The organism is Sphaerisporangium krabiense (assembly GCF_014200435.1).
Classification (GTDB): domain Bacteria; phylum Actinomycetota; class Actinomycetes; order Streptosporangiales; family Streptosporangiaceae; genus Sphaerisporangium; species Sphaerisporangium krabiense.
In genome coordinates, this window is the sequence record NZ_JACHBR010000001.1 from 3,408,280 (window position 1) to 4,331,025 (window position 922,746).

The following is a 922,746-nucleotide window of genomic DNA, read 5'->3' on the forward strand; positions in this document are numbered from 1 at the left end:
GGCCACCCGCAACTCGGTGAACACCGCCTTCGTGGACCTCGCCCAGAAGGTGGGCCTGGAGAAGGTCGCCGAGGCGGCCGAGGCCGCGGGCATCCCCGCCACCCAGCTCGCCAAGCAGAAGGACTTCCCGACCTTCCCGCTCGGCACCTCCTCGGTCAGCGCCGTCCAGCAGGCGTCCGGGTTCGCCACGTTCGCGGCGGACGGCCTGCACCGCGAGGCGCACGTGGTCCGCGCGATCGTGGACGCCAAGGGGCAGACCCGCAAGTTCACCGCCAAACCCGTGCGCGCCTACGCCGAGCAGACGGCGGCCGACGCGACGTACGCCATGCGGCAGGTGGTCGAGGGCGGCACGGGCACCGCCGCCCGGCTGTACGACCGTCCCGCCGCCGGGAAGACCGGGACGAGCGATTCGTCGAGCTCCGTCTGGTTCGTCGGCTACACGCCGCAGCTTTCCGCGGCGGTGAACATGTTCCGCGACGACAACAAGACCGTCAGCGTGCCGGGGTACGGCGCGCTGTTCGGCGGCTCGCTGCCGACGCAGGTGTGGCGGGCGTTCATGTCCGAGGCCATGTCCGGCAAGCCGGTCAAGGAGTTCCCCGCCTCGTCCTACGAGGAGGGGAACGACTGGTACGGCGGCTGGCGCGACAACGGCTGGGGCAGGCCCGACCAGCCCCAGGACGACCGCTGGGGCGACGACCGCGAGCCGCGGGACCGCGACCCGCGGACCACACCGCCCACCACCGGCCCCGACGGGCGTCCGAGGGATCAGGGCCCGACCTCCCCGCCGGAGGACCAGACCCCGCCGCCCCAGACGCCCGGCCCCGACGACCCGGACGGCCAGATCACGCCGCCGGCCGACGACCAGCAGCTGCTCCAGACCCCGCTCCCACCCGCCTGAGCGCGGCCCCGCCCGGCCGAGCGCGGCCGGGGCCTGGATCAGGCTAGGACGGCCTCGGCAGGCCCCGGAGTTCGCGCAGCTCACGGGAGAGATCGCCGGGCGAGGTGACCGGCAGGCGGCAGGTGAAGTCGCGGCAGACGTACGCCGCGGGCTCGCCGCCCACCAGGCCGCGCCCGCGCATCAGCGGCACGTCGCCGTCGCCCAGGGCGATCACCGTGCCGGGCACGCCGGCCATGAGCGCCGCCCGGTGCAGCGCGGCCGTCCGCCGGTCGCCCACCGGTCCGCTGATCGCGACCTCGGGCGGGCCGGCCAGCGCGGCCTCGGCCACGGCCAGGCCCCACCCGGCGAACCGGGCGTGCCGCTCGGCCAGCGCCGAGACCGCGCCGAGCGCGGCCAGGGCCGCCTCCCGGTGGCGGGCGGAGCCGGTGAGCGCGCCATAGGACAGCAGGGCGCCGGCGGCGGCGGACCGGCCGGACGGTGTCGCGTTGTCGGTCGGGTCCGCGGGACGCTGGAACAGCCGTTCGCCGTCGTCGGGGGTGTCGAAGAACCCGCCCTCGCCGTCGGGGAAGTGGTCCAGGACGGTGTCCAGCAGCGCGCCCGCCCGCTCGAACCACCGCGACTCGCCCGTGATCCCGTAGAGCGTGAGGAAACCCTCCGCGACGTTCGCGTAGTCCTCCAGCACGCCCGCGTTGGGTCCCGCGCGGCCGTCCCGCGAGGTGCGGGTCAGGCGGGAGCCGTCGATGTGCACGCGGTCGATCAGCTCGGCGGCCTCGCGGGCGGCGTCCACGAGGTCCGGACGGCCGAACAGCGCGCCGGCCTCGGCGAGCGCGGCGACGGCCAGCCCGTTCCAGGCCGCCACCACCTTGTCGTCCCGCCCCGGGCGCACGCGGCCGGCGCGCGCCGTCAGCAGCTCGGCGCGCACCTCGTCGAGAAGGGCCTGGTCGCCGGGGTCGGACAGCAGGCGCAGCACCGAGCTGCCGTGCTCGAAGGTGCCCTCGGGCGTCACGTCGAACACCGACGCGGCCCACGCGCCGCGCTCCTCGCCGAGGGCCTCGCGCAGCTGACCGGGCGTCCAGACGTAGAACCTGCCCTCCACGCCCTCGCTGTCGGCGTCCAGCGCGGAGGCGAAGCCGCCCTCGGGGGTGCGCATCTCGCGCAGGAGCCAGTCCGCGGTCTCCAGCGCCACGCGCCGCGCCAGGGGAGAGCCGTCCGCGCGCCACCAGTGGGCGTACACCCGCAGCAGCAGCGCGTTGTCGTACAGCATCTTCTCGAAGTGCGGGACGATCCAGGCGGCGTCGACGCTGTAGCGGGCGAAGCCGCCGCCGAGCTGGTCGTAGATGCCGCCCCTGGCCATGGCCTCCAGGGTCTGCGCCGCCATGCGCCCGGCCTCGGGGCCGCCGTGGCGCAGCAGGAACTCCAGCACCATGGACGGCGGGAACTTGGGCGCCCCGCCGAAGCCGCCCCTGGCCTGGTCGAAGGTCCGCGCGAGGTCGCGGACGGCCGCCTGGGTGACCTCGCGCCCGGGCGCGGGCCCGGACGGCACGCCGCCGCCCCCGGACAGGGCCTCGACCACCTTGGCCCCCTGGGCGAGCACGGCGTCCCGCTCGCGCGCCCACGCCTCGGACACGCCCGCGAGCAGCCGCTGGAAGTGCGGCCGGGGGAAATAGGTGCCCGCGTAGAACGGCTCTCCGCCGGGGGCGGCGAACACGGTCATCGGCCAGCCGCCCTGGCCGGTCATGGCCGTGGTGGCGCTCATGTAGACCGCGTCCACGTCGGGGCGCTCCTCGCGGTCCACCTTCACGTTGACGAAGTGCTCGTTCATCATGCGGGCCGTCTCGGCGTCCTCGAACGACTCGTGCGCCATGACATGGCACCAGTGGCAGGCCGAGTAGCCGATCGACACGAGCAGCGGCACGTCGCGGCGGCGGGCCTCGGCGAAGGCCTCCTCGCCCCAGGGAAACCAGTTGACCGGATTATCCGCGTGTTGCAGCAGGTACGGGCTCGTCGCGTCCTTCAACCGGTTCATGGGACCTCCCCCGCCCGCGCGCGTCTCGCGCCTCGTTCCCCACCTTAGCCGCAGCTCGCGGTGGTGATCCCGGGCCGTTTCCCGGGGAGTGCGGATATTCGCGGGGCCGGTGTGAATGGCCGGACGAGGCCGTCATGCTTCCCCGATCGGCGATCAGGGTTTAGTTTCCAGGGAGTAATTGCTCGGGGGACCTCATATCGCCGGTTTCTAGGAGAAGCTGTATGCGAAACACCCTCCGCAGAGGGTTAGGCGCCGCGACCGCGGCCGTCGCCCTCGTCCTCCCGTTGGCCGTGGCCGGACCGGCCGCCGCGGACCCCGACCTCGCGGGCCTCGCCCGCACGGTCACCGCGCCGGGAGTGGAGAAGCACCTGCAGAAACTGCAGCAGATAGCCACCGCCAACAATGGGACCCGCGCCGCGGGCACTCCCGGCCAGATCGCCTCCCGCGACTACGTCGCCGGGGTGCTCAGGAAGGCCGGATACAAGGTGACGCTCCAGGCGTTCCCCTTTGACTTCTTCACGGAGCTGTCCACCGCCACGCTCCAGCGGGTCTCGCCCGACCCGCGGACCTTCACGCCGTCCCCGCCCGACAACGGCTCGCTGGGCGAGTTCGCGACCATGACCTACTCCGGCTCGGGCGACGTCACCGCGCCCCTGCAGAAGGTCGACCTGGTCCTTCCGCCCGGGCCCACGCCCAGCACCTCCACCTCCGGCTGCGAGGCCGCCGACTTCGCCGGCTTCACCCCCGGCAACATCGCCCTGCTCCAGCGCGGCTCCTGCGACTTCCGGGTCAAGGCGCTGAACGCCCAGGCCGCGGGCGCGCGTGGCGCGATCATCTTCAACGAGGGGCAGCCCGGCCGCACCGAGACCAACCGCGGCACCCTGCTCGGCGTGGGCGTGACCATCCCGGTCGTCGCCGCCAGCTTCGCCGCCGGAGAGGAACTGGCCCGCCCCGCCTCCTCCGTCGTGCGGCTCAGGACCGAGACCGTCAGCGAGGCCCGCACCACGCACAACGTGATCGCCGACTCCAAGTGGGGCGACCCGAACAAGGTGGTCCAGCTCGGCGCGCACCTGGACAGCGTTCTCGCCGGGCCCGGCATCAACGACAACGGGTCGGGCAGCGCGGCGATCCTGGAGGTCGCGGAGAAGCTCGCCAAGGTGCCGTTCCGCAACAAGCTGCGGTTCTCCTTCTGGAGCGCCGAGGAGCTCGGCCTGCTCGGCTCGGAGTACTACGTGGCCAACCTCTCCGCCGCGGACAAGGCCAAGACGAAGCTGTACCTGAACTTCGACATGGTCGGCTCGCCGAACTACGCGCTCAAGATCTACGACGGTGACGACTCCGACGCCACCGGTTCGCCCGCAGGACCGGCCGGATCCGACGAGATCGAGAAGCTCTTCGAGAAGTACTTCGACACCCTGCGCCAGGGCCACGTCGGCACCGACTTCGACGGCCGCTCCGACTACGGGCCGTTCATCGAGGCCGGGATCCCGGCGGGCGGCCTGTTCACCGGCGCCGAGGGGGTCAAGACCCCCGCGGAGCAGGCGCTGTTCGGCGGCACGGCGGGCGTCGCCTACGACTCCTGCTACCACCAGGCGTGTGACGACATCAAGAACATCAACAGCAAGGCGCTCGCGCTGAACACCGGGGCCATCGCCACCGCGGCCCTGGTCTACGGCTTCGGCCGCGACCTGCCGGGACCGGACACCCGTCCCGCCACGGCGGCCCGCGCCGCGGCGCCGGCCGCCCACGCGGACCACGCGGGCGCGTCGGCCAGGTGAGACCAGGTGGCCGGGCGCACGCGGGGGGCGGGCGCCCGGCCACCTCAGCCGATCAGATGATCGGGCAGGTCTGCCCGGGAACGGTGAGCGACGCCCGCGCGTGGCTCACGATGACCTCCACGCCCGCCAGCGTGCGGACGTGGATCGCGTTGACCGTCACGCCCCGGCCGCCGGGCCCGGGCACCTGCTCGTTGACGATCACCTTGGCGACCCGCGGCACGTCGATCGTCAGGTTGACCTGCGGGTCCACGACCTGCCTCCCGTTGATCCTGAGGTTGGTCAGCCGCACCTCGCCCGTGGCGGTGACCTTCCCCGTGTCGTCGTCGGCGGCCTTCGCCGTGGCGACGATCTCATCGGCGGTGATCACGCCGCGCAGCAGGTCGAGGCGGGCCGTCGTGGCCGAGGCCGAGGCCGTGCGCAGCCCCGCGGCGTCGACCACTCCCGAGGCGCGGGTCGAGAGCACCGCCAGCGAGCCCACGCCGGGGATCGGCGCGCCGGCGAGCGTGTTCTTGTCCTCGCCGGGCTTGATGGTGCAGGAGATGTCGGACGGCGCCAGCGGCGGGATGCCCACCGGCGGTGTGGACGCCTTGACGCCGTACGCGTGGGCGTCGAAGACCAGGACCGGCGGCACGAAGCGCACGCGCGCGCACTCGGGGAGCAGCACGCCCGCGTGGGCGGTGAGATCGGCCGCACACGTCTCGTAGGTGCCCGCGCGGGCCGCGGTGACCTCCACCTTCGCCGTGCAGGACGCCGTGCCCTTGGGAAGCGTGCCCGTCACCTTGATCTGCCCCGCCGAGGGGGTGACGGTCGCGTCCGCGCAGGTGGTGACCGGCTTCGTCCCCGTGGGCACGAGCCCCGCCGGGAGCCGCTCGGTGAACGACCAGCCCTTCTTCACTGCGAGCTCGCTGGTGTTGGTGACCGTGAAGGTGAGCGTGACGGGCTTGCCGACCTCGGCGGAGGCGGGGGAGTAGTCCACGTCGAGCTGCGGGGTGACGTCCAGGACGCGGACGTTGTCGTAGGCGTGGTCGTTGCCGTACCCGCTGCCCTGGAAGTTGACCAGCCGGAGCCCGACCGTGGACCCGTCGAACAGCACCGGGCCGTTGCCGGTGTAGGTGCCGACCGCGATGCCGTCGACGACCGTGGACGCGTCCACGCACGGCTCGATCGGTGTCGTGAAGGTGGGCACCGCCCGGGCGCCGTCGAGCAGGTAGAACCCCAGCTTGGCGTGGTTGGCGTAGCAGTTCACCTCCGCCACGTCGACCGAGAAGGTCAGGAAGCGGTTCGGCGCGCCGATCGCGACGGGCTTGGCCGCCTGGAGCTGGGTCTTGCCCGCGCCCGGGTCGGCGTGCGTGTAGGCGGTCACGGCGTGGTTGGTCTCCGGGTCGCCGCCCGCCCACTTGCCGAGCGTGCCGGCGAGCTGCTTGACCGAGCCCCACCAGCCGCCGCAGCCGGTGGCGGGCGGCACGGCGTCCGGGGCGCGGCGCGAGACGATCCAGCCGTTGCAGTTCGCCAGGAAGACCGGGTCGGCGGTGTAGGCCTGCGCGACGGGCGCGGGGCCCGTGTAGCCGGTGACGAGGGTCGGCGTGCCGTCCTGCCCGTTCTCGAAGTTCTCGGCGAAGACGACCCTCGGGGCCTTGGGCGCGGCGAGCGCCCGCGCCGGGGAGTGCGCCTGGGCGGCGCCGGGCGGGAGGAGGACGATCGTTGTGGCCGACAGGACGAGCGCGGCGAACGCGGCGGGGGCGCCGCGCCGCGTGCCCGGCGCGCGACCGCGCAGACCGCGTACGCGTGAAAGTCTCACGTGCGTAATCCCTTTCTGTTGACCGATCGACTTCACCGAATGTAAATGCTCGGGAACGGTCGGTGGATCTCGGTCAGGGCATGGAATTCGCATCGATTTGGAAAACGGTGGGCCAGGTCGGCGGGCTGTAATGTGCCGTACGCTGGCGGCCGAAACAGAGGAAGCCGGGCCGGGTTTCCCGTCCGGTGACGCCTGCGGTGATCTAGCTGCTCATCGCCATGATCGTGACGTGGTGGCGCGTCCGTGGCCGCGTGTGTCGCCTGTAGGGAATCTTCGGAATATTCCTACTTCGGCGTGTTTTTTCAGTCCTGCCGATATGAGGGCATATATCAGGATGTCGCGTACTCATCGGACCCGAATACTCGGGCAATATGGTCTCTGGTCTGAAAAGCGAAAGGCCCGCCACGCAAGCGGGGCCGTGATGCGGGCGGCTCTCCGCGAAGGGGAGAAATACCAGATCTCCCGGCAAAGGTGCCGAACATGAAGAAGACGGCGCCCGCTCGTCCGGCGGCGCGCCGTCTTCCGAAGCCTGGGCCCTCGGCCCGGGCGCTGTCCCGATGCGCGCTCAGGGGTTGGTGACCATGAGGGCGATGCCGATCAGCACGATAATGGGGATCAGCCACATCACGGCCTCTACTGCGAACTCCTTGTACACGTCCTGCTCCTTACGATGATCTGTAGCGCCGCGAATGGCTCCGATGCAGCTTAACCGGCCCACCCCACCGAACGAGAGCCCCCGCCGCCGTCTCCGCGGCGCTCGGCGAGGCGGCCCCAGGCCGCCGCGGCGGCGAGGGAGACGGCGAGCAGTGCGAAGCTTCCGGCGATGTCGAGCACGTAGTGGTTCCCCGTGACGAGGACGACCGCCACCATGCCCAGCGGGAAGAGCCACGGCAGCAACGCCGCTCGCGGGTGGGAGTCCCGCAGCGCGCACCACGCGGCGTACGCGCACCACAGCGACCATCCCACGTGCATGCTGGGCATCGCGGAGAACGACGTCGCGCCGGCGGCGGCGTCCCGGGTGGCAGGGCCGCCGAAGATGTCGTGCGCGGCGATGATGTCGACGACGCCCGGGAGCGCGAACCGCGGGGGCGACATGGGCACCGCCCAGTAGACCGGCAGCACGAGGACGGTCATCGCCACGAGGGTCCGGCGGACCTTGACGTAGACGTCGGCGTGCCGGACGAAGACCCACACCAGCACACCGAGGAGCACGAGGTAGTAGAGGCGGTAGTAGTACACCGCCGGCGGGATCAGGAACGGATGTCCGGTCAGCCATCGGTTCGCCGCGAGCGCGATGTCCAGGTGGAGGGCGCGCTCCATGGACTGCAGGGTCAGGGCGTTGGCGGTCGCGACCGCGGCGTCCGTCCCTAGGGCGGCGTGGATCCGCGTGAACAGCAGGATCACCAGCAGCAGGCCGGCGGCTTCCACGAGCGGGGCGGGCCGCCCGCCCCCTCTCCCGGCGAACACGACCGAGCGGACGCCCGAGAGCAGGCGCGGTAACCCGCCGGGGTCCCCCTCACGTGAACTGATCATGGCTTGTTGGACGGAGCCGGCGCGCCGGAAGTTCGTGCCGGTCCTGGCCGATCACTTCTCGAAGAGGTGGGCGTTCACCTGGCGGGCCTCGGCGGCGAGGGAGGGGACCTCTGTCACCTGGCGGCCGGACCGGCGGAGGGTTTCGGCGCCGGTGCAGTCGGCGAAGAGGTCGGGTTCGCGCCAGGCGAAGACGACGCGGGGGATGGGCGTGGCGAGGATCAGGGCGGTGCAGCCGCGCGGGCGGGAGGCCCGGGTGGTGCAGGGTTCGAGCGAGGTGTAGAGGGTGGCGGTCGCCAGGCGGGGGTCGTCCGGGGCCAGCTTGGCGAGCGCGGCCTCCTCCGCGTGGTCGTGGGGGTCGGCCTCGCGCGAGTAGCCGGTGGCGAGCGCCGCGCCGTCGTCGCCGACGATGACGCATCCCACGGCGAACGCGGTGAAGGAGGTCGGGCAGCTGCGCGCGAGCTCGACGCACGCGCGCAGCCACCGCGCGTCCTCGCCCGTCGCCCCGGCCGCGCCGGAGCCGGAGGGGGTGGGGGAGGTGGTCATGAGGGGGGCTCCGTCGGGTGGTAGCGCAGGAGGACCACGTCGCCGATGGGGCGGGCCTCGGCCAGGCGCAGGGGGTGGGCGGGATCGTACGGGAAGACGCCCCCGGCGACGAAGCGGGGCGCCGAGGGGTCGCCGACGAAGAACGGGGCGACGACCACGTGCAGCTCGTCGACCAGGCCGGCGGTGAGGAAGAGGGTGTGGACGGCCTGGCCGCCTTCGACCATGAGCCGGCGCACGCCGCGGGACGACAGGTCGGCGAGGAGGCCGGCCGGGTCCAGCGGGTCGCCGGCGTCCACGACGGTGGCCACGCCGCCCAGCCGGGCGCGGGCCTTGTCGGCGCACGGGCTCTCGGCGTAGACGATCTTCTCGACGTCGCCGAGGGTGAAGAAGCGGCGGCCGGGGTCGAGGTCGCCGTCGCGGGTCAGGGTGACCTTGAGCGGCGTCTCGGCGAGCCCCCGGCGGACACGGTCCGCGCGCCGGGCGGCGGAGCGCACGAGCAGCCGGGGGTCGTCGGCGCGGATGGTGCCGGGTCCCACCAGGATGGCGTCGCAGCCCGCGCGCACCTCGTCGACGCGGTCGAAGTCGGCGTCGTTGGACAGGGCGAGCGGCGTGCCCGAGGTGTCGTCGATGTGGCCGTCGATCGACATCGCGACCGACAGCAGGACGTACGGACGGCTCGTCACCGGGGACCTCCACGACGGATGCCCTCCATCATGGACCCGGCCGCCCGGTGGCATCCACGCGCCCCCGTCCGGGGGACGGAAGACGACGCGGGATCGCGGGGTGGAGAGTCGTCCGGGTTCTGGACGGACGCCGGTGGCGCCAGCCCCGGGCGGATCAGGCGTGCTGCGGGGCGGTGGCCCTGTCGATCCAGGTCTGGACGAGGCGGATGACGATGGCCTCGGCGAGCAGGACCGCGGCCTTGGCCAGCACAGAAGCAAGGAAGTTGTACATGGGAACCTCACAGGACATTTGGGTTGCTTCATCCATGATGAGGGATGTCTGTAGTGCTTTGTCCGTATCGAGGTGACCGTTCGGTGAACGATTGGTGACCGGGCCGTCACCCCCCGGACGGCCGGCCGAGCACCCGCGTCGCCAGGCCCGCCGCCGTGCCGCCCGCCAGCCCGATGCCCCAGGCCACCGGGCCCACGGGACGGCAGCCGAACACGTGGCTCAGCCCCGGCACGGAGATCACCACGAACAGCGACGCCAGCGACACCGACGCCGCGAGCAGCACCGTGCGGTCCCTGCCCCCGGCCGCCACCGTCTGGGCGAGCTGGGCCACCACGAGGCCGATCAGCCCGACCGTGTCCGCGCGCGACGCCGTCCCGGTGTAGCGGGCGAACGTCCAGGCCAGCGAGGCGGCTGCGGCCGTGGTGGCGGCCCGCGCGTAGATGTCCCGGTTGAGCGCCTCGCCCAGCGACGCCTCCGGCCCCTCCGACAGCAGCGTCTCGGGGCTCGTCGCGCTCGGCGGGCGCACGGCGACGGCGAGCGCGGGCAGCATGTCGGTGAGCAGGTTCACCAGCAGGAGCTGGCGGGCGTTCAGCGTGTTGCGCCCGGCCAGCAGGTTGGACCCGACCGTGAAGACGATCTCGCCGAGGTTGCCGCCGAGCAGGATGCCGAGCGCGTCGCGGACCGAGCTCCACATCGCCCGCCCCTCGACGATGGCCTCCACGATCGTCTCGATGCGGTCGTCGGTCACCACGACGTCCGCGGCGGCCCGCGCGGCGGGCGTGGCGCGCGACCCGAGCGCCACCCCGACGTCGGCGAGCCGGATCGCCGGGGCGTCGTTGGCGCCGTCGCCGGTCACGGCGACCACCCTGCCCGCCCGCTGGAGGCCCTCGACGATGCGGGCCTTGTGGGCGGGCGTGACCCGGGCGAAGACCGACACCTCCGGCAGCACCTTCGCCAGCGCGGCGTCGTCCAGCCGGTCGAGCTGCGGCCCCGTCATGATCCGCGGCCCGTTGACGACGTTCAGCTCCGCGGCGATGGCCTCGGCCGTGCTCGGGTGGTCCCCGGTGATCATGACGATGCGGACGCCGGCCCGCGCCAGCCGCGCGACGCTGCGCGCCGCCGTGGGCCTGACCGGGTCGGCGAGGCCGAGGAACCCCAGGAAGCACAACCCGTCGATGCGCGACTCGTCCAGGTCCAGGCGGCGGGAGGCGGCGCGTTCGGCGACGGCGAGCACGCGGAGCCCCTGCTGGGCGAGCCGGTCGACCTCCTTGGCCAGCGTGGTGGCGGCCTCGTCGTCCAGGGGCGCCACCTGGCCGTCGCTGAGCATCGTGACGCAGCGGGTGAGCACGACCTCCGGCGCGCCCTTCACGTTGAGCACGTGCGGACGCCCGCCGCGCGCCCGCGTGCCGTGCCGGGACGCCGGCGCGGTGCCGAGCACGGCGTGGTAGCCCCGCGCCGACTCGAACGGCAGCTCCGCGACGCGCCGCCACCCGGGCAGCCCCTCGGTGGGGTCCACGCCGAGCCGTGCCGCGCCCTCCATCACCGCCCGGTCGGTGGGGTGGGGGACGACCCCCTCGCCGTCGAACTTCGGCCCGGCTCGCAGCGCCGCCGCCAGGATGCGCCGGTAGTCGGCGGGCAGGGCGTCGGCGGGAAGCTCCACGCGCCCGTCGGAGATGCCGCGCAGGCTGATGCTCCCCTGGGTGAGGGTGCCGGTCTTGTCGAAGCACAGGACGTCCACGCGTCCGAGCGCCTCGATCGTCGAAGGGTTGCGCACCAGGGTCTCGCGGGTGGACAGCCGTTTGGCCGCGGCCAGCTCGGCCACGGTGGCGATGAACGGCAGCCCTTCCGGGACGGCGGCCACGGCCAGGTTCACGGCGGGGGCGAGCGCGCCCGCCAGCGGGGAGCGGCGCAGCAGGTTGGTGGCCATGAGCAGCGCGCCCGACCCGACGGCGACCGGCATGATCTGCCTGCTCAGCGCGCGCAGCCGCAGCTCCACGCCGGTCGGCGGCACCTGCCCGCGCTCGAACTCGGCCGTGCGCCGCGCCTCGGTGGCCGGGCCGGTCGCGACGACCACGGCCAGGCACTCGCCGGCGGCCACGGTGGTGCCCTGGTAGACCATGGAGCTGCGCTCGGCCACCGCGAGCGCCGCCGTGGGCAGGACGGACTTGGCCGCGAGCCGCGACTCGCCGGTGAGCGGCGCCTCGTCCACCTCCACGCCCCTGGCCTTGAGCACGCGGCAGTCGGCCGGGACGGCGTCGCCGGCGCGCAGCTCGATCACGTCCCCGGGGACGAGGTCGCCGGCGGTGGCGGACACGGTCCCCGAGGGGCGGCGCACCCGTACGGAGATGGCGGTGGCGCCGGTGAGGCGGTGGAGCGCCCGGTCGGCGTTGTGGCGCTGGGCGCCGCCGATCAGCCCGTTGACGGCCAGCACGCCCGCGATGAGCACCGCGTCCAGGGCCGAGCCCACCGACGCCGACACGCCCGCCGCGGTGGCGAGCACCGGGGTCAGAGGATTGGCGAGCTCCTCGGCGGTCGCCCGGAGCAGGGGCAGGCGGACGGCGCGCGGCCGGGGACGCCGGCCGTCCCCGCGGCGCGCGGCCTCCTCCTCGGTCAGCCCCGACAGGCTGGTGGACAGGCGTTCCAGCACGTCCGAGGCGGGCAGCGCGTGCCAGGGGGTGCGGTCGGCCCGCTCGGGCAGCCGCCCGCGGCCGAGATCGCGTCCCGACCAGGCGCCGGTGGCGAGGGCGGCCAGGGACGCGCAGTCCCCGGCGAGCTGCACCCGGCGCACCGCCCCTGCGGCCGGGCCGAGCACGGTGAGCCCGGCGCCGACCGCGGACCCCGCCGCGGAGACCTTCAGCCCGCGGCGGCTCGCGACTCTCGCCGGGGCGAAGGCGGTGAGCAGCATGTGCGCGACCTCGGGCCCGCCGATCACATCGGCGTCCCACGGCGTGCGGTCCCGTCCGGCGAGCAGGCCGATGCCGAGATCGGCCTCGCGCAGGCCGCGGCGCGGGCGGGCGGCCACCACCGCGACGCCGTGGCCGTCCTTCTGCAGGGCCCGCACGGACCGGGCGAGCCGGTCGCCGCCGGGCACGGAGGTCTCCGCGCCGAGCCGCCACGACAGGCTCGGATGGCCGCCGGCCAGCACCACCGCGCACGTGCCCCGCGCCGCGCCGACCAGCGCCTCGGCCCAGGGCGGCGTATCGGGCACCACGCCGACGAACGCGGCCGTCTCGCCGTTCAGGGTCACCGCGACCGGCCGCACGCCCTTGTCGCTCCAGTGCGGCGCCGTCGCGGGAACGGCCGCCAGCGGCTCGGCGGCCCAGTCGTCGCGTTCGTGCCGCCGGGTCGCGTCCGCGCCTTCGAGCATGGTGTAGATGCGGGCGTGCAGCTCGTCGACGTCCACGCCCGAGTCCATGATGATCACTTCGTGGACGGTCCAGGTGTTCCGTGTCAGCGCGTCGGCGTCGAACACGACCGTGTCCACGCGGTCCATGCCGCGCAGCGCGTCCCGGTCGAGCACGAGCCCGCCACGGTGCGCCGCGGCGCGGCTCAGCGTGCTCACGAACGCGTCCCTGCCGAGCCTGGCCGCCCGCGGCGTGGCGGAGACCAGCATCGCGAGCGCGCGTTCCTGGTGGGCGCTGAGGAGCGACGTCACCCCGTAGGAGGCCAGCGCGCCGACGCTCAGGGAGTCGGCGTAGCGCTCGATGGGGCCGTAGGGCAGGGGGACGGGGCGTGCGGCGCAGGCGGTCCTGAGGTGGCGGTAGGAGCCTTTGGCGGCGGCGAGCCGCTCCTCGGCGTCGTGCCAGGCGCGCAGGCCCGCGCGCGCCTCGGCCAGGCGGCCCGTGGCGGCCAGGGACTCGATGAGCATGCCGAGGGGACGCAGCGCCAGCGTCTGCGCGGTGAAGCGCGCCGTGGCGAACACCACGTTCGCGGTAGGACGGCCGACCCGGCGCTCCACCTCGTGCCGGACGCGTGGCGCGGCCTCGGCGAGCTGCAGCAGCGCGGGCAACGCGGCCGGGACCCTGGCGACGCGGACGACCTGGCCCGCCAGCGTCAGGCCCATGCCCGCGAGCCCCGCGCCGAGCTCCACCAGCGCGCGGGCCTGCCGGTCCGCCGCGTGCCGCGCCGTGCGCCCGCCGTCGTCCCCGCCGGGCACGTCCAGCTCGTCCACGGCCGACACCAGCGCGGCGACGTCGGCCCGCCGCGGGTCGCAGCCGGCGAACACGAAGCCGAGCGCCCCGTTGACCTCCGCGCGCGTGACGCCGTCGATCCGGAGGAGGCGCTTCTCCAGCGCGCGGGCCGCCGCCGCCCCGCCGCCGACGTGGCGCAGCTCGACGCGCAGGCCCCCCGCGCACGCGTGGACCCGCCGCGGGCAGGGCAGCAGCCCCCGGACCTGATCGGGCAGCAGGGAGGCCAGGGCGGCGGCCGGAACCTTGAGTCCACGGCCGAGTCCACCCCCGAGGCCACCCCCGAGTCCACGCAGCAGGAACACGACGCCTCCACGAACCCCGGTGGTACAAGCGGATCAGGCCGCGCGAACCATGCGCGGCCTGATCGTTCGTTGATGAGTCTGCCCAGGTCAGGGCGTTGTACGCCCCTCTGTCTGCGGAGTGGTCCTCGGCGTGGCGGCGGTCCCGGAGGTCGTGGCGGCCGGCGTCGTGGCGCCGCCCGTCGCGCGGGTGCTCCGCGAGGCGGCGCCGGTCGTCCTGGACGTGCCGGTCGTCCGCGACCGTGTTCCGCCGGTCGTGCCCGTGGCGCGGGTCGTCCTGGACGTGCCCGTCGTCCGCGAGGCGCCGGCCCGCGGGGTCGTCCCGGTGGTCCGTGAGCGCGAGGTGGCGCCGGTGGTCCCCGTGGTGGTCCCCGTGGTCCGGGACCGCGTCCCGGCGGTCCGCGCGGCCGTTCCGGCCGTCCGGGCCGTCCGGGAGGTGGTGCCGGTCGTCCGCGAGGTCGTGGTGCGCGCGGGCGTGCGGGTCGTGGCGCCGCGCGCGGTGGTCCGGCCGGCGCGCGTGCCCGGCGTGGTCGTCCTGGTCGTCCGGGTCGTGGCGCGCGCGGCCGGGCGCGCCGGCCGCTCCTCGGACGGCTCCCCGCCGGCCCTGCGACCGGCGGCGGCGCAGGCGCGCTGGGCGATCACGGTTCCGGCCCCGATCGCGGCGGCCACGGGCCACTCCAGCAGCCCGAGCACCGCGAGCAGGCCGAGGCCGCCGTAATAGGCGACGCGTTCGGTCGGCGGCAGGAACGTGCGGGCCGTCTCGACGGCCCGGCTCATCTCCTGGCCGCGGCGCCCCGTCTCGCCCGTCGTCGCGCCGGTCAGGCGCGGCATACGAGGCATCCTGGGCATGCGAGGCATGTGGGGCCGGTGGACGTGGAAGCTGACGACAGGCGTGTCCATGCTGAACAGGTCGCCGTTGGCCCCGGATGCCGATGGCGTCGCTGTACGTCCGGTTCGTGACGTCGGAGTCACGGTCATAGCCCCTCCTCAGGTGCTCAACAATCGCTTCAATTCACCTTTTGCCCAGCTCAAGAGGGATGACCAGCGCCAAACCCGCCGTCCTTTCCGATCCTTTGACATATCCGGACGAGCCCTTAGCAGCCCCGACCGGGCGGACTGCGGTGCTGTCGCGTTCGCCCCCATGGGCGTAATCTCAGAGGGCGTGAGGCTGGATCTGGACTTCGTCAGCGCGCACGCCGGACGGTCTCCGGCCCGCCTGACCAGGCGAGACATCGCCAGAGCTCTGCTGGCGGTCCCGAGTGGGCAGGCGCTCGTGGCGCTTCCCGACATCCGCAGGGCCATGTTCGCCGCGGGCAACCCCCTGTCCGCGCCGTTCTGGGACTCGGCCAAGGCCACCCTCGCCTCCATCGAGGCGGGCGCGGCCACGGTCGGAGACGTGCAGAGGTGGCTGGAGGCGACCGGCACCGAGCCGATCCTCATCACCCGCGCGTACTTCGTCTGGCCGGAGGAGGACGAACGCGGCCCCGTGGCCTCGGAGCTGTACGGCCTCCTCGTGGCCCACCTGGAGGACCAGGTGGCCGACGGCCGGATCGACCCCGACCGCCTCGCGTCCGGCGACGCCGAGGCCCGCGAGGCGTACGAGGACATCCAGGACCGCTGGCTGGCCTCGCCCCTGCCCGACGGCCGGGTGCCGGGCTCGGCCGTCAACGACGAGCTGGAGGAAGGTCTCTTCGCCACCTGGGACGAGGAGGAGGCGTTCGCGCTCAGCGAGCTGCGGCGGGTGCTCGCCGACCTGCCCGAGCCGTCGCTGCCCTTCGCCGAGCTGGAGGCCGCCGCGCGGCGGCTGCGCGCGGTGCTCGCCGAACCCGGCTATCCGGGCTCGGTGCTGCGGGCCTGCGCCGGCATCGACGACGGGCCGCTGCCCGAGGGCGACGCCGACCTGTGGCTGACGGTCGCGGCGGGCATCGCCTCCCCGGTCTCCGACCTGCAGGACGAGGAGGCCCATCAGTTCTGGAACCTGGAGGCCGAGCTGAGCGAGGAGGACGCCGCGCTCGCCGCCCTGTGCACGATCCACCACGCCGACTGGCTCGCCGCCGTGACGGCGCTGGCCCGGCGGGGCCCCGGCGTGCTGGCCTCGCCGGAACGCATCGCCCGGTTCGTCGCCGAGTCCGAGGACATCGACGTCGACATGGACGACCCCGAGGACCTGCGGACCACCGAGGAGCTGTTCACCTCGGTCATGCCGCTGTGGATGGGGCTCGGCATCGTGGACGAGCGGGCGATCCTCACCCCGCTCGGCTGGTGGGGGCTGCCGAAGGCGCTGGAGCTGGCCTGGTCGCCCGGCTGACGCCTCGACGGCGGGCCGGGCGCGCGAGGGCCCGTCAGCGGGCGGGCTCGGACTCCGGCGGGGCCTCGGCCACCAGGTCGGCGTACTCCTGGTGCTTCTCGATGTAGGCCGCCACGAAGGGGCAGAGCGGCACGACCCGCAGCCCGGTGTCGCGGGCCGCGTCCAGCGCCACGCGGATCAGGGCGCCGCCGAGGCCCTGGCCCTCGTACTCCTCGTCGATCTCGGTGTGCGTGAAGACCATCCGGTCCCCGCGCAGGCGGTAGTCGGCGAACCCGGCCTGCTTGCCGTCGACCCGGATCTCGTACCGCCTGGCCTCGGGGTTGTCGGCGACGTCGACCGCATGCTCCATGGACGGCTCTCCTTGACGGTGGGTCGGTGGGTCGGGGTGACGGGTCGAGCTCAGCGGGTGCCCTCGCCGGCCTGCCCGGAACCGGGGCCCTCACCCGGCTCGGACTTCGGCTCGGACTTCGGCTCGGACTTCCGCTCGGACGCCTCGTGCTTGACGAGGTCCTCCTCGCGGGGCACCTCGATCTTGGAGATCTGACGGTTCATCGACTTCACGAGCAGATACAGCGCGACGCCGATGGCGGCGACCACCAGAAAGCCGAGGAGCCCGGGCCCGACCGGGGAGGTCGGCTGGGCGACGGCCGCGAGCACGGCGAATTCAGTCACCCGTCAAGTCTGCCACCCGGGGGCCTGGCCCCTCTCAGCGGCGGGCCGGTGAGGCGTCGTCGGCCTGGATGCCGGCGAACAGGTCCTTCTCGGGGATCTCGGTGTCGACCAGCGAGCGGGCCAGGTGGTAGTCCTCGGTGGGCCAGACCTCCTGCTGGAGCTCGCGCGGGCAGACGAACCAGGAGCCGTCCGGGTCCACCTGGGTGGCGTGGGCCAGCAGCGCGAGGTCGCGGGCCTCGAAGAAGTCGCCGCAGTGGACGCGCGTGGTGACCTCCCACTTCTGCGGGCGGTCCTCCCAGCGGGAGATCCAGTCGGCGTAGGGGGAGCCGATGCCGCGGTCGTTCATGGCCTCGTGCAGCGCCTCGAACCGGGCGCGGGTGAAGCCCATGTGGTAGTAGAGCTTCAGCGGCTGCCACGGCTCGCCGAGGCCCGGGTAGCGGTCCGGGTCGCCCGCGGCCTCGAAGGCCTCCACCGACACCTTGTTGGTCATGATGTGGTCGGGGTGGGGGTAGCCGCCGTCGTCGTCGTAGGTGATGATCACGTGCGGCCTGAACGCGCGGACGGCCGCGACCAGCGGGGCCGCGGCGGTCTCCAGGGGCTGCACCGCGAAGCACCCCTCGGGCAGGGGCTCGCTCTCGTCCTCAGGAAGCCCGGAGTCCACGAAGCCAAGGAAGCTCTGCCGCACCCCGAGGATCTCGCGGGCCTTGTCCATCTCCTGGCGGCGGATCTCGGTGAGGTTCTCCAGGACGTCGGGACGGTCCATCTTGGGGTTGAGGATGGAGCCGCGTTCCCCGCCGGTGCAGGTACAGACCAGCACGTCGATGCCCTCGGAGGCGTAGCGGGCCATGGTGGCGGCCCCCTTGCTCGACTCGTCGTCGGGATGCGCGTGTACGGCCAGCAACCTCAGGGGTGCAACCACGGCTCGGTCTCCTCAAGTGTCCAGGACAGCTCTCAAGAGAGGTTAGTTTCTCTTGGGGCGACGCGGGGGGCGTCGCCCTCGCGGGGGACAATTGTCTCGTGCAACGTCGCCGGACCGCTGGGAGATTCCGTCATGGCTGAAAGAGGTGTCGGCTCGGGCGCGGACGCGCCGGTCCTGGGCACCCCTGACGCGTTTCCCGACCGTACGGGACGAAACGGGCGCGCGGGGCGGTCCGTGGTCCTCGTGATCATCGCTGTCGTCGTGGCGGCGGCGATGGGCGGCTGGGGTTATGTCATGATGACCGCCAAGGGGGACCCGGACGTGCAGAGCGAGGTGATCGCGTTCGAGGTCCAGGGGTCCGACGCGGTGACGATCACCTTCCAGACGCACAAGGCGGCCGATCGCGCGGCGGTGTGCCGCCTGCGGGCCACCGACACCGAGCACGTCGAGGTGGGCGCCAGGGACGTCTCCATCCCCGCCGGGCAGGCGGATGGGCGGTTCACCGAGCGGGTCACGACGAGCGCCCGCGCGACATCGGGCCACGTGCAGTACTGCTATCTCGTACAATGAGACTTTTGGGAAAGCGTTCGATCGGGTTAATTTGTTAGTCTCCCCCGATTCGAACGCTCGCAACTCTCACGAGTACGCAAGGAGAACCCGTGGTCGACTCCCGCGAAGAGAACGTCACCTGGTTGACGCAGGAGGCGTACGACCGTCTGAAGGCGGAGTTTGAGTATCTCTCGGGGCCCGGGCGTGTCGACATCGCCAAGAAGATCGAGGCCGCCCGCGAAGAGGGCGACCTCAAGGAGAACGGCGGTTACCACGCCGCCAAGGAGGAGCAGGGCAAGATGGAGGGCCGCATCCTCCAGCTCCGCCAGCTTCTCGACAACGCCAGGGTGGGCGAGGCCCCCCGCACCGAGGGCGTGGTCGGCCCCGGCATGACGGTGACGATCCGCTTCGCGGGCGACGACGACGAGGTCACCTTCCTGCTCGCCTCCCGTGAGGAGAGCGGCGCGCCGATCGACGTCTACTCGCCGAAGTCGCCGCTCGGTTCGGCGATCAACGGCAAGAAGATCGGCGAGAAGGCCACCTACACCATGCCCAACGGCAGGACGAACACGGTCGAGATCCTGGAGGCCGTTCCCTACATCGGCGGCTGAGCGGCGCGACCGCCGGCTCCCGCCCGTTTTCCAGGAATTCCCCCCGACTTCCCGGCCAGGCCGGGGTCTTGATCCGCCGGAGCGCCGCTCCGGCGGATCAAGACTGTTTAGGGTGAACTACGGACATCGGCGGCTGAGTCGGCAAGAATCAAACACTGACCGGTTAGCGGTAGATCACGTCGAATGGGGGAATCGTGCTCGATCGGCGACCGCGGGGCTCGTCCGTCGCCCGAGAGAGCCGCGCCGGGTTCCGTGAGCGCGTCGGCGGAGTGCTCGGCGAGGTGCGCGAAGATCTTCGTTTCCATCCCAACCTCCAGCCGGTCCGCCGCCCCCCGAGGCCCCCGCGCCTGGCGCGCAGGATCGTGCCGGTCGTCGGGCTCTTACTGGCCGCCGTCCTCGCCGCCGACCTCATGGTCTACGGCGAGCTGGTCAAAGGCGAGCCCCAGGCCGTCGCGGCCCGCGCCCCCCGCGACGCCGTCCCGAGGCGCGACGGGTACGTCGCGGCGACCGGCGAGCTGCCGGTCACGCCCACGCGGGCCGAGGTCGCGCCGCTGACCCGGGCGCACGCCCCCCACCTGTTCGTGGTCTCGCGCCGCACGCTGCCCGCCGCGGCCGTCCAGGCGGTCAACGCCTACAAGGGCGTCGAGGCCGTCGAGGTCACCGACGCCGCCGACGTGATGATGGACGGCAAGCGCGTGCAGACCATGGGCGTGAACCCCTCCACGTTCCGCGCCTTCACCCCGCGCCCCACGGCCCGGTCGGACGCCCTCTGGAACAGCGTGGCGGCGGGCGACGTCGCGGTGTCGTTCGTGCTCGGCAGCGACGGCGGCGTGAAGCTCGGCTCCACGGTCAACGGCGGCGGCCTCAAGCTGCGCGTCGGGGCGTACGCGACCATGGGCATGGGCCTGATCAACGCCGTGGTGTCGACGCAGGTGGCACGCTCGCTCGGCATCCCCGAGCGCAACGCGATGGTCGTCAGCGCCCCCGGCGTGAACCTGAACCGGCTCAGGGAGGCCATCCTGAAGGCCCTGCCCAAGGGCACCCAGGTCGCGCTCATCAACCCGGTGCTCGAACGGCCCGCCGAGGCCCGTCGCACCTGGCCCTCGGGCTCGTTCATGACGGCGGAGCAGCTCCGCGTGGCGCTCACCGCCGCCGCGGGCAAGGTCGGCCGCCCGTACGTCTGGGGCGCCGAGGGACCGGACACCTTCGACTGCTCGGGCCTCGTCCAGTGGGCCTTCGCGCAGGCCGGGGTGCGCATGCCGCGCGTCACCCACCAGCAGTGGGTGACGGGCCCGCAGATCCCGCTGTCGCAGGCCCAGCCGGGCGACCTGCTGTTCTGGCGCTCCGACCCGACCAACCCCGGCTACATCTCGCACGTCGCGATCTACTGGGGAGACGGCAAGATGCTCCAGGCGCCGCGCACCGGCGACGTCGTGAAGTTCTCGCCCGTCTCCACCAGGAACCTGGCCGGGGTGGTGCGGGTGAGCCCCGTGGTGGCCGCGCGGGTGCGCTGAGGCACTACAGGGGCATGCCCTCCTCCAGGAAGGCCAGCACCTCGTCCATCAGGGCGGGCAGCGAGACGTCCCGCCCGGAGACGACCCAGCGTTCCATGGCGGCGATCCAGGCCCCGATGACCGCGCCGGCGGCGGCGCGCACGCGAAGGTCGTCGGCGGAGCGGCCGGTGCGCTCGGCCAGCATCGAGGCCAGCGCGGCCATGGTCGCGAGCTGTCCCTCGACCTGGCGGGCGCGCAGGGCCGGGATGGACCAGATCAGCTCGATCCGGCGCCGGATCGTCCGCTCGTCGGCCTCGAAGACCTCGGTGAAGACCTCGCCCATCGCGGCCCGCATCGCGGCCAGCGGGCCGAGGGACGCGGGCTGCCGCAGGTAGGCGGCGGCGATCATGGGGTCGTAGTCGTCCCGCATGACGACGTCTTCCTTGGTGGGGAAGTAGCGGAAGAACGTGCTCGGGGAGACCTCCGCGGCCTCGGCGATCTGCTCGACGGTCGTGGCGTCGTAGCCCTGCTCGGTGAACAGCCGCAGGGCGTGTTCCTGGATGGCCTGCCGGGTCTTGGCCTTCTTGCGTTCGCGAAGACCGGCGGGCCGGTCGGCGCGCGGAGGTGAACTCATCCCCTCATTGTGGCCGGATCGGGCGCCCGCCACCGGTTTCGCGCGCACGGCGCACGGTAGCGCTCCACCGGGACGACCACCCCTTGCCGTACGCCCGTAGCGGTGTAATTTGGATTACATGGATACAGATGAGTCTGTGATCACGTCCTGGTTCACCGGCCGGCTGCCCGAGCAGTGGTTCGGCGGACGCCACGAGTTCGTCATCGACCGTGAGGAGGTCGCGGTCGTCGGCACGCTGCCGGTGCCCTCGGCCGCGGAGGGCGTCCAGGACGCCGAGCGGGCCGCGCTGCTGGACGGCCACATCCAGCGCTTCCGCGAGGAGACCCGCGAGCGGCGCATCGAGATCGCCCGCGAGGCCGAGCACCGGTTCCGCCGCAAGGTCTCCTGGGGCGTCTCCTGCGGCGACGAGACAGTGATGTTCACCACCCTTTCCGTCCCCGTCATGACCCGGCTGCGCCAGCAGGAACGACGTGTGCTGGACACGCTGGTCGCGGCGGGGGTCGCGCGCAGCCGCAGCGACGCCCTGGCGTGGTGCGTGCGTCTGGTGGGGAGCAAGACCGACACGTGGCTCGCTGACCTGCGCGATGCCCTCCAGCACGTGGACCGGGTGCGTTCCTCGGGCCCCGATCTCAATGGCTGAATTGGACTGAACCACTGCGCCGACAGGCATAGACCATTGCAATTGGCCTATACCAATGTTTGCCCCGGCCCCCTCGGGACAGTACGAGGGTCGGCCGGGGCGCGCACTTTTATCTCGGTCAGCGGCGGGTAAACTGCCCCGCATCATCGAGGCCCCTGCCTGCTGCGACGTGCGTGCCGTCGCGGCAGGCCGGAGCCACGGCGACGCTCCGAATTTATCCGGCGGAAACGAAAGTGAAATGCGTGCGACGATCTCCCCGATTTGGGGTGCTCTTGCACCTGCGTTTCACCGACTGGTCTACGCCAACTTGGATTCGCGGGCGTTCGTCGTCAATGATGTTTGGCCTGAGAGTAAGGAGCCGGCCCAGTGTCAGTTTCCATTGAAATGACCGCCCCGACGACCCATTCCGAGCTCGTCGCGTGGGTGCAGGAGATCGCCGAACTGACCCGTCCGGACCGCGTCGAGTGGTGCGACGGCTCGGAGGCCGAATGGACGCGACTGACGAACCTGCTGGTCGAGCAGGGGACCTTCACTCGCCTCGCCAAGCGCCCGAACAGTTTCCACGCGGCCTCGGACCCTTCCGACGTCGCGCGTGTCGAGGACCGCACGTTCATCTGCTCGGAGGACCCGGAGGACGCCGGGCCGACGAACAACTGGATCGCGCCCGCGGAGATGCGCGGCACCTTCGACCACCTCTTCAGCGGGTCGATGCGGGGCCGCACGATGTACGTCGTGCCCTTCTGCATGGGCCCGCTGGGCGGCGAGATCTCGCAGCTCGGCGTCGAGATCACCGACTCCCCGTACGTCGCCGTCTCCATGCGGATCATGACGCGCATGGGCGAGGCGGCGCTGCGGCTGATCGAGGAGCGCGGTGACTACGTGAAGTGCGTCCACTCGGTGGGCGCGCCGCTGCTGCCCGGCCAGCAGGACGTCCCGTGGCCGTGCAACCCGACCAAGTACATCAGCCATTTCCCCGAGTCCCGGGAGATCTGGTCGTACGGCTCGGGGTACGGCGGCAACGCGCTGCTCGGCAAGAAGTGCTACGCCCTGCGCATCGCCAGCGCGATGGCGCGCGACGAGGGCTGGCTCGCCGAGCACATGCTGATCCTCAAGCTCACCCCGCCCGCCGGGGAGACGCGCTACATCGCCGCGGCGTTCCCGTCGGCGTGCGGCAAGACCAACCTCGCGATGCTGAAGCCCACGATCCCGGGCTGGAAGGTCGAGACGGTCGGCGACGACATCGCCTGGATGCGCTTCGGCGCGGACGGCCGCCTGTACGCGATCAACCCGGAGGCCGGGTTCTTCGGCGTCGCGCCCGGCACCGGCATGTCCACCAACGCCAACGCGGTCGAGGCGCTGTGGGGCAACAGCATCTTCACCAACGTCGCGCTGACCGACGACGGCGACGTGTGGTGGGAGGGACTCACCGACGAGCCGCCGGCGCACCTGACCGACTGGCGCGGGCGCGACTGGACGCCGGCCTCGTCCGAGCCCGCCGCGCACCCGAACGCCCGCTTCACCACGCCGGCCGCCCAGGCCCCGACGATCGCCCCCGAGTGGCGCGACCCGAAGGGCGTGCCGATCTCGGCGATCCTGTTCGGCGGCCGCCGCGCGAGCGCCGTCCCGCTGGTGACCGAGTCGTTCGGCTGGCAGCACGGGGTGTTCCTCGGCGCGAACGTCGCCTCGGAGAAGACCGCCGCCGCCGAGGGCACCGTGGGCGAGCTGCGCCGCGACCCGTTCGCGATGCTGCCGTTCTGCGGCTACAACATGGGTGACTACTTCGGCCACTGGATCGAGATCGGGAAGAAGGCCGACCCCGCCAAGCTGCCGCGGCTCTACTACGTCAACTGGTTCCGCAAGGACGCCTCCGGGCGCTTCGTGTGGCCGGGGTTCGGCGAGAACATCCGCGTGCTGAAGTGGATCGTCGAGCGGCTGAACGGCCGCGCCGACGCGGTCGAGACGCCGATCGGCCTGCTCCCCGCCGACGGCGCCCTCGACCTCGACGGCCTGGACCTGACCGAGGAGGACCTCGGCACGCTGCTGTCGGTGGACCGCGAGGTGTGGCGGCAGGAGGCGGCGCTGATCCCGGGCTTCTTCGAGACGTTCGGCTCGCACCTGCCCGCCGAACTGCGTGAGGAGTACGAGGCCCTGGTACGGCGGCTCGGCTGACCCCGCGACCCCGACGGGGTCAGGCGGGTCATGTCCGAGTCGGCGCGGCCAGGTAAAGGTTTCGCCTCGTCGCGTAGATCATGGTTGACCGTGCTCGCCGGCGCCCGCGCCCGCGAGCCGGTCGCACCATGCCCGGAGAGTGCCCAGAGAGTGCCCAGAGACTGCTCAGGGACAGCCCGGAGACTGCGCAGAGACCGCGCAGAGACCGCGCGGATGTTGTGCGGATGTTGTGCGGACACCGAGAAGACGCCTTCCCGGCGCTGGCCCGTGACACAAGCTGGGGGCGGGCGAGTGCCCGGGCACGTGATAATTGCGTGTTGTCAACGTCCGGAAGCGGACGGGCGGCGAAGGGGAGGTCTCCATGGGCGCGCGCGATCTCGTGTACCGGCTGTACGAGCGCCGGCTCGAATCGAAGCTGTCCGGGAGCCAGATACCGCGCCACGTGGGCGTCATCGTCGACGGCAACCGCCGCTGGGCCAGGGCCATGGGGTTGCGCGACGTCCGCCACGGCCACCAGAAGGGCGCGGACAAGATCTCCGAGCTGCTGGTGTGGTGCCGCGAGGCCGGGGTCGAGATCGTCACGGTGTGGCTGCTGTCGAGCGACAACCTCTCCCGTCCCAAGGAAGAGCTCGACCCGCTCGTGGAGATCATCGAGGGCACGGTGCAAGGGCTGGTCGCCGGCGGCTGGCACGTCAACCCGGTGGGCGCGTTAGACCTCCTGCCGGACAGCACGGCCAGAGTCCTTAAAGATGCGAAAGAAGTAACATCGCACCGTCCTGGGCTGATTGTGAACGTGGCCGTTGGGTATGGAGGAAGGCGTGAGATCGCTGATGCGGTGCGCTCCCTCCTCCAGGAGCACGCCAGCAAGGGCGCGAGCATCGAGGAACTCGTCGAGGCCCTCGATGTGGAGCACATCGCGGAGCATCTCTACACGCGCGGCCTCCCCGACCCGGACCTCCTCATCCGCACGTCGGGAGAGCAGCGGCTCTCCGGCTTCCTGCTCTGGCAGAGCGCCCACTCGGAGTTCTACTTCTGCGAGGCCTACTGGCCCGACTTCCGCAGAGTGGACTTCCTGCGGGCCCTCCGCTCGTACGCCGCGCGCCACCGACGGTACGGCAACTGAAACGCCCGGTGAAATCCATCTATCCCCGCCCTTCACGCCGTTGGGCCGGGCGGATTCACGACGTACCGTAAACAGTAGGCAGTCCATACGGCCTACTTCGGGAGAGGGTCCGCCTTGCGTCGCCGTTCGACGAGGAGGGCCGGTATCCGGCGTCGCCTCGCGGGAGCGCGCAGCCGGGCCCGGTCCGTTCACCACCTCATCTGGCAGGGCGCTGCACTCTGGCGCCCGGGGGAGAACGCGTGGCAGTGTCCTCGACCAACCCGTCCACTGAATCCGGTAGCCCGACGCCGTCCAGGCGTACCTACATTGTGGACACCTCTGTCCTCCTGTCCGACCCGGCGGCGATGAGCCGCTTCGCCGAGCACGAAGTCGTCCTACCGATCGTCGTCATCACCGAGCTTGAGGCCAAGCGCCATCACCCGGAGCTGGGGTACTTCGCCCGCAAGGCCCTCCGCTTCCTCGACGATCTGCGGGTACGGCACGGCAGGCTGGACGAGCCCATGCCGATAGGCGAGGGCGGCACCATCAGGGTCGAGCTCAACCACAGTGACCCCGCGATCCTCCCCGCCGGGTTCCGGCTCGGCGACAACGACACCCGCATCCTCACCGTCGCCCGCACCCTCGCCGCCGAGGGCTGCGACGTCGTCCTCGTCTCCAAGGACCTCCCGATGCGGGTCAAGGCCGCCTCGATCGGCCTGACCGCGGAGGAGTACCGCGCCGACCTGGTCGTGGAGTCCGGCTGGACCGGCATGCACGAGCTGCAGGTCACCACCGACGACATCGAGAACCTCTTCGAGCACGGCACGCTGGACCACGAAGAGGCTCGCGAGCTGCCCACCCACACCGGCCTGCGCATGCTGTCGGCGCGCGGCTCCGCCCTCGGGCGCGTGCTGCCCGACAAGTCCGTGCGGCTGGTGCGCGGCGACCGCGAGGTCTTCGGCCTGCACGGCCGCTCCGCCGAGCAGCGCATCGCCCTGGACCTGCTCATGGACCCCGAGGTCGGCATCGTCTCGCTCGGCGGGCGCGCGGGCACCGGCAAGTCCGCGCTCGCGCTGTGCGCCGGCCTCGAGGCCGTCCTGGAGCGCCGCCAGCACCGCAAGGTCGTCGTCTTCCGTCCCCTGTACGCCGTCGGCGGCCAGGAGCTCGGCTACCTGCCGGGCACCGAGAACGAGAAGATGGGGCCCTGGGCGCAGGCGGTGTACGACACGCTCGGCGCGGTCACCACGCCCGAGGTGATCGAGGAGGTCCTCGACCGCGGCATGCTGGAGGTCCTTCCCCTCACGCACATCCGCGGCCGGTCGCTGCACGACGCGTTCGTCATCGTGGACGAGGCGCAGTCGCTGGAGCGCGGCGTCCTGCTGACCGTGCTGTCGCGCATCGGCGCGAACTCCCGCGTCGTGCTCACCCACGACATCGCCCAGCGCGACAACCTCAGGGTGGGCCGCCACGACGGCGTCGTGGCCGTCGTCGAGAAGCTCAAGGGCCACCCCTTGTTCGCGCACGTCACGCTCACCCGCTCGGAGCGCTCGCCCATCGCCGCCCTGGTGACCGAGATGCTGGAGGACATCACGATCTGAGCGGCGGCCCTCGTCACGGCGGAAGGTTCACGCTCGGGGCCGCCAGCCGGTGGTACTCCTTGCAGGTGTGCTCACCGAGGGCCAGCGGCCCCTTGGGCGTCGTCTGAGTGATCTTCACGGCCCAGATCTCCTCGCGCAGCCGCGCGGTGCAGGTGATCTGGGCCATCGCCGTCCTCCCCAGCGTGCCGGGACCGTTGACGATCACGTGCAGGCGCAGGCCCACGGGGTTCTCCGGGTCGTTGCGCACGCCGCTGTCCACGCCGTACCGCCCGAGCACGCTCTGCTCCAGCCGGAACCCGCGCAGCGCGGTGCCGAGCCCGTCCCCCGGCTGCCTGCCCACCTCGAACAGGGCCGTGATCAGGTCCTCGACGGCCGGCGACGCGGTGGTGACGTTCTTGGGCGCGAGCCGCCCGCCCCGCAGCAGGTAGATCGTGCCGGCCGCGCCGCGCGCGCTGATCACCGGGGCGGGGCCCGCGTCCGCCACCCGGGTCGGCTCCACCCCGCACGCCGCCGCCGCGAGGGCGCACGCCAGCGCCAGGACGGGCCCGGCCAGGCGGAGGGATCTCATGGGGCTCGCGGGTCTCACGGGTGGGGTATCCAGACGGTGAACTGCGTCCCAGGGTCGCACAGCTCCACGCGGATGGTGCCGCCGTGCAGTTCGGCGTTGGCCTTGGCGATGGCGAGGCCGAGCCCGCTGCCCTCGCTGCGCGCGCGGCCCGCGCCCACCTTGTAGAACCGCTCGAAGACGTGCGGAAGGTCCTCGCGCGGGATGCCCTTGCCGCGGTCGCGCACCTTGACCTCCAGCCCGCTGCGCAGCCGCCGCGCGGCGACGGTCACGGGCGGCGCGCCGTGGCGCAGGGCGTTGCCGACCAGGTTGGCCACGATGACGTCGAACCGGCGCGGGTCCAGCGAGAACGACAGTCCCCGCGCGTCGTCCACCCGCACCCGCCCCGTCCACCCGCGGATCTCCAGGCAGTCGGCGAGCGCCACGCCGACGTCGACGTTCTCCCTGATGAGCAGGGCGGTGCCCGAGTCCAGCCTGCTCGCCTCGATGAGGTGCTCGACCAGGACGCGCAGCCGGTCGATCTCGCGGACCACGATGTCGACGGCCTTGCCGGCGTCGGGGGGAAGGTGCTGGGCCTCCTCGGTGAGCATGTCGGTGACGGCGGTCATCGCGGTGAGCGGGGTGCGCAGCTCGTGGGAGACGTCGGCCACGAACCGCCGCGACATGGCCTCCAGGGCGCGCAGCTCCGAGACGGTCTGCTCGAGCGCCGAGGCCGTGTCGTTGAAGGTCGCGGTGAGGTCGGCCAGCTCGTCGCGGCCGTGCACGGGCAGGCGCGTGTCCAGCCGTCCGGCGCCGAGCGCCCGCGCGGCCTCGCCGAGCCTGCGCACGGGCAGCAGCACGCTGCGCGCGGACACGAGCGCGACCGTCAGCGCGATGGCCAGCGTGATCCCGGACGACTGGGCGAGCGCGGTGCGGAGGCGGACGAGGACGCCCTCCTCCTCCTTGAGGGAGACGAAGACGAAGACGGTCATGCCGGTGGGGCGGACCGCGCCCGTCCTGGTCAGCCGGTGGACCTGCGTGCCGATCAGCAGCCACGGCTCGTTCTTGATCATCAGCCGCTGGCGGACCATGCGGGTGGCCGCCTTCTGGCGCAGCTCGGCCGGCACGTCGGCGAGGCCGAGGATGGTGCCGCTGCTCAGCCGCTCGCGGTCGCCGTACCGCAGGATGACCTGCCGGTCGGGGCCGTCCAGCGACTCGGCCAGCGCGTTGAGGTCGTTCTCCGACACCGCCGAGTCGGTCGGCCACAACAGGTCGCTGGTGCCGATGGGGAGGGAGATGCGCTGCAGCACGTCGCGGACGTCCACGGTGGCGCCGTTCTCGGCCCGCTCCAGCAGCGCGCGGCGGACGAGCTGGTATCCGATGCCCGCGACCAGCGCGGAGGCGGTCACCGCCACCAGGATGAAGGTGATGACCAGCCGGACGCGCAGTCCCGTCGGGCGCCGGCGGCCGAGCCTCACGGCGGGCTGAAGCGGTATCCGAAGCCGCGCACGGTGTGGATGTACACGGGCTCCGCGGGTACGGGCTCGATCTTGGCGCGGATGCGCTGGACGCAGGCGTCCACGAGCCGGGAGTCCGCCACGTGGTTGTGGTCCCAGACCGCGCGCAGCAGGTAGCGGCGGTTGAGCACCTGGCCGGGGTGGCGGACGAGTTCGAGCAGCAGGCGCAGCTCGGTGGGCGTGAGGTGGATCTCGCGGTTGGCCAGCGTGACCTTCAGCGCGCCCCGGTCCACGACCAGGTCGCCGAAGCTGATCCGGTCGGCGGAGGCGGACTCCAGGCGGCGCAGCACGGCGCGGATGCGGGCGTCCAGCACGCGCGGCTCGACCGGCTTGACCACGTAGTCGTCGGCGCCGGCCTCGAGCCCGACCACGATGTCGAGGTCGTCGCCCCGGGCGGTGAGCAGGATGATGGGCAGCGAGTCGAGCCTGCGGATCCTGCGGCACACCTCCACGCCGTCGATGCCGGGGAGCATGACGTCGAGGATCACGATCTCCGGACGGCGGGCGCGCACGTGGTCCAGGGCCTCCTCCCCGGTCGCGTAGGCGGTGACCGAGTGTCCCTGTCGCGTGAGCGCCAGCTCCAGGCCCGTCCGTACGGAGGGGTCGTCTTCTACGAGGAGGATGCCGGCCACCCGCACATTATTGCTGAAAGTCCTTTATCCCCTTCTATGTCACGGAACTGTGACGTGGCGCCCACGGGACCCCGACACTGGCCCTGCACGCTGGGGACCGTCCGCATCGGTGCGCGCCGGCGTTCGACGTGCCCGGACCGGTGTCCTGGGGCAGGGGATCGCACGCCCGCCGTCCCCTGCCGTCCCGGGCCCGGACCGCGCGGACGTCACCCCGGGGCGCACCGCGCTCCACCGCCCTCCGGTGCGGGGATCCGGAGGGCGGGCCGCCGGGGGCCTCGTGTGACGAAAATCACACCGCCGTTGAAAAGCGCACGTTACCGGCTGGTTAGGTCATCTAACGGGCAAAAAACTTCCACGTTCCGGTTGCGGAGTACCCCCCGGGTCACGGCAAGCTCATCGCCGTGAGCTCAGGTCAGCAGGTTCGCGACAGACAGGGCAGGCGGGAGGAGCAGCCGCCCCGGCCCCCGCGCGGCCGTGCCCGCCCCAAGCGGGACGGGTCGTGGCTCACCCCCAAGCGCATCGCGGTGATCGGCCTGTCGGTCGCCGTCGTCGCCGCGCTCGGCGTGTTCACGGTCAAGACCATGAAGGAGAACGAGGCGGCCCCGAGCCAGCCGCTGTCCCTGGACGATCTGACCCGCATGGCCGACGACCCCTTCGCGCCCGACGCCGAGGCCGACGCGCTCAAGGCGTCCGCCGCGCAGGCCGCCCGCGCGCGCAACCTCAAGAGCGCGCGCGAGAAGGACGGCCCCGACTGGGACTCCGTGAAGATCGTCAAGGAGGCTCCCGGCGGCGGCGGGTTCAACCCGCAGGCGTTCCCGCCCGGCTCCAAGCCCGACCCCGGCAGCAACAAGGCCATCGGCCAGAAGATGGCCGCCGCCCGCGGCTGGGGCGGCGAATGGGGCTGCCTGGAGAAGCTCTGGGACAAGGAGAGCGGCTGGAACGAGCGGGCCATGAACCGCAGCAGCGGCGCCTACGGCATCCCGCAGGCCCTCCCCGGCAGCAAGATGGCCAGCGCGGGCGGTGACTGGCAGGTCAACCCCGCCACCCAGATCTCCTGGGGCCTCGGCTACATCGCGGCCCGCTACAAGTCGCCGTGCGGCGCCTGGGGCCACTCGCAGTCGGTGGGCTGGTACTGATCGTCGCGCGCGCGTCCTGATCCGCGCGAACTCTTGGTCAGGGTTGTTCGACGTTTCGGCAAGCCTGGCCGTCATCCGGCGGCGCCCGGCGCACGCTTGCCCACATGAGTGTGAAGGTCAGCGTGGTTGTGCCGGTATCGGAGCCCGGCCCGGACGACGACGCGTTCGACGCGTGCGTGCGTTCGCTCCTGGAGCAGTCCATGCCGTCGGACGAGTACGAGGTGATCTTCGCCGACGACCGCTCGGGCGACGGCACGCGCGAGCGCCTCGACGCCGTCGCCGCCGTGCGGCCCAACGTGCGCGTCCTGCACCTGGAGCACACCGGGACCCCGGCGCGCGGGCGCAACGTGGGCCTCGCCGTGGCCCGCGGCGAGTACGTCTACCTGCTCGGCCAGCGCGACCGCCTGGAGCGCGTGGCGCTGGAGAACATGTACCGCACGGCCGTCGAGACCGACGCCGACATCCTCATCGGCCGCGTCGTCCGCGGCGACAACCCGCCCCAGCGGGCCTTCAGCCGCAACCGCGAGCGCGCCGACGTGCTGCGCGACCGGCTGCTCGGCCTGCCCACGGCGCACAAGCTGTTCCGCCGCGCCTTCCTCGACGCCCGGGAGATCCGCTTCCCCGAGATCGAGCCCGGCCTGTCGGAGCAGGCGTTCGTCCTGCGCGCGTACCTGACCGCCAAGGTGATCGCGGTGCTCGCCGACCAGATCTGCTGCCACATCGCCCCGCCGTCGCAGGAGGCCCCCGACCCGCGCGCCTACGCCGCCGGGCTGCGGGCGATCCTCGACATCGTCGACGCCCACAGCGAGCCGGGCGACGCCAGGGAACGGCTGTACGCGCACTGGTTCCGCGCCGGCGTGCTGCGCCTGCTCGGCGGCCGTCACCTGCGCACCGACCAGAGGGGCGCGCTGTTCATCGAGCTGCGCGCCCTCACCGCGGAACGCTTTCCCGACGAGCTGGACCGCCATCTGCCGGTCCATCTCCGCGCCCGGGCCGTTCTGCTCAGGTCCGGTGACCTCGGGCGTCTGGTGGCCCTCAGCGACGCGGCCAGGGGCACCTCCGTCCGCGCGGAGCTGCGCGAGGTCGGCTGGGACGAGGACACCCTCATCATGGACCTCGCGGTCGAGCTGGTCGGCCCCGACGGCGCGCCCGTCACCTTCAAGGCCGAGGGAGACCGCCTGCACTGGACCCCGCCCGTGGCGGGCTTCGACCTGCCCGCGCCGCTCGCCGACGTCACCGACGCCGTCGAGCGCGCCCGCATGGAGGTCTACATCCGCCACCAGGACCACGGGCTGATCTTCTTCATCCCGGTCCACGGCGAGGTCTGCCGGTCCCAGGAGGGCGACCGGGTCCGCGTGTGGGCCGTGGGGCGGGCACGCCTCGACGTCGCCACGGTCGCGCTCGGCCGCCCGCTGCGCCCGGGGGAGTGGGAGGTCCACGTCCGCATGTACACCGGGGCGCAGCAGGCGCGCACCCGCGTCGCCGGCCGCCGCGGCGCGCCGCTGAGCTGTGTCGGCGTCCTGGCCGGGCGGCCGCCCAGGCTCGTCATCCCCTGCTGGTCCGAACGGCGCGAGCTCAGCGTCTGCGTGGAGCCCCGCTCGTTCGCCGACTCGATCCTCCTGGTCTCGCCCGGCGCCTCGGTCACCCACCGTGAAGGGCACGTCTTCGTCGTCCTCCCCGTCCCGTACGTCCCGCCGAGCGGCGGCCCGCCCGCCGAACTGGTGCTGCGGCAGCTCGCCGGGCGCGGCCGGGTGATCACCGTGCCCGCCCTGGTCGAGCCCGGCGTCCCCGGACGCTTCCCCGGCCAGCTCGTCGCCCACGTGCCCGTGCGGCGCCTCCCCGGCGAGGGCCACCTCGGCAACGGCCTGTGGGCGCCCCACCTGCGCGTGGACGGCCGCGAGACCGCGCTGCGCTTCACGCTGGAGATGAACAGGGGCCGGGCCAGGATCCAGGCCGCGGGCGAGCCCGGCGCGCTCGCCGTACGCCGCTCGACCCTGGGCAGGCTGCTGGCCCGACTGCCCGGCGGCAGGTACGCCGTGCGCGCCGCCCACGCCATCCAGGAGCGCTACCTGCCCACCCCGCCCGCCTCCTGACCCGCATTTCCCGCCGCGGCGGGAAAGCCGTTCGCCCTGCGTACGCCCGGTGTACTCCGGGCGCGCAAGTCGCGTTCAAGGACAGTCCAAGATCGTCACAAGACCGTGGCGGCACCGTAGCGGGTGTCCGGACGGCGACGACGCCCGAACCGGACGTACCACTGACGGACGGGGGCGACGCGGGGTGGACGGAACGCGTGCGGTGGCGGAACACGGCCAGGAGGCCGACCGCCACCTTCTGGAGGACATCGCCAGGGCGGCGCTGGCCCGCGCCGCGGGCGGCGGCGCCGCGTGGGAGGTGCGCCCCGGCACGCCGTGGACGCACGTCGCCCCGGCCGGCGCGGCCCGCCGCGAGCAGGGCTGGAAGCTGCACGTCTCGGCGACGCCGCTCTCGGCCCCCGTGGTGCTGAGCAGGGCCGCCGACGTGCTGATCCGCCATGGCAGCGCCTTCAAGTTCGCCGCCACGCTGAAGACGACCGCCATGCTGGTCGGCAGGAACTACGAGCGCGGCGGCTCCGGCAAGTTCATCACGGTCTACCCGGCCGACGACGACCTGTTCCTCACGCTGGCGGCGGAGCTGCACGACGCGGTGGCCGGTCTGCCGGGCCCGCGGATCCTCTCCGACCGGCCGTGGCGGACCGGCAGCCCGGTCCACTACCGGTACGGGGTCTTCAGCGGCGTGCGCAGGCTCACCAACGACGGCTCCTACGACGTCGCGCTGCGCGCCCCGGACGGCACGCTCGTCGCCGACCAGCGCCAGGCGTGGTTCACCCCGCCGCCCTGGGCGACCTCCCCGGTCCCCGAACCCGCGGCGGACCCCGCCGGCCGGAAGGGGAGCGCCGTGGTGCTCCTCAACGACCGGTTCGTGGTGCGCGGCGCGATCCGGCACGGCAACAAGGGCGGCGTGTACCGGGCCGAGGACCGGGTCACCGGCGGCGAGGTCATCGTCAAGGAGGCGCGCGCCCACGCCGCGGCGGCGCTGGACGGCACCGACGCCCGCGACCTGCTGCGGCACGAGGCCGCCATGCTGGACGTCCTCGCGCCGCTCGGCCTCGCCCCGCGCAAGGTCGACCTGTTCGAGCAGGGCGGCAACCTGTTCCTGGCCGAGGAGGTCGTCCCCGGGGACCAGCTGCGGCACTGGGTCGCCGGGCAGGCCGCCGCGCTCACCCGCGAGAGCGACGCGCACGCCCGCGGACTCGACCCCGGCACGGCCGCCGCCATGGCACGCAAGCTGGTCGCGCTCGTCGCCGCCGTCCACGACCGCGGCTACGTGCTGCGCGACCTCAACCCCAACAACGTGATCGTGACGCCGGACGGCGACCTGCGCCTCATCGACCTGGAGATGGTCACCGAGCCGGGCACGCCGACCGGACGCGCCTACACGCCCGGGTACGGGCCGCCCGAGGTGGTGGACGGCCAGGACACCGGGCCCGCGCCCGAACGCACCGCCGACCTGTTCTCCCTCGGCGCCACCCTTTTCCACATCGGCAGCGGGGTGGACCCCGTGCTGCCCGCCGACCTGCCCGCCGCCGAGGCCCGCCCCGCCCACGAACGGTTCGCGGTCCTGGTGGACGCGGCCGGACACGCCCACCCCGCGGTCGCGGCGCTGGCCCCGCTGATCCTGGGCCTTGTCGCCCACGACCCCGCCGACCGCTGGAGCCTGGACCGCGCCCGCGCGTTCCTGGCCGCGCCGCCGCCCCGCCACGCCGCCGCGGAGCCGCCCGGCGACAGGCTGCCCGCCGCCGCGCGGGACCTCATGCTGCGGGACGGCCTGGCGCACATCATCGCCACCCAGGCCGGGCCCGAGGCCGGACGGTTATGGCCCGCGGGGGCGTTCGGCGACACCACCGACCCGCTGAACGTCCAGTACGGCGCGGCCGGCGTGCTCGCCGTGCTCGTCCGCGCGGCGCGGGGCCGCCCGGAACCGGTGGCCCGCGGCCTGGACGACGCCATCGGCAGGCTCGCCGCCTGGATCGACGCCCGCCTGCGCGACGTCCCCCAGCTCCTGCCCGGCCTGTACTTCGGCCGCTCGGGCACCGCCTGGGCGCTGCACGAGGCCGCGCGCCACCTGGGCGACGAGCCGATGGCCGCGCGTGCCCTCCAGCTCGCCCGGGACCTGCCCGCCACCTGGCCCAACCCGGACGTCTGCCACGGCGCGGCCGGGGCCGGGCTGGCCGCGCTCGCCCTGTGGCGGGCCACCGGCGACGAAGGCTTCGCCAAGCAGGCGGCCGGCTACGCCGACGCGCTCGCCATGGCGGCCCAGCGGCGGCCGGAGGGGGTGATGTGGCAGATCCCGCGGGACTTCGACTCCGGCCTGGCCGGGCTGCTCCACTACGGCTACGCCCACGGCGTCGCGGGGATCGGCACGTTCCTGCTGCTGACGGGGACCGCGCTGGACCGCCCCGCCTACGTGGACCTGGCACGGGAGGCCGGGGACACCCTGGCCCGCGTGGCGATCGAGGACGGCGACAGCGCCTGGTGGCCGAGCGGCGAGGGCTCCCCGAAGGAGCGCCTGACCCACTGGTGCAGCGGCTCGTCCGGGGTCGGCACGTTCCTGGCCCGGCTCGGCGCGCTGACCGGCGAACGCCACCGCCTGGACCTGGCCCGGCGGGCCGCGACCGCCGTACGGCTGGCCCGCTGGCACGCCTCACCGGCCGCCTGCCACGGCCTGGCCGGCGACGCCCAGTTCCTGCTGGACATGGCCGACGCCACGGGCGATCCCGCCTACCGGGCCTGGGCCGAGGAACTGGCCACGGCCATACACGCCCGGCACGCGGTCAGGGACGGCCGGGTGGTCACGCCCGACGAGCACCACGTGGAGGTCACCCCCGGGTACAACACCGGCCTGGCCGGCACGCTCGACCTGCTGCTGCGCCTGCGGCACGGCGGCGGGCGGATGTGGGTGCCCGGGGAGGCGTGGTGAGCGCCGCGGCCGCGACGGCGGCGCCCGCGCGGATGCGGATCAGCTTCCGGTTCTCCGGCTCCGGCCGCCACGCGGCGTGCCTCACCCACGGGCCGGGCGGCGACCTCGTGCCCGAGCTGTGGACCTTCGGCGCCCGCGACCGGCAGGAGACGCTGCCCTCGGCCGAGACCGTGCGCACCCAGCCCACGGCGACCGGGGACGGGCGCGTGCTGCTGCTGCGCGCCATGGACGGCCACCACGTCCTCGGGCTGGCGGCACGGGACGGCGGGCGATGGGCCGAGCGCACGCTCGACCCGATCCCCGCGGCGGGCCTGCGGCTGCTGCCGTCCGCGGGCGGGGACGTCCACCCGCTGGGCCTCGCGGTGCGCACGACCGCGTCCGGCCTGACCACGCTGCTGCGCGTCGCCGACAGGCCGCTCGGGCTGGTCCCGGTCATGGACCTGCCGGGCCGGTTCACCACCTGCTCGTGGCTGGACGAGTCCGGCACGCTGCTCGCGGGGAACCTGGCCGTGGACGGCGCCGTCACCCCCGTCGTCGCCGACCTGGCCCGGCGGACCTGGACGCCGATCGCCGGCGAGGGCGCCCAGCTCGTGCTGGCCCGCGCCGGGCACGCCCTGGTGACCTGCCTCGAGGACGGCGCCCCCTGGCTGGCCTGGGGGCGGCCGGGCGAGACGCTGCCGCTGCCGCGTCCGGGGCGGCTGGAGGCGCTGGACGGCGCCGTGCTGCCCGTGGCCGTGGACCCGGAGGGACGGCGGCTCGCCCTCCGGGTGCACCGGGGCGCCCGCAGCACCCTGGCGATCTACACCCCCGCCGCCGACCGGGTCCGCGAGGTGCCGACGCCACCGGGCGTCCTGCACCCCGCGGCGAGCTGGTCCCGCGACGGGCTGCGCGTGGCGTGCAGCACGCCCTCGCTGCCGAGCGGCGTGATCACCGTCGACGCCGACCGGCCGGACGCGATCCGGGTCTCCGGCGGCGAGGCCGGACCCGCGGCCGAGACCGCCCACCTGGAGACCTTCCCGGGACCCGAGGGCGCGATCGAGGCCGTCGTCTACGGCGACTGGCGCTCGGACGCGCCGCTGCTCCTCGCCCTGCACGGCGGCCCCGAGTCGGCGTGGGACCTGTCGTTCGACCCGGTGTGCCAGGCCATCGCCGCGACCGGGATCACGATCGTGGCCCCCAACCAGCGGGGCAGCGTCGGCTACGGCGACGCGCACCGCGACGCCCTGCGCGGCGCGTGGGGCGTGCCCGACCTCGCCGACATCAGGCACCTGGTGCGCCTGCTGGCCCGGCGCAGGCCGGCCGGCGCGCCCGCGCCGATGCTGTACGGCGTGAGCTACGGCGCGTACCTGGCGCTGCTGGCCGCCGCTGCCGATCCCGGGCTGTGGTCGCGCTGCGCGGTGATCGCGCCGTTCCTGTCCGGGCCGCGCCTGCACGCCGAGGCGGCGGAGCAGGTCCGCGCGCTGATCGAGCGGCTCGGCGGGCAGGTCGAGCACCACGACGACCTCGGCCCGCGCGACCTGCACCGGCTCGCGCCGCGCGTCACCGCGCCCGTGCTGGTCGTCCACGGCGACCGCGATCCCGTCATCCCGGTCGGCCAGTCGCGGCGGCTGTGCGAGCGCCTGGACGCGGCCCGCGTGACGTATCTGGAGATTTCCGGCGGGGGGCATTTCCCGCCGGGCGAGACCGGCCGGGAGCGGGTCATCGACCGGCTCACCGGTTTCCTGACCGCCGACCCCGAGGAGAGGGGGTGACGACACCATGACCGTCGACGTGGACGCCCTGCAGACGCTGCGCGCCGAGGACTTCCAGGGACTCGCGAGGTGTGACTACACCTGCTGGTTCACCTGCTTCTGGACCGAGGACTGAGCCGAGCGGCCGGCCTCGGACCACAACGGCCACCGAAGGGGGAGGAGGTGACCGACCATGACCATCGACGTCGACGTCCTGCAGACGCTGCGCGCGGAGGCCCACGAGGGCCTGATGCGCTGCGAGCAGACCTGCCTGTGGACCTGCATCCAGACCGACTGCGGCTCCAGCTGCTGGATCACCGGCTGACGCCCGCCGCGGCACGTGGCCGCGGCTAGAAGACCACGATCAATCCGAACACATAGGAGGAACGCCATGACCATCGACATCGCCGCCCTGCAGGAGATGCCCGAGACCGACCCCGTGGGCCTGCGCGACTGCTGGATCACCTGTGGGTTCAGCAAGACCTGCTCGTCCACCTGCACGGTCACGGGCAGCTGACCCGACCGCGCGACCACCGTCGCGTGATCACCGTCGCCCGGTCGCGATTGATCACCACGGCGTGATCACCGTCACGGCCGCCGCCGGCTGATCGCTCTCACGGACCGGGGTTCAGATGGGCGGCGCATGCCCATCTGAACCCCTCGGCGTCATCGCACCTTACTGAAACGGACACGAGCCGCCTTAAGGGGCAACACTATGCCTTCATCCCCCGGCCCGCACGGCACCGCCCGGGCCGCCGACCGGTTGCTGGTCGCCGCCGCCCTGCGCGCCCCCGGCTGGGGGATCACCCTGGTCGTGGCCGCGGTGGGCGGCGTCGTCTGCGCCCTGCTGCTGCCCGCCGCCCTGTCCGCCGCCCTCGACGGCGTGCTCGCCGGCACCACGGCGGCGGCCTGGAACCTCGCGGCGCTGCTCACCGCGGCCGCCCTGTGCGCCGTGGCGAGCACGGTCGCGGGAGCGGCGTGCGGCGCCGCCGCGGTCTCCCACCTGCGCGTCCGCCTGCTCGGCCACGTGCTGGCCCTCGGGCCCGCCCGCGCCGCCCGCTTCGCCCCCGGAGACCTCACCAGCCGGCTGACCGCCGGCGCCGCCGAGGCCGCCCAGGCGCCCCTGGCCGTCACCGAGACCGCGCTCAAGGTGGTCTCCGCCGTCTGCGCCCTCGTCGCCCTGACCCTGCTGGACTGGCGCCTCGCGCTCACGCTGCTGGTCACGGTCCCGGTGGGGCTGATCATCGTCCGCCGGTTCATGACCCGGGCGTCCGACCTCTTCACCCGCTACCAGGAGCTCCAGGGCAGGATCGCCGCCGGCTTCGCCGAGGCCATCGGCGGCGTCCGCACCATCCGGGCCTCCGCCACCCTGCCCCGCGAGGCCGAGCGCATCCTCGCGCCCCTGCCCGAGCTCGCCGCCACCGGCCGCGCCACCTGGCGCTTCCAGCGCGACACCGCCTGGCAGGCCGGGCTGCTGCTCGCCGTCGTGGAACTGGCCGTGCTCACCGTCGCCGGCCTCGGCGTGGCGTCGGGCCGCCTGACGGCCGGCGCGCTGCTCGCCGCCACCGGCTACACCGCGCTCGTGATGTCCGTCCTCGACGAGGTGGACTCCCTGCTGGGAGTGGCCAAGGCCCGGGCGGCGGCGCGCAGGGTCGCCGACGTGCTCGCCGAACCCGCTCCCGCCCCCGGCGGACTGCCCCTGGCGCCGGGCCCGCCCGCCGTCACCTTCGAGGACGTCACGGTCACGGCCGGCGAGCGCACCGTGCTCGACGGGGTGAGCGCCGTCGTGCCCGCCGGGTCCGTCTGCGCCGTGGTCGGACGTTCCGGCGAGGGCAAGAGCCTGCTCGCGGCCCTCGCGGGCGGCCTCGCGGAGCCCGCCTCCGGCCGCGTCCTCCTGGACGGGGTCCCCGTCCAGGACATCGACCCCGGCCACCTCCGCCGCCACGTCGCCTACGCCTTCGCCCGCCCCGCCCTCCTCGGCGCCACCATCACCGACCTGATCACCTACGCCGCCCCGCAGGCCCCCGCGCCCGCCACCACGACAGACGCCGAGGCCGTCGCGGCGGGCGCGGCGCGGGTCGCCGCCGCGGACGCGTTCGTCCGCCGCCTGCCCGGCGGCTACGCCACCCCGCCCATGCGGGCGATGCTGTCCGGCGGCGAGACACAACGCCTCGGCCTCGCCAGGGCCGTCGCCCAGGACGCGCCGCTGGTCATCCTGGACGACGCCACCTCCAGCCTGGACACCGCCACCGAGGCCCAGGTGAGCGCCGCGCTCGCGAGCGCCTTCACCGGCCGCACCCAGATCGTGGTGGCCCACCGCGCCGCCACCGCCGCCCGCGCCGACCTGGTCCTGTGGCTGGAGGACGGCCACGTCCGCGCCTCGGGCCCCCACCACGAGCTGATGGCGATCCCCGCCTACCGCTCTCTCTTCCAGATCGAGGAGGCGGCATGACCGGCGTGCGCCTGCTGACCCGCCATGCCCGCGCGCACCGTGGCGCGCTGCTGCGGATGGCCGCCTGGTCGGTGGCGGAGGCGCTCCCCGCGCTGCTCACCGGACTGCTGGTCGCCCGGGCCCTGGACGCCGGGTTCCTGGCGGGCGACGTCGTGGCCGGGCTCGGGTACGTGGGGTTGCTCGCGGTGTGCCTGCTGGCCCAGGCGGCGGCCACCCGGCAGGTCATCCCTCACCTGGGAGACTTCGTCGAGCCGCTGCGCGACACCACCGTCGCCGCCGTGCTGACCGGCGCGCTCGGCCGCGCCGTCCACGCCGCCCACCACCCGGACACCACCGCGATCGCCCAGCTCACCAAGCAGACCGAGCAACTGCGCGGCCTCACCTCCGGCCTGCTGCGCACCGTGCGCCCCCTGGCCGTCCAGCTCGTCATGGCCCTGGCCGGGCTCACCGTGCTCAACGGCCGCCTCGGCATGCTCGCCGCGCCGCCCATCCTGTTCGCCCTCGGTCTGTTCGCCTGGTCCCTGCCCGCGCTGGCCCGCCGCCAGCAGGCGCTGCTGAGCGCCGACGAGGAGATCGCCGGCGCCTGCGGCGCCTACTTCGCCGGCCTGCGGGACGTCACCGCGTGCGGCGCCGAGAGCCGCGCCGCCGCGCACGCCGCCACGCTCATCGACCGGCAGGCCAGGGCCACCCGGGCGCTGGCGTGGGCGGGCGCCGTCCGCACCATCGTGATCGCGGTCGGCGGCCACGTGCCCGTCGTGCTGGCCCTGCTGGCCGCGCCCGAATGGATCCGCGAGGGCCGGCTCACCGCGGGCGAGGTCGCCGGAGCGGTGACGTACCTGGTCACCGTCCTTCTCCCGGCCCTGCGCTCGGCGGTCGGCCTGATCGGCTCATGGGGCGTGCAGTTCGCCGCCCTGCTCGACCGTCTGGGCGCGACCATGGCCCCCCCGGAGCCGTCTCTCCCCGAAAACTCCTCGCCGCCCGTCCTGGAGACGCCCGGGCCGGCCGTTTCCCCGGGGTCGTGGCGGAGGTCCGAGCGGCCGGCCGGTGCGGTCGTGGAGCTCCGGGACGTGACGTTCGCCTACGGGCCCGGCGCCGAGCCGGTGATCGACGGGCTGAGCCTGCGCGTGGAGGCGGGGAGCCGCCTGGCCGTGGTCGGCCCGAGCGGTATCGGCAAGTCGACGCTGGCCGACCTGATCGCCGGACTGCGCTCCCCGCTCGCCGGGCGCGTCCGCCTGACCACGGACGTCGCCCTGATCCCGCAGGAGGCGTACGTGTTCACCGGGACGCTCGGTGACAACCTGCGCTACCTGCGCCCCGGGGCGAGCGACGACGACCTGCGCGCGGCCGTGAAGGCCGTGGGCATGGAGGCCCTGGCCGCGCGGCTGGGCGGCCCGGACGGGCACCTCGACCCCGCGGCGCTGTCGGCGGGGGAGCGGCAGCTCGTCAGCCTGGCCCGGGTTCATCTGTCGCCCGCCCGGCTGGTGATCCTGGACGAGGCCACCTGCCATCTCGACCCCGTCGCCGAAGCCCGCGCCGAATCCGCGTTCGCCACGCGCCCCGGCACCACGCTGATCGTCATCGCCCACCGGATGACCTCCGCGCTGCGTGCGGACCGGGTGCTGGTGCTGGACGGCACGAAGGCGGCACTGGGCACCCACGACGAGCTGGTGGCCTCATCCCCGCTGTACGCGGAACTCACCGGCCGCACGCCGGCGCTCGGCGCCCCCGTCCCCGCCAGGACGGCGGCCACGACCTGAGTCCACGGTCGTGGCCTGAGGGCCGCGGTCACTCCTCGGGGGCCGCGTCGGGCGGGGAGGTCATGGACAGGACGTCGAGGAGGGCGTCGAGCTGTGGCTCGGTCAGGGTGCCGGCCTCGACGTGCCCGCGTTCGATGACGACCTCCTTGATGGTCTTGCGCTCCTTCAGGGACTGCTTGGCGATCGCGGCGGCCTCCTCGTAGCCGAGGTGGCGGTTGAGCGGGGTCACGATGGACGGGGACGACTCGGCGTACTCGCGCAGCCGGTCGGCGTTGGCGGTGAGCCCGTGGACGCACCGGTCGGCCAGCAGGCGGGACACGCTCGCGAGCAGCCGCGTGGACTCCAGCACGTTCCGTGCGATGACCGGCATCATCACGTTCAGCTCGAACGCGCCGGACGCGCCCGCGAACGTCACCGCCGCGTCGTTGCCGATGACCTGGGCGGCGACCATGCACACCGCCTCGGGGATCACCGGGTTGACCTTGCCCGGCATGATCGACGAGCCCGGCTGCAGGTCCGGCAGGTTCAGCTCGCCGAGCCCGGTGCGCGGGCCCGACCCCATCCAGCGCAGGTCGTTGGCGATCTTGTTCAGGGACACCGCGACCACCCGGAGCTGGCCCGACAGCTCGACCAGCGCGTCACGGGACCCCTGGGCCTCGAAGTGGTCCCTGGCCTCGGTGAACGGCAGCTCGGTCGCCTCGCGCAGCTTCGCGATCACCTGCTGGGCGAAGCCGGGCGGGGTGTTGATGCCCGTCCCGACCGCCGTCCCGCCGAGGGGGAGCTCGGCCAGCCGCGGCAGGGCCGCGCGCAGCCGCGCGACGCCGTTCTCGACCTGGGTGGCGTACCCGCCGAACTCCTGGCCGAGCGTCACGGGCGTGGCGTCCATCAGGTGCGTGCGCCCCGCCTTGACGGTCTCGCGGAACTCCTCCGCCTTCTGGCGCAGCGCGATCGCCAGGTGCTCCAGCGACGGCATCAGCTCGTACACCACGTCCACCATCGCGGCCACGTGGATCGAGGTGGGGAACACGTCGTTGGAGGACTGGGAGGCGTTGACGTGGTCGTTCGGATGGACCGGCCGGCCGAGGCGCTTCTCGGCGAGCGAGGCGATCACCTCGTTGGCGTTCATGTTGGACGAGGTGCCGGAACCGGTCTGGAAGACGTCGATCGGGAACTCGCCGTTCCACTCGCCCTCGGCGACGTCCGTGGCGGCCTCGGAGATGGCCTCCGCCAGGTCGGCGGGCAGGACGCCCAGCTCGCCGTTGACCTCGGCGGCCACGGCCTTGATCAGGCCGAGCGCCGCGATGTGGGCGGGCTCGAGCCCGCGCCCTGATATCGGGAAGTTCTCGACGGCCCGCTGCGTCTGCGCGCGCCACTTGGCCGCCGCCGGGACGCGCACGTCGCCCATCGAATCGTGTTCGGTGCGAAAATCCTCCATGCCCCCAGTCTTGCCCTAAGAACCCGGCGGCGCGTCGGCGCGGGCGGGCCGGAACGAGGCGAGCACGGTCGTGAGCTGCGCCCGGTCACCTTTCCAGCGCGAGACCGGGGTGGTCCAGTAGATGGCGTACGTCGGGCCGCCCGGCACGGCGACCCACCGCGACAGCACACGCGTCGGCCCCGCCGTGCCGGTGTAGGTGAACTCCCAGTCGGCGACGTCGGCGCCCGGGTACGGCGTCGGGCGCGTCACCGCCAGCCGGACCAACGTGTATCCGGGGTAGGTGCCCGCCGCCAGCGCGCGCGCCTCCGCGGCGCGCGTCGTGTTGAGGATGTCGGAGCTGCTGTCCGGGGAGCGGCTGATCCGCGCCGTCCGGGGGTCGCCGTCCGCGGTGAACGTGATCGTGCGGCCCTTGGCGGTGCCGTGGAGCCGTTCGGGCAGGTCGATGACGTAGCCGGTCGCGTCCACGTAGCGGCGCAGGCCCGGCGCTGGGGCGGGGCCCGGCGCGGTGCCGGCCGTGATGACGGAGGAGACGGCGGCCTCCGCGGTGGACGGCCCCTCGACCGACGGTGTCCGGGCGGCGCCGGGGCCGCGGGTGTCGGAGAGCGCGGCGGCGGCCAGCATGACGATCGCCGCCAGGCCGAGCAGCGCGACGGCCACCAGGATGATCATCCCGATGGGGCTGTTGCCGCGAGGCGTGGCCGGCCCCTGGAAGGCGAACAGGTCGGTGCCGAGCCCGTTGTCCGCGGCCCCCTGGTCGGCGTTGGACGCGGGGCCGGACGCGGGGCCGGCCATGGACCGGGGGCCGGGCGGCGACGCGGGTCCCGGCACGGGCCGGGGGTGCGGCACGGGTCCGGCGGCGGACGGACGAGCGCCGCCGGAGAGGGGGCCGGGGGCCGGGTGAGGAGCTCCGGGGACGGGGCCAGGGGGCGCTGCGGCGAAGCCGGTCGGCGGGGTGACGTCGGACGGGCCCGGAGGCGGCAGCCGCCGGGAAGGGCCGGTGTTCGGCGCGGGTTTCGGCGGCCGGGTGGGCGCCGACGGGGGCGACGCCGCCATGTCCCGCACATCTCGCGATGCTTCCGGCCCGGCCGGCCGCGGCTCCCCCAGGACGGGCGGGACCAGCCCGACCATGGTCACCTGGTCGTCCTCGTCGTCCTCCACCCCTCTCGCGTGAGGAGCGGGGCCCTCGGACGCGGGGGCGTCCTCGCGTCGGGCCGTGCCGGGGCCGGGCGGGATGCGCAGGCCCGACTTCGGGCGGATGACCACCATCGTCTGGTTCGGGTCCGGCTCGTCCGGCGCGTCGTCCTCGGCGGTGACCGGCGGGCGCTTCCCGGCGTCGGCGGCGGCCGTGTCCCGTCCGGGGGGCCGGGTGGCGGCGGGGGACGCGGTGGAGGAGGCCGCGGGCTTCGGGGAGGCCGAAGGAGCGCCAGAGGAGGGGGAGGAGGCTTTCTGAGCGGACGGCTTCGGGGAGGTCGAGGGAGTGCCGGGGGAGGAGGGCTTCGGCGGGGCGGCGGGCTTCGGGGAGGCCGCAGGAGTGCTCCCGGAGGGGGCGGGCTTCGCGGCGGCCGAAGGGGTGTTCCGGGATGAGTTCGCCGAGGTCGAGGGGGTGGCGGGGGTGCGGGGTGAAGCGTCTGAGGTGGGGGTGCGGGCCACGGTGCGGAGCATGGCCACCGTGCGGTCGAAGGAGAGGCGCTTGGTGTAGTCCTTCTCCAGCATTCCTTCGAGGACGGGACGCAGCGGGCCGGCCTGGGTCGCCGGGTCCGCCTGTTCGGACATGAGCGCCGACAGCGTCTCGCTGACCGTGCGCCGCTCGTACGCGGGCCGTCCCTCGACCGCGAAGTACAGCGTGGCGCCGAGCGACCACAGGTCGGACTCGGGGCCGGTGTGGTCGCCGCGGGCCCGCTCGGGGGCGGTGTAGCCGGGGGAGCCGATCACCATGCCGGTCCTGGTGATGCTGCTGTCGCCCTCGACCTTGGCGATGCCGAAGTCGGTGAGCACCACGCGTCCGGTCTCGGTGAGCAGGACGTTCGCCGGTTTGACGTCGCGGTGCAGGATGCCCTGCTCGTGGGCGGCGGCGAGGGCGCCGAGCAGGTCGAGGCCGATCTCGGCGACGAGCCGGGGCGGCAGCGGGCCCTCCTCCTCGATCACCTGGTCCAGGGACCTGGCCTCGACGAGCTCCATGATGATCCAGGGGCTGCCGTCGACGAGGATGGCGTCGTGGACGGTGGCCACGGAGGGGTGCGCGATCTTCGCGGCGGCACGCCCCTCGCGGATCATGCGTTCCCGCAGCTCTTCGCGCTGTTCCTTGTTCAGACCGGGGTCGTGGCGGATCTCCTTGACGGCGACGTCGCGCCCGAGGAGGCGGTCGTGGGCCCGCCAGACGGTGCCCATCGTCCCCCGGCCGAGGGGAGCGACCAGCTCGTACCTGGCGGCGAGCAGCCGCTTCTGCTGTTCCGGCATGTGTAAGAAGATAGCGATTCCATCTTGAGAATTGCTTTCGCCGCACTAACGCATGTTTTTTGGCCAGAAGCGACGCGGCAGAAGCAACTTCACAATCTCGGACAATTGCCGCGCCATGGGGCTCATCTCGGGGTTCGCCGGAGCCCGGCGGCGGCCCGGCGCGGGTTCGGCGGGCTTGCGGTGCACTCCCTCGGACGGCCGGCGCGGCGGCACGGGATCGGGGGGCGTCGCGTGCGGATCGGCACGCTCGGGACGGTCCAGACGGTCGGCGCGATGCTGACCGCGGTGGGAGGTCTTGCGCGGGGACGGCGCCAGGCTGCCGAGCGCCGGCCGGGACACCTGCTTGGCCCGCGCGGACGGCGTCTGCGCCCCGCCGGAGGGCGAGGGCCGGCGCGCCGACGCGCGGTGGGCCGGACCGCCGAGGGGCTCCTCCGCCGAGCCGCCCGCGGCCACGCGCGCCAGCATCAGCGAGGCGCGCATGCCGTCCAGCCGGATCTCGGGGTCGATCTGCAGCAGCCCTTGCAGGATCGGCGCGAGCGGGCCCGCGTTCTGCATGGGGATGGGCTCCCCGCTGGTCAGCGCGGCCAGCGCCGCCGCGGCCGTACGGCGCCCGTGCAGGCCGCGGCCCTCGACGGCCGTGTACAGCGTGGCGCCGAGGGACCACAGGTCGGCGGCGGGGCTGGCGCGGTCGCCGAGGACGCGCTCGGGCGCGATGTAGCCCGCCGAGCCGAGCACGATGCCGGCCTGGGTGATGGACGCGTCGCCCTCCAGCGCGGCGAGACCGAAATCGGTGAGCACCACCCGGTCGTCGGCGACGAGCACGTTGCTCGGCTTCACGTCGCGGTGCAGGATGCCCTTGGCGTGGACGGCACGCAGCGCGCCGAGGACCTGACGCCCGATCTCGGCGACCTTGCGCGGCGCGAGCGCCCCTTCCTGCTTGACGAGCTCCTCCAGCGAGCGGGCGCGCAGCAGCTCCATGACGATCCAGGGCCGGTCGTCCTCGGTGATGACGTCGAAGACCGTGATGACCGACGGGTGGGCGACCATGGCGGTGGCGCGGCCCTCGCGCTCGGTCCTGGCGCAGAGCTCCGCGCGCAGATCCTCGTCCAGGACGAGCGGGAGCCGGACCTCCTTGACCGCGACGTCCCGGCCGAGCAGTTCGTCGTGCGCGCGCCAGACGGTGCCCATGCCGCCGCGCCCGACCGGTTCGAGGAGCCGGTATCGCGAGGCAAGCTCGTATCCGGACGGGGCGCGCATGGGTGGCAGCTTACCGATTTGTTTATCGCCGCCTGTAGAGGCCATGCCGATTCTCTGTTGAGATCTTCTGTCAGAGCCGGGTCAGAGACGGTCAGATTCTGCGACCGATGGTGAGGGCGGGACCAGTGGTGTCACGGAAGAAGTCCTCGCCCTTGTCGTCCACGACGATGAAGGCCGGGAAGTCCTCTACCTCGATCTTCCAGACGGCTTCCATCCCGAGTTCCGGATATTCCAGGACTTCCACCTTCTTGATGCAATCCTGCGCGAGACGCGCCGCCGGACCGCCGATCGAGCCGAGGTAGAAGCCGCCGTACTTCTGACAGGCGTCTGTCACCTGCTTGGAGCGGTTTCCCTTGGCGAGCATCACGAGCGAGCCGCCCGCGGCCTGGAAGCGCTCGACGTAGGAGTCCATGCGCCCGGCGGTCGTCGGGCCGAAGGACCCCGAGGCGTACCCCTCGGGCGTCTTGGCGGGCCCGGCGTAGTAGACGGCGTGGTCCTTGAGGTAGTCGGGCATCGGCTCGCCCGCGTCCAGCCGCTCGGCGATCTTCGCGTGCGCGATGTCGCGGGCGACGACCAGCGGACCGGTCAGCGACAGCCGTGTCTTGACCGGGTACCGGGTCAGCTCGGCGAGGATCTCGGCCATCGGCCGGTTGAGGTCGACGGCGACCACGTCGTCCGACAGGTGCTCGTCGGTGGTCTCGGGCAGGAACCGCGCCGGGTCGGTCTCCAGCTTCTCCAGGAAGACGCCCTCGGGCGTGATCTTGGCGAGGGCCTGCCGGTCGGCGCTGCACGAGACGGCGATCGCCACCGGGCAGGACGCGCCGTGCCGGGGCAGGCGGATCACCCGCACGTCGTGGCAGAAGTACTTGCCGCCGAACTGGGCGCCGATGCCGAGCCTCTGCGTCAGCTCGAAGACCTTCTTCTCCAGCTCCAGGTCGCGGAAGCCGTGCCCGGACGGCGAGCCCTCGGTCGGGATCGTGTCCAGGTAGCGGGCGGAGGCGTACTTGGCGGTCTTGAGCGCGAACTCGGCGCTGGTGCCCCCGACGACCACGGCCAGGTGGTACGGCGGGCAGGCCGCGGTGCCGAGCGAGCGGATCTTCTCCTCCAGGAAGGCCAGCATGCGCTTCTCGTTCAGGACGGCCTTGGTCTCCTGGTAGAGGAACGACTTGTTGGCGCTGCCGCCGCCCTTGGCCATGAACAGCAGCTTGTACTCGTCGGGGTGCCCGTGCGGGTCCTCGGCGTACAGCTCGACCTGGGCGGGCAGGTTGCTGCCGGTGTTCTTCTCGTCCCACATGGTCAGCGGGGCCATCTGGGAGTAGCGCAGGTTCAGCTTGGTGTAGGCGTCGTACACGCCGCGCGAGACGTGCTCGGCGTCGGCGCCGTCGGTGAGGACGTGCCGCCCGCGCTTGCCCATGACGATCGCGGTGCCGGTGTCCTGGCACATGGGCAGCACGCCGCCGGCCGAGATGCTCGCGTTCTTGAGCAGGTCGAGGGCGACGAACCGGTCGTTGCCGCTCGCCTCCGGATCGTCGATGATCTTGCGGAGCTGGGCGAGGTGGGACGACCGCAGGTAGTGCGAGATGTCGTGGATCGCGGTCTCGGTGAGCAGCCGGAGCGCCTCCGGATCGACTTCGAGGAACGTGCGGCCGGCCGCCTCGACCCGGCGCACGCCCTCGGCCGTGACGAGACGGTACTCCGTCGCGTCGGGCCCCAGCGGAAGCAGGTCGGTGTAGTCGAATCCGGGCATTCGCCTGTACTCCTTCGTCCTGGACTCGTGGACGCCCATGGTCTTTCCGGCCGCGATCGCCGCCGCCCCTGTGCAGATTACGGCCACCGCAGGGGTCTTCCTTACCCGGGGGCGGCCGGACTTGGAACGATCGTGGGCCGGGGCTTGCGTCTTCGGGAGGTACCGGGGGCGAAGTTCCAGATATGCGGGTTCGATACTGGAAGTAGGCGCGATATCCAAGATCGGGGGAATCATGGATCCGGGCTACATCGTCGTGGTGATCTTCGGGGTGCTCGTGGTGGCCGCGGTCCTCGGGGTCGCGCTCATCACCATCGTCCTTTCCGGCATCAGAGGCGAGCACGCCCAGTGGCCGGTGCGCCCCGAGCGCGGCAAGTCGCCGGACGAGACCGGCCTCGCCGCGATCGGGCGCGAGCCGGGCGGCGAGCATCCGGAATGGACGGGGCGCGACCTCGCGGGCGACGACCTCCGTCCCGTCGGCACCCACGAGGAGAAGCGGGCCGCCCCCGGGCGGGCCCGGTGGTGGTAGGCGGCGACGAGACGCGTGAGCCCGGATGTCCCGCACCGGACATCCGGGCTCTTCAGCGGTCCAGGGCCGCGAAGGCCCCTGGTCGTGGGCAGGACCACCGTTCATCCGCATGTCAGGACAAAGTATTGACTCCGGGCAGGATGGTCCATAGAACTGGTGACGGGTCCCCAGTGCCGTTCGAGCCGCGGAGGCAGCATGCGTGTGGGTCTGTTGGGTCTCGGCAGGATCGGGGCGTTCCACGCCGCGACGCTCGCCGCCCACCCCGAAGTGGGCGAGCTGGTGGTGTCCGACGCCGACGCGGCGCGGGCCGGGCGGATCGCCGCCCGCGTGGGCGCGCGCGTCGGGGACGCCTTCGACGCCGACGCCGTCGTGGTGGCCACCCCGACCGCCACGCACGCCGAGCTGATCCTCCGGGCGTGCGCCGCGGGCCTCCCCGTCTTCTGCGAGAAGCCGGTGGCCCCGACCTTGGAGGAGACCACGCGCGTGGCCGAGGCCGCGCGCGACGGCGGCACGCTCGTCCACATCGGCTTCCAGCGGCGCTTCGACGCCGGGTACGCCGCCGCCCGCGCGGCGCTGCGCGGCGGCGAGCTCGGCGACCTGCACCGCGTCCACATGCTGACCGCCGACCCCTGCCCCCCGGCCCCCGAGTACGTCCCGCGCTCCGGCGGCATCTTCCGCGACTGCCACATCCACGACTTCGACATCCTGCGCTGGGTGACCGGCCGCGAGGTCGTCTCGGTGTACGCCACGGGCGCCAACCGCGGCGCCGCGTTCTTCGCCGAGGCCGGCGACGTGGACACCAGCGCCGCGCTGCTCACCCTCGACGACGGCACCCTGGTCACCCTGCAGGGCTCCCGGTACAACGGCAACGGCTACGACGTGCGCATGGAACTGGCCGGCACCCGCCGCACGATCGTGGCCGGGCTGGACGACCGCGTGCCGCTCGCCTCCGCCGAGCCCGACGCCGCCTTCCCCAAGGGCGACCCCTGGCCGGACTTCGGCGAGCGCTTCGAGCCCGCCTACGTCGCCGAGATCGGCGCCTTCCTCGCCGCCGTCCGCGACGGCGGCCCGAGCCCCTGCACGGCCGGCGACGCCCTGGCCGCCCTGAGGATCGCCGAGGCCGCCGAGCTGTCCCGGCGCACCGGCGGGCCCGCGCGCGTGGACGAGGTGACGGCGTGAACGCCCCCGCGGCGCCGCCGAGGATCGCCGCCGCCCCGATCTCGTGGGGGGTGTGCGAGGTGCCCGGCTGGGGACACCAGCTCGGCCGCGACCGCGTGCTCGCCGAGATGCGCGCGCTCGGGCTCACGGCCACCGAGCTGGGCCCCGACGGCTTCCTGCCGCCGTCCCCCGCCGAGCGCGCCGCGCTGCTGGCCTCGTACGGGCTGCGCGCCGTCGGCGGGTTCGTCCCCGTCGTCCTGCACGAGCCCGGCCACGATCCGGTGCCCGGGGCCCGCGCCACGATGCGCGCGTTCGCCGAGGGCGGCGTCGAGACGGTCGTGCTCGCGGCGGCGACCGGCGCGGACGGCTACGACGGGCGCCCGGTGCTGGACGCCGACGGCTGGAAGACGCTGCTCGGCAACCTCGGCCGCCTGCTTGCCGTGGCCGCGGAGTCCGGCCGCGCCGTCACCCTGCACCCGCACGTCGGCACGATGGTCGAGACCCGCGAGGAGGTGGAGCGCGTGCTGGAGGGCGGTGAGATGCCGCTCTGCCTGGACACCGGCCACCTACTCATCGGGGGCACCGACCCGCTCGACCTGGTGTCCAGGGCTCCGGACAGGGTCGCACACGTGCACCTCAAAGACGTGGACGCCACGCTCGCCGCGCGGGTCCGCGCGGGCGAGCTGACCTACACCGAGGCCGTGCGCGCCGCGATCTACCGGCCGCTCGGCCGCGGCGACGTGGACGTGGCGGGCATCGTGTCCCGCCTCACCGCCGCCGGCTACCAGGGGTGGTACGTCATGGAACAGGACCTGATCCTGGACGCCGAGCCGCCGGACGGCGCGGGGCCGATCGACGAGGTCCGCGCCTGCCTGGACCACCTCGCCGCGCTCACGGCGGGCACAGAAGGCACGGAAGGCACGGAAGGCACGGTAGGCACGGTAGGCACGGAAGGCCGCGCATGACCGAGGTGCTCACGATCGGCAGGGTCGGCGTCGACGTCTACCCCCTCCAGATCGGCGTCTCGCTGCGCGAGGTGGAGACGTTCGGCAAGTACCTCGGCGGCAGCCCGGCCAACGTCGCGGTCGCCGCGGCCCGGCTGGGACGGCGGTCCGCGCTGATCAGCCGCACCGGGGCCGACCCGTTCGGGGAGTTCGTGCACGACGCGCTGCGCTCGTACGGCGTGGACGACCGGTACGTGACCCCGGTCGCGGGGCTTCCGACGCCGCTGACGTTCTGCGAGATCCGTCCGCCCGACGACTTCCCCCTGTACTTCTACCGCTATCCCAAGGCCCCCGACCTGGAGATACACCCCGGCGAGCTGGACCTGGCCGCGATCAGGGAGGCGGACCTGTTCTGGGCGACGGTCACCGGCCTGTCGCAGGAGCCGTCCCGCGCCGCCCACGCCGCCGCCTGGCGGGCCCGCGGGCGCGCGCCGCTGACCGTGCTGGACCTCGACTACCGCCCCATGTTCTGGCCGTCGCCCGAGGAGGCCGCCGCACAGGTGCGCGCGGCGCTGGCGCACGTCACCGTGGCCGTGGGCAACGTGGACGAGTGCGAGGTCGCGACCGGCGCGCGCGACCCGCACGAGGCCGCCAAGGCGCTGCTGGACATGGGCGTCGAGCTGGTGGTCGTCAAGCAGGGGCCGGCGGGGGTGCTCGGCATGACGGCCGGCGAGACCGTGACGGTGCCGCCCGTGCCGGTCGAGGTGGTCAACGGGCTCGGCGCGGGGGACGCGTTCGGCGGCGCGCTGTGCGACGGCCTGCTCGCGGGGCGCGGGCTCGAGGACACGCTGCGGCGCGCCAACGCCGCGGGCGCGATCGTCGCGGGACGCCTGGCCTGCGCTCCCGCCATGCCGACGGCCGCGGAGATCGAGGCCGTGATCTCGGAGCTCCCGGGGGAGAGCGATGCGTGACGAGGACCGCAGGAAGATCGCGGAGTACCGGGCACGGTACCCCGAGAAGATCGCGCAGGCCGCCGCCGAGCGCCGCAGAAGGCCCGTGCTCGCCGACCGCGACCAGATCCTGATCATCGCCGCCGACCACGCCGCCCGCGGCGCGCTCGGCGTGCGCGGGCGGCCCCTGGCGATGGGGAGCCGCGTGGACCTGCTCGACCGGCTGTGCGCGGCGCTGGCCAGGCCCGGCGTGGACGGCGTGCTCGCCACCCCCGACGTCGTCGAGGACCTGCTGCTGCTCGGCGCCCTGCACGACAAGGTCGTCATCGGCTCGATGAACCGCGGCGGCGTCCACGGCAGCGCGTTCGAGTTCGACGACCGCTTCACCGCCTACGACGTCGAGTCGATCGCCCGGATGCGGCTCGACGGCGGCAAGATGCTCTGCCGCGTCGGCCTCGGCTCTCCCGAGACGGCCGCGACCCTGGAGTCCTGCGCGCACGCGGTCACCGGCCTGGCCCGCGAAGGGCTGGTCGCCATGGTGGAGCCGTTCTGGTCGGGCCGCGACGAGCACGGCGTCCGCCACGACCTGTCCGCGGCGGGCATGATCCACGCCGTGCACGTCGGACAGGGGCTCGGCGCCACCTCCGCGCACACCTGGCTGAAGCTCCCGGTGATCGAGGAGATGGAGCGGGTCATGGAGGCCACCACCCTGCCCACCCTGCTGCTCGGCGGCGACCCGACGGCGGCCCCCGACCAGGTGTACTCCTCCTGGAGCAAGGCCCTGCGGCTGCCCGGCGTGCGGGGGCTCGTGGTGGGGCGCGCGCTGCTCTACCCTCCAGACGACGACGTGGCCGCGGCCGTCGACACCGCCGCCGGTCTATTGGAGGTCTCCTGATGGCGTACATCCCCGCCGGCTCCACGGCCCAGGCCCCCTGGGCGCTGTGCGTCACGCCCGCCCGCGCCGGCTGGACGTACGCCGGGCTGCGCGCGCTCAACCTGTCCGGCGAGACCGCCGAGTTCGCCACCGGCGACGAAGAGATGCTCGTCGTGCCGCTGTCGGGGTCCTGCGTCGTCGAGTGCGACGGCGAGCGGCTGGAGCTGCGGGGACGCGAGTCGGTCTTCGCCGGCGTCACCGACTTCGCCTACCTGCCCGTCCGCGCCACGGCGCGCATCACCGGCAGGGGCAGGTTCGCGCTGCCCTCGGCGGTCGCCGCGCGCCGCCTCCCCGTGCGGTACGGAGCGGCGGCGGACGTGCCGGTCGAGGTGCGCGGCGCCGGGCGGTCCACCCGGCAGGTCAACAACTTCTGCGCCCCCGAGGTCTTCGAGTGCGACCGGCTCATGGCCGTCGAGGTGCTCACCCCCGGCGGCAACTGGTCGTCCTACCCGCCGCACAAGCACGACACGCCCGGCGAGGGCGAGGCCGTGCTGGAGGAGATCTACTACTTCGAGGGCGGACCCGGCTACCAGCGGGTGTACGGCGCGCCCGGCCGTCCGATCGACGTGCTGGCCGAGGTCGGCTGCGGCGACGTCGTGCTCGTGCCGCACGGCTACCACGGCCCGTCCATGGCCGCGCCGGGCTACGACCTGTACTACCTCAACGTGCTCGCGGGCCCGGAGGAGAAGCGGTCCATGGCGTTCCGCGACGACCCCCGGCACGCCTGGATCCGGTCGAGCTGGGCCGGGCAGCCGCCGGACCCGCGCGTCCCGATGACCTCCGCGGCCGGGGAGGCGACGTCGTGAACACGATCAGGCTGACCGTGGCCCAGGCGCTCGTGCGGTTCCTCGCCGCGCAGTGGAGCGAGCGCGACGGCATCGAGCAGCGGCTCGTCGCGGGCTGCTTCGGCATCTTCGGCCACGGCAACGTCGCCGGCGTCGGCCAGGCGCTCGCCGAGAGCGGCGCGGGGCTCGGCGACCCGCTGCCGTACTACCTGGCCAGGAACGAGCAGGCCATGGTGCACACCGCCGTCGGCTACGCCAGGACGCTGAACCGGCTGTCCACCTTCGCCTGCACCACCTCCATCGGCCCCGGCGCCACCAACATGGTCACCGGCGCCGCGCTCGCGACGATCAACCGGATCCCGGTGCTGCTGCTCCCCGGCGACGTCTTCGCCACCCGGGCCGCCGGAGCCGTCCTCCAGGAGCTGGAGGATCCCCGGTCCTACGACGTGACCGTCAACGACTGCCTGCGCCCGGTCTCGCGCTTCTTCGACCGGATCAACCGGCCCGAGCAACTGCCGTCCGCGCTGATGGCCGCGATGCGCGTGCTCACCGACCCGGCCGAGACCGGCGCGGTGACGCTGGCGCTGCCGCAGGACGTGCAGGCCGAGGCGCACGACTGGCCGGTGGAGCTGTTCGGGCGGCGCGTCTGGCACGTCGCCCGCCCGATCCCCGACGCCGCGTCCGTGGAGCGGGCCGCCGAGGTGATCAGGTCGTCCCGCCGCCCGCTGATCGTCGCCGGAGGCGGCGTGGTCTACAGCGAGGCGTGGCCGGAGCTGACCGCGTTCGCCGAGGAGCACGGCGTGCCGGTCGGCGAGACGCAGGCGGGCAAGGGCGTGCTGCCCGACGGGCACCCGTGCGCGCTCGGCGCCATCGGCCACACCGGCACCGCCGCCGCCAACGCCGTCGCCCGCGAGGCCGACCTGGTCATCGGCGTCGGCACCCGCTACACCGACTTCACCACCGCCTCGCGCACGCTCTTCGGCGACGCCCGGTTCGTCAACGTCAACGTCGCCGCGTTCGACGCGGCCAAGCACGCCGGGATGACGCTCGTCGGCGACGCCCGCGAGACGCTCGCGCTGCTCGACCTGGCCGGCTGGCGGGCCGACCCGTCGTGGACCACGCGCGCCGCCGGGCTGGTCCGCGCGTGGCGCTCCGCGGTCTCCGCCCTGCAGGCGGGGGAGTCGCTCACCCAGCCCGTCCTGCTGGGGGTGCTCAACGAGGTCGCGGGCACGGACGGGGTCGTCGTGAACGCGGCGGGGTCCATGCCCGGCGACCTGCACAAACTGTGGCGGGCCTCCGGTCCTGAGGGCTACCACGTCGAGTACGGCTACTCGTGCATGGGGTACGAGATCGCGGGCGGCCTCGGGGTCAAGCTGGCCGCGCCGGAACGCGAGGTGTTCGTCCTGGTCGGCGATGGCTCGTACCTGATGATGGCCCAGGAGATCGCCACCGCCGTGCAGGAGGGCGTGAAGCTCGTCATCGTGATCGTCGACAACCACGGCTTCGCCTCGATCGGCGGCCTGTCGGAGTCGGTGGGCGCGCGGCGGCTCGGCACCTCCTACCGCATGCGCTCCTCCGGCGGCCGGCTGGACGGCCCCCACCTGCCCGTGGACCTCGCCGCCAACGCCGCGAGCCTCGGCGCCGACGTCCTGCGCGCCACCGACCCCGCGTCCTTCCGCGACGCCCTCCTCAAGGCCCGCGAGGCCCGCACCACGACGGTCGTCCACGTCGAGACCGTCCCCGGCCCCGCCCCCGAGACCACGGCCTGGTGGGACGTCCCCGTGGCCGAGGTCGCCGCGGATCCCGGCCCGCGCGCCGGCTACGAGGAGGCCAAGCGCGCCCAGCGGCCGTACCTCTGACCAAATCTGTGATCAGGTCCGCGGTCAGGCTTCGGCGGGACGGGGCCGCCGCAGGGACGGCGCGGCCTGGAAACCGGGGGCCAGGGCGATGATCGCGGCGGCGAGCACCAGCGGGGCGGCGAAGGCGATCTGGTAGTTCGCCGCGTCGGCGATGCCGCCGACCAGGGCGGCGCCGACGATGAAGCCGACGTAGTTGAACATGTTGACGCGGGCGATGGCGACGCCCGTGCCGGCGGGGTCGAGCCGGCCGGCGGCCGAGAACGACTGCGGGGCCACCACCGACAGCCCGACGCCGGCGACGCCGAACGAGATGATCGCCAGGGGCTCGCTGGGCGCGGCCACGATCCCGGCGAAGCCCAGCGCGGCCAGGGCGCCGCCGATCCGGACGATCGCCGCGGCGCCGTACCTGCGCACGGCCAGGTCTCCGCCGGCCCTGACCACGAACGTCGTGGCCTGGTAGGCCCCGAGCGCCAGCGGGATCACGGCCGCGCCGGCGTGCATGATCTTGTCCATGTAGACGGACCCGAAGTTCGAGATCGAGGCGTCCCCCACGTAGAGGAACGCCATCGCCAGGCACAGCGGCAGGATCGGCCGCCACGGGAACCGCGCGCCCTCCCGGCCGGACGCCGGGTCCGTCGTGCCGTCCACGGGGAGCGTCCCGCTCTGGTTTTCCGGCGTCACGTGGTTGCGCGCGGCGGCCACGTGTTCCTCCTCGGGCGCGCACAGGGTGGGCCCCGCGGCGACGGCCACGGCCACCCCGGCCGCCATCGCGACGGCGAACGTCGCGGCGAGCCCCAGCCCGAGCCCGCCCGCCGCGGACGCCCACGCCGCGCCGAGGACGGCGGCGGCGCTCCACAGGGCGTGGAACCCGGTGAGCACCGGACGGCCGTACCTGCGCTCCACCGCGACGGCCTGCATGTTCATGCCCGCGTCCACCGCGCCGAGGCACAGCCCGAACAGCACGTTGGCGGCCACGAGCTGCGGCACGCTCGCCGCGAGCCCCGCGAGCACCACGGCCGCCCCCGCCAGCGGCTGCGCCACCCGGAGCACCAGCCGGCTGCCCCGCCGCCTGGCCACCTCCCCGGCCAGCACGCTACCCGCTCCGGCGATCACGGGGACGACCAGCAGCAGGACGGACAGCTCGCCGTCGCTGAGCCCGTGCTTCTTCTGGAGCGCGGCCACCTGGGTGAGCAGGGTGGCGAAGGTCAGGCCCTGCACGAAGAAGACGGCGAAGATGGCGAGGCGCGCGCGCCGGTCACGGGGGGTGGGCACTGCGGCCTCCAGCAGAAACATGAGGCTGAATCAGGTTTCGCCAGGGTACGGTCACACCTCCGGCCGGTCAATGATCCACCCGCGGACCGTCCGAAATCGCGGGAATCCCGCGAGTGGACGGATCGGCGGGGCGTCAGCGGGTCAGCGTGGACAGGGCGAGCGGGGACGGGGACCTCATGTCCCAGAGCATGATCTTCTTGTCGTCGGCGCTGGCCAGAAGGCCGCCGTCCGGGCTGAAGGCGATGGACAGGACCGCGCTCGCGTGCCCGGTCAGGGGTCTGCCGCGGGGCCGCCGCAGCAGCGTGTCCCACAGGCGCACCGTCGTGTCGTCCCCGGCGGCCAGGATGCTGCCGTCCGGGCTGAACGCCAGGGAACGGGTCGTGCCGGCGGACCCGGGCAGCGGCTGGCCGACATGTCCGGGCTGCCGGGTGCTCCAGAAGCGGACGGCCATGTCCTCGCCGGCCATGGCGAAGCTCGTGCCGTCCGGGGCGACGACCAGCGAGCGGATACGCCCCGTGTGCCCGGTTCGCACGGCGGCGAGCAGGGCCCGGGTGTGCACCTTCCACAGGCTCACCGCGCCCTCGTCGTCGGCTCCGGCGAGGATCCCGCCGTCCGGGCTGAAGGCGAGCATGCGGATCGTTCCGGTGCGTCCGGACAGGGGGGCGCCCATGGGCCGGTGCGTCCTCAGGTTCCACAGCAGCACCCTGCGGTCCGGGCTCGCCGCGGCCAGGACGGCGCCGTCCGGGCTCACGACGCTCGCGGTCGCGACCCCGGCGGGGAAGAGGAAGATCGAGGACCGATGCTCCTGGCCCGCGCGCAGCACCCGGGGGGCGCGCGGGACCGCGAGGTTCCAGCGCTTGACCATGCGCCCGTTGTCGGAGATCAGGTAGCTGCCGTCCCAGCTCAGCGCGAGCGGCGCCGCGTACGGAGAGGCGGGGTCGCCGGTCGGCCTGTCGCCGGGCCAGAATCCGAACGATCGGCCGATGCCGGGGCCGCCCGCGACCACCAGGGTGGCCAGGGTGGCGATCGCCAGCGGCAGGCGCCAGGCCGTCCCGCGCCGGGTCGTCCGCGGGAGCAGGACGGCCTCAGGACCGGTACCGCCGCCGGGTTCGTTGTCGCGCTCGTCGTCGGGTTCGTTGCCGGCCGCGTGGCGGCCGAGCAGGGATCCGCCGCCGTCCGGGCGGGCCAGCGCCATGAGCAGGCGGACGCCGAACGAGGCGTACCGAGGTCCGCCCCCGGGGGCGGAGGGAGGCGCGGTCTCGGCGCAGTGCAGATCGTCCGGGCGCGCGAGGGCAAGTAAGATCCGCGAGGCGCGGGTCCGATCAGGCATCGGCCGCCCCGGTTCCGTCCCGTGGCGGGGTGGAGCCCGCGCGGGGGGAGACGCCGGCGTTCCCGTCGGCGGGCCGGGACGGCTCCGGGACGCCCGGCGCGGGCACGGCGGGGCGGGGCGCCGCCGGCGCGGTGGAGCCTCCCGAGGACCGGCGCGCGGAGGCAGGGGAGGCGGCCGGGGGCGTCGTGGGGGCGGGGGCGTTCAGGAGGGTGCCGGAGCCGGCGAGGCTGTGGACGACGAGGCGCGTGACCTTCTCGACGACGAGCGGGGCGGCGAGGCCGAGGGCGAGGGCCGCGAACGCGCCCGATATCTGCCGGCCTTCCGTGGCCGCCGCGGCCAGCACCGCCCCGACCCCCGCGCGGATCGCCACCGAGGTCAGGTACGCGGCCCGCCCCTGCGGAATGGGACGCTTCCAGGACCATTTCCGGTCGCGCCGGATGCGGGCGTACAGCTCCAGCCCTTCGACGCAGAGCCCGCCCGCCAGACCCCAGAGCGCTGCGGCCCAGATGGGTAGCATACTCCGAAGGTAACTCATCGTATTCACATTGCGACAGTCCGTCTTTGGGTGCCGCAACCTACGTATACACAAATGTCCGTGAAATCCGGATTATGGTGGATTGATCGTTGCTATCCACCACCCGTGGGCTCAGTCGATCAGCCGGGCCCTCATCTTCCACACCGCCAGGCCCCACATCAGCGCGGCGAAGAGCAGCAGCACCCCGGCATGGGCGAGATCGCCGGCGCCGAGGCGGCCGAAGACCGCGTCGCGGACGAGCTCGACGCAGTGGTACAGCGGGTTGACCCGCGCCACGGCCGCCGCCCAGGACGGAAGCTGGTCCACCGGGAAGAACGTGCCCGCGACCAGGAACATCGGCGCGAGCACGCCGCTGATGACGTAGTCGAAGGTGTTGATCGAGGGGACGATCGACGACACCCAGATGCCGAACAGGCCGAACCCCAGCCCGGTGAGGAAGGCGACGAACGGCACCAGGAGCACGCCGGGGCTCGGGCGCAGGCCGAAGCCGACGCCGACCAGCACGGGCGCGCAACCGTACACCGCGGCCTTGGCGGCCAGCCACGACGCCTCGGCGGTCACCAGCTCGTGGACGTCCACGGGCGCGGCCAGGACGGCGTCGTAGGTGTGCTGGTAGGTGCGGCGGATGAACGTGCCGAACATGGCCCCGAAGGCGCTGATGAACAGCACCGACGTCGCGACCACGCCGGTCGAGACGAAGTCGCGGTAGTCGTAGCCGTACGCCGCGCCGATCACCGAGCCGAACCCGAAGCCGAACGCCAGCAGGTAGATCGTGGGCTCCACGAGCGAGGCGAACGACGTCGAGGCCCAGTAGCGGCGGTACAGCGCCAGCTCGCGCCGCCAGACCCCGCGCACCGGGGCCCACTCGAACACCCGCGGCGCCCCCGCCACGGCGCTCCCCGCTTCGGCGGGCGAATCCGATCGGACGTCCGCGCTCATGCGGTGCCTCCCTGACGTCTCACGGCGCCGCGCGGTCGTCCCGTGCGCGCCCATGACCTGGTCATTCGACGTTCTCGCCGGTCAGGAGCACGAAGACGTCCTCCAGGGTGGCCGCGCGCCCGATCGTGGCGGGGCCGAGGTCGTGCCGGAGGGATTCCGGCAGGCGTTCGGCGGCGAGGATCGAGACCGACGGGCCGGTGCGGCGCGTGGCGAACCCGGCGGCCTTCGCGACGGCCTCGACCTCGGCCAGCCGCTCGGGCGGCCCGTAGTGCTCGTCGACCCGCTCCCCGGCGTGCTCGGCGATCAGCGCCGCGGGAGCGCCGCGCGCCACGACCCGGCCGTGCGACATCAGGGCGCACTCGTCGGCCAGGCGCTCGGCCTCCTCGATGTAGTGCGTGGACATGAGGGTGGTCACGCCGTCGGCGCGCAGGCCGGCGACCAGGGACCACAACTCCTGCCTGACCTGGGGGTCCAGCCCGACGGTCGGCTCGTCGAGCAGCACCAGGCGAGGACGGTGCACCAGGCCGCGCGCGATGAGCAGCCGGCGTCGCATGCCGCCGGAGAGGTCGCCGGTCTTGGCCCCGGCGCGGTCGGTGAGCTGGGCGATCTCCAGGGCGCGGTCCACCGCCGCCGCGCGCCCGGCCTTCGGCACGCGGTACAGGTGGGCGAAGACCTCCAGGTTCTGGCGGACGGTCAGCTCTTCGTCGAGGTTGTCCTGCTGGGGCACGACGCCCATGAGCGCCCGCGCCTTCTTGGACTCGCCCGGCAGCGCGTGGCCGAGCACGGTGATCGTGCCCTCGTCGGCGCGCGACTGCGCCGTGAGCAGGCGCATCGTGGTGCTCTTGCCGGCGCCGTTCGGGCCGAGGAGGCCCAGGCAGACGCCGTGCGGGACCTGGAGGTCGAGGCCGTCGACCGCGGTGATCGAGCCGTAGCGCTTCACCACCCCGCGCAGGGAGATGGCGGACGCGTCCGGGCCGGGAACGAGGCCGTCGTGGGACCGCGCGTGCAGGGTGGCCATGCGATCACCCTAGGAAAGGCGACCGGCGCTTCGCCATCGGGTTTCCGTCGCGAACGACCCTCTGGAACACCCCGGCGGAGGGGTTAGTGTCGTTCGTGTGGAAGCCGAGCGCGGAGCGCGTCACGAACGGTGGAGCACCCGATGGAACGAGCAGGGCGCCCCGGCGCTGCGCCAGTTCCTCACGGGCATCCTGAGCGGGCGGCAGCAGGGCGCGGACGGCCCGGCCACGCATGAGCTGCGCGCCTCCGACGACGACCGCGAGCGCGTGGCCGAGGTCCTGCGCGAGGCCGTCGCGGACGGCCGGCTGACCGCGCTCGAACACGAGGAGCGCGTCGAGCGCCTCTACACCGCCCGCACGCTCGGCGAGCTGGTGGGCCTCACCGCCGACCTGCTCCCCGAGGAGCTCCAGCCCCTGCGCGCGGACGGGCGGCCGGTGATGGCCCTGTTCCGCTCCGAGCAGCGGGACGGCCGGTGGGTGGTGCCGTCCCACTACCCGGTGACCGCGATCGGCACCGGCGTCACGCTCGACCTGCGCGAGGCGCTGCTGCAGAGCTCCCACATCACCGTGCAGGCCACCGTGGTCGGGGCGACGCTCACGCTGGTCGTGCCCGAGGGCGTCCACGTGATCATCCCGGCGCAGTCGATGCTCGGCGGCAAGAAGAACCAGGCCCCGCGCGCGGTCCCCCCGGACGCCCCCGTCATCGAGGTCACCGGAATGATCATGATGGGCAGCGTCGTCACCAAGTACCCCAAGCCCCCCAAGCGCGGCTGGGGCCGCCGCCGCAGCCCGTGACGCTCAGCCGGCCGTGTCGAAGTTGATGGCGCTGTAGGCGCGCAGCTTCCAGAGCTGGTGCTCGCTCTCGACCTTGCGGACCGTTCCCGAACGCCCGCGCATCACCAGCGAGTTGGTGACCGCGACGCCGGAGCGGTAGCGGACCCCGGCCATCAGCTCGCCGTCGGTGATGCCCGAGGCGGCGAAGAAGACGTCCTCGGAGGCCACCAGGTCGTCGGTGGTGAGCACGCGGTCGAGGTCGTGCCCGGCGTCCAGCGCCCGCCTGCGCTCCTCGTCGTCCCTCGGCCACAGCTTGCCCTGGATCACCCCGCCCAGGCACTTCAGCGCGCAGGCCGCGATGATGCCCTCGGGCGTGCCGCCGATGCCCATCATCAGGTCGATGCCGGTGTCCCGGCGCGCCGCCATGATCGCCCCGGCCACGTCGCCGTCGGTGATGAACTTGATCCGCGCGCCGGTCTCGCGGATCTCCTTCACCAGGCGCTCGTGGCGCGGGCGGTCCAGCAGCACGACCATGACGTCGGACGCGGAGCAGTCCTTGGCGCGGGCGACCGCGTGGATGTTGGCGGACACCGAGGCGTTGATGTCCACCGCGTCCGCGGCCTCCGGGCCGGTGACCAGCTTGTCCATGTAGAACACCGCGGACGGGTCGTACATGGAGCCGCGCGCGCTGACGGCGATCACCGAGATGGCGTTGGGCATGCCGAGGGCGGTCAGCCGGGTTCCGTCGATCGGGTCCACGGCGACGTCGCACTCCGCGCCGCTGCCGTCGCCGACGCGCTCGCCGTTGTAGAGCATCGGCGCGTTGTCCTTCTCACCCTCGCCGATCACCACGTAGCCGTCCATGGACACCGTGTTGATCAGCTGGCGCATGGCGTTGACGGCCGCGCCGTCGGCGCCGTTCTTGTCCCCGCGGCCCACCCAGCGCGCCGCCGCCATCGCCGCCGCCTCCGTGACGCGGACGAGCTCCATCGCCAGGTTGCGGTCGGGGGCGCGCTCGCCGGTGGCCAGCGCGGGAGGTACGGACGTCTGTTCAGACATGGTGACAAACCCCTCTGATGCATACCAAAGGCGACCAAGACGCCCTGTAGCAGACCTACCAGGTTGGCCGCTTTCTAATCCAGGCGACGGCAACGATGCTAGTTGTCTCACTTCCGTGGCCGACGGGGGGATACTGTCGCCTCCATGAGCAGTGACACGGAACGACCGGTGGCTGCGCGCACCTCGGAACGCGGCGCCGCCACGCGCGGCGCCCTCCTGGACGCCGCCAGGGAGATTTTCGTCACACGCGGCTTCGCCGACGCCGGGGTCACCGACGTCGTCTCCCGTGCGGGCGCCAGCGTGGGCTCGCTCTACCACCACTTCTCCGGCAAGGCGGACCTGTACCTCACCCTCTTCGAGGAGTTCCAGGGCCGCCAGACCCAGCGCACCCGGCAGGCCGTCCAGGCCGCCCGCGCCGAGGGCGAGTCCGACCCGATGCGGCTGTTCATCGCCGGCGCGCGCGCCTACCTCGAGGGGTGCTTCGACGAGCGCGAGCTCGCGGCCCTGTTCCTGCGCGGGGACGGCCCTCCCGGCTTCGAGGTCATCATGCGCGACCGTATGCGCCAGTGGGCCCGCCGCAACGCCGCCCTCTTCGAGGACGACGAGGGCGCGCTGGTGGTCGTGGTGACAGGCGCCCTGGCCGCGGCCGTCTCCGAGGTCGCCCTGTCGCAGGACGTCACGGCCTCGCGCACGCTGGCCGAGAACGTCCTGAAGATCATCAGCCGTATCCACGGCCCGTAGGCCCGCGGGCACGGCTCCCCGGGCGACGCGCGTCCCGGACCGCCCTCCCCGGCCGGTAACCTGGCTGGTCGTGCGGCAATTCACACAAGGCTTCTACGGGTACGTGTTCGCCATGCTGGTGTGCCTGGGGATCGTCGGCGTGTTTCTGCTGATCACGCCGCAGAGCCGCACCCAGCACATCCCGAGGGTCGATTACTCGATCACCTTGAGCAACCTGCGGCGCGACGCCCCCTACGAGGTGCGCGCCCCCGAGCCCGTCCCGGCGGGCTGGACGCCGAACAGCTCAGAGGTCGACAAGAACGCCCACGTCACCTGGCGGCTCGGCTTCGCGACGGCCGGCAAGTCGCACGCCATGCTCGCCCAGAGCGACGAGCCCGCCGCGCAGTTCGCCAACCGGATCGCCAACAGCGACAAGGTGGTCGGCAGCCGCCAGATCAACGGGCTCACCTGGCAGGAGCGCTACCGCGAGGACAAGAAGCAGCGCACGCTCGTCAGCCTCCAGCCGGGCGTCACGCTCGTCGTCACCGGGCTGGCCGGCTGGGACGAGCTGTCCCAGCTCGCCGCTTCGCTGAAGGCCCAGCCCAAGACCGCCCCCGCACAGACCACAGGGGCGGTGCCGTCCCCGATCCCGTCCTGAACCGCGGCTGTCAGAAGGGGGCCTCCTCGGGGCCGTCCGGCCCCTCCTCGCGGCGGGCCATCGCCGCCGCGAGCCGCACACGCGCCCCCTGCAGCCACTCCTCGCAGATCGCGGCCAGCCGCTCGCCGCGCTCCCACAGCTCGATCGACTGCTCCAGCGTGAGACCGCCGGCCTCCAGGCGGCGCACGACCTCGGTCAGCTCCTCGCGGGCCCGTTCGTACGACGGCGTCTCCGCTTTCTGCTCAGCCACGCTCCCACCCTACGGGCAGCGCGGGCCCGGAGACGGCGTCACGGGGGGTCACGGGGCCGGCTTGGACACCGTGACGCCCACCCTGCCGTCCGAGAACCGCACGCTGAGCTCCTCGCCGCCGCCCACGTCCTGCGCCCGCCGCACGACCTCGCCCGACGGGAACTGCACGATCGCGTAGCCGCGTTCGAGCGTCGCGGCGGGGGACAGGGCGACCAGCCGGGCCCGCAGGTGCTCCAGCGAGTCGCCCGCGCGCTCCAGCGACGAGCCGAGGCAGCGGCGCGCCCGGTCGCGCAGGGCGTCCACCTGCTCGGCCCGGCGCTCGACCTCGCGCACCGGGTCGGCCAGCGACGGCCGCGAGCGCACCGCCGCCAGCCACGACGCCTCACGGTCCAGCCCGCCCGTCACCACGCGCCGTCCCCGGTCGCGGAGCTGCCGCACGAGGGCGAGCTGCTCGCCGACGTCCGGGACGACCTTCTTGGCCGCGTCGGTCGGCGTGGAGGCCCGCAGGTCGGCCACCAGGTCCAGCAGGGGGCTGTCCTGCTCGTGGCCGATCGCGCTGACGACGGGCGTACGGCAGGCCGCGACCGCGCGGACCAGCGACTCGTCCGAGAACGGCAGGAGGTCCTCCAGCGACCCGCCGCCCCGGGCGATGATGATCACATCGACGTCGCGGTCGGCGTCCAGCCGGTGCAGGGCGTCGGTGACCTCGGCCACCGCGTACGGCCCCTGCACCGCGACCGCCTCCACCTTGAACCGCACCGCGGGCCAGCGCCGCCGGGAGTTCTCCAGCACGTCGCGCTCGGCCGCCGAGTCGCGCCCGCAGATCAGGCCGATCGTGCCGGGCAGGAACGGCAGGCGCCGCTTGCGGTCGGCGTTGGCCAGGCCCTCGGCGACGATGATCTGCCGCAGCCGCTCCAGCCTGGCCAGGAGCTCGCCGATGCCCACCGGGCGGATCTCCAGCGCGGTGAAGGCGAACGAGCCCCTGTTCACCCAGAAGTCCGGCTTGACCAGCACGACGACGCGGGCGCCGTCCACGGGCCGGGGGACGGCGGCCTCGTACACGCCGCGCGGGCAGGTCACCCGGGCCGAGACGTTCGCCACGGGATCGCGCAGCGTCAGGAACACCGTGCCGCCCCGGGAGGACAGGTCGGTGATCTGCCCCTCGGCCCAGACGGTGCCGAGCTTGCCGATCCACTGCGCCACCATCTGCAGCACCGAGCGGATCGGCAGCGGCTGCTCCGGTGAAGTCTTCGCGGCCATGCGGGCAGCCTACAAACGATCCCGCCTACTCACCGGCTTCCAGCTTCGCCAGGCGCTTGGCGTACATCTGGACGATGTCGTCCCTGGCGGAGGTCTTCCGCTCGTACTCCAGCAGCTCGCGGATCTGGTCGGCCGACTTGCCCCGCAGCCGCGCGCGCAGCGACGCCATGGTCAGCGTGGAGTAGCCGGGCAGCGGCTCGGCCAGCGTCGGCGTGGTGCCCGCCGGGGAGGTGACCTCCTCGGCCGCGGCCGCCTGCTCCGCGGCGGGCCTGGCGGCCTCGGCCAGCTTGCCCGTCTCGGCCTTCGGCGTGCCGGCGCCCGGCTTCGGCGCCTCGGCCTGCGCGGCCTTCGCCTCGGCCTCGGCGGCCTGGGTGTCCTGGGCGGCCTCGGTGTCCGGGACGGTCTCGGCGGGCTTGGCGGCCCTGCGCGTGGTGGACCTGGTCCCGGCCGGCTTGGCGGTGGGCTTCGTGGCGGGCTTGGCGGTGGCGGCCCGCGGCTTACGGGCCCGAGTGACGGGCTTGGCCTGCGCCGTCTCCGCCACCTCGGCCACCGGCGCCTCGGCCTGCTCCTGCGGCGTCACGGCTTCCTCGGCCACGTCCTCGACGGCGGGCTCGGCGGTGGGCTCGGGGGCCGGCTTCATCGGAGGCGCGGGCGGGACGGGCGGCGCGGCGGCCGGCTCGGTCCTCGGCGCGGACCCGTTGGCGCCCTCCGGCGCCGACGCCGGGCGCGGCGCGAAGATGACCGGCTCGCGCCGGGCGGGCTTCGGCGGCGCGGCCTCCTCGTCCTCCTCGTCCTCCTCGGCCTCCTCCCGCACGCCGACGGCGGCGGCGGCGGCGGCCCACTCGTCCCGCGCCGCGGTGTCGGCGGCGGTGGTCCCGGAGGTCTTCCGCTCCTCTTCCTCCGAGGTCAGCAGCCTCTTGAGGCCGGAACGGACGCGGTCGCTGAACATCAGCGCCTGCCCCACTCCGGTGATCGCGGTCTGCAGCACGTTGAGGGGAAGGTCCTTGGCCTTCTCCTTGAGCTCGCCGGGGTTGGAGACGGTTTGTCGGACGTTCTTGGCCATGGTGCGGACGATGTCGCTCAGTGACATGCCGGCTCCTTGGAGATCTGATTAATGGACGGCCAGTCTCTGTCCTGAACTGAGCCGATTGAGCGCGAGAGGTGGTCGGACGGGGTGATCGGACACTGCCGTCGCACACTCCCTCAAGCATAGGAAACCAGATAATTCACGCGTGCCTCCGTAACTCCCGCCCATGGACCCCCACCAATCGGCGAGCACATAGCATGAGCACATGACTTCGGAGACGTCTGAGACCCGTCGTGTCCTGGTGGCCAAGCCGCGCGGTTACTGCGCGGGGGTCGACCGCGCCGTCCAGACCGTCGAGAAGGCCCTGGACCTCTACGGCGCGCCCGTCTACGTCCGCAAGCAGATCGTCCACAACACCCACGTGGTCCAAACCCTGGAGAAGCGTGGCGCGATCTTCGTCGACGAGACCGAAGAGGTCCCCGAGGGCGCGATCGTCGTCTTCTCCGCCCACGGCGTCGCCCCGGCCGTCCACGAGCAGGCGTCCCGGCGGGCGCTCAAGACCATCGACGCCACGTGCCCGCTGGTCACCAAGGTCCACAACGAGGCCAAGCGCTTCGCCGCCGCCGACTACGACATCCTGCTGATCGGCCACGAGGGCCACGAGGAGGTCGAGGGCACGGCAGGGGAGGCCCCCGCGCACATCCAGCTCGTCGACGGCATCGGCGGCGTCGCCGGCGTCCAGGTGCGCGACCCCGAGCGCGTCGTCTGGCTCTCCCAGACCACGCTTTCCGTGGACGAGACCACCGAGACCGTCTCCCGGCTCCGCGAGCGCTTCCCGAACCTGATCGACCCGCCCAGCGACGACATCTGCTACGCCACGCAGAACCGCCAGACGGCCGTCAAGGAGATCGCCCGCGAGGCGCAGCTCGTCATCGTCGTCGGCTCGACCAACTCCTCGAACTCCAAGCGCCTGGTCGAGGTCGCCAAGGACGCCGGAGCCGACGCCTCCTACCTGGTGGACGACGCGTCCTTCGTCCGTGACGAGTGGCTGGACGGCGTCACCACGGTCGGCGTGACCAGCGGGGCCTCCGTCCCCGAGGAACTCGTCGAAGGCGTGCTCGCCCGCCTGGCGTCCCACGGCTTCGCCGACGTCCACGAGGTCGAGTCCGTCCCGGAGAGCGTCCGCTTCGCCCTCCCCCACGAGCTACGCCGCGACCTCCGCACCACCACCGCCTGACCCGGCGCCTCGGGCGTCGAAGCCATCGGCTCAGCCGGTGTCGAGGGTCACGTCCGCGCGCTCCGGGACGCGGTCGGCGGTGAAGTACTCCGCCTCCTGCCGGGCCCACCGCTCCCAGTGCGGGCGGTACGCCTCGCCGTCCTCCGGGCGGCCGAGGGCGCGGCGTCTGCGCACGGGCGGCGGCGCGTCCAGCCAGATCAGCGCGGACAGGTACGGCCCCGCGGCCAGCGACCCCGCTCCGGCGCCCTCGACCACCACCACCTCGGACGGCGGCAGCGCGCGCCACCCGGCGTACGAGCCGAGCGTCCAGTCGTAGCACCGCCAGCGCGGGGACTCCCCGGCCGCCAGGGGACGCAGCACCCACTCCACGAGCCGCTCCGCGCCCGCCCGCAACCCCTCCCAGCCCGGATAGAAGTCCTCCATGTGGACGAGCCCGGCATCCAGCTCCGCGGCCAGCGCGCGCCCCAGCGTGGTCTTCCCGGACCCGGACGGCCCCTCGATCGCCACCACCCGTGCCCGCTCGGCCCGCAACCGCACGGCCAGCACGCGAGCCGCGTCGGCGGAAAGATCATCGGGCATGGCCGAGGACGTCAGTCCTTCTCCTGCTCCCGCGTCGAGCCGTACACGCGCGGCTCGAAGTACCCCTCCGGCTCCGGCGCGTACACGGGCGCCTCGGCGCCGGACCGGCGGCCCCGCCCCCCGGCGGCCGCCGCCGCGGCACGGTTCGCCCGCAGCTCGGCCCGCAGTTCGCTCACGCTCTCGGTCAGCCCCCGGAACCACGCCACCCCGAGCACCAGCGCCGACCCGGCGAACAGCCACGGCGCCCCCGCGGAAAGGTCGGTGAAGAGCCCGACACCGAGCGCCTGCACCAGCGACGGCGCCCCGAACGCGCCGATCAGGGCGCTGATCAGCGTGGCGACGAAGAACACCAGCGGCGGGGTGACCACCAGGGACAGCAGCTCGCGCGGCTGCACCAGCAGGACCCCCGCCAGGCACGCCACGCAGAAGACCAGCCCCACGACCGTCGAGGACGCCGCGGCCTGGGCGAGGAGCGTGCACACGAAGACGAGCGCGATCGCGCCCCGGGCGGTCAGCCGGAGTCCCGGTCGTCGCCCGCGTTCCTGTGTCACCACTGTCGCCCCTCCCGGCCTGGTCGGCGGCATCACGGCCGGCGGGTCGGCCCTACGACGAGTCTCGCGCCAACTTACCGTTCGCACGAAGCCCCTGGAACGGGCTTGCCGTCTCTTCACCGTCGGCTTGCGGGTACGCTGCCTCCCCGCCACCGTCCCCACGCTCCCCGTAGCCGTCCGGATCGCCGTCCGTGGCCGGCTCGCCGTCCAGTTCCGGCATCGAGGGCGGTCTCGGCATCTCCTCGACCGGCTCGGGCGCGGGGAGCGGCCCGTCCACCACGCCGAGGTCGTTGAGCTTGCGCGCGCTCACCAGCACCCGCCCCTCCAGCGACCCGACGCTCTTGTTGTACGCGATCACCGCCCGGCTCAGCGCCTTGCCCACCGCGTCCACGTTGCGCCCGAGCACGCCCAGCCGCTCGTACAGCTCCTTGCCCAGGTCGAACACCGCGCGGGCGTTCTCGCTCAGCGCCTGCTGCTGCCAGGCGTACTGCGCCGTCCTGAGCATGGTGATCAGCGTGGTCGGGGTGGCGATGTGGACACGCCTGGTCATGGCGTGCTCCAGCAGGCCGGGGTCGCGCTCCAGCGCGGGCGACAGGAACGCCTCTCCCGGGACGAACAGCACCACGAACTCCGGCGCGGGGCTGAACGCCTGCCAGTACGCCTTGGACGCCAGCCGGTCGACGTGGTCGCGCAGGTGGCGGGCGTGGGCGTCCAGCCGCGCGTCCTGCATCTCGCTCTCGCCCGCCTCCGCCGCCTCCAGGTAGGCCGCCAGCGACACCTTGGAGTCCACGACGATGTTCTTGCCGCCCGCCAGCCGCACCACCATGTCGGGCCGTACGACGCCGTCCGCGGTCGAGGCGCTCGCCTGCTCGTCGAAGTCGCAGAACCGGGACATCCCGGCGATCTCCGCGACCCTGCGGAGCTGGAGCTCCCCCCACCGTCCTCGGGCCTCCGGACGCCGCAGCGCCCGCACCAGCGCCGTCGTCTGCGCCTTGAGCTGCTCGGAGCTCTGCCGTACGAACTCCATCTGCTTGCCCAGCTCGGCCCGCGCGACGCGGTGCCCGGTCTCGCTCTCGCGAAGCTGCTCCTGCACCTTGGCCAGGGTCTCGCGCAGCGGGGCCACCAGGTTCTCGACGGCCTGCCTGCGCTGCTCCAGGTCTCCGGCCGCGTCGGCGCGCGAGGCGGCGAAACGGCTCTCGGCCAGTTCCAGGAAGCGCAGATTGTTGACGTCCAGGGCGCGGTTCGACAGCGTCTGGAAGCGCTGGGCCATCTGCTCCTCGACGTAGGTCACCTTCTCCTCCGCGGCCACCGCCCGCGCCTCGGCCAGCGCGACCTTCGCCTCGGCCTCGCGCTGGGCCGCGCCCGCGCGCGCCCGGCCGAGCACGAGGCCGATGACCAGCCCGGCGGCCAGTCCGACGGCCAGTTGGAAGGCCAGTGCCATCACGTCCATCTCCCGCATGATTCCAGTCCGCGCCTCAGCCCGTGTCCGGTGTGGAGCCGGAGCACCGTAAACTCGGCGAACGTGAGCCTGAGCATCGGCATCGTCGGCCTGCCCAATGTCGGCAAGTCCACGCTTTTCAACGCGCTGACCAAGAGCGGCAACGCGCTCGCGGCGAACTACCCCTTCGCCACGATCGAACCCAACGTGGGCATCGTCGGCGTGCCCGACGCCCGGCTGCCCAAGCTGGCCGAGCTGTACGGTTCCGCGCGCGTCATCCCGGCCAAGGTCGAGTTCGTCGACATCGCCGGCCTGGTCAAGGGCGCGTCCGAGGGCCAGGGGCGCGGCAACCAGTTCCTCGCGAACATCCGCGAGACCGACGCCATCTGCCAGGTCATCCGCGTCTTCGGCGACCCCGACGTCACGCACGTCGACGGCGACATCTCGCCGCAGCGCGACATCGAGACGATCAACACCGAGCTGATCCTGGCCGACCTGCAGACCTTGGAGAAGGCCCTGCCGCGCCTCACCAAGGAGGCCAAGACCAACAAGGACCGCAAGGGCCTGCTGGAGGCCGCCGAGGCCGCGTCCAAGATCCTCGACGGCGGCACCACGCTGTACGCCTCCGGCCTCGACCTCGCCGACCTGCGCGAACTGCACCTGCTCACGGCCAAGCCGTTCCTGTACGTGTTCAACCTCGACGCCGACGAGCTCGTCGACGAGGACCTGCGCGCCCGCCTGTCGGCCCTGGTCGCCCCGGCCGAGGCCGTCTTCCTGGACGCCAAGATCGAGTCCGAGCTGGTGGAGCTGCCCGACGAGGAGGCTCTTGAGCTGCTGCAGTCGGTCGGCCAGCAGGAGTCCGGCCTGAGCCAGCTCGCCCGCGTCGGCTTCGACACCCTCGGCCTGCAGACCTACCTGACGGCCGGCCCCAAGGAGACCCGCGCCTGGACGATCCGCAAGGGCGCCACCGCCCCCGAGGCCGCCGGCGTGATCCACACCGACTTCCAGCGCGGCTTCATCAAGGCCGAGGTCATCTCCTTCGACGAACTCCTCGCCGCCGGCTCCATGACGGCGGCCCGCTCCGCCGGCAAGGCCCGCATCGAAGGCAAGGACTACGTCATGCGCGACGGCGACGTCGTGGAGTTCCGCTTCAACGTGTGACCGGCCAGAAGACGCACCCCTCCGGCGAACCTGCCCGGACACAGGTGAAACGTTCGTGATACCTTCGCGGCGCCGTGCAGTGCCGCGAACCGAGGAGGTGAGACCGATCAACGCTGTGACAGGTCGGGGCTCCCTCCCGCGCATGGCCTAGGGAGCGCCCGCGCAAGGCATCCCGAAAGGCTTGAAACGCTGTGCGCTTCACCTCCGAGACCTCGCTTGACGGCGTCTCCGAACGGCTCTTCACCCTCGGTGAGATCCCCGGCGTCCTGTGGACGCCGGTAGGCGCCGCCGGTGCTCGTCCCCTTGTCCTGATGTGTCATGGGGGCGGCCGGCACAAGAAGGCGCCTGACATCGTCGCCCATGCGTCCCGCTTCGTGACCGAGTGCGCGTTCGCGGTCGTGGCGGTCGACGTGCCCGGCCATGGGGACCGGCCGAAGGAGGAGGAGTACCACCGGATCGCGACCGAGAACCAGGCCCGTGCCGACGCCGGAGAGGACCTGGCTCCCCTGATCGCGAACTTCCAGGCGCTCGTGGCCCGCCAGACCGTCCCCGAATGGCAGGCCGTCCTGGACGCGGTCCAGGAGCTGGAGCACGTCGGGCCCGGTCCCGTGGGCTACTGGGGCGTGTCGCTGGGGTGCGGGCTCGGCGTTCCGTTCGTCGCCGCCGAGCCCCGCGTCCGCGCGGCGGTTCTCGGCCTCGGCGGAGCGTCGGCCTCGGCGGAGGCCGCCGCGAGAATCACCGTCCCGGTGGAGTTCCTGCTGCAGTGGGACGACGAACGGGTACCGCGAGCCCAGGCCCTGGCCCTGTTCGACGCCTTCGCCTCCCCGGAGAAGACCCTGCACGCCAACCCCGGCAAGCACGCCGAACTCCCGGCATTCGAACTGGACAGCACCCTACGCTTCTTCACCCGCCACCTCGGCCACGGAAGCGGCACCAGCTAGCCAGGGCACGCTCACCACCACAGGGGCCGTGAGTACGCGGTGCCCGATGCCTTGTCCCCATCGCATCGGGCACCCCGGACCTCGTGACGCGATCTCCGCGCCTGGGGCTCACGCGGAGACCTCGACAGGACCGAAGTCTCCGCTCGTAGGTCTACGGGCCTCCGCGTACTCCGACGGGTTCGCCTCGACGCGAGCCGTCGCCCGCCAGCCCGCGATCACTTCCTCGGCTCTGTCGTCCAGGTCCAGTTCCGCGGCGTCGGACAGCGCCTCCACCAGTTCGTAGGTGAAGTCTCGCAGTTCGTCAGCGGTGAGGTGGCGAACCCAGGGGAAGACCTCGGGCATCGCGATGGCCAGCGTCCTGGCCGTGGGATCGTGGTTGAGAAGGGCGAGGAACAGACGGGACGCCGTCACGAGCGTCCGATCTCGCTGATCTTCGCGATCCGCCGCCGTCAGATAGAAGTCCGGCGCGTCCCGATGGGTGACACGTACCCGCCCCAGACGTGTCGCGCTCCGCGACCGCTCGCGGGTTCCTGGACAGGGCGGGCCGCACCGAGACCGGAGGTTCGACCTTTTCCGCATGAGGCCGGTCGAGCCGATGGTCGTGATCTTCGTGAAGGGCCGGTCAAGGGAAGCGGATACCGTGACACTGTGCCAACACCCGCTCACATTCCCTCGATGGGGTTCCTCATCTGGCACCTGTCGCTGCGCTGGCGCGCCGCCATGGACAGGGCGCTGGGCCCGGTCGGCCTCACCTCGTCGCAGTACGCGGTGCTGGCCACGTTGTCGGGGATCTCGGCGGAGGGAAAGGTGCCCAGCCAGCGCGAACTGGCCGACTTCAGCGGCCTGGAGCCCATGCACGTCTCCAAGCTCGTCCGCGGCCTGGAAAAGGCGGGCCTGGTCACACGGGCGGCCAACCCGTCAGACCCGCGCGCCGTACAGCTCACCGTGACCGCCCAGGGCGCACACGCCGTCGCCGAAGGGCGAAGGGTGGTGCTGGAACTGGAGGAACGACGACTGGCACCCCTCGGAGGAGCGATGACGACCCGCAGCACCGAACTCGCGGAAACCCTGCTGACGCTGCTCCGGCACACCGACGAGCAGCAGGACTGACTACCCGGAGAGTCTGTTCTCGCCATCGCGAGTAGACTCAGCGCCTTCTCAGGCGGCTCTGAGCTCTGCCACCGACTGGACCAGTCCACATCGCTCCAAGCTGACGAGGACGTCTTCGGTCGTGCCCGGCGGGTTCTTCCACGAATCGGCGATCTGCTGAACGCATGCCCACACGACCTTCTGGTTCAGGTGGACCTGGTCGAGGACGAAGTCATCCGCGCTCTTGGCCTCCACGTCCCAGTTCACGAGAGAGTCCGAGGGAAAGTCCCTCAAGTTGTTCGTGACGATCACCTGGGCCCGCGCCCGAATCGCCGCGGCGACGACATGGCGATCATGAACGTCCGGCAGGTCGATGCTTTCGATCAGCGGCTCGTATCCCGTCACCAGACAGTCCCGTACCGCCTTGATCATCAAGGTGCGAGTGCGCTCAAGGATCTGCGGCTTGATGTCCGGCCGATTCTCGCTGATCGCGCCGAACACCTCGTCCAAGATTCGGTCCGTCCACTTCGCCTGCACCAGGCCGGCCTGTGCGACCCTGATGAGGAGATCACGCAGCGTACTTGGATACAGCACGCAAGCGTCGTAAACGACGACGAAGGCCACCTCAGTCGAAGCCCAACTCTTGTGTCATGGCCGAAAGGGCGTCCGCGGACTCACGGCGTCGCTGGTCGTCCTTGCGCTTGTAGTCGAGGAGCGATTCCGCTCTCACTCGCCTGTGAGTTCCCACCAGGCGGTATTCGATCTCACCCGCGTCGAGAAGTCCTATGAGGTAGGGGCGTGACACATTGAGCAGATCCGCCGCCTCCTGGGTCGTCAGTTCCGCATGGGCCGGCACCACCGACACCCCGCGACCCGCGGCCATGTGAGCGAGGATCGTCGCCAGCAGTTCCACCGCCGCACGCGGCAGCACCAGCTCCTCTCGCGTTTCCGCCACGACGATGTCGATCTGCGCGGGACTCTCACGATGGTGACGCAGGTAGCCGCGAACCTGAGAAAGAGCATCGCGAGCGGCGACGGCGTCTCGTGCGTTCGGTTGGATAAAAGCGAGATTCATCCTCGACACCTCCCATCTGCAGTATCCGATGTAATCGCAATAATCGCAACAGCGCTGCGTCGCTGGATGACTACTCATCGCGCAGATCTGGCTTCGTCGCCGGGGTGGGGTGTGCGGCGGATCAAGACATCGGGCCCTTACACAGGGTTGGGCCGGTGCGCCGCGTAAAAACGTCCAGGCCGGTCCGCGGGGGCCGGCCTGGACGGTTGGGGAGGGTTAGGCGAGGTCGAAGCGGTCCAGGTTCATGACCTTGGTCCAGGCGGCGACGAAGTCGGTGACGAACTTCTGCTTCGCGTCGTCGCTGGCGTAGACCTCGGCGACGGCGCGGAGTTCGGAGTTGGCGCCGAAGAGCAGGTCGACGCGGGTGCCGGTCCACCTGACCTCGCCGGTGGCGGCGTCGCGGGCCTCGAAGAGGTTCGCGTCCCCGGACGTCGCCGTCCACGTCGTGCCGAGGTCGAGCAGGTTGACGAAGAAGTCGTTGGTCAGGACGCCGGGGGTCGCGGTCAGGACGCCGTGGGACGTCTGCCGGTGGTTCGCGCCGAGGACGCGGAGGCCGCCGACGAGGACCGTCATCTGCGGGGCGCTCAGGGTCAGCAGGTTGGCCCGGTCGATCAGCAGGTACTCGGCCGGGAGCCGGTTGCCCTTCCCGAGGTAGTTGCGGAACCCGTCGGAGGTGGGCTCCATCGCGGCGAACGACTCGACGTCCGTCTCCTCCTGGGAGGCGTCCGTGCGGCCCGGCGTGAACGGCACGTCGACGTCGACGCCGGCGTCCTTGGCGGCCTTCTCGACGGCGGCGCCGCCGGCGAGCACGATGAGGTCCGCGAGGGAGATCGCCTTGCCGGTCTGGGCGGCGTTGAAGGACTCCTGGATCCCTTCCAGGGTGCGCAGCACGATCGCGAGCTGGTCGGGGTCGTTGACCTCCCACCCGTTCTGCGGCTCCAGGCGGACGCGCCCGCCGTTGGCGCCGCCGCGCTTGTCGCCGCCGCGGAAGGACGCCGCGGACGCCCACGCGGTGGACACGAGCTGGGACACCGTCAGGCCGGAGGCGAGGACCTGCTCCTTGAGACGGGCGACGTCCGCCGCGTCGACGAGCTCGTGGGTGACCGCCGGGACGGGGTCCTGCCAGAGCAGCACCTCGGACGGGACCTCGGGGCCGAGGTAGCGCGCGACCGGGCCCATGTCGCGGTGGGTCAGCTTGAACCACGCACGGGCGAAGGCGTCCGCGAACTCGCCGGGGTTGGCCAGGAAGCGCCGCGAGATCGGCTCGTAGATCGGGTCGAACCGGAGCGAGAGGTCGGTCGTGAGCATCGTCGGGGCGTGGCTCTTGGACGGGTCGTGCGGGTCGGGGACGGTGCCCGCCCCGGCGCCGCCGGCCGGCCGCCACTGGTTGGCGCCCGCGGGGCTCTTGAACAGCTCCCACTCGTAGCCGAAGAGGATCTCGAAGAAGCTGTTGTCCCAGGTGATCGGGGTGTTCGTCCAGATGCCCTCGAGGCCGCTGGTGATGGCGTCGCCGCCCTTGCCGGTGCCGAAGGCGTTCTTCCAGCCGAAGCCCTGCTGCTCGATGGGGGCGGCCTCGGGAGCGGGGCCGACGTTGTCCGCGGGGCCCGCGCCGTGGGTCTTGCCGAAGGTGTGACCGCCCGCGATCAGGGCGACCGTCTCCTCGTCGTTCATCGCCATCCGGCGGAAGGTCTCACGGATGTCCCGGGCCGCGGCGAGCGGGTCGGGATTGCCGTTCGGGCCCTCGGGGTTGACGTAGATGAGGCCCATCTGGACCGCGCCGAGGGGGCTCTCCAGCTGGCGGTCGCCGGTGTAGCGCTCGTCGCCGAGCCAGGTGGTCTCCGGGCCCCAGTAGACGTCCTCCTCGGCCTCCCAGGCGTCCACGCGGCCGCCGGCGTAGCCGAAGGTCTCGAAGCCCATCGACTCCAGGGCGACGTTTCCGGCGAGGATCAGCAGGTCGGCCCACGATAGGCTCTTGCCGTACTTCTTCTTGACCGGCCACAGCAGGCGGCGGGCCTTGTCCAGGTTCCCGTTGTCCGGCCAGCTGTTGAGGGGGGCGAAGCGCTGCTGGCCGCTGCCGGCGCCGCCACGGCCGTCGCTGATCCGGTAGGTGCCCGCGCTGTGCCACGCCATCCGGATGATGAACGGGCCATAGTGGCCGAAGTCGGCCGGCCACCAGTCCTGCGAGGTCGTGAGCACCTCGGCGATGTCCCGCTTCACGGCCGGGAGGTCAAGGGTCTTGAACGCGGCGGCGTAGTCGAAGTCCTCGCCGAGGGGGTTGGCCACGGCGGGGTTCTTGGCGAGGATCTTCAGGTTGAGCCGCTCGGGCCACCACTGGTGGTTTCCGCCGCCCTGCGTCGGGTGCGGGGCCCGCGTGTGCGCGACCGGACAGCCTCCTTCACCTTCCGTCTTCGCGTCTACGACGATCGCGTCATTGTTCTCGGACATGGGAATCCTTCCGGACAAAATTGCGTGCTCAGGAACTGGAGGTGGTGGAACAGGCGGGGCACAGCCCCCAGTAGATGACCTCGGCCTCGTCGATCGAGAAGCCGTGGTCGTCCGAGGCGGTCAGACAGGGGGCATGGCCGACCGCGCAGTCGACGTCGGCGATGACGCCGCACGACCGGCAGACGATGTGGTGGTGGTTGTCCCCGACCCGTCCCTCGAAGAGGGCGGGGCTGCCGGGCGGTTCGATGCGGCGGACGAGCCCGGCCGTGGCGAGCGCCTGGAGGGCCTCGTACACGGCTTGGAGCGAGATGTGGCCGACGCGTGCGCGCACCCCTGAGGCGAGCGCCTCGACGCCGAGGTGGTCGCCCTCCCGCACGGTTTCGAGCAGCGCGACGCGGGCGGCGGTGACTCGCAGGCCCGCTCCGCGCAGCTCGTCGGCCGTGGTCGGATTCTTGGGTGCGCTCATGGCGCCAAACCTATCGCGCTAAACACGAGCTATCCAAGAGAACGAATGATTCAAGTTCACACCGCGTCAGGTCGCGTCCCCCCTGGTGCGGCCCGCTTCGAGGGCGAGGGACGTCGGCGCGTCAGATCACCTGGATGATGTGCTTGCCGCGGGTGCCGCCGGATTCCAGGGCGCGGTGCGCCGCGGCGATCTCGGACAGGGGGCGGATCGTGTCGACGACCGGGCGGAGCGCGCCGGACTCGACGAGGCGGGTCAGGTCGGCCAGCAAGGCGTGACGCGGGTCGCCGCTGAAGAACCGGACCCGGCGCGAACCGTGCACGGCGGAGGCGACGATGTACGCGATCGAGGTGGCGATGCGGTCGGGGTCGAAGGCGATCGTGACCATGCGTCCTCCCGGCGCGAGCAGGCGCCGGAACTCGCGCAGCCGTGTGCCGGCCGTGTCGAGCACGACGTCGAACCGGCCGAGGTCGGACGGTCCGGTGGTGGCGTAGTCGTACACCTCGTCGGCGCCGAGGTCGCGCACGAGATCGAGGTTGCGGGCCCCGGCGAGCGCGACGACCCGGGCGCCGTAGGCGCGGCCGAGCTGGACGGCGAGGCTGCCGACGCCGCCGCTGCCGCCGCGGACCAGAAGCCGCTCGCCCGCGCGCAGCCGGGCCTTGTCGCGCAGCGCGGTGATCACCGTCGTGCCCACGGGGAGGGCCGCGGCGCGGACGAGGTCGAGCCCGGCCGGCGTGTGGGCCAGCCGGTCCAGGGAGACGGCCACGAACTCGGCGGCGCTGCCGAACGTCCTCGGCAGGACTCCCCACACCCGGTCGCCGGGTTTGACGTCCGGCACGGGGCCGCGCGCCGGGCGGGCGGGACCCAGGGCGGCGACCTCCCCGGTGAAGTCGAGCCCGACCCGCTTGGGGAAGCCGCGGTCCATGAGGCCGGTGATCAGCCGCAGCCTGCCCGCGCGGCCCAGGGACTCGCCGCCGTTGACGCTGACGGCGTGCACGCGTACCAGCGCTTGGCCGGGGCCGGGTTCCGGCTTCGGCGCCCTGCCTTCGTAGAGCACCTCAGGGGGGCCGTACCTGTCGAAGAGCGCCGCGCGCATGTCGGTCATGGTGAGCCTCATCCGTTTCCGCCGGCCGGCGCCGGCGTCGGTGTGCCCGTGCCGGGGAGCGGCCGGGGAGACGGGGCCGCCGTAAGTGGACGACCCCATCCACTTTCCGTCACGCTAACACGCTAACCGGATGGCCCCGTCCACTTACGCTAAAGTGAGAGGCATGACCGCCCCGCCGTCTCGGATCCCGCACGCCAAGGGGACCGCCGGGGGCCTGCGCGCGGACGCCCGCCACAACCGCGAGCGCATCCTCGCCGCGGCCCGCGACACCTTCGCCGCGCACGGCCTCGACGTGCCGATGGCCGAGATCGCCCGGCGGGCCGGCGTCGGGGTCGCCACCCTCTACCGCCGTTTCCCCACCAAGGAGGCCCTGGTCACCGAGGCGTTCGCCGAGCAGTTCGCCACGTGCGTCTCCGTCGTGGACGACGCGCTCGCCGACCCGGACCCCTGGCGCGGCTTCCGCACGGTGATCGAGCGGGTGTGCGTCATGCAGGCCGCCGACCGGGGCTTCACGGCGGCGTTCCTCACCGCGTTCCCGGACGCGGTGCCCGTCGATGGGGAACGCGCCCGCGCCGAGCAGGGGCTGGCCGAGCTGGTGCGGCGGGCCAAGGACGCCGGCCGGTTGCGCGCCGACTTCGTCATGGACGATCTCACCCTGCTGCTCATGGCCAACAACGGCGTCACCGCCGGGTCGCCGGAGGCCGCGGAGGCCGCCTGCCGCCGATTCGTGGCCTACTTCCTCCAGGCGTTCGGCGCCGGCCCCGCCGAGCGCACCGGCCCCCTGCCACCGGCCCCGTCCTTGGAACTGCGCCGGTTGTTCCGTCCCGACGCGTGAGCCGTTCCCGGGCTATACGGGAGGGCCGGCGGGGCGGTGGTCCGGCCGTGCGCGCTGCCACGGCAGGCGTCCTTCCAGTTCGACGCCGAGGGAGAAGCTGAGGAAGGTCCTGACGGCCACGATGACGGCGAGGACGCCCACGCTCTGGAAGGTGGGCGAGACGGCGACGGTGCGGATGATGTCCCCGGCGACGAGGAACTCCAGGCCGAGGAGGATCGCCTTGCCGAGGCGCAGGCGGTACTCGCGGTAGAGGTCGGGCGCGGGGGAGCGGCGCAGTATCCGCGAGACGTACGTCACCGTCGCGGCCAGCGCGCCGATGACGATCACCGCCACACCGGCGAGGTCGATGGCCTTCCCCGTGTTCTCGACCACTGCCGCGAAGTCCATGCGCGCCCCCGGTGCTCCGCCGTCCGGTCCGCGGGTGCGGCGGCGCCGATCGTTTTCGTCGGCCTGATCCGAATTCTGCCAGGGTCCGGTTCACGGCGAGGGCAAGCCGTTCGCGTGTCCGGGGGAGCCCTCCGGAGGTTCGGATCCGGGCGCGAAGCCTCGCCGGACCTGGGATCATGTGGGAACCGATATCGATCTCGTCCTTATATGAGTATTAGACATCGGTGGATATGTTCTGCTTTGCTCTCTTTTTCTGGCGGGCGAGTGGCAAGGAAGGGCGCAGTGCGGGGTGGTGAGCGGCAGGGGGCCGCATCGAAGATCGGTCGGCTTCTGGCCATGGGGGTGGCGGGCGGCGTGCTCGTCGCGGGGGTCGCGTTGCCCGCGGTGGGAGGTGCGGGGTTCGGGCTGGTCTCGGCGGTGGACGAGGTGAACCTCACGCCCGAGGAGCTCTCCGAGCCGCCGCCGGCCGAGGTCACGGTCGTGCAGGACGCCAAGGGCCACGAGATGGCCCGGTTCTACGAGCAGTACCGCGAGGTCGTGAACCTCGACGACATCGCGCCGGTCATGCGGACGGCGATCATCTCGATCGAGGACTACCGGTTCTACGAGCACGGCGCGATCGACATCGAGGGCACGGCCCGCGCGCTCGCCACGAACCTGAAGTCCGGCGGGGTGAGCCAGGGCGGGTCGAGCATCACGCAGCAGTACGTCAAGCAGGTCCTGCTGAACGCGGCCACCACCGACAAGGAGAAGAACCAGGCGCTGGAGGCCAGCTACGCCCGCAAGCTCAAGGAGCTGCGGTACGCGATGGGCGTCGAGCAGAAGTACACCAAGGACGAGATCCTTACCAAGTACCTGAACATCGCCTATTTCGGGGCGGGCGCGTACGGGGTGGAGGCCGCGGCCAAGCGGTTCTTCGGCGTCAGCGCGAAGGAACTGACGCTGGCGCAGGCGGCCACGCTCGCCGGCGCCGTGCAGGACCCGAACGCCACCGACCCCAACCTCGGCAAGAAGCAGCGCCAGCGCCTGCTGGACCGCAGGAACGTCGTGCTGGCCCGCATGGCGGAGCTGGGCAAGATCACGCAGGCCGAGGCGGCGGAGGCGAAGGCCACCAAGCTCGGCTACAAGGGGACGAAGCTCCCCGGCGGCTGCGAGAGCAGCAAATATCCGTACTTCTGCATCTACGTTCGTAACGAGATCCTGAGCAACCCCGACTTCGGCGCGACCACCAAGGATCGGGTGACCCTCCTCAACCGCGGCGGCCTCACGATCAAGACGACGATCGACCCCGCCATGCAGGCCGCGGCCGAGAAGGCGATCAAGAACTGGGTCCGTCCCTCGGACAACCCCGTCGCGGCCGAGGCCCTGGTCCGGCCGGGCACCGGGGAGATCAAGGCCATGGCCGCCAGCCGCGAGTACGGTCGCAGCAAGGCCCGTAACGAGATCTCCTACAACGTCGTCGCGGACGCGGCGCACGGCGGCGGCGTCGGCTTCCAGGCCGGTTCCACCTTCAAGACGTTCACGCTGCTCACCGCGCTGAAGCAGGGCTACAAGATCGACGACGGCATCAGCGCGGGCGCCGGGTTCCGCGCCTCCGGCTACTCGGCGTTCAAGAACTGCAAGGGCCAGAACGTCGGCGATCCCGCCCACACCGTCACCAACGACGAGGGCTCGCCGGGCTGGAAGACCCTCCAGACCGGCACCTGGCAGTCGGTCAACACGTTCTTCATGGAGCTGGAGCAGCGCGTCGGGCTCTGCGACGTGGTCAAGACCGCCGAGTCGCTGGGCATCCACCGCTCCGACGGCAACAAGCTGCAGGAGTACGAGACGTTCACGCTCGGCATCAACGAGATGGACCCGGTGACCGTGGCCAACGCCTACGCCACGATCGCCGCGCGCGGCCGGTACTGCGCGCCCACGGCCATCACCCAGATCACCGACAGGAACGGCGAGACGACCGCCTACGACCCCAAGTGCCGCCAGGTGATGGAGCCCGAGGTCGCCGACGCCGCGGCCGAGGTGCTGTCCGGCGTGTTCACCAAGGGCACGATGCGGGCCGTGGGCGGCATCGGCCGGGACGCGGCGGGCAAGACCGGCACGACGGACGACTACGCGAGCGCGTGGTTCGCCGGGTTCACCCCCGACCTCGCGGCCGCGGTCAGCATCGGGGACCCCCGGGGCTCCCAGCGGCACAAGCTGATCGGCGTCACGATCGGCGGGCGCTACTACGGGTCGGTGTTCGGCGCGAGCATCCCCGGCCCCATCTGGAAGCAGACGATGCTCGCCGCGCTCAAGAACGTCGAGCCGACGTCGTTCACGCCGATCGACTCCAGCCGGTTCGGCGGCTGCGGCCAGAGCTGCCGTCCGGAGCCCCCCGCGGACGAGGAGCGGGGCGAGGAGCACCCGAGGGGCCGTGATGACGGCCGTGGCGAGCAGAACGGCCCGGACCCCAGGAACACCAGGAACGACGGCAAACCGGATAAGCGTGACAAGCCCGGTAAGCGCGACAAGCCCGACAGGAAGAACGGGCCGGGCCGCGGCGTCCAGGAGAACCCTCGCGGCGAGGACGGCTGAGGGCCGTTCCGGCGCCCCGGGCGCCCTTCTCCCAGGGCGCCCGGGCACATTCGGCACACGTGTCACTTCGGTGACACCCGGTGAGGCGTCCCAGGTGGGACGACGGTGGTGATCCGGACATCCCGACCAAGGGAAGTGGACGGGTAGTAAGGCGTGGCCGTCAGGTAATCCAGATCCGACGGGCTGGGCGCGTACTCTCCTCTATTTGGGTCGGTTGTGCGCCCCTGCGAGGGTCGGCGGCCGTTGGTATGGCCGCCTGGGCGTCGTCGCGCGCGGGCGGCCCGCTGGAAGGGAGGTCTGTGCGTGCGGACGTGTCGCAGTCTCGCGACCGATCCTTCCCCCTTCGTTCCCCGCCCCTGTAGTACGCCGCTTTTATGGCGTTTTTGCGTCTGGTGCGAGCTTTGTCCCTAATGCGAACTTTGTCGCGGAGGTCGGAAGTTGGCTCGCGGAACGGACGGCAGCCCCTGTGTGCTGGGCGAACAGGCGGTCACCTGCCGGAAAGCGGAGGAAGACCGACTTGGTCTGCTACGGCGATGCCTGCAGCATGGGCGTGGCTTTCCTGGAACAATTGGTGAGACGGCTAAAGTGAATACTTCACCATGGATAACAGGATCGATAGTAAGACGACAGCGCGCCAGCCGGGGGGATCGGCGCGAGCGGAGGCGTGATGGCTCGCAGGTCAAACGTCCAGCACGGTCCGCGGACCGCTGGCGAACCCGAGCATTCGACGTACCCTCCCTCGCCGTACGACCCCGACCCTGAGCGCGTGCCGGCGCGCAGGGGCGCGGTTCGCCGCGGCGGTTGGTCCGGTGGGGGCGGGCGTTGGCTGGTCTGGACGGGCAGGGTCGTCTTGTGGGCCCTGATCGTCGTCATCGTGGTCAACGGCGTGCGGGCGCCGATCGAGCGGCTCACCGAGAGTGACACGCCCACGGGCACGACGGCGACCCCGACGGGTTCCGGCTTCCCCGAGGCGACGGCCTCGGCGTTCGCCGCGCAGTTCGCGGCGGCGTACCTGAACTTCGACGGCGCGAAGCCGGACGAGCGGGCCGATCGGCTGAAGCCGTTCCTTCCCGAGGGCGCGGACCGTCAATTGGGATGGAATGGTTTCGGCAGGTTCTCCGCCGGAACTTTCCAGCTATCGGACATCGAGGTGCAGGACGCGCAAAATGCCGTCGTAACGGTATTCGCGCAATCGGGAGCGCAGCGCTGGAAGCTTTCCGTCCCGGTTTATACCACGGATGGGAAATTCGTGGTTTCCGGTCAGCCGGCCCTGCTGCCGGCCGGCGGCCCGGCGGGGCTGCCCGCCATCGCCGAGCCCGAGCACGACGAGACGGCGGAGGCCGAGCTGCGCCCGCAGCTCGAGAGCTTCTTCAAGGCGTACGCGCAGGGAGACGCCACGCAACTGCAGCGGTACGTCGTCACGGGCGTCACGCTGGAGGGCTTCGGCAACAAGCTCACCCTTCAGGAGCTGAAGAGCGTCAGCGCCCCGCCCGGCGGGACCAGGCGCGAGGTCACCGCCGTCGTCGTGTGGGGCCTTCCCGCGACGGCCACGCCGTCACCGGCGCCGACCGATCCCGCCGCGCAGTCGGCGGGCCTGGAGCAGGCTTACCGTCTCACGGTCGAGAAGCAGGGCGACAACTGGTACATCAAGGACATCCGCGGCGCGACCCGGTCTGCCGGATGAGGCCGGGAGCCGCCATGACGAGCGAGGGAGCCGAGAAGGTAACGCGACGACGCGGGACCCTGGAGCGGCCCGTCGGCGCGACCACAAGCAGGAGGACGGAAGTTGATTCTTAAGGCCATCGTTGAGAACGCGGTCGAGGCCCTGGCGCCCACGGCGCCGGCCACGCCGCCGCCCGCCGGGGTGAACACCGCGGGCCTCGCGGACTTCCTGCGGAAGTTCTTCGCCCCGCTGTTCCTGGTCGTGGTGTCGGTCGTGGCGATTTTCTTCCTCTTCACGAGAGAGATCACCAGATTCGTCCAGTTCATCATTCTGGCCGTGGCCATCGGTGTGATCTTCTACGTGCCCAACGTCATCGAGGTGACGGCCAAGGCCATCGCGGGGGCGCTCGGCATCAAGTGAGCGTGATCGCGTGGCTGTGACTGGGAGAGGAGGATCGGATGGACCTGCCTACCTATACCAATATCTGGCGAATTGAGAAGCGGCTCTACAAGCTGTACGACCTTCGGCTGCCGATGCCGCTTCCGATCGTCTGGGTCGGTGTGTTCCTGGGAGTGCTGGTCCCGTGGTCGGTCCTCCTGGCGCTCGTCGGGGTCCCCTTCGAGTCGCCCTGGCACGTTCTCTTCATCGTGCCTCCGGGCATCGTCACCTGGCTGTCCACCCGTCCGGTGATCGAGAGCAAGCGGCTCAACGAGCTGCTCCAGTCGCAGATCCGCTATATCGGCGAGCCGAAGACCTGGTGCCGCCTGGCGCCGGCCGAGGAGCCCGACGAGATCGCGTTCACGGCCAAGGTGTGGCGCGCGGCCCCGGACACGGTGCGCCGCGCCGCCCCGGTCAGCGTCAAGCCGTCCGCCGCCACGGCCGCGTCGGGGGCCGCCAAGTCCCGGCGCGGCACGCGCGCCAAGCCCAAGCACACCGCTCCCCGGCGCCGGCCCCTGGAGGCGTGGAGTTCCGCCGCCCGTCAGGCCCCCGCCCTGAAGCGGGGCGCGTCCGCGGCGCCCGGTGAGGTCCGCCCGGTCGTGGCCGCGGCCGCCGCCGCGGTGACCACGCTCCCGGTCTCCGAACCCCCCGCCCTCGTCCCCGGCACCCGCACCCCCGAGCCCGTCAGGGAACACGCCTCCGAGGCCGCCCACGAGCACGCCTTCGAAGGCACTCGCGAGCGCGTGTCCGAGGGCGCCCGCGAGCGCGTGCCCGAAAAGGCTCGGGAGCGTAGGCCCGAGGCCGTTCGGGAGCGCGCGTTCGAAGGTGCCCGCGAGCGTGTGCCCGAAGGGGCGCGCAGGCGCGGGCCGGAGGGGGCCCAAGGACGTCCGTCGCAGGGAAGCCGGTCGCGTGCCGGGGAGGGGGCCCGGGTCACTCTGGGCGGGACGGCTCTGCCGCCTGGCGCCCTGATCCCGAACCTGCCTTCGTCGCCCGGCCCCGTGTCCCCGCCGGAGCGTGTGCCGGGACGGCCGGTGGAAGGGCCCGCGCCGGAGCGGCTCCCCGATCTCCTTCGCGGGGACCGTCCGGTGGCCTCCCTGCCCGCCCTCCCCGAGCCCGCCACCGAATCCCCGGCGCACACCGCCGAACCCCCCGCCCACCCCGTCACGTCGACGTCCGCCGCCGGGGCCCGGCCGCCGGCTGAGGAACCGCCGGTGACGGAATCGTCCCCGTCGCCCACGAAGCCCACCGAGACGGCCCTTCCCGCCGCACCACAGGTCACGGCGTCCGAGACGGCGCGATCGGCGGAATCCGGGCCGGTCGTCGAGCCGTCGACCTCCGAGACCACGCCGGAGGCGGGGCCGGTGCGCGAGGCGGGCGCCCCCGCGCCGATCGGGACGGAGGCGCTCCGCCGGCTGCGCAGGCTCGCGGCCTCCGCGGAGAGCCGGGAGACGCCGGGCCCGCGCGCGGTCCCCAGCGAGTCCGAGCGCCTGGCCTCCCACGAGTGGCCCGAGCCCGGCCGCGCGCTTCCGACGCCGTCCCCCGACCGCGCCCTGCCGCTCCCGCGGCTCGGCCCGGTCCCCCCTGTCCCCGCAGAGGCTCCGGAGCCGGCATCCACGCCCACCCCCGTGCCCGAGCGGACCGTCACGCACGCCCGCGCGTCGGAGCCGGCCGCCACTCCTCCTCGCGCGCCTGAGCCGGCCGTCACGCCCTCCCAGGTGCCCGAGCCGGCGCGGGAGCCGGTCGTGCGGGCGTTGGAGCCGGTGGCAGAGGTGTCGTCTCGGGCGGACGAGGCGCGTGCCGGGGACGGCGCGGGCCGGTCCGGCGCCGAGACCCTCGGCGGCGGGTCCGCCGAGACCCTGGGAGACGTTCCCGCGGAGGAGCGGGCGCCGCGCCGGAGTGGCGGGCTGGCGGTGGAGGGACGCGAGCAGCACCGTAAGGGGCAGCCGCCGCGCGCCGCGACGCCGCGCGAGCGAGGCCGCGAGGTGTTCGCCCGCTCCGTCTCTCCGGAGCGCGAGGCGCCGCCGCTGTCGATCCGCGCGGTTCCGGCGGCGGGCGCCGGGGTGGACCCGGCGGTGCCGTCCGTGCCCGTGCCCGGCCCCCGCGCGGGCGGCGAGCCTCGCGTGCGGCGCGTCGAGTCCGTCGTCGGACGTGACCAGACGGGCGGCTGGCGCCGCCTGGCCCAGGTCGTCGTGGGCGGCGGGGCCCCGAGCCGTAACGACGGCATCGAGGCGGACGAGGCCCGCGCCAGGACCGTGCTCACCGGCAGCCGCCGCGTCGTCGTGCTCGGCTGCACCGGCGGGGCGGGACAGACCACGACCACGCTGATGCTCGGCCACATCCTCGCCCGCTACCGCGAGGACCGCGTGCTCGCCGTGGACGCCAACACCGGCGAGAACACCCTCACCGGCCGTATCGCGGGCGACTCCCCCGAGACGCTGACCTCCCTGATGGCGGGGCTGGACGGCGTGAGCGGCTATCTGAGCATGCGCGCCTACACCACCCGCTGCGACTCCGGCCTGGAGGTCGTCGGCGCGGACGCGGACGCGGGCGCCGCGCGCAGGCTCGCCGACCGCCGCCTGTTCTCCGACGAGCGCATCGCCCGCGCCATGCGCGTGCTCGACCGGCACTACCGGCTGATCCTGGTGGACCCCGCCGCGGCGGTGGCCGCGCGCATGCTGGCGTACGCCGACCAGCTCATCCTGGTGGCCCCGGCCAGCGAGGACGCCCCGGACGCGGTGGCGATGACCTTCGACTGGCTCGACGGGCAGACCACGGCCGAGCTGAGGCGGCGTTCGATCATGGTGATCAACGGGGTCAGCCGCCGCAGCATGGCGGGCGTCGAGCAGGCGGAGGCGGTGGCCCGCGGCCGGTGCCGCGCGATCGTGCGCATCCCCTGGGAGGACGAGCTCGCCCCCGGGCGGCCCGGCCCCGCGCAGCCGGAACGGCTGCGGGCGGGAGCGCGCAGGGCGTACGTCGCCCTCGCGGGAGTTGTGGCAAGCGGGCTGGCGGCGGCGAGCCGCCCGAGCGAGGAGGAAGTGGCTCAGTGACCACGCAGCGAGCCGAAGAGGTGGCTCAGTGACCACGCCGGGAGCCGGGGAGCGGGCGGCCTGATGGGCAGGTCGTCGCGGTCGAGGAGCAGGCTGGCCGTGCGCTACTTCGACGATCGGATCCTTCTCACGGACTCCTCCGCATGGGCGTACTTCCGGCTTCCGACGGTGAGCTACGAGTTCGTCACCCCGGAGGAGCGCGAGGCCCTCGCCACCAACATCACCATCGCGCTGGCCGCGATCCGCATGCCGGACGCGGAGGTCCACCTGCGGGTCGCGCACCGGGCATACCCGGCGGCCGAGTGGGCGATGGCGCTGAACGCGACCTCCGACGAGGGGGACGGCTGGCGCGAGTACCTGGAGGACATGTACCGCCACGTCTGGGCGAAGGACTTCTGGACCAAGGAGGTCTATCTCGGGGTCCGCCTCGGCCCGCGCGGCGCCCAGCTCGGCACCGGCGTGCTGGCCCAGCTCTTCGGCCTCTACCAGCGCGGTGAGTCGTCGCTCGGCCTGGAGGACGACCAGGTCCCGGCCGGCGAGATCACCAAGTGGACCGACCAGGCCGAGCGCCTCGGCCGCGCGCTCGGCTCCAGCGCCCTGTACGCCCGGCACGCCACCTCCGGCGAGCTGGCCTGGCTGTTCCGGCACGCCGCCTCCGGCTCGCTCGGCGACCCGCCGTCGTCGGCCACCCCGTCCCGGCGGTGGGGCAAGGGCGAGGTCGAGTCGCTGGTCGAGGGGCAGATCCACAACGGCAGGTCGTTCCTGCGCATCGAGCAGCCGACCGGCGACTCCTACGTGGCGCACCTGTCGTTCGCCCGGTTCCCCGACCTGATGCCGTTCCCGGACGGCGAGCCGTGGCTGCACTTCGTCGACCAGTTACCGTTCCCGGTCGAGGTCAGCTCGCGGATGCGTCTCATCCCGCCGGTCAAGGCGAGCAAGGACGTCGCGCGCAAGCTGGCCCACGCGCGGGACATGGACATCCACATCCGCGAGGCGGGGGCGGAGGCGCCGATCGCGCTGGCCGAGCAGATCGACGCGGCCCGCATGCTGGAGCACGGCATCACCAAGGAGCGCCTGCCGTTCGTGTACGGCTGGCACCGGCTGGTCGTGGCCGCGCCGACCGAGGAGATGTGCGTGCAGCGGGTCGAGGCGGTGGTGGAGCACTACCGCGACATGGGCATCGACATCGTCAACTCGACCGGCGACCAGTTCTCGCTGTTCTGCGAGGCCCTGCCCGGCGAGAAGGTGCGGGTGAACGCCTACGCCCAGCGCCAGCCGCTGCGCACGATCGCGGGCGGCATGGCGACGGCCACCGTGGACCTCGGCGACCGCATCGACGAGAGCGGCGCGGGCTGGGCCGGGCCGTACATCGGGGAGACGCTGGGCCGCGCCCGGTCGATCGTCCACTTCGACCCTCTGGTCGCCGCGACGCGCAACCGGCCGACCGCGATCGCGATCACCGGCGAGCCGGGCGGCGGCAAGACGACGCTCGCGCTGCTGCTGATCTACCAGATGGCGCTGCGCGGGGTGACGGTCGCGGTGATCGACCCCAAGGGCGACGCCGAGTCGCTGGTGCAACTGTTGCAGAGGCGAGGGCGGAAGGCGCGGATCATCCCGCTGGGCTCGGCCGCCCCCGGCCTGCTGGACCCGTTCTCCTTCGGCGACGACATCGCCGCGAAGAAGACGATGGCCACCGAGACGCTGCGGCTGCTGCTGCCCCGCATGTCGGAGGAACGCGAGTCGGCGATGATCCAGGCCGTCTCGACGGTGTCCAACGGGGACGACCCGTCGCTGGGGAAGGTCGTCGACCATCTGGAGCAGTCCGAGGACCCGGCGTCGAAGAACCTGGGCGCGGTGCTGCGGTCGATGGCCGAGATGCACCTGGCCCGGCTGTGCTTCGACCCCTCCGGCGGGGACCAGATCGACAGCGAGGGCTGGACCACCGTGTTCACCCTCGGCGGTCTGACGCTGCCCGACGTCGCGACCACCCGCGACGACTACTCCTACGAGCAGCGGCTGTCGGTGGCCCTGCTGTACCTGGTGTCGCAGTTCGCGCGGCGTCTGATGAACGGGCTGGACCGCCGCGCCCCGAAGGCGATCTTCCTGGACGAGGCGTGGGCGATCACCTCGACGCCCGAGGGCGCCAAGCTCGTGCCGGAGGTGTCCCGCATGGGCCGGTCGCGCAACACCGCGCTCGTGCTGGTCTCGCAGAACGCGGGTGACCTGCTCAACGAGCAGGTGACCAACTGTCTGTCCTCGGTGTTCGCCTTCCGCTCGACCGAGCGGGTCGAGGTCGACAGCGTCATGGCGCTGCTCGGCGTCGAGCCGTCCGAGGAGCACAAGGGCGCGCTGCGGTCGCTCGGGAACGGCGAGTGCATCTTCCGCGACCTCGACGGACGTGCGGGGCGCATCGGCGTCGATCTCATCTCGGAGGAGTTGCTGCGTTGGCTGGATACCAATCCGACCCACGACAAACCCGACGAGAGCATGCATGATCCTCGTGGGCGAGCGAGTAGGTCGGCGGCTGCGCAGGAGGTGCGGTCATGAGACTTCATGAGCCGGGCGGGCGAGGCGAGGGACGGCGGTGGCCCCGTGGGGCCGGTGGAATCGCCCGGGTGTTCCGGGCGGTGTGCGAAGGGGTGGTGCGGGCCGCCACGCCGGTGCGGGCGACGTCCGGGCTGGCGGAACCGGTGAAGACGCCGAAGCGTGCCACGCGCACGCGCGGGTCCAGGCTGCGGCGCAGGGTCCTGGTGGTGTTCGCGCTGCTGCTCGGCGTGGTGGTCGTCCCGATCGCCTTCTCGCCGAACGTCGCGGGCGCGGCGGGGCCGTGCGACCTGTCCCCGGACCTGGCGCCGGAGATGGTCGGCGGCAGCGTGGACGGCCTCGTGAAGCCGCCCCCCGCGGAGACCCCCTCCGTGACGCCGACCACGGCCCCGAAGCCGCTGCCTCCGGGCGCGGTGTCCGGCACCACCTCGCAGGGCGTCGTGAACCCGACGACGAACTACGAGCGGTACGGCATGGCCGGCCAGTTCTGGCACACCTACGAGCTCGGCTGCACCGACGTGGCCGCCGTGCTCGGCAACGCGTGGGCCAACACGGTGTTCCTGTGGGCCAAGGCCATCGACCGGATGACGATCACGACGTACGAGGCGGCGGCCACCGAGGGACCGCTCCAGTCCATCAAGGACGTCGTCGACGACATCATCACCAACCTGGCCAACGCCATGTACTGGCCGTACCTGCGGGTGATCATCCTGCTGGCCGCGGTCTGGCTGGCGTGGTACGGGCTCATCAGGAAGCGGGCCAGCACCACGGCCGAGGGCGTCATCTGGATGATCCTCGCCGTCGTGGCGGCCGTGTGGTTCTTCAGCCGTCCCGGCGACTTCACCGGGCTCGGCAAGGTCGTCACCGACAAGACGGCCGAGGTGGTCAACTCGGCGTTCAGCGGGCTGCCCGGGGCGGGCGGCGCGTCGTGCCTGCCGGTCAAGGGGCAGACCGGCGCCAAGGCCACGCCCGGCGGGTACGGCCAGAGCGGCACGCCCGGCGTCGCGCAGAACGCCGACGCGTTGTGGTCCACGCTGGTCTGCAAGCCGTGGCTGATGGGCGAGTTCGGCACCGCCGACGTCAAGGCGCCGGTCGTGGCGACCATGGGGCCGAAGCTGCTCGACATCCAGGCCACCGACCTGCAGGAGCAGAACTCCGGGGAGAAGTCCACCTCCACCGCCCACCAGGCGCGCTACGAGGAGGAGATCGCCAAGCCCTTGAAGAGCACGCCCATGTTCTTCCTCTTCCAGGGCAAGGACTGGACGAGCAGGCTGGGCATCGCGATCGGCGCGCTGCTGGCCGCCCTGGTCGCCGGCGTGCTGATCTTCCTGGTGGCGGTCTCGCTCATCGCGCTCAAGATCGGCTTCCTGTTGCTGCTGATCCTCGGCCCGGTGTTCCTGCTGATCGGCGTCCATCCCGGCTCAGGGCGGATCATCGCGATGCGCTGGGTCGAGATGCTCGTCGGCACCCTGCTCCGGCAGGCCGTGCTGGCCCTCGTCCTAGGCGTGCTCGTGTACGGCTATTCGCTGATCATCGCGACCGAGCTGCCGTGGGGCATGCAGATCATGTTCATCGCGTTGCTGACGATCGCGGTGTTCTTCTACCGGCGTCCCTTCCAGCACCTCTTCGCCTCCATGGACGGGCACACGCTCACCACGCGCATGCTCGGCGAGGCCGCCTCGGCGCCCACGTTGCAGCGGGCCGCGAACGTGCTGCCCCCGGTGGCGGCGGCCCGCATGGGCCGCTGGGGCCTGCGCAAGGCCGAACCGGTCATCAACGCGGCCGCGATGGCCACGGGCGCCTCGGCGGCGGCCGCGGCGGCCGGGGCGGTGGCGCAGGGCCGCGTGCGGGGCGAGGACGTCACCCCGGGCGCCGCGCAGCAGACCGGCACCCGGGTGTCCGCGGGCGCGCAGCCGACTCCGCTCGACCCCGACGGCCAGGCGGGCGTGCGCCGCAAGGCGACCGGGCGCGGCGCCGCCGTCCCGCGGCCCGGCGCGGCCCCGCCGCTCAACCTCAACGGGCGTCCCAACGGCGCCACGGGCCCGGCCGGGCGTCCCGGGGGCGGGGCGGCTCCCCGCACGGGCGCGCGGACGGGCACGGGCGGCTCAGGGACGGGCGGCTCGGGAACGGGCGGCTGGTTCGGCGGCGGCCCCGGCCGCGGCCCCCGGCCCTCGTCGGGCTCCTCCGGTGGCTCCTCGGGCGGGTCGTCGGGCGGGTCGTCGGGTGGCGCCTCGGGCGGTTCGGCGCCGCGGGCCCCGCGCTCGACGGCCGGCGGTCCCCGCGGCCTGCTCGGCGGTGGCGGCGGTGGCGGGTCCTCCTCGCGGGGCTCGGGCGGCTCCTCCCGCGGTTCCGGCGGCTCCTCGCGGAGTTCGGGCGGCGGGTCGTCGCGCGGGTCCTCCGGAGGGTCCTCGCGGTCCGGCAGCGGCATCTTCGGCGGCTCGAACGGCAACGGCGGCGGCTCCCGCGACCGCGGGGCCGGGTGGTTCGGCGGGCGTTCGGGCTCTGACGAGGCGCCCCCGCTGTGGCTGCCCCCGCGCCAGGACGGCGGACGCTCCGAGGACGCGCCCTTCTGGCTGCTCCCCGCAGACGGCGACAAGGACTGACGGTGGCGCGTATCGGCGACCGGCGGGGGCTCGTCTTCGCCGGAGTGGTCGTCGCCATCGCGGCGGTCGGCATCTACCTGTCCGTGCGGTCGGCCTCCGATGATCCGGACGAGCCCCGCCCGACCACCGGGGCCGTGGTGTCCACGGCCCCGGCCGCCCCCTCCTCCGGCGTACGCGTCCCGTCGCCGGTCAGGTCGGGCGCGTTCGACATCTACGCCTACCTGCCGCTGTCCAAGGACCAGATCGCCCAGGCGGCGGACGCGGCGCAGCGCTTCGCCGTCGCGTACGCGACCTACCGGTGGGACGAGGACCCGGCGTCCTACGCCGAGCGGCTGAAGGCGTTCACGACCGCCGACCTCGGCACCGTGCTCGCCAGGGACGTGACCTCCCCGGCGACCGTGGAGCGCAACCGCGCCGACCAGGTCGTCTCGGAGGGCTCCGCCCGGTTGAAGGAGATCCGCGACATCGCGGGCGGGTCGATCGTGTTCGTGGTGACCGCCGTCCAGCGCATCACGGCCAAGAGCGGCCCGCAGGAACGTGGCACCGACTACGCCGTCACGCTCACCCAGGTGGGCAGCCAGTGGCAGGTGTACGACATGCAGCCCGCGGAGGCCGGCCAGGACGGAGACCCGGGCGGGGGGACGGCGGAGTGACGTCGCGCGTACGCATCGCCCTGCTCATCGGCCTCGCCGGGGTCGTGCTGGTCACGCTGGTGATGGCGCCGATGCTGATGAGCACGTTCCCCGCCTTCCTCGGCGCGGGCGGCGGGGCCGCCGACTGCGTGGACGACACGTTCAAGGTGACGAACGTCTCCGACACCGCGCAGTCGGACATCCCACGCGACTACCTGGAGCTCTACAAGAAGTGGGGCAAGAAGACCGGCGTGCAGTGGACCGTCCTGGCGGCCGTCGGCAAGCGCGAGACCGATCACGGGCGCTCGAACCTGCCCGGCGTGAAGGGCGGGACGAACTACGCGGGCGCCGCGGGCCCGATGCAGTTCCTGGTCAGCACGTGGGGCGGCAAGGCCAAGATCAAGATCCCGTCGAAGTTCAACGGCTACGCCTCCGACGGCGACGAGGACGGCTGGGCCGACGTCTACAACCCGGCGGACGCCATCCTGGGCGCGGCGAAGATGCTCAAGCGCAACGGCGCCCCCGGCGACCTGACCCGCGCCCTGTTCGTCTACAACCACGCGATGTGGTACGTCGAGCAGGTCCTGCAGATCGCCCGGCGCTACGCCGTGGACGGCACGCTGGAGGTCCCGCCGGAGGCCGACCCCGCGTGCGACCCGCCCCTGGTGGACGCGGCGCCGACGGAGGTCGTCAAGAAGATCATGGAGTACGCCCTGGCCCAGCGCGGCAAGCCGTACGTCTGGGGCGGCACGGGCCCGCACGGGTACGACTGCTCCGGGATCATCTACATGGCCTACCGCGCGGCCGGGCTGTCGATCCCGCGGACGACCTTCGGCCAGTGGCCCTTCGGCGCGAAGATCTCCAAGGGCAAGGAGCAGGCGGGCGACCTGGTGTTCTTCAACGCGGGTCCGGGCACGTCCTCCGACAACCCCGGCCACGTCGGCATGATCGTCTCGCCGGGCAAGATGATCGAGGCTCGCTGCACGCTCTGCGGCCCCATCAAGGTGACGACCTACCGCGACCGTCCCAACATCGTCGGCTACACGCGTCCCCTCGAAAACCCAACCGTCCTAGAACAGCTCAAGCGGCTCGGGCTTACGTAGATCGGTGCATTCCGGTTGCAGGCGTGATGCCGGGGGCGGGCCTGGCCGCGGACTCCCTACTCTTTACCGCCATGGAGAAGATTGTTGTGGCGGCGGTCATCGTCGAGGAGGGCAGGGTGCTCGCGGCCCAGCGGGCCCGGCCGCCGGAGGTGGCGGGGGGATGGGAGTTCCCCGGCGGCAAGGTCGACCCTGGTGAGAGCGACGAGCAGGCATTGATCCGGGAGTGCCGGGAGGAGCTGGGGGTCGGCATCTCCGTGGGGGAGAGGGTCGGCGGGGACTGGCCGTTGAGTCCCGGGTACGTGCTGCGTGCCTGGTTCGCCCGGCTGGTTTCCGGGGTCCCGCACCCCCACGAGCACTTGGCGCTGCGCTGGCTGGGCCGTGACGAGCTCTTCGGCATCCCTTGGCTTCCCGCCGACCTCCCCATCGTCGAAGCCGTACGGGATCTGATCCCCGAGGGTTGAGTCCCGGCACGATGTGAGATAACTGCTACACAGCGTGACGAGTTTGTCGCGTACCGTATCGGGGAACGGGGGGCTGTAGTGGCCGGTTGGTGGCAACGTGCCCGGGTGGTGTCCGTGGTGGGCACCGGAGCGCTGATCCTGGGCGGCGGTGGATCCGCCATGACGGCGGCCGCGGCCGAGCGGGATCCTGCGGGTCCGCCGGATTCCAGCGAGGCGAAGCTCAGCGTGCGGCTGGTGGCGGAGGCCCAGAACAGGCCGCGGACCACGATCCACGCGGGTGATGTCCTGCACTTCCGCGTCAGGCTCGACGGCCCGGCCAGGCGGACGCGCCTGACGGTGGCCACCACCCCGGCCGACGCGCCGGTCCTGGTGGGCTGCGACGACCGTGTGCCCGAATCCGCCAGGCCCCAGTCCGCCAGGCCGCAGTCCGCCAGGCCCCAGCCCGCCAAGCCGCAGTCCGCCGAGTCCCAGTCCGTCGGGTCGCAGTCCGTCGGGCCAGAGGCCACGAGGCCCGAGTCCGGTAGGGCCCAGTCCGCGCGGCCTGAGTCCACCAGGGCCGAGTCCACGAGATTCGAGTCCACCGGATCGGCCAGGCCGGGAGCGCGCCCGCGCGTCTGCGAGTTCGACCGGCTCACGGACGGCAAGACCGTCGACGTGGCCCTGCGGGTGCCCCGGGAGGCCGACGAGGTCGGCGTGGTCGCCGTCGCCGACCTGAACGACCCGACGGGCGTGCAGTGGATCCGCCGCGAGGCCGACGTCCGGCTCCGCGTCACGCCCGCCGTGGGCGACCCCGAGGCCGACGCCAAGACCGCGACCGCGACGGCCACGGTGCGGCCCCGGGCGGCTGGCGGGACGGGCAACGGGAACGGCGACGACGGCGACGACACCACCAACGGCGCGACGGCGAACGCCGGCGCGGGCGTCCAGGCGGGCCCTGGACCGGTGGCCACCACCGGGGACGACACCGGCGACGTCGGGGACACCGTGGACGACGGCGTGACGGGCCTGGGGACCGGCATCGGGACGGGCCTCGGGGGTGTCGTCGGCATCGCCGACAACGGAGATGCCGACGATGACGACGACGTGGCCGACAACGACGGCGGGTCCGCCGGCGGCTGGTTCGACACGGTCGGATCGGGCGTCGGCCGCGACGCCCGGGGCGCCGTCAAGGCTCCACGGCCGACGGGAGGGCCGGTGCCCCTCGCGGACGGCACGCCCGCCGAACCCGTCGCGGGCGGCACCCCGGCCGGGCCTTTCGCTCAGGTCATCACGAAGGGGACGGGCAAGCCCGTGGCCCCGGGCCGGGACAAGGCGTCCACGAAGTCGGACGACGTGACCGATGACCCCGCCGCCACGAGCCCGGCCACGCCGTGGTCGCCGTTCGGCGTGACCTCCACGGGGCCGTTCCAGGCGCGACCGGACCAGTTCGGCGTCACCACGGCCAAGGCGGTCAAGGACGGCGACGACGTCAGGGCCGTGCACGCGGTCGCCGTCGTGCCGCCGTCCACGCCGGTGACGGCACCGAAGCCTCCGTCCGGCCGCACTCCGGCGACCGCCGCGCCGACCGGCAGCCCGGCGACCGCCGCGGGCAACGCGGCGGCCAACGCCGCGAAGGCCACCAAAGCGGCGAAGGCAGCCAAGGCCAAGCTCGCCGGGGCCGTCCCGAACCCGGCTCCTGGCGTTCCCGCCAAGCCGGTCGGAGCTCCGGGTAAGCCGGTCGGGGTTCTGGCCCCTGGCAAACCCGTCCAGCCGGCCAAAGCCGCCAAGGCCGGTAAGCACGCGAACGCCGTGGGCGCGCTGCCCATGCCGAACCCGGTGCCCATGCCGAACCCGGTGCCCGCGCCCGCGCCGCTCCCGCCGGTGGCGCCGCCGCCCGCGATGCAGCCGCCGCCGGCGCTGCCCATGGTGCCGCCCGCGCCCGCGCTCACTCCCGCGCCCGGCCAGGCCCAGCCGCCCGCGGGCGTGCTCGCGCCCGGCGCCGGTCCGGCCCGGCCCGTCACGCCCGTCCAGGCCGCGGGGCAGGGCGCGCCGTTCGCGGACGCGCCGCCGCCCGGCCAGGCCCAGGCGGCGGCTCCGCTCGGCGCGCCGCTCCCGCAGGAGGCGCGTCCCGGCGGCCAGGATCTGATGGCCGTGTCCGAGCCCGAGGACTCGCGGATGCCGGGCACCCTGCCCGCCGCCATCGGCGTGGTGGCCCTGCTGGTGATCGCGCTCGCCGTGCGGCTGCGGCTGCGGCACCGTAAGGCGGCCAGAACATCAGCCGCTGATTAGGAAGAGTGTTGCTAAACGCCCTTTACTGTTACTTTTGCCAATCTAGGATTGCCTTGGTTCGGCAGAAGTCGGTTCAGGCGGAGGGCAACGGTGAATGGACGCGCGCGTGTGACGACCGTGTCCGCGGTCGTCGCCTCGTTAGGGCTGACGGGCGCCGTGCTTCTCGCCACGGCGCCCCTGACCTCCCCCCGGGCGAACGCGGCGCAGGCGGCCATGGCCGATCCGACCCAGGTGATCGAGCCCAGCGACCCGACCATCACCGACATCCCTGAGGATCCTCAGGACGATCCGGAGCCCACCGTGACGGTGACGATCACGGAGAGCCCCGACCCGACGGTCACCAAGACCCGCACGGTCACTCCCAAGCCGCGGACGACCACCAAGGCCCCGAAGCCTCCTAAGCCGTCGGCGACGAAGACCACGCCGATCGCGCCGGCGCCGACGCAGGAGCCGATTTCCACGGCCGCGCCGGTGCTCCCCACGAACCCGCCGCTGGCCACGAGCCCCGAGCCGACGCCCGAGGCCTCCACCCCTGACCCCCAGGTGGTGCTGGAGCTGGCCTCGCCCACGCCGACGCCGACGCCGAACGTCTCCGAGCCGGCGACCATGGCCTTCGAGGATCCGACGCCCGACTCGGTGCCCATCGTGATCCGCAAGGCCTCGCCGGAGTACGACCAGCTCACGCTGAGCAGGAAGCTGGCCATTCCCGGAGTGTTGCTGGCCGTGCTGGTGATGCTCGGCGTTCTGATCTTCGAGGGCCGGCTCCGCCGGATGGCGCACGCGGCCGCGGTCCAGAAGGCGGGGCCGCGCGGGCCCGGCCGGCACCGTGGCGACTTCCCGGGCGCCTACCCCATGCCGGGCCAGCCGATCTACCACGCGGGCACGACGTACGCGCCGATCATCAGCTTCGTCCCGGTGCACGGCTACCCCGCCGCGCCCTACCAGGACCCCTACGCCGGCTTCTACGACCCGGCGACCGGGATGCCGATGACGCCCGGTCAGACGATGCCGCCCGCGGGCCCGGCCGACCCGTGGCCCCGCGCCGCCGACGTGACCGCGACCTTCCCCGTCGCCGGGCAGACGCCGCCCGTGGCGACCCCGGGACAGGTTCACGGCGAGCAGGCCACCACCCTGCAGGGCCCGCTGCCCAAGCCCAAGCGTCGCGGCCTGTTCCGCCGCTCCTGAAGCCCGCCACCGGCCCGCGAGGCGCCGGGTCCCGAACGCCTACGGGCCGCCCACCGGCTGGTGGGCGGCCCGTCGTGGACGTGCGCTAGCTCGTCTTGGAGCCCGAGGAGCTCTGCGAGCCCGGCCGCTTGAAGATCTTGTTGCCGAGCCAGACCAGCGGGTCGTACTTGCGGTCGACGACGCGCTCCTTCATCGGGATCAGCGCGTTGTCAGTGATCTTGATGTGCTCGGGGCACACCTCGGTGCAGCACTTGGTGATGTTGCAGTACCCGAGGCCGTGCTCCTCCTGCGCGGCGTTCTTGCGGTCGGCCACGTCGTAGGGGTGCATGTCCAGCTCGGCGATCCGCATGAGGAAGCGCGGCCCGGCGAACGCCGGCTTGTTCTCCTCGTGGTCGCGGATCACGTGGCAGACGTTGTTGCACATGAAGCACTCGATGCACTTGCGGAACTCCTGGGACCGCTCGACGTCGATCTGCTGCATGCGGTACTCGCCGGGCTTGACGCTGTCCGGCGGGGTGAAGGACGGGATCTCGCGCGCCTTCTGGTAGTTGAACGACACGTCGGTCACCAGGTCCTTGATGACCGGGAACGTGCGCATCGGCGTGACGGTGATCGTCTCGTCCTCGGTGAAGGTGGACATGCGCGTCATGCATCCGAGGCGCGGCTTGCCGTTGATCTCCATGGAGCACGAGCCGCACTTGCCCGCCTTGCAGTTCCACCGGACCGCCAGGTCGGGCGCCTGGGTGGCCTGCAGGCGGTGGATGATGTCGAGGACGACCTCGCCCTCGTTGACCTCGACGGTGAAGTCCTCCAGCCGGCCCTCGCCGCCCTCGCCGCGCCAGACGCGGAACTTGGCCTTGTAACTCATCAGGACTCCTTCGCCAGGGCGTCGAACGCCGCCATCTCGTCGGCGGTCAGGTACTTGCTCAGCTCCGCCCGGTCGAACAGCGTGATCAGGTCGTCCCGCATGGACGACTGCGCCTGCTCCTCCACGGAGATCTCGCCGCCGGCGCCCAGCGAGCACCGCAGCAGCTTGCGGCGCCAGTCGGCCGACATCGCCGGGTAGTCGTCGCGGGTGTGGCCGCCGCGGCTCTCCTGGCGCAGCAGCGCGGCGCGGGCGACGCACTCCGACACCAGCAGCATGTTGCGCAGGTCGATCGCCAGGTGCCAGCCGGGGTTGTAGATGCGCCCGCCCGGCGCGCCCGTGTTGGCCGCGCGCTCCTTGAGCTTCTCGACGACCTCCAGGGCCTCCTTCATCTCCTCGGCCTTGCGGATGATGCCGACGAGTTCGTTCATGGTGCGCTGGAGCTCGTGGTGGACCTCGTAGGGGTTCTCGCCGCCGCTGCGCGACAGGGGCGCCAGGGCCTCGGCCTCGGCCTCCTGCAGCGTCTCGCCGGTGATGACCGGTCGGGCCGCGAGGCCGTCGACGTACTCGGCCGCGCCCGCGCCGGCCCGGCGGCCGAACACCAGCAGGTCGGACAGGGAGTTGCCGCCGAGGCGGTTGGAGCCGTGCATGCCGCCGGACACCTCGCCGGCCGCGAACAGGCCGGGGACTGAGGACGCGCCGGTGTCGGCGTCCACCTCGACGCCGCCCATGATGTAGTGGCAGGTCGGGCCGACCTCCATGGGCTCGGCGGTGATGTCGACGTCCGCCAGCTCCTTGAACTGGTGGTGCATGGACGGCAGCCGCCTGATGATCTCGGTGGCGGGCAGACGGCTGGACACGTCCAGGAAGACGCCGCCGTGCGGGGAGTTGCGGCCCGCCTTCACCTCGGAGTTGATCGCGCGCGCGACCTCGTCACGCGGCAGCAGCTCCGGGGGACGCCGGTTGTTGGCCTGGTCGTCGTACCAGCGGTCGGCCTCCTCCTCGGTGGTGGCGTACTTGTCCTTGAACACCTCGGGGATGTAGTCGAACATGAACCGCTTGCCCTCGGAGTTGCGCAGCACCCCGCCGTCGCCGCGGACGGACTCGGTGACGAGGATGCCGCGCACCGACGGCGGCCACACCATGCCGGTCGGGTGGAACTGGATGAACTCCATGTTGATCAGCTTGGCCCCGGCCAGCAGCGCCAGCGCGTGGCCGTCCCCGGTGTACTCCCAGGAGTTGGACGTCACCACGTAGGACTTGCCGATGCCGCCGGTGGCCAGCACGACGGCGGGCGTCTCGAAGCAGATGAGGCGGCCGGTCTCGCGCCAGTAGCCGAACGCGCCGCTGATCGCGGCGTCCTCGCCGGGGCCGTCCTTCAGCAGCTTGGTGATCGTGCACTCGGCGAAGACCTTGATGTAGGCCTCGGCGTCGCCGTGCAGCTTCTCGTCCTCCTGCTGGAGGGCCACGACGCGCTGCTGCAGGGTGCGGATCAGCTCCAGGCCGGTGCGGTCGCCGACGTGCGCCAGGCGCGGGTACTCGTGCCCGCCGAAGTTGCGCTGGCTGATCTTGCCGTCCTTGGTGCGGTCGAACAGCGCGCCCCAGGCCTCCAGCTCCCAGACGCGGTCCGGGGCCTCCTTGGCGTGCAGCTCGGCCATGCGCCAGTTGTTGAGGAACTTGCCGCCGCGCATGGTGTCACGGAAGTGCACCATCCAGTTGTCGGCGGGGTTGACGTTGCCCATGGCGGCGGCGGCGCCGCCCTCGGCCATGACGGTGTGCGCCTTGCCGAACAGCGACTTGCAGACGATGGCCGTGCGCTTGCCCTGCTGCCGTGCCTCGATCGCCGCACGGAGCCCGGCGCCGCCCGCTCCGATGACGACGACGTCGTATTCGTGACGCTCGATTTCCACTGGTGATCCTTAAGCGAGCGGGAAGTTGATGATGCCCTTGGCGACGAGCCGCACGTACAGGTCGGCCCCCATGACCGAGTACATGGACAGCCATGCGAGCAGCATGTGGCGGCGGTTGAGCTTGGAGACGAAGGTCCACGCCTTGTAACGCAGCGGGTGCTTGGAGAAGTGGTTGAGCCGGCCGGCCGTGATGTGGCGGCAGGAGTGGCAGCTCAGCGTGTAGGCCCAGATCAGCACCACGTTGATCCACAGGATGGCCGTGCCCAGCCCGAAGTGGCCCCAGGCGCCGTGCTCGTCGCGCAGCGCCAGCACCGCGTCCCACGTCAGCACGAGCGCGACCAGGATCGCGGCGTAGAAGAAGTAGCGGTGGATGTTCTGGATGATCAGCGGCAGCCGGGTCTCACCGGTGTACTTCTTGTGGGGCTCGCCCACCGCGCAGGCCGGAGGGGAGAGCCAGAACGCGCGATAGTAACCCTTGCGGTAGTAGTAACAGGTGAGACGGAATCCGGCGGGAAGGCCGAGGATGATGATGCCGGGCGGCAGCGTCCACCAGTCGCCGAAGGGGGCGAGGCCGAACAACCTCGCGCCTTCCGGACACGACGTCGCGAGACACGGCGACGAGAAGGGGGCGATATAGGGCTCGACGAAATAGCTCTTGTCGAAGATCGCCCAGAAGCCGTAGACGAGGAACGACGCCAACGCCGCGAATGTGATGGCCGGGGCGATCCACCAGCGGTCCGTGCGCAGGGTGCGGGCGGCGATCTGCGCCCGCTGCTTCCTTTGCGCCGGTTCGCCGAGCGGCCGACCGGCAGTGGTCTGGGTCATGGGAGAACTCTCCACCTTCCCCGGCCCTGGGCGCCGCGTGGGACGGAGGGCCGGGCTTTCACGTTTGGCTGGGTGCCGCGCGCAGTATGCTCCGCGCCGGTCGCAGCCGCGCGCGTGCCGGGTGGGGCTACGTTACGACGGCTGGAACCCTACGTGTGGACAGGGTCACTGACTTTTTCGACCGACCTCGTGTGATTCCCATCACGTCGCTGTCAGGCTCAGGGCCGTTGCCCACTCCTAGGCAGTTTAACGACTGTCACGAAGAAGTCATCGATTTGGCGTACCACCCTGATGAACTGGTCGAAGTCCACCGGCTTGGCCACGTAGGCGTTGGCGTGGAGGCGGTAGCTGCGCAGGATGTCCTCCTCGGCCTCGGAGGTCGTCAGCACCACCACGGGGATGCTGCGCAGCTCGGCGTCGGCCTTGATGTCCTCCAGCACCTCCCTGCCGTCCTTGCGGGGCAGGTTGAGGTCGAGCAGGATCAGGTCCGGCCGCGGCACGTCGGCGTACTGCCCCTCCCGGCGCAGGAAGGCCATGGCCTGCTCGCCGTCGCTGACGACGTGCAGCTTGTTCTGCACCTTGTTGTGCTCGAAGGCCTCGCGGGTCAGCAGCACGTCTCCGGGGTCGTCCTCCACGAGCAGGACGTCGATCCAGCGCATGTCATTCATCCGTGTCTCCAGAAGCGGGCAGTGTCCAGCGGAAGGTGGTCCCCGGGCGGCCGGGCGCCGGGTCGTCGAGCCAGATCTTGCCGCCGTGGTACTCGACGATCTTCCTGCAGAGCGCCAGGCCGATGCCGGTTCCGGGATACACGTCACGTGGGTGCAGGCGCTGAAAAATCAGGAAGATTCGGTCAGCGTACTTGCTCTCCACGCCGATGCCGTTGTCCGAGCACGCGAACTCCCACATGTCGTCCCGCCGCTCGGCGGAGATGTGGACGCGCGGCGGCTCCTCGGAGCGGAACTTCAGCGCGTTGCCGATGAGGTTCTGGAGGAGCTGGGTGATCAGCACCTGGTTGCCGTGGATCTCCGGCAGCTCGTCGTGGGTGACGGTCGCGCCGGTGTCCTCGATCTGCGCCGCCAGGTTGGCGAGGGCGACGTCCAGCGCCCGCTGCGTCTTGACCGGCGCCTTCTCGCCGCCCACGCGGCCCACCCGCGACAGGTCCAGCAGGTCGTTGATCAGAAGCTGCATCCGCTTGGCGCCGTCCACGGCGAAGGCCACGTACTGCTTGGCGCGGTCGTCGAGCTGGTCGCCGTACCGCTGTTCCAGCATCTGGGTGAAGCTCGCGACCTTCCGCAGCGGCTCCTGCAGGTCGTGGCTGGCCACGTAGGCGAACTGCTCCAGCTCGGCGTTGGACCTGCGCAGCTCGACCGCCTGGTCGGCGAGCTGCTGCCGGGCCTCGGCGGTACGGCGCCACTCCCGCAGGATGCGCCCGCGCATGGCGTCGACGCGGCCGGACAGCTCCGCCAGCTCGGCGGGCTTGGCGACGTGCAGCTCGCGGTCGAACTCGCCGAGGGTGACGGCGCGCACCTGCTGGGTCAGCTGGGAGATCGGCCGCAGCACGACGTACCTGACGATCAGCGTGAACATCACGGCGGCGGCCACGAAGACCAGCGCGAGCGCGATCAACACGAAGTAGACCGTGCGCCAGCCGTCCTCCAGGCGTGCGCTGCCCTGGTCGTGCATGCGGCCGAGCGTCTGCTGCTGGGCGGCGAGCGCCTCCCGTACGGCGGCCAGACGCTGGGTGTTGACCGAGGCGTAGGTGGTGGCGGTCTGGAGCTTGAGCTCAGGGACCTTGGCGATCACGACGTCGGCGTAGTCGCGGCGCCAGGCGGCGGCGGTCTCGGCCAGGCGCCGTAGGTCGGCGCGGGGCGCCTCCCCGCGCATCTGGGCGACCAGGGCGGACAGCTTGGCGAACGCCGCCGTCTCGGACTGCAGGGCCGTCCGGTAGTCCTGGAGGTACTGCGCCTCGTTCGTGCGCCCGTAGGTGCGGATCGAGTTCTCCTCCGCCGACAGCGCGGTGGAGACCTCCAGCGTGTGCAGGACGGCGGGATCGATCACGTCGACCAGCGACTCGCGGTCCAGGCGCGTCATGTTGATCGTCATGACGGTGAGGGCGGCGCCGAGGACGAAGGCGAGCATCGTCGCCACCCCGGCGACGAGGAACCACCGCCCGAGCGGCAGGCGTCCGAAGCCCTTCGGCGGCGCCGGGGCCGGCAAGGGGGCCAGGTGGGTCACGTCGGCCTCCTGCCGATCAGCACGGCCGCGAGATCGTCGCTGAGCTCGTCCCTGTGCATGTCCTGGACGGCCGTGATCAGGCGGTCGAGGTCGATCTCGCCCTGCTCGCGGATGAGGCTGATGAGGCCCTCGGTGCCGAGCAGGTCGGGGCCGCCGCCGATCGTGGCCTCGATCAGCCCGTCGGTGTAGAGGAGCAGCGCCCAGTCGTCGCCGAGCGGCAGCCGGATCGTGGTCCACTCGATGTCGCGGAAGATGCCGAGCGGCGGCCCGGACGGCGCGTCGGGCACGACGTCCAGGATGCCCTGGTGGATGTCGCCGCGCAGGAACAGCGGGGGAGGGTGCCCGACGACGTGCAGGTCGGCGTGGCGCAGGCCGGGCTCGATCGTCACCGTGCACAGGGTGGTGAAGATCTCGGGGGACTTGCGCTCGTTGCGCAGCACGGTCTCCAGGGTGGCCAGCAGGTCGTTGCCCGTGTGCCCGGCGAGGACGAGCGCGCGCCAGGCGATGCGCAGCGCGACGCCGAGGGCCGCCTCGTCGGGGCCGTGGCCGCACACGTCGCCGATCACGACGTGGACCGCGCCGTCGGGGGTCTGCACGGTGTCCCAGAAATCGCCCGCGAGCAGTGCCTGCCGGCGTCCGGGCAGGTAGCGCGCGTGGTGCTGGAGCCCCTGGGTGTGGTCGAGCAGGGGGACGGGCAGCAGGCCGTGCTCCAGGCGGGTGTTCTCGCGGCTGAAGTGCTGGGCCTCGGCGAGCTTGCGCTGGGTGAGGTCGGCGCGCTTGCGCTCGATGGCGTAGCTGATGGCGCGGGCGAGGAGGCGGTCGTCCACGTCCTGCTTCACCAGGTAGTCCTGGGCGCCCGCCGCGACGGCCTCGACGCCGACGTGCGCGTCGTTGAGCCCGGTCAGCACGAGCACGGCCGTGTCGGGCGCCATGGCGATGACCTGGCGCAGCGCCTCCAGGCCAGAGGCGTCGGGCAGCGAGAGGTCCACCACCACGCACTGGACCTGGTCGGTGAGCCGGTCGCGGCTCTCGGCCATGGTGCGCGCCCAGATGATCTTGGGGGGTGCGGGGGTGGTCGCCAGCAGCTCCTCGACCAGGAACGCGTCGCCCGCGTCGTCCTCGATCAGGAGGATCGTATGCATCTCGGTCGGCGCCGCCGGCGTGCCGGGCGAGAGCGCGGTCACTGGTGCCTCTTATGAAGTGTTGGTTGACCTTGCCTGTTGACCTGCACCATATAGGGAAAGTCGCCTGGACGCATGAATGTGCAAAACCGTGACTTAAGGCACGAAGCATTCGAAATCGCAGTTGCCGTCGTGCGCATGTCACAGCTCTGCGGGCGGAGTGCTCAGCTCGACACCCTGCGGCAGAGACCCCTCCTCGGCTGCCTCGGACAGATAGGAGAGCAGAGTAGCGCGGAACGCCTGGGCCGCACGGATGGGCTCGACGTCCTTGCGATGGGCGAGCGCGACCACGCGGCGCAGGCCCGGCGGGGCCAGCGGGGTGCCCGCCAGACCGGGCCGCCCGTCCAGCACCATCGACGGCACCACCGCGACCCCGAGCCCCGCCTCCACGAAGCGCAGCACCGCGTCCATCTCGCCGCCCTCGACGGCGAAGCGCGGTTCGAAACCGGCCTGGCGGCAGGCGTTCAGCGTGGCCTCGCGCACGTCGTACCCCCGGCGGAACATCACCATCGGGCGGCCGCGCAGCTCCTCGATCCGCACGTACGGCCTGCGCGGCCGTGTTCCGGCGGGCGAGACGACCACCAGGTTCTCGCGCAGGATCTCCTCGGTCACCAGCGACGGGTCGCTGCTCTGCAGGGGCAGGATGATCAGCGCCAGGTCGAGCTGGCCGCGCGCCAGGTCGCGGACCAGGTCACGCGAGCCGCCCTCCTCCACCAGCAGGTCGATGCCCGGATAGTCGTCGTGGAAGCGGGCCAGCGCCTCGGCCAGCAGCCCCGCGCACAGCGACGGCGTCGCGCCCAGCCGCACCCGGCCCCGGCCCAGCCCGGCCAGCTCCGCCACCTCGCGGCGCGCGGTCTCGGCGTCCGCCAGGATGCGCCGCGCCAGGGGGAGCAGCGCCTCGCCCGCGGGGGTGAGCGTCACGTTGCCCCGGGCGCGGCTGAACAGCGGCGCGCCGAGCTCGGCCTCCAGCGCCTTGATCTGCTTGCTCAGGGACGGCTGGGCGAGCCGCATCCGCTCGGCCGCGTGCGTGAAGTGCGCGGTCTCGGCCACAGCCACGAACGAGGCCAGTTGCTGTAGCTGCACGGTCCACAGCGTACGGCGGGCGTTCCCGCCGCTCGCGGGCGGCATGCGGTGTGAGATCGGGGTGTGAGATTGCTCGCATCGGCCTCGTGGGTCCGAACATCCGATGACCCGAAGGGCCACGGTGCATAGCCTCCGGCTATCGAGACGAGGCGGCCGATGACTTGGACGCCTTATCTCCGCCTTACTTACCGTCGATGAGTGACATCCACCATCGAACGAGGCATGGCCACCGCCGAGGTCCGCCGCCACTCCGATCCGCCGAGGACGCCGGCGCGGCGACGGCCGAGCCTGATGCGGACCTCCAACGGCAGGAAGGCCGTCATGGCGGTCAGCGGCGCCGTGCTGGTGCTCTTCCTCATCGGTCACATGCTCGGCAACCTCAAGATCTTCCTCGGCGCGGAGTCGTTCAACTCCTACGCCGAATGGCTGCGCACCGTCGGCGAGCCCGCCGTGCCCGGCCGCACGATCCTCACCCTCACCGAGATCGTCCTGGTCGCCGCGGTGGTGCTGCACATGTGGTCGGCGGTCTCGCTGGCCCGCCGCGCCGCCAAGGCCCGGCCCGTCAAGTACGCGGCCCGCCGCAGGTCGCAGGCCGGCGGCTACGTCGTCCACACCATGCGCTACGGCGGCGTGATCATCCTGCTGTTCGTCGTCTGGCACCTGCTCGACCTGACCTTCGGCACCGTCAACCCCAAGGGCTTCGACGCCTCCCCGTACGACCGCATCGTCGCCGGCTTCGACCCCTCCCGGTGGTGGGTGACGGCCTTCTACATCCTGGCCCTCGTGATGGTGGGGCTGCACCTGCGTCACGGCCTGTGGAGCGCCTTCCAGACGCTCGGGCTCACCCGCGGCCGGGCCCGCGGCGTGCTCAGCGCCGTCGCCGCCGCCGGCTCCGCCGTGCTGATCCTCGGGTTCGTGTCCGTTCCCATCGCCGTGATGATCGGAGCTGTGAAGTGAACTACACGACCGGGGAGCCGATCCGCGACACCAAGGCCCCCGCCGGGCCCATCGAGGACCGCTGGGACACCCGCCGCTTCTCCGCCAAGCTGGTCAACCCCGCCAACAAGCGCAAGCTCACCGTGATCGTCGTGGGCACCGGCCTCGCGGGCGGCTCCGCCGCGGCGACCCTCGGCGAGCTGGGCTACAAGGTCAAGTCGTTCTGCTACCAGGACTCGCCCCGGCGCGCGCACTCCATCGCCGCGCAGGGCGGCATCAACGCGGCCAAGAACTACCGCGGCGACGGCGACTCGATCCACCGCCTGTTCTACGACACCGTCAAGGGCGGCGACTTCCGCGCCCGCGAGTCCAACGTCTACCGGCTCGCCCAGGTCAGCGTGAACATCATCGACCAGGCCGTGGCCCAGGGCGTGCCGTTCGCCCGCGAGTACGGCGGCCTGCTCGACACCCGCTCCTTCGGCGGCGCGCAGGTCTCCCGGACGTTCTACGCGCGCGGGCAGACGGGCCAGCAGCTCCTGCTCGGCGCCTACCAGGCCCTGGAGCGCCAGATCGCGGCCGGGACCGTCGAGATGCACACCCGGCACGAGATGCTCGACCTGGTGATCAGCGGCGGGCGGGCGCGCGGCGTCATCGTCCGCGACCTGGTCACCGGCGAGATCGAGACCCACCTCGCGGACGCGGTCGTGCTGGCCACCGGCGGGTACGGCAACGTGTTCTTCCTGTCCACCAACGCCAAGGGGTGCAACACCACGGCGATCTGGCGGGCGCACCGGCGCGGCGCCTACTTCGGGAACCCGTGCTACACGCAGATCCACCCGACGTGCATCCCGGTCAGCGGCGAGTACCAGTCGAAGCTGACGCTGATGTCGGAGTCGCTGCGCAACGACGGGCGGGTCTGGGTGCCGGTCACGGCGGGGGACTCCCGCGCGCCGGGCGACATCCCGGAATCCGACCGTGATTACTACCTTGAGCGGATTTATCCGGCCTTCGGGAACCTTGTCCCGCGGGACATCGCGTCCCGCGCCGCCAAGAACGTCTGTGACGAGGGCCGCGGCGTCGGCCCCGGCGGGCTCGGCGTGTACCTCGACTTCGCCGACGCCATCGCCCGCCTCGGCAGGGACGCCGTCGAGAAGAAGTACGGCAACCTCTTCGAGATGTACGAGCGCATCACCGGCGAGGACCCCTACACCCGGCCCATGCGCATCTACCCCGCCGTCCACTACACCATGGGCGGGCTGTGGGTGGACTACGACCTGCAGTCCACCATCCCCGGCCTGTTCGTCATCGGCGAGGCCAACTTCTCCGACCACGGCGCCAACCGCCTCGGCGCCTCCGCCCTCATGCAGGGCCTCGCGGACGGCTACTTCGTCCTGCCCACCACGATCGGCGACTACCTCGCCGGCGGACCCTTCGGCGAGGTCGGGAAGGCCGACGTCGACGAGGCCCTCGGCCAGGTCACCGGCAAGATCGGCCGCCTGCTGTCCGTCGGCGGCACCCGCACCGCCGACTCCTTCCACCGCGAGCTCGGCAAGCTCATGTGGGACCACTGCGGCATGGAGCGCACCGAGGAGGGCCTGCGCAAGGCCTTGGAGCGCATCCCGGAGCTGCGCGAGGAGTTCTGGAACAACGTCAAGGTCCCCGGCGACGAGGAAGGGCTCAACCAGGCCCTGGAGCGGGCCGGCCGGGTCGCCGACTTCTTCGACCTCGCCGAGCTGATGTGCCTGGACGCCCTGCACCGCACCGAGTCCTGCGGCGGCCACTTCCGCGCCGAGTCCCAGACCGAGGACGGCGAGGCGCTGCGCGACGACGACGGCTTCGCCTACGTCGCCGCCTGGGAGTACGGCCAGGACGGCACCCCCGTCCTGCACAAGGAAGAGCTCGACTACGAGTACGTCAAGATGACCCAGCGGAGCTACAAGTGAACCTGACCCTGAAAGTCTGGCGGCAGAACGGCCCCGGCGACGCGGGGCGCATGGTGACCTACCAGGTCACGGACGTGTCCCCCGACATGTCCTTCCTGGAGATGCTCGACGTCCTCAACGAGCGGCTCATCCTCGAAGGCGACGACCCGGTGGCCTTCGACCACGACTGCCGCGAGGGCATCTGCGGCATGTGCGGCATGGTCATCAACGGCGTCGCGCACGGCGAGCAGCGGGCCACCACGACCTGCCAGCTCCACATGCGCCACTTCGAGGACGGCGCCACCGTCACGATCGAGCCGTGGCGCGCCGCGCCGTTCCCCGTCATCAAGGACCTGGTCGTCGACCGCGGCTCCTTCGACCGCATCATCCAGGCCGGCGGCTTCGTCTCCGTCCCCGCCGGCTCGGCCCCCGACGCCCACAGCGTCCCGGTCAAGAAGGAGAACGCCGACGCCGCCTTCGACGCCGCCACCTGCATCGGCTGCGGCGCCTGCGTCGCCGCCTGCCCCAACGGCTCGGCCTCCCTCTTCACCGGCGCGAAGATCACCCACCTCGGCCTGCTCCCGCAGGGCCAGCCGGAACGCGACTCCCGCGCCCTCGCCATGGTCGAACAGATGGACCTGGAAGGCTTCGGCGGCTGCACCAACACCGGCGAATGCACCGCCGTCTGCCCCAAGGGCATCTCCCTCGACGTCATAGCCCAAATGAACCGCGACTACCTGAAGGCCGCCAAGTAACGGCCTCCGGCCCAAGGTCTTCGCTTCGCTCAGGCTGTTTTTCCAGGGGCCTGCGGCCCACGGGAGACGTCGTGGACGACGCGTCTGGCCCTGGAAGCCCTCCATGGTCGCGGCCTCGCCATCGTCGCCGCCCTCGCCCACGACCATGGCGTCACGCACCCACCTGACGGCTCCGGTAAGACGGTCTGGGCGCGCTGGCGCCTGTCGTCCGGCGGTCACGCCGCCACGTCCTTGATGAACGACATGTACGGTCCATGCCAATGTCCACCAAGGAGATCGGGATGAGGCACTCGGAGCGTCTGTGGCACTTGGCGTACAAGTACGGCATGGGCTCGTCGTTCGACGGGATGTGGGTGGAGGGCCTGGAGGTCGCGGAAGTCGCCGAGCGGCTTGGGGGTGCGGTGGCCGGGGAGTGCGGCTGGGCGGACCTGCTCAAGGGCGTGGGGGAGGGAACGGGGGTGGTCTGGGCCGGGCGCCTCAATGGCGACTGGACGCAGGTCGTACACCTGGGGGTCGAGGCCCTCGACGTGGAGCCGTTGTCGGAGGGGAATCGTCGCGCCCTCCGCTTCGGCTGGCACGTGAACGGCGTCGGTGATCTCGTCTATGCGGTCGATGGCGCGTGTGTCACCGTGTTCGGCGTGACCCGGCCGGGCGGGCGTCGAGGCCGTGAACCGCAGGCGCTCGACCCGTACGCGGAGGGGTTGCGGTTCGATCTCCAGGACTCGTCATGGGAGAACGACCCGGACCTGCCCCCAGGCTGGAGGGAGTACTCCGCCTGGGAGGAGGCGCGGTTGGAGGGCGACCTACCGGATGACGCCTACGACGACATGCCGCCGGAGTGGTCTGATCTGCTGGAGCTCGCGGTCAATGGCTACAGCCCGCCGCTGGCCGCCTGCATCACGTCGGCCCTGACCCTCGTCGGGCGGGTGACGGGTCGAGAGTTGGATGAGGCGTGGATGCGGGAAATCCACACTCGATTCCTCTTCGAGCGCTGAACAGGCAGGAACACCGGCGCACGGTTGCCTGCAGCAGGCCGCCCCGGAAGCGGGCCGTGGGCGGCGATGACCTCCAACGCGGCCCGGTGCTCCAGCGAAAACCAGAGCCAGGGGTCGGCGAAGGCGTTGGAGGGGTTCGCGGTCATGATGAGGTCGGTGCTGTGCCGCGGGATGTCAGGGCCGCTTGCACGATGCGGATCGCCTCGGCCGCGTCGAGGCCGACGCCGGCCACCACGGCCGCGTAGTCGGCGGCGGCCCTGCGGACCCGCTCCCGGGCCTCCTCGCCGGCGGCCGAGACGAACGAGCCCGCCCGTCCGCGTGTCTCGATCAACCCCGCCTCCTCCAGTTCCCGGTAGGCGCGGCCGACCGTGTTGACGGCCAGGTTGAGGTCGGCCGCGAGGTGGCGGATGGTCGGCAGCCGGGCGCCCACGGCCAGCGTGCGGTCCTGGATCTGCCGGGCGAGCTGGGCCCGTAGCTGCTCGAATGGCGGCACCGGCGAGGCCGCGTCGATGACGATCAACGGTTGCTCATCGCCTGCCGGGCCACCGTCGCGCTCGACGGCGTTCTGGTTTGGAGCGCGATGAAGGCGACCAGGCCCAGGATCAGGTAGGCGACCGAGGCGGCGCTCCACCAGCCGGGCGCGGTGCCGAAGAGCAGCACCATCGGCAGTGACCACTGCACGTTCGGCGTGGCGAGGACGCGGGCGTCCTCGACGCGCATGATGACATCGGCGGTCAGCGACTCCTCGTCCTCCGCCACGACCGGGTGCCTGAGCAGATGGCGTAGCTGCAGGGCGAAGATGGCGGTCGCGCCGAGCAGGCCGATCAGCAGGACGACGGCCGGCCGTCGCACGGCGGGGTCGGGAACGGCCAGGGCGCTCCCGGTCAGCGCCATCGCACCGGCGAAGGTGGCGACCGTGAAGACGGCGTACGGCAGGCCGAGCACGGCCCGCCAGCCGGGCTGGATCAGATGGGCGGCCCTGCGGGACAGCGTCGCGCCCGCCCGCTGGTCGACGCGTCGCACCCACCGGTCGAGCAGCAACTGCGCCAGCAGCAGTCCGGCCACGACGACGGTCAGGGCCGGCAGTTGCAGCGGGCGCCGCGGCTGGGGTCCGAGGAAGGCGACACTGGCGAGCGCGCTCGCGATGATCAGCACCGCCAGGATGACGTGGGCGGCGAGGCGGGCCTGTCTCCGGACCGCCAGCCGGCCGGCCAGCAGCGGGGTGGGGCGAGCTCCGGCCAGGTCGTGCCGGGCCAGCCACTCGCCCGCCAGTCGCAGGTCGGCCGCACGCGTCGGCGGACCGGCGTCCGGTAAGGGTTCACGAGTCATGGCGCCTCCCTTGTCGCAGACTTTGTCGCAAGCTTTGTAGCAACATGGTGAGTCATACTTTGCGACAAAGTCAACCCGCCCGCCACCGTCACCGCATGCCGCGCGACCGCGATGGCGTGGTGCCGCAGGTCCTTCTCTCTCAGTAGTGCATCGGACACGTCATGTAGCGGTTATGGTGGCGGGCAGGAGCACGCGCAGTGTCGAAGGGAGAGCGCGTGAGCGCCAACGACTACGAGAATCCTGTGCCGCCGGGCGTGGACGCCGGCCGTCCCACGATCGCCCGCGTGTACGACGCGCTGCTCGGCGGCGCCGACAACTTCGCCTCCGACCGGGCCGTCGTGGCGGCGCTGCGCGAGGTATGCCCACAGATCAGCGACGTCGCGGTGCAGAACAGGCGGGCCCTCGGGAGGGGGATCGGCTATCTGGCCGGGACGCTCGGCGTCCGGCAGTTCCTCGACCTCGGCTCGGGGCTGCCGACGGCCGAGAACACGCACCAGGTCGCGGGCCGTTCGGTCTCCGAGGCGCGGGTGGTGTACGTGGACATCGACCCGATGGTGCGGGCCCACAGCCGGTCGCTGTTGTCCGGCGACGGCGGCACGGCGGTCGTCGTGGCCGACCTCAGGGATCCGGAACGCGTGCTCGACGACCCCGGCCTGCGCGAGGTGATCGACTTCACGCAGCCCGTCGCCATCGTGCTGGCGGGCATCCTGCACCACCTGCACGACGACGAGAACCCCAAGGCGATCGTGGACGCCTACCTGAGCGCCGCCCCTGTCGGCAGCCCCCTTCTCATCACCCACTTCTGCTCTTCGGCCCCCGACGCCGCGGCGCTGGAGCAGGCATGCCTGAGCGTGCTCGGCACCGGAAGGTTCCGCACCATGGAAGAGATCACCGGCTACTTCGACGGCACCACGTTGCTGGCCCCCGGCGTCGTCTACCTCCCCGACTTCCACCCCGACACCCCGTCCGGCCGTCCCCTGACCACGACCGACCGCCTCATCGCCGGCGGCATCGGCCTCAAACTCTGACAGGGCCGCACGCTCGGCGGGCTCACGCGAGTTCTGAGCGGATCTCGGTGCGCAGGGAGTCGAACGCGAGGCCGGAGTCGGCGAGGACGCGGGCGGCCAGGCCCTCGCCCTCGCGGAGCAGGCCGAGGAGGATGTGGCCGTCGCTGATGTGGTTGTGCTTGAGGGCGACGGCCTCGCGCAGGGAGAGTTCCAGCACCTTCTTGGCGCGGCCGCTGAAGGGGATGTGATCGCCGCCGAGGAACCAGGGCTTGCCGCGGCGGGGGCGTCGCTCGCGGTCGAGGGCGCCGCGGCCGAACACGGCCTCGACCTTCTCGCGGACCACGTCGAGGTCGATGCCGATGGCCTCCAGGGCCTGGGCGTCCAGCCGGTCCGGCGCGGAGGCGTCCAGAAGCCGCGCGATCATGTCGCGCGCCCGGTCGTGGTCGAGCCCGTGCCGCGTCAGGATCCTGCCGCCGACCGAGTCGGGCTGGCGTAGCAGGGCCAGGAGCAGGTGCTCGGTGCCGATGTAGTCGTGGTCCAACGACCGGGCCTCTTCCTGGGCCTGGACGACCACCTGGCGGGCGTTCGCCTGGAACCTCTCGAACATCGTCATTTCTCCCGTCTGAGTAGACCGCGGCCGCCCGCGTACTTCTTGTGAACCGCCTGCCTGCTCACGCCGAGCAGGACCGCGATCTCCTGCCACGACCAGCCCTGTTCGCGGGCGCTGTCGACCTGGAGCGCCTCGAGGCGTTCCACCAGGACGCGCAGCGCCCGTACGGCGCGCAGGCCGACGGCGGGGTCGCGGCTGCCGGCGTCGGAGGCCAGCTGTGCCGTATCGCTCATGGGTGTCAATATAGGTTGACAGGCAGATGGGTGTCAACATTGGTTGACGAGCGTGATCGGTCGATCTCTGGAGGAAAGTCTTCTGCCGGGGCGCGAGAACCCGAATGTTTTCGCTGCTCACCCGCGCCGGCGGGCGGAAAATCGATTGCCCGGCGCCGCCGGTCGCTGCGAGCCTGTGGAGGTTATGCGCACGCTTCCCCACGCCGATCCCGGTGTTCCCGACGCCCGCAGCCCCTTCCGATATCTGTGGTGGACGGCGCGCGGCCAGGCGGGGCCGCTGCTCGCCGGCATCGGCTTCGCCGTACTGTGGTGGCTCGCCCAGGCGCTGGTGCCCGCGGCGCTCGGCCGCGCCATCGACAGCCTGACGCAGCGGGACACCGAAGGGCTGGTCCGCTGGTCGGCGGTCATGCTCGTGCTGGGCATGACCGCGGCCTTCGGCGGCGTCATGCGCCACCGCAGAGCCGTCTACAGCTACCTGGCCGCCGCCTACCGCACCGTGCAGGTCACCGCCCGCCAGGCCACCCGCCTCGGCGCGACGCTCCCGAAGCTGCTCTCCACCGGCGAAGTGATCAGCGTGGGCAACTCCGACATCTCGCACATCGGCAGCGCCCTCGACATCCTCCTGCGCGGCACGGGCAGCCTGATCGCCATCGCCACCGTCACGGTGATCCTGCTCGTCACCAGCCCCGAGCTGGGCCTGACCGTGCTCATCGGCGTGCCGCTCATGGCGCTGGCCGTCGTGCCCCTGCTCCGCCCGCTGCACCGCTGGCAGCACACCCAGCGCGACCTCCAGGGCGAGCTGGCCACCCGCGCCTCCGACATCGTCGCGGGCCTGCGTGTGCTGCGGGGCATCGGCGGCGAGCAGGTCTTCGCCGACCGCTACCGCGCGCAGTCCCAGCGGGTGCGGACGGCGGGCGTGCGCGTGGCCTCCGTCAACGCCACCCTGGACGCCGCGCAGGTCCTGCTGCCCGGCCTGCTCATCGCCTTCGTCACCTGGCGCGGCGCCCACCTCGCCCTGGACGGCACGATCACCGTCGGCCAGCTCGTCGCGTTCTACGGGTACGCGCTGTTCCTGGTCGGCCCGCTGCGCACGCTCACCGAAATGGCCGACAAGCTCACCAAGGGCCACGTCGCCGCCCGCAGGGTCGTGCGCATCCTCTCCCTGAACCCGGAGATCACCGGCAACGCCACGGCCACCGGCACGCCCGGCGGCGACCTCGTCGACCCGTCCTCCGGCGTCACCGTGCCGCACGGCCGGTTCACGGCGCTGGTGAGCGCGGTGCCCGAGGACGCCATCGCCGTCGCCGACCGGCTCGGCCTGTACGCCGCCGCCGACGTCACCTTCGGCGGTGTCCCGCTGGCCGACCTTCCGCTGGAGGAGGTGCGGCGCCGGATCCTCGTCGCCGACAACGGCGCCAGGCTCTTCAGCGGGCCGCTGCGCGACCAGCTCGACGTCACCGGCACGGCCTCCGACGACGACCTGCGGCGCGCGCTGCACACCGCCGGCGCCGAGGACATCGTCGCGGCCCTGCCCGACGGCCTCGACGCCCACGTCGCCGAGGCCGGCCGCGAGTTCTCCGGAGGCCAGCAGCAGCGGCTGCGGCTCGCCCGCGCCCTGGTCGCCGACCCCGAGGTGCTGATCCTCGTCGAGCCCACCAGCGCCGTGGACGCCCACACCGAGGCGCGGATCGCCGACCGCCTCGGCCAGGCCAGGGCCGGGCGCACGACGCTCGTCTGCACCACCAGCCCCCTGGTCCTGGACCACGCCGACCACGTGATCTTCATGGAGGACGGCGTGGCGCGCGCCGAGGGCTCCCACCGCCACCTGCTCGCCACCCGCCGCGACTACGCCGCGACCGTGACCCGCTCGGAGTGATCATCGTGCTGACCGTAAGAACCCGTAGGAAACGGATGAACGGCGAACGGCCGTGAGCGCCGGCCGGACCATCCTGCCCGTCGCCGACCGCAGACAGGTGCGCGCCTACGCGCGGCGGCTCACCCTGAAGTACCCCGGCCGCCTCGCCCTGGCCCTCGGCCTGCACGCGCTGGCCGCCGTCTCCGGCCTGGTCGCGCCCCGCCTGCTCGGCGAACTGGTCGAGAGCGTGCGGCTCGGCACGGGCGCCGGGGTCGACACCGTCGCCCTCACGATCGCCGGGTTCGTCGTCGCGCAGGCCGTGCTGATCAGGTACGCCGTGTACGCCTCCGCGATCCTCGGCGAGAAGGTCCTGGCCGAGCTGCGGGAGGACTTCGTCGACCGCGTGCTCGCCCTGCCCCTGTCCACCGTCGAGCGCGCCGGGTCCGGCGACCTCGTCACCCGCACCTCGCGCGACGTCGACGCGCTCACCCGCACCGTCCGCCACGCCGTGCCCGAGACGTTGATCGCCCTGGTGGCGGGCGCGTTCGTGCTGGGCGCGCTGGCTCTGGCCGGCCCGTTGCTGGTGCTGCCCTCCCTCATCGCCGTCCCCCTGCTGTGGGTCGCCACCCGGTGGTACCTCAAGCGCGCCCGGGACGGCTACCTCCGCGAGAACGCCGCGTACGCCGAGATGACCGAAGGGCTCGGCGAGACCGTCGAAGGGGCGCGCACCGTCGAGGCGTTCGGCCTGCAGCACCGCCGGCACACGCGCACCGACGGCGACATCGCCCGCTCCTGGGCCGCCGAGCGGTACACGCTGGGCCTGCGTACGGCGTGGTTCCCGGCCGTGGAGATGGGCTACGTCATCCCCGTCGCGATGACCGTGCTGATCGGCGGCCTGTTCTACATCAACGGCCACGCCTCCCTGGCCGCCGTCACCGCGGCCACCCTCTACGCGCAGCAGCTCGTCGACCCGCTCGACCGTCTGCTGTCCTGGGTGGACGAGTTGCAGGTCGGCGCGGCGTCCATGGCCCGGCTGCTCGGCGTGGCCAACGTGCCCGACGACCGCAGCGCGGGCACCGGGCGCCCGAAGGGTGAAGAGATGGTCGCCGACGAGGTCCGCTACGCCTACCGGGACGGCCACGACGTGCTGCACGGCGTGTCACTGCGGGTCGCGCCGGGGGAGCGGCTGGCGATGGTCGGGCCCTCGGGCGCGGGCAAGTCGACGCTCGGGCGGCTGCTGGCCGGCATCCACGGCCCGCGGACCGGCGCCGTGACCGTCGGGGACGTCCCGCTCGTCGAACTGCCCCTGGACGAACTGCGCGGCCACGTCGCGCTCGTCACCCAGGAGCACCACGTGTTCCGGGGCACGCTGCGCGAGAACGTGCTGATCGGCCGGCCGGACGCCGGGGACAGCGAGGTCAAGGAGTCGCTCGCGGCCGTCGACGCCTGGGAGTGGGCCGAGGCGCTGCCCGACGGCCTGGAGACCGTCGTCGGCTCCGGCGGCGTCGCCCTGTCACCCGCGCAGGCCCAGCAGATCGCGCTGGCCCGGCTGGTGCTGGCCGACCCGCACACCCTCGTGCTCGACGAGGCCACCTCGCTGCTCGACCCGCGTGCCGCACGCCACCTGGAGCGCTCGCTCGCGGCCGTCCTGCACGGGCGCACGGTGATCGCCATCGCACACCGTCTCTACACCGCCCACGACGCCGACCGCGTCGCCGTCATCGAGGACGGCCGCATCAGCGAACTCGGCTCCCACGACGAACTCGTCGCCGCCGCCGGCCCCTACGCCGCCCTCTGGCAAACCTGGCACGGCACCCCCCACAACCCCTGACCCGAGGAAAGATTCCTGCCGGCTCGGGCCGCTCCCTCCCACCCGTGCCACGCCGCCAAGGCCGCCCCTTCCCGCTTCTTTCCGCGCGGAAGGGAGGCGAGGTTTGCTGGTCGGGGTTATGTGAGCCCACCCGTGCGGCCTCGTCGTGGTGGCTCACCGCGATCCCACCCCAGAAGTACGGGCCTACGGCGGCGGGAACGACACTCCCGGCCTTCGGCGGCAGGAGCGGCATTCGCGGCCTACGGCGGTAGGAACAGCGCTTCCCCGGCCCGCGGGCTCGCGGGAGCAGTGCTGCTCGGCCTGCGGCAGGAACTGTGCTCTTGGCCTGCGCCGAGGCCGACTCTTTCCGCTTGATCTGCGCGGGAGGAAGGAGGGGTTTGTCGGTTGGGGGTGTGTGAGCCCACCCGTGCGGCCTCGTCGTGGTCGCTCACCGCGATCCCACCCCAGAGGTGCCGGCCTTCGGCGGCAGGAACGACACCCCCGGCCTGCGGCAGGAACGACACTCCCGGCCTACGGCGGGAGGAACGACACTTCTGCCTGCGGCAAGGGCAACTGTGCTCGCGGCCTGTGGCGGAGGTAAGGCCGACTCTTCCAGCTTCATTCTGCGCGGAAGAGAAGATTGCCGGCTGGGGTGTGTGTTCCCACCCGTACCGCGCCGTCGTGGTGGCTCACCGCGATCCCACCCCAGAACTAGCTGGCCTACGGCGACAAGAACGGCAACCCCCGCCCTACGGCGATGAGAACCACAGGCCCCGCCCTGCAGCGATAAGAACCACCGCCCGGCCTGTGGCGACAAGAACCACAGGCCCTGCCCTACGGCGATGAGAACCACAGGCCCCGCCCTGCAGCGATAAGAACCACCGCCCCGGCCTGTGGCGATGAGAACCACAGGCCCTGCCCTACGGCGATGAGAACCACGGCCCCCGCCTTACGGCGATGAGAACCACGGCCCCCGCCTTACGGCGATAAGAACCACGGCCCCGGCCTACGGCGACTAGAACGACAGCCCCGGGCCTGCGGCGGAACCACAGTCCCGCCCTCCGGCAGAAGGAACCCTGCCCCGCCCGGCCAGGCGCGGCAGGGTGGGGCGGTGGCGGTCCGGGGTGTTCGCCGTCCCGGACCGCGACGTCGTTAAGGGATCAAGAGGGTCAGGGAGCCAGGGACTTGCGGAGGAAGTCGATTTGCAGAAGGAGGAGGTTTTCGGCGACGACCTCCTGCGGAGTCATGTGGGTGACGCCGGAGAGGGGGAGCACGGTGTGCGGGCGGCCGGCGGCGACCAGGGCGGAGGACAAGCGGAGGGTGTGGGCGGCTACCACGTTGTCGTCGGCGAGGCCGTGGATGAGGAGTAGGGGGCGTTCGAGTTTCTCGGCGTCGGCCATCAGGGATGAGCGGTCGTACACCTCGGGGAGGTCGCGGGGGTGGCCCAGGTAGCGCTCGGTGTAGCCGGTGTCGTAGAGGCGCCAGTCGGTGACGGGGGCTCCGGCGATGGCGGCGTGGAAGACGTCGGGGCGGCGCAGGACGGCCAGGGCGGCCAGGAAGCCGCCGAAGGACCAACCCTTGATGGCCACCCGGGAGGTGTCGATGTCGTCGGGATAGATCTGGGCGACGGCCTTCAGGGCGTCGACCTGGTCGTCCAGGGCGGGGGTCGCGAGGTCGTGCAGGACCTCGCGTTCGAAGGCGGGGCCGCGGCCGGGGGTGCCGCGGCCGTCGGAGATGATCACGGCGAAGCCCTGGTCGGCGAACCACTGGGGCTCCAGGAACAGGCGGCCGGCGGCCAGGACCCGCTGGGCGTGCGGGCCGCCGTAGGGGTCCATGAGGACGGGGAGGCGGCGCGAGCCGGGGACGTGGTCGCTGGGGAACAGGACGGCGGTACGGAGCGCGCGCTCGCCGGCGCTGAGCAGCGACACCCGGGGCTCCAGCTTGGGGCGTTCGGCCACGGAGGCGATGGACAGCCGCCGAGCGCCCGCGCGGACCTGGACGGTGGTGGCCGGCGAGGCGAGGGTCTGGCTCGCGATGAGGAGGGTGCCGCCGGCGAGCTGCCCGGAATGGACGCCCGCCTCCTCGGTGAGCGGGGAGAGCACCCCGGCCGACCACGACCACAGGTGGATCTCGGTGGGCTCGGCGCCGGCCCGGAACAGCACCGTGTCGCCCTCCACGCCGACGACGTCACGGACCTGCAGCCGAGGCGGGGTGACGGGCGCGTCGCCGATGACGAGCCGCCGCCCGTCCTCGGAATCGGCCACCGATACCAGGGTGCCGTCGGACAGGCGGGCGGGGACGCCGCCGACGACCTCGACCCAGGCGGGGTCGGTGGTCTCGCGCAGTAGATGGGTCTCGCCGGTGGCCGGGTCGACGGCGTAGACGCGCTGGGCCTTCTGGTCGCGGGGCATCGTGACGATCACCGGGCCTTGCGGGCCCCAGCTCGCCGTGACCAGGTACTCGTCGTCGAACGGCACCTCGACGCGCGAGCCGTCGAGCCCGAGGATCACCAGGGAGACCACGGCGTTGGCCGTCCCGGCGGCGGGATAGCCCACCGAGGCGGGCGGGCGCGCGGGGTTGGCCGGGTCGGCGATGTGCCACCGCTGGACGGGGGACTCGTCGGCACGCTCGACGAGCAGCGCCGTGCCGTCGGGCGACCACCAGAAGCCGCGGTGGCGGTCGAGCTCTTCGGCGGCGATGAACTCGGCCAGGCCGTACGTCACGCCGGGGGCCTCGGGGGAGGCGAGCGCGCGGTCGGCGCCGCCGGCGATCTGCTGCACACGCAGGGCGCCGCCGCTGACGTAGGCGACGTGGGCGCCGTCGGGGGACAGGCGGGGGTCGATCACCGGGCCGGGGGCGTCGAGGGCGCGCACCGCGCCGGTGGCCAGCTCCACCAGGTAGAGGCCGCCGGAGAGCGCGAAGACGGCGGAGGCGAGCGCGGAGTCGGCGGCGTAGGCGACCACGCCGCCGGCCTGCTCGCGGGCGCGCTCGCGGCGGGCGCGCTCCTCGGCGGGCAGGTCTTCGTCGGCGGCGCCGAGCCCGGCCGGGTCGACGACCAGGCGCTCGGCGCCGGAGGGAATGTCGAGCTCCCACAGGCACGTGACCGGATCGGTGCCTGAGCGGCTGCGCAGGAATGCGACGCGGCCGCCGTCAGGGGCGATCGTGAAGCCGCGGGGAACACCGAGGGTGAACCGGCGGGTCCTTGCGAAAAGGCGCGGGAAGCTCTCACTCATGGCCCTCATCCTGCCAGGCCGGACGGAAACCGAGATGACCCGTTCTTGGGGCTGTGGATAACCTCGAACCCATGACTGACCGGCGTTTGCTGTTCGTACATGCTCACCCCGACGATGAGAGCAGTGGCACGGGGGCCACTATGGCGAAATATGCCGCCGAAGGCGCTCAGGTCACGCTCGTGACCTGCACTTTGGGGGAAGAAGGCGAGATCGTGGTGCCCGATCTGGCACACCTCGCGGCCGACCGCGAGGACCGCCTCGGAGAGCACCGCATAGGCGAGCTGGAGGCCGCCTGCAAGGCGCTCGGCGTGGTGGACCACCGCTTCCTCGGCGGCCCCGGCCGCTGGCGCGACTCCGGCATGATGGACACCCCCTCCAACGAGAACCCGCGCTGCCTCTGGCGCGCCGACCTGGACGAGGCGGCGGGTGAGCTCGTCAAGATCATCCGCGAGGTCCGCCCGCAGGTGCTGGTCACCTACGACGAGAACGGCTTCTACGGCCATCCCGACCACATCCAGGCGTACCGCGTGTCCTGGCGGGCCTTCGAGCTCGCCGCCGACCCCTCCTTCGGCGAGGGCGAGCCCTGGAAGATCGCCAAGTTCTACTTCACCACCATGCCGAAGTCCTCGCTGCGGCACCTCGCCGACGTCATGCGGGAGGCGGGCGTCGAAGGGTTCCCCGAGAACGTCGAGGACCTGCCGTTCGGCGCCCCCGACCAGGCCGTCACGACCGAGATCGACGCCAGGCCGCACGCCCCGGCCAAGCTGGACGCCCTGCGCGCCCACCGCTCGCAGGTGAACCTCGACGACCCGTGGTTCAAGATCGCCGAGCGCAGGGGTGAGGACGCCATGGGCGTCGAGTACTACATCCTGGCCGCGGGCGAGCGCGGACCCGGCGCCGGACGGGGCGTCCCCGCCGAGGCCGGGGGCATCGGCGAGCCCTACGACCGTGAGGACGACCTGTTCGCGGGCATCGGCTAGCCTTGCGAACCATGGAGGAAGAGCAGGTCACGAAGGCGCCCCGGCGGCCGCGCGTGCCGTCCGCGGTCGTGGACGGCGTCGCGTACGGCCTGCTCTTCCTGTTCGGCGTCGCGTTCGGCGTCGTGTCGGGCCTGGAGCACGCCTGGCCCGTCGCCGGCGTGTTCGCGCCGGTCCCGATCCTCCTGTCGGTGGTGCTGTTCGTGCTGCTGTACGGCTTCGGGCGGCTCATGGGCTCCCGGGTGGGCGCGTTCGTGCCCGGCCTCGGCTGGATGTTCGTGGTGATGGTCTTCTCGCTGCCGCGCCGGGAGGGCGACCTGCTGATCGCGGGCAACGTCCCGGGTTACTCCTACCTGGCCTGCGGGGCCATCGCGGTGGTGGCCGCCGTGCTGCTCATTCCGTCGTCGGGCTCGTGGCTGCTGCGCGAGAGACCGTACGGCAAGACCAGGCGCATGAATATATCGGGTGAAATGTCCGCATAGGCTGGCCGCGTGCACCAGTCAGCCGCCGAACACCCCGAGGACGCCGAGGGAAACGCGGGCGACGCCGCCCGCACGCCGTCCCCCCTGGACGAAGTCACGTTCCGCAAGGTCGTGGGCCGCTTCCCGACCGGCGTGACCATCGTCACCACCCTGTCCGGCGGCGTGGACCACGCGATGACGGTGAGCTCCTTCGCCTCGCTCTCGCTGGATCCGCTGCTCGTGCTGATCTGCGTCGAGAAGATCGCGCGCTTCCACGACGCGGTGCTGGACGCGGGCGTCTTCGGCGTCTCGATCCTGGGCGAGGACGGCGAGGAGGCGTCCCGCGCGTTCGCCCGGCGCGGGCGCACGCTGGAGGGCCAGTTCGACCGCTGGTCGCACCGCCGGGGCACGCTGGGCCTCGCGCTGTTCGACGCCGCCGTGGCCACGCTGGAGTGCCGCACCACGGCCGTACACGACGGAGGCGACCACTCGATCGTGGTCGGAGGCGTGGTGTCGGCCCGCATGTTCAGGGCCGTCCCGCCGCTCGTCTACGAGCAGGGCCGTTACCGCCGCATGGCCCCCTGACCACCCGTTTCCTCGTCTCGGGGGACAATCGAGGCATGCGACACATTCGGCTGTGAATAGGGGCCCCAGTATGCGGGGCTCCATCTGGAGAGCGGGGACGCGCGCGATAGACGCTTACGGGCGGAAGCGTGCGGCGGCCCAGGACGGAGGAGAGCGCCGCCGGGAGGTAGGACCCGGCTACGCATCCGGGAGGACGCGAGGATACCTCCCAGGGCCGAGGCATGTTTCGCGCTCACGGGGGATCATCACATCAGAGTGGTCAAAGCTTCCATTGCCACCTCATGGGACTTGACGCACCTCCCACTCGCTCATGAACAGGAGGGTCGAATGTCGCAAACCATCCGCCCTGAGACCACCCCGGCCACCCCGCCGCGCGAGCGGACCTGGCCCTCCAGCTTCAAGGACCGCCTGACCTGCCCGTTGCCGGACTTCCGCGAGGTCATCAGCGTCGCCTGGTACGGCGGCTTCCACGCGGACGCCGGGGACGCCGACCAGATCCCCGTCCTGCGCGCCGGACTGCCGCCTGTGGGCCCGCGGGACGCCGGGGTGACCTGGGTGGGCCACGCGACCTACGTGCTGCGCATCGGCGGCCTGACCGTGCTGACCGACCCCGTCTGGTCGCGCAAGATCCCCGGTGTGCGCAACCGGCTGACCCCGCCGGGCGTGGCGTGGAGCGACCTGCCACCCGTGGACGCCGTCGTGATCAGCCACAACCACTACGACCACCTGGACGCCCCGACCCTGCGCCGCCTGCCCCGGCACACGCCCATGTTCGTGCCCGCCAACCTCGGCGGGTGGTTCACGAAGAAGGGGTTCACCAACGTTACCGAGCTGGACTGGTGGGAGAGCGCCCGCATCGGCGACGTGAGCTTCGACTTCGTGCCCGCCCACCACTGGAGCCGCCGGTCGCTGTTCGACACCTGTAAGACCCTCTGGGGCGGCTGGGTGCTGACCTCCGGCGACCACCGGATCTACTTCGCCGGCGACACCGCCTACGGGGACCGCTTCAAGCTCATCGGCGCGCGCTACCCCGGCATCGACCTGGCCCTGATGCCCGTGGGCGCCTACGAGCCGCGCTGGTTCATGCACGTCTCGCACGTCGACCCCGCCGAGGCCGTCCAGGCGTGCGAGGACGTCGGGGCGCGGCGCATGGCCACCATGCACTGGGGGACGTTCGTGCTGTCGGGGGAGCCGGTGATGGCCCCGGTCCAGGAGGCGCGGGCCGCGTGGACCGCCTCGGGCCGCGACCGCGCCGACCTGTGGGACCTCGCCGTGGGCGAGACCCGGGTGCTCACCGCCTGACCCCGCCGGTCAGGCGGTCGCTCATCGCCTGACCAGGCCCCGGGCCAGGCCGTCCAGCGTCGCGGCGAGGCCGGCCAGGGTCTCGGGCACGAGGGAGTAGCAGATCGTCGTGCCCTCGCGCCGCGTGGTGACCAGCCCCGCCTCGCGCAGCACCTTGAGGTGCGCCGAGATCGTGGGCTGGCTCACCTCGAACTCGTCGGTGAAGTCGCAGGCGCAGATGTCGGGCTCGGCGGCCAGCCTGCGCACGATGCCGAGCCGCACCGGATGGGCCAGCGCCTTGAGAATTTCGATCTCCACGCCTTCATCATATCGACCGCAGGCTATATAGACTTATCTCAATATAGTTTGGAGGCGATATGGACCACATGGACCACCTCGACGAGGCCCTCGCCCGGCTCGCGCCCACAGGTCCGGAGTTCGGCGGCGGCCTGTCCAACCACGGCCCGATGGTCGCCGAGGCCCTGGTACGCCTCGGCGCCCCCGACGCCGTGCCCGGCTGGGTCACCGGCTACCTGCCGAACCTCGCCGGACCCCCGCCCGCCGGCGGCCCCGTCACCGACCCGCGCGCCGCGCTCGGCGACATGCGCAGGCTGGGCGACTGGACCGGCCACTTCGAACGCCTGCTGGCCGAGGGGCCATGGCGCGCGGTGCTGGCCGAGTGGTGGCCACGCCTGGTCCCCGGCCTCGCCGCCGGGGCCACCCACGGCGTGATCCGCACCTCGCACGCCGTCCGCGCCCTCGCCGAGGCCGACACCCCGCCCCGGCGCGCCGAACTGGCGCACGCCCTCGCCTACTGGGCCGCCGCCTACCTGGAGCTGCCCGGACGGCCCCTCACCGCCGGCGCGCGCACGCTGGAGGAGGCCGTCGCCGCGCTGCCGGTGCTACGGCTCGCGCCGACGAGCCTCATCTCCGTCCACCTGGGCAACCTCGCCGGCCTGCCGGAGTTCGCGACCGCCGTGTCCTCGCTGCGCCCGCCCGCCGACGTCCCCGCCGACCTCGTACGGCTGTCGCGGGCGTTCACGCAGGTGTTCCTCACCCGTGGCAGGCACGCGCCCATCGCGTTCGTCCACGCCGTCACCGCGCCCGTCGCCGTCTCCTCGGTGCTGCCCGAACTGCCGCCCGAAACCTGGCGCGCCACCTACGACGCCGTGTGGCAGGCGTCCGCCGCCCTGTTCAGCGGGTACGCCTACAACGGGACCGCCGAGCCGCTCCCCGAGCGCGACCCATCGGCCCCCGCCGACCTCGCCGGACGCGCGGCGGAGACCGGCGAGGAACACGCGATCAAGCTGACCGAGGCGGCGCTGCGCCAGCACGCCGTCACCGGCGACCCGGTCTTCCTGCACGCCGCCGAGCGGTACATGGACCTGCTCGGGACGCGCTGACCCGGCCTCAGGACCAGGTCTGGCCCTCAGGGGTGTCCACGACCTTCACCCCGAGGGCCGCCAGCTCGTCGCGCAGCCGGTCCGAGGCGCCCCAGTCCTTGGCCGCACGGGCCCGGGCGCGGGCGTCCAGCAGCTCGGCCGCGCCCGGCGGCAGCACGGCGACGACCGGCGGCTTGCCGATGTCCGCCGACAGGTCCAGGCCCAGCACGTGGTCCAGGTGGAGGAACGTCTCGAAGCGCGACCCCGGCGCCACCGACTCGTCGCGCTCCAGCTCGCGCACCACCCGCAGCGCGGCCGGCGTGTCGAGGTCGTCGTCGAACGCGGCCTGGGCACGGTCGGCGTACTCGCGCGCGATCGGCCGACTCGGGGCCTCCGCCCACTCCGCGACGCGCTGCCGCCACCGGCGGACCGTGCGGTCGGCGGCCCTCAGGGAGTCCCAGGTGAGGTTCATCTGCTGGCGGTAGCGGTGTTCGAGCAGCGCCAGCCGCACGGCCAGCGGGTCCAGCCCCGCGGCCTCGACATCGGACAGCAGCACGACGTTGCCCGTCGACTTGGCCATCTTGCGGCCGTCGAACAGCACGTGCTCGCCGTGCACCCAGTGCTTGACGACGTCGTGCCCGACCGAGGCGTTGGACTGGGCGCGCTCGTCCTCGTGGTGGGGGAAGCGCAGGTCCTTGCCGCCGGTGTGGACGTCGATGTGCTCGCCGAGGAAGCGCAGCGACATGGCCGAGCACTCGATGTGCCAGCCGGGGAAGCCCCGGCCCCACGGGGTCTCCCAGGTCATCTCCTCGTCGGAGCCCTCCCGGTTGAAGCCCTCCCGCTTCGAGCCCTTCCACAGGGCCCAGTCGGCGTGGAAGCGCTTGCGGGCGTCCACGGCCTCCAGCCGGTACGCGGGCTGAAGCGCGTCCAGCCGGTTCCCGGAGATCTCGCCGTACGTCGGGAAGCTGCGCGCGTCGAAGTACACCGACCCGTCGTCCAGCACGTACGCGTGGCCTCTCGCGATGAGGCCCTCGATCATCTCGATCATCAGGTCGATCGACTCGGTCGCCCGGGGCATGTGCTCCGGCGGGCGCATGTTGAGCTTCGCGGTGTCACGGCGGAAGGCGTCCTCGTAGAACCGCGCGATCTCCAGCGCCGACCGGCCCTCCCTGCGGGCCTGTTGCAGCACCTTGTCCTCGCCGGAGGCGTCCACCTCGCCGTCGTCCACCAGGTGCCCGACATCGGTGATGTTCTGGCACAGGAGCGTGCCGACGCGGTGCCGCTCCAGCACCCGCCGGATCAGATCGGGCAGCAGGTACGACCGGAGGTTGCCCACATGCGCGTACCTGTAGACGGTCGGCCCGCAGGTGTACACGCGCAGAACCCGCGCACCGGGCGCGACGACGCCCTCGACCTGCCTGGACCGGGTGTCATACAGCCGCAACATACGACCGAGCCTAGGACATGCACCGTGGACGGGCCTAGATCCTGGGGGGTCGAGACCAAGGGGTTCCGGTGAATGCGCTTATCCGCCGGAGGATGGGGCGGCGGCGCGGAATGGGGGGAAGAACTCCCGTCGGGGATACGGGACAATTCTCCGCGCCGCCGCCCGGCTGTGGGGTGGCGTGTTCTCTCGGCGCCTCTTGGCGAGCGCCGGCTTATAAGGGATCGGCGGGGTCGCGTGGGCGTGGAAGGGGAGGGATATCGGCGGCGCCCCTCGTAAGAGGGGAGTCCGTCTCGCTTTCCCCTGACGGAGCGTCGGCCGGCGTGCTTTCAGATTCATAAGTCACGTCGAACCAGACGGTTCGCTCGGTGCTGGTTTTGTGGACGTTCCAGCGGTGCGCGAGCGTTTCCAGCAGCAGTAGTCCGCGGCCGCGCTCGGCGAACGGGTCGTCGTGGGCGCGCCGGATCGCCCCGCCGCCCGCGTCCACCACGTCCACGCGGATGAAGCCGTGGAAATCGGCGAGTGCCAGGGTGATCCTGCCGCCGTTCCTGGAGTCCGAATGGACGACCGCGTTGGTGACCACCTCGGAGACCAGCAGGGTCACGTCGTCGAGCGCCGGATGATCGGCGCCGAGTTTCTCCCTGACGTACGCTCGCGCGCGGGATGCCGATTCGGGAGTTCCGATCAGTTCGGTGACGCCTAATAGATTTCCTGTCATCATGCGCTTGCCTTTGCGCTCCCCGGAGAAAAACCGGATGTCTTTCCGACTTCGCGTCACCAGAGTGGCGGTACGCGGCTACGATCGGTAGCGGAATTGAGGCACTCTCGAACCACAGTTCTTGTCAGGAGAGCGGTCAGGTTACTCGGCACCCTCATTTGGATGGGTAGGTGTGATTTGTCCATCGGTAAAGAGATAGACCCTCACGAATCCCCTCGCGCCCTGTTCGCCTACGAGCTGCGCCGCTTCCGGCAATCGGCGGAGCTCACGCAGAAACAGCTCGGCGAGCGCATAGGGTTCTCCGACTCCATGGTCAACCTGGTCGAACTGGCCAAGCGCCCCCCGTCCCAGCGCTTCGCCGAACTCTGCGACCAGGCCCTCGGCCTAGACGGCACCATGGTCCGCCTCTACACGGCCACCCGCTGGAAGCACTCCCCAGAACACTTCCGCCCATGGCTGGAGGAAGAACAGGAGGCCACGGGCCTGTGGTGCTGGGAGCCGACGCTCGTTCCCGGCCTGCTCCAGACAGAGGAGTATGCCCGCCGAGTGTTCGGCGCCTCTCTTGGAATCACGGGGGATGAGATCGAAGGCCGGGTCGTCGCTCGGATGCAGAGACGGGCGATACTCAACCGTCCCTGTCCGCCCGCCGTCGGTATTCTCATGGACGAGGCCGTGATCCGTCGCCCTATCGGCGGTGCCGTGGTCATGACCGGGCAACTCCGATTTCTGATGGAGATCGCCGAGCACCCACAGGTGACCATCCAGATCGTGCCTTACGAAACCGATGTCCACGCCGGACTCACAGGCGGCTTCATCATCGCCGAACGGAACGGCACAGCCTATGCCGGGTTCGCGGAAGCACAACCCTACGGGCGCACCGTGGACGACCAACCGACGCTCAACCGGTTGGCTCGCGTGTATGACAGGATCAGAGCCGAAGCCCTACCGTTCAGACAGTCTCTACGCCTCATAGAGGAAGTGGTGAACCAAAGTGGCTCTTGATCTTCGGCGCGCGCAGTGGCGGAAAAGCACCTTCAGCGGTCCCGAGGACAACTGTGTCGAGGTGGCTTCTAACCTCTCCGGTATCCGTGCCGTCCGTGACAGCAAGAACCCCACCGGGCCTGCACTGGTCTTCTCCTCCAGTGCATGGACCATGTTCCTGACCGGCATCACAGACGGCACCTTGGACGTCTGACCTACCGATAGACCTCTCCCGCTCTAAGGAGCGGGAGGGGAACACTCGGGCAGATAAAGCCTTGTCCGGTTGAGGTGTGTAGACCCCACCCGTACCGCACCATCGTGGTTGTTCGCCGCGTTCCCACCCGAGAAGTGTCGGCCTGCGGCGGGAGGAAAGGTGAGCCCGCATGCCGAGGCCGACCGTACGATGCGAAGGGCTGATCCGGCTCGCGCGTCCGTTCCTGCAGTCTCTATGACTCATAGAGGAAGTGGTGAACCAAGTGGCTTTTGATCTTCGTAACGCGCAATGGCGGAGGAGTAGCTTCAGCGGGGACGAGGGAGGCAACTGCGTCGAAGTGGCCTCCAATCTCCCCGGTACCCGCGCCGTACGCGACAGCAAGAACCCTGCCGGCCCTGCACTGGTCGTCTCCTCCAGCGCATGGACCATGTTCCTGACCGGCATCACAGACGGCACCCTGAACGTCTGACCCGATCGACCTTCCCCTTCCGCCCCTAGAGCGGAGGGGGAACACTCGGGGGGGCCGGCTGAGGTGTGTGGATCCCACCCGTACCGCGCCGTCGTGGTCGCTCGCCGCGATCCCACCCATAACCTTCCCGGCCTGCGGCAGCGGTGCAACAGTCCTTCCGGCCTGCGGCTGGGACGGCAGGGGAACTGTCCTCGCGGCCTGCGGCGGCAGGAGGATCTCTCTGAGCCTGCGGTGATGGCGGTGGTCAGTCCTCCCGGCCTGCGGCGACAGGGGAACAGTCCTCCGGCCTGCGGCAGCGGTGCGAACAGTCTTCGCGGCCCGCGGTGCTGGGAGCCGTTGTTCGCGGTTTTTGTGGGGAGGGGGATTTGTCGGCTGAGGTGGTGGATCCCACCCGTACCGCGCCGTCGTGGTCGCTCGCCGCGATCCCACCCATAACCTTCCCGGCCTGCGGCAGCAGTGCAACAGTCCTCGCGGCCTGCGGCAGTGGCGGCGGGGAGCAGTTCGTCCGGCCTGCGGCGGCGACAGGGCAACAGTCCTCGCGCTGTGGCCGCGGTGCAAACAGTCCTCCCGGCCGGCGGGGGAACCCGGCCTACGGTGGCGGTGACAGGGAACTTTTTTCGCGGCCTGCGGCGGCGGCAGAAGCATCTCTCAGCCTGCGGTGATGGCGGTGATCAGTCCTCGCGGCCTGCGGCGGCGACGGAGAACAGTCCTCCCGGCCTGCGACGGAGAGCAGCTTCGGGTGGGAGTCCGGAGGAGGAGGTCAGCGGGTGAGGCCCCGGGTTGACGTCTGCAAGTGGTGGTCCAGGATACGGAGTGCCTGCTGGGGCGAATGGCGTCCGAGGAGCAGGTCCGAGGCCAGTCCCTCGACCAGGGCGAGCAAGGTCTCGGCGGTCAATTCGAGGTCCGTCTCCGTGGTCGGTTCGGGACGTGTCTCCGTGGTCGGTTCGAGGTCCGTTTTTGCGTCCCGCCTGATCGCACGAAGCTGGTCGGCCACCGCTGCGGTGAGTTGGTCGCGTCCCTGACGGTAGCGGGTGGCCAGGACCGGGTCGTTGAGCGCCCGGATGAAGAACGCGATGCCTACCAGCGTTTCCTCTCGGCTGTCATGGTCCAGCGGGAGGAGGGCCACCAGGAGGGCGCGCAGGGTCTCCAGTGGCGTGGCGGGCTCGGGCAACGCCGTGAGGCCGCGCCGGATGCGGCCTTCGAGTTTCTCTCGTAGGTGGCTGGTGGCGAACATGAGCATCTCGTCCTTGCTCGCGAAGAAGTGCTGGACGAGCCCGATGGACATCCCCGCCTCCGTGGCCACCTCCCGGATGCTCACCGCTTCGATGCCCCGCTCGGCGGCGATCCGCCACAGCGCCTCGGTGATCTGCCTGCGGCGCTGATCATGGTCGACTCGTTTCGGCACCTGTTACTCTCCCTGCGCAAGGTTTACCATACGAATATATTGCGAAAGGGGGCTCGGTGCCGACGAAGGGACGAGTAGGCCGGTTCAGGACAGCGGCCGGGCAGGCGGAGTTCGAGAAGATCTATGACCAGGGGTTGGACGCGCTGCCTCCTCCCGCCGAGGTGCAGGATGTCTCCACTCGCTTCGGTCAGGTGCGCGTCTACCGCTTCGGCGACGCCCCTGGCCCGCCGATCGTTCTGCTGCACGGCAGGGCCGCGACCAGCGTCATGTGGCTGCCGAACCTCGCCGCCCTCGCCGAACGGCACCGCGTCTTCGCGCTGGACCTGCTCGGCGAGGGCGGACGCAGCGTGCAGACCGTGCCCATCAGGAACGCCGACGACCAGGCCGCGTGGTTCGGCGACTTGCTGGAACGGCTGGACGTGGGGGCGGCCCATCTCGTGGGCGTGTCCATCGGAGGCTGGCTCGCCTGCAACCAGGCCGTACGCGCTCCCCGGCACGTGGCGTCGATCAGCCTCCTCGAACCGGCCAACACCTTGGGCCGGATTCCCCTCGGCCTGGTCCTGCGCACCATCCCGATCGCCCTGCCGTTCACCGCGTCCTGGGCCATGCCCCGCTTCCTGCGCTGGGTGGACGGCAATGGCGAAGTGCCGGAGGACGACCCGGTGGGACGCGTGATCGGCGCGAACCTGCGGCACTACCGCGCGGCCCTCGCGCCGCCCGCGTACTTCTCCGACGATCAGCTCCGCTCCATCGCCGTTCCGGCCCTGGTCCTCTTAGGTGGCCGTAGTGTCGTCCACGACGCGGAGAAGGCGTGCCGGCGCGCTCGCGCGCTCATCCCCGATGTGCAGGCCGAGCTGTGGCCGGACGCCACCCACTCGATCGCGGGCCAGTACGCCACCGAGGTCAACGAGCGGGTCCTGCGCTTCATCAACTCGGTCGGCGCCGCAACACCGACCCCCTGACCTCCCGCTCAGCCCCTCGTCACCTGCCTGTGGCCCACGCCGCCGCAGGCCAGGAGAACTGCTCCCCGCCGCCACTGCCGCAGGCCGGGAGGACTGTTTGCACTGCTGCCGTAGGTCGGGAAGGTTGTGGGTGGGATCGCGGTGAGCGACCACGACGGCGCGGTACGGGTGGGGGATCCACCACCTCAGCCGACAAATCCCTCTCCCCTCAAAAACCGCGAACAACGGCTCCCAGCACCGCGGGCCGCGAAGACTGTTCGCACCGCTGCCGCAGGCCGGAGGACTGTTCCCCTGTCGCCGCAGGCCGGGAGGACTGACCACCGCCATCACCGCAGGCTCAGAGAGATCCTCCTGCCGCCGCAGGCCGCGAGGACAGTTCCCCTGCCGTCCCAGCCGCAGGCCGGAAGGACTGTTTGCACCGCTGCCGCAGGCCGGGAAGGTTGTGGGTGGGATCGCGGCGAGCGAGCACGACGGCGGGGCACGGGTGGGAGCTACAACCTCAACCGGTAACGCCCTTTTCTCCTCGGCCGTGTCTCTTTGTTCGTGGGCTACCCTCCGGTCATGGGTAAGTTTCTCGCTGTCCTGAACGGCGCGGCCGACAACGCTGACAAGGCGAAGTTCACCGAGCAGCAGCAGAATGAGTTCATGAATGCGTGGGCGGTGTGGGCTCAGAAGAACGAGCACGCCCTGATCGATCCCGGGGCGCCGCTCTTTCGCAAGAAGTTGGTGACGGCCCAAGGCGTCGAGGACTTCACCGACTCGAAGACCGGATACGCGATCGTGGAGGCCGAGACACACGAAGACGCGGCGCGGCTCTTCAGCGACCACCCTCATATCGCTTTGATGCCAGGGAACTCGATCGAGGTCCTCGAGTGCCCGCCTATCCCGTCCTGAGCTCTGCTTCCTTAATCATCTTCGTGTCCAGATGAGGATGGCGGCGAGGTGCGGCGCTGCCTGGTAGGTCGTGGCCTGCCGGGAAGGTTGTGGGTGGGTTCCACGACCTCGGCCGACAGCGCCCTTCTGAGTGATCGTCAGCGCGGGTCGCGGCCGAGGTAGCGGAGCAGTTCGTCGACGACCGGGGTGGCGGAGGGGCCGTCGGCGGCCTCGGCCTCGACCACGGGAGCGTAGGCGCCCCACTGGCGCAGGGGTTCGACGATTCCCCGCGCGGCGGCGAGAAGGTGGCCTGCGAGTTCGTCGTCGAGCGGGGACGGCTGGCCCGTGGCGATCGCGATGTCCCATGCGTGGACGCCGGCGTCGAGCGCGCACATGACCGCGGCGACCGGAGTGGGCAGGTCGCCGTGCGGCAGCGGCGTCGGAACGGTCTCGGTGTCGTCGGACACCGCCGCCCACGCCAGGGTGGTCCGCTCGAGGGCGTCCTTCACCAGCTCCGCCGCGGTGCCGTCGATGGCTCCTGAAGGCGAGAAGGGATCGTAGGCCGGACCGTTTCCGACGCCGAGCATCTTCGCGTAGGCGAGCTGGTCGGCTGCGGCGTGCTGGATCACCTGGGTGACCGTCCATTCCGAGCACGGGGTGGCGTTGTCTTCCTGGCCGTCCCGCACACCGGCGACGCTGTTCTCCAGCGCCCGGTACGAGGCGGCCAGCACCTCACGCCAGACCGGCTGCAGGGCGGTGACGGTGGCGCTGTCGGTGGTGTTCATGATCTCGCCTTTCGATCTCTTCCTTGCCTGTGACACCAACCTAAGGGCCCATTAGGCTACTTTCATTCCTAATAGGTCTCCGGGATGAGAATTCGATGGCTCCGACGACGACCCGAGTGCTGCGCCTGCTGTCCCTGCTGCAGGATCGGTCACACACCGGCCGCGAACTCGCCGAGCGCCTCGGCGTCACCGAACGCACACTGCGGAAAGACATCCAGCGGCTCCGCGAACTCGGCTATCCGGTGCACGCCACGCGCGGCGCGGTGGGCGGGTACCGGATCGGACAGGGCGCGAACATGCCCCCGCTGCTGCTCGACGACGACGAGGCGGTGGCCGTGGCGCTGGCCGTCGGCCTGGCGGAGGACGGTTCCACCGGGATCGCGGACATCGACGCCAGCCTCACCCGAGCGCTCGCCAAGCTCCAGCAGATCCTCCCGAAACGCCTGCAACGCAAGGTGACGGCCCTGCGGTCGGCCACCGCGGTCGGGCCCGCCACCGTCGGCTCCCGCGAGCCGGACGCCCCGGTGCCCGCCGCCACCCTCACCGTCGTCGCGGGCGCGATCCGCGACGGCGCGACCCTGTCGGTGACCCGCGCCGACATCGAGACCGAGGTGGAGCCGTACCGCCTGATCAGCTGGCGCCGCCGCTGGTTCCTGGTCGCCTACGACCTCGGCGCGCACGCCTGGCGGGCGCTGCCCGTCGCCGACCTGACCCGCGTCCGGTCCGCGTCCCGCCGCTTCGCTGCCCGCTCCCTGCCCGACGACGACCTCGTCGCCTTCGTCCTCCGCGAAGTCGCCCAGACCGGCTGGAAGGTCCACGCCCGCGTCACCGTGCTCGCCCCCGCCGAGACCGTGATCGCCCGCATCAACCCCGCCGTCGGCGTCGTCGAGGCCGTCGACTCCCACACCAGCGTCCTCGTCACCGGTGCCGACGCCCTGGAGACCATCGCCATCTACCTCAGCATGCTGATGATGGACTTCCGCGTCGACGGCCCGCCCGAACTGGTCGCCCACATCCGCACCCTCGCCCGCCGCTACACCCAAGCCCTCGACGACCAGGTGAACTGACCGCGGGCCGTCGGGGTCCGCGATCGCCGCCACCTCCTGCCGCGCTACAGCCTCATTCCCCTTTTTGGATCCGAGAGGGTCAGGAGCCGGCGATGACGGCGACCGCTATGCGTCCGCCGTCCACGTCGACGACGGTCCCGTGGACGAACTCCGCCTCGTCGGAGGCCAGGTAGAGGGCGGCGGAGGCGATCGCGTCCGGGTGGCCGGCTCGACCGGCCGGGGTGCCGACCATCAGGGCCTCGCCGGGATACTCCGCCTCCGGCGCGAGGTCGGGCGTGCGGATGACCCCGGGAGACACCGCGTTCACCCGGATGCCCATGGACGCGAACTCCGAGTCCCATGCCCGCGTCAGGGTCTCCAGCGCTCCCTTGGTCGAACTGTAGAGAGCCCCGACCGGGATGCCCATCCGCGCCACCCAGCTCCCCAGGTTGACGATCGTCCCGCCGCCGCTCGCCGCCATCGCGGGCACCACGGCCTGGGTGAGGAAGAACGGCGCCTTGACGTTGACCGCGTAGACCCGGTCGAAGGTCTCGTCGTCGGTCGTCAACGTGGTGGCCGCCGGGAAGATGCCGGCGTTGTTCACGAGGATGTCGATACGGCCGCCGAGCGCGGCGAGCGCGGCGTCGGCGAGCGCCTTGCTCGCCTGCGGGGTGCCGTCGAGGTCGGCGCGCACGAAGTCGGCCCGGCCGCCGCCGGCGCGGATTCCGGCCACGACCGCTTCGCCCTTGGCCGCGTCGCGTCCGGAGACGATCACGTGCGCGCCTTCCGCCGCGAAGAGACGGGCCACTGAACGCCCGATGTTGCTGGTCGAGCCGGTGATGAGGGCGGTCTTGCCGTCCAGTCGCTTGGTCATGGCAGCGAACGTACGACGCCGATTTTGGACTCGCAAGTCCAAAAAATGCGGGCAGGTCTAGGGTGCTTCAGGACTGGGCGCGCTCCGGGTGGCGTGGCGCTGCCGCCACTGCTCCATGGCGTGCCGGTGGGCATCGCTCACGATCAGAAGGAACTCGGCGGAGGACTCGAAGCGGGCGCCCGCCGGGGTCGCGACCCCGAGGATCTCGGCGCCGCGCTGCGAGGCGACCACCAGGGCGTCGTTCATCCGCAGAGCCGCGTGCAGCGAGCGGAGCCAGATCTCGTCGTCGATGACGTAGCGCTCGCGCCGCGCGCCGGGAGTCCGCTCCCGTCTGAGCATTCCCTGCTGTTCGAGGAAGGCGACGGCGTGTGAGATCGACGCGGGGCTGACGCGAAGCCGCTGGACCAGGTCGGTGGCGGTGAGAGCGCCGGAGTCGGTGGTGTACAGGCAGGCCAGCACCCTGGCCTCCATCCGGGGCAGGCCCTGCTGCACGAGGAGGGCGGTGAAGGACTCCGTGAAGTCCTGCACCGCTCGCGGGTCGCGCCCGTGGGCGCTGTCGGAGACCGGTGCGGCCGGTGGCCGGGCCTGCTTGTGCCGGCGCGCACGATGCCGTGTGGCCTCGTGCGCCTGGTCCGCGCGGTAGTCGTCGGGTCCGCCGTTGCGGGTGACCTCCCGCATGACGGTCGAGGCGGGCCGGCCCAGCCGCCGGCCGATCTCCGCGTATCCGAGCCCGTCCGCCAGCCCCGCGGCGATGTGCTGACGGTCCTCATCGGTGAGCCTGCCTCCGGGCATCGGTGCTCGTCTCCTGTCGGTCGTACTGGGCGGAGCTCGGCGTCCGCGCACCCGCTGCACAGTATGCATTCAGTCGGAGCCCATTGCAAAGCAATCTGATCGTCCATTGCATTCAGCGTCACTTTCATTGCAAAGCAGTGCCGCGGCATCCGGCATGAACAGGAGCGGGGAGTCCTCATTGCGTGTTGACTGTTTTATGAATGCAATGTAGCGTCGCATGCGTTCAGAGATTCCCGAACGGTGATGGATGCCACGGGCGCCAAGCCGGGACGGCTCTCACGTGATCGGACGCCCTGAGCGAGGAGATTCATGATGGGACGAGGCGACGGCGGCTTCTCCGAAGCAGGGCTGCGCAGGATGCGCGACGTGCTGGCACGGCATGTCGACTCCGGGAAGATCCCAGGGCTCGTCGCCCTGGTCGGCCGGGGCGAGGAGACGCACGTCGAGGCGATCGGCACGATGTGTCATGACGGCGGCGCGCCGATGCGCCCGGACACGATCTTCCGGATGGCGTCCACGTCCAAGCCGGTCACGATGGCGGCGGCGATGGTCCTCCTCGACGAGTGCAGGCTGCGGCTGGACGACCTGGTGGAGCCGTGGCTGCCGGAACTCGCCGACCGGCGGGTGCTGAAGCGGATCGACGGGCCGCTGGACGACACCGTGCCGGCGCGGCGGCCGATCACCGTGCGGGACGTGCTGACCTCCACGTTCGGGCTCGGCATGGACATGACGTCGCTGGGCACTCCGATCATGGGGGCGATCTTCGAGCGGGGGCTCACGCCCCAGGGGCCGGAGCCGATGCCCGAGCCCGACGAGTGGATGCGCCGCCTCGGCACGCTTCCGTTGATGCACCAGCCCGGGGAGCGCTGGCAGTACCACATCGGCAACGATCTGCTCGGCGTGCTCGTCGCCCGGGTCACGGGCCGGTCGTTCGAGACGTTCCTGCGGGAACGCGTCTTCGAACCGCTGGGGATGAAGGACACCGGCTTCCACGTGCCCGCCGACAAGATCGACCGGCTGCCGCCCCTCTACGCCCCCGACCCGCGGACCGGAGAGTTCCACGTGTGGGACCCGGCCGAAGGGGGACGCCACAGCGAGCCTCCGGCGTTCCAGGGCGGCGGGGGCGGGCTGGTCTCCACCGCCGATGACTACCACGCCTACTTCCGGATGCTGCTTGATCGCGGGACGCACGGCAGCGAGCGGATCCTGTCCAGGCCCGCCGTCGAGCTTATGACCACCAACCGCCTCACGGCCGAGCAGCAGGCCGCGCGCACCGCCATGGCCACCGACAACGTCCATGTGTCGTTCGGCCAAGGACAGCACGGCGGCTGGGGCTTCGGGATGGCGGTGCGCACCTACCGCGGCGACTACGCGCCCATCGGTCAGTTCGGCTGGGACGGCGGAAGCGGCACCTCGACCTACGCCGACCCGCAGAACCAGGTCATCGGGATCCTGCTCACCCAGGTCGGGCTGTCCACGCCGGACGCGGCGCGGGTCATGCACGACTTCTGGACCACGCTCTACCAGGCGATCGACGACTGACACCGAGCCCGCGCCCCGATAGACCGCCCTCCGGCGGCCGGGCCATCGAGGTTCCGCAAGGCTCTTCCCTCCACCATCCGTCCGTTCATCTGACGTTCAGAACACCTATGAAGGAGAACACGACCATGTCCATCACCCTTACCGACCGGGACAAGCTCACCCTGCGGACCGCCGCCTACGGCGCCGTCTCGCTGCTGGCGGCCGCCGGCGCCGGCGGCTCGCCCCACAAGGTGGCCACCGCGGGCTCCATCGCCCTGGCCTCCGCGACCGGCCCGGTCGGGCACGTGCTCGCCGAGAAGTCGACGGGCGTGAACCTGAACGGCAAGACCGTGGCCGAACTCGCCGACCACGTACTGCCGGCCCTGACCGCGGCCGTGAACCTGCTAAAGAAGCAGGACCCGGCCGAGGCGGACAACTTCCGCCACACCGTCCTCGTGGCCGTCGACGCGGCCACCCAGGCCCACCGCGGCGAGCCCAGCCCCACCATGGCCGACATGACCCGCAAGATCACCGCAGCCCTCGACGCCGTGTGACGGGGAGGTGAAGGTCGCGGCCGTGCCGGCCTCGCACGGCGTGGGGCCGGAATGGGTCGTAAGCTGCGGAACATGGCGTTCACGGCCAAGGGGCTCGCGACCCGTCAACGCATCATCGAAGGCGCCGCCGCGCATCTGCGCAGCGACGACCCGGGCGACGTCACGCTCGACGACGTACGCGCGACCACCGGCACGAGCAAGAGCCAGCTCTTCCACTACTTCCCCGGAGGGAAGGAAGAGCTCCTCCTGGAGGTGGCTCGCTTCGAGTCCGGCCGGGTACTGGAGGACCAGCAACCGCACCTCAGCGCCCTCGACTCGTGGGACTCCTGGGAGCAGTGGCGCGAGGCGGTCATCGCCCGCTACCGCGCCCAGGGGACCCGGTGCCCCCTCGCATCGCTGATGAACCAGGTCGGCAGCGTCCCCGGGGCCTCGGAGGTGGTCACGACGCTGCTCCGGCAGTGGCAGGAGTACCTCCAGCGGGGCATCACCACCATGCAGGAACACGGCGAGGTGACCCCGAACCTCGACGCCCACCGCACGGCCGCGGCCTTCATCGCCGGCATCCAGGGCGGCGTGAGCGTACTCCGCTCGACCGGCGACACCTCCCACCTGGAAGCCATCCTCGACCTCCTCCTAACCCACCTCCGCACCAAAGGCATCAAAACCCCCACCCCCGCCTGACCCCACCCCCACACCGACCTTCACCCGCGCGAAAGAGAAGAAAATCTCCGGCTGAGGTCGCGTGAGCCCACCTGTACCGCGCCGCCGTGGTCGCTCACCGCGATCCCACCCAGAAAACGGGCGGCCTTCGGCGACAGCAATAACACGCCCGCCTGAGGTAGAATGTATCGGCGGCGGCGAGCCCACGTGGGGCCCAGCCGCCCACGCCGTACTACGACGCCTCCTCGCAACGGCCCATCGCTGATCGATCGCCCCGCCACACGTTTGCAATCTCGATCAGCGGTATCGGGCACCACATACCAGTCTTGCTTGTGAATCCAGTCGGCGGTGATATCGGGGCTTATCGTCCTGCAGCGGGTTCGCCTCGGGGGGGATACAGGGGTTCCAGCCGGTCGGCGTGGACGGTGTGGATGAAAGGGCCGTCCATGTGGGAGGCCGCGAAGATGGCTCCCTGGTTGATGACGAAGCGCTGGGCGTAGTCGGTGGAAGTCAGGTCGCCACGGGTGATGACGAAACAGCGAGCCTGGTGTTCGATGACGGCTTGGATCTCGGCACGCCGGTACCGAATGCGTTTGTCCTTCATCAGCACGGCCCAGCCGAGCTTGGCAGTGTCTTCGATCCAGCGGGTGTCTTCGACCTGCTCGTCGGCGGGGACGCCGTAGTGTTCCGCCAGAGTGATCAATTCCCATCCGGCGGCGCGGAGCAGTCGGGGGACGGCCACGCGGCCGAGGCTGCGGTCGATGAAGAACTTACGCGGCTGTTCGAGTGGCGACACGGAGGGCGTCCTCGACCTCTTCTCTGCTGAGCCCATATTCCTCGGCCACGGCGTCCACAGGTTCGCCCGCCTGGAACAGGTCGATGACGTCTTCGAGTTTGGCGCCGCCATGGGCGAATCGGGGGCGGCCGAAGGCGTGGGCGGCGTCGACGGTTACAGTGGCCGTCCGATACTGAGGCAGGGTGATGACCTGGGCGTAACCGTCGGGGGCGAAGTCAACCAGGCGTAGGTAACTGGCGACGACCTCGGAGAACACTCGCTGGTTGTTGCGGACGACGACCAGCTCACGGGTGGACTCGTCGCCGGCGTGCTCGGCGTAGTCGTACAGGACCTCCGCGCCGTCGGTGAACAGGCGCCTGCTGGCCAGGGCGTGTGCGAGTCCGAGTTCGCGTTGAAGGGCGTCGATCGCGGGTCTGATGCGCTGCAGGGGCACCCCTGCTTGCCGGAAGGCGGCCAACGCATACCCCTCGGCCAAACCGATGAACGGTACTGCGGCCTCGTTCGGCCTGCCGGGTCGTGCGGCGGTGATCACGGGTTTGCCATGAATTGTGCGTCCGTCGCGTTGGCGGCGCTGGTAGCCGAAGGCCCATGTGGAGAACGTGGATGAGGGCACGGCGAGGTAGCCCGCCGCTTCGGCGATGCCGTACAGCGGTGTCGTGAACCGATCGATCGCCATGGTCACCCCCTGAGTCGTCATCGTCTCAGATAACGCTGCCGGACTGGGGGCGTATGGACGCTACATGCCCAGACTCGCAGCGGCAGGCCGAGGGGCCACTGCGCGCGCTCTGAGGGGAAGTGCGTTTGTGAGCGGTGTCGCGGATGGGTTGGTCGCAGCCGGCATGTCTGACGATGACGCCACCGAGCAGGTGCTGGCGGGTTCTACCGACGAATCCCCGCACGTGCCGACGACCAGATCACCGGCTCCGGCTGCCTGACAGGTGTGCCAGCAGCATGTTCAGTGGGCGCGGGACGTGGTGGGGGTCCAGTGCCGCGACGAGGAGGGCGGAGTAGCGGATCTTGCGGCCGCTGCCCGAGCCCATGAACCGGCGTAGCTGGTCGTGGGTGGTGCCTTCGCGCCAAGCGGGTTGCTTCTGGAGTGTGCGGAATGAGCCCAGCTCGCCCTCGGCGTCCAGGACGCGCTCGACCGTGGCGGTGCCGAGGGCGCGGATCAGCTCGTCTTCGAGGTCGGCGTCGCAGACGAAGAAACCGAGCGCCTCCAGATCGCTTCGGCTGAGATCGGAGCCGAAGCCGGCGCGCTCCAGCACCCTCCGGAAGTGGCTTTCCTCTCTGACGTCGCACAGACCGGCCAGCCTGAGATCGCGACCGGCGGGGCCGTATCTGCCGATGTACGTCCCGATGTTCGTGGCGCCGCCCATCGCCACGAGGGAGACGCCTTCGTCCGCCAGGTTCCGGCCACGACGTTCGGCCAGCGCTTCGATGGCCGACTTGTCACTGACTCCCTCGACCAAGACCACGGTGTGCGCGTCCCTCACCAACCCAGCCTCGCACTGGACAGGGATAGGTTCATCCCCTTTTTCGCGGCGGAGATCATCAGCCGCAGATCGCGATCTCCGGCTGTCGTACCGGGTCGGGAGAGGTGGCGGCGGTGGCCATGCCTGACGGGTGAACCCGGCGCGAGCCACTGTAACCGACGGCGCGCATAACGCATCCGCCGTTGTCTGCGACGTAGGTATCTTCATGCGGACTGGAAACTATTTGAGGTTGGATAGATGGAACGATTGTCGTCGGAGAGAGGTTTATCGTGCGTGGAATAACCGGGATTTCGGCTTGCCTCGTGTCATTCCTGATGGGCTCCCTGGTTCTGGCCGCTTGCGACGGCGGCTCGCCGGTGGCCGGAACGACGCCCACCAGACCGGCGTCATCGGCAAGCGCCGCGCCGGCCTTGTCGGCGTCCACCTTGCTGATTGATCCTCACGTGTACCGCGATCGTGAGGTCAGGGTGGGGGTCGGGTTCGCGGGCCGCTTGAGTGTCTCGCCCTTGGGTTGCGTCGCGATAGGGGAGTCTGTGGTCGTGGCTCCTAAGAGGTCCGCCCTTTTGTCCGGTGGCACTCGTGTCAGGCTTGCCGGTGTCGGCACCTTCGCGATCGGCGAATCAATCGATACGGGCGGATGGTTTATAAAGCATCCCAAGGCCGGTGACGATCGCTTGCCTGACAATTTCGCGTCGTGCGGCAAGGGCTCCTTCATCGTCATCGAGCCTTAGGGCGAGGTGCCGTTCGTCGGCCGGAGGCCGCGAGCTTCTCGGGTGGGATCGCGGTGAGCGAGCACGAAGGCGCGGCACGGGTGGGTCGACACAACCCCGGCCGGAACACTTCTTCTCTTCCCGGCGAAACCTACCCCGGCCGGAGTCGTGACGCGCAGGGTCGGGGAGATGGGGTCATGGGGCCTCGGGGTCGAGGAAGGCGAGGATGTCTCGGTCGCCGCGGTCTCTGAGGCGGGTGAGGACGTCTTCGCGGGAGGCGCCTTCGGGGAGGCCGATGCGGGCGCCGATGAGGCGGAGGGCCTCGGCTTCCGAGGCGACGGGGGCGGTGTAGCCGATGAGGTGGAGGGCCATGTTGATGGGGGGGAGGCCGGGGGCGGCCTGGGGGAGGAAGCGGGTGAGGAGTTCGCCGCCGTCGGAGACGGTGAGGAAGATGGAGTCGCCCTCGCCGGCGTTGTAGTCGGCCAGTACGGCGCGGATCGAGCCCATCGTCGGCTGGTTGTGCCAGCTGATGACCACGTCGCCCGAGGGGGTGGAGGTGGTGAGCTGGCCGCCGGGGGCCATGCCGAGGTGCGCGGCGAAGCCGGTGGGCAGGGGGGAGCCCGAGCCGCGCAGGTGTTCGGCGTTGACGTCCACGCGGTGCCACCAGCGGCCGTCCCTGCTGCGGAACGAGCGGCGGGTCATCGACACGTCGCGGCGCGGGTGGTACGGCTCGGCCTGCTCGGGGGCGGCGACGCGGATCCATCCGCGCTGGGTGCGCTCGAAGCCGGGGCCGCCCGCGTAGGCGCGCACGGAGCTCTCGCTGACCTCGTACCGCGCGGTCAGGTTGGCGACGACGCTGTTCACCGACGCCTCGCCGCCCGCGCGCTCGATCTCGCGCACGATCATCTCGCGGATGCCGATGTACTCCTCGCCGCCCCAGCGGGTCAGCCCGTACCGGTTCCTGTCGACGCGCAGGAACCGGTCGTCGGCGGTGAGCTGGTTGCGGATGCCGACCAGGCTGTAGTCCTCGCCGATGCGGCTCTGGATCTCCTCGGGGCTGAGCGGGGCCTCGGCGACGGCCAGCACGGCCTCGGCCTTCTCGTTGACGCTGCGCGGCCACGGCACCACGTGACCTTCGAGGACGCGGAGCTGCGGCACCGAGGCGAGCCACGCCTCCGCGACGTCCTCGCGCACGCCGAGCTGGGCGACCATCGTGACGGCCTCGGGCAGCTTGACGGGGCCGTCGGTGAAGAGCTGGCGGGTCTTCTCCTTGAGCTCGTCGGCGCCGCCCGCGACCAGCCACCCGTCCACCTGTTCGTGGCCGGTGAGCAGGCTGCGGATGAACCGCCAGGCGGGCACGCCGAGCGTGGTCAGGTCCGCGCGGTGCCAGGGGGCGGCGGCGGCCAGGTCCTCGGCGGGGACGGCGGAGCCGAGCCTGCCGCGCACCCAGGCCAGGTGGGCGGTCAGCGGGGCGGCCTCCGGCGTGGCGAGCCGGGCCTGGACGTGGTCGCGCAGGTCCCGCTCGATCTGCCGGATGCGCTCGCGGGTCACGGAGAACCGCTGCGCGAGCTCGTCCAGCGTGGCGCGGCGCTCGGCGTACACGCGGTCTCTGGCGATGGCGCGCTGGCGGTCGTCGAGCGCGGCGAAGATCTCGTCGATCAGCTCGATGATGGGCCGCTCGCCGGCGCCCGCGCCGGACTCCGAGGGGGTCTCGGAGGCCAGCAGGCGCTCCAGGACGCCGGTGAACAGGGTGCGCGCGAAGTCCTTGTCGTCGGGTGTCCGCAGGCCGGCCGCGGGGTCGGTCATGCGGACGAGGGGCAGGATGTCGCCGAGCGGCAGGTGCCCCCAGCAGGCCGTGGCGAGGTCGGCGAGCCTGGCCGCCACCTGGGAGGTCCCGAGGATGAGGCAGGCCCGGTCGATCGGGAGCGCCTGCCACCACGCCTCTGGGAGGCGTGGGTCGCTCGCGATCGGCTCAACCTGTCCGGGGGCGGTCCAGCGCAGGGGAGGCACGAGGTCGCTAAGGCTCAAATTCATGGGGGTCCAACCGGCATATGGCTTGGGAGTGGGACGAGACGGAGTCCTATCCGCGGTTCAGGTTATTGGGTCATGGTGGCAGAAAGGGACTGGCCCGGCCTGAATAAGACAGGTAAAGCCTCTCGGCGGCCCGCATGCAGGCCATGTACAGCAGCCCGCGTTCGCGCTGCAGGTCGTGGGCGCGGGCCGTGGGGTCCTCGTCCGCCGGGGTGAGCGTCTCGGGGGCCGGGACGACGCCCTCGGCGACGCCGATGAGGGCGACCCTCCGGAACTCCAGCCCCTTCAGCCCGTGCAGCGTGCTCACCCGGACGCTGATCCCGGCCTGCCCGAGCGCGGTCCTGGCGCCGCGGACGTACTCGCTGGTCCGCGCCCCGACGGCGATCTCCTCGGCGGGCACGCCCTCGGCGAGCCACGCGCGGACGTGGGTGACCAGGCCGGTCAGCTCGGCCTCGCGCGAGGCGTACTCGCGGACGGCCGGGCGGGCGCCCGGGTGGATCGACCGGAAGCCCACCAGGTCGACGACGCCGTCCACGAGGCCGTCGGCCGCGTTGCCGCCGCGCAGCCGGACGCCCCAGGCCAGGATCTCGTGCGACAGGCGGTGCGAGATGGTCAGGTGGTGGGTCTCGACCTTGATGCCCAGCGCGCTGAGCGCCACGCGGGTGTCGAACACCCGCTGGTGGGGGTCGCCGACGATGAACAGGTCGTTGGCCGCGGGCGGCACGGCGGCGCGCAGCAGCCGCCACTGCGCCGGGTGCAGGTCCTGCGCCTCGTCCACCACGATGTGGCGGTACGGCTCGCGCCGGGGCCCGTCGTCGCCGAGCAGGTCGCCGGTCGTCCTGCCGAGCAGCGTGGACGCCTGCGCGGCGAGCTGGAGCAGCGTGCGCCTGCCCGTGGCGCGCAGTCGCTCGGTGACGTGCTCGATGGCCTTCCACACGGCGGTGCGCTGCTCCTCGTCCAGGCCCACGCTGCGCCCGGGACGGTCGGCGACCAGGTACTCCTGCACGGTGCACAGGTTCTGCGCGAGGATCACCTGCTCCCACTCGCGCAGCAGGAAGGCCGGGCCGTGCGGGTCGCCGGCTATCTCCGACGCCTCCTGCCACAGCGTGGCGAGGTCGGAGCGGCCGGCCAGCAGCGGGGGCCGTCCCTCGGCCTCGGCGACGACGCGGTGGGCCAGCCGGTCCACGTTGCCGACCTCGATGCGCGCGCGCACCTCCGCGTCGTCCACCAGCAGGTCGAGCTTGGCGGCGGCGTCGTCGGCGACCTTCTGCGAGAAGGTCAGGAACAGCACGCGCCCGGCGCCCGCGTGGGCGAGGTGACCGGCGCGGTGCAGGGCCACCAGGGTCTTGCCGGTGCCCGCGCCGCCGGTGACGAGCACCGGGCCCTGGTAGAGGTCCTGGTGGGCCAGGCGGTGCTGGGTGGGGTACAGGAACGTGCACCAGTGCGGGGCGCCGAGGACGCGGTCCAGCGTGCCGGGGTCGGGGATGAAGACGGCACGGTCGGGCGTGCGCTCCAGGGCGGACACCAGGTCGGTGACGTCCACGGACGGCGCGGGCACGGCCACGCGCGTGTCCAGCGCCCGCCAGGCGTCGGCGATCGAGCCGCCCTGGCCGAGGACGGCCAGGGGGGCGTACTGGCTCTCCGGGAGCAGCGGCTCCAGGGCGTCGAGGGCGACGTCCGTCGTGATCAGCCGGAGCAGCGGGATCAGGTCGGCGTCCACGCCGAGGCCGAGCAGGTCGGTGTCGCAGACGTGCGCGAACAACCGCCACTCGCTGTTCCCGGCCGCGCGGCGCAGCGCGGGCTCGACGCGGTCCAGGGCGTCGGCGTCCCAGATCTCCGCCACGCCGATCGCCGAGTTGACCGAGAACCGGTGCCGCTGGGCGAACGACCAGGCGTCGGCGTCGGGCAGCACGGCGAGCATCCAGTACACGTCGCGCTGGCGGACCACCACCCCGCGGTGCCGGTCGGCCAGCCGGAGCGTCGCCACGCGGGCGTCGCGGGTGTTGCGCACCCGTTCGGGGTGCGGGGCGGAGGTGGTGTTGAGCAGGAAGCGGCGCAGGGCGACGACGGCGTCCCGGCGCAGGAGCCGGTCCAGGGCGTCGAGATCCCGGGGGACCTCGGGAGCGATCGCCAGCCGGGGCACCACGGCTCCTGTCAGACCATCAGGGACAGCAGGTCGCGGTCCCCGCGTTCGCGCAGTCGGTTCATCACGTCGGGCAGCCCCACCGGGCCGGTCATGCCGATACGGGTGGCGAGGACGCGGATCGTCTCCTCCAGGGACTCGGCGCCGCCGGGGACGGTGTATCCGGCCAGGCGCAGCGCCTGGGTGCGGCTGTCGGTGTCGGGTGCCCCCGGCGGGACGAGGCCGGCCCGCAGGACCTGGTCCTCCTCGGCCACGGTGACGAACAGGGCGGAACCGGGCTCCGCCCCCAGGTCGGCGAGCAGGGAGCCGAGGGACTCGATGACCGGGCGCGACTGCCAGGTGATGGCGATCTCGCCGGCCGCGCTCATGACCGTGTGGCGGTCGCCGGGGGACATGCCGAGGTAGGCGGCGAAGCCGCTGGGCAGGGGGCACTCGGCGCCGGAGAGCTGCTCGGGGCCGATGTCGATCCTGAGCCACCACAGGCCGTCCGGGTGCCGGAAGCACTTGCGGGTCATCGACACGTCCTTGAGGGGGACGGCCGCCTGCCCCTCCTGCTCGGCGGGCGCCTCGGCCTGCGCGGCCTCCTGATTTCCTGACTGTTCTGGCTTTTTGGAGCTCTGGATGCGGAGCTGCGGGACGTCCTCCAGCCACTCCTTGGCCACCTCGGGGTGGATGCCGAGCGTCGAGACCAGCTCCAGCGCCCGCGCGACCGTCGGCGGCCGCTCGGCGTTCAGGATCAAGCCGCAGGTGCGCTCGCGCAGGTCGGCGATGTCCCCGGCGACCAGCCAGTCGTCCTGGACGGTGTAGCCGGGCAGGGTCGCCATCACGAACTGCCAGGCGGGGATGTCCAGGGACCGCAGCTCCCTGGTGTGCCACGGCGCGGCCTCGACCAGGCGGGCCTTCGGCGCGGCGATGCCGAGCACGCCGGGCAGCTTCTCCAGGTACTGGGTGTACGGCGCGGCCTCCGGGCTGTCCAGCCAGGCGGCGAGGCGCTCGCGCAGCTCGTTCTCGCGGGCCACGATGTCGTCGGCGGTGACGGCGAACAGCTTGGCCAGCTCCTCGGGCGCGGCGGGCGCGTCGGTGAAGATCTGGATCTGCGCCACCGTCCAGGTCTGGTCGTCCAGTCCGGCGAACGCCGCGTCGATGAGCGCGGGGATGTCGGGGTCGGCGCCGAGCTCGCCGGCGCTCGCGCCGGACGGCGTCCCGTGGGCCTCGGCGGCTTCCTCGGTCGTGTCCGGCGTCGCGGGCAGGCCGGTCGCGCCGGGCAGGGCGGATGCGTCGGGCAGGTCGGATGCGTCGGGCGTGCCGGGCTCCGCGGGACCGAGTGGGTCGGCGGGCGCGAGGAGGTCGGGGGGTTCAGCGGCCTCCATGCCTCCCATGCCCTCCATGCCCTCCACGGACTCCACCGGCTGGTCCTCGGCGGCGGGGGTCTCGGCGCCGGGGGAGAGGTTCTCGGCGGGCGGTGCCGCGTCCTCGGCGGAGGACTCCGCCGGATCGAGGGCCTCTGCCCGGGACGGCTCCGCCCGTACGCCATTGGCCATGGAGTCGGGGGACGGGGACCGGGACTCGGCCCCGGGCGGCACGTCGACAGGCGGGACCTGGGCGAGTTGGACCTGTCCGGGGGGCGGGATCTGCGCGGCGGGGGGAGGGGCCTGGGGGGAGGACAGGTGCGGTTCGGGGTCGTAGGTGGCCGCCGGGGGCGGGCCGAAGGGGCCGGGGTCGAACGGCTCGGCATCGGGCACGAACGGGCGCGGCGCCGGCGGGTACGGGGGCTCGCCGCCGTAGCCGTAGGAGGCGGGCTCGGAGGTGTACGGCGGCGGCTCGGGGGTGAACTGCTGAGGCTCGGGCGCGAACGGGGATGGCTCGGGGGAGAACGGGGGCGGCTCGAACGCCGGGCCGGGGGGCGGGGGAGGCGTGGGTTCCACGCCGAAGCCCGGGACGGGGAGCGGGGGCGGGGGCGCGGGGCGGTCCGTGCGCGGGGGCGGGGTGAACATCGAGGGCCGGGCCCCCGTGTCGCGCCCGCCCGGCGTGTGCTGCTCCAGCGCGGCCTCGGCCATGCGCGCCGCCGCGAGCCCCAGCGGGTCGTGGGACTTCCGCGAGGCGGGCTGCCGCTTGGGCAGCCGCGGCAGGGGCGCGGGAGCGGGCTCGGCGGCCTGGGCCGCCGCCTGGCGTTCTTCACGCGGCGCCTCGCCCGGCCCGGAGGCTCCCTGCGGGGAGGCCGCCGGCGCGGGGTCGGCCTGCGGGGAGGTCGCCCGCGCGGGGTCGGCCTGCGAGGAGGCCGCTGGTGCGTGGCCCACCTGTCCGGAACCGGCCTGTGCGGAACCGGGCTGCTCGGTGGAGCCTGGGCGGCCGGTGGTGAGCCGGGTGAAGACCGCGGTGAACAGGGCGGTCAGGACGGGGCGGGCCCGGACGAAGGGCTGGTCGGCCAGTTCGCGGCCGGTCAGGGCGAGCAGGCCCGACCAGGAGCCGACACGGTCCAGCGCGATCGAGACCTGGGGGTCGTCGGCCTCGTCGGGGTCCATGACGTGCAGGGCGGGCAGGACGTCCCCCACCGCGGCGGCCGGCCAGTGCGTGAGGGCCAGCTCGGTGAGCAGCTCGCCGAGCGCGTCGGGGCCGAGCACGGGGAAGACCCGGCCCACCGGGACCGAGCGCCACCACGCGTCGGGCAGGTCGGGCTGGTCGCGGAGCGGCGGGAACTCCGTCGCATCGCTCCATCGGAGAGGCGGCACGAGATCACTCAGACAGAAGTTCATCCCGTTTCCTCTCCGGTGACTCCGTTGACGAGACCATAGTCTGGCAAATCAATCGGTCCTGGACGCCGCTTAGGCCCGGACGGCGGCGAATCGCAGCCGTACGTAGTCCGCCATCCAGCCCGACTCGTGACGCAGGGCGGGGGCGGCCAGTTCGTTGACCCTCTGGAGCAAGGGCTCCACCGTCGCGGCGGGCACGCCGTCGAGCAGCGAACCCGCGAACATCCGCACCCAGTCGGCGGCCCCGCCGGGGCACTCGTCCAGCGGGGTGGGACGGTCGAAGTATTCGAGCAGCCGCACGGTGAACCCGCCCTTCTCCAGGCGCAGCGCGTACTCGGCGGGGCTCGGGAAGTACCAGGGCAGGTCGGGCTCGGGCAGGCCGTGCTCGCGCCAGGCGGTGAGCATGGCGGAGGTCAGCGCCGCGCAGTTCCCGGCGCCGCCCATCTCGGCGACGAACCGCCCGCCGGGCGTGAGGGCCATGCGCACGCAGCGGATCACGGCGTCGGGGTCGCGGCACATCCAGTGCAGGGCGGCGTTGGAGAAGACGGCGTCGTACGCCTCGCCGACGCGGAAGTTGGCGCCGTCACCGATGACGAAGTCCAGGCCGGGGTGCTGGGCGATGGCGGCCTCGATCATGGTGGCCGAGCCGTCCATGCCGAGGACGTAGGTGCCGCGGGCGGCGATGTCGGCGGTGAGGACCCCGGTGCCGCACCCGAGGTCGAGGATGCGCTCGCCGGGCCGGGGGTCGAGCAGGTCGATGAGGGGGGCGCCGTGCGCCGAGACGTAGCCGAACGAGCTGTCGTAGGCGCGAGCGTTCCACCGCATCAAGCTCGGTGTGTCGTATCGCAAGGCCATCAGCTCGCATTCACCGCGATCGCTCCCGTGTCCGTAAGTACAGACACTTTAGAGCCTTGCTGTGCTGGGGACACATGTGTCCGGAAGCTTCCTCCCGTCCCCGTGCGTTCCCGATCGGCGGTGGAGCAGGGGGAGCCCGCTCACTTCATGACTTTGGCCCAGTTGGCCTTCAGGAACGTCTTGGCCTCGTCGGTCTGCGGCACGGTGAGGAGGACCGGCGCGCCGGGCACGGGCGGCAGCTTGGCCGCGGCCTGGCGGTCGAGCTTGCCGTTCATCTCCATGGCCTCCCAGCGCGCGGGGCGGGCGAAGCCCTTCAGGAACAGGTTCTGGGCCTCGTCGCCGTAGAGGAACTCCTGCCAGAGCCGCGCGGCGGCGGGGTGCGGCGCCTTCTTGCTGATCGCCTGGACGTAGTAGGACGCGAGCACCGCGCCCGAGGGGATGACGACCTTCCAGGCAGGCTTGTCGTCCCCGGCGCTCTCCGCCGCCTTGGGGGCGTTGACGTAGTCCCAGTCGACCAGTGTGTTGGCCTGGGACGGCGCGCGGAAGGCCCCGGACCGCTTCAGCGTGCCGAAGAACTCCAGCCCCCGCTTGGCCTCCGGCCTGCCCCCTTGGAGCGAGGCGGCCATGACGCCGTTGAACGCCGCCGCCGTGCGCAGCGGGTCGCCGGGCAGCGCCACGGCGTACCCGGGCCTCAGCAGGTCGGCGAAGGATTTGGGGGCGGGCACCTTGCGCGGGTCGTAGCCGATGGACATGTACCCGCCGTAGCCCGCGTACCAGTGCCCCTTCAGGTCCTTGACGGCGTCGGGGATGTCCTGCCAGGCCGCCACCTTGTACGGGGCGAACCGCTGGGTGTTGGCGATGGCGACGTCCATGCCGAGGTCGAAGACGTCCGGGGCCTGCCCGGCCGGCGCCGACCTGGCGATGTCGATCTCGCGCTGGCTGCTCGCGCCCGGCTCCACGACGTTGACGCGCACGCCGTACTCGCCGGAGAACCGGTCCATGACCGCGCCGTAGTTGACCCAGTCGCGCGGCACCCCGACGAGGGTGAGCGAGCCCTCGCGCCGGGCCGTCTCGACCAGCCGGTCCATGGTGCCGAACCCCTCGGCGAGGCTCGCCGCCCTGGGATTGACCGGGGGGAGCTTCTTCTCGGTGGTGGGCGCGGAGGAGCACCCGGCCACGGCGGCGGCCAGGAGCGCTACGGCGGCGAAACGGCGTCGAGTCACGAGACGCATACTCCGCGTGACGGCGGCCCGCGTCGAGGAGGCACGCGGGTGTTTTGGCCCGGCATTGGGCGCGCATTGGGCGTGAGGGGGTGAAACGGCCCTAGCGGGCGGGGCGCTCGGGAACGACCTTGGCCGCCACGACGGAGGCCTCGGCGATCTCGACGAGCGTGCCGTCGCGCTTGCGCACCCGGAGCACACCCTCACGCCAGGACTCCAGAACCCCTACGGCGTCGCGGAATCCGTCAGGATCTCTGCGGCGCACGGTGACGCGGCGGCCCACGTCATCGGGGGATATCGCGACGACGAGCCGCGCGCCGAAACCGGACGTCACCTGGTTTGCCCCCCTCCCGTTTCAGCCGACTGCCCGACACGGCAATACTAGGTTTAGCAACCCGCGGTCGAGTCGTGCGAAGGCGCGGAGAAGAAGGAGCCCGAGGTGACCTACGTCATCGCGCAGCCTTGCGTGGATGTCCTGGACAAGGCGTGCATCGAAGAGTGCCCCGTCGATTGCATCTACGAGGGCAACCGCATGCTCTACATTCACCCAGACGAATGTGTGGACTGCGGCGCGTGCGAGCCCGTCTGCCCGGTCGAGGCCATTTTCTACGAGGACGACACGCCCGACCAGTGGAAGGACTTCTACAAGGCGAACGTGGAGTTCTTCGAGGACCTCGGGTCGCCGGGCGGCGCCTCCAAGGTCGGTAAGATCAACAAGGACCACCCGATCGTGGCGGCCCTCCCGCCGCAGGCCGAGGAGCACTGAGCCGGGTCCGCCCGCGATCATGAGGTGCCGCTGGGTACCGTGACGTACCGTCGCGGTACCGAGCCGGCGCCGTGCCGTTCCGTCGATCGCGCCGAACCACACCTGGGGGTGATCCGGTGACCGTGCTGCCCGATTTTCCGTGGGACCGGCTGGCGCCGTACAAGCAGCAGGCCCTAGCCCACGAGGGCGGCATCGTCGACCTGTCGGTCGGCACGCCCGTCGACTCCGTGCCCGCCGTGGCGCGGGAGGCGTTGTCGGGCGCGGCCGACAGTCCCGGCTACCCCCTCACCCACGGCACCGAGGCCGTGCGCCGGGCCGCCGCGGGCTGGCTGGCGCGCCGCCACGGCGTGACGGTCGCGCCCGATGACGTGCTGCCGACGATCGGGTCCAAGGAACTCGTGGCCTGGCTGCCCACCCTGCTCGGCGTGCGCGCCGGACAGCGCGTGGTCATCCCGGCGCTGGCCTACCCCACCTACGACGTCGGCGCGCGCATCGCGGGCGCCGTGCCGCACGCCACCGACGGCCTGGTGGAGCTCGGCCCCGAGCGGGTGCCGCTGGTCTGGGTGAACTCTCCGTCCAACCCGACCGGCCGCGTGCTGCCCGCCGAGCACCTGCGCAAGGTCGTGGCCTGGGCGCGCGAGCGCGGCGCGGTCGTGGCCTCCGACGAGTGCTACATCGAGCTCGGCTGGGAGGAGGAGCCGGTCTCGATCCTGCGTCCCGACGTGTGCGAGGGCTCCCACGAGGGGCTGCTCGCCGTCCACTCCCTGTCCAAGAGGTCCAACCTCGCCGGGTACAGGGCCGGGTTCGTGACCGGTGACCCGGCGCTGGTGAAGCGGCTGCTGGAGTTCCGCAAGCACGCCGGCATGATCGTTCCCGCGCCCGTCCAGGCCGCCATGGCCGCCGTCCTCGACGACGACCGGCACGCCGAGGAGCAGCGGCGGATCTACGCCGCGCGGCGCGCGCTGCTGCGCCCGGCGCTGGAGAAGGCGGGCTGGCGTGTCGACCATTCGACGGCGGGTCTCTACCTGTGGGCGACCGACGGCCGCGACTGCTGGGACCAGGTCCGATCGCTCGCCGAGCTGGGCATATTGGTGGCGCCGGGCGACTTCTACGGGGCCGCCGGGTCCTCTCATGTCCGTATCGCCATGACAGCCAGTGATGAACGGGTCAATGCGGCGGTGCTTCGGCTCCAGTAGTATCCCGCGCCATGACCGTTGTGGTCGTGCTCTCCGTGAGCGCAGCCATCATGATCGTCGTCGTCGTGGGGGTCTTCCTCGGGACGCGGCGGCTCGAAAGGACGGCTCGCCCGGCCGCCAGGAACCCTGAGCCGGCTCCCGAGCCCATGTCGTCGCACCCCGCGCCCGGCCGATCCTTCGTGGTGGACGCCGGGATCCTCGACCCGCGCACGATCAAGGTGGGGGACACGGTCGACCGTCAGGGGGTGCGCGCCCGCGTGCTCGGCGCCCTCCACCTGTCGTGGCAGGGCGACCAGTGGACCGAATACCTCCTGGAGGAGGGGGTGCGCCACTACCAGTGGCTCTCGGTCGAGGAGCGGGACGGCGCCACCCCGGACGACCCGCCGCATCTGGAGGTCTATCTCTGGACCCCGGTGCCCACGCAGGGCATGGTCCCGGCCAAGAGCATGCTGATCATGGAGGGCGTGGAGTTCTCGCCGATCGAGCGCGGGACCGCCGCGTTCCGCTCCGAGGGCATGACCGGCTACCCCGACCGCGGGCTCGTCGACTTCGCCGACTACCGCGCCCAGGACGGGCGCCTGCTGAGCTTCAGCCGCGTCCAGGGACAGTCCTGGACGGCCGCCTACGCCCAGCCGCTGTCCCCGGGCTCCCTCACCGTCGAGCGCACGCTCTGAGCCCTCTCAGGCCGGCTCAGGCCAGCTCCACCCGGCCGGAGGCGGCCTTGCCGTCCGCGAGCCAGCCGTCGTGTCCCGAGGCCGACCGCCAGGTGGCCCCGGCGTAACTCACCTGGCGCAGGCCGTACTCGCGGGCGTGGGCCACCGACCAGGCGGCGATCTGCCAGCCCCGGCGCGTGGACGGCGCGGTGATGCGGCCGCCGTCGCCGGCGGCGCCGCCGAGGTCGCCGAGCGCCCGGCTCAGCTCCTTGCGGGCCAGGGCGGCCCTGGGCGGCGCCGGGGTCTCGGACAGGGGGTACCAGCAGTGGACGGCCTTGGGCACCCGCCCGGTGAACGCCGCCGCGAGGATCTTGGCGTCCTCCTCGTGCTGGGCGTACGCCGAGCCGTCGGCCGACCGCTGCACCGCCTGCGCCGCCTCGTGCAGCGGAAGCTTCTGGTACCGCTTGACCTTGACCAGCGCCCCGAAGAACTTCTGCGTCGCGTACACCGGGTCCTGGAGCTGCTTGACCGTGCCCCAGCCCTGCGAGGGCCGCTGCTGGAACACCCCCACCGAGTCGCGGTCGCCGAACGGCAGGTTCAGCAGCTTGGACTCCTGGATGGCGGTCACGTAGGCGATCTCGACCGCGCGCTCGGGCAGCTTGCGGCGCGTGGCGACCGCGGCGATCGTGGCGGCGATCTGCGCCTGCTCGATCTCGAGGTCCAGGGTGCCCGAGGCGGCCTTCACCTGGCAGTGCTCGCCGAGCGCGAACGGCTTGGCCCGGTTGAGCAGGTGATAGACGCCGTAGAAGAGCGCCGCGATCAGCACGACGACGATGACGATGATGGTCAGGACCGCCCGTGAGAATCGCCGTGCCACGACAAGAACCTACCGGTCCCGCCGAGTCCCCGGGGCGGCACTAAGCTCGCGAGGCATGAGTGAGACGTTCGAGAGCCCGCTGCCCGCCGCCGTCGACGAGTTGTGGGAGGACCGCGCGAGCCTGTCGCCCGACGACGCCGAGGCGCGCGGCGTGATCGTCGGCGCGGTGGACATGCTGGACACCGGCAAGGCCCGTGTCGCCTTCGTGGACCCCGCCTCCGGTGATGTGATCGTGGACGAGCGCGCCAAGCGCGCCATCCTGCTGAGCTTCCGCGTGCTCGGCATGGTCAAGAGCCAGGTCGGCGACTTCCACCACAACGACCGCATCCCGTTGAAGACCACTCTGGACGGTGTGCGCGTGGTCCCCGGCGCCATCGCCCGCTGGGGCGCCTACCTGGCCTCCGGGGTCGTGCTGATGCCCTCCTACACCAACATCGGCGCCTACGTCGACAGCGGCACCATGGTGGACACCTGGGCCACGGTCGGGTCCTGCGCCCAGATCGGCCGCAACGTCCACCTGTCAGGCGGCGTGGGCATCGGCGGGGTCCTCGAACCCCCGAACGCCGTGCCGGTGATCATCGAGGACGACGCGCTGATCGGCAGCCGCTCGATGATCGTCGAGGGCGCGCGGGTCGGCCAGGGCTCGGTCATCGGCGCGGGCACCATCCTGTCGGCCTCGATGCCGGTCATCGACGTCGAGACCGGCGAGGAGATCAGCCGTGGCCGCGTCCCCGACTGGTGCGTGGCCGTGGGCGGCACCCGCGCCAAGGAGTTCCCCGGCGGCAGCTTCGGCCTGCCGTGCGTGCTCGTGCTCAAGCGCCTGGAGCCCGGCCAGCGCCACGACAAGGCCGAGCTGAACGACGTGCTGCGGCAGCACGGCGTCAACGCCTGATGTCCGAGACCCGGCCGCTGGACCTCACCGGCGACGTGGGCCTGCTGACCGCAGCGCTGGTGGACGTCGAGTCGGTCAGCGGCGGCGAGAAGGCCCTGGCCGACGCGATCGAGACCGCCCTGGCGCCGCTGGCCCACCTCACCGTCGTCCGCGACGGCGAGGCCGTCGTCGCGCGCACCGACCTCGGGCACGCCGAGCGGGTGGTCGTCGCCGGGCACATCGACACGGTGCCGCTCGCGGGCAACCTGCCCTCGCGCGTCGAGGGCGACCTGTTGTACGGCTGCGGCACCTCGGACATGAAGAGCGGCGTGGCGGTGGCGCTCAAGCTCGCCGCCGCGCTGCCGTCCCCGGCCAGGGACGTCACCTACGTCTTCTACGACTGCGAGGAGATCGAGGCGGCGCGCAACGGGCTCGGCAGGCTCGCCCGCACCCGCCCCGAGCTGCTCGCCGGCGACTTCGCGGTGCTCATGGAGCCCACCGGCGGCGAGATCGAGGGCGGCTGCCAGGGCACGCTGCGCGCCGAGGTGGCCGCCAGGGGCAAACGCTCGCACAGCGCGCGCTCCTGGTACGGCGTGAACGCGATCCACGCGGTGGCGCCCGTCCTGGAGCGGCTCAACTCCTACCGGGCGCGCGAGCCCGTCGTGGACGGCCTCGCCTACCACGAGGGCCTGAACGCCGTGGGGATCACGGGCGGCGTCGCGGGCAACGTGATCCCCGACGAGTGCGTGGTCACCGTCAACTACCGCTTCGCGCCGGACCGGTCGCTGGAGGAGGCGCAGCGGCACGTCCGCGAGGTCTTCGACGGGTACGAGGTGCGGTTCACCGACGGGGCTCCCGGCGCGCGCCCCGGGCTCACGCACCCGGTGGCCGCCGCGTTCGCCCGCGCGGTCGGCGGCACGCCGCGCGCCAAGCTCGGCTGGACCGACGTCTCGCTGTTCGCCCGGCTCGGCGTGCCCGCCGTCAACTACGGCCCCGGCGACCCGAACCTCGCCCACCAGGCGGACGAGCACGTCGCGCTGGGGGCGATCGCCGCGTGCGAGCGCAACATGCTGGCCTGGCTGGGCGCTCCCTGAGGAGACCGCGCCCCCGGCAGGCCGTCCGGCACAAAAGAAAGTGGCTTTCCTCGCCGGCCATTTGGCGGGGAAAGCCACTTTCAGTCCCGAGCAGCACCCTCGACTCTTAGACGGCGCCTCGCGGAGAAACGGTTCCGCTGCTCCGGACAGATTTTCCAAGATTCTTTGGGCCTGGCGCGTCCCGCCCGGATCGGACAGGTCATACGGGGACTTCCAGGCGGTTAGCGTGTCCGCATGGAACGTACTTCACGTGAGGAGCGCCGCCAGGGCCCCTCCCTCGTCCGGGGCAAGATGGTCCCCCCTACCACCTACGACGAGCGGCTCCTGGATCGGCGCGGATCCTCCGAGTGGCTGCACATGGACCCCTGGCGTGTGCTCCGCATCCAGGCCGAGTTCGTGGAGGGCTTCGGGCAGCTCGCCGACCTGCCCCGCGCCGTCACCGTCTTCGGCTCGGCCCGCACCCCTGTGGACGACCCCGACTACGAGCTCGGCGAACGGCTCGGCAAGACCCTGGCCAGGGCCGGGTACGCCGTCATCACCGGCGGAGGCCCCGGCTGCATGGAGGCCGCCAACAAGGGCGCGCGCGAGGCCGGCGGCATCTCGGTGGGGCTCGGCATCGAGCTGCCGTTCGAGCAGAAGCTGAACGACTACGTCGACCTCGGCATCGAGTTCCGCTACTTCTTCGTCCGCAAGACCATGTTCGTGAAGTACTCCGAGGCGTTCGTGGTGCTGCCGGGCGGCTTCGGCACCCTCGACGAGCTGTTCGAGGCCCTCACGCTCGTCCAGACCAGGAAGATCACCAAGTTCCCCGTCGTGCTCATGGGCACGGAGTACTGGGGCGGGCTGATGGACTGGATCAACGGGACGCTCCTGGCCACCGGCAAGATCTCGGCCGACGACCCCAAGCTCATCCACGTCACCGACGACCCCGACGAGGCCGTCCGCCACATCGTCGCCGGCCACCAGGAGGCGGCGCAGCTCGCCGCCGAGGCGAGCGCCCAGGCCGCGGCCGAGGCGGACGTCCAGGCGGCCGCCGAGCGCGGGGGCGCCTGACCCGTCGCCCCCGTGGCGGTCCGGGCCTGTGACCGTGACTAACACCATCCGCCATGACTGGTTGCCCGGCACGGCGGCGGTCACCATGGTGCGGTGTTCGTGAGCTCCACCGACGTCCGCCTCCGCTACGACGGGGCGGTCTCCCTCCAGCACGGTCCCTTCTGGACGGCGCCGTGGCGCATCCCGCACGCGGAGGCGGCCCTCTACCTCCCCGAGGGCGGAATCGGGCGCGCCGCGATGCCCGCGGGGGTCAGGGTCGCGCTGCGCACCGACAGCGCCGGCCTGACCTGCCACTACCAGGCCGACCCCTCGCCGCCGCTCGGCGGCGCCACCGGGCCGCCCCGGCTCGACCTGGTGTGCGACGGCGAGCCGGTCGGCGGCGTGCGGCTGGACGCCGACGGCCGCGACGCCGTCGCCCACCTGCCCGGGCTGCCCGGGCGGCCGGGGCGGATGGCCACGGTCGAGCTGTGGCTGCCGACCCACCACCAGTTCCGGCTGATCGGCCTCACGCTGGACGAGGGCGCCGCCGTCGCCCGCGACGACCGCGCCCGGCCGCGCTGGGTGCACTACGGCAGCTCGATATCCCAGGGGCAGGGCGCGGCGTCCCCCGCCTCGACCTGGCCGGCGCTGGTCGCGCGGGAGGCCGAATGGGACCTCACCCTGCTCGCGCTGGGCGCCGCCTGCAATTTGCAGCCCATGATGGGCCGGCTGATACGCGACCTGCCCGCCGACCTCATCACCGCCTGCGTCGGCATCAACATCCAGGCGCTCGGCACCTTCAACGCCGACGGGCTGGTCGCCGCGCTCGTGGGGTTCGTCACGACGATCCGCGAGAAGCACCCGCTGACGCCGATCACGGTGCTGTCGACCATCGTCGCGCCCGACCGCGAGACCGTGCCGGGACCCGCGGGGCTCACCCTGCGCGAGGTCCGGGAGTGCGTCCGGCGGGGCGTGGAACTGCTGCGCGAGCACGGCGACGAGCACCTGTCCTACGTCGACGGCCTGGAGCTGTTCGGTCCCGACGAGGCCCACCTGCTGGTGGAGCCGGTCGGCAGGGACCGGCTCCACCTGTCGCCCGCGGGCCACCAGGTCTTCGCCTCCCGGTTCCTGCCGGCCGTGCGCGACGCCCGCCTCGCATCCCTGCCCGTCAAGTGACCGTCGAGTGAGAGGCTTCACGTGTCCAGGTACCTCGGGGTCTACCTCCTGCTCTTCCTGATCGGCACCGAGACGTTCCTCGTGTCCCCGCTGCTGCCGACCATCGCGGCGGACATCGGGGTCTCGGAGACCGCCACGGCCGGCACCGTGACCGCCTACACGCTCGCCTACGCGGTGACGGCGCCGTTCCTCGGCGCGGCGTCCGACCGGTACGGGCGGCGGCCGATGATCGTCGCGGGCACCGTGCTGTTCCTGCTGGGCAACGTGCTCGCCGCGGTCGCGGGCGGGCTCGCGGTGCTGATCGCGGCCCGCGTGCTCGGCGCGCTCGGCGCGGCGCTGGCCGGGCCGTCGATCTGGGCCTACCTCGCCGAGACCGCGGCCGAGTCGGTGCGCGGGCGGGCCGTCGCCCTCGGCATGGCGCTGTTCTCGGCGGGCCAGGTCGTCGGCGTCCCGGCGGGCAGCGGGCTGGCCGGGCTCGGCGGCTGGCGGGCCCCGTTCTGGGCGCTGGCCGCGCTGTCGCTCGCCGCGCTCGCGCTCGCCGTCCAGCAGACCCGCGGCGCCCGCGCCACGCATCCGGGGGTGGCGCCCGGCCTCTCCGGGGTGTTCACGGTCTGGCGGGACGGCACGCTCCGGCACATCCTGATCGTCGTCTTCCTGCTCCAGGCCGCCAACCTGGGCGCGTACACGTTCCTCGGCGCCGTGCTGCACGACCGCTTCGGCCTGTCGGTGGACGCGCTCGGCCTCATCGGCATCCTGGTCGGCGTGGGCGGCGCGGCCGGCGCGCTGGCCGCCGGGCGCATCGGCGACCGGGCCAGGGGCCGGGGCCGGGACGACCTGCCGTGGGTGGCGGGATGGTGCCTGGTGCTCGCCGTGGCCGCCGGCCTCGCCGTGCTCGGCGCGCCCCTGTGGGTCAGCGGGGCCGCGGTGTTCGTGTGGTTCGTCGCCAGCGGCGGGTTCGGCACCGTGGTCCAGACGCTCCTGCTCGGCGTGCGCCCCGAGCTCGGCGCGACCTCCAGCTCGTGGAACAGCGCGATGCTCTACGCCGGGGCCGCCGTGGGCGTCGCGCTCGCCGGGCTGTTCCCGGACACCGGCACCGGGGCCGCGGTCGTCGGCGCCGGTCTGGCCGTGCTGGCCGCGCTGGCCGCGGTTCCCCTGGTCGCCAGGGTCCGCGGGCTCGCCGCTCCGGCGGTCCCGGCGGACGCCGCGCGAGCGGAGAGCTGACCCGTGCCCATCGACACCACCCGGGCGCACGCCGACGCGCTCGACGGGATGCGCGCGATCGCGGCGCTGTGCGTGATCGGCCTGCACGTCGGCATCTATTCCGGCCAGGTCGCCTCGAGCTGGCTCGGCATCGGCGAGCCGGGCCCGCTCGGCCCCGTGCTGTCCCGGCTCACCGTCGGCGTGCCGATCTTCTTCGTCCTGTCCGGGCTGCTGCTCTACCGGCCGTACGCCAACGCGGCGCTGGACGGCCGGCGGCCGCCCCGCGCGGGCCGCTACCTGTGGCACCGGGCGCTGCGCATCCTGCCCGCGTACTGGGCCGCGGCCCTGACGGCGCTGCTGCTGTTCGGACGGCCGTGGCTCGGCGAGCCGTGGCCGGTCGCGCGCACGCTGCTGCTCCTGCACATCTACGAGAAGGACGCGATCCCCGCCGGGGTCCCCCAGACCTGGAGCCTCGCCACCGAGGTCGCGTTCTACGCCGTCCTGCCGCTGCTCGCGCCGGCCCTGCACCCGCTGCTGCGGAGGCGTCCGGCGGCGGCGTGGGCCGCCTTCGGCGGGCTGGGCGCGGTGACGGTCGTCTCCATCGTGGCCACCCACCTTCCCGCGGCCGGGCCGTACCCGCTGCCCGCGCTGTGGCTGCCCGAGTACCTCTGGTACTTCGCCGCCGGGATGGCGCTGGCCGTGGTCGCGGCGCGCGCCGAGCGCACCGGTCTCCTGCCGGCGGCGGCCCGGCAGGCGGCGCGCAGGCCGTGGGCCTGCTGGGGCGTCGCGCTGGCGGCGTACGCGCTGGTCTCGACGCCGCTGACCGGGACCACCGCCGAGTACCCCACCGTCGTCCAGGCCCTGGCCGAGCACGCGCTCTACCTGGTCATCGCGGTGGCCCTGATCGCGCCGCTGGTGTTCGCCGACGGACGCGGCCCCGCACGGCCGCTGGCCGGGCCGGTCCCCTCGTGGCTCGGCAGGATCTCCTACGGGATCTTCCTCTGGCACATGATCGTGGTCGAGGCCGTGCTGCGGCTCACCGGCGGATCCGCCGGCTCCGCCGACTTCACGACGCTGTTCGCCGTCACGGTGGCCGGCTCGGTGGCCCTCGCCGCGCTCAGCCACTACGTCCTGGAGCGGCCGGCCCGGCGCCTGCGCGGCGTCGGCGCGCCGCGGCCCGAGGCGGTGCCGGTCGGTGGCTGACGGAAGGGTGCGCTGGGGGGTCACGCTGCCGCTGCCCGGGGGGACGATGCGCGACAACGCGCCGGTCATCGCGCGGCTGCCCGAACTCGGGTACGACGACGTGTGGACCGGCGAGGGTGGCGGGGACATGGACGCGCTGACCCCGCTGGCCATGGCCGCGGCGTGGCAGCCCGCGCTGCGGGTCGGCACCGGCGTGGTCCCGGTGCAGACCCGGGGGCCGGGGGTGCTCGCGCAGTCGGCGCTGTCGCTGGCGCAGGTGGCGGAGGGCGGGGTGCTGCTCGGCGTGGGCGCCTCGGTGCCGGCCCACGTGACCGGCGTCAACGGCCTGCCGTACGACGCGAGCCCGCTGACCCGGGTGCGTGAGACGGTGCGCGTGCTCAAGCGGGCGCTGCCCGGCGACCGGGCGAAGGTGATCGTGGGCGCGCTGCGGCCGAAGATGCTGCGCCTGGCCTACGAGGAGGCCGACGGGGCGATCCTCAACCTGCTGACCGCGGCCGACCTGCCGAAGGTGATCGAGGCGGGGGGCGGTCCGCGGGCGGACCGTGAGACGGTGGTCAAGGTGTTCGTGTGCCCCACCGCGGACGCCGGGTACGCGCGCCGCGCGGGCCGCCGGTTCCTGGGCTGGATACTCAACCAGCGTCCGTACGCCGCGCTCTACGACTGGCTGGGCCACGGCGACCGGCTGCGCGCCTCCCGCGAGCACTACGCGCGCGGCGACTTCGCCGGGGCCGAGCGGGCGCTGCCGGAGGAACTGGTGGACCTCCTGTGGCTGCACGGCGACCCGGAGTCGTGCCGGAAGCAGATCGCCGAGTTCGTGCGTCCGCAGGTGACCACGGTGCTGCTCTACGTGGCCCAGGGGCCCGAGCTCGCGGCACGGCCGGGCCGGTTGCCGGACTTGCTCGCGGAGCTGCTTCCCCGGGACACTTGAGCCTCATGCGATCGCGGCCCTTCCCGAATCAAGGTACTGTGGTGGATATCCCTACTGTACAGGTAGGTTTAATCGGGGAGGTTGCGGATTGTCTGCGATGACCGATCTGAGCGCCGATACTCCGGACGGTAATCCACAGCTCAAGGAGATGGGGGCCTTCCTGCGGGCCCACCGCGAGGCCCGCAGGCCGCAAGACGTCGGATTGCCGCACACCGCGCGCCGGCGAACCCCCGGCCTGCGGCGCGAGGAGGTCGCCGCGCTGTCCGGGGTGGGACTCGCCTGGTACACCTGGCTGGAGCAGGGCCGGGTCGTGTGCTCGCTGAAGGTCCTGGACTCCATCGCGCACACCCTGGGGCTGGACCACGTCGCCTACCGGCACCTGCTGACCCTGGCCGGCCTGCTGCCCTCGCCCGCCGCGCAGATGCCCCACCACGAGCTGGCCGAACGCACCCAGCGGATGCTGGACCTGTGGGAGCACAGCCCGGCCCTGCTGCTCGACGCGCGCCTGGACATCACCGCGTGGAACCGCGCGTACACCGCCGTGTTCTCCGATCCCGCGCTGATCCCCGAGAACCGGCGCAACTACATGTGGTGCCTGCTGGGCGACCCCGCGCTGCGGGACACCGTCGTCGGCTGGGAGGAGTTCGCCCGGGCCGTGCTCGCCTACTTCCGCGGGCAGACCGCCCGGCGGGCGGGGGACCCGCGCACCCGGGAGCTGTACGCGACGCTGCGCGGCGACTTCCCGAAGTTCCGCGACTGGTGGGACTGCCAGGGCATCGACGACCTCACGGCGCGGGCCGTCGAGGTCCGGCCGGCCGGGCACGTCCGGCTGGACCTCATGCTGTCCTCGTTCCGGCCGGTGGACGACCCCGAGGCGCTGGTGCTCGTGCAGGCCCCGCGGGACGAGCGGGACCGCGCGCTGATCGCCGGGCTGGTCCGGGAGCGGCCGGCGGCGGCCGACGTCCCCAAGACCGTCAGACCGGGGCGCCGCGATCACCTCGCGGCGATGCCCACTCCGCCGTGAAGAACGCGCGCAGCAGGTCCGCCGTCTCCTCCGGCGCCTCCTCCGCCAGGAAGTGGCCGCACGCCAGGGCCTGACCTCGCACGTCGTCCGCCCAGCGCCGCCAGGTCGCGAGCACGTCGTGCGCCCGTTCCACGTGCGACGCCTCGCCCCACAGGGCGAGGACGGGGGAGACGATCCGCCTGCCGGAGGCGCGGTCGGCGGCGTCGTGCTCGCGGTCGGGGCCGAACATCGCCCGGTAGTCCTCGCACATGGCGTGGACGGCCCGCGGGTCGCGCGCGCAGCGGCGGTACTCGGCCAGCGCCTCCGGGGCGAAGAGGCCCGCGTGCGGGCCGAAGAAGAACGCCTCGGGGTCGGCCGCGATCAGGGTCTCGGGGAGCGGGCTCGGCTGCGCCATGAGGAACCACCGCCACAGCCGCCTGGCCGCGTCGGCGTCGACGTGGCCGAGCGCGTCGAGGGTGGGGACGATGTCCAGCACGGCGAGACGGTCCACCCGGCCGGGGTGGTCGAGGGCCAGCCGGTAGGCGCAGCGCCCGCCCCGGTCGTGGCCGGCGAGGTGGAACCGCGGGAAACCGAGCCGCTCCATAAGCGCGACCTGATCGCGCGCCATCTCGCGCTTGGCGTAGGTGGAGTGGTCTTTCGCCGCGGCCGGCTTTCCGCTGTCGCCATATCCGCGCAGATCGGCCGCCACGACGGTGAAGTGCGCCGCCAGCGCCGGGGCGACGGCGTGCCACATCGCGTGCGTCTGGGGAAATCCGTGCAGCAGCAGCAGGGGCGGGCCGGAGCCGCCGATCCTGGCCGCGATCCGCGCCTGGCCGGTGTCCACCGTGCGGGATTCGAATTCCGCGAACAAAGAATCTCCTTTCCCGTGAAGGCATGATAACCGGCTGCATGTCGCCGCGGAATTGCCGTCGAATGCTGTTAGTCGGAGTAATATGATCGGCAATACAAGCTTGTAAGCACCATATTGTGATGCTTTCTGGGAAATTTCTAGGATCGCGGTCATGGCGCAATATGCGATCATCACCATGACTCAGGCCGAACGCGCGGCGCTCTGGCAGCGCCGCCTGTTCGAGGCCGAGGCGGGCATGACCCGCCACCTCTCCCGGGAGCATGGCGGCCAGGACGTGGCCGACTGGATCCAGATCCGCAGCCGGATCTTCGCCGACCTGCCGGAGGCCGACACCGGCGACCCCGTCGCCTGGCAGCGGGTGTTCTTCCGCGCCCAGGCCCTCATGGAACAGTTCCTCGTATCCCGCTACGGCCACGCCGAGCTGCGGCTCTGGGCGCAGGCCGCCGCCGAGGTGCACCGCCACGTCGAACCCGACGGCGAGGACGGCGCGCTCGGCCCGATTCTCCGGCTGGCCCGCCAGGCCGAGCTGTACGGCTCGGACTACACGCTGGCGGAGACCGGATCCGACCACGCCGCGCTGCGGATCGACCACTGCGCGATCTGGGACTACCGCGAGCGGGCGCGGTCCCGGGGCGTGCAACTCACGCTCGCAAGGCCCTGCGACTACTGCACGCTCGCCGGCACGGCCAACATCGCCGCCAAGGGGTACACACCGGCGTTCGAGCTCACCGGCGGAGACGGGGAGCACGGCTGCCGCTGGGAGGCGACGGCCCCGCGGCCGGCCGCCCCGGGCCCGGCCGCGGGCAGGGAGAACTGATGTGCGGCATAGCGGGATGGGTGGACTACGGCCGCGACCTGCGGGCCGAGGAGAACGTCATCCGGGCCATGACCGACACGATGATCCACCGGGGGCCGGACGGCGGTGACGTGTGGCTGTCCCGGCACGCCGCGTTCGGACATCGCCGCCTGGCCGTCATCGACATCGAAGGCGGAGCCCAGCCGATGGCGGTCGGCGACGCGGCGGACGACACCCAGGTCGTGATCACCTACGGCGGCGAGATCTACAACTTCACCGAACTGCGCGCCGAACTCGCCGCCCGCGGTCACAGCTTCGGCACCCGGTCCGACACCGAGGTGGTGCTGCGCGCCTACCTGGAGTGGGGCGATTCCGCGGTCGAACGGCTGAACGGCATGTTCGCCTTCGCCATCTGGGACACGCGAACCCAGGAACTCCTGCTCGCCCGCGACCGGCTGGGCGTCAAACCCCTCTACTACGCGGTGGCCGGAGGACGGCTGCTGTTCGGCTCGGAACCGAAGGCGCTGCTGGCGGGCCCGCTGCGCGCCGAGGTCGACGCCGAGGGGCTCGCCGAACTGTTCGCCGTGCCCACCGCGCCCACCCCCGGGCGCACCGTCTACCGCGGGATGGAGCAGCTCCGTCCGGGCCACGTCATCCGCTTCTCCCGCTCCGGCGTCCGGACCACCCGGTACTGGACGCTCTCCTCGCACTCCCACCCCGACGACCTCGACGCCACGGCCCGGCACGTGCGCGACCTGCTCGCCGACGCGGTGCGGCGGCAACTGGTCAGCGACGTCCCGATCGGCATGCTGCTGTCCGGCGGCCTGGACTCCAGCGCCCTCACCGCGCTGGCCGTCACCGAGTCGGGGGCACCTGACAAGCTCCCGACCTTCTCCGTGGAGTTCCCGCCGACCGAGGAACCGCAGCGGCTCGGCCAGTGGAACCGCGCCGCCGACCTGCCCTACGCCCGCGAGGTCGCGACCGCGCTCGGCACCGCGCACATCGGCGTGCTGGTCGACGGCGGCGGCCTGCTCCGGCACGGCGGGATCGGGCTGACCTCCCGGGACCGGCCCGGCTGGGGCGAACCCGACACCTCCCTCTACCTGCTCTCCCGCGGCGTCCGCGAGCACGTCACCGTCGCCCTGTCCGGCGACGTCTCCGACGAGATCTTCGGCGGGTACCCGTTCTTCCGCGGCATCACCACCGCTCCGAGCGCGCCGCTGGAGTCCTTCCCCTGGGCGCCCCCCGGCCTGCCGGCCACCGCCGACCTGCTCCTCCCCGAGGTCGCCAGGGCCGTGCGTCCCCAGGAGTACGCCCGGGAGCGGCTGCGCGAGGCGCTGGCGGAGGTGCCGCACGCCTCCGGCGAGGAGCCCGAGGAGCGGCGCGCCCGGGAGATCACCTACCTCGCGCTGACCCGGTGGCTGCCCGCGCTGCTCGACCGCACGGACCGGATGAGCATGGCGGCGAGCCTGGAGGTCCGGGTGCCGTTCGCCGACCACCGCCTCATCGAGTACCTGTGGAACGTCCCCTGGCGGTTCAAGACCGCGGGTGGGAGCCCCAAGGGCCTGCTCGGCCTCGCGCTGGCCGACCTGCTCCCGCAGAGCGTGCTCCGCCGCGCCAAGAGCGGCTACCCCGCCAGCTCCTCGCCGGCCTTCTACGCCGAGATGCGCGCCCAGGTGGACGACCTGCTCTCGCGTGACGCGCCGGTCTTCCAGCTCGCCGACCGCGCCAAGATCGCACGCTGGGTGCGCAACGACACGATCCTGCCCGGCCCGCGCGCCGCGCCCCACCCCACCGGCGGGCTCGACTTCCTCCTCACCCTCGACCGGTGGCTCACCTCCTACCAGGTGAGCCTGCGGTGACCGGAGCGCTCGACGCCCGCGGGTTCAAGGCCGCCGCGCGCACGTTCCCGAGCGGGGTGACGGTGGTCGCCAGCCGCCACCGCGAGCGGACCCTGGCCAAGACCGTCTCGGCCTTCACCACGTTGTCCCTCGACCCGCCCCTGATCAGCGCCGCGGTGGGCAAGGACTCGCCGCTGATCGGCCTGGCCCGCGACTCAGGGCTGCTCGGCGTGAGCGTGCTGCGCGACGACCAGCGCGGCGTCGCGGAGTACTACGCCACCTCGGCGGCCCTGCGCGCCGGCCCCGCGCCGTGCCCGCTGCTGAGCGCGACCGGGGCCGCGCCGGTCCTCGCGGACTGCCTGAGCTGGTTCGACTGCCGGCTGGTGGCGGCCGTGCCGGGCGGCGACCACACCATCCTGGTCGGCCGCGCCGTGGCGGTTCAGGTCCACGGCGGGCTGCCCCTGGTTCACCACGACAGCGGCTACCGGACGGTGACCGCCGAGCCGCGACCGACATGGGAGAGCAGAGCATCATGACCGTTACGGCATCATCACCGGCCTCCGGCCTCGCCCCGCTCGGAGCGCTGGACGGGGAGCGGTATAGGGCGAGCCTCGCCGACGGCCGCAGCGTGTGGCTGGACGGGCGGCGCGTCCCCGACGTCGCCGCGCACCCCGCGTTCGCGCCGGCCGTGGACGAGCTGGCCCGGCTGCTGGACCTCCAGCACGACCCGGCCCACCGCGACACGCTGACCGTGGCGGACCCGGCGAGCGGGCTGCGGATCGGGCGCGGCTACCACCTGCCCCGCGACGCCGGGGACCTCCTCGCCCTGCGCCGCGCCGCCGAGGTGTGGATGCGGGAGTCCTTCGGCCAGCACGGCCGGTCGCCCGTGTTCATGTCCTCCGTCGCCGTCGGCCTGCACGACTTCCACGACCGGCTGGCCGGGGCGCGGCCGGAGTTCGGCGCGAACGCCGAGGCCTACCACCGCTTCGCGGCCGAGCGCGACCTGGTGCTCACCCACGCGCTCGGCGACCCGCAGATCGACCGCAGCTCCGACCCCGTCCAGGATCCCGACCTCGCGCTGCGGGTGCTGCGGCAGGACGCGGACGGCATCGTCGTGCGCGGGGCCAAGCAGCTCACCACGCTGGCCCCCTTCGCCCACGAGGTGGTCGTCTACCTGTCGCCCTCGTTCGCCGGACGCGGCGCCGAGGACCTCGTCGTCTGGTTCGCGCTCCCACTGAACGCGGAGGGGCTGCACGTCCTGTGCCGGGAGCCGCTCGGGACCGCGCCCCACGGCCACTCCCACGCGTTCGCGGCCCGCTTCGACGAGCAGGACTCGATGCTGTTCTTCGACGACGTCCACGTGCCGTGGAACCGGGTCTTCCTGCTCGGCGACGGCGGCCTCGCCCGCGAGGGCTTCGCCCGGCTCAACGCCTGGAGCCAGTACGTCGGCCAGGTCCGCTACCGCGAGCGGCTGCGCACGCTGCTCGCCGTCGGCACGCTGCTCGCCGAGTCGATCGGCGTGGCCGGCTTCCGCAACATCCAGGAGGACCTCGGCGAGCTGACCGGGTACGTCGAGACGCTGGACCACTTCCTGGCCGCGGGCGAGGCCACCGCCCGGCGCACCGACGGCGGGCTGCTGGCCCCGGGCCCGACCCCGGCGGCGGCCGTCTGGGCGGCGCAGGTGTCCGACCGCGCCCTGCGGATCGTCAGGAACATCGGCCAGTCAGGCATCCTGATGCAGCCCTCGGAGAACGACCTGCGGTCCCCCGAGCTGCGCCCGTTCCTCGATCGTTACATGCGCGGCAAGGACATCGACGTCGCCGCCAAGTCGCGGCTGTTCCGCCTGGCCTGGGAGCTGACCGCCGACGGCTTCGGCCAGCGCCAGGACCTGTACGAGTTCGTCCACCGCGGAGACCTGGCCCGCAACCGGATCAACCTGTTCCACCGGCACGACCAGAGCGAGACCCTGGCACGGCTGCGGGCCCTCATCGCAGAACCGCTGACCCCCGGGACGGCGTCATGACCGAGACCCTGCCACGGGCCCGGGCGCTGGCCGGGTACGACGAGGTGAGCGGCATCCGGCAGGCGGCCGATCACGACTGGCTGCTCTCGCTCGCGCCCGCCGCGCCCCGGAGCATCGCCGACCTCGGCTGCGGCACCGGCGCGCTGCTCGACGAGGCGCTGCGCCGCTGGCCGCGGATCGAGCACGCCCTGGGGGTGGACGGCGCGCCGGGACGGGTCCTGGACGCGCGGGCCCGGCTGGGGACGCGCGCGACGATCCGCGAGGGGGACCTGCGCCGCCTCGACGGGGAGACCGGCGCGTTCGACCTGGTCGTCATGAGCTCGGTGCTGCACTGGCTCTACCCGGACGAGGACCAGGTCCTCGCGTGGATCGCCGGCCACCTGACGCCGGGCGGGGCCTTCCTGCTGACCACGCACCATCCCGATCTGAGCGACGACGGCCTCGGCGGCGAGGACCTGCTCGCCGCCGAGGCGCTGGAGCTGCTCGGCCTCGACCCCGGTGCGCTGCGCGAGATCGTCCCGATGGGCGTACGCGCCCGGTCCGTGACCGCCGTGCGCGAGCTGCTGAGCAGCCGGTTCACCGTCGAACGCGGCGAGGAACGCCGGGTCGCCGTCCGTACCCGCGACGCGGACGAGTGGCGGCGCTTCCACGCCTCCACGTGGGGCACCTACTTCAGCCGGCTGGCGCCCGCCGCCCGGCAGGAGGAGTTCTTCCGCGCGGTCGGCACGGCCGCCGCGCGGCGCATGGCCCGGCAGGGCGAGGTCTATCCCATCACCGTGCGCGCCTGGCGGTGCGCGCCCCCTCAGTGAGAGTTCCCCCTGTGAGATCCGAGTGAGAACGGAAAAGACCGTGCGACTCCGTGGCCCGATCCTCGCCCTGGCGGTGTGCGTGCTCCTGGCCTCCTGCTCCACCGCCGGGGCGAGCGGGTCCGGCGGCGGCGCGCCCCGGGCGGGCGGCACGCTGACCTTCACCACCGACATCGAACCCGACGTGTTCGACCCGCACGTCAGCCCGGCCGACATCACCGGCGTGATCATGCGCAACGTCCTGGACTCCCTGGTGGCGGAGGACCGCGACGGGTCCTTCAAACCCTGGCTGGCCACCTCGTGGAAGATCTCGCCCGACGGCCGCTCCTACACCTTCCGCCTGCGCGAGGACGTCACGTTCACCGACGGCACCCCGTTCGACGCCGCCGCGGTCAAGGCCAACCTCGACCGGGTCGTCGCCCCCGCCACCAAGTCCCGGTACGCGGCGGTGCTCATCGGCCCCTACCAGAGCGCCGAGGTGGCGGACCCGCACACCGTGACGGTGCGGCTCAAGCGGCCGTACGCGCCGTTCCTGCACGCCCTCAGCACCACCTACCTCGGCATCTACTCGCCCAAGGCGCTGCGCGAGCACGCCGCCGACCTGGCGGCGGGCGGGCCGCAGAACGTCGGCAGCGGGCCCTTCCTGCTGGCCTCCCGGGTGAAGGGGCAGCAGGCCGTCTTCACCCGCAACCCCGCCTACGACTGGGCGCCCGGCACCGCCCGGCACCGCGGCCCCGCCTACCTCGACAAGCTCGTGATCGGCTTCCTGCCGGAGAACGCCACCCGGGTCGGCGCCGTCGGCTCCGGCCAGAGCGACGTCGCCGACTTCCTGCCCGCCGGGCAGGTCCGGTCCCTGGCGGGACGGCCGGGGCTGCGCGTCCTGAGCCACGAGTCCCCGGGGCTGGTCTACTCCTACTACCTCAACACCGAACGGCCGCCGTTCGACCGGCGCGAGGCCCGGCTCGCCGTCCGCGCCGCCATCGACACCGCCCTGATCACCAAGGCCGTCTTCGCCGGGCAGTACCGGCCGGCCTGGTCCCCGCTCAGCCCCTCGACACCGGCCTACGACGCGACCGTGGAGAACACCTGGCCCTACCGTCCGGGCGAGGCGGACCGCCTGCTGGACGGGCTCGGCTGGACCGGGCGCGACACCGACGGCTACCGCACCAAGGACGGCAAGAGGTTCGCCATCACCCTGCTCTACGTGCCCGCCTACACCAAGGCCGAGCGGCGCACCTACGACACCGCCGTCCAGGACGCGCTGCGCAAGGTCGGCGTGCAGCTGACGCTCAAGCCCCTCGACGGGGCCGCCTACACGCCGATCCGCGACCGCGGCGACTACGACATCATCGCCTTCGCCTGGGGCGGCTCGGAACCGGACCTGCTGCGCACCGTCTTCCACTCCGCGAGCCGCCTCGCCGACGGCGGCGCCAACGGCGCCCGGGTACACGACCCGGAGATCGACGCCTGGCTCGACCGGGCCGCCGCGACCACCGACCGGGCGGCGCGCGCCGACCTGTACGCCAAGGTCCAGCGCAAGGTCATCGCCGAGGGGTACTCGGTGCCCGCGTTCGTCGCGAGCCGCCAGCTCGCCGTCCGGGACCGCGCGCGCGACGTCGGCTTCGACACCTCCGCCTGGCCGCTGTTCTACGACGCCTGGGTCACCGGGCGGTGACGGGGAACGTGCTCCGGTTCGCGGCGCGGCGCGCGCTCGCCGGGGTCGCGGTGCTGTGGGCGGCGGCCACGCTGGCCTTCGCCGCGCTGCACCTGCTGCCCGGTGACGTGGCCGACGCCGTGCTCGGCCCCAACAGCGGCGCGCCGCCGCAGGTCCGCGCGCAGATCCGGCAGGACTACGGTCTCGACGACCCGTTGCCGGCGCAGTACCTGCGGCACATGGCCGCGCTGGCGACCGGCGACCTCGGCCGGTCCTACCAGTTCGGGCTCCCGGTGTCTCGGGTGCTCGCCGACCAGGTCGGCCCCACCGCCGAGCTGGCCGTCAGCGCCGCCGTCCTGTCGGTGGGGCTGGCGTTCTGCGCGGCGCTCGCCACCGGCGGGCGGGGCGGGGCCGCGAGCGCGATCGCCGGCGGCATCGGGCTGCTCGCCCTCTCGGTGCCGTCCTACTGGCTGGGCATCCTCGGCCTCGCGGTGTTCTCCTTCCGGTTCGGGCTGCTGCCCGCGGCGGGCGCGGACGGCCCGCAGGCGCTGGTGTTGCCCGCGATCACCCTGGCGCTGCCGCTCGCCGGGGTGCTCGCCCAGGTGATACGGCAGCAGCTCCACGCGATCGGGGACGCGCCGTTCGTGCTGACCGCGCGCGCCCGCGGCGCGGGGGAGCGGAGGCTGCTGGCACGCCACACGCTGCGGCACGCCGGGCTGCCCGTGGTCACCCTGTCGGGGTGGATCACCGGTGCCCTGATGGGCGGCGCGGTGCTCACCGAGACCGTCTTCGCCCGGCCGGGGCTCGGCCGCGTCCTGGTGACGGCGGTGGGGAGCAGGGACATCCCCGTGGTCAGCGCGCTGATGCTGGTGTCGGCGGCGGCCTTCGTCGTCGTCAACCTGCTGGTGGACCTGGCCTACCTGGTGATCGACCCCCGGCTGCGCGCTTCCGGGGCCGTCACGTGATCCCCGGCGCGCTCACCCGCCCCTCCCGGGCGCGACCGGCCGGGCCCGTGCTCGCCGGGGCCGTGCTGGTGGTCCTCGCCGTGGCCGTCGCGTTCCCCGGGCTGCTGACCGGCCGGGACCCGGTCGTCACGGACCTGACGGCGGCCCTGAGCCCCCCGGGCGCCGGCCACCCGTTCGGCACCGACGAACTCGGCAGGGACGTGCTGGCGCGCGTGGTGTACGGCGCGCGCACCTCGCTGCTCATCGGGATCGGCGCCACCGTGCTCGGCGCGCTCGGCGGCACGGTGATCGGGCTCGTGGCCGCCGCCGGGGGCCGCCGGGTGGACCAGGCCCTCATGCGGATCCTGGACGTGGCGCTCGCCGTCCCCGAGCTGCTGCTCGCCCTGGTCATCGTCGCCTTCACCGGGACCGGCACCGCCAACGTGCTGGTCGCCGTGGGAGTGGCCGCCGTGCCGAACTACGCGCGGGTGGTGCGCGGGCAGGCGCTGGTGGCCGTCAGGTCCGGATACGCGGAGGCGGCGGTCGGGCTCGGCACGCCGTGGCCCGTGATCGTGCTGCGGCACGTCCTGCCCAACGTCGCCGGGCCGTCGCTGCTGCTCGCCACCACCGGCACGGGCACGTCCATCATCTCCGGGTCCGCGCTGAGCTTCCTCGGCCTCGGACCCGAGCCTCCGGCGGTCGAGTGGGGCGTGATGCTCGCCGACGGGCGCGAGAACCTGGCGGTCGCCTGGTGGCCGGGGGTCTTCCCCGGGGTGGCCGTCGTCGCCGTGGTCATGTCCGTGACCGTCGTGGGCCGGTGGCTCCAAGCGCGGGCCGAGGGAAGGACCGCATGATCAGGGTCGAGGGTCTCGTCGTCCGCTTCGGAGACGTCGCCGCCGTCCGCGGCGTGGACCTGACGGTGGGGCCGGGCGAATGCCTGGCCCTGATCGGCGAGTCCGGCTCGGGCAAGAGCACCATCGCCCGCGCCCTGCTGGGCCTGGCGGGCGCGGAGGCGAGCGTCGCGGCCCGGCGGCTGGAGATCGGCGGGCGGGACGCGCGGGACTTCGACGAGCGGGCCTGGCGCGCGGTGCGCGGAAGGCTCGTGGGGTTCGTCGCCCAGGACGCGCTCGGCTCCCTGGACCCGCTGCGCCGCGTCCGCGACGAGATCGCCGAGCCGATGCTCATCCATCGCACGGCGCCCGCCGGCGAGATCGGCGCGCGGGTGGTGGACCTGCTCGGCCGGGTCGGCGTCCCGGAGCCGCGGGTCCGCGCCGCCCAGTACCCGCACGAGCTCTCCGGCGGCCTCCGGCAGCGCGCCCTCATCGCCTCCGCGCTGGCCGCGGAACCCGGCGTGCTGATCGCCGACGAGCCCACCACCGCCCTGGACGTCACGGTCCAGGCGCGGATCCTCGACCTGCTCGCCGACGCCCGGCGGGCGGGCACCGGGCTGCTGCTGATCAGCCACGACCCGGCCGTGGTCGCCCGGCTGGCCGACCGCGTCGCCGTGCTCCGCGACGGCGAGGTGGTCGAGAGCGGCCCCGCCGAGCGGGTCCTCGGCGCGCCCGAGCATCCCTACACCCGGACGCTCCTCGACGCCGTCCCCCGCGCCAGGACGGCCGGGTCGCCGCCCGGCTCCCGTGTCGTCCTGGAGGCCACCGGGATCGGCAAGTCCTACGGCGCCCGCGCCGCCGTCCGTGACGTCTCGCTGCGCCTGCGCTCGGGGGAGACGATCGGCGTCGTCGGCGAGTCCGGGTCCGGCAAGAGCACCCTCGCCCGGATCCTCATGGGCCTGGTCAGGCCGGACGCCGGGGAGGTGCGGCTGGACGGCGCGCCGTGGTCCGCCCTGCCGGAACGGCGGCGCCGGCCGCGCCGGGGCCGCATCCAGCTCGTCCACCAGGATCCGCACGGCTCGTTCGACCCGCGGCTGACGGTCGGCCGCATCATCGCCGAGGCCCTGCCCCGTGGTCCGGGGCGGCGCGCCCGCGCCCTCGAACTCCTCGAGATGGTGGGCCTGTCCGCCGGGCACCTCGACCGGCGGCCCCGCCGGCTCTCCGGCGGGCAGCGGCAGCGCGTGGCCATCGCCAGAGCGCTCGGGGCCGGCCCCGGCGTGCTGGTCTGCGACGAGCCGGTCTCGGCCCTGGACGTCTCCATCCAGGCGCAGATCCTGGACCTGCTCGCCGGACTGCGGCACCGGCTCGGCCTCGCCATGGTCTTCATCTCGCACGACCTCTCCGTCGTCCGCGGAGTCAGCGACACGGTCATGGTGATGAAGGACGGCCGGGTCGTCGAAGAAGGCCCCGTGGCGGACGTCTTCGAACGCCCGTCTCACCCGTACACCAGGACCCTGCTGGCCGCCTCGCCCACGCGGGCGTCCCGCGCCCACGCGGCGCCGCACGAGCGCTGACCCCGCCCCCGGCCCGGGGTCGCGTGGACGTTCCCGGCGATCCGCCGCTGGCACGTGCCAATCGGACAGCCGAGCAGGACCGGTGGTAAACCTCGGCTTATTAATCGGCGGCGAACACGATGCGTGAATGTTTCATTGAGTTCGGTAACAAAGTAAACAGACGTACACTCATCTTTATCCGGAGGAGTTGCGTGGTCAAATAGTGGCACCGCGTGAACGCCGTTGGGCCAGGCGGCGGCCTTGCGTCGCCGCTGCGCTTTCTGACATAGTGACCAAAGAACGCCGCGAGACATGGAAATACGTATAAAGGCTACTAGCCGATGGGGCTAGAGGGGACCGTGACCGAGTGAGACCATACTCGCGGTAGCGCGGCCGCTACGGGGATCCGCGTATGTGGCGCCGGTCGTGTCCACCAGCCGCCCGGCGATCGGCGCGGCCTCCTCCACCCCCGTTGACGTCGCAGGAAGCCTCATAACGATGCGTGTCTCCGTGGTCGCGATACTCGGCTGCGCACGGAAGGATCGATGGTAGGTGGAAATACCGGGGGTATCGGAAAATCCTTCTCCTTTCAGTGGCGACTTCGCGTTGCTGCTCAGAACTCTCCGTAGGCGCGCCTGTCTGACCCAAGAGGAATTAGCGGAGCGCTCCGGGTTGAGTATCCGTGCCATATCGGACCTGGAGCGCGGCAGAACCAGCAAGCCCCATCGTAACTCGGTGATTCTGCTCGCCCAGGCGCTGCGGATCGAAGGCGAATCTCTGGAGGCATTCCGGCGGGTCGCCCGGCATAAGGTCGGGGGGATCGCGCGGCGCCCGGCGAATGCGCTCCGTATATCGGGCGCGCACTCCTTGGCGGCGCCCCCCTCCCCGGCGGGGGCCTCGTCCCCTCCGGCGGACGCCGGCACGTCCGCGCTGATGGAGTGGATGCGTCAGGTCCTCATCGTGCAGCCGATCAGGCAACACCAGCGCGGAGCGGCCCCCCGGGCTCCCCGGCTGGTCCAGCTCGTGGGCCGTCAGGGCCCTGACAAGATCGCCATAGCCGTGCAGGCGGCCGCCTGCTTCCGCCACCACTTTCCCGACGGCCAGTTCTACGTGAACGCGCATCCCGACGCGCGCGGATCGGCCGATCTGATCGACCGGCTCCTGTGCCTCTTCGGCCTCGGGCCGGCGGGGCGTGACACGACGAACGACCAGGCCGCGTGGCTGCGCTCCGCGCTCGGCTCCCGGCGGGCGCTGCTGGTGCTGGACAACGTGGCGGACGCGGACCACGTACGTCCCCTGCTGACGACGGGCGGCACGAGCGCGATCATGATCCTCGCGTCACGGCCGCTGAACGGGCTGGACGGGATCTGGACCATCGACGCGGACCTTCACGCCGCCGACGGCGAACCCGCGGCCGTGCCCGCGCCGTACAGCGGCCGGCTCTCCGCCTCTTAGGGAACGCCCGTCTCGCGCCGCCGCCTCGCCTAGGTCCGCACGGCGCGCGGCGCCGGGCCGCCGCGATCGGGCGGCCCGGCGTCACCGGGGACCCCGGAATCCTCGGCGGCCTTGCGGAACTGCGCCTCGTACAGCCGGTGGTACGCCCCGCGGGCCGCGATCAGGCGGGTGTGATCGCCCTGTTCGACGATCCGCCCGTCCTCCATCACCACGATCAGGTCGGCGTCGACGATCGTGGACAGCCGGTGGGCGATCACGAAGCTCGTCCTGCCCGCCCGCAGCGACGCCATGGCCTTGCGCACGAGCACCTCGGTCCGGGTGTCCACCGAACTGGTCGCCTCGTCCAGGATCAGCACCGCCGGATCGGCCAGGAAGGCACGGGCGATCGTGACCAGTTGCCGCTCGCCGGAACTGATCGTGCCGCCCTCGCCGTCGACGACGGTGTCGTATCCCTGGGGCAGGCCATGGGCGAACCGGTCGACGAAGGCGGCCTCGGCGGCGGCGAGGATCTGCTCCCCGGTCGCCTCCGGCCGCCCGTAGGCGATGTTGTCCCAGATCGTGCCGCCGAACAACCAGGTGTCCTGAAGCACCATCCCGATCCTGCCGCGCAGGGTGTCCCGCCGCAGCGTGGAGATGTCGATCCCGTCGAGGGTGACGCGTCCCGACTCCACCTCGTAGAAGCGCATGAGCAGGTTGACCAGGGTGGTCTTCCCGGCGCCGGTCGGGCCGACGATCGCCACCGTCCGCCCTGGTTCCGCCACCAGGGACAGGTCCGTCAGCAGCGGCTTGTCCGGCCGGTACCGGAAGGACACCCCGTGGAACTCGACCCGCCCCCTGACCGGGCCGAGCGGGACGGGCGCCGGTGGATCGGGGCTCTGGTCGGGCGCGTCGAGCAGGGCGAACACCCGGGCGGCCGAGGCCACGCAGGACTGCAGCAGGTTCGCCATCGACGCCACCTGGGACAGCGGCGAGGTGAACTGCCCGGTGTACTGGATGAACGCCTGCACGTCGCCCAGCGTCATCGCGCCCGACGCGACCCGCAGAGCGCCGGCCACGGCGATCGCCACGTACCCCAGGTTGCCGATGAACATCATCGACGGCACGATCACGCCGGACATGACCTGGGCGTCGGAGCTCGCCCGGAACAGCTCGTCGTTCTTCGCCGCGAACGCCGCCTGGACCTCACGGCGGCGGCCGAAGACCTTGACCAGTTCGTGCCCGGTGATCGCCTCCTCGATGAGCGCGTTGACCGCCCCGACGCTCGCCCACTGGGCGGCGAAGCGCGGCTGCGCCCGCGTCGCGATCCGCTTGGCGAGCACCACCGACAGCGGCACCGTCACCAGCGAGACGAACGCCAGCAGCGGTGACACGACGAACATCATGGTCAGCACGCCGATCACCGTGAGCACGGCGGTGAGCATCTGGCTCAGCGTCTGCTGCAGGCTCTGGGCGATGTTGTCGATGTCGTTGGAGACCCTGCTGAGCAGCTCACCGCGCGGCTGGTCGTCGAAGTACGGCAGGGGCAGCCGGTTGATCTTCGCCTCGACGTCGGCGCGCAGCCGGCCGACCGTGCGGTGGACCATGCCGTTGAGCAACAGGGCCTGCGCCATGTTCAGCGCCGCCGCGCCCGCGAACAGCGCGAGGGCCAGCAGCAGCACCGGCCCCAGCCGGCCGAAGTCGATGCCCGCGCCGGGCACCGGGTTCATGCGCGCCAGCAGGTCGGCGAGGTTGCCGTTCCCGTCCGCGCGGACCTGGGCGACGACCTGGTCCAGGGGCGTCCCCGCAGGCAGAGTCCTGCCCACCAGCCCGGAGAAGATGATGTCCGTGGCCCGCCCGAGGATCGCCGGGCCGACGACGGCCGGCGCCACGCCGGCCACCGCCAGCGCGACGACCGGCACCAGGTGGCGCCGCCGCGGCAGCAGCCTGCGGATCAGCCGTGCGGCGGGCGGCCCGGGCGCCGTCGTTCCGCTCGGCGCGGCCTCGCTCATCCGACCGGTCCCGGCATGAGCTGCGACTCCGCGATCTCGGCGTACGTCGGGCAGGTCTCGAGGAGCCGGCCGTGCGTGCCGATGCCGGCGATCGCCCCGTCCTCGAGGACGACGATCTGGTCGGCGTCGACGATGGTGGACACCCGCTGGGCCACGACGACGACCGCCGCGTCCGCCGTGACGGGGCGCAGCGCGGCGCGCAGCCGGGCGTCGGTGCCGGAGTCGAGCGCCGAGAACGCGTCATCGAACAGGTAGATCCTCGGCCTCTTCACCACCGCCCGGGCGATGGCCAGCCGCTGTCGCTGGCCGCCAGAGACGTTGGTGCCCCCTTGGGCGATGGGGGCGTCGAGCCCGCCGGGCAGCGATGCCACGAAATCGCGCGCCTGCGCGACCTCCAGGGCCGCCCACAGCTCCTCCGCCGTGGCGTCCGGCCTGCCGTGCCGCAGGTTGGTGGCCACGGTGCCGGAGAACAGATAGGGCTTCTGCGGGACCAGGCCGATCCGGCTCCACAGCAGCTCCTGGTCCAGGTCGCGAACGTCCACGCCGTCGACGAGCACCGATCCGCCGGTCACGTCGAGCAGCCGGGGGACCAGGGACACCAGCGTGGTCTTGCCCGACCCCGTGCCCCCGATGACGGCGGTGGTGCGCCCCGCCTCGGCGCGGAAGGTGATCCCGCCCAGCACCGGCCGCGCGGCGCCCGGGTACTGGAACCGCACCGCGCGCAACTCCAGATCGCCGGGCCCCCGCAGTTCGGTGACCGGGCGCGCGGCCGGGGCGACGGACGGCGGCGCGTCCAGCACCTGCATGACGCGCTCCGCGCACGCGGCCGCGCGCGGCACCATCAGCAGCATGTAGGCCGCCATCATCACCGACATGAGAATCTGCAGGAGGTAGCTGAGGAACGCGGTCAGCGTGCCGATCTGGATCTGGCCCGCGTCGGCCCGCACGGCGCCGAACCACACCACGGCGACGCCGGACACGTTGAGGACGAGCATCACGATCGGGAACAGCAGGGCCATCGACCGGCCGGCGCGGCGCGCGGTGCGGGTCAGCTCCGCGTTCGCCCGGGCGAAGCGCTCGGCCTCGTGCCCCTCCCGCACGAACGCGCGCACCACCCGGATGCCGATGATCTGCTCCCGCAGCACCCGGTTGACGCCGTCGATCAGCACCTGCATCGCCCGGAACCGGGGGAGCATCCGCCGGGCGATCTGGACGACGGCCACGGTGAGCACGCCCAGGCTGACGGCCATCACCCAGGCGAGGCCGGGATCCTCGCGGACGGCGGTGATCACGCCGCCGACGCACATGATGGGCGCCGCGACGAGCATGGTGCACGTCATCAGGACCAGGTTCTGCACCTGCTGCACGTCGTTGGTGCTCCGCGTGATCAGGGAGGAGACGCCGAAACCGGCGATCTCGCGACCGGAGAACTCGCCGACGCGCCTGAAGATCGCCGCACGGAGGTCGCGGCCGAAGCCCATCGCCGCGCGGGCCCCGAGGGACACCGCCGCGATCAGGCAGACCATCTGGAGCACGCTCACCAGCAGCATCCAGCCGCCGGTGCGCAGGATGTGGGGCACGTCGCCGGTGGCGATGCCCCTGTCGATGATGTCGGCGCTCATGCTGGGCAGGTACAACGACGCGACCGCGCCCACGAGCTGCAGCGACGCGACCGCCGTGAGCGGGCGCGCGTAGGGGGCGAGGTGGGCGCGCAGCAGCCGGGTCAGCATTCCCGGACCTCCGGCCGGTCCGCGCGCGCGAGGCGCGGAGCCGCGGAGCGCGGGGGCCCGCCCGTCCGGTACGGGGAGCCGGACGGGCGGGCCGGGACGCCGTCCCCGCGATGACCCGATGGTGATCGCCGAGGGCGGCCGGACAGGTGGCGCGCCGACACAGCGGGAGCGTAACCAGGCGCGGGTCTTCCGCTGAACGCGGTTTGGGCGGCAGAAGTCACCTCGTCACCACCGTCGCGCGGCGTCAGGAACCACCGGGGTCCATGTGGTCCTCCCACAGCTCCTTGATCCCGTCGATCAGGTCATGGCGCGGTGACCAGCCCAGATACCGCCGGGCCAGGTCGATGCGCATCTGCTGCCAGGTGGACTGCGCGGCGTCCGGCTCCTCCTCGACCAGCTCGGCCGGCACGCCGCTGACCTCGATCAGCGTCCGGACCATGTCACGGGCGCTGGTCGCCCGCCCCGTGCCGACGTTGACGACACGGCCGGGCAGCTCGGAGATCGTCGCCGCGGCGACGATGGCGCTCACCGCGTCGGAGAGGTTGAGGAAGTCGCGCAGCGCGCCGAGGGACCTCATCCGCACCACCGCGGTACGGCCGTCCCGGCTCGCCGCCGCCAGCGACTCCGCCACCACGCCGAGAAGGCTCGCCGCCGGCTGACCCGCGCCCGTGATGTTGCCGGCGCGCAGCGTCACGCCGTCGACGATCCCCTGCGCGGACGCCTTGGTGACCGCGTGGGTGCAGTCCAGCTTCACCTGGGCGTAGGTGTTGACCGGGCGTGCCTCGTCGTCCTCGGAGATGGAGACGCCGACGGGGACGAGGCCGTACTCGTGGACGCTGCCGAGGTGGACGAGGCGCGGCGGGCGCGGCAGCGTGCTCGCGGCCGCGAGGACGTTCTCGACCAGGGTGAGGTTGGCCGGGGCCATCTGGTCGTCCCTGAGGCCCCACATGCCGCCCGCGGTGTTGACGATCACGTCGCAGGCGATGTCGCGCAGCGCGTCGGCGATGGGGCCGACGTCCGGCCGGGCCAGGTCGAGGACCCGCACGGGCGGCGCGTCGTCCTGGGGGAGCGCGTGCCGAGCGACGCGGGTCACCTCGTGGCCAAGGGTTTCGAAGGCCGTGCCGACCCGCCGCCCGACGAATCCTGTCCCGCCGAGCACGGCGACCCGCAGGCGCCGCGCGGTCATCGGCCGTCCGAGCACCGTGTCCATGGTTTCCCGTTCTTCAGGTACGCAGGCGTGAATGCCGTGCGGTTCCCGGAAATGATGGGCGTACGCCGGGGCGCGGAACCAGGCAGAAACGGCGGAGAAATCACCCTGATAAATCAGCCCCTTGCCCGGAGAATGGTCTCGCATATGATGCGGGAATGATTTCGGAACTCCGGCGCGCCGTCGTGCTCCCGTGCGGCGCCGCGGCCACGAGGCGGGCCGATTAGCGATGGGGCGCACGCTCCTGGTCACCCATGATTTCCCGCCGGAGCCGGGTGGCATCCAGTCCTTCGTGTACAACCTGGCCGTCCGCCAGCCCGCCGATTCCCTGGTCGTCTACACCAGCGCCGCGCCCGGGGCGGACGCCTTCGACCGCGACCAGCCGTTCGAGGTGGTCCGGGAGCGCACCCGCATGCTGCTGCCGACCCCCGCGGTGACCCGCCGCGCGGTGGAGATCGCCCGCGGGCGCGGGTGCGACCGGGTGTGGTTCGGGACGGCGGCGCCGCTCGGACTGCTCACGGCCGAGCTGCGGGACCGGGCCGGCGTCGGCCGGGCGGTGGCGCTGACGCATGGGCGCGACATCGCCTGGGCGGCCCTGCCCGTCGCCAGGTCGATGCTGCGCCGCGTCGGCCGCCACGTGGACGTGGTGACCTACCTCGGCGAGTACACCAGAAGCCGGCTCGCCACGGTGCTGCCCCGGCTGGAACGGCTGGTCCCCGGCGTCGACACCGAGGTGTACACCCCCGGCGCGGACGGCTCTGCGGTACGCCGCCGGCACGGCCTCGCCGACCGTCCCGTGGTGGTCTGCGTGTCCCGGCTGATCCCCCGGAAGGGGCAGGACGTCCTGATCCGGGCGATGCCGCTGGTCCACCGGTCGGTGCCCGACGCCGTCCTGCTGATCGTCGGGGACGGGCCCGACCGCGACCGGCTGGCGAAGACGGCCCAGGCCGCGTCCGTGCCGCACGCGGTCGTGTTCACCGGAGCGGTCCCCCGCGAGGAACTGCCCGCCCACTACGCGGCGGGCGACGTCTACGCCATGCCCTGCCGTACGCGCAGGGCCGGGCTGGACGTCGAAGGGCTGGGCATCGTCTACCTGGAGGCGTCGGCCTGCGGGCTGCCGGTCGTGGCGGGCGACTCGGGCGGCGCGCCGGACGCGGTGCTGGACGGCGAGACCGGTTACGTCGTGGACGGCCGTGACGTGCCGATGGTCGCGGGACGGCTGGCCGCCCTGTTGCGCGACCGCGCGCTGGCCGCCGAGCTGGGCCGGGCGGGACGGGCCTGGGTCGAGTCCCGCTGGCGCTGGGACACGCAGGCGGCCCGCCTCGCCGAGCTGCTGGACGGTGATCCCGCCGCGGCGTGAACGACCTGCCGGTACGCGTGGATATCGCGGGAATTCCTGCCGGAACTCCTTCCGGCATTTCTGCCGGTCATGGGGCGGGATTTCTGCCGGTCGCGGCGCGGGCCGTCCCGCGGAATGCGCTTCATGAATGAACCCTGAAACCGCCGCTGAAACCGCCTGGAGGGATCAGGGACGGTCTCCCGATGATGGTGGCCGCCGATTGGGCCGGATCCCAGGCGGGCCGTCAGGGGGATTGAACAATGTTCGACGAGCAGAAATACCTCACGTATCTGCGGCGGGCGACGGCTGAGATTCAGGATCTGCGCCGGCGGCTGCGCGAGTCGCGGGAACGCGAGCCGGTCGCCGTCATCGGCATCGGCTGCCGGTATCCGGGCGGCGTCGGCTCGCCCGACGACCTCTGGGAGCTGGTGTCCCAGGGGACCGACGCGGTGACGGAGTTCCCCCGCGACCGGGGCTGGGACGTCGCCGCCCTGTACGACCCGGACCCGGAGGCCCCCGGCAAGAGCTACACGCGGCATGGCGGCTTCCTCACCGACGCCGCGATGTTCGACGCCGACCATTTCGGGATCAGTCCCCGCGAGGCACTGTGGATGGATCCGCAGCACCGGCTGCTGCTGGAGTGTTCCGCCGAGGCGCTCGAACGGGCCGGCCTCGACGCGGAGACGCTGCGCGGCAGCAGGACCGGCGTCTTCACCGGGGTGATGACCGACGGTTCGTCGGCGCAGATCAGCAGCCTCGCCTCGGGGCGGGTCGCGTACGCCTTCGGCCTGGAGGGGCCGGCGATCACCGTCGACACGGCGTGCTCGTCGTCGCTGGTGGCCCTGCACCTGGCGTGTCAGGCGCTCGGCGCCGGTGACTGCACGCTGGCGCTCGCGGGCGGAGCGACGGTGATGACCACGCCGGACCTGTTCGTGGACTTCAGCAGGCAGCGCGGCCTGTCCCCGGACGGCCGGTGCAAGTCGTTCGCCTCGGCCGCGGACGGCACGGGCTTCGCCGAGGGCGTCGGCGTGCTGGTGGTGGAGCGACTGTCGGACGCGCGCCGGCTCGGGCATCCCGTCCTGGCCGTGATCCGGGGCTCCGCGGTCAACCAGGACGGCAGGTCGAACGGGCTCACCGCGCCGAACGGCCCCTCCCAGCGGCGGGTCATCCGCCAGGCGATGAGCGAGGCCCGGCTGTCGGCGTCCGACGTGGACGTGGTGGAGGCGCACGGCACCGGCACGACCCTCGGCGATCCGATCGAGGCGCAGGCCATCCTGGCGACCTACGGGCGGGACCGGCCCGCGGACCGGCCGGTGCTGCTCGGGTCGGTCAAGTCCAACATCGGGCACACCCAGGCCGCGGCCGGGGTGGCCGGGGTGATCAAGATGGTGCAGGCGATGCGGCACGGCGTCGTCCCGCCGACGCTGCACGTCGACGCGCCCTCACCGCACGTGGACTGGTCGGACGGCGCGCTCCGGCTGGCGACCGGCAGGGAGCCGTGGCCGGAGACCGGCCGGCCGCGCCGCGCCGCGGTGTCGTCCTTCGGGCTGAGCGGCACCAACGCGCACGTCATCATCGAGCAGGCCCCCGAACCCGCGGAGGCGCCCGCCCCCGCCGTCACCGGAGCCCTGCCGTGGATCCTGTCCGCGCGGACCGAGGAGGCCCTGCGGGCCCAGGCCGGCCGGCTGCGGTCCTACCTCGACGCCGACCCCGGCGCCGATCCCGCCGATGTCGCCGTCGCGCTGAGCAGGCGCCCGGCGATGGCCTGCCGGGCGGCGGTGCTCACGTCCGGCCGCGCCGGCCTGCTGCGAGGTCTGGACGCCCTGGCCGCGGGCGAGCAGGCCGCCGAGGTCGTCCGGGCCCGGGCGTCCTCCGGCGGCCTGGCCGTGATGTTCTCCGGCCAGGGATCGCAGCGGGCGCAGATGGGCCGCGACCTCTACCTGACGTTCCCCGCGTTCGCCGAGGCGTTCGACGCGGCGTGCGCCGCGCTCGACGCGCACATGGAGCGCCCGGTGCGACAGGTCGTCTTCGCCCGGCCCGACACCGCGGAGGCGCGGCTGCTCGACCGCACCGACCACACCCAGGCCGCGACGTTCGCCCTGGAGGTCGCGCTGTACCGCCTGATCGAGAGCTGGGGCGTGCGGCCGGACCTTCTGATCGGCCACTCGGTGGGTGAACTGGCCGCGGCCCACGTGGCCGAGGTGCTCACCCTGGCCGACGCCGCCCGCGTGGTGGCGCACCGCGGGCGGCTGATGCGGGAACTGCCCGGCGGTGGGTCGATGGTCGCGGTCGCGGCCGGCGAGGAGTGGATGCGCGAGCGGCTGGCCCCCTACGGCGGCGACGCCGGCGTGGCGGCCGTGAACGGGCCGTCCAGCGTCGTGATCTCCGGGCACCACGCGGCGGTCACCGAGATCGCCGCCGAGTGCCGGGCCCAAGGGATCCGCACCAAGCCCCTGCGCGTCTCGCACGCCTTCCACTCCGCGCTGATGGAGCCCATGCTGGCGGCGTTCGGCGAGGTCCTCGCCACGGTGACGCTCAAACCGCCCCGGATCCCGGTGGCGTCGAACGTGACGGGCACCAGGCTGACCGACGAGCAGGCGTGCTCCGCCGAGTACTGGCTGTCCCACGTGCGGGAGACCGTGCGGTTCGCGGACGGCGTGCGGTGGCTGCGCGACCAGGGCGCCACCCGGTTCGCCGAGCTCGGGCCGGACGGCGCGCTGACCGTCGCCGCCCAGGACTCGCTCACCGGGCGGGCGGACCTCGTCACGGCGACGCTGCTCAGGACCCGGCCGGAGGTCGAATCGATCACGGCCGCCATGGCCGCCCTGCACACCCACGGCGTCGCCGTCGACTGGCCGGCGGTGTACGCCGGGCGCCCGGCGCGCCACCTGAACCTGCCGACCTACCCTTTCCAGCGGCGGCGGTACTGGAGGAACGCGGCCTCCGCCCGGCGCGACGCGCACGCGCTCGGGCTCACCGAGCTGAGCCACCCGCTGCTCCACGGAGCCTCCGGCGTCCCGGTCACCGGCGGGTCCCTCCTCGTCGGGCGGATCTCCCTGGACACCCACCCCTGGCTCGCCGACCACGCCGTGGGCTCCACCGCGCTGGTGCCGGGCACCGTGTTCGCCGAACTCGCCACGTGGACCGGCGACCACCTGGGAGCGGCCGGGATAGGCGAACTCGCCCTGCACGCGCCGCTGCCCCTCCACCGCGACACCGGAGTTCACCTGCGCGTCGCCGTCGACCCTCCCGACGACAAGGGCGCCCGCGCGATCGGCGTGTACTCCCGCGACGAGAACGGCGACGCGGACGAGCCCTGGGTATGCCACGCCTCGGGCGTCCTCGCCGGCGACCCGCACGCCGCCGGCCTCCCCATGACCGGCGCGTGGCCGCCGCCGGGCGCGACCCCCGTCGACCACGCCGACGCCTACGAGCGCCTTGCCTCCTACGGGTTCCACTACGGCCCCCGGTTCCGGGGACTGCGGGCGGTGTGGCGCCGGGGCGAGGAGGTGTTCGCCGAGGTCGCGCTCCCGGATTCGGAGGGCGAGGCGGACGCCTTCACGGTCCACCCGGCGCTGTGGGACATGGCCGTGCAGGCGCTCGCGGTGTCCCGGTTCGGCGAGACCGCCGAGGAACAGCCGGCACGCCTTCCGTCCTCCTGGCACGGGGTGTCCGTGCACGCGACCGGCGCCCGTGCCCTCCGGGTCCGTATCACGCCGGCCGGTGGCAGGGACGAGGTGTCGCTGACGGCCACCGACACCGGCGGCGTCCCGGTCCTCACCGTCGGGGCGCTCAGGCTGCGCGAGATCTCACTCGACCGGCTCGCGTCCGCCGATCCCGGCAAGGGCGCGCTGTACTCCGTCGCATGGATCCCGGCCGATCGGCCCGCCCAGGACATGGCGGACCGGCCGCACGGCGGCTGGGCGAGCGTGGGCCCGGACGACGTGCGCCTGGCCGGCGCCCTGCGCGCCGCATGGCACGACGGCCACTGGCACGCCGACCTGGAAGCCCTGCAGACGGCCATGTCCGCGGGCACGCCCGCCCCCGCGCTCGTGCTCGTCTCCGAACCGGCCGGCGGTGACGGCCCGGCCGCCGTCCTGGACGCGGCCACCAGGACCCTGTCCTTCATCCGCGCGTGGCTCGCGGACGAGCGGCTGGCCTTCACCCGGCTCGTCATCGCGACCAGAGGCGCGATGCCGGCCCGCGGCCCCGCCCCGAACGCGGCCGGCGCCGCCATCTGGGGCCTGGTGCGCTCGGCGCAGATCGAACACCCGGACCGCTTCGTCCTGGTGGACCTCGACGACGCCGACGCGTCCCTGCGGGCCCTGCCGGCGGTCGCCGCGCTGGGCGAGCCCCAGGTGGCGATCCGCCACGGAGAGCCGCTGGTGCCCAGGCTGGCCAGGGCCGCATCGCCGAGCGTCACGCGGTTCCCCGCGGACGGCACCGTCCTGATCACCGGCGGCACCGGTGCGCTCGGCATGGCGGTGGCGCGGCACCTGGTGGACGCGCACGGCGTGCGCCGGTTGCTGCTGCTCAGCCGCGGCGGCTCGGCGGCGGAAGGGTTCGAGGAGGAGCTGACCGCGAAGGGGGCGCGGGTCTCGGTCGTCGCGTGCGACGCCGCCGACCGCGGCCAACTGGACCGCGTGCTGGCCGGCATCCCCGGCGAACATCCGCTCACCGCCGTCGTGCACGCCGCCGGCGTCGTCGACGACGGCGTCATCGAGACGCTGACCCCGGCCCGGCTCGCCGAGGTGCTGCGGCCGAAGGCCGACGCCGCCTGGCACCTCCACGAACTGACCAAAGACCGCGACCTGCGGGCGTTCGTGCTGTTCTCCTCGCTCGCCGGCACCCTCGGCAGCCCGGGACAGGCCAACTACGCGGCGGCCAACGCCTACCTGGACGCCCTCGCGGCGCGCCGGCACGCCGACGGACTGCCCGCCCTGTCGGTGGCCTGGGGCGCCTGGGCCGGCGGCGGGATGGCGAGCCGGGCGGCCGGCACCGGCCCCGCGCGCCGGGCGCACGCCGGGATGGCCGCGCTCTCCCCCGCCGACGCGCTGGCCCTGTTCGACCTCGCCGGCGGCGCCGGTGAGGCGGCGGTCGTCGCGGCGCACCTGGACCTGCGAGTCATGCGGCGGACCTTCACCACGTTCGACCAGGTGCCACCGCTGCTGCGCGGCCTGGTCAGGTCGCCCAAGCCGCGCGCGGGCGCCTCCGGCGGCCGGGCCGCCGCGCTCCGGGCCCGGCTTGCCGGACTCGGGGAACCGGCCCGTGCCCGCGAGGCGCTGGACCTGGTCCGGGAACAGGTGGCCGCGGTACTGGGCCACGCCACCCCCGCCTCGGTGGCGGCCGACCGCGGGTTCCTCGACATGGGCCTGGACTCGGTGACGGCCGTCGAACTGCGCAACCGGCTGGACGCGGCCACCGGGCTGCGCCTGCCCTCCACGGCCGTCTTCGACCACCCGACGCCCCAGGCGATGGCCGAACACGTCCTGGAGAAACTGCGCCCCGAGATCACCGGCGGCGACCCGACGGGGCGGGACGCCGGCGACGCCGCGATCCGCCGCGCGCTCGCCACGATCCCGGTGGACCGGCTGCGCGCGTCCGGGCTGCTGGACCCGCTGCTCGGTCTCGCCGCCGGCCCTCCGGACGACGAGGGCGGGCAGCCGCCCGGCGGCGAGGCGCAGATCAAGGAGATGGCCGTCGAGGACCTCGTGCGCCTGGCACTCGGCAGGCGCGACCCCTCGGCCACCACCGGCCACATGTCCACGGTGAGTAAGGAGCGATGAGACGGTGAAGCGCGATTCCGGCTCACTGATGTGGGGACTGACCGCGGCCGGTGAGGGTTCGCTGCGCGGGCGGGCCCGCCTCCTGCTGGAGGCGCTCGACGCGAACCCGGGGCGGCCCGCCGACATCGGGCTCTCGCTCGCCCGGCTCACCCCGCCCGCCGTTGACGACCGGCGCGTCCTCCGGCGCGCGGCGCTCACCGCCGACGACGCGGCCGGCTTCGCCGCCGGGCTCCGGGCGCTGGCCGAAGGGCACGGCGCCCCCGGGCTGACCGAAGGCGCCCCCGTCGGGGACGGCGTGGTCTTCGTCTTCCCCGGCCAGGGCTCGCAGTGGCACGGCATGGCCGCCGAACTGATGGACGCCTCGCCGGTCTTCCGCGCCCGCATGGCCGAGTGCGCCGAGGCGTGCGCCCCGTACATCGACTGGTCGCTCCTGGACGCCGCGCGCGGCGAACCCGGCGCGGCGTCGCTGGACCGCACGGACGTGGTGCAGCCGGTGCTGTTCGCGGTCATGGTGTCCCTGGCGGCCCTGTGGCGGTCGTACGGGGTCGAGCCGTCGGCCGTGCTCGGGCACAGCCTGGGCGAGATCGCCGCCGCGGTCGTCGCCGACGCCCTGTCCCTGGAGGACGCGGCCCGCGTGGTGACGCTGTGGAGCCAGGCGCAGGCCACGCTGGCGGGGACCGGAACGATGATCGCCGTGCCCGCGCCCCGGGAAGAGGTGGGCCCGCGGCTGGCCGCCTACGACGGCCGGCTCGGCATCGCCGCGGTGAACGGCCCCGGCGCCGTGATCGTCTCCGGCGACCCGGAACCGGCCCGCCGGCTGCTCGCCGACCTCGCCGCCGACGGCGTGGCCGCCCGCGAGATCAACGTGGCGCTGGCCGCGCACGGCCCCCACATCGACGCGCTCATCCCCGCGCTGCGGGACATGCTCGCCCCCATCCGGCCGCGGCCGGCCCGCGTCCCGTTCTACTCCTCCGCCTATGGGACCGTCCTGCCCGGCGACGTGCCGCTGGACGCCGCGCACTGGTGCCGCAACCTGCGTGACACCGTGGAGTTCGAACAGGCCACCAGGGCCGCCCTCGCCGACGGCATGGGCGTCCTGCTGGAGGTCAGCCCGCATCCGGTCCTCACGGCCGCCGTCCAGGGGACGATCGACGCCGCCGGCGCGGACGCCGCCGTGCGCGGCTCCCTCCGCCGCGACCAGGCCGGCCTGGACAAGGTCATGCGCACGCTGGGCGACCTGTACGTCGACGGCGTCACGCCCGACTGGGACGCCGTCTACGCCGGTCACGATCCCCGGATCGTGCCCCTTCCCGAGGTCGCCGAGGACACGCCGGCGCGCCCGGAGTCGTCCCTGCGCGGGCGGCTGGTCGGCATGCCCGAGGCCGCCCAGCGCGTCTTGCTCGTCGACCTGGTGTGCCAGGAGGTCGCGGCCCTGCTCGGCTCCTCCGGCACGGTCTCCCCGCACACCCGGTTCCGGGACATGGGCTTCGACTCGGTCACGGCGCTGGAGATCCGCGCGCGCGTCTCCCAGGCCGCGGGTACCGCCCTGCCGGCCACCATGGTCTTCGACCACCCGACCCCCGCCGAGATGGCGGAGTTCGTGCGCGTGACCCTGGTCGGCGGCGCGCCGGACCACGACGTCCCCCCGCCGCCGGCCGCGGACGACGACCCGGTCGTGATCGTGGGCATCGGGTGCCGCTACCCGGGCGGCGTCGGCGGCCCCGAGGACCTGTGGCGGCTGGTCCACGAGGAGATCGACGCGGTGTCCCCGCGGTTCCCCGGCAACCGCGGCTGGGACCTCGCCGCCTCGCTCGACGACGGTTCGCGCGCGCCGGGCACCTTCTACCAGCGGGAAGGGGCCTTCCTGCACGACGCGGACCGGTTCGACGCGGACTTCTTCGGCATCAACCCCCGTGAGGCCGCCGCGATGGACCCGCAGCAGCGGCTGCTGCTGGAGACCTCCTGGGAGGCGTTCGAGCACGCGGGCATCCCTCCCGCGTCCCTGCGCGGCAGCCGCACCGGCGTGTTCGTCGGCGCGTTCACCATGGACTACGGGCCCCGGATGGACGAAGGCTCCGAGGTCGAGGGGTACGTCTTCATCGGCAACACCGGCAGCGTCATGTCGGGCCGCGTCGCCTACCTGTACGGCCTTGAGGGGCCCGCGGTGACGGTGGACACCGCCTGCTCGTCGTCGCTGGTGGCGCTGCACCTCGCGGTCCAGTCCGTACGGCGGGGCGAGTGCGCCCTGGCGCTGGCGGCCGGTGTCACCGTGATGCCCGGCGTCGGGATGTTCGTGGAGTTCTCCCGCCAGGGCGGTCTGTCCCCCGACGGCCGGAGCAAGGCGTTCTCGGCCACCGCCGACGGGTTCGGCCTGTCCGAAGGCGTCGGCGTCCTCGTGGTCGAGCGGTTGTCGGACGCGCGGCGCAATGGTCATCGGGTGTTGGCGGTGGTGCGGGGTTCGGCGGTGAATCAGGACGGTGCTTCCAATGGGTTGACGGCGCCGAATGGTCCTTCGCAGCAGCGGGTTATCGGTGCGGCGTTGGTGGATGCGGGGTTGTCGCCGGTTGATGTTGATGTGGTGGAGGCGCATGGGACCGGGACGCGGTTGGGTGATCCGATCGAGGCGCAGGCGTTGCTGGCGGCTTATGGGCAGGGCCGGGAGCGTGTGTTGTGGCTGGGGTCGTTGAAGTCCAACATCGGTCACACCCAGGCCGCCGCCGGGGTCGGCGGTGTCATCAAGATGGTCCAGGCCATGCGGCACGGAGTGCTCCCCAAGACCCTGCATGTGGATGAGCCGACGCCGCACGTGGACTGGTCGGCGGGCGCCGTTTCGTTGCTGACCGAGGCGGTCGAGTGGCCGGAGACGGGGCGTCCTCGGCGGGCGGGTGTGTCGTCGTTCGGGGTGAGCGGGACCAACGCGCACGTCGTGCTGGAACAGGCTCCCGAACTCGCGGAGGCGGGGGAGTCCGCGGAGTCTGGGGCGGGGCCGGTGCCGTTGGTGTTGTCGGCGCGGAGTGCGCCCGCGCTGGCGGGTCAGGCGGAGCGGATGGGGGCGTTCCTGCGGGCGCGTGCTGAGGTGCCGTTGGTGGATGTGGCCAGGTCGGCCGCGGTTCACCGGTCGGTGTTGGAGCACCGTGCCGTCGTCCTGGCCTCCGATCGTGCCGGGTTGCTGGCCGGGCTGGACAGCCTGGCGCAGGGGGTCGCCGTTCCTGGTGTGGTGCGGGGGGTGGGCGCTGCGGCTGGTTCGGGGGTGGTGTTCGTGTTCCCGGGTCAGGGGTCGCAGTGGGCGGGGATGGCGGTGGAGTTGCTGGAGTCCTCGCCGGTGTTCCGTGCGCGGATGGAGGAGTGCGCGCGGGCGCTGGGTCGGTTCGTGGAGTGGGATCTGTTCGAGGTCCTGGACGATGAGGAGGCGCTGGGGCGGGTCGAGGTGGTGCAGCCGGCGTTGTTCGCGGTGATGGTGTCGCTGGCTGGGTTGTGGCGCTCCTTTGGTGTGGAGCCTTCTGCGGTGGTGGGGCATTCGCAGGGGGAGATCGCGGCGGCGTGTGTGGCGGGTGTGCTGGGCCTGGAGGACGCGGCGCGGGTGGTGGTGTTGCGTAGCCGGGTCATCGGCCGGTCGCTGGCCGGGCGGGGTGGCATGGTGTCGGTTCCGCTGCCGGTGGGTGTGGTGGAGCCGGTGCTTGGGCGGTGGGGTGGCCGGGTGTCGGTGGCGGTGGTGAACGGCCCGTCGGCGACGGTGGTGGCCGGTGATGAGACGGCGCTGGTCGAGGTCGAGGCTTTGTGGGCGGGGACGCGACGGGTCGCGGTCGACTACGCCTCGCATTCCGCCTTGGTGGAGCCGGTGCGGGACGAACTCCTGGATGTGCTGGGCACGGTCGAGGGCCGTCCGGGAGTGGTGCGGTTCTTCTCCACGGTCGTGGGGGACTTCGTGGACGGGCGGCGGCTCGACGCGGCGTATTGGTATGAGAACCTGCGGCGGCCGGTGCGTTTCGACGCGGCGCTTGAGGTGTTCGCCGGTCAGGTGCTGATCGAGTGCAGTGCGCATCCGGTGCTGGTGCCGGTGGTCGAGGGCGTGGCGGTGGGGTCGCTGCGGCGTGGTGAGGGAGGGGCGGAGCGGTTCGCCCGGTCGCTGGCCGAGGCGTTCGTCGCCGGAGCCCCGGTCGACTGGCCGGCCGTCCTCAATGGCGCGGGCGGATCGGTGGAACTGCCCACCTACGCCTTCCAGCGCCGGCGTTACTGGCTCGACAGCCGCCCGCCGGTCGCGGCCGGCGCCGCCGACCTCGGCCTGTTCGCGGCGGAACATCCGCTGCTCGGCGCGGCGGTCGCGCTGCCGGGCACCGGCGGACACCTCTTCACCTCCAAGATCTCCCTCACCGACCGGCCGTGGCTGGCCGACCACGCGGTGAACGACGTCGTCCTGCTGCCCGGGGCCGCCTTCGCGGAACTCGCGATACGCGCGGGCGACCAGTTCGGCTGCGATCTCGTCGAGGAGCTCGTCCTCGAAGCGCCGCTGGTCCTCCCCGCCGACGGCGGCAGCGTCCGGCTGCAGGTGGCGGTCACCGGGCCCGACGACACCGGACGGCGTCGCCTCACGATGCACTCGCTGGAGGAGGGCGCAGGCGACGCCGACTGGACGCTGCACGCCACCGGAGTGCTCGCGACCGGAACGACACCCGGCGAAGCGCTGACGCAGTGGCCGCCGGCCGCCGACGAGATCGACGTCAGCGACGTCTACGACGCGCTGCGTGACCGGGGATACAACTACGGGCCGGTCTTCCAGGGGCTGCGGCGCGCCTGGCGCCGCGGTGACGAGATCTTCGCGGAAGCGGCGCTGCCCGAGACTCCGAGCGCCGACGGCTTCGCCCTGCACCCCGCCCTGCTCGACGCGGCCCTGCACCCCGTCGTCCTCGACTCCTCCGGCCTGCCCTTCTCCTGGCGGAAGATCTCGCTCCACAGCGCCGGCGCGTCGGCACTGCGGATCCGCCTGACGCGGACCGCCACAGGGGTGTCGGTGCGCATGGCGGATGACGCCGGCCTTCCCGTGCTGACCGTCGAATCCCTGGTACTGCGCCCGATACCCGACCACCTCGTCTCCGGGACCGCCGGTGTGCTGCTGGCCCTCGAGCCGGTCCCCGTCCCCCTGCCCGCCGACATGCCGCCCGGGTCGTTCGCCGTCGTCGGCTCCGCCCACGACCTCGCGGACCTCGTCCACGTGCCGGACGCCGTGCTGCTCCTGGAGGCGCCGGTCGAGCGGGTCCTGCCGGTGGTGCAGGCATGGCCGGCGGACGAGCGCTTCTCCCGGTCACGCCTGCTGGTCGTGACCCGGGACGCGAGCAGGGACATGGCCCAGGCGGCCGTCCGCGGCCTGATGCGCTCGGCGATCTCGGAGCACCCTGACCGGTTCGTCCTGGTCGACACCGGCGACCCGAGCACGATCGCCGGGCTCGTCGCGGAGATCCTCGCCACGGGCGAACCCGAACTCATCGTCGACGACGGACGGTTCGCCGCGCCGCGCCTGCGCACCGTGCGCGCCGCCCTCGGCGACGCGCCGTGGACGGAGGACGACCGTGTTCTGATCACCGGGGGAACCGGGACGGTCGGCGCGGCGGTGGCGCGGCACCTGGTCCACGCGCACGGCGTACGCCGCCTGGTGCTGGCGAGCCGCAGCGGCCCGGCCGCCCCCGGCGCGGCGCAGCTGACGGAGCTGGACGCCGAGGTGGACGTCGTCGCGTGCGACGTGACCGACCGCGACGCCCTGGCCGCGCTGCTGGAGGAGCACCCGGTCACCGCCGTCGTCCACGCCGCGGCCGTGCTCGACGACGGCCTGATCGAGTCGCTGACCCCCGAGCGCATGACGGCCGTGTACGCGCCGAAGGCCGGCACGGCCATGCATCTGCACGAGCTGACACGGGACAGGAACCTGACGGCCTTCGTCATGTTCTCCTCGATCGCCGGCGTTCTCGGAACGGCGGGCCAGGGCAACTACGCCGCGGCCAACGCCGCGGTCGACGCGCTCGCCGAGATCCGCCGCGCCGAGGGACTGCCGGCGACGTCGATCGCCTGGGGCCTGTGGTCCGAGACGAGCACGATGACCGGCGGCCTCACGGGCGCCGACCGTGCCCGGCTGGCCCGATACGGAATGGCGGAGATGTCCACCGCCGACGCGCTGGCGTTGTTCGACGCCGGCGTGAGCGGCGACGTGGCCGCGCCGGCGGCCGTGCGTCTGGACCAGGCCGGGCTGCGGTCGCAGGCCGCGTCAGGCATGCTCCCCGCGCCGCTGCGCGGCCTCGTCCGCGCCCCGGTCCAGCGCGCCTCCGTCACCCGGGCACAGGGCGCCGGCGGGAACGGCGTCGCCGCGCTGCCTCCCGGGGAGCGGCTGGACGCCGTGCTGCGGCTGGTGCGTGAGCACGTCGCCGGAGTGCTCGGCCACGGCTCGGCCGGCTCCGTCGACGCCGACCGGGCGTTCAAGGAGATGGGCTTCGACTCGCTCACCGCGGTCGAACTGCGCAACAGGCTGAACGCGCTGTTCGACGTGCGGCTGCCCGCGACACTGGTCTTCGACCACCCGACTCCCCACGCGGTGGCCGGGTTTCTGGTGGACGAACTGTACGGAACCCGGGAGGCGACGGCGGCGCCTGTCGCCGTGGCCGCCGACCTGGACGAGCCCATCGCGATCATCGGCATGAGCTGCCGATATCCCGGCGACGTGCGGTCGCCGGAGGACCTGTGGCGACTGGTCGAGGCCGGTGGCGACGCCATCACCGGCTTCCCCACCGACCGCGGCTGGGACCTGGCCGACCTGTTCGACGCCGATCCGGACCGTGCCGGGCGCAGTTACGCCCGTGAGGGCGGCTTCCTGCACGACGCGGGCGAGTTCGACGCGGCGTTCTTCGCCATCTCCCCGCGCGAGGCCACCGCGATGGACCCGCAGCAGCGACTGCTGCTGGAGACCTCCTGGGAGGCGTTCGAACGGGCGGGAATCGCCCCGGACTCGGTGCGCGGCGAGCAGATCGGCGTGTTCGCCGGGGTGATGAACGGCGGGTACGGCGCGCACCAGTTCACCGGGCGGGACGCAGGCGAGTTCGAGGGCTACCTCGCCAGCGGCACCGCCGCCAGCGTGGCGTCCGGACGCGTCGCCTACGCCCTCGGACTCGAGGGCCCGGCACTCACCGTGGACACGGCCTGCTCCTCCTCGCTGGTGGCGATGCACCTGGCCGCTCAGGCGCTGCGCCGTGGCGAGTGCACGATGGCGCTCGCCGGCGGTGTCACCGTCATGTCGACGCCGTCGCTGTTCGTGGAGTTCAGCCGTCAGCGCGGCCTGGCCGCCGACGGGCGGTGCAAGTCGTTCGCGGGATCCGCGGACGGCACCGGCTGGTCGGAGGGCGCCGGTGTGCTGCTGCTCGAACGGCTGTCGGACGCACGGCGCAACGGACATCGCGTCCTGGCGCTGGTCCGCGGAACCGCGGTGAACCAGGACGGCGCCTCCAACGGTCTCGCGTCACCGAACGGTCCTTCGCAGCAGCGGGTTATCGGTGCGGCGTTGGTGGATGCGGGGTTGTCGCCGGTTGATGTTGATGTGGTGGAGGCGCATGGGACCGGGACGCGGTTGGGTGATCCGATCGAGGCGCAGGCGTTGCTGGCGGCTTATGGGCAGGGCCGGGAGCGTGTGTTGTGGCTGGGGTCGTTGAAGTCCAACATCGGTCACACCCAGGCCGCCGCCGGGGTGGGCGGTGTGATCAAGATGGTCCAGGCCATGCGGCACGGAGTGCTGCCCAAGACGTTGCATGTGGATGAGCCGACGCCGCACGTGGACTGGTCGGCGGGCGCCGTTTCGCTGTTGACCGAGGCGGTCGAGTGGCCGGAGACGGGGCGTCCTCGGCGGGCGGGTGTGTCGTCGTTCGGGGTGAGCGGGACCAACGCGCACGTCGTGCTGGAGCAGGCCGACGAGCCCGTTCAGGCCGTCGCCGAGCCCTCCGTCGCGCCACCGGTCGTGCCCTGGGTGCTGTCCGCCCGGACCGCCTCGGCCCTGGCCGCGCAGGTGGACCAGATCAAGGGCTACGCGGAGGCGAACCCGGAACCCACCGTCGCCGACATCGGCCACGCCTTGGCCACCACGCGGGCCCGGCTGCCGTACCGGGCGGTCCTGATCGGCGCCGACCGTGCCGAACTGCTCGCCGCCGACGTGGTCCAGGGCGACGGCGGCACCACACGCCGGGTCGCGTTCGTGTTCCCGGGTCAGGGGTCGCAGTGGGCGGGGATGGCGGTGGAGCTGCTGGAGTCCTCGCCGATGTTCCGTGCGCGGATGGAGGAGTGCGCGCGGGCGCTGGACCGGTTCGTGGACTGGGATCTGTTCGAGGTCCTGGGCGATGAGGAGGCGCTGGGCCGGGTCGAGGTCGTGCAGCCGGCGTTGTTCGCGGTGATGGTGTCGCTGGCTGAGTTGTGGCGCTCCTATGGTGTGGAGCCCTCGGCGGTGGTGGGGCATTCGCAGGGGGAGATCGCGGCGGCGTGCGTGGCGGGTGCGCTCAGCCTGGAGGACGCGGCCCGGGTGGTGGCGTTGCGCAGCCAGGTCATCGGCCGGTCGCTGGCCGGGCGAGGCGGCATGGCGTCGGTACCGCTGCCGTTCGACGAGGTGCGAGAGCTGCTGACGCCGTGGGACGGCCGGATCGGCGTCGCCGCCGTCAACGGACCGGCGTCCACCGTGGTCTCCGGCGACTCCGACGCGCTGCGGGAATTCCTCGCCGGGACGGAGGCCCGCACCATCCCGGTCGACTACGCGTCCCACTCCCGGCACGTCGAAGCCGTCCACGACGAGCTCCTGGAACTCCTCGCCCCGATCAGCCCACGCCCGTCGACGGTGCCCTTCTACTCGGCGGTCACCGGATCACGCATGGACACCGCCGGGCTCGACGCCGCCTACTGGTATCGGAACCTGCGGGAGCCCGTCCGCTTCGACCTGGCCGTCGACGGCCTGCTCGACGACGGCATCAGCGCGTTCGTCGAGGCGAGCACGCACCCCGTGCTCACCTTCGGCGTCTCCGGCATCACCGAGCGGTCCGGGCACGACGCGGTCGCCGTCGGATCACTGCGACGCGGCGAGGGCGGACCGCGGCGGTTCCTCACCTCCCTCGCCGAGGCGTACACCCAAGGGGTGCCGGTCGAATGGCGACCCGCCTTCGGGACCGGTGCCCGTCCGGTGGACCTGCCGACCTACGCTTTCCAGCGCACGCACTTCTGGCTGCGGCCCCCGGCTCCCCAGATCCCCGGCCAGGCCGTGGACGGATGGCGTTACCGCGTCGAATGGCGCCGCGTCGCGGAGAACTCCGCACCCGGACTGTCCGGCACCTGGCTCGTGGTCACCGGCGGCGAACCCGCGGAACCGATCGCCGAGGCCCTCGCCGCGCACGGCGCCGTACCGGTGACCACCTCGGTCGAATCCCTTCCCGGCGCCCTCGCCCAGGTCAGCGAGATCGCCGGCGTGCTCTCCCTCGTCGCCCTCACGGCAGCGGATCCGGCCGCCGCGACCCTCGCCATGATCCAGGCGGACCTGCCGGAGGCGCCCCTGTGGACGGTGACGCGCGGCGCGGTCGCCACCGAGGCCCCGTCCACGGCGCAGGCCGCCGTCTGGGGCCTCGGCCGGGTCGCCGCACTGGAGACGCCCGCCCGATGGGGCGGACTGATCGACCTGCCCGCCGACCCGGACGAGAGCACCTACCGGCGGCTCGCCACGGTACTGGCCGGGATGGGCGAGGACCAGGTCGCGCTGCGGAAGTCCGGCATTCTCGGCAGGCGGTTGACGCGCGCCCCGCGACCGGCCCGCGCCGGCGCCTCGTGGCGGCCCCGCGGCACCGTCCTGATCACCGGCGGCACCGGCGCCATCGGGGCGCACATCGCCCGCCGGTTCGCCGCGGAGGGCGCCGAACACCTGGTGCTGACCGGACGGCGCGGTCCCGCCACGCCCGGCGCCGCCGAACTGGAGGCGGAGCTGACCGCGCTCGGCGCCCGGGTCACGGTGGCCGCCTGCGACGTCGCGGACCGTGACGCGCTGGCCGCGCTGGTCGCCTCGGTGCAGGCGGAGAGCCCCATCCGCGTCGTCGTCCACGCGGCAGGGGTGCCGCACTGGGGCGAACTGCGGGACATCACGGCCTCCGAGGTCGCCGACGCGCGCGCCGCCAAGGTCGCCGGCGCGCGGCACCTGGACGAACTTCTCGGGTCAGAGCTCGACGCGTTCGTGCTCATCTCGTCGGGCGCCGGCGTGTGGGGCGGCAGCGGTCAAGGGGCCTACGCGGCGGCCAACGCCGCGCTCGACGCGCTCGCCGCGCGGCGCCGCTCCCGAGGACTGCACGCCGTGTCGCTGGCGTGGGGTTCCTGGGCGGGCGAGGGAATGGCCGCGGGCGACGCCGGTTCCCGTTTCCAGCGGCTCGGGCTCCGGCTCATGCGCCCCGAGGACGCCCTCACGGTCCTCGGCCAGGCGCTCGCCGACGACGAGACCTTCCTCACCGTCGCCGATGTGGACTGGGACAGGTTCGCGCCGACCTTCACCATCGCCCGGCCGAGCGCGCTGCTGTCCGAACTGCCCGAGGCGCGGGCCGCGCTCGCCGCGGCGCCCGGCGAACCGGCGGCGCTCGGCGTGGTCGCCGAGGCGGACCGCCGCCGCACGGTCCGCGAGATGGTCCACGCCGCCGTGGCCGCCGTGCTCGGGCACGCCGACGCCGGCGCCCTCGACGGACGCACCTTCAAGGACCTGGGCTTCGACTCTCTCACCGCGGTGGACATCCGCAACAGGCTGTCGGAGGCCACCGGGGTCAAGCTGCCGAGCAGCCTCGTCTTCGACTACCCGACCCCCGACGCGCTCGCCGCCCATCTGCTGGAGCGGGTCTTCGGCGGTGCCACGGAGACCCCGGCGGCCGCGCCCGCCCGTGTCCTGCAGGCGGCGGACGACCCGATCGCCATCGTCGGCATGAGCTGCCGGTATCCGGGCGGGGTCCAGTCGCCAGAAGACCTGTGGCGACTGGTAGAGGCGGAACTCGACGCCGTCGCGGACTTCCCCGAGGATCGCGGCTGGGACATCGAATCGCTCTACCACCCCGATCCCGAGCACCCGGGCACGACGTACACGCGGCAGGGCGCCTTCCTCGACGGCGCCGCCGACTTCGACGCCGCGTTCTTCCGCATCTCGCCGCGGGAGGCGCTGGCGATGGACCCGCAGCAGCGCCTGGTGCTGGAGGCCGCCTGGGAGGGCTTCGAGCGGGCCGGCGTCGATCCCACCACCCTGCGCGGCACGAGCACCGGTGTGTTCATCGGGGCGAGCAGTCAGGACTACGGCCCCCGTCTGCACCAGGTGCCTCCGGGACTGGAAGGGCATGTTCTCACCGGCAGCCTGGACGCGGTGATCTCCGGCCGGGTCGCCTACGAACTGGGCCTGGAAGGGCCGGCGCTGACGGTGGACACGGCCTGCTCGTCGTCGCTGGTGGCGCTGCACCTCGCGGTTCAGGCGCTGCGCCGGGGTGAGTGCTCGATGGCACTCGCCGGCGGTGTGGCGGTCCTGTCCACCCCTGGCGTCTTCGTCGAGTTCAGCCGCCAGCGCGGCCTCGCGGCCGATGGCCGGTGCAAGTCCTTCGCCGCCGCCGCGGACGGCACCGGCTGGGGTGAAGGCGTCGGGATGGTGGTCCTGGAGCGGTTGTCGGATGCGCGGCGTAATGGTCATCGGGTGTTGGCGGTGGTGCGGGGTTCGGCGGTGAATCAGGACGGTGCTTCCAATGGGTTGACGGCGCCGAATGGTCCTTCGCAGCAGCGGGTGATTGGTGCGGCGTTGGTGGATGCGGGGTTGTCGCCGGTTGATGTTGATGTGGTGGAGGCGCATGGGACCGGGACGCGGTTGGGTGATCCGATCGAGGCGCAGGCGTTGCTGGCGGCTTATGGGCAGGGCCGGGAGCGTGTGTTGTGGCTGGGGTCGTTGAAGTCCAACATCGGTCACACCCAGGCCGCCGCCGGGGTCGGCGGTGTCATCAAGATGGTCCAGGCCATGCGGCACGGAGTGCTCCCCAAGACGTTGCATGTGGATGAGCCGACCCCGCACGTGGACTGGTCGGCGGGCGCTGTTTCGCTGCTGACCGAGACCGTTGACTGGCCGGAGACCGGACGGCCCCGGCGGGCCGGGGTGTCGGCGTTCGGGGTGAGCGGCACCAACGCGCACGTGGTGCTGGAGCATGTCCCGGCTGAGGTGCCGGCCGAGGCGCCGGCCGCTGTTGCGGCCGGTGGCGTGGTGGATGGTCTGGTGCCCGAGCCGGTGGTGGTGCCGGTGCCGTTGTCCGCGCGTGGTGAGGCGGGGTTGCGGGCTCAGGCGGCGCGGCTGGGTGAGTTCGTGGCCGCTCGTCCTGAGGTTTCGCTGTCCTCGCTGGGGCTGTCGATGGGACTGAGCCGTTCCGGCCTGCCCGATCGCGCCGTCGTCCTGGCCTCTGGCCGTGCCGGGTTGCTGGCCGGGTTGGAGAGCCTGGCGCAGGGGGTCGCTGCCCCTGGTGTGGTGCGGGGTGTCGCGGGTGGGGATGTGCGGTGGGCCGGGTTGTTCACCGGTCAGGGGGCTCAGCGGGTGGGGATGGGGGCGGAGCTGGCCCGCGAGTTCCCGGTTTTCGCGGACGCCCTGAATGGAATCATCGCCGAATTCGACGGTCTTTTGGGGGCGTCGCTCGGCGATGTGATTTCTGGTGATGCGGAGATGCTCGATCGGACGGTGTTCACTCAGCCGGCGTTGTTCGCGGTTGAGGTGGCGTTGTTCCGGTTGTTTGAGTCGTGGGGTTTGCGGCCGGATTTTGTGGTGGGGCATTCGGTTGGTGAGTTGGCGGCGGCGCATGTGGCGGGGGTGTTGTCGTTGTCGGATGCGGTGTTGTTGGTGGCGGCTCGTGGTCGGTTGATGCAGGGGTTGCCGGGTGGTGGGTTGATGGTGTCGTTGCCGGTGGGTGTGGGTGTGGTGGAGCCGTTTTTGGGTGGGGGGGTGTGTTTGGCGGCGGTGAACGGGCCGGAGTCGGTGGTGGTGTCGGGGGATGAGGATGCGGTTTTGGGGTTGGCGGCGCGTTTTGGTGGGGGGCGTCGGGTGCGGGCGAGTCATGCGTTTCATTCGCATCGGATGGATGGGATGTTGGCGGAGTTTCGTGGGGTGGTGGAGTCGGTTGGTTTTGGGGTGCCGGTGATTCCGGTGGTGTCGACGTTGGTGGGGGGTGTGGTTTCGGGGGAGGTGTTGTGTTCGGCGGATTATTGGGTGCGTCAGGTGCGGGAGCCGGTTCGTTTTGGTGATGCGGTGGGGTGGTTGGTGGGGGGTGGGGTTTCGGGTTTTGTGGAGTTTGGGCCGGATGCGGTGTTGTCGGGGTTTGTTGAGGCGCCGGTGGTGGCGTCGGTGATGCGGCGGGGTCGGGGTGAGGTGGCGTCGGTGCTGGGGGCGGTGGCGGCGTTGCATGTGGGTGGGGTGTCGGTGGATTGGGGTCGGGTGGTTTCGGGGGGTGGTCGGGTGGAGTTGCCGACGTATGCCTTTCAGCGGGAGCGGTTCTGGTTGGTGGAGCAGGACGCTGCTGGTGGTGGGGTGGGTTTGGTGGGGTCGGTTGTGGGGTTGGCGGGTTCGGGTGGGGTGGTGGTGTCGGGGCGGTTGTCGTTGGGGGTGCAGGGGTGGGTTGCCGATCATGTGGTGGGGGGGTCGGTGTTGTTGCCGGGGACGGCGTTTGTGGAGTTGGCGGTGCGTGCGGGTGATGAGGTGGGGTGTGGGCTGGTTGAGGAGCTCACGTTGCACGCGCCGTTGGTGGTGGGTTCGGGTGAGGTGGAGTTCCAGGTTGTGGTGGGGGAGGCGGATGGTTCGGGCCGCCGCTCACTGACCGTGCACGCCCGAGAGGGCGAAGAGCAATGGACCCGGCACGCCTCAGGTGTCCTGAGCGAGGAGACCGTGGCCGTCGAGTCCATCGGAGAGCCGGCAGCCGACGGTTCGATGGTGTGGCCGCCGGTGGGGGCGGTGGCGGTGGATGCCGATGAGGTGCGTGCCTCCCTGACAGCGCGGGGTTATGGCTATGGGCCGGCGTGGGGTGGGTTGCGGGCTGCGTGGCGGCGTGGTGATGAGTGGTTCGGTGAGGTGGAGCTGCCGGAGGGGGTGTCGGCGGAGGGTTTTGTGGTGCATCCGGCGTTGCTGGACACCGCGTTTCAGCCGATGGCGTTGGGGTTGGAGGGTCCGGCGCGGTTGCCGTTCGTGTGGCAGCGGGTTTCGGTGGCCTCTTCTGGGGTGAGGCGGGTGCGGGCGTGGTTGCGTCCGCTGGCTGATGGTTTCTCGGTGGTGCTGGCCGATGAGCAGGGTCGGCCGGTGCTGTCGGTGGGCTCGGTGGTGATGCGACCTTTGCCGGAGCACCTCGACACTCCGGGCACCCCCTTGCTGGCCATTGAGCACGTGGCGGTCTCCCAGTCCTCCACCACCCCCGTCCCCATGATCCGCATCCAGGCCGCCGACGACCTTCCGGCGCTGCCCGACCCCGCACCCGGCCTCGTGGTCCTGACCGCCACCGTCGACGGTCACGACACCGTCGGCCCGGTCGCCGAGGTGCTGGGCGTGGTGCAGGCGTGGCTGGCCGAGGAGCGGTTCGCCGGCTCGCGCCTGATGGTGGTGACGCGAGAGGCCCGGACGGATCCGGCCCAGGCCGCCATCGCGGGGCTGATGCGGTCGGCTCAGTCCGAGCACCCGGGCCGGTTCCTGCTGCTCGACCTCGACGGCGACCAGGCCGACGACCACGACGGCGGGCTGGCCGGGTTGGTCGCACAGGCCGCGGGGCTGGACGAGCCGGAAGCGGTGGTGCGTGGCGGGCAGGTGCTGGTTCCGCGTTTGAGGCGGGTCGCGGATTCCGGTCCTGTTTCCGGCGGTGCGGTGTGGTCGGCGGGGGATTGTGTGCTGATCACGGGTGGTCTGGGGACGTTGGGTGGTTTGGTGGCGCGGCATCTGGCCGGGGTGCATGGGGTGGGCCGGTTGGTGTTGGTGGGTCGTCGTGGTGCGGGGGCTGCGGGGGCTGGGGAGTTGGTGGCGGAGTTGGCGGGGTTGGGGTGTGAGGCGGTGGTGGTGGCGGCCGATCTGTCGGATCGGGCGGCGGTGGCGGGGGTGCTGGAGCGGTTCCCGGTGTCGGGGGTGGTTCATGCGGCGGGGGTGCTGGATGACGGTGTGGTGGAGTCGTTGTCGGTTGAGCGGTTGGAGCGGGTGTTCGGGCCGAAGGTGGTGGCGGCGGAGTTTCTTGATGAGTTGACGCGTGGCCGGGTGTTGTCGGGGTTTGTGGTGTTCTCCTCGGCGGCTGGTGTGGTGGGGACGGCGGGGCAGGGTAATTACGCGGCGGCGAACGCGGCGTTGGATGCGTTGGTGCGCAGGCGCCGGTTGGCTGGGTTGCCGGGGACGTCGGTGGCGTGGGGGTTGTGGGCCGAGTCCAGTGGGATGACGCGGGAGTTGGGGGCGGCTGATCGGGCGCGGATGGCGCGGTCGGGGCTGGCGCCCTTACCGACCGCAGACGCCCTGGCCATGCTCGACGCCGCGGTCGCAGCGGAAGTCCCCGACCTCGTAGCGGTACGACTCGACAACGCGGCATTGCGTGCCCGTGCCATCGAGGGGACCCTGCCCCCGCTGATGAGCTCCCTCGTCCGCGTTCCCACCAGACGTGCCGCGGCCGAGGAGACCCGGCGCACGGACAGTCTCACCGAACGGCTCGCGAGGATGCCGGCCGAAGAGCGCCGGACCACCGTGACCAAGCTGGTCCTCGATCAGGTCGCTGGTGTTCTGGGGTATTCGGGTGCGGGGTCGGTGGATGCGGGTCGGGCGTTCCAGGATCTGGGATTCGATTCGCTGACCGCGGTGGAGTTGCGCAACCGGTTGAATGCGGCGCTGGATGTGCGGCTTCCGGCGACGCTGGTGTTCGATCACCCGACGCCGCAGGTGCTGGCGGTGTATCTGCTGGAGCGGTTGTTCGGTGGCCAGGCCGATGCCAAGGCGGGTTCGGCGGTGGCGGTGCCGGGTGTGGTGGCGCGGGTGGTGGATGAGCCGATCGCGATCGTGGGGATGAGTTGCCGGTATCCGGGTGGGGTGGCTTCGCCGGAGGATCTGTGGGATCTGGTGGCGCGGGGCCGGGAGGGGATCAGCGGGTTCCCGGTGGATCGTGGCTGGGATCTGGCGAATCTGTTCGATGACGATCCTGATCGTCATGGGCGTAGTTATGTGCGTGCGGGCGGGTTCTTGCATGAGGCGGGGGAGTTCGACGCGCAGTTCTTCGGGATCTCGCCGCGGGAGGCCTCGGCGATGGATCCGCAGCAGCGGTTGCTGCTGGAGTCGAGTTGGGAGGCGGTGGAGCGGGCCGGGATCGATCCGGTGTCGCTGCGCGGCAGCCAGACCGGTGTGTTCGTCGGGGTGATGTACGCCGATTACGGGTCGCGGCTGCGCCAGGTCCCCAAGGACATGGAGGGGTACCTGGGGAACGGCAGCGCGCCCAGTGTCGCCTCCGGGCGGGTCTCCTACACCTTCGGCTTCGAAGGCCCGGCCATGACCGTGGACACCGCATGCTCCTCCTCGCTCGTGGCGATCCACCTGGCCGCCCAGGCGCTACGCCGCGGCGAGTGCACGATGGCACTCGCCGGCGGCGTCACCGTCATGTCCACTCCTGGCATCTTCATCGAGTTCAGCCGTCAGCGAGGAGTGGCCCCGGACGGGCGCGCCAAGTCCTTCTCCGCCTCGGCCGACGGCACGAGCTGGTCCGAGGGTGTCGGGATGTTGGTCTTGGAGCGGTTGTCGGATGCGCGGCGTAATGGTCATCGGGTGTTGGCGGTGGTGCGGGGTTCGGCGGTGAATCAGGACGGTGCTTCCAATGGGTTGACGGCGCCTAATGGTCCTTCGCAGCAGCGGGTGATTGGTGCGGCGTTGGTGGATGCGGGGTTGTCGCCGGTTGATGTTGATGTGGTGGAGGCGCATGGGACCGGGACGCGGCTGGGTGATCCGATCGAGGCGCAGGCGTTGCTGGCGGCTTATGGGCAGGGCCGGGAGCGTGTGTTGTGGCTGGGGTCGTTGAAGTCCAACATCGGTCACACCCAGGCCGCCGCCGGGGTCGGCGGTGTCATCAAGATGGTCCAGGCCATGCGGCACGGAGTGCTCCCCAAGACGCTGCACGTGGATGAGCCGACGCCCCACGTGGACTGGTCGGCCGGCGCGGTTTCGCTGCTGACCGAGACCATTGACTGGCCGGAGACCGGACGGCCCCGGCGGGCCGGGGTGTCGGCGTTCGGGGTGAGCGGCACCAACGCGCACGTGGTGCTGGAGCATGTCCCGGCCGACGGCGTGGTGGATGGTGTGGTGCCGGAGCCGGTGGCGGGGGTCGAGCCGGTGGTGGTGCCGGTGCCGTTGTCGGCGCGTGGTGAGGCGGGGTTGCGGGCTCAGGCGGCGCGGCTGGGTGAGTTCGTGGCCGCTCGTCCTGAGGTTTCGCTGTCCTCGCTGGGGCTGTCGATGGGACTGAGCCGTTCCGGCCTGCCCGATCGCGCCGTCGTGCTGGCCTCCGATCGTGCCGGGTTGCTGGCCGGGTTGGAGAGTCTGGCGGAGGGTGTTTCGGCTGCTGGTGTGGTGCGGGGGGTGGGCGCTGCGGCTGGTTCGGGGGTGGTGTTCGTGTTCCCGGGTCAGGGGTCGCAGTGGGCGGGGATGGCGGTGGAGTTGCTGGAGTCCTCGCCGGTGTTCCGTGCGCGGATGGAGGAGTGCGCGTGGGCGCTGGGTCGGTTCGTGGAGTGGGATCTGTTCGAGGTCCTGGGTGATGAGGAGGCGCTGGGGCGGGTTGAGGTGGTGCAGCCGGCGTTGTTCGCGGTGATGGTGTCGCTGGCTGGGTTGTGGCGCTCCTTTGGTGTGGAGCCTTCTGCGGTGGTGGGGCATTCGCAGGGGGAGATCGCGGCGGCGTGTGTGGCGGGTGTGCTGGGCCTGGAGGACGCGGCGCGGGTGGTGGTGTTGCGTAGCCGGGTCATCGGCCGGTCGCTGGCCGGGCGGGGTGGCATGGTGTCGGTTCCGCTGCCGGTGGGTGTGGTGGAGCCGGTGCTTGGGCGGTGGGGTGGCCGGGTGTCGGTGGCGGTGGTGAACGGCCCGTCGGCGACGGTGGTGGCCGGTGATGAGACGGCGCTGGTCGAGGTCGAGGCTTTGTGGGCGGGGACGCGACGGGTCGCGGTGGACTACGCCTCGCATTCGGTGCTGGTGGAGTCGGTGCGGGACGAGCTGCTGAACGTATTGGGCGACGTCGAGGGCCGTGCGGGCGAGGTGGCGTTCTTCTCCACGGTGGCGGGGCGGTTCGTCGACGGCGGGGAGTTGGACGCGGCGTATTGGTATGAGAATCTGCGGCGGCCGGTGCGTTTCGACGCGGCGCTTGAGGTGTTCGCCGGTCAGGTGCTGATCGAGTGCAGTGCGCATCCGGTGCTGGTGCCGGTGGTCGAGGGCGTGGCGGTGGGGTCGCTGCGGCGTGGTGAGGGAGGGGCGGAGCGGTTCGCCCGGTCGCTGGCCGAGGCGTTCGTCGCCGGAGCCCCGGTCGACTGGGCCGCGGTCTCCGGGGACGGGCACGGGTCGGTCGAGTTGCCCACGTACGCCTTCCAGCACGAGCGCTACTGGCTCGACGCCACCGAACCCGCGAACGTCTCCGCGGCGGGGCTCGACTCCGCCGAACATCCGATGCTGGGCGCGGCGGTGTCCCTCGCCGCCTCCGACGGGTACGTCTTCACCGCCAGGCTCTCCACCCGCACACATCAGTGGCTGACGGACCACGTCGTACGAGGCTCCGTGCTGGTACCGGGCACGGCCTTCGTCGAGTGGGCCGTCCGGGCCGGGGACGAGACCGGCTGCCCCGTCGTCGAGGAACTCACCATCGTCAGCCCGCTGGTCGTTCCCGAGTCCGCGACGGTTCAGGTCCAGCTCACCGTGCAGGCCCCCGACGAATCCGGCCGCAGGCCGATCGCGGTGCACGCTCGCGGCGACGTACGCGACGACTGGGTCCTGCACGCCACGGGCGCCATCGGGCCCGGCACCGCCGATCGTCCCGGCGACCTCGCCGTCTGGCCGCCGGCGGACGGCGAGCCGATCGACGTGGACGATCTGTACGAACGGCTCGCGGACACCGGCCTGGTCTACGGCGCCGCCTTCAAGGGGGTGCGGGCCGCCTGGCGTCGCGGCGAAGAGGTCTTCGCGGAGATCGAACCGCGGGCGGAGCTCGCGACCGCCGGCTTCGGACTGCACCCCGCGCTCCTGGACGCGGCCGTCCACGCGGCGGCGCTCACCAGGGAGCTCGGCGACCCCAAGCTGCCGTTCTCGTGGAACGGCGTCGCGCTGCACGCCGCGGGCGCGTCGGCGCTGCGGGTGCGCGTCACGCCGATCGGCGCGGACACGTTCGCGATCCTCGCCGCCGACGCCCTCGGCGATCCGGTCGCGACGGTCCGCTCGCTCCACGTGCGCGCCGCCGCCACGACCGCCGCCCCGTCCGGCGACCACCTGTATCGGCCCGTCTGGACCGAGACGCCGGCCCCCCACGAGCCCGCCGGGCCGGAACGGCCCGCGGTCGTGGGCGGGACGCTGTGGCGGGACGTGCCGACCTTCCCGACCCTGGCGGACCTGATCGCGGCGGCCGACGCCGGCGCCTCCGTGCCGCGGACGGTGTTCGCGCCGATCGGGACGCCGCCGGGCCCGGACCTCGCCGGCGCCGCGGCGGGCGCCGCCCGTGACATGCTCCAGGTGATCCGGACATGGCTGGCGGACGATCGCTTCGCGGCGTCACGGCTGGTGTTCGTCAGCAGGGGAGCGTCGGGCGAGCATCCCGAGGATCTCGCCGGCGCCGGCGTCTGGGGCCTCGTGCGGTCCGCCCAGGCCGAACATCCCGGACGGTTCCAGCTTGCCGACATCGACGCCGCCGAGCGCTCACTGGACCTGCTGAGGACCGTGCCCGCCCTCGAAGAGCCCCAGCTCGTCCTGCGTGACGGCGTCGTCTTCGCTCAGCGGCTGGCCCGCGTCGGCCCCGCGCCGGCGCGGGCGGAGTGGGACCCCGACGGGACCGTGCTCGTCACCGGGGGCACCGGCACGCTGGGCGGCCTGGTGGCGCGGCATCTGGCCGCCGAGCACGGGGTGCGCAGGTTCGTCCTGGCGAGCCGTCGCGGTCCGGCCGCCGAGGGCGCGGACCGGCTCGTGGCCGAGCTGGCGGAGCTCGGCGCCGAGGCCGCCGTCGTCGCCGCCGACCTGTCGGACCGCGAGGCGGTGATCCGCCTGCTCGCCGGCCATCCGGTCACCGCGGTGGTGCACAGCGCCGGTGTGCTCGACGACGGGCTGATCTCGGCCCTGACGCCGGACCGGATCGACACGGTGTTCAGGTCGAAGGTCGATGCCGCCGTCCACCTGCACGAGCTGACGCGGGACATGAACCTCACCGCCTTCGTGCTGTTCTCCTCCGCGGCCGGGGTCTTCGGCACGCCCGGCCAGGGCAACTACGCCGCCGCCAACGCCTTCCTGGACGCGCTGGCCGTCCACCGGCGCGGCCTGGGTCTTCCGGCCGTCTCGGTGGCATGGGGACTGTGGCGGGAGGCCAGCGAGCTGACCGGCCGGATGAGCGAGCAGGATCAGCGGCGCATGGCCGGATCGGGAGTCCTGCCGCTGTCCTCGGCGGAGGGTCTCGCCCTGTTCGACGCCGCCTTGGCGCTGGACGAGCCGACGCCGCTGGCCGTGCGGCTGGACCTCGGCGCGTTGCGCGAGCAGGCGCGGGCGGGGACGCTGCCCGCGCCGCTGCGCGGCCTGGTGACGTCCACGAGCCGGCACGCGGCGAGCGGCGGCGCGCACCGGCGGACCCTGGCGGAACGGCTCCGCCGTGCGCCCGCCGGGCAGCGCGGGCAGATGGTCGTCTCGGCGGTGCTCGCCGAGACCGCGGCCGTGCTCGGCCACCGGCCCGGCGACTCGATCAAGGCGGCCCGGGACTTCAAGGAGCTCGGCTTCGACTCGCTCACCGCGGTCGAGCTGCGTAACAGGCTGGCCGAGATCACCGGCCTGCGTCTGCCCGCCGCCTTGGTGTTCGACCACCCGACCCCTCAGGCGCTGGCCGAGTTCCTGCTGGGCGAACTCGCCCCCGCGGCGCGGGGCGTGGAGAACACAGAGAACACAGGCACAGAGAACACAGAGGACACGGCGCTGCGCGAGGCGCTGGCCACGATCCCTCTGGACACGCTGCGCGAGAACGGACTGCTCGACCGGCTGCTGCGCCTCGCCAGAGGCAGCGGGGACGGCGACGGGCACACCGAGGACCAGATCGACTCGATGGACGCCGAGGCTCTGATCGCCAAGGCGCTCGGCACCACGGATCTCTGACACAGACCTCTGGACCGGATGTCCGCGGCAGGACCTCTTACACAGACCGCTGAATCGCCGCTGGTGGAGGAACACGTTCATGACGAATGCGGACAGCCGCGTCCTCGAGGCGCTTCGGGCTTCCGTCAAGGAGACCGAGCGGCTCAGATCGCAGCTCGCGGCCACGCGCGAGCCGATCGCGATCATCGCGATGAGCTGCCGCTACCCCGGGGGCGTCGGTTCTCCCGAGGACCTGTGGCGGCTGGTGGCCACGGGGACGGACGCCATCGGCCCGTTCCCGGACGACCGCGGCTGGGATCTGGCGAACCTGTTCGACGACGACCCCGCGCGCGCGGGGCACAGCTACGTCCGGCAGGCGGGCCTGTTACCCGGCGTCGCCGGCTTCGACGCCGCGTTCTTCGGCATCTCGCCGCGCGAGGCGGTGACGATCGACCCCCAGCAGCGGCTGCTGCTGGAGACCACGTGGGAGCTGTTCGAACGGGCCGGCCTCGACCCGGCCGCGCTGAGGGGCAGCCGTACGGGCGTGTTCACCGGGGTCATGGCCGGCGGTTACGGCGTCCGGCACATGATCACTCCCGGGGGCGCGGGGGAGCATGAGGGCTACCTCATGGCGGGCAACGCGGTGGCGGTCGCGTCCGGCCGGGTCTCGTACACGTTCGGGCTGGAGGGCCCGGCGCTGACGGTGGACACCGCGTGCTCGTCGTCGCTGGTGGCGATCCATCTGGCGGTGCAGGCGCTGCGCCGGGGTGAGTGCTCGATGGCGCTCGCCGGGGGCGTCACGGTGATGTCCACCCCGTCGTTCTTCACCGAGTTCAGCCGCCAGCGCGGGCTCGCCCCGGACGGGCGGGTGAAGGCGTTCAGCGCCGCCGCCGACGGCACCTCGGGAGCCGAGGGCGTGGGCCTGGTGCTGCTGGAGCGGTTGTCGGACGCGCGGCGTAATGGTCATCGGGTGTTGGCGGTGGTGCGGGGTTCGGCGGTGAATCAGGACGGTGCTTCCAATGGGTTGACGGCGCCTAATGGTCCTTCGCAGCAGCGGGTGATTGGTGCGGCGTTGGTGGATGCGGGGTTGTCGCCGGTTGATGTTGATGTGGTGGAGGCGCATGGGACCGGGACGCGGTTGGGTGATCCGATCGAGGCGCAGGCGTTGCTGGCGGCTTATGGGCAGGGTCGGGAGCGTGTGTTGTGGCTGGGGTCGTTGAAGTCCAACATCGGTCACACCCAGGCCGCCGCCGGGGTGGGCGGTGTGATCAAGATGGTCCAGGCCATGCGGCATGGGGTGTTGCCCAAGACGTTGCATGTGGATGAGCCGACGCCGCATGTGGACTGGTCGGCGGGCGCTGTTTCGCTGTTGACCGAGGCGGTCGAGTGGCCGGAGACGGGGCGTCCTCGGCGGGCGGGTGTGTCGTCGTTCGGGCTCAGCGGCACCAACGCGCACCTGGTCCTGGAAGCCGCCGAAGAGGTCGCCGAGGCGGACGTCCCCGCCAGGCCCGGCCCGCCGGGACCGCTCGCCTGGCCGGTGTCGGCGCGCGACGAGGCGGCGCTGCGCGGGCAGGCCGGCCGGCTGGCGTCGTTCCTGACGGAGACGGACGCCTCCCCGATCGATGTGGGCTGGTCGCTCGCGACCGGCAGGGCCGCCCTGGAGCACCGCGCGGTGATCCTCGGCCCCGGCGGGGACGGGATGACCGCCGGTCTGGCGGCGCTGGCCACGGGCGAGCCCGCCGCGAACCTCGTACGGGGCCGCGTCGTCGAGGGCGGCGTGGCCTTCGTCTTCCCCGGCCACGGCTCCCAGTGGGCCGGCATGGCCGTCCCGCTGATGGAGTCGCCCGCCTTCGCCGCGCGGGTGCGGGACTGCGTGGCCGCGTTCGAGCCGTACCTCGACTTCTCGCTGATGGACGTGCTGCTCGACCGGCCGGGCGCCCGGACCCTCGGCGATCTGGACGTGGCCCAGCCGGCGCTGTTCACCGTGATGGTCTCGCTGGCCGAGCTGTGGCGGTCGTACGGCGTGCGCCCGGACGCCGTCGCGGGGCACTCGCAGGGCGAGCTGGCCGCCGCCTGCGTCGCCGGCGGGCTCTCCCTGGACGACGCGGCACGCGTGGTCGCCGTCCGCAGCCGCCTGATCGCGGAGAGGCTGACCGGCAAGGGGGCCATGGCGTCGGTCGTGCTGCCCGCGGAGGAGGTCCTGGCGCGGCTCGCCCGCTGGGGCGGCGCGCTCACCGTGGCCGGTCTGAACGGGCCGCGGGCCACCACCGTGGCGGGCGCGGCCGACGCGATCGGCGAGTTCGTGGCCGCGTGCGAGTCCGACGGCGTGCGGGCGCGCGTGGTGGTGGCGACGGTGGCGAGCCACAGCGCTCAGGTGGACGTGCTGCGGGAGACGCTGCTGGAACGGCTGGAGACGCTGGCGCCGCGCAGTGGCCAGGTGCCCTTCTACTCGACCGTCACCGGGGGACCGCTGGACACCTCGGAGCTGACCGGGCGGTACTGGTTCGACAACCTTCGTCGACCGGTCGACTTCGCCGGCGCCGCCGGCGCCATGCTGGCCGACGGGTACCGGATCTTCATCGAGTCCAGCCCGCATCCGGTGCTGGGGATGGCGCTGCAGGGAATCGCCGACCAGGCCGGGGCCGAGGCCGCGATCCTCGGCTCCCTGCGGCGCGACGAGGGCGACCGCTTCCCCGCCTCGCTGGCCGAGGCATACGTGCGGGGCGCCCCGGTGGACTGGCCCGCGGTGTCCGGCGGCGCCGGCACCCGCGTCGACCTGCCGACGTACGCCTTCCAGCGCCGCCGCTTCTGGCTGGACCCCGCCGGCGCGGCGCCCCAGGACGCCGCCGCGCTCGGGCTGACCGGGACGCGGCACCCACTGCTCGGCGCCGGGGTGGCGCTCCCGGAGTCGGGCGGCTTCCTGTTCACCGCCAGGCTGTCGGCGGACGACCATCCCTGGATCGCCGACCACGCCGTCCACGACACGGTCCTGCTCCCCGGGACGGCGTTCGCCGAGCTGGCCCTGCACGCCGGCGACCAGGGCGGCTGCGGCCTGCTCGACGAGCTGACCATCCAGGCGCCGCTGGTGCTCCCCGCGGACGGGGCCGTCCGGCTGCAGGTGGTCGTCGGCGGCGCCGACGAGACGGGCCGCCGCAAGGTGAGCGTGTACTCCCTCGACGAGGCGGCGCCCGGCGACGCCGGCTGGACGCCGCACGCGCTGGGCGGTCTCCTGCCCGCGGCGGGCCCGGACGCCGTGTCGCTGACCGAGTGGCCGCCGCGGGCCACGGAGGTGGACCTCGCCGGCATGTACGAGGACCTGCGCGACAAGGGATTCGACTACGGCCCCGCCTTCCAGGGACTGCGGAGGCTGTGGCGCTCCGGTGAGGTGATCTACGCCGAGGCGGCCCTGCCGGACGTCGTCGCCCCTGAGGGGTACGGCCTGCACCCGGCGCTGCTGGACGCGGCCCTGCAGGCCGCGCTGGCCGCCGACGCGATGGGCCTGCCCGGCCCGCCGAAACTGCCGTTCGCCTGGCACAGGGTCGCGCTGCACGCGGTGGGCGCCTCGGCGGTCCGGGTCCGCATCGCTCCGGCGGGCCCGGACGCGCGTTCGGTCGACATCTGCGACGCGAGCGGCGCGCCCGTGGCGTCGGTGGCGTCGGTCGTGGCCCGGCCGCTCACCGGCGAGCTGCTCGCCGCCTCGCGGGACCCGGTCGCGGAATCGCTCTTCCTGCCCGCCTGGACGCGGCTGCCCGCCGGCCCGCCCGGCGACGTCCTCTTCGTCACCGGCCTCGCCGACCTCACCGGCCTCGCCGACGTGCCGGTGGAGGCGCCGGTCGCCGTGGAACTGCCGGTCACGCAGACCGGCGGCGCGACGGCCGCCCGCGCCCACATCCGCCGCGTGCTGCCCTTGCTGCGGCGGTGGCCGGCGGAGGAGCGGTTCGCCGCCGCCCGGCTGGCCGTCGTCACCAGGAACGCGGAGCACGACCCCGCGCAGGCGGCGGTGTGGGGGCTGGTCAGATCCGCGCAGGCCGAGCACCCGGGCAGGTTCGTGCTCGTCGACACCGACGGGGACACCTCCCTGCTGGCGGCCGCGGTGGCGACCGGCGAGCCGCAGGTCGCGATCCGGGACGGCGAGCTGTACGGCCTGCGGTTGACCAGGGCGCGGCCGGACGCGGCGACGGCCCCGGCCCGCGCCATCGACCCGGAGGGGACCGTTCTGATCACCGGCGGCAGCGGCGGGCTCGGCCGCCTGGTCGCCCGCCATCTGGTCTCCGCGTACGGCGCGCGGCGCCTGCTGGTCGTCTCGCGGCGCGGTGCGACGGCCCCGGGGGCCGGGGAACTGGCCGACGAACTGTCCCAGGCCGGCGCCACCGTGACCTTCGCGGCGTGTGACGTGTCGGACCGCGAGGCACTGGCCGGCGTGCTGGCGCGGCTGGACCGCCCGCTGACGGCCGTCGTCCACGCGGCGGGAGTGCTGGACGACGGCCTGATCGAGGCGCTGACGCCCGAGCGGTTCGAGGCGGTGCTCGCCGCGAAGGCGGACGCGGCCCTTCACCTGCACGAACTGACGCGGGACGCGGACCTGGCCGCGTTCGTGATGTTCTCCTCCGCGTCCGGCACGTTCGGGGCGCCGGGCCAGGGCAACTACGCGGCGGCCAACGCGTTCCTCGACGCGCTCGCCCGCCGGCGCCGCGCGGCCGGGCTGCCCGGGACGTCGCTGGCCTGGGGGTTGTGGGCCGGGCACAGCGAGATGGCCGGCGATCTCGGCGACGCCGGACGGCAGCGGCGGATGGCCCGCGCCGGCATGCTCCCGATGTCCCCCGAGTGGGGCCTGGCGCTGTTCGACGCGGCCGTCGCCCGCGACGACGCCGTGCTGCTGCCCGCCCGGCTGGATCTCGGCGTCATGGAGTCGACGCTGCTGCGCGGGCTGACCCGCCGCCGCGCGGTCACGGCGTCCGCGGACGGGAGCGCACCGGTCGTCAGGCTGGCGGCGATGCCCGCGGCGCGACGCGAGCAGGCTCTCGCGGACCTGGTCTACAGTCAGGTCGCCGCGGTGCTGGGATACGAATCGGCGGCGTCGGTGGAACCCGCGCGGCCGTTCAGGGAACTCGGGATGGACTCCCTCACCGCGGTGGAACTGCGCAACCGGCTCGCCGCGGCGACCGGGTCGCGGCTGCCCGTGACGCTGATCTTCGACCACCCCACTCCCGTAGCGCTGCTGGGCTTCCTGCGCGAGCGGCTGATCGGCGCCGAGCCCACGCCCGCCGGACGGATGCTCGCCGAGATCGACCGGCTGGACGAGGCGTTCGGCGCCCTCGACGTGCCGGACTCCGAACGGACGGCCCTGCTCACACGACTGCGGACGATGCTGGCCCGGCACACCGGCGGCCCGCGCGAGCGGGACCGGATCGCGGACGCCGGCGACGACGAGATGTTCGCGCTCATCGACAGAGAGTTCGGCGTCGGATGACCCGGCCGGACCACCTCCCCGCCCGAGAGGGTTGATCGCCTTGCGTGTGCTTTTCACTTCGTTCGCCATGAAGACCCATTTCCTCAGCATGGTTCCGCTGGCCTGGGCCATGCGGACGGCCGGGCACGAGGTCCGGGTGGCCAGCCAGCCCGGTCTGACCGGCACCATCACCGAGGCGGGCCTGACCGCCGTGCCGGTGGGCGAGGACCACGACCTGTTGCCGGCGATGGAGGGCGCCGACGTCGGCGCCGGCGTGCCCTGGCATTCCATCGACCTCGATCCGGTACGCCCCGAGGTGCACGCCTGGGAGTTCCTCAAGACGCTGAACACCGTCCTGCCCTCGGCGTTCTTCGCGCACGCCAACAACGACCCGATGATCGATGATCTGGTGCGGTTCGCCAGGGAATGGCGACCGGACCTGGTGATCTGGGAGCCCTTCACCGTGGCGGGCGCGGTCGCGGCGCGTTCCGTCGGCGCGGCGCACGCCCGCCTGCTGTGGGGCGCGGACCTGTTGCTCGACATCCGCGCGAGGTTCCTGCGCCGCCTCGCCGAGCGGCCGGGGGCGGCGCAGGACGCTCTGGCGGGATGGCTCCGTGGAGCCCTCGACCGTCACGGCCTGCTCTTCGAGGAGTCGCTCCTGCGAGGACAGTGGACGATCGACACGCTTCCCGCCAGCATCCGCATGCCCCTGGGGGAGCCCACGGTCGCGATGCGCTACGTCCCGTACAACGGCGCGGCCGTGGTGCCCGACTGGTTACGCGAGCCGCCCACGCGCCCGCGCGTGTGCCTCACGCTCGGACTGACCGCCCGCAGCGGCGCCGACTACCTGCTGGGCTCCCTCGACGGCATGCTGGACGCGGTGGGCGATCTGGACGTCGAGATCGTCGCCACGCTGAACGCCGCCCAGCGCGCCCAGGTGTCCCGGCTGCCGGGCAATGTCAGGGCCGTGGACTTCGTCCCGCTGCACGCCCTGCTGCCGACCTGCTCGGCCGTGGCGCACCACTGCGGGGCCGGCACCTGGTCCACCGCGGCGATCTACGGCGTGCCACAGCTCATCTCGCCGATGGTGTTCGAGAACTCCTACCGGGCGCGGCGCACGGCCGAGGTGGGCGCCGCGCTCGTGATCCCGCAGAACGAGCTGACCCCGCGGGCGCTGCGCGACGGACTCCTGCGCGTGCTCGAGGAGCCGCGCTTCGCCGAGGGCGCGGACCGGCTGCGCCGGGAGTCGCTGAGCGATCCCACTCCGAACGACATCGTGCCCGTCCTGGAGAAGCTGACGTTGGAGCACCAGGAGCTCGTGCCATGAGGGTGCTGATCGTGGCGCTCGGGACGATGGGCGACGTCGCGCCGTACACCGGGCTCGCCGCCCCGCTGCGCGCCGCCGGCCACGAGGTCGCCATCGCGGCCTTCCCGCGGTTCGCCGAGCTGGTCCGGGCCTGCGGCGCGGAGTTCCGCGAGATCGCCGGGGACCCCGCCGCGGCCGGAGGATGGACCCAGGCCGAGAACTCCTCCCGGGCGTTGCGGAGCGTCACCGCACAGACGCTGGAGCTCGGCGAGTCCGTTCTCGCCGTGGCCAAGGACGGGATCGACGTCCTGCTGCTGTCGATGCCGGCGCAGGCCGGCATGTACGTCGCGGAAAGCCTGGGCATCCCCAGCATGGGGCTGTTCCTGCAGCCGCTCTTCCCCACGGCCGCGCACCCGCCGTCCTTTCTCGGGACCGGGGGATCGCTCGGCTCCTGGGGCAACCGGGCCGCGGGCCACCTCGTCCTGGGCCTGATGGGACGCCTGGCCGTCCGCGGCATCAGGGAGCTGCGCGCACGGCTCGGACTGCCTCCCGCGACCCGGCGCGAGCTGGGCGCGCAGATGGACGCCTGGACGGTCCTGCACGCCTACAGCCCGAGCGTGCTGCCCCGGCCGGTCGACTGGCGGGCGGGGCTCGAGGTCTCCGGCTACCTGTGGCCGGCGGTCCCGCCGGACTGGCGGCCGCCCGCGGACCTCGCGGGCTTCCTCGACGCGGGTCCGCCTCCGGTGTACGTCGGGTTCGGCAGCAGGAACATCGCGGACGGGGCGCGGATCGTCGAGGTGGTGGAGGAGGCGCTGCGCCTGGCCGGAGCGCGCGGCGTGCTCCACGCCGGATGGGCCGGCCTGGCGAGCCGCTCGGACCGCCTTCTCACGATCGGCCAGACGCCACACGAATGGCTGTTCCCGCGGATGGCCGCGGTGGTCCACCACTGCGGGGCCGGCACGACCGCGGCCGGGCTGCGGGCCGGCGTGCCCACGGTGGGCGTGCCCATCCTCGGCGACCAGCCGTTCTGGGCGGGCCGCGTCGCGGCGCTGGGCGCGGGGCCGCGACCGGTGCCGTACGGGAAGCTCTCCGCCGCGAGGCTCGCCGAGGCGATCTCCGGCGCGGTGTCCGACCCGTCCTACCGGACCGCGGCGACGGCGCTGAGCCGGCGCGTGGCCGTCGAGAACGGCGCGGGGGCGGTGGTCGCGGCCCTGGACAGGGTGGCCCGCTGAAAGCGGTGCGCGGCGCAATTCTCCGCCGTTTCTGCCTGGCTCGCGCCGCCGCGCGCTGCGGATGATTCTGACAGGCGCCTGAATCCCGGCCGTACACACCCACGGTGCCGGCCGCACGGGCGACCACGATATGTGGGGGACGATTCGATGGACATTTCCCTGGCCTTCGACCTGGCGTTCGCGCGGTACGCGATGGCCACGATGAGGTCGGTGCTCGACCGGGGGACATCCGCCGGTGACCCGGTCTCCTGGTGGCTGACGCCGGGCCCCGACGTGCCCACGCCGATCCTCGACGCCTTCGCGCGGGAGGCGGAGCCGCACGGCGCCGTCCACGTGCTGCGCGTGCCCGACGAGCTGCACGCCCTGCCGCTGTCCTCCTGGCGGATCATGTCCTCACGGATCACCCACGCCGCCTACTACCGGCTGCTGCTGCCCGAGCTGGCGCCGCCGTCGGTGCCGCGCATGCTGTACCTGGACTCCGACATCGTCTGCACGGGCGGGCTCGCCGAGCTGTGGCGGACCGACCTGCGGGGTGAGCTGCTCGCCGCGGCCGTGGACATCGGCTCGCCGACCGTCAGCGCGGCGGGCGGCCTTCCCGGATTCGACGGGGGCGCGGGGCGGCTGACGTTCTGGAGCGACTATTTCAATTCCGGCGTGCTGCTGATGGACCTCGCACGCTGCCGCGAGGAGAAGGTGGCGGCCACGTCGCTCGCCTATCTGCGCGAGAATTCGGCCCGGTTGCGATTCGCCGTGCAGGACGCCTTGAACATCGCCGCCGACGACCGGTGGATCCGTCTGGACTCTCGCTGGAACGACATGGACTTCTCCACCTACGAGGAGAACCGCGAAACGCGGGACACCCGGCTGCTCCACTACGCCGGCGCGCGCAAGCCATGGCAGGACGCCTTTCCCGAGGGCGAACTGAAGGCCCGGTTCACGAAGTACCTGCCGCCGGCGGGGGACCTGGCGGTCTCCCGATAGCGGCTCCAATCCCGGACCCATCACCCCGGAGCCTCTCCGTGACGACTCTTCACCGCTATGACCTCCACGCGCTGCGGGCGCGTTTTCCCGCGCTGAAGGCGGGATCCGCGCACTTCGACGGGGCGGGCGGCACCCAGATCCCCGAGCCGGTCATCGACGCCATCGCCGACGCGCTGTCCAACCCGCTGTCCAACCGCGGCGCGAGCACCGCGGGGGAGCGCAGGGCCGAGGCCATCGTGGTCGCGGCCCGCCGGGCTTTGGCGGACCTTCTCGGCGCCGACCCGGCGGGCGTCGTCTTCGGGCGCAGCGCGACGCAGCTCGTCTTCGACTTCTCCCGCACCCTGGCCGGGAACTGGGCCCCCGGCGATGAGGTGGTGGTCACCCGGCTCGACCACGAGTGCAACATCCGGCCGTGGGTCAGGGCGGCGGCCCAGGCCGGGGCCGTCGTCCGGTGGGCGGACTTCGACCCCGCCACCGGCGAGCTGACGGCCGACCACGTCCGGGAGGTCCTGTCGGAGCGCACCCGCGTGGTCGCCGTCACCGCCGCCTCCAACCTGATCGGCACCCGGCCCGACATCCCGGGGATCTCCCGGCTGGTCCACGAGGCCGGGGCCCTGTTCTTCGTGGACGCCGCCCACTACAGCGCCCACGCCGGTGTGGACATGGCCGAGCTGGGCGCGGACTTCCTCGTCTGCTCCGCCTACAAGTTCCTCGGGCCCCACCTCGGCGTCCTGGCCGGCCGCCCCGGCCTGCTGCGCACCCTGTGGCCGGACAAGCTGCTGGCCGCGATGGACGACGTCCCCGAACGCTTCGAGCTCGGCATCCTGCCGTACGAGATCCTCGCCGGAGCGCGTGCCACGGTGGACTTCCTCGCCGAACTGGGCGGCCCCGCCGAGGGGACCCGCCGGGAGCGGCTGGTGTCGGCCATGGCCGCGATCGAGGGGCACGAGGACGCGCTGCGCGTCCGGCTGGAGGAGGGGCTCGCCGGTATCGAGGCGGTCACCAGCCACTCCCGCGCGTCCCGCCGCACCCCCACCCTGCTGCTGACCGTGGACGGTCACGACACGCGGGATGTGAGCAGGTATCTGGCGGCCCGGGCGGTCGACGCCGGATCCGGGTCGTTCTACGCGGTCGAGGCCTCCCGGCGGCTCGGCCTGGGCGACCTCGGCGGCCTGCGGGTGAGCCTTGCCCCCTACAGCTCGGCGGAGGACGTAGACCGCCTTCTGGACGGGCTGTCGGACTATCTGACCGCGCACCGGTGAGCGCGGCCCGCCACCCGCGCGCCGCCATGTCACGAGCCTTTCTGACGAACGGAGCCCTTGCATGACCGCCCTGGACGACGTGTGGATCCGCCGTTACCACGCCGGGCCCGAGAACGGGCCGACCCTCGTGTGCTTCCCGCACGCCGGCGGATCGGCCAGCTACTACGTCCCGCTGTCCAACGCGCTGAGGTCCGGCGTCCAGGTGCTCGCGATCCAGTACCCGGGGCGGCAGGACCGCCACCACGAGCCTCCGCTGTCCACCGTCGACGAACTCGCCGACCAGGCGTTCGCCGCGCTCGGGCCTCTGCTGGACCGCCCGGTCGCGCTGTTCGGCAACAGCATGGGCGCGCTGGTCGCCTTCGAGGTGGCCGACCGCATGAAGCGGACGCTCGGCGCGGCCCCGGTGACGTTGTTCGCCTCCAGCCGCCGGGCGCCGTCGGCCTACCGGGAGGAGAGCGTCCACCTGCGCGACGACGAGGGCCTCATCGAGGACCTCAAGCGGCTCAGCGGCACCGACGTCCGCATCCTCAACGACCCGGAACTGCTGGGAATGATCCTTCCGCCGATGCGCAACGACTACAAGGCGGTCGAGACCTACCGGTGCCGGCCGGGCGCGAGGCTCGACTGTCCCGTGGTCGTCATGATCGGCGACGAGGACCCGACGGTGGACGCGGACGAGGCCAAGGCGTGGAGCCATCACACGACCGGCCCGTTCGACCTGCACACGTTCTCCGGCGGGCACTTCTACCTCGCCCAGCACCAGCAGGAGGTCGCCGGCCTCATCCGCCGGCGGCTGGCGCCCCAGCAGGGGTGACCGCGAAGGACGCCCGCGGGAGCGGGCGGGCGTCCTTCGCGGGGCTCAGCGCTCGCCGGCGTCCGCGGGGATCGCGGGCCGCGCCCGCCCGGCCGCGGACGGCTCCCGGCCGGGCCACCAGAAACGGCTCCCGAGGATCAAGGCCAGCGCGGGCACCAGGACCGTCCGCACCAACAGGGTGTCGAGCAGCACCCCGATGCCGACGATCACGCCGATCTGCCCGGCGATGATCACGGGGATCACGCCGAGGACGGCGAACACGGCGGCCAGCAGGATGCCGGCGCTGGTGATGACCCCGCCGGTGACCCGCAGCGCGTTCAGCATGCCCGCACGGGTGCCGAGGTGGGCCGCGTCCTCCTTGGCCCGGGTGACCAGGAAGATGTTGTAGTCCACCCCGAGGGCCACCATCAGCACGAACGCCACCAGCACGACACCAGGATCGAGCGCCGGGTAGTCCAGCACGTGCCGGAAGAGCAGGTTGCTCGCCCCCAGGCTCGCCAGGAACGAGACCCCCACCGTGACGACCAGCAGCACCGGCGCCAGGACGCCGCGCAGCAGGACGACCAGCACCAGGCCGACGAGCACCAGGATGATCGGCAGGATGAGGGCGGTGTCCCGCCCGTAGGCGTCGAGGATGTCCAGGCCGGCGACGATCTCGCCGCCCACCTCCGCCTTCGCGTCCGGCAGGGCGGCGACCGCCGTGCGCAGGTCGCGGATGGCCCGGTCGGCGGCGTCGGTCCCGGGTTCGGGCTTCAGCACGACCGAGACGCGGGCGAGCGTCGCCGTCCGCTCGGCGACCTCCGCGCCCGCGACGTTCGGCACGGCCTCGGCCGCCTGGACGACGCGTTCCGCGGCGGCCGGAGCGGTGAGCACGGCGACGGGCTGGGTGGCGCCGGCGGGGAAGGCGCGGGCCAGGGCCTCGGCGCCGAGGACGGCCTCCGGCTTGTCGCGGAACTGCTCGCTCTGCGACAGGCCCACCTGAAGCCCGAGCGTGCCCGCCGCGAGGCCGGCGAGCAGGACGACGCTCGCCGCGGCGACCAGACGCGGGCGGCGTGCCACGGCGTCGCCCATGCGGCCCCAGACCCGGCCCACGGAGGCGACGCCGCCGACCCGCGGCACGAACGGCCAGAAGACCCCGCGCCCGCACAGCACGATCGCGGCGGGCAGCACGAACAGCGCGGTGACCACGGCCAGGACGACGCCGATCGCGCAGGCGACGCCGAGGGCCCTGGTGCCTTCCGCGGTCGCGAGGAGCAGGCTCAGCAAGGCGACGAAGATGGTGCCGCCGCTCGCCAGGATGGCCGGGCCGGTCTGGCGCAGGGCGGTGCTCATCGCGGCGAACCGGTCCTGCTCGTGGAGCAGTTCCTCCCGGTAGCGGGCGATGAGGAGCAGCGCGTAGTCGGTCGCGGCGCCGAAGACCAGGACGCTGGTGATGGCGAAGGTCGCGCCGTCCGGCGTCAGCTCCAGCCGGGGCAGGACGTGCCTGACGACGTGCAGCGCGACCTGTTCGGTCACGGCGACCACGAGCAGAGGCACGGCCCACAGGATCGGGCTGCGATAGGTCACGAGCAGCAGGAGCGCGACCACGAGCAGCGTCGTCAGCAGCAGGGTGGTGTCGGCGCCGTCGAACATCTTGGACAGGTCCGTGGCGAACGCGGGCGCGCCGGTCACCTGCGCGCGGACGCCCGCGGGCAGCTTGCCCGCCAGCGCCGCCCGCAGCGCGACGACCCGCTCGGTGGTCTTGTCCTGGTCGGCGGCCGGCAGGGGCACGGCGACCAGGGCCACCGTGCCGTCCGGCGCGAACCGCGGGGCGGCCACCTGACCGCCGGCGGCGAACCGGCGCAGCGTGGGCAGGCGCCCGTCGAGGGCCGCGCGGTCCGCCGGGGTGAGGGCGGCGCCGTCGGCGCGGCTCACCACGACGATCGCCGGTCGCACCCGCGCGGAGGGCAGCTCGCGGAGCAGCCGCTCGGCGCGCACCGACGAGTACGAGTCGGGCAGGTGGGCCACGCCCACCTGGAAGGGATCGGGTTCCGGTGGTTCGACCATCAGCACCGCGGTCGCCGCCACGATGGTGAGGAGCAGGGTGAACCAGGTGCGCCGGCGCGTGAGAGCGCGAAAGGCCATGATGTCCGCGCGCCTCAACCCTTGTGCGGGGTGAGGTCCCGCTCGGGTTCGAGCCCCAGGCCGTCGCCGCCGGCGAGCATGTCCTCGCAGACCCGGTGGAAGTGGGTGAGGAGGCACTCGCGCTCGTTGAAGATGTTCTGCCGGTAGGCGGAGGAGCGGGCGACGGCGGCCACGTCGACCCATTCCATGACGTCCTGCTCGATGACGCCCTTGAAGATCGTCCAGAACAGGTCGGCGGTCTCGCGGTACCCGGTGTCCTCGGTGACGTACTGCAGCTCCCACGCCTCGAAGCGGGTCTTGTCGACGCCGAGCGGGACCGCGCGGAACAGCTGCGTGTGCAGCCGGTGGCTGTTGAACACCGCGGTGGGGAACAGGGAGTAGTTGCAGATCGCCAGCGCCGTGTGGTCCAGGCTGCTGCGCAGCTCCTCCAGCACGCCCATGAAGGGGACGACCATCATGGCGTTGCGCCCGAAGACGTCCATCGTCGACTCGCGGCCGTCCTTGACGTCCTTGGGCGGGAGGTTGTGCAGGGCCTGGGCGTGGTAGTACTCGCTGAAGGCGTCGATGGTGACCTTCCAGTTGACGTCCACCTCCCATTCGAGCTTCTCGACCAGCCGCATGTCCTCCATCCGGTAGGCGCCGAGGTCGGCGGCGATCTCGGGGCCGATCCAGTCGAGCAGGGGCCCGGCCACACCCGGGCCGGCCAGCACCGCCCACACCCAGCCGCCCCACTCGTCGACGTCCACGGCGGGGGCGCACAGACCGGCCAGGGAGCCGGGGTCGAAGTCATGACGGTCCGGGACGCCGACCACCTTTCCTTCGCGGTCGTAGGCCCAGTTGTGCCAGCGGCAGGTGAAGCGGCGCGCTCCCGTGCCGCTCCGCGAGACGATGCGCGCCCCCCGGTGCTGACACACGTTGTGGAAGCCGGACAGGCCGCCGTCGTCGCGCCGCGTGATGACGATGCTCTCCCCGTGCCCCTGCCAGACGTGGTGGTCACCGGGTTCGGGGATCTGGTCGGAGCGGCAGATGATCTGCCAGCTGCGGTTGAGCACCTGGATGCGCTCGAGCTCGTACCGCCGCGGGTCGCGGTAGACGTCGGCGTCGAGAGTCGAGGGCCCGATCGGCGGCACGTTGGGTATGCCGGGACCGAATCGGACCGGCAGATCGCCACGAGTGGGGTTGAAGACCACGGTCGACCTCCTGCGGATCGGCGCAACGCGAATGTCAGGTCATTGTCTGGCGTGCGGAAAAGCGATTAAGGGAGGGCGGCGCCACCGGCGGAGAAACTTCTGTTCCCGCGCGGGTCGGTGCCACGGCGCGGCCCTTCGCACCGTACCACCGAACGCCTACCGAATAACATGCGGAATTCCGCCGCCTTTTCTGCCTTGACCGCTTTCCCGTTGACCGCTTCCGGTGTTTTCGCCGCCGGTTCTGCCTGGACCGCGCACGGCCCGCCGCCCATCATTCCGTGCGGGGCGAGGCGTTCACCGCGCCCCGGCCGTGTGCGTCCGTGCCCGTGCGCGGCCGAGCTCACCTGCAACGACACCGTGCGCGATCGAGGGAAGAGGAGCTGGGTGAGACGCGACCAGGACCGGAAACGCCTCCCGTGAGCACCGAGGAGAAGCTCCGTGACTATCTGAAGCGGGTCACCGCGGAACTGCTGGACACCCGGGAACGGCTGGCGGTCGCGGAAAGCGGCGGCCCGTCCGTCGCGATCGTGGGAATGGCCTGCAGATTTCCCGGCGGCGTATCGTCTCCCGAGGATTACTGGCGCCTGATGCTCCAAGAGGAGATCGGCGTGACCGGCATTCCTGAGGACCGGAACTGGGACCTCGGAAATGTTCGGGATCAGCCCGTGTCCCCGCGCGGCGGATTTCTCCGCGACGCCGCGGGATTCGACGCCGGCTTCTTCGAGATCTCGCCGCGGGAAGCGGTCGCGATGGACCCCCAGCACCGGCTGCTGCTGGAGATCGCCTGGGAGACCCTCGAACGGGCCGGCATCCCTCCGGACTCCCTGCGGGGCACCCCCACGGGCGTGTACGTCGGCATGATCGGCGGTGACTACTCCACCCTGCTGAACGCCTCGCCCGAGGGCGTCGCCGGCTTCGGCGGCTACTACCTCAACGGCAACAGCGGCGCCATCGCGTCGGGGCGGATCGCCTACGCGCTCGGCCTGAACGGGCCCGCGGTCACCATCGACACGGCCTGCTCGTCGTCCCTGGTCGCCCTGCACCACGCCTGCGAGGCCCTGCGCCGGGGGGACTGCACCACCGCCCTGGTCGGCGGGGTCGCGGTCATGGCGACGCCGACCCTGCTGATGGAGTTCACCCGCCAGGGCGGGCTGGCTCCGGACGGGCTGTGCAAGCCGTTCGCGGCCGCGGCGGACGGGACGTCCTTCTCCGAAGGCGTCGCCATGCTCGTCCTGCAGTCGCTGCCGGAGGCGCGCCGCGCCGGCCGGGAGGTGCTGGCGGTCGTGCGCGGCTCCGCGCTCAACCAGGACGGCGCGTCCAACGGCCTGACGGCTCCCAGCGGCGCCGCGCAGCGGCAGGTGATCCTCAAGGCGCTGGCCGGCGCCGGCCTCACGCCCGAGGACGTCGACGCCGTCGAGGCCCACGGCACCGGCACGACCCTCGGCGACCCGATCGAAGGCGAGGCGCTGCTGGCGACCTACGGCGCCCGGCGCGCTCCGGGGCGCCCGCTGCTGCTCGGCTCGGTGAAGTCCAACATCGGCCACACGCAGGCCGCCGCCGGCCTGGCCGGCGTCATCAAGATGGTGCTGGCCATGCGCCACGGCGTGCTGCCCGCCAGCCTGGGCGTCGACGAGCCCACCCCGCATGTCGACTGGTCGGCGGGCGAGGTGCGGCTGCTCACCGAGACGACGCCATGGCCGGTGACCGGGCGGCCCCGCAGGGCCGGCGTCTCGTCCTTCAGCTTCAGCGGCACCAACGCCCACGTCCTGGTCGAGCAGGCGCCCGCCGAGGAAGCCGCGGACGCCGGAACGGCCGCGGCGATGCCGGTCGTGCCGTGGACGCTGTCGGCGAAGTCCGAGGCGGCCCTGCGGGCTCAGGCCGCGCGGCTGCTCGACCACCTGGACGCCGAGCCGCGGGTCTCCCACGTCGACATCGGCTATTCCCTGGCCGTCACCCGCGCCACGCTCCGGCACCGCGCCGTCGTCGTCGGCGCCGATCCGCGGGCGCTGCGCGCCGGGCTCGCGGGCCTGGCGGCGGGCGAGCCGCCGGACGACGTCGTCCGGGGCGTCGCCCCCGGCACGGCGCACCCCGGCGCGGTGTTCGTGTTCCCTGGCCAGGGCGCCCAGTGGACCGGCATGGCCGCGCCGCTGATCGCGTCCTCGCCGGTGTTCGCCGCCAAGGCGCGGGAGTGCGCGGAGGCGTTCGGGCCCTACCTGGACTGGTCGCCGCTGGACGTCCTGCGAGGCGTGCCGGGCGCCAGGAGCCTGGACGACGTGGACGTCGTCCAGGTCGCGCTGTTCACGACGATGGTCTCGCTCGCCGAGCTGTGGCGGTCCTGCGGTGTCCGGCCGGTCGCCGTGGTCGGGCACAGCCAGGGGGAGATCGCCGCGGCCTGCGTCGCGGGGGCGCTGTCCCTGCCCGACGCGGCGCGGGTGGTGGCCTCGCGGGGCAGGCTGATCAAGGAGGCGCTGGCGGGCCGCGGCGGCATGGCGTCGGTGGCGCTGCCGCCCGCCGAGGTGGAGAGCCTGCTCGCCCCGTGGGCGGACCGGCTGTCGGTCGCGGCCGTCAACGCCCCGTCCTCGACCGTGGTGGCCGGCGACCCCGGCGCGCTGGAGGAGATGCTGGCGCGGTGCGAGGCGAGCGGCGCCCGTGCCCGGCGGATCGCCGTCGACTACGCCTCCCACTCGGCGCACGTCGACGCCGTCAGGGAAGAGCTGCTGGACCTGCTCGCGCCGGTCACACCAGGTGAGTGCGCGGTGCCGTTCTACTCGACGGTCACCGGAGGCCCGATCGACGGCCACGCGCTGACGGCGGGCTACTGGTTCGAGAACCTGCGCCGCCCGGTCGACTTCCTCGGCGCGGCCGAGTCGCTGCTGGCCGACGGGCACAGGCTCTTCGTCGAGTGCGGCCCCCACCCGGCGCTCACCGCGGGACTGGAACAGATCGCCCACGACCGGGACGCCGAGGTGGTCGCAGCCGGAACGCTGCGGCGCGACGACGGCGGCCTCGACCGCTTCCTCACCTCGCTGGCAGAGGTGCACACCGGAGGCGGGCAGGTGGACTGGGCGGCCGTCTTCGCCGGCGGCGGGGCACGGCGCGTCCCGCTGCCCACCTACCCCTTCCAGCGCGGGCGGTTCTGGCTCGACGCCCCGGCCTCCGGGGCCGGGGACGTGCGCGCCGCGGGCCTCGCGCCCGCCGGCCATCCCCTGCTGGGCGCCGCGGTCGAGCTGGCGGGCGGCGACGAGGCCGTCTTCACCGGCCGGATCTCGCTGCCCGAGCACCCATGGATCGCCGGCCACGCCGCGATGGGCACGGTGCTCCTGCCGGGAACGGCGTCGGTGGAGCTGGCGGCGCACATGGCGGCGCGCTACGGGCTCGGCGGCGTCGAGGAACTGACCTCGCACGCCCCGCTCGCCGTTCCCGACGACGGCGAGCTGACGCTGCAGCTCACCGTGGGCGGCGCGGACGAGGCCGGACGCCGGTCCTTCACGCTGCACTCGCGCCTGGCGGGCGAACCGTGGACCCTCAACGCCGAGGCCACCCTCCAGGCCGAGGTCCCCGGCGCGGCCGCGTGGGAGGAGGCCGGCGGGAGCCGGCCGCCGGCCGGCGCCGCCGCCGTCGACATCGCCGGGGTCTACGACCGGCTGGCCGCGGCCGGCTACCACTACGGCGACGCCTTCCAAGGGCTGCGCGGAGTCTGGCGGCACGGTGACGAGCTGTTCGCCGAGGTGGCCCTGCCCGAGGGGGTCGACCCTGCGGGCTACGGCCTGCACCCGGCCCTGTTCGACGCCGCGCTGCACGCCGTCCTGGCCGACCGCGACGCCACGGGGCCGGCGGAGCGGCTGTACCTGCCGTTCGCGTGGCGCGGCGTCGCCGTGCGGCCCACCGGAAGCACGGCGCTGCGGGTCCGGATCACCCGCCGCGGCGACGACGAGGTCGCGCTGCTCGCCACCGACCTGGACGGCACGCCCGTCGTGTCCGTGGAGTCGCTGGCCCTGCGGGCCGTCACCGCCGGCCGGCTGCGGGCCGCGGGCGGCCGCCATCGCGACGCGCTGTTCCAGCTCGACTGGCCGGTGCTCCCCCCGCCGCCGGGCGAGCCGGTGCCGCCGGAGCGGTGTGCCGTCCTCGGCGATCGACCGGCCGGCCCGGCCCGGCACCGGTACGCCGGCCTGGCCGCGCTGACCGCCGCGCTGGACGACGGCGTCCGGCCGCCGGAGCTGGTGTTCGCGCCCGTGGCGGCGGACCCGGCCGACGACGTCGCCGCCACGGTCCGCGCCACCCTCGCCGGCACGCTCGCCCTGGTGCGGAGCTGGCTCGGCGAGGCCCGCCTCGGCTCCGCCAGGCTGGTGATCCTCACCCGGGGAGCGGTGTCCGTGGAGGGGGACGGCCCGCCGGATCTCGCCGGCGCGTCCGTCTGGGGTCTGGTCCGGTCGGCCCAGATGGAACACCCGGGCCGGTTCGCGCTGGTCGACACCGACGGCGCCCCGGCGTCCTCCGGTGCGCTGCCCGCCGCCTTGGCCGCCGGCGAACCCCAGCTCGTCATCCGGGAGGGCACGGTACGGGCGGCCAGGCTCGCCAGGGTCCCGGAACCGGGCGCCGCGCCGCCCATGGCCCCGGGAACCGTGTTGATCACCGGCGGGCTGGGCACCGTGGGCGGCGCGGTGGCGCGCCACCTGGTCGCGGAACGGGGGTGCGCGAGCCTGCTCCTCCTCGGCCGCCGGGGCATGGACACGCCCGGCGCCGACCGGCTCGTCGAGGAGCTGATCGCGCTCGGGGCACGCGTCAGGGTCGCCGCCTGCGACGCGGCCGACCGCGACGCGCTCGCGGCGGTACTGGCCGACGACCCGCCGGCGGCCGTGATCCACGCCGCCGGCGTGATCGACGACGGGGTCGTCACCGCGCTGTCCCCGGAGCGGCTGGACCGGGTGCTGCGGTCCAAGGTCGACGCGGCGGTGAACCTCCACGAGCTGACCCGCGACCATGATCTGTCCGAGTTCGTGCTGTTCTCCTCGTTGAGCGGGGTGCTCGGCCGGGCGGGTCAGGCGAACTACGCGGCGGCCAACGCGTTCCTGGACGCGTTCGCCGCGCATCGGCGCGGCCTGGGCCTGCCCGGCCTGTCGCTGGCCTGGGGGCACTGGGCGCGGGAGAGCGAGCTGACCGGCGGTCTCGGCGCGGCGGACCTGCGCAGGCTGGCCGCCGCCGGCGTGGCGCCCATGCCGGAGCGGGAGGCGCTCGCGCTGTTCGACGCCGCGCGCGGCGGCCAGGACGCCGCCCTGGTGACGGCCCGCCTCGACATGGCCGCGCTGCGCGCGGTGGCGGCGGACCTGCCGCCGGTGCTCCGTTCCCTGGTGCGGACCCCCCAGGGGATCGGCCGGGACCCGGAGCGTGCGACCGACGCCGCCGGCGTGGCGCCGTGGCGACGCGAGCTGGCCGGGCTCTCGTCCGCCGAGCGGGAGGCCCGGCTGGTGGAGCTGGTGCGGTCGAGGGTCGCGGCGGTGCTCGGCCACCCCGACCCGGGCGGCGACGCCGTCGATCCCGGCCTGCCGTTCAAGGAGCTCGGATTCGACTCGCTGACCGCCGTCGAGCTGCGTAACCGGCTGGGCACGGCCACCGGGCTCAGGCTGCCCGCGACCCTCGTCTTCGACCACCCGACACCGGCCGCGCTCGCCTCGTTCCTGCGCGCGGAGCTGACGGACGACGAGGCGGAGAGCGGGGAGGCGGACCCGGTGCGCGCGGCCGTCGAACGTCTGGCCGCGGTTGTGTCCGGGCGTCCCCTCGACGACGTCACCCGGGAGCGGCTGCTCGACCGGCTGACGAGCCTGACGCGGGAATGGGACGAGCCGCGCGAGGAGCCCGCCGTCGAGGTCGGGTCCGCGGGCGCGGACGAGCTCTTCGGCCTCCTGGACGAACAATTCGCGGCATCCGAGGCGGGCGGGCACCCGCACCTGTGGCCCAACGACCGAACGTGAGGTGCTAGCTGTGGACCCCTCTGCAGACTCCGTGGTGGAGGCCCTGCGCGCGTCGCTGATCGAGAACGAACGCCTCCGTCAGCGCAACGAGGCCCTAAAGGCCGCGGCCCACGAGCCCATCGCCATCGTGGGCATGGCCTGCCGGATGCCGGGTGGCGTGGCCACGCCGGAGGAGCTGTGGCGGCGCGTGGCCGATGGCGTGGACGCCGTCGGGCCCTTCCCCTCCGACCGTGGCTGGGACATGGAGGCGCTCTACCATCCGGACCCCGGCCACCCGCGCACCTCCTACGTCCGCGACGGCGGGTTCCTGCGCGACGCCGCCGACTTCGACGCCGCCTTCTTCGGCATCTCGCCCCGCGAGGCGACGACCATGGACCCGCAGCAGCGCCTGCTGCTGGAGTGTTCCTGGGAGGCGCTCGAACACGCCGGGCTGGACCCGAGATCGCTCGCCGGCAGCCGGGCCGGCGTCTTCATGGGGCTGATGTACCACGAGTACCTGGGCAACACCAGCGCCGGCAGCGTGGCCTCCGGCCGCGTCTCCTACACCCTGGGCCTCGAAGGCCCGGCGATGACGGTGGACACCGCCTGTTCGTCCTCGCTGGTGGCCCTGCACACGGCCGTGGCGGCGCTGAGGCAGGGCGAATGCGCGCTGGCGCTGGCCGGCGGCGCGACCGTGCTGGCGACCCCGCAGGTCTTCGTCGAGTTGTCCCGGCAGCGGATGCTCGCCCCTGACGGCCGGTGCAAGCCGTTCGCGGCGGCCGCGGACGGCGTCGGCTGGGCCGAGGGCGCGGGCGTCATCGTCCTGGAGCGCCTCTCCGACGCCCGGCGGCTCGGGCACCGCGTGCTCGCCGTCGTCCGCGGCTCCGCGGTGAACCAGGACGGCGCGAGCAGCGGCCTCACCGCGCCCAACGGCCCCGCGCAGCAACGGGTGATCCGGCAGGCGCTGGCCAACGCCCGGCTGTCCGCCGCGGACGTGGACGTGGTCGAGGCGCACGGCACCGGGACCAGGCTCGGCGACCCCATCGAGGGACAGGCGATTCTGGCCACCTACGGGCAGGACCGCGCCGCCGACCGTCCCGTGCTGCTCGGATCGCTGAAGTCCAATTTCGGCCACACCCAGGCGGCGGCCGGTGTCGCCGGCGTCATCAAGATGGTGCTGGCCCTGCGGCACGGCGTCGTGCCCGGCACCCTGCACCTGGACGCCCCGACCCCCTACGTCGACTGGTCCGCCGGGGCCGCGGAACCCGTGGCGGAGACGAGGCCGTGGCCGGAGACCGGTCACCCGCGCAGGGCCGCGGTCTCCTCCTTCGGCCTCAGCGGCACCAACGCCCACGTCATCCTGGAGCAGGCGCCCGAGACGCCGGCGGCGGAGGTGCAGGACGCCGGGCCCGCCGGCGGGCCGGTGCCGTGGGTGGTGTCCGGGCGGTCCGCCCCCGCCCTGCGCGCACAGGCCGCGCGGCTGCTGTCGTTCGTGGCGTCGGATCCGCGGCCGCGACCCGCGGACGTCGGCCGTGCCCTGATCGCGCGGCCGGCCTTCGAGCACCGCGCCGTCGTCCTGGGGCGGGACGACGAGGAGCTCTCGGCCGGGTTGCGCGCCGTCGCCGAGGACGCGGACGCCGCCGCCGTGGTGCGCGGCTTCGGGCGCGCGACCGGCAGGACGGTGTTCGTGTTCCCGGGGCACGGCTCGCAGTGGGCCCGCATGGGCGCCGGCCTGCTGGACACCGAGCCGGCCTTCGCCCGGGAGCTTTCGGCCTGCGACCGGGCCCTGCGCGAGCACCTGGACTGGTCGGTGCTGGACGTGCTGCGCGAGACCGAGGGCGCGCCGCTGCTGGAGTCCGTCGACGTCGTTCAGCCCGCGCTCTTCGCCGTCATGGCTGGGCTCGCCGCCGTCTGGCGGTCGTACGGCGTCGAACCCGACGTCGTCCTCGGGCACAGCCAGGGGGAGATCGCCGCCGCCTACGTCGCCGGCGCCCTCACCCTGCCCGACGCGGCCCGGGTCGCCGCGCTGCGCAGCCGCGAGATGGCCAGGGTCATGGCGGGCGGCGGCGGGATGGCCGTCGTCTCGGCCCCCGAGCGGACGGTGGCCGAGTACCTCGGAGCCTGGAACGGGAGGCTGACGGTGGCCTCGGTCAACGGCCCCGCCTCCATCCTGGTGTCCGGAGACGCCGCCGCGATCGACGAGCTGCTCGTCCGCTGTGAGGCCGACGGCCTGCGCGCCCGCCGGGTGGCCGCGGATTTCGCCCCGCACTCCCACCACGTGGACGGCATCAGGGACCGGCTGCTCGCGGACCTGGCTCCCATCCGGCCGGAGCGCTCCTCCGTGCCCATGTTCTCGTCGGTGACCGGTGACTGGCTCGACACGACCGGGATGGACGCCGACCACTGGTTCCGGGTGTTGCGCGGCCCGGTGCGGTTCGCGCAGGCGGTCACCTCGCTCCACCGCCTGGGCTTCGACTCCTTCATCGAGGTCAGCCCGCATCCCGTGCTCGTCGCCGACCTGCAGGAGACGCTGGAGACCGTGGGCCTGCCGTTCTCGGCGAGCGGGACGCTGCGGCGTGGCAAGGGCGGGCGGGACCGGCTGCTGCGCGCCTTGGCCGAGGCGTTCACCGGGGGCGTGGGGGTGGACTGGCGGGCCGTGCTGCCGGGCGGCGCGCCGCCCGGCGTCGACGTGCCGACGTACGCGTTCCAGCGCCGCCGGTTCTGGCTCGACACGCCGTCCCCCGGCGTGGCCGCCGGCGACGTTCCCCCGGCGGCGGCGCTCCCGGAGGACGACGACCGCGAGGACCTGCGCGGGCGGCTGGCCGCCACCCCGGCAGAGGAACGGCGTCCGATGGTGCTCGACCTCGTCCTGCGGGCGGTCGCCGGTGTTCTCGGGCACGCCTCGTCCGGCGAGATCGCCCTGGAGGCGCCCTTCCTCGATCTGGGCTTCGACTCCCTCACCGCGCTGGAGGTGCGCAACCGCCTGAACCGGGCGACCGGGCTCACCCTGCCGGTGAGCATGGTCTTCGACCACGCCACACCGGCCGCGCTGGCGGAGTTCGTCCTGTCCCGGCTGGACTCCGCGGCGGACGAGGGAGGCGAGACCGACGACGGCCTGGACCTGCCGCGGATCGCCGAGCGGCGCCGGCAGGGGGCCTACGACGGCCGGATCCCGCTGTCCTTCGCCCAGCAGCGGCTGTGGGCCCTGGACCGGCTGGTCCCGCACAGCCCCGCCTACAACGCGGCCTTCTCGCTCGTGCTGGACGGGCCGGTCGAGCCGGAGGCGCTGGAGAAGGCGGTCAACGAGGTCGTCCGGCGGCACGAGAGCCTGCGCACCACCTTCCCCAGCGCGGACGGCACGGCGTGGCAGGAGATCGCGCCCGACCTCCACGTCCCGGTCCCGGTCGTCGACCTGGAGAGGCACGCGGAGGCGGACCGGGAGGCCGCCTGCGAGCGGCTCGTCGCCGAGGAGGCCAGGCGCGGCTTCGACCTCGCGACGGGCCCGCTCGTGCGGGCGGTCCTCTACCGTCTCGGCCCGGCCACCCACAAGATTCTTTTCGTCATGCACCACATCGTCGTGGACGTCATGTCGGGCGGGATCTTCGCCAAGGAGGTGGCGATCGCCTACGACGCCTACGCCGGCGGCCGCCGCCCCGCTCTGCCCGACCTGCCGGTGCAGTACGCCGACTACGCGATCTGGGAGCGGCGGCGGCTCGGCGGCGAGAGACTGGCCGCGAGGCTGGACGACTGGCGGAAACTCCTCGGAACCGGCCCCGCGGGGGTGGAGCTGCTGACGGACCGGCCCCGGCCGGCCCTGCAGCGCTTCCACGGCGGCGCCCTCAACTTCGACATCGGCGCGGACACCACCGCCCGGCTGCGCTCGTTCAGCGCCGGGCACGGCGTCACGCTGTTCACCACCCTGCTGGCGGCGCTCAAGGTGGTGCTGTACCGCTACGCCGGAGACACCGAGGGGTCGGGCGCCGTGGCGATCGGCACGGCCATGGCCAACCGGCAGCACGAGGACGTGCGGAACCTCATCGGCTTCTTCGTCAACACCGTGGTGCTCAAGACCGGCCTGGGCGACGACCCCACCGTGGCCGAGCTGCTGGATCGCGTGAGCCTCGCGGTCAAGCGCGCCTACGACGAGCAGGATCTGCCGTTCGAGGCGCTCACCGCGGAGCTGGGCGCCGACCGCGGACCGGCGGGCAAGCCGCTGATCCAGGTCGTCTTCGACATGAAGCGCTACGGCGCCGACGCGGCGGCGGAGGGCTCGCTGCGGGACCTGGTCGAGGTCCACACCGACACCAGCAAGTTCGACATCGAGATCTCGGTGACGGAACGGGCCGACTCGCTGCTCGTGGACGTGGAATACAACAGCGAGATCTTCGACCACGACACCGTCGAACGGTTCCTGGCGGGGTATCGGGTGCTGGTCGAGGCGTTCGCCCGCGCGCCGGAGCGGAGGGTGTCCGAGCTGCCCGTCCTGCCGCCCGAGGTCGAGAAGCGGCTTCTCACCGAGTGGAACGACACCGCGGTGGCGTACCCGCCCGAGCGGACGCGCTGCCTGCACACCTTGATCGAGGACGGGGCCGACCGGTGGCCGGACGCCGTCGCGGTGGTGTTCGAGGGCGAGGAGGTGACCTTCGCCGAGCTCGACCGCCGGGCCAACCAGGTGGCGCACCGGCTGCGCCGGATGGGCGTGGGGCCGGGCAGCCCCGTGGGGATCTGCCTCGAACGGTCGGTGGAGATGGTGGTCGGCCTGCTCGCCGTTCTCAAGGCCGGCGGCGCCTATCTGCCCATCGACCCCACCTATCCGCCGCAGCGCGTGGCGTTCATGCTCGCCGACGCCGAACCGGGGCTGCTGCTGGTGCAGGAGCGGCTGGCGGAGCGGCTTCCCGCGCACGGGGCGCGGACGGTGCCGCTGGACCGGCCGGGGGAGTTCGACGGCGAGCCCGTCACCCGCCCCGAGAACCTCGCCGGGCTGGACGACCTGGCGTACATGATCTACACGTCCGGCTCGACGGGCCGGCCCAAGGCGGCGATGATCACACACCGTGGCGTCGTCAACCGCCTCCTGTGGATGCAGGACGCGTTCGGCCTCACCCCGGACGACCGGGTGCTGCAGAAGACCCCCTTCAGCTTCGACGTCTCGGTGTGGGAGTTCTTCTGGCCGCTGCTGACCGGCGCCCGCATGGTGGTCGCCCGCCCGGAGGGGCACAAGGACCCCGAATACCTGACGACGCTGATCCACGAGCACGGTGTCACGACGCTGCACTTCGTCCCCTCGATGCTGCGGGTGTTCCTCCAGCACCCCGGCATCGAACGCTGCCGCTCGGTCGTCCGCGTGATGGCCAGCGGCGAGGCGCTGCCCCAGGCGTCGATCCGCTCGCTCTACGACCGCTGGCCCTGGGCCACGATCCACAACCTGTGGGGCGCGACCGAGTGCTCGGTCGACAGCACGTGCTGGGAGTGTCCCCGCGACCCTGACGTCGTGTCGCTGGGCACGCCGATCGCCAACACCCAGATCTACATCCTGGACCGGCACCTCAACCCGGTGCCGATCGGCACCCCCGGCGAGGCCTACATCGGCGGCGTCGGCGTGGCGCGCGGCTACTATCGCCGGCCCGAGCTCACCGAGCAGCGTTTCCTCCCGGACCCTTTCCGCCGGGAACCCGGCGCCACCCTGTACAGGACCGGCGACCTCGCGCGCTTCCTGCCCGACCGCACGATGGTGTTCCTCGGACGGACGGACTTCCAGGTCAAGGTCCGGGGCATGCGCATCGAACTGGGAGAGATCGAGGCGGCCCTGGCCGAGCACCCGATGGTCGGCGAGGTCGTGGTCCTGGCCCGCGAACTGCCGCACGACCCCGAAGACAAGCAGCTCGTCGCGTACGTGATCCCGGAGGAGGGCGCGTCGCTTCCCGAGGCGTCCGACGGCGGCCGCGTGTCCGACTGGCAAGGGTTGTTCGACCAGAGCTACCGGCGGGACGCCGCCACCGGCGAGGCCGACTTCAACACCATCGGCTGGAACTCCAGCTACACCGACGCGCCGATACCGGCCGGCGAGATGCGCACCTGGCTGGACTCCACGGTGGACCGCGTCCTGGCGCTGCGGCCCCGCCGCGTGCTGGAGATCGGCTGCGGCACCGGCATGCTGCTCGCGCGGATCGCCCCGCACACCGAGCGGTACTGGGGGACCGACATCTCCGAGGCCGTCCTCGACTACACCCGTGCCGGCATCCTGCCCGCCCTGCCCGGCGGCGTGGACGCGCGGCTGTTCCAGCGCGAGGCCGGCGACTTCGCCGGCCTGGACGCCGAGCCGTTCGACGTCGTGATCGTCAACTCGGTCGCGCAGTACTTTCCCCACGCCGGCTACCTGCGTGAGGTGATCGGCGAGGCGCTGGCCCGTCTGCGGCCCGGCGGCGCGGTGTTCCTCGGCGACCTGCGCAATCTCTCGATGCTCGACGCGTTCCACCTGGAGGTCGAGCTGGCCAGGGCGGAACCCGGTCTCACGCTCGGCCGCCTCCGCGGCCGGGTCCAGCAGCGCGCCTGGCACGAGCGGGAGCTCGTGATCGCGCCCGAGTTCTTCACCGCCCTGCGCGCGGAGACCCCGGGGATCTCCCGGGTCGAGGTGATGCTCAAGCGCGGAGACCATCACAACGAGCTGACCCGCTACCGCTACGACGTGGTCCTGCACACCGGAGAGCCCGCCGGCGGCGCGCCGGCGGTGCCGGTCGTGTCGGCGGCGTTCGAGTCGGAGCAGGAGGTCCGCCGGATCCTCACCAGCGACCGGCCCGAGGTGCTGCGGGTCGGCGACGTCCCGAACGCCCGGGTCGCCGAGATCAACGCCTTCGTGTCCGCGATGCGGGAGGCGCCCGACGAGGCGCTCGTCGACGACCTGCGCGGCACAGGGGACGGCGTCGAACCCGAGCTGTGGTGGGCACTGGCCGAGGAACTCGGGTACCAGGCCCAGATCGCCTGGACCGGGGGAAGCTCCGACGGCAGGTACCAGGTGACGTTCCGCCGCTCGGACGTGCGGTATCTCCCGGACTGGACGGACCCCGCGGAACCGGGCCGCGCGCCGCGGCACTACGTCAACGATCCGCTGCTACCGGAGCTGAGCCGCCGGCTGAGCACTGACATCCCGCGCTTCCTGCGCGACGAGCTCCCCGACTTCATGGTGCCCTCGGCCGTCATCGCGGTGCCGGAGTTCCCGACCGACGCCAACGGAAAGCTCGACCGCCGGGCGCTGCCGGTGCCGGTGCGCGCCGTCCAGACGGCCGCGGAGGTCGTCAGGCCGCGCACCGAGGTCGAGGAGCGGCTCTGGGCGATCTGGCGGGACGTGCTCGGCCTGGAGGAGGTGAGCGTCGACAGCGGCTTCTTCGCGCTCGGCGGCGACTCCCTGCTCGGCATCCAGATGGTCAGCCGGGCCACCGCGCTCGGCATGCCCCTCAGCCCGCAGGACGTCTTCCGCAGCCCGACCATCTCGGAACTGGCCGCGCTGGTGGAGGAACGCGGCATGGTACGGCCCGCCGCCACGGTCGTGGCGCGGGATCCGCGGCTGCTGGAGTGGGCGAGGTCGCTTCGTCCCGGCGCCGAGGACGCCTACCCGGCGACGGGCCTGCAGTCCCGCATGATCGAGACCAGCCTCCGGTCCCCCGGCCTCGGGCTGAACATCACGCACCAGCGCTTCCGCTTCGACGGCCCCGGCTTCGACCCTGTCGCGCTGGAACGGGCCTGGCAGCACACCATCGACCGGTACGACTCCTTCCGCGCCGAGTACGTGCAGGACGACACCGGGCGCTGGATCCAGGTGATCCACCCGGACGTGCGCCTGACCATGGACACCCACGACCTGCGCGGACTGACCCCGGCCGAGCAGAGCCGCCGGGTCGAGGTGTACGTCGAGGCGGAGCGGCGGCGCGCCTTCGGCCCGCCGCCCCAGATGCGGCTGGCGTTGTTCCGGCTGGCGGACGACACCTACGAGCACGTCCACATGTTCCGGCTGACGGCGCAGGACGGCTGGAGCTACCAGACGATCGTCGTCAACCTGCTGGAGGTCTACGGCGCCATCGTCTCGGGCCGCGAGCCCGCCGCGCTCCCGGTGTCGAAGGCCTACGGCGATTTCTGCACCGAGCAGGCGGGACGGGACACCACCGCGGCCGAAGACTTCTGGCGACGGGAACTGGCCGGGGTGAGGTTCCCCCTGCCCGCGATCACGCTCCCGTCGCGGGAACGGCGTACCGACCTGGCGCCGACGCTCCTGCAGCAGAGCTTCACGATCGGCCCGGAGATCGCGGTCAAGCTCTCCGCCGTGGCCAAGGGGCTCGGCCTCAGCATCAACACCATCCTGCACGGGGCGTGGACGATCATGCTCAGCGCCATCACGGACAGGCCGGACGTCGTCTGCGGCGCGGTCTACTCGGGACGCAGCACCACGTCGGTCGACGTCGACCAGGCGGTGGGCCTGCTGTTCAACATCCTGCCGGTGGTGGCGCGGGTGAACCGTGCCGAGCCGCTGCCGTCGTGGTTGCGCGGGCTGCACGACAAGATCTCCGCGATCAACGACCACGAGTACATCACTCCGGCGGCCCTGCACGCCATGACGGGCGCGCCCACCGGCGACCCGCTGTTCGAGAGCTACTTCGTCAGTGAGACGCTGCCGGGATTCGGTACGAACCTCAGCAACTTCCTGTCCACGCTGAACGCGGTGCCGGTGCAGATCCTGGCACAGACCGAGCATCCGCTGCGCGTGGAGGCGGCCGTGGCGTACGACACCCTGTTCGTCTCGATCAACCACCGGTCCGGCTTCTTCCCCGACGGGGCGGTCGCCGGCTGGTGCCGGAGGCTCGAAGGGATGCTGACGGCCATCGCGGACGCCCCGGAGCGTCCGGTGGGCGACTTCGTCCCCGACCTCACCGCGGCGATCGGGTGACATGCCGATGATCCCGGGCGGGCCGGGCGCCCGCCCGGCCCGCCGACCGGCGGCCACGTAGGGTGAGCGCCGTGCAGGGGAACCCGCCTTCTCTTCCGCCCTGGCTGAGCCTCCGGCTCGGAGTGGTGGACGTGCTGACCGGGGTCGTGCTGGTGGCGATGTCGGCCCACCCGATGCCCACCATCGTCATGATCGGCGCCGTCGCCCTGCTGGTCTCCGGCTTCGGCGCCTGGTACACGGCCATCTTCACCGCCGCGCGGCCACTGCCGCACGCCGTGCTGGGGTGCGGCTGGGTCGCCGCGGCGGTCCTCGTCGTGGCCTGGCCGGGCATCACGGCGCGCGTGGCGGCCACCGTCCTCGGCCTGGTCATGGTCATCGACGGAGTGCTGAGGATTCCCGGCCGGCACGGCGCGCCCGCCGATCGCGCACGGCGGCGGCTCACCGGGGTGGTGATCGCGGCCCTCGGCGTCGCCGCGCTCGGTCCGGCCGCGCCGTCCCCGCAGGCGATCGCCGTCCTCTTCGGCGCGCGGACGATACTGGCCGGAGCCGAGCGGCTCATCGCGAGGCGGGCGGCCGGCGGCCAGGGCCGTTCCGGGCCTTGGAGGTAAGGTTTCCGCCGTGGCGATGGCGATATGCGTGTTCTGCGCGTCCAGTCAGAAGATCGACCGGAAGTACCTGGACCTCGCCGCCGAGGTCGGCGCCGAGCTGGCCCGGCGCGGGCACACGCTCGTCAGCGGCGGCGCGACGGTCTCGTGCATGGGCGCGGTCACCCGGGCCGCGCGCGAGGCCGGGGGGCGTACGGTCGGCGTGATGCCCCAGGCGCTGGTGGACCTGGAGATCGCCGACACCGACTCCGACGAGCTGATCATCACGGCGGACATGCGGGAGCGCAAGGGCCTCATGGACGCCCGCTCCGACGCCTTCCTCGTCCTGCCCGGGGGGATCGGCACGCTGGAGGAGCTGTTCGAGATCTGGACGGCCCGCGTGCTCGGCCTGCACGACAAACCCCTCGTCATCCTCGACCCGTGGGGCCTGTACGACTCCCTGCGCGGCCTGGTCGACGACATGTACGAGGGCGGCTTCACGCGCCCGAACGTCTACGACGCCATCTCCTGGACCACCACGGTCGAAGAGGCGCTCCGCCACCTCGAACGCCCCGCCCGCCCGCTGACCCCGACCCCGGAGGAGGTCGGCGAGTCGGCCACCGGCTGATCGCCCTCGTGGCCGGGGGCGGCTAGGCCAGGCCGCGGCGGGTCAGCGCGGGGGGACGCCGGCCGGCCAGGGAGTCGGTCATGTCGATCGCCTGGCGCACGCCGTCCGGGCAGGAGGTGCGGAAGATCCGGGCGCCGAGCCAGGCGTAGACCGCCGCCGCGGCGATCTGCGTGGTCTCGTCGCCCGACAACGTCACCGCGACCGTGCGGCCCTCGGCGACCAGACGCCCGGCCTCCGCCGTGGAGGCCGCCTCGGCCCAGGCCGGGTCGAGCGGTTCCCCGGGGCCGAGCACCAACGCTGCCGTCATGCGCCGATTGTCACACGGCGGGTGGTCTTGATGGGTGACGTCCCCCGGAACGAGGCGCGCTCAAAGGCACCCATGTGGCACGATTCGTATGTGCTGGTCCTTCTCGCCATCGCCGCGATCGCTGTCCTCTACTTCGTGGTGACGGTCTCGCAGGGGCGTGGCGGAGAGCTCGTCGAGTTCCCCCCCGACGTGCCGCCCGTGGAGCTTCCCGAGCCCGGGCAGCTCACGGCCGCCGACTTCGCCGACCTGCACCTGCCGATGAGCCTGGTCGGGTACCACACGCAGATCGTCGACGAGACGCTGCAGCGGGCCGCGACCGCGATCGGCCGGCGCGACACCCACATCGCGGTGCTGGAGCGGCGCGTCGAGGAACTGCTGGCCGGGCGCATCCAGGCCCGCCAGGAGTCGTACGTGCGGCCTTCCTGGGCGCCGATCGCCTCGCCGGAGCCCGAGCCGCCGGTGGCCCCGCACGAGACCGCCGAGGCCCTGTTCGGCGCCATCGGCCCGCACACGTCCACGCGCGCCCTGTCCGCTGAGCCCCCCGCGGAGGCTCCCGCCGAGCAGCCCGCGGGCCCGTCCACCGAGGAGCGCGGCCCCTTCGAGGAGCCGGACAAGCGCGAGCCCGCCACACCGGTGACCCAGGACCGCGGAGCCTTCGAGACACCGTCGAAGGAACGCGGGGCCCTGGAAGCGCCGTCCCAGGATGAGGGGGTGTCCGGCGCGTCCGAGGCGCCGGCCGAGGACCGCGGCGCGTTCGAGGAGGCACCCAAGGACCGCGGCGCGTTCGAGGCGGCGGGCGGCAGGTCCGGGAGCCGCGGCGCGGCCAAGCGGGCAGGGCGCGCGGCCGGGGAGCGCCCCGACCCCGAGGACGCCCCCTGAGGCCACGGGGCCGTGCCGCCCATCCGGCCGGGGCTTGTACGCTCGGGGTTCGTGACCCCTGAGCCTGTCCGCTGCGGCTGGGTGACCAGCGCTCCCGACTACATCCGCTACCACGACGAAGAGTGGGGCCGTCCCGTCCGGGGCGACGACCTGGTGTTCGAGCGGCTCACCCTGGAGGCGTTCCAGTCCGGCCTGTCGTGGCTCACCATCCTGCGCAAGCGGGAGAACTTCCGCGCGGCCTTCGCCGGGTTCTCGATCCCCGCCGTCGCGGCGTTCGGCGAGGCCGACGTCGCCCGCCTGCTGGCCGACCCGGGCATCGTCCGCAACCGTATGAAGGTCGAGGCGGCCATCGCCAACGCCCGGGTCGCCGCCGAGGTCCCCGGCGGCGTGTCGGAACTGGTCTGGCGGTACGCCGACCCCGGCGCCCCCGTGCCGAAGACCCACGCCGACCTGCCCGCCACCACGCCCGGTTCCACGGCGCTGGCCAAGGAGCTCAAGCGGCACGGCTTCCGCTTCGTCGGCCCCACGACGGCGTACGCGCTGATGCAGGCGATCGGCCTGGTGAACGACCACCTCGCCGACTGCTGGGTGCGCGCGTCCGGCTGACGGGCGGGGCTAACGCCCCTGGAACACCGGCTTCTGCTTGGCCAGGAACGCGCGGGTGGCCCGCTCGTGGTCCTCGGTCTTGGCGCAGAAGTCCTGCAGGTCGGCCTCGACCTCCAGTGAGTCCTCCAGGGTGTGCGCCGCCGAGTAGTCCAGCGCCTGCTTGATCGCCCCGTACGCCAGCGTCGGCCCCTGCGCCAGGCGGACCGCCAGCTCGCGGGCCCGCGCGCCCAGCTCGGCCGCGGGCACCACGGCGGTCGCGAGGCCGAGCCGCAGGGCCTCCTCGGCGCCGACCGTGTCGCCGAGCAGCAGCAACTCGCGCGCCTTGGCCGGGCCGACCAGCCGCGGCAGCGTCCACGAGGCGCCGGAGTCGGGGACGAGGCCGATCGCGCCGAAGGCCATGGCGAACTTCGCGTTCTCCGCGGCGACCCTGAAGTCGCAGGCGAAGGCCAGCGACGCCCCCGCGCCGGCCGCGACGCCGTTGACGGCGGCGACCACCGGCTTGCCCATGCCGGTCACGGTCAGCACGATCGGGTTGTAGTGCGCGCGCACGGTGCCGTCGAGGCCGACGCCCGCCTCCAGGTTGGCCGCGTGCTCCTGAAGGTCCTGTCCCGCGCAGAAGGCCCGGCCCGCGCCGGTCAGCAGCACGGCCCGCGCCCCGGCGTCGTCGCGCGCCCGTTCCAGCGCCTCCAGCAGGCTCGCCTTCATCTGGACGGTCAGCGCGTTCATGGCCTCGGGGCGGTTGAGCGTGACCGTGGCGACGGAGTCCTCCACCGAGTACAGGACGTGATCGTGGCCGTGCTCGTCGGCGGTCGGGGAGGCGGTGGCCGGCTGGTCCATCAGTGGGCTCCTTTGTCCAGGTTTCGGTCAACGAATGCCGCGGCGGCCGGCAGCAGCCGGGCGGCCTCCTGCTCGAAGAAGGCGCGGGCCTCCTCCCCGGGCCACGCCGGCGGCAGCAGCTCGGCCGGGAGCCCCGGGTCGTGGAACAGGAAGTTGCGCCACCCGTGGACAAGTCTGCTACGCGCCGCGAAGACGCGATCGTCCGGGGCGTCCGCGGGCAGGGCCCCCACCAGGTCCACGGCCTGCACGATCCACGCCTCATAGGCCCGCGCCAGCGCGGGGAGGTCCCAGGCGCGGGCCACGAGCTCGTGCGGGTCGCCGTCGAGGGTGCTGTCGAACCGGTCGGCGCGCACCTGCTGCTCCGCCAGCAGGTGCGCCAGCTCCGGCGAGGCGCGCGGGCCGATCCACGTGCTCTCCGACAGGCAGGCGTACCCGAGGAACGAAAGATCGGCGCGCAGCCGTTCGCGCCTGGCGCGGTCGCGCACCGGGGCGAAGACCACGACGTGCCAGCGGCCGGACCACGCGCTCGTGCCCGTGCGGTAGATACGGGTGGCACTTTCGTCGAGGCGCAGGACGCTCTTGGGCGTCAGCGCGTACCCCGGAGCCTGGGGCAGGCGGACGGGTCTCAGCCAGTCCTGCCGCACCATGCGGGAGATCGCGGTCCGCACCGCCGGAGCGGCGATGTCAAGGGGCGCCAGAAGGCGGACCAAGGCCGCCACGGACGCGCGACCGGCACGAATGCGCAAATGATCTCCGTACAGATCGAAAAGCGCGGCACGGGCGTTCACACAGACCAGTTTGGTCGCCGCGAGGTTCCCGGACAACGCATTCTGGGAGGAGATCGTTACCCATGTGCGCTCGCGAGGCGGGATAATGGGACGTCACAGAAGACGTGAAAGCGGCGGGCGACCGGTCGCGGGGCTCCGTGATCCGGCATCGCCGAGGCCGAGGCAGGAAGGGATACACGCATGGCGGCGATGAAGCCGCGGACCGGCGACGGTCCGCTGGAGGTCACCAAGGAAGGGCGGGGCATTGTCATGCGGGTCCCTCTGGAGGGTGGCGGCCGGCTTGTCGTCGAACTCTCACCGGACGAGGCCAAAGCCCTTGGCGACGCTCTGAAGAACGTCGTCGGCTGACATACCCCTGACACAACTCACCGACACAGGCGATTCGACGGCCCCGGCGGCCGGGCCGCGCGCCCCGCGCCGGGGCCGTCGCACATCCGACCGGCCGACCAACCGCACAGGCCGGGGAAGGATCACCATGCCCATCGAGACCTCGCTGAGATTCGCCGGCGCGCCCGCCCACGACGCGGAGCTGCTGGCCGTGCCCTTCGCGGCCGATCTCACCGCCGATGTCGACCTGCCCCTGCCCACGCCCGCCCTGCTCGCCCATCACGAGGCCAAGGGGGAGGCCGGCGAGATCGTCGAGGTCCCCGTCGGCGACGGAGACACCGTCCGCCGGGTGCTGCTCTACGGCGTCGGCGACGCCACCCCGCAGGCCCTGCGCAGGGCCGGGGCCTCCCTCGCGCGCCGTGCCCGGGGCCGCCGCGCCCTGGACGTCCGGCTGCCCGCGGAGGCGGGCCCGCGCGCGTGGGCCGCGCTCGCCGAGGGCGCGCTCCTCGCCACCTACGGCCTGCGCGTGGGCGCGAGCCGCGGCAGGCCCGTGGCGGAGATCCGCCTGTCGGGGCCCGAGGAGGCCCGGCCCGCCGTCGAGCGCGCCGAGGTCGTCGCGCGAGCCGTCGCCCTCACCCGCGACCTCGCCAACACGCCGTCCTCGGAGAAGAACCCCGCCTGGCTGGCCGCGCGCGCCGCCGAGGTCGCCGGGCGCTCCGGGCTGGGCGTCCGCGTGTGGGAGCCGGACGATCTCGCCGCGGAGGGCTTCGGGGGCATCCTGGCGGTCGGCCAGGGTTCGGTGAGCACTCCCCGCCTGATCAGCCTGTCCTACGAGCCCGACCCCGCCGAGCATGACGGCACGCACGTCGTGCTGGCCGGCAAGGGCATCACCTTCGACAGCGGCGGCCTGTCCCTCAAGCCCACCGACGGCATGAAGTTCATGAAGACCGACATGGCGGGCGGCGCGGTCGTGATCTCGGTGCTCGGGGCGCTGCGCGAGCTCGGCGTCCGGAGCAAGGTCACCGGGCTCGTCGCCGCCGCCGAGAACATGCCGTCCGGCTCGGCGCAGCGCCCCGGCGACGTGATCACCCACTACGGCGGCCGCACGGTCGAGGTGCTCAACACCGACGCCGAGGGCCGCCTGGTGCTCGCCGACGCCCTCGCCTACGCCGACGAGGTCCTGCGCCCCGACACGATCGTGGACGTCGCCACGCTGACGGGCGCCATCGGCATCGCGCTCGGCCGCGACATCGGTGCCGTCTTCTCCCCGAGCGACGACCTCGCCAAGGAGCTGATCGAGGCCGGCGCCGCCGCGGGCGACCCGCTGTGGCGCATGCCCCTGATCGAGGAGTACCGGCCCGCCCTGGACTCCATGGTGGCCGACCTGTCCAACATCGACGCGGAGAACACCTACGGCGGCGGCGCGATCACGGCGGCGCTGTTCCTGCGCGAGTTCGCCGGCGGGCGCCGCTGGGCGCACCTGGACATCGCCGGGGTGGCCCGCAGCACGGCCGACGACGGCATCCTCACCAAGGGGGCCACGGGCTTCGGCACGCGCCTCCTGCTGGAGTGGCTGGCCTCATAGGCGGCCCCGCCGTCAGGCGGCGGTCTTGACGGCGGCCAGCAGGCCGTCCCCCAGGGGCAGCATGAGCGCGCGCAGCCGCTCGTCGCCCTTGACCAGCTTGCCCAGTTCGCGGATCGCCACGGTGTCCGGGTCGCGCTGCGCGGGGTCGGCGACCCGGTTGTGCCAGAGCGCGTTGTCGAAGGCGACGATGCCGCCCACCCGCAGCAGCCGCACGGCCTCGGCCAGGTAGTCGCCGTACTCCTGCTTGGCCGCGTCACAGAAGACCAGGTCGTACCCGCCGTCGGCCAGGCGCGGCAGGACGTCCAGCGCCCGGCCGGCGATCAGGCGCACCCTGCTGCCGGAGAACCCGGCCTCGGCGAACGACTGGCGGGCGAGGCGCTGGTGCTCGGGCTCGACGTCGACGCTGGTCAGCGTGCCGTCCGGGCGCATGCCGCGCAGCAGCCACAGGCCGGAGACGCCGCAGCCCGTGCCGACCTCGACCACGGACCTGGCGTTGATCGCCGTGGCGAGGAAGCTCAGGGCCGCGCCGCCGCCGGGCAGGATCGGGGTGGCCCCGACCTCGGCCCCGCGGCGCCTGGCGCCCCGCAGCACCTCGTCTTCGTGATGGAACTCCTCCGCGTAGGCCAGGCTGGCCTCCACCGGACTCGTCGGCGTCGGGGCCATCGGCCTCTCCCTCCCCGCTTTCGCCGGACGCACGTATTGGTCCACGTATTGGTCCACGTATTGGTCGCAGCCTAGGGGAGTCGGGGCCGAACGGGAACTCACGCCACAACGGGTACGTTGCACGCTTTGAACGACCTTTGTTCGAGCGCGTGATCGCGAGTTCGGGGAAGTTCGCGAACGCTGACGAACGTTATGAAGGTCATGACGGGTCGATGCGCAAGGGGGCACGTCGATGGACACGGTCCGGCTTCGTTCGGCCGTGGGTGCGCATGAAGGGACGAAAGCAGGCACTATGGCTGTAGCGGTGGTCCCGGAGAGAGGAGTACTGGTGGACGACTACCACCAGGCTGAGACTCCCGACGACGCGTTGACGGGGGGAGGCGCCCGGTTGCCGGAGGAGGGGTGGACGCCTCCGACCTGGGAGGAGGTCGTGCGCGCGCATTCCGCGCGCGTTTATCGGCTGGCCTACCGGCTGACCGGCAACGTTCACGACGCCGAGGACCTCACGCAGGAGGTCTTCGTCCGGGTGTTCCGATCGCTGTCCAGTTACACCCCCGGCACGTTCGAGGGGTGGCTGCACCGCATCACGACCAACCTCTTCCTCGACATGGCGCGCCGCCGCCAGCGCATCAGGTTCGAGGGGCTCGGCGACGACGCCGCGGAACGCCTCCGGGGGCGCGAGCCGTCCCCGGCCCAGGTGTTCGACGACGCCCAGCTCGAACCCGACATCCAGGCGGCGCTCGACTCGCTCCAGCCGGAGTTCCGCGCGGCCGTCGTGCTGTGCGACATCGAGGGCCTGTCCTACGAGGAGATCGCGGCGACGCTCGGCGTGAAGCTGGGCACCGTCCGCAGCCGTATCCACCGCGGTCGCAGCCAGTTGCGCGAGGCGCTCGAACACCGGGCGCCGCGCCGTGACGAACTCCCCCCGACCGTTACCAGGGAGGGAGCATGAGCCATCTCGGAGAGCGCGCCTCTGCGCTCGTTGACGGCGAACTCGGCCACGCCGAGCGCGAACGGGCCCTGGCGCACCTGACCTTGTGCGCGGACTGCCGCGCCGAGCTCGACTCGATCCGGGCGCTGAAGAGCCGCCTGCGGTCGCTCGACACGCCCGTCGTCCCGGCGGACCTCACCATGTCGCTGCTGCGCATGGCCGAGCCGGGCGGGCCGATCCCGCCGCGGGTCCGCCCGTTTCCCACTACCACCTACACGCTGACCTCGCCGTCGGACAACAGGCCGCGGGGCCGCGCGGGCTTCTCGGGCCCCGGGCGCTCGCACGGCGGGCGCAGGGCCGGGTACGTCGCCGTCGGCTTCGCCTCGGCGGCCGTGGCGCTCGGCACGCTGTTCATGGTCGGCGGCGCGGGGAGCCAGCCGTCGTCCCCGCCGGTCGAGATGTTCGCCAACCAGCACCGCACCCCGCCCGCGGGGTACCTGGCGCCGGGGCGTGTCGACGGCACCTCACGCCAGCCTTGACGTCGGCGGCCGGCGCCGGGCGGCCGTCGTGCCGTCCACGGCGCCGCCGGGCATAGCATCGGGTTGACCCTTGACGGGCGTCGTTTACGGCGGTCGTATGCGGTCGGAGAGACAATCTGGCGTAGCCGACGTCGACAGCCCGGGAGTGAGCGTTCGATGACCGACGAGACACGTGCCTTCGATGCCGGGGACGTGCCCGCTTCATCCCAGCGCTCTGACGAGGGGTCCGCGCCGGAGGGCGAGACGGGCCCCATGCGCGTGCGTCCGGAGTTCCTGCCCGCCTCCGGCCGGCCGTCGGTCGGCCCGGTCTCGGGGCCGGACGCCTTCACCGGGCCGAACCCGTTCGCCCGCCCGGCCGACGACCACCCGTCCGACGCCCAGAACGGGCCGGGACCGTACGCGCCGCGCGACCCGCTCGCCGACACGCTCGTCCCCTTCGCGGCCGAGTCGCCCGCGGACGACTCCGCGCGGCGGCAGGAGTGGGCGGCGGAGAGCCCGTCCGGCTGGGGCAACCCGTCGGGGCCGGTCCCGCCGTCGCCCTCGGGCCCGTACTCCGGCCCGCCCGGCGGCTACCCCGGCGGTCCCGGTGGTTCCGGCGGCCCTGGCGGTCCCTACGGCCCGCCTCCGCCGCGCAACCCGTTCGGCATGGGCCCGGGCTGGGCGCCCCCGCCCGGCGCGCCGCGCGCCGACTCCGACCGCCCGCGCGGGCCGAGGACCGGCGTGCTCGCCACCCTGGCCGTCGTGATCGCCCTGGTCGCCTCGACCGCGGGCAGCGCCGGCACCTACCTGCTCACCCGCGGATCCGGCTCCGGCTCCGACCCGTCCTACACGCTTGGCACGCCGACCGGCGCGATCGTCAACCGCGCCCCGGACTCGGTGGCGGGCGTCGCCTCCCGGGTGCTGCCGAGCGTGGTGTCCCTGGACGTCCGCGGCTCCAGCGAGGCGGGCACGGGCTCCGGCTTCCTGATCAAGGGCGGCTACGTCGTCACCAACAACCACGTGGTGGCCGCGGCGGCGGCGATGAGCGGCACCATCAAGATCACGTTCAACGACAGGAAGAGCAGCAGCGCCAGGATCGTCGGCCGCGACCCGAGCTCCGACATCGCGGTGGTCAAGCCCGACGACACCTTCGGCGCGCCCGAGATCGCGATCGGCAACTCCGACCGCGTCGTCGTCGGCGACCCGGTCATCGCGATCGGCTCGCCGCTCGGCCTGTCCGGCACGGTCACCACCGGCATCGTCAGCTCGCTCAACCGTCCCGTGACCGCGGGCGGCGAGAGCGGCACGGAGTCGTCGTTCATCAACGCCATCCAGACCGACGCGGCGATCAATCCCGGCAACTCGGGCGGGCCGCTGGTCAACGGCGCGGGCGAGGTGATCGGCGTGAACTCGGCGATCGCCACGCTCGGCAACAGCTCGTTCGGGTCGCAGAGCGGCAGCATCGGCCTCGGGTTCTCCATCCCGATCAACCACGTGCGCCGGGTCGCCGAGGAGCTGATCACCACCGGCACGGCCAAGAAGTCCCGCATCGGCGTCCAGCTCGACCCGGACTACCAGGGTGACGGCGTGCGCATCGCCCCCGCCCCGCTCCAGGGGCAGGATCCGGTGGTGCCGGGCGGCCCCGCGGACAAGGCGGGCCTGAAGGCGGGCGACGTGATCATGGAGATCGACGGCCACCCGGTGAGCGACCAGTCCGAGCTGATCGTCACCATCCGCAGCAAGGCGCCCGGCGACACGGTGACGCTCAAGTTCCGCAGGGACGGCCGGGACATGACGGCCCGCGTAACGGTCGACGCCGTCGCGGTCCCCACCCCTCAGCCGTCGTGATATGGGCACCTCGTATGGTGCCTGTGACCGGACCGTGCCGTTAGTCTGGGGAGAAGCCGCCGCGGCGATCCCGACGGCGGCGGCCACGGCGTAGGAGAGCCTAGGAGATCACAGTGTTCGGACTCGGGTGGCCTGAGATCTTGGCGCTCGTCGTGATCGCCCTGCTGGTCTTCGGGCCCGAGAAGCTTCCACAGGCGGCCCAGCAGGCGGGACGCATGCTGCGCCAGGTGCGCCAGATGGCGAACAACGCGCGTAACGACCTGCAGGACAACCTCGGCCCGGAGTTCGCGAACTTCGACCCGACCGACCTGCACCCGAAGAACTTCGTCAGGAAGCACCTGCTGTCGGACTTCGAGGAGGAGTGGCAGCGCCCGGTGAACCCGACCGTCGTCACCGCGAGCCCGGCCGGGGCCGCCGCGGACGGCGCGTCGTCGGTCGCCGAGCCGTTCGCGACGACGGCCGTCGCCGAACTGGCGTACGGCGAGATCCCGCCGTACGACTCCGAGGCCACCTGAGCGGCCCATGACGTGAGGAAGGGACCCGCCCGAAGGCGGGTCCCTTCCTGTATGTCCGGATCGCGGCGCCGCCCTGATGGGCCTGGCCGGGCCTGAGAGGGCCGCTCAGCGGCCCGCGGGGGACAGTCCGAGCTGGAGGCCCTTGAGGCTCGCCGACTTCTTACCGAGGCCCGTGGCGATGCGCCGCAGCTCGGTGGCGGCCGGGGAGTCGGGGTCGGTCAGGACCAGCGGCTTGCCGTTGTCGCCGCCCTCGCGCAGGCGCAGGTCGATCGGCACCTGGCCGAGCAGCGGCACGCGGACGCCGAGCGAGCGGGTCAGCCCGTCGGCGACGCTCTGGCCGCCGCCCTCGCCGAAGACCGCGATGCGCTCGTCGCAGTGCGGGCACGGCAGCCACGCCATGTTCTCGATGACGCCGGCGACCTGCTGGTGGGTCTGGGTGGCGATCGACCCCGCGCGCTCGGCGACCTCGGCGGCGGCCTGCTGCGGGGTGGTGACGACGAGGATCTCGGCGCCGGGCATGCGCTGGGCCACCGAGATCGCGATGTCGCCGGTGCCCGGGGGGAGGTCCATGAGCAGGACGTCCAGGTCGCCCCAGTAGACGTCGGCGAGGAACTGGTGCAGCGCGCGGTCGAGCATCGGCCCGCGCCAGACGACGGGGGAGTTGCCGGCGTCGGCGGGCTTGAACATGCCCACCGAGATGACCTTGATGTCATGCGCCACCGGCGGCATGATCATGTCCTCGACCTTGGTGGGACGGTCGCTCACGCCGAGCATGCGCGGCACGGAGTGCCCGTAGATGTCGGCGTCCACCACGCCGACCTTCAGCCCCGAGGAGGCCATGGCGGCCGCCAGGTTGACGGTCACCGAGGACTTGCCGACCCCGCCCTTGCCGCTGGCCACCGCGAACACGCGGGTCAGCGAGCCGGGCTTGGCGAAGGGGATCTCCTTCTCCGGGCCCCGGCCGCCGCGCAGCTTGGTCTGCAGGTTCTTGCGCTGCTCGGTGCTCATGACGTCCAGGTCCACCTGGACCCGGGTGACGCCGTCGAGCTTGGCGACCGCGGCGGTGACGTCGCGGGTGATCGTGTCACGCATGGGGCAGCCGGCGACGGTCAGGTACACGCCGACCCGCACCACCCCGTCCGGTGAGATATCGACGCTCTTGACCATGTCAAGGTCGGTGATCGGCCTGCGGATCTCCGGGTCGTTGACCGTCGCGAGCGCAGCCGTCACCACTTCTGGGGTTGGTGCCATGGATCCATGCTACGAACCCAGGGGCGATCCTACGAATCACGGACCCTTGCCTGACGGTAATGAGACGCCGGGAGTCGGGTGTGTGGCGTTATGCGACCTTCTAGGATGACCGCGTGACGTCCATGACGGCGGAGATGTCTCCGCAGCAGCTCATCGTCTGGCGCATCCTTCAGCGGGCACAGGTCGAGATCACCCGCAGCCTGGAAATCGCGTTGCTGAGCAAGCACGACCTGGCGCCCGCCGCCTACGACGTGCTGTTCCAGCTCTTCGAGACCCCCGGGCGGCGCCTGCGGATGAACGACCTGGCCGATCGGGTGCTGTTGTCGCGCAGCGGGCTGACGCGCCTGATCGACCGCCTCCAGCGGGAGGGCCTGGTGGAGCGCGAGGCGTGCGCGAGCGACGCGCGCGGCCTGTACGCGGTGCTGACGACGGCGGGCGAGGAACGGTTCTCCGAGGCGACCCCGACGTACATGCGCGCCGTCCGCGGGCGCTTCCTGGGGCTGCTGAACGACGAGGAACTGCGCCAGTGCGCCGCCATGCTCGCCAAACTGTTCCCGCCGGGCTCCTAGACCTCCCCGGGCCCCGCGCCCTGGCGCCCCTGCCCGTCCGGCGAGGCGCCGACCTCCTCGATCAGACGCTCCAGCTCACTCCTGAGGTAGTCGCGGGTGGCCAGCTCGCCGAGGCCCATGCGCAGTCCGGCGATCTCCCGGGTCAGGTACTCCACCTCGGCCTGGTTGCGCTCGTTGGCCGTCCTGTCCTGCTCGCCCTGCACGCGGTCGCGGTCGGCCTGCCGGTTCTGCGCGAGCAGGATCAGCGGCGCGGCGTAGGACGCCTGCAGCGAGAGCAGCAGGGTCAGGAAGATGAACGGGTAGGGGTCGAAGACCAGGCCGTCCGGGGCCACGCTGTTCCACAGCAGCCACACCGTGATGAACACCGTCATGTAGGCCAGGAACCGCGCGGTCCCCAGGAACCGGGCGAACCTCTCGGAGAACCGGCCCAGCGCCTCGGGGTCGTAGTGCGGGCGGATGCCGCGGCGGACCCGCCTCGGCTGGTCGAGACGGTCGGTCGTCACCGCTCACCACCGTCCACCTCCGGCGTCCGTTCGTCCCGCTCGCGCCAGTCCGCGGGCAGCAGGTGGTCCAGCACGTCGTCCACGGTCACGGCGCCGAGCAGCCGCCCGAGCTCGTCCACCACCGCGACGGCGACCAGGTTGTAGAAGGCCAGGTAGGACGTCACCTCGCGCAGGGGCATGTCGGGGCGTATGGGATCGACGCTGTTGTCCACGGCGGTGCCGAGCAGCGCGGACGGCGGGTCGCGCAGCAGCCGCTGGAAGTGCGCCACGCCGAGATACCTGCCGGTGGGCGTCTCGATCGGCGGCCGGGCGACGTACACCTGGGCGGCGACGGCGGGGGTGAACTCCTGGCGGCGGACCTGGGCGAGCGCCTCGGCGATCGTGGCGTGCGGCGGCAGCACGATCGGCACGCTGGTCATCATGCCGCCCGCGGTGTTCTCGGCGTAGGTCAGCAGGCGCAGCACCGGGGCCGCCTCGCGGGGCTCCATGCGGGACAGCAGCGCCTGGGCCTGGGCGGGCGGCAGGTCCTGCAGCAGGTCGGCGGCGTCGTCGGGGTCCATGGCGGCGAGGACGTCGGAGGCCCGCTCGGCGTCGAGACGGCCGAGGATGCCGATCTGGTCGCGTTCGGGCAGTTCCTCCAGCACGTCGGCGAGCCGGTCGTCCTCCAGCGCCGAAGCCACCTCGGCCCTGCGCTTGTCGGGCAGGTGGCGCAGGGCGTTGGCGAGGTCGGCGGGGCGGGTCTCCTCGAACGCGGCCAGCAGGCCGGCGGCGCCCTGGTCGTCCTGCACGGCGCCGAACCCCTTGACGTCCGCCCAGTCCACGATCAGGGTCTCCCCGCGCCGCCGCCGCAGGCCGCGCCCGGCCACGCCGCGCAGCACCGCCACCTTGGTGATCAGCCACTCGCCGCTCCTGACCTGCTCCATGGCCAGGTCCAGGACGATGACCTTCTCGCCGCCCACCTCGACGGTCAGGTCGAGCAGTTCGCCGAGGGCGAGGGATTCGGTGGCGTGCTTCTCGAACCGCCGCATGTTGATGGCGCCCGTGAAGATCACCGCGTCGGCCTCGACGCCGCGGACCCGCGTGATGGGCAGGAACACGCGGCGGCGCGGCTGGACTTCGACGACGAGGCCGTGCACGCGCGGAGGGGCGGCGGGGCGCATGGACACCACGACGTCGCGGATGCGCCCGAGCTGGTCTCCCGCCGGGTCGAACACCGGGGTTCCGGCGAGCCGGGCGACGAAGATCCTCACTACCGCAGCGTACGAGGTCAGAGGGGGTGCGCCGTGTCCCGCCCCCGTAAAAGCCCTTTCAACCGTCCCGGTGCCCGGATGGGTCTTGATGCCGTCAGCCGCCTCGTGACAGGATCAAAAGGACCTTACGCTCATTACGGGGAGGGCTTGGCCGATGAGAGGCGCGGCGCTGGGGATTGCCGTCCTGTCCGCCTGGACTTTCGGGTTCTCCGGATCCATGGCCAAGTTCCTCGGGGAGGGCGGCCTCACTCCACTGCAGGCCGTGTGGGTGCGCATGGCGGGGGCCGCGATCCTGCTGCTGGCGATCCTCGCCGTCTTCCGCCCGAGGTCCCTGCGCGTCCCCCGGGGCAGGCTCGGGTTCTACGCCGCGTACGGCCTGGTCGCCGTCGCCGGGGTGCAGGCCCTGTTCTTCATCGCCATCACCCGCCTGCCGGTCGGCGTGGCCCTCCTGCTGGAGTACACCTCACCGGTCCTCGTGGTGTTCTGGGTGCGGTTCGTCCGCGGCGTGCGGCTGCCGCGCTCGGCGTACGCCGGGGCGGTGATCGTGCTCGTGGGGCTCGGCGTCGTGGTCGAGGTCTGGCGCGGGTTCGCGCTGGACGGCGTCGGCCTGCTGCTCGGCCTCGTCGCCGCCGCCTGCTGCGCCGGCTACTTCCTCATGAGCGACGGCACCGGCGGCGAGGTGGACCCGCTCGGCCTCATCGCCTGGGGCCTGGCCGGCGCCGCCGTGGTGCTCGCGCCGCTGTCCCGGCCGTGGGAGATCCACTGGAGCGCGTTCGGGTCCACCGCCACGCTCGGCGGGCACACGCTGCCCGTGCTCGTCGCCGCCCTGTGGCTCATCGCCGTGGCCACCGTGCTCGCCTACGTCACCGGCGTCACCGCCGTGCGCCGCCTGTCGGCCGCCGTCGGCGCCACCGTGGCGTCCCTGGAGGTCGTCGCGGGCGCGGTGATCGCGTGGGTCCTGGTGGGCGAGCACCTCGGCGCGGCGCAGATCGCCGGGGGAGCCGTCGTGCTCGCCGGGGCCCTGCTGGCTCAGACCGCGACCTCGGGGGTCAGCCGGACCACCGAGGAGCCCGCGGCCCAGCGGGAGGTCAGCCCCGCCGCGTCCGGCGCGTTCAGCCGCTCCTTCGCCAGCGCCGCGATGGCCCCGGCGTCCCCCTCCGAGGGCGACGACTGATCGACCACCCGCACCGCGGCCTCGAACGCCACCAGCCGGGCGCCGTTGTCCTTGCTGCGCAGCGTCACCGTGACCCGCGCGGCGTCCACCAGGCCGGGCAGCGCCTGCTCGCCGCCGCCGGTGACGACGTAGACCGCGCCGTCGTGCCACACGTGCCAGGCCAGCCGGTCGCCCGCCGGCAGGGAGATCCACAGCACGCCCGACTTCTTCGCGGCTTCTTCGATCAGCGAGAGGCTCACACCAGCAATGTACGGCGGTCGGCGCCCGGCGCGTGGCCGGGCGCCGGGACCTCAGCGGTCGAGCAGCTTCCAGGCGCCGGGCAGCAGCGCCGCCGCGGCGAGCACCTTGAGCCCGTCCCCGATCAGGAACGGCACCACGCCCGCGTCGAAGGCCGTCGGCAGGTCCATCGACTTGACGACCATGAGCCACGGGACGCCGATCGCGTAGATGAGCACGGTGCTGAAGGTCATCGTGGCGACCGTGCGCATCGGTGTGCGGTCCCCGCCCCTGCGGGAGAGGGCTCCGGCGACCGAGGCCGCGAGGACGAACCCGACGACGTACCCCAGCGTCGCGTTGTCGCCGCCCGGCGCGAACCACGGCACGCCGAGCTGCCCGATCACCAGGTACAGGGCCATGGCGGCGAACGCGCGCGGCAGGCCGAGCGCCGCGCCGGACAGCAGCACGGCGAAGGTCTGGAGCGTCAGCGGCACCGGGGTTCCCGGCAAGGGGATGCTGACCTGCGCGGCCACGCCGACGAGCCCGGCGGCGCCCACGACCAGCGCGATGTCCCTGACCAGCTTGCTGGGGACGGCGGGGACGAGGTCGGACAGTACGGCGGGTCGAACCGCCACGGACGCATCGCTCATTGTCTTACTCCCTCTAGATCCCTTTACCGATGCTAGGTCTCTATTGTCGGGAAGGTCGGTTCCGAAAGCCGTACGAGATCCCCGCCAAGAACCGGCGCCACCCTTTGTGACGCCCCCACAGGCACCCGCGACCTCGGCGGCGCCGCTCGGAGGGCTACGGTGGTGCGCATGCGCTCCCGACGTTCCTGCCTCGCCGTGCCCGGCAGCAACCCCCGCTTCCTGGAGAAGGCGCAGGGCCTGCCCGCCGACGAGGTGTTCCTCGACCTGGAGGACTCCGTCGCCCCCCAGGCCAAAGAAGAAGCGAGGAAGAACGTCGTCGCCGCGCTGCGCACCGGCGACTGGACCGGCAAGACCGTGGTCGTCCGGGTCAACGACCTGTCGACCATGTGGACCTACCGCGACGTCATCGAGGTCGTCGAGGCGGCCGGAGACGCCCTCGACTGCGTCATGCTGCCCAAGGTCCGCGACGCCGGCCAGGTCGCCTGGCTGGACACCCTCCTCACCCAGATCGAGAAGGCCACGGGCCTGCCCGCCGGCCGCATCGGCATCGAGGCCCAGATCGAGGACGCCCGCGGCCTGGTCGCCGTCGACGCCATCGCCGCCGCCTCACCCCGCCTGGAGACCCTGGTCTTCGGCCCCGCCGACTTCATGGCGTCCGTCAACATGAAGACGCTCGTCGTCGGCCAGCAGCCCCCCGGCTACACCGAGGGCGACGCCTACCACTACGTCCTCATGCGCATCCTCATGGCCGCCAGAAGCCACGACCTCCAGGCCATCGACGGCCCCTACCTCCAGATCAAGGACCTGGACGGCTTCGCCAAGGTCGCCCGCAGATCCGCCGCCCTCGGCTTCGACGGAAAGTGGGTCCTCCACCCGACGCAGATCGAGACCGCCAACGAGATCTACTCCCCCTCCCAGGACGACTACGACCACGCCGAAGCGATCCTGGAGGCCTACGACCACGCCACCACGGTGGAACGCCGCGGCGCCGTCATGCTAGGCAACGAAATGATCGACGAAGCCAGCCGCAAAATGGCCGAGGTAATAGCCACCAAAGGCCGCGCCGCCGGCCTCACCCGCACCACCACCTGACGCCCTCTCGGAGAGACGGTCCTCGCCTCCGGGCCCTGGGGGCCCTCCGGCTCGGGCTGTGTTTTCCCAGGGGGCTCCCGCCCCCCTCGCCCCCCGACGAGGGGCTGCCGCCCCTCGTACTCCCCGCTCATCACGTCGCTCCCAGCCCGTCCGAGAACAGCCTCCCAGGCAGCGGCCGGCCTCCCTGTGGGCGCCGGGTGATCAATGAGTGGCGCCATCTAACCTGTTCGGTGACTTATCGAAGGGTTACTTGCCCAGCTGTTGGTGGCCATCTTGCAGATACCGGCATTGACCGGTGACCAGCGCTTCAAGGGCGCTGGTCAGGCGTCGGAACATATACGGCCGCAAGCGCTGTCGGGTCTGCTCGATCGAACAGAACTCATAGGCTGCGAGTTCCTCGTCCGCCAAGTGCAGCGCATCGATATCTCTGCTGCTTAATGTCCCGCCATCAAAGACGAACGCCAGCAGGTCATCCCAAGGGCCATGGGGTGATTGCCAGTCGATGCATAGCAGGGGGCCAACCTCAATTGAGCACCCAAGTTCTTCGCATAGCTCACGGCGCGCCGTATCGGTCGGTGCTTCATTCGCTTCGGCCATGCCCCCGGGCAGATCCCAATCGGGCTTGTACTTTGGATCGACCAGCAGAATACGTCCCACGTCATCCCGAAGAAGAACATCCACACTCACGCGCTTGCGAGGTTGCGTCGCATTTCCGGCGGCAAGGTAAGAATTCCATGCGTCTGGATCGCGCTCGTAGAGTGGATCATCAAAGTTCACAACTTCTCCCGACTTGACGCTTTTCATCCTGGCTCAACCACTGGTAGAGCCAAAGGCGTTCCTCTAGAACCGCCTCTAGTTGGGCAATAAGTTCGCGGACGGTTCTGCTGTCGACTGCGCCGCTCGACGCGAGAGCCAACTTGAGATTATGCAGTTTCTTGATGATCAAAAAGGAACCGAGTGACTGTGTTGAGCCCAGCACCTCTTGCGTTACAGTACAAGCCTCATCGAACCGGCCAAGCTGGACGCACGCGGAGGCGAGGGTGATTCTTCCAAATGCGCGGCTACGTGTGCGGTGGACTGGCCTTAGCGAGACTATACGCTCCGCATGTCTTCGGGTTTCTGTCGCGTTGCCTAGCTGAGCCATAGACCAGGCGGCTTCACTCGCCAACGAACCCATGTCGAAGTTGCTGACCCAATGGGATATCTTCTCGGCTGGCCCCTTTTCTAGTGCCTCCTCTGCCCGTTTAAGTAGCTGAAGGCATTCATCTGCTTTTCCCATGCCTGCATACCCTCGTGCCTCCATGGCGAATAGGCGTGCGCTGAGAATTCCATTAGGTGACCCGCGCAAGAACTCTTGGCCTATGCGCGCAAGCTCGATAGCCTTGTCGGCATTTCGCAAATGGCTCGCCAAGTGGCTCTTACTGCTCAAAATGTGCGCGGTGAGGTGCCGGTCATCGGTGGCCTTGGCCAAGGATAAGGCTCGATCGAAATGCTGTTCGGCTAACAGGTCGCGGCCGGAGTCATGGGCCATCCATCCGGCCATCTCTGTAAGGGCGGTAGCGGCCACGAACACCGTATCGGATTCGTCGCCGTGTATACCGAAAAGGCGTGGTCCCAGCTCCGTCTCCAGATACTTGACAACGCTGGCGTATAGATGTCCGCCGCCGACCTGTAGGTCCGCCGTGCGAAAGGCTTGCATCGCTTCCATGTCGGCGCTCTGCCGTCTCGGATCTCCGGTTGAAGCTGTAGAGGCTGACATGCCGGTGGAAGCCGACGCCGGTAAGGGCGTCCATGCCGTCGTGTCGGCAGTCATATCGAACGGCGTCGCCAACGCATCATCGGAGAAGAGCTCATGGTCGTTTATGCCGAATATGCGGGAGTACAGGATCCGATAGGGGTCTTTAGGCTTATGCCGACCCGCCTCCCAGTCTTTGATCATTCTGATCAGGGACTCGCGCTCGGCTAGGTGTGCACTGGTCCCTCGCGCAGCGTTGGCGAGCTCGCGGGCCATCTCTCGTTGCGTCCATACTTTCGCACGTCGTGCGGCGCGGAGTCGCGTTGCCCATGGCGGTCGCACTGTGCCCATTGCATGCGCTCCTGAGGGGAGACTGCCTGTGTCCCCCCAGTCTCCCCTAGTAGCACTGACGATGCATCCGTATACCGCGATGTCATGAGTGAGGCCAGACATGGCGGGACCCGCAGGCGCCCTCAACGCCGTACGGGTCCCTGAGCCGCACACATCGGACACTCGGAGGTGCGATCTATGCGTGATCCTTAGACATTGGAGCATAACCGCAACTCGGACATGTCGGGAATCCTCTTAGGGGTCACCGAACTGCCGGCATCACCAGAAAGTGTCATTGCGGCACGTGCTTTCGTCCGTACCCGACTCGGCGCTGATCATCCAACGATGGAGGACGTCGTAGTGCTGACGTCGGAGGTATTCACGAATTCGGTGATTCATTCGGATTCGCGGCACGGTGGAAGTGTCATGGTCGCCCTTGCCGCTTGCTGGACCTTGATTCACGTGGATGTCGTAGACGCCGGGGGTGAATCGTTCCCGCACCTTCGCGGAGACGCTCTGTCCGAAGGTGGGCGCGGACTGCTGCTCGTTGATCTCCTAGCGGATCGCTGGGACGCGTACGAGGACGATGCGGGACGTACGGTTTGGTTTGAGGTGAAATGCGACGGGGGTGGTATTGGGTCGGGGGTGGGCGAGGAGACGAGTGAACGGAGGATACGCCGTCAGCTCCGTATAACGAGATGGGCGGCGATTTGACGGTTAATGCCCTGTTTAGGGGGTGCTGTTGTACGCTCTTCAGTTCTCCCGCGTCATAGATCCTAGGAAAGAAGTTACGCGCGAGGCCCTCCCTTGAGGGCTTGTTGATAGGTTCGGTCCTCGCGTCATCGGTACTGACGCCTTACCCCGAAAAGAGTTTCCGATGGCTGACGCCTTGGGTGCCCTGCTCGTCGAGCGGTTCTCCGGTGGCTCGCTGCGGCTGGGTACACGTACCTCTCCCATGGCCATGCACCAGGCTCAACGTGTGGCCGACCTGATCATCGGCAGGGCGCCGGCGGTTAAGGTGGAACTTATTCCGATCAAGACCAGTGCCGACCTGTGGCCGGGTGATCTGTCCGAACTGGGCGGCAAGGGAACGTTCACCAAGGAGATCGACCGTGCGCTGATGGCCGCTCAGGTGGACATCGCCGTGCATTGTATGAAGGACGTACCGGGGGATGTGCCGTTGCCCGCTGGTACGGCCTTTGGTGCCTATCTGCCCCGCGACGATGTTCGAGATGTGGTCGTCACCCGTGACGGCAGTACGCTGGCGGATCTGCCCGCTGGAGCACTGGTCGGGACGTCGAGCGTCCGTCGCCGGGCGCAGCTCGGGCTCTATCGGCCGGATCTGCGTACCGAGCGAATCAGGGGCGCGGTCGGTTCCCGTGTCGCCAAGCTGGACACCGATGGGCGCTATGACGCGCTGATTCTGGCCTGTGCCGGGCTGGCGCGCCTGGAGATGCTCGACCGGGTGGCAGAGGTGCTGCCGATCGAGTTCCTTCCCGCCGATGGCGGCCGAGTCGCCATGGTGCCCGCCGTCGGCGCGGGGATCATAGGGATACAGGCGCGTACGGCCGACGTCCCGGTGATGCAACTGCTGGACGAGTTCAACCATCAGCCGACAGCCCGTGACATGCTCGCGGAGCGGACCATGTTGCACATGCTTCGCGGGCACTGCAACAGCCCGATAGCCGGGTACGCCACTACCACCCCGGACGGTCAGTTGTCCTTGTTCGGCATGGTCTTCAACCGTGATGGGTCCGCATGGGCGCGCTCTCTGCTGTGGGGTGATCCCGGCGATCCCGCCACTCTGGGCTCTCGCGTCGCCTCGGATCTGCTCCACCAGGGTGCCCGCTACCTGATCACTGCCACCCGTAAGTGACCGGGCCCGCGGCGGTTCTGCCCGCGACGGCTTATCTTCTGGCCACCGATGACACAGGCCGGTGGTTGCTGGTTCGGCATCGTGGCCGGTGGCAGTTGCCGGGAGGTCTTGTCCAGAGTGGCGAGTCCCCGCAGGCTGCGGCCGAACGTGAGGCATGGGAAGAGACGGGGTTGTCGTTGCGATCGATCGAGTTGCTGACGGTGGCCTGGGTGGCTTCGGCCCGCGTGAACCATCCGGGCCGCTTGGTCTTCATCTTCTCGGCGCGCATGCGCGTCGCAGCCGTACGCCTGCAACGAGGTGAGCTGGAGGCGTGGAGGCTCACTCGACCCGGACGCGCGTTGGACCTTCTTCATCCGCTGCTCGTCGAACGGCTGAAGGCTGCGGGCTCCGGGCGAAGGTATATGGAACAGCTTCCGATGCTTGATCGATAGCTTGGTTCCCGCTCAACTAAGCGGTATTGGGGCGGAGCCCCCTGGGAAATACAGCCCGAGCCGGAGGGCCCTCTAGGGCCCGGAGGTGAGGACCTTGTCCGGGGTGAGGACCTTTGCCAGGGGCTCCCTGCGGAGCCGGTATGGGTCGGGCGTGGGGGCTGGGGGTGGGCAGGGAGAATGGGGGTTATGCACGATCCGTCGCAGCCGGGTCCGCCGTCGGGGGATCCGGCGGGTGGGGCCTATTTTCCGGGGCCTCCTCCCTGGCAGGCGCCGCCGGGGCCGCGGCCGTGGGCCGCCCCGGTGGCGCCGGGGACGCGGTACGACCACATGGCGCGGACGCCGGTGAACCGGTGGTGGCGTCCGCTGGTGGGCACGGTGGTCATCGCGGCGGCGTTCGTCGGGGTGGCGGTCGTGGTGTTGCTGGGCGGGACGATCGTGGCCCAGCTCTCCGGTGTCCCGGTGCTCATGGACGGCGGCATGTTCGGGGACCCGGTGCTCGAACTGGCGGTGATGCTGCTGTCGATCGCGCTGGTGCTGCCGTTCGTGTTCGGGGCGGCGTGGCTGGTGCAGCGGCGGCCGCCGGGCACGTTGTCGTCGGTGGCGGGCCGGCTGCGCTGGGGGTGGCTGCTGATCTGCCTCGTCGTGGCGCTGGGGGCGGTGATCCTGGGGCAGGTCGCCATGGCGCTGACCTACGCCGCCACGGGCGAGGGCGTGGGGGAGCTGTTCGGCTGGGTGGGCTGGGAGCGGTTCCTGCCCGCGCTGCTCGTGGTGGTCCTGCTGGTGCCGTTCCAGGCCGCCACGGAGGAGTACGTCTTCCGCGGCTGGGTGCTCCAAGGGTTCGGCGCGTACTTCAGGAGCCCGTGGCCGGGCATCCTGCTCGGCGCGGCGATGTTCACCTCGCTGCACGCCTACACGGACTGGGGCATCGTGGACGTGTTCGGCTTCGGCGTGCTGATGGGCTGGATGGCGGTGCGCACCGGCGGCCTGGAGGCGCCGATCGCGTTGCACGTCGTGAACAACGTCGTGAGCTTCCTGCCGCCCGCGGCGTCCGGCGACCTCGGGGACGCGCTGCGGCAGGGCACGGTGCCGTGGCAGGCGATCTCTGGAACCGTGGTCCAGTTGGGTTTCTTCGCCGTGGTGACCCTAATAATCGCCCATAAACGGGCAATTCAGACGGTCTCTAGATAAATCTGACTAGAGAGGTCTCGCCAGAATGCCCATTCTCGTGGTGCCCTTGAAGGGTACGCGGGCCGGCGGGCGGCCCCAGGGGGAGGTGCGCGCTGACGGCGAGGGTTGGCGGCGGCGGTTTCCATGATTTCGCGTGGTCATGTGATCACGGAGCATGGCCCGGGTATCGGTACGATCGCTCGTGATCTGTTGGCGACGCGATACATGTGCCGGGCTTCAGTGGAACGGTCCGGAATCACCGCCTTCAAACTGGGTTAGGCTGCCGACGAGGAGGTGCTGAGCGTGGCCTCGGGCCCCCACGACCCGCGCTCTTCATGGTGGTCGGCCGGCGACGACGCCGACCACCCCGACCACGCCGACATGTCAGGCCGGTCCGGGTCCCACCAGACCCACACGCCACCACCGGCCCTGCACCACTCCCCGCCGGACCCCTCGGAGGACCGGCCGCGCGGCCTGCCCCTGGACTCCCCGTGGGCGCTGCCCCCCTTCGGGGCGCCCACCGGCGACGAGGCGAGGCCCGGTGACGAGGACGCCCCCCGCCAGCACGGACGCCACCCGTACGCGCGGCCGTACGTCGGCGAGCCCCGCCACAGCGCCGGACGCCCCGAGCCCGTCGAGGACGGCGAGGGGGACGAGTCCCGCGACCCGTACGCGGGCGAGCCCACGCAGCCGTCCCGGCCGCCCCGGCGGCTGGTGGACCGCCCGGACAAGCTGGTCGCCACCGGTCCGCCGCGCACCCCGCGCCGGGCCAAGCCCTACCAGCCCGACGAGCCGCCCGAGGAACCCCCGACCGTCCCCGTGCCGCGCGTCCCCGGGCCGGAGCGTCCCGGCATCCGGGTGGAGCCGCGCATCCCGGCCGACCCCGAGATCACCGCCGAGCCCGGCGACGACTTAGCCGGCCCGGCCGAGGACCGGATCGGCGAGCCGCCGCGCGGGCGGCCCGCCACCCCGCACCCCGACGTCCTGGTGGCCACCGGCCCGCCGCGCCCCCGCGCGAGCGGCAAGGGGCGCCACCACCGCGACCAGCCCGTCCCGCGCCCCCGCCGCACCACCCCCACCCCGCCGCGCCGCTTCGGCTCCCGCCGCCCGAGGCTGATGACCCCTCTCATCGTGGCCGTCGCCGTCCTCGCCGCCGCCGGCCTCGGCCTGGTGATCGTCAACTGGGTGAACTCTCCGGTCAGCTCGGGCCTGCGCCTCGCGGCGGGGGACGGCGGGTCGGGCGACCAGGCGTTCGCGGCGCCGCCGAGCGCGAGCGGCACCGGGTCCAGCCAGGTGCTCAACGCGGTCACCTCGGTCGGCGACACCGTGGTGGCCGTCGGCAGCGACACCACCAGCCCCGTGCCCCGGCCCCTGTTCCTGGTCTCCTCCGACGGCGGCAGGTCCTGGCAGCTCGGCCGGGTGACCGGCGCCTCCGGTTCCCAGCCCGCCGGGTCCGCGGGCCGGGTGGCGGGCGGGAACGGCCGCTGGCTGGCCGCGGGCACCGAGGCCCCGGCCGCGACCGGCGCGGGCCGCGGCATCTGGACGAGCACCGACGGGCGGTCCTGGACCGCGGTGGACCCGGCGCGGCTGTCGGTGTTCCTCAGCGGCGACCGGATCATCGACCTGGCCCGCACGAGCAGCGGCTTCGTCGCGGTCGGCTCCACGGCGCTGCCGGACGGCGGCGTCGGCCCGGTGGCCTGGACCTCCGCGGACGGGCAGAGCTGGAGCCGGGTGGACACCCGCGAGATCGGCAGCACCGACAAGGTGCGCGCCATCCGCGCCGTGGTCGCCAAGGGCGACGCCGTGGTGGCGCTGGCCGACCCGGGCACCGGCGACACCACCTCGGTCATCCTGCGCTCCCCGGACGGCGGCAGGACCTGGCTGCGCACCGCCGCCGCCCTGCCCGGCGTGCGGCCGGAGCCGGGCGCGCTGGCCGTGGCGGGCAAGGGCTTCCTGCTGGTGCCGACCCTGCAGAAGTCGGGGTCGGGCGAGGTGCGGGTCTACTGCTCCGACCTCGGCGACCAGTGGCGCCAGTGCGGAATGATCAAGGGCCTGGGACGCGAGGCGACCGGCGTGCGGGGCCTGGCCTCCTCGGCCGCCGGGGTCGCGGCGGTCGCCGAGTCCGGCTGGGAGCGCTACGGCCTCTACACCAGCTCCGACGGCAGGAACTGGACCGAGAGCACCGACCTCGGCCAGATCCCCGGCACCCTGCGCGGCCTGGTGATCACCGACCAGGGCACGCTCGTCGCCGCGGGCGACCAGCGCGCCGGGGCGCTGGACAACCTGCCGGTGCTGATGACGGCCGGCAAGGGCAGGTCCGCGGCCCCGGTGCCGCTGAGCGAGATCAAGGGCCTGACCCGCTCGGCCCGCGACACCGCGGCGCTGGTCGCCGCCGGGAACTCCTTCGTCGCGGTCGGGTCGGTCAAGGGCGACGCCGGCATCTGGACCAGCCCCACGGGCGAGAGCTGGAAGGCGGTCAACTCTCCCGCGCTCGGCGGCGCGGGCCGGCAGGCGCTCAACGACGTCGCGCACGGCCCGAATGGCTGGCTGGCCGTGGGCAGCACCACGGCCGACTCGGCGTTCGTCCGCCCGCTGCTGGCCACCTCCGCCGACGGGCGCACGTGGCGGCCCGTGCCGGACGCGCCCGCGTTCGGGGCGTCCGACCGGTACGCCGTGGTGCCGCGGGTGGTCGCCGCCGGTCCCAAGGGGTACGTGGTGGCGGGCGACGACAGCGGGCCCGGCGGCGTGGTCGCCGCGCTGTGGTTCAGCGCAGACCTGCGCCGTTACTCCCGCGCGGCCCCGCAGGGCCTGCCCGCCGGGGGCGCCGACGTCCGCATCGAGGACGTGGTCGCCACCGAGGACGGCTACCTCGCGGTCGGCGGCTCGGGGACGACGGGCCGCACGTCCGGCGTGGTCTGGGTGTCGCGCGACGGGCTGAACTGGACGGCGCGCAAGCGGGTGATCCCCGAGGGCGCGCGGTCGGCCGCGCTGCGCCGGGTGGTCGTCCGGGACGGCGGCGTGGTGGCCGTGGGTGGCGCGATGACCGACGCGGGCGTGGAGCGGCCGTTCGCGGCGGTGTCGGACGACCAGGGCGTCACCTGGAAGTACGCCTGGCTGCCCGCCGAGGACGCGGCGGCCGTGCTGGACATGACGTCGTCGAAGTCGGACCTGGTCGCGGTGGGGTCCTACGGGCCGCCCGCGACGGGGGACAGCGCGGTCTGGACGTCCGAGGACGGCCTGGAGTGGCGGCGCCACGCCCTGACCGGCGACGGGATGACCGGCGACGGCGCCCAGTGGCTCGGCGCGATCGCCGTCGTGGACGACCGCGTGGTGGCCGTGGGCAGGTCGACGACCTACACCACCGACCACCTGACCCTGTGGCGGACGAGCTTCAGCCGCTGACCCCCGGCGCCCTGGCCGGGGCGCCGGGCGGCACGTCGAACACCCGCCACTCCAGGAGCGTTTCCAGCAGTCCGGAGGTGAGCGGCAGCCCCGTCAGCTCGTCGCGCCGGAACCAGCCGGCCTCGGCGGCGTCGTCCCCCGCCAGCACCGGGAGGGCGGCGTGGCGGGGCACGGCGAAGTAGTCGAAGATCTCGTACGTCACCCCGCCCGGCCCGGGCCGCTCGACGGACCCGGCCGGCCCGCCCGTCGTGACCGGCAGCCCGGTCTCCTCCATCAGCTCGCGCTCCAGCGCCTCGGCGTCGGACTCGCCCGGCTCGACCCGGCCGCCGGGCAGGGACCACAGCCCTTCGTCCGGCGGGCGCCCGCGCCGCACCAGCAGGAGGCGGCCCGCCTCGTCGAGCACGACGCCGCCCACGCACCTCACGCGCATACGCCAAGATTACGCCGGGATAACGGGAATGCCCTTGACTTTGGCGCGCGGTCGGAAGCACGGTGGATAATTGTGAGAGCCGAGCCCACCTGCCCGAGGTGTTTCGGCACGCTGCGCCCACCGAGCGCGTGGTCGAGCGCATGGCGTTGCGGCGTGCACGGCGCCGTCCTGCCCTACCAGCCGAGACGTCCGTCGAACGAGTCGCTCGACGTGGTCAGGAAGGACTCGCGGGTCCCCTTCTGGCTGCCCTGGCCGCTGCCCGCGGGCTGGCTCGTGACCGGCTTCGGCGCCGCGGGGGACGACCGCAGCGGCACCCGTGCCGGCGTGGTGGCCGTCTCCGGGCCGTCGGTCACCCACGGCCCCGCCGATCTGCTCATCGTCGCCGAGGAACCCGGGCTGGGCCTCGGCGCCGCCTTCGCCGGCCTGGACGGCCCCGACCCCGGGCCGGGCTTCGACGCGGGGCCGCCGAACGCCAAGGCCGACGCCCTCGGCCATCCGACGGCGCTGTGGTGGGTGCAGGGCCTGTCCGACCGCGCGGTGTACGTGGGCGAGGCGATGGGCGACTGGTTGTGGGTCATCGGCTGGCCCGCCGAGGCCGGGTGCCTGGTCGCGCTGGCCGACCTCGCGCTGCGCGATCTGCGGGAGCACGACCAGGAGCTGGATCTTCCGTTCGGGGCGTTCTCGCCGCGCCTCGGGCCCTTGGGCGGGGAGGAGCCGTGACCCCGGCGCCGATCTTCGCGGATGGTTCGAACCCGGCCCGGTTTACGTCTCCTGACGGGTTCATCTGTTCGGTAAGGTCGTGGCCGTGACAGCGCGTATCGAGCGAGTGGTGACCGAGGGAGTCGTATCCGTCGACGACTCCGAATACAAGGTCGAGAACAACACCTGGATCGTGGGCGACGACGACGAGGTCATCGTCATCGACCCCGCGCGCGACGCGGAGACGATCCTCGAAACCGTGGGCGAGCGCGAGGTCCTCGCCGTGATCTGCACCCACGGCCTCCCCGACCACGTCGGCGGCGCCATCGAGGTGGCGGCCCGCGACGAGGCCGTCGTCGCCCTGAACCGCAAGGACCGCCGGCTCTGGCGCGAGACGTGGCAGGAGACCTACCCCGACATCGACATGGAGGACGAGGGCATCTTCGGCGTCGCCGGCGTCGAGCTGGAGGTCATCGCCACCCCCGGGATCACCCAGGGCGGCGTCTCCCTCTACGTCGAGGAGCTCGGGGTCGTCTTCACCGGCAAGACGCTGCTGGCGGACGGTCCGGGCAAGGTCGCCGGCGAGTACCCCGCGCTGGCCGACCAGCTCACCGCGATCGGCGAGCGCCTGTTCACGCTCCCCGGCGACACCCGCGTCCTGCCCGCCCACGGCGAGGAGACCACCATCGCCGACCAGGAGCAGCACTTCGACGCGTGGCTCGCCGGGTCGCTGACCCGGGACGGCTCGGCCGAGGACGAGCAGGACGGCCCGCTCGTCGACGGCACCCGGGTGTCGGGCATCAAGCTCAACCTCGACGAGGACTGACCCGCCGTCGTGGGGCAACTCCCTCTCGAAGGCATGCCCAGGCGGCTCTACACGTGTACGCCGTCTCGCCTGAACACCTGGCTGGACTGCCCGAGGCGTTACCGCTTCACGTACCTGGACCGCCCGGCCCCGCGCAAGGGCCCGCCGTGGGCGCACAACAGCGTGGGCGCCTCGGTGCACAACGCGCTGGCCGGGTGGTGGCGCGAGCCGTACAACCGCAGGACCCCGGCGATGGCGGCGATCCTCCTCACCGAGGGGTGGATCACCGAGGGGTTCCGCGACCAGGAGCAGTCGACGGTCTGGCGCGACCGGGCGCGGGCGATGGTGATGGGCTACACCAGCACGCTGGACCCGTCGCAGGAGCCGGTCGGGGTCGAGCGCACCGTCGCCACCCGCACCTCGGTCATCGCGGTCTCCGGGCGCGTGGACCGCATCGACAGGCGCGGCGACGAGCTGGTGATCGTCGACTACAAGACCGGCAGGCGCCCCCTCGCCGAGGACGACGCCCGCTCGTCGCTCGCGCTGGCGATCTACGCGGTGGCGTCCTCGCGGGTCATGCGGCGCGCCTGCCACGCGGTGGAGCTGCACCACCTGCCGACCGGGTCGATCGTGCGGTGGGAGCACACCGACGACTCCCTGGCCCGCCATCTGGACCGCGCGGAGGACATCGCCCGGGAGGCCTCGGAGGCCGACGAGCGCTACCGCGACGGGCGGGCCGAGGCCGGCGGCGCGCCGGTCCCCGCGGAGGTGGACGAGAGCTTCCCGGCGCGGCCGGGGCCGATGTGCTCGTGGTGCGACTACCGCGGGCACTGTCCCGAGGGCCAGGCCGCGGGCGCGGCACGCCGGCCGTGGGACGGCCTGGGCGACCCTGACTGACCCTCCCCCGGCGGGCCGCCGGGGGAGGGGTTTGCCTGGCCAGAGCCGGGAAATACATCCGATGTAAAGCGGAACCTATTTCTATAGCATTCGCAAATCCCCCCAAATGCTACGTGCAGCTCCGATGTTTTTCGGATCAAGTCATTGACACCTGTCGGTTCGGACGTTCATAACGTGTGTGTAAACCTTTCCGCACGGAAGGCAGGTGCAGGCTCATGGCGGAGCCCAAGGATCAGCAGAGCAGGCGACAGCCGCCGAGGACGCATGGCAAGCGGCTGAAGGCCAGGGGCGAGGAAAGGACCTGGCACAAGCCGGACTACCAGATCGTCGAGGCGTCGATGGAGATGTCCGCCTACTTCCTGACCAGGTGACCGCCCGCCGCTTGCGAGGTACGCGATGCGCGTGCAGCTTCTCGGTACCGCCGCGGGCGGCGGCGTCCCTCAGTGGAACTGCGCGTGTCCCGGGTGTGCCGGGGCACGCGCCCACCCGGACCGCCGCCGGCGGCACGCGTCCCTGGCCGTCGAGACCGGCGGGGGCCGCGTCTACATCGTCAACGCCACCCCCGACATCGGCGACCAGATCGAGGCGTACGAGGCCCTGCTCCCGGGACCCGAGCCCCGGCACACGCCGGTCGCCGGGCTGATCCTCACCGACGCCGAGCTCGACCACACGCTCGGCGTCGCCCGCCTGCGCGAGGCGGGCAAGCTGGAGATCTGGTCCACGCCCGTGGTCCGCGAGGCCCTGACCGAGCGCCTCATGCTCGGCGAGGTGCTCGCCCCGTACACCGGGCTGAGCTGGCACGACCTCCCCGTCTCCGCGAGCGCCCCGCTCGCCGGCGGCGTCGAGGCCGGCGCCGTGCCGATCTCGCCCAAGCGCCCCCGGTACGCCGCGGGCCCGCCGGACGGGCAGCCGTGGGTGATCGCCCTGCGGCTCTCCGACCGCGACACCGGCGCCACCCTGATCTACGCGCCCGCGATGGGCGCCTGGGCTCCCGGCCTGGAGGCCGCGATGGCCGCCGCCGACTGCGTGATCGCCGACGGCACCTTCTGGGACGACGAGGAGCCCCGCCGGACCGGGATATCCCGCAAGACGGCCATCGAGATGGGCCACCTGCCGATCGAGGCGACCGCGGAACGGCTGTCGCGGCTGCCCGGCCGGGTGCTCTACACCCATCTCAACAACACCAACCCGCTCGTCGACCCGGAGGCCCCGCAGCACCGCGTGCTCGCGGACCTCGGGGTCGAGGTGGCGGCGGAAGGAACGGTGATAGAGCTGTGAACTCGCGGCCCTGGACGGCGGCGGAGTTCGAGGCGCGCCTGCGCGCGGTCCCCGAACATGCCTACCACGACCGGCACCCGTTCAACGTGCGCATGCACGAGGGCACGCTGACCCCCGAGCAGATCCGCGGCTGGATACTCAACCGGTTCCACTACCAGCGGCACATCCCGATCAAGGACGCCTACGTGCTGGCCAAGCTGGACACCCCCGAGCTGCGCCGCATGTGGGTGCGCCGCATCCACGACCACGACGGCAGGCGCCCCGGCGAGGGCGGCATCGAACGCTGGCTGCGCCTCGGCGAGGCCGCGGGGCTCGACCGCAAGGAGCTGCTGTCCGGCGAGGGGGTCCTGCCCGGCGTCCGGCTCGCGGTCGAGGGGTACGTCAACCTGTGCCGCCTCGGCTCGCCGATCGAGGCCGTCGCCGCGTCGCTGACCGAGCTGTCCGCGCCGGGCCTGATGCGCACCCGCATCGACGCCTTCGAGCGCCACTACACCTGGATCAGCCCCGACGGGCTCCGGTACTTCCAGAACCGGATCTTCCAGGGCGGCCAGGACTCGGGGGAGGCGCTGACGCTGGTCCTGCAGTGGGCGCGGGACCGCACCGACCAGGAGAAGGCCGTCGCCGCGCTCGCCTACAAGTGCGACGTGCTGTGGTCGCTGCTGGACGCGGTGGACCGGGAGTACCGGTGAGCGGCGACTGGCGTCCCGCGCTCGCCTCGTCGATCATGCTCAGGCACGACGCGGTGCGGGACGCCGACCTGCTGGTGATGCCCGAGCGGATCGTCGTGCTGAACGGCCAGGCCGCCTCGGTGGTCCGGCTGTGCGACGGCACCCGGACGGTCGCCGACATCGTCGCCGAGCTGGGCGCCGGCTTCCCCCCGGAGGCACCGGTCGGCAGGGACGTCGGCGAGTTCCTCGACCGGGTGCGCGCCGAGGGCTGGCTGCGGTGACGGTCCCGCCGCCGTGGGCGATGCTGGCCGAGCTCACCCACGCCTGCCCGTTGCACTGCCCGTACTGCTCCAACCCCGTGGAGCTGATCGGCCGCGCCCGCGAACTGGACACCGCCGGGTGGACGCGGGTCATGGCCGAGGCCGGGGCGCTCGGCATCGTGCACGCCCACCTGTCCGGCGGGGAACCGCTGCTGCGCCGCGACCTGGAGCAGATCGTCGCCGCGGCCGAGGCCGCCGGCGTCTACACCCAGCTCGTGACCAGCGGCGTCGGCCTCGACGGCACCCGGCTGGCCGAGCTGGCCGGGGCGGGACTGCGCAGCGTCCAGCTCTCGGTGCAGGACGCGACCGCCGAGACCTCCGATCATCTGGCCGGCGCGCGGTCCTTCGCCGTCAAGCGGCGGGCCGCCGCCCTGGTGCGGGAGGCCGGGCTGCCGTTCGGGCTCAACGTCGTGCTGCACCGGCACAACCTGGACTCCCTCGACGAGATCATCGCGCTCGCCGTGGAGTGGGGCGCCGACCGGGTCGAGCTGGCCAACACCCAGTTCTACGGCTGGGCACTGCGCAACCGCGACGCGCTGCTCCCCACCCGCGACCAGCTCCGGCGGGCCGAGCGGACGCTGGACGCCTGGCGGGCCCGCCTGTCCGGGCCGCCCGAGCTGGTCTGGGTGGTGCCCGACTACTTCGAGGGCGTGCCCAAGCCGTGCATGGGCGGCTGGGGCGCGGTCTCGCTCACGGTCGCCCCGGACGGCTCCGTGCTGCCGTGTCCGGGCGCCTACACCCTCCCCGGGCTGACGTTCCCGAACGTGCGCGAGCACGGCCTGCGGTGGATCTGGGAGGAGTCCGGCGCCTTCCACGCCTACCGGGGCACCGCCTGGATGGGCCACCCCTGCGCCGGCTGCCCGCGCAGGGAGGACGACTTCGGCGGCTGCCGCTGCCAGGCCTACGCGATCACCGGCGACGCCGCCCGCACCGACCCCGCCTGCGCCCTCTCCCCGGACCACCACCTGATCCGCCGTCTCACCGACGGCGACCCGCCGGACCCCCGGACCCCGCTGGTCTACCGCCGCCCGCGGCGCGCGTGACCCGGGAGCGGCTCAGCCGGTGTGCAGGAGCCGGTGCTCGGCGGTGTTCCAGAAGCGCGTGAGGGCGTGGGCGGTCGTCTCGGGGGCCTCGACGGCCGGGGAGTGCATCGCGCCCGGCACGACCACGCACTCCGCGCACAGGCGCTTGGCCATCTCGGCCTGCAGGGCGGGCGGCCAGCCGTCGTCGTGCTCGCCGTACAGGACGAGCGTGGCGACGTCCAGCTCGCACAGGTCGTCCAGGCGGTCGTGGGCGGCGAGCACCTCCTCGGCCATGGCGACCAGGCCGGTGAGCGAGTTGGCGAACAGGCGCCGCCGCAGGAACGCCACGATCTCGTCGGGGACGCCGGCCGCGAGGGCCTCGGGCTCCAGGCGGCTCGCCCAGATCTCTTCGAGGCCGACCTCGGGCAGCGTGCGGAGCATCAGCCGGGCCGTCTTCTCGCGGGTGCCGGTGATGCCCGCCGGGCCCGAGCTCATCAGCGTGTGGGAGGCGGGCTTCATGACGCCGCCGATCACGGCCTCCCGGGTGACCAGCCCGCCGAAGGAGTGGCCGAGCAGGTGGACGGGCTCCCCGGCGCCCACGACGTCGGCGACGGCGTCGATGTCCTCGCCGAGCGCCTCACAGGAGTAGGCGGCGGGGTCGTCCGGCCCCTTGGTCTCGTACTGGCCGCGCATGTCGATCGCGACGACGCGCCGCCCGGCCTGGGCGAGCGTCTCCAGGATCGCGATGAAGTCCTCCTTGCTGCCCGAGTACCCGGGGACCAGCAGGGCGGGCCAGCGTTCCGGAACGCCACGGACGGGCAGGGCCTCCAGCGCCGCGAAGGAGCCCACAGAGGTCTCGACGCGCTGCGGGCTGACCCCCGGCGGGAGGGCCAGGAAACGTGGCGTACTCACGTGGCACCACGATACTGAGGAGCCGGACCGGCGACACCGCCGAACGGTGTACGCCGGTCACGTGGATCACTTCGCACTGGTGCCGCCCCGGTCAGCCCCTCCGCGAGCGCTGGGGGGACGACCTGCGGCGCTGGACGCGCTCGGAGGCCGCGGACGGCGCGACGTCATCGTCCACCGCCAGGTCGGGCGAGCGGAAGACGATGGCGAACGGGGAACTCGGGATGATGCGCTCGGGCTCGGGACGGACGTGGCGCGCCTCGGACGGGTGCGACGCCTCGACGTCGCCGAGGTCCTCCGGCTCGCGGAGGTCGTCGTCGGCGTCGTCCTCGAAAGGCTCCAGGTGGTCGTGGGTGTACCGCGACTCCAGGGGCTCGCGCCGCGCCTCGGGCTCCTCCGCGGCGGGCACGCCGGCCGGCGCCTCCGGCCGCGTCTCGGACAGGGCCTCCGAGAGCGCCGCACGGTTGGCGCCCCTGCTGCGGGACCGCCGCGGCGCGGGGACCTCGGCCTGGGGCTCCGGGACGACCTCCGGCTCCGGGGCCAGGACGTCGCCGGCCGGCGCGACCTCGGGCTCGACGCCCGCCGCGGACCGCGTCTCCTGGCCGCCGCGCGTGCGCCGGCGCTGCCGGTCGCGCGAGGGCCGCTCGCGGCGCTCCTCGCGGGCGCCGCGCTCCTCGCGCCGCGAGCGGTGCCGCCCGGTCTCGCCGAGATCTTCGATGGCCTCGGCGGACAGGCCCGCGCGGGACCGCTGGGCGCGCGGCAGCACGCCCTTGGTGCCCTCGGGGATGCCGAGGTCGCTGTAGATGTGCGGCGAGGTGGAATAGGTCTCCACGGGCTCGGCGAAGTCCAGGCCGAGGGCGTTGTTGATGACCTTCCAGCGGGTGAGCTCCTCCCACTCCACGAAGGTCACGGCCACGCCGGTGCGGCCCGCCCGGCCCGTGCGGCCGATGCGGTGGACGTAGGTCTTCTCGTCCTGCGGGCAGTCGTAGTTGACGACGTGGGTGACGTCGTCGATGTCGATGCCGCGCGCCGCCACGTCGGTGGCCACCAGCACGTCGATCTTGCCGTTGCGGAACGCCCGCAGCGCCTGCTCGCGCTGGCCCTGCCCGAGGTCGCCGTGCACGGCCGCCGCGGCGAACCCGCGCTCCTTGAGCTGCTCGGACACCATGTCGCAGGCGCGCTTGGTCTCGCAGAACACCATCGTGAGGCCACGGCCCTCGCACTGGAGCAGGCGGCCGACGATCTCGATCTTGTCCATGCGGTGGGTGCGGTACACGAACTGGACGGTCTTCGACACGTCGTCGGCGTCGGCGTCCGGGTTCTCCGCGCGCACGTGGGTGGGGCGCGACAGGTAGCGGCGCGACAGGCCGACGATCTCGCCGGGCATCGTGGCCGAGAACAGCATGGTCTGCCGCTCGGCGGGGATCAGCTTCATGATCCGCTCGATGTCCGGCAGGAAGCCCAGGTCGAGCATGCGGTCGGCCTCGTCCAGGACCAGCATGGACACCTGGGTGAGGTCGAGATGCTTCTGCTTGACCAGGTCGAGGAGCCGGCCGGGAGTGCCGACGATCACGTCGACCCCCTGCTTGAGCGCCTCGATCTGCGGCTCGTACGCCCGCCCGCCGTACACCGTCAGGATGCGCGAGCCGAGCTTGCCTCCGGCGACCACGAGATCCTCGGTCACCTGGAGCGCCAGCTCGCGGGTCGGGACGACGACGAGGCCACGGGGCTTCTTGCGGTTCTTGCGGGGCTTGCCGACGCGCTGGAGCATCGCCACGCCGAAGGCGTAGGTCTTGCCGGTGCCCGTGCGCGCCTGGCCGATGACGTCCTGTCCGCTGATCGCGAGGGGAAGGGCCATCTCTTGAATGGGGAAGGGTGAGATGATGCCCTCGGTTTCGAGGGCATCAGCGATCTCCGCTATGACTCCAAGGTCTCGGAACGTGGTCAGCTCGGCCTGCCTAAGTCTCCTGCGAAGGCGGGCCTCCGGGACCGCCGGCCTGGTGCCGGGTCCGCGCGGAAAAGCCAACCCTCATCCGTCTCGGCGACCGCCGCGACGTCGTGCGCGTGGGGCTATCAGGCGATTTTCACCCTGAATACATACTGCGGTCGCACTCTTACAGGTCAGTGTACTCGATACCACAACTGCGGGCTGATTTCTTGACGTTCGATCCAGAACATCGCCCCGCGTCCGGGGCGGGAGGCCGGAGTCCGCGCTCGTCAGACGCCGTGCGGCCCCGCCGCCGGGACCGCCGCCCCGGCGAAGCTCGTACGCTGCATCCATGAGTGATTCCCCTGCCGGTGTCGTCGACCTGCTCGGCGTGCTCGCCTACGCCGAGCTGAGCGCGTTCCTGCGGCTGGCCGAGGACGCCGCCGCGCTCGCCCCCACGCTCACCGACCGCGCGGCGCTCGGCGGCGTCGCCGCCGTCGAGTACGCCCACTTCCGGCTGCTGCGCGACCGGCTGTCCTCGCTCGGCGCCGACCCCGAGGCGGCCATGGAGCCGTTCGCCGAGTCCATCGACGACTGGCACGAGAAGACGCACCCGGGGGACTGGCTGGAGGCCCTGGTCAAGGCGTACGTCGGCACGGGGATCGCCGGGGACTTCTACCGCGAGGCCGCCCGGCACGTGGACGCCGACACCCGCGAGCTGGTGGACAAGGTGCTGGCCGAGGAGGTCCGCTCGGAGTTCGCGGTCGACCGGGTGCGCACGGCGCTGGCCGGCAACCCGCAGGTCGCCGGGCGGCTCGCGCTGTGGGCGCGCCGCATGGTCGGCGAGGCGCTGAGTCAGGGCCACCGGCTCGCGGTCGCCCGCCCCGAGCTGGCGCTGCTGCTCGTCTCCGAGACCGGCGCGGGCGACGGGGACGCCGACCTGGTGGGCATCGGCCGCCTGTTCGCCCGGCTGACCGAGGAGCACGGCAAGCGGATGGCCGCGCTCGGGCTGGTCCCCGGGCCCTGAGCCCCGCCCGATCCGCGCGGCCCCGGCCCCCCGAGGCGTCCCCGGATGATCTCCGGCGCCCGCCGGTGATCAGGTTTCGGACTTCTGGCCGATTCGGTCGGTGATCGAGGGGCGCGAAACCCCCCACCGGTTGTACCGTTCGAGCATGAGGGCCTCGCGCCGCTACGGCAGTTCCTTGATGAGATGTGGACCGAACCGCTGGACGTCACGGCCGGTGTTGAGAAGGGGGAGCGCGGACTGCCCGGTCTTCGGGCACACGCGGGACGACGTCCGGAGGTCACGCCGCCCCTGCGGCTGCTCACTTCCCCCACGTGAGGAATGCAGGGGGCGGTTCTAGCCCCACACCAGCACGTCAGGCCACATGCCGCGCGGCCCTCGCGCCGCGCGGACCCGGGTGCTTCGGGGAGCACGCGGCCCCCCGAAGCACCGGGCTCAGAGCGTGCCGCCGAAGCCGACGGGACGCTGCTCGTCCTCGCCGATCTCGACGAACCCGAGCGCGGCGACCGGGACGACCACGCGGCGCCCCTTGACGTCGGTGACGGAGAAGACGCCCCGGTCGGCGGCGAGCGCGTTGCGCAGTTCCTGCTCGACCTCTTCGGCGGACAGCTCGGTCTCGACGATTATTTCGCGGTGCACGGAGCGTACGCCGATCTTGATTTCCATCGGGCTCCCTTTCGACGGCCTGAGGTGCTCGTCCCATCGTGACCCGTGACACCTCGGGACGCGCCCGCTGATCGCGTCAAGCGAACATCCGCGCGGCCGGGGAGACGGCGGTCGTTCACACCCTGGCTTCGGGGGAGAACCGCTGTTCCTGGGTTCTTCCTCAGGTCGTGCGGGGGAAGCCGCCGATGCCGCGCCAGGCCAGGCGGGCCATGAGCTGGGTGGCGACGTCCTTCGGGATCGAACCGTGGCTGGCGAGCCAGTAGCGGGCGCTGACCTCGGCCATGCCGACCAGGCCGACGCCGAGGAGGTGGGCCTCGTCGCTGGAGCAGCCCGTGTCCTCCTGGATGACCTGGCTGATCATCTCGGCGCTCTCGCGCAGCGAGCGCTCCACGCGCTGGCGGACCTGGGCGACGTTGCGCAGGTCGGACTCGAAGACCAGCCGGAACGCCTCGCCCTGGCTGGAGACGAAGTCGAAGAACGCCCCGATGGCCGCCTGGACGCGCTGCTTGTTGTCGGTCGTGGAGGCGAGGGCCTCGCGGCAGCGGTTGGCCATGTCGTCGACGTGGACGTCCAGCAGCGCCAGGTACAGCTCCAGCTTGCCGGGGAAGTGCTGGTAGAGGACGGGCTTGCTCACGCCCGCCCGCTCGGCGATCTCGTCCATCGCGGCCGCGTGGTAGCCGTTCTCCACGAAGACCTCTTGCGCCGCGTCGAGCAACTGTCGGCGGCGGGCCATCCGGGGCAGGCGGGTGCCCCGGGGCTTGGCGTCCGGGGTAGCGGTCACGGGAGTTCTCCTTGAGACGGTTCGCCCGGCGCGGTCGCCGACCGCGCTCCGGCTCGTATGACGACTGGCGCCCGGATCTTCATCGCTCAGGCTCGCACCTGCCGCTCACGCCCCGGGGATCCGGTCCGGGCTTCACATCCTACGCGGGGGTAATCCGGCTCAGCGATATTCGTCGTCCCCGAACTCGACCGTGCGGTTCTGGTCCGCCGCGTCGGCGGGGTCCACGTCGTAGGAGACCTCGATCGGCCACTCGCGGCGCTCGGTGCGGACGTCCAGGCGCTGCTCGATGGCGTCGGCCTCGGGGACCTCGGTCTGGAGCCCTTCCGTGGCGTCGTCGAGCAGTTCGTCCGGCGCGGCCTCGTTTCCGTGCACGTCCATCTCCGACATGTGCGGTCTCCTCCGTCGACGGCGAGCATGGACTCGCACGCTCCATACCCCGATGCGTCCAGCCTAAGGCCCGCCGGTGTCCGGACCCCGCTCCGGCGGCGCCATCAGGTCGCCGAACCGCCCGACGCGCTCCAGCACGTCCGGCGCGGTGAACACGTACTCCTGCGGGGTCCGCAGCTCCTCGACCTCTTCCCAGGTGAGGGGCGTGGAGACGGTGGGGACGGGGTTGGCGCGCAGGGAGTACGGGGCGACCGTGGTCTTGGCGGGGTTGTTCTGGCTCCAGTCGATGAACACCTTGCCGGGCCGCAGTTTCCTGGCCATCAGGCTGACGACCTCGTCGGGGCGCTCCTTCTCCAGGCGCCGCGCGAGCGCCCTGGCGTAGGCGGAGGGGTCCTCCTCGCGGTGGGACCAGGGGACGTACACCTGCATGCCCTTGTTCCCGCTGGTCTTCGGGCGGCCGTCGAGCCCGTCCTCGCCCAGGGCCTCGCGCAGGCGCAGCGCCACGCGGCGGCACTCGACGATCGTCGCCGGGGCGCCGGGGTCGAGGTCGAAGACCATGGTGTCGGGGGGCTGGGGCCGTCCCTCGTCGTCGACCCGCCACATCGGCGTGTGGAGCTCCAGCGCGGCCAGGCCCGCGAAGTAGACGAGCGTGGGCAGGTCGTCCACGACGGCGTACTCGATGGTCTCGCGGCCCTTGGTGCTGCCGGGCGCGGGCAGGCGGGCGGTGCGCACCCAGGCGGGCGTGTGCGCGGGCCGGTTCTTCTCGAAGAAGAAGGGGCCGTCCACGCCCTCGGGGTAGCGCTTGACGGTGAGGGCGCGGCCCGCGATGTGGGGCAGCAGGAACGGGGCGACGCGGGTGTAGTAGTCGATCACCTCGGCCTTGGTGAAGCCCGCCTCGGGGTAGAGCACCTTGCCGAGGTTGGTCAGCGTCAGCTGCCGGCCGTCCACCCGGACCCGGATCTTCTCCGGCATGGCGCACCCCCGTCCTCGCATCGCCGCCGCCCGCGGTCTTCCGCCCTGCGAGCCCATGAGCAGGGACGACTTGACCGGATACGGCATTCGACACTGGGTATCTGCCCATTTAGATACTGCTTTGCGCCCTTGCCGCTACCGAACACACGTTCGATAGTGGAGGCGAGGTGAGGAGAGGCCATGCGTAGCATCTGGAAGGGTGCCATCTCGTTCGGGCTCGTCACGATCCCTGTGAAGCTCTATTCCGCGACCGAGCAGAAGGATGTGACGTTCCACCAGGTGCACCGCGAGGACGCCGGCCGCATCAAGTACCGGCGGGTGTGCGCGATCGACGGCCAGGAGGTGACCTACTCCGACATCGCCAAGGGGTACGAGCTGCCCGGCGGCGAGATCGTCGTGCTGACCGACGAGGACTTCGCCGATCTGCCGCTCAGCACCTCGCGGCGCATCGACGTGCTGCAGTTCACCCCTGCCGAGCAGATCGACCCGATCCTGTTCAACAAGTCCTACTACCTGGAGCCGGAGAACACCGGCGTGAAGCCGTACGTGCTGCTGCGCGACGCGCTGGAGCGCACCGGCCAGGTGGCCATCGTGAAGATCGCCCTGCGGCAGCGGGAGTCGCTGGCCACGCTGCGCATCAGGGACGGGGTGTTCGTGCTGGAGACGATGCTGTGGCCCGACGAGGTGCGTCAGCCGGGCTTCGAGTTCCAGGACGAGGACGTCGAGGTGCGCCCCCAGGAGCTGCGCATGGCGGAGTCGCTCATCGAGACCATGGCCGGCGACTTCGACCCCTCCGAGTACCGCGACGAGTACCGCGAGGCGCTCCAGGAAGTGATCGAGGCCAAGGTCGCGGGCAAGGAGCTCGTGCGGCCCGAGGCGCCAGAGGAGGCCGGGCCCGCCGTCGATCTCATGGCGGCGCTGCGGGCGAGCGTGGACGCGGCCAAGCGGGAGCGCGAGGGCGCCCGCGAGAAGGCGCCCGCGCGCGGCAAGGCGGCGAAGGCGGCCGGCGGCGAGGGCCGTGCCGATCAGGCCGGGAAGGCCGGAAAGGCCGAGGAGAAGGCGGAGAAGGACGGCAAGAAGCAGCCCGCCAAGCGCAGGACCCGCAAGACCGCTTGACCGAATCGGCGTCCGGGACCGTCCCCGTATATCCCGCCTTATGGGGAAGGGGACATCTGGCCGGTGAATTACGACACAGAAGGCCCCGGGGTGATATCCCCCCCGGGGCCTTCCGTTCGTGGAACTGATTCGAGAACTAAGCGGTCGTGTTCTTCTCCGGGCCGTGCGACCGTCCGGGAACGCCGCCTAGATCAGCCGATCACTTGTCGTCGTGGTTGTGGTGCTTCTTGCCGTGGTGGTGATGGTGGTGGTGCGGGTGGAAGCGGTGGTCGTCGCGCCAGAAGTTGTGGTGACCGCCGTGGTGGTTGTGGTGACCGACGATGGCGCGGAAGAAGCGGGCCTCGACGACCTTGAAGAAGCAGTTGCGGTGGCCGCCTCCGTGGCTGCGGTGGTGACGGTGGTGCCTCCTGTGGCCCTTGCCGCCCCAGTCGCCGTCGAAGTCGCCGTCGTGGTCGCCGTGCCAGCCGCCGTGGTGGCCGTGGTGGCCGCCGCCGTCGTGGTGGCACTGGCCGCCCCCGAAGCCGCCTCCGAAGCCACCAAGGCCGCCGCCGAAGCCGCCGAAGCCGCCGTCGAGGCCGTCGAAGCCGAAGTTGGTGCCGATGGCGGTGGACGCGTTCGCGCTCGTGGCCGTGGCGGTGCCGAGGCCGGCGAGGCCACCGGACAGGGCCACCGTGACGGCGACCGCAGCGGCGTATTTCTTGACGTCGGGCATTGCGTTTTCCCCCTTGACGCATCGGGTTGCCCAGCGGAGGCATTTCCCCTTTATCGAGGGAAATGCCGGGGCGACTCGCTGTGAGTCTTCCCAGTTGTGTTGTTTTCCGAGGGGCACGTATGACAAACGGTGATCGCCACCTTTTGGCCGCTACTTAACCTCTCCTTATGTCTTTCAGTTTGAAATATCCCGATTTGCCCGATATTTCCTGTGATGCTCGGGCGTCTCCGGGCGTAAGGGCGCCCCCAGACCCGGCGTGGAGGGGGCCGCCGGATGGACGACGGCGGGTTATGGTCGGAACGGAGGGTGAACAGAAGGGGGGATGGACGGTGGAGGACCCGATTCCGCACTGGCCGGGCGAGCTGGTCGACCTCGGCGGCATGGCCGTCCACGTCCGGTCCGCCGAGCCCCGGCCGGGCGCCGCGCCCGCCGAGACCGCGGTGTTCGTCCACGGCCTCGCCGGATCGTCGACCAACTGGACCGACCTGATGGGCGAGCTGCGCGACGACGTCAGGGGGCACGCCATCGACCTGCCGGGGGCCGGTTACTCCCCGGCGCATCCGGACGGGGACTACTCGATCGCCGGCCACGCCGCGGCGGTCACGTCCCTCGTCGAGCACCTCGGCGGGCCCGTCCACCTGCTCGGCAACTCGCTCGGCGGCGCGGTGTCGGTCAGGGTCGCCGCCACCCGGCCCGACCTGGTCCGCACGCTGACGCTCATCTCGCCCGCCCTGCCGGACCTGATGCCCCGGTACGGCCCGGCCCGCGTCGTGCTGTCGGCGACCCCCGGTCTCGGCCAGTGGGCGATGACCTGCCTGCGTGGCCTGTCCGCCGAGCGGCGCATCCGGGCGACCATGGCCATGTGCTACGCCGACAGTGGCCGGGTACACCCCGCCCGCCTGGAGGACGCGGTCGTCGAGCAGCGCCGGCGCGACGCGCTGCCGTGGGCGGGCTCCGCGCTCATCTACTCGGCCCGCGCCCTGGTCAACGAGTACTTCCGGCGCGGCGAGGACAACCTGTGGCGGCTGGCGGCCCGCGTGACCGCGCCCACCCTCGTCGTGCACGGGCGGCACGACCGCCTGGTGGACCCGCGCATGGCCGCGCGCGCCGGGCGTACCTTCCCCGACGTCCGCCTCGTGCTGATCCCCGACGCCGGGCACGTCGCGCAGATGGAGTACCCCACGCTCGTCGCCCGCCACGTCCGCCACCTGCTGCGGACCGGAAACCCGGACGGAAGCGGCAGATCGGGCGAGACCGCCGATTCGGGAATGGTGCGTGACCGGGTTAGGTTGTGACAGACGGCGGGGCGCGTAGCCTGACGGCAAGCCGCCAATATGGGAAGATCCCCCGAAACGGGAGCGTAGAACTGTGTCGTTGCCACCGCTGGTAGAGCCGGCCGACGAGCTGACCGTTGACGAGGTGCGCCGCTACTCTCGCCACCTGATCATCCCCGACGTGGGGATGGCGGGGCAGAAGCGGCTCAAGAACGCCAAGGTCCTCTGTGTTGGGGCGGGCGGCCTCGGCTCGCCGGCCCTGATGTACCTCGCCGCGGCCGGGGTCGGCACGCTCGGCATCATCGACTTCGACGTCGTCGATGAGTCGAACCTTCAACGGCAGATCATCCACGGCCAGTCGGACGTGGGACGCCTGAAGGCGGAGAGCGCCGCCGCGAGCGTGCGCGAGATCAACCCCTACGTCAACGTCGTGATCCACAACGTGGCGCTCACGACCGACAACGTGCTGGACATCTTCGCCGGCTACGACCTGATCGTGGACGGCACCGACAACTTCGCCACGCGGTACATGGTGAACGACGCGGCGGTCCTGCTCGGCAAGCCCTACGTCTGGGGCTCGATCTACCGCTTCGACGGCCAGGCCAGCGTCTTCTGGGCCGAGCACGGCCCGTGCTACCGCTGCCTGTACCCCGAGCCCCCGCCGCCCGGCATGGTGCCGTCCTGCGCCGAGGGCGGCGTCCTCGGCGTGCTGTGCGCCTCGATCGGATCGATCCAGGTGAACGAGGCGATCAAGGTGCTCACCGGCGTCGGCGAGCCGCTCGTCGGGCGTCTCATGATCTACGACGCCCTGGAGATGAAGTACCGCGACGTCAAGGTCCGCAAGGACCCCGAGTGCCCGCTGTGCGGCAAGAACCCCACGATCACCGAGCTGATCGACTACGAGGCGTTCTGCGGCACCATCTCCGACGAGGCCCAGCAGGCCGCGTCCGGCTCCACGATCACCGCCCAGGAGCTGAAGGAGATGCAGGACCGCGGCGAGGACATCTTCCTCGTGGACGTCCGCGAGCAGAACGAGTACGAGATCGTCAACATCCCGGGCGCGGTGCTGATCCCCAAGGGCGAGTTCCTGCGCGGCACGGCCCTGGAGCAGCTCCCGCACGACAAGAAGATCGTGCTGCACTGCAAGTCCGGCGCCCGCTCGGCCGAGGCTCTGGCCGTGGTCAAGAACGCCGGCTTCGCCGACGCCGTCCACGTCGGCGGCGGCGTGCTGAGCTGGGTCAAGACCGTCGACCCTTCTCTCCCGACCTACTGACCGGCCCCGCCGGTCTCCCGCGGCCCGTTCCTCCTTCCGGGAGGGACGGGCCGCGGGCGTTTCCGAGGCCGTCCCTCCGGGGCGAAAACCGTCGCTTTCCTGGGGGGCGAGTTTGTCCATCCCCAGCTATCCGGACAGAACATCGCTTACCGGCCGGTCCGGCACGTTAAGGTCGGGCAGGTGAGGGGGAGCGAGCGCGGGAGGTCGGCCACGTGAGCGAGTCGCGCGCCTGGCCCCCGTTCGTGATCATCTCGGCGTTGACGCTGATCTGCGCCGTCGTCGCCGGCGTGACCGGCGGGGCGGCCGGCGCGGAGCTCACCCGGGGGCCGAGCGCGGCCGAGATCCGCCAGGCGTCCGCGGAGGAGATGGCCCGCCGCTGGCGCACCTGGCCCGCGGGCAAGGTCTTCCCCGCGCTGCTGCCGTACATCGCCGAGCAGGGCGGCGAGGAGAAGGCCCGCAGGGTGGGCATCTCCTCGCGCACCGACTGCGCGGCCGCCGTGGACGTCGCGCTGCGGTCCGCGCTCAGGACGGCGGGCTGCCGGGCCGTCCTCAGGGCGACCTACCTGGACGCGCTGCAGGGCGTCGTGGTCACGATCGGCGTCGCCGCCTTCCCCGACCAGGCGTCCGCGCTGGCCGCGAGGACGGCGTTCCCCAAGGCGGGCAGGCCCGCGCCCGGCCTGCGCGCGCTGGCCTTCCCGCAGACCGTGACCGACCGCTTCACCGCCGCCGCCCGCCAGACCTCCTCGCTGGCGCAGGCGGGCCCCTACCTCGTGCTCACGACCGCGGGCCAGGTGGACGGCAGGCCCGCCCGCTCGGTGGGCCGGCAGCGCTCCACGATCTTCGCCTTCGCCTCCGACCTGGAGGAACGCGTCCTGACCGCGCTCGCCACGCCCGCCAGGCCCGACTGCGCGGGCAAGGACTGGCAGTGCTGACCCCGCGCGACGCCCGCCCTCGCCGCGCGGCGCCGGCCCTGGCCGTGCTCGCCCTCGCCGCCGCGCTCGCCCTCCCGGCCGTCCCCGCGCGCGCCGACCAGGTGCGCGGCAGCCAGGCGCAGGTGCTGCGGACCCTCGACCTCGACGCCGCCTGGCGGGTCACCCGGGGCGCCGGGGCGAAGGTCGCGGTGCTCGACTCCGGCGTGGACCCCCGCCACCACGACCTGGCCGGATCGGTGGTCACCGGGCCGGACTTCACCAGGGGCGCCAACCCGCGGGGCGTCGCCCCGAGCCGCCTGCACGGCACCTACATGGCCTCGCTCATCGCCGGCCACGGGCACGGGCCGGGCGGCGCCGACGGCGTGATCGGCGTCGCGCCCGCGGCCGAGGTGCTGTCGGTGCGGGTGATCCTGGAGGACGACGAGCCGGGATTCCGCGACTTCAACTCCGAGCCCCGGTTCGAGAACGTCGTCGCGCGGGGCATCCGCTACGCCGTCGACCAGGGCGTGGACGTCATCAACCTGTCCATCAGCAAGGACCAGCCGACGCGGCAGGAGCGCGCCGCGATCCGGTACGCGGTGTCCAAGGGCGTGGTGCTGGTCGCGGCGGCGGGGAACGACGGGGCGGGCCGCGTGACCGGGCCGTACTCCTACCCGGCGTCGCTGCCCGGGGTGATCTCGGTGGCCGCCGCCGACCGGGGCCTGCGCAAGGCGTCGTTCTCCAACCGCAACTCGCTGGTCCTGGTGGCGGCGCCGGGGGTGGACATCTACGGGGCCGGGCCGGGGGACCAGTACTGGGTGGGACGCGGAACGTCGCAGGCGACGGCGCTCGTCTCCGGGGTGGCCGCGCTGATCAAGGCGAGGTATCCGCGCATGACCCCGGCGCTCGTCACCCAGGCCCTCACCACCGGCGTCGTCCGCCACCCGCCGCAGGGGTACGACCCGGGAACCGGCTTCGGCGTGGTCAACGCGGCGCGCGCGCTCGCCGAGGCCGCCCGGCTGTCCCGGCACAAGCACACCGCCGCCGGGCCCGGCGTCCAGAACCCCGACCTGCCGGTGGGCGCGGGCGGGCGGGTCGCCGAACCCGTCCGGGTCGTGCGCAGGGACTCGCACATGATCGCGGTGTACGGCGGAGTGGCGGCGGCGGCCGGCGCGCTCGCGGGCACGAGCCTCACCGCGCTGGTGGTCCTCGCCCGGCGGGGCAGGCGCCGCCGTGAGCGCGAGGCGGCGGCCCGCCCGCCCGCGCCCTCCCGGGAACGGGCGCCGACCTGACGGAGGCGGGAACACGACGGGTGGCGAAGGCCCATGCGAGACGCCGGAAGCGGGCATCGACGTAGCATCGGGGTATGTCGCCTGAAGAGCCACGGGCGCGGCCGGCGCCCTGGCCCCCGCGCGGACGAGGCGCGTCCTCCGGCGGGCGGCTCCCCTCGGGCGGCGTCCACGCCCCGCACGGGCCCGCGCGCCCGTGGGTCGGCTCCCGTACGCGGGCCGCGAGCCTCCAGGCGGCCCGGGAACGCCTCGACCTCGAACGCGGCGTCCGCTTCCGCTCCCTCTTCCTGCTGATCATGGGCACGTTGCTCGTGGTCGCGGCGACCGACGTGCTGCTCGGCGCGGTCGGAGTCCTGCACGAGACCCGGTCCCGCCCGCTCACGCCCGTCGAGCGCGCCCGCTACGCCGAGGCGGACGTCGCGCGGCGCTGGCACACCTGGCCGGCCGACCGGGTCTTCCCCGCGCAGGTCCCCTACGTCGGCCTGGCCCGGGTGCGGCAGTACGCCAGACGGGTCGGCATCGCCCCGGAGGCCCCGTGCGCCTCGGCCGTGGACGGTCCCGTCGGCGCGGTGCTGCGGCAGCGCGGCTGCCGCACGATGCTGCGGGCCACCTACGTGGACCAGACCGCCACGTTCGTGGTCACCGTGGGGGTCGCCGTGCTCGGGGACGAGGAAACGCGGGTGCGCGCGGCGGGCGAGCTGCCGGTCGACGACCGGGTGGGCGTGCGCCCGGTGGCCTTCCCGGGAACGGTGACCGAGTCGTTCGGCGCCGCGCAGCGCCAGCGCGCGGGCTGGGTGGGCGCAGGACCGTACATCGTCTTCAGCACCGCCGGGTACGCCGACGGCCGCACCCGCCAGGCGATCGCCCGCGAGGAGATCACCCACAGCGAGCTGTGGCCGACCGCCCAGTCCATCGCCGGCCACATCGGACGCGGCCTGTCCGCGCCGCCGGAGATCCCTCGCTGCACCCAGGGGAACGTGTGCTGAGCCGCGCGCATCGCCTGCGCGCGGTGGCGGCGGCGAGCGCGTCGCTGCTGCTCACGGGCATGCCGTTCGCGCCCGCCGCGGCGGCGGACGTCACGCGCGCGCCCGCCGTCCTGGACGACGTGCGCGACGCGCAGCGCTGGGTGCTCGACGCGCTGAACGCCGAGAAGGCGTGGCAGGTCACGCGGGGCGCCGGCGTCACGGTCGCGGTGGTCGACAGCGCCGTGGACGCCGGCGTGCCCGAGCTGCGGGGCAAGGTCGTGGCCGGTCCCGACCTGCGCGACGACGCCTACGACGGCAGGCCGCCGCCGCTCGGCGTGCACGGGACGGCGATGGCCTCGCTGATCGCCGGCTCCGGCCGGGACGGCGGGCTGACCGGGCTCGCGCCGGAGGCGGCCGTGCTGTCGATCCCGGTGCTGAACGACCGCCCCGAGTACCGCCTGGTCGAACCGGACAACGGCGTCGGACCGCCCGTCGAGACCCCGCTCTCGCGCGCCCTGCGCTACGCGACCGACAACGGCGCGCGGGTGATCAGCATGTCGCTCGGCGGGTACGGCCCGCTGCGCGCCGACCGCCAGGCCGTGGCGTACGCGCTGGAGCGGGGGGTGGTGCTGGTGGCGGCCGTGGGCAACGACGGCGACTCGCGGGCCGCCGAGCGGTACGGCACCTCGTTCTGGAGCTTCCCCGCGGGGTTCGCCGGGGTGATCGGCGTGGCCGCGGTGGACCGTCTCGGCAAGCACGCCGCGTTCAGCAGCGACAACCTGTCGGTGCTGGTGGGGGCGCCGGGGGTGGCGGTCCCGGCGGCGAAGGCCGGCGGCGGGTACATCCTGATCGAGGGCAGCAGCGTGTCGACGGCCCTGGTCGCCGGGGTCGCCGCCCTGATCAAGGCGAAGTATCCGCAGCTCAGGCCCGAGCTGGTGGCCCGCGCCCTGTCCACGACGACGCGCGGCGCGCCCGCGGGCCGCTACGACGAGAAGATCGGCTTCGGGGTCGTGGACGCCGCCGCCGCGCTGGCCCGGGCGGGCGAGCTGACGCGGTACCGGTCCGGCGTCCCGGTGCGGGAGGGGCTGCACTTCGGCGGGGGCGCGACCGTCGCCGAGCCCGAGCGGCCGGGGCCGGACCCGCTGCGGCTGTGGGTCTACGGGGCCGGGATCGTCCTCGGGCTGGCCGGGTTCGGGGTGGGCGTGGTGGTGCTGACCCGGCGCTCGGAACGTCGATGATCACGTGATGGCGGCGGTTCGGGCGCGTTTCGGCCGCTGTTCGGCGGCATTTAGGATGCGGTCGCCCCAAGGGCCGGTGATCACGTTCCGACGATCGGTAAAGGTTCGCTAGGGTTCCCGTCTCGTGGGATACGAGTTGCGTGTACAACGTGAATCGCCGCTCGCCTACGCCGAGCTCGCGGAGCTGACGGCGTCGGCCGACGCCGGCTTGGAACTGCGCGGCGCCCCCGAGGCCGCCGAGATCGTCGCCAGGCACGGCGACGCCGAGCACACCGTGGCGAAGTGGGAGGGGCGGCTGTTCGGCGTGCCGACCTCCGACTGGCACGTCGCCCAGCTCGCCAGGCTCGCCGCGCTGGCCGGCGGCGACCTCACCGGCGAGGACGGCGAGGCGTACCACCTGCGCGACGGCATCGTCGAGCAGGTCAACGGCGACGCCTCCTACGAGTTCGGCAAGCTCGACGAGATCCTCGCGGACGGCCCCGCGCAGTGGGCGGCCTGAGACCGGAGGCGGAAGGGAGCAGGTGAGCGATCCGACGCCCTTCGCCGAGCGGGTGCTCGACGTGGTCGAGCGCATCCCGCCGGGCAAGGTCATGTCCTACGGCGACATCGCCGAGTACCTGGAGGAGGGCGGCCCGCGCCAGGTCGGCCGGGTCATGTCCACCTGGGGAGGCGGCGTCCCGTGGTGGCGGGTCGTCCACGCGGACGGCACCGCGGCGCCCGGCCACGAGGCCGCGTGCCTGGCCCACTGGAAGGAGGAGGGCACGCCGCTGCGGGGAGAACGGGTCCACATGCGCCAGGCGCAATGGCTAGGTGATCATCAGTGAGTTCTCAAGAATGCCTATTACGATTCCAGGGACGCCCTTTGCGGTGAGACTGGAAAGGCGGTGCCTCCCTGATGGCCACCGGTGCCACGCCCGCGCAGGCCGGCGACCTGGTCGCCGATCGGCTGCGGACCGCCCAGGACCTGTATGACAAGGGAGAGCCGCTCGACGCGCTGATCGCGGCCGTCCACTCCGGTGGCCTGTCGCGGACGCAGCGCAGGCGCCTGCACGCCGGGGCGCTGAACGGCCCGCTCGGCCTGCGCCTGGAGACGGCCGCCAAGAGGGACGCCACCCGCCTGCGCCAGGCCGTCGACCTGCTGCGCGACTACCTCGCCGACGTCGACACCCCGGTCAAGCGCGCGCTGCCGGTGGCGCGCCGCCTCGCCGTCCACCTCGTCGAGAACCGCGACCCCGCCATGCTGGCGGAGAGCGGCGAGCTGGCCGTGCTCGCGGCGGCGAGCTCCGAGCCGTTCAAGCGGGTGCGCAAGGGCCTGACCTGGTACGCCGTCCTGCCCGTCGAGGCGCCGCGCTCGCTGTTCCGGCTGCGCCGCTCCGACCTCGTGCCGGTCACCGAGGTGTCGGACGTCTCCTGGCACGACGGAAGGCTGCGCGTCACCGGCCACGCCTACCTGGCCGGGCTCTCGGTGCGCAGCCGCCGGTTCAACCGCGCGACGGTCGTGCTGCGCGGCCCGCGCTGGGTGCCGCCGATCTCCGCCCGCACCCGCCGCGTCCACTGTCCCGCGGCCACCCAGGGAGCCGCCGACCCTGGCTGCAACTACGACTGGGCCGGGTTCGTCGCCGAGATCCGGCCGTGGTCGCTGCGCTGGCGGGCCGGCATCCGCGCGACGCTGCACGCCGTCAAGCGGTTCCTGCGCCGCCGCCCCGCCGTCCCGGAGACCACCACCTGGCGTGCCGACATCCTGATCTGGAGCCGGGCGGCGCGGGCGACCGGCGCGGTGCGCGGCCCCACCATGGGGCGCACCGAGCGCCCGCCCGGGCTGAGGGTGCGTCCCGGCTGGTGGGTGCGCCCGGCCTGGACGTCCGACCGCGCCCTGCAGATCGTGCTCCAGCCGACCAGGGCCGAGCTGACCGGCGTCGTCCACGACGGCGACCACATCGAGCTGCGGGGTCTCCTGCCGGGCGCGGCGGTGACCAAGGGCAGGGCCCGCCTCGGCGGGCACCGCATCGCCGCCGACTTCACCCCTGCCGAGGGCGGCACCGGCTTCTCGGTGGCGCTCCCCATCCCGGCCCTGATGAAGGAGCGCGACGCCCGCAGGCTGTGGATCGAGCCCAAGGGCGACCCCGCCGCCCCGGTCATGATGGACGACGACGCCGAGACCCGCGTCGGCCTGGACCGCAGCGAGGTCACCGTCCTGCGCGACCGCCGCGACCGGGTCGTGGTGTCGGCGCACCGCGTCTGGCCGGTGATCACCTCCGCCACGTGGGGCGAGGACGGCGCGCTCACCCTCGCCGGCACCTACCCCGATCCCGATCCCGGGCCGCGCGAGCTGGTGCTGCGCCAGCGCGCCGGCCTGACCTACCACCTGCGCCTCCAGCGGTCGGGCCCGGACTTCACGGCGCGCGTCGCGCCGGGGGCGATGCCGAGGTTCGGCGCGACCGTGGCGCTGGCGTCGGGCGCCTGGAGCCTGTCGATCGCGGGCGGCAAGGGCACCACCGCGCCCCTGCGGGTGGACCACCGCCTGCTCGACGCCCTGGACGAGGACGTCCACATCGTGGACGGCCGGGAGTACCGCCTGGTGGCGACCCGTTTCGACGTCCCGGTGCTGGTCGCGGCCGAGCACGTCCCCGACGAGGAGAAGGGCGCGGTCGGGCTGTGGTCGACGCGCCGCGTCCACTACCCGGCCGAGCGCCGCCGCGAGCTGCGTGACGCCACCGTGTACGTCTCCTTCGACGGGAGGTCGTACTCCGACAACGCGCGCGCGGTGTACGAGGAGCGGCTGCGCCGGGGCGACGACCGCGAGCACATCTGGGTGGTCAGGGACGGCGCCTTCGTGCCGCCGGACTCCGCGGGGCTCGGTCTCGCGCCGGGGATCACGCCCACGGTCGTCCGCGAGGGCAGCCGCGAGCACTACACCGCGCTGGCCCGCGCGCGGCACGTCATGACCAACACGTTGCTGCCGCAGTGGTTCCGCGCCCGTGAGGACCAGGTCGTCGTGCAGACCTGGCACGGCAGCCCGCTCAAGCGCGTGGGCCTGGACCTGCGTCACATGACCCGCGAGCCGAGGCCGCCCGCGTGGTACCGCCAGGCGGCCGAGGTCGCGAACTGGGATCTCCTGGTCACCCAGAGCCCGTGGTCCTCGGGGGTGCTGCGGCGGGCGTTCGGGTACGGCGGCGAGGTGCTGGAGTCCGGCAACCCGCGCAACGACGTGCTGATGGCGGGCGACCGCGCCGAGCTCGCCGCGGCCGTGCGGCGGAGCCTGGGCGTCCCGCCGGGCAGGCGGGTGGTCCTGTACGCCCCCACCTGGCGCGACCATGATCGCAGGAACGCCTCGGTGCGGCTGGACCTGGGCGAGGCGCGGCGGGTTCTGGGCCGTGACCACATCCTGCTGGTGCGCGGGCATCCGATGCAGGCGTCCCCGTCGGCGCCCGGGCTGGTGGTGCCGGGACCGTCGTCGGTGATCAGGCCCGGGCCGATGACCCGTGAGTCCACCTTCGCCATCGATGTCACGACTTATCCCGACATGGCGGATCTGTTGTTGATCGCCGACGTGCTGATCACCGACTACTCCTCCGTGATCTTCGACTTCGCCGTCACCCGGCGGCCGATCGTCTTCTTCGGCCACGACCTGGAGCGTTACCGCACCACGCGCGGCCTCTATCTCGACCTGCGCACCGAAGGGCCCGGCCCCCTGCTCACCGACGCGGCGGACGTCGTCGAGGCGGTGCGCCTGATCGACGCGCTCGCCGGCGACTACACCGACCGTTACGAAGAGTTCGTGCGCGCCTATGCGCCCCGCGATGACGGGAAGGCGACCGCGCGCGTGGTGGACCAGGTGTTCACGCCCGATTCCTGAGTGCTCGCCCGCCGGGTGACACGGTTGTGACCATGGCGGGGCGATGCCAGGACGCCACTCCGTGTGTGCCGTCCGGACACTCAGAGCATCATATTCAGGCTCCGTAACGCTGTATCGGCCGCGCGGAGTGCGAAATTTCGGGCCTCGCACATGTTTTCGGCACGGCTGGGAACGCCGCTCGTCCGTGAGGTGCGCACATCCCTTGACGCGCGGATATTTCACGCATGCGAGCTGTGCCTCCCGCATATGGGTGGGAAACATCTACATTCGCCGTCCGATCGCCGGTACCGTGTACGGGACCTGAACAGACCGCCACACTCCGTGTCCGAATGTCTTACATCTCACCGCCCGACTTGACGGCATCCGCAACAAGGCTGTTATGCGGGAGGGTTGACCTTGGCCGAACGTATGGGGATAACTGTCCCGGGGAGTCCCTAAATCCCTACCCTGGGAGCTGTCGATGAGCAGCGTGCCTTCGCCCGCACTGGTCGGACGTGCCTCCGAACTACGCACAGTGATCGATGTGATAACCCGCCCTCCGGCAGTCGTCCTTGTGGAGGGCGAGGCGGGCATCGGGAAGACCCGTCTCGTGCGCGCCGCGCTCGGCCACGTGCCGCCCGGCGACCGAGCGGTTCTGCTCGGATATTGCCACCAGATACGTGAGCCGTTCCCGTACGGGCCGGTTTTCGAGGCGCTGCGCGACATCGCGGGCCGGCTCCCCGCGGCCGGCGCGCTGAACCCCGTGATCGGCGCGCTGGGCGACTACTTACCCGAGCTGGCGGGAGCGCTTCCCCCGGCGCCCCCGCCGCTCAACGACCCGCGGGCCGAGCGGCACCGGGTCTTCCGGGCGATCCGGGCCCTGCTGGCCGCCGTCGCGCCCGCCGTGCTCGTCATCGAGGACCTGCACTGGGCCGACGAAGGCACGCGTGACCTGCTGCGATTCCTGATCGACCAGCCGCCCGCCGGGTTGTCCCTCGTCGTGACCTACCGCAGGGAGGAGCAGAGCGGGTCCTCGCTCGGCCGCGCCTACCGGCACCATCCGGACACCACCAGCGTGGTCGTCCCCCTGGTGCCGCTCGACGTCACCGACGTGGGCAGCCTCGCCGGGGCACTGCTGAACCGGTCGGACCTGTCCACGGGGTTCGTCACCCGGCTGCACGAACGCACGGCGGGCATCCCTTTCGTGGTCGAGGAAGTGGTACGTTCCCTCGCCGACGCCGAGGAGCCCGAGGCGCTGGACCGCGTCGGCGTGCCGCTGCTGCTCCGCGAGGCGATGGCCGAGCGCATGGCCGGGCTGACCTCGGCGGCGGTGCGGACGGTGCAGGTCGCCGCGGTGCTCCGGGTCCCCGCCGGCGAGCAGCTGATCACCGCGGCCGGCGGCGACTCCTCCGGCCTGGGGGAGGCACTTCGGGCCGGGGTCCTGCACGAGGATCCGGGCGGCCGATACGGCTTCCGCCATGCGCTGGCCCAGCAGGCGGTGTACGATGCGATCCCCGGTCCCGAACGTCGCTCGGCACATGAGCGCGTGATGGCCGCGCTGGCCGCCATGGACTCCCCGCCACTGGTCCAGCTCGCCTTCCACGCTCGGCAGGCCGGCGACATCGAGGCATGGCTGCGGCACGGGACCGCCGCGGCCCACCGCGCCGCCGCGCTCGGCGACAACGCCATGGCCATCGAGATCATCGAGGACATGCTCGACGATCCCGACCTGCCGCCCGCCGAGCGCGCGCCGCTGGCGCTCAAGCTGAGCCGGTTCGCCAGGACCGGCCTGTCGCACCAGCGGGTCGTGCGCATGCTGCGGCACGTCCTGCGCGACGACTTCCTCTCCCCGGAGGCGCGCGCGGAGGCGCGCCTGGACCTCGGGCTCGTGCTGTCCAACCAGGCGGGCGACACCGCCGGCGGCCGACCCGAGATCATGACCGCCGTCGAGGAGCTCACCGACCAGCCGTCCCTGGCGGCGCGCGGCCTCGCCTGCCTCGCCCTGCCGGGCTGGGGCACCGAGTCGCTGCCCCAGCACGAGCAGTGGATGGCCCGGGCCGAGGCGCTGGTCGCGGACGGGGACAACCCCGAGCTGTCCACGGCCGTCCTGGTCAACCGGGCGTCCTTCCAGGCGGCCATCGGCGCCAAGGACGCCTTCGCCGTCGCCGAGACCCTCCCGGTCGGCGACAACCGGCTGGCCGTCCGGCGCGAGATCACCCGCGGGTACGCCAACCTGTACGACTCGCTGATCACGCTCGGGCTGTTCACCGAGGCCGAGCGGGCCGCGCGCGAGGGACGGCGGCTGGCCGTGGAGACCGGCGCGGAGTACTGCGCCTACCTCATCGACGTCTCCTCGATCCGCATGGAATGGCTGACCGGCAGGTGGGAGGGCCTGCGCGAGCGCGCCATCGCGATGAGCGACGTGGTCGCGGGCACCCCGCAGATCGCGGTGGACGTCTGGCTGGTCCTCGGCATGCTGGCGCTGGCGACCGGCGAGTGGGACGAGGCCGCGCGGCACTTCCAGGGCGCCGGGCTCGACGCGCCGGACAACGGGTACGTGCCCATCGTCGAGACCGCCGCCGCCGGGATGCTCGAGCTGCACCTGGCCAGGGGCGCGCTGGACGACGCCGTCGCCGAGGTCGAGCGCGCGATCTTCCGGCTGCGCCGCAAGGCCGTGTGGGTCTGGGGCGCGCACCTGATCGCGCCCGCCGTCACCGCGCTGGGCTTCGCGGGCCGGCTGGAGGAGGCGGCCGACCTGGTGGAGGAGTACGCCGCCGGCATCGCCGGCCGCATGGCCCCCAACGCGCACGCCGCCCTGGACGCCGCCCGCGGCGCCCTCGCCTCGGCCGGGGGGTGCCACGACGAGGCCGCCGCCCACTACGCCCGCGCCCGCGAGGCGTACGCGGAGATGCCCCAGCCGTACGCGGCGGCGCACGCCGGCGAGGGGGAGGCCAGGTCGAGGCTCGCCCGCGGCGACACCGGCGCCGGCGCGGCCTTCGCCGACATCGCCGAGCGGTACGGGGAACTGGGCGCCACGCACGACGCCGCCCGATGTCGCCGCGTGCTGCGGGACATCGGGGTGGAGGTGCAGTTGCCGCGCGGACGCCGGGCCAAGACCAGCGCGCTCTCGCAGCGGGAGACCGAGGTGGCCCGGCTGGTCGCACTCGGGCGGACGAACAAGGAGATCGCCGACGTGCTGTTCCTGTCCACCCGCACGGTGGAGAGCCACGTCGCGACCGTGCTGCGCAAGCTCGGCGTCCGGTCGCGGACCGAGGTGGCGCCGCCGAGCTGAGAAACCCGGCGGCGAGAGAAGTACATCACAGGAGCACACCGGCGCGACACCTCCGGGAACGGCGAAACCCCCGGGGACCGGCGGGCTGTCGGTCCCCGGGGGCGTCCTCGCCGCCTGGGTGCAGGCGATCATGTCTCGGTTCAGACGGTGATGCTCCAACTGTCCAGGAAGCCAGTGTCCTGGGAGTAGTTGTCCGTCACCTGCAGAGTCCATGTTCCGGACGCCTGCTGACTGACTGGAACCGAGTAGGTGCGGGTGCCGAAGGAGGTGCAGGACCCGGTACCGACGCTCTTGACGGTGTAGTAGGTCCCGCTCGGGCCGCGCAGGCGGATCGAGAGGTCCTCGGCGCAGGTGTGCGAGATCGTCACGTTCAGCTTGACCGGCGAGACGGCGGTGCCGCTCGCGGTCGAGGTGACCGGGCTGTTGATCGTCGCGAAGTCGTTGATGGTGAAGTTGGTGTCGTTGGTGAACGTCCGGCCGCCGGTGGTCCCCACGTTCAGCGTGTAGGTCGCCGTGTGGCTCGGGGTGCCGGTGCCGTTGCCGGTGCCCGTCACGGTGATCTGGTAGCTGCCGTTGGGCGTGGACGCCGAGGTGGAGATGGTCAGCGTCGAGGAGCCGCCCGAGGTCACCGAGGTCGGGTTGAAGGTCGCGGTCGCGCCGGACGGCAGGCCGCTGGCGGTGAGGGCGACGGTCTGCGTGGCGCCGGAGGTCGTCTGCGTGGCGACGGTGGTGGTCGCCGAGCCGCCCGCGGTGACGTTCCCGGAGGTCGGGTTGACCGACAGGGAGAAGTCCTGGCCGGGGTTGCTGGTGCAGGCGGCCTCACCCGACTGGGCGGGGACCTGGACGGCGGTCCAGGCGGCCTTGGTGGCGGCGCACTCAGGGCTGTTGGCGCCGTACAGTTCCACGGCCGCGGCCAGCGAGGCGGTGCGGATGTTGACGTACCGCCAGCTGGAGGTCTTCCGCTGCAGCGCGCCCATGTAGATCTTGCCGGCCTTCTGGATGCTGATGCCGGTCAGCGAGGACGGGCCGGTGCAGACCGGGCTGGTCGGCTTGCCGCCGCCGGGGTTGGTGCCCTCGGCGAGCAGGTAGAACCAGTGGTTCAGCGGGCCGGCCGCCGAGTGGACCTCGGTGTTCGGGATCGCCGAGGTGTAGCAGTTCGGGTCGCCGTTGGTCTGCGGGTTGTACATGTACCGGATCGGGCCGGAGCCGACGAGGTTGACCTCCTCGCCGACCTGGTAGTCCGGCGGGTCGTTCGGGTTGTTGGCGTACGCCTCGGTCAGCGCGCCGAAGATGTCGCCGGTGCCCTCGTTGATGCCGCCGTTCTCGTTGCCGGAGCCGGCGCCGCCCGGGGTGGTCTGGAAGATGGCGTGGCCGAACTCGTGCGCCACCACGTCGATCGGCGTGGCCTGGCGCTGGTTGTCCTGGCTGTGGCCGAAGTTGGTGTAGCTGCCGTTCCAGTAGGCGTTGACGTCGGCGAGGCCGACGCGGGCCGGGAAGCCGCCGCCGCTGCCGTTGATGCCGCTGCGGTTCAGCCAGTCGCGGAGCATGTCCCACTCGCGCTGCACCGCGTACAGGGCGTCGACGCAGGCGGTCTCCAGGTTCGTGCCCGAGCCGTTGCCCCAGGAGTCGGTGCTCTTGGTGTAGGCCGAGCCGTTCTGGCCGCCGCAGCGGATGCCGCTGCGCGTGGTGTCGGTCATCGAGTACGAGCCGCTGGAGCCGCTCGTCTGGATGGTGACCTGGCCGTTGTAGTAGCTGTTGCCGGTGCCGGCGCGCACGTCGTCGTAGGAGTCGGCGATCGCGCCGGTCCTGGCGTCGACGAAGACGTGCTGGATGCTGGGCTTGCCGGAGGCGATGCCCGCGACCGTGGCCTCCCAGGCCAGGCGGTGCTGACCGCCCCAGGCCAGCACGACGAGGCGCGGCGCGCGGCTGTCGTCCACCCGGTCCAGCCGGGTCTTCGCGGTCTCCAGCGCCTTGTCGGCGGTCACCGTGGCCTTGGTGGCAAGGCCGATGGTCGCGCCGCTCGCGGAGACGGTGTCCTTCACGCGGCCCGCCGAGTCGGTGACCACGACCGCGTCTCCGCCGATCACGGGCAGGCCCTTGTAGGTCCGCTCGTAGGTCGCGTAGAACGAGCCGCCGACGCCGGGGGTCACGCCGGTGCGGCTGAACACCTCGTCGGCGCCTCTGCGGAGGTCGTCCAACTGGCTGGCCACGGCCCTGTCGGCCGCCGAGGTGGCGAGCTGGAGGGGGTCGGCGGCCAGGGGGGTGGCCGTGAACCCGGGGGGTGGCTTGGCTGCCGCGGGGGTGGCGGGCGCCGCGACGGCCACGATGGCCAGACCTGCGGTGACCGCGTACAGAGCTCTGCGCCTCATGCGCGAATTCCTTTCTGTGCCTCCCGGCGCCCGCGTGTTTCGCCGTGTACGCGGGCAACGGTCGTCACGACGCCGGACGTCGTCGGCCGGCGAGCGAATGGATCTTGGGGGGTGATGAGACAGAGACGATGTGCGTCCGCCGGGCTTTGTTGGGGGGTGGACGGCCGAGGCGGGCCGTGGCCGGCGGAGTGAATCCGGGGGGAGAGGCTGTCAGGGCGGGAGGTTGGGGGGTGTCTCCACAGCGCTCCTTACTCCGCTCACGCGGCCGGGTGAACTCGCTTGTGCGAGACGCTAGGGGTCGGCTACGGATCTGAACATCCGTAGAGGCATCCGTACATGTACGGAAAAATGGATTGAACATAGGTCAACAACGGGGCGCTAATTGAGTGGATGTATCGCTTGATGTGGTCAAAGATGCGGAACGGTCGGGTCCGTAGGGCCCGGACCGTGTCACCGGGGGTGCGCGTGATCGATCCGAAGGACCGGCCGAGCGTCGCGGACATGCCCGTCCGCAGGCTCGGAGTCGACGACCTGCGCGACTGCCTGCTCCTCGCCATCGACAGGAAATGGCTGCCCGAGGAGGCCAAGTGGCGGCTGCTGTTCGAGGTCGGCGAGGTCTACGGCATCGACGACCCCGAGGGCGGCCTCGCGGGCACGGTCGTGCTCTCCCGCTACGGGCCCCGCCTCGGCGCGGTCAGCATGGTCCTGGTCGCCACCCGGTACGGCCGCATGGGGCTCGGCGGCCGGCTCATGCGCCACCTCATCCGCCAGGCCGGCGACGCCACGCTGTTCCTGACCGCCACCGAGTACGGCAGAGGGCTGTACGAGAAGCTCGGCTTCACCGCGGTCGGCACGGTCGTCACCCACATCGGCCAGTTGCGGCCCGAACCGGAGGACTTCAAGCAGGACGGCGTCCGCCCCGCCCGCGAGACCGACCTGGAGGCGATCGGCCGCCTGGACCTGCGGGCCTCCGGCGCGCCGCGCGCCGAGGTCATCCGCCGCCTGCCGCGCTTCGCCGAACGGACCCGCGTCGCCGAGCGCGCGGGCGAGGTCACCGGCTTCGGCGCCGCGTGGCGCAACGTCGACAACGTCGTGGTCGGACCGGTGATCGCGGCGAGCACGGCCATGGCGCGCGCCCTCATCGCCGAACTGACCGCCGACCTCCACGGCCCCGTGCGCCTGGACGTCGACACCCGCCACCGCGCCCTGGCCGAATGGGTCTCCTCCCGCGGCGCCGTCCCCGCCTTCAGCACCACGCTGATGACCTACGGCGGGGACCTGCCCGGCGACCGCGCCCGCCTGTACACGCCCGTCATGCAGGCCCTCGGCTGACGGGGGCGCCATGGACTCCGCACCGCGCCCCCGCCGTCCCGACGCCGCCGAACTGCCGGAGGCCGAGGTGATCGACGCCTTCGGCGACTGGGCCACCGGAACGGGACCCCTCTACCGGCGCCTGGCCGACGGCGTCCGCCGGGCCATCGAGGACGGCGCCCTGCCACCCGGCCAGCGCATCCCCGCGGAACGGCAGCTCGCCGCGAGCCTGCGCCTCAGCCGCACCACGGTCGTGGCCGCCTACGACGTCCTGCGCGAGGCCGGGCTGATCGAGAGCAGGACCGGCAGCGGCACGCGCGTCGCCGCCGGCGTCCGGACCCGCCGCGACGTCACCGACGGGCGCGTGCCGGGCGGCAAGGCGTCCTCGATCTACCAGCGGCTCATCGACGGGCCCGCCCAGGTGATCTCGCTGACCCGTTCCGCCGAGGGCGCGGTCCCCGAGCTGGCGCAGGCCCTGCGCGAGCTCGCCGCGGGCGACCTGTCCGCCGCCTTCGACGAGCCCGGATACCACCCCTCCGGGCTGCCCGCGCTGCGCGAGGCCATCGCGGTCTACCTGACCGGCACCGGCCTGCCCACCACGCCCGCCCAGGTGCTCGTCACGACCGGCTCGCACCAGGCGCTCGTCCTGGTCTCCGAGCTCTACCTGCGCCAGGGGAGCACCGCGCTGGCCGAGTCCCCGGGCTGGCCCTGCTGCCTGGACGTGTACCGCGCGCGGGGCGCCCGCGTCGTGACGGTCCCCATCGACGACGACGGGCCGGACGTGACCGCCATGGCGGCGGCGTTCGCCGCGCGCAGGCCGGACCTCGTGTACCTGATGCCCACCTTCCACAACCCCACGGGCGTGCTCACCAGCGCCTCGCGCAGGCGCGCGATCGCCGAGCTCTCCTCCCGGCACGAGGTGCCGATCCTGGAGGACAACGCCTACATCGCCCACACCGGCCAGGGCGACACGCCAGGGCTGCTCGCCGCCTACGCCCCCGCCGGCGCGGAGGTGCTGTCGGCGGGCTCGCTGGCCAAGGTCGTCTGGGCCGGGCTGCGCATCGGCTGGGTGCGCGGGCCCTCGGAGATCGTCGAGCGGCTGGCCCGCAGGAAGGCGTTCGCCGACCTCGGCAGCCCCGTCATCGACCAGATGCTCGCGGCCAGGCTCCTGCCCCGGCTCACCGAGATCCAGGCCGCGAGGAACCCCGTGCGCGAGGAGCGCCTGGCGCACGCGGAGAAGCTGCTGCGCGAACGCCTGCCGTCCTGGTCCTGGCGCCGCCCGGCGGGCGGCAGCGGCCTGTGGATCGAGCTGCCGGGCACCGACGCCGCCGAGTTCGCCCACGTGGCCCTGCGCCACGGCGTGGAGATCGTGCCCGGCGCGATCACCGACCCCACCGGCCGCCACGACCACTACCTGCGCCTGCCGTTCACCTTCTCCCCGGAGGTCCTCGACGGGGTGGTGGAGCGCCTGGCCGGGGCCTGGGCGGAGTTCACACGGCGGGGTCCCGCGGCACGGGACGGCCGCGCGGGCGCAGGCCCAGCAGCAGGCCCGCGATGACCAGGGCCGCGCCGAGCAGGTCGGCGGGCGCGGGATGGCCGGTGCCGAGCACCAGCCCGCAGACGATCGCGCCGATGGGCAGGAAACCGGAGAACAGCCCCGCCCGCTCGGTGCCGAGCCGGGGCAGCGCGTCGTACCAGCAGAAGAACGCCACCGCCGTCACCACCACGGCCAGGTAGGCCAGCGCCGCGGCCTCCGGCAGGGTCGGCACGCGCAGCGCGTCCCGCCCGTCGGCGGCCAGCCCGGTGACCGCCAGCAGCGGCACCGCCGCCAGCGTCGCGTACGCCGACACCCGCACGGCGCCGAGCCGGGGCAGCAGCGGCACGGCGAGCAGCGAGAACGCGACCTCGCAGGCGAGCGCGCCGAGCGCGAGCAGCAGGCCGAGCGGCGTGCCGCCGCCGAGCCCGGTGGCCAGGGCCGCGCCGCCCGCCACCACCAGCGCGGCCACGACGATGGCCGGGGTCGGCCGCCGCCGCTCCATCAGCGGCCCGGCCACGGCGAGCACGATCGGGACCGTCGCCACGATCGTGCCGACCGTGGCCGGGTCGGCGTACCGGGTGGCCTCCAGGATGAAGACGTTGAAGGCGCCGAGCCCGGTGACGGCCAGCAGCGCCACGAGGGCCAGCTCGCGCCGGTCCAGCCGCAGGTGCGGCATCCCGCGCGCCCGCATGACCAGCAGCAGCACCAGCCCGCCCGCCGCGTACCGCAGGGCCTGGCCCCCGTAGACCGGGTAGCGGTGCAGCGCGGGCGACACCGCGGTCAGCGTCCCGACCAGGAACATCGCGGACGCCGCCGCCACCGCTCCCCGCGCGCGGTCCCGCGACGACCAGCTCAGCCCCCGTCCGTCCACGACTCCTGTCGCCTCTTCCATGGTCATGGGCGTGTGTCCTCCCCTGTGCCGTCCGGGGGCCAATGCTCGCAAGGTGATCAAGAACCGGACAGGGCCAATCCAGTCGTAATCGGACCTGAACCCGCGGCGGTCGGCGGTCGGCCGCGGCCGCTCGCGGGGTGCCGGCTGGGACAGGTCGGGGCCGTCTTCCCTGGTGATCGAGTGGATTTGGCGTCCGGGACGAAGATTCCGGGGCGGGTGTAGCAGCCGAGTCGGCACGATCTATGGGTGTGGTCTGGTGGAATAGCGTGTTGTGAGTGGTCAGACCTATCGGCTGGTGCGCAGGGGGAACCCGGGGCGCGCGGCGGCGCCCGTGCTGGACGAGCACCAGCGCGCGGTCGTCACCCACGAGCGGGGGCCGCTGCTCGTGCTGGCCGGTCCGGGGACCGGCAAGACCACCACGATCGTCGAGAGCATCGTCGAGCGCGTCGAACGGCGCGGCGTCGACCCCGAGCGCGTGCTGGTGCTGACCTTCAGCCGCAAGGCCGCCCAAGAGCTGCGCGAGCGTATCACCGCCCGCCTGCGCCGCACCACGAGAACGCCTCTCGCGCTCACCTTCCACAGCTACGCCTACGCGCTGCTGCGCCGCGAGGCCGTCCTCGCCGGCGAGCCGCCGCCGCGCCTGCTGACCGGCCCGGAGGAACTGCTGGAGGTCCGCCGCCTCCTGCACGGCGACCTGGAGGACGGCGCGCGCGACTGGCCGTCCAGCCTGCGCGAGGCCCTGAAGACCCGTGGGTACGCCGAAGAGCTGCGCGACTTCCTGGCCAGGGCCAACGAGCGCGGCCTCGACGGTCCCGACCTGGTGGTGCTCGGCCGCGAGCACGGCCGGGCCGACTGGGTGGCCGCGGGCCGCTTCGCCGCCCGGTACAACGACCGCTTCGACCTCGACCCGACCCCCACCCTCGACTACTCCGAGCTGATCCACGCGGGCGCGGGCCTGCTCGCCGACCCCGAGGTGCGCCGCCGCGAGCGCGCCGCCTACGACGTCGTGTACGTGGACGAGTACCAGGACACCGACCCCGCCCAGGACCACCTGCTCGGCCTGCTCGCCGGAGACGGCCGCGACCTGATCGCCGTCGGCGACCCCGACCAGTCGATCTACGGCTTCCGCGGCGCCGACGTCCGCAACATCCTCACCTTCCCCGAGCGCTTCCGCACCGCCGCCGGCCGTGAGGCGCCGGTCGTCGCGCTGCGCGTGTGCCGCCGCAGCGGCGCCGACCTGCTGGCCGCCTCCCGCCGCGTGGCCGCCCGCCTGCCCGTCCCGCCGAGCCCCGGCCGGGGCGCGCGCCCCCACCCGGAAAGCCACCGCGACCTGCTCGCCGTCGACACCGCCGACCCCGGTGAGGTGCGCGTCCTGCTCGCCGACAGCGAGAGCCAGGAGGCCGCGGTCGTGGCCGACACCTTGCGCCGCGCCCACCTGCTGGAGGGCGTCCCCTGGTCGCGCATGGCCGTGCTCGTCCGCTCGGCCACCCGCCAGGTCCCCATGCTGCGCCGCGCCCTGCTCAGCGCGGGCGTCCCCGTCGTCGTGGCGGGGGACGGGCTCCCGCTGATCCAGGAGCACGGCGTGCGGCCGCTGGCCACCCTGCTGCGCGTCGCGCTGCGCCCGGAGACCTTGGACGTCACCACCGCGGAGGAACTGCTCACCGGCCCGCTCGGCGCCACGGACGCGATCGGCGTGCGCCGCCTGCGCCGCGCCCTGCGCGTGGCCGAGCTGGCGGCCGCGGCCGTCGACTCCGGCGAGCCCGCGCCGCCGCCGCGGTCCTCCGACGAGCTGCTGGTCGCCGCCGTGCAGGACGTCCGCGAGCTGGTCTCGATCGAGCCGCACGTCGCCTCCTGCGCCGAGCGCGTCGCCGCGCTGGTCAAGGTCGCCCGCGCGTCGGCCGAGCGCGGCGACACCGCGGAAGAGGCCCTGTGGGCGGTCTGGCAGGCGTCCGGGCTGCCCGAGCGCTGGACGGACGCCAGCGTGTCCGGCGGGCCGCGCGGCGCGCAGGCCGACCGCGACCTCGACGCCGTGGTGGCGCTGTTCGACCACGCCGCCCGCTTCGTCGACCGCCTGCCCCACGCCGGGCTCGGCGTCTTCCTCGACGACCTGGCGTCCCAGGAGATCGCGGGCAACACCCTCGCCGCGCACGCGCCGGACGGCGACGTCGTGCAGATCCTCACCGCCCACCGCGCCAAGGGCCTCGAATGGGACGTCGTGGTCGTCGCGGGCGTCCAGGACGGGGTCTGGCCCGACCTGCGCCTGCGCGGCTCGCTGCTCGGCATCGAGCAGCTCGTCGAGCTGTCGGAGGGCTCGGCCCTGGACGGCGTGGACGCCGCCACCGCCGCGCTGGCCTCCAAGCTCCTCGCCGAGGAACGCCGCCTGTTCTACGTCGCCGTCACCCGCGCCCGCCGCCGCCTCGTGGTCACCGCCGTCGGCGGCGACGACACCGACGAGCGCCCCTCGCGCTTCCTGTCCGAGCTGCTCCCCGGCGCGGTCGAGGAGGCCACCGTGGACGAGCGCGCCCGCTGGCTGAGCATGTCCGCGCTGGTCGCCGACCTGCGCGCCGCCGTGTGCGACCCCTCGCGCCCCGAGGCCATGCGCAGGGCCGCCGCGGGCCACCTCGCCCGCCTGGCCCGCGCCGGCGTGCCCGGCGCCCACCCCGACGAGTGGTACGCCCTCACCCCCATCTCCGACGACCGCCCGCTCACCTGGCCGGACGGCATCGTCCGCGTCTCGCCGTCGGCGGTCGAGAGCTTCACCAAGTGCGGCCTGCGCTGGCTCCTCGAAACCGCCGTCGGCGCGTCCGGCACCGACGCCTCGCGCAGCCTCGGCTCGGTCATCCACGCCGTCGCCGTCCTCGCCGCCGCCGGGCAGGAAGGCGACGCGCTCGGCAAACGGCTGGACGAGGTCTGGGAGGAACTGGACTTCGACGGCCTGTGGTTCAGCCGCAAGCAGCGCACCGTCGCCGAGCGGATGGTGTCCCGGTTCCTCACCTGGCACGAGGGCAACCCGCGCGAGCTGGTCGCCGTCGAGGAGGCGTTCACGGCCATGCTGTCGGAGAACGTCCAGATCAAGGGCCGCGTCGACCGCGTCGAGCGCGACGGCGACGGCCGCGCGGTCATCATCGACCTGAAGACCGGCACCACCAAGCCCTCCGACCACGACCTCGCCCGCCACCCGCAGCTCGGCGTCTACCAGCTCGCCGCCCTGCTCGGCGCGTTCCAGCGGCACGGCCTCACCGAGCCCGGCGGCGCGGCCCTGGTCCAGCTCGGCAAGGCCGCGGGCGCCAACGCCACGCTCGCCCGCGAGCAGGCGCAGGGCGCGCTCGGCGACGATCCCCAGCCCGGCTGGGCCGGCGAGCTGGTCGACACCGTGGCCACCGGCATGTCCGCGCGGGTCTTCCGCGCCACGGTCAACGACGGCTGCCGCACCTGCGCGGCCAAGGCGAGCTGCCCGGTCAACGACGGCGGGGGCCAGGTTTGCTAGACGCTCCACATCCGGCCCCCGGCGCCGACGGGGTGCGCCCCGCCCTGATCGGCCCCGCCGAGCTCGCCGACAAGCTGGGCATCGCGCCGCCCACCCCCGAGCAGGCCGCCGTCATCGAGGCCCCGCTCGGCCCCATGGTCGTGGTGGCCGGCGCCGGGTCGGGCAAGAGCGAGACCATGGCCGGGCGGGTGGTGTGGCTGGTCGCCAACGGCCTGGTGCGCCCCGAACGCGTGCTCGGCCTCACCTTCACCCGCAAGGCCGCCGCCGAGCTGGCCGCCCGGGTGCGCAAGCGGCTCACCCGCCTCGCCGAGGTCGGCATGGCCCCGGCCGAGATGCTGGACGACGAGCCCACCGTCTCCACCTACCACGCCTACGCCGCCCGCCTGGTCACCGACCACGCGCTGCGCGAGGCGCTGGAGCCGACGATGCGGCTGGTCACGCCCGCGATCTCCTGGCAGATGGCCTCGCGCGTGGTCGGCCGGTACGACGGGCCCATGGACCGCGTGGACCTGGCCCCCTCCTCGGTCACCGCGGCGGTGCTGGAGCTCGCCGGCGAGATGGCCGAACACCTGCGCGCCCCCGGCGAGGTCCGCGAGATCGGCCGGTGGTTGCAGGAGCGCCTGGCCGCCGTCACCGGCCGCACGACCCTGCCCCAGCGCAGGCCGGCGCGCACCCAGGAGATCCGCGAGCAGCTCCTGCCGCTCGTCGAGGCGTACGACCGGCTGAAGCGCAGCCGGGAGGTCATCGACTACGGCGACCAGATGGCGCTGGCCGCGCGCATCGCCGACCGGCACCCCGAGGTCGGCATGATCGAACGCGGCCGGTTCTCGGTCGTGCTGCTCGACGAGTACCAGGACACCAGCCACGCCCAGCTCGTCCTGCTGCGCGCCCTGTTCGGCGGCGGCCACCCGGTGACCGCCGTCGGCGACCCCTGCCAGTCCATCTACGGCTGGCGCGGCGCCTCCTCCGGCAACCTCAAGCGGTTCGTCCGCGACTTCCCCACCTCGGCGGGTGAGCCCGCCCCCGTGCGCCGTCTTTCCGTCAGCTTCCGCAACGGCGAGAAGGTGCTGGACGTCGCGGCGCGCGTGCAGGCCCCCCTGCGCTCCGAGGCCCGCGAGGTCCCCGTGCTCACCCCCGGCGTCAACCGCGTCGGCCGCGGCCGGGTGCTGTGCGCCTTCCACGAGACCGCCGAGGACGAGGCCGCGTGGGTCGCCGACGGCGTGGCCCACCTGCTCGGCCACGAGGGCGCTCCGGACGGCCTGCCGTGGGGGGACGGCGAGCGCGACAAGCTGCGCGAGAAGGCCAAGGCGGGCGCCTGGGGCGGGGCGCAGGCCCTCCAGCCGCAGGACGTCGCCGTCCTCGCCCGCAAGCGGTCCCAGTTCCCCGCGCTGCGCCGCGCCCTGGAGGCCAGGGACATCCCCGTCGAGGTCGTCGGCCTCGGCGGCCTGCTCACCGTCCCCGAGGTCGCCGACGTCGTCGCGACCCTGCGCGTCCTGTACGAGCCCGCGGCGGGCGACTCGCTGGTCCGCCTGCTGGCCGGGCCGCGCTGGCGCATCGGGGTCGCCGACCTGAAGGTCCTCGGCGACCTCGCCCGCGAGCTCACCGTCTCCCAGCGCCAGGGCGCCGCCCCCGAGGACGCTCTGGAGCAGGTCGTCACCGACATGGCGGCCGAGCGCGGCTCGCTGGTCGACGCCCTGGACGAGCTGCCCGACCGTCCCGACTGGCTAGAGCCCTTCTCGCCCCTGGCCCGCGAGCGGCTGCCCCGCCTCGCGCAGGAACTGCGCGTCCTGCGCGCGCACGCCGGGCAGCCCCTGCCCGACCTCATCGGCGAGGTCGAACGCCGCCTCGGCCTGGACGTCGAGGTCGCCTCCCGCGGCGGCGGCCCGCTCGCCGCCCGCGCCGACCTCGACGCCTTCCTCGACGCCGCCGCGCGGTTCGCCGGCGACGCGGAGGATCCGACGCTCGGCGCGTTCCTCGCCTACCTTCAGGCCGCGGAGACCGAGGAGTTCGGCCTGGAGGCCGGGCGCGTCGGCGAGACCAACAGCGTCAAGCTGATGACCGTCCACGCCTCCAAGGGCCTGGAGTGGCCGGTCGTCGTCGTGCCGGGGCTGTCCCAGATCACCACGCAGGCGGGCGGGCTGGCCAAGGGCAGCGTGTTCCCCGCCACGCCCGCCACCAACTCCCGCTGGACCGAGAACCCGCGCAAGCTGCCGTACCCGCTGCGCGGCGACCGCTTCGACCTTCCCGTCCTGGAAGGTCTGGAGAAGGAGGACCTGGCCGCGTTCGACCAGGCTTGCCGCGAACGCGACCTGCGGGAGGAACGCCGCCTCGCCTACGTCGCGGTCACCCGGGCCCACTACCTGCTGATCGCCTCCGGCTACCGCTGGGGCTCGGCCGCACGGCCACTCGAACCGTCCGACTTCCTGCTGGAGGTCCGCGAGGCGGCCGGCCACGCCATGACCTGGGCGCCCGACCTCGAAGAGGACGCCGTCAACCCGCTGCTCGCCGAGCCCGCGTCGGAGGAATGGCCGGCCACCCCCGGCGGCGCGCGCTACGAGGCCATCCGCGGCGGCGCCGACATGGTCATGGACGCCATCAACGGCGACGACTGGCTCGCCCCCGCGGATCCCACGCCGATGAAGGACTGGGAACAGGACCGGGTCCGCTCCTGGGCGCGCGACACCGAGCTGCTGCTGCGCGAGCGCGACCAGGCGCGGCGGCGCGGCGGCCACCTCGTCGAGCTGCCCGCGCGGCTCACCGTCTCGTCCCTGGTCACGCTCGCCACCGACCCTGCCGCGCTGGCCCGGCAGATCCGCCGCCCGCTGCCGCACCGGCCCGCCCCGCTGGCCCGCCGGGGCACCGCCTTCCACCGCTGGCTGGAGAACCGCTGGGACCAGCAGCGCCTCATCGACGACATGGAGCTGCCCGGCGCCGCCGACGAGCTGTCCCTCACCGACCTCCAGCTCGCCGAGCTGCGGGACCGGTTCGAGGAGAGCCCCTGGGCGTCGATGGAGCCCATCGACCTGGAGGTCCCCTTCGAGACCGTCATCGCCGACCGGGTGGTGCGCGGACGCATGGACGCGGTGTTCCCCGAGGGCGACGGCTACGTGATCGTCGACTGGAAGACCGGCGAGCCCCCCCGCGGCAGGGGCGCCCGCGCCGCCACCGTCCAGCTCGCCGCCTACCGCCTCGCCTGGTCCCAGCTGGCGGATGTGCCTCTCGCCAAGGTGAGCGCCGCCTTCCACTACGTCCGCGCCAACCAGACCGTCCGCCCGGCGGACCTCCTCGACGCCGCGGGCCTGATGAAGCTCATCGAGTCCGTCCCCAAGGACGAGTGACCCGCCGGTCCCGGCAGGACGTCAGGATCCACCGCAGGTCGCGGAGCAGAACCTGACCTCGGGGTAGCGCGGTGACGGCTTGTCCAGCAGAGGCTGCGGTCGCGACTTCAGGTGCCGGTCGAGGAAGGCCGCCACGTACGTACGGGTGAGCTCGGCGGCGCGCGCCCCGGGCAGAACGCCGTAGGCGGGTTTGACGCCGAGGGCGCCCGCCAGCAGAGGGCCGTCGGTGAAGGACTGATGTTCCGCGCCCGACAGCACGAGCCAGCGCTTCCACCCGGTCATCCGCTTCCAGTCGCGGTCCCACGAACCGTCGCCGCCGCCGGGGACGTGCGGCGGCGAACCGATGAACATGAAGGGCCGGGAGAACCCGCCTTCGGGTATCCGGGCGTAGGTGGTGCCGTCCATGTCGATTCCCGCGCGTACCCGGGGGTCCTTCAGCATGGCCGCCACGGCGCCGGCCCCGCCGATCGACTGGCCGACCATCGCCGTCCGGGAGCGGTCGATCAGGCCGGCGCCGTCCCACGTCGACGGCAGCCGGTCGAGGACGAAGGAGACGTCGGCCGCCCGGCTCTGGACCACCCCGGCGCCGAAGCCGGGGTCGGTGTCGCTGTCGCACGCCAGGCATTCGGCGATCCGACCGCCCGGCAGGGTCGTGGCGTAGCTCTCGTAGGCGTGGTCGATCCCGGCCACGACGTACCCCCGGCTGGCCAGGTCCTCCGCCAGCGACGTGAGCGTGCTCATCGGCTTGGTGAAGCCGGGGGACAGGACCACCAGCGGAACCTCGCGCCCCGCGGGTTCGGCGTTCTCGATGGCGTTCGTCCGCGTCCTGCTCAGCGTGTCGTCCGGGACGCCCGCGGTCCTCGAGCCCTTCAGCAAGAGCTCCGACTCCTTGGGGGACATGTACGGCGCCCGCCGCCCGTCCCGCCGCTCGGCCGGGTACCACAGGGTGACCTTGAGTTCCCTGGCGTCGGCGTCGAGGTTCCAGGGGTCGGGGCGGGAGGTGTCCTTCAGGTACAGGGTGGTGGTGCCGACCGGATGGGCGCCGGTGGGGGCGGGCAGGGTGGCGGGACCGGCGGGCGTGGCCGACGGGACGGCGGACCGGGGCGGCGTGGGCGCGGAACAGGCCGACGCGGCCAGGACGACCAGTCCCGCGGCGACGGGCAGGAGCTGTCTCATGGAGTGGTCCATTTCACTCGCGCACCAAGGTCAGGGCCTTGGCCAGGGCGGGGTCGCGCCCGGCGGCCGCGTCCTGCGGAGTCAGGGGCACGTAGTGGTCGGGCGGCACGCCGATCCGGTCGATCACCTCACGGCCGGGGCCGAGGTGGTGCTTGGCGGGAAAGCTCAGCGTGGTGTTGTTGCCGAGCAGGTACGGCCGCGCCGGGCCGGAGATGACCCCGGCGGTTCTGGCGCCGACCAACCGGCCGACGCGCAGGTCCTTGACCGCGGAGCTGAAGTGCTCGCACGCCGAGGCGCAGCCGCGGTCGGTGAGCACCGCCAGGGGCAGGCCGAGCAGTTCGACGGTGTCGTCGGTCCGCAGGGTCTCGCACGTGCCGTTCACGGTGCACAGGTAGGCGGTGACCTTGCCATGGGCGAACGCGCTCACCAGCCGGATCGCCTCCGCGGGGCTGCCGCCGCCGTTGCCGCGCAGGTCCAGCACGACGCCCGCGAGGGTCCGGCCGGCGCGCAGCCTGGAGATCGCCTTGAACACCCGGTCCGCGGAGTCGGAGGCGAATCCGGTCATCCGCACGTAGGCGATGTCGTCGTCCAGCAACTTCGAGCGCACCACTTGCAGGGCGGCCAGATCGCGCTGGTAGACGCCGGGCTTGAGCGTCACGGTCCAGCGGCGGCCGGTGGCCTGCCGCAGGAGGCGCAGCCGGACCGGGCGCGCTCGCGGGTACTGCGGGTAGAGGGCGGCGATCGCGGGGGTGGACTTCCCGTCGATGAACGGCGCCGATCCGTCGACCGACTCGATGATGTCGCCGGGGCGCAGTCCGGCGGCCCGCGCCGCGCCGCCCTGCACGGTGGTGACGAACAGCGGGGGGAGTGCGGCGCCGGGGTTGCCGTTCACCTGGGGACCGTTGACGTTCGCCTGGAACCCGAGGCCGTAGCCGTCACCGTCGTAGTAGTCGGGCGGTGGCCTGAGGTCGTGCGTCCAGCGGGCGTGGTCGTCGCCGAGGGCGGCCACGATGGCTTCGAGGGTGACGACGGCCAGTTTGTCGCGCAGGCCGGGAACCCGATCGGTGATCTTCCGGTAGACGGCCTCGAAAGCGGCCCAGTCGGCCTTCCGGTCGCCGGTCAGCGCCGGCATGGCCGCCTCGGGCACGTCGCGCCCGTCGCGGATGAGCTCCTGCGTCAGCGCGGCGAATCCGGCGGTCAGCAGCGAGCGGGCGTCCAGGGTGGCGCCGCCGTAGTAGCCGCCGAGGACGCAGAAGTACGCCTGCTCGATGACGTCGACCGTGGTGGGCGTCTCCGCCGCGGGGCGGCCCTGGGGCTCCGCGCAGGCCGTGCCCGCCGCCGTGCCGGCCTGGCCGCGCGGCGGCGCCGGGGCCGTGCAGGCCGCGGCCAGGAGGAGGGCGAGCCCGGCGGCCACGGTCCTGACGGTCATGACACCTCCTTCGCCGGCCTCATGACCGAGACGCCGTGCTCGTCGATGACCTCGCCGAGCCGGGTCATGCCAGCCGCCTTCTGATCCACCAGAAGCAGAACCATGTGAGGCAGAGGGTGAGCACGGCGTAGATCCCTGTCTCGATCCACTGGAAGGGCCAGAAACGCTCGAGGGGCTGGTAGGTCGCCTGCTGCCGGTAGCCGAGCCGGTTGATCTCGGCCATGCAGCCGTCACCGGAGCCCATCGCCCCCGACGGCGAGCAGGGTCCCGATGTCGTGGAGACCTGGACCTCGGCTCCGGTCTCGCCGCCGGGGATCGTGCGTCCGGACGAATCGACCACGTCGCCGGACAGGACCCAGGCGCCCGCATGGCCGGGAACGGCCATGGTCAGGACGATCCGTAAAGCCCCGCCTCCCTGCTGTGCCCTGCCGATGTGGTCCACGTTCGCGCGGCTGAGTTCGAAGGTCCCCGTGACCGGGGGCATCAGGTGGGCGCGGACCACCAGCGGCATGGCGAGCTGGATCGCGGCGAAGACGGCCAGGGTGAGGGCCATGGCGGGCAGAGTGCGGCGCACCAGCATGCCCACGGCCACGCCGAGGACGAAGGCGAACGCCGCGTACCCCATCGGGGCGATGCCACGAGCGCCGAAGATCAGAGGCGCCATGAGGGCGAGGGCCTCGGCGGCCGACTTGTCCAGCGGGTCGGACCACCAGCTCACCATGAGTCCGCACAGGCCGGCGGCGGCCACGGCGACCAGGCCGGTGAGCCCGAGCTTGACCGCCAGCCAGCGGCCGCGGGTGATGCTCTGGTTCCACACCAGCAGGTGCGTGCCCGCCTCGAGCTCGCGGGTGATCAACGGCGCGCCCCAGAAGAGCCCGACGAGAGCGGGCAGGAGCAGCACGATGAGGCTGACGGCCATGAAGGGCATGTCGTAGCCGCCGAAGAACTGGTCGTAGAACTGGCCGCAGGTGTCGTCCTGGGCACAGGCGGCGAGCCCGGCGGAGTAGCGAGCGGCCATGTCCGGGCCGGTGAGGAGCAGGACGACGGCGAGAACGACCAGTACGGTGGCCAGCATCGCGGCCGAGCCGCGGAGCTGGCGCCAGGTCAGCCAGATCATCCCCGCACCTCCAACGCGACGCGCCGGTCGTCGGTGGGGCGTTTCTCCATGTAGGCCAGGACGAGGTCCTCGAGGCTGAGCGGGGTGACCGTCCAGGCGGGGTCGTGGATCGGGGCGTCGGTGCGGACCACGAACGTGCTCTGCCGGTCGGTGTGACGCGCGGACACCACCTGCTGGTCGGCGGGCAGCCGATCGGGATCGCGGCGCGGCCCGGTGAGCCGGTGATGGGTGGCCAGCAGCCTGTCGGTCTGCCCTGCCACCTGGACGCGGGAGTCGACGAGCACGATCAGGAAGTCGCAGATCCGTTCCAGGTCGGAGACCAGGTGGGAGGAGAGCACGACGCTGAAGTCGTGCTCGGCCGTGGCCTCCATCAGCCCCTGCATGAACTCCCGGCGGGCCAGCGGGTCGAGCGAGGCCACGGGCTCGTCCAGGATCAGCAGCTCGGGCCGCTTGGCCAGGCCCAGGGTGAGGGCGAGCTGGGCGCGCTGACCGCCGGACAGCCTGCCCACGCGGTGGGCGGCGGCCAGGCCGAGCCGTGCGACGCGCTCCCGCGCCATGCCGGCGTCCCAGCGGGGGTTGAGCCGTTCTCCCAGGCGTAGATGGTCGGCGACGCTCAGCCCCGCGTACACAGGGGTGTCCTGGGCGACGAACCCGACCCTGGCCAGCTGCGCGGGACCGCCGGCGGGACGGCCGCCCAGCACGGTGATGTCGCCCGCCGTCGGTTCGAGCTGGCCGCCGGCCAGCTTCAGCAGTGTGGTCTTGCCGGCGCCGTTGGGGCCCACCAACCCGACGACGTGCCCCGCCGGGATGTCGACGGTGCACTCGCGCAGCGCCCAGCGCTTGCCGTACCTCTTGCCCAGTCCCTGGGCGTGCAGGACGGTGCTCACGCTATGTCCTCCTCAATGGCGGTCCGGAAGGTGGTCATGAAGAGCCGTGGCGCAGGCCGTACCTGCCGGACCGGCCGCAGGCGGGGCGAGACACCCGACCTGTCGGCCCGATGAAACTCGATCATGACTTACTCCATTTATCTAAGACCCTAGTACATTAGCTCTTTGAAGCGACGGGCCGTCATGAGATTCGCGAAGATCGCCCGTGACCAGGCGTGCGGGCGGCGGTCAGGCGCGACGTGGCCGGAGTGGCCGGCGTGGGCGGGGGAGTGAGGGCGGGTACGCGGAAACGGCGAAGCGCCCGCGACGGACGCGGGCGCTTCGCCGTATCGGTGTCGGGGGGACAGGGAAGGGGTGGCGCGGCCCCGTGAAGCGGCTCCACGCGCCGGACCGCCCAACGGCCCTACCGGCAGGTCTTCGCCTCGGCGGAGCGGTGCCCGACCTCCGGCCGGGCCCGTAGGGCCGCGGTCACGCGATGTCCTCCTGTGCGGCGGCCCGGAAGGTGGTCGTGAACAGGGCCTCGATGCTCTCGTCGTCGAGACCGGCCCGACGGGCCTTGGCCAGCCAGCGGCGCAGCTCCTGCCGCAAGGAGGCGTGCGCGGCGAACGACGCGTCGGTCAGCGTGCGGGTGACGAACGTGCCGAGGCCGGGCCGGGCGGCGACGAGCCCGTCGTGCTCGAGCTCGCGGTAGGCCTTGAGCACGGTGTTGGGGTTGATCGCCAGATGGGCCACGACCTCCTTGACCGTCGGCAGACGGTCCCCCTCGCGCAGCAGGCCCAGCCGCAGCGCGTGCCGTACCTGCTGGACGAGCTGCAGGTACGGCGACACCCCTGACCGGCCGTCCAAGTGAAACTCGATCACAGCTTCCTCCATTCATCTATAGTCATAGCACATTGGTACAATGCGGAGACTCGGGAAGCGGAGAGCTTCGGCGCGGGGCCGTCTGTGGATTCGGAGGGCGCGTCAGATCGGGGAGCCGCACGGTGCGGTCAGAGGTCCGGCTGTGACGGGTTCCCCTGGCGCATGCAGAAGCGGCGAAGGGCCCGCGTGGTCCCTTCGCCGCCTCGGCGTTCACGCGTTGCTCAGGAGCGGGCGAGGTTGATGAAGACGCCCTTGACCTCGGTGTAGACGTCGAGGGCGTAGGCGCCCATCTCGCGGCCGAAGCCGCTGCTCTTGAAGCCGCCCCACGGCGCCGCGGGGTCGGGGGTGTGCAGCATGTTGACGAACACGGCCCCGGCCTGGACGTCGGCGGCGAGGCGGTGCGCGGTGGTCAGGTCGTCGGTCCAGATGGACGCGGCCAGGCCGTACTCGCTGTCGTTGGCGCGCCCGGCGAGCTCCTCGGGGTCGTCGTAGGTGAGCACCGACATCACCGGGCCGAAGATCTCCTCGCGGGCGATGCTCATCTCGTCGGTGACGCCGGCGAACACGGTCGGCCGGTAGAAGTACCCGTTCGCGAGCGCGCCCTCCTCGCGCGCGCCGCCGGTCACCAGGTCCGCGCCCGCGGCCACGCCCTCGCGCACGTAGCGGTCGACCCGCTCCAGGTGCTCGGCGCTGACCAGCGGCCCGGTCTCCGTGCCCGGCGCGATGCCCGGCCCCAGCACGACCTCGCGGGCCAGGGCGGCGGCCTTCTCCGTGAACTCGTCGGCGCGGCGGGCGTCGACGTAGAAGCGGGAGTAGGCGGCGCAGACCTGGCCGCTGTTGAACATCGCGCCCTGGACGCATCCGGCCACGGCGCGGTCGATGTCGGCGTCGGCGGCCACGATCACCGGGGTCTTGCCGCCGAGTTCGAGCGTGACGCGGGCCAGGTTGTCGGCGGAGGCGCGCAGGATGCTGCGCCCGACCTCGGTGGAGCCGGTGAACGAGACCTTGTCCACGCCGGGGTGGGAGACCAGCGCGGCGCCGACGTCGGGGCCGCCGGTGAGCAGGTTGACGACGCCGGGGGGGATACCGGCCTCCTCGCACAGCTCCATCAGCTTGAGCGCGGTGAGCGGCGTCTGCTCGGCGGGCTTGATCACGACGGTGTTGCCGCAGGCGAGCGCGGGCGCGAGCTTCCAGCTCAGGATCATCAGCGGGAAGTTCCACGGCGTGATCAGCGCGCACACCCCGACCGGCTCGCGCCGCGTGTAGTGCATGACGTCCGGTAGCGACACCGGGATCGTCGCGCCCTCGATCTTGGTGGTCCAGCCGGCGAAGTAGCGGAAGTGCTCGGCCGTCCCGGTGACCGAGATGTTCCGGGCGACGCCGAACGGCTGGCCCTGGTCGTGGGTCTCCAGGTGGGCGAGCTCGTCGGCGTGGGCCTCGATCAGGTCGGCCAGCCGCCACAGCAGACGTCCGCGCGCCGACGGGGACATGCCCGCCCACGCGGGGTCGCGCAGCGCCTGCCGGGCCGCGGCGATGGCGTCGTCGACGTCGGCCCGGCCCGCCGCGGCGACCGAGCCCATCTCCTCGCCGGTGGCGGGGTCCACGGTGGCGAACTCCCGGCCGTCGGACGCCGGGCGCCATGTCCCGCCGACGAAGAGCCGGCCTGGCCTGCGCAGCCGCGGAGTGCGTGCCGTGTCGTCCGGGATGTCGAGCATCATCGTCATGTGAGGGGCCTGTTCTCGGGTACGGGAGGTCGGTCCCAGCGTGGATCGGGCGTGGCGCGTGCCGCTTGTCCGGCAGCGCACTCTGCTTGCCTGAATGTGCTCAGGTCACGGCTGCGCATCAAGGGCTGTCTCAGCGCAGTCGCCTATGATTTCATATATGAATTGGGGGTGCGGCGTGACGGCCGTACCGGAGAGCACCGTTCGGTACGGAGGTGCGGGCCATGACCGTTCTGGTCCGGACGACCGATGTGGCGATGCGGGAACGCGAGGAACTCTGGCGGCACGCGGTCTCCCGGTCCTTCGTCCCGCTCGACTTCGAGTTCCGCGGCGCGGACGGCTTCACCGGCGAGATCGCCGGCGAGACGCTCGGCACCGTGATGGTCACCGAGGTGACCGCGGCGCCGCACCGCGCCGAGCGCACCGAGAAGCACATCGCGCGCTCCGACGAGGCCGGTTTCTACAAGCTGAGCCTCCCCACCAGCGGGCGCGTGCGGATCGCCCAGGACGGGCGCGAGACCCCGCTGCTGCCCGGCGAGATCGCCATCTACGACACCAGCCGGCCGTACCAGGTCACCTTCGACGGCACCTGCCGGGTGATCATGGTCATGTTCCCGCACCGGGAGCTGCGCCTGCCCGGCAACGCGATGCGCGAGGTCACCGCCCGGCGGGTCTCCGGCAGGCGCGGGCTCGGCGGCGTGGTCTCGCCCATGCTGGTGAACCTGGCCGGCCACATCGACGAGGTCGGCGACTCCCACCCGATGCGGCTCGCCGACAACGTCGTCGACCTGATCGGCACGCTGTACGCGTCCCTGCTCGGCGAGCGCGCCGACGCCACCGACTCGATGCGCATGCTGCTCAACCGCGCCAAGATGTTCATCGCGCGGCGCCTCGAGGACCCCGCCCTCGGGCCCGAGGCGATCGCCGCGGCCTGTTATGTGTCCACCGGCTACCTGCACAAGCTGTTCCGCGCCGAGGGCATGTCGGTGGGGCGCTACATCCGGGAGCGGCGCCTGGAGCAGTGCCGCCGTGACCTGCTCGACCCCGGCTCGCGCGAGGTCGCCGTCAGCGCCATCGGCGCCCGCTGGGGCTTCGTCGACGCCGCGCACTTCAGCAGGGTGTTCAAGGCCAGCTACGGCCTCGCGCCGCGCGAGTACCGGCTCAGCCGTGACCTGGTCCCCTGCGAGCGGATGACCGCCGACGCCCTCTAGCGGCCCGGATCCGGACCCCGCGCCTTGACTCTGGCTGTTCGGGACTTGTCGGCGAGTGCACCGATATATGCCGAACTGTCGCGCCGCGCGGCACACCTTCCTTACGGTTCCGTTAGGTCGCGCGACGGAGGGCAGCAAGTGATGGATCCTGGCCGGTTCTCGGGAAAGGTCGCGCTGGTCACCGGCGCGGGCACCGGCATCGGAGCGGCGGTGAGCCGGCGCCTGGTCGCGGAGGGCGCCGCGGTCGTGCTGTGCGGCAGGCGGGAGGCGCCGCTGCGCGAGCTGGCGGCCGAGCTGGGCGATCGCGCGGCCGTCGTGGCCGGTGACGCCGCCGAGTCCGCCGACGCCCGCGCCGCGGTCGCCGAGGCGGTGGACCGGTTCGGCGGGCTGGACGTGGTGGTCGCCAACGCGGGCGGGCACCGGCCGGGCACGGCGCTGGAGACCGGCGACGACGACTGGCACTACACCCTGCGGATCAACCTCGACACCGCGTTCGTCACCGTGCGCGAGGCGCTGCCGCGGCTCATGGAGCGCCGCGGCAGCGTGGTCGTGGTGTCGTCGATCGCCGGGCTGTTCGCCGGGCCGGGCGTCGCCGGCTACGTGACCACCAAGCACGCGCTCATCGGGCTGACCCGCTCGCTCGCGCGCGACTACGGCCGCCACGGCGTGCGCGTCAACGCGGTCTGCCCGGGCTGGGTGCGCACGCCGATGGCCGACGAGGAGATGGACGCGCTCGGCGAGATGCACGGCATCGACAGGGAGGCCGCCTACGCCCTCGCCACCAAGGACGTCCCGCTGCGGCGCGCGGCCGAGTCCGACGAGATCGCCGCCGTCGTCACCTTCCTCGCCAGTGGGGACGCCTCGGCGATGACCGGCTCGGTGGTGGTGGCCGACTGCGGCGCCACCTGCGTCGACCTGCCCACCCTGGCCTTCGAGCCGCCTCACCCGGAGGTCGCCCCATGACGGCGTCCCAGCCCTTCGCCGTGGAGGAGGGGCCCTCGGAGGGCGTCACCGGAGACCTCGCCGGCAACCGCCTGCCGCGCACCGACCGGCTCGCCGGCCGCGAGCTGCGGATCGCCGAGGACTCCTCCGACGACCTCGTGCTGCGGTTCGGGACCGGCGACACCGTCGCGTGGCGGCGCGGCGCGCGCGGCGGCGAGGACTGGTACGAGGCCGTCGAGGCGCGGCCCGGCGTGTGGTTCCTCACCCTCCGCCGCGCGGACGAGCCGCGGCGCGCCGACGTGCTCGTCGTGCGCGAGGACACCGGCAGGACACTGCGCGTCGCCTCCGACGCCGCGCCCGAGCAGCCGCCCGGGGAGCCGCGGGTGGGCCAGACCTTCACGCCGGGAACGCTCGCCGGCGTCCAGACCTCCGGCGCGGAGCCGCGCCCGACCCGCGACCTCATCGGCTGGCGGGCCCAGTACCGCTACGGCCCCGGTCTCCTGTACGAGCACGTGTACCTGAACAGCGAGCGGTACGCCTGGCAGTGCCTGGCCGGCGCGCAGCGCGGGCAGGGCGACGTCGACCTCGCCGCCACCTGGTCCCTCGGCGACGGGCTGTACGTCTTCACGTTCCGCGAGTTCCTCATCCCGGTCGCCACCACCTGGCTGTACGACCTCGACGCGATGCGCACCACCGGCACGTTCCTCGCCCTCGGCCCGGACGACACGGTGACCTGCGGCGGCGGCGGGGCGTTCATCACCGAGCTCGGCCGGGTCGTCTACCCCGACGAGCAGCCGGTGTGATGACCATGACAGAGACGCCGCGCGCCGCCGATGTGATCGTCGTCGGCGCGGGGACCGCGGGCTGCGTGGCCGCCCGGCGGCTGCTCGACGCCGGCGCCACGGTCCTGCTGGTCGAGGCCGGGCCGGACGGCACGGGCGACCAGGCCATCTCCGACCCCGCCCGCATGCACGAACTGTGGGACAGCGCCGTCGACTGGGGATACCGCACCGTCCCCCAGGCGCACGCGCACCACCGCCGGCTGCACCTGCCGCGCGGCCGGGTGGTGTCCGGGTCGCACGCGCTCAACGCCATGATCTGGGTCCGCGGCCACCGGGCCGACTACGACACCTGGGCCTACCTCGGCAACCCCCGCTGGTCGTGGGCCGACGTCGAGCCGGTGTTCCGGCGCGTCGAGGCCGAGCACGGCGGCCTGCTGCCGGTGCTGCGCGACTACGAGCCCGACCCGGTGCAGCGTTCGATCGTCGAGGCCGCGGTGCAGGCCGGCGTGCCGTTCGACGACGACTACAACGACGGGTCGCCGGACGGCGTGTCGTTCATGCGGTTCACCATCCGCGACGGACGGCGGCTGACGACGGCCGACGCCTATCTGGGCCCGGTGCGCGACCACCCGCGGCTGCGCGTGCTGACCGGAGCGCACGTGCGGCGGCTGCTGTTCGACGGCACGCGCTGCGCGGGCATCGAGTACGTGCGGGACGGGGCCGCCGGGCGGGTCCGGGCGGACCGGCACGTCGTGGTCGCCGCCGGCGCGATCGGCTCGCCCGTGCTGCTCCAGCGGTCCGGCGTCGGCGACCCCCTGACGCTGCGCCCTCTGGGCATCGACGTGGTCGCGGCGCTGCCCGGCGTGGGCCGCAACCTTCAGGACCACTGGCTCGTGCCGGTCATCTTCGGCACCACCCGCACGCCCGGCGTCCCCCGCGGCCTGCCCACCACGCAGAGCCACCTGTTCGCGCGCAGCAGGCCCGAGCTGCCCGTCCCCGACCTGCAACCCCTGCACTTCGGGGCGCCGCTGTACGCGGACTGGATGTCCGGCCCGGCCGACGGCGTCTCCCTGATGGCCGGCCTGGTCCGCCCCGCGAGCCGCGGCCGGGTCACCATCGCCGGCGCCGACCCCGACGCCGCGCCGCTGATCGACCCGCGGGTGCTGTCGTCGCGCGCCGACCTGGACGCGCTGGCCGCGGCGGTGGAGCTGTGCCGGGAGATCGGCACGCGGCCGGCGCTGCGCGGCGAGTGGGGCGCCGCCGAGCTGTACCCGGGCACGCTCGGGGCCACCCGCGAGCTGCTGGACGACTACATCCGCGAGTCCGTGGTCACCTACCACCACCAGTCCGGCACGTGCGCGATGGGCGGGCACGAGGAGGCCGTCGTGGACGAGGAGCTGGCCGTGCACGGCGTCGAGGCGCTGAGCGTCGCCGACGCCTCGGTCATGCCGACCGTGACGACGGGCAACACCAACGCCCCGACCGCCATGATCGCCGAGCGGGCCGCCGAGTTCCTGGTCAAGCGGTTGTGACGCGCGGCCGGCGCGTCTCGCCGGCCGTCAGTGCAGCCGTTCCCGCTCGGTGGCCTGCGGTGTTCGCGGCGCCGTGCCGCCCTCCGCCTCTTCCTCGGCCAGGGCCGTGCGGCGGCCGGGGATCGCGATGAACCGGTAGGCCCCCCAGGCCACGATCCGGGCGAGCGCGATCCCGCACGTCATGGCGATCGCGCTCGCGCCGCCGATCGAGGCGACCGGCGCGAGCAGCGCCCCGAACATGAAGCCGCTGCCGCCGAACAGCGCCGCGGCCGTCCCCGCGTTCGCCGCGTGGCGGACGAGCGCGAGCGCCGTCGCGTTGGGCGAGGCGAGCGCGCCCGACGCGACGGTCAGGAACAGGGCGGGCAGGAAGACCGCCAGGGGCGCGTGCAGCAGCGCGGCGGCCAGACAGAGCACGCTGGCGACGACGGCCACCACCGCCCCGCCGATCAGCAGCGGTTCCGGCCGCAGCCGGCGCAGCAGCAGCGCGTTGACGTACCCGCTCAGCATCAGGCCCACCGAGTTGACGCCGAAGATGAACGAGAACACCTGCGCGCTCACGCCGTAGCCGCCTTCGAGCACGAACGCGCTGACCGAGATGTAGATGAACAACGCCGCCCCGCCGACGCTCGACCCGAGCGCGCAGCCGAGGAACACCCGGTCGCGCACCACGGAGCCGAAGCCCTCGCGGACGCGCCGCAGCCCGCCGACGTGCCGCAGCTCCGGCCGCAGCGTCTCCGGCAGCGCGGTCACCGCGACCACCAGCAGCACCGAGATCCCGCCGAGCGTGACGAAGATCCCGCGCCAGTCGGTCACGTACAGCAGTTGGCCGCCCAGCACCGGCGACACGATGGGGGCGATCCCCCCGACCAGCATCAGCAGGGACAGGATGCGCGCCATCCGCTGCCCCTCGTACATGTCGCGGACCATCGCGCCGACGATCACCGTGCCGGCCGAGCCGGCCAGCCCCTGCACCAGGCGCAGGGCGTTCAGCGTCGCCATCGAGGGGGCCACGGCGCACAGCAGCGACACGATGGCGTAGATGACCACGCCGACGAACAGGGGGCGTTTGCGCCCGATCCGGTCGCTGAGCGGCCCGATGAAGAGCTGGCCGGTCGCCAGGCCGATGAGGCACATCGAGATGCTCCACTGCGCCGCGCTGTCGGAGGCGTGGAGCTGGTGGGCCATCTGCGGGAGCGCGGGCAGGTACAGGTCAATCGACAGGGGGCCGAACGTGGACAGCGCGCCCATGACGAGCAGTACGCGGCGCTTCGGCCGCACGGGGACGGAACCGGTGGTATGGATCTCGCTCACGCGGGCGTGTGCTCTCCCTTGGTCGGGGCGCCCACCCTGGAGGCAGGCGCCACCAGGGGAAAGTGACACGCCACGTGGTGTGTGCGCCCGCCGGGCGGGGCCGGTGGGCCGGCCTCGGCGCCGCCCGCCACCGGGCTGAGCGGCGGCTCCAGCGTCGCGCAGACGTCCTGCGCCACCGGGCAGCGCGTCCGGAACCGGCAGCCGCTCGGCGGGTCGGTGGGGGAGGGCGGCTCGCCGGGCGCGCCGAGCCTGCGCTTGGCCCGCTCGACGGCGGGGTCGGCGACCGGGATCGTGTCGAGCAGCGCCCGCGTGTAGTGGTGGCGCGGCGTCGTGTACACGTCCTCGGCGGGGCCGACCTCCACGACCTTGCCGAGGTACATGACCGCGATCACGTCGGACAGGTAGCGCACGACGGCCAGGTCGTGGCTGATGAACAGGTACGTCAGCTCGCGCTCGCGCTGCAGGGCGCGCATCAGGTTCAGCACCTGCGCCTGGATCGACACGTCGAGGGCCGACACCGGCTCGTCGGCGACGATCAGCGCGGGTTGCAGGGCCAGCGCGCGGGCCAGGCCGATGCGCTGCCGCTGCCCGCCGGAGAACTCGTGCGGGTACCGTTCGGCGGCCCGCCGGGGGAGTCCGACCGCGTCGAGCAGCTCGTCGACGCGGCGGTCCCGGTCGCGGCTCGTGCCGACCCGCTGGATCTCCAGGGGTTCGCGCAGGATCGCCCGCACCCGCATCCGCGGGTCGAGGGAGCCGTAGGAGTCCTGGAACATGAGCTGGATGTGGCGGCGCTCCAGCCGCCCCTCCTTGCCGCGCATCCGGTCGATCCGCCGGCCGCGGAAGAGGATCTCCCCGCTGGTGGCCCGTTCGAGGCCGACGACCAGGCGTCCCAGCGTGGTCTTGCCGCACCCGGACTCGCCGGCCAGGCCCAGGGTCATGCCGCGCTCGACGCGCAGGCTCACCCCCGCCACGGCGCTGACCTCGCCGGTCTTGCGCTTGAGTATCGCCCCGCCGGTGACGGGGAAGTCGCGCACGACCTGCTTGATCTCCAGCAGCGGGGTGCCGTCCTCGGGGATCGGCGTGGTCGGGGCCACCCAGGAGCGGTCGGAGACCCGCGCGGCGCCGCCGTTCCCGGGGTCGCCGGACTCCGCGCCCTCCTGCGTACGGGCCTCGGCCGCCGGGGCGGGCGGGAGGTCCTCCGTGGGCGGGCCGGACTCCTCCCGGGGGTGGAAGCACGCGTACTCGTGGGCGAGACCGTCCAGGCGCACCGTCGGCGGGTCCTGGTCGCGGCACGCGTCGGTCGCGAAGCGGCAGCGCGGGGCGAACCGGCACCCCGGCGACGCCTCGGTCAGGTCCGGCGGCAGTCCGGGGATCGTGTACAGCCGGTGGGTCCGCCCGGCGGCGCGCTCCGGCAGGGCTTCGAGCAGCGCCTCGGTGTAGCGGTGCCGGGGCGCGGTGAACAGCGCCTCGGTGGCGGCCAGTTCCACGACCCGGCCGGCGTACATCACCGCGACCCGGTCGGTGTGCCCGGCGATCACGCCGAGGTCGTGGGTCACGAGGATCACCGCCATGCCCAGTTCCTCGCGCAGCCGGTCGATCAGCTCCAGGATCTGCTTCTGGATCGTCACGTCCAGCGCGGTGGTCGGCTCGTCGGCGATGAGCAGCTTCGGACGGCAGATCAGCGCCATCGCGATCATCACGCGCTGCTGCTGCCCGCCGGAGAGCTGGTGCGGGTAGTCGTCGTAGCGCCGCGCCGGGTTGGGGATGCCGACCGAGGCGAACATCTCGACCACGCGGTCGCGGGCCTCCCTCTTGGAGGCGCCGGTGTGCAGCAGCAGCGCCTCGGCCACCTGCACGCCGACCGGCACCACCGGGTTCAGCGAGATCGTGGGGTTCTGCGAGATCAGGCCGATCTCCGCGCCCCGGATCCTGCGCAGCTCCGCCTCCGGCAGCCCCACCAGGTCCACGCCGCCGAAGAGGATCCGCCCGCCGGTGATCCGCCCGCCCGGCGGCAGCAGCCGCTCGATCGACATCGCCGTCATGGTCTTGCCGCTGCCGGACTCCCCGACCAGGCCGAGCGTCTCCCCGGCGGACAGCGTCAGGTCGACGTGGTCCACGGCGCGGACGACGGCGTGCTTGAGCCGGATCTCGGTGGACAGCCCGCGCAGCTCCAGCAACGGCGCCGCGCCGGTCGCGGCCCCAGCGGCGGACGTCGATGCCGTTCCCGTTGCCATGTGCGTGCCGTCCCTCTCAGAAGTCCCCGTGGGCGCGGGCGTCGCCGGCGGCACGCTCATCGGCGCCGCAGCCTTACCTCGACGGCGTCCCGCACGCCGTCCCCGATGAAGTTCACCGCCACGACGACGAAGATGATCGCCAGTCCGGGCGGGTAGATCAGCCACCAGTCGTTGGTGTAGATGAAGTTCACGCCGTTGTTGAGCATGCCGCCCCAGTCGGTGGCGGGCGGCGAGATGCCGAGGCCGAGGAAGCCGAGGTAGGCGACCACGAGGATCGCGTCGGCCACCTGGAAGGTCGCGTTGACGATCACCGTGCCGGCGACGTTGGGCATGATGTGCCGCAGCACCGCGCGCCAGGACGTGCCGCCCATGACCCGCACGGCCTGGACGTACTCGCGCACCCGCAGCGACAGCGACTCGCCGCGCACCAGGCGCGAGGTGATCAGCCACGCCGTCAGCCCGAAAACGAAGATCATCATTCCCATGCTGGGCTTGACGATCGTGACCAGCACCAGCAGCAGGAACAGCGCCGGGATGGCGAGCAGCGCGTCGACGACGCGCATCATCACCGTGTCCACCAGCCCGCCGAAGAACCCGGCGACCGCGCCCCACAGGGTGCCGATGACGGTCGAGATGGCCGCGGCCGCGAACCCGATCGTCAGCGAGACCTGACCGCCGGCCATCAGCCGTCCGAGCTGGTCGTACCCGGCCTGGTCGGTGCCGAGCGGGTGCCCCGGCGTGCCGGGGGACAGGTTCACGGCGGCCAGGTCGGTGTTGATCTGGTTGGTCCGGTAGATCAGCGGCCCCAGGAAGCAGAACAGCAGCGCCGCCACCAGGATCACCAGGCCCGCCACCGCGAGCCGGTTCTCCAGGAACGCCTCGAGGCCGAGACGCCACATGCTCTTGGGCCTGCCGCCGGGCAGCTCCTCCGCCGCGGCGACGACGCGCGGCACCCGTTCACTGTCGTGGACGCTCATCCGGCCAACCGCACCCTCGGGTCGAGTACCGCGTAACAGATGTCGGCGACGAGGTTCCCGGCGACGGTCGCGACCGCCGTCACCAGGACGACGGCGAGCTCGATCGGATAGTCCGACGCCTGCGCCGCCTGCCAGAACAGCAGCCCCATGCCGGGGAAGTTGAACAGCGACTCGGCGATCAGCGCGCCGGCGAACAGCGCCGGCAGCGAGAGCCCGAGCAGCGTCACGATCGGGATGATCGCGTTGCGCAGCACGTGGCGGGTCATCACGCGCAGGCCGGAGCAGCCCTTCGCCTGGGCCGTGCGCACGTACTCCTGGCCGATGTTGTCCAGCACCGAGGACCTCATGTACCGCGCCCCGATGGCGATGCCCGACAGCGACAGCACGATGATCGGCAGGATCATCGAGCGGAAGTCGGCGAACAGCCCGGCGACGCTGTCGGTCTGCGGGGCCTGCGGCGGGAAGACCTCCAGTTGCTGGGAGAACAGGGAGATCAGCACGATGCCGAGGAAGAACGACGGGGCGGCGTAGAAGACGAACGCCGCCCACGTCGCCGCGTAGTCGAACGTCCTGCCCCGCCGCACGGCCTGGTAGATGCCGACCGGCACCGAGATCGCCACCGTGAGGGCCAGCGCCAGGAGGTTGAGCACCAGCGTCTTCGGCAGCCGGTCGGCGATCAGGGCGCCGACCGACTGGTTGAGCTTGTAGGAGAAGCCGAAGTCGCCGCTGGCCCAGTTGCGGAGCATGCGGAAGTACTGCACCACCGCCGGGGCGTCGAGCCCGTTGGCCTTGTTGAACTCGCGGATCTGGTCCGCCGTCGCCTTCGCCCCGATGATCGCCCTGGCGGGGCCGCCGGGCAGTTGGTGGAGCAGGACGAAGACGACGACGGTGACCACCAGGACCACGAAGACCGCCTGGCCGATCCGCCGCACGAGGTAGCCGAGCATTTACTTCCTTCTACTCGTGGGGGCAGGACGCGACGCCGGTCACTCGAAGTACCAGTCCTCGGGGCTGAGGAAGCTGTACGGGTTGGACGGCAGGTACCCCTTGAGGCCCTTGGCGTAGGCGGTCACGCCCGCGCCGAACGGCGTCCAGATGCCGGGGAGCTTCTTGGAGGCGGCGGCCGCGTAGTCGAGCATGGCCTGGTCGCCGGTCTCCTCGTGGGTGGCCTTGATCAGCTTGTCGAGCTCGGGGTCGCCGAAGCTGCCGAAGTTCGCGCCGGCCCCGCTCCCGAAGATCATCTCGCCGCCGGGGTAGTACACGTAGTACCAGCCGCCCGCGGACATCGCCCACGTGCACGAGGCTCCCGAGCAGGGCACGACCGTGCCCGACAGGACGTTGCCGGGCATGGGGTGCAGCGAGATGTCGATCCCGGCCTTGCCGGCGTTGGACTTCAGCGCCTGGGCGTAGGTGTCCTGCGACACCTGGCCGGCGAAGTACAGGAACTCGAAGCTCAGCTTCTGCCCCTGCTTGACGCCCGCGCCGCACTCGCCCGCCCCGGTGCCGGGCTTCGCGCAGGTCGAGGCGCCGCCGGGGACCACGTTCCAGCCGTTGTCGGACAGGTACTTCTTCGCCGCCTCGATGTCGAACGGGTAGGCGTAGTTCTTCTGCGCGTCCGGCACCCACTTGCTGTCCGGGTACAGGGGCACCGGCCCGGTCGTCTCCACGCCGTACCCCTTGTAGATGGCCTTCAGCAGCGCCTTCTGGTCGACGGTGGAGGCGAGGGCCTGGCGGAAGTACTGCTGTTTGAAGACCGGCCCGAGCGTGGGGTTGTTGTAGTTGAGCACCAGGAAGCTGATGCCGTATCCGGGGAAGCCCGGCACCATGTCGTAGGAGTTCTTGACCGGGTTCGACCCCGGCTGCAGCGGGTCGCCGCCCTCGGGCTTGTCGCCCGGCAGCGCGTTGGCCGGGATGTAGCCGACGTCGAGGGTCTGCCCGGCGCGCAGCACGTTGTACTCGGCCGAGTCGCTGGTGAACGGCACGTAGACGAACTGCTTGATCTTCGGCTTGTCCGGGCCGGAGTACTTGTCGTTCGGCACCAACGTCGCGTTGCCCGTGGTGTCGAAGCTCTTCAGCCGCCACGGCCCGTTCACCACCTGCCACAGCGGGTTGGTGGCGTACGACGGGAGGTCCTTCGCCTGCGCGAGCAGGTGGTCGTACACCGGCGGGCAGCCGTCCTCGGAGGTCGAGCAGGTGCCCTTCTGCCCGGGGCCGGTGACGTTCCACGCCTCGGGGAACGGGAAGATCTGGCTGAGCTGGGCGAAGGTGTACCAGTCGGTGTTGTACGCCTTGTCCAGCGTGAGCACGACGGTCTTCTCGTCGGTGGCCTTGGCCGTGACGATGTTGTCGGGGATGTAGCCGGGCACGTAGATGCCGAGCTTGCTCTTCTGGGACTTGGCCATGTTGATCCAGAAGATCACGTTCTGCGCGCTGAGCGGCGTGCCGTCCGACCAGTTGTACGGCTTGAGCTTGATCGTCACGGTCTTGCGGTCCGCGCTGTACTGCGGCAGCTCGGCCACGCTCTTGTCGGGGTTGATGACGGTCTTGCCGTCCTTGCCGAACCAGTACAGCGGCCGGAACATCAGCTCCTGGAACGGCAGGTTCACCGGCGTCAGGTGCGCCGGGTCGGGGAACGGCCAGATCCAGTTCGGCGGGGAGCCGGGCGGCAGGGCGTACTTGACGACTCCGGCCTTGGCGCCGGGAGCCTTGCCCGCGCCGCCGGCGCCATTCGAATTAGAGGTGCTGCATGCGGTCGCGCCTATCATCAGCAGTGCGGCCGCCGCGATGAGCATTCGTCGATGGAGCTTTATTCGATGCACTGAGAGCCCCTTTCCCTGCTACGCCGGGGAAGAGGGTGGGACATCGCCCGACCCTTGTCAGCGGCCCCATGTGGGGGGTTCCCAGAAGGTATCGCGGATCGTATACGACATCAATAGACGGTATTTTCTGTGTCACTGGCGACGGCCGAAATGTCATGCACGGCGGAATGGCCGGATATCGGGCGGTGGGCCGATGAATTACGGTCACCGGTGCGTTCCGGCCGTTCTCAGTGACACGTTAGGTGTCGTCGATGCCTTGACGGAGCGCCGGACTGTATATCAAATGGTATACGATTTTTGAGAGCCTTCCGCGTGGCAGCGACCCGCTCGCGGGCCGCTCATCGCGATTCCGCCGAGGAGTCCCCGATGTCCCCCACCAGGACGACGCCCGTCCCTGATCCGAGCCCCATCGTCTCCGTCGCCACCGGCTTCATGGCGGCCAAACAGCTCTTCGCCGCCAGTGAGGTCGGCCTCTTCGCCGCGCTGGCCGACGGACCGCTGACCGCGGCCGAGCTCGCCCGCCGCGCCGGGATACCGGAGCGGTCCGCCCGGGTCCTCGCCGACGCCATGACCGGTCTCGGCCTGCTCGCCTTCGAGGAGGGCCGGTACCGGAACGAGGCCGCGGCCGGCGCCTACCTGGCCGGCGGGAAGGACGGCCTGGACCTGCGGGCCTTCCTGACGTTCTGGGACGCCATCAGCTACCCGCACTGGCGCTCCTACACGAGCTCCGTGCGCGCCGCGGCGCCCTCACCGTTCGACACGACCATCTCGGTCGCCCCGGCCGTCTTCCGCGACGGGGTCGGCGCCTACAACGCGCTGCACGCGCTCATGCTGGCCGAGCACTACGACTTCGGCGCGCACACGCGGATCGCCGACCTCGCCGGGCTGTCGGTGGAGTTCGTGGTCCAGGCGGCGGCCCGCAACCCGCGGCTGCGCGCGACGTTCGTGACACCGCAGGAGACGGATCCGGAGAGCGTGGACGAGCGCTACCGCGACCGCGTCGAGCTGCGCACCGCCGACCCGCTGACCGAGCCGGTCGAGGGCACCTACGACCTGGTGCTGCTGGAGCACGTCGCCCACCGCTTCGACGCCGACGACAACCGCGCCTTCCTGCGCCGCGCCCGCGAGATCGTCGAGCCCGGCGGCAGGCTCCTGCTCGTCGACTTCTTCCTCGACCCCTCCGACGGCCGCGGCATCGACCCCCTGCTGGCCGGCGAGTACCTGGTCGTGGACGGGACCGTCGTCTACCCCGAGGACGTGGCGCGCGGCTGGCTGGCCGAGACCGGCTGGCGATGGCTGGAGACGCGCCCGCTGCCGGGCAGCCCGCGCGCCCTGATCGCGGAAGCGGTCTGACCGGCGGGCACGACGCCGGGGCCGGCACGTCCGCGCAGACGGCCGGCCTCGGCCCCGACGAGGCGAGGGGCGGCGATCGACGCGCCGGCCCGAGGCGAGACCTGAGCAGAGAGAGGCTTGATATGGCATCCGGCACGCGCAAGGTGTTCACCCGTCCGCTCGGGGGCGACGGTTTCCAGGTCCCCGCGCTCACCGTGGGGTCCTGGTACACGTGGGACCGCACGCCGTTCGAGCAGACCGTAGACGTCATCAGGACCGCCGTGGACGCGGGGGCGGCCTTCTTCGACGTCGGCGTCTACCGCGCCGATCCCCGCGACGTCGGCTCGCACACCGACGTCATCTTCGGCCGGGCCGTCCAGGCCGCCGGGGTGGCGCGGGACGACTACGTCCTGCAGGTGAAGAGCTGGGTGGAGCGCAGCGGCGGCGCGGAGGACATCGTCGCGCAGTTCGACCGGGCCGTGTTCCGCATCGGCACCGACCACGCGGAGATCGTGGTCTTCGGCGACCTGGTCGGCGAGCACGTGCCGTACGAGGTGATCGCCGAGGGGGCGGCGGCGCTCGTGGAGAGCGGCCGGGTGCGCCACTGGGCCGTGAACAACTGGTCGGTCGCCGAGATCAGGGCGGTCGCGGCGGCGGCCGAGCGGACGGGCCTGGTCCCGCCGGCGTTCGCGCAGCTCAAGTACAACGTGGTGCGCCGCTCGATCGCCGAGGGGGAGCCGTTCCGTGGCGTCGTGGCCGACCTCGGGCTGAAGGTGCAGGCGTCCGACGCGCTGGAGGGCGGCTTCCTGCTCGGCCATCCCCGGCGGCGTCCGACGGGCAACGACCCGGGCGGCATCCACGGCCTGCTCGAGGAGGCCAGGCCGCGGCTGCGGGCGCTGGCCGAGGAACTGGGGGGCACGCTGGCGCAGCTGGCCCTGGCGTACGTGCTCACCAACGACGACCTGTGCTCGATCGTCGTCGGCGCGCGCACCACCGAGCAGATCACCGACGACCTCGGCGCGTTCGACCTGCTCGCGCGGGTCGGCGCGGACCGGCTGCGCGAGCTGCTCGCCCCGTACTGGCTCGACAAGGGCCGAGTGGACCCGGAGAGCTCCTGGTCGTCGGTGCCGGACGACGACCCGGTCAAGTACGCGCTCATCCTGCCGGACGCGTAGCGGTCACCGTCTTCCCGCGCCGCCGACTATCCCATACGATTTCAGATATTCACGCGAAAGGGGCGCCGATGACGACGCGAGTTCCCTACGACCCGGAGCTGGTGGACGGGCTGGACTTCTTCCGGCGGACGCTGGAGTTCGAGCCGCTGGTCCCGGAGACGATCCTGTCCTACCGGGCCCGCTTCGCGGCCGGGCAGCCTTCCATCGAGGACATGATCGGGGACCGCCCGATCACCGCCGAGGACCGCGTCGTCCCCGGCCCGCCGGGCGAACCGGACATCACCGTCACCATCGTGCGCCCCAAGAGCCCGCGACCGGACGCGCCGGGCATGTACGCCATCCACGGCGGCGGCATGATCCTCGGCAGCCGCTTCGGCGCGCTCGGGTCCGTCCTCGACTGGGTCGCCGAGCACGGCGTCGTCGGCGTCTCCGCCGAGTACCGGCTCGCCCCGGAACACCCCGACCCCGCGCCCGTCGAGGACTGCTACGCCGGGCTCGTCTGGATGGCCGAGAACGCGGCCGAGCTGGGCGTCGACCCCGAGCGCATCCTCGTCACGGGCGGGAGCGCGGGCGGCGGCCTCAGCGCCGGCGTCGCCCTGCTCGCCCGGGACCGCGGCGGCCCCGCGCTGGCCGGGCAGGCGCTGATCACCCCCATGCTCGACGACCGCAACGACACGGTCTCCAGCAGGCAGTACGACGGCGTCGGCATCTGGGACCGCAGCTTCAACTACACGGGCTGGAACGCCCTGCTCGGCGCCGACCGGCGCGGCGGCCCCGACGTGTCCCCGTACGCCTCGCCGGCGCGGGCCACGGACCTGTCCGGGCTGGCGCCCGCGTTCATCGAGGTCGGCGCGGCCGAGGTGTTCCGCGACGAGGCGGTGCAGTACGCCTCCAGGATCTGGGCCGCCGGAGGTCAGGCCGAGCTGCACGTCTGGGCCGGCGGGTTCCACGGCTTCAACGGCATCGTGCCCGAGGCCCAGGTGTCGCGGGCCGCCAACGCCACCCAGGCGGCCTGGATCCGCCGCACCCTGCGGCTGGGCTGACCGGCCTCCACCACACGGAACCGGCCGCGCCCCTCGGGGTGCGCGGCCGGTTCCGTCGTGTGCGAGGGCCGTGTGGCAGCGCCGTCGCGGGTCAGGCCGTCGGCGCCGTGCCCTGCTCGGTGCCCGGGGTGCCGTCGGCGCGGACCCAGCGGACGACGAGCTCGTCCTTGGCGCCGAAGCGGACCAGATGCCGCCCCACGACGTCCTCCAGCCCGGCCATGTCGCCGGCGTCGCCGTCCACCCGCAGCTCAAGGGCCCCCTCGGCGCAGGTCACCTCGGTGCGGCCCGCGCCGAGCACGATCCATCCCGAGTTGGACTCCTCCGACCACTCCCCGCCCTCGTGGCGGCCCAGGTGGTTCACCAATTGCTTGCCGTACCGGCTCGGACGGTCGGTCTCGACCGTGGCCGTGCTCGTCGTGCGTGTCACTCCGTTTCACCTTTCTTGTGTCCCGTGGCCGCCGGCGGCCGCCCGCCCGCGACCACGGGGAGTCAGCGGCCCCCGGCGCGTCCGCGCCGCCGCTGCTGGGCGAACAGCAGCTTCGCCCTCGGGTCCACGAACGTGCGCAGGCTCGCCCCCGCGACGTTCAGCAGGAAGACGAACAGGGCGATCGCCAACCCGGGGAAAAGCACCATCGTGGGATGTTCCTGAAGGTACACCCGTCCGTCCGAGACCATGTTCCCCCAGGTCGCCGTGGGCGGTGAGATGCCGAGGCCGAGGAAGCTCAGCGACCCGTCGATCAGCATCGCCCCCGCCGACAGCAGCACGCACTGCACCACCGCCAGCGGCAGCGTGTTCGGCAGGATGTGCACGGCCAGCGTCTTCCACGGCCCCATCCCCGAGACCCGCGCCGCCTTGACGTAGGTGCGGGTCGCGAGGCCGAGCACGCGGCTGCGGATGATCCGCGCCGTGTAGGGGGTGAAGATGATCGTCACGGCGATCAGCTCGCTGGTCATGCCCGGGCCGATGACGACGCCGAACACGATCGCCAGGATGATCGACGGGAACGCCATCCACGCGTCCACCACGCGCATGATCACCCGGCCGACACGGGTGAAGTAGCCCGCCACCAGGCCGATGAACGTGCCGATGCTCACCGCGCAGACGGTGATCAGCAGGGTCATGCCGATCGACACGCGCCCGGCGGACGCCCAGCGGCTGAACAGGTCGCGGCCGTACCGGTCGGTTCCCATCAGATGGTCCAGGGACGGCGGCAGCAACCGCTGCACCGGGTCGATGGCCTCCGGGTCCGGCAGGAAGAACGGCAGCACCACGACCAGCACGATGATCAGGCCGAGCAGCCCGCCGGAGACGACCAGCGCCGGGTTGCGGCGCGCGAACGACGGCCGCTTCGCCCGCGCGGGCGCCGCGGCCGCCTCGCCGGCGAGCGCCGTCACGAGACACGCACCTTGGGGTCGACCAGGGAGTAGGCGAGGTCCACCAGCAGGTTCACCACCACGAAGAGGAACGCGATGAACATGACCCCGCCCTGGATGAGCGGGAAGTCACGCGCGTACACGGCCCCGAGCAGCATCGTGCCGAGCCCGGGGATGACGAAGATGCTCTCGATGACGACCACCCCGCCGATCAGCGAGGCGAAGTTCAGCCCGACGGTGGTCAGCACCGGCAGCATCGAGTTCGGCAGCACGTGCCGCAGCGCGATGCGCCGCTCGGTGACCCCCTTGGCCCGCGCGGTGCGCAGGTAGAGCTGGGTCAGCTCGCCGAGCACGCTCTCCTCCATGGTGATGGTGAAGAACGCCGTCTGCCCCACCACGAGCACCGCGATCGGCAGCACGAGCTGCGGGACCGACGTCACCGGGTCGGTGAACAGCGGGGTGTAGCCGCTGGTGGGGAACCAGCCGAGCGCCAGCGCGAACACGTAGACGGCCAGGAGCGCGAGCCAGAACTCCGGCAGCGCGAGGCCGAACTGCGCGACCCGGTTGACGCCCCGTGCCACCCAGCTGTGCGGCGACACGGTGACCCAGCTGATGACCAGCACGGTCAGCAGGAAGCTGATGACCGTGCTGGCGATCGCGAGGGTGAGCGTCGGTGCGATGTGGCCGGCGATCATGTCGAGCACCGGCGCCTGATACTTGATGGACGTGCCGAAGTCGCCGGTCAGCACGTTGCCGACCCAGTGGAAGTACTGCTCATACAACGGCCCGGTCAGGCCCAGCTCCTCGTGCAGGCGGGCGAGCTGCTCCGGCGAGGCCTTCAGTCCGAGCAGGACCTGGGCCGGGTCGCCGGGGATCGACCGCAGCAGGAAGAACAGGAACGTGCCGACGACGGCCAGCACGACGACCAGGTCGCGGAGCCGGCGTAGGACGACGAGCAGCATGGGCGTCTACTTCCTCAGCCAGACATCGGTGAACTCCATCCCCCAGCCGTTGTAACCCTGCACCTTCGGGTTGTACGCGACGTAGCCCTTCGCGGCGTACAGCGTGATGGTCGGCAGGTTGTCGGAGGTGAACTTCTGGATCGCGTCGATCGCCGTCCGCTGCTCCTCCGGGGTCTTGGCCCGGTTGTAGGTGTCCAGCAACGGGTCGAGCTTGTCGCGAGGATATCCGGAATTGTCCAGGTTCTTCACGTTATCGGTGTATGCCGGCACCGGTGGGTTGGCATCGTCCATCAGGGCGAGAACGTCCCATCCGTTGGGCTCGTTGTTCTTCTTGCCGATCAGGGTGGCGAAGTCGTAGCTCTCGATGCTCGACTTGATGCCGATCTTCTTGAGGTCGTTCTGGATGACGATGAGCGCGTCCTTGAACTGCGGGAACTCATCGGTCGTGATCATGCGGATGGTCTGGTCCGGCCGCAGGCCGGCCTGGGCGAACAGTTGCTTGGCCTTCTCGGGGTCGTGCTGCTCCCACTTGGCCTTGCCCGCCTCGGAGTACATCGCCTTGTTGGTCGAGGTGGCGAACGCGCCGTTGCTGGGCGACACCAGGTCGGGAACCCCCTGCGACGCCATGATCGCCTGCTTGTCGGTGACCAGGTTGAGGGCGTCCCGCGCCTCGGCCTTGGAGAAGATCGAGCCGGAGTTGTGGTTGAGCGACACGAACTGGATCGTGCCACCGCCCTGGACCGCGGCCTTCAGGTCCGGGTCCTGCTTGATCTGGTCGTACTGCGGGTTGGACGGCTCCGCGACGTCCAGGATGCCGGTCTTCAGCCCGTTCAGCACCGCGTCCTGGTCGGCGACGACCTTGTAGGTGATCGTGTCGAGGAACTGGCGCTTGGCGCCCGAGTACCCGCTGGAGGCGCCCGTCGGCGGCTTGTACTTGTCGTTGCGTTCGAGCACGATCTGCTCGCCCTGCGTCCAGGACTTGACCTTGTACGGGCCGGTGCCGACGGCCTTGTCGTTGGGGATGCCGGTCGGCCCCTTGGCGTCGATGTCCGCGGCGCGGCGGATGAACGAGCCGTGGCTCGCGGCCATCAGCGCGACGAGGTCGAACGGCGACTTGAGCTTGACCTCGACGGTCGTGTCGTCCGGAGCGGTGATCTCCTTCAGCACCGGCTTCAGCGACGCCGCGTAGCTGCCGTCCTTCACCCAGTAGTTCAGGGACGCCGCCGCGTCGGAGGCCTTCAGCGGGGTCCCGTCGGAGAACTGCAGGCCCTTGCGCAGCACGAACGTGTAGCTGAGCCCGTCGTCGCCCTTCTTGTAGGACTCGGCGAGCACCGGCTGCGGCTGGTAGTTCGCGTCGATGGTGACCAGTTGCTCGAACACCTCGTGGGCGAGGTAGGTGGTGCCCACGTTGCCGTTCACCACCGAGTCCAGCGAACCCGGATCCTGCGCCAGGCGCACGGTGATGTTGCCCCCCTTGACAGGGGCGCCGGCGTCCGCGCCGGTGGGACTCGCGGCCGGCCCGTTCGCGCGGGAGGCACACGCCGACAACATTAAACTCAGCAGGGCGGCGGCGACGACGGCCTTCGGATGGCGGGACAGGTGGAGGTTCATCGTGGCTCCTCGCGCCTTTTTGTCGGCGAATTTGGCCGCTCAAGCTAGTCGCCGTGGCAAGGCCCGGAGTAGGCGTCGACGTCGGAACTTCTGTCACTCACGCGAACTTCACCCGAGAGATCCTTGCCACTTCGCGCGGCCGCTTGACTGAGACTAAACGGTTGGCATGGATCCGGCACAACCTCTTGTCCTGCGGAGATCCTTGGCGGAGGATCGTCCGGCGGTGTGTCACGCCGGGCGCCTGAAGGGATGACGCACGTGTCACTACTAGAGATCGATCGCCTCTCGGTCGGAGTTCTCACCGGCGACGACGGCGTGAAGCTCGTCCACGAGCTCTCGCTGAGCCTCGAGGCGGGGCAGACGCTGTGCGTGGTCGGGGAGTCCGGCAGCGGCAAGACCGTGACGGCCCTGTCGATCATCCGGTTGCTGGAGTTCGTCGCGCCGGTCCGCACCACCGGCCAGGTCCGCCTCGACGACGTCGACCTCGTCGCGCTGACGCCCGAGCAGATGCGCTCTTTCCGCGGACGCCGCATCGGCATGGTCTTCCAGGAGGCGCTGGACTCGCTCAACCCCACCCGGCGCATCGGCGCCCAGCTCGTCGAGGCCTACCACCCCGGCGGCGCCGGCCACCGCGCCGACCTGCGCGAGGAGGCCCGCGCCCGGGCTCATGAGCTGCTGGGCGAGATGGGCTTCGACGACCCCGAGCGCATCGCCGACCTCTACCCGCACCAGCTGTCCGGCGGCATGCAGCAGCGCGTGATGATCGCGATGGCGCTGATCTCCGGCCCCGACCTGCTGCTCGCCGACGAGCCGACCACGGCCCTCGACGTCACCACCCAGGCCGAGATCCTGCGCCTGTTCCGCAGCGTGCAACGCGAGCACCAGATGGCCTGCGTCTTCATCACCCACGACATGGGCGTCGCCGCCGAGATAGCCGACCGGATCGCCGTCATGTACGCCGGGCGGCTGGTCGAGGTCGGACCGGCGGCGGAGGTGCTGCGCTCCCCGCGGCACCGGTACACCCGCGCGCTGGTCGAGTGCGTGCCGCGGATCGGCGTGCGCCGCCCGGACGGCCTGCCGACGATCACCGGCTCGGTGCCCGGCCCGGCCGAGGAGCTCCCCGGCTGCCGGTTCGCCCCGCGCTGCCGCCACTCCGTCGACGACTGCGGAACCGACGAGCCGCCGCTCGCCGCCGTGGACGGGGAGGGACAGGTCGCCTGCTGGAACCCCGGAAGCGGACCGGTCGCGCTCCCGTTCCCCTCGACTCCGGCCACCGCCACCGCCGGCGTCGCCCCCGCTTCCGCCGGCGCCCCCGCCGACGCCGCGAGCCCGGCGCGGGCGCCGGAAGGCGGGTCCGAGCCGCTGCTGGTCATCGAGAACGTGCGCCGCACGTTCACCGCGCGCGGCCGCCGCCGCGGCGCCCTGCTCGGGATCCGCCGCCGCGAGGAGCACGCCGCCGTCGACGGCGTCAGCCTGTCGATCAGGCCGGGCGAGTTCTTCGGGCTGGTCGGCGAGTCCGGCAGCGGGAAGACCACGCTCGGGCAGATCGTCGCCGCGCTGGACGACCCGGGCGAGGGCGTCGTCACCGTCGCGGGCCGGCGACACACCGCGCGCGGCCTGGAGGGCGACGTGCGCGCCTTCCGCCGCGACGTCCAGCTCATCTTCCAGGACCCGCAGAGCTCGCTCGACCCCCGGCACACCGTGGGCCGGATCATCGCCGAGCCGCTGCGCGAGCTGACCGACCTGCGCGGGCCCGCGCTGCGGCGGCGCGTGGAGCAGCTGCTGGAGGAGGTCGGGCTCCCCGCCTCCATCATCGACAGGATCCCGGCGCAGATCTCCGGCGGGCAGCGGCAGCGCGTCGCCATCGCCCGCGCGATCGCCCCCGAGCCGAAGCTCATCGTCGCCGACGAGCCCACCTCGGCGCTGGACGTCTCGGTGCAGGGCCAGGTGATGAACCTCCTGCTCGACCTGCGCCGCGAACGCGACCTCGCCTACCTGTTCATCACCCACAACCTGAGCCTGGTCCTGTCGATCGCGGACCGCGTCGGCGTCATGAAGAACGGCAGGCTCATCGAGGTCGCCCCGCCCGAGACCATCACCGCGGCCCCGGGCCACGAGTACACGCGCACCCTGCTGGCCGCCAATCCCGGCCTCACCCCGGCCGCGGACGAGACCGCGGCCGCATCCGCCTCCCCGCCGGGCGCCGCCGCGGCGGGGGAGCAGGAGTCGTCCGTTTCGCGTGAGTGACAGACGCCGTACCGCTGGAGGAGCAGAACCGTGCATCCCGAGCGCGCATTCCTGCCGACGCACCGCTTCGACGACCCTCTGATCGCGTCCGGACCGCCGGGGTTCGCGATCGGGTCGTTCGCCGAGCTCGCCCCCTGGTCGTACGCGTCGTTCCCGCACCGCCACGAGTTCTACGAGATGGTCTGCGTGACCAGCGGTTCCGGCACCCAGGTCATCGACTTCGTGCCGTACGAGCTGAACCCGGTGACGCTGTACTTCGTGGCGCCGGGGCAGGTGCAGTTCTGGGAGCGCCACACGCCGATCGAGGGATTCGTCGTCGTCTTCCTCGAGGAGTTCCTGGCCGCCCAGTACGGCGACCGGGTCTCGCCCCGGCAGTCGCTGACGCTGGACCCGCTCGGCATCGGCCGGGCCCTGCACCTCGACGACGACCAGGTCGAGCCGATCATGGCGTTGTTCACCGCGTTGTACCGCGAGTACCGGCGGCCCGGCGGCGCGGACGTCTCGGTGCTCCAGTCGTACCTGCACATCCTGCTGGTGGAGATGCGGCGGCTGCACAGCGACGCGAACACCAGCATGGTCGAGGACCGCAGCACCGCGCTGGCCCGGCGCTACCTGCGGCTGGTCAGTGACGAGCTGCTCAACGAGCAGACCGTGCGCGGGTACGCCGACCGCATCGGCATCACGCCCAAACACCTGGCGGACGTGGTGCGGCGCACGACCGGCAAGACGCCGGCCGAGATCATACGCACGGCGCTGACGGTCGAGGCGAAACGGCTGCTCACGCACACCGACCTCACGATCGCGCAGGTGTCCCAGCGGTTGTCCTTCGACAACCCGTCGTACTTCGGGCGGTTCTTCAAGCGCGAGGTCGGCATGAGCCCGGGCGAGTTCCGGCGGCGCGGCATGGCCGGACCCGCGCCCACGCAGGCCCCGGCACACATGCCGGTCCGGCGGCGCGGCGAGCGTCTGCCTTCAGTGACAAAGCTGCCGACCTGAGTCGCTCCCCGCACCACGGCCAACTGCCTAATTTCACGATATGGAGTCCTCTACCGCGAAGATCCAGGCACGGTTCGACGAGCGTCGTGCCGGACTGCTCCGTTCTCTCATCACCGAAGACCTGATCAAGGACTGGACGCGCGACCCCCATGCCGGGGATCGCGAACCGCTCTCCTGGGTGCTACGGTTCCTCGGCCGAAGGCCACCGGCAGAACGCGTCACCGTCTACGAGTCCGTCCCCGGCCGGGAGTGGCGCCTGGCCCGGCAGCCCGCCCGCCGCGGCGACCGGTACCGGCTCGCCGACCGGCGCCGGTTCACCGACCTCGCCGAGGCCCGTGAGGCGTGCCTGCGCCGCGAGCTGCACGAGGTGTTCGGATGGGGGGAGCCGCCCGCGGACGCGGCCGACGGCCCGGAGCTGACCGTCGACGGCCCGGTCCTGCTCGGGTACGCCGACCGGATCAGCGCCGCGCCGGGCGACCCCATCGCGTTCATGGTCAGCGCGGAGGGCGTCGAGGAGTACACGACCGAGCTGGTGCGGCTGCGGCACGTCGACGACAACCCGGCCGGGCCCGGCGTCCGCGTCGAGACCGTCCCGGACGTGTGGCAGGGCCGCCATCGCGGCCGGACGCAGACCACCAGGCTCGGCTCGCACATCGCCGTCCCCGACCCGGGTGGCGTCACCGCGGGCGGCGACGGGTTCGCCGTCGTGGCCTGCGTCTACCCGACCTTCGTCACCGGCGGCAGGCAGACGATCGTGGCCCGCTGGAGCGACGGCGACGGCCCGCGCGGCTACGCCCTCGGCCTGGACGAGGCCGGACGGCTGACGCTGTGGCTCGGCGACGGCGTCCGCGAGACCGCGACGCGGATCGAGACCCCGCTCGGACTCCACCTCTGGCACGGCGTGGGCGCGAGCCACGACCCGGCGACCGGCGCCGTCGTGCTCGTCGCGTGCCCGCTCGTCAACAGCGTCAACAGCCGGCTCAGCCCGGCGGTCGTCGACGACCGCCCGCAGGTGGCCGAGGGGCGCGCCGAGGCCGCCTTCACGCCCGCCACCGGCGGCGAGCTGCTGTTCGCGGCGCTCACCCCGGACGCCGGGCACTACAACGGCAAGATCGAGAGCCCCGCGCTGTGGTCCCGCCCGCTCGACCGGGACGCGCTGGCCGCCGCGGTGTCCGGCGAGCCGGACGCCCCGCTGCGCTGGTGGTTCGGCCCGCAGGACGGCGACAGGGCCGCCGCCTCGCTCACCGTGCCGTGCGCCGGCCGTCCCGAGCTGGACGGGCGGCTGGTCAACATGCCGGTGCGCGGCGTGACCGGGCGGCACTACACCGGCGAGACCGACCACTACGCCCACGACCCGCGCGGCTACGGAGCGATCCACTTCCACGACGACGAGCTCGCCGACAGCGGCTGGGAGCCCGGCCACGAGCTCACCGTCCCCGACGGCCTGCCGAGCGGCGTGTACGCGCTGCGGGTGACCGCCGCCGACGGCTCCTGCGAGCGCGCGATCCCGTTCGTGGTCCGCCCCCCGCGGGGCGCCGCGACCGGCGACATCGCGCTGATGCTGCCCACCTGCACCTACCTCGCCTACGCCAACGAGCGCGGCCTCGGCTACGTGCCGGTGGTCCCGCCGGGCGTCGCCTTCCTCGAACAGCGCTACGACCTCGGCCACTCGATGTACGCCAGGCACACCGACGGCAGCGGGGTGTGCCACTCGTCCGCGCGGCGGCCGATCCTCACGCTCGCGCCGGGCTTCAGCATTCACCTGTCGCCGTTCATGCTGGCCACCGACCTGTACATCGTCGACTGGCTCACCGAGATGGGCTACTCGTTCGACGTGATCACCGACCACGACCTGCACGCGGAGGGCGCCGAGCTGCTCGGCCGCTACCGCGGGGTGATCTCCGGCTCGCACCCGGAGTACGCGTCGGGGCGGATGCTCGACGCCATCGAGACCTACGTCGACGGCGGTGGCAACTTCGCCTACATCGGCGGCAACGGCTACTACTGGGTGGTCTCCTTCCACCCCGAGCTGCCGCACGTCATGGAGCTGCGCCGCGGCCTGACCGGCACCCGCAGCTGGCAGGTCCGCCCCGGCGAGGAGCACCATGCCACCACCGGCGAGCGCGGCGGGCTGTGGGCCGGCCGCAACCGGCCGCCGCAGAAGCTGTTCGGCGTCGGGTTCAGCGCGCAGGGCGGCGACCCGTCCGGGCGCTACCGCGTCGGCCCCGACCACGACGGCGACCTGGCGGCCAAGCTGCTGGACGGCGTGCCGGAGGTCTTCGCCGACATCGGACTCATCGACGGCGGCGCCGTCGGCAACGAGATCGACCGCTACGACCTCGCGCTCGGCAGCCCGCCCGACGCGATCGTGCTCGCCACCTCAGAAGGGCTCGGCGACAGCTACCAGTTCGTGGTCGAGGAGCTCGAAGGCACCAACCCCGGGCAGGGCGCGACGGAGAACCCGCGCGTCCGCTCCGACATGGTCTACTTCCGCACCCGCGGCGGCGGGTCGGTCTTCTCCACCGGCTCGATCTCCTACAGCAGCGGGCTGTCGGCGAACGGCTACGACAACGGGCTGTCCCGGGTGACCCGCAACGTCATCGACCACTGGCTGGCCGCCGATGTCTGAGTCGATCACCGTCGACCGCATGCTCGCGGTCCCCATGCGCGACGGCGTGATCCTGCGCGCCGACGTCTACCGGCCGACCGGGCAGCGCTGCCCCGCCCTGGTCTTCCGCACCCCCTACGACCGCACCGGCCTCGGCATGTACGGCACGTTCGCGCTGCGCGCGGCCTCGGCCGGGTACGCCGTCGTCATGCAGGACGTCCGCGGGCGCGGCGCCTCCGGCGGCGAGTTCACCCCGTTCGTCAACGAACGCGAGGACGGCTACGACTCGATCGACTGGATCGCCGCCCAGCCCTGGTGCGACGGCAACGTCGGGATGTTCGGCGGCTCCTACGACGGCGTCACCCAGTGGCAGGCGGCGATGTCGGGCCACCCGGCGCTCAAGGCCATCGCGCCGAACGTCACCGCGTCGAGCTACCACCACGGCTGGGTCTACCGGGGCGGGGCCTTCCAGCTCAGCTTCAGCCTGGGCTGGACGCTCTCCCTCGCCGCCCACAACGCCGCCCGCGACCCGTCCGTCTCCGGCGAGATCCGCGCCGCGCTGGTCGACGCCGCGGACCGGCTTCCCGACACGACGGGCGTCCTCCCCCTCGGCGACCACCCGTACCTGGACACCGTCGCCCCGTACTACCGGGAATGGCTGCGCCACCCCGGCTACGACGAGTTCTGGGAACGCCTCGACGTCTCCCGCGCCTACCCCGAGATCAACGTCGCCGCGTTCAACATGGGCGGCTGGTACGACACCTTCCTCCTCGGCACGCTCGCCAACTTCGCCGGCATGCGCGCGCACGGGCCGGCCGCCGTGCGCGACCGGCAGCGGCTGCTGATCGGGCCGTGGCCGCACGCCGGCCTCTTCAGCGGCAACCCGGTCGGCGAATGGAACTTCGGCGGCCGGGCGACCGGCCCGGCCATCGACGCCGACGGCATGCAGCTCCGCTGGTTCGACACCTGGCTGCGCGACGGCGACGACGGCATCGCCGGCGAACCCCCCGTGCTGCTGTTCACCATGGGCGCCGACGAGTGGCGGGTGGCCGACTCCTGGCCGCTGCCCGGCACCGAATACGAGGACTGGTACCTGCACAGCGGCGGCCGGGCCAACACGCTGCACGGCGACGGCGAGCTCCGCCGCGACCGGCCCACCTTCGGCCAGCCCCCGGACAGCTTCGTCTACAACCCGCGCAACCCCGTCCCCACCCTCGGCGGCGCGCTGTGCTGCAACCCCGTCTACACCCGGGGCGGCGTGTACGACCAGCGTCCCATCGAGGCCCGCACCGACATCCTCGTCTACACCTCCGAGCCGCTGACCGAACCCCTCGACGTCACCGGCCCCGTCACGGTCGTGCTGCACGCCGCCAGCACGGCGACCGACACCGACTGGACCGCCAAGCTCGTCGACGTCGGCCCGGGCGGCTACGCGCGCAACCTCGCCGACGGCATCATCCGGGCACGCTACCGCGAGTCGACCAGCGAGCCGCAGTTGCTCACCCCCGGCGAGGTCGTCGAGTACCGGATCGACCTCGGCGCCACCAGCAACGTGTTCCAGCCCGGGCACCGCATCCGGCTGGAGGTGTCGAGCAGCAATTTCCCCCACTTCGACCGCAACCCCAACACCGGACAGCCCCCCGGCACGTCCGCCGAGATGACCAGCGCCCTGCAGAGCGTCCACCACGCCGGCCCGTACCTGTCCCGGCTCGTCCTGCCGGTCGTCACGCCCGAGTCGGCGCGCCCCTACCGCAAGGAGTACTGACATGCGCACCCGCGAGCTGGGCCGCACCGGCATGGCGATCACCACCGTCGGCTTCGGAAGCTGGGCCGTCGGCGGCCCCGGTCTGATGGGCTGGGGCACGCAGTCCGACGACGAGTCGATCGCCGCCGTCCACCACGCCGTCGCCCGCGGCGTCAACTGGATCGACACCGCCGCCGTCTACGGGTTCGGGCACGCCGAGGAGGTGGTCGGCCGGGCCCTCGCCGCCCTGCCCGCCGCCGACCGGCCCCTGGTGTTCACCAAGTGCGGCCTGGTCTGGGACGAGAACGGCGTCGAGAGCAACAACCTCACCCCCGAGTCGATCAGGCGCGAGTGCGACGCCTCGCTGCGCCGCCTCGGCGTCGACCACATCGACCTCTACCAGATCCACGACCCCGACCCGAACGGGCCGCCGATCGAGGAGTCCTGGGGCGCCGTCCTCGAGCTCGTCAAGGAAGGAAAGGTCCGGCACGCCGGCGTGTCCAACTTCGACGTCGAGCTGCTGGAACGCTGCGAGGCCGTCGGGCACGTCGCGTCCCTGCAGCCGCCCCTGTCGCTCATCGACAGGGACGCCGCCGCGGACGTCATCCCCTGGTGCGACGCGCACGGCACCGGCGTGATCGTCTACAGCCCGATGGCGTCCGGGCTGCTGTCCGGCTCCTTCACCGCCGAACGGGCCGCGGCGCTGCCGGACGACGACTGGCGCTCCCGCTCCGCCCAGTTCCGCGCGCCCGCGCTGGAACGCAACCTCGCCCTGCAGGACGCGCTGCGCCCGCTCGCCCGGCGGTACGGCGTCTCCGTCGCGACCATCGCCATCGCCTGGACCACCGCCTGCCCCGGAGTCACCGCGGCGATCGTCGGCGCCCGTACCCCCGGCCAGGTCGACGGGTGGCTGGACGCCTGCGACCTGCACCTCACCGCCGACGACCTGGCGGAGATCACCACCGCGCTCCACTCCACCGGCGCGGGACACGGCCCGATCGAGGCCGCGCTCTCCTAGCGCCCTCACCGGGGCGGGCGGCCACGGGGCCACACGTGGCCACCCGCCCCGGTGCCCCCACGCCGGCGCCCCACAGAGAAGCGGGGCGCACGAACACCTACGGGCCGGACGGAGCACTCCGTCCGGCCCGTGGCGTGATGAAGCTCAGCTGTGGGCGGGCCGCGGCACGTTCTCGTCGGACGCGTACTCCGGGTTCAGCGAGAGCGCGATGAAGGTGAAGGGCCGGTTGACGTAGTTGAAACCGAGCGGGCAGTGCCGCGTCCCGGCCGGGATCCACACCGCGCCCGTGGTCGTCACCGTGTGACGCTCACCGTCGATGTCCAAGTACAGCTCCGCCCCCAGATCGTGGAGGTTCGCGGGATCGCTCCCCATCCACATCAGCACCTCGTCGTAGGTGTGCTCATGGTCGTTGACCCAGTGCACCTTCTCCGACGTGGGGTTGATCCAGCTGAAGGCCATGTGCACCTTGCTGAGATCGACATCGATGCCGCGCATCAGCCCGAACGGGCTGCTGATGTTGGCGGGGCGTTCCCCTCCTGCCGCGGCGCCCTCGTTGACGAGGTCGTCGCCGCATTCGAGCATGTGCTCGATGAACAGGTGATCGTACTTGCCCATGCTTCTCCCTGTGATCCAGGACCGACCGGCGGCCCCTCACCGCCCGGATTCGTACCCCCAAGTCTTCGGATCCCCTGACAACCCCGAAAGCCACTAGCGCCAGACACGCTGTCACTGACATCCCTCCCGCTCACCCCACCTCTGCCTACAGGGCGAGGGTTTCCAGGTCTACGGCGTTGGCCAGGGCCTCGGCGCCCTTGTCGTTGAGGTGCATGCCGTCGCCGCTGTCCAGGGTGGGGTGGATGTGGTCGGGGGCTTCGGGGTTCTCGACGGCCCGGGCCACGTCGAAGACGGCGTCGAAGGTGCCGGTGGTACGGATCCAGTCGTTCACCTCGCGTCGGGCGGCGAGGCCCTCGGGGGTGCTGACCCCGGGGTAGACGGCGCCGGCGAAGGGGCCGATGGTGCCTGCGAGGATCTTCAGGTCCGCTTCGTGGGCGCGGCGGGCCAGGGCCTTGAAGCCCTCGATGAGGGCGTCGGAGGTGGCGGGAGGCTCGCCGGACATGCCGGGGAGGCCGAGGTCGTTGATGCCGAAGTGCACCAGGACATGGGTGAGGCCGGGGATCGAGAGAACGTCGCGGTCGAAGCGCGCCAGCGCGTGCTCGCCGACCTCGTCCCGCAGAAGGCGGTTCCCGGCGATGCCCTGGTTCACGACCCATCCCCGCTTGAGGCGCCGGTTGAGGAAGTCCACCGAGCGGTTGTTCGCGCCGGTCGTGGAGCCCACCCCTTCGAACCAGGAGTCCCCGAACGCGACGGCGATCACGGTGTCCTCCACGGCGGGCACGTCGACACCCGTGACGTAGAACCTCGCTTCCACCTGCTCGGCGTCGGGGAGCACGCGGAACGTGACATGGTCACCGCGGACTATGTGAGCGGTCTCCATGGGCATGTGGGAGTAGGTGGCCAAGCCTGTCTCGTCAGGAAGGTAGAGGCTGAGGCGCAGGTCGGCGCCGGGGGCGACGGGCAGATCGATCGGGTCGCCGACGGCCTCCTCTCCCGGCGGGATGACGAGGCGACGGGCGCCGTCGAAGGTGAGGGCGGCCTGCCCGTGCTCGGTGGCGGCACTCGCGGCGCCGATGGTCAAGGGGGTGCGGCCGTAACGGTTCGTCAGGCGTACGCGAAGGCGTTCCCCGCCGCCGGCCATGTGGAGCACCTGGCGCACCGTCTGGTCGGCGAAGCCGCGCGGTTCGGTGAGCTGGATCCGCTCATAGGGACTGATCACCGCGGTGCGGAAGCCGGCTGTCCACGTCATGTTCGCTCCATTCGTTGTGCCGGACGGTCACCCCGCACCACTATGGGGAAGTAGCTCTCCCATGGGAAGTACGCACTTCGAAGTGCGTAGGTCCCCCGACACGAAGGAGCGTCCGATGCCGACGAGGACGATGGCCCAGAAGCGGGCACAAGCGAAGTCCGACTACGACGCCTTCCTGGCACAGTGCCCGAGCCGCCAGTTGCTCGACCGGATCTCCGACAAGTGGGTCGCGCTGATCCTGGCCGCGCTCGGCAGCGACGGCCCGCAGCGATCCGCGGGCGACTGCGCCGGCACGCCCCGGTCGATGCGCTACTCCGAACTGTCCCGCCGGCTGGCCGGGGTCAGCCAGAAGATGCTCACCCAGACGCTCCGGTCCCTGGAGCGCGACGGCCTGGTCACCCGCACCGTGACGCCGACCGTCCCGATCACCGTCACCTACGAGCTGACCGACCTCGGCCTCTCCCTCCACCACGTGATACGCGGCATCAAGAACTGGGCCGAGGCGCACATGGACGAAGTGCTCGCCAACCGCGAGAAGTACGACACCCACACCACGTGAGGCCCACCCGTGCCCCGCCGTCGTGGCCGGGCGCCGCGATCCCCCCCTCGAAGCGCGCGTCCGCAGGCCTACGCGCCGAAGGCGCCTGTCAGATGCGGCGGCGGGAGGTGCGGGCGATGGCGAGGGACGTCAGAGCCGCGGCTCCCGCGGTCAGGATCGCGGCTTCGGTCCACTGGAAGCGCCAGAAACGGTTCGCGGGATGGTAGTACAGGGCGACCCGGTAGCCGTGGTCCAGCAGGCAGCCGTCCATCTCGAGTTGCGCCCGGCCGCTGCGCATGTCCACGCCCTCTGGGGCCGCGCAGACGCCGACCGGAGGGGCCGTGAGCTCGCGGCCCGCCGGGTCCACCCAGTTCTCCTTCACGAACAGGCCGCCCTGGTCGAGGGGCTGATCCCGGTCGGCGGTGACCAGCCGGACCGGCGCGGCGAAGTCCTTCTGCGCGAAGAACAGGAGCGGGAACGTCAGCATGAGCACGGCGATCGTCACCGCCATCGCGACCAGCGTCCGGCGGAACAGCGTGCCCGCGAGCGTCCCCACCGCGAAGGCGAACAGCCACCACGCGGCGGGCGCGACCCCGACCATGTTGAACTCTCCGGGGTTGGAGAGCGCCGAGCCGTACACGGCGCCGCGGAAGACCGAGGTCCACGCACTGATCATCGCCGCGGACGCCAGGCCGCCGGCGACGAGCAGACCGGCGAGCGTCGCGATCTTGAACCCGAGCCAGCGCCCGAGCGGGAGCGACTGCGTCCAGGCCAGCTTGTTGGTGCCCCGCTCGTACTCCCGGCCCAGCAGAGGCGCGCCCCAGAACGCGCCGACCAGCGCGGGCCCGGCCAGGGGGAGCAGCCCGAACGCCATGTACATCGGGTCGTACCAGTCGCGCAGCGCCGCGTTGACGGCCTGGCAGACCGGCGCCGGCCCCGGGCACCCCGGCGGGGCGTGCCGGGCCGCGTAGTCCGCCGCCTGCAGGCCGGTGACCAGGAGCATGACACCCAGCACGGCCAGCAGGCCGAACGTCACGGCGATCTGCGCCCGGTGCTGCCTCCACGTCAGCCACAGCATCGAGAAGGTCGTCCTTTCACTCGGCGGGTACGGCCGACAGGTCGCGGGGGGCGCCCGCGCGCGGGTCGCGCAGATAGGTGACGATCAGGTCGTTCAGCCCGATCGCGTGCGAACTCCAGCGTGGGTCGATCGGCGGCGCCGGGTCGCGCACGAGCAGGCTCGCCTGCCGCCCCGACATGGTCCGCGCGACGACCGGCAGACGCGCGGCGATCTCGTCGGCCGCCTCGGCGGGCCCGGTCAGCAGGCGGTGCGACGCCACGAGGTCGTCGAGGTCGCCGCTCACCTGGACCCGGCCCCGGTTGAGCATGACCAGCCAGTCACAGGTGCCTTCGAGGTCGGAGACGACGTGGGAGGAGAACAGGACGGTGGTGCCGTGTTCGGCGACCGCCGCCATGAGACCCCGGGTCACGTCGTGCCGCGCCAGTGGGTCGAGGTCGGCGAGCGGCTCGTCGAGCACGAGCAGGTCCGGCCGCTTGGCCAGAGCGATCGTCAGGGCGACCTGCGTCCGCTGCCCGCCGGAGAGCGCGCCGACCTTGCGTCGCAGGGGAATGTCGAGGTCGGCGAGCCGTCGCCGGGCCATGGCGTCGTCCCATCCGGGGTTGAGGGTGCGGCCGAACCGCAGGGTCTCGGCGACGCTGAAGCCGTTGTACAGCGGTTTGTCCTGCGCCACGAAGGCCACCCGGTCGCGGCCGGTCGCGGCGCCGAAGACCCGCACCTCTCCCTCGGTGGGCGCGAGAAGGCCGACGATCATGTGGATCAGCGTGGTCTTGCCCGCGCCGTTCGGACCGACCAGCGCGACCACCCGGCCCGCAGGGATCGAGAGCGAGCAGTCCCGCAGCGCCCACACCCCTCTGTACCGTTTCCCCAGCCCGGACGCCCGCAACACCGCCCCGCCGTCCGTGACGGCGCTCTGCGCCGCCACGCTGTTCGCCGTCACGCGATCTCGTCCTTCCTGGTCGCAGGCGCCTGTTCGTCGTCGCGGAACGCCTCGCCGACCGCCGAGGCGATCAGGGCCTGCACGTCCTCCTGGTCCAGGCCGGCCTCCCGTGCCGCGCGTACCCAGCGGAGCAGGTCGCGGCGAAGCCTGGCGTGTTCGGCCAGGGACGCGCCGCCCAGGGCGCGCTCGACGAACGTGCCCTGCCCAGGGCGCGCGATCACGAGCCCCTCGCGCTCCAGTTCCCGGTACGCCTTGAGCGCCGTGTTCGGGTTGATCGCGAGCTTCTCCACGACCTCCTTGGCCGTGGGCAGCCGGTCACCGGGGACGAGGATCCCGAGCCGCAGGGCGTGTTTCACCTGGTGAACAAGCTGCAGGTACGTGGCCACACCCGAGCCACGGTCCAAGTGAAACTCCATCGCGCTCCACTCTTCCACTAATGAGTTAGTGGAATGATGGTGGGCCGTCGCCGCCACGTCAAGGCGAATATCGAGGCCGCGCCCTACGAGCCGGGCGACGGCGGCCGCCACGGCTTTGCGCCTCCGGCGGAACCGCTATGGGCGAAACGCATGGCCTGGACCGACCGCTCCGATGCTCAATGAGGCTGCGGTGTGCCGCCGAGAGGACGGCGTCGGACCGCGTGGAGATGACGCTGATCCGCGAGCGAAAGGGACAGGCCATGGCGGCGACACCCGCGTATGACGAGATCGCGGACTGGTACGAAAAGGTCTTCCTCGGCGGACAGGCTGACGGACCCGGCCGAGCGGATCACCCCGGGGCCGGCGGATCGGGGCGTGCCGGAGCCAGGAAGGCAGGCGGGGACGCGCTGGGGCTGGACCGCGTGCTCCGAGATCTCCTGGGGCCGGGTGCGGGCGTCTGCCTGGAGGTCGGCTGCGGGACCGGCGTTCACGCGCGCACGGTGCGTGAGCTGGGGTGGACTCCCTTCGGGATCGATCTGTCCTCCGGCATGCTGCGGTACGCGCGAGGCCGCTTACCGGTGGCCCGAGCGGACGCCGAGCGCCTGCCGATCCGGGACGACGCGCTTCCGGCCGTCGTCGCGATGATGGTCCACACCGACATGCCGGGGTACGCGACCGTGCTGCGGGAAGTGGCCCGGGTGCTGCGCCCCGGCGGCGTGTTCGTCCACGTGGGCGTTCACCCTTGTTTCTGCGGCGGTTTCGCCGACCGCACCGACCCCGCCGCGGTCGTGATCCGCCCCGGCTACACCGACAGCCACTGGACGAAGACCTCGTGGACCGACCAAGGCGTACGGAACAGGGTCGGCGCCATGCACCGCCCACTCCCCGAGCTGCTGCACATGTTCCTCGACGCCGGCCTGCCCCTCGAACGCTTCACCGAAACGGGCGCCCCCACCCCGACCGTGCTGGCCCTCCGGGCCCGCAAGCCCTGATCACCGCCCCCGCCACACATGCCAGACGACGACATAGCAGGCCACCACGGCCCCCGCTCCGGCCACGCCCCCTATGGTCACGGCCCTGACCAGGTCGTACGCCCCGACCGTCGCGGCATCGCCGCCTCCGGACACGACCGCCCCCACGGCCATCGCGACCGTGCTCGTCGCCACGACCAGCCTCCGCACCTTGGAAGGGACACCTGGCCACCGTCCCGGTCGCGGCGGCGTGCGCCGGTACCACGCGGCGAACCACCGGCCGAGGACGGCGAGCCCGCCGAGCGAGCCGACATACATGATCACGTTGAGCCGGGACGGGCAGCGGCAGGTAGTACGGAAGATCGGGCGCCATGGCCCCGACGGTCAGCGCGGGCGGCGGCAGCCACCGTCGCAGCGGCAGGATCGCGGAGACATGACTCACGGTGAAGGGCACGCCCTCTTAGATCTTCGCCAGGGCCGGCGGGTTCACCTCGTCCTCGCCGCCGGGACCTGTGTCACAGGACTTCGCGGCGACGGCGGGCGGCCCGGGTGGTCGTCACCAGATCAGGCCGAAGGAGCGCATCGCGCGGGCGTAGTGCGGGGACAGTTCGTCGTCGATGGCGTCGGAGGCGGCCTCGGTGAGCATCGAGGAAGGACCTCCGGTGGCCGGTGTGCCGGGAGCGTCCTCGGCGACCAGCGGCGACCGGCGGATCTCCGCGACGCTCGCCCCGCGCAGCGCCGCCGCCTGAAGCGGCGCCACGAAGCGCCTCCCCTCCACCAGCCCGTCCAACCACGCGACCTCCGCCGCCGTGGCAACCGACTCCATGGCCTCCGTCCGTGTGATGACCGAATCCGTGAGGACCGGAGCCGCGACGAGTCCGCGCAGGGCGCGCTCCAGCAGGAGGACGGGCCAGCCCAGCAGCCTTCCGAGGATCTGGCCGAGCGTTCCCGCGGCCTCGTACCCGCCGCGTGGGGCGGCCGCGCCGAGCACCGTCGCCATGTACATGTGCGTCTCGCCGCGACGGGTCAGCGGCTTGCCGCTCATCAGCGACTCGCGCCACCGGGCCAGCGTCCACAGTGCCCCGCTCACCAGCAGGTCGTCCCTCTCCGTTTCCACGTACGTCCGCGCCAGCAGCGTCACGCGGTGCCGTGCCGACAGCACCAGCCACAGCGGCAGCCCGACGACCAGCGCGGGCCTGCGCCGCCACCCCACCCGCGCGTACAGGCAGCCGACGGCGAGGTCGCTGACGGCGACGACCAGGGGCGGCGCCGTTCCGACGGCTCCGGCCACCCGCCGCGCCAGCCCGTACAACGCGGGCGCGGCGGACGGCTCGACCACCTCCACGTCGCCTGGGAGCCGGCGCGGCCGGGGGAAGAGCAGCGCACCGATGGCGACGAGCAGTCCGCCCGCCGCCCAGGCCGGCGCGAAGCCGGGGCTCCTGGCGATGATCCATCCGCCCGTCACGAGCAGCGTCACCGTGAACGCGTGCACCAGAACCGCGAGAACGAGCGCGGCCCCTGCCTTCAGCACCTTCACCGGGGCGATCCTCTCCGTCACCGCAAAGGTAGAGGTCGCTCGTCCAGGTTGCATAGGTGCGCCTGCCCCGCTTCGGTCGCTTCGCCGGTACCGCGGGCGGATCCCCGCGCCACCGAGTCCCCAAGGGTCAGACGACCGCGCCGGACAGGCGCTCGCACAGGGCCCAGACCGCGTCCTGGCCGTGCGGGTCGAGCGCGCCGGCGGGCCAGGCCGTGCGGCGGCATTTCATGCTGAAGTAGGCGCCGTTCACGCCGTCCACCTCTGTGCTGGAGGCCAGGTACACGCTGGAGCGCGCGGGCTTGGTCAGATCGCCGAACAGCCGTGGCGCGGCGACCCGGAGCAGCGGCACCAGCGGCCGGTAGGCGTAGGGGAAGCCGGTCATCGTCATCGCCTGGTTCATCGGCGTGTGGCCGTGTCCGGGGTAGGCGACGTTGACCGTGACGCCGCCGCCGGCCACCTGCTCGGCGAAGCGCAGGCTCATCGCCATCAGCATGGTCTTGGTGTGGTTGTACTGGCTGAAGGTCCAGCCCAGGTACCGCCGCTCCGCCTGCAGGTTGTCCGGCTCGATCGGCCCGCCGGGGATGCCTCCGGTGATGTTCACCACCCGGCCGCCGAGCACGGGCAGCAGCAGGCGGGTGAGCGTGAACGGCGCCAGCACGTGGGCGGCGAACGTGACCTCCACGCCGTCCGCGGTGAGCGTACGTCGTGGCGGGCTCGCCCCGACGTTGTTGACCAGCACGTCCAGGCGGTCGCAGCGGCTCGCGACCCACGCGGCCACCCTGGCCGTCTCCTCCAGGCGGGTCACGTCCGCGGCGATGGCCTCCACCTGGCCGCCGCCCGCCCCGAGCTCCTCGGCGGCCTGCCGTGCCCGTGCCGGATCGCGGCCGACGAGGAGCACCCGGGCGCCGCGCGCGGCCAGCCCGCGCGCCGTCTCCTTGCCGATTCCCCCGGTGCTACCGGTGACCAGAACGGTCCTGCCCCGCATGTGAGCCTCCGTCACTCGAAGAGAGAGCGTTGCATCAAATATGACACCAAGTGCCATCCTAGGCAATCGGTGTAGCATTACGCCATGGAGGGCTTGCGGGATCGCACCAGGCGCGCCGTGCGCGCCGAAATCGCCGGACGCGCGCTGCGGCTCTTCGCCGAGCGTGGCTTCGACGCGACGACGGTCGACGACATCGCCCGCGCGGCGGGCATGTCCAAACGCAGTTTCTTCCGCTACTTCCCGACCAAGGAGGACGCGGTCTTCGGCGAACTGGAGGCGATGGGCGAGCAGGTCGCCGAGGAGATCGCCACGCGTCCTCCCGAGGAGGGGCCGTGGGAGTGCCTGCACGCGGTGCTGCGCGGCTGGGAGGCGCGGATCACCGCGCAGGTGGAGGGGATGCGGCTCATCGAGTCCACCCCCGCGCTGCGGGCCAGGCTGCTCCACAAGCGTGACGAGGCCCGTGCCCGCATCATCGGGGCGCTTGCCGAGCGCGGGATACCCCCGCTGGAGGCCGACCTCGCCGCGGCGGCGGCGGGGTCGGCCCTGGACGTGGTGGCGCGCGAGTGGATCCGCGCCGACGGCACCACCGACCGCCTGGCCCTGGTGGACCGGGTCTTCGCCATGCTCCGCCCGGCCTTCCTGAGCTGAGCCCCGGCCGGCGGGCCGGTGTCTACGGGGTTCTGCGGGCGAAGGCGGGGGCGTGCTCGGGGCGGGGGCCGAAACCGACGAAGCGCGCGGGGATCGTGCGGAGCCGGGGGAACGTCCGGCTGAGGAGCAGGAGAGCCTTGGGCGGTCCCGAGCGCCTGCCCGTGAACTGGGCCCCGAACATGAAGCGCTGGAGCAGCCGCTGGCCGTTCTGGACGATGACGGTGGGCCGCCACCTGCGCGCCTGCACGGACGCCAGGTCGGCGACGGTGACGGCGTGCCGCCGCAGGGGCCCGGCCAGGATGGTCGCGGCGGCCACCGCGTCCTGGATGGCCAGGTTGATGCCGACCCCGCCCGCGGGGGACATGGCGTGCGCGGCGTCGCCGATGAGCAGCAGCCCGTCGAGGTGCCAGCGCCTGAGCCGGTTGAGCTTGACGTCGAGCACGAAGACGTCGTCCATGCTCTTCAGCTCGTCCACCCGGTCGGCGAAGTCGGGGCGCAGGCGCGCGACGCGCTCCCGGAACCGTTCGATGCCCTCGGCGCGCAGCCGCGGGTCGGAGCCTTTGGCGGTGAAGTACGCCACCTGGAGGTAACCCTCGCGGGCCAGCGCGATCAGGGCCTCCGTGCCCCGGGCGACCGGTGTGATGGCGGCGGGCCCGTCCCCGTCCTGAGCCGAGCGGGGCAGGCGGAACCACCAGACGTCGAACGGCACGGGGAACTCCTGCGGCACCAGGCCCGCGTCCGCGCGCAGGGTGGAGTGCCTGCCGTCGCACCCGACCGTCAGCTCGGCGCGGATCTCGCCCTCGCCGCCGTCCGCCGTGCGGTACCTGACCCCGACGACCTTCCCGCCCTCTCTGACCAGCGCGGTCGCCTCGGTGTTCATGCGCAGCGAGAACCCGGGCTCCTTGCCCGCGGCCTCGGCGAGGAAGGACAGCAGGTCCCACTGGGGCACCATCGCGATGTAGTTGTACGGCGGCGGCAGCGCTCCGAAGTCGCTCAGGGGGACCTGGCTGCCGTCCGGCGCGGGCAGCGACAGCGATCCGAGATGGCTCTGCGGCAGGGCGCGGAAGCCTTCGCCCAGCCCCAGCTCGTCCAGCAGCCGGATGGTGGCCGGGTGGACGGTGTCTCCGCGGAAGTCACGCAGGAAATCGCCGTGCTTCTCCAGAACGGTGACCGTCACTCCCGCCCGCGCCAGCAGCAGCCCGAGCATCATGCCGGCCGGCCCGCCGCCGCACACCAGAACGCCGGTGCTCTCCACGGTCATGGTGGATCCTCCCTGTGCGAAACGTGCGTGATCTGTCGTCCTTAATTCATCACTAGTTGAATCTCTACGACAGACCATACCCCGCGAGACCGCCCGGAGCGCGGAAGAAAGGGGGAAAGGCCGGATCAATACGATGGATCGGATCCCGGCCGCCCTAGAGGTTGCTGCACCGCCAACATGGAAGGCCTACCCGACCTCCTCCGCTGGACCCCTGCGGAAAGGTGACCGCTGGTCGGTCGCGCCGGTGCTTAAATGCCGGTGCGTGGGTTACAGTTATTTCAGATACTGGTGTCGGAGGTGGTCATGGCTCGCATGAGTGTTCTGGGCAACGCCGCTCGTATCGAGGCAGGCAGCGCCGATCGTGAGCTGCTGGCTCGTGTGGAGGCCACTGCCGCCACTCGGCCGGTCCAGCTGGTGCTCCGTGGGCCAGAGGGTGCCGACATCGTGCTCCCCGAGGCGCTGGTGCGCCTGGTGACGGCCGCGGCTCACGATCTGGCCCAAGGTAACGACGTCTTCGCCCTCGCGGTCGAGACATGTCTGACCCCCAACGAGGCCGCCCGGCTGCTGGGGCTGTCGCGCCCCTTCGTGAGCCGGTTGCTCGACGAGGGCGAGATACCGTCGCGGCACCTGCCCGGCAGCAGCCATCGCGTGGTCCGGCTGGCGGATGTCCTGGACTTCCAGGTCCGCCGCGAGCGGCGCGCCGAGGGCCGCCGCAGGATCATGGAAGCCGCCGAGGAGGCGGACCTTCCTTACTGACATCCAAGGGGCATTGGCCGATGGCGCGAGTCTTCGTCGACACCAATGTCCTGTTCCCGTTCTCGCTGATGGATCTGATGCTCACCCTCACCGAGGACGCGGTGCACACCATGGTGTGGAGCGATCGGCTGCTGGACGAGTGGGAGCGGGTCATCGTCCGCGAGCGGCGCCGCACCGCACCGGTGGCGGCGCGCATCAGCGCGGTGATCCGGGAGTTCTTCGCCGACACCCGGGTGCCCGAGGAGGACTACAAGTACCTGATCGACTGGATGCAGGGCCCCGACCCCGATGATCGCCACCATATGGCGGCCGCCGTCGCCGGTGGCGCGGAAACCCTGATCACCTGGAACCTGGCCGACTTTCCGGCCTCCGCGCTGAGGCCCTACCGGCTCACGGTCACCGGCCCTGACGATTACCTCTGTTCACTGCTGACCCAGCACCCCGCCGAGGTCATGGCCGTCCTCGCCCGGATGTCCGCGAGAAAACGGCGCCCGCCGATGGCCGTTCCAGAGATCGTCGATGCGCTGGACGGCGCCGGCGTCTCCGTCTTCGCCGCCCGGGTACGCGCGCGCATGGCCCTGCGATGAGCCGGGCCCTGGGTGGGTCGGGTTCATGTCACGTAGTGGAAACCCGGTTTGGGGTGCATGAGGAAGTCGTGGTGGGAGATGGTCCAGGCGTAGGCGCCGGCCATGGCGAAGGCGATGATGTCGCCGGTGTTGAGGGAGGTGACGACGCGGCGGGCGAAGACGTCCTTGGGGGTGCAGAGCTGGCCGGCGAGGGTGACCGGTTCGTCGGTTACGCCGGTGCCGGGGCGGCCGGTGGGCAGGACGGCGAAGGGATGGTCGTGGCCCTTGGCGACGGGAGTGCGCAGGTGGTGGGTGCCGCCGGTGAGGACGGCGAAGACCTCGCCGTGGACGCGCTTCACGTCGAGCACCCGGGCGAGGTACCACCCGCAGTAGGCGGTCAGCGCCCGGCCGGGCTCGATGCGCAGCGTCTCGCCGGGGGCGCGCAGGGCGGTGAGGCCGAGGCCGTACCGCTGCCAGTCGAACAGCTCGCCGGGAGCCGCGTAGGACACGGCCATGCCGCCGCCGAGGTTGATCTCGGTCGCCTCCAGCCCGCGGCCGAAGGCGAGGACGGCCTCCGCCAGGCCGAGCAGCGCGGGAGCGTCCAGCCCGCTGGCCAGGTGGGCGTGAATGCCGCGCAGCCGCACGCGGTTCCGGCCGCCGGCGGGTCGCAGGGACTCCACGCCTGCGAGCCGTAGGCATTCCAGCACGCCGGCGGGGTCCATGCCGAACGGGGTGGCGCCGCCGCCCATGGTCAGGGCCGCGCCGCCGACCGGTACGTCGAGGTTGACGCGCAGCAGGGCGTCCGCCGGGACTTCCCTGTCGATGAGGCGGCGCAGTTCGCCCGGGCTCTCGACGTGCAGGCGGTGGACGTCCAGGGCGAGTTCGGCGTCGGTCTTGCCGGGGCCGCCGAGGGCGAGGCGCGCGTCCGGGAGGACGGAGCGCACGTGCGTGACCTCGCCGATGGACGACACCTCGAAGCCGTCCGCGTACGGGGCCAGGACGTGCAGCAGCGCCGGGTCGGGGTTGGCCTTGACCGCGTAGTACAGCTCGATGCCGGGCAGCGCCCGCCGTACGGTCGCGGCGTGGGAGTCCAGCGCGGCGAGGTCGTAGACGTAGGCGGGCAGCGCGTCCGCCAGCCGCAGAGCCCGCTCGCGGACGCTCTCAGGGACGATCATGCGCCCTCTCTCCGTCGGCGGTCCGCCGCCCTGGCGCGATCCATGATGATCACGCGGCAGCCGTGGGCGCGTGTCGTGTCCGGCGGTGGTGTGCCTTGGCGTGGGACGGTCACGCGGGTACCCCCGCGAAGGGGTTGGCGATGGGGACGTATCCGGCGTCGCGGTCGGCGGAGCGGGCCCAGCGGGCGGTGAGGTTGGCCTTGGCGGGCAGCGGGGCGCCGGCCAGCAGGTCCGACAGGGATGACGGGCGTCCGTGCTCCGCGGAGTGGCGGGCCAGCCGGGAGCGGGCCTGCGCCCACAGTTCCCGCAGCAGTTCGTCGGCGACCATGGGGACCTCCGTCCGTGCCGCCGTGACGGCGACCGTGGCCGCGATCTCGGGGAGATGGTTCACCATGAGGCAGTAGACCACGCGGTTCCAGCCGCGCGTGGCGTCATAGCAGGCGGCCCGCGCGGCCGGAGCGGGCAGGCCGGAGACGTCGTGGCGTCCGGTGACCAGCTTCGTCCCCTCCAGATCACGAAATATGGCCTCAACCGGCATGCCCTTGGGGGAGATCCCCACGAGGACGTTCTGAAGGTGGGGCTCCAGCACGACCCCGTGCCGGAAATAGGCGTCGAGAACGGGCACCGCCACCCGTTCGACGTAATCCCCCCACCACCCGGCCGGATCCCGGCTCATGGCCTCCGCCACCCGCCCGACCCCGTCGCCCCCCTCGGGGGAGGCGCCGTAGCCGGGGATGGCGAGCGCTCCGGCCAGGACGGGCGTCACGCCGGGCCCGGTGACCTCCCAGGGGCCACGGCGGACGATCACCCCCAGCCCTTCGAGCAGGCGCGTCCCGAGCGCCGCGGACCGGTAGCCGGGCTCGGCCAGCCACCGCGTGCCCGGGAAGCGCAGGGCGAGGTCGCCGAAGACGGGTTCCAGGCGCCGGGTCAGCTCGGCGGCGGCGACCAGCTCGTACCAGGCGTTCTTCCGCACGCAGTTGGTGATCCGCACATCGAGGCTGAACTTCAGACATATGCCGATACGAGGCTCGTACACCGTCCGCACCGACGAGGTGGGGACCGCCCGTCCCGGCGCCTCCCCGAGGTCCACGAGCCGCCCGTCCGCCAGGGCGTCCGCCGTCCGCGCGCCGAGCAGGCCGAGCTGCCACGGGTGCGCGGGCAGGAGCACGTACCCGTCCGGCGCCTCGCCCAGCGCGTCCAGGATGCCCGGCTCGCCACCGGACGCCACCACGTCCTCCCGCACCCCGAGCAGCCGCAGCGGGAACGCCGCGTGCGCCTCGGGCGCGTACCGCTCCCACCCCGCGCCCTCCCGCGCCTTGGGCGACGGGTGGAACGGGTGCCCGAAGACCAGGGCCTGCTCCGACGCCAGCCACGCGTCGCGCGGCGGCGCGGCCGCCCGCCGCGCCCGCACCAGCGCCGCGATGACGTCCCTGCTCCCGGCCACCTGCCCGGCGAACTCGTCGTTGACCACGGACTCCGCGCCGAGCTCGGCCTCGACGAGCCGGACCAGCCGGTCGAGGGACAACGGATGCCAGGCCCCCTGGTCGAGGCGCTCGGCGGGCCCGTCGAAGCGCAGCGCGGGCCCGCCGGAGGTGGGGACGCGGAGCAGGTGCCCGGCCAGGCGCAGCGTGAGGTACGGCCCCGCCGCCCACACCTGGCCGCGCGGCCCCGCGACCTCGCGCAGGCAGCACCGCAGCAGCGCGGCGACCGAGGCACGCTCGGCCACCTCGCCGGGGTCGGCGGACGCTCCGTCGTCCGCGGCGCGCCCGGCGGGGGAGTCCAGCGTGGCGCGGTTCATGAGGTCGCCTTTCCGCGGTGGTGGCGCAGGTAGTTCGGGCCGCTCGTCCCGTAGTGCTTGTTGACGTCGGCGGCGACGCGGCCCCGGTCGGCGAGCGTCCCCGCGGTGACCATCGACTTGCCGACCAGCCGCGCCGCGTCGAGCGTGCGGGCCCGCAGCAGCCGGGCCATCGGATGGCCGCCGTGCTCGGCGAGGGCCTTGTCCAGCGCCTCGGCGACGAGCCCGCCGTGCCCGGCCCCGAACGCGACCGCCGCCGCGGCCAGGTGCAGGGTGATCGTCACGAACACGTCGGCGAGGGCGTGCGGGTCGTCGGTGAGCATGCGCCGGTCGGCGAATTCGGGGACGGCGAGCCCCGCCGCGCGCAGCCGGGCCGGCGAGGCGAGCATCCCGTCGTTGTCCTTGACCAGCAGCCGCGCCGGCCCGTCCTGGCCGAACACCAGCGCGAGGTTCTGCTGGTGGGCCTCCAGGGCGACCCCGTAGGTGACGAAGAGCCGCACGTTCCATGTGAACAGCACGCGCAGGTAGTCGGCCAGCACCCCGGCCGCGTCCCCGCCGGCGTGCCGGGCGGCCAGGTCGTCCAGCACCCGGGGCGCGCGGCCGGGGGAGGGGGAGAGCAGGGCCGCGACCGGGACGATCTCACCCTCCGGGAGGCGGCGGGCCATCCACCCGAGGTACTCGTGCCCGGCGTGGGCGTAGGTCTGCTCGTCGGCGAGCAGCACGTCCAGGCCGGGCTCCCTGTCCACGATCTCGCGCAGCAGCAGCTCGGCCCGCGCGCCGTCGCCGAGCGTGGCGGGCTTGATGGACCGCCGGTTGCGCGCGCCCAGCGTGCTGACGGGCAGGGGGAGCTTCAGGTGCGTGCGCGGCCCGGCCGCGACGGTGCGCATGGAGAGGGTGGGCCGGACGGTGCGGTACGGCTCGTCGAGCACGCGCACGCCCGGGATGTCGCGCACCACGGGAACGGTCAGCGGGTGGACGGGGAACAGGGTGTGCCCGGGAGAGGGGTCCCGCGGCCACCAGCCGGGCGGGTCGCCGGCCCGCGTCGTGTCCGCGACCGGTACCCGCGCCCAGCGGAGCCGGAACTCCGGCGCGAACTCGGGCGCGTAGGCGACGGTGTCCGCCTCCGACAGCCCCGGCCGCGCCCGCGAGGTGGGGTGGACGGGGTGCTCGGCGAAGGCGGCCAGCGACTCGTACACGACGCCGTGGCCGCCCCGGCCGTCCCGCGCGCGGTGCGCGGCGGCGATGCGGGCGACGACCTCGGCGCGGCGGGACTCGAACCACCGGCGGCCCAGCACGCCCGCCCGGCACTCCTCGGCGAAGGCGGCGACCCCTTCGGCGTCCCGGGGCCCGGCGAGCGCGGCGAGCGAGTCCAGGACCTCGGCGAGCGTCAGCGACTCCTCCGGCGCGCAGACGAAGTCCTGGAACAGGGACCCCGGCACGAGACGCACCACGCGGCCCGTGGGGAGGACGAGCCTGACGCCGTCCTTGTCGTGGGTCATCCGGGCGGCCAGCCCGCCGTAGTCCTCGCGCAGCAACGCGTCGAGGACGCGGGCCGCGACGTGGCGCTCGGCGCCGCTCACCCGATCACCCACGAGTGGCGGGCGCGAAAGCCGTCGATCGCCCGGGACACCGCGGCCTCGTCCGGTCCGACGGCCCTGACGATGCCCAGGTAGTCGCGGTTGGTGTGGGTGAGCTCGACCTGGTCGCCCGCCTCGCGCAGGGCGCGGTGCCGCAGCCGGACGTCCCCGGCGTTCTCGGCCACGTCCCCGGGCCCCTCCTTGATCGTCCCGGTGGCGTCGGCGACGAGGCTCACCGCCGCGCCGTGCCCGGTGACGTCCGGCGGCGTCATGACCGGCTCGCCGAGGTGGACGCGCAGGATCCACTCGAACAGCGGCACGCCGAGCAGCTCCGCGAGCAGGAAGTCGCAGGTGTCGCCGATCACCCGGTAGTTGACCTCGACGACACGCGGCCCCGCGTCCGTCACGACGTACTCGGCGTGGCAGGCGCCGAGACCGACCCCGATCGCGGCCAGCGCCCGCAGGACGTGCGCGTCGGCGGCGGGATCCCAGTCCAGCCGCTCTTCGACGAAGTGCGGCAGCGGGCCGAGCGTCGTGCGGAACCCGCCGAGCACGCGCAGGTCGCGGCCGTCGCCCAGGGTCTCCAGCGTGCGCAGCGGGCCCTCCAGGTACTCCTCGGCGACGAGCGTGGCCTCCGGCCTGCGGGCGCCGATGTCCGCGACGGCCCTGGCCAGCTCGCCGGGGTCCCGGACGAGCACGACGTCCTCGCTGGCCACCCCCTCGCGCGGCTTGACGACGACCGGGTACGGCAGGCCGGCGGGCGGCGGGTCGCCGGGCGGGATGCGCACGGAGCGGACCGACTCGACGCCGGCGAGGGCGAGGGCGCGCCGGGTCAGGGCCTTGTTCTTGGCGGTCAGGCAGGCGCGCCAGTCCTTGGCGGGCAGGCCGAAGTACTCGGCGGCGAGCGCGGTCTCGGGCTGGATGTGGTCGGAGTTGGAGAAGATCGCGTCCGGGCGGTGGTGGCGGGCGATCGTGTCGATCACCGCGCGGGCGTCGCGGACGTCGGTGCGGAGGGTCTCCGCGCCGGGGTAGCGTTCGGGCTGGTCGGTGAGGATCGTCACCGCGCATCCGAGCGCGCGGGCGGCGGGCAGGAAGCCGCGGGTGACCGAGTCGGTCGGATTGAGCGTGGTCAGATAGAGCCGCACGCGGGCACCCCCGAGATGGAATCAGGTAAGGCTTACCTAACCCAGCCGATCTTAGTCGCCCCGGGACCGGCCGCGCTGCCTGACATGCTAATCACCGGCGATGCCCGTATTGCCCGGCATGCCAGGCGTATTACGGCCTGTTCCGGCGGGCGTCATAGGATGGGCAATCCGCTGGGAGGAGGCGACGTGAGAGAGATCTCGCAGGGGGAGGGCCTGCTCGGGCCGCTGCTTCTCGCACGGGGAGGCGTCGACAGGTCGGCCGTCCACCGGAGCGACGAGGCGTGGCTGGGCGCCGCCTGGTCCGACCCCGCCACCCGCGTCCTGCTCGTCCACGACGGCAACACGATGGTCCGCCGGCACAACGGCACCGCCGAGCTCGTCCTCGTCTCGCCGCACGAGGCACCCGACGGCGAGCGCTACCTGCTCGGCGTGGACCCCGACGGCGTCGCCTACTTCGCCGTCGCCACCACGGTGCCGCTGCCCGCCCCGGTCCCGCTGCCCAAGGGGGCGGAGGTCGCCGAGGCCGTCCAGGACACCCCGGACTGGGCCGACGTCGCCGCCGAGGGCCTGCGCAAGGCGGGCGCCGTGCTCGGCGACCGCGACGCCGGGCTGCTGGTCAACGCCGTCGCCCTGGAGGCGTGGCACGCCACTCATGAGCACTGCCCGAGGTGCGGCGCCGCCACCACCGTGGTCGCCGGCGGCCACATGCGCGTCTGCCCGAAGGACGGCAGCCAGCACTTCCCGCGCGTCGACCCCGCCGTCATCATGCTCGTGCACGACGGCGGCGACCGCTGCCTGCTCGCCCGCGGCCCGCAGTGGCCGGAGGGGCGCTTCTCGGTGCTGGCCGGCTTCGTCGAGCCGGGCGAGTCCCTGGAGCAGGCCGTCGCCCGCGAGGTGCTGGAGGAGGTCGGCGTCACGGTCAGAACGCCCCGCTACATGGGCAGCCAGCCGTGGCCGTTCCCGCGCAGCCTGATGCTCGGCTTCTTCGCCGAGGCCGCCTCCACCGAGATCACCCCGGACCGCGACGAGATCGCCGAGGCGATGTGGCTGACGCGGTCCGAACTCGGCGCGGCGGTGGAGAACGGCGAGCTGCGCCTGCCGCCGGGCGTCTCGATCGCCCGCCACCTCATCGAGGCCTGGTACGGCGCCCCGCTGTCCGGCGACTGGTGACCTCCCGGTCCCCGGAAAGGACCGTCATACGAGAACCGGCGGCCGGGGAACGCGTCCCCGGTCCGCCGTCATCGCCGGGCGTCAGGCGCCGGAGCGCGCGAGCAGGCCCTTGAGGTGCATCACCGACGGGTTGGCCAGGGCGGTGCCGTCCTCCAGCACCACGGTGGGAACGAGCTGGTTGCCGCCGTTGACGCTCTCCACGAACTTCGCGGCCGAGGGATCGGCCTCGATGTTGATCTCCTGGTAGGCGATGCCCTCGCGCGTGAGCTGGCTCTTCAGTCGCTTGCACGGTCCGCACCAGCTGGTGGTGTACACCTTAAGCGCCATAGCGTGATTTCCCTTCACGTCCCCAGAGTGGCGTTCGGCCTTACAGCGCAACACGGTGAGCATCGCTCGTGTTCCCCGCTCCGCGCCACACCGCCGCCCGGTCCTCTCCGCACGGCGTTACCTCCGGCCCGGCCTCTCTAGTGCAGGACGGGCGTGCGCACGGTGATCCGGTGCGAGGACGGCGCCTCACGGGCGTCCGTACGGGCCGTCCGGGCGTTCCGTGACGTCCGGGACGGGCGCGAGGCCCCCTGCCCCGAGGCTGAGGTGGCCAGACGGCCCGCGATCCACTCCTGGACGTACTCGGCCACGCCCGGCTCCCGGTACAACGGGCTGCTGTGGTACCAGCCCGGCTGCACGCGGATCTCCATGGGCACCCCCACCTGCGCGAGCTCCTCCTTGAGAAGCTCGCTCTGGTAGGCGGGCACGAACTCGTCGGCCGAGTGCACGCTGAGCACGGGCGCGTCGTGCGCGCTCGCGTGCCAGGGGACCTCCATGCTCGACCAGACCTGCGCGCAGCGTCCGGTCGGACGGCACCCGCCCGCCAGCGCGATCGCGGACCTGCGCAGCTTGCGCTGGTCGTAGTCGGCCCCCTCGTCCCCGTCGGAGTACGCCGTCAGCGGCGAGACCACCGGCGAGATGCCCACCACCCCGCGCAGCCCCGGCACGCCGTCCCGGTAGGTGCCGACCGCGGTCGCGAGGTGGCCGCCGGCCGAGAAGCCGAGCAGGACGTAGCGGTCGGGGTCGAAGGAGAAGAAGTCGGCGTGCTTGCGGGCCAGCGCGATGGCCGCCAGCGTGTCGGTGCGCTGCGCCGGCCAGGCGGCCTCCGTCGAGAGCCGGTAGTTGAGGTTGAAGACGGTGTAGCCGAGCGCGGCGTACGAGCGGCTGACGGCCGTCATGTACTTCTTGTCGCCGCTGCTCCACCAGCCGCCGTGCAGGATGAACACCGCGGGCCTGCGCGCGGCGCCCGGCTCCCACCACACGTCCATGCGCTGGCTCGCCTTGCGGCCGTAGGAGTAGGTGCGCTTGATCGTGGACGCCAGCGGGTCGGGCGTCGCGGGAGGGCTCGCCGTGGAGTTGACCGTCGGCGTCGGGGAAGGCGTGGCCGACGGCGTCGGCGCCGCGGACGCGGTGGTCGCGACGGCGGGGACGAGGAGGACGGCGGCCAGAGCGAGCGCGCCCACCGTCACCGTACTTCTCACAGGCTCAATCCCTTCCCCGAGATCATGGCCCCATTGTGGGGCACAGTGGCCGGGTTGCGCACGTTCTGCGCCCCCGCCCGCGCCTACCCCGTGGGTGGGGAGACGCACGCGGCGCGCTGCTGGAAGGATGATGCCAGCACCCTGTCCGCACCGCACGCCAGGAGGTCCCCTTGGAGCGCGAGGACGTCCTCGCCGGGCTCGACCCGGAACAACGCCAGGTGGCCGAGGCCGTCCGGGGCCCGGTGTGCGTGCTCGCGGGCGCGGGCACCGGCAAGACCCGCGCGATCACCCACCGCGTGGCGCACGCCGTCGCGACCGGCGTGGTGGACGCGCGCAGCGTGCTCGCCGTCACCTTCACCACCCGCGCGGCGGGCGAGCTGAAACAGCGCCTGCGCTCCCTCGGCGTCCACGGCGTGCAGGCCCGCACATTCCACGCCGCCGCGCTGCGCCAGCTCACCTACTTCTGGCCGCGCGTCATCGGCGGCGACCCGCCCCGCGTGATCGAGTCCAAGCTCCCCCTGCTCGCCGAGGCGGCCCGCGAGCTGCGGCGCGGCTCCGACCGCGGCGAGCTGCGCGACATCGCGGCCGAGGTCGAGTGGGCCAAGGTCACTCAGATCGCCCCCGAGGACTACCCCGTCTTCGCCGCCAAGGCCGGCCGCACGCCGCCCGTCCCCCCCGACGAGGTGGCCCGGCTCTACGAGGCGTACGAGTCGCTGCGCCGCGCGCGCCACCTGGTCGACTTCGAGACCATCCTGGAGCTGACCGCCGCGGTGATGACCGAGCACGCCGAGGTGGCGAACCAGATCCGCGCCCAGTACCGCTACTTCGTCGTGGACGAGTACCAGGACGTCAACCCGCTGCAGAAGCTCCTGCTCGACACCTGGCTCGGCGGGCGCGACGACGTGTGCGTGGTCGGCGACCCGAACCAGACGATCTACTCCTTCAGCGGCGCCACCGCGCGCTACCTCACCAACTTCCCCGTCGAGCACCCCTCGGCCGCGGTCATCAGGCTCGTCCGCGACTACCGCTCGACGCCGCAGGTCGTCGGCCTCGCCAACGGCGTGCTCGCCAAGGCCCGCACCCCCCACCGCATGGAGCTGGTCGCCCAGCGCCCGGACGGGCCGAAGCCCGTCTTCGCCGAGTGCGACGACGAGCAGGCCGAGGCCGCGCTGGTCGCCCGGCGGGCCAGGGACCTGATCGCCCAGGGGGTTCCCGCCCGCGAGATCGCCGTGCTGTTCCGGATCAACGCCCAGTCCGAGGCGTACGAGCGGGCGTTCGCCGACGCGGGCGTGCCGTACCTGCTGCGCGGCGCCGAGAGGTTCTTCGAGCGGCCCGAGGTGCGCCAGGCGGTCGTGCTGCTGCGCGGCGCCGCGCGCTCGGCCGGCGGGGACGAGCCGCTCGCCCGCGCCGTCCACGACATCCTCTCCGGCCTCGGCCTCACCCCCGAGCCGCCCGGCGGGGGCACCGCGCGGGAGAAGTGGGAGTCGCTCAAGGCGCTGGCCGACCTGGCGGAGGACGTCGCGGCCGAGGGCGGCGACCTGCGGCGCTTCGTCGACGAACTGGAGCGCCGGGCCACCGAGCAGCACGCCCCGCCCGTCGAGGGCGTCACGCTGGCGTCCCTGCACGCCGCCAAGGGCCTCGAGTGGGACGCGGTCTTCCTCGCCGGCCTCGTCGACGGCACCCTGCCGATCGTCTACGCCGAGACGCCCGAGCAGCTCGAGGAGGAACGCCGCCTGCTGTACGTGGGCGTCACCCGGGCGCGCGTGCACCTGCACCTGTCGTGGGCGCTCGCCCGGTCGCCGGGCGGCCGCAAGGGGCGCAAACCGTCCCGCTTCCTGGACGGCCTGACCGGGACGGCCCCCGCGCGCCCGGCGGCCTCCCCGCGCGAGCGGCGCGCGGGCGTCGCCCGGATCCCCGCGCCGATGCACTGCCGTGTCTGCGCCAAGACCCTGACCTCCGCGACCGAGCAGAAGCTGGGCCGCTGCGCGTCCTGTCCCGCCGAGTACGACCAGGAACTGCTCGAACGCCTCAAGGCCTGGCGTTCCGCAGTGGCGAAAGCAGCGAAGATGCCGTCATATGTCGTATTCACCGACGTTACGCTGCAAGCTATGGCCGAGCGGGTGCCCACCACCGAGGAGGACCTGCTCGCCATCGCCGGCATCGGCCGCGTCAAGGTGGAGCGGTACGGGGAAGCGGTGCTGGACATCTGCCGCGGAGGGGAAGTCACGTGAACGAGACGCTCAAGGAGGTGCTCGACCTGCTCGACCTGGAGCAGCTCGAGCGGGACATCTTCCGGGGCCGCAGCCCGGAGGAACGCATCCAGAGGGTCTTCGGCGGGCAGGTCGCCGCCCAGGCGCTGGTCGCGGCGGGCCGCACGGTGCCCGCCGAGCGTTCCGTGCACTCCTTGCACGCCTACTTCATCCGGCCCGGCGACCCGGCCGTGCCCATCGTGTACAACGTGGAGCGCGTGCGCGACGGACGGTCGTTCACGACGCGGCGGGTGGTCGCGATCCAGCACGGCAAGGCCATCTTCACGATGTCCGCTTCCTTCCACATCGCCGAGGACGGCGTCGCCCACCAGGCCGCCGTCATGCCGGAGGTCCCGGACCCCGAGACGCTGCCGCACTTCCAGGACCGCATGCGCGACCTGGTCGGCGACACCCATCCCTGGCGCGACTGGCTGGCGCGGCCGCGCCCGGTCGACGCCCGGTACGTCACGCCGCTCACCTGGGAGGCGGTCGGCGACCCGTCCCTGCGGGGCTCGCAGACCCAGGTGTGGTTCCGCTACGACGCCGACCTGCCGGACGACCCTCTGCTGCACGTCGTGCTGGCGGCCTACGCCTCCGACTACACCCTGGTCGACACCGTCCTGCTCGCCCACGGACTGGCGTGGGGCGCCTCGAACGTCAGCGGCGCCTCCCTGGACCACGCCATGTGGTTCCACCGCCCGCTCCGCGTGGACGACTGGGTGTTGTACGACCAGGAGTCGCCGTGGTCGGGCGGCGCCCGCGGACTCGCCCGGGGACAGATGTTCACGCCCTCGGGAGAGCTCGCGGTCTCGGTCGTCCAAGAGTGCATGATCCGTGTATCGAATCCGTGAAATCGCAGGTAGAAAATATGTTGCCCGGTTCCGTGATCCACGTTTAGAGTCATGCACAAGCCGATCGGACGATCCGTGTCGGCCGCCGTCAAAACACTCGATTGGGAGGTGACCCCAGTGAAGCTGATCTCGATGCCGACGTCCGCCTTGCCGCGGGCCGCTTCCCTGCATGTCGACGCGTGGGCTCCTGCCACGCGGGCCGGCCGTTCCGCCGCTCCCATCGCGCCTGAGGTGTTCATCCTCGAAGCGCTTCCCGTGGCGAAACTCCGGCAGGAGAAGTCTGCCCGCGTCCAGGCCGAGCAGGGCATGGGCGCCTTCGCCTACCGCCGTATCGCCGCCACGGTTGCCGATCTCCCGGCCATTTCCGGTCGTGAGGCCGGCGACCCGCAGACCACGAGCCCCGCCAATGGTGGGGAGCAGGGTCCGCCATCCTGGAGGCCACAGCCGGTCACTACCTGACCGGCTGAGAAGCCCTCCAGGCCGCGGATCCACACCCAGGATCCGCGGCCTTCTTGTTTTTCCGCCGCCGATCACCGCCGATGAGGTAACCGACAAACATCCAGCAGAAAGGTGACGCAGATGGCGGTAACGACGACCATGGACCTGGTCGACGAAGCCGATATCCCGTGTCGTACCGACCCCGACCTGTGGTTCGCCGAGTCCCCTGAGGACGTCGAGTTCGCCAAGGCCCTCTGTGGAGGGTGCCCCATCCGGAAGCCCTGCCTCGACCGCGCGCTGGAGCGCGAGGAGCCGTGGGGAGTCTGGGGCGGCGAGCTGGTTCTCCGTGGAACCGTCGTCCCGAGGAAGAGGCCCCGGGGTCGCCCGCGTAAGACTCCGGTCGCTGCCTGAGCAACCGATAGATCCGTAGACCGCTGAACTTCTCCGAAAGGAACCGGACTGATGAACTCCACCCGAGCTTGGGGCGCCGAGATGCCGTATATGTATGAAGAACTGGTGTTTGACCGAATACGGACGCTGCACCAGGAGGCGGAGTCGCAACGGCTCGTCAGCCACGTACAGCGCCTGCGCAAGGCCCGCCGCAGGGTCGAGCGCGCGTCCACGCGGCTCCACCAGGTCCTCGCCCGTTTGGCGTGACGCCCCGGCGGGGCGACACGGCGGAAAGGACGCCACCGTCTCCCCCCGGCCGCACGCCGGTCATCTTCCAGGCCTGTAACTGCAGTGATCACATTCGAAGGGGCGATCCGAATCTCCGGGTCGCCCCTTCGGCGTCGCGCGTGCCATTCACCGCGCGCCGTCAACGTGGCCGGACCTTCTTCGAAGAAGATCCCGAAGTCCCGGCCGTCGTAGCCCACCCTGCCGTCCGGAGCGACCCGGAACCTCGAGGTCGTGCTCTTGCCCGTGATGAGAAGGGTGCGTGCGCCGGGCGTCACCGTCTGGGTCGTCGCCGAGGTCCGGGACGGGAGGCCGATCCGAGGCGGGGAGGGACGCGGCCACGCGTGCTCCTGGCGTGCGCCCGAAACCTCCGCGAGCCCCTGTGACAGAGCCTCAGCCGTAACGCCGAGAACCCTTAAGTCACCCAAAGGTGCGCCGACCCACCCCGGTCTTGCCTCTCCACAATGTGGGCGGATTCCGAAGGCGGTGGCGGTGCGGTTAAGGGTGGATGGGTAGTCGGGCAGGTGGCCGGGTCAGGAGGCGGCGATCGCCGTGGGGGTGTCGCCGGGGTTCTCGTCGGCGAAGCCGGGGACCCAGCGGACCATCTCGTCGCGGAATCGGGCCGTCGTGCCGAGCTGGCACAGCACGCCGATGCCCGCCGCGTGCACCCGGTGGATCAGCACGTAGGACGGCGGGAGGTTGAGCTGGCGCACGACGTTGTTCGGCCGCAGGTCGGTCACCGCGGCCATCTGCCGCTGTAGCCACTCCCTGCTGAAGGTGAACTCGTCGACCCGCGTCGGCTCGACATAGGGGGCGAGGAACCCCCGCAGGGCCTCCTCGTCCACCTTGATGTGCGGGCGGATGAACCCCTCGTCCCTCAGGCCCTGGACCACGCTCTTCATGTCGCCGCTGATGAAGATGCGGGTGATCGTGCCGAAGACCTCGGGGTAGCCGTCGGGCAGGCGGTTCACGGCGCCGAAGTCCAGCACGCCGAGCCGGCCGTCGGGCAGGACGCGGAAGTTGCCCGGGTGAGGATCGGCGTGCAGCATGCCCGCGCGGGCGGGGGAGCTGAACAGGAAGCGCACGAACAGCAGACCCGAGCGGTCGCGCTGCTCCTTGGTGCCTCCAGAGATGATCTTCGAGAGCGGGGTGCCGTCCATCCACTCGGAGACCAGGATCTGCTCGTTGGCCGCGATGACGTCCGGCACGAAGACGTCGGGGTCGTCGTGGTAGGCGGTGGCGAACCCGTGCTGGGCCTCGGCCTCGCGCAGGTAGTCGAGCTCTTCGGCCAGGCGTTCGCGCAGCTCGCCGAGCACGGCCTTGATGTCGAGACCCGGCAGCAGCGCGCCGAACAGCTTGCCCAGCCGGGCCAGCTGGTTGAAGTCGGACAGCAGCGCCTTGCCCGCCCCCGGGTACTGGATCTTGACGGCCACCTGGCGGCCGTCCTGCCAGACGGCCCGGTGCACCTGTCCGATCGAGGCCGCGGCGGCCGGGGTGTCGTCGAACTCTTTGAAGTACGCGCGCCAGCCGTCGCCGAGCTGCTCGGTGAGCACGGCGTGGACCGCCGAGGCCGGCAGCGGCGGGGCCGCGTCCTGCAGTTTGGTGAGCGTCGCGCGGTAGGGGCCGGCGATCTCGGGCGGCAGCGCCGCCTCGAAGATCGAGAGTGCCTGCCCGAGCTTCATCGCGCCGCCCTTGAGCTCTCCGAGGACCTTGAAGATCTGCTCGGAGGTGCGCTGCTGGATCTCCTGGGCGACGATCTCGGCGCTCTTCCCGCCGATCCGTTTGCCCAGCCCGAGGGCGGTGCGGCCGGCGAACCCCAAAGGGAGCGTCGCCAGCTTGGCGGAACGCGTCACGGCATGTTGGGGGAAGTCACTCACGCGACCATTGTTAGCGCTCCCAGGTCGTTTCGACTACAACGACATTGCGGATGGGGCGTCCAGCTCCGTTTTTTCCAATGCCAATCAGGCAATACGTCGACTGTGCTATTCGTCACATCGGGCTCCGCGCCGTCGACAGAACCCATCACGTAGGCCGCCGCCTGCGCCGCGACCAGCGTTGACAGCACGCTCGCGCAGGCGATCTCACCCGCGGGAAAGCCGCCCAGCCCGGCCCCGATCATGGGCCACGCCGGGTCGCGGTCACGGCGCGCGAGGTCCAGGCAGCGCAGGCACGAGGTGCGCCCGGGCAGCACCAGCGGGCCCACCGAGCCGACCCCCTCACCGGCCGTGACCAGCAGGTGGGGAATGCCGAGCGAGACCAGCTCGCGGGGGAGCAGCTCGTCGAGCGGGCCGACCGGCGCCAGCACCACCAGGTCGGGCCGGCGCGCGCCGTCCGACAACTGCGAGGCCGTGCGGCCGGTCCAGGCGTTGACGCTCGGGGCGACCCGGCGTGCGACCGCCACCGCGGCCTCCTGCCGGGTGAGGCCGACCTCGGCGAACGACAGCCCGCCCGGCACGACGTCCTCCCGCCGCGTCCGCTCGGGGTCGACGACGCACAGATGGCCGACGCCGGACGCGGCGAGCAGGGCGACGACCTGCGCGCCGACGCGGCCCGCGCCGTAGACCCGGATGTGCGCGCGGCGGCGGCGCTCGAGCGCGGCCAGCCCGCCGTCCCCGGCGTCGGCGGGCGACAACGACAACGCGTCCAGGTCGGGGCCGAGCCGGTCGCGCTCGGCGGTGGACATGCCGCGCAAGGGCTCGGGCCGTGTGGCGGCGTCGTCGAGCAGCCCGCGCCCGGCGAGCAGCCGCACCACCGCCCGGACGGTGCCCTCGTCGAGACCGCTGCCCGCGATCAGCTCGTCCAGCGTGCGCGTGCCGTCGAGGCTCTCGACGAACCCGCGCATCCGCGGATCGAGGTCGGCGAGCACGACCGCGCGTATCGGATGGACTCCGAGCTGCAGCGTGCGGTCGTCACGGGGAAAGCGCCGCAGCGCCGGCTTGAGCCGCGGCCGCAGCGGCTCCCAGGCGGGCCGTTGCGAGGCGTCGGGCGGCCCGGACGCGCCGGGCGGGCAGGGGGCGTGCTCGCAGGCGTCCGGCGGGCGGGGAGCCGGGAGCGTACCGGAGGCGTCCGGTGGGCAGGGAGCGTCGGGCGTGTGGGAGGTCATGGCCGGGAGCCTCGCAGATCGGCGCGGAGCCTGGGCTCGATCGTCCACCGCCTGTGGATAACCATGCGGCGAACCGTCGTCCAGAGCCGGATCAACCCGGACGAAGGGCACCCCGTGCTGGGGACGGCTGATCGCCCTTAGCGAACAACGGCGTGGCCCCGCCAAAACGATCTCGTGATGGCGCTTTCCCCCGTGGCCACAGAGGCGGCCGCGCCGGCCGCCGCGCCCCCGGCGTGATGACCGTGTGACCGAGGTGATACCTGAACATTAAGCGAACGCGGATTGACCAGGGAAAACGTGATTCACCCCCTGTGGAATCGCGGCGCTCTCGGCTACCGTGCATATGTGCCCCCCGAGACAGTCGAGGTACGCCGGAGTGCACGCCGACGGCGAACCGTTTCCGCATATCGCGATGGCGACAAGACCGTCGTGCTCCTGCCCGCGGGGCTGAGCAGCACCGACGAGGAGCAATGGGTGCGCCGCATGCTCGACCGGCTCAAGGCCAAGGAGCAGCGCAGGCGCCCCAGCGACGACGACCTGCTCGAACGCGCCCGCGATCTGGCCCTGCGCTACCTGAGCGACAAGGCCTCACCCACCAGCGTGCGCTGGGCCGACAACCAACGGCACCGCTGGGGCTCGTGTACTCCTGATCATGGCACGATCCGCCTCTCGACGCGACTCCGCGGCATGCCGGCCTGGGTCGTCGACTACGTCATCATGCACGAGCTGGCCCATCTGATCGTGCCCAACCACGGCCCGCGCTTCTGGGCGCTGGTGGAGCGCTACCCGAAGGCGGAGCGGGCGCGGGGCTTCCTGGAGGGGTTCTCCATGGCCGCCAACGGCTCGGTGGAGGAGTGTTGAGGCAGGCGGCCGTCCTGGTCACGCCGCGGGCGGGCGCGGGGGCGCCTCCGGGCGTGGACGCGCGCGAGTTCCTGTTCGCCCTGGCCGAGGACACCTACGAGATCGTCGCCGGGCTCGACCTGGTCGAGCCCGTGATCGTCGCCGCCGGCGTCGACGGGCTGGAGGAGATCGCCTGGCCCGGCACCAAGGTGCTGTCCGCGCCCGACGTCGCCGGCGCCTTCGCCGCCCTGGGCGCCTACGGCGAGGAGGCGGTGGTGGTCAGCGCGGACGCGCCCGACCTTCCCCCGCTGCTCATCGGCAAGCTGTTCCGCGAACTCGGCCGCGCCCCGATCGCGGTCTGCCCCGCCGAGGGCGGCGGCGCGGTGGCGATCGCCGCCCGACTGCCGTACCCGGACTGGGCAACGGCCGGGCTCGACGACCCCGACGTCGTCGCGCGCCTGCGCGCCCAGGCACCCGGGCGGCGCATGGTCGCCACCGGCCCCGGCTGGCACCGCCTGCGCGTCCCCGGCGACCTGGCCAGGCTCGACCCCGGCCTCGAAGGCTGGGAGAACACCCGCCTGCTGCTCGGCGCGGGCCGTTACTCAGCCTGAGACGGGCAGCGTCAGCTCGGCCAGCACGGCCCGGTGGTCGGTGCCCGGCACGTCGAACACCCTGTAGGCGCGAAAGCCCACGCGATGGTCGGCGAGCACGTGGTCGATGGTGATCAGCGGCGGCAGGCGCTTGTTGGCCGGCCACGTCGGCGTCAGCCCGCCGCCGGTGGCGTCCCCCGCGTCCCGGTAGCCCCGCGCGACAAGCTTGCGCATCTCGGCGTGGTCCAGGCTCGCGTTGAAGTCGCCCGCGAGGACGCGCAGCGGCCCCGACGTGGGCCCGGACGGCAGGGCGCGCAGCCCCTCGGTCCACTGTGAGACCTGCCGCCCCAGCGGAGGCAGCGTGTGCACGTCCACGATCTCCAGCGACGGCCCGCCGGGCAGGTCCAGCCGCGCCGCGGGCATGTTGTGCCCGATGACCTGGAACAGCCCGTCGAGCCTGCTGATGGGATGGCTGGAGAAGATGCCGCTGCCGGCGGCGCTCCACTCGTCCTCCAGCACCCGGTACGGCATCAGCTCCTTCAGCCCGGCCGCGTCGAGGTCGGCGACCGCGGCGGGCGTGAGCTCCTGGGTGTTCAGCACGTCGGGGCGGTGCCGCCGCACCAGATCGACCACGGTGGCGGCGTCGCCGTGCCCGAAGAACAGGTTCGCCGTCAGCATCGTGAACGGACGTCCCGAGGAGGTGGCGGTCTCCCCGAACGCCCGCGGAAGGACGCTGAGGCCGAGCGCGGCGCTCGCCGCGACCGCGACGGCGGTCACCGCCCTGCGCCGGGACAGCAGCGCCAGCAGGAGCGGCAGCAGCGAGCCCGCCGCCGCGTACGGGGTGGCGGTCATGATCTGCGCCGGGAACGATCCACGCTCCAGGCCCGCCAGCCGCCAGACCGCCCAGGCGGCGAACGGCGTCACCGCCACCCAGGCCAGCGCGCCGGGCGGGCGCCTGCGGAGCCATGGCGTGCGGGACGAGGTGACGATGACGCCGCCCACCGATGTATCGGTCGTGGTGTCCACCAATCCCCCGGAGGTCGTTGCCTGCGCGGGACCCCGGGTGCGGGTCCTCTCCCGCGACCCTATCCAGCCGATGTATGGACCGCGTGAAGACAGCGCCGCGACAGCGACCGGTGTGATCGGGACGACACCATGGTCAGACGGCGTCGTGAGGGGCACGTCCGGGGGTGAGGGGCGGCTGGTCCGGCAGCAGGGCACGGGCGCGCCTGGCCAGCCGGCGGGTCGCCTCGTCGGTCGGCTCGGGGATGTCGTCCACCGGCACCCACCGCAGCTCCAGCGACTCCGCGCTGATCACGTACTCGGCCCCCGGCGGTGCGACCGCCCCGTACTCGACGTCCAGATGCCAGCTATAGGGGGAGTGGCACCACACCCGGTGGCGGTCCAGCGCGAGCGGCCCCGGCAGCAGCCTCACCCCGGGGATGCCGGACTCCTCCACGGCCTCCCGCAGCGCGACGGCCTCCAGCGAGGCGTCCGTCACCTCGCAGTGCCCTCCCATGGGCAGCCACATGCCGGCCTTGGGGTGCAGCGTGAGCAGCACCTTGGCGCCGTCGTGCGACAGCACCGCCGTGGTCGCCGTCAGGTGCCCCGGCGCGCACGAGCGCCACATCGCGTCCTCGTGCGCGTCCACGTGCTCCAGGAACTCCAGCCGGAGGGCCTCTTCGGCCGGGGTGGGCGCCGTCCAGCGCGCCAGCGCGGCACGGGCGTCCTCGCGCAGCGTCATGCGTCCCCGGGCGCCTTCGGGCCGGAGCCGGGCTCGTCGTCCGGCTTGCCCTCCTCAAGGTCCGACAGGTCGAACCGGGTCTCGCCCCGGACGAACGCCTGAGGATCGTCGAGGTCGGCGGCCGTGGGCATCAGGTCCGGGTGGGACCACACGGCGTCGCGCCCGTCCACGCCGCGGTCGGCGGCCAGGGCCTGCCACAGCGCGGCGGCCTCGCGCAGCCGGCGGGGGCGCAGTTCCAGGCCGACCAGAGTGGCGAAGGTGCGCTCGGCGGGGCCGCCGGTCGCGCGGCGCCTGCGCACCGTCTCCGACAGGGCCGCGACCGACGGCAGCTTGCCCTCGGCGGCGGCGTCCGTGACCGTGCCGACCCAGCCCTCCACCAGGGCGAGCAGGGTCTCCAGCCGCGCCAGCGCGGCCTTCTGCCGCTCGCTCTCCTCGGGCTTGAGCAGGGCACTCCCGCTCAGCGCCTCCTGGAGCTGCTCCATGTTGCTGACGTCCAGCCCGCGGATCTGCTCCTCCAGCGCGGAGGTGTCCACGGTTATGCCCTTGGCGTACTCTTCGACCGCGCCGAACAGCTGCGTGCGCAGCCACGGGACGTGCCGGAACAGGCGGTGGTGCGCCGCCTCCCTCAGGGCCAGGTACAGCCGGATCTCCTCGGACGGGATCTCCAGCCCGTGGCTGAAGGCGGCGATGCCGCCCGGCAGCAGCGCCGCGGTCTCCGAGAGCGGCAGCCCGATGTCGGAGGAGCCGATCACCTCGGGAGCGAGGGTGCCGAGGGCCTGGCCGATCTGGCTGCCGACCATCATGCCGCCCATCTGGCGCATCATGCCCATCAGCGGGCCGAGCTGGGCGGCCATCGCCTGGGCCTCGGCCCCGCCGCCGAGGGTGCCGAGCGTGCCGCCCATGGTCTCGACCATGCGCGCCGCGATCGGGTCGCACAGGCGCTTCCACACCGGGACGGTCTTCTCGATCCACTCCGAACGGCTCCATGCCTCGGGGCCGTCCAGGCCGCTCGGCAGCGCGGTCGCCTCGTTCAGCCAGAGGTCGGCCAGGCGCAGCGCCTCCACGATCTGGCGGCGCTCGCCCTCCATGACGCTCGGGTCGCCCTCCGCCACCACGGCGTGACGCGCGATGTTCTTGGCCATGTCCCAGTTGACCGGCCCCGACCCCTGCGGGGCCGAGAGCATGTCGGCGAACTGCCGCATGGCCGCGGCCATCTGCTCCGGATCGCCGAACATCGCGAAGGGATTCTCATTGGGGTCGTTTTCGCGACCTGGCAGGTCAGTCACTGCTCTACCTCGTGCAGGATGGAGGAGTCCACATCCGCCACGTTATCCGTCGCAGGGCGGATCAGTGCAAAGTGAGGACCTGGTGCCTACCTCGAAACGCCTCCGGCCACCGGTCGTCGCCGTCACCGGCGCGGCCTCGGGGCTGGGGAGAGAATTCCTCTCCCGGGTCGCCTCGTCTGCGGATTTCCGCCGCGTGGTGGCGATCGACGACCAGCGGGGCGACGTCCCTGACGTCACGTGGCGGGTCCTCGACGTCCGGGATCCGCTCTTGGCGAACCGCGTCTCCGACGTGGACGTCCTGGTGCATCTCGCCACCGACTACAGCCTCGACTCCGACCCCGGCGAGCGCCGCGCCTACAACCTGCGCGCCGCCCAGACCGTGCTCACCGCGTCCGCCGCCGCCCGCGTCCGGCGCGTCGTGCTCGTCACCAGCGCCATGGTCTACGGCGCGGCGCCCGACAACCCCGTGCCGCTGCCCGAGGACGCCCCCGTCGCCGCCGAGCCCGACTCCGGCGTCGTCGGCGACCATCTGGAGATCGAGGCGCTGGTCCGGCGGAGCCTTCGCAGCCACCCCGGCCTGGAGGTCACCGTGCTGCGGCCCGCCGCCGTGGTCGGCCCCGGCGTCGACACCGTGGTCACCCGCCACTTCGAGGCGCCGCGCCTGCTCACCGTCAAGGGATCCGAGCCCCGCTGGCAGTTCTGCCACGTGGACGACCTGGTCTCGGCGCTGGAGATGGCCGCGCTCGGCCTGGTCTCGGGCGTGGTCACCGTCGGCGGCGACGGCTGGCTGGAGATGGAGCAGGTCGAAGAGATCTCCGGGCTGCGCCGCTTCGAGCTGCCCGCCGGGCTGACCTTCGGCACCGCCCAGCGCCTGCACCGGCTCGGCATCACCCCCGCCCCCGCCACCGACCTCCACTACGTCGTCTACCCGTGGGTGGTCGACTGCGCCTCGCTGCGCGCCGCCGGGTGGAAGCCGGCCTGGACCAACGAGGCCGCCCTGCAGCAGCTCCTCGAACTCGGCGAGGGCCGGCACGCCGTCGTCGGACGCCGCCTGTCCGGCAAGGAGGCCACGATCACCGCCGCCGGCGCCACCGTCGCCGTCATCGGCACCGCGGCCATCGTCCGCAGGGCCCGCCGCAAGCGGCGCGGTTGACGGGGGTCCCCTGTCCGCTCGAAGCGGCGGGGGTACCCTCGTGGCGTGGACGTGATCCGTTTGCTCGACGTTCGTGAGACGCCGCTGTCCGTGGACGAGGTGCTCGCCGCCGTCGGTGACCACGCCGCCGGCGGCACCGCGCTCTTCGTCGGCACCGTGCGTGACCACGATCACGGCAGGCCCGTCACCCTGCTGTCCTACTCCGCGCACCCCTCGGCCCTCGACGCCCTGCGCCGCGTCGCCGAGAAGGTCGCCGCCGACCACCGGGTGACGGCCCTGGCCGCCGTCCACCGGGTCGGAGACCTCGCGCTCGGCGACATCGCGGTGATCGTCGCCGTGGCCGCGCCGCACCGGGGCGAGGCGTTCGAGGCGTCCCGGCGTCTCATCGACGATCTCAAGGCCGAGGTGCCGATCTGGAAGCACCAGCGCTTCACCGACGGGTCCGCCGAATGGGTCGGCGCCTGCGACTGATCCTCGCGGGCGGACGCCTGCGATGACCTGGATGTCCGCCCTATGTGCGTCCGCGTGTGTCCGCGCCAGGGTGGTCGCGGTGAGCGCATAGAGTTTCCACCATGTCCCGACGAGGTCTGACGTTGATGGTGGCGGGCGTCCTCACGCTGCTGCTGGGCGGCGCCGGCGCGCTGCTCCCCGTGCCCTACGTCGCGCTCAGTCCCGGGCCGACCGAGAACACCCTCGGCGACGTCAAGGGCAAGCCGGTGATCACGATCTCCGGCCGCGAGACCTACCCGACGTCCGGCAAGCTCAGCCTCGTCACCGTCGCCTACCAGGGCGGCCCCGGCGCGCGCATCGACCTGCTCACCGCCCTGCGCGGCTGGATGGACCCCGATGTGGCGGTCGTCCCGGAGGAGACCATCTTCCCCAAGACCGTGACCGTCAAAGAGGTCGAGCAGCAGAACACCCAGGAGATGAGCACCTCCCAGCAGGACGCCACCGCCGCGGCGCTCAACGAGCTCAAGATCCCCATCAAGGTCATCGTCGCCGTCGCCTCCACCCAGAAGGGCAAGCCCGCCGACGGCCGACTGCGCGCCGGCGACGAGATCACCAGCGTGAACGGCACGGCCGTCCGCACCATCGACGACGTCTCCGCCGGGGTGCGCAAGCACAAGGCGGGCGAGGAGGTCGAGTTCGGCATCGTCAGGGACGGCAAGAGCTCCACCCTGCGCGTCCCCACGGTCGCCGGCAAGGACGGCCCCATCGTCGGCATGATCATGGGGACCCAGTTCAAGTTCCCCTTCGCCGTGAACGTCAACGTGGGGGACGTCGGCGGCCCGAGCGCCGGCCTCATGTTCTCGCTCGGCATCTACGACAAGCTCACCCCCGGCGCGCTCACCGGGGGCAAGTCGATCGCGGGCACCGGCACGATCACGCCGGACGGCAAGGTCGGCCCGATCGGCGGCATCCAGCAGAAGATGATCGGCGCCCGCGACGCCGGTGCCACGATCTTCCTGACCCCCGCCGACAACTGCGCCGACGCCGTCCAGGCCGTGCCCAAGGGGCTGCGCCTGGTGAAGGTGAGCACCATGCACGAGGCCGTCCAGGCGATCGACACGCTGCGCACCGGCTCCGGGCCGGTGCCGGGCTGCCAGGTCCGTTGAGCGCGCCCCCGCGATCTTCCTCTGCCCGGCCGCGCGCGGGGAACCAGCCGCGCGCGCGAGCCGTTGGGCCACATGTACGCGCGCGCCGCCTCTGGCCGGCGCGCGCGTGCGCCAAGGCTTCTTCGAGTCCTGTTTCGCCACGTCCCGGGCACACATCGTGGCCAGGACGCGGTCAGGGCTCCAAGCGTGACCGCGCCGCCACCGGTGTAGGTTGCCAGACACGGACCGTTACTCGTGAAACCTAGGGGTGGGCCTTGACCTTCCGGAACCCCGGCGCGGGTCGGGCGATGCGATTGCCCCGCCGGCCGCGGCTTCTCATTCCCGTCGCGATCACACTGATCGCGATCGTGATCTTGTTCTTCGTGTTCGCCGGCTTCTTCACCGACTGGCTGTGGTACGACTCCGTCGGCTACACCTCGGTGTTCTCCACCACGGTGATCACCCAGATCCTGTTGTTCGTCCTCGGCGCCCTCATCATGGGCGTCATCGTCGGCGGCAACATGGTCATCGCCTACCGCTCGCGCCCCCTGTTCGGCATGGGCATGTTCGGCGGCGGCCCCTCCCAGGGGGCGGACCGCTACCGCGCCGCCCTCGACCCCCACCGCAAGCTGATCTTCATCGCCGGCATGGCGGTCCTCGCCCTGTTCACCGGCTCCTCGACCGCGGGCCAGTGGAAGACCTGGCTACTCTTCGTGAACGCGACGCCGTTCGGCAAGACCGACCCCGAGTTCGGCATGGACGTCTCGTTCTTCATGTTCACCTACCCCTTCATCCGGGTCCTGCTGAACTTCCTGTTCACCGCGGTCATCATCTCGATCGTCGTCTCCGCGATCGTCCACTACCTGTACGGCGGGTTCCGCCTCCAGTCGCCCGGCGTGCACGCCACCCGCGCGGCCCGCGTCCACCTGTCGGTCCTGGTCGGCCTGTTCGTCCTGCTCAAGGCCATCGCCTACTTCGTCGACCGCTTCGGCCTGGTGTTCTCCGACCGCGGCAAGGTGTTCGGCGCCTCCTACACCGACGTCAACGCCGTGCTCCCCGCCAAGAGCATCCTCGCGATCATCGCGCTCATCTGCGCCCTGCTCTTCTTCGCGGGCGTCTTCCGCCCGGGCGGCATGCTCCCGGGCGTGGGCTTCGGCCTTCTCGTGCTCTCGGCCGTCCTGGTCGGCGGCGTCTACCCGGCGCTGGTCGAGCAGTTCCAGGTCAAGCCGAACCAGCAGAGCAAAGAGCACGACTACATCGCCCGCAACATCACGGCGACCAGAGACGCCTACGGCATAGCCTCCACCGAGGTCACGCCGTACAGCGCCAAGACCCAGGGCACCCAGCAGGAGCTGCAGAGCGAGGTCGCCACCATCCCCGGCGTGCGCCTGCTCGACCCCACCGTGCTGCCGCCCACCTACGAGCAGCTCCAGCAGATCAAGGGCTACTACCAGTTCCCCGACCAGCTCGACGTCGACCGCTACACCATCGACGGCGTGTCCCGCGACACGGTGGTCGCCGTCCGCGAGATCGGCACCCCGCCGGACCGCAACTGGATCAACGATCACCTCGTCTACACCCACGGCTTCGGCTTCGTCGCCGGCCAGGGAAGCAAGACCGACGCCCAGGGCAAGCCGGACTTCCTCGTGAAGGACATCCCGCCCACCAAGGGCCTCGGCGACTTCGAGCCGCGCATCTACTTCGGCGAGCACTCTCCGCAGTACTCGATCGTCGGCGGCGGCAAGAAGATGGAGCTCGACTTCCCCGAGCAGACCGCCGGCGGGCAGGGCAGCGGCCAGGTCAACACCACCTACACCGGCAAGGGCGGCGTCCCGATCGGCAACTTCTTCACCCGCCTGCTCTACGCCGCCAAGTACAGCGAGACCAACCTGCTCCTGTCGTCCGACATCAACAGCCAGTCCCGCATCCTCTACAACCGCGCCCCGCGCCAGCGCGTCGAGCAGGTCGCCCCGTTCCTCACCCTGGACGGCGACCCGTACCCGGCGATCGTCGGCGGGCGCATCGTGTGGATCGTGGACGGCTACACCATGTCGGACAGCTACCCCTACTCCGAGCGGCGCAGCTTCGGCGAGATGACCCGCGACACCTCCACCGAGCGCCAGCTCACGCCGCAGCAGCCGCGCGACCACATCAACTACATCCGCAACTCGGTCAAGGCCACGGTCGACGCCTACGACGGCACGGTCACGCTGTACGCCTGGGACGACGGCGACCCCCTGCTGCGCACCTGGGAGAAGGCCTTCCCCGGCGTCATCCAGCCGAAGTCGAAGATCAGCACCGAGCTGATGGCCCACCTGCGCTACCCCGAGGACCTGTTCAAGGTGCAGCGCGACCTGATCGGCAACTACCACGTCACCGACGCCAACGCCTTCTACGGCGGCCAGGACTTCTGGAAGGTGCCCGACGACCCCTCGCCGCGGTCGAGGGTCAAGCAGGCCCCGTACTACGTGACGATGAAGATGCCGAACGACACCACTCCGCGCTTCTCGCTCACGACCACGATGGTGCCGAACAACCGGGACAACCTGGCGGCGTTCATGGCGGTGGACGCGACCGGCGGGCCGAACGCGAAGATCCGCGTCCTGCAACTGCCGAGCGAGACCACGATCCAGGGCCCCAAACAGGCGCAGAACGCGTTCGACACCAAGGCCGCGAGCGTCCTGAACGACCTGCGCATCGGCGGCACGACCGAGACCGTGAACGGCAACCTGCTCACGCTGCCGTTCGGCGGCGGCCTGCTGTACGTCCAGCCGGTCTACGTCCAGCCGAAGGACGAGAACTCCGCGCGCTATCCCACCCTGTTCCGGGTGCTCGTCATGTTCGGCTCGGACGTCGGCATCGGCGGCACGCTCAAGGACGCGCTGGACCAGGTCTTCGGCGCCGGGCAGCAGGCCCCGACCAACCCGAACCAGCAGCCCCCGAACCAGCAGACCGGGGTCCCGACGGACGCCATGAAGGCGTACGACAACGTCCAGAAGGCGTACGACGACGGTCAGGCGGCCCTCAAGAACGGCGACTTCGCGGCCTACGGCGAGGCGCAGAAACGGCTCGCCCAGGCCCTGAAGGACCTCCAGTCGACCCTCGGCAAGCAGCAGGCGTCCCCGGCGCCCACCCCCTCGCCGACGCCCACCCCTGCCTCGTCGGCGGCGGCGGCGCCCACCGCGACGCCCTCGCCGACCCCGACGAAGTCCGGCTCCTAGTGAGGGCCACGGGCCGGCGGAGCCCCCGCCGGCCCGTGCGCCGTGATTTGCCTCCGCACTTCCCTGCCGATAGTCTCTGTTGTGCAAGCCGACGCGGGGTGGAGCAGCTCGGTAGCTCGCTGGGCTCATAACCCAGAGGTCGCAGGTTCAAATCCTGCCCCCGCTACCAAGGAAGGCCCGGTCCATCAAGGACCGGGCCTTCGTCGTGTTCCCGGCCTTCAGACCAGGCTCCCGCCCTGCGCCACGAACATCACCATGTCGATCAGGGCGACCGCGACCGTCACCCCGAGCGCGGCCTGCCGTACCGACCGCCGCGCCGCGATCAGGCCGCCCGCCAGCGCCAGCCCCACGGCCACCAGCCCGGCCACCGTGATCGCGCCGCCGCGGTCCTCGGGTGCCAGGGCGATCACCACCGAGGCCGCCACCAGCAGCGTCGCCGCCCCCACCCGGGCAGCCGCGGGCCCGAGACGGTGCGGCAGCCCGCGCACTCCCTGGCCGAGATCGTCGTCCAGGTCGGGGATGACGTTGGTGAAGTGCGCGCCCATGCCCAGCAGCGCGCCCGCCACCGGCGCCCACCACGCCGGCCACGGCCGGTCCGGCAGGCCCAGCGTCACGAACGCGGGCAGCAGGCCGAACGCCACCGCGAACGGCAACGGCGACAGTCCGCTCCTCTTCAGCCGCAGGTTGTACGCCCACCCGCACGCCACCGCGACCAGATGCACCACCCCGGCCAGGACGCCCGCCGCCAGCGACAGCGGCACGCACAGCGCCAGGGCCGCGAAGGCCGCCAGCGCCACCGCCCGCGGCGCCACCGATCCGTCCGCGAGCGGCTTGTCGGCCCGCCGCGAGGCGTGGTCCCGGACGCGGTCGATCCAGTCGTTGCTCCACCCGATCGAGAGCTGCCCGGCGAGCACGGCGGCTCCCACGATCAGCGTCCCCACGACCCCTCTGCCGACCACGATCGCGAGCGCGCACCCCGCCGCCGTGACGACGAGCGTGGGACCCGGATGGCATGCCTTCATCAGCGCGAGCATGTGATCAGACTCCGCCACGCGCCCGTGCCCGCGCAATGATCACACGGTCACCGCCGGGACTCGAACCCATGAGCGAAAGACTGTCGGACCGCTCGGATATCGTGCGGATATGCGGATCGCGGTGACGGCGGACGCGGACGGCGGCGCGCTGCGACCGATGGGAGCCGAGCCCCGGCGCGTCGACGATCTCGCGCGCGCCATGGCCGATCTGGAGGGCTCCGCCCGGCCCCGCTGGGTCTGGGCCGACACCCGCGCCCTCTACCCCGGCCTGCTCGCCCAGGGCCTGCGCCTGGCCCGCTGCCACGACCTCACGCTCACCGAGGCCCTCCTGCTCGCCCACGAGGGCCGCTACGGCGAGCCCAGATCCGCCGAGGCCGCCTACGCACGCCTGCACGGCCTCCCCGTCCCCGACGACAACACCGGCGCCCACGCCGTCCAGGACACCCTCTTCGAACCCGAGCCCCCGATGATCGACCCCGTCGAGATCTACGAGGACCAGCTGAAGAGGATCGAGGCCACCCGCGACCCCGCCCGTTTCCGCCTCCTGGTCGCCGCCGAGTCCGCGGGCGCCCTCATCGCCGCCGAGATGCGCCACGAGGGCATGCCCTGGCGTGAGGACGTCCACGACCGGCTCCTCACCGAACTGCTCGGCCCCCGCCCCGTCCACGGCATGCGCCCCGCCAAGCTCCAGGCCCTCGTCGACCAGATCTCCGCCGCCTTCGGCGTCACCGTCAACCCCGACTCCCCGCAGCAGATACTCAAAGCGTTCAAGTCCGCCGGCGTCAGCGTCGCCTCGACCCGCTCCCACGAGCTCAAGCAGGTCGACCACCCCGCGGTCGCGCCCCTGCTGGCGTACAAGGAACTCGCCCGGCTGCACAGCTTCCACGGCTGGGCCTGGGCCCACCAATGGGTGCGCGGCGACCGTTTCCGGCCCGAGTACGTCGTCGCCGGCGTCGTGTCCGGCCGCTGGGCCACCAGCGGGGGAGGCGCCCTGCAGATCCCCAAGGTCATGCGCCGCGTGGTCGTGGCCGACGAGGGGTGGCGCCTGGTCGTGGCGGACGCCGCGCAGCTCGAACCCCGCGTGCTCGCCGCCATGGCCGGCGACCGCGGCTTCGCGCGCGCGGCCGGCGAGATCGACCTCTACACCGCCCTGGCCCAGGCGTTCGGCGGCGCCCGCGAGAACGCCAAGATCGCCATGCTCTCCGCGATGTACGGCGGCACGAGCGGCGACGCTCCCAAGCTGCTCGCCATGATGCGGCAGCGCTTCCCCCACGCCTACGCCTTCGTCGAGGACGCCGCCAAGGCGGGGGAGGACGGCCGCCTGGTCCGTTCCTGGCTCGGCCGCACCAGCCCGCCGCCGTCCGCCCGGTGGCTGGCCCTCGTCTCCGGGCCCGAGGGCGCCAGGGCCGCGCGCGACCGGGGCCGCTTCACCCGCAACTTCGTCGTCCAGGCCACCGCGGCCGAATGGGCGCTCACGCTCATGGCGCTGCTGCGCGGGCTGCTGCCCGACCCCGCCAGGCTGGTGTTCTTCCAGCACGACGAGGTCATGGTGCACTGCCCGCGAGAGCTGGCCGAGGAGGTCTCCGCGGCCGTCACGCGGGCGGCAGAGGAAGCCACCCGTCTCCTGTTCGGCGATACACCCGTGCGCATCCCCATGCAGGCCGTCGCGGTCTCCTGCTACGCGGACGCCAAGTGAGGCCCGGGAGGACACCGGACGCGCCGGGCGGCGGAGGCGCTCCGGGTGCGGAAGGCTCAGGTCGTGGCCCTGATCAGCAGCGTCGACTTCCTGATCGCCCACCCGATCAGGGAGACGCTGAAGACGGCCTGAACGATCCGCAACCATCCGGAGGTGCTCGTGGCGGCGAACACCACCACGCCCAGCCAGAGAAGGCCGAACACCGCTACCAGCGTGACGGCGGCCCAGTTCAGCCCTCGTTTCCACATGCGGGAAGTCTTCCAGGACGACCCTCATGTCCCGGCAAAGCCCGTCATCTCGACACGTGAGATGGCTCCGCCGGAATGACCGGGTCCCGTCAGCGAGGCAGGCGGCGGCCGGCTCCCGCGCACCGGCGCAGACGCGCGCTGGTCCTTGGACGGCCCTGCGGCTTGTCCTCGAAGAGGCCGAGCAGCATCTCCGCGGTACGGGCGTCGGAAAGGATGCGCGACACCTCTTCGTCGCCGGAGGGGAGCTGCCCCCTCTTGTCCAACTCGTGCCGCAGGAACGTCAGCGGATCGCCCTCTCCCACCGCGTGCGAGGCCATGGTCGCCCGGGCGGCGGTGAGAAGGTTCAAGTAGCGGGCACGAAGGGTCGCTTCGCGCAGGCGCGCCTGCTCCAGATCGTCCAGCAAGGTGCGGGCGAGCTGCAACAGATTGTCACAGTCCCCCTCCTCGGCCGCGATGTGAGCGCGGATGTCGTCGAACTCCGACCGCGTCATGATGACCACCTCCACGGGCGGGCTCCAGGCACCGGGGTTGATGCCTGCGGAGCCCCGCACCCTCTTCGTAACGGCTGGCGATTGCGGATGACTTGCCGACCGGTTGCCCATGCGCGGATCGCCTGCATTTGGGATGGCTGAGAGGGGTCAAAGGTTTACCTGCCACCAAAGTGGCGTCGGGCACTCCTGGGATGCTGCTAGAGTTTTCCCTCGTTGGGCGGCGATCAGGCCCCGAAAGATCCAAAAAATCTTCAGGGATGTCGGCCTGCCCAGACCCTCTCTGCCGTCCGGTTCCTCCGGTTAGACGTGGTTTGGTTGCGTCTGTCCGGATGTCCTGGTAAGTTCGAGGGGTTGCCCTGGAAACGGGGTGTTATACTTTAGCAAGTCCAGACGCATCGGGTCGAGTCACTTGATTTGGCCCAAGCATCTGAAACTGGTAAAGTAGAAAACGAGATGGAAGCCCCGGAGTTCGGGTCCTGGTCGCAGGGTTCGGGTGATGGTGTACGCGTCCGTTTCTTGAGAACTCAACAGTGTGTTAAAAGCCAGTGCATGAATCATGCATGATCCTCCGTCCGCCATGCCTTCTGGGTGTGGTGGTGGATGATTCCTTTGGTTGGCATCGCGTCCGGTTGGACGGATGCTCGCCGGGATTTTTTTCCAGACATTGTTTGGAGAGTTTGATCCTGGCTCAGGACGAACGCTGGCGGCGTGCTTAACACATGCAAGTCGAGCGGAAAGGCCCTTCGGGGTACTCGAGCGGCGAACGGGTGAGTAACACGTGAGTAACCTGCCCTCAACTCTGGGATAAGCCTGGGAAACCGGGTCTAATACCGGATAGGACCCTGCGTGGCATCGTGCGGGGTGGAAAGTTTTTTCGGTTGGGGATGGGCTCGCGGCCTATCAGCTTGTTGGTGGGGTAGTGGCCTACCAAGGCGACGACGGGTAGCCGGCCTGAGAGGGCGACCGGCCACACTGGGACTGAGACACGGCCCAGACTCCTACGGGAGGCAGCAGTGGGGAATATTGCGCAATGGGCGGAAGCCTGACGCAGCGACGCCGCGTGGGGGATGACGGCCTTCGGGTTGTAAACCTCTTTCAGCAGGGACGAAGTTGACGTGTACCTGCACAAGAAGCGCCGGCTAACTACGTGCCAGCAGCCGCGGTAATACGTAGGGCGCAAGCGTTGTCCGGAATTATTGGGCGTAAAGAGCTCGTAGGTGGCTTGTCGCGTCTGCCGTGAAAGCCCATGGCTTAACTGTGGGTCTGCGGTGGATACGGGCTGGCTAGAGGTAGGTAGGGGCAAGCGGAATTCCTGGTGTAGCGGTGAAATGCGCAGATATCAGGAGGAACACCGGTGGCGAAGGCGGCTTGCTGGGCCTTACCTGACGCTGAGGAGCGAAAGCGTGGGGAGCGAACAGGATTAGATACCCTGGTAGTCCACGCTGTAAACGTTGGGCGCTAGGTGTGGGGTCCTTCCACGGGTCCCGTGCCGTAGCTAACGCATTAAGCGCCCCGCCTGGGGAGTACGGCCGCAAGGCTAAAACTCAAAGGAATTGACGGGGGCCCGCACAAGCGGCGGAGCATGTTGCTTAATTCGACGCAACGCGAAGAACCTTACCAAGGCTTGACATCGCCCGGAAAGCTCTGGAGACAGGGCCCTCCTTTGGACTGGGTGACAGGTGGTGCATGGCTGTCGTCAGCTCGTGTCGTGAGATGTTGGGTTAAGTCCCGCAACGAGCGCAACCCTTGTTCCATGTTGCCAGCGCGCTCTTCGGGGTGGCGGGGACTCATGGGAGACTGCCGGGGTCAACTCGGAGGAAGGTGGGGATGACGTCAAGTCATCATGCCCCTTATGTCTTGGGCTGCAAACATGCTACAATGGTCGGTACAGAGGGTTGCGAGGCCGTGAGGCGGAGCGAATCCCTAAAAGCCGATCTCAGTTCGGATTGGGGTCTGCAACTCGACCCCATGAAGTCGGAGTCGCTAGTAATCGCAGATCAGCAATGCTGCGGTGAATACGTTCCCGGGCCTTGTACACACCGCCCGTCACGTCACGAAAGTCGGCAACACCCGAAGCCCGTGGCCCAACCCGTAAGGGGGGGAGCGGTCGAAGGTGGGGCTGGCGATTGGGACGAAGTCGTAACAAGGTAGCCGTACCGGAAGGTGCGGCTGGATCACCTCCTTTCTAAGGAGCACCGGCCCGGCCGGGTGCGCACCGCGCACACGAACGGGTCCATGTCCGATGTCGGCAAGCGAGTGTCTTGCCCATCGGCACGCTCATTAGTGGAGCACTGGCTATTCGGTCGAGCCCAGCTCGTCTGAGCCTGCTAGTACTGCCGCTCTCCGTGAGGAGGGCCGGTTCAGGAACGCGAGTTCGGAGGGTGGGGTCGGCCGGACACACTGTTGGGTCCTGAGGAAACGGGCCGTTTGCGCGGGGCCGCTGGAGTGACCAGGTTGTTCTGGTTGCGGTGGCGGTCTCGTTGCTTGTGCGGTGCGTGTTCTTCTCGGTCGGGACCGGTCTTCTGTCATACCGGCTCATCTGCCTGGTGTCGGTTCTTCTTCTCTTGTGTGAGGGGTTGGGCTGTCGGGTTGGTGGGTGTTTGGTGGCGGGTTGGGCTGGTGGTCTCGTTTGTTGTTTGTGAATTGCATAGTGGACGCGAGCATCTTTGTGGCCAAGTTTTTTAGGGCACACGGTGGATGCCTTGGCATCAGGAGCCGATGAAGGACGTGGGAGGCTGCGTTAAGCCTCGGGGAGTCGCCAACCAGACGTTGATCCGGGGATGTCCGAATGGGGAAACCTGGCACCAGTCATGTGGTGTCGCCGCCGTCTGAATGTATAGGGCGGTTGGTGGTAACGCGGGGAAGTGAAACATCTCAGTACCCGTAGGAAGAGAAAACAATAGTGATTCCGTGAGTAGTGGTGAGCGAAAGCGGATGAGGCCAAACCATGCGCGTGTGATAGCCGGCAGGCGTTGCGTGTGTGGGGTTGTGGGACTCTCGTGGGAGGGCTGCCGTTCTCCTGGGAAGTGATAAACCGGTGCGATAGCCGAAGCCTCTGGGAAGGGGCGCCGTAGACCGTGAGAGCCGGGTAGGTGAAATCGTGTCGGCTTCTTGAGGGTATCCCAAGTAGCACGGGGCTCGAGGAATCCTGTGTGAATCTGCCAGGACCACCTGGTAAGCCTGAATACTCCCTGATGACCGATAGTGCACGAGTACCGTGAGGGAAAGGTGAAAAGCGCCCCGGTGAGGGGTTGTGAAATAGTACCTGAAACCGTGTGCCTACAAGCCGTAGGAGCGTAGACGAGGGCTTGCTCTTGTCTGTGATGTGACTGCGTGCCTTTTGAAGAATGAGCCTGCGAGTCATGGTGTGTGGCGAGGTTAACCCGTGTGGGGGAGCCGTAGCGAAAGCGAGTCTGAATAGGGCGTTTGAGTCGCATGCTGTGGACCCGAAGCGGGGTGATCTACGCATGGGCAGGTTGAAGCGCGGGTAAGACCGTGTGGAGGACCGAACCCACCAGGGTTGAAAACCTGGGGGATGATCTGTGTGTAGGGGTGAAAGGCCAATCAAACTCCGTGATAGCTGGTTCTCCCCGAAATGCATTTAGGTGCAGCGTTGCGTGTTTCTTGCCGGAGGTAGAGCACTGGATGGCTGATGGGCCTTACCGGGTTACTGACGTCAGCCAAACTCCGAATGCCGGTAAGTGAGAGCGTGGCAGTGAGACTGCGGGGGATAAGCTCCGTGGTCGAGAGGGAAACAGCCCAGACCACCGACTAAGGCCCCTAAGGGTGTGCTAAGTGGGAAAGGATGTGGAGTCGCAGTGACAACCAGGAGGTTGGCTTAGAAGCAGCCACCCTTGAAAGAGTGCGTAATAGCTCACTGGTCAAGTGATTCCGCGCCGACAATGTAGCGGGGCTCAAGTACGCCGCCGAAGTCGTGGCACTCACACGTGTAGCCCGGTGCGTTTTGCGCATCCAGGTGTGTGGGTGGGTAGGGGAGCGTCGTGTGGAGGGTGAAGCGGCCGTGTGAACGAGTCGTGGACTCCACGCGAGTGAGAATGCAGGCATGAGTAGCGAATCAGAAGTGAGAAACTTCTGCGCCGGATGACCAAGGGTTCCTGGGCTAGGTTAATCCGCCCAGGGTAAGTCGGGACCTAAGGCGAGGCCGACAGGCGTAGTCGATGGACAACGGGTTGATATTCCCGTACCCGCGGGCACGCGCCCATATCGAATCCAGTGATACTAAGGGTCCTTAACCCCCTGGTTCCTTCGGGAGCCGGGTGAGGGTGAACGCCTGGCCTGATCTGGTAGTAGGTAAGCGATGGGGTGACGCAGGAGGGTAGCCCATCCCAGGCGATGGTTGTTCCTGGGGTAAGCATGTAGGGAGGAGCGTAGGCAAATCCGCGCTCTATTATCCTGAGATGTGATGCCGAGCCGATTGTGGTGAAGTGGGTGATCCCATGCTGCCGAGAAAAGCCTCTAGTGAGTGTGCCGGCGGCCCGTACCCTAAACCGACTCAGGTGGTCAGGTAGAGAATACCGAGGCGATCGGGTGAACTGTGGTTAAGGAACTCGGCAAATTGCCCCCGTAACTTCGGGAGAAGGGGGGCCTTCGCTGGTGATGGACCGTGCGTCCGGAGCTGGTGGGGGTCGCAGTGGCCAGGGGGAAGCGACTGTTTACTAAAAACACAGGTCCGTGCGAAGTCGTAAGACGATGTATACGGACTGACGCCTGCCCGGTGCCGGAACGTTAAGGGGACCGCTTAGCTACACGCGAGTGTGGCGAAGGTGAGAACTTAAGCGCCGGTAAACGGCGGTGGTAACTATAACCATCCTAAGGTAGCGAAATTCCTTGTCGGGTAAGTTCCGACCTGCACGAATGGCGTAACGACTTCCCCGCTGTCTCAACCGCAGACCCGGCGAAATTGCACTACGAGTAAAGATGCTCGTTACGCGCAGCAGGACGGAAAGACCCCGGGACCTTCACTACAGCTTGACATTGGTGTTTGGGACGGCTTGTGTAGGATAGGTGGGAGACGGTGAAGCTCGGACGCTAGTTCGGGTGGAGTCATTGGTGAAATACCACTCTGGTCGTTTTGGATGTCTAACCCGCGCCCGTGGATCCGGGTGGGGGACAGTGTCTGGTGGGTAGTTTAACTGGGGCGGTTGCCTCCTAAAGGGTAACGGAGGCGCCCAAAGGTTCCCTCAGCCTGGTTGGCAATCAGGTGGCGAGTGTAAGTGCACAAGGGAGCTTGACTGTGAGACCGACGGGTCGAGCAGGAGCGAAAGCTGGGACTAGTGATCCGGCGGTGGCTTGTGGAAGCGCCGTCGCTCAACGGCTAAAAGGTACCCCGGGGATAACAGGCTGATCTTCCCCAAGAGTCCATATCGACGGGATGGTTTGGCACCTCGATGTCGGCTCGTCGCATCCTGGGGCTGGAGTAGGTCCCAAGGGTTGGGCTGTTCGCCCATTAAAGCGGTACGCGAGCTGGGTTTAGAACGTCGCGAGACAGTTCGGTCCCTATCCGCTGCGCGCGCAGGAGACTTGAAGGGGGCTGTCCCTAGTACGAGAGGACCGGGACGGACGAACCTCTGGTGTGCCAGTTGTTCTGCCAAGGGCATGGCTGGTTGGCTACGTTCGGGAGGGATAACCGCTGAAGGCATCTAAGCGGGAAGCCTGCCTTGAGATGAGGTCTCCCACCCCTGTGAGGGGGGTAAGGCTCCCAGGTGACGACTGGGTTGATAGGCCGGGTGTGGAAGCATCGTAAGGTGTGGAGCTGACCGGTACTAATAGGCCGAGGACTTGACCACAAAGCAACAACACCCGCTGCGCGGGTGGTGCTCGCGTCCACTGTGTGATCTCAGAGACATCAAACCTGAGACCCACACCGATACCAACATCGCAGGCATGCACCTCTGGGTGCGTGTGTGGGGTGGTTGGCAGGGTGGTGTGCTCGGTTGGTTGTTTCACGGGGTTACGGCGGTTTTAGCGGAAGGGAAACACCCGGTTACATTCCGAACCCGGAAGTTAAGCTTTCCAGCGCCGATGGTACTGCACCGGGGACGGTGTGGGAGAGTAGGACACCGCCGGACAATTTTTCGAATAGCAGGAAGGGCCATCCAGGAGCCGCAGGGCTCCGGGGTGGCCCTTCCTGCATTTCCAGGACTCTTTTCCCCCGCCGGCTTCCGTAGCGGCACGGCCATGCCGAGACGGCGCCCAGTGCCGGGCCCCGCGGAGAAAACGACCGCGGAGCTGCGCCCGGGGTATGGGCCTCGCCTCCGGCTCGGGCTGTGTTCTCTGGGCGCTACCGCGCACCCCGATCGACCCGTGACGCCTGACAACAACTCCTGGGGACCTTCGCGCATCCCTGCCACGACCTCCGGAACCTCTCGCTCCGCCACGATGAGACCCCATCAAGGGCGCCGCGACGACGGGACGCAGGTCGGCGAATCCCGGCACCTACTACGGCGGCCCACCCCTCCCTGCCGGCACCGGCCCGACTCCTCGCGAAAGCACGAACGCTGAGGCACGCCACGGAATGGGCCTCGCCTTCGGCTCGGGCTGTGTTCTCTGGCGCTGACGCGCATTTCTCTCGCACCGCGTACCGCAGAAGATCGGCCGGTTGGGCGCTGTTGTGGGCGCCGGGCTCCGCCGACCTGCGTCCCGCCGACGCGGCGCCAAGAAGAGTGCATACCTGGAGCGGGGGAGTGCGTTAGAGCTGGGGGTGGTGAACGGGGACCATGAAGCGGGAGTGGTACGAAGGCTTCAGGGAGATGTGTCCGGGGCTGCGCCGGGGCAGAGGTGAAGCACGGATGGGCCTCGCCTTCGGCTCGGGCTGTGTTCTCCAGGTGCTGAAGCGCATGTGGCACGCGGTGCTGTGAGGGGGGCCGGGCGGTCGCCGTTATGGGGGCTGGGATGCCGATGACCCTAGTGGTGCTTATGTCGTGGGTCGTTGGCATCCTGCTGGTCCCGAAGGGGGGTGGTGCTTGGTCCCCTCCGGGAGTTCGGCGGTGCTGGCTGGCTCCTGAGCGGTCGTCGGTTCGCCAGTGCTCCCAGCCATCGGCGGCCGCTGGCTCGCAGGGCTCGCCGGCTCGGGCGCTCGCCAGTCCGAACGGTTCACCGGCTCGGGTGCTCGCCAGCCTGAACGGTTCATCGGCTCCAGTGCTCGCCAGTCCGAAGGGCTCGGCGGTGTTCGCCGGCTCGAAGGGCTTGGTACAGCTAGGGAGTTGGTATGGCTCGTTGGCGTTGTTGGCTGGTCAGGGGGCGGTGATGTGCCGGTGTTCGTCAGGGGTTTGGTGCTGGGGGGTTGGCGGCGGTGGCCGGGTTTCTTGGTGGTTGCCGGGGCGTCGGTGGGGGTGGGTCAGTGTGGGGTCACCAGGCGGTAGCCTACGCCGCGGACTGTTTGGATCAAGCGGTCGTCGTGGTCGCCCAGGCGGGCTCGGAGGCGTTTGACGTGGACGGCTATGGTGTTGGTCGACATGGCGTCCGCCGCGTGCCATACGTGGCGCATGATCTGTTCTCGGGTGACCGTGCGGTCGGCGTTGCGCATCAAGTAGTGCAGCAGCTCGAACTCCCGTAGGGGGAGGTGTACCGGCATGCCGGACACGCGTACCTGGTAGGCCCCGACGTCGAGTTCGACGGTGCCGACCGTCAGCACTCCTCGCGAGCCGATGTCCCCGGGGAACGCCGCGTGGACCAGGGGGAGGAGCTCGGGCACGCGGTAGGGCCTGGCCACGCAGGCCGTGGCTCCGGCGGCGAGGCCCTGGACGGCCTGTTCCGCGTGTCCGTCGCCCACTCCCAGCAATACGGGTACGGCGCGGGCGCGCCGTACCGCGCGTACGAACTCGACCGGCCCGATGACGGGCAGGGTGGCGCTGACGAGCACGACGTCAGGCCGGAGTGCGCCGGCCTGGAGAAGTGCCTGGGCGCCGTCGGGCACTCCGGCGACGAGAACCCCTTCGCGCTCCAGTGCCTCGGCCAGTTCCCTCACCATCTCGGCGTCGGGATCGGCCACCAGCAGCATGGGCGCCGACCGAGTGTCCCCGTCCACTTCTGGTGCCGCCTGCGGCTGGGTCACACCATCTCCCTGTCGCTCCTAAGGCTCCGTGACTTCACCGGCTCCCGGTACCTGGGAGCCGATCACCCAAAGCGTCCAGTGATGTAGTCCTCGGTCGCCTTCTGGGTGGGGTTAGTGAAGATCTTGGAGGTTTCGTCCATTTCGATGAGTTTTCCGGGCTGGCCCTGCCCGGCGAGGTTGAAGAACGCCGTACGGTCGCTGACGCGGGCCGCCTGCTGCATGTTGTGCGTCACGATCACGATCGTGTAGTCGTTCTTCAGCTTGGAGATCAGGTCCTCGATGGCCAGCGTCGAGATCGGGTCCAGGGCCGAGCACGGCTCGTCCATGAGCAGGACGGCCGGGCTGACGGCGATGGCCCGCGCGATGCAGAGCCGCTGCTGCTGGCCGCCGGACAGGCCCGCGCCCGGCTTGTTGAGCCGGTCCTTGACCTCGTTCCACAGGTTGGCGTCCTTCAGCGACGTCTCGACGATGCCGTCCAGCTCTGATCGGGAGACCCGGCCGTTGAGCTTGAGCCCGGCGGCGACGTTGTCGAAGATCGACATCGTCGGGAACGGGTTGGGCCGCTGGAACACCATGCCGACGGTGCGGCGCACCGACACCGGGTCGATGTCCGGGCCGTAGAGGTCCTGGTCCTCCAGGAGGATCTTGCCTTCGACGCGCGCGCCCGCGATGACCTCGTGCATGCGGTTCAGCGTGCGCAGGAACGTCGACTTGCCGCATCCTGACGGGCCGATGAAGGCGGTGACCGAGCGCGGCTCGATCGTCATCGTGATGCCTTCGATCGCCTTGTGCGATCCGTAGTAGGCGTCGAGGTCGGAGACCTCGATCTGCTTGGCCATGTCGATAACCCCTTACCGGCCCTTGGCGGGGGCGCGCCACCAGGCGATGAGGCGTGCCACCAGGTTGAGCAGCATGACGATCAGGATGAGGGTGAGGGCTCCCGTCCACGCCCGGTCCACGGCCGTGACGTTCGGGCGCTGGGCCTGGTCGAAGACGTACAGCGGGAGGCCCATCTGAGGTCCGTTGAACGGGTTCTCGTTGATGGAGTCGGTGATGAAGACGGTGAGCAGCAGCGGCGCGGTCTCGCCGGCGACGCGGGCGATGGCGAGCATGACGCCGGTGACGATGCCGGTGAGGGCGGTCGGCACGACGACCTTCATGATCGTTCGCCACTTGGGCACGCCGAGGGCGTAGGACGCCTCGCGCAGGTCGTTCGGGACCAGGCGCAGCATCTCTTCGGCCGAGCGCACGACCGTGGGCATCATCAGGATCGACAGGGCGAGCGCGCCGGCGAAGCCGGAGTACTTCATGTCGAGCACCAGGACCCAGAAGGCCAGGATGAACAGGCCGGCCACCACCGAGGGGATGCCGGTCATGACGTCGACGAAGAAGCTGATGGACTGCGCGAGCCTGCGGCCCTTGCCGTACTCGACGAGGTAGATCGCGGTGAGCAGGCCGACGGGCACTGAGATCAGCGTGGCGAGGCCGACCTGCTCCAGGGTGCCGAGGATGGCGTGGTAGGCGCCTCCGCCGGCGTCGCGGGCGCCGATGTTGCGCATGGAGTGGGTCAGGAACTCCGCGTCGAAGCGGGCGAGGCCGTTCTTGACGACCATCCACAGGACCGACACCAGCGGGACGACCGCGATCGCGAACGCCAGCCAGACCAGCCCGAGGACGACACGGTCCTTCAGCCTGCGGCTGAAGGACACGCGGGTGATGACGGCGGGCGGCACGGAAGACACGGTCATGCGGCTGCCCTCGCGTATTCCTTGCGCCGCGCGATGATCAGACGGGCGGCCATGTTGACCAGAAGGGTGATCACGAACAGCACCAGACCGGAGGCGATGAGCGCGCCCTGGCCGATCGGCGTGGCCTCGCCGAAGCCGTTGGCGATGTTGGCCGCGATGCTGTTGCCGTCGTTGGACAGCACCTGGAAGGTGATGCCGAAGGTCGCGGGGAAGATGAGCGCGACCGCGATCGTCTCGCCCATCGCGCGCCCGAGGCCGAGCATGGCCGCGCTGATGACGCCGGGACGCCCGAACGGCAGCACCGAGATCCTGATCATCTCCCACCGGGTGGCGCCGAGGGCCAGCGAGGCCTCCTCCAGCGACCGCGGGGCCTGCAGGAACACCTCGCGGGAGATCGCGGCGATGATCGGCAGGATCATGATGGCCAGGACGACGGCGCCGGTCAGCATGGACTTGCCGTAGACGGCGTCGCCCGCGAACAGCGGGATCCATCCGAAGTACTCGTTCAGGAAGGTCCAGGGCCCCTTCACGAACGGGATGAGGAAGATGACGCCCCACAGGCCGTAGACCACGCTCGGGACCGCGGCCAGCAGGTCGATGATGTATCCCAGGGCGCCGGCCAGCCGCCGGGGCGCGTAGTGCGAGATGAAGAGGGCGACGCCGACGGCCACCGGCAGCGCCATGATCAGCGCGAGCAGCGAGCTGAGCACGGTGCCGAACGCCAGGGCCGCGATGCCGAACTTCGGCTCGGTGGCGTTGGGCGTCCAGAACTTCTCGGTGAGGAAGTTCCCGGTGTTGGCCTGGAGGGCCGGGACCGCCTTCACGATGAGGAAGATCGCGATGGCGGCCATGATCGCGAGGAGGATCACTCCGGCGCCGGTGGTCGCGAACCGGAAGGGGCCGTCTCCGCGACTGCGCCGGAAGGCGGACCGGCGCATGGCCGGCCCGCCTTCCCTGGTACGAAGTGGCGTGGCCATCGAGTTAGGAGATCGCCTCGACGGCGGTCTGGACCTTGGTCAGAAGGCTCGCCGGTAGCGGCGCGTAGCCGAGGCCGGTCAGGGCGTTCTGGCCCTCGTTGCTGGCGGTGTACTTGAGGAACGCCTTGACCAGCTTGGAGTCGTCGGCCGACAGGCCCTTCTCGCAGGTGATCTCGTAGGTCACCAGGACGATCGGGTAGGCGCCCGCGGCCTTGGTGGCGTAGTCGATCGAGAGCTTGAGGTCGTTGCCGGTGCCCTTGACCTCGGCGGCCTCGACGGTCTTGGCGGCGCTCTCGGGGGTCAGTTCGACGAACTCACCGGAGCCGTTGGCGACCTTGGCCTTGCTCAGGCCCGAGTTCTCGGCGTAGGAGAGCTCGACGTAGCTGACCGAGCCCTCGGCGCTCTTGACGGTCTGGGCGATGCCGTCCGAGCCCTTGGCGCCCTGGCCCTTGGCCTCGGCGGGCCAGGCCTTGGCGGGCTCGTACGGCCAGTCCGCCGTGGCCTTGAGGAACTTGGTGAAGTTGTCGCTGGTGCCCGACTCGTCGGAGCGGTGCACGGCCTGGATCGGAGTGGAGGGGAGCTTCGCGTCGGGGTTGTCCTTCTTGATCGCCGCGTCGTCCCACTTGGTGATCTTGCTGTTGAAGATGCCGCCGATGGTCGCCGGGGACAGCTGGAGGTTGTCGACGCCGGGGAGGTTGTAGACCACCGCGACCGGGCCGATCACCATCGGCAGGTTGATCGCCTTGCCGGTCTTGCATCGGGCGTCGGCCTGGGCGGGCTCGCCCTTGTCGTCCTTGAGCGCCGAGTCGGACCCGGCGAACGCGATCGTGCCCTGGATGAACGACTGGACGCCCGCGCCCGAGCCGCTGCCCTGGTAGTTGATGCTCACACCCGGGTTCGCGCCCTGGAAGTTCTTCTTCCATTCGGCGATGGCGTTGCCCTGCGCCGAGGAGCCCGCGGCGTTGATCGTGCCGCTGAGGCCGCCGCCGGCGTCCCCGCTGCCGCTGCTCGTGCCCGGAGCCGCGGACGCGGTGGAGCCAGGGGCGTTGTCATCGGTACCGCACGCAGCGAGCGAAAGCACGCCGGCGATGGCGGCTACGGCGAGCCGGCCTGCATACTTCACGTTTGTTGTCCTTCCACGCTGTTCTCACAACGGGTAGGACGGTAAAGAGTCAAGATGACTTAATCCCCGGTTAAAGGTGAACGAGGCATGAACGGGCCCGGTCGCGTCGTTTGGAACGGGTCATCTTCCGAGGTCGCGGCGCATGTCACAACTTGGACACCATGCCGTGGCGGCATCGCGGCGTCCACATGCCGGGAAATCGGGGGCCGTACGCGACTGTGCCCCTACGGTGAGTCACACGCGGGCCGCCCTGCCGTAGCGTCGACAGGAACGACGGTGAGGAGGGTCGACATGCCGACAGCGGACGTACGTCCAGGGTGCGGTCAGTGCAGCTGCTACCTCGACGACCGGGTCATCTCGCGTCCTCCGGACGAGCGCTGAGCCCCGCCGCGCGGGTGCTCATCCGCCCAGGCGCTTGAGCACCTCGGCGTGCAGCAGGGGGTTGGCGCACACCAGGCTGCCGCCGTCGACGTCCGCCGCGCCGGACAGGTCGGTCCAGACGCCGCCGGCCTCCTCGACGATCACGGTCAGCGCGGCCATGTCCCAGGGGGACAGCTCGGGCTCGGCCGAGATGTCGACCGCGCCCTCGGCGACCATCATGTGCGACCAGAAGTCGCCGTACGCGCGGGTGCGCCACACCGCGCGGGACAGGTCAAGGAACGCGTTCAGCCGTCCGAGCTCCTCCCAGCCGCCGAAGCTGGAGTAGGAGAACGAGGCGTCGGCCAGCCGGCCCACCGACGAGACCGCGCACCTGGTGGCCTTGGTGAGGCTCCGGCCCGTCCAGGCGCCGCCGTCGCGGGCCGCCCACCAGCGGCGTCCCAGCGCGGGGGCCGACACCACGCCGACGACCACCTTGTCGTCCTCCATCAGCGCGATCAGCGTGGCCCACACCGGCACGCCGCGCACGTAGTTCTTGGTGCCGTCGATGGGGTCGACCACCCAGCAGCGCGAGCCGTACCCGCTGGTCCTGCCCTTCTCCTCGCCGATGACGGCGTCGCGCGGACGGGCGCGGCGCAGTGTGCCGCGGATGGCCTCCTCGACCGCCTGGTCGGCGTCGCTCACCGGGGTCAGGTCCGGCTTGGTGTCGACCCGCAGGTCGACGGCCTTGAACCGGCGCATGGTGAGATCGTCGGCGCTGTCGGCCAGCATGTGCGCCAGACGCAGGTCGTCGGTATAGCCCGTCACACCGGAAACGGTACCGTGCCGCGGCCGCTTTCACCGGGCGTGCCCGGTTCCCGGGGTTCAGTCGTCGTCGGGCGCGCCGTCCCGGCTGGCGAGCAGGCGGCGCAGGGACGCGAGGCTCGCCGCGTCGGCGTGCCCCTCTTCCACCCAGGCGTCCAGCGCGCACTCCTCGCCCCGGTGGTTGCAGCCCTTGGGGCAGTTGACGGCGCCCTCGGCCAGGGCGGGGAAGGCCGCCAGCACGTTGTCGATCACGACGTGGCCCAGGCCGAAGCTGCGCACGCCCGGCGTGTCGATGATCCACCCGCCCGAGGGCAGCTCCAGCGCGACGGCGGAGCTGGAGGTGTGGCGTCCGCGCCCGGTGATGGCGTTGACGTGCGACACCGCGCGTCCGGCGTCGGGCACCAGGGCGTTGACCAGGGTCGACTTGCCCACTCCCGAATGGCCGACGAGCACGTTGAGGCGCCCGGCGAGCTTGGTGTGCAGCTCCTCCAGGTCGCCGCCCTTGCGCACGACGACGTACGGCACTCCGAGGGGCTCGTACCGCGCGACGAGCTCTTCGGGCGCGGCGAGGTCGGCCTTGGTCAGGCAGAGCAGGGGCTCGATCTCGGCGTCGAAGGCGGCGACGAGAAGCCGGTCGATCATGCGCGGCCGGGGCGGCGGGTCGGCGAGCGCGGTGACGATGACGAGCTGGTCGGCGTTGGCGACGATGGGACGCTCGACCTCGTCGGTGTCGTCGGCGCTGCGGCGCAGCATCGAGGTGCGGGGCTCGACCCTGACGATGCGCGCCAGCGTGTCGGTCGTGCCGGAGGTGTCGCCGACCAGGGCGACGCGGTCGCCCACGACCACGATGCCCTTGCGGCCGAGCTCGCGCGCCCGCATCGCCGTCACCTCGCGGGGGCGCTCGCGCCGCTTGCCGCGCCCCTCACCTTCGACGAGGCACGTGTAGCGGCCGCGGTCGACCGCCACGACGAAGCCCTCCACGGCGTCCTCGTGCGCGGGACGTATGCGGGTCCTCGGCCGCGACCCCTTGCCGGGCCTGACCCGCACGTCCTCCTCGTCGTACTCGCGTCTTCTCAGTGGCCCTCCCCCAGCATCCGCGCCCACATGCGGGCGAACTCGGGAAGGGTCTTGGCGGTGGTCGCGATGTCCTCGACCTGGACGCCGGGGACGGCCAGGCCGATCACCGCGCCGGCCGTGGCCATGCGGTGGTCGGCGTAGCTGTGGAACACCCCGGCGCGCAGCGGGCGCGGGGTGATGGCCAGGCCGTCCTCGGTCTCGGTGACCTCGCCGCCGAGCCCGTTGATCTCCGTGGCCAGCGCCGCCAGCCGGTCGGTCTCGTGCCCGCGCAGGTGCGCGACGCCGCGCAGCCTGCTGGGGGAGCCCGCGAGCGCGGCCAGCGCGGCGATGGCCGGCGTCAGCTCGCCGACGTCGTGCAGGTCGGCGTCGATGCCCTCCAGCCCGCCGCCGCCCGACACCTTCAGCCCCTCGGGCACGCGCGCGACCGTCCCGCCCATGCGGGCCAGCAGCTCGCGCAGCGCGTCGCCGCCCTGCGTCGTGCGCTCGGGCCAGTCGGGGATCGTGACCTCGCCGCCGGTGACCAGGGCCGCCGCGAGGAACGGCGCCGCGTTGGACAGGTCCGGCTCCACGACCACGTCGCGCGCGGAGATCGGGCCCGGCTCGACCCTCCAGACGTCGCGCTCGGAGTCGTCCACCTCGGCGCCCGCGGCGCGCAGCATCTGGACGGTCATCTCGATGTGGGGCATGGACGGCACGGGCGGCCCGGCGTGGCGGACGGTCACGCCCTTGGGGTAGCGGGGCCCGGCCAGCAGCAGGCCGGAGATGAGCTGGGAGGACGCCGAGGCGTCCAGCGTGACCTCGCCGCCGGTGATCGGCCCGCGCAGCGTGAACGGCAGCGCGTCGCCGTCCACCCGGGCGCCGAGCGCGCGCAGCGCGGCCAGGATCGGGCCCATGGGCCGGGTGCGGGCGTGCGGGTCGCCGTCGAAGGACACCTCGCCGTCGGCCAGCGCGGCGACGGGCGGGACGAAGCGCATCACCGTGCCGGCGAGCCCCACGTCGATCGACGCGCCGCCGCGCACCGGGCCGGGCTCCACGTGCCAGTCGGCGCCGGAGGCGGTGTCGTTCGAGGAGGTCAGCCGGGCGCCGAGGGACCGCAGGGCGGCGACCATGAGATCGGCGTCGCGGCTGCGCAGCGCGCGGCGCACGGTGCCGGGACCGGCGGCCAGCGCGGCGAGCAGCAGGGCGCGGTTGGTCACCGATTTGGACCCGGGCAGCCGGACGGCCGCGCGGACCGGGCCGGACGCCGCGGGCGCGGGCCACAGGGGAGCTGACATAGCTCCGAGCCTACCGGGAGCCCCCTGCCGCACGGGCTGACGCGCGGCCCCGCGGGCACGTCCCGGGCGGGAGGGACGGCCGAGGATAGGGGGTGCGGTTTCGTGGCCGGGGGGCGCGTGACGCGCGGTGGTGGGGCAGTCTATGGGCATGTGTGGCAGATACGCGTCGGCGCGCAAGCGTCAGGATTTGCTGGAGGAGTTCAAGGTCGACCTGGACGGCACGTCGCAGGAGCTGACCGCGGACTATAACGTCGCCCCCACCAAGAAGGTGTACGCGGTGCTCACCCGGCCGCAGGTCGCCGACGGTGAGAAGCCGGACGCGGGCCAGGAGGCCGTGCGTCAGCTCCGGGTGCTCAAGTGGGGCCTGGTGCCGGGCTGGGCCAAGGACCCCTCCATCGGATCCCGCCTGATCAACGCCCGGGTCGAGACGCTCACCGAGAAGCCCTCGTACCGCAAGGCGTTCGCGCAGCGCCGCTGCCTGCTGCCCGCCGACGGCTACTACGAGTGGTACCGGGCCGACAAGAAGACCAAGCAGCCCTATTTCATCCACCCGGCCGACGGCGGGGTGATGGCGATGGCGGGCCTGTACGAGTTCTGGAAGGACCGCACGCGCGCCGACGACGACCCGCTGAAGTGGCTCGTGACCTGCACCGTGATCACCACGGCCGCGGAGGACCACCTCGGGCGCATCCACGACCGCATGCCCGTCGTGATCCACGAGGACCGGTGGGACGAGTGGCTGGACCCGGCGCGCACCGACACCGGGGAGGTGCTCGAGATGCTGGCCTCCGCGCCGCCGAGCGGCCTGGTCGCCTATCCGGTGTCGAGCGAGGTGAACAGCGTCAGGAACAACGGGGCGCACCTCATCGAACGCGACGGATCCGAGGAGGCCTCTCTGTTCTAAGAGAAATGCCGCCCGCGTGAAAAGGCTGGGTAACACCGGTGTAAGAACCCGGCCGAATGGGCATCCGCTCAGGAAGCGATGACTCGCCGACGGAGGGTCACCGCCCACAGGATCCCAGAGCCAGGCGGGAGTTCCGGGGGATCCCGCCTACGGCCGTGCCCGTTTTCCTTCCCGGAGGTGCGGATTCGTGGACATCGCGACCGCTCGGACCCAGTTGCAGAGCATGCTCACCGAACTCGACCGGTCCATCAGGGTACTGCGGGGTGACCCCGTGACCGTAGGCGACAGGTCGGCGGCGGACGCCGGCTCCGCCCTCACCGACGCCGACCGCAGGCAGGCGATGATCGACGTGGCGACGCGCCAGCGCACGGCCGTGGTGGACGCGCTGAGGCGGCTCGACGCCGGCGACTACGGCCGGTGCGTGGACTGCGGCAAGCCCGTCCCCGAGGGCCGCCTGGCCGCGCGCCCGGAGGCCGCGCGGTGCGTGCAGTGCCAGTCGCGGCGCGAGCGGCGCCGCTGAGGGCCGGGCGGGGCGGCGCTCAGCCGGGCCTGCGGGCGCTCGCCACCAGATGGATCCCCACGGTGTCGTCGTCGTCCGGGTGCGCCTCGAGCTCGGTCCGCACCAGCCAGCTCAGCGCGCGGCCGTCGGCGGCGAGAACGTGGTCGACGGTGGACGGGGACAGCACCGTGCGGGGACGCACCCACTCGACCTCCAGGCCCGCGTCGGCGAGCAGCTCGCGAAGCTGCGCGCTGGAGAAGCAGCGGGTGATGCTGCCGTCCGGCCACGGGACCAGCATCACCTCGCCGGTCCCGGTCTGGCACAGGTGCGCCCAGTAGTTCTGCTCCGCCATGATCGCCATGCCGAGCACGAGCGAGTCCACGCACGTGAGCACCCGCCCGCCGGGCTTGAGCACGCGGGCGACGTCCTCGATCGTGGACTCGGCCATCAGCTCCAGCGACAGCGCGCGCTCCTCGGCGATCACCGCGTCGACGGAGGCGTCGGGAAGGAAGCCGAGGTCGTCGGCCCTGACCCTGCGGATCCTGTTGGAGGCGTCGCGCAGCCAGGGGTCGGGGGAGCGGCGGAAGTCCACCACCTCGATGACGCGGTGCCCGGCGCCCGCCGCCTGCACGGGCCAGCGGCCCCGCCCGCCGGACAGGTCCAGGATGAGGCACGGCCGCCGCGGCAGCCATCGCCTCAGCTGTTCCGCGACCACGGCGTGGTAAAAGGTCCAGTACGGACCGAGTGCGCCTGAGCCGTTCAGCTCGCTGGCTGGGATGGGCAGCACGCGTGGCTCCTGGACCGTCGGGGCACCGGGGCTGGCAATCGGCCGGTACGTATCTTTTTCCCCGTACCGGGTCGATCGTCACCTTCTACTTACCGGGAACAGATGCTATGCCTCGCGTGTTGCAGACGGGCGTAAACACGCGAGGAGGTTCCGTCCCATGCTGGTGGCCGAGGTCGCTGAGCGGTCGGCCGTAGGCGAGCCGGTATTCTCGGCTCCGTACGGTGCGTATAAGGGGGTGGGTCCGGTCTCCAAGACAGCGGAGGAGACTCTGGAGCAACGCAGCCAGCGGTTCGAGCGTGACGCCATGCCGTACCTCGACCAGCTGTACTCGGCCGCGCTCCGGATGACCAGGAATCCCGCGGACGCGGAGGACCTGCTTCAGGACACCTTCGCCAAGGCCTTCGGCTCGTTCCACCAGTTCCAGGAGGGAACGAACCTCAAGGCCTGGCTCTACCGCATCCTCACCAACACCTTCATCAACACCTACCGCAAGAAGCAGCGGGAACCCAAGCAGTCCGGCACCGAGGAGATCGAGGACTGGCAGCTCGCGCGCGCCGAGTCCCACACCTCGGGCGGCCTGAAGTCGGCCGAGGTGGAGGCGCTCGAGCACCTCCCGGACAGCGACGTCAAGGACGCGCTGGCCGCGCTCCCCGAAGATTTCCGTATCGCGGTGTACCTCGCCGATGTCGAGGGGTTCCCGTACAAGGAGATCGCCGACATCATGGGCACTCCCATCGGGACGGTCATGTCCCGTCTGCACCGCGGGCGGCGCCAGCTGCGGACGCAACTAGAGGACTACGCACGCGGACGCGGGCTTGTGCGATCGGAGGACCCGTCGTAATGGAGCGCGGGGACAGAGGGTACGGCGAGATGGGCGGAGGGGCCGTGCGGGACGGCCATGGGCTGGGCGCTGGCGCCCTTGAGGGGTGTCGGGCATGAGCTGTGGCAATCCGCACGACACCGACTGCAAAGAGGTCCTGGACCGTGTGTACACGTTCCTGGACGGCGAGCTGGACGAGCGCAGGCGGTCGGACATCAGCCAGCACCTGGACGAGTGCGGCCCTTGCCTCGAAGAGTACGGCCTGGAGAAGGTCGTCAAGCAGTTGATCGCCAAGCACTGCGGGTGCGACCCGGTGCCCGAGGAGCTGCGCTCGAAGGTGCTCCAGCGCATCGAGGCGGTCCGGGCCGAACTGGCCGAGTAGGGGGCTCCGCCTGGCCCGCGCGCCGATCGCCTAGGATTCCGGGGTGCGCGTACTCGTGACCGGCGGTGCCGGGTTCATCGGCTCCACCCTCGTGGACCGGCTGCTGGCCGACGGGCACGAGGTGGCCGTCGTGGACGATTTCTCCTCCGGAGACCACGCCAACCTCGCCGCCGCCGGCGCCAGCCCGAGGTTCACGCTGGCCGAGCTCGACGTCAGGGACGCCGGGCTGGGCGAGATGGTGACACGATGGCGCCCCGAGGTGGTCTGCCACCTCGCCGCCCAGATCAGCGTGCGCGCCAGCGTCGCCGATCCCGCGCACGACGCCCGGATCAACGTCGAGGGCACGGTCAACGTGCTCGAGGCCGCCCGCCTGGCCGGGGCGCGGAAGGTCGTGCACACCTCCTCGGTGGCCGTCTACGGCCGCCCGGACGTGATCCCGGTGCCGGGGGACGCCCGGCCGGACCCGAGGTCGCCGTACGCGGCCTCCAAGCTGGCCGGCGAGGTCTACCTTTCCATGTACCGCGCCCTGCACGGCCTGCAGGGCACCACGCTCGTGCTGTCCAACGTCTACGGCCCCCGGCAGTCGCCGCAGGGCGAGGCGGGGGTCGTCTCGATCTTCACCGACGCCCTGCTGCGCGGCGCCCCGACCGTGGTCTACGGCGACGGCACGCAGACCCGCGACTACATCTTCGTCGAGGACGTCGTGGACGGCTTCGCGCGCGCCTGCGGTCCCGAGGGCGACGGCCATCGGTTCAACCTCGGCACGGGCGTGCGGACGACCGACCGGGAACTGCACACGCTCGTCGCCGCCGCGGCCGGAGCGCCCGACGCGCCCGGCTTCGCGCCCGCCCGGCTCGGCGACCTTCCCGCCATGGCCGTCGACCCCGCGCCCGCGCTCGCCGGCCTCGGCTGGCGTCCGCGCACCGACCTTCTCGCCGGGCTCAAGACCACCGTCGAGTGGGCTAGATCACGTTAGCTACGGGTAGTGGTTTGATTACGCTTTGGATGCGATTCTTCGACTTCCCCTACGGGTCCGCACGCGTTCTGTAGCCTGAAGCCGGACTCGATGGGGAGGCGGCACATGGTGAAGGCAATGGCCACACGCATGGTGGCGGCCATGACGATCGGCTGCTGCGCGGGCGCCCTGGCCGTGGTGGTCCTGGCCGCGCTCGTGGTCGTCTCGGGAGGCGCGGCGCAAGCCCCCACAGGCATCTCCTGGATCTGAGCGCGTGCCCGTGACGGCCCTGGGCGGCCGCGGTGCGTGAGCTTCCGTGGCCGGCGAAAATCTATCTGGCCGCCGTGGTGGCGGTCGCCGCCGGGCTGATCGTGCGGGGCCTGGTCGTCTCCGAGCCGCTGGGCGAGCACGAGTGGCCCACGTTGCTGGTGCTCGCGTTGCTCTTCCTGGTCTGCGAGTCGGTGCCCACGCTGCTGAACGTCCAGCAGGCGGCCATGTCGGTCAGCTTCTCGGCCGCGCTCGCCGCGGTGGTGCTGGTGGGCGGGGCGGGCGCGGCGCTGGTCGGCGCGACGGCGGTGCTGAGCGTCCGGCCGGGCCTGCCGATCCACAAGCGGCTGTTCAACGGCGCGCAGTTCGCCCTGTGCGGCTACGCGGCCGGGTGGGTGTTCGAGGCGCTGGGCGGCCACCGTCCGGTCGTGGGCGACAACCGTTTCACCGACCTGCTCGGCCCGTTCATGGGCGCGGCGGCGGTGTTCGTCCCGCTCAACTTCGTGCTGTTCGCCGTCATGCTCTCGCTGGCCGGGCAGCTGCGCACCGAAGAGGTGCCGCTGCGCGGCCTGCTGCAGTTCTTCATCTCCTACCTGGGCTACGCCACGTTCGGCCTGCTGATCGCCGGGCTGTGGGCCACGGTCCAGTCGATCTCCGCGGTGCTGGTGCTGCTGCCGCTGTTCATCGCCCGGTGGGCCTTCGGGCAGTACCTGGCCCAGCAGCGCTCCTATGACGCCACCATCGCCGCCCTGTGCCAGGCCGTCGAGACCAAGGACTATTACACGCGCGGCCACTGCACGCGGGTGTCGGCGGCCTCCACCATGATCGCCCAGGAGATCGGCATGCGGCCCGAGCGCATGCGGGCCATCGGCTACGCGGGCATGCTGCACGACGTCGGCAAGCTCGGCGTGCCCACCAAGGTCCTGCAGAAGGAGGGCCGTCTCACCGAGGAGGAGCTGGCCGCCATCCAGTTGCACCCGATGCGCGGCCTGGAGATCGTCCGGGGCATCGACTTCCTGGACGAGGCGTTCGCCGGCATCATGCACCACCACGAGCGCCAGGACGGCCGAGGTTACCCCATGGGGCTGGCCGGGGCCGAGATCCCCGAGTTCGCCCGCATCATCGCGGTGGCCGACGCCTTCGACTCGATGACCTCCGACCGCGCCTACCGCAAGGCCAAGTCCATCGAGGAGGCGGTGGCCGAGCTGCGCAAACAGGCGGGCACCCAGTTCGACCCCGTCATGGTCAGCGCGTTCATCCGCTCCCTGGACCGTCAGGGGTGGGATCCTCCGGGCAAGGTCGCGGCGCCCAAGGCCGACGAGGTCGTCGTGACCGTCGTCAAGGACCACGACGACCCGACCACGCCCATCGAAGTGGTGTCCGAGCGGTGACGACGGCATCACGGCCCCTCCACGGGCTCGACTCAGGCGGCCTGCTGCTGATCTGCGCCGCGGGCCTGGTCACCCTGGCCGGCATCGCCTACACCGCCGCCGTCGGCCTGGTCGACCCCCAGGTCGCCGTGGCGTTCGGCGTGCTGGTCGCGGCGGGCGAGCTGGCCCGGCTCACCATGCCGGGCAACCGCGAGGTCGCCCCCATCGGCGCCGCCGCCGCGCTCGGGTACACCTTGCTGCTGGACGTCGGCGGCCAGCCCGCCCGCCACTCGGCGCTGCAGGTCGTCGCGGTCATGTCGGCGGGCATGGTGCTCGGCGCGCTGCCCCACCTCGCCGTCGGCAGGCCGCCCCAGCCCGACGCCATCGCGCGCCGCCTGCTGTCGGGCGCCCTGCTCGCCTTCGCCTACCGCCCGCTGGCCTCGACGCTGTACGCCACCACCGGCAACGGCCAGGGCACGTGGTGGGCCGTGCTCGGCGTCATGGCCATGCTCATCGTGGGCATGCTGGCGGCCGACGTCGTCATCGCCGCGCTGCTGCGGGCCGCGCAGGTCCGCACGGCCTTCCGCGTCGCCATCCGCGACGAGCTGCGCATGGCCGCGCCGCTCGGCGCCGCGGTCGCCGCGTCCGGCACCCTGCTGGCCCTGGCCTCCCACAGCATGAACCTCGCCGCGCTCGTCGTCTTCGCCGCGCCGCTGCTGGTCACCCAGGTCGCCTTCCGCAAGTACGCCGGGATCCGCGCCACCTACCTGCAGACCGTCCGCGCGCTCGCCCGGGTCACCGAGGTCGGCGGGTACGTGGAGCCGGGCCACTCGCGCCGGGTCAGCCGCCTGGCGGTCGCCATCGGCCGTGAGCTCGGCATGGCCGAACCCGAGCTGCTGGAGCTGGAGTACGCCGCGCTGATGCACGACATCGGCCAGCTCTCGCTGCGCGACCCCATCCCCGGCGGCGCGACCGTCCTCACCGACGCCAAGACCGCGCGCAGCATCGCCGAGCTGGGGGCCGAGGTCATCAGGAAGACCGGCGTGCTGGACCGGGTGGCCGACATCGTCCGCCACCAGATGGACCCGTTCGACGGCCCGGACACCCCGCCGCTGGCCAGCCGCATCATCAAGGCGGCCAACGCCTACGACGACCTGGTGGGCGGCTCCACCGACCGCGACCGCGCGGCGGCGGCCCTGGAGCGGCTGCGGCTCGACGGCGGGGACGAGTACGATCCCGCGGTGGTGGAGTCGCTGGCCAAGATCGTGGACCGGCCGGCTCCCGCCAACCGTCTCTGACGCCCCGGGTTTCCGCTTTCTCACAGGCGGCGGGCCCGCGTGTGACCTGGCTCCCCGCCGCTCGCACCCCTTCCTTGCAGGGCTTTTACCGTGCCCGGCGGGTCCGCGGACGCGGGGTGTCGGCCCGCCGTGATTGTAGGGTTCCCACAGATGGGACACGGGGGATCGGTGGTTTCGCGCGAGGGGCCGGGAGAACGATCCGGCCATAGGGTGGTGATCCATCGAAGGGAGTGCGGCCGATGTTCGACAGCGTTCTTGTGGCCAACCGCGGGGAGATCGCACGGCGGATCATCCGCACCGTCAAGGCCATGGGCCTGCGCGCCATCGCCGTGCACTCCGACGCCGACGCCGACCTGCCCTTCGTCGCCGAGGCCGACGACGCCTATGCGCTCGGCCCCGCCGCGCCCGCCCAGAGCTACCTCGACATCGCCAGGGTGCTCGAAGCCTGCCGCGCGACCGGCGCGCGGGCCGTCCACCCGGGGTACGGCTTCCTGGCGGAGAACGCCGCCTTCGCCCGCGCGGTCGGCGAGGCGGGGCTGGTGTGGATCGGCCCTTCCCCGGACGCGATCGCGCGCATGGGCGACAAGATCAACGCGCGGAACCTCATGGAGCGCGCCGGTGTGCCGGTGGCGGCGGGCACGCGCGAGCCGGTGACCGACCGGGACGGGGCCCTGGCCGCGGCGGCCCTGATCGGCTATCCGGTCATGGTGAAGACCGCCGGGGGCGGTGGCGGCATCGGCATGGGCGTGGCCCGCGACGACGCGGGGCTGGTCCGGGCCTTCGACACCGCCGCGCGTGCCGCCGAGCGCTTCGGCGGCGGGGCGGCCATCCTGCTGGAGCGCTTCGTCGAGCGGGCCCGCCACGTCGAGGTGCAGATCCTCGGCCTCGCCGACGGCACCGTGCTGGCCCTCGGCGAGCGCGACTGCTCGGTGCAGCGCCGCCACCAGAAGGTCGCCGAGGAGGCGCCCTCGCCCGGCGTCACGCCCGAGCTGCGCGCCCGCATGCTCGCCGCCGCCGTGCGCGCCGGGGAGGCCGTCGGTTACCGGGGCGCGGGCACGGTCGAGTGCCTGGTCGACGCCGACCGGCAGGACTTCGTGTTCCTGGAGATGAACACCCGGCTCCAGGTCGAGCACCCGGTCACCGAGCTGGTCACCGGCATCGACCTGGTCGAGCAGCAGCTTCTCGTCGCCGCGGGCGAGCCCGCCACGGCCGGCGGGGTCGTCGAGCCGCGCGGGCACGCCCTCGAGCTGCGGGTCTACGCCGAGGATTCCCGGCGGTTCCTGCCCGGGCCCGGGAAGATCGACGTGTGGGAGGAGCCGGTCGGCCCCGGCATCCGCCTCGATTCCGGATATGTCGCCGGAAATACGGTCACACCCTTCTACGATCCTTTGATGGCGAAGCTGTGCGTCCACGGCGCCGACCGGGCCGAGGCCCTGGACCGGGCCCGCGCGGCCGTGGCCGCCTTCCGCGTCGAAGGTCCCAAGAGCAACCTCGCGTTCTGCGCGGAGCTCCTGGACAACGCCGAGTTCGCCGCGGGCGACTACGACACCGGCCTCGTCGCCCGCATGCGCGCGTGACGCCGAGGCCGACCGCGCCGCGGCGAGGGACGCGGCCGGGGCCATATGAAGATCATTGAAAAAGGGGAGTTTGTGGTGGCGGAAGTACGTGCGGAGATGGTGGCGAACGTCTGGAAGGTCGTCGTGGCCGAGGGGGACGCCGTGAACGAGGGGGACACGCTCGTCATCCTGGAGTCGATGAAGATGGAGATCCCGGTCCTGGCCGAGGACTCCGGCGTCGTCACCGGCCTCAAGGTCTCCGAGGGCGACGTGATCCAGGAGGGCGACCTCATCGCCGTCATCGACCCGTCGTGAGCGCCGGGCCGCCCCGGGCCGGGCGGCTCAGCCGGACAGGCCGGACAGGAAGCGCTCACGGTCGACCACCACCCGCTCGATGGTGGCCGTGGCGACCGTCCGCCTCCCGTCCCGGGCGGTGACCTCGAAGACCAGGCGCCTGCCGTCCACCTCGGCGAGCTCCGCCACCACCTCGACGTGCGCGCCCACCGGGCTGGCCGCCCGGTGCTCCAGCGTCACCTTCGTGCCGACCGACGTCTGCCCGGGGGCGAGGTGGTCCTGGACGGCCCGCACGGTCGCGGCCTCGGCGAAGGCCAGCAGCCGCGGCGTGCCGAGCACCGGCACGTCACCGCTTCCCACCCTCATGGCGGTGTCGCTCCGCTCGACCATGAACACCAGCTCGGCGCGCAGCCCGCGATCGATCGTCATGGGCGCCAGCCTAGGCGGACGGCCCCTTGCGGGGGTCTGGGAGGCCGGGTGTGCCTTCACGCCTTCTGGCACCACCTTGACCGGATGACGGCCTTGACGGAGAACGATGCAATACGCTTCTCGCGTGAGCCCCTACTGCGACCACTGCGGACGCCTCGGCGACGACGGCGACCACTCCGCGTGCCGCACCGCGCGGCTCATGGAGCCACCTCGCTACTGCGCGGCCTGTCGCCGCAGGCTCGTGGTGCAGGTGACCCCGCGAGGCTGGTCCGCCCGTTGCGTCGAACACGGCGTGACGACCGACTGACACCCTGGCGCGAGCACAGTGAAATCAGAGCTTTGTGATACTTCCGTGACCTCGGCGCGACACAAGTCCGCTTTGTTGGAGAACTCCGGGGTGGCGTCGGGTTACATGGATTGGGGTTAGCGGGGGAGACATGGTGGCCCAAGGGACCACGCTGGCGGGACGTTATCGTCTGGACGTCCGCATCGGCGCCGGCGGCATGGGCGAGGTCTGGCGCGGGGAGGACACGGTCCTCGCGCGCACCGTCGCGGTCAAGGTGCTGTTACCAGGACGCATGGACGACCCGGGCTTCGCCGCGCGCTTCCAGGGGGAGGCCCGCGCGATGGCGACGATCAACCACCCGGGCGTGGTGGACGTCTACGACTACGGCGTGAGCGACGTCCCCGGAGCCGGTCCCACCGCCTACCTGGTGATGCGGTTCGTCGACGGCGAGCCCCTCGACCGCCTGCTCACCCGGCTGGTCCGCATCGGCGCCGAGCCCGCCATGGAGCTCATCGCCCAGGCCGCCTCGGCCCTGCAGGCCGTCCACGACAAGGGGATCGTCCACCGCGACGTCAAGCCGGGCAACCTGCTGGTCCGCCCGGACGGCACCCTCGTGCTCACCGACTTCGGCATCGCCCGCGCCGACGCCGGCCACCGGCTGACCGACGCCGGCATGGTGCTCGGCACCGCCGCCTACTGCGCCCCCGAGCAGGCCGAGGGCCGGCCGGTCACGCCCGCCGTGGACCTGTACGCGCTCGGCGTGGTGGCCTACGAGTGCCTGGCCGGGCAACGTCCCTTCGACGGGGACAGCCCGGTGACGATCGCGCTCAAGCACATCCGCGAGGAGCCGCCGCCGCTGCCGTCCGACGTGCCCCCCTCCGTCCGGCACGTGGTGGAACGCGCCCTCGCCAAGGACCCCGAGCGCCGGTGGCACAGCGCGGCCGAGATGAGCATGGCGGCCCGGCAGGCGCTGTTGCAGGACACCGGCAGCTCGGCCGCGGTGTCCGGGCTGACCGGCATGATCGCCTTTCCCGGCGGCGCCGCCCCGCAGGCCGGGCCCGCCGGGGTCCACGGCGCGCCGGGCCCCTACCTGGCCACGCCGGAGACCGGCGCCCACCTGGGCGTCCCCGCCGGGGGCACGCCCCCGCCGTACATCATGCCGACCGCCGCGTCCCCCGCCGCCGCGCCGGCCACCAGCGCCGCGCCCGCGCCCCCACCGGGGCGGCGGGGCACGCGCGGGCGCCGGGCCGCCGCCGGGCGCGGCGCCAGGCCCGGGCTGATCGTCGGCGTCGTCGCCGCGGGCGCCCTGCTCGGCGGGCTGGGCGCCGTGGCGTTCAACCAGCTCGTGAGCCAGAACGCGGCCGCGGGCGTCAACCCCTTGACGTCCCCCACGGTCGCGGACGCCTCCTCGCCGCCGACCAAGGTGTCGCGCACGCCCAAGCCCTCGCCGAGCCCTACGCACTCGCAGCCGGTGACCCCGCCGAAGACCTCCGAGCCCAGCGAGTCGCCCAGCACGTCGGAGCCGTCGCCGTCCCCCACCAAGACCCGCTCCCCGTCGCCGAGCGCCTCGCCGAGCAAGCCGGCGCCCAAGAAGGACGTGCCCGGGGTGATCAACCTGACCGAGGCCCTGGCCAAGACCAAGCTGCAGGCGGCCGGCTTCAAGGTCAGCGTGGACATCTACGGCGACCCCAGCGACGAGGGATGCACGCGCGTGCTCGACCAGTTGCCGAGAGCGGGCGCCTCGTGGCCGGTGAACAAGCCCGTCACGATCGTGGTCGCGCAGGGCATCGACTGCGGGGGCGAGCCCAGCCCGTCCCCGACGCCGACGCCGTCCCCCTCGCCGACCGCTCCCTGAGCCCCTCCAGACGGCCGCGGGCCCCGTCACCGGGCTTCCTGCCTTCCGGCCTGAGATCGTACGGGCCTGAACGATCTCAGGCCCGTACGCGGGCGTTCCCCGGGGTCAGATGCCGGTGGTGTTGCGGGGGTAGGCGATGGCCGGGTCGGTGGCGATGTTCACCAGGTACGGCACGCCGGAGTCGAACGCGCGGCGCAGCGCGGGCCCGATCTCGTCCGGTGAGGTGACCAGCTCGCCGCCGCCGCCGAGCGCCGTCACGACCTGGTCGTATCGGCACTGCGGCTGCAGCTCGGCGGCGACGTCGTAGCCGTACAACATCTGCATGGGGTGCTTCTCCAGGCCCCAGATGCCGTTGTTGCCGCAGATCATCACCACCGGCAGGCGGTGGCGCACCAGCGTGTCGACGTCCATGAGCGAGAAGCCGGCGGCGCCGTCGCCGAGCAGCAGCACGACCTGCGAGGACGGGCGCGCGATGCGGGCGGCGATGGCGTAGCCGAGCCCGGTGCCGAGGCAGCCGTAGGGGCCGGGGTCCAGCCAGCAGCCGGGCCTGCGGGGCTCGACGTACTTGCCGGCGTAGGACACGAAGTCGCCGCCGTCGCCGATCACCACGGCGTCGTCGGCGAGCAGGCGGTTCAGCTCGCCGTAGATGCGCATCGGGTGGATCGGGTCGGCGCCGGACTCCAGCAGCGCGGTGTCGCCCGCGACGGCCTCGGCCGCCGCCTCACCGAGCCGGGTCAGCCAGGGCGCGTACGACTTCGGCGACACCCCGGCCTCGCCGCAGGCCGACTGCAGGCCCCAGAACACCAAGGACAGGTCCCCGGCTGTGGCGGCGGCCGTGCCGATGTGGCCGGCGAGCTGGGAGGGGGCGTCGGCGAGGTGGACGACCTTGGCGAGCGGCGCGCCGTCCCTGCCGCCGAAGAAGCCGTAGCCGAGCCGGAAGTCGAGTGGGGCGCCCGCCACGATGACCAGGTCGGCCTGCGAGAACGCCGTGCCGCGCGCCCGGGTGACCAGCAGCTCGTGCCCGGCGGGCAGGATGCCGCGCCCCTGGCCGTTGGGGATCACCGGCAGGCGGTAGGCCTCGGCGAAGTCGCGGGCGGCCTCCTCGGCCCGGTCCATCCAGACGTCGGAGCCCAGCACGAGCACCGGGCGCTCGGCCGCGGCGAGCAGCCGCGCGATCTCCGACAGCGCGCCGGCGTCGGGTTCGAGCGGGGAAGGAGTCAGCGTCTCGGCCTCGTGCGCGGGCGAGGGCGAGAACAGGTGGTCCATGTAGAAGTCGAGGAACACCGGGCCGCGGTGCGGGGCGATCGCCGTGCGGAAGGCCATCTCGACGTCCTGGCCGACCGAGTCCGCGCCGCCCGCCGTGAAGGCCAGCTTGGTGATCGTCTCGAACAGCGGCGGGTGGTCCATCTCCTGGAGCGCGCCCGACCCCCACCGCGACTGCGGGGCGCGGCCGCCCATGACCACGACCGGGGAGCCGTTGAAGTGGGCGGTCGCCACGCCGCTGACGCCGTTGGTGATGCCGGGACCCGCGGTCAGCACCGCGAGCCCCGGCCGCCGCGTCAGGCGGGCCGTCGCCTCGGCGGCGAACACGGCGCTCTGCTCGTGCCGCACGTCGACGATCCGCATGTCCTCGTGGACGGCCCCGTCGTACAACGGGAAGACGTGGCCGCCCGACAGGGTGAACATGACCTCGGCGCCATATGCTCGTGAGACGGCGACCGCGACGTCGCCGGCGTGCTTTGCAGACTCCATGTCGTGAACTTACCTTCTCCGTCCCCTGTCAATCCTTGAGCGGGCGTCCTACCTGCTCAGAGGCTGACTCTAGGGTCACAGAGCCTGCGACAGGGCCTTGATCGGCATCTTGAGCTCGTCCAGGAGCGCCAGGTCGCTGTCGGCGCTCCGGCCGAGCGTGGTGAGGTAGTTGCCGATGATGATCGCGTTGATGCCGCCGAGCATGCCCTCGCGGGTGCCCATGTCGCCGAGGGTGAGCTCGCGCCCGCCCGAGTACCGCAGGATCGTGCGCGGCAGCGCGAGCCGGAACGTGGCGATCGTCTTCAGCGCCTCGCGGCCCTCGACCAGGGGGTAGGACTCGAACGGCGTGCCCGGGCGGGGGTTGAGGAAGTTCAGCGGGACCTCGTCGGGTCCCAGCTCGCCGAGCTGGCCGGCGAACTCGGCCCGCTGCTCGCGGGTCTCGCCCATGCCGATGATGCCGCCGCAGCACAGCTCCATGCCGGCCGCGCGGACCATCTCGCACGTCTGCCAGCGCTCCTCCCAGGTGTGGGTGGTCACGACGTGCCCGAAGTGGGAGCGCGCGGTCTCCAGGTTGTGGTTGTAGCGGTGCACGCCCATCTCGGCGAGCTCGTCCACCTGGGTCTGGGTGAGCATGCCGAGCGAGCAGGCGACGTTGATCTCGACGGCCTCGCGGATGGCCTTGACGCCCTCGCGGACCTGGTCCATCAGCCGCTGGTCCGGCCCGCGCACGGCGGCGACGATGCAGAACTCGGTGGCGCCGGTCGCGGCCGTCTCGACGGCCGACTTCACCAGGGAGGGGATGTCCAGCCACACCGAGCGGACGGGGGAGGTGAACTGTCCCGACTGGGAGCAGAAGTGGCAGTCCTCCGGGCAGCCGCCGGTCTTGAGCGAGATGATCCCTTCCACCTCGACCTCCGGGCCGCACCACTTCATGCGCACCTCGTGGGCCAGCGCGAGCAGCTCGGAAAGGCGGTCGTCCGGCAGTTCCAGGCATCGCAAGGCCTGGTCGGCGGAGAGCCCGCGACCTTCTTCGAGTACCTGAACCCGGGCGATCTCCAGAATGTCCATACTCATCGGGCGTGTGGCTCCCTTGTCGGTTGATTCACAGACTAAGGGTTGCCCGGAAGCGAGAAGGGTCGAACCCGCCGCCGAGCAGGGACCCCAGTCCCCGATGGGCCACGCGGGCGAAGGCGTCGCGGTCCAGCGCGCCCGCGCCCTCGGGGAGCGCGCCGGCGAGCGGACGGGCGGCCAGCGTCTCCAGGTCGCAGACGTTGCAGCGTTCCGCAAGGTCCGGCTCGCTCGGCCACGCGCCGATGACCACGCCCGCCAGGTCCAGGCCGCGGCCGGCGAGCGCCTCCAGCGTCAGCGCCGTGTGGTTCAGGGTGCCGAGACCGGCGGCGGCCACGACCAGGACGGGGGCGCGCAGCCGGCGGGCCAGGTCGGCGATGGTGGCGCCGTCCTCGTCGAAGCGGACCAGCAGGCCGCCCGCGCCCTCGACCAGCACCAGCCGGTGCGTCCGCGCGAGCTCGTCCACGCGGTCGGCGGCCTCGGCCAGGGACACCGGCGCGAGCCCGGACACGCGGGCCGCGGCGGCCGGGGACAGCGGGTCGGGATAGCGGGCGAACTCGAACGTCGTGGTGACGCCGGACAGGCGGATGATCTCGTCCAGATCGCCGGGCTCCCCGGGTGCGACGCCGGTCTGGGCGGGTTTGACCACCGCGACGGGCACGTCGCGCGCCAAGGCCAGCGCGGCGAGGGCCGCGGTCACGACGGTCTTGCCCACGCCGGTGCCGGTGCCGGTGACCACCAGGACGCTCACCGGCACCACCCTAGGGCCTCACCGCGCCGCGGGCCCGGACTCGGGGGGCCTGCGCAGGCGCGTCACGAACTTGTACCGGTCGCCGCGGTACAGCGACTGCGCCCACTCCACCGGGTGGCCCTCGGCGTCGAAGGCGTGCCGGGTGAGCAGCAGCATCGGCAGGCCGACGTCCACGCCGAGGATCTGGGCGTCGTACGGCGTCGCCAGAACGGTCTCTATGATCTCCTCGGCGTCGGTGAGCTGCACGTTGTAGGCGTTGTGCAGGGTCTCGTAGAGAGAGGAGTGCACTTCGAGCTCCCGGCGCAGCCGCGAGAAGCGCCGTGCCGACAGGTGGGTGGTGTCGATCGACATCGGCTCGCCGTTGGCCAGCCGCAGGCGGTGGATGCGCAGCACGCGCCCGCCGGGGTTGATGCCCAGGCGGCGCGCCAGCGTCTCGTCGGCCGTGATGTAGTTGATGTCGAGGATCTTGGTGTCCGGTTCGAGGCCGACCGTCCGCAGATCTCCCGTGTACGACGTCAGTTGCAGCACCTGCGCCACCTTGGGCTGGGCGACGAAGGTGCCCTTGCCCTGGATGCGCAGCAGGCGGCCCTCGATGACCAGCTCGGTGAGGGCCTGCCGCACGGTCGTGCGCGAGGTCTCGAAGCGCACGGCGAGAGCACGCTCGGGCGGCAGGGCCGCGCCGGCGGGCAGAGATTTGGTGAGTTCCAGCAGGTTCTTCTTGACGTCGTAGTATTTCGGAACCCGGGGAGAATCTTCCGTCACACGCTCACCTTCATCTCGGCCACCGCGGTGAGCGCGCGTCCGATCACCGCGAGATCATCCGAACTCAGGTTGGCCCGTGCGGTCAACCTCAGACAAGACCGGCCGGAGGGCACGGAAGGCGGGCGGAAGCACCCCGCGCGCACTCCGTGCTCCGCGAACACCGCGGCGGCGGCGAGCGCGGCGTCCGGAGGGCCGAGCACGACCGGGACGACCGCCGCCGCCGGCTCCAGGGTGGGCAGGCCTCGCTCCCGGACGGCGCGCGCCAGCGCGACCGCGATGTCGCGCGCCCGTCCCGGCAGGTCAGGATGGCCGCTCACGATATCAAGCGCCGCCAGTGCCGACGCAACGGACGCCGGGGCGAGGCCGGTGTCGAAGATGAACGCCCGTCCGGTGTCCACCAGCGTGTCCACTATCTCCGGGGCGCCTAGCACGGCTCCCCCCTGTGCGCCAAGGGACTTGGACAATGTGACCGTTCTCACAATATCCGGCGCGCCGGCGAGCCCCGCGGCGTGTACGGCGCCGCGTCCGCCGTCCCCGATCACGCCCAGGGAATGCGCCTCGTCCACGATCAGCAGCGCGCCGTGCCGGGCGGCGGCCTCGTACAGCTCGGCGATGGGCGCGAGGTCGCCGTCCACGGAGAACACGGCGTCGGTCACCACGACGGCGTGCTCCTCCTGGCGCGCGGCCAGCGCCTTCTCGACGGCCGCCGGGTCGTTGTGCGGGGTGACCGCGACCCGGGCGCGCGACAGGCGGCAGGCGTCGATGATCGACGCGTGGTTGCCCTCGTCGCTGACCACCAGCCCGCCCGCGCCGAGCGTCGCCACCGCGGCCAGGTTGGCCAGGTAGCCGGAGGAGAACACCAGGGCGCGCGGGGCGCCGGCGAAGGCGGCGAGCCGTTCCTCCAGCTCGGCGTGCAGCCTCGTCGAGCCGGTGACCAGCCGTGACCCGGTCGAGCCCGCGCCCCACTCCTGGACGGCGGCCACGGCGGCCTCGATCAGCCGCGGGTCGCGGGACAGGCCCAGGTAGTCGTTGGAGGCCACGTCGATGAGCCCGTCGTGGGCCGGGGTGCGGGGGCGCAGGGCGCGCCGCAGCCCGGCCGCCTCGCGTGCGGCGGCGGCCGTGCGGAGTCGCTCCAGGGGGTCGGTTCTCATGGTCTCGTACGTCCCGTCACCGGCGGGCACGTCCCCCGGACGCGTCACAGGTCCGGCGGGCACCACATTGTCCTCCATCTGAGGAATCTTCCCAGGGCGTGGGTGGTCGATTCGCCTTGGGCGGGGGTGAGCACGCATGATGCTCAGGTGCCGACTCTCAGCGATTTGGTGGCGCGCCACACGACCCTCGATCCCGCCGACCTCGAATGGATGCAGTCGCTGGTCTCCGACTGGCAGCTCCTCGCCGACCTGTCCTTCGCCGACCTGGTGCTGTGGATCCCCCTGCGCGACGAGTCCGCCTGGGTCGCCGTCGCGCAGATGCGGCCCACCACCGGTCCGACCGTCTACCACGACGACGTGGTCGGCTCCATCGTCGCCGCGGGCGAGCGCCCCCTGATCGACACGGCCTGGCGCGAGCGCCGCATCTGCCGCGAGGGCGACCCGGACTGGTCCAGCGGCGTCCCGGTCCGCGAGGAGACCATCCCGGTGCGGCGCGACGACCATTTCGTGGCGGTGATCCAGCGTTCCACCAACCTGTCCTCGGCGCGCACGCCGTCCCGGCTGGAGCTCACCTACCTGCAGAGCGCCTCCGACCTGGCGCAGATGGTCGCCGAGGGGCGGTTCCCCTTCCCCGAGGACGGGCCCATCCTCGTCCGCTCGCCCCGCGTGGGCGACGGGCTGCTGCGGCTGGACCGGGCCGGGCGGGTCACCTACGCCTCGCCGAACGCGCTGTCGGCCTACCGCAGGCTCGGCCTCAACGCCGACCTGGTGGGCTCCGAGTTGGGCAAGACCACGGCGGCGCTGTGCTACTCCGACGAGCCCATCAACGAGGACCTCATGCTGGTGGCGAGCGGCCGCGCGCCCCGGGAGACCGAGGTGGAGGCCGGGGCCAACGTCGTGCAGCTCCGGGCGATCCCGCTGATCGTGGGCGGCGGTCGCATCGGCGCCCTGGTGCTGATCCGGGACGTCACCGAGCTGCGCCGCCGCGAGCGCGAGCTGCTGACCAAGGACGCCACCATCCGCGAGATCCACCATCGGGTGAAGAACAACCTGCAGACGGTGGCCGCGCTGCTGAGGCTCCAGGCGCGGCGGCTCCAGGTGCCCGAGGGGCGGGAGGCCCTGGAGGAGGCCGTGCGCCGCGTCGGCTCGATCGCGATCGTCCACGAGACCCTTTCCCATACTCCTGAAGAGATCGTCGACTTCGACGACATCGCCGACCGCGTCATCGCGATGACCGGCGAGGTCTCGGCCGCCAACGTGATGCCGCGCCGGGTGGGCGGCTTCGGCATGCTGCCCGCGACCATCGCCACCCCGATGGCGATGGTGCTGACCGAGTTGCTGCAGAACGCCGTCCAGCACGGTTTCGCCTACGGCAGCGGCAGCATCATGGTGATGGTGTCGCGCACGGAGGAACGGCTGGACCTGATCGTCGCCGACGACGGTCAGGGGCTCCCCGAGGGGTTCGACCTGGAGGCGTCCACGAGCCTCGGGCTGCAGATCGTCCGCACGCTGGTGGTGGGGGAGCTGTCGGGCCGCCTGGCGGTCAGGCCACGCCAGGGCGGGGGTACCGAGGTCTCGCTGACGATCCCGGTGCAGCCGGCCTCGTGACCGGCGCCATGCCCGGATGGGCCGGATCGATCCGATCATTCGCCGGCCCGGGTACTGCGACGCCCGGCCGTCGCGCGGGGCGACGCCGGGCGTTCTCCGTACGGCCACGACGCTGGGGCGGTGCGGACGGCGTGGTGGCGCCTGTTCTTCGGGGGATGGTCTGTTCGGTAGGGTCAGACGGCCGCGCGGGCGCGGGCGCGGGCGGTGCGGCGCTTGAGCGCGCGGCGTTCGTCCTCGCTGAGACCGCCCCACACGCCGGCGTCCTGACCGGACTCGATGGCCCACTTCAGGCAGGCGTCGACGACCGGGCAGGAGCGGCACACCTGCTTGGCCTCTTCTATCTGCATGAGTGCCGGCCCGGTGTTGCCGATCGGGAAGAACAGCTCGGGGTCCACGTCACGGCAGGCAGCGCGGTGGCGCCAGTCCATGCGTTCCACTCCTTCGTAGGTGGAGCCTGCGGCTCCGTCCGGATGACGGATGTTTGTGAACTCTTTCACTAACAAGAGCGAACTTTTGCCCGGGCCCTGGGGTTGTTAAGGTCCGGAGAGTCCTGTGTCATCGCCGCAGACCTTCGAGGACACTGGGTCGATCCTCAAACGTCCTACGTTCCGACGTCGTGTTGAGCTTTTCAGGCACGCCCAGGTCACGCAAGAGGTTTGGGAGAAGGTTTTGCCGGTTATGGCTGTCGGATGCATCACACTATGACGGCATGTGACGTATTAGACCAGAACTTGTAACGCCGATGGCACGGAGCGGAACCGCACCCGCTCACACTCGCCGAGATAGTCGCCGTCGAGCTGGAACGCCGTCGGCCGCGCGGCCGTGATCGTGAACTCCTCCTCGTCGTGTACGTGCACGAGATACCCGCCGCGGGGCAGCCCCACCCGCTCGCCGACTATCTGCCCGACCAGCCGCAGCATCGCGGCCGTGCCCATGCGCCGCATCCCCAGCAGGTCCAGCCCCGTGTCGAACCCCGCCCACGGCGTCGGATTGACCGGACGGTCGCCGAGCCACGTCCACGGCGCGGTGTTGGAGATGATCGCCATGAAGACGCCGTCGACCGGCGGGCGGTGCGGCAGCTCCAGCCGCAGCGCCGGGTGGTGGCGGTCGGTCATGAGGTAGTGCCGCAGCGCGGTGTGCACGTAGCGGCCGGGGGAGGCCTTGTACCCGGCGCCGCGCAGGCCCTCGACCGCCCGCACGACCTCCGCGTCGTACCCCATCCCCGCGCAGAAGGTGAAGTACCTGCCGGCGGGGCCGTCGGCCCGGTCCTCCCAGAACGCCTGGCCCAGGCTGACGGTGCGGCGGCGGTCCTCCCGGATGGCCTCCAGCACCGCGCCCGTCGCCTCCACCGGATCGTTCGGCAGGCCGAGGGCGCGGGCGAACACGTTGGCGCTGCCCCCGGGGATCACGATCAGCGCCGGGGGCGGGCCGTCGCCGCCGGCCATGCCGTTCACGGCCTCGTTGATGGTGCCGTCGCCGCCGAGGACGGCCACGACGTCGAACCCCTTCTCGCGCGCGGTCGCGGCCAGGACCGCGGCGTGCCCGCGGTAGCCGGTCTGCTCCACCGTCAGGTCGACCTCCGCCCCGAGCGCGCGGACGAGGACGTCGCGTGTCCTGCGGTTGGTGGAGGTCGCCTTGGGGTTGGTCAGGAGGAGTGCCCGCATGCGGCCCAGCGTATCCACCGGTCACGCGGCGGCGACGCCGGTCAAGCCGGTCACGCGACCGCGAGCGGGGTCAAGTAGGGTGACCCGATATGGTGAACCGTCCGGTGACGCTCCCGGCCGCCGCCGCCGTCCTCGCGGTCGAGGGCCTGACCGCCATCGGTCTCGGCGGGTACGCCGGGGTGGAGACGATCATCGGCGCCCCCGCCGACGTCTCCAGCTCGATCGTCGTGTCGGCCTTCGGGGTGGTCGTCGGCGCGGCGCTGCTGTGGGTCGCGTGGGGCGTGCTGCGGGCGGCCCGGTGGAGCCGGGCGCCCGGCGTGGTCACGCAGATCTTCGCGCTGCCGGTGGCCGTGTCGCTGGTGCAGTCGGAGCAGTACGTTCCCGGCGCGCTGCTGATCCTCTTCGCCGTCGCGGGCCTGGTGACGCTGCTGGCGCCGCCGACGACCCGCGCAATGATCAAGGACTGACCCGCGGCGCGGTGCCTCAGTCCTCGGCGGTGAGGCCCTCGCGGAGCTGGGCCAGCGTGCGGGCGAGCAGCCGCGAGACGTGCATCTGGGAGATGCCGAGCTCGGTGGCGATCTGCGACTGGGTCATGTTCCCGAAGAACCGCAGCAGGAGAATGCGCTTCTCGCGCGGCGGCAGCCGTTCGAGCAGCGGCTTGAGCGACTCCCGGTACTCGACGCCCTCCAGGGACTCGTCCACGATGCCCAGGGAGTCGGAGACGGCGGGCGCGTCGTCGTCCCCGGAGTCGGGGGCGTCGAGCGAGACCGTGGAGTAGGCGTTGGCGGACTCCAGGCCCTCCAGCACCTCCTCCTCGCTCATCTGCAGGTGGGCGGCCAGCTCGGCGACGGTCGGAGCGCGGCCCTGGCGCTGGGACAGCTCGCTTATCGCCTTGGTGAGCGACAGCTTCAGCTCCTGCAGGCGGCGCGGCACCCGCACCGCCCAGCCCTTGTCGCGGAAATGCCGCTTGATCTCGCCGACGATGGTGGGCGTGGCGTAGGTCGAGAACTCGACGCCGCGGGCGAGGTCGAACCGGTCGATCGACTTGATGAGGCCGATGGTGGCGACCTGCGTGAGATCGTCCAGCCACTCGCCGCGGTTGCGGAAGCGACGCGCCAGGTACTCCACCAGCGGGAGGTGGAGCTCGACCAGTTCGTCGCGGATGCGCTGGCGGCGGGGATCGTCGGCGGGAAGCTCCGCGAGCTCGCCGAACAGGCCTCGCGCCCGCACCCTGTCGGGGACGGTGCTCTCACTGCCGGCCATGGCGCGGGTCTTCTCCGTCACGTCAGCCTCGCAGAGCCTCGGCGCTTGTGCAGCACGATGCCCATGCGGTCGGGGGTGTCGGTCTCGGCGTCCACGTCGTCGGCGAGCGCGGTGAGCACCATCCAGGCGAAGTCATCGCGTTTCGGCTCGGCCTGACCGACCGTGCTCACCTCGACCCTGACGATCATCTCCTGGCCGGTGAGCTCGAACTCGGCGATCAGGTCGGTGCCGGGGACGGCATGGCCCAGCAACATGGCGCACGCCTCGTCGACCGCGATACGAAGATCCTCGATCTCGTCCAGCGTGAAGTCGAGCCGCGCCGCGAGCCCGGCCGTCGCCGTGCGCAGCACGGACAGATAGGCGCTGGCGGCGGGCAGTCGCACGCTCACCGCGTCACGGATTCCCGCAAGGCCGCCGGGGATGCCGTCCGCACGCGTCGCTGTCTCGTCGGTCACGTTCCTCCTCGCACAGAGCTGCTGATTAGCAACTTACCGCCCCGTGTCCCCTGCTGGAGGACTGGGACGCGCCGATAGTCGTGATCTTGTGGAATTGCGGCCCGTTTCCCTGACGTCCCGCTGTCCTTTTCTTACGTTTTCATCTGACCCGAAGCCTGCCGGAGAGGGTACCGCGCCGAAAGGCGCTGGCCTCGCGCGTTCAAGCGAGCACGCGAGGCCAGAATCGGGCAAAAAGGCGCTCAGGCCGCCTTGGTCTCCCAGAAGATCTTCGAGATCTCGTCGATCTTTCCGAGAAGGTCCTCGGCCTTGCTCACATCGACGGTGCCCTTGGCGCCCGCCGCGCCGGCGAGCTTGGTGGCGTCCCAGAAGAGCTGGTGCAGCTGGGGGTACTTCTCCACGTGCGGGGGCTTGAAGTAGTCGGTCCAGAGAACCCACAGGTGGTGCTTGACCAGCTCGGCGCGCTCCTCCTTGATCGTCAGAGCGCGCGCGCGGAACACGGGGTCGTCGTTGTCGGCGTACTTCTGCATGATCGCCTTCACGGACTCCGCCTCGATCCGCGCCTGGGCGGGGTCGTAGACACCGCAGGGCAGGTCGCAGTGCGCGGACGCGACATGGCCGGGCCGCAACAGTCGTGCGAGCATCGGTTTCCTTCCTTGATGCTGATATCGGGCAGCACTGTCCAGTGCCCAACTTACTCTCGTTGATTCGCCCGGGCGGCAGGGGATGGAGGCGACGCCGGTCATGGTTCGGATCATGCGGGTACGGGTCGAGGGGGAGTCGATGTCCCCCGCGCTGCGGCCCGGCGACTGGGTGGTGGTGCGCCGCGGCGCGCCCGTGCGTCCGGGGGACGTGGTCCTGGCCCGGCTTCCCGGCGACCCCGGGACCATGATCGTCAAGCGTGCGGCGTGGCGCGAGCCCGGCGGTTGGTGGCTGGAGAGCGACAACCAGCGGGCCCCTGGCCGCAAGGACAGCTGGGATTTCGGCGCCGTGCCCGCCGCGCTCGTGCTCGGCCGGGTGGTGTTCCGCTACTGGCCGGCCGGGCGTGTCGGCGGCGTGGCCGGCGGCGACGCGCTCAGGCGGGACGGCCGCTGAGCTCCCGGCGGCGCGCGCGGTAGGCGGCCACGTTGGCGCGGCTGGCGCAGCGCTCGGAGCAGTAGCGGCGCGACCGGTTGGAGGAGGTGTCGAGGTACACCCGGCGGCAGGGCGCGGCCTGGCACAGCCCGAGCCTGTCCACGCCCAGCTCGGTGACCAGGGCGGTCAGGCCCATGACCGCGCCGGTGGCGTACTCGTCGCCGAGCCGCCCGCCCTCGGTCAGGTGCAGGTGCCAGCGCTGCCCGTCGTGGCGGGAGATCTGCGGGTGGACGGGCCTGCGGACCAGCAGGGAGTTGAGCCGCTCGACGACCCCCTCCTCGTCGCGGACGGCCGCGGCGGCGAAGACGGCGGCCAGCTCGGCGCGCAGTTCGCGCAGCACGCGCAGGTCCTCGCGGGTGAGGCGCCCCGCGTGCGCGGCGCGGCCGGCCTCGACCAGGAACCGCCGGGCGCCGTCGAGGGAGTCCAAGGGCTCTTCGCTGTTGACGAGCAGGACGGCCAGCTCGGCGTATGACGTCAGGTCCACGTGGAGTGCCACCCGTTGTAAGAGACGAGTAATGATGCCGGGTATTACATCGAGTATCGCACGGCCGGGGGGCGCGGTGGCGGACAACGGGCTCGGCCAGTGCTAGAACACCGTTCGGAATGAGGTGTGGGGACGGAGTGCCGGCCGTATGCGGATGGCATTACGAGGTGACGGGTACCGCTGGGGGTAATGCGGGCTTCCGCCCGGGTATGTGCAGTTAGAGGGGAATGACCCAGCTATATAGCTGGTTGGAATCCGGTGCCGACGGGCGACCGCGCGCTGTTCTGTGGCGCAGCCGACACCGGCGGGCGGCGTTCCGTATGGCACAATCGAGCAACGGGTGACCCCCGTACCCCCTCACGAGACGACCGTCAACGGCGACGGCATCCGGGCGGCTACCGAAGCCTGGGCCTTCGCCTGCCCGCGGCGTTCACCGAAGGAATCCGTCCTTTACACACAGGGGTCGCTGTGGCCGTCACGCCGTTCTCCGCTTCTCTCGAATCCCTCGACGTCGATCCGATCTTCGCCGTGCACCGCGGCGGGAAGATCGAGGTCCGTTCCACCATTCCCGTCCGTGACGCGGACGACCTCTCGCTCGCCTACACGCCGGGCGTGGCCCAGGTGTGCACCGCCATCGCCGAGCAGCCCGACCTGGTCAACGACTACACCTGGGTCGGCGGCACCGTGGCGGTCGTCTCCGACGGCACGGCCGTGCTGGGCCTCGGCGACATCGGGCCGGCCGCCGCCATGCCGGTCATGGAGGGCAAGGCGCTGCTGTTCAAGGAGTTCGCCGGCGTCGACGCCGTGCCGATCTGCCTCGACTGCACCGACGTGGACGCCCTGGTGGAGACCGTCGCGCGGCTCGCGCCCTCCTTCGGCGGCATCAACCTGGAGGACATCAGCGCGCCCCGCTGCTTCGAGGTCGAGGACCGGTTGCGCGAGCGGCTCTCGATCCCCGTCTTCCACGACGACCAGCACGGCACGGCCATCGTCGTGACGGCCGCCCTGCGCAACGCCGCCCGCGTCACAGGCCGGTCCCTCGGCGACCTGCGCGCGGTGGTGGCCGGCGCCGGCGCCTCCGGCGTCGCGGTGACCAGGATGCTGCTCAACGCCGGTATCGGCGACATCGCCGTGTCCGACTCCAAGGGCATGATCTACCAGGGCCGCGAGGGGCTGAACCCCTCCAAGCGGGCGCTCGCCGAGGTCACCAACCGGGGCGGCTTCACCGGCTCCACCGAGGAGGCCCTGGCCGGGGCGGACGTCTTCGTCGGCCTGTCCGGCTCCACCCTCCCCGAGGGCGCCGTGGCCTCCATGGCGACCGACGCGATCGTGTTCGCCCTGTCCAACCCCACGCCCGAGGTCCTCCCCGAGGTCGCGAGGCGGCACGCGCGCGTGGTGGCGACCGGCCGCTCCGACTTCCCCAACCAGATCAACAACGTGCTCGCCTTCCCCGGCGTGTTCCGCGGCGCCCTCGACGTCCGGGCCTCGGCCATCACCGAGGCCATGAAGGTCGCCGCGGCCGACGCGCTCGCCGATGTCGTCGGCGAGGACCTCTCGGCCGACTACATCATCCCGAGCCCGTTCGACCAGCGCGTCGCCCCCGCGGTCGCCTCGGCCGTGGCCCACCAGGCCCGGCTGGACGGCGTCGCCCGCAGGTAGGCGCTTCCCGGCGCGGGCGACCACGGCTTCGCCGGCGAGATCCTCACCGGCAAAGCTCGCGCCAAAGCCATATATATAGGACAACTCTCGCCACGGGCCTCGGGCGGGCACCGGGTGACCCGCCCCCGCCGCGTGAGGTCAGGGAAACGCCGAGCGGGGCCCGGCCGTCGGCCGAGCCCCGCGTTTCGCCGGGTGAGGTCAGCGGATCGAGCCGGACCACATGTTGGCGGCCTTGCGGTACACCGCGTAGGTCTCGCTGTCGAAGTACGGCGAGCTGCTGAAGTCGTACCGGCCGTTGCCGTCGGAGTCGCCGAGCAGGCTCGTCACGCCGTTGATGTAGCCGAGCCGCTTGGTGCTGCTGTAGCCGTCGATCCACGGAGCGCCGGCCGCGCCCGCCGTCATGGAGCACTTGACGGCGATCTGCGCCTCGGCCTTGTAGGCGGCCGCGACGCCCGCGGGCTTGGTCTTGCCGTAGCACCACTTGGGCGTGACGCCCGTGTAGGGCTTGTCGCCGTCGGGGTGCGGGCCCGCCGGGTAGCCGAAGACGTAGACCGGACGGCCGATCTTCTGGTTCCAGGCGAAGCCCTGGCCGCCGACGTTGTCGCCGAGACGGCCGGCGTCCTTCCAGGTCCGCGCGTCGATGCCGTTGTAGACGGTGACGAAGGCGTAGTCGCTGTCGTAGTCCTCGTACACCGCGAGGTCGTAGTGGGTGTAAGCGGACTTGCCGACGTACACGCCCCACGGGGCCTTGCCCTGGTAGTAGCCGGGGATGAACACCCAGCGGTCCAGGGTCTCGCGGTTGAGGTCGGTGTTGTAGACGCAGTGACCGGCCGTCGCGACCAGGTTGTGGTACTTGCTCTGGACCGAGGAGGCCGAGCACCAGTACGGCTTGCCGTTGACCCGGAAGAACACCTTGCCGATCGTGCGCGGCAGGTTGACGTTCTTCACCTTGGTGGGCTTGACCTTCTCCTGCCCGATCGGCGGGATGCTGCCGGTCTTGCCGTCGGGGGCCGCGTCGCTGCCGCCGAACTTGACCTTGCCCTTGACCGCGGTGTCGTTGGAGTAGCGGGAGGCGGCCTTGAGCTGCCTGCCGCCGTTCGCGGTCCAGAACTTGGCGATGTCGCTCGCCTTGCCCTTGCTGGAGGCGAGGGAGACGTTCGTCGGCTGAGGCTTGGCCGTGGCCTCGGCGGACGAGGTGAGAGCGGCGCCGATCAGACCGGTGGCGGTGACGGCGGCGCCCAGGGGGAGGATGAGGTGCTTGGCTCGGATTGTCATATAACTCCTTATCTTCCATGGCTCATCACTTATGACCCATGGGTCCCAAAGGGATGACTTCGAGCCTATGCGGGTTCTTTACCAGGGCCATATATGAAAACCGACATAAGCGGACAAGTGGGCAGTAATGGGTGCTCGATGTCAGGGAAACCTCACCTCTGGGTGAGGTTGAGATGTGAGATCTGTAACCATGATCCGGCCGTTTCGGTCCGCGTCGGCGTGGTCTCGCCCCACGCGAAAGGGCCCGGCCGGAGCCGGGCCCTGAGAGCGTCGTCCGGAGTGCTCACCTCATGAGTGGCGCGCCCCGGTCGCGGGGGTCACTTGGTGATCGACCCGGACCACAGGTTGCTGGCCAGGCTGTAGATCGAGTAGGTCTCGCTGTCGAAGTACGGCGAGGTCGCGAAGTCGTAGCGCTGGTTGCCGTCGGAGTCGCCGACCAGGCTGGTCACGCCGTTGACGTAACCGAGACGCTTGGTGCTGCTGTACTGGGCGATCCAGGGGCCGCCCGACGCGCCCGCGGTCATCGAGCACTTGATGGCGATCTGCGCCTCGGCCTTGAACGCGCTCGCCGCGCCCGCGGCCACGGTCTTGCCGTAGCAGTACTTCGGCGTGAGGCCGGTGTAGGGCTTGTCGCCGTCGGGGTGCGGGCCCGCCGGGTAACCGAAGGCGTACACGAGCTGGCCGATCTTCTGGTTCCAGCTGAAGCCCTGGCCGCCGACGTTGTCACCGAGGCGTCCGGCGTCCACCCACTTGGGGGAGTTCCAGCTCGCCGCCGTCACACCGTTGTAGACGGTGACGAAGGCGTAGTCGCTGTCGAAGTCCTCGTAGTTGGCGAAGTCGTAGTGCGTGTAGGCCGACTTGCCGACGTAGATGCCCCAGGGAGCCTTGCCCTGGTAGTAGCCGGGGATGAACACCCACTCGTCGAGGGTGTCACGGTTGCCGTCCACGTCGTAGACGCAGTGCCCGGCGGTGGCGACCAGGTTGCGGTACTTGCCCTGGATCGAGGAGGCGGAGCACCAGTAGTCCTTGCCGTCCAGGCGGAAGAACACCTTGCCGATGGTGCGCGGCAGGTTGACGTTCTTGACCCTGGTCGGCGTGATCTTCTCGCCGCCGATCGGGGGGACGATCCCGGTCTTGCCGTCGGGGGCCGCGTCGCCGCCGCCCAGCTTGATCTTGCCCTGCACGGCCGCGTCGTCGGTGAACTTGGCGGCGGCCTTGAGGCGCTTGCCGTTGCCGGCGGTCCACGCCTTCACGGTCTTCAGGGCCTGCGCCTTGCTCGTGGCCAGGCCGTCGGAAGCGGGAGCGGCGGCCGTGGTGGCGGCCGTCGCGGAGGTGGTGAGGGTTGCCGCGATCATGCCGGTGGCGATCACCGCGCCACCAAGGGGAAGCACGAAGCGCTTGACTCGGGTGTTCACTGAGACTCCTTGTCCTGCCGCAGGAGTTAACTCCTGCCTCACTAGTCCCATAAGGGGCAGTACGAACCTATAGGTCTGACCATGAGTAATGGGTCAGAAGCCACGTCGGCGAGACGCTCATCCGGGCCGGTCGCCGCCGCGCCACAGGCGCTGAAGAATTCCGTGGCCGTCACACTCGTACTGGTGGAAACGGTCCAAAACCCCGAATATGCGAGCGGCCGGAACGGATCATCATCGACCTGATGTGAGCTAAATCACTTCAAGGGCCGTTGAAGCCTCGCCGTCAAACGCCACAGGACCCGGCAACGAATGCCGGGCCCTGTGGGTGGAGCTGGTGTCCTAGCGATCCAGGACGTCGTTCAGGTTGGCTCAGGCCTTGGTGACCAGGGAGCCGTCCTTGGCGACGATCGAGCCGGACCACAGGTTGGCGGCCGACTTGTAGATCGCGTAGGTCTCGCTGTCGAAGTACGGCGAGGTGCTGAAGTCGATGCGGCCGTTGGCGTCCGCGTCACCGATGAGGCTGGTGACACCGTTGACGTAACCGAGACGCTTGGTGCTGCTGTACTTCAGCAGCCACGGGCCACCGGAGGAGCCGGCGGTCATGGAGCACTTCAGACCGATCTGAGCCTCGGCCTTGAACGCGGCGGCCGGCTTGGCGGCGAAGGTCTTGCCGTAGCACCACTTCGGCGTGTAGCCGGTGAAGGCCTGGTCGCCGTCGGGGTGCGGAGCCGCCGGGTAACCGAAGATGTAGACCGGCTGGCCGATCTTCTGGTTCCAGGTGAAGCCCTGGCCGCCGACGTTGTCGCCCAGGCGACCGGCGTCCTTGAAGTACCGGATGACGTAGATCGTCTTGTAGTACTTCAGCGACGGGGTCTTCTGAACCTTGTACTCAACGTAGTAGTGCGTGATGGTGTACGCGTGGTCCTTGATCTGCTTGTAGCCAGGACCGCTGTACTTGTTGTAGGTCTCCTCGTCGACGATCTCCTCCTTCGGAGGCTTCGGCGACTTGTGGAAGTTCACGGGCTTGTCCGCGTCGGGAGCCGCCGCGTACTCGTCCTTGGTGACTTCCTTCTCGGCGATCTGGCCGTCCTTGCTGTCCCAAGGCACGACCTTCTCGGTCCCGGCGTCCTTGACGAAGACCGGAGCGTCGGGGCCGTACTCGTCCTTGAGCTTGTTGTACTCCTTCTCCGTGATCTCCACGTCGTGGGAGTACTTCTCGCCGTTCCAGGCGTCGTAGGTCTTCTTGGTGACTTCCTTCTCGCCACCAACGGCGATGCCGTTGTAGACGGTCACGAAGGCGTAGTCGCTGTCGAAGTCCTCGTAGACCGCGAAGTCGTAGTGGGTGTACGCGGCCTTGCCGACGTAGATGCCCCAGGGAGCCTTGCCCTGGTAGTAGCCCGGGATGAACACCCAGTTGTCCAGAGCGCCGTTCTGGATGCCCTCGTCGAACACGCAGTGCCCGGCGGTGGAGACCAGGTTGTGGTACTTGCTCTGGATGGAGGACGCGGAGCACCAGTACTCCTTGTCACCCACGGTGAAGAACACCTTGCCGATGGTCTTCGGCAGGTTGACGTTCTTGACCTTGGTCGGGGTGACCTTCTCCTGGCCGATCGGGGGGACCACGCCAGCCTTGCCGTCGGGGGCGGCGTCGCCACCACCGAGCTTGACCTTGCCCGAAACCTGGCTGTCCTCGGTGTACTGGGTGGCGGCCTTCAGGTTCGCCCCGCCGTTGGCGGTCCAGTAGTTGCTGATCTTCTTGGCCTCACTTGCGGACGCCAGGGAGACCGTCTTCTTCGCCGGCGCGGCGGCGGCGTTGGCCGAGGTGACCAGAGTGGCGCCGATCATGCTGGTGGCGGCGATGGCACCACCCAGGGGCAGGGCGAGACGCTTGACTCGGGTGTTCAAGGAAACTCCTTGGGCTGTCGTGGAACGCAATCGGCGTCCCATGCGTCAGTAAAGGGATAGCTAGGAAGATACAGAGTTGATCTTGGGCTGTGTGCGGCATTCGACGGATTTTTCACCCTCGCCCCGGCGTGATCTTCCCGTAACCATTTGGTGAGCCTGTCGTGCTCTGTCCGCCGAGTGCCAAGCGTCTGACTCGTCGCAGATCAGTGGGGTTGACTCAGCGGTGAGCCATATGTGACTCACGTGGTGGAGTACGCCCGGTGTTCACCTGCTATGTGACGCAGATCACACTGGCCCGATGGAGCCGAAACGGCGTCTGCTGCGTCTAAATCCGTCCGATCTCACGGGCGGTAACGTGTCCGGCGCGGCCCGCGCTCGCTTCGGTCCGTCCCCGAGCTCCCCGCGGCGGCCCGCGCGCAGAAGCCGGCCGCCCGATGTCCCCGTAAACGCCGACAGGACCCGGCACGAGTGCCGGGTCCTGCGGGTGGAGCTGGTGTCCTAGCGACCTAGGACGTCGTTCAGGTTGGCTCAGGCCTTGGTGACCAGGGAGCCGTCCTTGGCGACGATCGAGCCGGACCACAGGTTGGCGGCCGACTTGTAGATCGCGTAGGTCTCGCTGTCGAAGTACGGCGAGGTGCTGAAGTCGATGCGGCCGTTGGCGTCCGCGTCACCGATGAGGCTGGTGACACCGTTGATGTAGCCGAGACGCTTGGTGCTGCTGTACTTCAGGATCCAGGGGCCACCGGAGGAGCCGGCGGTCATGGAGCACTTCAGACCGATCTGGGCCTCGGCCTTGAACGCCGCGGCGGGGGCCGCCGCGAAGGTCTTGCCGTAGCACCACTTCGGCGTGTAGCCCGTGAAGGCCTTGTCGCCGTCGGGGTGCGGAGCCGCCGGGTAGCCGAAGATGTAGACCGGCTGGCCGACCTTCTGGTTCCAGGTGAAGCCCTGGCCACCGACGTTGTCGCCCAGGCGACCCGCGTCCTTGTAGGACTCGACGACGTAGGTCAGCTTGATGTACTTGGTGCCCGAGGTGACCTCGGCCTTGTACTTCAGGAAGTAGTGCTGGATCGTGTAGGCGCTGTCAACGATCTTCTTGTAGCCCGGACCGCTGTAGGCGTCGTACTGCTCCTTGGTGACGACCTCGGCCTTGACCCAGGGGAAGCTCTTCCACTTGGCCTTGGAGAAGTTCTCGCCGTGGTCCGGAGCCTTGTCGTACTCGTCCTTGGTGACTTCCTTGAAGCGCACCTCGACCTTGTCGCTCTTCTTGGTGCTCCACGGCACGATCTTCTCGGAGCCGGTGGGCACGGTCTTGACCGGAGCCTTCTCACCGAACTCGTCGACGAGCTTCTGGTAGTCCTGCGCCGAGATCTCGGTCTCGTCGATGAACTTGTAGCCGTTCCAGGCGTCGTAGGTCTCCTTGGAGACAGCCGTCCGGCCGCCGACCGCGATGCCGTTGTAGACGGTCACGAAGGCGTAGTCGCTGTCGAAGTCCTCGTACACGGCGAGGTCGTAGTGCGTGTACGCGGCCTTGCCGACGTAGATGCCCCACGGAGCCTTGCCCTGGTAGTAGCCCGGGATGAACACCCAGTTGTCCAGAGCGCCGTTCTGGATGCCCTCGTCGAACACGCAGTGCCCGGCGGTCGCGACCAGGTTGTGGTACTTGCTCTGGATGGAGGACGCGGAGCACCAGTACTCCTTGTCACCCACGGTGAAGAACACCTTGCCGATGGTCTTCGGCAGGTTGATGTTCTTGACCTTGGTCGGGGTGACCTTCTCCTGGCCGATCGGCGGGACCACGCCGGCCTTGCCGTCGGGGGCGGCGTCGCCACCACCGAGCTTGACCTTGCCGGACACCTGAGCGTTGTCGGTGTACTGCGCGGCGGCCTTCAGGTTGGCACCGCTGTTGGCGGTCCAGTAGCCGGCGATGTTGCGGGCCTCGCTGGCGGACGCCAGGGAAACCGTCTTCTTGGCCGGAGCGGCGGCGGCGTTGGCCGAGGTGACCAGGGTGGCGCCGATCATGCTGGTGGCGGCGATCGCTCCACCCAGGGGGAGGGCGAGACGCTTCACGCGGGTGTTCACGAGGGAACTCCTTGGGCTGTCGTGGAACGCTTCTTGCGTCCCATGCGTCAGTAAAGGGATAGCCGGAAAGATACAGAGAAGATCTTGGTCATGACATCCCAAATCAGGGGTCTTTTGGATCTTCGAGGGCCCGTGACTGTTCTGTGACCTTCTGCGGCCGCCGTTCTGGACCGGTCCGATATGAGTCGGACTCACCGTTCGCCCTGATCGCGGGGCGTGAAGTACTTGTGTGATGAAAAATGCGTAATCGGACAGTCGCTCACGGTATCGGGAGCGATGTGACGGACATCACACTGCTTTGAGGGAGCCGATCCGCCCTTCCGCTACGTCTAACGGCCTCACATGAGGGTCTACGTCTCGTCAAGCCTTCATTCAGGGGTGGGCAAGCAACTAGGAACGCGCCAAAGCTCATCTATCGGAGATGTCTCCCGAATCAGGGCGAAGCCGTCGTATGTCCCAAATTGCTCGACCGTCGGTCGCCGCGCGGACGCGGGGCGACACGAAAGAGGGCCTGGCATCACCTGCCGGGCCCTCTGTGGTCTTCGTCGCGCGTCGCGGAGTCGTCAGCCCGTCTTCTCCCGGGCGGCGTAGGAGTACACGAGGTACGTCGCCGTGTTGAACAGCGGGGAGGAGATGCCGTCGTTCCGGCCGTCGCCGTCCAGGTCCCACGTCAAGCTGTTCACGCCGTTGAGATAGCCGATCCGGCGTGTGGGGCTGTAGGCGATGAGCCACGGGCCTCCGCTGGCTCCCGCCGTGAACGCGCATCCCTTGAGAAGGACACCGTTGTTCAGCTCCCACTTCGGCGAGGCGATCTTGCTCGTCGCCTTCGTCGCACACGACTCCATCGTTCTGCCCGTGTAGGGACGGGTGCCGTCCGGGTGCGGCCCGGCCGGATACCCGAACGCGTACGCCGCGACCGTGTATCCCCGGTTCCACGCGAACCCCTGCCCGCCGACGCGCTCCTCCAGCCGTCCGGTGCTCACCCGCTTGTAGACCGGCTGCCCCTTGGCGTCCTTCTTGGGCTGCCGGTTCGCGTCCAGGTCAGGTTCCCACCGGTAGCCGTCGTGGACGGTCACGAACGCGTAGTCGTAGTCGAAGTCTCCGGTGACCGTGTACTTCTCGTTGAGGTGCAGGGTGTGACCGACGTAGACCCCGTACGGCGTCGCCCCGTTGCCCGTGTAGGAGGGGATGAAGATCCAGTACTGGACCGGCTTGCCGTTCTTGACGTCGTAGGCGCAGTGGCCCGCCGTGGCGACGATGTTGCCGTACTTGGCGTGCACCGACGAGGCCGAGCACCAGTACTCCGCGTCACCGTTGCGGAAGAACACCTTCCCCACGGTCGGTGGGAGGTTCACGTTCTTGGAGTTGGTGAGCCGCGCCACGGTCTTCGGGGGAGTGGAGCCCGTCAGAGCCGACGTCTTGCCGAGCGGTGTCTTGATGTTGTCGGTGGCGCCGGCGGCGGCCGGTGACATGGCGGGCGCGGAACCGCTCGTGCCGCCGCCCGTCTTCGAGGCCGCCGTCCGTAGCGCGTAGCTGTTGGCGTGCTTCAGGCGGTCGGGTGTCCACCAGTCCACGACCTTCTGCATGTCCGCGTCGCTCTGCGCGAGGGGAACGGACGTGATGCCCTCGGGTGCCGCGGCCTGGCGTGTGGCCGACGCCCCGGCAGGTCCCGCGCCGGCGGACAGGACCACACACGCGGACGCGAGCGCGCCGCAGAGCGTGAGCGCGATCCGCTTCGCTCGGGGTGGCATTTCATACCTTCCGGGGGTCAGAAGTGTGAAGACAATAGTGAAGGGCGATTTTTCCAGATCAACCACATTTCAGCACCTGACTTGGCCGACCTGGGTTCACTTCGTTATCGGACGTCTCGTCGATCGCGGTGGCGGGGGCCGGTAGGAGGCCGGGTGCGGGCCCGGGCCTCCTACCATGCCGTGGATCACGTCAGCTCGTCGTAAGCTTCCCGGTCCACAGGTTCGCCGAGTACTTGTAGACACCGTAGGTGTCGCTGTTGAAGTACGGCGTCGTGATGCGGTCGTACCGCTTGTTGCCGTCGGTGTCGAGAGTCAGGCTCACGACGCCGTTGACGTAGCCGGTCCGCTTGGCGTTCGAGTACTGGATCAGCCAAGGACCGCCGGTGGCACCGGGCGTGAAGGCGCACTTGATGGCCAGCTGCTCTTCCGCCTTGTACTTCGCGACGGCCGGGGCGGGGCCCGCCTGGCCGTAGCACCACTTCATGGTCTCGCCGGTGTAGACCTTGTCCCCGTCCAGGTGCGCGGAGGTCGGGTAGCCGAAGCTGAAGAACTTCGACTTCGTGCTCCGGTTCCAGCTGAAGCCCTGGCCGCCGACGTTGTCGCCGAGGCGGCCCGCGTCCTGGAACGTCCTGATGTGGAAGACGGTCTTGTAGTACTTGACGGTCGTCGTCTGCTTCACCCAGTACTTCACGAAGTAGTGGGTGATGGTGTACGCCGAGTCGACGATCTTCTTGTACCCGGGGCCCTTGTAGTTGTTGTACGTGACCTCGTCCACGATCTCCGTGGAGGTCTTGCGCGGGGCCTTGGCGTAGTTGACCTTGGCGTTCGCCGCGGGGGCCTTGTCGTACTCGTCCTTGGTGACTTCCTTGAGTACCTTCTTGCCACCCTTGGTGCCCCACGGAAGGACGACTTCGGAGCCGGTGCTCTTCGACCACGCGTCCGCGGTCTCACCGCCCTTCTCGTCGTACTTCTTCTGGTACTCGTCCTTGGTGATCTCGACGTCGTTCGCCCACTTCGGACCCTTGTAGGCGTCGTAGGTGGTCTTGTCGACGATCTTCTCACCGGTCTGCTTGACGCCGTTGAAGACGTTGACGAAGGCGTAGTCGTAGTCGTAGTCCTCGTACACCGAGAAGTCGGTGTGGAGGTTGACCTTCGCGCCCACGTAGACGCCCCACGGCGCCTTGCCCTGGTAGTAACCCGGGATGAAGACGAAGTTGTCGACGTACTTGTTCTTGTCGGTGTCGTAGACACAGTGACCGGCGGTCGCGACGAGGTTGTGGTACTTCGACTGGATCGAGGTGCCGGAGCACCAGTACGGCTTGCCGTCGACCTGGAAGAACACCTTGCCCACGTTCGTGGGGAGGTTCACGTTCTTCGACTTGCCCGCGGTCTTGCCGCCGGCGCCCTGCGGAGCGATCGAGCCGGCCTTGCCGTCGGCGGAGGCCTTGCGCGTGCTCGCCTTCATCTTGCCGGAGAGCGAGGAGTCCTCGAGGTAGCTCTTCGCCGCCTTCAGCTTGCTGGGCGTCCAGGACCCCGCGATGGCCTTCGCGTCGGTCCCGTTGTTCGCCAGCTTGCCCGACTTCACCGGGGCCGGTTTGGTCTGCGCGCTGGCGGAGGTGGTGAGGGTGGCGCCGATCATGCCGGTGGCGATGAGAGCACCACCGAGAGGGAGAATCAGGCGCTTTGCTCGGGTGTTCATTGAGCTCCTTCTATGTCATGGGATGCCCGGGAAGGACCCATGCGTACGTAAAGAGACCCAACGACCGTACTCCGGCGATCTTGGCGCAAGTGGCCAAACCGGACAAATGTGGCGGTCTGTTATCTGCTTGTTATGAAACCGAGGGAACCGGAGAGATATCTGGTACGTCGAATCTTGCTCAACTAGCGGGGTTCGGGCGCTTGATCAAAGAAGGCACAGGTGAGAGGGGCGGCGAGCGCTCGACGTCCTGCTAGATAGGGGATTTCCATGCATCGTCCGTCTGCGACTCCGACCCGCCGAACCCTCCTCACGGCCGCGGCGCTCTCCGCGACCGTCACCCTCCTGCCCTCACTCCCCGTCCACGCGTCCCCTTCGCCCGCCGCCGTGACATTGGCGCCCGCCACCGTGGCCTCGGCATCCACCGTCGTGACATTGGCGTCCGCCGCCGTGGCCTCGGCCCCGTCGATCCCGAGGCCGCTCCCCGGCGGCCCGGCCGCCCACGCCGTCGCCTGGCGCCCCCAGGCGAAGGGCATCAGCCGCGTGTACCTCCTCACGATCGCCCGCGGCGAGTCGGTCTCCCCCTTCGACCGCGTCGCTCTCCTCCAGTGCGGCCCCGCCGGCGGCACCCACCCCCACGCCTCCGACGCCTGCCGCCTCCTGGACAAGGTCCACGGCGATATCTCCGAACTCCACGCCTCCCGCGACACCGCCTGCACCAAGCAGTACGACCCCATCACCATCTCCGCCGTAGGCGTGTGGGACAACCATCACCACACCGTCGAACGCACCTTCGGCAACCCCTGCGAACTGAGAGCGACCACCGGGGCCGTCTTCGACTTCTAAGCCGCCGCGAACAGCGCGCAGCGTGGTGGGCCCGATACCGATATCGGGCCCGTCTTGCATTGTCCTGGTTCGGTTCGACTCGAATGCATGCTTACGCCGCGTGTTCACCATGCGGCACTACAGCTATGACTGATGCTGTCAATGTGTGAAATAAGATTATTATTGTGATCTTTATCATACTTGATCGTCTGATTAGACCGAGTTACGTTCCAGTCGATTTGTTCTGCGAGCTCAAGCGGCGTCATCTGCTCCCGTGTATAGGGCAGTCGCCGCGTGACTTGCATACGTTCAAGGTTGCGGCGGACGTCATTCGGAGGTCGACGGAATATGCGACGCTTCTTTGCGCGGGCACGTAGACGTTGGCATCCGATAGGGTTTGGCCTGCTTTTGGTCGGCGCGATTCCGGGATTGTTATCGCTGGATGTCACCCCGGTTTCGGCCGGGTCTGCCGAGGCTGCTCAGGTCGTGCTGGAGACGCCACGGCAGATGTCCGGATCGGCGGCAGGCCTGACGCACACGGTGGACACGTCCGCGACACAACCACGTGAGAGCGACCCCGAAGACTTGAGGTCCACAGGACCGATCGGTGTAAAACCGGTTCCCAAGGGTGCCTTGCCGCGGGACGATCGTAGATATCGCTCGACGACGGTGTCGAAGCCGGGTAAGTCGGCCGGCGAGTTTTCCCGAACCAGCATGGGATCGGGTGTGGCTCGTGCGGAAAGGTCGCAGCGAATGGCCCTTGCCTCATCCTGCGACGGCTACGCGAACTACAGCTCTTCAAGATCGTATACGCAGTACACGGTAGTGGTATACCAAGACAAGAAATGGCGTGCCACTCGTGCCGTCCCATCAGGTAACACCCCGTCGACATCCTCTACCTACTGGGAATTCTGGGGCAACTGCTCGGACCCGATGCGTCCGCCTACGATCGTTGACGCCGCACCCGAAGATCAGATCACGGTCGACAGTCTGACTCCACTCCTGATGGCGTACGCGCGTAGTAACAACGGGACCTATGCCATTGACTACTCGTTCACGGTGTGCCGGAACGCGGTCATGGCCGATCCTGGATGTGTCTCTTCCGGCTATCTGCCGGAGGAGGCCAATAGGTGGCGGGTGCCGAGCGGGTTCCTGGCTTGGGGAAAGCAGTACTGGTGGCGGGTGACCGCGAAGGACAGGTTCGACGATTCCACCACAGCGAAAACGCAGACCTTTGTCGTGGGAATCCGGCAGCCGGTACTCACCTCGCAGCTCTCCGCGCACGGCGTGAACGGCCAGGAGTTCCATCAGCTCGCGGGTAACTACACCACTACGTTCACCGACGCCTCCGTCCCGACAGCGGGACCTCCCTTGTCGGTCGTGCGGTCCTACAACAGCATGGATCCACGAAATGACGGCATATTTGGGGCCGGGTGGTCCACCCGGTGGGATATGAAGGCGTCCCTGGAGACCGCCGCGGACATCAGCACTCTTCTGGTCACCTACCCCGATGGGCGGCAGGTCAGGTTCGCCGCCAAGGGGGACGGCACCTTCCAGCCGCCGGCCGGAATCCACGCCACCCTTGCCGCGGTGCCCGGCGGCGGATGGCGGCTGATGGACAAGTCGTCGACCTCCTATCTCTTCGACGCGCAAGGACGGCTTACCAGGGTCACCGATAGCCGCAACCGCGTACAAACCCTTTCCTACGGCGCAGACGGCAAGTTGCTGGCGGCGACTGGAATGGGCGGGCGGTCCTTGCACTTCGCCTGGAACGGCACCCACGTCGCGTCGGTATCGACCGACCCGGTGAACGGAACAGCGCTGACCTGGACCTATACCTATGAAGGGAACAAGCTCACCGCTGTCTGCTCACCCGTCCAACAGCCCAATTGTGTCTCCTACGCGTACGGCACCGGGTCCCAATACCGCAGCACGGTCTTGGATTCAGACCCCTATGGTTACTGGCGCCTGGGGGAGAGCAGTGGCACATGGGCCGCCGACCTCGGTTGGGGTGCAGGAAACGCCCAGTACGACGGCGTGACCCTCGGTGGGGCCGGCGCTCTCGCGGGCACTGCTGACACATCGGCCTCCCTCAACGGCGGTCATCTGCAACTGCCCGCCAATGCGCTGCCCCGATTGGGAGACGATCTTTCATTCGAGGCATGGTTCAAGACCACGCAGTCTGGCGTGCTGCTGTCAGCCACGTACATCACTGAGGAGCCCATCCTTTATGTCGGCATTGATGGCAAACTGCGCGCCCAGGTGGAGCTCACCATCGACCCCGAGACAGAGGATGTCGTCAGGTCACCCATCACGACCTCGGTGCCGGTGAACAACGGGCAGTGGCGGCACGTGGTGGTGACCTCGACGATGAACTCCACCAAGCTCTACCTGGACGGGGTATTGGCGGGCACGCTGCCTTCCGGCGGGCAGACGTTCTGGCGGGAACTGGCCAGTGTCGGCAATGGAATGGTCATCACCGGAGCATGGCCCAGCACTCCCAGTAGCTCGAGTTGGGCATTCTCCTTTCCCTTCCGAGGAAGCCTGGACGAGGTGGCTCTGTATGACAAACCACTCACACCGACCGAGGTCCAGGCTCACTACCAGGCCAGGATCGAGGTTCCGCACAAGCTGACGCGGATCACCCTGCCGTCGGGCCGGGTCTGGGCCGAGAACGTCTACGAGTCCGCGACCGATCGTTTGAAGACGCACACCGATCAGCACGGCGGTACGTGGCAGCTCGGCGCGCCTGCCTACAACGCCGACACAGGTATTTCCCGCGTGACGGTGACCGACCCGCACAACGGGACGCTGACCTACGACCATGACGCCTGGCGTGGGTATCGGCTCGTCAGGTCTGCGGACCAGAGAGACGAAGACACTTACTACCTGTATGACACGGGTGGATACCTCAGCAGCGTCATCGACAGGAACAGCAATAGCACCGAGATGTTCCACGACGAACGTGGAAACCTGATCGGGCAGAAGACCTGTCGTACCTCCGGGTCTTGTCAGACGGAGCACTTCGCTTACTACGTCAACACGAGCGACGTGTTCGACCCGCGCAACGACCAGTTACTGGCCCATCGCGATGCCAGGTCCTCATCGGCCACCGACGACACCTACGCCACGAAATGGGAGTACAACACCTACGGCGACCTGACCAAGGAGACCGGCCCTGCCACCCCGGACTTTCCCAACGGCCGCTCGCTGACTTACGCCTATACCGACGGTACAGAGCCGGCGGCGGGGGGCGGTACAACCCCGGCAGGCCTGCTGAAGTGGGAGAAGGACGCCAAGAGCAACGAGACCTCCTACAAGTACACGGCGGCCGGTGACCGGGCGGAACGAACGCTTCCATCGGGATTGATCGATCGGTACTCCTACGACTCGCTCGGACGCGTCGTGACATCGACGGAGGTTTCCACGGCATTCCCGGCCGGAGTCACCACGACGTTCGCATATGACGGATTGGGTAGGTTGACGTCCCGCACCGGTGCCGCCGCACGGAACACCGTGACCGACGTCGTACACACCCCTCAGGCTCGTTACACCTACGACGCCGACGGTAACGCGCTGACCGACTCCGTGGTCGATCTGACCGGTGGCGATCCAGAGCGAAAGATCAGCTACACCTACGACGCTTATGGGCGTGTGGAGACCGCGACCGGTCCCGAAGGCAACGTGGTGCGGTATGCGTGGGACCACACCGGAGCGCGGACCAGTGTCACCGATGAATTGGGCACGGTCTTCAACTACGCCTACACCGAACGCGGGGAGATGGCGTCGCGCACGATCAAGAACTGGACGGGCAGTCCGGTGTCGCCGCAGGCGCCGCAGGATGTGGTGCTGGAGTCGTATGCCTATGACCCTGAAGGGCGACTGGCGACTTACACCGACGTGATGGGACGTAAGCTCAGCTTCACTTACTACGGCGACGACCGGCTGTCCACCCTCGTGGGAGACGATGTACGCCTCAACGGTGCGACCACGCCCAGGGATGTGGTGCTGGAGTCCGACGAGTACGACGCGGCAGGCTATCTGACCCGGCAGGTCAGAGGAGGCGGCAAGGCCAGAATCGACTGGGTGTACGACGCGGCCGGGCGTGTCACGTCGGAGACCTTCGATCCGGCAGGGCTCAACCGCAAGTCGGTGTACAGCTACGACGCCAACGCCAACGTCACCAAAGTTCTCTCGACGGGCGCGGGTACTACACGGTCGGAGAGGGTGGATTTCACCTACAACGCCTCCGACGACGTCATCCAGCGTACCGTCGAGAACGGCACCCAAGATCTGACGACCACCTGGACCGTGGACGACCGTGGCCTAGTCACGGCGGTCACCGACCCGCGCGGCAACGTGGCCGGAGCGACCCCGGCCGACTTCACCAGTGATTTCACCTACGACGTCGCCGGGCGGCTCACCGAGGAGAAGGCTCCGCCGGTCATCGTCGAGAAGGCCGGAACGGCCACGACCTCACGGCCGACGGCCAAGTACGGGTACGACAGCGCCGGACGGCAGACGCATGTGGTCGACGCCGAAGGCCGCGCGGCAACGGCGGCTTACGACAAGGTGGGACGCCTGAGCTCGGTCTCGGATACTCCCTACACGCCTCCGGGCGGCGCCTCGATCACACCGCAGGTCACCTACGGTTACGATGCCGCCGGACGGCTGACGGGGTTCACCGACCAGCGTGGCTCGGTCTGGACAAGCGAATATGACGCGCTGGGGCGACAGGTGCGCGTGACCGACCCGCCGTCCGCCGCTGGTGCACAGGTCGGCAAAACGGTCTACGAGTATGACCTGGCCGGTGAGGTGCTGGCCGTAGTGGAGCCCACCGGTGCCCGGGTCGAGATGACATATGACGACCTCGGCCGGGCGATCACGTCAACAGAGGTCGAGAGAATGCCGACCACGGCGGCCTACGTCACCAAGTATGAGTACGACGACGATGACAATCCAACCCGGGAGGTCCTGCCGGGTAATAAGAGCACCTATTTCGATGTGAACGCGGCAGGTGAGGTCACGAAGGTGACCGATCCTCTGGGGAAATTCTCGACGTTCACCTACGACCTGGCCGGGCGGACGGTGCAGGTTAAAGATCCCCTCGGAAACGTCACCACGGCTGAGTACGACCTCGCCGGGCGACAGGTCGCGGCCAAGGATCTCGACGGTACCGGGACGCTGTTGCGCACCTTCGGCTTCGATCACGACCCGGTGGGCAACCTGGTCACCGAGACCTCCCCCGAGGGATTCGTGACCAGCAGGGAGTACGACCCTACCGGCCTCCTGACCAAGCTGATCGAACCCGTGTCGGCCGGTGAGTCGATCACCACGACGTTCGGCTACGACGCTACCGGGGCGATGACCCGCTCCACTGACGGCCGCGGGAACACCGTCCATACCACCTACAACAGCCTGGGATTGATCGAGGCGGTCACCGAACCGGCCACCAGCGCCCATCCTGATGCCGCGGACCGTACCTGGACGAACGTCTACGACGCGGCGGGCAACACCGTCTCGGTTCGCCAGCCCGGTGGAGTGAGGAACGACGTTGAGTACGACGCCTTGGGGAGGGTGGTACGGGAGAGCGGATCCGGCGCGCCGGTCGCCACGCCGGACCGTACCTACGGCTACGACCTGGCCGGACGCCTGACCGCGATCGGCGACTACAGCCTGGAGTACAACGATCGCGACCTCCTGACCAAGGTCTCCAAGCCAACAGGGCAGGTCGCCGCGTTCTCGTACGACGCACTGGGAAACCCCACCCAGCGCGCCGACACCTCCGGCACCGCCAACTTCACCTGGGACGACGCGAGCCGCTTGAAAACCGCGGCGGACCCGGTGTCCGGTCGTGGCTTCACCTACGGTTACGACGACGCCGGCCGCCTCACATCCCTGGTCTCCGCCACGCCGACCACGGCGCAGGAGTTCACCTACGACGCGCTCGACCGTCTCAAGAGCCATGTGTTGAAGAACGGGACCGGCACACAGCTCGCCAAGGTCGCCTACGGATGGGACAAGGACGACCGTCTGGTCTCCAAGACAACCGAAGGCACCGCCGGCGCGGGCGTCAACACCTACGGATACGACCAGGCCGGACGGCTGACGAGCTGGACCGCACCTGGCGGTGCCACGACCACCTACACCTGGGACAAGGCCGGTAACCGCACAAACGCCGGCAACAAGACCTTCACCTACGACGAGCGCAACCGTCTCATCACCGGCGACGGCACCACCTACGCCTACAGCCCCCGAGGCACGGTGACCAGCGAGACCACTGGCGGTGTCACCCGAACCCTCGTCTTCGACGCCTTCGACCGGCTCGTCAACGATGGGGACACTAGCTACGGCTACGACGCGCTTGGCCGACTCACCTCCAGGACGAAGGGCGGAACCGAGCAGCGGTTCGTCTACTCGGGCCTTAGCAATGACATGGTCGCGGTCACCGACGCCGTTGGCGCCGTCCAGGCCAAATACGGCCGCGACCCGTTCGGCAACCTGCTCAGCCTGCAGGAAGGCGGCCAATCACTGGGCGTCATGGCCGACCTGCACGGTGATGTGGTCGCCACCTTCTCCGGCACCGCCCTGGTCGACTCGACCGCCTATAGTCCCTTCGGCGAGGTCACTCAGCGCACCGGGACCGCTCGCTCCCTGGGATACCAAGGGGAGTGGACCGACCCTGACACCGGCAAGGTCAATATGCATGCCCGCTGGTACCAGCCAGGAACCGGCGGCTTCGCCTCCCGCGACGACTGGAACCTTTCCCCGGACTCGTCTATCCGCATGAACCGCTACACATACGTGGAAGGCGACCCCCTGGGTGGCGACGATCCCAGTGGGCACAAAAAGCGCGACAAGCCATACACAAGACAGAATATTCCCCCGCCCTGCCAACGTTCTAAAGTGGAGTGCGAAGTTATTGAGGAGGTGAACAAAGTCTATCGCGAGAATGAGTGCCGCTTTGCCAAAATGTGGGGAGGAGGAGGCGGATGTGGTGCCGGAGGAAGTGGTGGAGGTAGCAGCAAAAAGGGTGGTAAGCATCGTACGAAGAAGTTTAACAAGAAGGGGCAGAATGGTAAGAGTGGCGGTGGTGGCCAGTCCAGCAGACGGCACACAAAAGACGACGCTGATGCCATTACCGATGAGAAAAAGCAGATGCGGGATGGCCGCAAGCCTTCCACGCGTGACACCACGAAACCCCCCAAGAGGGACAAGGACAAGGGGAAGGGCAGAGGCGGCAAGGGGAACAAGGGGGGCGGCAACGGGTCCAAGTCCAACCCCAACACCGTCAAGAACCCGCCGGCGAAGAAGCCCCCTGCAGGTAAGTGCCCTAGCACCAAGTGCACGAAGAACAACAAGAAGGCTGAAGAAGATACAAGGAAGCTCGGAGAGTTCTGCTCCAAGCGCGGCAACGCCTCTAAGCCGCAGTGTCGGGGCAACGCCAACCACGAGTACGGCGGCGGCCAGCCGCCGCGTAAGACCAAAGAAGAGACGTACGACCCGAAGAACCTTCCCGACCTGTGCAAGACGGCGGCCTGCCGCGAGAGCGTGACACCCGTCACCTCCCCCAACGGCTCACGGGACCGGCGGGACACGCCCGACGACATTCCCAACGACGTCGTGGAACCACGCCGTGACACCCCGTCCGACCTGGTCAACGACATCGTGCACGACGCGGCCCCCGATCTGCCGCCGTCGATCCCCCCGGGAATGAACGGAAGCAACTGCGGACCCAACAGTTTCGTCGCCGGCACGCCCGTCCTCATGGCGGACGGCACCGCGAAGCCCATCGAGACGGTTAAGGTCGGGGACCAGGTCCTGGCCACCGACCCTCAGCGCGGCGTGACCGAGGCCAAGCCGGTCGTCACACTTATCACCGGTGACGGCACCAAGCGCCTGGTGCGTGTCACCATCGACATCGACGGCGACCGCGGCACCGCCACGGACACTCTGACTGCCACCGACGGCCACCCCTTCTGGCTGCCACAACTCCGCAAGTGGCTGACCGCCGGCGAACTCAAGCCCGGCATGTGGCTCCGAACCAGCGCCGGCACCTGGGTCCAGGTCACCGCCGTCAGGATCTTCGTCATCCATCAGCGCGTCCACAACCTCACTGTGGACGGCCTGCACACCTACCATGTTTTAGCAGGCGACCAAGCGGTTCTGGTCCATAACGCTGGACCTGGAGATGAAGTTGATGTATATCGCGTGGAAGAAAGAGATGGCGGACGCATAAATATCGGGGCCGATGGTAGCGTTCAAATTGACAAGGATAGGGGTATGCTGCACGTCTTCTTCAACAACGAAGAAGACGCCCGAAATTATCTACGGAATAGCCGTTCGGGAGCGGTGATTAAGAAGTTCAGTGTATCCCGCGACTTCTATGATAACGTAGTCGGTTCGGCGGTGCGGGAGCGTGATGCGAGAAAGAAGGAGAATCGAGGCCTTCCTCAGCACGTGCATGCACGTCGAGACGAAGCCGCTTATGGAATCCCTGCCGGATGGCTGGATGATTTTGAGTCCAGCGTCACAGATGGGTCGGGAGGATATTGTTGATAGCAGGGCTTGATAGGGAGATTTTGAGAATCACGAGAGGGCCGGGTAAGGCCGATATCGTTCGGAACCCACTTCTGGCTTGCTTGAGGGTAGAATCCGCAGATATTTCAGCAGAGGTCGTAGCGGATCGCACGATAGAAGCACTGAATGCTGTATGTAGCATCGCGTTGCGCGTGGAATCCATAAATGAGTCCCATGGCGGTGAGATGCCGGCCTGGCTTCGGGCCGCTTCTGCACCGTCCGGGCCCGAGAATGAAGTGCATGACACTCGAGATGTCGAAGGTGAGGTATGGGGACTGGATGAATGGATGCCTTGGTTTGATACCGAACCCGGAGTTCGGCCATGGCGATGGTGGGGGTTTTCCATTAAGGGCTCGAGTGTAGTTGAATTTTGGATAGAAGTCGATGGATTTCCTGTGCCTGTCGGAGCACTGAGATCTTTGCTGTATGCGGCAGGGGCGGATCGTGTTGGCGATCTAGAGCCAAGGAGCGTTAGTGAATGGCTGGCGGGGGAGGTAGAGTAGATGCAATGACCTTAATGGTTCCGATAGTTGTCCGTTGGCCTCCGGCGGGTAATATATCCCTTTTTTTCAAGGAAGCCGCCGCTATGTCCAGGGCATAGTCCAGCAGGAGCGAGGCGCAGGAGTTTCTTCCTCAAGCTCGGCTGCGCGCTCATCTGTTGGAAACGCCTCAGCTCATTGCGTTAGCAACGCTAAGAGGTTGGCGTCTATGTCACAGCGGATCTGGTTGGCAAGTTTGACTGCGCCGGTGCAGGCGGCCGACCGCCCGGCAGGCGATTGGAGGGCAACTGCTTCTGTGGCACAGTCTGGTGACTGGGTACTTCAGTAATGTAGTGGAAGCCATTTTAAATTCTTGTCTATCAGATTTCGGGGGCCACGGAAGGCCACGCCTACCAGAAGCAGGTTGTGAGGATCGGAGGCTTGGACGGTGGCGCGGTTGGCGGTGTCGTGGGCTGTCTTGAACATGGCTTCTATGTAGAGGGCTGTGGGGATCTTTCGGGTTAGGGCTTGGGCGTGGGTGCGGGTCAAGGCTTCGGGGGTGGCGGAGTAGATGAGGACGGGCTGGCGGAACATAGGGAGGTAGGTGTTGTCGTCGGCGTCCTTGTAGGGCTCGCCGATGATGTCTTCGGTGGCTGCGGCTATGGCGCTGGCCAGGAAGGCCGTCACGTTCAGCTTCTGCCAGGTTGCCAGGTCCTCTCGGACGATGATGGCGATCTTGGTGTCGAAACGCATGAGGGCAGCGTGTCGCCGCGGGCGGGGGACGGTCTTGTACGGAGGTGCGCGGGGCGGTGCATCCTCGGGCGCCCTCCTTCGTGAGCTTGCTCGGGGGACTCGTCCGCGTCCTGTTTCCTGCGCGCCCGAGTCGGTCTTATCCCTGTTGTCTGCTCGTTCGGGTTGGCCGTGCGGCGTGAGCACAATGGGGTGATGGGGGACTGGGCTCGGTACTGGCGGGCGGGGGATCGGGCGGTGGAGGTGATGCATGCGCATTTTGAGCGGCATGTTTATCACCGGCACAGTCATGAGACGTACTCGTTCGGGGTCACCGAGGAGGGGGCGCAGAGTTTCACGTGCCGGGGGGCGGCGTATACGAGTGCGGCCGGCATGGTGATGGTGTTCAATCGGACGATCCGCATGACGGGCATGCGACGGATGAGGCCGGGTTCACCTATCGGATGGTGCATATCGGGCCTGAGCTGGTGGCCAACGTTTTGGGGGAGGCCGCGGGGCGGCGGGTCGGGTTGCCGTTGTTCACCGAGCCGGTGATGGCGGTGCCGGGGATGGCGCGGAGGCTGCGGCTGTTGCATCAGGCGTTGGTGGGCGGGGACGTGTCGGCGTTGCGGCGGGATGAGTTGCTGGACGGCGTGGTGGCGGGGATGGCGCGGCGCGCGCGGGTCCAGAGATGTCGCGTGGAAGATGGGTTCCGCGGGGAGGCTGATGCCGGGGCGGCGCGGGTTGTTCGAGAACTGGTGCATTACTCGCAGGAGCAGGATGTCTCCGCGGGTGACCTGGCCGCGGCGGTGGGGCGTAGTCGGTTCGCGGTGTATCGGTCGTTTCGGGCTGCTTATGGGATGGCGCCGAGTGACTATCAGCGGCAGGTTCGGTTGCGGGAGGCGCGGCGGTTGCTGGTGCAGGGGAGGCCGCTCGCGGAGGTGGCCGTTGAGACGGGGTTCACCGATCAGAGTCATCTGACCCGGTGGTTCACTCGGTATTTCGGTGTGACCCCTGGCGTCTACCGCCGTGCCGCTGCTTCTCCTTGAGTCCGCTCACGTGGTCGTTGCCGGTCTCAGTATTCTCTTCCCTCGTCCAGGCTGCCGGTCGGCCGCCGTGATAGGCGCCGGATTCGCCGTCCCGCGACCCGCCGCGTCGGCGCCGGGACGAGCCCTCTCCTCAGCGGAGGCTGTGTCCCGTGCCCGATGACCCGCTGCGTCGGCGCGACGCTGAACTCTCTTATCGGTGGGCACGTCTCCGCATCTGACAACTCGCCGCGTCGGGTTTGAGGCCAGACCCTCATCGGTGGGGTCATGTCTGCCCCGCTCTGCCCGCCTGCGCCGGTGCGGTGGTGGGCGTCGCGGGGGTGGGGCTGGTGGGGTCGGTTATTTGGTTATGACGATCATGGTGCCTATGGGGATCTTGCTGAGGGCTGTCAGGCCGGCGGGGGGGACTCGGATGCAGCCGTGGCTTATCGCCTTGCCGAAGACGGATTTGTCGGGCCAGCCGTGGATGCCTATGGTGCCGGGGCCGCCGTCGTAGGTTTGGAGTTTCTCCGAGTGCATGCCGAGGGGGAGGATCACGGGGCTGTAGTCGACGTCCGAGGGGGAGAGGGTGGCGAGGAGGAAGGTGCGGCCGACGGGGGTGGGGGTGTCCTCGGTGCCGATGCCGACGGTCCAGGAGCCGTTCTCCTGGCCGTCCTTCAGGAGGGTCAGGCGGCGGGTGGTGAGGTTGATGTGCACCTGGTAGGGGCTGCGGGTCTGCTTCGTCTTGCCGTCACCGGTGTGGATCCAGCCGGTGGAGCCGTTGGGGCGGCTGGGGAGCAGCACGCGGACCCATTCGGGGCGTGACTCGATCACCGGCAGCCAGGTGGGGTCGTCCAGCTGGGTGGGGGGCAGCAGGCCGATCGCCGCGCCGCCGGGCTCGGCGTACACGATCTTGGACGTCGTCGGGTGGACGAGGAGGCCGTCCCCGGCGGCGTCGGGGCGCGGGTCGGGCTGGGCTTTGGGGATCTTCGTCCAGGTCGTCGAGCGGGGGAGCGCGGCGCGCTGGGCGGCCGTGAGCTTGACCGGGGCGGCGGGCGGGGCGGGCGGCGCCGCGGTGACCTCGCGGTCGACCTTCCTGTTGGTGAGGAACACGAGCAGGATGAGGCCGAGCAGGGCCGCGGCGGCGACGGCGATGATCGTGAAGATGGAGCGCGCGGATCGACGGCGAACGGACATGGGGACTCCCGGGAAGGCTGGCTCCTGTTGAGGTTCGGCGGCGGTTTCCGGAGTGGCCCGTGGCGTGGCGCGGGGGCTGGGGGCCCGCCCGTGGAGTGGGCGGGCCCCGGCGCCCGGTGCAGGTGGATCAACCGGTCACGGCGAAGTGGTGGACCGGCTTGTGGTACTGCTTCTTGTGGTAGTGCTTCTGCGGCTTGTAGTGCTCGCGGTGCTCGGGCACCCAGCGGTGGTGACGGCTGTCCCAGTGCGAGTGGTGGCCGCCGCCCTGGTCGGAGTAGCCCTCGATGAAGCGGCGGATGCCCTTGTCGATCAGGATCACGTTGTCGTCCCGCCTGTGCCACTTGTCGCACAGCCTGCGGAGCTCGTGCAGCCGCCTGTGGTGCCGGGACGACCCGTCGAGGCCGTCGTTGTCGTGGTTGCGGTGATGGAACCGATGGCAGATGTGGTCGAAGTCGTCGTGGTGACGGTCGCGGAAGCCCTCGTCGTCGTCGTCCTCGTCATCCGTGGACTGGTCGTCGTCCTTGTCCTCCTCCTTCTTCTTGCCGTCCTCCTTCTTCTCGTGGTCCTTCTTCTCGTGGTCCTTCTTGCCGTCGTCCTTCTTCTCCTCTTCGACGCGCTGCACCAGCACCGGCGAGGTGCTGGGGTCGAAGGAGGCGTTGCCCTGGTAGAAGGCGGTGATGTTGTGGCTGCCGTCGTCCAGGCTGGAGGTCGACAGGGTCGCCTGACCCGTGGCCTCGAGCTGGCCGCTTCCGAGCTCGCGCGAGCCGTTGCGGAAGATGACCGTGCCGGTGGGAATGATGTGGGTGCCGGTCGCCCGGACCGTGGCGGTGAAGGTGACCGAGTGGCCCTTCTTGGACGGGTTCTGCGACGACGTCAGCGTGGCGCTGGTGGCGATCTGCCGGCGAACGGTGACGACGAAGCCCGTCTTCACGGGAGCGGACGGAAGCAGGGACGCTGCCTTGGCGCCTTGCGGCGCCTGGATCGCGTACGCGCTGCCGGGAGTGGCGGCGAGCACGCCGACCGCGAGAGCGCCCGTGAGAGCTGCGGTCAGCCATGAACGACCGACATTACGTTGGAGAGACCGTGAGTGACCGACGTCTTTCATAAAGCGGTCCTTTTCTTTTTGCAGTTCAAAGTAAAGGAGCACCTCGATGCTGGCGCACCTGCATGACCGACCCTACTCATGGTCGACCTCGATACCGTTGTCCGACATGCGGGAGATTCGCGTGAGCGGCGACTTAATTGCAAAAATTAGAAGGTCGCTACGCAATCATTTATGGCGATAAATCGGGCGGGCCTGCGGGTGGCGGCGCGGGCGGGAAGCCCTGTCGGGCCGGGAAAACCGCATGTACGAAGATCGGATCCGGCGCGGCGCGCGGATCGGCGGGCGCCCGGGAAATATTTTCTGGGGCGGCGTGTCGGGCACCGCTGTGTCATTCTTTGGCGGCCGTCGCGGCGTTGTTCCGGTAACCGCCGCCGACGTTGATGATCAAGGGGGATTGAGGGTGTATATGGGCTATGTCGGTATTCTTGAATTCACGGTGATCTGTATGGATTCGCTCGGCACGGCCCCGCCTCGGGGGTGTGGGCGGCCGCCGGAAGGCGCGGGGATAGGGTTCCGGCATGTTCGCCGTAACGTGCACAGCCACCGACCCTGACAACCCTCTCGCCGGGCTCACCCTCGGCGAGCGTCCCGAGCCCGAGGTCCCCGACGGGTGGACCACGGTCGCCGTCAGGGCCGCGGCGCTCAACCACCACGACGTCTGGACGCTCAAGGGCGTCGGCATCCGCCAGGACCGCCTGCCCATCGTGCTCGGCTGCGACGCCGCCGGGGTGGACGAGGAGGGCAACGAGGTCATCGTCCACGCGGTGATCGGCACGCCGGTCAACGGGGACGAGACGCTGGACCCTAAGCGGTCGCTGCTCTCCGAGATCCACGACGGCACCTTCGCGGACAAGGTGGCGGTGCCGCGCCGCAACCTCGTGCCCAAGCCGGCGGCGCTGTCGTTCGAGGAGGCGGCCTGCCTGCCCACGGCGTGGCTGACCGCCTACCGGATGCTGTTCGACAAGGCGGGACTGCAGCCGGGATCCACCGTGCTGGTGCAGGGCGCGGGCGGCGGCGTGGCCACCGCGCTCATCGCGCTCGGCCGGGCCGGCGGCTACCGGGTCTGGGTCACGAGCCGCTCGGAGGAGAAGCGGGCGCGGGCCGTGGAGCTCGGCGCCGACCAGGCGTTCCCGACGGGGGCGCGGCTGCCCGAGCGTGTGGACGCCGTGATGGAGACCGTCGGCCAGGCCACCTGGGACCACTCGCTGAAGTCGCTGCGCCCCGGCGGGCGGGTCGTCGTCTCGGGCGCGACGAGCGGCGCGGTGCCCCCGGCCGACCTCAACCGGGTCTTCTTCCTCCAGCTCTCGGTGGTCGGCTCCACCATGGGGACGCGGGACCAGCTCGGACGGCTCGCCACGTTCCTGGAGCAGACCGGCGTGCGCCCGATCGTGGACCGCGTGCTGCCGCTGACGCGGGCGGAGGAGGGCTTCGCGGCGATGGAGGAGGGCGAGCTCTTCGGGAAGATCGTCTTCACCGGGACGGCCGGGGCCTGACGGCGTCCGGTACGTCCATGGCCTCCCGCCATGCGAATGGCCCCGGGCGGCACGTCAGGCAGAACCTGGCGCGCCGCGCGGGGCCGCATATGAACAACCGGTCGCCGTACGGCGGGGACCGACTTGTGGGATCGGGTTCTTGTTCACGCGGGTGATGCCCGACGAACCGTCACCGGTCACCCACCGTAGCGGGGTCCCGGGGGCGAGGTCCTGCTCTTCACCGTTTCGACACCGAATGGACGGTGACATGGATACCGTCCCGCACGGTGGGCGTCGCGGCGCAGGACGGGGCGGCGGGGGACGTGGCGCGCCTGGCCCGGGTGCGCCGCGCGGGCGGCCGGGACGGCACGGGAAGTGGCTCGGGCGGACCCGGGCGCAGCAGGGGCGGGCGGAACCCGTAGAGGAGCATCATCGGAGCGCGGCGCGGATCCGGCCGGCGGCCTCGTAGAGGGCGTCCTGGGCCGTGGCCAAAGCCTCCTCGGTCACCGACGCCGCCGCGGCCGCGCCGCGGATCTCCTCGACGAAGTCGGCGAGCATGCGCCCGAGCTCGGCGTCGCGGTCGGGCGAGCCGTGCCCGCCCCAGGTGCCCCGCCACGCGCCGCGCAGCCAGTCCTGCTTCCAGCGCTGTGACTCTTCCTTCCAGGCGCGCTTCTGGCGCTCGAACTCCTGCTTGTGCTCCTGCCAGGCCTGCTTCTGCTCGCGCCAGGCGTGCCGGTACTCCTCGCGGGCCGCGCGCAGGTCGTCCTTGGACCGGCGCTCGTCCTCCCGGGTGCCCTGCTGCCGCACCTCCCTGGCCATCTGGGTCAGTTCGTCGCGCAGGGACCGCACGGTGTCGCGCACGTCCTCCTTGACCTCGCGGGCGATGTCGCGGATGGACTCGGAGATCTCCTGTTCGAGGTCGGCGAGCTCGTCCATGCGCGCCTCCAGCTCGGCGCGGCCCTTGTCGGTGATCGTGAAGACCTTCTTGCCCTCGACGACCTCGTGGGTGACGAGCCCCTCCTCTTCGAGGCGGGCGAGCCGGGGGTAGATCGTGCCGGGGGAGGGGGAGTAGACGCCGAGGAAGCGGTCCTGCAGGAGACGGATCACCTCGTACCCGTGCCTGGGGCTCTCCTCCAGCAGCTTCAGCAGGTACAGGCGCAGGCGTCCGTGGGCGAAAACCGGACTCACTTGTCTCTCCTCAGAAGGGTCACATCGGCGGACACCGTGTTGGCCGACACCGACGCCATTCCCCCGCCGAGCCGGCCGCTCATCGATTTCATCCCCAGGCGCCCCGTGGTGGTCAGCCCTGGGAACGCGCTGCTCAGGCGGCCCGAGGTGGAGCGCAGCGTCACGTCGGTCTCGACCTCCTGGGGCAGGCGGACGACGATGGCGCCGGACACGCTGTTCAGCGTGACGTGGCCGGTGGGCGGCAGTTCCAGGTCCGCGGTGATGCGGCCGGACACCGTCTTGGCCCGCAGGCGGTGCGGGGTGCCCGCGGCGACGACCAGCTCGCCGGCGACGCTGGTGAACGACAGGTCCCCGGACATGCCGCGGCTCTCGACGGCCCCGGAGACGGTCTCGGCGTCGATGTCGCCGCTCACCCCGTCGAGGACGATCTCGCCGGAGACGCTCTTCACGCTGGTGCGGTTCTCCAGCCCGGTCACCAGCGCGGAGGCGGAGATCACGCCCGCCTGCACCGGGCAGTCCTTCGGCACCGTGAGCGTGACCGTGGTGCTGGGACGGCCGGCGCGCAGCCAGCCGAGGATGCCGTCCCAGGTGAGGTCCTTGTACGTCACGGTCAGGCGGCCGGTCTCGTCCTGCTCCACCAGTAACGGCGGCGTGTCGATGTCGCCGACCTCCAGGGTGGGCGGGCCGTCGCTGGCGAGGACGGCGAGCCGCCCGGCGACGATGCGCACGCTGAGCGCGCTCACCGCGTCGAAGGTCAGTTTCTCAGGCTTGTCGATGGTCCACGTGGACATGGCCGCCCCGCTGGTCGATGGTCCCGAATGGCTCTGTACAAGACACGATATATCTCGTAGGTCGAAAGTCAAGATGTATCGCGTATCGCGTCCCCGGGGTGGGTGGCCTCAGTCCTCCTCGTCGTCGTCCAGCCGGGCGAGCCAGGTCGCCAGGCGCTCGACGGGCGTCTCGAACTCGGGGTTCAGGTCGACGAACTCGCGCAGCCGCTCGGCCAGCCAGAGCATGCCGACCTCCTCGGCGCCGCGCCGCTCGACGAGCTCCTCGATGCCCCTGTCGGTGAAGTACATCGCAACTCCAGGACATAACCGGAAATTTCCGGATAAACGGGGAAGTCCCCCACAGTGCCGTCTGCGGGGGACTTCCTCTGACAGAACACGGGAGACCGGCCCCGGTCGCCCGGGGCCCGATCGTCAGCCCAGGCTCTCGGCGACGATGTGCTCCAGCTCGGCGTCGTGCGCCGCGTGCGAGCCCACCGCGGGCGAGGAGTTCGCCGAACGGGAGACCCGCCGCAGGCCGCGGCCCCCGAGCAGGCCCGGGTCCTCGGTGATCTTGAGCGTGAGGTACGGCCACGGACCCATGTTGACCGGCTCGTCCTGCGCCCAGATGAGCTCGGCGTCCTGGCCGTAGCGCGACAGCTCGGCCTGGAGCTCCTCCGCCGGGAACGGGTAGAGCCGCTCCAGGCGGACGACGGCCACGTCCGTGCGCCCCTGCTTGTCGCGGGCCGCCGCCAGGTCGTAGTACACCCGGCCCGAGCACAGGACCACCCGGCGCACCGCCGAGGGGTCGACCGTGGAGTCGCCGATGACCGCCCGGAACGCCCCCGAGGTGAACTCGTCCGCCGCCGAGGCCGCCGCCTTGAGCCGCAGCAGGGACTTCGGCGTGAAGACGACCAGCGGGCGGTGGCGGTTGGACAGGACCTGCCAGCGGAGCAGGTGGAAGTAGTTCGCCGGGGTGCTCGGCTGCGCGACCGTCATGTTGTCCAGCGCGCAGATCTGCAGGAACCGCTCGATGCGGGCCGAGGAGTGGTCCGGGCCCTGGCCCTCGTAGCCGTGCGGCAGCAGCAGCACGACCGAGGAGCGCTGGCCCCACTTCTGCTCGCCCGACGAGATGAACTCGTCGATGATCGACTGGGCGCCGTTGGCGAAGTCGCCGAACTGCGCCTCCCAGGCCACCAGGGCGTCCGGGCGCACGACGCTGTAGCCGTACTCGAAGCCCATCGCCGCGAACTCCGAGAGCAGGGAGTCGTAGACGTAGAACTTCGTGGTGCCCTCGTTGAACGTCTTCAGCGGGGTGTGCTCCTCGCCGGTGACGCGGTCGACCAGGACGGCGTGCCGCTGGCCGAAGGTGCCGCGGCGCGAGTCCTGCCCGACCAGGCGGACGGGGTGTCCGTCGATCAGCAGGGAGCCGAACGCGAGGGTCTCGCCCATGGCCCAGTCGATGGAGTCCTCGGTGACCATCTGGCCGCGGCGCTGCAGCAGCGGCGCCAGGCGCGGGTGGACCGTGAAGCCGTCGGGCAGCGTGAGCTGGGTCTCGACGACCCGCTTGATCACTTCCTCGGAGATGCCCGTCGGGGTCTCCTCGTGCGACCAGGGCACGACCTCGCCCGGGGCGGGCTTGACGACCGCGCCCGGCTCCAGGGGCCGCTTGCCGGCCTCGCGGGTCTCGGTGAAGGCCCGCTCCAGCTGCTCCTGGTAGTCGCGCAGGGCCTGCTCGGCCTCCTCGACCGTGATGTCGCCCCGGCCGATCAGCGCCTCGGTGTAGAGCTTGCGGATCGACCGCTTGGCGTCGATCAGGTCGTACATCAGGGGCTGGGTGAAGCTGGGGTTGTCGGTCTCGTTGTGGCCGCGGCGGCGGTAGCAGACCAGGTCGATGACGACGTCCTTGCGGAACGCCTGGCGGTACTCGTAGGCCAGGCGGCCGACGCGCACCACGGCCTCGGGGTCGTCGCCGTTGACGTGGAAGATCGGCGCCTGGATCATGCGCGCGACGTCGGTGGCGTAGACGCTGGAGCGCGAGGACGCCGGCGAGGTGGTGAACCCGACCTGGTTGTTGACCACGACGTGGACGGTGCCGCCGGTGCGGTAGCCGCGCAGCTGCGACAGGTGCAGCGTCTCGGCCACGACGCCCTGGCCGGCGAAGGCCGCGTCGCCGTGGACCAGCACGGGCAGGACGGTGAAGCCTTCCTCACCGCGCTCCAGCAGGTCCTGCTTGGCGCGGACGACGCCCTCGAGGACGGGGTCGACCGCCTCCAGGTGGGAGGGGTTGGCCACGACCGAACAGGCGATCTTGTTGCCGTCGGGGGCGGTGAAGTCGCCGGACGCGCCGAGGTGGTACTTCACGTCGCCGGAGCCGTGGGCGCTGCGCGGGTCGAGGTTGCCCTCGAACTCGCCGAAGACCTGGGCGTAGGACTTGCCGACGATGTTGGCGAGGACGTTCAGGCGGCCGCGGTGGGCCATGCCGATCACGACCTCGTCCAGGCTCTCCTCGGCGGCGGAGGAGATGACCGAGTCGAGCAGCGGGATCAGCGACTCGCCGCCCTCCAGCGAGAAGCGCTTCTGCCCGACGTACTTGGTCTGCAGGAAGGTCTCGAACGCCTCGGAGGTGTTGAGCCGCCGCAGGATGTTGAGCTGCTCCTCGCGGGTGGGCTTGGCGTGCGGCTTCTCGACCCGCGCCTGGATCCAGGCGCGCTCCTCGGGGTTCTGGATGTGCATGTACTCGATGCCGACCGTGCGGCAGTACGAGTCGCGCAGGACGCCGAGGATGTCGCGCAGCTTCATCAGCGGCTTGCCGCCGAAGCCGCCGGTGGCGAACTCGCGCTCAAGGTCCCACAGGGTGAGGCCGTGGGACTTGATGTCCAGGTCGGGGTGCTTGCGCTGGTTGTACTCCAGCGGGTCGGTGTCGGCCATGAGGTGGCCGCGCACGCGGTAGGCGTGGATCAGCTCGATCACGCGCGCCGACTTGGCCACGTCGTCGTCGTGGCTGGCGGAGATGTCCGGGACCCAGCGGACCGGCTCGTAGGGGATGCGCAGCGCCTGGAAGATCTCGTCGTAGAAGCCGTCCTCGCCGAGGAGGAGCTGGTGGATCTTGCGCAGGAACTCGCCGGACTGGGCGCCCTGGATGATGCGGTGGTCGTAGGTGCTGGTCAGCGTCATGACCTTGCTGACCGCGAGCCGCGTCAGGGTCTCGGGGGAGGCGCCCTGGTACTCGGCGGGGTACTCCATCGCGCCGACGCCGATGATCGTGCCCTGGCCGGGCATGAGGCGCGGGACCGAGTGGACGGTGCCGATCGTGCCGGGGTTGGTCAGGCTGATCGTGGTGCCGGCGAAGTCGTCGACGCCGAGCTTGCCGCCCCTGGCCTTGCGGACGATCTCTTCGTACGCCATCCAGAACTGGCGGAAGTCGAGGGTCTCGGCGTTCTTGATCGAGGGCACGAGGAGCTGGCGGGAGCCGTCGCTCTTCGCCACGTCGATCGCCAGGCCCAGGCCGACGTGGGCCGGCCGGACCAGGGTCGGCTTGCCGTCGACCTCGGTGTAGGAGTGGTTCATGTCCGGCATCGCCGCGAGCGCCTTGACGATCGCGTAGCCGATGATGTGGGTGAACGACACCTTGCCGCCGCGGCCGCGCGACAGGTGGTTGTTGATGACGATGCGGTTGTCGATCAGCAGCTTGGCCGGGACCGCGCGCACGCTGGTGGCGGTCGGGACGGCGAGGCTGAGATCCATGTTGGCCGCGGTGCGGGCGGCGGCGCCGCGCAGGCGGACCTCCTCGCCCTCGACGTGCGGGGCCGCCTTGTCGGACTGCGGTGGAGCCGGAGTCGTCGCCTTGGGCGCCTTGGGGGCGGCCTTGGCCGGTGCGGGCTTGTCGGGAGCCACCGTGGCGGCGGCGGTCGGCGCCGCGGCGTCGGCCGTCTCGCCGTTGGGGCCGCCCGGTGCCGGTACGCGGCTCGTACCGGAATCGGGGTTGTAGTCAGCGAAGAAGTTCCACCAGGCCCGGTCCACGGACTCGGGATCCTGAAGGTACTTCTGGTACAGCTCGTCGACAAGCCACTCGTTCTGGCCGAAGTTGACCAGTGGGTTTGTCCGTGACGACTCAGACGACACGGCGGAAATCGCCCTCTTCCGCAGATCGGCGTTGTTGAAATGAGGAACCTGTCCAAGGCTACTCGCCCAAATAGGTGGCGTGTGCGCTCTCGGGGGGGCTCACGGCCTGATCCTCCCAGGACCGTTCAAACTGGTCACGCCCGGGTAGTCCGTCCGGGGGGTGAGGCCATGCTCACCCCGGCGGGCAGGCGCCTCTCACCTGCTCGGCACAGGACCTCGCCCGCCGGGGCGGGACGAGGGGGCGGCGGCCGGTCGCGCGTGCGCCGCCGTCTCACTTCATGATATCGCCATCTCAGCTTACGGATGCCGGGCGGGGCGTCACGCGCCGGCGAGCCGTGACTCGACGCGGACCTCCGGGGTGATCTCGCGCAGCCGTTCGACCAGCTCGTCCCCCGCCGCCCGCAGGGCTTCGAGCGGCATCGGCGCGAGGCGCTCCAGCAGGAACAGGGCGTCGGTGGTGTCCTCGGTGATGCGGGTGCGCACGCACTGGCGCCAGTTCCACCTGCGGCAGGTGACCCCGCGGTCGTCCCGCCAGACGACCTCGCCGATCTCGGGGTGGTCGACGACGACCTCGCCCTTCTCCATCGCGTCGAACGGCTCGTCGCCGCTCGCGCGGACCAGCCGCGCCGTGCCCTCGTAGTGCGCCAGGTCCTCGCCGCCGATGGGCAGGACGTGGCGGACGCTGACCGCGTTGTAGGCGTCCACGACGAGGTTGATCTCCGGGGGCGGCATCCGGCGCACCAGGGCGTCCACCGACGGGCGGGTGCGCTGGGGCTTGGCGCCGAACGCGCGGTAGGCGTCGTGCCAGGCGGCGATGTGCTCGTGGGACGGCGGGACGGCCTCGGCCGCGGCCTCGGCGAGCCAGGCGCGGGAGCGGTCGTCGGAGGGGCCGCCGCGCAGCCCGTACGCGCCGACGACGAGCACCCGGAAGTCCGGGCGCAGCTCGGTGACGGCCTCGTCCACCCAGATGCCCTCGATCATGCCGCCACATTAGCCGGGGAAGGAGAGCGCTAGGACCGCAAAGAGATGTTTGCAAAGAGAGCTTTGCAAAGCTATCTTTGGGAATATGAGCGACCCGTCCGTTTACCACGTCAGCGACCCACGGACCCTGAAGGCGGTGGCCCATCCGCTGCGCGTGCGGCTGCTCGGCGCGCTGCGCCTCGAAGGGCCCGCGACCGCCACGGAGCTCGCGGCCCGGTTCGGCGAGAGCTCCGGCTCGACCAGCTACCACCTGCGGCAGCTCGCCAAGTACGGCTTCGTCGAGGAGGACCCCGAGCAGCGGGACGCGCGCGAGCGCCGCTGGCGGTCCGTCCACCGGTACACCGCCTGGAACGAGCTCGAACTCGGCGGCACCCCCGAGGGCCGCGAGGCCGCGGGCTTCATGCGCGACCGCCAGTTCGAGGTGTTCGTCCGCGACCGCGAGGGGTTCGAGCGCGACCGCGAGTCCTGGGGACCCGCCTGGGTCGAGGCCGCGGGCATGTCGGACGACATGGTGCGGATGACCCCCGAGACGCTCGGCCGCCTTTATGAGCGGGTGGACGCGCTGATCCGCGAGCTAGAAGCGGAGGACGCCGGCAAGCCGGGCGCCGAGCGCGTGTCGATCCACCTGGCCGCCTTCCCGACGCGGGGGTACAACGGATGACCGGCCTCGCCGCCGCGGCGGCCCCCGTGCTCTCGCCCCGCGCCGCCTTACGCAGGTACGGCCTGATCAGCGCGCTGACCTGGCTCCCGCCCGGGCTCATGATGGCCTCGATGATCCTGCTGATGTCCTCGCGCGGCCTCGGCCTGGCGCAGATCGGCGTCGTGATGTCCTGCTACTCGGTGGTCGTCGTGATCCTGGAGCTGCCCACGGGCGGGCTGGCCGACGTGCTCGGACGGCGGGCCGTGCTCGCCGTCGCCGCCCTGTTCATGGTGGCGGGCATGGGCCTGCTGGCCGTCGCGGCCTCCTTCCCGGCGTTCCTGGCGGCCTCGGTGCTCAAGGGCGTGGCCCGCGCCCTGTCCAGCGGGCCGCCTCAGGCGTGGTACGTGGACACCCTGCACGCGGCCGAGGGGCGGGACGCCGACCTCAAGCCCGGCCTGGCCAGGGGGAGCGCCATGAGCAGCGCGTCGCTGTGCGTGGGCACGCTGGGCGGCGGCACGCTGCCGCTGCTCGTGCCCTGGGGCCTCGCGGCGCCGATGGTCGCGGCCTCGGCCGCGGCGGTCGCGCTGTTCGTGGTCGTGGTGGTCGCGATGCCCGAGCCCCCGCACCCGCGTCCCTCGCTGCGGTCGGTGCTGCGGGACGTGCCGCGCACCATGCGGGCGGGGGTGCGGCTCGGCGTTGCCGACCGGGGGCTGCGGCGGCTGCTGCTGGTGGCCTTCGCGCTGGGAGTCGCGCTCAGCTCCGTCGAGATGCTGACCCCCGGCAGGCTCGGCGACCTGACCGGCGACCCGGAGTTGGCGAGCTTCGTCTACGGCCTGGTGGCGGCGGCGGGCTTCGGCGCCAGCGCCGTCGGGGCCGGGATCGCCCCCCGGGTGGTGCGGCTGCTCGGGGGGCCGGTGGCCGCGGCGATCGGCGGGACGGCGCTCACGGCGGGCGCGATCGGCGCGCTGGCGGCCTCGGTGTCGCTGTCGGGGGCCGCGGGCGTCGCCGTCACGATCGGGGCGTACATGGTGATGTTCGCCGCGGGCGCGGTGCCCGAGCTGGTGCGCAACGAGATGATGCACCGGCGGGTCGGCGCCTCGCGCCGCGCCACGCTGATGTCGGTCGACTCGCTGCAGCTCCAGTTCGGCGGGATGTCGGCCACGCTCGGCCTCGGCCTGCTGGTCTCCCGCACCGGCCTCGGGGCCGGGTGGGCCGTGGTCGCCGCGCTGATGCTCGTCTCGGCCCTGCTGTACGTCCGGCTGCCTCAGGAACACCCCTCTTAGAACAACATTCGGTCCCCGGTGCACAATCGTGTGGATGGCGGCACATGGGACAAGGAGCCGGAATGCGGGATCAGGTTACGGAGCCGGAGCGTCGCGAGCAGCCGAAGAGAAGGGTGACGCCGGCCAACCCGGCGCAGAGGGAGGCGTGGCAGGGCGGCGCCATGCCCGCCGTCGAGCAGGTGCGCCCGGGCCTGTGGTCCATCCCGGTGCCGATCCCGATCAACCCGCTCAGGTACGTCCTGGTCTACGCCCTGGAGCTGCCGGACGGCGTCGCGATCATCGACGCGGGCTGGAACACCGATGAGGCGTACGCGGCGCTGTCCGACGGGCTCGGCGTCGCCGGGTACGCGATGGGCGACGTGCGCGCGGTGCTGGTGACGCACATCCACCCCGACCACTACGGGCTCGCCGGGAGGGTGCGGGAGAACTCGGGCGCCTGGATCGGCCTGCACCCGGCCGACGCCCGGCTGCTGCGCGAGCGCTACGACGAGCCGGAGATCGAGACGCTGGTCGCGCGGCAGCGCGCGATGCTGGCGCGCTCGGGCGTGCCGCCGCTGACCGCCGACGAGCTGTCCCAGGCGTCCATGGCGATCCGCGACCACGTCTCGATGGCCAGGCCCGACCGGCTGATCGAGGACGGCTCGGACCTGGGCCTGCCCGGCTGGGACCTGCGGCCGGTGTGGACGCCCGGCCACTCGCCCGGCCACCTGTGCTTCGTGTCGCCGTCGCGCCGCGTGCTCTTCTCCGGCGACCACGTGCTCGCGCGCATCACGCCCATCGTCGCCGTCCACCCCCAGTCGGCCCCGAACCCGCTGGCCGACTACCTGGACGCGCTGGCGGCCGTCGGGCGCTTCGAGGTGGACGAGGTGCTGCCCGCGCACGAGTACCGCTTCCTGGAGCTGGCCGAGCGGGTCGACGACGTGATCGCCCACCATGAGCGGCGGCTGGCCGAGATCGAGGCGGCGGTGGCCGCCGCCGACGGCGTCGCGTGCTGGGACGTCACGACCCGGCTGACCTGGTCGCGGCCGTGGGAGTCGATTCCGTCGTTCATGCGCAGGGCCGCGACCAACGAGACGCTCGCCCACCTGGTGTACCTGGAGGCGCGGGGACGGGTGCGGTGCGTGCCCGGTGAGCCGGACCTGTGGTACCGGGACGCATGATATTCCATGGAATACAAGTAGGGAATATTGACATTACGGTTCGGTCTACGTAGTTTTCGAGCATGAGCCAGAAGCCCCTGACCCGGCGCCTCCACGTGGATCTCGGCCACGTCGCCGGTGCCCAGTGTCGCCGCTGAGACGCGCTGACAAGGGCAATCTCTGCACTCTGGCGTCCGGCCCGCGTGGCGGGGCGCCGTCGCGGCGACCGGGAGACGATGAATGGTGAGCGACAGATGAGTTTCGTGACATTAGTGGGCAACCCCCGAGAAGGCTCGCGGACGCGGACGGCCGCCGAGCACGCGGCCGAGCTGGTGGCCGGACGGCTCGGCTACTCCGGCAAGCGCGAGGTGATCGACCTGGCGGGCCTGGCCCCGCGGCTGCTCGATCCCCAACCCCCGGCCGAGGTCCGCGAGGCGCTGGACCTGGTCGCCGCCGCCAAGGTGCTGGTGGTGGCGAGCCCCACCTACAAGGCCACCTACACCGGCCTGCTGAAGGTCTTCCTCGACCGGCTCAAGCCCGACGCCCTGGCCGGCGTGACCGCGCTGCCGATCCTCGTCATGGGCGACCCCAAGCACTCCCTCGCCGTCGAGACCCACCTGCGGCCGCTGCTGGTCGAGCTGGGCGCCACCGTGCCGACCCCCGGCCTGGCCCTGCTCGAAGCCGACATCGCGGCGCCCGAGGAGGTGCTGGGCCGGTGGGCGGACCGCATCGCGCCGCAGATAGCACTGAAGGAGGGCGCGAGCGCATGACCGAGACCCTGCCCGACGCGGCGCGCGGCGCGGCCGTCGACAACCAGCGGTTCCGCGAGGCGCTGGCCGTCCACGCGGCCGGGGTCGTCGTCGTGACCGCGAGGACCGGCGGTGTGCCGGTCGGCCTCACCGCGACCTCGTTCTCCTCCGTCAGCCTCAACCCGCCGCTCGTCTCCTTCTACGTCGACCAGTCCTCCACGACATGGCCCTCGCTGCGGCAGGCCGAGAGCTTCGCGGTGAACGTCCTGGCCAGCGACCAGGCCGAGCTGGCGTCCCGCTTCGCCCGCAAGGGCGTCGACAGGTTCGCCGCGCCGACGAGCTGGCGGCCGGGGCCGCGCGGGGTGCCGCTGCTGGACGGCGTCTCGGCGCACCTGGTCTGCGAGCCGCACAGCACCGCCGAGATCGGCGACCACATCCTGGTCGTCGGCCTGGTCACCCGCACCGAGATCGGCTCGCCCGGCCGTCCCCTCATCTACCACCAGGGCAGGTTCGGCCGGTTCACCCCGCACTCCTGACCCTGGCCGCCCGTCCCGGCGGTCACGCCAGCCGTGCCGTGCCCCGGCCGGTGGCGAGCGGGAGGTCCAGGACGGTGCGGATGCCGGGCGGCGACGCGCAGACCGCCGCGATCGAGTTGACGGCGTGCGCCGCCGCCCCGGCGAGCCCGTGGGAGACCTCGTCGATCGTGATCAGCATCTGCGGGCGGCCCTCGATGTGGAGGGCGAACCCCGGCTCCGGCCAGCGGCGCACCTTGGCGGCGTCGGCCTTGTAGACGCACTCGACCGTCATGAACGGCCGGCCCTTGACCAGGCCGGAGAAGATCCACCGGGAGGCGCAGACCGTGCCGGGCAGCACCACGCCCGCGGTGACCTCGAACTGCTCGGCCGCCAGCTCGTACTCGTCGGTCTCCTCGACCTCGTCGAGCCTGACGCCGAGCGCGCCCGCCACGAGCTGGACGCTCTCGGAGAACAGCGCCCGCTGCACGTTGCGGAACGGGCGCACCGCCACCGCGTAGTCTTTCGGGGCGCGGCCGAAGCCGATCAGGTCCATGACGATCTGCCGCGAAGGATGCCCGAGGAAGTCGGAGGACTCGCGGACGTAGATGTGGTCCAGGCGCGCCGAGAGGCCGCTCAGCGCCAAGGGGAGGAAGTCGCTCATGAACCCCGGGTTGATGCCGGTGCCGTACACCGAGGCGCCGCCCTTCCGGCACGCCGACTCCAGGCGGTCGACCACGGCGGGCCCGTAGACCTGCGGGTAGATGAAGCCGGTGGTGGTGATCACGTTCTTGCCCGAGGAGAGGATCGCGCAGACCGTCTCCAGGTCGGCGGCGTAGTCGCCTCCGAAGTACGCCGCCGGCAGCGGCATGTGCAGCACGCAGTCGGCGTCGAGGGCGAGGACCGCGTCGACGTCGTCGCCGCACAGCACCCCGCACTCGGGCAGGCCCACGAGCGGCCCCGCGTCCAGCCCGACCTTGTCGGGGTCGTACACCAGCACGCCGGCCAGCCGGAACTCCGGCCGGGTGAGGACGCTTCGGAGCGCGTAGCTGCCGACGGCCCCGGTGGCCCACTGGATCACGCGGAGGGGCGGCTGTGCGGGCATGCGGCCTCCAGCCGGGGAGAACGGTGGGGCCATGGGAAGTGGGGCCGACGCTGACCCAGGCCCTGCGGGGGGAGAAACTCTAGCAGAATTCGATGTGTCTGATCACTATCCGCTACGTGACGCCCTGTCGCCGTAAGTGCGGGGCGGAGCGGGGCCTCGGAAGAGGGCGGATATCGTGTGCTCACCAGAGGGATGTTCTCCTGACGCGCTGGTGAGGCGCTCCTCGAAGGGTGGGCGGCATGGCAGACCTGAGGTTCGACGGCAAGGTCGCGGTCGTGACGGGCGCCGGGCACGGCCTCGGCCGTTCGCACGCGCTCATGCTCGCGGCGCGCGGCGCGAACGTCGTCGTCAACGACCTCGGCGGGGCGCTGGACGGCACCGGCGCCTCGACGGGACCGGCCGCCGAGGTGGTCGAGCTGATCGCCAAGGACGGCGGGCGCGCGGTGGCCAACGCCGACGACGTCTCCACGCCCGAGGGCGCCGACGCCCTGATCCGGACCGCGCTGGACGTCTTCGGCCGGGTGGACGTCGTGGTCAACAACGCGGGCATCCTGCGGGACAAGTCCTTCGGCAAGATGACGGTCGAGGAGTTCGACGCCGTGCTCGCCGTGCACGCCCGCGGCTCGTTCCTGGTCAGCCGGGCCGCCTTCCCGCACATGAAGGAGCAGGGGTACGGCCGCATCGTCAACACCTCCTCGCCGTCCGGGCTGTTCGGCAACTTCGGGCAGGCCAACTACGCCACGGCCAAGATGGGCCTGGTCGGCCTGACCAAGACGCTGGGCATCGAGGGCGCCCGCGCGGGGATCAAGGCCAACGCCATCGCGCCGATGGCCTGGACGCGGATGACCGAGACGCTGTTCCCCGCCGAGTACGCGCGGAAGCTGGGCCCGGAGAAGGTGAGCCCGCTGGTCGTCTTCCTCGCGCACGAGAGCTGCCCGACCTCCGGCGAGGTCTTCAGCGTGGGCGCGGGGCGGGTGGCCCGCGTGTTCGTGGCCGAGGGGCCGGGCTGGCGGGCCGACGACCCGAGCGCCGAGGCGATCCGCGACAACTGGGACGCGATCCTGGCCGAGCAGCCGTATCTCCAGCCGACCACGCTGGGCGAGCAGTGGGGCGCGTCGCTCAAAGAGATGCTCTGAGGCGTCACGGGGGCTCCCCGGGCCGGATCACGCGCGGCCCGGGGAGGGCTTCAGTCGAAGAGCACGACCTGGCGCAGCACCTCGCCGCCCCGCAGCGCGGCCACGGCCTCGTTGAGGTCGGTGATCCCGATCCGCGAGCTGATCATGCTCTCCAGGTCGAGCCTGCCGGCCTTCCACAGGTTCACCAGGAACGGGAAGTCCCGCCGGACGTCGCTGCCGCCGTACAGCGAGCTGAGCAGGTTCTTGCCCTCGAACAGCAGGCTGAACGCCGACAGCGGCACCAGGTCGTCCATGGCCCCGGCGCCGACCACGATCACGTCGCCGCCGCGCCGGGTCGCCTGCCAGGCGGACATGATCGAGGCCGACCGGCCCACGGCCTCGAAGCCGTAGTCGAACCCCTGGCCGCCGGTGAGCGCGGCCAGGGCCTCGGGGAGCCGGTCGGGGGTGCAGACGTCGGTGGCGCCGACCTTCATGGCCAGCTCGTGCTTGGAGGTCAGCGGGTCCACCGCGAGGATCCTCGTCGCCCCGGAGATCCGCGCGCCCTGGATCACCGCCAGCCCGACGCCGCCGCAGCCGATCACCGCCACGCTCGTGCCCGGCCTGACCTTCGCGGTGTTGACCACCGCGCCGACGCCGGTCGTGACGCCGCAGCCGATCAGCGCCGCCACCTCGTACGGCACGTCGGGGTCCACCTTGATCGCGCCCTGCCAGGGCACCACGATCTCCTCCGCCCACGTGCCGCAGCCGGTCATCCCGTACGCCGGGGTGTCCCCGCCGAAGCGGAACCTGGCCAGCGAGAAGCTCTGGACGAGGTAGGTGGTGCACAGGTAGGGCTGGCCTCCGACGCAGCTCGCGCACGTCTCACAGGCGGGGGTCCAGTTCACGATGACGTGGTCGCCCGGCCGGACCGAGGTGACCTGGTCGCCGGTCTCCAGGACCTCGCCCGCGCCCTCGTGCCCCGGGATCACCGGCAGCGGCATGGGCAGCACGCCGGACATCACCGACAGGTCCGAGTGGCAGACGCCGGTCGCCTTGATCTTCACGCGGACGTCCGACGGCCCCACCGGGGTCAGGGTCACGTCATCGCGGATGTCCAGCCTGTCGTCGCCGGCGGCGTGCAGCAGGGCGGCTCGCATGCGGGAGACCTCCAATGGGGTGGCCGGGGTGGCGGGTGCTCACTCGTCGTGGAGGGAGAGCGCGGCCTTGGGGCAGGAGCGTATGGCGTGGCGCACGCGGTCGAGCGCCTCCGGCGGCGGCTCGGGCAGCAGGACGTGCAGGTTGTCGTCCTCGTCGACCTCGAAGACGTCGGGCGCCAGGCCCATGCAGACGGCGTTGGCCTCGCAGACGTCGTAGTCCACCCTGATCTTCATCGGGCCTCCTCGCGGTGTGGTCGTGACGCGAGCTTAGGCCGGAGCGGCGGGGGAGGGGGCGCACGCTCGCCCAGCGGGCCAAGTAGAACACGTTCCACCTGGGCGGGCAAGGCTCGTTCGGAATGTTGTTCTGCGCTGTTCCGGCCAAGGCCGGGGGCACGGTTCCGGGTGTTCGCACGTTGTAGGTAGGGTGCAGCAGCGTTGCCGTATTCGAGGGAAAAATCATGACTGACATGTCCTTCCCGCCGGACCTGCGCTACGCGGCCGAACGGGCCAAGGGCTTCATGCCCGCGAACGAAGGGCTGGCGCTCTTCGAGACCGCGTGCGCCTACGGCCCGATGGGGCCGATCTGCGAGATCGGCACCTACTGCGGCAAGTCGGCGATCTACCTCGGGGCGGCGGCCCGCGAGACGGGGTCCGTCGTCTTCACCGTCGACCACCACCGGGGCTCGGAGGAGATCCAGCCCGGCTGGGCCCACCACGACCCCACCCTCATGGACCCCCGCTTCGGCAAGATGGACTCCCTGCCGTTCTTCCGTACGGCCATCGCGTCGGCCGGCCTGGAGGAGCAGGTCATCGCCGTCGTCGGGCGCTCGGAGACGGTCGCGCGCCACTGGCGCACCCCGCTCGCCATGCTCTTCATCGACGGCGGCCACTCCGAGGAGCCGGTCACCCAGGACTACGAGGGCTGGGCGCCCCACGTCATCCCCGGCGGCGCCCTGGTCTTCCACGACATCTACCCCGACCCCGGCAAGGGCGGCCAGGCCCCCTACCGCGTCTTCCAGCGCGCCCTCGCCACCGGCGACTACAAGGAGACCCGCGCCGAAGGCTCCCTGCGCGTCCTGGAACGCGTCCTCACCCCCTGACGCCTCCTCTAGCGGCCGAGGAGGGCGGGGTAGTCCTTGAGGTCGATGTTCGTGGCGAACATGTCCGTGGACTTCAGCAGGGCCCGCAGGAGCAGCCTGTGCTTGAACATCCGGTTGCGCATGGCGATCCTGCGCCGGGTCGGCGGAGCCAGGAAGCCGCCCGCGTTGCCCTTCCTCGACACCGAGGCGTACTCGCGGAAGCCCTCCTCGTACGCGCGGAACGCCGCCCGGTGGTCGCCCCCGGCCAGCGCCAGCTCGCCGGCCAGCACGTACGCGCCCACGACGGCCAGCCCGCTGCCGAAGCCGCCGAGCGTGTTGCCGTACGCGGCGTCGCCGAGCAGCACCACCCGGCCCTTGGCGTAGTGGTCGATCTCGGTCCTGCTGAGCGAGTCGAGGTAGAAGTCGCCGGAGGCGGACGCGGCGGCGACGATCTCCGCGGTCCGCCAGCCCGCGCCCGCGTAGGCGTCGCGCAGCATCCGCTTCTGCAGGTCGACGTCGAACCGGTCGAACGGGACCTCTCCGGCGGCGAAGACGAAGAACGCGGGCGCCTTCGGACCGCCGATCGCCACCATCCGCCCCGGTTCGTTGTACATCGCCGCCTCGCCGGGCACGTCGACCGCGGCCAGCGCGTAGTAGTACCCGAGGTGGCGCACGTACTCCGACTCCGGCCCGAACGCCAGGCGGCGGACGGCCGAGTGGATGCCGTCGGCCCCGGCGACGATGTCGAAGGTGCGCGGCGCGCCCTTCTCGAACGTCACGCGCACGCCGTCCTCGGTGTCGGTCAGCGAGGCGATCGAGTCGCCGAACACGTACTCGCAGGTCCCCGTCGTCCGCTCGTACAGCAGCGCGGCCAGGTCCCCGCGGTGGATCTCCAGCTCGCCGCCGGAGAACTCGCCCGGCATGACGGCCAGCGCCCTGCCGTCCGCGTCCACGAAGGTCTGGTCCTTGCCGCCGGTCTGCCGCCGCCGCACCTCGTCCAGGATCCCCATGCGCTCCAGGACCGTGAGCTGGGCGGCGCCCTTGAAGTCGACGGCCTGGCCGCCGGGCCGCGGCGCGGGCGCCTTCTCGACGACGGTGACCGCGCACCCGTACCGGCTCAGCCAGTACGCCAGCGCGGGCCCGGCGATGCTCGCGCCGGAGATGAGTACCGTGGTGTTCTTCATGACGCCAACACTCGCGGCGCCCGCTGACAGCCCGCCGACGACCGGCTGACAGCGCGGAACCTGCGGATAAGGGACAATCGTCGCCATGTGGTTCGGCATCCTCGGGCCTCTGGAGGTACGGGCGGACGACGGCGCGGCCGTGCCCGTCGCGGGGCCGCGCCCCCGGGGCCTGCTCGTGATGCTGGCGCTGGAGGCGGGCGGGGTCGTCACGACGGAGCGGCTGATCGACGGCCAGTACGGCGACGCCCCGCCGCCCGGGGCCGGCAACGCGATCCAGGCCCAGGTGTCCCGGCTGCGCCGCGCCCTCCCCACCGGGCTGGTGGAGTTCCACGGCACCGGGTACCGGCTCGCGGCCGAGCCCGGCGACGTGGACGCGCACCGCTTCGCGCGTCTCGCCGGCGAGGGACGCCACCTGCTGGCCGCCGCCCGGCACGCCGACGCCGCCCGCGCGCTGCGCGAGGCGCTCGCGCTGTGGCGGGGCCCCGCCCTGGCCGACCTGCCGCACGGCCACGCGCGGGCCGCGGGCCTGGACGAGCTGAGGCTCACCGCCGCGGAGGACCTCGTCGAGGCCGAGCTGGCGCTTCCCCACGGCGGCTCGGTGGCCGAGATCAGGCGGCTGGTGGCCGAGCACCCCCTGCGGGAGCGGCCGCGCGGGCAGCTCATGCGCGCGCTGCACGCGGCCGGGCGGCGCGCCGAGGCGCTGGAGGCGTTCGACGAGGCGCGGCGCCTGCTCGCCGACGAGCTGGGCATCGACCCCTCGCCCGAGCTGGCCGCGATCCACCTGGACGTCCTGCGCGCCGAACGTCCCGTCACGCCGCGGCGGCCGGGCGTCGCGGCCCAGCTCACCAGCTTCGTGGGCCGCGATCGGGAACTGGAGCGGCTCGCCGCGCTGCGCGGCTCCCGCCTGGTGACGATCGTCGGCCCCGGCGGCACGGGCAAGACCCGGCTCGCCGTCGAGGCGGCCGGCCGCGACGCGCGGGAGACCTGCTTCGTCGACCTCGCCCCGCTGGGCGGCGGTGACGACCCCGTGCAGGCGGCGCTGGGCGCGCTGGGACTGCGCGAGTCCGGGCTCCAGCCGCGTCCCGGGGCGGAACCCGCCGAACGCCTGGCGGCGGCGCTCGGCGAGCGCGAGATGGTGCTCGTGTTCGACAACTGCGAGCACGTCGTCGGCGCAGCCGCGGCGCTGGCCCGCAGGCTGCTCGCCGAGTGCCCGCGGCTCCGCGTGGTCGCCACCAGCCGCGAGCCGCTGGGCCTGACCGGCGAGACGCTGGTCCCGCTCGCCCCGCTGGCCACCCCGCCGCCGGGGACCGCCGCGTCCGGCGCGCTCGCCTACCCGGCCGTGCGGCTCTTCGCCGACCGCGCCGCGGCCGTGCGGCCCGGTTTCGAGGTCTCGGACGGCAACGTGGCGGCGGTCACCGAGGTGTGCGCGGCGCTCGACGGGCTGCCGCTCGGCATCGAGCTGGCGGCGGCGCGCCTGCGGTCGTTCACCGTCGAGGACGTCGCGACCCGGCTGGCCGAGCACGGCCGGTTCCGGCTGCTGTCGCGCGGCGACCGCACCGCGGCGGCCCGGCACCGGACGCTGCGCGCGGTCGTGGAGTGGAGCTGGGACCTGCTCGACCTGCGGGAGCGCACGCTGGCCGCCCGGTTCGCCGTGTTCGCCGGCGGCGCGTCCCTGGAGGCGGTCGAGGCGGTGTGCGGCGGGGACGACCCGGTCGAGACGCTGGCCGGTCTGGTGGACAAGTCGCTCGTCGAGGCGGACGGCGGACGCTACCGAATGCTGGACACGATCCTGCTGTTCTGCGCGGAGAAGCTCGCCGAATCCGGCGAAGAGGACACGCTGCGCGCCCGGCACGCCGGGCACTTCCTCGGGCTCGCGCAGCGCGCCGACCCGCACCTGCGCCGCGCGGAGCAGCTGGAGTGGCTGGCCCGCCTGTCCCGCGACCACGACAACCTGATGGCCGCCCTGCGCTGGAGCGTCCGCGCGGACACCGGGACCGCGCTGCGGCTGGTCGCGGCGCTGGGGGCGTACTGGTGGCTGAGCGGGCGGCGCGGCCAGGCGGGAGCGGCCGCCGCCGACCTGCTCGGCACGCTCACCGGGCCTCCGGACGGCCTGGAGGAGGAGTACGTCGCCTGCGTGACCCACGCCGTCCCCCGGGCCTCGCCCGGCCACTGGAACCGGGCCGTGGAGGTCATGCGGACCCTGGACCGGCCGCTGCGCCACCCCTTCCTCGCCGCCCTGTGGGGCATGGTCGCCGGGCCCTCGGACACGATGGACCCCGAGGACGCCGAGCGCGTGTTCGGCCAGGACGCGTGGACGTGGGCCCTGGCCCTGCTGAGCCAGGGGCTGCTCGCCGTTCTCAACGGCGAGCCCGCCGAGGGCGAGCGGGTGCTCTCCGACGTCCTGGCCCGGTTCCGCGGGCTCGGCGAGCGCTGGGGTACGGCCCAGGCCCTCGACTGGCTCGCCCTGATCGCCGGCCGCCGGGGTGAGGGGGCACGCGCCCGCGTCCTGTGGTCCGAGGCGCTCGGCCTGTTCGACCGGCTCGGCGCCCTGGAGGAGAGCGTGGACGTGCTCGCCCGGCGGGCCGACTGCCTGCTGCGCGAGGGCGACCCGGCCGCGGCGGCGGCCGACCTCGCCCTCGCCGAGGACCTGGCGCGCACGGCGGGACAGGCGGGCGGGCCCGCCGTGGTCCTGCTGGGCCTCGGCGAGCTGGCACGTCACCGGGGCGACCTGCCCGAGGCCCGGCGCCGGCTCGGCGAGGCGCTGCGGGCGGCCGAGAGGGGCTCCTTCGCGACGGACGGCATCCGGGCCCGCGTCCTGGCCGCGCTCGCCCGCGTCGCGCGCGAGGAGGGCCGGCCGGAGGAGGCGCGGTCGTGGTACCACGAGGCGCGGGAGTGCGGGCGGACGTCCGTCCTCGCCTCCGACCTGGCCGACGCCGCCGACGCCGAGGCGGAGGCCGCGCTGCTGGACGGCGACGGGGCCCGCGCCGCCCGGCTGCTCGGCGCCGCGGTCGCCCTGCGCGGCACCACCGTGGCCGGCGACCGGGATGTGGCCCGCGCCATGGCGGCGGCCCGCGCCCTCCTGGGCCCGAGCGCGTTCACCGCCGTCTACGCCCAGGCCGCCGCCTTCCCCCACCCGCGGGCGCACGCCCTGCTCACCCCGTGACCCGAGCCCGTTCGCGCGGCGGGGTCACATGGTGGCGGGCGGCTTACGCCCCCTCTCGCGGGTCCGTGCCGTCAGGACTCCGGGGACTCCTCGGGCGAGGCGGTGTAGGCGGCCGTGGAACGGTCGGCGGCGGCGGTGGCGGCGGCCTCGTCGGTGCCGAAGGCGATGCTGGCGTCCCGCCAGCGCAGGCTGCTCTCGGTGACGAAGCTCTTGCCCTCGTCGGAGAGGAGCCAGGCGGGGGCCTCCTCGGGCTTGACGCCCCCGCCCGGGCCCAGGTGCTGGGCCAGGCCGAGCACGCCGAGGTCCCAGCCGATGCCCACGGCGCCGGGCCCGAAGGTGTCCCAGAACTCGTCGGAGTCGGTGACGGGGGCGATGTGCTGGAGTTCGAAGCGCGTCCGGTCGCCGTCAGGGGTCAGCCGGACCTCGATCCAGGACATGCCCTCGCCGTACTCCCAGGTGGCGGAGAAGAACTTCGGCGGGTCGCACCGCTCGACGGTGCCCCCGGCGTTGCCTTCGAGCTGGTAGCGGCCTCCGACGCGCAGCTCGCCGGTGATGGGCATGAACCAGCGGGGGATGCGCTCGGCGTTGGTGAGGGCGTCCCAGACGTCCTCAGGGGTGGCGTCGTAGGTCTGGGCGATGGTGAGGACGCGCCCCTCGCCCGCCTCCAGCGTGCGGGTGCCGAGCCGGCGCTGGACGGCGTTGATCTGGCCGTTGACATCCATGGGTCATTCCTTCGTCTCGTCTTTCTGGTCCCGCAGCCGCCGTTCGCGTTTGCCGCGGGCGAGTTCGGTGCCCAGCGCGTCGAGCCGCGGGGCCCAGAAGCGCCGGAACCGGTCGAGCCAGGCGTCGATGTCGCGCAGCGGCTCGCTGTTGACCGCGTACAGCCGGCGGACGCCGTCGGGGCGCACGGTCGCGAAGCCGTTGTCCCGCAGCACCTTCAGATGCTGGGAGACGGCCGGCTGGGAGATCTTGAACTCCTCCTGGATGACCGAGCAGACGGCTCCGGAGGTCTTCTCGCCGTCGGCGAGCAGCTCGAGGATCCTGCGCCGAACCGGGTCGCCGAGCACGTCGAACGCATGCACGAACACTTTCTACAGGCGCGGGCTTATATAAGTCAAGACGTATATTGGCTCGTGGGAGCCCTCACGTCCGGCTCGACGCGTGCGAGCAGCCACAGCTCGCCGCGTCCACCACGGACACGGCGTACCGCCCGGCTCGGCGGAACAGCCCGGCGCCCGGCGTCGTGTCCGACAGGGCGTCGGCCGCCAGCACCACCGCGGCGGCCGTGTACGCCGACTGCTCGTGGGGGAACCACGCCTCGTTCACGAACTGCCAGCCGGTCCAGTACGACCCGTCCCGGTGGCGCATGTGCTGCATGTCCGCGAAGACGGCGAGCGCCCGCGCCCGGTCCCCGGCCGCGTCCAGGGTCAGGGCCAGCTCGCAGGACTCCGCGCCCGTCACCCACGGCTGGTCGGAGACGCACCGCACTCCGAGGCCGGGCACGACGAACGTCTCCCACTCCCGCTCCAGCCGCTCCCGCGCCGCCGGCCCGCGCACCGCGCCGCCGAGGATCGGGTAGTACCAGTCCATCGAGAACCGGCTCTTGTCGGCGAACGCCTCCGGGTGCGCGGCCAGCACGTGCCCGAGCCGGTCGGCGGCGAGCTCCCAGTCCGGGTGCGGGTCGCCGAGCCGCTCGCCGAGCAGTACCCCGCACCGCAGCCCCTGGTAGATCGAGGAGCAGCCGGTGAGCAGCGCGTACGCCGCGGGCGCCCCGGACGCCGCGCGCTCCCACACGATCTCGCCGCGCGGGGTCTGCAGGTCGACGACGAAGTCCAGCGCCCGCTCCACGACCGGCCACACGGCGCGGGTGAAGCGCTCGTCGCCGGTCACCAGCAGGTCGTGCCACACCCCGACCGCGAGGTAGGCCGCGTGGTTGCTCTCGCCGTTCTCCTCCGCGGCCACGCCGCCCGTGATCTTCGCCGGCCACGAGCCGTCCGCACGCTGGTGGCGGGCCAGCCAGTCGTATCCCTTCCTGGCCTCGGCGCGCAGCCCGGCCACGGTCATGGCCATCAGGCACTCGACGTGGTTCCACGCGTCGACGTGCCCCTCGGGCCACGGCACCCCGCCGTCGGCGTCCTGGACCGCCGCGATGCTGCGCGCGGTCGCGACGACCTGCTCAGCCGTGACGATCCCGGGGACGGCCGGCGCGGTGGTCAAGCGGGCTTCCGGACGTAGACGACCACGCTCTTGCCGATCAGCGGGTTGAGCGCGGACTCCGCGATCCTGGTCAGGGCCGGGCGCTTCATGATGTCCCAGACGAGCAACCGGTGGTAGGCCTTGACCAGCGGGTGGTCGTCGTCGTCCACGCCGACCGCGCACTTGAGCCACCAGTACGGCGTGTGCAGGCCGTGGGCGTGGTGGTGCGGGCCGACGCGCAGGCCGGTGGCCTTCAGCTTGGCCTTCAGCTCGGCCAGCGTGTAGACGCGCACGTGGCCGCCGGGCGCGGTGTGGTACGCCTCCGACAGCGCCCAGCAGACGCGCTCGGGCAGGAAGCTCGGCACGGTGACGGCGGCGACCCCGCCCGGCTTGAGCACCCGGTGGATCTCCCGCATCGCCGCCATGTCGTCGGGGATGTGCTCCAGCACCTCCGCCGCGATCACCCGGTCGAAGGAGGCGTCGGGGAACGGCATGGCGAGCGCGTCGCCGGTCACGGTGTCGGCGGTCGCCTCCGGCGGCGCCTCGCCCGCCGTCTCCATGGCCGCGAACATGGCCGCGACGCTCTTCAGCTCGTCGGCGTCCTGGTCGAAGGCCACCACGTCGGCCCCGCGCCGCAGCACCTCGAAGGCGTGGCGTCCGCCGCCGCACCCGAGGTCGAGCACGCGAAGGCCCGGTCCCACGGGCAGCCTGCGGAAGTCGACGGTCAGCACCTGCCGGTCCCCTTTCCCTCGGGCGCCCGGGGCGCCCTCACCGTTCGGTCCGCCCGCCGGCGTGGGCGGCGATCGCCTCGCGGTAGGCCTCGACCGTGCGCTTGGCGACGACGTGCCAGGTGAAGCGCTCCATCACCCGGTCGTATCCGGCCTTGCCGACCCGTTCGCGCTCGGCGGGGGAGTCGTGCAGCCGGCGCAGCACGGCGGCCAGCTCCTCGGCGTCGCCCGGCGCCACCTGGACGGCGGCGTCCCCGACGACCTCGGGCAGCGCGCCCGTGCGGCTGGCGACCAGCGGGGTGCCGCAGGCCATGTGCTCGACGGCCGGCAGCGAGAACCCCTCGTACAGCGACGGCACGACCGAGATCTCCGAGGTGGCGATCAGCTCGCCGAGCTCGTCGTCGGAGATGCCGTGCACGAAGCGCACCCGCTCGCCGAGCGCGAGCTCCTGGACCAGCTTCTCGGTGGGGCCGCCGGGGGTCGGCCTGCTGACCACGGTCAGGTTCACGTCGCGCTCGGTGGCGAGCTTGGCGACGGCGCGCAGCAGCGTGGCGACGCCCTTCATCGGGGAGTCGGCGCTCGCCACGGCGACGATCGAGCCGGGGCGTTTGGGCAGGTGCGGGCGCGGGTGGAAGTAGCGCGTGTCCACGCCGAGCGGGATGAGCCGCATGCTGCTCTGCGGCACGTTGAAGTCGCGGTGGATGTCGGCGAGGCTGGACTCGCTGACGGTGAGGATGGGCTTGAGCCGCGGCGCGACGAGGGACTGCATGCGGACGAAGCCGTACCAGCGGCGCAGCGAGAGCTTCTTGCGCAGCGGCGCCGCCGCTTCCAGCTCGATGCGCCGGTCGACGCTGATCGGGTGGTGGATGGTCCCGACCACGGGGAACAGCTTCTGGATGCCGAGCAGGCCGTAGCCGAGCGTCTGGTTGTCCTGGACGACGTCGAAGTCGCCGGCGCGCCTCTTCATCTCGCGCAGCGCGCGCAGGCTGAAGGTCAGCGGCTCGGGGAAACCGGCCGTCCACATCGTGGCGACTTCGAGCACGTCGATCCAGTCGCGGTACTCGGCGAGCCGCGGGGTGCGGAACGGGTCCTCGTCGCGGTAGAGGTCCAGGCTGGGCACCCGGGTGAGGACGACGCCCTCGTCCAGCTCGGGGTAGGGCGGTCCGGAGAACACCTCGACGTAGTGCCCGAGGGCGACGAGCTCGCGGCTGAGGTGGCGCAGGTAGACGCCCTGGCCGCCGCACGTGGGTTTGCTCCGGTACGACAGCAGGGCCACGCGCAGCCTGCCGTCGGACGCCTCGCCGCCTGGAACCCGCACGGACACCCCTTCCGAGAGCGGTGCCCGGCAGCCGCCCACGAGAGCCGATCTTATCCGCGACCCTACCATCCAGGAACGGACCCACACTTAATATGGAATTGTGCCTCAAACCACCCCGGCACCCCGCGAGCTGGGCACTTACCCGGACCGAGCGTCGCTCGGTAGAACGCGTTCTACTCAGATTGTCTGGGCGATCACGAACGCCCCATGGCGCTTGCCGGGGGCCATCGAGGTACATTCGCGTCTTACAGCTCATAGTTCGGGCGAAGCATGCCAAGCCGCATAGCCCGGAGAAGGAGGACCCGTTGGCCAGGCGTGCGCTGATCACCGGCATCACCGGGCAGGACGGCTCCTACCTCGCCGAGCACCTGCTGGACCGGGGATACGACGTCTGGGGTCTCGTGCGCGGGCAGGCCAACCCCCGCGTCGCGCGGGTGCGCAGGCTGTTGCAGAACGTCGAGCTGGTCCGGGGCGACCTGCTCGACCAGGGCTCGCTCATCTCCGCGGTCGAGCGCGTCCGGCCGGACGAGGTCTACAACCTGGGCGCCATCTCGTTCGTCCCCATGTCCTGGGAGCAGGCCGAGCTGACCGCCGAGGTCACCGGCATGGGCGTGCTGCGCATGCTGGAGGCGATCCGGGTCTGCTCGGGCATCACCTCCTCCCGTACCCCCGGATCCGGGCAGATCCGCTTCTACCAGGCGTCGTCCTCGGAGATGTTCGGCCAGGTGCGCGAGACGCCGCAGAACGAGCGCACCCCGTTCCACCCGCGCTCGCCGTACGGCGTCGCCAAGGCGTACGGGCACTTCCTCACCCAGAACTACCGCGAGTCCTACGGCATGTTCGCCGTCTCCGGCATCCTCTTCAACCACGAGTCGCCCCGGCGCGGCGCCGAGTTCGTCACGCGCAAGGTCTCGCTGGGCGTCGCGCGGATCAAGCTGGGCCTCGCCTCGGAGCTGCGGCTCGGCAACCTGGAGGCCCGCCGCGACTGGGGATACGCGGGCGACTACGTCCAGGCCATGCGCCTGATGCTCCAGGCCCCCGCCCCCGAGGACTACGTGGTCGGCACCGGCAGGACCCACTCGGTGCGCGAGCTGGTCGCCGCGGCGTTCGCGGCGGCGGACCTGGACTGGGAGCGGTACGTCGCCGTCGACCAGGGCCTGCACCGGCCCGCCGAGGTGGACCTGCTGTGCGCGGACCCGAAGAAGGCGCGCGCGCAGCTCGGCTGGGAGCCCTCGGTGTCGTTCGAGGAGCTCGTCGCGATGATGGTCGACTCCGACCTGCGCCTGCTGTCGGACGGCGGCGACCCGGAGCAGGACTCCTCCTGGCCGTGAACGGCCCCGGCGTACGTCCCGGTCAGCCGATCCACGCGCCGGTCGTGAAGTTGCCGACGTTGATCGCCATGACCGGGACCATGATGCCCATCGCCGTGTACCAGACCCACGGCCGCCGCACCCCGACCACGCCGAGCGCGATCCACAGCGGGATCCAGGTCAGCGACGCGCGGCCCACCGACATGTAGAAGCTCGACAGCGTGAGGAACGACAGCGCCTGGGGCGTCATGTACGCCAGGTCGGGCCAGCGGCGGCGCACGGCCAGGTAGAGGGTGATGAGGAGCAGCAGGGCCGCCGCGGCGATCTCCTCGTAGTAGGAGACCGTGAGCGTGGGCACGTCGTCGGACATGCCGAGGGTGTTGAGCAGCGCGTCCCACGGCCAGACGGCGTGCCGTCCCCAGTACCGGTCCTGGACGGTGTTGTAGGCCAGCCAGTCGCCGGTGCGCAGCCATTGGTAGAGGCTGTAGGCCACCGCCGGCACCCCGGGCAGCAGCAGCCAGGGAGCCTTGCGCCAGCCGCCCGGCGCCTTGCGGCCGTTCGCCGCCACCAGGTACATGACCAGGATGCCGAAGGCGAGGAACAGCCCGGAGATCCGCACGGTGACCGCCAGGGTCGCGCAGATCGCGGCGTCCTCCCACCTGCCCTTGCGGGCCAGCGCCCAGGCGGGGATGGCGAGCGCGAGGAACAGCGACTCGGAGTACCCCGCGTAGAGGAACGCGGCGAACGGGCTGAGGAACAGCGCCGCGACGGCGAACTTTCCTGCGCCCTCGCGGTAGGACTCGGCCAGCCGCGACAGCGCGACGGCGACGACCGCGCTCGCGACCAGGGAGATCAGGACGGTGGCCAGGCGGCCGTCGTGGACGACCGGGCTCAGGATCTTGATCAGCAGGGCCATGCCGGGGAAGAACGCGGGCAGCTTCTCGACGTCCGTCATGTCCGGCGGGCCGTCGTAGCCGTACTGGGCGATGGCGATGAAGTTCTCCGCGTCCCAGCGCGTCAGCCGCTGGAGGAACGGGTCGGTCGTGCGGCCCGGGCCCGCCAGGTAGGTGTAGATGACGAAGCCGATGTGGGACACCAGCCAGATGAGCAGCGCCCGGAGGTCGGCGGCGTCGGTGAGGAAGCGCGGCGGCCACCGGCGGCCGGCCGGCCGTCCGGGGTCGCCGGCTAAGTCGCCGGACGCGGACGGCGCCTGCTCCTCGGCCTGGGTGGTGGCCAGGGATCCCCTTGAGGGGGTGTCCGTGCCGTCCGCCGCTGCGGCCTGATCGGGGGGTGGCGTGCGCTCCATCACGGGCAAATACTGATATAGACGGTAAAATCCTGGCAAGAGGGACGAGTCAGGATCGGCCGTCAGCCCGTGATCACGCGAGCTGCTCGCGGGCCTGGGCGAGGTTGTCGCGGAGCGACTCGGTCAGCGGGTCCTCCGGGCCGAGGACGCGCGCCGCGGCGGACGCCGCGTGCGCGAAGTACCCGGCCGCCTCGTCGAGACGGCCCGACATCGCCGGCGCGCAGGCCAGACGGCCGATGGTGAACAGGGTCTCGGGATGGTCCCCGCCGAGCAGGCGGGCCTGGTCGGCGCGGGCGTCGCCGAGGATCCGCAGCGCCTCGGCGAACCGGCCGCTCTCGGCCAGGCTCTCGCCCCGGTCGCCCCGTTCGCGCATGGCCAGCATGTCCTCCTCCGAGACCGTCACGCCGATGTGGTCGGCGACGTCCGCGTGCGGGTCGCCGAACAGGACGTACGGCGCCCAGTCGAGCGCGTCGGGATAGATCTCGGCCACCTGGCCGCGCGCCCATTCGAGCGCCCGGCCGACGGACGCCCGCTCGCCGAGCGCCTCGTAGAAGCGCTCGAAGAACAGCACGCTCGGCTCGTCGGAGGTCTCCCACAGGGTGGCGACGACCGCGCGGGTGCGGCCGCGCAGGGCGGCGTGGGCCAGCCCGGTCAGCTCGTCGCCGGGGCGGCGGGTGGACGCGCCGGTGAAACAGCCGCTCAGCACGAGCAGGCGCGGCGCGGGGCCGCGTTCGATCAGGTCCTCGACGGTGACGACGCCGTCGGCGAGATGAAGACCCGACAGCAGGGGGTCGTCGGGGTCGTGCGTGCCGTGGGCGGCGACGTGGACGATCAGGGGAGTGGGCGGGGCGAGCGGCTCCCGGCCGGAGGCGGCGGGCGGCGAGGGCTCCGGGCCGAGCAGCGCCGCCCGGTTCGCCTCCGCGCCGACCAGCTCCCGAACGCCGATCACCTCGGCCACCCGCCGCGCCTCCTCGGCCGCGCCGGGCAGGTCGCCGGTCGGATCGCCGAGCACGAGGGGGACGCCGTACCGCTCCGGCTCCCGCGTCCCGGCCAGGAAGGGGAGGGCACTGGCGGACGGCAGCAGCGCCGTGCGGATGCCGTCGCGCAGGTGGACGCGTCTGTCGTGCCGGCGCGAGTGGTACCACAGCGCGCTGAACGGCACCTGGTGCAACGCCTGGTGCGGGACGACGATCAGCTCGCCGTCGTCGACGAGATGCGGCGCGACCGGGCGGATCAGCGCCTCGAACAGCACCGACCCCGACGGCAGGCCGGCGTCCAGGTCGTCGATCTCCCCGCGCAGGCGGCCGACGATGCCGGCGAACGGCTCGCGCGCGGTGATCTGGCCCGCGTCCAGGACGCCGTCCCTGCCGAGCGTGAAGATCAGCAGCGTGCCGCCCATGACGAAGTACGACACGAGCCGGGCGTCCTCGGGGATCGCGGCGCAGATCTCCTCCACCGACGGCAGCTCCGCCTCGGTGATCGAGGCCGTCGCGGGCTGCTCCGCCACCGTCCGCGCGCGCATGGCGCGCAGCTCCGACAGCAGCGCCGTCCGCTCCCCGGCGGAGGTGGCGGGGTCGAACAGCCGGGCCACGTACTCCTGCCGGGCGGCGCCGCTCGCGGTCGTCGCGTCCAGCCGCCGCAGGCGTTCCGCGCCCAGCGAGTCCAGGAAGGCGCGGGCGCGGACGCGCTCGCAGAACCGGAACGCCTCCGCGCCGCGCCCGGACGCCAGGCACAGCCGGATCGCGGTCTCGTAGACCTCCTCCTTGTCGGCGAACAGCCACTGGCGTTCCTCGGGGCGGCCGATGTTGGTCCTGAGCAGCTCGATGATGTCGGCGGCGCGGCGCAGGCCCTGGAGCGCGTCATCGAAGGCGGCCATGGCCTCGGCCTCCCCCACGCCGCCCGCCTCGGCGGCGGAGTGGGCGAGGATCACGCCGAGCTGCGCGACACGGAACTCCAGGTACCACATGAGCTGGATCAGCCCCTGCTCGGTGGCCGTGGCCAGCGCCGACCTCGCGGTGGCGAGCGCCGCCGCGAGGTCCCCGCGCGTGGACTCCAGGTTGCTCAGGTTGACCTGGTCCTGCACCATGTGCAGCCAGTGGCCGGTCTCCCGGTGCAGGTCACGGGCCCGGGTCAGCAGCTCCGCCGCGCGGTCCAGGTCGCCGGTGCGCGCGGCGAGCAGGCCGCGGTCGGTGAGCACGCACGCGGCGTTGGACTCGTCCCCGGCCTCGGCCCAGAACTGGCCGACCTCGCCGAGCACCTCGGCGGCCTGCTCGTAGTCGCCCGAGCGCTCCATGACGATGGCGAGGTTGGTCGCGGCCTCGGCGGCGAAGCGGGTAAGACCATGCTCGGACGCCAGCCGGTAGGACTTCTCCAGGTACGGGCGCGCCGTCTCCAGGTCGCCGACGTCCAGGTACGTCAGGCCGAGCATGTTGAGGTCGCCTGCCTGTGACCGGACGTCGTCCATCTCCTCGTCCAGGCACAGGGCCTCCAGGAGCGCGTCCAGCGCCGGCCGGTGCCGTCCGGTCGCGGAGTACCCGGCCGCCCGGTTGGCCAGGACCGTGGGCACGAACAGCCGCGAGGCGCCGCTCCTCCTGGCCAGGTCCTCGGCCTCGGCGAGCAGGACGTCGGCGCCCGCGTAGTCGCTGCGCCCCTGGAGCCTGATGCCCTGCTCCATCAGCAGCGCCGACCACTGCGGCTCGTGGCCGCGCGCGGGGGTAGGCGCTCAGGTCCTGCTCGGCGCCGGTGAGGTACGTGGCCGCCTCCGCGGTGCGGCCGATCTCCCGCAGCCAGCCCGCAGGAACTCGTCCACCACCACGCCCGCGCCCCGGCCGATCACCCTCAGCAACGCGGACACCTTCCGCCCGCGCACGTAGCCCGCGATCTCCCCGCGGTCGCAGCGGACCAGGATCTCGTGGGCGATGTTGACGGCGGCGGCCATGCTCGCCCGGTCCGACAGCACCGCCTCGCCGTCGAAGGCGACGCAGTACACCGAGTCGGACAGCCCGTCGCCGCCGACGTCCCGCTCGCGCAGCCCGGTCGCCAGGACCAGCGCCGGAGGGTGCCGCAGCCCGAACAGCGTCAGCGCCTCGCTGAAGTTCGGGTCGGTCGGATCCCAGAAGTCCACGCTCGTCCGCACCGAGGTGTTCGCCCCGAAGACGCGCAGCGTCTCGGTCGCGCTCACGTCGACGGGCAGGTCGAAGCGCGAGGGGAAGTACAGGACGTACACGTCCGCGCCGGAGAGCGGGGCGCGCAGCAGGTCGTCCCACCGGAACCGCTCGGTGCCGAACCTGCGTAATCGCGACATGCGCCGTCCGGCGGGTCCCTGGTGCAGGCGCCACCTCGCCGCGAGATCCGTCACAATGCCCCACCCTCGTCGGTCTCGCCCAAGCGTGCGCCCCCCGGCGACCCGGCGTCAACGACCGGGGTCAGCCGCCGTGCGCGCCGTGGAAGGGGCTCGTCACGCCGTCGTAGGCCAGGTGCAGGGCCATGCCGAGATCGGCGTGGCCGAGGTTGTGACAATGGTTCATCCACAGGCCGGGGTTGCCGGCGCGGAAGGCGACCTCCCAGACCTGGCCCGGCTGGACGTCGAAGGTGTCCAGCCACAGGGGCGCGCCCGCCGGGCGGCGGCCGTCGCGGGACAGCACCAGGACCGTGTGCCCGTGCAGGTGCCACGGGTGCGTCTCACGGCTTCTGTTCACCACGGTCAGGCGGACCAGGTCGCCCTCGCGCACCGTCTCGGTGGGGATGGACGGGAAGGCGCGGCCGTTCGCGGTGTGCGCGTAGGCCGGGCGGCCGTTGGTGATGGCCAGCCCCCGGTCCAGGACGAGGTCGAAGTTCCTGTCGAACCGGCTGGACGCGGTGAACGGGGTCGCGGCGGGCCGGCCGTAGGCCAGCGGGTCGAACTCGGGCCAGCCCGAGGTGTCCGCCACGGGGACGCCGGCGCCCGGCGTCGCGCCCGGGCTGAGGCGGAGCCCCGGGCGGCCGTCCACGAGCAGGACCACCGGGGTGGACGGCATGGGGAAGACGAGGTCGTAACGCCCGCCCGCCGGCAGGCGCAGCAGCGCGCGGTCCAGGGGGCCCGGCTGGTTCAGGTTCCTGCCGTCGATGGCCGCCACCTGGTACGTCGTGCCCGTCAGCGCGAAACGGCGAGGGGTGTTGTCGGTGTTGATCAGCCGCAGCCGTACGGGAGCGCCCGAAGCGGCGGCGCGTTCGATCGGCCGGTCCTGGTCGCCGAGCACGGTCGTCCCCGCGAACGTGTGGGCGGGAAGAACCAGGTCGAGTTCCCCCGATGCGGCGACCTGCGAGGACGCGGTCGTGCCGGTCGTGTCGGTCTTGCCGGTCGGGTCCTCGGCCGGTCGGGGCGAGACGATCAGAGTGCCGTACAGGCCCATGCGGACGCCCAGGTCGGAGACCTCGTGCGTGTGGTACCAGTACGTGCCCGCCTGCAGCGCGCGGAACCGGTAGACGAACTCCTGGCCGGGCAGGACCGCCTCCTGGGTCAGGCCGGGGACGCCGTCCTCGCCCGAGGGCACGTCGTAGCCGTGCCAGTGCAGGGTCACCCCGGAGGCGATGTCGTCGTTGCGCAGCCGCACCTCGACGAGGTCGCCCTGGACGGCGGTGATCGGCGGGCCGGGCACGCGGCCGTTGAACGTCCACGCCTCGACCTGCTTGCCGGACGCGAGCCGGATCGTGGCGGTGCGCGCGGTGAGGTCGTACCGGCGGATCGTCCCTCCGGGTTCGGGCGTGGACGGCCCGCGCAGCGAGGTGACCGGGACCTCGGCGACCGCGTCCGCCGACACAGGGGACATGCCGGGCATCGCCATCTCGTGCGAGCGGGACGCGGCGCCGCCGCCGGAGAGGGACGTGGTGCCGTGGTGTGAGAGGGACGACGCCGTGCCGCCGCCCGTGTCGGTGGTCTCCGCGGGCACGAAGGCCAGGCCGGTCCCGGCGACGGCGGCGGCGAGCAAGGTGGCCGTCGCGGCGCGCGCACCCGGCAGGGATCCGGCGACCACGCGCCAGGTCACGAGGACGGCCCCCGCCACCAGGGCGAGCGTGACGAGAACGGTGCTCGCCGCCGCCGGATACCCGGCCAGCAACGTCACCGCGGGCCCGGCCACCGCGGCGTACCCGGCCCCGAACAGGGGGACGAGCACGGCCGGGTCCGGGTCCGGCGAAGGCCGGCGTCCCCGGGCGGTCGTGAGCAGGCGGGGGCCGGCGATCGACGCGGCGGCGAGGGCGCCGGCGACCGCGAGCGGCAGGGTGAGGGTGATCTTCTCCTGGGCGAACCACCAGCCGGCGCCCGCGAGCCCGAGCGTCGTCGCGCACCGGGCGAGGGTCGCCACGAGCGCGACGGCGGCGAGCGCGAGCGCCACGCCCGCGCGCCGTGCCGCCGCCGCCGCGCCCGCGCCGAGCCAGCCCGCCGTGGCCAGCGCCCCGGCGAGCAGATCGAGGACGATGAGCGTCTCGACCGTCATGACACCGGGGCGGCGGCGTCCGGGGCCGTCGCGGACGTGGCCGCGGGCACGGCCGCGAACTTCCGCGCCTGCGCGAACACCGTTCCCGACACGCCCATGACGGCCATCCCGTTGAGGGCGTGCAGGCCCAGGATGGCGAGGCTCACCGGGGTGGTGTTGTCGGCGCTGTCGTTGAACAACCCGCCCAGAACGATGATCAGGACCTGGACGATGACGAGACCGAGCGGGAGGATCGTCATCCCGATCATCCGCCCGGGCGCTTTGGCGACGGCGGCGGCGACCGTGGCGAGGATGGACAGGACAGGGATGATCATCATGCCGGTCATGCTGTGCAGCGCGAACGAGTCGTCGTCGTGCGCGCTGTCGAACGCGCCGACGGCCGCGAAGTAGAACTGCGCGATCACGGCGAGCAACATGAGCCCGGCAACGGCGACGTAGGCCTTGCGCATGGGGGTCTCCTCGGATAGTTGGCACCGAGAATCGTGTCCGAGACCCCCGCCCCCGGTCGTCCCCCGCACAGCGGCGTTCGGGCTACGCCCCCGGGAGTACGCCCGCCGGGGCCGGCTGATGCCGGGGGAGCAGCGTCACCCGGCGGTGAGCACGGCGAAGAGCGCTCCGGAGGCGGCGAGCACGCCGATGACGCCGAGCGGGATGTCGTCCCGGTTCTTCCGGGCGGCCACGCTGATGACCAGCGAACCCGCGAGGATGGCCAGATAGCACGACCATTCGATGACGGTGCGCAACTGCGCCACGGATCCCTCCGCCGAGGGTCCGTTCGCCAGGCGGAGAAGGACCGTGAACGCGGCGAGCCCCCACGTCAGCATGCCGAGCGTCGGGGAAAGCCAGGCGAGCGGAATATTGCCGCCGGCGGTGCGCGCGTCGGCGCGCGCGGCACGTGCGGCGCTCATTTTGTCGATGAGCTGCCAGATTCCCTGACCGCTCAATGCTCCGGCCAACAGGGATGCCACCGCCTGGATGACGGCCACGCCGGTGTCTGACACGAGCGCATCATGTCATGCGCGTCCCGGTTCGCGCTTCAGGTCGAGGCGCGCGGGGTCCGGAAAAGGCGGGATCGGTCGCTTTTCGTGCTGGTAATTCGCGCGCGCGAGTACCCGGTAATGCCACTATGAAGTGTGGGGATAGAGGGCGGGGCGAGACCGGCGGCGCCTTCGCCGCGGGTCGGCTCGGCGGGGGAATCGGAAAAGGCCGGGAAAGCCGATTCTGGGAGGGCCGGAATGAGCCGGGCGCGACGGCGGTGGATGTACGTCGTCGTCGTCATGGTCATGAACGTGGCGCTGATCGCGGGCGCGCTGCGCACCTCGCGTCCCGCGCCGGTCGTCCACCGCCTGGCGCCGGTCAAGATGGTGGCCGCGGGCGGAGCGAGCAACCGCGCGTTCCTCCAGGGAGACGCGCTCGCCAAGATCTTCGAGGACGGCGGGCTCGACCTCCAGATGACCGAGGGTTTCGGCTCCGGCGAGATCGCCGACAGCCAGAACCTCGTGACCTACGACATCGCTTTTCCGGCGGGGATCGCGACCGCCCAGCAGGTCAGGAGGAAGCTGCTGGACGACGTCCGCTACCAGGCCCCCCAGATCTCCGTGTACAGCACTCCGCTCGTGGTTCTCACATGGCGCCCTTTGCTGCCATTGCTGGAAGAACTGCGCGTGGCGGTCGCCGACGCCGACGGCGCGTGGCGATTCGACGTCGAGAAATACCTGGACGTCGTGCGCGCCGGCGTCAGATGGGACAAGATCGCGGGTAATCGTTTCTACGACAATCCCAACCGGGTGTTGCTCACGGTCCCCGATCCCGCGCAGGCGAACTTGGGGAAAATGTTCCTGGCGTCGGCCGGGTACGCGCTCAACCGCCGTAACGTCGTCGCCGACGAAAAGCAGGCCGGGTCGGTCGCGGGCAAGATCGCTCCGGCGTTCCGGGAACTCGGGCAGCTGCTCCCGTCGGCGGACCGGGTTTTCACGGCATATCAGACAAATCTCATTAATGGTGCGCCCATGGTGCTCGCTTACGAGTCCGACTACATCGGCGCGCGACTGGCCAAGCCGCCGCGGCTGCCCGACGACGCCGTCATGATGTACCTGACGCCCGCCGTCATGTCCGAGAACATCCTCGTGCCGGTCAACGCCAAGGGCACGACGGCGGCCGCGGCCCGCCTCTTCACCTCCGACGCCGTCCAGCGGCTGGCCGAGAACGTCTACGGCTTCCGCTGCGCGCGGTTCGACTTCGCCACGGACATGCGAGCGCACCGGTTGACGGTCCCGGCGAAACTGTTCCCCGTCCCCCTGCCCGAGGCGTCCGTCATGAAGGAACTCGTCGATGCCGTCAAAGCGAAACGCGCCGACTAGCCCCGGGGCACGGCGGGCCCTGGCGCGCGCCTGGCCCGCCGTGCTTCTGGTCGCGGTGCTCGCCGCCTGCACCTCCCCGGGCGTCCCGGCCGCGCGGCCGTCCCCGAGCCTCACGCCGTACACGCTCAAGGTGCTGAGCGGCAGCAACCTCGGGGACATGGCGCCGATCCTGCGCGAGGCCGCCGCGGCCACCGGGGTCACGGTGCGGCTCACCCAGGTGCCGAGCCTGGTCGGCACGCAGACGGTGCTCGACGGCAAGGCGGACGGCGTGTACGACGCCACATGGTTCGCCTCGGAGAACTACCTGCGGCTGTCCTCCTCCGCCGCCGCCCGTTACGACGGCTCAGCCGAGATCATGGGCTCGCCGGTGATCCTCGGTCTGCGCGCGGAGGCGGCGCGCCGCCTCGGCTGGGACCGGACGCCGGTGACGTGGGCCGACATCGCCCGCGCCGCGAGCCAGGGGAGGTTCACCTTCGGCATGGCCGACCCGGCCAAGACCCACGCCGGGCTGTCGGCGCTGGTCGCCGTGGCCACCGCCGTCGCCGGTCACGGCTCGGCCCTGCGGCGCGAGGACATCCCCCGGGTCTCGGCGGAGCTGTCCGGGCTGTTCCACGCGCAGGTGCTCAAGGCGGACTCGGCGGACTGGCTCACCGGCGCCTACCTGCGGCAGCTCCGCGGCGGGCAGCGGCCGGTCGCGGACGGGCTGATCACCTACGAATCCGAGCTGATCGCGTTCAACCGGGCCGCGCCGCCCGAGCAGCTCGTCCTGGTATATCCGTCGGACGGCGTGATCACCGCCACCTATCCGCTCTCCCTGCTGGCCTCCGCGCCGGCCGCCAAGGACGCCTACCAGCGCCTGACCCGCTACCTTCGCACCCCACGCGTCCAGGACGAGATCATGCGGGTCACACACCGCCGCCCGATCATCGGCGGCGTGGCGCTGACCCCGGACCTCGCGGGGCACCGTCCGTTCCAGCTGCCCTTTCCCGCCTCGCTCGCCACCGTGGACGAGCTGGTCGGCGCCTACCGCGGCCGGCTGCGCCGCCCCGGGCGCACGATCTACGTGCTGGACACGTCCGGGTCGATGGAGGGGCGGCGCCTCGCCGCGCTGAAACGCGCCCTGTCGGCCCTGACCGGGGCGGACGACGACCTGGCCGCGCGTCTCAGCCGCTTCGAGACCCGCGAGCAGGTCACCTTCCTCCCCTTCGCCACGGTCCCGGGGCGGCCGGTGACGTTCCGCATCCCTGCGCGGGCGGCGGGGCCGGTGCTCGCGCGGATCCGCCGCCACATCGCCGACCTCAGGGCCGGGGGCGGCACCGCGGCGTACGACGCCGTCGTCGCGGCCTACCGGATCATCCGGGCCCAGCACGCCGAGGACCCTGCCCGCATCGAGTCGGTCGTCCTGCTCACCGACGGGCGGCGCACGGACGGCCTCGACCTCGCCGGGTTCACCCGCGTGTACCGGCGCTTTCCTGAGGGCGCGCCGCCCCTGTTCGCCGTCGTCTTCGGCGACTCGCGCAGGGCCGAGATGCGGAGACTGGCCGAGCTGACCGGCGGGCTGGCCTTCGACGCCGCCCCCGCCTCCCTGGCCGAGGTGTTCCAGAGGATCCGCGGCTACCAGTGACCCGCGGGGTCAGACCTCCACGGGCAGGCTCTTGATGCCGTTGATGAAGTTGGAGCGCAGGCGCCGGGCCTCGCCGGTGCCGCGCAGGGTGGGGATGCGTTCCGCTATGGCCTCGAACAGGACGCGAAGCTCCAGCTTGGCGAGGTGGTTGCCCAGGCAGAAGTGGGCGCCTCCGCCGCCGAAGCCGATGTGCGGGTTGGGGTCGCGGGCGATGTCGAAGGTCCACGGGTCGGCGAAGACGTCCTCGTCGCGGTTGGCCGAGGTGTAGAACACGACGACCTTGTCGCCTTCCTTGATCTTCTTGCCGCGCAGGACCGTGTCGCGGGTGGCGGTGCGGCGGAACAGGTTCACCGGGGAGACCCATCGCACGATCTCGTCGGCGGCCGTGCGGGCGAGGGAACGGTCGGCGACCAGGCGCTCCCACTGCTCGGGGTGCTCGAACAGGGCGAGCATGCCGCCCGAGGCCGCGTTACGCGTGGTCTCGTTGCCCGCCACGATGAGCAGCAGGACGAACAGGTCGAACTCGCTCTCGCTCAGCGTCTCGCCGTTCTCGTCCGGCTGGAGCAGCTTGGTGACGATGTCGGGGCGCGGGCGGGCGCGGCGTTCCTCGGCGAGCCTGTTGGCGTAGGCGTAGACCTCCATGGCCGCGTTGGCGCCGACCGAGGGCTCGGTGGCGTACTCCGGGTCCTCGGAGCCCACCATGCGGTTGGACCACTCGAAGAGCTTGTCCCGGTCCTCGGGCGGAGCGCCGAGCAGCTCGCAGATGACGTACAGGGGGAGGGGCGCGGCGACGTCGCTGACGAAGTCGATCGCGCCCTTGGCGGCGACCTCGTCCAGCAGGTCGTGGCAGATGTCGCGGATGTGGGTTTCGAGGGCGTTGATCTGCCGGGGCGTGAAGCCGCGGTTCACCAGGGAACGCCTGCGGGTGTGCTCGGGCGGGTCCTGGTTGAGCATCATCATGCGCTGGAGCTCCAGCTGCGGCTCCGGCAGCTCGTTGAACAGCGCGAGCCTGCGGCTGGAGGAGAAGAGGCCGGAGTTGCGTGAGACGTGGACGACGTCCTCGTGCTTGGTGACGGCCCAGAAGCCGGGCCAGCCGCGGACGGCGTCGCCCTCGTGCCAGAACATCGGATCGTTCGCGCGCAGCCACGTGAGCTGATCGTGCGGGGCGCCGTGCCGCGCGTAATGGTCCTGGTCGACGAGGTTGATTTCCATATGACCACCCAGGGCGTCGCTCAAGCGCTTGCTCGGACTATTTCTGGAACGTGTTCTATTATGACCCCCCTGTCGCGTCAAGTCGCACGTCCGGCGACATGGCCTGGCTCCGCCGCATAGCCGTTCGTGGCCGGGTCGTCACGTTCCGGATGCTATCAGGGCAGGCGGGGGTGGTGCGCACCGATATTTCGGCATTTATCCGATTCGCCAGGTATGGGGAACAGCCGGGAAATGGATTTCCATTGTGCACTTTTAACGCCACATTGGCCCGATGGGCTGTCATATCCGGGTATATCGGCGAAAAAGCCCGGCGGCTCGGCCGGACGGCGAGGAAAGGACGCGCTCATGAAGGCGGTACGTGCGGGATGGACGGGGACGGCCGCATTGCTCCTGGCGGTACTCGGAACGGGCGCCGCGGCCCCCGGCGCGCACAGCGGCCACGACCCGGTGCGGCCCGCCGGACAGGACCCGATCCTCACCCTCGGCCGGTTCGGCCCCTACACCTCCGGACAACACGCCACCACCTACGACGCCAAGCTCGTCCCGCCCGGCGCGGCCGTCGCCGTCGCCTACCTGCCCGGCGCGGACGGGCACTCCGTCATCCAGTTGCGCCTCCACGGGCTGCAGCCGAACCGCTCCTACGGCGCCCACGTGCACATGAAGCCCTGCGGCGCCAAGGGCGAGGACGCCGGCCCGCACTACCAGCACAAACAGGACCCCAAGTCCCCCTCCACCGACCCCGCCTACGCCAACGCGGGCAACGAGGTCTGGCTCGACTTCACCACCGACGCCCACGGCGACGCCTCCGCGCGTACCGCGCCGGACTGGAGGTTCACCGACAGGCGCCCGCGCTCCGTCGTGATCCACGCCGAGCACACCCACACCGACGCCGGCCGCGCCGGCACCGCGGGACCCCGCCTGGCCTGCGTCAACGCCGAGTTCTGACCCCGGAGGTCAGGAGGCGCGGGCGGCCGTGCCCGAGTACCGGGGCGCGGTCTCGCCCGCCCGCGTGACCCGGAACGTCAGCCGCCGCGCGGCCGAGGGGCTGACCGCCACCGTGCCGGGATAGCACTCCTCGCCGCGCACCTGGTCCAAGCGGTACGTCACCGTCGTGGCGTCGTGGCCGGTCCTGGTCAGCCGGCCGGTGCAGTGCAGGTCCTCGCCCCACAGCATGCGGCCCGGCGCGGACGGCCCCGACAGGCGCATCTCCACGGGGAACACCCGTCCCGCCGACGGGTACTCGGCGTCGCCCACCCATCGGCCCGTGTACGGGAACACGCCGGCCTCTGGCACGCGCGCGTTCGACCACCACATCGCGCCGGCCGCCGCCACGGTCACGAGCACGGTCCCGCCCGCGATGACGCCCGGCCACCACGGCCCGCGCCGCCCGGCCCGCCCGCCCGTCTCACCGGCGTGGCCGGGCTCCGCCTCCCGGACGGCGGCGTGGACGTCGTGGCGGGGGAGCGGAGCGGTCGACGCGGCGGCGTGGACGTCCTGACGGGGACGCGGCGAGGTCGACGCGTCGCTGGGGAGGTCCTGGCGGGGAAGGGGCGAGGTCGGCGCCGTCTCGGCGTCGGCCCGCTCGTCCGGCGCGGGCACCGCCGCCAGGACGTCCGCGCCCCTGCCGATGAGACGGCGCAGCACCTCCTCCGCGGTCGGGCGCCGCGCCGGGCTCTCCGCCAGGCACGCGACGACGACCTCCCGCAGCGGCCCGGTCAGCGGGTCCAGGTCGGCCTCGCCGAACAGGATGCGGCCGAGGATCGCCTCGTAGGAGTCGGCGGCGTAGGCGTGCCGCCCGCTGGCCGCGAACGCGACCGTGAGGGCCCAGCCGAACAGGTCGGCCGCCGGGCCGGCGCGCTCGCCCTTGAGCTGCTCGGGCGACAGGTACGCGGGCGTGCCCACCGGCACCCGGCCCGTCGTCACCGTCATGTCCATCAGGCGCGAGATGCCGAAGTCGATGACCCGGGGGCCGTCCGCGCCGAGCAGCACGTTGCCCGGCTTGAAGTCGCGGTGGACGACCCCGGCCGCGTGGATCGCCGCCAGCGCGGTGGCCGTGCCGACCGCGATGCGGTCCAGGGCGCCGCCGGTCCTCGGCCCCTCGGCGCGGATGTGCTCCTGCAGCGAGACGCCCTCGACGTACTCGCTGACGATGTACGGACGGTCGTCGTCGAGGTCGGCGTCCAGGACCTGCGCCGTGCAGAACGGCGCCACCCGCCGTACCGCCTCGACCTCGCCGGCGAACCTGCGGCGCGCCTTCTCGTCGTCGAGGCGCGAGTGCATCAGCTTGACGGCGACCCTGGCGCCCTCGGGGGAGGTGCCGAGGTAGACGGTGCCCTGGCCGCCTCTGCCGATCCGGCCGGCGATGGCGTACCTGCCGAGCTCCCGCGGGTCGCCGCTCAGGAGGGGACTCGGCGGTGACATGTGTCCATCCCTACCACGTCGCGCCCCGCGCGTGGTCGTGATCGTCCTGCCGTCAGGCGCGGCGCGAGCGCAGCGCCTTCAGCACGGTCGTGTCCGCGTCGTCGCGCAGCTCGCCGTACTCCCGCGACTCCATCGGGCACAGCGCGACCCTGCCCTCGGCGTCGAACGCGAGCCCCCACCCGTACTTCTTGGGCAGGGGCGAGGCCCTGAGACACGCCTGCGACCGGGAGAAGAACTCGTCCCGCAGCGCCTGGCGACGATCCTCCGAAATATCCGGCATGTCCTGTCGCCTGAGCCAGGACTCGAAGAGCACGTCCTCCTGCGTGTACACATACGGACTGCCGGCCAGCATCTCGTACTGCACGACGGCGACGCTCCTGCGCCCACCCCGCCCCTCGGGAACGACCCCACTGCTCACCGGGCAGTCATCCGCCACCGCGATCAGCGTCTTGTAGTAATTGAGGTCCACAACCCCTCCCAAACGCCCCCGAAACCGGCGTTCTGGGATTCTAGACGCCCACCGCACCACGAGGGGCCGGGCGTGGAACGACGGCTTCCGCTCTAACCCGTCACATCGGCTTCGAGGCCACTCGCGGGCCGTAGCATCGGCAGCTGGAACGCGTGGATGCGCAGACGGCCCAACACCGCCTGGACGGCCTCTCGCAGGTAGGGATAGACCTCGACCCAGGCGACCTGCTCGCCGAAGACCTTGAGCGCGGAGGTGTCCTCGGTCAACGCCTCATGGTCGGGGTCGCGCGGAACATAGGTCACCACCATGGAAACGCTGAACGTGACGATGCTTTCGTCGTCGCCGTCCAGAACCCTTCCGGTCAGGTCGAACTTGTACGAGAGCGAGCCGTCGGCGGTGGCGGCCGCGGAGGCCAGGGCCATCTTCAGTTCGACTCCGTCACCGGGCTTGAGTCGCTCCGCCGAGAAGGCCACGGGGGTGATGTCCTGGAGTTCGACCCGGTCGCTTATGCGTTCGACGAGGGCGTCGACGGCTCCTGGCGGTTCCTTGCCGGTCGTCATGTCGTGACCAGCGGGGCCGTGCCCAGCGATATGTAGGTCTCGGGAGAGGGGACACGCGGGTCCACGGGATGAACCTCCGCCACCAGTCGGATGCCGTTCGTGGTGCCGATGGGCGTGGAGTTCCATTCGACGAAAATGGGCCGACCTTCGCTCTCACGGGTCAGGAACACGCCCGATGCCGTCGCCTGAGGAACCCGGACGCGCCAGTCGCGGGTGGCCGGGCGCACCGCGCGCTGCTGGACGGTGGCGCTTCGCGGTTCTCCCGCCCGTACCAGCCGGACATCGGCCTCGAAGCCCATGGCGTGCAGATAGTCCGCGAGGGTGTTGATCCTCACGTTCCCGTCTCCGCGAAAGACCTGGTTCACCGCCGATCGCCGGAGTCCGAGCTCTTCCGCGACCTCGCTCTGAGAAAGACCGCACAACTGAAGCGCCTGATGGAGCGTCGCCAGGACCTCGTGGCGGAGTCGCGCGGCGGCAAGGGCTCTCGCACCCCTGACAGTGGCCGCGAATCGGTCGTACAGGTTTCTCACGACGCGAGGTCCTCCTTCCTGACCCAGACGGCCTCGTCGATGTGCTTCCTCGGCGTCTTCCAGGACTTCTTCAGAAAGCCGCTGGTGAGCCGGATGGCCGCAGCGGAGGACCTGACGACGTCGAAGAACGGCAGGCGAACGTCCCCGGCCTTTATTTCCTTTATGCCATCACGGAGATCGTTGAGTTCCCGTGGCACCGGAAGCGAGCCGGTGTGGGCGTATCGCTCAAAACGGATCAGAATATCCGCGAGCCGCGTCGCGTCTTTCTTGCTACGCGAAGACTCGAGCATTCCGATGAAGCCATCTGCTCTGTACTCTCCATCGCGAGTTCGCGCTGCCTCGATCATCTTGGCGGGCCCCCACTCATAGTAGATGCGACCGCAGTCCGGGCACGTCCCTCGCTGTACAGTCAAAACTGTACCTCCTGTGGGCACGGTTTGTCTTCACTAACCTTCAAAGACTTAACCTTGCCACAGGAGATCGCGACGCTGTGATCGGTTGACCTGAATGGATGGCTATAGGGGTTGTTGTGCTGCGGCTTTCATCCTTGTCGCTCCTGGATGCGCTGTTTAGGTGCTTTGAGGGCCGCTTTACCTGTCCCCGAGTTGCTCGCTCCAGAGTCCCGCACGATAAGGGGACGCGCCTAATAGGGAATTAGGTGTTGTGAAATATGGGGGTACGCACCCAGCGTGCGTCCACCAGGTCGTCCAGGCGCGCGGATCGGCGCGCTCGACCGGCGCTACCTCGACATCCTGAGCGCGCGGGCTGAGGCGCGGGCGACGGGGGCGGTCTGCGTGTCAGGTGGGGCGGCGTAGCCATTCCTCGACGCCGGCGACGTGGACCGTGGCCCAGGCGCGGGCGACGTCGGGCTGCCGGGACGCGATGGCCGTGTAGATCGCGGTGTGCTGTTCCCTGAGCCTGGCCGCCGCGCCGTCCTGGGTGAGGCCGTGCCAGACGCGGGCGCGGGTGGCGGGGCCGGACAGGCTTTCCAGCAGCGCGGCCAGCACGGCGTTGCCCGACCCTTCGGCGATGCGCCGATGGAACCGCAGGTCGTTGGCCGCGAGGTCCTCGGCGCTCGGCTCCTGGGGCAGCTCGTCGAGGATGGCCCGCAGCTCCCGCACCGCGGCGTCGTCCATGTGGACGGCCGCCAGGCCCGTGGCCGACGGCTCCAGGATGCGGCGAACCTGGAAGAACTCCAGGACGGTCTCGTCGCGGTGGAAGTCGGCGACGAACGACAGCGCGTCCAGCAGGAGGCGGGGCTCCAGGCTGGTCACGTACGTGCCGTCGCCCTGGCGGACGTCGAGCACGTTGATGAGCGCGAGCGCGCGCACCGCCTCGCGCAGCGAGTTGCGCGAGAGGCCGAGGCGTTCGGCGAGGTCGGCCTCCTTCGGCAACCGGGCTCCGGGGGCGAGCTCGCCCGAGACGATCATTTCCTTGATCCTGTCGATTGCGGCGTCCGTGACCGCCACGAACTCACCACCCCTGTGTTCTCGCGCTGAGCACCAGACGTCGGATGTCTATGAGTCTATGTGGCGGGTCTTCCGGCGCAGCGGGCCGGAACGGAAGCACCCGGAGCCCCAGGTGCGCGGAGGCGGCGTCTCAGAGGCCGGCGAAAAGGCGGCCGGCGGCGATCTCGATGCGGCGCTGGAGCTGTTCGTAGGTGCGCCGCCCGCGCAGGATCTCGAGCAGCTCGTGCACCCACACGCCCGCCAGCGACCCGGCGAGCGCGTACTGCTCCTCGGTGGCCGTCTCCAGCGTGAGACCTCTGGCCGAGACGCGCAGCAGCAGACCGGCCATGCGGTCGCCGAACGGCGCCTCGACCTCGGCCATGATCAGAGAGCGGATCAGGGCGTCGGCGAGCTCGGGCTCGCGCATGAGGCCGCGCGTGGCCCGCATGAGGACGTCCACCGCGCGCCCCGCCGGGGTGGCGGCGCTCGGCGGCCGGCGCTCGATGCTCGTCTCCAGGAGGTCGAACTCCTCGCTGACGACCGCGACGACCAGGTCCATCTTGGAGGGGAAGTAGCGGTACAGCGTGCCGAGGGCGACGCCCGCGCGCTCGGCGACCGTTCTCATCTGCATGGCCTCGACCCCGCCGCGGGACGCCAGCGCGGCCGCCGCCTGGACGATGCGCTTGCGCCGCTGGTGCTGGCCGCGCGTGCGGACGCTCGAGGCGGGGGGAACGGAGGAGTGCGCCGCAGGCGTGCCCTCGCCGGGAGGGGCCGCGGTATGCGGGGTTCGCATGAGAACACGTTACCGGATATCACCCAAGCGGGCTTTGTTACCGACCGGTTAGCCGGAATACCGGTCATCCTTGTCCTCCGGGCGACAGATCCATATGCGGAAGTGCCTTCCGAAAACCATTTCGGGCTCGGATTGTAATGTGTTCTATTCCGCGGGAGGCGGAGATCTCACGGGCCTGCTGATCGGCTTCTCTTTCCTCGGCACAAGGAACGGGCCGTGGCCGCCGGTGGGGAGGATTTCCGCCGGAGAATGCCGGTCCAGGTGATGAAGTTTCGTCCCCGGGGGACGAATTCGCGCCCGGGGGGCGGCGGTCGTATCCCTGAGAACCAGAGGGCGGCCAGAAGTGCGGATTTTCTGGGACGGTGTACGCGACGGCGCACCTACGAATCCGGAAATGCCGCTCCGGCGGCGGGACCCGCGTCCACCCGGACCGCCTCGCCCCAGGTGATCGAGGGGGCGGACGTGCGCCGTGGCGAGCGAGGCCCGCGGCCTCCTCGTGAACCACGCGCCGCCCGGGTATCCGAAATCGCGCCGCTTTTCGTCGTGGCCGTAACTCGATCACCGGAAGGTGCGGCGTGTTGCCGGGAACATGAGGAATGCGACCAGGAAAAGGTGGGTATCGCTATGCCGGTGCGGGTTGTCCGCGGCCCGATCGAACCAATCGACTCCGCCCTGACGGGCGCCATGGGAGCCGTCATGCGCACATTGTCGGACGACGACCTCGCCCGCGGCGCCACGCTCCCCCCGCGGCGCGTCGCCGTCACGCCCGCCACCGTAGCCGCGCTCGCGACCATGGAGCACGGACCGGTCCCGCACGAGGCCGGCAGGGCCGTCGTCCACGGCGACACGGACGTCGTCCTGAACATCCTGACCACGATGGGCCTGGTCGAGCGTTACGTCACCGACTGGGTCGGACCCGAGGCGCTGATCCGCAGCATCAACGTCCGCCTGGGCGTGCCCGCCTACGCCGGGGACACGCTCACCTTCAACGGCACCGTCGCGGCCCGCGAGGGCGGCGAGGTCACCGTCGAGGTGCGCGGCACGGTCGGCATCGGCGACCACGCCACCGGCACCGTCCGTTTCCAGCTCTCGCGCTGAAGTTCCTGAGCGACCGGCCTCAGGGCGTCACGATCGTGGGGACGGCGAAGAACACCAGCAGGCCGATGGCGATGCAGAGCAGGATGCCGAACAGTTCCCACAGCAGGTCGTAGTGGCGCTCGCGGACCTTGACCGGCTTGGCCTTCTTGTGGCGGCACCGCCGCCTCTTGCCCTCCGCGTCCGGCGTGACGACGGACTGATCGGCGGGCAGGACGGCCTCGGCCGTCACCGACGCGGACCCGGGCTCCTCCGCCATCGACTCGGCGGCCGGGGGCTCCGGGGCGTCCAGCGTCACGTCCGCCTGTGCCGCCGCGTCGCTCGCCACGGGCTCGGCCGCAGGGGCGTTGACCGGATCACCGACCGTGTCGTCCGCCAGGACGACCGCCTGGATCTCGGCCGTTTCGGACGTTCCCTGGCCCGCGGCCGCCGGCGCCGAGGCCGCCTCCACGGCCGGTGCCGCGATCGATTCCACGGCCGATTCCTCGGCCGGCGCCGTCGCCTCCACCGGCGCGGCGGGGGACTCCTCGGCCGGCTCGGCCGCGACCAGCCTGTCGGGCGCCTTGGCGGGCCGCCGTCTGCGCGGCAGCGGCTTGAACGTGCGCCGCAACGTGGGCCACTGCCCGGTGGCCAGCGCCTTGCCGAACGCCGAGTCCGGGGGCGAGGCGTGCTCGGACTTCAGGGGAATGTCGTCGTCCAGCGCCTCGACCGGGACCGGGGCGGCGAGCGGCATCGCGGACGCCGGAGCGGGGGCCGGGACCGGTGCGGCGAGCGCGCCCGGGGGAGCGGCGTCGCGCACCTTCGGCATCGGCTCGGTCGTGGCCTCGTGCCGGGACCGCACGCCCGGCTCCGGCGGCGACAGCTCCGCGGCGGGGAAGACGCCGGTGGCGGTGACGGGGTCGGGCTCGGCCAGCGGCAGCGGCCACCGGGGCGTGGTCGGCCACAGGTTCCTGGCGTCCCGCCGGGCGCCGGGCGCGGCGCCCGCCTCGTCCGGGACGCCGTTCAGCACCTGCGCGCGCAGCGCCGTGGGCGGCGAGCGCCAGGGCAGCCGGGCCAGGGCGTCCTCGGCGGGGGCGACGGTGAGCGCCTCGTACACCTCGGTCACCGGGGCCGGCATCGGCGTCCCCGACCGGGCCGCGGCGACGGCGGAGGCCAGCGACCGGGTGAAGCGGTGCCGGGCGCTGATGTCGAGCTGTTCGGCGGTGTCGGCCGCGACGTCCAGCACCCAGGCGAGCTCGGCCGTGTCGAGTCCGCAGACCGCGGACAGCAGCAGCACCTCGCGCTGGTGGGGCCGGACCTCGCGCACGACGCGTTCGATGAGCGCGGTCGCCGGGTCGGTGGCGGCGTCGACGGTGGGGAAGGCGTAGGTGACGTCGCGCCGGTAGATCTCGCGGCGGGCGAGCGCGTACAGCGCCGCGCGCGGGGTCTCGACGGCCGGGACGCCCGTGAGTACCGCCACCAGCGCCTCGGCGGCGGAGGCGGTGTCACCGAGCTGGTCGTGGATGTAGGCGAACAGCCCGGCGGCGTGACGGTCGTAGAGCTCGGCGATCAGCTCGGCCCTCGGGCGGCGATCGATGAGCGAAGGGGTCACGGCCGGTTCCTCTGGAATTCTCTGGCGGGCTTGGGGGTTTGGCCTGGCTGAGGAGGTTAGAGAGGAGCGGGGGACTCAGGAGGCCCTGTAACCAATCATGCCAAGCGTGTCACGACCGCCGCACCGATCGATGCAAGTTTGATAGATATCGCGAAATCGCCAGTTCGGAGCCGCCTCCGGGGGAGAGTGCGGTTCTTTCGGCCGTTCCGACAAATGGCCATGAGGGGTGTCCTGGGATAGATGGTGGAGATGATCGTAGGCTGTGCCCGGGGGAGATCAAGTGGACCCGCGGTCCGGCCGTCACCTACCGTGGGGGCTGCCGAGCGGGTGGTAGCCGTGTGCAACCGACTCGACGATTCCGGGTTAGCCATGCCCGGCCGAGAAGCACGAGGTCGTGCGTGATCACATTCGAAGGCGTCACCAAGCGTTACGGGGACGGCACGGTCGCCGTCGACAATCTCAGCCTCCAGGTCCCGACCGGAGCCGTCACGGTCTTCGTCGGGCCCTCCGGCTGCGGCAAGACCACCTCCCTGCGCATGATCAACCGCATGATCGACGCGACCGAGGGGCGCATCCTCCTCGACGACCGGGACGTCAGGTCGATCGATCCGCCCACGCTGCGCCGGGGCATCGGCTACGTGATCCAGCAGGCCGGCCTCTTCCCGCACCGCAAGATCGTCGACAACGTCGCCACCGTGCCGTACCTGCTCGGCTGGGACAAGAAGAAGGCCCGCGCCCGGGCGATGGAGCTGCTGGAGCGCGTCGGCCTCGACACCAAGCTCGCCGGTCGCTACCCCTTCCAGCTCTCCGGCGGGCAGCAGCAGCGTGTCGGCGTGGCCAGGGCGCTCGCCGCCGACCCGCCCGTGCTGCTCATGGACGAGCCGTTCAGCGCCGTGGACCCGGTCGTGCGCACCAGCCTCCAGGACGAGCTGCTGCGGCTGCAGGCCGAGCTGCGCAAGACCATCGTGTTCGTCACCCACGACATCGACGAGGCCGTCAAGCTCGGCGACCACGTGGCCGTCCTGCGGGTCGGCGGACGCCTGGCGCAGCTCGCCGACCCCGCGACCCTGCTCGCCGAGCCGGCCGACGCGTTCGTGGAGGGCTTCCTCGGCAAGGACCGCGGCATCCGCCGCCTGTCGTTCGTCCCGGCGTCCGTCCTCGCCCTGCGCGCCGAGCCGGACGTGCCCGGCTGGTCGGTCGTGCTGGACGAGGACGGACGCCCGGCCGGGTGGCGCGCCGACGGCGGCGACGGTCTCCTGCCGTTCGGCTCCTTCGACGTGAAGAAGGACTCGCTGCGCACCGCGCTGGACGCCGCCCTGCTCGCGCCGTCCGGGGCGGCCATCGCGGTCGACGAGGACGGCCGCTTCGCCGGCGTCGTCACGCGGGAGGTCCTGGACGAGGCGCTGCCGCGCGCCAGGGCGGTGCCGGGCGATGGGTGACGCCGAGCCGCTGATCCGGTGGGACTGGATCGGCCGCAACCTGCCGAGCATCCAGCAGCAGGCCCTGGACCACCTGGTCATGGCGGTCACCCCGGTGCTGCTGGGGCTGGTCCTCGCGCTGCCGGTCGGCCTGGCCTGCGCCCGCTGGCGCGCGCTCTACCAGCCGACGGTGGGGCTGATGAACGTCGTCTACTCGCTGCCGTCGCTCGTGGTGTTCATCGTGCTGCTCCCGATCACCGGGCTCGCCGAGCGCGCCACCGTGATCATCCCGTTGACGTTCTACTCGCTGGCCGTGCTGATCCCGGGCGTGGTGGACGGGCTCGCGGCCGTCCCCGACAGCGTGCGGCAGTCCGCGGTGGCGATGGGCTTCAAGCCGATGCGGCGGCTGGTGCTGGTCGAGCTGCCCATCGCGGTCCCCGTGGTGCTCGCCGGGGTGCGGGTGGCCATGGTGTCCAGCATCAGCCTCGTCAGCGTCGGCGCGCTGATCGGCCGCGGCGGGCTGGGCTACCAGTTCATCGACGGCTGGCAGCGCCAGTTCTACACGCCGATCATCGTGGGCATCGTGCTCATCATCCTGATGGCCGTGCTCGCCGACGGGCTCATCGTCCTCGCGCAGCGCCTGCTGACGCCCTGGGCCCGGGCGAGGAGGGGCACGTGAACTGGCTGACCGACTTCTTCGGCGACCCGGCGAACTGGTCGGGTCCGAGCGGCATCCCCGTGCGCCTGCTGGAGCACGTCGAGTTCTCGGTGGCGGCGTTCGTGCTCGCCCTGGTCGTCGCGATCCCGCTCGGGCTGCTGGCCGGGCACACCGGCCGCGGCGGCGTGCTCGTGGTCGGCGCCGCCAACGCCGCGCGCGCCCTGCCCACCCTCGGCCTGGTCGTGCTCATCGTGCTGCTGGTCGGGGTCGGCACCACCTGGCCGGTGCTCGTGCCGCTCGTCGCCCTGGCGATCCCGCCGATCCTGGTGAACACCTACGAGGGCGTGCGGGGCGTGGACGCGGACCTGCGCGACGCCGCCTACGGCATGGGCCTGCGCGGCGGGCAGGTGCTGGTCAAGGTGGCGGTGCCGGTCGCGCTGCCGCTGATACTCCTCGGGCTGCGCCTGGCCGCGATCCAGGTGGTCGCCACCGCCACCGTCGCCGCCTACGTCGGCCTCGGCGGGCTCGGCCGCTTCATCATCGACGGGCTCGCCACCAAGGACTTCCCCAGCGCGATCGGGGGCGCGGTGCTCGTCGCCGGGCTCGCCCTGATCGTGCAGCTCGCCTTCTCGCTGCTGCAGCGAGTGGCCGTCTCCCCGGGAGTGAGCAGGCGGGTCACGGTCCGCTAGTCTCATTACCCCCCGAAATAGAAGGGAATTGCACGATGCGGCGAATCTTCGCCACCGCGGCGGTCACGGTGGCCGCGGTGCTGACTTTGGGAGCATGCGGCGATGGGGGGGATCCGCTCGGCACGAGCGCCAGCGTGGCGCCGACGACCTCCGGTTCCGCGTCCGCCGGCAAGGTGGTCGTGGGCTCCGCCAACTTCCCCGAGAACGTCCTGCTCGCCTCCATCTACTCCCAGGCCCTGCAGGCCAAGGGCGTCCAGGTGGAGGAGAAGTTCAACATCGGCAGCCGTGAGGTGATCATCGACCAGATCAAGTCCGGCGCGCTGACCGTCCTGCCCGAGTACAACGGCGGCCTGCTCGGCTTCATCGACCCCAAGAGCACCGCCGCGAGCAAGGACGACGTCAACGCCGAGCTGAAGTCCAAGCTGCCCGCCGAGCTGGAGATCCTGGACTCCTCGGCCGCCGAGGACAAGGACTCCCTGACGGTGACCAAGGAGGCCGCCGCCAAGGACGGCCTGACCACCATCGAGGACCTCGCCAAGGTGGCGAAGAACTACGTGGTCGGCGGCCCGCCGGAGTTCAAGAAGCGCCGCGAGGCCCAGTTCAAGGACGTGTACGGCATCACGTTCAAGGAGTGGAAGTCGACCGGCGAGACCACGGCCGACGCCATCAAGAGCGGCGCGGTCCAGGTGGGGAACGTCTTCACGACCGACCCGAAGATCCTGATCAACGGTCTGGTCCCGCTGCAGGACCCGAAGAACGTCTTCAGCGCCCAGAACGTCACCCCGCTCGTCAACAAGGCGGGCGCCAACGACACCGTCCGCACGACCCTGAACGCCATCTCGGCCAAGCTCGACACCAACGCGCTGGTCGACCTGATGAAGCGCGTCGCCGTCGAGAAGGACGACCCGCCGGTCGTCGCCAAGGACTGGCTGACCCAGAACGGCCTCGCCTGATCCCGGCGGTGGACGGACCCCTCGCGGAGCGCCTCCGCGAGGGGTCCTCCGTCTCACGGCGGGGGCGGCCGGTGGTAGGAGTGGGCCATGAACGAGTTCACGGAGGCGATGCGGCAACTCGCCGCGGGAGTGGCCGTGGTCACCGTGCGGGACGGCCGTGACGACATCGGCACCACCGTCACCACCTTCTGCTCCCTCTCCGCGGACCCTCCCATGGTGCTGCTCAGCCTGACCGCCTCCGGCTACCTGTGCGAGGTGCTGCTGCGCCAGGACCGCTGGGCGGCCAGCCTGCTCTCCGGCGGCCAGGCCGTGGTGGCCAGCCGGTTCGCCACGCCGGGACGCCCGAGCGCGCGCCTGCTGGTCGCCGGCACGCCGCACCACCGGGGACGGCACACCGGGGCGTTCGTGCTGGACGGCGGCGTGGCCGCGCTGGAGGCGGAGACGGCCCGCGTCATCCCGGCGGGCGACCACACCGTCTTCCTGGCCCAGGTGCTCGGCGTCGATTACGTCGAGCCGTCGCTCGCCCCTCTGGTCCGCATGCGGGGCAGGTACCGCGCCATCACTTGACCGCTGACCTGCCCGGAAGTCACTTGACGGGTGGCCTCCCAGGGAGTGGCGCGGTGTCCACGCGCCGATGAATTTCACAAGTCGGGCGGCGTTCGGGGGATTAGATCGAAGCAGGCGTGTCATAGGTCGCGGTATGGACGCGAACACCGTGCTACTCGCAGTCGTCGTCATCACGGCTCTGGCCTTCGACTTCACCAACGGTTTCCACGACACGGCCAACGCCATGGCCACGTCCATCGCGACCGGCGCGCTCCGCCCCAAGATCGCCGTCGCCCTGTCGGCGATCCTGAACTTCGCCGGCGCGTTCCTGTCCCTGAAGGTCGCGGCGACGATCGCGACGGGCATCGTCGAGACCGGCGCCATCACGCTCACCGTGGTGTTCGCCGGCCTGGTCGGCGGGCTCGCCTGGAACCTCCTCACCTGGTACTTCGGCATCCCGTCGAGTTCCTCGCACGCGCTGATCGGCGGGGTCGTCGGCGCCACGCTGATCGCCGCGGGGGCCTCGGCGGTCAAGGGCGCCGCGATCGTCGCCAAGGTGCTGATCCCCGCGCTGCTCGCGCCGCTCGCGGCCGTCCTCGTCGCCACGGTGGGCACGTACCTGGTGTACGCGCTGACGAGGAACGTCGCGGACGGCGTGCGCAGCCGGGGCTACCGGTACGGCCAGATCGGCTCGGCGTCGCTGGTGTCGCTCGCGCACGGCACGAACGACGCCCAGAAGACCATGGGCATCATCACGCTGGCGCTGATCACCGCGGGCGCGATCGGCAAGGAGGCGGGCACTCCGCTGTGGGTGATCGCCTCCAGCGCCACGGCCATCGCGGCCGGCACCTGGATCGGCGGCTGGCGCGTGATCCGCACGCTGGGCAAGGGCCTGACCGAGATCGAGACCCCGCAGGGGTTCGCGGCGGAGAGCTCGTCGGCCGCCGTCATCCTGGCCTCCTCGCACTTCGGTTTCCCGCTGTCCACCACGCACGTCTGCACCGGCTCGGTCATCGGCTCCGGGCTCGGCAAGCGGCTGGCCGAGGTGCGCTGGAGTGTGGCCACCCGCATGGTCACCGCCTGGCTCCTCACCCTGCCCGCCGCCGCGCTCGTCGGCGCGCTGGCCTGGGGCGGCGCCAACCTGATCGGCGGCGCGGCCGGGGTCACCGTGGTCTTCGCGGTCACGCTGATCCTGTCCGGCGCCCTCTACCTGGCCTCGCGCCGCGCCCCGGTGCACGCGGGGAACGTCAACGACGACTGGGCCGGAGGCGTGGCCCCGGCCGTGAAGGGAGGCGTCGCGTGAACGACTACATCGACCTCGACGCGCTGTGGAAGGTGCTCGTGGCCGCGCTGCTCGCCGGCGCGGGCCTGGTCGCCGTCTACTCGCTGGCCCTGGTGGGCCTGGCGAACGGCCGCGCCGCCGGCCGCGTCGCCGCCGGCCTGTGCTTCCTGGTCGTGGCCGCGGGCCTGGTCCTCGGCCTGTACGTCATGCTCGCCAAGTGATCGCGGGAACGCGCGCCGCCGGAGCACGGGGGCCCGGCGGCGCGGCGTCCGGCGGGGTCAGCCGCGCGGGTCGAAGCCGCGGGCGTCCACGGCCAGGCCGAGCGCGGCGGCGATCCCGTCCCACCTCACGTACTTGAAGTCGGTGTTCTCGCGGTCGGGCACGGCCGGGGTGTTGACGCCGTCGTGGGTGACGAACAGGCCGTTCGGGAAGCCGTCCAGCGGCACGTTGACGACGGCGGCGCCGTCGCTGATCTCCGCGCCGTCCACGCCGGGCCGCGGGCCGACCCGGAACCCGCCGACGTAGGCGTTGGAGCCTTCGCGCCGGTAGACGGCGAAGGTGTCGTCGCCCTGGCTGGAGGCCAGCAGGTAGCCCTGCCCGCCGCGCCGGTAGTAGATCGTGAGCCCTTCGACGTCGGTCGACAGATGCCCGCCGCCGTACCCGGGGTCGGCGCCGGGCGCGCATTCCTCGGTCTCGGGGTCGTACGTCGCGGGCACGCCGTACTCGCGCACCCGGTCCACGAGCACCGGGGCGCCGGTGAGGTCGGCGCGCACCCGCCAGATGCCGACGTCCTCCTGCCCGGCGTACAGCACGTCGGCCTGCTGGTCCACGACCATGCCCTCGACCTGCGGGGCCTCGCCCGGCTCGAGGCACGGGGCCCAGGCGCTCCCGTCCGGGAGGGTGAAGGAGGCGGGCAGGTCCAGGGTCCTGACGAGGCGGTAGCCGACCGTGCCGCCGGGGCGGGGCTCCAGCCTGACCAGGCCGAGCGAGGTCCGGTGCCGGCGGCTGACCAGCGCGTAGGTGCCCGTGGCGTCCTTCCAGGCGGCCAGGCCGTACGCGGTCGCCGCCTCGTCGACCTCTTCCTGGGTGGAGTTGAAGATGAACGGCGCCGCCGGGTCGGTGACGTCGGTCAGCCGTCCCCGCGTGATCGCGTAGATGCGGAGCCGGTCGCCGCCGCGGTCGGACACCAGCGCCAGATCGCGCCCGCCGAAGCCGTAGGCGACGTCCACGTTGTTGAACCGGCCGCGCTCGTGATCGGGACCGGGCGCCGGGGAAGCGGGCACGTGCTGGAGCTCCCGGCCGGCGAGGTCGTAGACGAACAGCCCCGCGTCCTTCGCCGTCGCGATCACCACGGCCTTGCCCTGCCCCGCCGGGGGGACCCAGACGGCGGGGTCGTCGCCGTTGGCGTTGCCGCCCGCCTCGTCGTCGAACAGCGGGGGCGTCTCCAGGTGCGGGGGCACGGACGGCAGGCCGTACGCGGACGCGGGAGCGCAGATCGCTCCCGCCAGTGCGAAGGTCAGTGCGGCGGCGGCGAGCCTCGGGCGCATGAAGCCCTCCTCGTGTGGGGGGATTTGCTTCGGCGCACGCAATTATGGGTTTACGGCTCGGGGGCCGAACATCTTCGGGCAATGACGTTCTGATGCACGCCCGGTGGCGCGGAGATGTCGGACCTGTGTCGCGGACGTCCGCCGGATGTTCTCCGGCCCCGGCTTTCTCCCGGCCAATCTGGAGGTGTAGTGTCTAGGTTATGCGGATGGGCGAAGGGGTCGAGTGGGCGGTGCACTGCTGCCTCACGCTGGGCTGGCTCGGCGACGACCAGCCGGTCTCGACCGCCAGGCTCGCCGCGGGCTACGAGCTGCCGCCCGCCTACCTGAACAAGCAGTTGCAGGCGCTGGTCCGCGCGGGGATCCTCACCTCCACGGCCGGGGCGCGCGGCGGCTTCCGCCTGGGGCGCCCGCTGGACAAGATCACGTTGCTGGACGTGGTCACGGCGATCGAGGGGCCGGACGAGGCGTTCCAGTGCACCGAGATCCGTCAGCGCGGCTCGGGCGCCGAGTCGCCGGCGCGCAGTTTCGTCGCGCCCTGCGCGGTCTCGACCGCGATGCGCAAGGCGGAGCTGGCCTATCGCCGCGCGCTGGCGGCGCAGACCCTCGCCGAGGTCAAGGTGGCGGCCGAGCGGCACGTGCCACGTCTGGAGGACTCCGTCCGGCGCTGGTACGGGCGCGGCTGAGATCACGTTGACACGGGGGAGGGGCGATACGTGGGGCCTAAAACTGGATATGAGATATCTAGAATGCGCCACCTCACGGAGTGCCGGCGAATGATCGCGGACGGCGGGCGGCGGGGGCCGTCCCCCGGTAGAGCCCTTGTGGCGCACGAAGACGTCCGTACGGCGATCCCGCCGTACGGCTCGAACCATCGATGACAGGAGAGACGGCCATGGAGCCACGGATGAACAACTTCGCCAAGATCGCCGCCGACGGCTACCGCGCCATGCAGGCCGTGGAGGCGTACCTCGGGCACAGCGACGTTCCCGACAGCCTGCTGGAACTGGTGCGGATCCGGGCCAGCCAGATCAACGGCTGCGGGTTCTGCCTGGACATGCACCACCACACCGCCAAGCGCGCCGGCGAGACCGACGAACGGCTCTTCACCGTCGCCGGATGGCGCGAGGCGCCCTACTACACCTCGGAGGAGCGCGCGGCCCTCGCCCTGACCGAGGCCGTCACGCGGCTGGCCGACGGCGAGGGCGTCCCCGACGCGGTGTGGGACGACGCGGCCGACAACTTCGACGAGAAGTCCCTGGCCGCCCTCGTGGTCGCCATCGCCCAGATCAACGCCTGGAACCGCATCAACGTCACGATCCGCTCGGTCGCCGGCTCCCACCGCCACGCGGTCGCCGCGTCCTGACCCATGACGGCCCGCGCCCGGCCGAGGGCGCGGGCCGGCTCATTGGTAGCCGAACCAGCCGGGGACGTCCAGGCGGAACACGTCGTGCGGGGTGAGCGTGCGCAGGTCGGCCTCCATGGCGCGCAGGCGGTCCTCGCCGATGGTCTCGGCCCAGCGGGCGCGCAGGGCGTCGAAGACGCGGGCCGAGCGGGTCAGGCTGTCGGCGCCGCGGGCGGTGAGGCGGACGATCTTGCGGCGGGCGTCGTCCGGGTCGGAGGCGCGCTCGACGTAGCCGAGGCGCTCCAGCGTGTCGACGGTCTTGCCGGCGGCCTGCTTGGAGACGCCGAGCCTGCGGCCGAGTTCGGCGGCGGTCGTGCCGCGCGTGCCGATGGCCTGCATGACGAACCCGTGCATCGGCCGCAGGTCGGGATGGCCCTGGCGGGCCAGCTCGGCGTGCAGCTCGTCGATCAGCGTGCGAAAGCCCAGGAAGAGCCGCAGCGGCAGCTCGAAGCCGGGAGGGTCGCTTGACACGATGGACAACCTCGTTCACTATCTAGACAACCGCGTTGTCTATTGTACGAGGAGAACACCGTGCCCGTCATCCGCCATGCGCAAAGCCGCAGGACAGAGACCCCCAACGCCATCATGACCACCTACGCCTCGCCCACCCAGGGCGGCGCCGGCCTGTCGCTGTGGCGCGTCGAGATGGAGGCCGGCCAGACGGGGCCGGCGCACGCGTTCGACGCCGAGCTGGTGTGGACCGTGCTGTCCGGGGAGGGCGCCATCGAGCTCGGCGCCGAGAGCTTCACGATCGCGCCCGGCGACACCGTGGTGCTGCCCGCGGGCGTGCGCCGCCGGCTGTCCACCGGCTCCGGCCTCGCCCTGGTCGCCGCCGCGCCCGCCGGCGCCCGCGCCTACACCACGGACGGCGCGCCCGACGTGCCCGGCGCGTGCGCCGCGCCGGAGGGCGACATGCTGCTGCCCGCCTGGATGGCGTAGGCGCCGGCCGGCCGGGGCCTTCCGCCACTCCGGCCGCGGTTCACCCCTCCGTCAGCGGATGGTCCACCACCCCGGGAGCATCAACGGCCCGTAGGCCGGCAGTCCGAGCTCGGCGGTCAGCCGCGTCAGCGGGCCCCACGCCTCCAGGCGGACCCGCGCGAGCGCGGCGGCGCGGTCCTCGCTGGACTCGGCCGGGCGCAGGCGCTCCAGCGGGTGGACGCGAGGATAGGTGCGCACGGGGGCGTTCTTGGGCAGGCCCGCCCGGCTCCTGGCCAGGTCCACGGCGTCCTCCAGGCCGCCGAGCCGGTCGACCAGGCCGCTGTCGCGGGCGTCGGCGCCCGTCCACACCCGGCCGCGCGCCAGGTCGTGGGCGCGCTCGCGGTCGATGCCCCGGCCCTCGGCGACCTTGCCCACGAAGTCGTCGTAGATGCGGTCGAGCCAGGTGTTGACCCGCGCCCACTGCGCCTCGGAGTAGGAGCGGCTCGGCGAGAACATGCCCGAGTTGGCGCCGACGTCGACCGACTCGGAGGTGATGCCGACCCGGCCGAGCAGCCCCGCCAGGGACGGCTTGCCGCCGAACACGCCGATCGAGCCGGTGAGCGTGCCGGGCTGGGACACGATCACGTCGGCCGCCATCGAGACGAAGTAGCCGCCCGACGCCGCCAGGTCGCCCATCGAGATGATCACCGGCTTGCCGGCCTTGCGGGTCAGCACGACCTCGCGCCAGATGACGTCCGAGGCGACGTACGACCCGCCGGGGCTGTCGACGCGGAAGACGACGGCCTTGACCGAGTCGTCCTTGCGGGCGGCGCGGAAGGCGGCGCTGATCGTGTCCGAGCCCATGGCGCCCCCGCCGCCGAGGGGGCTGCGCCCGCTGCGGCCGAGGCGGATAGCGCCGTTGCCGTGGATCAGCGCCACGACGCGCTCGCCGGGGTGGGGCAGCTTGCCGGAGATCGGTCCCTTGGCGTACCGCGAGACGTACAGCAGGAGGTCGCCCTCCTCGCGGATCTCGTCGTAGACCTCGTCGCGGTAGGCGAGCCGGTCGACCAGGCCGGCCTCCAGGGCCTCGGCGCCGATGAACGGCCCCTGGTCGATCAGCTCGCGCACGCGCTCGGGCGCGAGGCCGCGGCCCTCGGCGACGCCGGCGACGATCTGCTCGATGACCGACTCGGCGATCCGCTCGGCGGACTCGCGGTGCGCCTCGGTCATGTGGTCCTGGGTGAAGGTGTTGGCCGCGGTCTTGTACTCGTGCCGCTGGCCGATCTGGTAGTCGACGCCGAGCTTGCCGAGCGCGTTCTTCACGAAGCGCTGCTCCAGGCTGACGCCGGTCAGCCCGACGTCGCCCGAGGGCTGCAGGTAGACCTTCTCGAAGGCGCTGGCCAGGTAGTACGGCACGGTGCCCGCGCCGAACTCGCCGAACGTCTCGCCGAAGGCCACGGTCATCTTGCCGGCGGCCCGGAGCTGGACGACCGCCGTGCGCAGCTCCTGCACCATGGCCAGCCCGATGGGACGCCCGCCGATCTTGACGACGAGGCCCTTGACCCGGGGATCCCTGCGCGCGCGGCGCAGGCCCTCCAGCACGTCGGCGAAACGGGTCTTGCGCATGGACAGGAGGGCGCCCAGCGGGTCGGACGGGGGGCCCTCGGTGAGACCCTCGGTCAGGTCGAGCTCAAGGATCAAGGGGGCCGTGCGTCGCTGCCGGAACCGGTCGACCGATTCGATGATCGCCTTAGTCGCGTCCATAGCGCCACCCTAGGCGACGTTTCCGGTAAAGAGGCGCAGGCTTTTCCCCGGGAGGACCAGGATGCCGCCCCGGCGCGGGCCGGGGCGGCCGATGGGCGAGGTTCATGCCCTTTCGCCGGGCTCCTCGCGAAGCTCCTCGCCGACCTCGCTGACGCCCTCGTCCGGCCTGGCGGCGTCCCGCACGGCGCCGGGGCCGCTGGTGCGGACGGCCCGCCGGGCCTCCTCCGCGAGCGGCCGGGCGGCCGGGCCTTCGTGGCGCAGCCACAGCGCGCCGAGCGGCGGCACCCGCAGCCGCGCCGAGTACGGCAGCCCGTGCCAGGGCTCCGCCTCGGCCTCGACGGCGCCGAGGTTGCCGACCCCGCTGCCGTGGTAGTCGAAGGCGTCGGTGTTGACGACCTCCTCCCAGCGGCCCCCGGCGGGCAGGCCGAGGACGTAGTCCTCGTGCGGGCGGCCGGAGAAGTTGGCGACGCACGCCACCATCGAGCCGTCGTCGCCGTGGCGCACGAACGAGAAGACGTTCCCCGGGGCGTCGTCGGCGTCGATCCACTGGAAGCCGTCGGGGGTGTGGTCCTGGGAGTACATGGCCCGGGTCTCGCCGTACACGCGGTTCAGGTCGCGCACCAGGCGCTGCACGCCCTGGTGGGGCTCGAAGTCCAGCACCCACCAGTCCAGCCCGCGCTCCTCCGACCACTCCGAGCCCTGGCCGAACTCGCTGCCCATGAACAGCAGCTTCTTGCCCGGGTGCGCCCACATGAACGCCAGCAGGGCCCGCAGGTTGGCGAAGCGCTGCCACTCGTCGCCGGGCATCTTGCCGAGCAGCGACCCCTTGCCGTGCACGACCTCGTCGTGGGAGAGGGGGAGCACGAAGTTCTCGGAGTAGGCGTACATCAGCGAGAACGTCATCTGGTGGTGGTGGTACTGCCGGAAGACCGGCTCGTGCTGGAGGTAGGCCAGCGTGTCGTGCATCCAGCCCATGTTCCACTTGAAGCCGAACCCGAGCCCGCCCAGGTACACCGGGCGCGACACCCCCGGCCACGCGGTGGACTCCTCGGCGATCGTGACGATGCCGGGCGCCTCGCGGTAGGCGACCGCGTTCATCTCCTTGAGGAACTCCACCGCGTCCAGGTTCTCGCGCCCGCCGTGGACGTTCGGCGTCCACTCGCCCTCGCGGCGCGAGTAGTCCAGGTAGAGCATCGAGGCGACCGCGTCCACGCGCAGCCCGTCGACGTGGAACTCCTTCAGCCAGTAGACGGCGTTGGCGACCAGGAAGTTGCGGACCTCGCGGCGGCCGTAGTCGAAGATGTAGGTGCCCCACTCGGGGTGGGTGCCGCGGCGGGGGTCGGCGTGCTCGTACAGGGGCGTGCCGTCGAACCTGCCGAGCGACCATTCGTCCTTGGGGAAGTGGGCGGGCACCCAGTCGAGCAGGACGCCGATGCCGGCCGCGTGCAGGCGGTCGATCAGGTGCCGGAACTCGTCCGGCGTGCCGAACCGCGCGGTCGGGGCGTAGTAGGAGCTGATCTGGTAGCCCCAGGAGCCGCCGAAGGGATGCTCGGCGACGGGCAGGAACTCCACGTGCGAGAAGCCCATCTCCTGGACGTACTCGACGAGTTCGGTGGCCAGCTCGGTGTAGGACAGGCCGGGGCGCCAGGAGCCGAGGTGGACCTCGTAGGCGGCCATGGGCTCGGCGAGCCGGTCGCGGTCCGGGCGATCGCGCATCCACGCGTCGTCGTTCCAGGTGTAGGCGGACGCCTCGACGATCGAGGCGGTGGCGGGCGGGACCTCGGTGCGCCGGGCCATCGGGTCGGCCTTGGACCGCCAGACCGAGTCGGCGCCGAGCACCGAGAACTTGTAGCGCTCACCGGCGCCGATCCCGGGGACGAACAGCTCCCACACGCCGGAGGAGCCGAGCGAGCGCATCGGGTGGCCCGAGCCGTTCCAGTGGTTGAAGTCGCCCTCGACGCGCATCCCGCGCGCGTTCGGGGCCCAGACGGCGAAGGCGGTGCCGTCCTCGTCGCCGTGCCGCATGACCCGGGCGCCGAGGACCTCCCACAGGCGCTCGTGGCGGCCCTCGCCGATCAGGTGCAGGTCGATCTCGCCCAGCGTGGGCCAGTGGTGGTACGGGTCGCCCACGTCGTGGGGCTCGCCGCCCTCGTAGGTCACCCGCAGGTGGTAGGACGGGATCTTGTCCACGCCGGGCAACGTGACCGTGAACACGCCGTGCGCCTCGTGGCGCATCTCGTGGACGGTCTCCTGGCCGCCGTCGTCGAGCACCAGCTCGACCTTCTCGGCCAGGGGCTTCAACGCCCGCACCGTCATGCCGTCGGAAGAGGGGTGCGCGCCCAGGATCGAGTGCGGATCATGGTGTGCGCCGCCCGCCAGTCGGTTCAGGTCCAGGTCCGCGTTCATCGAATCGCTCACCGCTCCTCAGGCGCCTTGCTCGTCACTGCCTCTGCGTAGTTCTTAACCCTGCCCCAGAACGGCCTGCCAACCCACGATGTCGGAGCTATCACACCTTGCCTATGGCAAACGTGTGGTCCAGGCGTTTCGGGCGGTATGTCTCACCAATTCAGGACACGCAGCTCGCCGGTGGTCAGGTCGGCGATCACCCGCCCCACGTCCAGCCACCGGCCGTCGGGAAACCTCACGAAAAGCTGCAGGCAGCGGTGGAGCTCGCACCCGTGCCTGCGGAAGATCAGGCTGTGCACGCGCAGCTCGGCGGGCGACGTCAGCGGCCGGCCCGCCGCCGCGGCGTACGACCGCCTGACCAGGGCGCCGAGCCGGGGCTGGGCCAGCAGCACCTCCGTGGCCCTGGCCTCCTCCCACCGCGTGGGCGCCGGGCGCGTCGCCGCGCCCGCGGGACCGGCGTCCGCGGTGGACTCCGACCGCACGGGCTGGCGCCGGGCGTCCACGACCGGGGGCCCGGCCGCCTGCGTCAGGCATGACGTCAGGACCAGGCTCAAGGCGACGGCCCCCGCCCCCACGACGGCGACCCGCCTTCGCCGCATCCTCCCACCGCCTCACGCTAGGCATGCGCGCGACTACGGATGGTAATCTACCGTGCGGCCTGCGTGAAGGCGGCGAGCGGGATCGGCAGCCATGTCGGGCGGTTGCGCGCCTCGTACACGACCTCGTAGGCGGCCTTGCTCAGCTCGAGCGCCCGCAGCACGACCGCGTCGTCGCCGTGGATCCTGCCGCCGCCCGCCGAGTACCCCGCGATGAACGCCGCCCGGTTGCGCTCGGCCCACTCGGCCGCGCACGGTTCCAGCGCCTCAGCGTCGGGACGGCCGAACAGCAGGTGGCGCGCGGCGTAGTCGAACGAGCGCAGCATGCCGGCCACGTCCCTGAGCGGGGAGTCCAGCGCGCGACGCTCGCGCAGCGGCTGACCGGGCTCGCCCTCGAAGTCCAGGACGACCCATTCGCTCGGCGTCCGCATGACCTGGCCGAGGTGGTAGTCGCCGTGCACCCGCTGGACCGTGATCGGCCGCCCGATGTCGGCCAGCCGGTCGAACGCCCGGTGCGCGACCCCGGCGTGCGCGGCCAGCTCGGGCACCTCGGAGATCGCCGACTCCAGGCGGCGCCTGAACCCCTCGACCATGCGCTTCACTTCGGGCGTCTCGATCGTGCTCGTGGGGAAGGCGTCGGCCATCTGGCGGTGCAGGTGGGCGGTGGCCATGCCGAGCCGGTGCGACTCGGCGGCGAAGTCGCCGCCCGCGTCGCAGCACGGTGTGCCGGGCGGCGAGCCGTACAGGTCGCGGACGCTGGTCAGGGCGAGCGCCCAGCCGTCGCTGGCGGTCGGCAGGAACTCCTGGACGAAGGCGAGCGTGGTGTTCTGGCCGTCGACGTCGGTCTCGACCCAGCCGTAGGGGCGGGCGATGTTGTGCGAGCCCCGGCGCGCCAGGGCCGAGACGACCTCCACCTCGGGGTTGACGCCGGGGATCAGCTTGCGGAACAGCTTGCAGATGTAGGCGTCGCCGAACACCAGGGAGGTGTTGGACTGCTCGCCGCCGAGGACGAGGCTGCGCAGCGAGGTGTCGATCGTGGTGCCGGGCATGCGCCGGAAGCGCAGCGGGCCGACGTCGGCGTCCCCGGCCATGGCCGCGAGCAGCACCCCGGTCACGTCGGCGTCGTGGACGGCGTCGTAGGCGAAGCCCTCCTCGGTCTCGCCGATCGCGACGTGGCGCAGCCGCTGGGGCAGCTCGGGGCGCAGCCCCACGAGCAGTTGGTAGCGGTCGACGGCGTCCCCCTGGGTGACGGTGATCACCACGTGGCGCACGGAGACCTGGTCGCCCGTGGTCCTGGAGGAACCCGCCACATCGCTCTGGCGGGTTTCTTCAAGACCACGGAGGGGCAAAGGAGTGGCCGATTCCACGGCCAGCCCCGAGATCGCGCGGCTCTTGCCGGCGAACCACCGCTGCCCGGTGATCCAGCCGGCAAGGAGCTCTTCGAGAGTATGTGTCACGTCTCCTCGGCTGCTGCGCTCGTCGGCGGAAGGGTGAACCAATAGAACCCATGCCCAGGAAGCGTCAAAAGATACGGAAGTTCCCCGATTGGGGGGAAAGGAACCCCGCCCGTGCACTCCACCGGCGTGACCCCCTCGAACCTCCGCAGGTCCAGCTCCACCGGCTGCGGGAAGCGGGACAGGTTGTTGACGCACAGGACTCGATCGTCGCCGAGCTCGCGGACGAAGGCCAGCACACTGGGGTTGGAAGAGTTGAGCTCCGTGAACTCGCCGAGCCCGAACACCGGGTGCCGCTTGCGGATCTCGATCATCTTCTTCGTGAAGTGCAGCAACGACCCGGCGTTCTTCTGCTGCGCCTCGACGTTCAGCGCCTGGTACCCGTAGATCGGGTCCATGATCACCGGCAGGTAGAGCCGGCCGGGGTCGCAGTCGGAGAACCCGGCGTTGCGGTCGGGCGTCCATTGCATGGGCGTGCGGACGCCGTCGCGGTCGCCGAGCCAGATGTTGTCGCCCATGCCGATCTCGTCGCCGTAGTAGAGCACCGGGCTGCCCGGCAGGCTCATCAGCAGGGCGGTGAACAGCTCGATCTGGTTGCGGTCGTTCTCCAGCAGCGGGGCGAGGCGGCGGCGGATGCCGACGTTGGCCCGCATGCGCGGGTCCTTGGCGTACTCGGTGTACATGTAGTCGCGCTCTTCGTCGGTCACCATCTCGAGGGTGAGCTCGTCGTGGTTGCGCAGGAAGATGCCCCACTGGCAGTTCTCGGGGATCTTGGGCGTCTGGGCCATGATCTCGGAGATCGGGTAGCGGGTCTCGCGGCGCACGGCCATGAAGATGCGCGGCATGAGCGGGAAGTGGAACGCCATGTGGCACTCGTCGCCGCCGGTGACCGGGTCGCCGAAGTACTCGACGACGTCGGCGGGCCACTGGTTGGCCTCGGCGAGCAGGACCCGGTCGGGGTACAGACGGTCCACCTCACGCCTGACCCGCTTGAGGTAGGCGTGCGTCGGCGCCAGGTTCTCGCAGTTGGTGCCCTCCTGCTCGAACAGGTAGGGGACCGCGTCGAGGCGGAAGCCGTCGATGCCGAGGTCGAGCCAGAACCGCAGGACCTCCAGCATGGCGTCCTGGACGGCCGGGTTCTCGTAGTTCAGGTCCGGCTGGTGGTGGAAGAACCGGTGCCAGTAGTACTGGCCGCGTACCGGGTCGTAGGTCCAGTTGGACGCCTCGGTGTCGATGAAGATGATGCGGGCGTCGCTGTACTGCTCGTTCTCGTCGGACCAGACGTAGAAATCGCCGAACGGACCGGTGGGGTCGTGGCGGGACGCCTGGAACCAGGGGTGCTGGTCGCTGGTGTGGTTCATGACCAGGTCGGCGATGACCCGCATTCCCCGCTTGTGCGCCTCGTCGACGAGCTTGATGAAGTCTCCCAGGTCTCCGAAATCCGGGAGGATCTTCATGAAGTCGGAAATATCGTATCCACCGTCTTTGAGGGGAGATTCGTAGAGCGGCAGGAGCCACAGGCAGTCGACGCCGAGCCACTGGAGGTAATCCAGCTTGTTGATGAGGCCCCGGATGTCTCCGGTGCCGTCGCCGTTCGAGTCCGCGAAGCCCCGGATGAGGACCTCGTAGAAGACGGCGCGCTTGTACCAGCGCGGGTCGCGCGGCTTTTCGTGGGTGAAAGTGTCAGGAACCGGCTGAGGCGTCAAGCTCACCTGTGGACTCCCCGCTGTGCTTATGCGCGCGTACGCCGACGCGGCCGGGCGTCTATGACCGGCCGGCCGGCGTCGCTCGCAGTGTGAGGACGTGGGCTGGGTTGATATGTGGATCGAGGCGCACGTAGTTGGCATGCCGCCATTGGTACGACTCGCCCGAGAGCTCGTCGTCCACGATGAACTCCGCACCCCAATCGAGGCCGAGGCCCGGCATGTCCAGGGTGACCGTCGCCTCGTGCGTGTTGTGCGGATCCAGATTGACGACGACCAGGACCACATCGCCCAGACCGTGCCGTCGTGTGGACGGGTCGTAGGCGCCGGGCAGCCGCTTGGAGAAGCAGATCATGTCCGGGTGGTCGACGCTGTGGAACCGTAGGTTACGCAGTTCCTGGACCGCTGGGTGTGCTCTTCTGAACAAATTGAGGGTCGTGATGAACGGCGCGAGGCTGCGGCCGTCGCGTTCCGCGCCCGCCCAGTCACGAGGCCGCAGCTCGTACTTCTCGCTGTTCAGGTACTCCTCGCTGCCCGGACGCACCGGGGTGCCCTCGGCGAGCTCGTAGCCCGCGTACATGCCCCACGAGGGGGACGCCAGGGCGGCGAGGACGGCCCTGATCTTGAAGGCGGGCACGCCTCCGGTCTGGAGGTATTCGTGCAGGATATCCGGGGTGTTCACGAAGAAGTTCGGCCGCAGGTAGTGGCTCGTCTCGTGGGACAGCTCGGAGAAGTAGCTCTCCAGCTCCCCGGCGGTGGTCCGCCACGTGAAGTAGGTGTAGGACTGGTGGAAACCGATCTTGGCGAGGGCGCGCAGCATCGGCGGCCTGGTGAACGCCTCCGACAGGAAAACCACGTCGGGGTCGGTGGTGTAGATCTCGCCGAGCAGCCGCTCCCAGAACTCCACCGGCTTGGTGTGCGGGTTGTCGACGCGGAAGATGCGCACGCCGTGGTCCATCCAGTGGCGCACGACCCGCAGGACCTCGGCGTAGATGCCCTCGGGGTCCTTGTCGAAGTTCAGCGGGTAGATGTCCTGGTACTTCTTCGGAGGGTTCTCGGCGTAGGCGATCGACCCGTCGGCGCGGATCGTGAACCACTCCGGGTGCTCCTTGACCCACGGGTGGTCGGGGGAGCACTGCAGCGCCAGGTCGAGAGCGACCTCCAGGCCGAGGTCCCCGGCCCGCTTCACGAAGGCGTCGAAGTCCTCCATGGTGCCGAGGTCGGGGTGGATCGCGTCGTGGCCGCCCTCCGCGGCGCCGATCGCCCACGGGGAGCCCACGTCGTACGGCTCGGGGTGCAGGGTGTTGTTGCGGCCCTTGCGGTAGGCGTCGCCGATGGGGTGGACGGGCGGCAGGTAGACGACGTCGAAGCCCATGGCGGCGACGGCCGGCAGCCGTTCGGCGGCCGTCCGGAAATTTCCGGACTTGGGGGGGACGTCCTCCGCGATCACCGCGCCCTCGGAGCGAGGGAACAGCTCGTACCACGAGCCGAACAGCGCGCGGCGGCGGTCGACCCGGATCCGGTACCGCGGCCCCCGCGTGACCAGGTCGCGCAGGGGATGGGCGGCCAGGGCGCTCGCGACGTCCGGGAGCTGCGCGTACGACAGACGGGCCCGCGGGTCGAGCTCGTCGTCGCGCAGGCGGTCCGCCACCTCCTGCAGCACGGCGCGGTGGGCGCAGTCCTCGCACCCCGCCTGCCGGACGCCCTTCGCGGCCCGCTCGAAGATGCGGGCCCCCTCCTCGCACATCAAATCGACGTCGATGCCTCGGGGGATCTTGATGCCCGCGTCGTGCAGCCAGGTGGCGACCGGGTCGCTCCAGGCCTCCACGCGGAACTGCCAGGTGCCCTCCGTGGGCAGCGTCACCTCCACCGACCACCGGTCGGTGCCCGGCGCGCCTTCCCGCATCAGCAGGAGCGGCCTTCGAGCGCCGTCCGGGTCGAAGAGCACGACGCCGGCCGCCACCGCGTCGTGTCCCTCGCGGAACACGGTGGCGCTTATCTCGAAAGTCTCGCCCGCCGCGGATTTCGCGGGCCACCGCCCGCAATCGACGACTGGGTGAATGTCCTGTATTGGGATTCGTCCGATCATCGCGTCTCAAGGTAGCGGCGACGCACCGGGCGTCACCGGGAATTGTGAGGGCAAGGATTGATCTTTGCTTCAGGTAGGTTCCCGGCACGGGGCCTGGGATGTGCGGGCATGGTCGGCTCCGGCCGGGAGTGACCGTGTCATCCCGAGTCCGGAGAGGTTGCGGTGAGGCTCTTACATGGGACTGCCCCCATAGTCCATCCTCAAGCATGCCCCGGGGAAGTTACGGGCCCACGGCGCGCCTTTTCTCCATCATGTTGCCGGTGTGCGCGACAGTCGTACATGATCGAGTTGAGATCACTGTGCCGCGTCGGCTTTAGTGAGGTTTGAGCATGTTGGCTAGTGGTGAGAGCGAATCGCAGTACATCTGGCAGACGCAAAGAGCGTTTCGGTCGCGCGTCGTGGCGCTGAGTAACTAGGGTCTGGCCCCGTGAGAGCAATCCGCAGATTCACCGTCCGTACCGTCCTTCCCGCAGAGCTGGCCGCCCTGGGCGAGCTGGTCCACAACCTGCGCTGGTCCTGGCATCCCGAGACCTTGGACCTATTCGCGGAGGTGGACCCAGCCACCTGGGAACGGGTCGGGCACGACCCGGTCGCCCTTCTGGGAGCGGTGGAAGCCGACAGGCTCGCCGAGCTTGCACGTGATCGCAGATTCCTCCGCAGGCTGGCCGACGCCGCCGACGATCTGCGTGAGTACATGACCGCCCCGCGCTGGTACCAGACGCTGCCGGACGCCCCCGCCGCCATCGGCTACTTCTCGCCCGAGTACGGCATCGCGGCGGCGCTCCCGCAGTACTCCGGCGGCCTCGGCATCCTCGCCGGCGACCACCTGAAGGCCGCCAGCGACCTCGGCGTGCCCATCCTCGGCGTCGGGCTCCTCTACCGGCACGGCTACTTCACCCAGTCCCTCTCGCCCGAGGGCTGGCAGCAGGAGCACTACCCGAGCCTCGACCCCGGCGGCCTGCCCCTGACCCTCCTGAAGGAGGCCGACGGCACGCCCGCCCGCGTCGCCATCCCGCTGCCCGGGGACCGCACGCTGCACGCCCAGATCTGGGTCGCCCAGGTCGGCCGGGTCCCGCTGCTCCTCCTCGACTCCGACGTCGCCGAGAACGACAACGCCGCCCGCGACGTCACCGACCGGCTGTACGGCGGGGGCACCGACCACCGCCTCATGCAGGAGCTGCTGCTCGGCATCGGCGGCGTGCGCGCCCTGCGCGCCTACTGCCGGATCACCGGGCACCCCGAGCCCGAGGTCTTCCACACCAACGAGGGCCACGCGGGCTTCCTCGGCCTGGAGCGCATCCGCGAGCTCACCGAGCACAGGCTCTCCTTCGACGAGGCGTTGGAGGCCGTGCGCGCCGGCACGGTGTTCACCACCCACACGCCGGTCCCCGCGGGCATCGACCGCTTCCCCACCGAGATGATCGAGCGGCAGTTCGGCGGCGCCAACGCCTGGCCGACGGTCCCGGTGGAGCGCATCCTCGCGCTCGGCGCCGAGCCGGGCACGCCCGAGCCCGCCGGCGAGGGCTCCCTGTTCAACATGGCCGTCATGGGCATGCGGCTCGCGCAGCGGGTCAACGGCGTGTCCGAGCTGCACGGCGAGGTCAGCCGCGAGATGTTCCAGGGCCTGTGGCCGGGCTTCGACCTCGACGACGTCCCGATCGGCTCGATCACCAACGGCGTGCACGCCCCCACCTGGGTGGCCCGCGAGGTCATGGAACTGGCGGGCGAGGAACTGCCGTCCCTGATCGATGAGGCCCAGGGCTGGGCGGGCGTCCAGAAGCTCTCCGACGAGGACATCTGGGGCATCCGCGGCAGGCTGCGGGCCCGGCTGGTCGGGGCGGCACGTGAGCGGCTGCGGTCCTCGTGGCGGGCGCGCGGCGCCTCCAGCGCCGAGCTGGGCTGGATCGACGAGGCCCTGTCGCCGGACGTGCTGACCATCGGCTTCGCCCGCCGCGTGCCGTCCTACAAGCGGCTCACGCTCATGCTCAAGGACCCCGACCGGCTCAAGCACCTGCTGCTCGACCCGGAGCGGCCCGTCCAGATCGTCATCGCGGGCAAGGCCCACCCGGCCGACGAGGGCGGCAAGAAGCTGATCCAGCAGATCGTCAGGTTCGCCGACCGCGAGGACGTCCGGCACCGCATCGTCTTCCTGCCCGACTACGACATGAACCTCGGACGGCTCATGGTGCAGGGCTGCGACGTGTGGATGAACAACCCGCTGCGCCCGCTGGAGGCGTGCGGCACCTCCGGCATGAAGGCCGCGCTCAACGGCGGGCTGAATCTGTCCATCAAGGACGGCTGGTGGGACGAGTGGTACGACGGTGACAACGGCTGGGCGGTCCCGACCGCCGACGGCGTCGAGGACGCCGACCGCCGTGACGAGCTGGAGGCGTCCGCGCTCTACGACCTGATCGAGCGCGAGGTCGCCGCCCGCTTCTACGACCGCTCCGGCGACGGGTACCCGCGCCGCTGGCTGGAGATGGTCAAGCACACCTTCAGCTCCCTCGGCCCGAAGGTCCTCGCCGGGCGCATGCTCCGCGACTACGTGGTGGACCTGTACGCCCCGGCGGCCACGTCGGCCCGCGAGCTGTCCAAGGCCGACCACGTCCGGGCCCGCGAGTTCGCGGCGTGGAAGCTGCGCGTCAGCCGCGCCTGGCCCGGCGTCCGCGTGGAGCACGTCGAGACCTCCGGCATCGGGGCCACCCCGCAGCTCGGCGCGGCCATGGAGGTCCGCGCCACCGTCGCGCTCGGCGAGCTGCCGCCCGACGACGTGTCGGTGCAGGCCGCGTACGGCAAGGTCGGCGGGCACGACGAGCTGATCAAGCCCTCCTACGTCACCCTGTCGGTCGACTCGGTGGGCGACGACGGCAAGGCCACCTACACGGGCGTCGTCCCGCTGGACCGCACGGGCGCGTTCGGCTATACGGTCCGCGTGGTGCCCGCCCACGTCCTGATGTCCTCCCCGGCGGAACTCGGCCTGGTCACCGCCCCCGAGGAGCCCGTCGGCATGACCAACGGCACCCTCCGCTGAGCCCTGCCCGTTTCGTTCGAGCGAGAGGGCAGGGAAGCCGCACATCCACGACGCCCCCGGGGGACGGCCAAGGTCATCCCCCGGGGGCGTCGTCGATCGCCGCGCCCGTATCGTGGTGGTGCCGTGCCGCCGGGGCGCGGGGTCGTACCACCGAGGAGGGCGTCATGGGAGAGTTCGTACGCGTCGAGTCCGCCGGCGGCATCGCGACCATCCGGCTCGACCGGCCGAAGATGAACGCCATCAACATCCAGATGCAGGCCGAGCTCGGCGACGCCGCCCGTCAGGTGGACGCCGACCCCGGCATCCGCGCCGTCGTCATCTACGGCGGGGAGCGGTCGTTCGCGGCCGGTGTGGACATCAAGGAGATGGCCCACATGGGGTACGCCGAGATGTCCGCCCATTCCGGCGGCCTCCAGGCGTGCTTCACCGCCGTCGCCAAGATCGGCAAGCCCGTCATCGCGGCCGTCACGGGGTACGCCCTGGGCGGCGGCTGCGAGCTGGCCCTGTGCGCCGACTTCCGCGTCGCCGGAGAGGGCGCCAAGCTCGGCCAGCCCGAGATCGCCCTCGGCATCATCCCCGGCGCCGGCGGCACCCAGCGCCTGCCCCGCCTGATCGGCCCCGCCCGCGCCAAGGACCTCGTCTTCACCGGCCGCCACGTCGACGCCGCCGAGTCCCTCGCCATCGGCCTGGTCGACAAGGTCGTCCCCGACGCCGACGTCTACACCGCGTCCCTCGCCCTGGCCGAGCGCTTCGCCGACGCCCCGCCCCTGGCCCTCCGCGCCGCCAAGCAGGCCATCGACCACGGCCTCGAAACCGACCTCGACACCGGCCTCGAAATAGAACGCCTCCACTTCTCCGCCCTCTTCGCCACCGAAGACGCCCACACCGGCCTGAAGGCTTTCACCGAAAAAACCAAGCCCACTTTCACCGGCCGCTGACCGGAGCCCCCACCGTCTAGGAACCGGAGTATCCACCGTCCAGGAAAAGGTCCTCGCCTCCGGCTCGGGCTGCTTTCCCAGGGGGCTCCCGCCCCCTTCGACCCCCAGCGTGCGGGCCGCCACGATCGTGACGGCCCTTTCCTGGTCGCGGAGGATGCTCCCTCCTCTGGACGGCGTGTGAGGAGACCAGCGGGTGGAAGCGGCCATGTCGCGAGCTAAAGGCACCCGCTGGAGTTCGCGGTCTGAGATGAGGCGCTGGATGACTTCTTCACCCAGGGTCCACCGCACTGGAGTCGTCCCCTCTTGGAGAATGTGTGATCTCGAACATGCGGGATCCCTTGATCTGTCGGACCAGCCCGTCCTGGCCGGACTCCCACGCGGACACGCTGCGTATCACGGGATCGACGGAAAGTCCTATGCGCTGCTCGGCGCGTTCGGCGGAGTCGTACACGTCCCCCCGGGAAGGGCAGCCGATGACGAGCAGGTCGACGTCGCGAGGCTGGGGACCGGGCTCGCCATGGTATCTGGCCGCCCAGGAACCGAAGATCACCAGTTCGCGAATGCCCGCGATGCCGGCGAACTGCTCGCCGATGATGGCAGGGGCGCCGAACGAGACGGCGAGGAGCTGGGTCAGGGGTCGATAACTGGCCGCCTCGGTGTTGGCCTGGAGCAGTCGCGTCCGTCCGATCCTTCGTTCCCGCAGCAGTCCGGCCCCTACCAGCCGATCGGCTTCACGCTGCGTCGTGCTGACGGGATGGGCGAGAGCCGCGGCGAACTCGCTGATCGAGAACTCCCGGTCGGCCGCGAGATACAGGCGCGCCAAGAGGTCCGCCTGCAACCGAGACCGGAAGATCGGCAAGAGGCCCGGAGCTGAAGTTCCCACATTGCCGAGGATGACTTGCGAAAGGTGGGAACGAGCGGGGTGTGCCGGGCTTACCTGGGAGACGGTCGTATCAAGTGCAGGCGGGCCTGGCCGGGAAGTCGTGCCCGACTGAGGTTTGAGTGGTTCGGGTAGATCATGGTTTGGCGCTAGGGTTGCCGGTCATGGCGGGGTTTGGGTTGCGGGCTTTGGTGCCTTCCGGGGTGTGGCGCGCTGTGCTCCGGCGGTTCGATGGGCGGTACGTGACCAGGGCCGATCACCGGCAGGACGTCAAGGACGCCCTGTGGGAGGTGCAGGCGCTCAAGCGTGAGCTGGGCGAGTTGCGCCGGGAGGTCGGGCAGCTGCGCAAGCGCGTGGAGAGTGCGGCGGCGCCGGTCAAGGCCGCCGATCCCGTGCTCGGGGCCAAGGTCGTGGAGACCCATCGGCTCGCCACCGAGACCGCCTCGGCCGTCGATCATCTGCTGCAGGCCGACGTGCTGCTCTGGCAGGCCGTCGAGGAGATCCGCGAGGGCGACCGGCCGGCCACGGATGGACCCGCGCCGCGCGGGGACGCGTGAGGCGGCGTCATGAGGGTCGCGTGGGCCGCTGAAGGTGGGGAGTGGCGGCTGCGGTTGCGACTGGGGGGCGGGGAAGGGCTCGTCGGGAGCGTGACCGATGGGCAGGAGGTCGAGTTGGCGACCGACTCCTGCCGGGTTCGTACGCCGCGGTCGGCCGATCCCGGGTCCGTGCATCCTGATCTGCTCGCGCTCGCCGCGTGGACGGTCGTCGCGCCCTGGGCCCGGGGGAGGATCGAGTTCGATCGGCCCGTGTCCGCGGGGTTCGCCGAGGCTTTGTACGGCGGATGGGGGATCGAGGTCGGACCGGTCGGCGCGCCTGGGGCCCGGCAGGGGAGCCGGCTGGCGATCTCCTACAGCGGTGGGGCGGATTCGGTGGCGGTGGCGGCGTTGCTGCCGGAGGCGCCGCTTGTTCACTTTCGACGGGTGAGCCATCCCCGGATTCCGAATCGCTGGACGCATTATCGGTCCGATGTGCTGGCCGGGTTGGCGGTCAAGACGGGGCGGGACGTCACCGTCGTGGAGTCGGATCTGGAGTTCCTGCTCAAGAGTCCTCGTCCCGGATATCCCGAGCACCACGCGGTGACGGTCGGCGCGCTGCTGTCGGCCGACGCGATGGATCTCGGGGGGATCGCGCTCGGGTACGAGATCGGGTCCCGGTGGCTGGGCGGGGGCCGGTACGTGCACCGCTACACGCCCGACAACCCGATGTGGTCGGGGCACGGTCCGTGGGGGCGGTTGTTCGCCGCCGCGGGGCTGCCGATCGTGTTGCCCGTGGCGGGGATCAGCGAGGCGATGACGATGCGGATCGCCCTGAACTCGGAACTCAAGGATCAGGTGCGGTGGTGCCTGCGCGGCGACATGAACGGCCCGTGCGGGCGGTGCGGGAAGTGCCTGTACAAGGAGTTGATCCAGGCGGCGATCGAGCGGCGGCCGATGCGGACCGCGATCACCGCCGACCGTCCGGTGGCGCGCAAGTGGCAGCAGCCCCCGCCGTACGGCGGCCAGGAGATGATCGAGTACGGCTGCGCGCACGTCCCCGGGATCGAGGGCACGCCGTTCGCCAGGGCCGCCGAGTACCTTCAGGCGACGCGGGAGTCCACGGCGTGGCTGGAGCGGTGCTACCCTCCGGCCGTCGAGGAGGTGCCGGAACCGTGGCGGAAGACCATCGAGGCGATCATGGTCCGGGATTTCGGCTATATGGGCACTGACGACATCGAAAGGGTGGAAAACTGGGGACGGCGATGAAGGTTTATGTGTCGGTCGATATGGAGGGCGTGACCGGGCTCACCGACCCGGAGGAGATGCACGCCGGTGGCCGCGGCTACGAGCGCGGCTGCGAGCTCATGACCGCCGACGCCAACGCCGTCATCGCCGGGGCCTGCGAGGCGGGCGCGACGTCGGTGGTCGTCAACGACGCCCACGGCTCCACCAAGAACCTCCGGATCGACCTGCTCGACCCGCGCGCGTCCCTGATCCGCGGTCCAGGAAAGCCGATGCGCATGGGCCAGGGCCTGGACGGTGACTGCCAGGCCGCGATCTTCGCCGGGTACCACGCCCGCGCGGGCGTCCAGCACGGCGTGCTCAACCACACCTGGATGGGCAAGGAGATCCTGAACGTCTACCTCAACGGCGAGGTGTGCGGCGAGACCGCGCTGGTGGCCGGGTACGCCGGCTTCCTCGGCGTGCCGGTGGCGCTGGTGACCGGCGACGAGGCCGTGTGCGAGGAGGCCCGCGCGCTGCTCGGGGACGTCGAGACCGTCGCGGTCAAGAAGGGCATCGACCGGTTCTCCGCCGAGCTGCTCACGCCGAGCGCCGCGCACACCCTCATCCGCGAGGGCGCGGCCCGCGCGCTGAGCCGCCTGAGCGACTTCCGCCCGTACGTCGTCCCCGCGCCGTTCACGCTCGGCGTGGAATGGAACTCGACGGCCATCGCCGCCGGGTGTTCGCTGGTCCCCGGCACGCGGCAGGCCGGCCCCCGGCACACCGAGTTCACCACCGAGGACTTCCGCGACATCATGGCGCTGCTCGGCCTGTTCGCGACGATCGCCGGCCGGGTGGCCTGCGACAGCGGGCGGTACGGCTGACCCCATGGAGGAGAGCGAAGGGTTACCGCGCCGCGCCGCGGACGGTCTGACGCGGCGTGCCCTGCTCGTCGGCATCGGCGCGGCGGGCGGCGCGGGCGCGATGTACGCGGCGATGGGCGTGCTCGGCCTCGCGCCGTCGGAGACCACGACCCCGGTGCCCGCGACGGGCGGCGCGTCCGCGCCGACGCCGTACGTGCCGCCGCAGCGGTCGGACTTCGCGCTGCGCGGCGGGCGTCCGGCGACGGTGCTCGTGCTGGGCGCGGGGGTGGCGGGGCTGGCGTGCGCGTACGAGCTCGGCAAGGCTGGATACCACTGCACGGTCCTGGAGGCGCGGGACGGGATCGGCGGGCGCAGCCTCACCCTGCGCGGCGGGGACACCCTGAGCGAACTGGCCGCGAACCCGGCCCAGCAGGCGGTGAGCGGTCTGGATGGACGGCCCGCGGCGGGCGGGGCGAGCGCCGCGGCACCGACGGCGCCCGGCGCGCTGGGCGAGACGCAGCGGGTGGGCTTCGGCGCGGGGACGTACTTCAACGCGGGCCCGGCCCGTATCGCGCAGTGGATGGTGACGCTCGACTACTGCCGCGAGCTGGGCGTGCCCCTGGAGGTGTTCGTCAACACCAACGCCTCCGCCTATCTCCTCACCGAGGGGATGCGGCGGCCGGTGCGCGTCCGCACGGCCCGTGCCGACGCCTACGGATACATCTCCGAGCTGCTGGCCAAGGCCACCGACGCCGGAGCGCTCGACGCCCGGCTCACCCAGGCCGACAAAGAGGGCCTGCTGGACTTCCTCTCCCACTTCGGCGACATCGGCCCCGAGCACGAGTACACCGGGGGCGAGCGCCGGGGGTTCCGCGTCGATCCGGGGGTGCGGCCGGGCGCCGATCTCGGGACGCCGCCCCCGCTGACCCGGCTGCTCAGCGAGCGCCTCGGCCGGGTGCTCACCATGGACGCGGGCTACGACCAGGCGATGCCGATGTTCCAGCCGGTCGGCGGCATGGACGCGATCGTGCGCGCGCTGGCGGCCCGCGTCGGGGAGGGCCGCGTCAGGACCGGCGCCCGCGTCACGCGGATCATGAACAGGCCGGACGGCGTGGAGGTGACGATCGAGGGCGCCGGCGTCCTGCGGGCGGACTACTGCGTCGCTACCCTGCCCCCGCACGTCATGGCGAGGATCTCCGGCAACCTCGGGGCCGACGTCGTCGCCGCGCTGGCCACGCCGGTGCCGATGTCGGCGGGCAAACTGGGGCTGGAGTACCGCCGGCGCTGGTGGGAGATCGAGGACCGCATCTACGGCGGCGCCACCGAGACCGACCTGGACATCGGGCACATCTGGTACCCGTCGTACGGGTTCCACGGCGAGCGGGGCCTGGTCGTCGGCTACTACAACACCGCCGTCGACGCCCAGACCTACGACGACCTGCCCCACGCCCGGCGGCTGCGGCAGGCGCTGGCCCAGGGGGCGAAGGTCCACGGCCCGGCGTACGCCAAGGGGATTCTGGCCTCGGTGTCGATCGCCTGGCGGCGCCAGCCGCACATCGAGGGCGCGTGGGTGAGCTGGCCGTCGAGGAACGGCTTCTCGCTGCTCCAGCGCCCGGCCGGGCGGGTCTACTTCGCCGGCGACTGGCTCACCCAGCTCATCGCGTGGCAGGCGGGCGCCTTCGAGTCCGCCCGTAAGGTGGTGACCGAGCTTCATCACCGCGTACTGAAGGAGGCATGACCCGTGAGGCTGGGCACGCTCGACTGGGTGCCGGCGAAGGACCGGCGCGACCTGCTCGCCGCGCCCGTGGCCCGCGCCGTGGACGCCCTGACCGAGGACGTCGTGGTGACGCCGATCGACCCCGAGCTGGCCGACACCGCGGCCTTCTGCGAGCGGTACGAGGTGGCGCTGGAGGACTCGGCGAACTGCGTGATCGTGGCGGCCAAGCGGGGAGGCGAGACCCGGTACGCGGCCGTCATGGTGCTGGCCACCATGCGGGCCGACGTGAACGGGGTGATCCGCCGCCATCTGGACGCGCGCAAGACCTCCTTCGCCCCGCAGGAGGACGCCGTCGAGATGTCGGGCATGGAGTTCGGCGGCATCACGCCGCTCGGGCTGCCCGACGACTGGCCCGTGCTGGTGGACTCCGAGGTCGCGCGGCGGCCGCTGGTGGTCATCGGCAGCGGGATCCGCGGCTCGAAGCTGGCGCTCGCGGGGGAGGCCCTGACGCGGCTGAAGACCGCGGAGGTTCTGTCCCTCGCCAGGTAGAAGGACATCGCGGCGAGTTTTTTCCGGTTCCGGGAAACCGTTGGCACCGGTTGGGCCGTTGTATTACCGGGAATGTGGCCTCATGGTTCACTTATGTGTGGGGTTTAAGCCGGTATGGTGCTACGTGCCGTCAAGGACCACGGGCGTTCGTCCGTGGCGCACTCGCATGTCCACCGGAGGCTGGGAGGGCGAACCGGTGGCCGCCGTCAGGGGTGGGGCCGCCGATCGGCCGGTGACGTGGGGCGTCCGCGGGGGTGGCACGTGGTTCGGGCGGTGGGCCATGCCGTCGATCGCCGGCCGATGCTCTTGGGCATTGCGCTCGGTACACGAAATGTGACAATTGGAGCAAGGCGCTTTCCTCCGGACATGAATACCGGGGCACCGCCGGAGATCAGATGAAACATGACGACCGATTGGGCCCTTACCGGCTGCTCCGGCGGCTCGGCGAGGGCGGCATGGGCGTGGTGCACCTCGCACTCGACTCCCAGGGGCGGCAGGTCGCCGTCAAGGTGCTGCGCGCCGAGGTGACCCAGGACGACGTCGCGCGCCGCAGGCTCGCGCGCGAGGTCGAGACCATGCGGCGCGTGCGCAGCCGCAACATCGCCGAGGTGCTCGACGCCGACGTGACCGGCAGCCGTCCCTACATCGTGACCCGGTACGTGCCGGGAATGCCCCTGGACGACACGGTCAAACGTGACGGCGCCCTCGCGGTGGGCGCGCTGGTGCGGGTGGCGCACGGCGTGGCCGAGGCGCTGGCGGCCGTGCACGCGGCCGGGGTCATCCACCGCGACCTCAAGCCGGGCAACGTCCTGCTGCTGGACGGGGAACCCGTCCTCATCGACTTCGGCATCGCGCAGGCCGTCGACGCCACCCGGCTCACCCAGACCGGCATGTTCATCGGCACCCCCGGGTACCTCGCGCCGGAGATCATCGAGGGTCACGAGGCCGGGCCCGAGGTGGACGTGCACGCCTGGGCGGGCACCGTGCTCTACGCGGCGACGGGCCAGCCGCCCTTCGGCAAGGGCACGCTGGAGATGATCTTCTACAACATCACGGCGGGACGGGCCAACGTCGACGCCGCGCCCGCGCTGCTGCGCCCGCTGCTGCGCGCCGCCTTCCACCGCGACCCGGCCAAGCGTCCCACGGCGGCCCAGCTCGCCACCCAGCTCGTCCGGCTGGTCCCCCCGCGCGGGGGCCGCGCGAACGTCCCCGACGACATCATGACGGTCCCGGACATGGGGGAAGGCCAGCCCCACCTGGGCCCGCCCCCGGGCACCCGCCCGGTGCGCACGGGGCCGTCCCCCGCGGGCGGCCCCCTCACGAGCAACCCGGCCGCGGGCACTCCCGTCGCCGGTCCGTTGGGGACGGGGACTCCTGTCGCGGGTCCGTCGGGCGCGACTCCGCTCACGGGGCCCGCGGGCGTCCCGGTCGCGGGCTCGCCGGCCACCGGGCTCACCGGGTCGCCGGTCGCGGGCCCGCCCACGGGCCAGGGCCCCGCCGTGCCGCCGCGCACCGGACACTCCCTGCTGTCCGACACCGGACATTCCCTCCTGCCCGGCCCGGCCACCGGAGCCGCCGGCGTTCCCGCGTCCGGGCCCGGGGGGCCCAGGGAGGCCGTGGGGACGCAGGCGGGGGAGTACGTCTCGCTGCTCGGCGACGTGCCCCAGGGGGCCGGTCCCGGCGACCCGTGGCCGACGGTCCGGGTCACCGGCGAGGAACTGCGCGACGTGGGGCTGTCCCGCGAGGCGCCGACCGTACGCCCGGGCCCGGGCGTCGACGCCGCACGGGCCGCCGAGGGCGATCTGCCCACGCGCTTTGCGCCGCCCGCGCCGTCCCGCCCGTGGACCGAGGCCCGGCCCGGCTCCTACGACCAGGGCGAGGTGCCCACCCGCCGGGTGCGGCCCGGCGAGGTGGACGCGGCCGGGCACCGCTCCCCGCCGGGCGCCACGCCCGGCCAGGCGCCCCGGCACACCCCCGGCACCGCCTCCCCTCAGGCGCCCGGCTCCGCGTCCCCGCACGCCCCTGGTTCCGCGGGCTCGCACGCCTCCGGTTCCGCGTCCCCCCACGCTCCGGGCACCGGCGCGCAGCAGGGGTACGGCGTGCCGCGCGACCGGGCTACCGGGGCCGCTCCGGCGCAGGGGCGGCACGCCGCCGGTCAGCCGCCGAGGTCCTACCACCAGGCGCTGTTCGAGGCGTCGCCCGACATCTTCGAGAAGACGCCGCACGTCCGCCAGCAGCAGGTCCCGGCGTACCCCCCCACGGTGCGCCTGCCCTCGGACGCGCAGGATCTGGCCGCCGGGGCCCTGGCCTCCGGACCGGTGTACGGCGTGGCGAGCCTGTTCACGTTGCTCATCGTCATCGGCGCAGCCGTGGCGGCGCCCGTGATCGTCGCCGCGCTGGTGGTCGTGGCCGCCGTGCTGCTGCGCGCCGCCGACATCGCCCAGCCCGGCCTGAACGCCGCGCGCCCGCTCAAGGCGGCCGCGGGGGACGTGCTGCGCGTGCTCGGACGGCCGGGCGCGCTCGTCAAATCCGTCGGCCTCACCGTCGCGCTCCTGCCGTACGGTCTGATCCTCGGGGTGCCCGTCGCGCTCGTGCTGGCGTTCCTGGCCAGGTCCGTCCCGATGGGGACGGTCCTGAGCTGGGGGGTCGCGGTCAGCCTCGCGGTCGTCTGCGCCGGGCCCGGCGTGGTGGGTCCTGGCCGCCAGCTCACCAGGACGTTCGCCTCCGCTTCGCCCTCCAAGGGCGCGGCGGTCGCCGTAACCTGCGTGCTCGGGGTCCTGGCCGCCGGCGCGGCGCTGTATGCCGTCGTCTCGCTCGTCAGGCCGATCGGCGATGCAGTCTGGAGTCCAGTGGACATGAGCGAGTTGCTGGAGAGGCTCGGCGAGCTTCGAGGGAAGGCATGACGGGGGAATGACGAGCGAAACGGCGCGGGAGACGATGGAAAGACTCGGCCCTTACCGGCTGCTGCGCCGGCTCGGCGAGGGCGGCATGGGCATCGTCCACCTGAGCCTGGACGAGGAGGGCAGGCAGGTCGCGGTCAAGGTGCTGCACCCGCACGTGGCCGCCGACCTCAAGGCCCGCGACCGTCTGACCCGCGAGGTCGAGACCATGCGCCGGGTGCGCAGCCCGCGCGTGGCCGCGGTGCTCGACGCCGAGCTCGTCGGGCGCACTCCCTACATCGTGACCAGGTTCGCCCCGGGCCGCACGCTGGAGGAGACCGTGCTGACCGACGGGCCCCTGCCGGCGGCGGGGGTCGTACGGCTGGCGCGGGGGCTGTGCGAGGCGCTGATCGCGATCCACGCGGCGGACGTGATCCACCGGGACATCAAGCCCGCGAACGTCATGCTCGTGGACGGCGACCCGCTGGTGATCGACTTCGGCATCGCCCACCTGGTCAACGCGACGCGGCTGACCCAGACCGGCATGTTCGTCGGCACCCCGGGCTACCTGGCCCCCGAGATCATCAGGGACGAGGAGATCACGCAGGCGGCGGACGTGCACGCGCTGGCCGCCACGGTGTTCTTCGGCGCGACCGGCAAGCCGCCGTACGGCACGGGCTCGTTCGAGTCGGTCTGCTACAACATCATGGAGGGCCGGGCCAACATCGACCAGGCCCCGGTCTGGCTGCGCGGCTGGCTGCGCGCGGCGCTCGCGGTCGAGCCCGGCTCGCGTCCCGACGCCCGGCGCCTGCTGGCGATGAGCCGGTCGCTGGACCCGACCCTGACCGCGCTGCAGGAGACCCCGGCGCGCGGCGGCGACACCCGCAAGCTCGGCGGCTCGCCCGGCAACGGGCAGAGCGCGGGCCGGGTGCGCGGCGTCATGGCCCCGCCCGCTCCCGGCGCGGACGACCGCACGCGCGCCCTGGACGAGGGCGCTCCCGTCCTCGGCGACGGCACCCGTGTCCTGGACGACGGCACCCGTGTGCTCGGCGACGGCACCCGGGTGCTGAGCGACGGGACGCGCGTCCTGGACGAGGCCGCCGTGGAGGAGGGGCCGCGGACCACGCGGGAGAAGCTCGCCAAGGACGACAGCTTCTCCGACCTGCTTCCGCCGGTGCGCTACGCCGAGCCCGAGCGCCGGCGCGGCCGGGTGACGGCGTCCGCCTCCTCCCCGCCCGCCACCTCGCCGCCCCCCGCGCCGCCGCCCGCCTCCCCGGCCGCGTTCGCGCCGCCTCCGGCCTACCCGCCCGCCCCGTACGGCCCGCCGCCGTACCCGGACCAGCGGGTCGCCTACCCGCCGCCTCCGCCCGCGCCGGGCGCGACCCGGGGCTCGGCGCCGCCGCCGACCGCGCCCCGGCCGTACCAGCCCGAGCCCTACCGGCCCGATCCGCGTCGCGGCCCCGAGGGCGAGGCCAGGCCCGACCGTCCCCGCTACCGCGCCGGACACCCTGTGCTCGCCGCGGCGCTGCTGGTGGTCGCGGTCACCGGCGCGCGCCTGCTGCCCGTGCTGGTCGGCGTCTTCATGGTGGTCGTGGTGCTGTGCCTGCGCGTCGGCGAGAACCTGTGGGGAGACCTGGCCGAGCGCCGCTCGGTGCGGGGGAGCAGCGCGAGCGATCCTCTGCTGGCCGTGCTGGGCACCCCGTGGGCGCTGGTGAAGGCGACGCTGGCCACGATCGTGATCACGCCGCTGGCGGCGATGCTCGGCGTCTGCGTCTGGGGCGGGCTGCGCTTCCTCGGCGACATGAGCACCGATTCCGCGGCGGCCTGGGGGGCCTCGGCGTTCGTCGCCGGGCTGTTCCTGCTGCCCGGGGGGAGCAAGCCCCGCAAGGCGGTGGCCCGCACGCTGACCGCGGTGATCCGCAGCCCGGGGGCGGGCATGGTGGCGACGATCATCGTGGGCACCGTGGCGTTCTTCGCGGTGGTGACGGCCGTCTCCGCGGTGCCGTCGTGGGTGCCCTGGCGGCCGCCGTCGCAGGCCATCGCGTCGCTGAGCGCGTCGGCCCAGCACAGCGCGACGGGGCTGATCGGGGGCTTGGTCAAGAGCCTTTTGAAGGACCTGGGCCTTGGTTTTCTGGCGTTCTGGGGGAAATGACCCGGGAGGGTCATCGTTTCCTCCAGGGTGAGTGTGGAAATGAGGCTGCCGAAGGCACGATGTGAGCGGGGTGGGCCGGAAGGAGTCGCATGAGCGTGCCGGCGGCCGAGCAACTCGGCCCGTACCGTCTGCTGTCCCGGCTCGGGGCGGGCGGGTTCGGCGAGGTCCACCTGGCCCTCGACCCCGAGGGGCACACGGTGGCGGTGAAGGTCCTGCATCCGCACGTCGCCTCCGACGAGGTCGCGCTCGCCAGGCTCGGCCGCGAGGTCGAGACCATGCGGCTCGTGCGCGGCCCGCACATCGCCGAGGTGCTGGACGCCTCGATGTCCGGCCCCCGGCCCTACCTGGTCACCCGGTACGTCCAGGGCCGCGCGCTCGGCGCGGTCGTGGCGGCGGGCGGGCCGGTCAGAGGGGACGATCTGCAGCGGCTCGCCGCGGGGCTCGCCGAGGCCCTGGCGGCCGTCCACGCGGCGGGGGTGGTGCACCGCGACCTCAAGCCCGCGAACGTGATCATCGCGGACGGCGAGCCGCACGTCATCGACTTCGGCATCGCGTACGCGCTCGACTCGGCCTCGGTGACGGCGTCGGGCGCGGTGCTCGGCACCCCCGGCTATCTGGCCCCCGAGCTGCTGGAGGGCCGCGAGACGGGTCCGGCGGCCGACGTGTTCTCCTTCGGCGCCACGATGGCCTACGCCGCCTCGGGCCGCCAGCCGTACGGCACCGGGCCCGCGCCCGCGGTGGCCTACCGCGTCGTGCACGGCGAGCCGGACCTGGCCGACGTGCCGTCCTGGCTGGCCCCGCTGCTGGAGGAGTGCCTGCGCCCCGACCCCGCCGCGCGGCCCACCGCCCGCGACCTGTGCGCCCGGCTCGGCGCCCCGCTCCCGCAGGTCGTGGTGCCGCCGCCGCGCAGGAGCGTGCCCGGCGGCGAGCCTCCGACCGAGGAGTGGCGTCCCGCCGCCCGGCGCGGGGCCGCGGGCGCGGTGGACTCCGCGCACGCGCGGCAGCGCGAGAAGGTCAGGAAGCGCTGGGTGGTGGGCTCGGGCGTGGTGTCCGGCCTGGTGGCCGCGGCGGCGCACGGCTACGTCTCGGAGCTGTCGGTGCTGGTCCTCGCGGCGTACGGGGTCGGGGTGCTGGTGGACGCGGGGTTCGGCGTCGTGGCCAGGTCCAGGCCGCGCGTGGTGTTCGACCTGGTGGCCGGGGCGGGTACCGTCGGGCTGTACGCGCTGCTCACGGCCCTGTTCAGCCCGTTCACGCTGGTGCTCGCGCTCGGCACCGTGATGGTCGTGCTCGTGACGATCGCGTTCGCGAGCTGAGCACCCCTTCCGAGCAATGTTCTGGAATAAAGTTCGGTAGACTCGGGAAGGGATGTCCCGGGCTCCGTGGTGAGCCGCGCGACCGCCGGGGTCGCCGTCAGGTTACTAGCGGGTAACATGTAAAATAAAGTTGTGTGCAGGGGCGACTCGCCCTGTGGCACCCGCTGTCGTGGCGCTCCCGGGCCCATGACAGGCTGAAGGAGCCTCCGGTGCCGATCACCGGGGCGGTTCGTACGACGTGCGCGTGCCCCGCGCGCACGTGCCGAGGGAATCGACGCCATCCCAGCGATGCGGTGGCGCCAGCGAAACGGGAGGTCGGCCACCGGCCATGAACATCGTCGTCTGCGTGAAGCAGGTCCCCGACACGGCGACCGAGCGCAAGCTGAACGCCAAGGACAACACGCTCGACCGTGACGCCGCGGACGGCGTCATCAACGAGCTGTGCGAATACGCCGTCGAAGAGGCACTCAAGATCAAGGAAGCCCACGGCGGCGAGGTGACCGTGCTCACCATGGGGCCGGACAAGGCCACCGACACGATCCGCAAGGCGCTGGCCATGGGCGCGGACAAGGCCGTCCACCTCGTCGACGACGCCCTGCACGGCTCCGACGCCCTCTCCACCTCCTACGCGCTGGCCCAGACGCTGAAGAAGATCGGCTTCGACCTGGTCATCCTCGGCTCGGAGTCCACCGACGCGCGCACCGGCGTGCTCGCCGCCATGCTGGCCGAGCGCCTCGGCGCCCCGCAGCTCACGCTGGCCCGCAAGGTCGAGATCGACGGCTCCTCGATCACCATCGAGCGCCTCACCGACTACGGCTTCGACCGCGTGCAGGCCTCGCTGCCCGCCATCGTCTCCGTGGTCGAGAAGATCAACGAGCCGCGCTACCCGTCCTTCAAGGGCATCATGGCCGCCAAGAAGAAGCCGGTGCAGACGCTCGGCATCGCCGACGCCGAGATCGACGCCGCCCAGGTCGGCCTCTCCGGCGCCTGGAGCGAGGTGGCCGACTTCGCCGTCGCGCCCCCGCGCGCGGCCGGCACCATCGTCAAGGACGAGGGGGACGGCGGCGCCAAGGCCGCCGAGTACCTCGCGTCGAAGAAGTTCATCTGAGAGGGCCCCGATGGCTGAGATCCTGGTTCTCGTCGAGCACGTCGACGGAGAGGTCAAGAAGGTCACCCTCGAACTGCTGACGCTGGCCCGCACGCTCGGCAGCCCGTCGGCGGTGTGGGCCGGTCCCGGCTACTCCGAGGCCGCCAAGGCGCGGCTGGCCGAGTACGGCGCCGACAAGATCTACGTGGCGGGCTCGCAGGACATCGCCGACCACGTCGTCGCGCCGAAGGCCGAGCTGCTCGCCCGGCTCGTCTCCTCCGCGTCCCCGGCGGCGGTCCTGGTGGCCGCGACCGCCGAGGGCAAGGAGGTCGCGGGACGCCTGGCGATCAAGACCGACTCCGGCGTCCTCACCGACGCGGTGGGCCTGAGCGACGCTCTCGTGGCCGAGCAGTCCATCTTCGGCGGCGGCGTCAACGTCAGGTCCAAGGTCGTCAAGGGCACGCCGATCGTCGCCGTGCGGCCGAACTCCACCGCGCCCGAGGCGTCGGCGGGGGCCGGGGCCGAGGAGCAGGTCGAGGTCGAGCTGTCGGACGCCGCCAAGGCCGCCCGGGTGGTGGAGCGCGTCGCCCAGGACAAGGGCGCGCGTCCCGAGCTGACCGAGGCCGCGATCGTCGTCTCCGGCGGGCGCGGCGTCGGCTCCGCGGAGAACTTCGCGATCATCGAGAAGCTGGCCGACGCGCTCGGCGCGGCCGTCGGCGCCTCGCGCGCCGCGACCGACGCCGGCTGGTACCCGCACCAGTTCCAGGTCGGGCAGACGGGCAAGACCGTGTCGCCGCAGCTCTACATCGCCGCGGGCATCTCCGGCGCCATCCAGCACCGGGCCGGCATGCAGACCGCCAAGACCATCGTGGCGATCAACAAGGACCCCGAGGCCCCGATCTTCGAGCTGGCCGACTACGGCATCGTGGGCGACCTGCACCAGATCGTCCCCCAGCTCACCGAAGAGGTCCAGAAGCGCAAGTAACCGCCGCCGCCCGCCCGGAACGGGAAGGGCGGGAAGGGCGCCATCCAACGCGGTTCCGAACGGCGCCGCACCCGATCACGTCACGGGTGCGGCGCCGTTCGCATGCCCGCCGGGACGGCGGGGGCGCTGCGGTCGTGGCGCGATTGACATCGTTAGCCGACTAGGGAATTCTGTTAGTCGGCTAACGAAAGGTGGGGGTCATGGACCTGGGACTGTTGGGAAAGACGGTGCTGGTCACCGGGGGGTCGCGGAACATCGGGCGGGCGATCGCGGCGGGGTTCGGCGCGGAGGGGGCGACGGTCGCCGTCGGCTACCACTCCGACGAGGCGGGGGCCGCGCGCACCGCCGAGCTGGTGGAGAAGCGCGGCGGGCGGGCGAGCACCGTGCGGATCGACCTCGGCGACCAGGCGTCCGTCGAGGCCGCGGCGGCCGAGGTCGTCGGGGCCTACGGCGGGGTGGACGTCCTGGTGAACAACGCGGTGGCCTGGCCCGGGTTCCCCGCGCCCGGCGAGGTGTTCGAGACCGCGCCGGTCGCGATGATGCGGGCCTCGCTGGAGGCCAACCTCCTCGGCCACTACGTGCTGTCCCGGACCGTCGTCGGGCCGATGCGCCGCAACGGCTGGGGCAGGATCGTCCACATCTCCACCGGCCTGGTGGAGGACGGCCGGCCGGGCAGCTCGTCGTACGTCACGCCGAAGTCCGGCCTGCACGGGCTGGCGCGGACGATGTCGCGCGAGCTGGCCGGCGCGGGAATCCTTACGAACGTGGTCATGTCCGGGTTCGTCGTCGACGAGCATGACATGCCAGAAGAGGTCATCGCCAAGGCCGCGGCCGCCGCCGCGACGAAGAGGACGACCACGGCCGCGGAGGTCGCCGCCGTGGTCGTCTTCCTCTGCTCGGCGGCCAACGGCGCGGTGACCGGCGAGCTCGTCCGGGCCGACGGCCACCTGCTCGCGCCGCTCTGACCGCCCCGGACGCGCGGGCGGTCGGAGCGGTCGGAGCGAGCGGGGTCAGGCGGCCAGCTTGACGGGTTCCGCGCGGCGCTCCGGGATCGGGGTGATCTCGGCCACGGCGGGACCGCGGGGCAGGAACCTGGCCGCCACCGCGATCAGCACGCCGAGCACGACCGCCACGCCGAGCGCGGTCCGCAGCGTCGCGGCGTGGCTCAGGAAGCCGATCACCACGGGTCCGAGGAGCAGGCCGGCGTACCCCATGGCGCCGGTCTGCGCGATCGCCGGGCCCGGCGTGGCGGTGGCGGAGCCCGCCAGTGAGATCGCCATCGGCGAGACGGTGGCGACGGCGACGCCGATGAGCAGCATGCCCGGCACGGCGACCAGCGCGGACGACGTGGCGATGACCAGTGCGAACGCCACGGCCGTGCCGAGCCCGGAGAGGATGATCAGGCGGCGCGTGCCGATGCGGAGGCGCAGCCGGTCGCCCGCGAGGCGGGCGGCCAGCATGCCGGCCTCGAAGATCGGATACCCCAGCGCGGCCACCGCCTCCGGCGCGCCCACCGTGTCCCGCAGGAACAGCCCGTTCCAGTCGGCGACGGCACCCTCGACCATGAACGCGCAGAACGCGATGACGCCGAGCAGGTACACGACCGGGGGAACCCTGCGCCGCGCGCGCTCGCCGGACGGGGTGTGGGCGGCGGGGTCGGGCAGGTAGCCCCTGCTGAGCAGGAACGCCATCGGCGCCGAGACCACGGCGACGGCCACGAGGTTGGCGGAGAAGGACACGCCCGTCGTGATGGCCACCGTGCCGAGCGCTCCCGCCGCCATGGCCCCCACGCACCACCCGGCGTGCATGCCGTTCATCAGCGGACGCCCGAACGCGCGCTCCACCGTCGAGCCCTGCGCGTTCATGGCGATGTCCACCGCGCCGAACGCCATGCCGAACACCGCCGCCGCGGCGATCAGCCACGGCACCGAGGGGGCGAACGCGACGCCCGCCAGGGACGCCGCGGTCAGCGGGGCCCCGACGCGCAGGACCGCGCGGCTGCCGGCCCGTGCCATCACGCCGCGCATCGCCTGCATCGTCACGAGCGCCCCGACCCCCCACGCGAGGAGCACGACGCCCACCGACGCCTCGGACATGCCGAGTTTGTCGGACAGCGCCGGGATGCGGACGGTGAACGTCCCGCACATCAGGCCGGCCAGGACGAAGGTGAGGAGCGCCCGGTTGCGGGCGACCCTCAGGTCGCGCGTCATCACAAGTTCCTTTCAACAGTGGTTCGATCGGTCGCCGGGCCGTCCCGGCGGCGGCGGGATGCGTACGGGCATGGGGGAGGGGCGAGACCCGGGGAACCGGGCATGCCGATGCCGGGCCGCTGGACGGCTCGGAGTTGGAGTGGCAGTGGGGGAAGTGGGGGAAGGTGACGCGGACGCCGAGGGGGAAGGGGCGGCGTGCCGGGGGAGGTGGCACGCGGCGGCGGGCCGGAAGGGCTCCGGCCGGGTCACGGCGTCCGGGACGTCGGGAAGGTCAGGAACCGGGGAGGATCGCCAGGAGCCTGCGGTGCAGCTCCTCGTACTGCTCGTCGGCGTAGAAGGCGGGATCGTGGGTCACGACGTCCCACAGCCCCTCACAGGTGAGGCGGACGATGCCGGCGGCGACGGGGTCGGACTCGGACTCCATGCCCTCGCGATGCCATCGGGCCATCGCCTCGCGCATCGGGGCCAATAACTGGGGGTCCCCCGCCGCGCCCGTGACGACGGCCCACCGCCGGAGCCGCCCGCTGCGGACCGCCGTGAGCGTCGCCGCGAGGTAGGCACGGGTGTAGGAGCTCTCGTCCTGGGCGGCCACCAGCTCGTCGAAGTCGGCGATCAGCCGCTCGATCATGCCCTTGATCAGGGCCTCTTTCGTGCTGAAGTGGTAGAGCAGACCGCCTTTGCTGACGCCGGCGCGCTCGGCCACGGCCGACAGCGTGAGGCACGTGGCCCCCTGCTCGGCCAGCAGCTCCTCCGCCGCGTTCAAAAGCTCGTCTCTCCGCACGTCCGCTACTGTACCGTCCGGACGGTACAGTCGGCAAACGTGGGTACCCTGAAGGGGCCATGGCATACCTAGACCACGCGGCGACCACGCCGATGCTCCCCGAAGCGATCGAGGCGATGACCGCTCAACTCGCGCGGGTCGGAAACGCCTCATCCCTCCACGCCGCCGGACGCCGCGCGCGCCGGGTCGTCGAAGAGTCGCGCGAGACCGTCGCCGACGCCCTCGGCGCGCGGCCCAGCGAGGTCGTCTTCACCTCGGGCGGCACCGAGGCCGACAACCTCGCCATCAAGGGCCTCTACTGGGCCCGCCACATCGCCCGCGGCGCCCATCGCATCCTGATCAGCGCCGTCGAGCACCACGCCGCCCTCGACCCCGCGCACTGGCTCGGCGAACGGCAGGACGCCGTGATCGAGTCGCTGGAGGTCGACGAGCACGGCCGCGTCCATCCGGACACGCTGCGCGCGGCCGTCGAACGCGACCCCGGCGGCGTGGCGCTGGTCAGCGTCATGTGGGCCAACAACGAGGTCGGCACCGTCCAGCCGGTCGCCGAACTGGCCGCCATCGCCGCCGGGCACGGCATCCCGTTCCACACCGACGCCGTGCAGGCCGTCGGGCAGCTCCCGGTGTCCTTCGCCGCCTCGGGCGCCCAGGCGCTGGCCCTGTCCGGGCACAAGCTGGGCGGCCCCATGGGCGTGGGCGCGCTGCTGCTGGCCAGGGGGACCGACCCCGTCCCCGTGCTGCACGGCGGCGGCCAGGAGCGCGACGTGCGCTCCGGCACGCTCGACGCCCCCGCCATCGCCGGTTTCGCCGCCGCCGTGCGCGCGGCCGTGGACCACCGCGAGGAGCACGCCGCGCGGCTGACCGCCCTGCGCGACGAGCTGATCGCCCGGGTCAGGACGGCCGTCCCCGACGTGATCCTCAACGGCCACCCCGAGGACCGCCTGCCCGGCAACGCGCACTTCTCCTTCCCCGGCTGCGAGGGCGACGCGCTGCTGATGCTGCTCGACGCCAAGGGCGTGGAGTGCTCCACCGGCTCGGCCTGCTCCGCCGGCGTCGCCCAGCCCTCCCATGTCCTCCTCGCCATGGGCGCCGACGCCACCCGCGCCCGCGGCTCCCTCCGCTTCTCCCTCGGCCACACCTCCACCCGCGCCGACATCGACGCCTTGCTCGCCGTCCTCCCCGGCGCCGTCGAACGCGCCCGGCGGGCCGGGGTGTCCTAGCGTCCCGGGCCGCCCGTCAGGAGGGGGGAACGGTCACGCCGAGGGCCCTGGCGATCCAGTGGTGGGCGATCGTCTCGGGTGGAGGCCAGGGGGTGCCGTTGATGACGGCCACCAGGCGCCACTGGTGTTCGGCGCGGGGGTCGTGTTCCTCGTAGCCGCGTGCCAGCGTGCGGCGTAGTTCGGGGCCGTCCTCGGCTCCGTGCATCCGCGCGAGGAGGGCCACCACCCGGTCGAGGACGGGGGCCGCCTCGGGTGTGCCGGGCTCGACGCCCTCGGCGATGGCGGCCCGCACCACCGCGACGACGGCGGCGTTCGTCTCCTGCCACCCCTTCGCGTCGAAGCCGCCTTCGCGCCGGTCCCAGTAATCCTCGCTCTGCCGGCGCAGCGCGGTGCGGTAGTCGTCGTCGGAGAGCAGGTCGACCAGTTCCAGCCAGGCGTCGAGCTGTTCGATGGTCGGCTCGGGCGGCAGTTCGGGCATCATCGCCTCGCGCAGGCACGTCAGCCACTGCTCGCGCGCGCCGACGCCGCCGCCGACCTCGGCCACGAACGAGTCCAGCAGCGCGTCCCGCTCGGCGGCGCCGATGCGGCCCAGGGTGTTCAGCCTGCGCAGGTCCTCCTCGGAGGGGTCGCCGCGCTCCAGCGTCGCCCGTAGCACGGCGCGGGTGCGCTGGAGGCTCTTGAGCTGGGACTCCACGGTGCGCAGGTGCAGGTCGAGCACCTGGCGGAGATCGCGCTCGCCCAGGGAGCGGATCGTGGCGAGGCCGACGCCGATCTCGCGCAGCGTGCGGACGAGTTCGAGGCGCGCGACGTCGGCCTCGCCGTACAGGCGGTAGCCGGCGGGGGTGCGGTCGCGCTCCGGCAGGACTCCGGCGTCGGAGTAGAAGCGGATGGTCTTGACGGGCAGGCCGGACAGCCGTGAGAGCTGGCCGATCGTGTACGTGTCAGGCGGCCTGGTCATACGCCCGATTATTCCAGTTGAGCCTCCAGTAACTGGACACTTTACGGTTTCCGACATGGCGAAGAACAAGGTCACCAGAGTCGTGAAACTGCAGGTCAGGGCGGGGGAGGCCAGTCCCGCGACGGTCGGGAAGGACCTGGGGCCGCTCGGCATCAACCTGATGGACTTCTGCCGCAGGTACAACGCCGAGACCGAGGGCCGGCGGGGCTTCGTGGTCCCCGCCGAGATCACCGTGTACGAGGACCGCTCGTTCGACCTCGTCACCAAGATGCCCACCACGGCCTCGCTGCTGCGCCACGCCGCGGGCCTCCAGGCGGGCAGCCCCCGCCCCGGCCATCAGGACGCCGGGTCGATCACCCGCGAGGCGCTCCGCGAGGTGGCCCGCACGAAGATGCCCGACCTGAACACCACCGACCTCGCCCAGGCCGAGAAGATCATCGCGGGCACCGCACGCTCGATGGGCCTGGTGATCAAGGACTGACGCGGCGGGGCGGTCAGGTCAGGAAGGGGGAGACGACGAGCCAGCCGGGGTCGGGGGTGGACTCGACGGTCGGGGTGCCCTCGGTCCAGGTCTCGGCCACGTCCTCGGCGCGCTGGACGGCGTCGGTGGACGGGTCGGCGTAGACGTGCAGGACCCGGTTGCCCTCGCTGCTCATGTGGACGGCGAGCAGGGCGGTGTCGCCGAGCCGCGTGGTCAGCCGCTCCTCGAAGGCGCGCAGCGCCTCGGGCGCGTCTCCGGCGGGCAGGCCGTCCGCGTCGCGTTCGGCGTACGGCAGGGTGATCGCGATGTGCCGGTCGAAGAGGGGGTGGTCCACCGGGCGCAGGGGGTAGCGCGTGGCGGCGACCAGGGGCGCTCCGCCGGCCGTCTGCCCGGTGAGCAGGGCCCACTGCTCGCCCTGGTGCTCGGCGGCCAGGTCGGCGACCATGGTGGGCAGGTAGATGGCCGGGACGGCGTCGATGGGCGGGGCCGTGGCGGCGGTGACGTCGCCGATCCAGCGGGCGACCTCGTCCTCGCCGATCAGCCGGTCGAGCGCGAGGAAGGCCGCGGCGGCACGGTCCTCGTCCCCCAAGTCCGGAAAAATCGGGTGATAAGCGGAGATGTCCATGCGGGGCGCGCCGGGCGGCACCCGCAGGCCCAGCACCAGCTTGCCCAGGGCGAACTCGCGCCCGTCCACCTCCAGCACGAGATCGGCCGGGTGTGAGGACGCCTGCCGTGACGGGTGGAACTCCCACAGCGCGTCCGGCGGCGGCGCCGCGCGCGCCCAGCGGTGCGCGAGCGGGCGCAGCTCGGGATCGCCGTCGCAGGAAACCACCAGCGACCGCAGCGCCTCCCGGCCCGGCGTGATCTCGGCGACCAGCCCGGGATCGACGGCCGCGACCGCCGAGGCGAGCAGCTCGCCCGCCCCCGAAGCGTCGTCGGCCTCCAGCAGCGCGTCGACCTGCGGCCGCGTCCGCGCCCACCAGACCCAGAAATCGACGACGGCGGCGTCCCCCTGGCGGCCCTGGTCGCTCTCCTGCCCGAAGAATTCCATGGGCATGGATCCTCCCAGCCGTCACCGGCGAACGCCAACGTGGACACGTTCGCCTTTCCGGCCTGTGAAGGCGCGGCGACAGGACGATCAGCTGTCCGGCACGCCCGCGCGCCGCTCATGGCGTGCGCGGGCGAGGCGATAGGCCGTGCCCAGCAGCTCACGGGTCGCCGCCTCGGTGCGCGGGCCCGGGTTCACCACCGCCAGCCAGCCGAGCGTGCCGTAGACGGGATGGGCGATCACGGTGTCGGCGGCGGCGGGGTCGGCGTCCGCGGCGGCCGGTTCCCGGGGCGCGTGACCGGTCCACCGGACGAACTCCTCTTTCCCGGCGGAGACGTTCACGCGGAAGACGCCCGGCCGGTCCAGCCGCGACGCCTCGTCGTCGGGGTAGTTCTTGGTCACGATCGTCGCGAAGGGCTGGGTCGTCGTCGGGACGACGCCGTCGGGCGAGTAGTAGAAGAACGTGTCGCCCCAGGCGAGCTCCGGCGTGCCGTCACCGGGCCCCGGCCTGAGGGTCAGGACGCCGTCCAGGCCGCCGACGAGGCCGATGATCTCTTCCATGGTCATGTGTTCTAGCGTGGCATTGAAGTGCTTGTGGAGACTTCGTGGTGGATATCGAGGAGTTTTCCCGTGTCAGGTCGCCAATCGCATGGCATGCGCACCGTCGATGTCGCACGGCGTGCCGGGTGCTCCGTGCAACAGGTGCGCAATCTGGAGCGCGACGGCGTGCTGCCGCCGGCGGCGCGCACCGGCGCGGGCTACCGGGTCTACGGGGAGATACACCTGCGGTCCGCGCTGGCCTACCGCGCCCTGGCGGCGGGCGCGGGTCCGGCCGAGGCCAAGAAGATCGTCCGGACCGCTCATGGGTTCCCCGCCTCGGAGGTGCTCGCCCTCCTCGACGCGGCGCACGCCCGGCTCGACGCGGAACGCACGGAACTCCGGCAGGCCAGGCAGGCCGTCCAGGCGATCTCCGGCGAGCCGGTCGACGACGTGCGCGCCTCGGACGCGATGAGCGTCTCCGAACTCGCCGCCGCGCTCGGTGTGCGCCCGTCGACGCTGCGGCACTGGGACGCGGAGGACCTCGTCGTCCCGGACCGCGACCCCGTCCGGGGGACGCGACGCTACACACCGGCCCAGGTGCGGGACGCCCGGATCGTTCACCAGCTCCGCAGGGCCGGTTACCGCATCGCACCGCTCCGGGCCCTGATGCCGGAGCTACGCCGCGCCCGCCGGCTGGACGAGGTCGCCACCGCGCTGGCCGCCAGAGACGCCGGCATCGCGGCGCGCTCCCAAGCCCTCCTCGACGGCGCCGCCGCGCTCAGCGCCGTGCTCACCCTGACAGCCCACGACGCCGCCGCCGCGCCCCATGGGGAGTGAGCCGGTCTTCGGCCGGAGGCCGTGCGCGGATACCCGAGGGGGGTCGTGGGCAGGGTAATCTCGGGAGTGTTATGAGTCTTCGTGTGCTTGCCGCCATGTCCGGCGGCGTCGACTCCGCGGTGGCCGCGGCCCGGATCGCCGAGGCCGGGTACGACGTCACCGGGGTTCACCTGGCGCTCTCGTCGAACCCCAAGTCGTACCGCACCGGCGCGCGCGGCTGCTGCACGCTGGAGGACTCCCGCGACGCCCGCCGGGCCGCCGACGTCATCGGCATCCCCTTCTACGTCTGGGACATGGCCGAGCGGTTCCACCGCGACGTCGTCGAGGACTTCGTCAGCGAGTACGCCGCGGGCCGCACCCCGAATCCCTGTCTGCGCTGCAACGAGAAGATCAAGTTCGAGGCCGTGCTCGACCGGGCGCTGGCCCTCGGCTTCGACGCGGTCGCCACCGGCCACCACGCCCGCCTGGAGGACGGGGTGCTGCGCCGGAGCGTCGACGCGGGCAAGGACCAGTCGTACGTCCTCGGCGTGCTGACGCGCGACCAGCTCTCCCACGCGATCTTCCCGCTGGGCGGCTCCACCAAGGCGCAGGTGCGTGAGGAGGCCGCCGCCCGCGGCCTGACCGTGGCCGACAAGCCCGACAGCCACGACATCTGCTTCATCGCCGACGGCGACACCCGCGGCTTCCTGGCCGAGCGGCTCGGCGCCGAGCGCGGCCCGATCGTGGACGAGACCGGTGCGGTCCTCGGCACCCACGAGGGCGCGTACGGCTACACGATCGGCCAGCGCAAGGGCCTGCGGCTGGACCGCCCGACCTCCGACGGCCGCCCGAGGTACGTGCTGTCCATCGAGCCGGTGTCCAACACGGTCACCGTGGGCCCGCGCGAGTCGCTGGCCGTGCGGGCGATCGTGGCCGAGCGCCCGATCTTCAACGGGCCGGTGGGGGAGCCGCACGAGCCGCTGGCCTGCCAGGTCCAGCTCCGCGCGCACGGCGAGGTGTACGGCTGCCGCGTCCAGCTCTCCGGCGGCGTCCTGCACATCGCGCTGGACTCCCCGGCGACCGGCGTGGCGGCGGGTCAGGCGGCCGTCCTCTACAGCGGGGACACCGTCCTCGGCTCCGCCACCATCACCTCGTCGTCCTGAGAGTCGTGCCCCGGGCCGGGTCCCGGGTCGTGTTCCGAGCCCTGTCCCCGTCCTGAGCCGTCGCGCGGGCCGGGTCAGCCGCCGATGACGACGCTCTCGCCCGGCTTCAGGCGCCGGAAGTCGCCGCCCTGGGCCTGCGCGCTGCGGTCGAGCAGGCCGTCCACCAGCGACAGCCCCACCTCGTTGTACAGGCCGTCGTGGATCGAGAACGCCCGCGTGGGGTTCACGGCCTTGAGGTAGTCGAGCATCTCGGCGGCCTTCATCCACGGCCCGCCGGTCGGGGTGAGCAGCGTGCCCACCGGGCTGCCCGGGACGGTGAACGCGTCGCCGGGGTGGAAGACCTCGCCGTCGATGAGGAACCCGACGTTCTGCACCAGGGGCATCTCCGGCCAGACCTTGGCGTGCTCCCGCCCGGCCACGCCGATCTCGAAGCCCGCCGCGGTGAACGCGTCGCCCTCGCCGACGACGTTGACCTTCACGCTCAGCCCCTCCAACTGCGCGGCCACCGCCGCGCAGGTCCAGATCTGGACACCGGAGGCGAGCGCGGCGAGGCGCTTGACCTCCAGGTGGTCGAAGTGCTCGTGAGTGATCAGTACGGCGTCGGCGCCCTCGACGGCCGACTCCTCGGTGAGGCCGCCGGGGTCGATGACGAGGGTGGAGCCGTCCTTCTCCAGGCGCACGCACGCGTGGCCGTGCTTGGTCAGTGTCGTGAGCTTCATGTTCCCATCATGACCCCGGGCGCGGTCCGGCCGCCCACGAGCGCCGCGTACTCGCCGCCGAGGGCCAGCAGTTCCTCGTGGCCGCCGCGTTCGACGACCCGGCCCTCGCGCAGCACGAGGATCAGGTCGGCGTCCCTGACCGTGCTCAGGCGGTGCGCGATGACGATCCTCGTCTGGCGCAGGCCGGACAGGCGCGCCTCGATCGCGGCCTCGGTGGCGGTGTCCAGGTGGCTCGTCGCCTCGTCGAGGACGAGCACGCGCGGCTCCGACAGCAGAGCCCTGGCCAGCGCGATCCGCTGGCGCTGTCCTCCGGACAGGCCGTGGCCCTCCGGCAGCGGCGTGTCGTAGCCGAGCGGCATGCGGGCGATCTCGTCGTGCACGCAGGCGAGCCGGGCGGCGGCGACCACCCGCTCCAGCGGCGCGTCCGGGACGCCGAGGGCGATGTTGTCGCGGATCGTGCCGGAGAACAGCGCGGGATCCTGGGTGACGACGCCGAACCGGCGCCGTAGCGCGGGCGTCCACGCGGCGGGCGGGGCCACGCCGTCGTAGCGGACCTCGCCCTCCTCGGGCGCGTACAGGCCGAGCATGATCCGCGCCAGCGTGCTCTTGCCGGAACCCGAGCGCCCGACCAGCGCGATCTTCTGGCCGGGCCCGGCCAGCAGCGACACCTCGCGCACGGTCCACGCCCCGCGCGGGTCGTACCGGAAGCCGACCCCGCGCAGCTCGACGGCGCCCCGGAGCTCGGGCAGGCGCGGCTCGTCCCCGGCGCCAGGCTCCGGGTCGGCGTCCAGGATGTCGGCCAGCCTGCGGACCGCCGCGCCGGCGACCTGCATGCGCTGCACGGCGCTCATCAGCGAGTTCAGTGGCGTGATCGCGGCCAGCGCGACGGCGTTCAGGGCGAGCAGCGTGCCGAGCGTCATGTCGTGGGCGAGCACGCGCCAGGCTCCGGCCCACAGCAGGACCATGGGCGTCATCACGTGGATCGAGGTCTGCGCGGCCACCACGCCGCCGACGGCCCGCGTGCCGCGCGCGGCGGCGTCGAGCTGGACCGCGAACAGCTCCGCCCACCGGTCGATCACCCGCCGCTCGGCGCTCATCGCCTTCAGCGACTCCACGCCCCGGATCGACTCGATCAGACGGCCGTGGGCCTCCGCCTGCGCGGCGAGCTGCCGCTGCGCCAGCGCGCCGGTGCGCCGCCGCGTGCCGAACAGCAGCAGGGCGTGCGCGGCGACGATCCCGAGCAGGCAGAGGCCGAGCACACGGTCCCCGGCCATGACCAGGGCGATGTAGACGACGGCGAGCGGGCCGTCCAGCATCGCGGGGAGCACCTGGCCGGTGGCCAGCTCCCTGATCGCCGTGACGCCCTCGGCCCTGGCGACCAGGTCGCCGGTGCCGCGCAGGGCGAAGAACCGGTACGGCAGCGAGAACAGGTGACGCACGGTCTCGGTGGTGAGGTGGCGGTCGGCGCGCGTCTGGAGCGCCGCCAGCATGCGCACGCGCGCGAGGCCCAGCGCGAGCTGGGCGCCCGCGGCCACCGCCACGCCGGCGCCGATCAACGGCAGCGGGTCCGCGGAACCGGACGGCAGCACCCGGTCGACGATCAGTCCCGAGCCGAGCGGCAGCACCAGGCCGAGCGCCTGGAGCAGCACCGAGGCGAGCACGATCAGCGCGACCAGGCCGCGCGAGCGGCGCAGCGCGTCCAGGAGCATGCGCCGCCGCCAGGGCCGCACGGGCGGGTCGATCCGTCCTGGACGGAAGCCGGGGCCGGGCGTGGGGACGATGACGACGCCGGTGAAGCCGGCGGCGAACTCCTCGTGGGTGAGCCGCAGGCGGCCCCGTGCCGGGTCGGCGACCTCGACACCCCGGCGCCCGTGGCGCTCGACGACCACGAAGTGGCCGGACCTCCAGTGCGCGATGGCGGGCAGGGCCAGCCGGCCGAGCCCGTCCGGGGCGATCCGCATGGCGACCGGCGCGAGGCCGTACTCGCGGGCGGCGGCCACCAGCGCGCGTGCGGTCGTCCCGTCGCGGGACAGGCCGACCCTGCCGCCGACCTCGCGGAGCGTCGTGCGCAGCCCGTGGTGGCGCAGGACCATCGTCAGGCAGGCCGCCCCGCAGTCCGTCATGGTGTTCTGCCGCACCACCGGGACGCGGCGGCGCCGGGCCCGTCCGGACACCCGTCCTCCCCTTCCTGGCGTTCCCTGGCCCGGGTCGCCGTACGGCGGACCGCGACGGGCGGGCCCGGGGCGGCGACCCCGTCCCGGGCCCTTGTGTGAACGGATCGGCGGCCCGCCGGGTACGGCGGGCCGCCGGTCTCGGTGCGGAGCGTGCGCCCGCCGGGCGTGGCGGGCGCGCCGGACTCACACCGAGACGCAGATGCCCGGCGGGTCGATGTAGAGGCCCATCGAGACCTCCGGCTTCTGACCTCCGCTGAGCTGCTCCAGCTCCTCGTCGCCGAGCACCTGCCCGGTCGTCTCGTTCTGGTCCACGCTCACCCCTCCTTTCGTCGAACCTTCACGGGCCGCCGGATCGCCCCGGCGGCGTTCCCGGGGGTCGGCCCGGTGGTCCAAGGAATATGGGGCCGCTCTTGTAATCGGCTTGGACAGGACTGAACAGCACGGGACGGCTCCCGCGGCGGGCGCGTCACCCGATCGCCCGGCAGTCCCTAAGCTTGCGGCTTGTGAGCGAGTTTCCGTGGGGCGAGGCCAGCGCGACGGGGGTGGGCTCCCACCCGGGCGCCGACCATGTCGAGACGTTGCGGACGGTGTTCGGCGAGGTCCCCGATCTGCCGTACCTGCCCGAGCTTCCCGACCGCGGCGTCGGCGCCGACATGGTGGGGCGCACGGCGTCGCTGCTGGTCGACCTGCCGGTGGAGGTCCAGCCGTCCGGGTGGCGTTTCACCGACAGGCCGGGCCGCGACCTGCGCAGGGCCAGGGAACACCTCGCCCGCGACCTCGACGGCCTGGAGGAGGTCGCCCAGGGGTACGAGGGCCCGCTGAAGATCCAGGTCTGCGGGCCGTGGACGCTCGCGGGCACCGTCGAGCTGCGCTACGGCGACCGCACGCTGGCGGACCCGGGCGCGGTCCGCGACGTGGCCGAGTCGCTGGCCGAGGGGCTCGCCGCGCACATCGCCGCCGTGCGGTCGCGCGTGCCGGGCGCCACGGTGGTGGTCCAGCTGGAGGAGCCCGGCCTGCCGGGGGCGCTCGCCGGGACGGTGCCGACGGCCTCGGGGTTCGGGCGGCTGGCCGCCGTGGAGCCGCCGATCGCGGCCGAGCGGCTGCGCGCGGTGCTCCCGCCCGAGGTGTTCACGGTCGTCCACTGCTGCGCGCCCGAGGTGCCGTTCGACGTGCTGCGCTCGGCCGGGGTGCGGGGCGTCTCGCTGGACGCGGGGCTGCTGCGGCGCAGGGACGAGGACAAGATCGGCGAGGCGATCGACCGGGGGACGGCGCTGTTCCTCGGCGTCGTGCCCGGCACGGATTCCCGGCTGCCCGACATCGGCGTGGTGGCCAGGCCGGCCGTCGAGCTGTGGCGCAGGCTCGGCTTCGCGCCCGCCGGCCTGGCGCGCCAGGTGGTGCTCACCCCGTCGTGCGGGCTGGCCGGCGCCTCGCCCGGGTACGCCAGGGCCGCGCTCGCCCGGTGCCGCGAGGCCGCCCGCGTGCTGCGCGAGGACCCCGAGGACGAACGGGACTGAGCCGGCCGTCTCCCGCGAGTGCGGTTCAAGTGCCTCGCAAGCGGCGTGCCCTATTCCTGGGAGTCGTGGAACGACCCAGGAATCCGGGAGAGAAAGTCATGCGCAGCGGTCTTCGCGTCCTGCTCGGCCTCACCACCGCCGCGGCCCTCGGCCTCGGCCTGCCCGCCGCGGCCTCCGCGTCGGCCTCTGTGCCGGCCTCTGTGTCGACCTCGGGGGCCGCGGCCGGCACGGCCACGGCCGCCGAGAGGTGGGAGTGGGGGCCCACGGCGTCCACGGACTTCAAGGGCTGGGCGTCGGGCGAGATCCGGACGACGCGGTCCGGCCTGCGGATCAGCGGCGACGTGTACGACGGCGGCGGCGCCCGCACGTGCACCTGGCTGAAGATCAAGTGGCTCACCGACCGCGGCAAGTGGCGCACCGCGACGTACAAGAACTGCTCGCAGTCCAGGACGCGGTCCTTCCGGATCAACGCCGGGTACATGCTGACCTCGTCCGCCAAGGTGTGCCGGGGCACCTCGGCCCGCGTCACGGGGAAGTGCTCGCACTGGGAGGGCGTGTGGTCCCAGGGCGGCTGACCACGAAAGCCTGATAAGTCGGCAAATAGTGGTTGTCCCGGTCTTTGCCGGACACCCTGGTTCTTCAGGCGATCCCGGGTGGACGGCGCCCGGGATCGCCTGTTGCGGCACGGGTCCGTTTCGTGGGGAAATGTCGGTGCGGGATGGCATGGTGGAGGTAACGATTGCCCAGGTAGAGCGCCGATCCGCGGACGCGAGCACGCGCCGCTGCCCGTAGCGTTCTCCTTGGGCCGCACGAACGAGGGGAGACGGCATGACTGCCGAGGTGGAGGGCGTTCCGGTGTCCGCGCTGGACCGCCACGCCGAGCTGGCCGAGCTGGCCGAGGAGGCCAACTGGCGCTACTACGTGCTCGACGCGCCCACCGTGAGCGACGGCGAGTACGACTCCTGGATGCGCGAGCTGCGGGAACTGGAGGAGGCGCATCCCTCCCTCGTGACACCGGACTCGCCGACGCAGAAGGTCGGCGCGCCCATCTCCACCGACTTCACCCCGGTGCGCCACCTGCGGCGTCTGGAGAGCCTCGACAACGCGTTCAACGACGCCGACCTCGCGGCCTGGCAGGCCAGGGCCGAGCGACTCCTCGAACGCGACCCGGCCCCCTACCTGTGCGAGCTGAAGATCGACGGCCTGGCCATCGCCGTGGTCTACGAGAAGGGCAGGCTGGTCAGGGCCGCCACGCGCGGCGACGGCCGGGTGGGCGACGACGTCACGGCCAACGTGCGCACGATCGCCAACATCCCGCACCGCCTCCACGGCGACGACGTGCCGGACCTGCTGGAGGTCCGCGGCGAGATCTACCTCACCGTCGACGGCTTCGTGAAGCTGAACGAACAGCTCGTCGCCGCCGGCAAACCGCCGTTCGCCAACCCGCGCAACTCGGCGGCCGGGTCCCTGCGCCAGAAGGACCCCCGGATCACCGCCCAGCGCGACCTGAAGATGATCGCGCACGGCGTCGGCGTGTGGGAGGGCTCGGCTCCGCTCCCCGCCACCCAGTCCGGCGTGTACGAGCGGCTGCGCGACTTCGGGCTCCCGGTCAGCCCCCTCTACAAGGTCGTGGACACCCTGACCGCGATCGAGGAGTTCATCGAGAACTACCGGCAGCACCGCCACGACACCGAGTACGAGATCGACGGCGTGGTGGTGAAGCTCGACCGCATCGAGCTGCAGCGCCAGCTCGGCTCCACCTCGCGGGCCCCCCGGTGGGCGATCGCCTTCAAGTACCCGCCGGAGGAGGTCAACACCAAGCTGCTCGACATCCAGGTCGGCGTCGGCCGCACCGGGCGCGTGACGCCGTACGGCGTGATGAAGCCCGTGGTCGTGGCCGGGTCCACGGTCGAGCGCGCCACCCTGCACAACGCCTCGGAGGTCGCGCGCAAGGGCGTCCTCATCGGCGACACGGTCGTGTTGCGCAAGGCCGGGGACGTCATCCCCGAGATCGTCGGGCCGGTCACCGCGCTGCGGGACGGCGGCGAGCGCGAGTTCGTCATGCCCACCCACTGCCCCGAGTGCGGCACCGAGCTGCGGCGCATGAAGGAGGCGGACGTCGACATCCGCTGCCCGAACGCCCGGTCCTGCCCCGCCCAGCTCCGCGAGCGCATCTTCTTCGCGGCCGGGCGGAAGGCGTTCGACATCGAAGGGCTCGGCTACGTCGCCGCCACGGCGCTGACCGCTCCGTTGCCGCCGCAGGAGCCCCCGGTGCGCACCGAGGCCGACCTGTTCGACCTCACCATGGAGCAGCTCCTGCCGATCAAGTCCGTGGTCCGCGACCAGGACACCGGCCTGCCGAAGACCGACCCGGAGACCGGCGAGCCCAAGGTCGTCACGTTCTTCGCCAACATGAACGGCGAGCCCAGCAAGAACGCCGAGCACATGCTCGCGGAGCTGGAGCGGGCCAAGTCGCAGCCGCTGGCCCGGGTGCTCATCGCGCTGTCGATCCGGCACGTCGGCCCCACCGCGGCGCAGGCCCTGGCCACGACGTTCCTGTCCCTCGACCGCGTCTTCGGCGCGTCGGAGGAGGAGCTGGCCGCCGTCGAGGGGGTCGGCCCGACGATCGCCGCGTCGATCCGCGAGTGGTACGCCGAGGACTGGCACCGTGAGATCGTCGACCGGTGGCGGGCCGCGGGGGTGCGCATGGAGGACGAGCCGCCCACCGGGCAGGGCTCGCAGATCCTCGCGGGCCTCACGCTCGTCGTCACCGGCACCCTGGAGGGCTTCACCCGTGACGAGGCGGGCGAGGCCGTCCAGGCGCGCGGCGGCAAGGTGACCGGCTCGGTCTCCAAGAAGACCGACTTCCTGGTCGCCGGCGAGAACGCCGGATCCAAGTTCGACAAGGCGCTCAAGCTCGGCGTCCCCATCCTGGACGAGGAGAACTTCCGCGTCCTGCTCGACAAGGGCCCCGACGCCGTGGTCCCGGTCTCGGAGGACGCCCCGGAGGCGGCCCCGGAGGAGAGCGCCGAGGAGAGCGCCGAACAGAGCGCCGCGAGCGCCGGCTGACGGCCGGAGGTCACGCGTCCAGCATGTCCGTCGTGACCTCCCACAGCCGGATGGCGGCCTCGGGGTCGAGGGCGTACTCCGCGACGCCCCTGCGCTCGCCGCCGGGCCGGTGCGGCTCCGCCTCCTGGCAGTCCTCGAAGTAGCGCCCGCCGACGCCGTCGAGCAGGGGAGAGGCCGCGAGCAGCACGGAGGTGGCGGCGCCCTGCTCGGGGGTCCGCCAGTTGATCTGCCGCAGACCGGACGCGGCCCGCATGCGCTCCAGCTGTTCCTCGCTGACGTGGCGCTGCAGGCGGGTGCGGATGCCGCCGGGCATCAGCGCGTTGGCGGTGACGCCGTCGTCGGCCCAGCGCCTGGTGGCCTCGACCGCCAGCAGGACGTTCGCCGTCTTGGACTGGCCGTACGCGGACCAGGGCTCGTATTCGCGGTCGCGGAAGTGGATGTCGTCGAAGACGATCGGCGAGCGCAGGTGGCCGCTGGAGCTGACCGAGACGACGCGGGCGCCCCCGGCGCGGGCGAGCGCCCGGTGGAGGCCGGTGGTGAGGGCGAAGTGGCCGATGTGGTTGGTGGCGAACTGCAGCTCCCAGCCCTGCGGCGTGCGGGTCTCCGGGGTGGCCATCACGCCGGCGTTGTTGACGAGGATGTGCAGCGGGCCGTCCCACGCGGCCGTGAAGGCGGCGACGGACGCGGGGTCGGTGAGGTCGAGCCGCGCCACGAGCACCCGCTCGCCGCCGGTGGTGGCGGTGATGTCCTCGGCCGTGCGCTCGCCCGCCGCGGTGTCGCGGACGGCCAACGTGACCTCGGCTCCCGCGCCGGCGAGCGCGCGGGCGGTCTCGACGCCGATCCCCGAGGCGCCGCCGGTCACGACGGCGCGTCGGCCGGTGAGGTCGACGCCCGCCACGACCTCGGCGGCGGTGGACGAGGCGGTGAAGGGTGTGGTGACGCGTGCGGCCATGGTCTTTCCCGTCTGAGCGGTCGATGGGTGCCGGTGGAGGGCCCGATCCGGACCTCCGGCGAGGTCGAAGGGTGGCGATCGGCGCGGGTGGTCCCGGTACGATGACGCTATCCGGAGGATCCTCCGATAGAGCCGACTCTAAGCGGAGGATCCTCCGGATGGCAAGCCGGGGCATGCCGTCCGGACGCCGGCGGTCCGGGTCATGACCGGCGGCCACGAGATCGGCCGTCAGGCCAGGAGGAACCAGGAGGAACACCGTGGAGCCCAGCGGCGCCCGACCCCTGCGCGCGGACGCCCGGCGCAACCGCGACCGCCTGCTCGACGTCGCCGCGCGCGTGTTCTCCGAGGACGGGCCGGAGGTGACGCTCGACGCGGTCGCCAAGAAGGCGGGCGTCGGCATCGGCACGCTGTACCGGCACTTCCCCACGCGCGAGGCCCTGGTGGAGGCCGTGTACCGCGAGGAACTGGCCCGCCTGTGCGGGGCCGCGGCGGAGCTCCTGGAGTCCATGCCGGCCGACCGGGCGTTGCGGGCCTGGATGGACTTCTTCGTGGACTACGCCACCAAGAAGCGGGAGATGGCGGACGCGTTGCGCGCGGTGATCGCCTCCGGCGGCGACCCCTACTCCGAGAGCCGCGCCCGCATGACGGACGCCGTGACGAGTCTGCTCCGGGCCGGCGCCGCGGCGGGGACCGTCCGTGAGGACGTGCTGCCCGAGGACGTCCTGGCGAGCCTGACCGGGCTCTCCATGGCGGCGCGGGAGCGCCGTGACCAGGCGGCCCGCATGCTCGACCTGCTCATGGACGGCCTGCGCCACACCGCCGCCCCCCGCTGACCCCGGGGCCGTGCGGGGACCGGCCCGCCGTCGTCGGAGGGTTCGCGCGGCCCTACCGAACCTGGACACCTGCGCGGAAGCCGCGCGGCGCGGGCGCCGGTGAATCAGAATGGTCAAGTGCGGGTCAAACCGCGTGTGGACTCTTGTGGAGGGTTCCAGGGGGCATTTCACGGGATCCGGACCGGCTGGGGGAGCCGGCGGAAGGGTGACAGAACACGAGGTCCCGAAATATTCGGTGACGCAACGTGCCCAACCGGTTTCGCGAAGTGGCCCAAAGGCCGTACCCTCCCATAGTGACCTCTTGGGGGTTTACTTGCCTATGACGGACCCATCCGACACACGCGACACCGCACCGCGCCCGTTCTCCCCGCTCTGGACCTACATCACGGGAGTCGTGGTCACGGGGCTCGCGGCGCTGGGCGTCGCCGAGGTGCGGCTCGGTGTCTGGGAACTCGTCACGCTGGCGCGCACCTCGCTGTTCTGGGTGCTGGTGGTGCTGGTCGTGCTCGGGGAGCTCCGCCCGCTCGTCGTCTCCACCTCGCGCCTGGTCGGCGGCACCGCCACCTCGACCATGTTCACGTTCGCGATATTGCTCTACTACGGCCTCTCGGTGGCCGTGCTCATCCACGGGCTCGCCCTGGTGGTGAGCGGCCTGTCCCACCGCAGGGCCTGGCACCGCGTGGCGTTCAACGTGGCCCAGGTCACGCTGGCGTCCACCGCCGCCGGGGTGGTCCTCGGCCTGTTCGGGCACCATCCGCGCCCGGCCGTCCCCTGGGTGCCCGAGGGCGTCGACATGACGGCGGTCGCGCTCGCCGCCCTCGCCTACTTCGCCGTCCGCGGCGTGCTCGTCTGCGGGGCCGTCGCGCTGCACGAGCGCCGCTCGCTGGCCCGCGTGCTGCGCACCACGATCGGACACCAGAGCGTGGTCTACGCCGCGCTGCTCGGCCTCGCGCCGCTGGTCGTGGTCGTGATGAGCCGCTCGCCCGCGCTGGTCCCGCTGTTCGTGGCGCCGCTGGCCACCATGTACTTCACCGCCTCGATGTCGGTGCGCCGCGACCACCAGGCCATGCACGACGGCCTGACGTCCCTGCCGAACCGCAAGCTGCTGATCCTGCGCACCGAGGAGGCCCTGGCGGAGGCCCGCGACGACACGCGGGTGGGCCTGCTGCTTCTCGACCTGGATCGCTTCAAAGAGGTCAACGACACGCTCGGGCACCCCGTGGGGGACCGGCTGCTGCAGATCGTCGCCCACCGCCTCACCCACAGCGTGCGGCCGGGCGACGTGGTGGCCCGGCTCGGCGGCGACGAGTTCGCCGTCCTGCTGCCGACCGTCCGGGACGCCATGGCCGCCCGCGAGGTCGCCGCGCGGCTGCGCGCCGCGCTCACCCAGCCGGTGCGCCTGGAGGGCATGACCTTCGACATGGACGCCTCGGTCGGCATCGCGCTCTACCCCGACCACGCGCCCGACTTCGAGCTGCTCCTCCAGCGGTCCGACGTCGCGATGTACTTCGCCAAGGAGGGCCGCACCGGCGTCGAGGTCTACAACGCCGAGAAGGACCGCAACTCGCCCGAGCGGCTCAACCTGCTCGGCGACCTGCGCAGGGCCGTCGGCGGCAGCGACCTGCGCCTGCACTACCAGCCCAAGGTGAACCTCGCCTCCGGCATGGTCGAGGGGGTGGAGGCCCTGCTGCGGTGGTGGCACCCGGAGCGCGGCCCGATCTCCCCGTCCGACTTCATCCCCCTGGCCGAGCAGTCCTACCTGATGCACCAGATCACCCAGCACGTGATCGACGCCGCGCTGGAGCAGGCCGCCGACTGGTGGCACGCCGGGCTGGAGGTGCCGATCTCGATCAACGTCTCGGCCCGCGACCTGCTCGACTCCGCGCTGCCGGACACGCTGGAGGCCGGGCTGGACCGCCTCGGCCTGCCGCCGCGGGCGATCCAGCTCGAGGTGACCGAGCGCATCCTGATGACCGACCAGGCGTACACCTCCGACTCGGTCCACGCCCTGGTCGAGCTGGGCATCCCCTTGTCCCTGGACGACTTCGGCACCGGGTACTCCTCGCTGGTCCGGCTCCAGCGCCTCCAGGTGTGCGAGGTGAAGATCGACGCCTCGTTCGTGCAGCAGCTCGGCAAGTCGATGGACGACGAGCGCATCGTCCGCTCGATCGTCGACCTGGTCCGCTCGCTCGGCCTGCGGTCGGTGGCCGAGGGCGTGGAGACCGAGGAGGTCGCGCGCCGCCTGCGCGACATGGGCTGCGACGCCGCCCAGGGCTGGCGGTTCGCCGAGCCGATGCCCGCCGAGGACGCGACCGGGTGGCTGCGGGCCCGCATGGGCGGGGCCCCCGACTCCTACGACCGCCGCGGATCCGCCGAGGTGACGGCCTGCTAGCCCCTGGCCGGGCGCCCGTGGCGCGGCGGAGGGTCCAGTCCGGCCGAACGGAGGTTAATGGTTCGGCCACGTTCGGTCACGCGCCCTAGGATGATGTCACTGTCCGATTGCCATCCATGAAACGGGTTAACGACTCATGTCCGCCATAACCCGCGACGAGGTCGCTCACCTCGCCCGGCTCTCCCGGCTGGCGCTGAACGACGCCGAGCTCGACCACTACGCCACCCAGCTCGACGCCATCATCGGCGCGGTCGCGCGGGTGTCCGAGGTCGCCACCGACGACGTCCCGCCGTCCTCGCACGCGCTGCCGCTCACCAACGTCTACCGTCCCGACGAGACGCGGCCGAGCCTGACCCCGGAGCAGGCGCTGGCGGCCGCCCCGGCCGTCGAGGACGACCGCTTCCGCGTCCCGCGCATCCTCGGGGAGGAGGCATGAGTCTCACCCGCAAGACCGCCGCCGAGCTCGGCGCGCTCATGGCCTCGGGCGAGGTCTCGGCCGTCGAGGTCACCCAGGCCCACCTGGACCGCGTCGCCGAGGTCGACGGGCAGGTCCACGCCTTCCTGCACGTCGCCGCCGAGTCGGCGCTGGCCCAGGCCCGCGCGGTCGACGCCCGCCGCGCCGCCGGCGAGGAGCTCGGCCCGCTGGCCGGCGTGCCCATCGCCCACAAGGACGTCTTCACCACCACGGACATGCCGACCACGGCCGGTTCCAAGATCCTCGAAGGCTACCGCCCGCCCTACGACGCGACCGTGACCGCGCGCCTGCGCGAGGCGGGCCTCGTGATCCTCGGCAAGACCAACCTGGACGAGTTCGCGATGGGCTCCTCCACCGAGAACTCCGCCTACGGCCCGACCCGCAACCCGTGGGACCTCGGCCGCATCCCCGGCGGGTCCTCCGGCGGCTCCAGCGCCGCGGTGGCCTCCTACCAGGCCCCGCTGTCCACCGGCACCGACACCGGCGGCTCGATCCGCCAGCCCGCCGCCGTCACCGGCATCGTCGGCATGAAGCCCACCTACGGCGGCTCCTCGCGGTACGGGCTCATCGCCTTCGCGTCCTCGCTGGACACCCCCGGCCCGTTCGCCCGCACCGTCCTTGACGCCGCCCTGCTGCACGAGGCGTTCTCCGGCCACGACGTGATGGACACCACGTCCATCCACGCCGAGGTCCCGCCGGTGGTCGAGGCCGCGCGCCACGGCGACGTCGCCGGGCTGCGCGTCGGCGTGGTCAAGGAGTTCGGGGGCGAGGGCTACCAGCCGGGCGTGCTGGCCCGCTTCCACGAGGCCGTCGAGCTGCTGGAGTCGATGGGCGCCAAGGTCGCCGAGATCTCCTGCCCGAACTTCGGCTACGCGCTCCCGGCCTACTACCTGATCGCCCCCTCGGAGTGCTCCTCGAACCTCGCCAGGTTCGACGGCATGCGCTACGGCCTGCGCGCCGGCGACGACGGCTCGCGCAGCGCCGAGGAGGTCATGGCCCTCACCCGCGCCGCCGGGTTCGGCCCCGAGGTCAAGCGCCGCATCATGCTCGGCACCTACGCGCTGTCCAGCGGCTACTACGACGCCTACTACGGCTCGGCGCAGAAGGTCCGCACGCTGATCGCCCGCGACTTCGAGGCCGCGTTCCACCAGGTCGACGTGCTGATCTCGCCGACCACCCCGACCACCGCCTTCCCGATCGGCGAACGCGCCGACGACCCCATGGCGATGTACCTGGCCGACCTCTGCACGATCCCGGCCAACCTCGCCGGCAACGCCGCCATCTCCGTCCCCTGCGGCCTCGCCGACGAGGACGGCCTCCCGGTAGGCCTCCAGATCATGGCCCCGGTCCTCGGCGACGACCGCTGCTACCGCGTCGCCGCCGCCGTAGAGAAGGCCTTCGAGTCCCGCTGGGGTGGCCCGCTGCTGAAGGAGGCTCCGTCCCTGTGACCACGACCCACACCTCCATGCCGTTCGACGAGGCGCTGGAGCGGTTCGAGCCGGTGCTCGGGCTGGAGACGCATGTCGAGCTCGGTACGGCGTCCAAGATGTTCTGTGGGTGCCCGACCACGTTCGGGGCGCCGCCGAACACGCATGTCTGTCCGGTGTGCCTGGCGTTGCCGGGGGCGTTGCCGGTGGCCAACGACAAGGCCATCGAGTCGACGATTCGCATCGGGCTGGCGCTGAACTGCACGATCGCGGAATGGTGCAGGTTCGCCCGGAAGAACTACTTCTATCCGGACATGCCGAAGAACTACCAGATCAGCCAGTACGACGAGCCGCTCTGCGTCAACGGCTACCTCGACGTCGAGGTGGACGGCCGTCCGTTCCGGGTCGAGATCGAGCGGGTGCACCTCGAAGAGGACACCGGCAAGTCGACCCACGTCGGCGGCGCCACCGGCCGCATCCACGGCGCGGACCACTCCATCGTCGACTACAACCGGGCGGGCATCCCGCTGGTCGAGATCGTCACCAAGCCGATCCCGGGAACCGACCGGCTCGCGCCCGAGGTCGCCCGGGCGTACGTCACGGAGCTGCGTGAGCTGATGCGGGCGCTGGGCGTGTCCGACGTGCGCATGGAGGAGGGCTCGCTGCGCTGCGACGTCAACGTGTCGCTGATGCCGCGCGGCTCCTCCGAGTGGGGCACCCGCACCGAGACCAAGAACGTCAACTCGCTGCGCAGCGTCGAGCGGTCCGTACGCGGCGAGATCGAGCGTCAGGCCGCCGTCCTCGCCGAGGGCGGCAAGATCGTGCAGGAGACCCGCCACTTCCACGAGGACACCGGCGCCACCACTTCCGGCCGCTCCAAGGAAGAGGCGCAGGACTACCGCTACTTCCCCGAGCCCGACCTGCTGCCGATCGCCCCGACCCCCGAGTGGGTCGAGGAACTGCGCGCGGAACTGCCTGAGCTGCCGTCCGCGCGGCGCCGGCGCCTGCAGGGCGAGTGGGGCGTCTCCGACCTGGACATGGCGGCCATGCACAACGCGGGCGCCATCGACCTGGTGGAGGCCACGGTGTCGGCCGGGGTGCCCGCCGCCGACGCGCGCAAGTGGTGGATGGGCGAGCTGGCCCGCCGCGCCAACGAGTCCGGCACGGCCCTGGCCGACCTGCCGATCACGCCCGCGCAGATCGCCCGGGTCGTCGAGCTGGTCGCCTCCGGCGCGCTGAACGACAAGCTGGCCCGCCAGGTGCTGGAGGGCGTGCTCGCGGGCGAGGGCTCGCCCGACGAGGTCGTCGAGGCCAGGGGCCTGCGCATCGTCAGCGACGAGGGCGAGCTGTCCTCGATCATCGACCAGGTCCTCGCGCAGAACGCCGACGCGGCCGACAAGGTGCGGTCCGGCAAGATCGCCGCGGTCGGCGCCCTGGTCGGCGGCGTGATGAAGGCCAGCAGGGGCAAGGCCGACGCCGGACGCGCCCGGGAGCTGATCCTGGAGAAGCTGGGCGTCGAGGCGTAACCCGGCCGCCGCACACCTGTCCGAGCGGGCCCCGCGACACGGTCGCGGGGCCCGCCGCCGTTTCCGGCGGTGGTGCTCCCATCGCACGGGGGAGGAGTTTCACTCTCCGAACGTCCGTCCGTGGGGCGGAATTCATCCGTTGATGTAGAAGAATTTGCGCGTGCCCGTGGTTTAGGGTGAGGCGGGGGAACAGGTACGGAGCGGGAGGAGACGAGGGCGTGCGGAACGCCGGAGCGTCCATCGACCCGCCGCCCGATCCGTTCTCGGCGGTGCGACCGGACAAATCCGACCCTTCGTCCGGCTCTTCTTCTTCCTCGGCCTCTTCTTCGCCGTCCGGTTCCTCGTCCGGGGGCCGGCGGGGCCGGTCCGGCGACGACAAGGAGCCCGTCTCCCAGCCGACCCGCAAGAAGCTGCCCCGCGGCGTGTCGCCGCTGCCTCCCGGCGTGTCGCCCGAGGCGTTCGCGCCCACGCCGCCGTCCTCCTCGTCCGGCAAACCGCCGACGCTGCCGCCGCCCGCGCCGCCCGCCGAGCCCTGGCCGATGACCGGCAGCCCGCGCGTGCGCTGGAGCATGGACGACCCGGCCGCCCAGCCGTCGATCGTCATGGTCCCCGACCCGCCCAGGCGCCGGAGCCGGCTGCGCCGCATGTTCATCCTCGTCGGCGGCCTCGCGATCCTGTTCATGTTCGGCTACTGCATCCCCGCGACCTACATGTGGGGGAAGGTGCTGCCCGGCACCCACGTCGCCGGCATCGCCATCGGCGGCATGACGCAGACCGAGGCGCTCGACCTGGTCCACGCCCGCTTCGACGTCAACGACCAGCGTGACGTCCCGCTGCTGCTCGGCGGCAGGCCCGTCGGCAAGATCACGCCCAGCGAGATCGGGCTCGCCGTGGACGCCCAGGCCACCGTGGCCGACGCCGAGACCGGCTTCCCGAGCCCCGCCGACGTCTGGCGGGCCTTCACCGGCGAGCGGGAGCTGCCGCTGCGGGTCACGTCCAACCAGGTCAAGCTCGCGCAGGAGATCCGCAAGGTCGCGCAGGTGATCGACAGGCCCGTCCGCGAGGGGCGCATCGTCTACGACGGCGTCACCCCGCGCCTGATCCCGCCGCGCGAGGGCCTCGCGCTGGACCGGCGGGGCGCGGAGGAGGCCGTCAAGGCGGCGTTCGCCAGCGCGCCCTCCTCGGCCGCGCTCACGGTCACGACCATCCTCCCCAAGGCCCGCGAGGACGCCTTCGCTCCCTTCATGGACGACGCGCGGCGCGCGGTGGCCGCGCCGATCCTCCTCACCAACGGCGGCAGGCGGGCGACGCTGACCCCGGCGGCCGTCGCCGAGAACCTCGTCTTCGCCCCCGGCGAGCAGGGCGACGTGGGCCCCAGGTTCGACACCCACCGGGCGATCGGTGACCTGGAGGCCGGGCTCGTGGGCGTCGCCGAGGCCGCGCGGCCCGCCGGGTTCGTCATCGAGGAGGACGCCCCGAGGCTCGTCCCCGCCCGCACGGGCAAGGGGGTCGACGTGGCCAAGTTCGACACGGCGCTGGCGCGGCTGATGGACCAGGGCGGGCGCCGCGTCATCCCGGTGTCGCTGGCCCTCACGCCGCCCACCCTCACCGACGAGCAGGCGCTCGGGCTCGGCGTGAAGGAGAAGGTCTCCACGTTCACGACGACCTTCCGGTGCTGCGCCGCGCGGGTGACCAACATCCAGCGGGCGGCCAGGCTCGTGGACGGGCGGGTGGTCAAGCCGGGGGAGACGTTCTCGCTCAACGAGGTCGTGGGGCGTCCCCAGTCGTCCCGGGGGTTCGTGACGGCCCAGGCCGTGCAGGGCGACCGGCTCGTGACGATCATGGGCGGCGGCATCTCGCAGCTCGCGACCACCATGTACAACGCGACCTACCTCGCGGGCCTGGAGGACGTCGAGCATTCCCAGCACGTCATCCACATCCCGCGCTATCCGCCCGGGCGGGACGCGGCGGTCTTCTACCCCGAGCCCGACCTGCGGTGGCGCAACGACACGCAGTACGGGATCCTCGTGACGGCCGAGGCCACGGGCATGTCGGTCACCGTCACCCTCTGGAGCACCAAGGTCTACGACAAGATCGAGGCCGAGACCTCCGCGAAGACCGCGATCACCCAGCCGCAGACCTTCACCTACGACGGCGGTGACTGCGTCCCCACGGAGGGCGCGCCCGGGTTCACGGTCACGGTGACCCGCGTGTTCTCCAAGGACGGCGCGGTGGTGCGGCGCGACGAGCCGCAGACCCTGACCTATGACCCGCAGGCGCGGGTGAACTGCACGACGGCCCGCTCGCCCACCTCCGATCCGGAGCTGCGCCGCCCGCCGGCGGGGAACGACTCGACACCCACGGTGACGCCGTCACCATCCCCGACCGGACAGAAACGATTAAAGAAGAACAATAACGACAAAAATAACGAACCAGTCAAAAACCCCAAAGCCACCCCTAATAACACCAAGAACGTCGGCAATCCCACGCCCAAGCCGAAAGCCACCAAGACCCTCACGCCGAACGGCAACGGCAACGGCAACGGCAACGGCAACGGCAACGGCAACGGGAACGGGAACGGGAACGGCAATGGCAAGAAGTGAGCCCGGCTCCTGAGACGCCGCCCCCGCCCCGCGCCGGCGAGAACACCCGGCTCCCCCTCAGAGCACCCTCCCCCATCAGCGCACCCCGCCTGACCCGCCCCTTCGGGGCCTACTTCAACGGGACGACCAGGATGCGGTCGTCGCCCGGCCTCGGGTTTCCCCGTCCGTCCTTGTTGCTCGTCCCCACGTACAGGTTCCTGTCCGGGGACGTCGCCACCGCGCGCAGCCGCCCGTACTCTCCCTTGAAGCGGGCGATCGGCTCGCCCACCCGGCCCGCCGCGGTCAGGGGGATCTGCCAGAGCCGCTGTCCCCGCAGCGCCGCCGCCCACAGGGACCCGCGCGCGTAGGCCAGCCCGGACGGTGAGGACTCGCTGGTCGGCCAGGTGAGCAGCGGGTCGGTGTACTTGCGTCCGCCGCCGAAGCCCTCGACCTCGGGCCAGCCGTAGTTGTGCCCCTTCTGGATGAGGTTGACCTCGTCGTAGGTGTTCTGGCCGAACTCGGTGGCGTACATGCGGCCCGAGGGGTCCCAGGCCATGCCCTGCACGTTGCGGTGGCCGTAGGTCCAGACGACGCTGCCGAACGGGTTGCCGGGCGCGGGCCTGCCCTCGGTGGTCATGCGAAGGATCTTGCCGCCCAGCGAGCCGAGGTCCTGGGAGAGGGGACGGTCGCCCGACTCGCCGGTCGAGGCGTACAGGTAGCCGTCCGGGCCGAACGCCAGGCGCCCGCCGTTGTGGATGGCGCCCTTGGGGATGCCGCTCAGGATCGTCACCGGGTTCGACAGCGTCCGGTCGTAGCGGTAGCGCACGATGCGGTTGTCGTTCGCGGCCGTGAAGTACACGAAGACCGACCGGTCCTGGGCGAACCTGGGCGAGACGGCGACACCGAGCAGCCCGCCCTCCCCGGCGGGGGACACGTTCCGGATCACTCCCACCTCGCCGACCCGCCCGGCCGGGGTGACGCGCAGCAGCCGGGCCGAGTCGCGCTCGGTGACCAGCGCGTCGCCGGAGGGCAGGAAGGCGACGGCCCACGGCACGGCCAGGTCCGCGACCAGGGTCCTCGGTGTCCTGGGCCCGCTCTCGGGCGTGACGGTGGGCGGCGCGGGCCGGGTGGCGGGCGGGTCGCCCGCGTCGGCGCGCCCGGCGCCGTCCGGGACGCACCCGGCCGTGAGCGCGGCCGCCAGCGCCCCGGCGAGCACCGTGGCGGCCGCGCCCCGGCGGGCCCCGCGGCGGAACGTTCGATTGGACATGTGACCTCCTCCGTGAACTCCATACTCGCCCGCGGACGGCGAGGTTCCCGGCTGGCGGGGCGGTGGTTAGGGTTGACGGTCATGAAGATTTGGGCTCCGTCTCAGGACGTCGTGGACGTCCTGGCCGATCTGCCGGGCGTGGAGTGCGAGGTCTACGACGGCGGCCCCGAGCCGCCCAAGGGCGCGGACGAGGTGGAGGTCTGGATTCCTCCGCTGATGCCGCCGCGCGCCACGGCCGGGATGCTCGCGCGCATGACGAGCCTGCGCCTGCTGCAGACCGTGTCGGCCGGTGTGGACGCCTACGTTCCGCATCTGCCGGACGGCGTGATCCTGTGCAACGCCCGCGGCGTGCACGACGCCGGCACCGCCGAGTGGGCCGTGGGCGCCATGATCGCGGTACTGCGCGAGTTCCCCGCCTTCGCCCTCGCCCAGGAGCGCGGCGAGTGGACCTACCGCCACACCGGCGTGCTCGCCGACGCCACCGTGCTGATCGTGGGATACGGCTCGATCGGCCAGGCGCTGGAGCGCCGCCTCGACGGCTTCGAGGTGGACGTCGTGCGCGTGGCGCGGACGCCGCGCGAGGGCGTGCACGGCGAGGACGAGCTTCCCCGCCTGCTGCCCGAGGCCGACGTGGTGGTGCTGCTCGTGCCGTCCACCTCGGGCACGGCCCGGCTCGTGGACGCCCGCTTCCTCGCGTCGATGAAGGACGGCGCGCTGCTGGTCAACGCCGCCAGGGGGCCGGTCGTGGACACCGGGGCGCTGCTCGCCGAGCTGCGCGCCGGCCGGCTGCGCGCCGCGCTGGACGTCACCGACCCCGAGCCGCTGCCCGCCGGCCACCCGCTGTGGTCGGCGCCGGGCGTGTTCATCACCCCGCACGTCGCCGGCAGCACGGCCGCCTCGCAGCGGCGGCTGCGTAAACTCCTGAGGTCTCAGATGCTGAGATACCTGTCCGGGGAACCGCTGAAGAACGTCATCACGGGCTCTTACTGACACGCTTGACATCCATTCCTGACTCGGAACGATAAGAAAGCAAAGTCAGACCGTGGCTGCCTCGTGACCTCCGCTGCGTACGGTGAATCTCACCGCGCGACCGTTCGGAAGGCGCGGCGGTTATCAGAACGGTGACGACCGGACGGTTGTCGCCTCCCGCGCCACCGGTCGAGCGGGACACTGGCGACGTGACAGGGATGAGCCGCATGGGCGACGACGTTGAACGGCCTACGTGACCCGAGGGTCCCGCTGACCGCCGCGGCCGGTCTCGGTGCGGTGGCGCTCGCGGCCGCCCTCCTGGTCAACGGGTCCTCCGTGGTCGTCACCGCGGTGGCGGGGGTCGTCGCGGGCCTCGTGGCCGCCGCGGGGCTGCTGGTCGGCTCCGTGCGCGCCGCGCGCCGCTCGCGCCGCCGCCGTGCCTCGTCCCTGCGCCGCCTGGCCTTCGGGTCGATCATCTGGCTCACCGGCGAGGGGGTGCGCCCCATCGCCGAGGGCACGCCCTTCGTGCTCACCTTCGCCGACGTGCTGTTACTCGTCGGCGTCCTGCTCCTGGCCTTCGGCTGCGGGAGCACCGCGCGCCGGACCGCCTACGGCCGGTCGCTGCTCCACTACGCGGCGGGCGCCTACGTCGGCGCGGCGTCGCTGTTCATGATCTGCTGGGTCACGCTGCTCGCCCCCGTCTACGCCAGGACCGACGAGCCCGGCTCCCTGGCCTCGCCGGTCGTGTGCCTGCTCGCGACCTGCGCCGTCGCCCCGGCCGTGCTGGCCTCGCGCTCGCCCGAGCGGCGCATGGGCCTCGGCGCGCTCGGCGTGCTCGCCGCGATCACCGTCCAGGAGTTCGCGACCTCGGTAGGCCGGGCCGCCGCGGACGGCCAGCCGTCCCTCATCGCGGGCATGCTGGCCCCGGTCGCGTTCCTCCTGCTCGCGGTCACCCCCTGGTCGGGCCGGGCCCGCCCCCGTCGCGGCTGGCCCGCCGCCGTGGTGGACGCCACGCCGCTGGCCCTGGTCGCCGTCGCGACCGTCGTCGTCGCCGTACGGGTGGTGACCGGCGGGCCGGGGCCGTGGACTCCCGCGCTGCCGGTCGTGGCGGGGTCGGTCGTGCTGGTGCTGCTGGTCAAGGTGTTCGTCCTGGACATCTCCACCGCCAGCATGCGGGGCACGCTGGAGTCGGGGGAGCGCCAGCTCGTCCAGCTCGCCGAGCACGCCGGGGACGTCGTCCTGGTCGTGGACCACGACGGCGTGATCCGCGAGATGGGCGCCGGGGTGGAGGCCATGTACGGCTACCGCCCGCAGGACCTGCTCGGCCAGCCCATCTACGGCTACGTCCACCCCGAGGACGTCCCGCCCATCCAGACCGCGCTGCGCGGCATGGCCGCCGACGAGGACGGCGACCGTCCCGGCGCCTGCCGCCTCGCCTGCCGGGTGCGCGCCGCCGACGGCACCTGGCGGCCCGCCGAGTCCGTCGCCACCCGCCACCCGCGCGAGGGTGAGGACCTGGTCCTGATCTCCACGCGCGACGTCAGCGACCAGGTCGCGCTGCGCAACCAGGTCACCCACCTGACCTTCCACGACGGCGTGACCGGCCTGCCGAACCGCGCCTACTTCGAGGAGCGCACCCGCGAGGTGCTGGCCCGCAGGGGCGCCTCCCGCGCCGCCGTGATCTTCATGGACCTGGACGGCTTCACCGGCGTCAACGACTCGGTGGGGCACGCCAGCGGCGACTACCTGCTCAGCCAGGCCGCCCGGCGGCTGCGCGCGGCCGTCAGCACCGACGACACGCTGGCCCGGTGGGGCGGCGACGAGTTCGCGCTCCTGCTCGAGTCCGGCGGTTCCGGGTCGGCCGACGCGCAGTCGGCCATCGACCTCGCGGAGCGGTTGCTGCGCGCGGTGTCCACCGAGCCGTTCCGCGTGGCCGACCGCGACATCGCGCTGACGGCCAGCGTCGGCGTGGCCTTCGCCGAGGACGGCCTGCCCGCCGGCGACCTGATCCGCAACGCCGACGTCGCGATGACCCGCGCCAAGGAGCACGGCGGCCGCCGGGTCGAGGTCTTCGCCGCGCACATGCACGCCGACGTCGTGCGCCGCCTGGAGCTGGCCGCGGATCTTCAGCGCGCCCTGCTGGCCGAGCAGTTCGCGGTCGAGTACCAGCCGGTGGTGGACCTCGCCACCTCGCGGATCACGGCCGTGGAGGCCCTGGTGCGCTGGTGGTCGGGCGGGGCGTTCGTGCCGCCGCAGCAGTTCCTCGGCGCCGCCGAGGACACGGGGCTGATCGTCCCGCTCGGCGAGTGGATCCTGCGCGAGGCGTGCCGCGAGGTCGCGGCCTGGCGGGCCTCATCCTGGGACATCGGCCTGTCGCTCAACCTGTCCAGCCGCCAGATCACCGCGCCCCGGTTCGTGGAGACCGTCGAGGCCGCGCTCGCCGACAGCGGCCTGCCCGCGAGCGCCCTCACCCTCGAAGTGATCGAGGAGATGCTGGTCGAGGACGCCGAGGAGGTCATCGAGCGGCTCACCTCGCTGCGCGCGCTCGGCGTGCGGCTGGCCATCGACGACTTCGGCACCGGCTACGCCTCCCTGGCCCTGCTGCGCACGCTGCCCGTCGACATCATCAAGATCGACCCGTCGTTCGTGTCCGGCCTGGGCCGCGACGAGGCGCTCACGCTGCTGACCCGCACCATCGTCCGGCTCGGCCACGACCTCGGGCTGACCGTCGTGGCCGAGGGCATCGAACGGCCGGAGCAGCTCGACCTCCTGCGCGAGATGGGCTGCTCGCGCGGCCAGGGCTACCTGGTGGCGCGGCCGATGGCGCCCCGGGGCGTGGACACCCTCATGCGCACGGACTGCCCGCCGCTGCAGAACACCGCCTGACCGTTCCGGGCGGGCATCCCGGCGAACGGGCACGGGCGGGGCCCGGCGTGGCGTCCCGCGCCGGGGCCGCCCGCCGTCCGAGATCCCATATCGTGAGACTTGTTGTCCGGGGATTTGACACGTCGGTTGTGTCAGGGGCTATCGTTGCGGCATGCGTAACACTGGGGACCAGATCGCCGGGCTCGTCCGGCTCGATGGCGTAGTACTTCGCCGGCGCGCGGGTCGCTGACGGAGAGTCCCCAGCCTGCGCGCAGCCCCAGCACCGCCTCTCGGCGGGGCGGGGCATTTTTTATGGCCACACCCAGCTCAGCCACGCGAGGAAACGAGCCGATGACCGAAGAATTGACAGGTGCGCAGGCCCTGGTTCGGGCGCTGGAGCACGTCGGGGTCGACACGGTGTTCGGAATTCCCGGCGGCACCATCCTGCCCGCCTACGACCCGCTCTACGACAGCACCAAGGTCAGGCACGTCCTTGTACGGCACGAGCAGGGCGCCGGCCACGCGGCCGAGGGGTACGCCCAGGCCACCGGCCGTGTCGGGGTCTGCATGGCCACCAGCGGGCCCGGCGCGACGAACCTGGTCACCGCCATCGCCGACGCCTACATGGACTCGGTGCCGATCGTCGCCATCACCGGGCAGGTCGCCACGCCGCTGATCGGCACCGACGCGTTCCAGGAAGCCGACATCTGCGGCATCACCATGCCGATCACCAAGCACAACTTCCTGGTCACCGACGTCGCCGACATCCCGCGCATCGTCGCCGAGGCGTTCCACATCGCCTCGACGGGACGGCCGGGGCCGGTCCTGGTCGACATCCCCAAGGACGTCCTGCAGACCAAGGGCCCCTTCTCCTGGCCGCCCACCATGCGGCTGCCGGGCTACCGTCCGGTCACCCGGCCGCACTCCAAGCAGATCAGGGAGGCCGCGCGCCTCATGGCCGAGGCCAGGCGGCCCGTGCTGTACGTCGGCGGTGGCGTCCACAAGGCCGGCGCCGCGGCCGAGCTGACCCAGCTCGCCGAGCTGACCGGCATCCCGGTGGTCACCACGCTGATGGCCCGGGGCACCTTCCCCGACAGCCACCCGCTGCACCTGGGCATGCCGGGCATGCACGGCACGGTCGCGGCCGTCGGGGCGCTCCAGCGCAGTGACCTGATCATCGCCCTCGGCACCCGCTTCGACGACCGCGTGACCGGCAGGCTGGACAGCTTCGCCCCGCACGCCAAGGTGATCCACGCCGACATCGACCCGGCCGAGATCTCCAAGAACCGGCACGCCGACGTCCCCATCGTGGGCGACTGCCGCGAGGTCCTCACCGACCTGATCGGGGCCGTCAAGCACGAGCAGGCCGAGGGGCACGGCGGCGACTACGCCGCCTGGTGGAGCATCCTGAACGGCTACAAGGAGACCTACTCCCTCGGGTACGACGACTTCGCCGACGGCTCGCTCGCCCCGCAGCACGTCATCAAGCGGCTCGGCGAGATCGTCGGCCCGGACGCCCTCTACCTCGCCGGCGTGGGCCAGCACCAGATGTGGGCCTCGCAGTTCATCTCCTACGAGCGGCCGGGGGCGTTCATCAACTCCGGCGGCGCGGGCACGATGGGCTTCGCGGTGCCCGCGGCCATGGGCGCCAAGATGGGCAGGCCGGACGCCGTGGTGTGGGCCATCGACGGCGACGGCTGCTTCCAGATGACCAACCAGGAGCTCGCCACCTGCGCGCTGGAAGGCGTGCCGATCAAGGTCGCCGTGATCAACAACGGCAACCTCGGCATGGTCCGGCAGTGGCAGACGTTGTTCTACAACGAGCGCTATTCCAACACCGACCTGCAGGCGGTGCGCCGGATTCCCGACTTCGTGAAGCTCGCGGAGGCGTACGGTTGTGTCGGCCTGCGGTGCGAGCGCCCCGAGGACGTCGACGCGACGATCCGCAAGGCCATGGAGATCAACGACGTGCCGGTGGTCGTCGACTTCGTCGTCCACAAGGACGCCATGGTCTGGCCCATGGTCGCGGCGGGCACCAGCAACGACGAGATCAAGATCGCGCGGGACATGGCTCCCGTGTGGGACAACGAGGAGGACCTGTGACCGGGCATCTGCCCCGCGCGCGGTCCGGACGCCTGACAGGTTTCGCGGGAGGGAACGCATGAGCCGCCACACGCTGTCGGTTCTCGTCGAGAACAAGCCGGGCGTGCTGGCCCGGGTCGCCTCGCTGTTCAGCAGGCGCGGGTTCAACATCGACTCGCTCGCGGTCGGCCCGACCGAGCACGACGACGTGTCCCGCATGACCATCGTCGTCAACGTCGCCGAGCTCCCGCTGGAGCAGGTCACCAAGCAGCTCAACAAGCTGGTCAACGTCATCAAGATCGTTGAGTTGGACTCTTCGCAGTCCGTGCAGCGCGAGCTGACCCTGATCAAGGTCAGGGCCGACGCCGAGACGCGGTCCAACGTGCTGGAGCTCGTCCAGCTCTTCCGCGCCCGCTGTGTGGACGTCGCCACGGACGCGGTGACCATCGAGGTCACCGGCACGCCGGACAAGCTCGACGCCTTCATCCGGGTGCTCGAGCCGTTCGGCATCAAGGAGCTCGTCCAGTCGGGCATGGTGGCCATCGGCCGCGGCGCCCGTTCCATAACCGACCGCTCGCTGCGGGCCCTGGACCGCAGCGCGTGAGCCGTACGAACCCACGAAAGGCAACAAGCTAGTGACTGAGATCTTCTACGACGACGACGCCGACCTGTCGATCATCCAGGGCCGGCACGTGGCCGTCCTCGGATACGGCAGCCAGGGTCACGCCCACGCGCTGTCGCTGCGCGACTCCGGCGTGGACGTCCGCGTCGGCCTGCCGGAAGGCTCCAAGAGCCGCGAGAAGGCCGAGAACGACGGCCTGCGCGTCGTGACGCCGGGGGAGGCCGCCGAGGAGGCCGACCTCATCATGATCCTCGCGCCGGACCACATCCAGCGTCACCTGTACGCCGAGCACGTCGCGCCGAACCTGGTCGAGGGCGACGCCCTGTTCTTCGGCCACGGCCTCAACATCCGCTACGGCCTGATCGAGGCGCCCGAGGGCGTCGACGTCGCCATGGTCGCGCCGAAGGGCCCCGGCCACCTGGTGCGCCGCCAGTTCACCGCCGGGCGCGGCGTCCCGGTGCTCGTCGCCGTCGAGCGCGACGCCACGGGCAACGCCTGGCCGCTCGTGCTCTCGTACGCCAAGGCCATCGGCGGCACCCGCGCCGGCGCGCTGAAGACCACCTTCACCGAGGAGACCGAGACCGACCTGTTCGGCGAGCAGGCCGTGCTGTGCGGCGGCGTGTCCGAGCTGATCAAGACGGGCTTCGAGACCCTGGTCGAGGCGGGCTACCAGCCCGAGGTGGCCTACTTCGAGTGCCTGCACGAGATGAAGCTGATCGTCGACCTCATGTACGAGGGCGGCATCTCCAAGATGTACTGGTCGGTGTCCGACACCGCCGAGTACGGCGGCTACACCCGTGGCCCGCGCGTGGTGACCAGCGACACCAAGCAGGAGATGCAGCGCATCCTCGGCGAGATCCAGTCCGGCGCGTTCGCGCGCGAGCTGGTCGAGGAGTTCGACGGCGGCCAGGGCAACTTCCGCAAGTACCGCGAGGAGCTCTCCGAGCACTCGATCGAGAAGACCGGCGCGGAGCTCCGCCCGATGATGAGCTGGCTCAAGGAGAAGTGACCTTCTCCCGGGCGTGACTCTCAGGACGAGGCCGGTTCCCCCCTATTCGGGGTGAGGGCCGGCCTCGTCGCTCATCCTCGGCGTTCGTTCAGCACGAGACGGGCTTGCGCCAGGAGCATTCGAGGTCGCCGTCCGGCGCCGGCTTGGCGCTCCTGTGCGCGCCGGTCGTGTCCGCGGGCGTCGTCCGGGAGAACCTCGCCAGCCGCACGGCCACCGCGTCCTCGAAGTCCTTGAGGCTCCCCGACAGGTAGTTGTTGGTCAGGATGGAGAAGACGAGCGGCTCGCCGTCCACGCCGGTCACGTAGCCCGACAGGCCGCTGACCCCGGTGAGCGAGCCGGTCTTGGCGTGGACGTTGCCGGCCGCGGGGGTCCCGGCCATGCGACTGCGCAGCGTGCCGCCGGTGAGGCGGTCGGAGACGCCCGCGACGGGCAGCGCGTCGTACCAGGCCGGGAACCACGGCTTGGCGCGCAGCGCGATCAGGTAGGCCGTCAGCTCGCCCGGCGTGACGCCGTCCGCGCGTGACAGCCCGGAGCCGTCGCGCAGGCTCAGCGCCTTGATCCCGTTGGCGGCGGCGAACGCCCGGGTCACGGCCAGCCCGGCGCTCCAGCTTCCCGCGCCGGACACCTTGCGGCCCATCGCCTTGGTGAGGATCTCGGCGTGCATGTTGTTGCTCAGCTTCATGAACGGCACCAGCAGCTCGCGCAGGGGCATGGACGTCCGCGCGGCGACGCTCGTGGCCGTCCCCGGCGCCGCGCCCCGTGACGTGCGGCCGAGCACGCGGACGCCGTGCCGGGTCAGCGCCGTCCTGAACAGCGACGCGGCGTACCCGGTGGGGTCGTCCACGGCGATCCACTCGTCGTAGGCGCCGGCGACGGTGCCGGTGACGACGATCCTGTTCGTGCCGTGCTCCCGGGTCACGGTCACGTCGGTCCTCGCACCCGTCGTGGCGTGGTTCTCGATCGTGACGTGGCCGGTCTGCGGCGTGGTGCCCACCTTGGCGGGCGAGCCCTGCGCACCGCCCGGCGCCACCGAGACGATCAGCGACCCGGCGTCGTAGTCGGTGTCCGGCGCGGCGGTGAGCGCCGAGATCTGCGCCGCGTAGGAGTACGGCTCGTCGTCCTGCGCCCAGTCGGTGCCGAGGCGCGAGGCGTCGAACCACGTGTCGTCCGCCACCAGCCTGCCGGTGACCAGCTTGACCCCGGCGGAGGCGACCTTGGCCGCGAGCGCGTCGTAGTCCGAGGCGAGCATGGTCGGGTCGCCGGTCCCCTTCAGGTACAGGTCGCCCGTCAGCGTCGCCCCCGCCCGGCGGCCCGCGCTCAGCACGCTCGTGGTGAAGCGGTAGTCGAGGCCGAGGGTGTCCACGGCGGCGGCCGAGGTCAGCAGCTTGGTGTTCGACGCCGGGGCGAGCACCTTGCCCGCGTCCTTGGCGTACAACTGCTCGCCGGTCGCGGCGCTCCTGACGACGAGGCCGGAGCCGGCCACGACCAGGCGCGGATCGCCGAGCAGGCGGTCCAGGTCCTGGACGAGGTCCGTGACCCCCGGCGCCGGGTCGTCGGCCGTGGCGGTGGCCCCGCCCGTGGCCTGCGTGAGGGTCGCGGCCAGGGCCGCCGCCACCGACAGGGTGATCCATGGTCTGCGCTTGCGCACTCATGCCTCCGAGTAGGGGGTTGCACGGATCATCGGCGAGATCGCCGGCGCGGGCGATACGAGAACCTCCGTATGTCCCGCCCGCTGCCCCGGCGATCACGGCCCGGTGGCCGGCGACGGAAGGGCATCGACACGCCTTGCCCGGCGTGGTCCCGGCCGCGTCTCAGGTGGCCGTCGTCAGGACGAACGCGCACTCGCCGAACGACACCTCGTCGCCGATGCGCACCCGCGCGGGACCGACCAGCCGCCAGCCGTTCAGGCGCGTCCCGTTGAGCGACCCGAGGTCGATCAGCATCCAGTCCTCGGTGTCCCGCCGCAGCTCGGCGTGTACGCGCGAGACCGTGAGGTCGGTCAGCACCAGATCGCACTCCGACCCCCGCCCGACCACGTACCGCACGCGGCTGTCCCCGGGCAGCGCGAGCCGGGGGAGCCTGGGCCGCTTCCAGGCGCTCTCGACCCGGTTGGTGAACTCGGAGATCGCCGCGACGGACTCGGTGAACCTGCGCCGCCACTTCCCGCGCGGCGGCAGGTCGGACACGAGGTCGGTCAGCTCGACCTGACTGCGCGCCCGCAGCGCCTGGTCGACCCGTCCGAGGAACGTGTCGTGTGAGATCTTCCCCTCGGCGGCATGATCGCGCAGTTGATCGATCGCGCGATCACGATCCCCGTCGGAGGCGCGCACAGGCGGGTGCGTCGAACTCATGTCCCGAGTATCGGTCTGGCAACGGCAGGGTGTCCAGAATATACGGGATCTCGGCCATTACGGCGAGCCCATTCCCGCCCGTTGCGAGCGGCCGTCAGTCCGGCTCCGACAGAACCGGGATGTGGGTTGTGCGGAGCATACCGAGTATGCATACTCAGTATTCATGTCGGTCCGTCATGGTCTGCTGGCTCTTCTGACGCAGGGGCCGCGGTACGGGTATCAGCTTCGGGCTGAGTTCGAGGCGTCCACAGGGGCGACCTGGCCACTGAACATCGGCCAGGTCTACACGACGTTGTCGCGCATGGAGCGGGACGGGCTGGTGGCGCCCGGGGAGCAGGACGAGCAGGGGCGTGTCGTCTACGCCATCACGGAGGAGGGCCGGGCCGAGCTGCGGCGATGGTTCGGCACCCCCATCGCGCAGGCCGACCGGCCACGGGACGAGCTGGTGATCAAGCTCGCCATGGCCGTCACCGCGCGGGAGGTCGACGTGCGGCGGGTGGTCCGGGCACAGCGCACCGCGACCATGCGCGCGCTCCAGGAGCTGAACCGCGCCAAGCGGGCGCAGTCCGGGGCGGCGCAGCGGCTCGTGCTCGACTCCATGATCTTCCAGGCGGAGGCGGAGCAGCGCTGGCTGGACCACTGCGAGGCCGTGCTCGCCGAGCCGCCGCCGTCCTCAGGGCGGACATCGGGCCGCCCCACGTCCAACGGCAGGACTTCTCAGGAGACGAGTGATGATGAGTGAGCGTGTGGTGCGGCTCGCCGAGGTGACCCGCGTGCACGGGGAGGGTCCACAGGCGGTTCGCGCCCTGGACGGCGTGAGCTTAGAAGTGGCCGCGGGCGAGCTCGTGGCCGTCATGGGCCCTTCGGGGTCGGGCAAGTCGACATTGCTGAACATCGCCGGAGGGCTCGACCGGCCCACCTCGGGCACGGTCGCCGTCGAGGGCGCCGAGCTCGGGACGCTGTCGGCCAAGGCGCTGGCCAGGCTGCGCCGCCGGCACGTCGGGTACGTCTTCCAGGACCTCAACCTGATCCCGTCGCTGACGGCCGAGGAGAACGTCATGCTCCCGCGCGAGCTGGACGGCGTCGCGGCCCGCCAGGCACGGCGGGAGGCCAGGGAGGTCCTGGACGAGGTCGGGGTCCCCGGGGCCGGCGGCCGGTTCCCCGACGAGCTGTCCGGCGGGCAGCGGCAGCGGGTGGCCATCGCGCGCGCCCTGGTGGGGGAGCGCAGGCTGCTGCTCGCCGACGAGCCGACCGGCGCGCTCGACACGGCCGCGGGGGAGGAGATCCTCGCCCTGCTCAGGGCGCGGTGCGACGCGGGCGCGGCGGTGCTGCTGGTCACCCACGAGCCCCGCCACGCCGCCTGGGCCGACAAGGTGATCTTCCTGAGGGACGGCGCCGTCGCCGACCGCACGGACGAGGGCGCGGACGAGCTCCGTACGCGTTCCGGAGGGGCGAGATGAGCGGGGCGCGCGCCGCGCTGCGGATCTCGCGCCGGGGCGCCTGGCGTGCCAAGGGCAGGAGCTCGCTGGTGGTGGCCATGATCGGCCTGCCCGTCCTGGCGATCACGGCGATGCTGACCCTGCTCGTCACGTTCGACATCTCTCCCCAGGAGGGCCTGACGGCTCGGCTCGGGTCGGCCGACGCGCTGATCCAGACCAACACGTGGTCGAACGAGGAGGGTGTCGAGCAGGACTACAGCGGCACCTACATCACGAGTCTCGCCTCCGGGGAGCCGGGGAAGGAGCCGGTGCCCGCGCGGCCGTGGACGGCGGAGGAGATCGCGGGCCTGCTGCCCGCGGGCAGCGAGGTCGTCCCATGGACCAGCTCGGCCGAGTACTACCAGAGCGGCCGATGGATGGGGGACGCCTCGGTCAACGAGCTCGACCTGCGTGAGCCGATCACCCGGGGCATGTTCGTCGTCGGCGAGGGCCGGCTGCCGGGCGCCACGGACGAGGTGGTGGTCTCGCCCGACTTCGCCGCCCACGGAGTCACGGTCGGATCGGCCCTCACCCTGCTGGGGAACACGCGTACGTACCGGGTGGTCGGCACCGTCACCGCGCCTCAAGCGGTTCGCGAGGGCCTCGTGGTGGGCCTGCCCGGCGGCCGGCTGGCGCTCCGCGGGCCGGCGACCGAGTGGCTCGTCGACACACCGAGGCCCGTGACCTGGGACGACGTGAAGCGGTTCAATGCCCGGGGGTCGGTCGTCGTCTCGCGCGCGCTGGTCATGAACCCCTCCCCCGAGGCCCTGGAGTCCGGCGCGGCGCCCGAGCCCCGGGCCGGCCTCCAGGTGCTGCTGATCGGGATGAGCGTGATGATGATCGTGCTCGAGGTCGTCCTGCTGGCGGGGCCGGCCTTCGCGGTCGGGATACGGCGGCGCCGCCGGGAGCTCGCCCTGATCGCCGCCCAGGGCGCGTCGGAGGCGCAGCTCCGCCGGGTGGTCCTCGCCGACGGCCTCGTGCTCGGCGGCCTCGCCGCGGTGCTCGGCGTGCTCGGCGGGCTGGGCCTGGCCTGGGCGACGCTCGCGATGGGGCTGGGGACCGCGCTCACCCCCTCCTCAGGGCCGTTCGAGGTGCCGTGGGTCCTGGTCGCGGCCGTGGCCGCGCTCGGGCTGGTCAGCGCGCTGCTGGCCGCCGTGGTGCCGGCGCGCCAGGCCGCGCGCGCCGACGTCGTGGCCGTCCTGGCCGGACGGCGCGGCGTCGTGGCCGCCCGCAAGGGGTGGCCGCTGGCCGGCGTGGTCATGACGGTGCTCGGCCTGGCGCTCACCATCGGTGGCACCAGGCAGGGAGCCTTCTTGGTCACCGGCTCCCGCGAGTCGCCCGGCGTCTGGGCCACGACCTACCTCGGCGTCATCGGCGGATCCCTGCTCGCGATGCTCGGCCTGGTGGCCATGACGCCGATGCTGGTCGGGGCCGTCGCCCGCGTCACCGCATGCCTGCCGCTGCCGTTCAAGCTCGCCGGACGCGACGCCGCGCGCAACAGGGGCCGCACGGCGCCGGCCGTGGCGGCGGTGCTGGCCGCGACGGCGGGGCTGGTCGCGGTGTCGATCATCTCCGCGAGCGAGGCGGAGCGCGAGGCCCGCCAGTACAGTCCGAGCTGGACACGCGGATCCCTGGTGGTCCAGGGCCTGAGCGGCACGGGCGCGGAGATGCCGCTCGTGCGGGCCGCCGTCGCACAGGCGCTGCCCGGAGTGCCGACCGCGCTGGTCTACCGCCATTCCATCGAGGCGGGCCGCTCCAGGAACGTGGCCGTGGTCGAACCTCCGGGCGCCTGTGCCGGCCAAGGCGGTGATCCGGGGCTGTGCGACCGCCCGACCGGCGACGTCATGATCGGCGGCGCCGACGTCCTGCGGTATCTGGTGGGCCGGGACGACCCGGCGTCGGCCGCCGCGCTGGCGGACGGGAAGGCCGTGCTGCTCGCCGCGCTCGCCCGGGACGGTAAGGCCACGCTGAGCATCACGGATAGCGACGCCGTGGGGCGCACCTCCGCGCGGCAGGTGCGGGTTCCGGCGGTGACCGTGAACCCCGAGCGCAGGCCGCCCGCCGACGCGCTGCTGCCGCTCTCCCTGGCCGCCACGCTGAAACTCGGCGCGCGCCCGGCGGAGCTGGTCGTCGACCCCGCGGTTCACCAGGTGACCTCCGAGGAGGAGGCGCGGATCGCGCGCCAGGTGGCAGCGGTCACCTCACTCGCCTACATCACCCTGGAGCAGGGCCCGCGGCGCGACTGGATCCCGTTCCTGGTGCTGATCGGGGCCGCCGTCATCCTCGTCCTCGGCGGCACCTTCGCCGCGACCGGGCTCGCCGCCGCCGACGCGCGGCCCGACGTCGCCACGCTCGGCGCGGTGGGGGCGCCGCCCCGGCTGCGACGCCTGGTCACGGCCGGTCAGGCGTGGTTCGTCGCGGCCACGGGCGTCACCCTCGGGGCCCTGGTCGGGCTCGTGCCGGGCATCGCCACGACCTGGCAGATGAACGTGTTCCCCGGATACGACGTCTGGCTGTCGCGCAGCTCCATCTCCCGGCTGCCCGTGCCGGTCGTGGTGATCCCGTGGCCGTCCATCGTCGCGCTGGTGGTGCTGCTTCCCGCGGTCGCCGCGCTCGTCGCGGGGCTGCTCTCGCGGACGCGGATCCCGTTGGCGCGCCGCATGGAGTGACGTCAGGTCGTCCGCGGGGTCGCCGAGGCCAGGTGGGCGGCGGTCAGGCGGTACTTCAGCGTCATCAGGACGCCGGCGAAGGTGATGAGCGCGGGGACGACGGTCTGCACGAGCAGGACGGCGGTCACCGCGCCGCCGGGCTGGGTGACGGGGTTCTCGGGGTCGGAGGAGACGAACCCGCCCATCGCCAGCCCGGCGCCGACCACCAGGGCGCCGAGGGCGGTGACCACGTTCTCGGCGGCGGTCCACAGGCCGGTGAAGACGCCGCCCCTGCGCTTGCCGCTCACGGCGGAGTCGTGGGCGATCACGTCGGCCAGCATGGAGAACTGCAGGAGCTGGAGCCCGGCGTACCCCACGCCGACGATCACGATCATGGCGTGCGCGTACACCATGCCGAGCAGCGGGGTCAGCACGGTCAGCAGCGCCCCGCCCATGAACAGCACGCCCGAGAGCAGCATCGCGCCGCGCTTGTCCATCCTGCGGGCGATCCACACCCACAGCGGCATCGTGACGAGCATCGGGCCGACGAGCGCCGCGAACAACGTGCTGGTGGCCGAGGTGTCCTCGGCGATGTAGGCGGCGAAGTACGGGGCCGCCGCGAGCATGACCCCGGCGGCCAGGGTCTGCGCGCACGACAGGCCGAGCAGCCACAGGAACGGGCGGCTGTCCCTGGCCGCGGCGAGCTGGGCGCGCAGACCGGCCTCCGGTTCCGCGCTTCCGGTGAACGGCGCCCTGGCCGTCCCGAGGAACGACGCCAGCATGGCGGCCAGCAGGACCGCGCCGCAGACGATGCCCATCACCCGGTAGCCGTCCAGGGAGTGCGCGGCGATCTCGGGGGCGATGATGCCGCTCAGGGCCACCGCGAGCGCGATGAAGATCATGCGCCACTGCAGCAGGGACGTGCGCTCGTGGTAGTCCTCGGTCATCTCGGCGGGCATCGCCTTGTACGGCACCTCGTACAGCGCGTACCCGGTGGCCGCGAGCAGGAAGAACACCCCGACGAACAGGGCGGCGGGCACGCCCTTCAGCGGCGGGCCGGCGAAGGTGAGCGCGAAGCTCACCGGGAGGATCAGCGCGCCGGCCAGCATCCAGGGGCGGCGCGGCCCCCAGCGGGAGACCGTGCGGTCCGACCACTGGCCGACCAGCGGGTTGGCGAACAGGTCCCACGCCTTGGGGGCGAAGACGATCAACCCGGCCAGCCACGCGGGCACCGCGAGGATGTTCGTCAGGTAGAACAGCAGCAGGAGGCCGGGGACGGTGGTGAAGGTGGCCGTGCAGAACGATCCGACGCCGTAGCCGAGCCGGACGCCACGCGAGACGCCGTCCGCCACCGGCGCCTCAGGGGGAGGGACCATTGCGTCATTACAGCCCACCCCTCCCCGGCCCCGCCAGCCCCTGAACCCCACGCCCCGCAATAGATCCATATTTCCGGCGCGGGCAAGGCCGGCCCTTGGCTTCAGGACTTCCGGGCCGGCTGCCAGTCCTGGACGAGGAGGCCCAGCAGCACCTGGTCCAGGAACTCGCCCATCACCCAGACCGAGGAGCGCAGCACGCCCTCGCGGACGAAGCCGTTGCGCTCGGCCGAGCGCAGCATCGCGGCGTTGTCCGACAGCGTCTCGACCTGCAGCCGCCGCAGGCCCCGCACGACGAAACCGTAGTGGCACAGCACCGCGACCACGTCGCTGCCGTAGCCCTTGCCGCGGGCCGACGGCCGCAGTCCCAGCCCGACGTGCGCGGACCGGTTGTGGTCGTCGACGCCCCACAGCGACGCGACGCCGGCCAGCGTGCCGCCGTCCAGCTCCACCACGGAGAAGGCGATGTCCCGCTGCTCCTTGTCGTCCACCGCGAACTGCGAGTCCTTCGAGCCGGGCGTGATCGGCCGCCACGGCCGGCCCAGGGCCCGCGAGGTGGTGACCACGTCGTCGTGGAGCTCGGCCTCCAGGATCGGGATGTCGTCCTCGTGCCGAGCCCTGAGCCCGACTTTGCTGCCTTTTAGCACGCAAGCTTCCTAGCCGACCGGGCGGGCCGGCGGCAACCCGATAAGTCAGTGGTCGCGGACGTCGGCGCAGACGACGTGGGCGGCCAGCTCGATCATCCGGCGCTCGGTGTAGGCGTCGGCGACGCGGGCCATCAGGACGGGCGCCTCGCTCGCGGCGAGCTGCGGCAGGCGGGCGCGGACCATGCGGTGCAGGTCCCTGACCATGTCCTCGGCGGCCCTGGTGTGGACCTTGACGTGCAGCATGATCCCCGAAGAGCCGGACACCGTGCGGGCCTCGGAGATCCACACGTGGTGGACCAGCGGGAAGTCGCGGAGCAGATCGGCGATCGCGAAGCGCAGCGCCGGCAGGATCGGGTGCTCGCACCGCTTGTACCCGGGATCGACCTGCTGCATCGGCCCCGACAGGTGGGGCCGGGGGGCGGGGATCCACGGCGCGGACGGGGCCTCGGGCGCGCCGTTCGGCACGGGGGCGGTCAGCGTCTCCTCGCCCCGGTAGGAATCACGGCCGAAGCCGTTCCCGGCGTAGGAGTCCCGGCCGTAGGAATCCCGGCTGTAGGAGTCGCGGTCGTAGGAGCCCTGCGTCGTCGTCTGCTGGGTGACCGTCGCCATGGCGCCGGTGGCGTACGCCGTCGGGGTGGCGCTGGACATCGCGGGCGCGGCGGTGGTGTTCCGCCCGCCGCGGGTGGAGGCGAGGTACCGCTGCACATCCTCGATCGGGACGGCGGCGGCGGCGGGCCCCGCGGCGTCGATGACGATCTCGCGCACGCCCGTGACGCGCTGGATGTCCAGGATGGTGTCGGCGTCGCAGGCCGACAGCGAGTGGTTGCCGCGGTGCCGCGCGTAGGTGCCCGGGCCGGTGTAGCCGAGCAGGACGCGCTCTCCCGCCTGCGTCGTGCCGAGGACGACGGAGCGGTCAGGCCGTACGGCGACCAGGATGCCCCACTCGGCGAGCGCCGCCAGAAGCCGGTGCGGGCTGCCGTGCTGTGCGAGCACTTCTCCGAGAGAGGGGTTCCCGATGCTCATACGACACACGATAGGTAGTAGGGCACGGCTAATGAGCCTAATCGTCAAGAAATGTTGCGATCAATACCAAGATGGCGGCATGGGGGTGGAATGCCCAACAGGTGGGTACCCCGCCCGGCGGGTTGATAACCCCGGTCCGGCGTCTCGGATGGCGGACGCTCGTGAGAGCTTTCACAAGCACGGATAGACTCGAACCTTGTCCGTGCATCCGCACTTCCCAAAGGACCCACCCGTGAACAAGCCCGTCGTGTTGGTCGCAGAGGAGCTCTCCGAAGCAGGTCTCGCCGTGCTCGGGGCGGACTTCGAGGTCCGTCACACCGACGGCGCCGACCGCTCGCAGTTCCTTCCCGCCCTCGCCGAAGTGGACGCCCTCATCGTCCGCAGTGCCACCCAGGTGGACGCCGAGGCGCTGTCCCACGCGCCGCGGCTGAGGGTCATCGCCCGCGCCGGGGTCGGCCTGGACAACGTCGACGTCGAGGCCGCCACCAAGGCCGGCGTCATGGTCGTGAACGCGCCCACCTCCAACATCGTCAGCGCCGCCGAGCACACCGTCGCCCTGATCCTGGCCAGCGCCCGCAACGTGGCCCAGGGGCACGCCGCGCTGAAGGGAGGGGAGTGGAAGCGCTCCAAGTACACCGGCGTCGAGCTCGACGGGAAGGTCGTCGGCGTCCTCGGCCTCGGCCGGATCGGGCAGCTCGTGGCCCAGCGCCTCGCGCCGTTCGGCGTCGAGCTGATCGCCTACGACCCCTACCTGCAGCCCGCCCGGGCCGCGCAGATGGGCGTGCGGCTGGTGTCCCTCGAGGAACTGCTGAAGCAGGCGGACTTCATCACCGTCCACCTCCCCAAGTCCAAGGAGACCATCGGTCTCATCGGCGACCGCGAGCTGCACACGGTCAAGCCCTCGGTCCGCATCATCAACGTCGCCCGCGGCGGCATCGTGGACGAGGCCGCGCTGTACTCCGCGGTCAAGGAGGGCCGGGTCGCCGGCGCCGGCATCGACGTGTTCTCCAAGGAGCCCGTCACCGACAGCCCGCTGTTCGAGCTGGACGCCATCGTGGTGACCCCGCACCTCGGCGCCTCCACGCACGAGGCGCAGGAGAAGGCCGGCACCCAGGTCGCGCGCAGCGTCAAGCTGGCCCTCGGCGGCGAGTTCGTGCCGGACGCGGTGAACGTCCAGGGCGGCGCCGTCGCCGAGGACGTCAAGCCGGGCCTGCCGCTGGCCGAGAAGCTCGGCCGGGTCTTCACGGCGCTGGCCGGCGAGGTCGCGACCCGCCTGGACGTCGAGGTCCGCGGCGAGATCGCCTCCCAGGACGTCCGGGTGCTGGAGCTGGCCGCGCTCAAGGGCGTGTTCACCGACGTCGTCGAGGACGCCGTCACCTACGTCAACGCCCCGCTCCTGGCCAAGGACCGCGGCGTCACGGTCGAGCTGGTCACCAGCGACGAGAGCCCCGACTGGCGCAACGTGCTCACCGTCAGGGGCGTGCTGGCCGACGGCCGCACGGTCTCGGTGTCGGGCACGCTGTCCGGGCCGCGCCAGATCACCAAGATCGTCGAGGTCAACGGCTACCAGATGGAGATCGAGCCGACCGACCACCTGGCGTTCTTCACCTACGCCGACCGCCCCGGCATCGTGGGCATCGTCGGCAGGATTCTCGGCGAGCGCTCGGTCAACATCGCCTCGATGCAGGTCTCGCGGGACGCCAAGGGCGGCAAGGCGCTCATCGCGCTCACCGTCGACACGGCCATCTCCGCCGAGGTCACCGACCAGATCGCGCAGGAGATCGGCGCCGAGGGCGGCCGCACGGTCGACCTGGGCGACTGACCTACCCGCGCACCAGGCCCGCCGCCGCTCCGGTGGCGGGCCTCGTCATGCCCGGACATCTCACATAGTAAGATGGTCGGCCGTCCTGCGAGACAGCGCTCTCGTCACCAGGTAGCCTGGAAGGCGATGACGCGCCAGGTTCTCGTACTCATTACCTGCCGCGGCGGGGCCTGATCAAGGGCAGGCCGGCGACCCGCCGCGGTGTGCGGCGTTGGTCGGCTGTGAGTCCCCCTCCTGATCCGTGACCCGGACGGGAAGGAGCCCCGGTCCGGATTCGCGACCGGAATCCGAACGTTCCCGACCATCGCACGCGCCCGGCGCGCGTGCTCTCAGCGAATGAGAGAAAAATGTACGAGATGTATCCCTGGGACGCCCCGGAAGAGCAGCAGCACCACGAGGACGAGGCCCCGCGCGCCGTCCAGACCGCGCTGGACCGCCGCGACAACGGCGGCGCCTCCGCCGCCTACTGACGGCCCTGGGACGTCCCTGAGTCCCCGCCACACGCGGTCACGGCGAGCGCGCGCCGTGAGGGGAGAGGGCGGCCACCACGCGGAGGTTCTCGCGGAGTGCGGGATCTCGAGGGACGATGGCGTGTCCGTTCCGGGCGATCAGGCGTACTTGCGCACGCCGGATCCCTTACGCGCCCCTCCGCGGGCCTGCCGCGGACTTTGTTCGCGACCTTGCCTGGGCCGATGATGTGCGAGTCTGGGGGACGTGGTGACTATCGGCGGCACGGCCAGCACGACAGCGGTGCTACGCGTCATGAACGAGCGCGCGGTCTTCGCGGAGATCTTCAAACGCGGCAAGGTCTCCAGGCCCGAGCTGGCCCAGGCCACGGGGCTGTCCAAACCGACCATCTCCATGGCCCTGGCCGACCTCGAACGCGCGCGCCTGGTGCGCCCGGTCGGCCTGCGCACCGGTAACGCCGGGCGCGCCGCCCTGCTGTACGAGATCCGGCCCCAGGCGGGGTACGTCCTCGCCGTCGACATCGGCAGGGAGTTCGTCCGGGTGGCCATCGCCGACCTGGTGGGCGACATCGCCGCCCGCAAGGACGAACACCGCAAGGGCGGCGAGTCGCCCCGCGAGCTCGTCGCCTGGCTGGCCGGGCTGGCGCACACCCTCGCCGACGAGGCCGGCGTCGCGCTCGCCGACATCACCCTCACCGTCTTCGGCACCCCCGGCGTCCACGACAAGGGCACCTCCTCGCTGCAGCTCGCCCCGAACCTGCCCGGCTGGGACCGGCCGGGGTCGATCGGCCTGTTCGAGGGCGTCGCCGGCGACGCGCCCTACCTCGTGGAGAACGACGTCGACCTCGCCGCCGTGGGCGAGGGGGCGTACGGCCTCGGCCAGGGCATCGCCCATTTCGCCCTGGTCTGGATTGGCACGGGCATCGGCATGGGCATCATGATCGACGGCAAGCTGTACCGCGGGTGCCAGGGGGCGGCCGGCGAGATCTCCTATCTCCCGGTCGGCGAGGGCGATCCGCTGGTGAACCGGGGCAGGGGAATGCTGGAGTCGGTGGCCTCCGCCGACGGCGTCGTGGCGCTCGCCGGCCGTCTCGGCATGCGCGGGGTGAGCAGCGCCAAGGACGTGTTCGACGCCGCGCGCGCCGGGGACGAGGCAGCGCGCGAGGTCGTCGCCGCCGAGGCCGACCACATCGCGCACGCCCTGGCCGGCATCATCGCCGTGCTGGACCCGGAGCTGGTGGTGCTCGGCGGCGGCATCGGCGTCCAGGCGGGCGACATGCTGATCGGGCCGGTCACCGAGTTCCTGGGCGACCTGGTGGCCCTGCGCGTCCCCATGATCAAGGCTTCGACGCTCGGCACCGACGCCGTGCTGCTCGGCGCGATGGCCGTCGGCCTCACCAGGGCCCGCGATCTCGTCTTCGAGCGCGCCGTCGCCCAGGCGCCGCTCGGGTGACCGCCTTCCCGCCGACCGGCTGTCCGTTACGTGAGACGCCGTGTTCGACCTCCGAGACCGCCCGGTAAGGTACCTGCATGCGGGATTCTCTCAACATCCGTCTGGCTGTCATCCCCGGGGACGGCATCGGCCGTGAAGTCGTCGCCGAGGGGCTGAAGGTCCTGGACGCGGTCGGCCTCAAGCTGGAGACCACCACCTACGACCTCGGCGCCGCGCGCTACAACGCCACCGGTGAGACCCTGCCCGACGAGACCCTCGCCGAGCTGCGCGGGTTCGACGCGATCCTGCTCGGCGCGGTCGGAGACCCGAGCGTGCCGCCCGGCGTCCTCGAGCGCGAGCTGCTGCTCAAGCTCCGCTTCGAGCTCGACCACTACGTCAACCTGCGCCCGGTCAAGCTCTTCCCGGGGGTCGAGACCCCGCTCGCCGCGGCCCGCCCCGAGGACATCGACATGATCGTCGTCCGCGAGGGCACCGAGGGTCCGTACGCGGGCGCGGGCGGCATCATGCGGCGCGGCACCGCCCAGGAGATCGCCACGCAGGAGAGCCTCAACACCGCCTACGGCGTCGAGCGCGTCGTGCGCTACGCCTTCGACAAGGCGGTGGCGAGGCCGCGCAAGAAGCTCACCCTGGTCCACAAGACCAACGTCCTCACCTACGCGGGCGACCTGTGGTCGCGCGTGGTCGAGCGGGTGTCGGCCGAGTACCCCGAGGTCACGACCGACTACTGCCACATGGACGCCGCCTCCATGTTCTTCGTCACCCAGCCGCAGCGCTTCGACGTGGTCGTCACCGACAACCTGTTCGGCGACATCCTCACCGACCTCGGCGCCGCCATCGCGGGCGGCATCGGCCTGGCCGCCAGCGGGAACGTCAACCCGTCGCCGAAGGGCTCGGAGTCCTGGGCGCCCAGCATGTTCGAGCCGGTCCACGGCAGCGCGCCCGACATCGCGGGCCAGGGCAAGGCCGACCCGACCGCGACCATCCTCTCCGTCGCCATGCTCCTGGACCACCTCGGCCTGACCGAGGAGGCCGCCCGCGTCGAGCAGGCCGTCGCCGACGACCTCATCGGACGCCAGACGGCCTGGGCGCAGCGCTCGACCCGCGAGATCGGCGACGACATCACCGCACGAGTAACCGGCTAGGGGCCGCCCCCGACGCCGAACGACGCGCATGGCGGCCCCCGGACGGGCCGCCATGCGCGTTTTCGCGTCTTCGGGCCGCCCGACCCCCACCGTCCGCGTCGAAGTCCCCGGGGACACACTCCCGTGTGTCCAAATGATGCAGTAGTTTCCCGTTACCCGGTCAGTCGCACAATGGATGCAGGCGAGACCACAGAAAAGAGAAGGATCTTCGACATGACCACCGCTCCCAAGCTCAGCTTCGACGTGCAGCAGTCCCACGCCGCTCGTACCCCGGCCGAGCGCGAGCGGGTACTGGCCGCGCCGGGGTTCGGGCAGACCTTCACCGATCACATGGTCAGCATCGACTACACCGAGGGCCAGGGGTGGCACGACGGCCGGCTCACGGCGTACGGGCCGCTCACCCTCGATCCGGCGACCTCGGTGTTCCACTACGCCCAGGAGCTGTTCGAGGGCCTCAAGGCCTACCGGCAGGAGAACGGATCGATCGTCGCCTTCCGCCCGTACGCCAACGCCTCCCGCTTCAACATCTCCGCCCGGCGCATGGCCATGCCGGAAGTGCCCGAGGAGACGTTCGTCGAGGCGCTGGAGCTCCTGGTGCAGACCGACCGCGACTGGGTGCCGTCCACCGAGGGCCACAGCCTCTACCTGCGTCCGTTCATGATCGCCACCCAGGTCGGCCTCGGGGTCAACTATCCTTCGAAGAGCTACCGCTTCATGGTGATCGGCTCGCCCGCCGCCGCGTACTTCGCCGGCGGGGTCAAGCCGGTCTCGGTGTGGCTCTCGCAGGACTACACCCGCGCGGCCCCCGGCGGCACCGGCTTCGCCAAGTGCGGGGGCAACTACGCCGCCGCCTTCGTCGCCCAGCGGCAGGCCGTCGAGAACGGCTGTGACCAGGTCGTGTGGCTGGACGCCTTCGAGCACCGCTACGTCGAAGAGATGGGCGGCATGAACCTGTTCTTCGTCTTCGGCGACCGTCTGGTCACCCCCGACCTCACCGGCACGCTGCTCGCCGGCATCACCCGCGACTCCCTGCTCACCCTGGCCGCCGACCTCGGGCTCGCCGCCGAGGAGCGCAAGATCAGCATCGACGAGTGGCGGGAGGCCTGCGCCTCCGGCGAGCTGACCGAGGTCTTCGCGTGCGGCACCGCCGCCGTGATCACCCCCGTCGGCTCGGTCAAGGGCGTCGAGGGCGGCTGGACCATCGGGGACGGCGCTCCCGGCCCGGTCACCCTCCGCCTGCGCGACGAGCTGATGGGCATCCAGTACGGCACCCGCCCCGACCCGCACGGCTGGGTCCACAAGATCTGCTGACGACCTCGTCCCGAAGGACCCGGCCGGGCCGCGGCCGGGTCCTTCTCGTGTGTCCGGGCAGGTGGGGAGCCCCTTCCGGCCGCCACGGCTCCCAGATGGTGAGACCGATGTGCCACATGGTGGTGGGATGTGGCAGACTGCGAGGCACCATGTTCTACGGTCTGCTCATTATCGGCAGGCGCGCCGGCTGACATACAGGGACTTCGCCGGCGCGCAGACCTCTCACGTCCGTGAGGGGTCTTTTTGTTTGGGTCCAGACCTCCCCGCCCCAGGGTCCGCGCGCGGCGAACGATCGCATCCGCGAAGGAGACGAAATCATGGCCGACGACCGATTCCACGTCTACGACACGACGCTGCGCGACGGCGCGCAACAAGAGGGGCTGTCCCTGACCGTCACGGACAAGCTCGCCATCGCCCGTCAGCTCGACGATCTCGGCGTCGGCTTCATCGAGGGAGGCTGGCCCGGGGCCAACCCCAAGGACACCGAATTCTTCCGGCGGGCTCGAACAGAGCTCGGCCTGAAGCACGCGCAGCTCGCCGCGTTCGGCGCGACCCGCCGGGCAGGAGTGAAGGCCGCCGACGACCCATTGGTGGCCGCGCTGCGCGAATCCGGCGCGCCGGTCGTGACCCTTGTCGCCAAGAGTCACGACCGGCACGTGGAGCTGGCCCTCCGCACGACTCTCCAGGAGAACCTCGCGATGATCCGCGACACGGTCTCTCACCTTCGTGCGGAGGGACAGCGAGTCTTCCTCGACGCCGAGCACTTCTTCGACGGATACAAGTCCAACCCAGCGTACGCGCTGGAGGTCCTGCGCACCGCCGCCGAGGCGGGCGCCTCGGTGGTCGCCCTGTGCGACACCAACGGCGGCATGCTGCCCGACGAGCTGGCCGAGGTCGTCCACGAGGCGGTGAGCACGGGCGCCCGGGTCGGCATCCACTGCCACGACGACACCGGCTGCGCGGTGGCCAACTCGCTGGCCGCCGTCAAGGCGGGCGCCACCCACGTCCAGGGGTGCGCCAACGGGTACGGCGAGCGCTCCGGCAACGCCAACTTGTTCACGGTCGTGGCGAACCTCCAGCTCAAGCGCGGGTTCGACCTGGTGCCCGAGCAGTCGCTCGCCGAGATGACCCGCATCGCGCACGCGATCAGCGAGGTGACCAACGTCACCCCGAACTCCCACCAGCCCTACGTCGGCGTCTCGGCGTTCGCGCACAAGGCCGGCCTGCACGCCAGCGCGATCAAGGTGGACCCGAACCTGTACCAGCACATCGACCCGGGCCAGGTCGGCAACGACATGCGCATGCTCGTCTCGGACATGGCGGGCCGGGCGTCGGTCGAGCTGAAGGGCAAGGCGCTCGGCTACGACCTCACCGGCCAGCAGTCCCGCGAGCTGGTCGAGCGGGTCAAGGAGCTGGAGGCCCGGGGCCACACCTTCGAGGCCGCCGACGCCTCCTTCGAGCTGCTGCTGCGCGACACGGTCACCGGCGAGCGCAGGCGGCACTTCAGCGTCGAGTCCTGGCGCGTGATCGTCGAACGGCGGCCAGGCGGCGACGTGGTGAGCGAGGCCACGGTCAAGCTGCACGCCAAGGGCGAGCGCATCGTCGCGACCGGCGAGGGCAACGGCCCCGTCAACGCCCTGGACCGCGCCGTGCGGCTGGCGCTGGAGAAGCTCTACCCCGAGCTGGCCGAGGTCGAGCTGATCGACTTCAAGGTCCGCATCCTGGAGGGCACCCACGGCACCGACGCCGTCACGCGCGTGCTCATCGCCTCCAGCGACGCGGCGGGCGAGTGGGCCACGGTCGGCGTGGACGAGAACATCATCGAGGCGTCCTGGCAGGCGCTGGAGCAGGCGGTGACGTTCGGCCTGCTCAGGGCGGGCCACACCCTCTGACGCGCGGCGGCGCATGCCGGGGATCGGGCCGGCCGGCCCGGTCCGCGGCGGTCCCGGGGTAGAGGGCGCGGGCCGAGTGATCTAACGTGGAGGCAACACGAGGGGAGTACTTCCCAAGTGCCGATCCCGGTCAGTACGGACCTGCGAGAGGGTCCCCGGGCGGCCGCCCGCGTGCGCCGGGTGAAGGAGACCTCGAACGACTTGGCGTTCGAGGAGGTTCCATGCCCGGTACGACGGCTCTGTTCGCCGCCGGTCCGGAAACGGTCGGCTCGCCCCGCATGTGGGCGATCACCGTGGCGGTCCTGGCGGTGCTGCTCCTGCTCGACTTCCTGGTGACCCGGCGCCCGCACGAGGTGCGGATGCGCGAGGCGGTCGGCTGGTCGGTCTTCTACCTGGCCCTGCCGCTGACGTTCGGCATCTTCCTGTGGGCGTGGTTCGGATCCACCGCGGCCGTGGAGTTCTTCACCGGCTACGTGGTGGAGAAGTCCCTGTCGGTGGACAACCTGTTCGTGTTCATGCTCCTGCTGGCGGCCTTCGCGGTCCCGGCGGCGCTGGCCCAGCGCGTGCTGCTGTACGGCATCGTCGGCGCGCTGCTGCTGCGCGCCGTCTTCATCGCGCTCGGCGCGGCGGCGCTGCGCAGCGGCACCTGGGCCTTCCTGCTGTTCGGCGCGATCCTCGTCGTGACCGCCGTGAAGGTCTTCAGGAGCGCGCTGCGCGGCCATGAGCAGGAGACGGACGTCTCCGCCATGCGCTCCACCCGGCTGCTGCGCCGCGTCATGCCGGTCACCGACGACTACCGGGGGTCGCGGCTCGTCGTGCGGGAGGGCGGCCGGTACGCGCTGACCCCGCTGGCGCTCGCCGTCGTGGCCGTGTTCGCCACGGACATCGTCTTCGCCGTCGACTCGGTGCCGGCGGTCTACGGCGTGACCGAGGATCCCTTCATCGTCTTCACCACCAACGCCTTCGCCCTGCTCGGCCTGCGCGCGCTGTACTTCGTGCTGCGGGGGGCCCTCACCAGGCTCCGGCACCTCAACCACGGGCTGGCCCTGATCCTCGCCTTCATCGGGATCAAGCTCGTCCTGCACTGGGCGCACGGCGTCTGGCCCCAGGTCCCCGAGATCCCCACCCTCGCCTCGCTCGGGGTCATCGTCGTGGTCCTGGTCACGGTCACGCTGACCAGCCTGCGCGCCGACCAGCGTGACCGTCTCCGTGGCTCCTAGGACAGGTTGCCGGCCGCGGCGCGGAACGAGACCGCGCCGCCGGAGGTGGAGACCTTGACGTGGGTGCCCGAGCAGGTGACCTCGGGGTCGCCGGCGCCGGGGACGACGACGGTGAGCAGCGAGGTCGCGGGCGGGGACACGATCACCGTGGCGGGCACCCGCTTCATGTAGGACGGGGAGATCCAGCCCTGGTAGGGGTTCGTCCGGCCGCGCGCCAGCGTCTGGCCGGACACCGGGGCGCACGACGGCATCGCGAGCTGCACGACCGTGGCCTTCCAGCCCGTCTTGTCCTTCACCACCACGCGCCCGCCGCCCGTGGACACCGGGGTCAGCGCGGGGTCCAGGTGCCAGTAGCCGCGCGCCCGCGTGCCCGCGGGGACGGTGTCGAGCACGGCCAGCAGGTCGTCGCCGTGGTTGACCAGCACGGTCCTCTTGCGGCTCACGCCGTAGGCCTTGTCGGTCAGCGTGTAGGACTGCCGCTCCTTGCCGACGGACGAGCGGACCAGCGCGGTCGGCGTGCGCCCGCGGAACGGCCTGCCCTCGACCACCGGCACGTTGTGCGCCTCGGGGGACATCGTCCAGTAGCGGTACGCCGTGTTCTCGTAGGAGTGGAACCCGGCCTCCACCAGCACGTCGCGGCCCTGCGCGTAGTAGGTGACGCCCATGTGGTCCTCGTGGCCGTGGAACTTCAGGGCGGGGCCGAAGCGGATCGAGTAGTAGGCCGACGCCGGGTCGTCCCACGCCGTGCGGCCGAAGACGTACCCGGCCTTGAAGATCTGCACGGTCTTGGACGGGCGCGCGTAGCCCGACGGCCTGACGTCCGCGCCGCCGTCGCCGATCGGGGTCATGAACCCGCTGGGCTCGGTGGCGTGCGAGATGTAGCCCTGAAGGGAGTCCCAGCGCTTCTCGATCTCGGCGGGCACCTGGCGGCCGCAGTCCTTGATGGCCTCCATGCCCACCTTGAGGCGTTCGTGGACGTAGATGCCGTACCGGGGCGCCTGCTCCTGGAGCGCGCCCTGGGAGTCGATGTCGAGCTTCACCGACCCGGTCATGCGGCGCACCGCGAGGTCGGCCCACTCCTTGTGGCCGGTGCGGCAGCCGATGCGCAGCAGGGCGATGTCCTGGTCCAGGCCGTGGTTGTGGCCCTTCTGGTACAGGGCGGGGTCGGCCAGCACCCGGGCGTGGTCGACGAGGCTGCCGGTGAGCCAGGACGCCTTGACGTGCTTGCTCAGGCAGACCAGCACGGGGGCGCGCAGCGCGACGGGGTGCTCGTCCCAGGCGTAGGCGCTGGCGCCCCGGCCGCCGCGCGGGTTGCTCTCGACCCAGCTCTTGATCAGCTCGGTGGCGCGGTCGAGGTAGGCCTGCTCGCCGGAGGTCTCGTAGTCGGCGACCAGCCTGCCCACCCAGCGCAGCGAGGCGAAGACCATGTCCCAGGAGCGGTTCTTGTAGGGGCTCCACTTCCAGTTGATCCTCTCGCCGATCTTCACGGGCGGGAGGTCGAGGAACTGCACCTCGCCCGACATGACCTGGGTGGAGGTCGGGGTGGAGGGCAGCCAGTCGCCCTGGCATTCCGCCGTGCGCCTGGCCTGGGCCGTGCGGGTGTCCAGGGTTCCGGCGCCGGCCGGGGCGGCCTGCGAGAGGGCGGCGCCGGCCAGGAGGAGCGTCAAGAGAGTACCGGCAGCTCGAATGCGGCGGCGCACGCCGATTTCCTTCCGTGACCAGGGGTGGGGGGCGGATCATGCTTGCCGAATCACACCAGACCGGTCAAGAGGCCCGCATCACAACAGTCACATTGTTAACAAACCGGGTCATCTACGCCCGGGGGATAGCGGTCACATTCGGACCGCAATGTGCGGCAGGCTTGAGGGCATGGCCAACACGAGCTCGCGCACGCTGCGGCTGCTGTCCCTGCTCCAGACCCACCGCTACTGGCCGGGCTCCGAGCTCGCCGACCGGCTCGGCGTCTCGGTCCGCACGCTGCGCCGCGACGTGGACCGGCTGCGTGAGCTCGGCTATCCCGTCGAGGCCCACCGCGGGGTGGACGGCGGCTACCAGCTCGCCCCCGGCGCCGCGCTGCCCCCGCTGCTGGTGGACGACGAGGAGGCCGTGGCGCTGGCCGTCGGCCTGCGCCTGGCCGCGCAGGGGGCGATCGCGGGCATCGAGGAGTCCTCCGTGCGCGCGCTGACCAAGGTCGTGCAGGTCATGCCGCCCCGCCTGCGCAACCGCATCGAGGCCCTGCGCGCGGCCACGCTGCCCACCGTATGGGGCGCGGGCCCGACCGTCGACGCGGGGACGCTCACCACCGTGGCCCAGGCGTGCCGGGACGAGGAGCGCCTGCGCTTCACCTACACCGCGCGGGCGGGCGAGGCGAGCGAACGGCACGTCGAGCCGCACCGGCTGGTCCCGCTCGGCCGCCGCTGGTACCTCGTGGCCTACGACCTCACCCGGCACGACTGGCGCAGCTTCCGCCTCGACCGGCTGAGCGACCCGCGCGGCACGCGGGACCGCTTCCGCCCGCGCGAGCTGCCCGCCGAGGACGCCGCCGCGTTCGTCCGCGCGGGCATCGACACGCTGACCACCCAGCACTCCGTCGAGATCATCGTGCACGCGCCCGTTGAGACGGTCCGCAAGCGCCTCGGCTGGTGGGCGACGGTCGAACCCCTGGACCCGGAGCGCTGCCGTCTGCGGATGAGCGTGGACAGCATGGACTGGCCGGTGTTCGCGCTCGGCGCCACCGGGGCGGACTTCGAGGTCGTCCACCCGCCCGAACTGTCCGACCGGCTCCGCGAATGGGGCACCCGCTTCCTGCGGTCCACGGGCGCGGCGGGCACGTGATCCCTCCTGCGATCCGGACGGATTCTGTCCTCTATCGCCGCTAGCGTCGGACGTGTCGAAGCAACCCCCTGAGGAGGAAGCGCCGGTCATGAGCGAAAGATCCGCGGTCTCCCTGCGCACGCTGAACCGGACGCTGCTGGAGCGCCAGCACCTGCTGCGCCGCAGCACGGGCACGGCCCTGGACGTCGTCCGGCACCTGGGCCCGGTGCAGGGACAGGAGCACAACGCGCCGTACATCGGCCTGTGGACGCGGATCGCGGGCTTCCGTCACGACGACCTCGCCGCCCTGCTGCACGACCGGAGCGTGGTGCGCGGCACCTTGATCCGCATGACCCAGCACCTGGCCGCCGCGGAGGACTACCTGCGGCTGCGCCCGCTGATCCAGCCCGCGCTGACCCGCATGGCCTTCCAGGGCACCGGCGCCGAGGTGGCCGGCCTCGGCGCCGCCAAGATCGCCGAGGTGGCGGCGGAGCTGCTCGGCGACCGTACGATGCGCCGGCCCGAGCTCGGCCGCCTGCTCGCCGAACGGTTCCCCGGGTACGGGACCGCCGCGCTGACCCGGACCGCGCACTGCCTCGTCGCGCAGATCCACCCGCCGCCCAGCGGCCTGTGGGGCGGCTGGGCCGGGCGCGGGGCCGTCCCGTGCGCGCTCGCCGAGCGGTGGATCGGCCGTCCCCTGGAGGAGCCGCGCCCCGAGGCGCCCGAGGAGATGGTCCTGCGCTACCTGGCCGCGTTCGGCCCGGCCACGGTGAAGGACGTCCAGCTCTGGTCCGGCGTCACCCGCCTGCGCGAGGTGGTCGAACGGCTCCGCCTCGGCCTGCGCGTCCTGCGCGGCGAGCGGGGCGGCGAGCTGTTCGACCTCCCGGACGCCGTGCTCGCCGACCCGGAGGTCCCCGCGCCGCCGCGCTTCCTGCCCGCCTACGACAACGTCCTCATCGGCCACGCCGACCGGACGCGGATCATCGCCGACGAGCACCGCCCGGCCGTGATGGCCGGCCGGGCGCTGGTGCTGCCCACGTTCCTGCTCGACGGCTTCGTCCGGGGCACGTGGGAGGTGGACGGCCGCTCGCTGAGGATCAGCCCCTTCGCGCCGCTGCGGGACGCCGAGGCCGCGGAGCTGCTCGCCGAGGCCGAACGTCTGCTGGACTTCGTCGCGCCCGCCGCCGAGCGCGCCGCGTGGACCACCGCGCTCGGCTGAGCCTTTCGGCCCGGGACCGCGGCGGTGGCCCGGCCCCGCCGGGCGCCGCGGGCGTCGTGGTGTTCAGGCGTCCTTGCGGCCGGCGGACTGGACGACCTCGAACGTCCACAGCTCCGACCCGGTCGCCGCGGGACCGCCGTGCCCGTGCCCCTGTCCGTGCCCCTGTCCGTGGCCGTGGCCCTGGGCGGCGGCGTCGGCGGCGGCTCGGGCGTGGCCGGCCTGGAAGGCCTCGCTTCGCTGCCAGGCCTCGAAGTCCTCCTCGCTGCGCCAGCGGGTGTAGACGAGGTACCTGTCGGTGCCCTCGACCGGCCGCAGCAGCTCGAACCACTCGAACCCGTCCGACGACTCGACCATCCCGGCGCGGTCGCCGAACCTGCTCTCCAGGGCCGCGCGCATCTCGGCCGGCACGGACAGAACGTTGATCTTCACAACCGACATGGCCACTCCCTCGTCAGACGGATCTCCCGGGACGGCACGCCGAGGCGGGCCGTCCACTGAGGCCCACCCTATGATCCGGCCCTCCCGCCCCTCGGCCCGCCGGGTCACGGCACGCCAGGACGGTCCGCCGGCCGGTGGCCGATGCGGCGCGCGGCGGCGGTGTGCGTGCCGGTTTCGCGGCGGCACTAGCCTTGTGGGGTGCGTATCGCAAGGTTCTCCACAGGTGAGGGCGTCGCGTTCGGCGTGGTCGAAGGCGCCCAGGGCGAAGAGTTCGTCTCCAGGATCGACGGGCATCCGTTCGCGGCGATCCAGTTCACCGGCGAGCGGTACCCGCTCCAAGAGGTGCGTCTGGTCACGCCGATGCTGCCCAGCAAGGTCATCGCGGTCGGAAAGAACTACGCCGGGCACATCCGCGAGATGGGCGGCGAGGCGCCGGTCGAGCCGCTGATCTTCGGCAAGCCCTCCACCTCGGTGATCGGGCACGGCGAGGCCATCGCCTACCCGCACAAGCTCACCGAGCACGTCGACTACGAGGGCGAGCTGGCCGTGGTGATCGGCCGCCTCTGCCGCGAGGTCCCCGTCGAGCGCGCCCACGAGGTGATCTTCGGTTACACCTGCGCGAACGACGTGACCGCCCGCGACCTCCAGCGGAGGGACGGGCAGTGGACCCGCGCCAAGGGGTTCGACACCTTCTGCCCCCTCGGCCCATGGATCCAGACCGAGCTCGACCCCGCGGACCTGGCCATCACGACCACGGTCAACGGCGAGCTCAAGCAGAGCGGGCGCACGTCCGAGCTGCTCCACGACATCCCGACGCTCATCGCCTACATCACCGACGTCATGACGCTGATCCCCGGCGACGTCATCCTCACCGGCACCCCCGCGGGCGTCGGCCCGCTGGAGGACGGCGACGAGGTGAGCGTGGGCATCGAGGGCATCGGCACTCTCACCAACCGGGTGGTTCCGCGTGACTGATCTGCAGGGCTCGGCCGAGCCCACGCTCCGGGTGCGATTCGCGCCCTCCCCGACCGGCATGTTCCACGTCGGCGGCGCCCGCTCGGCGCTGTTCAACTGGGCCCTCGCCGAACAGTCGGGCGGCCGGTTCGTGCTGCGCGTCGAGGACACCGACGCCGCGCGCAACCGGCCCGAGTGGACCGAGGGCATCATCTCCGCCCTCGCCTGGATCGGCATCGGCGGCGAGTCCCCGTACTTCGAGGGCCCCTACTTCCAGTCCGCCTACGAGGAGCAGCACCGCGCGGCCGTCGCCAAGCTCGTCGCCGACGGCAAGGCGTACTTCTGCACCTGCACCCGCGACGACGTCAAGGCCCGCACCGGCTCCGAGCACCAGGGCTACGACGGCTTCTGCCGCACCCGCGGGCTCACCGAGGGCGCGGTGCGCTTCCGCACCCCCGACGAGGGCGTGACCGTGGTCGACGACCTGGTCAGGGGCCGGGTGGAGTTCCCCAACAAGGCCATGGAGGACTTCGTCGTCGCCCGCGGCGACGGCTCGCCGCTGTTCGTGCTCGCCAACGTCGTGGACGACATCGAGATGCGCATCACGCACGTCGTCCGGGCCGAGGAGCACCTGTCGAACACCCCCAAGCAGCAGCTCCTCTGGGACGCCCTCGGCGTCGCGCCGCCCGTCTGGGCGCACATCCCGGTGATCGTCAACGAGAAGCGGCAGAAGCTGTCCAAGCGCCGCGACAAGGTCGCGCTGGAGTCCTACCGCGACGAGGGCTACCTCGCCGAGGCCATGGTCAACTACCTGATGCTGCTCGGCTGGGGCCCCGGCGACGACCGCGAGATCATGCCGTGGTCGGAGATGGTGCCGCTGTTCAAGCTCTCGGACGTCAACCCGTCGCCGGCCTTCTTCGACGAGAAGAAGCTCCGCGCGTTCAACGGCGAGTACATCCGGGCGCTGCCGCTTGAGGTGTTCGTCCGGCGCTGCGAGCCGTTCCTGGACCCGAGCTGGGGCCGTGAGACCTTCGCCAAGGTCGCCGCGCTGGCCCAGACCCGCATCTCGGTCCTGTCGGAGATCACGGCCAACGTCGACTTCCTGTTCCTGGACGAGCCCGTCTTCGACCCGGCGAGCTGGGCCAAGGCCATGAAGGCGGGCGCCCGCGAGATCCTCTCGGGCTACCTGGCGCGGCTGGAGACGGTCTCGTTCGACCCCGAGTCGCTGAAGACCGCGCTGGAGGAGGTCGGCCTGGAGCAGGGCCTCAAGCTGGGCAAGGCCCAGGCGCCGGTCCGCGTGGCCGTCACCGGGCGCACGGTGGGCCTTCCCCTGTTCGAGTCGATCGAGGTCCTCGGCCGGGAGCGGACCCTGGACCGCCTGCGCGCCGCCCTGGCCCGCCTGGACGCCGAGGCGTAGTCACCGCGTACGAGGGGCGGCCCGGAGCCCTCCGGGCCGCCTTCGCCGTCTCAGAGCAGGCCGCGGCGCTCCAGCAGCGGCTCGATGCGCGGGTCACGGCCGCGGAAGGCGCGAAAGCCCGTCATCGGGTCCACGCTGCCGCCCCGCGACAGCAGCTCGCGGCGGAACGTGTCGCCGTTCTCGCGGGTGAGGCCGCCGTTCTCCTTGAACCACTCGACGGTGTCGGCGTCCAGGACCTCGCTCCAGATGTAGGAGTAGTAGCCGGCGCTGTAGCCGCCCGCCCAGATGTGGGCGAAGTAGGTGCTGCGGTAGCGCGGCGGCACCAGCGGCAGGTCCACGCCGGCGTTCCGCAGGGCCTGGCGCTCGAACTCCAGCGTGTCGGCCGGCTCCTCCTCGAAGGTGTGCCACGCCCAGTCCAGCAGCGTGGCCGCGAGGTACTCCACGGTCGCGTACCCCTGGTTGAACTTCTGCGCCTCCAGCATCCGGTCCACCAGGTCCTGCGGCATGGGCTCGCCGGTCTCGTGGTGGCGGGCGTAGTTCGCCAGGACCTCGGGCCACACCGCCCACATCTCGTTGACCTGCGAGGGGTACTCCACGAAGTCCCGGGGCACCGCCGTGCCGGAGAAGTACGGGAAGCCGACGTCGGAGAACAGCCCGTGCAGGGCGTGCCCGAACTCGTGGAACATCGTGTTGACCTGGTCCCAGGTCATCAGCGTGGGCTCCCCGGCCGGGGGCTTGGTGATGTTGAGGTTGTTCACCACGACCGGCCGGGTGCCCTCCAGGGCGGACTGCTTGACCAGGCTGTTCATCCACGCGCCGCCGCGCTTGGAGGCGCGGGCGTAGAAGTCGCCGAGGAACAGGCCGAGCGGCGAGCCGTCCTCGTCGAACACCTCGAAGACGCGGACGTCGGGGTGGTAGCCGACCAGGTCGGTCCGCTCGGTGAAGTCCAGCCCGTACAGCTTGTGCGCCGCGTGGAAGACGCCGTCGCGCAGCACCCGGTCCAGCTCGAAGTACGGCCGCATCGCACGGCTGTCGACCGCGTAGCGGGCCTCGCGCACCTTCTCGGCGTAGAACGACCAGTCCCACGGCTCCAGGTCGAACCCGGCCTCCTCGCGGAGCTGCTCGGCCTCCCTGTGGGCGTTGGCCACCGCGGCGGGCGTCATCTTGGCCAGCGTCTCGGTGACGGCGCGGGTGCTCGGCGCCGTCTGGTCGGCCACGACGTACTCGGCGTGGTTGCCGTAGCCGAGCAGCCGCGCCCGCTCGGCCCGCAGCCGGGCCATGCGGATCACCAGGTCGGGGTTGTCCCGCACGCCCCGCTCGACGGACGCGCGGTGGATGCGCTCGCGCAGCTCGCGGTCGGTCAGCTCGGTCAGCGGCGGCTGGGCGGTGGGCAGGCCCAGCGTGATCACGTACTTGCCGTCCAGCCCCCGCGACCTGGCGGTCTCCGCCGCCGCCTTGATCGCGTCCTCGGACAGGCCGTCCAGGCGCGCCGCGTCGTCCACGACCACCGCCGAGGCGTTGGTGTCGGCGAGCAGGTTCTGCTCGAACGTGGTCGACAACGTGGAGAGCTCCTCGTTGAGGCTCCTGAGCCGCTGCTGGTCCTCGGGGCCGAGCTCCGCGCCCGCCCGGACGAAGTCCGTGACGTAGCGCTCCAGCAGCCAGGCGCGCTCGGCGTCCAGTCCCTCGGCGGGGACGGCCTTCAGCCGGGCGAACAGGCGCGTGTTCAGGTGGATGGCGTCGCTGTGCTGGGTGAGCTTCGGCGTGATCTCCTTCTGGATGGCCTGGATGCCCGGGGTGGTGTCCGAGGACGCCTGGTTGAAGAAGACGGTGGTGACGCGGCTCAGCAGCCTCCCGGACCGTTCGAGCGCCTCCACCGTGTTCTCGAAGGTCGGAGCGTCGGCGCCGTCCGCGATCGCCTCGACCTCCGCGAGCTGCTCGGCCATGCCGCGTTCGAAGGCGGGCGCGTAGTGTTCCTCGCGGATCTCGGCGAAGGGTGGCAACCGGTACGGCAGGGCACTCTGGACGAAGAACGGGTTTTCGGTCAACGCACCTGCTCCCTCACGTGGCAAAAGTTCTCCCCTGAAGAGTTACACAGGTGGCGCACCCCCTGGAACTCCGCATCCGGTCCTCGCCCGCGCCCTCCGGCGCGCGGCGCGCCCGCCGGCCGTGGCCTGCCGGGCCCTCGGAGCCCCGATCTCGGGCCGGCGCGGCCCGCGCGGGGACGGTCCCGGGGCCCGTGAGCGGGGGCTCACCAGGAGGAATCCGCCGGGTCGGCAATCGTTTTGGTCTTGGCCCGCAAGCTGGGCTATTCTTTCGGAGTCGCCAGCGAGGCCCGCTCCACCAGGGGCCCGCGAGCAATGGGGTATGGGGTAATTGGCAGCCCGGCTGATTCTGGTTCAGCTAGTCTAGGTTCGAGTCCTGGTACCCCAGCAGGCATTTCGTCAACGCCCATGTCTTCTCCAAGACATGGGCGTTTTCGCTGTCCGGGCCCGCGTGGGCGAAATTTCGGTGACACCCGTCGATCTCCGTTTGGGGTGAGGCCGGGCTGGGGAACCGGTTTGGTCGTGCTCTCGCGGGTGCGGTAGAGTAACGCCCGTTGCCGAGGCGTCCGCAGGGGCGCCTCAGTCGGTTCGGTCCTCCGGCCGGCACGCAGTGAGGTCCCGTCGTCTAGTGGCCTAGGACGCCGCCCTCTCAAGGCGGTAACGCCGGTTCGAATCCGGTCGGGACTACCACACTGCGCCGCCGCCCGGTTCTCCGCGCCGAGCTCCCGGCTCCGTCGTCTAGTGGCCTAGGACGCCGCCCTCTCAAGGCGGTAGCGCCGGTTCGAATCCGGTCGGGGCTACAGTCGGGAAAACCCTCGGAAGGTCCGCCTTCCGAGGGTTGTTTCATGTCCGGGCGAGGAAGCCGCCGCGCGGGCGGCGCGGCCCGGAATGCGCTCCGGGCCGCGCCTGTCTCGTCCGCGGCGGTGCTACTCCTCGGCTTCCGGGCCGGGCTTGCCGGCGCGGGAGCGGGCCTTGAACAGGGCGCGCTTGGCGGCCTTGGCGACCTGGCGGTCCGGGTGGGCGTCGCCGACGGCCTCCAGCAGCTCCTCGACGTGCGGGTGCGGCACCTTCCAGATCACCTCCAGCAGGTTGCTCAGCACGGGCGCGGGCCCGATGTCGTGGAGGCTGCTGACGAACTCCGGCCGGCCGAGGCCCGCCGAGATCGTCCACATGTCGAGGATCAGCCAATGGGTGTCGCTCTGGCTCGGCTCGGGCGCGCCCACCACGCCGAGCTGGGCGAGGTGCGTGGCGGCGTAGGGCCGCAGCGAGGGCTCCTTGAGCGCCTCCTGCCAGGCGGGGACGGCGACGGGCCCGAGCGAGCCGACCAGGCTCGCGGCCTGGACCCGGATCAGCGCGTCCGCCTCGTCCTCCGCGGCGGCGGCGAGCAGCTCCTCCGCGGCGGTGGCGGGCTCGCGCAGCTCCATCCAGGCGGCGAACTCGGCGTCGGCCTCCTCCTCGGACAGGTCGGCGCTGAGGGACAGCAGGTCGAGGCCGGTCATCGCGTCGATCGCGGGACGGGCGTCCACCTCGATGTCGTCGTCGTCCAGCAGGTGGACCACGCCCTCGACGCCGAGCGGGGTGAGCCGCACGCGGTCGTCCTCGGCGGTGACCATGCCGTACCCCGCCAGCCACTCGACGACCGAGGCGAGCGGCTCGCCGGCCTCGGCCCAGGCGGTGGCGCCGAGGTCGTCGAACTCGGCCGCGGCCTCGGCCAGCTCGTCGGCCAGCTCGCCGAGCGGGCGCTCGCCGCCCGCCAGCAGCAGCCGGACGAGCAGGGCACGGGTGAGGCCGGACAGCGCCAGCGTGAGATCGTCGTCGTCCAGCTCGGGGTCGCCGTAGTCGATGGAGTGGAGGCCGAGCATCCAGACGTCCAGGACGTCCTCGTCGTTGTCGAACGGCCACGCCGCGGTGTCGTCGTCGACGCCGACCGTGTCCTCGCCGTCGGGCGTGAGGAACTCCAGGTCCACCGCGAGGTTCCACAGGTTCCACAGGGCGGGCACGGCCTGCGCGAGCGGGCGCTCGTCGGGCTCGGGCAGGCCGACGACGGCGAGGGCCTCGCGGATCTCCTCGTCGCTCAGCAGGGTCTCTTCACCGACCTTGCGCGCGGTGCCCACCCAGACGGCCAGATCGCGGGCCTTGGAGATGAGCGGCACGGCGCGGGCGGCCTCGGCCAGCTCGGCGTCGGGGCGCAGGCGGATGGTGGGCAGATCGCCGAGATCGTCGGCGAAGGGCTCGAAGTCGCCGAGACCCTCGACCTCTTCCTCTTCGAGGTCCTCGTCGTCCTCGTCCTCGTCCCATTCGCGTTCGCCGATGACCTCTTCCATGGCCTCGACGAAGGCGTCCTCGATCTCGTCCAGGCCGTCGAGCAGCTCGTCGAGGTCGTCGGAGCCCTTGGCCAGGCGGCCGGTCCCGGAAAGGAAGGTGAGGTAGGAGCGCACGGCGGGGATCATGCCGTCGGCCGCGGCGTCGGGATCCTCCACGACCTGGGGCATGCGTTCCAGCAGCACCGGGCGGAGATCGCCGCGCTTCCACAGGTGGACGTCGTCACGAGCGATCAGGCGGTGCCACAGAGCAGCCGGTCCGACCAGGTCGGCGTCACTGTCGGGTGCGTTGTCCTGCGCCCAGAGAATGAACTCTTGAAGGAGGGGACGCAGCTCCGATGCGGCTGCCTCGATGCGATCTGTCACTCCGCCAGGCTAGTGCTTGGCGGCGGCCGTCTCTAATCAGTTGGCGCGGCTGCGGGGCCCAATCGGCGGGCGCCGCGCCGACCGGCCCGTACGGGGCTCTGCCCTGCGCGAACAGCGGTCAGTTGGCCCGGCGCATGGCCTCGGTGATGCGCTCGGCGGCGGCCACGACGGGGGCGGCGTGAATGCGTCCGGGGGTGCGGGTGAGGCGCTCGATGGGGCCGGAGACCGAGACCGCGGCGATCACCTTTCCTCCCGCGCCGCGGATGGGCGCCGAGACGCTGGCGACGCCCTGCTCGCGCTCGCCGACGCTGTGCGCCCAGCTGCGCCGCCGCACGCTGGCGAGGGTGGCGGCGGTGAACTTGGCGCCGCGCAGGCCGCGGTGCAGGCGGTCCGGTTCCTCCCACGCCAGCAGGATCTGGGCGGCGGACCCCGCGGTCATCGGCAGGGCCGTGCCCACCGGGACCGTGTCGCGCAGCCCGCTGGCCCGTTCGGCGGCGGCGACGCACACGCGCTCGTCGCCCTGCCTGCGGTAGAGCTGCGCGCTCTCGCCGGTCTGGTCGCGCAGCTGGGTGAGGACGGGGGAGGCGACGGCGAGCAGACGGTCCTCGCCGGCCGCCGCGGACAGCTCGGAGAGCCGGGGGCCGAGGATGAACCGGCCCTGGGTGTCACGGGAGACGATGCGGTGGTGTTCCAGCGCGACGGCGAGGCGGTGGGCGGTGGGGCGGGCCAGGCCGGTGGCCTGGACGAGTTGTGCGAGGGACGCGGGGCCCGCTTCGAGGGCGTTGAGCACGAGCACGGCCTTGTCGAGTACGCCGACTCCGCTAGAGTTGTCCATACCCCGATACTGCCGTCTCGCTATCCGAGATGCAACCGCCGTCCCGGCGAACGACGGGTAGGCTGTCCATATCCCGAAATTTCCGTCTTATCTTATGAGACGTCTCGGGGGCCATGAAACGCAAGGAGGCGTTCAGATGGGTCGCACACTGGCCGAGAAAGTATGGGAGCGGCACGTCGTCCGGCGTGCCGACGGCGAGCCGGATCTGCTGTACATAGATCTGCACCTCATCCACGAGGTGACCAGCCCGCAGGCGTTCGACGGGCTGCGCCTGGCGGGCCGCGCGGTGCGCCGCCCCGATCTCACCATCGCCACCGAGGACCACAACGTGCCGACCGTCCTCGGCCCCATCTCCGACCCCGTCTCCAAGGCCCAGGTCGAGACCCTGCGCAAGAACGCCGCCGAGTTCGGCGTCCGGCTGCACCCCATGGGCGACGCCGGTCAGGGCGTCGTCCACATCATCGGCCCGCAGTTCGGCCTCACCCAGCCGGGCATGACCATCGTCTGCGGCGACTCCCACACCTCCACCCACGGCGCCTTCGGCGGCATCGCCTTCGGCATCGGCACCTCCGAGGTCGAGCACGTCCTCGCCACCCAGACGCTGCCCGCCTACCGGCCGAAGACCATGGCCATCGAGGTCTCGGGCGAGCTGCCGTACGGCGTCACCGCCAAGGACCTGATCCTGGCGATCATCGCCAAGATCGGCACCGGCGGCGGCCAGGGGCACATCATCGAGTACCGCGGCGAGGCCGTGCGCAAGCTGTCCATGGAAGGCCGCATGACGGTCTGCAACATGTCGATCGAGGCGGGCGCGCGCGCCGGCATGATCGCCCCGGACGAGACCACCTTCGCCTATCTCAAGGGCCGCCCGCACGCCCCCTCCGGCGAGGCGTGGGACGCCGCCGTCGAGTACTGGAAGTCCCTGCGCACCGACGACGACGCCGTGTTCGACACCGTCGTCGAGATCGACGCCACGACGCTGTCGCCGTTCGTCACCTGGGGCACCAACCCGGGCCAGGGGGCGCCGCTCAACGCCGCCGTCCCCGTCCCCGACGAGACCTCCGACCCCGCCGCCGCGCGCCGCGCCCTCGAGTACATGGCGCTGGAGCCGGGCACGCCGCTGAGCGAGATCGAGGTGGACACCGTCTTCGTCGGCTCGTGCACCAACGGCCGCCTGGAGGACCTGCGCGCCGCCGCCGAGGTCCTGCGCGGCCGCACGGTCACCACCCGCACGCTGATCGTCCCCGGGTCGATGCAGGTGCGCGCGGAGGCCGAGGCCGAGGGCCTGCACGAGGTGTTCCAGGCCGCGGGCGCCGAGTGGCGCCAGGCCGGCTGCTCGATGTGCCTCGGCATGAACCCCGACACCCTCGCCCCCGGCGAGCGCAGCGCCTCGACCTCCAACCGCAACTTCGAGGGCCGCCAGGGCAAGGGCGGGCGCACCCACCTCGTGTCGCCCGCGGTCGCCGCCGCCACCGCCGTCACCGGCCGTCTCACCGCGCCCGCCGACCTGCCCGCCGGCCTGTAAGGAGCCTGACCGATGGAAGCCTTCACCACGCACACCGGCCGGGCCGTGCCGCTGCGCCGCAGCAACGTGGACACCGACCAGATCATCCCGGCCGTCTGGCTCAAGCAGGTCAGCCGCACCGGCTTCGAGAAGGGCCTGTTCTCCGCCTGGCGCGAGGACCCCGCGTTCGTCCTGAACCAGCCCGCCTACGAGGGCGTCTCGATCCTCGTCTCCGGCCCCGACTTCGGCACCGGCTCCTCGCGCGAGCACGCCGTCTGGGCGCTCCAGCAGTACGGCTTCCGCGCCGTGATCGCGGCGCGGTTCGGCGACATCTTCCGCAACAACGCCACCAAGATGGGGCTGCTGCCGGTCGTCCTGCCCGCCGAGACCGTCGAGGCCCTCCAGGCGGCCGTCGAGGCGGACCCGTCCACCGAGGTCACCGTCGACCTGGTCGAACGCCAGGTCCGCTGGGGCGCGGAGAGCGCCGGTTTCGAGATCGACGAGTACACCCGCTGGCGCCTGCTCGAAGGACTCGACGACATCGGGCTGACCCTCCGGCACGCGGACGCCGTCGCGGAGTACGAGAATGGTCGGCAGCCATGGCTGCCGACGACCGTCTGAGCGACCCCGGGACACCCCTGCCGGCCCCGAGGGCCGAGACCCCTGAGGACAGGCTGGCGCGGCGGTTGCGCGAGGCGCACCGCCGCGTCGCCGCCGTGCGCCTGCCGTCCGGCGAGAAGGAGCGGCTCGCGCGAAGGTTCATGGCGATTTGTGAGATCGCCAAGCGCGACATCGATCTCGCCGCCGCCCGTCTGGACTCCTTCCTGGCCGATCTGGGCGGCGGATCCGACACGCCCAGTAGCCGAAACATCGCCGGATGTGATTGAGTCGCGAGGCTGTGTGGCTTAATTTCAAGCGGGTAAGGGGTTTCTGACCGTTGACTGGTGGGCGCGTGCCGGAACCCCGCGCTTGGCCACACCGGGTGAGACCGGCCGGGGACCGAACGGCCTCCGTGCTCACCCTCAGACAGCGGTAATCAGGGGGAACAACCGAGATGAACAAGCGAGAACTCGTCGACGCGATCGTTGAACGGGTCGGCGACAGGAAGACGGCCACCGAGGCCGTGAACGCGATAATCGAGGAGATCCAACGCGCTGTCGCGAACGGGGAGAAGGTCTCGATCACCGGCTTCGGCGCGTTCGAGATGGCCCACAAGCCCGCCCGCCAGGCTAGGAACCCTTCGACCGGCGAGCCCATCAAGGTCGCGGAAAGCTGGGGGCCGAAGTTCCGGGCCGGCGCGGACTTCAAGGAGCAGGTCAACGCCGCGGGCAAGAAGGCCGCCAAGAAGAAGTAACACCTGACGATCTACCAGCGGACACCCGGGGAGACATCATCTCTCCGGGTGCTCCCTTTCCGGCCGTCCCTGCGCTCAGCCGGGGAGGGGGAAGGTGGAGAGGGTGATCGCGGTGATGGCGCCGTGCTCGACGCGGATGTTCACCCGCTGGCCCGAGCGGAGCAGGCGCAGCGGACCGGCGTCGAACGCCGCCGTGCCGAAGGGCAGCTCGGTCCCGTCGTCGAGGAACACCGATCCCGAGCGGGTTTCCTGATCGAAGTTCCGCACCGTCGCCTGCACGGGCGTCAGTGTACAGCGGCATAAATCGGTTGCCCCGTTCCCGGCGCGAGGGCAGGGTGGCTGCTCGTGACGGTGACGGGCAGGCCCGCGCATCGGCCGCCGGCGCGGGCGTACGCGCTGTTCGCGGGCGCCGACGCGATCAGTCAGGTCGGAACGCAGGTCGGCGTGGTCGCGCTTCCCCTGGTGGCCGTCCTCCTGCTCCATGCCGGGCCCTTGCAGGTCGGGCTGCTGGCCACGGCGCAGATGGCCGCCTTCCTCGTGATCGGGCTGCCCGCCGGGGTGTGGGTGGACAGGCTGCCGCGCAGGCGCGTGCTGGTCGTCGCCGACCTCGTACGGGCGGTGGTCCTGCTGAGCGTCCCCGTGGCCGCCGCGGCCGGGGCGCTCGGCATGCCCCAGCTCTACGCGGTCGCGCTGGTGGGCGGGGTCTGCACGGTGTTCTTCGACGTCGCGCACATGAGCTACCTGCCGTCCATCGTCGCCAGGGACGCGCTGGGCCGCGCCAACGGCACGATCGAGACGATCAGGTCGGCCGCGGCGCTCGCCGGGCCGGGGGTCGGCGGCTGGCTCGTCCAGGTGATCACCGCCCCGATGGCGCTGCTGGCCGACGCGATCAGCTTCGCGCTGTCGGCCGCGCTGCTGGGCGGCATCCCGGTCCGCGGCGAGCCGCCTGTCAGGACGGAACGCGCCGGGCTGCGCCGGGAACTGACCGAGGGCGTCCGCTACGTCGCGGGACACCCCGTGCTGCGCGTGGTGGCGGTGTGCGGGGCGCTCGTCATGCTGAGCAACGGCATTTGGGCGGCGTCGCAGACGCTGTACCTGATCGACGTGCTCGGCCTCGGCCCCGGCGTCTACGGCCTGGTGGTCGCCGCGGGCGCGGTCGGAGGTGTCGTGGGGGGCCTGTCGGCGTCCCGTGTCATGGCGCGCTGGGGCACCGGCAGGGCGATGTGGGGCGGGGCCGCCGTGGCGCTGCTGGTGGCGCCGATCGCGCCGCTCGCCGCCCCGGGGTGGCGGATCGCGCTGTTCCCGCTCGGGCTCGCGCTCGGCGGCCTCGCCGGAGGGGTGTTCAGCGTCGCGCAGCTCACCTACCGCCAGTCCACCTGCCCCGAGCACCTGCTGGGCCGCATGAACGCCGGGATGCGCTTCCTCATGTGGAGCGCCATGCCGTTCGGCGGCCTCGCGGGCGGGTTCGTGGGGGAGAGGTACGGCGTCACGACGGCGCTCTGGGCGGCGGCGCTGACGACCGGCCTGGCGCACCTCCCGGTGCTGCTCGCCCGCCGCCGCGTCCTGGCCTTGTGAGCGGGGCGGGTCAGGAGGCGTCGCGCTCCGCGTAGGAGGCGAGGCCCCGGATGATGATGTCCAGGCCGAGGTCGAAGCGGGCGTCGTTGTCCTCGGTGAACATCTGGTTCCCGATCGCGCTCAGGTGCGGGAAGCGATCAGTGGGCAGGGCGTCGAAGTAGGTTTGGAGCGTCTCGCGCATCTCCTCCCAGGACTGCGCCTCGGTGCCGCGGCGGCGTTCCTCCCACATGGCCTCCGAGTAGGCGAAGCCGTCGATGAACGTGGACAGCATGTCCCCGGCCGCGGCCGCGACCCGGACGGGCAGCCCGGCGGTGCGGAAGAGGGCGATCAGGGCTTCGACGGCGGGGAGCATCTCGGGGCCGAACGGCAGGCTCGACATGGAGATCTTGGCCATGTCGCGATGGGCGAGCAGGCGGGTGCGGGCCTCGCGCGCGTACTCCTTGATCTGCTCCTGCCACCGCTCGGGATCCGGCTCGGGCAGGTGGAGCTCCTCGAACAGCCGCAGGTACATCTGCTGCAGCAGGTCTTCCTTGCTCTTCACGTGCGCGTAGAGCGCCGAGACGGCCACGCCCAGCTCGCCGGCCACCTGGCGCATGCTCAGCCGGTCGTATCCCTCGCGGTCGAGCACGGCGAACGCGGCGTCGATGATGCGCCGCCGCGTGAGCGGGACCCGGGGCGGGGCCGTCCGCTTCCGCGGCGCCGTATCCCAGGGGAACGCCGGCATCGCCTCGTCGTCACGCTCTGACTCGACCATGCCTGACCCCCTTAGGGCTCGTCCACGTGGGTTTCAAAAATTCTAACCGTCCCCTAGAACACCGCTCGCCCGTCTAGAACAGTGCTCAAGTACGCGATATATCTTGTCTGACGCCGAGATGCGATATAACGTGAACAATGCACTTTGCGACGAACGGCGTTCAGTGATAGAACGCTGATCGATACATCTGAACACTGTTCTCTCGTCCGCGCTGGCGGACGCGCGGCATGGGAGCCGGAATGACATCGATCGACACCTCAGTACATGCGTCGCCCGCGGAGGCGACCCCCTACCGATGGCGGTGGGCGGCGCTTTTCGTCATCCTCGCCGCCGAGGTCATGGACCTCCTCGACGCCATGGTGACCAACATCGCCTCCCCGGCGATCCGCGCCGAACTGGGCGGCAGCGCCGCCGTGATCCAGTGGCTCGGCGCCGCCTACACGCTGTCCATGGCGGTGGGGCTGCTCACCGGAGGCCGCCTCGGCGACATCTTCGGCCGCAAGAGGATGTTCGTCATCGGCGCCGTCGGCTTCACCGCCGGCTCCTTGCTGTGCGGCCTCGCGCAGGGCCCCGAGACGTTGATCGCCGCACGCGTCGTGCAGGGCCTGTTCGGCGCCGTGATGATCCCGCAGGGCCTCGGAATGATCAAAGAGATGTTCCCGCCCAAGGAGATGCAGAAGGCGTTCGGCCTGTTCGGGCCGATCATGGGCCTGTCCACGGTCGCGGGGCCCATCCTGGCCGGCTGGCTGGTCGACGCCGACTTCTTCGGCACCGGCTGGCGCATGATCTTTCTGATCAACCTGCCGCTCGGCCTGGCCGCGGTGCTGGCCGGCATGCGCTACCTGCCCGAGTCCCGCTCGCCGCACCCGCTCAAGCTCGACGTCCCCGGCGTCTTCCTGGCCTCGCTGGCCGGTGTCCTGATCATCTACCCGCTGGTCCAGGGCCGTGAGCACGACTGGCCGGCCTGGTCGTTCCTCATGATCGGCGCGGCGGTGGTGGTCTTCGCGCTGTTCGGCTGGTTCCAGGGCCGCAAGAGCAGGAACGGCGGCGACCCGCTGGTCGTGCCGAGCCTGTTCCGCAAGCGCGCCTTCACCGGCGGCCTGGTCACCGGCATCGTCTTCTTCTCCGGCATGGTCGGGTTCTCGCTGGTCTTCAACCTGTACGTGCAGATCGGGCTCGGCTACTCGACGCTGAAGGCGGGCCTGTCGATGATGCCGTGGTCGATCGGCCTGGTCATCGGCTTCATCTGCTCCCAGCCCCTGCAGAAGTTCGGCCGCAAGCTGCTCCAGGGCGGCGCGCTGCTCATGGCCCTCGGCGTCATCGGCATCATCGTCACGCTGAACATCGCCGGCGTGGGCGTCACCCCCTGGCAGCTCACCCCCGCGCTGCTTCTGACCGGCGTCGGCATGGGCCTGCTCATGGCCCCGTTCTTCGACATCGTGCTCGCCGGCGTCGAGCCGCACGAGACCGGCTCGGCGTCCGGTTCCCTGACGGCCGTCCAGCAGCTCGGCAGCGCCTTCGGCGTCGCGCTGCTCGGCACCCTGTTCTTCGGCATGCTCGGCACGAACGTGGCCGCCGCGAGCGACGACGTCACGCCCCGGCTGCGCGCCGACCTCGCCGCCGTCCAGGTGACGGGCCCCGCCCAGGACCGCCTGGTCGAAGGGCTGCGCGCCTGCGGCCATGACCGCGCGGTGGCCAAGGACCAGGCCGAGGCGCCCGCGTCCTGCGTCCGCCTGGAGGCCGACGCCCGCGCCGCCGCCGCCTCGCCGCAGGCCGGCCAGGCCGTGGGCAAGGCCCTGGAGACGGCCGGGACCACGGCGGCCAAGGAAGGCTTCAGCCAGGCCATGAAGGCGATCCTGTGGGTGGTCGACGGCATGCTGCTGCTGACGTTCCTCGTCGCGTTCCTGCTGCCCAGGCACGCTCGAGAGGGGGACGCCGCCGGTCACTGACCCCGGCGGCGCGCGTTCACGAGAGGGTCCTCCAGGTGGAGGACCCTCTCATCGTCCTCACCACCTCGGCGGTGTGCCGGCCCACGCCGAGGAGCAGGGCCTGCTCCAGGTCGGCCGGGGTGTCCACGTCCCTGCGCACCGACGGGATGCCGTCCGGCGTCAGCTCCTTGGCCCCGCCGCCGAGGTGCTTGGCACGCGACTCGCCGCCGAAGCGCGGCCGGAAGGGCACGCCGGGCCGTACGCCGTAGAACGTCGTGCCCACCTCGACGGCGTCGGGCACGAACGCCTGGTCGAACTCGGCGGCGTGCGCCAGCACCACTGCCAGCTCCGCCGGCCGCAGCGCCGGCAGGTCCGCCTGCAGCGCTCCCACCGGCCCGCCGGGCGCCAGCCGCACGGCCTCGGCGCCCCCGGCGCGCAGCGCGGCGTTCAGCCCGGCCTCGGGATCGGGCACCACGTGCGCGCCGATCGCGGCCAGCGCCTTCGCGGGCACGGGATCGCCGGTCACGACGATCACGCGGGCGACGTCCCGGCAGGCCAGCGCGGCCGAGACCGTGTCGCTGGCGATGGCCACGGCGAGCGCGGCGCGGTGCGGCCCCGCGGCGGCGGCCAGGCGGGTCTTGGCCGCGATCAGCGTCTTCACCGGCACGACAAGGGTCCAGTGGAGTTGCCGCTCCCGCGCGCTGTGCTCACCATGTGGCGTACGCATAGCCTTAGCATCCCGCCTCGACATCTCGTGGAGCCAACCGGGAGACTGATGGCGCACAGGCATGACTGGAGGAGTCAATTGAGTCGCCCCGGACGCCCGCCCATCTTCTGGGAAGCCCTCGTCACGGTGATCGTCAAGTTCGTGCTGATCCTCTTCACGAAGCGGGACTGGCGGGGCCGCGCCCACGTGCCGCGCACCGGCGGGGTGATCATCGCGACCAACCATCTGTCCTGGACCGATCCTCTCCTGCTCTCGCACTTCACCTACAACAACGGTCGCTGGCCGGTCTTCCTGGCCAAGTCCGGCGTGTTCAAGATCCCGGTCATCGGCTCCATCGTCCGCAAGTGCAGGCAGATCCCGGTGCTGCGGGGCAGCACCGACGCGGCGCGCTCGCTGAAGTACGCCGAGGAGGCGCTCAAGGACGGCTCCTGCGTGATCTTCTACGGCGAGGGCACGATCACGCGCGACCCGGACCTGTGGCCGATGGCGTTCAAGACCGGCGTGGCGCGTCTGGCGCTGGCGACGGGCGTGCCCGTCATCCCCGTCGCGCACTGGGGCGCGCAGGACATCCTGCCCTACGGCAGCAAGAGGCCCCGCCTGTTCCCCCGCAAGACCTTCCACGTCCTCGCGGGTCCGCCGGTGGACCTGTCCAAGTACGCGGGCCTGCCGATGCGCGGCCAGGTGCTGAAGGACGCGACCGCGGACATCATGGCCGAGGTCGTCGCGCTGCTGTCGGAGCTGCGCGGCGAGAAGGCCCCCGACACCCCCTTCGGCGAGGCCGAGAGCCGCGCCGGGTGATGGCCGCCACCGACCACCGTCACCGTGGGCGTACGGTGAGTAGATGACCAAGGCCGTCGTTTTCGGAACGGGTTCGTGGGGCACCACCTTCGCGATGATCCTCGCGGAGGCCGGCACCTCCACGACGCTCTGGGGACGGCGCGCCGAGGTGGTGGAGGCCATCACGCGCGGGCACGAGAACCCCGAGTACCTGCCCGGCGTCACGCTGCCCCCGTCGCTGCGCGCCACCACCGACGCCGCCGAGGCCATGGACGGCGCCGACTTCGTCGTGCTCGCCGTCCCCTCGCAGACCCTGCGCGGCAACCTCGCCGCCTGGCGCCCCCACATCCCCGGCCACGCCGTGCTCGTCAGCCTGATGAAGGGCATCGAGATGCGCACGTCCAAGCGCATGAGCGAGGTGATCCTCGAGGTCGCGGAGGTCCCGGCCGAGCGGGTCGCGGTGGTGTCCGGGCCCAACCTGGTCGGCGAGCTGGTGCGCCGCGAGCCGGCCGCGACCGTGGTCGCCGCCGCGGACGACGAGGTGGCCGAGCGCCTCCAGGAGGCCTGCCACCTGCCGTGGTTCCGCGCCTACACCAACACCGACGTCGTCGGGGTCGAGCTCGGCGGCGCGGTCAAGAACGTGATCGCCCTGGCGGTGGGCGTGGCGGCCGGCATGGGGCTCGGCGACAACGTCAGGGCCACGCTGATGACCCGCGGCCTCGCCGAGATCGCGCGGCTCGGCGCGGCGCTCGGCGCCGACCCGCACACCTTCGCCGGGCTGGCCGGCATGGGCGATCTCGTCGCCACCTGTACGTCCCCATTGTCGAGAAACCGCACCTTCGGGGAGAATCTCGGCCGTGGCATGACCCTCGCCGAGACCATCGCCGCCACCCGGCAGACGACGGAGGGGGTCAAGTCCTGTGAGTCGGTTCTCGATCTGGCACGGAAGCACGACGTCGAGATGCCCATCACGGAGGTGGTGGTCGGCGTCGTCCACGACGGAATGACCCCCAGCGAGGCCGCGATGCTGCTCATGTCGCGGACTCCCAAGCCGGAACGGTACGGCGTGTGACTTCTTCTCGACGCATGCGCAGGAGGATCGGAGAGAACTCCCGCGCGGCCCACCTCCCCCTCGCGCCCGCTCCCCGCCAGCTCCCGATCGGCCTGCCCGTGTGGCGCAGCGCCTCGTGGAGCTTCGAGAACTCGGCCCAGTGCGCCGACGTGCTCGGCGAGCGCGCGCCCGGCTTCGCCTACAGCAGGATCGACAACCCCACGGTGGCGGCGTTCGCCTCGGGCGTCGCCACGCTGGAGGGGGCGGCGGCCCCCGAGGACGTCTCCGGCCAGGCGTTCGCCTCCGGCATGGCGGCGGTGACCGCCGTCCTGCTGGCCTTCCTGCGCTCGGGCGCCCACGTCGTCGCCCCCGCCCCGGTGTACGGCGGCACGTACGCGCTGCTGACGGGCACGCTGGCCCGCTTCGGCGTCTCGGCCGACTTCGTGGACTACTCCGACCTGCGCCGGGTGCGCGACGCCGTGCGCCCCTCGACCAGGATCATCTACGCCGAGACCCTCGCCGACCCCACGATGGCCGTCGCCGACATCCGCGGGCTGTACCGCATCGCCAGGGACGCGGGCGCGCTGCTCGTCGTGGACTCCACGCTCGCCACGCCCGTGGTGTGCCGCCCGCTGGAGCACGGCGCCGACCTGGTGGTCCACTCCGCGACCAAGTACCTCGGCGGGCACGACGACTGCACCGGCGGGGCCGTGGTCGGCCGCCGCGACCTCATCGCCCAGGTGCGCGAGGTCCGCATCGACACCGGGTCCACGCTCGCCCCGGACGAGGCGTTCCTGCTGCGCCGCAGCCTGGAGACCCTGCCGCTGCGCGTGCGCCGCATGTGCGCGACCGCCATGGTCTTCGCCGCCGCCGTCGCCAAGCACCCGGCCGTCCGCCGCGTCGACTACCCCGGCCTGCCCGCCCACCCCGGCCACCAGCTCGCGCGCCAGCTCTTCGACGCCGGCCCCGAGGGCACCCGGTTCGGCGCGTCGCTGACGGTCACCCCGCACGGCGGCTACGAGGCGGGCGTGATGCTCGCCGACACGCTGCGCATCGCCCGCATCGCGCCCTCCGTCGGCGGCACGCAGACCAAGGTGGCCCACGTCGCCTCCGCCACGCGCGGCAGGCCGGACGAGGCGGGACGGACGGGCTCGGCCGTCGACGCGGGGGCCGTGCGGTTCTCCATCGGCCTGGAGGACGCGGAGGATCTCATCGCGGACGTCACGGACGCCCTGGACGCGCTGCGATCGAACACCACGACACGTACCTGACAACCGGTGACGACCAGGGCGCACGATAGATTCGGAAATCATGAACGACCAGCATGAATCCCGGCCCCGCGTGCGCGTGGCGGTCGTCTTCGGAGGCCGCAACTCCGAGCACGCGGTGTCCCTCATGGGCGCGGGCAGCGTGCTCGGCGCCATCGACCGGTCGAAATACGAGGTCGTGCCCATCGGCATCGCGCCCGACGGCCGGTGGGTGCTCGCCTCCGAGGACCAACGGTTCGAGATCGAGGGCGGCGAGCTGCCCTCGGTGGACGGCGGCGGCACCGCGCTCGCCCTGCCCTCCGGCGGCGGGCCGCTCGTCACGCTGGACTCCGGGCGCATCCCCGGCACGCTCGGCACGGTGGACGTCGTCTTCCCCATGCTGCACGGCGCCTACGGCGAGGACGGCACCATCCAGGGGCTGCTGGAGATGGCGGGCGTGCGCTACGTCGGCTCCGGAGTGCTGGCCAGCGCGGTCGGCATGGACAAGGCGTACATGAAGGCGCTGCTGGCCGGCGCCGGCCTGCCCGTGGGCCCCTACGTCGTGGTGCGCGACCGTGACTGGCGCCTGGACCGGGACCGGGTGCTGAAGGACGTCGAGGCCCTGGGCTGGCCCGTCTTCGTCAAGCCGTCCCGTGCGGGCTCCAGCCAGGGCATCACGCGCGTGGAGCACTACGGCGAGCTGGAGGCCGCGGTCGAGCACGCCCGCACGCACGACCCGAAGGTGCTGGTGGAGGCGGCCATCGAGGGCCGGGAGATCGAGTGCGCCGTGCTGGAGTCGCCGGGCGACGAGCCGCCGGCCGCCAGCCTGCCGGGCGAGGTGCTGGTCACCGAGAACCACGAGTTCTTCGACTTCTCGGCCAAGTACATCGGCTCGGACATGTCCCTCGCCGTCCCCGCCGACATCCCGGCCGAGGCCGTGGAGGATCTGCGGGGCATGGCTGTGCGGGCGTTCGAGGCGCTCGGCTGCGAGGGGCTGGCCCGGGTGGACTTCTTCTACACGCCCGACGGCGCGCTGATCGTCAACGAGATCAACACGATGCCCGGGTTCACGGCCATGTCGGTGGCCCCGCAGCTCTGGGCGGCCTCGGGCGTGTCGTACCCGGAGCTGGTCGACCGGCTGATCCAGCTCGCGCTCCAGCGGCCCGCGGGCCTGCGGTGAGGCGAGGTCAGCCGGACGTCGTCCCCGCCGGAGGGAAGGCCGCCTTGATCGCGGGGGCGAGGTCGATGAGCACCCCCGAGGGGTCGTGCGCCCGCGAGATCGTCACCTCGACGTAGCCCCGCGGGTTGACGGCCGTGAACAGCGCCGGCCTGGCCGGGTCGGCGAACCACGGCACGCCGTCGATCTCGGGGACCTGCTGCATCGGATCCATCGCGGCGGGCCTCTGGACGCCGCAGCGCAGCGCGATCTCCCCCTGCCCCCACACCGCGACGTACGGCGAGGCGGGCTCGGTGGGGACGCGCTCGGCGCCGTCGAGCGTGCCGGGCAGGCGCTTCACCATCGCCGCGCAGGCGGTGGCCGTGTCCCCCTGGGGCGCCGGAGGCTCGACCCGCACGGCCCCGCCGCACGCGGCCGACAACAGCGTCAGCGCCGACAGGACGGCGGCGGTCCTGCCCGCCGTCAGCGCGGTCGGCACGGTCACCCCCGGGAGATCAGCTCAGATATGGACGATCGGACACGTCAGAGTACGCGTGATTCCCTCGACGGCCTGAATCTTCGCGACGACGAGCTTGCCGAGTTCGTCCACGTTGTTGGCCTCGGCGCGGACGATCACATCGTACGGGCCGGTGACGTCCTCGGCCTGGGTCACCCCTGGGATGACCTTGATGGCGCCCGCGACCTCGGCGGCCTTGCCTACTTCTGTCTGGATGAGGATGTAAGCCTGCACCATCACGTCCTCCCGGCGGGGGCGAAGCTCGCTGCTGTCATCGTGTCAATGCCGCATGTAGATCAGTGCCGAATCGCCACCGTACATGGAACACACCTGGAGGTGTGCTATCACAGTCGCAGATCTTGGTGAATTCGGGATCATTGCACGTATTGTCGGACGCTTGCCTCAAACTCCGGCGGTATTGCTCGGTCCGGGCGATGACGCCGCGCTATTGCGTGCTCCCGATGGGCGGGTCGCCGTGACGACGGATCTCCTCCTCGAGGGTAGGCACTTCCGCCGCGATTGGTCCAGTCCGTACGACATCGGCAGGAAGGCGGCGGCGCAGAACCTCGCCGACATCGCCGCCATGGGCGCGGTTCCCACCGCGCTCGTCGTCGGCCTCGGCCTGCCCGGAGACCTGCCCACCGCGTGGCTGGACGGGCTCACCGACGGGTTCGGGGACGAGTGCGCGACGGTCGGCGCGGGCGTGGCCGGGGGCGACATCGTCCGCTCCGAGCGGGTCGTGCTGGGGGTGACCGCCCTCGGCGACCTCGGCGGACGACCGCCCGTCACCCGCGCGGGGGCCAGGCCCGGGCAGGTGCTCGCCGTGGCGGGCAGGATCGGGCACGCGGCGGCGGGGCTGGCGCTGTACGAGGCGGGGCGCGCCGGGGAGTGGCCGGCGCTGGCCGAGGCGCACCGCCGTCCGAGCCCGCCGTACTCCTGCGGGCCCGCCGCGGCCGCCCTCGGCGCGACCGCGATGCTGGACGTCAGCGACGGGCTGCTCCAGGACGTCGGCCACATCGCCGCGGCGAGCGGCGTCCGCGTGGAGATCGACCCGGCGCTGCTGCCCGTGGACGACGCCCTCGCCGACGCGGCGGCGGAGCTGGGGGAGGATCCGCTGCGGTGGGTGCTCACCGGTGGTGAAGATCACGCGCTCGCGGCCGTGTTCCCCTCGGAGGTCGCGCCGCCGGGGGAGTGGCGGGTCGTAGGCCGGGTCACGGAGGGCGAAGGCGTGCAGGTCAGAGGGCGTGAGGAGACGTACGGGGGCTGGGACCACTTCCGGGGGTAGCGGTCGCGGCGGGCGGTCCCGGGTGACCGGTTGTGGCCAGGGTGAGGCACGCGAACTTGGTGAAAATTGTGACAAATAAGTGTTAAAGGTGTTATGAAGTGGGGCGCTGTGCTTTCTACGAGAAGGACGCTTCATGGGACGAGGACGCCACACGCCCCGCCGCGGATCCGGCGGTGACGCTTGGGACGACCACGGCGATCCCGGCTGGGACGACGAGCGCGGCACCCAGGAATGGCTCAACGACGCCCCCTGGCACGACGACCCCCCCATCCAAGCCAAAACCGCGCCCCTCCCCCCTCCCACCCCTGCCTCGGCGACTCCAGGGACCTCCACGGCTCCCGCACCGGGAGTGCCCGCGCCCGGTACGGGAGCACCCGGTATGGCCGCGCCTGGCGCTTCTGTGCCCGGTGCCCCTGCGTCCGGGGTTTTCGCGTCCGATGCCCCCGCGCCTGGTGTGTTCGCGCCCGGTGTGCCTGGGTCCGGCACCCCTGCGTCCGGGGTTCTCGTGCCCGATGCCCCCTCGCCCGGCGCGCCCACACCCGGTGTGCCTGGGTCGGGTGCCCCTGCGTCCGGGGTTTTCGTGCCCGATGCCCCCGCGCCTGGTGTGTTCGCGCCCGGTGTGCCTGGGGCCGGCACCCCTGCGTCCGGGGTTTTCACGCCAAGGGTCCCCGCGTCGGCTTCCCCTGCGGCATTCGAGCGCGGCAGCTCGACACCTGCGCCTTTCGACGCTGATTTGCCGACCTTCGGGACGTCCACGCCCGGCGGCCCCGCCCCCACGACTTTCGGACCTGGCGGTGCCGGCCCGGGTGGCCCCGCGTCTGGCGGCCCTGTGCCCCCGGCTTTCACGCCTGGTGGGTTCACGCCAGGGGGTTCCGCGCCTGGTGTTTCCGCGTCCGAAGCACTCAGGACTGATGGTCTCGGGTCCGAGGCTTTCGGGCCCGGTGGTCTCACGTCTGGGGCTTCCGCGTCTGGTCGTCCCGCGCCTGCGGCCTTTGGGGCAGGTGTTCCCGCGTCCGAGGCTCCGGTCTTCGGTGGTCCTGGGGCTGCGGAGCCTGAGGCCGCGCGGCGTTCTCCTCGGGAGGACACGCCTGTCTGGCCTCGGCCGGGTGAGCGGCAGGCGTACGGCTTTCCCGGCGCGCCTGAGGACCCCTCGGACCCGTTCGCGCACACCGGCCCGATGGCGGCCGTGCCCCCGTACCCGTCCGAGACCGGGCCCGGCACCGATCCCTTCGCCCAGCCACGCCCACCCCTGAGCGCGTCCGCCCCGGGAGCCCCGGGCGAGAGCTTCCCTCACACCGGCCAGTTCGCGGCGGTGGGCGCGTTCCCGCCCGACGACCGCTCACCCGACGAGCCGTTCCTCCCCACCTCGCGGCGGTCCGAGGGCCCGGCCGAAGCCTTCCCCCACACGGGGCGGTTCGGAGCGGTGGGGCGGTCCGACGGGGCGGACGAAGCCTTCCCTCACACCGGGCAGATCGGAGCAGCGGGGAGGTCCGACACGGCGGACGGAGCTTTCCCGCACACCGGGCAGTTCGCGGCGGTTGGCTCTCTCTCGGGGGAGCGGTCGGGTGACGACGACGCGGTGCCGCATACCGGGCAGATACGGGCGGTGGCCGGGGTGCCCGAGGACGGGGGGACAGGCTCCGGCGACGGCACGGACTCCTTCCCCCACACGGGCACGATCCTGCGGGTGGGCGGCGGTCCCGGCCCCTCCGAGGGACGGCGCCGTGGACGAGGGGACGACGAGCGGCGTGGACGGCGTGGCGCGCGGCGGGGCGGGGCCCTGGCCGGCCGGGCGCGCTCCCTCGCGATCGTCTCGGCCGTCGGGGTCGCGATGGCGGTCGCCGCGACCGTCATCGGCGTGAAGCTGTCCTCAAGCGAGCTGACCATGAACACCCCCGCCAAATGCGCGGGCCCCACCTGCGCCGCGGTCGCCGAGCCCGAGCCCGAGCCCACCGACGATCCCGCGACGACCGGCGCCGAGGAGGAGACCCCCGAGTCCGAGCCCTCGGATTCGTCCGCCCCGTCCAGGTCGGCGGCGCCGGCGCCGAGCCGCACCGCGCAACGGCAGGTCCCGGCACCCGAACCCACCATCACCACTCCCTCGCCCGAGCGCACGACCGGCAGGCCGACCCCGAGGGCCACGAAGACGCGCGCCACGCCGAGAAACAGTCCCGTCCCGACCCAGACCGAGGACGCCACCCCGCAGAACCCGAGGGCGTCCGGCGCCCCGGTCTCCGCGCCGCCGTCGGACTCGCCCAGGACGGCGGAGCCCTCGCAGTCGCCCCAGAACACCCCGTTCGACGAGAGCAGACGCCGCGCCGCGCCCGGCCAGGTGTCGGTGGACTTCGGCCTGTCCGAGGTCAGCGCCACCGGCTACACCGGCCGTGTGTCCGTGGTCAACACCGGTGCCGCGCTGGACGGCTGGACGCTGCGGTTGCCGGTCGGCGGAACCGTCACCGGCGCGGACGGGGCCGTCTGGGACCAGGACGGCGAGACCCTCGTGCTCACCTCGACCGACCGGCTCGGCGCGGGGGAGCACGCCGTCATCGCGTTCACCGCCGACGGCGACGCCACCGTCCCCGACACCTGCCGCCTCGCCGAGGGCGCGTGCCGGATGGACGACGCGCAGACCGCCCGCGCCGCCGCGACCGCTCCCCGCAAGACCGCCTAGCGACCACCGCCTGCCGTACGCTCGGTCGCCCGTGCGTGGGCCGGTCGGGCTGGTGATCAGGGACGCCCACGTCTCCGGGGTGGCGTGGGGGACTGGTTTGATGGACGGATGACACCTCCCCGTGTGCTGACGATCGCAGGGTCCGACTCCGGAGGAGGCGCGGGCATCCAGGCCGATCTGAAGACCATGCTCGCGCTGGGCGTGCACGGCATGAGCGTGATCGCCGCCGTGACCGCGCAGAACTCACTCGGCGTCCAGGGCTACTGGGAGCTGCCGCCCGAGGCCGTGCGCGCCCAGCTCTCCTCGGTGCTCGGCGACATCGGCGTCCAGGCCGTCAAGACCGGCATGCTGGCATCCCCGGCGCTGGTCGAGGTCATCGCCGAGGTCCTGTCCGGTGTGGAGGCGCCCGTGGTGGTGGACCCGGTGGGCGTCTCCAAGCACGGCGACTCGCTCCTCGCCCCCGAGGCGGTGGACGTCGTGAAGGGCCGCCTGCTGCCCGTCGCGACCGTGGTCACCCCCAACCTCTGGGAGGTCGAGCAGCTCACCTCGGTGAAGGTGGAGGACGAGGACGGCCTGCGCCCGGCCGCCGAGGCGGTGCTGGCGCTCGGCCCCGCGTGGGCGCTGATCAAGGGCGGCCACCTGCCCGGCCCGCCGGTGGACCTGCTCACCGACGGCGTCCGCGAGTACCGCTTCCGCGCCGAGCGGCACGACAACCGGCACACCCACGGCACCGGCTGCACGCTCGCCTCCGCCATCGCCTCCCACCTCGCGCTCGGCGAGGACGTCCCTGAGGCCGTGCGCAAGGCGAAGGAGTACGTCACCGGGGCGATCGCCCACGGTTTCCCGCTGGGCGCGGGCATCGGCCCGGTGGACCACGCCTGGCGGTGGCGTTGACGCGGGCCCCGCTCACCGCGGGACGCCGGCCCCTCACCGCGGGACGCCGGCCCCTCACCGCGGGACGCGGGCCCCTCACGGCGGGACGCGGGCCCCGCGGCCCCGAACCGGGCCCCCTGCTCACAGCAGGCGGGCGATGGGATCGTCGGCGAGGCGGCGTAGCAGGGTGGCGGTGCGTGTGGCCTGCGTGGCGTCGGGCTCCGGACGGGTCCCCGAGCCGACCGCGTCGGCCAGCGCGTTCAGCTCGTGCGGCGGCAGGAGCGTGCGGGCCATGCTGTGCAGGCGCAGTCGCACCCTGCGGCCGGTGGACGGGTCCTCGGCCATCAGGTGGGGCACCCGGCGGCCCGTGGGGATGGTCCCCTCGCCGTGCGGGTTCCTGACGTACTCGGGCTCGGAGTCGATCCACACGCGGGACGTCGCGAGGTCGGCCCTGCGCGTGCCCAGCAGTCCCCGCACCTCCAGCACGGTGCCGCTGAGGAGCGCCTGCCGGCGGTACGTGCCGAGCACCATGGTCACGAGGAAGCCGACCATCAGCAGGGCCGCCACGGCGAACACCGCGCGGACCGCCAGCGCGGGGAACGCTCCCGCGTCGCTCTCGAACGCCGGCAGCACGCGGAACTCCGGGTCCGACCGGCCGAGGACGAGGGCCGCCACCCCGGCGATCCCGGCGAGGACGCCGAGGAAGAGCAGCCCGATGACCGACACGGTGACCTTCTGGCCTGTGGAGGCGTTCACGCTCAGGCGTATGGGCGGATTCAGCACGAGGGAGAAGCTACCCAGCCGATCTCGCGCCACGCCGCCCGAAGCGTCATCGAAACGACGAAGGCCCGCCGCCTAGGGAGGCGACGGGCCGACGGGGCGAGGCTCAGGTCAGCGGGTGACCTTGCCGGCCTTGATGCAGGAGGTGCACACGTTGAGCCGCTTCGGCGTGCTGCCCACCATGGCGCGGACGCGCTGGATGTTGGGGTTCCAGCGGCGGCGGGTGCGGCGGTGCGAGTGCGAGATGTTGTTGCCGAAGATCGGCCCCTTGCCGCAAACGTCGCAGACGGAAGCCACGGTCATCGCTCCTTAGATCAGTCGATAGGCCCGAACCGAGGTTGGAAGCGGTGGTCGGGCACGCCGGGACAACCGGCTAGCTACACGAGGGTATCCGATGCCGCCGCCTGCACGCGAAACCGGAGAACCGGCGAACGGGGATAATCTCGTATCACCAACCGTAGCGCATGATCGGCGGGCACGGGGTGCGCGCCGGCTCACCGGCGCACGGCCGGAGACGCGCGACCCGCCACGGCCCGGTACGGCACCGGTTCTCACGCTCACCGAACCGGCGGCGACGGGTCAACGACGACCCGCAAACCACCCGACGGCACGAACGACACGTACGGCGCGGAGGGGCGATCGCGCGAGAGAGGAGCCACAGTGCCTCCACAACGCCCCGAGAACCCCCCTCCCGCCAACGAGCCCCCGCGCACCCGGCGCCTCCCCCCGGCCCAGGAGCCCGCGCCCAGCAGCCCGTCTCCGCCCACCGGCGAGCCGGCCCCCGCTCAGGAGCGGCCTGCCGCGCGAAGATCCCCATTCGCGCCCGGGTCGCCTCCCGCGCGGGAGTCGCCGTTCGCGGAGGGGGCCTCTCGTGCAGACGAGCCCTCTTCCGCCCAGGAGGCGCCCGTCGCTCACAAGGCGCTTCCTGTTCTCGATCCGGAGGCCGTCCGGCGGTGGTCGCGGCTGAGTGCCGAGGTGTTGGGCAGGGCGCGGGGGGAGATCGACGCGTTGAACGTGTTCCCCGTGCCCGACGGTGACACCGGGACGAACCTTCATCTGACGATGCTGTCGGCCGCCGAGGCCCTGGACGGGCTGCCCGCGGAGGCCGACGGCGCGCGCACCTGGCGCGCGCTGGCCCGCGGCGCGCTGCTGGGCGCGCGGGGGAACTCGGGCGTGATCGTGAGCCAGGCGCTGCGCGGCATGGCGGAGGTGCTGGGCGGCGCGGCGGGCGGGGGGCGTGACCTGCGGCGAGCGCTCGTCAGAGCGGCTGAGACGGCCAGGGAGGCCGTGGCGAGGCCCGTCGAGGGCACGGTGCTCAGCGTGCTCGCCGCGGTCGCGCACGCCGTCGAGGGGGCCTCGGACGAGCTGGCCGAGGTGGCGCGCGGGGCCGCGTCGGCCGCCCGCGCCGCCCTGGGCCGCACCACCGGCCAGCTCGACGTGCTCGCGCGCAGCGGGGTCGTGGACGCGGGGGCCGCGGGACTCACCCTGATCGTGGAGTCGCTGGCGGCCGTGGTCACCGGCTCCGGCGCCGGCCGGTACGAGGTGCCCGCGCCCGCCGCCGAGGTGCGGCCGTCCCCGGTGGAGGGACCGGCGTACGAGGTGATGTACCTGCTGGAGGCCGACGACGCGGCGGTGGCCGCGCTGCGGGGGGAACTGGACCGCCTCGGCGACTCCCTGGTGGTGGTCGGCGGGGACGGCCTGTGGAACGTGCACGTCCACGTGGACGACGCCGGGGCCGCCGTCGAGGCGGGCACCCGCGCCGGACGGCCGTACCGGATCAAGGTGGTCTATCTCGACGCCCCCGCGCGGGCCCACCGCGCCGGGCACGGCAGGGGAGTGGTCGCGGTGGCGGCCGGGGACGGCATCGCCCGGCTGTTCCAGGAGGCCGGGGCCGTCGTGGTGCGCCGCGATCCCGGGACCAGCCCGCCGCCCGCGCCCGTGCTGGAGGCGATCCGCCGCGCGGGCACCGAGGTCGTGGTGCTGCCCAACGACACCGGCGTCAACGCGGTGGCCCTGGCCGCCGCCGAGACGGCCCGCGAGGAGGGCGTCACGGTGAGCGTCGTGCCGACCAGGGCGACCGTGCAGGGCGTGGCGGCGCTGGCCGTGCACGACCCGCTGCGCCGCTTCGACGACGACGTGGTCGCGATGGCCGACGCCGCCGGGCACACCCGGCACGGGCACGTCTGGGTGGCCGACCGGGCGGCGATGACCAGCGCCGGGGTGTGCCGCCCCGGGGACGTCCTCGGCGTGATCGACGGCGACGTCGCCCTGATCGGTGCGGCGCTGCCGGACGTCGCCGTCGAGATCACCTCGCGCATGCTCTCGGCGGGCAGCGAGCTGGTCACTCTGATCACGGGCCTGGGCGGCGGAGAGGAGCTGGCGCGCGTCGTGGCGGCACACCTCGCCGCCGCGCGCCCCGACGTCGAGGTCACCGTCCACGAGGGCGGCCAGGGCGGCTACCCGCTCCTCATCGGCGTCGAGTGACCGTCGCGGACCGCGCCGGGACCGTCCGCCGAGCACGGGCCGTCAGCGTGGACCGTTGAGCACGGGCCGTCGTACGCGGACGGCCGGGCGTGCGCGGCGGGCCCTGACATGCCGTTCGCCGCGGGCGAATGGCCGTGGGCGGCCGGTGCGGGCGGCGCCGGACGTTCCTGTCGGCGTGGAGCGGTAGAACTGGTTGACGTGACGCGTTTCGACGAGCCGCTCATCAAGGCGCTGGACCCGAAGACCGCCAAGCCGCTGGAGAGCTCGCTCAACATCTCCACGGTCGGCGACCTGCTGCGCCACTACCCCCGGCGCTACGCCGAGCGGGGCGAGCTGACCACGCTCGACGCCCTGGAGGTGGACGAGCACGTCACCGTGGTCGGCGAGGTCACCCGGCTCATGCGCAAGCCCATGCGCAACCGCTCGGGCACGTGGCTGGAGGTCGAGGTCGCCGACGGCCGTCGCAACAAGATCTACCTGTCGTTCTTCGGCCGCGTGTCCCACGTCGTCGAGGGCAGGCTCCAGCCGGGCACCCGCGCCATGTTCTCCGGCAAGGTCGGCCGCTTCGGCCGCGGCGACTCGGGCAAGTGGCAGCTCAACCACCCCGAGTTCGAGCCGTTCGAAGAGACCGAGGCGACGGCGGCCGAGTTCGCCGCCGCGCCGGTCCCGATCTACCCGGCCGCGGGCGGCGTCACCTCGTGGGTGATCCGCCGGGCGGTCGGCGTCGTGCTCGACACGCTCGGCCCCCTGCCCGACCCTCTGCCGGACGAGGTGCGCGCCCGCCACCGGCTGTCCGGCCTCGCCGACGCGCTGGAGGCCGTCCACCGTCCCCGCGACAAGGACGACGTCGCACGCGCCCGTCGCAGGCTGAAGTTCGACGAGGCGTTCGTCCTGCAGGCCGTGCTGGCGCGGCGGCGCATGGCCGCGGCCGCCTGGCCCGCCGCCCCGCGCCCCCGCCGCGACGACGGGCTGCTCGCCGACTTCGACGCGCGCCTGCCCTTCCAGCTCACCGAGGGGCAGGTCGCGGTCGGGGACGAGATCGCGGCCGAGCTCGCCCGCGACCATCCCATGCACCGCCTGCTGCAGGGCGAGGTCGGCGCGGGCAAGACCGTCGTCGCCCTGCGCGCGATGCTCCAGGTCGTGGACGCCGGCGGCCAGGCCGCGCTGCTCGCCCCCACCGAGGTCCTCGCCCAGCAGCACCACCGGTCGATCACCCGCATGCTCGGCGACCTCGGCACCGGCGGGATGTTCGGCGGCACGGCGGTGACGCTGCTCACCGGCTCCATGGGCGCGGCGGCGCGGCGCGCGGCGCTGCTCGACGCCGCCTCGGGCGCGGCCGGCATCGTCGTCGGCACCCACGCCCTGCTCCAGGAGCACGTCCAGTTCGCCGACCTCGGCCTCGTCGTCGTGGACGAGCAGCACCGCTTCGGCGTCGAGCAGCGCGACGCCCTGCGCGAGAAGGCCGGGGACGGGCGTCCCCACGTGCTGGTCATGACGGCCACGCCGATCCCGCGCACGGTCGCGATGACGGTCTTCGGCGACCTCGAGGTCTCGACGCTGAACCAGCTCCCGGCGGGCCGCGCGCCGATCAGCTCCCACGTCGTGCCCGCGGCGGACAAGCCCCACTACCTGGACCGCACGTGGGCGCGCATCCGCGAGGAGGTCGGGCTCGGCCGCCAGGCCTACATCGTGTGCCCGCGCATCGGGGACGCCGAGGGCGACGAGGGGGACCTGTTCGGCGAGATGCCCGACGAAGGGCGCGGCTCGGGCGACGACCGGCGGCCTCCGCTCGCGGTCATGGAGGTGGCCCCGATGCTGTCCTCCGGCCCGCTCGCCGGGCTGCGCGTCGAGGCGCTGCACGGGCGGCTGGCTCCCGAGGAGAAGGACGCCGTGATGCGGGCCTTCACCCGGGGCGAGATCGACGTCCTGGTCGCCACGACCGTGATCGAGGTCGGCGTCGACGTCCCGAACTCGTCGGTCATGGTGATCATGGACGCGGACAGGTTCGGCGTCTCCCAGCTCCACCAGCTCCGCGGCCGGGTGGGCCGCGGCGGCCTGCCGGGCCTGTGCCTGCTCGTCACCGACTCTCCGGCCGACACCCCCGCCCGCGCCCGGCTCGACGCGGTGGCGGCCACCCTGGACGGCTTCGAGCTGTCCCGCGTCGACCTCGAACAGCGCCGTGAGGGCGACGTCCTCGGCGCCGCGCAGTCGGGGCGCAAGTCGTCGCTCAAGCTGCTCCAGCTCCTGCGCGACGAAGAGACCATCCGCCAGGCCCGCGAGGAGGCCACGGCGCTCTTCGCCGCCGACCCGGAGCTGAAGGACCATGAGGCGCTGGACGCCGAGATCGGCCGCCTGCTCGGCGACGAGCGCGCCGAGTACCTGGAGAAGACCTGATCACGCGGCCGGGCCCGCCGCGAAGCGCGGAATGACCCAGGGCCCAGCCTTGGGACGGCCTCCCCCCGAATGCCGTCCCCGGCTGGGCCCACCCTCGGGTCAGGTGCCGAGGGCACCGGCGCGCGGAAGGGCTCACGATCACGCCGGTCGGCCTTCCCCTGGGTCACCATGAAGGCCGCAGAACTCATCATGTGGGCTCGGGCCTCGCGGGGGAACGACCCTTGCGCATTCGTCGCCGACACTTGGGCACTCTTGACCTGGCGGCAGGGCCGGGGCGGGCGGCGGCGAGAATGGGCGGGTGACCCGAGTCATCGCAGGAACCGCCGGCGGCCGGCGCATCTCCGTACCCCCCGGACGCGGCACCCGGCCGACCAGCGACCGCGCCAGGGAGGGCCTGTTCTCGACGGTCGGCTCCCTGCTCGGCCCGCTGGACGGCGCCCGGGTGCTGGACCTGTACGCGGGGTCGGGCGCGGTCGGCCTCGAAGCGCTGTCGCGCGGCGCCGCGCACGCCCTGCTGGTGGAGTCCGACGCCAAGGCGATCCGCACGATCCGGGCGAACATCGCGTCCTTGGGCCTGCCGGGCGCGGTCGTGGCGGGGGACAAGGTGGAGCGGCTGCTGTCCGGCGCGTGCCCGGAGGCGTACGACTTCGTGTTCGCCGACCCTCCCTACGCCGTCGCCGACGAGGTCGTCCTCGAGGTGCTGGAGCGGCTGCGGGACAACGGCTGGCTGGCGCGGGACGCGCTGGTCGCGGTGGAGCGCGAGTCCCGCGGGAAGGATCTGGTCTGGCCGTCCGGCTACGAAGAGCAGAGGGTCCGTCGATACGGCGAAGCGTCCGTTTGGTACGGTCGCGCCGCCGGGAACCAGTGAAACTGGGGGTAAGCCTTGCGTCGTGTCGTCTGCCCGGGGTCCTTCGACCCCGTCACCAACGGTCACCTGGACATCATCGGCCGGACGTCCCGGCTCTACGACGAGGTCGTCGTCGCGGTCCTGATCAACGTGGAGAAGAAGAGCCTGTTCACCGTCGACGAGCGCATCGAGACGCTGGAGGAGGTCACCCGCGAGTACGGCAACGTGCGGGTCGAGAAGTTCTACGGCCTGCTCGTCGACTTCTGCAAGCAGCAGGGCATCCCCACGATCGTCAAGGGTCTGCGCGCGGTCAGCGACTTCGACTACGAGCTGCAGATGGCGCAGCTCAACTACCGGATGTCGGGCGTCGAGACCTTGTTCATGTCGACCAATCCCGAATACTCTTTCCTCTCGTCGAGCAGGCTGAAAGAGATCGCGCGCTATGGTGGCGACATCTCCGGTCTCGTGCCCGAGCTCGTGCGCCGCATGCTCGTCGAGCGGCTTCGCGGCTGAGTCCTGGTATCCTTTCTAATCGGCCTTGTACGACGGCGGGTGTTCGCCATGCCTCAAGAGAGCAGGAAGACGCTGCATAGTCTCGACCCCCGAGCCCCATGGGTGATCTCCACCCACGACCTGGGGCGACGACCGGGATCTATGCGCGAGATCTCCCCTGCGCTCCCGGCACCGGCGAACCTTTCCGTCGGCATGATCGGCGTCCCCCAGGGCGCCGAGATCGAGCTGGACCTACGGCTCGAAGCGGTGATGGAGGGCGTGCTCGTCACGGGCACGGCGAGCGCTCCGCTCAGCGGAGAGTGCTCGCGTTGCCTGGATCCTCTGACCTCGCGTGTCGAGGTCGGGTTCCAGGAGCTCTTCTTCTACTCCGCGGAGGACGCCGCCGAGGACGATCCCGTCCTCGATGGCGAGCTTCTCGATCTGGAACCGACGTTCCGCGACGCGGTGGTGCTCGCACTGCCGCTGAGCCCGGTGTGCGGCGACGACTGCCCCGGGCTGTGCGTGGACTGCGGGGTCAAGCTGGCGGACGCCGGCCCTGACCACCGGCACGAGAAGGTCGACGCCCGCTGGGCGTCGCTGCGGACTTTGCAAAGTCAGAACGAGAACAACGAGGACCAGGAGGGTTGACGTGGCCGTCCCCAAGCGGAAGATGTCGCGGAGCAACACTCGCTCCCGCCGCGCGCAGTGGAAGACCGCCGCGCCCGCGCTCGTGAGCTGTAACCAGTGCCGGTCGCCGAAGCTGCAGCACGTGGCCTGCCCGACCTGCGGCACCTACAACCGCCGTCAGGTCATCGAGCCGTCGGCCTGATCACGCCAGCGGTGGCCGGTGATCCGGCCGGATGCCAGGCATCCGGCCGGCATGACCGTCCCTCCGCGAGAGGCGTGCGGTGGCGGTTCGCCCGCGGCCGTGGTGGGCGCCGGGGTTGCCGCAATCTCCCGGCGTCCACCACGTTTTCGGGCACTTCCCGCGTTATCCGCCATCGCGACCATGGTCGTGACGTGCTACGTGACGGCCGGAGCAACCCGTCCGAGGAGGAGACGTGGCCGCAGGTGGAAAGCCGGTCGCCGTTGAGGTCGCGAGGGACGAGCTGGAGTCCGTCCTCGCCGTCCGGCTCGACGATCCGCTTCTGGAGCGGGCGCTGACGCACCGCTCGTACGCCTACGAGAACGGTGGCCTGCCCACCAACGAGCGCCTGGAGTTCCTGGGTGACTCGGTGCTGGGCCTGGTCGTCACCGACACCCTGTTCCGGGGCCATCCCGACCTGCCCGAGGGGCAGCTCGCGAAGCTGCGGGCCGCGGTGGTCAACATGCGCGCGCTCGCCGACGTCGCCCGCACGCTGGACCTGGGCCGCTTCATGCGCCTCGGCCGGGGCGAGGAGGGCACGGGGGGCCGTGACAAGTCCTCGATCCTCGCCGACACCCTTGAGGCGCTGATCGGCGCCGTCTACGTCGACAAGGGCCTGGACGAGGCGTTCCGCGTGGTCCACCTGCTGTTCGACCCGCTGATCGAGCGGTCGGCGTCGCTCGGCGCGGGCCTGGACTGGAAGACCTCGCTGCAGGAGCTGACCGCCTCCGAGATGCTCGGCGTCCCCGAGTACCACGTCGAGGAGAGCGGGCCCGACCACGCCAAGTCGTTCACGGCGGTCGTCAGGGTCGGCGGGCAGGAGTACGGCTCGGGGGCCGGGCGCAGCAAGAAGGAGGCCGAGCAGCAGGCCGCGGAGGCCGCGTGGACGGCGATCCGGGCCCGCAGCGAGGCCCGCGAGAAGCTGGAGAAGGCGGCCAGCTAGCCATGCCCGAGCTGCCGGAGGTCGAGGTCGTGCGGCGGGGCCTGTCGCGCTGGGTCGCGGGCCGCACGATCACCAGGGCCGAGGTGCTGCACGCCCGCGCGATCCGCAGGCACGTCCCCGGGGCCGCCGAGTTCGCCGGCAGGCTCGCCGGGCGCACCCTGGTGTCGGCGGAGCGCCGCGGCAAGTACCTCTGGATGCCCCTCGGCGACGCGGGCGGCGGCCCCGTCGCCGACTCCCTGCTCGCCCACCTGGGGATGAGCGGCCAGCTCCTCGTCGTGGACCCGTCCTCGCCGCCGGAGAAGCACCTGCGGGTACGCCTGAGCTTCGACGACGACGGTCCCGAGCTGCGCTTCGTCGACCAGCGCACCTTCGGGCACCTGCTGGTGGCGCCGCTGGTGCCGCTGGCCCGTTCGGTGCCCGAGCCGATCGTCCACATCGCGGCCGACCCGCTGGAGGACGCCTTCGACGACGAGGCGTTCGCGCGGCGGCTGGCCGTCCGGCAGAGCGAGATCAAGCGGGCGCTGCTCGACCAGTCGCTGATCAGCGGCGTCGGCAACATCTACGCCGACGAGGCCCTGTGGCGCGCGGAGCTGCACGGGTGCACGCCGACCCGGGCGCTGAGCGCGCGCAAGGTCGCCGAGCTGCTCGCGGCGGTGCGCGCGGTGATGGGCGAGGCGCTCGGCCAGGGCGGGACGTCCTTCGACAGCCTGTACGTCAACGTGAACGGCGAGAGCGGCTACTTCGACCGTTCGCTCAACGTGTACGGCCGGGAGGGGGAGCCGTGCGGCCGCTGCGGCGCCCCGGTGCTGCGTGAGGCGTTCATGAACAGGTCCTCCTACAGTTGCCCGCGTTGTCAACCCCGGAGCCTTCCATGACGGCGCCCGACTCGGGTCAGGTACGTCTGAACGTGTGGGTGCGCGGCCACGTGCAGGGGGTCGGGTTCCGTTGGTGGACGCGCGCGCGGGCGCTCGAACTCGGACTTGTGGGCTCGGCGTCGAACCTGGCGGACGGGCGTGTCGAGGTCGTCGCGGAGGGGCTCCGTGAGGACTGTGAGAAGCTTCTCGCCCTGCTCAGGGGTGACACGACCCCGGGGCGGGTAGATGCAGTGGTGGAGCGGTGGTCTCCGGTTCGCGGTGGTTTTGGTGGTTTCGTGGAGCGGTAGCCGCTTCCCTTAAACCCCCTAAATGCGGTATATTTACATGTCGGGAGTGCCCATTGGTGCATTCATGGGGAGCGTTCAACTTGACCGCCTCCATCGCCGGTGCGACTCTTGAGAGGAAACACGCGCACCCCTCCCGCGGTTACAAGTGCGCGACCCAGTTTGGTCACTCAGCGTGGAGGACCCTTAACCATGGCGAAGGCTCTACTCGGCCACGTCGGCGGTCTCGACCCTCGGATGGTCTCGGAAATGCGCCGTCTCCAGCAGCGGATCCGGGATCTGGAGGCTGAGCTCACAAGGCTCCAGGCTCAGAACGACGCTCTCGCGGCGCAGTCGCGGGATGAGGAGTTCACCCGTCTGCAGGATCGCGAGCCGGCCCTCACCTGAGGCTCGGTACGGCAACACCGTCAGGGACGCCTCCCAAGGCGTCCCTTTGCTGTTCCTCCGGCACACTCCCCCCTCAGGCGCCACGTCTCACGTCGAGATGGCCGAAGATAGACCGAATCCTGGCTTTCCCGGATGGATCTTCGGAGCATCACGCGGGATCCGTCAAGATCTGTGGCCCGAGCAGGGAACCTCGCCATACCGATACGGCTTCGTCCGCGCGACCGGAACCGACCCCGGTGACGTGCCGATGGACGGCACGAGCGTCCGCGGGCGCGCGGCTGCGCCCGGCCGTGAAGCTCTTACGCGCCACCGGAGGATGCCCGAAGGGGTAAGGTGCCCCGCATAGATCGCTCTGACGTGGGCGATCTCGGAATGTCGGGGAGGTCGGCGGCGGGTGTATCTCAAGAACCTGACGCTGCGCGGCTTCAAGTCGTTCGCCTCCGCCACGGCGCTGCGGTTCGAGCCGGGGATCACCTGTGTCGTCGGCCCCAACGGGTCGGGCAAGTCCAACGTCGTCGACGCGCTCGCCTGGGTGATGGGCGAGCACAGCGCCAAGTCGCTGCGCGGCGGCAAGATGGAGGACGTCATCTTCGCGGGGACGTCCTCGCGCCCGCCGCTCGGCCGGGCCGAGGTCACGCTGACGATCGACAACACCGACGGCGCCCTCCCCATCGACTACACCGAGGTGACGATCAGCCGGCTGATGTTCCGGTCGGGCCAGAGCGAGTACGCCATCAACGGCGACACCTGCCGCCTGCTGGACATCCAGGAACTGCTGTCGGACTCCGGCATCGGGCGCGAGATGCACGTCATCGTGGGCCAGGGCCAGCTCGACACGGTCCTGCACGCGGGCCCCGAGGAGCGCAGGGCGTTCATCGAGGAGGCCGCGGGCGTCCTGAAGCACCGCAAGCGCAAAGAGAAGGCGCTGCGCAAGCTCGACGCCATGCAGGCCAACCTCACCCGCGTCCAGGACCTGGTCAACGAGCTGCGCCGCCAGCTCAAGCCGCTGGGCCGCCAGGCGGAGATCGCCCGCAGGGCCGCGGTGATCCAGGCCGACCTGCGCGACGCCCGCCTGCGCCTGCTCGCCGACGACGTCGTGCGGCTGCGCACCCGCCTGGAGCGGGAGGCCGCCGACGAGGCCGCCGTGCGGGTGCGGCGCGCCGAGGTCGAGGGGCAACTGGAGGCCGGGCAGGCCAGGGAGGCCGAGCTGGAGGCCGCGGAGGCCGCCGCGCAGCCTCGCCTCGCCTCCGCCCAGGAGACCTACTACCGCCTGGCCGCGCTCAAGGAGCGGTTCCACAGCGTCGGCACGCTGGCGAGCGAGCGCCAGCGGCACGCCCTGGAGGCGGCGTCGATCGAGCGGCGCGGGCGCGACCCGGAGGACTACGAGCGCGAGGCCGCCGAGGTCCGCGCGCGCGAGGAGAACCTGAAGATCGAGCTGGACCAGGCCGAGGAGGTCCTGGAGCAGGCGGTCTGGCGGCGTACCGAGGCCGAGGAGGCGCTGGCGGACGAGGAGCGCCGCCTGGCCGCGGCGGCGCGGGCGGCGGCCGACCGCCGCGAGAGCCTGGCCCGGCTGCGGGGCGAGGTCGCCGCCGTGCGGGGCCGCGCGCGGGCCGCGGAGGAGGAGATCGGGCGCCTCGGCAAGGCGCTCGCCGAGGCGGGGCAGCGCGCCGAGCGCGCCCGGGAGGACCACGACGCCGAGCGGCTCGCAGGCCCCGCGGCCGAGCCTGAGCTGGCCGAGGAGCTGGCCGTGGCCCAGGAGGGCCTGTCGGAGGCCGAGGCCGCGGTCGAGGCGGCCAGGACGGCCGTGGAGGAGGCCAGAGCCGCCGTGGAGGGCCCGCGGCGGGCGTTGGCCGAAGCCAGGACGGCGGTGGGCGCGGCGCGCGCGGCCGACCAGGAGGCGCAGCGCGCGGTGGCGGCGCTGGAGGCCCGCCGCGACGCCCTGGAGATGGGCCTGGCGGAGGGCGCGGACGGCGGCGCGGCGTTGCTGGCGGCGGGGCTGCCCGGCGTGCTCGGGCCGATGGCCACGCTGATGAGCGTGCGGCCCGGGGCCGAGGTCGCCGTGGCCGCGGTGCTGGGGGCCGCCGCCGAGGCCGTGGCCGTCGAGTCGCACGCGACGGTCGTGGAGGCCCTGGAGCTGCTGCGGGCCAAGGGCGCGGGCAAGGCCGGCCTGGTCGTCGCCTCCGACGCCGTCGTGCCCCGGCCCGCGCCGGCCGACGGCCTGGTGTGGGCGGCCGACCTGGTCACGGTGCCGGAGGCGTTCCGCGAGGCCGCCGAGGGCCTGCTGTCCGGCGTGGTCGTGGTGGACGACCCGCAGGCCGCCACGCGGGTGGTCCGGGAGCGTCCCGAGCTGCGGGCGGTCACCTGGGCGGGCGACCTGGTCGGCGCCCACTACGCGTACGGCGGGTCGGGCGGCGGCACGTCGGTGCTCCAGATGCGCACCGCGCTGGACCAGGCCGTCGCGGACCTGGCCGAGGTGACGGAGACCGCCGCGCGCACCGTCGTCGCGCTGGAGGAGGCCATCGAGGCCGAGCGCGTGGCGCAGCAGGCCGTCGAGTCCGCCCAGGCGGGGGTGAGCCAGGCGCAGACGGGCGCCGACGCCGCGCAGGCGGGCGTCAAGGCCGCCCGGCGGGCGCTGGACGCCGTGCGGGGCAGGCAGCGGGAGGCCGACCAGCGGCTCGCCGTCGCGGCCAGGCGGCTGGCCCAGCTCGACGCCGCCGCGGACGCAGCCCGCCAGGAGTGCGACCGGCTGGCCGCCAACGTCGCCGCCGCGGAGGAGGCCCGCGACCGCGACCTGGCCGGGGTCGTGGAGCTGGAGGAGCGCCTGGCCGGGGCCGAGTACGCCGACGAGCTCGCCGCCGAGCCGACCACCGAGACCCGTGACGAGCTCGCCGCGACCTGCGCGGTGGCCAGGCAGGCCGAGATGGAGGCACGCCTGGCGGTCCGCACCGCCGAGGAGCGCGTCACGGGCATCGCGGGCCGCGCCGACCACCTCGTGCGCGCCGCACGCCGTGAGCGCGAGGAGCGGGCGGGCGCCGCCGCGCTGCGCGAGCGCCGCCGCGCGCAGGCCGCGCTGGCCGAGGCCGTCGCCCGCGGCGCCGGGCGCGCGCTCGGGCTGCTGGAGGCCTCCCTCGCGGCGGCGGCGGGGGAGCGCGACGAGGCCGAACGGGCGCGGGGCGAGATCGACGCGGAGCTGAAGGCCGTACGGGTGCGGGTCCGCGAGCTGTCCGGCGAGCTGGACGGCCTGGTCAACCGCGTGCACGGCACCGAGGTCGCCCGCACCGAGCAGCGCCTGCGCCTGGAGCAGATGGAGGCCAGGGCCATGGAGGAGTTCGGCGTCGAGGTGGACGCGCTGACCTCCGAGTACGGCCCCGGCCAGCCGGTGCCGGTCGCCGACGGCGAGCCCGTGCCGTACGTCCGCGAGGAGCAGGAGAAGCGGGCGCGGGTGGCCGAGAAGCAGATGGCGCAGCTCGGCAAGGTGAACCCGCTGGCGCTGGAGGAGTTCGCCGCGCTGGAGGAGCGCCACACCTTCCTCAACTCCCAGCTCGAAGACCTGCGCAAGACCCGGCGGGACCTGCTGCTCGTGGTCAAGGAGGTCGACGAGCGGGTGGAGCAGGTCTTCACGGCCGCCTACGAGGACGTCGCCCGCGAGTTCGAGACGATCTTCACGCGGGTGTTCCCCGGCGGAGAGGGCCGCCTGCTGCTGACCGACCCCTCCGACATGCTGACCACAGGCGTGGACGTCGAGGCGCGCCCGCCGGGCAAGAAGGTCAAGCGCCTGTCGCTGCTGTCGGGCGGCGAGCGGTCGCTGACCGCCGTGGCGTTCCTGATCTCGATCTTCAAGGCCCGCCCGTCGCCGTTCTACGTCATGGACGAGGTCGAGGCCGCGCTGGACGACACCAACACCCAGCGGCTGCTCACCCTGTTCGAGGAGCTGCGGCAGAGCTCCCAGCTCATCGTGATCACCCACCAGAAGCGCACGATGGAGATCGCCGACGCGTTGTACGGGGTCAGCATGCGCGGGGACGGCGTCACGCAGGTCGTCAGCCAGCGCCTGCGCGAGCGGGAGAGCGCCTGACCTCGTGCCGATCCTTCAAGTTCAGCCTAGAAGTCAGGAAATATCGGTATAACCACCGCACGGGGGGCGAGCCCGGGCGGCAGCACGCCCGCCCGTCTGGAAAACTGACATCTTGTGGATGGGTATCTCGGCATCATTGTGATCGTCATCGTCGTCGCGGCGCTCGCGCTGGGCGGCATGTTCCTGCTGTTCCGGCCCAGCCGGCGGCACGCGCCGCCGGTCCCCCCGCCGCAGGCGCCGACTCTTCCCGAGCGCGACCAGGCCCCGCCGGCCGGTGTGATCGAGGAAGACACCATCACCACCACCGTGCCGCCTCCGGCCAGGCCGGTGGAGCCCGTGGTGGTTCCCGAGATCGAGATCCCCCCTCCCTCCGCGGGGCGCATGGTGCGGCTGCGCGCCCGGCTCGCCCGCTCGCAGACCTCCCTCGGCAAGGGCCTGCTCGAACTGCTGTCCCGCGACCGTCTCGACGACGACGCGTGGGACGAGGTCGAGGACACCCTGATCACCGCCGATGTCGGCGTCGCCCCCACCCGCGCCATGGTCGACGAGCTGCGCACCCGCGTGAAGGTCCTCGGCTCCCGCGACGTCGGCGAGGTGCGCGGCCTGCTGCGCGAGCAGCTCCTCACCCAGATCGGCGCCGACATGGACCGCACGCTGCGCACCGCCCCGCACGGCGAGCGTCCCGCCGTCGTCCTGGTGGTCGGCGTCAACGGCACCGGCAAGACCACCACCACCGGCAAGCTCGCCCGCGCGCTGATCGGCGACGGCCGCACGGTCGTCCTCGGCGCCGCCGACACCTTCCGCGCCGCCGCCGCCGACCAGCTCCAGACCTGGGGCGAGCGCGTCGGCGCGGAGGTCGTGCGCAAGGACGAGGGCGCCGACCCGGCGTCCGTGGCCTTCGACGCGGTCAGCAAGGGCATCGACGACAAGGTGGACACCGTCATCGTCGACACGGCGGGCCGCCTGCACACCAAGACCGGCCTCATGGACGAGCTCGGCAAGGTCAAGCGGGTCATCGAGAAGAAGGCCACCGTGGACGAGGTCCTGCTCGTCCTGGACGCCACCACCGGGCAGAACGGCATGCGCCAGGCCCAGGTGTTCGCCGAGGCGGTGAACGTCACCGGCATCGTGCTGACCAAGCTGGACGGCACGGCCAAGGGCGGCATCGTGATCGCCGTCCAGCGCGAGCTGGGCGTCCCGGTCAAGCTCGTCGGCCTCGGCGAGGGCCCCGACGACCTGGCCCCCTTCGACCCCGAGGTCTTCGTCGACGCCATCCTCGGCGACAACGGCCGCTGACGAGGTTCTAGGCCCCGGCCTCCGCCGCGGGGCGGCGGAGGCCGATGGGCACGATCATCGGCGTGGCGAAGACCGGGTCGGGGACGACCTTGGCCCGCAGGTCGAAGACCTCCGACAGAAGCGGCTCGGTCAGCACCTCGTGCGGGCTCCCGGTGGCGACCAGGCGGCCGTCGCGCATCGCCACCAGGCGGTCGGCGTAGCGGGCGGCCAGGTTGAGGTCGTGCAGCACCATGACGACCGTGCGGCCGAGCTCGTCCCTGAGCCGGGCGACCAGGTCGAGCACCTCGATCTGGTGGGCCAGGTCCAGGAACGTCGTCGGCTCGTCCAGCAGGAGCAGCGGGGTGCCCTGGGCCAGGGCCATCGAGATCCACGCCCGCTGCCGCTGCCCGCCGGACAGCTCGTCCAGAGGCCGCTCGGCCAGCTCCAGCAGGCCGGTCATCCGCAGCGCCTCGGCGACCGCCGCCTCGTCCCGCGCGGACCACTGCCGGTACCACGCCTGGTGGGGGTGCCGTCCCCGTGCCACCAGGTCGCCCACGGTGAGCCCCTCGGGCGCGCTGGGCGCCTGGGGCAGCACGCCGAGGGTCTTGGCGACCTCACGGCTCGGCATCCTGTCGATGCGCGCGCCGTCCAGCAGCACGTGCCCGCCGGCGGGTTTGAGCAGCCGGCCGAGCGCGCGCAGCAGCGTGGACTTCCCGCACCCGTTCGGGCCGATGATCGCGGTCACCGTGCCGGACTCGACGCCGAGGTCGAGGCCGTCCACGACGAGACGGTCGCCGTAGCCGAGTTCGAGCCGCGCGGCCTGAAGTCTCATGTGCCACCTTTGACGCGCCGGGTGCGGATGAGCAGGAAGACCAGGTACGGTGCGCCGAGCACCGCCGTGACGATGCCGACCGGCAGCTCCACCGGGGTCAGCGTCCGCGCGGCCAGGTCCGCGGCGGCGACCAGGACGGCCCCGGTGACCGCGGAGACCACGACGGGCGGCTGGGCCACCCCGGCGAGCCGCAGCGCGATCTGCGGCGAGGCCAGCGCCACGAACGTGATCGGCCCGGCCGCGGCCGTGGCGACGGAGGCCAGCAGCACGGCGGCGAGCAGCAGCGCCCCCCGGCCGCGGTCGATCCGCACGCCGAGGCCGCGCGCGGTGTCGTCGCCGAGCCGCAGCGCGCCGAGCGTGCGGGAGCCGAGCAGGGTGGCGGGGACCAGCACGGCGAGCGCGGCGGCCACGGGCACGACGTGCTCGAACCCCCTGCCGTTGAGTGATCCGCTGATCCACACCATCGCGCGGGCCGCGTCGTTGACGTCGCCCGCGGTGAGCAGCCAGTACTTGACGTTCGTGAACACCGCGACGACGCCGACGCCGACGAGGATCAGCCGGTAGCCGTCCATCCCCTTGCGCCACGCCAGCCCGTACACCAGCGCGGCGCCCGCCAGGCCGCCGGCCACGGCCGCCAGGGGTATCCCGATCGCGGCGAGCGTGCCGCCCGCGCCGCCGTGCGCGGTGCCGGTCAGCACGGTCAGCGCCACGACGGCCACGCTCGCCCCGGAGGTGACGCCGAGGATGTCCGGCCCGGCCAGCGGGTTGCGGGCGATGGCCTGGGTGACAGCCCCGGAGATCGCGAGCGCGGCGCCCACGAGGGCCCCGGTGAGCGCGCGTGGCAGGCGCAGTTCCATGACGACGAGCCGGTCCCCGGCGTCGCCGCCGCCGAGGACGGTCCGGGCGACGTCGGCCAGGGTCAGGGGGATGTCGCCGAGCCGGACGTTCAGGCCCATGAGCAGGAGCAGGGCGGCGAGTCCGGCGAGGGTGACGGCGGCGGCGCGCGGGCGCAGCAGCCAGGACGCGCCGGCGATCCGCACCGGCCGCTGCCGCCGCAGCCGCAGCTCCGGTGCGCTCACAGGCGCACCGCCCGGCCGCGGCGGATCAGCACGACGAAGAACGGGGCGCCGAGCAGGGCGAGCACCACGCCGACCTCCAGCTCGCCCGGCCGCGCGACGACGCGGCCGAGCACGTCGGCGAGCAGGAGCAGGGCCGCCCCGGTGAGCGCGGAGTACAGCAGGAGCCGCCGGTGGTCGGCGCCGGCGAGCGCGCGGGCCAGGTGGGGCACGATGAGCCCGACGAAGGCGAGCGCCCCGCAGGCGGCGACCGCGGCCCCGGTGAGCAGCGTGATCGACGCCAGGCCCACGGTGCGGGTGAGCGGCACCCGCCTGCCGAGGCCGCGGGCCACGTCGTCGCCGAGCGCGAGGGCGTCCAGGCCGCGCGCGTTGGCGAAGGCGAGGATCAGGCCCGCGGCGACGAACGGCAGCACCTGCCCGGCGATCGCGGCGTCGCGCCCGGCGATCGAGCCGATCTGCCAGAAGCGGAAGACGTCCATGGCCTGCTGGTCCAGCAGGACGACCGTGGAGGTGAGCGCGTACAGCAGCGCGCTGACGGCGGTGCCCGCCAGGGCCAGCGTGACCGGGGTCGGCCCGCCGCGCCCGCCCGCGAGGCCGATCGCGAAAACGGCGCCCCCGGCGATCAGGGCTCCGGCCAGGCCGAACCAGATGTAGCCGTAGACGCCGTCCAGGCGGAAGAGCACGATGCTCAGCACCGTGGCGAACGCCGCGCCCTGGGTGACGCCGAGCAGGCCGGGGTCGGCCAGGGGGTTGCGGGTGTGGCCCTGGGCGAGCGCGCCGGCGACGCCGAGCGCCGGCCCGGCGAGGAGCCCGAGGAGGGTGCGGGGGACGCGCAGGCCGCGGACGATGATGTCGCTCTCGCCGCCGTCCGGGCTCCACAGGGCGTGCCAGACGTCGCCGGGGGAGACCGGCTTGGCCCCGACCGTGACGCTGAGCAGGACGGCCGCGAGCACGGCGAGCAGGAGTCCGGGCACGACCAGACGCCGCCGGGCCCGGGGGAGCGGCGTACGCGCCGTCCCCGCCGCTGCGGTCATCTCCTGCGGCCCTTCCCTGTGGCTTTCGTGAGGTCTGTAGGGCTAAGGGCGATACGCACCTTTGGTGCCTCTTGCTGCGCCTCTCGTGGCGAGCGTCCTTTGCCGAACCAGGGATGAGTATGTCAGATTAGGGCTGCCTTACCTAATTTAGGTTGACCTAAACATGACCGGAGGATGACTGAGATGCGAGTTCTGCGCGCCGTCGGCGTGGCCGCCGCGGTCCTCATCGGCCTCGCCGGATGCGGGGCCGGCGACGAGCCCACGGCCGCCGGACCCGCCACGGAGAGCGGCGCCCCGGCGTCCGCCGCGGCCTTCCCCCGCACCGTCACGCACGCGATGGGCACGACCGAGATCCCGGCCGCCCCCAAGCGGGTGGTGGCGCTCGACCAGAGCTTCGTCGACGCCGTGGTGGCCCTGGACGCCGAGGTCGTCGGCTTCACGACCTATCGGTCCCTGAGCGAGAAGCTGCCCGACTACCTGGGCGAGAACGCCCAGCGGTACGGCGCGAACGCCCAGGTCGTCGGCACGCTGGAGGCGCCCGGCCTGGAGAAGATCATCGCGCTGAAGCCCGACCTGATCGTCTCCGCCAAGGTCCGGCACGAGGCGCTGTACGACAAACTGTCCAAGATCGCCCCGACCGTCTTCAGCGAGACCACCGGCGCGCTGTGGAAGGAGAACCTCCGCCTCATGGGCACGGCCCTCGGCAAGGAGGACCTCGCCGAGCAGAGGATCGGCGGCTACGAGAAGCGCGCCCAGGGCATCGGCGCGGCGATCAAGGCGAAGAACTCCGGCACGATGCCGTCCGTCACGATCGCCCGCTTCGCCGGCGAGCCGACCGTCCGGCTGTACGTCGAGAACTCCTACTCCGGCATCGTCCTGAAGGACGTCGGCCTCCCCCGGCCGCAGGGCCAGCCCACGACCACCGACACCATCGCCGTGGACATCAGCGAGGAGCGCATCGCCGACCTGGACGCCGATCACATCTTCGTCGCGACCTATCCCGACGACAAGGGCGACGTGCGGAAGATCCAGCAGAAGTTCGAGGCCAACCCCCTCTGGGCGCGACTGAAGGGCGAGCGTCACGAGGTGGACGACCTCACCTGGATGACCGCGTGCGGCATCCTCGGCGCGGAGAAGATCCTCGACGACCTCGCCGGCACGTTCGGCGTGCCCGCCACCGGCGCCTGACCGGGTCGCGCTCACTCCCGCAGGAAGGCGCGCATCTCCTCCAGCGGAGGGGCGATGTCGATGCCGTGCCCGGCGAGCCAGGAGTCGTCCCCGTAGGTGCAGCGGTAGCGCTCGCCGCCGTCGCAGATCAGCGTGACCACGCTCCCGTGCTCGCCGTTCGCGCGCATCTCCTTGATGATCTCGACGGCGGCGGCGACGTTCGTGCCCGTGGACCCGCCGACGTCCCGCCCGGTGACCTCCCGCACCCAGCGCATGGCCGCGATCGAGGCGGCGTCCGGCACCTGGACCATGCGGTCGATGACCGTGGGCAGGAAGGACGGCTCGACCCGCGGGCGGCCGATGCCCTCGATCCGCGACCCGCGGGCCGTCGTGCCCGTCTCGCCGTCGACCCAGGAGGGGTAGAACGCCGAGCCGTCGGGGTCCACGACGGCGAGGCGGGTGGCGTGGCGGCGGTAGCGGATGTACCTGCCGATCGTGGCGGAGGTGCCGCCGGTGCCGGCGCCGACCACGATCCAGGCGGGCTCGGGGTGCCGCTCCAGGGACATCTGCTGGTAGATGCTCTCGGCGATGTTGTTGTTGCCCCGCCAGTCGGTGGCGCGCTCGGCGTAGGTGAACTGGTCCATGAAGTGGCCGCCGGTGTCCTCGGCCAGGCGGTGCGACTCCTCGTAGATCGCCTTGGGGTCCTCGACGAGCCGGCACTTGCCGCCGTAGAACTCGATGAGCGCGATCTTCTCCGGCGAGGTGGACGCGGGCATGACCGCGACGAACGGCAGCCCGAGCATGCGGCAGAAGTAGGCCTCGCTGACGGCGGTGGAGCCGCTGGACGCCTCGATGACGGTCGTGGACGGGCCGATGTTGCCGTTCGCCAGGCCGTACAGGAACAGCGATCTGGCCAGGCGGTGCTTGAGCGAGCCGGTGGGGTGGACGGACTCGTCCTTCAGGTACAGGTCGACGCCCCAGCGTGGGGGGAGGGGGAAGACGTGCAGGTGGGTGTCGCAGCTACGGTTGGCGTCGGCCTCGACCGTGCGGATCGCCTCGGCCACCCAGTCGCGCGTCGTACGGTCGTGCCGGTCCACGTACTTCATGGCGTCACCGTACCCGCTACCGTATCTGTGTGAGCCTTACCACACTTTCTACCGTTTTGGGTGGAGTCTGTTACTATAATGAGACTTGTCCGGTACCGGGTGTGACGTCGCCACCTCGGGCCATACCGCTTGACGGGCCTCCCTGACCAGCAAAAACCCTTAACGTCACACTTATGGGTGAACCATGAGCATGTGATCGGCCGTCAGATGGAGTAAGCGGTTACCGAGCCTGCATGGGTTCAAGCCGGATGGGTAACGGGGGTCAGCAGGCATGAGGGGGATGACATGATCTCGATGACCGAGCAGCAGCGTCGTGCGTGGTTCGAACGCGACGTCATGCCGGTGACCAGCCAGCTCTTCGCGTCGGCGATGCGCCTCACCCGCAACACGGCGGACGCCGAGGATCTCGTGCAGGAGACGGTGGCCAAGGCCTACACCTCCTACCACCAGTTCCGGCCCGGCACGAACCTGAAGGCGTGGCTGCACCGGATCCTGACGAACAATTTCATCAACGACTACCGCAAGCAGCAGCGGTCGCCGAAGCTGTCCACGGCGGAGGACATCGAGGACTGGCAGCTCGCCGCCGCGGAGTCCCACATGTCCACGGGGCTGCGCTCGGCGGAGACCGAGGCCCTTGAGCAGCTTCCCGACAGCGTCGTGATGAACGCCTTGCGCGCCCTTCCGGAGGAGTTCCGCGTCGCGGTGTACCTCGCGGACGTGGAGGGCTTCGCGTACAAGGAGATCGCCGAGCGCATGGGCACGCCGATCGGCACGGTCATGTCGCGGCTGCACCGCGGCCGCCGCCAGCTCAGGACGATGCTGGAAGGCTACGCCCACGAAGAGGGCGCGGTGCGCACCCCGCAGTTCCAGGCCGCCTGATTCCCGGCCGCCCTTTCCCGAGGCTCCGTCAAGGCCGGCACGGCGATCGTGCCGGCCTTCGTCATGTCCGGGACGCGGCGGGCGTCACGCGGCGGTGGCGGCGATGAGGGCGATGGCGCCGAGGGCGAGGCCGATGCCCGACGCCTGGACGGCGTTGAGCCGCTCCTTCAGCACCCAGCGGGCCAGCACCAGCGTGCTGGCCGGGTACAGGGACACGAGCACCGCCACCACGACGAGCAGCCCGCGCTGCGCCGCCAGCAGGTAGAGCACGTTGGCGGCCATGTCGAGCACGCCCGCGGTGACGATCGTGGGGAGCGAACCGCGCCCGGGGCGCAGCGTGCGCCCGGTGAGCAGGGCCAGCGCCCCGACCAGGGTGACCGAGGCGAGGCGCGCGCCGAACAGCGGCCACATGCCGGTGCCCTCGGGCACCTGCTTGAGCAGGACGAAGAACGCGCCGAAGCCCGCCCCCGCGGCCAGGGCCTGGACGACGGGCCCGAAGGCCATGCGCGCCCCGGCGGTGGTGGAGTCGCGGCCGACGAGGATCACCGCGCCGAGCGCGAGCGCCACCCCGCCGAGCGCGAGCGGCTCCGGCCGTTCGCCCATGGTGAGGCCGACGAGCACGGGAAGCGCCACGGACATGGTGGCGGTCGTGGGCGCGACCACCGACATCACGCCCCCGGCCAGCGCCCGGTAGAAGAAGATCAGCGCGAGGCCGCCGCAGAGCCCGGCGCCCATGCCCCAGGCCAGCCCGCCGAGGCTCGGCGCGCCCGGCAGGAGCGGGAGCAGCGGCAGCACGAAGAGCAGCCCGGCGATCTGGCTGACCAGCACGACGGCGAGGACCCGGGAGCGTCTGGTGGCGAGCCCGCCGAAGAAGTCGGCCATGCCGTAGACGACGGCACAGATGGTCGCCAGCAGTACCGCCGCCATCCCGGCTCACCCCCCAGTCCAATGCACTCTTAGTGCAATATATTAGGACTAATCTGGTGAACACAACGGACACTACACTGCACTCATGCCGGATCCGGAAACCGTCACCGCCGCGATCGCCAGCAACGTCCGAGCCCAGCGCGCCCACCGCGGCCTGACGCTGGACGCCCTGGCGGCCCGCTCGGGGGTGAGCCGCGGCATGCTCGTGCAGATCGAGCAGTGCCGCACCAACCCCAGCGTCTCCACCCTCACGCGCATCGCCGACGCCCTCGGGGTCACGGTCGCGCGCCTCGTCGAGGTCTCCGACACCCCGGTGGTCCGGGTCGTGCACGCCAGCGACGTCGTCACCCTGTGGCGCAGCGACAAGGGCGGCTCCGCGCGCCTCCTCGTCGGCTCCGACGCGCCCGCGATCCTGGAGCTGTGGGACTGGACCCTCGCGCCGGGGGAGCACCACGACGGCGACGCGCACCCCGCGGGCACCCGTGAGATGCTCACGGTCCTGGAGGGCGAGCTGACCCTGACGGTGTACGGCGGCGCGCACGTCGTCGGGAGGGACGAGGCCGTCCTGTTCAGCGCCGACCGGCCGCACCGCTACGCCAACGAGACCGAGGGGACGCTGCGGTTCATCATGGTCGTCACCGAGCCCCGCCAGATCCCCGACCACGTGCCGGGCGAGTAGGACCTCCCGCCCGTCCCCGTGCCGCGACCTTACGGACACATCACGTCTCGCTCACAACGGTGCGAGGGCATGTCCGATACGGGTACATCATCGGTGTGCAGGAGCTGAAGACTCATCCCCTCGGCCGGCTCCGCGGCCGCGTCCCCGTCCCGCCGATGGTCGCCCGGGGGGTGGACGGGTGACCGACCCTCGCGCGGCCATGGCCAAGCTGCGTGTCGAGCTCGCGGGGCTCGGAGTCGACGACGCGTACTCCGTGTGCGAGGAAGCCATGCTTTCTGTCTGGATTGGGCTGGTCGTCACGTACCGTGATGGCTTTTACCGTTGGCAGGAGGGTGTGGTGAAACGTCGCCATCTGGGTACGGATCCGGGTGGATGCGCCATTCGGGTGGCGCGTCGTTACGCGGAGTTGCGGGCCGACGTCCCTTCCTGGTGGGAAGAGCTCGCCAAGACTTTGCGGGGGGAAACGGCAGAAAAGTACCCGTAACCCCTGCCGCTGTCCGGGGGGAGCTTACGGTGGCTGGATTTCGCGCGGGGATATTGGTCTCGCTCCTTCCGCTCTCGCTCTCCCTCGCGACGGCGCTCGTCCTGTCAGGGTGCGGCGAGGTGGCCGCCCCGATCCGGAGGAACCAGAGAGATGACGTCGCCCCCGTCCGCACCTCACCCCCCGTCCGCCCGGCGGCGGACCCGGCCCTGCTGGCCTTCCGCGTGATCGCCCAGCAGCCCGGCTGGCCGGGATCCCGGCCCGTCGTCGCGCCGCAACGCCGCTCCATCCCCTGCGAGCGGGTCAAGTGCGTGGCGCTGACCTTCGACGACGGCCCCTTCGACTACACCGGCAGGCTGCTCGACATGCTCGCCGAGCACCACGCCAAGGCCACGTTCTTCGTGGTCGGCCAGATGGTCAACCCGTTCACCCAGGTCTACCTGCGCCGCATGGTCTCCGAGGGGCACGAGCTCGGCAACCACTCCTGGGACCATCCCTCGCTGCCCTCGCTGTCCTCCGAGGCCCTGCTCACCCAGCTCGAACGCACCCAGGACGCGGTCAGGAACGCCACCGGCGTGACCATGCGCCTCATGCGCCCGCCCTACGGGGCCACCGACGGCAAGGTCGCCGACGCCACCCGGCGCGCCGACCTCGCCCAGATCCTGTGGGACGTCGACACCCTCGACTGGCGCGACAAGGACAGCGGGGTCGTCGCCCGGCGCGCCGCGGACGCCAAGGCCGGCTCGGTGGTGCTGATGCACGACATCCACAAGACCACGGTCGACGCCGTGCCCAACCTGCTGCGCGACCTCGCGGCCAAGGGGTACACGTTCGTGACGGTCTCGGAGCTGTACGGCGACAAGAAGCTCGCCGCGGGCGGGAAGTACGCGGGCGAGGCCGGCGAGCAGGAGAAGAAGCGGCCCTGACGCCGGCCACGCCGCCGGAGAGGGTCAGCCGCGCTTGGACCTGGCGAGCGTGCGGGCGCGGCTCGCGGCGTCCAGCACGACCTTGCGCAGGCGGACGGTCTGCGGGGTGATCTCCACGCACTCGTCCTCGCGGCAGAACTCCAGCGCCTGCTCCAGCGAGAGCGAGCGCGGCGGGATGACCTTCTCGGTCTCCTCGCTCGTGGAGGACCGCATGTTCGTGAGCTTCTTCTCCTTGGTGATGTTCACATCCATGTCGTCGGCGCGGCTGTTCTCTCCGACGATCATGCCCTCGTACACCTCGGTGCCCGGCGAGACGAACAGCGTGCCGCGCTCCTGGAGGTTGAGCATCGCGAAGGCCGTGACCGCGCCCGCGCGGTCGGCGACCAGGGAGCCGCTGCTGCGGGTGCGCAGCTCGCCGAACCACGGCTCGTAGGCCTCGAAGACGTGGTGCACCAGGCCGGTGCCGCGCGTCTCGGTGAGGAACTCGGTGCGGAAGCCGATCAGCCCGCGGGCGGGCACCACGAACTCCATGCGGATCCAGCCGGTGCCGTGGTTGGTCATGTGCTCCATGCGGCCCTTACGGATGGCCAGGAGCTGGGTGATCGCGCCCAGGTACTCCTCGGGGGCGTCCACCGTCAGCCGCTCGACCGGCTCGTGCACCTTGCCGTCGATCTCGCGGGTGACGACCTGCGGCTTGCCGACGGTCAGCTCGTACCCCTCGCGGCGCATCTGCTCGACCAGGACGGCCAGTGCCAGCTCGCCGCGGCCCTGGACCTCCCAGGCGTCGGGACGGTCGGTCGGCAGCACGCGCAGCGACACGTTGCCGACCAGCTCCTTGTCCAGACGGTCCTTGACGAGACGTGCGGTGACCTTGCCGCCCTTGACCTTGCCCACCAGGGGGCTGGTGTTGGTGCCGATCGTCATCGAGATCGCCGGCTCGTCCACCGTGATCAGCGGCAGGGGACGCGGGTCGTCGGGGTCGGCCAGCGTCTCGCCGATCATGATGTCGGGAATTCCGGCGATGGCGATGATGTCGCCGGGCCCGGCCTCCTCGGCGGGCTTGCGCTCCAGGGCCTCGGTCATCAGCAGCTCGCTGACCTTGACCCGCTGGATGCTGCCGTCGGTGCGGCACCAGGCGACCTGCTGGCCCTTCTTGATCGTGCCCTGGTGGACGCGGCACAGGGCGATGCGGCCGAGGTAGCTGGAGGCGTCCAGGTTGGTGACGTGGGCCTGCAGCGGCGCGGACGGGTCGAACACCGGGGCCGGGATCGTCGAGGCGATCGTCTCGAACAGTGGCTCCAGGTCCTCGGAGTCGGGCATGCCGCCGTCCTGCGGGCGGGTCAGGCTGGCCCGGCCGGCCTTGGCGGAGGCGTAGACGATCGGGAAGTCGATCTGCTCCTCGGTGGCGTCGAGGTCCATGAACAGCTCGTACACCTCGTCCACGACCTCGGCGATGCGGGCGTCGGGACGGTCCACCTTGTTGATGCAGAGGATGACCGGCATCTTGGCGGTCAGCGCCTTGCGCAGCACGAAGCGCGTCTGGGGCAGCGGACCCTCGGAGGCGTCGACCAGCAGCACGACGCCGTCCACCATCGACAGGCCGCGCTCGACCTCGCCGCCGAAGTCGGCGTGGCCCGGGGTGTCGATGATGTTGAGGGTCATGCCGCCGTGCCGGACGGCGGTGTTCTTGGCGAGAATGGTGATGCCCTTCTCGCGCTCCAGGTCGTTGGAGTCCATGACCCGCTCGTCGACGTCCTGGTTGGCGCGGAAGGCTCCGGACTGCCAGAGCATGGCGTCCACCAGCGTGGTCTTGCCGTGGTCGACGTGCGCGATGATCGCGATGTTCCGCAGGTCGTCGCGGCTGTTCAAAGGCATGATGGAGTCTCGCTCTGGTTCGTGGGGGCCGACCGCGGACATCGCGGCCCATGCCATTTTAGGCGATCGCCCTTACCGCCACGCGCGCCTCCGTGCAAAGTCGGACAATTCCCGCAGATTTCACCAAGACCGGATCTCGCCGATGACCAGGCCGAATGCCGGTATCCGGACGTCCGGGAAGGCCGTGCCCCGGGTCAAGGAACCGAGCACGCTGGACTAACCCCTCCCCCCTCGGGAAGACAGCCAGCATGGTGGACGAAGGACAGACGCGATTCGCCGCCACCGAACAGGTGATGCAGCCGCTGATCCCGTTCGTGTGCAGACGGCACCTCGGAGAACGCTGCCGTCTCGCCGTATGGGCGCTGGTGGTCGCCGCTTTCGCGGCCGGGTTCGTCATGCCGATGTCGGCCAAGGCGGACGACGAGACGGCCGCGCGGCCCCTCGCGGCCCGGTCGGCCGCCTGCGGCGGGCACGACGCGCATAAGCTCGTGACATGCCCCTCGCCGCGGCCTTCCCCGCGACCCTGATGACCAAGGACGGTGTGCGGATCGACGCGGCGCACACCCCCTCGCGCGGCGACGCCGGCCTCGGCATCGTCCTCGCGCACGGCTTCACCGGCTCATGGCGCGAGACCACGACCCGGCGCATCGCCCACGTGCTCAGCGGCTACGGCGGCGTCGTCGCCTTCGACTTCCGCGGGCACGGCAGGTCGGGCGGCCTGTCCACGGTCGGCGACGCCGAGGTCCTGGACGTCGCCGCCGCCGTCGCCCACGCCCGGTCCATCGGCTACACGCGCGTCGTGACCGTCGGGTTCTCGATGGGCGCCGCCGTGGCCGTCCGCCACGCCGCCCTGCACGGCGGGACGGACGGCGTCGTCGCGGTGAGCGGCCCCGCCCGCTGGTACTACCGGGGCACGCGGCCGATGCGGCAGGTCCACTGGGCCATCGAGAAGGCCCCCGGACGGATGGCCGCCCGGCTGGTCAAACGCACCCGCATCCGCTCCATCCCCTGGAACCCCGTGCCGCTCGCCCCGCACGAGGCCGCCGGACGCGTCTCGCCGGCGCCCTTCCTGATCGTCCACGGCGACGCCGACACCTTCTTCCCCCTGGAACACGCCCACCAGCTCTACGAGGCCGCCCGCGAGCCCAAGGAACTGTGGATCGAGCCCGGGTACGGCCACGCCGAGTCCTCGGCGACGCCCGACCTGATCCGGCGCATCGGCCGCTGGATCTCCCACCTGCCCCGCCTCGCGGATCGCCCCCCATCCCCGGACCGCCGCGACGTTCCCGGCGCCGCCGAGGTCCCCGACGCCCCCGAGCGGACGGTGCCCGAGTGATCCTCGTTCTCAACTCCGGATCCTCATCGGTCAAGTACCAGCTCATCGACCTCGACGGCCCCACGCGCGTCCTCGTCGGCGGCAAGGTCGAACGCATCGGCGAGCACGGGTCCCCCGTCCCCGACCACGAGGCCGCGCTGCGGATCGTGGCCCACGAGGTCTCCCTGGACTCGCCCGAGCTCACCGCGATCGGCCACCGCGTCGTCCACGGCGGCCCCCTGTTCACCGGCCCCGTGCTCATCACCGACGACGTGGTCAAGCACATCGCGGAGGCCGTCCCGCTCGCCCCCCTCCACAACCCGGCCAACCTCGCCGGCATCGAGATCACGCGCAGGCTCAGGCCCGACCTCCCGCAGGTCGCCGTCTTCGACACCGCCTTCCACAGCACGATCCCGCCCGCCGCCCGCACCTACGCCATCGACCGCGAGATCGCCGAGCGCAACGGCGTGCGCCGGTACGGCTTCCACGGCACCTCCACGGCGTACGTCTCCCGCGTGGCCGCCGAGCTCGTCGGCCGCCCCGACAGCGCCAACGCGATCGTGCTGCACCTCGGCAACGGGGCCAGCGCCTCGGCCGTCTCCGCCGGGACGTGCGTGGACACCTCCATGGGCATGACCCCGCTGGAGGGCCTGGTCATGGGCACCCGCTCTGGCGACATCGACCCCGCCGTCATCTTCGTGCTGATCCGTTCGGGCATGTCCCCCGACGAGGTCGAGGCCATGCTGTTCCGGCACAGCGGCCTGCAAGGGCTGTGCGGCGAGAACGACATGCGGACGGTCATCGCCCGCGTCGAGGCAGGCGACCCGGACGCCGTCCTCGCCTACGACGTCTACTGCCACCGCCTGCGCAAGTACATCGGCGCCTACTGCGCCGTCCTCGGCCGGGTCGACGTGATCGCCTTCACCGGTGGCGTGGGAGAGAACTCCCCGCTGGTCAGGCAGAACGTCCTCTCCGGCCTCCACCCCCTCGGCATCCGCCTGGACCCCGTCCGCAACGCCTCCGCCTCCGGCACCCGCCTGATCTCCACCGACGACTCCGCCGTAGCGGTCGCCGTCATCCCCACCGACGAGGAACTGGAGATCGCCCTCGAAACTTCCGCCGTAGTGGCGCGAACCAAATCCCCATAAGTGTCGTCTACCTCCACGAGGAGGTATGAGATCCACGACGAGGGCTCCGGTTCAGGGCAGCGCTCGTCTGCGGGGGCGATCTCGCCTTCTCTCCCCCGCGGGCCATCGCCCAGCGGCGCCAAGCGCCCTGGGCGAGGCTCCGCCCGCCCGCTCGTCGGCGCCTCGACCAGGAAAAGGTCCTCGCCTCCGGCGGGCTATGCGCCGTCGTCGCCGTCGCGCAGGGAATGAATCATGCTCTGCAGGATCCGGAACGCGTCCGACTGCTCGGTCTCGGTCATGCCGGCCAGCATTCTGACCTCGACGGACCGGACCGCTACGGTCGCCTTCTCCAGGCTCCGCCGGCCGCGGGGCGTGAGCCGCGCGGGGAGAGCCTTCCCGACGGGCGCCTCCGCGGGCCTGGTCACGTAGCCCTCTCGTTCCAGGGTCTGGAGCAGCACGTTCATCGACTGCCGTGTGACGAACGCGCCGCGCGCGAGCTCGGAGTTCGACAAGCCCGGCCGTTGAGCCAGCAGCTCGAGGCAGGAGTAGTGCGTCACGCTCATCCCGAGTGGCCGCAACACCTCCTCCATGGCCGCGCGCAGGGCGCTCGAAGCCTCTTTCAGCAGGTAGCCCAGTGATTTGTCCAGGTCGATGCCGCGGCCGTTTTGACTCATGTCAGGATTCTGACATACGTTGGCCTGTGTCAGGAATCTGACACGAAGAGAAGGAGCATCACCATGCCCGCCACCGGCCCCGACTTCATCTCGCTCCAGGCGCGCGACCTCGACGCTTCGCAGGCGTTCTACGAGCGGTACCTCGGCCTCGTCCGCTCGCAGGCCGGACCTCCGCACGCCGTCGTCTTCGAGACGAAGCCGATCGCGTTCGCGCTCCGCGACGTCGTTCCCGGCACCGATCTCGCATCCGTCGCCCAGCCCGGCATCGGCGCCGCGATCTGGCTCCACGCCACCGACGTCCAGGCCATCCACGATGCTCTCGTCGCCGACGGTCACACCATCGTCTCCGCACCGATCGACGGCCCCTTCGGCCGGACATTCACCTTCGCCGACCCCGACGGCTACCAGGTCACCCTCCACGACCGCGCCTGACAGGCCGAACGCCACCGACGCTCACCGTTGGCGGGAGCCACCTGGGGAAGACGGCCCGAGCCGGAGGCGAGGACCTACTCTGGTGGGCCGCCTCCCCGCAAAAGCCGGGCGGTTCAGCCGAGGCGGGCGATGGACTTGTATTCCAGGTAGGACGACAGGCCCTCGGGGCCGAGTTCGCGGCCTATGCCGCTGGCCTTGAAGCCGCCGAAGGGGGTGGAGGGGTCCATGGTGTTCATCAGGTTGACGCCGTAGGTGCCGGTGCGGACGCGGCGGGCGATGTCCATGCCGTGGTCGGTGTCGGCGGTCCAGACCGAGCCGGACAGGCCGTAGTCGCTGTCGTTGGCGATGCGGACGGCGTCCTCCTCGTCGCGGTAGGGGATGACCGCCAGCACCGGGCCGAAGATCTCCTCGCGGGCGACGCGCATGTCGTTGGTGACCCCGGCGAAGACGGTGGGGGCGACGTACCAGCCGCGGTCACGGGGACGGTCGAGGCCGCCGACGACGGGCTTGGCGCCCTCCTCGATGCCGGACCTGATGTAGCCCTCGACGCGCTCCTGCTGTCGTCTGGCGACGAGCGGGCCGATGCCGGTGGCCGGGTCGGACGGGTCGCCCACCTGCTGGCCGGCCACCATGTCCGCGACGGCCTGCACGACCTCCTCGTAGCGGGAGGCGGAGGCGAGGATGCGGGTCTGGGCCACGCACGCCTGGCCGTTGTTCATCAGGGAGGCGATGGAGAGGAAGCCCATCGCGGCGTTGAGGTCGCAGTCGTCCAGGATGATCGCCGCCGACTTGCCGCCCAGTTCGAGGCTGCAGCGTTTGAGCCGCTCGCCGCAGATCGCCCCGATGCGGCGGCCCGCGGCGGTGGAGCCGGTGAAGGCGACCTTGTCGACGCCCGGGTGCGCCACCAGGTGCTCGCCGGCCTCCCGTCCCGCGGCCACGATGTTGACCACGCCCTCCGGGATCCCGGCCTCCCGGATCATCTCGGCGAGCGGGTAGGCGTCCAGCGGCGTCTCGGGCGCGGGTTTGATCACGATGGCGCATCCGGCGACGAGCGCGGGCGCGAGCTTGGTCATGATCACGAACTGGGGGACGTTCCACGGCACGACGGCGGCGACCACGCCGACGGGTTCGCGGCGCACGACGACCGGGCCGAAGACGCCGGGGCGCTCGTCCTCGACCGCGAACGTCGCGCCGAGCGCGCTGTAGTACTGCAGCATGCCGAGCGGCTGCGGGGCCTGGGCCAGCTGCGAGAACGTGATGGGGGAGCCCATCTCGCGGGTGATCAGCTCGGCCATCTCGGCCTGGCGCGCGGCGTACAGGCCGGCGAGCCTGCCGACCACCTCGGCGCGCTCGGCCATGGTCATCCTCGGCCAGGGGCCGTGGTCGAAGGCGTGACGGGCGGCCTCGACGGCGCGGTCCATGTCGGCGGGGGTGCCGTCGGGGACGCGGCCGACGATCTCCTCGGTGTGGGGGGAGATGACGTCGATCGTCCCGGTGCCCGCGGGGGCCACCCAGTCGCCCCCGATGAAAAGACGGTCGTGCTGGAGCATTCGGGCGTGCCTCCTTCGGTCGGACGGCCGGCTGGTCGCGAGTCCGGCGGCGCGACGGAGGCCGCGACGCCCGGACCCTTGTGACCGAATCATGTTCTGGCCGCGTTGGCAAGGCGCGGGGCCGGGGCGGTGGCAAGGCGGCGTGGGCGGCGCGATACGGTCGGGCCCGATTCCGGGGAAACCGAACTCCAGGATCTTCCCGAAGTGGTAGATAGTTCGCCAATGGTGTGTAGGTTCTTCCGATCGTGTGGCGCCCTGCAAGATCGGCTCCTAGAGTCTCGGGGTGTCCGGGAAGTGGGAGGGCTGATGAGATCAGGCCGTGTGGCGGGGCTGGCGGCCGCCCTGCTCGCGCTTCTCTCGGTGCTCGCCGTGCCGCGGGCCGAGGCCAAGCCGAACCCGCAGGCGCAGCTCGACAGGCTGACCAAGCAGGCCGCCGACCTCCAGAAGCGCTACCGGGGCGAGATCCAGAGCCTGGAGGACGCCCGCCGTGCCGTGCAGAAGGCCGGTGACCGCGTCAAGAAGCTCCGCGCCGACCTCGCCGCCGCCGAGGACCGGGTCGCGCAGTTCTACGCCGGCTCGTACATGACCGGCAACATCGACGGCGCCCGGGTGATCAGCTACAGCGGTGACCCGGACATGATCCTCAGCCAGGTCGCGACCGTCACCTACATCGCCGAGGAGAAGAACCAGCGGCTGGCCTACATCGGCAGGCTGATCGAGGAGCAGAAGGCCGCCAAGAAGCTCGCCGACCGGAAGGTCGCCGACCTCAGGGACGAGATCAAGGATCTCCAGGCGAAGAGACGCCAGGTCGACGAACTGCTGAAGAAGTTCGGCTTCCAGACCCCCGACGCCGGCAGCGGCCTCACCCCTCGCATGATCAGCGTACGGAACGTGATCATGCAGAGGTTCCCCATGCCGTTCAGCGTCGGCTGCCTGCGGGTGGGCGACCCGGGCGAGCACGGCAAGGGCCGGGCCTGCGACTTCATGATGAGCACGGGCGGCCGCATGCCCGACGCCGCCTCCCAGGCCAGGGGCGACGCCCTGGCCCAGTGGTGCATCGAGAACGGCCGCCAGATCGGCATCATGTACATCATCTGGCGACAGCGCTACTACGACATCCGCACCGGCGCGGGCTGGCGCCAGATGTCCGACCGCGGCGGCATCACCGCCAACCACTACGACCACGTGCACGTGTCGGTCTTCTGACCGGCGCCCCTGCGACCGCGCCACGGAAGAGCAGGGCGAGAACGAGCGCGACCGCGACCAGGACGCCGGCGGACCAGACGGGCCCCAGTGCGGCCGCTCCGGTGTTCAGTGCCGCGGCGGCGGCCACGGGGCCGATGACGGCGCCGGCGTTGAGCGCGGCGGTGGCGTAGGAGCCCGCCATGGTCGGCGCCCCCGCCGCCTCGTACAGCACGCGTGCGATCAGGGTGCTGCCCACGGCGAAGGAGAGCGCGCCCTGGGTGAACGCGAGGATCAGCAGCGCGCTCGGGCTCGGCGCCAGCAGGCCGAGCACGGCCCAGCCGCCGAGGAGCAGCGGGCCGCCGGCCGCGACGACGACGCCGGGCCGCCGGTCGGACAGCCGCCCGGCGACGGTGACCCCGGCGAAGGAACCGAGGCCGAACAGCACCAGCGCGACGGGGACCCACAACGGCTCCAGCCCGGCCACGTCGGTGACGACCGGGGCCAGGAACGTGAAGGCGCCGAACGTCGCCGCGTTGACCAGCGCGCCCAGCAGCAGGACCTGGACCAGTCGCGGACTTCGCAGCCGGGCGAGTTCCCCGCGCAGATCCGTGCCCGCCGCGTCCTCCGCTGATCGTCCGGCGCCGGCGGGAACGCCTCGTGCCACGCCGAGCGCCGACGGCAGGCACAGGAGCGCCACCAGCCAGAAGGTGGCGCGCCAGTCGAGCAGCGTCCCCAGCAGGGCGCCGCCGGGCACTCCCGCGACGGTGGCGACCGTGGTCCCCGCCAGCAGGACGGCCAGCGCCCGGCCTTTCCGGTCGGCGGGGACCAGGGCGGCGGCCGTGGTGAGCGCGACGGCGAGGAACCCGGCACAGGCGAGGGCCGCGATGACCCGGCCGGCGAGCAGGACCGCGAAACCGCCGGTGACGGCCCCGGCGACGTGTGCGGCCAGGAACAGCCCGAGGAACACGAGAAGCGCGGACCGCCGTGGCCATCGGCGCGCGACCGCCGCCATCAGCGGGGCGCCGACGGCCATCCCGACGGCGAAGGCCGGGGTGAGCAGTCCCGCCGTGGCGATCGGGACGCCGAGATCCGCGGCGATGTCCGGCAGCAGGCCGGCCAGCATGAACTCCGACGTGCCCATGGCGAACACCGCCACGGCCAGCGAATAGAGAGGCAGAGGCATCGAGAGGCTCCGAGGTGAGGAGAGATCAGATCAGACGTCTCGTCACCGCGCTCAGCGGCCCATCTCTACTGCCTGCCGGCCGCCACCATGCGGCAGGACAGGCCTGCTCAGTGATTCAGGGGGCTGACGGGGTGACCGAAAGCCCCCACCCTGGACGCCTCTGGGCTCGACATGCCGCCAACCTACTCGACCATCTCGGCACGCGCACTCCGGTTTTCCCTCACCTGCGCCTCCCGGCCCGCGCGGGCCGAGCCGGGAGGATCGGGGGTTCCGTCATGGAGTGGGGGAGGTGGTGATCCTGGTTCTGAGCCAGTGGTAGGAGGCTTTGGGGGTGCGTTTCTGGGTGGGGAAGTCGACGTGGACGAGGCCGAAGCGTTGGGTGTAGCCCTCGGCCCATTCGAAGTTGTCGAGGAGGGACCAGACGTAGTAGCCGCGTACGTCGACGCCTTCGGACATGGCGGCGCCGACGGCCTGGATGTGGGCGTCGAGGAAGGCGATGCGGTCCTGGTCGTCGATCACGCCGTCGGGGCCGGGGATGTCCGGTTGTGAGCAGCCGTTCTCGGTGACGTACACCGGGGGCAGGGCGTCGCCGTAGCGGGCCTTGAGGCCGGTGAGGAGCTCGCGCAGGCCGTCGGGCACCACCGGCCAGCCGAAGGCGGTGGTGGGGTGGCCGGTGATGCCGGCGTCCTCGAACGGGAGGCCCATGGGCTCGCCGGGGGCGCGGATCCGGGTGGGGTTGTAGTAGTTGACGCCGAGGCCGTCCAGGGGCTGGGCGATCACGGCGAGGTCGCCGTCGCGCACGGCCGGCATGGCGTCGACGCCGAACGCGGACAGGTCGGGGTAGCGGCCGAGCAGCACGGGGTCGTTGAAGAGCCGGTTGTGCAGGGTGTCGTAGGCGTCGGCGGCCCGCAGGTCGCCGGTGGAGGAGGACGCGGGACGGACGGGCGTGAGGTTGTTGGTCACCAGCACCCGCTGCGCGCCGTGCGCGCGCAGGGCCTGTGCCGCGAGGCCGTGGCCGAGGAGCTGGTGGTGGGCGACGGGCAGGGCGTCGAGGAAGAGCGTACGGCCGGGGGCGTGGGTGCCGAGGGCGTAGCCGAACACCATGTGGACGAAGGGTTCGTTCAGCGTGATCCAGATCGGCACGCGGTCGGCGAGGCGGGCGGCCACGACGCCGGCGTAGTCGGCCAGGCGGCTCGCGGTGTCGCGGGCGAGCCAGCCGCCCTCGTCCTCCAGAGCCTGGGGGAGGTCCCAGTGGAAGAGCGTGGCCGCCGGGACGATGCCCTGGGCGCACAGGCCGTCGACCAGCCGGTCATAGAAGTCGAGGCCCGCCTGGTTCACCGCGCCACGCCCGGCGGGGAGGATTCTCGGCCACGAAATGGAGAAACGATAGGAGTTCACCCCCAGGGCGGCCATGAGCATGACATCCTCTGACCAGCGGTGGTAATGGTCGCACGCCATATCACCGGTGTGGCCGTCCTTCACCTTGCCCGGCTCGTGGGCGAAGGTGTCCCAGATCGACAGGCCGCGGCCGTCGTCCGCCACGGCCCCCTCGATCTGGTATGACGCGGTTGCGGTGCCCCAGAGGAACATGATGGCCTCCTTGTGAGGAGCGTGGGCGAGGGTTCGGGCGGCGCCCTCACCCGTGCGGCCGAAGACGCGCCCGGCAGTTATGAATACTGCTCATGTTATGTGGGTCACCTCGATACGGAGGGATGATGGGGGAATGACGAACGTCTCGGCGGGGACGCTCCGCCGGCGCCCGGCTCAGCGCCGCAGCGTGGAGCGGGTCGAGCGCATGCTCGACGAGTGCGCCCGCCTGCTCGACGAGGTGGGGTACGACGGTCTGACGACCAAGGAGGTCGCCCGCAGGGCGGAGGTGCCGATCGGCACGTTCTACCAGTTCTTCCCCGACAAACAGGGGCTCGTGCGGGCGCTGGCGCTGCGCAACCTGGACGCCTTCCTCTCCCGCCTGACCTCGCGGCTCGGCGAGGCGGAGGTCTCCGACTGGACCGGGGCGGTCGACCTGGCCGTGGACGAGTTCGTGGACATGAAGCGCACCATTCCCGGCTTCGCGATCATGGACTTCGGCGAGATCCTGCCGACCCCGGCGGGGCCGCCGCTCAAGGGCACCGACCGCCTGCTGGACTCGACGCTGGAGAACAACGTCATCGTCGCCGACCGCCTGCGGTCGCTGACCATCGAGCTGCTCGGCGCCCCGACGGGGCCGGCCCTGGACCGCGCGCTCATCGTGGCCGTGGAGGCCGCGGACGCCGTGCTGAAGCTCGCCTTCCGCGCCCACCCGGGCGGCGACCCCGACCTCATCGCCGAGTGCAAACGGCTGGTCCGCACCTACCTCGCCGACCACCTGCCGGCCCGCTGACCGGTGTCAGGCCAGCGAGGGGTCGTCCAGGCGGCCGAGCAGGTCCTGGTCCAGCTTGACCTCGCGGGCCCCGAGCATCTCGTCGAGCTGCGTGAGCGAGCTGACGCCGACGATCGGGACGATGTCCTGCGCCAGCAGCCAGGCGATCACCACCTGGTTCGGCGTGGCGCCGATCTCGCCGGCCACCTCGCGCAGCGCGGCCAGCCGCCGCGTCGTCCCCGGGTGGTCGTACTGCGCGGGGATCGGACGGTCCGCGCGGGTGTAGGCGCCGGAGAGCAGCGTGGAGTAGGTCCACAGCCGCAGCCCCTCGGCGCGCACGTAGCCGAGCGTCTCCTCGCCGACCTGCACGTGCGCGGACTCGTTCAGCCGCGCGCCGGGCCGGGGGCGCAGGTAGGAGTGCCGGAGCTGCACGTGCGTGTACGGCGCGAGGCCCGACGACAGCGCGAGGCCGCGCGCCCGCTCGATCCGCCACGCCGGGTGGTTGGACGCGCCGACGTGCCGCGCCTTGCCCTCGGCGACCAGCTCGCCGAAGACGCGGGCCTGCTCCTCCAGCGGCGTCGCGTGGTCCTCGATGTGGGCCCAGTAGACGTCCACGTGGTCGGTGCCGAGCCTGCGCAGGCTGGCCTCGGCCGCCGCGCGGACGGCCGCGGGCGACAGCCCTTCGGCCGAGTCCAGGGTGCGCGCGCCGGGCACGGTGGGGCGGGCGCCGCACTTGGTGCTCACGATCATGCGGTCGCGGGCGCCACGGGAGGCGAGCCACCTGCCGATCGTGGTCTCGCTCTCGTCGCCGGTGCCGCCGTCGACCCAGAACGTGTAGTTGTCGGCCGTGTCCAGGACGGTGCCGCCGGCCTCGGCGAACCGGTCCAGGATGGCGAACGACGCCGCCTCGTCGAGGGTCGTGCCGAAGGGGATGGTGCCAAGTGCGATCTCGGTCATGGCGGACACCCTGCACGCTGGAGTGGACTCCAGGTCAAACGGCTTGACCTGGAGTCCACTCCAGGTGCGATGCTCGACCGGTGAGCGTCTACACACCGGGACAGGTCGCGGAGGAGACCGGCTTCAGTCTGGACACTCTGCGGTACTACGAGCGCATCGGCCTGCTGGAGCCGATCGAGCGGAACTCCGCCGGGCAAAGGAGGTTCAACGACTCGCACCTGAGCTGGCTGACCATGGTCAGGTGCCTGCGCACCACCGGCATGCCGATCGCCGAGATGGTGCGCTTCGCCCAGCTCGTCCGTGGCGGGGACGAGACGATCACCGACCGGATCGCGTTGCTGGAGGCCCATGACCGCGAGGTGGAGGCTCAGATCGCCGAGCTGAAGGAGAAGCAGGCCGCGATCCAGCGGAAGATCGGCTACTACCGTGACGTGCTCGCGCTCGCCGCGAACACCCCCGTCTGCGACGGCGCCGCGCCGGCGCCGTCGCGCTGAGCCGCCGCGGGACGCGCGCCTGAGGGGCCGGCGTCCGAGGGGCGCGGGTCAGGCCTGGGGAGCGCCGGTGCGGTCGCTGTAGGCACTGGCCTGGATGGAGTACAGGTCGGCGTACTGGCCGCCGAGGGCCATCAACGCCTCATGGGTGCCCTGCTCGATCACCTTGCCGTGGTCGAGGACGTAGATGCGGTCGGCGTAGCGCACGCTGGCCAGGCGGTGGGTGATGAGCAGGACGGTGCGGCCGTCGGCGTGGCCGCGGATGCGCTCGAACAGGGCGTGCTCGGCGCGGGCGTCGAGCGCGGCCGTCGGCTCGTCACAGATGAGCAGCGGCGCGTCGCGGTAGAACCCGCGGGCCACGGCGATGCGCTGCCACTGGCCGCCCGAGGGCTCGTGCCCGTCCTTGAACCGGCGGTCGAGCAGGGTGCGGTAGCCGTGCGGCAGCTCGGCGATGACCTGGTCGGCCCCGGCGACCTCCGCCGACGCCCGCAGGGCCTCGGCGCCCTTCTCCAGGCCCATGGTGATGTTGTCCTTGGCGGTGAGCGGCCAGCGGGTGTGGTCCTGGGCGATGACCGCGATGTTGCGCCGGAGCTCCTCGGCGGGCACGCCGGCGAGGTCGGTGTCGTCCCACAGCACGCGTCCGCCGCCGGGCTCGTACAGGCCCGCGATGATCTTGGACAGCGTGGTCTTGCCCGAGCCGTTCTCGCCGACGAGGGCGACGACCTCGCCCCGCTCGATGTGGACCGAGACGTGGTCGAGGGCGGGCTCCTCCTTGCCGGGGTAGTGGAAGGTGACGTCCTCGACGGCGATGCGCCGGAAGGCCGGGGGAGCGGGGAGCGGGCGCGGCGGGCTCTGGCGGCGGCGCGCCTCGGCGCAGAAGTCCAGGAAGTCGGTGAAGTAGAGCCCCTCCTCGTACAGGCGGTTGGTGGCGTACATCAGGGTGGACAGGTAGCCCTGCCCGGAGCGGATCGCGAGGACGGCCGTGCCCGCGACGGCCAGCGGCACGGCGCCGACGGCGAGCAGCAGCCCGAGCGCGACGTAGACGATGCCGGTGCCGAGGCCGCCGAGCGCCTCGCCGATCACGCGCGCGAACGTCTGGCGCCGGGCCAGCCGCAGGACGACCTCCTGCTCGGCGTCCGCGACCTGGTCGTACAGGCGCATGAGGAACGCGCGCATGGTGAACGAGCGGACCTCCGCGGCGGTCTCGCGCTCCGCCATGAGGTCGCTGAGGATCCATTTGCGCCGCCGCACGGGCATCAGCGCGTACATGGTCGTGTACCGCATGCGGGCCGAGCGGACGGCGGCCCACGCGTCGGGGATCACCGCGAGGACCAGCAGGGGCAGCAGGACGGGATGCAGGATGCCGAGCACGCCCGCCGCGGCCGCGATGCCGATGAGGCCGGTGAGGACGTCGATCGCCGAGTCGACCACGGTGTCCACCATGGAGACGCCGCGCGAGCGGGCGCGCTGGAGCGAGTCGTGGAAGTCGGGGTCGTCGAAGGCGATGAGGTCGACCCGGCTGGTCAGGTCGTAGAGCTGGGTCTCGGCGATGCGGCCGACCTGGGGCTCCAGCCTGGACTGGGCCCAGCCGGCCCCGGCCTGCAGGGCGGTGCGCAGCGTGGCGGCGGCGCCGACGAGCAGCAGGCTGGGCAGGGCGGCCTTGACGCGGTCGGGGGTGGGCCCGGAGGAGAAGAGGGCCTGCAGCACGCCGGTGGTGGCGAGCAGCCCGAACGCGGTGAACACCCCGCCGAGCGCGCTGAGGGAGATGGTGGCCACGGTGTCGCGGGGGCTGGCCCGCCAGGCCATGCCGACGGCCTGGCCGATGAGGGCGGGGAGCCTGCGCGCCACGGTGAGGAAGCGGACGCCGGACATGGTGGCGATGTGGGTGTGCCAGTCGCCGAAGGTCACCTCGCCGAGGTCGATCGCCTCGCCGGTGTCCGGCGAGTCGGGGCGCGTGCCATTGGGCGGGGCGTCATTCGGCGCGGAGCCGTCGAGGCCGGGAGGACGCGCGGACGCCGCGGCGCGCGGCGTGCCGGAGTGGTCGGGATCGGGGGAATCCTGCGGGAGCTCGGCCATGCTCGCAGTGTGACCGGCCTCACCGACAGTTTAAAGACACGCTGGTAAACCGTGGCGTTTCGGTTGAAAGTCGCAATTACTTTGGCGGGTCCGCTATTTCGGCGGGCCCGCCGAAGCGCCCGGCCGGGGTCAGGACGGCCGAAGGGTGGGGTTCCATTCGAACGCGCCGCCCGAGGGCTCGGGAAGACGCGGGACGAGACGCTCGGCCTCCGCGTGCAGGGCGGCGATCAGGAGGAGTTCGAGGCCCAGGTCTTCGAGGTCGACGGTTTCCAACTGAGGCTCCCGATGTGAGATGGCTCACCGGCCGGGTGGCTCACCTGGGTGGCCGGTGCTCGTGGAATCTTACCTTCCGTGACGGCGATCCGCAGCCTTGACCTGCGTTGTTCACTCTTCGTGTGGATCAGGGGTGATCAATAGTACATCCTGGACATCTAATGACATAAGGGGTGAAAGCCGTGAATGGCGGAAGACGTGACCGTTCTCGGGGTGCGATCGATCTCCTCCTCACCGGGTGCTCCGCCTCACTGCCCGCCAGAACGCCCCTTATGCCGAAACCGCCGATGCCGCTCCGTGGCGGCTCTTCCGGCCGTCCGCGTCGCTTGATCAGAGCAGAGTAGCCAATGCGACGATAATCGCGGAAGGCGGGATTTCAATGAAGTTGTAGCGATTTCTTGACACTTAGTGGGGCAGCCCGTGGCGCCTTCGCCGCACTGCGCAAGTCAGGGGGCTGGTCAGGGGTGCGCTGCCCCGCCGCCGCCGCTTCGTCCTTCCTGATACATCAACAAAAACACGTCTATATCGTTCTGTCGGGCGGTATGGGATGGATTACAGGCGAATCCGGCATGAGTTGGGCGCGCTCCGTTATTTGGTGGAACACTTGCGTAATGGCGCGCCCGCCGTTCCCCGGCCGGTCGCGCTCCGCCGCCGCCCCGCGTCCCCGGATGCCTGAGAAGCGCCGCGTGGCCCGCCGCACGGGTGAGGTCGCCTCGGAGGGGTGGAGACCGACCCCAGGGTCACGCGGTCGCGAGCCCGGGCACGGTGGCCTGCGGCCCCTGCCCGGGTTCGCCCCCGCCTGGTCAGTCCTGCCGCACGTCCACGCCGAGCGCGCTCGCGATCAGCACGGCCTGGTGCAGGTCCACGATCGCGCCCCGCAGGTCCACGGTCAGGGGCTCCAGCGAGGACAGGTCGCTGCCGCGCAGGTCGCACCGCAGGAAGCTCGCCTTCTCCAGCGACGAACCGGACAGGTCCACCCCGGTGAGCCGGCCGTCCGTGAACCGCGCGCCGGAGAGATCGGCTTCGCGCATGCGCAGGTCCATGAAGGTGGTGCCGCTCAGGTTCGCCCCGGCCAGCGCGGTGAACGACCAGTCGCCGCCCTCGACTCCGAGCAGGTCGAAGGTGCAGCCCTCGAACGCGCTGCCGACGAGCTTGCAGCCGGTGAAGTTCGCGTCGAAGAACGAGCAGCGCGAGAAGTGGCAGTTGACGAAGGCGCTGTCGGCGTGCCGCGAGGCGTTGAACCGGGCTCCCCGGAACACGCATTCGGTGAACACGGCGCCCTCGCCGGTGACCTCGGTCAGGTCGACGTCGATGAAGGCGACGTTGGAGTGGTTCTGCCCGGAGATATCAAGATCGTCCCAGTCATCGGAGATGACGGAGGTGTGGGTCTCGGGAGGCTTGCGCCGGTGTGAACGGTCAGGCATCGGCGGACCTCGGGGTGATGGCGGTCATGGGCCGATACTTCCACGCGGGTCCGACAGGCCCGCCGGCCCCGTCCGTCCCGGCGGGGAGACGCCCCGGGGCCGCGCCGTACCCAGCCGTACCTGCCTATACCTGGCTATATGGAGACGTTATTCGCCTGCCCTTGACGCCTTCGCCCGACAGGTGCGTTGATTGCGTACCTGACAACGTTGTCACCGCGCCCCGACACGGCCGGGGCGTCACACGCTGACAGCGTCCCTCTGACCCCCCGAAGGGACGGGACAGAAATGCGACGACGGTGGATGTCGGCCGTCGCGGTCACCGTGGCGGGCCTCCTCTCCCTGACCGCCTGCGGCGGCGGTGGCGATGGGAAGAGCGCCGGCGACGGCCAGGCGGCGAAGAAGCAGGTCGAGGTCTTCTCCTGGTGGACGGGCCCCGGCGAGGCGGACGGCCTGAAGGCCATGCGAGAGATCTTCGAGAAGCGGAACCCGGGCCTGACGTTCTTCGACGCCGCCGTCGCGGGCGGCTCGGGCGACAAGGCCCGCGCGCTGCTCTCCAGCAAGCTCCAGGCGAACCAGCCGCCCGACACCTTCCAGGGCCACGCGGGCGCCGAGCTCCAGGGCTACATCAAGGCCGGCAAGCTGGAACCGCTGAACGCGCTCTACGACGAGCTGAAGCTGAAGGAGGTCTTCCCGCAGCAGCTCGTCGACCAGATCACCTACAAGGGCAACGTCTATTCGGTGCCGGTGAACATCCACCGCTCCAACGTCCTGTGGTTCAACCCCAAGGTGCTGAAGGACGCGGGCGTCGCCGCCCCGCCGAAGACGATCGAGGAGTTCATCACGGCCCTGGAGGCGGTGAAGAGGACCAAGAAGATCCCGCTGTCGATCGGCTCGGAGTGGACGGTGGTCCACCTGCTGGAGAGCGTGCTGCTCGGCTCGCTCGGCACCGACGCCTACAACGCCCTGTGGACCCCGGGCGCCGACTGGTCGGCCCCGGCCCTCACCAAGGCGCTGGGGGACTTCAAGACGATCCTGTCCTACGCGGGCCCGGCGCAGGACGACTGGCAGCCCGCCTCCAAGCAGGTGGCCGACGGCGCGGCGGCGTTCAACGTCATGGGCGACTGGGCCTACGGCTACTTCCACAACCCGCCGGACGGCGGGCTCGGCAAGAAGTCCAAGGAGGACTTCGACTGGGTGGCCTCGCCCGGCACCGACGGCACGTTCATGTGGCTGTCGGACAGCTTCACCCTGCCCAAGGGCGCGCCGAACCGCGACGGCGCCCTCGCCTGGCTCAAGGTCGCCGCGAGCAAGGAGGGCCAGGACGCCTTCAACCCCAAGAAGGGCTCCATCCCGGCGCGCAAGGACGCCGACAAGGCGCTCTACACCGACTACCTGGAGTGGGACCTGGCCCAGTGGGCGAACGGCAAGCTCGCCGGGTCCATCCAGCACGGCGTCGTCGCCAACGACGCGTGGAAGACGGCCATCACCGAGGCGGTCGGGCTGTTCCTGCAGAGCAAGGACGTGGCCAAGCTGCAGCAGGCGCTGGTCCAGGCCGCGCAGACCAACAACCAGTGACCACCCGGCCCGTGCCCGCGCGTGGCCGCGGGCACGGGCCGATCCTTGGGGGTATCCGTGTCACGCCTCAGAAGGTCGCGCCTCAAAAGGTGGCTGCCGGGCCTGCTCCTGGTGACGCCGTCGATCGTCCTGATCGCCGTCTTCGTGTACGGGATGCTCGGCTGGAACTTCCGGCTGGCCATGACCGACCAGCACGACGAGATCTCCGAGGGCAGCAGGTTCGTCGGGTTGGAGAACTTCGTCGCGCTCTGGGACCAGGAACGCTGGGGCCTGTCGGTCAGGCACGCGATCGTCTTCACGCTGGTGTTCGTGGGCGGCGCGCTGGCGCTCGGCTGGCTGCTCGCCTTCCTGATGGAGAAGGGGATCAAGGGCGAGGGCGGCTTCCGCACCGTCTACCTGTTCCCGATGGCCATCTCGTTCGTGGCGACGGGCGTCGTGTGGCGGTGGCTGATGAACAGCGGCCAGGGGGAGCAGGCCGTCGGGCTGAACCGGCTCTTCCAGGCGGTCGGGCTGGGGTTCCTGGAGAACGACTGGTTCCGCGGGGAGACCTGGGGGATGGCCGCGATGGCGATCCCCGCCATCTGGCAGATGTCCGGATATGTCATGGCGCTGTTCCTGGCCGGCTTCCGCGGCGTGCCCGAGGAACTGCGCGAGGCCGCCCGGGTGGACGGCTGCCGGGAGTGGCAGGTCTACCGGTACGTCGTGTTCCCGTTCCTGCGCCCGGTCACGCTGTCCGCGCTGATCATCCTCGGGCACATCTCGCTCAAGGTGTTCGACCTCATCGTGTCGGTGTCCGGCAAGCAGATCATCACGGACGTGCCCGCCGTCTTCATGTGGGTCGCGGTGTTCGACGCGCACGACCCGGCCAAGGGCGCGACGATCGCCGCGTACATCGTGCTCGCCGTCGCCGTCTTCGTCGTCCCGTACCTGATCTGGAACGCCCGCAGGGAGAAGCGCTCATGACCACCACGGCCGTCGCGCAGAAGCCTCGCACCGCGCCGGTCGCGCGCGCGTCCCGCTGGCCCGTCTACCTGCGGTTCGTGCTGCTGCTCGGCTTCGTCCTGGTCTTCCTGCTCCCGATCTACGTGCTGCTGGTCACCAGCTTCAAGCCCCTGACCGAGGCGGACCCGAGCCAGGCGTGGAGCCTGCCCCGCGTGTGGACGACCGAGGCGTGGCGGGTCGCCTGGGAGAAGCTGCGGCCCGGCATCGCCAACAGCTTCCTGCTGACGATCCCCGGGTCGCTGCTGTCGGCCGCGCTGGGGGCGATGAACGGGTTCGTGCTGTCCAAGTGGCGTTTCCCGGGCGCCGACGTGGTGTTCACGCTGTTCCTGTTCGGCATGTTCATCCCGTACCAGGGGGTGATGATCCCGCTCGTCCAGCTCATGGTGAGCCTGGACGTCTACGGCGGCATCCCCGGCCTCGTCCTCGCCCACGTGGTGTACGGCATCCCGATCTGCACACTGATCTTCCGCAACTACTACGTGACGATCCCGGACGAGCTGATGGAGGCCGCCCGCGTGGACGGCGCCGGCATGCTGCGGACCTTCTGGTCGATCGTGATCCCCGTCTCGGGCCCGGCCTTCGCCGTCGTGGTCATCTGGCAGTTCACCTCGCTGTGGAACGACTTCCTGTTCGCGGTGTTCCTGACCGGGCCCAGTTCGTGGCCCACGACCGTGATGCTCAACAACATCGCGGGCGCCCAGACCGTGCCCTACAGCCAGCAGATGGCGGCGGCGATCCTGGCCTCGGTGCCGACGATGCTCGTGTACGTGCTGCTCGGACGCTTCTTCATGCGCGGGCTCATGGCGGGGGCGCTCAAGGGGTGAGCCGCGGGCTCAGCCACCGTTCACCAGGGCGTCCCCGAGCGGCGTGCGGCGGTACAGCACGGAGCGCCCGACCCGCGCGCCGGTGATCAGCCCGGCCTCGCGCAGCGCGGCCACGTGGTCGCCGGCCCCGCCGACGCTGAGCCCGAGCAGCGCCGCGAGCTGCGTCGTGGTCGCGGGGACCCGGAGCAGGACCTCGGCGCGGGTTCGCCCGATGAGCCGCTCCAGCCCCTTGGCCGGCACGGGCTCCGCGGCGATCCCGCGCGCCGTGTAGACCAGCGCGTACGGCCAGGCGTGCTCCAGGTAGGCGCCCACCCCGTAGCCGAAGACGCTCGGGACGAACAGCAGGCCCCGGCCGCCGAGCCGGTGCCGCTGGTCCTCGCCCGAGCTCTGCATGCGCACCCGGATGTCACCGGCCGGTCCTTCGGGGTGCCAGCGGACGTTGGGGCTGAGGTCATCCAGGGCCGCGGCCCACCCGTACGTCGCGAGGCGGCCCGCGCGCTGCACGACGTCGCGCTCCAGGATGGCCTGGAGGCGCGGCCATTCGGGCCGGACGATGGCCTGCCACGCGGCCTCCAGCACGTCGGCGATCAGCGTCACCACGTCCGGCCGCTCCAGGACGGCCACCAGGTCCGCCGGCGCGGCCGGCCTGCCGAGCAGGTTCCGCGCGATCTCGTCCCTGGCCTGAGCCAGGGGCGTGGCGCGCATGACGGCCAGTTCGCTGTCGAACGCGACGTTCACCCCGGACGGCGGGGGAGCGATGAAGTCGGCGCTGTAGTCGCCGCGCCGGAACAGCACGGCCAGCGCGGCGAGCGCCGGCCTCTCCCGCAGCAGCCGCGCGTACGGCTCCCGCGCGCGCTCGGCCCACCGGCCGTGGACGCCCGGCTCCTGGTGGCCGGACAGGATGCGCAGCGCGTGCATGGTCTCGATCAGCGGCGAGACGGCGAACCGGCTGGCCATGACGTCCTGAGGGCCGACCTCGATGATCAGCACCTTACCCATGGGACAGTCCGGACCTTTCGGCCATGGACGAAAGCTTAGCCAAGCGCGGGACCGATGGCCGAGCATCGTCGTCGGCCGCCGGGGACGGCCGCGGCCATGTGACGGGCCCCGAGGGGCCGAGGGGAAGGTGCGGATGAGCGAGGCGACGCCCGCGCGGCGGACGACGTTCGGCGAGGTGTTCGCCGTCGCGGAGTTCCGCGTGCTCTTCGGGAGCTTCGCGCTGCTCGTGGCGGGCGACACCGTCAAGATGCTGGCCTTCTCGGTGCTCATCTACACGCGCACCGGGTCGGCCGGGCTGTCGGCGCTGGCCTACATGAGCGGGTTCATCCCCTACGTCATCGGCGGCGTCTTTCTGCTCTCGCTGGCCGACCGGATGCGGCCCCGGCGGCTCATGGTGGTCGGCGAACTGGTCCGGGTCGCCGTCTGTCTGGCCCTGGCATTCGCCGGGCTGCCGGTCTGGGCGATGCTGGCGCTGGTCGTGACGACCGGGGCCCTGAGCCCCGTCTTCGGCGCGGCCCGCACGGCGGCGCTGCCCGAGCTGCTCCCCGGCGACGCCTTCGTGCTCGGCAGGTCCGTCCTGACCGTCACCTCGGCGGGCGCGCAGATCGCCGGCCTGGCGGCGGGCGGCGCCGTCCTCACCGTCACCGGCCCCTCCGGAGCCCTGGTGATCACCGCCGTGCTGTCCGCGGCGAGCGCCCTGGTCCTGCGGGCCGGCCTGCCCGACCGTCCGCCCCGGACCGTCGGGACGGCGGCGCGGGGCCCCGTCCGGGCCACCCTGCGCGTCAACCGGCGTCTGCTGGCCGACCGGCGCGTGCGCGGCCTGCTGTTGTCGTCGTGGATTCCGGCCCTGTGCGTCGCGGGCGCGGAGGCCGTCGTCGTGCCCTACCTCAGCGAGCGGGGCGCGCCCTCGCAGGCCGGGCTCGTGCTCGCCGCCTTCGCGGCGGGGATGGCGGCCGGGGACTTCGCCGTGGGCCGCTTCGCCGCCCCCGCCCTGCGGGAACGGCTCTCCTTCCCGCTCGCGCTCGCGCTCGGGGCGCCGCTGATGGGGTTCGCCGCGCGTCCGGGCCTCGGCCTGTGCCTGGCGCTCGCCGTGCTGGCCGGAGGCTGCCTCGCCTACAACCTCGGCCTGCAGCGCAGGTTCGTCGACGCCGTGCCCGAGGAGACGCGCGGGCAGGCGTTCGGGCTGTTCACCTCGGGACAGATGAGCGGCCAGGGCCTCGGCGCCGCGCTCGCCGGAGCGCTGGCGGAGCTGGTGCCCGCCCACCTGGCCATCGCCCTGGCCGGCGCGGGGGCCACCCTCGCGGCGCTGGCGCTGGCGCGCCACCTGCGCCCCGAGACGCGGCCCGTCGCCGGGTCCCTGGCCACGGCGGAAAGCATAGAGTAGCGAGCCGACTACTGTAAGTGACATCGAGGTGCGGGCACGATCGGAGCCGATGACCCCGAGCGGAACGGAAGATCCTCAGATGCGCCTACGCACCCGTCTGGCCATCATCGCCGGCGCCGGCGCCGCCGGCGTCGCCATGGCGCCCCCGTTCACCGTCCACGCCCCACCCGCGGGCGCCAAGGCGGCCAAGTGCCACGCGGCGACCCGGGGCACGGTGACGAAGTACGGCAAGACCGTTTCTCCTGGCCTTCATGGCTTTCCCGGCTTCCCGGGGCGGTCCGAGAACGTGTCCTTCGTGGGCGCGGGCACCATCGCCAGCGCCTGCCTGCCGCACTGGCGCGCCTACCACGTCGGGCGCCTCTACCAGGTCGGCGGCGACTGGACGACCGGCGAGTGGGCCGCGGCCAAGTACTTCTACGACTACGGCGGCTTCTGGCTGGACGGCGAGGACCTGAGCCGGCGGTGACCCGCGCGGGACGCCTCCGGTCCTGGGGTCAGATCACGAGCAGGGTCTTGCCGAGCACGGCGCGGGACTCGATCGCCGCGTGCGCGTCCGCGGCGTCGGCGAGGGGGAAGGTGCACCCGATCACCGGTTCCAGGCGGCCCGCCGCCGCCTCCGCCAGGGCCCGCTCGGCCAGCCTCTTGCGTTCCGCCGGTTCGAGCTGAACGTCCTGGATGCCCCGCACCGTGACGCCGCGCCGCCGCGCCTCGTCCGGGTCGATCGCGCCGAACCCGCCACTCGACGCCCCGTGCGCGGAGATCCTCCCTCCGGACGCCGTGATCCCGAACGCCTCCCGCCCGATCTCGCCGCCGGCCCCGTCGAACACCGCCGACGGGCCCGCGCCGATCGCCGCGCGGACGCGGCCGGCCCACCCGGGCTCGGTGTAGTCGGCGGTGATCTCGGCGCCGAGGCCGCGGACCAGGTCGAGCTTCCGCTCCCCCCGGGCCGCCGCCGCCACGCGCGCCCCCGCGGCGCGCGCCAACTGGACGAGCAGGACGCCCATGCCTCCGGCCGCCGCCGTGACCAGCACCCACTCACCCGCCTCCACCTCGGCCGCCTCGAACACCGACAGCGCCGTGACGCCGTCGTGCAGCAGCGCCGCCGCCTCCCACGTGCCGAGCCCGTGCGGCACGGGGATCAGCGCCTCGACCGGCGCGACGACCCGCTCGGCGTACCCTCCGCCTCCTCCGGTGCCCGCCGCGACGACCCGTCCCCGCCACGATGCGTCCACGCCGTCCCCGACGGCCAGCACCCGTCCCGCCACCGCGCCCCCCGGCACGTACGGCGGCTCGACGGGGAACCAGTCGCGGCCCGATCCCTGCCGGATCTGCGTCTCGACGAACAAGGTGTCGGCCGCCTCGACGCCGATCACGACCTGGCCCGCCCCCGCCGCCGGATCGTCCACCTCGGCCACCTTGAGCACCTCGGGCCCTCCGAACCGGGTCACCTGAACCACTCGCACGCCGACCACACCCCTCACGCCGCTCCTTCTGCGGCCCCCAGTCTGGAACCTCAACAAATGTTGAGGTCAAGTCCGGCGCTCAGCCGGGCGGGAGCTCGCCGGACCCTCGGGGGATCAGGCGGGTGGGGAGAAGGAGGCGCTCGGGGGGCACGGCGTCGCCCGCCAGGCGGCGGAACAGCAGGCCGGCGGCGGCGCGGCCCAGGCCGGCCGGGTCCTGGGCGACGACGGTGACGGCCGGGGTGAGCAGGTCGGCGAGCTCGAAGTCATCGAAGCCGACGATGGCGAGGCCGCCGGTCGCGGACGGGCGGGCGCCGAGGGACTCTAGGGCGCGCAGCGCGGTGACGGTGGTGCGGCCGTTGCCGGTGAACAGGGCCGTCGGCGGGTCGGGGAGGGCGAGCAGGCGGGTCAGGTCGGCGTGGACGCGGGCCTGCTCGGGGGTGCCCATCGCGACCAGCGCCGGATCGTACGGCAGGCCGGCCGCGGCGAGCGCGTCGCGGTAGCCGCGCAGCCGCTCCTCGGCGGTGAAGATCGCCGGGTTGTCGCCGAGGAAGGCGACGCGCCGGTGACCGTGCCCGATCAGGTGGGCGGTGCCCGCGCCCGCGCCGCCCGCGTTGTCGCACAGCACGGTGTCGACGTCCAGGCCGGGGCCCGCGGGGCGGTCGGCGAAGACGGCGCGGATGCCCGCGGTCAGCTCGGGGGCCAGGTATCCGTGGTCGGCCCCGGCGGGCACGATGATCAGGCCGTCCACGCGGCGGGCGCAGAAGGCCAGCACCAGCTCGCGCTCACGGCCGGGGTCCTCGCCGGAGGAGCCGGTGAAGACCAGCGAGCCGTTGCCGAGCGCGACGTCCTCCACGGCCCGGCTGAGCCCGGAGTAGAAGGGGTCGGCGACGTCCTCGATGACGAGCCCGATGCTGGCCGTGCGGCCCCGGCGCAGGTCGCGGGCGCCCTCGTTGCGGCGGTACCCGAGCAGCGCGATGGCGTGCCGCACGCGTTCCGCCGTGGCCGCGTTCACGCCCGGCTCGTCGTTGACCACGCGGGAGACCGTCTTCAGGGCCACCCCCGCCCTCGCGGCGACGTCGTTCATGGTCGGACGCCTGCTCTCTGCCACGGGCAGCATCATTCCGCATCACGGCCGGGCGTGACAACGTTGTCAACCCCGGTCACCCTACGGTTCAGGTGGCCTGTAAGGCGGTGCGGTGGGTGCCGGAGGTCGCCTGCAGGTCGGCCTCCACGCGCGCGGCGGTGGCGAGCAGCGGCGGCAGCAGGTCCCGGCGGGCGGACTGCATGGTGGTCCTGCTGGCGTGGGAGGAGACGTTGACGGCGGCGACCACGTGCCCGCTCCGGTCGCGGATCGGCGCGGCGATCGAGCGCAGGCCCTCCTCCAGCTCCTGGTCCACCATGGCCCAGCCCTGCGCGCGCACCCGGTCCAGCTCGGCGGTGAGGGACTCGCGCGTGGTGAGCGTGCGCCCGGTGTGCCGCTCCAGCGGGGCCTTGGCGAAGTACGCCTCCAGCTCGGCGGGCCGCAGCCAGGCCAGCAGCACGCGCCCCATCGAGGTGCAGTGCGCGGGGAAGCGGGTGCCGATGCTGATCGTCACCCGCATGATGCGGGCGGTCGGCACCCGGGCCACGTACACGATGTCCGGCACGTCCAGCACCGACACCGAGGCCGACTCGTGCACCTCGGCGACCAGCCGCTCCAGGTGGGGATGCGCGACCTCGGGCAGGGACAGGCTGGACAGGTAGGCGTAGCCGAGCTCCAGGACGCGCGGGGACAGCGCGAACAGGCGGCCGTCGGTGCGGACGTACCCCAGCGAGACCAGCGTGAGCAGGAACCGGCGGGCGGCGGCGCGCGTGAGGCCGGTCGCGCGGGCCACCTCGCTCAGCGTGAGCTCGGGGGTCGTGGCGTCGAACGCCCGGATGACCGCGAGCCCCCTGGCCAGCGACTGGACGTACTCCTCCGCCATGGTGGCCCCCTTTCGCGGTGACCGTTATACCAGTGCCACGGCCGGACCCTGTTCTTCCAGGGTTGTCCCGGGTTCTGTCACGGCCATCCCCGGTCGGCGGCGGCGAGGGGAATGAGGGGGGCGAGGCCTTCCCGCGCGCCGCGCTCCCCGTCGTGCGCCGGCCGTTCGATCGCGTCCGAGAGGGGTACGACCTCGGCCACGCCCATCTCCCCATGTTCGTGAGACGAACAAACGTCCTCATAGTGGACGCTACTGACCCGATGGGGTCGGGTCAACAGAGGTCGGTGCGGCCGTGACACGGAACGTTGACGGCATGTGATCCAAAGGCGTAGCTTGCACTGAACCGTTCTTGTGGAGAACGTTGGTTCGTTGAACGAACATTTCTCGCCTGGACAACCCCCCTTGGAGTCGCTCATGCGTCGCTCCGCTCGAATCTGTCTCGCGGTCGTCCTGCTGATATCGGCCGCGGCCTGCGGTTCCTCCGGCGACGGCCCGGCGTCCGGCGGGGGCGCCGGGAAGGCCGGAGGAAAGGACAAGGTGACCGCGGGCGTGATCGCCATCGTGGACACCGCGCCGATCCACCTGGGCAAGGCCAAAGGCTTCTTCGACAAGCAGAACATCGACCTGACGATCACGCCCGTCCAGGGAGGCGCGGCCAGCGTCTCCGGCACGGTCGGCGGCCAGTTCCAGTTCGCGTTCGGCAACGTCACGTCCCTGCTGACCGCCGCCGAGCGCGGCCTGCCCCTCAAGGTGGTCGGCAACGGCGTCTCCTCCACCGGCGAGCAGGGCAAGGACTTCAGCGCCGTGCTGGTGAAGGCCGACAGCCCCATCAAGAGCGCCAAGGACCTGGTGGGCAAGCGCGTGTCGGTCAACCAGCAGCAGAACATCGGCGACACCACGATCCGCGCCTCGGTGCGCAAGGCCGGCGGCGACCCCTCGAAGGTCGAGTTCGTCGAACTGCCCTTCCCCGACGCCCCCGCGGCGTTGCAGGCCGGTCGCGTGGACGCGATCTGGGTGGTGGAGCCGTTCCTCAGCCAGGCCGTCGCGCAGGGCGCCCGCCCGATCGCCTGGAACTTCGCCGACGCCGCGCCGAACCTCACCGTGGCCATGTACTTCACCACCACCAAGACCGACCCCGGCCTGGTCACGCGGTTCAGGGCGGCGATGGACGAGTCGCTCCGGTACGCCGACACCCATCCGGACGAGGTACGCGACATCCTCAAGACCTACACCAAGATCGATCCCGGTGTGCTGGCGAAGATGAACCTCCCCCGATGGCCCACGCAGATCAACCGCGCGTCCGTCGAGGCCGTCGCCAAGGCCGCGCTCGGCGACGGGGTCCTGAAGCGCGAGCCCAACGTCGGCGCCCTGCTGCCGGCGTCATGACGACGACGGCGGCGCGTGCCGCGTACGGCCTGGGCGGGTTCGCCTGCCTCCTCGTCGTCATGGAGGCGGCGCCCCGGCTGGGCCTGGTGGACGCGCGCTTCCTGCCGCCCGCCTCGCGGATCCTCGCCGCCCTGGCGGACGAGCTGCGCACCGCCGAGCTGTGGACCGCGCTCGCCGAGACGCTGCGCGGGTGGGCGATCGGGCTGGCCATCGCGTTCTGCGCGGCCGTGCTCGCCGGGGTGGTGATCGACGCCGTGCCCGGGCTGCGCGCCGCGTCCCACTCCACGGTCGAGTTCCTGCGCCCGATCCCCTCGGTCGCGCTCATCCCGCTGGCCACGCTGCTGTTCGGCGCGTCGCTCGGGTCCACGCTGCTGCTGGTCGTGTACGCCTCGTTCTGGCAGGTGCTGATCCAGGTGCTGTACGGCGTGGCCGACGTGGACGCGGTGGCCGACGACACCGCCCGCTCCTACGGCCTGTCGCGCTGGTCGCGCGTCCGCCACGTCGTCTGGCCGACCGCGCTGCCGTACGTCATGACCGGCCTGCGCCTGGCCGCCGCCGTGGCGTTCATCCTCGCCGTCACCGCCGAACTGGTCATCGGCGGCCCCGGGCTCGGCCTGCGCATCCAGATCGCGCAGTCCAGCGGCGCGGTGGCCTCGATGTACGCGCTGGTGGTGCTGTCCGGGCTCGTCGGCATCGCCGTCAACCTGGGCGTGCGCGTGCTGGAGCGCCGGGTGCTGGCCTGGCACCCGTCCGTGCGCGGCGAGGCGGCCCCGTGAGCGCGGTCGCGCGGTGGGCGGCGCGCGTGCTCGGCCTGCCCGTGCTGCTGGTCCTCGCCTGGTGGGGCTACAGCGCGGTGTCGCAGAGCTTCTACGTCCCCGCGCCGCCGCAGGTCGCGCGGGCCTTCGCCGACACCTGGCTCTCCGAACGCCTGGTGGACGACGCGCTGCCCAGCGTGGCCCGCCTGCTGGCCGGGTACGCGCTCGCGGCCGTCCTCGGCGTGGGGCTCGGCGTGCCGATCGGGCTGTTCCCGCGGCTGCGCGCCGCGGCCGAGCCGGTGCTGGAGTTCTTCCGCGCCGTCCCGCCGCCCGTGCTCGTCCCGCTGATCATGCTGCTCGCGGGCATCGACGACACCATGAAGGTGCTCGTCATAGTCTCGGGGTGCGTGTGGCCGATCCTGCTGAACACCGTGGAGGGGGTGCGGGCGCTGGACGAGGTGCTCTCCGACACCTGCCGCATGTACGGCATGCGGACCGCCTCGCGCCTGCGCCACCTGGTGCTGCGCGGCGCCTCCCCGCAGATCATGGCCGGGCTGCGGCAGGCCCTCTCGGTCGGCATCATCCTCATGGTGATCAGCGAGATGTTCGCCAGCAGCAGCGGCCTCGGCTTCACCATCGTGCTGTTCCAGCGCGGCTTCGCCATCCCCGAGATGTGGAGCGGCATCCTCCTGCTCGGCCTGCTCGGCTTCGGGCTGTCCGTGTTGCTGCGATGGTTCGAGCGCCGCGTCCTGTTCTGGCATGGGAGCCATCGTGCTTGAGGTCACCGGCCTGAAGAAGGTCTACGAGAGCACCGGCAAGGAGGCGGTCGGCGATCTGAGCTTCCGGCTCGACGCCGGCGAGCTCGTCTGCGTGGTCGGCCCCTCCGGGTGCGGCAAGACCACGCTGCTGCGCTGCGTCGCCGGCCTGCTCGCCCCCACGGCCGGCACGGTCCGCCTCGCCGGCGTGCCGGTCACCGGGCCGCCGGACGACATGGCCGTGGTCTTCCAGGAGTACGGCCGCAGCCTCTTCCCCTGGATGAGCGTCCGGCGGAACGTCGAGCTGCCGCTCAAGGAGAAGGGGATCCCCCGGGCGCGGCGCGCGACGCTGGTGTCCACCGCGCTCGCCGCCGTCGGGCTGGCCGACGTGGCGGGCTCCTACCCCTGGCAGCTCTCCGGCGGCATGCAGCAGCGGGTGGCCATCGCCCGCGCCATGGCCTACGAGCCCTCCGTGCTGCTCATGGACGAGCCGTTCGCCGCCGTCGACGCCCAGACCCGCGCGGAGCTGGAGGACCTGATCCTGCGCGTGCTGCCGGGCCTCGGCACCACCACGCTCTTCATCACGCACGACATCGACGAGGCCATCTACCTCGGCGACCGCGTGATCGTCCTGTCGGCCTCGCCGACCGTCGTCCTGGACGACGTCAAGGTCGACCTGCCGTCCGAGCGCGACCAGCTCGCCACCCGCGCCCTGCCTCGCTTCGCCGAGCTGCGCGGCCACGTGTACGCGCGGATCCAGCGGGCCAAGGACGGCCCCGAGAACGCCCGGTGAGCTCCTGGCCACCGGTGATGCACCATGGAAAGGGGAATCATCGTGGAACTTCTCGACCCTAAGGTCTGGTCGGGGTCGGTGTTCGGCGGCGCCTGGACCGCCTCGCGCGCCGGGGACGCCCCGGTCGTCGCGCCGGCGACGGGCGCCGAGATCGGCCGGGCGGGCCTCGCCGGGGCCGCCGACATCGCCGAGGCGGCCGCCCGCGCCGCCACCGCCCAGCGCGACTGGGCCGCCGCGTCGTTCGAGGACCGGGCGGCCGTGCTCCGCCGCGCCGGGCGCCTGTTCGAGGAGCACGCCGAAGAGATCCATTGGTGGCTCGTCCGCGAGTCGGGCGCGGTCCCCGGCAAGGCGGGCTTCGAGACCCACGTCGCCGCCCAGGAATGCTACGAGGCCGCCGCGACCGCCTCCCAGCCCATGGGCGAGATCCTCCCGACGGCCAAGAAGCGGCTCAGCCTGGCCCGCCGCGTCCCCGCCGGGGTGGTCGGCGTGATCGCGCCGTTCAACGCGCCGCTGATCCTCGGCATCCGCTCGGTCGCCCCCGCCCTGGCCCTCGGCAACGCGGTCGTGTTCAAGCCCGACCCGCGCACCGCGGTCTGCGGCGGCGTCGTCATCGCCCGCGTCTTCGAGGAGGCGGGCCTGCCCCCCGGCGTCCTGCACATGCTGCCCGGCGGCCCCGAGGCCGGCGAGGCGCTGGTCGCCGACCCCAACGTCCGCGTCATCTCGTTCACCGGCTCCACCGCCGCGGGCAGGAAGGTCGGCGAGCTCGGCGCGCGGCACCTCAAGCGCGTCCACCTGGAGCTCGGCGGCAACTCCGCGCTCATCGTCCTCGACGACGCCGACCTCGACCTCGCCGTCTCCGCCGGGGCCTGGGGCTCGTTCTTCCACCAGGGCCAGATCTGCATGACCTCCGGCCGCCACCTCGTCCACTCCTCGATCAAGGACGCCTACGTCGAGCGGCTCGCCGCCAAGGCCGACGGCATGCCGGTCGGCGACCCCGCCACCGCCGAGGTCGCGCTCGGCCCGCTCATCGACGAACGCCAGCGCGACAAGGTGCACGCGCTGGTCACCGGCAGCGTCGAGGGCGGCGCACGGCTGGCCTCGGGCGGCACCTACGAGGGCCTGTTCTACCGGCCGACCGTCCTGGACGACCTCACCACCGCCGCCCCCGCCTACGCACAGGAGGTCTTCGGCCCGGTCGCCCCGGTCATGCCGTTCTCGTCCCTGGAGGAGGCCGCGGCACTGGCCTCCGACGGCGAGTACGGCCTGTCACTCGGCATCCTCACCCGCGACCCCATGAAGGGCCTGGCCCTCTCCGACCTCATCCCGACCGGCATCGTCCACATCAACGACCAGACCGTCGACGACGAGGCCGTCGCCCCCTTCGGCGGCGTCGCCGCCTCAGGCACCGGCTCCAGATTCGGCGGCACCCACGCGAACATCGAGGCCTTCACCGAGACCCGCTGGGTCACCATGCAGGGCGACATCGCCCGCTACCCCTTCTAGGACCTCATCCCGGCCGTGAGCGAAGGCCGGAACCTGCGATTCCTTCGAGTGGTCAGGCGAACACGACCGGTGTCCACGCCGTGCCGACCCGGAGCGCGAGTTCCGGCTGGAGCTCACCCCGCGACATCGGTTATCGATGGTGATCGGCGTGTCGCGCAGCGTAACATCGCCATGTGATCGCTCTTCAGTGGTTCATGGCGGGGGTCGTCGCCTTGGCGCCTGGGGCTCCGGGGCTCGACTCGGTCGCGTATCCCCTTGTCATCGGGCATCGGGGCGCGTGCGCCTATCGGCCTGAGCACACCGTGGCCGCCTACCGGGTCGCGGTTGAGGCGGGGGCCGACTATATCGAGCCGGATCTGGTTTCCACCAAGGATCATGTGCTGGTCGTCCGGCATGAGAACGAGATCTCGCAGACCACTGATGTGGCCGCGCATCCGGAGTTCGCGGGGCGTAGGACCGGCAAGAGTGTGGACGGGCGGCGGCTCGACGGGTGGTTCACCGAGGACTTCACGTTGGCCGAACTGCGTACTCTGCGCGCGGTCGAGCGTCTGCCCGCGTTGCGGCCTGGGAGCGCCGCGTTCGGCGGTACGGGCACGATCATGACGTTCGACGAGGTCGTGGCGTTGGCGCGGCGGTCGGGGGTCGGCGTGTATCCCGAGACCAAGCATCCGGGGTACTTCGCCTCCATCGGGCTTCCCCTGGAGGAGCCCATGCTCGCCACGCTCGCGCGGTACGGGTGGACCGAGCGGACCGATCCGGTGTTCGTCCAGTCGTTCGAGACCGCGAACCTGCGGGCGCTGCGCGGGAGGACCCGGCTGCGGCTGATCCAGCTCCTGGAGGCGACCGGCGCGCCGCGCGATCTGGTCGTCGCGGGGGACTCGCGCACCTACCGGGACCTGGCTACTCCCGCGGGGCTGCGCGAGATCGCGTCCTACGCCGACGGCGTCGGCGTGCACACGAACCTGGTCGCGCCCGTGGACGCCCGCGGCGCGCTCGGGGCGCCGACGACGCTGGTCGCCGACGCGCACCGGGCGGGTCTGGACGTGCACGTCTGGACGGTCCGGCCGGAGAACGTCTACCTACCCGCGCCGTTCAGGAAGGGGGACCCGGCGGCCCCGGGGTACGCCGCCGCGCACGGCGACGTGGCCGGGTGGCTCGCGCGGCTGTACGGCCTGGGGGTCGACGGCGTGTTCGCCGACGACCCGGGCGTGGCCGTGCGAACGCGCGACGCGCTCGCACGGCCGGTTCAGACCCTCTAGACCAGGGCCTCCGCGTCGAGTTGGCGTAGTTCGTCGGCGTAGCTGACCGAGACGCGGCGCATCACGCCGTCCTCGCTGATCGAGTACTGGCCGAGGCGCCACAGCGGGGGAGAGTAGGCGTGGATCGACACGCTATGTGCCGAGTGCCCGTTGATGCGGTGGATGTGCTCGGGGCCGAACGACAGGGATTCGCCCTCCGACACCAGCGTCTCGACGTGCGTGCCGCCGATGCGCGGGTTGGACTCCTGCAGGGTGCCCGCGACCACCCGGACCGCGCCCGAGGACACGTCGTGGTCGTGCCAGCCGGTGTCGTCCTCGGGGCGCCAACAGATGAGCCAGACGTCCACGAAGGAATCGCGGTGGAGGGAGGCGTAGTGGCGGGCCTCTCCGGTGTCGCCGAACGCCACGTGGTGCGACCACAGGTCCGGCCGGGCGGCGAGTTCTTCGACGAGGTCGCGCAGTTCACGCTTGTCGAGGAATCGCTCCGGCAGGGATTCCCAGCTCATCGGGGCACGGCTCCTTTCGTGTCGAGCAGGCGGGAAGGGTTGGTGACCGCGATCGTGTGCTCGGCCGCCTCGCCGAGCAGGGTTCGCGGTGGGGACGCGTACGGCGCGTCCGAGCCGAGGACGACGACCTCGACGCCGACCGCGCGGGTGATCGCGTCGATCGCCTGGTGGCCGTAGGAGGACGTCTCCAGGAAGGCGTCCGGGTCCACGGCGCCCCGCGAGGACCCGCCCCTGGCCATGTACCGCTCCACGTGCAGGGGGGCGAGCCCGGCGAGCAGGGCGAAGCAGACGCGCAGCCGCGGGTGGCGGGGCCGTCCGAACGCGCGGAAGGCGTACCAGGCGGCGTGCATCTGCTGGACGTACGGGACGACCGCGGGCCACCAGGCGGGGCTCTCGGACGTCGAGGCGGGGCCGGGGTGGACGAACAGGGGCAGGTCCCGGTCCTCCAGCAGGTCCAGCAAGGGGGCGGCGCGGGTGTATCCGGCGGCGTCCGGCAGGGCCGTCGCCGGGAGTTGCAGGCCCGCGAACCCGGCGTCCAGGGCCTTGGCCGTCAGGACGGGGTCGGGCTCGGTGACGCAGGTGGCGGCCCAGGCGCGCAGCGACGCGGGCAGCTCCCGCGCGCCCTCGTGGAAGGCGTCGATCAGGGGCCACGCCTCCTCGGGAGGCAGGTGTTCGACGCCGAGCGGGCTGGACAGGGACACGAGCGCGAGGTCGATGCCGTGCGCGCGGTTGAACTCCAGCCGCCGGCCGGGGTCGTGGCCGCGCGGATCCACCTCGTACGGCGGCTCGCCGTCGAGGTGCAGCGTCCAGCCGTCGAGGTACGGCGGCCGTGCCCGCCGGCGCAGCGCCTCGGCGAAGCCCGGTGTCCAGATGTGCTGGTGCACGTCGATGCCCATGTCACCTCCCATAGGTCACTATATCCGACAATCCCTATCGACATTGTCGGCATTGCTCAGGAGGGGTCTGTGAACCGGTTCACTGATACGTTTCAGTGAACCGCTTCAGAAGCGCCTCGTCAACAGTCCGCCACGCGCGTATCCCCTCGCAGAGCCGCGATTGCGCCTAAGCTGAAGTGATGTCGCGATCCCAGCCCCGCAAGCGCGCGACGATCCGCGAGGTGGCCCAGGCGACCGGCCTGTCACCCGCCGCGGTGTCGTACGCGCTGCGCGGCATGCAGGTCTCGGAGGAGACCATCGAGCGGGTCCGTCAGGCCGCCGCCGAGCTGGGGTACGAGGCGGACCCGATCGCCCGCGCCCTCGCCAGCGGGCGCACCGGCATGATCGGTCTGCTGTGCGGCTCGCTGGAGGACCTGTGGCAGCAGTCCCTGGCGATCGGCATCGGCAGGGCCCTGCGCGACAAGGACCGCTACGCGCTGATCCTCGACGCGGCGGGAGACCCGGCCCGCGAGCGCGTGCTGGCCGGTCAGCTACGCGACCAGCGCGTGGACGGCATGATCGTCCAGCCTGTCGACCCCGCGGCGCCCATGTGGGCCCAGCTCGCCGAGACCGTGCCGGTCGTCGCCATCGGCGACTCGCTCGCCGGCGCCAGGACCGCAGGCGAGGTGGTCTTCGACAACCGCGCCGGCGTCACGCTGGCCCTGGAATACCTGCGCGCCCGCGGCCACCGTCGCGTCGCCGTCCTCACCCCGACCCGGCCGAGCACACCCGACCGTCCCGCCGACCTGCACGTCATCGCCGAGGCCGACCGGCTGGGCCTCGACATCACGGTCGTCAACGCGCCCCACGGGCTTCCCGCGATCACCGACACCGCCCGGACGCTGCTCGCCGCGGACTCCCGGCCCACGGCGGCGTTCTGCTTCTCCGACTTCATCGCCTACGGGGTGTACGCGGCGGCGGCCGAGGCGGGGCTGCGCGTGCCGGAGGACATCTCGGTCATGGGCTACGACGACCATCCGATGTCCGGCCTGCTCACCCCGGGCCTGACCAGCGTCAACTGGGACATCGACGGCATCGTCCGGGCCGCCGTCCGGCTGGTGGCCGCGGCGGCGGACGGGCAGCCGCGCAGGCGCCGGGTCATGCAGGCCCCCGAGCTCCGCGAGCGCGGCTCGGTGCTGAGCCGCGGCTGATCCGCCGCCCCGGGGGCCGGTTCTCCTGGTCTTCCTCAGTCGTCGTTGAGGCCGAGCAGCATGTCCAGCAGCCAGCTGATGACGCCCACGAGCAGGGCCCCGAGCAAGGCGGCCCAGAAGCCCTCGACGTGGAACGGCAGGTTGAGCTGGGTGGCGATCCAGCTTGTCAGCAGCAGGAGGCAGGCGTTCACCACCAGGGCGAACAGTCCCAGCGTGAGCACATAGAAGGCGCAGCCGATCGTCTTGATGATCGGCTTGAGTACGGCGTTGACGAGGCCGAATATGAGCGCGACGGCGACGAGGGTGCCCACCGTCCGCGTGGCGGTGGTGTCCTTCACCGTGATCCCGTCGATCAGCTGCGTGGCCGCCCAGAGGGCGCCCGCGACCACAAGGATCTTGAGGATGATCTTCACACAGCCGATGGTCCCATGGGTCGCCCGTGCCGCGATAGGGCAGGGGTGCCCGGCACCCCAGGTCGGCATCGATTTCGTGCGGACGGTGGTGATCGTCTTGTCCCGCGATCTGCATATCCCGCTGATCGTGGGGAAAGGGGTGGAAAGGGGTGATACTCAATGGATCAGGATGAATTGGAGTCGCTGTCGCCCAGGGAGCTGCACGACAGGGCGGTGCACTACGCGGTCTCGCACGGCGACTTCGGCTTCCTGTGGGACCTGCTGAAGGCCATCCCCGCCGCCGAGGCGGCGAGCGGTCACACCGACGAGGCCGCGAGCGACCTCAGCCGGGTGTCCGCGCTGCTCAGCGACGCGGTCGCCTCCGGCGAAGGCGATCTCGGCGAGGCGCTCCGCCCCGTCTACGTCGCCTACCTGTCCAAACACCCGGACGCCTGACCAGGCGTCCACCGGCTCTAGGCTCCTGCCATGGCATCGGTGAATGTTGAGCGAACAGACGGCGGCTTCGTGGCCCGCAACGCCCGCGGCGCGGAGGTCGCCATCGGCGGTGGCGACGACCAGGGGGTCTTCACCCCCGTCGAGCTCCTGCTCGCCGCGGTGGGCGGCTGCAACATCGTCACGGTGGAGCCCCTCACCGCCCAGCGCGACCACCGGCTCGTGCGCCTGGCCATGACCGTCCAGGCCGACAAGGCCGAGTCCAACCTGCTCGGCACGGTCACCATCACCTACGACGTCGAGCTTCCCGAGGGCGACGACAAGGCCGGCGAGGTGTACCGCGCGGTGGCGCGGCGGGTGCACGAGAAGTACTGCACCGTGAGCCGCACCCTCCAGGAGGGCGTCGAGGTCGCGCTCGAACTGCCTGAATAGCCGCCTGCGTTTCCGGGTCCATCCGTACCCGGTCAACCCCTGGGACTCTGACCGAATCTATACCCTGCGATGACGAGCAGCTCAGGCCCCGGTATGTAGTGTTAAGGCAGGTCACAAGGGATGCGACCGGCATCCGGCGGGGCCTGCGAGATCTTTTCTGAAAGGACGCGGTGGGGGACCGCGTCCGTCAGCGGGACCGCCCGATGCGTTTGGGGGAAGGCATCGGCGCTGGACCGTTTGAGATCGGGGCCGGGCAGGCGGGGGACTGCCCGGCCCCGACACATTTCCCCCACCTTTCACTCACCCCCGTGCCCCTCGCCGGTCCCCGCGGGCCCGGCGTGGCCGCGCTCTCGCGCCTCTCGCGCGACGACATCCCTTGGGACGTGACGACACCGTCCTCTTTACTTACCGTCTTTACCCGCCATGCCCCTGGAGGGGCCTGCGGCCGGGGTGGGTTGCCGTCAGCGGGTGTCCGAAACGAGAAGTTCCTGCACATCAGGTAGATCTTCTAATACTTTCGGGGGATAACGTTGGCTTTGTCCTGACTAAGTGGGTAAGGTCTTAACCCAAGACGGGCGGTGACCTGGTCTTCAGCCCGAAGGCCGCCGTCCGCAGTCGAGTCTCCAAGGCCGTACGAGGCCGAGGGGAGCCGGGGACCCACGTCCTTTGGGGTGAATCCGCGCCAGCGGTAGGGAGCTACTCCAAGCCCGAACCCGTCAGCTAACCCGGTAGACGTGATTGGAGAGGAGACCGAGTGGAGCACCCCACTCCGCGGAGCCCATTCCCCGGGCTACCATAAGCCCCGGATCTTCGCCGTCAGAAGCGGCGGACAAGTCGGCTCGTAGCAGCCGTCCACCGGGCGACATCTTCGCACTCGCCCTCTGTGACGTCGTGGCGAGAACGCCACAGCCCTACTTGCACCTGCTTGCACCACACGGAACGCGCCGGTACGGCGATGGGCCCATGGCCCCGCCGACCCCTAGAGACAGCGCTTTCCACCCCCGTACCGGCGCCCGGCGCGCCCGGAGTGCGGCCTTTGTCTTCTGATGAAAGATCCGATCTCCCCATGACTTCTTTCGCGGTACCCCCTACCTGGCGACCGATGTCCTGTATTCTCGGCGCCTGCCTCGCAGCCACCACCGCCTTCGGCGCCACCACCGTCGCGGCCCACGCCGACGACACCGCTCCGACGCCCGTCGCGACCGTCGAGGTCGGCAAGCCCATCCTGCTCAAGGGCTCCACCAAGGCCTCCTACTTCTGGGACGACGCCTCCGGGCGCATGGGGGACACCGGCCTCCCCGCCATCGGCAAGCCGATGCAGAAGGGCCTGTTCGCCAGCCCGAGCTGGCCGCTCGGCACCGAGGGATACGTGTTCTACAAGGGCAAGAAGGCCCCGTTCTTCATCGGCGACCGCGGCCCCGGCATCCCCTCCAACAGCGGCGTGATGCTCGACATCGACGGCAAGACCTTCGCGGAGCTGACCGGCGGCGCCTTCAGCGACACCACGCTCACCGTCAAGGGCTTCGACGCCGGCCACATCAACGTCGAGTACGTGATCACCAAGTGGGGCGACGGCGTCGGCAAGAAGAACTACCCGGTCCCGTTCTCGACCGGCGCCTGGGGCGTCCGCGACGCTAAGCCGGCGTCCCCGCCCCCCACCCCCGTCACCCTCGCCGGCCAAGGCGGCTGACGCCCCCGAGATCGCGGAGCCCCCGATCGGCGGGGCTCCCCGCGAGGCCCGGCTACGCCCGCCGCCCGATGTGCGGAGCCACGCGGGGACTGCTAAAGTCGCCGTAGCCGAATGCGCCGCTAGCTCAGTTGGTTAGAGCAGCTGACTCTTAATCAGCGGGTCCGGGGTTCGAGTCCCTGGCGGCGCACCGGAAGAAGGCCCAGGTCGTACGACCTGGGCCTTCTCATTTCCGCCGGTCATGCGATCGTTGCCAAGAGATCTGTTGGAGCCCGAGGGTCAGGTGTACCCGAAAGTCGGGTGTCTCGGGCTCCCGGAACATCGTCGGTGATCTGGCCGCCATGGAAGGGCCGCGATGGCCGTGGCGGTGCCCGGTCAGGTCGAGGTGTGCGCGTGAGAGACGAGAGAGCAGCGCAGGTGGCGCAGGGCGTCTTCGGCCCGGTTGAGAATGGCCGAGTGGATGGCCTGGAGATCCGGTCCCGGCTCGACGCCGAGGTCGCCCACCAGGACCGCGCGGGCTTGGCCGAAGGTGTCCAGCGCGCCGACCAGATCTCCGGCGAAGTAGCAGGCCCGGGCCAGTTGTCCCCACGAACGTTCTCGGTAGGGGTGGTGGGCGAGAACGGCCCGGATGTGGGGGATGAGCACGCTGTGCCGTCCCAGTTGCAGGCGGACCTCGGTGAGATCCTCCTGCGCCGCGACCCGTAGCCGGTTGTGGGCCCCCAGCCATTCCATGAGGCTGCCGGCGCCGGACACGTCAGGGCCTCCGGCCGGTCCGCGCCACAGGGCCAGTGCGGCCGACAGCTTGGCCTCCGCCTCCCGCACCTCGTTGGTCGCCAGCGCGGTCTGGCCGTCGTCGAGGAGCCGGTGGAAGACGAACAGGTCGATCTCGCTGGGGGAGATGTTGAGGCGGTAGCCGCCGCTGCCCTTGCCACCGCGGACGGAGGTGACCGTCTCGCTGCACACTCCGGCGTGACGGAGGATCTTGCGTAGGTGACTGATGTAGGTGCGGATGTTGCTCGCCGCGCCGCTCGGGACCTGGTCCCAGATCAAGGTGGCGAGCTGTTCTTGCGTGACTTCCTGCCCGACGTGCAGCGTGAGGGCTGCCAGTACGCTGCGGGCTCGATGTTCCAGGGCTTGGGTTCGCTCTTCTTCGCCATGAACGACGACGGGGCCTAAGAGGCCGATGAGCATGCTCTATTCACCCCTGTCAATATCGGTTGCGGTGTCAAAATACGCATTGTTGCCAGCACGGATGTCAGTATGAGGACAGCCGTGTGAACGCCGCAAGCGCTCGACCGGCTTGTCTACGGGGCGTACGCATCTGATTCCATACGGTCTGAGCTGCTGGTATCTGAGGCCAGGCCCATGGCCGCCCCGGCACCGAACGCCCCGGCCGCTCCCGTGAACCCCTCGCCCGGCGAATGGTCATGCGTTCGCCATGCGGATCATGAGGATGATGGTGACCGCATCGCGATCAAGGATGCGCCCTGGCATCGATGCTGATCAGGAGCGTGCTGCATGAGGTTGTTCGAGGCGGCTCCACGGGGGACGAGCGTTCCCGCCTCGCTGGCGAGCATGGGAAGGCTGGTGTCGGCCTACGGCCTGGTGTCCACGCTGAGCTGGCTGCCCGTCACCGAAGGGGAGAGTAGTTTCCCCATCTTCTCTGGATCGTTGGGCAATCCGGGCGCGGTACTGGCCGCGCACCGGGATTGGGAGCACGACCCGTCGTCCGGCAATTTCGACGGCGCGGGCGGAGCACTGGACCCGGAGATCGCCGCCCATCTGGCGGTGGCCGAATCGCTGGAGCGCTACAGCTCGTGCGCCTGGCACCCGGACGCGACGATCTGGGCCACCGCGGAGGAGCTGGGCGAGGACTGCATCCCGCCGGACGGCTGGCCGAGCCTGTCCCGGCGTGAGTACGCCGACCCCAGGTGCGGGCTGGTGCCCCCGGACCCGAGGATTCCGCTGCGCTGGGTGGAGGCGTACTCCCTGACCAGGGGCCGCAAGGTGTACGTCCCCGCGTCGCAGGTGTATTTGAAGTACCCGCCGGAGTCGGCCGCCGAGCGCCACGTCCACCCGATCTCGACCGGGTGCGCCGCCCACTCCGAGCCGATCGCCGCGGTGGTCAACGGACTGCTGGAGGTGGTGGAGCGCGATTCGATCTCCCTCACCTGGCTGCAGCGGCTGCGCCTGCCCCGCCTGGAGTTCGACCTCGGCGAACTGGCCCCGGAGCACCGGGCGTTCGCCGAGCGCGCCGCGAACCACAACACCCGGGCCGTGATGTTCGACGCGACCACCGACCTCGGCATCCCGGTGATCTACGGGCTGGTGCTGGCCGACCACGATCCGGTGATCGCCCAGACGGTGGTGGCCACCTGCGATGTCGACCCGGGCCGGGCCATCGCCAAGTGGTACAGGGAGGCGGCCTCGCTGCGGATCGCGCTGCGGGCGCTGGCGGGTGACGAGAGGAATCCGAACGTGGCCCCGGAGGACACGCTGAGCGTGACCGGGGGCGCCCTGCTGGCCGGCTCGCCGGACAAGCGGCATCTGTTCGACTTCCTGCTGGAGGGGGATCGGCCGGTCCACCGCCTGGCCGACCTGCCCACTCCGCCCGCCGGGGCCGGCGACCGCCAGGTGCTGGCCTGGCTGCTCGAACGGTTGCACGCCGCGGGCTGCGAGGTGGTGGTGGCCGACATCACCACCGACGAGGCCCGCCAGGTCGGGGCGCACGTGGTGCGGGTGATGGTGCCGCAGGCGATGCCGCTGAGCTTCATGCACCGTGCCCGCTACCTGGGACACCCGCGCCTGTACGAGGCTCCCGCGGCGATGGGCCACCCGGTGCACGCCGAGGCCGACGTCAACCCCCACCCCCAGCCGTTCGCCTGATCGACCGCGTAAGGAGAGCCGTATGCCGCCTGACCTGCGTCGCCATGCCCTGATCCTCGCCTCCGGCCCGTTCGGGCACGCGGTCGCCGACCGGCTGCGCTCGAGAGAACTGCCGGAACTGGACGAGGTGACGGTGCAGCCGGCCGACCACGGCACGCATCCCAGCCTGTGGCCCCGCGCCGACCTGCTGGTCTTCGCCACCTCACACGAGCGGCCGCGCGTCAGCGAGGCGATCGACGAGAAGGCGTTCATCTGGCGCCTGCCGTGGCTGGAGATCTGCGCCGAGCCGACCGAGGTGAGGGTCGGCCCGGTGGTCACCCCCGGCCGTACCGCCTGCCACCGGTGTTTCGTCAACCGGCGTCACCAGCACCGGCGCTCGATCTTCACCCCGGCCGCCGGCGACGAGCATCCGACCGGGTTCGCCGCCCACCATGTCGGGATCACCGCGGCTCTGGCCCGTCAGGCGATCGCCGAGGCTCTGGACGGCCCGGCCGGGGGCGCGATCGGGGGCACGGTGCGCCGCCTGAACCTGGTCACCGGCGCCTTGGGCTCGTCCGCCGTCGTGGCGGGGGACCGCTGCCCCCGCTGCAGAGGAACGTCGGACAGCGAGGAACTGTGGCGCGAGCTCGCCGAGGCGACGCGGGCGGCCACCGGAAGGGCGGGTGCGTGATGGCGGACGATGTTCTGACGGCCGAGCGGATCGGCGCCGTCGCGAAGTGGGACCCCCAACTGCGCATCCCGGTCAGACCCCGGGTCCGGCGCGGCCTGGTGATCGCGGTCGGGGCCGGCGAGGTGGCCGTGGAGGGAGGCCCGAAGCGGCAGCTCTTCCGCGGGGCCTCGGCGACCGAGTTCCTGCCCAGGCTGCTGGAGGCGTGTACCGGCGAGCGGTCGCATGCCCGGCTGGCCGAGGAGCTGGAGGTCCCCGAGGAGATCGTCTTCAAGGCGCTGTCGCTGCTGTGGACGTGCGGCGTGGTGGAGGAGGCCGCTCCGGAGACGCCCCTTTCCGCGCCGGTGCCTGATCCCTTGGCGGACGTGCTGTCGCGGCTGGGCGATTCGACCGGCGCCAACCCGGCGTGGGAGCAGGCCGTGGCGCGGCTGCGGTCGGCGCGGGTGGAGGCGTTCGGCGACCCCGAGCTGATCCGCCTGCTGGACGCCGAGTTGTCGGACTCGCTGACGATCCAGCCTGCCGCCGACGTCGTGCCGAGGGCGGACACCACGTTCGTGGTCAGCCTGGGCATGGCCGGCCGCGAACTGGCCGAGCACTGTTGGGACAAGAACATCCCCCTGCTCCGGCTGCGCCTGTCCGGCCGCCGGGCGATCCTCGGCCCGCTCACCCAGCCGGGCCTCAGCCCGTGCCTCGACTGCCAGGCCGCCGAGGACGGGCTGGACGAGCGGGACGCGACGGCGGCGGACGCCGGGCTGGCGGTGGCGCTGTTCGCCCGCGAGCTGTTCGCGCTCATCTCGCGGGCCGTCCCCTCGACGCTGCCGATCCGGTGGCGCTCGGTCGACCTGGAGACCCTCGGCCACGCGGAGTTGTCGGCGGCGACCAGGCCGGGCTGCCCCCGCTGCTCGATCGCCGGTGGCCCGGCGGCGGAGCGGGCGTCGCTCGCGGCACGCTACGAGGCGGCGGTGAGCCTTCCACCGAAGGCGTTCGCCGACATCAAGGCCCACCAGATGCATTACAAGCCGTCGAACATCGCCCTGCAGAGCAGGTCGAAGACCTGGCCGGTCGCGCCGTGCGTCGCCCTGCCCGTGCCGCGACCCGAACGGCTGGCCGACCCCACCCCCTCCGGGAAGATCACCGGGGAGGAAACGGCGCTGTTGCTCGCCACGGTCGCGGGAATCCAGGGCGTCAACGATCAAAGGGTGCAGCGGTGGACCGCCTCGGGCGGCAACATCGGCTCGGTCACCGCCTACGCGGCGGTGCGGGACGTGCCGGGGATCGAGCCGGGCCTCTACGGCTACGTCCTGTCGGAGCAGCGGCTGGCGTGGCTGTCGCCCGAGGTCGGCGCGGTGGGCGGGGACGCGCCGTTGACGATGGTGCTGACCGGCGACTTCGCCAAGGTCGCCCAGAAGTACGGCCCCTTCGCGCTCCGCATCGTGCTCCTGGACTCCGGCTGCGCGCAGGCGACCGCCCGCGAGGTGGGCGGGGCTCTCGGCCTGCGCCTGGACTTCCGGCTCCACTGGGATGACGCCTCGATCGGCCATGCCCTGAACGTCAGGCCCGACAGCGAGCCGATCACGGCCGTGATCGACTTCTCGACCCCGATCGGAGGCGCCCGGTGAGCGGACCGCTGGACCTGGCGACCGAACTGATGACCTCCTTCTCCGCGCCGCCGCCCGCGCGGGCCGGCCAGGTGCGCCGCGACAGGCCGGACCGGGCCGGCCTGGGAGACACGATCACCTTCCCGGTGACCGGCCACCCCCGCTCGGACCTGCTGAGCACGCTACGGCGGCGCCACTCCACCCGGTTCTACTCCGGCGAGGCGGTCGACGCCCGCCTGCTGGCCGACGTGCTCGCCCGCGGCCTGGTCGACGACGCCGACTCCTGGGCCGCCGAGCACGAGTGCTGCCCGTTGAGCCTCGACGTCGTCGCCTTCCGGGTGGACGGGCTGGAGAGCGGCATGTACGCCCTGGATCCGCTCGCCTTGTCCTTCACCGCCCTGGCGCCGCTGCCCCCGCGGGAGGCGCTGCGCGACATGACGATCCAGAGCGAGTTCTGCGACTCGGCCGCGATCATCACCGTCACCGGTGACCTGGAGCACGCGGCCGAGACGCACGGCGGGCACGGCTACCGGATGCTGATGACCCGTGCCGGAGCCGCCGCCTACGCGGCGTGGCTGGAGGCGGTCGCCTGCGGCCTGGTCGGCACGGTGTTCGCCGGGTTCATCCCCTCCTCCGTGCGCGTTCCGCTGCACTGCGACGGGTCCTCCCGCCACCAGCTGTTCGCCCTGGCCCTCGGTACTCCGGCCGGGGCGAACCCCGAGATCGGCGCCGGCGGAACGGCCGCCGGCCACGACGCCTCTGAAAGGAGGTGACACGCATGGCAGAGAAGCTCGACCTGTACGCGCTGGGTGACTCGCTGGAGCTGGAGACCCTCGCCGAGGGCGCCGCGCTGGCGTCGGTATCCAGCGGTGGCACGGCGTCCACGGCTTCGTGTCCGGCCACCAGCGCCTCCTCGCTGTCCTGCTTCTCCAGCTACACCTGATCGGCAAGGAGGTGATTGTGATGGCCCTCGACCTGCACGCCGTCGAACTGCCCGACGGCGCCCTGTCGAGCGAGCGGATGCCGGACGGAGTGGCGCTGGGCACCTACAGCTCGATGTCCACGGTCGGCACGATGAGCTGCCCGGTCAGTTCTGCGACCTGCGCCATGACGGTCGGGTGCGCGGGCTGACCGCGCCCCACCAGGAGGTATCCATGCACTCGCTCGACCTGCACGCGGTGGAGCTGCCCGCGGACGGACTGCTCATCGAGAACATGCCGGAAGCGGCGGCACTGGCCACGTGGGGCACCTCGGGAACCGCGTCGACCGCCAGTTGTCCCTTCAGCACCGCGAGCACGGCGATGACCGCCGGAACCGCGAGCTGAAAGCGCCTTTTCCCAGAAGGGGGGTGAACACCATGAAGCTCGAACTTTACGCCATCGACGGCGACCTCGGCATCGAGGAACTGCCGCAGGCCAACGCGCTCGGCAGCTGGTTCTGCGCCAGCTCCGCCTCGACCGCGTCGTGCCCCGGCACCTCGGCGGCGACCGCCAGCACCGCTTCGACCTTCGGCTGATCCATGCCGGCACTTCACACGATCCGAAAGGGAGGTCACACGATGTCTCACCACTTCGACCTGTACGCGCTGGACGTCGAACTGCCCGTCGAGCCGTTGCCGGAGGCCGCCGCACTGGGCGTGCCCATCTCGACGCTGGGGACCTTGGGGTGTCCCGCCAGCACCGTAGGCACCTGGGCCTGCCGTTAGTCCCGCCAGGCGGGCACACCGCCTGAGAAGCGGCGGACGAGCCTGACACCAGGCCGGCCGCCAAATCCCCGTAGGGAGGTGACCACCATGTCCGACCGGTTCGAGCTGTACGCCCTGGACCAAGACCTCGGCATCGAGGAGCTGCCGCAAGGCGACGCGCTGGGCTGTTTCGCGTGCGCGGCCACCGCGTCGACGGCGTCGTGCCCGGCGACCTCGGCGTCCAGCCTCAGCACCTCGTCGACCTACGGCTGATCCCCCGGGCGAGACGCGCCGGCATCGGCCGGTCGCCGCACGGCGCCGTCCCGCCCGGAGCCGCCTGCGTGACGACGCGAAAGACGTCGCAGGTCGGGGCCACCTAACCATGGCCCCGATCTGCGGCGCAACTCCTCGACCGGGGGTCGCCGCACCCCACAGGCGGCGGTTCCCGGTGCCCGCACGTGCGCCGCACCACTCCATGCCCTCATCGCGGAGGATCCACCCGTGCCCATCGCCTCGCCGAGACTCCGCCAGGAGCTCGAGGTCATCCGCGGAATGGACGACATTCCGCTGATCTTCGACCCGGTGACCGGCAGCTACCATCGCATCACCCGCGCGGGCGAGGTGGTGCTCTCCTATCTCGACGGCTCCCGCACCCGCGAGGAGCTGGTCGAGCTGTTCGCCGGCGACGACACCGGCCACGCGGAGAAGCTCCGCGCTCAGATCGACGGCTTTCTGGCCACGCTGGAGTCGTCCGGGCTGCTGGACGGCACCGGTCCGCCGCCGGGTGCCGGGCAGGCGGGCAGGCGCGTCAAGACCTCCCGGATGATGCCGCGCGTCGTGATCACCAGGAAGCTGCCGGTGCTCCTGGAGCCCGTGGCGGGCGTGCTGCGCCGGATGTCCGCCACCGTGCTGGTGGGCGTCTTCGCCGTGGGCGCGATCGCCGGTTTCTGCCTGGGCCTCACCACGCTGTTCACCAGGATGCCGAACCTGACGCACATCATCGGGCCGCCGTTCCTCGTGGCCGCCGCCCTGCAGTTGCTGCTGGTGCTGTGCCACGAGACCTGCCACGCCCTGGTGGCGCAGGTGCTGAAGGTGCCGGTGCGCGGGCTCGGGGTGGCGCTGCTGTTCTACTTCATGCCGGTGGCGTACGTGGACCGCACCGACGCCTACCGGCACAAGGGCAAGGGCGGCCGGATCACGCTGGCCATGGCGGGCGTCATGTCCGACGGCTGGTGGTGCGGCGTCGTCGGCCTGGTCGCGCTGAACACGCACGGCTTCGTGCAGCAGTCGCTGGCCTTCCTGCTCGCCATGCAGCTCATGGGCCTGGTGATCAACCTGAATCCGTTGTTGCCTTCCGACGGTTTCGTGGCGCTGGAGACCGCGTTCGGGTCGGTGGACGCCCGGGGCCGCGCGTTCACGCTGATCAAGAGCCGTCTGCTCCGGCGTGAGCCGCCGGCCTATCTGGCGGCGCTGTCGCGCGGGAAGCGGGCCGGGCTGACGCTGTACGGCGCGATCTCGGCCGCCTACACCTGCCTGGTGGCCTACGGCGCGTTCCGGGGCGTCCCGGCCGTGGTGGGGATGGCCGTCAAGGCGGTGCAGGGATGACCGGCGCCACCGCGGGCGGCGGGCGGCGTCCGGTCCTGTCCGGGCCGGTGATGACGCGCGTGGGCGGGGTGCCGGTCGACGCGCTGGACATCGTCGGCGAGCCGACCCGGCGGCTGCTCGCGGACGTGGCCCGCACGGGGCGGCGGCTGGCGGAACTGGCCGGCCCGCTCAACGACGCCCTGTACGCCGTGGTCCCGCGGCTGGACGACGATGTGGCGCTGCGGCGCGAGGTGCTCGCGGGCAGGCGCGCCCTGCACCGGCTGCGAACCCCGCGATGGACGCCGGAGACGATCGAGAAGGTCGTCACCCTGCTGGACGAGCCCGCCGGTGACCTGCTGCGGACGTGGGTGCGTCTGTCGCAAGAGCGGACCGCCACGCTCGGCGAACTCTCCGTCCAGGTGGAGCACGACCGGGAGGCCGCCCTGCGGATCCTGCGCGCCGCCCTCGACGACCCGGGCGTCATGGCATCGATGGCGATCGCCGCACCCGACTGGGTGCGGCACGGCAAGATGGAGGCGGCCACGCCGCGCACCGTGAAGACGTTGTACTCCTACGTCTCCCGGGCCGCCGTGAAGACCAGCCCGTTCTCGGGGCTCACCACGGTGGGCGTGGCCGGGGCCAGGGCGGAGGGGCGGGCGCTGAGCCGCACCGCCGTCGCCCTGGCGATGCTCGCCGCGCAGCGTCTGGCCCGCGACCCGGCCACCGCCGCGCTGCTCCGCTACCGGGGCGCCCCCGTCCGGCCCGGCGGGCGCGACGCGCCGGGCGGGCTGTTGCTGCACGGCGAGACCGTCAATGCCGGCGGGGTGGTGTGGCGGTCGGATCGGGTGATGGAGGCCGACCACGCGGCGCCGTGGCTGGCCGGTCTTCCCGGCGGGGACCTCACGCTGGCGACGGTGCTGGACCACCTGGGCGGGGCCGATCCGTTCGCCCGGTTCCGCCGCCTGCTGGACGCCGGCGTGCTGACGATCGTGCAGCCGTGGCGGCAGGGCGAGGATCCGCTGGCCGTGCTGGCCACGCTCATGGACGGCGTTCCCGCCGGCCCGATCGGCGCGGACGAGCTGCGCGCCGCCCACACGCGCGGGGCACAGGCCAATCGGGCGAGCGCGAAGGAAAGGCTGGCGGCGCTGGCGGACCTGGACCGGTTCGCCCGCGCCTGGGCGCGGCCCTCCCACGGCAGACCCGCCCCGTCGGCGTTGCTGTACGAGGACCGCGAGGCCGATGGCGACCTGCCCGACGTCACCGCGCACGAGCCGGTCGCGGAGGACCTGCGGGCGCTGGGCGAGAGGATGCGGCCCGCCATCTTCCGATCTCACGTCTACGACCTGCTGGTGGACTCCTTCGTCGCCGAGTTCGGGGCGGGCGGGGTGTGCGATGATCCGCTGGGATTCCTCCTGCGGCTGTCGATCGAGCGTGACGCCAACCCGCCGCTGGACGCCGCGATCGCCGCCGACCTCACCCGCCGCGGTGACCCGGGGGAGCGGGCCTGGCTCCCGGTGGGGCCCACCAGCGCCCCGCCGTCCGCCGCGGTGCTGTTCCAGCTCGCCGCCGACGGCCACGACAGCGTGGCACGCGGAAACCACCGGTTGGTGGTCAACCAGTTCAGCGCGGGCGGCGGCGGCCTGTTCAGCCGGTTCACCGGCCTGCTGGGAGAAGGGTTCCGGGACCGGCTGCGCGAGCACGTCATCGCCACGCGGCCGGGTGTGGCGTGCCGGGAGTTCGTGGTCTGGAGTGACTGCAACACCGCCCAGGCCATGTGCGGCGGGTTGTTGCCGCCACTGCTGCTTCCGGGCGAACCGGCCGCCGAGCACGCGATCACGCTGGATGACACCCGCCTGGTGCACGACGCGGCGACGGACACCCTGTCGCTGGTGGACCTGGCCGGCGAGCCGATCGGCCTGGCGTACCTGGGGCTGGTCCCGCAGCACACGCTGCAGTCCTATGTGCGGCTGCTGGCGGTGCTGGCCGACCCGTGGGTGAACGGCTCCTCCGATTCCGACTACACGATGACCCGGATGCCGGAGCTGATGGCGGGATGCCACCCCGAGCAGGTGGTCGCGCTGCCGCGGGTGAGCGAGGGGCGGCTGGTGCTGCGGCGTGCCTCCTGGCTCGCGCCGGTCGCCTCGCTGCCGCTGCCCCGGGCGGGTGAGTCGGACGCGGATCTGGTGGTGCGGATGGACGCCTTCCGCCGCGCGCACGGAATGCCGGAGGAGGTGTTCGTCCACCAGGTGGGCGGCCAGGGCTTCTACAGCGCCGCGCACCGCAAGCCGCTGTGGGCCTCGTGGGTCTCTCCGACCTCCGGCGCGGTGCTCGCCGGGTGGCTGGACGCCGCCACCACGCACGTCCGGATCACCGAGGCGCTGCCGGACCGCCGGATGCAGCCGCAGCGAGACGACCAGGGGAGACGGCGGGCGAGCGAGCACGCGGCGGTCCTGGTCTGGCCCAAGGAGCACACCCCATGAGCGCACGTCAGGACTGGTGGTACGTCCGCGCCTATCCCGGCGACGCGACGCTGATGGACCGGGCGGCCGAGACGCTGCTGCCGTGGCTGCGCGATCTGGCGGCCCGCGAGGGGGCCGACCGGTGGTTCTTCGTCCGCTATTGGGATCTCACCGGCCACCACCTGCGGCTGCGGCTGCGGCTCGGCGCCGATGCCGCCGACCGGCTGCACGGCCGCCTGGACGACGTGGTGGGCCTGCTGCGAGGTCTCCCGGCCGCCGGGGAGGCCCGGCGGCTGGTGACGGGCGCGGCGCCGATGGGGACGGGCGGCGCCAGGCACGCCACGACCTGCCTGTACGCGCCGGAGCTGGCCAAGTACGGCGGCACGCGCGGGGTCGGCCTGGCCGAGGAGCTGTTCACCGCGTCCAGCGCGTGGATCGCCGGTAACTCCCTCATCGGCTTCGACCAGCCGGGCGCGCGGGCGCGGCTGGCGGTGACGTTCATGCGAGGGCTGATCGAGGCCGCGCTGCCCGCGGCCGGGCACCAGGAGTTCTGGGCGGCGCACCGCCGCCAGTGGGGCGGTCAGCTGCGCGTGCTGGTGCGCACCCAGCCGGAGCTGAACGCCTTGCTGGGCCGGGTGGCCGACGGCGTCGCGCAGGCCGAGGACGTCACCGGCCGGCTGCGGCACGGCCTGGACGAGCACGTCGGGCAGGTGGTGGCGGCGCTCGACCGGGCCGAGAGGGAGGACAACCCGGTGCCCCGGCCGGTGCTGCTCCTGCACTACCTGCACATGGAGATGAACCGCTGGGGGTTCGTCCCCGCCGAGGAGTGCGGCCTCGGCGTCCTCGCCGCCTCCACTGGCTGAATTCCGCTCCGGCAAGTAGTTGCCGCTTTGGAAAGTACTTGTCAGAATGGAACACGGTAAGCGTTCCCTGACGTGAAGAGCCGGGAGGAAACCCGTGCCTGATGAGGCCGTGTTATTCGAGCAAGTCGTCAAGCGTTACGAACGCGACGGCGCGACCTTCAACGCCGTCGACCACATCGACCTGAGCGTCCACGCCGGCGAGATCTTCGGCCTGCTCGGCCCCAACGGAGCCGGGAAGACCACCGGCATCGAGATGATCGCGGGGCTGCGGGTCCCCACCTCGGGCGTCGTCAGAGTGCTCGGGCTCGACCCGGTCGCCCACCGCGACGAGCTCCGCCAGGTCCTGGCCGTCCAACCCCAGCACGCCGCCCTGTTCGACCAGCAGACCGTCACCGAGTTGCTGCGGCTGTGGGCCTCGTTCTACCCCAAGGCCGACCGGCCCGAGCAGGTGATCGCCCGGCTGGGCCTGACCGAGTCGGCGAACGTGCGCGCCGCCGAACTCTCCGGCGGCCAGCGGCAGCGGCTCCTGGTGGCCACCGCGCTGATCTCCCGGCCCCGGCTGCTGGTCCTGGACGAACCCTCCACCGGCCTGGACCCGAGCGCCCGCCAGGAGCTGTGGGGCGCCGTCCGGTCCCACCGGGCCGGCGGCGGCACCGTGCTGCTGTCCACCCACCTGATGGAGGAGGCGGCCGGCCTGTGCGACCGGGTGGCGATCCTGCACAAGGGCCGGGTCGTGGCCTGTGGCACGCCAGGTGACCTGGTGCGGGAGCATGCCCCCGAGCGACAGTTGATCTTCGACGTGGACCCGGACGCCGACCTGACGCCGCTGCGCGCGCACGCGGGGGTGACCCATCTCGTGGAGGACCGCGTCAACGGCCGGCTGCGGGTCACGTTGTCCACCACCGACGCCGACGCGCTGCTCGGCGTGGTGTCCGGCCCCCTCGGCGGACGCCGGATCCAGGTGAAGGACGCCGGGCTGGAGGGCGTGTTCCTCCGCCTCACCGGTTCGGCGTTCGCGCCCGCCGACGAAGCCCTCCAGGAGGCGTGATGTCCGTCGTGACGCGTGAACTGATCGGATTGCACCGCCGCGAGCTGATGCGCGACAAGCGCTACTTCTGGTTCGCCCTGTTCTTTCCGTTCGGCATGATGGCCATCTTCCTGGCGATCGGCAGGCTCATGCCCAGAACGGAGGGCGCCCCGAACTTCCTCCAGCTCCTCACCCCGATGGCGCTGTTCCTGGCGGTCACCTCCACCTCGCTCATCGTCACCTCAGGGTCGCTGGCGAACATGCGCGCCAAGGGCGCGCTGCGGTTGCTGGGCACCACCCCGGTCGGCCGCGGACGCCTGCTGGCCACCCACATGGTGGTGCGGATCGGCATGCTCCTCGTCCAGGCCGCGGCCCTGCTGGCGATCGCCACCGTGGCCGCCGACCTGGACCCGGGGCGCGTCCCGGTCCTGTTCGGCGTCACCTTGCTGGGAATGGTCATGTTCGGCGGGATCGGCTACCTGATCGGCGGCCGGATGAACTCGCCGGACGCGGCGACGAACGTCGGCAACGTGGTCCAGCTGGCCGCCCTGTTCCTGTCCGGCCTGGCCTTCCCGCTCTCGTTGATGCCCGACGCCGTGGCGAGCGTGTTGCGCATGCTGCCGACGACGTTCTTCGCCGACCTTCTGCTCGGCCAGATGCCCGGCGCGTCCCCTTATCATCCATCGTGGCTGTCGATCGTCGTGGTCGTCGGGACCGGCCTGCTCGCCGCCGCGGTCGCGATCGGCACCTTCAAATGGGACCAGGGGGAGGGACGCCGCGCATGAGCGAGGACGGCAACGCCCGGGAGTCGCTGGACCAGGCCGCCTACCTGGCCGGCCGGCTGCGCGCGCAGGGCCGCTGGCACCTGTGGGGCATCGCCCTGCTCGGTGTGATCGTCTTCGTGGCGATCCTCGCCAGCGGCATGCTGCTGGAGCAGCCCGCCCAGCTGTCGGGGTTCATGGTGGCGCTGGTCGCCATGATGCTGATGGTGATCTACACCAGCACCCGCCGGGTGATCCCGCGCCACCACAAGATCCTTTATTCGGTCGCCTTCCCCCTCGGCGCGCTGTTGATGGCCCTGACCACGACGCTGGGGCCGGTGCTCTTCCCGCACGTGCTGTGGTGGTGGACGGCCGGCGCGACCGCCTCGACCCTGCCGTACTGGGCCGTCATCGTCGCCAACCGGGTCACCGGCGACCGGGCCGGATGATGATCCACCCCCGCAAGGACCTCGACCCGGTCATCCACGCGCCGGTGCGGTTCTCCATCATGGCGGCGCTGGCGGCGGTGGACGAGGTGGACTTCAAGACCCTCGCCGAGGCGATCGAGGTGTCGGACTCGGTGCTGTCCAAGCAGCTGTCGGTGCTGACCGACGCCGGGTACGTCAAGCCGCGCAAGATGTTCGTCGGCAAGTTCCCCCGCACCTACGCCGCGCTCACCGGCGCGGGCCGCACGGCCTGGACCCAGCACCTGACGGCCCTGCGGGAGATCGCGGGAGACCTCTGACCCCCTGCGCCGGCCGGGGAGCGGTCGGGTCCACGGGCCGGGCGCGCACTCGACACCCTGCCTCGCGGATGGCTGCGGATCGGCGGCCGGTTCGTGATGCTTCTCTAGTCCTTGGGCCAGTGGCCCGCGAGGCGGGCGATGCGCAGGCCCGCGTGCAGGTCCAGGCGGAGCGCGCTGTCGGTGATGTCGTAGCCGACGATCTCCCTGATGCGGTCCAGCCGGTAATAGAGCGTGCTGCGGTGGACGCTCAGCCGCCGGGCCGTGCCCTGGATCTCGCCGCCGCACTCCAGGTACGCCTCCAGCGTCCCCGCCAGCTCGACCCCGTGCGGCGACGCCAGGAGCCGCTGCACCGCGACCGGAAAGTCCTCCCGGGTCAGCCGTTCCAGCGGTAGCTGCAGCAGCAGCCGGTCGAGCCCGAGATCCGCCCAGAAGACCCGTTTCCCGTACCGCTGTGGGTCGAGCCGGGAGGCCCGGCAGGCGAGCCGTGCCTCCCGATAGGAGTCGACGGCCCCCGCCAGCGTCGGCTTCACGCTGCCCACCCCGGCGACGATGTCCTGCAGCCGAGGCCCGAAGAGCGCCCGATCGAGCCTCTCCCGATTGACCGGACGCGGAAAGAGAACGACCCCGTCGAGCCCGAGCACGGCTCCGGCGATTTTCACGGTCGTGGCCCGCGCGGTGAATTCGAGAGTCGCTTCCACGGCCAGCCGGGTGAGCGATCTCGGAAGCGTGTCCGGAGCCTGGCAGACGAGCACGGAATAGTGTTCGACGTCCTCGATGAGCCCTTCGCTCACCAGGGTTTCCGCGGCCTGCCGCCGCCCCGCCGGCGAATCCCCGAGAAGCGCGGAGAGGAGCAGCTTGGAATGCTCCGTACGGTGCCTGAGGTCGGAGATCCGCAGCGCCATCAATACTCCGATCTCGGTGGCCGCGGATTCGAGCGCACTCAGATCGTCCGCCGTCGGCTCCCGATCTTCGACGTGGTAGACATAGCCCACCAACTGCCTTTCATGCCGGAGCGGCAGAACCACGCGCGCCCCGTTCTCCCCGTCGTCCCCGAGCCGCACCGGACGCGTGGCGGCCCACAGGTTGTGCTCCTTCACCAGGGCGTCCGTCAGGGGGCTCGCCGACTCCGCGAGCAGCTGGGCGAGGCGCCCCCGGCGTGTGGCGTTGTCATGGATGCTGTACGCCACCGGCTTCAGGTCGCGGTCGAGCACCACCAGCGCGACGCCCAGGCGGTCGGCCAGATCCTGGAGCTTGTCATCGAGGCTCATCGGCGGTCCTCTCCCTCCGACATATGGTCTGATCACCGCCGGTGAATCGGCGACAGATCGTCCGAAGCGCGTCCGCGTGCCGCCCATCTACGGTTACCGATATAGCACATCGACGCAACGTGCGGAGTGAGGGCGGTAACGCCGTCGCCGCGCCCCCCGGCCACGGTCGACCCCCGCCGCCTGGGCGATACGGCGAATACTCACATCCGCTGATCACGCCTGCGCGAACACTCGGCCCACGCTGAGCGGATTCCATGCAGGATTGGGAAGGAAACTGATTCACGTGGCCGAGACCACTGAGCGGACCGTTACCACCAACGGCTATTCCACTTTCTTTCTGGACTCCGGTGACGAGGCTAAGGAAGCGGTGATATTGCTGCACGGCGGCGGCCCCGGCGCCAACGCCGCGTCGAACTGGCGCGGGTTCGTCCCGGCCCTGTCGGACGAATACCGGGTTCTCGCCCCGGACCTCGTCGGCTACGGCCGTACCGACCACCCCGAGGATATGCCAAGCAGCCTCATCGGCTGGCTGCGCATGCGCGTGGACCAGGTGCTGGCCCTCATGGACGCCCACGGCATCGAGCAGGCCCACCTGGTCGGCAACTCGATGGGCGGCGCCCTCGCGATGCACCTGGTCATGGCGGCCCCGGAGCGCGTCCGCAAGGTCTCTCTCATGGGCAGCGCGGGCGGTCACTCGCAGCCGACGCCCGAGGTCATGCGGATGGTCTCGTTCTACAAGGATCCCTCGCTCAGCGCCCTGGAGAACCTGACGAAATGGTTCGTCCACGACGAGAACGAGCTCGGGGCGTCGATCGCGGCCATCGCCGAGGAGCGGCACAAGGAGATCATGCGGCCGGAGATCCGCCGCTCGTACGAGTGCTTCTTCTCCTCCTCCCCTGCCGAGGCCGCGGTGCCGCCGTCGGCGCTGCGCCGGATGGCGCACCCGTTCCTCCTCGTGCACGGTCGCGAGGACCGGTTCGTGACGCCCGACTCCAGCGTGTACCTCCAGCGGCATCTGCCCAACGCGGAACTGCACATCTTCCCGCGCTGCGGCCACTGGGTGCAGATCGAGCGGGCCGACGCCTACGCGGTCCTCCTCCGGAACTTCCTCAAGGCAGCGAACTGACCGTTAGGAGCCAGACAGATGGACATCAAGCAGCTCGGATACCTCGGCCTGTCCGCACGCGAGCCGGACGCGTTCACCACCTACGCCACCGACATCCTCGGCATGCAGCGGGTCGCGGGTGAGGACAACGCCACCCACTTCCGCATCGACGACCGCCACCACCGCATCACCGTCGAGGCGTCCGACCGTGACGGCGGCGCGTACTACGGCTGGGAGCTCGCCGACGCCGACGCGCTCCGCGCCGCGATGGACGAGCTCAGCGACCACGGTGTCATCGCCCGGCCGGCGTCGCAGCGCGAACTGGAGATCCGCCGCGTCGCCGGAATGGTCCACTTCCTCGACCCGGCCGGCAACCGCGTCGAGCTCTTCCACGGCGCCACGACCGGTGAGGGCGAGTTCACCTCGGCCCGCGACCTCGACCGCTTCATCACCGGTGAGCTCGGCCTCGGCCACGTGGTCCTCGCCAGCCCGGACGTGGCCGCCCAGCAGCGGTTCTACACGGACGTGCTCGGCTTCAAGATCAGCGACACCATGCGCACGCCGTTCCAGGCCACGTTCCTGCACACCAACCCGCGCCACCACAGCATCGCGTTCGTGGACGGCCCGTTCTTCGGCATCGACCAGCCGTTCCTGCACCACTTCATGCTGGAGGTCCCCGACATGGACGAGGTCGGGCGCACCTACGACCTGGTCCTGGACCGCGACGTCCCCGTCACGATGACGCTCGGCCGGCACAGCAACGACCAGATGTTCTCCTTCTACGCCGAGTCTCCCGTCGGCGTGCACACGGAGTTCGGCAGCGGCGGAGTCCTCATCGACGACGCGACTTGGGAGGTCACCGAAATCCCCGGCCCGGACCTCTGGGGCCACCGTCACTAGCTCTTCGGAGAAAAGATCATGGAGACCGAAGTCCTGATCGTCGGCGCCGGTCCGGCCGGAGCCGCGGCGTCCGCGTTGCTGTCGACCTACGGCATCGCGAACGTGGTGATCAACAAGTACCCGAGCGTGTCGAACACGCCGCGCGCGCACATCACCAACCAGCGGGGCGTCGAGGTGTTCCGCGACCTCGGCCTCGAGGGGGAGGTGGTCAAGAACGCCACCCCCCAGCACCTCATGGGCGAGCACGTGTACGGCACCAGCCTCGCGGGACGCGAGCTCGGCCGGCTGCGCACCTGGTACACCCACCCGCACTTCAAGGCCGAGCACGACCTGGCCAGCCCGTCCGCGGTCTGCGACCTGCCGCAGCACATCCTCGAGCCGATCCTGCTCAACGCGGCCGCCGCCCGCGGCTCGTCCGTGCGCTTCAACACCGAGCTGCTCACGTTCACGCAGGACGACGACGGCGTGACCGCCGTGGTCAAGGACCGGCTGACCGGGGGCCGGCACGAGATCCGCGCCAAGTACCTGATCGGCGCGGACGGCGGCAACTCGACCGTCGTCGAGCAGCTCGGCCTGCCGCTGGTCGGCAAGATGGGCCTCGGCGGCTCGATCAACGTCGTCTTCGAGGCGGACCTGTCGCGTTTCGCCGAGCATCGTCCGGGCGACATGTACTGGTTCATCCAGCCGGGCGTCGGCCACGACGGCAACGGCATCGGCGTGCTCCGCATGGTCCGCCCGTGGACGCGCTGGATCGGCGTCTGGGGATACGACGTCGCCGCCGGGGAGCCCTCGCTCACCGAGGCGGACGGCGTCCGCATCGCCCACCAGCTGATCGGCGACGACACGGTGCCCGTGAAGGTCGAGTCGATCTCCACCTGGGCCGTCAACGACGTGTACGCGACCGACAACATGAAGGGCCGCGTCTTCTGCGTCGGCGACGCGGTTCACCGGCACTCACCGATGAACGGCCTCGGCTCGAACACGTCCATGCAGGACAGCTACAACCTGTGCTGGAAGCTCATGATGGTGCTGCGCGGGCAGGCGGCGCCTTCGCTGCTCGACAGCTACCGCGAGGAGCGGCTGCCGGTCGCCAAGCAGATCGTGCAGCGGGCCAAGAAGAGCGACGGGCTCATGCCGCACCTGTTCATGGCGCTCCAGTTGCCGCCCGCGTCCGACGCGCAGGCGCTGCGCGACGCGCTCGACGCGCTCGACGCGCCCACCCCCGAGGCCACCGAGCGCCGCCGGGCCTTCGACGCCGCGCTGCACGCGACGATCATGTGTTTCAACACGCACGGCGTCGAGACGAACCAGCACTACACCTCCGGCGCGATCGTCTCCGACGGCACGCCGGACCAGGCGGCGCCGCGCGACGAGGAGATCTACTACTTCGCGACCAGCCGCCCCGGCCGCCACCTGCCACATGTCTGGGTGACCCGCGACCAGCACCGCGTCTCGACGTTCGACCTGTGCGGACGCGGCCGGTTCACGCTGCTCACCGGCATCAACGGGGCGGCCTGGCGCGACGCGGCCGAGCTGGTCTCCAAGCGCTTCGGCGTCCCGCTGCGGGTGCACTCCATCGGCCGCGGCTGCGACTACGAGGACAGCTACGGCGACTACCAGACGATGTCCGAGGTCGGCGAGGACGGCGTCCTGCTGATCCGCCCTGACCACATGGTCGCCTGGCGGGCGGCCTCGGCGACCGAGGACCCCGAGGCGACCCTGGCCGAGGTCATGGCCGAGATTCTGGGCAGGTGAGCTAAGCCTTATGCGAATCGCGGTGGTGGGCGGGGGCCCCGGCGGGCTGTTCTTCGCCACTCTCATGAAACAGGCGAGCCCGGCCGCCGAGGTGACGGTCTTCGAGCGCAACCGCGCCGACGACACGTTCGGCTTCGGGGTGGTCTTCTCCGACCGCACGTTGGAGGCCATCCACGAGGCCGACCCCGTCCTCCGCCGCGCCCTGACCGACCACGGCCGGCACTGGGACGAGATCGAGGTCCGGCTGAAGGGGGAGCGCGTCCGGTGCGGCGGGAACGGCATGGCCGCCGTGGTCCGCCGCACCCTGCTCCTGCTGCTCACGGAGCGCGCCCGCGAGGTGGGGGCGACGCTGCGCTTCTCGACCGAGGCGCGGCTGTCCGACCTGGCGGAGTACGACCTGGTCGTGGCGGCGGACGGAGCCGCGTCCAAGATCCGGGAAGAGATCGGGGCCGACCTGGGCGCGGACGTCGAGACGGCCACGGCCAGATTCATCTGGTTCGGTACGGACCACCTGTTCGACGGCCTGACGTTCATTCACGAACGCGGCCCGGACGGCGTCTTCGCGGTCCACGGCTACCCCATCTCGGATGCCATGTCGACGTTCATCGTCGAAGCCGATGAGGCGACGTGGCGGCGCGCCGGACTGGACGAGTTCGACACCTCGCAGCCGCCGGGCCCGAGCGACCTTCGCTCGAAGGAGTACCTGGAGAATCTGTTCGCCGGCCAGATCGAGGGCGGGCGGCTCCTCACCAACAACTCCCGGTGGGCGGCCTTCCGGACCCGGCGGACGCGGCAGTGGCACACGATGGCCCCGCGTCCGGTGGTCTTCCTGGGGGACGCCGTCCACACCGCGCACTTCTCCGTGGGCTCCGGGACGAAAATGGCCATGGAGGACGCGATCGCGCTGGCCCGGGCGTTGACCACGCACACGGATCTGGCGATGGCGTTGAGCGCGTACGAGAAGGCGGCCCAGCCCTCGGTCCGCCGCATCCAGGACTCCGCCCGCCCGAGCCTCTCCTGGTGGGAGCACTTCGGCGCCTACCACGACGCCTTCGAACCGTGGCAGTTCGCGTACCACTTCCTGTCCCGGAGCATCTCCGACGGGCGGCTGGCCCGCCGCGCCCCCGAGTACGTGGACTCGGTCCACCGGGCGTGGCGCGCCGCGCACGGCGCCGACCCGCTGGACACTCCGCTCCTGACCGCCGCGTGGACCACCCCGGCCCGCCTGGTCCGCATCCGGTCCGGCGCCGACGGCCGCCCGGCCGCGATCGACGGCACGCCCGGTCTGCCGCTGTCGGCGGATCCGGTGCCCGGCGTCTGGGGCGCCCTGCTGACCGCGCCGGACAGCGAGGCGGACCTGCCCCCGCTTCTCGCCCGGCTGGGCGAGCTCACCAAGCCGGCCGGACCGACGGGGCCGGACGCTCCCGTGCTGGTCGCCGTCCACGGTGGCACCCCGCTGACCCGCACCCTCCTCTGTGAGCGCGCACGGCTGGGCGCCGGCCTGCCCGCCCTGGCGATCGAACCCGACGCCGACCTCGATCGCGCCGTCACCGCCGTCCTCTCCGGCCGCGCCGACCTCGTAGGAGTGCCCGCATGACACAGACCAGGACGCCCGGCCCGCTGAACGCGCTCTTCGCGCCACGCGGCATCGCGATCGTCGGGGCGTCGCGGAACCCGGCGAAGCTCGGGGCCGCGATGGCCCGTTCGCTAGAGGGCTTCGCCGCGGCGGGTGGTCACCTGGCCCTGGTGAACGGACGCGACGACACCATGTATCCGTCGATCGGCGCCGCGTCCGCCGACGGCCCGATCGACCTCGCGGTGCTCTGCGTTCCCGCCGCCGCCTGCGCCGCCATCCTCGCCGAAGCGGCCGGCGCGGGCGTACGGGCCGCGCTCGTCTGTGGCGGAGGCTTCGCGGAGGTCGCCGACGGGCAGGGCGCCGAGCATCAGCGCCGCCTCACCGAGATCGCCCGCGCCACCGGCATCCGGGTGCTCGGCCCGAACACCAGCGGATTCCTGGTGCCCGGCGCGCACCTGACGGCGAGCTTCGTCCCCGGAACGTCCCGCGTGCCGTCCGGCGGCGTCGCGGTCGTCGCGGCGAGCGGCGGCGTCAACCACGCGCTGGCGTTCGCGCTCGCCGAAGCCGGGCACGGCATCAGCCTGGCCGTCGGCCTGGGCAACGGGGCCGACGTGACGGCGCCCGACGTCCTCGACCATCTCGCCGGCGATCCGGACACGACGGCCGTGGCCCTGCACGTCGAGACGGTGGCGGACGGCCCGCGGCTGATCGCCGCCGTGCGGCGCCTGACCGCCCGGCGGCCCGTGGTGGCCCTGGTGGTCGGGCGTAGCGACGTGGGCGCCTTCGCCGCCTCGCACACGGGCGCGCTCGCCACGTCCTGGCGGTCCACCCGCGCCGCGCTCGCCCAGGCGGGCGCCGTCCTCGTCGGGGACGAACGGGAACTGGTGGACGCCGTGGGCGCCCTCGCGGTGACGCGAGCCCGCGCGGCCGGCGATCCGGGCGTGGGCGTCGTCACCGCCCAGGCGGGTCCGGGGCTGCTCCTGCTCGACAACCTCCAGGGGCGCTCGATCGCCGTCCCCGAACTGACCCGCCACACCCAGGACGGGATCGCGGCACTGCTGCCGCCACTGACCTACCAGCGCAACCCGGTGGACACCGGTCGCCCGGGCCCGGCGATGAGCGGCGTCCTCAAGGCCGTCGGCGCCGACCCCGGTGTGGACATCGTCGCCGCGTACGCCCTGCACGAGCCGGGCGCGGTCGACCTGGTCGCCGCCGCACGAGCGGGCCGGACCGACGGCGTCCCCCTGGTCCTCGGCCTGGGCGGGACGGGCGAGGCCGTCGCCCGGGACCGGGACGCGCTGCGGGCCGCCGGAATCGCCGTGGCCGGTGATCCCGCCGGAGTCGCCGCCGCGACCGCCGCGCTCGTCGCGGACGCCCGCGCCCGCTCGATCGGCGGCGGCGAGCCCGCGGCCCCTGGCGCGGTCGTCGAGGTGGCCGACGACTACGACGAGGGCCAGGCCAAGGACCTCCTCGACCACCTGGGCATCGCGACCATGCCCCGCCGCCGCTGCGCCACCCGTTCCGCCGCGCACGAGGCGTTCGACGCGCTCGGCGGCGATGACGGCGACGGCGGCGTCCGCCCCGTCGCGGCGAAACTGCTCGACGCCGCGGTGCTCCACAAGACCGAGATCGGCGGCGTCCATCTCGGCATCACCGGCCACCAGGCCCTGGACGCGGCACTCGACCGCCTCGACGCGGCAGGCGCCCGCCGCTACCTGATCGAGGCGATGGCGCCGCCCGGGATCGACCTGATCGTCGGCGCGCGCCGCGACCCGGTGTTCGGCCCCGTCGTCCTCGTCGGCCTCGGCGGCACCGTCGCGGAAGCGCTGGCCGACGTCGCGGTCCGCCTGGCGCCGCTGTCCGTGGAGGAGGCGAGCGGCATGCCGTCGGAACTCTCCGGACGTGCCCTGCTCGCCGGATGGCGCGGCGGCCCGGTCCTGGCGCCACGCGCGCTCGGCGAGGTCGTGGCCGCCCTCGGCGGCCTGCTCGCCGCCAACCCGCGCATCGACGAGATCGAGATCAACCCGTTGCGGCTGACGCGCACAGGTCTGATCGCCCTGGACGCCGTCATCCTCACGAGAAAGGCCGACGATGCCCACCCCGATCGCTGAGCACACCGTCCCGTGGCCCGACGCGGAGGTGGCACGATTCGTCGAGGCGGGGTACTGGGCGGGCATCCCGCTCGGCACGCTGCTGCGCGCCGCCGCCGACCGCGCCCCGCACGCCCCGGCCCTGATCGACCCGGTCGCCTGTCACGGGACGGGTCTGCGGCTCACCCACGCCGAACTCGCCGACCGGGCCGACATCGCCGCCGCGCGCCTGCTGGACCTCGGGTTCGCCCCCGGTGACCGGATCGTCGTGCAACTGGGCAACTCCTGGGAGTTCGTGCTCCTCACGCTGGCGCTCCTGCGCGCGGGCATCGTGCCGGTGATGGCGCTGCCCGCGCACCGCCGGGCCGAGCTCACCTACCTGGCCGTCCACGCCGAAGCGGTGGCGATCGCCGTGCCGGACCGCATCGGGGAGTTCGACCACCAGGCCCTCGCCCATGACCTGGCCGGCGACGTGCGGGCCGCGACCGGCGCGGCGTGGCACGTCCTGGTGGCAGGCGACCACGTCGCTCCCGGCGGCGTCGACCTGCGCGGCCTGTTCGCCCCGTCCGGCGACGCGGCGGCCGCCCGGTCCCGCCTCGACGCGATCGCCCCCTCGCCACGGGACACGGCCGTGTTCCTCCTGTCCGGCGGCACCACCGGCCTGCCCAAGCTGATCGCCCGCACCCACGACGACTACGCCTTCAACGCGCGCGCCAGCGCGGAGGTCGCCGGGGTGACCTCCGGCTCGGTCTACCTGGTGAGCCTCCCTGCCGGGCACAACTTCCCCCTGGCCTGCCCCGGCATCCTGGGCGCGTTCCTCGCCGGCGCCCGGGTCGTCATGCTGCCCTCGCCGGAGCCCGTACGGGCGTTCGCGACGATCGCGGCCGAGGGCGTCACGCACACGGCGGTGGTCCCCGCCGTGGCGAACCGCTGGCTGCACCATGCCGCAGAACACGGCGCGGACGCGCTGCGCAGCCTCCAGGTGATCCAGGTGGGCGGCGCCCGGCTGGCCGACGAGTTGGCGTACCGCGTGGAACCCGTCCTCGGGGCGCGGCTGCAACAGGTGTTCGGCATGGCCGAGGGACTGTTGAACTTCACCCGGCTGGACGACCCCGAGGACGTCATCTGCACCACCCAGGGCCGCCCGCTGTCCGCCGCCGACGAGGTGCGCCTCGTCGACGAGCACGGCGACGACGTGCCGGACGGCGAGCAGGGAAGCCTCCTGACGAGAGGCCCCTACACGCCCCGCGGCTACTACCGAGCCGCGGAACAGAACGCCCGCGCCTTCACCTCCGACGGCTGGTACCGCTCGGGCGACATCTGCCGCCGCACCCCCGAGGGCAACCTGGTGGTGGAGGGCCGCGACAAAGACATGATCAACCGGGGCGGCGAGAAGATCTCCGCCGAAGAAGTGGAGAACCTCGCCTACCAGTCCGCCGCGGTCCGCCAGGTGGCGGCCGTCGCCATGCCCGACCCCGTTCTGGGGGAACGCGTCTGCCTCTACGTGGTCCCCCACTCCGCCGCGACGGTCACCCTGGAGGAGATCCGGGCCCTGATGGAGTCAGCCGGGGTGGCCCGCTACAAGCTCCCCGAACACCTGGTGGTCGTCGCGGAACTCCCCACCACGAAAGTCGGCAAGATCGACAAGAAGGCCCTCCGCGCCGACATCGCCGAGCGCCTGTCCACGGCCCCCCGCTGACCCGGGCCACCCGCCCGGCGCCGCGCCGGCCCGCCGGGGGCTGTGCGCACGCTCATGCGGGTTCTCCTTCGCCGGGTTCCTCGCAGCACAACCGGCTGCCCACGACGGCCAGGTGCGCGGTCATCGCCTCGCGGGCCCGCACGGCCTCGCCCGCGGCGATGGCGTCGTAGATCTCCTGGTGGGCGGCGAGGGTGCGCCGGGTGGCGGTGGGGTTGGTGCCCGTGGCGTAGTGCGCGTGCCGGGACCTGGCCAGGGCCTGGAGGGAGGCGGCGATGGCCGGGTTGCCGCTGGCGGCGCCGAGCGCGGCGTGGAAGCGCACCGACCGCTCGGTGAAGCGCTCGGCCGAGGCCACCGCCTCGCGTGCGGCGTCGAGCGCCTCCTTCAGCGCGCCGAGCCCTTCCGGCGAGCGGCGGAAGGCGGCCAGCTCGGCGGCGGCGGGCTCCAGCGCGTGCTGGGCCTCGATGAGCTGGTGCGGCGTCAGGCCGTCGGCGTGCAGGCGGGCCGACAGGGCGTCGGCGAAGGTCTCGACCCGGGCGGGGACGCCCTCGTCGGCCGGGTCCAGCCGCCGGTAGCCGCCGGACCAGTACAGCAATGGCGTCGCCGTCCCGGAGCCGGCCGCCACCACCTCGCCGATGAGGATCTGGTGGTCGCCGCCGGGCAGGATCGCGTGCAGCCGGGTGTCGAACCAGCTCAGGCAGTCCGCGACGATCGGCGCTCCGGTCGCCTGGGCGACCGTGGGCACGCCGGGGAAGGCGCCCGCGGCCCGGCCGCGGCCGCGGGTGGAGAAGTACTGGGACACCTCGCGCTGGTCGCCGGCGAGCACGCTGACGGCGAAGCACCCGGTCGCGGCCACCTCGTCGAGGAACGGGCTGTAGCCGTTGATCGAGACGGTGACCAGCAGCGGGTTCAGCGACAGGGAGACGAACGAGGTCGCCGTGATGCCGTACAGGTGCTCGCCGTCGCTGGTGGTCACGACGGTGACGCCCGAGGCGAAGCTCCCCGCGGCGCGGCGGAAGTCGTCGGCGAGGCTCATGGCAGTTCCGGCAGGTCGCGCATGCCGTACAGGTCGAGGGTGAGCTCGCCCTCGCGCAGCCGGGCCATGAACGCCTCCTCCTTGGCCACCCGCTCGCGCCCGGCGGCCAGCACGCCGGGGACGACGGCCTCCGGCAGCACGACGATGCCGTCCTCGTCGGCCACCACGAGGTCGCCGGTCCGCACCGGGCGCCCGCGCATCACGATGGGCGCGCCGACGGTGCCCCGCCAGCGCTTGCCGGTGCCGCGGATCGCGATGTGGGTGCCGAAGGCGGGGAAGCCCAGCTCGCGCAATCGCGCGGTGTCGCGGACGCCGCCGTCGATGACCAGCCCGGCGACGCCGCGCGCCTCGGCCGCGACGGCGAGCACCTCGCCCCAGTACCCGAACCGCGCGCCGCCGGCGTCCACGACCAGCACGTCGCCCGGCTCGGCCTCCTCCAGCGCCCAGTGCAGCGGCAGGTTGTCGCCCTCGGCGGCCTGCACGGTCAGCGCCCGGCCCGCCACGCGGGCGCCGGGCCAGACGGGCCGGAAGGCCGGGTCGAGGTCGCAGGGCAGGCCGGAGGCCTCGAACAGGGTGGCCGTCCCCAGCTCCAGCGGCTCGGCGGTCATGGCGTCTCCTTGCGCTGGAGGTTGTGGTAGCCGTGCGCCGCGCGGGCCTCGGCGATGGTCGCGCCGTCCAGGGCCATGCGCAGGATGGCGTCCTCGCGGGCGGCGATGCCCTCCGCGATCTCCAGGACCCGCTCCTCGCAGTCGCGCGGCACGGCGAGCACGCCGTCCTGGTCGCCGAGGATCAGGTCGCCCGGCCGTACCTGCACGCCGCCGATCGTGACCGGCCCCTGCACCTCGGCGACCTCGACGCGGTCCTTGCCGGTGCGCATGAAGCGGCCCCGGCTGTAGACGGGGTAGCCCAGGCCGAGCGCCCGGTGCACGTCGCGGCAGACGCCGTCGATGACCGTCCCCGCCACGCCGCGCGCGTGCGCGACGGCGGTGAGGATGTCGCCCCACACCGTGCAGTCGGCGCGTCCGGCGTTGTCGAGCACGACGACCCCGCCCGGGGGCACGTCGTCGAGGTAGTCGCCGACCGTGCCCGGCGGGTCGCCCGCCGGGACGTAGCGCACGGTGTAGGCGCGCCCGGCCAGCGACCGGCCGGGCCCGAGCGGCGCGATGCCGAGCAGGCTGCCCGGCCGTCCCAGCTTGTCCAGCGCGTCGGAGACGGTGGCGGTGGACAGCGCGGCGAAGCGCTCCTCCAGGGTCATGAGGTCACCTCCGGGGTGATCGTGGGGAACTGGGAGTCGTGCATGACGTCGACGACGCCGCGGCCCGAGCGCACCGCCTCGGCCATGGCGGCCTCGCGCGCGGCGATCCGCCCGGCCAGCTCCAGCACGCGCCCGAGCTCGGCCGCGGGCACGAAGACGACGCCGTTGCGGTCGGCGATCACGTAGTCGCCGCCGCACACCCGCACTCCGCCGATCTGCACGGGGACGTCCATGTCCTCCTGCACGATCCGGCCCCTGGCGCTGACCGTCACCGCCGCGCGGGCGAACAGCGGCAGGTCCAGGGCCTCGCAGTCCTGCACGTCGCGGCAGGCGCCGTCGACGATCACCCCGGCCACGCCGCGCCGCCCGGCGGCCTCGGCCAGCAGGCCGCCCCAGCAGGAGACGTCCGTGCGGCCGTGGTTGTCGATGACGACCACGTCGCCGGGCTCGGCGATCGCGACCAGCGGGGTGGCGATGTGCGTGGCGGGACCGGCGCCGGACCTGGGCGCGGCCTTGACGGTGCGCACCCGGCCGGCCATGACGCGGCCGACCGGCCACATCGGGGCGAGGCCGGTGACCGCGCCGGGCAGGCCGAGGGTGTCCAGGGCGTCGGAGACGGCGCACGCGTCCAGGGCGCGCAGCCGGTCGAGGTCGCTCATCGGGTGCTCTCCCAGGTCACGAAGCCCATGGCGTTGCCGGTGCCGGCCTCGGTGCGGTAGCAGGGCTGGTAGTCGGCGCTCGCGACGCGCAGGCCGGTCTCGGCGGCGATCCCGGCCACGACGATCCAGTTGCGCAGTTCGGAGGTGCCCGAGCGCATCTGCGCGGCGGGCAGCCCGGCGAGGAACGCCTCGTCGCCGTCCTCCAGGGCCTTGAGGAACGCCCGGTCGAGCTCCTCGTCGACGACGAAGTGCGACAGCCCGCCGGAGGCGACGACGCCGACGCGCAGGTCGCCGGGGAAGGTGACGAGGGCGCGGCCGAGCGCCTTGCCGAACTGGAGGCAGCGGCGGGCGGAGGGCGGGTTGGGCTCGTAGAAGGTGTTGACGAACACCGGCACCATCGGCACGGCCGAGGACTCGCCCATGATGCGCTGGTAGACGAACCCGTAGCCGTGCGGGACGCCGTGGTTGCCGTAGCGGCCGGCGGGCAGCGCGCGCGAGGCGGCCACGTCGAAGCCGTCGTCCACGGCCCGCTCGATCAGGTGCCGGGCCAGCGCGGGATGGCAGGGCCGGGTGATCGGCCGGTCCGGCACGTCGCCGAGCGCCGCCTCGGCCAGGCCCGGCTGCATGGCGTCGAGCTGCTCGGCGGTGAAGGGCACGTGCGCGACGTCGTCTCCCCAGTAGACGGCGAAGCCGGGCAGCAGCGCGTCGTCGTAGATCTCCTTGTGGTCGCTGCTGACGATCACGACCACGTCGACCTCGGCGGCGGCCAGGTGCGCGCCGAGCCGGTCCATCGCCGCCTGGCTCGCGTCCCAGCGGCGTTCCTGGACCTCGGGCGCGCACTCGGCGGCGAAGTCGGGCCGCGCGGCGCGCAGCTCGTCGAAGGTGTAGCGGCGGCCGCGGAACTCCAGGGCGGAACTGCGGCGGTCGGCGACGCCGCGCTCGGCCCAGCGCGCGGGCGGCGTCTTGAGCTGGGGGCCGTGCGAGGTGCCGATCGCGGTGACAACGGTTGCCATGAGCGTGCCTCTCAGAGCCGGAACAGCGCGGCGGCGTTCTTGTGGAAGATCGCCTCCCGGTCGGCCTCGGTGAACGAGTCGATGTCGCGGACCAGCAGGTGGATGTCGTCGAACCAGCGGCCGTTCTCCGGGTTGCGCTGCGACCCGGTGCCGGGCTTCTCGGTGCCGAACAGGCAGCGCTCCACTCCGACGACCTTGACCAGCAGCTCGATGGCCTCCTGGGTGTAGAGGCAGGTGTCGAACCACAGGCGGCGCAGCTTGTCGAGGTACGGCGTGCCGCCCGCCCGCACCCCGGACGGCAGGAACCGGCCCACCTGGTAGGGGACGGCCCCGCCGCCGTGCGAGACGACGATCTTCAGGTCGGGGAAGTCCTTGAGCACGTCGGAGGACAGCAGGCTCCAGATCGCGACCGTCTCCTCCTGGATGAAGTGCAGGCTGTACGGCTCGCGGGCGGGCGGGCGGCAGCCGGCCGCGTGGATGAGGGCCGGCACGTCCAGCTCGCACAGCGCCTCGTAGACCGGATACCAGTACCGGTCGCCCAGCGCGGGCGGCACGGCCGTGCCCTCGTGCGGGTCGGGGTTGAGCAGCGCGCCCACGAACCCCAGCTCGGTGACGGTGCGGCGGAGCTCGCCCACCCACTCCTCCGGCTTGAGGTCCGGCGACTGCGGCAGGCCGGCGACGCCGCGGAAGCGGCCGTCGAACAGCTCGCCGGTGCGGTGGATGATGTTGTTGGTCTCCTCGGTGAACCAGCGCACGATCTTGGCGGGCTGCTCGCTGTGCATCATCTGGTACGGGCGCGGGGAGATGAGCTGCACGTCCACCCCGGCGCCGTCGATGTGGTCGAGGTGCGAGACGTCGCCGAAGCTCGGGTGCGGCTCGTGGTGGACCTCGCGGATGCGGTCGTCGCTGATGGCCGGCGCCTTGCCGCCGTGCGCGCCGCGGTGCGAGAGAAGATTGGCCTTCCAGGCGTACAGCTCGTTGGGCGCGGTCACGTGACCGTGCACGTCGATGATCATGATGTCCTCTCGGGTCAGGCGTGCAGCGGGGCGGAGATCAGCTCGGTCAGGCGGGCGTCCACCTCCGAGCGGTCATAGGTGCGCAGCAGGCGCGTGCGGCCCGCGCCCGGGTCGCCCCGGTGCAGGTACTCGTAGAGCTCCTGGCGGCTGCCGAAGCCGTCGCCGACCAGCTCCCACGCCACCCGGAACAGCCGGGCCTTGCGGTCCACGTCGATGTCGTGGCCGCGCATGTACTTCTCCAGGAACGGCCGCAGCTCGGGGGCGGCCAGGTCGGCCTCGGTGGGCTGCATGATGAGCCCCGACGCGCCGATGCGGCGCACCAGCTCCACCACCCGGGCCGAGACGTCGGCCGACCAGAAGCCCAGGCCGTAGCTGGGGGCCGGGGCCAGCAGCCCGCCGGGGGTGGTCACGGCCGACGCCTCGGCGCCGGCGATGCCGAGCCGCAGCGTCTCGGCGTAGGAGATCAGCTCGCCCACGTTCTCCTGGATGCCGCGGAAGGCGTTGACGCCGATGCTCTCGGCCAGCATGGCGGCCACGGAGACGAACAGCCTGAGCCGCTCGTGGAAGCGGATGTGCGTGCTCTGCATGCTCCAGGCGTTGAGCCGGCTCAGCCCCTTGACGGCCAGCAGGTTGTTCTCCAGCAGGAACAGCCGCTCCCAGGGGATCTCCACGTCGTCGAAGAACAGCATGGCGTCCTGCTCGTCGAAGCGACGGCCGAGCGGGTGGCTGTGCCCGTTGCCGCGCTCGCCCAGCGGCTCGCGGCAGAGGATCTTCAGGCCCTTGGCGTTCATCGGCAGCGCGAACCACAGCACGAACTCCTCCGCGCCGCGCATCGCGGTGACCGCGTTGAGGTAGACGAGCACCTCGTGCGAGAACGGGGCCAGCGTGGCGAGCTGCTTGGCGCCGCGGATCACCACGCCGCGCTCGTTCTTCTCCACCACCCGCAGCGCCAGGTCCGGGTCGTCGAGGGGGCTGGCGCTCCGGTCGATCTGAGGGTCGCCGAGGGCGTGGGTGAGCACCAGGTCGTGCTCCATGGCGTAGCGGTGGTAGTTGACGGCGTTGGCGCCGAACCCCTCGCGCTCCCGCTCCAGCTCCTCGTGGTAGTCGTACAGGCCGACCACGACGTTGGCCATGAAGTCGGGGGAGCGGCCGAGCTGGCCGAGGCTCTCCCGCATCCACCACTCCGAGGCGGCGAACTTGGCCCGCAGCTCCTCGCGGGTGCGCGGCAGCGCGTAGGAGCGGCTGACCGGGTTGCCGGTCTCCGGCGAGAGGAAGGTGTTCAGCTCGCGGTCGGCCTCGCTCTCGATGCGCAGGTCGAAGAGGCGGGCGAACTCGTCCACCACGCCGCGGAAGGCGGGGTGCTCGGCGACGTTGGCCACCCGCTCCCCGGCCAGCCAGACCTCGCGCCCGTCGTCCAGGCTCGCGCGGTAACGCTCTCCGGTCATCACGCCGAGCGCGTTGCTGATGTCCATATGGTCCCCCTTGTGAATGCGGTGTCGTCGGTCAGGTAAGTGCGGTGCGGGAGTATCCGGCGACGGCCTGGTAGCCCTCGCCGATGCTCCTGATCTCCTCCGGCGTGATCACGTCCTCGATCCGCTCGAACGGACGGTCGCCGGTGCGCTCGTAGACCTCGCGCAGCAGCGCGTCGGGCGGGTTGGCCCGGTTGGTGAGCACCACCCGGGAGGTGGCGGGCACCCGTTCGGCCTCGTAGGCGCGCAGCGCCCGGCACGGGTCCCCCGCGGCCAGGCGCTCGGCCAGCACCCGGGCGTCGAGGATGGCCTGGGCGGCGCCGTTGGAGCCGCGCGGCACCATCGGGTGCGCCGCGTCGCCGAGCAGCGTGACCCGGCCCTCGCCCCAGTGCGGCAGCGGGTCCTGGTCCACCATCGGGTACTCCAGCACCTCGTCGGCCGCCCGGATCATGGCGGGCACGTCGAGCCAGTCGAAGCGCCAGTCCTCGAACGGCCCGATGAAGTCCTCGACCAGGCCGGGACGGTTCCAGTCGCGGACGTCGCGGATCGGGCCCTCGACCTCGGCCACCCAGTTGACGAGCTGGTCGCCGCGCTCGTTCACCCGGTCGCGGATCGGATAGATCACCATCTTCCCGGTGGCCAGCCAGCCCGCGCGCACCATGCTGGCCCCGGTGAGGAAGCGCGGCCACACGGTGGTGCCGCGCCACATCATGTAGCCCGTGTAGCGCGGGGCGGCGCCGGCGTGGAACTGCGCGCGCACGACCGAGTGGACGCCGTCCGCGGCCACGACCACGTCGCCGCGCACCGTGGAGGCCGAGCCGTCGGGGTGCCGGACGTGCGCGGTGGCCGAGCGGTCGTCCTGGGTGACGTGGGTGGCCCGGTGGCCGAGCAGCACCGCGTCCGGGCCGAGCCGCTCGTGGACGGCGGCCAGCAGCACCTGCTGCAGGTCGCCCCGGTGGACGGAGAACTGCGGCCAGTCGTACCCGGCGTGGCGGCCGGCGGGCTCGCGGGCGATGAGCTGGCCGAAGCGGTTGAAGAAGGCCGACTCGCGCGTGGTGACGGCGACCTCGGCCAGCGCCGGCTCCAGGCCGAGCCCGGCCAGGTTGCGGGTGGCGTGCGGCAGCAGGTTGATGCCCACGCCGAGCGCGGCCAGGCGCGGCACGGCCTCCAGGACGACGCACTCGATCCCGGCCCGGTGCAGTTCGAGCGCCAGGGTCAGTCCTCCGATCCCTGCGCCGAGCACCACGGCCCTGGTCTTGGTCGCCATCTGCGGCTCTCTCCTTTCTGGTGGCCACGCGGCGGGCCGCGCCGTTTCCGGGCAGCACCGCATGGCCCGGCGGCGCGGGGCGCCCGCGGGAAGTGGTGGTGGTGTGCTCAGGCGGTCCTGAGCAGCGCCTTGAGCGCGGTGCCGCCGTCCATCGCGGCGTAGCCGTCGGCCACGTCGTCCAGGTCGAGCACCAGGTCGACGAGCGGCGAGGGATCCAGGCGGCCCGCCGCGACGTCCTCGATGAGACCGGGCAGGTAGTGCCGGGCCGGGGCGACGCCACCGGCCAGGCGGAGCTGCTTGCCGAACAGCCGCATCGGGGCGATCTCCCGCACGCCGTGCGGCACGCCGACGAAGCCGACCGAGGCGGCGGGCCCGGCGACGGCGAGCGCGGTGTCGAAGGCGGCCTGCATGCCGACGCACTCCACGACCCGCTGCGGGGATCGCCCGCCGAGCGCGTCGCGCACCCGCTCGGCCACGTCCTCCTCGTCCCGCGAGACGTGCAGCGTGGCGGCCCCGGCCGCCTCGGCCACCTTGAGCCGCCGCGGCTGCTCGCCGAGCAGCAGCACCTCGGCGGCCCCGGCGCGGCGGGCCGCCATCGCCGCGGAGATGCCCACCGCGCCGTCGCCGATCACCGCCACCAGGTCGCCGGGCTCGACCCCGGCCAGCGTGACGCCGTGCGTGCCGGTCGCGAACACGTCGCACAGCGGGATCAGCCGCCGCGCCAGCTCGTCGTCCAGCTCCCCGGCGCCGTACGGCAGGGGGACGAGCGTGGCGTCCGCGTACGGCACCCGGATCCGCTGCGCCTGCGCGCCCGCCCAGTCCTTGCCCCAGATGCCGGCCCGCGCGCACAGCGGTTGCAGCCCGCGCCGGCACTCGGCGCAGTCGCCCTCGGCGAACAGGAACGGGGCGATCACCGCGTCCCCCGGCCGTACCCCGGTGACCCCGGATCCGACCTCGCGCACCGTGCCGAGGAACTCGTGCCCGATGCCGCCCTCGCCGTGCGGGACGAGCCCGCGGAAGCTCCACAGGTCGGAGCCGCAGATGCCCGCGTAGGCGATGTCCACGATCGCGTCGCCGGGGTCGGCCGGCCGGGGCTCGGGCACCTCCCGGACGCCCATGGTCCCCGGCGCGCTCAGCCAAGCCGTCCGCATGACCGTCGCCCCCTCAGCCCGCGTGCACGGTGGTCGGCAGCGCGTCGAGGCCGCGGATGAGCTGGTTCAGGCGCCGCCGCGGCGTGCCCACCTCGAAGCGGGCCACCCGCCGGGCCAGCGCGGCGAGCACGGAGTGCCCTTCCAGGCGGGCCAGGCCCTGGCCGGCGCAGCCGTGCATGCCGTACCCGAAGGCGAGGTGGTCCACGGGGTTGCGCCGCACGTCGAAACGCTCGGGATCGTCCCACTTGCGCTCGTCGCGGTTGGCGGAGGCGTAGAGCATCATGACCCGCGAGCCCTCGGCCAGGGTCTGGCCGTCCAGCTCGACGTCGCGGGTGGCGACGCGGCAGAAGAACTGCAGCGGGGACTCGATGCGCAGCACCTCGTTCAGCGCGGCGGGGATCAGCGACGGGTCCTGGCGCACCAGGTCCCACTGCTCGGGGTGCTCGGCGAAGTAGTAGACGGCGTTGCTGATCGCGTTGATGGTGGTGTCCAGGCCCGCGGTGACGTAGGCCGACATCAGCGGCACGCACGACTCCTGCTTGATCAGGCCCTGCGCGGCGGCGTCGTAGATGGCGCGGCCCATGCTGCCGGGGGTGAGCGCGCCGGGCTCGATGCCGGACAGGTAGGCGAGCTGGTCCTGCAGCAGCGGGAAGGCGGCGTCGGTGCGGGGTCCGGGCGGGCCGCTGGCGGAGAACGCCGCGTCGGCCCAGCCGAGCACCTTGTCACGGCCGTCCTGCGGCAGGCCGATCAGGTCCAGCACGATCATGATCGGGAAGGCGCGGGCCAGGTCGGCCACCGCGTCGAAGGAACCGCGCTCGACCAGCGGGGCGACCAGCTCGTCGGCGCGGCGCTCGATGTCGGCGCGCAGGTCCCTGAGGGCCTTCGGCGACAGGCGGGCGGCCAGGACGTTGCGCAGCGTGTCGTGCTCGGGCGGGTCGGTGGCGATGATCATGCCCTGGGTGGCGGCGTTGGCCAGGTCGTTCAGGCCGATGCCGCGGGCGGAGCTGAAGGACTCCCAGTCGCCGAGCGCGCCGCGCACGTCGGCGTAGCGGCCCATCGCCCAGGCGCCGTAGCGGGGGAGGTGGACGGCGGGCGCGGTGTCCCGGATCCGCCGGTAGAGGGGGAACGGGTCGGTGAGCGCGGCGTCGCTGAACAGGTCGAGGTCGAGGGCGGGGCCCTCCGCGAGGCTGGTCATCCTGTGGTCCTTTCGGGGACGGGGGCGGCCGCGAGCTTGCGCAGCTTGACCACGGGCATGCGGTGGTTGACGGTGGCGGCGGCGACGGTCGCGCCGTCGCGGGTCCACTGGAGCAGGGCGCTGCCCTCCTCCATCGAGCCGGTGACGACGTGGGTCTCGCAGCCGGGGAGGATCCGGCCGCAGATCTTGATGTCGAGGCCCCACTGCTCGGTCCAGTAGTAGGGCGAGGGACGGTACTCGGGCGCCTCGTCCCCTTTGAGCAGGGCGAGCGCGGCGGCCCTCGCCTGGTCGATGGCGCTGCCCCAGTGCGGCGAGCGGCGCGGCAGATCGGTGTGGTCGCTGACGCGGGTGACGACGTCGCCGGCGGCGACGACGCCCGGGGCCACCCGGCAGCGCTCGTCGACCAGCAGCCCGCCTGGCCCGCCGAGGCCGGAACCGGCCAGCCACTCCACGTTCGGCAGGTCGCCGGCCGCGGTGACGATCACGTCCGCCTCCAGCGGGGCGCCGTCGCCGGTGAGGACGGCGGTGGCGGGCGTGCCCGCGAGCCGCACGCCGTCAGGGGCGTGGACCAGCCGCACGCCGGCGGCGAGCGCCGCCCGCGTCATGTGCCCGGCCAGGAAGGCGCCGAACTGGCGGACCAGGGGAGGGTCCCGGTCCACGACCGTGACGTCCAGGCCGAGGCCCCGGGCGGTGGAGGCGATCTCCATGCCGAGGAAGCCGCCGCCGACGATCACGACCGAGCGCGCGGTGGTGAGGCTCTCGCGCAGGCGCAGCGCGTCGTCCAGGTCGCGCACCACCAGCTCGCCCGCCTCGGGCGGACCGAGCCGGCGGGCCCGGGCGCCGGAGGCCACCACCAGGCCGTCGTAGGGCAGCTCCTCGCCGCCCTCCAGCAGCACCCGGCGGCGGCCGAGGTCCAGGCCGCGCGCCCGCGTCTTCGGGCGGAAGTCCAGGTCGGCGCGCAGCGGCGCCATGAACACCGAGTCGACGCTCTCGGTGCCCTTGAGCATCCCCTTGGACAGGGGCGGGCGGACGTACGGGGCGTGCCGCTCGTCGCTCACGATGGTGATCGGGCCGTCGTGACCCTGCTGCCGCAGCGCGTCGGCGGCGGTGACGGCGGCGATGGAGCCGCCGACGATGACGACGTCGCGCATCACGGCGCCAGCTTGAGCGCGGCGACCGGGCACACCCGCACGGCGGCCTCGGCGTCGGCGCGCTCGTCCTGTCCGACCTGCTCCGTCAGAACCGTCAGCTCGCCCTCGTCGTCCAGCTCCAGCAGGTGGGGGGCGGCCTCGGCGCAGAACCCGTAACCCTCGCAGCGGGCCTCGTCGACGATGATCCTCATGTCAGCACCTCTCTTCGGCGTTCGGCGGTCAGACGGGGTAGGCGTGCGGCGTGGACCGTGCGGTCACCCACTGCCAGTAGGTGAACTCGTCCAGGTTCCAGTGGCCGCCGTAGCGGCCGCCGTTGCCCGAGGCCCCCATGCCGCCCATGGGGACGTGCGCGGCGTCGTTGATGGTCTGGCCGTTGACGTGCACCATCCCGGTGCGCAGCCGGTCGGCCAGCGCGAGCCCGCGCGCCATGTCCCGGGTGTGGACGGCCGCGGACAGCCCGTAGGAGGTGCGGTTCGCCAGCTCGGCGGCCTCCTCGTCCGAGCCGAACCGGGTCACCGGGATCACGGGGCCGAAGATCTCCTCGGTGAAGGCGGGCGAGCCCGGGTCGACCCGGTCCAGCACGGTCGGGCTGTAGAACGGCCCCTCCTGTGTGCCGCCCGCGCCCACCACGGCGCCCGCCTCGACGGCGGCGGTCACGATCGCGTGCACGCGCCCGGCCTGGCGGGCGTCGATCAGCGGGCCCACCCGCACCTCGGGGCGCTTCGGGTCGCCCATGACCAGCGAGCGGGCGTGCTCGGTCAGGCGCGCGACGTACTCGTCGGCGATCCGCTCGTGCACGAGGTGGCGGCCGGTCGCCATGCAGATCTGGCCCTGGTGCAGCAGCGACCCCCAGGCCGCGTTGTTCACCGCGGCGTCCAGGTCGGCGTCGTCGAGGACGATGAGCGCGTTGTTGCCGCCGAGCTCCAGCACCACCCGCTTGAGCAGGCCGCCCGCCAGCTCGCCGACCCGCCGGCCGGTCGCCGACGAGCCGGTGAAGGAGATCACCGAGGTGTGCGGCGAGCGCACCACGGCCTCGCCGGTCGCCGGGCCGCCGGGCAGCACGTGCAGCAGGCCGTCCGGGAGCCCGGCGGCCTCGAAGACGCGGGCCAGCGCGACGCCGCCGCTCAGCGCGGTCTTCACGTCCGGCTTCAGCAGGACGCCGTTGCCCAGCACCAGCGCGGGGGCGACCGAGCGGATGGCCAGCATCAGCGGCGCGTTCCACGGCGCGATCACGCCGACCACGCCGACCGGCACCCGCCTGGCCATGCTCAGCACGGCCGGGTCGTCGTGCGGGAGCAACTGGCCGTAGGGCTGGTCGGCCAACTCGGCGGCGGCGCGCAGCTCGTCCTGGGCCTTGGTGATCTCCTGCTCGGCCTTGGCGCGGATGCAACCGGTCTCGCGGATCATCATCGCGACGATGTCCGCCCGCATCCCCTCCAGGGCCTGACCGGCCCGCGCCATGACGGCGGAGCGCTCCCGGAAGGAGGCGCCGGCCCACGCCCGCTGGGCCTCGGCCGCGACCGCGCCCGCCCGTTCGACGTCGGCCTCGTCGGCCAGCGCGATCTCGCCGATGCGCTCGCCGGTCGCGACCTCCAGCACGGGGGCGGTCCCGCCGCCACCGGGACGCCATCCACCGGAGTAGAGCAGGGCGGAGGCGGACGCGAAATCGCAGCCGCTCGCAGGGACGCCTTGGCTCACAGAAACGCTCCAATCACGCGGATCTTCCCACGTCAAAACCGGATTAACGATGCGTTTCCCGGAGGTTAAGCGCTCCCTTGTCACCACCGCATCGCTACAGGTGGACTAATCTCCAGGACAGGTTTCAGACACCGTGTCGGAAAGGGGTCACCCGTGCCCATCGACCACCTCCTTCCACCACCCGCCCCCCGGCCCGCCACGGGCGTCGACGGCACGTCCGGCCACGGGCGCCGCGCGTGAGCGCGGACACCGGCTCCCATCGGGCGGGCCGGAGGCGGACATGAGCGTCGACGACCTGGTCCAGACCCTCGCCGAGCAGCTCGGGGGCCCGGTGGTGCTCTACGACGACGATCTCGGCCTGGTCGCGTTCAGCGTGCACGGCGACGAGGTGGACGCCGCCCGGCGCTCGGTGATCCTCTCCCGCCGTGCCAGCGCCCGCGCCCGCGAGATGATCGCCGCGCACCAGGTGCGGCGGGCGCACGCCCCGGTACGGCTCCCTCCGCACGACGGCACGCCCGCCCGCGTCGTCTACCCGATCCGGCTCGGACGTCACGTGGTGGGATACGCCTCCTACATCGACCACCACCCGGACGGAGAGCTGCCCGCGCACCACGTCGGCGCGCTGCGCGACGCCGAGCCCGAGCTCGCGGCCCTGCTGGAGCTGCGCGGCCTGGAGCGCCGCCGGGACTCCGACGAGTCACGGCGGCTGCTCGCCGAGCTGCTCTCACCCGACGCGGCGGCGCGCGAACGGGCCGGTGAGGAGCTGATCGCCCACGGCCTGCTCAGCTCCGCGGCCCGCTACGCCGTGATGGTCTTCCGCTCGGTGCCGGCCGCCGCGGGCGCGGGGCAGGCCACCAGGGACGCGCGCGCCGGGACGCCGGCCGGGCGTCTGGCCGGGGTGCCGGTTCCCGCGCAGGACGCGGCGCGGCCGGCCGGGGGCACGCGGCTGGCGATCGAGCAGGCCATGTCGGTGATCGTGCGCTCGACCTCGCTCAAGGGCTGCGGCGCCGTCCTCGGCGAGGAGGGGGTGCTCGTCATTCCCCGCCCGGTCAACAGGGAGCGGCTCGCGAGCCTGCTCGCCCTTCCCGGGCTGGAGGCCGTGCGCGGCGGCGGGGGCGGCCCCCGTGACGAGCCGGCCCAGGCGCACGAGTCGTACCGCGAGGCGGTCATGGCCTGCCGCGTCGCGATGGCCGACCCCGCGCGCCACGGCCCCTCGGCCCACTGGGACGATCTGGGCCTGGACCGGCTGCTGATCCAGCTTCCCCTGTCCGGCCTGACGGCGGGCGACCTGCCGCCGACGGTGCGCCGGCTGCTGGAGGCGCCGTCCGGCGCCAAGCTGGCCGACACCCTGGAGGCGTACCTCGACAGCGGCGCCGACGCCCAGGCGACCGCCCGCGCCCTGCTCATCCACCGCAGCACGCTGTACTACCGTCTCGGGCGCATCCACGAGCTCACGCGGGCGGACCTGTCCGACGGCCGGGTGCGCACCGAACTCCACACCGCCCTGCGCGTGGCGACCCTGTCCGGCCTCCGCCCGTCCTGAGACGCCCACCACGACGGCGTACCGGTTCACCGCCGTACCGGTCGGCGGCGGCTGCGGCGTCTGGCGGCTGATTTCCTGCAAACCTAGTAGGAAATGTTGACTTTAGGGCGTGTGCGGCTTAATTTCTGACTATGAGCCAGGGCCCTTTTCTGACCCGGTGTCACTCAGTGGACTTCTGTCACGTCGCCAGCGCGCAGTGTCGTTGATCGCGGGTCTCTAGCCGTTCCTCGACCACCACGGAGGAGCCGCGGCCCTCGTCGGGCTTCTCCCCCTTCTCCCAGCGTGGCCGATCGCGCCCACGTCGTCCCCTAGGAACCTTCTTCCGGCATGCCCCCGCCCCGCGGCATGGCGTGGCGCGAGCATGCCCGCTTTCATCGTGAGGACCAATCCCGTGATCAGAATCAGACACGTCGCGCTGTCCGTCCTGCTGGCGGGCTCGCTCGTCGCGTGCGGCCGGGCCTCGGGCTCCTCGGGCGCCGACGAGGCCGTCGAGCTGCGCTACCAGGGCAGCGTCGGCGCCGTCACGCCCGCGGAGCTGGCCGCCGACCTCGGCTATCTCGGCCCCCTCAAGCTCAAATGGGTCGGCAACACCATCAGCGGCCCGCAGGACATCCAGTCGGTCGCCACCGACCAGACCGACTTCGGCGGCGCGTTCAACGGCGCGGTGGCCAAGCTCGTCGCGAGCGGCGCGCCGATCAAGGCGGTGATCAGCTACTACGGCTCCGACGAGCACACCGCGCAGAACTACTACGTGCTGGACGGCAGCCCGATCAAGGGGCCGCGCGACCTGATCGGCAAGAAGGTGGGCGTCAACACGCTCGGCGCGCACATGGAGGCCGTGCTCAAGGAGTACCTCAAGCGGGGCGGGCTCACCCCCGAGGAGATCAAGCAGGTCGAGCTGCTCGTGGTGCCGCCGGTCAACGCCGAGCAGTCGCTGCGGGCCCGGCAGATCGACGTGGCCGTGCTCGGCACCATCCTGCGCGACAAGGCGCTGGAGCGCGGCGGCATCCACCCGCTGTTCAAGGACACCGACCTGTTCGGCGAGTTCAACGCCGGCTCCTACGTGTTCCGCGAACGGTTCGTCGCCGAGCACCCCGCCGCCGTGCGGACCTTCGTGCAGGGCGTCGGCAAGGCGATCGACTGGTCGCGCGACACTCCGCGCGAGCAGGTGGTGGCGCGGCTCAAGGCGATCATCGCCAAGCGGGGCCGCAACGAGGACCACGACACGATCGGCTACTGGAAGAGCTACGGCGTCTCCTCCAAGGGAGGGCGGATCGCCGAGCGGGAGTTCGCGACCTGGATCGACTGGCTGGTGGCGGAGGGCGAGCTCAAGCCCGGCCAGGTGAAGCCGGGGGACGCCTACACCAACGAGTACAACGGGAGCGCCTCGTGACCGCCGCCGTGGAGACGGGGACCCGTGCCAAGATCGGGCTCCGGGACGTGGGCAAGGTCTTCCGGGTGCGGGGCACGGACCGGCCGTTCGCCGCGATCTCCGGCGTGGACCTGGACATCCGCGAAGGGGAGTTCCTCACCCTGGTCGGCCCGAGCGGGTGCGGCAAGTCGACGCTGCTCGACCTCATCGGCGGCCTCACCTCGCCGAGCTCGGGAGAGGTACTCCTGGACGGCGCCCCGGTCGGCGGGCCGGGCCTGGACCGGGGCATCGTCTTCCAGCAGTACGCGCTGTTCCCGTGGCGCACCGCGCTCGCCAACATCGCGTTCGGGCTGGAGGCCAAGGGAGTGCCGCGCCGGGAACGCGCGGACCGGGCGCGGCACTACCTGGACCTGGTCGGCCTGGACGGCTTCGGCGACCGGTACCCGCACGAGCTGTCGGGCGGGATGCGCCAGCGGGTCGCCATCGCGCGCAGCCTCGCGTTCGACCCCGACGTGCTGCTGATGGACGAGCCGTTCGCCGCGCTGGACGCGCAGACCCGCGAGTCCCTCCAGGAAGAGCTGCTGCACATCTGGGAGAAGACCCGCAAGACGGTCGTCTTCATCACGCACGGCATCGACGAGGCCGTCTACCTCGGCCAGCGCGTGGCGGTCATGACCGCGCGGCCCGGGCGCATCAAGCAGATCATCGACATCACGTTCGACTCGCGGGCGGGCGACCTGCGCGCCGACCCGCGGTTCGGCGAGTACCGGCACCGGATCTGGACGCTGCTGCGCGACGAGGTCGCCGCCGCCCAGCGCGAGGAGAGGAGCTCCGTTGACTGACCTCGATTCCGTGGCCGCGCCCCTGGGGACCCGGCCCCCCGCGTCTCGCGGGAACGGAAGGACAACGGACGTCCCCGCCGCCGCGCCGCCGGAGTCGCGTGAAGGGACGACGGACGCCGCGGACCTTCACGAGGTCGCCGCGTCGCGGTGGGGGAGGACGGGCGCGTGGTTCGCGTCCGCGGCCAAGCGGTCGGCGGCGCTCGTCGTGCTGGTGGCGCTGTGGGAGTTCCTGCCCCGCAGCGGGCTGGTGGACCGGGTGTTCGTGCCGCCGCTGTCGGAGGACCTGGCCGCCTGGTACGAACTGCTGCGGAACGGCCAGCTCGTCGAGCACCTGCAGGCGTCCCTGGTCCGCTCGCTGGCGGGCTTCGGCCTGGCGATCGCGCTCGCGATCCCCCTCGGCCTGGCCATCGGCTGGTACCGCCCGGTCGCCGAGCTGCTCAACCCGGTGCTGGAAGTGTTCCGCAACACCTCGCCGGTCGCGCTGCTGCCGGTGTTCGCGCTGATCCTCGGCATCGGCGAGACCAACAAGATCGTGTTCGTGCTGTACGCCTGCTCGTGGCCGATCCTGCTCAACACCATCGGCGGGGTCAGGACGGTCGAGCCGCTGCTGATCAAGTCCGCCCGGTCGATGGGCCTCGGCCCGCTGCGCCTGTTCCAGAAGGTGATCCTGCCGGCCGCCGTGCCGACCATCTTCACGGGCGTGCGGCTCGCCGGGGCGTACTCGATCCTCGTGCTGCTGTTCGCCGAGATGGTGGGGGCCAAGGCCGGCCTCGGCTACCTCATCCAGGCGTCGCAGTCCAACTTCCGCATCACCGACATGTACGCAGGCATCATCACCATCTCCGCGCTCGGCCTGGCGTTCAACCAGGTTCTCGTCGTGGTCGAGCGCCGCTTCTCCACCTGGAGGACCACCTGATGTCCCCGCTGTCTTCGCGCAGACTGCACCTGAACGCGTTCCTCATGGGCGTCGGCCATCACGAGGCCGCCTGGCGGCACCCGCGCGCCGACCCCTCCCGCCTCACCGACGTCCGGCACTACCAGAACCTCGCGCGGATCGCCGAGCGCGGCAGGCTGGACTCGGTGTTCTTCGCCGACGGCCTCGCCCTGTGGGGCAACGTCGGCTACAACGCCCTGGGCGCTCCGGAGCCGCTGACGCTGCTGGCGGCGATCGCCACCGCGACCGAGCACATCGGCCTGATCGCGACGGTGTCCACCACCTACAACGAGCCCTTCCACGTGGCGCGCAAGTTCGCCTCCCTGGACCACATCAGCAAGGGCCGCGCGGGCTGGAACATCGTCACCTCCGCCGGGGAGGCCGAGGCGCGCAACTTCGGCATCGAACGGCCCGCGCACGCCGACCGCTACGCCAGGGCCACCGAGTTCCTCGACGTGGTCACCAAGCTGTGGGACAGCTGGGAGGACGACGCGATCCTCGCCGACCGCGGCACGGGCGCCTACGCCGACACCGCCAGGATCCATCCCGTCGAGCACGCCGGAGAGCACTTCCTGGTGCGCGGCCCGCTGAACATCTCCCGCCCGCCGCAGGGCCGTCCCCTGCTGGTGCAGGCCGGGTCCTCCGAGGACGGCAAGGAGTTCGCCGCGCGCCACGCCGAGGCCGTGTTCACCGCGCAGCAGACCCTGCGCGAGGGCCAGGACTTCTACGCCGACCTCAAGGGCCGCCTCGCCCGGTACGGCAGGACCCCCGGCGAGCTGCTGATCCTGCCCGGGATCTCGCCGATCATCGGCGCCACCGAGCGGGAGGCGCTGGCCCTGGAGAAGGAACTGGAGGACCTGACCAACCCCGAGTACGGCCTCGCGCAGCTCTCCAACATCCTCGGCGTGGACCTGTCCGGCCTGCCGCTGGACGGCCCGCTGCCCGAGATCGCCGAGACCACCGAGGGCCAGCAGAGCCGTCAGCGGCTGGTGCTCGACCTGGCCCGCCGCGAAGGCCTCACGATCCGGCAGGTGCTTGGACGCCTCGCCGGCGGGCGCGGCCACCGCGTCGTCGCCGGGACGCCCGAGCAGATCGCCGGCCAGATCGAGGAGTGGTTCCGCGACGGCGCCGCGGACGGTTTCAACGTCATGCCGCCGATCCTGCCGGGCGGCCTGGAGGACTTCGTCGACCACGTGGTGCCGATCCTGCAGGGCAAGGGCCTGTTCCGTATGGAGTACGAGGGCCGTACCCTCCGCGAGAACTATGGGCTGGCCAGGCCCGCCTCGCGCTACGCCGCGAGCCGGGTCGAGACCCGCGACGCGGCCGTGGCCTCCTGAGATCCGGACGATCGTGGCCGCGCGTCGCGGCCACGATCGTCCGGCGGTCAGTCGTAGGACTCGGCCGCGGCGCGCAGGGCGGCCAGCACCTCTCTGGGGTCGTACCCGGCCGGCGCGCCCGGCGTGTAGGTCACCGAGATGAGGTCGCCGCCGTAGGGGAAGGGCCCGTGGCGCTCGTACAGCGGCCAGGAGACCGGGGAACGGCGGTCGATCCCGACGTCGATGCCCTCCACGGGCGCCAGCCCGAGGAGCATCCGCACCGCGCCGAGCCGCCCGGCCGGGGCGCCGTCCAGCTCCAGGGCCAGGTCCCAGCGGTATCCGGGCAGCGCGGCGGCGACCAGCGACACCGTGTGCGCGCCGGGCGGCAGGGCCTGGCCGGCCAGCGTGGTCAGCTCGCCGTACTCGTTGTAGGCCAGGTGCAGGTGGCCGTCCTCGACGTAGAGCGCGTAGCCGCCGCCCTGGTCGCCGTGCGCGACGAGCACGCCCTGGTCACCCGGGCCCTGGGTGAGCCGCACGTCCACCCGGAAGTCGCGGAAGGTGATGAGCTGGGAGGCGCGGTAGCGCTCCAGGGTCGGGGTGCCGGCCAGCAGCGTGACCGGCTCGTGGAAGGAGCGCTCCGCGGGCGGCCGGGCCGTCCACAGGTAGCCGGTGCCGTCGTCGAGCGGGAACACCTTGTTCTCCAGCGCGGCCCGCTCCCACGCCTGCGCCAGCTCGGCGACCAGCTCGGGCCGCTCGGAGGCGAGGTCGTGGGTCTCGGTCGGGTCGGTGCGCAGGTCGTACAGCTCCCACGGGTCCTCCTCGTGCGGGCGGCCGTGGCGGTGCAGGGTGACCAGCTTCCAGCCGTCGCGGTAGAAGGCGCGGTTCCCGGTCATCTCCGCGTACTGCTCCGGGTGCGTGCTCGGCGCGGCGGGGTCGTCCAGCGCGTCGGCGAACGAGGCGCCGTCCAGCGCGGTGGCGGGCACGCCCCGCACGGTCTCGGGGCGGACGACCCCGGCCAGGTCCAGCAGCGTCGGCAGCAGGTCGGTCACGTACTGGTAGCGGTCCCGCACCCCGGCCGTGGCCGTCCGCGACGGCCAGGACAGCAGGAACGGCACGCGCACGCCGCCGGCGTGGGTGCTGCCCTTGTAGAGCCGGAACGGGGTGTTGGAGGCCATGCCCCAGCCGCGGGGGTAGTGGACCATCGTCTGGGGCCCGCCGATCAGCTCCAGGTCGCGCGGCACGTCGGGGCCCCAGTCGCCGGGCAGGTCCACGTTGTGCACGAACTGCTTGAAGTAGGACCGGGTGCCGCGTACGCCGCCCTCTCCGCTGCCGCCGTTGTCGGAGGTGAAGACGACGATGGTGTCGTCGAGCTCGCCGTACTGCTCGATCACGGCGAGCAGGCGGCCCAGGTTCTGGTCCACGCTGTCCACCATGGCGGCGTAGACCTCCTGGTAGCGGGCGAACAGCAGCCGCTCGTCCTCCGGCAGCGCGTCCCAGGCGGTGACGTCGAGGAACTGCTCGGAGTTGCGCGGGGGTAGCGCGGTCCCCTCGGGGAACAGCCCGGCCGCGACCTGGCGGGCGAAGCGCTCCTCGCGCAGGGCGTCCCACCCCTTGGTGTACTTGCCGCGATATTTGGCGATATCGGAGGGCTTGGCCATCAGTGGCCCATGGACCGCGGAGTGGGCCAGGTAGAGGAAGTACGGCTTGCGCGCGTCGTGCGCGCGCAAGGACTTGATCATCGAGATGGCCTGGTCGGTCAGGTCGTCCGTCAGGTAGTAGCCCTCGGGATAGGCGTCCACCTCGACGACCGAGTTGTCCCGGACGAGGCGGTGCGGATGGTGCAGGCTGGTCAGGCCCTCCAGAAAGCCGTAGAACCGGTCGAAACCCTTCTGCGTGGGCCACGACGACCGGGGCGCGCCGTCGTTCATCGTCGCGTCCTTGGTCAGATGCCACTTGCCCACCGCGAAGGTGGCGTAGCCCGCGCCGCGCAGGATCTCCGGCAGCGTGGGCACGTCGTCGGCGATCTCGAAGGTGTAGCCGGGGAACCCGGGGTCGGCGTTGGCGACGAAGGCGTACCCGGCCCGGTGGTGGTTCAGGCCGGTCAGCAGGGACGCGCGGGACGGCGAGCACAGCGGCGTCGTGTGGTAGTTGGTGAACCGCAGGCCGCGCGCCGCCAGGCCGTCCAGCGCAGGCGTCTCGATCTCCGAGCCGAACGGCCCGATGTCGGCGAAGCCCATGTCGTCCAGGAGCACGACCACGATGTTCGGCGCGCCCCGCGGCGGCCGGACCGGCGTGGGCCACCACGGGGTGGAGTCGGCGACCGTACGGCCGACATGTCCGGGAACGCTCACATCTGTCTCCTCTCACGCGAACCGCCCCGGCCGCGTGACGGCCGGGGCGGTGTGGCGCGGTCGTCAGGCGGCGAGGCGCGAGTAGGACGAGGCGTCGCCGGTCAGAACGGTGCTCGGCCGGCTGTCCACCCCGACGGGGACGTCCCCCGCGATCGTCACCCGGTGCAGGCGGCGAGGCAAGTCGCCGAAGTCGTGCACCACCCGGTGCTGGGTGGCGCGGTTGTCCCAGATCGCCACGTCGCCCGGGGCCCAGTGCCAGCGCACCGTGTTCTCGACCTGGGTGACGTGGTCCTGGATGAGCCGGATGATCGCCGCCGACGTCTCGGCCGACAGGCCCACCACCCGCTTGGCGAAGTCGCCGAGCAGGATCGAGCGCTCCCCGGTCTCCGGGTGCACCCGCACCACGGGGTGCTCGGTCTCGAAGGCGACGGCGGAGAACACCTCCGCGTACTTCCGCGCCACGTCCGGGTTGTCGGACGTGGCGACGCGCGCGTAGTCGAACTGGTTGGTGTGGATCGCGCGCAGCCGGTCGACGAGGTCGCGCAGCTCGACCGGCAGGTGCTCGTAGGCGGCCACCGTGTTGGCCCACAGCGTGTCCCCGCCCGCGGGCGGCACCACGACGGCCCGCAGCACCGAGGCCAGCGGCGGCCGGTCCACGAAGGTCACGTCGGTGTGCCAGCGGTCGACCTTCTGCCCGTGGCTGTAGTCCAGGTCGAGGATGTGGGGGTTCTGGTCGAGGGAGGGAACGGTCGGGTGCGCGGTGGTCGGCTCCCCGAGCAGCCGCGCGAAGGCGACCTGCCCGCCTTCGTCCAGATGGTCCTGGCCGCGCAGAAAGACGACCTTGTACCGGAGCAGCGCCGCGCGAACCTCCGCGACGACCTCCGGCTCCAGATCGCCACCGAGACGGACACCGGAGATCTCGGCGCCTATCCGGCCGGCGACGGGCGTGATGTCGACAGATGACCTAGATGACATGGTTCGGCTCCTTCCGAAGGGATGTGGTCGAGGGTCGGAAGGGACGACAGAGCGCACTGGCCACGCGGCAGAAATCCACGTGACCCCGAATGGTCAGAACCGTGGCCGTCACGCCTCCAAGGTAGGAGAGCGGAGCCTGATTATCAATACAACCGGTAGGGAATAAGGGTTTTTCTTGCTCGGCCGCCGTGCGGGGCGCTGCGCGGTGTCCCACAAGGTGCCCGGCAGGCCTGGACGGAGGGCGCTGCGCCCCTTCGAAGTGCTGTGGGAGGCCGTGTCTGAGTCCACCGGTTCGACTGTCCGGCGGCATACGGACTCCGCGCCGTTCTCGCCGGGGCGAGGGGCGCCATCGGCAGGACCGGCGTCCAACCTGCCCGCGTGCATGGCGGTGGGGACGGTGGCGTCACCTACGGTTCGCCCGGTCGCGTGGAAATCCCGGAGCATGGTGAGAAGTCCACCCGCAGGCTTGGGCATTCCGCCGTTGCGGCTGTCGATGTCGACAAGACGCGATACCGCCTATTCATCGATGGACCCGACGCCTCGAATCCGAGTCGGCCGGGAGGGATGTTCTCAGGCGCCGCCGGATCTCGTTGGAATAACGATATTCGCCCCCTCTGGGGCTTTGCGGCTCTGTGAGTTATTGGCAGAGACTCCACGTTTACGGCAGAGGTGGCCTGGATTCTGTCGCCTGTCAAGTCGATATTCACTGGAAAAGTTCCCTCGGATGCTCTTGTAGTGGACCCCTTGAGGGTGTACATAGACCTTCCATTCCAACACATACTCGCGCTTGTACCGCTCGGGGTGGGCGGAGATGTCTGACTGCTCGTGACGGCCGCATACCTGTAGGTGATGTGACCGAGGTCACCATTGAATTGACTGAGCGTGTTGCATACGTTCCATGGGGCCTCTGAAATTTATCAACATTGAGCTTGGTGATGGCCGTTGTTGGGGCGAAGCGGCCCTGTTCTGGTACGCGAATCGAGCGGGGAGCTGTGAATGCGTCGTTCGTTGTTACGCCGACGAATGTGTGTGTTGAGTAGTTATTTAACCGTTCTGACGGTATTGGTTTCAGGGGTCGGCGTGCCGGAAGGGCTGATGCCGCGCGCCTGGTCCAGTTCCGGCCAAACTTCGAATGTTGATTCTGCCGCCGATGTGGACACGCCCGTCCAGCAGACGGGTTCGGCGGCGGGACGGCCGCACCTGGTGCCGGCCGAGGCGACGCGGGCCGAGGTAAAGGGCCCTAAGTCCGGTAAGGGCACCGGGTCGGTGAAGCCGCCGAAGGGTGCCTTGCCGTTGGAGGTGCGGCACAAGGCGTCGAAGGAGCCGGCCAAGGGGGGGAACAAACCCTCCGCGTCGCCGCGGAGCCTCAGCGCCATGGCCGCGGGTGACTGCTACTACCCCCGGTGGGCGCCAGGCATCAACTACTCGTCCGGGACGACCGTCTCGTACTTCAACACCACGCAGGGGATGACGGAGGCGCACGATTTCTGGGCGCAGTCAGCCCCGGGCGGTCTGCCGCCGCTGACCACCAGCGCCTGGGTGGATATTGGACCGTGCTACGTGCCGCCGGCGCCAGAGCCGCCGTCTTTCATGGAGTTCTGGCCTGACGACGACGCTCAGGTGGGGACGCTGAAGCCGACGCTGGGCGCGTGGGCGGCCGCGCAGACCGGTTCGGTCAACTACTGGTTCCAGCTGTGCTCCGGGGACGGTCCCTCCAGCGCCTGGGACTGGTGCGTCAACAGCTCCTGGAACACCACCGGGACCTGGGATGTGAACTCTTCCCAGGTGAAGTGGGGTAAGAAGTACTGGTGGTCGGTGATCGCCGAGGACTCGGTGAACGGGCTGCAGGAAACCTCGTCATGGATGACGCTGACCGCCGAACCCGAGCAGCCCTCCATCAACTCGCTGCTGGGCGCCGGGTCGGATGGACATGAGTTCGACCCGGCGGCGGGTAACTACACCCAGGCATCGGTGGACGCCTCGGTGGCCACGATGGGGCCGCCGCTGACCACCACGCGTACCTACAACAGCCTGGACCCCCGTACCGACGGCATGTTCGGCGCCGGGTGGAGCACCCGGTGGGACATGCGCCTGGTCGAGGAGCCGCAGACCCAGACCGTACTGGTCACCTACCCCGATGGGCGGCAGTCGCGGTTCGGGTCATCGGGCAACGGTACCTACGTACCGCCGCAGGGCAGCTTCGCCACCCTGGCCACTGTCAGCGGTGGCGGCTGGCGGTTGATGGACAAATCAGCCACCTCCTACCTGTTCGACGCCCAGGGCCGGGTGACCAAGGTCACCGACAACCGCGGGCGCGCGCAGGATCTGACGTACGGCACAGACGGCAAGCTGACCACCGTGACGGCCACCGGCGGCCGGTCGCTGCACTTCACCTGGACCGGCGCCCACGCCACCTCGGTATCCACCGATCCGATCAATGGGACAGCGCAAAGCTGGAACTACACCTACGACGGGGACAAGCTGGTCAAGGTGTGCAGTCCGGGGTCGGCCACCGCGTGCACCACTTACATCTACGGTGACGCCTCCCGGTACAGCACCGGCATTGTGAACTCGATGCCGACCGGCTACTGGCGGCTGAACGAGGCCACCGGTTCGGCCGGTTCCACGGTCGCCGACGCGGTGGGCTGGAACCTGGGTGGCGAGGACGCCGAGTTCAGCGGCGGCACCTACAACGCCACCGTCGGCGTGGCCGGAGCACTGGGCGGGACCACCGACACCGCGATCAGGTTCAGCGGCACCTCGGCGAACAGTTCCTATGTGCAGCTCCCGCAGTCGGCGATCAGTGGCCGGGGCTCGCACCTGACGGTGGAGGCGTGGTTCAAGACGACCAACTCCGGTGTGGTGATCGGGCAGAGCGACACCGACACCGGCACACCGTCCGACTTCACCCCCGTGGTGTACGTGGGCACCGACGGCAAGCTGCGCGGCCGGTACTGGGCCGCCGGCGCGGCTGGACCGATCACCACCTCCGGCACGGTGAACAACGGTCAGTGGCACCATGTGGCGTTGTCGGGCGACGGCAGCACCCAGACGCTGTACCTGGACGGGCAGGCGGTCGGCACCCGCAGCGGCGCCATCGACCACCGCGACCAGGCGTACACGCGTGTCGGCTCGGGGTACGCCTCCTCCAGCTGGCCGTCCTCCACCGGCTCCACCCAGGTGTTCCCGTTCAAGGGTGACATCGACGAGGTGGCCGTCTTCGGCCGGTCGCTGCCTGCTGCCGAGATCAAGGCGCACTACCAGGCGGGCGTGGCCGGCGCGCAGATGACCAAGGCCACCCTGGCCTCGGGCCGGGTCTGGGCGGAGAACACCTACAACGCCAACGGCGGGCGCCTGCTGACCAACACCGACTCCGACGGCGGCCTGTGGAAGATCGGTGCCGTGCAGTACAGCGGGACCGGCGAGGGCGATTCGCTGGCCACGGTCACCGTGACCGACCCGCACAACGGCCTCGTGAGGTCGGTGTACGAGCCCACGCGTGGCATGCGGATCGTCAGCCACGCCGACCAGGTGTCCACGGCCCAGCCCCCCAACCAGGCCAAGAAGACGACCTACGAGTACGACACCGGCGGTTTCCCCTCCAAGATCACCGACCCGAACGGTAACACCACCCAGGTCACCCACGATGAGCGTGGCAATGATCTGAGCGTGACCACGTGCAGGTCCGCGGGAAACTGCCAGACCTCTTACACGTCCTACCACCTCAACACCTCCGACCCGTTCGACCCGCGCAACGACCGGGTGACCGCTTCCCGGGACGCGCGGTCGACCAGCTCCACGAGCAACACCTACGCCACCAAGTTCGAGTACACGGCGTTCGGTGAGAAGTCCAAGGAGACCACTCCGGCCACCACGGACTTCCCGAACGGCCGGTCGACCACCTACGCCTACACCGACGGCACCGAGCCGGCGGTCGGCGGCGGGACCACACCGGCCGGTCTCCTGAAGAGCGAGACCGATCCCAAGGGCAACGTGCGCGAGTTCGCCTACACCCTCGCGGGTGATCTGGCGAAGGTGACCGAGCCGACCGGGCTGGTCACCGAGCACACCTACGACGCCGTCGGCCGCAGGACCTCCACCAGCCAGATCTCCGGAGGTGAGGAAGACCCGCCGGCGTCCACGCTGTCGGACGACGGGCTGGTGGCGTCCTACGGGTTCAACGCCGGCAGCGGCACGGCGATCGCCGACGACTCCGGCCACTCCCAGGCCGGCACGGCCACCGACACCACCTGGTCCAATTCCGGCAAGTTCGGCAAGGCGCTGTCGTTCAACGGCACCTCCTCCTGGGTCACCGTGCCCGACTCCCCGTCGCTGCGGCTGTCGGACGGCATGACCGTGATGGCGTGGGTCAATCCGACCGTGCTGGACAACTGGCGCCAGGTGCTGATGAAGGAGTTCAACGGCGGCCTGTCGTATGCGTTGTACGCCTCCAACGGGTCCCAGCCCAACGGGTGGGCGGTCAACACCGGTGGCACCGAGGGCAGCGTCGACTCCAGCCAGAACATCCCCACCGGGACCTGGTCGCACCTAGCGCTGACCTACGACGGCTCGAAGCTGGCGTTCTACCTCAACGGCACCAAGACTGCCGAGACCAACTTCACCGGAGCGCTGCGCGCCGACGGCGGGCCGCTGCGGATCGGCGGCAACGGGACCTGGGGCGAGTACTTCACCGGCCTGATCGACGAGGTGCGGGTCTACAACCGGGCACTGTCGGAGTCGGAGATCCAGAACGACAAGGACACCGCCGTCACCGCACCGGACCCGACCGACCCGCCGGCCCCGACCGGTGCCACCACCAACACCACGACCTTCACCTACGACGCCTACGGCCGCGTCTCCAAGCAGACCGGTACCGGGGTGAAAAACCAGGTCAGCGATGTCACGCACACCGCCGAGACCCGCTACACCTACGACGTCGACGGCAACAAGCTGACTGAGACGCTGGCCGACCTGACCGGAGCCGACCCCAGCCGTACGATCACCTACGAGTACGACACTTACGGGCGCGTCAACAAGATCATCGACGCAGAGGGTGGAACGAAGCTGGCGACGTACGACCACAAGGGTCAGATGGTCAGCACCACCGACTTCGGCGGCGCGATGTACGACTACGGCTACACGCCGCGCGGCCAGCTTGCGTCGGTCACGCTGAAGGGCTGGACCAGCAGCCCGACCAACCCCCAGCCGGCACAAGACGTGGTGATCAAATCCTACGCCTACGACCCCGGCGGACGAATGGCCTCCCAAACCGACGCCATGGGCCGTAAGGTCCGCTACGCCTATTTCAACGACAACACCATGTCCGAGGAGACGGCCGAGCAGGTCAAGCTCAACGGTTCGGCGACGCCCGTCGATGTGATGCTGGCCTCCTCCCTCTACGACGGCGCGGGCAATCTCACTCGGAAGGTCACCGGAGGCGGGAAGGTTCGTGTCGACTACGTCTACGACGCCGCGGCACGGTTGACCTCCTCGACTTTGGATCCGGTCCAACTGGGCAGGAAGACCAGCTACGTGTATGACGCGAACAACAACATCATCGAGAAGACCTTGACAGCGACCGGCTCGTCAAGGACGGAGAAGACGTTTTACCAGTACGACGTGGGCAATCAGCTCACCCAGCAGACCGTGGAGAACGGCGCCTCCGACTTCACGACGTCGCGGACCGTCGACGACCGCGGCCTTATCACCGAGATCACCGACCCGCGAGGCAATGTCCCTGGTGCCACTCGGATGGACTACACGACGCTCATCACCTATGACGTCCTCGGCAGGACAACAACAGTGCAGGAGCCGCCGGTGAAGGTGGAGCGCAACGGCGCGGCGGCGGTCACGCAACGACCCACCTCCCGGATAGGTTACAACGCCGCAGGTGAAGAGACCCACCAGACCGATCCGGAGAACCGGAGCCTGGTAACCGCCTATGACAAGGCGGGACGGATCAGGTCTGTCACCGGCAGCCCGTACACGCCGCCCGGCGGGACGGCGGTGACTCCGCAGATCGCCCTGGGATATGACGCCGGCGGCCGAGTCATCACCTCGACCGACCCTCGAGGCAACGTCACCGACATCACCTACGACGTCCTAGGACGAAAGGTGCGCGTCACCGATCCGCCAGCGACACAGGGCGCGGCGCGCAGCACCTGGGACTATACCTACACCCTCACCGGAGAGATGCTCTCGACGACGGACCCGACTGGAGCCAGGACCGAGGCCACCTATGACGGGCTGAGCCGGCAGATCACCGCGACGAGGATCGAGCGTAAGCCCACCGCCGCCGCATTCACGACGAACGCCGAGTATGATCCGGCAGACCACCTGATCGCGGTCACACAACCCTCGGGCGACCGCATCCAACTGACGGTCAATGCGGCCGGAGAGGTCACCGGGCGGACCGACGCCCTGGGCCACTCCAGCACGTTCGGCTTCGATTTCGCGGGCCGTCAAATCTCGGTCACCGACGCACTCGGCAACAGCACCGTGGCCGAATATGACCTAGCGGGACGCAAGATCGCCACCAAGTACCTGAACTCCTCGGCCGCCGTGCAGCGCACGTACGGGTTCGGCTACGACGAAACCGGCAACCTCACCAGCCAGACGAGCCCGGAAGGCCACGTCACTCAACGCTCCTATGACGCCGCCAACCGGCTCGTCCGGCAGGTGGAGCCGGTATCCGCCTCGAAGGTCATCACCACGTCGTTCGGATACGACGCGGCGGGAGGCCGCACGCGCAGAACCGACGGACGCGGCAACGTCTTCCTCACCACCTACAACACCCTGGGAGTGGTGGAATCCCAAATCGAGCCCGCGACACAGGCGCACCCCAACCCGGCGGATCGCACCTGGACGGCCTCCTACGACGCGGCAGGCAACACGACCGGCGTTCTGCAACCCGGTAGTGTTCGCGTCACCAACAGCTACGACAACCTCAACCGGCTGATCTCCGCGCAGGGAAGCGGAGCGGAGGCCGCCACCCAGACCAGTACGTTCGACTATGACGACGCTGGTCGGCTGATCAGTGCGGGAGACCTGGCTTTCACGTTCAACGATCGTGGCCTGCTGCTGTCCACCGCCAAGGCGGGCACTCCCGGGACGCTGTCGACGTTCGGCTATGACGGCAACGACCGCCTCACCCAGCGGACCGACGCCGCCGGCACAGCCGTGTTCACCTACGATGCCGCCGACCGGCTCAAGACCATGATCGACCCGATCGCCAATGCCACCCTGACCTACGGCTACGACAACGCCGACCGGCTCACCGGCATCGACTACGGTGCGAACAAGGCTAAGCGTACCTACGTGTACGACGCGATGAGCCGCCTCACCAGTGACACGCTCAAGACCGCGGCAGGCGCGAACGTCGCCTCCATTGGCTACGGCTACGACCTGGATGACAACCTCACGACCAAGACGACCACGGGTATGGCCGGGGCCGGGACCAACACCTACACCTACGACCGCAGCAACCGCCTGATCTCTTGGACGGCCCCCGGCGGAGCGGTCACCGCCTACGAGTGGGATGACTCCGGCAACCGCACCAAGGCGGGTTCTAAAACCTACGCCTACGACGAGCGCAGCCGCCTGCTGTCCGGCGACGGGACGACCTACACCTACGCAGCCCGCGGGACCACCGCCACCCAGACCACGGGCAGCGTGACCAAGGTGCTCCAGTTCGACGCATTCGACCGGATGATCGCGGATGGACAGGCCACCTATATCTACGACGCCCTGAACCGGGTGACGAGCCGCGCACAAGGCACGGCCGTCAGCAAGCACCTCTATGGCGACCTCTCCAACGACATCGCCGCCACGACGGACGCGACCGGCACCAAGCTGGCGAGTTACAGCCGCAACGCCGCCGGTCAACTCACCAGCGTCTCCGACGCGTCCGGCGCGCGTCTCGCCTTGGCCGACCAGCATGGCGACGTCGTCGGCACCTTCGATTCCGCTGCCACCGCACTGGCCGACTCGGTCGCCTACAGCCCCTTCGGTGAAGAAACCGCGAGGAACGGCACTCGCCACGACGTCGGTTTCCAAGGCGAGTACACCGATCCGGCCACTGGCAAGGTGAACATGCACGCCCGCTGGTACCAACCGGTCACGGGAACCTTCGCCAGCCGTGACGAAGCCGATCTCAATCCCACCCCGTCTGTCCAGGCCAACCGCTACACCTACGCCAACGCGGACCCGCTGTCCAACACCGACCCGACGGGCCACTCCGCACGAGCCATCTACTGCAGCAACTGCCCCCAACCCCCTGCCGTGAAGATGCCGGGTGGATATATGTGCACCAACGGCATCTGCGTCCGGCCGGACTCCGTCGAGCAGTGGTGGAACGACTACATCAACTCTCCGGGGTTCGAGTACTACAACAATCCGCGCCTGTCCGACGAGGAGATCAAGAGGCTCGGCTACAAGTACATGCCCAACGGCAGGCCTGTAGAGGACAATGTGCCCTTCTGGGACATGAGCCCTGAGGCGCAGGAACTCTACATGCAGCGCTACCAGCCGACTCTGACCCCTGATGAGCACTTCGCACTCGCCGTCGACTCTATGGTCGCGGCCGATGACGAAGAGGGATTCGAGGCCCTGTACCTGGGCCTGCCCAGCGGCGGCAAGGGCGTGTCCTCCAAGAAGGTGTTCCGTGCGCTCAAATCGGCCAGGGACTTGTTCCAAACGCTCAAAGCGTGCCACTCCCACCTCGGCAGCAAGGGATGCAAGGTCGTGATCGCCGCTCAATGGGCGGCATTCATGAGTCAGGTCTGCGATAGAAACATGATCACGGGCCAGTGCATACCGACCAAAGTCGGCAGTATGCTGGGAGTATTCGGGATTCCAATCAAGCTCATGGCCTTCCTGTACGAAACGAACGGCGGGCTCACCAAGGAACAGTTCCATGAGGCGCTGTTGAAGTGGGCGAAGAAGGAGGGGGCCACCTGCGAGAAGGACCAGCAGTCGGGACTCACCGTATGCGGCGGGCTCAAGAGCGGAACACACTTCGGCAACAGTGGAACCACCTTGGGGGACATCCTGCTGACCGGGCGGCCCCTCAAGAACATCAGCCGCACATTCCTGAACCACGAGGCGGAGCACATGCGCCAGTGGAATTTCTACTACAACCATACGAAGTTTTGGCCGACGTTCCTTACCTACTACTTCGCGGAGATGATCAATAAGTTCGGCGATATCTGCGACAACATCTATGAGCGGCAAGCCGAGAAAAAGGGCAAGACCTACAACTGTTGATAGGTTCTCATGACTGGAAACAAGGACTTCCGATGGCGTCGGCGGTCATCAAGCGGGCTTTTCTTCCTCTTGGCGTGCGCGCTGCTGCTCACTGCGTGCATGCCACCGCTCGGGGATCGGTTTCCGCGCCCGGTCGGCGTAGGACGCTCGGACGACGGGCAGCTCAGATTCGTGATTCCGCTCTGCGCGGGTGAGGCCATCTCCTCGTTCGCGGCGGCGGACCACCGGACCGAACAGCCTGTATGGAAGGTTTCACGGCCGACTCGACCGAACATGAACACGATCGTTCTCGGAAACGCTCAAGAATTCGCGGAACAGGAAACCCCTCTCGCCTCGCCGTTGCCGTCCAACCTCAACGTCAGCGCGACGCTGACGAGCGATCTCGTGGTCGAATCCGCGTTCACGCTGGATCAGATACCAGAGGACCTCGCGGGCACTGCCCAGGTGGTGAACATGATCGGAAAGGGGACTGCTGAACCGGAGAAGGAATTCCTACGGCAGGCCGACGCCGACTACTGCTGACTCAGCGCCGGTGAGGAAAACCTGGAAGAACGCGTCACTGTGCTGCAGCGCGAGCCGGCAGGGCGTGACCCACGCAGGATGGCCCGTGACCAGCACGGATGTACAGACCCCTGCCAAGCCCGGCCCACAGGCTCGGCAGTCTGGGCAGAACGTTCTGAACGGGACGACCCCAGGGGCGCTCATGCTCCGGGGTCGTCTTCCGTCCTGTCCGTCTGGCCGCATGGGTGGCCCGAGTCAGGCAGCGGAGGTCGTCGATCAGCGATCGGCGTTCACGCCGCTCGCGCGCCACGGTGTCCTCCAAGGCGCGGCGCTGGGCGCGCTCGGTATCGACGGTGTTGTACGGCGTCACCTCGCGCGACAGCGTCACCCAGAACTTCGTCACGTCGCTCAGGAGCCTGCCGGCGGAGGCCTGGGCCGCCAATGCCGACCGCACCCCGCCAGGACGGGACCGGCGGCACCGTGGACAAGGTGTTGGTCGGCGGCGCCGCCGGAACGACGCTGGGCCAGCCGACCGCCTTGAGGGACCGGCACCGGCACATCGGGAAGTCGCTCGCGGGCGGCGCTTTCATCGGCGTACAGGGTCAGCGGGGTGAGCCAGTCTGACTGTCGTACTGAACGCGGGCGTTGATCAGCCAGGCGTCGCGTACGCCCGGCTCGTCCCCCAGGGGCTCCTGGTCGAGCTGGTCGACGCGCTCGCCCCTGGTATTCACCTTGATCGGCTGCCACGCCCTGGTGCTCTCCACCACCAGCGCGGCACCACTTCTTGTAGCAATGGAGCTACTATCGGTCTCCGATCAGCAGAAGGCATCGTTTCTTCTGGAGCCTTTGGGGCAGGCCGCCATCTTCAACGAAGAGTTGAAGAATGCCGTTGAGGTCGCGCGTACGAAACTCGGCGATCCGGACTCCCTGTTGTCCGTGTCGTTGAGCGCTCTGCGCACGCAGCGCGCTTTCAGAGCTCGTCGACGGTGTCCGCCGCGTCCACGCGCGGGCGCCACCGTCCTGTGCTTTCCCCGGCTTAGTAGTAGTACGGGAAGCGTTCCCAGTCAGGGGGGCGCTTCTCGAGGAAGGCGTCGCGGCCCTCTACGGCCTCGTCGGTCATGTAGGCCAGGCGGGTGGCCTCGCCGGCGAAGACCTGTTGGCCGACCAGGCCGTCGTCGATCAGGTTGAAGGCGAACTTCAGCATGCGCTGGGCCTGGGGGGACTTGCCGATGACCTTCCAGCCCCACTCCAGGGCGGTGGCCTCCAGGTCGGCGTGCGGGACGACGCGGTTGACCGCGCCCATGGCGTGCATCTCGGCGGCCGTGTAGTCCTCGCCGAGGAAGAAGATCTCGCGGGCGAACTTCTGGCCGGTCATGCGGGCCAGGTACGCCGAGCCGTACCCGGCGTCGAAGGAGCCCACGTCGGCGTCGGTCTGCTTGAACCGGGCGTGCTCCGCCGAGGCCAGCGTCAGATCGCACACCACGTGCAGCGAGTGCCCGCCGCCCGCAGCCCACCCGGGCACGACCGCGATGACGACCTTCGGCATCATGCGGATCAGCCGCTGCACCTCCAGGATGTGCAGGCGCCCCGCCCGTGCCGGGTCGATCGTGTCGGAGGTCTCCCCGCTCGCGTACTGGTACCCCGACCGCCCGCGGATCCGCTGGTCGCCGCCGGAGCAGAACGCCCAGCCGCCGTCCTTGGGCGAGGGCCCGTTCCCGGTGAGCAGCACGCACCCGACATCGGAGCTCATGCGCGCGTGGTCCAGCGCCCGGTACAACTCGTCCACCGTGTGCGGCCGGAAGGCGTTACGCACCTCCGGCCGGTCGAACGCGACGCGCACGACCCGCTTGCCGGAGCGCGCCTCCGCCGACCGGTGGTAGGTGATGTCGGTGAAGCCGAACCCCTCGACCTCACGCCACGCGGACGGGTCGAACAGCTCGGACACGTTGATGTCAGCCACGTCCGCAGGGTAGCGGGTCCCCCGCGCCTCCACCCGAGCCCGGCCATCCGCTCCTCCCCAGGCCGCGCCCGTTCCCCTCGCGGTCGTACGTCCTCGGTCGCCTCGGCCACCAGGGAGAATCGGTGGGGCGTGTGCGACTGTCGGTGCCGTCGAATACCGTCTTGGGCGGTGGCCGGACGTGGTCCGGTCGCCTTCGGGTTCGAGGATCGGCGGGGGGAGCCGGGTGGCCGGGTATCGGGCGTTCAGCCTCGATTCGCTCGCGGTGAGCGACAGGTTGAAGCTCTTCAACTTCACCCGCCGCGACGACCATGTCGCGTACCTGTGGGTGCTGCGGGCCATGGACCGGCTGCGCGAGGTGCATCAGGTGCAGGTCGACGGTGAGCAGGTCGGGGCGGCGCTGGCCGAGCTGGCCAGGCTGCACGACGAGCTTCCGTTCCCGGCCGACGTCCGCCTGCGCGACCGGCTCGACGCCCTCCACGACGACGGCGTGGTGCACCGCTTCGACGACGCCTCCCGGGCCGGCACCCTGGTGCGCTACCGCAACCGCCAGTCGGTGTACCAGTTCAGCGAGCTCGGCTACTGGGCGTACACCGCGGTCGAGGGCCTGCTGGCCACGCGCATCCAGGACGCCAACCTGTCCCGCCTGGTGTTCTCCGACATCCTCGAAGACCTGCGGGAGCTGGCGGTCGCCAACCGGTCGGGGGAGGCCGAGCAGGTCTACCGCAGGCTGTCCCGCCTGGACTCGGTCATGGAGGACATGGGGCGCCGCTCCGCGCACTTCCACGTCACGCTGGGCGAGATCATGCGGTCCACCGACACCTCGCCGGACACCTTCCTGCGGCACAAGAACGCGCTGCTCGCGCACATGTCCGACTTCATGTCCGAGCTGGACCGCTACCTGCCGCGCCTGGACCGCGCCGTGCGCGAGGTCGAGGCCACCGGGCTCATCACGCTGCTGTCCCGCGCCGCCGACGCCGACGAGCGCCCGTTCATGACCTTCCCCGATCGTCTGGAGGACTGGCGGCGGCGCTGGACGGCGCTGCGGGCGTGGTTCACCGCGGACGGCGGCGAGACCTCGCGCGCGGGCGAGCTGCGGCACGCCACGCGCACGGCCGTCTCCGGGGTGATCGCGCTGCTGCGGCAGATCACCGAGGCGCAGCGTGGCGGTGTCAACCGGGCCACCCAGCTCCGGCATCTGGCCGAATGGGTGCACAACGTTCCCGACGAGGGCGCCGCGCACGCGCTGATGGGCGCCGCGTTCAACACGCGATCGGCGCGGCACGCCGGAGGGGCACATGACGACGACGAGCAGATCTCGCCCCGCGCCACGTGGTGGGACGCGCCAGGCGTCGAGATCTCGGTGACGTTGTTCCGCACCGGCAGGGCGCCCACTCCGGGCGTGCCGCAGCCGGTCCGCGCCAACAGGGGAGCGCGCGCCGCCCTGCGCCGCGGCCAGGCCGCCGCGCGCGCCGCCGAGCGCGAGGCCGCGGCCGGTCTGGCGGACCTCGGCGCCTACGGGCGCGTCCTGGACGAGACCGAGACCCGCGTCCTGCTCAAGCTGCTCACCCGCGCGCTCGAAAGCAGGACCGTCGTGAAAGGGCTGGTGCGGGGCGCCTCGGGCTCGGGCGACGCCATGGCGATCCGCCTGGTCCCCTCCGACACCGGGAGCACGATCGCCACCTCCCAAGGTCTGCTGCACCTCCCCGGCTTCCGCGTCGAACTCACGGGCCGCCTCCGAGGAGGCGGGCGATGACGCCGCCGCGGGCGGCACGGGACGTCCAGCCCGCCGACCTCGGGTCCTACCAGCAGGCGGTGCGGCGGGTCATGACCTGTGACCTGATAACCGCCGGCCGCCCCCGCGCCGGCGTGCTCGACAACGTGCTGCGCTGGGCCGACGAGATGGCCCGCGACTTCCGCGAGCTGTTCGGCTACACGCTGATCGCCACGACCCACCAGGTGCGGCTCGTGCGCAGGCTGGACACGCTCGACCCCACCCAGCGGTCCGTCTTCGCCAGGAAGGGCAAGCCGTTCGACCGCCGCAGGCTGGCCTACCTGTGCCTGGTGCTCGCCTCCTTCCAGCGCTCCCGCATCGAGATCAGCCTGGCCGATCTCGTCCGGGCCTTCACGCCCTCCGCCAACGCCATCGACGGCCTCGGGTTCGACCCCACGGTCGGCGCGCACAAAGCCGCCGTCGTGGACGTCCTGGACTGGCTGGTCGACCGCGGCGCGCTTCGTCTGTCCGACGGCTCCCTGGAGTCCTGGGTGCGCGACACCGAGAACGGCGACGCGCTCTACGACATCGACCACGAGGTGTGCGGGGTGCTGTTCCGTCCGGCGCGGCCGCCGCAACACCTCACCAGCGTGGCCGGTCTGCTCACCGAGCCGCCCACGCCGGACATGTCCCGTACGGCGGCCGCGCGCCGCGCCCGGCGACTGCTGCTGGAACACCCCGTCGTCTACTACGCCGACCTCACCCCCGAGATCGCCGCCGCGCTGCGCGAGCCGGGCCTCGCCGAGGACGTCGCGCGCTTCACCGGGCTGGTCGTCGAGCGGCGCGCGGAGGGCGTCATGCTGGCGGACACCGCCGGGGTCTTCACCGACCGCCCGTTCCCCGGACGGGGCGGCGCCGTGAACCGCACCGCGGGACTGTTGCTCGCGAAGATCGCCGACCTGCTCGAAGACCCCGCGCACACCCCGGTGCTCCTCCCGGTCCCGTCGCTCGCCGGCGACCACGCCGCGCTCCTGGAGCGGGTGGACGCCGGGCTGCCCCGGCACGGCGTCGTCGCCGAGCTGGCCTGGGCCCCCGACCCCGGCCCCGCACGTGACGAGGGCCCGGCCGCCGAGGCGCCGCTGGTGGAGCTCAGCGTGCTCGACGTGATGATGGACGAGCTGTTCGACGAGTTCGGGGCCGCCTCCTTCAGCGGCGTCTGGCAGCACGACCCCCACGGCCTGCTGTCGGCCGCCCTGGCCTTCCTCGCCGACCTGTCGCTGGTCCGCCCGGTCCCCGGCGGCGTCCTGGTGCTGCCGGCCGCGTACCGGTACCGCAACATCAGGGCGGCCCTGCCGGAGCGGCCGCAGGACGACCGGCTTCCGCTGGAACTGCCCGGCATGACCGACACATCCGTGAGCGACGAGGAGCCCCGGCCATGACCGACCGGTTCAAGCCCGCCCGCGCCGGCGTGATCAACGTCTGGGACTACGTGGACGAGGAGTTCGTCTTCGCCGACGGCCGCCTCGTGCTGCGCGGGCACAACGGCTCCGGCAAGACCAAGGCGCTGGAGGTGCTGTTCCCCTTCATCCTGGACGGCGTCGCCGACGCCCGGCGGCTCGACCCGTTCAGCGGCGAGAACCGCACGATGAAGTCCAACCTGCTGTACCGCGGCCAGGAAGCCGAGTACGGCTACGTCTGGATGGAGTTCGCCCGCGTCCCGGGCGGGACTCGCGAGCCCGCCGAGAGCACCGGGGGGAACGCCGGGTCCTCCGGCACCGCGGAAACCGTCACGCTGATCATCGGCCTGCGCGCGCACCGCAACCGCGACGGCGTGCGCAGCTCGTTCTTCGTCACCGGCCGCCGGCTCGGCGTCGACTTCGGCCTGCTGGCGCCGGACGGCCGGCCGCTCACCGAGAACCAGCTCAAGGCGATCCTCGAACCGGGCGCGTTCTCCGCCACCGCCACCGAATACCGCGCAGCCGTGGACGCGCGGCTGTTCGGGCTCGGCCGCGAGCGCTACGGCCAGCTCCTGGACCTGCTGCTGGCCCTGCGCCGCCCGCTGCTGGCCAAGGACCTCGACCCCGGCAAGGTCTCCGACACGCTCACCTCCGGGCTGAGCCCCGTCGACGACGTCCTCGTCGACCAGGCGGCCCGCGACTTCGAGAACCTCGCCGCCGTGCAGCGGCAGTTCGACGACTTCACCATCGCCGACACGGCCGTGCGCGCCTTCCTCGCCGACTACACCGAATACCTGCGTACCCACGCCACCTACCGGCTCGGGCGCATCACCGCGGCGAGCGGCGTCGCCGTCGAGCACGCCCGCGCCGTGGCCCTGGCCGCCGCCGAGCTGCGCCGCGCGGGCGGCGCCCACGAACGGGCCGCCCGCGCCCGCGAGCTGGCCGAGACCGAACGGCAGGGGCTGGAGGCCCGGGAGGCCGCGCTGCGCGCGCACGACGCCTACCGTGCGCAGAGCCGGCTGGAACTCCAGCGCCGGCAGATCGCCAGAGGCCGCGACGAGATCGCCGCCGAACGCCGCCGCCTCTCCGGAGTCGCCGACGACCTGGAGGAGCTGGCGCGCGAGGCCGGCGAGATCGCCGACCGGCTCGAACGCGCCACCGTCACCACGGCCCGCCTGTCCACCGAGCTGACCGAGGTGGCCGAACGCGCGGGCATCGCCTTCGACGGTGACGGCGCCGCGGACACCGGCGACGATCTCCCGATCACGGCCAAGGCGCGCGCCGCGGCCCGCCGCGACGACGTCGCGGAGGCGCGCCACCGGCTCCGCCTCGCCGCGGACGCCGACCTGCGGCGCCGCCGCGCCGACGAGGAACTGGCCGACGCCGCGACGGCGGTCACGGACGGCGAGGTCCAGTGCGCGGAGGCCGAGACCCGCCTGGGCGAGGCCCGCGCCGCCACTCGCGAGGCGCTACGGCGCTGGGCCGACCAGTGGCCCGACGGCCGGACGGCCGGACCTTCGGCGGCGACGGCGGCCGATGACGCCGGGACCATCGCGGCGCCGCTGGAGGACGGCTCCGGTACCGCCGTGGTGCGGGACGGTGTCGCGATCTGGACGGTGGCCGGTCCCGGGGATGTGGAGGCGTTGAGCGAGGCCGTCGAGCGGCTCGGCGAGCCGGGCGCGCCCACGTTGCTGGAGATCTTCGCGGCGCGGACGGATGGGCGGCGGTTGGAGTGCGCCGGTCACGTCGAACGGCTCCGGGCTCAGATCGTCGGCCTGGACGCCGAGCTGGAGCGTCTGAGCGGGGAGCGCGCCGAGATCGAGGCCGAGCGCGACGACGCTCCGCCCTCCGGCGACCTGCGCACCGCGGAGCGCGAGGGCCGGCCCGGTGCGCCCTTGTGGCGGCTGGCGAGGTTCGCGGAGCCGGTCGAGGCCCGCCGGGCGGCGGGCGTCGAGGGCGCTTTGTACGGCGCCGGCATGCTGACGGCCTGGGTGCACCCCGATCCCGATCTCACCGCCGCCGCGGTACTGGCCGCGGAGTCCGACGGCTACCTCGTGCCACTACCACCGGAGCACCGCCCGGACGGTCCCACCCTCGCCGACGTCCTCGTGCCGGACGACCAGGACCTGGTACCCGCCGAGGTGATCACGGCAGTGCTGCGTTCTGTCGCCCTGACCGACGAACTGACCGGGCTTCCCGCGGGCGTCGCGCCTGTGGTCACGGCGGGGGCGCAGTTCGGCCACGGCGTGCTCGTCGGGGCACGGCCCAAGAGGGCCCCCGAGTACATCGGCGCGACCAATCGGGCCAACCGGAGGCGTGAACGCCTCGCCGAGTACGACGCGCTCATCGCCGGTCACAGGAAGGAGCGCGAGGTCACGGCGGGCGAGCTGGCGCGGGCGGGCGCGGCGCTGGAGGACTTCCGCCGCGCCCGGGACACGCTGCCCGCCATCGAGCCGATCAGCGGGGCCGTGCGCAGTCTCGCGCACCAGTCCACCTTGCTGGCCGCCGCGCGCACGACGTGGGAGCGGCGCCGTAAGGCTCTGGACTCGGCGGTCGCCGAGGTGGACGCCCAGCGCCGCCGCCTGCGCCAGGTGGCCGCCGAGCGTGGCACCCCGACCGAGGCGGACGCCATCGACGCGGTCGCGCGGGCGGTGGACGACTTCGAGCGCGTCGCGAACGCCCTGCACGCCGAACGCGGGCAGGCGGTGACCATCGAGCGGGACCTCGCCGCGCGCCAGGCGTCGGTCGCGCGGCAGCGGGAACGGCATGCCACCGAGACCACGGCGCTTCAGGCCAAGGAGAACGAGCACAACGCGGCCGTGGCGGAGCTCGCCGCGTACGAGGAGGCGCTCGACGCCCCGCTCAAAGAGGTGATCGCCCAGCTCGACGAGGTGGAGCGGCTGCTGAAGGAGGTCAGGGCGCGGGAGTCCGAGGCCGTGGTGGAGGTGTCCCGCGAGCACGACGCGGTGATCAGGGCCGAGAACGACCTCAAGCACGGGAGCACGTCCCTCGCCGAGTCCTTCGCCCACCTGTTCGAGCACACGACGTCGTTCGCCCCGTACGCCCATGGCGACCTGCGCCCGATGCTGGGCGTCTCCGCGACCACCCCCTGGCCCGCCGACGCCGACCGCTTCGACCCGATCAGCGCCGCCGAGTCCGTCGTCACCACCCTCGCCCGCACTCCCGCCGCGGCCCCGCCGCCCTCCGGCGATTCGCCCGAGGCCGGGGCGGGCCGGGTGGACGAGGTGGTGTGGGCGGCGCTGCCGGGCGGGGTGGCCGGGTTGCTGGACGAGTTCCGGGGCGCGCTCGGTGGAGGGCGGGCCGTTTCCGAGAGCGCGCTGAAGCAGGCGTCCAGCCGGATGTCGGCCGCGTTGCGGGTGTTCCAGGAGGCCCTGGACTCGTGCGGTGAGGACTACCGGCTCGACCACGACCCGGGCGCGGCCGGTGTCGTCATGGTGTACGTCAACGACGAGGGCGGGCGCAACCCGGTCGCCGCCTTCGCCCGGCGCATCGCCGACCGCGTCGGGGAGCAGGGGGTGCTGCTGGAGGAGCGCGAGCGAACCGTCCTGGAGAACGAGCTGCTCGCCGGCCTCGCCCAGCAGATCCACGACCGCGTCCTGGCCGCCAGGGACCTCGTCGTCGGCATGAACGACGACCTGCGGTCCCGCCGGATGTCCTCGGGGACGGGCATCGGCATCCGCTGGAGCCGCTCGGACAAGATCACCGATCGGCAGCGCGCCGCGGCGCGGCTCCTCGAACGCGACGCGCAGGGGCTCGGCCCGGCGGGGCTGGCGGAGCTGCGCGCCCTGCTGCGCGAGATGATCCGCGACTACCGCGCCGCCCATCCCCGCGCCACCTACCGGCAGGCGCTCGCGGAGGTCCTGGACTACCGCGTCTGGTACACCTTCGAGCTGCGGCTCGTGGTGCCCGGCGAGGAGGAGGTGCGGCTGACCAAGGCCAAGCACGAGCAGATGTCCGGCGGCGAGAAGTCGGCGGCCATCCACCTCCCGCTGTTCGCGGCGGCGAACGCCCTGTACTCCTCGGCCAAGCCGACGTGCCCGCGGACGATCGCGCTGGACGAGGCGTTCGCCGGCATCGACGACCGCTACAAGCCCGAGCTTCTCGGCCTGACCGTCACGTTCGACCTCGATCTCTTCATGACCGGCCACGATCTGTGGGTGCACTTCGACACCGTGCCCATGGCCGCCCACTACGACATGCACCACGACAAGGGCGCCCACACGGTCTCGGCCATGCTGATGGTCTGGGACGGCACGCACACGATCGACGCCGACGCCGCCTTCTCCGGCAACGACGACCTGGCCACGACGCTCCTCGGCATCCGCCCGAGCCGCCTCACCCCCACCTCCGCGGACAACCCTCTGCTGGCCGCGCTGGAGTCATTGAGCGTCCCTGACTCTCCCGACGATGAGGACCACGTCCGCGGCGGTGACGTATGACCTTCCGCCGGTAGTCGCAGGAGGCGTGGAACGAGGGCGCCGATCGCGTGATCTCTCAGGTGTCGGGCCAAGGACCAGGAGGCCACCGCATGAGCGCGACGTACGGAATCGAGGGCTTGACCGGGGACGCCTACAAGCGGCTCTTCGCCAACGCGCGCAAGGCGCTCGAACGAAACGGCGGAGACCTCGGTAGGAGCATCAGCGTGAAGGAGCCCAGCGACGAGGAGCGGCACAGAATTCATGGTCTGCTCGGTGGTGCGTCTTCCCGGCCGGGCGTCCAGCGCATCACCGTCTCGCTCGGCCACCTCGATGCCAAGGTCCGGGCGTCCATCGGCCTTGGGCTGGTGGAGTTCCTGGAACACACCGGGGGCGTGCTGCGAAATCGTCCGGCCGAGCGGGCCGCGAGCGCGGACGCCCGCGAAGGGGCGCTGCGCGCCGTGGAGGCGAGCCCGTTGCACGAGTCATGCGCGTGGTACCGCGACTGGTCGCGGACCATGGGCCGGGACGGCACGCTGACCCGACTGCTCGCGGATTCCGGACCCGTCCTCACCCAGGCCATCCGTGTCCTGGAGCGCATCGAGGCACGCCGGAGCGCGGACACGCCGGTCATGCTGCCCGATCTGGCCGCCGAGATCACCAGGAACCCCAAGGCGCTCGACCATGACAAGACGTTGTCGATGCTCGTCCTGCGGGCGCTGGCCGTCCGTGAGGACGTCCCGAGACCGGGTAGCGCCGAGGAACGGCGTGAGCTGTGGGAAGCCGCCGGTGTCGTTCCCGACGATCTCGCGAGCCGGGTCCTGGTGCTGAACCTGCCCGCGCAGGGGGAGGGACTCGGGGAGTGGCTGAGCGGAGCGGCGCGGTCCGGTACGCCGTTCCAGGTCACCCTGCACCAGCTCACCACCCTGCCGATCATGGTGTCCGTACCGGTTGTCCATGTATGCGAGAACCCTGCCGTGCTGCGGCGCGCCGCCGCCGAGCTGGGCGACGGCGCGTCCGCGCTGATCTGCACCGAGGGTCGTCCTTCGACGGCCTTCCATCGCGTCGCCAGGGCCGTCGTCGCCGGGGGAGGAGTCCTGCGTTATCACGGCGATTTCGACTGGCCCGGCGTCGCCATCGCCGCGTCCGTGATGGAACGCCACGGGGCGCGCCCCTGGCGCATGTCCGCGGCGGATTTTCTCGCCGGTCTCCGGCACGAGGGGGACGAGGTGCCGCTGACCGGCCGTCGCCACGACACGCCATGGGATCCGGCGCTGGCCGAGGCGATGGAGCGCCATGGCCGCGCCGTCTACGAGGAATCGGTGGCCGAGAATCTGATCGCCGATCTGGCGCGGAAACCGCCGGGCGCCGCATCCACTGTCCGACGGAAGCCGCGCCGATCTCCGCCCGAATCCGGCACTACCTTTCCTGCCAGCTCACCCTGCGCGTGACCAGCCACAGGCTGAGCAGGGTGAGCGCGGTGAGTACCGCGACGTCCACCAGGAGCCGCCCGGATACGGGGCCGAAGGTGACCTGGCGGATGGCCGAGGCGGCGTAGCCGGTGGGGCCGGCGTGGCTGAGGGTGAGGAGCCAGGCGGGGAGGGTGGCGGGGGGCAGGATGACGGGGCCCATGAAGAGGAGCACGATCGTCACGAGCAGGCTGGCGGAGCCGGCCTCCTCGGGCGTGCGGGCGAGGATGCCGATGAGCGCGCCGATGCCGGCCATCGGCATCACGCACAGCGGGACGACGACGAGCGCCAGCGGGCTGACGTGCAGCGGCACGCCGAGGAACAGGGCGCCGAAGATCACCGTCACGAGCAGCGAGGGGATGGAGAGGAGGAAGAACGCCAGCACGGTCGCGACGACGACGAGGGCGCGGCGCAGGGGGAGGGTCGCGAAGAAGTCCAGCGTGCCCATGGCCTTCATGAAGGCGAAGTTGCCGGCCACGTTGTTCTGGTTCTGGAACATCAGGGACAGCACGATGCTGCCGGTCAGCACATAGGCCAGGTTCTCCGGCGCGCCCTGCCGGGCGAGCAGGCCCAGGCCGACGGTGCTCATCATCGGCGCGAAGACGCCGGTCACGATCATGCCCCGCCACGACCACCGGTAGTTCGAGAGCTGGACGAGCAGCAGGTCGAGAAGCTGGACGTGCGGGGGCTGGGGCTTTCTGAGGTCAGGAGGCATAGTGCAGGTACAGGTCCTCTAGGGTGGCCGAGTGCAGGCGGATGTCGGTGACCTTGGAGAAGTCGAGGTTCGCCAGCAGTTCCGGCGTGTCGGCGTGGTCCACCATCAGGGACAGGAAATCGGGTCCCTCGCGCCAGGGCGCCATTCCGGCGGGCAGGCCGGGCGGGTCCCCTGGCTCGAACGCCAGCTCCACGCGCACCTGGAGCGCGATGGTCTTCTTCAGCTCGCGCGGCGTGCCGAGCGCGGTGAACCGGCCCCGCTGCACGATGCCCACCCGCTGGATGACCTTCTCGGCCTCCACGGCGTCGTGGGTGATCAGCACGATCGTCGTGCCGTGCTCGGCGTTCCACCGCCGCAGCACGTCCCAGACGTACTTCCTGTTGACCGGGTCGAGGTCGTTGGTGGGCTCGTCCAGGATCAGCACCGGCGGGTGCCCGGCCATCGCGACGCCGAGTTGCAGCAGCCGCCGCTGGCCGCCGGACAGCCGCGCGCTGGACTTGTCCCGTATGGGGCCGATGCGTAGCTCTTCCAGCAGCAGGTCGCGCTCGCGCGCGGCCGCCTTCCTGGCGAGCCCGCGCAGGTGGCCGGCGAAGTACACGGCCTCGCCGACGGTGAGCCTGTTGAGCGCGGCGCCGCTCTGCGGCATGTAGCCGACGAGGGCCGGCACGTGGCGCGGGTCCTCGCGGATGTCGCGGCCGAAGAGCGTGATGCCGCCCGAGGTCGGGCGCAGCAGGTTCACCATCTGGCGGACCAGCGTGGTCTTTCCCGCGCCGTTGTCGCCGAGCAGTCCGAATATCTCGCCCTCGTCGATGTGGAAGGTGACGCCGTCGACGGCGGGGGCGGGCTGTTTCGGGTAGACCTTCACCAGGTCGCGCACCTCGTAGGCGATGCCGGCCATCGGCCCCTCTCGTCGTGGTACGCGGCCCGTTGTTCGCGGCTTGTGTCCGAGTTGTTATCTGGCCCACCGAACACTACAGGCGGCGCCGGGCCGGGATCGCGAGGTTCGCGGATCTCTCTCGCGGTGGTGGGCGGGGGTGAACCGCGGTCGCCGGTGCGGCGTCGAATCGGGTGACGGAGGCGATGCGCGAGGGGGCACGGGTGGACGTGGACGGACGGTGGGCGGTGCTCATCGAGGAGCAGGGCGGTAGCGGTGAGGGGCGTGACTGGCGGCTGACCGAGGTTCGCGACGTGGGGCACGACCGGGACGGCGCGGTGCGGCTGGCCGAGACGCTGGCCCGCGAGTACGCCCCGAAACATCCCTGGGCTCCTCGCGGCCGCGCCGTATACCGGGCGGGGGAGGGGGTCTGGCTGGTCGTGGTGGCGGGCGCGACCCGGAGCTTCCACTTCCGTGTGACGGTCGCCGAGCACGTGGCGACCCTCGACTAGGCCGTCACGTCCGGGGTCGCGGGCCCCGGCTGTTCCCCGCCGGCGGCACGCCGTGCGGGGTTAGGGCTGGATGCCGAGCGCCGCGCAGGCGGCGTTCACCGTGGCGCGTCGTAGCTCCTCAAGGGGCGCGTCGGGGAACTGGATCGTGCAGTCCTGCAGGCCGCCGAGCGCCACGACCGCGCGGGTGGCCTCGGCCAGGGTGGGCTCGGGCCCGCAGAGCAGGGCGACGATCCGCTCGCGCCATGCCAGCACCAGGTCGAACAGCCCCAGCTCGGCCAGCGTGGTGAGCTCGGCGAGCACGAGCACGATGACGTCGCGGTGCCCGTAGGTGAAGTCGAAGTACTCCTCCAGCAGCGCGCGCGGCTCGATCGCGCCGAGGGCCTCCTGTCGGCTGAGGAACGCCTCGCCGTCGTCGATGAGGGGCTGCACGATGCTGCGTACCAGTTCCTCGCGTGAGGAGAAGTGGTAGTACAGCGCGGGCTTGGTGATGCCCAGCCGGTTCGCGATCTCTTGCAGGCTCGTCTTCCGCACGCCTTGGCGGGCGAACAGCTCACGGGCGACGGCCTGGATGCGCCGCTTGGTGTCGGTGGGCTTGGGCACACGCCCAGAATATCTGACTTACCGATAGGTAAGTGCGCTACCATGCTTACCTATCGTTAAGTAAGGAGGACTCATGCACGTGTTAGTCTCCGGCGCCAGCATCGCCGGTCCCGTCCTCGCCTACTGGCTCACCCGGTACGGCTTCGACGTCACCGTGGTCGAGCGGGCTCCCACGCTGCGCAAGACGGGCGGCCACGCGGTCGACCTGTTCCGCCCCGCTCTGGAGATCACCGAGGAGATGGGCGTGCTGCCCCGCGTCCAGGAGCTCGCCACCGGCACCACCCGGATGACGATGCTGCGCGAGGGCGCGCGCCGGCCGGTCGGCGTCGACCTCGCCAAGGTCTTCAACGCCGCCTCCGACCGCCACGTCGAGATCATGCGCGACGACCTGAGCGAGGTCTACTACGACGCGACCCGCGAGGACGTCGAGTACCTCTTCGGCGACTCCATCGCCGCCATCGGCCCGGACGGCGAGGTGGAGTTCGACGGCGGGCCGCCGCGCCGCTTCGACCTGGTGGTCGGCGCGGACGGGCTCCATTCCAACGTCCGCCGCCTGGTCTTCGGCCCCGAGTCCCGCTACAGCGCGTTCATCGGCGCCTACCTCGCCGTCCTCACGATGCCGGAGGGCGCCGGCGCGGGGCCGGCTCCCGGCGAGTACGCCGCCCACCTGGGCGTCGGCCGCGTGGCCGGGGTCTACCGGGCCCGCAGCACCGGCGACGCGCGGGCGGTGTTCCTGTTCAGGAGCGAGCGCGAGCTGGAGTACCACCACAGGGACGTGCCCCGGCAGAAGGAACTGCTGTGCGAGGCGTTCCAGAGCATGCACCCCGACGTGGACGGCTGGCTCGGCGAGCTGGACCACACCCCGGCCTTCTACTTCGACTCCATCACCCAGCTCCGGATGGACACCTGGTCGTCCGGCCGCGTGACGCTCGTGGGCGACGCGGGGTACTGCCCGGGACCGGCCATCGGCGGCAGCACCAGCCTGGCCGTGCTCGGCGCGTACGTCCTGGCCGGCGAGCTGGCCGAGGCCGGCGGCGACCACACGCGGGCCTTCGCCGCCTACGAGCGCGAGATGGCGGACCTGGTGCGGGGCAGCCACGCGTTCGCCCTCGGCGCGGCACGCACCCTCATCCCGCGTTCCCGGCTCGGGGTCGCGGGGCTTCTCGCCGGAACGCGGCTCGTCTCCATGCTCCCGGCCGCCGTCGGCCGGGCCCTCGGGCGGCTCAACTCCTCGGGCATTCGCCTCCACGACTCGATGACCGTCAAGCATTACGCCCGCCCGGTGCACGGAAAACACGGCGGGTGACGCGAGGAAGGCATGGCGGCGTCGCGGGAATGCGGCGGCGCGGCGCTCATATCGGTGTCAGGGGAAAGCCCGCCGCGCGCGGCCCGGGACGCGGGGCGGGGCCGGCGGATATGCCGCGCCGCGGGTGCGCCGGTGTTTCCGCAGGACGAAGGTCTACAAGGAGGTCCACCGCTGGTCATCACGGGAGTCATGGCCGGAGGCGCGGCCAGGACTTTCGGGGCGGCGCGGCGCGGGGAGGTGGCCGGGCGGGCGACGGGCGATCAGGCGGAAAAGCGAATGCGGGGGATGTACGGGAGCTTCGGCCGCGGTAATGGACGAGGGTGCGGAAACAGAAGCGGATTCGGTCATTGATCGCCATACCGCGTGCCGGATCGTGTCCCGGGAGCGGGGAGGGATAAATCGGAACGCTCCCGGGATCGGCGGCGCTTCCTCCGGTGGCGCACAGGAAGTCGCGCCCGGTTGTGATCTTTCCGCGGTCACGCCGCCGGCACGCGCATCCGGGCGGCGTGCAGCCGTTCGTAGTACGGCAGGTGGTAGTCGAGGTATCCGGAGAGCCGGGCGTCGTTCCTGACGACGCCGGCGTCGGACCCGGAGGTGGGCACGAAGCCGTCGGTCCTGCTCGTCGACTCGTGCCAGCGCTGCGTCTTGCGCCAGTCGTCGCGCACCCCGGGTTCCCAGGTCAGCGCCTCGGGGATGAACGGGATCGACACCCGCGCGCAGTACTCCCGCACGGTGGCCTCGGGGTTCCGGATCAGGTCGTCCGAGTCGATGACGACCGGCGGCGTCGCCGAGCGGGTCGCGACCGCGTCGTAGATCTCGGCGAGCCAGGCGAACCCGATCTCGTCGCGGCCCAGCTCGGCGTTGAGCTTGAAATGGGAGGCGATGGCCTGTTCGGGGTGCCGGATGATGAAGGTGTGGGTGGCCTCGGAGAGGAAGGCGTCGTCGGCGAGCAGGCCGGGGTAGTGGAAGTCGGTGGTGTCCTTGAAAAAGACGGGACCACGCGTGGCCAGCTCACGCAGTGTAGCGATCAGTTCGGTTTCTGTGTGGGCCGTGAACGGGCCGACCTGCGCCTCGCCGAAATCGGCCACATGCGAGAACGGTTCGTGTACCACGGTGTGGTCGCCGCGGGCGGCCATCATTCTCAGGAACGCGGTCGAGCGGGAACGCGGCGCGCTCCACAACGCCAAAATCCGCGGCGCCTGTCCGGCCTCGATGCTCATTGCCGTTCCTCCATCTGTTTTGCGGTCGTGTGGAAAGGATATGCCGGTCCGGCCCCGTTTTCCGTGTTCTCGCGGCGGCTTCGCACCAGTGGCGCGGGCGTTCACGAGCACCGGGATAACGTTCGCCATGACGGCTCTGACCAGGGAAGACGTGCCGAGGACCCCGGCTGGGCGGCCGGTTCGCGGGCGGGGCGCGGCGTGCGCGTTGCGGAAATGCGCCTGAGTTTCAACGATTCTTGCAGGGGCCGGTGAATTCACCGTTGACCCGGGGCACGGGCGTTGTCACGGCGCCCGCCGTACACGTGCGCGGCTCGGTGTCCTGACCCGCGGGCACGGCATTGCGAGGGGCCGGAGGTCCGGCCGGATACGCCGTCGTCCCGCCGTGGGATTTCCGCCCGCCGCCTCTCTCACCGGGTGCGGCGTGCCGGGCGCGGCGGCGTTCTCCGGGGCGTCAGGCGCCGCGTGCCCGAACGCGTGTCGTTCCCCGCCGCGGGCGATTCCCGGCCGCCGCCGGTCGCCCGTCGGCGATTCGGCGACACGCTTTCCCGATGTCATATTGCCTTTCGCGCTACGTGTCCTCGTGTATCCGGCCGGTTATCCATGGCCATTCCCGGACGCTCCCGAGGGGGCGCTCGAATGAATCGAAGGGTCGTCCGGCCGGCATGTCGAGGAAAGCGGGGCGACGCCTGGCGTGATCCATGGAAAAGGGACCGGAGCGCTTCCGTCGTCACGGTCGGATGGCGTATCGGGAACGGCGGCCCGGCGCGGTCGCAAAATGGGCTGCGGATTCGGTCGCGGATGCGCCACGGAACGCGGGAAAGGTGAATGGAAGACGGCTTTCCCGATGCCGATTCCCGTCGGATCCACCTTTCTGTCTTTCCCGGGAGCATGATCCGCACATTGTCAGGAGGCTTTTCAAGCGGTCGGCGCGAGGCGCGCACGGTGCCATTTCGCCGTCTGTTCGACGGCGTCGTAGAACGGTATCCGCCGGTGTCAGGAATCCGAGCCTTCCCGGAGTCCCGGCGTTCGGTTCCGCATGGTGGCGATCCGAATCTCGGAGATCGCGATCGGGAGGTCAGGATCCGGACTGCGCCCCTTACACGTGGCCTTCGAAATCCCGTTCCGGGAACCGGTAATGCGCGTGCGGGCCGCGGGAGAATCGGCCGGCGCGGCGCTCGCGAGTGAGTGCATTTGTCCGTGGTGCGCTCGCGCCCCAGGTAGTGGGATCGGCGCGGGAGCTCAGGGGGGGCGGCGGCGGATCGCTGGGGTGGTGGCCTGTGCGGCACGGGGTGGGCGCCGGGGCACGGTCCGATACCGCGGGCCCGGGATGGGCGAGGGTGGCGGGGTGCCCGGGAGCCGCTGGTAGAGGCCGTCCAGGGGGTTTTCGGCGCAGCCGGACTTATTGGCACATGTCGCCAAGGTCGGGTGATCGATTCCGTACCCGCGCGCCGCCGGGATCCGGAGGGCGCCGAACCCGCGGCCCTGGGGGAGAAAAGGGCGGCCTACCTGCCCGGTCCTCCTACAGAGGATCGTGAACACGGCGGCCTCGCCGCCGCGCGGCGTGATCGTGATCGCGACCTCGCACGACGCGGCGTCCGCCGCCGGCCGGGCCGGTCGCGCGGCGGCCCCGAGGGCCTGGGTCCCGCTTTTCGGACGCCCCCTATTCGGATTAAGTTGAACGGTCCGATCCCCGCTTAGCGCCGTCCGTATCCCGTAAATTCGGTCATCCTGCCAAGATTGACATGCGGCGTCCACCGCCGGGATAATCTCCGGGTGCCATCCGTTTTGCAGAATGTGACCTTCGACTGCGCGGTTCCGGTCAAGTTGGCCCGGTTCTGGAGCGAGGTCACCGGGCAGCCCGTCGATGATTACGATTCCTTCTACGCGACGGTGACCCTGCCGAATGACACGGTCCTCTACTTCGCGCGGGTCCCCGAGTCGAAGACGGTCAAGAATCGGGTGCATCTCTGCCTGCGTCCCGATGTCCCGCGCGACGCAGAGGTAAGCCGTCTGATCGGAATCGGCGCGCGTTTGGTGGCCGACCACAGGCGACCAAACGGTCACGGGTGGGTGGTGCTGGCCGACCCGGAGGGGAACGAATTCTGTGTTCTGCGCGGCACCCCGGAGCGATGACGATTACATAGCGTTTATGCTCGCTTACATAGAGCAATTAGCCGGGCCGGACGGCACAATCTAAAGAAACAGGCTTGACAGAGTTCGGCCGCAGATGCAAGCTTCTCGTTAGGGCGGGCATGGAGATCCCTTTTGCGGGGGGTTTGTTCGAACTTGGGCGAGATCGTGCGACGTCATTGTTCTCAGCGTGACGGGTATTCCGCCGCAAGTTATGTCGGGGGGCACCGCGCACGGGATTGTCGCCGATAGGTGAACGGCTCTCGAAAAGGAACTTGCGCGAAAAGGAATTAGTGAGGTTCGCTTTGCTGCGAGTACCCGGGAAGCGAGAGAGACCGACCGAGGTCGCCGTCAGGCCGGCCGCCGTCAGGCTGACCAGTTCAGGGCAGGTGTTATAGCCGTGCAGTTTCGCGTCCTGATCTGCGATGAGACCACCCTCGTGAGGGACGGTCTGCGTACCCTGTTGGACGCCGAGTCCGACATCACCGTGGTCGACACCACGGACAACGGCCACCGCGCGGTCATGCTGGTCCGCACGTACCGGCCGCACGTCGTGGTCACCGGTCTCACCCTGCAGGGAATGCTCGGCATCGAGCTGATCCGGCGGCTGCTACGGGAGGATCTCGATCCCGTGCCCAGGATCGTGGTGTTCGCCACCAACGAGCACGATGACACGCTCACCCACGACACGCTCACCAACGTGCTGCACGCGGGGGCCAGCGGCCTGCTGACCCGCGAGACCAGCCGTGACGACCTGGTCGCCGCGATCAGGACCGTCGCGAGCGGCCAGGCCATGCTGACGCCGCGTATGACCCAGCGCCTGCTGGACTGGTTCCGCCAGCACAAGACCGAGCCCGACGACATGCTGCAGCCGTACGCGGCGGCGCTGACGGAGCGGGAGCGCGAGGTCCTGCTGCTCACCGCGCGCGGCATGTCCACCGAGGACATCGGGGTCACGCTGTCCATCTCCGTGGCCACGGTCCGCACGCACATCTACCGGTTGCGCAACAAGCTCCAGCTCAGGGACAGGGCCCAGCTGGTCTCGTTCGCCTACCGGGCCGGCATGATGCAGGCCGAGTACGACCTGGCCAACAACTGAAACGTTTCACACGTTCAGGTCCGACGGTGCCCCCCACCCCACCAAGTGAGGGGCACCGCGGCTTCTCAGACCCGGTCCAGCGCCTCTTCCACCATGTGCGCGACGCGCGGCAGGTTCCGCTCGTCGAACACGCTGTAGTGGTCGCCGGACAGGGCCACGTGGTGGAACTCGCCGGTGGACTTGCGCCGCCACGCCTCGGTGCTGACCTGGTGCGCCCCGGCGATCAGGGCGTACACCGGGCCGTCGTACGAGGCGGGCGGGTGGTAGCGGTACAGCGCCTCGGCGGCGCCGGCGAAGATGTGGTACCGGTCCCGCAGCTCGTCGGCCGACAGGTCCAGTGACACGCCGGTCTTCGCCAGCATGTCCGTGATCGGGGTGAGCGCGTCCAGCGGCTTGAGCAGCCAGGCCAGCTCGCCCGACGGCACGCCCTGCAGCCGGGACACGTCGTAGACGAACTGCCGGCGCAGCTCCTCCTCGTCGGGCACCGGGACGCTCAGGTCCACGGCGTACTCGGCGTCGAACAGCACCACCGGCTGCCGCGCGCCGCTGCGCTCGGCGTGCTGGCGCGCCACCTCGAAGGCGAGGCACGCGCCGAACGACCACCCGGCGAACACGCAGGTGGACAGGTCCATCTCGGCGCCCAGCTCGTCCAGGATCCGCGTGCCGACCTCGACGAGCCTGCGCTCCACGGGCCTGGCCCGGTCGCCGGGCCTGCTGAGGCAGCCGTACACGCCGTACCCCTCGCGCAGCGCCCGGGTGAGCGGCACGTAGCAGAACAGCGCGCCGCCGCTCGGGTTCATCAGCACCAGGTTGCGCGGCTCGGCGCCGGCGCGCATCACGACGGCCTGGGTCTCGCGCGCCGCCGTGGTCTGCGCGCGGCGCGCGAGCATCTGCTCGTACAGCTTCCTGCGCTCGGGGGAGAGCTGGGCGAGCTTGTCCTCGGGGACGCTCATCGGTTCTCCTCCTCCAGCCGTGCGCTCGCCGCGCTGACCTCTTCCTCCGACATGGACTCCAGCATGGCGAGCAGTTCGTCCTCGCTCATGGAGTCCATGCGCTGGGCGTCGACGATGCCCGCGATGTGCGCCGGGGTCGGGGACAGGAAGAAGTCGGCCAGCGAGATGCGCACCTTGAAGCGCCGGTTGATGGACGAGATGAGCTGCGCGGCCTGCAGGCTGTTCCCGCCGAGCTGGAAGAAGTCGTCGCCGACGCCGATGCGCTCGTTGCGCAGCAGCGGCCCCATGATCTCCTGGACCAGCACGCGCTCGGTCTCGGTCCTCGGCTGCGCCACGGGGCCGCCGGCCGACAGCGGCTCCGGGTCGGGCAGCGCGCGGCGGTTGACCTTCCCGCTGCTGTTCAGCGGCAGCTCGGGCAGGTGCACGAAGTAGGACGGGATCATGTACGCGGGCAGCCGCTCCGCCAGGTGCTCGCGCAGCGCGTCCACGTCGAGCGGCCCCGCGCCGGTGGAGACGTACCCCACCAGGTGCCGTTCGCCGGCCTCGTCCGCCCACGGCTCCACCGCGACCTGGGCGACGCCGGGGAACGCGGCGACGCCCGCCTCGACCTCGCCCAGCTCGATCCGCAGGCCGCGGATCTTCACCTGCTGGTCGATGCGGCCGATGAAGACGATCCGGCCGTCCGACAGCCGCTTGACCAGGTCGCCGGTGCGGTACAGCCGCCCTCCCGGCGCGGTGCCGAACGGGTCGGGGACGAACTTCTCCTCGGTCAGCTCGGGCCGGTTCAGGTACCCCCTGGCCAGGCCCGCGCCGCCGATGACCAGCTCGCCCGGCACGCCGCACGGCACCGGGTTCAGATGGCGGTCCAGGACGTGGGCGACGTGGTTGGTCATGGGCAGGCCGATCGGCGGGGTGTTCTCCCAGGTCCCCGGGCACTCCTCGACGATCATGGTGACCGTGCACTCGGTGGGGCCGTAGCCGTTGAACAGGCGGCGGCCCGGGTTCCACCGGTTGACGAGCTCGGCCGAGAACGCCTCGCCGCCGACGAACACGATGCGCAGCGCGTCGAACCGCTCGGGTTCGAGCAGGTTCATCACCGCGGGCGGCAGGTCGATCACGGTGATCCCCGACCGCTCCATCAACGCCTGCAGGCGCTCGATGGACAGCCGCTCCTCGTCCACGGCCAGGTACAGCCGCGCCCCGGTGAGCAACGCGGCGAACAGCTCGAACACCGACACGTCGAAGTTCAGCGAGGCGAAGCCGAGGACGCGGTCCTCGGGGGTCAGCTCGAACAGCTCCTGAACCGTGTCGACGAAGTTGACGACGCTGCGCTGTTCGATCAGCACGCCCTTCGGCCGTCCCGTGCTGCCGGAGGTGTAGATGATGTAGGCGACGTCGTCGGGACCGGCCGTCAGCTGCGGGTCGTCCTCCGGCGCCGAGCCCAGCGCCTCGCCGATCTCGTCCAGGACGACGAGCTGGCGCCCCGCCCCGGCCAGCCGGTCGGTGAGCGAGGAGTCGGTCAGCACGGCCAGCGCGTCGGCGTCCGCGACGATCTGCGCGATCCTGGCGGCGGGGTTGGACGGGTCCAGCGGCAGGTAGGCCGCGCCGGACTTCAGCACGGCGAGCACCGCCACCACCATGTCGGCCGAGCGCGGCAGCGCGAGCGCCACGACCTGGCCGGGCTTGGCGCCGAGGTCGAGGAGGTGGTGCGCGAGCCGGTTGGCCCTGCGGTTCAGCTCGGCGTAGGTGACCGGAACCTCCGACACCACCAGCGCGGTCTCCTCGCCCCTGGCCCTGACCTGCGCCTCGAACTCGGCGACGATCGTGGTGGCGCGCACCTCGCGCGCGGGTCCGCCGAAGGACAGGACGCGCTCGTACTCCCGCTCGTCCAGCGCATCGATGTACGACAGCGGGGTCTGCGGCGAGGCGCAGGCGTTGATGAGGAACCGCCCGTAGTTGGCGGCGAACCGCTCGACGGTCTCCTCGTCGAACAGGTCGGTGTTGTACTCGCACTCGATGGTGCTGAGGTCGCCGTTCCTGGTGATGCCCCAGGCCATGTCGAACCGCGAGGTGCCGGTGTGCGTGGACGCGAGGCTGACCTCGATGCCCTCGAGCTGGATCGGCGGCGCGAAGTCGGCGAGCGCGAACGCGATCTGGAACAAGGGCTGCCGCGACGGGTCGCGCGGCGGCCGGACGGCCTCGATGAGCTTGCCGAACGGGATGTCGCCGTGGGAGAACGTGTCCTGGACGACGGTCCGCGTGCGGTCCACGATCTCGCGGAAGGTCGGGTCGCCCGACAGGTCGAAGCGCAGGACGAGCTGGTTGATGAAGAAGCCGGTCACGGTCTCCAGCGAGCTGAAGCGGCGGTTGGCGTTCGGCGAGCCGATCACCACGTCGTCCTGGCCGCTGTAGCGCTGCATCATCGCGGCGAACCCGGCCGTGAAGATGTTGAACGGCGTGACGCCGATCTTGCGGGCCAGCCCGTCCACCGCGCGGTCCAGCTCGGGCGGCAGCGCCACCTGGACCCCGGCGCCGTTGAAGGTGACCTGCGTGGGACGCGGCCGGTCGGTGGGGAACTCCAGCGTCGGCGCGTCGGCGAGCCGTTCGCGCCACCAGGTGTTCAGGTCCTCGAGGCGCTTGCCCGCCAGCCATTCCCGCTGCCAGACCGCGTAGTCGGCGTACTGCACCGGCAGGTCGGCGAGCTCCGGCTCGACGCCGTTCCTGCCCGCCCGGTACAGCTCGGCCAGGTCGCGGGCGAGCACCGTCTGCGACCAGCCGTCGAAGACCATGTGGTGGACGTTGAACAGCAGGTAGTGGTCGTCGGGCGCCAGCCGGTACAGGCGGACGCGCCACAGCGGCGGCGTCTCGATCGCGAAGGGGATGCGCGCCTCGATCCTGAGCAGCGCCTCGACCTCCTGCTCGCTGGACGCCTCCACGAGGAGCATCTCGACGGGCAGCTCGGGCGCGATCACCTGCACCGGGGCGTTGTCCCGCTCGGTCACGCTGGTGCGCAGGGACTCGTGCCGGGCCACCAGCGCGGTCAGCGCGCCGCCCAGCGCCTCGGTGTCCAGCTCGCCGCGCAGCCGGTAGCAGAACGGCATGCTGTAGGTCGGCTCGTCGGGGGAGAGCCGGTGGTGGGTCCACAGGGGTTCCTGGTTGAACGACAGCGGCACGGGGCCGGTGGTCTGCCGCGCCACGGGGCCGAGGTCGACGGCGGGCTCCGCTCCCGCGCGCAGCTGCGCGAGCAGACGCGCGCGCTTGTCCTCGGGCAGCCTGGCCAGGCGTTTGAGCAGTTCGGTCATGGAATCCTCCGTGTCCGCACGGGAGCATTGCCGGTCGGTCCGGCCAGGGTCGATCTCCGCGCTTCGTGGTGTGGCAGGTCGGACAGGTCGCTGAGCGCGCTGGAGAGAACGGCGATGCCGCGCAGGTAGTCGGCCAGCACGATGTGCTCGTCCTCGGAGTGGTCGAGCGAGCTGTCGCCGGGGCCGTAGGTGGCCATCGGCACGTCCCAGACCTCGGCGAGGGTGTTCATGTCCGAGGTGGCGGTCTTCAGCTTGGCCGTGGCGCGGCCCTGCTGCGTGGCGATGCCGGCGAACAGCGCGCGGACGACGGGGTCGCGGCGGGTGGTGCGGCAGGCGGCGACCGAGTTGACGACGGTCAGCTCGCCGGCGCCGCCGAGCCGGGCGCGCAGGTCGCGGACCAGGGCGGGCGCGTCGAAGCCCGGCGAGGTGCGCACGCTCATCTCCATCTCCGCGGCGGAGAGCCCGCCGTTGAGCGAGACCAGCGTGGCGGTGGGCTGGTCGAAGACGGCGTGCTCCGGCTGCGGCGGCAGCAGCGACACCAGGGAGTTCCAGCAGTGGACGGCCAGCTCGGACGCCTTGGGGACCGGGTTGCTCGGGTGCGTGGGCGGCACCGTCACCTGGTAGCGCAGGTCCAGCTTGCCCTTGTAGCCGAGCACGACGCTCGACCAGCCGCTGGGCTCGCCGATGATGAGCGCGTCGGGCGGGCTGTGGGTGTTGCGGATCGCCATCGCCCCGCGCGAGCACGGCGTCTCCTCCTCGACCACGCCGATGACCACGACCCGGCCGCGGAACCCGGGCGTCCCGGCGGCGGCGCAGATCATCGCGGCGAGCGGCCCCTTGGCGTCGACGGCGCCCCGGCCGTACAGGCTGCCGTTGACGGAGCGGACGGGCAGGGTGCCGGGCACGGTGTCCATGTGGCCGAGCAGCATCACGGTGGGCCCGTCGCCCCGGACGATCTCGCCGACTGCGTTGCCGGTCTCGTCGACGTAGGCGCTGAAGCCGAGCTCGCGCATCGCGGTGACGAGGGCGCGGGCGAGCGCGGCCTCGTGGTGGGAGGGGGAGTCGATCTCCAGCATCCGGCGGAGCAGCCCGATCGCGACGGTCTCGCCGACCGGGCCGGTGTCCGCGCTGGGCCAATCATTCATCAGGGGCTCGTCTCCATGGTGTCGAGGCGGTCGCGTCCCCCCAGGACGACCGTGGTCGCGGCGCCGTCCAGCGCGGCCGTCACCGGCCGGGGGCGGCGTCCGTCCGCGATGAGCGTCTCGGGCACGCCGGCCGCGAGCGCCTCACGGGCGGCGATCAGTTTCAGTCCCATGCCGCCGGAGCGGTGGGCGGGGGGCTCGTCCGGCGAGAGCTCCACCACGGGCAGCACCGAGTCCGGGTCGTCCACGTCGGCGAGGACCCCCGGGGCGCCGGTCAGCATCACCAGGCGCCTGGCGCCGAGCGCGGCGGCCACCGCGGCGGCGGCCCGGTCGGCGTTGACGTTCACCGGACGGCCGTCCTCGGCCAGCGCCGGAGGCGAGACGACCGGCACCACGCCCGCGGCGAGCAGCGCGCGCAGCAGCCCGGCGTCCACGCTGGTGATCGTCCCCACCTGGTTGTCGCGCACCATCACGCGCACGCCGTCCACGACGGCGCGGTGCGCCGCCTTCCTGCGGGCGCGCAGCAGGCCCGCGTCCAGGCCGGTGAGCCCTACCGCGCGGACCCCGGCCGCGGCGAGCGAGGCGAGCAGGCGCGGCTTGGCCATGCCGGCCAGGGCCAGCGTGACGACCTCCAGCATGGCCGGGTCGGTGTAGCGCGCGGGCACGCCGTCCGGGGCGACGAGCCGCCTGCTCGGCACGCCGAGCCGCGCGGCCAGCCGCTCGATGTCGGCCGAGCCGCCGTGTACCAGCACGATCTCGGCGCCCCGCTCGCGCAGCGCGGCCACGTCGGCGCACACCTCGTCCACCTCGACCGCGGCGTTGCCCCCGCACTTGACCACCGTGATGTCAGTCATGCCCGCCTTTCCTGGTCGGTCGGGTCCGTCAGTTGGGATGGAGCCCGGCGAAGGTCAGGCCGGCGCGCTCCGGCCAGCCGTACCGGACGTTCATGCACTGCACGGCGTTTCCCGCGCCGCCCTTGACGAGGTTGTCCAGGGCGGCCACCAGGACCAGGGCGCGTTCCCCGTCCGCCGCGAAGCCGACGTCGCAGAAGTTCGACCCGCTGAGGATCTTGGGTTCGGGCAGCCGGTACAGCCCGCGCTTCTGCGCCACCACGCGCACGAACGGCTCGGCCGCGTAGGCGGCGCGGTAGGCAGCGCGCACGGCCCGCTCGTCGGCGCCCGGCGCGAGCCGCGCCCGGCACAGCACCTGGACGCCGCGCACCGCCTCCACGCCGGTGGCGCTCATCCGCACCGACAGGCCGGTCTCCTGGCCGATCTCGGCCTCGTGCCGGTGGCGGGTCGGCGCGAACACCCGCATCGCGCCGCTGCGCTCGGCGTGCAGGTTCTCCGGCCCGGCCGTCGCGCCGGACCCGCTGGAGCCGGTGCGCGCGTCGATCGTCACCTCCGGCTCGATCAGCCCGGCCGCGGCGGCCGGGCGCAGGGCGAGGATCCCCGCGGTGGCCATGCAGCCGGGCACCGCGACCCTGTCGGCCGCGCGCAGCCGGTCGCGGTGCAGCTCGGGCAGGCCGAGGACGAACTCCGGCAGCAGGTCCACGGCCTCGTGCGGCAGGCCGTAGTAGCGGCGGAAGACCTCGGGGTCGCGCAGCCGGAAGTCGGCCGACAGGTCGAAGATCGTCGTAGCGATCTTCGCGTAGCCGGTCATCCGGCCCATGGTCTCGGTGTGCGGGGTCGCCAGGAACAGCGCGTCGTACTCCTCCAGGGACCCGGGGTCCACGAAGGTGAGGTCGGTGAGGCCGCGCAGGTTCGGGTGCGCGCCGTCCACCCGGCGCCCGGCGAGCCGGGTCGAGGTGACCGCCGCCACCTCGGCCTCGGGGTGGCCGAGCAGCAGCCGCAGCAGCTCGCCGCCGATGTACCCCGCCCCGCCGACGATCGCTACCCGCGCCACGTGTGCACCCCGTTCAGCACATGGTCCACGATCCGGTCCGCCACGTTCACCCGGTCTCCCATCGCGTGCTGGAACCCGGAGAACTCGACGATGTCGTTGACCTCCAGGACCAGCAGCCGGCCGTCCTCGTCCTCCACCAGGTCCACGCCCGCGACGTCGGCCTCGGTGGCCCGGGCCGCCGCGTACACGAGCTTGGCCAGGTCGTCGGTCACCTCGCACGGCTCGGTGACCGCGCCGCGCGCCACGTTCGTGCGCCATTCCTCGCTGCGCCGGTAGACCGCGCCCAGCACCTCGCCGCCGACGACCAGCGCCCGGATGTCGCGGCCCGGCTTGTCCACGTACTCCTGGACGTACACGACGTGCGACTGCGGCGAGGGCAGGGCGGCGATGTACTCCAGCACCGTCTCGGCGACCCGCCGGTCCGGCACGTACGTCACCAGCCGCCCCCACGAGCCCACCAGCGGCTTCAGCACCGCCGGGTAGCCGATCTCCTCGATCGCCGCCAGCGCCGCCGTCGGGGTGAGGGCCAGCGCGGTCCGCGGGGCCGGCAGCCCCGCGGACCGCAGCGCCATCGAGGTGCGCCACTTGTCGCCGCACACCTCGGTGGCGCGGGCGCTGTTCACGACGAGCGTGCCGAGCGCCTCCAGGCTGTGCGCCGCGTACGCCGCCCGGACGTGGCCGATCTCCCGGTTCAGCGCGCGGTCCCACGGCAGCGGCGCGATGTCCGCCGAGCTCCACAGCGTCCTGCTGTCCACGTGGACGTAGGACGCGGCCCGGCGGTCGAGCGCGTCGAAGATCCGTTTCTCGTCGGCGCGGATCCGGGAGGCGACCACGGCGAGAGTGCCAGGAGAGGTCACTCGCCCCAGTCCTCTTCCACTTCGGGCGCGAGCCCGACGAGCGTCGGCTCCAGGGAGAGCACTTCAAGCTCGGCGTGGCAGTCCCCGCATTCCAGGATCTCGTTCAGGCGGGGCGCGTCGGGCAGGTCGACCGAGGCCTCGCACTCGGGGCAGGCGATCATAGGGTTCTCCTCTTGTCTCGTCGTGGACTCAGGACAGGTCTGTGGCGGTCAGCCGCGCGCGCACCCGGGCCGCGACGCCGGCGGGGGTGATGCCGTTCTCTGCGACGATGTGCTCCTGGCCGCCGACGACGTCGACGAACCGGTCGGGCATGGCGATCCGCAGCAGCGGGCGCGGCGCGCGCTCGGCGAGCTCCTCTGCCACCGCCGACCCGAGCCCGCCGGCCGGCCAGTGCTCCTCGACCGTGACCACCAGGCGGGCGCGCCCGGTGGCGGCCACGAGCGTCTCGGCGTCGAACGGCTTGAGCGTGTGCGCGTGCAGCACGCCCGCGTCCAGGCCGTCCTCGGCGGCGAGCGCCTCGGCCGCTCCGAGCGCGGCGAGCACGGGCAGCGGGCCGGCGGCGACCAGCACCACCTCCTCGCCCGCGCGCAGCCGCTGGATCGTGCCGAGCACCGGGGGCGGCGCGCCGTCCGGCAGGGACGGGGTGGGCTTGCGGCCGAGCCGCACGTACGCCGGGCCGGGCAGCTCGGCGACCTGCGCGAGCAGCGCGACGGTCGAGTCGGCGTCGGCGGGGACCACCACGGTCATGTTCGGCAGCGCCCGCATCACGGCCAGGTCCTCCAGCGCGTGGTGGGTCGGGCCGAGGTGACCCGCCGAGACCCCGGCGTGGGTGGCCATGACGCGGACGGGCAGCGCGTTGTACGCGATGTCGATCTTCACGGCCTCCAGCGCGCGTGCGCCCGCGAACGCGGCCATCGTGTTGACGTACGGACGCCACCCCGAGGCCGCCATGCCCGCCGCGACGCCCATGAGGGTGTGCTCGGCGATGCCCAGGTTGAGGTAGCGGGCCGCGGCGTCGCCGAAGTCCACGCCGGAGAACAGGCCGGTGTCGGTGTCCAGGCACACGGCCGCCGGGTCGGTGGCCATCCGCGCGACCAGCGCGTCCCGGTACGCCGTCCGGGTCGCCGTGGCGCTCACCGGTCACCCGCCTGGAGCGCGCGCACCAGGCGGGCGTGCATCCGCTCGGTCAGCGTCGCGTAGTGGCTGTTCGGCTTGCCCGCCACCATCGCCAGCCCCTGCCCCTTGACCGTGCGGGCCACCAGCGCGCTCGGGCGGCCGGGCTCCCACGGCGCCGAGGCCAGCGCCTCGCGCAGCGCCTCGTGGTCGTGCCCGTCCACCTCCCTGACCGCCCAGTTGAAGGCCCGCCAGCGGTCGGCCAGCGGCTCCAGCGGGGCGATCTGCTCGGTGTGGCCGGTGAGCTGGAGGCCGTTCCTGTCGATCACGGCCACCAGGTTGTCGGCGCCCTGCGCGGCGGCGGCGATGGCCGCCTCCCAGCACGAACCCTCCTGCAGCTCGCCGTCGCCCATCAGCACGAACGACCGGCTCGCGCGCCCGGCGAGCCGGGCCGAGAGCGCGAAGCCGAGGCCGAGGGCCAGGCCGTGCCCGAGCGAGCCGGTCGGCATCTCCACGCCGGGCACCGCGCGCACCGGGTGGCCCATCAGGCGGCTTCCCGGCCTGGCGTAGGTGGCCAGCTCCTCGACGGGGAAGTAGCCGCGCTCGGCGAGCGTGGCGTACAGGCCGATCGCGCCGTGGCCCTTGCTCAGCAGGAACACGTCCCTGCCGGGGTCGGCGGGCGCGCCGGGGTCGATGTTCATCACGGAGAAGTACAGGACGGTGAGGATGTCGGCGCTGGACAGCGAGCCGCCGAGGTGCCCGCCCTCCGGTCCCGCGCACATGTCCACGATGTGGCGGCGGATCCGGAGCGCGGCCTCCTGCAGGCTCTCCGCGCCCACGAGCGCGGTCACCGGGCCGACTTCGCGATCGCGGCCACCGTGTCCAGGTTCTCCCAGACCTTCTCGAACCCGTCGGCGTAACGCTGCAGCGCGGGCCCGGCGCCGGGGTTGAGGTGGCGCTTCTGCAAAGTCAGCGAGTCGGCGATCACCTGCGTGGCCACCGGGTGCGCGCCGTCCGGCGGCGGCTCCGCGGCCGTCCACGGGTAGCCCGAGCCGTAGCCGACCCGGTCGGTGAAGACCTTCTGCTCGGGCAGCGGCATGAGCTGGTACCGCGACACCGGCACGCCCTCGGCGCGCAGCAGCCGGTGCAGCGCCGCGCGGAACGCCTCAGGGCGCAGGCCGTCCAGGCCCGCGGCGGCGGGGTCGAGGCGGAAGCGCAGGATGTGCCAGGCGTGCGTGACGTCCCCGACGCGGGTGGGCACGACCAGGCCCGGCAGCGCGGCGAGCCGGTCCAGCAGCGCGGTCACGTTCGCGCGGCGCGCGGCGTCGTAGGCGTCGAAGCGTTCGAGCTGCGACAGCGTGAACGCCGCCTGCACGGCGCTCAGCTTGTGGTTCCAGCCGAGCAGGTAGGAGATGTAGTCGCGGTCCTTGCCCGCCTCGATGACCTCGCCGAACTGGCGGGTCATCCGCGCCGTCGCGGCCACCTTGTCGTCGGCGAGGGTGACCAGGCCGCCCTCGCCGCACGTCGGCAGGTTCTTGGTGACCTGGAGGCTGAACGCCGCGGCGTCGCCGAGCGAGCCGACGGGACGGCCGTTGTAGGAGGCGCCGTGCGCCTGCGCGGCGTCCTCCACCACGACCAGGCCGTGCCGGCGGGCGATCGCGGTGAGCGCGTCCATGTCGGCGGGGTGGCCGTGCAGGTGGACCGGCATGATGGCGGCGGTGCGCGGGGTGACCAGCGCCTCGACCGCCGCCGGGTCCATGCAGAAGGTCACCGGGTCCACGTCGGCGAAGACCGGGACCGCCATCTGGTGCACGGGGGCGAGTCCGCTGGCGATGAAGCTCAGCGCCGGCACGATCACCTCGTCGCCCGGTCCGACGCCGAGCGCGGCCAGGGCGAGCTGGAGCGCGGTGGTGCCGTTGGAGGTGCCGACGCAGTGCGCCGCGCCGGTCCGCTCGGCCCAGCGCCGCTCCAGCACCGACACCGCGGTCTCGCCGTCGGTGTCCGACACCAGCGCCGCGCCGTCCAGCACGCCGAGCACGGCGGCCCTGTCCTCCTCGGTGATCACCGGCCAGGGCGGGTTGCGCAGCTCCTTGGGCACGGCGGGACGGCCACCGAACGCGGCCAGCCGCCGGTCCCGGCCGCCGTCGCGGTCTCGCCCGGTCGCCTCCGCGCCGGACATGGTCTCTGGGCTGGTCAAGGTGTCCCCTCCTCGAAGGCGGTCACAGGGCCGCGCCGGAACCGGCCGCCTCGCGCAGTCCCGCGACGGCGGCTTCGTAGGCGGCGACGAGGCGCCCTCCGTGCCGGGCCAGGTCGCGCGCCGCCGCGACGGGGGCGCGCCTGCCGTGCGCCGCGGTGATCCGCACGCCGGTCCAGGCGTGCGCGACGTGCTCCACCAGGCGGCCCGCCTCGCGCAGCACGGGCTCCTTCCAGCGCATCCCGCAGGAGCGCAGGAACTCCGCGTGCAGCGCGGCCTGGGCCTGCATGCCCCAGCCGAACGGGTACGCCTCCTCCAGCGCGCCGGCGTCGCCGCCCGCGGCCCGCTCGACCAGGCCGCCGACGAAGGCGCGCACCCCGGCCAGGCCGCCCCACCCGGAGTCGTCGCGCGCCGCCTCGAACCCGGCGACGTTGGACGCGAGCACCCGGCCGACGAAGGCCCGGTCGGTCTCGGGGAGGTCCGGGGCCACGCTCACGGTCAGGTAGCGCCCGCCGATGGCCGAGTCGCTGAAGAAGGCGTCCTGCACGTCCTTGGGGTTGGCCGAGGTCCAGGCGTCCAGCAGGGCGGGCACCGGGATCGGGCCCGCGTGCGCCGGAGGCATGGCGTCGCTGACGTACGCCTTCCCCGCCGCCTCGTCCAGGCCGTACACGACGATCAGGTGGGCGGCGTGGACGTCCTGGTAGGCCGGGCGGAACGGCAGGTGGAAGTTGTCCACCGCGATGATCGGCCACCGGCCGTCCGTGAGCGCGCGCCGCAGGTCCTCCAGCGGGTCGGCGGGGTCGGCGGGGTGGTGCCAGCGCGTGGTGAGGCCGTGGTGCGGGGCCAGGCTGCGGCCGAGGTCGCCGGGGTGGCGGCAGGGGTAGTAGAACTCCTCGGAGGTGACGTCGCCCGGCTTGAACAGGAACTCCCAGTGCGCGCCGAGCACGTCCAGCGGCTCGTGCCCCTCGCGCAGCAGCGCGGTGGCCAGCGTCGACTGCAGGCAGCTGATGAGGTCGCGGTACCAGAGGACCGGCGTGGTGGCCGTCGCCGTGGTCATGACGGGTCCCCGGCGGGCTCGCCGGTCGCCTGCAGCGTGAGCGCGAACACGTGGACGGCGATGTTGCGCGGCAGGCGCAGCCCGGTCAGCGGCGCGCGCCGCGTCACCGGCACCCGCTGGCTCCACATCAGCGCCTCCACCCGAGGCTGCGTGTGGTGCGGGTAGTGCATGACCGGCGTCTCGAACGCCTTGGTCTCACCGAACGCCGCGTGCGCCTGGGCCCAGAAGTCCGAGACCCGCAGCGACTCGAAGTCCACCTCGCCATCGGAGAAGTGCAGGGCCACGGTGTCCTCGGTGCGGCGCTCGGCGGCGGTCAGCAGGTGGATCCAGTCGTAGCGGCCCTCGGGAAGTTCCACATATTGGCCCGCGCACCTGACGTTGTCCCCCGCGGCGGAGGGACCGCCGAAACGGAATGGCACGCCCGCCACCTCCACCCGCGCGCCCGGCGGCGGCAGGTATTCGGCGGGAAAGGAATTACGCCACACGTTGAAACCGCCCGACCCGCGGTCGTCCGCCGCCGAGATCGCGCGATTGTTCCAATGCGCGGCCAGGTCGACGGGCAGCAGTGTCGTCCTGGTCACGACGGATAACGGCGGGCTCCCGGTTTTCAACTCCGAATCGACGTCCACGTGACCTCCGTCAGCGATTCAAGCGCGCGGCGATAAAACTCTCGACTCGCCGTGAATCTACAAGTCGGGCGCCGTCTCACACATCCACGCGACCGGGATACCCGCCGACGAGGCCCGTTGATGCCGTGCGCCGCCGATGGCACGCCGCGATGAGATTCCACGGCCCGGATAAACGCCGTGATGACAACGCGGTCCCGGCATGTCGTCACGCGTCGCGCGCGGCGACCCGCGCCGCCTCGACGAGCGCGATCGCCAGCCGCTCCACCGTCGGCTCCGCGTACACCACGCGCATCGGCAGGTCGATGCCGAAGCTCCTGCGCAGCCGCGCGGTGAGCCGGGCGGCGAGCAGGGAGTGGCCGCCGAGGTCGAAGAAGCTGTCCCGGATGCCGATCGGGCCGCCGCGCCCGAGCACCTGGCCGAACAGGTCGGCGAGCAGCTTCTCCACGTCGTCCCGGGGCGCGACGAACTCCTCCGCGGCGGCGCCCTGCCCGTCGGGCTTGGGCAGCGCGCCGCGGTCCACCTTGCCGTTGGAGGACAGCGGGAGCTCCTCCAGCGCCACGTACGTGGCCGGGAGCATGTACTCGGGCAGGCGCTCGGCCAGCGCCGCGCGCAGCCGCGCCGCGGGCACGGCCTCGCCCCGGTGCACCACGTACGCCACCAGCGCGGCCTCGCCCCTGTCGTCCTCGCCGAGCACCACCACGGCCTGGGCGACGCCGGGCAGGTCCAGCAGGGCCGCCTCGACCTCGCCGAGCTCGATCCTGGACCCGTTCACCTTGACCTGGTGGTCCAGACGGCCCAGGTACTCGATCACGCCGTCGTCGCGCCAGCGCGCCAGGTCGCCGGTCGCGTACAGGCGCGCGGACGGGTCGGCGGGGTCGGGGCGGAACCGCTCGGCGGTCAGCTCGGGCCGGTTCAGGTAGCCGCGGGCGAGCTGCACCCCGCCGAGGTGCAGCTCACCGGCCATGCCGACGGGCATCCGGTTGCCGTGGGCGTCCAGCACGTGCACGGTCGTGTTGGCGATCGGGGCGCCGATCGGCACGATGGCGTCCTGCGGGCCGCAGGCCCAGCGGGTGACGTCGATCGCCGCCTCGGTCGGCCCGTACAGGTTGTCCAGCCCCGCGGTGAGCCCGGAGGCGAAGAACCTGCGGGTCAGCTCGGCGGGAAGCGCCTCGCCGCTGCACACCACCTGGCGGATCGCGCCGCACCTGGACAGGTCCGCGTACTCCAGGAACAGCGCGAGCATGGGCGGCACGAAGTGCAGGAACGTCACGCCCTCCGCCTCGGCCTGCTCGGCCAGGTACTCCATGTCCTTGTGCCCGTCCGGCTTGATCACCGCGAGCCGGGCGCCGGTCATGAGCGGCCAGAAGAACTCCCACACCGACACGTCGAACCCGAAGGGCGTCTTCTGCATCACCACGTCGGACGGGCCGAGCCGGTAGGTCTCCTGCATCCACAGCAGGCGGTTGAGCAGGCCCGCGTGGGTGTTCATCACGCCCTTGGGCGTGCCGGTCGAGCCGGAGGTGTAGATGACGTACGCCAGGTCGTCCAGGCCCGGGACCTCGGCCGGGGCCTCCTCCGGCAGCGCGTCCAGGCCCTCGCCGGGGTCGTCCAGGCGCACGGCGGGCACGCCCGGCACGGTCAGCCGCTCCGCCAGGGACAGCCGCGTGAGCAGGGCGACGGCGCCGGCGTCCTCGGCCATGTAGGCCAGCCGGGCCGGCGGGTACTGCGGGTCGAGCGGAAGGTAGGCCGCGCCCGCCTTCAGCGTGGCCAGCAGGGCGACCACCAGCTCGACCGAGCGCTCCAGATGCACCGCGACCACGCGGTCGGGGCCCGCGCCGAGCGCGCGCAGGCGGTGGGCGAGCCGGTTGGCCCGCCGCTCCAGCTCCCCGTAGGTGACCGACGCGCCGGCGAACCTCACCGCGACCGCCTCCGGCGTCTCGCGGGCACGCAGGCCGATCAGCTCGGGCACGGTGTGCGTGGCCGGGTAGTCGGTCGCGGTCGCGTTCCAGGCCGCGATGCGCTCCTCCTCGGCCGCGGTGAGCAGCGGGAGGCGGGACAGCGGCAGGTCGGGCTTGTCCGCGGCGGCCCTGAGCAGCGTCGTCAGGTGCCCGGCCAGCCGCCGCGCGGTGGTGGCGTGGTAGAGCGCGCCGTCGTAGCCGGCCAGCACGCGCGGCGCGGCGCCGTCCATCTCCAGCGTGATCGCCAGCGCGTCGGCCGTGAAGGCGGCCTTCCCGTGGACGGGGCCGACCCGCCCGAGCAGCCCGGCGAAGCCCGGGTCGCCGGACACGTCCACCCGGACGGCGCCGGACCCGGCGACCTCCACGGGGACGGCGTCCCGGCCGGTGTAGCGGTGCAGGACCGCGGCGAACCCGGCCAGCGCGACCGTCTCGGCGCTCGTCGCGCCGCGGCGGGCGAGCTCGCGCACCGCCTCGGCCTCCGCGTCGCCGAGGACCAGCTCGACCGCGTCGTCCACGACCGGCCCTCCGGCCCGCCTGGGCCGGTCCGTCCACAACTGGAAGTGATCGGTGTCTGGCATGACTGCTGAACCTTCCCCCGCGCGGCGATCGGTGAGCGGCGTCGCGAACGCGTCCGACGTCTTTCGGAACCGTCACCGTACGCCATGGGCACGGCGGCCGGAATACGTGATCCATTGGTATCGACGCAGCCTTGTTCCGCCTCTCACCGGATGCCGTTGCAAGTTTCTTGGCCCGCCCCGATGTTCGGTTAAGCGCACCGTTTCTTTCAACTTCACGCGCTCACGGATGCCGGTTCTCGTAATGGATCCCTACTGTGGAACGCGGAACCCTGGAAAAGTCGGTGCGGAAATGGATGGGGCATGAGCGAGCTACATGACGATTTTGCGCGGCAACCCGGAGACCATCGGACGGAACTGCTGAATCGGCTGAAGTCCGAGAAGCAGCGAAGCGTCGCCGTCATGCAGCCGCGGCCGGACCGGGATACCGCGCCGCTGTCCTTTTCCCAGGAATCGCTGTGGTTCCTGGACCAGTTCGCGCCGGGCCAGTCGACCTACAACGTGCCGAGCGCGTTCCGCATTCGCGGCGCCCTTGACGTCGAGGCGTTGCGCGGGGCCTTCGCCGACGTGGTGGCCCGGCACGAGTCGATGCGCACGAGCCTGCACGACCGCGGCGGCGAGGGCCTCCAGCGTATCCACCCCGAGGTGGAGGTGAACCTGAAGCTGGTCGATCCGGCCGGGGCCACTCCGGACGAGCGGCTCGCCGCGGCCAGGAAGCTCGCCACCGACGTCGCCCGCGAGCCGTTCGACCTGTCGTCCGCACCGCTGTGGCGGGTTCTGATCTACCGGATCGGCGAGGACGACCACCTGCTCCTGCTCGTCGTCCACCACGTCGTCTGGGACGGCTGGTCGATGGGCGTGTTCTACCAGGAGCTCGCCGCGTTCTACGGCGTCAGGACCGGCGTCGAGGGCGTCGAGATCCCCGAGCCGCCCACGCTCCAGTACGCCGACTACGCGACCTGGCAGCGCGAATGGCTCCAGGGCAAGGTGCTGGAGGACCTGAACCAGTACTGGCGCGAGCGGCTGACCGGCGCCCCGGTGGTCGAGCTGCCCACCGACAGGCCCCGCCCCTCCGAGCCGACCTTCGACGGCGCGACCCTGCACCACGCGACGCCCGCCGACCTCATGGAGGACCTGCACGGCCTGGCCAGGGAGACCGGGGCCAGCCCGTTCGCCGTGTACCTCACCGCGTTCCTCATCGTGCTGCACCGCCACACCGGCCAGGACGACCTCACCATCGGCTCGGCCGCGGCCAACCGCAGCCGCACCGAGGTCGAGCGGATGATCGGCTACTTCATCAACATCCTGGTGCTGCGCACCGACCTGTCCGGCGACCCGACGGTCCGCCAGCTCCTGTCCCGGGTCCACGACGTCGTCCAGGGCGCGATGGCGCACGGCGAGCTGCCCTTCGACCGGGTGGTGGACGTGGTGCGCCCGCCGCGCGACCCCTCGCGCACGCCGCTGTTCCAGATCGGCTTCGGCCTCCAGCACCTGGCCGACCCGCCGCAGCTCCCCGGCCTGGACGTCGCCACCGAGTCGCCGGACCTGGACACCGCCCGGTTCGACATGACCTGGGGCCTGGTGGAGACCGTCGAGGGCCTGACCTGGACCATCGAGTACAACACCAACCTGTTCGACGCCGAGACGATGAACGCGATCGCCGGGCACTACAAGCAGGTGCTGCGCGCGCTCATCCCGTTCCTCAACACGCCGATCTCGCGGGTGCCCGTGGTCACCCCCGCCGAGCGCGAGGAACTGCTCGGCAAGTGGAACGGCCCCGTCCGGCCGTTGCCCTCCACCACGCTGACCCAGGAGTTCGAGCTCCAGGTGGAGAAGAACCCCGATGCGGTGGCCGTGTGGTCCGGCGGCGTGCCGATGACGTACGGCGAGCTGAACGCGCGGGCCAACCGGCTGGCCCGGCTGCTGGCCGACAACGGCGTGACCCGGGGGAGCCGCGTGGCGCTGGCCATGCCCCGCGACCACGACCTGATCGCGTCGATGTTCGCCACGCTGAAGGCGGGGGCCGCGTACGTCCCGGTCGACTCCTCCCACCCGCAGGCGCGCGTGGCCGGCATGCTGAACGACGCCGCCCCCGCGGTCGTGCTGTCGCACAGCTCCGTCGCCGGCAACCTGCCCGACGGCGGGCCGAAGGTCCTGGTTCTGGACGAGCTGGCCGAGACGCTGGCCGGGTACGACGATGCGAACCTGGACTACGGGCCCGAGCTGAAGGACGCCGCCTACGTCCTGTTCACCTCCGGCACCACGGGCCGGCCCAAGGGTGTGATCATCGAGCATCACTCGGTGGTCGCGTTCATCGAGGCGCTCACCGAGATGTTCGACATCGTGCCGAGCGACCGCTTCGTCGCGTTCGCCTCGCTGACCTTCGACGTCTCGGTGTTGGAGATCTTCACCTCGCTGTGCCGCGGCGCCGGGCTCGCCCTGGTCCGCGACGAGGAGCGCCTGGACATGCGGGAGCTGCAGAGGATCATCGAGGAGCACCGCGTCACGATCATCGACCTGCCGCCGCCGGTCATGGCCCTGCTCACCCCCGAGCGCTTCACCGCGGCCCGCGTCGTGGTGGTCGGCGGGGAGATCTTCAACGGCGAGCTGGTGAACCGGTGGAACCGGCGCCGCCGCCTGTGGAACGGCTACGGCCCGACCGAGTGCACGGTCGCGATGGTGTACAAGGAGTGCGTCGGCCACTTCGAGTCCGGCCCGCCCATCGGCCTGCCGTACGCCAACCACGTCGCGCACGTGGTCGACCAGCACATGGAGCTGCTGCCCTACGGCGTGGCGGGCGAGCTGGTCATCGGCGGCATCGGCCTGACGCCGGGGTACCTCAACGACCCGTTCCTCACCCAGGCCAAGATCGTCAACGACCCGTTCGGCACCGCGCCGGGCGGCCGGCTCTACCACACGGGCGACCTGGTCAAGCGGCTGCGCAACGGCGACCTGATGTGCCTCGGCCGCGTCGACTCGCAGGTGAAGATCCGCGGCCAGCGCATCGAGCTCGGCGAGATCGAGACCGTCCTCGCCTCGCACCCGGACGTCGGCCAGGTGTCGGTGCAGGCGTGGACCGACGACGTGGGGGAGAAGCACCTGGTCGCCTACGTCAGCGCCGCGTCCGGCACCACGCCCGAGGTCTCGCTGCTGCGCTCGTACGTCGCCGAGCACCTGCCCCGGCACATGGTGCCCGCCTACGTCGTGCTGCTGGAGCAGCTCCCGCTGACCATCGCCGGCAAGGTGGACGCCCGCAGGCTGCCCGCCCCCGACGACAGCGCCAGGGCGGGCGGCGGCGTGGTCGAGCCCACCAACGAGACCGAGCGCGTGCTCGCCGAGGAGATCTTCGCGCCGCTGCTGCGCCTGACCAAGGTCGGCATCCACGACAACTTCTTCGAGGTCGGCGGCAACAGCCTGCAGGCCACGCAGCTGGTGTCCCGGATCCGCGACCGGTTCGGCGTCGACCTCGGCCTCGCGGAGTTCTTCCGCTCGCCGACCGTCGCCCACCTCGGCGGCGTGATCGACGCCCAGCGCCAGGAGACGCTGTCGGACGAGGAGCTGCTGGCGATGCTGGAGCAGATGCCCGAGGACGAGGTGAGCAAGCTGCTCGGCGACCAGGACGGCGACGGCGCGGCATGAACTTCGGAGAAAGCGACGCCGAGCGCGGGCTGCGCGCGGAGGTCCGCGAGGTCCTCCGCACGCCGCCCGTGCGGGGCGCGCTCGACGACCTGGCCCGCGCGATGGCCGCGGGCGAGCGCGAGCCCGACGTCCGCCCGCTGTACCGGGCGATCGCCGCGCACCGCCTGTTCGCGGCGAGCTGGCCCGAGGAGTACGGCGGGCGCGGCGTCAGCCACCTGGAGGCCGCCGCCGTCATCGAGGAGCTCGTCCGCGGCGGCATGCCGGACATGCTCCAGGTGCTCAGCGTGCAGATCGTCGGCCTGTTCCTGCTGGAGGCGGGCTCGCCCGCGCAGCGGGCCCGCTACCTGCCCGCCCTGGCGAGCGGCGAGCTGTTCGCCACCGTCCTCTACACCGAGCCCGAGGTCGGCTCCGACCTGGCCTCGCTGCGCGCCACCGCCGTGCGCGACGGCGACGGCTACCGGCTGTCGGGCACCAAGGTGTTCGGGCTGAAGAGCGGCATGAGCGACATCGGCCTGTGCGCCGTCCGCACGGGCACGGGCGTCACCAAGTACGAGGGCATCAGCCTCTTCCTCGTCGACCTGCACGCCGACGGGGTGACCCGCGGCACCATCGCCAGCCTGGCCGACGAGCAGTACGACCGGGTGGAGCTGGACGGGGTGCGGGTCGGCGCGGACGCCCTGCTCGGCGCGGAGGGAGAGGGCTGGTCCCTGCTCACGCGCTGCCTGGCCATCGAGCGGACCGGCCTGGACTACTCGCTCAAGGCCGCCCGCTGGTACGACGCCACGCTGAGCGGCCTGGCCGCCGATACCGCGGACGACGCGCTGCTGGAGGAGGTCGGCAGGTACGGCGCGGCCGTCGACGCCGCCCGCCTGCTCGCCTGGAACTCCATCAGCCAGCTCGGCCGGGGACCGCTCGACCCCACCTCCGCGGCGATCGCCAAGTACCACACCAGCGAGACCGCGCAGCAGGTCGCGTACTGGGCGGCGCTGGTGCACGGCCACGGGTACGGGCTGCGCGGGCTCGCCCCGGACAAGGCCGCCGTCCTGGAGGCCGGCTACCGCGAGGGCCCGGGGCTGACGCTGTCGGCGGGGACCTCGGAGATGATGCTGGAGCTGGTCGCGAGCTCAGGGTTCGACCGGCCCGACGTGATCGGGGGTGCCGGCGATGGACCTCAGATCTGACCCGGTCCTGGAACGGATCGCCGGAACCGTCCGCGACGGCCTCGGCGCGGCCGGGGCCGGGCCGGACGGCTCGGCGACGCTGGCCGCGCTGGCCGACCTGGACGGCTTCGCCTTCGCCGCCTCCATGGAGCTCGGCGGCTTCGACCTCGGCCTGTCCTGCGGCGTCACCATCGCCGTCGAGCTCGGCCGCCGCGCGCTGCCCGACGTCTACACCGGCGGCATGCTGGTCGCCGACGCGCTGGCCGAGGCCGCGGACGACGCGCCCGGAGCCGACGTGGCCGCCGCCGTCGTGGCGGGCAAGCAGGTCGTGGTCGCGGCCGGGCTGGACCGCGCCACCGTGGGGGACGCCGCCCCGGCCGAGCCGTCGCCCGGCGGGTGGCGGCTGCCGGAGGTCCTGACCGTGGACGACGTCTACCCCGACGCGGCGGTCTGCACGGCCTTCCGGACCGGGGACGGCGAGGTCCTGCTCGCGGTGCTGCCCGCCACGCTCTGGCGGCCCCTGGCACGGCCCGCCTTCCCCTGGAGCGGCCACGCGCCGAGCCCGGCCGCGGTCGCGCCGGGAGAGATCCCGAGCGGCCAGGTGATCGGCTCGCTCGGCGCAGGACGCCCGCTCACCGACCCCGCCGGGCTGCTGGCCAGGCACCGCGTCCGCCAGGCCGGCTACCTGCTCGGCCTCGGCCTCGGCGCGCACGCCCTGGCCGTCGCCCACGCGGCGGGCCGGCGCCAGTTCGACCGGTACGTGCTGGACAACCAGGCCGTGGCCTTCCCCCTCGCCAAGGCGAAGATCGACCTGGAGGCGGCGCGCCTGCTGGTCCACCGGGCCGCCTGGCTCGCCGACGCGGGCGGGCCGTTCGCCAGGGAGGCGGCCGAGGCGCTGGCCTGGACCGCCGAGGTGACGCTGCGCACGGTGCGGACGTCCGTCCAGGTGCACGGCGCGCGGGGCCTCACCGTGGCCGCGCCGGTGCACCGCTTCTTCGAGGTGGTCAGGCCCGCGGCCACCCGACTCGGGCCGCCCGGGGCGCTGTGGCGGGAGTCCGCCCTGCGCCGGCTGGCCGAGTACCACACGGCTGTAGCGGAAAGGCAGAGCTAGATGCGCTTGACCGACGCGAGCGCGGCACCCGTCCCGCTCGACGGGATCGACCTGTACGGCACCGAGATGTACCGCTCGGGCGACCCGCACGCCGTCTGGCGGACGCTGCGCGAGAAGGCCCCGGTCTGGCGCCAGGAGGCGCCGGACGGGACGCCGTTCTGGTCGGTGACCCGGTACCGCGACGTGGTGGACGTGCTGCGCGACACCCGCAGGTTCAGCTCCGAGCACAGCACCATGCTCAGCGTGCTGGAGCGGGACACCGCGGCCGGCCGGGCCATCCACCTGATGGACCCGCCCCGGCACTCCCAGGTGCGCGGCGCCACCATCAGCGCCCTGTCCATGCGCGTCATGCGCAGGCACGAGCCGGCGATCCGCGAGCGGGTCGCCAAGCTCGTGGCCGGGGCCATCGCCGAGGGGCAGGCCGACATGGCGAGGCTCGTCACGATGCTGCCGATGCTGGTCGCCGGCGAGCTGATGGGCATCCCGCAGGAGAAGTGGACCGAGGCCGCGCACTGGACGGTGGCCAGCATGGCCCCCGAGGACCCGGCGTTCTCGATCGGCGACGAGGCGGCGACGCTGCGGGCCGCGCACGTGTTCCTGTTCTCGATGTTCATCGAGCTGATCCAGGACCGCAGGGAGGACCCCGGCACCGAGGACCTGATCTCGCTGCTGCTCGGCATGGAGGTCGACGGGCGCCCGGCCACCGACGAGGAGGTCCTCGTCAACTGCTACGCCTTCATCATGGGCGCCAACCCGACGATCCCCCAGGCGTCCTCACACCTGGTGCTCACCATGGCCGAGAACCCGGACCTGTGGCGGCGGATCCGCGAAGGGGACCGGTCACGGCTGGGGCTCACGCTGGAGGAGACGCTGCGCTGGTCCAGCCCGGTCAACCACCTGCTGCGCAGGACCACCGAGGAGATCGAGCTCGGCGGGCACGTCATCCCCGAGGGAGGGCTGGTCGCGGCCTGGATCGGCTCGGGCAACAGGGACGAGGAGATCTTCCCCGACCCCTACGTCTTCGACCCGTGGCGCACCCCGAACCAGCACATCGCCTTCGGCTTCGGCTCGCACCGGTGCATCGGCAACTCGCCCGCGCAGACCGGCGTCCAGCTTCTGCTGGAGGAACTGGTCGAGCAGGTGGAGTCGTTCGAGCTCGCCGGCGAGGTCCGCCACCTGGGCTCCAACTTCCTCAACGGCATCACCCACCTGCCGGTGATCCTGCGCCCGGCCTGAACACCCGGCGGCGGGCGCGGGACGTACGGTCCCGCGCCCGCCGCTTGGCGTTGCCGGAAGGTTTGCCCGCGCGGAACCCGCGCACGGGCCGGGCACCTCCGCGGTTGTGCCACACTCGTGACCATGGAGATGCGGACGATCACCTCCCCTGAGACCCCTGACACCGGCCCCCACTACGGCGACGCCAAAGAGCTGACGGGGGTCTCGCGCCTTCTCTTCATCAGCGGACAGATTCCCGAGACCGCGGACGGTCACGTCCCTCCCGGCTTCGAAGACCAGGCCAGGCTGGTGTTCAGCCACATCAGGTCGCTGCTGAAGGCCGCGGACATGGACGTGCAGAACCTGGTCAAGCTCACCATCTACCTGAGCGACCGGCAGTACCGGGCGCCGCTGGCCCGGGTGCGCAACGAGGCGTTCGCCGGCCACCAGTTCGCGATGACCATCATCATCGCCGGCATCTACGACCCCGTCTGGCTCCTGGAGGTCGAGGCGGTCGCCGCGGCCTGACCGGCGGGAACGTCAGAGGCGGCCGGCCCCGGCGCGGGGCGGCCGCCTCTCGCGGCTCAGCCGGTCATTCCAGGTAGCCGCCCATCTTGGTGAAGTAGTCCACCGCCCGCACGGGCGGCCCGTCCTCGGTGGCGACCTGCAGCAGGATCAGCCCCCGCGCGTCGGGGTCCCCGCGCCGGCCGCACGCGACCGCGACGCCGCCCTCCGCGGCCCTGACGACGCGCCCGGGCGTGCCGCAGTAGCCGCGCTCCGGGGGCCTCGCGACCTTCACGAGCAGGCGGCCGCCGTTGTGGGTCGTCCAGGCGTTGAGGAACGGGTCGCTCTGGCCGCGCACCAGGTTGTAGACCTGCGTGGTGCCGTCGCGCCAGTCGATCCGGGTGTCCTGGACGCCGATCCTGTGATAGAACGTTCCGCCGGTCGACGGCTGCCGCTCGCCCCGGTGCCCGCTCTCGACCAGCTCCAGGGCCCGCAGCGTCACGGGCACGTACTCGTCCAGCAGCTTGCTCAGCACCACGCCCGCGGTGTCGTGCGGGCCGATGGGCACCAGGGCCCTGGTCACCACGGGGCCGGTGTCCAGCTCCGCGTCCATGAAGTGCACGGTCAGCCCGATCTCGGTGCGGCCGTCCCTGATCGACCAGTTCACCGAGCCGAACCCGGCGTACTCCGGCAGCAGGGCGTCGTGCACGTTGAGCGACCCCAGGCGCGGGATCCTCAGCAGCTCGATCGGGGCGCGGGTGCGCCAGTTCGTGGACACGATCACGTCCGGCGCGAGCTCCTCGGCCTGCCTCCACAGCTCCGGCTCGGCGGCCGTGGCGGAGAAGACCAGGGGGATGCCCAGCTTGCCGGCGAGCTGCTCCACGTCCGGCTCGCCGAGCCCGCCGAACTCGGCCACGTGGGTGAGCACCGTCACCACCTCGTGGCGCTTGACGAGGCCGCCGAGCATGTTCGCGCCCAGCTCCCCGTACCCCATGAAGAGGATCCTCACGTGGCAGCCCCGCCGGCGGCGGACCGCCCCGCGCGGAAGCGGACGGTGTTCACCTTCATGTACCCGGCCGCGTCGCGCTGCTCGAACACGTCGTCGGCCTCGAAGGTGGCGAAGGCGATGTCGTACCTGCTGTGCGGGGACGTCCGGCCCACCACCTGCACGTTGCCGCGGTACAGCATCAGGCTGGCCTCGCCGGTGACGACGTCCTGGCTCCAGTCGATGGCGTGCTGGAGCATCAGGCGCTCGGGCGCGAACCACAGGCCCCGGTAGACCAGGCTCGCGTAGCGCGGCATCAGCTCGTCCTTGAGGTGCAGCACCTCGGGGTCCAGCACCAGCGACTGCACGGCCCGGTGGGCGTGCCACAGGATCGTGCCGGACGGCGCCTCGTAGACGTTGCGGGTCTTCATGCCGAAGATGCGGTTCTCGACGATGTCGAGCCGGCCCACGCCGTGCCGGGCGCCGATCTCGCCGAGCTCGCGCAGCACCCCGGCGGGGGAGAGGGCCTGGCCGTTGACGGCGACGGGGTTGCCCTTCTCGAAGGCCACCCGCACGACCTCGGGCTCCGGCTCGGCGTCCATCAGGTCCTTGACCCGGGTGAGCAGGCCCGCAGGCACCGGCAGGGCCGGGTCCTCCAGCGCCACGCCCTCGTAGGAGGTGTGCAGCAGGTTGGTGTCGATCGAGTACGGCCGCTCGCCGCTGGACAGGTCCACCTCGATGTTGTTCTTGCTCGCGTACGCCAGCAGGTCGTTGCGCGAGGAGAACTCCCAGTCCCGCCAGGGGGCGATCACCTTGACGTCCGGGCGCAGCGCTCCGTAGGTGTACTCGAAGCGGACCTGGTCGTTGCCCTTGCCGGTGGCGCCGTGCGCGACCGCGTCCGCGCCGATCTCCTCGGCGACGCGGAGCTGCGCGGCGGCGATCAGCGGCCGGCCGATGGAGGAGCCCATCAGGTACTGGCCCTCGTACATGGCGTCCGCCCGGTACATCGGGAACGCGTAGTCCTGGGCGAACTCCTCCCGCAGGTCGACGATCTTGACGTCGACGGCGCCGAGGTCGAGGGCCTTGCGGCGGGCCGTCTCCAGCTCCTCGCCCTGCCCGAGGTCGGCGACGAACGCCGTGATCGGGCACTTGTAGCGTTCCTGGAGCCAGACCAGCACCACCGAGGTGTCCAGCCCGCCGGAGAAGGCGAGGACGATGTGCTCGGGTGCTTTGCCGGTGTTGCTGGTCACCTCGACACCTCCAGGGTTTCCGGGTCGGCCCACAGACCGTCCATGGTCTCGTGGGAGAGTTCCATCGTCAGGTTCCGCGTGGACGCGTAACCCATGTTGATGATCTTGCGCGTGCCGTTGACCACGGGGTACACGCGGTGCAGCGTCGTGTCGGTGCGCATCAGGTACAGGTCGCCGGAGAACAGCTCGACCGAGTAGATCGGGTGCCGCGTCAGCGTCCTGTTGATCTGCGGGTCCGTCTTGTTCCACACCGTCCCCGGCACGCACTGCACGAAGCCGCCGTCGGCGATCGGCGGGGTCTCGATGACCCACACGACCGCGAAGCTGTAGTCGTCCCAGTGCCAGCCGTGCGTGTCGCCGTCCTTCTCCAGGCACGTGATCACGAACTGCTCGGGCTCATAGGGGCAGGGGTGGACCGGCTCGCCCGCGATCTGCCCGAGGCTCTGGAGCATCCGTGCCGAGTTGTAGACCTGGGGGATGACCGTGCCGAACTCGGCGATCTCCTTGCGCCGCACGTTGCGCATCCGGCGCGGGCTGTGGTCGGTCTCCGCGAAGCTGACGTCGCGGCGCACGCTGCCGACGTCCAGCAGCCGGTTCACCTCGTCGGCGACGGCCTTCTTCACCGAGTCCGGGACGAGAAAGGGAATCTTGGCGTGGCCGAGGTAGGAGAAATCACGTCGCGCCCGCGCAATGGATTCCTCGCTGACATTGGTGGCGAGATGCGTTTCCAGATCGAGTAGCAGCGCGCCGACATCCGACATGGCCGCCTCCTTGGAGTATCGCTGTGGGTTGACTCGTGTTTTTTTATCGATAGGGACTGTTTCCCGATGGCGGGCGGCCGCATCCGGAGTGCAGCATAAGCCGTGCTCCGGCCAGGATGGCAATACTCATAGTTATGAAACGGGCTGTGGAAATCTCGTACGAGCGGTCGCGGGGCGACGCGCGTGGCCGGCGGGACGGTGCCGGGCGGGGGCGCCGGGGCGTGCGCGCCCCGCCGGCCGGTTCGCGCTCCGCTCAGGCCGTGCCGCGCTGGGCCGCGGCGAACTCCAGGGCCTCTTCAGGGGACTCGGGAAGCTTCTGCAACCGGGGGATGATCGACAGGAAGAGCGGCACCGTGGCGACGACCGAGGCGATGGCCCCGATCCAGATGGCCTCGCGCAGGCCGAGGCTCGCGCCGACGAACCCGCCGGCCAGCGCGCCGAGCGTGCCGAGCCCGGACAGCAGCGTGCGCATGCCGGCCGTCATGCGGGCCATCATGTTCTGCGGGGTGACGGCCTGCCGCAGGCTGAGCGCCACCACGTTGGCCACCGAGAGGCCGAAGCGCGTGAAGACGAAGCCGCCGCCGATCACCGCCGCGGCCAGCCACGTCGGCCCGGTCACCAGCGGGACCAGCAGCCAGCCGGAGTATCCGACGACGACGGCGACCACGTAGATCCGCCCGTAGGGGAAGCGCTTGATGAACCTGCTCGCGGCCAGCGAGCCCAGCAGGCCGCCGACCGAGCTCAGGCTGAACACCAGGCCGATCGTGAAGGCGTTGAAACCCAGGGTCCGCACGCAGTACAGCACGAAGATGCCGTCGATGAACATGTAGCAGAAGTTGTAGGCCGACCCGATGGTGGCGATGACCCGCAGGAACGGGTTCTTCGTCACCAGGACGATGCCCTCTCTGATCTCCCTGCCGAGATGGCGCTCGGCGCCGGGCGTCGGCTCGGGCTCGGGCCGCTTGATCGACGTCAGCGTGAACACCGAGACCAGGTAGGAGAACGCGTCGATGAGCAGCGCGTACGGGGCGGTGAATATCTGGACGATCAGGCCGGAGATGCCGGGACCCGCCAGATCGGCCACCGAGAAGCTGGAGTTGACCTTGCCGTTCGCCTCGACCAGGTGTTCCTTCTGGACGAGCGTCGGCACGTACGACATCCAGCAGACGTCGAACAGGACCGTGCACACCCCGATGCCGAGCGCCAGCGCGTACAGCCCGAACATGCTGAGCGCGTCCAGCCACGCCAGCACGGGGACGAGGGCGATGAGCACGCACCTGATGACGTTCGCGGTGATCATCAGGGGGCGCTTCCTGCGCCGGTCGGCCCAGACGCCGAACAGCAGCGACAGGAACAGGAACGGGATGAACTGCACGAACCGCAGCGCGCCGGTCTGCTCCGCGCCGGCGTGCAGCGAGATCACGGCGGTCAGCGGCAAAGCGAGCGCGGTGACTTGCACGCCCATGAGAGAAATGGTCTCGCCGACCCAGAACTTCGTGAAGTCGTGGTTGGCCCAGAGTCCCCGGTCTCGTGGTGCGGCCGGCGCGTCGGAGTCGGACTGACTCTCCGTGGACAACGGATCCTCCGTGGGTCGATAGGCGTGGCTAATCGTCCGTTATTCTGACCACAGTCCCGCGACGGGCGTCAATTGACGCTGTGTTTCACATTTTTCCCGCCCGATAATCCTTACGTTTACCTCGGGCACGCGGCCCGTGGAGGTTCGCGAGGCTCCCCGCGTCATGTGATCGGGCACGTCAAAAGGCGGTCCGGGCCCCGCGCCGGGGCGCGGGACGCACAAAAGTCGCGCGCGGGGCGGCGGCGGCGCGAAGAGGTCCGCGCGGCGCCGCCTCCGGCGAAACCATTTCCCGTCGTCCCCGGGTGCGCGCCCGCCCGCCCGGGTCTTGACAGGCGCCGCCAGGCGTGGATCATGGCGATCACCTCGGCGTGCGCGTGCGGCTCCCCGCGGGTCGCGGCGAGTTCCGGTCCCGGACATCGCGGCGTGGGCCGGGCGTTCGGGTTCCGGATGATTCGGTCCTGCCGGAGGCGGGGATGCGGACATCCGGACGGCGGTGCGCGGGCCCGCGGGCCCCAGGGCGGGTAATGGTTGATCATTTACGGGGGGCCCGGAGTTTCCGCGCCGCGAGCAGGGTGGGGGCGCCTATTCACCCCCGTCTCCGGTCCGGTGCCCGTGAACGCGGGACCGCGAAGAGCGCTCTGTCCTGCGAGTACGCGCGTCCCGCCGTCGGCGCAGGATTATGTGGTTGTTTACCGTACATTCCGCTGTTGACAGCTATCCGAGCGTATTTTACGCTGCATTAGCCCGACATTATGGGCAGCCGTCAATTTCCCGCAGGAGGTAGGGATGACGCCCGAGCTCGTTCAGAAGACGACCGAAACCCCCGTTATGCTCACGCCGGAATTAGTGCAGAAGATGCTCTCCGCCCGCCAGGCCGAGGCCGCCATCAAGTTCCGCACGACCTGCACCGACTGCGTCCCGAACTACTAGTCCGCCGCCGGTTCGGCTGAGCGGCCGCCCCTGATCGCCCGCGCGACGGTCGATCGCAGCAGGAGGAGACCGCTCCATTGCCGAGCGATATCGCACTGATCAATGAATGCATGACGGGGGCCGGTGTGATTCCGCACCCCCGCCGATCGCTGAGTGCGATACCCGGGCGGATGCTGGACGAACTCGACCGTGCCGCCCGGGGAATCGTGGTGCTCGCCGTCGACGGACTGTCGTGGCGCACCGCACGCGACGCGTGGCGCGACGCCGCGCTCGAACCCCTCACCTCCACCTTCCCCAGCACTTCCACGACGGCGTGGACGACCGCCGTCACCGGCGTCCCCCTGACCGGGCACCTGGTCGCGGGCGCGGCCTGCCGGTCGCCCGCCGACGACGCCCTGGTGGACCTCGTCCACGGCACCGTCCTCGCCGGCCCGCACGACGCGTCCGAGCCCGTCACCCCGGGCCGCCCCGCCTCGCCGGACGTCCTCGTCCGGCACCCCACCGTCTTCGAGACCGCCGCCCCCCGCGCCCGCGCCGCCGTCCTGGCCCGCGAGGTGGGCACCCTCGGCGGCCCCTGGGCGAACGCGCTGCTCCAGGGAGCCGAGCGCATTCCCGGGCCCGGCCCGCGCGCGCTCGCCGCCGACGCGGCCGACCCCGTGCGCATGGCCGAGGCCGTGGCCGGCGACGTCGAGGCGGCCCTGACCGCGCACCGCGCGGACGTCCCCCTCCTGCTCTGGACGTACGTCAACCTCGACGAGCACGTGCACCGGCACGGCTACGACGCCCGGGCCCGCCGCGCCGTCGAGGAACTGGAGCGGCACGCGCGGTCCTGGGCGCGGCGCGGCTGGACCGTGCTCGCCCACGCCGACCACGGCCAGACGCCCTGCGCGCCCGACCCGGAGCTGGAGGCCGCCTGGGCGCGCGTCGACGCCCCGGAGCTGTGCCGCATGCCCGCCGGGGGCGCGGGACGGGTCCGCTGGCTCTACCCGCGCGAGGGCCGCGCCGGCGAGGTCAGGGAGCGGCTCGCCGCCGCCCTGGACGGCCACGCGCTGGTCGTCCCCGTCGACGACCTGCCCGGCCTCGGGCTCACCGGCCTCACCCCCGCGCTGCGCGAGCGGATCGGCGGCGTCGTCGCCCTCGCCACCTCGCCCCGCTTCCCGCTCCCCGTCGCCGGCGTGGCCTGGGAGCACGGGGCGCTCAGCCCCGACGAGATGCTCGTGCCGCTGGCCGTCTGGCGCTGAGCGACGCGCTCAGGACGCCGACGACTCCGAAGGCGCCGACGACTCCGAAGGCGCGGACGGCGCGGCCTCGGCGGCCTCGGCATGCTCGGGCGTGCCGCCGCGCCGGGAGATCAGCACGTACAGCGCGAGGACCAGGAACGCCGTCGCGGAGAACGCGTAGATGAGGCGGAACGGTACGAACCTGATCACGACGGTGCCCGCCGCCAGCGCCGCGATGTAGGGGACGTCGATCAGCGCCTCCATCGCGGTCAGCGCCCGCCCCTGGAGGTCTCCCTCGGTGCGGCGCTGCACGAGCGTGGTGGTCGCCACCAGGAACACCGGGATCGAGACGCCCACCAGCACCCCGCCCGCGCACATGCCCACCTCGGTGGTCGGGATGATCAGGGCCAGGCCGGCGGCCCCCAGCAGGAAGCCGACGGCCGCCGTGCGCGCCTCGCCGTACCGCCGGATCAGCGTCCCGACCGCGACGCCGCCCGCGATCGACCCCGCGCCCTGGAACGCGGCCAGGACGCCGATGAACGCGGTCGGGCGGCCAAGGCCGTCCTCCACGGCGGCGAACATCGCCGTGTTGATCAGCGCGCCCGCCCCCAGCGAGAGGCCGACCGCGATGATCACGTTGCGCATCTCGCGGTCCCGCAGCACGTGCCGGACGCCCGCCGTGAGGTCGGACGCCAGCCGCCCCGACGGCCGGGAGCGGTCGCGTACCAGGTCAGGGGTGCTCTGGAGCAGCAGCAGGATGACGACGGACAGCACGAACGTGCCGGCGTCCAGCAGCGCCACCCCGCCGAGCCCGGCCGCGACGAAGATCGCGGTGCCGAGCAGCGGGCCGATGATGCGCAGGCCCTGGCCGAGCGAGCTGAACAGGCCGTTGGCGTCGCCGAGCAGATCCTTCGGCACCATGGAGTGGACCAGCCCGCCCCGCGCGGCGTTGAAGATCTGGTTGGAGACGCCGTAGCCGAGCGTCACCGCGTACACGATCCACAGGTCGCCCTCGTCCTTCACCAGCAGCAGGCACAGGACCAGGACGGCCGCGGCGATGTCGTTGACGATGAGCGTGGCCCGCCGGGGGAACCGGTCCACGAGCAGGCCGGTCAGCGGCGCGAGCACCGCCGGCAGCGCCAGCAGCACGAACGTCACGCCGGCCAGCGAGTCCGAGCCGGTCAGCTCCTTCACCCAGATGGCGAGCACGACCAGCAGCGCGCGGTCGCCGAACATGTTGATCGCCTGACCGGCGAAGAGCAGGACGAACTTGGGGTCACGCATGAGCCGGCGCATCGGCACCTCCATCCGGGATGGTCCGCTCGGCCGCCCATCCCGCCTCCAGCAGGATGTCCAGGAAGCGCCGTGCGAAGTCCTCGTCCACGGGAAGCTCGGTGGCGGCCTCCGCGTACCGCCGCACCGCCTCCCGGTCCCGTGCCCCGTCGATGCCGTGCGCCAGGGCCACCATCAGCGCGTACCCGCGTGCCCGATCCTCGGCGAGCCGCGCCCCGATCCACTCCTCGGCCTCCCGCCACACGTCCTCCGCGAGCCCCCGCAGGTTGAACGGCCCCTCCCACTCCCGCACCAGGCCCGGCCCGTCCGCGCTCGCCGGTCCGCTCCGGTGCGCGCGTGCCCGCCTCGGCCCGTCCGCGCGGGCCGGGGGCGCGTCGTCCGGCAGCAGCGAGGCCACGTGCCCGGCGAGCCCTTCGACCCACCGCCGGGCCCGGTCCCCTCCCCGGTCCCCGCAGAGGACGTCCAGCCACTCGACCGCCGCCACCGCGACCCGCGTACGGTGCCGCAACAGGCCCATCCCACCTCCGGCACGGTCCCGCCCCGCGTCCGTGCCGCCCCCGCCCGGCAGGCAGTCGAGGAGGCGGTCGGCGGACCAGCGGAGGGCGATGGACTCCAGGTCCGGGCGGTCGGCGGGGGTGGCGGTGGCCAGGGTCGCGGCGATGGCCGCGGCCAGGGTCGTCGTACGCCGCAGCTCGGCCGGGTCCACCTTGTCGAGGGTGTCGGCCGAACTGTGGTTGAAGCGGTCGGGCCAGTGGCCGAGCGCGACGGCCGGGCAGGCGATCGAACGGTCGGCCAGCAGGGCGTGGTCGGAGGCCCCGACGAACGGCGTGGCGCGCCAGGCCCAGGTGTCGCAGGCCACCGCGCCGGTGTAGGAGCGCGCGGCCTGCGGGAGCAGGGCGGCGGCGTGCTCGGCCAGCGCGCTGACGAAGCCGGGCAGGTGGTCGGGCGCGCGTTCCACGATGAGCGGGCCGCCGCAGAGCCGCTGGTCCTCGCCCGCCATGTCCACGTTCACCGCCGCCAAGGGGACGACGCCGGCGACGTCGTGGAGGTAGGCGGCCATGCCGGTGAACTCGGGTCCCCAGACGAACCGCACGCTCCGGCGCGGACGGGTCCCGGCCAGCATCCGGGCGACGGCCAGCAGCGCGGCGACCCCGGTCGCGTTGTCGTTGGCGCTCGGCATGGGATGGCACAGGTGCGCGTACAGCAGCACCTCGCCGGCCTCCTCGCCCGGGATGAGCCCGGTGACCAGCGGCATCGAGGCGTCCTCGCGCACGTCGACCGTGACGCGGGCGCGTCCGGCCGCGACGAGCACCGCCGCGCGCCCCCGCGGGAGGCTGAACGCGAACAGCGGCGCGCCGCCGCGCAGTTCCACGCGTCCGACGCCGCCGTTCGCGGACGCCTGGTCGGTGACGATCCCGGTCGCGCCCTCCCGCTGGGCCAGTTCGAGCGCGAGAGGCAACGGGACGGAGGGGTCGTCGTGTACGGCGAGCGCGCCGCGCAGCGACCCGGCCCCGACCCGGACGACCGGCAACTCCACTCCGTCCGGGCCGGTCGCCGCGGAGTGCGCGGCCAGGATGAACGGCTCATCGGGATAGCGCGCCAAAGGGAACCACTCGCCCGGGAGGGAGAACCCCTCCGAGGCGTGGAGAGCGGCGGGAGGAGGGCCTTGGTCCCGGACGAGGGAGGACGGGCCGGAAAGTTCGGCGCGGACCGGGGTCCAGGAGGCGGGGGCGCGGAAGGTCCACCAGCGGCGGGCGCCGTCGGCGGGGAAGTGGTGCAGGCGCACCTCGCGCAGGCCGGCCTCCTCGGCGCGCGCGGCGACGTACTCGGCCGCCGCCACGATGCCCGAGGACGCCTGGTAGCGGTCGGACGCGCACACCGCGGCGACGTCGGCCATGGCCGCGGCGGTGTCGAACAGGGAGTGCAGGCGTGCGACGGCGGCGGCGACGGTCACCGGCCCACCACGGCGCGGAACGCGTCCCTCCTGGCCCGCGACAGCGGCACGCTGATCCTGGTCAGCGGCGCGGCGAACAGGGGACGCACGGGCTTGCCGAGGATGCCGGGCGGGCACGCCTGCGAGGTCGTCACCCACGGCAGCGCCGGGTGCCCCGGCTCCACGGTCACGCCGAGGGACCGCAGCCCCTCGATCAGCTCAGGCTTGGCCTCCGCGACGGCGGCGCGCAGCGGGGCCAGCGCGTCGCCGCGGTCGAGCAGCCGCAGCGCCACCTCCATGGGCAGCGCGGAGGCCGCGAGCGGCGGCGCGACCCGGCGCAGGTCCGCGCCCACCCCGTCCGAGGTGATCGCGAACCCGGCGCGCAGGCCGCCGCAGCAGTACCCCTTGGACACGCTGCGCAGCACGACCAGGCCGTCCACCCGCGAGGTGAGCGGTACGGCGCTGGCCCGCGGGCCCGCGTAGGTGGCGCCGGCCTCGTCCACGACGAGCAGGGCCCCGACGCCCGCGGCGGCCTCGGCCAGCGCGCGGATCCGGTCGAGCGGCGGCAGGACGCCGAGGACGCCGGGCCGTTCGACGAGCACGAGCGAGGGCCGCGTGCGGGCGATCACCTCGGGCGCGTCGTCGGCGGACGGGTCGAAGGGGCGCAGGGCGACGCCGAGCGCGGACGCCCAGGCGGGCAGGTCGGGGTGGGCGTACGGCGTGCAGAGCAGGGTGCCGGGCGCGGCGAGCAGGCTCAGCGCGTGCAGCAGCCCGGTCGTGCCCGCGCCCGTGACCACGCGGTCCGGGGTGATGTCGGCTCCGAAGTGCCGCGCGAGCACGGGGGCCGCGCGCCCGCCGCCGTAAGGATCGTCCACGGCCAGCCCCCGCGCCACCTCGCCGATGCCCGCGCCGAGCCCGGCCCGTCCCTTCGCGCGGTCCTCGTCCTGTGCTCGGTTCGCGGCGCCGGCCTCGGCCCAGGCCGCTTCGATGGCGTCGCGGGCGTACTCGACCTCGTCGGGGGCCCAGCGCAGGTCCAGGGTGCCGGGGGCGGGGGTCGCGCGGGCGTAGTCCAGGACGGCGGGTTCGGGGCGGGCCGGGACGCGGGCGACGAACTGGACGTAGCGGGTGTCCACCTCGACGGGGGACCCGGCGGTGAAGTCGGCGTCGGCGCGCACGATCTCGTACCCGGAGTCGCGGAGCATGGCCGCGACCTCGGGCGGCTGGTAGAGGCGCAGGTCGTCGCGCAGCCGGGCGACCGAGCCGTCGGGCCGGGTGACGCGCAGCTCGCCGCGGCTGCGCCCGCTCACCGCGTCGTAGGAGCGGGCGAACTCGTAGACGGCGCCGTCGGCCTCGAAGCGGTCGGAGGCGCGGTAGCGGGCGAGGATGCCCGTCACGCTGGAGTGGTCGAGGATCAGCAGCCCGCCGGGGACGAGCCGGTCACGCACCCGGCGCAGCAGCCTCCGCTGCTCCTCGTCCTCGCCCCAGCCGAAACTCTGCAGGCAGACGGCGGCGTCCGCCTCGGGCAACGGCGCCCGCTCCAGCAGGTCGGCGCACACCACGGCCAGCGGGACCCCGGCCCGCCGCGCGGCCTCCTCGGCGCGGTCCAGCGCCCACCGGCTGACGTCGACGCCGACGACCTCGAAGCCGTGCTCGGCCAGCGGGACCGCGTGCCGTCCGAGACCGCAGCCGAGGTCGAGCACGCGCCGTCCCGGCGCGTGCTCCTCCAGCGTCTTGACCAGGTAGGCGACCTCGCCCGCCGTGCGCGCGGCGGTGTACTCGTGGCGGACGAGGCTCCAGAAGTCGGGGGAGAAGTAGCCGGTGTACCACCGGCTCATGAGAATCCCTGGGCGCCGAAGAACTCGCACACGTCGCACAGGTCGGGCGGGTTCTGCACCCCTTCCTGCAGGATGTAGACGCCCTCGCAGACGCGGCACTTCTGTTCGACGAACGGGAACATGTAGCGCTGCATGTTCGCGAACGACTCGAACAGGTAGTAGTCGACGCCCGGCCACAGGCCGTACAGGTGGTCGGCCATGGCGTAGGCCATCGACCGGTCCTGGGGGCCGGTGGTGAACCGGCCGGGCGCGCCCTGGCGGTTGAGCTCGGGGGCGACCAGCTCCAGGTAGAGCATGAGCTCCTTCTTGGTGATGCGGTAGAGCGGGAAGATGTAGCGCATCCCGCCGATCTCCCGGACCGGGATGCCGCCCATGCGGTAACCGCTCATGATCCAGGTCACCATGCTGGCGACGAGGTCGTCGCCGTTGAAGCCGAACGCGACGGTGTGCGCGCCGGTCTCGACGGCGTGGTTCTCCAGCATGCGGCGCAGCACCTGGTGCCCGACCACCATGTTGAGGTGGCGGTTGTCGCCGGAGACCACGGAGTTCATGGCCTCCACGAAGGGCCTGCGCATCTTGAAGATCCGCTCGATGTCGGAGGCGGTGACGATGGCCTGGTCGATGCCGAGCTCCGCCGCCGAGGCACGTGCCGCCGCGAACGTCGCCGGCTCCTCCCAGTCGGGCAGCCCGGTGATCGTGACCGAGGTCATGGGGACGTGCGGGATCCGGTCGCGGGTGCGCTCCATGAGCTTGAGCAGGGCCACGCTGTCCCTGCCGCCGGACAGGCCGATCACGACCGGCTCGCCGGCCCGCAGCACGCCGCCTCCGACGACGCTCTGGACGAACGCCTCCTCGATGTACCGGATGAATCCCTCGGCGTCGAAGTGCTCGACCCGGTGCTCCAACTGCCCGTTGACGTCGAACATCACGGTCTTGACGTAGACCGGGTCGGGGGTGGCGTAGACGGTGCGCGCCGGCTTGCGGATCACGTTCATGTCGTAGTGCCGCACCTGACGGATCTCGATGACGTCGTCGGGCCCGACGGTGGTGGTCTCTTCTGGAACGATTTTCCCGTTACGAGTGGTCAAGACGGCGTTGACGGGAATGCCGTGGGCCGTCAGGATTTCAGTCAGCGGCCGACCGGGGGTGGCGCTCAGCGTCTCCGAGCCACCGACTTTGTCATGGAAGACGACGTGTGCCACGACTTTCTCCCTCACTGCTGTGATGTGCGCCTAGTATGGGGTCATTTTGGTCATTGCCGTCAAGGGTTCAGGTCCATGGACCGGCTAGCCATGTCAGGGGGGTCATGAGCTCGTCTTTGACCGTCGAAGTACATAAGTCGGTCGATACCGTTGACGAAGCCGAATGGGATGATGTTGTATCTAGGGCGGGCGCGCCGGTGTTTTATCGCCTGGGCTATTTGCGCGCCTACGAGCGTTTTCCGCTGACGGACGTCGAGGCGTTCTTCTATTTCGTCGTACGCGACGCCGGGCGGGCCGTCACCGTTCTGCCCGTCTCGCTGCTGCGCGGCGTCGACCCCCTCGGCCACCTCCGGCCCCGCTACCCCGTCGCCGCGGACGACCGCGGCCTGCTCAGCCACGTCTGGCACTGCTACGACGCGTGGCTGCCCGGCGAGCCGCACACCGGCGTGGTCGTCGCGGCCATGCGCGACCTCGCCGCCGAGCTGGGCGCCGACTGGTACGGCTTCATCAACGTGCCGCGCGGCTCGGCGCTCGGCGCCGCCCTGGTCGCCGAGGGCTTCCCCGCCGAGCACATCGAGGACCGCTTCCGCGTCGACCTGCGCGGCATGACCGACGTCGAGGGGTACATCGCCGCCGCCCGACCGCGAGGCCGGGCGAACCTGCGCCGCAACGGCCGCAGGGCGGCCGAGGCCGGGGTGACCGTCCGCGCCATGGACACCGCCGACGGGGACCTGATGGAGGTCGCCGCCCTGTGCGCCGCCACCTCCGACCGGCACGGCACCGGCGCCTTCTACCCGCCCGAGCTGTTCGCCGGCTTCGTCACCGCGCTCGGCGCCAACGCCTGCCTGATCGAGGTGCGGGAGCGGGACCGGCTGGTCGCCGCGGGCGTCTGCCTGCGCGACGAGACCCGCTTCCACGCCTGGGCCTGCGGGGTGGACTACGAGATCGGCGGCAACTACAGCCCCTACCCGGTCCTGTTCGCGGCGACGGCCGAGCAGGCGCTGAGCCAGGGCCGCCTGGTCATGGAGGGCGGTCGCGGCAACCACGCCTTCAAGCTCAAACACGGCCTCACGCCCGTTCCCCTCGACGCCTGCCTGCGCGCCGTCTGATGCGGGCGTTCGCGGCGGTCCCCGGTCGCGTCGCGGACTGGGACCGGCTGAGCGCCGGCGGGCCCATGTTCGCGACCACGGAATGGCTGGACGCGATGCGCGGCCGCGTCCCCGGCGCCGCCTACACCTTCGCGCTGCGCGAGGCGGGGGAGACCCGCCTGGCGCTCTACGGCACCGTCCTGGACCGCGAGGCGACCGGCGAGATCTTCGACCTGCCGTACATCCTGGCGGGCGACCCGCGGGTGTTCCCGCTGAGCGAGGCGTCGCGGGCCGCGCGCGCCACCTGGCGGCCGCCGCCCGCGGAGAGCTGGTACCCCAATCTGGTCGTGATGCTGCCCGGCTACGAGTGCCACGCGCTCGGCCCGCTGGCCGCCGACCCGGGCGCGCTGTCGGAGCTGGTCGGCGCGATCGTCGCCTGGGCGAAGGAGCAGGAGCTGCGCGCCGTCGCGTTCCTCTACACGCCGCCGGGCGCGGCGGCGCTCCGGCAGGCGCTGCCCGGGCACGGCTTCACCCGCGTCCCGCTCAGCTACTCCTGCGAGCTGCCCCTGCCCGGCGCCGGGTTCGACGACTACCTGGCCGCCCTGCCGCGCAAGCAGCGCACCGAGACCCGCAGGGAGCTGCGCGTGCTGGCCGCCGCGGGCGTGCGGGTGCGCGCGGTCCCGGTGACGGACGTCCCCGAGGACGTCGTGACGCTCAAGTGCGCCCACTCGGCCAAGTACAACGGCGGGCCCGCCGACCGGGCCAAGGTGCGCGCCCGGCTGCGAGGGCTGTGCGCCCTGCGCGACCCTCTGCTGTTCCGCGCCGAGCGGGACGGCACGCTGGTCGGCTACGGGCTCTTCGCCCGGTACGGCGACGTCTGGTACTGCGTGAGCACCGGCATGGACTACGCCCGCGCCGAGTCGCGCAACGCCTACTTCGCGACGGTCTTCTACGAGCCCGTCCGCCTCGCCCCGGAGGCCGGGGTGCGGCGCGTCCACTACGGGCAGGCCACCTGGCGCGCCAAGATGTCGCGCGGGTGCGAGGCCGTCGAGATGCCCGGCTGGGTGCGCGCCGAGGACCCGGCGCTGGCCCGGGTGGTGGCCGACAGCGCCGGAACCGTACTGGCGTTCTGAGCCGCGGGCCCGCTAGGTGTCCTGGCGCAGCGGCGGGAAGGTCATGGAGGTCTTGAGCACCGCGTGCTCCCACGGGTCCAGGGTGAGGCCGTAGGGGGCCATCCGCTTCGCCGCGCGGGCGAGGTCGACCTGCGGGTGGTCGGGCAGGTACTCGCAGGAGAGCAGCTCCGCCAGCGGGTGGCCCGCGGGGAGCAGCGCGGCCAGCTCGGCCCCCGCGCCGGCGTGCGTGGCGCGGGCCAGCTCGGGCGCGGCCTTGCGGGCGTCGGCGGTCAGCTCGGTCCAGACGGCGGCGACCACGCGGGACCGCAGCCCGGTCACCACGTCGTCGTACTGCCTGGTCTCGGCGGGAGCGCCTGACTCCAGGAGCGCGACGAGCCCGCGCAGCTCGGCGGGGTCGTCCACCGCCGTCCCGAGGCCGGGGCCGAAGAACACCGAGGCCTCCCGCAGGGAGTCCTCGGGGCTGTCGGAGGTGTGGACGACGCCGAGCATGGCGTTGACGGCGCGCAGGTCCCGCCGGATCGTGCCCGGGGCGGCCTCGGAGGGGTGGCTCGCGCCTTTGATCTCACGCAGCCGCGCGTGCGCCGACCCGGGCGCGCGGTCGTCGTGTGGCCGTTCCTCTACCAGCAGAGCGAGGGTGGGACCGAGGTCGAACACCAGGTCGACCTGCCGGTAGAAGTAGGCCTTCCATACGGAAGTGATGTTGCGTTCGTGAAAGGCGTCCTGGCCGGGCGGACGATGCCAGAGCACTTCGTACCGCACGGGCGCGAACCCGTGCCGCTCCAGCGTGTCCAGGACCGGGGAGCACAGGTGACGTTTGAGCGCGTCGGGTGGAAGGAGAACGAGAACGGTCCGCTGCCAATCGATCGCTGTCACCCATCACTCCGTTTCAGGTCGACCTGTGGGGATGTCTCTTAGGGACGGCTAGCGCGGCGTGGTGACGCGCGGCCGGCGGGCGAGTTTGCGGCGACGGTCCATGGGTCAGCCTTTCTTCGGCGAGAGCCTGGGTCGGCGCAGCGTGTGCTTGTGACGGTCCACGACTACCTCTTCTTGGGCTTGGTGATCTTGGGGCGGCGTGCCTGGAGAGCCATGTTTCATCCCTTCTTGCTCAGTGGGACGTCGTGCGGAGCGGCGTTACGGACCGGTGGTCTGTAACGTCAGCCCTTCTTGACTCGGGGGCGGCGCGCCTGCTGGTGACGACGGTCCATGTCTCAGCCCTTCCGGGAGGGCTTCGGACGACGAAGAGCCAATCTGCGACGATCCATGCCGTTCTCCCTAACTTGTCCGGATACTGATGGAATGCGACTTTTACGTGCACTCCTAGCGAACAAACGCTATAAAGCAGAGTTTTCGGTCCGACCCGGATCTAGTCAATACCGGCGACCGTGATCACCAAGGGTTTCAGCGCCGTCCGCAGGCTCTCCAGCACGTCCTCGGCCGTCACGGCGCGGATGGCCTCGATGTGACCGGCCAGCGTCCAGGACGGATGGCCGGGGATCAGCCCGTAGCGGCCGTAGAGCAGAGCCTCCTCCAGCGACTGCTCGGTCTCCAGCTGGAGCAGGCCGGCCGCGCGCCGCGTGGCCAGCTCGACCTCGCCGGCGGTCCACCCGTCCTCCGCCCGCCGGTTCAGCAGGGTGGTCGCGGTCTCCACGACCTCCTCCACGTGCTCGGGCGCGGTGGCGACGAAGGCGCGCCACACGCCGGTGTCGCGGTAGGCGTTGGTGAAGGCCCACATGTCGTAGGCGAGCCCGCGCCGGTTCCTGATCTCCTCGAACAGCAGCGCCGAGCTGGCCCCGCCGATCAGGTCCATGAGCACCTGCCAGGCCGGCAGCAGCCGGTGGCCGTACGGCACGGCGGGCCCGCCCAGCACGACCCCGGCCGACTCGTTGTTCAGGGGCAGGTGGCGACGCCCGCCGCCGACGCTCGGGCCGCCGTCCTCGCGCGGGACGCCCCCGGACGGCAGCGCGGACACCGGCCCGGACTCCAGGACCTCCAGCACGGCCTCGGGGGAGAGGTCGCCGCAGACGATCACCCCCGCCGAGGCGCCGCGCACCCACCGCGCGTGGAAGCCGTGCAGGTCCTCCAGGGTCACCCGGCCCACGCTCTCCGCGGTGCCGCCCACCGGCCGGCCCAGCGGGTGCTCGCCGAACGCGACGTCGTAGAAGACGTCGTGGACGACGTCGAACGGGTCGCCCGCGGCGAGCCGCAGCTCCTCCTGCACGACCTTGCGCTCGGACTCCAGGACCTCCTCGGTCAGGCCGGGCTCGGCGAGCGCGCGGGCGAGGACCGCGAGCGCGGTCCGCGCCTCGGGCGAGGGCACCCGGCCGTAGAGGACGAGGTGGTCGCGGCTGGTGATCGCGTTGCCCTCGCCGCCGAGGCCCTCCAGCAGGTCGATCGGGCGGCCGGAGCCGTCGGCCAGGGGCGCCTGCATGAGGATGTGCTCCAGCAGGTGGGTGCCGCCCGCGACGGACTCCTGCTCGTACCGGGAGCCGGTGAGCAGCCACAGCGTCACCGTGGTCGCGGTCGCGCCCGGCCGGTGCAGCACCAGCACGGGGACGCCGTTGGCCAGGGTCGTGCGCACGGGCGCCCTCACGCGTCCCCCTCGCCGCTCTTCTCGACGCCTTCGGGGCCGCCGAGGCCGCCGACGGCCTGCGCGCCCTCCAGCGCCGCCTCGTCGATCTCCTCGCCGTGCACGAGCACGAACCCGCCGGCCGGGGTGTCGGCCCACAGCGTGCCGCCCCGTTCGCGCAGGGTCGCGCGCTCGGCGTGGTGGTCGCCGGCGACGGGCAGCGCGAACAGCACCAGCCCCGCCTCCAGCGCCGTCCTGCCGCTCACCCTGCTCTCGGTGAGCCGCCACGCGCGACGGCCGATCGGGCCCGAACGTCCGGCCATCATGCGGTTCTGCAGTTCGAGCAGCGCGAAGCTCATCGGACGCCGCAGGCCGCGCGCCGCCGTCGCGCGCCGCCGCGCCCGCCCGGCACGGGTGAGCGTGCGCAGGTCGCCGGGCAGGCGGGGGACTTCGAGGGAGGCGGCGTCCAGCAGCCCGGCCAGCTCGGCGTACTCGGGCCACAGGCCGATCTCGTGGACGGCGAGCGCGCAGGAGTTCAGCACGTGGCGCGGCGCCCCGTCGAGCTGCACGGCGGCGTCCACCAGGTCGCGGGCCCGGAACGGCTGCTCGAAGCGTTCGAGCAGCAGCGCCACCAGGTTCTTGGCGATCGGCTCCTCGCACGGCGGGGGGAGCGCGCGCCGGGCGGGGACGCCGACCCGGTCGGCGAGCATGGCCATCGTGCTCAGCTCGACGGCGTACGGCAGCCCGTACGGGTCGTCGGCCTGCCTGCGCATGCTGACCAGGAACTGGAGCCGTCCCTCGAACTTCAGGAAGGTCGCGCTGTGCAGCGCCCAGCCCTCCTCGACCAGCCAGGTGACGATCGGCCAGACCCGGTCCTCGTCGGGGACCCAGTAGTCCAGGTCGTTCATGGTCCGCACCAGGGGCTCGGGGTAGCGCGCGGCCACCTCCAGGCCCTTGAAGGTGACGGGATCGCCGAAGCGGGCGGCGATGCGCTCCTGGAGGTCGCGGTAGAAGGCCATCCGGCCCCGGAACCGGGACAGCTCGTGGGAGAGGCCGGGGCCGAGCTCGCGTCCGTCCCGCTCCCAGGCGCTCAACAGGGTGGCGAGGAAGGACGGCTGCTCGGTGCGGGTGACGTGGAGCACCTCGCCGGGCGTCTCCATGTCCTGGCCCGTCACCGTGGCCAGGATCTCTTCAAGCTCGCCCGACGTCAGCCCGATCACGTGGTTCCGTCCTTCTGGCCCGGTCGTTCCAGGGGGATCTTCCCGACGACTCTGACAGATGACACTGTCTCCGACAAGACGTCTTCGGGCCGCGTCGTGGGCAGAAAATTACGCAGGGTAGTCGATTTCCCAGCAAACCTATCCATATAGCAGGCCGGTGCCGGATTCCCCTGGATCGTTCCTTACAGGTACATGAGTGACACTCGCGTCGCGCGGGTGATCGCGGTCCCGGAAGGGCCTCGGTGGCGGTGTGTGGCCGTCACGTGAATGGGGTCTTGACGATGTGCTCGCAGGTAAGGGACCGCTATTTACTCTTAGGAAACTTTCCTTTATATTCTCGGGCATCCCCCCAGGAAAGGAGCGTGGTATGCGGAAAAAGATCATGTACGGAGCGACCGCGCTAGTCGCAGCAGGCGTCACGGTGCTCTCCGCCACCCCTGCCTCGGCCCACGGTTACATCTCCCAGCCGCCGAGCCGTCAGGCGTTCTGCGCCCAGCGCGTGGTGCCGGACTGCGGTGACATCGTCTACGAGCCGCAGAGCGTCGAGGCCCCCAAGGGCTCGCGCGCCTGCAACGGCGGCGGCACCCGCTTCGCCGTGCTGAACGACGACAGCAAGGCGTGGCCCGCCACGAACGTCGGCACCTCGGTGACGTTCAACTGGATCCTCACGGCCCGGCACGCCACCAGCACGTGGGAGTACTACATCGGCAACACCCGCGTGGCCGTCTTCAACGACGGTGGCAAGCAGCCCGGCGCGACCGTGCAGCACACGGTGAACCTCTCCGGCTTCAGCGGCAGGCAGAAGCTGCTCGCCGTCTGGAACATCGCCGACACGATCAACGCGTTCTACAACTGCGTCGACCTCCAGATCGGTGGCGGCGGCCCCGGCACGCCGACCCCGACCCCCACGCCGACCGTCACCCCGACGCGGACCCCGACCCCGACCCCGACGCCCACCGCCACCGCGAGCGGCACCTGGGCCGCGGGCAAGGCCTACAAGACCGGTGACGTGGTCACCTACAACGGTGTCACCTACCGCTGCCTGCAGCCGCACACCGCGATCCAGGGCTGGGAGCCCCCGAACGTTCCCGCCCTGTGGGCGACGGCCTGATCCGATCCCTGTGGGTCCCGCCTCCGTGACCGGCCGATCGCCGACGGAGGCGGGCCCGGACGAGTGACCCGGGAGCGAGGCCGCCCCCGCCCCGGCCAGGTACGGCCCGGCCGGGACGGGGGGCCCGCTCCCGTACGTGTCCCCGCACACCGTCGATGAGAGAAGCCGGTCACGATGAAGCGCGCCGCCCTCGCCCTCGCCGCCGCAGCGAGCCTGATGGTGCTCCCCGCCTGCGGCGCGGCCGGGGCCTCCCCCTCCTCGACCGCGTACCCCACGCCCGCGTCGCTGCCGCCGTTCCCCCCGGCGCCAGGAGCGAAGAACAACGCCGACGTGCAGTTCCTGCAGATGCTGATCCCGCACCACAAGCAGGCGATCCAGATGGCCGAGATGGCCAGGACCAAGGCCGTCCACCAGGACGTCAGGGACCTCGCCAACGCCATCGCGGTCACCCAGACCTACGAGGTGCGGACCATGACCACGTGGCTGCTGGACTGGAAGAAGTCGCTCACGCTCAGCGGTCGCGTCAAGACCGAGCACGAGGAGCACTCCGAGACCAGGCAGTCCGACATCGCCGACCTCGGCCGCATGGAGGGGGCCAAGTTCGAGAGCACGTTCCTCGCCATGCTGATCGCCCACCAGCACAACGCCATCGCGATGGCGCGCGACGAGTACGCCAAGGGCAAGAACGTCGAGGTCCGCAACCTGGCGCACCGCATCGACCTGTCGCGCACGGCGCAGGTGCAGGAGATGCTCAAGGCGATGAACCGGCCCTCCGGCACGTGAATCGCCGGTGAGGGCCGCCGTCCGTAGACTTGGCCGGTGACGACACGCCGCTACGGGATCCTCATCATGCCGGCCGCGAACCGGGTCTACGCCGAGGCGTCGGTCGAGCTCATGGAGGCCGAGATCGAGGTCTTCGCCGCGGCCGTCCTCGGCGGCGGTCTGAGCCGGATCACCGCGGAGCCGATCGGCGGCGTCCCGTACATCACCTTCGACGCCCCCGAGCTGTCGGAGCGCGAGGTCGCCTACCTGTCCAACCTGTCGTCCCTCTACGCGCTGTTCGCGATCAACCCGGACGGCACGCTCGCGCCCGTCCCGTTGCGCCGGCTCGACCGCTTCGACGACGACCTGATCACCATCCAGAAGTACGCGGGCAAGACCAACGAGCACTTCACCAAGATGCTGCTGAACGCCACGATCCTGGCGTCCGACTTCGCCCGCGAGATGATCGACAGGCCGCTCGCCGTCCTCGACCCGCTGTGCGGCCGGGGCACCACGCTCAACCAGGCCCTGATGTACGGCTACGACGCGGCCGGGGTGGACGTCGACGGCAAGGACTTCGAGGCGTACGCGGCGTTCATGCGCACCTACCTCAAGCGCAAGCGCATGAAGCACTCCGCCGAGGTGGTGCCCGTGCGGCGCGAGCGCAAGCTGGTCGCCCGCAGGCTGGAGGTCTCGATCGGGCTCTCCAAGGAGGAGTACAAGGCGGGGGACAAGCGCAGGCTCACCGTCGTCAACGCCGACACCACCACCGCCGGCGCGTTCTTCCCCCGCGCCTCCTTCGACGTGATCGTCGCCGACGCGCCGTACGGCGTCCAGCACGGCAGCCGCGACCGGCAGAGCGCGCTCAGCAGGCGCCCGCTGGACCTGCTGACCGCCGCGGTGCCCGAGTGGACGGGGCTGCTGCGGCCGGGCGGGGCGATCGGGCTGTCCTGGAACACCTACGTCGCCCCCCGCGACGACGTGGCGGAGATCTTCGCCAAGAACGGCCTGGAGGTGCGGGACGACGGCCCCTACCGCCGGTTCCGGCACCGGGTCGACCAGGCGATCATCAGAGACGTCGTCGTCGCGCGCAAACCCTGAGCACGGAAAAGCCGGGAAGGCCGGAAGACAGGAAAAGGGTGGCGGCCTGCCCGAGGGGTCGCACAGGACGCTTTTTCTTCGCCATTCATGCCGTGTTTTCGTGATACGGATGGGAAAGGCGAAGGAGGATCTCATGCTGCCCTGGCAGGCCGATCTCGAAGGACGCGTCGACGAGCACGTCATCGACAGCGAAGCACTGCGCGGCAATCCCCTGAACGACCCGCACCGCCGCCCGCTGTGGGTCTACGTGCCCCCGGGATACGACGACGACCCCGGCCGCGCCTACCCCTCCATCTACGTGATCCAGGGCTACACCGGGCACATCGGCATGTGGCGCAACCGCACCCCGTTCCGTCAGCCGTTCGTCGAGACCGCCGACCAGGTGTTCGCCCGCGGCGAGGCGCCGCCGGCGATCGTCGTGTACGTGGACGCCTGGACGGCCTACGGGGGCAGCCAGTTCGTGGACTCGCCCGGCACGGGCCGGTACCACACCTACCTCTGCGACGAGGTCGTGCCCTGGGTGGACGCCCGCTACCGCACGCTCGCCGACCGCGACCACCGGGCCATCACCGGCAAGTCCAGCGGCGGGTTCGGGGCGATGATCACGCCGATGCTGCGTCCCGACCTGTTCGGCGCGCTCGCCACCCACGCGGGCGACGCCCTGTACGAGCACTGCTACCTGCCCGGCTTCGCCGAGGCGGTGCGCCATCTGCGCGCCTACGACGGCGACATCCTGCGCTGGTGGAAGGAGTTCCGGTCCCGCCCGGCCTTCACCGACCCCGCCGACGACGTGCTGCTCGTCGCCCTCGGCTGTTCCGCCGCGTTCTCCGCCCGGCCGGACGGCACTCCGGAGCTGCCCGTCGACCCGCGCACCGGAGAGCTGCGGCCCGATCTCTGGCGGCGGTGGCTGGACTGGGATCCGGTCCGCATGGTGCCGGAGCACGCCGACGCCATGCGGACCATGCGCGCGATCTGGATCGACGCGGGGACCAGGGACGAGTACTACCTGGATCTGGGCGCCGAGGCCTTCCGCCGCTCGCTGCTGGACAACGGGGTCTCGCCCGACGTCGTCCACTTCGAGTTGTTCGACGCGGGCCACGGCGCCATCGACTATCGCTATCCGCTCTCGCTGGCCTGGCTGGCCACGCGGCTCACTGAACGTACGTGCAGATGAGGGACTGGCTCACTCCCTGCCGGTAGTCGGTGACGACGCGGCGGGTGAAGAACTCGCAGGCCTGCCAGGGGTTGCCGCTGCCGACGTAGACGAGGTTGCCGCCGGTGCCGCGCTGGTAGCAGGAAAGGTTTCCCTGGTAGAAGCCGATCATCGAGTTGGAGTAGACCTTGGCGGCGCAGTAGTCGCCGAGACTGAGCGGGCTCATCACGATCTCGGCCGTGGCGAGGGTTCTGGCGTGGGCGGGGGCGGTGGTGGCGAGCGCCCCCGCGCCCGCCAGGAACATACCGGCTAAGAGGATGGCGGTACGTCGCAGCATGTGGTCTCCTTTTGAACGCTGCCCTGCTAGACGCAGTATCCATTAGGAAACTTTCTTGTCAATAGCCAAGATCTCCGAGATGGGAAAGCCGTTTCCCCGCCTCGGGCAGCTTCGCGCCGAGCACGTCCACCCGCTCGATCGTCGGCGGCCGGACGAACAGCTCGTCCGACCGGTCGAGCAGGGCGGTGGTCAGCCTGCCCATCAGGTGGGCCCGCCGGTCCTCCTCGGCGGCGAACGCCACGAAGGCGCCGAACGTCGTGCAGTTGACGCGCAGCGCGATCCACGCCGCGGTCCCCACCTCGTCCTCGACCAGGGCGCATCCCTCGCGCAGGAAGCCCTCGACGTCGTGTTCCCGGCCGGGCCGGGCGTGCACGCGTATCAGCAGGCCGCAGCCGATCATCGCGGATCCCCCCTTAGGCCGCGCGGGCCATCAACCTCCCCTACCCGCCGGCCGGCCCACGTGAACGCGCGGGGAGGCGAACTTACGCCGTCTTGGCGCCGGGAAGAGGCAGGTCCGCGACACCGGGCGCGGGCAGGTCCGCGACGCCGGGCGCGGGGACCACGATGGCGGTGAGGATCAGGCCGTTCTCCACCAGCAGGCGCCCGGAGAATCCCTGGAGCCGCGCGCCGCCCACCGCGGGCCCCGGCACCAGCAGCCGGGCCGCGAACGTGCCGCGCGCCGGATCGATCTCGACCTCGGCCTCCTCGAAGTCCAGCCAGAGCCCCGTCAGCGGGAACCACGCCTTGTAGACGGTCTCCTTGGCGCAGAAGAGCAGCCGCTCCCAGTGGATCGAGGCGTCCCGCCGGGAGAGCTCGCGCAGGTGGACGCGCTCCTGCGGCAGGGAGATCACCTCAAGGACCCCCTCGGGCAGCGGCCCGTTCGGCTCCGCGTCGATGCCGATGGCCGCGACCTGCGACGACCTGGCCAGCGCGGCGCCGCGGTAGCCCTCGCAGTGGGTGATGCTGCCCACCACGCCGCCCGGCCAGCCCGGCTCGCCGCGCGGCCCCGGCACCACCGGCACGGGCGGCAGCCCCAGCGCGTCCAGGGCCCGCCGGACGCACGCCCGCGCCGAGGTGAACTCCCTGCGCCGCTTGTCCACCGCCTGGGCGAGGGCCTCTTCCTCCTCCGGGAAGAGCTCGACGTCCGAAGGGTCCTCGAAGAGGTCGGCGCCGGCCACGGACGCGGGGACGATGCGCTCGATCACGGGGCGTCCTCGGGGAAGACCTCCCGCAACGGCTCCCGGCCCTCGCGGTCGTACATGCGCCGCTCGCGCGGGTAGCCGAGCGAGACCTCCTCGAAGCGCACGCCGTCGTACCAGGTGGTGCGCGGGATGTGCAGGTGGCCGTAGACCACGGCGGCCGCGTTGTACTTCAGGTGCCAGTCGGCGGTCTCGACCGTGCCGCACCACTGCGCGAACTGCGGGTAGCGCAGGATCTGGGTCGGCTCCCGCGTCAGCGGGAAGTGGTTGACCAGCACCGTCGGCAGCGAGGGGTCGCGCTCGGCGAGGCGGACAACGGTCTCGCGCACCCGGGCCCGGCACCAGGCGTCCCTGCTCGGATACGGGTCAGGGTGCAGCAGGAACTCGTCGGTGCACACCACCCCGGCGTCGTGCGCCCACGCTAGGGCCTCCTCCTTGGTGGTGCCGGGCGGGCGGAACGTGTAGTCGTACAGCAGGAACAGCGGGACGATCGTCACAGGACCGCCCGGGCCCCGCCACACCGGGTAAGGGTCCTCCGGGGTGAGGACGCCGAGGCGGCGGCAGACCTCGACCAGGTAGCGGTAGCGCGCCTCGCCGCGCAGCCGCACGGGATCGTCCTTGGGAGTCCACAGCTCGTGGTTGCCCGGCGCCCACACCACGGTGGCGAAGCGCTCCTTCAGCAGGTCGAGCGCCCACTCGATGTCGGCGGCCACCTCGCCGACGTCGCCGGCCACGATCAGCCAGTCGGCGTCCGACCTCGGCCGCAGCTTCTCGACGATCTCGCGGTTCTCCGGATAGGCGACGTGGATGTCGCTGATCGCCAGGAGCCTGCCGCCGGCCTTGCCGCTCACCGTCACATGGTGATCGTAACCGGCCTCGCCGGGTGCGCGCGGTCGCGCCCGTCCGCTCCGGGGGCGGATAGCGTTCAGACATGACCGCAACGATCGTCGCCAAGGACCTCGCCGCCGGGCACGGGGAGCGCGTGCTGTTCTCCGGGCTGGACCTCGTCGTCGCGCCCGAGGACGTCATCGGCCTGGTCGGCGTGAACGGCGCGGGCAAGTCGACCCTGCTGCGCATCCTCGCCGGACTGGTCCTGGCAGAAGGGGGCGCCGTCCAGGTGAGCCCGCCCACGGCCGCCGTCGGCTACCTCCCGCAGGAGCCCGAGCGCAGGCCCGGCGAGACCGTCGCCGACTTCCTGGCCAGGCGCACGGGCGTCGCCGCCGCGCAGCTCGCCCTGGACACCGCGACCGAGGGCCTGGTCGAGGGCCGCCCCGGCGCCGACGACGCCTACTCGGCCGCCCTGGAGCGCTGGCTCGCCCTCGGCGGCGCCGACCTGGCCGAGCGCGCCGAGGAGGTCGCCGCCGACCTCGGCCTGGCCGTCGAGCTCGAACGGCACATGACCGCGCTGTCGGGCGGCCAGGCCGCCCGCGCCGGGCTCGCGTCGCTGCTGCTCAGCCGCTACGACGTGTTCCTGCTCGACGAGCCGACCAACGACCTGGACCTGGACGGCCTCGACCGCCTGGAGCGCTTCGTGGCCGGCCTGCGCGCCGGCACGGTCGTGGTCAGCCACGACCGTGAGTTCCTCGCCAGGACCGTCACCAGGGTGGTCGAGCTGGACCTCGCCCAGCAGCAGGTCAACACCTACGGCGGCGGCTACGAGGCGTACCTGGCCGAGCGCGAGGTCGCCCGCCGCCACGCCCGCGACCGGTACGAGGAGTACGCCGACACGCGGGCCTCCCTGGAAACCAGGGCCAGGACCCAGCGGGCCTGGATGGAGAAGGGCGTCAAGAACGCCCGGCGCAAGGCCCCCGACAACGACAAGATCGGCCGTAAGTTCCGCAGCGAGGCCACCGAGAAGCAGGCCGCCAAGGCCCGCCAGACCGAGCGGCTGATCGAGCGCATGGAGGTCGTGGAGGAGCCCCGCAAGGAGTGGGAGCTGCGCATGGAGATCGCGGCCGCCCCGCGGGCCGGGGCCGTGGTGGCCACCCTGCGCGGGGCGGTGGTCCGGCGCGGCGCGTTCGCCCTCGGCCCGGTGGACCTGCAGATCGGCTGGGCCGAGCGGGTGGCGATCACGGGTCCCAACGGGTCGGGCAAGACCACGCTGCTGTCGGCCATCCTCGGCCGGGTCCCCCTGGACGAGGGGCACGGGGCGCTCGGCCCCGGGGTCGTGGTGGGCGAGGTCGACCAGGCGCGCGGCCTCTTCCTCGGCGACGAGCCGCTGCTGGAGGCGTTCGGCGCCGCCGTCCCCTCCCTCGCCCCCGCCGACGCGCGCACCCTGCTGGCCAAGTTCGGGCTCAGGGCCGCTCACGTGCTGCGCCCCGCCGCCACGCTCTCGCCGGGCGAGCGGACGCGGGCGGCCCTCGCCCTGCTGCAGGGGCGTGGCGTGAACCTGCTCGTGCTGGACGAGCCGACCAACCACCTCGATCTTCCGGCGATCGAGCAGCTGGAGTCGGCGCTGGCGTCCTATCCGGGCACGCTGCTGCTCGTCACCCACGACCGGCGCATGCTCGGGGCCGTCCGCACGACCCGCCACCTCGGCGTGCTGCGCGGCGAGGTCCGCGAGATCGTCCCGAGCGCCTGACCCCCCACGGGAACATCGCGCGTCCTCCGGGGCCTGCCACGGCCATGAAGGCGCTGGTCAGGGGGGTGCTCCCGTTTGGAGGAGCACCCCCCGCGTCGCGCATACTGGACACGAGGGAGCCGATGGGCCGCCGTACGGCGAACTTCCTCGTGCCGGGAGCGTGGGCACCCGGCCATGCACGAAAGGGCGCCAATGTCCCACTCCGACGATTTCACGGACCGGTTCGTCGAGGCATGGAACGCTCATGACATCTCCGCGCTGGTCAGGCTGTTCCACCCGGACGGCGTCATGGTCGCTCCCGGTGGGGTGGGCGAGGATCACGAGCAGATCGCCTCGATGCTCGAACAGTTCATGATCGCGTTCCCCGATATCAAGCTGACCCTCTGGACGGCCCTGCCGAGCGGTGAGAGCACGGCGCTGGAGATGGTCCTGTCCGGCACCCATCTCGGCCCCTTTCTGCTGCCCGGAGGCGGCACGCTGTCGCCCACCGGACGCCCCATCGCGGTGCGGACCTGCACGTTCACCACGCTGGAGGGAGGACGCATCATCAGCCATCGCGTCTTCTTCGACCAGTTCGAGCTGGCGACCCAGCTCGGGTGCACGCTCCACCCCCCCGATGAGGGCTAGGTGAGTCTCATGGGCGAATGCTCCGGTACGGAACGCATGCTGACCGCCTTGCTCGACGCCAGCCACCTGGCGGGGTTCGAGCAGGTGCCCTCCCTGGTCGCCGAGCACGCCGCGCGCGCCGGGCTGCGCGACGTGGTGATCTTCCTCGCCGACCTGCAGCAGGAGATCCTGCGCCCCGTCGTGGTCACCGGAGCGGCCGCCTCCGGGCCCACGGCCGCCGAGCTCAGCGAACTGAAGATCGACGCGACGCTGGCCGGCCGCGCCTTCCAGGAGGTGCGGTTCCTGCGGACCGGCGGCGAGGCGGGTCCCATCTGCTGGTGGGTGCCGCTGCTGGACGGCACCGAGCGCCTCGGCGTGCTGCGCGTCACCACCGACACCGCCGACCCGGCGTGCAAGGAGGCGATGCGGGCCCTGTCCGCGCTGGTCGCCATGGAGATCGTCTGCACCCGGTGGTACAGCGACTCCTACGCGCGCCTGGTGCGGACCCGGCCGATGAACGTGGCCGCCGAGATGTGCTGGAACATCATGCCCCCGCTCACCTTCGCCAACGGCGAGCTGATGATCGCCGGAGCGCTGGAGCCCGCGTACCAGATCGGCGGCGACGCCTTCGACTACTCCATCGCGGGCGACACCGCGCACCTGGCGATCTTCGACGCGATGGGCCACGACGTCCGCGCGGGCATGACCGCGAACCTGGCCCTCGCGGTCTGCCGCAACCGCCGCCGCGAGGGCGACGGCCTCGCCGCGACCAGTGTGGCGGCCGAGCGGACGCTGATCGACGAGTTCGGCCGCGAGACCCGCTTCGTCACCGCGATCCTCGCCGACCTCGACACCGTGACCGGCAGGCTGACCTGGATCAACCGCGGGCACCACCCGCCCGTGCTGATCCGCGGCGGCCGTCACCCCGGCCTGCTGTGCTGCCCGCCCTCCCACCCCCTCGGCCTGGACCTCGGCGTGCCGGTCACCATGTGCGAGGAGCAGCTGGAGCCCGGCGACCGCGTGCTCCTCTACACCGACGGCATCACCGAGGCCCGGAGCCGGCACGGCCAGGAGTTCGGCCTGGACAGGTTCGTGGACTTCATCATCCGCCACAGCGCCGACGGGCTGCCGATCAACGAGACGCTGCGCCGGCTGGTCCGCGGCGTGCTGGAGTACCACGAGGGGCGACTGCAGGACGACGCCACCGTGCTCGTCGCGGAGTGGCGCGGCGCGGCGCGGCAGGTGCTGGGAGAGTTCGGGGACGCGGCCGGCACGAGCACGGCCACGTCAGGCGCCCTTTGACCGCGCAGGCGGTTGGTCCCGGCCCACAGGGTAGGGCCTGGGACATGAGACGACGCTACAACGTCCGCGTGATCGCGGCCGCCGCCGGGCTGATCGTCTTCCTGGCCGGCGCCCTGTCCGGGGGCATCTCCCAGAACTGGTTCCTGTTCTTCGCCGGCCTGCTGGTGGCGATCGGCTGCATGGCGTACGTGATGATCACCGGCGAGAACTGGAAGATCGAGCGTGAGGACGACACCGCCAAGGTGCCGCGCGGCTGACGGCTACGGTTCGACGGCCGTCCTGCGCACGCGCACGCGTAACGCGTGGCCGTGGGTGGCGAACGGCCCCTCGCCCTCGGGGATGCCGGTGATCACGTCCACCACCAGCGTGCCCTCGTGGTCGTGCTCGCGCACCGAGGTGGCCGGCTCGGCGATCGAGCCGAGCAGCGCCCACAGGCGGCGGCGGACGTCCCGGTGCGTGGTGTGGGCGCCGACGACGGCCTCGACGTTGAGCACGCCGTCGTCGCCGACGTTCCAGCCCTCGACGGCCAGGCCCGGCACCCCGGCCGCCATCAGATGCGGCACCAGGTGGACCTCGGGCTCCTCGGTCACCCAGGCGTCCCGGCGGGCCAGGGCCGCCAGTTCCTCCACCTCGGGGGCGAACACGGCGGCGTCCCCCGCCCCGAAGCCCCGCTCGTCGGTGTCCCAGCGTCGCTGCGACGGATTCACGCTGCTCACTCCTCGCCGAGGGTCGTGGCCGACCGGACGGGCCGGTCACCTGACCAACTGAACAACTGATCAGCACTGATCAACGTGGAAGGCCCACGTTAGTCCCCGGCGGGAAAGCTTGTGGCCGGAAGACAAAACCCGGCCCGCCGAAATAGGGGTGCGCGAAAGTACTCAGGCGCGGCCGGGCACGTGTACTCAGGCGGCGGGCGGCGCGGTCCGGGAGCATCGTGGTCATGACCAAGCCGATTCACCCCACTCTCACCACCGCCTACTACGCCCAGTGCGTCCTGTCGTTCGGGGTGGCGCTCGGCGGGCTCGCGATCGGGATCGCCTACCTTCCGGTCGACCCCTGGGTGCGCGCGTTCCTCGCCGTCGCCACGCTGTACGCGGTCACCTCGGCCTTCGTCCTCGCCAAGTGCGTGCGCGACCGCCACGAGGTCGGGGCCGTCACCACGCGCGTCGACCAGGCGCGGCTGGACAAGCTGCTCGCCGAGCACGACCCGTACAAGGTCGAGAGCCTGTGAGGCGGGTCAGCCCTCGTCCAGGCCCCGCTCGATGGCGTACCTGACCAGCTCGACGCGGTTGTGGAGTTGGAGCTTGCTGAGCGTGTTCTGGACGTGGTTCTGCACGGTGCGGTGCGAGAGGACGAGCCGCTCGGCGATCTGCTTGTACGACAGGCCCTTGGCCACCAGGCGCAGCACCTCGGTCTCGCGCTCGGTCAGGCGCGGGCCGCCGTCGTCCGCGCCCGGCCGGGCGGCCAGGCGGCGGTACTCGCCGAGCACCAGCCCCGCCAGGCCGGGCGTGAAGACCGGTTCCCCCTCGGCGGTGCGCGCGACGGCCTCCAGGAAGTCCTGCCTGCTCGCCGACTTGACCAGGTACCCCGAGGCGCCGGCCTTGACCGCCTCCAGCACGTCCTCCTGCTCGCCGCTCGCCGACAGCACCAGCACGCGCGGGGGAGGCGCGCAGGTGGCCAGCCCCCTGGCGACCTCGGCCCCGGGCAGGTCGGGCAGCCGCAGGTCCAGGACCACCACGTCGGGGCGGACGGCGGCGGCGACCCGCAGCGCCTGACGCCCCTCGCCGGTGGTCGCCACCACCTCATGCCCCGCCTCGCCGAGGTCGCGGGCGACCGCGTCGCGCCACATCGGGTGGTCGTCCACCACCATGACCCGGAGCCGCTTCACGACCGCTACTGTACGGCGACCGGCGGGGGCCGGCCGGCGTACAGGGTCGTGAGGCGTCAGGGGCGGGCGGGCGCCGGGATGGTCATCTCGACCTCGGTGCCCTGCCCGGGGACGGAGACGAACTCGACCCGGCCGCCCAGCCCCGCCACCCGGCCGCGGATCGACTGGGCGACGCCGAGCCGTCCCTCGGCCTCGGCCTCCGCCAGGCGCCCGGCCGGGATGCCGGGGCCGTCGTCGCGCACGGTGACGGTGACGCGGCCGTCGTCGGCCTCGGCGAACACCCACGCCCGCGCGCCGTCGCCGCAGTGCAGCCGGACGTTGTCCAGCGCCGCCCCCACGGCCGCCGCGACCTCGCGGGCCCGGACCGAGGGGAGCAGGAGCGGTGTGGCGGGCGCGGACACCGTGACCGACGCCGACCCGTACCGGCGCAGCAGGGCGGAGACGTCGGCGAGCCCGGCGCCGTCCGCGTGCTCCTGGGGCTCCCGGGGCCCGGCGCGGACCAGCTCGCGCAGCACCGCCTCCTGCTCGCCGGCGAGCCGTCCGAGCTCGGCGGCCTCCCCGCCGAGCTCCAGCCCGCGGCGGCGCACCAGGGCGAGCACCTGCAGCACCGAGTCGTGGATGCCCCGGGCCAGCCGGTCCCGCTCCCGGCCCGCGGCCTCCATCTCCGCCGCCCGCTGGAGACGCTCCTCGGCCTGCTTGGTCAGCCGCGCTGTGTGGCCCACCACGACCCCGGCCAGGACCAGCAGGACGGCCCCGTTGAGGGGGACGCCGGGGTTGGCTCCCGGCGCGCCGCGCAGCCACAGGTCGGCGGCGGCCAGGACGAGCGCCGCCACCGCGCCCGCCCGGCGTCCGGCGTACACCGCCCAGGCGAGCACCGGGCCGCCGATCCACGTGCCCGTGATCGGCATGACGCCCGCCGGGCCGGCGTCGGAGCCCTGGACATAGGGGGAGGACAGCAGGAAGCCGAGGGTCACGAGCACGTCGGCGACCAGGAGAGGGCGTGACCTGGCGGTGGCGTAGGCGAGCGTGGTGACCGCCGTCCACAGCGCCATCAGGCCGATGACCAGCCATCCGAGGACGGGACGCGCGTAGCCTCCCGCGCCCGCGAGCAGCAGCGCCGCGTGGCCGAGCGAGGCGGCGCGGTAGACCGCGATGGCACGCCAGAACTGCCGCTCGATCTCCACCGATCACCCCTCCGGCACGGCGCCGACACCGGAGACCATGGACCTCACAGCACCAGGCGGAGCAGCGCCGTGGTGGCGACGGCCGCCCCGACGACGATCAGGAACGGCGCCCGGAGCAGGATCGCGATCACGGCCACGCCGAGGCCCGCGGCGCGCGGGTCCAGGGTGAGACGGTGGTCGGCGGAGACGAACGTCTGGGTGGCGATCAGCGCGGCCAGCAGGCCCACCGGGAGCAGCGCGGCGATCCGCCGCGTGCGCGGATCGCTCAGGATCCGCTCGGGCACCGACAGCCCGGCCAGCTTGAACAGGTAGCAGCCCACGGCGGCGGCGATCACGGCGTACCAGATCAACGGCTCTCCTCGGCGGACGGCGCGGCGGCACGCCGCAGGAACAGGGCGAGCACGGCCACGGCGGCGCCCGCGAGCAGCACGGGGACGCCGGCGGGCAGCAGCGGCGTGGCGATCAGCGCCGTCCCCGACGCCAGCACCGCCGCCGCCCATGGCGTCCCGCCGCGCATGCGCGGGGCCAGCAGGGCCAGGAAGGCGGCGGGCGCGGCGACGTCCATGCCGAGCACCTCCGGCTCGGGCAGCACCTGGGCGCCGAGCGCGCCGAGCAGGTTCCCGAGCCCCCACATGACGAACAGGGCGAAGCCGGTCGCCCAGAAGCCGAGCCGCCCGGCCCGCTCGTCCTCGCGGACGACGGCCATCGCGGTGGTCTCGTCGATGACGAGCTGCGCGGCCAGTGCCTTGCGCGCTCCCCTGACCCTCAGCAGGGGCGCGAGGCGCAGGCCGTACAGGGCGTTGCGCCCGCCGAGCAGCACGGCGACGGCGGCGCCCGCCAACGGGGCGCCGCCGGAGCCGATCACGCCCGCGATGGCGAACTGCGACGCGCCGGTGAACATCAGCAGGGACAGCGCCATGGTCTGCGGGACGGTGAGCCCGGCGGCCGTGCAGATCGCGCCGCAGGAGACCGCGTAGGCCCCGCTGGTCAGGGCGATTCCGGCGGCGTCGCGGAGGATCGCGGCCCGGGTGGCGGGCCACTCGTCACCGGGCGCGGGCGCGGGGGCGGGGCCGGCCGCGTCGAGCGGGCCGGGGGTGTCGGTGTTCAGGGGAGTTCCTCGCCGCCTGGCGCCGGGGAAGAGAGCGCGGGACGGCCCCGATGGGCCTTCCAGTCCGGGGCGAGGACGGACATGACGATCGCGTCGTGCCACTCGCCGTCCCAGCGGAGCGCGTCCCGCAGCACGCCCTCCCGGACGAAGCCGACCTTCTCGTAGACGTGGTGGGCCCGCGCGTTGAACGCGAACACCTCAAGGCTCACCCGGTGCAGCCCCGCCTCCTCGAACGCGTGGGCGAGCGTGAGACGGATGGCCTCGGTGCCGTACCCCTTGCCGTAGGCGCGCGGGCCGATCAGGGCGATCCGCAGGTTGCACGCCAGGTTCTCGGGGTCGAGCTCGTTGAGCACGACCTCGCCGACGTAGGCGCCGTCGCCGGCGTCGCAGATCGCGAGGTCGAGCCGGTCGTCATGGGCGCGGCGGCTCGCGTACCACCGGGTCACCGCGTCGCGGTCGGCCGGGGCGTGCGAGCCGGTGAGGCGCCGGGTCTCGGGGTCGGTCACGAGCTTCCACAGGCCGTCGGCGTGCTCGGGTCCCACGGGGCACAGCACGACCCGCTCGCCGGTCAGAGTGGGTTTGTCGCTGAACATCACGGGTCCAGTGGCTACCACCCGCACCCCCACCCGGGCAAACGCAATAACGGCCCCGCGCCGCCGGCCGGCCGCCTGCGAGCCGACGGGGAGTCGCCGAGAGTGGGCGGGACGTCCGCCGGCGCGGGCTAGTGCGCCCGGTCGAGATCGGAAGGAGCCGCGTGGTCGCCGACCCTGGTGAAGGCGCCGCCGAGTTTGGTGAGGTCCAGGATGCGGCGTAACGGACCCTGCACGTTGGCGAGCGCCATGGTGCCCTGGATGGCTCCCGCGGCGCGGCTGGCGCGCAGCAGGGCCCACAGTCCGGAGGAGTCGCAGAAGGTGAGAGCGGCGGTGTCCACGGTCAGGTGGTGATGGCCGCCGTCCAGGGCCGCCGCGACGGCGTCGTCCAGGCGGGCGGCCGACAGAACGTCCAGTTCGCCGATCAGGGCCAAGGTGGTGTGGTCTTGCTCGTGCGCCGTGTGTACGGACAGGCGTGCCACGATCGGGTCCGATCCACGGTGCGAAAGAGGTCGCCTATGCGCTCGACCCGAGCGCGAGCAAGTCACCGCATTACCCACCGTACGCGGATGTCGGTGTAAACGGCAGCCCTACAGCCGCGGGGGATCGCCGAGGCCGGGCATCTCGTCGTAGAGCCGAGGCCGGGCATCTCGTCGTAGATCAGCTCGCGGACCTCGGCCATGGGGACAGGCGGCGCCCGTGTCCGGCGAGGAGCGCGAGCGCGGCGCACGGTCCCGGTCCCCGACGTTTGAGATTCGCACGGAGGAAAGTAGGGGGCTTGAGGACCGAAGGAGGCATCCATGACCATCGCCGGAAGCATCTTCCTGATCATGCTCGGCGCCATCCTCACGTGGGCCGTCGAGTTCGACCTCGCCGGGGTCGACATCAACGTCGTCGGTGTGATCCTCATGCTGGGCGGCATCGTCGGGCTGATCTTCGGCATCTGGCGCCTGAACAGCGTGCGCCGGACCGCCGTCACCCGCACGACCCCGGTGACCCCCGTCGCCACCGCCGGCCCGGTGACCCCGGTGGACACCGCGCGGACCACCCACGTCTACGAGGAGCGCCGTTACGACGACCCGATGGTCTGACCGGAGGCCGCGCGGCGGCGCGGTGCGTCATGGGTCAGGTGTCATGGCAAGTCATGACACGGTCGGCTGGACGGCCGGTTTCTCCCAAGGATTCGGCGGCCCGCTACGGCGGGCCGTCCCCGAGGGAATGAAGACGTAGGTCCTCCGCCATGCCCACGGCGGCCCCGCCCGGCACACCCGGCGCAGATTCGAGGAGGGACACCACATGCCCGGAAAGCAGGAACTCCCGTCCACGCTCGAGCGCTCGCCCAAGAAGGCGCAGGAGACGTGGATCAAGGCCCATGACTCGGCCGTGAAGACCTACGGCGAGGGACAGCGCGCGCACAGGACCGCCTACTCCGCGCTGAAGCACTCGTTCGAGAAGGTCGGCGACCACTGGGAGCCGAAGGGCAGGAAGGGCCCCTCGGACGCCCAGGCCGCGCGCAGCACGCCGGAACCCGGCCACACCGCCGAAGGCGTGGACGCCAACGCCAGCAAGCAGCACCTCTACAAGGTCGCGGCCAGGCTCGGCGTCGAAGGCCGCTCCCGGATGAGCAAGGACGAGCTCGTCGAGGCCATCAAGAAGGCCAACCGCAGGGCCACCGCCAAGGCGCGCTGACCTGCGGGCCGCGACCGTCCCTCCGGTCCGGCGCGCCCGCCGGAAAGCCAGTTAGAGCCCTCGGCTCAGGGGTAGCGGGGGTCCATGGCAAAGGAGGACACGATGGCGGATACCACCGATCGTGCGAAGGACGCGCTGACCGGCATGAAGGGCGGCGCGGCCGATCTCGCCACCAAGGCGGGCGACCACGCGGGGAGCGCGGCGTCCGCGGCCGGAGAGAAGGCCGCGGACCTGGCGTCGAAGGCCGGTGAGAAGGCCGGGGTGCTCGCCGCCAAGGCGGGCGACAAGGCCGGAGACCTCGCCGCGAAGATGGGCGACAAGGCCGGTGACCTGGCCGTCAGGGCCAACGACAAGGCGGGCGAGCTGGCAGCCCTGGCCGGTGACAAGGCCGGGGAGCTCGCCGGCAGGGCCAGGGAGGCCATGCCCCCCGAGGTCAAGGACGCGGCCGACAAGGTCGTCGCCGGGGCGAGGAACCGTCCGTGGCTCGTGGCCGCCGCGGCGGCCGGACTGCTGCTCGTCTGGCGCGCGGCGCGGAGGAAGAACAGGACGTGAAGAAGCTCGCTTACCGGTCCGTGGGTGCGCTGTCCGGCATGCTGGGCGGCTTCATCTCCGGCATGATCTTCAAGCAGGTGTGGAAGGTGGCCGCGGGCAAGGGCGACGCGCCCCAGGCCACCTCCTCGCAGTACGGCTGGGGCGAGCTCCTGGTCGCGGCGGCGATCCAGGGCGCCATCTTCGGCGTCGTGAAGGCCGCCATCGACCGCGCCACCGCGGAGGGCATCCACAACGCCACCGGCACCTGGCCCGGCGACTGACCCCAAGGTCGCCAGGCCGAGGACCATCCCGTGCCGCGCGGGGAAAGAGAACTCGTGGTGGAGGAGCCGGGTGGCGTCGTGCGAGACGAGCCGCTCGGCCTCCGCCTCCAGGACCGAAATGCGCGCCTCCCCCCTGAATCCCGGGGCGGCGTGCAGGTCGACGCGCACACACTTCGTGACCCGCCGCGAGAAAAAGCAGCGGCCCGACCTCCGAGAAGTCCAGCCTCCCTCTGGGCGGGCGTCGGCCCTGAGAAGCACATCAGGGCCTTGAGAAGCGGACTTCACCGGCGAGAAGCCGTCGCGGCGACCTCTGGATATCCGGTGCGTGGCGAGCCGGCCGCTGCGATGGACCTTCACCAGGCTCGACGCCTGGCTCACGGCACCCCGCCGGCTCCAACGCGAACCTCTCGTCTCGCGACGTCATGTCCGGCGGCGTGACCGGCCGGACGCTACGCTTCGTGCTGTTGATCTTACGTTATGTGTCCGTGATCTCGTCTCGCGGGAAGACGGACCCGGAAAGGAACAGCATGATCAGCACGAAGGTGCCCATCCGGATCGCCGCGGGAGCGCTGGCCGCCGCAGCGGTCCTGGCGCCGGCCGCCGCCCAAGCCGCCGGGCCCTCGCCCTACGCTCAGGCCGCCGCCGCGGTCAAAGGTAACGGCACTCTGGCCTACGGCAAGAACATCGTCTCCGTCTCACGGATCACGGCGGGCCGGTACTGCGTCCAGGTGGGCAAGGACATCGACCTGTCCAAGGAGGTGGTGCAGATCACCTTGTGGAACGACTTCGGTAAGACCGTCGGGGCCTTCATGCCTCCGCAGAGTGCCTGCAAGAACGAACCCAGCACCATCCTCGTCCCCACCAACAGCGTCAACCCTCCGAGCGCCAACGTCGACACCGCGTTCTTTCTGAGCATCCCTTAGACCTGGCCGTATCGCCGCGCTGCGGCTGCGCGCTCGCGCCGCGGGACTCGCACGAGGGGACACGGAAGGCCGGCCCTTCCCGCCAGGGCGGGGGAGGGCCGGGCCGTGTGGTGGTGCGGACCGCGTCAGCGTTTGCGGGCGGCGCGGAGGGCGAGGGCGGCGGTGGCCGTGGCGGCGAGGGCGGCGGTCAGGCGGGTGCGGTTCTGGGAGAGCCACACCTGGACGCTGCGGTCCTTGGAGCGCCGGTCGAAGCTGCCGTGGGCGCCGTAGTCGCGGTCCTCGTCCGCGGGCTCCCAGAGGTTGGCCACGCCGGTCGGCTGCTTCTCGTCGGTCTGCTGGGACTTGACGCCGGTCCTGCCCAGGTAGCGGTCGATCAGTCCGGGCGCGAGGCGCTCGCCGATGATCGTGGCGGCCGTGCTGCCGCCCACCCAGTACTCGCGCCGCGACGGGTGCTCGGCCGCGTACACGATGGCCCCGGCGGCGACCTCCGGCTGGAAGATCGGCGGGACGGGCTGCGGGTGGCGGCGCAGCCGGGACAGCACCCAGTCGAACTGCGGGGTGTTGACCGCGGGGAGCTGCACCATGGTGATCTTCACGTCGCTGTGGTCGTGCATCAGTTCGGTGCGGACCGACTCGGTGAAGCCCTTGATCGCGTGCTTGGCCCCGCAGTACGCCGACTGCAGGGGAATGCCGCGGTAGGCGAGGGCGGACCCGGTCTGCACGATGACGCCCCGGTTGCGGGGCCGCATCCGCCGCAGGGCGGCGCGGGTGCCCCAGACGTAACCCAGGTAGGTCACGGCGGTGGTCCGCTCGTACTCCTCCGGCTCGACCTCGCCGAACGGGGCGAACACGGAGGAGAACGCGACGTTGATCCACACGTCGATGGGGCCGAGTTCCTTCTCGACGGCGTCGGCGGCGGCCTCGACCTGCCGATGGTCGGCGACGTCCGCGGGGAAGACCTTGGCCGTGCCGCCGGCCGCGCCGACCTCGGCGGCGCCGGCGGCGAGACCGGTCTCCCCGCGGGCGATCAGCGCGACCTTGGCGCCCTTCTCGCCGAGGATCCTGACGACCGCCCGGCCGACGCCACCGCTGGCGCCGGTCACGACGACGACCTTTCCTTTCAGCATGCGGGTGCTCCTCAGCCGGTGGACCGCGGGCCGGTGCCGAGGCGGCGCTGCCGCCTGACGGCGATGGTGACGTCGACGGCGGCCACCACGATGACCACGGCGGCGATGATGGCCGGGATCGTGGCTCCGGCCACCACACTGATCACGCCCACGGCGAATGCCAGGAAGATAACGAACGACGCCAGGCGAATGTGGATGACGTCGCGCGGTGTGGCCGTGACCATGGGCTTTCCGGTCTCGGACCGCTGTTCAGGAGTCTCGTACATCTTCCGTCCCCCTTCCCGATGGACCTTCCCCATACCCGACAAATCAGACGTCATGTGCCCTCCGGGTGATCGCTCGCCGGATACCTCCCGGCGCGTCGGTCCGTCCTCCCACTACCGCGACACAGGTGCCCCAAACGCCTGACCAGGGCGCCCGCGCGCCGACGAGGGCGCGGTCACGGCACCGACGCGGCCGGCAGCTCGCGGGCCGCCGCCACCACCGTCTCCGCCGGCACCCCGGAGGGGTCCGTCAGGACCCGGTGCCAGGGCCGGTCGGCCGGCGGGCCCCAGCGGGCGGGCGAGCCCGCGCAGAAGACCACCACCGAGGGCGTGGCGTACGCCGTCGCGACGTGCGCGATACCGGTGTCCGCGCTGACCACCAGGCGTGCCCCCGCCACCAGGGCGCACAGCTCGACGAGCGTCGTGCGCCCGGCGAGCACGGCGCGCGGCGACAACCCGGCCTGTGCGGCCACCAGCAGCGCCAGGGGACGCTCGCGCAGGCTCCCCGTGACGACGACGCGCAGCCCGTCCCCGGCCAGCTCTCTGGCGACCTGGGCGAAGCGCTCGTGCGGCCAGCGCCCTGCCGGGTCCGCGCGGCCCGGATGGACGACCACGGCGCCCGGCCACGGGTTGCGCGCGCGGGGGACGGGAAGCGCGAGGTCGGACGGGTCGGCGCGCGAGCCGTACCAGGTGACGAGCCGGCACCAGCGGGCGACCTCGTGCTCGTCCTCGTCCCACTGCGGCCCCTTCGACCAGGGCACCGAGGGATGGGAGTACGCCCACAGGCGCCGGGGCCGCAGGGCCATCACGGCCCGATGGCTCTGCGGGCCCCGGCCGCGCATGTTCACGGCCAGGTCCAGCCGCCTGCCGTCCCAGGCGATCGCCTCATGGCCGCGCGTGGGGATCACGCCGCCGACCGCCCCGGACAGCAGGGCGAGATCCCGCAGCTCGCCCGGCACGGCCAGCACGACGCTCAGCCCGCCCCGGTGCAGCGCCCGCAGGGCCGGGACGGCGGTGAGCAGTTCACCGACGCCCGGCGCGCGCAGCACCAGGGCGACGCTCATCGTCCTGAAGCCCTCCTGGCGGTCATGACGCCTTCCTTCCCGAGGCGGGGACGCCCGCCGCGACGACGCTGCCGCGCACGTCCTCGTACACGGCGGCGGTCGCGGCGGCGATCCTCGGCCAGGCGTAGCGGGCGCGGGCCCGCCGCGCGCCCGCCCTGCCGTAGGCGGCGCGCAGCCGGGGGTCGGCGAGCAAGGTGTTCACGGCGGCGGCGAGCGCCCGAGGGTCGCGGGGCGGCACCAGCGTGCCGGTGCGCCCGTCGGCCACCGTCTCGCGGTGCCCGCCCACGTCCGAGGCGACCACGGGCAGCCCGCAGGCCATGGCCTCCAGCGCGACCATGCCGAACGGCTCGTACCACGGCACGCAGACGGCCACGTCGCAGGACCGCATGAGCGCGGGCACCTTCTCGTGGGAGACCTGGCCGGTGAAGCGCACCCGCCCGGCCACCCCGGCCTCGCCCGCGGCACGGCGCAGCCGCGCGACCTCCGGGTCACCGTCGAGCTCCGCCGCCGGGGGCCCGCCCGCGACGATCAGCTCGGCGTCCGGGATCAGCCGCAGGGCCTCGATGATGGTCTGGACGCCCTTGCGGGGCACCAGACGCCCGATCGACAGCAGGCGCGGGCCCCTCGGGCGTGGCGCGGCCGGGACGGCGGGGGCGAAGCCCGCGCAGTCCACGCCGCACGGCACCACCGCGACCGCGTGACCCGGCACGTCCATGGCCGCCAGCTCCGCGGCCTCGTCGGCGCAGGTGGCCACGACCCTGGCCACGCCGCGGGCCACGACGGCCTCGGCCTTGAGCCGCTCGGACGGGCTCGTGTCCCCGGCCCCCTGGTGGCGCCGCTTCACCACGCCCAGGGCGTGGAAGGTGTGGACCACGGGCACGCCCGGGTCGCGGGCGGCGGCCAGCGCGGCGAGCCCGCTCATCCAGAAGTGGCTGTGCACGACGTCCGGGGGCCGGAACATCCACCGGCGGCGCAGCCAGTGCGCGAGATCGGGGACGTAGGCGAGGATCTCGTCCTTGGAGATCCTGGCCGGGGGACCGGCGGGGACGTGCGTCACCGAGACCCCCGGGGCCAGCTCCACCGTCTCGGGAAGGCCGGGGTCGTCCCTGCGGGTGTAGACGGCGACCTCGTGCCCGAGGGCCGCCAGGGCCCGCGACAGCGCCGCGACGTGGATGTTCTGACCGCCGGAGTCCACGCTTCCCGGCACGGCCAGGGGACTCGCGTGCTCGGACACCATTGCTACCTTCACCGGGTGCCTCCAGGTGGCCACAGGGGGCCGATCACCTGGCTCGGGGGTCACGGAGCGCAGGAGGGGACGCCCGGCGATCCCGGGCGAGGCGAGCGCGCGCGCCGGATCGGAGAGGCCCGTACGCGCCGGCGCCGTGGCGCGTACGTCCTGGACGGTTCGTTAGAGGGCGGTTCTATCCTGAGAAACGAGGACCAAACCTCTCCCCGGTTTCGCCGCCTCCTCGACGGGCACGGCGAGACCAGGATTCGAACGGAGGGGGTGGAGATGTCCCACGAGGCACCACACCACGTGGATCAAGTGGATCAGAAGGATCAAGTCGCCTCCCACCACGACGCTCCCCACTACGTCGCCGCGCGCGTGCAGAGGGCTCTCGCGGAGGACGAGCGCACCTACGAGCTGGGCATCCGGGTGGACATCCGGGGCGACCAGCTCTTCCTGCGCGGCCAGGTAGAGGGCGCGGAGCGCCGTGGGGCGGTGGCGGCGGTCGCCGCGGAGAACGCGCCATGGCTCACGGTTCGCAACGAGGTGACCGTGGTCGAGGTCAGGGAGCCGGGAGAGGAGGAGACCCTGTGAGGATCAGAGTGGCCGCCGTCGGCGACGTCCACCTGGGTGAGGACATCCGCGGCAGGTACCGCCGCAGGCTGGAGGGCATCGAGGAGCGCGCCGACGTCCTTCTGGTGGCCGGCGACCTGACCCGCCACGGCACGCCGGAGGAGGGGCGCATCGTGGCCGACGAGTTCCGCGACCTCCCGGTGCCGGTCGTCGCCGTGCTCGGCAACCACGACTACCAGTCCGACGCCGAGGACGAGATCGTCGACCTGCTGCGCGAGGCGGGCATCCAGGTGCTCCAGGACGACTCCACGGTCATCACGTGCGGGGACGCCCGGCTCGGCGTCGTCGGCGGCAAGGGGTTCTGCGGCGGGTTCGCCGGCAAGTGCGCCAGCGAGTTCGGCGAGCCGGAGATGAAGGCGTTCGTCCGCCACACCCGGGAGATCGCCGACCTGTGGCACAAGGCGCTGAAGGGCCTGGACACCGATCACCGGGTGGTGCTCAGCCACTATTCCCCCGTCAAGGACACCCTGACGGGCGAGCCCCCGGAGATCTACCCCTTCCTCGGCAGCTACCTGCTGGCCGAGGCCGTCGACGCCGAGGGCGCCGACCTGTTCGTCCACGGCCACGCGCACGCCGGGGTGGAGAAGGGCGTGACGCCGGGCGGGGTCCGGGTGCGCAACGTGGCCCTTCCGGTGCTGCAGCGGGCGTACGCGGTGTACTGCCTGGGCGACGAGCCCGAGAACTGCTGACGCCGTCGCATACGCGCGAACGGCGAACCGGGCGTCCCGGTTCGCCGTTTCCGCGTCCTGGGGGCCCCGAAACCGGGGCCGGTCTCGGAGGTACCGCTATGGATGAAAAATGCTGACGCCGCCCGGGCCGACGAGGAAGCCGAGGACGATGAGGACGATCCCCCAGAGGAGATCACGACGGGCCAGGATCACATAAATCCCGGCGATGACCAGTACGACCGCGATGATCCAGAGTAGTGTTCCCATGACGGAGCAACTGCCCTGATAAATCCGACCTTAACGTGTCGGAGGATCAACTTTCCGCCAAGTAGGTTCATGTCAACGTCATGCCCAACGAGCATTCTGAGCAGGGCAAACACCGCCGGCCCCCGGAACGCGCCCAAGGGGCGCCCCCCGGATCGGGAGACGCCCCCTGCCGTGCGGGCGACCGCGGACCGTCCTAGACCTCCTGCAACGGCTCACCGCGCCGGTACCGCGACACCAGCGGCTGGATGAACCACAGCCAGCCGCTCAGCGCCACCACCCCCGCCGCCAGGATCGCGGCGGGCAGCACGCCGAGGAACGCCTCCACGACCAGGCCCGTCGAGCAGGCCATCGAGATCGCCAGGGCGATGCCGCCGACCACGCCGAGCCGGTTGGCCCGGTGCAGCATCAGCTCCTTCAGCGTCGTGCGGAACAGGATCCTGTGCTGGGTCGCCGGGGCGATGAGGCAGATGGAGGCCACGGCGGCGCTCAGCATGGCGATGTAGAACAGCCACCGCCCGGACGCGTCGACCTTGCCGAAACCTGAGGAGAAGGGGAGGGTGAGCAGGAACGCGAACAGCACCTGCACCCCCGTGGCGGCCACGCGCAGCCCTTGGAGTAACTCCCCGAGCTCGCGGTCGACCCGCTCCTTGTGGGTCTCGTCCGACTCCCGCCCCGCCATGTCACTCAACGTCATCACTGATACCTGGATCTCTCATACCTCTGCGAACGGACGATCCTCCGCGCGGCGAACAGGCAGCCCGCCAGCGCGGCATAAGCCATCAGACCCAGCAGCAGCGTCAGCCAGACCACGCCCGCCAGCCCCGCCGTCACCGCGAGCATCGTGCAGGTGACCAGCCCCAGCAGCGTGAGCTCCACCAGCTTCGCGTAGCGGTTCCTGCGTAACTTCGTCAGCGTCGTGCCCCGCGGTGCCAACTCCTTCTTCACGAGCCCTCCTCGGTCGCCTTCATCAGGCGCGCGTAGGCGAGCTGGAGCCAGTCGGAGACCGCGACGGCCGACATGGTCGCCCCGGCCAGCCGTGTCAGCCCCGGCGCGAACACCATGCCCGCGGCGTACGCGGTCGCCACCCACTGCGCCAGACAGAACGGGCAGGTCACGAGCTCGCCGACGGCGTGTTTGACGCCGTGGCCGCGGACCTCCTCCTTCAGTTCGGCAGGGCCGCTCACCCCGGCGTACCGTGTGAAGGGGGCACGGAGCGGGCTCGTGACCGGGTCCTTGCTGAGGGTGCGGGACATCCGGTGCGTGGTCAGCCCCATCAGCACGAGGTCCAGCGGGGCGATCCGCTCCGGCGGTCTCACGCCGATCAGCCGGCCCAGTCCGACGAGGCCCGCCACCGCGCCCCCGTACACCGTCAGAATGCGCAGGTAGGAGCCGAGCGGCCGATCGGTTCCGTTCTCGTAGGCCCGTTCCTCCTTACGAAGCGTGTTCGTCACAGAATTGGTCATAGAGCGCCGAGTACCCTCAGGGGACGCGGCCATGCGCTGTGTTTGGGCTGGGGGAGGGCGGGTAGCCAAGATCTTCACCAATGCTGCAGATGGGGGTGAGCCTTGGGAAGTCACACGCATGAGGTCACCGACGCGATCATCGACACGCTCAAGCGCGCGGGGTCGGCGTTGAAAGCCGAGGGCGTGCGGTTCGCGCTCGCCGGCGGCTGCGCGGCCTACGCCAGAGGCGCGGCGCCGTCGCTGCACGACGTCGACTTCGTGCTGGTCGAGGAGGACGTGCCCCGTGCCCTGGAGACCCTGAGGGCGCACGGGTTCCGCACGGCACGGCCGCCCGAGGACTGGCTGGTCAAGGCGTTCGACGAGGAGGACAGGCTCGTCGACCTCATCTTCAGGATCGAGGAGCGCCCCATCACCGCCGAGATGATCTCAAGGGCCGACATGATCAACACGGCGGCGCTGAGCCTGCCCGTGCTGGACGCCACCGACCTGGTCATCTCGTGGATCATGCCGATGTCCGAGCACAGCTGCGACTACGGGTCCATCCTGCCCCAGGTGCGGGCGCTCAGGGAGCAGGTGAACTGGGACCGCGTGGCCGAGGTCGTCTCGGTCTCCCCGTACGCCTCGACCTTCCTGACCCTGCTCGACCGCCTGGGCGTCGCCTGCCCCAAGCCACCCCCGGAACCCCCGGACACGCGCTGGCCCTGACATTTCGCGAACCCCGCCCGCCGGAGACGTCGGCACGACGTCCCGGCGGGCGGGGTTCTCGCTGAGACGCCCCGGCCGTGACGGCCGGACGCACGGCCACGACGGACGCCGCGATCCACGGACACGACGGAGGCCGCGCCCCTGGGGGGCGCGGCCTCGCTTTCGTCGGGCTACCTGCAGGGGGATCGCCGGCTAGAAGGCGCCCGTCCCGCCGTAAGGGAAGCGACCGTAGTAGTCGCCGACCTGACTGCGGTACTCGGGTTCCTTGAATCGCGCGTCGTCGAACTCGGGAGCGTCCTTGATCTCCTGCTTGGTGCGGCTCAGGAAGACCTTCTTCTCCTGCGGGTCGATCTGCGTGACGGTGCTCGCCGGGAGCATGACCTTCTTGCCGAAGATCCACGGGCCGGTGTCCACGATGAGGTAGCTCTCGCCGACCTCATAGGTGGCCTCGTCCACGGATCCGATCCGGCCGTCCGTCGCCTCGACGTGGTATCCCACCACGTCGAAGCTCTGGTGCGCGCCGGAGACGGTCGGGCTGTAGCTCCAGAGATCCTTCTGCACTTTGCCTCTCCCCTTCGATTTGATTCGTCGGGCTCCGTCCGACTACCCGCCGTCCCGCCGCCAAACGTCCCCCGCCGGACCAATGTCACGGGCACCCTCTTTGTGCCGCTAAGCTGGAGGGGCCAAGCGCCGCTAGCTCAGTTGGTTAGAGCAGCTGACTCTTAATCAGCGGGTCCGGGGTTCGAGTCCCTGGCGGCGCACCCAGCAGGCCTTGGGCCGGGCCGAAGCCCGGCCCAAGGTCATTTCCAGCCGTCCGCTAAGGACGCTTCCGGTCACACGCTCCTCTGCGAGCGCGGGTTCGTCCTGCATTCCGTTAAATCGGGCGCGCCTGCAAGGCGCTATTCGGCTCGCTGTGCCGACCTTGGATACGAGTAGCCGGACCGTCGATTATGCAGGATATTGGACATATCCATGGTTTCCTGGTGGGAAATACATGGAGTCGACGTACGACAATGTCGGAAGTCGCATTACTGACAAGACAGTTGACAATTCGCGTATCGTGATCAAAACTGACCTGGGCCAGCTATTAAGACTGCTCGCATGGCGGCGGACGGGGTGTGAACAGCAATTGGCCGGATGCGCGCGGTAATCCATCGTCCCGATTCGTATGAGGCTCGGCACGGCACTCGATGGATTGAGAGTACGACCCGTTCGCCGAGGTGCGGTCACGGTATCGCTGCCGACGTTCTGGGAGTCATGAGTTTGATCACTGTCGTGACAGGGGGGCCGGCGCAGTCCGTTCCCTCCGGTTGGCATGTGATCGATCATCGCCCGAGGCCGATCCGAAGATGTGAAATCTCACGGCACGGGCCCATGGCCGCCGTGACGCGTGGCCTGGAATTTCGGTTCAGGTCGGGCTCTGGAACGTTCTTCACCGCGACTCGGCACCAGATAATCGCTGAATGTCCTGGGCTGTTCGTTCGAGAGGAGTTGGTCAAGCGTGCGCGAGGAACATGGCCGAATAAAGATCTCACTGCTGAGCGGGGATCCGCTTTTTCGGGAGGGGTTGTCGGGACTCTTGGTCCGGGAACCCGACTTCGACGTGGTCGAACATTCCGAGAACGGGTGCCGGGAGTCCGAGCCCGAGGTGTGCCCTGACGTCGTCATATTGGTCGCCGAGAGTCGTGACCCCCTCTGCTGTGACACGGTGAGACGCCTTTGTGGGACGCCGTCCTTGAGGGTGCTCGTCCTGTCGTCCTGCGACGACTCCTGTTTCATGCGTCAGCTGCTCGAGGCCGGGGTTCAGGCATATCTGTGCACGAGCGTCCATCGTGAACTGCTCGTCTCCGCCATCCGCGCCATAATGGCAGACCGGAGCCAGGTGGTGGTTTTCTCCAGGCGTTTGACGTTTGGCGATCTGCTGCGAGGCCCGGGCGGTGAGGAGGTGCTGACGCAACGCGAAGGCGAAGTCCTTCGGCTGGCGGCCGAGGGTCTGAGTAACTCCGCCATAGCCGTGAAGCTGTTCATCTCCAAGGGAACGGTCAAACGGCACCTCACCAACATCTACACGAAGTTGGACGTGGCCTCGCGTGTCCACGCCATAAACAAGGCCACGCAGTTGAGGTTGATCGAGGAACGCCGGACCGAGCCGCGACACCAAATCACGTGATCGCTGCGTTCCACTAGGCACCGTACCGGCGGAGCTCAGGTGCGAGCCGGTGGACGGGTGGTGGAATTCAGGGCGTGTGTCACGGTGTACACCCAAGGTCGTAGGCCTATGGGCCGCCCGGATGGCCGACGGTACAACGTTGCGCGAGTATCTCTTCTTCTCCCCTTCTCTGCCTTCTGCCGGCCGCCCGGGGTGTCCTAACTTCTGTGACAGATCCTGACCAAGGTCGCCGGCGCTTGCCTGATCGGGCAGGCCTCTGAGAAAAGGAGCGTCACATGTACAAGAGGCTCGAATCGATGGGGGCCGGCATTCTGGCCCTGTTCGTCCCCAAGGCCGAGGCCGCGGCCGCGGCATGTGAATGGAAGCGCTACCCCAACTGTGGCGCCAACTGCAACTACGGCTGCTGCTGGGCCTATTGCTGTGATGGCGAGGGCTGCACGCGCGTTCAGTGCGGGTGCTGATTCGCTGCATTCTCGAGGGCGACGGCGGTCGGTGAGGGGCAGGCCCGCCTGCTTGGGCCTGGGCGCTCGCCTGTGGAGCAGCCCTCTTCCGAGCTTCCGTCGCACAGGACGGGGCCCGTCCGGCCCGGTTCTCTCAAGCAGTCGCGTTGGCGGATTCTCCAGGTTCTTTCTGGAGGTCCGCCAACGCGGCGGTCGCCGAAATTCACCGCGTTCGTGCGAGGGCCGGACACCCCGATCATTTCGCACGGACTACAGCCTTGGGGTGCTCGTGGGGTACGTGGAGATCACGATTCGCTGCCTGGTCGCGACGATGTTCCTTGTCTCCTCTGTAGGCAAGATCTCAGGGCGGGACGCGTTCAGCGCCTTCGTGGACTCCGTCACGAAGCTTGAGGTCGTCGCGTCCCGTCACGCTCGCCGTACGGCATACCTCGTGGTAACGGCCGAAGTGGCCGCCTTCTTGCTCCTGGCGCTGCCCTTCACGATCACGGGGGTGGCCGGCTTCGCGGTCTCGATCGTCCTGCTCGTCGCCTTCGCGGTGAGCATTCTCGTGGCGCTGCGCCGGGGTGTCCGCGCGCGGTGCCGGTGCTTCGGCACGGCGCAGGCGTTGCTGGGACGCGAGCATGCAGCGCGTGACCTTGGCGTCGCAGCACTCGCCGCTCTTGGCGCGGTGGCCACTCTCGCAGACGGTTCCCTTCATTGGGGCGGTGTGGCTGTGGCGGTGTTCACCGGCGTGATATCGGGCGGCTTGATCACCGTTCTTGATGACATCCTGGGACTCTTCCGGGACGGAACGAGTCGCTCATCGCGAACTTCGAGGAATTCCCCGTCGATAGGAGAAACCGATGCCGTTTCTGATCGCGGCCGTCGCGTGCATAGGACTGCTGTGCCTCCTGGATCTGATCCTCACATTGGGCGTGATCAAGCGCCTGCGTGAACACACCGAACTGCTGGCGACGAGGCCGAGCGGCGGCGCCCCCATGTATCCGGCCGTGGGCGAGGAGGTCGGAGAGTTCTCGACGGCCACCGTGGAGGGCCGGCGTTTGAGCCGGGCGGACCTGGACGACGAGACGCTGGTGGGATTCTTCTCACCCGAGTGTCAGCCTTGTAAAGAGAAGCTGCCCGGCTTCGTGGAGTTCGCGCGATCCCTGTCCGGTGGGCGCGAGCGGGTCCTGGCCGTCATCGTCAGCGCGGGGGACGACCCTGGCCCGTTTCTCGCCGCACTCTCGCCGGTCGCGCGGGTGGTGGTGGAGGAACCTGGCGGTGCGTTGAGCGGCGCGTTCATGGTCGGCGCGTATCCCGCCCTTTTGCGCGTGACCAAGGATGGCGGAGGACGACTCATCGTCACCTCCAACCGTGTGGCGCTGGATGAGCCCGTCGCGGCGAAATGAGCGGACCGGTCGCGGAACGGTCCGAGGAACGGACACGGACCGGAACGTTCGCACGTCGCGTCGGCATCGCCGGCCTGCTCGCTGTGCGGGCGGCTCCCGGCACGCTGGCGCTCTACGTGATCGTCACGCTGGCCGGTGGCGCGTCTCCTGTGTTCGCCGCGTGGCTCACCAAACTGCTCATCGACCATCTCGCGGCGGGGGCGGGCCCGGGCACTCTGCTTCCTCTCGCGACCGGTCTGGGCGTCGTGGGCATGCTCACCGTGCTCGCGTTACAGATGACGCAGTACCTGCGGACGGAACTCGATCGCAGGGTCGGGCTGTACGCGCAGGACAGGCTCTTCGTCGCGGTAGAAGGGTTCGTGGGGCTCAGGAGGTTCGAGGACCCAGGGTTCCTGGATCGTCTGCGTCTCGCGCAGCAGGTTGGCGGGATCACGCCCAACCAGCTCATCGGCGGCGTCCTTGGTGTGGGCCGGGCCGCGATGACCGTCAGCGGCTTTCTTGGGTCGCTCGCGGTGCTGAGCCCGATCATGGCCGCGGTGGCCCTGGGGTCAGGTGTGCCCGTGATGCTGGCCGAGATCGCCCTGTCACGGCGACGTGCCCGGATGTTCTGGGAGATCGGCCACGCCGAACGCCGAGAGTTCTTCTACAGCGAACTGCTGTCCACTGTTGAGGCGGCCAAAGAGGTACGGCTCTTCGGCCTTAACGCGTTCCTCCGGGACCGGATGCTGAGGGAGCGGCGCGCCGCCAACTCCGCCAAACGGGTGGTGGACAGACGAGAGGTTCTGGTCCAGGCCGGTCTCGGACTGCTGGCCGCGGTGGTGCTGGCCGGTGGCGTGATCTGGGCAGTCGCCGTAGCACGGCGGAACGGTTTCTCGATCGGTGATGTCACGATGTTCGTGGCCGCCGTCGCCGCCGTTCAGAGCGGGCTGGGCTCTCTGGCCAGTGAGGTCGCGAACTCGCATCACGCTCTGCTGATGTTCGCTCATTACCTGGCGGTGACCACCGCAGGGCCGGATCTGCCCAGGGCCTCCGTCCCGAACCCGTTGCCGCCAATGCGGCGAGGCATCGAGCTGCGGGACGTCTGGTTCCGCTACTCACCGGAGCATCCGTGGGTTCTCCGCGGCGTCGACCTGTTCATCCCATGCGGCAGGTCACTGGCGCTGGTCGGATTGAACGGTGCCGGCAAGTCCACACTCGTGAAGCTGCTCTGCAGGTTCTACGATCCCACGCGCGGATCGATCCTCTGGGACGGCGTCGACATTCGCACGGTCGATATCTCGCACCTGCGGCGCCGGATAGGCGCGGTCTTCCAGGACTACATGCGATACGACATGACGGCGATGGAGAACATAGCTTTGGGAGACCTGGACGCCCTCGAGGACAGGGAGAGGATCGAGGGGGCCGCCCGCCGTGCGGGGATCCATGGCGCGTTGACCAGGTTACCGCGAGGGTATGACACGCTGCTGTCCCGGATGTTCTTCACGAAATCCGACACAGACCACCCCGAGACCGGCGTCCTGTTGTCAGGCGGTCAGTGGCAGCGTCTCGCGCTGGCCCGCGCGTTCCTGCGCGACCGGCGTGATCTGATGATTCTCGACGAACCGTCCGCCGGGCTCGACGCCGAGGCAGAGGCCGAAATGCACAGCTCTCTCAGACAGTGCCGTGCAGGTCGGACGAGTCTGCTGATCTCACACCGGCTTGGCACCATACGGGACGCCGATCTGATCGTGGTCCTGTCCGGCGGCCGGGTACTGGAACAAGGCGATCACGAGGCGCTGACGACCGCGGGGGGAGAATACGCCCGGCTGTTCAAACTCCAGGCGTCCGGATATGTGTCCGAGACGCTCGGCGTACCCGTGCCCATGGAGCCTGCGGAATGACTCGTGAGGTCCTTGAGCCGCGGCTGGTCTTCGGTGACCGGCTTTCCCGGTCGTCCTGGCCGGTACGGACGGTTCTGCTGCTCACCGCCGTCCTCCTGTGGTTCGGTGCCGGCATGCTCTTTCGCGCGGGAACGGAATGGGGGGCCGTGGCCGCCGGTGTTCCGGCAACGGGGCTGAGCCTCTTCTTGCTCGTTTCGGGGCTGCTCGGCTGCAGGTTCGTCGTAGTGACGGTCCGCGGAGTCAGCATGGAGCCGGCCTACTCCGAGGGCGACAGAGTGCTCGTACGGCGTGGACTTCCGTCGCGGCGCGGGCAGGTGGTCGTGGTGCGTGCGCTCGTGCGCGGAGGTGATCGGAGGGCCACCCTGCCCGACGGCACGGTCGTGGACGGCCCGAGCTGGATGATCAAACGGGTGATCGCCGTCGCGGGGGATCCCGTTCCCCGGCAGGTGCCGGCACTGACCCGCGTCGCGGAGGACCATGTCCCCCAGGGCAGGCTGGTCCTGCTCGGAGACAACGCACGCTTCAGCTTCGACTCCCGGCAGGTGGGCTACTTCCCCACGGAATCCGTGCTGGGAACGGTCATCGGGTCCTCCTCGGCCAGATCACCCTCGGCCGGAGGCGGACGTTGAGTGACGCGTGCGATGCTGTCCACCTACTCGCGCCCGAGGTCGATCCCGTAGAGTTCTGCCGGCGTCCCCGCCGGCCCGCCGAGCGGCATTCTGTACGGACGGGATGAGGAGGAACCATGAGCAAGCTCGAGGACACGATCGCCGCCGTACGTCCGCTCGACGAGGTCGCGATCGCCGAGGCGCGCGCCCGCCAGGACCGCATGACCAAGCCCCGCGGCTCGCTCGGGGTCCTTGAGGACGTCTCGGTGCGGCTGGCCGGGCTCGCGGGGGTCTGTCCTCCGGAGGTGCCCGAGCCCGCCGCGGTCGCCGTCTTCGCCTCCGACCACGGCGTGCACGCCCAAGGGGTGACGCCGTGGCCGCAGGAGGTCACCGCCCAGATGGTCCTCAACTTCCTGGCCGGCGGCGCGGTCGTGAACGTGTTCGCCGCGCAGGCCGGCGCGCGGGTCACCGTCGTGGACGTCGGAGTGGCCGCGAACCTGGAAACGGTGCCGGGGCTGCTGTCCCACAAGATCGCCCCGGGCACCGCCGACATGACGGAGGGCCCGGCGATGACCCGCGACCAGGCCCGCCAGGCCCTGGAGACCGGCATCAAGGTCGCCGAGGGGCTCGCGCTGTCCGGCGTCCGCTGCCTGGCCGCCGGCGACATGGGCATCGCCAACACCACGGCCTCGGCCGCCCTGATCGCGGTCCTCACCGGACGCGACCCCCGCGAGGTCACCGGGCGGGGCACCGGCATCGACGACGCGACGCTGGCGCGCAAGGTGGACGTCATCGGCCGCGCGCTGGCCCTGCACCGGCCGGATCCCTCCGACCCGCTCGGCGTGCTGGCCGCGGTGGGCGGGTTCGAGCACGGCGCGATCGCCGGGTTCATCCTCGGCGCGGCGGCGGCGCGCCTGCCGGTGGTGCTGGACGGCGTGATCACCGGCGCCGCGGCGCTGGTCGCGGCGGCCTTCGCGCCGGACGCGCTCGCGGCGTGCTTCGCCGGTCACCGGTCCGTGGAGCCGGGCCACGACGCCGCGCTGCGCCACCTCGGCCTGCGCCCGCTGATCGACCTGGATCTGCGGCTCGGCGAGGGCACCGGCGCCGTGCTGGCCCTGCCGATCCTGCAGAGCGCGGCCCGCGCGCTGCGCGACGTGGCCACCTTCGACTCGGCCGGCGTCACCGACAAGGACGAGGTCGCCACGCTCGACGCCTAGCCCCGCGCCTGGTCCCGCCGCGCGCGGGGCCGGGCCGGGCGCCCGCCGGCGACACGTCAGCGGGACGTCAGCGGCGTGTGGTGGACTGGGCATTCAGTCCGCTACGGAGGGATTCGGGGGAATCGCATGCACACGCACCTGTATGGCCTGGTGATCTGGGCCTGACGGCGGAACTGGCCGGGCCGGGCTGTGGCAGAGCCTCGGCCCGGCTTTCGTGTGCTCACGCCGGTGAAACGGACGCTCGTCACCAAAGCGGTCGCCGAGGCGCCCATCGTCCTGCCCGATTCAGGAAGCGGACGGGGGGAACGGCGGCGCGAGGCTCCACACGCGGACCGTCTCGTCCCTGCTGCCGCTGACCACGACCGGAGCGCCGCCGACGCGGCCGGTCGTCACCGCCCACACGCAGTCGGTGTGGCCGGTGAACGCCTTGCCGACCGGCTTGCCCGAGCGCAGGTCCCACACCCGGACCGTGCTGTCGTCGCTGCCGGAGATCGCGAGCGGCACGTCGTCCACCTCGTCGAACGCCACCGCCCACACCGGGCCGTCATGTCCGCTGATCGTGTCGCCGACCTGCCGGTAGGCGGCGACGTCCCACACGCGCATGGTCTTGTCCACGCCGCCGCTGACGGCGACGGGCCTGCCGTCCAGCCGGCCGAACGCCACCGCGCGGACCGACTCCTTGTGCCCGAGCAGCGAGCCGCCGAGCTGCACGCCCTTGGTCAGGTCCCACACCCGGACGGTCCTGTCGTCGCCGGCCGTGACGACCACCGGCCTGCCGTCCACCTCGCCGTAGGCGATGGACCAGATCGTGCCGGTATGGCCGCGCATGGCCGGGCGCACCTCCTTGCCCGTCGCCGGGTCCCACACCCGCAGGCTCAGGTCCACCCCGCCGCTGACCACGACGGGCGCGCCGCCCAGGTGTCCCACGGCCAGCGCCTTGACGTCCCCGGTGTGCCCGGTGAACGGCGAGCCGACCGCCTGCCGCGTGGCGATGTCCCACACCCGGACGGTGTCGTCGTCGCTGCCGGTGACCGCGACGGGCGCGCCGTCCAGCTCGGTGACGGCGACCGCGCGCACCCACCCGGTGTGCCGGGTGTAGGGCTTGCCGAGTTGCCTGCCGCCGGTGAGGTCGAAGACGCGCACGGTCTGGTCGTCGCCGCCGGAGACCGCGACGGGTGCGCCGCGCAGCAGGCCGACGGCGATCGAGCGGATGTCGTTGCCGTGGTCGGTGATCGGGTCGTAGAGGGCGGTGCCGAACGCGCGGACCGGCGCGGAGGCGGCCGGGGTGGGCGAGGCCGCGCGGGAGCGTGCCGGGGTGGAGCGTGCCGGGGTGACGGTGGACAGCGCGCCGGGGCCGCCCTGGCCGCCGTTGTCACGTTCCCGCAGGAGGGACGGCACGGTGACGGCCGCCGCCGCGATCGCGGCCACCCCGGCCCCCGCCGCCAGCAGCGCCCGGCGCGGCACCCCACGACGAACCTGCTCGACGGTCGCGGCCGGCACCTCGGACGGCGACGGGCCGGTCGGCACCCCGGGCCGCGCGGGGAGGGTCGGGATCCGGGGCCCAGGGCCGGTCGGGACCTCGGGCCCTGCGGGGCCGGACGGGACCCCTGGCCGTGCGGGGCCCGGGGCCGTGGGCCAGGGGACGCCGAGCGGCAAGGTGGGGACCGGACGGGCCGTGCCCGGCGGCGCCGGGGGCAGGTCCTCGCCGGTGAGGACGCGCAGCAGTTCGGCCGTGCCGGGGCGCTCACCCGGGTTCTTGGCCAGGCACGCCGCCAGCACCGGCGCGAGACCCTCCGGCACGCCCGACAGATCGGGTTCGCGGTGCAGGATCGCGTTGACCACCGCCGGGACCGTCTCCCCGGGGAACGCCCGGTGCCCCGTCGCCGCGAACACCATCGTGCAGGCCCAGCTGAAGACGTCCGCGCTCTGCCCGGCCGACGCCTCGTCGGTGAACTGCTCGGGCGCCATGTAGGGCGGGGTGCCGACCGAGCCCGTGCCGGTCAGCCGGGTGGCGTCCAGGGCACGGGAGATGCCGAAGTCGATCACCACAGGGCCCTCGGGGCCGAGGATGATGTTGCTCGGCTTGAAGTCGCGGTGCACGATGCCCGCCCGGTGGATCGCGGCGAGCGCGCTCATCGTGGCGACGGCCAGGCGCTGGAGGCCGCCGCCCGTCCGCGGCCCCGCGCTCCTGACCAGCTCCTCCAGCGAGGTGCCGGGCACGTACTCGCTGACGATGTAGGGCCGGTCGTCCTCGATGCCCATGTCGAGCACCTTCGCCGTGCAGAACGGGGCGACGCGCCGGGCGACGTCGACCTCGCGCATGAAGCGCCTGCGGGCGTCGGCGTCGTCGGACATCCAGGCGTGCAGCACCTTGACCGCGACGTCCTCGCCGGAGGGGGAGCGTCCGAGGTAGACCACGCCCTGGCCGCCGCCCCCGAGCCTGCGGACGAGCCGGTAGCCGCCGACCTGGCCGGCCGCACCGGGACCGGGGGGCTGAGGAACGGACACCGCCACCCCTTCGTGGCCCGATGAGAAACGGCGTGATCTCAGGTCATGATACGGCGTGCCGGCCGAGGCGCGTCACTGCCGGCGGAACGGGCCCTTGACCTCGTAGGTGATGCCGCCGCTGCCGGTGGACGAGCCGGACGTGCCGCGCTGGGAGGAGAAGTACAGGCGCGAGCCGTCGGGCGAGAACGCGGGGCCGGTGATCTCCGAGGAGGTCTGCCCGAGGATGCGCAGGAACGGGGCGACCACGCCGCTCGGCGTGATGATGTTGATCTCCATGTTCCCGCCGTCCTCGGCGACGAACAGGTCGCGGTTGGTGGGCGCGCCGGTGATGTTGTCCACGCCGGTCAGCGGCGCGGCGCCGCCGGTGACCAGCGAGTCGTCGTAGGCCAGGTCGAGCGCCGAGTTCACCGTGTCGTACCCCCACACCCGGTTGTCGCCCTTGGTGGTGAAGTAGCAGACGCCGTGGTCGTACCAGCAGCCCTCGCCGCCGTCGAAGTGCTTGGCCGCGCCGACCTGCTTGCGCGTGGCGATCGGGAAGCCGTCGCGGTCGGGGATGTCCTGCCAGGTCACCGGGCCCGTCACCTGCCCGGACGGCGCGCAGAGCACCTGAAGCCGCCCGGTGCGCAGGTCGCCCCAGGTGTCGGGGATGAACCGGTAGAAACAGCCGTCGCTCTCGTCCTCGGTCAGGTAGACCACCTTCCTGACCGGGTCGCACGCGGCGGCCTCGTGCTTGAACCGCCCCATGCGCGTGCGCTCCTCGCCCGCGCGCCCGCCGCCGGGCCAGGTCTCGAAGACCCGGCCGAGCGCGATCTCCTCGCACGACAGCCAGGTGCCCCACGGGGTGGCGCCGCCCGCGCAGTTGAGGTTCGTCTCGGACAGGATGCGGTACGCGGAGGTGATGGCGCCGTCGGCGGCGAAGCGCACGGCCGAGGCGCCGCCCGTCAGCGGGATCTCGGAGTTGGACACGTAGATCCAGCCGGTGCCGTCGGCGAAGCAGGCGCCGCCGTCCGGGGCCCAGTGCCAGGTGTACCCGGCGACGCGCCGGCCGGAGCGGGCGATCACCCGGCTCGTGAACCCGGCGGGGAGCTGGATGCCGTTCGCGTCGGCGGCCAGTAGGTCCCCGTACGGGCTGGGCCCGGGCTGGGCGACGGCGCCGAACGCCTCTCCCCACAGCGCTCCGGAGAACGCCGCCCCTCCCGCTCCGACGACTGCCGCGCGCAACACGGTCCGACGGTCCATGGCTGCCTCCTGGTCCGGTTCAAGGTCATCCGCCGGAAACCTAGACCGCGCAAGCGTCGCCGGCCGCGCTCCAGAATGAACGTCGGGTGTCGCGCCGGCGTCCCCCTCGCGGACTTTCACCGGTCCGACGGCGCGGACGACCCGGACGGCGGCGAGACGGGTCCCTCTTCGCGCGTGTGGAGGCCGGCCGGGCCCCCGTGGATCCCGGCCGGCCTCTCGGCCCCCCGTCGCGTCCGCGCCGGGTGATCGCGGCGCCTCCGGCCCGGAGTCTCAGTCCGGGCGGTGGGCCAGGTCGGGGTCGTCGGCCAGGACGGCCTGGTGAAGGCGGGCGAGTTCGTGGCCGGGATCGATGCCGAGTTCCTCGCGCAGGAGCACGACGACGTTCCGGTACGTCTCCAGGGCCTCGGCGCGGCGGCCCGACCGGTACAGACTGAGCATGAGCTGCGCCCACAGGCGCTCGTGCAGAGGATGCTCGGTCGTGGCGGCTTTCAGGCCCGCGACGATCCGGTCGTGCCGGCCGAGCCGCAGGTGGACGTCGAAGGAGCGTTCGAGCAGGCGCAGCCGCTCCTCCACGAGCTGGGGTATCTCGAGGCGGTGCAGCGGGCCGGACGGCACGTCGGCGAGCACGGGCCCCCGCCACAGCGCCAGCGCGTCCGACAGCAGCCGGGCCTCGCCCGCCAGGTCGTGCCGCTTGGCCGCCAGGGCCGCGGCGTGCGCGAGGTCGCGAAAGCGCGTCAGATCGAGGCTCTCCGGGGGGAGCTGGACGCTGTAGCCGTCGTCGTGGGTGTGGATGAGGCTCTGGCCGTCCTCGCCCACGGTGCGCCGCAGCCGGGCGATGTGCGTCTGCATCGCGTTGCGCGCCTCGCCGGGGGCGTGGCCGTCCCAGGTCCGCTGGATGAGCTGGTCCACGGACACGTACTGGCCGGCGCGGAGAAGAAGCGTCGCCAGGGCGATGCGCTGCTTGGCGGCGCGCACCGGGACCGGCTGGCCGTCGCGGGTGACCTCCAATGAGCCGAGAACGCCGAACCGCAACGCCGTCCGTGCTTTCATGACGTCATTCTCCAGACGATCCCGTCCGGCGTCGCCATACTTCCGGGCTCGTTGAAATGTCCGCCACGACACGTCCGGCGCGCGGCGCGGCCGGCTACTCCTCGGCGAGGACGATCACGTTGTCGTCCGCGCCCAGCGAGAGGGGCTCGGTCCGCGGCGGGTTCAGGACGACGCCGTACGACGGCGCCTGGTCGCCGTCGCGCTTGTTCCGGTAGCCGATCGCCGTGTGGCCGCGCCGCCTGGCCGCCTCGATCACCGTGGCGAAGTTCGCCCCGGTTCCGGGGGTGACGTAGTCGGACGCGGGCTTCAGGTAGATCTCGGAGCCCGAAGGGTCGAAGAGGTGCGCGAAGACGCCTTGGAGGTGGCGGTTCTCGGCGAGCTGGGTGAGCAGCAGGCTGATCAGCTTGGTGCTGACGATGAAGTCGTCGGCCTTGGTGACCTGGAAGACCTCGCGGTTGTCGTCGTTGTTGATCTCGGTGACGATCGCGTACGGGTCGCCGAGCCGCACCTCGATGTCGCGCAGGTGCAGCAGGGTCACCAGCGTGCGGTCGTCGGCCTGCTCGACCTCGACGCCGTCGTCCGCGAGCACGATGATGTGCTTGTAGCCGCCGAGGTCCAGCGTCTCCAGCGACGCCCTGCGCGTCGGCTCGCAGTGCTTGTACCCGACGGTCAGGTTCGCGCGGGCCGTCGCGAGCACGTCCTGCGGCCTGCGCGCCGAGGCGATGTCCACGACCGAGCCCGGCTCGACGAGGCGGTCCAGCAGGTCGATGATCTTCGTGGCGCGGGCGTTCCAGCCGATCAGGAGCGTGCGGTCCGGTAGCGGGCGCTGGTCAGGCGCGGTGACGATCGCCGACGCGTCGACCGGGGCGGGGGAGTCGCCCAGCCGGATCAGCAGGTCGTCCTCCGCCAGCACGATCAGGTGGTCGCGCTCGCCGATCACGGTGTCCATGGGCGGGTTGACGACCACCCGGCCGTCGCTCCCGCGCAGCCCCGCCGGCACGCCCCGTTCGTACGCGTGCAGCGCCTCGCCGTACGTCGTGCCGACCAGCGCGGGCTCGGGACGGATGTAGAACTCGTTGCCCGCGAAGTCCAGCAGGTCGGTGCAGACCGTGGACAGCCCGGCCTGCCGGTGCGACTGGACGACCAGGCGGACCGCGATGTCGTCGGCGTCGAGGACGAGCGCCGCGTCGCCGCCCGCCAGCCGCGCCGCCGCGACGTTCTCGGAGTTCTGCACGGCCGTGACCACGTGCGGGCGCACGCCGCGCCAGGTGCGGTTGTTGAGCAGCAGCAGCGTCTTGATGACGTGGATGTCGGCGTCCGGCCCCGGCGGCGGCAGCACCATGATCGCCTTGGCGGTGTCCGGGCTCACCAGTTCGAGGTCGGCCCGCTTCAGCGGGCTTCCGGTGCGGCAGATGACCCGCGTGCGGCCCGTGTCGCCGAGACGGCCCCTGATCTCGTCGTCCATGTCCATCTTGTCGCGGTCGGCGAGGATCACCACGCGCGAGCGCCGCTGCCCCTGGTTGGCCTTCACCAGCTCCTCGATGACGGTGAAGACCTGCTCCGACCAGCCGAGCACGATCGTGTGCCCGTGCTCGATGAGCCGCGAGCGGCCCTTGCGGAGCTGGGCGATGCGGTTCTCCAGGCCGGTCGTCAGCACGCCGATCAGCGAGCTGACGATGAAGACGCCGCCGATCGTGATGGTCAGCATGAGCGCGAGGAACACCGGGCGGCCCGTGTCGCCGCCCATGGTGCCGGGGTCGATGGCGCGCATGAGGTTCATCCACGCGGCGCCGCCCCAGCCGCCGTGCCCGTCGATCTCCTCTCGGGTGCCGACCGCCATGAACAGCGCGGTCATCACCACGATGAGCAGGACGGACGCCAGGCCGAGCCAGCCGATCAGCGCGGGCGTCCCCCGGTCCATCGTGCCGTCGAACCAGTACCGCAGACGGTCCCGCCATCGCACCCGCACCGCCGCCGCTCCCCGCCCTCGTCCCCGCCCACCGCACCCTGGGGTGCCTGATCCCGATCATTGAACCAGTCCTGGGCGACCGGGCACGCCTTTCGTACACAGGTGTACGTTTAAACGTACGCCACTGTACGGATGCGATGTGGCCATGGACGAGAGGACGAAGATGTTCGAGCTGGACGGCAAGGTCGCGCTGGTGACGGGCGCGGGGCAGAACGTCGGAGCGGGCATCGCCCGCGTGCTCGCCGCGCAGGGGGCCACGGTGGTGGTCAACGATTTCCACGCCGACCGCGCCGAACGCACCGCGAAGGAGATCGTCGCGGCCGGCGGCGCCGCCCGCCCCTTGAGTTTCGATGTATCCGACTTCGACGCGGTCACCGCGGCGGTCGCCGACATCGCCGCGCACGAGGGTCGCGTCGACATTCTGGTGAACAACGCCGGGCCCGACGGCCCGATGACGATGGCGCCCTTCTCCGAGATGTCGGCCGACTCCTGGGGCAAACCCTTCGCGGTGAACGTGTACGGCATGCTGAACTGCTGCAAGGCGGTGATCGGCGGGATGATCGACCGTGGCCACGGCCGGATCGTCACCATCACCTCCGGAGCGGGACAGCAGGGCCTGGACATCGGCGTGTCGACCTACGCGGCCGCCAAAGCCGGTCAGATCGGATTCATGCGGCACCTGGCGGCCGAGAACGGCCCGCACGGCATCACCTGCAACACCGTTTCGCTGGGACTGGTGCTGTCCGACGCGGAGGCGAGCGCCGTGCAGCGGCTCGTCGACTCCATCCCGGTCCGGCGGATGGGCAAGCCGGAGGACCCGGGCTATCTCATCGCGTACCTGGTCTCGGACGAGGCGAGCTGGATCACGGGACAGACCGTCGCCGTGAACGGGGGCGGCCTGATGATCTGAGCGCGCCGGCGCGCGCACGGCGATCGCCGCCCCGCGCCCGCGTGGTCATCGGTACCCGCCGTCCAGCCCAAGGTCCCGGCGATGTGCCGGGCGGAATCGTACACCGCTGTACGGAACGGCTACGATTCACGCATGCCGGCCGATCCCGATGAGCACGTCCTCCTTGCCAAGCGGGGCGACGCGGCGCGCAACCGCACCCGCCTCCTCGCCGCGGCCCGGGCGGCCTTCGCCGCGCACGGACACGACGTGGCCCTGGAGGAGATCGCCCGCGCCGCGAACGTGAGCCGGACGACGCTGTACCGCAACTTCGCCACCCGTGAGGACCTCGCCGCCACCATCTACGCCGAGGGCCTGGACCTCATCGAACGGCGCGCGGCCGAACTCGCGGGCAGCCCCTACGGGGTGATCGACCTGTTCGAGTTCCTGCTCGACCTGCAGGCGTCGAGCGGGTCGATCACGCCGGTGCTGTCCCGCTCGGACGCGGCGGTCTTCGCCGGTCTCACCGAGCGCACCGCGGCCGCGTTCCAGCCGCTGGTGGAGGAGGGCGTCCGGTCCGGCGTGCTGCGTCCCGGAATCGAGCTGCACGACCTGCTGCTGGCCATCCTGATGGGCGACATGTCGGCCGGCGGGGCGGATTCGGAGCTGCGCGCCGAGCAGCACATGCGCAGTCGCATGATCCTGCGCCGCGGCCTGTTCACCGACCACGCCCTCGCCGCCTGGAAGCCACCGGCCGCGGCGCGCGCCTCCGCGTCGCCGACCCGCCCCGGACGGAACCCGCGCGCGTAGGCGCCGGACTCCTCGCCCGCTCCCCCTCGTGGGAAGGCTCTTCCTCGACGGCGTTCACGCCGGGGAGACGGGCCTACCGCGCGGTCCACACGGGCGATTGAACCGGCCCTGGCGACCGGGTACGCCTCCTCTCAGAGATCACTCGCGAGGACCTGCAGGTAGTGCGCGTTGTACATCACGCCGAGGATGTTGCCGAACGGGTCGACCACGGAGGCGGTGACGAAGCCGGGGCCGCGTTCGATCGGCCGCTGGTGTTCCGTGGCGCCCAGGGAGAGCAGCCGCGCGAAGGCCCCCTCAAGGTCGTCCACGTGCCAGTAGACCACCGCGCCGCCCGCCTCCTTGGCCGGAGGGTGGGGAAGGAAACGGCTGTCGACGATGCCGAGCTCGTCCTCGTGGTCGCCGACGCGGAACTCGGCGTAGGCGAGCCTGCCCTCGGCGTGGCGGGTGAAGTACGGCTCGATGCCGAGCAGCCCGGCGTACCAGCGGGCGGCGGCGGCGACGTCGTCGGCGAAGAAGCTGACGGTGGTGAGACCTCGCAACATCGGATGGTTTCCCTTCTCGGCAGGGCGTTTCGCGGTGGCGTCGCCCGATGGGTGTGTCCCCTGTCTGGATGACGACCCTCGTCGGGCGACATCCCGGATGCCGTCTCGCACCGGGTGACATCACTCATGCTTCACCGCAAAGTGCTCACCTTATGAGCACTTTGCGGGAGAATCTCAAGTCATGCGCGCTGACCGTCTGGTGGCCGTCCTGCTGCTGATGCAGACCCGCGGCCGGGTGACCGCCGCCGAGCTGGCCGCCGAACTGGAGGTCTCGGTGGCCACCGCCCGCCGCGACCTGGAGGCGCTCGCGGCGGCGGGCGTCCCTGTCTACCCGCAGCCCGGCCGTGGCGGCGGCTGGTCCCTCGTCGGGGGAGCGCGCACCGACCTCAGCGGCCTGACGGCGGCCGAGGCGCAGGCGCTGTTCCTGCTCGCCGGCCCCGCCGCCGTCTCGCCCGAGGCCAGAGCGGCGCTGCGCAAGCTCGTGACGGCGCTGCCCCGCACCTTCCGCGCCGACGCCCAGGCCGCCACCGACGCCACGATGATCGACCCTGCCGGGTGGGGAGAGCGCGACCGTCTCCGGCCCGAGATCGTGGACCTGCTGCAGACCGCCGTGGTCCGCCGCCGCAAGGTCCGCCTGACCTACGCGGGCCGCGCCCGGGAACCCGGAGAGCGGCTGGTCGACCCGTGGGGTCTGATCGACAAGGACGACATCTGGTATCTCCTCGCCGGAACCGGCCAGGGACGGCGCACCTTCCGCATCGACCGGATCATCACGGCGGAGACCACCGACGAGCCCGCCGAGCGCCCCGACGACTTCGCCCTCGCCACCGCCTGGCAGGAGGTCGTCGAGGAGATCGAGCGGCGACGCTCGCGCACCTGGGCGACGGTGACCGTCGAGGAGCGGTACCTGCCGGTCCTGCGCGACCAGTTCGGACGCCACTGCCACCCCGACGGCGACCCCGACCAGGGCCGCGTCCGCGTCCGCCTCGCGGCCCCGACCCCGCTGGACATCGCCCGCCACCTCGCCGGCTGGGGCGCCCTGATCGACGTCCTCGACCCCCCGTCCGTCCGGGCCGAACTCGCACGCATCGGCGCCGAACTCCTCGCCCGCCACCCCACGCGCACCTAGAACACGAGCGTCTCCTCCACGGGACGCGTCCGACACCGGTCACATCATCGCCAGGTCAAGGTTGGCCAACCGTTGTTTCCGCTGCTCACCAGTGGCAATGACGGTGCGGGACGGGCCGGTTCTCAAGGGGGCGCCATGACCAAGACCGGGAGACCCACCAGCCACGGCGACGGCCACCTGACGATGACCGACCGTCAAGGCCACCCCATATACGACAACACGAACCTGCGTACGGTGGGCGATCGCGGGCCCGCGACGCTGGAGAACTACAGCTACCTGGAACGCGTCGGCCATTTCACGCGCGAACGCATCCCCGAACGGGTCGTTCACGCACGCGGATTCACCGCGTTCGGCCACTTCGAGTCCTACGGCACCTGGGGCGAGGAGCCGATCTCCCGCTACACCCGCGCCAAACTGTTCCAGGAGCGGGGCAAGCGCACCGAGGTGGCGGTGCGTCTGTCGCTGGTCATCGGCGGACGTGAGTCCGAGGAGACGGCCCGCGACGTTCGCGGCTTCGCCGTGAAGTTCTACACCGAGGACGGCAACTGGGACCTGGTCGGCAACAATCTGGCGGTGTTCTTCATCCGTGACCCGGCCAAGTTCGTCGACGTGGTGCACGCCTTCAAGCCCGACCCCGTGACGTTCCACCAGGACCCCAACCGGGCCTTCGACCTGCTGTCGCTGACACCCGAGAGCATGCACCTGCTGGTCAACCTGTTCAGCCCGCGGGGCCTGCCGTCCGACCTTCGCCACATGCAGGGGTTCGGCGTCAACACCTACAAGTGGGTCAACGACCAGGGCGACACATTCCTGGTCAAGTACCACTGGATTCCCAAGCTGGGCGTGCGCAGCATGACCGCGCAGGACGCCGCCAGGATCCAGGCCACTGAGCTAAGCCACGCCTCCAAGGATCTGCAGGCCGCGATCGAGAACGGTGAATTCCCCGAGTGGGAGATGCGGGTGCAGGTGATGAGCGACGACGAGCACCCGGAACTCGATTTCGACCCGCTCGACGCGACCAAGGCGTGGCCGGAGGAGATCTTCCCCCCGAAACCGGTCGGACGCCTGGTGCTCGACCAGAACGCCCAGGACTACTTCACGGAATCCGAGCAGATCGCGTTCGGCGCCGGCGTGATCGTGGACGGGCTCGAACTGTCAGAGGACAAGATGCTGACGGGTCGCACGTTCGCCTACGGCGACACGCAGCGTTACCGCATCGGCCCCAACTACCAGCAGGTTCCGGTCAACAGGCCGAAGAACCAGATACACACCAACCAGCGTGACTCTCAGGCGCTGTTGCGCCAGGATCCCGGCGGTCCGAACCCGCATGTCAACTACTCGCCCTCCGTCCTCGGAGGGCTGACCCCCGCGCCGCCTCCGCCGCACGACACGCGCGGACCGGAGTACCACGGCCGCCTGACCGGGACGCCTATCACGCGTACGAACGACTACAAGCAGGCCGGGCAGCGGTTCCGCCTGATGGAGCAGTGGGAGCGCGACGACCTCGTGAACAACCTGACCGTCGCGCTGTCGGCGTGCGACCGGCCGATCCGGGAACGCATGATCTGGCACCTGCTGATGGTCGAGGACGAGCTGGGACTGCGCGTCGGTGAGGGAATCGGCGTCTCCGTGGCGGACGTCTCCACCCTGGAGCCGTTGCCGGGCCAGGTGCTCACAGAGGAGGACCGAGTCCGGCTGGCCAATCTGGGCGACAACGGGCCGCGCGACGTGGCCGGACTCCGGATGACCCACTGTGTCCCCAACGAGCGGGCCGAGGTCCCCGGCTGACCCGGCCCCATCCGCCGGCGCGCGCGACGCCGCGCCGTGGCGGACGGGTCGCGGTCCGGACGGAACCCGCGCGCATAGGCGCCGAACTCCCCTAGTGGGAAGTCTCTTTCCCGACGTCGTAGACGCCGGGGAGATGGCCTACCGCCCGCTCCACGCGGGCGACCGCGTCGGGAGCGTCGAGGAGCAGGTGGAACGTCTCGGGGATGTAGGGGAGGGGTTTCGTGGTGCCTGGCGGGTGGGTCTCCATCACCCACATGACGTTCTTCGCGGCGTGCCCACGATCTTCCAGGTAGATCGGGCCGACGCCGTCCAGGGCGCTGAGGGCCTGGTAGACGGCGGTCCGCTCGGACGCGCTCGCCGCGCCGCGCCCGACGCACCGTGACTCCTTGACCACTGGCTTCTCCGGGCAGAGCCAGACGGCCACGTTGGTCTTGCCGGCCCAGAAGTTCGTCCCGTTCACGTAGATGTTCGAGACCCCGGGCATGTTCTCGACCTTCCGCGAGAAGTCGCCCGTCGCGGTCAGATTCACCGCGAAGGATTCCGGCATATCCGTTTCGCGCACCTCCCAGGGAAGCCGGTCGCTCATACCCGAGGCCTTGAAGTCCTCGAGCGCCTCCGCGCGCGACTTGAGCCGTACGGCGGACACCTCGGGCAGGCCCCGCAAGGTGCGCTCGATCGCCAGCCGCTGCGCGGATGTGGCCTCATCCTCGCCGCAGGTGTTCAGCGCGCTGTTCTCCTTGCACAGGTACACCGTCGCCGTTCCCGACGCCGGCCACGGGGCATCAGGGGGTGGCAGCGGCCCGGCCGGTGGACGCCGTACGAACCACACCCCCGCGCCGAGCGCGACGAGCAGCAGCACCACGACGACCGGCACCACCGGGCTCCACCGCGTACCTGGGCTCTCCAGCACCTCTTCCGGACCCATACGCACGACTGTGTCGGGGTTCACGTCCCATGGTCAACTCGTTCGGCACACGGCACCTCGACGGCCTGCGGGATGCTCGTCACACGTCCTCACGAACGTGTCCACCCGGTTGACGGCCGTCGCCATGCCGCGCACCAGCACCTCCCCGGGACCGGGCACCGGAGCGGGCAACTCCCCGTACCGGATCGCGTCCACGGGCCCGAGCCGTTCGACATAAGCGGCACGCATGACACTCGCCTCCCCTCCGGGAACGGTACTCCGGCCGGTATCACGCACGGAGCCACGGCCTTTCGCGACGCGGTCAGGGTTCGCGGTGTCGTCCTCGTGCCGTGGCGGTCAAGGCGATGGCGGTCAGCAGGCAGGGGAGGCCCCAGGCCGGGGTGAAGCTGTGAGTGAGGTCTCTGAGGAGGCCGAGGGTGGGTGGGGCCAGGATCACGGCCACTTGGTTGACGGCCATGGCCAGGCCGAGGGCGAAGCCTGTCTTGTCCGCGGGGGCCGATTCGGCCACGTAGGCCACCCACGGGCCGTACCAGCCGTACCCGAAGAACCCGAGCCATATGAAGAGAGCGATGGCCGTCGCGGGCGTCCGCCCCGCGGGTGTCATCAGGGCGGCCATCCCGGCGATCACGGCGACCATGCAGGTCATGACGATGGCGTACCGTCCCGACCTGCCACGGTCGCTCCAGGCCGCCAGGCAGACGCGGCCGGCGACCCCCGCGCCCTGGGCCGCCAACAGGACAAGGGCCGCCGCGCCGGCCGAGAGGGACGTGGTGTCGTGAAGGTGCAGCACGGTGAGCACGAGTACGCCACTCTGCACCGAGATCAGACTCGTCCCGGACAGCATGATCTTCGCCATGGCCGGCTCGCGCAGCATCCGTACCCGTCCCCCGAACTGCGACCTGACCGAGTCCCCCACCCCACCGCCGCGACGTGTCAGTCCGGGCGGCGCGCCGGCCGACCCGCTCGCGACCCCATGGTCGGCGGGCCGGGTGGGTGGTGTGCGGTAGCAAGCCATGAAGACGACGGCGCCGAGCAGCGCGACGAGGCCGCCGGCCAGGAGTGTCGCTCGCCAACCGTACGTCTCGGCGAGCAACGGCAGCACAGCCGCCGCGAGTGCGCCGCCCAGCGGCAGGCCCGCTTGGCGGATGCCCATCGCGAACCCTCGCCGGGACGGGCCGAACCAGGACGCCACCGACTTGCTCCCGCCGGGCTGCGCGCTGCTGTATCCGGCGCCGACCACCAGCAGGACGACAAGCAGGGACGCGTACCCCGGCGCCATGCTCCCCATGCTCAACCCCGCGGCCACCACGCACGCCCCGACCCCGACGACCCAACGTTCGCTGTACCGGTCGAGCAACACCCCGGCCACCAGCAACCCGACCAACGGAACGAACTGCGCGGCTGACAGGAGGAGGCCCAGTTGGGCCGTGCTGAGGCGCAGGTCGCGTTGCAGATAGATGCCGATCGCGCCGATGCCTTGCATGAAGAATCCGGAGGCCGCCTGGGCGAAGGTGGCGATCCCCAGAACGATCCACCGATATCCGGAGGCGTCGGATGCCGAGCGGCCGATGCTCATGCGTCGTCCCGGTGGGAGGATCGGCGGCCCACCGGCCCCTGACAGTTCGAGATCGCCACTATCGCAACTTATTCGCGACACCGAGTTCTTCGCACCGGAGTTCTTCGCCGAAGCCGTCAGGCGGCGGCGCCACAAGTGGCACACCATGATCGCCGAGGGCAACGGCACCGTCCTGCCGGCCAGGCTCGACGGGGTGGATGGACGTCCTCGTCCCCGAGTGTGGCGGCGGCCGGCCTGGACGGCGTCGCAGTAGGCCGGTCGTCAGGCTCGGAGGACATCCTCCCCCGGCGTCCACGTGTGCTGATCACTGTTCGACCGCCGGTCGGCGGCCTCTGACCGCCTTCGGCGGACTTTCCCGTACATGTACGGATGGCACTACGGATAGGCAGAACGCGACCCGGCACCTAGCGTCACGAAAAAGGGCGGTTCACCAGGCCGCCCGGTCGCAGTGAACCCGGTCACCCCCCAACCCCTTCACGCTTCCGGCCCGCGACGTCCGGCGGCGTGGCCCCGCCGTCCGCGTGCCCGGCGATGGACTCGGTGACGGACTCCGGCGGCGGACGGCACAGAAAGGATGCGCGCATGAGGCGTAGAGCCTTGATCGCGGCAGCCGCCGGCCTGACCGTCGTGACATCGGCGGCACCGGCGACGTTCGCCGCGTCCTCGGCGGTGAAGCCCCCGCCCGGCGCGGCCGCCCGGCCCCTGTCCGCCGACCCGCTCGACCTCGCCACGCGGGCGGCGGACCAGGCCGTCGCCGGTCAGTTGGACGACCTGCGCAAGGGCGCCGACGAGGTCTGGCATCGCACCAGGATCATCCCCGGCGCGGGCGGCCTCTACTACGCCGCCTACGACCGGACCTACAAGGGGCTGCCCGTGATCGGCGGCGCCGCGGTCGTGGTCGTGGACTCGGCCGGACGCGTCCGCGAGACCATCGCGACCTCCGGCCCCACCACCGGCGTGCCCACCACGGCGACGGTGCCCGCCCGCGACGCCCTGGCCACCGCCAGGACGCGCCTGGACCGCGTGGACGACACCGCCGCCCCGCACCTGGTCGTACTGGCCCACGCCTCCAAGGCCCGGCTCGCCTGGGAGGCCACGGTGGCGGGCATCGCCGGCGGCCGGCCCAGCATCCAGCACGTGTACGTGGACGCCCGCACCCGCGAGATCGCCGGATCCTACGACGCCGTCCGCGCCGGCACCGGCAACGGCTACTACAACGGCCAGGTCACCATCCAGACGGCCGGCTCCGGCAGTTCGTACTCGATGACCGACACCACCCGTCCCGGCATCAGATGCGGCGGCCAGACCGGCGCGGCCTACACCGGCACCGACGACATCTGGGGCAACGGCCTCGGCACCAACCTCGAGACCGCCTGCGTGGACGTCCTGTACGGGGTGCAGCGCATGTGGGACATGCTGCGTGACTGGCTGGGCTTCAACGGCATCAACGGCTCCGGAGGCGGCTACCCCGCGCGCGTCGGGCTGAACGACGTGAACGCGTACTGGAACGGCAGCTACGTCAACTTCGGCCACACCCAGGACAACCAGCGTCAGGTCACGTCGATGGACTTCGTGGCGCACGAGTACAGCCACGTCATCACCGGCTACTACCCTCCGAACCCGTATCCGGAGGCGGAGGCACTCGACGAGGGGGCCGGTGACATCTTCGGAGCCCTGACCGAGCACTACGCCAACAACCCCGCGGACCCGCCGGACTACCTGGTCGGCGAGGAGACCAACCTCGTCGGACAGGGGCCGGTCCGTTACATGTACGACCCCTCGCGGGCAGGGAATCTGAACTGCTACGCGACAGGTGTCTACGACCTCTACAAGTTGGCCGGTCCGCTGACCCACTGGTTCTACCTGCTGGCCGAGGGCTCGACCCCCGGCGGCGGCAAGCCGTCCAGCCCGACCTGCCCCCGTGGCCCCTCCTGGGTCACGGGCATCGGCATCCAGAAGGCCGGCAAGATCTTCATGGGCGCGCTCCAGCGCAGGCCCGCCAACTGGACCTACGCCATCGCCCGCGTCGCGTCCCTGTCCTCGGCCATCGCGCTGTACGGGGCCAACAGCCAAGAATGCGTTTCCACCAGGGACGCGTGGAACGCCGTCGGCGTCCCGGTCCAGTCAGAGCCCCAATGCACCTTCATAGCGCCCGACTTCTCGCTGTGGGCGACCCCGAACTCCGGGTACATCCCCCCGGGTGGCTCGGTCTCCACCATGGTCGCCACGCGGACGATCGTGGGCGCCCCGCAGACGGTCGCCCTGACCGCGTCGGGCCTGCCGAGCGGCGCGACCGCGACGTTCACCCCCGCGTCCGTCACCTCGGGCGGTTCGGTGTCGCTGACCATCACCACCTCGGCGAGCACTCCCGAGGGCTCCTACACCGTAGTGATCAAGGGTACGGGCTCCACCGCCGCCCACACGGCGGTCTACACATTGCGCGTGGCGACGGCCGTCGAACAGCGGACGTTCCGCAACGACGCCGACTACCCGATCCCCGACAACGCGACGATCACCAGCCCGGTCACCTCGACCGCCACCGGAAACGCCGTCTCCCCGGTCCAGGTCGACGTCACCATCGACCATCCCTGCGCGGAGGACCTGCAGATCCGCCTGCGCGGACCGGACGGCGTCTACTACACGCTGGCGACCAGCGGTACCAGCACCTGCACGTCCTTCGGCACCCGCAGGTACACGGCCCCGGTCACCCAGCAGGCGGCCGGCACCTGGGTCTTGGAGGTGACCGACAACTACCGCAAGGACACCGGCCGCCTGGACGCGTGGAGCGTCATCGTCTGACCGAGGACCGCCGGGCGGGCCTCAATGGCCCACCGTCACCTTGAGCAGCGCGATCGCGGCGGCCACCGCGGCGAGCGCCGGCCCCGCGAGCAGAGTGCGCGCCGATGCCCGGCTCGACCGTAACCGCTCCACGATGAGCCCGACCAACGCCAGGCGCAGGAGCAGGTACACGTCGGAGGCGACGATGGCCGTCATCCCGGGCAGCCAGCCGGCCCAGGCCGCGGCCATGAGCAGGCACGGGACGAAGGCCGTCGTCGCGATCGGCCCCGCGTCGCGCAGTTCGTGCCGTATCACGGCACGGGTCGGCGTGTCGTCGCTGCGGGCGTTGTGGCCGATCAGCTCGGCGAACACGTGCGCGAGGAACGTCGAGAACGCCACGCCGGACACCAGCTGTAACGCGTGCCCGTGCGCCACGTCGTCCCGCGTCATCGGCACGATCGCGGCGAAGATGATGATGTTTCCGTACACGTAGGCGGAGATCCGCGCGGCGGCCTGCTCTCTCGGCAGCGCCTTGCTCGCGCGGTAGTGGACGACCCGCTCCCGCAAGGTACGACCATGAGGGCTCCTGAGGCTGCTCACTCGCGTAACCCTACTGTGACCCCGTAGCGCCGCTTTCGTGACCATCTCAATGGGACAGGTTACGGTCATCACATGAGCGATCCGGATCCGTCCTTCATCGCCGGGCTAGCACGCGTGCGCGCCGCCGCGGGGGCACTCATCCGTGACGAGGCGGGACGCGTGCTCATCGTGCAGATCACCGACCATCTCGCGCCGGAGTGGTCGAGCAGAGGTATCTGGTCGGTGGCTCGCTCAGCAGCAGTGGGCGGTATCCGCGGCGGAGGCGGGGGCGGCGGTCACGGTGGCGGCGCCGATGGAGATGAGGGCGGCCAGGAGGGCTGTAGCGATACGACGACGCATGGGAACTCCTTAGCGGTTGGGAATTGATCACTCAAAAGCGTAGGGAGCGGACGTAGGTCTCGCCAGGCCCAAATCATCCCGCTTTCCGATGCGAGGCATCGGCACGTATGAATGTCATGTCAGAGGACGTTAATCCGTGGCCGTCGTGGCACGCCTTATCGCATATGGTGACCGGCCATGAGGTTCCTTTTCGTCGGTGGTAGCGGTTTTCTCGGCAGCGAATTGACTCGGCGGTTGCCGGCGGCCGGGCATGAGGTGGCCGCGACGTACCTGACCAGGTCGAGAGAGGCCCCGGGGGTCGGGTGGCTGCGGCTCGATGTGCGCGGACGAGAAGACGTCGACACGTTGGTCCGCGCATTTCGCCCAGAAGTGGTCATCAACGCCGCGTACCGGCAGGCAGATTGGGCGACCACCGCGAATGGCGCCGTGAACGTGGCCCTCGCCGCCGCCGCGGCGGACGCGCGTCTGGTTCATGTGTCCAGCGACGCGGTCTTTTCCGGCGCCGCCATTCACTACGACGAGACGTGCGACCCTGACCCGATCACCCCGTATGGTGCGGCCAAAGCCGCCGCCGAGACAGCGATCAGCGCGATCGCGCCGACCGCGGTCATCGCCCGGACATCCCTGATCGTCGGTGACGGCGATTCTTCGCACGAGGCGTTCGTGCATGCACTGGCGACCGGCAGGGCGAGTGGAATGCTGTTCACGGATGAGGTGCGATGTCCGGTCCATGTCACCGATCTCGCCGCGGCGCTCCTCGAACTCGCCGCATCCGACCATCATGGCGTTCACCATGTCGCCGGAGCCGACGCGGTGACCCGCTACGAACTGGGATCCCTCATCGCCCGACGTGACGGACTCGACCCGGACCGGCTGCCTTCAGGGCGGCGGGCGGACAGCGGCACGCCCCGCCCCTTGGACGTCCGCTTGGACTGCGCCACGACCCAACGGCGACTCGGTACCAGGCTGCGGGGCGCGCACGAGTTCCTGAAACCACCGGCACCATCTATCGCGAGGTAACAGCGGTGGGTCACTCCGCGTGGAGGATGCGTTCCAGGTGGAGGAGGCCGGTTCTCAGGGCTTCGGTGGCGTCGGACATGCGGTTCTGGGTGGTGAGGAGGGTGCCGAGGGTGTCGACGGCTCGGGCGAGTTCGTGGCGGGCGTTGCGGCGTGCGGCCAGGGTCACGGCGTCTCGGAGGCGGGTTTCGGCCTCGGCCTCGTCACCCTCGTCGAGCGCTACGAGGCCCAGTTCCCGGTAAGCGCGGACGACGTACAGCGGCGGCGCGCCGGCCGGATCGGCAGGCGGGGCGGTCTGGGGGAGGGGGTGGTCGGTGAGGGACGCGAGGAGCAGGGCGCGGGCGGCGGCGTGGTGGCCCTGGCGGCGGTGGACCTCGGCCAGGTCCACGCTCACGTCGAGTGCTTCCTCGGCGTCGCCGTACAACTGGCGGGCGCGGGTGAGGTCGGCGGCGGCGGAGGTCAGGTCGCCGGTCGTCTTGAGGCGGCGGCCCCGGGCGCGGAAGCAGGCCGCCAGCGCCGGGAGCAGCGCCGCCCGACGGTACGCCGACCGTGCCTGGCCGAGCGCGACGGCGGTGTCCGTGACGCGGCGGGCTGCCAGCAGGGCCCGCGCGGTGGCGAGGTGGCCCGCGCCGACGGTCACGGGGTCGCCCGGGCCGGCCAGCGCGAGGGCCTCGTCGGCGGCTTCGGCGGCACGGTCGTCCGCCCCGGCCTGGAGGTATCTGGCGGCCAGGCCGCTGTGCACGGCGTAGCGGGCGTCGGGGTCCAGGTGGCCGGCCGCGCTCAGTTCCTCGCGGGCCTCCTCCAGCAGGTGGATGGCGTACTCGGTGGTGGCGCGGTCCGCGCGGGCCAGGATGAGCGGGATGCGATCGGGGAGCGGCTCCCCGGCGAGGAGCCGCGCCGCGGTGTCCAGATGCCCGGCCTCGCCGGAGGCGAGGAGGGCCCACGCCTGGCGGCGGGTGTCGCCGAGGGTGGCGGCGTGCTCGGCGACCGCGGCGAGGCCGGTGCCGGTCGCCATGGCTTCGACCAGGGCGAACTCCAGCTCGATGGCCGGGTCCACCGGCCGGCCGAGGGCCAGTTCGTCCTCGCTGACCCCGAGCCGTGCCGCGAAGTGCCGCAGCGCGTCGCCCGACGGTGTGCGGCGGCCGCTTTCGACGGACGAGACGTATCCGGCGGTGTAGTTCGGCTCGGCCAGGTCGCGCTGGGTGAGGCCGCGGGCGGTCCGGAGCCGGTGGACGCGCCTGCCGATGTCCTCGTGCGCGTCGTCCATCCGGTCGCCCCCCACATCTCGCCACGTGCCGCCGGCCATGCCGCGCCGTCGTGTCATGGTGGCAGATCACGCCGCCCGGAGAACCGGCAGATCTCGCCCCTCACCGGGGATCAGCGCTCATCGCCTTTCGTTCGATGGGGGCGCGCCGCCTCCGGGGACAGGATCACCCATCCCGAATCCCCGGAGGCGGTGCTTCAGGCACCGTCTGGGACGGCGATCAGGGGGTGGGGGTCGGGAGGGCCCGGATGGTGAGGGTGTAGGTGGTCGAGTGGGTGGGGTTGCCGGGGGCGTCGCCTGAGCCGGTGACGGTTACGGTGCGGGTTCCCGGCGGGGTGGTGGCCGAGGACGAGATGGTCAGCGTCGACCGGCCGCCGGAGGTGACCGCGGAGGGGCTGAAACTCGCGGTGGTTCCCGCCGGCAGGCCCCAGGCCGTCAAGGTGACGGTCTGCGGGACTCCTGTGTCGGTCCGCGTGTCCACGGTGGAGGCGACGACCTGCCCCGGCAGCAGGCTGCCGGAGCTCGGGGTGAGCGAGAGCGAGAAGTCCGGCCGGTCGATGACGATTCCGCAGAGTGGCTCGTTGGCGCCCGCGGGGACGTTGACGGCGGTCCACGCGGCCTTCACGGCCTCGCATTCGAGGCCGCGGCCGTACAGCGCGATGGCGGCGGCGACGGAGGCGGCCCGGGAGTTGGCGTACTTCCAGCCGGTCGTCTTGCGCAGCAGCGCGCCCATGAAGATCTTGCCGGCCTTCTGGAGGCCGATGCCCTGCAGCGTGCGCGGGCCCGCGCACACCGGGCTGTCCGGCTTCCCGCCGCCGGGGTTGGTGCCCTCGGCGAGCAGGTAGAACCAGTGGTTCTGCGGGCCGGCCGCCTGGTGCACCTCGCTACCCGGGATGGCGGCCGAGAAGCAGTTGGGGTCGCCGTTCAGGGAGGGGTTGTACATGTACCGCAGCGGACGGCCGTTGCCGGTGAGGTCCAGCTTCTCTCCGACCGTGTAGTCCGGCGGGTCGTTCGGGTTGGCGGCGAAGGCCTCGGTCAGCGCGCCGAAGATGTCGCCGGCGGACTCGGCGAGGCCGCCGGTCTCGTTGCCGGAGCCCGTGCCGCCCGGGGTGGTCTCGAAGATGGCGTGGCCGTACTCGTGGGCCACCATGTCGAGCGTGCCGTAATGGGGGTATCCGGGCTGCCTGGGGCCGACGGCCAGGTACGAGCCGCTCCAGCGCGGGTACCCGTCCACCACGCCGACGCGCGCCGGGTAGCCGAGGCCCTGGCCGTTGATGCCGTTGCGGCCCAGCCAGTAGCGCAGCATGTCCCATTCCTTCTGCGCCGCGTACAGGACGTCGACGCAGGCGGTCTCCAGGCTGGTGAGCGTGCCGTCGCCCCAGTCGTCGGTGCTCTTGGTGAACGGCCTGCCGTCCGGCCCGCCGCACGCGAGGCCGGGCCGCAGCGGGTCTTTCATGGTGTAGAGGTCGCCGTAGTGGCTGGTGTCGATGGTGACGTGGCCGTTGTAGTAGCCATGGCCGTTGGCCGGGGGGACGGTGGCGGCCTGCGTGGCGGGCGCGGCCGGTCGGGCGCCGGCCGCGGCGGTCGCGGCGGTCGCCGGTGCCGTCAGCGTGGCGGCGATCACGGCGGTGCTCACGGCCAGCGCGGGTAAGACCTTCGTCTTCGTGGGGGGTGTCACGCGCTTCCTTCCTGCCGTGCCCGCCCTGGCCGGGGGATCTCGGGCACGAAGCGACGCGCGCCCGAGACTGCGCTCGGAGGCGGGCACCGAATCAAAAGGTGGGGAGATGCGGGCCCATCACGCGGAACGGGAGCCCGGTCGTGCTCGACCGCGGCGTGGGGCGTCGCTCCGATGTCTCTTGGTGCTTCACTCAAGTCTCATCGCCCGTAGGACGGAAGCTAGATGCACCCCACAAATCCGTCAAGACGCGAAATTTCATGCTATTGACCTGGGCGTCGCCGCTGCCTCCGCCGACCTCAACCGGCGGACCCGTAAAAGGTAGGCCCGGCCGACCGCATCCCCACGCGGGCCAAGGCCCCGCGCCCCGCTCCGGGGGACGCGGCCTCGGCGAGATCGGCCGGGCCGGGCCTCCGGGACCGCCGGGCATGGCGGTCCCGGAGGCGGGATCAGAGGGCGATGCTCCAGGTGTCGAGGGTGCCGGTGTTGCCGTCCTGGAGGTTGTCCATGACCAGCAGGTACCAGGTGCCGCTCGCCGGGAAGTCCGCCGGGACGTCGAAGGAGCGCGGCCCGGACCACGGGGTGCAGCCACCGAACTCCATGTCCTTGACCGGGATGAACTCCGAGCCGCCCGGAGGCAGCAGCCACACGCTCAGACTCTCCGAGCACGGGTGGTTCACGGTGGCCGTCACCTTCACCGGGGAGGTGGCCTGCCCGGTCGCGGTCGACTCGACCGGGCTGAACGCGTACCCGTTGTCGGTGATCGCGAAGTCGGCGTCGTTGGTGAAGACACGGTCCCCGCCGCCGCCGGTGACGGTCAGGCCGTACGTCGCCGTCCGGGTGCCGGTCTCGCCCGCGCCGGTGACGGTCACGGTGTAGCTTCCGGCCGGTGTGGAGGGGGAGGTGGACACGGTCAGCGTCGCCGAACCGCCCGAGGTGACCTGGGCGGGGTTGACGCTGACCGACGGGCCGGACGGGCTGACGCTCGCCGACAGGTTCACCGTCTGGGCGTTGCCCGCGGTGGTCTGGGTGGAGATCGTCGCGGTGGTCTGCTGTCCCGGCTGCACGGTGCCCGAGGACGGGTTCACCGCGACCGCGAAGTCACGCGTCGGGCCGGGATCGTTGCCGACGGCCTGCTTCCAGATCGCGTACGCGGCGGCGTCCGCGGCCCGGTCGAGCACGGTGTCGTTGATGTTGGTGGTGGTGTCGCAGGCCGCGTGGTAGCAGGAGTCGTACGCCCGGTTGGCCGTGCCGCCCCACTTGGTCGCCTGCGCGGACGTCTTGATGGCGCTGGCGCCCGCCGCGACGCCCGAGGTGGCGATGCCCGCGTTGCGGAAGGAGGCGTCGTCGGAGCGGTTGGCGCCCTCGGTGTTCTCCTCCGGTTGCAGGTTGAGGGCGGTGTAGAACGCCTTCAGGTCGGTCGCGGCGGCGGTGTTGATGTTGTTGATGAAGTAGCCGCCGTTGGTGGAGCCGATCATGTCGTAGTTGAGGTAGAGCTTGATCTTGCTCCGCTCGGTGGAGCTGAGCGAGTTGACGTAGGACTTCGAGCCGTTGAGGCCCTGCTCCTCGTCGGTCCACCAGCCGAACCGCACGTGCTTGAGCATCGTCGGGTTCTTCTGCGCCAGGGTCAGCGCGACCTCCAGCAGCGCGGCCGAGCCCGAGCCGTTGTCGTTGATGCCGGGGCCGGCCTGGACGCTGTCGAGGTGGGCGCCGGACATGATGACCTGGTCGGCGTCGCCGCCGGGCCAGTCGGCGATCAGGTTCGGACCTGCGCCGCCGGTGCAGCCGGTGCAGTTGTTGCGGGTGACGGTGTAGCCGGCCTCCTGCAGCAGGTGCTCGACGTAGAGCACCGACTGGCTGTAGCCGGTGCTGGTCGCGTGGCGGTTGCCGCCGTTGACCGAGGCGATGGTCTGGAACTGCTGCAGGTGGGTCTTGACGTTGGCCACGCTGATGTCCGGCGGAGGGTTGCCCGGGCCGGGGCCGTTGCCGACCGTCAGCGTGTAGGACGCGGTGTGGGACGGGCTTCCGCTGCCGTTGCCCCTGCCGGTGACGGTCACCGTGTAGGAGCCGGTGGGGGTGCTCGACGAGGTCGAGATGGCCAGCGTCGAGGAGCCGCCCGACGTCACCGAGGCGGGGGTGAAGGTCGCGGTGGCGCCTGACGGCAACCCCGAGGCCGTCAGGGAGACCGTCTGCGCGGTGCCCACGGTGGTCTGCGTGGCGACGGTGGTGGTGGCCTGCTGTCCCGGCTGCACGGTGCCGGACGGCGGGTTCAGCGTCAGGGAGAAGTCCTGGTCGCCGGGGCCGGCCTGGCAGGACGGCTCGTTGGCGCCCGCCGGTACGCTGACCGCGCTCCAGGCGGCCTTGACCGTGACGCACTCGGTGCCGTTGCCGAACAGCTCGACCGCGGCGGCGATCGAGGCGGCCCGGACGTTGGCGTGCCGCCAGGTCGAGCCCTTGCGCATCAGCGCGCCCATGAAGATCTTGCCGGCCTTCTGGATGCCGATGCCGGTGACCGCGCCGCCCGAGCACACCGGGCTGCTGGGCTTGCCGCCGCCGGGGGCGCTTCCCTCGGCGAGCAGGTAGAACCAGTGGTTCTGCGGGCCCGCCGCCGCGTGCACCTCGGTGTTGGGGATCGAGGAGGAATAGCAGTTCGGGTCGTTGTTGACGGCCGACGGGTTGTACATGTTGCGGATCGGGCCGTTGCCGGACAGGTTCACCATCTCGCCGACGGTGTAGTCCGGAGTGTCCTTGGCGTTGCCGGCGTACGCCTCGGTCAGCGCGCCGAAGATGTCGCCGGTGGACTCGTTGAGGCCGCCGCGCTCGTTGTCGTTCTGCGAGCCCGAGCCGCCGGGAGTGTCCTGGAAGACGCCATGGCCGTACTCGTGGGCGACCACGTCGATCGAGGTGAGCTGCTTGTTGCCGGCCTGGTTGCGGCCGAAGCTGGTGTAGCTCCCGTAGAAGAAGGCGTTGACCTCCTGCAGGCCGACCTTCGCGGGATAGGTCCTGCCCGAGCCGTTGACGCCGTTGCGGTTCAGCCAGTCCTTGAGCATGTCCCACTCGCGCTGCGCGGCGTACATGACGTCCACGCACGCGGTCTCCAGGTCGGTGCCCGAGCCGTTGCCCCAGGAGTCGGTGCTCTTGGTGTACGCGCCGCCGCTCTGGCCGCCGCAGGACAGGCCGGGACGGTTGGGGTCGGTCAGCGTGTACGAGGTGCCGGAACGGCCGGTGTCGATGGTGACCTGACCGTTGTGGTTGCCGTTGCCGGTCCCGGCCCACACCGATTCGGAGGAGTCGGCGTACTTGCCGGTGCGGGCGTCGACGTACACCTGCTGGGAGGACGGCTTGCCCTTGGCGACGCCGCTGACCGCGACCTCCCAGGTCAGGCGGAACTTCCCGCCCCAGGCCAGCACGACCAGGCGCGGCGTCCCCGTCTCGTCGACGCGCGTCATCCGCGCCTTGGCGACGGCGGCGGCCTTCTCGGGGGAGATCCGCGGGACGATCGGCAGGTCGCGCGGGGTGGGGCCGTTGGCGCCCGTGGTGTCGCGGATCCGCCCGGCCGCGTCGGTGACGACGACCGCGTCGCCGCCGACCAGCGGCAGGCCCTTGAAGGTGCGCTCGTAGGCGACGTACTGCATGCCGCCGGGGCCGGAGGTGACGCCGGCGCGGACGTAGGACTCCTCGGGGCCCTTCTTCAGCTCGTCCAGTCCGCTGGCGGCGGCCTTGTCGGCGGACGCGACGGCCAGCGACTTCGGATCGGTGATCTTGGGAGAGGGTTTCACCGGCGGGGCGGCCGAGGCGGCCAGTGCCGGGGTGGTGAGCGCTCCGGCCATGAGAGCGGCGCCGACGGCGACCGCGAGCATGGCTCTGGACTTGTTGGGGGGTTTCACGCTGTTCCTTCCTGCTATGCCCGTCCTCTACCGGGGGGTTCTCCGGATGGCAGGCGACGCGGGCCGGAGACCGGTGTGCGAGGACGCGCGGTGCATGGGGGGTTGGGAAGGTGCGGGGGGCCCATCACGCGGAGCGGGAGCGGGATCCGTCCTCCGCGAGACGTAAGGGTTCGCTGCGATGTTTCGTGCTGCTTTACTGAAGTTGCATCGCCTGTAGCACGGAAGTTAAAGCTATGCCCGAGTGGGGGTCAACACTCGAAATTTCAGTCCTTCGCCCCGAAATTTCGCAGTCTCACCCTGAGCCCGTGATGCCGGCGATGCCGCGGCGGAGCACGGCCACCGCCTCCTCCAGGCGTCCCTGGCCGGCGAGCAGCTCGCCGTACACGCGGCAGGAGACGACCAGCTCCCGGTTCAGCCCGGCCCTGCCGCACCGCTCGACCGCGTCGGCCAGCAGTTCCTCCGCCGTCTCCGCGTCGCCCTCCTGGGCCGTGATCTGCGCGAGCAGCCGGTGCGCCGTCGCGACGGTCTCCTGGTACCCGACCGCCTGGGCGAGCGAGGCGGCCTCCCGGCACATCGCGGCCGCCTCATCGGTCCGGCCCTGCAGCGTCAGGACATCGGCCAGCACCACCGTCGCGCCTGAGTAGCCGTGCGCCGACCCGGCCAGGTCGAAGATCTCGCGGGACCGGACGAGCTCCTCGCGCGCCTCCTCCAGCCGACCCTGCGGCATGAGGACGTATCCGCGTCCCCAGTGGCATTGCGCGATCTCGAACCGCATGCCGAGCTCTCCGAAGATGTCCAGCGCCTCGGTCAGCGCGCGCTCGGCCTCCCGTGCCTCGCCCCGCACCTCCCATACCTGGGCCGCCTGCATGAGAAAGTTCGCGACGGCCTCCCTGTCGCTCGCGTGCGGAAGCAGCGCGGCCCCCTCGTTCACGAGCCGCCAGGCACGTTCCAGCGCACCAAGCTCCATCGACGGGTGGATCAACGCGGTGAGCAGCCACAACTCGGCGTCTGGACAGGAGGCGCCGGTGGCGCGCAGCGCGCCGAGCGCGGACTCCGCCTCAGCCACCGCGGCGCCGAGCCTGCCCGAGACGAACAGGCACGCGGCGATGCGGGCCCGCACGCGCGCACCCAGGACCCCGGCGTCGTCCAGCACGCCGCCATCGTGCGACTCGGCCGCCCGCCGCAGCACCACCAGCGCGCCGGAGACGTCGCTCGCGCGCAGCAGCGCCTCCCCCTGGCAGAACCGCGCGTAACACACCAAGCCGGGTAGTCGGTAGCGTTCGGCCCTGGTCTCGGCCTCGGCGGCCATCGCCATCGCCTGGGCATGATCGCCCTGCCAGGACCGGCGCCGGGCCTCCTCGAGCTGTGCCCGCAGCGCCTCGGCGGCCCCCGGAGGACGGCCGAACCGCAGCTCGTCCTGCCCGATCCCGAGGCGCTCGGCCAGGTAGGCCAGCAGGTCCGCCGTCGCCGACCTGGTCCCGGCCTCGACGGCCGCGAGCAGGGCCCGGCTGTAACGCTCCCCGGCCAGCTCACGCTGGGTCATGCCCCGGGCGGTCCGCAGGTCGCGGACCCGGGCGCCGATCTCGGCCCGATCCGTCCCCGCGGCGGCCTCCTGGACGGGCATCGGCGGTGGGGGAGGGAACGGCGCCGCCGGGACGGGGGACGGGGGCGGCGGGGCAGGGGACGACCTCGGCCGGGCGGGGGACGGCGCGGGCGGGGCCGGCAGGGACTCCAGCAGGGCGTGCGCGGCGGCCAGGTCGCCGATCGCGGCGCTGATCCGGTCCCGCTCGTCTTCCAACGCCGACACCAGCTCCGCGGGCAGCGCGGGCGAAGGCGCGGCCGGTGAGGAGGGCGTCGGCGCGGCGGGCGTGCCGGGGCCGGCGGGCGGCGCGGCAGGCGTCCGCTGCTCCTCGGGGCTTCGTGGTGGTTCGTGCTGATCCAGGAGCCGGACGATCCGCGCGATCATCGGGGTGCCGACGCCGGCGGCCAGCAGCGTCCTGATCCGGCGCACCCTGCTCACGTCGCGCTCGCCGTACTCGCGGTAGCCGCTCGGGCGGCGGGCCGGTTCGAGGAGGCCCTGCTCCTCGTAGTAGCGCAGCGCCCGCTCGCTGACCCCGGTCCGCCGGGACAGCTCCCCGATGCGCATGCGCCCTCCAAGTTTGACGTCGACGTAAGAGTTGAGAATAGTGCCCGGTCCGCCGGGCCGGAAGGCACCGGTGACGCGCGTCCGTGCGGCGAGACGGACGCGGCTGATCGACGACATCATCGGGACGGGCGAGACGCGGTCGCAGGGATCGGCGGCGTCGCGGCGAGAGAATTCTCCGGGGCCGTGTCGATCCGCGGGTCGCTCGTTCGACGTGTGGGTGCGAGGGCCGAGAGGCGGCCCCGCCGGACGAGGAGAACGCGATGGCGAAGTACCTGCTGATCATGCGGGGCACCGACGAGTCGAACGCGGCCATGATGGCCGACATCGACGAGATGATGGCCACGACCCGCCGTTTCATCGAGGAGATGGTCAAGGCCGGCGTTCTCCTGGCGGCGGAAGGGCTGGACGATCCGGCCCAGGGCGTCGTGGTGGACTTCGGCGGCGAGGTCCCGGTGGTCACGGACGGGCCCTACGGCGAGACCAAGGAACTGTTCGGGGGCTTCTTCCTGCTGGAGGTCGCCTCGAAGCAGGAGGCGGTCGAGTGGGCCAAGCGGGTCCCGGCGGCCCCCGGGGCCAAGGTCGAGGTCCGGCGGGTGCCCGGGAGCGACGAGGTCCCGCAGGCCGGCGAGTGATCATCAAGGGCCGGGCCGGTCGCGAGAGCGACGGCCGGATCTGATGGGCGCGGCCGATGTGGAGGCCGTCTGGCGGATCGAGTCGGCGCGGATCGTCGCCGCGCTGACCCGGTTCACCGGCGATTTCGGGCTGGCGGAGGACGCGGCCCAGGAGGCGGTGGCCGAGGCGCTGGTGTCGTGGCCGATCGCCTCTCCGGCGAATCCGGCCGGTTGGCTGATGGCCACGGCCCGGCGTCGGGCGATCGACGCGATCCGCCGCCGGACCGCGCTCCAGGACCGGTACGCCCTGCTGGCGGCCGACCTGGCGGCAGACTCGGCGGCCGGCCCGGCGCTCGACGAAGAGATCGATTTCGACAGGATCGATGACGATGTGCTGGCGCTGATGTTCGTCAGCTGTCACCCTGTGCTCTCCCCCGAGGCCCGGGTGGCGCTGACCCTGCGCGTGGTCGGCGGCCTGTCCAGCGAGGAGATCGCCCGCGCGTTCTGCGTACCCGTGCCGACCGTGCAGGCCCGCATCACCCGGGGCAAGAAGACGATCGCGGCGGCCGGGGTGCCGTTCGAGCTGCCGCCGGCCGCCGAGCGCCGGGAGCGGCTGGGCGACGTGCTCAGCGTCCTCTACGTGATCTTCACCGAGGGGTCGACGGCCACCTCCGGCGACCGGCTGCTGCGCCCCGACGTCGCCTACGAGGCGATCCGGCTGGCCCGCACGCTTGCCGCGCTGCAGCCGCGGGAGCCGGAGGTGCACGGCCTGCTGGCGTTGTTCGAGCTGACGGCCGCGCGTTTCCCGGCCAGGACCGGCCCCGACGGTTCGCCGGTCCTGCTGGACGAGCAGGACCGGCGGCTGTGGGACTTCTCGGCGATCCGCCGCGGGCTGGCCGCGCTGGCCAAGGCGTCGGCGCGCGGCCTCGGCCCCTACGGCCTTCAGGCCGCGATCGCCGCCACCCACGCGGCGGCGCCCTCGGTCGAGGCGACCGACTGGGACCGGATCGTGGTGCTCTACGAGGCGCTCGGCCGGGTCGCGCCCTCGCCGGTGGTCGAGCTCAACCGGGCCGTCGCCGTCGCCATGGCCTCCGGCCCGGCGCGAGGCCTGGCCATCGTGGACGAGCTGATCGCCTCGAACCGGCTCCCCGGTTCGCATCTGATCCCGACCGTACGCGGTGAGCTGCTGGCCCGACTCGGACGGCACCCGGAAGCGCGCGCCGAGCTGGAGCTGGCGGCCCGGCTGTGCGCCAACCAGCGCGAACGCTCAGTGCTGCTGCGCAAGGCGGCCACGCTGACCTGACGTCCCCGGCTCGGCCGGCCGGGACTCACGCCGGGTTCTCGCCGCCGATGTCCTCTCTGAAGCCGAGGTATTCGTCCATGACATCGCCGGACCACTGGTTGTGGCCCGATTCGAGCACGTGGCCGAGTTCATGCGTGACGGCGGCGTCGCGGGCGAAGGTGGTGGGTGCGTACCGTCGTTCATGTCGGCCGACCCTGCAGAGGGGCGGCCGAGAATAATCCATGGCGATCATTTTGATTCACTCCTCATTCATTATTGGATCACCTCTCATATTTTTGCCAGGAACGCTGGCTAACCTCCCTCTGCATGACATGGCAGGGCAAGTTGCACAACGCGTTCGGTAGATATACCGGATTTCAGATAAAGCGAGTAGGAAATGCGGGACGCGTCGCGGAGAAGGCCGCTCCAGCCCCCGACGATCTGGTGCGCCCGCCCGCCGACCCCGCCGCCGACCGGCTGCTGACCGCGCCCGTCTTCGTCATGTCCCCGGTGCGATCCGGCTCGACGCTGCTGCGCGCGATGCTGAACGCGCACCCGGCCCTGCACGCCCCCCACGAGCTGCACGTCCGCAGGCTGACCGTCGGGTTCGGCACGGCCCTTGCCGAGAAGGCCATGGCCGAGCTCGGGCACAACCAGGCCGACCTGGAACACCTGCTGTGGGACCGGGTGCTGCACCGCGAGCTGGTGCGCAGCGGGAAGCGCCACATCGTCGACAAGACCCCCGCCAACGCCTTCGCCTACAAGCGCATCGCCGCCTGCTGGCCGGACGCCCGGTTCGTCTTCCTGCTGCGCCACCCGGCGTCGATCGCGACCTCCTGGTTCGAGGCCGGCGCGGGCAGGCGCACGCACGAGGAGGCCGCCGCCGACGCGCTGCGCTACATGAAGGCGGTGCAGCGGGCCAGGGCGGCGCTGCCCGGCCCGACCGTCCGTTACGAGGACCTGACCGCCGACCCCGAGAAGGAGACCCGCGCCCTCTGCGCCTTCCTCGACCTGCCCTGGGAGCCCGCGATGCTCGCGTACGGCAGCCCCGACGTGGTGGTCAAGGGCCTCGGGGACTGGAAGGACAAGATCCGTTCCGGCAGCGTGCAGCCCGGCAGGGACCTGCCCCGCCCCGAGGACGTCCCCGAGATCCTGCGGCCGATGTGCGAGACCTGGGGCTACCTGCCCGGGACGGCGGCCTCCGCGTGAAGATCCGCTACATGCTCCTGCACGCCTACGGCATGGGAGGGACCATACGGACGGTGATCAGCCAGGCGAACGCGATGGCGTCCCTCGGCCACGAGGCCGAGATCGTCAGCGTCGTGCGCCGCCGCGACGAGCCCCAGTTCGCGATCGACCCGCGCGTGTCCCTGACCACGCTGGCCGACCAGCGCGACGGCGTCCCCGAGGACGGCCTGGGCCGCCGCGCGTGGCGCAGGATCCGCGGCAAGATCGTCCCGCACGGGGAGTTCGCCGCGCGCTACTTCACCGAGGCCGTCGAGCGGGCCGCCATCGGCTACGTCGCCTCCCTGCGCGACGGCGTCCTCGTCACCACCCGCCCGGCGCTCAACCTCATCGCCGCGCGGCGCGGCCACAAGAGCGTCGTCCGCGTGGCGCAGGAGCACATGAGCCTGGACGCCTACCGCGAGGGCGTGCGCCACGACATCGCCAGGTACTACGGCGCCTTCGACGCGATCGCCGTCCTGACCAGGACCAACCTGCGCGAGTTCCGCCGGCTGTTCCCCCGCGGGCCCATCATGAGGATCCCGAACGCGGTCGAGGCCGGGGACGGCAGGCACTCCAGCGGGCGCAACCCCGTCGTGGCCGCCGCGGGCAGGCTCGTCGCGCAGAAGGGGTTCGACATGCTGATCCCGGCGTTCGCCCAGGTGGCGCGGCGGCACCCGGAGTGGCGGCTGCGCGTGTTCGGCACCGGGCCGAAGAAGGCCGCGCTCGCCGCGCTGATCGAGGAGCACGGCCTCGGCGACCACGTCACGCTGATGGGCCGCAGCACCACCTTGCAGGACGAGCTGGCCGACGCGTCCGTCTACGCGCTCAGCTCGCGCTTCGAGGGCCTGCCGATGGTGATGATCGAGGCGATGACGCACGCGCTGCCGGTCGTGGCCTTCGACTGCCCGACCGGCCCCGCCGACGTCCTCACCCACGGCAGGGACGGCCTGCTCGTCCCGCCCGGCGACGTCGACGCGCTGGCCGCCGCGCTGGACCGGCTCGTCGCCGACCGCGACCTGCGGGTTCGCATGGGCGCGGCCGCCGCGGCCACGGCCGCCGACTACGCGCCCGAGGTCGTCATGCCGCTCTGGGAGCACCTGTTCGAGGAACTGCTCGCCGGCGCCCCCGTCGGCGGCTCGCGCTGGGCGTGACGCTCACCCTTTCACCGGGACGCGGGGGGCGGCGGCCGGTACGCGCCGGGTCGCGAGGCGGCGTCCGAGGTTCTGCATCGGCCTTTCGACGTACCGGTAGGACAGGGCGCTGACGGCCAGGATCAGCGTCAGGAAGGCCACGGCGGCGAGGATCTGCGCGGACGGCGGCGCCCAGCGCAGGTCCCCGGTGATCTGGACGCCCAGCTTCAGCAGCGGGTGATGGACCAGGTAGAGCGAGTAGCTGACCAGGCCCAGCCAGAGCAGCGCCCGGGGCATCCGCCGGCCGCGCAGCGCCATCGCCCCCGCGAACGTCGCCCCGGCCAGCGCCACGGTGGTGAGCCACACCTGCGGGCGCACCCACCACCAGCCGCCCTGGATCGCCCATATCGGGGCGACCGCCACCAGCGCCGCCGTCACCGCCACCGGCCACAGGCGTCCGGCGCCCTGCTCCCACCGGCGGATCGCGGTCCCGGCGAACATGACCGCGAGGATCGCCAGGCCCAGCCAGGGGACCCTGCTGCCCGCCGCGACCAGCACCAGCGCCATGGCCCCCAGCGCGCACGCCGCCGCCGTGCGGAACCGGCCGGCGAGCAGGCACGCCATCCCCGCGAGGAAGACCCCGCACGACGCCCACGCGACCCACGCGCCCGTCAGGAGCGCCGCGCCGACCAGCAGCCCCTCCACGACGGCCGCCATGCCGAACGCCACGGCCGGCACCCAGGCGCGGGTGTGCGTTCCTGTCGTGAACAACGCGGTCACCAGCAGGTAGAACACCATTTCGTACGACAGCGTCCACATCGTGTCGGTGACGCCGCCGACGCCGACCACGTCCAGCAGCATCGTCGCGTGCGCGGCCACCGCGGACGGGTCGCGCGGCACCGCGTCCCGGATCGCGACCCACGGGCTCAGCGCCAGTACGAACGCGGCGACCGCCAGGTAGAGCGGGTAGAGGCGGAACGCGCGGCCGATCCAGAACGCGCGGACGTCGCCGTGCCGTTCCAGCGACGTCGGGATGATGTACCCGCTGACCAGGAAGAAGACCAGGACGCCGTAGATGCCCAGGTTGAACCAGTACGGCCGCAGCCAGGGCACCACCCACGGCAGCAGATGCTCTCCCACCACCGCGATCGCGCCGATCCCGCGCAGCGCGTCCAGCCACGCGAGCCGCGAGCGATGGTCCATGGTCGCCCACGGTAGCAACCCGGCCCTCCCCGCATGCCGGGCACCCAGCATGATCTACCACCAGAGGGCGCAGGAGGCCATCTTCCGGTCATCCGGGCACGCCGGTGAGTGCGTGCGCCGGGCCGGTGCGGCTCCGGGGCGGCCGGGACGGGGTGTGAGAACATTCGTTGTGTTATGGAGGCAAGCCTGGCGTTGCGGCTCGCGCGGTCGGCGGTGTTCACGGTCGTCTGCGTAGGGCTTGCCGCCGGGGCACACCGCTTCGCGGGCGCCGACGGCCCCGGGGTGGGGGCGCTGGCCTCCGGCGGGCTCGCCGTCATGGCCGCCACGGCGCTCCTCGCCCGGCGCGAGCGCTCGCCCGCGACCGTGGTCGCCTGGCTGCTGGCCGGGCAGCTCCTTCTGCACAAATGGTTCGGCGCCGCCGTCGTCGCGGCCCCGGTCCACGGGCACGGCATGCCCGTGGCGCACGGGCAGGGGCTCGGCGTGGGCGTCGGCATGCTGCTGGCCCACCTCACGGCCGCGCTCCTCACCGGCTGGTGGCTGGCCCGCGGGGAGTCGGCGCTGTGGTCGCTGCTGCGCGCGGCCGGGGCCCGCGCGGTGCGGCGCCTGGGCGTGCCGCTCGCGCTGCTCCGCCGCGGGACGGCCCCGCCGCCGCGCCCCGTTCCCGTCCGGGACGTCCACGCCGTACGGATCCCGGCCGGCCGGGTCCTGCGGCACTCCCTCGCGCGGCGCGGCCCGCCGCCGGTCACGGTGTTCTGAGCTCTCGTCCCGTTCCGACACCTTCCCGTACGGGCGGCGAACGCGCGTGCCCTGACGGGCACGCGGGTGGCGTGCGTCCGCGCTTGGAGTGCCCTTCCGTGAAATCGTCTTTCTTCCGAACCCTGCTCGTGCTCTGCCTGTCCGGGGTCGTCCTCGGGCTCGCGGCCCCGTCCGCGCTGGCGCACGACAGCCTGAAAAGCAGTTCCCCGGCGAAGAACGCCGTCGTGTCCGGCCTCGACAAGATAGAGCTGGAGTTCAGCGCGCGCGTGAACTTCCCCGCGGTCGTCCTGACCGACGCGAGCGGGAAGCGGTACGAGGCCGGGTCCCCGCGTGCCGAGGGCCCGAAGGTCGTGCAGAACGTCACCGGGCCGCTTCCCTCCGGCGACTACGTCATCGCCTGGAGGGTCGTGTCCTCCGACGGGCACCCGGTGGAGGGGGAGATCCCGTTCAAGGTGAACGCGCCGGGCGGTGCTCCGGCGCCGGCGGCCCCCGTGGTCTCGGCGACCCCCGCCGCCGAGACATCGCAGGGAGCATTCCCGACGTGGATCCTGGTCGTCGCCGTGTTCGTGGTGATCGCGGTGGTCGTGACGTTCCGTACCCGCGCCGGGTCCTCCTCCGGCGCCGCCAAGCCCGGCGCCACGCCGGAGAGGGATTGAGCCGGGCGGCGATACCGGCCTACTTGCGGGACACCTTCCACGTCACGGACTCGGTGAGGGCGTCCGCCCGGTAGGCGGGGTCGCGGACGGACGGGGTGCGGTCGGTGACCACCACGGTCACCTCGCCGCCGTCGCCCTGGCCGTTCACGGTGACGGACGTGCGCCCGGCCCACGGCCTGCGTTCGTGGCCGTCCACGTACCAGCGGATGTCGAGGCCCTCGACGGGGACCGGCCTGATCGACAGCGTGGACTTGCGGGGCACCGGCGCGGCGCCGGGCGTGCGCGCGTCGATCAGGCCGGTCACGTCGTAGAACGATTTGATCATCCTTTCCCGGCCGACCAGGTTGAACTCCCTGCGCAGCGTGCGCATCAGCGAGTCGTCACTGGGCCGGTAGATGCCCTTCTCGGTGTAGAGCGCGCCCTCGAAGGCGCCGATCGCGCCGCCGTCGGGCGTCGGCTCGCCGAGCCAGCGGAACCATTTGGCCTGCTCGGCGGTCATCCGGGCCGCGTCCCTGATCGAGACGTTGGCCTCCGGGCGCTCGGGGCCGGTGTACTCGCTGCCGTCGCCCGGCCGCGAGTAGTACGGGTACTCGTCCGCCAGGTCGCCGAGCGAGTGGCCGAGCTCGTGCGGCAGGATCTCCCCGGCGAGCGGGTGCCCGCCCGAGAACGTGACGAGCTCCTCGTCGGTGTAGCCGGCCCCGCCGTACTTGGCGCTGTTGGCCAGCAGCGCGATCTGGTCGGCGTCCGGGGCCAGCGCCGCGTACGACCGGGCCGCGTCGACGTCCGCGCACAGCAGGCGCTCCAGCCCGTCGCACCAGTAGGCACTGCCCAGCGGGGTGTTCTTGACGACGTCGGCGGTCGGGTCGCCGCTCACGCCCGAGACGGGGGACACGATGTCGACCCGCCACACGTTGAACAGCTTCCGATAGCTCTTGAACGGCTCCCGGGCCGCGAGCAGCTCCCAGTTGGCCTTGACCTGGCCGGCGTAGGAGCCCTGCTCGCCCGCGGTGTAGCCGTCGCCGAGGAAGACCAGGTCGATGCGGTGGTCGCTCGGGCCGTTGACCTCGACCGGCGTCACGGCGCCCGCGGGTCCGGTGGCGCGGGCGTGGGGGCGCGGGGACGGGGGCGTCACCTCGGCACGGGTGATGGTGCCGTCCTCGGCGAACACCTCCATGCGGCGGGTGGGCGGAGTGTCACCGGCGGCGGCCGGGACGGCGAAGCTCACGCTCGCCAGCACGGCGCCCATGAGCAAGGGGAATCGGCGCACTTGTGGTCCTTCACAGCGGCGGGGGGAATGGGGGGATAAGTAGGCGAATAACCACATTTATGTAAGTAGTTAAGCTAGGCTCGCCGCGCATCCGTGACAAGACCCAAAACGCCCTTCTCTCCCCTAACCCGCTCAACCGGCACGCCCGTACGGCAAGGGCGATCCCGCTGGACTCGTCCGTCAAGCGGGGGACCTGCCGGGGCCGATGGCGCCGGCCCGTCCCGTCAGGCGGGGGGAGGCAGCGGGGGGCCGGCCGGGCCGAGGGTGGTGGAACCCGGGGTGCCGAGAGGGCCGAGGCCGGTGCGGTAGACGTCCATGGCCGCCTCGGCGCGGCCCAGGCGGCGCAGCAGGTCGCCGAGAAGCAGGCAGATGTCCGCCAGATCCCCGGCGGCGCCCGAGCGCCGCAGCAGGGCCAGCGCGGCGCCGTAGTGCTCCTCGGCGGCCGCCAGGTCGCCCCGTTCCTCGGCGATCAGCCCGAGCAGCCGCCGCGCCCCGCCCGCGTGGACGGCGCCGCGGTCGGGGTGCAGCTCGCCGAGCAGCCGCCGCAGCAGCCCCTCGGCCTCCTGCGCCCGGCCGCGGCGGCGCAGCACGTCCGCCAGCTCCACCTCGACCTGCGCCGTGTAGAGGGAGGCGCGCTTGGAGGCCAGCATGTCCCGGGCGGTGCGCAGCTCGGCCTCGGCGGACTCCAGGTCGCCGTCCTGGGCGTGGACGTAGCCGCGCATCCAGTGGCAGTGCGCCAGCTCCGTCCGGATCTGCAGCCCCTCGTACAGCTCCGCCGCCTTGGCGAGGGACGTCCGGGCCTCTTCGGTACGCCCCTCCGCGATGAGCGTGCGGGCGACCGTCCTGTGCATGGACGCGACCAGCGCGGGATCGGAGACCTGGGGCGCCAGGCTGAGCGCGAACTCCGCCGCCTGCGCGGCGCGGGCGTGCGCGCCGAGGTCCATGTACGGGGCGATGACGGCCGTGTGCAGCAGCACCAAGGCCTCCGGGTCGCGCAGGCCCGCCGCGTCGAGGCCCGCGATCGCCGTCTCCAGCAGATAGCAGGCGTAGCGCAGCTCGCCGGCGAGGTAGTGCGCGACGGCGCGCCCGCGGACGGCCCTGGCCCGCCGCGGGAGGGGCGCGTCGGACAGCAGCCGTTCGGCGGCCTCGAAGTGGGCGCGGGCGGCGTCGAGGTCGCCGGTCTCCAGCGCGCACTGCCCGAGCCCGAGCGTGGCGGCCACCCGTTCCCCGGCCAGGCCGTGGCGCTCGGCGTCGGCGAGGAGCCGCGCGTAGTCCGCCGCGGCGTCCTCGGCGGCCCCGGTGGCGAGCGTCCGCTGGGCGTCCAGCAGGCTCACGCGGAGGTCGGTGGCGAGGTGGGCGGGACGGCCCGTCAGCAGTTCGTCGCTGGTCACGCCCAGACGTCCGGCCAGGTGCCGCAGCGCGGCCTCCGACGGGCGCACCCGCCCCGCCTCCAGGGTGGACACGTACGCCGCCGTGTAGGCGGGCTCGGCGAGCTGCCGCTGCGTCATTCCCTGAGCCGTACGCAGCCGCTGGACCCGCCGCCCGATCGCCGCGGGCCCGTCGGGCCGTCCGGCGTCCTCCGCGGGCGAGGCTGCGTCGGTCACGGTGCCGTCCTTCCTGGCCGCCGACCGGCCGGGCGTTCGCCGGACGCCCGTTCGCGCCGCACGAGATCGTGAGCGGCAGGGTGTTCTCGTTCCCGTGGCGGTCATCCGGAAGCCACCCTATTCACCCCTTCCGCCCCTCGCCGCCGCCCCCTTCGCCGAGCGCGTTCAAGTCGACTCAATGGGGTGTTCAACCGGCTTAGCAGGGGGCGGAACACGGGCCGGGGAGTCCCTGGACGGGTACCAGAGGGGTGTGGACTTATCTGCCGCGGCGGACGAGCTGTATGGCGGCGCGCCCGAGGAGTTCGTCGAAAGGCGCAGGCGCCTGGCGGCCGAGGCCAAGCGGTCCGGGGACGCCGTCCTGGCCCGGCGGATCGGCGGGCTCCGGCGGCCGACCGTGTCGGCGTGGGCGGTCAACCGGCTGGCCAGGACGGCCCCCGGCGAGCTCGGCCGGCTGCTGGGCCTCGGGGACGAGCTACGGTCGGCGTGGACGTCGGGCGGGCAGGTCGGCGACCTCGACCGGCGGCGCGGCGAACTGGTCGCCCGCCTGCTGCGCACCGCCCGCCGATCGGCGGACGAGGCCGGCCGCCCCCTGCGCGAGCCCGCCCTGCGCGAGGTCGAGGACACCCTGCACGCCGCCACCATGGACCCGGCCGTCGCCGACCAGGTACGCGCCGGCCACCTGTCCCAACCCCAGACCTACGCCGGCTTCGCCCCGGCCGACCCCCTCCCCGAAGCCAAGCGACACGCGCCGGAAGAGCCCCCGAAGCCGGAACGCGAGGCCGAGAAACGCCGGAAGCCGGAACGCGAGGCCGAGAAACGGCGGAAGTCAGAGCGTGAGGCCGAGAAGGCGCGGCGGAAGCGGGAACGGGCCGACGCGGAGCGGCGAGAGCGGGAGCAGGCGGAGGAGGAGCGGCGGCGCAGGCGGGCCGACCTGGTGGCGGCCGCCGAGCGCGAGGCGCGCGACGCCGAGCGGACGGCCGCCGAATGGGAGTCCGAGACCCGCGACGCCCGGCGCGTCCACGAGACCGCCACCACCGAGGTGAACCGCCTCCACGACGAGCTCACCGCCGCCCAGGCCCGCCAGGAAGCCGCCGCCCGGCGCCTGACCACGGCGGAACGCGAACACACCCGGGCCGCCCGCCACGCCGCCGACGCCCGCCACCGCGCCGACTCCCTCCACGAAGACGCCCCCAGGTGAATCACCTGAGCTCCCGGCACGGCCGCCGGCCGAGGACCAGGTTCGGCAGGCCCGTGGCGGCAGGGAGATCGGCGGGAGCGGATGCGTTAGCCTTTCGGCAATGCCGGGTGGGGTGTGGGAGGTAGGTATGGGCCAGGGCAAGGTGACGGCCACCGTCTCGGCGCGGGGGCGCGGCCGCTGAACGAGCCGGTCGGCGCTCCTCGGCGCGAGGCGGTCTCCCTCTCATGACCGTTCCCTCGATGAGGAGCCTTCTTTCGCATGCCCTCACGTCCGCGGGTACCGCCGCGGACCTCACCCGCGCGGACTCCTCCAGGCCGTGTGGTTCGGAGAACCGATGATCACTTTGCCCGATGAGCTCAGGGACGCCCTGGACGACATGATCGGCGGCTACCGCGAGCAGGACCTGGCCCGGTCGGCGGGCCTGCTCACCGCTCGCTACCGGGAGACGGGGCCCGACCCGGCGCTCCGGTCGGAGACCGACGTGGCGGCCTACACCGCCACCCGCATGCCCGCCACGTACGCGGCCGTCACCACGGCGCTCACGCAGGCCGCCGCGGCCATGCCGGAATCACGGCCGGTGAGCCACCTGGACGTCGGAGGCGGCACGGGCGCGGCCGTCTGGGCGGCGAGCGCCGTCTGGCCGTCCCTGCGGCACGTCTCCGTGATCGAGCGCGAGCCGGCCGTCATCGCGGTCGGCCGCCGGCTCGCCGCCGCCTCGGCCCATCCCGGGGTCAAGAACGCCACGTGGCAGCGGTCCGCCATCCGGACCGACCTGACCCCGCCGTCCGCCGACCTCGTCACGATCTCCTACGTGCTTGCGGAGCTGCCGGCCGCCGCGCAGGAGCCGGTCGTGCGGTGGCTGGCCGGGCGGGGCACCACGGTCGCCATCGTGGAACCCGGCACGCCGCAGGGGTACGCCCGCGTTCTCGCGGCCCGCGACCTGCTGGTCGGACTGGGGATGCGGATCGCGGCGCCGTGCCCGCACACGTCCGCCTGCCCGCTCCCGGAGGGCGACTGGTGCCATTTCTCGGCCCGGCTGCCCCGCACGGGGCTGCACCGCCGGTTGAAGGCGGCGGAGCTGGGCCACGAGGACGAGAAGTTCTCCTACGTCGTCGCCACCTCCGCGCCGGTCGCGGCCGCGGAGGGCAGGATCCTCCGGCATCCGCGCACCCGCAAGGGCCTGGTCACGCTGACCCTGTGCGCGGACGAGGTGACCGAGCTGAACGTGTCCAAGCGGCATGGCGACGCCTACCGCGCCGCCAGGGACGCGGCCTGGGGCGACCCCTGGCCGTAGCGCCGCCGCCGGCCCGGGGCCGGCCGCCGGGGTGACGCCTCGGAGGCCGGCCCCGGCACACTCGGCTCAGCGATCGGCGGCCGGAGGCTCGGAAGACGCCGCGGGCTCGGACGGCGAAGGCTCGGACGGCGGGGGCTCGGGGGTGAGGTCCGGCGTGTGGCGCATGAGCTTGAACGGCATGAGCGCCGACTCGAGCTGGACGCCGAGGCTCATCTTGCTGCTCCCGTCGCGCCGCTCCTCGAACCGGATGGGCACCTCGACGATCTTCAGCCCGCGCCTGATCGTGCGGTAGTTCATCTCGACCTGGAAGGCGTACCCGTTGCTCGTCACCCCGGCGACGTCGATCGCGTGCAGGGTCTCGCGCCGCCACAGCTTGAACCCGGCGGTGACGTCCCGCACGCGCATGTGCAGCAGCACGCGGACGTAGAAGTTCGCCCAGGCCGACAGCGCCTTGCGGTGCAGCGACCAGTCCTCGGCGAGCGCGCCTCCGGTGGCGTACCGGCTGCCGATCACGACGTCGGCCTCGGTCGACAGCAGCGTGCCGAGCATCTGCGGGACGGCCTCGGGCGGGTGGGACAGGTCGGCGTCCATCTGGACGACGTAGTCGGCCCCCTGGTCCAGCGCGTGGCCGATGCCGTGGACGTAGGCGCGGCCGAGGCCCTGCTTGCCGGGGCGGTGCAGCACCGACAGGCGGTCGGTCCCGTATTCCTCCTTGGCGAGGCTTTCCGCCAGCTCGCCGGTGCCGTCCGGCGAGTTGTCGTCGACGACGAGCACGCGCAGCGCCGGCAGGGGCAGCGCGAACAGGGCGCCCAGGATCGCGGGGAGGTTGGTGGCCTCGTTGTAGGTGGGCAGCACCACCGTCACGGCCGACGACGCCCATGGCTCGGGCAGGCGTACGGCGTTGGCGGCGCGCGCACCCGTCGCGGTGTCGCCCTCTGATATTGCTCGTGAGTCACGTTGAGTCATGGATTCCGGATTTCTGTTCGGCGGCGTGGAGGACTCACGGGCGGTCCCATCGCGGGGTGGTAGTTCAGGACCAACCGGTACCGGACGAAGCCTATCCGGCTCTCCCTACCGAGTCCTTCCCTCTCGCCTCCCCGGCTTACTTCTCGCTAATCCCCGGCTCCGTAGACATGGTGCTTGTCCGCCAGGCGTCGGGCCTGGGGATCGACGAGGAGGACGAGATGAGGTTCCGGCGGCTTGCCCTGGTGATCGGAGCGGCGCCCGTGCTCGCGGCGGCCGCATGCGGCGCCGCGCAGGAGGGGCCCGGGGTCGCTTCGGCCGGGAAGGGGACGAGCGCGGCGAGCCCGTCGGCGTCGCCGACCGTGTCGAGCGACCCGGTCAAGTTCGCGGAGTGCATGCGCGGGCACGGGATCGACATCTCGGATCCCGAGCCCGGCGGCAAGGTCCAGATCAGGATCAAGTCCGGGGACCGGGGCAAGGTGGAGGCGGCCCAGAAGGAGTGCGGCAAGTACCTGCAAGGGGGAGGGCTGCTGGGCAAGGGGAACGACCCGAAGATGCGGGACGCCGTGCTGAAGTTCGCCGCCTGCATGCGCGAGCACGGCGTGGACATGCCCGACCCCAAGCCCGGCGAGGGCGCCGTGATCAAGATGCCGAAGGGCGCCGACCCGGACGGCAAGGAGTTCAAGGAGGCCCACAAGGCGTGCGAGAAGCTGCTCCCCGGCGCCCCGGGCGGCCCAGGGGAGTGACCTGGGCCGAGCCTCGCCGCGGAGGGCCGGGTGCGCGCTGAGGGGCGCGTATCCGGCCCCGAGCGGGGATCCGCGGACCCGGCCGCGGGCTCGGGCCGTCCTTCCCCGGACCCGCACGTGATCAGCGGTCGCGTGGTGCGGTTCGCGATCCCAGGGGTGTCTCGCGTGCGAGGATCAGCGGGCCTGGAGGAGGGTGCGGGGCGCGGCGGGCAGGCGTACGGTGATCGTCAGGCCGCCCTCGGCGCGCGGCGAGGCCTCGACCGTGCCGCCGTGGGCGTTGACGATGGCGCGGACGATCGACAGGCCGAGGCCGGAGCCCTGGGCGGAGCCGACGCGCTCGCGCAGGCGGTGGAACGGCTCGAACAGGTCGGCGACCTCGTGCCCCGGGATCAGCGGCCCGGTGTTCTCCACACGGATCACGACGTTCCCGCCGTCGGCGGTGACCTCCACCTCGACCCTGCCGTCCTTGACGTTGTACTTCAGCGCGTTCTCCACCAGGTTGAAGACGCAGCGCTCGATCAGCACGGGGTCGCCGCCCGCCGTCGCCGGGCCGAGGCGCTCGGTGACGGTGATCCGCCGGCGCCGGGCGGTCGGCTCCAGCAGCTCGACCACCCCTTGCGCGATGTCCCGGACGTCCACCGGCCTGCGGGCCACCAGCTCGTGCTCGGACCGGGTGAGCAGCAGGAGGCCCTCGATGAGCCGTTCGTGCCGCGCGTTGGTGCTGAGCAGCGCCTTGCCGAGCCGGGTGAGGTCCTCCGAGGCGTCCGGCTCCTCCAGGGCGACCTCCAGCAGGGTCCGGTTGATCGCCAGCGGCGTGCGCAGCTCGTGGGAGGCGTTGAGCGCGAAGCGGCGCTGGGCGTCGAACGCCCGTTGCAGCCGGTCCAGCATCGCGTCGAAGGTGTCGGCCAGCCGTTTGACGTCGTCGTGCGGCCCGGCGAGCGCGATGCGCTCGTGCAACGTGCTCTCCGACAGCCGTTCTGCGGCCTCGGTGACGCGGTGCAGCGGACGCAGCGCGCGGTCGGCGACCATGTAGCCGAGGATGATCGCCAGGATGCCGATCCCGGCCATGATCAGCGCCGAGTTCTGGAGGAGATCCTGGATCACCTGCTGCTTGCCCTGCTCGATCTGCGCGACGTAGTCCTTGCCGATCTGGAAGGCCAGGAACTTCCTGTCCCGCCCCGGGGAGGGCTCCCCCAGCGGGGGCAGGCGGATGACGAACTGCCGGTCCAGCGCGCGGGCCGTCATCAGGTACGTCGTCAGCAGCAGGGCCGTGCCCGCGCCGAAGAACAGGCCGCTGTAGATCAGCGTGAGCCGGGCCCGCAGGCCGGGGCCGCGCCGAAGCGCCCTCACCCCGCGCGGCACCGTGGCGAGCCGTCCCCTCATCGCCGCCCTCCGCCGCGCGGCACCGTGGCCGGCCGTCCCGTCATCGCCGCCCTCCGCTCCGCTGCTCCCGCGCCCCGCTCCCGCCGTGCGGCTCCCGTCCGCCGCCCACGTCCTCCGCGGCGGACCGCGCCGCGTCCCGCGGCTCTGACGGCCGGTCCACCCGGTAACCCACCCCCGGCACGGTCTCGATCACGGCCGCGCCGAGCTTCCTGCGCAGCGTGGTGATCGTGACCCGCAGCGCCCCCGTCCCCGTCTCGGCGTTCTCGTCCCAGGCCCGTGCCACCAGCTCGCGCGGCGCCAGCGTGGCGCCCTCGGCCCGCATCAGCTCGGCCAGCACCGCGAACTCCTTGCGGGTGAGCGCCACGGGCTCCCCGTCCCGCGTGGCCGTGCGCGCCGCCAGGTCCAGCCGGACGCCCGCGCGCTCCAGGACGGCGGGGCGCGCGGGGGCGGTCCTGCGGGCCAGCGCGCGGATCCGCGCGGCCAGCTCGGCGAACGCGAACGGCTTGGTCAGATAGTCGTCGGCCCCGAGGGACAACCCCCGCACCCGGTCGCCGACGCGGGCGGCGGCGGTGAGCATCAGCACCCGGCACGACGCCCCGGCCTCGGCCAGCCCCCGGCACACCTCGTCCCCATGCAGCTCCGGCAGGTCGCGGTCCAGGACGACGACGTCGTACTGCACGTAGCCGAGCCGGTCCACCGCCTCGGCGCCGTCGTAGGCCACGTCCACGGCCATCGCACGGCGCCGCAGCCCGTGGGCGATGGCGTCGGCGAGCTCCCCTTCGTCCTCGACGACGAGCACCCGCATCCCACACCCTTTCCGCGCGTTTCCTCCTGGGGCTGACCAGCGTGGCCCATCGGGCGTTAGGCACCGGTAAGCGCGCCGGGCTTCGCCGTCGCTTATCCGCCGCTAACCGGCGCGGGGCTAGAAAACCGCCTGTGCTGACGGGCGTGGGACCCGTGGCGCGCGGAGGTGACACGTGATGGGAGTTCGGCGCCTGGCCGTCGTGTCGGCCGGGGTGACCGCGGTCCTGGCCGGGGCGGCGACGGCGGCGGTGATGAGCGCGGGCACGGGCACGGCCGAGGCGCCGCCCAAGGCCGCGCCGTCCCGGACGGCCGAGGTCACGCGCGGCGACCTGGTGGACACCACCACGGTCGACGGCGAACTGACCTACACCGGGGAGCGCCGGGTGTACGCCGGCGCGGCGGGCACCGTGACGGCGGTCGCGGAGGACGGCGCGACGATCACCCGCGGCCGTGCCCTGCTGAAGGTGGACCGCAGGCCGCTCGTGCTGATGTACGGCGCGCTGCCGCTCTACCGGCCGCTGTCGATCGGCGTGTCCGACGGGCCGGACGTGCGGCAGCTCGAACGCAACCTGAAGGCGCTCGGGTACGGCGACGACATGACGGTGGACGACGAGTTCACCTACGCCACCAGGCGCGCGGTCCTGGAGTGGCAGGAGGACCGGGGGCTGGTCGAGACAGGGCAGGTGGACGCGGGCCAGGTGGTCTTCCTTCCCGGGCCCGTGCGCGTGTCCGGCGCCGAGGTGGCGGTCGGCGACCCGGTGAACCCGGGCCGTCGGGTCCTGTCGGTGACCTCGACCCGCCGAACCGTGCACGTCGACCTGGACACCGATGACCAGTCCATGGCCAGGAAGGGAGCCCCGGTCACGATCGAGCTGCCGGGAGGCGCCCGGGTCAAGGGCACGATCAGTGAGGTGGGCACGGTGGCCCGGGCCTCGGGCGGCGACGCGGGGCAGGGCGGCGGCGACGCGACCATCGACGTGGAGATCACGCTCCGCTCGGCCGCCAAGGTGGGCCGGCTGGACCAGGCGCCGGTCAGCGTCGGCATGGAGAGCGAGCGCGTCAAGGACGTCCTGTCGGTGCCGGTCGAGGCGCTGCTCGCCCTGTCAGAGGGCGGGTTCGGCGTCGAGGTCGTCGAGGGATCGGGCACGCGGATCATCGCGGTCGAGACCGGCGCGTACGGCGGCGGCAGGGTCGAGGTCTCCGGCGACGGGCTGGCCGCGGGCATGAAGGTCGGGGTGCCGGACCGGTGAGCGCCATCGTCCGCCTCTCCGACGTCCGCAAGACCTACGCCGGGCACGTGGAGGCGCTGCGCGGGGTGAGCCTGACCGTCGAGCCCGGCGAGCTGCTGGCCATCGTGGGGCCGTCCGGGTCGGGCAAGTCCACGCTGCTCCACATGATCGGCACGCTGGACCGTCCGACGTCGGGCGGCGTCCGCATCGCCGGGTACGAGGTCGGGGAGCTGTCGGACCGCGAGCTGTCCGCGCTGCGCGCCCGCCGTCTCGGCTTCGTCTTCCAGCAGTTCCACCTGGCCCCCGGGACGAGCGCGCTCGACAACGTGGCCGACGGCCTGCTCTACGGCGGTCCCGGGCTGCGGGAGCGGCGCGAGAGGGCCGCCGCCGCGCTGGAACGCGTGGGGCTCGGGCACCGGCTCGGGCACCGGCCGCACCAGATGTCGGGCGGCGAGCAGCAGCGGGTGGCCGTGGCCCGCGCGGTCGTCGGAGACCCTCCGCTGCTGCTGGCCGACGAGCCGACCGGCAATCTGGACTCCGCGGCGGGGGCCGAGGTGCTGGAGGTCCTCGGCGCGCTGCACGCCTCGGGCACGACCGTGGCGATCATCACGCACGACGCGGAGATCGCCGCCTGGGCGCCGCGCAGGATCCGGGTCAGGGACGGCCTGATCGCCGCCGACGACGGCCCGGGCACCGGCCGCCGCGCACCCGCGCCGGCATCACGCCCGGCGCCGGACACGACATCCGGGACGGCCTCGGGCGCGCCGGCAGGACGGGGGTCGCTGTGAGGGCGCGGGCGGGACTGGTGCCGGCGCGGCTGGGGGCGCGGGACCTGCTGCGGGTCGGGGCGGCGGGCCTGCGGACCCGGCCCGCCCGGGTCGTGCTGTCGGCCCTCGGCATCGCGATCGGCATCGCCACGATGGTCGCGGTCATCGGCATCTCGTCCTCCTCGCGGGAGGAACTGCTGCGGCAGCTCGACCGGCTCGGCACGAACCTGCTCACCGTGGCGCCCGGCCAGACCATGTTCGGCGACCAGGCCGAGCTGCCGAAGGAGTCGGTGGAGATGGTCCGCAGGATCGGCCCGGTGACGACGGCCGCCGCGACGGGAAGCACGGACGCCACGATCCGCAGGACCGACCGCATCCCCAAGGAGGTCACCGGCGGCATCGCCGTCCAGGCGGCCACCGAGGGGCTCGCCACGACGCTGGAGGGCGCCGTCCGGCACGGTACCTGGCTCAACGCGGCCAACGCCGACAAGCCCGCCGTGGTGCTCGGCTCGGTCGCCGCCGACCGGCTCGGCATCCACCGGGTGGGGCCAAGGGTGTGGATCGGGAACCGCTGGTTCACCGTGGCCGGCATCCTGGACGCGATGCCGCTGGCCCCCGAGATCGAGCGGTCCGCGCTCGTGGGGTGGCCGGCCGCCGAGCGCTACCTGGGCTTCGACGGGCACCCGACCAAGATCTACGAACGGTCGGACGACGCGGCGGTGGAGGCGGTGCGCCAGGTGCTGCCGCGCACGGTCAACCCCGAGAACCCCGGCGAGGTGGACGTCAGCCGTCCCTCGGACGCGCTCGCCGCCCGAGCCGCCGCCGCGGGGGCGTTCACGAACCTGCTGCTCGGCCTCGGCGCGGTGGCGCTGCTGGTCGGTGGCGTGGGCGTGGCCAACACGATGGTGATCTCGGTGCTGGAGCGCCGCCGCGAGATCGGCCTGCGCCGCTCGCTCGGCGCGACCCGGGGGCAGGTGCGGCTGCAGTTCCTGGCGGAGTCGCTGCTGCTGTCGGCGCTCGGCGGCGCGGTGGGCACCGTGCTCGGCGCCGCGGCCACGCTCGGGTACGCGCTGGTCAAGGACTGGCCGGCCGTCGTGCCCGCGTGGGCGGCGGGCGGGGCGCTGCTGGCGACGCTGGCCATCGGCACGATCGCGGGGATCTACCCGGCGATGCGCGCGGCCCGGCTGTCCCCGACCGTCGCGCTCGCCACGACATGATCGCGGGCGTCCTTCCCGGAGCGGAGGTCAGCCGGGGGCGTCCGCCACCAGGCCGGCCTCGTGGGCGGTGATGGCGGCCTGGACCCGGTTGCTCATGCCGAGCCGCAGCAGGATGGCGCTGACATGGGATTTGACGGTGCCCTCCGACAGGGACAGCCGCCGGCCGACCTGCTGGTTGGACATGCCCTGGCCGACCAGGGCCAGCACCTCGCGCTCGCGCGCGGTCAGCGACTCCACCCGCCTGCGCGCCGCCGCCGCCCGGGAGAACCGGTCGCCGCTCAGCCGCGTGATGACCTTGTGGGCGATCCTCGGCGACAGGTAGGCCGCCCCGTCGGCGACCGCCCGCACGCCGATGAGCAGTTCGCGGGGGTCGGCGGCCTTGAGCAGGAAGCCGGCCGCACCCACCTCCAGCGCACGGGCGACGTAGTCGTCCTCGTCGAAGGTGGTCAGCATGATGACCGCGACGTGCGGCATGACGGCGCGCAGCTCGGCCGCGGCGGCCAGCCCGTCCAGGCGGGGCATGCGAATGTCGAGCATCGCGATGTCCGGCCGGTGCGCCCGTACCAGCTCGACCGCCGCACGCCCGTCGGCGGCCTCGGCGACCACCTCGATCTCCGCGTCGGTGGCCAGGATGGACCGTACCCCCGCTCGGATCATGGCCTCGTCGTCGGCCAGCACCACCCGGATCATCGGCGTGTTCCCTCTTCTTCCCGGTCGAACGGAATCCGTGCCGCCACGGTGAATCCCCCTTCGGAGGGGCCGGCGTCGAACGTGCCGCCGAGCAGCCGTACCCGCTCGCGCAGCCCCGCGAGCCCGCTCCCGCCTCCTTCGCCCGGCGGCGCCGGCGGCGGCGCGGCGGCGGACGCGGAGTCGGTCACGGTGACGGCGACCGCGCCGGGATCCTGCTCGACGCGGACGAGCACGTCGGCGCCGGGCGCGTACCGGGCGGCGTTGGTCAGCGACTCCCGCACCACCTGGTAGGCGGCCCGGTCCACCAGCGGCGGCGGCGCCTGGTCGCCGGTGAGATGGAAGGCGACGGACAGGCCGGCCTCACGCGCGCGCTCCACCAGCTCCCGCAGGGACTCCCGCTCGGGAACGTCTGGAACGCCGCTCTCGCGCAGCAGCGCGACGGTATGGCGGAGCCGGTCGGTGGCGGTGACCGCGCCGGCCCGCAACCGCGCGACCGCCTCGCGGTTCGCCTCGGTCATGTCGGCGGCCAGTTCCAGGGCGCCGGCGCGCAGCGCGATCAGCGCCAGCTCGTGGCCCAGCGAGTCGTGCATGTCGGAGGCGATGCGGGCGCGTTCGCGGAGCCGGGCGTGTTCGGCGACGTACTCCCGCTCCCGTTCGAGCCGGGTGACCCGCTCCCGGCCCGCCTCCACCAGTTCGGCCTGCTGCCGCCGGAAGCGGCCGGCCAGCCACGGGAGCGTCACGAACAGGCCCAGGCTCATCAGCGCGCCGACGCCGGTCCAGAAGTCCGCCACGGCGGCCACGATCCCGGCGAGCGCGATGGGGAGCGGCCAGAGCGCGTCCCGCCGCCGCAGTGCCAGATGGCGTCCGTGCAGGTAGGCGGCCACGCCCAGCAGCACGAACGACAGCTGCCGCCAGACCGGGATGTCGTCGAGGTGCAGCCCGTTGACCAGGGCGAGCACCGCGATCGCCGCCAGAATCGCGCCGTTCCTCACCGGGACGACACTACCGATCGCATCCTCACCAGCCGCGCCACGGTGGTGGCGACCCCCGCCACGGCCGCGGCCGCCACGGTGATCGTCAGCGGTGCGGGGAAGTAGGTGAGCTGCTCCCAGGTGACCGTCCGGCCGTTCATCAGCACCGATGCGAGCGCGGGGTAGCCGGCGAGCAGCGCGGCGGGCAGCAGCGCCGGGACCAGGCGCATCGCGACCCGTGGGCCGGAGCTCCCCACCCGGCGGCGCGCCCAGCGGGCCGAGCGCAGCACGCCCAGCACGCCGAGGGCCGCCGCCGTCAGCGTGATCAGGCCGAGGACCAGTTCGATCGTCTGCCGGTCGCGGCCCGGCACCTCGGGCGTGTCGCCCCGGCTCAACGCGACCAGGCCGCGCAGCACGTCGTAGGTGCTCTCGTAGAGGGAGGCGCTGTTGGTCATGACCGCGAAGCCGTAGCCGGTGTCGGGGTCGATCGCCTGCACGGCGGTGTAGGTGAACAGGTTGCCGGCGTGTACGAGCAGCCGGGCGCCGCCGATGACGTCGCCTCCCCAGCCCATGCCGTAGTCCTGCACCGCGGAGGGGGCGTGCATGGCCCGCAGGCTCTCCGGCTTCACCAGCGGCACGCCGTGGCCGGTCTGGCTGCTCAGCCACCTGCCCATGTCGGCCGCGGTGGTGACGACCCCGCCGCTGCCGCCGTCGTTGGCGAAGCCGGGCAGCGCGGCCCTCGGCACCCACGCGCCGTACAGCGAGACGAACCCCTTGGACGGCGGTTCGGCGGCCTGGCGGCCGATGGCGCTGCGGGTCATGCCGAGCGGGCCGAAGACGCGCCGCCTCATGTAGTCGCCGTAGGGGCGGCCCGAGGCGACCTCGACCAGCCGGGCGGCCACGTCGTAGTTGACGTTGCAGTACTCCCAGTGCGCGCCGGGGTCGGCGGCCAGCCGGCCCGTGCTCAGCGTGGACACGTATCCGGTGAACGAGGTGGACGCCTGCGCCGCGCCGATGTCGACGGTGGTGTCGGACAGGCCGGAGGTCTGGTTCAGCAGGTGGCGCACCGTGATCTTCGCGGCGCGCGGATCGGCCATGCGGAACTCCGGCAGCCGCGCGGCGACGGGCTCGTCCAGCTTGATCTCGCCCTCGTCGACCAGGGTCATGACCGCCATGGCGGTGAAGGACTTGCTGAGTGAGGCGATCTGCATGGGGGTGTCCTTGGTGATCGGCCGTCCCTCCGCGTCGTGCCCGTATCCGGCGGCGTGCACGATCGTGTCGTCACGGGTCACCACCACCGACATTCCGGGGAGGCCGGTGGACTTCATGGCCTTGGCGAGGTAGGCGTCTATGGCGGCCGGGGCCGGTGCGGCGGCGGGCGGCGCGGCGTGGGCGGCGGGGGCCACCGCGGGGAAGAGCGCCAGGCCCGTCGCCGCCACCAGGCCGATGAGGTGGCGTTTCATAAGGACGAACCTAGGAATCGGCGGCGCTCCGATCCTCCGCCGATCGGCCACGGCCGTCTCTGACGAAAGTAAGGGTCACATCGTGCCGGGGCGGGATCGGCCGGCGCCGGCGATGCGCGGCCCGGCCGTCGCGCTCGCCGCGATGTGATCGCGGGTAAACGGTGTGACAGGGGTAGTGATCTCGGCGAGGGGCGTCGCGCCGCGTCCGCTCCGCGGGTAGTCCGGCAGGCCGCGCAGGGCCGAGGGGACCAGGGGATCACGAAGGGGATACGCCATGCAGAAGTTCTCTCTCGTAGCACTAGGCCGTGTGCAGCTCGACCGTGCGGCGGAGTCCTCCGGCGGGCACGCGGCCGAGACCGTGGTCGGCGGCCACGAGCGCGTGCTGCGCCAGACGGTGATCGCCCTGCTGAAGGGCTCGGTGATGAGCGACTTCGAGAATCCCGGCGAAGGCTCCTTCCACGTCCTGGAGGGGCGGATCCGCGTGACCTCGGCCGGGGCGACCTGGGACGTCCTGGCCGGTGACCTGCTGGAGCTGCCCGACGCCCGCCAGCGCGTGGAGGCGCTGGAGGAGTCGGTGCTGCTGTTCACGGTCGCCAAGACGCTGTGACGCGGCGGGCGGGCGGCCCGGGGAGCGCCGTCCGCCCGACGCCTCAGCCGAGCGTCGCCTCGTGGGGGTCCCAGCCCGCGGGCAGCGGCTCCGGCGCCGGCACGGTGGTGCGCAGGTGCCGGAACTCGGCGTGCCGGGCGGAGCCGATGATCGAGGCCATCGTCTCCAGCACGTGCAGCGCGAGGATGCCCGAGGCCCGGTGCGGGACCCCGGCGCGCAGCGCGCGGGCCATGTCCAGCACGCCGATGCCGCGCCCCACCGTCGTCCCCTCCACCGGCAGCTCCCGCCAGCCGCCGTCGCGGTTGCCGCGGACGCGCAGCGGCCCGCCGAAGGTGTTCGGATCGGGCAGCGACAGCGTGCCGTCGGTGCCGATGATCTCGACCGAGGCCGTGTAGGCGGGGGAGTCGAAGCTGAACGTCGCCGACGCGGCCGCGCCGCCGACGAAGTCCAGCAGCGCCATGACGTGCGTCGGCACCTCGACGGCGAAGCTCGTCCCGCCGCGCGGCCCCGAGCCGATCACCCGGTGCGGGCGGGCCTGCCGCGCGCTCGCCGCCACCTTCGACAGCGGGCCGAGGGCCGCCACCAGGGCGGTCAGGTAATACGGGCCCATGTCGTACAGCGGGCCCGCCCCGCCCTGGTACAGCCACTCCGGGTTCGGGTGCCAGGACTCCGGTCCCGGGCTCTGCATCACGGCGGTCGCCGCGACCGGCGTGCCGATCAGGCCGGACACGATGGCACGCCTGGCCGACTGCAAACCCGCGCCGAGGAAGGTGTCCGGCGCGTTGCCGAGGCGCAGCCCGCGCGTGGCGGCCTCGGCGAGCAGCTTCTCGCCCTCGCCCGGGTCGAGCGTCAGCGGCTTCTCGCCGTACACGTGCTTGCCGGCGCGCAGGGCCGCCATCGCGACGGCCGCGTGCGCCGCCGGGATCGTCAGGTTGACGACGATCTCGACCTCCGGCACGCCGAGGATGGCGTCCACGTCCCCGGACAGGGGCACGCGGTGCATCCGGGCCTTGACGTGGGCGCGCTCCTCGTCCAGGTCGGCGACGCCGAGCACCCGCACGTCGGGAAAGGTCCTCAGGTTGCGCAGGTACGCCTCGCTGATCGCCCCCGCCCCGATGACCGCGACCCCGACGGGCCCGGCCGTCACGCGCGCCCCCGACCGGGGACGCCGGAAGCGGGGGACACCTCGTCAGGTCTCGTGTGATCTCGCACTGTGGACAACTGCACGCCCAGCGGCTTCGCCATGGGGGTCTGGCCTCCCGTTTCCGGTCCCCGAAATCAGTCGCTAAAACGCTAAAACGGGTTATTAACAATGACAACGGGTTCATTGCTATCCGGGGGAAGGACGGCACGGCGCGGGGCGGGGGCGACGCCCGGGGGCGTGGTGACGGGCGGTGACCGGCGGCGCGGCGCGGGGCGGTTCCCGGGGATGGTGTGGCAATTTCCGGGAGACGGCTCATAATCAGGAAGGGTGATCGGTCTGGCGACCCAGCGCAGCCGGACGTATTCCACCATGTCCGCACTTAGCGGCAAAAAATCCTTGACCCCATCGCGGACGCGGCTTTCGCCGCCTCGGACGCGGTATCGGCGCAGGCCACCGCCGCACCGATGGGAGCGCTCCCCCTTTACGGCAGGTGGCCCGCGCGGAGAGGAAGACAGGACATGCCAAGCAGTACAAGCAGGACAACCCGGATAAGTGGCGCAAAAGGCACGAGAAAGGCCCCCGCCCTGGTCGGCGAGTTCGCCGCGGAGTTCGCGGGCACGCTGATCCTCATCCTGTTCGGCACGGCGGTCGTCGCCCAGGTCGTCGCGGGCGGGATCGGCGGCCACGACAGCATCACCTGGGCCTGGGGCCTCGGCGTCACGCTCGGCGTCTACACCGCGGGCCGGATCAGCGGCGCGCACCTCAACCCGGCCGTCACGGTCGCCCTCGCCGTCTTCAAGGGCTTCGCGTGGCGCAAGGTGCCGCCGTACGCGGCCGCGCAGCTGCTCGGCGCGTTCGCGGCGGCGCTGCTCGTCCGCTGGAACTACGCCGAGGTGCTCACCGCGGCCGACCCCGGCCTCACCATCAAGACCCAGGGGGTGTTCTCCACGCTGCCGGGCAACGGCACGCTGCCCGTGGACCAGTGGGGCGCCTTCCGCGACCAGGTGATCGGCACGGCGATCCTGCTGTTCCTCGTCCTCGCCGTCACCGACCTCGCCAACGGCGCGCCCGCCGCGAACCTGGCGCCGTTCGTCGTCGGGCTCGTCGTCGTCGGCATCGGCATGGCCTGGGGCACCAACGCCGGGTACGCCATCAACCCCGCCCGCGACCTCGGCCCGCGGCTGGCCTCGTGGCTCACGGGGTACGAGACCGCGTGGCGAGATCAGTACGGTGGCCTGTACTTCTGGGTGCCGATCGTGGCGCCCTTGATCGGCGGCGTGGCAGGCGCGGGCCTGTACCAGGCGCTCATCGCCCGCCACCTGCCGCGGCCGGGTGAGCCCGAGCCGGGGAGGATCCCCACCGAAGCCGTCTGAGGAGGCGACCATGGCTGACTTCGTCGGAGCAGTCGACCAGGGCACGACCAGCACCCGATTCATGATCTTCGATCACGGCGGCAACGAGGTCGCCCGGCACCAGCTCGAACACGAGCAGATCCTCCCGCGGGCGGGCTGGGTGGAGCACAACCCGGTGGAGATCTGGGAGCGCACCCGCGCGGTGATCGAGACCGCGCTCGGCGCGGCGAACCTCACCGCGGCCGACCTCGTCGCGCTCGGCGTCACCAACCAGCGCGAGACCACCATCGTCTGGGACCGCAGGACCGGCCGCCCGTACCACAACGCCATCGTCTGGCAGGACACCCGCACCGACCGCATCGCCGCCGCGCTGGAGCGCGAGGGCAAGGGCGACGTCATCCGCCGCAAGGCGGGCCTTCCCCCCGCGACGTACTTCTCGGGCGGCAAGATCCAGTGGATCCTGGAGAACGTCGAGGGCGTGCGGGCCGCCGCCGAGGCCGGGCACGCGGTGTTCGGCACCACCGACACCTGGCTGCTGTGGAACCTCACCGGCGGCGCCGAGGGCGGCGTGCACGTCACCGACCCCACCAACGCGAGCCGCACGATGCTGATGGACCTGGAGACCCTCGACTGGGACGACGAGCTGCTGTCGTTCTTCGGCGTCCCCCGCGCGATGCTGCCCGAGATCCGCCCGTCGTCCAACCCGGACCTGTACGGGGTGACGCGCGGCGACGGGCCGCTGCGCGGCGAGGTGCCGCTGGCCGGCGACCTCGGGGACCAGCAGGCCGCGACCGTCGGCCAGGTGTGCTTCGGCGTCGGCGAGGCCAAGAACACCTACGGCACCGGCAACTTCCTGCTGCTCAACACCGGCCACGAACCGGTGCGCTCCCGCCACGGCCTGCTCACCACGGTCTGCTACCAGTTCGGCGACGACAAGCCCGTGTACGCGCTGGAAGGCTCGATCGCCGTGACCGGTTCGGCGGTGCAGTGGCTGCGCGACCAGCTCGGCATCATCTCCGGCGCGGCGCAGAGCGAGGCGCTGGCGCGCCAGGCCCCCGACAACGGGGGCGTGTACTTCGTGCCGGCCTTCTCGGGCCTGTTCGCGCCGTACTGGCGCTCCGACGCGCGCGGCGCGATCGTCGGGCTGTCGCGGTACAACACCAACGCGCACATCGCCCGCGCCACCCTGGAGGCGATCTGCTACCAGAGCAGGGACGTCGTCGAGGCCATGGCGGGCGACTCCGGGGTGCGCCTGGACGTGCTGCGCGTCGACGGCGGGGTCACGGCGAACGACCTGTGCATGCAGATCCAGGCGGACGTCCTCGGCGTGCCGGTGTCCAAGCCGGTCGTCGCCGAGACCACGGCCCTCGGCGCGGCGTACGCGGCCGGGCTGGCGCTCGGCTTCTGGTCCTCCACCGAGGAGCTGAAGCGCAACTGGAACGAGGACAGGCGCTGGCTCCCCGCCTGGTCGGAGGAGCGGCGCGCGGAGGGTTACGCCGGCTGGAAGAAGGCCGTCCAGCGCACGCTCGACTGGGTCGACGTCGACTGAGCGCCGCGAGGGCGCCCGCCCCGCCGAAGGCCCGGCCCGGTTCACCCCGGCCGGGCCTTCGGCGTTCCGAGGTCCGGCTCTTCCGGGGGGCGCCCGTGGCCGTTCGCGGGGGGCTCCGGGCCTGGAACGACGGGGGTTCACCGTGATTTCGCCGGGACGTTCCCCGGCCTCGTGACGGCCCGGCGGATCTTCGCCCCGGGGTCGCCGCTGCTCGGCGCGCGATGCGCGGATTGCCAGCGCATCTCCTGACCAAGCCGGAGGAATCCCGTCAGCAAAGGCTGATATTTCTCGACAATCGGTGCGGTGTAATCGTCCGTTCTGTCTCGTCAACCCCGTGGACCCGTGGCCGCACGCCGCGCCGGGCCCGGAGACAGAAGGAGAGACTCGTGAGACGAGTCCCGTTCCTCGCCACCGCCCTCGCCCTCGCCCTCGCCGTCACCACCCTGGCGACCGCCCCCGCCCACGCCTTCACCCCGCCGAACATCCCCTCCCTCAGCACGGCCACCGCCGAGCTGAACGCGCTCACCGTGGACGTCGAGCGCAACGCCGGCACCTACGACCGCGCCCTGTTCCCGCACTGGATCACGATCTCGGGCACCTGCAACACCCGCGAGACCGTGCTGAAGCGCGATGGCAGCGGCGTCGTCACGAACTCCGGTTGCGCGGCCACCGCGGGCCAGTGGTACTCGCCGTACGACGGCGCGACCTGGACCGCCGCCTCCGACGTGGACATCGACCACATGGTGCCGCTGGCCGAGGCGTGGCGCTCCGGCGCGCACGCCTGGACCACCTCGCGGCGCCAGGCGTTCGCCAACGACCTCGGCAACCCGCAGCTCTGGGCCGTGACCGACAACGTCAACCAGGCCAAGGGCGACGACGACCCCGCGCTCTGGAAGCCCCCGCTCACCTCGTTCTGGTGCACCTACGCCAAGGCGTACATCGACGTGAAGTACGAGTGGAGCCTGACCGTCGACAGCGCGGAGAAGTCGGCGCTGTCGAGCATGCTCGGCCGCTGCTGACCTCCCCTTCCCGTGCATGTGCCGGCCGCCGTCCGAGGGGACGGCGGCCGGTTTCGCGCTTGACAACCGGAGTGCTCTCTCCGCATGCTGGAACTGGAGTTTTCACTCCGGTTATTCCCGATCTTTGGAGGAGTTCCGTCATGCCCGGATCCGGCCCGCCCACGCCCGCCCTCACCCCGCGCGAGGTCTTCGAGCGCCATGCCGCGCGCATCTCGGCCGGGGAGTGGGAGAGCCTCGCCGACCTGTACGCCGAGGACGTCGTCATCGAGGTCCCCCTGGCCATCCCCGCCCCGACGCGGATCGAGGGCAAGAAGGAGATCACCCGCCACCTCGCCGACCGGGTGGGCCAGGTGAGGCTCCAGATCCTGGAGCACGTGGTGCACGAGACCGCCGACCCCGAGGTCGTCATCGCCGAGTTCACCCACCGGGGAGAGATCCTCGCCACCGGCCGCACGTGGACGTCCAAGAACGTCCAGGTGCTGCGCGTCCGCGACGGCCTCATCGTGGCCTCGCGCGACTACCACGACCACTACAGGATCAACGAGGCGTTCGGCGGGCCGCCCGAGGCGCTCGACGGCTGAGCGGCGTCACGGCGCGCGCAGATGGTCCACCGCGGCGCGGGCGACGGTGCCGATCGCCGCGTCCGCGCGCGGCTGGTGCTGGGCGGTGCCGATCGAGCGGGTGAACACCGCCACCGCGTACCGCCCGCCGTCGGGGTACTCCACGACGCCCACCTCGTTGCGTATCGTCGGCAGCGACCCGGTCTTGCCGCTGACCACGACGTCGTCGTAGGGGAACCCCGACGCCAGGCGGTGCGGCCACACCTGCAGGCTGAGCAGGCGGCGGATCGCGGCGCACGACTCCGGCCCGGCGGCCTCGTCGCGCCACACCATGCGGAGCAGCCGGGTCATCTCGCGCGGGGTGCTCCGGTTGGTGCGCGCCGGGTCGAGCACGCGCAGGCGGCCGAGCGTCCGGGGGTCCAGGGGCTCGGCGGCCTCGCCCAGGTCGGCGGCGAGCGCCGCCAGCAGCCCGCGGCAGTCGTGCTCGACCCAGGTGTCCGTCAGCCCCAGCTTCGCCAGCATCCCGTTGACCGCGTCCAGCCCGACCCGGGCCGCGAGGACGTCCGCGGCGGCGTTGTCGCTCACGCTGATCATCAGGAACGCCAGGTCCCGCAACGACAGGGTGGCCGCGTCCAGCATGGCCGCGAGCCCCGTGGGGCCCTCCGTACGGCCGCCGGCCGCGACCTCGCACCGCTCCGCCGGATCGAGCAGCCCCGCCTCGGCCTGCCGGTAGAACTCCACCAGCAGCGGCAGCTTGAACACCGACGACAGCACCACCGGCTCGTCCGAGCCGACGCCGACCTCCGCGCCGGTGTCCAGATCGACCGCGTGGACCACGCCGGTGACGGCCGCCGCGCGGAAGACGGCGGCCAGGTCGGGCCGCCTCATGCCAGCAGCCCGGAGGCCGGGCGGTGGGCGATCCTGCGCGCCCGCGCGGCTCCGTCGTCGGTCATCCCGGCATTCTCCCGCAGCACCCGCACGGCCACCGCGCCGAACTCCTCCACCGCCGGGCCCGGCCGGCGCCAGGCCACCGACACCCGCCAGGCCAGCGGGTCGCCGAGCAGCGGCCGCCAGACCACGCCCGGCTGCTCCACCCGGGGGCCGAACGCGACGGCCGTGCCCGACATCACCAGGCCCAGCGTGAACTGCGGGTGGGCCGCGGGATGCACCTCGCCGGGGACGTACCCGTGCCGGCGGCACTCGGTCAGCGTCTCCTCGTGCAGGCCGGGCTCGCTCTCGCGCGGGAGCAGCACGAGCGGCCGGGTGGCGAGGTCGGCCAGGTGCACCGAGGAGAACCCGGCCAGCGGATCGTCCGCCGGCAGCAGCACCCCCGGATGCTGCACGAGCATGGGCCCGTACGTCAGCCCGGCCGCGCCGGCCGGGTGGCGGATCACCCCGCCGTCGAGCTCGCCGTCGGCCAGCGCCCTCACCTGGTCGGCCGTGCACATCTCCGTCAGCGCGGGACGCAGGGGAGGGTCGGCCTCGCGCAGCGCGGCGAGCAGGGCCGCGACGGCCGCGCCGCCGAGGTCGGGCGGCACCCCGATGCGCAGGCCCGCCGCGCCGTCGCCGCCCGCCCGCGCCATCAGCTCGCGGACGCGGTCGGCGCGCGCGACGAGGTCGCGGGCCTCGGCGAGCAGCAGCCTGCCCGCCTCGGTCAGGCGGACCTGGCGGCTCGACCGGTCGAACAGCCGCACGCCGAGCTCCTCCTCCAGCCGCTTGACGCGCTGGCTGAGCGGCGGCTGCGCCATGCCGAGCCGGGCCGCCGCGTTGCCGAAGTGCAGTTCCTCCGCGACGACGACGAAGAGGCGCAGGTGCCTGATCAGGTCCATCACCAGCGAGGATATCCAAACAAGTATCAAACGCGACGAGATATCAGTATTGGACATGAACCCGCGCCATCTGCTGTCCTCTTCACTCCTGAACCGAACGGGGGATCGGATGAGGCGAACAGCAGTGATCACGGTCGCGGTGGCCACGGTGGTGCCGCTGGCCGTGGCGGGCGGCGTCATATGGGCGCTGCGCACGCAAGGGTCGGCCGAGGAGACGGCCGCGCGGTACCTGGAAGGCTGGGCGAAGGGGGACTACGCCGCGATGCGCGCCCTGACCGCCGACCCGCCCGGCGACTTCGAGCGGTGGTACCGCGACTTCCGCGCCGACCTCAAGCTCACCTCGGCGGCGTTCACGCCCGCGCCGCCGCGCGAAGGCGAGGACGCCACGACCGTCGACTTCCGCGCCGCCCTGCGCGGCCCCGTCGACTTCTCCTACACCGGCAGGCTGACGCTGGTGAAGCGCGACCGCGCCTGGCGCGTGGACTTCTCCCCGCAGGCGATCCACCGCGACCTGAAGCCGGGCAGGCGCTTCCGCGTCGCCGAGGTTCCCGCCGAGTCCGCGCCCGTCCGCGCGGCGGACGGCACCCGCGTCGACACCGCGGACGCGCCCGGCTCGGTGCTGCAACTCGTCGACGCCCTGAAGGAGCGCTACGGCGCCCGGCTGAAGGGCAGGCCGTCCGCCCGCGTGGAGATCGTCACGGGCGGCGGCCAGAGCGTCAAGCCGGTGAAGACGATCGCGACCGGCGAGCGCGTGCCGGGCTCGCCGCTGACCACCACCGTCGACCTGCGCGTCCACCGGGCGGGGGCGGCGGCGCTCGAACGGATCGGCAAGCCCGCCTCGCTGGTGGCGCTGCGGCCCTCCACGGGCGAGGTGCTGGCCGTCGTCAACAAGCCGGGCGGGTTCAACCGCGCGCTGCTCGGCAAGTACCCCCCGGGCTCGACGTTCAAGGTCGTCACGGCCTCGGCGCTGGTGGCCGACGGCGTGGCCCCCGACGACATGGTGACGTGCCCGCCCGAGCGGACGATCGGCGGGTTCGCCTTCCACAACGCCGAGTTCCACGACTACGGCACGCTGTCGTTCCGCGACGCGTTCGCCCACTCCTGCAACACGACCTTCGGCAGCCTCGCCGTGGAGCGGCTCGGCGCCGGCCGGCTCGCCGAGGTCGCGCGCGGCTTCGGGTTCGGGGCGCCGGTCACCCCCGGCGTGCCGGCCGTGCGCGCGGAGTTCCCCGCGCCGCGCGACGACACCGACCTGGCCTCGGCCGCCATCGGCCAGGGCCGGGTGCTGGCCAGCCCGCTCAACATGGCCACCGTCGCCGCGGCCATCGCCTCGGGCACCTGGCGTGAGCCCCGGCTCGTGCCGGAGTCCCTGGTCCCGGAGGGCGGCGCCCCGCCGCGCCGCCTGGAGCCCGCCGTCGCCGCGGCGCTGCGCAAGCTCATGCCCGCCGTGGTCAGCGAGGGCACGGCGAGCGCGATCGCGTTCCCGCCGGGCACCGCGGGCAAGACGGGCACCGCCGAGTACGGGTCCGGCGAGGAGCCGCCGACGCACTCCTGGTTCATCGGCTACAAGGGCGACCTCGCGTTCGCGGTGATCGTGGAGGGCGCGGGCACCGGCGCGGCGGTCGCGGCGCCCATCGCCGCCCGCTTCCTGTCCGGCCTCGGCTGACCGCCTTCCCGTCCTCCGGCGTCCTTCCCGGCCGGCGCGGGAGGGTCAGTGGTGCCGGCCGGTCACCAGGTCGCGGATGCGGTCGGCGGTGCCCATGAGCGGGCTCGCGGCCTTGAGCAGCCCCGGCCTGGGCGGCGTGCGCGGGTGCGGGCGGGTGGGCGCGATCTTCTTGGCCCGCTCGATCTTCGACCCGAGCTCGTCCGCCCGCTCGGGGCTGATGACCAGGCGCAGCTCCGGCCAGACGTGCTCCTCCTCGTAGGCGATGTGCTCGCGCGCCTCGCTGATGAAGCCCATCAGCGTGTCCTCGTACCGGGGCTCGCCCGGCTCGTAGGAGATGAGCTCGTCCAGCGCGTACTTGCCGCGCTGCTCCTGGGCGATGGCGTGGTCGGCCATCGCGTCGCCGCCGGGCACCAGCTCCCGCACGACCGGCCAGAAGTACTCCTCCTCGACGGCCTCGTGCTTGGACTCCTCGGTGATGAGCCGGTCCACCTGCTGCTTGCGGGCCGACATGTGGGCGTCCCCGCCGCGCCCGGACATCTGGGGCCCGGACTCCAGCTCCGTCATCAGACGCTTGACCATGTCGTGATCTCGTTCCAGGACTGCGAACACGTTCGCCATGGCGTTCCTCCCCCTGCCGCCGGCGTGTTCCCTCCTTTGGGCGTTGCCCGCATCGTCCCAGGTAAACATCGGTTTCGGATCGCGCCGCCCCGTCGCGGCGTTCCGGCGGCGACCGGACGGCCGACCGGAGATCAGGGACTTGCCGGGATTTGTCGTACGACTCCCGTACGCTCCGGGGCATTCGATCAAGAAGGGACGTCGGGATGCCGCCGCGAAGCACATATCTGGAGCTCTCCGAGGACGCCGGGAGCGCGCACAAGTTCTACGAGGTGGTGGTCGCCGACACCGAGGTCACCATCACCTACGGCAGGATCGGCGAGCGCGGGCAGACCAAGGTGACCGGCTTCGCCAGCGCCGGCAAGGCCGAGGCGGCCGCGGAGAAGAAGATCGCCGAGAAGGTGCGCAAGGGATACGCGCCCGCGGTGCGCGGCGTGCGGCAGCGGCGCACGGTCACCCGGCGCACCATGCTCGTCGGCTCCGCGGGCTCCGGGTCCGGCGGCCCGGTCACGCGCGCGCACGTCCCCTCCGCGCGCAGGGCCCCGGTGCTCTGGCGGTTCTCCAGCGGCGCCGCCGCGTTCGGCATCTTCGTGGACGACCAGCGCGCCTGGGTCGGCAACCAGAACGGCGACGTCTACACCGTGGCCCACGACGGCACCGTCACCGGCCACTTCCGGCTTCCCGACGGCGTCAAGTGCATCGTCGCCGACGACTTCTGGATCTACGCGGGCGCCGACGACGGCAACGTGTACGACCTGAGCGGCAAGGTGCCGCGCCTGGCGTACGAGATCGCCGAGGACGTGGACATCTACTGGCTGGACATCCACGACGGCGTGCTCGGCGTCTCCGACCGCGCCGGGCGCATCACCATGATCGACCACGAGGACGAGTTCCAGTGGGCGAGGAAGAGCGACGGCGACTCCGCGTGGATGGTCCGCTGCGACCGCGACGCCGTCTACCACGGGCACTCGCGCGGCGTCGCCCGCTACGACACCGCCGACGGCACGCCGGTCTGGCACACCAAGGTGCGCGGCCAGGTGCTGTTCGGCTGGCAGGAGCGCGACGACGTCTACGCGGGCACCAGCCACAACCAGGTGTACCGGCTCGACAAGGCCGACGGCGCCATCGGCGCGGTCTACGACTGCGACGGCGCGGTGTTCTCCTGCGCCGCCGCCCCCGACGGCCGCTTCGTGTTCGCCGGCGACAACCACTCCTCGATCTACTGCTTCGACCGGGGCGGCGCGCGCCTGTGGAAGCTCGACACCGGCTGCGGCTCGGCGTTCTCCATGCAGTACCTGGACGAGCGGCTCTACATCGTGACGACCAACGGCACGCTGGCCTGCGTGGACGCCGGCGAGGAGGCGATCAGGGCCGCCCAGGAGGGCAGCGTCCCCGACCCGGTGGACGTCAAGGCGGCGGCGGGCCTGGCCGTGGTCGAGCCGTCGGTCGTGCTGGACAGCGTCGCCGAGAGCACGCTGATCACCGGCGAGGACGGCGTCGTGGTCGAGTGCGTCCGCGACGGCGACCGCCTGCGCGTCCGCGTCGTCACCCCCGGCTACGAGCCCCTGTGGAACGTCCAGTTCCCCAAGAACGTCCGCGAGGCCGGCGCCCGCTACGTCGTCCAGGAGGTCCGCTCCTCCGAACGCGGCGGCTTCTACCGCGCCTACGGCGACATCCGACGCCTCCTCTGACCGGCGGCCGAGGTGGGCCGAGCCCGCTCGTACGTCGCCGTCGTGGCCGGGATCACCGCGGGCGGACGAGGTCGAGCAGGAGGGTGTGGGTGGTCTCGTCGGCGGCGATGACGAGGCCGCCCGCGCCGGTGTGCGGGGGCAGGCCGTCGATGCCGGTGACGACGCATCCCGCGGCGCGGCACAGTGCGATGCCGGCGGCGAAGTGGACGCTGTCGTGCCGGCGGCCGTCGGTGACGTAGGCGGCTCGGCGGCCGGCGGCGGTCCATGCCACCGCGAGGGTGGTGGAGACGACGCGCGGGCGGAAGCGTTCGGTGAACCTCGGGTCGGCGAGGAGCGCGGTGGGACGGAAGGCGGGGGCGTTCGGGAAGGGCGGGTCGAGGTTGACGTCGACCAGCCGGGACGCGGCCGAGGGTCTCAGCGGCGTGTCCGCCCCGCCCCGGCGGACGCGGGCGTGGGCGCCGTCGGTCCAGAACACCTCACCGGTGAACGGGTCGGCGGAGGCCGCCGCCGTGACGTCCTCGCCCACGCGCAGGGCGACGTTGACCGCGACCAGCATGTTGTGGACGGCGTAGTTGAGCGTGCCGCACAACGGGTCGACCAGCCACTCCCGCTCAGCCTGCCCAGGCCCGGTACGCCCGCTCTCCTCGCCGATCACGGCGTCGCCGGGACGCGCGGCGCGGATGACGTCCAGGATCGCCTTCTCCGCCTCCAGGTCGGCGGCCGTGGCGAAGTCGCCGTCGCCTTTCTCCACGCGCGGCAGAGCCTCCCCGAACATGCCGCGCACGACGGCCGCGCCGGCCTCGGCCGCGGCCCGGGCCACCTCGACGTCGGTGATCGGCATGGACCGCAGGATAGCGGCGGCGGGCAGGAAGCTGGAGTCCAGGGCTGTCGCCGCCGGGCCAGGTGGGTAGGAGGTGGGCCGGGCATCGTCGTCGCGTGGGGAGTGCTGATGGCCGCGTCCGCTCATGCGCCCGGGGACCGCACGCCGTGGAGGGCGATCGTCGGGGGATCCATCGGGAACATGGTGGAGTGGTATGACTGGTTCGCCTACGCGAGCTTCGCCACCTACTTCGCCGCGTCGTTCTTCCCCAAGGGGAACGCGACGGCGCAGCTGCTCAACGCGGCGGGCGTGTTCGCGGTCGGGTTCTTCATGCGGCCGGTCGGCGGCTGGCTGCTCGGGCGGTACGCCGACAGGAAGGGCCGCAAGGCGGCGCTGGCGCTCACCGTCACGATGATGTCGGTGAGCGCCCTGCTCATCGCCGTCGCGCCGACCTACGCCCAGGTGGGCTACTTCGGCGCGGCGGTGCTGGTCGCGGCGCGGCTGCTGCAGGGGCTGTCGGTGGGCGGCGAGTACGCCGCGAGCGCCACCTACCTCACCGAGGCGTCCCATCCGCGCAGGCGCGGGTTCTCCTCCAGCTTCCAGTACGTCTCGATGACCGCCGGCCAGCTCGTCGGCCTCGGCCTGCAGATGCTGCTCCAGCGCACGATGAGCGACGCGGCCCTGCACGCCTGGGGCTGGCGCGTCCCGTTCGTGGTCGGCGCGGCCGGGGCCGCCGTGGTCTTCTACATCCGCCGCGGCCTGCTGGAGACCGCGGCGTACGAGGAGGAGGCGGCGGACGAGCGGCGCGGCACGGTCCGGCTGCTGCTGGAGCACAAACGCGAGGCGGCGCTGGTCATGGCCCTGACCATGGGCGGCACGCTCGCGTACTACACCTACACCACCTATCTCACCAAGTACCTGTCCAACACCGCCGGCCTGTCGAAGGCGGACGCCACGCTGGTCGGCTTCCTCGCCCTGTCGGCCTTCTGCCTGCTGCAGCCGCTGGCCGGCGCCCTGTCGGACCGCGTCGGGCGCAGGCCTCTGCTGATCATGTTCGGCGTCGGCGGCACGCTCGGCACCGTGCCCCTGCTGACCGCGCTGCGCGGCGTCACGACCGTGGGCGCGGCACTGGCGCTGTCGCTGGTGGCGCTGGTGATCGTCACCGGCTACACCTCCGTCAACGCGTGCGTGAAGGCCGAGCTGTTCCCGACGCGGGTGCGCGCCCTCGGCGTCGCCCTGCCGTTCGCGCTGGCCAACGCCGTGTTCGGCGGCACGGCCGAGTACGTCGCGCTGTGGTTCAAGAACGCCGGCGCCGAGTCCGGCTTCTATTGGTACGTCGCCGGCTGCGCCGCCGTGTCGCTGACCGTCTACGTGACCATGCGCGAGACCCGCGACGCCACGCTCAGCGGTGCCGACCGCGACGAAGGCGTGACCCAGCCCGCCTGAGCCTGACCCGAGCCCGCATGTGACCGCCTGAGCCGGCCCGCCTGGCCGCGTGGGTCACGCGGCGGTGCCGGAGGCGTCCAGCGGGGCCAGGTCCGGGTTGACGATCAGCAGGTGGCCATGGGCGTGCCGGGCCAGCTCGCGTCCCGCGCCGGCGTCCATCAGCGCCGCTACGCCGCCGTGGGACGGCGCGCCGATCACGATCAGCCGCGCGCCGAGCCGGTTGGCGTGCTGGGCGACCATGCGTCCCGCCGCCCCGTGCCCGGCGGCGGTGAGCAGCACGTGCCCGACCGCGGGGATGTCCTGGTCGGCGAGCCGCCGCAGGTGCCGCCTGACGGTGGCGCGCGCGGCGCCGACGCTCTCGACGTCCGCCACGGCCTCGCCGGTCACGACGCCCTCCCGCGCGTGCAGGACGTGGACGGCGCGCCCGCTCAGCGCGGCGAGCCGGGCCGCGGCGGCGGTCACCCGCTCGGCCGCGGGGGAGTCGTCCACGGCGGCCACGATCGGCGCCCCGGCGCCCGGGTCGGCCGGGGGCGGCGTGGGGTGCCCGTTGCCCTCCAGCGTGACCACCGCGACGTAGGAGGACGGCGCACCCGAAGGCGTCGCGTCCGGCCCGTCGACCGGCCCGTCGACCGGCCCGTCGACCGGCGCAGTGACCGGCCCAGTGAGCGGCTCAGCCGCCGTTCCGCTCACGGGCTCCGCCTCGTCCACTCCGGCCGCCTGGACGCGCTCGGCGTGCTGGAGGTGGCCGTGCGCGGTGGCCAGGATGGCGATGCCGAGGACCAGGGTGCCCGCGCCGATGTAGAACGGCACGTGGATGTTGGTGTGCTCGACGAGCTTGCCCGCCACGAACGGCGCGAGCCCGCCGCCGATGAAGCGGACGAACCCGTACGCGGCCGAGGCGATCGGGCGCTCGACCGACGAGACCGTCATCACCGCCTGCGTGGTGACGGTGTTGTTCACGCCGATGAAGACGCCCGCGACGATGACGGCGGTGACCAGCACGGGCGGGTGCGTCGTCCAGATGGCGATGACCAGCACCGTGACGGCGAACAGGGCCAGGTTCACGTACAGGGTGCGGGCGATGCCGAAGCGGTTCTGCAGCCACGGCGCCCCGAACACCGCGAAGACCGCGACCAGCAGGCCCCAGCCGGTGAACACGAAGCCGAGCTGGATCGCGTCCAGCTCCATGGGGAAGGGCGCGTAGCCGAGCACGGTGAAGAACGCCCAGTTGTAGCAGAGGGCGGTGAGCGACATCGTGAGCAGGCCGCGGTGCCGCAGCGCGCGCAGCGGTTCCATGATCCCGGTCTTGCGTCGCGGGCGCGGGGTGGGCTGGACGAGGACGAAGGTGGCGAGGAGGGCGACGGCCATCAGCGCGGCGACGCCGAAGAACGGCCCGCGCCAGCTGATGTGCCCGAGCAGTCCGCCGAGCAGCGGGCCGACCGCGATGCCGACCCCCAGCGCCGCCTCGTACAGGATGATCGCGCCCACGAACCCGCCGCTGGCCGAGGCGACGATGACGGCGAGTGAGGTGGCGATGAACAGGGCGTTGCCGACGCCCCACCCGGCGCGGAACCCGACGATCGCCCCGATGCCCGGCGAGGCGCCCGCGAGCGCGCTGAACACGACGATCAGCGTGAGGCCCGCCAGCAGCGTGTGCTTGGCGCCGATCCGGCTGGACACCCAGCCGGTGATGAGCATGGCCACCGCGGTGACGACCAGGTAGCTCGTGAAGAGCAGCGTGACCTGGCTCGGCGTGGCGTTCAGCTCGTGGGAGATCGCGGGCAGGATCGGGTCCACGAGGCCGATCCCCATGAACGAGACCACGCAGGCGAAGGCGACGGCGAAGACGGCCTTGGGCTGCTTGAAGGGGCTCACGCTCGCGCCGCCGGCAGGGTGGCTGCTCATCGGTACCTCGGCTTTCGCGCTGATCGGACGGGGGTCACAGGGGACGGCGGACGGTCCAGCGGTCCTCGGGGACGAGCCGCGTGAGCCGGTCGATGGCGGGGGCGGCCGCGAGCAGGGCGGCGCGGTCGTCCTCGCCGAGCCGGGCCATCAGCTCGGCGAGCATGCCGGCGCGGGTGCCGCGGCGCTCCGCCAGGGCGGCGCGGCCGGCGTCGGTGATGTGGACCTGGACGACCCGCCGGTCCTCGGGGTCGCCCGCGCGGGCGACCAGGCCGCTGTCCTGCAGGCGGGACACGAGCTGGGTCATGGCGGGCTGGGTGACGCCCTCGCGGGCGGCCAGCTCGGTCAGGCGGCACGGCCCCGAGCGTTCCAGGGTGCCGAGGGCGGCGACCGCGGTGAGGGACAGGTCGCCGCGCGCGCCGAGCCGGACCAGGAAGCGGGTCAGCCGTTCGAAGGCCGCCGTGACGTCGGCGGCGGGGAAGTCGCGGGCCGAACCGGGAATTTCCATAACACGCTTATATCACCGCATTATGCAACTTTCCAACCGCCGGGATCCGCACGTCAGATGTGGACATTCCTTCTATGCCTGAGCTGATGGACACGGATGCCGATCCGTCCCGGTCTCCGTACCGTAGAGATCATGGCCGGGGGCGCAGGACAGAACGGGCGGTTGTGCGGTACGACGGAAGGTGTGAGCGATCCCCCTCGCACTACCATCTCGCGTGACCGGAATGCTTTTGGTGTGGTCGGTACCGGAACGGTGGAGATGGACGACGGTGAACGCGGCATGCTGCCGGCCGCCGTGCGCCCGTTGTTCGGCGACGCCGGCGGTGGCGGACGCACCCTCTCCGTGGAGCTGCCTCCCGGAGAGCTGGTCTGGCCCGACCCCACCTACGCCCGCTTCCCCGCGCGGCGCCGTCCGGCCTTCTGGCTCAGCGAGGACCCCGCGCCGGGGGCGCTGTGGGCACAGTTGCGCGCCGAGCACCCGAGGTCGGGCCTGTGGCCCGTCCTGCTGGAGGAGTCGGTGCAGCCCTGGTCGGTCGGGCAGATCGCCCCGGACGCCGCCGCGGAGATCGACAACTACAACGTCGGCGCGTTCATGGCCGAGGTCTGGGACGACTGGGTCGTGCGGGCGCACCTCGAACAGATCGAGACCTTGGAGCCCTTCGGCCCGGTCTGCCCGGGCCCGGCCGACCCCGGCGTGCTGCGCACCGACCCCGACACCCTGGCCGACCAGTACGCGGCCGTGCTCGCCGAGCAGGGCATGCCCCTCGGCCTGGCGGCCGTCCAGCGCGGGGCGGACGCGCTGGTCGTCATGGGATGGCAGGGGGCCCTGCACCACAACGAGTGGAACGTCCCGCTGGCCGCCGTCGTGCGGAGCTGGGAGGACCGCTTCGCGGCCCGCCTGGTGAGCATGGGGTTCAACACGCTGGAGCTGAGCGTCGCCGCGCCCCCGCAGACCCCGGCGCACGCCGTGCAGGTGGCCGCCGAGCACTGGGCGTTCTGCCCCGACGCGATCGTCCAGGGCGCGGGCACGCTCGTCGACTACGCCGAGCAGATCGTCGGCAAGTACACCTGGTCCTTCTGGTGGGACTGAGCGGCGCCCGCGCTCATGAAGTCCGGCGATGTCACGACACACGTATGAACCCGAACGATGGCGCGTGAGATGATGTCCGCGGTGCTTCGCCGGATCTCGGCGTGACCGAATCGGGGGCGGGGGCCACCGTCGTCGGGCGTGCGGTCGCGTGCGTGCGAGGCCCAGTGGTTGCCCGTCCAAGAGCAGGAGGTGCCGCATGTCCGCCAACGCACCGGAGCCCGAGTCGGAGTCCAAGGCGTCCGACGACGAGTTGAAGCGCAAGTTCCGCGAGGCCCTCGAACGCAAGCGCCGCAGCCAGGCCGAGTCCAACGCCGCCGGCCGCGGCAAGAACAACTCCAAGATCGCCGGCGCCCACGGCCCCGCCGCGGGCAAGCGCTCCTTCCGCCGCAAGAGCGGCTGACCCACCCACGGGCCGCCCCGCGATCGGCTCGCGCCCGCCACGGCCCACGTCCTCACCAGGCATGGCCGTGGCGGCCGCCGTGCGGGGTCAGGGAGCGGTGGGCCAGAACTGGAGTCGGAAGAACTCGGCGTGGTAGGCGTGGCGCGGGAAATCCGGCTCCGTGTCGTTCTCGAAGACCTTGCGCTGCACGCGCACGTTCCACACCGCGTCCCGCTCGCCCAGATCGAAGACCGTGTGGAGTCGCTCATCCCCTTGGACGTCGCTCAGCGCGCTGATCTTCCCCGAGGTGATGAGAATCGTCCCGGACCACGCGTCCGCCGACCACACCTCCGTCGGCGGCCCCGACCATGACTCGTAGCGGACATGGACGGAGCCTTTGCCGGAAGGCTGCAAGGTGACGCCGTTGGGGCCGGTGTCCAGCCATTCGCCCTCGGCGGGCAGGCCGATCTCCCAGGCCGAGGGATCGGCGAGGCCGAGCTCCCCGTCCTCGTCCTCCACCGCCACGACGCCGTAGACCTCTCGGAGATTCTCGGGCTCCGTGAACGACCTGATGAGTTCCGCCATCTTCCCTTTTCCGTCTTTCGGGGAGACCGGGCGCCCCGGGGCCGGGGCGCCCGGTCAACGGGTCACGTCACTGGGTGTCGACCCAGAAGATGTCGCTGGTGAGAATCCGGTTGTTCTTGAACCAGAACTTGAGCACCAGGCCGTGCTGAGTGTTCTCAAGGCTTGGGACGTACCATATCGAGAAGTTGTGGGGAGGTTTCGCGTACGCGGAACCCTGGGCGGTGGCCGCGAACGGGAACTCGTCGCAGTCCTTCCCCGCCTTCTTCTCCTTGTCCCAGCCCTTGAACTCGATCTCGCAGGTCCGTTCCGTGAAGCCGTGGTTGGCATCTCTCATCGGCGCGTGCGGAACCCGCGTGAGCGCGTTGCTCGTGCTGCCTCCGGGTATGTCCTTCGGGCCCTTGACGGTGGGGAAGGTCGGTCCTCCCGGCAGGGGATAGGTGACCGCGCCGGGGGTGAGCGCCCTCTTGACGTGGTCGTAGATGTTGGGGAACTTGACTCCCTTCGCGTTCTGGTCCCCGCGCGTCATGACCAGGGACGGCACGTGGGTCATGACCACACAGCCCCCCGGCTCGGCGTTCTTGTACCGCACGTAGTCAGCGGAATCGCAGCGCACCGTGTCGGAGACAGGGCTGTTGACGCTCTTGGGGTGCCTGCCGTCGGGCCATTTGGTCGACATCTGAAGCGTGTACGTGCAGGACCCCAGCTTGTCGAGCCCGTCCATGCGGGTGGAGGTGTACCGGCCGGTGATGTGCCATTCCTGGGCGCTCGCGCCCTTCCACTCGCCGAGGGTGCGGTAGCCGGTCATCCCGCCGCCTCCCGGCAGGGTCTGGCAGGCGGTGTTGTTCATGGAGTCGTGCGGGTCGATCAACGTGTTGCCGAACGCGATGGGGTAGTTGATCGGGGCGCTGCTCGTGTTGTCGACCCAGATGTGCTTGGACACCTCGAACCGGCGCTCGCGCTGCTTGGCCTGGATCCTGATCAGGATCCACCCGGTGGCCTCGCCGTCCTTGCTGCCGTTCCACCACCAGGTGGCGCGCCACCTGTGCATGCGGCAGAACGCGAAGCGGTTCTTCATGTAGCCGTTGTGCATCCTGGCCCGGGTGTCGGTCGTGCACTCGTTGAAGCTGACCTCCTTCGCCTCGTCCTTGCCCGACGGGATCACGCGCTTGACGTCGGCGGGCGTCGGGTCGGCCCCCGCCGCGACGGCCGCCCTGGCCGGGGGCGCCTCGACACGGAACTCCTTCCACGCCGACCAGGCGCCGGTGACGCCGTCGTCCTTGGCCCGCGCCCTCCAGCGCACCGTCCAGCCGTCCTTGAGCGTGCCCGGCGGGACCTGGACGCTCGCCGTGAGGCCCTTGCGCGGGTCCCCGGCGGTGGTGGTCCAGATCACCTTGTCGCCGCGCGCCAGCTCGACCTCGACACCCGCGCGTCCTGCCTGCACGTTCGCGAGCAGGAAGGGCCGCAGGGTGCGGGAGACCGGCTTGCCCTTCACGGTCTCGGCGCCCCGGACGCGCAGCGCGTCGACCGTGGCGCCGTCCCTGGCGCCGTCCTTCGCCGCCGCCCGCGCGCCGAACGCGGTCTGGAAGTACCACGTGTACGGGCTGACGACGTTGCCGGCGGCGTCCTTCGCGCCGTCCACCTGGGCCTCGTAGACGCCCCAGAGCGGCTCGGCGGGGGTGAAGGTGGCCTGCGTGCCGTCGCCGCTCGCGGCGGTCACGCCGGTGACGTCCGTCTCCTCGAACAGGTTGTAGAGGGTGATCCGGGCGCCGGTGACGGGCTCGCTGAAGCGCACGGTCACCTGCGTGTCCTGGCCGACGTCCTCGGCGCCGTCCTCGGGCGTGGTGGTGACCACGGTGGGCGGGGTGGTGTCCGGGCCGCCGGTGGGCGTCGGGGTCGGCGAACCTGAGCCGTCCCGGTAGGTCACGGTGAGCAGAGGACGTACCGCCTGGTCCGTGAAGCGCGAGCCGCGGAACCCGCGGTCGTACACGGGCGCGGTGCCGGACTCGTCGGCGCCGCGCAGCACCAGGCCGTTGTTCGCCGTGCCCGCCGCCCAGTTCTGGGCGATCTCGGTCACCGGCCACGTCCAGGTGGTGTCCGCGGGCGGCTCGCCGTTCGCGCAGGGGGCGGGGTCGCGTGCCACCGACTCGCCGGACCCGGTGTCGGCGGGCCGGTTGGACCAGTTCAGCGTGCCGGTGCTCCAGGAGCCGGTCACCCGCCGGGCGGTGATGCCCGACCCGGCGCCGCCACACCCGTAGGAGTAGGCGTTCCGCAGTTCCAGCCGCGCGTCGGTCACGGTCTTCCCCGCGATGGCGCTCGTGTCGAACCTCAGGTACGAGCGCTCGTAGACGGTGTCGACGCCGTTGTCCCAGGCGCCGGCCCACACGGTGTCGCTCGATCCGTCCACCGCCCCCTCGCTGTCGATCCACGCGTCGTCCTGGACCGGCAGGGTCACCGTGTGGGACGTGCCCTGCTCGGGGCCGCGCAGTTCGAGCGCGTCGGCGTACAGCGTGACCGCGCCGGCCGGGTACGAGACCCGCAGTTGCGCCGTGGCGGCGTTGGGCGGCAGCGAGTACTCCTGCTCGACGGGGCTCCAGGTGTCCGCGGGCAGCGGGTAGGAGTCCACGCTGGAGGTGATCAGCGTCCCCGAGGAGTCGAAGAAGTCGACGCCGTACTGGACCGTCGTGTCCCCGCCCGTGGGGTAGAACGCCCCGGCGACCGCGTGCAGGTAGCCGGGGTCGACCCGGATCCCCGCCTCGGAGCGGAGGGTGACGGTGCCCGTGCCGGCCGAGGGCACGAGCTTGGCCGACGCCGTGGCCTCGTGCGCCTTCTCGGTCGAGCGCTGGAGCGTGCCCTCCGCCGCCGTCCACGGCGCCGTCTCGGTCTCGAAGTACGGGTTCGCGTTGAGGACCCTGGTCGGCGGCACCGGGGTCGGCTCAGGGTTGGGCGTGGGCGTGGGAACGCCCGGCGGGAGCGTCGGCTCCGGATCCTTGGCGGCCTCCGCCACCTCCTCGTCGGTGAGGTCGTCCGGATAGTACGCGCCGAGCAGCGGCTCCTCGACCGACCTGCCGTTCGCCGCCGCGTCCTGCTGCGCCTCCTCGGGCGTGATGGCACGGCCGGGCGCCTCGTCGCCGTCGTACATGTTGCTCGCCGCCCACTGCTTGTCCTCCTCGTAGGAGGACGCGGGGAGCGGCTCGTCGCCCGGGTACTCGCGGATGACGGCCAGCGGCTCGTCCGGCGCGTCGTACTCGACGAACAGCACGGGGCCGCGGCCGTCGACGCCGGCCCACTCGGTGCTCAGGAACTCGCGGTAGTTCGAGGTGCCGCTGGTGTCACCGTAGGCGGCGATCTGCAGTCCGTAGTTCGCGGAGCCGTTGGCCCATGCCTGCACGATGCCCTCGATGGAGTAGTACAGCTCCTTCGACGGCTGGTTGCAGTTGACGTAGTTGTTGCCGGCCTTCCTGATGCGGCCGACGCCGCCGCCCTTGATCGCCTGCCCCGTGTTGGTGGTGGACGGCTGCCGGTCCCAGCGAAGGTTGACCGAGCTGGAGGAGTTCAGCGCCCAGTCGCTGGTGACGCGCCTGACGACCATCTTCGGCGTGTCGTCGGGTCCGCCGCAGTGGGTGGTGAGGTAGTTCCAGGGACGCACGTCGGCGTTGAGGATCGGCCGGCCGTACCAGGGGGCGCCGCTCAGGTTGTACTTCAGGTAGGAGCGGTAGATGTAGTACGAGCTCTCGCCGTCGAAGTTGTTCCGGCCCGCGACGATCGCGTCCATGTACTGCTGGCCGGTGCCCACGGCGTACCGGGGGTCGCTGCCGACGAACGTGTCGGAGGGGAAGCCGGCGCCGTACCACGGGGTGGGGTTGGCCAGCAGCGTGACCGGATAGGTGGTCGCCGGGTCGGCCAGGAACGCGGCGTCCGGCTTGTACACGAGGTCGGTCCCGTCGATCGTGACGGGGACGCCGCTGACCCTCGCCGAGGCCAGCGATCGCGCGGCGCCGGCGTCGAGCATCGTGCCAGGGGAGAGGTCGGCGACCTTCTTGCCCTCGTCCAGCACCTCGGCTTGACCGGACTTCATGCGATATTTCAGGCCGGCGCCGGGGTCGATGGGGAGGCGGAAGGTCACCGGCTTGGCGGGCCGCTGCCTGATGACGATCTTCTGCCGGACGCCGGTCGCGGCCACCTGCACCACCAGGTCGACCCCGGGACCGTAGGCGTCGGCGTAGGTCGCGCTGTCGCCGGACAGCGCCGGAGCCGGCAGCTTGGCCGCGGACGCCACCTGCGCCGACCCGTCGGCGGTCCTGACGCGCAGCAGGGCGGTGTCGCCGCCGGGCGACAGGCGCACCTCGTCCTTGACCGACTTCGGCCTGACGGCCGACCCGTCGCGGACGAGGGTGGTGTCGATCGCCTGCCACTTCCCGCCGCGGTCCTTGAAGCGCACCGGGGTCTGGTAGACGTACGTGCCGACCGTCTTGCCGTTCGCGTTGGCGACGGTCGTCATGTTCTCGGTGTTGAGGCTGGGGATCTCGACCGGCTTGCCCAGCTTCTTGGCCTCGGCCTTGGCGGCGTCGACGGGCCCGGGAGCGGGAGTGGGGACCGGAGGCGGCGCGGCCGACGCGGTCCCGGGAAGCGCGGTGATGAGAGAGGTGACGAGCAGTACTGCGGTGAGCGAGGCGCGGCGTCTGCCGCTGGGTAATCTCCGCGCTCCGTGAATGAGTGTGTTCACTCTGTCCTTCGCATGATCGGCGGTCAGGTCCGCGCTGATCTTCACACCCGTCCGGAATGTTGTAAAGCATCAAAATCGTGAGCGGTCCGGCATTCTCCGTGTTCTTTGAATTTCGCCGTCTCGCGGGGCTGGATTTGTGGCGGACCTCGTGATTTATAATCGGCCTGCCGTCGTGACGTGCACCGTTCGTCGCCGTGGTGACGTGGTATACGCGCTGTTCAGAAGGGGTGACGTACGGTTCGGATTGAGACGGGGCCGCGCGGGTTCGCGGGAAAACAATGTGACGGCGTCGTCGCTTTCCGTTGACTAGGCGGGGTGCCGTGCGGGCCGGGACGGAAGCCGGAGTTCCGGTGGGCGGACCGGGGTGTCCGCGGCCCTTCTGGGAGGTCTTCCTCCGGGGGCGATTTTCGTGCGCGCCGGATGCCGTTTCTCGATGACACGCCCGCGTGCGTTCTTATGAAGCGCCTTATGTGTGCGTCCGGGCCGCGCGACCGCGGTGGGAACGGCCGCGGGAAAAGAAACGGCGCCCGCGGATGGGCGGGCGCCGCGCACGGAGGGGCGGAGGTCAGCGGAAGGCGTCCAGGCCGGTGAGGGTGCGGCCGAGGGTGAGGGCGTGGACCTCGTCGGTGCCCTCGTAGGTCGCGACCGTCTCCAGGTTCACCATGTGCCGCATCACCGGGTACTCGAGGGTGATGCCGTTCGCGCCGTGGATGCTCCGGGCCGTCGCCGCGACCCGCTGCGCGGCGCGCACGTTGGCGAGCTTGCCGAAGCTGACGTGCGCGTGCGTGGCCCGGCCCTCGTCCTTCAGGCGGCCGACGCGCAGCGCCGTCATCATCGCGTGGTTGACGTCCACCAGCATGTCGGCGAGCTTGGCCTGCGTGAGCTGGAAGCCGGCGATGGGCCGGCCGAACTGCGTCCGGTGGACGGCGTAGTCGAGCGCGGCGGCCAGGCACGCCCGCGCCGCCCCCGCGGCCCCCCACACGATGCCGTACCGCGCCTCCGAGAGGCACGACAGCGGCGCCTTGAGCCCGTCCGCGCCCGGCAGCAGCGCGTCGCCGGGCAGCCGCACGCCGTCCAGCACCAGTTCGGAGGTGATCGACGCGCGCAGCGACAGCTTCCTGTGCACGAGGTTCGCCGTGAAGCCCGGCGCGGAGGTGGGCACCACGAAGCCGCGGATGCCCTCGTCGGTCGCCGCCCAGACGATCGCGACGTCGGCCACCGAGCCGTTGGTGATCCACATCTTCGTGCCGTCCAGCACCCAGTCGCCGCCGTCGCGGCGCGCGCGGGTGCGCATCGAGCCCGGGTCGCTGCCGGAGTCCGGCTCGGTGAGGCCGAAGCAGCCGATCACGTCCCCCGACGCCATGCGCGGCAGCCACTCGTCCTTCTGGCCGGGCGAGCCGTACTTGTGGATCGCCGTCATCGCCAGCGACCCCTGCACGGACACGAAGCTGCGCAGCCCGCTGTCCACGGCCTCCAGCTCCCGGCACGCCAGGCCGTAACTGACCGCGTTCGTGCCCGCGCAGCCGTACCCGGTCAGGTGCATGCCGAAGACGCCCAGCTTGCCGAACCCCTTGGCCAGGCCGCGCGGGTCGGGGAGGGTGCCGGCGTCGAACCAGTCGGCGACGTGCGGCAGAAGCTCGGCGCTCGCGTAGGCCCGCACCGCGTCGCGGATCGCGCGCTCCTCGTCCGAGAGCTGCCGGTCGACTTCGAGAAAGTCCTGCGAATCCATACCGTCACCGTGAAAAGGGTCGCGGAGGTGCCCGTCTGGGCCGCTCCTGTTACCAGCAGCCAATCACAGCCCCTCTTGGCGCCCGCAACGTCCCCGAGCGGGACGACGGGTCTCATCCGCCGGCGGCGTCCCCGTTCTCCCAGCGCAGCAGGTCGCCCGGCTGGCACTCCAGCGCCTCGCACAGCGCGGCCAGCGTCGTGAACCGCACCGCCTTGGCACGGCCGTTCTTCAGCACCGCCAGGTTGGCGGGCGTGATCCCGACGCGGTCCGCGAGCTCGCCCACGGACATCTTCCGCTTGGCCAGCATCACGTCGATGTCGACGACGATCGGCATCAGATCACCTCGTCCAGCTCGGCCCGCATCCGTGTCGCCTCGATGTCGCGCGCGACGGCCTGGGCGAGCAGCATGCGCAGCACGAGCACGATGAGGGCGACCCCGAAGATCGCCACCATGACCCCGCCCATCATGAGGATCATGCCAGGGGGGACGGCATCGCCGGGCGCCAGGAGGAAGGCGAGCGCGGCCATCAGGAGGGCCGCCGCCACGACCGCGCCGATCACGACGTCCACGTACCGGAAGGCGGCGTGGGAGAACACCGTGCCGCGCGCCACCATCGCCACCAGCCGCCACACGCAGACCAGGACGACCTCGACCATGACCATGCCGAGCACGGCGATCGTCAGGAACGGGACGCGCAGCGGCGCGAAGCCGGGGTCGGCCCCCTCCAGGTCCGCGGCCATCAGCGGCGCCATCACGGCCTGCACGAACACCGAACCGGCGAGCAGCGCCACGAGCACGGCGCGCAGCGCGAGCACTGTCAGCTTCCCCATCGTCTCTCCCTCGATCGATTGACGATGGAAACCTATCGAAATTCGATAGCCCCGACTAGAGGGTGAGCCGGAGGACAGGCGCGGGGGCTGGGCGGACGTCCGGAGTCTGTAGCGGGCGGACCGTTCGGGGGGGGGGGCGTGGGCGGGCGGACCCGGTCCCCGTCGCGCTCGTGGACGAGTCGCGCGGCATCGAGGGGCCGGGTCCGCGTCTCTCCCGGATGTCCGGGCTGCCGCAGGCCTCTGGGCCGGGTCTACCGCGCGCCGGGCGGGGTCGCGCCGCCGGGCCCGCCAGGCGCCTGCGGGGCCTGTGCCTGCTGGGCCAGGGCCGGCGGCTGCGCGTCGCCGGCCGCCGGCTGCATCATGGGCCTGTCGTGGTGCGGATGCGGATGCGGCCTGGGCAGGGGCGTCGGCAGGGGGACCGGCCGCGGGTAGTGGACATGTGGGGTGCCGCCGTACCACCAGTAAGGCGGGTACTGCGGCGTGGGATACGGCCACCCGGGGACGACGACCGGCGGATACGTCGGCGGGATGGGAGTGCCGCCGTTGGCCGGGACGCACTCGTACTGAGGGCACGGCGTGGTGAAGCACTGCTTGGGCGAGTACACGCAGACATAACCGGGCGGGCACTGCACGGACCCGCAGCCCCCCGGCGCGCACGCGGCCTGCCGAGCCGCGGCCGGGACGGCCTGCTGGGCCGCGGCCGGGACGGACTGCGAGAGCGTGAGCCGCGCGGCCGGCGCGGGGCGCGCCGCGTTGGCCGGCACGGTGGCCGCGGAGAACGACAGCCCGATCAGGGCGGTCGCGATGACGATTGCTGTTCGGAACATCCGGAACTCCGAATCCTTTTCCGCGCCGACTCCGTGGGCCCCACATCGGAAATCGGCACGATTGTGAGCCAGGCGGGGCACAGGCCTTTCGACCTGCTTAGATGGTCGCATTATGCGACCGTCCTCCACCGGAGATGACGGAATCGCCAAGGCCAGGAATTGGCAACGATGCCGATGATCTCGCAGCTCAACCGATCCCCGCCCTGGGTGGCCCTCCCAATGCCAGGCAATTACCGTCAATATCCGATATTCGGCCTGAGGCGCCCATTGTCGGCAGATGACGCTGCGAACCACGTCCCGGCCGTGAATCGCGGCGAGGCGTCGACCGCCCATTCTCTCGCCATTGCTGGTATCAGACGGTGGCCGCCGATACGTTCGGGAACCCCGAATCGACACGTGCGGGGAAACACGTCCGGCGAGGTGTCAGTCCTCCGCGCCGGAGACGGCCGGGTCCTTGGCGAAGGCGAGGATGCGCGCGTTGGCCAGGACAGGCCGCTCCAGCGGTACGGCGTGGCCGGCGCCCGGCACTATCTCGGCGTGGGCGACGGGCAGGAACTCGCCGGCGCGGGCCAGGGCGTGGCGGGGCCGCACCAGGGTGCTGCGCTCGCCGAGGATCACCTGCACCGGCACGGTGACACGCCGCAGTTCCTCATCGCCGAAGGCGCGTGCGGGGCGGCGGTTGGGACGGAAGGCACGGGCGCCGATCATGACCGGTCTCATGATCTCCGGACGCTCGACGAGGGCGTGGTTGGCCAGCAGTCGCGCCAGTGCCGGCCGCCAGCGCCGCGGGGCCGCCATGCCCAGGGCGCCCAGCGCCATGGTGAGCATGAACCTCGGCGGCACCTTCCCCAGTCCGCCGGGGTCGAGCAGGGTGAGCGTGCTCAGCCGATCGGGCCCGTATATGCCCTGGTTGAGGGTGAGCCATCCGCCGTAGGAGAGCCCGACCAGGTGGACCTGTCGCAGCCCGAGGCCGGCGAGGACCTGGTCGAGCCAGGCGGCGGCGTCGGCGGAGCCGGTCACCGGCGCCCGCTGCTCGCTGCCGCCGGGGTCGTCGATCGTGTCGATCGCGTAGACCGGGTGCTCGCGTCCGAGGGCGGTGATCTGCGGGTACCAGGTGGAGGCGTTGGCCCCGTGCCCGTGCAGCAGGACGATCGGCTCGGCCTTCGCGGCGCCGTACCGGTACACGCGGGTCGTGCCGAACGTGGTCTCGACGTCGAACCGGTCATAGGGGCGTGGCCACAGCGCCATGGCCCGCTCGTACGCCTCCAGGAACCGTTGCTTTGCCGCCGGGCTGGTGAACTGTCCGATCTGTCCGCGTGCGCCGCCGTCCTTCATGTATGCACCTTTCGCCGACTTGGTACAGCCGTACCCTATACATATGTACCATATACACTCGTACCATCGAGTGGGCATGCCGAACAGCGAGGTCTCCATGGGACGCAGCGACGACCGTGACATCCGGCGCCGCCAGATCGCCGCAGCGCTGCTGCGGGTCGCGGGCGCCAAAGGGCTGCACGCCGCCACGATGCGGGCGGTCGCGGCCGAGGCCGGCGTCTCGCTGCACCTGGTGCAGCACTACTTCGAGACCAAGGAACAGCTGATGCTGTTCGCGCTGCGCCACCTGGCAGAGCGCATGGCGACGCGGATCAAGGAAGACCTCGGCGCGCTCGGCGCCGCCCCGGCGCCGCGCCAGGTGATCGAGACCGTTCTGACCCGGGCGTTGCCCACCGACGAGGAAAGCCGCGTCTTCCACCTCGTCTACACTTCGTACGCCATGCTCGCGGTCACCGACGCCGCACTCAGGCACCAGCCCTTCCTCGCCGCCCCCGACGCGATGGAGCGGTTCGTCGCCGAGCAGGTACGGCTGGCGCAGGAGTCGGGAGACATGCCGCGGGGTGTCGACCCCGCCCTCACGGCCGCCGCCTTGGTCGCGATGTCGGCCGGGCTGGGCACCAGCGTGCTGCTGGGGCAGCGAAGCGCCGAGGACGCGCTGACGGTGATCCGCCAGACCCTGGGCGGTCCCGCGCCGGACGCTGCCACGGGCGCGTGAGCCGGCCGGAGGCGCGCGCGACCGCGATGCTTCTCCGAGCGAGGCCGTCGTCCGGGGTGCCGTCAGGTCCCGCGGGACGGTTCGCCGGCGAGGTGCTCGATGACGCGGGCCACGGTCTTCGGGGACTTCAGGTCGGCGCCGTGGTCGTGGCCGCGCATGATGACCCGCTTGCTCTCCGGGATCACGCGGGCGAGGGCGTCGAGGCGTTCGGCGAGGTGGGACGGGCTGCTGTCGCCGCCGAGCAGCACCGTGCGGACGCGGATCCGTTCGTAGGCGTCGAGGCGCACGCCGAGCGCGTCGATCGCCTCCAGGTCGTCGAGCTGGCACGAGATCAGGGCGCGGTAGCGCGGCATCATCGCCGTCAGCGCGGCGGCCGGCCACGCCTGCCAGGACGGCAGGCCGACGGTGTGGCGGAAGACGAGTGCCATCGCCGTGCCCGGCCTGCCCGCGGCGACGGCGGCCCGCGCCCGCCCGAGGATCTCGCCGTTCTCTCCACTCAGGGGCGTGGCGGTCACGGCCGGCGGCTCGAAGGCGACCGCCCCGGTGAACGAGGACGGGGACGCGACCAGCGCCTCCAGCGCCACGACCGCGCCTGAGGAGTGCCCGTACACGACGACCGGCCCGCCGACGGCGGCGACGACCGCGAGGACGTCCCCGGCCTCCTCGGTGACGGTGCACGGCGCGGGGTTCGTGCGCTTGAGGTCGTTCCGGTACTGGCGGCGGTGCAGGCGGATCACGCGGAAGCGCGGGGTGAGGCACGCGGCGAGCCGTGCCGTCCGGCGTCCGTCGTCCAGCCCCGGTCCGATCATCACGATGACGGGACCCTGTCCCTCGTCGTAGCCGCGGACCTCGGTCCCGTCGCCCGCGGTCGCCAGGGACCGCTCAGGTGTGGCGGACATGCGTCCTCCTGTTCGTGCGCACGTCTGGACGCGCGCCGACAAGCTTCCTTAGCAGCGCTAAATTAGGCTTAGCGCTGCTAAGGTGTCAACAATGAGGAACAAGCGGCCAGGGCTCACCCGGCGGGTCCTGGTCGAGACGGCGCTGCGGCTCCTCGACGAGACGGGCCTGGAAGGGCTGACCGTGCGGCGCCTCGCCGCCGAGCTGGGCGTCCAGTCACCGGCCCTGTACTGGCACATCCGCACCAAGCAGGAACTGCTCGACGAGATGGCCGACGCGATCATCCAGGCCGCCGGCATGGGGCCGCCCCGCGAGGGCGAGACCTGGCAGGACTGGCTGTGCCGCCGCGCGACCGCCTACCGCGCCTCCCTGCTCGCCCACCGAGACGGCGCCCGCATCGTCGCCACCGCCCGCCGCCTGAGCCCCGAGACGGTCGAGCTCTTCGAGGCCGAACTCGCCGCCATGACGTCCCACGGCTTCACCCCGGCCGTGGCCCTCCGCACGATCACGACCGTGACGTACTACGTCAACGGCTTCGTCCTCCAGGAACAATCTCAACCGGAGCCCCAGGACCGGCCCCACCCCGAGCCCCCCTCACCCCCCGGCCTCCCGGACCCCGCCGCCATGCCCACCCTGCTGGCGGCCGTCCACCAGGGCGGAAACCCCCTCGGTGACCAGGCCTTCGCCCACGGCCTCCAAACGTTGATCAGAGGCACCGAGACGTCCATGACCGGCACGACACGCTGACCCGCGGCCGCTTGACCCGCCTCGCCCGCACTCTGCGGTTCTTTCCTTACCTCGGTGGTAATCGACGTCGCGCACGTGGACCGAGAGAGTCTGCGGTATGAACGGTCCTCGCCTCCGGCTCGGGCTGCTTTTCCCAGGGGGCTCCCGCCCCCTTCGACCCCCAGTGCGCGGGCTGTGAAATGGGACCGGAATTCATTGCCAGGCACACACGCGGACGTTGATGATGTGACCGGCTTCAGGCTGTACCGGCTACCGGACATCGTCGGTGGGATAGCGAATGCGGTCGCCGTCCGCACGCGTGACGTCACTGGCGTCCTCACGGCCTACACACTGGGGTCGAAGAAGGCGGGAGCCTCGTTGAGAGGTTACGAATAGTCCATCCCGCCACGCATAGCGGGATCACCTCGCATAATCGCGTGGGAGATCGCGAGAATACGGGCGGGTTGTTGCTCGGGGGCGTATCACTCCTCGCCGGAGAAACGCTCCCATGCGGACTGGCGGGTGATGCCGAGAGACTCGCCGATCCTACTCCAGGTGACACCGCGTCGGCGCAGTTCCTGCACCCAGGAGCGCAGGTCGGCTTCGGCCTGGTCGATGTGCGCGGCGACCCGCGGAATGTGCGCCAGCATCTCTTCGTCGGTCAGCGTGTCCCAGACAAGCATTTCCGATCGCGCGGGCTTTTCAGGGGTGCTCTCGATGACCGCCGCGGCGAGAGCCACGCACTCGTTACAGATGTACACACCGGCGCCGGCCACGAGCTTGCCGACTTCGCTGCTCGGCTTACCGCAGAAGGAACACTGGGCGATGTCCGCCAGCGTTTCAGGGGATGTCACAGAACACTCCTCATCTGTCAGGGCGTCCCTGACAGGATAGGCCGTCAGGATCTCCCTGACAACTGATCTGTGCGTCGTCCTGTCCTTGGCGTACCGCCGACGGTGCTCAGCGGCAGGCGATCGCCCCCAATGACGGACGCTCCTAGCTGCTGGTTCTCCGGATCCTGACCCACGCCGCCTGGCGCAAGAGCAGCAGGAGCGGCGCCAACGGCGCTTGCGTAGAGTCGGCGGAATTGAAGGGGGTGGCCGTGGTTCGCGACAGCAAGAGGTCGAAGGGTGCGGTCCTGACCTTCGATGAGAAGGAGTGGCGCGTCTTCTTGGGCATGTTGAAGAGCGGTCACCTCACCCGCGGTGGATAAGGCACGTTGATCAATGGCAGAGGCCTGGTCCCGCTCCTGCCAACGCTTCTGGACACTCGCCGTATACGGTGCCAGGACGACATCCCAGCCGACCCGGCGCCAGACCACGGACATCTTGACAGCGAAGCCGCAGTAAGCCTGTCGTCTCAAACACTCGGCTCCGCTGTCGGTTGCCGTTTCGCCGACGTAGGTTCTGCTGCCCCTCTACGGCTTGCACGCTGGGGGTCGAAGGGGCGGGAGCCCCCTGGGGAAAACAGCCCGAGCCGGAGGCGAGGACCTTTCTAAGGCCGGCTCTTGCTTCACGCGGACACTGGGCGACGCGCGCGGTCAGGGCCAGGACCAGCGGATGCCGATGAGGCCGGGGTGGAGGGTCGCAGCGGCCAGGTGGACGGCGTGGTGGGTGTTCAGGGTGAGTTCGGTGGCCGCGAGTTCGCCGAGGGCGGGGCCGCGGCGGGCGAAGCGGTGGATGCGTACCGGGAGTTCGTCCGGGTCGAAGGCCACCCGGAGCACGTACTGCCCGGCGGGGTGGCGGAAGCCGCGTTCGTAGTCGTGCGCCTCGACGCCGCTCAGGTCGCTGATCTCGTAGCGCATCACGTGCGTGTCGCCGACCCGCAGCACCCGGTCGAACAGGAGCTCGGCGACGATCAGCCCGGCCGGCGCGTCGCGCCGGATCCGTCCCACCCGGCAGTCCTGCACGGCCCGGATCGTCACGAGCGCGACGTCGCACCCCGCGTCGCCCTGGTAGATCATGATGTACCGGTCGGCGCCGTCCTCGTGTGCCTGCACCACCTGCAGCGTCTCCCGGGCGGCCGTGCTGCGGTCGGGGCCGATGCGCACCGACTCGTACATGCCGAGGATGTGCAGCCGCCGGTCGTCGGCGACGGCGCCGAGCTCGTCGAGGATGTCCGCCAGCGCCCGCGCGGGCCGCAGCAGCGTCGAGTACGCCACGCCGGGGGCTCGGCCGCGCGGCTTGGGCGGGCCGAGGAGCTGGATCAGCGAGCGGGGCGGCAGCTCCAGGATCTCCTCCAGCGCCAGGACGGCGCGTAGCGACTCCGGCCGCTCGGGCCGGCGCAGCCCTTGCTGCCAGTAGCTGAGGGTGCTCACCGCCACCTGGAGCCCGCGCTGCGCCAGCCGGTGCCGCAGGCGTTCCAGGGTCAGCCCACGCGCCTCGACCGCGGCGCGCAGGGCCGCGTGAAAGGGTCCGGCGCGAAGCGCGGTTTGGAGCTCGTCCGCCACGTTGTGAATGTTCACAGATTTCCACAGATTCGGCATCCGGGGGAGAGCGTCGTGAATACCCCCTTCCACAGCGATTCGTCTAGGCGCTTTGCCGGTGCTTGTCGGCCTGTCGCCGCAGGTCGAGGATCCGATGCACCATCCCCCCAGCAAGAGGAGCTCTCATGTTCCGCCTAGCCGTGGCCCTCGCCCTGGCGGCGACCGCCTGGATCTCGACCACCGCCCCCGCCAACGCCTACACCTGGTACAAGCTCAACTTCACCGAGCAGGCCCAGGAGTATTCGAACTGGTGCTGGGCCGCCACCGGCAACTCCGTCGCCGCCTACTACGGCTACAACTACAGCCAGAACCAGTTCTGCAACCTGGCCTTCAACCGCGGCGTCAACACGAGCTGCCCCAACAACCAGGCCACCCTCGCCAACGACCAGACCGCGTTCCGCCAGATCGGCATCAACCCCGGCAGCTACGTCTCCGGCTACCTGACGTACGCGGCGATCGTCAGGGAGATCGACGCCGAGCGCCCGATCATGGCCCGCATCCAGTGGACCAGCGGCGGCGGCCACATGGAGGTCATCTACGGCTACGACAAGAGCCAGTCGTGGGTCTACTGGTCCAACCCGTGGCCGTCGAGCACCCGCTACAACTGGACGACCTACAGCTACTACGTCTCGAACGGCTCGTTCTTCTGGACGCACTCACTCGACTACATCGGCGCGTGAGGGAGGCCACCGTCATGAAACTCATCGCCACGGCAGCGGTCCTGACCGCGCTGTTCCTGTCCGTTCCCGCCGCCGCGATGGCGGATCCCGGCGCATCCGCCGGGGCCCCCGTCTCCGGCTCCTCCGTCCAGGCCGCCGTCCCCGGCGCGCCGAGCCCGGACGACGTCGCCGCCGCCAAGGCCGCGGCGGCGGGCGCGCGCGACACGGTCGGGCGCTTCTTCGCCACCAAGGGCCGGCAGGCCAAGACCCAGGTGGCCCCGATGGCCGCCCAGGTCGACGGCCCCACGGTCGCCGTCAACGACCTCAACCCCGACTTCGTCTCCGGCCGTTCCCCGCAGATCGCCCGCTTCTCGTTCCTCGCCACCCAGGCCAACGCCTCCGACGGCCAGACGGCCTCCGTCTGGACCACCCGCGCCCCGTCGGGCGCGTGGGTCGTCAGCAACATCGCGAGCGGCGCCGACGAGCAGCGGTACGGCGCCCAGGCCGGCGTCGTCTTCCGCGAACCTCAGATCAACGCCTGGTACGCCCTGCGTGACGGCAGGGTCATGCCCCTCAACCCCGAGGCCGTCCAGTCGATCGGCGCGGCCGGCGTCGCGCCGGCCGACTACCAGCGGCTGACCCGGCAGCGCTACGCGGCCAAGCTCCCCGGCTCCGCCTACGCCAGGGACGGCTACGCGGGCGGCTACGGCATCTCACCTCAGGCGGCCGGGCACGGCCGGACGCCTGGGGTGAGCGCCCACGGCCGCGCCACGCAGGCGGACACCACCCTCCTGCCGTGGACCGCCGGCGGCGCGACCCTCGTGCTCGCCTTCGGCGTCATGGCCTTCCTCCGCCGCCGCGCCACCTGACCCACCACCACCCGCCCCCGTACCACCCGACAGGTCGAGGTACGGCCCCGGCCCGCGCCTTCGAAGCCACGAGCCACGAAGGCGCGGGCCGGTTCCATGTCGAACGCGGCCGTGATCAGTCGTCCAGGGAGCGGAGGCGCTTGGACTTCGGGGTCATCAGATTCTTCAGGGCGCGGTCGAAGGCGCTGCCGAAGGGGTTGTCCTGGACGAGGTAGGTCCAGGTGGCGGTGGGGCGTTTGAGGTCGTTGTCGAGGGCGTCGAGGCCGTCGGCGGTGATCGTGGCGGTGTCGAAGGTTTCGGTCGAGCGGCGTTCGACCTCCTCCAGCAACTGCCGGTAGGCGGCGACGCCCTCGCGGTGGAACTCGTCGAGGGGTTGCAGGCGGTGGCCGAGGCCGCGCAGGTGGATGCCCTCGCGCACGTCGGACATGAAGCCGAGGTGCTCGGTCCAGCAGCGGTCGAGGTGGTAGAGGACGATCTGCCGCGCGGCCTCGCGCAGGACCTGCTCGCCGGCCTGCTCGCGCAGCTCGTCCCAGCGTTCGGGGCGGGCGGCGGCGAGGGCGTCGGCGGCGGCCTCGCCGCGCAGGACCTTGTCGCGCTGCTCCAGGACCTGGGCGCGCTGCCGTTCGAGCAGGCGGGTGTAGCGCCAGGTGTTGCGGTGGATCTCCAGGTGGGAGCCCTCGGCGACGCGCTGGGCGTGGCCGACGATGTACCCGGCGCGCTTGCTGCGCACGACGCCGGTCTCGTCGTCGGCGGACGGCAGGGACTCGTGCGGCGCGTAGTGGGTGATCAGGTCGTCTTCGAGGCTCACGTAGAACACCGACCCGCCGGGGTCGCCCTGGCGGCCGGCACGGCCGCGGAGCTGGTCGTCCAGGCGGCTGCTGGCGTGCCGGCCGGCGCCGATGACGTACAGGCCGCCGAGTTCGGCGACGCCCTCGCCGAGCCTGATGTCGGTGCCGCGCCCGGCCATCTGGGTGGACACGGTGATCGTGCCCTTCTGCCCGGCGTAGGAGATGATCGCGGCCTCTTCGGCGTCGTTCTTGGCGTTGAGGACCACGCACTCCAGGCCCTCGTGGTGGAGGTCGGCGGCGAGGCGCTCGGACTCGGAGACGTCGAGGGTGCCGATGAGGATGGGGCGGCCGGCCTCGTGGACGCGGGCGATCTCTTCGACCAGGGCCATGCGCATGTCCACGACGTGGCCGAAGACGCGGTCGGGCTCGTCGACGCGGACGCAGGGACGGTTGGGGGGGATGACCGCGACCTTGAGGTCGTAGAACTCGCGGAGCTGGTCCTCCACCGCGACCGCCGTACCCGTCATGCCGCATATTTCGGGGTATCGGCTGAGCAGCCCTTGAATGGTGATCGAGTCCAGCACCTCACCGGTCTGGCTCGCCGGGAGCGCCTCCTTGGCCTCGACGGCCGCCTGCAGGCCGTCCGGCCACCGCTGCAGCGTGGCCACCCGCCCGCGCGACTGGTTGACGAGCTGGATGCGCCCGTCGCGCACGAGGTAGTCGACGTCCCGGGTGAGCAGGGCGTGCGCGTGCAGGGCCAGGTTGATCTGGGTGAGGACCTCGGGCGTCTCGTACAGGTTGATCTCGCCCATGGCCTTCTCGACCGCGTCGGTGCCCTTGGCGGTGAGGTAGACGTTGAGCCCCTGGTCGTCCACCTCGTAGTGGTAACCGCGGGACAGGCGCCGCACCAGCTCGGCGGCCTCGGGCGCGTCGAGGCCCGGGTCGGCGGCGCCGGCGAGGACGAGGGGGACGCGCGCCTCGTCCACCAGCACCGAGTCTGCCTCGTCGATCAGCGCGACCTGCGGCTCGGGGACGATGACGTCGTCGGGGGAGGTGGCGATGCGGTCGCGCAGGACGTCGAAGCCGATCTCGCTCACCGAGGCGTAGACGACGTCCTTGGCGTAGGCGTCGCGGCGCTCGGCGGGGGTGGAGGACTGGCTGATCCAGCCGGCGGACACCCCGAGCGCCTCGTACAGCGGTCCCATCCACTCGGCGTCGCGGCGGGCGAGGTAGTCGTTGACGGAGATGACGTGGACGCGCCGGCCGCGCAGGGCGTACCCGGCGGCGGCGATCGCGCCGGAGAGGGTCTTGCCCTCACCGGTGGCCATCTCGGCCACCTGTCCGTGCAGCAGGGCCAGGGCGCCGACGAGCTGCACGTCGAACGGGCGCATGTCGATCGTGCGGCGGGCGGCCTCGCGGGCTATCGCGCAGAACTCGGCGAGGTCGTCCATGCGTGGCGCGGGAAGTTGATCGGCCTCCCGGAGTCTGTCCTCATGCGTGGCGGCCTGGGTGGCCACACGCTGAAAAGGGCTGATGTTCGCGCTCCCGGGACGATCCAGGAGGTTTCTTATCAACTGCGATATCGAGGCCACATTCCCTCCAACGGCTTCCACTGTAGCGGCGTTCCCGCCATTGATCACTCAGGTGCTGTGCGCGGCGATGTCCTGGCGCGCCGGGCCCTGGCGGGTGGAGAGCGGGACCTCCTTGATGAAGAAGGCGAGGACGAGGCCGACCGCGACGATCGGCGCGACGTACAGGAAGATCGGGGGCAGCGCCTGGGCGTACGCGCGGGCGATCGCCGTGCGCACCGGCGGGGGGAGCTGGTGCACCATCTGGGGCGTGATCGCGTTGACGTCCCGCACCGGCAGCCGCGCCCCGCCGGCCGCGATGGCGTCCGACAGGCGGTTGATGAACGTCGCGCCCACCAGCGAGGTGCCGAGGGACGCCCCGGTCTGCCGGAAGTAGTTCACCGCCGAGGTGGCGGCGCCCACGTCGCGGTGGGCGACCGAGTTCTGCACGATCAGCACGAGCGTCTGCAGGACCATGCCGAGCCCGAACCCGGCGACGAACATGTAGACGCCGTTGAGCACCATCGAGGAGTCGGCCTTCATGCGCGACAGCAGCACCAGGCCGGCCACCAGCAGCGCGAGGCCGAGGATGGGGAACAGGCGGTAGCGGCCCGTGGCGGAGATGATCCGGCCGGAGCCGATGGAGGTGATCGTCATCCCGGCCACCATGGGGAGCATCAGCAGGCCGGACTGCGTGGCGCTCGCGCCGTTCACCATCTGCAGGAACGTCGGCAGGTAGGCGATCATGGCGAACATGCCGATGCCGACGAACACCGACACGGCGGCCGGCAGCGTGAACAGGTTCTCGCGGAACAGCCGCAGCGGGATGATCGGCTCCGCGGCCGCCCGCTCGGCCAGCACGAACATCGCCCCCAGCGCGACCGCGCCCGCCGCGAGCCCGATGATCACGGGCGAGCCCCAGGCGTACTCCGTGCCGCCCCAGCTCGTCACGAGGACGACGCAGGTGGACGTGCCCGCGAGCAGCGCCGTCCCGAGGATGTCCAGCTTCGGGCGCCCCTGCGGCTTGGGGAGCTTGAGCACGATCGCGGTGAGGGCCAGCGCGACCAGGCCCACCGGCAGGTTGACGTAGAAGCACCAGCGCCAGCTCGCGTGGTCGGTGAAGAAGCCGCCGATCAGCGGGCCGATCACCGACGACAGGCCCCAGACGGCGCCGATGATGCCCATGTACCGGCCGCGGTCGCGGGGCGGGACGAGGTCGGCCACGATCGCCTGGACGCCGATCATGAGGCCGCCCCCGCCCAGCCCTTGCAGGGCGCGGAAGATGATCAGTTCGGGCATGTTCTGGGAGAGTCCGCACAGCGCCGAGGCGACCAGGAAGATCACGATGGCGGCCTGGAAGACGATCTTCCTGCCGAACAGGTCGCCGAGCTTGCCGTAGATCGGCAGGCCGATGGTCGAGGCCAGGATGTACGCCGTGACGATCCAGCCGATGTGCTGGAGGCCGTTCAGATCGCCCACGATCGTCGGCAGCGCCGTCGAGACGATCGTCTGGTCCAGGGCCGCGAGCAGCAGGGCGACCATGAGCCCCACGAACACGAGGTTCGCCTGCCTGGGACTGAGCCCTGATCCTTCGACGTTCATCCACGCCGCCTTTCATCCAGGCTGGATGGCCTTCCCAGCGTATGCAGCTTAGAGACCCTCAGGCGTGGTTCACCCCCGGTTGGACGGACGAGCCCCATGCGCCGCTTTCCTCTCGCGCGGGCTTCCCCCGTGACCTGGGGGGGCGACCGTGCCCGCGCGCGAGAACTCACCCTGCCCGCCGCGACTCGCCGAGGGCCAGGAACGCCACCGAGCCGAGCAGCACCGCCGCGCCCGCGGCCGCGGCCGGGGTCAGGCGCTCGCCGAGGAGCAGGACGCCGATCGCCGTCGCCGCCGCCGGCTCCAGCAGCGCCACCACCGACGCCGTGGTCGCCCGGACGGCCGACAGGCCGGTGAAGAACAGGCCGTAGGCGACGGCCGTCGGCATCACCCCGAGGTACGCGAGCAGGGCCAGCGTCGTGACCTCGCCTCCGCCGGGCAGCAGGCCCTCGGCCGCGGCGATCGGGGCCAGCAGCAGGCCCCCGGCGGCGAACCCCCACATCGCCGTACCCCAGGAGTCGCCGCCCGCCGCCCGGGCGGCGCGGGGGAGCAGCGTGACGGCGGCGTAGGCGACCGCGGACAGCAGGGACAGCGCCAGCCCGGCGGGCGACACCGCCGCCAGGTCGCCCGCCATCAGCAGCAGCCCCGCCGGCGCGAGGACCATGCCGCCCGCCGCGCCCCGGCCGGGCCGTTCGCCCAGCCACAGCCGTGCCCCGAGCGCCACGAGCGCCGGGCTCGCGCCGAGCGTGATCACCGTGGCCATGGCGACCCCGATCTCGGCCACGGCCCCGAAGTAGGCGGCCTGCGAGACGGCCAGCCCGCACCCGGCGAGCCCCACC

At 71.9% G+C, this 922,746-nt stretch carries 770 protein-coding genes, 6 tRNA genes, 3 rRNA genes, 5 pseudogenes and 1 riboswitch (2 of these 785 cut by a window edge); of the genes and pseudogenes, 427 read left to right on the forward strand and 357 right to left on the reverse strand.

Features of this window, described 5'->3' with window-relative positions:
• Window positions 1–898: the final stretch of a transglycosylase domain-containing protein gene (locus BJ981_RS15255; RefSeq protein WP_239139497.1), read on the forward strand. Its footprint begins 1,181 nt before the window's first position; the window shows 898 of its 2,079 coding nt (coding positions 1,182–2,079); its start codon lies beyond the left edge, outside the window; the stop codon is at window positions 896–898.
• Window positions 899–941: 43 nt separating this feature from the next.
• On the opposite strand, the gene BJ981_RS15260 is transcribed toward BJ981_RS15255, so the two are convergent.
• Window positions 942–2,924 (reverse strand): thioredoxin domain-containing protein, encoded by a 1,983-nt coding sequence (locus BJ981_RS15260; RefSeq protein WP_184611924.1) that lies wholly within the window; start codon window positions 2,922–2,924, stop codon window positions 942–944.
• Window positions 2,925–3,145: 221 nt separating this feature from the next.
• Here BJ981_RS15260 and BJ981_RS15265 point away from each other — a divergent pair, with 221 nt between their 5' ends.
• Window positions 3,146–4,702 carry a M28 family metallopeptidase gene (locus BJ981_RS15265; RefSeq protein WP_184611926.1) on the forward strand — a complete coding sequence of 519 codons (1,557 nt, stop codon included), beginning with the start codon at window positions 3,146–3,148 and terminating at the stop codon, window positions 4,700–4,702.
• Window positions 4,703–4,754: 52 nt separating this feature from the next.
• On the opposite strand, the gene BJ981_RS15270 is transcribed toward BJ981_RS15265, so the two are convergent.
• The 5 genes from BJ981_RS15270 to BJ981_RS15290 form a co-directional block, all read right to left on the reverse strand.
• Window positions 4,755–6,500, reverse strand: coding sequence for a choice-of-anchor P domain-containing protein (locus BJ981_RS15270; protein WP_221314709.1), 1,746 nt, complete (start codon window positions 6,498–6,500; stop codon window positions 4,755–4,757).
• Between the two features lie 705 nt (window positions 6,501–7,205).
• The gene (locus BJ981_RS15275) at window positions 7,206–8,033 is read right to left on the reverse strand and encodes a phosphatase PAP2 family protein (protein WP_184611930.1); all 828 of its coding nucleotides are present in this window, start codon (window positions 8,031–8,033) and stop codon (window positions 7,206–7,208) included.
• Between the two features lie 51 nt (window positions 8,034–8,084).
• A complete protein-coding gene (locus BJ981_RS15280) occupies window positions 8,085–8,576 on the reverse strand; it encodes a cytidine/deoxycytidylate deaminase family protein (protein WP_184611932.1) in 492 nt (163 codons plus the stop codon).
• Complete coding sequence (locus BJ981_RS15285; RefSeq protein ID WP_184611934.1) at window positions 8,573–9,259, reverse strand: RibD family protein; 687 nt, start codon at window positions 9,257–9,259, stop codon at window positions 8,573–8,575. Before BJ981_RS15285 ends, BJ981_RS15280 begins: the two co-directional genes overlap by 4 nt.
• A 377-nt stretch (window positions 9,260–9,636) precedes the next feature.
• Complete coding sequence (locus BJ981_RS15290; RefSeq protein ID WP_239139496.1) at window positions 9,637–14,022, reverse strand: cation-translocating P-type ATPase; 4,386 nt, start codon at window positions 14,020–14,022, stop codon at window positions 9,637–9,639.
• 130 nt (window positions 14,023–14,152) lie between these two features.
• Between BJ981_RS15290 and BJ981_RS15295 the strand changes: the two genes are divergently transcribed.
• Together BJ981_RS15295 and BJ981_RS15300 are read left to right on the forward strand one after the other, a co-directional pair.
• Window positions 14,153–14,737, forward strand: a complete 585-nt coding sequence (locus BJ981_RS15295; RefSeq protein WP_184611936.1) for a hypothetical protein — start codon at window positions 14,153–14,155, stop codon at window positions 14,735–14,737.
• A gap of 444 nt (window positions 14,738–15,181) precedes the next feature.
• Entirely contained in the window at window positions 15,182–16,327 is a 1,146-nt protein-coding gene (locus BJ981_RS15300) for a hypothetical protein (RefSeq protein ID WP_239139495.1), read from the forward strand.
• A 34-nt stretch (window positions 16,328–16,361) separates the two neighbouring features.
• Here the strand turns inward: BJ981_RS15300 and BJ981_RS15305 are convergent, their stop codons facing one another.
• The 3 genes from BJ981_RS15305 to mca are packed head-to-tail and all read right to left on the reverse strand — an operon-like array spanning window position 16,362 to window position 17,918.
• On the reverse strand, window positions 16,362–16,676 hold the full coding sequence (locus tag BJ981_RS15305; protein WP_184611940.1) for a GNAT family N-acetyltransferase: 315 nt from the start codon (window positions 16,674–16,676) through the stop codon (window positions 16,362–16,364).
• Between the two features lie 50 nt (window positions 16,677–16,726).
• Window positions 16,727–16,999: a hypothetical protein gene (locus tag BJ981_RS15310; protein WP_184611942.1), complete on the reverse strand. Its 273-nt coding sequence runs from the start codon at window positions 16,997–16,999 to the stop codon at window positions 16,727–16,729.
• 34 nt (window positions 17,000–17,033) lie between these two features.
• Complete coding sequence (mca, locus tag BJ981_RS15315; RefSeq protein WP_184611944.1) at window positions 17,034–17,918, reverse strand: mycothiol conjugate amidase Mca; 885 nt, start codon at window positions 17,916–17,918, stop codon at window positions 17,034–17,036.
• Between the two features lie 132 nt (window positions 17,919–18,050).
• Between mca and BJ981_RS15320 the strand changes: the two genes are divergently transcribed.
• The 3 genes from BJ981_RS15320 to BJ981_RS15330 all read left to right on the forward strand — a co-directional run bounded on the left by BJ981_RS15320 (window position 18,051) and on the right by BJ981_RS15330 (window position 20,592).
• Window positions 18,051–18,488, forward strand: coding sequence for a DUF4307 domain-containing protein (locus BJ981_RS15320; protein WP_184611946.1), 438 nt, complete (start codon window positions 18,051–18,053; stop codon window positions 18,486–18,488).
• 89 nt (window positions 18,489–18,577) lie between these two features.
• Window positions 18,578–19,078: a transcription elongation factor GreA gene (gene greA, locus BJ981_RS15325; RefSeq protein ID WP_184611948.1), complete on the forward strand. Its 501-nt coding sequence runs from the start codon at window positions 18,578–18,580 to the stop codon at window positions 19,076–19,078.
• A gap of 194 nt (window positions 19,079–19,272) precedes the next feature.
• Entirely contained in the window at window positions 19,273–20,592 is a 1,320-nt protein-coding gene (locus tag BJ981_RS15330) for a C40 family peptidase (RefSeq protein WP_239139494.1), read from the forward strand.
• Between the two features lie 4 nt (window positions 20,593–20,596).
• On the opposite strand, the gene BJ981_RS15335 is transcribed toward BJ981_RS15330, so the two are convergent.
• On the reverse strand, window positions 20,597–21,205 hold the full coding sequence (locus tag BJ981_RS15335; protein WP_184611950.1) for an acyl-CoA-like ligand-binding transcription factor: 609 nt from the start codon (window positions 21,203–21,205) through the stop codon (window positions 20,597–20,599).
• Between the two features lie 136 nt (window positions 21,206–21,341).
• On the opposite strand from BJ981_RS15335, the gene abmR reads away from it, so the two are divergent.
• From abmR to phoH2, 4 genes are all read left to right on the forward strand, one after another.
• Complete coding sequence (abmR, locus tag BJ981_RS15340; protein ID WP_239139493.1) at window positions 21,342–21,845, forward strand: ATP-binding transcription factor AbmR; 504 nt, start codon at window positions 21,342–21,344, stop codon at window positions 21,843–21,845.
• 384 nt (window positions 21,846–22,229) lie between these two features.
• Complete coding sequence (locus BJ981_RS15345) at window positions 22,230–24,014, forward strand: phosphoenolpyruvate carboxykinase (GTP) (protein ID WP_184611954.1); 1,785 nt, start codon at window positions 22,230–22,232, stop codon at window positions 24,012–24,014.
• A gap of 361 nt (window positions 24,015–24,375) precedes the next feature.
• A complete protein-coding gene (locus BJ981_RS15350; protein ID WP_184611956.1) occupies window positions 24,376–25,137 on the forward strand; it encodes an isoprenyl transferase in 762 nt (253 codons plus the stop codon).
• A 305-nt stretch (window positions 25,138–25,442) separates the two neighbouring features.
• The gene (gene phoH2 / locus BJ981_RS15355; RefSeq protein WP_204070500.1) at window positions 25,443–26,714 is read left to right on the forward strand and encodes an RNA 5'-3' helicase PhoH2; all 1,272 of its coding nucleotides are present in this window, start codon (window positions 25,443–25,445) and stop codon (window positions 26,712–26,714) included.
• A 13-nt stretch (window positions 26,715–26,727) separates the two neighbouring features.
• Here the strand turns inward: phoH2 and BJ981_RS15360 are convergent, their stop codons facing one another.
• Genes BJ981_RS15360 through BJ981_RS15370 form a run of 3 tightly spaced genes read right to left on the reverse strand, consistent with a single transcriptional unit; the run spans window position 26,728 to window position 29,407 of the window.
• Window positions 26,728–27,282 (reverse strand): hypothetical protein, encoded by a 555-nt coding sequence (locus tag BJ981_RS15360; RefSeq protein WP_184611958.1) that lies wholly within the window; start codon window positions 27,280–27,282, stop codon window positions 26,728–26,730.
• Window positions 27,283–27,296: 14 nt separating this feature from the next.
• The gene (locus tag BJ981_RS15365; RefSeq protein WP_184611960.1) at window positions 27,297–28,736 is read right to left on the reverse strand and encodes a sensor histidine kinase; all 1,440 of its coding nucleotides are present in this window, start codon (window positions 28,734–28,736) and stop codon (window positions 27,297–27,299) included.
• A complete protein-coding gene (locus BJ981_RS15370) occupies window positions 28,733–29,407 on the reverse strand; it encodes a response regulator (protein WP_184611963.1) in 675 nt (224 codons plus the stop codon). The genes BJ981_RS15365 and BJ981_RS15370 overlap by 4 nt, the downstream gene beginning before the upstream one ends.
• Before the next feature lie 401 nt (window positions 29,408–29,808).
• Here BJ981_RS15370 and BJ981_RS38170 point away from each other — a divergent pair, with 401 nt between their 5' ends.
• From BJ981_RS38170 to BJ981_RS15400, 9 genes are all read left to right on the forward strand, one after another.
• Window positions 29,809–30,543, forward strand: coding sequence for an aggregation-promoting factor C-terminal-like domain-containing protein (locus BJ981_RS38170; protein WP_239139492.1), 735 nt, complete (start codon window positions 29,809–29,811; stop codon window positions 30,541–30,543).
• A 104-nt stretch (window positions 30,544–30,647) separates the two neighbouring features.
• On the forward strand, window positions 30,648–32,636 hold the full coding sequence (locus tag BJ981_RS15380) for a glycosyltransferase family 2 protein (RefSeq protein WP_184611965.1): 1,989 nt from the start codon (window positions 30,648–30,650) through the stop codon (window positions 32,634–32,636).
• A 184-nt stretch (window positions 32,637–32,820) separates the two neighbouring features.
• Window positions 32,821–35,559, forward strand: a complete 2,739-nt coding sequence (lanL, locus tag BJ981_RS15385; protein ID WP_184611967.1) for a class IV lanthionine synthetase LanL — start codon at window positions 32,821–32,823, stop codon at window positions 35,557–35,559.
• On the forward strand, window positions 35,556–37,310 hold the full coding sequence (locus BJ981_RS15390) for an alpha/beta hydrolase family protein (protein ID WP_184611969.1): 1,755 nt from the start codon (window positions 35,556–35,558) through the stop codon (window positions 37,308–37,310). The genes lanL and BJ981_RS15390 overlap by 4 nt, the downstream gene beginning before the upstream one ends.
• 7 nt (window positions 37,311–37,317) lie before the next feature.
• Window positions 37,318–37,425, forward strand: a complete 108-nt coding sequence (locus BJ981_RS37495) for an ALQxL family class IV lanthipeptide (RefSeq protein WP_203959180.1) — start codon at window positions 37,318–37,320, stop codon at window positions 37,423–37,425.
• 57 nt (window positions 37,426–37,482) lie between these two features.
• Complete coding sequence (locus BJ981_RS38175; protein WP_260324647.1) at window positions 37,483–37,614, forward strand: hypothetical protein; 132 nt, start codon at window positions 37,483–37,485, stop codon at window positions 37,612–37,614.
• A 66-nt stretch (window positions 37,615–37,680) separates the two neighbouring features.
• The gene (locus BJ981_RS38180; protein WP_260324648.1) at window positions 37,681–37,806 is read left to right on the forward strand and encodes a hypothetical protein; all 126 of its coding nucleotides are present in this window, start codon (window positions 37,681–37,683) and stop codon (window positions 37,804–37,806) included.
• Between the two features lie 198 nt (window positions 37,807–38,004).
• Entirely contained in the window at window positions 38,005–39,741 is a 1,737-nt protein-coding gene (locus BJ981_RS15395) for an ATP-binding cassette domain-containing protein (protein ID WP_184611972.1), read from the forward strand.
• Window positions 39,738–41,498 carry an ABC transporter ATP-binding protein gene (locus BJ981_RS15400; RefSeq protein WP_184611974.1) on the forward strand — a complete coding sequence of 587 codons (1,761 nt, stop codon included), beginning with the start codon at window positions 39,738–39,740 and terminating at the stop codon, window positions 41,496–41,498. Before BJ981_RS15395 ends, BJ981_RS15400 begins: the two co-directional genes overlap by 4 nt.
• A 28-nt stretch (window positions 41,499–41,526) precedes the next feature.
• Here BJ981_RS15400 and BJ981_RS15405 read toward each other — a convergent pair whose 3' ends face one another.
• The 4 genes from BJ981_RS15405 to BJ981_RS15420 all read right to left on the reverse strand — a co-directional run bounded on the left by BJ981_RS15405 (window position 41,527) and on the right by BJ981_RS15420 (window position 48,394).
• Window positions 41,527–42,933 (reverse strand): class II fumarate hydratase, encoded by a 1,407-nt coding sequence (locus tag BJ981_RS15405; RefSeq protein ID WP_184611976.1) that lies wholly within the window; start codon window positions 42,931–42,933, stop codon window positions 41,527–41,529.
• A 15-nt stretch (window positions 42,934–42,948) separates the two neighbouring features.
• A complete protein-coding gene (locus tag BJ981_RS39210; RefSeq protein WP_275422321.1) occupies window positions 42,949–45,390 on the reverse strand; it encodes a serine/threonine-protein kinase in 2,442 nt (813 codons plus the stop codon).
• Window positions 45,391–45,435: 45 nt separating this feature from the next.
• Window positions 45,436–46,647, reverse strand: coding sequence for a serine/threonine-protein kinase (locus tag BJ981_RS15415; RefSeq protein ID WP_184611978.1), 1,212 nt, complete (start codon window positions 46,645–46,647; stop codon window positions 45,436–45,438).
• Between the two features lie 91 nt (window positions 46,648–46,738).
• Entirely contained in the window at window positions 46,739–48,394 is a 1,656-nt protein-coding gene (locus BJ981_RS15420; RefSeq protein WP_184611980.1) for a fumarate hydratase, read from the reverse strand.
• 232 nt (window positions 48,395–48,626) lie between these two features.
• On the opposite strand from BJ981_RS15420, the gene BJ981_RS15425 reads away from it, so the two are divergent.
• From BJ981_RS15425 to iolD, 7 genes are all read left to right on the forward strand, one after another.
• On the forward strand, window positions 48,627–48,920 hold the full coding sequence (locus BJ981_RS15425; protein ID WP_184611982.1) for a hypothetical protein: 294 nt from the start codon (window positions 48,627–48,629) through the stop codon (window positions 48,918–48,920).
• A 195-nt stretch (window positions 48,921–49,115) separates the two neighbouring features.
• Window positions 49,116–50,099: a Gfo/Idh/MocA family protein gene (locus tag BJ981_RS15430; RefSeq protein ID WP_184611984.1), complete on the forward strand. Its 984-nt coding sequence runs from the start codon at window positions 49,116–49,118 to the stop codon at window positions 50,097–50,099.
• Window positions 50,096–51,043 carry a TIM barrel protein gene (locus BJ981_RS15435; RefSeq protein WP_239139490.1) on the forward strand — a complete coding sequence of 316 codons (948 nt, stop codon included), beginning with the start codon at window positions 50,096–50,098 and terminating at the stop codon, window positions 51,041–51,043. The genes BJ981_RS15430 and BJ981_RS15435 overlap by 4 nt, the downstream gene beginning before the upstream one ends.
• Window positions 51,040–51,993, forward strand: a complete 954-nt coding sequence (iolC, locus tag BJ981_RS15440; RefSeq protein ID WP_184611985.1) for a 5-dehydro-2-deoxygluconokinase — start codon at window positions 51,040–51,042, stop codon at window positions 51,991–51,993. Before BJ981_RS15435 ends, iolC begins: the two co-directional genes overlap by 4 nt.
• Window positions 51,986–52,867 (forward strand): class I fructose-bisphosphate aldolase, encoded by an 882-nt coding sequence (locus BJ981_RS15445; protein ID WP_184611994.1) that lies wholly within the window; start codon window positions 51,986–51,988, stop codon window positions 52,865–52,867. The genes iolC and BJ981_RS15445 overlap by 8 nt, the downstream gene beginning before the upstream one ends.
• The gene (gene iolB / locus BJ981_RS15450; RefSeq protein WP_184611996.1) at window positions 52,867–53,712 is read left to right on the forward strand and encodes a 5-deoxy-glucuronate isomerase; all 846 of its coding nucleotides are present in this window, start codon (window positions 52,867–52,869) and stop codon (window positions 53,710–53,712) included. The genes BJ981_RS15445 and iolB overlap by 1 nt, the downstream gene beginning before the upstream one ends.
• Before the next feature lie 5 nt (window positions 53,713–53,717).
• On the forward strand, window positions 53,718–55,550 hold the full coding sequence (gene iolD, locus BJ981_RS15455; protein ID WP_184616124.1) for a 3D-(3,5/4)-trihydroxycyclohexane-1,2-dione acylhydrolase (decyclizing): 1,833 nt from the start codon (window positions 53,718–53,720) through the stop codon (window positions 55,548–55,550).
• 24 nt (window positions 55,551–55,574) lie between these two features.
• Here iolD and BJ981_RS15460 read toward each other — a convergent pair whose 3' ends face one another.
• The 5 genes from BJ981_RS15460 to BJ981_RS15480 form a co-directional block, all read right to left on the reverse strand.
• Window positions 55,575–56,822, reverse strand: coding sequence for an MFS transporter (locus BJ981_RS15460; RefSeq protein WP_184611998.1), 1,248 nt, complete (start codon window positions 56,820–56,822; stop codon window positions 55,575–55,577).
• Window positions 56,823–56,955: 133 nt separating this feature from the next.
• Window positions 56,956–58,152, reverse strand: coding sequence for a WD40 repeat domain-containing protein (locus BJ981_RS15465; RefSeq protein WP_184612001.1), 1,197 nt, complete (start codon window positions 58,150–58,152; stop codon window positions 56,956–56,958).
• Window positions 58,145–58,669 (reverse strand): hypothetical protein, encoded by a 525-nt coding sequence (locus tag BJ981_RS15470; protein WP_184612003.1) that lies wholly within the window; start codon window positions 58,667–58,669, stop codon window positions 58,145–58,147. Before BJ981_RS15470 ends, BJ981_RS15465 begins: the two co-directional genes overlap by 8 nt.
• A 129-nt stretch (window positions 58,670–58,798) precedes the next feature.
• A complete protein-coding gene (locus BJ981_RS15475; protein WP_184612005.1) occupies window positions 58,799–59,626 on the reverse strand; it encodes an ABC transporter permease in 828 nt (275 codons plus the stop codon).
• 61 nt (window positions 59,627–59,687) lie between these two features.
• On the reverse strand, window positions 59,688–60,644 hold the full coding sequence (locus BJ981_RS15480; protein WP_184612007.1) for an ABC transporter ATP-binding protein: 957 nt from the start codon (window positions 60,642–60,644) through the stop codon (window positions 59,688–59,690).
• A 97-nt stretch (window positions 60,645–60,741) separates the two neighbouring features.
• Between BJ981_RS15480 and BJ981_RS15485 the strand changes: the two genes are divergently transcribed.
• Window positions 60,742–61,437, forward strand: coding sequence for a DUF1707 SHOCT-like domain-containing protein (locus tag BJ981_RS15485; protein WP_239139489.1), 696 nt, complete (start codon window positions 60,742–60,744; stop codon window positions 61,435–61,437).
• 3 nt (window positions 61,438–61,440) lie between these two features.
• Here BJ981_RS15485 and glpX read toward each other — a convergent pair whose 3' ends face one another.
• On the reverse strand, window positions 61,441–62,475 hold the full coding sequence (gene glpX / locus BJ981_RS15490; RefSeq protein WP_184612009.1) for a class II fructose-bisphosphatase: 1,035 nt from the start codon (window positions 62,473–62,475) through the stop codon (window positions 61,441–61,443).
• 144 nt (window positions 62,476–62,619) lie between these two features.
• Between glpX and BJ981_RS15495 the strand changes: the two genes are divergently transcribed.
• Both BJ981_RS15495 and BJ981_RS15500 read left to right on the forward strand, forming a co-directional pair.
• Window positions 62,620–63,216: a TetR/AcrR family transcriptional regulator gene (locus BJ981_RS15495; RefSeq protein ID WP_184612011.1), complete on the forward strand. Its 597-nt coding sequence runs from the start codon at window positions 62,620–62,622 to the stop codon at window positions 63,214–63,216.
• A 70-nt stretch (window positions 63,217–63,286) separates the two neighbouring features.
• Window positions 63,287–63,853: a DUF4245 domain-containing protein gene (locus tag BJ981_RS15500; protein WP_184612013.1), complete on the forward strand. Its 567-nt coding sequence runs from the start codon at window positions 63,287–63,289 to the stop codon at window positions 63,851–63,853.
• A gap of 10 nt (window positions 63,854–63,863) precedes the next feature.
• On the opposite strand, the gene BJ981_RS15505 is transcribed toward BJ981_RS15500, so the two are convergent.
• Genes BJ981_RS15505 through BJ981_RS15515 form a run of 3 tightly spaced genes read right to left on the reverse strand, consistent with a single transcriptional unit; the run spans window position 63,864 to window position 66,453 of the window.
• Window positions 63,864–64,103, reverse strand: a complete 240-nt coding sequence (locus BJ981_RS15505) for an exodeoxyribonuclease VII small subunit (RefSeq protein ID WP_184612015.1) — start codon at window positions 64,101–64,103, stop codon at window positions 63,864–63,866.
• A 48-nt stretch (window positions 64,104–64,151) separates the two neighbouring features.
• Window positions 64,152–65,363: an exodeoxyribonuclease VII large subunit gene (xseA, locus tag BJ981_RS15510; RefSeq protein ID WP_184612017.1), complete on the reverse strand. Its 1,212-nt coding sequence runs from the start codon at window positions 65,361–65,363 to the stop codon at window positions 64,152–64,154.
• Between the two features lie 25 nt (window positions 65,364–65,388).
• Window positions 65,389–66,453 (reverse strand): hypothetical protein, encoded by a 1,065-nt coding sequence (locus tag BJ981_RS15515; protein ID WP_184612019.1) that lies wholly within the window; start codon window positions 66,451–66,453, stop codon window positions 65,389–65,391.
• A gap of 202 nt (window positions 66,454–66,655) precedes the next feature.
• Here BJ981_RS15515 and BJ981_RS15520 point away from each other — a divergent pair, with 202 nt between their 5' ends.
• The gene (locus BJ981_RS15520; RefSeq protein WP_184612021.1) at window positions 66,656–67,627 is read left to right on the forward strand and encodes a 4-hydroxy-3-methylbut-2-enyl diphosphate reductase; all 972 of its coding nucleotides are present in this window, start codon (window positions 66,656–66,658) and stop codon (window positions 67,625–67,627) included.
• Between the two features lie 30 nt (window positions 67,628–67,657).
• Here the strand turns inward: BJ981_RS15520 and BJ981_RS15525 are convergent, their stop codons facing one another.
• Genes BJ981_RS15525 through BJ981_RS15535 form a run of 3 tightly spaced genes read right to left on the reverse strand, consistent with a single transcriptional unit; the run spans window position 67,658 to window position 70,207 of the window.
• Window positions 67,658–68,206 (reverse strand): nucleoside/nucleotide kinase family protein, encoded by a 549-nt coding sequence (locus BJ981_RS15525; protein WP_204070489.1) that lies wholly within the window; start codon window positions 68,204–68,206, stop codon window positions 67,658–67,660.
• Between the two features lie 11 nt (window positions 68,207–68,217).
• Complete coding sequence (locus tag BJ981_RS15530) at window positions 68,218–68,760, reverse strand: DUF6542 domain-containing protein (RefSeq protein WP_311745480.1); 543 nt, start codon at window positions 68,758–68,760, stop codon at window positions 68,218–68,220.
• 49 nt (window positions 68,761–68,809) lie between these two features.
• Window positions 68,810–70,207, reverse strand: coding sequence for a DNA recombination protein RmuC (locus tag BJ981_RS15535; protein ID WP_184612025.1), 1,398 nt, complete (start codon window positions 70,205–70,207; stop codon window positions 68,810–68,812).
• 72 nt (window positions 70,208–70,279) lie between these two features.
• Here BJ981_RS15535 and ychF point away from each other — a divergent pair, with 72 nt between their 5' ends.
• Both ychF and BJ981_RS15545 read left to right on the forward strand, forming a co-directional pair.
• Window positions 70,280–71,356: a redox-regulated ATPase YchF gene (gene ychF, locus BJ981_RS15540; RefSeq protein ID WP_184612027.1), complete on the forward strand. Its 1,077-nt coding sequence runs from the start codon at window positions 70,280–70,282 to the stop codon at window positions 71,354–71,356.
• Between the two features lie 191 nt (window positions 71,357–71,547).
• Window positions 71,548–72,297: a dienelactone hydrolase family protein gene (locus BJ981_RS15545; RefSeq protein ID WP_184612028.1), complete on the forward strand. Its 750-nt coding sequence runs from the start codon at window positions 71,548–71,550 to the stop codon at window positions 72,295–72,297.
• 108 nt (window positions 72,298–72,405) lie between these two features.
• On the opposite strand, the gene BJ981_RS15550 is transcribed toward BJ981_RS15545, so the two are convergent.
• A complete protein-coding gene (locus tag BJ981_RS15550) occupies window positions 72,406–72,708 on the reverse strand; it encodes a hypothetical protein (protein ID WP_239139487.1) in 303 nt (100 codons plus the stop codon).
• Between the two features lie 264 nt (window positions 72,709–72,972).
• On the opposite strand from BJ981_RS15550, the gene BJ981_RS15555 reads away from it, so the two are divergent.
• A complete protein-coding gene (locus BJ981_RS15555) occupies window positions 72,973–73,407 on the forward strand; it encodes a MarR family winged helix-turn-helix transcriptional regulator (RefSeq protein ID WP_184612030.1) in 435 nt (144 codons plus the stop codon).
• A 48-nt stretch (window positions 73,408–73,455) separates the two neighbouring features.
• On the opposite strand, the gene BJ981_RS15560 is transcribed toward BJ981_RS15555, so the two are convergent.
• The 5 genes from BJ981_RS15560 to BJ981_RS15580 all read right to left on the reverse strand — a co-directional run bounded on the left by BJ981_RS15560 (window position 73,456) and on the right by BJ981_RS15580 (window position 78,465).
• Window positions 73,456–74,010, reverse strand: a complete 555-nt coding sequence (locus tag BJ981_RS15560) for a VapC50 family PIN domain-containing toxin (RefSeq protein ID WP_184612032.1) — start codon at window positions 74,008–74,010, stop codon at window positions 73,456–73,458.
• A gap of 1 nt (window position 74,011) precedes the next feature.
• Window positions 74,012–74,461 (reverse strand): helix-turn-helix domain-containing protein, encoded by a 450-nt coding sequence (locus tag BJ981_RS15565; RefSeq protein WP_184612034.1) that lies wholly within the window; start codon window positions 74,459–74,461, stop codon window positions 74,012–74,014.
• A 216-nt stretch (window positions 74,462–74,677) separates the two neighbouring features.
• Window positions 74,678–76,906, reverse strand: coding sequence for a catalase/peroxidase HPI (gene katG, locus BJ981_RS15570; RefSeq protein ID WP_184612036.1), 2,229 nt, complete (start codon window positions 76,904–76,906; stop codon window positions 74,678–74,680).
• A 28-nt stretch (window positions 76,907–76,934) separates the two neighbouring features.
• Window positions 76,935–77,372, reverse strand: a complete 438-nt coding sequence (locus tag BJ981_RS15575; RefSeq protein ID WP_184612038.1) for a Fur family transcriptional regulator — start codon at window positions 77,370–77,372, stop codon at window positions 76,935–76,937.
• Between the two features lie 121 nt (window positions 77,373–77,493).
• Complete coding sequence (locus BJ981_RS15580) at window positions 77,494–78,465, reverse strand: NAD(P)-dependent alcohol dehydrogenase (RefSeq protein ID WP_204070499.1); 972 nt, start codon at window positions 78,463–78,465, stop codon at window positions 77,494–77,496.
• Between the two features lie 172 nt (window positions 78,466–78,637).
• Between BJ981_RS15580 and BJ981_RS15585 the strand changes: the two genes are divergently transcribed.
• Window positions 78,638–79,309 (forward strand): TetR/AcrR family transcriptional regulator, encoded by a 672-nt coding sequence (locus tag BJ981_RS15585; RefSeq protein WP_204070488.1) that lies wholly within the window; start codon window positions 78,638–78,640, stop codon window positions 79,307–79,309.
• 12 nt (window positions 79,310–79,321) lie between these two features.
• On the opposite strand, the gene BJ981_RS15590 is transcribed toward BJ981_RS15585, so the two are convergent.
• Entirely contained in the window at window positions 79,322–79,696 is a 375-nt protein-coding gene (locus tag BJ981_RS15590; RefSeq protein ID WP_184612044.1) for a DUF1622 domain-containing protein, read from the reverse strand.
• A 336-nt stretch (window positions 79,697–80,032) separates the two neighbouring features.
• On the opposite strand from BJ981_RS15590, the gene BJ981_RS15595 reads away from it, so the two are divergent.
• The 11 genes from BJ981_RS15595 to BJ981_RS15645 all read left to right on the forward strand — a co-directional run bounded on the left by BJ981_RS15595 (window position 80,033) and on the right by BJ981_RS15645 (window position 98,214).
• Complete coding sequence (locus BJ981_RS15595; protein ID WP_184612046.1) at window positions 80,033–82,270, forward strand: transglycosylase domain-containing protein; 2,238 nt, start codon at window positions 80,033–80,035, stop codon at window positions 82,268–82,270.
• Window positions 82,271–83,144: 874 nt separating this feature from the next.
• Window positions 83,145–83,954, forward strand: a complete 810-nt coding sequence (locus BJ981_RS15600) for a conjugal transfer protein (protein WP_311745481.1) — start codon at window positions 83,145–83,147, stop codon at window positions 83,952–83,954.
• Window positions 83,955–84,095: 141 nt separating this feature from the next.
• Window positions 84,096–84,353: a hypothetical protein gene (locus tag BJ981_RS15605; protein WP_239123101.1), complete on the forward strand. Its 258-nt coding sequence runs from the start codon at window positions 84,096–84,098 to the stop codon at window positions 84,351–84,353.
• 38 nt (window positions 84,354–84,391) lie between these two features.
• A complete protein-coding gene (locus BJ981_RS15610; RefSeq protein ID WP_184612052.1) occupies window positions 84,392–87,418 on the forward strand; it encodes a TcpE family conjugal transfer membrane protein in 3,027 nt (1,008 codons plus the stop codon).
• Between the two features lie 63 nt (window positions 87,419–87,481).
• Window positions 87,482–89,965, forward strand: a complete 2,484-nt coding sequence (locus BJ981_RS15615; protein ID WP_184612054.1) for an ATP-binding protein — start codon at window positions 87,482–87,484, stop codon at window positions 89,963–89,965.
• Entirely contained in the window at window positions 89,962–92,565 is a 2,604-nt protein-coding gene (locus BJ981_RS15620) for a hypothetical protein (RefSeq protein ID WP_204070487.1), read from the forward strand. The genes BJ981_RS15615 and BJ981_RS15620 overlap by 4 nt, the downstream gene beginning before the upstream one ends.
• Before the next feature lie 2 nt (window positions 92,566–92,567).
• Window positions 92,568–93,218 (forward strand): hypothetical protein, encoded by a 651-nt coding sequence (locus BJ981_RS15625; protein ID WP_184612056.1) that lies wholly within the window; start codon window positions 92,568–92,570, stop codon window positions 93,216–93,218.
• Window positions 93,215–94,300 carry a C40 family peptidase gene (locus BJ981_RS15630; RefSeq protein WP_239139485.1) on the forward strand — a complete coding sequence of 362 codons (1,086 nt, stop codon included), beginning with the start codon at window positions 93,215–93,217 and terminating at the stop codon, window positions 94,298–94,300. Before BJ981_RS15625 ends, BJ981_RS15630 begins: the two co-directional genes overlap by 4 nt.
• Window positions 94,301–94,371: 71 nt before the next feature.
• Window positions 94,372–94,761 carry a (deoxy)nucleoside triphosphate pyrophosphohydrolase gene (locus BJ981_RS15635; RefSeq protein ID WP_184612058.1) on the forward strand — a complete coding sequence of 130 codons (390 nt, stop codon included), beginning with the start codon at window positions 94,372–94,374 and terminating at the stop codon, window positions 94,759–94,761.
• A 105-nt stretch (window positions 94,762–94,866) separates the two neighbouring features.
• Window positions 94,867–97,029, forward strand: coding sequence for a hypothetical protein (locus tag BJ981_RS15640; RefSeq protein ID WP_184612060.1), 2,163 nt, complete (start codon window positions 94,867–94,869; stop codon window positions 97,027–97,029).
• 108 nt (window positions 97,030–97,137) lie between these two features.
• The gene (locus tag BJ981_RS15645) at window positions 97,138–98,214 is read left to right on the forward strand and encodes a hypothetical protein (protein WP_184612062.1); all 1,077 of its coding nucleotides are present in this window, start codon (window positions 97,138–97,140) and stop codon (window positions 98,212–98,214) included.
• A gap of 85 nt (window positions 98,215–98,299) precedes the next feature.
• On the opposite strand, the gene BJ981_RS15650 is transcribed toward BJ981_RS15645, so the two are convergent.
• The 7 genes from BJ981_RS15650 to BJ981_RS15680 form a co-directional block, all read right to left on the reverse strand.
• A complete protein-coding gene (locus BJ981_RS15650) occupies window positions 98,300–99,082 on the reverse strand; it encodes a succinate dehydrogenase/fumarate reductase iron-sulfur subunit (protein WP_184612064.1) in 783 nt (260 codons plus the stop codon).
• The gene (locus BJ981_RS15655; protein ID WP_184612067.1) at window positions 99,082–100,989 is read right to left on the reverse strand and encodes a fumarate reductase/succinate dehydrogenase flavoprotein subunit; all 1,908 of its coding nucleotides are present in this window, start codon (window positions 100,987–100,989) and stop codon (window positions 99,082–99,084) included. The genes BJ981_RS15650 and BJ981_RS15655 overlap by 1 nt, the downstream gene beginning before the upstream one ends.
• Before the next feature lie 9 nt (window positions 100,990–100,998).
• Window positions 100,999–101,814, reverse strand: coding sequence for a succinate dehydrogenase subunit SdhC (gene sdhC, locus BJ981_RS15660; protein ID WP_184612069.1), 816 nt, complete (start codon window positions 101,812–101,814; stop codon window positions 100,999–101,001).
• 218 nt (window positions 101,815–102,032) lie between these two features.
• Window positions 102,033–102,482, reverse strand: coding sequence for a response regulator (locus BJ981_RS15665; protein ID WP_184612071.1), 450 nt, complete (start codon window positions 102,480–102,482; stop codon window positions 102,033–102,035).
• Window positions 102,475–104,049, reverse strand: a complete 1,575-nt coding sequence (locus BJ981_RS15670) for a sensor histidine kinase (RefSeq protein WP_184612073.1) — start codon at window positions 104,047–104,049, stop codon at window positions 102,475–102,477. Before BJ981_RS15670 ends, BJ981_RS15665 begins: the two co-directional genes overlap by 8 nt.
• The gene (locus BJ981_RS15675) at window positions 104,046–105,233 is read right to left on the reverse strand and encodes a PP2C family protein-serine/threonine phosphatase (RefSeq protein ID WP_239139484.1); all 1,188 of its coding nucleotides are present in this window, start codon (window positions 105,231–105,233) and stop codon (window positions 104,046–104,048) included. Before BJ981_RS15675 ends, BJ981_RS15670 begins: the two co-directional genes overlap by 4 nt.
• A 138-nt stretch (window positions 105,234–105,371) precedes the next feature.
• A complete protein-coding gene (locus tag BJ981_RS15680) occupies window positions 105,372–106,313 on the reverse strand; it encodes a LysR family transcriptional regulator (protein WP_184612075.1) in 942 nt (313 codons plus the stop codon).
• 198 nt (window positions 106,314–106,511) lie between these two features.
• On the opposite strand from BJ981_RS15680, the gene BJ981_RS15685 reads away from it, so the two are divergent.
• The 4 genes from BJ981_RS15685 to BJ981_RS15700 all read left to right on the forward strand — a co-directional run bounded on the left by BJ981_RS15685 (window position 106,512) and on the right by BJ981_RS15700 (window position 110,921).
• Window positions 106,512–107,270 (forward strand): succinate dehydrogenase cytochrome b subunit, encoded by a 759-nt coding sequence (locus BJ981_RS15685; RefSeq protein ID WP_275422320.1) that lies wholly within the window; start codon window positions 106,512–106,514, stop codon window positions 107,268–107,270.
• Entirely contained in the window at window positions 107,267–109,192 is a 1,926-nt protein-coding gene (locus BJ981_RS15690) for a fumarate reductase/succinate dehydrogenase flavoprotein subunit (RefSeq protein WP_184612077.1), read from the forward strand. Before BJ981_RS15685 ends, BJ981_RS15690 begins: the two co-directional genes overlap by 4 nt.
• Entirely contained in the window at window positions 109,189–109,926 is a 738-nt protein-coding gene (locus tag BJ981_RS15695; RefSeq protein ID WP_184612079.1) for a succinate dehydrogenase/fumarate reductase iron-sulfur subunit, read from the forward strand. The genes BJ981_RS15690 and BJ981_RS15695 overlap by 4 nt, the downstream gene beginning before the upstream one ends.
• A 260-nt stretch (window positions 109,927–110,186) precedes the next feature.
• A complete protein-coding gene (locus tag BJ981_RS15700) occupies window positions 110,187–110,921 on the forward strand; it encodes a DUF6461 domain-containing protein (protein WP_184612081.1) in 735 nt (244 codons plus the stop codon).
• A gap of 142 nt (window positions 110,922–111,063) precedes the next feature.
• On the opposite strand, the gene BJ981_RS15705 is transcribed toward BJ981_RS15700, so the two are convergent.
• Window positions 111,064–111,441 carry a GntR family transcriptional regulator gene (locus tag BJ981_RS15705; RefSeq protein WP_184612083.1) on the reverse strand — a complete coding sequence of 126 codons (378 nt, stop codon included), beginning with the start codon at window positions 111,439–111,441 and terminating at the stop codon, window positions 111,064–111,066.
• The gene (locus BJ981_RS15710; RefSeq protein WP_184612085.1) at window positions 111,438–112,250 is read right to left on the reverse strand and encodes a hypothetical protein; all 813 of its coding nucleotides are present in this window, start codon (window positions 112,248–112,250) and stop codon (window positions 111,438–111,440) included. Before BJ981_RS15710 ends, BJ981_RS15705 begins: the two co-directional genes overlap by 4 nt.
• Before the next feature lie 215 nt (window positions 112,251–112,465).
• On the opposite strand from BJ981_RS15710, the gene BJ981_RS15715 reads away from it, so the two are divergent.
• Window positions 112,466–113,278: an SAM-dependent methyltransferase gene (locus BJ981_RS15715; RefSeq protein ID WP_184612087.1), complete on the forward strand. Its 813-nt coding sequence runs from the start codon at window positions 112,466–112,468 to the stop codon at window positions 113,276–113,278.
• 22 nt (window positions 113,279–113,300) lie between these two features.
• On the opposite strand, the gene BJ981_RS15720 is transcribed toward BJ981_RS15715, so the two are convergent.
• On the reverse strand, window positions 113,301–113,864 hold the full coding sequence (locus BJ981_RS15720) for a Clp protease N-terminal domain-containing protein (protein ID WP_184612089.1): 564 nt from the start codon (window positions 113,862–113,864) through the stop codon (window positions 113,301–113,303).
• Between the two features lie 2 nt (window positions 113,865–113,866).
• A complete protein-coding gene (locus BJ981_RS15725) occupies window positions 113,867–114,100 on the reverse strand; it encodes a helix-turn-helix domain-containing protein (RefSeq protein WP_184612090.1) in 234 nt (77 codons plus the stop codon).
• A gap of 184 nt (window positions 114,101–114,284) precedes the next feature.
• On the opposite strand from BJ981_RS15725, the gene BJ981_RS15730 reads away from it, so the two are divergent.
• A complete protein-coding gene (locus BJ981_RS15730) occupies window positions 114,285–115,976 on the forward strand; it encodes an ABC transporter ATP-binding protein (protein WP_184612091.1) in 1,692 nt (563 codons plus the stop codon).
• 52 nt (window positions 115,977–116,028) lie between these two features.
• Complete coding sequence (locus BJ981_RS15735; RefSeq protein WP_184612092.1) at window positions 116,029–117,786, forward strand: ABC transporter ATP-binding protein; 1,758 nt, start codon at window positions 116,029–116,031, stop codon at window positions 117,784–117,786.
• A 1,148-nt stretch (window positions 117,787–118,934) separates the two neighbouring features.
• On the opposite strand, the gene BJ981_RS15740 is transcribed toward BJ981_RS15735, so the two are convergent.
• The gene (locus BJ981_RS15740) at window positions 118,935–120,998 is read right to left on the reverse strand and encodes a S9 family peptidase (RefSeq protein WP_184612093.1); all 2,064 of its coding nucleotides are present in this window, start codon (window positions 120,996–120,998) and stop codon (window positions 118,935–118,937) included.
• Window positions 120,999–121,069: 71 nt separating this feature from the next.
• On the opposite strand from BJ981_RS15740, the gene mshB reads away from it, so the two are divergent.
• From mshB to BJ981_RS15760, 4 genes are all read left to right on the forward strand, one after another.
• On the forward strand, window positions 121,070–121,978 hold the full coding sequence (gene mshB, locus BJ981_RS15745; protein ID WP_184612094.1) for an N-acetyl-1-D-myo-inositol-2-amino-2-deoxy-alpha-D-glucopyranoside deacetylase: 909 nt from the start codon (window positions 121,070–121,072) through the stop codon (window positions 121,976–121,978).
• An 11-nt stretch (window positions 121,979–121,989) separates the two neighbouring features.
• A complete protein-coding gene (locus BJ981_RS15750; protein WP_184612095.1) occupies window positions 121,990–122,457 on the forward strand; it encodes a DUF6113 family protein in 468 nt (155 codons plus the stop codon).
• 9 nt (window positions 122,458–122,466) lie between these two features.
• Window positions 122,467–123,021 (forward strand): flavin reductase family protein, encoded by a 555-nt coding sequence (locus BJ981_RS15755; protein WP_239139483.1) that lies wholly within the window; start codon window positions 122,467–122,469, stop codon window positions 123,019–123,021.
• A gap of 327 nt (window positions 123,022–123,348) precedes the next feature.
• Window positions 123,349–124,323, forward strand: a complete 975-nt coding sequence (locus BJ981_RS15760) for an MBL fold metallo-hydrolase (RefSeq protein WP_184612097.1) — start codon at window positions 123,349–123,351, stop codon at window positions 124,321–124,323.
• A 21-nt stretch (window positions 124,324–124,344) separates the two neighbouring features.
• On the opposite strand, the gene BJ981_RS15765 is transcribed toward BJ981_RS15760, so the two are convergent.
• Window positions 124,345–124,620 (reverse strand): ArsR/SmtB family transcription factor, encoded by a 276-nt coding sequence (locus tag BJ981_RS15765; protein ID WP_239139482.1) that lies wholly within the window; start codon window positions 124,618–124,620, stop codon window positions 124,345–124,347.
• Window positions 124,621–124,679: 59 nt separating this feature from the next.
• Between BJ981_RS15765 and BJ981_RS15770 the strand changes: the two genes are divergently transcribed.
• Window positions 124,680–125,705: a questin oxidase family protein gene (locus BJ981_RS15770; protein WP_184612099.1), complete on the forward strand. Its 1,026-nt coding sequence runs from the start codon at window positions 124,680–124,682 to the stop codon at window positions 125,703–125,705.
• A 7-nt stretch (window positions 125,706–125,712) separates the two neighbouring features.
• Here BJ981_RS15770 and cysS read toward each other — a convergent pair whose 3' ends face one another.
• Together cysS and BJ981_RS15780 are read right to left on the reverse strand one after the other, a co-directional pair.
• The gene (gene cysS / locus BJ981_RS15775) at window positions 125,713–127,131 is read right to left on the reverse strand and encodes a cysteine--tRNA ligase (protein WP_184612101.1); all 1,419 of its coding nucleotides are present in this window, start codon (window positions 127,129–127,131) and stop codon (window positions 125,713–125,715) included.
• 211 nt (window positions 127,132–127,342) lie between these two features.
• Complete coding sequence (locus tag BJ981_RS15780) at window positions 127,343–127,906, reverse strand: ATP-binding protein (protein ID WP_184612103.1); 564 nt, start codon at window positions 127,904–127,906, stop codon at window positions 127,343–127,345.
• A gap of 117 nt (window positions 127,907–128,023) precedes the next feature.
• On the opposite strand from BJ981_RS15780, the gene BJ981_RS15785 reads away from it, so the two are divergent.
• The 3 genes from BJ981_RS15785 (at window position 128,024) to BJ981_RS15795 (ending at window position 129,510) form a co-directional block, all read left to right on the forward strand.
• Window positions 128,024–128,848 carry a helix-turn-helix domain-containing protein gene (locus BJ981_RS15785; RefSeq protein ID WP_184612105.1) on the forward strand — a complete coding sequence of 275 codons (825 nt, stop codon included), beginning with the start codon at window positions 128,024–128,026 and terminating at the stop codon, window positions 128,846–128,848.
• Window positions 128,838–129,041, forward strand: a complete 204-nt coding sequence (locus BJ981_RS15790; protein ID WP_184612107.1) for a DUF397 domain-containing protein — start codon at window positions 128,838–128,840, stop codon at window positions 129,039–129,041. The genes BJ981_RS15785 and BJ981_RS15790 overlap by 11 nt, the downstream gene beginning before the upstream one ends.
• A 253-nt stretch (window positions 129,042–129,294) precedes the next feature.
• Window positions 129,295–129,510: a DUF397 domain-containing protein gene (locus BJ981_RS15795; RefSeq protein ID WP_372436953.1), complete on the forward strand. Its 216-nt coding sequence runs from the start codon at window positions 129,295–129,297 to the stop codon at window positions 129,508–129,510.
• A 760-nt stretch (window positions 129,511–130,270) separates the two neighbouring features.
• On the opposite strand, the gene BJ981_RS15800 is transcribed toward BJ981_RS15795, so the two are convergent.
• Window positions 130,271–130,915, reverse strand: coding sequence for a TetR/AcrR family transcriptional regulator (locus tag BJ981_RS15800; RefSeq protein ID WP_184612109.1), 645 nt, complete (start codon window positions 130,913–130,915; stop codon window positions 130,271–130,273).
• Between the two features lie 56 nt (window positions 130,916–130,971).
• Between BJ981_RS15800 and BJ981_RS15805 the strand changes: the two genes are divergently transcribed.
• A complete protein-coding gene (locus BJ981_RS15805; protein WP_184612111.1) occupies window positions 130,972–131,877 on the forward strand; it encodes an alpha/beta fold hydrolase in 906 nt (301 codons plus the stop codon).
• A 561-nt stretch (window positions 131,878–132,438) separates the two neighbouring features.
• The gene (locus tag BJ981_RS15810; RefSeq protein ID WP_184612113.1) at window positions 132,439–132,771 is read left to right on the forward strand and encodes a YciI family protein; all 333 of its coding nucleotides are present in this window, start codon (window positions 132,439–132,441) and stop codon (window positions 132,769–132,771) included.
• Between the two features lie 137 nt (window positions 132,772–132,908).
• Here BJ981_RS15810 and BJ981_RS15815 read toward each other — a convergent pair whose 3' ends face one another.
• Window positions 132,909–133,535 carry a TIGR03086 family metal-binding protein gene (locus tag BJ981_RS15815; RefSeq protein ID WP_184612115.1) on the reverse strand — a complete coding sequence of 209 codons (627 nt, stop codon included), beginning with the start codon at window positions 133,533–133,535 and terminating at the stop codon, window positions 132,909–132,911.
• A 95-nt stretch (window positions 133,536–133,630) separates the two neighbouring features.
• Here BJ981_RS15815 and BJ981_RS15820 point away from each other — a divergent pair, with 95 nt between their 5' ends.
• The gene (locus tag BJ981_RS15820) at window positions 133,631–134,602 is read left to right on the forward strand and encodes a helix-turn-helix transcriptional regulator (protein WP_184612117.1); all 972 of its coding nucleotides are present in this window, start codon (window positions 133,631–133,633) and stop codon (window positions 134,600–134,602) included.
• 79 nt (window positions 134,603–134,681) lie between these two features.
• Here BJ981_RS15820 and BJ981_RS15825 read toward each other — a convergent pair whose 3' ends face one another.
• Both BJ981_RS15825 and BJ981_RS15830 read right to left on the reverse strand, forming a co-directional pair.
• Window positions 134,682–135,455: an SDR family NAD(P)-dependent oxidoreductase gene (locus tag BJ981_RS15825; RefSeq protein WP_184612119.1), complete on the reverse strand. Its 774-nt coding sequence runs from the start codon at window positions 135,453–135,455 to the stop codon at window positions 134,682–134,684.
• Between the two features lie 57 nt (window positions 135,456–135,512).
• Entirely contained in the window at window positions 135,513–136,247 is a 735-nt protein-coding gene (locus tag BJ981_RS15830) for a GbsR/MarR family transcriptional regulator (RefSeq protein WP_184612121.1), read from the reverse strand.
• A gap of 312 nt (window positions 136,248–136,559) precedes the next feature.
• Here BJ981_RS15830 and BJ981_RS15835 point away from each other — a divergent pair, with 312 nt between their 5' ends.
• The 3 genes from BJ981_RS15835 (at window position 136,560) to BJ981_RS15845 (ending at window position 139,003) form a co-directional block, all read left to right on the forward strand.
• Window positions 136,560–137,789 (forward strand): serine hydrolase domain-containing protein, encoded by a 1,230-nt coding sequence (locus BJ981_RS15835; protein WP_184616145.1) that lies wholly within the window; start codon window positions 136,560–136,562, stop codon window positions 137,787–137,789.
• A gap of 125 nt (window positions 137,790–137,914) precedes the next feature.
• Window positions 137,915–138,322, forward strand: a complete 408-nt coding sequence (locus BJ981_RS15840) for a hypothetical protein (protein ID WP_184612123.1) — start codon at window positions 137,915–137,917, stop codon at window positions 138,320–138,322.
• Window positions 138,323–138,394: 72 nt separating this feature from the next.
• Window positions 138,395–139,003, forward strand: a complete 609-nt coding sequence (locus tag BJ981_RS15845) for a TetR/AcrR family transcriptional regulator (protein WP_184612124.1) — start codon at window positions 138,395–138,397, stop codon at window positions 139,001–139,003.
• A 340-nt stretch (window positions 139,004–139,343) separates the two neighbouring features.
• Here BJ981_RS15845 and BJ981_RS15850 read toward each other — a convergent pair whose 3' ends face one another.
• From BJ981_RS15850 to BJ981_RS15860, 3 genes are all read right to left on the reverse strand, one after another.
• Window positions 139,344–139,778, reverse strand: coding sequence for a PIN-like domain-containing protein (locus BJ981_RS15850; RefSeq protein ID WP_184612126.1), 435 nt, complete (start codon window positions 139,776–139,778; stop codon window positions 139,344–139,346).
• On the reverse strand, window positions 139,753–140,454 hold the full coding sequence (locus tag BJ981_RS15855; protein ID WP_184612127.1) for a DUF433 domain-containing protein: 702 nt from the start codon (window positions 140,452–140,454) through the stop codon (window positions 139,753–139,755). The genes BJ981_RS15850 and BJ981_RS15855 overlap by 26 nt, the downstream gene beginning before the upstream one ends.
• 238 nt (window positions 140,455–140,692) lie before the next feature.
• On the reverse strand, window positions 140,693–141,271 hold the full coding sequence (locus BJ981_RS15860) for a TOPRIM nucleotidyl transferase/hydrolase domain-containing protein (protein WP_184612128.1): 579 nt from the start codon (window positions 141,269–141,271) through the stop codon (window positions 140,693–140,695).
• Between the two features lie 302 nt (window positions 141,272–141,573).
• Here BJ981_RS15860 and BJ981_RS15865 point away from each other — a divergent pair, with 302 nt between their 5' ends.
• Window positions 141,574–142,002, forward strand: a complete 429-nt coding sequence (locus BJ981_RS15865; RefSeq protein ID WP_184612129.1) for a hypothetical protein — start codon at window positions 141,574–141,576, stop codon at window positions 142,000–142,002.
• Between the two features lie 174 nt (window positions 142,003–142,176).
• On the opposite strand, the gene BJ981_RS15870 is transcribed toward BJ981_RS15865, so the two are convergent.
• The 6 genes from BJ981_RS15870 to BJ981_RS15895 all read right to left on the reverse strand — a co-directional run bounded on the left by BJ981_RS15870 (window position 142,177) and on the right by BJ981_RS15895 (window position 151,314).
• Complete coding sequence (locus BJ981_RS15870) at window positions 142,177–144,015, reverse strand: sigma factor-like helix-turn-helix DNA-binding protein (protein ID WP_184612130.1); 1,839 nt, start codon at window positions 144,013–144,015, stop codon at window positions 142,177–142,179.
• A 70-nt stretch (window positions 144,016–144,085) separates the two neighbouring features.
• Window positions 144,086–146,155 carry a UvrD-helicase domain-containing protein gene (locus tag BJ981_RS15875; protein ID WP_184612131.1) on the reverse strand — a complete coding sequence of 690 codons (2,070 nt, stop codon included), beginning with the start codon at window positions 146,153–146,155 and terminating at the stop codon, window positions 144,086–144,088.
• A gap of 11 nt (window positions 146,156–146,166) precedes the next feature.
• Window positions 146,167–148,908: a hypothetical protein gene (locus tag BJ981_RS15880; protein ID WP_184612132.1), complete on the reverse strand. Its 2,742-nt coding sequence runs from the start codon at window positions 148,906–148,908 to the stop codon at window positions 146,167–146,169.
• A gap of 69 nt (window positions 148,909–148,977) precedes the next feature.
• Window positions 148,978–149,730, reverse strand: coding sequence for a class I SAM-dependent methyltransferase (locus BJ981_RS15885; RefSeq protein WP_239139480.1), 753 nt, complete (start codon window positions 149,728–149,730; stop codon window positions 148,978–148,980).
• A gap of 170 nt (window positions 149,731–149,900) precedes the next feature.
• Window positions 149,901–150,992: an ABC transporter substrate-binding protein gene (locus BJ981_RS15890; RefSeq protein WP_184612134.1), complete on the reverse strand. Its 1,092-nt coding sequence runs from the start codon at window positions 150,990–150,992 to the stop codon at window positions 149,901–149,903.
• Between the two features lie 91 nt (window positions 150,993–151,083).
• On the reverse strand, window positions 151,084–151,314 hold the full coding sequence (locus BJ981_RS15895; RefSeq protein ID WP_184612135.1) for a putative acetyltransferase: 231 nt from the start codon (window positions 151,312–151,314) through the stop codon (window positions 151,084–151,086).
• Between the two features lie 105 nt (window positions 151,315–151,419).
• Between BJ981_RS15895 and fdxA the strand changes: the two genes are divergently transcribed.
• The 3 genes from fdxA (at window position 151,420) to BJ981_RS15910 (ending at window position 153,616) form a co-directional block, all read left to right on the forward strand.
• Window positions 151,420–151,746 carry a ferredoxin gene (fdxA, locus tag BJ981_RS15900; protein WP_114028798.1) on the forward strand — a complete coding sequence of 109 codons (327 nt, stop codon included), beginning with the start codon at window positions 151,420–151,422 and terminating at the stop codon, window positions 151,744–151,746.
• A gap of 116 nt (window positions 151,747–151,862) precedes the next feature.
• Window positions 151,863–152,942, forward strand: coding sequence for a succinyldiaminopimelate transaminase (gene dapC, locus BJ981_RS15905; protein WP_184612136.1), 1,080 nt, complete (start codon window positions 151,863–151,865; stop codon window positions 152,940–152,942).
• A gap of 11 nt (window positions 152,943–152,953) precedes the next feature.
• Entirely contained in the window at window positions 152,954–153,616 is a 663-nt protein-coding gene (locus BJ981_RS15910; RefSeq protein ID WP_184612137.1) for a DUF4178 domain-containing protein, read from the forward strand.
• Between the two features lie 16 nt (window positions 153,617–153,632).
• Here BJ981_RS15910 and BJ981_RS15915 read toward each other — a convergent pair whose 3' ends face one another.
• On the reverse strand, window positions 153,633–154,472 hold the full coding sequence (locus BJ981_RS15915) for a hypothetical protein (protein ID WP_204070486.1): 840 nt from the start codon (window positions 154,470–154,472) through the stop codon (window positions 153,633–153,635).
• A 55-nt stretch (window positions 154,473–154,527) separates the two neighbouring features.
• Between BJ981_RS15915 and BJ981_RS15920 the strand changes: the two genes are divergently transcribed.
• The 8 genes from BJ981_RS15920 to BJ981_RS15955 all read left to right on the forward strand — a co-directional run bounded on the left by BJ981_RS15920 (window position 154,528) and on the right by BJ981_RS15955 (window position 163,000).
• A complete protein-coding gene (locus tag BJ981_RS15920; protein WP_184612138.1) occupies window positions 154,528–155,364 on the forward strand; it encodes a 2,3,4,5-tetrahydropyridine-2,6-dicarboxylate N-succinyltransferase in 837 nt (278 codons plus the stop codon).
• The gene (gene dapE, locus BJ981_RS15925) at window positions 155,364–156,437 is read left to right on the forward strand and encodes a succinyl-diaminopimelate desuccinylase (RefSeq protein ID WP_184612139.1); all 1,074 of its coding nucleotides are present in this window, start codon (window positions 155,364–155,366) and stop codon (window positions 156,435–156,437) included. The genes BJ981_RS15920 and dapE overlap by 1 nt, the downstream gene beginning before the upstream one ends.
• A gap of 234 nt (window positions 156,438–156,671) precedes the next feature.
• Entirely contained in the window at window positions 156,672–157,490 is an 819-nt protein-coding gene (locus BJ981_RS15930; RefSeq protein ID WP_184612140.1) for an LOG family protein, read from the forward strand.
• A 99-nt stretch (window positions 157,491–157,589) separates the two neighbouring features.
• A complete protein-coding gene (locus tag BJ981_RS15935) occupies window positions 157,590–158,645 on the forward strand; it encodes a GDSL-type esterase/lipase family protein (RefSeq protein ID WP_204070485.1) in 1,056 nt (351 codons plus the stop codon).
• A gap of 21 nt (window positions 158,646–158,666) precedes the next feature.
• Window positions 158,667–159,866 (forward strand): MFS transporter, encoded by a 1,200-nt coding sequence (locus BJ981_RS15940; protein WP_184612142.1) that lies wholly within the window; start codon window positions 158,667–158,669, stop codon window positions 159,864–159,866.
• 3 nt (window positions 159,867–159,869) lie between these two features.
• Window positions 159,870–161,048 carry an acyltransferase family protein gene (locus BJ981_RS15945; protein WP_184612143.1) on the forward strand — a complete coding sequence of 393 codons (1,179 nt, stop codon included), beginning with the start codon at window positions 159,870–159,872 and terminating at the stop codon, window positions 161,046–161,048.
• Complete coding sequence (locus BJ981_RS15950; protein ID WP_204070484.1) at window positions 161,041–161,976, forward strand: LLM class flavin-dependent oxidoreductase; 936 nt, start codon at window positions 161,041–161,043, stop codon at window positions 161,974–161,976. The genes BJ981_RS15945 and BJ981_RS15950 overlap by 8 nt, the downstream gene beginning before the upstream one ends.
• A 97-nt stretch (window positions 161,977–162,073) precedes the next feature.
• A complete protein-coding gene (locus BJ981_RS15955) occupies window positions 162,074–163,000 on the forward strand; it encodes a helix-turn-helix domain-containing protein (protein WP_184612144.1) in 927 nt (308 codons plus the stop codon).
• Here BJ981_RS15955 and BJ981_RS15960 read toward each other — a convergent pair.
• Entirely contained in the window at window positions 162,951–163,850 is a 900-nt protein-coding gene (locus BJ981_RS15960; RefSeq protein WP_239139478.1) for an alpha/beta fold hydrolase, read from the reverse strand. The two genes, BJ981_RS15955 and BJ981_RS15960, sit on opposite strands and share 50 nt — an antisense overlap.
• Window positions 163,851–164,001: 151 nt before the next feature.
• Between BJ981_RS15960 and BJ981_RS15965 the strand changes: the two genes are divergently transcribed.
• The 10 genes from BJ981_RS15965 to BJ981_RS39775 all read left to right on the forward strand — a co-directional run bounded on the left by BJ981_RS15965 (window position 164,002) and on the right by BJ981_RS39775 (window position 175,752).
• Window positions 164,002–164,667 (forward strand): hypothetical protein, encoded by a 666-nt coding sequence (locus BJ981_RS15965; RefSeq protein WP_184616456.1) that lies wholly within the window; start codon window positions 164,002–164,004, stop codon window positions 164,665–164,667.
• Complete coding sequence (asnB, locus tag BJ981_RS15970) at window positions 164,667–166,508, forward strand: asparagine synthase (glutamine-hydrolyzing) (protein WP_184612145.1); 1,842 nt, start codon at window positions 164,667–164,669, stop codon at window positions 166,506–166,508. Before BJ981_RS15965 ends, asnB begins: the two co-directional genes overlap by 1 nt.
• Window positions 166,505–167,023 (forward strand): flavin reductase family protein, encoded by a 519-nt coding sequence (locus BJ981_RS15975; RefSeq protein WP_184612146.1) that lies wholly within the window; start codon window positions 166,505–166,507, stop codon window positions 167,021–167,023. Before asnB ends, BJ981_RS15975 begins: the two co-directional genes overlap by 4 nt.
• The gene (locus BJ981_RS15980; protein ID WP_184612147.1) at window positions 167,020–168,510 is read left to right on the forward strand and encodes a 4-hydroxyphenylacetate 3-hydroxylase family protein; all 1,491 of its coding nucleotides are present in this window, start codon (window positions 167,020–167,022) and stop codon (window positions 168,508–168,510) included. Before BJ981_RS15975 ends, BJ981_RS15980 begins: the two co-directional genes overlap by 4 nt.
• Window positions 168,507–169,319: a class I SAM-dependent methyltransferase gene (locus BJ981_RS15985; RefSeq protein ID WP_184612148.1), complete on the forward strand. Its 813-nt coding sequence runs from the start codon at window positions 168,507–168,509 to the stop codon at window positions 169,317–169,319. Before BJ981_RS15980 ends, BJ981_RS15985 begins: the two co-directional genes overlap by 4 nt.
• 40 nt (window positions 169,320–169,359) lie before the next feature.
• Complete coding sequence (locus tag BJ981_RS15990) at window positions 169,360–170,991, forward strand: ABC transporter substrate-binding protein (protein ID WP_204070483.1); 1,632 nt, start codon at window positions 169,360–169,362, stop codon at window positions 170,989–170,991.
• An 8-nt stretch (window positions 170,992–170,999) separates the two neighbouring features.
• Window positions 171,000–171,935 carry an ABC transporter permease gene (locus BJ981_RS15995; protein WP_204070482.1) on the forward strand — a complete coding sequence of 312 codons (936 nt, stop codon included), beginning with the start codon at window positions 171,000–171,002 and terminating at the stop codon, window positions 171,933–171,935.
• Window positions 171,932–172,768 (forward strand): ABC transporter permease, encoded by an 837-nt coding sequence (locus BJ981_RS16000; protein ID WP_184612150.1) that lies wholly within the window; start codon window positions 171,932–171,934, stop codon window positions 172,766–172,768. Before BJ981_RS15995 ends, BJ981_RS16000 begins: the two co-directional genes overlap by 4 nt.
• Window positions 172,765–174,318 (forward strand): dipeptide ABC transporter ATP-binding protein, encoded by a 1,554-nt coding sequence (locus tag BJ981_RS16005; RefSeq protein ID WP_184612151.1) that lies wholly within the window; start codon window positions 172,765–172,767, stop codon window positions 174,316–174,318. The genes BJ981_RS16000 and BJ981_RS16005 overlap by 4 nt, the downstream gene beginning before the upstream one ends.
• Before the next feature lie 531 nt (window positions 174,319–174,849).
• Entirely contained in the window at window positions 174,850–175,752 is a 903-nt protein-coding gene (locus tag BJ981_RS39775) for a helix-turn-helix domain-containing protein (RefSeq protein ID WP_184612152.1), read from the forward strand.
• Window positions 175,753–175,781: 29 nt separating this feature from the next.
• On the opposite strand, the gene BJ981_RS16015 is transcribed toward BJ981_RS39775, so the two are convergent.
• The 3 genes from BJ981_RS16015 to BJ981_RS16025 all read right to left on the reverse strand — a co-directional run bounded on the left by BJ981_RS16015 (window position 175,782) and on the right by BJ981_RS16025 (window position 180,680).
• Window positions 175,782–177,740: an ABC transporter ATP-binding protein gene (locus BJ981_RS16015; protein ID WP_184612153.1), complete on the reverse strand. Its 1,959-nt coding sequence runs from the start codon at window positions 177,738–177,740 to the stop codon at window positions 175,782–175,784.
• Window positions 177,737–179,470, reverse strand: coding sequence for an ABC transporter ATP-binding protein (locus tag BJ981_RS16020; protein ID WP_184612154.1), 1,734 nt, complete (start codon window positions 179,468–179,470; stop codon window positions 177,737–177,739). Before BJ981_RS16020 ends, BJ981_RS16015 begins: the two co-directional genes overlap by 4 nt.
• Before the next feature lie 244 nt (window positions 179,471–179,714).
• A complete protein-coding gene (locus BJ981_RS16025; RefSeq protein ID WP_184612155.1) occupies window positions 179,715–180,680 on the reverse strand; it encodes an NAD-dependent epimerase/dehydratase family protein in 966 nt (321 codons plus the stop codon).
• A gap of 226 nt (window positions 180,681–180,906) precedes the next feature.
• On the opposite strand from BJ981_RS16025, the gene BJ981_RS16030 reads away from it, so the two are divergent.
• From BJ981_RS16030 to BJ981_RS16140, 9 genes are all read left to right on the forward strand, one after another.
• Entirely contained in the window at window positions 180,907–182,037 is a 1,131-nt protein-coding gene (locus BJ981_RS16030) for a glycosyltransferase family 4 protein (RefSeq protein ID WP_184612156.1), read from the forward strand.
• A 239-nt stretch (window positions 182,038–182,276) separates the two neighbouring features.
• Window positions 182,277–187,802, forward strand: coding sequence for a type I polyketide synthase (locus tag BJ981_RS16035; protein ID WP_184612157.1), 5,526 nt, complete (start codon window positions 182,277–182,279; stop codon window positions 187,800–187,802).
• Between the two features lie 4 nt (window positions 187,803–187,806).
• Window positions 187,807–209,148, forward strand: coding sequence for an SDR family NAD(P)-dependent oxidoreductase (locus BJ981_RS38195; protein ID WP_311745499.1), 21,342 nt, complete (start codon window positions 187,807–187,809; stop codon window positions 209,146–209,148).
• Window positions 209,149–209,227: 79 nt separating this feature from the next.
• Window positions 209,228–214,597 carry a type I polyketide synthase gene (locus tag BJ981_RS16115; protein ID WP_184612158.1) on the forward strand — a complete coding sequence of 1,790 codons (5,370 nt, stop codon included), beginning with the start codon at window positions 209,228–209,230 and terminating at the stop codon, window positions 214,595–214,597.
• A 46-nt stretch (window positions 214,598–214,643) separates the two neighbouring features.
• Window positions 214,644–215,903, forward strand: coding sequence for an activator-dependent family glycosyltransferase (locus BJ981_RS16120; protein WP_275422336.1), 1,260 nt, complete (start codon window positions 214,644–214,646; stop codon window positions 215,901–215,903).
• A complete protein-coding gene (locus BJ981_RS16125; RefSeq protein WP_184612160.1) occupies window positions 215,900–217,114 on the forward strand; it encodes a glycosyltransferase in 1,215 nt (404 codons plus the stop codon). Before BJ981_RS16120 ends, BJ981_RS16125 begins: the two co-directional genes overlap by 4 nt.
• Window positions 217,115–217,261: 147 nt before the next feature.
• Window positions 217,262–218,095 carry a glycosyltransferase family 8 protein gene (locus BJ981_RS16130; RefSeq protein WP_184612161.1) on the forward strand — a complete coding sequence of 278 codons (834 nt, stop codon included), beginning with the start codon at window positions 217,262–217,264 and terminating at the stop codon, window positions 218,093–218,095.
• 38 nt (window positions 218,096–218,133) lie between these two features.
• Complete coding sequence (locus BJ981_RS16135) at window positions 218,134–219,357, forward strand: cysteine desulfurase-like protein (protein ID WP_239139711.1); 1,224 nt, start codon at window positions 218,134–218,136, stop codon at window positions 219,355–219,357.
• A gap of 61 nt (window positions 219,358–219,418) precedes the next feature.
• Window positions 219,419–220,171: a thioesterase II family protein gene (locus BJ981_RS16140; RefSeq protein WP_184612163.1), complete on the forward strand. Its 753-nt coding sequence runs from the start codon at window positions 219,419–219,421 to the stop codon at window positions 220,169–220,171.
• A 45-nt stretch (window positions 220,172–220,216) separates the two neighbouring features.
• On the opposite strand, the gene BJ981_RS16145 is transcribed toward BJ981_RS16140, so the two are convergent.
• Both BJ981_RS16145 and BJ981_RS16150 read right to left on the reverse strand, forming a co-directional pair.
• Window positions 220,217–222,295, reverse strand: coding sequence for an MMPL family transporter (locus tag BJ981_RS16145; RefSeq protein ID WP_184612164.1), 2,079 nt, complete (start codon window positions 222,293–222,295; stop codon window positions 220,217–220,219).
• 14 nt (window positions 222,296–222,309) lie between these two features.
• Entirely contained in the window at window positions 222,310–223,425 is a 1,116-nt protein-coding gene (locus BJ981_RS16150; protein WP_184612165.1) for an aromatic ring-hydroxylating oxygenase subunit alpha, read from the reverse strand.
• A gap of 476 nt (window positions 223,426–223,901) precedes the next feature.
• Between BJ981_RS16150 and BJ981_RS16155 the strand changes: the two genes are divergently transcribed.
• The 4 genes from BJ981_RS16155 (at window position 223,902) to BJ981_RS16170 (ending at window position 239,580) form a co-directional block, all read left to right on the forward strand.
• The gene (locus BJ981_RS16155) at window positions 223,902–229,454 is read left to right on the forward strand and encodes a type I polyketide synthase (RefSeq protein ID WP_184612166.1); all 5,553 of its coding nucleotides are present in this window, start codon (window positions 223,902–223,904) and stop codon (window positions 229,452–229,454) included.
• A gap of 10 nt (window positions 229,455–229,464) precedes the next feature.
• The gene (locus BJ981_RS16160) at window positions 229,465–238,368 is read left to right on the forward strand and encodes a non-ribosomal peptide synthetase/type I polyketide synthase (protein ID WP_184612167.1); all 8,904 of its coding nucleotides are present in this window, start codon (window positions 229,465–229,467) and stop codon (window positions 238,366–238,368) included.
• A 71-nt stretch (window positions 238,369–238,439) separates the two neighbouring features.
• Window positions 238,440–238,976, forward strand: coding sequence for a DUF308 domain-containing protein (locus BJ981_RS16165; RefSeq protein WP_184612168.1), 537 nt, complete (start codon window positions 238,440–238,442; stop codon window positions 238,974–238,976).
• Window positions 238,977–238,992: 16 nt separating this feature from the next.
• Complete coding sequence (locus BJ981_RS16170) at window positions 238,993–239,580, forward strand: LOG family protein (RefSeq protein WP_184616157.1); 588 nt, start codon at window positions 238,993–238,995, stop codon at window positions 239,578–239,580.
• Between the two features lie 22 nt (window positions 239,581–239,602).
• Here the strand turns inward: BJ981_RS16170 and BJ981_RS16175 are convergent, their stop codons facing one another.
• Window positions 239,603–239,887 carry a hypothetical protein gene (locus BJ981_RS16175; RefSeq protein WP_184612169.1) on the reverse strand — a complete coding sequence of 95 codons (285 nt, stop codon included), beginning with the start codon at window positions 239,885–239,887 and terminating at the stop codon, window positions 239,603–239,605.
• Window positions 239,888–239,977: 90 nt separating this feature from the next.
• On the opposite strand from BJ981_RS16175, the gene BJ981_RS16180 reads away from it, so the two are divergent.
• Both BJ981_RS16180 and BJ981_RS16185 read left to right on the forward strand, forming a co-directional pair.
• A complete protein-coding gene (locus BJ981_RS16180) occupies window positions 239,978–240,766 on the forward strand; it encodes a hypothetical protein (protein WP_184612170.1) in 789 nt (262 codons plus the stop codon).
• A gap of 51 nt (window positions 240,767–240,817) precedes the next feature.
• Window positions 240,818–241,372: a DNA-3-methyladenine glycosylase I gene (locus BJ981_RS16185; protein WP_184612171.1), complete on the forward strand. Its 555-nt coding sequence runs from the start codon at window positions 240,818–240,820 to the stop codon at window positions 241,370–241,372.
• 9 nt (window positions 241,373–241,381) lie between these two features.
• On the opposite strand, the gene BJ981_RS16190 is transcribed toward BJ981_RS16185, so the two are convergent.
• Both BJ981_RS16190 and BJ981_RS16195 read right to left on the reverse strand, forming a co-directional pair.
• A complete protein-coding gene (locus BJ981_RS16190; RefSeq protein WP_184612172.1) occupies window positions 241,382–242,209 on the reverse strand; it encodes an enoyl-CoA hydratase-related protein in 828 nt (275 codons plus the stop codon).
• The gene (locus BJ981_RS16195; protein ID WP_184612173.1) at window positions 242,209–242,997 is read right to left on the reverse strand and encodes a PaaX family transcriptional regulator; all 789 of its coding nucleotides are present in this window, start codon (window positions 242,995–242,997) and stop codon (window positions 242,209–242,211) included. Before BJ981_RS16195 ends, BJ981_RS16190 begins: the two co-directional genes overlap by 1 nt.
• Window positions 242,998–243,177: 180 nt before the next feature.
• Here BJ981_RS16195 and BJ981_RS16200 point away from each other — a divergent pair, with 180 nt between their 5' ends.
• Both BJ981_RS16200 and BJ981_RS16205 read left to right on the forward strand, forming a co-directional pair.
• A complete protein-coding gene (locus tag BJ981_RS16200) occupies window positions 243,178–243,345 on the forward strand; it encodes a DUF3117 domain-containing protein (RefSeq protein ID WP_184612174.1) in 168 nt (55 codons plus the stop codon).
• Between the two features lie 127 nt (window positions 243,346–243,472).
• A complete protein-coding gene (locus BJ981_RS16205; protein ID WP_184612175.1) occupies window positions 243,473–244,909 on the forward strand; it encodes a leucyl aminopeptidase in 1,437 nt (478 codons plus the stop codon).
• 12 nt (window positions 244,910–244,921) lie between these two features.
• On the opposite strand, the gene BJ981_RS16210 is transcribed toward BJ981_RS16205, so the two are convergent.
• Window positions 244,922–245,572, reverse strand: coding sequence for an O-methyltransferase (locus BJ981_RS16210; protein WP_184612176.1), 651 nt, complete (start codon window positions 245,570–245,572; stop codon window positions 244,922–244,924).
• 292 nt (window positions 245,573–245,864) lie between these two features.
• Between BJ981_RS16210 and sigE the strand changes: the two genes are divergently transcribed.
• The 4 genes from sigE to BJ981_RS16230 all read left to right on the forward strand — a co-directional run bounded on the left by sigE (window position 245,865) and on the right by BJ981_RS16230 (window position 249,384).
• Window positions 245,865–246,524, forward strand: a complete 660-nt coding sequence (sigE, locus tag BJ981_RS16215) for an RNA polymerase sigma factor SigE (RefSeq protein ID WP_184612177.1) — start codon at window positions 245,865–245,867, stop codon at window positions 246,522–246,524.
• Entirely contained in the window at window positions 246,521–247,042 is a 522-nt protein-coding gene (locus tag BJ981_RS16220; RefSeq protein ID WP_184612178.1) for a zf-HC2 domain-containing protein, read from the forward strand. Before sigE ends, BJ981_RS16220 begins: the two co-directional genes overlap by 4 nt.
• Window positions 247,043–247,198: 156 nt before the next feature.
• Window positions 247,199–248,869: a trypsin-like peptidase domain-containing protein gene (locus BJ981_RS16225; RefSeq protein ID WP_204070688.1), complete on the forward strand. Its 1,671-nt coding sequence runs from the start codon at window positions 247,199–247,201 to the stop codon at window positions 248,867–248,869.
• Between the two features lie 113 nt (window positions 248,870–248,982).
• Window positions 248,983–249,384 carry a sec-independent translocase gene (locus tag BJ981_RS16230; RefSeq protein ID WP_184612179.1) on the forward strand — a complete coding sequence of 134 codons (402 nt, stop codon included), beginning with the start codon at window positions 248,983–248,985 and terminating at the stop codon, window positions 249,382–249,384.
• A 105-nt stretch (window positions 249,385–249,489) separates the two neighbouring features.
• Here the strand turns inward: BJ981_RS16230 and BJ981_RS16235 are convergent, their stop codons facing one another.
• Entirely contained in the window at window positions 249,490–250,635 is a 1,146-nt protein-coding gene (locus BJ981_RS16235; RefSeq protein WP_184612180.1) for an Mrp/NBP35 family ATP-binding protein, read from the reverse strand.
• Between the two features lie 122 nt (window positions 250,636–250,757).
• Here BJ981_RS16235 and BJ981_RS16240 point away from each other — a divergent pair, with 122 nt between their 5' ends.
• Entirely contained in the window at window positions 250,758–251,204 is a 447-nt protein-coding gene (locus BJ981_RS16240) for a MarR family winged helix-turn-helix transcriptional regulator (RefSeq protein ID WP_184616162.1), read from the forward strand.
• Here the strand turns inward: BJ981_RS16240 and BJ981_RS16245 are convergent.
• Together BJ981_RS16245 and BJ981_RS16250 are read right to left on the reverse strand one after the other, a co-directional pair.
• A complete protein-coding gene (locus tag BJ981_RS16245) occupies window positions 251,201–251,707 on the reverse strand; it encodes a DUF1003 domain-containing protein (RefSeq protein WP_184612181.1) in 507 nt (168 codons plus the stop codon). The genes BJ981_RS16240 and BJ981_RS16245 overlap by 4 nt on opposite strands.
• On the reverse strand, window positions 251,704–252,957 hold the full coding sequence (locus BJ981_RS16250; RefSeq protein WP_307837856.1) for a magnesium transporter MgtE N-terminal domain-containing protein: 1,254 nt from the start codon (window positions 252,955–252,957) through the stop codon (window positions 251,704–251,706). Before BJ981_RS16250 ends, BJ981_RS16245 begins: the two co-directional genes overlap by 4 nt.
• A 154-nt stretch (window positions 252,958–253,111) precedes the next feature.
• On the opposite strand from BJ981_RS16250, the gene BJ981_RS16255 reads away from it, so the two are divergent.
• Window positions 253,112–254,131: an EamA family transporter gene (locus BJ981_RS16255; RefSeq protein ID WP_184612182.1), complete on the forward strand. Its 1,020-nt coding sequence runs from the start codon at window positions 253,112–253,114 to the stop codon at window positions 254,129–254,131.
• 290 nt (window positions 254,132–254,421) lie between these two features.
• Here the strand turns inward: BJ981_RS16255 and BJ981_RS16260 are convergent, their stop codons facing one another.
• The gene (locus BJ981_RS16260) at window positions 254,422–254,997 is read right to left on the reverse strand and encodes a biotin transporter BioY (protein ID WP_184612183.1); all 576 of its coding nucleotides are present in this window, start codon (window positions 254,995–254,997) and stop codon (window positions 254,422–254,424) included.
• 168 nt (window positions 254,998–255,165) lie between these two features.
• On the opposite strand from BJ981_RS16260, the gene BJ981_RS16265 reads away from it, so the two are divergent.
• Window positions 255,166–256,089, forward strand: coding sequence for an HpcH/HpaI aldolase/citrate lyase family protein (locus BJ981_RS16265; protein ID WP_184612184.1), 924 nt, complete (start codon window positions 255,166–255,168; stop codon window positions 256,087–256,089).
• A 246-nt stretch (window positions 256,090–256,335) separates the two neighbouring features.
• Here the strand turns inward: BJ981_RS16265 and BJ981_RS16270 are convergent, their stop codons facing one another.
• The gene (locus tag BJ981_RS16270) at window positions 256,336–256,893 is read right to left on the reverse strand and encodes an NUDIX domain-containing protein (protein ID WP_184612185.1); all 558 of its coding nucleotides are present in this window, start codon (window positions 256,891–256,893) and stop codon (window positions 256,336–256,338) included.
• Entirely contained in the window at window positions 256,856–258,379 is a 1,524-nt protein-coding gene (locus BJ981_RS16275; protein WP_504747980.1) for an NsdA family TPR-like regulatory protein, read from the reverse strand. Before BJ981_RS16275 ends, BJ981_RS16270 begins: the two co-directional genes overlap by 38 nt.
• A gap of 15 nt (window positions 258,380–258,394) precedes the next feature.
• Between BJ981_RS16275 and BJ981_RS39650 the strand changes: the two genes are divergently transcribed.
• The 5 genes from BJ981_RS39650 (at window position 258,395) to BJ981_RS16300 (ending at window position 265,030) form a co-directional block, all read left to right on the forward strand.
• On the forward strand, window positions 258,395–258,868 hold the full coding sequence (locus BJ981_RS39650) for an ATP-binding protein (protein WP_184612187.1): 474 nt from the start codon (window positions 258,395–258,397) through the stop codon (window positions 258,866–258,868).
• Window positions 258,869–259,031: 163 nt separating this feature from the next.
• A complete protein-coding gene (gene hemC, locus BJ981_RS16285) occupies window positions 259,032–260,030 on the forward strand; it encodes a hydroxymethylbilane synthase (protein ID WP_184612188.1) in 999 nt (332 codons plus the stop codon).
• Window positions 260,027–260,461, forward strand: a complete 435-nt coding sequence (locus BJ981_RS16290; RefSeq protein ID WP_184612189.1) for an NUDIX domain-containing protein — start codon at window positions 260,027–260,029, stop codon at window positions 260,459–260,461. Before hemC ends, BJ981_RS16290 begins: the two co-directional genes overlap by 4 nt.
• 327 nt (window positions 260,462–260,788) lie before the next feature.
• Window positions 260,789–261,649 carry a CPBP family intramembrane glutamic endopeptidase gene (locus BJ981_RS16295; RefSeq protein WP_184612190.1) on the forward strand — a complete coding sequence of 287 codons (861 nt, stop codon included), beginning with the start codon at window positions 260,789–260,791 and terminating at the stop codon, window positions 261,647–261,649.
• A 282-nt stretch (window positions 261,650–261,931) separates the two neighbouring features.
• Window positions 261,932–265,030, forward strand: coding sequence for a chromosomal replication initiator protein DnaA (locus tag BJ981_RS16300; protein ID WP_184612191.1), 3,099 nt, complete (start codon window positions 261,932–261,934; stop codon window positions 265,028–265,030).
• Here BJ981_RS16300 and BJ981_RS16305 read toward each other — a convergent pair.
• Complete coding sequence (locus BJ981_RS16305; RefSeq protein ID WP_184612192.1) at window positions 265,020–265,460, reverse strand: NUDIX hydrolase; 441 nt, start codon at window positions 265,458–265,460, stop codon at window positions 265,020–265,022. The genes BJ981_RS16300 and BJ981_RS16305 overlap by 11 nt on opposite strands.
• 72 nt (window positions 265,461–265,532) lie before the next feature.
• Between BJ981_RS16305 and BJ981_RS16310 the strand changes: the two genes are divergently transcribed.
• The 8 genes from BJ981_RS16310 (at window position 265,533) to pqqE (ending at window position 271,170) form a co-directional block, all read left to right on the forward strand.
• Window positions 265,533–266,180 (forward strand): DUF6758 family protein, encoded by a 648-nt coding sequence (locus BJ981_RS16310; protein ID WP_184612193.1) that lies wholly within the window; start codon window positions 265,533–265,535, stop codon window positions 266,178–266,180.
• 85 nt (window positions 266,181–266,265) lie between these two features.
• On the forward strand, window positions 266,266–266,985 hold the full coding sequence (locus tag BJ981_RS16315; RefSeq protein ID WP_184612194.1) for an MBL fold metallo-hydrolase: 720 nt from the start codon (window positions 266,266–266,268) through the stop codon (window positions 266,983–266,985).
• Window positions 266,986–267,018: 33 nt separating this feature from the next.
• Window positions 267,019–267,861: a RecB family exonuclease gene (locus BJ981_RS16320; protein WP_184612195.1), complete on the forward strand. Its 843-nt coding sequence runs from the start codon at window positions 267,019–267,021 to the stop codon at window positions 267,859–267,861.
• A 215-nt stretch (window positions 267,862–268,076) separates the two neighbouring features.
• Window positions 268,077–268,232 (forward strand): hypothetical protein, encoded by a 156-nt coding sequence (locus BJ981_RS16325; protein WP_184612196.1) that lies wholly within the window; start codon window positions 268,077–268,079, stop codon window positions 268,230–268,232.
• Window positions 268,233–268,257: 25 nt separating this feature from the next.
• Window positions 268,258–269,139, forward strand: a complete 882-nt coding sequence (pqqB, locus tag BJ981_RS16330; protein WP_184612197.1) for a pyrroloquinoline quinone biosynthesis protein PqqB — start codon at window positions 268,258–268,260, stop codon at window positions 269,137–269,139.
• A complete protein-coding gene (gene pqqC, locus BJ981_RS16335; protein WP_184612198.1) occupies window positions 269,136–269,828 on the forward strand; it encodes a pyrroloquinoline-quinone synthase PqqC in 693 nt (230 codons plus the stop codon). The genes pqqB and pqqC overlap by 4 nt, the downstream gene beginning before the upstream one ends.
• On the forward strand, window positions 269,825–270,088 hold the full coding sequence (pqqD, locus tag BJ981_RS16340) for a pyrroloquinoline quinone biosynthesis peptide chaperone PqqD (RefSeq protein ID WP_204070690.1): 264 nt from the start codon (window positions 269,825–269,827) through the stop codon (window positions 270,086–270,088). The genes pqqC and pqqD overlap by 4 nt, the downstream gene beginning before the upstream one ends.
• Window positions 270,085–271,170 (forward strand): pyrroloquinoline quinone biosynthesis protein PqqE, encoded by a 1,086-nt coding sequence (gene pqqE / locus BJ981_RS16345; RefSeq protein WP_204070691.1) that lies wholly within the window; start codon window positions 270,085–270,087, stop codon window positions 271,168–271,170. Before pqqD ends, pqqE begins: the two co-directional genes overlap by 4 nt.
• A 12-nt stretch (window positions 271,171–271,182) precedes the next feature.
• Here the strand turns inward: pqqE and BJ981_RS16350 are convergent, their stop codons facing one another.
• Window positions 271,183–272,061, reverse strand: a complete 879-nt coding sequence (locus tag BJ981_RS16350) for an alpha/beta fold hydrolase (RefSeq protein ID WP_184612199.1) — start codon at window positions 272,059–272,061, stop codon at window positions 271,183–271,185.
• A gap of 91 nt (window positions 272,062–272,152) precedes the next feature.
• A complete protein-coding gene (locus BJ981_RS16355; RefSeq protein WP_184612200.1) occupies window positions 272,153–273,916 on the reverse strand; it encodes a DEAD/DEAH box helicase in 1,764 nt (587 codons plus the stop codon).
• 421 nt (window positions 273,917–274,337) lie between these two features.
• Here BJ981_RS16355 and BJ981_RS16360 point away from each other — a divergent pair, with 421 nt between their 5' ends.
• Window positions 274,338–275,012 (forward strand): ferritin-like fold-containing protein, encoded by a 675-nt coding sequence (locus BJ981_RS16360; protein WP_184612201.1) that lies wholly within the window; start codon window positions 274,338–274,340, stop codon window positions 275,010–275,012.
• Between the two features lie 432 nt (window positions 275,013–275,444).
• On the opposite strand, the gene BJ981_RS16365 is transcribed toward BJ981_RS16360, so the two are convergent.
• The 4 genes from BJ981_RS16365 to ligD form a co-directional block, all read right to left on the reverse strand.
• Window positions 275,445–275,675: a DUF3107 domain-containing protein gene (locus BJ981_RS16365; RefSeq protein WP_184612202.1), complete on the reverse strand. Its 231-nt coding sequence runs from the start codon at window positions 275,673–275,675 to the stop codon at window positions 275,445–275,447.
• A 160-nt stretch (window positions 275,676–275,835) separates the two neighbouring features.
• The gene (locus BJ981_RS16370) at window positions 275,836–276,456 is read right to left on the reverse strand and encodes a TetR/AcrR family transcriptional regulator (RefSeq protein WP_184612203.1); all 621 of its coding nucleotides are present in this window, start codon (window positions 276,454–276,456) and stop codon (window positions 275,836–275,838) included.
• 159 nt (window positions 276,457–276,615) lie between these two features.
• Entirely contained in the window at window positions 276,616–276,843 is a 228-nt protein-coding gene (locus BJ981_RS16375; protein WP_239139712.1) for a hypothetical protein, read from the reverse strand.
• A gap of 63 nt (window positions 276,844–276,906) precedes the next feature.
• Entirely contained in the window at window positions 276,907–277,815 is a 909-nt protein-coding gene (gene ligD / locus BJ981_RS16380) for a non-homologous end-joining DNA ligase (RefSeq protein WP_184612204.1), read from the reverse strand.
• A 180-nt stretch (window positions 277,816–277,995) separates the two neighbouring features.
• Between ligD and ku the strand changes: the two genes are divergently transcribed.
• Entirely contained in the window at window positions 277,996–278,931 is a 936-nt protein-coding gene (ku, locus tag BJ981_RS16385) for a non-homologous end joining protein Ku (RefSeq protein WP_184612205.1), read from the forward strand.
• Window positions 278,932–279,130: 199 nt separating this feature from the next.
• Here ku and BJ981_RS16390 read toward each other — a convergent pair whose 3' ends face one another.
• Window positions 279,131–279,643 (reverse strand): hypothetical protein, encoded by a 513-nt coding sequence (locus tag BJ981_RS16390; RefSeq protein ID WP_184612206.1) that lies wholly within the window; start codon window positions 279,641–279,643, stop codon window positions 279,131–279,133.
• A 329-nt stretch (window positions 279,644–279,972) separates the two neighbouring features.
• On the opposite strand from BJ981_RS16390, the gene BJ981_RS16395 reads away from it, so the two are divergent.
• The 10 genes from BJ981_RS16395 to BJ981_RS16440 all read left to right on the forward strand — a co-directional run bounded on the left by BJ981_RS16395 (window position 279,973) and on the right by BJ981_RS16440 (window position 293,720).
• On the forward strand, window positions 279,973–280,938 hold the full coding sequence (locus tag BJ981_RS16395) for an alpha/beta fold hydrolase (protein WP_239139713.1): 966 nt from the start codon (window positions 279,973–279,975) through the stop codon (window positions 280,936–280,938).
• A 73-nt stretch (window positions 280,939–281,011) separates the two neighbouring features.
• A complete protein-coding gene (gene moeZ / locus BJ981_RS16400) occupies window positions 281,012–282,190 on the forward strand; it encodes an adenylyltransferase/sulfurtransferase MoeZ (protein ID WP_184612208.1) in 1,179 nt (392 codons plus the stop codon).
• A 212-nt stretch (window positions 282,191–282,402) separates the two neighbouring features.
• Window positions 282,403–283,122, forward strand: coding sequence for a hypothetical protein (locus BJ981_RS16405; protein ID WP_239139714.1), 720 nt, complete (start codon window positions 282,403–282,405; stop codon window positions 283,120–283,122).
• A complete protein-coding gene (locus BJ981_RS16410; RefSeq protein WP_239139715.1) occupies window positions 283,116–284,393 on the forward strand; it encodes a S8 family serine peptidase in 1,278 nt (425 codons plus the stop codon). Before BJ981_RS16405 ends, BJ981_RS16410 begins: the two co-directional genes overlap by 7 nt.
• A gap of 74 nt (window positions 284,394–284,467) precedes the next feature.
• Window positions 284,468–285,376, forward strand: coding sequence for a hypothetical protein (locus tag BJ981_RS16415; protein ID WP_184612209.1), 909 nt, complete (start codon window positions 284,468–284,470; stop codon window positions 285,374–285,376).
• Window positions 285,370–286,593 carry a S8 family peptidase gene (locus BJ981_RS16420; RefSeq protein WP_184612210.1) on the forward strand — a complete coding sequence of 408 codons (1,224 nt, stop codon included), beginning with the start codon at window positions 285,370–285,372 and terminating at the stop codon, window positions 286,591–286,593. The genes BJ981_RS16415 and BJ981_RS16420 overlap by 7 nt, the downstream gene beginning before the upstream one ends.
• 136 nt (window positions 286,594–286,729) lie before the next feature.
• Entirely contained in the window at window positions 286,730–287,092 is a 363-nt protein-coding gene (locus BJ981_RS16425) for a hypothetical protein (protein WP_221314715.1), read from the forward strand.
• Between the two features lie 22 nt (window positions 287,093–287,114).
• Window positions 287,115–287,417 carry an MGMT family protein gene (locus BJ981_RS16430; RefSeq protein WP_184612212.1) on the forward strand — a complete coding sequence of 101 codons (303 nt, stop codon included), beginning with the start codon at window positions 287,115–287,117 and terminating at the stop codon, window positions 287,415–287,417.
• Window positions 287,418–287,488: 71 nt separating this feature from the next.
• A complete protein-coding gene (locus BJ981_RS16435; RefSeq protein ID WP_184612213.1) occupies window positions 287,489–290,449 on the forward strand; it encodes a CDP-glycerol glycerophosphotransferase family protein in 2,961 nt (986 codons plus the stop codon).
• Window positions 290,450–290,909: 460 nt separating this feature from the next.
• Window positions 290,910–293,720, forward strand: a complete 2,811-nt coding sequence (locus BJ981_RS16440) for an ATP-binding protein (RefSeq protein WP_184612214.1) — start codon at window positions 290,910–290,912, stop codon at window positions 293,718–293,720.
• Window positions 293,721–293,860: 140 nt separating this feature from the next.
• Here BJ981_RS16440 and BJ981_RS16445 read toward each other — a convergent pair whose 3' ends face one another.
• Window positions 293,861–296,089 carry a M4 family metallopeptidase gene (locus tag BJ981_RS16445; RefSeq protein WP_184612215.1) on the reverse strand — a complete coding sequence of 743 codons (2,229 nt, stop codon included), beginning with the start codon at window positions 296,087–296,089 and terminating at the stop codon, window positions 293,861–293,863.
• A 465-nt stretch (window positions 296,090–296,554) separates the two neighbouring features.
• Between BJ981_RS16445 and BJ981_RS16450 the strand changes: the two genes are divergently transcribed.
• Both BJ981_RS16450 and BJ981_RS16455 read left to right on the forward strand, forming a co-directional pair.
• Window positions 296,555–297,421: a GNAT family N-acetyltransferase gene (locus BJ981_RS16450; RefSeq protein WP_184612216.1), complete on the forward strand. Its 867-nt coding sequence runs from the start codon at window positions 296,555–296,557 to the stop codon at window positions 297,419–297,421.
• 10 nt (window positions 297,422–297,431) lie between these two features.
• Complete coding sequence (locus tag BJ981_RS16455; protein ID WP_184612217.1) at window positions 297,432–298,958, forward strand: aminotransferase-like domain-containing protein; 1,527 nt, start codon at window positions 297,432–297,434, stop codon at window positions 298,956–298,958.
• Here BJ981_RS16455 and BJ981_RS16460 read toward each other — a convergent pair.
• Complete coding sequence (locus BJ981_RS16460; protein ID WP_239139716.1) at window positions 298,891–299,835, reverse strand: DMT family transporter; 945 nt, start codon at window positions 299,833–299,835, stop codon at window positions 298,891–298,893. The genes BJ981_RS16455 and BJ981_RS16460 overlap by 68 nt on opposite strands.
• A gap of 265 nt (window positions 299,836–300,100) precedes the next feature.
• Between BJ981_RS16460 and BJ981_RS16465 the strand changes: the two genes are divergently transcribed.
• Together BJ981_RS16465 and BJ981_RS16470 are read left to right on the forward strand one after the other, a co-directional pair.
• Entirely contained in the window at window positions 300,101–303,316 is a 3,216-nt protein-coding gene (locus BJ981_RS16465; protein WP_239139717.1) for an ATP-dependent helicase, read from the forward strand.
• Window positions 303,310–306,654 carry an ATP-dependent helicase gene (locus BJ981_RS16470; RefSeq protein ID WP_372437085.1) on the forward strand — a complete coding sequence of 1,115 codons (3,345 nt, stop codon included), beginning with the start codon at window positions 303,310–303,312 and terminating at the stop codon, window positions 306,652–306,654. The genes BJ981_RS16465 and BJ981_RS16470 overlap by 7 nt, the downstream gene beginning before the upstream one ends.
• Window positions 306,655–306,675: 21 nt before the next feature.
• On the opposite strand, the gene BJ981_RS16475 is transcribed toward BJ981_RS16470, so the two are convergent.
• The 6 genes from BJ981_RS16475 to BJ981_RS16500 all read right to left on the reverse strand — a co-directional run bounded on the left by BJ981_RS16475 (window position 306,676) and on the right by BJ981_RS16500 (window position 313,848).
• Window positions 306,676–307,830 (reverse strand): alpha/beta hydrolase family protein, encoded by a 1,155-nt coding sequence (locus BJ981_RS16475; protein WP_184612218.1) that lies wholly within the window; start codon window positions 307,828–307,830, stop codon window positions 306,676–306,678.
• Between the two features lie 13 nt (window positions 307,831–307,843).
• Window positions 307,844–309,259: a S41 family peptidase gene (locus BJ981_RS16480; protein WP_184612219.1), complete on the reverse strand. Its 1,416-nt coding sequence runs from the start codon at window positions 309,257–309,259 to the stop codon at window positions 307,844–307,846.
• A 64-nt stretch (window positions 309,260–309,323) separates the two neighbouring features.
• A complete protein-coding gene (locus BJ981_RS16485; RefSeq protein WP_184612220.1) occupies window positions 309,324–310,376 on the reverse strand; it encodes an ABC-2 membrane transporter-related protein in 1,053 nt (350 codons plus the stop codon).
• A complete protein-coding gene (locus BJ981_RS16490) occupies window positions 310,373–311,263 on the reverse strand; it encodes an ABC transporter ATP-binding protein (protein WP_184612221.1) in 891 nt (296 codons plus the stop codon). Before BJ981_RS16490 ends, BJ981_RS16485 begins: the two co-directional genes overlap by 4 nt.
• Before the next feature lie 468 nt (window positions 311,264–311,731).
• Entirely contained in the window at window positions 311,732–312,124 is a 393-nt protein-coding gene (locus BJ981_RS16495; protein WP_239139718.1) for a GntR family transcriptional regulator, read from the reverse strand.
• A gap of 221 nt (window positions 312,125–312,345) precedes the next feature.
• Complete coding sequence (locus BJ981_RS16500) at window positions 312,346–313,848, reverse strand: aldehyde dehydrogenase family protein (RefSeq protein WP_184612223.1); 1,503 nt, start codon at window positions 313,846–313,848, stop codon at window positions 312,346–312,348.
• Window positions 313,849–314,069: 221 nt separating this feature from the next.
• Here BJ981_RS16500 and BJ981_RS16505 point away from each other — a divergent pair, with 221 nt between their 5' ends.
• From BJ981_RS16505 to BJ981_RS16520, 4 genes are all read left to right on the forward strand, one after another.
• Complete coding sequence (locus BJ981_RS16505; protein WP_184612224.1) at window positions 314,070–315,056, forward strand: AraC-like ligand-binding domain-containing protein; 987 nt, start codon at window positions 314,070–314,072, stop codon at window positions 315,054–315,056.
• Window positions 315,057–315,197: 141 nt separating this feature from the next.
• Entirely contained in the window at window positions 315,198–316,019 is an 822-nt protein-coding gene (locus BJ981_RS16510; protein ID WP_184616181.1) for an SDR family NAD(P)-dependent oxidoreductase, read from the forward strand.
• Window positions 316,016–316,801 (forward strand): MoaF C-terminal domain-containing protein, encoded by a 786-nt coding sequence (locus BJ981_RS16515; protein ID WP_184612225.1) that lies wholly within the window; start codon window positions 316,016–316,018, stop codon window positions 316,799–316,801. The genes BJ981_RS16510 and BJ981_RS16515 overlap by 4 nt, the downstream gene beginning before the upstream one ends.
• Window positions 316,801–318,312 (forward strand): GMC family oxidoreductase, encoded by a 1,512-nt coding sequence (locus BJ981_RS16520; protein WP_221314716.1) that lies wholly within the window; start codon window positions 316,801–316,803, stop codon window positions 318,310–318,312. Before BJ981_RS16515 ends, BJ981_RS16520 begins: the two co-directional genes overlap by 1 nt.
• A gap of 27 nt (window positions 318,313–318,339) precedes the next feature.
• On the opposite strand, the gene BJ981_RS16525 is transcribed toward BJ981_RS16520, so the two are convergent.
• The 5 genes from BJ981_RS16525 to BJ981_RS16545 are packed head-to-tail and all read right to left on the reverse strand — an operon-like array spanning window position 318,340 to window position 325,626.
• Window positions 318,340–319,623, reverse strand: coding sequence for a multidrug effflux MFS transporter (locus BJ981_RS16525; RefSeq protein ID WP_184612226.1), 1,284 nt, complete (start codon window positions 319,621–319,623; stop codon window positions 318,340–318,342).
• Window positions 319,620–321,857 (reverse strand): ABC transporter ATP-binding protein, encoded by a 2,238-nt coding sequence (locus BJ981_RS16530; protein ID WP_184612227.1) that lies wholly within the window; start codon window positions 321,855–321,857, stop codon window positions 319,620–319,622. Before BJ981_RS16530 ends, BJ981_RS16525 begins: the two co-directional genes overlap by 4 nt.
• Window positions 321,858–321,913: 56 nt before the next feature.
• A complete protein-coding gene (locus tag BJ981_RS16535; protein ID WP_184612228.1) occupies window positions 321,914–322,834 on the reverse strand; it encodes an ABC transporter permease in 921 nt (306 codons plus the stop codon).
• Complete coding sequence (locus BJ981_RS16540; RefSeq protein ID WP_184612229.1) at window positions 322,831–323,781, reverse strand: ABC transporter permease; 951 nt, start codon at window positions 323,779–323,781, stop codon at window positions 322,831–322,833. Before BJ981_RS16540 ends, BJ981_RS16535 begins: the two co-directional genes overlap by 4 nt.
• A 39-nt stretch (window positions 323,782–323,820) precedes the next feature.
• A complete protein-coding gene (locus BJ981_RS16545; protein ID WP_184612230.1) occupies window positions 323,821–325,626 on the reverse strand; it encodes a peptide ABC transporter substrate-binding protein in 1,806 nt (601 codons plus the stop codon).
• 393 nt (window positions 325,627–326,019) lie between these two features.
• Between BJ981_RS16545 and BJ981_RS16550 the strand changes: the two genes are divergently transcribed.
• The 3 genes from BJ981_RS16550 (at window position 326,020) to BJ981_RS16560 (ending at window position 329,203) form a co-directional block, all read left to right on the forward strand.
• Complete coding sequence (locus BJ981_RS16550) at window positions 326,020–327,006, forward strand: class I SAM-dependent methyltransferase (protein WP_184612231.1); 987 nt, start codon at window positions 326,020–326,022, stop codon at window positions 327,004–327,006.
• Window positions 327,007–327,128: 122 nt separating this feature from the next.
• The gene (locus BJ981_RS16555; protein WP_184612232.1) at window positions 327,129–328,160 is read left to right on the forward strand and encodes an aldo/keto reductase; all 1,032 of its coding nucleotides are present in this window, start codon (window positions 327,129–327,131) and stop codon (window positions 328,158–328,160) included.
• Window positions 328,161–328,228: 68 nt separating this feature from the next.
• Entirely contained in the window at window positions 328,229–329,203 is a 975-nt protein-coding gene (locus BJ981_RS16560) for an alpha/beta hydrolase (RefSeq protein ID WP_184612233.1), read from the forward strand.
• A gap of 91 nt (window positions 329,204–329,294) precedes the next feature.
• On the opposite strand, the gene BJ981_RS16565 is transcribed toward BJ981_RS16560, so the two are convergent.
• From BJ981_RS16565 to BJ981_RS16580, 4 genes are all read right to left on the reverse strand, one after another.
• Window positions 329,295–329,630, reverse strand: coding sequence for a DUF2218 domain-containing protein (locus BJ981_RS16565; protein WP_184612234.1), 336 nt, complete (start codon window positions 329,628–329,630; stop codon window positions 329,295–329,297).
• Window positions 329,631–329,692: 62 nt separating this feature from the next.
• Window positions 329,693–330,598, reverse strand: a complete 906-nt coding sequence (locus BJ981_RS16570; RefSeq protein WP_184612235.1) for an ABC transporter permease — start codon at window positions 330,596–330,598, stop codon at window positions 329,693–329,695.
• Window positions 330,595–331,539, reverse strand: a complete 945-nt coding sequence (locus BJ981_RS16575; protein WP_184612236.1) for an ABC transporter permease — start codon at window positions 331,537–331,539, stop codon at window positions 330,595–330,597. The genes BJ981_RS16570 and BJ981_RS16575 overlap by 4 nt, the downstream gene beginning before the upstream one ends.
• 6 nt (window positions 331,540–331,545) lie before the next feature.
• A complete protein-coding gene (locus BJ981_RS16580; RefSeq protein WP_184612237.1) occupies window positions 331,546–333,150 on the reverse strand; it encodes an ABC transporter substrate-binding protein in 1,605 nt (534 codons plus the stop codon).
• A 258-nt stretch (window positions 333,151–333,408) separates the two neighbouring features.
• Between BJ981_RS16580 and BJ981_RS16585 the strand changes: the two genes are divergently transcribed.
• Genes BJ981_RS16585 through BJ981_RS16605 form a run of 5 tightly spaced genes read left to right on the forward strand, consistent with a single transcriptional unit; the run spans window position 333,409 to window position 341,763 of the window.
• Window positions 333,409–335,397: a dipeptide ABC transporter ATP-binding protein gene (locus tag BJ981_RS16585; RefSeq protein WP_184612238.1), complete on the forward strand. Its 1,989-nt coding sequence runs from the start codon at window positions 333,409–333,411 to the stop codon at window positions 335,395–335,397.
• Between the two features lie 30 nt (window positions 335,398–335,427).
• The gene (locus BJ981_RS16590) at window positions 335,428–336,393 is read left to right on the forward strand and encodes an AraC family transcriptional regulator (protein WP_184612239.1); all 966 of its coding nucleotides are present in this window, start codon (window positions 335,428–335,430) and stop codon (window positions 336,391–336,393) included.
• 40 nt (window positions 336,394–336,433) lie between these two features.
• A complete protein-coding gene (locus tag BJ981_RS16595; RefSeq protein ID WP_184612240.1) occupies window positions 336,434–339,022 on the forward strand; it encodes a N,N-dimethylformamidase beta subunit family domain-containing protein in 2,589 nt (862 codons plus the stop codon).
• Window positions 339,015–340,766 (forward strand): CocE/NonD family hydrolase, encoded by a 1,752-nt coding sequence (locus tag BJ981_RS16600; RefSeq protein ID WP_204070695.1) that lies wholly within the window; start codon window positions 339,015–339,017, stop codon window positions 340,764–340,766. The genes BJ981_RS16595 and BJ981_RS16600 overlap by 8 nt, the downstream gene beginning before the upstream one ends.
• 1 nt (window position 340,767) lies before the next feature.
• A complete protein-coding gene (locus BJ981_RS16605) occupies window positions 340,768–341,763 on the forward strand; it encodes an aldo/keto reductase (RefSeq protein WP_239139719.1) in 996 nt (331 codons plus the stop codon).
• 144 nt (window positions 341,764–341,907) lie between these two features.
• On the opposite strand, the gene BJ981_RS16610 is transcribed toward BJ981_RS16605, so the two are convergent.
• Both BJ981_RS16610 and BJ981_RS16615 read right to left on the reverse strand, forming a co-directional pair.
• Window positions 341,908–342,378, reverse strand: a complete 471-nt coding sequence (locus tag BJ981_RS16610) for a hypothetical protein (protein ID WP_184612241.1) — start codon at window positions 342,376–342,378, stop codon at window positions 341,908–341,910.
• A 145-nt stretch (window positions 342,379–342,523) separates the two neighbouring features.
• Window positions 342,524–343,627 carry a GDSL-type esterase/lipase family protein gene (locus BJ981_RS16615; protein WP_184612242.1) on the reverse strand — a complete coding sequence of 368 codons (1,104 nt, stop codon included), beginning with the start codon at window positions 343,625–343,627 and terminating at the stop codon, window positions 342,524–342,526.
• A 115-nt stretch (window positions 343,628–343,742) separates the two neighbouring features.
• Here BJ981_RS16615 and BJ981_RS16620 point away from each other — a divergent pair, with 115 nt between their 5' ends.
• Window positions 343,743–344,186: a winged helix-turn-helix transcriptional regulator gene (locus BJ981_RS16620; protein WP_184612243.1), complete on the forward strand. Its 444-nt coding sequence runs from the start codon at window positions 343,743–343,745 to the stop codon at window positions 344,184–344,186.
• An 88-nt stretch (window positions 344,187–344,274) separates the two neighbouring features.
• Here BJ981_RS16620 and BJ981_RS16625 read toward each other — a convergent pair whose 3' ends face one another.
• The 3 genes from BJ981_RS16625 to BJ981_RS16635 are packed head-to-tail and all read right to left on the reverse strand — an operon-like array spanning window position 344,275 to window position 346,596.
• Window positions 344,275–345,243, reverse strand: coding sequence for an ABC-2 membrane transporter-related protein (locus BJ981_RS16625; protein ID WP_184612244.1), 969 nt, complete (start codon window positions 345,241–345,243; stop codon window positions 344,275–344,277).
• A 16-nt stretch (window positions 345,244–345,259) separates the two neighbouring features.
• On the reverse strand, window positions 345,260–346,180 hold the full coding sequence (locus tag BJ981_RS16630) for an ABC transporter ATP-binding protein (RefSeq protein WP_239139720.1): 921 nt from the start codon (window positions 346,178–346,180) through the stop codon (window positions 345,260–345,262).
• Window positions 346,177–346,596 carry a GntR family transcriptional regulator gene (locus tag BJ981_RS16635; protein ID WP_184612245.1) on the reverse strand — a complete coding sequence of 140 codons (420 nt, stop codon included), beginning with the start codon at window positions 346,594–346,596 and terminating at the stop codon, window positions 346,177–346,179. The genes BJ981_RS16630 and BJ981_RS16635 overlap by 4 nt, the downstream gene beginning before the upstream one ends.
• A gap of 422 nt (window positions 346,597–347,018) precedes the next feature.
• On the opposite strand from BJ981_RS16635, the gene BJ981_RS16640 reads away from it, so the two are divergent.
• A complete protein-coding gene (locus tag BJ981_RS16640; RefSeq protein WP_204070696.1) occupies window positions 347,019–347,588 on the forward strand; it encodes a class I SAM-dependent methyltransferase in 570 nt (189 codons plus the stop codon).
• Here the strand turns inward: BJ981_RS16640 and BJ981_RS16645 are convergent, their stop codons facing one another.
• The 4 genes and pseudogenes from BJ981_RS16645 to BJ981_RS16655 all read right to left on the reverse strand — a co-directional run bounded on the left by BJ981_RS16645 (window position 347,589) and on the right by BJ981_RS16655 (window position 350,089).
• The gene (locus tag BJ981_RS16645; RefSeq protein WP_239139728.1) at window positions 347,589–347,891 is read right to left on the reverse strand and encodes a hypothetical protein; all 303 of its coding nucleotides are present in this window, start codon (window positions 347,889–347,891) and stop codon (window positions 347,589–347,591) included.
• 49 nt (window positions 347,892–347,940) lie between these two features.
• A pseudogene (locus BJ981_RS39215) lies at window positions 347,941–348,021 on the reverse strand (DUF4184 family protein); the annotation flags it as partial.
• 102 nt (window positions 348,022–348,123) lie between these two features.
• Window positions 348,124–349,125 carry a M48 family metallopeptidase gene (locus tag BJ981_RS16650; protein WP_184612248.1) on the reverse strand — a complete coding sequence of 334 codons (1,002 nt, stop codon included), beginning with the start codon at window positions 349,123–349,125 and terminating at the stop codon, window positions 348,124–348,126.
• A 106-nt stretch (window positions 349,126–349,231) separates the two neighbouring features.
• Window positions 349,232–350,089: an SDR family NAD(P)-dependent oxidoreductase gene (locus tag BJ981_RS16655; protein WP_184612249.1), complete on the reverse strand. Its 858-nt coding sequence runs from the start codon at window positions 350,087–350,089 to the stop codon at window positions 349,232–349,234.
• Between the two features lie 84 nt (window positions 350,090–350,173).
• On the opposite strand from BJ981_RS16655, the gene BJ981_RS16660 reads away from it, so the two are divergent.
• Window positions 350,174–350,737 carry a TetR family transcriptional regulator gene (locus BJ981_RS16660; protein WP_204070697.1) on the forward strand — a complete coding sequence of 188 codons (564 nt, stop codon included), beginning with the start codon at window positions 350,174–350,176 and terminating at the stop codon, window positions 350,735–350,737.
• A 22-nt stretch (window positions 350,738–350,759) separates the two neighbouring features.
• Here the strand turns inward: BJ981_RS16660 and BJ981_RS16665 are convergent, their stop codons facing one another.
• Window positions 350,760–351,998 carry an FAD-dependent oxidoreductase gene (locus BJ981_RS16665; RefSeq protein WP_184612250.1) on the reverse strand — a complete coding sequence of 413 codons (1,239 nt, stop codon included), beginning with the start codon at window positions 351,996–351,998 and terminating at the stop codon, window positions 350,760–350,762.
• A gap of 312 nt (window positions 351,999–352,310) precedes the next feature.
• Between BJ981_RS16665 and BJ981_RS16670 the strand changes: the two genes are divergently transcribed.
• The gene (locus BJ981_RS16670; RefSeq protein ID WP_239139721.1) at window positions 352,311–352,754 is read left to right on the forward strand and encodes a helix-turn-helix domain-containing protein; all 444 of its coding nucleotides are present in this window, start codon (window positions 352,311–352,313) and stop codon (window positions 352,752–352,754) included.
• A gap of 20 nt (window positions 352,755–352,774) precedes the next feature.
• On the forward strand, window positions 352,775–353,341 hold the full coding sequence (locus BJ981_RS16675; protein ID WP_184612251.1) for a PIN domain-containing protein: 567 nt from the start codon (window positions 352,775–352,777) through the stop codon (window positions 353,339–353,341).
• Between the two features lie 23 nt (window positions 353,342–353,364).
• On the opposite strand, the gene BJ981_RS16680 is transcribed toward BJ981_RS16675, so the two are convergent.
• The 4 genes from BJ981_RS16680 to BJ981_RS38210 all read right to left on the reverse strand — a co-directional run bounded on the left by BJ981_RS16680 (window position 353,365) and on the right by BJ981_RS38210 (window position 359,012).
• Window positions 353,365–354,495: an alanine racemase gene (locus tag BJ981_RS16680; RefSeq protein ID WP_184612252.1), complete on the reverse strand. Its 1,131-nt coding sequence runs from the start codon at window positions 354,493–354,495 to the stop codon at window positions 353,365–353,367.
• A 109-nt stretch (window positions 354,496–354,604) separates the two neighbouring features.
• Window positions 354,605–356,293: an IucA/IucC family protein gene (locus BJ981_RS16685; protein WP_184612253.1), complete on the reverse strand. Its 1,689-nt coding sequence runs from the start codon at window positions 356,291–356,293 to the stop codon at window positions 354,605–354,607.
• Window positions 356,290–357,870, reverse strand: a complete 1,581-nt coding sequence (locus BJ981_RS38205; protein WP_239139722.1) for an IucA/IucC family protein — start codon at window positions 357,868–357,870, stop codon at window positions 356,290–356,292. Before BJ981_RS38205 ends, BJ981_RS16685 begins: the two co-directional genes overlap by 4 nt.
• Window positions 357,867–359,012, reverse strand: coding sequence for an ATP-grasp domain-containing protein (locus BJ981_RS38210; RefSeq protein ID WP_239139723.1), 1,146 nt, complete (start codon window positions 359,010–359,012; stop codon window positions 357,867–357,869). The genes BJ981_RS38205 and BJ981_RS38210 overlap by 4 nt, the downstream gene beginning before the upstream one ends.
• 195 nt (window positions 359,013–359,207) lie before the next feature.
• On the opposite strand from BJ981_RS38210, the gene nudC reads away from it, so the two are divergent.
• Window positions 359,208–360,182 carry an NAD(+) diphosphatase gene (gene nudC / locus BJ981_RS16695; RefSeq protein WP_239139727.1) on the forward strand — a complete coding sequence of 325 codons (975 nt, stop codon included), beginning with the start codon at window positions 359,208–359,210 and terminating at the stop codon, window positions 360,180–360,182.
• An 81-nt stretch (window positions 360,183–360,263) separates the two neighbouring features.
• On the opposite strand, the gene BJ981_RS16700 is transcribed toward nudC, so the two are convergent.
• The gene (locus BJ981_RS16700; protein ID WP_184612255.1) at window positions 360,264–360,509 is read right to left on the reverse strand and encodes a mycoredoxin; all 246 of its coding nucleotides are present in this window, start codon (window positions 360,507–360,509) and stop codon (window positions 360,264–360,266) included.
• Between the two features lie 137 nt (window positions 360,510–360,646).
• Window positions 360,647–361,708: an alpha/beta hydrolase gene (locus tag BJ981_RS16705; protein ID WP_239139724.1), complete on the reverse strand. Its 1,062-nt coding sequence runs from the start codon at window positions 361,706–361,708 to the stop codon at window positions 360,647–360,649.
• 170 nt (window positions 361,709–361,878) lie between these two features.
• On the opposite strand from BJ981_RS16705, the gene BJ981_RS16710 reads away from it, so the two are divergent.
• From BJ981_RS16710 to BJ981_RS16730, 5 genes are all read left to right on the forward strand, one after another.
• Window positions 361,879–363,939, forward strand: a complete 2,061-nt coding sequence (locus BJ981_RS16710; RefSeq protein WP_184612256.1) for an ATP-dependent DNA helicase UvrD2 — start codon at window positions 361,879–361,881, stop codon at window positions 363,937–363,939.
• A complete protein-coding gene (locus BJ981_RS16715) occupies window positions 363,936–364,808 on the forward strand; it encodes an acyl-CoA thioesterase (protein WP_184612257.1) in 873 nt (290 codons plus the stop codon). The genes BJ981_RS16710 and BJ981_RS16715 overlap by 4 nt, the downstream gene beginning before the upstream one ends.
• Window positions 364,809–364,859: 51 nt before the next feature.
• Window positions 364,860–365,267, forward strand: coding sequence for a hypothetical protein (locus tag BJ981_RS16720; protein ID WP_184612258.1), 408 nt, complete (start codon window positions 364,860–364,862; stop codon window positions 365,265–365,267).
• 120 nt (window positions 365,268–365,387) lie between these two features.
• Entirely contained in the window at window positions 365,388–365,657 is a 270-nt protein-coding gene (locus BJ981_RS16725; protein ID WP_184612259.1) for a WhiB family transcriptional regulator, read from the forward strand.
• Between the two features lie 105 nt (window positions 365,658–365,762).
• The gene (locus BJ981_RS16730) at window positions 365,763–365,903 is read left to right on the forward strand and encodes a hypothetical protein (RefSeq protein WP_184616457.1); all 141 of its coding nucleotides are present in this window, start codon (window positions 365,763–365,765) and stop codon (window positions 365,901–365,903) included.
• Between the two features lie 551 nt (window positions 365,904–366,454).
• Here BJ981_RS16730 and BJ981_RS16735 read toward each other — a convergent pair.
• Both BJ981_RS16735 and BJ981_RS16740 read right to left on the reverse strand, forming a co-directional pair.
• On the reverse strand, window positions 366,455–367,798 hold the full coding sequence (locus tag BJ981_RS16735) for an ABC1 kinase family protein (RefSeq protein WP_184612260.1): 1,344 nt from the start codon (window positions 367,796–367,798) through the stop codon (window positions 366,455–366,457).
• Entirely contained in the window at window positions 367,795–369,024 is a 1,230-nt protein-coding gene (locus BJ981_RS16740; protein ID WP_239139725.1) for a ThiF family adenylyltransferase, read from the reverse strand. The genes BJ981_RS16735 and BJ981_RS16740 overlap by 4 nt, the downstream gene beginning before the upstream one ends.
• 345 nt (window positions 369,025–369,369) lie before the next feature.
• Between BJ981_RS16740 and BJ981_RS16745 the strand changes: the two genes are divergently transcribed.
• Window positions 369,370–369,885: a M48 metallopeptidase family protein gene (locus tag BJ981_RS16745; protein WP_184612261.1), complete on the forward strand. Its 516-nt coding sequence runs from the start codon at window positions 369,370–369,372 to the stop codon at window positions 369,883–369,885.
• Complete coding sequence (locus BJ981_RS16750) at window positions 369,879–370,475, forward strand: glycosyltransferase family protein (protein WP_184612262.1); 597 nt, start codon at window positions 369,879–369,881, stop codon at window positions 370,473–370,475. Before BJ981_RS16745 ends, BJ981_RS16750 begins: the two co-directional genes overlap by 7 nt.
• Here the strand turns inward: BJ981_RS16750 and BJ981_RS16755 are convergent.
• From BJ981_RS16755 to BJ981_RS16765, 3 genes are all read right to left on the reverse strand, one after another.
• Window positions 370,467–371,480 (reverse strand): endonuclease/exonuclease/phosphatase family protein, encoded by a 1,014-nt coding sequence (locus BJ981_RS16755; RefSeq protein ID WP_239139726.1) that lies wholly within the window; start codon window positions 371,478–371,480, stop codon window positions 370,467–370,469. The two genes, BJ981_RS16750 and BJ981_RS16755, sit on opposite strands and share 9 nt — an antisense overlap.
• A 133-nt stretch (window positions 371,481–371,613) precedes the next feature.
• On the reverse strand, window positions 371,614–372,198 hold the full coding sequence (locus tag BJ981_RS16760) for an NUDIX hydrolase (protein ID WP_184612263.1): 585 nt from the start codon (window positions 372,196–372,198) through the stop codon (window positions 371,614–371,616).
• Complete coding sequence (locus tag BJ981_RS16765) at window positions 372,195–373,433, reverse strand: zinc-dependent metalloprotease (RefSeq protein ID WP_184612264.1); 1,239 nt, start codon at window positions 373,431–373,433, stop codon at window positions 372,195–372,197. The genes BJ981_RS16760 and BJ981_RS16765 overlap by 4 nt, the downstream gene beginning before the upstream one ends.
• A gap of 130 nt (window positions 373,434–373,563) precedes the next feature.
• Here BJ981_RS16765 and BJ981_RS16770 point away from each other — a divergent pair, with 130 nt between their 5' ends.
• From BJ981_RS16770 to BJ981_RS16790, 5 genes are all read left to right on the forward strand, one after another.
• Window positions 373,564–374,637, forward strand: coding sequence for an NAD-dependent epimerase/dehydratase family protein (locus tag BJ981_RS16770; RefSeq protein ID WP_184616192.1), 1,074 nt, complete (start codon window positions 373,564–373,566; stop codon window positions 374,635–374,637).
• A gap of 45 nt (window positions 374,638–374,682) precedes the next feature.
• On the forward strand, window positions 374,683–375,108 hold the full coding sequence (locus BJ981_RS16775; RefSeq protein WP_184612265.1) for a molybdenum cofactor biosynthesis protein MoaE: 426 nt from the start codon (window positions 374,683–374,685) through the stop codon (window positions 375,106–375,108).
• Window positions 375,109–375,209: 101 nt separating this feature from the next.
• Complete coding sequence (locus tag BJ981_RS16780) at window positions 375,210–376,253, forward strand: YlbL family protein (RefSeq protein ID WP_184612266.1); 1,044 nt, start codon at window positions 375,210–375,212, stop codon at window positions 376,251–376,253.
• A 287-nt stretch (window positions 376,254–376,540) separates the two neighbouring features.
• A complete protein-coding gene (locus tag BJ981_RS16785; protein ID WP_184612267.1) occupies window positions 376,541–379,453 on the forward strand; it encodes a UPF0182 family membrane protein in 2,913 nt (970 codons plus the stop codon).
• A 92-nt stretch (window positions 379,454–379,545) separates the two neighbouring features.
• Window positions 379,546–379,622, forward strand: a tRNA-Met gene (locus tag BJ981_RS16790).
• 49 nt (window positions 379,623–379,671) lie between these two features.
• On the opposite strand, the gene BJ981_RS16795 is transcribed toward BJ981_RS16790, so the two are convergent.
• The gene (locus BJ981_RS16795; RefSeq protein WP_184612268.1) at window positions 379,672–380,487 is read right to left on the reverse strand and encodes a UbiA family prenyltransferase; all 816 of its coding nucleotides are present in this window, start codon (window positions 380,485–380,487) and stop codon (window positions 379,672–379,674) included.
• Window positions 380,488–380,596: 109 nt separating this feature from the next.
• On the opposite strand from BJ981_RS16795, the gene BJ981_RS16800 reads away from it, so the two are divergent.
• Window positions 380,597–382,183, forward strand: coding sequence for a bifunctional 3'-5' exonuclease/DNA polymerase (locus tag BJ981_RS16800; protein WP_184612269.1), 1,587 nt, complete (start codon window positions 380,597–380,599; stop codon window positions 382,181–382,183).
• Between the two features lie 56 nt (window positions 382,184–382,239).
• Here the strand turns inward: BJ981_RS16800 and BJ981_RS16805 are convergent, their stop codons facing one another.
• Together BJ981_RS16805 and BJ981_RS16810 are read right to left on the reverse strand one after the other, a co-directional pair.
• Window positions 382,240–382,431 (reverse strand): hypothetical protein, encoded by a 192-nt coding sequence (locus BJ981_RS16805; RefSeq protein ID WP_184612270.1) that lies wholly within the window; start codon window positions 382,429–382,431, stop codon window positions 382,240–382,242.
• A gap of 89 nt (window positions 382,432–382,520) precedes the next feature.
• The gene (locus BJ981_RS16810; protein ID WP_184612271.1) at window positions 382,521–382,922 is read right to left on the reverse strand and encodes a hypothetical protein; all 402 of its coding nucleotides are present in this window, start codon (window positions 382,920–382,922) and stop codon (window positions 382,521–382,523) included.
• 665 nt (window positions 382,923–383,587) lie between these two features.
• Between BJ981_RS16810 and BJ981_RS16815 the strand changes: the two genes are divergently transcribed.
• The 3 genes from BJ981_RS16815 to rrf all read left to right on the forward strand — a co-directional run bounded on the left by BJ981_RS16815 (window position 383,588) and on the right by rrf (window position 389,011).
• Window positions 383,588–385,107: ribosomal RNA gene (locus BJ981_RS16815) — 16S ribosomal RNA — on the forward strand.
• Between the two features lie 485 nt (window positions 385,108–385,592).
• A 23S ribosomal RNA gene (locus BJ981_RS16820) occupies window positions 385,593–388,729 on the forward strand.
• A 165-nt stretch (window positions 388,730–388,894) separates the two neighbouring features.
• Window positions 388,895–389,011: ribosomal RNA gene (gene rrf / locus BJ981_RS16825) — 5S ribosomal RNA — on the forward strand.
• The 16S, 23S and 5S rRNA genes sit together here, the layout of an rRNA operon.
• 1,268 nt (window positions 389,012–390,279) lie before the next feature.
• Here the strand turns inward: rrf and BJ981_RS16830 are convergent.
• The 8 genes from BJ981_RS16830 to aroA all read right to left on the reverse strand — a co-directional run bounded on the left by BJ981_RS16830 (window position 390,280) and on the right by aroA (window position 398,377).
• Complete coding sequence (locus BJ981_RS16830) at window positions 390,280–390,996, reverse strand: response regulator transcription factor (RefSeq protein ID WP_184612272.1); 717 nt, start codon at window positions 390,994–390,996, stop codon at window positions 390,280–390,282.
• Between the two features lie 62 nt (window positions 390,997–391,058).
• Window positions 391,059–391,835: a phosphate ABC transporter ATP-binding protein PstB gene (gene pstB, locus BJ981_RS16835; protein WP_184612273.1), complete on the reverse strand. Its 777-nt coding sequence runs from the start codon at window positions 391,833–391,835 to the stop codon at window positions 391,059–391,061.
• Between the two features lie 12 nt (window positions 391,836–391,847).
• On the reverse strand, window positions 391,848–392,744 hold the full coding sequence (gene pstA, locus BJ981_RS16840) for a phosphate ABC transporter permease PstA (protein WP_184612274.1): 897 nt from the start codon (window positions 392,742–392,744) through the stop codon (window positions 391,848–391,850).
• Window positions 392,741–393,721 carry a phosphate ABC transporter permease subunit PstC gene (gene pstC, locus BJ981_RS16845; RefSeq protein ID WP_184612275.1) on the reverse strand — a complete coding sequence of 327 codons (981 nt, stop codon included), beginning with the start codon at window positions 393,719–393,721 and terminating at the stop codon, window positions 392,741–392,743. Before pstC ends, pstA begins: the two co-directional genes overlap by 4 nt.
• A gap of 4 nt (window positions 393,722–393,725) precedes the next feature.
• Window positions 393,726–394,844 carry a phosphate ABC transporter substrate-binding protein PstS gene (gene pstS / locus BJ981_RS16850; RefSeq protein WP_184612276.1) on the reverse strand — a complete coding sequence of 373 codons (1,119 nt, stop codon included), beginning with the start codon at window positions 394,842–394,844 and terminating at the stop codon, window positions 393,726–393,728.
• A gap of 399 nt (window positions 394,845–395,243) precedes the next feature.
• The gene (gene hisN, locus BJ981_RS16855; protein WP_184612277.1) at window positions 395,244–396,029 is read right to left on the reverse strand and encodes a histidinol-phosphatase; all 786 of its coding nucleotides are present in this window, start codon (window positions 396,027–396,029) and stop codon (window positions 395,244–395,246) included.
• A gap of 57 nt (window positions 396,030–396,086) precedes the next feature.
• Complete coding sequence (gene rsgA / locus BJ981_RS16860) at window positions 396,087–397,130, reverse strand: ribosome small subunit-dependent GTPase A (RefSeq protein WP_372436896.1); 1,044 nt, start codon at window positions 397,128–397,130, stop codon at window positions 396,087–396,089.
• Window positions 397,100–398,377, reverse strand: a complete 1,278-nt coding sequence (gene aroA, locus BJ981_RS16865) for a 3-phosphoshikimate 1-carboxyvinyltransferase (RefSeq protein WP_184612278.1) — start codon at window positions 398,375–398,377, stop codon at window positions 397,100–397,102. Before aroA ends, rsgA begins: the two co-directional genes overlap by 31 nt.
• Window positions 398,378–398,525: 148 nt before the next feature.
• Between aroA and BJ981_RS16870 the strand changes: the two genes are divergently transcribed.
• Complete coding sequence (locus BJ981_RS16870) at window positions 398,526–399,281, forward strand: SOS response-associated peptidase (protein ID WP_184612279.1); 756 nt, start codon at window positions 398,526–398,528, stop codon at window positions 399,279–399,281.
• 187 nt (window positions 399,282–399,468) lie between these two features.
• Entirely contained in the window at window positions 399,469–399,801 is a 333-nt protein-coding gene (locus BJ981_RS16875; protein WP_184612280.1) for a TraR/DksA family transcriptional regulator, read from the forward strand.
• Between the two features lie 19 nt (window positions 399,802–399,820).
• Here BJ981_RS16875 and BJ981_RS16880 read toward each other — a convergent pair whose 3' ends face one another.
• Complete coding sequence (locus BJ981_RS16880) at window positions 399,821–400,567, reverse strand: class I SAM-dependent methyltransferase (protein WP_184612281.1); 747 nt, start codon at window positions 400,565–400,567, stop codon at window positions 399,821–399,823.
• A gap of 235 nt (window positions 400,568–400,802) precedes the next feature.
• On the opposite strand from BJ981_RS16880, the gene BJ981_RS16885 reads away from it, so the two are divergent.
• The 8 genes from BJ981_RS16885 to BJ981_RS16915 all read left to right on the forward strand — a co-directional run bounded on the left by BJ981_RS16885 (window position 400,803) and on the right by BJ981_RS16915 (window position 407,530).
• Window positions 400,803–401,408 carry a sigma-70 family RNA polymerase sigma factor gene (locus BJ981_RS16885; RefSeq protein ID WP_184616194.1) on the forward strand — a complete coding sequence of 202 codons (606 nt, stop codon included), beginning with the start codon at window positions 400,803–400,805 and terminating at the stop codon, window positions 401,406–401,408.
• A gap of 94 nt (window positions 401,409–401,502) precedes the next feature.
• Complete coding sequence (gene rsrA, locus BJ981_RS16890; protein WP_184612282.1) at window positions 401,503–401,769, forward strand: mycothiol system anti-sigma-R factor; 267 nt, start codon at window positions 401,503–401,505, stop codon at window positions 401,767–401,769.
• A gap of 43 nt (window positions 401,770–401,812) precedes the next feature.
• Window positions 401,813–402,745 (forward strand): NAD-dependent epimerase/dehydratase family protein, encoded by a 933-nt coding sequence (locus BJ981_RS16895; protein ID WP_184612283.1) that lies wholly within the window; start codon window positions 401,813–401,815, stop codon window positions 402,743–402,745.
• A gap of 117 nt (window positions 402,746–402,862) precedes the next feature.
• Window positions 402,863–402,994 carry a hypothetical protein gene (locus tag BJ981_RS38215; protein WP_260324653.1) on the forward strand — a complete coding sequence of 44 codons (132 nt, stop codon included), beginning with the start codon at window positions 402,863–402,865 and terminating at the stop codon, window positions 402,992–402,994.
• Between the two features lie 32 nt (window positions 402,995–403,026).
• A complete protein-coding gene (locus BJ981_RS16900; RefSeq protein WP_184612284.1) occupies window positions 403,027–404,382 on the forward strand; it encodes an HD-GYP domain-containing protein in 1,356 nt (451 codons plus the stop codon).
• A complete protein-coding gene (locus BJ981_RS16905; protein WP_184612285.1) occupies window positions 404,379–405,659 on the forward strand; it encodes an HD-GYP domain-containing protein in 1,281 nt (426 codons plus the stop codon). The genes BJ981_RS16900 and BJ981_RS16905 overlap by 4 nt, the downstream gene beginning before the upstream one ends.
• A 239-nt stretch (window positions 405,660–405,898) precedes the next feature.
• Window positions 405,899–407,236 carry an acetyl-CoA carboxylase biotin carboxylase subunit gene (locus BJ981_RS16910; protein ID WP_184612286.1) on the forward strand — a complete coding sequence of 446 codons (1,338 nt, stop codon included), beginning with the start codon at window positions 405,899–405,901 and terminating at the stop codon, window positions 407,234–407,236.
• Window positions 407,237–407,311: 75 nt separating this feature from the next.
• Window positions 407,312–407,530 carry a biotin/lipoyl-binding carrier protein gene (locus BJ981_RS16915; RefSeq protein WP_204070216.1) on the forward strand — a complete coding sequence of 73 codons (219 nt, stop codon included), beginning with the start codon at window positions 407,312–407,314 and terminating at the stop codon, window positions 407,528–407,530.
• Between the two features lie 27 nt (window positions 407,531–407,557).
• Here the strand turns inward: BJ981_RS16915 and BJ981_RS16920 are convergent, their stop codons facing one another.
• Window positions 407,558–407,938 (reverse strand): thioesterase family protein, encoded by a 381-nt coding sequence (locus BJ981_RS16920; protein WP_184612288.1) that lies wholly within the window; start codon window positions 407,936–407,938, stop codon window positions 407,558–407,560.
• A 124-nt stretch (window positions 407,939–408,062) separates the two neighbouring features.
• Between BJ981_RS16920 and bsaP the strand changes: the two genes are divergently transcribed.
• Complete coding sequence (gene bsaP / locus BJ981_RS16925) at window positions 408,063–408,245, forward strand: biotin synthase auxiliary protein BsaP (protein WP_239139195.1); 183 nt, start codon at window positions 408,063–408,065, stop codon at window positions 408,243–408,245.
• Window positions 408,246–408,375: 130 nt separating this feature from the next.
• Window positions 408,376–410,079 (forward strand): serine/threonine-protein kinase, encoded by a 1,704-nt coding sequence (locus BJ981_RS16930; RefSeq protein ID WP_184612290.1) that lies wholly within the window; start codon window positions 408,376–408,378, stop codon window positions 410,077–410,079.
• Between the two features lie 105 nt (window positions 410,080–410,184).
• On the opposite strand, the gene BJ981_RS16935 is transcribed toward BJ981_RS16930, so the two are convergent.
• The 5 genes from BJ981_RS16935 to BJ981_RS16955 form a co-directional block, all read right to left on the reverse strand.
• On the reverse strand, window positions 410,185–411,831 hold the full coding sequence (locus BJ981_RS16935; protein WP_184612291.1) for an acetolactate synthase: 1,647 nt from the start codon (window positions 411,829–411,831) through the stop codon (window positions 410,185–410,187).
• Between the two features lie 75 nt (window positions 411,832–411,906).
• A complete protein-coding gene (gene bioB / locus BJ981_RS16940) occupies window positions 411,907–412,905 on the reverse strand; it encodes a biotin synthase BioB (protein WP_184612292.1) in 999 nt (332 codons plus the stop codon).
• A gap of 28 nt (window positions 412,906–412,933) precedes the next feature.
• Complete coding sequence (bioD, locus tag BJ981_RS16945; RefSeq protein WP_184612293.1) at window positions 412,934–413,650, reverse strand: dethiobiotin synthase; 717 nt, start codon at window positions 413,648–413,650, stop codon at window positions 412,934–412,936.
• Window positions 413,651–413,668: 18 nt separating this feature from the next.
• Complete coding sequence (locus BJ981_RS16950) at window positions 413,669–414,412, reverse strand: GntR family transcriptional regulator (RefSeq protein WP_184612294.1); 744 nt, start codon at window positions 414,410–414,412, stop codon at window positions 413,669–413,671.
• On the reverse strand, window positions 414,409–415,641 hold the full coding sequence (locus tag BJ981_RS16955; RefSeq protein ID WP_239139196.1) for an 8-amino-7-oxononanoate synthase: 1,233 nt from the start codon (window positions 415,639–415,641) through the stop codon (window positions 414,409–414,411). Before BJ981_RS16955 ends, BJ981_RS16950 begins: the two co-directional genes overlap by 4 nt.
• A gap of 69 nt (window positions 415,642–415,710) precedes the next feature.
• Between BJ981_RS16955 and BJ981_RS16960 the strand changes: the two genes are divergently transcribed.
• Window positions 415,711–417,171, forward strand: a complete 1,461-nt coding sequence (locus BJ981_RS16960) for a PAS domain-containing sensor histidine kinase (protein WP_184612295.1) — start codon at window positions 415,711–415,713, stop codon at window positions 417,169–417,171.
• Window positions 417,172–417,344: 173 nt separating this feature from the next.
• On the opposite strand, the gene BJ981_RS16965 is transcribed toward BJ981_RS16960, so the two are convergent.
• Complete coding sequence (locus BJ981_RS16965) at window positions 417,345–417,599, reverse strand: WhiB family transcriptional regulator (protein WP_184612296.1); 255 nt, start codon at window positions 417,597–417,599, stop codon at window positions 417,345–417,347.
• Window positions 417,600–417,890: 291 nt separating this feature from the next.
• Window positions 417,891–418,835, reverse strand: a complete 945-nt coding sequence (locus BJ981_RS16970; protein ID WP_184612297.1) for a diacylglycerol/lipid kinase family protein — start codon at window positions 418,833–418,835, stop codon at window positions 417,891–417,893.
• A gap of 89 nt (window positions 418,836–418,924) precedes the next feature.
• Here BJ981_RS16970 and BJ981_RS16975 point away from each other — a divergent pair, with 89 nt between their 5' ends.
• On the forward strand, window positions 418,925–419,302 hold the full coding sequence (locus BJ981_RS16975) for a hypothetical protein (RefSeq protein ID WP_184612298.1): 378 nt from the start codon (window positions 418,925–418,927) through the stop codon (window positions 419,300–419,302).
• Between the two features lie 16 nt (window positions 419,303–419,318).
• Here the strand turns inward: BJ981_RS16975 and BJ981_RS16980 are convergent, their stop codons facing one another.
• From BJ981_RS16980 to sodN, 3 genes are all read right to left on the reverse strand, one after another.
• The gene (locus BJ981_RS16980; RefSeq protein WP_184616196.1) at window positions 419,319–420,098 is read right to left on the reverse strand and encodes an RNA polymerase sigma factor SigF; all 780 of its coding nucleotides are present in this window, start codon (window positions 420,096–420,098) and stop codon (window positions 419,319–419,321) included.
• A 17-nt stretch (window positions 420,099–420,115) separates the two neighbouring features.
• Complete coding sequence (locus tag BJ981_RS16985) at window positions 420,116–420,553, reverse strand: ATP-binding protein (RefSeq protein WP_184612299.1); 438 nt, start codon at window positions 420,551–420,553, stop codon at window positions 420,116–420,118.
• A 239-nt stretch (window positions 420,554–420,792) separates the two neighbouring features.
• Window positions 420,793–421,194: a superoxide dismutase, Ni gene (gene sodN / locus BJ981_RS16990; RefSeq protein WP_184612300.1), complete on the reverse strand. Its 402-nt coding sequence runs from the start codon at window positions 421,192–421,194 to the stop codon at window positions 420,793–420,795.
• 112 nt (window positions 421,195–421,306) lie between these two features.
• Between sodN and BJ981_RS16995 the strand changes: the two genes are divergently transcribed.
• Window positions 421,307–421,645 (forward strand): S24 family peptidase, encoded by a 339-nt coding sequence (locus BJ981_RS16995; protein WP_184612301.1) that lies wholly within the window; start codon window positions 421,307–421,309, stop codon window positions 421,643–421,645.
• On the opposite strand, the gene BJ981_RS17000 is transcribed toward BJ981_RS16995, so the two are convergent.
• Complete coding sequence (locus BJ981_RS17000) at window positions 421,626–422,168, reverse strand: CGNR zinc finger domain-containing protein (protein ID WP_184612302.1); 543 nt, start codon at window positions 422,166–422,168, stop codon at window positions 421,626–421,628. The two genes, BJ981_RS16995 and BJ981_RS17000, sit on opposite strands and share 20 nt — an antisense overlap.
• 468 nt (window positions 422,169–422,636) lie before the next feature.
• Between BJ981_RS17000 and BJ981_RS17005 the strand changes: the two genes are divergently transcribed.
• The gene (locus tag BJ981_RS17005; RefSeq protein ID WP_184612303.1) at window positions 422,637–423,827 is read left to right on the forward strand and encodes an NAD(P)-dependent malic enzyme; all 1,191 of its coding nucleotides are present in this window, start codon (window positions 422,637–422,639) and stop codon (window positions 423,825–423,827) included.
• A gap of 198 nt (window positions 423,828–424,025) precedes the next feature.
• On the opposite strand, the gene BJ981_RS17010 is transcribed toward BJ981_RS17005, so the two are convergent.
• From BJ981_RS17010 to BJ981_RS17035, 6 genes are all read right to left on the reverse strand, one after another.
• Window positions 424,026–425,102 (reverse strand): trypsin-like serine peptidase, encoded by a 1,077-nt coding sequence (locus BJ981_RS17010; RefSeq protein ID WP_184612304.1) that lies wholly within the window; start codon window positions 425,100–425,102, stop codon window positions 424,026–424,028.
• Window positions 425,103–425,419: 317 nt separating this feature from the next.
• A complete protein-coding gene (locus BJ981_RS17015) occupies window positions 425,420–426,517 on the reverse strand; it encodes a trypsin-like serine peptidase (RefSeq protein ID WP_239139197.1) in 1,098 nt (365 codons plus the stop codon).
• A 369-nt stretch (window positions 426,518–426,886) separates the two neighbouring features.
• Complete coding sequence (locus tag BJ981_RS17020) at window positions 426,887–428,422, reverse strand: trypsin-like serine peptidase (protein WP_260324654.1); 1,536 nt, start codon at window positions 428,420–428,422, stop codon at window positions 426,887–426,889.
• 528 nt (window positions 428,423–428,950) lie between these two features.
• Window positions 428,951–430,501: a trypsin-like serine peptidase gene (locus BJ981_RS17025; protein WP_239139199.1), complete on the reverse strand. Its 1,551-nt coding sequence runs from the start codon at window positions 430,499–430,501 to the stop codon at window positions 428,951–428,953.
• 563 nt (window positions 430,502–431,064) lie between these two features.
• Window positions 431,065–432,252, reverse strand: a complete 1,188-nt coding sequence (locus BJ981_RS17030; RefSeq protein ID WP_184612307.1) for a trypsin-like serine peptidase — start codon at window positions 432,250–432,252, stop codon at window positions 431,065–431,067.
• 190 nt (window positions 432,253–432,442) lie between these two features.
• Complete coding sequence (locus BJ981_RS17035) at window positions 432,443–433,951, reverse strand: trypsin-like serine peptidase (RefSeq protein ID WP_184612308.1); 1,509 nt, start codon at window positions 433,949–433,951, stop codon at window positions 432,443–432,445.
• Window positions 433,952–434,377: 426 nt separating this feature from the next.
• Between BJ981_RS17035 and BJ981_RS17040 the strand changes: the two genes are divergently transcribed.
• Complete coding sequence (locus BJ981_RS17040) at window positions 434,378–434,794, forward strand: SSI family serine proteinase inhibitor (RefSeq protein ID WP_204070219.1); 417 nt, start codon at window positions 434,378–434,380, stop codon at window positions 434,792–434,794.
• A 327-nt stretch (window positions 434,795–435,121) separates the two neighbouring features.
• Entirely contained in the window at window positions 435,122–443,332 is an 8,211-nt protein-coding gene (locus tag BJ981_RS17045; RefSeq protein WP_184612310.1) for a LamG-like jellyroll fold domain-containing protein, read from the forward strand.
• Window positions 443,333–444,174: 842 nt separating this feature from the next.
• Here BJ981_RS17045 and BJ981_RS17050 read toward each other — a convergent pair.
• Window positions 444,175–444,585, reverse strand: coding sequence for a DUF2000 family protein (locus BJ981_RS17050; RefSeq protein WP_184612311.1), 411 nt, complete (start codon window positions 444,583–444,585; stop codon window positions 444,175–444,177).
• A gap of 243 nt (window positions 444,586–444,828) precedes the next feature.
• On the opposite strand from BJ981_RS17050, the pseudogene BJ981_RS38220 reads away from it, so the two are divergent.
• A pseudogene (locus tag BJ981_RS38220) lies at window positions 444,829–445,148 on the forward strand (AraC family ligand binding domain-containing protein); the annotation flags it as partial.
• A gap of 78 nt (window positions 445,149–445,226) precedes the next feature.
• Window positions 445,227–445,610 (forward strand): helix-turn-helix transcriptional regulator, encoded by a 384-nt coding sequence (locus BJ981_RS38225; RefSeq protein ID WP_239139227.1) that lies wholly within the window; start codon window positions 445,227–445,229, stop codon window positions 445,608–445,610.
• Window positions 445,611–445,946: 336 nt separating this feature from the next.
• On the opposite strand, the gene BJ981_RS17060 is transcribed toward BJ981_RS38225, so the two are convergent.
• Window positions 445,947–446,783 carry a protein-sorting L,D-transpeptidase LdtCP gene (locus BJ981_RS17060; protein ID WP_184612312.1) on the reverse strand — a complete coding sequence of 279 codons (837 nt, stop codon included), beginning with the start codon at window positions 446,781–446,783 and terminating at the stop codon, window positions 445,947–445,949.
• 127 nt (window positions 446,784–446,910) lie between these two features.
• The gene (locus BJ981_RS17065) at window positions 446,911–447,798 is read right to left on the reverse strand and encodes an Ig-like domain-containing protein (protein WP_184612313.1); all 888 of its coding nucleotides are present in this window, start codon (window positions 447,796–447,798) and stop codon (window positions 446,911–446,913) included.
• Between the two features lie 608 nt (window positions 447,799–448,406).
• On the opposite strand from BJ981_RS17065, the gene BJ981_RS17070 reads away from it, so the two are divergent.
• Together BJ981_RS17070 and BJ981_RS38230 are read left to right on the forward strand one after the other, a co-directional pair.
• On the forward strand, window positions 448,407–449,381 hold the full coding sequence (locus BJ981_RS17070; RefSeq protein ID WP_184612314.1) for a zinc-binding dehydrogenase: 975 nt from the start codon (window positions 448,407–448,409) through the stop codon (window positions 449,379–449,381).
• A 266-nt stretch (window positions 449,382–449,647) separates the two neighbouring features.
• Entirely contained in the window at window positions 449,648–449,782 is a 135-nt protein-coding gene (locus BJ981_RS38230; protein ID WP_260324656.1) for a hypothetical protein, read from the forward strand.
• 7 nt (window positions 449,783–449,789) lie between these two features.
• Here the strand turns inward: BJ981_RS38230 and BJ981_RS17075 are convergent, their stop codons facing one another.
• The 5 genes from BJ981_RS17075 to BJ981_RS17095 all read right to left on the reverse strand — a co-directional run bounded on the left by BJ981_RS17075 (window position 449,790) and on the right by BJ981_RS17095 (window position 456,421).
• Entirely contained in the window at window positions 449,790–450,548 is a 759-nt protein-coding gene (locus BJ981_RS17075; protein WP_184612315.1) for a PadR family transcriptional regulator, read from the reverse strand.
• Window positions 450,545–451,339: a DUF4097 family beta strand repeat-containing protein gene (locus tag BJ981_RS17080; RefSeq protein WP_184612316.1), complete on the reverse strand. Its 795-nt coding sequence runs from the start codon at window positions 451,337–451,339 to the stop codon at window positions 450,545–450,547. The genes BJ981_RS17075 and BJ981_RS17080 overlap by 4 nt, the downstream gene beginning before the upstream one ends.
• Window positions 451,340–451,447: 108 nt before the next feature.
• Window positions 451,448–451,627 carry a DUF6104 family protein gene (locus BJ981_RS17085; protein ID WP_184612317.1) on the reverse strand — a complete coding sequence of 60 codons (180 nt, stop codon included), beginning with the start codon at window positions 451,625–451,627 and terminating at the stop codon, window positions 451,448–451,450.
• A 123-nt stretch (window positions 451,628–451,750) separates the two neighbouring features.
• A complete protein-coding gene (locus tag BJ981_RS17090; protein WP_184612318.1) occupies window positions 451,751–455,440 on the reverse strand; it encodes a multifunctional oxoglutarate decarboxylase/oxoglutarate dehydrogenase thiamine pyrophosphate-binding subunit/dihydrolipoyllysine-residue succinyltransferase subunit in 3,690 nt (1,229 codons plus the stop codon).
• Window positions 455,441–455,758: 318 nt separating this feature from the next.
• Entirely contained in the window at window positions 455,759–456,421 is a 663-nt protein-coding gene (locus BJ981_RS17095; protein ID WP_184612319.1) for a B3/B4 domain-containing protein, read from the reverse strand.
• Window positions 456,422–456,506: 85 nt separating this feature from the next.
• Between BJ981_RS17095 and BJ981_RS17100 the strand changes: the two genes are divergently transcribed.
• From BJ981_RS17100 to BJ981_RS17120, 5 genes are all read left to right on the forward strand, one after another.
• Window positions 456,507–457,082, forward strand: coding sequence for a winged helix-turn-helix domain-containing protein (locus BJ981_RS17100; protein WP_184612320.1), 576 nt, complete (start codon window positions 456,507–456,509; stop codon window positions 457,080–457,082).
• Window positions 457,079–458,344, forward strand: coding sequence for an MFS transporter (locus tag BJ981_RS17105; protein ID WP_184612321.1), 1,266 nt, complete (start codon window positions 457,079–457,081; stop codon window positions 458,342–458,344). Before BJ981_RS17100 ends, BJ981_RS17105 begins: the two co-directional genes overlap by 4 nt.
• 62 nt (window positions 458,345–458,406) lie before the next feature.
• The gene (locus tag BJ981_RS17110; RefSeq protein WP_184612322.1) at window positions 458,407–459,504 is read left to right on the forward strand and encodes an MBL fold metallo-hydrolase; all 1,098 of its coding nucleotides are present in this window, start codon (window positions 458,407–458,409) and stop codon (window positions 459,502–459,504) included.
• A 233-nt stretch (window positions 459,505–459,737) separates the two neighbouring features.
• Window positions 459,738–460,253: an NADPH-dependent FMN reductase gene (locus BJ981_RS17115; RefSeq protein ID WP_184612323.1), complete on the forward strand. Its 516-nt coding sequence runs from the start codon at window positions 459,738–459,740 to the stop codon at window positions 460,251–460,253.
• On the forward strand, window positions 460,250–460,768 hold the full coding sequence (locus BJ981_RS17120; RefSeq protein ID WP_184612324.1) for a flavin reductase family protein: 519 nt from the start codon (window positions 460,250–460,252) through the stop codon (window positions 460,766–460,768). The genes BJ981_RS17115 and BJ981_RS17120 overlap by 4 nt, the downstream gene beginning before the upstream one ends.
• Window positions 460,769–460,790: 22 nt before the next feature.
• Here BJ981_RS17120 and BJ981_RS17125 read toward each other — a convergent pair whose 3' ends face one another.
• Window positions 460,791–461,849 (reverse strand): NAD(P)H-dependent amine dehydrogenase family protein, encoded by a 1,059-nt coding sequence (locus tag BJ981_RS17125; protein ID WP_184612325.1) that lies wholly within the window; start codon window positions 461,847–461,849, stop codon window positions 460,791–460,793.
• A 239-nt stretch (window positions 461,850–462,088) separates the two neighbouring features.
• Here BJ981_RS17125 and BJ981_RS17130 point away from each other — a divergent pair, with 239 nt between their 5' ends.
• The gene (locus BJ981_RS17130) at window positions 462,089–462,985 is read left to right on the forward strand and encodes an SDR family oxidoreductase (protein ID WP_184612326.1); all 897 of its coding nucleotides are present in this window, start codon (window positions 462,089–462,091) and stop codon (window positions 462,983–462,985) included.
• A 50-nt stretch (window positions 462,986–463,035) separates the two neighbouring features.
• Here the strand turns inward: BJ981_RS17130 and BJ981_RS17135 are convergent, their stop codons facing one another.
• Together BJ981_RS17135 and BJ981_RS17140 are read right to left on the reverse strand one after the other, a co-directional pair.
• Window positions 463,036–464,121 (reverse strand): Zn-dependent alcohol dehydrogenase, encoded by a 1,086-nt coding sequence (locus BJ981_RS17135; RefSeq protein ID WP_184612327.1) that lies wholly within the window; start codon window positions 464,119–464,121, stop codon window positions 463,036–463,038.
• A gap of 39 nt (window positions 464,122–464,160) precedes the next feature.
• A complete protein-coding gene (locus tag BJ981_RS17140) occupies window positions 464,161–464,355 on the reverse strand; it encodes a ferredoxin (RefSeq protein ID WP_184612328.1) in 195 nt (64 codons plus the stop codon).
• A gap of 233 nt (window positions 464,356–464,588) precedes the next feature.
• On the opposite strand from BJ981_RS17140, the gene BJ981_RS17145 reads away from it, so the two are divergent.
• On the forward strand, window positions 464,589–465,221 hold the full coding sequence (locus BJ981_RS17145; RefSeq protein WP_372436903.1) for a class I SAM-dependent methyltransferase: 633 nt from the start codon (window positions 464,589–464,591) through the stop codon (window positions 465,219–465,221).
• Window positions 465,222–465,229: 8 nt separating this feature from the next.
• Here BJ981_RS17145 and BJ981_RS17150 read toward each other — a convergent pair whose 3' ends face one another.
• Entirely contained in the window at window positions 465,230–466,384 is a 1,155-nt protein-coding gene (locus BJ981_RS17150) for an FAD-dependent monooxygenase (protein WP_184612330.1), read from the reverse strand.
• A gap of 85 nt (window positions 466,385–466,469) precedes the next feature.
• Between BJ981_RS17150 and BJ981_RS17155 the strand changes: the two genes are divergently transcribed.
• A complete protein-coding gene (locus tag BJ981_RS17155; protein ID WP_184612331.1) occupies window positions 466,470–469,547 on the forward strand; it encodes an AfsR/SARP family transcriptional regulator in 3,078 nt (1,025 codons plus the stop codon).
• A 71-nt stretch (window positions 469,548–469,618) separates the two neighbouring features.
• On the opposite strand, the gene BJ981_RS17160 is transcribed toward BJ981_RS17155, so the two are convergent.
• The 5 genes from BJ981_RS17160 to BJ981_RS17180 all read right to left on the reverse strand — a co-directional run bounded on the left by BJ981_RS17160 (window position 469,619) and on the right by BJ981_RS17180 (window position 473,789).
• The gene (locus BJ981_RS17160; RefSeq protein ID WP_184612332.1) at window positions 469,619–470,269 is read right to left on the reverse strand and encodes an SRPBCC family protein; all 651 of its coding nucleotides are present in this window, start codon (window positions 470,267–470,269) and stop codon (window positions 469,619–469,621) included.
• Between the two features lie 3 nt (window positions 470,270–470,272).
• On the reverse strand, window positions 470,273–470,629 hold the full coding sequence (locus BJ981_RS17165) for an ArsR/SmtB family transcription factor (RefSeq protein ID WP_184612333.1): 357 nt from the start codon (window positions 470,627–470,629) through the stop codon (window positions 470,273–470,275).
• 61 nt (window positions 470,630–470,690) lie between these two features.
• Entirely contained in the window at window positions 470,691–471,764 is a 1,074-nt protein-coding gene (locus tag BJ981_RS17170) for a prenyltransferase/squalene oxidase repeat-containing protein (RefSeq protein ID WP_184612334.1), read from the reverse strand.
• On the reverse strand, window positions 471,761–472,474 hold the full coding sequence (locus BJ981_RS17175; protein WP_184612335.1) for a class I SAM-dependent methyltransferase: 714 nt from the start codon (window positions 472,472–472,474) through the stop codon (window positions 471,761–471,763). The genes BJ981_RS17170 and BJ981_RS17175 overlap by 4 nt, the downstream gene beginning before the upstream one ends.
• Window positions 472,475–472,511: 37 nt before the next feature.
• On the reverse strand, window positions 472,512–473,789 hold the full coding sequence (locus BJ981_RS17180; RefSeq protein WP_239139200.1) for a glycosyltransferase family 4 protein: 1,278 nt from the start codon (window positions 473,787–473,789) through the stop codon (window positions 472,512–472,514).
• 305 nt (window positions 473,790–474,094) lie between these two features.
• Between BJ981_RS17180 and BJ981_RS17185 the strand changes: the two genes are divergently transcribed.
• Window positions 474,095–475,120, forward strand: a complete 1,026-nt coding sequence (locus BJ981_RS17185; protein WP_184612336.1) for a GDP-mannose 4,6-dehydratase — start codon at window positions 474,095–474,097, stop codon at window positions 475,118–475,120.
• A gap of 22 nt (window positions 475,121–475,142) precedes the next feature.
• Here BJ981_RS17185 and BJ981_RS17190 read toward each other — a convergent pair whose 3' ends face one another.
• The 6 genes from BJ981_RS17190 to BJ981_RS17215 form a co-directional block, all read right to left on the reverse strand.
• Entirely contained in the window at window positions 475,143–476,405 is a 1,263-nt protein-coding gene (locus BJ981_RS17190; RefSeq protein ID WP_239139228.1) for a mannosyltransferase family protein, read from the reverse strand.
• A 73-nt stretch (window positions 476,406–476,478) separates the two neighbouring features.
• Window positions 476,479–479,079, reverse strand: coding sequence for a CHAT domain-containing protein (locus BJ981_RS17195; RefSeq protein WP_184612338.1), 2,601 nt, complete (start codon window positions 479,077–479,079; stop codon window positions 476,479–476,481).
• A gap of 48 nt (window positions 479,080–479,127) precedes the next feature.
• Window positions 479,128–479,763: a hypothetical protein gene (locus BJ981_RS17200; RefSeq protein ID WP_184612339.1), complete on the reverse strand. Its 636-nt coding sequence runs from the start codon at window positions 479,761–479,763 to the stop codon at window positions 479,128–479,130.
• A gap of 67 nt (window positions 479,764–479,830) precedes the next feature.
• Window positions 479,831–481,879 (reverse strand): multicopper oxidase family protein, encoded by a 2,049-nt coding sequence (locus BJ981_RS17205; protein WP_184612340.1) that lies wholly within the window; start codon window positions 481,877–481,879, stop codon window positions 479,831–479,833.
• Window positions 481,876–482,328 carry a DUF6220 domain-containing protein gene (locus BJ981_RS17210; protein ID WP_184612341.1) on the reverse strand — a complete coding sequence of 151 codons (453 nt, stop codon included), beginning with the start codon at window positions 482,326–482,328 and terminating at the stop codon, window positions 481,876–481,878. Before BJ981_RS17210 ends, BJ981_RS17205 begins: the two co-directional genes overlap by 4 nt.
• 135 nt (window positions 482,329–482,463) lie before the next feature.
• Window positions 482,464–482,865, reverse strand: a complete 402-nt coding sequence (locus tag BJ981_RS17215; RefSeq protein ID WP_184612342.1) for a hypothetical protein — start codon at window positions 482,863–482,865, stop codon at window positions 482,464–482,466.
• A 249-nt stretch (window positions 482,866–483,114) separates the two neighbouring features.
• On the opposite strand from BJ981_RS17215, the gene BJ981_RS17220 reads away from it, so the two are divergent.
• Both BJ981_RS17220 and BJ981_RS17225 read left to right on the forward strand, forming a co-directional pair.
• The gene (locus tag BJ981_RS17220; RefSeq protein WP_184612343.1) at window positions 483,115–484,239 is read left to right on the forward strand and encodes a hypothetical protein; all 1,125 of its coding nucleotides are present in this window, start codon (window positions 483,115–483,117) and stop codon (window positions 484,237–484,239) included.
• A complete protein-coding gene (locus tag BJ981_RS17225; protein WP_184612344.1) occupies window positions 484,211–485,863 on the forward strand; it encodes a vWA domain-containing protein in 1,653 nt (550 codons plus the stop codon). The genes BJ981_RS17220 and BJ981_RS17225 overlap by 29 nt, the downstream gene beginning before the upstream one ends.
• A 9-nt stretch (window positions 485,864–485,872) precedes the next feature.
• Here the strand turns inward: BJ981_RS17225 and BJ981_RS17230 are convergent, their stop codons facing one another.
• A complete protein-coding gene (locus tag BJ981_RS17230) occupies window positions 485,873–487,075 on the reverse strand; it encodes a cytochrome P450 (protein WP_184612345.1) in 1,203 nt (400 codons plus the stop codon).
• 345 nt (window positions 487,076–487,420) lie between these two features.
• Between BJ981_RS17230 and BJ981_RS17235 the strand changes: the two genes are divergently transcribed.
• Window positions 487,421–488,020, forward strand: a complete 600-nt coding sequence (locus BJ981_RS17235) for a superoxide dismutase family protein (RefSeq protein ID WP_184612346.1) — start codon at window positions 487,421–487,423, stop codon at window positions 488,018–488,020.
• Between the two features lie 9 nt (window positions 488,021–488,029).
• Here BJ981_RS17235 and BJ981_RS17240 read toward each other — a convergent pair whose 3' ends face one another.
• The 7 genes from BJ981_RS17240 to BJ981_RS17270 all read right to left on the reverse strand — a co-directional run bounded on the left by BJ981_RS17240 (window position 488,030) and on the right by BJ981_RS17270 (window position 493,296).
• Window positions 488,030–489,496, reverse strand: a complete 1,467-nt coding sequence (locus BJ981_RS17240) for a serine/threonine-protein kinase (protein WP_184612347.1) — start codon at window positions 489,494–489,496, stop codon at window positions 488,030–488,032.
• A gap of 52 nt (window positions 489,497–489,548) precedes the next feature.
• Window positions 489,549–489,965, reverse strand: a complete 417-nt coding sequence (locus tag BJ981_RS17245) for a DUF6157 family protein (protein ID WP_204070220.1) — start codon at window positions 489,963–489,965, stop codon at window positions 489,549–489,551.
• A gap of 92 nt (window positions 489,966–490,057) precedes the next feature.
• Window positions 490,058–490,525, reverse strand: a complete 468-nt coding sequence (locus BJ981_RS17250; RefSeq protein WP_184612349.1) for a hypothetical protein — start codon at window positions 490,523–490,525, stop codon at window positions 490,058–490,060.
• Window positions 490,522–491,055, reverse strand: coding sequence for a helix-turn-helix domain-containing protein (locus BJ981_RS17255; protein WP_184612350.1), 534 nt, complete (start codon window positions 491,053–491,055; stop codon window positions 490,522–490,524). Before BJ981_RS17255 ends, BJ981_RS17250 begins: the two co-directional genes overlap by 4 nt.
• Window positions 491,052–491,402 carry a hypothetical protein gene (locus tag BJ981_RS17260; RefSeq protein ID WP_184612351.1) on the reverse strand — a complete coding sequence of 117 codons (351 nt, stop codon included), beginning with the start codon at window positions 491,400–491,402 and terminating at the stop codon, window positions 491,052–491,054. The genes BJ981_RS17255 and BJ981_RS17260 overlap by 4 nt, the downstream gene beginning before the upstream one ends.
• A gap of 450 nt (window positions 491,403–491,852) precedes the next feature.
• Window positions 491,853–492,524, reverse strand: a complete 672-nt coding sequence (locus BJ981_RS17265) for a FadR/GntR family transcriptional regulator (protein WP_184612352.1) — start codon at window positions 492,522–492,524, stop codon at window positions 491,853–491,855.
• Window positions 492,525–492,654: 130 nt separating this feature from the next.
• Window positions 492,655–493,296, reverse strand: coding sequence for a TetR family transcriptional regulator (locus BJ981_RS17270; protein WP_184612353.1), 642 nt, complete (start codon window positions 493,294–493,296; stop codon window positions 492,655–492,657).
• A gap of 624 nt (window positions 493,297–493,920) precedes the next feature.
• Here BJ981_RS17270 and BJ981_RS17275 point away from each other — a divergent pair.
• Complete coding sequence (locus BJ981_RS17275) at window positions 493,921–494,394, forward strand: hotdog family protein (RefSeq protein WP_260324657.1); 474 nt, start codon at window positions 493,921–493,923, stop codon at window positions 494,392–494,394.
• A gap of 19 nt (window positions 494,395–494,413) precedes the next feature.
• On the opposite strand, the gene BJ981_RS17280 is transcribed toward BJ981_RS17275, so the two are convergent.
• Window positions 494,414–495,982: a hypothetical protein gene (locus BJ981_RS17280; RefSeq protein ID WP_184612354.1), complete on the reverse strand. Its 1,569-nt coding sequence runs from the start codon at window positions 495,980–495,982 to the stop codon at window positions 494,414–494,416.
• A 398-nt stretch (window positions 495,983–496,380) separates the two neighbouring features.
• On the opposite strand from BJ981_RS17280, the gene BJ981_RS17285 reads away from it, so the two are divergent.
• From BJ981_RS17285 to BJ981_RS17315, 7 genes are all read left to right on the forward strand, one after another.
• Window positions 496,381–497,421 (forward strand): ABC transporter ATP-binding protein, encoded by a 1,041-nt coding sequence (locus BJ981_RS17285; RefSeq protein WP_184612355.1) that lies wholly within the window; start codon window positions 496,381–496,383, stop codon window positions 497,419–497,421.
• Window positions 497,414–498,079, forward strand: coding sequence for an ABC transporter permease (locus BJ981_RS17290; protein ID WP_184612356.1), 666 nt, complete (start codon window positions 497,414–497,416; stop codon window positions 498,077–498,079). The genes BJ981_RS17285 and BJ981_RS17290 overlap by 8 nt, the downstream gene beginning before the upstream one ends.
• A complete protein-coding gene (locus BJ981_RS17295; RefSeq protein WP_184612357.1) occupies window positions 498,076–498,747 on the forward strand; it encodes an ABC transporter permease in 672 nt (223 codons plus the stop codon). Before BJ981_RS17290 ends, BJ981_RS17295 begins: the two co-directional genes overlap by 4 nt.
• 35 nt (window positions 498,748–498,782) lie before the next feature.
• Window positions 498,783–499,700 carry an ABC transporter substrate-binding protein gene (locus BJ981_RS17300; RefSeq protein WP_184612358.1) on the forward strand — a complete coding sequence of 306 codons (918 nt, stop codon included), beginning with the start codon at window positions 498,783–498,785 and terminating at the stop codon, window positions 499,698–499,700.
• 87 nt (window positions 499,701–499,787) lie between these two features.
• On the forward strand, window positions 499,788–500,267 hold the full coding sequence (locus BJ981_RS17305) for a flavin reductase family protein (RefSeq protein WP_184612359.1): 480 nt from the start codon (window positions 499,788–499,790) through the stop codon (window positions 500,265–500,267).
• 148 nt (window positions 500,268–500,415) lie between these two features.
• Window positions 500,416–501,549, forward strand: coding sequence for an inorganic phosphate transporter (locus BJ981_RS17310; RefSeq protein ID WP_275422296.1), 1,134 nt, complete (start codon window positions 500,416–500,418; stop codon window positions 501,547–501,549).
• Window positions 501,546–501,749, forward strand: coding sequence for a hypothetical protein (locus BJ981_RS17315; RefSeq protein WP_184612361.1), 204 nt, complete (start codon window positions 501,546–501,548; stop codon window positions 501,747–501,749). The genes BJ981_RS17310 and BJ981_RS17315 overlap by 4 nt, the downstream gene beginning before the upstream one ends.
• A 57-nt stretch (window positions 501,750–501,806) precedes the next feature.
• On the opposite strand, the gene BJ981_RS17320 is transcribed toward BJ981_RS17315, so the two are convergent.
• The gene (locus BJ981_RS17320) at window positions 501,807–503,075 is read right to left on the reverse strand and encodes a phytase (RefSeq protein ID WP_184612362.1); all 1,269 of its coding nucleotides are present in this window, start codon (window positions 503,073–503,075) and stop codon (window positions 501,807–501,809) included.
• A 200-nt stretch (window positions 503,076–503,275) separates the two neighbouring features.
• Here BJ981_RS17320 and BJ981_RS17325 point away from each other — a divergent pair, with 200 nt between their 5' ends.
• Both BJ981_RS17325 and BJ981_RS17330 read left to right on the forward strand, forming a co-directional pair.
• Complete coding sequence (locus BJ981_RS17325; RefSeq protein ID WP_204070221.1) at window positions 503,276–503,758, forward strand: RrF2 family transcriptional regulator; 483 nt, start codon at window positions 503,276–503,278, stop codon at window positions 503,756–503,758.
• Window positions 503,759–503,967: 209 nt separating this feature from the next.
• Entirely contained in the window at window positions 503,968–504,438 is a 471-nt protein-coding gene (locus BJ981_RS17330) for a carboxymuconolactone decarboxylase family protein (protein WP_184612364.1), read from the forward strand.
• A 39-nt stretch (window positions 504,439–504,477) separates the two neighbouring features.
• On the opposite strand, the gene BJ981_RS17335 is transcribed toward BJ981_RS17330, so the two are convergent.
• Window positions 504,478–504,948 carry a MarR family winged helix-turn-helix transcriptional regulator gene (locus BJ981_RS17335; protein ID WP_184612365.1) on the reverse strand — a complete coding sequence of 157 codons (471 nt, stop codon included), beginning with the start codon at window positions 504,946–504,948 and terminating at the stop codon, window positions 504,478–504,480.
• 60 nt (window positions 504,949–505,008) lie between these two features.
• Between BJ981_RS17335 and BJ981_RS17340 the strand changes: the two genes are divergently transcribed.
• A complete protein-coding gene (locus BJ981_RS17340; RefSeq protein WP_184612366.1) occupies window positions 505,009–505,416 on the forward strand; it encodes a cupin domain-containing protein in 408 nt (135 codons plus the stop codon).
• A 51-nt stretch (window positions 505,417–505,467) separates the two neighbouring features.
• On the opposite strand, the gene sppA is transcribed toward BJ981_RS17340, so the two are convergent.
• From sppA to BJ981_RS17370, 6 genes are all read right to left on the reverse strand, one after another.
• Complete coding sequence (gene sppA, locus BJ981_RS17345; RefSeq protein WP_184612367.1) at window positions 505,468–507,159, reverse strand: signal peptide peptidase SppA; 1,692 nt, start codon at window positions 507,157–507,159, stop codon at window positions 505,468–505,470.
• Window positions 507,160–507,261: 102 nt separating this feature from the next.
• Window positions 507,262–509,565: a 1,4-alpha-glucan branching protein GlgB gene (gene glgB / locus BJ981_RS17350; RefSeq protein ID WP_184616200.1), complete on the reverse strand. Its 2,304-nt coding sequence runs from the start codon at window positions 509,563–509,565 to the stop codon at window positions 507,262–507,264.
• A 152-nt stretch (window positions 509,566–509,717) separates the two neighbouring features.
• Window positions 509,718–510,164: a hypothetical protein gene (locus BJ981_RS17355; RefSeq protein ID WP_184612368.1), complete on the reverse strand. Its 447-nt coding sequence runs from the start codon at window positions 510,162–510,164 to the stop codon at window positions 509,718–509,720.
• 47 nt (window positions 510,165–510,211) lie between these two features.
• The gene (locus BJ981_RS17360) at window positions 510,212–511,618 is read right to left on the reverse strand and encodes a maltokinase N-terminal cap-like domain-containing protein (protein ID WP_184612369.1); all 1,407 of its coding nucleotides are present in this window, start codon (window positions 511,616–511,618) and stop codon (window positions 510,212–510,214) included.
• Window positions 511,615–513,327, reverse strand: coding sequence for a maltose alpha-D-glucosyltransferase (treS, locus tag BJ981_RS17365; RefSeq protein ID WP_184612370.1), 1,713 nt, complete (start codon window positions 513,325–513,327; stop codon window positions 511,615–511,617). The genes BJ981_RS17360 and treS overlap by 4 nt, the downstream gene beginning before the upstream one ends.
• A gap of 52 nt (window positions 513,328–513,379) precedes the next feature.
• Window positions 513,380–515,407, reverse strand: coding sequence for an alpha-1,4-glucan--maltose-1-phosphate maltosyltransferase (locus BJ981_RS17370; RefSeq protein WP_184612371.1), 2,028 nt, complete (start codon window positions 515,405–515,407; stop codon window positions 513,380–513,382).
• Window positions 515,408–515,834: 427 nt separating this feature from the next.
• Between BJ981_RS17370 and glgP the strand changes: the two genes are divergently transcribed.
• Window positions 515,835–518,438 (forward strand): alpha-glucan family phosphorylase, encoded by a 2,604-nt coding sequence (gene glgP / locus BJ981_RS17375; RefSeq protein ID WP_184612372.1) that lies wholly within the window; start codon window positions 515,835–515,837, stop codon window positions 518,436–518,438.
• Between the two features lie 164 nt (window positions 518,439–518,602).
• The gene (locus BJ981_RS17380; protein WP_184612373.1) at window positions 518,603–519,376 is read left to right on the forward strand and encodes an enoyl-CoA hydratase/isomerase family protein; all 774 of its coding nucleotides are present in this window, start codon (window positions 518,603–518,605) and stop codon (window positions 519,374–519,376) included.
• Window positions 519,377–519,644: 268 nt separating this feature from the next.
• On the opposite strand, the gene BJ981_RS17385 is transcribed toward BJ981_RS17380, so the two are convergent.
• Window positions 519,645–520,199, reverse strand: a complete 555-nt coding sequence (locus BJ981_RS17385) for an ArsR family transcriptional regulator (RefSeq protein WP_184612374.1) — start codon at window positions 520,197–520,199, stop codon at window positions 519,645–519,647.
• A gap of 299 nt (window positions 520,200–520,498) precedes the next feature.
• On the opposite strand from BJ981_RS17385, the gene BJ981_RS17390 reads away from it, so the two are divergent.
• The 11 genes from BJ981_RS17390 (at window position 520,499) to BJ981_RS17440 (ending at window position 534,523) form a co-directional block, all read left to right on the forward strand.
• The gene (locus BJ981_RS17390) at window positions 520,499–520,813 is read left to right on the forward strand and encodes a hypothetical protein (RefSeq protein WP_239139201.1); all 315 of its coding nucleotides are present in this window, start codon (window positions 520,499–520,501) and stop codon (window positions 520,811–520,813) included.
• A 90-nt stretch (window positions 520,814–520,903) separates the two neighbouring features.
• On the forward strand, window positions 520,904–522,058 hold the full coding sequence (locus BJ981_RS17395) for a DUF6395 domain-containing protein (RefSeq protein ID WP_239139202.1): 1,155 nt from the start codon (window positions 520,904–520,906) through the stop codon (window positions 522,056–522,058).
• An 8-nt stretch (window positions 522,059–522,066) separates the two neighbouring features.
• Window positions 522,067–522,897, forward strand: coding sequence for a M55 family metallopeptidase (locus BJ981_RS17400; RefSeq protein ID WP_239139203.1), 831 nt, complete (start codon window positions 522,067–522,069; stop codon window positions 522,895–522,897).
• A gap of 4 nt (window positions 522,898–522,901) precedes the next feature.
• Window positions 522,902–524,614, forward strand: a complete 1,713-nt coding sequence (locus BJ981_RS17405; RefSeq protein ID WP_184612378.1) for a flavin monoamine oxidase family protein — start codon at window positions 522,902–522,904, stop codon at window positions 524,612–524,614.
• Window positions 524,615–524,623: 9 nt separating this feature from the next.
• Window positions 524,624–525,142 carry a YbaK/EbsC family protein gene (locus BJ981_RS17410; RefSeq protein WP_221315158.1) on the forward strand — a complete coding sequence of 173 codons (519 nt, stop codon included), beginning with the start codon at window positions 524,624–524,626 and terminating at the stop codon, window positions 525,140–525,142.
• A gap of 395 nt (window positions 525,143–525,537) precedes the next feature.
• A complete protein-coding gene (locus tag BJ981_RS17415) occupies window positions 525,538–528,045 on the forward strand; it encodes a serine/threonine-protein kinase (RefSeq protein WP_184612380.1) in 2,508 nt (835 codons plus the stop codon).
• 7 nt (window positions 528,046–528,052) lie between these two features.
• A complete protein-coding gene (locus BJ981_RS17420) occupies window positions 528,053–530,173 on the forward strand; it encodes a serine/threonine-protein kinase (RefSeq protein ID WP_184612381.1) in 2,121 nt (706 codons plus the stop codon).
• Between the two features lie 89 nt (window positions 530,174–530,262).
• Window positions 530,263–531,486: a serine/threonine-protein kinase gene (locus tag BJ981_RS17425; protein ID WP_184612382.1), complete on the forward strand. Its 1,224-nt coding sequence runs from the start codon at window positions 530,263–530,265 to the stop codon at window positions 531,484–531,486.
• Between the two features lie 328 nt (window positions 531,487–531,814).
• A complete protein-coding gene (locus BJ981_RS17430; RefSeq protein WP_184612383.1) occupies window positions 531,815–532,594 on the forward strand; it encodes an electron transfer flavoprotein subunit beta/FixA family protein in 780 nt (259 codons plus the stop codon).
• Window positions 532,595–532,604: 10 nt separating this feature from the next.
• On the forward strand, window positions 532,605–533,558 hold the full coding sequence (locus tag BJ981_RS17435) for an electron transfer flavoprotein subunit alpha/FixB family protein (RefSeq protein ID WP_184612384.1): 954 nt from the start codon (window positions 532,605–532,607) through the stop codon (window positions 533,556–533,558).
• A 200-nt stretch (window positions 533,559–533,758) separates the two neighbouring features.
• On the forward strand, window positions 533,759–534,523 hold the full coding sequence (locus BJ981_RS17440) for an SDR family NAD(P)-dependent oxidoreductase (RefSeq protein WP_184612385.1): 765 nt from the start codon (window positions 533,759–533,761) through the stop codon (window positions 534,521–534,523).
• 45 nt (window positions 534,524–534,568) lie between these two features.
• On the opposite strand, the gene BJ981_RS17445 is transcribed toward BJ981_RS17440, so the two are convergent.
• Together BJ981_RS17445 and BJ981_RS17450 are read right to left on the reverse strand one after the other, a co-directional pair.
• The gene (locus tag BJ981_RS17445; RefSeq protein WP_184612386.1) at window positions 534,569–535,768 is read right to left on the reverse strand and encodes an MFS transporter; all 1,200 of its coding nucleotides are present in this window, start codon (window positions 535,766–535,768) and stop codon (window positions 534,569–534,571) included.
• A gap of 271 nt (window positions 535,769–536,039) precedes the next feature.
• Window positions 536,040–536,549, reverse strand: a complete 510-nt coding sequence (locus tag BJ981_RS17450) for a TetR/AcrR family transcriptional regulator (protein WP_184612387.1) — start codon at window positions 536,547–536,549, stop codon at window positions 536,040–536,042.
• A 59-nt stretch (window positions 536,550–536,608) separates the two neighbouring features.
• On the opposite strand from BJ981_RS17450, the gene BJ981_RS17455 reads away from it, so the two are divergent.
• Complete coding sequence (locus BJ981_RS17455; RefSeq protein WP_184612388.1) at window positions 536,609–537,769, forward strand: cysteine desulfurase family protein; 1,161 nt, start codon at window positions 536,609–536,611, stop codon at window positions 537,767–537,769.
• 16 nt (window positions 537,770–537,785) lie between these two features.
• Here the strand turns inward: BJ981_RS17455 and BJ981_RS17460 are convergent, their stop codons facing one another.
• Window positions 537,786–538,727, reverse strand: a complete 942-nt coding sequence (locus BJ981_RS17460) for a helix-turn-helix domain-containing protein (RefSeq protein WP_184612389.1) — start codon at window positions 538,725–538,727, stop codon at window positions 537,786–537,788.
• A gap of 55 nt (window positions 538,728–538,782) precedes the next feature.
• Between BJ981_RS17460 and rplK the strand changes: the two genes are divergently transcribed.
• Window positions 538,783–539,208 carry a 50S ribosomal protein L11 gene (gene rplK, locus BJ981_RS17465; protein ID WP_184612390.1) on the forward strand — a complete coding sequence of 142 codons (426 nt, stop codon included), beginning with the start codon at window positions 538,783–538,785 and terminating at the stop codon, window positions 539,206–539,208.
• Window positions 539,209–539,221: 13 nt separating this feature from the next.
• Here the strand turns inward: rplK and BJ981_RS17470 are convergent, their stop codons facing one another.
• Together BJ981_RS17470 and BJ981_RS17475 are read right to left on the reverse strand one after the other, a co-directional pair.
• Window positions 539,222–540,265 carry a DUF695 domain-containing protein gene (locus BJ981_RS17470; protein WP_239139204.1) on the reverse strand — a complete coding sequence of 348 codons (1,044 nt, stop codon included), beginning with the start codon at window positions 540,263–540,265 and terminating at the stop codon, window positions 539,222–539,224.
• An 81-nt stretch (window positions 540,266–540,346) separates the two neighbouring features.
• Window positions 540,347–540,823 (reverse strand): DUF6194 family protein, encoded by a 477-nt coding sequence (locus BJ981_RS17475; protein WP_184612391.1) that lies wholly within the window; start codon window positions 540,821–540,823, stop codon window positions 540,347–540,349.
• Between the two features lie 87 nt (window positions 540,824–540,910).
• Here BJ981_RS17475 and BJ981_RS17480 point away from each other — a divergent pair, with 87 nt between their 5' ends.
• Window positions 540,911–541,633: a MerR family transcriptional regulator gene (locus BJ981_RS17480; RefSeq protein ID WP_184612392.1), complete on the forward strand. Its 723-nt coding sequence runs from the start codon at window positions 540,911–540,913 to the stop codon at window positions 541,631–541,633.
• A 71-nt stretch (window positions 541,634–541,704) separates the two neighbouring features.
• Entirely contained in the window at window positions 541,705–542,775 is a 1,071-nt protein-coding gene (mnmA, locus tag BJ981_RS17485) for a tRNA 2-thiouridine(34) synthase MnmA (protein WP_184612393.1), read from the forward strand.
• Between the two features lie 74 nt (window positions 542,776–542,849).
• Here the strand turns inward: mnmA and BJ981_RS17490 are convergent, their stop codons facing one another.
• The 3 genes from BJ981_RS17490 to BJ981_RS38245 all read right to left on the reverse strand — a co-directional run bounded on the left by BJ981_RS17490 (window position 542,850) and on the right by BJ981_RS38245 (window position 545,980).
• On the reverse strand, window positions 542,850–543,494 hold the full coding sequence (locus tag BJ981_RS17490) for an MBL fold metallo-hydrolase (protein WP_184612394.1): 645 nt from the start codon (window positions 543,492–543,494) through the stop codon (window positions 542,850–542,852).
• The gene (locus tag BJ981_RS17495) at window positions 543,491–545,668 is read right to left on the reverse strand and encodes a peptidase domain-containing ABC transporter (protein ID WP_239139205.1); all 2,178 of its coding nucleotides are present in this window, start codon (window positions 545,666–545,668) and stop codon (window positions 543,491–543,493) included. The genes BJ981_RS17490 and BJ981_RS17495 overlap by 4 nt, the downstream gene beginning before the upstream one ends.
• Before the next feature lie 183 nt (window positions 545,669–545,851).
• On the reverse strand, window positions 545,852–545,980 hold the full coding sequence (locus BJ981_RS38245; RefSeq protein ID WP_260324658.1) for a hypothetical protein: 129 nt from the start codon (window positions 545,978–545,980) through the stop codon (window positions 545,852–545,854).
• 191 nt (window positions 545,981–546,171) lie between these two features.
• Between BJ981_RS38245 and BJ981_RS17500 the strand changes: the two genes are divergently transcribed.
• The 3 genes from BJ981_RS17500 (at window position 546,172) to ligA (ending at window position 550,251) form a co-directional block, all read left to right on the forward strand.
• Window positions 546,172–547,182 carry a methionine synthase gene (locus BJ981_RS17500; protein WP_184612395.1) on the forward strand — a complete coding sequence of 337 codons (1,011 nt, stop codon included), beginning with the start codon at window positions 546,172–546,174 and terminating at the stop codon, window positions 547,180–547,182.
• A gap of 98 nt (window positions 547,183–547,280) precedes the next feature.
• A complete protein-coding gene (locus BJ981_RS17505) occupies window positions 547,281–547,757 on the forward strand; it encodes a hypothetical protein (RefSeq protein WP_184612396.1) in 477 nt (158 codons plus the stop codon).
• Between the two features lie 253 nt (window positions 547,758–548,010).
• Window positions 548,011–550,251, forward strand: coding sequence for an NAD-dependent DNA ligase LigA (ligA, locus tag BJ981_RS17510; protein ID WP_184612397.1), 2,241 nt, complete (start codon window positions 548,011–548,013; stop codon window positions 550,249–550,251).
• Window positions 550,252–550,261: 10 nt separating this feature from the next.
• On the opposite strand, the gene BJ981_RS17515 is transcribed toward ligA, so the two are convergent.
• The gene (locus BJ981_RS17515; RefSeq protein ID WP_184612398.1) at window positions 550,262–551,203 is read right to left on the reverse strand and encodes an SDR family NAD(P)-dependent oxidoreductase; all 942 of its coding nucleotides are present in this window, start codon (window positions 551,201–551,203) and stop codon (window positions 550,262–550,264) included.
• Window positions 551,204–551,460: 257 nt separating this feature from the next.
• Between BJ981_RS17515 and BJ981_RS17520 the strand changes: the two genes are divergently transcribed.
• The 6 genes from BJ981_RS17520 (at window position 551,461) to BJ981_RS17545 (ending at window position 560,459) form a co-directional block, all read left to right on the forward strand.
• Window positions 551,461–552,036 (forward strand): TetR/AcrR family transcriptional regulator, encoded by a 576-nt coding sequence (locus tag BJ981_RS17520; protein ID WP_184612399.1) that lies wholly within the window; start codon window positions 551,461–551,463, stop codon window positions 552,034–552,036.
• Between the two features lie 319 nt (window positions 552,037–552,355).
• Entirely contained in the window at window positions 552,356–554,428 is a 2,073-nt protein-coding gene (locus BJ981_RS17525; protein WP_184612400.1) for a putative bifunctional diguanylate cyclase/phosphodiesterase, read from the forward strand.
• A 136-nt stretch (window positions 554,429–554,564) separates the two neighbouring features.
• Window positions 554,565–554,864 carry an Asp-tRNA(Asn)/Glu-tRNA(Gln) amidotransferase subunit GatC gene (gatC, locus tag BJ981_RS17530; RefSeq protein WP_184612401.1) on the forward strand — a complete coding sequence of 100 codons (300 nt, stop codon included), beginning with the start codon at window positions 554,565–554,567 and terminating at the stop codon, window positions 554,862–554,864.
• Window positions 554,861–556,351 (forward strand): Asp-tRNA(Asn)/Glu-tRNA(Gln) amidotransferase subunit GatA, encoded by a 1,491-nt coding sequence (gene gatA, locus BJ981_RS17535; protein ID WP_184612402.1) that lies wholly within the window; start codon window positions 554,861–554,863, stop codon window positions 556,349–556,351. The genes gatC and gatA overlap by 4 nt, the downstream gene beginning before the upstream one ends.
• A 17-nt stretch (window positions 556,352–556,368) precedes the next feature.
• Window positions 556,369–557,856, forward strand: a complete 1,488-nt coding sequence (gene gatB / locus BJ981_RS17540; RefSeq protein ID WP_184616203.1) for an Asp-tRNA(Asn)/Glu-tRNA(Gln) amidotransferase subunit GatB — start codon at window positions 556,369–556,371, stop codon at window positions 557,854–557,856.
• Between the two features lie 218 nt (window positions 557,857–558,074).
• Window positions 558,075–560,459: a VanW family protein gene (locus tag BJ981_RS17545; RefSeq protein WP_184612403.1), complete on the forward strand. Its 2,385-nt coding sequence runs from the start codon at window positions 558,075–558,077 to the stop codon at window positions 560,457–560,459.
• Between the two features lie 109 nt (window positions 560,460–560,568).
• Here BJ981_RS17545 and BJ981_RS17550 read toward each other — a convergent pair whose 3' ends face one another.
• Entirely contained in the window at window positions 560,569–561,705 is a 1,137-nt protein-coding gene (locus BJ981_RS17550; RefSeq protein WP_184612404.1) for a PQQ-dependent sugar dehydrogenase, read from the reverse strand.
• 81 nt (window positions 561,706–561,786) lie between these two features.
• Between BJ981_RS17550 and BJ981_RS17555 the strand changes: the two genes are divergently transcribed.
• From BJ981_RS17555 to ilvC, 5 genes are all read left to right on the forward strand, one after another.
• The gene (locus BJ981_RS17555; protein ID WP_184612405.1) at window positions 561,787–562,695 is read left to right on the forward strand and encodes a 2-hydroxyacid dehydrogenase; all 909 of its coding nucleotides are present in this window, start codon (window positions 561,787–561,789) and stop codon (window positions 562,693–562,695) included.
• Window positions 562,696–562,914: 219 nt separating this feature from the next.
• Window positions 562,915–565,560, forward strand: a complete 2,646-nt coding sequence (locus BJ981_RS17560) for a putative bifunctional diguanylate cyclase/phosphodiesterase (protein WP_221314725.1) — start codon at window positions 562,915–562,917, stop codon at window positions 565,558–565,560.
• Window positions 565,561–565,851: 291 nt separating this feature from the next.
• The gene (locus tag BJ981_RS17565) at window positions 565,852–567,642 is read left to right on the forward strand and encodes an acetolactate synthase large subunit (protein ID WP_184612406.1); all 1,791 of its coding nucleotides are present in this window, start codon (window positions 565,852–565,854) and stop codon (window positions 567,640–567,642) included.
• A 58-nt stretch (window positions 567,643–567,700) separates the two neighbouring features.
• Window positions 567,701–568,225: an acetolactate synthase small subunit gene (gene ilvN / locus BJ981_RS17570; protein ID WP_184612407.1), complete on the forward strand. Its 525-nt coding sequence runs from the start codon at window positions 567,701–567,703 to the stop codon at window positions 568,223–568,225.
• Window positions 568,226–568,256: 31 nt separating this feature from the next.
• On the forward strand, window positions 568,257–569,252 hold the full coding sequence (gene ilvC, locus BJ981_RS17575) for a ketol-acid reductoisomerase (protein WP_512700925.1): 996 nt from the start codon (window positions 568,257–568,259) through the stop codon (window positions 569,250–569,252).
• An 88-nt stretch (window positions 569,253–569,340) separates the two neighbouring features.
• Here the strand turns inward: ilvC and dacB are convergent, their stop codons facing one another.
• A complete protein-coding gene (dacB, locus tag BJ981_RS17580; protein WP_184612408.1) occupies window positions 569,341–570,900 on the reverse strand; it encodes a D-alanyl-D-alanine carboxypeptidase/D-alanyl-D-alanine endopeptidase in 1,560 nt (519 codons plus the stop codon).
• Window positions 570,901–571,063: 163 nt separating this feature from the next.
• Window positions 571,064–571,603 (reverse strand): FHA domain-containing protein, encoded by a 540-nt coding sequence (locus tag BJ981_RS17585; protein WP_184612409.1) that lies wholly within the window; start codon window positions 571,601–571,603, stop codon window positions 571,064–571,066.
• A gap of 163 nt (window positions 571,604–571,766) precedes the next feature.
• Between BJ981_RS17585 and BJ981_RS17590 the strand changes: the two genes are divergently transcribed.
• Genes BJ981_RS17590 through BJ981_RS17600 form a run of 3 tightly spaced genes read left to right on the forward strand, consistent with a single transcriptional unit; the run spans window position 571,767 to window position 575,750 of the window.
• Entirely contained in the window at window positions 571,767–572,345 is a 579-nt protein-coding gene (locus BJ981_RS17590) for a PadR family transcriptional regulator (RefSeq protein WP_184612410.1), read from the forward strand.
• A complete protein-coding gene (locus tag BJ981_RS17595; protein ID WP_307837816.1) occupies window positions 572,335–573,063 on the forward strand; it encodes an ABC transporter ATP-binding protein in 729 nt (242 codons plus the stop codon). The genes BJ981_RS17590 and BJ981_RS17595 overlap by 11 nt, the downstream gene beginning before the upstream one ends.
• Window positions 573,060–575,750, forward strand: a complete 2,691-nt coding sequence (locus tag BJ981_RS17600) for an FtsX-like permease family protein (protein WP_184612411.1) — start codon at window positions 573,060–573,062, stop codon at window positions 575,748–575,750. The genes BJ981_RS17595 and BJ981_RS17600 overlap by 4 nt, the downstream gene beginning before the upstream one ends.
• Window positions 575,751–575,752: 2 nt before the next feature.
• Here BJ981_RS17600 and BJ981_RS17605 read toward each other — a convergent pair whose 3' ends face one another.
• The 3 genes from BJ981_RS17605 to BJ981_RS17615 form a co-directional block, all read right to left on the reverse strand.
• Window positions 575,753–577,105, reverse strand: coding sequence for an MFS transporter (locus tag BJ981_RS17605; RefSeq protein ID WP_184612412.1), 1,353 nt, complete (start codon window positions 577,103–577,105; stop codon window positions 575,753–575,755).
• A 101-nt stretch (window positions 577,106–577,206) separates the two neighbouring features.
• Window positions 577,207–577,749 (reverse strand): GNAT family N-acetyltransferase, encoded by a 543-nt coding sequence (locus BJ981_RS17610; protein WP_184612413.1) that lies wholly within the window; start codon window positions 577,747–577,749, stop codon window positions 577,207–577,209.
• A 45-nt stretch (window positions 577,750–577,794) separates the two neighbouring features.
• On the reverse strand, window positions 577,795–578,772 hold the full coding sequence (locus tag BJ981_RS17615; RefSeq protein ID WP_184612414.1) for a hypothetical protein: 978 nt from the start codon (window positions 578,770–578,772) through the stop codon (window positions 577,795–577,797).
• Between the two features lie 232 nt (window positions 578,773–579,004).
• On the opposite strand from BJ981_RS17615, the gene serA reads away from it, so the two are divergent.
• The 7 genes from serA to BJ981_RS17645 all read left to right on the forward strand — a co-directional run bounded on the left by serA (window position 579,005) and on the right by BJ981_RS17645 (window position 588,079).
• The gene (gene serA, locus BJ981_RS17620) at window positions 579,005–580,594 is read left to right on the forward strand and encodes a phosphoglycerate dehydrogenase (RefSeq protein ID WP_184612415.1); all 1,590 of its coding nucleotides are present in this window, start codon (window positions 579,005–579,007) and stop codon (window positions 580,592–580,594) included.
• 347 nt (window positions 580,595–580,941) lie between these two features.
• Window positions 580,942–581,064, forward strand: a complete 123-nt coding sequence (locus BJ981_RS38250; protein WP_260324659.1) for a hypothetical protein — start codon at window positions 580,942–580,944, stop codon at window positions 581,062–581,064.
• Between the two features lie 517 nt (window positions 581,065–581,581).
• Window positions 581,582–582,514, forward strand: a complete 933-nt coding sequence (locus tag BJ981_RS17625) for an ROK family protein (RefSeq protein ID WP_372436904.1) — start codon at window positions 581,582–581,584, stop codon at window positions 582,512–582,514.
• Window positions 582,515–582,591: 77 nt separating this feature from the next.
• Window positions 582,592–583,656, forward strand: a complete 1,065-nt coding sequence (locus BJ981_RS17630) for a 3-isopropylmalate dehydrogenase (RefSeq protein ID WP_184612417.1) — start codon at window positions 582,592–582,594, stop codon at window positions 583,654–583,656.
• 213 nt (window positions 583,657–583,869) lie between these two features.
• Window positions 583,870–584,967, forward strand: coding sequence for a branched-chain amino acid aminotransferase (locus BJ981_RS17635; protein ID WP_184612418.1), 1,098 nt, complete (start codon window positions 583,870–583,872; stop codon window positions 584,965–584,967).
• A gap of 317 nt (window positions 584,968–585,284) precedes the next feature.
• Window positions 585,285–586,859 carry a citramalate synthase gene (cimA, locus tag BJ981_RS17640; protein WP_184612419.1) on the forward strand — a complete coding sequence of 525 codons (1,575 nt, stop codon included), beginning with the start codon at window positions 585,285–585,287 and terminating at the stop codon, window positions 586,857–586,859.
• A 221-nt stretch (window positions 586,860–587,080) separates the two neighbouring features.
• Complete coding sequence (locus tag BJ981_RS17645; protein ID WP_184612420.1) at window positions 587,081–588,079, forward strand: TerC/Alx family metal homeostasis membrane protein; 999 nt, start codon at window positions 587,081–587,083, stop codon at window positions 588,077–588,079.
• Here BJ981_RS17645 and BJ981_RS17650 read toward each other — a convergent pair.
• Window positions 588,076–589,746, reverse strand: coding sequence for a heparinase II/III domain-containing protein (locus tag BJ981_RS17650; protein ID WP_239139207.1), 1,671 nt, complete (start codon window positions 589,744–589,746; stop codon window positions 588,076–588,078). The genes BJ981_RS17645 and BJ981_RS17650 overlap by 4 nt on opposite strands.
• Window positions 589,747–589,948: 202 nt before the next feature.
• Here BJ981_RS17650 and BJ981_RS17655 point away from each other — a divergent pair, with 202 nt between their 5' ends.
• Both BJ981_RS17655 and BJ981_RS17660 read left to right on the forward strand, forming a co-directional pair.
• Window positions 589,949–590,914: a helix-turn-helix transcriptional regulator gene (locus tag BJ981_RS17655; protein ID WP_184612421.1), complete on the forward strand. Its 966-nt coding sequence runs from the start codon at window positions 589,949–589,951 to the stop codon at window positions 590,912–590,914.
• Window positions 590,915–591,002: 88 nt separating this feature from the next.
• Window positions 591,003–592,112: a winged helix DNA-binding domain-containing protein gene (locus BJ981_RS17660; protein WP_184612422.1), complete on the forward strand. Its 1,110-nt coding sequence runs from the start codon at window positions 591,003–591,005 to the stop codon at window positions 592,110–592,112.
• 63 nt (window positions 592,113–592,175) lie between these two features.
• Here the strand turns inward: BJ981_RS17660 and BJ981_RS17665 are convergent, their stop codons facing one another.
• A complete protein-coding gene (locus BJ981_RS17665) occupies window positions 592,176–592,550 on the reverse strand; it encodes an antibiotic biosynthesis monooxygenase family protein (RefSeq protein WP_184612423.1) in 375 nt (124 codons plus the stop codon).
• A 198-nt stretch (window positions 592,551–592,748) separates the two neighbouring features.
• Between BJ981_RS17665 and BJ981_RS17670 the strand changes: the two genes are divergently transcribed.
• Together BJ981_RS17670 and gltX are read left to right on the forward strand one after the other, a co-directional pair.
• The gene (locus BJ981_RS17670) at window positions 592,749–593,525 is read left to right on the forward strand and encodes a fumarylacetoacetate hydrolase family protein (protein WP_184612424.1); all 777 of its coding nucleotides are present in this window, start codon (window positions 592,749–592,751) and stop codon (window positions 593,523–593,525) included.
• Between the two features lies 1 nt (window position 593,526).
• Entirely contained in the window at window positions 593,527–594,921 is a 1,395-nt protein-coding gene (gltX, locus tag BJ981_RS17675) for a glutamate--tRNA ligase (protein ID WP_260325098.1), read from the forward strand.
• 50 nt (window positions 594,922–594,971) lie between these two features.
• On the opposite strand, the gene BJ981_RS17680 is transcribed toward gltX, so the two are convergent.
• Window positions 594,972–596,966 (reverse strand): M3 family metallopeptidase, encoded by a 1,995-nt coding sequence (locus BJ981_RS17680; RefSeq protein WP_184612425.1) that lies wholly within the window; start codon window positions 596,964–596,966, stop codon window positions 594,972–594,974.
• Window positions 596,967–597,279: 313 nt separating this feature from the next.
• On the opposite strand from BJ981_RS17680, the gene BJ981_RS17685 reads away from it, so the two are divergent.
• The 3 genes from BJ981_RS17685 to BJ981_RS17695 all read left to right on the forward strand — a co-directional run bounded on the left by BJ981_RS17685 (window position 597,280) and on the right by BJ981_RS17695 (window position 597,763).
• A tRNA-Gln gene (locus tag BJ981_RS17685) sits at window positions 597,280–597,351 on the forward strand.
• 226 nt (window positions 597,352–597,577) lie between these two features.
• A tRNA-Glu gene (locus tag BJ981_RS17690) sits at window positions 597,578–597,653 on the forward strand.
• Between the two features lie 37 nt (window positions 597,654–597,690).
• Window positions 597,691–597,763, forward strand: a tRNA-Glu gene (locus BJ981_RS17695).
• Between the two features lie 126 nt (window positions 597,764–597,889).
• Here BJ981_RS17695 and BJ981_RS17700 read toward each other — a convergent pair.
• Together BJ981_RS17700 and BJ981_RS17705 are read right to left on the reverse strand one after the other, a co-directional pair.
• Window positions 597,890–599,650 carry a hypothetical protein gene (locus BJ981_RS17700; RefSeq protein ID WP_184612426.1) on the reverse strand — a complete coding sequence of 587 codons (1,761 nt, stop codon included), beginning with the start codon at window positions 599,648–599,650 and terminating at the stop codon, window positions 597,890–597,892.
• Window positions 599,651–599,768: 118 nt separating this feature from the next.
• Entirely contained in the window at window positions 599,769–600,485 is a 717-nt protein-coding gene (locus tag BJ981_RS17705) for an IclR family transcriptional regulator (protein ID WP_184612427.1), read from the reverse strand.
• Between the two features lie 136 nt (window positions 600,486–600,621).
• Between BJ981_RS17705 and leuC the strand changes: the two genes are divergently transcribed.
• The 4 genes from leuC (at window position 600,622) to BJ981_RS17725 (ending at window position 603,343) form a co-directional block, all read left to right on the forward strand.
• Entirely contained in the window at window positions 600,622–602,010 is a 1,389-nt protein-coding gene (gene leuC / locus BJ981_RS17710; RefSeq protein WP_184612428.1) for a 3-isopropylmalate dehydratase large subunit, read from the forward strand.
• Window positions 602,011–602,022: 12 nt separating this feature from the next.
• Window positions 602,023–602,610, forward strand: a complete 588-nt coding sequence (leuD, locus tag BJ981_RS17715; RefSeq protein ID WP_184612429.1) for a 3-isopropylmalate dehydratase small subunit — start codon at window positions 602,023–602,025, stop codon at window positions 602,608–602,610.
• Window positions 602,589–602,876, forward strand: a complete 288-nt coding sequence (locus BJ981_RS17720) for an SCO5555 family protein (RefSeq protein ID WP_184612430.1) — start codon at window positions 602,589–602,591, stop codon at window positions 602,874–602,876. The genes leuD and BJ981_RS17720 overlap by 22 nt, the downstream gene beginning before the upstream one ends.
• A gap of 167 nt (window positions 602,877–603,043) precedes the next feature.
• A complete protein-coding gene (locus tag BJ981_RS17725) occupies window positions 603,044–603,343 on the forward strand; it encodes an HU family DNA-binding protein (RefSeq protein ID WP_184612431.1) in 300 nt (99 codons plus the stop codon).
• 75 nt (window positions 603,344–603,418) lie between these two features.
• Here BJ981_RS17725 and BJ981_RS17730 read toward each other — a convergent pair whose 3' ends face one another.
• Entirely contained in the window at window positions 603,419–603,622 is a 204-nt protein-coding gene (locus tag BJ981_RS17730) for a hypothetical protein (RefSeq protein WP_184612432.1), read from the reverse strand.
• 66 nt (window positions 603,623–603,688) lie between these two features.
• On the opposite strand from BJ981_RS17730, the gene BJ981_RS17735 reads away from it, so the two are divergent.
• Window positions 603,689–604,918, forward strand: a complete 1,230-nt coding sequence (locus BJ981_RS17735) for an MFS transporter (protein WP_184612433.1) — start codon at window positions 603,689–603,691, stop codon at window positions 604,916–604,918.
• 10 nt (window positions 604,919–604,928) lie between these two features.
• On the opposite strand, the gene BJ981_RS17740 is transcribed toward BJ981_RS17735, so the two are convergent.
• Window positions 604,929–605,672, reverse strand: coding sequence for a TetR/AcrR family transcriptional regulator (locus BJ981_RS17740; RefSeq protein WP_184612434.1), 744 nt, complete (start codon window positions 605,670–605,672; stop codon window positions 604,929–604,931).
• Window positions 605,673–605,911: 239 nt separating this feature from the next.
• Between BJ981_RS17740 and BJ981_RS17745 the strand changes: the two genes are divergently transcribed.
• Window positions 605,912–607,621 carry an MFS transporter gene (locus BJ981_RS17745; protein ID WP_184612435.1) on the forward strand — a complete coding sequence of 570 codons (1,710 nt, stop codon included), beginning with the start codon at window positions 605,912–605,914 and terminating at the stop codon, window positions 607,619–607,621.
• A gap of 16 nt (window positions 607,622–607,637) precedes the next feature.
• On the opposite strand, the gene cofC is transcribed toward BJ981_RS17745, so the two are convergent.
• Window positions 607,638–608,327, reverse strand: coding sequence for a 2-phospho-L-lactate guanylyltransferase (cofC, locus tag BJ981_RS17750; protein WP_184612436.1), 690 nt, complete (start codon window positions 608,325–608,327; stop codon window positions 607,638–607,640).
• A 78-nt stretch (window positions 608,328–608,405) separates the two neighbouring features.
• Between cofC and BJ981_RS17755 the strand changes: the two genes are divergently transcribed.
• From BJ981_RS17755 to BJ981_RS17770, 4 genes are read left to right on the forward strand one after another with little or no spacing between them, the layout of a single operon-like run.
• Window positions 608,406–609,125 carry a lysophospholipid acyltransferase family protein gene (locus BJ981_RS17755; RefSeq protein ID WP_239139208.1) on the forward strand — a complete coding sequence of 240 codons (720 nt, stop codon included), beginning with the start codon at window positions 608,406–608,408 and terminating at the stop codon, window positions 609,123–609,125.
• Window positions 609,126–609,168: 43 nt separating this feature from the next.
• Window positions 609,169–610,176, forward strand: coding sequence for an NAD(P)H-dependent glycerol-3-phosphate dehydrogenase (locus BJ981_RS17760; protein WP_184612438.1), 1,008 nt, complete (start codon window positions 609,169–609,171; stop codon window positions 610,174–610,176).
• A gap of 14 nt (window positions 610,177–610,190) precedes the next feature.
• On the forward strand, window positions 610,191–611,426 hold the full coding sequence (locus BJ981_RS17765; protein WP_184612439.1) for a trans-sulfuration enzyme family protein: 1,236 nt from the start codon (window positions 610,191–610,193) through the stop codon (window positions 611,424–611,426).
• A 40-nt stretch (window positions 611,427–611,466) separates the two neighbouring features.
• Window positions 611,467–612,582: a D-alanine--D-alanine ligase family protein gene (locus tag BJ981_RS17770; protein WP_184612440.1), complete on the forward strand. Its 1,116-nt coding sequence runs from the start codon at window positions 611,467–611,469 to the stop codon at window positions 612,580–612,582.
• 7 nt (window positions 612,583–612,589) lie between these two features.
• Here the strand turns inward: BJ981_RS17770 and BJ981_RS17775 are convergent, their stop codons facing one another.
• Both BJ981_RS17775 and BJ981_RS17780 read right to left on the reverse strand, forming a co-directional pair.
• Window positions 612,590–613,063, reverse strand: coding sequence for a DUF3515 family protein (locus BJ981_RS17775; RefSeq protein WP_239139209.1), 474 nt, complete (start codon window positions 613,061–613,063; stop codon window positions 612,590–612,592).
• Between the two features lie 15 nt (window positions 613,064–613,078).
• Window positions 613,079–613,312 carry an Lrp/AsnC family transcriptional regulator gene (locus tag BJ981_RS17780; RefSeq protein WP_184612441.1) on the reverse strand — a complete coding sequence of 78 codons (234 nt, stop codon included), beginning with the start codon at window positions 613,310–613,312 and terminating at the stop codon, window positions 613,079–613,081.
• Window positions 613,313–613,394: 82 nt separating this feature from the next.
• Between BJ981_RS17780 and BJ981_RS17785 the strand changes: the two genes are divergently transcribed.
• The 3 genes from BJ981_RS17785 to thiD all read left to right on the forward strand — a co-directional run bounded on the left by BJ981_RS17785 (window position 613,395) and on the right by thiD (window position 617,925).
• Complete coding sequence (locus tag BJ981_RS17785; RefSeq protein ID WP_184612442.1) at window positions 613,395–614,360, forward strand: thiamine-phosphate kinase; 966 nt, start codon at window positions 613,395–613,397, stop codon at window positions 614,358–614,360.
• A 1,177-nt stretch (window positions 614,361–615,537) separates the two neighbouring features.
• Complete coding sequence (locus BJ981_RS17790; RefSeq protein ID WP_184612443.1) at window positions 615,538–617,031, forward strand: hypothetical protein; 1,494 nt, start codon at window positions 615,538–615,540, stop codon at window positions 617,029–617,031.
• A 108-nt stretch (window positions 617,032–617,139) separates the two neighbouring features.
• A complete protein-coding gene (gene thiD / locus BJ981_RS17795) occupies window positions 617,140–617,925 on the forward strand; it encodes a bifunctional hydroxymethylpyrimidine kinase/phosphomethylpyrimidine kinase (RefSeq protein WP_184612444.1) in 786 nt (261 codons plus the stop codon).
• Between the two features lie 120 nt (window positions 617,926–618,045).
• Here thiD and BJ981_RS17800 read toward each other — a convergent pair whose 3' ends face one another.
• Together BJ981_RS17800 and rpmB are read right to left on the reverse strand one after the other, a co-directional pair.
• Window positions 618,046–618,687, reverse strand: a complete 642-nt coding sequence (locus tag BJ981_RS17800; RefSeq protein ID WP_184612445.1) for a hypothetical protein — start codon at window positions 618,685–618,687, stop codon at window positions 618,046–618,048.
• Window positions 618,688–618,795: 108 nt separating this feature from the next.
• Window positions 618,796–618,981, reverse strand: coding sequence for a 50S ribosomal protein L28 (gene rpmB / locus BJ981_RS17805; RefSeq protein ID WP_114028028.1), 186 nt, complete (start codon window positions 618,979–618,981; stop codon window positions 618,796–618,798).
• Between the two features lie 363 nt (window positions 618,982–619,344).
• Between rpmB and BJ981_RS17810 the strand changes: the two genes are divergently transcribed.
• The 12 genes from BJ981_RS17810 to ftsY all read left to right on the forward strand — a co-directional run bounded on the left by BJ981_RS17810 (window position 619,345) and on the right by ftsY (window position 633,626).
• On the forward strand, window positions 619,345–621,168 hold the full coding sequence (locus BJ981_RS17810) for a fatty acid kinase ATP-binding subunit FakA (protein ID WP_275422297.1): 1,824 nt from the start codon (window positions 619,345–619,347) through the stop codon (window positions 621,166–621,168).
• 198 nt (window positions 621,169–621,366) lie between these two features.
• A complete protein-coding gene (gene recG / locus BJ981_RS17815) occupies window positions 621,367–623,562 on the forward strand; it encodes an ATP-dependent DNA helicase RecG (RefSeq protein ID WP_204070222.1) in 2,196 nt (731 codons plus the stop codon).
• A 298-nt stretch (window positions 623,563–623,860) separates the two neighbouring features.
• On the forward strand, window positions 623,861–624,430 hold the full coding sequence (gene rsmD, locus BJ981_RS17820; protein ID WP_184612447.1) for a 16S rRNA (guanine(966)-N(2))-methyltransferase RsmD: 570 nt from the start codon (window positions 623,861–623,863) through the stop codon (window positions 624,428–624,430).
• A 15-nt stretch (window positions 624,431–624,445) separates the two neighbouring features.
• A complete protein-coding gene (coaD, locus tag BJ981_RS17825) occupies window positions 624,446–624,922 on the forward strand; it encodes a pantetheine-phosphate adenylyltransferase (protein WP_184612448.1) in 477 nt (158 codons plus the stop codon).
• Window positions 624,923–624,970: 48 nt separating this feature from the next.
• Window positions 624,971–625,549 carry a YceD family protein gene (locus BJ981_RS17830; RefSeq protein WP_184612449.1) on the forward strand — a complete coding sequence of 193 codons (579 nt, stop codon included), beginning with the start codon at window positions 624,971–624,973 and terminating at the stop codon, window positions 625,547–625,549.
• Window position 625,550: 1 nt separating this feature from the next.
• The gene (rpmF, locus tag BJ981_RS17835) at window positions 625,551–625,730 is read left to right on the forward strand and encodes a 50S ribosomal protein L32 (protein ID WP_184612450.1); all 180 of its coding nucleotides are present in this window, start codon (window positions 625,551–625,553) and stop codon (window positions 625,728–625,730) included.
• Between the two features lie 280 nt (window positions 625,731–626,010).
• The gene (rnc, locus tag BJ981_RS17840) at window positions 626,011–626,709 is read left to right on the forward strand and encodes a ribonuclease III (RefSeq protein ID WP_221315166.1); all 699 of its coding nucleotides are present in this window, start codon (window positions 626,011–626,013) and stop codon (window positions 626,707–626,709) included.
• 2 nt (window positions 626,710–626,711) lie between these two features.
• Window positions 626,712–627,584, forward strand: coding sequence for a bifunctional DNA-formamidopyrimidine glycosylase/DNA-(apurinic or apyrimidinic site) lyase (gene mutM / locus BJ981_RS17845; RefSeq protein ID WP_184612452.1), 873 nt, complete (start codon window positions 626,712–626,714; stop codon window positions 627,582–627,584).
• Window positions 627,581–627,871 carry an acylphosphatase gene (locus tag BJ981_RS17850; protein WP_184612453.1) on the forward strand — a complete coding sequence of 97 codons (291 nt, stop codon included), beginning with the start codon at window positions 627,581–627,583 and terminating at the stop codon, window positions 627,869–627,871. Before mutM ends, BJ981_RS17850 begins: the two co-directional genes overlap by 4 nt.
• 189 nt (window positions 627,872–628,060) lie before the next feature.
• Window positions 628,061–628,255, forward strand: coding sequence for a hypothetical protein (locus BJ981_RS37535; RefSeq protein ID WP_114027795.1), 195 nt, complete (start codon window positions 628,061–628,063; stop codon window positions 628,253–628,255).
• A gap of 394 nt (window positions 628,256–628,649) precedes the next feature.
• Complete coding sequence (gene smc, locus BJ981_RS17860) at window positions 628,650–632,330, forward strand: chromosome segregation protein SMC (protein WP_184612455.1); 3,681 nt, start codon at window positions 628,650–628,652, stop codon at window positions 632,328–632,330.
• 114 nt (window positions 632,331–632,444) lie between these two features.
• Window positions 632,445–633,626, forward strand: coding sequence for a signal recognition particle-docking protein FtsY (gene ftsY, locus BJ981_RS17865; RefSeq protein WP_184612456.1), 1,182 nt, complete (start codon window positions 632,445–632,447; stop codon window positions 633,624–633,626).
• A gap of 7 nt (window positions 633,627–633,633) precedes the next feature.
• Here ftsY and BJ981_RS17870 read toward each other — a convergent pair whose 3' ends face one another.
• Genes BJ981_RS17870 through BJ981_RS17880 form a run of 3 tightly spaced genes read right to left on the reverse strand, consistent with a single transcriptional unit; the run spans window position 633,634 to window position 636,547 of the window.
• Window positions 633,634–634,437 (reverse strand): ABC transporter ATP-binding protein, encoded by an 804-nt coding sequence (locus BJ981_RS17870; RefSeq protein ID WP_184612457.1) that lies wholly within the window; start codon window positions 634,435–634,437, stop codon window positions 633,634–633,636.
• Complete coding sequence (locus BJ981_RS17875; protein ID WP_184612458.1) at window positions 634,434–635,516, reverse strand: FecCD family ABC transporter permease; 1,083 nt, start codon at window positions 635,514–635,516, stop codon at window positions 634,434–634,436. The genes BJ981_RS17870 and BJ981_RS17875 overlap by 4 nt, the downstream gene beginning before the upstream one ends.
• A complete protein-coding gene (locus BJ981_RS17880; RefSeq protein ID WP_184612459.1) occupies window positions 635,513–636,547 on the reverse strand; it encodes a FecCD family ABC transporter permease in 1,035 nt (344 codons plus the stop codon). Before BJ981_RS17880 ends, BJ981_RS17875 begins: the two co-directional genes overlap by 4 nt.
• Before the next feature lie 183 nt (window positions 636,548–636,730).
• On the opposite strand from BJ981_RS17880, the gene BJ981_RS17885 reads away from it, so the two are divergent.
• Window positions 636,731–637,735, forward strand: a complete 1,005-nt coding sequence (locus BJ981_RS17885; RefSeq protein ID WP_184612460.1) for an ABC transporter substrate-binding protein — start codon at window positions 636,731–636,733, stop codon at window positions 637,733–637,735.
• Between the two features lie 11 nt (window positions 637,736–637,746).
• Here BJ981_RS17885 and BJ981_RS17890 read toward each other — a convergent pair whose 3' ends face one another.
• Window positions 637,747–638,820, reverse strand: a complete 1,074-nt coding sequence (locus BJ981_RS17890; protein WP_184612461.1) for a PLP-dependent cysteine synthase family protein — start codon at window positions 638,818–638,820, stop codon at window positions 637,747–637,749.
• A gap of 285 nt (window positions 638,821–639,105) precedes the next feature.
• On the opposite strand from BJ981_RS17890, the gene BJ981_RS17895 reads away from it, so the two are divergent.
• A complete protein-coding gene (locus tag BJ981_RS17895) occupies window positions 639,106–639,699 on the forward strand; it encodes a sigma-70 family RNA polymerase sigma factor (protein WP_184612462.1) in 594 nt (197 codons plus the stop codon).
• Between the two features lie 84 nt (window positions 639,700–639,783).
• Here BJ981_RS17895 and BJ981_RS17900 read toward each other — a convergent pair whose 3' ends face one another.
• Complete coding sequence (locus tag BJ981_RS17900; protein ID WP_184612463.1) at window positions 639,784–640,626, reverse strand: EamA family transporter; 843 nt, start codon at window positions 640,624–640,626, stop codon at window positions 639,784–639,786.
• Window positions 640,627–640,711: 85 nt separating this feature from the next.
• Between BJ981_RS17900 and BJ981_RS17905 the strand changes: the two genes are divergently transcribed.
• The 3 genes from BJ981_RS17905 (at window position 640,712) to BJ981_RS17915 (ending at window position 642,712) form a co-directional block, all read left to right on the forward strand.
• Entirely contained in the window at window positions 640,712–641,305 is a 594-nt protein-coding gene (locus BJ981_RS17905) for a helix-turn-helix domain-containing protein (protein ID WP_184612464.1), read from the forward strand.
• Between the two features lie 178 nt (window positions 641,306–641,483).
• Window positions 641,484–641,789, forward strand: a complete 306-nt coding sequence (locus tag BJ981_RS17910; protein WP_184612465.1) for a hypothetical protein — start codon at window positions 641,484–641,486, stop codon at window positions 641,787–641,789.
• A 29-nt stretch (window positions 641,790–641,818) separates the two neighbouring features.
• Window positions 641,819–642,712, forward strand: coding sequence for a polysaccharide deacetylase family protein (locus BJ981_RS17915; protein WP_239139211.1), 894 nt, complete (start codon window positions 641,819–641,821; stop codon window positions 642,710–642,712).
• Between the two features lie 24 nt (window positions 642,713–642,736).
• Here BJ981_RS17915 and typA read toward each other — a convergent pair whose 3' ends face one another.
• Window positions 642,737–644,587 carry a translational GTPase TypA gene (gene typA / locus BJ981_RS17920; protein ID WP_184612467.1) on the reverse strand — a complete coding sequence of 617 codons (1,851 nt, stop codon included), beginning with the start codon at window positions 644,585–644,587 and terminating at the stop codon, window positions 642,737–642,739.
• A 248-nt stretch (window positions 644,588–644,835) separates the two neighbouring features.
• Between typA and BJ981_RS17925 the strand changes: the two genes are divergently transcribed.
• Genes BJ981_RS17925 through BJ981_RS17935 form a run of 3 tightly spaced genes read left to right on the forward strand, consistent with a single transcriptional unit; the run spans window position 644,836 to window position 647,050 of the window.
• Window positions 644,836–645,114 (forward strand): hypothetical protein, encoded by a 279-nt coding sequence (locus BJ981_RS17925; RefSeq protein WP_184612468.1) that lies wholly within the window; start codon window positions 644,836–644,838, stop codon window positions 645,112–645,114.
• On the forward strand, window positions 645,081–645,923 hold the full coding sequence (locus tag BJ981_RS17930; RefSeq protein WP_184612469.1) for an alpha/beta hydrolase: 843 nt from the start codon (window positions 645,081–645,083) through the stop codon (window positions 645,921–645,923). The genes BJ981_RS17925 and BJ981_RS17930 overlap by 34 nt, the downstream gene beginning before the upstream one ends.
• The gene (locus BJ981_RS17935) at window positions 645,920–647,050 is read left to right on the forward strand and encodes an acetate/propionate family kinase (RefSeq protein WP_184612470.1); all 1,131 of its coding nucleotides are present in this window, start codon (window positions 645,920–645,922) and stop codon (window positions 647,048–647,050) included. The genes BJ981_RS17930 and BJ981_RS17935 overlap by 4 nt, the downstream gene beginning before the upstream one ends.
• Before the next feature lie 194 nt (window positions 647,051–647,244).
• Here BJ981_RS17935 and BJ981_RS17940 read toward each other — a convergent pair whose 3' ends face one another.
• Window positions 647,245–647,703, reverse strand: coding sequence for a MarR family winged helix-turn-helix transcriptional regulator (locus BJ981_RS17940; RefSeq protein ID WP_184612471.1), 459 nt, complete (start codon window positions 647,701–647,703; stop codon window positions 647,245–647,247).
• A 63-nt stretch (window positions 647,704–647,766) separates the two neighbouring features.
• On the opposite strand from BJ981_RS17940, the gene BJ981_RS17945 reads away from it, so the two are divergent.
• On the forward strand, window positions 647,767–648,135 hold the full coding sequence (locus tag BJ981_RS17945) for a VOC family protein (RefSeq protein ID WP_184612472.1): 369 nt from the start codon (window positions 647,767–647,769) through the stop codon (window positions 648,133–648,135).
• A gap of 113 nt (window positions 648,136–648,248) precedes the next feature.
• On the opposite strand, the gene BJ981_RS17950 is transcribed toward BJ981_RS17945, so the two are convergent.
• Window positions 648,249–649,685, reverse strand: a complete 1,437-nt coding sequence (locus BJ981_RS17950; RefSeq protein ID WP_184612473.1) for an aldehyde dehydrogenase — start codon at window positions 649,683–649,685, stop codon at window positions 648,249–648,251.
• A 306-nt stretch (window positions 649,686–649,991) separates the two neighbouring features.
• Here BJ981_RS17950 and BJ981_RS17955 point away from each other — a divergent pair, with 306 nt between their 5' ends.
• Window positions 649,992–650,891 (forward strand): coiled-coil domain-containing protein, encoded by a 900-nt coding sequence (locus BJ981_RS17955; protein ID WP_184612474.1) that lies wholly within the window; start codon window positions 649,992–649,994, stop codon window positions 650,889–650,891.
• Here BJ981_RS17955 and BJ981_RS17960 read toward each other — a convergent pair.
• Together BJ981_RS17960 and BJ981_RS17965 are read right to left on the reverse strand one after the other, a co-directional pair.
• Window positions 650,848–652,053 carry a Cmx/CmrA family chloramphenicol efflux MFS transporter gene (locus BJ981_RS17960; RefSeq protein WP_184612475.1) on the reverse strand — a complete coding sequence of 402 codons (1,206 nt, stop codon included), beginning with the start codon at window positions 652,051–652,053 and terminating at the stop codon, window positions 650,848–650,850. The genes BJ981_RS17955 and BJ981_RS17960 overlap by 44 nt on opposite strands.
• Before the next feature lie 273 nt (window positions 652,054–652,326).
• Complete coding sequence (locus tag BJ981_RS17965; RefSeq protein ID WP_184612476.1) at window positions 652,327–653,643, reverse strand: GH1 family beta-glucosidase; 1,317 nt, start codon at window positions 653,641–653,643, stop codon at window positions 652,327–652,329.
• A gap of 133 nt (window positions 653,644–653,776) precedes the next feature.
• On the opposite strand from BJ981_RS17965, the gene BJ981_RS17970 reads away from it, so the two are divergent.
• A complete protein-coding gene (locus BJ981_RS17970) occupies window positions 653,777–654,433 on the forward strand; it encodes a TetR/AcrR family transcriptional regulator (RefSeq protein ID WP_184612477.1) in 657 nt (218 codons plus the stop codon).
• 6 nt (window positions 654,434–654,439) lie between these two features.
• On the opposite strand, the gene BJ981_RS17975 is transcribed toward BJ981_RS17970, so the two are convergent.
• On the reverse strand, window positions 654,440–655,369 hold the full coding sequence (locus tag BJ981_RS17975; protein WP_184612478.1) for an aldo/keto reductase: 930 nt from the start codon (window positions 655,367–655,369) through the stop codon (window positions 654,440–654,442).
• An 80-nt stretch (window positions 655,370–655,449) separates the two neighbouring features.
• On the opposite strand from BJ981_RS17975, the gene BJ981_RS17980 reads away from it, so the two are divergent.
• A complete protein-coding gene (locus tag BJ981_RS17980) occupies window positions 655,450–655,863 on the forward strand; it encodes a MerR family transcriptional regulator (protein WP_184612479.1) in 414 nt (137 codons plus the stop codon).
• 48 nt (window positions 655,864–655,911) lie between these two features.
• On the opposite strand, the gene BJ981_RS17985 is transcribed toward BJ981_RS17980, so the two are convergent.
• The 3 genes from BJ981_RS17985 to BJ981_RS17995 all read right to left on the reverse strand — a co-directional run bounded on the left by BJ981_RS17985 (window position 655,912) and on the right by BJ981_RS17995 (window position 659,633).
• The gene (locus tag BJ981_RS17985; protein WP_184612480.1) at window positions 655,912–657,936 is read right to left on the reverse strand and encodes an ABC transporter ATP-binding protein; all 2,025 of its coding nucleotides are present in this window, start codon (window positions 657,934–657,936) and stop codon (window positions 655,912–655,914) included.
• A 129-nt stretch (window positions 657,937–658,065) separates the two neighbouring features.
• Complete coding sequence (locus BJ981_RS17990) at window positions 658,066–658,209, reverse strand: hypothetical protein (protein ID WP_184612481.1); 144 nt, start codon at window positions 658,207–658,209, stop codon at window positions 658,066–658,068.
• An 803-nt stretch (window positions 658,210–659,012) separates the two neighbouring features.
• A complete protein-coding gene (locus BJ981_RS17995) occupies window positions 659,013–659,633 on the reverse strand; it encodes a pentapeptide repeat-containing protein (RefSeq protein ID WP_184612482.1) in 621 nt (206 codons plus the stop codon).
• Window positions 659,634–659,918: 285 nt separating this feature from the next.
• On the opposite strand from BJ981_RS17995, the gene BJ981_RS18000 reads away from it, so the two are divergent.
• The 3 genes from BJ981_RS18000 to BJ981_RS18010 are packed head-to-tail and all read left to right on the forward strand — an operon-like array spanning window position 659,919 to window position 663,034.
• The gene (locus BJ981_RS18000; protein WP_184612483.1) at window positions 659,919–661,208 is read left to right on the forward strand and encodes an ABC transporter substrate-binding protein; all 1,290 of its coding nucleotides are present in this window, start codon (window positions 659,919–659,921) and stop codon (window positions 661,206–661,208) included.
• A 57-nt stretch (window positions 661,209–661,265) separates the two neighbouring features.
• Window positions 661,266–662,171 carry a carbohydrate ABC transporter permease gene (locus BJ981_RS18005; RefSeq protein WP_184612484.1) on the forward strand — a complete coding sequence of 302 codons (906 nt, stop codon included), beginning with the start codon at window positions 661,266–661,268 and terminating at the stop codon, window positions 662,169–662,171.
• Window positions 662,168–663,034, forward strand: coding sequence for a carbohydrate ABC transporter permease (locus BJ981_RS18010; RefSeq protein WP_184612485.1), 867 nt, complete (start codon window positions 662,168–662,170; stop codon window positions 663,032–663,034). Before BJ981_RS18005 ends, BJ981_RS18010 begins: the two co-directional genes overlap by 4 nt.
• A gap of 9 nt (window positions 663,035–663,043) precedes the next feature.
• Here BJ981_RS18010 and BJ981_RS18015 read toward each other — a convergent pair whose 3' ends face one another.
• The gene (locus BJ981_RS18015) at window positions 663,044–664,033 is read right to left on the reverse strand and encodes a DUF5937 family protein (RefSeq protein WP_204070224.1); all 990 of its coding nucleotides are present in this window, start codon (window positions 664,031–664,033) and stop codon (window positions 663,044–663,046) included.
• Window positions 664,034–664,166: 133 nt separating this feature from the next.
• Between BJ981_RS18015 and BJ981_RS18020 the strand changes: the two genes are divergently transcribed.
• Both BJ981_RS18020 and BJ981_RS18025 read left to right on the forward strand, forming a co-directional pair.
• Entirely contained in the window at window positions 664,167–665,417 is a 1,251-nt protein-coding gene (locus BJ981_RS18020; protein ID WP_184612486.1) for an MFS transporter, read from the forward strand.
• Window positions 665,418–665,496: 79 nt separating this feature from the next.
• Window positions 665,497–665,883, forward strand: a complete 387-nt coding sequence (locus tag BJ981_RS18025; RefSeq protein WP_184612487.1) for a hypothetical protein — start codon at window positions 665,497–665,499, stop codon at window positions 665,881–665,883.
• 28 nt (window positions 665,884–665,911) lie between these two features.
• On the opposite strand, the gene BJ981_RS18030 is transcribed toward BJ981_RS18025, so the two are convergent.
• From BJ981_RS18030 to BJ981_RS38255, 4 genes are all read right to left on the reverse strand, one after another.
• A complete protein-coding gene (locus BJ981_RS18030; protein WP_311745541.1) occupies window positions 665,912–666,898 on the reverse strand; it encodes a zinc-binding dehydrogenase in 987 nt (328 codons plus the stop codon).
• 61 nt (window positions 666,899–666,959) lie between these two features.
• The gene (locus BJ981_RS18035) at window positions 666,960–667,988 is read right to left on the reverse strand and encodes a LacI family DNA-binding transcriptional regulator (protein ID WP_372436898.1); all 1,029 of its coding nucleotides are present in this window, start codon (window positions 667,986–667,988) and stop codon (window positions 666,960–666,962) included.
• A gap of 64 nt (window positions 667,989–668,052) precedes the next feature.
• Window positions 668,053–668,844 carry an IclR family transcriptional regulator gene (locus BJ981_RS18040; RefSeq protein WP_184612489.1) on the reverse strand — a complete coding sequence of 264 codons (792 nt, stop codon included), beginning with the start codon at window positions 668,842–668,844 and terminating at the stop codon, window positions 668,053–668,055.
• A gap of 77 nt (window positions 668,845–668,921) precedes the next feature.
• Window positions 668,922–669,044: a hypothetical protein gene (locus BJ981_RS38255; RefSeq protein WP_260324660.1), complete on the reverse strand. Its 123-nt coding sequence runs from the start codon at window positions 669,042–669,044 to the stop codon at window positions 668,922–668,924.
• A 214-nt stretch (window positions 669,045–669,258) separates the two neighbouring features.
• On the opposite strand from BJ981_RS38255, the gene BJ981_RS18045 reads away from it, so the two are divergent.
• The 6 genes from BJ981_RS18045 to BJ981_RS18070 all read left to right on the forward strand — a co-directional run bounded on the left by BJ981_RS18045 (window position 669,259) and on the right by BJ981_RS18070 (window position 675,295).
• Window positions 669,259–670,230 (forward strand): ABC transporter substrate-binding protein, encoded by a 972-nt coding sequence (locus BJ981_RS18045; RefSeq protein ID WP_184612490.1) that lies wholly within the window; start codon window positions 669,259–669,261, stop codon window positions 670,228–670,230.
• The gene (locus tag BJ981_RS18050; protein WP_184612491.1) at window positions 670,227–671,006 is read left to right on the forward strand and encodes an ABC transporter permease; all 780 of its coding nucleotides are present in this window, start codon (window positions 670,227–670,229) and stop codon (window positions 671,004–671,006) included. The genes BJ981_RS18045 and BJ981_RS18050 overlap by 4 nt, the downstream gene beginning before the upstream one ends.
• Entirely contained in the window at window positions 671,003–671,764 is a 762-nt protein-coding gene (locus BJ981_RS18055) for an ABC transporter permease (RefSeq protein ID WP_204070225.1), read from the forward strand. Before BJ981_RS18050 ends, BJ981_RS18055 begins: the two co-directional genes overlap by 4 nt.
• The gene (locus BJ981_RS18060) at window positions 671,745–672,533 is read left to right on the forward strand and encodes an ABC transporter ATP-binding protein (protein ID WP_184612492.1); all 789 of its coding nucleotides are present in this window, start codon (window positions 671,745–671,747) and stop codon (window positions 672,531–672,533) included. The genes BJ981_RS18055 and BJ981_RS18060 overlap by 20 nt, the downstream gene beginning before the upstream one ends.
• A gap of 24 nt (window positions 672,534–672,557) precedes the next feature.
• Window positions 672,558–674,036, forward strand: a complete 1,479-nt coding sequence (locus BJ981_RS18065) for a benzaldehyde dehydrogenase (protein WP_204070226.1) — start codon at window positions 672,558–672,560, stop codon at window positions 674,034–674,036.
• 173 nt (window positions 674,037–674,209) lie between these two features.
• Window positions 674,210–675,295, forward strand: coding sequence for a glycerophosphodiester phosphodiesterase (locus tag BJ981_RS18070; RefSeq protein WP_239139213.1), 1,086 nt, complete (start codon window positions 674,210–674,212; stop codon window positions 675,293–675,295).
• Here BJ981_RS18070 and BJ981_RS18075 read toward each other — a convergent pair.
• Together BJ981_RS18075 and BJ981_RS18080 are read right to left on the reverse strand one after the other, a co-directional pair.
• Complete coding sequence (locus BJ981_RS18075) at window positions 675,292–675,801, reverse strand: cysteine dioxygenase (RefSeq protein ID WP_184612494.1); 510 nt, start codon at window positions 675,799–675,801, stop codon at window positions 675,292–675,294. The two genes, BJ981_RS18070 and BJ981_RS18075, sit on opposite strands and share 4 nt — an antisense overlap.
• Window positions 675,798–676,697: an amidohydrolase family protein gene (locus tag BJ981_RS18080; protein WP_184612495.1), complete on the reverse strand. Its 900-nt coding sequence runs from the start codon at window positions 676,695–676,697 to the stop codon at window positions 675,798–675,800. The genes BJ981_RS18075 and BJ981_RS18080 overlap by 4 nt, the downstream gene beginning before the upstream one ends.
• A 179-nt stretch (window positions 676,698–676,876) precedes the next feature.
• Between BJ981_RS18080 and BJ981_RS18085 the strand changes: the two genes are divergently transcribed.
• Window positions 676,877–677,887 carry a LacI family DNA-binding transcriptional regulator gene (locus BJ981_RS18085; RefSeq protein WP_184612496.1) on the forward strand — a complete coding sequence of 337 codons (1,011 nt, stop codon included), beginning with the start codon at window positions 676,877–676,879 and terminating at the stop codon, window positions 677,885–677,887.
• 35 nt (window positions 677,888–677,922) lie between these two features.
• Here BJ981_RS18085 and BJ981_RS18090 read toward each other — a convergent pair whose 3' ends face one another.
• A complete protein-coding gene (locus BJ981_RS18090) occupies window positions 677,923–678,300 on the reverse strand; it encodes a phage holin family protein (protein ID WP_184612497.1) in 378 nt (125 codons plus the stop codon).
• A 159-nt stretch (window positions 678,301–678,459) separates the two neighbouring features.
• Between BJ981_RS18090 and BJ981_RS18095 the strand changes: the two genes are divergently transcribed.
• The 4 genes from BJ981_RS18095 to BJ981_RS18110 all read left to right on the forward strand — a co-directional run bounded on the left by BJ981_RS18095 (window position 678,460) and on the right by BJ981_RS18110 (window position 681,041).
• On the forward strand, window positions 678,460–678,735 hold the full coding sequence (locus BJ981_RS18095) for a hypothetical protein (RefSeq protein ID WP_184612498.1): 276 nt from the start codon (window positions 678,460–678,462) through the stop codon (window positions 678,733–678,735).
• Window positions 678,736–678,765: 30 nt separating this feature from the next.
• Complete coding sequence (locus tag BJ981_RS18100; RefSeq protein ID WP_184612499.1) at window positions 678,766–679,164, forward strand: OsmC family protein; 399 nt, start codon at window positions 678,766–678,768, stop codon at window positions 679,162–679,164.
• Window positions 679,165–679,784: 620 nt separating this feature from the next.
• Window positions 679,785–679,915: riboswitch (cyclic di-AMP (ydaO/yuaA leader) on the forward strand.
• Between the two features lie 351 nt (window positions 679,916–680,266).
• Window positions 680,267–680,854, forward strand: a complete 588-nt coding sequence (locus BJ981_RS39220; RefSeq protein WP_307837817.1) for a hypothetical protein — start codon at window positions 680,267–680,269, stop codon at window positions 680,852–680,854.
• Between the two features lie 113 nt (window positions 680,855–680,967).
• Window positions 680,968–681,041 (forward strand) — tRNA-Lys (locus tag BJ981_RS18110).
• 185 nt (window positions 681,042–681,226) lie between these two features.
• Here the strand turns inward: BJ981_RS18110 and BJ981_RS18115 are convergent.
• Window positions 681,227–682,042 carry an AfsR/SARP family transcriptional regulator gene (locus tag BJ981_RS18115; protein ID WP_184612500.1) on the reverse strand — a complete coding sequence of 272 codons (816 nt, stop codon included), beginning with the start codon at window positions 682,040–682,042 and terminating at the stop codon, window positions 681,227–681,229.
• A gap of 327 nt (window positions 682,043–682,369) precedes the next feature.
• On the opposite strand from BJ981_RS18115, the gene BJ981_RS18120 reads away from it, so the two are divergent.
• From BJ981_RS18120 to BJ981_RS18200, 17 genes are all read left to right on the forward strand, one after another.
• On the forward strand, window positions 682,370–683,737 hold the full coding sequence (locus BJ981_RS18120; protein WP_184612501.1) for a YcaO-like family protein: 1,368 nt from the start codon (window positions 682,370–682,372) through the stop codon (window positions 683,735–683,737).
• Between the two features lie 22 nt (window positions 683,738–683,759).
• Window positions 683,760–684,407, forward strand: a complete 648-nt coding sequence (locus BJ981_RS18125) for a TOMM precursor leader peptide-binding protein (RefSeq protein ID WP_184612502.1) — start codon at window positions 683,760–683,762, stop codon at window positions 684,405–684,407.
• A complete protein-coding gene (locus tag BJ981_RS18130; RefSeq protein ID WP_184612503.1) occupies window positions 684,407–686,023 on the forward strand; it encodes a tpaE in 1,617 nt (538 codons plus the stop codon). Before BJ981_RS18125 ends, BJ981_RS18130 begins: the two co-directional genes overlap by 1 nt.
• Complete coding sequence (locus BJ981_RS18135) at window positions 686,020–686,775, forward strand: nitroreductase family protein (protein WP_184612504.1); 756 nt, start codon at window positions 686,020–686,022, stop codon at window positions 686,773–686,775. The genes BJ981_RS18130 and BJ981_RS18135 overlap by 4 nt, the downstream gene beginning before the upstream one ends.
• Window positions 686,776–686,780: 5 nt before the next feature.
• Window positions 686,781–686,945 carry a thiocillin family RiPP gene (locus BJ981_RS18140; protein WP_184612505.1) on the forward strand — a complete coding sequence of 55 codons (165 nt, stop codon included), beginning with the start codon at window positions 686,781–686,783 and terminating at the stop codon, window positions 686,943–686,945.
• Window positions 686,946–686,965: 20 nt separating this feature from the next.
• Complete coding sequence (locus BJ981_RS18145; protein ID WP_184616216.1) at window positions 686,966–687,133, forward strand: thiocillin family RiPP; 168 nt, start codon at window positions 686,966–686,968, stop codon at window positions 687,131–687,133.
• A 23-nt stretch (window positions 687,134–687,156) separates the two neighbouring features.
• Window positions 687,157–687,327: a thiocillin family RiPP gene (locus BJ981_RS18150; RefSeq protein ID WP_184612506.1), complete on the forward strand. Its 171-nt coding sequence runs from the start codon at window positions 687,157–687,159 to the stop codon at window positions 687,325–687,327.
• 32 nt (window positions 687,328–687,359) lie between these two features.
• Window positions 687,360–687,518 (forward strand): thiocillin family RiPP, encoded by a 159-nt coding sequence (locus tag BJ981_RS18155; RefSeq protein WP_184612507.1) that lies wholly within the window; start codon window positions 687,360–687,362, stop codon window positions 687,516–687,518.
• A 42-nt stretch (window positions 687,519–687,560) separates the two neighbouring features.
• Window positions 687,561–687,707, forward strand: a complete 147-nt coding sequence (locus tag BJ981_RS18160; RefSeq protein ID WP_184612508.1) for a thiocillin family RiPP — start codon at window positions 687,561–687,563, stop codon at window positions 687,705–687,707.
• An 87-nt stretch (window positions 687,708–687,794) separates the two neighbouring features.
• Complete coding sequence (locus BJ981_RS18165) at window positions 687,795–687,959, forward strand: thiocillin family RiPP (protein ID WP_184612509.1); 165 nt, start codon at window positions 687,795–687,797, stop codon at window positions 687,957–687,959.
• A 228-nt stretch (window positions 687,960–688,187) separates the two neighbouring features.
• Complete coding sequence (locus tag BJ981_RS18170) at window positions 688,188–689,291, forward strand: PqqD family protein (protein ID WP_184612510.1); 1,104 nt, start codon at window positions 688,188–688,190, stop codon at window positions 689,289–689,291.
• Window positions 689,288–691,750, forward strand: a complete 2,463-nt coding sequence (locus tag BJ981_RS18175) for a lantibiotic dehydratase family protein (RefSeq protein ID WP_184612511.1) — start codon at window positions 689,288–689,290, stop codon at window positions 691,748–691,750. Before BJ981_RS18170 ends, BJ981_RS18175 begins: the two co-directional genes overlap by 4 nt.
• A complete protein-coding gene (locus BJ981_RS18180) occupies window positions 691,747–692,592 on the forward strand; it encodes a thiopeptide-type bacteriocin biosynthesis protein (protein ID WP_184612512.1) in 846 nt (281 codons plus the stop codon). Before BJ981_RS18175 ends, BJ981_RS18180 begins: the two co-directional genes overlap by 4 nt.
• A 109-nt stretch (window positions 692,593–692,701) precedes the next feature.
• Window positions 692,702–693,640, forward strand: a complete 939-nt coding sequence (locus BJ981_RS18185; protein ID WP_204070228.1) for an ABC transporter ATP-binding protein — start codon at window positions 692,702–692,704, stop codon at window positions 693,638–693,640.
• Window positions 693,640–694,404 carry an ABC transporter permease gene (locus BJ981_RS18190; protein WP_204070229.1) on the forward strand — a complete coding sequence of 255 codons (765 nt, stop codon included), beginning with the start codon at window positions 693,640–693,642 and terminating at the stop codon, window positions 694,402–694,404. The genes BJ981_RS18185 and BJ981_RS18190 overlap by 1 nt, the downstream gene beginning before the upstream one ends.
• On the forward strand, window positions 694,401–694,829 hold the full coding sequence (locus tag BJ981_RS18195; RefSeq protein WP_184612515.1) for a hypothetical protein: 429 nt from the start codon (window positions 694,401–694,403) through the stop codon (window positions 694,827–694,829). Before BJ981_RS18190 ends, BJ981_RS18195 begins: the two co-directional genes overlap by 4 nt.
• The gene (locus tag BJ981_RS18200) at window positions 694,826–695,125 is read left to right on the forward strand and encodes a winged helix-turn-helix domain-containing protein (RefSeq protein WP_372436899.1); all 300 of its coding nucleotides are present in this window, start codon (window positions 694,826–694,828) and stop codon (window positions 695,123–695,125) included. The genes BJ981_RS18195 and BJ981_RS18200 overlap by 4 nt, the downstream gene beginning before the upstream one ends.
• A gap of 104 nt (window positions 695,126–695,229) precedes the next feature.
• Here the strand turns inward: BJ981_RS18200 and BJ981_RS18205 are convergent, their stop codons facing one another.
• Entirely contained in the window at window positions 695,230–696,393 is a 1,164-nt protein-coding gene (locus BJ981_RS18205) for a helix-turn-helix domain-containing protein (RefSeq protein ID WP_184612516.1), read from the reverse strand.
• A 283-nt stretch (window positions 696,394–696,676) separates the two neighbouring features.
• On the opposite strand from BJ981_RS18205, the gene BJ981_RS18210 reads away from it, so the two are divergent.
• Genes BJ981_RS18210 through BJ981_RS18235 form a run of 6 tightly spaced genes read left to right on the forward strand, consistent with a single transcriptional unit; the run spans window position 696,677 to window position 705,518 of the window.
• A complete protein-coding gene (locus BJ981_RS18210; protein ID WP_184612517.1) occupies window positions 696,677–697,519 on the forward strand; it encodes an alpha/beta fold hydrolase in 843 nt (280 codons plus the stop codon).
• A gap of 18 nt (window positions 697,520–697,537) precedes the next feature.
• The gene (locus BJ981_RS18215) at window positions 697,538–698,398 is read left to right on the forward strand and encodes a VOC family protein (RefSeq protein WP_184612518.1); all 861 of its coding nucleotides are present in this window, start codon (window positions 697,538–697,540) and stop codon (window positions 698,396–698,398) included.
• Window positions 698,399–698,416: 18 nt separating this feature from the next.
• Complete coding sequence (locus BJ981_RS18220; protein WP_184612519.1) at window positions 698,417–700,153, forward strand: FAD-dependent oxidoreductase; 1,737 nt, start codon at window positions 698,417–698,419, stop codon at window positions 700,151–700,153.
• Window positions 700,154–700,163: 10 nt separating this feature from the next.
• Window positions 700,164–701,750, forward strand: coding sequence for an FAD-dependent monooxygenase (locus BJ981_RS18225; RefSeq protein WP_184612520.1), 1,587 nt, complete (start codon window positions 700,164–700,166; stop codon window positions 701,748–701,750).
• On the forward strand, window positions 701,747–703,840 hold the full coding sequence (locus BJ981_RS18230; RefSeq protein WP_184612521.1) for an acetate--CoA ligase family protein: 2,094 nt from the start codon (window positions 701,747–701,749) through the stop codon (window positions 703,838–703,840). The genes BJ981_RS18225 and BJ981_RS18230 overlap by 4 nt, the downstream gene beginning before the upstream one ends.
• Window positions 703,821–705,518, forward strand: a complete 1,698-nt coding sequence (locus BJ981_RS18235) for a (2,3-dihydroxybenzoyl)adenylate synthase (protein WP_184612522.1) — start codon at window positions 703,821–703,823, stop codon at window positions 705,516–705,518. The genes BJ981_RS18230 and BJ981_RS18235 overlap by 20 nt, the downstream gene beginning before the upstream one ends.
• A gap of 52 nt (window positions 705,519–705,570) precedes the next feature.
• Here the strand turns inward: BJ981_RS18235 and BJ981_RS18240 are convergent, their stop codons facing one another.
• From BJ981_RS18240 to BJ981_RS18300, 13 genes are all read right to left on the reverse strand, one after another.
• On the reverse strand, window positions 705,571–706,551 hold the full coding sequence (locus tag BJ981_RS18240; RefSeq protein WP_184612523.1) for a flavin reductase: 981 nt from the start codon (window positions 706,549–706,551) through the stop codon (window positions 705,571–705,573).
• On the reverse strand, window positions 706,548–707,159 hold the full coding sequence (locus BJ981_RS18245) for a 4-carboxy-4-hydroxy-2-oxoadipate aldolase/oxaloacetate decarboxylase (protein WP_184612524.1): 612 nt from the start codon (window positions 707,157–707,159) through the stop codon (window positions 706,548–706,550). Before BJ981_RS18245 ends, BJ981_RS18240 begins: the two co-directional genes overlap by 4 nt.
• Window positions 707,156–707,806: an RraA family protein gene (locus BJ981_RS18250; RefSeq protein ID WP_184612525.1), complete on the reverse strand. Its 651-nt coding sequence runs from the start codon at window positions 707,804–707,806 to the stop codon at window positions 707,156–707,158. The genes BJ981_RS18245 and BJ981_RS18250 overlap by 4 nt, the downstream gene beginning before the upstream one ends.
• The gene (locus BJ981_RS18255; RefSeq protein WP_184612526.1) at window positions 707,803–708,465 is read right to left on the reverse strand and encodes an RraA family protein; all 663 of its coding nucleotides are present in this window, start codon (window positions 708,463–708,465) and stop codon (window positions 707,803–707,805) included. Before BJ981_RS18255 ends, BJ981_RS18250 begins: the two co-directional genes overlap by 4 nt.
• Window positions 708,462–709,478 carry a DODA-type extradiol aromatic ring-opening family dioxygenase gene (locus BJ981_RS18260; protein ID WP_184612527.1) on the reverse strand — a complete coding sequence of 339 codons (1,017 nt, stop codon included), beginning with the start codon at window positions 709,476–709,478 and terminating at the stop codon, window positions 708,462–708,464. The genes BJ981_RS18255 and BJ981_RS18260 overlap by 4 nt, the downstream gene beginning before the upstream one ends.
• A gap of 11 nt (window positions 709,479–709,489) precedes the next feature.
• Complete coding sequence (locus tag BJ981_RS18265) at window positions 709,490–710,494, reverse strand: amidohydrolase family protein (protein ID WP_184612528.1); 1,005 nt, start codon at window positions 710,492–710,494, stop codon at window positions 709,490–709,492.
• 14 nt (window positions 710,495–710,508) lie between these two features.
• Window positions 710,509–711,966, reverse strand: coding sequence for a 4-hydroxyphenylacetate 3-hydroxylase family protein (locus tag BJ981_RS18270; RefSeq protein WP_184612529.1), 1,458 nt, complete (start codon window positions 711,964–711,966; stop codon window positions 710,509–710,511).
• A gap of 31 nt (window positions 711,967–711,997) precedes the next feature.
• Window positions 711,998–713,230 carry a flavin-dependent oxidoreductase gene (locus tag BJ981_RS18275; protein WP_184612530.1) on the reverse strand — a complete coding sequence of 411 codons (1,233 nt, stop codon included), beginning with the start codon at window positions 713,228–713,230 and terminating at the stop codon, window positions 711,998–712,000.
• Window positions 713,231–713,337: 107 nt separating this feature from the next.
• A complete protein-coding gene (locus tag BJ981_RS18280) occupies window positions 713,338–714,381 on the reverse strand; it encodes an alcohol dehydrogenase catalytic domain-containing protein (RefSeq protein ID WP_184612531.1) in 1,044 nt (347 codons plus the stop codon).
• Window positions 714,382–714,394: 13 nt separating this feature from the next.
• On the reverse strand, window positions 714,395–715,576 hold the full coding sequence (locus BJ981_RS18285) for a cytochrome P450 (RefSeq protein ID WP_184612532.1): 1,182 nt from the start codon (window positions 715,574–715,576) through the stop codon (window positions 714,395–714,397).
• Window positions 715,573–716,727 carry an NAD(P)/FAD-dependent oxidoreductase gene (locus BJ981_RS18290; protein WP_184616218.1) on the reverse strand — a complete coding sequence of 385 codons (1,155 nt, stop codon included), beginning with the start codon at window positions 716,725–716,727 and terminating at the stop codon, window positions 715,573–715,575. Before BJ981_RS18290 ends, BJ981_RS18285 begins: the two co-directional genes overlap by 4 nt.
• Complete coding sequence (locus BJ981_RS18295; RefSeq protein WP_184612533.1) at window positions 716,727–716,918, reverse strand: ferredoxin; 192 nt, start codon at window positions 716,916–716,918, stop codon at window positions 716,727–716,729. The genes BJ981_RS18290 and BJ981_RS18295 overlap by 1 nt, the downstream gene beginning before the upstream one ends.
• 28 nt (window positions 716,919–716,946) lie before the next feature.
• The gene (locus tag BJ981_RS18300; RefSeq protein WP_239139214.1) at window positions 716,947–718,425 is read right to left on the reverse strand and encodes an aldehyde dehydrogenase family protein; all 1,479 of its coding nucleotides are present in this window, start codon (window positions 718,423–718,425) and stop codon (window positions 716,947–716,949) included.
• Window positions 718,426–718,705: 280 nt separating this feature from the next.
• On the opposite strand from BJ981_RS18300, the gene BJ981_RS18305 reads away from it, so the two are divergent.
• The 5 genes from BJ981_RS18305 (at window position 718,706) to BJ981_RS18325 (ending at window position 724,453) form a co-directional block, all read left to right on the forward strand.
• Window positions 718,706–719,968, forward strand: coding sequence for a PucR family transcriptional regulator (locus BJ981_RS18305; RefSeq protein ID WP_184612534.1), 1,263 nt, complete (start codon window positions 718,706–718,708; stop codon window positions 719,966–719,968).
• Between the two features lie 391 nt (window positions 719,969–720,359).
• Complete coding sequence (locus tag BJ981_RS18310; protein WP_204070232.1) at window positions 720,360–721,361, forward strand: ABC transporter substrate-binding protein; 1,002 nt, start codon at window positions 720,360–720,362, stop codon at window positions 721,359–721,361.
• Complete coding sequence (locus tag BJ981_RS18315) at window positions 721,358–722,182, forward strand: ABC transporter ATP-binding protein (RefSeq protein ID WP_239139215.1); 825 nt, start codon at window positions 721,358–721,360, stop codon at window positions 722,180–722,182. The genes BJ981_RS18310 and BJ981_RS18315 overlap by 4 nt, the downstream gene beginning before the upstream one ends.
• Window positions 722,175–723,098, forward strand: coding sequence for an ABC transporter permease (locus BJ981_RS18320; RefSeq protein ID WP_239139216.1), 924 nt, complete (start codon window positions 722,175–722,177; stop codon window positions 723,096–723,098). Before BJ981_RS18315 ends, BJ981_RS18320 begins: the two co-directional genes overlap by 8 nt.
• Window positions 723,098–724,453, forward strand: a complete 1,356-nt coding sequence (locus BJ981_RS18325) for an LLM class flavin-dependent oxidoreductase (protein ID WP_184612536.1) — start codon at window positions 723,098–723,100, stop codon at window positions 724,451–724,453. The genes BJ981_RS18320 and BJ981_RS18325 overlap by 1 nt, the downstream gene beginning before the upstream one ends.
• Window positions 724,454–724,500: 47 nt before the next feature.
• On the opposite strand, the gene BJ981_RS18330 is transcribed toward BJ981_RS18325, so the two are convergent.
• Together BJ981_RS18330 and BJ981_RS18335 are read right to left on the reverse strand one after the other, a co-directional pair.
• Entirely contained in the window at window positions 724,501–726,783 is a 2,283-nt protein-coding gene (locus BJ981_RS18330; RefSeq protein WP_184612537.1) for an arylsulfatase, read from the reverse strand.
• Between the two features lie 63 nt (window positions 726,784–726,846).
• Window positions 726,847–727,758 (reverse strand): TauD/TfdA dioxygenase family protein, encoded by a 912-nt coding sequence (locus BJ981_RS18335; protein ID WP_184612538.1) that lies wholly within the window; start codon window positions 727,756–727,758, stop codon window positions 726,847–726,849.
• A 1,080-nt stretch (window positions 727,759–728,838) separates the two neighbouring features.
• Between BJ981_RS18335 and BJ981_RS18340 the strand changes: the two genes are divergently transcribed.
• Window positions 728,839–737,022 carry a LamG-like jellyroll fold domain-containing protein gene (locus BJ981_RS18340; protein WP_184612539.1) on the forward strand — a complete coding sequence of 2,728 codons (8,184 nt, stop codon included), beginning with the start codon at window positions 728,839–728,841 and terminating at the stop codon, window positions 737,020–737,022.
• A 9-nt stretch (window positions 737,023–737,031) separates the two neighbouring features.
• Window positions 737,032–737,544 carry a hypothetical protein gene (locus BJ981_RS18345; RefSeq protein ID WP_184612540.1) on the forward strand — a complete coding sequence of 171 codons (513 nt, stop codon included), beginning with the start codon at window positions 737,032–737,034 and terminating at the stop codon, window positions 737,542–737,544.
• 34 nt (window positions 737,545–737,578) lie between these two features.
• Here the strand turns inward: BJ981_RS18345 and BJ981_RS18350 are convergent, their stop codons facing one another.
• The 3 genes from BJ981_RS18350 to BJ981_RS18360 form a co-directional block, all read right to left on the reverse strand.
• Window positions 737,579–737,926, reverse strand: a complete 348-nt coding sequence (locus BJ981_RS18350; RefSeq protein ID WP_184612541.1) for a hypothetical protein — start codon at window positions 737,924–737,926, stop codon at window positions 737,579–737,581.
• A gap of 199 nt (window positions 737,927–738,125) precedes the next feature.
• Window positions 738,126–738,287 carry a hypothetical protein gene (locus BJ981_RS18355; RefSeq protein WP_184612542.1) on the reverse strand — a complete coding sequence of 54 codons (162 nt, stop codon included), beginning with the start codon at window positions 738,285–738,287 and terminating at the stop codon, window positions 738,126–738,128.
• 272 nt (window positions 738,288–738,559) lie between these two features.
• Entirely contained in the window at window positions 738,560–739,474 is a 915-nt protein-coding gene (locus BJ981_RS18360) for a 1,4-dihydroxy-2-naphthoyl-CoA synthase (RefSeq protein ID WP_443729002.1), read from the reverse strand.
• A gap of 271 nt (window positions 739,475–739,745) precedes the next feature.
• On the opposite strand from BJ981_RS18360, the gene BJ981_RS18365 reads away from it, so the two are divergent.
• The 4 genes from BJ981_RS18365 (at window position 739,746) to BJ981_RS18380 (ending at window position 748,538) form a co-directional block, all read left to right on the forward strand.
• On the forward strand, window positions 739,746–741,236 hold the full coding sequence (locus BJ981_RS18365) for a TIGR02677 family protein (protein WP_239139217.1): 1,491 nt from the start codon (window positions 739,746–739,748) through the stop codon (window positions 741,234–741,236).
• Window positions 741,233–742,633: a DUF2398 family protein gene (locus tag BJ981_RS18370; RefSeq protein WP_184612545.1), complete on the forward strand. Its 1,401-nt coding sequence runs from the start codon at window positions 741,233–741,235 to the stop codon at window positions 742,631–742,633. The genes BJ981_RS18365 and BJ981_RS18370 overlap by 4 nt, the downstream gene beginning before the upstream one ends.
• Complete coding sequence (locus tag BJ981_RS18375; RefSeq protein ID WP_184612546.1) at window positions 742,630–747,111, forward strand: SbcC/MukB-like Walker B domain-containing protein; 4,482 nt, start codon at window positions 742,630–742,632, stop codon at window positions 747,109–747,111. Before BJ981_RS18370 ends, BJ981_RS18375 begins: the two co-directional genes overlap by 4 nt.
• Window positions 747,112–747,200: 89 nt before the next feature.
• Window positions 747,201–748,538, forward strand: a complete 1,338-nt coding sequence (locus tag BJ981_RS18380) for a TIGR02679 family protein (RefSeq protein ID WP_184612547.1) — start codon at window positions 747,201–747,203, stop codon at window positions 748,536–748,538.
• Here the strand turns inward: BJ981_RS18380 and BJ981_RS18385 are convergent.
• Together BJ981_RS18385 and BJ981_RS18390 are read right to left on the reverse strand one after the other, a co-directional pair.
• Window positions 748,507–749,271, reverse strand: coding sequence for an ABC transporter permease (locus tag BJ981_RS18385; RefSeq protein WP_184612548.1), 765 nt, complete (start codon window positions 749,269–749,271; stop codon window positions 748,507–748,509). The two genes, BJ981_RS18380 and BJ981_RS18385, sit on opposite strands and share 32 nt — an antisense overlap.
• Complete coding sequence (locus BJ981_RS18390) at window positions 749,261–750,169, reverse strand: ABC transporter ATP-binding protein (protein ID WP_184612549.1); 909 nt, start codon at window positions 750,167–750,169, stop codon at window positions 749,261–749,263. Before BJ981_RS18390 ends, BJ981_RS18385 begins: the two co-directional genes overlap by 11 nt.
• Before the next feature lie 182 nt (window positions 750,170–750,351).
• Here BJ981_RS18390 and BJ981_RS18395 point away from each other — a divergent pair, with 182 nt between their 5' ends.
• Entirely contained in the window at window positions 750,352–750,657 is a 306-nt protein-coding gene (locus BJ981_RS18395; RefSeq protein WP_204070233.1) for a hypothetical protein, read from the forward strand.
• Window positions 750,658–750,717: 60 nt separating this feature from the next.
• On the opposite strand, the gene BJ981_RS18400 is transcribed toward BJ981_RS18395, so the two are convergent.
• Entirely contained in the window at window positions 750,718–751,257 is a 540-nt protein-coding gene (locus BJ981_RS18400; protein WP_184612551.1) for a TetR/AcrR family transcriptional regulator, read from the reverse strand.
• A gap of 73 nt (window positions 751,258–751,330) precedes the next feature.
• Here BJ981_RS18400 and BJ981_RS18405 point away from each other — a divergent pair, with 73 nt between their 5' ends.
• On the forward strand, window positions 751,331–752,563 hold the full coding sequence (locus BJ981_RS18405) for an FAD-dependent monooxygenase (RefSeq protein ID WP_184612552.1): 1,233 nt from the start codon (window positions 751,331–751,333) through the stop codon (window positions 752,561–752,563).
• A 476-nt stretch (window positions 752,564–753,039) separates the two neighbouring features.
• Here the strand turns inward: BJ981_RS18405 and BJ981_RS18410 are convergent, their stop codons facing one another.
• Window positions 753,040–753,783 (reverse strand): sulfotransferase-like domain-containing protein, encoded by a 744-nt coding sequence (locus BJ981_RS18410; RefSeq protein ID WP_184612553.1) that lies wholly within the window; start codon window positions 753,781–753,783, stop codon window positions 753,040–753,042.
• A gap of 1,773 nt (window positions 753,784–755,556) precedes the next feature.
• Between BJ981_RS18410 and BJ981_RS18415 the strand changes: the two genes are divergently transcribed.
• Together BJ981_RS18415 and BJ981_RS18420 are read left to right on the forward strand one after the other, a co-directional pair.
• Window positions 755,557–755,916, forward strand: coding sequence for a VOC family protein (locus tag BJ981_RS18415; protein WP_184612554.1), 360 nt, complete (start codon window positions 755,557–755,559; stop codon window positions 755,914–755,916).
• Window positions 755,917–756,313: 397 nt separating this feature from the next.
• On the forward strand, window positions 756,314–757,012 hold the full coding sequence (locus BJ981_RS18420; protein ID WP_184612555.1) for a response regulator: 699 nt from the start codon (window positions 756,314–756,316) through the stop codon (window positions 757,010–757,012).
• A gap of 65 nt (window positions 757,013–757,077) precedes the next feature.
• On the opposite strand, the gene BJ981_RS18425 is transcribed toward BJ981_RS18420, so the two are convergent.
• From BJ981_RS18425 to BJ981_RS18485, 13 genes are all read right to left on the reverse strand, one after another.
• A complete protein-coding gene (locus tag BJ981_RS18425; protein ID WP_184612556.1) occupies window positions 757,078–757,965 on the reverse strand; it encodes a thioesterase domain-containing protein in 888 nt (295 codons plus the stop codon).
• Window positions 757,962–761,267, reverse strand: coding sequence for a non-ribosomal peptide synthetase (locus BJ981_RS18430; RefSeq protein WP_184612557.1), 3,306 nt, complete (start codon window positions 761,265–761,267; stop codon window positions 757,962–757,964). Before BJ981_RS18430 ends, BJ981_RS18425 begins: the two co-directional genes overlap by 4 nt.
• A complete protein-coding gene (locus BJ981_RS18435; RefSeq protein WP_184612558.1) occupies window positions 761,264–762,412 on the reverse strand; it encodes a M20/M25/M40 family metallo-hydrolase in 1,149 nt (382 codons plus the stop codon). Before BJ981_RS18435 ends, BJ981_RS18430 begins: the two co-directional genes overlap by 4 nt.
• Window positions 762,412–763,263 carry a [LysW]-aminoadipate kinase gene (locus BJ981_RS18440; RefSeq protein ID WP_184612559.1) on the reverse strand — a complete coding sequence of 284 codons (852 nt, stop codon included), beginning with the start codon at window positions 763,261–763,263 and terminating at the stop codon, window positions 762,412–762,414. Before BJ981_RS18440 ends, BJ981_RS18435 begins: the two co-directional genes overlap by 1 nt.
• A gap of 28 nt (window positions 763,264–763,291) precedes the next feature.
• Window positions 763,292–764,314, reverse strand: a complete 1,023-nt coding sequence (argC, locus tag BJ981_RS18445; RefSeq protein WP_184612560.1) for an N-acetyl-gamma-glutamyl-phosphate reductase — start codon at window positions 764,312–764,314, stop codon at window positions 763,292–763,294.
• Window positions 764,302–765,171: a lysine biosynthesis protein LysX gene (gene lysX, locus BJ981_RS18450; RefSeq protein WP_184612561.1), complete on the reverse strand. Its 870-nt coding sequence runs from the start codon at window positions 765,169–765,171 to the stop codon at window positions 764,302–764,304. Before lysX ends, argC begins: the two co-directional genes overlap by 13 nt.
• A complete protein-coding gene (gene lysW / locus BJ981_RS18455) occupies window positions 765,168–765,332 on the reverse strand; it encodes a lysine biosynthesis protein LysW (protein WP_184612562.1) in 165 nt (54 codons plus the stop codon). Before lysW ends, lysX begins: the two co-directional genes overlap by 4 nt.
• A 28-nt stretch (window positions 765,333–765,360) precedes the next feature.
• Complete coding sequence (locus tag BJ981_RS39225) at window positions 765,361–766,308, reverse strand: transketolase family protein (protein ID WP_204070234.1); 948 nt, start codon at window positions 766,306–766,308, stop codon at window positions 765,361–765,363.
• Window positions 766,305–767,135, reverse strand: a complete 831-nt coding sequence (locus BJ981_RS18465; RefSeq protein ID WP_239139218.1) for a transketolase — start codon at window positions 767,133–767,135, stop codon at window positions 766,305–766,307. Before BJ981_RS18465 ends, BJ981_RS39225 begins: the two co-directional genes overlap by 4 nt.
• Entirely contained in the window at window positions 767,132–768,481 is a 1,350-nt protein-coding gene (locus BJ981_RS18470) for a DegT/DnrJ/EryC1/StrS family aminotransferase (RefSeq protein ID WP_204070235.1), read from the reverse strand. Before BJ981_RS18470 ends, BJ981_RS18465 begins: the two co-directional genes overlap by 4 nt.
• A 22-nt stretch (window positions 768,482–768,503) precedes the next feature.
• Window positions 768,504–769,535, reverse strand: a complete 1,032-nt coding sequence (locus BJ981_RS18475) for a BtrH N-terminal domain-containing protein (protein ID WP_184612563.1) — start codon at window positions 769,533–769,535, stop codon at window positions 768,504–768,506.
• Complete coding sequence (locus BJ981_RS18480) at window positions 769,532–770,116, reverse strand: beta-sandwich domain-containing protein (protein WP_184612564.1); 585 nt, start codon at window positions 770,114–770,116, stop codon at window positions 769,532–769,534. Before BJ981_RS18480 ends, BJ981_RS18475 begins: the two co-directional genes overlap by 4 nt.
• Window positions 770,117–770,369: 253 nt before the next feature.
• On the reverse strand, window positions 770,370–772,700 hold the full coding sequence (locus BJ981_RS18485) for a non-ribosomal peptide synthetase (RefSeq protein WP_184612565.1): 2,331 nt from the start codon (window positions 772,698–772,700) through the stop codon (window positions 770,370–770,372).
• A 300-nt stretch (window positions 772,701–773,000) separates the two neighbouring features.
• Here BJ981_RS18485 and BJ981_RS18490 point away from each other — a divergent pair, with 300 nt between their 5' ends.
• From BJ981_RS18490 to BJ981_RS18510, 5 genes are all read left to right on the forward strand, one after another.
• A complete protein-coding gene (locus tag BJ981_RS18490) occupies window positions 773,001–776,336 on the forward strand; it encodes a non-ribosomal peptide synthetase (protein WP_184612566.1) in 3,336 nt (1,111 codons plus the stop codon).
• Entirely contained in the window at window positions 776,333–777,517 is a 1,185-nt protein-coding gene (locus tag BJ981_RS18495; protein ID WP_184612567.1) for an acyl-CoA dehydrogenase family protein, read from the forward strand. Before BJ981_RS18490 ends, BJ981_RS18495 begins: the two co-directional genes overlap by 4 nt.
• On the forward strand, window positions 777,501–778,607 hold the full coding sequence (locus BJ981_RS18500; RefSeq protein WP_184612568.1) for an acyl-CoA dehydrogenase family protein: 1,107 nt from the start codon (window positions 777,501–777,503) through the stop codon (window positions 778,605–778,607). The genes BJ981_RS18495 and BJ981_RS18500 overlap by 17 nt, the downstream gene beginning before the upstream one ends.
• The gene (locus tag BJ981_RS18505; RefSeq protein WP_184612569.1) at window positions 778,608–779,843 is read left to right on the forward strand and encodes a cytochrome P450; all 1,236 of its coding nucleotides are present in this window, start codon (window positions 778,608–778,610) and stop codon (window positions 779,841–779,843) included. It begins immediately after the preceding gene.
• Window positions 779,844–779,966: 123 nt separating this feature from the next.
• Window positions 779,967–780,350, forward strand: coding sequence for a RidA family protein (locus BJ981_RS18510; RefSeq protein ID WP_184612570.1), 384 nt, complete (start codon window positions 779,967–779,969; stop codon window positions 780,348–780,350).
• Between the two features lie 64 nt (window positions 780,351–780,414).
• Here BJ981_RS18510 and BJ981_RS18515 read toward each other — a convergent pair whose 3' ends face one another.
• The 4 genes from BJ981_RS18515 to BJ981_RS18530 form a co-directional block, all read right to left on the reverse strand.
• Window positions 780,415–781,335, reverse strand: coding sequence for a methionyl-tRNA formyltransferase (locus BJ981_RS18515; RefSeq protein WP_184612571.1), 921 nt, complete (start codon window positions 781,333–781,335; stop codon window positions 780,415–780,417).
• Window positions 781,332–782,561, reverse strand: a complete 1,230-nt coding sequence (locus BJ981_RS18520; protein ID WP_184612572.1) for an argininosuccinate synthase — start codon at window positions 782,559–782,561, stop codon at window positions 781,332–781,334. The genes BJ981_RS18515 and BJ981_RS18520 overlap by 4 nt, the downstream gene beginning before the upstream one ends.
• Window positions 782,558–783,322 carry a HalD/BesD family halogenase gene (locus tag BJ981_RS18525; protein WP_184612573.1) on the reverse strand — a complete coding sequence of 255 codons (765 nt, stop codon included), beginning with the start codon at window positions 783,320–783,322 and terminating at the stop codon, window positions 782,558–782,560. The genes BJ981_RS18520 and BJ981_RS18525 overlap by 4 nt, the downstream gene beginning before the upstream one ends.
• 253 nt (window positions 783,323–783,575) lie before the next feature.
• Window positions 783,576–784,898 carry an MFS transporter gene (locus BJ981_RS18530; protein ID WP_204070236.1) on the reverse strand — a complete coding sequence of 441 codons (1,323 nt, stop codon included), beginning with the start codon at window positions 784,896–784,898 and terminating at the stop codon, window positions 783,576–783,578.
• A gap of 786 nt (window positions 784,899–785,684) precedes the next feature.
• Between BJ981_RS18530 and BJ981_RS18535 the strand changes: the two genes are divergently transcribed.
• Window positions 785,685–785,828, forward strand: a complete 144-nt coding sequence (locus tag BJ981_RS18535) for a hypothetical protein (protein ID WP_184612575.1) — start codon at window positions 785,685–785,687, stop codon at window positions 785,826–785,828.
• A gap of 170 nt (window positions 785,829–785,998) precedes the next feature.
• Window positions 785,999–787,069 (forward strand): alkaline phosphatase family protein, encoded by a 1,071-nt coding sequence (locus BJ981_RS18540; protein ID WP_184612576.1) that lies wholly within the window; start codon window positions 785,999–786,001, stop codon window positions 787,067–787,069.
• A gap of 9 nt (window positions 787,070–787,078) precedes the next feature.
• On the opposite strand, the gene BJ981_RS18545 is transcribed toward BJ981_RS18540, so the two are convergent.
• The 4 genes from BJ981_RS18545 to BJ981_RS18560 are packed head-to-tail and all read right to left on the reverse strand — an operon-like array spanning window position 787,079 to window position 793,197.
• Window positions 787,079–788,344: an MFS transporter gene (locus BJ981_RS18545; protein WP_184612577.1), complete on the reverse strand. Its 1,266-nt coding sequence runs from the start codon at window positions 788,342–788,344 to the stop codon at window positions 787,079–787,081.
• The gene (locus BJ981_RS18550; protein ID WP_184612578.1) at window positions 788,325–790,295 is read right to left on the reverse strand and encodes a DUF4910 domain-containing protein; all 1,971 of its coding nucleotides are present in this window, start codon (window positions 790,293–790,295) and stop codon (window positions 788,325–788,327) included. Before BJ981_RS18550 ends, BJ981_RS18545 begins: the two co-directional genes overlap by 20 nt.
• Entirely contained in the window at window positions 790,292–792,109 is a 1,818-nt protein-coding gene (locus tag BJ981_RS18555) for an aminotransferase class I/II-fold pyridoxal phosphate-dependent enzyme (protein WP_184612579.1), read from the reverse strand. Before BJ981_RS18555 ends, BJ981_RS18550 begins: the two co-directional genes overlap by 4 nt.
• Entirely contained in the window at window positions 792,106–793,197 is a 1,092-nt protein-coding gene (locus BJ981_RS18560; RefSeq protein ID WP_184612580.1) for a tRNA lysidine(34) synthetase, read from the reverse strand. The genes BJ981_RS18555 and BJ981_RS18560 overlap by 4 nt, the downstream gene beginning before the upstream one ends.
• Window positions 793,198–793,508: 311 nt before the next feature.
• On the opposite strand from BJ981_RS18560, the gene BJ981_RS18565 reads away from it, so the two are divergent.
• Window positions 793,509–794,420: a GNAT family N-acetyltransferase gene (locus tag BJ981_RS18565; RefSeq protein ID WP_184612581.1), complete on the forward strand. Its 912-nt coding sequence runs from the start codon at window positions 793,509–793,511 to the stop codon at window positions 794,418–794,420.
• Window positions 794,420–795,532, forward strand: a complete 1,113-nt coding sequence (locus BJ981_RS18570; RefSeq protein ID WP_184612582.1) for a GNAT family N-acetyltransferase — start codon at window positions 794,420–794,422, stop codon at window positions 795,530–795,532. The genes BJ981_RS18565 and BJ981_RS18570 overlap by 1 nt, the downstream gene beginning before the upstream one ends.
• 12 nt (window positions 795,533–795,544) lie before the next feature.
• Here the strand turns inward: BJ981_RS18570 and BJ981_RS18575 are convergent, their stop codons facing one another.
• From BJ981_RS18575 to BJ981_RS18585, 3 genes are all read right to left on the reverse strand, one after another.
• Window positions 795,545–796,405 carry a nucleoside-diphosphate kinase gene (locus tag BJ981_RS18575; protein ID WP_184612583.1) on the reverse strand — a complete coding sequence of 287 codons (861 nt, stop codon included), beginning with the start codon at window positions 796,403–796,405 and terminating at the stop codon, window positions 795,545–795,547.
• Window positions 796,406–796,895: 490 nt separating this feature from the next.
• Entirely contained in the window at window positions 796,896–798,122 is a 1,227-nt protein-coding gene (locus BJ981_RS18580; RefSeq protein WP_184612584.1) for a M16 family metallopeptidase, read from the reverse strand.
• The gene (locus BJ981_RS18585; protein ID WP_184612585.1) at window positions 798,119–799,318 is read right to left on the reverse strand and encodes a nucleotidyltransferase family protein; all 1,200 of its coding nucleotides are present in this window, start codon (window positions 799,316–799,318) and stop codon (window positions 798,119–798,121) included. Before BJ981_RS18585 ends, BJ981_RS18580 begins: the two co-directional genes overlap by 4 nt.
• Before the next feature lie 367 nt (window positions 799,319–799,685).
• On the opposite strand from BJ981_RS18585, the gene BJ981_RS18590 reads away from it, so the two are divergent.
• The 4 genes from BJ981_RS18590 to BJ981_RS18605 all read left to right on the forward strand — a co-directional run bounded on the left by BJ981_RS18590 (window position 799,686) and on the right by BJ981_RS18605 (window position 803,466).
• Entirely contained in the window at window positions 799,686–800,429 is a 744-nt protein-coding gene (locus tag BJ981_RS18590) for a lytic polysaccharide monooxygenase (RefSeq protein ID WP_184612586.1), read from the forward strand.
• Between the two features lie 174 nt (window positions 800,430–800,603).
• Window positions 800,604–801,212, forward strand: a complete 609-nt coding sequence (locus tag BJ981_RS18595; RefSeq protein WP_184612587.1) for a DUF305 domain-containing protein — start codon at window positions 800,604–800,606, stop codon at window positions 801,210–801,212.
• Between the two features lie 36 nt (window positions 801,213–801,248).
• Window positions 801,249–802,292, forward strand: a complete 1,044-nt coding sequence (locus BJ981_RS18600) for a TRM11 family SAM-dependent methyltransferase (RefSeq protein WP_204070237.1) — start codon at window positions 801,249–801,251, stop codon at window positions 802,290–802,292.
• Between the two features lie 133 nt (window positions 802,293–802,425).
• On the forward strand, window positions 802,426–803,466 hold the full coding sequence (locus BJ981_RS18605) for an alpha/beta hydrolase-fold protein (protein WP_184612588.1): 1,041 nt from the start codon (window positions 802,426–802,428) through the stop codon (window positions 803,464–803,466).
• On the opposite strand, the gene BJ981_RS18610 is transcribed toward BJ981_RS18605, so the two are convergent.
• The 4 genes from BJ981_RS18610 to BJ981_RS18625 form a co-directional block, all read right to left on the reverse strand.
• On the reverse strand, window positions 803,444–803,782 hold the full coding sequence (locus BJ981_RS18610) for a hypothetical protein (protein WP_184612589.1): 339 nt from the start codon (window positions 803,780–803,782) through the stop codon (window positions 803,444–803,446). The two genes, BJ981_RS18605 and BJ981_RS18610, sit on opposite strands and share 23 nt — an antisense overlap.
• A 58-nt stretch (window positions 803,783–803,840) precedes the next feature.
• Window positions 803,841–804,182, reverse strand: a complete 342-nt coding sequence (locus tag BJ981_RS18615) for a putative quinol monooxygenase (RefSeq protein ID WP_184612590.1) — start codon at window positions 804,180–804,182, stop codon at window positions 803,841–803,843.
• An 82-nt stretch (window positions 804,183–804,264) separates the two neighbouring features.
• Window positions 804,265–804,987 carry a 4'-phosphopantetheinyl transferase family protein gene (locus BJ981_RS18620; RefSeq protein WP_184612591.1) on the reverse strand — a complete coding sequence of 241 codons (723 nt, stop codon included), beginning with the start codon at window positions 804,985–804,987 and terminating at the stop codon, window positions 804,265–804,267.
• Entirely contained in the window at window positions 804,984–805,838 is an 855-nt protein-coding gene (locus tag BJ981_RS18625; protein WP_372436901.1) for a metallophosphoesterase family protein, read from the reverse strand. Before BJ981_RS18625 ends, BJ981_RS18620 begins: the two co-directional genes overlap by 4 nt.
• Window positions 805,839–805,912: 74 nt before the next feature.
• Here BJ981_RS18625 and BJ981_RS18630 point away from each other — a divergent pair, with 74 nt between their 5' ends.
• The 4 genes from BJ981_RS18630 to BJ981_RS18645 all read left to right on the forward strand — a co-directional run bounded on the left by BJ981_RS18630 (window position 805,913) and on the right by BJ981_RS18645 (window position 809,727).
• Window positions 805,913–807,562 (forward strand): ABC-F family ATP-binding cassette domain-containing protein, encoded by a 1,650-nt coding sequence (locus BJ981_RS18630; RefSeq protein WP_184612592.1) that lies wholly within the window; start codon window positions 805,913–805,915, stop codon window positions 807,560–807,562.
• 192 nt (window positions 807,563–807,754) lie between these two features.
• Window positions 807,755–808,189, forward strand: coding sequence for an ester cyclase (locus tag BJ981_RS18635; RefSeq protein ID WP_184612593.1), 435 nt, complete (start codon window positions 807,755–807,757; stop codon window positions 808,187–808,189).
• Between the two features lie 9 nt (window positions 808,190–808,198).
• Entirely contained in the window at window positions 808,199–809,470 is a 1,272-nt protein-coding gene (locus BJ981_RS18640; protein ID WP_204070239.1) for a PP2C family protein-serine/threonine phosphatase, read from the forward strand.
• Window positions 809,471–809,514: 44 nt separating this feature from the next.
• Window positions 809,515–809,727: a hypothetical protein gene (locus tag BJ981_RS18645; RefSeq protein WP_184612594.1), complete on the forward strand. Its 213-nt coding sequence runs from the start codon at window positions 809,515–809,517 to the stop codon at window positions 809,725–809,727.
• A 3-nt stretch (window positions 809,728–809,730) separates the two neighbouring features.
• Here BJ981_RS18645 and BJ981_RS18650 read toward each other — a convergent pair whose 3' ends face one another.
• On the reverse strand, window positions 809,731–810,177 hold the full coding sequence (locus tag BJ981_RS18650; protein WP_184612595.1) for a hypothetical protein: 447 nt from the start codon (window positions 810,175–810,177) through the stop codon (window positions 809,731–809,733).
• A 233-nt stretch (window positions 810,178–810,410) separates the two neighbouring features.
• Between BJ981_RS18650 and BJ981_RS18655 the strand changes: the two genes are divergently transcribed.
• The gene (locus BJ981_RS18655; protein WP_184612596.1) at window positions 810,411–810,701 is read left to right on the forward strand and encodes a YiaA/YiaB family inner membrane protein; all 291 of its coding nucleotides are present in this window, start codon (window positions 810,411–810,413) and stop codon (window positions 810,699–810,701) included.
• A gap of 6 nt (window positions 810,702–810,707) precedes the next feature.
• On the opposite strand, the gene BJ981_RS18660 is transcribed toward BJ981_RS18655, so the two are convergent.
• The 6 genes from BJ981_RS18660 to BJ981_RS18685 all read right to left on the reverse strand — a co-directional run bounded on the left by BJ981_RS18660 (window position 810,708) and on the right by BJ981_RS18685 (window position 814,722).
• Window positions 810,708–811,340: a response regulator gene (locus BJ981_RS18660; RefSeq protein WP_184616228.1), complete on the reverse strand. Its 633-nt coding sequence runs from the start codon at window positions 811,338–811,340 to the stop codon at window positions 810,708–810,710.
• Window positions 811,341–811,414: 74 nt separating this feature from the next.
• Window positions 811,415–812,542 (reverse strand): MacS family sensor histidine kinase, encoded by a 1,128-nt coding sequence (macS, locus tag BJ981_RS18665; RefSeq protein WP_184612597.1) that lies wholly within the window; start codon window positions 812,540–812,542, stop codon window positions 811,415–811,417.
• A 44-nt stretch (window positions 812,543–812,586) separates the two neighbouring features.
• Complete coding sequence (locus BJ981_RS18670; RefSeq protein ID WP_184612598.1) at window positions 812,587–812,892, reverse strand: branched-chain amino acid transport AzlD family protein; 306 nt, start codon at window positions 812,890–812,892, stop codon at window positions 812,587–812,589.
• The gene (locus BJ981_RS18675) at window positions 812,889–813,752 is read right to left on the reverse strand and encodes an AzlC family ABC transporter permease (protein WP_239139219.1); all 864 of its coding nucleotides are present in this window, start codon (window positions 813,750–813,752) and stop codon (window positions 812,889–812,891) included. Before BJ981_RS18675 ends, BJ981_RS18670 begins: the two co-directional genes overlap by 4 nt.
• The gene (locus BJ981_RS18680; RefSeq protein ID WP_184612599.1) at window positions 813,647–814,243 is read right to left on the reverse strand and encodes a GNAT family N-acetyltransferase; all 597 of its coding nucleotides are present in this window, start codon (window positions 814,241–814,243) and stop codon (window positions 813,647–813,649) included. Before BJ981_RS18680 ends, BJ981_RS18675 begins: the two co-directional genes overlap by 106 nt.
• A gap of 128 nt (window positions 814,244–814,371) precedes the next feature.
• Complete coding sequence (locus tag BJ981_RS18685) at window positions 814,372–814,722, reverse strand: STAS domain-containing protein (protein WP_184612600.1); 351 nt, start codon at window positions 814,720–814,722, stop codon at window positions 814,372–814,374.
• A 318-nt stretch (window positions 814,723–815,040) separates the two neighbouring features.
• Here BJ981_RS18685 and BJ981_RS18690 point away from each other — a divergent pair, with 318 nt between their 5' ends.
• The 5 genes from BJ981_RS18690 to BJ981_RS18710 all read left to right on the forward strand — a co-directional run bounded on the left by BJ981_RS18690 (window position 815,041) and on the right by BJ981_RS18710 (window position 817,664).
• On the forward strand, window positions 815,041–815,331 hold the full coding sequence (locus tag BJ981_RS18690; RefSeq protein WP_184612601.1) for a DUF6458 family protein: 291 nt from the start codon (window positions 815,041–815,043) through the stop codon (window positions 815,329–815,331).
• Window positions 815,332–815,536: 205 nt separating this feature from the next.
• A complete protein-coding gene (locus tag BJ981_RS18695; RefSeq protein WP_184612602.1) occupies window positions 815,537–815,929 on the forward strand; it encodes a ChaB family protein in 393 nt (130 codons plus the stop codon).
• 102 nt (window positions 815,930–816,031) lie between these two features.
• Complete coding sequence (locus BJ981_RS18700; RefSeq protein WP_184612603.1) at window positions 816,032–816,481, forward strand: hypothetical protein; 450 nt, start codon at window positions 816,032–816,034, stop codon at window positions 816,479–816,481.
• Window positions 816,478–816,741: a DUF4235 domain-containing protein gene (locus BJ981_RS18705; RefSeq protein ID WP_239139220.1), complete on the forward strand. Its 264-nt coding sequence runs from the start codon at window positions 816,478–816,480 to the stop codon at window positions 816,739–816,741. The genes BJ981_RS18700 and BJ981_RS18705 overlap by 4 nt, the downstream gene beginning before the upstream one ends.
• A 527-nt stretch (window positions 816,742–817,268) precedes the next feature.
• Entirely contained in the window at window positions 817,269–817,664 is a 396-nt protein-coding gene (locus BJ981_RS18710; RefSeq protein ID WP_184612604.1) for a hypothetical protein, read from the forward strand.
• A 125-nt stretch (window positions 817,665–817,789) separates the two neighbouring features.
• Here BJ981_RS18710 and BJ981_RS18715 read toward each other — a convergent pair whose 3' ends face one another.
• From BJ981_RS18715 to BJ981_RS18730, 4 genes are all read right to left on the reverse strand, one after another.
• Entirely contained in the window at window positions 817,790–818,791 is a 1,002-nt protein-coding gene (locus BJ981_RS18715) for an SDR family oxidoreductase (protein ID WP_184612605.1), read from the reverse strand.
• 11 nt (window positions 818,792–818,802) lie between these two features.
• Window positions 818,803–819,057, reverse strand: coding sequence for a hypothetical protein (locus BJ981_RS18720; protein WP_184612606.1), 255 nt, complete (start codon window positions 819,055–819,057; stop codon window positions 818,803–818,805).
• Window positions 819,058–819,230: 173 nt separating this feature from the next.
• The gene (locus BJ981_RS18725) at window positions 819,231–820,118 is read right to left on the reverse strand and encodes a glycosyltransferase family 9 protein (protein ID WP_184612607.1); all 888 of its coding nucleotides are present in this window, start codon (window positions 820,116–820,118) and stop codon (window positions 819,231–819,233) included.
• 22 nt (window positions 820,119–820,140) lie between these two features.
• Entirely contained in the window at window positions 820,141–821,367 is a 1,227-nt protein-coding gene (locus tag BJ981_RS18730) for a glycosyltransferase (RefSeq protein WP_184612608.1), read from the reverse strand.
• Between the two features lie 297 nt (window positions 821,368–821,664).
• On the opposite strand from BJ981_RS18730, the gene BJ981_RS18735 reads away from it, so the two are divergent.
• Window positions 821,665–821,940 carry a BON domain-containing protein gene (locus BJ981_RS18735; RefSeq protein ID WP_184612609.1) on the forward strand — a complete coding sequence of 92 codons (276 nt, stop codon included), beginning with the start codon at window positions 821,665–821,667 and terminating at the stop codon, window positions 821,938–821,940.
• A complete protein-coding gene (locus BJ981_RS18740) occupies window positions 821,937–822,668 on the forward strand; it encodes a metallophosphoesterase family protein (protein WP_239139221.1) in 732 nt (243 codons plus the stop codon). The genes BJ981_RS18735 and BJ981_RS18740 overlap by 4 nt, the downstream gene beginning before the upstream one ends.
• Window positions 822,669–822,764: 96 nt before the next feature.
• Here BJ981_RS18740 and BJ981_RS18745 read toward each other — a convergent pair whose 3' ends face one another.
• From BJ981_RS18745 to BJ981_RS18760, 4 genes are all read right to left on the reverse strand, one after another.
• A complete protein-coding gene (locus tag BJ981_RS18745) occupies window positions 822,765–822,914 on the reverse strand; it encodes a GPGG-motif small membrane protein (RefSeq protein ID WP_181871055.1) in 150 nt (49 codons plus the stop codon).
• Between the two features lie 193 nt (window positions 822,915–823,107).
• Window positions 823,108–823,608: a DUF6328 family protein gene (locus BJ981_RS18750; RefSeq protein ID WP_184612611.1), complete on the reverse strand. Its 501-nt coding sequence runs from the start codon at window positions 823,606–823,608 to the stop codon at window positions 823,108–823,110.
• Complete coding sequence (locus BJ981_RS18755) at window positions 823,608–823,859, reverse strand: hypothetical protein (RefSeq protein ID WP_184612612.1); 252 nt, start codon at window positions 823,857–823,859, stop codon at window positions 823,608–823,610. The genes BJ981_RS18750 and BJ981_RS18755 overlap by 1 nt, the downstream gene beginning before the upstream one ends.
• Entirely contained in the window at window positions 823,856–824,377 is a 522-nt protein-coding gene (locus tag BJ981_RS18760; protein ID WP_184612613.1) for a DUF1360 domain-containing protein, read from the reverse strand. The genes BJ981_RS18755 and BJ981_RS18760 overlap by 4 nt, the downstream gene beginning before the upstream one ends.
• Window positions 824,378–824,479: 102 nt before the next feature.
• On the opposite strand from BJ981_RS18760, the gene BJ981_RS18765 reads away from it, so the two are divergent.
• Window positions 824,480–825,082, forward strand: a complete 603-nt coding sequence (locus BJ981_RS18765; RefSeq protein ID WP_184612614.1) for a nucleotidyltransferase family protein — start codon at window positions 824,480–824,482, stop codon at window positions 825,080–825,082.
• A 192-nt stretch (window positions 825,083–825,274) separates the two neighbouring features.
• Here BJ981_RS18765 and BJ981_RS18770 read toward each other — a convergent pair whose 3' ends face one another.
• A complete protein-coding gene (locus tag BJ981_RS18770) occupies window positions 825,275–825,643 on the reverse strand; it encodes a PRC-barrel domain containing protein (RefSeq protein ID WP_184612615.1) in 369 nt (122 codons plus the stop codon).
• 126 nt (window positions 825,644–825,769) lie between these two features.
• Between BJ981_RS18770 and BJ981_RS18775 the strand changes: the two genes are divergently transcribed.
• The 8 genes and pseudogenes from BJ981_RS18775 to cobT all read left to right on the forward strand — a co-directional run.
• Window positions 825,770–825,843 (forward strand) — tRNA-Lys (locus BJ981_RS18775).
• Between the two features lie 740 nt (window positions 825,844–826,583).
• A complete protein-coding gene (locus tag BJ981_RS39230; protein WP_184612616.1) occupies window positions 826,584–827,252 on the forward strand; it encodes a LuxR C-terminal-related transcriptional regulator in 669 nt (222 codons plus the stop codon).
• Window positions 827,253–827,527: 275 nt separating this feature from the next.
• Window positions 827,528–827,713, forward strand: a complete 186-nt coding sequence (locus tag BJ981_RS18785) for a hypothetical protein (RefSeq protein WP_184612617.1) — start codon at window positions 827,528–827,530, stop codon at window positions 827,711–827,713.
• A gap of 310 nt (window positions 827,714–828,023) precedes the next feature.
• Window positions 828,024–828,647, forward strand: coding sequence for a MauE/DoxX family redox-associated membrane protein (locus tag BJ981_RS39655; RefSeq protein WP_372436905.1), 624 nt, complete (start codon window positions 828,024–828,026; stop codon window positions 828,645–828,647).
• The gene (locus tag BJ981_RS18795) at window positions 828,556–829,101 is read left to right on the forward strand and encodes a TlpA family protein disulfide reductase (protein ID WP_184612619.1); all 546 of its coding nucleotides are present in this window, start codon (window positions 828,556–828,558) and stop codon (window positions 829,099–829,101) included. Before BJ981_RS39655 ends, BJ981_RS18795 begins: the two co-directional genes overlap by 92 nt.
• Entirely contained in the window at window positions 829,098–830,981 is a 1,884-nt protein-coding gene (locus BJ981_RS18800) for an ABC transporter ATP-binding protein (RefSeq protein WP_184612620.1), read from the forward strand. Before BJ981_RS18795 ends, BJ981_RS18800 begins: the two co-directional genes overlap by 4 nt.
• Window positions 830,978–831,610 carry a S26 family signal peptidase gene (locus BJ981_RS18805; protein WP_204070240.1) on the forward strand — a complete coding sequence of 211 codons (633 nt, stop codon included), beginning with the start codon at window positions 830,978–830,980 and terminating at the stop codon, window positions 831,608–831,610. Before BJ981_RS18800 ends, BJ981_RS18805 begins: the two co-directional genes overlap by 4 nt.
• Window positions 831,611–831,729: 119 nt before the next feature.
• Window positions 831,730–832,806, forward strand: a pseudogene (gene cobT / locus BJ981_RS18810) (nicotinate-nucleotide--dimethylbenzimidazole phosphoribosyltransferase); the annotation flags it as partial.
• Between the two features lie 285 nt (window positions 832,807–833,091).
• On the opposite strand, the gene BJ981_RS18815 reads toward cobT, so the two are convergent.
• The 4 genes from BJ981_RS18815 to BJ981_RS18830 form a co-directional block, all read right to left on the reverse strand.
• Complete coding sequence (locus tag BJ981_RS18815; protein WP_184612622.1) at window positions 833,092–835,314, reverse strand: serine/threonine-protein kinase; 2,223 nt, start codon at window positions 835,312–835,314, stop codon at window positions 833,092–833,094.
• A gap of 72 nt (window positions 835,315–835,386) precedes the next feature.
• The gene (locus BJ981_RS18820; RefSeq protein ID WP_184612623.1) at window positions 835,387–836,553 is read right to left on the reverse strand and encodes an alkaline phosphatase PhoX; all 1,167 of its coding nucleotides are present in this window, start codon (window positions 836,551–836,553) and stop codon (window positions 835,387–835,389) included.
• 270 nt (window positions 836,554–836,823) lie between these two features.
• Complete coding sequence (locus BJ981_RS18825) at window positions 836,824–837,603, reverse strand: AfsR/SARP family transcriptional regulator (RefSeq protein ID WP_184612624.1); 780 nt, start codon at window positions 837,601–837,603, stop codon at window positions 836,824–836,826.
• A gap of 94 nt (window positions 837,604–837,697) precedes the next feature.
• Window positions 837,698–839,572, reverse strand: coding sequence for a CASTOR/POLLUX-related putative ion channel (locus tag BJ981_RS18830; protein ID WP_307837818.1), 1,875 nt, complete (start codon window positions 839,570–839,572; stop codon window positions 837,698–837,700).
• A gap of 145 nt (window positions 839,573–839,717) precedes the next feature.
• Here BJ981_RS18830 and BJ981_RS18835 point away from each other — a divergent pair, with 145 nt between their 5' ends.
• Window positions 839,718–840,482, forward strand: coding sequence for an SDR family NAD(P)-dependent oxidoreductase (locus BJ981_RS18835; protein WP_204070241.1), 765 nt, complete (start codon window positions 839,718–839,720; stop codon window positions 840,480–840,482).
• Between the two features lie 132 nt (window positions 840,483–840,614).
• The gene (locus tag BJ981_RS18840; protein WP_184612625.1) at window positions 840,615–841,268 is read left to right on the forward strand and encodes a TetR/AcrR family transcriptional regulator; all 654 of its coding nucleotides are present in this window, start codon (window positions 840,615–840,617) and stop codon (window positions 841,266–841,268) included.
• A 131-nt stretch (window positions 841,269–841,399) separates the two neighbouring features.
• Here BJ981_RS18840 and BJ981_RS18845 read toward each other — a convergent pair whose 3' ends face one another.
• Window positions 841,400–841,810 (reverse strand): VOC family protein, encoded by a 411-nt coding sequence (locus tag BJ981_RS18845; protein WP_184612626.1) that lies wholly within the window; start codon window positions 841,808–841,810, stop codon window positions 841,400–841,402.
• Between the two features lie 181 nt (window positions 841,811–841,991).
• Between BJ981_RS18845 and BJ981_RS18850 the strand changes: the two genes are divergently transcribed.
• Both BJ981_RS18850 and BJ981_RS18855 read left to right on the forward strand, forming a co-directional pair.
• The gene (locus tag BJ981_RS18850) at window positions 841,992–842,939 is read left to right on the forward strand and encodes a helix-turn-helix transcriptional regulator (protein WP_184612627.1); all 948 of its coding nucleotides are present in this window, start codon (window positions 841,992–841,994) and stop codon (window positions 842,937–842,939) included.
• Between the two features lie 135 nt (window positions 842,940–843,074).
• A complete protein-coding gene (locus BJ981_RS18855) occupies window positions 843,075–844,727 on the forward strand; it encodes a catalase (protein WP_184612628.1) in 1,653 nt (550 codons plus the stop codon).
• A gap of 91 nt (window positions 844,728–844,818) precedes the next feature.
• On the opposite strand, the gene BJ981_RS18860 is transcribed toward BJ981_RS18855, so the two are convergent.
• Together BJ981_RS18860 and BJ981_RS18865 are read right to left on the reverse strand one after the other, a co-directional pair.
• A complete protein-coding gene (locus BJ981_RS18860; protein ID WP_184612629.1) occupies window positions 844,819–845,652 on the reverse strand; it encodes a permease-like cell division protein FtsX in 834 nt (277 codons plus the stop codon).
• 301 nt (window positions 845,653–845,953) lie between these two features.
• Entirely contained in the window at window positions 845,954–847,228 is a 1,275-nt protein-coding gene (locus tag BJ981_RS18865; protein WP_184612630.1) for an MFS transporter, read from the reverse strand.
• A gap of 582 nt (window positions 847,229–847,810) precedes the next feature.
• Here BJ981_RS18865 and BJ981_RS18870 point away from each other — a divergent pair.
• Entirely contained in the window at window positions 847,811–850,027 is a 2,217-nt protein-coding gene (locus BJ981_RS18870) for a M4 family metallopeptidase (protein ID WP_184612631.1), read from the forward strand.
• A gap of 21 nt (window positions 850,028–850,048) precedes the next feature.
• Here the strand turns inward: BJ981_RS18870 and BJ981_RS18875 are convergent, their stop codons facing one another.
• Window positions 850,049–850,606, reverse strand: a complete 558-nt coding sequence (locus BJ981_RS18875; protein WP_204070242.1) for a hypothetical protein — start codon at window positions 850,604–850,606, stop codon at window positions 850,049–850,051.
• 516 nt (window positions 850,607–851,122) lie between these two features.
• On the opposite strand from BJ981_RS18875, the gene BJ981_RS18880 reads away from it, so the two are divergent.
• Window positions 851,123–851,965 (forward strand): SDR family oxidoreductase, encoded by an 843-nt coding sequence (locus tag BJ981_RS18880; protein ID WP_184612632.1) that lies wholly within the window; start codon window positions 851,123–851,125, stop codon window positions 851,963–851,965.
• 10 nt (window positions 851,966–851,975) lie between these two features.
• Here the strand turns inward: BJ981_RS18880 and BJ981_RS18885 are convergent, their stop codons facing one another.
• From BJ981_RS18885 to BJ981_RS39235, 4 genes are all read right to left on the reverse strand, one after another.
• On the reverse strand, window positions 851,976–853,286 hold the full coding sequence (locus tag BJ981_RS18885) for a helix-turn-helix domain-containing protein (protein WP_184612633.1): 1,311 nt from the start codon (window positions 853,284–853,286) through the stop codon (window positions 851,976–851,978).
• Between the two features lie 160 nt (window positions 853,287–853,446).
• Window positions 853,447–854,904 (reverse strand): M4 family metallopeptidase, encoded by a 1,458-nt coding sequence (locus BJ981_RS18890; RefSeq protein WP_239139223.1) that lies wholly within the window; start codon window positions 854,902–854,904, stop codon window positions 853,447–853,449.
• Between the two features lie 446 nt (window positions 854,905–855,350).
• Entirely contained in the window at window positions 855,351–858,788 is a 3,438-nt protein-coding gene (locus tag BJ981_RS18895; protein WP_275422298.1) for a M28 family peptidase, read from the reverse strand.
• A 292-nt stretch (window positions 858,789–859,080) separates the two neighbouring features.
• The gene (locus BJ981_RS39235; protein WP_184612634.1) at window positions 859,081–860,934 is read right to left on the reverse strand and encodes a MerR family transcriptional regulator; all 1,854 of its coding nucleotides are present in this window, start codon (window positions 860,932–860,934) and stop codon (window positions 859,081–859,083) included.
• Window positions 860,935–861,194: 260 nt separating this feature from the next.
• On the opposite strand from BJ981_RS39235, the pseudogene BJ981_RS18905 reads away from it, so the two are divergent.
• Window positions 861,195–861,610: pseudogene (locus BJ981_RS18905) on the forward strand (YciI family protein).
• Window positions 861,610–862,848 (forward strand): RNA polymerase sigma factor, encoded by a 1,239-nt coding sequence (locus tag BJ981_RS18910; RefSeq protein WP_184612636.1) that lies wholly within the window; start codon window positions 861,610–861,612, stop codon window positions 862,846–862,848. Before BJ981_RS18905 ends, BJ981_RS18910 begins: the two are co-directional and overlap by 1 nt.
• A 25-nt stretch (window positions 862,849–862,873) precedes the next feature.
• On the opposite strand, the gene BJ981_RS18915 is transcribed toward BJ981_RS18910, so the two are convergent.
• Complete coding sequence (locus tag BJ981_RS18915; RefSeq protein WP_184612637.1) at window positions 862,874–863,080, reverse strand: hypothetical protein; 207 nt, start codon at window positions 863,078–863,080, stop codon at window positions 862,874–862,876.
• A 74-nt stretch (window positions 863,081–863,154) separates the two neighbouring features.
• Here BJ981_RS18915 and BJ981_RS18920 point away from each other — a divergent pair, with 74 nt between their 5' ends.
• Window positions 863,155–864,036: a sulfotransferase family protein gene (locus tag BJ981_RS18920; protein WP_184612638.1), complete on the forward strand. Its 882-nt coding sequence runs from the start codon at window positions 863,155–863,157 to the stop codon at window positions 864,034–864,036.
• Window positions 864,033–865,205 (forward strand): glycosyltransferase family 4 protein, encoded by a 1,173-nt coding sequence (locus BJ981_RS18925; RefSeq protein WP_184612639.1) that lies wholly within the window; start codon window positions 864,033–864,035, stop codon window positions 865,203–865,205. Before BJ981_RS18920 ends, BJ981_RS18925 begins: the two co-directional genes overlap by 4 nt.
• Before the next feature lie 3 nt (window positions 865,206–865,208).
• Here the strand turns inward: BJ981_RS18925 and BJ981_RS18930 are convergent, their stop codons facing one another.
• Entirely contained in the window at window positions 865,209–866,387 is a 1,179-nt protein-coding gene (locus BJ981_RS18930) for an acyltransferase family protein (protein WP_184612640.1), read from the reverse strand.
• Window positions 866,388–866,561: 174 nt separating this feature from the next.
• On the opposite strand from BJ981_RS18930, the gene BJ981_RS18935 reads away from it, so the two are divergent.
• Window positions 866,562–867,143: an MFS transporter gene (locus BJ981_RS18935; RefSeq protein ID WP_239139225.1), complete on the forward strand. Its 582-nt coding sequence runs from the start codon at window positions 866,562–866,564 to the stop codon at window positions 867,141–867,143.
• A gap of 98 nt (window positions 867,144–867,241) precedes the next feature.
• Complete coding sequence (locus BJ981_RS18940) at window positions 867,242–867,799, forward strand: copper resistance CopC family protein (RefSeq protein ID WP_184612641.1); 558 nt, start codon at window positions 867,242–867,244, stop codon at window positions 867,797–867,799.
• A 19-nt stretch (window positions 867,800–867,818) separates the two neighbouring features.
• On the opposite strand, the gene BJ981_RS18945 is transcribed toward BJ981_RS18940, so the two are convergent.
• Both BJ981_RS18945 and BJ981_RS18950 read right to left on the reverse strand, forming a co-directional pair.
• The gene (locus BJ981_RS18945) at window positions 867,819–869,066 is read right to left on the reverse strand and encodes a M64 family metallopeptidase (RefSeq protein WP_184612642.1); all 1,248 of its coding nucleotides are present in this window, start codon (window positions 869,064–869,066) and stop codon (window positions 867,819–867,821) included.
• A gap of 224 nt (window positions 869,067–869,290) precedes the next feature.
• Window positions 869,291–870,670 carry a helix-turn-helix domain-containing protein gene (locus BJ981_RS18950; protein WP_204070243.1) on the reverse strand — a complete coding sequence of 460 codons (1,380 nt, stop codon included), beginning with the start codon at window positions 870,668–870,670 and terminating at the stop codon, window positions 869,291–869,293.
• Window positions 870,671–870,920: 250 nt separating this feature from the next.
• On the opposite strand from BJ981_RS18950, the gene BJ981_RS18955 reads away from it, so the two are divergent.
• Together BJ981_RS18955 and BJ981_RS18960 are read left to right on the forward strand one after the other, a co-directional pair.
• Window positions 870,921–871,868 carry a hypothetical protein gene (locus BJ981_RS18955; RefSeq protein WP_184612644.1) on the forward strand — a complete coding sequence of 316 codons (948 nt, stop codon included), beginning with the start codon at window positions 870,921–870,923 and terminating at the stop codon, window positions 871,866–871,868.
• A gap of 334 nt (window positions 871,869–872,202) precedes the next feature.
• Window positions 872,203–873,162, forward strand: coding sequence for a small ribosomal subunit Rsm22 family protein (locus tag BJ981_RS18960; protein WP_184612645.1), 960 nt, complete (start codon window positions 872,203–872,205; stop codon window positions 873,160–873,162).
• A 66-nt stretch (window positions 873,163–873,228) separates the two neighbouring features.
• On the opposite strand, the gene BJ981_RS18965 is transcribed toward BJ981_RS18960, so the two are convergent.
• Window positions 873,229–874,128, reverse strand: a complete 900-nt coding sequence (locus BJ981_RS18965; protein ID WP_184612646.1) for a polyprenol monophosphomannose synthase — start codon at window positions 874,126–874,128, stop codon at window positions 873,229–873,231.
• Window positions 874,129–874,295: 167 nt separating this feature from the next.
• On the opposite strand from BJ981_RS18965, the gene BJ981_RS18970 reads away from it, so the two are divergent.
• A complete protein-coding gene (locus BJ981_RS18970; protein ID WP_184612647.1) occupies window positions 874,296–874,871 on the forward strand; it encodes a hypothetical protein in 576 nt (191 codons plus the stop codon).
• A gap of 174 nt (window positions 874,872–875,045) precedes the next feature.
• On the opposite strand, the gene BJ981_RS18975 is transcribed toward BJ981_RS18970, so the two are convergent.
• Complete coding sequence (locus BJ981_RS18975; protein ID WP_184612648.1) at window positions 875,046–876,254, reverse strand: sensor histidine kinase; 1,209 nt, start codon at window positions 876,252–876,254, stop codon at window positions 875,046–875,048.
• 157 nt (window positions 876,255–876,411) lie between these two features.
• Window positions 876,412–877,059, reverse strand: a pseudogene (locus BJ981_RS18980) (response regulator transcription factor); the annotation flags it as partial.
• A gap of 175 nt (window positions 877,060–877,234) precedes the next feature.
• Between BJ981_RS18980 and BJ981_RS18985 the strand changes: the two are divergent.
• From BJ981_RS18985 to BJ981_RS18995, 3 genes are read left to right on the forward strand one after another with little or no spacing between them, the layout of a single operon-like run.
• On the forward strand, window positions 877,235–878,308 hold the full coding sequence (locus BJ981_RS18985) for a peptidoglycan-binding protein (protein ID WP_184612650.1): 1,074 nt from the start codon (window positions 877,235–877,237) through the stop codon (window positions 878,306–878,308).
• A 5-nt stretch (window positions 878,309–878,313) separates the two neighbouring features.
• Window positions 878,314–879,075, forward strand: coding sequence for an ABC transporter ATP-binding protein (locus BJ981_RS18990; RefSeq protein WP_184616237.1), 762 nt, complete (start codon window positions 878,314–878,316; stop codon window positions 879,073–879,075).
• Window positions 879,072–880,271, forward strand: coding sequence for an ABC transporter permease (locus BJ981_RS18995; RefSeq protein WP_184612651.1), 1,200 nt, complete (start codon window positions 879,072–879,074; stop codon window positions 880,269–880,271). Before BJ981_RS18990 ends, BJ981_RS18995 begins: the two co-directional genes overlap by 4 nt.
• A gap of 27 nt (window positions 880,272–880,298) precedes the next feature.
• Here the strand turns inward: BJ981_RS18995 and BJ981_RS19000 are convergent, their stop codons facing one another.
• The 3 genes from BJ981_RS19000 to BJ981_RS19010 are packed head-to-tail and all read right to left on the reverse strand — an operon-like array spanning window position 880,299 to window position 883,395.
• Entirely contained in the window at window positions 880,299–880,961 is a 663-nt protein-coding gene (locus BJ981_RS19000) for a response regulator (protein ID WP_184612652.1), read from the reverse strand.
• Window positions 880,958–881,953: a sensor histidine kinase gene (locus tag BJ981_RS19005; RefSeq protein WP_184612653.1), complete on the reverse strand. Its 996-nt coding sequence runs from the start codon at window positions 881,951–881,953 to the stop codon at window positions 880,958–880,960. Before BJ981_RS19005 ends, BJ981_RS19000 begins: the two co-directional genes overlap by 4 nt.
• Window positions 881,950–883,395 (reverse strand): serine hydrolase domain-containing protein, encoded by a 1,446-nt coding sequence (locus BJ981_RS19010; protein WP_184612654.1) that lies wholly within the window; start codon window positions 883,393–883,395, stop codon window positions 881,950–881,952. Before BJ981_RS19010 ends, BJ981_RS19005 begins: the two co-directional genes overlap by 4 nt.
• 274 nt (window positions 883,396–883,669) lie before the next feature.
• On the opposite strand from BJ981_RS19010, the gene BJ981_RS19015 reads away from it, so the two are divergent.
• A complete protein-coding gene (locus BJ981_RS19015) occupies window positions 883,670–884,002 on the forward strand; it encodes a cupin domain-containing protein (RefSeq protein ID WP_184612655.1) in 333 nt (110 codons plus the stop codon).
• A gap of 43 nt (window positions 884,003–884,045) precedes the next feature.
• Here BJ981_RS19015 and BJ981_RS19020 read toward each other — a convergent pair whose 3' ends face one another.
• Complete coding sequence (locus BJ981_RS19020) at window positions 884,046–885,149, reverse strand: Gfo/Idh/MocA family protein (RefSeq protein WP_184612656.1); 1,104 nt, start codon at window positions 885,147–885,149, stop codon at window positions 884,046–884,048.
• Between the two features lie 515 nt (window positions 885,150–885,664).
• Here BJ981_RS19020 and BJ981_RS19025 point away from each other — a divergent pair.
• From BJ981_RS19025 to BJ981_RS19040, 4 genes are all read left to right on the forward strand, one after another.
• The gene (locus tag BJ981_RS19025; protein WP_184612657.1) at window positions 885,665–886,519 is read left to right on the forward strand and encodes an MIP/aquaporin family protein; all 855 of its coding nucleotides are present in this window, start codon (window positions 885,665–885,667) and stop codon (window positions 886,517–886,519) included.
• 10 nt (window positions 886,520–886,529) lie between these two features.
• Window positions 886,530–888,047: a glycerol kinase GlpK gene (gene glpK / locus BJ981_RS19030; protein WP_184612658.1), complete on the forward strand. Its 1,518-nt coding sequence runs from the start codon at window positions 886,530–886,532 to the stop codon at window positions 888,045–888,047.
• Between the two features lie 386 nt (window positions 888,048–888,433).
• Window positions 888,434–889,066, forward strand: a complete 633-nt coding sequence (locus BJ981_RS19035; protein ID WP_239139232.1) for an HNH endonuclease family protein — start codon at window positions 888,434–888,436, stop codon at window positions 889,064–889,066.
• Between the two features lie 140 nt (window positions 889,067–889,206).
• The gene (locus BJ981_RS19040; RefSeq protein WP_184612660.1) at window positions 889,207–889,647 is read left to right on the forward strand and encodes a nuclear transport factor 2 family protein; all 441 of its coding nucleotides are present in this window, start codon (window positions 889,207–889,209) and stop codon (window positions 889,645–889,647) included.
• A 6-nt stretch (window positions 889,648–889,653) separates the two neighbouring features.
• Here BJ981_RS19040 and BJ981_RS19045 read toward each other — a convergent pair whose 3' ends face one another.
• Together BJ981_RS19045 and BJ981_RS19050 are read right to left on the reverse strand one after the other, a co-directional pair.
• Window positions 889,654–890,514: a serine hydrolase gene (locus BJ981_RS19045; RefSeq protein WP_184612661.1), complete on the reverse strand. Its 861-nt coding sequence runs from the start codon at window positions 890,512–890,514 to the stop codon at window positions 889,654–889,656.
• Complete coding sequence (locus BJ981_RS19050) at window positions 890,511–891,455, reverse strand: LysR family transcriptional regulator (protein WP_184612662.1); 945 nt, start codon at window positions 891,453–891,455, stop codon at window positions 890,511–890,513. Before BJ981_RS19050 ends, BJ981_RS19045 begins: the two co-directional genes overlap by 4 nt.
• A gap of 109 nt (window positions 891,456–891,564) precedes the next feature.
• Between BJ981_RS19050 and BJ981_RS19055 the strand changes: the two genes are divergently transcribed.
• Window positions 891,565–893,121 carry a penicillin-binding transpeptidase domain-containing protein gene (locus tag BJ981_RS19055; protein ID WP_184612663.1) on the forward strand — a complete coding sequence of 519 codons (1,557 nt, stop codon included), beginning with the start codon at window positions 891,565–891,567 and terminating at the stop codon, window positions 893,119–893,121.
• A gap of 45 nt (window positions 893,122–893,166) precedes the next feature.
• On the opposite strand, the gene BJ981_RS19060 is transcribed toward BJ981_RS19055, so the two are convergent.
• Complete coding sequence (locus BJ981_RS19060) at window positions 893,167–893,739, reverse strand: hemerythrin domain-containing protein (RefSeq protein WP_184612664.1); 573 nt, start codon at window positions 893,737–893,739, stop codon at window positions 893,167–893,169.
• Between the two features lie 203 nt (window positions 893,740–893,942).
• On the opposite strand from BJ981_RS19060, the gene BJ981_RS19065 reads away from it, so the two are divergent.
• Entirely contained in the window at window positions 893,943–895,427 is a 1,485-nt protein-coding gene (locus tag BJ981_RS19065; protein WP_184612665.1) for a WGR domain-containing protein, read from the forward strand.
• A gap of 52 nt (window positions 895,428–895,479) precedes the next feature.
• On the opposite strand, the gene BJ981_RS19070 is transcribed toward BJ981_RS19065, so the two are convergent.
• Window positions 895,480–896,268, reverse strand: a complete 789-nt coding sequence (locus tag BJ981_RS19070) for an inositol monophosphatase family protein (protein WP_184612666.1) — start codon at window positions 896,266–896,268, stop codon at window positions 895,480–895,482.
• A gap of 180 nt (window positions 896,269–896,448) precedes the next feature.
• Between BJ981_RS19070 and BJ981_RS19075 the strand changes: the two genes are divergently transcribed.
• Window positions 896,449–897,693, forward strand: coding sequence for an MFS transporter (locus tag BJ981_RS19075; protein ID WP_239139233.1), 1,245 nt, complete (start codon window positions 896,449–896,451; stop codon window positions 897,691–897,693).
• 54 nt (window positions 897,694–897,747) lie between these two features.
• On the opposite strand, the gene BJ981_RS19080 is transcribed toward BJ981_RS19075, so the two are convergent.
• Both BJ981_RS19080 and BJ981_RS19085 read right to left on the reverse strand, forming a co-directional pair.
• On the reverse strand, window positions 897,748–899,598 hold the full coding sequence (locus tag BJ981_RS19080; RefSeq protein ID WP_184612668.1) for an MFS transporter: 1,851 nt from the start codon (window positions 899,596–899,598) through the stop codon (window positions 897,748–897,750).
• A gap of 34 nt (window positions 899,599–899,632) precedes the next feature.
• The gene (locus tag BJ981_RS19085) at window positions 899,633–900,103 is read right to left on the reverse strand and encodes a MarR family winged helix-turn-helix transcriptional regulator (protein ID WP_184612669.1); all 471 of its coding nucleotides are present in this window, start codon (window positions 900,101–900,103) and stop codon (window positions 899,633–899,635) included.
• 234 nt (window positions 900,104–900,337) lie between these two features.
• Here BJ981_RS19085 and BJ981_RS19090 point away from each other — a divergent pair, with 234 nt between their 5' ends.
• Both BJ981_RS19090 and BJ981_RS19095 read left to right on the forward strand, forming a co-directional pair.
• Window positions 900,338–901,192: a DUF4253 domain-containing protein gene (locus BJ981_RS19090; protein WP_239139234.1), complete on the forward strand. Its 855-nt coding sequence runs from the start codon at window positions 900,338–900,340 to the stop codon at window positions 901,190–901,192.
• 196 nt (window positions 901,193–901,388) lie between these two features.
• Window positions 901,389–901,592 (forward strand): DUF5302 domain-containing protein, encoded by a 204-nt coding sequence (locus BJ981_RS19095; protein WP_184612670.1) that lies wholly within the window; start codon window positions 901,389–901,391, stop codon window positions 901,590–901,592.
• 87 nt (window positions 901,593–901,679) lie between these two features.
• Here BJ981_RS19095 and BJ981_RS19100 read toward each other — a convergent pair whose 3' ends face one another.
• The 7 genes from BJ981_RS19100 to BJ981_RS19130 all read right to left on the reverse strand — a co-directional run bounded on the left by BJ981_RS19100 (window position 901,680) and on the right by BJ981_RS19130 (window position 911,601).
• Window positions 901,680–902,156, reverse strand: a complete 477-nt coding sequence (locus BJ981_RS19100; protein WP_184612671.1) for a hypothetical protein — start codon at window positions 902,154–902,156, stop codon at window positions 901,680–901,682.
• A 67-nt stretch (window positions 902,157–902,223) separates the two neighbouring features.
• On the reverse strand, window positions 902,224–906,879 hold the full coding sequence (locus BJ981_RS19105) for a DNRLRE domain-containing protein (RefSeq protein WP_184612672.1): 4,656 nt from the start codon (window positions 906,877–906,879) through the stop codon (window positions 902,224–902,226).
• Between the two features lie 565 nt (window positions 906,880–907,444).
• On the reverse strand, window positions 907,445–908,608 hold the full coding sequence (locus BJ981_RS19110; protein WP_184612673.1) for an acyl-CoA dehydrogenase family protein: 1,164 nt from the start codon (window positions 908,606–908,608) through the stop codon (window positions 907,445–907,447).
• Between the two features lie 112 nt (window positions 908,609–908,720).
• Entirely contained in the window at window positions 908,721–908,942 is a 222-nt protein-coding gene (locus BJ981_RS19115) for a helix-turn-helix domain-containing protein (RefSeq protein ID WP_184612674.1), read from the reverse strand.
• Window positions 908,942–909,439, reverse strand: coding sequence for a DUF2975 domain-containing protein (locus tag BJ981_RS19120; protein WP_184612675.1), 498 nt, complete (start codon window positions 909,437–909,439; stop codon window positions 908,942–908,944). Before BJ981_RS19120 ends, BJ981_RS19115 begins: the two co-directional genes overlap by 1 nt.
• A 251-nt stretch (window positions 909,440–909,690) precedes the next feature.
• Window positions 909,691–910,266, reverse strand: coding sequence for a hypothetical protein (locus tag BJ981_RS19125; RefSeq protein ID WP_184612676.1), 576 nt, complete (start codon window positions 910,264–910,266; stop codon window positions 909,691–909,693).
• A gap of 423 nt (window positions 910,267–910,689) precedes the next feature.
• Window positions 910,690–911,601, reverse strand: coding sequence for an alpha/beta fold hydrolase (locus BJ981_RS19130; protein WP_204070258.1), 912 nt, complete (start codon window positions 911,599–911,601; stop codon window positions 910,690–910,692).
• A 76-nt stretch (window positions 911,602–911,677) separates the two neighbouring features.
• Here BJ981_RS19130 and BJ981_RS19135 point away from each other — a divergent pair, with 76 nt between their 5' ends.
• Window positions 911,678–912,316, forward strand: coding sequence for a TetR/AcrR family transcriptional regulator (locus BJ981_RS19135; protein ID WP_204070259.1), 639 nt, complete (start codon window positions 911,678–911,680; stop codon window positions 912,314–912,316).
• Window positions 912,317–912,378: 62 nt separating this feature from the next.
• Here BJ981_RS19135 and BJ981_RS19140 read toward each other — a convergent pair whose 3' ends face one another.
• Entirely contained in the window at window positions 912,379–913,215 is an 837-nt protein-coding gene (locus BJ981_RS19140; protein WP_184612677.1) for an alpha/beta fold hydrolase, read from the reverse strand.
• 91 nt (window positions 913,216–913,306) lie between these two features.
• Here BJ981_RS19140 and BJ981_RS19145 point away from each other — a divergent pair, with 91 nt between their 5' ends.
• Window positions 913,307–913,960, forward strand: a complete 654-nt coding sequence (locus tag BJ981_RS19145) for a TetR/AcrR family transcriptional regulator C-terminal domain-containing protein (protein ID WP_184612678.1) — start codon at window positions 913,307–913,309, stop codon at window positions 913,958–913,960.
• A 461-nt stretch (window positions 913,961–914,421) separates the two neighbouring features.
• Here BJ981_RS19145 and BJ981_RS19150 read toward each other — a convergent pair whose 3' ends face one another.
• Window positions 914,422–914,793, reverse strand: a complete 372-nt coding sequence (locus BJ981_RS19150; protein ID WP_184612679.1) for a ClpX C4-type zinc finger protein — start codon at window positions 914,791–914,793, stop codon at window positions 914,422–914,424.
• A gap of 164 nt (window positions 914,794–914,957) precedes the next feature.
• Here BJ981_RS19150 and BJ981_RS19155 point away from each other — a divergent pair, with 164 nt between their 5' ends.
• Window positions 914,958–915,152 (forward strand): DUF397 domain-containing protein, encoded by a 195-nt coding sequence (locus BJ981_RS19155; RefSeq protein ID WP_221315188.1) that lies wholly within the window; start codon window positions 914,958–914,960, stop codon window positions 915,150–915,152.
• Window positions 915,153–915,479: 327 nt separating this feature from the next.
• On the opposite strand, the gene BJ981_RS19160 is transcribed toward BJ981_RS19155, so the two are convergent.
• Entirely contained in the window at window positions 915,480–916,388 is a 909-nt protein-coding gene (locus BJ981_RS19160; RefSeq protein WP_221314732.1) for a hypothetical protein, read from the reverse strand.
• 161 nt (window positions 916,389–916,549) lie between these two features.
• Here BJ981_RS19160 and BJ981_RS19165 point away from each other — a divergent pair, with 161 nt between their 5' ends.
• Window positions 916,550–917,104 carry a papain-like cysteine protease family protein gene (locus BJ981_RS19165; RefSeq protein WP_184612681.1) on the forward strand — a complete coding sequence of 185 codons (555 nt, stop codon included), beginning with the start codon at window positions 916,550–916,552 and terminating at the stop codon, window positions 917,102–917,104.
• Between the two features lie 14 nt (window positions 917,105–917,118).
• The gene (locus BJ981_RS19170) at window positions 917,119–917,952 is read left to right on the forward strand and encodes a hypothetical protein (protein WP_184612682.1); all 834 of its coding nucleotides are present in this window, start codon (window positions 917,119–917,121) and stop codon (window positions 917,950–917,952) included.
• Window positions 917,953–918,067: 115 nt separating this feature from the next.
• Here the strand turns inward: BJ981_RS19170 and secA2 are convergent, their stop codons facing one another.
• The 3 genes from secA2 to BJ981_RS19185 form a co-directional block, all read right to left on the reverse strand.
• A complete protein-coding gene (gene secA2, locus BJ981_RS19175; protein ID WP_239139238.1) occupies window positions 918,068–920,323 on the reverse strand; it encodes an accessory Sec system translocase SecA2 in 2,256 nt (751 codons plus the stop codon).
• A gap of 57 nt (window positions 920,324–920,380) precedes the next feature.
• On the reverse strand, window positions 920,381–921,910 hold the full coding sequence (locus BJ981_RS19180; protein WP_184612684.1) for an MDR family MFS transporter: 1,530 nt from the start codon (window positions 921,908–921,910) through the stop codon (window positions 920,381–920,383).
• A gap of 166 nt (window positions 921,911–922,076) precedes the next feature.
• Window positions 922,077–922,746 carry the 3' portion of a DMT family transporter gene (locus BJ981_RS19185; RefSeq protein WP_184612685.1) on the reverse strand. Its footprint extends 212 nt past the window's final position, so only the last 670 of its 882 coding nucleotides appear in the window; its start codon lies beyond the right edge, outside the window; it ends in the stop codon at window positions 922,077–922,079.

Excerpts from the sequence above, each read along its gene's own strand:
- asnB (WP_184612145.1), top strand. The coding sequence starts at position 164,667 with ATGTGCGGCATAGCGGGATGGGTGGACTACGGCCGCGACCTGCGGGCC.
- BJ981_RS18190 (WP_204070229.1), top strand. The coding sequence starts at position 693,640 with ATGTCCGTCGTGACGCGTGAACTGATCGGATTGCACCGCCGCGAGCTG.
- BJ981_RS17615 (WP_184612414.1), bottom strand. The coding sequence starts at position 578,772 with ATGAGCATCGGGAACCCCTCTCTCGGAGAAGTGCTCGCACAGCACGGC.
- BJ981_RS16740 (WP_239139725.1), bottom strand. The coding sequence starts at position 369,024 with ATGACCTCCCACACGCCCGACGCTCCCTGCCCACCGGACGCCTCCGGT.
- BJ981_RS15750 (WP_184612095.1), top strand. The coding sequence starts at position 121,990 with ATGGAGGAAGAGCAGGTCACGAAGGCGCCCCGGCGGCCGCGCGTGCCG.
- BJ981_RS19010 (WP_184612654.1), bottom strand. The coding sequence starts at position 883,395 with ATGAAACGCCACCTCATCGGCCTGGTGGCGGCGACGGGCCTGGCGCTC.
- BJ981_RS18960 (WP_184612645.1), top strand. The coding sequence starts at position 872,203 with ATGATCACTTTGCCCGATGAGCTCAGGGACGCCCTGGACGACATGATC.
- BJ981_RS17010 (WP_184612304.1), bottom strand. The coding sequence starts at position 425,102 with ATGACAATCCGAGCCAAGCACCTCATCCTCCCCCTGGGCGCCGCCGTC.
- BJ981_RS18200 (WP_372436899.1), top strand. The coding sequence starts at position 694,826 with ATGATGATCCACCCCCGCAAGGACCTCGACCCGGTCATCCACGCGCCG.
- BJ981_RS18615 (WP_184612590.1), bottom strand. The coding sequence starts at position 804,182 with ATGATCGGCTGCGGCCTGCTGATACGCGTGCACGCCCGGCCCGGCCGG.
- BJ981_RS17300 (WP_184612358.1), top strand. The coding sequence starts at position 498,783 with ATGCGGCGAATCTTCGCCACCGCGGCGGTCACGGTGGCCGCGGTGCTG.
- BJ981_RS15845 (WP_184612124.1), top strand. The coding sequence starts at position 138,395 with ATGGCGTTCACGGCCAAGGGGCTCGCGACCCGTCAACGCATCATCGAA.
- BJ981_RS18100 (WP_184612499.1), top strand. The coding sequence starts at position 678,766 with ATGGCATCGGTGAATGTTGAGCGAACAGACGGCGGCTTCGTGGCCCGC.
- BJ981_RS18965 (WP_184612646.1), bottom strand. The coding sequence starts at position 874,128 with ATGACTCAACGTGACTCACGAGCAATATCAGAGGGCGACACCGCGACG.
- BJ981_RS37535 (WP_114027795.1), top strand. The coding sequence starts at position 628,061 with ATGGCGAAGGCTCTACTCGGCCACGTCGGCGGTCTCGACCCTCGGATG.
- BJ981_RS17605 (WP_184612412.1), bottom strand. The coding sequence starts at position 577,105 with ATGGTCCCTCCCCCTGAGGCGCCGGTGGCGGACGGCGTCTCGCGTGGC.
- BJ981_RS18065 (WP_204070226.1), top strand. The coding sequence starts at position 672,558 with ATGGAAAGGGGAATCATCGTGGAACTTCTCGACCCTAAGGTCTGGTCG.
- BJ981_RS15880 (WP_184612132.1), bottom strand. The coding sequence starts at position 148,908 with ATGAACTTCTGTCTGAGTGATCTCGTGCCGCCTCTCCGATGGAGCGAT.
- BJ981_RS18080 (WP_184612495.1), bottom strand. The coding sequence starts at position 676,697 with ATGGGCATCGACGTGCACCAGCACATCTGGACACCGGGCTTCGCCGAG.
- BJ981_RS18425 (WP_184612556.1), bottom strand. The coding sequence starts at position 757,965 with ATGAGCGTCCCCGAGGACAAGCTCGCCCAGCTCTCCCCCGAGCGCAGG.
- BJ981_RS15885 (WP_239139480.1), bottom strand. The coding sequence starts at position 149,730 with ATGCGGTGGAACGCTCGCGCCTACGACAGCTCGTTCGGCTACGTCTCG.
- BJ981_RS15855 (WP_184612127.1), bottom strand. The coding sequence starts at position 140,454 with ATGGCGATCGATCGGTTCACGACACCGCTGTACGGCATCGCCGAAGCG.
- BJ981_RS18015 (WP_204070224.1), bottom strand. The coding sequence starts at position 664,033 with ATGGGTAAGGTGCTGATCATCGAGGTCGGCCCTCAGGACGTCATGGCC.
- BJ981_RS15980 (WP_184612147.1), top strand. The coding sequence starts at position 167,020 with ATGACCGTTACGGCATCATCACCGGCCTCCGGCCTCGCCCCGCTCGGA.
- BJ981_RS18700 (WP_184612603.1), top strand. The coding sequence starts at position 816,032 with ATGGCGGATACCACCGATCGTGCGAAGGACGCGCTGACCGGCATGAAG.
- BJ981_RS16375 (WP_239139712.1), bottom strand. The coding sequence starts at position 276,843 with ATGTCGGAGATGGACGTGCACGGAAACGAGGCCGCGCCGGACGAACTG.
- BJ981_RS17420 (WP_184612381.1), top strand. The coding sequence starts at position 528,053 with ATGACGAGCGAAACGGCGCGGGAGACGATGGAAAGACTCGGCCCTTAC.
- BJ981_RS16515 (WP_184612225.1), top strand. The coding sequence starts at position 316,016 with ATGACGGCGTCCCAGCCCTTCGCCGTGGAGGAGGGGCCCTCGGAGGGC.
- BJ981_RS17230 (WP_184612345.1), bottom strand. The coding sequence starts at position 487,075 with ATGGAAATCAACCTCGTCGACCAGGACCATTACGCGCGGCACGGCGCC.
- BJ981_RS18485 (WP_184612565.1), bottom strand. The coding sequence starts at position 772,700 with ATGCCAGACACCGATCACTTCCAGTTGTGGACGGACCGGCCCAGGCGG.
- BJ981_RS16435 (WP_184612213.1), top strand. The coding sequence starts at position 287,489 with ATGGCCACCGGTGCCACGCCCGCGCAGGCCGGCGACCTGGTCGCCGAT.
- BJ981_RS15495 (WP_184612011.1), top strand. The coding sequence starts at position 62,620 with ATGAGCAGTGACACGGAACGACCGGTGGCTGCGCGCACCTCGGAACGC.
- BJ981_RS18380 (WP_184612547.1), top strand. The coding sequence starts at position 747,201 with ATGAGCGCGACGTACGGAATCGAGGGCTTGACCGGGGACGCCTACAAG.
- BJ981_RS17705 (WP_184612427.1), bottom strand. The coding sequence starts at position 600,485 with ATGGACAACTCTAGCGGAGTCGGCGTACTCGACAAGGCCGTGCTCGTG.
- BJ981_RS15610 (WP_184612052.1), top strand. The coding sequence starts at position 84,392 with ATGGACCTGCCTACCTATACCAATATCTGGCGAATTGAGAAGCGGCTC.
- BJ981_RS17975 (WP_184612478.1), bottom strand. The coding sequence starts at position 655,369 with ATGACCGAGATCGCACTTGGCACCATCCCCTTCGGCACGACCCTCGAC.
- BJ981_RS18220 (WP_184612519.1), top strand. The coding sequence starts at position 698,417 with ATGGAGACCGAAGTCCTGATCGTCGGCGCCGGTCCGGCCGGAGCCGCG.
- BJ981_RS16305 (WP_184612192.1), bottom strand. The coding sequence starts at position 265,460 with ATGCGCGTGAGGTGCGTGGGCGGCGTCGTGCTCGACGAGGCGGGCCGC.
- BJ981_RS15480 (WP_184612007.1), bottom strand. The coding sequence starts at position 60,644 with ATGGCCACCCTGCACGCGCGGTCCCACGACGGCCTCGTTCCCGGCCCG.
- BJ981_RS15275 (WP_184611930.1), bottom strand. The coding sequence starts at position 8,033 with ATGATCAGTTCACGTGAGGGGGACCCCGGCGGGTTACCGCGCCTGCTC.
- BJ981_RS38215 (WP_260324653.1), top strand. The coding sequence starts at position 402,863 with ATGGCCACACGCATGGTGGCGGCCATGACGATCGGCTGCTGCGCGGGC.
- BJ981_RS18165 (WP_184612509.1), top strand. The coding sequence starts at position 687,795 with ATGTCCGACCGGTTCGAGCTGTACGCCCTGGACCAAGACCTCGGCATC.
- BJ981_RS17140 (WP_184612328.1), bottom strand. The coding sequence starts at position 464,355 with ATGAAGATCAGGGTGGACTACGACGTCTGCGAGGCCAACGCCGTCTGC.
- BJ981_RS16765 (WP_184612264.1), bottom strand. The coding sequence starts at position 373,433 with ATGTTCGGCGATCCGGAGCAGATGGCCGCGGCCATGCGGCAGTTCGCC.
- BJ981_RS15955 (WP_184612144.1), top strand. The coding sequence starts at position 162,074 with ATGACCGATCTGAGCGCCGATACTCCGGACGGTAATCCACAGCTCAAG.
- BJ981_RS18880 (WP_184612632.1), top strand. The coding sequence starts at position 851,123 with ATGAGGTTCCTTTTCGTCGGTGGTAGCGGTTTTCTCGGCAGCGAATTG.
- BJ981_RS16580 (WP_184612237.1), bottom strand. The coding sequence starts at position 333,150 with ATGAACCTCCACCTGTCCCGCCATCCGAAGGCCGTCGTCGCCGCCGCC.
- BJ981_RS18555 (WP_184612579.1), bottom strand. The coding sequence starts at position 792,109 with ATGAGCCGGTGGTACACCGGCTACTTCTCCCCCGACTTCTGGAGCCTC.
- BJ981_RS17130 (WP_184612326.1), top strand. The coding sequence starts at position 462,089 with ATGGCAGACCTGAGGTTCGACGGCAAGGTCGCGGTCGTGACGGGCGCC.
- BJ981_RS18085 (WP_184612496.1), top strand. The coding sequence starts at position 676,877 with ATGTCGCGATCCCAGCCCCGCAAGCGCGCGACGATCCGCGAGGTGGCC.
- BJ981_RS17325 (WP_204070221.1), top strand. The coding sequence starts at position 503,276 with ATGCGGATGGGCGAAGGGGTCGAGTGGGCGGTGCACTGCTGCCTCACG.
- BJ981_RS15525 (WP_204070489.1), bottom strand. The coding sequence starts at position 68,206 with ATGCCCGATGATCTTTCCGCCGACGCGGCTCGCGTGCTGGCCGTGCGG.
- ku (WP_184612205.1), top strand. The coding sequence starts at position 277,996 with ATGCGTAGCATCTGGAAGGGTGCCATCTCGTTCGGGCTCGTCACGATC.
- BJ981_RS17110 (WP_184612322.1), top strand. The coding sequence starts at position 458,407 with ATGCGGGATCAGGTTACGGAGCCGGAGCGTCGCGAGCAGCCGAAGAGA.
- BJ981_RS17115 (WP_184612323.1), top strand. The coding sequence starts at position 459,738 with ATGAGTTTCGTGACATTAGTGGGCAACCCCCGAGAAGGCTCGCGGACG.
- BJ981_RS18390 (WP_184612549.1), bottom strand. The coding sequence starts at position 750,169 with ATGGCCGGCATCGCCTACGAGGTGCGCGACCTGGTGAAGGTCTACCCG.
- BJ981_RS18655 (WP_184612596.1), top strand. The coding sequence starts at position 810,411 with ATGACCAAGCCGATTCACCCCACTCTCACCACCGCCTACTACGCCCAG.
- BJ981_RS16680 (WP_184612252.1), bottom strand. The coding sequence starts at position 354,495 with ATGATCGTCCCTGAGAGCGTCCGCGAGCGGGCTCTGCGGCTGGCGGAC.
- BJ981_RS19165 (WP_184612681.1), top strand. The coding sequence starts at position 916,550 with ATGTTCCGCCTAGCCGTGGCCCTCGCCCTGGCGGCGACCGCCTGGATC.
- BJ981_RS16035 (WP_184612157.1), top strand. The coding sequence starts at position 182,277 with ATGTTCGACGAGCAGAAATACCTCACGTATCTGCGGCGGGCGACGGCT.
- BJ981_RS18475 (WP_184612563.1), bottom strand. The coding sequence starts at position 769,535 with ATGACCACGGCGACGGCCACCACGCCGGTCCTCTGGTACCGCGACCTC.
- BJ981_RS18430 (WP_184612557.1), bottom strand. The coding sequence starts at position 761,267 with ATGACCGAACTGCTCAAACGCCTGGCCAGGCTGCCCGAGGACAAGCGC.
- BJ981_RS18260 (WP_184612527.1), bottom strand. The coding sequence starts at position 709,478 with ATGGCAACCGTTGTCACCGCGATCGGCACCTCGCACGGCCCCCAGCTC.
- BJ981_RS18885 (WP_184612633.1), bottom strand. The coding sequence starts at position 853,286 with ATGACACGACGGCGCGGCATGGCCGGCGGCACGTGGCGAGATGTGGGG.
- BJ981_RS18720 (WP_184612606.1), bottom strand. The coding sequence starts at position 819,057 with ATGTACGAGACTCCTGAACAGCGGTCCGAGACCGGAAAGCCCATGGTC.
- BJ981_RS17120 (WP_184612324.1), top strand. The coding sequence starts at position 460,250 with ATGACCGAGACCCTGCCCGACGCGGCGCGCGGCGCGGCCGTCGACAAC.
- BJ981_RS17525 (WP_184612400.1), top strand. The coding sequence starts at position 552,356 with ATGACGGACCCATCCGACACACGCGACACCGCACCGCGCCCGTTCTCC.
- BJ981_RS18225 (WP_184612520.1), top strand. The coding sequence starts at position 700,164 with ATGCGAATCGCGGTGGTGGGCGGGGGCCCCGGCGGGCTGTTCTTCGCC.
- BJ981_RS37495 (WP_203959180.1), top strand. The coding sequence starts at position 37,318 with ATGACCGTCGACGTGGACGCCCTGCAGACGCTGCGCGCCGAGGACTTC.
- ligA (WP_184612397.1), top strand. The coding sequence starts at position 548,011 with ATGACTGCCGAGGTGGAGGGCGTTCCGGTGTCCGCGCTGGACCGCCAC.
- BJ981_RS18525 (WP_184612573.1), bottom strand. The coding sequence starts at position 783,322 with ATGTCGGATGTCGGCGCGCTGCTACTCGATCTGGAAACGCATCTCGCC.
- BJ981_RS15700 (WP_184612081.1), top strand. The coding sequence starts at position 110,187 with ATGTCCACCAAGGAGATCGGGATGAGGCACTCGGAGCGTCTGTGGCAC.
- BJ981_RS15585 (WP_204070488.1), top strand. The coding sequence starts at position 78,638 with ATGACCGCCCCGCCGTCTCGGATCCCGCACGCCAAGGGGACCGCCGGG.
- BJ981_RS18240 (WP_184612523.1), bottom strand. The coding sequence starts at position 706,551 with ATGAGCCTCGCCGACGACTTCCGCCGCGCCGCGGGGAGCTTCGCCTCG.
- BJ981_RS18540 (WP_184612576.1), top strand. The coding sequence starts at position 785,999 with ATGCTGGACGAACTCGACCGTGCCGCCCGGGGAATCGTGGTGCTCGCC.
- BJ981_RS16115 (WP_184612158.1), top strand. The coding sequence starts at position 209,228 with ATGACGAATGCGGACAGCCGCGTCCTCGAGGCGCTTCGGGCTTCCGTC.
- BJ981_RS17725 (WP_184612431.1), top strand. The coding sequence starts at position 603,044 with ATGAACAAGCGAGAACTCGTCGACGCGATCGTTGAACGGGTCGGCGAC.
- BJ981_RS15615 (WP_184612054.1), top strand. The coding sequence starts at position 87,482 with ATGGGCAGGTCGTCGCGGTCGAGGAGCAGGCTGGCCGTGCGCTACTTC.
- BJ981_RS19065 (WP_184612665.1), top strand. The coding sequence starts at position 893,943 with ATGCCGCCGCGAAGCACATATCTGGAGCTCTCCGAGGACGCCGGGAGC.
- BJ981_RS15890 (WP_184612134.1), bottom strand. The coding sequence starts at position 150,992 with ATGCGTCTCGTGACTCGACGCCGTTTCGCCGCCGTAGCGCTCCTGGCC.
- BJ981_RS16415 (WP_184612209.1), top strand. The coding sequence starts at position 284,468 with ATGTCGCCTGAAGAGCCACGGGCGCGGCCGGCGCCCTGGCCCCCGCGC.
- BJ981_RS16555 (WP_184612232.1), top strand. The coding sequence starts at position 327,129 with ATGGCATCCGGCACGCGCAAGGTGTTCACCCGTCCGCTCGGGGGCGAC.
- BJ981_RS17955 (WP_184612474.1), top strand. The coding sequence starts at position 649,992 with ATGAGATCAGGCCGTGTGGCGGGGCTGGCGGCCGCCCTGCTCGCGCTT.
- BJ981_RS18375 (WP_184612546.1), top strand. The coding sequence starts at position 742,630 with ATGACCGACCGGTTCAAGCCCGCCCGCGCCGGCGTGATCAACGTCTGG.
- BJ981_RS17030 (WP_184612307.1), bottom strand. The coding sequence starts at position 432,252 with ATGCCACCCCGAGCGAAGCGGATCGCGCTCACGCTCTGCGGCGCGCTC.
- ilvN (WP_184612407.1), top strand. The coding sequence starts at position 567,701 with ATGAGCCGCCACACGCTGTCGGTTCTCGTCGAGAACAAGCCGGGCGTG.
- BJ981_RS18285 (WP_184612532.1), bottom strand. The coding sequence starts at position 715,576 with ATGACCAGCCTCGCGGAGGGCCCCGCCCTCGACCTCGACCTGTTCAGC.
- BJ981_RS18935 (WP_239139225.1), top strand. The coding sequence starts at position 866,562 with ATGGAGGCAAGCCTGGCGTTGCGGCTCGCGCGGTCGGCGGTGTTCACG.
- BJ981_RS18835 (WP_204070241.1), top strand. The coding sequence starts at position 839,718 with ATGGACGAGAGGACGAAGATGTTCGAGCTGGACGGCAAGGTCGCGCTG.
- BJ981_RS16200 (WP_184612174.1), top strand. The coding sequence starts at position 243,178 with ATGGCGGCGATGAAGCCGCGGACCGGCGACGGTCCGCTGGAGGTCACC.
- BJ981_RS18710 (WP_184612604.1), top strand. The coding sequence starts at position 817,269 with ATGATCAGCACGAAGGTGCCCATCCGGATCGCCGCGGGAGCGCTGGCC.
- BJ981_RS16675 (WP_184612251.1), top strand. The coding sequence starts at position 352,775 with ATGGCGCGAGTCTTCGTCGACACCAATGTCCTGTTCCCGTTCTCGCTG.
- sppA (WP_184612367.1), bottom strand. The coding sequence starts at position 507,159 with ATGGACGCGACTAAGGCGATCATCGAATCGGTCGACCGGTTCCGGCAG.
- BJ981_RS16125 (WP_184612160.1), top strand. The coding sequence starts at position 215,900 with ATGAGGGTGCTGATCGTGGCGCTCGGGACGATGGGCGACGTCGCGCCG.
- BJ981_RS18250 (WP_184612525.1), bottom strand. The coding sequence starts at position 707,806 with ATGACCCTGGAGGAGCGCTTCGCCGCGCTGTCCACCGCCACCGTCTCC.
- BJ981_RS16605 (WP_239139719.1), top strand. The coding sequence starts at position 340,768 with ATGCGCACCCGCGAGCTGGGCCGCACCGGCATGGCGATCACCACCGTC.
- BJ981_RS17550 (WP_184612404.1), bottom strand. The coding sequence starts at position 561,705 with ATGTCCAATCGAACGTTCCGCCGCGGGGCCCGCCGGGGCGCGGCCGCC.
- BJ981_RS38175 (WP_260324647.1), top strand. The coding sequence starts at position 37,483 with ATGACCATCGACGTCGACGTCCTGCAGACGCTGCGCGCGGAGGCCCAC.
- BJ981_RS15520 (WP_184612021.1), top strand. The coding sequence starts at position 66,656 with ATGACTTCGGAGACGTCTGAGACCCGTCGTGTCCTGGTGGCCAAGCCG.
- BJ981_RS18985 (WP_184612650.1), top strand. The coding sequence starts at position 877,235 with ATGGGAGTTCGGCGCCTGGCCGTCGTGTCGGCCGGGGTGACCGCGGTC.
- BJ981_RS16460 (WP_239139716.1), bottom strand. The coding sequence starts at position 299,835 with ATGACCATGGAAGAGGCGACAGGAGTCGTGGACGGACGGGGGCTGAGC.
- glpX (WP_184612009.1), bottom strand. The coding sequence starts at position 62,475 with ATGTCTGAACAGACGTCCGTACCTCCCGCGCTGGCCACCGGCGAGCGC.
- BJ981_RS17330 (WP_184612364.1), top strand. The coding sequence starts at position 503,968 with ATGGAGCCACGGATGAACAACTTCGCCAAGATCGCCGCCGACGGCTAC.
- BJ981_RS17445 (WP_184612386.1), bottom strand. The coding sequence starts at position 535,768 with ATGACGCGCGACCTGAGGGTCGCCCGCAACCGGGCGCTCCTCACCTTC.
- BJ981_RS18495 (WP_184612567.1), top strand. The coding sequence starts at position 776,333 with ATGAACTTCGGAGAAAGCGACGCCGAGCGCGGGCTGCGCGCGGAGGTC.
- BJ981_RS19000 (WP_184612652.1), bottom strand. The coding sequence starts at position 880,961 with ATGATCCGGGTGGTGCTGGCCGACGACGAGGCCATGATCCGAGCGGGG.
- BJ981_RS39220 (WP_307837817.1), top strand. The coding sequence starts at position 680,267 with ATGTCCTGTATTCTCGGCGCCTGCCTCGCAGCCACCACCGCCTTCGGC.
- BJ981_RS17260 (WP_184612351.1), bottom strand. The coding sequence starts at position 491,402 with ATGATCGAGGCAGCGCGAACTCGCGATGGAGAGTACAGAGCAGATGGC.
- cysS (WP_184612101.1), bottom strand. The coding sequence starts at position 127,131 with ATGTTGCGGCTGTATGACACCCGGTCCAGGCAGGTCGAGGGCGTCGTC.
- BJ981_RS15425 (WP_184611982.1), top strand. The coding sequence starts at position 48,627 with ATGGATCCGGGCTACATCGTCGTGGTGATCTTCGGGGTGCTCGTGGTG.
- BJ981_RS16510 (WP_184616181.1), top strand. The coding sequence starts at position 315,198 with ATGGATCCTGGCCGGTTCTCGGGAAAGGTCGCGCTGGTCACCGGCGCG.
- BJ981_RS18820 (WP_184612623.1), bottom strand. The coding sequence starts at position 836,553 with ATGGACCGTCGGACCGTGTTGCGCGCGGCAGTCGTCGGAGCGGGAGGG.
- BJ981_RS18050 (WP_184612491.1), top strand. The coding sequence starts at position 670,227 with ATGACGACGACGGCGGCGCGTGCCGCGTACGGCCTGGGCGGGTTCGCC.
- BJ981_RS16505 (WP_184612224.1), top strand. The coding sequence starts at position 314,070 with ATGACCGTTCTGGTCCGGACGACCGATGTGGCGATGCGGGAACGCGAG.
- BJ981_RS18855 (WP_184612628.1), top strand. The coding sequence starts at position 843,075 with ATGACCAAGACCGGGAGACCCACCAGCCACGGCGACGGCCACCTGACG.
- BJ981_RS17475 (WP_184612391.1), bottom strand. The coding sequence starts at position 540,823 with ATGACCATGGAAGAGATCATCGGCCTCGTCGGCGGCCTGGACGGCGTC.
- cofC (WP_184612436.1), bottom strand. The coding sequence starts at position 608,327 with ATGCGTACGCCACATGGTGAGCACAGCGCGCGGGAGCGGCAACTCCAC.
- BJ981_RS16320 (WP_184612195.1), top strand. The coding sequence starts at position 267,019 with ATGCCCAGGCGGCTCTACACGTGTACGCCGTCTCGCCTGAACACCTGG.
- BJ981_RS18760 (WP_184612613.1), bottom strand. The coding sequence starts at position 824,377 with ATGACCAATTCTGTGACGAACACGCTTCGTAAGGAGGAACGGGCCTAC.
- BJ981_RS15985 (WP_184612148.1), top strand. The coding sequence starts at position 168,507 with ATGACCGAGACCCTGCCACGGGCCCGGGCGCTGGCCGGGTACGACGAG.
- BJ981_RS16260 (WP_184612183.1), bottom strand. The coding sequence starts at position 254,997 with ATGAGCGATGCGTCCGTGGCGGTTCGACCCGCCGTACTGTCCGACCTC.
- BJ981_RS17370 (WP_184612371.1), bottom strand. The coding sequence starts at position 515,407 with ATGATCGGACGAATCCCAATACAGGACATTCACCCAGTCGTCGATTGC.
- BJ981_RS16655 (WP_184612249.1), bottom strand. The coding sequence starts at position 350,089 with ATGCGGGGCAGGACCGTTCTGGTCACCGGTAGCACCGGGGGAATCGGC.
- BJ981_RS15395 (WP_184611972.1), top strand. The coding sequence starts at position 38,005 with ATGCCTTCATCCCCCGGCCCGCACGGCACCGCCCGGGCCGCCGACCGG.
- BJ981_RS17290 (WP_184612356.1), top strand. The coding sequence starts at position 497,414 with ATGGGTGACGCCGAGCCGCTGATCCGGTGGGACTGGATCGGCCGCAAC.
- BJ981_RS18715 (WP_184612605.1), bottom strand. The coding sequence starts at position 818,791 with ATGCTGAAAGGAAAGGTCGTCGTCGTGACCGGCGCCAGCGGTGGCGTC.
- BJ981_RS17595 (WP_307837816.1), top strand. The coding sequence starts at position 572,335 with ATGATGAGTGAGCGTGTGGTGCGGCTCGCCGAGGTGACCCGCGTGCAC.
- BJ981_RS15320 (WP_184611946.1), top strand. The coding sequence starts at position 18,051 with ATGGCTGAAAGAGGTGTCGGCTCGGGCGCGGACGCGCCGGTCCTGGGC.
- BJ981_RS16595 (WP_184612240.1), top strand. The coding sequence starts at position 336,434 with ATGGAGTCCTCTACCGCGAAGATCCAGGCACGGTTCGACGAGCGTCGT.
- BJ981_RS18630 (WP_184612592.1), top strand. The coding sequence starts at position 805,913 with ATGACCGCAACGATCGTCGCCAAGGACCTCGCCGCCGGGCACGGGGAG.
- BJ981_RS16220 (WP_184612178.1), top strand. The coding sequence starts at position 246,521 with ATGAGCCATCTCGGAGAGCGCGCCTCTGCGCTCGTTGACGGCGAACTC.
- BJ981_RS16800 (WP_184612269.1), top strand. The coding sequence starts at position 380,597 with ATGCGGATCGCGGTGACGGCGGACGCGGACGGCGGCGCGCTGCGACCG.
- BJ981_RS18290 (WP_184616218.1), bottom strand. The coding sequence starts at position 716,727 with ATGCGCGACGTCGTCATCGTCGGCGGCTCCATCGCCGCCGTCACCGCC.
- BJ981_RS15280 (WP_184611932.1), bottom strand. The coding sequence starts at position 8,576 with ATGACCACCTCCCCCACCCCCTCCGGCTCCGGCGCGGCCGGGGCGACG.
- BJ981_RS15740 (WP_184612093.1), bottom strand. The coding sequence starts at position 120,998 with ATGAGTGAGAGCTTCCCGCGCCTTTTCGCAAGGACCCGCCGGTTCACC.
- sigE (WP_184612177.1), top strand. The coding sequence starts at position 245,865 with ATGGCTGTAGCGGTGGTCCCGGAGAGAGGAGTACTGGTGGACGACTAC.
- BJ981_RS19050 (WP_184612662.1), bottom strand. The coding sequence starts at position 891,455 with ATGGACCTGATCAGGCACCTGCGCCTCTTCGTCGTCGTCGCGGAGGAA.
- gatC (WP_184612401.1), top strand. The coding sequence starts at position 554,565 with ATGTCCGCCATAACCCGCGACGAGGTCGCTCACCTCGCCCGGCTCTCC.
- BJ981_RS18640 (WP_204070239.1), top strand. The coding sequence starts at position 808,199 with ATGGGCGAATGCTCCGGTACGGAACGCATGCTGACCGCCTTGCTCGAC.
- BJ981_RS16270 (WP_184612185.1), bottom strand. The coding sequence starts at position 256,893 with ATGAAAAGCGTCAAGTCGGGAGAAGTTGTGAACTTTGATGATCCACTC.
- BJ981_RS18265 (WP_184612528.1), bottom strand. The coding sequence starts at position 710,494 with ATGATCATCGACGTGCACGGTCACGTGACCGCGCCCAACGAGCTGTAC.
- BJ981_RS16575 (WP_184612236.1), bottom strand. The coding sequence starts at position 331,539 with ATGCTGCTCGTCGTCCTACGCCGGCTCCGCGACCTGGTCGTCGTGCTG.
- BJ981_RS17760 (WP_184612438.1), top strand. The coding sequence starts at position 609,169 with ATGACCAAGGCCGTCGTTTTCGGAACGGGTTCGTGGGGCACCACCTTC.
- BJ981_RS17155 (WP_184612331.1), top strand. The coding sequence starts at position 466,470 with ATGTGGTTCGGCATCCTCGGGCCTCTGGAGGTACGGGCGGACGACGGC.
- BJ981_RS16995 (WP_184612301.1), top strand. The coding sequence starts at position 421,307 with ATGCGGGTACGGGTCGAGGGGGAGTCGATGTCCCCCGCGCTGCGGCCC.
- BJ981_RS15760 (WP_184612097.1), top strand. The coding sequence starts at position 123,349 with ATGTCGCAAACCATCCGCCCTGAGACCACCCCGGCCACCCCGCCGCGC.
- BJ981_RS15870 (WP_184612130.1), bottom strand. The coding sequence starts at position 144,015 with ATGAATTTGAGCCTTAGCGACCTCGTGCCTCCCCTGCGCTGGACCGCC.
- BJ981_RS15265 (WP_184611926.1), top strand. The coding sequence starts at position 3,146 with ATGCGAAACACCCTCCGCAGAGGGTTAGGCGCCGCGACCGCGGCCGTC.
- BJ981_RS18545 (WP_184612577.1), bottom strand. The coding sequence starts at position 788,344 with ATGCGCCGGCTCATGCGTGACCCCAAGTTCGTCCTGCTCTTCGCCGGT.
- BJ981_RS15575 (WP_184612038.1), bottom strand. The coding sequence starts at position 77,372 with ATGAGCGCACCCAAGAATCCGACCACGGCCGACGAGCTGCGCGGAGCG.
- BJ981_RS17970 (WP_184612477.1), top strand. The coding sequence starts at position 653,777 with ATGACGAACGTCTCGGCGGGGACGCTCCGCCGGCGCCCGGCTCAGCGC.
- BJ981_RS16500 (WP_184612223.1), bottom strand. The coding sequence starts at position 313,848 with ATGACGATGATGCTCGACATCCCGGACGACACGGCACGCACTCCGCGG.
- BJ981_RS16955 (WP_239139196.1), bottom strand. The coding sequence starts at position 415,641 with ATGGAGGACAATGTGGTGCCCGCCGGACCTGTGACGCGTCCGGGGGAC.
- BJ981_RS18215 (WP_184612518.1), top strand. The coding sequence starts at position 697,538 with ATGGACATCAAGCAGCTCGGATACCTCGGCCTGTCCGCACGCGAGCCG.
- leuD (WP_184612429.1), top strand. The coding sequence starts at position 602,023 with ATGGAAGCCTTCACCACGCACACCGGCCGGGCCGTGCCGCTGCGCCGC.
- BJ981_RS18860 (WP_184612629.1), bottom strand. The coding sequence starts at position 845,652 with ATGGGTCCGGAAGAGGTGCTGGAGAGCCCAGGTACGCGGTGGAGCCCG.
- BJ981_RS16015 (WP_184612153.1), bottom strand. The coding sequence starts at position 177,740 with ATGAGCGAGGCCGCGCCGAGCGGAACGACGGCGCCCGGGCCGCCCGCC.
- BJ981_RS16660 (WP_204070697.1), top strand. The coding sequence starts at position 350,174 with ATGGAGGGCTTGCGGGATCGCACCAGGCGCGCCGTGCGCGCCGAAATC.
- BJ981_RS18930 (WP_184612640.1), bottom strand. The coding sequence starts at position 866,387 with ATGGACCATCGCTCGCGGCTCGCGTGGCTGGACGCGCTGCGCGGGATC.
- BJ981_RS16805 (WP_184612270.1), bottom strand. The coding sequence starts at position 382,431 with ATGTGGAAACGAGGGCTGAACTGGGCCGCCGTCACGCTGGTAGCGGTG.
- BJ981_RS15465 (WP_184612001.1), bottom strand. The coding sequence starts at position 58,152 with ATGCCTGATCGGACCCGCGCCTCGCGGATCTTACTTGCCCTCGCGCGC.
- BJ981_RS19070 (WP_184612666.1), bottom strand. The coding sequence starts at position 896,268 with ATGCCGATCACCGACGTCGAGGTGGCCCGGGCCGCGGCCGAGGCCGGC.
- BJ981_RS19040 (WP_184612660.1), top strand. The coding sequence starts at position 889,207 with ATGCCCGGATCCGGCCCGCCCACGCCCGCCCTCACCCCGCGCGAGGTC.
- BJ981_RS16530 (WP_184612227.1), bottom strand. The coding sequence starts at position 321,857 with ATGGCAACGGGAACGGCATCGACGTCCGCCGCTGGGGCCGCGACCGGC.
- BJ981_RS15825 (WP_184612119.1), bottom strand. The coding sequence starts at position 135,455 with ATGACCAAGCGACTGGACGGCAAGACCGCCCTCATCACCGGCTCGACC.
- BJ981_RS17790 (WP_184612443.1), top strand. The coding sequence starts at position 615,538 with ATGGCGGCCGTGCCCCCGTACCCGTCCGAGACCGGGCCCGGCACCGAT.
- BJ981_RS18095 (WP_184612498.1), top strand. The coding sequence starts at position 678,460 with ATGGATCAGGATGAATTGGAGTCGCTGTCGCCCAGGGAGCTGCACGAC.
- BJ981_RS16030 (WP_184612156.1), top strand. The coding sequence starts at position 180,907 with ATGGGGCGCACGCTCCTGGTCACCCATGATTTCCCGCCGGAGCCGGGT.
- BJ981_RS17905 (WP_184612464.1), top strand. The coding sequence starts at position 640,712 with ATGCCGGATCCGGAAACCGTCACCGCCGCGATCGCCAGCAACGTCCGA.
- glgB (WP_184616200.1), bottom strand. The coding sequence starts at position 509,565 with ATGAACGCGGACCTGGACCTGAACCGACTGGCGGGCGGCGCACACCAT.
- gatB (WP_184616203.1), top strand. The coding sequence starts at position 556,369 with ATGCCGTTCGACGAGGCGCTGGAGCGGTTCGAGCCGGTGCTCGGGCTG.
- BJ981_RS16910 (WP_184612286.1), top strand. The coding sequence starts at position 405,899 with ATGTTCGACAGCGTTCTTGTGGCCAACCGCGGGGAGATCGCACGGCGG.
- BJ981_RS16625 (WP_184612244.1), bottom strand. The coding sequence starts at position 345,243 with ATGCTGTGGCTGACGTGGAGGCAGCACCGGGCGCAGATCGCCGTGACG.
- BJ981_RS16725 (WP_184612259.1), top strand. The coding sequence starts at position 365,388 with ATGGCGGTAACGACGACCATGGACCTGGTCGACGAAGCCGATATCCCG.
- mutM (WP_184612452.1), top strand. The coding sequence starts at position 626,712 with ATGCCCGAGCTGCCGGAGGTCGAGGTCGTGCGGCGGGGCCTGTCGCGC.
- BJ981_RS18845 (WP_184612626.1), bottom strand. The coding sequence starts at position 841,810 with ATGTTGCGAGGTCTCACCACCGTCAGCTTCTTCGCCGACGACGTCGCC.
- BJ981_RS15420 (WP_184611980.1), bottom strand. The coding sequence starts at position 48,394 with ATGCCCGGATTCGACTACACCGACCTGCTTCCGCTGGGGCCCGACGCG.
- BJ981_RS15405 (WP_184611976.1), bottom strand. The coding sequence starts at position 42,933 with ATGGAGGATTTTCGCACCGAACACGATTCGATGGGCGACGTGCGCGTC.
- BJ981_RS15415 (WP_184611978.1), bottom strand. The coding sequence starts at position 46,647 with ATGCGCGCCCCGTCCGGATACGAGCTTGCCTCGCGATACCGGCTCCTC.
- BJ981_RS16600 (WP_204070695.1), top strand. The coding sequence starts at position 339,015 with ATGTCTGAGTCGATCACCGTCGACCGCATGCTCGCGGTCCCCATGCGC.
- bioB (WP_184612292.1), bottom strand. The coding sequence starts at position 412,905 with ATGAGTATGGACATTCTGGAGATCGCCCGGGTTCAGGTACTCGAAGAA.
- BJ981_RS18435 (WP_184612558.1), bottom strand. The coding sequence starts at position 762,412 with ATGAATGATTGGCCCAGCGCGGACACCGGCCCGGTCGGCGAGACCGTC.
- BJ981_RS17355 (WP_184612368.1), bottom strand. The coding sequence starts at position 510,164 with ATGCGGCGAAGGCGGGTCGCCGTCGTGGGGGCGGGGGCCGTCGCCTTG.
- BJ981_RS15815 (WP_184612115.1), bottom strand. The coding sequence starts at position 133,535 with ATGAACACCACCGACAGCGCCACCGTCACCGCCCTGCAGCCGGTCTGG.
- BJ981_RS19140 (WP_184612677.1), bottom strand. The coding sequence starts at position 913,215 with ATGTCCGCCACACCTGAGCGGTCCCTGGCGACCGCGGGCGACGGGACC.
- BJ981_RS18915 (WP_184612637.1), bottom strand. The coding sequence starts at position 863,080 with ATGATCGCCATGGATTATTCTCGGCCGCCCCTCTGCAGGGTCGGCCGA.
- BJ981_RS15665 (WP_184612071.1), bottom strand. The coding sequence starts at position 102,482 with ATGAATGACATGCGCTGGATCGACGTCCTGCTCGTGGAGGACGACCCC.
- BJ981_RS16810 (WP_184612271.1), bottom strand. The coding sequence starts at position 382,922 with ATGACGCGGTCGGAGTTCGACGACATCCGCGCTCACATCGCGGCCGAG.
- BJ981_RS16390 (WP_184612206.1), bottom strand. The coding sequence starts at position 279,643 with ATGCCCGACGTCAAGAAATACGCCGCTGCGGTCGCCGTCACGGTGGCC.
- BJ981_RS15835 (WP_184616145.1), top strand. The coding sequence starts at position 136,560 with ATGGGACGAGGCGACGGCGGCTTCTCCGAAGCAGGGCTGCGCAGGATG.
- BJ981_RS15590 (WP_184612044.1), bottom strand. The coding sequence starts at position 79,696 with ATGGACTTCGCGGCAGTGGTCGAGAACACGGGGAAGGCCATCGACCTC.
- BJ981_RS18725 (WP_184612607.1), bottom strand. The coding sequence starts at position 820,118 with ATGAGCGTCGCCCTGGTGCTGCGCGCGCCGGGCGTCGGTGAACTGCTC.
- BJ981_RS18195 (WP_184612515.1), top strand. The coding sequence starts at position 694,401 with ATGAGCGAGGACGGCAACGCCCGGGAGTCGCTGGACCAGGCCGCCTAC.
- BJ981_RS17195 (WP_184612338.1), bottom strand. The coding sequence starts at position 479,079 with ATGGAGCAGGGCATCAGGCTCCAGGGGCGCAGCGACTACGCGGGCGCC.
- BJ981_RS16760 (WP_184612263.1), bottom strand. The coding sequence starts at position 372,198 with ATGACGCTGCGCGAGGACGCCCGTGCCGCGCTGGCGCGCTGGACGGCG.
- BJ981_RS15720 (WP_184612089.1), bottom strand. The coding sequence starts at position 113,864 with ATGTTCGAGAGGTTCCAGGCGAACGCCCGCCAGGTGGTCGTCCAGGCC.
- BJ981_RS17225 (WP_184612344.1), top strand. The coding sequence starts at position 484,211 with ATGCCGTCAAAGCGAAACGCGCCGACTAGCCCCGGGGCACGGCGGGCC.
- BJ981_RS16445 (WP_184612215.1), bottom strand. The coding sequence starts at position 296,089 with ATGAGGCGCAGAGCTCTGTACGCGGTCACCGCAGGTCTGGCCATCGTG.
- BJ981_RS18335 (WP_184612538.1), bottom strand. The coding sequence starts at position 727,758 with ATGTCATCTAGGTCATCTGTCGACATCACGCCCGTCGCCGGCCGGATA.
- BJ981_RS18970 (WP_184612647.1), top strand. The coding sequence starts at position 874,296 with ATGGTGCTTGTCCGCCAGGCGTCGGGCCTGGGGATCGACGAGGAGGAC.
- BJ981_RS15445 (WP_184611994.1), top strand. The coding sequence starts at position 51,986 with ATGCGTGACGAGGACCGCAGGAAGATCGCGGAGTACCGGGCACGGTAC.
- BJ981_RS18920 (WP_184612638.1), top strand. The coding sequence starts at position 863,155 with ATGACATGGCAGGGCAAGTTGCACAACGCGTTCGGTAGATATACCGGA.
- BJ981_RS16700 (WP_184612255.1), bottom strand. The coding sequence starts at position 360,509 with ATGGCGCTTAAGGTGTACACCACCAGCTGGTGCGGACCGTGCAAGCGA.
- BJ981_RS18395 (WP_204070233.1), top strand. The coding sequence starts at position 750,352 with ATGCGCGAGGGGGCACGGGTGGACGTGGACGGACGGTGGGCGGTGCTC.
- BJ981_RS17665 (WP_184612423.1), bottom strand. The coding sequence starts at position 592,550 with ATGTCGGTTGTGAAGATCAACGTTCTGTCCGTGCCGGCCGAGATGCGC.
- lysW (WP_184612562.1), bottom strand. The coding sequence starts at position 765,332 with ATGATCGCCTGCCCCGAGTGCGAGGCCTCGGTCGACCTGCCCGACGCG.
- BJ981_RS16610 (WP_184612241.1), bottom strand. The coding sequence starts at position 342,378 with ATGGGCAAGTACGATCACCTGTTCATCGAGCACATGCTCGAATGCGGC.
- BJ981_RS17880 (WP_184612459.1), bottom strand. The coding sequence starts at position 636,547 with ATGACCGCAGCGGCGGGGACGGCGCGTACGCCGCTCCCCCGGGCCCGG.
- BJ981_RS17220 (WP_184612343.1), top strand. The coding sequence starts at position 483,115 with ATGAGCCGGGCGCGACGGCGGTGGATGTACGTCGTCGTCGTCATGGTC.
- BJ981_RS18850 (WP_184612627.1), top strand. The coding sequence starts at position 841,992 with ATGCGCGCTGACCGTCTGGTGGCCGTCCTGCTGCTGATGCAGACCCGC.
- BJ981_RS18040 (WP_184612489.1), bottom strand. The coding sequence starts at position 668,844 with ATGGCGGAGGAGTACGTCCAGTCGCTGGCCAGGGGGCTCGCGGTCATC.
- BJ981_RS17745 (WP_184612435.1), top strand. The coding sequence starts at position 605,912 with ATGACATCGATCGACACCTCAGTACATGCGTCGCCCGCGGAGGCGACC.
- BJ981_RS15515 (WP_184612019.1), bottom strand. The coding sequence starts at position 66,453 with ATGTCACTGAGCGACATCGTCCGCACCATGGCCAAGAACGTCCGACAA.
- BJ981_RS17945 (WP_184612472.1), top strand. The coding sequence starts at position 647,767 with ATGCCCGCCACCGGCCCCGACTTCATCTCGCTCCAGGCGCGCGACCTC.
- BJ981_RS38180 (WP_260324648.1), top strand. The coding sequence starts at position 37,681 with ATGACCATCGACATCGCCGCCCTGCAGGAGATGCCCGAGACCGACCCC.
- BJ981_RS18610 (WP_184612589.1), bottom strand. The coding sequence starts at position 803,782 with ATGCTGCGACGTACCGCCATCCTCTTAGCCGGTATGTTCCTGGCGGGC.
- BJ981_RS16615 (WP_184612242.1), bottom strand. The coding sequence starts at position 343,627 with ATGACGTGGACAGCCGGCTTCCGCACCGCGGTGATCAGTCCCTATGAG.
- BJ981_RS16785 (WP_184612267.1), top strand. The coding sequence starts at position 376,541 with ATGCGATTGCCCCGCCGGCCGCGGCTTCTCATTCCCGTCGCGATCACA.
- BJ981_RS18125 (WP_184612502.1), top strand. The coding sequence starts at position 683,760 with ATGCCGCCTGACCTGCGTCGCCATGCCCTGATCCTCGCCTCCGGCCCG.
- BJ981_RS17440 (WP_184612385.1), top strand. The coding sequence starts at position 533,759 with ATGGACCTGGGACTGTTGGGAAAGACGGTGCTGGTCACCGGGGGGTCG.
- BJ981_RS16965 (WP_184612296.1), bottom strand. The coding sequence starts at position 417,599 with ATGGACTGGCGCCACCGCGCTGCCTGCCGTGACGTGGACCCCGAGCTG.
- BJ981_RS17960 (WP_184612475.1), bottom strand. The coding sequence starts at position 652,053 with ATGCCTCTGCCTCTCTATTCGCTGGCCGTGGCGGTGTTCGCCATGGGC.
- BJ981_RS16235 (WP_184612180.1), bottom strand. The coding sequence starts at position 250,635 with ATGGCACCAACCCCAGAAGTGGTGACGGCTGCGCTCGCGACGGTCAAC.
- BJ981_RS17035 (WP_184612308.1), bottom strand. The coding sequence starts at position 433,951 with ATGAACACCCGAGCAAAGCGCCTGATTCTCCCTCTCGGTGGTGCTCTC.
- BJ981_RS16130 (WP_184612161.1), top strand. The coding sequence starts at position 217,262 with ATGGACATTTCCCTGGCCTTCGACCTGGCGTTCGCGCGGTACGCGATG.
- mnmA (WP_184612393.1), top strand. The coding sequence starts at position 541,705 with ATGAGTCTTCGTGTGCTTGCCGCCATGTCCGGCGGCGTCGACTCCGCG.
- BJ981_RS19095 (WP_184612670.1), top strand. The coding sequence starts at position 901,389 with ATGTCCGCCAACGCACCGGAGCCCGAGTCGGAGTCCAAGGCGTCCGAC.
- BJ981_RS15470 (WP_184612003.1), bottom strand. The coding sequence starts at position 58,669 with ATGCTACCCATCTGGGCCGCAGCGCTCTGGGGTCTGGCGGGCGGGCTC.
- BJ981_RS17720 (WP_184612430.1), top strand. The coding sequence starts at position 602,589 with ATGGCTGCCGACGACCGTCTGAGCGACCCCGGGACACCCCTGCCGGCC.
- BJ981_RS16930 (WP_184612290.1), top strand. The coding sequence starts at position 408,376 with ATGGTGGCCCAAGGGACCACGCTGGCGGGACGTTATCGTCTGGACGTC.
- BJ981_RS19100 (WP_184612671.1), bottom strand. The coding sequence starts at position 902,156 with ATGGCGGAACTCATCAGGTCGTTCACGGAGCCCGAGAATCTCCGAGAG.
- iolB (WP_184611996.1), top strand. The coding sequence starts at position 52,867 with ATGGCGTACATCCCCGCCGGCTCCACGGCCCAGGCCCCCTGGGCGCTG.
- BJ981_RS18840 (WP_184612625.1), top strand. The coding sequence starts at position 840,615 with ATGCCGGCCGATCCCGATGAGCACGTCCTCCTTGCCAAGCGGGGCGAC.
- BJ981_RS18280 (WP_184612531.1), bottom strand. The coding sequence starts at position 714,381 with ATGCGGACGGCTTGGCTGAGCGCGCCGGGGACCATGGGCGTCCGGGAG.
- BJ981_RS18745 (WP_181871055.1), bottom strand. The coding sequence starts at position 822,914 with ATGGGAACACTACTCTGGATCATCGCGGTCGTACTGGTCATCGCCGGG.
- BJ981_RS17830 (WP_184612449.1), top strand. The coding sequence starts at position 624,971 with ATGCCTCAAGAGAGCAGGAAGACGCTGCATAGTCTCGACCCCCGAGCC.
- BJ981_RS16455 (WP_184612217.1), top strand. The coding sequence starts at position 297,432 with ATGGACTCCGCACCGCGCCCCCGCCGTCCCGACGCCGCCGAACTGCCG.
- hemC (WP_184612188.1), top strand. The coding sequence starts at position 259,032 with ATGGCTGACGCCTTGGGTGCCCTGCTCGTCGAGCGGTTCTCCGGTGGC.
- BJ981_RS18155 (WP_184612507.1), top strand. The coding sequence starts at position 687,360 with ATGAAGCTCGAACTTTACGCCATCGACGGCGACCTCGGCATCGAGGAA.
- BJ981_RS18645 (WP_184612594.1), top strand. The coding sequence starts at position 809,515 with ATGAGACGACGCTACAACGTCCGCGTGATCGCGGCCGCCGCCGGGCTG.
- gatA (WP_184612402.1), top strand. The coding sequence starts at position 554,861 with ATGAGTCTCACCCGCAAGACCGCCGCCGAGCTCGGCGCGCTCATGGCC.
- BJ981_RS16635 (WP_184612245.1), bottom strand. The coding sequence starts at position 346,596 with ATGGAGTTTCACTTGGACCGTGGCTCGGGTGTGGCCACGTACCTGCAG.
- BJ981_RS18570 (WP_184612582.1), top strand. The coding sequence starts at position 794,420 with ATGCGGGCGTTCGCGGCGGTCCCCGGTCGCGTCGCGGACTGGGACCGG.
- BJ981_RS18150 (WP_184612506.1), top strand. The coding sequence starts at position 687,157 with ATGCACTCGCTCGACCTGCACGCGGTGGAGCTGCCCGCGGACGGACTG.
- BJ981_RS18910 (WP_184612636.1), top strand. The coding sequence starts at position 861,610 with ATGGGCGCGGCCGATGTGGAGGCCGTCTGGCGGATCGAGTCGGCGCGG.
- BJ981_RS17940 (WP_184612471.1), bottom strand. The coding sequence starts at position 647,703 with ATGAGTCAAAACGGCCGCGGCATCGACCTGGACAAATCACTGGGCTAC.
- BJ981_RS18865 (WP_184612630.1), bottom strand. The coding sequence starts at position 847,228 with ATGAGCATCGGCCGCTCGGCATCCGACGCCTCCGGATATCGGTGGATC.
- BJ981_RS18235 (WP_184612522.1), top strand. The coding sequence starts at position 703,821 with ATGCCCACCCCGATCGCTGAGCACACCGTCCCGTGGCCCGACGCGGAG.
- BJ981_RS18370 (WP_184612545.1), top strand. The coding sequence starts at position 741,233 with ATGACGCCGCCGCGGGCGGCACGGGACGTCCAGCCCGCCGACCTCGGG.
- BJ981_RS16485 (WP_184612220.1), bottom strand. The coding sequence starts at position 310,376 with ATGATCTGGCTGACCTGGCGCCAGCTCCGCGGCTCGGCCGCGATGCTG.
- BJ981_RS17460 (WP_184612389.1), bottom strand. The coding sequence starts at position 538,727 with ATGACCAGGCCGCCTGACACGTACACGATCGGCCAGCTCTCACGGCTG.
- BJ981_RS16520 (WP_221314716.1), top strand. The coding sequence starts at position 316,801 with ATGACCATGACAGAGACGCCGCGCGCCGCCGATGTGATCGTCGTCGGC.
- BJ981_RS16540 (WP_184612229.1), bottom strand. The coding sequence starts at position 323,781 with ATGCTCGGCTACCTCGTGCGGCGGATCGGCCAGGCGGTCTTCGTGGTC.
- BJ981_RS17965 (WP_184612476.1), bottom strand. The coding sequence starts at position 653,643 with ATGTTCCTCTGGGGCACCGCAACCGCGTCATACCAGATCGAGGGGGCC.
- aroA (WP_184612278.1), bottom strand. The coding sequence starts at position 398,377 with ATGTCAGCTCCCCTGTGGCCCGCGCCCGCGGCGTCCGGCCCGGTCCGC.
- BJ981_RS17125 (WP_184612325.1), bottom strand. The coding sequence starts at position 461,849 with ATGCCCGCACAGCCGCCCCTCCGCGTGATCCAGTGGGCCACCGGGGCC.
- BJ981_RS19025 (WP_184612657.1), top strand. The coding sequence starts at position 885,665 with ATGCCAAGCAGTACAAGCAGGACAACCCGGATAAGTGGCGCAAAAGGC.
- BJ981_RS16240 (WP_184616162.1), top strand. The coding sequence starts at position 250,758 with ATGACGGCGGAGATGTCTCCGCAGCAGCTCATCGTCTGGCGCATCCTT.
- BJ981_RS16920 (WP_184612288.1), bottom strand. The coding sequence starts at position 407,938 with ATGACGATCGATCGCGGGCTGCGCGCCGAGCTGGTGTTCATGGTCGAG.
- BJ981_RS17645 (WP_184612420.1), top strand. The coding sequence starts at position 587,081 with ATGCCCGGTACGACGGCTCTGTTCGCCGCCGGTCCGGAAACGGTCGGC.
- BJ981_RS17985 (WP_184612480.1), bottom strand. The coding sequence starts at position 657,936 with ATGGCCGAGCTCCCGCAGGATTCCCCCGATCCCGACCACTCCGGCACG.
- BJ981_RS17765 (WP_184612439.1), top strand. The coding sequence starts at position 610,191 with ATGCGCAGGAGGATCGGAGAGAACTCCCGCGCGGCCCACCTCCCCCTC.
- BJ981_RS18115 (WP_184612500.1), bottom strand. The coding sequence starts at position 682,042 with ATGCTCATCGGCCTCTTAGGCCCCGTCGTCGTTCATGGCGAAGAAGAG.
- BJ981_RS18500 (WP_184612568.1), top strand. The coding sequence starts at position 777,501 with ATGGACCTCAGATCTGACCCGGTCCTGGAACGGATCGCCGGAACCGTC.
- BJ981_RS18140 (WP_184612505.1), top strand. The coding sequence starts at position 686,781 with ATGGCAGAGAAGCTCGACCTGTACGCGCTGGGTGACTCGCTGGAGCTG.
- BJ981_RS16480 (WP_184612219.1), bottom strand. The coding sequence starts at position 309,259 with ATGACCGTCAGGACCGTGGCCGCCGGGCTCGCCCTCCTCCTGGCCGCG.
- BJ981_RS16360 (WP_184612201.1), top strand. The coding sequence starts at position 274,338 with ATGAGTGATTCCCCTGCCGGTGTCGTCGACCTGCTCGGCGTGCTCGCC.
- BJ981_RS17660 (WP_184612422.1), top strand. The coding sequence starts at position 591,003 with ATGAGCGAAAGATCCGCGGTCTCCCTGCGCACGCTGAACCGGACGCTG.
- BJ981_RS15350 (WP_184611956.1), top strand. The coding sequence starts at position 24,376 with ATGGGCGCGCGCGATCTCGTGTACCGGCTGTACGAGCGCCGGCTCGAA.
- BJ981_RS15930 (WP_184612140.1), top strand. The coding sequence starts at position 156,672 with ATGGAACGTACTTCACGTGAGGAGCGCCGCCAGGGCCCCTCCCTCGTC.
- BJ981_RS17305 (WP_184612359.1), top strand. The coding sequence starts at position 499,788 with ATGAACGAGTTCACGGAGGCGATGCGGCAACTCGCCGCGGGAGTGGCC.
- mshB (WP_184612094.1), top strand. The coding sequence starts at position 121,070 with ATGACTGACCGGCGTTTGCTGTTCGTACATGCTCACCCCGACGATGAG.
- BJ981_RS17490 (WP_184612394.1), bottom strand. The coding sequence starts at position 543,494 with ATGAAGCTCACGACACTGACCAAGCACGGCCACGCGTGCGTGCGCCTG.
- BJ981_RS18020 (WP_184612486.1), top strand. The coding sequence starts at position 664,167 with ATGAGCGAGGCGACGCCCGCGCGGCGGACGACGTTCGGCGAGGTGTTC.
- pstB (WP_184612273.1), bottom strand. The coding sequence starts at position 391,835 with ATGGCCAAGCAGATCGAGGTCTCCGACCTCGACGCCTACTACGGATCG.
- BJ981_RS16780 (WP_184612266.1), top strand. The coding sequence starts at position 375,210 with ATGTCCCGACGAGGTCTGACGTTGATGGTGGCGGGCGTCCTCACGCTG.
- BJ981_RS17045 (WP_184612310.1), top strand. The coding sequence starts at position 435,122 with ATGCGACGCTTCTTTGCGCGGGCACGTAGACGTTGGCATCCGATAGGG.
- BJ981_RS17635 (WP_184612418.1), top strand. The coding sequence starts at position 583,870 with ATGACCACCGCTCCCAAGCTCAGCTTCGACGTGCAGCAGTCCCACGCC.
- BJ981_RS17585 (WP_184612409.1), bottom strand. The coding sequence starts at position 571,603 with ATGAGTTCGACGCACCCGCCTGTGCGCGCCTCCGACGGGGATCGTGAT.
- BJ981_RS18205 (WP_184612516.1), bottom strand. The coding sequence starts at position 696,393 with ATGAGCCTCGATGACAAGCTCCAGGATCTGGCCGACCGCCTGGGCGTC.
- BJ981_RS18045 (WP_184612490.1), top strand. The coding sequence starts at position 669,259 with ATGCGTCGCTCCGCTCGAATCTGTCTCGCGGTCGTCCTGCTGATATCG.
- BJ981_RS18750 (WP_184612611.1), bottom strand. The coding sequence starts at position 823,608 with ATGACGTTGAGTGACATGGCGGGGCGGGAGTCGGACGAGACCCACAAG.
- leuC (WP_184612428.1), top strand. The coding sequence starts at position 600,622 with ATGGGTCGCACACTGGCCGAGAAAGTATGGGAGCGGCACGTCGTCCGG.
- BJ981_RS15840 (WP_184612123.1), top strand. The coding sequence starts at position 137,915 with ATGTCCATCACCCTTACCGACCGGGACAAGCTCACCCTGCGGACCGCC.
- BJ981_RS17995 (WP_184612482.1), bottom strand. The coding sequence starts at position 659,633 with ATGCCTGACCGTTCACACCGGCGCAAGCCTCCCGAGACCCACACCTCC.
- BJ981_RS17950 (WP_184612473.1), bottom strand. The coding sequence starts at position 649,685 with ATGCTCCAGCACGACCGTCTTTTCATCGGGGGCGACTGGGTGGCCCCC.
- sdhC (WP_184612069.1), bottom strand. The coding sequence starts at position 101,814 with ATGACCCAGACCACTGCCGGTCGGCCGCTCGGCGAACCGGCGCAAAGG.
- BJ981_RS18660 (WP_184616228.1), bottom strand. The coding sequence starts at position 811,340 with ATGGTGGTGGACGACCACCCGATGTGGCGCGACGCGGTCGCCCGCGAC.
- BJ981_RS18605 (WP_184612588.1), top strand. The coding sequence starts at position 802,426 with ATGCTGCCCTGGCAGGCCGATCTCGAAGGACGCGTCGACGAGCACGTC.
- BJ981_RS15305 (WP_184611940.1), bottom strand. The coding sequence starts at position 16,676 with ATGGAGCATGCGGTCGACGTCGCCGACAACCCCGAGGCCAGGCGGTAC.
- BJ981_RS17850 (WP_184612453.1), top strand. The coding sequence starts at position 627,581 with ATGACGGCGCCCGACTCGGGTCAGGTACGTCTGAACGTGTGGGTGCGC.
- BJ981_RS18680 (WP_184612599.1), bottom strand. The coding sequence starts at position 814,243 with ATGTTCAGCGACAAACCCACTCTGACCGGCGAGCGGGTCGTGCTGTGC.
- BJ981_RS15725 (WP_184612090.1), bottom strand. The coding sequence starts at position 114,100 with ATGAGCGATACGGCACAGCTGGCCTCCGACGCCGGCAGCCGCGACCCC.
- BJ981_RS15430 (WP_184611984.1), top strand. The coding sequence starts at position 49,116 with ATGCGTGTGGGTCTGTTGGGTCTCGGCAGGATCGGGGCGTTCCACGCC.
- BJ981_RS18510 (WP_184612570.1), top strand. The coding sequence starts at position 779,967 with ATGGAGATGCGGACGATCACCTCCCCTGAGACCCCTGACACCGGCCCC.
- BJ981_RS16145 (WP_184612164.1), bottom strand. The coding sequence starts at position 222,295 with ATGGCCTTTCGCGCTCTCACGCGCCGGCGCACCTGGTTCACCCTGCTC.
- BJ981_RS16140 (WP_184612163.1), top strand. The coding sequence starts at position 219,419 with ATGACCGCCCTGGACGACGTGTGGATCCGCCGTTACCACGCCGGGCCC.
- BJ981_RS15535 (WP_184612025.1), bottom strand. The coding sequence starts at position 70,207 with ATGGACGTGATGGCACTGGCCTTCCAACTGGCCGTCGGACTGGCCGCC.
- BJ981_RS16980 (WP_184616196.1), bottom strand. The coding sequence starts at position 420,098 with ATGGCCGGCAGTGAGAGCACCGTCCCCGACAGGGTGCGGGCGCGAGGC.
- BJ981_RS15830 (WP_184612121.1), bottom strand. The coding sequence starts at position 136,247 with ATGCCCGGAGGCAGGCTCACCGATGAGGACCGTCAGCACATCGCCGCG.
- BJ981_RS15360 (WP_184611958.1), bottom strand. The coding sequence starts at position 27,282 with ATGAGATCCCTCCGCCTGGCCGGGCCCGTCCTGGCGCTGGCGTGCGCC.
- BJ981_RS15620 (WP_204070487.1), top strand. The coding sequence starts at position 89,962 with ATGAGACTTCATGAGCCGGGCGGGCGAGGCGAGGGACGGCGGTGGCCC.
- BJ981_RS15555 (WP_184612030.1), top strand. The coding sequence starts at position 72,973 with ATGGGGTTCCTCATCTGGCACCTGTCGCTGCGCTGGCGCGCCGCCATG.
- BJ981_RS16560 (WP_184612233.1), top strand. The coding sequence starts at position 328,229 with ATGACGACGCGAGTTCCCTACGACCCGGAGCTGGTGGACGGGCTGGAC.
- BJ981_RS16175 (WP_184612169.1), bottom strand. The coding sequence starts at position 239,887 with ATGACGGCAGCGTTGGTGCTCGGCCCCGGGGAACCGCTCGACCCGGCC.
- BJ981_RS19045 (WP_184612661.1), bottom strand. The coding sequence starts at position 890,514 with ATGAGGCGGCCCGACCTGGCCGCCGTCTTCCGCGCGGCGGCCGTCACC.
- BJ981_RS16020 (WP_184612154.1), bottom strand. The coding sequence starts at position 179,470 with ATGCTGACCCGGCTGCTGCGCGCCCACCTCGCCCCCTACGCGCGCCCG.
- BJ981_RS17070 (WP_184612314.1), top strand. The coding sequence starts at position 448,407 with ATGTTCGCCGTAACGTGCACAGCCACCGACCCTGACAACCCTCTCGCC.
- BJ981_RS17600 (WP_184612411.1), top strand. The coding sequence starts at position 573,060 with ATGAGCGGGGCGCGCGCCGCGCTGCGGATCTCGCGCCGGGGCGCCTGG.
- BJ981_RS18275 (WP_184612530.1), bottom strand. The coding sequence starts at position 713,230 with ATGGCGACCAAGACCAGGGCCGTGGTGCTCGGCGCAGGGATCGGAGGA.
- BJ981_RS18175 (WP_184612511.1), top strand. The coding sequence starts at position 689,288 with ATGACCGGCGCCACCGCGGGCGGCGGGCGGCGTCCGGTCCTGTCCGGG.
- BJ981_RS19055 (WP_184612663.1), top strand. The coding sequence starts at position 891,565 with ATGAGGCGAACAGCAGTGATCACGGTCGCGGTGGCCACGGTGGTGCCG.
- BJ981_RS18695 (WP_184612602.1), top strand. The coding sequence starts at position 815,537 with ATGCCCGGAAAGCAGGAACTCCCGTCCACGCTCGAGCGCTCGCCCAAG.
- BJ981_RS18130 (WP_184612503.1), top strand. The coding sequence starts at position 684,407 with ATGGCGGACGATGTTCTGACGGCCGAGCGGATCGGCGCCGTCGCGAAG.
- pqqB (WP_184612197.1), top strand. The coding sequence starts at position 268,258 with ATGCGCGTGCAGCTTCTCGGTACCGCCGCGGGCGGCGGCGTCCCTCAG.
- BJ981_RS19015 (WP_184612655.1), top strand. The coding sequence starts at position 883,670 with ATGCAGAAGTTCTCTCTCGTAGCACTAGGCCGTGTGCAGCTCGACCGT.
- BJ981_RS17870 (WP_184612457.1), bottom strand. The coding sequence starts at position 634,437 with ATGAGACTTCAGGCCGCGCGGCTCGAACTCGGCTACGGCGACCGTCTC.
- BJ981_RS17095 (WP_184612319.1), bottom strand. The coding sequence starts at position 456,421 with ATGATCGAGGGCATCTGGGTGGACGAGGCCGTCACCGAGCTGCGCCCG.
- BJ981_RS18505 (WP_184612569.1), top strand. The coding sequence starts at position 778,608 with ATGCGCTTGACCGACGCGAGCGCGGCACCCGTCCCGCTCGACGGGATC.
- BJ981_RS15580 (WP_204070499.1), bottom strand. The coding sequence starts at position 78,465 with ATGCGCGCGGCGCTCTTCGACAGGTACGGCCCCCCTGAGGTGCTCTAC.
- BJ981_RS16720 (WP_184612258.1), top strand. The coding sequence starts at position 364,860 with ATGCACAAGCCGATCGGACGATCCGTGTCGGCCGCCGTCAAAACACTC.
- BJ981_RS17050 (WP_184612311.1), bottom strand. The coding sequence starts at position 444,585 with ATGCGTTTCGACACCAAGATCGCCATCATCGTCCGAGAGGACCTGGCA.
- BJ981_RS19085 (WP_184612669.1), bottom strand. The coding sequence starts at position 900,103 with ATGGAAATTCCCGGTTCGGCCCGCGACTTCCCCGCCGCCGACGTCACG.
- BJ981_RS15400 (WP_184611974.1), top strand. The coding sequence starts at position 39,738 with ATGACCGGCGTGCGCCTGCTGACCCGCCATGCCCGCGCGCACCGTGGC.
- BJ981_RS17320 (WP_184612362.1), bottom strand. The coding sequence starts at position 503,075 with ATGCGCCCGAGGCTCGCCGCCGCCGCACTGACCTTCGCACTGGCGGGA.
- BJ981_RS17190 (WP_239139228.1), bottom strand. The coding sequence starts at position 476,405 with ATGGAGCGCACGCCACCCCCCGATCAGGCCGCAGCGGCGGACGGCACG.
- BJ981_RS16620 (WP_184612243.1), top strand. The coding sequence starts at position 343,743 with ATGCCGACGAGGACGATGGCCCAGAAGCGGGCACAAGCGAAGTCCGAC.
- BJ981_RS16440 (WP_184612214.1), top strand. The coding sequence starts at position 290,910 with ATGAGCAGCGTGCCTTCGCCCGCACTGGTCGGACGTGCCTCCGAACTA.
- BJ981_RS19060 (WP_184612664.1), bottom strand. The coding sequence starts at position 893,739 with ATGGCGAACGTGTTCGCAGTCCTGGAACGAGATCACGACATGGTCAAG.
- BJ981_RS17470 (WP_239139204.1), bottom strand. The coding sequence starts at position 540,265 with ATGCCCATGGAATTCTTCGGGCAGGAGAGCGACCAGGGCCGCCAGGGG.
- BJ981_RS15335 (WP_184611950.1), bottom strand. The coding sequence starts at position 21,205 with ATGAGTTCACCTCCGCGCGCCGACCGGCCCGCCGGTCTTCGCGAACGC.
- BJ981_RS16975 (WP_184612298.1), top strand. The coding sequence starts at position 418,925 with ATGGTGAACCGTCCGGTGACGCTCCCGGCCGCCGCCGCCGTCCTCGCG.
- BJ981_RS17505 (WP_184612396.1), top strand. The coding sequence starts at position 547,281 with ATGCGCAGCGGTCTTCGCGTCCTGCTCGGCCTCACCACCGCCGCGGCC.
- BJ981_RS17145 (WP_372436903.1), top strand. The coding sequence starts at position 464,589 with ATGTCCTTCCCGCCGGACCTGCGCTACGCGGCCGAACGGGCCAAGGGC.
- BJ981_RS15965 (WP_184616456.1), top strand. The coding sequence starts at position 164,002 with ATGGCGCAATATGCGATCATCACCATGACTCAGGCCGAACGCGCGGCG.
- BJ981_RS18180 (WP_184612512.1), top strand. The coding sequence starts at position 691,747 with ATGAGCGCACGTCAGGACTGGTGGTACGTCCGCGCCTATCCCGGCGAC.
- BJ981_RS16365 (WP_184612202.1), bottom strand. The coding sequence starts at position 275,675 with ATGGAAATCAAGATCGGCGTACGCTCCGTGCACCGCGAAATAATCGTC.
- BJ981_RS15635 (WP_184612058.1), top strand. The coding sequence starts at position 94,372 with ATGGAGAAGATTGTTGTGGCGGCGGTCATCGTCGAGGAGGGCAGGGTG.
- BJ981_RS16265 (WP_184612184.1), top strand. The coding sequence starts at position 255,166 with ATGCGCTCCCGACGTTCCTGCCTCGCCGTGCCCGGCAGCAACCCCCGC.
- BJ981_RS17430 (WP_184612383.1), top strand. The coding sequence starts at position 531,815 with ATGAACATCGTCGTCTGCGTGAAGCAGGTCCCCGACACGGCGACCGAG.
- BJ981_RS16550 (WP_184612231.1), top strand. The coding sequence starts at position 326,020 with ATGTCCCCCACCAGGACGACGCCCGTCCCTGATCCGAGCCCCATCGTC.
- BJ981_RS15380 (WP_184611965.1), top strand. The coding sequence starts at position 30,648 with ATGAGTGTGAAGGTCAGCGTGGTTGTGCCGGTATCGGAGCCCGGCCCG.
- BJ981_RS18795 (WP_184612619.1), top strand. The coding sequence starts at position 828,556 with ATGCCGTTTCTGATCGCGGCCGTCGCGTGCATAGGACTGCTGTGCCTC.
- BJ981_RS18270 (WP_184612529.1), bottom strand. The coding sequence starts at position 711,966 with ATGGACATCAGCAACGCGCTCGGCGTGATGACCGGAGAGCGTTACCGC.
- BJ981_RS16325 (WP_184612196.1), top strand. The coding sequence starts at position 268,077 with ATGGCGGAGCCCAAGGATCAGCAGAGCAGGCGACAGCCGCCGAGGACG.
- BJ981_RS16025 (WP_184612155.1), bottom strand. The coding sequence starts at position 180,680 with ATGGACACGGTGCTCGGACGGCCGATGACCGCGCGGCGCCTGCGGGTC.
- BJ981_RS18535 (WP_184612575.1), top strand. The coding sequence starts at position 785,685 with ATGACGCCCGAGCTCGTTCAGAAGACGACCGAAACCCCCGTTATGCTC.
- BJ981_RS17770 (WP_184612440.1), top strand. The coding sequence starts at position 611,467 with ATGAACGACCAGCATGAATCCCGGCCCCGCGTGCGCGTGGCGGTCGTC.
- BJ981_RS18825 (WP_184612624.1), bottom strand. The coding sequence starts at position 837,603 with ATGAAAGCACGGACGGCGTTGCGGTTCGGCGTTCTCGGCTCATTGGAG.
- BJ981_RS15910 (WP_184612137.1), top strand. The coding sequence starts at position 152,954 with ATGACCGTTGTGGTCGTGCTCTCCGTGAGCGCAGCCATCATGATCGTC.
- BJ981_RS17205 (WP_184612340.1), bottom strand. The coding sequence starts at position 481,879 with ATGACGGTCGAGACGCTCATCGTCCTCGATCTGCTCGCCGGGGCGCTG.
- BJ981_RS17135 (WP_184612327.1), bottom strand. The coding sequence starts at position 464,121 with ATGCGAGCCGCCCTGCTGCACGCCGCCGGCGACGACAGGCTGGACATC.
- BJ981_RS15565 (WP_184612034.1), bottom strand. The coding sequence starts at position 74,461 with ATGAATCTCGCTTTTATCCAACCGAACGCACGAGACGCCGTCGCCGCT.
- BJ981_RS16205 (WP_184612175.1), top strand. The coding sequence starts at position 243,473 with ATGCCCATCGAGACCTCGCTGAGATTCGCCGGCGCGCCCGCCCACGAC.
- BJ981_RS17085 (WP_184612317.1), bottom strand. The coding sequence starts at position 451,627 with ATGTACTTCACCGACAGGGGCATCGAGGAGCTCGTCGAGCGGCGCGGC.
- BJ981_RS18490 (WP_184612566.1), top strand. The coding sequence starts at position 773,001 with ATGAGCGAGCTACATGACGATTTTGCGCGGCAACCCGGAGACCATCGG.
- BJ981_RS19145 (WP_184612678.1), top strand. The coding sequence starts at position 913,307 with ATGAGGAACAAGCGGCCAGGGCTCACCCGGCGGGTCCTGGTCGAGACG.
- BJ981_RS17150 (WP_184612330.1), bottom strand. The coding sequence starts at position 466,384 with ATGAAGAACACCACGGTACTCATCTCCGGCGCGAGCATCGCCGGGCCC.
- BJ981_RS18325 (WP_184612536.1), top strand. The coding sequence starts at position 723,098 with ATGTCCCCGCTGTCTTCGCGCAGACTGCACCTGAACGCGTTCCTCATG.
- BJ981_RS17415 (WP_184612380.1), top strand. The coding sequence starts at position 525,538 with ATGAAACATGACGACCGATTGGGCCCTTACCGGCTGCTCCGGCGGCTC.
- BJ981_RS18805 (WP_204070240.1), top strand. The coding sequence starts at position 830,978 with ATGACTCGTGAGGTCCTTGAGCCGCGGCTGGTCTTCGGTGACCGGCTT.
- BJ981_RS17930 (WP_184612469.1), top strand. The coding sequence starts at position 645,081 with ATGCCCCTCGCCGCGGCCTTCCCCGCGACCCTGATGACCAAGGACGGT.
- BJ981_RS17060 (WP_184612312.1), bottom strand. The coding sequence starts at position 446,783 with ATGTCCGTTCGCCGTCGATCCGCGCGCTCCATCTTCACGATCATCGCC.
- BJ981_RS15650 (WP_184612064.1), bottom strand. The coding sequence starts at position 99,082 with ATGAGTTACAAGGCCAAGTTCCGCGTCTGGCGCGGCGAGGGCGGCGAG.
- BJ981_RS17250 (WP_184612349.1), bottom strand. The coding sequence starts at position 490,525 with ATGACGACCGGCAAGGAACCGCCAGGAGCCGTCGACGCCCTCGTCGAA.
- BJ981_RS16665 (WP_184612250.1), bottom strand. The coding sequence starts at position 351,998 with ATGACCGTGGAGAGCACCGGCGTTCTGGTGTGCGGCGGCGGGCCGGCC.
- BJ981_RS18160 (WP_184612508.1), top strand. The coding sequence starts at position 687,561 with ATGTCTCACCACTTCGACCTGTACGCGCTGGACGTCGAACTGCCCGTC.
- BJ981_RS16535 (WP_184612228.1), bottom strand. The coding sequence starts at position 322,834 with ATGAGCGTCCACGACAGTGAACGGGTGCCGCGCGTCGTCGCCGCGGCG.
- BJ981_RS17275 (WP_260324657.1), top strand. The coding sequence starts at position 493,921 with ATGCCGGTGCGGGTTGTCCGCGGCCCGATCGAACCAATCGACTCCGCC.
- BJ981_RS17925 (WP_184612468.1), top strand. The coding sequence starts at position 644,836 with ATGGTGGACGAAGGACAGACGCGATTCGCCGCCACCGAACAGGTGATG.
- BJ981_RS18405 (WP_184612552.1), top strand. The coding sequence starts at position 751,331 with ATGCACGTGTTAGTCTCCGGCGCCAGCATCGCCGGTCCCGTCCTCGCC.
- BJ981_RS17890 (WP_184612461.1), bottom strand. The coding sequence starts at position 638,820 with ATGAAGTACGTGGACCGGCACGACCGTACGACGCGCGACTGGGTGGCC.
- BJ981_RS18385 (WP_184612548.1), bottom strand. The coding sequence starts at position 749,271 with ATGCCTCCTGACCTCAGAAAGCCCCAGCCCCCGCACGTCCAGCTTCTC.
- BJ981_RS17630 (WP_184612417.1), top strand. The coding sequence starts at position 582,592 with ATGCGGGATTCTCTCAACATCCGTCTGGCTGTCATCCCCGGGGACGGC.
- BJ981_RS15810 (WP_184612113.1), top strand. The coding sequence starts at position 132,439 with ATGGGTAAGTTTCTCGCTGTCCTGAACGGCGCGGCCGACAACGCTGAC.
- BJ981_RS19115 (WP_184612674.1), bottom strand. The coding sequence starts at position 908,942 with ATGCCGATCGTCGTCGACATCGACGTGATGCTGGCCAAGCGGAAGATG.
- BJ981_RS17515 (WP_184612398.1), bottom strand. The coding sequence starts at position 551,203 with ATGGCCGCACGCGTCACCACACCCTTCACCGCCTCGTCCACCGCCGCC.
- BJ981_RS17780 (WP_184612441.1), bottom strand. The coding sequence starts at position 613,312 with ATGGTGCAGGCTTACATCCTCATCCAGACAGAAGTAGGCAAGGCCGCC.
- BJ981_RS17655 (WP_184612421.1), top strand. The coding sequence starts at position 589,949 with ATGGCCAACACGAGCTCGCGCACGCTGCGGCTGCTGTCCCTGCTCCAG.
- BJ981_RS16870 (WP_184612279.1), top strand. The coding sequence starts at position 398,526 with ATGTGTGGCAGATACGCGTCGGCGCGCAAGCGTCAGGATTTGCTGGAG.
- BJ981_RS39655 (WP_372436905.1), top strand. The coding sequence starts at position 828,024 with ATGTTCCTTGTCTCCTCTGTAGGCAAGATCTCAGGGCGGGACGCGTTC.
- BJ981_RS19135 (WP_204070259.1), top strand. The coding sequence starts at position 911,678 with ATGCCGAACAGCGAGGTCTCCATGGGACGCAGCGACGACCGTGACATC.
- BJ981_RS17080 (WP_184612316.1), bottom strand. The coding sequence starts at position 451,339 with ATGTCCACGTGGACCATCGACAAGCCTGAGAAACTGACCTTCGACGCG.
- BJ981_RS18690 (WP_184612601.1), top strand. The coding sequence starts at position 815,041 with ATGACCATCGCCGGAAGCATCTTCCTGATCATGCTCGGCGCCATCCTC.
- BJ981_RS39650 (WP_184612187.1), top strand. The coding sequence starts at position 258,395 with ATGTCGGGAATCCTCTTAGGGGTCACCGAACTGCCGGCATCACCAGAA.
- cimA (WP_184612419.1), top strand. The coding sequence starts at position 585,285 with ATGGCCGACGACCGATTCCACGTCTACGACACGACGCTGCGCGACGGC.
- BJ981_RS19110 (WP_184612673.1), bottom strand. The coding sequence starts at position 908,608 with ATGGATTCGCAGGACTTTCTCGAAGTCGACCGGCAGCTCTCGGACGAG.
- glpK (WP_184612658.1), top strand. The coding sequence starts at position 886,530 with ATGGCTGACTTCGTCGGAGCAGTCGACCAGGGCACGACCAGCACCCGA.
- BJ981_RS17565 (WP_184612406.1), top strand. The coding sequence starts at position 565,852 with ATGGCCACACCCAGCTCAGCCACGCGAGGAAACGAGCCGATGACCGAA.
- BJ981_RS16545 (WP_184612230.1), bottom strand. The coding sequence starts at position 325,626 with ATGCTCATCGCGGCGGCCGCACTGCTGATGATAGGCGCGACCGCATGC.
- BJ981_RS17555 (WP_184612405.1), top strand. The coding sequence starts at position 561,787 with ATGAAGATTTGGGCTCCGTCTCAGGACGTCGTGGACGTCCTGGCCGAT.
- BJ981_RS17160 (WP_184612332.1), bottom strand. The coding sequence starts at position 470,269 with ATGGATGTCAACGGCCAGATCAACGCCGTCCAGCGCCGGCTCGGCACC.
- katG (WP_184612036.1), bottom strand. The coding sequence starts at position 76,906 with ATGTCCGAGAACAATGACGCGATCGTCGTAGACGCGAAGACGGAAGGT.
- BJ981_RS17590 (WP_184612410.1), top strand. The coding sequence starts at position 571,767 with ATGTCGGTCCGTCATGGTCTGCTGGCTCTTCTGACGCAGGGGCCGCGG.
- BJ981_RS19120 (WP_184612675.1), bottom strand. The coding sequence starts at position 909,439 with ATGGGGAAGCTGACAGTGCTCGCGCTGCGCGCCGTGCTCGTGGCGCTG.
- BJ981_RS17235 (WP_184612346.1), top strand. The coding sequence starts at position 487,421 with ATGAAGGCGGTACGTGCGGGATGGACGGGGACGGCCGCATTGCTCCTG.
- BJ981_RS15475 (WP_184612005.1), bottom strand. The coding sequence starts at position 59,626 with ATGAGCGCGGACGTCCGATCGGATTCGCCCGCCGAAGCGGGGAGCGCC.
- BJ981_RS18075 (WP_184612494.1), bottom strand. The coding sequence starts at position 675,801 with ATGAGCTGGGAATCCCTGCCGGAGCGATTCCTCGACAAGCGTGAACTG.
- BJ981_RS16005 (WP_184612151.1), top strand. The coding sequence starts at position 172,765 with ATGATCAGGGTCGAGGGTCTCGTCGTCCGCTTCGGAGACGTCGCCGCC.
- BJ981_RS18975 (WP_184612648.1), bottom strand. The coding sequence starts at position 876,254 with ATGAGGGGACGGCTCGCCACGGTGCCGCGCGGGGTGAGGGCGCTTCGG.
- BJ981_RS16355 (WP_184612200.1), bottom strand. The coding sequence starts at position 273,916 with ATGGCCCTTCCCCTCGCGATCAGCGGACAGGACGTCATCGGCCAGGCG.
- BJ981_RS16225 (WP_204070688.1), top strand. The coding sequence starts at position 247,199 with ATGACCGACGAGACACGTGCCTTCGATGCCGGGGACGTGCCCGCTTCA.
- BJ981_RS17895 (WP_184612462.1), top strand. The coding sequence starts at position 639,106 with ATGATCTCGATGACCGAGCAGCAGCGTCGTGCGTGGTTCGAACGCGAC.
- BJ981_RS16275 (WP_504747980.1), bottom strand. The coding sequence starts at position 258,379 with ATGCTCCAATGTCTAAGGATCACGCATAGATCGCACCTCCGAGTGTCC.
- BJ981_RS15770 (WP_184612099.1), top strand. The coding sequence starts at position 124,680 with ATGGACCACATGGACCACCTCGACGAGGCCCTCGCCCGGCTCGCGCCC.
- BJ981_RS16970 (WP_184612297.1), bottom strand. The coding sequence starts at position 418,835 with ATGCGGGCACTCCTCCTGACCAACCCCAAGGCGACCTCCACCAACCGC.
- ligD (WP_184612204.1), bottom strand. The coding sequence starts at position 277,815 with ATGCCGGAGAAGATCCGGGTCCGGGTGGACGGCCGGCAGCTGACGCTG.
- BJ981_RS17100 (WP_184612320.1), top strand. The coding sequence starts at position 456,507 with ATGAGCGACCCGTCCGTTTACCACGTCAGCGACCCACGGACCCTGAAG.
- BJ981_RS15260 (WP_184611924.1), bottom strand. The coding sequence starts at position 2,924 with ATGAACCGGTTGAAGGACGCGACGAGCCCGTACCTGCTGCAACACGCG.
- BJ981_RS18440 (WP_184612559.1), bottom strand. The coding sequence starts at position 763,263 with ATGACTGACATCACGGTGGTCAAGTGCGGGGGCAACGCCGCGGTCGAG.
- BJ981_RS17785 (WP_184612442.1), top strand. The coding sequence starts at position 613,395 with ATGGAACACACCTGGAGGTGTGCTATCACAGTCGCAGATCTTGGTGAA.
- BJ981_RS16210 (WP_184612176.1), bottom strand. The coding sequence starts at position 245,572 with ATGGCCCCGACGCCGACGAGTCCGGTGGAGGCCAGCCTGGCCTACGCG.
- BJ981_RS16670 (WP_239139721.1), top strand. The coding sequence starts at position 352,311 with ATGAGTGTTCTGGGCAACGCCGCTCGTATCGAGGCAGGCAGCGCCGAT.
- BJ981_RS18305 (WP_184612534.1), top strand. The coding sequence starts at position 718,706 with ATGAGCGTCGACGACCTGGTCCAGACCCTCGCCGAGCAGCTCGGGGGC.
- BJ981_RS38225 (WP_239139227.1), top strand. The coding sequence starts at position 445,227 with ATGGCGCGGCGCGCGCGGGTCCAGAGATGTCGCGTGGAAGATGGGTTC.
- rsrA (WP_184612282.1), top strand. The coding sequence starts at position 401,503 with ATGAGCTGTGGCAATCCGCACGACACCGACTGCAAAGAGGTCCTGGAC.
- BJ981_RS15345 (WP_184611954.1), top strand. The coding sequence starts at position 22,230 with ATGACCGCCCCGACGACCCATTCCGAGCTCGTCGCGTGGGTGCAGGAG.
- BJ981_RS17435 (WP_184612384.1), top strand. The coding sequence starts at position 532,605 with ATGGCTGAGATCCTGGTTCTCGTCGAGCACGTCGACGGAGAGGTCAAG.
- BJ981_RS18295 (WP_184612533.1), bottom strand. The coding sequence starts at position 716,918 with ATGAGGATCATCGTCGACGAGGCCCGCTGCGAGGGTTACGGGTTCTGC.
- BJ981_RS18010 (WP_184612485.1), top strand. The coding sequence starts at position 662,168 with ATGACCACCACGGCCGTCGCGCAGAAGCCTCGCACCGCGCCGGTCGCG.
- BJ981_RS39235 (WP_184612634.1), bottom strand. The coding sequence starts at position 860,934 with ATGCGCATCGGGGAGCTGTCCCGGCGGACCGGGGTCAGCGAGCGGGCG.
- BJ981_RS18410 (WP_184612553.1), bottom strand. The coding sequence starts at position 753,783 with ATGAGCATCGAGGCCGGACAGGCGCCGCGGATTTTGGCGTTGTGGAGC.
- BJ981_RS17240 (WP_184612347.1), bottom strand. The coding sequence starts at position 489,496 with ATGTCACCGCCGAGTCCCCTCCTGAGCGGCGACCCGCGGGAGCTCGGC.
- BJ981_RS19170 (WP_184612682.1), top strand. The coding sequence starts at position 917,119 with ATGAAACTCATCGCCACGGCAGCGGTCCTGACCGCGCTGTTCCTGTCC.
- BJ981_RS19075 (WP_239139233.1), top strand. The coding sequence starts at position 896,449 with ATGGTGGAGTGGTATGACTGGTTCGCCTACGCGAGCTTCGCCACCTAC.
- BJ981_RS17105 (WP_184612321.1), top strand. The coding sequence starts at position 457,079 with ATGACCGGCCTCGCCGCCGCGGCGGCCCCCGTGCTCTCGCCCCGCGCC.
- BJ981_RS17885 (WP_184612460.1), top strand. The coding sequence starts at position 636,731 with ATGCGAGTTCTGCGCGCCGTCGGCGTGGCCGCCGCGGTCCTCATCGGC.
- iolC (WP_184611985.1), top strand. The coding sequence starts at position 51,040 with ATGACCGAGGTGCTCACGATCGGCAGGGTCGGCGTCGACGTCTACCCC.
- sodN (WP_184612300.1), bottom strand. The coding sequence starts at position 421,194 with ATGCTCGCACGACTGTTGCGGCCCGGCCATGTCGCGTCCGCGCACTGC.
- xseA (WP_184612017.1), bottom strand. The coding sequence starts at position 65,363 with ATGGCCGCGAAGACTTCACCGGAGCAGCCGCTGCCGATCCGCTCGGTG.
- BJ981_RS19180 (WP_184612684.1), bottom strand. The coding sequence starts at position 921,910 with ATGAACGTCGAAGGATCAGGGCTCAGTCCCAGGCAGGCGAACCTCGTG.
- BJ981_RS18025 (WP_184612487.1), top strand. The coding sequence starts at position 665,497 with ATGCGCCTACGCACCCGTCTGGCCATCATCGCCGGCGCCGGCGCCGCC.
- BJ981_RS15730 (WP_184612091.1), top strand. The coding sequence starts at position 114,285 with ATGCGCACGCTTCCCCACGCCGATCCCGGTGTTCCCGACGCCCGCAGC.
- BJ981_RS18785 (WP_184612617.1), top strand. The coding sequence starts at position 827,528 with ATGTACAAGAGGCTCGAATCGATGGGGGCCGGCATTCTGGCCCTGTTC.
- pstC (WP_184612275.1), bottom strand. The coding sequence starts at position 393,721 with ATGGCCACGCCACTTCGTACCAGGGAAGGCGGGCCGGCCATGCGCCGG.
- BJ981_RS17900 (WP_184612463.1), bottom strand. The coding sequence starts at position 640,626 with ATGGCGGCGGTACTGCTGGCGACCATCTGTGCCGTCGTCTACGGCATG.
- BJ981_RS15710 (WP_184612085.1), bottom strand. The coding sequence starts at position 112,250 with ATGACTCGTGAACCCTTACCGGACGCCGGTCCGCCGACGCGTGCGGCC.
- BJ981_RS17210 (WP_184612341.1), bottom strand. The coding sequence starts at position 482,328 with ATGCGCAAGGCCTACGTCGCCGTTGCCGGGCTCATGTTGCTCGCCGTG.
- BJ981_RS18000 (WP_184612483.1), top strand. The coding sequence starts at position 659,919 with ATGCGACGACGGTGGATGTCGGCCGTCGCGGTCACCGTGGCGGGCCTC.
- BJ981_RS19130 (WP_204070258.1), bottom strand. The coding sequence starts at position 911,601 with ATGAAGGACGGCGGCGCACGCGGACAGATCGGACAGTTCACCAGCCCG.
- BJ981_RS18120 (WP_184612501.1), top strand. The coding sequence starts at position 682,370 with ATGAGGTTGTTCGAGGCGGCTCCACGGGGGACGAGCGTTCCCGCCTCG.
- rplK (WP_184612390.1), top strand. The coding sequence starts at position 538,783 with ATGGCGAAGAACAAGGTCACCAGAGTCGTGAAACTGCAGGTCAGGGCG.
- BJ981_RS16170 (WP_184616157.1), top strand. The coding sequence starts at position 238,993 with ATGGCGATATGCGTGTTCTGCGCGTCCAGTCAGAAGATCGACCGGAAG.
- BJ981_RS17380 (WP_184612373.1), top strand. The coding sequence starts at position 518,603 with ATGGGAGAGTTCGTACGCGTCGAGTCCGCCGGCGGCATCGCGACCATC.
- BJ981_RS16935 (WP_184612291.1), bottom strand. The coding sequence starts at position 411,831 with ATGGAGTCTGCAAAGCACGCCGGCGACGTCGCGGTCGCCGTCTCACGA.
- BJ981_RS19125 (WP_184612676.1), bottom strand. The coding sequence starts at position 910,266 with ATGTTCCGAACAGCAATCGTCATCGCGACCGCCCTGATCGGGCTGTCG.
- typA (WP_184612467.1), bottom strand. The coding sequence starts at position 644,587 with ATGCCTTTGAACAGCCGCGACGACCTGCGGAACATCGCGATCATCGCG.
- BJ981_RS18255 (WP_184612526.1), bottom strand. The coding sequence starts at position 708,465 with ATGAGCGACCTCGACCGGCTGCGCGCCCTGGACGCGTGCGCCGTCTCC.
- BJ981_RS18595 (WP_184612587.1), top strand. The coding sequence starts at position 800,604 with ATGAAGCGCGCCGCCCTCGCCCTCGCCGCCGCAGCGAGCCTGATGGTG.
- BJ981_RS17740 (WP_184612434.1), bottom strand. The coding sequence starts at position 605,672 with ATGGTCGAGTCAGAGCGTGACGACGAGGCGATGCCGGCGTTCCCCTGG.
- thiD (WP_184612444.1), top strand. The coding sequence starts at position 617,140 with ATGACACCTCCCCGTGTGCTGACGATCGCAGGGTCCGACTCCGGAGGA.
- BJ981_RS17480 (WP_184612392.1), top strand. The coding sequence starts at position 540,911 with ATGCGCACCGTCGATGTCGCACGGCGTGCCGGGTGCTCCGTGCAACAG.
- BJ981_RS19080 (WP_184612668.1), bottom strand. The coding sequence starts at position 899,598 with ATGAGCAGCCACCCTGCCGGCGGCGCGAGCGTGAGCCCCTTCAAGCAG.
- BJ981_RS16255 (WP_184612182.1), top strand. The coding sequence starts at position 253,112 with ATGAGAGGCGCGGCGCTGGGGATTGCCGTCCTGTCCGCCTGGACTTTC.
- BJ981_RS18245 (WP_184612524.1), bottom strand. The coding sequence starts at position 707,159 with ATGACCGCCGAGCCGCTGGAGCTGGGGACGGCCACCCTGTTCGAGGCC.
- BJ981_RS16190 (WP_184612172.1), bottom strand. The coding sequence starts at position 242,209 with ATGGACCAGCCGGCCACCGCCTCCCCGACCGCCGACGAGCACGGCCAC.
- BJ981_RS16795 (WP_184612268.1), bottom strand. The coding sequence starts at position 380,487 with ATGCTCGCGCTGATGAAGGCATGCCATCCGGGTCCCACGCTCGTCGTC.
- BJ981_RS18230 (WP_184612521.1), top strand. The coding sequence starts at position 701,747 with ATGACACAGACCAGGACGCCCGGCCCGCTGAACGCGCTCTTCGCGCCA.
- BJ981_RS39210 (WP_275422321.1), bottom strand. The coding sequence starts at position 45,390 with ATGCCGGAACAGCAGAAGCGGCTGCTCGCCGCCAGGTACGAGCTGGTC.
- BJ981_RS18635 (WP_184612593.1), top strand. The coding sequence starts at position 807,755 with ATGTCCCACTCCGACGATTTCACGGACCGGTTCGTCGAGGCATGGAAC.
- BJ981_RS18800 (WP_184612620.1), top strand. The coding sequence starts at position 829,098 with ATGAGCGGACCGGTCGCGGAACGGTCCGAGGAACGGACACGGACCGGA.
- BJ981_RS38250 (WP_260324659.1), top strand. The coding sequence starts at position 580,942 with ATGTACGAGATGTATCCCTGGGACGCCCCGGAAGAGCAGCAGCACCAC.
- BJ981_RS16685 (WP_184612253.1), bottom strand. The coding sequence starts at position 356,293 with ATGAACCGCGCCACGCTGGACTCCCCCGCCGGGCGCGCCGCGGACGAC.
- BJ981_RS15820 (WP_184612117.1), top strand. The coding sequence starts at position 133,631 with ATGGCTCCGACGACGACCCGAGTGCTGCGCCTGCTGTCCCTGCTGCAG.
- BJ981_RS18590 (WP_184612586.1), top strand. The coding sequence starts at position 799,686 with ATGCGGAAAAAGATCATGTACGGAGCGACCGCGCTAGTCGCAGCAGGC.
- BJ981_RS15920 (WP_184612138.1), top strand. The coding sequence starts at position 154,528 with ATGAGTGAGACGTTCGAGAGCCCGCTGCCCGCCGCCGTCGACGAGTTG.
- BJ981_RS18060 (WP_184612492.1), top strand. The coding sequence starts at position 671,745 with ATGGGAGCCATCGTGCTTGAGGTCACCGGCCTGAAGAAGGTCTACGAG.
- BJ981_RS18145 (WP_184616216.1), top strand. The coding sequence starts at position 686,966 with ATGGCCCTCGACCTGCACGCCGTCGAACTGCCCGACGGCGCCCTGTCG.
- BJ981_RS18345 (WP_184612540.1), top strand. The coding sequence starts at position 737,032 with ATGACTGGAAACAAGGACTTCCGATGGCGTCGGCGGTCATCAAGCGGG.
- BJ981_RS16475 (WP_184612218.1), bottom strand. The coding sequence starts at position 307,830 with ATGAGACAGCTCCTGCCCGTCGCCGCGGGACTGGTCGTCCTGGCCGCG.
- pstA (WP_184612274.1), bottom strand. The coding sequence starts at position 392,744 with ATGACCGTGTCTTCCGTGCCGCCCGCCGTCATCACCCGCGTGTCCTTC.
- BJ981_RS17270 (WP_184612353.1), bottom strand. The coding sequence starts at position 493,296 with ATGCGAACCCCGCATACCGCGGCCCCTCCCGGCGAGGGCACGCCTGCG.
- BJ981_RS17405 (WP_184612378.1), top strand. The coding sequence starts at position 522,902 with ATGGAGGAGAGCGAAGGGTTACCGCGCCGCGCCGCGGACGGTCTGACG.
- BJ981_RS16295 (WP_184612190.1), top strand. The coding sequence starts at position 260,789 with ATGGCGCGGACGCCGGTGAACCGGTGGTGGCGTCCGCTGGTGGGCACG.
- BJ981_RS15595 (WP_184612046.1), top strand. The coding sequence starts at position 80,033 with ATGGGGGTGGCGGGCGGCGTGCTCGTCGCGGGGGTCGCGTTGCCCGCG.
- BJ981_RS18870 (WP_184612631.1), top strand. The coding sequence starts at position 847,811 with ATGAGGCGTAGAGCCTTGATCGCGGCAGCCGCCGGCCTGACCGTCGTG.
- BJ981_RS17455 (WP_184612388.1), top strand. The coding sequence starts at position 536,609 with ATGGCATACCTAGACCACGCGGCGACCACGCCGATGCTCCCCGAAGCG.
- BJ981_RS17425 (WP_184612382.1), top strand. The coding sequence starts at position 530,263 with ATGAGCGTGCCGGCGGCCGAGCAACTCGGCCCGTACCGTCTGCTGTCC.
- dapE (WP_184612139.1), top strand. The coding sequence starts at position 155,364 with ATGTCCGAGACCCGGCCGCTGGACCTCACCGGCGACGTGGGCCTGCTG.